Here is a 922746-nt window from a genome sequence, read left to right as displayed (position 1 = left end):
AGTGTTCGGCACAGGCGGAAGCGGGCCACGACCAGCCCGCTTCCGCAAGAACGTCACTACTCAGCGATACCGCAAACTCACCCAGCCGCCTTGCCGAGAACGCTCCAGTCGAAGCCGCGCGCCCAATCGGCATAGCTGTGCCAGCCGACATCGGGAAAATCCCGGCGCAGGGCGGCGATATCGGCGTCGTAGCCGGTGCGATCGAACCATTCGAACATCAGCGCCGCGTCCTCGCTCTGCTGCCGCATCGCGGCGATCGGCAGTTCCTGGTAGCGTATCGGCCGCTCGAGCGCCTCGGACAGGATCTTCGCCTGCTGCTCGCCAGACAATTCGTCGCCGGCAATATCGAAACGCTTGCCGAACACCTGTTCGCGCCGCTCGGCCAGTGCTGCGACGAAAGCGCCGATGTCCTTGAGGGTGATCTGCTGCAGCACGCGTGCGGGCGGCAGCGCTGCCGCATAGACGCCCTGTCGGAGCCCGTCGATCGCCCAAGGTGCCACCGTGTTTTCCATGAAGGCGACGGGCGCGCTGACCGTATAGGGGATGCCGAGGCCGGCGACATGCTTCTCGACGAGATACTTGCTGTCGAAATGCGGAATGCCGGTCTTCTTGTCGGCATCGCCGACGGAGGAATAGATCAGGTGACCGACGCCGGCGGCCTTCGCCGAATTGGCGACGGTGATCCCCTGGCGCGTTTCCGCTTCCGTCCCGGCCTCGTAGCTGTTGCCCATCAGGAACATCGTGTCGACGCCGCTTGCAGCCTTCGCCACAGATGCGCCGTCATCCAGGTCGCCGGCAACGACCTCGACCCCTGCCGCGGCCAACCGCTTTGCGCCGTCGCCGTCCGGCCTGCGTGAGATCGCCTTGACTCGGTGTCCCCGTGCGAGAAGCGCGTGCACGACCGCGCCACCCTGCTGGCCGGTGGCGCCGGTGACCAAAACGCGTCTAATGTTGCTCATCTGTCTGCTCCTTGTTTGTGACTGATGGAGCAAAGTTAGGGCCTATCACATTGAGCCATAATGGCCTATAATTGGAAAACATCGTACCATTTCAGGCTACAATGCTCGACCTCAACGATATCATGATCTTCGCCCGCGTCATTGAAGCCGGCAGCTTCACCGCTGCGGCGCGCCTGCTCGGCATGCCGAAGACAACAGTCAGCCGACGCATTGCCGCTCTCGAGCGCGAACTCGGCGTGCGCCTGCTGCAGCGCACGACCCGCAGCCTCAGCCCGACGGCTTCAGGCCGCCTCTATTACGAGGAAAGCAGCCAGGCGCTCCGCACGATCGAAGGCGCCAACTTGCGTATTGCGGAAGCAAGGACGGAGCCCGCCGGCACGATCCGCATATCGGCGCCGGTCGGCTTCGGCGGCCACTTCCTGCAGGATGCGATCTTCCATCTTCTGGCGACCTACCCCAAGTCGAGGGTCGAGTTGCGGCTGACCGACGACAGGCTGAACCTCGTCGAAAACGGCATAGACCTCGCCTTCCGCACCGGCATCCTGGAGGATTCCACGCTGATCGCCCGCAAGCTCGGCTCTACCCATCGCGTGCTCTGTGCGAGCCCCGACTATCTCGCCCGTTGCGGCGCGCCCGATCGCCCGGCAGATCTCGTTCGCCACGACTGCGTTATCGCCGGCCAATCCATCCATGCGCAATGGCTGCTCGAAGGCCCGGAAGGACAGGAAACGGTCTCGGTCTCGGGGCGCTTCGCCGCCAATGAAATGCAGGCGGTCATGGCCATAGCGATCGCCGGCTATGGCATCGCCCGACTGCCCCATGGGGTCGCCAATGCCTTCATCAGGGATGGGCGGCTGTGCCGCGTTCTCGACGGTTACACGACTCCGGCCGGCGGCCTCTACGTCGTCTATCCCAGCAGCCGGCACTTGCCGCCTCTGGTCAAGACCTTTATCGAACTTGCCGCCAGACGGTTGAACGCGGGAGCCGGCAGCAGCGACGACTTCGCCATTATATAGCGGTAGCCCCGTCACCCTTCCTTCAGCGCCACCGGCTGGGCGCCGCCACGCTCGCACGGTCACATGATGGCATTGCTGCCATCGAAGTCCCTGCGCAAAGCCTGCGCCCGCGAGAGCGCGCCGGCAATCCTGTCGTCGGTGAAGGGTTTGGGAATGACGTCGAGCGCGCCTTCGATACCGTTTCCGACATTCTCCGGACTGCCGGTCACGAAGATGACGTCGACGCCATAGCGGTCGATCAGCCGGCGGGCGAGCTGGGCGCCGCTCTGGCCGTCGGCGAGGCTGAGATCGACAAGCGCGATGTCGCTTTTCGGGGCATAGGCAAGAGCCTGCTCCACCGTCGAAACCGGCCCGACCGTCTGGTGCCCGGCATCCTGCGCGATGCGTTCAAGCTCCAGGGCGATAAAACCCTCATCTTCCACGATCATGACTTTCATGAAACATCCTCCTCCCGTTCTCGCCGGTAGGCGCACCGTCGGCCACCGAGATAACGCGGACTCACGCTCGAAGGTTTCCGTTTCCGAAGAGAAGCGTCGGGAAAATGGTAACCAATTTCACAAGACCGCACGCAGCGAGGAAGCCGGGAGATGTCGGCGGGCTTTCGCTGCGTCGTCACTGATCCTTATTGAGGAACCAGCCGAGGGCGGGATCGCTCCGGCATCGGGAAAGCGGCAGTTGCCGCACGGAACGAATGCGGCTGATGCCCCCCTCGCCATCCGTGTCGACCTTCATGCAGGCACAGGCATAACCATGGACGGCATGGGTGTAGACATATTCGCCGGTCGTCAGATCAGGAATACGATCCATTCCCTCGGCCTTGTAGCCGCTGCCGTTCTCCATGATGATCCAGCCGCCGGCGGCGTCATTGAGAGACCAGGTCGCCGTCGCCGGATTGTCCAGCCAGCCGCAGCGTTTTTCCGCCTGTACGGCGGCGGGCACGAGAAGCATCATCAAAACAAGCGCATGCAATCTGATCATCGGCCCCTCCGCGTCGCCGCCACTATGCACGGCCTGCCGCCGGCAAGGCAACTGTCTTGCCGGCCCGTTCTCTGTTGGAGATCCCAGTGGTCGCAGCGGATCTCGCTCAAGGCTTCTCGTTGGCGCTCTCTGCCCGGAACGCCGCCTCGCCGGCGTCGGAAACTTCGACCCATTTCTTGTCCGGCGCCGCATCCGGAACGTAGCTGTCGTGCCAGTTCCACCATTTGTAGGTTGGCGTCTGCGGATAGCCCTCGGGTGAATCCTCCCAGACCTCCTGCCGGCCAAGCGGCGTGATGTCGAGATAGTTCCAGGTGCCGCCCATCTGTTCGTCACCCCGGTTATTGACGAAATAAGTGCGGAAGATGCGTTCGCCGTCGCGGTAGAACACATTGGTGCCGTGCCATTCGTCGACGCCGAAATCCTTGTCGAAACTGTCGGTGATAGTCACCCATGGCATGCTCCATCCCATCCGCGCCTTCAGCCGCGCGATCTCGGCTTGCGGCGCGCGCGAGGCGAAGACCAGGCTCGTGTCGCGGGCGTTGAGATGGGCGACATGAGCGACCTGGTCGGCCACCATCGAGCAGCCGCGGCAGGCATGATCGGGCCAGCCGAAAACGCCGGGCTCGTAAAAGGCGCGGTAGACGATCAACTGATGCCTGCCCTCGAACAGGTCGAGCAGCCTGACCTTGCCCTCAGGCCCTTCAAAAACATAATTCTTCTCGACGGCCATCCACGGCATGCGCCGACGTTCGGCGGCGAGCGCATCACGGGCACGGGTCTGGGCCTTTTCTTTCACCAGCAGCTGCTTGCGGGCCGCCTCCCAGGCATCCGGCGATACCACCGCGGGTTTCTGCATGGACTGTCCGCCCGTTCCATTCTCGGCTGTTGCAGTCATCGCTTCGATCTCCTCATTGGGGCGATTTTCCGCGCCTCTTCATCGAACCGCGGTTCTTCGCGCATTGGTCGGACATAGTTTCGCAGCGGAATTCGAACAGTGGGAGTAACAAGTGTGACCGTATTTCCACGGTCGTCCGTTGCAGCAACGGCCCCGCGTCGGGAGTTCGGGCAATCATCGCGCGGGGATGGCAAAGCTGAGCCCGAGCCAAATGGAAGAGTTGCAAAAATTACAGGACTGACGGAAGCTTGGTGTCGGCCAGTGTGGACGGATTGTGCGATATGACGACAGAATCCACTTACGGGGAGCAGGCCAGCCACGGCAGCGCCAGGATCTGCCGTGGCTGCTGGGACCAGATGCATATGCCGATCCCCATCGGCGGCCCGCTCGCCTTGCCCTTCCGCGCCTTCGGCATCACCCGCAGCAAGATGAACCCCGATATCTGCACGATCTGCGAACGATCCTTCCAATATGTCAAAAAGCAGCGCCAGATCACTGTCGACGCCACCATCCTGTTTGCCGATATCAGGGGCTTTACCGATCTCTCGGAGCGGATCGAGGCGGTGCGCTTAAGTGAAATCGTCAGCCTCTTCCAGGATCGCTGCGCCCAGGCGATCTGGGCGCATGACGGCATCGTCAACAAGCAGATGGGCGACGGCCTGATGGCGATCTTCAATTTCCCGATCATCAGGAAGGATCACGCCGCCGCGGCGATCCTGGCCGCGCAGGCGATCCAGCGAAACTGCGCCGCGGCGCTGAACAGTCTGGCGCCCGACGCCCTGCCCGGCCGACCCCTCGGTGTCGGCGTCGGCATCCATTCCGGCGAGGTGCAGATCGGCGAATTCTCCAGCTTCCGCAGCGATTTCACTGCCATCGGCGGCGTCGTCAATCAGGCCGCGAGACTTGAATCCCAGGCGGCGGCCGGCGAAGATTCTCATCTCGGCGGAAACCGCCGCGAAGGCTCCCGATCTCGCGGCAGGTGCCGAAACCCGCGTGCTTGCGCTGAAGGGCATTGAACAGCCGGTGCGGGCGAGCGTGCTGATCAAGCGGTGATCGACTGCCAGTTCCTTGGCCTTCTTCGAGGCATCATCCCACCCTCAATGCGGCAGCCGCAGTTTCTCACGCTGTGATTGCCGAACGCAACGGGCTGCAAGCCGATTAATCTTCCCGAAACGAACGTTGCTTATCGTTAGGCCGTTTAAATCTTCGGGGTATCTTATGGGTAGTTTTTCTCTGTTTCACTGGTTGATCATCATGGTTCCGCTAAGTGTGGGGTTGATCCTCGCCTTCAGGAAACCGGCGGCCGGGCCGAACCGTTTCGGGGACCTGCCGCAGGCAATGGGTTTCGGGCAGGCCATCAGCAGCTTTTTCAGGAAATATGTGGATTTCACCGGCAGAGCGAGCCGATCGGAATTCTGGTTTTCGACGCTCTTCGTCGTTCTCGTCAGCCTCGCTTTGTACCTTATCGAGCCAACCGGAACATTGGGCGGAATTTGGTCGCTGGCGGTCTTCCTCCCGTCAATCGCCATGGCCACCCGCCGACTTCACGATATCAACCGCAGCGGCTGGTTCCAGTTGGTTGCGCTGCTGGTTCCCATCGGAACAATTTTCGTCCTCGCCTGGTATTGCAGAGCGCCGGCTGCGGCGGATTCGAGAGCATCCGTTTTCTGAGGCGTGATCATGAGGATATGTTTCCGCATGGCGGCGACCGTGGTAACCTTCTGCGGTTCTCAGGCTACGCGGCACCTGATCGTGTGCTTGAGGCAATGACGCTGTGGGAGCGAGGATGGTACGCCCGGGTTGAGTGCTTTGCCTTTGCTGTGCGGGCACTGCTCGGCATCATTGCAGCAATGACGGATGCAGCCGTGCTGCGTGGCTGCATCCGCGCTTCTAAAATCCAGGCATAGCCTCGCCCTAAAACAACCCTTGTTCCGATTGAACCGATGGGCGGCGCTTCCGAAGTCCCTCGTCTCTTTCGTCAGGTCTTCATGCCGTTCATCTCAGGAAACGGGTAGTAACGCAGCCGCTTATCGTGGCAGCGATCGTCATTCACCGTTGCGCCCAGCACTTTGCCCTCTGTGAATGAGACGCCGAGATAGGCCCAGTCTCCCCAACCGTGCTTTGGCACGATCCGTACACAATACGCATAAATCTGTTTTTCGGGGTCGAGCAGAACCACACTGGAAATGCGCGCCCAGACGACTTCTCCTGCTTCGTGTCTGTAAGTTCTCTTGAACACAATATTGATGAAGTTCTGCCGGACTTCATTCGAGGGCGGACGCTGCGAATCTGCAACGGATTGCGAGACCGGAGCATTGCAGCCGGCAAGCGCCAGCAGGAAAGCGCCAACAAAAAATTTCCATCTCATTCAGTAAGATCTCCTAAGAATCAAAGCATATACTCGCCGCTATTTCCACAAACACAGCGCGAACAATATTTGCAATACATCAAAGGAAACTTTGTCGATTGGCGGAATGCCACCTGTCCGGATGCAGACCGCACATCGGCTCGCTTTACATCGGCGGGCTCAAAGCCGAGATACCGCCGCCATCTTCATCATCATTGATCGGAACACCGGCTTCCAGCGCCGCCAGGATGAAAGCCTGCCGCACCGTCTCGGCCGGCATGCGGCCCGCAAGCCAGGCACGGCAGAAATCAATCGCCCTCTGCTGATGGACACCGCCGTTGACCGGCCAGTCGGAGACCAGTGCATAAAGCGCATCCTGCGGTGAGCGGAGAACCAGCCGTTCGCCGGTATCAAGATCGATCGAAATCGGTTTCTTCCAGAAGGCGGAATGGTCGTTAATGGCAGTGGCACCTGAGGCTGGGACGACAGGACAGTAACTGCCAAGGGCCGTTTCCAGTTCCGGTACGACACGCGACCGTGAACGGCAGGCCTCGCCGGCGTCCTTTGGAAGAGCCGGCTTACAAAGCCCGCCATGCCGACCGGACGCCACAAAGAGCCGCTGGTTGTTGCCCTGACCCGGGAGCTTGACCATAGGCCCGACATACCCCTCGCTCATACGAGTGGCAGAACCGTCATCGATGGCCAACGCCCGAATTTCGTGGTTCGACCTCTGTCGCCACGACGACGTGCCGTCAGCCGGGCAGCTTACAACCCTTGCTCATGCCGGCGGACTGCATGGCGGAAACCTTGCCTTTTGATGCGGCGATTTCGCCTTCCTTGTCTCCTCCGGCAACGCTGCCGATCGGGACGCCGACGAGAAACACGCCGAAGGCATCGCCATTCGCCGCGCTGATCTGCTGCTTCGACAAATCGTCCAGCTTGGCGCGCTCCTTTCTGAATTCACCAGCGAGAGCTTCGCAGCTGAGGTTCGTATAAGCCGCCATTGGAATATCGACCTGAACGATGGCGTCAGGACGTTTGGCACAGCCGGCGAGCGCCGCCGTCGCCGCGAATGCGATAACGATCATTTTCATGAATAGTCCCCAATTCCCGCAATAGCTGTAACATTGCCGCGCGCAATGCGGGAGACGACCAGCTCTTCAACCACAGACTTTTTATTTACCCCAATTGAGGACCGATGCCGGCTCTTGCTGACCGCGCCTCAACATTGTTCACCAATCCGAACGATTCGTTCGTTTCCCTTTTGTACTCTTTCCCTCTTCCCTTTCGCGCTGACTCTCTCCATATTCCCGCCATGGCCAAATCTCCGAAGAAATCCCCCGCCCCGAATGGCTTCGAGGAAGCCCCGCAATCGTCCTTTGAAGGCGCCCCGCTTTCAGGCTCGGTTGCCGATTGGGTGAAGCAGCTTGAGGCGGATGCGGAAGCATCGGGCGTCGAGAGCCAGCGTGACATCGCCTCCAAGGCCGGCAAGCATCGCAAGGCGGTGGAAAACGCGGCGCGCAAGCATTCCGAAGCCGTCAGCGTCAACAAGAAGGCGACGGTGGGCAAGACCGCGCGCGGCGTTTCCATCGGCGGCTCCAGCGATCCGAAGACGCGTGCTGCCGCCGGGCTCAACCCGGTCGCCGGCCTCGATATCTCGCTGGAGGATGCCGGCAACATCTCGCCCGGCGGCGTCACCGCCACGGTCGAGGCGCTGTCGAAGCTAATCGAGAGCGGCAATCCGCTGCACAAGAACGGCAAGATCTGGACGCCGCACCGCCCTGCCCGCCCTGACAAGTCCGAAGGCGGCATCCGCATCCTGATGAAGTCGGATTACGAGCCGGCCGGCGACCAGCCGACGGCGATCCGCGATCTCGTCGAGGGGCTGGAGAATGGCGACCGCAGCCAGGTGCTGCTCGGCGTCACCGGCTCCGGCAAGACCTTTACCATGGCCAAGGTGATCGAGGCGACGCAGCGCCCGGCCGTCATCCTGGCGCCGAACAAGACGCTGGCCGCCCAGCTCTATTCCGAATTCAAGAATTTCTTCCCCGACAATGCGGTGGAATATTTCGTTTCCTACTACGACTATTACCAGCCGGAAGCCTATGTGCCGCGCTCCGACACCTATATCGAGAAGGAAAGCTCGATCAACGAGCAGATCGACCGCATGCGCCACTCGGCGACGCGCTCGCTGCTCGAACGCGACGACTGCATCATCGTCGCCTCGGTCTCCTGCATCTACGGTATCGGCTCGGTCGAGACCTATACGGCGATGACCTTCCAGATGTCGGTCGGCGACCGGCTGGACCAGCGCCAGCTGCTGGCCGATCTCGTCGCCCAGCAATACAAGCGCCGCGACATGGATTTCACCCGCGGTTCCTTCCGGGTGCGCGGCGACACGATCGAACTCTTCCCCGCCCACCTGGAGGATGCCGCCTGGCGCATCTCGATGTTCGGCGACGAGATCGACGCCATCACCGAGTTCGATCCTCTCACCGGCCAAAAGGTCGGCGACCTGAAATCGGTGAAGATCTACGCCAATTCGCACTATGTCACCCCGCGCCCGACGCTGAACGGCGCCATCAAGTCGATCAAGGAAGAGCTCAGGCTTCGCCTCGCCGAGTTGGAGAAGGCCGGCCGCCTGCTGGAGGCCCAGCGCCTGGAGCAGCGCACCCGCTACGATATCGAAATGCTCGAAGCCACCGGCTCCTGCCAGGGCATCGAGAACTATTCGCGTTATCTCACCGGCCGCGACCCCGGCGATCCGCCGCCGACCCTGTTCGAATATATCCCCGACAACGCCCTCGTCTTCATCGACGAAAGCCATGTCACCGTGCCGCAGATCGGCGGCATGTACCGGGGCGACTTCCGCCGCAAGGCGACGCTGGCCGAATACGGCTTCCGCCTGCCCTCCTGCATGGACAACCGGCCGCTGCGCTTCGAGGAATGGGACGCCATGCGCCCCGACACCATCGCCGTCTCGGCCACCCCCGGCGGCTGGGAGATGGAACAATCAGGCGGCGTCTTCGCCGAGCAGGTGATCCGCCCGACCGGCCTGATCGACCCGCCGGTCGAGGTCCGCTCGGCCCGCACCCAGGTCGACGACGTGCTCGGCGAGATCCGCGAGACCGCGGCCAAGGGCTATCGCACGCTTTGCACCGTGCTGACCAAGCGCATGGCCGAGGACCTGACCGAATATCTGCATGAACAGGGCGTGCGGGTGCGCTACATGCACTCCGATATCGACACGCTGGAGCGCATCGAGATCATCCGCGATCTCCGCCTCGGCGCCTTCGACGTGCTCGTCGGCATCAATCTGCTGCGCGAGGGTCTCGATATTCCCGAATGCGGCTTCGTCGCCATTCTCGACGCCGACAAGGAAGGCTTCCTGCGCTCGGAAACCTCGCTGATCCAGACCATTGGTCGTGCCGCCCGTAACGTCGACGGCAAGGTCATCCTCTATGCCGACCAGGTGACCGGCTCCATGCAGCGCGCAATGGACGAGACCGCCCGCCGCCGCGAAAAGCAGATGGCCTACAACCTCGAAAACGGCATCACCCCGGAATCCGTCAAGGCCAAGATCTCCGACATCCTCGACTCTGTCTACGAACGCGACCACGTCCGCGCCGACATCTCAGGCGTCTCGGGCAAAGGCTTCGCCGACGGCGGCAACCTGGTCGGCAACAATCTGCAGGCCCATCTCAACGCGCTCGAAAAAAGCATGCGCGACGCCGCCGCCGACCTCGACTTCGAAAAAGCCGCCCGCCTCCGCGACGAAATCAAACGCCTCAAGGCCGCCGAACTGGCCGTCATGGACGATCCGATGGCGCGCGAAGAATCGAAGGCCATGGAAGGCATCAAGCGGAACGCCAAGGCCACCCGCGAGGCCCTTCTCCCCGCGGGGGAGAAGGTGCCCGGCAGGGCGGATGAGGGGGCCACATCCTCCTACTTCTCCAGGCCCTCCCTCGACGAGATGGGCCCAGGCACCGACACGACCACGCCCCTCTTCCGCAAACCCCATCTCGACGAAATGGGCCGCGACCCCACCACCCCCGCCGGCAAGAGCCTCTTCCGCAAAAACGACCTCGACGAGATGACGGTCGGCCGCACGGAAAAGCCGGTGACCGGCCGCGTGCCGGAAAAGCCGGAGGCCTCAAAGGGCACAAAGCACTTCTCGCCATTGCTTGAAGGCCAGCCGGAACGCGATGACGGCGTGCGGCCGGTGGTGCGTGGACGCGTCGGCGCCGGGAGCTACGAGGAGCCGGGCGAGCAGAAGCGCAAGGGGCGGACGAAGGGAAAGACCGGGCGGCCGGGGCGGTGAACTTCAACGTTAAAAACGCACCGTGATCTCGGCAATTTTCTTTGCTCCTGAAAGACCGGCGACGCCTTCCTCGGTCGCCGCCCCATTCTCCTCCGTCATTCCTGTGCTTGTCACAGGAATGACGGAGGAGAATGACCCGCCTCATGTCAAGGCAGAGAGGAGTTTGCCCGCCGCAGCGATGAAACCTATTGCGAAGTGACCGCAATCGGCAGAAAAACCCAGCAAGCACGGCGACGAACAAACCGGTCCCCGCCCATGCCCGAATTCCGCATCGACCCCTTCCCCTCGCCCGCTGACCTCAGCACGCTCTGGTCCGCCGCCTGGAGCACACCCGAAGCACCTGACTTCTCCCGAATCCTGCCCCGCAGCCTCGCGCATGTCGGCGCCTATCACGACGACAGCCTCGTCGGCTTCGTCAATGTCGCCTGGGATGGCGGCATTCATGCCTTCCTTCTCGACACCTGCGTTCACCCCGATATGCGCCGGCAGGGCATCGCCACGCAATTGGTCAGGGAAGCCACGCAGCTTGCCCGCGAGCGCGGCGCCGAGTGGCTGCATGTCGATTTCGAGCCGCACCTGACCTCCTTCTATCGCGCCTGTGGCTTCCGGCCGACCGAAGCCGGCCTCATCAAGCTGGCCTAGCCTCCCCTCACCCAAACCCCATCCTCTCCTCGCCCCTCGCCAGCGCAAAATAAATTCGCTCCACCCGACAGGCTGCACTCCTCGCACTCGCTTCATACCCCGCCGCCGGCCAGCCGCGCCGGGGGCTGCCATCGGCGGCGATCAGCCAATACCAGCGCTCACTCGAATCCATCAGGTCGATCTTGAAGATCCGTCCCATGCAGGCACCGCCGTCAAAACCGATGAAATCGTCGCCGGGCTTTTCCTTCCAGGCGTGCCGCCATTTGCCCTTCGGCTTCTCGCCACTGGTGATCAACTCCCAGCTCTTCCAGCCATTATAGTCCGATTGCGCGGTCAGGGAGCCGTCATAGGGCCTATGATCGATCTGCAGGCAGCCCTCCAGAAACTCCGCCACAGAATGACAGAGGGTCGTCCACGCCTCGTCACTGTGCCGGGTCAGCTTGAAGGCAAGCTCGTCGGAGACGTTCCTCAAGGCTGCAGCGATGGCGGAGGCGACGCCTTCCTTGCTCGCCGGTTCGCCGCGCAGGCTGATGCAGAGATAGGCGCAGAGAAATTCCGCGGTATCCCGCGCGATCGGTTCGATGACATGCAGGTTGCGGCGCTTGCCGACCTGATAGCCGCCGAAATCCCGAATGCGGCGCTGAGACTGTTTGCGAAGGGCATTGTTGAGGAACGACCGCAGGAGTGTTGCGATATCGTCTTGCATGCGTGGTCCTCTCCTCGTGAGGATGTGTTTGCCGCATGGTTTCGTGAATGGCTCCCGCCCGAGCCGGTGACATCAGAGCAATTCCGGACGCAAGACCGCCGCGGCTTGCCGGAAGTATCCTAGATCAGCGTCGGCTCGGAATCGTCCTCGACCTCTTCGATGAGGTCGGGCCTGTCGTTCTTCGGCGAGCCGACATCCCGGCCGATTTTCCACATCACCATCAGTTCCGCCGGGAAAGGTTTCATCAAATCGTTCGGGTCCGGCTCGGAAGACAGCCAGCGCTCGTAATCCTCGCGATGCAGGATAACAGGCATGCGATCGTGAATCTCCGCCATCATCGCGTTCGGCGCGCAGGTGACGATGGCGAAGTTGCGGATGGACACGCCTTTCTCGTCCTTCCAGGTCTCCCAGATGCCGGCGAGCGCGAAGGCCGAGCCGTCCTTCATGGCGATGGCATAGGGCTGCTTGTTCTTGCCGGTGCCGTGAATGTCCTTCCATTCGAAGAAGCCATTGATCGGCACCAGGCAGCGGCGCGAGCGGTAGGCGGCACGGGACATGCCGTTGGAGCTGATCCCTTCGCAGCGGATATTGACCGGCGGCGGCCGGCCGCCGGGCTTGGCCCAGGAGGGCATCAGACCCCATCGCGCCACGACGAACATAGGGCCTGACGTATCCGGTTCGCGCACAATGTCCCTGATGATAATGGGATAATCCTGTGACGGCGCGCCGTTCCAGCGGGGAAAGCGATTTCCAAGTCCATCGATATCCCCGCTCTTCACGGCAAAGGGAAAATTGCTGATCAATTCTTCAAGCGATGTCTTGACGAAAATGCGTCCGCACATGGGCCCTCGCTGCCGACAGAATATTAGATGTTCTTATTATGTTCCGGAACCAAGTCCGGTCAACAAAGCGTTAGTTGTGCGCTTGCCGGAATGCCCCTCCCGCCCGGTGCCGGGACGGCAGGCCGATTGCCGGTCTTTATGGAACGGCGATACTGAAGCGCGCCGGGAAGAATAGTCTCGCACCTACAGCGAGAATTATATGCGTCAGGAAAGAGTATAAATTAAAAGACTAAAATACGACTTTTGGTTTGCAAAATCAAAGTTATTTTCCAGTATTTCAGCCTTAGTTTTTCGTTAAAAAACCAAAAAAAAATCACAATTTTTCATTGAAAACATCATTAATGATTGGCATAGATCCCCGTGGGGGTTGTCTTCCGCCGAACCAATTAACCAGTTCTTCCGCGGAGTTCTGATTTTTCGAAGTAAAACGCATCTATTGGGGGTAATTTTAAATATGGCCTTGAATATACTGGACACCAACGGCGCCACAGTCACCAAGACCGGCGCCGAGTTCGAAGCTTATGACGTTATCCGCGACTCCGCAGCCAATCCTTCCGCACCTGTGATTCTTGTTGTTTCCGATGCCGGCGTGGTGGATCTGGCTGATGAGCTGGGCTCTGTCTCTGCACACGTGATTGGCTCTTACTACGGCAATGCGATTACGACGGGCACGGGCAACGACACCATTTCAGGCAGCGACGGCAACGACACGCTGAACGGCGGCGCTGGCGACGATATCATCGGCGGTGGTAACGGCAACGACATATTGATCGGCGGCGCCGGCAACGACCTAATTATTGGCGGTGGCGTCCCCTGGCCGGGATCGGTAGATCAGCCGCAACTCACTGCCATTGACGCCGGTGATGGCGACGATTCCATAATCGTGGAGAGATACAATCCATTGATATCCGGAACAGTCGATGGCGGCGCCGGAATCGATACGCTGCAGTCCTCCTCGCTCGACGGTCTGACGATTAAGAACGTCGAAGTCCTTCAGACCTCGCCATATACTGTTACCGGTTCGAGCGCGCAGTTCGAAAGTTTTGATAAGATCATCGGATCGACAGATCCCTTATCCGAATTCTTTGCCTCTTTGGCGGTGACGGACAGCGCCCACCTCGATCTTTCCGACGAGTTGGCGGACCGTCGAGCCCATATCTCGGGCTGGAACAATCCCTCCGGCGTTGACGTCAAAACTGGCGATGGCGACGACGTATTTTCGGGCAGTGGCGTCAACGACATTTTCGACGGCGGCGGCGGCAATGACTTTCTCGCCGGCGAGGACGGCAATGACAAATTGACCGGCGGCGCCGGCGACGACCAGCTCAATGGCGGCGACGGCACCGACACGGCAGTTTTCGCCGGCAATTTTGCCGACTATTCCCTTTCCGTGGAAAATTTTGAAAAGGTCGTGACGAGCGGACTGGAAGGCACGGATACGCTGCAAGACGTCGAATTCGCGCAATTTGCCGATGGCGTCTACGATTTCGATAAGAACACTTTCACGGTCAACAGCACTCCTCCGGATATTCCTTTGAATATCCTGGAGACGAACGGTGCCACGATTACCAAGACCGGCGCCGAATTCGAAGCTTACGACGTCATTCGCCATTCCGAGCTCAATCCTCTCGTCGCGGCCGCCCTGATCATCTCGGATTCCGGGACGGTAGACCTTTCCGACGAACTGGGCTCGGGCTCCGTAGATGTGACGGGTTCAAGCAGCGACGATACGATCACGACAGGCGCAGGCAACGACACGATCTCGGGCGGTGACGGCGCAGACACGCTGAACGGCGGCGCCGGAAATGATCACCTCCATGGCGGAACTGGCAACGACACCCTGAATGGCGGCGATGGCAACGACCAGATCTACGGCGACGGCGGGAATGATGTCATCAGAAGCGGCGCCGGCAATGATACCATCACCGACGGTGATGTTGGCAACGTCTCTCCGGACCTCGGGCTCGTGCCGGAAGTCTTGGACATCGACGCCGGCGGCGGCAGCGATTCCGTCATCGTGCAGCCATTCGCTCCACTGATTTCCGGAACAATCAATGGCGGTGACGGGTTCGATACGCTGCAAGCCCCCGATCTAAGGGGGCTGACGATCGAGAACTTCGAAGTCCTTGACACTGCAAGATTTCAGGTTGCCGGTTCGAGCGCACAGTTCGAAAGCTTTGATAGCATCGTCGGCTCGATCAATCCGTTCGACGTTGTTTCTCGCCCCTCACTGGCAATAACGGACAGCGCCCACCTCGATCTTTCCAATGAGCTGGGAGGCCACGGAGCTTTTATCACCGGCTATGGCTCCAGCATTGACGTCAAGGCCGGCGGCGGCGACGACCAGTTTACGGGCACCGACGGCAACGACATTTTCGAGGGCGGCGGCGGCTACGACATCATCGACGGCGGCGCCGGCACCGACACGGCAGTCTTCTCCGCTAAGTTCGCCGACTATATGCTCGGCTTCCGCTACGATAATGAATCCCACATCGTGAGCAGCCTGACCGGGCAGGACGATGAGGATATGCTGACAGGCGTCGAATTCGCCCGTTTTGCCGACGGCATCTACGAATTCACCACGCAAACATTCACGAGCACGAATAACGCGCCAACCAACATCCAGCTCTCGAAAACTGCCCTCTCCGAGGACACGCTGATCTGGACGACGGTCGGCCTGCTCAGCGCCAAGGACGCCGATGGTGACGCCCTCACCTACACGCTCATCGACGGCGCTGGCGATCACTTCCGCCTGAAGGGCAATCGCACCGTCACCTCGAAAGCGCTGGACTATGAGACGGCGAAGTCCCTCACGATCAAGGTGGCGGTCTCCGACGGCAAGGTCACGGTCGAGAAGGACATCACCATCAACGTGCTCGACGTCAACGAGGCTCCGGCCAACCAGGCGCCGATTAAGCTTTCCTTCTCGCGCAGCTCGATCTCCGAGAATGTCGCGATCGGCACCTCGGTTGGCCTGCTCTCGGCCGTCGATCCCGAAGGTGGCGTGGTCAAGTGGCGGCTGACCGATAATGCCGACGGCATCTTCAAGCTCGTCGGCAACAAGATCCAGACCAAGGCGGCCATCGACTACGAAAGCACCCATAGCCTGACCTTCACCGCCGAAGCCTATGACGCGGCCGGCAACGCCACCAGCCACGACTTCACGCTGGCCGTGAAGGACGTCTTCGAGCCGTCGAGCCTGCTGCACGACGCCTTGATCTAGCCCGCGCCACCGCCGATCAAGGGCGCACCCTATGCCCTTGGACGCGGCCCCCCTCCGAACGGCTCGATCAAATCAGCCGCGCCGACAGAATGCGTCGGCGCGCGCCCCGCTTAAACCAGCACCGCTCCAGTGCTGGCAGCTTCCAACTTACGGCTGCCGAATCTCCGAATGAGGCCACGTCCCGTCATCCGCTCTTTCAGAGAGCAACACATCTTTTGGAAAGTTTGAATATGGCCTTGAATGTTCTGAATACGAACGGCGCACCGATTACCAAAACCGGTGCCGAGTTCGAAGCTTACGACGTGATCCGCTACTCCGAAGCGAATCCTCTCGCCGCGGTCACCCTTCAGGTTTCGGGTTCCGGCGCGGCAGACCTCGCCGATGAGCTGGGAGCGATTTCCGCGGAGGTGACAGGCTCAGCAAGTGCCAATGTCATCACAACGGGCGCAGGCAAGGACACCATACTGGGTGGTGGCGGCGCAGACACGCTAAGCGGCGGTCTCGGCGACGATTTGCTCGATGGTGGAACCGGCAATGACACGCTGAATGGTGGGGCCGGAAATGACCGGCTGTTCGGCCGCCTCGGCAATGACGTCATCAAAGGTGGCGCGGGCGACGACACAATTGTTGATGGCGATTTTTTTCGGATCTCCCTGAGACTTTCAACATCGATGGCGGTATTGGCAATGACACTGTGGCTGTATCGAAGGGTACCTTCACTACGGTATCCGGAACAGTAGACGGCGGCGCCGGCACCGACAAACTGCAAGCCGCCGATCTCACGGGCCTGACGATCAAGAACTTCGAAATCCTCGAGACCGGGCCACATACTGTGCTCGCATCGACCGCACAGCTTGAAAGCTTCGACAAGATCGTCAGTCAATATCAAGGCATGGACATCACCATGAGCTTGACAGATGGCTCCCATGTCGACCTCTCCGACGAACTGACAAGCGGCACAGTGCACATCTATGGCAGAGTCTCGGGCATCGACGTCACGACCGGGAGCAGCGAAGACCGCTTTTACGGAACGGACGGCAACGACATTTTCAACGCAGGCGCGGGAAATGATGTCGTAGACGGCAAGGATGGAAATGACTTGCTGATCGGCGGTGAGGGCAACGACTATATCTACGGTAGAGCCGGAAATGACGTCATCAGAGGCGGGACGGGCGACGATATAATCGTCGATGGCGATGTCTTTTCCATCGAAGAGTCCGGAGTCTTCGATATTGATGCAGGCGACGGCAATGATAGCATCGACTTAGAGACCTACGCTGTCGCATTTTCTGGAATAATCGATGGGGGCGCTGGCACCGACAAGCTGCAGACTTCCAGGCTTACCGGCCTGACGATCAAGAATGTCGAAATTCTTGAAACCGCGGGGTCGATAGTTTCCGGGTCGGCCGCGCAGTTCGAGAGCTTCAACAAGATTGTCTATAAGGAGGGCGAGAACACCCCCCTCGCCCAGCTGACGTTGACCGACAGCGTGCATCTCGATCTTTCCGACGAACTTGCAAACCATGGGGCGGACATCAAGGGCACCGCCTTCGGCATCGACGTCACGACCGGCGGCGGCAATGACCGATTGACCGGCGCCGGTGGTAACGACATTTTCGACGGTGGCATGGGCAATGACCAGATCTTCGGCGGCGCTGGAAATGACGTCATCAGGGCTGGTGCGGGCGATGACAAGATCACCGACGGCGACAATGTTTCCACCACTCCCGAGACCTTCGATATCGACGCCGGCGACGGCAATGATGCCATCAACCTGCAGTCACACTCTTCCGCGCTTTCCGGAACGATCGACGGCGGCGCCGGCACGGACACGCTGCGTGTGATCGAGCCGACTTTAGGCCCTGGAGAGGAGTTCATCGGGCTTGCGGGCTTCACGATCAAAAACGTCGAAATTCTTGAAACAGCAGGAGCCCAGGTTTTCGCTTCGGCCGCCCAATTCGATAGCTTCGACAAGATCGTCATATACGACAAGCCGGGCTATGAGAGCGACGTGCTCTCCTTGGTATTGACGGACAGCGCCCATGTCGACCTCTCCGACGAGCTGGCAAACCGCCACGTCGATATTTTCGGCAGCGCCTTCGGCATGGACGTCAAGACCGGCGCCGGCGACGACTATTTCTTCGGGACTGACGGCAACGACAGGTTCGAAGGCGGCGCGGGCAACGACGTACTGTTTGGCGGCGCCGGCATCGACATGGCGGTCTTCTCCGGCAATTTCGCTAACTATTCCTTCTCGACGAACAACGGCGATCACTTCCTGACGAACGCCAAGGAAGGGACGGATCGGCTAAATAACGTCGAGTTCGCACGTTTTGCCGATGGCGTCTACGATTTCACCAAGGGAACGTTCACCGCCGATCACAACGCCGCACCGACCAATATTCAGCTCTCGAAAACCGCCCTTTCCGAGAGCACCGCGATCTGGACGACGGTCGGCCTGCTCAGCGCCAAAGATGCCGATGGCGACGCCCTCACCTACACGCTCATCGACGGCGCCGGCGATCACTTCCGCTTGAAAGGCAATCGTATCGTCACCTCGAAGGCCTTGGACTACGAGACGGCGACGTCCCACACGATCAAGGTGGCGGTCTCCGACGGCAAGGTCACGGTCGAGAAGGACATCACCATCAACGTCCTCGACGTCAACGAGGCCCCGGCCAACCAGGCGCCGATCAAGCTCGCCTTCTCGCGCAGCTCGATCTCCGAGAATGTCGCGATCGGCACCTCGGTCGGCCTACTCTCGGCCGTCGATCCGGAAGGTGGCGTGGTCAAGTGGCGGCTGACCGATAATGCCGACGGCATCTTCAAGCTCGTCGGCAACAAGCTCCAGACCAAGGCGGCGATCGACTACGAAAGCAACCACAGCCTGACCTTCACCGCCGAAGCCTATGACGCGGCCGGCAACACCACCAGCCACGACTTCACGCTGGCCGTGAAGGACGTCTTCGAGCTGTCGTCTTCGAGCCTCGCGCATGAGGCGCTGATCTAACACGACAGTTGCCGCCGACCAGAGATGCGTCGTAGGCGGCTTTCAACAGCGGTGGGGCTAGCAGTCTTGCAAGCCCCACCGGTAAGACTCTTCCGGCGGTCGTCGCGGGCGCCACCCGGAAACGGCGAGGCCGGCGGCCATGCGGACACGCTCCGAAAATGCCGCTCCACGTCGACGCCCGTTTCGGCTATGATTCTCCACCCATCCGAGGAGAGCCGCATGCGTCTGCCCACATTCATCCTCGCCCTCGCCGTCTCGGTATTCGCAGCTCTGCCCGCCTTGGCGGAGACCTACAAGACGCCGAAAGCGCTGCTCAAGGCGCTTTACAGCTACGACACCGATAGAAGCGACGCCGAGGCGCCGTCGCCCTATTCGATCTTCTTTTCCGACCACCTGAACAAGCTTCTCCAGACCGATCTCGACAACACGCCGGAGGGCGATGTCGGCGCGGTCGATTTCGACCCTGTCATTGCGGGCCAGGACGGCGAAGCGAGCAACGTCCGGATCGGCCAGCCGATCCTGCTCGACGACAAGGCCGAGGTGGAAGTGCAGTTCAAAAACGGCGAGGAAGTGACGCTCTTCTATACTTTGGTGCGCGAGCACGGCGGCTGGAAGGTCGATGACATCGCCAATCAGAAAGGCGATGCTCCCTGGAGCCTGACCGCGCTGTTAGGAGATGCGCAATAGGTGGCGGCAGACCCAAGCGCCGCCCCTCTTCTGCTCGTCAGAGAAGCGTGCCCGGCATGTCGGCAACGATAGAGCGCATGCACCGAGCGCGAGCAAAGAGCAATGCAGGGTTGCTGCGCACCGCCTCGTTCCGTTTCGGCACGCCGATCCCGCTATGGCACAGCCGTGCAAGCATCTGCCAACTTTTCGTCAAGTAACTGAATCTTCGGCATTTCCTGTCACGATAAGCGGCATGCCACAATAATGGCGCTTGCCTTTTGACCGAAATGATGGCACGAATCCACCTACTCGGGCATTAGCATGCCGGTGACTGGACTGATGTGGCAATCCCTTCCGTTACGGAAGGAGACGCGGGAATACCCGCCTGCGTAGACGTTCTTTCCCCGTACGTGACTTCTCCGACTGACCCTTCGTCCCATCGATTCGGGGCGAAAGCTAAAGCCGTCCGCTTCCCCTCGGGGGCGCGGATACTAGACAGACTAAGGGAAAAGGACGATCCCAATGGCCACCAAAGGCACCGTAAAATTCTTCAACCAGGACAAGGGTTTTGGTTTCATCACGCCGGACGGCGGCGCAAAGGACGTTTTCGTCCACATCTCCGCGCTGCAGGCTTCTGGCATCCAGTCGCTGCGCGAAGGCCAGCAGGTTACCTTCGACACCGAGCCGGACCGCATGGGCAAGGGCCCGAAGGCCGTCAACATCTCGGCTTCGTAAGTCGGATTTCCGCTTTCTGCGGCATGAACGGCGCTCCGCTAGGGGCGCCGTTTGCGTTTGCGCTTGCGAATTTGTCGATCGCACCGGCAAGTGTTATATGCGCCTTTGACGATAATCCGCCGGCGCGCGGCAGGAGCGGCACCCTGCCGCGGCAGCCTGCGAACACAGGAACAAGAAACGTCGATGACGCAGAAAAGGCCGATTTTTGCGGTCGCCCCGATGATCGACTGGACGGATCGGCATTGCCGCTATTTCCACCGCCAGATCAGCCGCCAGGCGCTGCTCTATACCGAGATGGTGGTCGCCGATGCGATCATCCACGGCCCGCGCGAACGGCTGCTCGGCCACGACGTAGCGGAACATCCGCTGGCGCTGCAGCTCGGCGGATCGGATCCGGCCAAGCTTGCCGAGGCTGTGAAGATCGCCGAACCCTATGGCTATGACGAGATCAACCTTAATGTCGGCTGCCCCTCCGACCGCGTGCAATCGGGCACCTTCGGCGCGTGCCTGATGCTGACGCCGGAGACGGTGGCCGCATGTGTCGCGGCGATGAAGGCGGTCGCGACCGCGCCGGTGACGGTAAAATGCCGCATCGGCGTCGACGAGCAGGAGCCGGAAGAGGCCCTGCCCGCGCTTATCTCTCGTGTTCTCGATGCCGGCGCCGATGCCATCTGGATCCATGCGCGCAAGGCATGGCTGAAGGGCCTCAGCCCGAAGGAGAACCGCGAGATCCCGCCGCTCGACTACGAGATCGTCTACCGGATGAAACAGCGCTGGCCCGAGGTCGTCATCGGCATCAACGGCGGCATCCGCACGCTCGACGAGGCTGCGAGCCACCTCGCTCATGTCGACGGCGTCATGCTCGGCCGGGCGGCCTACCAGAATGCGGCCGTGCTTGCCGACGTCGACCACCGCTTCTTCGGCGCGCCGGCGGCAGAACCCGACTGGCCGGCGCTCTGTGAGCGGATGATGGCCTATGCCGAGCGCCATATCGCCGGCGGCGGCCGGCTGCAGCACGTCGCCCGCCACATGGTCGGCCTTTTCACCGGCCTGCCCGGCGCCCGGCGTTACCGCCAGATTCTCTCCACCGACGCGGCAAAAAGCGGCGCCGGACCGGAGGTGCTGGCGGCAGCCTTCGCGGCCGTGGATTTTTCCGGGACCGAGCAGGAAGCGGTCAGCGCCTGACGTAACGTTATGCCTTCGTCGCCACCCACGGCTTAAGACCGCGCCATCGGCAGCAAGATCTTCTTCTCGATCCAGCCGGCCACCGAGAACACCAGGATTTCCGTTTCTCTGCCGATCCGGCTGCCATCCATCAGCCTGACAATATCATCGACGCCGCCGACCGGGCTGGCGTCGATGGCGAGGATATAATCGCCCTCCTGCAGCCCGCCCTTTGCCGCCGGCCCGTCCGGCTCGACACGCCGGATGCGAACCGCGGTCGTCTGCACCGTGCCCGCCGCAAGCGCCACCCGGCGCGGCAGCACGATCGTGTCGCCGGCAATTCCGATGAAAGCACGCCGCACCTGGCCGTAGCGGAGGATTTCCGAGACGACGAAATTGGCCGTATTCGACGCCACGGCAAAGGCAATGCTCTGCGCGCCCTGAATCACGGCGGTGTTGACGCCGATGACCTCGCCGCCCGAAGACACCAGCGGCCCGCCGGAATTGCCGGGATTAAGCGCGGCATCGGTCTGGATGACATCTTCCATCAGCCGGCCGCTTGCCGCCCGCATCGAGCGGCCGAGCGCCGAGACGATGCCGGCAGTGACGGTCCATTCGAAGCCTAGCGGGTTTCCGATCGCGATCGCGATATGCCCCCTGCGCAGGCGCTGGGAGTCGCCGAGCTTCGCCCAGGCCCCGGTGCTCGCATTGGCCCGAACAAGGGCGATATCGGTATCGATATCGCGGCCGAGCACACGCCCTCGGTGATGAATCCGTCCGGCGTCGTGATGCGAACGAGCTTGGCGTCATCCACGACATGGCTGTTGGTGACGATCAGGCCATCGGGCGAGACGGCCAAGCCCGACCCGTGCCCCTGCCGGCCTCCCAACCGCTCGATCCGGCTGACCGCCGGCCCGACCATGTCGACGGCGGCTGCGATCGATTGCGAATAGGCATCGATCAGCGCCCCGTCATCCCCGGCGGCGATGTCCTTATCCATGTAGCCCATGATCTGATCCTCTGGCGGCAGCAACGGCCGTCCCGCCGCCGGCAAAGCAATCGCGATTGCGATCGTTCGCCATGGCGCTGTTCGAGAGAAATAGATGGTTGGGCGTCGATCCGCGTTCAAGTGAGCGCCAGCGCAGCCTGCAATCCCGGCACGACAGGAGGGAACGCGACCCTAGCCGAACGGATATATCGAACTACCGCGACAGATATATTGAACGATTGGAAATAAAATGGCTCATTGCTGACATCAGCCGGCATCTCGGCCGCTTGCCGCGACCGAGATGCCGGGGATAAAATGAATGTTCGCAGCGCGAAGCAGTATCAAACATCTGTCATATCAATAAAATAGAGCTAGGTGCTCAATAAGCACATCATCCTATCTTGAGTCGATGTTGATCCCCGCAGACGCGGTTCTCCGGTCCCTCGCGTGACGGTTGCTCGTGGACTTGCCGATCCCGCCTGCAACGGTCTGTATTAGTCCAATCCAACCAATCAAGGAGTCATGACATGAGCACAGTCACAACCACGGACGGCGTCGAGATTTTTTACAAGGACTGGGGGCCGAAGACCGCCCAGCCGATCATGTTCCACCACGGCTGGCCGCTGAGCGCCGACGACTGGGATGCCCAGATGTTGTTCTTCCTCGAGAAGGGCTACCGCGTCGTCGCCCATGATCGGCGCGGCCACGGGCGCTCCACCCAGGTCGGCGACGGCCACGACATGGATCATTACGCCGCCGATGCCGCAGCTGTCGTCGAGCATCTCGATCTCAGGAACACCGTTCATGTCGGCCATTCCACCGGCGGCGGCGAAGCGACGCATTATGTCGCTCGCCACGGCCAGCCGCAGGGCCGCGTTGCCAAGCTCGTCATCATCGGCGCCGTGCCGCCGCTCATGGTCAAGACGGACGCCAATCCCGGCGGTCTGCCGATCGACGTTTTCGACGGCCTGCGCCAGCAGCTCGCCGCCAATCGCTCGCAGTTCTACCACGACCTGCCGGCCGGCCCGTTTTACGGCTTCAACCGGCCGGACGCGAAAGTGTCGGAACCAATCATCAACAATTGGTGGCGCCAGGGCATGATGGGCGGCGCCAAGGCGCATTATGACGGCATCAAGGTGTTCTCGGAAACCGACTTCACCGAGGATCTGAAGATCATCACCGTGCCGACCCTCGTCATGCATGGCGACGACGACCAGATCGTGCCGATCGCCGCCTCCGCCCTGCTCTCGTCCAAGCTGCTGCAGAACGCCACGCTCAAGGTCTACGAGAAACTCCCGCACGGCATGTGCACCACCCATGCAGATATCATAAACCCCGACATCCTCGCCTTCCTCAAGGGCTGATGCCCAGGCCGTCGGGCGCCGAAGGGGCGCCCGACGCCCATGCCGTTTTCCGGTAAAACGGCTTTCGCATGAAACCGTTTTCGCCGATTTGCGTTTAGCGGCCATGAAAAGAGAACGCGAACCCTCATCAAAGGCTTACCGGCAGGATCGTTTCGAAAATACCGAGCGAGCCGCCAAGGAAACCATCGAGGCGGAGCAGCGGGCTCGTCGGGAAAAGACCAAGCGGCTGAAAGAACTGCGCTTGTCGCAGCAGGGCGGCAAGGACCCGGCAACCAGGTAGATCCGTGCTGATGCCGTCAGTCCGCCCATCTCCATGCCTTCGCCCGCGTCTTCGCGCGCCTCGATTTCAACGCCGCGTGGTTTTTCGGACACGCATAGGGCGCTGCAAGATCTTGAACCGTTGCACTTTTTCAGACGTTCGCCCATCTTGCGAAGCAAGGTTTGCGAAATTATCTTTTTTTCGCAATAGCGATTCACGGCATCGAAAAAGGGCAGACTGCGATGTCAGACAAGCTGTTCAGCACGCGTGACGAACCGCTCGCTTCGGAGGACCTCGCTGTTTGCAGGCGTGTCCACGAAGCCCTTTGCAGCGGGCTCGATATCGACCGGCCAAGCGAGGAAGCCGATCGTCTCGGCGCCCTCATCATCGAGCTTTACCGGCAGGGTGTGCATGACGAGACCCAGCTTCGCCTGCTTGCCGGCGGCAAGCGAGGCTGATCGGGCACGTCATCCCCGGCGTGCGATCAGAGGCCGGTGGTTTCCGCGCTCGTCGACGCCGAGGTTTCAGTCGGATCGATGGCCGGCGTGGTGTCGGTCGTTCCCGATACCTCTTCGGCGCTGCCGGTGTCGGCTTCCGGCGTTTCCGCGGTCACGGCAGGATCTGTCGTCTCGCTGCCCTCGACCGCATCGCTGGTCTCGGTTTCGGTTCCCTCTGCAGGGGTTTCCGCCGCCGGGGCCTGCGCCGCCATGGTCTCCCGCATCTGGTCAATCGTGCCAACGGCCGCTCCGACGCCGAGTGCGTCCTTTGCCCAACTCAAAGCTTCCGGAGTGACCGTGCCCGTCTTGGTCGCGGCAGCCAGCGCTGCCGTGAGCGCCGCATCGCCCAGCAGCGGATCGTCGGCTGGCGGAGCAACGCCGTTGGCCATCTCATACTGCGCATAGGCAGTTGCGAATGCCGAGATCCCAGCCATGCGCGGATCCGCGGTCTTCATGAGGGCATGGAAATTGCGCTTAAGGGAATTGAGACCGGCAAGCTGTGCCGCCGCTTTCTTTGCCGGCTTTTCCGCAGGCGCTTTCACAGAAGTCGTTTTCTTGCCGGCGCCCTTCGCAGTCACACCCTGCTTGGTCGTATTTGTTTTGCCCGTCTTGCCGGTGGACTTGTTCGCACCGCGGCCGTTTTCAGCCTTTCCTCCCGATTTGGTGCTTCCGTTTCCGTTGCCGCTGCCATGGCTGCTGCCGCCATGGCCGCCGCCGCTGTTTCCGCTACCACTCCCGCCACCACCTCCGTTGCCGCCGCCTCCACCGTTGCCTCCACCGCCGCCGTTGCCGCCACCGCCGCCGTTCCCACCCCCCTTGGCGAAGGCAGGCGAAAGATCGGTAAATACGATGTTGAGCGGCGCAAGCGCCAGGGTTGTGGAGAGACAGAGAAGGCCGATAATTCTGGAGAGCTGCATGGTAGTCTTTCTGACATGAGAGTGACGCCGTTACATGCCAGGTATTGAAGCAGCACCGCGATAAGAACTGGTTTAGCATCTACTTGCAATTTGAACTTCCTGCCGAATTTCGGCACGATCCATCTTCTGCTGATGTTCGCCCAGAACCGGAAGGTGCGTCATGCAGAGGAGTGGATTCCCTGGTCAGGTCTCGGCCAGCACCCCGACTGCGTTAGCGAAGACGCACATAGATCCGCGTCCCAAATTGAAACTTATTTCCTTAATCCGCGTTACCCCTCGATACATCCGTGACTCAAGGTGAGTGACATGAAGAGATTCGCCATCATTGCCCTGTCGATAGCGACGGCTTTCTCCGGAACGCCTGTGTCGGCAGGCCCGGCCTTCGTGCCGAGCCCGGTTCAATCGGCCGCCCAGCCGGTGCCGGGCGATACCGATGCCCGGATCATGACCGTCGGCTGCAGCAGGTTTTCGATCGTCTGCTCGCGCTATGGCGACAGGCGCAGACATTACAGCGATCGCCGTTACTACCGTGACCGTCACTACTATCGCGACCGAGACTATTACCGCGATGGCCGGTACGGATGGGACCGCCGCTATGACCGCAGATGGCGGCGCCACCACGACAACACCGGCGCGATCATCGGCGGCCTGGCGGCAGGCGCTATCCTCGGCGGCATCATCGCTTCGCAGCCGCGTGCCTACAGCTCGCGCGGCTACGGCTCGCATGCCGAATATTGCTATAGCCGCTACCGGTCCTACCGCGCTTACGACAATACCTATCAGCCAAATTACGGCCCGCGCCGTCAGTGCCGCTGATCGGGTATGACAATCCCAACAGCCAGCCCCGCATCAAGATGCGGGGCTTTTTGCTGTCACGACGGACGGAGCAAGGCTTTTCCGTCCCGGCTCCGTCCGTCCCGTCAGCCCAGCCTCGGGGTGTGGCTGAGCACGCGGTCAATATGCAGCGGCGGGCTTCGGCTTCTTCTCGGTCCATTGCGGCGGCGCGCCATATTTGGCGGCGACGGCGCCGACCAGCCCCGGCTCGCGGCCGAAGGTATCGCAGGCGACGTATTTCGGCTTGCCGCCGAGCCAGGACTTCATCCGCTGGCGCGAGGGAAGCGAGAGGTCCAAGCCCTTCGGCTCCTTGCCTGCGATCAGCATGCGGGAAAACTCGCTGCTGAACTTCGAAGCCAGGCCGTAGGCATCGCCCACCTCGGACACGCGCGGATTGTTCTGCAGCGAATTTGCTCCGCGCGCCCAGACCATCGCCGCCCGCTGAGCGCCCGATTTGTCGACCGCCTCGGCTTCCACCGCCAGCCCGCCGAGCCCGACCGGCAGGCGCGGCACGCCGACCGGCAGCGCAAAACCCGTGCCGACGGTGACGACGGTGGAAACGCCCGCCATGGTCTTGTTGGTCGGCACGATGTCGGTGACCATCGAGCGGATCGTCAGGTCCGCGCTCTCGCCCGCCGCCACCATCTGATACCGATCGCTCAGGGAAATGCAGAGCGCCCGGTCGAGCGCGTTCGAGACCATCGCCCGGTCGGCCGGCGATTTGATCCGGCTCGCCGCAGCGAAGCCGAAGCGCGTCGGCTCGATGGCGACCGTCTTGATCGGGGCGAGACTGAGGCCATCGACATAGGCGCGAGATTTCGAAAGCTTGCCCTTCGGCGCACCGAGATTGGAATAGGTGGAGAGCGTCCCGCTCTCCTTGAGCGGGACCGAGCTGCACCCGGCCGCAGCCACGGCCAGCGCCAGCGGCAATGCGAGGGACACCGCTTTTGAAACCCTCGAAAGAGATGAAATAAAAGGATTGCTGCGCACTCTGCATGGCCTCCGTCGCCGATAATGTGCGGGGAAATTGGCGGCGAAGGATTGCCGCAGCATTACATGGTTCCCGGCGGCGTCGGCTGCCGGAAACAACCGGCGTCATCTGAGTTGGATCGCCACCTCGGTGCCGGCGGCAGCGCTTGCGATGCGAACCTCGCCGCCATGGTTCAAGGCGATCTGTTTGACGAGGCTGAGGCCGAGGCCGGCCCCCGTGCTCTTCGGAGTGACGCGGTAGAAAGGCTCGAACACCAGCTCCCGGTGCTCGGCCGGGATGCCCGGCCCCTCGTCGGTGACGCTGATCCGCCCGCCGCCTATATCCTTGACTGAGACCGTGATCATGCCTCTGTTGCCGCCATGGTCGATGGCATTGCGCACCAGATTGCTGACGGCCCGCGGCAGCGCCGAAGGGCTGCCCTTGCGTTTCAGGCTGTCGACCTCGCTCTGAAACGAGATCTGGTAGCCGGCGCCGATCGCAAGCGGCGCAAGGTCGGCGACCACGCCGCGGGCGATATCGACGAGATCGACAGTTTCCTGGAGATCGCGCGCCTGGTCGTTGCGCTCGAAATCGAGCAGCTGTTCGGCCGTCTCGGCCAGGCGCGCGACGTCGTCCAGCAACCGCCTGCGATCCTGCCCCTCGGCCGTCCCATCGATCCTGGTCTGCATGATCGCGATCGGCGTCCTCAGCTCATGCGCAGCATCGATCAGTAAGTGCTGTCGCTTGCGGAACTCGTTTTCCAGCCGGCCGAGCGCCTCGTTGAAGGCGATCACCAGCGGCGCGACTTCCCTCGGAATGCCGTCCAGCGGCAGGCGCGCATCGTAGCGGCGCGGCTCGATCTCCGAGGCTTTGCGGGCAACCTCGCTGACGCTGGCAAGGCCCCGCCCGACGATCCTGGGAACGGCAAGGAAGACCGCGGGCAAGGCAATGGCGAGCAGCGGCCCATAGATCGGATAGACGGCGCCCATCAGCGTAACCACCGGCCAGCCCTTGTCGGCGACGCCGCCGAACAGAACCCTGAGTTCGCCGATTGCAGTCTCGACGCTTTCCACCGAGGCGATCTCGTCGGTGCCGACCGATCCTCTGATATCGGCCCCTTCGAACAGATAGGTCAGACGGACAAGCTCGGCATAGACCGGAGGAACGGTCCCGTAGGAGACGAAAGAACCGTTCGTCGTCGCCGCCACATACCAAAGCCCGTCATACTGCCGCTTGAGCGCCTCGAGATCCGGCGTATCTCTTATCTCAAGCCGTCCTTCGGCATCGAGCGCAGCGGCCGGAGCCAGCGCCGCGGTAACATGATCCTCCAATGCGACATTGGGAGAGAGGATCGCCGCGCCATAGAAGCAGAGCCCGATGGTGACGGCCGTCACCACGCCGACGAAGACCAGGCTGAGCTGCCAGCTGAGCCGCCACCAGAGCGACGGATTGGTATTTCCTGCCCCGCCCATCATTCTTCCTTCATGAGATAGCCGACGCCGCGGATATTGTGGATCGAAACCTCCGCACCGGCATCGGCAAGCCGCTTGCGCAACCGCGATATATGGGCATCGAGAGCATTCGACTGGATCTCTTCCTCGTAATTGTAAACCGCCGCCTCCAGCGTCGAGCGCAGCACGGTCTTTTCCTTACGCCTGGCGAGCGCGGCAAGCACCAGCAGCTCGCGCCTGGGCAGATCGAGCGGCGTATCGCCGACGGTGACGCTCAAATGCAGGGGATCGATCACCATCCGCCCGGCCGTGAGCTTCAGCTCGGAAAGGCTCGGCGGCCGCCGCAGCACGGCCCTCAGCCGCGCCATCAGTTCCTCGACGAGAAACGGCTTGCCGAGATAGTCGTCGGCCCCGAGATCTAGCCCTTCCACCCGTTCCTTCGGCGCGTTCAGCGCCGTCAGCACGATGATCGGCGTATCCTTGCCGGTGCGCCTCAGCTCCGGAATGAAGCGCAGCCCCTCGCCGTCGGGCAGGCGGCGGTCGAGCAGGATCGCGTCATAGGGGTTCTGCCGCGTCAGCTCCACGGCATCGGCCAGATGCGCCGTGTGATCGGTCACGATCCCATGCTTGCCGAGCGCCGCCGACAGCGCCTCGGCCAGCTCCTTCTCATCCTCAATCAGCAGAATTCGCATCGCCAAACCACCCCTTGCGCCCCTGTTTCGGCCGCAAGGGTTGCAGCAACATTGCGGAACTTGAAAGGCAGCCGGTCATGCTGCCGCAATTGTTCCATCGGAGGATCGCGCACCACAATTCAGGACCTCGACATGATCCACTTAAAATCGATCCTCCGCCTCCTGGAGACCTACCTCCTCTCCGCCTTCATCCTCGCCAGCCTGCTGGTCGGGCCGCTGATCATTTTGTTCGTGAGATGAAAATGCAGAGCCAACTCACGTCCGCCGGCGGTCATTGATGGCCAATTTCCCTGATAAGGCGATAGGGCATTTTATTTGCCTATTAGTTGTGGCACGGTCCACCTGTTCCGGCAGGGGGAGACATGGAAATACTGTCATTTTCAAAGTGCTTGCGGGCGCTTCGCCCTTTCACGGTCACAGCTTTAGCAGTGGCAATGTGCTTCGCGCTTCCATCATGTTCTTATCTTTTTACGACCGGCGTTGAGGGAAGCTACACCGCCACGGGTACTCCGCTTCTTGGGTTGGTTGCCTCACAGGATGAACGAACAGGAGGTTCGCTGACAATCGGCTCGGCCGAGAAGCAACAATGCAGAGGTGAGTACCGCGTATCGGAGATCAAAACAAATCGATGGAAGCTGGAGACCGGTGAGCGAATCTATCGAGGGCGGATCTACTGCCTGGATGGCCGAGCAGGAGAATTCAAACTTGTATCAAGCGATAAGGGAAGGACAGGTTCGATCACCGGTGAGATCGACGGCCAGGCGTTTCAGGTCAATCTGAAAGAGTGGAGGGAGAGCGACTGTAATTCGGGCGAATGCCGGTGGGGCTTGAAATGGACCTACGAAAACGAACGCAGCAACTCGCAGATCTATTGGAAGGTTGAAAATGATCATAAGCCCAACCCGACCGGTCAATGATCAAAGCGACAACATTCCTTAGTCGCAAGGCGCGCCTTTCGCTATCGCCCATCGCCTGCATCATGACGCCTGCGCCGCAGCCGCCCGGCCCCGCACCTCCAGAAACGCCGCCGTCAAGCGCGCCAGCACCGGCGAGGTCACCGTCCCGTTCGCTCCTGCGACCGGATCGACGATGTGGATCTGTCGGAGATCCTCCATGAATTCGTCCCAAAGCGGCTGCCCGCCTTCTTCCAGAAGCTGCGCGCGAATGCTCAGATCCTCCGTCACCGGCAGGTGACGCCTGCCCCAGGCGCCGATCATGGCGAAGACGGGCACGAGCTGGATCGCCGGCTCCGTCAGGCTGTAGATTGCCTTCTGGCTGTGGCTCGGATCGTCCCGCTTGCTGATGAAGCCCAGCGAGAGCAGCCGTTTCAGCCGCGCCGCCAGAATATTGGAGGCGATCCCCTCCTCCGAATTGTTGAGCAGATCGCGGAAATGCCGGCGGTTGCCAAACATGATGTCGCGGATGATGATCAGGCTCCACCGGTCACCTAGCACTTCCATCGTCAGATTGATCGGGCAGCCGGACCGCAATTCAATATCCACGAAGCATCTCCTGTAAAAACCAGTTGCATTATAGGATCACTTATGGGAGAAAACAACTAGTTTCATGTTGCAATCATATGGAGGACAGCATGGCCAAGGTGCGCGTTGCAGGGTTTTCCGTTTCCGTGGACGGTTTCGGCGCCGGCCCGGAGCAGAGCCTGAATGATCCCCTGGGAAAGCGGGGGCCGGAAATGTTCCAATGGTTCTTCCATACCCGCACCTTCCGCGCCATGACCGGCAAGGACGACGGCTCTGAAGGCATTGACCAGGATTATGCCGCCCGCGCCATGGCCGGTTTCGGCGCCTTCATCCTCGGCCGCAACATGTTCGGTCCGATCCGCGGCGAGTGGCCGGACGATGCCTGGAAAGGCTGGTGGGGTCCGAACCCGCCATACCAGGCGCCGACCTATATCCTCACCCATTACCCGCGCGAGCCGATCGTCATGGAAGGCGGCACGACCTTCCACTTCATCACCGGGGGCATCGAGGAAGCGCTCGACAAGGCGAAGGCCGCCGCGGGCGACAAGGACGTCAAGATCGGCGGCGGCGTGGCGACCGTGCGCCAATATCTGCAGGCCGGCCTGATCGATGAATTGCACTTCGCCGTCGCCCCCGTCGTGCTCGGCAGAGGCGAAGCAATATTTTCAGGCATCGACCTGCCGGACCTCGGATTCCGCGTCACCGAACATGTCGCCAGCGAACACGTCACCCATATCGTGCTCGCGAAATAATTGCCGGCTCAGGTCGTCCGGCAAGGCGGTCGCAAGGGTCGCCTGCCCGCGTCCGACCTAGCCAGGCATCACCCGGTATACGCATGCCGTTCCCTCGACGCCCCGCAGCGGGGCCTCGAAGGCGGCCAGCCGGTGGCCGGAAAGCAACTGGGCGACACCAGGTGCCGAAAACAGCGCTTCGGAAATGCAGATCTCGCCGGCATCGGCCAGCGACTGCACCCGGGCAGCGACATTGACCGTCTGTCCGAAATAATCGAGGTTGTCGTTCAAGGTCACGGCGATGGACGGGCCGCAATGGGCGCCGATCTTCAGGATGATGCTGGGATCGCCATGTTCGCTGTTGAAGCGCTCGATTTCACCGAGCATATGCAACGCCGCCGAAACCGCATCGGCCGGGCGGGAAAAGGCCGCCATCACGGCATCGCCGATCGTCTTGACGATTGCGCCCGAATGCTCCTGCACCGTGGCCCCGAGCAAGGCAAAATGTTCGCGCACTAGCGCATAGGCGTTGAGATCGCCGAGCCGTTCATACATCGCGGTCGAGCCCTTGAGATCGGTGAACAGCAGCGTCACCTGGCGGATGCCGAGCCCTTCCCTCTCGTCGACGCACTCGGAGCGGAACAGCCGCCGGAAGGTCTGGCGCGCCAACAGCATGCCGCCCGACATGTAGGGATCGAAGTCGAGGACCGGCTTGGTGGTCTGCGCCAGGATCTCCGGCGGCCAGTTGATCAGCAGCAGCGAGCCGCGCATGGCCGCCGAGTTCTCGATTTCGACGATGACAGGGCCGGGCCGCACCGCCGGCAGCGAAGCGGAGAACCGCTGCCCGTCATATCGGACGCGCAGGAACGTCGGCACGGTCACGGGCTCGCCTGCCACCGGCAGCGCGAAGCTCGCCTGGGTCTGCACATTTATGCCGGCGAGCGCCCCGGGGCCGAGCTCCGCCCTCACCGTCGTGACCGACCCGGGCGCCAGAAAGGTCAGGCCGCGCACCATCCCCTTGAGGACGTCGAGAAAGCGGGCCTGCTGGCCGGGCAGCCGCGCATCGCTCAGAAACCGCGCCTTCCAGTGAAAATCCTCGACCGAAAGCGAGCCAGGATCGTGAAACGGCAGCCGGCGCAACGCTGGCGACACCGTGAAGGTCACTTCGATGAAGTCGTCGAGGTCGGTTTCGCCGGAGACGTCGCAAAGGCCGCAGACATAGTGGGTCTTCAGCGTCCGCAGCGCGCCGAAACTGTCGAGCACCATGCCGGATTGGGGGCAGACGACGTCCCAGCTCATCTCGAACAGACCGCTGCGCGTCGCATGGAGAAAGAGATCGATGCTTTCGGCCTCGGAGATCGCTTGGTCGCGCGCGAAAGCCAGCGGATTGATGCGGTAGAGCGAGAAATCGTCGCCGCCGCGGATCAGGCCTTCGAACTTGGAGATGACGCGCGGGCTCCAGGACCGGGCAAGCTCCATCTCGGTCAACTTGCTGTCGAGGAGTCGTTCCTGAACATCGCTCATCTCACACCTGCGCCTCGATTGGCCAGGCCATGGGATCCACGGCGGCTCCCGCAATTATAGCAAAAAACAGGCCGTGCGTCCGCCTTCGGCAGCCTTCGACCCCGCAACGGCAAGGCTCGCCTGGCGGCCGCCGGACCGCGCCAAAATAGCTGTAGCTTTGCTTCGGAATAAGCGTAAAGTCGCTACGTCGGCCCACTGGTTCATCAGCGAGACCGCTTGAGAGACCATATATGCTCTCGCCGCTTCATGGGGGGAACGACTGTGCTCCTATGCCAAATCCCGCTCGACGATTGCGAGATAGCGACTGTCACCGACGCCGTCCGGCAATGGTGCGAAGAGAGGAAGCTCGACATCGACAGCATCGAAGGCCGCCGTGCCATCACGCTTGCCGTCGATCTCATCCAGACCAACCCCGGCCACGGCCACGACCAGCTTCTTGCCGAACTGTCGAAACGGATGGCCCCCCAGTAGCGGCGGCCATCGACGCGAGACACGGCGCTGCGGGAAGCGACAGGTGAACTGTTCAAGCCGCACCGATAATGCGCTGATGTGGAAACATACCGTGGCCTTTCTGGAAAACGGCCGCTTCCTTCGCTGAACGCCTGCCGTCCCCGGCTCTGCTTCATCCGAGCCTTTCCAGATAGGCGCATAACATATCCGCCATCGCGTCCGCATAGGTCTCGATCTCCGCCGAGCTGCGTGGAACCTCCGAAAACTGCTTTCCCACCGTGCCGAGCGTTGTGACGATCAGGTCGCCGGCCAGCGCCCGGGTCGCCTCCGGCGCCGATGGCAGCGCCTCGCGCATGAAAAGCTCAATGATCCGGTCGCCCGATGCCCTTGCCGCCTGCGCCTCCGGCGCATCGCGATAAAGCGGTGCCGCGTCATGCAGCGCCACCCGCATCTCCGCCTCCTCGCACTCGGAGCGGAGAAAGGCGTGGAACAAGGCGGCGCAGCCGGTCGAGCGGCGGCCTTTGCCCATTCTCCAGGATCGTCGCGAGCAGGCCGGTCGTCTCGCGCCACTCGTCGCTCTGCAGCCGGAAAAGGATCGCCGCCTTGTTGGGAAAATACTGGTAGAGCGAACCGATGCTGACGCCCGCCCTTTCGGCCACCCGCGCCGTGGTGAAACGCTGGGCGCCTTCCCGCGCCAAAACCTGAGCAGCGGCATCGAGGATCGCCGCCACGAGCTCGTTGGAGCGAACCTGCTTCGGCTGTTTTCGTGAGGAAATCCGGGTACTTGGCCGGTCTATCATGGCGGCGCCCCGCAAATGCGATTAGCAGATGCGACGAATTATTCGTATTTTCTCACCCGAGGCAACACCAAATCCAAACGGAGATTCACCCCATGACCACACTGACGACCGCGCCGCTGGCGCCCCTGCTCGATGCCCTGTTTGCGGAAGCCGACACGGCGACGAGCCCTGTAATATCGGGGCTTACAGGCGAAGAACGCATGCGCCTCATTGAGAGCAAAACCGAATATCTCGATCTCTACGGCCGTCTGAAGGACCTCTGGCTTCCCGTCTCACGCGAAGCCGGCGCCCTGCTCTATATGCTGGCCCGCAGCAGCCGCGCCCGCACTATCGTCGAATTCGGCACCTCCTTCGGCATCTCGACCCTCCATCTCGCCGCAGCTCTACGTGACAATGGCGGCGGCCGGCTGATCACCAGCGAGTTCGAGCCCTCGAAGCTCACGCGGGCGCGCGAAAACCTGACGACCGGCCGCCTGATCGACCTCGTCGACATAAGGGAGGGCGACGCCCTGCAAACGCTGAGCGTCGACATGCCCGAAACGATCGACCTCCTCTTCCTCGACGGCGCCAAAGCGCTCTACCGCGATATCCTGGAACTGGTGGAAGATCGCCTGAGACCGGGTGCGCTCATCGTCGCCGACAACGCCGATGTCAGCCCGGACTATCTCGCCCGCGTCCGCGCCCCCGCCGCCGGCTACCTCTCGACGCCGTTCGCCGACGATATCGAGCTGTCGATGCGGATTTAAGATCGGGAGCGGCGGCATGAAGAGCGTTTGCCTTCGCTTGCGCTTAGAGCACTCGCTCCCCCCACCCACCTTGCACATCCCCACTCCCTCGCCTAAGGCAATGCAACCTCCCTTCCCGCAAGGCCGCCCGGTGCTCCGCTTCATCCTCCACGCTCTCGCCGCGCTCATTCTGACGCTGCTCACCCAGATTGGCGGCGTCGCCTATCTCATCGCCCTCGCCGCCGCGCGGATATGCGGCCTTAGGCGATTTGCCGCCAAGCTCGCGCTCTTCCTTTTGTGCTACGCCGTCGCGACCGTCGCCACACAGTTTGCCGCACCGGCATTCGGCCGCGTTCCACTCTCCTGCCTGTCAAGCGCCGAAGACAGGCTCATTGTCCGCTCGCCGATCTACTGCGCGCTCAACCGCAACTACGTCACGCCCAAGCTTCGCGATCTCGCAGAGGCGCTCGCCGCCCATATGGACGCGCAATTCCCCGGCACCGTCACCTTCGCGCTGGATGCGAATTTCCCCTTCGTCAACGGTTTCCCGCTACTGCCGCATCTCTCGCATGCTGACGGCAAGAAGCTTGATTTCGCTTATTATTATAAGGATGCCGGCGGTGCCTTCCTGAATGGCGCCACCCGCTCGCCGATCGGTTATTTCGCCTTCGAGGAGCCCGGCCCGGGCGACGAACTGCCCTGTGCGGGCCGCCATGACTGGCTTACCACCCGCTGGGATTTCGACGCGCTCCAGCCTTGGTTTCCGGCCTATCAGATCGAGGAACAGCGCACCTCGGCCGCCATTGCCTGGCTGACGACGGAAGGGGTTACGCGCTTCGGCCTGCAGAAGATCTTCATCGAACCGCATCTGAAAAACGCCCTCGGCATCACCGATGCCCATGTCCGCTTCCAGGGCTGCCGCGCCGCCCGCCACGACGACCACATCCATATCCAGATCGAGTGAGCGCAGTCGAACCGCCAGCTCGCCTCCCGCTTGCACGAAAGGGGAAATCCGTTAGATCTGCCTAAGCACGAAAGCTTCCGCAGGAAGCTCTGATTTTTGAGGTGAATTATGGGGCATCATATCGTCGCAGTCGTCGGATCGCCCGCCGCCGTGGCGGCAATCGTCCAGGCGGCAGATTGCCCTGAACCCACGGCACTGCCGTTCGGCCTTGAGATCGCTCCGTTGGGCGATCGGCAGATCGATCGACTGACGAAACTTCAGCCCGGCGCCTACCGCGACGGCTTCAGAAGCCTCTCGGCCGCGCTCGAGTAGGCTCTGGCGACCGCCTCTGGACAGGGCCTGCTGGCCTATATCGAGACGGAATATTCCGGCGGAACCGGTTCCCAGGCAGCCGCCGCATTCGCGGACGGAGACATGATATTCAGTGCCGCAAAACCGGATACGCGGGACCCGATCGGCCCGGACGACCCAATTAACGCAGCCTTGCGACGTCTCGGCGTCGAGGCCGCCGGCCATGCCGACGCGTTCGCTGCTCTGGGGCTCGGCCGCTTCCGCAGCCTTGAACACCTCGGCCTTGACGAAGACGAGGGTGACTAAATTCCAGCAAAATCTATGCTTGGCCGTCGGATCGAACGCCGGCCCAGTCATCCGTCTGCCATTTCGATCGGGCGCCGCAACCATCCGTGGCAACGCCTCTTTCGGCTGCCGCCCGATTGGCTATTTTCGCCATCCATGTCCCTAAACGAGAGGTTTGCTTGTGAGTGTCGGCCTGATTGCCCTGCTTGATGATGTTGCCGCGCTTGCAAAGGCGGCCGCTGCTTCCCTGGACGACGTGGTCGCTCAGGCGGGCAGAGCCGGCGCCAAAGCCGCCGGCGTCGTGATCGACGACGCTGCCGTCACGCCGCGTTATGTGACCGGCCTGTCGGCCGCGCGCGAACTGCCGATCATCGCGAAGATCGCCGTCGGCTCCCTCAAGAACAAACTTCTGTTCCTCCTGCCGGCAGCACTCGTCCTCAGCCTCCTCGTGCCGCAGGCGGTGACGCCGTTGCTCATGCTCGGCGGGCTCTATCTCTGCTACGAAGGCGCGGAAAAGGTCTACGAACTCGTCGTGCCGCACGCAGCCCATTCACACGAGGCGGGGCTCGAGTCGATCAGCGTCGATCCGAAGACCTTCGAGGACGAAAAGGTCGCGAGCGCCATCAGGACCGATTTCATCCTCTCCGCCGAAATCATGGCGATCACGCTCGGCTCCCTGTCCAGAGTCGGGGCTGGCGATGCAGGCGATGGTTCTCGCCCTGGTCGGAACCATGATCACGGCTGCCGTCTATGGCGTCGTCGCTCTGATCGTGAAGGCGGACGATTTCGGCCTCTGGCTTGCCCAGCGCTCCTCCCCTTCTCAAGCCGGCGCGCCCCTGCGCGTGCTCGGGCGCGGCCTGGTGAAGGGCATGCCTTATCTTCTCAAGGTGCTCGGCCTCGTCGGTACGGCGGCGATGATCTGGGTCGGCGGCGGCATCATCGTGCACGGCGCCGAAACCTTCGGCCTCGCCTGGCTGAGCCATCTCCTCCACGATACCGGGGAAGCCGTCGCCCATGCAGTGCCGGCCGGCGGCGCCGTGCTTTCCTGGCTGGTTCAAGCGGCCGGTGCGGGTCTCGTTGGCATCCTCATCGGGCTGGCGACAATCCCGGCCGTCGGCTACATCGTTTCGCCCGCATGGCAATGGTGCGTGGCGCGCCTGCGCCGGATAAGGACCGCCTGAGCGGGCGGCAGCAGGTTTTGAATACCGCGCCACGGGTGGTGGAGCCAGACGCCATGATGGTTCCGAATCCTTCACCTGCCCGTCGGGCGAGCAAGGCAGGCGCGTTGCGGCCCGACCGGGTGTCCCGACGACTTCAGCACCATCAACCGGCATCCCTTTCATCGTAAGCACGCTGCGCCGCAAAGATTGCGTCCATGTTCTTCTCCGCCCAGTGCGTGAGCGCCGAAACCGTATCCGTCAGGGTGCGTCCGAGCGGCGTCAGCGCGTATTCGACGGTTACCGGCACGGTTGGGAAGATCGTGCGCGAGATCAGGCCGTTGCGCTCCAGCTTTCTCAGCGTCTGCGACAGAACCTTCTGCGATATCCCCTTGATTTCGCGGCGAATGTGGTTGAAACGCACCGGCCCGCCTTGCAGCCGATCGAGGATCAGCAGCGCCCATTTGTCTGCCAGCCGGTCGAGCACCAGTCGCGTCGGGCAACGATCCTCGTAAACATTATAGGCCTGCTCTGGCATCGTCATCCGCTCCCGCCTTCCTGCTGCGGTTTCCCCGAGGAAACCAAGTGAGAAAAAAGTGCTCTCTTTTCCAATTCTATTTTCCCTGTATCTATCCCATGGAAAGATAGTTTCCAATAGAAACCATGGAGAATGACATGAGCAGCAAGATTCTGGTTATCGGCGCAACGGGCACCGTCGGCCGGCATGTGGTGGACGGGCTCTTGGCAAAGGGCGAGGCCGTCAAGGCCGCCTCCCGCGCCGGCAAGCCCGTGGCAGGCGCCGAGGGCGTCGTCTTCGACTATGCCAAACCGGAAACTTTCGGGCCGGCCTTTGCAGGCGTCGATCGCGCCTATGTGCTGCTCGCCTCCGGCCATGTCGATGCTAAAGGCCTGTTGCTGCCGGTCATCGAGGCAGCGGCAGCCCGCAAGGTCAAAGTCGTGCTCCAGAGTGTCATCGGCGTCGATGCCGATGATTCCATCCCCTATCGCCAGGTCGAGATCGCGCTGGAAAAATCCGGCACGCCTTATGTCATCCTTCGTCCGAACTGGTTTTCCGACAACTACCACACCTTCTGGAAGCCCGGGATCGACCACGGCCAGATCGCCCTTCCCGCCGCCGAGGGCAAGTCGAGCTTCATCGATGCCCGCGACATCGCGGCAAGCGGCGTGGCGGCACTCACCTCTACGGCTTTCGACGGCAAGGCCTTCAATCTGACCGGGCCGGAAGCGCTGTCCTATACGCAGGCCGCCGCCATCCTCTCCGAAGCGATCGGCAAGCCTGTCGCCTATATCGCCGTCTCCGACGAGGCCTTTATCGACATGCTGACCGGCGCCGGCGTACCGGCGGACTACGCCGGCTTCCTCGCCTCGATCTTCTATCCCGTGCGCGAGGGCTGGACGGCCGTCGTGAACGGCGATGTCGAGACTCTGACCGGCAAGGCCCCGCGTTCACTGCAGACTTATGCGGCAGATTACGCCGCAGCGTTGAAGGCGTAGTCAGAACGACGAATGCAGACGGCGGATCGCCGCCGTCTGCCCGCGACACCAGGGATAACCGATCCGATTACCGCAATCGGCGAAGACGATGCCATGACGGCCTCCTTTCCCTACATTTCATTTGTGACAAGATGCACACCCTCCGCCTTCCTCCGCGGCGGTGATGCCGGACACAAGACCAACGGGTCTATTTTTCTGACTTTCTCGAGAGCCTCTCTGAATTTCATGCCGGACTCGCTGGCCCATTGCTCTGGTGTCAGCTCCGGTTTCCTGACACCACTTTCGACGATCGCGACTGTGTTGTCATGTTTGAGCAAACGTCGTAACGAGGTCGCCCGAACCCAGCTGGGTGGTTAACGAGACGCGGTCCCGTCCGGAAGTGGTTAGTAACGTCTGCGAGAAGTGTCGTGTATCGGGTGCCATCGGAACTGCCGATCTCCGCCATGATCCAATCGGAAAGCGTGATTGCCTCAGTGCCTGGTGGATCGAACTGGCGGCATTTTCCAGGGAGGCGTTCAAGCCTTCCAACTGTCTCGGAGAAAACGAAAGACACTGCGCCTGACCTCGCATCGGCAAGCCTGATTGACCGCTTCCTGCCGCCGATCAACCCGATCGGTATTGTCGCAGAATTTTCAAACGATTTTAAAAATCAAGCGTCCAGAGTTAATCGATTTTAATTTTATTATTAAAATTTTCTTGTTGCGACGCAAAAGAAACTCAGCATTAGCTTTTTTGCCGATGCTCAGTTTGTCGTTTGGAGAACTCGCATGACTGTGACATTTCCGTTGACCGAGAAGCGCGACGCAGAAGCGTTGCTCAAGCATTTGACGCTGCACAAGCTCACCTACCCCGGAAACTGCGTCGTATCACTGATGGCGCACGTCGCCCAGGTTTCATCCTCGCACACGACAGCCCTCGGCACGGCCCGTACCGCCTGGTAGGAAACGCCGCCGACGATCCCCACCTCTGCCGGCGGCCAGCTGAGGGTGACATGCCCCGGCGCCACCCGACACGGATAGCGCCGAGAACCGCATCGAGGCATTCGACCTGGCTGAATCCATTGCACCGGTAGTTGCGTAGACATTCAGACGCCATCCAGCAGAAATCATCGGCTGCAGTCACAGAAAAGCGATCATTACGGTATTTACGGAGTTCCCACTCCCCGCAGTGCCAGAGCGGAAACCGGATTCCGGCTCGGCGGCGGCAAATCGGATGCCTGACCCAAATGACCTATCTAAAACATGGCATGCTCGCTCTGGCATTCGTGCTGGCAGCCCTGTTGCCCCTGCACCACGCGCAGGCCGAACAATGCGAAAAGGTCACCTTCGATGAGGCGAAATACGTCATCTGCACCTTGGAAGTGGGGAAAGTCGACCTGCGCCTGTTCTGGAAGGGCGCCGACGGCGAGCCGTACCGCTCCTTTTCAAACCTTGCAGAAGCGGTTCGCGCCGAAGGGCGAAAGCTGACCTTCGCCGTCAACGCCGGCATGTACCGGGCCGACTTTTCGCCGATGGGACTGTATGTCGAGAACGGCAGGGAACTGAAACCCGCCAATATGGCGGCTGCCGAACGCGTCGCCGGCCAAGTGCCGAATTTCTACAAGAAGCCGAATGGCGTGTTCTTTCTGGGCGAAGCCGGCGCCGGCATCCTTCCGACCGATGTGTTCCTCAAACTCGCCCCCAAGGCACGCTTCGCCACCCAGTCCGGCCCGATGCTCGTCATCGCCAACAGGCTCAATCCAATCTTCATTATCGGTTCGACGGACCGGACCCGCCGAAGCGGTGTCGGTGTCTGCGAGAACGGGATCGTTCGCTTCGCGATCAGCGAAGACGGTGTGAATTTCCGCGATTTCGCGCGGCTTTTCCGCGATCGCCTGCAATGCCGCGACGCCTTGTTTCTCGATGGCGGACGCGGCGTCGGAGTTTACAATCCGGCAATGGGACGCAACGACTGGTCCTGGCACGGCGGCTACGGCCCGATCTTCGGGCTGGTGGAATAGCGCGCGGGAAATTGCATCGAGACCAGCACTCCTCAGCCGGCCTTTGCATTCGGCCGAACATCGATATCGACCGTGACGGAGAAAAACGGACGCCCCACTGACAGGCGATTTTTCATCCCGTCGTCGCGGTCAGATCGCCAGAGAGGTCGGCAAGGCTTCGTCGATGTCCTCAGGAATAAAACCGCCGGTCTGGCGTTTCCACAGGCGGGCAAACAGACCATCCCGTTCGACCAGTTCGTCCGGCCTGCCCTCTTCCACGATCCGCCCGTGATCGAGCACGACGATCCGGTCCATCCTGGCAATGGTTGAAAGCCGATGTGCGATGGCGATCACCGTCTTTCCCTCCATGACGAGGTTCAGCCTTTCCTGGATGGCGGCTTCGGATTCACTGTCGAGGGCGGCGGTCGCTTCGTCAAGCACCAGGATCGGCGCATTCTTCAGCAGGACGCGGGCAATGGCTACACGCTGGCGCTGGCCGCCTGACAGCTTGATGCCACGGTCGCCGACGAAGGCGTCATAACCCTTGCGGCCCTCGCCGTCGGCAAGATCGGCGATGAAGCCATCGGCGCTCGCCATCTTCGTCACCCTTTCGATCTCTTCCTGCGTCGCCTCCGGCCGGCCGTAACGGATATTGTCGCCGACCGAGCGGTGCAGCAGCGCGACGTCCTGCGCGATCACGCCGATGGCGCGGCGAAGGCTTGCCTGGGTGACTGCGCGGATATCCTGTCCATCGATCAGGATCGCGCCCGCCTTGATGTCGTAGAAGCGAAGGAGCAGATTTGCGAGCGTGGTCTTGCCGGCCCCCGAGAGGCCGACCAGCCCCACCTTCTCGCCCGGCCGCACCGTCAACGACAGATCGTCGATCACGGGCTTGCCCGATTTATAGGCGAAACGGACGTTCTCAAACCGGATCTCGCCCTGTTGCACGGCAAGTTCGCTCGCATCCGGCCGATCGCTGATCGTCGGTGGCGTAGTCATGACGGGCATGGCGTCCTTGATCGTGCCGATCGCCTGGAAGATCTGCTGGCCCATCTGCAGGAAGACGAAGATCTGCGACGACAGGCGGTGGAGGATGTAGACCGCGCCGACGAACTCGCCGACTGTGAGGAAGCCTTTGACGAGGCCGGAAAATCCGATCGACAGCATGGCCAGCCACAGCAGGGTGTTGAGAACCACGACGGTCACTTCCGACGAGCGATAGATACGCTGCTCGCTATGCTGCGTCTGCACGGCCTTCTGGATGATGCGGCGGATTGCGCCTGCCTCACTGTCTTCGGCCGCAAACTGCTTGATCATCTGCATGTTGGTATAGAGATCGGTGATGGCGCCGGCCACCATGCTGCGCTGCTTGGCGGTGCGGCGCGAACGCTCGACGAAAACAGGCACGATCCTGGCGGTGAATGCGACATTGAGCGCGATCCAGACGACAACCGGCACGGCAAGCTGCCAGGCCAGAGCGCTTAGCAGGACAACGGAGCCGACCAGTTGCATCAGGAAGCGCGGGATGGACTGGAAGCCGGCAAGGATCTGCTGCTGGACGGCGGAAGACACCTGCTGCAGCCGCGAGGAAACCTGGCCGGCATAGAGATCATGGAAGAAGGCAAGGTCCTGGCGCTCCACCGCCTTGTGGCCCTGCCACTGAATGGCAGCCGGCATGGCGATGCCCAATGTATGCGAGCTCAGCGTGTTGAGCGTGAAGGAAACGATCGGCATCACGGGAAAGATCAGGAAGCCGAGGACAGCAAGCAGCAGCCATTCCTTCGCCAGGAAGACGGCAGCACCCTGTTGCGTCACGCCATCGACGATGACCGAAAGCCCCCAGACGATCGTCAGGTTGATCATCTCGAACACCATGGAGCAAAGCGCAAGTGTGATCAGCACGCCGCGAAACATCGAAATGAAGTGCAGAAGGACGGCCACAGGCCCCTTGGACGGCAGCGGCCGATAGGCAATATCGAGCGGCCTGATCCAGGTTTCGAAAGGACGATAGATCGCATCTGAGATCGACATTGGCCACCCGGATCAAATGGGGAAGAGACGTGGACTCAACTACGCCAGGTCGTATGGGATCATCTTCCGGCCTCAACCTCAATTAGAAATTTCAAAATGATTGAATGGGCGTTATCGCGATGGCTCGGGCCTGGGAAGCAACGTCGCAATGTCCAATTGCCGTCCCTATCCGATTGAGGCAGGATGCGGCGTGTGAAGAGGCGCAGAGGTTGAACGCACGCGCATGCTGACGGGCTCGTGTCATTGCGGCAAGACGAGTTGGACGCTCGAGGGCGATCCCGGCTCGATTACCGCGTGCAACTGCACCCTCTGCCGACGCTACGGCGTTCTGTGGGCCTATGACTATGAGGGGGAACGTATCGCTCTGACCGGGCAGACCGCTTCCTATACCCGCGCCGGTAGGGAGAACTCATCTCTCGAAATCCTGTTCTGCCCCTCCTGCGCCTGCGTCTTGAGCTGGCGCGGCCTGCGGCTTCCAAAGGATGGCCGCCGCCGCATGGCCGTCAACATCCGGCTTGCGCCCCCGGATCTTGTGGCCGATTTGCCCATCGATCACTTCGATGGGCTTGAGACGTTCGAAGACCTTCCCTCCCAGGGACGCTGCGTGCGCGATCTCTGGTTCTGAAAACCCGTCATGCATCGGCCTCGGGGCGCCGATCGTCCGCGCCGGACGGGCTCAGCCGCGCCGGGCGGCCTCGATCGCGGCAACGTCGATCTTCCGCATGGTCATCATCGCATCAAAGGCGCGCTTTGCCTCGTCACCACCTGCGGCCAGCGCCTCGGTCAGCACCCGCGGTGTAATCTGCCAGGACACGCCCCATCTGTCTTTACACCAGCCGCATTCGCTTTCCTGGCCGCCATTGCCGACAATGGCGTTCCAATAGCGGTCGGTTTCTTCCTGATCCTCGGTTGCGATCTGAAATGAGAAAGCTTCGCTGTGTTTGAACGTAGGACCGCCGTTCAGTCCAATGCAAGGAATACCCGCAACAGCGAATTCGACAACCAACACGTCTCCCTGCTTGCCCTCGGGATAATCTCCCGGCGCACGAATGACAGCACCGACGGCACTGTCCGGAAAAGTCGCAGCATAAAAGCGGGCGGCGGCCTCAGCCTCCTTGTCGTACCATACGCAAATCGTATTCTTTGCCATTTCACGGCCCTTTCGCTCCTCGTTTTCTGCTCCTCTCTGAAGTAAGAGCCGAACCGTCTTTCTCCAGCCTATGCCGAATATTTCCTGCAGATGAGGATCGAGCTGCCACGTCGGCGGCGCTGGCCATGGCAAAGCATCGAGCCGGGGCTCAATCGACGCTGCAGAAGTTCGCGGCGGCATCAAAAGGGGGCCGGAAGCCGTCACATGAACAAAATCCATGCGGCGCAGTTTTTGTGTCCTCAACACAAAACTCGTGTCAGACTGCCATGCCTGCGCGACAATCGAGAGGCCGAAGCCATGCACAAGTTCACCGTATCAATTACCCGCGAGATCGAGGCCGATACCGCCGAGGAGGCCGCTCTGCTCCTGTATCAGGAGTTATCAAAAGGGCCGGTTCCTGACGCCTATTCGGTCACCGACGAGACGCAGGTGACGACCGAGGTCAAGCTGGACCGGAATAAAGCTGACGAGTTTGCCAGCATCGATCACACCGCCGACCCCGGCAACTGGTAGATGCAGGAAAGCCCCCGGGCTGGTTTACATCCAATAGACAGCAGCCTCTGAGAAACCTGATGGAGCACAATCCACATTACCCGACAATCCTGCCGGAATTCCTTGCACTTTCGCTTGTGTTTGTTTCGAACGTCCTCATACCCGTTTCGGCTATTTTCATCGCGCGAATGCTCAAGCGGCATAGATGGATGCCGCATGCATTGGCATTTCTATGGGTGTTTTTCTCGCCGATCACGCTCGCCATTTTGGCAACGCCGACGATGGCGCCGGGAGAAGAGGCGGGGCCTGGCGACGGCATCATTCTGATTCCCGTCGTGGCGGAAATACCGATCGTACTCGTTGTCTACGCCATCGCTCTGCTTTATTTGCGTCCAGCGCGACAAAACCCCTCCGCCTCGCATTCACCCTCCTGAATTAGGAAAGAACGTGACCACACCAATCAAAGTAGCCGTCGCCGGCGCGAACGGCCGCATGGGGCGAGCCATCTTGCCGCTGCTGGCGGCCGATCCGGATCTTGCCTTCGTCGGCGGCATCGGCCGTGACGGCGCCGCAGGCGCCGGGTTGATCGATCGTTCGGCCGCGATGGCGGCCGCCAATGTGATCCTAGATTTCTCGACGGGAGCTGCTGCCGCCGAACTTGCCGGCCAGTGCGCCGCGGCGGGCGGACCGGCTCTGGTGATCGGCGCCACAGGTTTCGAACCGGATGAGCTTGAGCGGATCGCCGAGGCCGCGCGCACCATTCCGATCCTGCGCTCCGGCAATTTCTCGATCGGCGTCAACATGCTGGTCGGCCTCGTCACCCAGGCCGCGCGCGCCCTTCCTGCCCATGGTTGGGATATCGAAATCCTGGAAGCGCATCACAACAAGAAGATCGACGCGCCATCCGGCACGGCGCTGATGCTCGGCGAAGCGGCCGCCGAAGGACGCGGCGTTTCCCTCGCATCCGTCGAGCGGCGCGGGCGCGACGGCATCACCGGTGAGCGGCCGCCCGGCGAGATCGGCTTCGCCGTACTGCGCGCCGGCGGGCTCGTCGGAGAACACAAGGTGCTGTTTGCCGCCGCCGAGGAAGTTATTACGCTTTCGCATTCGGCTCTCGATCGCGGCATGTTCGCCCGCGGCGCGCTTGCCGCCGCCCGCTGGATCGCAGCAGGGCGCGCGCCCGGCGAATACAATATGCGGGACGTCCTGGGCCTGACGTGAGAAGGCGAACAGACGCGGCCCGCACCACGATCAGCCCTCATCCTGAGGTGCCCCGAAGGGGCCTGGAAGGACGAGGGCGGGTGATCGGAGTATCGCCCAGGTCAAGAGGTTGATAAACCGTACGCGAAAAGTCCGTGTGACGCCTAATCGACGATACGGCGCGCCATCATCACGTCATCGATCTCCCTGCCCTCCTCGAGCACCCCACCGGGAATCCTGCCGACCTCAGAGAAGCCCTGGCGCTCGTAGAACCGAATTGCCGCAGGATTCTCCGCGCTGACGAAAAGTTCGAGCTGCCGAATCCCAGTCGCGCGGGCATGATCGACAACCACGTCCAGCAATCTGCCCGCAAGACCGGTCCCGCGCAGGCTCTTGCTGGTGTAGACCATGATGACCGTCGCACGATGGGACATTTTGCTCGAGCGCTGCCGAACCAGGCCGGTTATGCCGACAGGTTCGCCGTCCTGGAACGCCACGAACACCGGCTCATTCAAGCGACTGCGCCACTCTTCCTCCGAAAGAGCCTCCCAATCTTCGTAGCGGCTGGCAAAGGAGGACGGTTCCACACGGAGCGCTTCCAGTCGGATGCGCCGGAAAGACTCTACCTCGTCTGCCTCAATAAGCCTGATCGTCACACAGCTCACATCCATCGCAACCTCCTGCAATCAACGCGATATTGTCAATACTGACAGTTCGGGCCAATGCAATCGAGGCCGGTGACGATAATCGTGATGCGGCATCGCAGCCGGGTTGATGCCAAACCTCAGGCCGCCGGCACCGAAGCGTGGGGCAGCCCTGCATGATCGGCTGTTATTCTTCAGGCTGTAAGCTTTGATAACCGCAGTAACCGAAGAAAAGTATGAGGAGCGTTACCAGTCTTCTGCCTGCGGTGGAGCTGATTTCGGACGCTGAAACAGTGGCGCCTCTCGTATCAACGCGATTTTCGGGCTGTGTCTAGGGTCCAGCAGGCGTTGCGCCCGCAGTGCTCCGCTGGTCACTGCAGCGGCGTTCCCACCCGACCGCCCTTTCGTGCAACCGATGAATTGAATGGATCCTCCGCCGGCGAATTCGTTGGCCGGAGGTCCCATTGCTCGGACCGTCGGACGGGCGGTAGATGAGGCGCAGGCTCAGGAGTTGACCCTACAACCAGGTCATCTGGCCGGATCGGCGCACTGCCGACCGTCCCGGTCGCAGTGTCGTCGATCATTCGCTCGGTGACAAAGTGGTTCGGCCCGTCCGTGTCGAACGGTGCGATCTGATGGATGACGACGAGAAGGACTACCCCAACCGTCGAGCAAACGAGCGCGTAGAGAACAAAATACTTCAGTGCATATCCCTCGCTGATTGGCAGAACGACATTGACAGAACTGCGAATGATATTTTCATATCTTTGAGGGATACTTACAGAAAAGGCAATGGATTTTAAAGTTACCCGGAGTAATTAAAAGACACAGCAGGAAATCGCTAACAATATTTAAAATCACCTCACGTAATGATCGATTTTATCCTATGTGTCGCGGCAAAGGCGAAGGATCCTCATATAACGGCTATTCCCCGCACCGCTCACATCCTCCGGTACCGCGCCCGAAACTGGCTTGGGCTGCAGCTTTCACGCTCGTGAAAGAGGCGCGAAAAATAAAACGGATCGTCGATGCCGATCCTGGCGGCGATGCTTTCAATCTTTTCATCGCTGGTGGCTAGCAATTGCTTGGCATGGTCCATGCGGACACGGAGCTGAAATGCCTTAGGCGGCAAACCCGTTTCAGTCACGAATCTGCGCCGCAGCGTGGCCGCGACATCCCGTGCTCGACAGCGAAAGCAGCGAGGTCGAGCGGCTGTAGCGCCCGCCCCGCAAGGTCTCGACGATGTCGCCAGCAAGCCATGCCCGCGTAACGTCGTGGCCGCCAGTTCACAGCAGCGGCAAGACAGCGTCGGCAATATCGGCTAGACTGCCTGCGTCAACAGCTTGCTTGAGGAGGTTCTGTCAGGGGCCGGCAGCCGTTGGCGCGGGGGATCCGATGTCGGCAATCGCAACTCTGTTTCAGGAGGCCGCCCGGCTTGCCGCCGGGTTTCGGGAAACGGCCTTTGCCCGCCATGTGCCAAGCAACGATTACGCCGCCTGCCTTGCCGTCTTCGACGAGCCGCTTTCGGCGGCCGGCTCCGATATGCTCGATGTCATCCGGCAGCTCTCCGACGGCGCCGAACCCGGGCTGCATGCAACCACCGGCCCGCGCTTTTTCGGCTGGGTCATCGGCGGCTCCCATCCGGTCGGCGTCGCAGCCGATTTTCTCACCAGCGCCTGGGGCCAGAACGCCGGAAACCATTTCGCCGCTCCGGCTGCGGCTGCCGTTGAAGCCACGGCGGCACGATGGCTTCTCGATCTCCTGAAACTGCCGGCTGAAAGCTCGGTCGGCTTCGTGACCGGCGCCACGGTGGCAAATTTCACCTGCCTTGCCGCCGCCCGCGGCGAGGTGCTGCGAAAGGTCGGCTGGGATGCCGATGCCGACGGTCTGTTCGGCGCGCCGGCAATCACCGTGCTGATCGGCGACGATGCCCATACAACCGTCTTCTCCGCGCTTCAGTTCCTCGGTCTCGGGCATGACCGTGTGCTGCGCCTGCCCACCGACGCGATGGGCCGGATCGACCCGGCAGCACTTCCCGGCGCGCTTGACGCGGTCGCCGGCCCCTTGATCGCCGTTCTTCAGGCCGGCCAGATCAATACCGGCGCTTTCGACGATTTTGACAGGCTCATCCCGCCGCTGAAGGCGAAAGGCGCCTGGGTGCATGTCGACGGCGCCTTCGGCCTGTGGGCGCAGGCATCGGCGAAAGTGAGCCATCTCAGCCGCGGCATCGAAGCGGCCGACAGCTGGGCGACCGACGGTCATAAATGGCTGCAGACGCCCTATGATTGCGGCTATGCGATCGTCCGCGACGAACTCGCCCATCGCCGCGCCATGACGATCGCCGCAAGTTACCTGCCGCTCGCCGGCGAAGGCGAACGCGACCCCTCCCATTACGTGCCGGAGCTTTCGCGACGCGCCCGCGGTTTCGCCACCTGGGCGATGCTGAAACATTTCGGCCGCAACGGCATCGAGGCCCTCATCGACCAATGCTGCACCTCGGCCCGCCTGATGGCCGACCGGCTCGCGCGCGAACCCGGCATTGCCATTCTGAATGAGGTGGCGTTGAACCAGCTCGTCGTCCGTTTCGCAGCCGATCGCCCGGACGACGAAAGCAACGCGCTGACGCGAAAGGCGATCGAAAAGGTCCAGGCGGACGGCATCCTTTTCGCCGGCGGCGCCAAATGGCGCGGCCGCGACGTCCTGCGCCTCTCCGTCAGCAATTACCAGACGACCTCGGATCAGGCGGAACTGGCAGCGGAGAGCATCATTGCCGCCTTCAGGAGCGTCGGCCAAGGGTGATCCACGAGGCGGCGCCGCCGCTATCCCCTTCCGTTCGTCTTCCCATTGCCACAGACAGCGACTATAGCTCGCCGCCCGTTCGGACCGGGCAAGGAGAGAAGTCATGAACGCCAATGACGTTGCCGCCCATTGGGAGAGCAATGCCGAGACCTGGACGATCTACTCCAGGGCAGGTTACGACAAATATCGCGACGCGCTGAACACACCGGCTTTTCTGAATATGCTGCCGCCTGTCGCGGGCCTTGCAGGGCTCGATCTCGGCTGCGGCGAAGGCTCCAATACCCGTGCCGTCGCTCGTCTCGGCGCCCGCATGACGGGCCTCGATATTGCCCCAACCTTTATTCGCTATGCCCGCGAGAGCGAGACCCAGGCGCCGCTGGGCATCGACTACGTGCTCGGCGACGGCCAGAGCATCGATTTTCCCGAGGTGAGTTTCGACTTCGTCACCGCCTTCATGTCGATGATGGACATGGCCGACCAGCGTGGCGTGCTGAAGGGCGTCCACCGCATCCTAAAATCCGGCGGCTTTCTGCAGTTTTCTATCCTGCATCCCTGTTTCGTGCCGCCCAAGCGGCGCAATGTCCGCAACGAGGCGGGCGAGCCAATCGCGGTAGAAATCGCCGATTATTTCGACGAGAGCGACGGCCGGATCGAGCGCTGGATCTTTTCATCCATACCTCAAGGCGAACGGGCGACGCTGACACCGTTCTCCATTCCGCGCTTTCACCGCACGCTTACGAGTTGGGTGTCGATGATCGTCGAAGCCGGGCTTGTCATCGAGGCCTTCGGCGAGCCCATGGCTTCACCCGAAGTGGCGTTGGCCGAGCCCGTCGTTGCCGACACCCGCGTTGCGCCGATCTTCCTTCATGTCAGAGCGCGCAAGCCATAGGCCCGCCGCTATCGAGGTTTGGGAACGAACGTCAAGGAACTGAAGAATTCCGCTTCGTGACTGGCGGCCTGCCTCATCGTCGCACGGCGACGACGGAGCTTGCGCGGTAACGCGACAGCTGCACCCGGTTGGATTGGTTGCCGCCGAAGAGGTAGACGTACTGACGCCGCTGGTCGAAATGGTCGAACAGGCTGACGTGGAAACGCCTGCCGCTTCGGATCACCACCACGTCGCCGCGCCTGGCCGAGCGGGCGACGACCGGCTTGCCGAATTTCATCCAGGACCGCGCCATGTTGGGATTATCTGGCGGCTGCCGCGAGGATCGTTTGGCGACAAAGGCCAGGAACGCGCCGCACCAGGATATTCTGCGGGGATTCACGCCGAGGAAGGAGATGGAGCGTTCATGCATGCGGTCATATCTTGAAGCCGTACCAAGCATGTCGGCTTCACAGGGGACAGCAAAAAGCGTGAGGGCTATGACGAGAATAATTTTCATTGTTTCTCACCATTGTTTGGATAATTTGGAACATCAGAAATGTGGCGAAGAAAAAATCGCGGACGGGAACGTATATTCGAATCATGGCGGCAATTAGAAACAATCTGAGGGGGAATTTTTCTAAATTGCGCACACAATCGCCGCAGCATTCAACGGCAATACTGTGTTGGAAATTTCATCCTGGAACGTTCGGCCTATCGCAGAGAAAACCTGAATTCTGCCGCAGAATGGGCCATCGTCGTCAAAGCCACATTGGATGACGTCGCATAGCGCCGTCATCGTCTGCACGAATTATAGTTCCAACTACACAGATAATACCTTCGGCGCAGATGGTAATACGTCGTCGTCTTTGAGCCTTGTGAGATCAGGCCTTGGCGGAGATCGCACTCATCTCCTCAAGATCGAGACCCGCTCCAGCTCGTGCAACGTTTCGACCATCGATCTCGCCGGCGCGATGGAGCCGGATGAGTTCCCGGCGACCCGTTGCAACAACCTCGAGGACGACATGGAAATGAGCATGAAGCGGCATGTAGTGCTCCGTCCTCGCAGCGTAGTCGACTCCCCTGCCGGCAGCGCGACGGACGGCGTCAGTCCGAGCCTGTGGGCAAGCCTCGAACACCCGTCCCGGAAACTGATTTGGAATGCCTACAACAAAATTTCCCGGATCGAAATCCGTTCATCCTGGCCGTGTTCCGGGCCGTGATTCCGGCCCGCATTTGGCGCCTGGCCGTCACGAAAAGTTTGCATCGGCGCCAATTTACTTGCCGTTCTCCAATGCGGCATATGTTTCTGCTTGTAAGCAAGCGCCATCAGCGGGGAACCATGACCTCAACACATGCAGACAAGACGGGTGAAGCCGGCAGCCGCAGCGGCTTTGTCGGGTTGGTTATCGGCGCAATCGGAGTCGTCTACGGCGATATCGGCACCAGCCCGCTCTATGCCTTCCGCGAAGCGCTGAGGCCCTTTGCCGCCGATGGCATACACGAGCCGGAGGTGATCGGTCTGATTTCGCTGATGGTCTGGACCCTGACCGTCATCGTGACCTTCAAATATGTGCTGTTCCTGCTCAGGGCCGACAATGACGGCGAAGGCGGCACGCTCTCGCTTCTCGCCCTTCTGATGAAGAAGATGGGACGAAACGTGCCGGTGCTGTTCTTCGCCGGGCTGATCGGGGCGGCCCTTTTCATCGGCGATGCCATGATCACGCCTGCCCTCTCGGTCATGTCGGCGCTGGAAGGCCTGAAACTGGTCACGCCGGCCTTTGCCGACTATGTCCCGCTCGCGTCGGCGGCGATCATGATCGTCCTGTTCGCCGCCCAGTCGAGGGGGACGGCTGCTGTCTCGATGTTTTTCGGGCCGGTTACCGTCTTGTGGTTTTTAGCCATGGCAGTTGGCGGCCTCATCCACATCGGCGACGACTGGAGGATCCTGGCTGCGCTCAATCCGATTAATGCGCTCTCGTTCCTTGCGCATGCTGGCAGTGTCGGCCTTATCGTACTTGGCGCCGTCTTTCTGACCGTGACAGGTGCCGAGGCGCTCTATGCCGATCTTGGGCATTTCGGGCGGCGCCCGATTCAGACGGCATGGTTCGTGCTCGTCTTTCCGGCATTGCTCCTGAACTATCTGGGCCAAGGCGCACTCGTTCTCTCCCATCCCGAGACGGCGTCAAACCCGTTCTTCCTGATGTATCCCGACTGGATCTTGCTGCCGGTGGTCATTCTAGCGACGATGGCAACGATCATCGCCAGTCAGGCCGTCATCACCGGCGCGTTTTCGCTGGCCCGTTCGGCGGTTCATCTCGGCTTCCTGCCAAGGCTGCGCATCAAATTCACATCAGAGACCAATACCGGCCAAATCTATGTGCCGAGCGTCAACCTTCTCCTGCTGATCGGCGTGTTGATGCTGATCTTTTCCTTCGGCGATTTGGAGTCACTGGCGACCGCCTACGGCATCTCGGTGACCGGTACCATGGTCATCTCGACGATGCTGGCCTTCCAGTTCCTGCGGGCCGTGTGGGGCTACTCCCTTGTGCTCGCTGTCGTCCTGCTGCTGCCTCTTTTCATCATCGAGGTCCTGTTCCTTGCCGCCAACCTGTTGAAAATCCATGATGGCGGCTGGGTTCCGGTCGCACTGGCGCTGGCGATCATGATCTTGATGTGGACATGGACCCGCGGGCAGGCCTACCTGAAGAGACTGCGGGCCAACAGTGAGATCCCGCTCGATTCCTTCATCAAATCGATCGAGCGGAAGTCGGAACATTCGCCGGTCACCGTTCCGGGAACTGCGGTCTTTCTGACCAGTGTCCCCGACCGGACGCCGAACGTTCTGCTCCACAATCTCAAGCACAATCATGTGCTCCACGAACAGAACGTCATCCTGACCGTGTGGACCGAGGACGAGCCTTACGTCCCCGACAGCAGGCGCATCAAGATCAGCCAGCTTTCGCCGCGTTTCGTCCGCCTGGACATCACCTTCGGCTTCATGGACGATCCGGATGTCACCAGGGCCTTGGCTCTCTGCCGCGAGGGCGGCTTCAAGTTCGAGATCATGAAGACCTCCTTCTATCTCGGCCGCCGCAATCTCGTCAGGACGCCGAATACGGGGTTGCCCGGCTGGCAGGAACGGATCTTCATGGCGCTGGAAGGTTTTGCGATCGACCCGTCCGACTATTTCAACCTGCCGTCAAATCGCGTCGTCGAGCTCGGCGAACAGGTCGCCATCTGAGGCGTGAGGATCGAACTCGCTGCCGTCGACCATGGCCGGGATTTAACTCGAAATCCCGGTCCATTCGCTTTACACGCTCTTCCGCGGCAAAGGAGGACAGAGATGAAGAGGCGGACCCTTATGCTTGGCGGTGCGACCATTGTCGCATCATCGGTCGCTGCGGCGGCATTCTGGCCGCGGCGACATATCGTCGTGGCCGCCGGGACATTCGACTGGGAGGGCACTGATTTCCTCAGCGGCGGCACAGGGTCCGTCGCCTTGGAAAAGCTGCCCGCGCCGCTCTTCCGGACGCGCCCGAATTGCGTCGCGACTATCGCCCAGACCCTTGGCCCCTGCCATGTCAACGATATCCCGGCGCGTCAGGACGTCACCGAAGGAAAGGCTGGGCTGCCCCTGCGGCTGGCCGTCCGCATCGTCGACGCAGCCGATTGCCGACCGGTCGAAAACGCCGATATCGAAATCTGGCATACCGATCACCGTGGCATCTACTCCGGCCGGGAAGCGGCTGACATGTGTACGCTCAATGATGCCGAGGCGATCAGCGGGCTTGCTTTTCGCGGCCGCCAGTTGACGGATGCGGCTGGGCAGGCAAGCTTTCTGACGGTCTATCCCGGATGGTACAAGGGCCGCACGCCGCATGTTCACTGCCGCATCCTCGTCGAAGGCAGGGAACTTCTCGTCAGCCAGATCTATTTCGACGATGCGCTGAGCGACATCGTCTATGGCGGGCATCCCGACTATCGCCAACGCCCTCCCCGCGATACGCGCAACGACGAGGACGGCCTCATCCCGCAGGACGCCGTCGATCACATATTCGATTTCGAAAAGCTCGACGGCGGCGTGCTTTCCGCCACGATTACGATCGGCCTTTCCTCCTGAGCCGACAGGCGCGAGAACCTTTCCTGCATCAGCCATGAAACCAGACGCAGGATTTCTGCGTACTACCTCTCGACAGCAGCACCTCACCAGATTCAGGCAGCGAGGGATGACGCATGATCAGAAAGGAAGGCATCCCCCCGATCGCCAGGCATGCCGCCGAACAGGGACTGGCCCGGCTGATGATGAGATTGCCGGCCACGCGAGCGAAGATCAGAGCCGCCGCAGCGAGCCAGTCCCATCTCTACGAATTGTGCGGCGCCTATGGCGAAGCCTGCTTCGTCCTCGACCGCATGCGCAAGGATAGATCGGCCGATCCTGCGATCATCGCTGAATACGAGATCATTTGCGCGGAAATCGAAGCCGACGTCTTGCGAACGCTGCTCGGCGACCGCTGAGTGCCCTGCCGCCACGGCATTTAGAGCATGATGCCGAAAAGTGTGAGCGATTTTCGGACGACATCATGCTCTAACTCTTTAATTTAGAACAGGATTCAGATATTGGGCCGACCGGCCCAATATCATCCTGTTCTAGTCGCAACGGCGACGCCCGGCTACCTTCAGTGCAGCATGCTGTCTTGCAGGATGGAGACGATCGGCCCGTCCGCTGGCCAATGATGCAACGGCTGCGGTGCGGTCTCATGATGGAAAATTCCGTTGCCGTTTTCCGGGCCGGCGAGATCGGCAGCTTCGATCGTGGGGCCGTGATCGCCATTGCCAAGGGTCAGCCCTTGCTTTTCCAAGGCAGCCTTGCCGAAATGACGCAGCAGCAAGGTTCCATCCGATACGCCGTTTTCCCCGATAGGATTGTCGAGATGGTCGCCGGCCTTGTCCGATGCGGTATTGTCGAGGCTAAGCTTCAGGCCGTCATGGGATGTGAGCCCGGTGTCCGACACGAGGCTGATGCTGGCATCCGTGGCGACCAGGCTGTCGGCGCTTGCAAGCGTGATACCACCTTCTTCGATGGTCGTGTTGTCGCTGACGGGAAAGGTGCCTGCGGCAATGATCGAAGGGGAGATGCTGTAAGGCGTGACGTCGCTCGCAATGAAATTGTCGTGGAAGGATCCGGATGCCGGTCGGTCGACCTTCAGCGCCGCCTGCGTCAGGTCATCGAAAAGATTGCCGTAAATATCAATGCCCTCACGAACATAGGTCGTCGTACCGGCTGCACTGACCGACACGCCCCACACGCCGTCATGGATGTAATTGCCGGAGATATCGTAGTTGCGGGTATCGCCCTGGTCACCCAGGCCGACGGCGTAAGACCAGCTGTACCCGCCATAGCCGGAGATATCATTGTCATGGATGGCGACATTGGTGCCGGCCTGCGCGCTGATCCCGAAGCCGCCGCCGATAATCGTATTTCCCTCGATCACCGCATCCACGGGCCGCACCAGCGTCAGCACGCCCTTTGGCGTCACCGCCCCCGTCTGGTCAAAAGTATTGCCGCTGATGACGATGTTCTTGCTGTCGTTTAGTTGGACGGCATCTGCCGCGGTGCCGTGGGCGTTGGTGACAGTATTGTTGAGGAGAGTGACGCCGTTGATCTTCTCGATCCAGATGCCGTCGCCGTTGACGTCGTTGATCGTGCTGTTTTCGATGGTGATGTTCGAGCCGGTCCGGAAGGTGATCGAACCGGACTTGGACAATCCGGTGTGGTCGACCTCGACATTGCGCACGGTCCAATTTGATACATAACCGCCATAGATAGCCGCGCCTGCTGTGTCGGAGATAGTGATGTTCTCGATGACGATGTTCGACGCATAGAGGCTGTGAATGCCGTCATTGGGGCTATGGATGACGGGGGCATCGCCGACGCCGTAGCTGCCGATGGTGATCGGGGCATCGACAGTGCCGGAATATTTCAGGTCAAGCTGGTCGTTGAACACGCTTCCGGCTGCGAGCAGGACACTATCCCCGGGCTGCAGCTTCAGGCTTTCCACCGCCGAGAACGACGCAAAGGGCGCGTCCTCACTGGTTCCGGCGTTCGTGTTCGCGCCCGTCACTGAATTCACATAATAAATTGTCATATCGCCTTGTTCTCGCATTGTCGCTCAGCCGTCCCAAACGGCTGCAACGAGTGGATCGGATGCGGTCGGGGGCTGAAGCCAGGATGGCGTTCGATTGCCGTTACGGCGGCGACAGGCCATGGGCCTGCCTCGCTCCCGAGATGCGCCTGGCGGTGGCGCATCCTCAAGATACAACTTTTAAGAAAATAATCCAGAAAACAACGACCGGAAGGTGAACGAACGGTAACGCACCGTCTGGCAATTTACGTTACGCGAGTTGGACAATATATCAACGAGCGCTCCGCGGCCGACCAGCGGGGCGGCGGCTGGGGACCGTAAATCCTTCGAGGCGCCCTTCCAGGGCGCCTCTGCGTCAGGTCGGAGAGAATTCGGGCTGCATTGCCCGCTCCTCAGCCCAGCAGACCATCCATATGGATGAAGACGGTCAGCGTATCCGTGTCGCTATGCTGCGAGGTGCCATCGTTGACCCCGTAGCTGAAGGTTTCGCTCACATGTCCGTCATGATCGGCAGGCAGCTTCGTCTCATCGAGCGTATAGGCATAGCTGCCGTCCCGGTCGACATGAATGGTGCCGTAGTCCCCGGTCAGCGTCAGGCCATGTTTGCCGACGGTTTCGTCGCCGAAGCGGCGAAGCGCCAAGGTCCCGTTGTCGGAACTGTCGTTTTCCAGAAGATTGCCGCGATGGGCCTCGCCCGTATCCGTGAAGATCTTCAAATTGTCATGAACTGCGACAACCGCCGGATCCGCCATCGCGTCCGTCGTTGCCGCCGCCGTGGTGGCAGTGGTCGCCAGCGCCGTCTCGACATTGGCGACTGTATGGTTGTTGCTGACGGAAAACGTATGCGCGTCGGCGACCGCAGGCGAGATGCTGTAGACGTCGACGCCGCTTTCGATGGTATTGTTGTAGAAAGAGCCGGATGCCGGCCGGTCGACTTTCATCGCCGACTGCGTGAGGTCGTCGAAGACATTGTCATGGATCTTGATACCGCTGCGGACATAGCTCGTGCCGTCGACGGGAGCGGTGACGACCACGCCCCACGGCCCGTCGTGGATATGATTGCCGGCGATGTCGTAATCTCTGCTATCGCCCTGATCGCCGAGACCGACGGCGAACGACCAGCTGTAACCGTGAAAGCCCGATATGTCGTTGTCGCGGATGGCGACATTCTTGCCCGCGGGGGCGCTGATGCCGAAGCCGCCGCCGGTCAGCGTATTGTCCTCGATCACTGCATTGGTGGCCCGCACCAGCGCTATGACGCCTTTCGAACTATCGGCTTGCGTCTGATCGAGATGATTGCCCTGGATCAGAATATTGCTGCTGTCGTTCACCTGGACGGCATCGGCCCTGGCGCCATGGCTGTTGGTCACCGTGTTGTTAAGGAGTTTGACGCCGTCGACCTTTTCGATCCAGATGCCGTCGCCTTTGACGCCTGAGATCTTGCTGTCTTCGATCGCGATGTTCTTGCTGTTGCGAAAGGTCACCGAACCTGCTTCTGCCGACGATCCCGCCTTGTCGATCTCGACGTTGCGCACCGTCCAATTCGAGACATTGCCGCCATAGATGGCCGCACCGCCAGTGTCTGATATCTTGAGGTTCTCGATGACGATGTTCGAGGCATAAAGACTATGGACGCCGTCATTGCCACCATGGATGACAGGCGCCTCACCCGTGCCGTAGCTGCCGATCTTGATCGGCGCGCTCTCGGTGCCGGAATATTTGATATCGAACTGCTCGTTGAACACGCTCCCCTTAGCGAGAAGCACGCTGTCGCCCGGTTTCAGCGTCAAGGATTCCACTTTGGACAAAGTCGCAAAAGCCGAGTTCTGGCCCGTTCCGCTGTTGCGGTCGGAGCCAGTCGCTGAGTTCACATAGTAGATTGTCATATCGCCATGTTGCCCTGTTCATCGGATCGCTATGTCGCCGCAGAGATCGACCGGGATCGATCAATCGCATGCGGCGGGGGCAACCGGCCACGGCAACAAGGCGAGAAGATGTTGTCAATGCGGCAGCGGGTAAATTCGCGGACCTTATTCCACGGGCAACCGCGCTGGCTTGACAAAGTCACAACTTAAGCCGGAAAAACAATAACTTCGAGGCGAATAAATTGCAGCTGAGCGGACAAGATACGGCTTGAGTCAATTAGGTTAGCCCACCGGGATGAGGGCTGATTCGGTTGCCGTGTCAGCGTCTTCTATCCCCTCGCCCGCAATGCCGAAGTCAGCGGCAGCCGCGTGGCAGCAATCGCCGGCAGGGCGCCGCCGAGGATGCCGATCGCAAGGCCTAGCAGGCCGGCGGTGAGGATCACCGCGCCGCTGACGTCGAGCTGGAAAGCCATCTTGGTGTGGTTGGCGCCCATCGTGCTTGCCTGCCAACCGTCGAAAGCCAGCCCGGAGGCGAGGACGCCGAGGCCGGCGCCCGCCAGCGAGAGCAGCACCGCCTCCACCCAGCTCGCGGCGAAAACCGGCAGCCGGGCAAAGCCGAGGAGGCGCAGCGTGGCGATCTCGACGCTGCGGTCGGAGACCGAACTCATCATCGTATTCAGGGCCCCCGCCGTCGCTCCGATCGCCATCAGCAGGGCGATCGGCCAGCCGAACAGGCGGATGAGGCTCTCGGTCCGCTCGGCCTGGCCGGCATAGAAATCGGTCTCCGAGACGACGGTAAGCGGCGTGCCGGGCAAGGCCGACAGGCGATCGCGCAACGCCGCCAGCGCGGTTGCGGGATCGCCTGCGCCATCGAGCCGCACCCGTAGGCTCTGCACCTGTCCCTGCCGGTCGAAAGCCGACTGCATCGGCTCCAGATCCGCCCAAATCTCGGATTCAAAGGCGCTGCCGCCTGACGTGAAATGCCCGACGATCCTCCAGTCGAGCGCGCCGAGCCGGATCGTGTCGCCGACCGCAAAGCCGGGAAGGGTGTCCGCGATGCGGGCGCCGACGACGATCTCGCGCGCACCCGGCGAAAACAGCCGTCCTTGCGAAAGCCGCGCGCGCTCGCGCAAGTCAGGGCCGGTCACGTCCATGCCCCTCAGCGACAGCGTCTGCTCGGTGCCGTCGCCTTGCCTGATATCGACGGGGACGACGGTCTCGCGTGACAAAGCCGGCTCGCCTGCGCCGTCGCGCGCGATCCCAGGGTTGCGAGCAATCCCGCTATCGCCGCCCATGGCGGCAAGGCTGCGGATTGCTTCGGCCGGCACCTCCGACCCGGTCTCCTGATTGGTGCCGCCGCCGAGAACGATGGCGATATCAGGCGAGCCGGCGCCGGCAAGCGCGGCCTCGAAGCCCCGTGCCATCGCCAGAAAGCCCGCCAGCACCGCCACGACCAGGGCGACCGACAGCACCATCGACAGCGAGATCGCGAGCCGCCGGGGCAGACTGCCGAGATTGACTCTGATCATGAGAAATATCTGCTTGAGCGCTGATGACATTGGACTATCTCGTTCTGAAGGCGTTGATAATGGGCAGGCGCATGGCGCTGACCGCAGGCAGCAGCCCGGTCAGCAGGCCGAGCCCCGCGATGATGGCGAAAGATTTGATGAGAAGGGTCGCGCCGAAGACGAGGCCGAATTCCGGCCCGATCGAAAGCGTCGCGAGCTTGGCGAGAACGAGCCCGCCCGCGCCGCCGACGGCGAAGATGAACAGCGTCTCGCCGACGACAAGCGCCATGATCCGCCCACTGGAAAAGCCGAGCACCTTCATGACGCCGATCTCGAAACGACGCTCGCGCACGGCAAACAGCATGGTGTTGATCGCGATCATCAGGATGGTGACGAAGGCAGCACCGACGACAAGGCTGACGATCAGGCCGACATCGGCGAATTGCCTGAGAAACGCCTCGAGGAATTGCTTTTCCGATTGCGTCCGCGTCTGCGCCGCCGAATTGGCGAACAGAGCGTCGATCCGCGCCGCCAGTATGCCTGGCGACACGCCCGGACGCGGACGCACCACGAAGGCGTCGACCGTATCCTTGTCGCGCGCACGAGCGGCATTGAGCGCGTCGTAGCCGGCCAGCATGAAATAGGTGTCGGTGCCGGCATCGGCGCCCTCGAAGATGCCCGCGATCGTGAAGCTCCAGTTCCGGCTGCCGTCGGCCCTGGCCAGCTGGCCGGTAAAGCCGATGCGCTGGCCGATCGACCAGCCCTGAGCCTCCGCCAGCGCCCTGCCGACCAACACCCGGTCGCCGCCCTCTTCGAGCGCCGCGGTCAGCTCCGGCGTCAGCCCGAGTTCTTCGCCGTTGGCCGCCGCAATGGCCTCCGCCTCGACGGCGCTGACGACAACCACATTCTTCTCGACCTCGACGAAGCCCCGCATGCGCGCGGTATAGGCGACGGCGGCGATATCGGGTTCGGCCGCGATGCGATTGATATAGGCAAGCGGCAGAGGCAGACCTCGTCCCGACTTGTTGAAGACGCCGAGCAGATTGTCGCTGGCGCCGGCCGCGCCCTGGCTGCCGGCAACGAAGCTCGCCGTCAGCCCGTAGATCAGAAAAGCGACGCCGACCGAAAACATCAGCAAAATGGCGCGCAGCCGCTTGCGCCAGGCATTGCGCCGCATGAGCTCGAAGAAGGTCATCGGCCCGCCCTTTCCTCGCTGACGAATTCGCCCTTGTTGAGATGCAGCGTGCGCCGGGCGAAGGAAGCGGCCTCGGGATCATGCGTGACCATGATGATGGTCTTCTGAAGCTCGCGATTGAGAAAGCTCAGCATCTCGAGGATATCATTGGCCGATTTTCGATCGAGATCGCCGGTCGGTTCGTCGCAGACAAGAAGATCGGGATCGCCGATGATGGCGCGCGCAATGCCGACACGCTGCTGCTGCCCGCCGGACATGCTGGAGGGAAACTGTCGCTGCCGGCCGGCAAGCCCGACGAGTTCCATGACGGTATCGACGCGGGCCCGCCGCTCCTTGCGCCCGAGCGGCTTCAGAAGCAGCGGCAGCTCGATATTTTCCGCCGCATTCAGCATCGGCAGCAGGTTGTAGAATTGGAAGACGATGCCCATGCTGTGTGCCCGCCAGGCCGCCCTCGCCCCTTCGCCCATCTGTTCGAGATGGCTGCGCCCGATCCGGATCTCGCCGGCATCGGGGCTGTCGATGCCGCCGAGCATATTCAGCAGCGTTGATTTCCCCGAACCGGACGGCCCCATGACAGCAACGAAGTCGCCGCGCGGAATGGAAAGGTCGAGTCCGGAGAAAATCGGGATCGTCTCTCTCCCGATCCTGAACGCCTTTCTGACGCCGGCGAGCGCGATGAAGGGGTCGTGGCTGTCGGTCATTGCTTTGCTCCTTGGTGATGGATTGTCGATATCGCAGAGGCCGCCCTCGTCCTTCGAGGCCCTTGCGGGGCACCTCAGGATGAGGTCGGAGAGAGGGCGTGCCATGGAGCACACCGGTCAGCCACCGGCCCCACGGCACGACGATCAGTCTTCATCCTGAGGTGCGTAGGCCAACGGCCGGAGCCTCGAAGGATGGGGGCGGGTGAAGAGCGCCCGCGCTCCCCTCACCCACCACAAGCCGAATGCGCGCCGCCATCGCAGGCCGCATGCCGGAAGGTGGCGACGTGAGCGACAGGCGCAGCGTCACCGTCCCCTTCTCACGCGAAATGACGGGCGCGATCTTCGCCACTTCCACTGCAAAGGGCTGGCCCGGAAAGCCGTCGAGCACCGCCTCGCCTGAGAGGCCCGGCCGCATCAGCGCGATGTTGGCTTCGGCCACATCCGCATCGATGACCATCGTCGCCGTATCGGTAATCTCAAGCAGGCTTTCATTCTCCCGCACGCTGTCCTCGCGCGACAGCACGGTGTCGCCGACATGCGCGTCGAGCCGCGTCACGGTGCCCGAAATCGGCGCTCGCACGGTCAGCGCCTCGACCTGCTCGCGCGCCCTGTCGATGTCGAGCCTGGCTTTGGCTACATCCTGCCGCGCCCGCAGGGCAGCATTCTCGGCCCTGTCGAAAGCCGTCTTCGCCTCCTCCAGCGCTTGCGCCGACATCGCATCCCGCCCGGCCAGCCGCTCGGTACGTGTCAGCGATGACCGCGCCTGCGCGAGCTCGATATTCCTCGCATCAAGCGCCAGCACCGCCGCCCGTTCCGATATCTTCGCACCGCGGAGCGCAAACCGGGCGCCGGCATCGTCGAGCCGCACCAGCACCTGCCCCGCCTCGACCTTGTCGCCCGCCTCGACCTCGACGGCGACAACCCGGCCCTCATATTTGGAAAAAACGATGGCGGTGTCGGGCGCCACGACGTAGCCGGAGCCGGTAACTTCACGGGACAGCGCGGCCCTACTCTTCGCTCCATCGTCGGCCGGAGGCCGCATTCCCTCAACAATCGCACCGCCCCCGGCCGGCGCCTCATGAGCGGATATCCCAGGGTGGTCGCCCGAAACTCCCGCAATCGCGGCCTCGATACGCTCCAGCGTCTGAGGTCCGTAGAGAGCAACCACCGCCAACGATGCCGCCGCTGCAACGACAAGTATTGCGCCAGGGATCATGCGCCGCCGGGCACGAGGCTCCGGCAGCTCCGTCTTGAAGGCCACCGGCTCGATCGAAAGCGATCTCAGTTGGGCGGCAAGGGTTCGATCATGTTCTGATGTCGTGTTCATGCCGGCCAACATCGCCGACCCGGCAGAAATCGCGACCTCGAACACGATCCGGGACGTCCTCGATCGCGATTGTGTACGTGGTCGTGGCCGGCATCGCCCTTCGGGGCCCCTACTCGGCGCCTCAGCATGAGGCCGGAGCGAGGGCGCGGCTTGCCTCACCGGCGAACGCGCGCGCCCTGCCGCCGAGAGCCTAGCCGCAGGGCACAACAATCAGCCCTCATGGTGAGGAGGCCCGCAGGGCCGTCTCGAACCACGAGGGCGGGTGGCTGCGCGCTACAGCTTGTCTATCGCCGACGAACCGCCGCCCTCCGCCTTCCTCTGCCGCCAGGCGAGCGGGGTCATATCCGTCACCCGGCGGAATTCGCGGTTGAAATTGGACTTCGTCTGGAAGCCGACGTCGAACATCACTTCGGTCACCGATTTTTCGGTGACCGAAAGCAGGCGGCAGGCCTCGCCGATCCTGTAATCATTGACATATTGCGAGACGTTCTTGTCCATCGCCCGGTTGATCGCCGCCGAAATCTGGCGCGCGGGGATGCCGGCCTTGCGGGCGAGCCGGTCGAGATTGAGATTGGCGTCGCGATAGAGCTTCCTTGTCACCATCAGCGCGTCGACGGTAGCGATCGTCTCCTTGTCTTCGCTCGCCTCCGGCCTCGCCGCCGGCTCCGCCGTTTCGGCCGGCGCCCGGCTTCGGCTGGCGGCGGCCGCCGCAGTGCCGAGAATGACGAGGGCGGCGAGATTGCCGACGCTGATCACGGTCAGCGCGTGCTCGCCATGCGCCCAGGTGAAGTCGAAGAAGACGAAGGTATCGACCGCGGCCGACAGGCAGAGCGCCGCCGCCGTGAAGATGATGGCCCGATAGGCCGGCACCGCTCCCTCGAAAGGCGCGAGCCGAAGCGCATCTGCGCCCGGGCGCATCAGCAGCAGGATCGCCAAGGCGTAACCGACGAAGATCAGCACCAGCGCAATGTCGATCGCCTCCCGCCAGAACGCCACCAGCAGCAGGATGAGGACGGCGGGCACGGCATGCAGCCCGAGGCGTCCCGCAAGCGGCCGCCAGCTCGTCCTCACCAGCCTGGAAACGCCGGCATAGGCGAGCGGCGGCACCGTCGCCGCGATGACAGGAGCGATCACGCCGACCACCTGCATCCCATAGCCCCAACGCAAGCCGGAGAGGATGGATTGCAGCGCGCTCAGCAGGATGAGCACCAGAAACGGCCGGTTGGGTTGCCCCTCCTCGTCGCGTCTGAAGACGATGACGAAGAGGATGAGCAGAAGGAGGGCGACGACGAAGGGAAGCGGAATGAACAGCATGGCCTGGCGGGATCGGGATCACGGATAGACGGCCATCATTGCCGACATCCTCGCGCGAAGCGACCTCCATCGTGTTTTAGAACACGTTTTCAGGAGAAATTCTTTGAATTGACGGCCGCCGGCCGAGCTAGCCATGAACGCCGGCATCAGACGCGTTGCAGGAATGCAAGCACGCGCGCCGTCAGAAGCGCGGTCGCATCCGCGTCATAGGACGGAAGCGAGCTGTCGGCGAAATAGTGCTGGTCGCCGGGGTAGAGAAAGAGCTCCGCGTCCGCGACCTTCGCGACGATCTCGCGGGCGGCATCGATGTCGCCCTCGCCGACGAAGATCGGGTCGTTGTCCATACCGTGGATCTGCACCGCAACACCATCCGGCCAGGGTCCGAAGGCCCATTCGCCGCTGATCGGCAGGCAGGAATAGAAAAGCAGAGCTCCACGGGCTCCTGGCCGCGTTTGCGCCAGCTTCTGCGCCGGCAGCACACCGAATGAGAAACCGGCATAGACAAGTTCGGCAGGCAGTTCGTCGGCAACCCGGACGCCGCGCTCCCTGATGGCGTCGAATCCGTTCTCGCCGATATGGGCGAGACCTTCCTCGATGCTTCCGAACGTGCGTCCGTCGAACAGATCAGGCGTGTGCACGATGTGGCCGGCAGCCCTGATATCGTCGGCGAAGGCCCGCACTCCAGGCGTCAGCCCCTGTGCGTGATGGAACAGCAAGATTTCAGCCATAGGCGCCTCCGGTCGAGAGTCGGCACATTTTGATAAAAGTTCGAAGCAGTCCGGATTGAGCGCGCGGCAGTCGTCTCCGATGTCGCAGCTCTGCCCCGATGACCCGTTCTACGGCGTCGCGCCGAAGAAGGCGAGCCGGGTGAAGATCGTATACTGCGATTCCGATACCATCAGCGCGACGAAGACCAGCACCAGCACCGGCGGCAGCAGGATGGCGTAGACGAGCGCCAGCCGTTCCCAGGCCATGTGCATGAAAACCGCAACGATCAGCCCGGCCTTCAGCATCATGAACACCAGGATCAGAAACCACCGGAGATAGCCCTGGATCCCGAGATAATCGACCATGTAGGAAAAGGCGCTGAGCACGAAGAGCAGGCCCCAGACGAAGAGATAGAGCCGGATCGGATGCTGCTGCCCGCTATGTGCCTGTACATGCTCCGTTTGGCTTTGCCCATGCGCCGTTGTCTCGCTCATGACGACCTCACCACAGATAGAAGAAAGCGAAGATGAAGACCCAGACCAGATCGACGAAGTGCCAGTAGAGGCCCATGATCTCGACGGCCTCGTAGCGCCCTCTCCGGCTGGTGAAGAAGCCGCGCCGTTCCACATCGAAATCGCCGCGCCAGACCTTGCGGGCGACGATGAGGAGGAAGATGACGCCGATCGTGACATGGGTGCCGTGAAAGCCTGTGATCATGAAGAAGGTCGATCCGAACTGAGCTGCCCCCCACGGGTTCTCCCAGGGGCGTACGCCTTCGGTGATCAGCTTGGTCCATTCGAAGGCCTGCATGCCGACGAAACATGCCCCGAGAAATGCTGTCAGCAGCATCAGGACAGCGGTCCTGCCGCGGTCGCGGCGATAGCCGAAATTGACCGCCATCGCCATGGTGCCGCTGCTCGAGATCAGCACGAAGGTCATGATCGCGATCAGGATCAGCGGCACGTCCTGGCCGCCGATATGCAGCGCGAAGACCTCGCTCGGATTGGGCCAGGCGACGGGCGTCGACATGCGGGCGGTCATATAGGCGAGCAGGAAACAGCCGAAGACGAAAGTGTCGCTGAGCAGAAATATCCACATCATCGCCTTGCCCCAGGAGGCGGTCTTGAAGGCCCGCTGGTCCGAGGCGAAATCGGCGGCGACGCCGCGCAGGCCGACCGACCTGAGATCTGGCTCGCCGTGTGTCTGGACAGGATGTGCCATCTGCAAATCTCCCGGTTGAGCCCCTAGTTCAGCAATGTGCGGCAGAGATCGACGAAATCATTCGCCCACCCGGCAAAGAGCGCAAACAGCAGCAGCCAGACGGCAAGCATGAAATGCGAATAGATCGCCGAAAGGTCGACGCTGAGTTTGAGCCTGTCCGACGCGATGTCGGTCGCGAAAGCGCGCAGGGTCGTGTGACCCAGCACCGTCAGCCCGCCGAGGATGTGCAGGCCGTGCAGACCGGTCAGCATATAGAAGAAACTGTTGGCGGGATTGTCGGCCAGCACATATCCCGCCGCCGTCAGCTCGCGCCATGCCTGGATCTGTCCGGCGAGAAACAGGACGGCAAGAGCGAATGCGACGGCAAGCGCCGGCCGCAGGCGTTCGACGCGGCCATGCCGCGCTTCGCGTCTGGCCCATTGCAGCGCGGCGCTGCTCAAGGCGAGTGCTCCCGTGTTGACCCAGAGCAGACGCGGAACCGGCATCCCCCACCAGTCCGTCGACGCTGCACGCATGAAATAGGCGCTGACGGCAAGGCTGAAGAGCGCGCCGACGACGCCGAGAAACACGAAGAGGCCGATCTTCACCGCCGGCACGGGTGGCCGCTCAGTGCCGGCATGATCCGGCAGCTGCACCGAGCCGGTTTCGAGCCAGGGCTTCGAGGTCAGCCGCTGCCCCGCCAACCACCAGATAATGATGGCGGCGATGGCCGCGAGGAAGATCAGCGTGACGTTCATGCCGGAAGCTCCCGTGTGGCCTCGCCGCTTGCCGGCACCGTCTGCGGAATGAAATCCTCGGCCGCTCCCGGCACGCTGTAATCATAGGCCCAGCGATAGACCACAGGCAGGTCCTTGCCCCAGTTTCCGTGCGCCGGCGGCGTCTGCGGCGTCTGCCATTCGAGCGTCGTCGCGCGCCACGGATTGCCGCCCGCCTCTCTTCCCCGGAAAAGGCTCCAGACCAGATTGAACAGGAAGACCACCTGCCCGGCCCCGACGACGAGCGCCATGACTGATATGAAGATGTTCAGCGTATGCGCCGAAGGCGGAACGAAGGCCGCCTCTCCCATCTCGAAATAGCGGCGCGGCACGCCGAGCAGACCGAGATAATGCATCGGAAAGAAGATCGCATAGGTGCCGAGGAAGGTGATCCAGAAGTGGATATGGCCGAGCACGTCGTTCAACATGCGTCCCGTCACCTTCGGATACCAGTGATAGATCGCCCCGAAGATGACGAGGATCGGCGCGACACCCATCACCATGTGGAAGTGCGCGACGACGAACATCGTATCCGACAGCGGCACATCGACGACGACATTGCCGAGGAAGAGGCCGGTCAGGCCGCCATTGACGAAGGTGACGATGAAGGCGAGCGCAAAGAGCATCGGCAGCGTCAGGTGGATATCGCCCCGCCAGAGCGTCAACACCCAGTTATAGACCTTGATCGCGGTCGGGACGGCGATGATCAGCGTCGTGGTGGCGAAGAAGAAGCCGAAGGCGGGGTTCATGCCGCTGACATACATGTGGTGGGCCCAGACGACGAAGCTCAAGGCGCCGATGATGACGATCGCCCAGACCATCATGCGGTAGCCGAAGATGTTCTTGCGGGCATGCGTGCTGATCAGGTCCGAGACGATGCCGAAGGCCGGCAGTGCGACGATGTAGACCTCGGGATGCCCAAAGAACCAGAACAGGTGCTGGAACAGGATTGGGCTGCCGCCGCCATGCTGCAGCTGCGTGCCCATCTCGACGATGGCGGGCATGAAAAAGCTGGTCCCGAGCAGGCGGTCGAATAGCATCATGACACAAGCGACGAAGAGTGCCGGAAAGGCCAAGAGCGCCATCACGGTCGCGGTGAAAATGCCCCAGACGGTGAGCGGCATCCGCATCAGCGTCATGCCGCGCGCCCGCCCCTGCAGCACGGTCACCACATAGTTCAGCCCACCCATGGTGAAGCCGATGATGAAGACAATCAGCGAGGTGAGCATCAAGAGGATGCCCCAGTCCTTGCCGCCTGGCGTGCCTGAGAGAACCGCCTGCGGCGGATAAAGCGTCCAGCCCGCCCCCGTCGGGCCGCCTGGGGCGAAAAAGCCGGCGGCGAGGATCAGCACCGCGATGAGATAGATCCAGTAGCTCAGCATGTTGGCGTAGGGAAACACCATGTCACGGGCGCCGACCATCAGCGGAATGAGGTAATTGCCGAAGCCGCCGAGGAAGAGCGCGGTCAGGAGGTAGATCACCATGATCATGCCGTGCATGGTGATGAATTGGTAATAGTGATCGGCATCGATGAAGGTGAAATAGCCGGGAAAAGCAAGCTGTATCCGCATCAGCCAAGAGAGCACCAGCGCCACAAGACCGATCGCGATCGCCGTCAGCGAATATTGCACGGCGATGATCTTGGCGTCCTGGCTGAACACATATTTCGTCCACCAGCTTCTCGGATGATAAAGCTCGACATCCTCGACTTCGGCGGATGGGATGCTGCCGGATGGAATCTCGACCATGATCTCTCTTCCCTTTCCCCGATGCGGCCTTAGGCCGTCGTCCCGCCGGTTCCCCGAACCGGCTTGCGGCCTTAGGCCGTCCTGGTCGCGTCAGTTCGCCGGCCCAGCCGACGCTGTCAGCTGGGTGAATGTCTGCTGTTGCCCGAGCCAGGTCTGATAATCCGCGTCGCTTTCGACGACGACTGTGCCGCGCATTTGCGGATGGCCGACGCCGCAGAGTTCGGCGCAGAGGATGTCGAAGGTCCCCGTCCGCGTCGGCGTGAACCAGAAATAGGTGATCATGCCGGGGATCATGTCCATCTTGGCGCGGAACTCCGGCACATAGAAATCATGGAGCACATCGACGGAGCGCAGCAAAATGTGCACCGGTTTGCCGATCGGCAGATGCAGCTCACCGCCCTCGATGATGACATCGTCGAGGCCGCTTGCATCGTTCTTGTCGAGGCCGAGCGGGTTTTCCGGGCTGACGTCGCGCGTCTCGGCACGGCCGAGTTTTCCGTCCGCTCCCGGCAGGCGGAAGCTCCACAGCCACTGCTGGCTGACGACCTCGACTGATGCGGCATCGGCAGGCACCGATATGAACTGGTTCCACACGATGAGGCCGGGCGCCAGCATCGCCGCGACGCCGACTGCCGTTCCCGATGCCAGCAGCACTTCCAGCCTGCGGTTTTCAGGCTCGTAATGCGCCTTGTTGCCCGGCCTGTGCCGGAAGCGGAAGACGCAATAGGCCATGAACGAAACCACCGCCACAAAGACGATGCCGGTGATCCAGAAGGTGATGACGAGGGTAGTGTCGATATAGGTCCAGTTGGACGCGATCGGCGTCCACCACCACGGGCTCAGCACATGAAACAGCACGGAGCCGACGACAATCAGGACGAGGATCAGCACGACAGCCATTTCCGCTCCTCCTCGAGCAGGTTGACCCGTGAAACCGCATTCCGCAAAAAGTCCGTGTTTATTATCGCACAGATAGAAAATATCGCAATTACCGCGATTTAGCCATTCGTCGCCGGCCGCGAACCCGTCATTCGGAGTATTGCCATCTGGGAATATTGCCCGTCACTGCGAATATTGCCCGTTACTGCGAATATTGTTTGAGATAGGCGATGAGATCGGTGATCTCCTTTTCGTCCTTCACGCCGACAAAGGCCATCTTCGTGCCCTTCACCTTCGCCTTCGGATTGTGCAGATATTCGCGCAGCACCGTCTCGTCCCAGACGAGACCGCCTTCGCCAGCCGCCTTCATTCCCGCCGAATAGGCGAAATTGGGATGCGTCCCGGCCTTCCTGCCGAACAGTTTGTTCAGAGACGGGCCGACCTTGTTCGTATCGGAGTCGACGACATGACAGGTCGCGCACTTCTTGAAAACAACGGCGCCCGCCGTCGCGTCGCCCTCCTGCGCCCCGGCGTTAGCGGGAGCAAGGGCAGTCACAGCTGCACCAATCAGCAGAACGACACGATAATCCATGGCAAACCTCATCCTCCTCAAGGTCGCCAGCCACTCACACCGTCCACTATCTCTCGCGTGTGGGTGGTGGTTGTTATAGCAGGAAGATTAGTCCTTCGCGGATGCAAGTCAATCGCTTCCACAGTTGGAATGACCTGAACGCATTTGATATCAGGTAGATCCGACGCGGATAACGGCCGCTACACGCCGATCGAAAGAGCCTCCTTGACCGCCAACTCGGCCATGGCAAGCGCCGCCTCGCGGCTCCTGGCGGCGGCGATGAAGCGGCCGTTATGGCAGAAGCTCGCGCCCTCTATGCCGCAAACCGCCGCCAGCTCTCCATTGGTAAGACCGGCCCAGGCCGCAGGCAGGTCGGCCCTGAGTTCGAACCCCTCCTCGGCCCGGCGGATGCCGGTTACGCACCAATCCTTTTCGCGCGGGTGGACGACGAACAGCAGGTGATCGGCGCCGGCCTTGACGATAGCAGGACGGAAGGGCATCCCCCTCGGCAGTTCCAGAACGCGCCCCTGCCCCGCAGCCTTGATAGCCTCGTGCACGATCGCCTCGGCCCGCAATTTTGCAGCGCTCTGAGCGATCTTGGCCTCGACGAAACTGCGGGCAATGGCAAGGGCCGCGTGGAAGGCGCGATCGTCGGCATCCGGCTCCGCTTCGTCGAAAACCGGTTTCAGGGTCTCGAGCAGCGCCGGCAGCGTCAAGCCCGCCAGCGGTCCCGAGGGGCTGAGCGCGCCATTGTCGGTCAGATCGATCGGCAGCACGAAGCTCGCATCGAAAGAGCTGTGCACGGCTTCGACATGGTCGGCGGCAAGGCCGCGAGCGGCGAGATAATCGCGGCCGTAATGTTTCCAGATCAGGCCGAATGAGCTGTAGGGCTGACCATCGTCGCGCAGCGGCGCGCCGCGCTGGTGATGATCGAATATGCCGGCATCGGCGTCATAAGCTCCGCCGACATCATAGATGATCCGGTCCTGCCCTGGCGTGATCCACTCCGGCGCCCGGCTGCGGATCAGGCGTGCCTGCGGGAAAAGCCGGGTCAGGATGACGCTCGACAGCAGTTCGTCGGCATGGAAACCACCGGAATGGGTGACGAGGAAATCGGGGATCATGGGAGCTATGCGCCTTGTCGTTCGCGGCCGGTCCGCTTGCGGGTCGGAACCAGATAGCCGTTGCCGACCATGATCTCAACCCATCTTCGCGCATTCCTCAGGGCGCCGGCCCGTTGCCGGAAGGCGCGCTGCAGTTTTGGAGCGACGACAAGTGTGGAGGCGAAGACCTAAAGCAGTGCCGGTGCCGGCTGTGCCGCGACAAGCGCGCGGCCAGCCGCCGCGCCGGCATGCAGGCAGATGAGTCCGATCGCGGCCAGAGAATTGATCAAAAGAACCTCGGCCACAACAGCTGCCGAAAACGCCCCGTCGCCGGACGGAAGCACCGCCGTTGCGGCAAAAAGCACGCCCTCGTAAGCGGCGAACCCGGCGATGAAGGCGCCGGCCATCGTGACGGCAGGGCCTGCCGTAAGGCGCAGCACCCCGAGCGCCGCCGCAAGCGATGCAAATGCCGCAATCCCGATCGCCAGTCCCCAGGCATAGCTGTCGAAGGTCTGGGGATAGCCGAGGACGAGATAGCCGACCGTCTGGTTGGCAAACCAGGCAAGCAGCACCGCCATCAGCGCCATCCGCCGGGGAAGCACGACTGCCGAGACCGCCGCCAGGGCTACGAAAGGCGTCACGCAGGCAAACAGCAGGCTAAGAGCGACGCTGGCACCGGCAATGACGGCGACCCAGGCGACAGCGAAAAGGGGAGCTGCCGGGCGCAAGGGAAGGTGGTTTCGTTCGAGCATGGCGGAACTCCTCGGACCGGGCGTGGCCCAGAAAAATCATAGCGAAATTGCAGGAAAAGGCCAGCGAGCGAGCGCGTGGAAACGAATCATATCGGCATCGACTCGCGAGAGCCCCGCATTTGGACCACCCTGCTTTGTAAATATCTGCCTATGGTCAGCGCTACAACGCATCCAGAGGTATCTTCAGATACCGCCGCCCGTTCCCCTCCGGCTCCGGCAACCGCCCGCCGCGGAGATTGACCTGCAGCGCATGCAGCATCAGCTTTGGCTTCGGCAGGGTGCGGTCCCGCGCCTGGCGCAGCGCCACGAAGCCGGCCTCGTCCTTGCCCGATATGTGGGGATTGGCGCGTCTCTGCGCGGCCACCGTGCTTTCCCAGCGCGGATGCCGGCCGCCCGGCTGATAGTCGTGGCCGGAAAAGAGCCGAGTTTCCTCGGGCAGCGACAGGATCGCCTGGATCGAGCGCCAGAGGGCGCTGGCGCTGCCGCCGGGAAAATCGGTGCGCGCCGTGCCGGAATCCGGCGTGAACACCGTGTCGTGCACGAAGGCGGCATCGCCGATCAGATAGGTCACCGAGGCGAGCGTATGGCCGGGCGAAAACAAAACGCGAGCTTCAAGCCCGCCGATCTCGAACCTGTCGCCATCGGCAAACAGCCGGTCCCATTGCGAGCCGTCGGTCGCAATGGCCGGCCAGTTATAGATCTCCTTCCAGAGCGTCTGCACCTCGGTGACATGGGCGCCGATCGCTATCGGCGCGCCGGTCTTTCCCTTGATGTAATGGGCGGCGGAAAAATGATCGGCATGCGGATGCGTGTCGAGGATCCACGCGACCGCCAGCCCGCGGCTTTCGATGTCGGCAAGGATGGCATCGGCGCTTGACGTGCCCGTCGCCCCCGAGGTCTCGTCGAAGTCGAGCACAGGGTCGATGATCGCGCAGCGTCCCGTGACAGGATCGCCAACGACATATTGCACGCTCCATGTGGCGGGATGGAAGAAGGCCTTCACATCCGCCGTCTGCGCCGCCCGCCTTTCCAGCCAGCGGCGCGCGCCGGCAAGGTCGAAGCCGAGACTTTGGCCGAGCGGCTCGACATCCGCAGGCTTCATCCGCCCGTCCAACACCTCGCCCAGCACGTAGAGCGTCAATGCCCGCGTACCGCTTCTGCAATGGGCGACAACCGGCCCCTTCGCCTCGGCCATCGCTGCCTGAAAGGCGCGAATGTCTGCCTCGGTGATCTCGCTCCCCTTCACCGGCACAAAGCTATAGGAAAGTCCAGCGGCGGCAGCCGCCGCCTTTTCCGCCACATTGCCCGGCTGCCCCGGCTCCTCGCCATCCGGCCGGGCATTGATCACTGCGACAAAACCCTCACCCGCGAAAGCCGCAAAGCCGGCGGCATCGGGCTGCCCCGCCACCGATATCAGCTCATTGATCCTTGCGGACGTCATTGAAGCCTCCGCGCCGCCCTCATCCCGCGGCATCACATGTACAAGTGTACAATCTCACGAGTATATTGCCGAATGCAAGAATAGTGCTGGCATATGCCTCCCACCCGGTCTGACTGATCAAAACGACAGCGTCGCGGCACCTTCCCTGATCTCGGCATGCATGGCGCTGGCGCCGACGATGACGACGCCATCGAGCAGGTCCTCCTGCGTATAGCCGCGCGAAGCCACACAGGGTGGGCACGCCCAGATCGAGCCGCCGCGCTGCTGGAAATTCTCAATCAACGTCGAGAGCGGATCGAGTGGCGGCACATGCGTCATCCGCTGGCCGCTCTTGCGCACCAGATCGATCCCGGTACTGGTGAGGAATACCGAGACCTTGAGCCCGGCGGTAATGCCGCCATTGGCAATGGTAAAGGCGACGGAGGAAAGTTCGGATTCGATGCCCTTGGTGACGAGCACGATCAGTTTATCGCTTTGGCTTTGCATAGTATTCTCCAGTTGAATTCAAATTACTTGGACTGAACGTGACCATGATAGGAGGGTGCGCTGCGCGCGTATTTGGCCGGAATGCGTGAAACCTTGTCCGAAAATCCAGATGCTGAGGGCGGCGTCACCCGTGATGACGTGCTGTCGGCGCTGCTTTCGACGATCCGTCTTTCGGGATCACTGCAGTTCTGTTTCATGCCGACGGGCGATTGGCAGACCGATGCCGCGCCGTCGCTTGCAGGCCTCTCGGCAGGGGCTATGGGCACAATGCCGTTCCATATCGTCGTGACGGGCAGTTGCTGGTTGAAAGCGGAAGGCGAAGAAACCGATCTGGAAGGCGGCGACGTCTTGGTCTTTCCCTTCGGCACCGGACATCAGCTGGGTGTCGGAAGAAATGGCACGCTGGTGCTGCCGACCCGCGACCTGCCGCAGAAGCCGTGGCGGGAGATTCCGGTGCTTCGCTACGGCGAGGCGGCGCAAAGCGTCCGGCTGCTCTGCGGCTATCTGCAATGGGATGGGCTGAGCTTTGCGCCGCTGCGCCAGGCGTTGCCGAAAATGATCCATGTCAGGACGCGGGCGGCCAATAACGGCGACTGGCTGCGCGCCACTATCCGCCAGATGGTCGAGGAGGTGGACAGGCCGCGCGCCGGCGGCATTTCGATGCTGCCGCGGTTGACCGAAATCATCTTCATCGAGATCCTGCGCCATCAGATCATGATGGCCAAACCCCACGCGATTGGCTTGCTGGCAGCGCTGGCCGACCCTGCGCTCTCACGCTGCCTCTCCCTCATCCACGACGATCCCCGGCGTGACTGGTCTCTGGAGCGACTGGCGGCGGCATCGGGATCGTCGCGCAGCGCGCTGACCGAACGCTTTCAAACGATGCTCGCGACATCGCCGATCCGCTATCTCAGAGACTGGCGACTCTATCTGGCAAGCGTGGCACTTGCCACGACAAGCCAGCCGATTGCAGCGATCGCCTATGACGCCGGCTACGCCACCGAAGCGGCCTTCAACCGCGCCTTCTCCCGCACCTTTGCAACACCACCGGCCGCCTGGCGGGCAGCGCGCAGCTGAACACGGTATGCCTCGGCGCACTCACTCCCGATGACAATGCCCCCATCCCCTTTGACCGCTCGACAGTGAGTTTGGCGATCCCTAACATCCGGTAACGATGGATTGGATCATGCCCGGATATGCGTTACGGGATCAGCCTTAAGTCTCTGAACGCGACAGCTTCCCCGGTTCTCGAACTCTGGGACAAAGCTGCGGCATTCGAAGAGACAGCTTCGATGCGAGCCTTGAATTATCCGCCGCATCTCACCCTCGCTCTTTACCAGGAGATTGACCTCGACCAGTTGGCCGAGGCGCTAGACCGCGTCTTCCGCACGCGACCCGCCGTCACCTTGAACTTTTCAAGCATCGGTCACTTCGAGAACGAATTCCTTGTCTTATGGGCGCGGCCGAACAACGGTGAGCAGCTTTTCCAACTGCATGCGCAGCTTCACCGGGAAATCGACCCCGCCCATTGCCACGACCACTATCGGCCCGGCAACTGGGTGCCACATTGCACGATCGCCACGAAAATCCCGGCGGCGAAATCGCAGGCCGCGATCGGCTGGGCCAACCGGAACCGGATGCGATTCCCGGTGACTTTCGATGCCGTGGATTGTGTCCGATTCCCGCCGGTGGAGATCTTGAGAGAAATCAGGCTCCCGGCGCGATGATCGCTAACCGTGTCCTGCCAGACAGCAAAAGCCCCGCCAATCATTGGCGGGGCTGTTCATGCTGAAAATGGTCGGCATTAAGTCCTGGGAAGAATCAATGATTGGCTTCTGCCAACTGAAGCTGGCGCGAGGCTTGCGCAGTCAATGCTTTTCAGCCACGCGGCGACATCCGCTGCCTCGAGTTCGAGCAGCAGTGATCAGTGGCCCTTCGCCGGTCGCAAACGCGGCGCCGAAAAAGCTAGTTCTGGCCCTGCAGGCGGTCGATCACCTCTAGCAGCAGATCAGCGCAGGCCTTCATTGGTTCGTCCTCGGTGCATTTCAGATCGATCCGTGTGTTTCCGTCCTCAATTTGGAAATGGGCGGCCTTCGACGGCCGCGGCATGCGATGGCCCCGGAAATCGCGGAAGCCCATGTCGTCCCTCGAACCGTGCCACCGGTAGTCGGGGCGATCTCCGGACCGCGCGTCCGGGCTGCCCGTCATCCGCTCGTCATCATCGGGAGCGGGCTGAGGCGGCGGGGCTGGCGGCGGCGGAGGCGAGCTAGGCTCGGTCGCGGTGGGTGGCGTTGCGGCGGATGGTGGAGGCGGCGGTTGTTGTGCGACGGCGGTGCCGGCGAGTGCGGCAAGGGCAAGGCTTGATAGAAGAAGTCTTTGCATGGGATCGGTCCTTTCGCAGAGGTGAGGCATGTCTGTAAACACCTCGGCAGGCCTTTGGTTCACACCCTCTCAAAGCTTCTGATCGAAATCCGCAAAGAGCGCGGTGGGATCTTCATGAGGGCAACAATCATTGGAACGTCGCCGCCCCGGACGTCTTTCGCCTCGCCTCCGCCTTGTTGCGCGTTTATCCTCACCATCGATTTGCCGTCCGCGACGAGGGCGCGGGCGCAAGATTGCATCATTAAGGAGAGTGCGATGACGGACGCCAAGAGCGGCATTTCGGGATTACGGCCGCATATTACGGTTATCGGCGTCGGCGGGGGTGGCGGCAACGCCATCAATAACATGATTGCGGAAAAGCTGGCGGGCGTCGAATTCGTCGCCGCAAATACCGACGCCCAGGTTCTCGCCACCTCAAAGGCGTCGCGCCGCATTCAGCTCGGCGCGAATGTGACGGAGGGCTTGGGTGCCGGTTCGCTGCCTGAGGTTGGTCATGCAGCCGCCGAGGAGTTGATCGACGAGATCATGGATCACCTGGCCGGCTCGCATATGTGTTTCGTTACCGCCGGCATGGGCGGCGGTACGGGCACCGGTGCAGCTCCCGTCATCGCGCGTGCAGCACGCGCGGCCGGCATCCTGAACGGTTGGCGTCGTCACCAAGCCCTTCACGTTCGAAGGCAATCGCCGCATGCGGACGGCCGAAGTCGGCATCGAGGCGCTTCGTCAGGCCGCCGATACCGTCATCGTCATTCCCAATCAGAACCTCTTCCGCATCGCGGACGCAAAGACCACCTTCGCCGATGCCTTCATGACGGCCGACCGCGTGCTCTTTGCCGGCGTCGGCTGCATCACCGATCTCATCGTCAAGGAAGGCCTGATCAACCTCGATTTTGCCGACGTGAAATCGGTCATGCAAGGCATGGGCCGCGCCATGATGGGCACCGGCGAAGCCGCCGGCGAAAGCCGGGCGATGAAGGCGGCGGAAGCGGCAATCGCTAACCCGCTTCTCGACGATATTTCCATGAAGGGCGCCAGGGGCGTGCTGATTTCGATCTCCGGCGGATCTGATATGACGCTGTTCGAAGTCGACGAGGCGGCAAGCCGCATTCGCGACGAAGTGCAGGACGACGCCGATATCGTCGTCGGCGCGATCTTCGACCGCAGCCTGGACGGCAGGTTCCGCGTCTCGGTCGTGGCGACAGGCCTGGAAGCCAGCGCCCTGCCGCTATCCGCGCCCAACCACGCGGCTGAACAAGTCCAGACGCGCACGCTGCAATAGCACGGCCGCAGATCCTGACTTGTTCACGCCGGCTCCGGCCGGACAAACGTCGTTCCGCCGTATAAAGAACGGGAAGGGGCGACGTCACCGTTCGGGCGCCAATGCATGTCGCCCGGTGCGCAGCGGTTCCGGAACAACGACATGCATAAAAACAAAGGGCTAAAGCGCGTCGCATGAATCAAATTTGATGCGACGCGCTTTAGGGCTTTCAGGCGAACAATATCTCCGAGATGTTGTGCACCACGGAGATTTCGTCGGTCTCGGAGTTGGTGATGTAGATGGAATCCGCCGCCGCGTCATAGGCCACGTTGGTGGTGGAGTCGTCTCCTGGTATGGCGATGTTGACGTCGATTGCCGTCTTGACCCCGGTTTCGAAATCGAATGCCATGCCGATATGCTCGCTGTTGAAGGAATCGCCGAAGAAGAAGGTGCCGTCGACGGCAAAGCCATAGCCGAGCCCGCCCGCCGCGAAGGTCTTGGATTCGATCGGGTTCAGCGTGTCGGGATCGATCTTGGAGACCTGCCAGGTGGAATCACCGATGCGGCCGACGACGTAAATGCCGGTCGAATCCTGGATCGTGTTGACGGCGGTGAACCCGCCCCAGTCGAACGTACCCGCCCCGTTCTCGCCGATAAGGCCGGGGATCGGGTCGCCCTTCTGATCGAGCGATCCATCTGAAGCATCCCACTTTGCGAGATAGGTCTGATCGGGGAAAGGCTCCTCTCCGCCCCTCGCCTCGTTGGTTCTTCCGATGATCTCCCCGCCGCGGACCGCAAAATAGGTTCCGCCGATGTCATATTGGCCAAGGTCATAGTCGCCAAGAGAGATGGCGCCGCTGGCGTTGTCGGCTTCAAATGCCGCGGCGTTGTCGTAAATGTACACCATGGAATCGTCCGGGAAACCATGGCCGGAACTGACGTAATACTTACCCGTTTGCGGATCGATCGCGACGCCCTGGAGTTCGTAATGGTCCAGGAAGGGCCGCACTACCTCCGCCTGCGCCTCGACATGATTGGTGTTCAACGACTTTCCGTCCGTCAGGCCGTTGACTGTCAGGGTGATCACGCCGGCATCCGTGTGACCCGCGCCGTCGGAGATCTTGTAATATTCAAGCTTCTCTGTGACATGCTCGCCATCGTTCAGGCCCGCCTTGACAGCCGGGTCGAGATCATAGGTGAAGCTTCCGTCGGCCGAAAAGTGGAAGGTGCCGAACTCGCCGGCGACATCGGTGCTCCGATCGGCGCTGACACTGGCGCCCTCGGCCGAGCGCAAGAAGAGATGACCCGCCTCCCCGGCGATGTCGTTGGCAAGCACGTTGCCCGCCATCGCGCCGCCTTCGCGGAAGCTGAAGGCATCGTCGACCGCGACCGGTGGGCTGGTCGCCCCATGAATGTCGAGCGTGAAATGGCCGAAATCGGTATTGCCGGCGCCATCGGACATCTTGTAGCCGATTGTCTCGCGCAGCGTCATCCCGTCCCGGAAATCCTGCTTGGCCGCCTCGTTCAGCGTGTAGGTATAGGAACCGTCTGCCATGACGTGAAACGTGCCATACTCGCCGGCGATATCGGTGACCTGCCCGCTCTGCTTGGCGACAACCCGCTCGCCATCAAAGAAGCCGAGAGCCATATGGCCGCTGGCGCCGGCCACGTCATTGGCCAGCAGATTGCCCGAAATCACGTCGTTTTCGGAGGCGCTGAGGTAATCGTCGCTCGCTACGGGTGCAGACACTGTCATGGATATCTCCTTCAAGATCCATTTCTCTGGTCGGCAAGAGAAAACAGCCTTTGCAGGAGAAGGTCAATGTTTTTCTATCAATGGTAGTATATTTAGACTTCGCCCTCTCGGGCTGCGCCCCACAACTGCGGTTTTCGACATGCCGAATTCAAGACGCCATTTTCTTATCGCGATAGACCCGTGGGGTTATTCAGGGAGGCCAGCTCTTCGCAGCCCCTCGATATAGCGGGTTCGATCATCTGGCCGCCGGAAAGGCGGCAGCACGTCCGACAGGTTAGAAAGCCGCAGTGTAGGGTCAAGTTCGCGCAGACGAGATATCATTTCCTTGGCTTCCAGCGACCGCTCAGCGAGAGCGTAACTTGCCGCCGCGATGCGTATCGCGCTCGCATAATTCGGCTGCGCGCGCAGAGCCTTTCTTGCCCAGCCAATGGCGTCCACATAGCGCCCGGCGCAGAAGTGGGCGAGTGCTGTGTTGAACTCCAAGGCAAACAGCCGAGGATCGCGCGGACTTAACTGCATTGCCTGCGCAGCACGCTCAATGGCCTTGTCCGGCTTCCCCAAGCAAGCCTCTATCCATGCGCTGTAACCCCAGGCCACGGCCAGGTTCGGATTGAGCAGGAGCGCGCGGTCGATGCAGAGGGCGCTATCATCGAGGTCGCCGCCGACATATCCGAGAACATATCCGCCATAGGAAAGAGCGATTGCATCGTCTCTTCCCAGTTCAATCGCCCTCTTGGCAAGCCGGGTGGCTTCTGCGGTTTCTTTCGCGCGATCCGCCATCCACCGGTGGCTTTTTCGCGATGCATAGCAGCGCGCCGCGCGAGCATAAGCGGCGGCAAAGGCCTGGTCTCGTTCGATCGCTCTCATGAAAAGTTGCAGGGCGCTGTCGATGGATTCCCTGCTGATCACCGCTCGATCGTGAACCGCTACGCCACGCAAGTAATAGTCGTAGGCGTCAAGGCTCTCCGTCGGCTTGAGTTTGGAGCGCTCGATTTCGGCCTCCTCTACCCTTGGGGCGATGGCGCCGACAATGCTCGAGGCAAATTGGTCTTGGAGATCGAAGACCTCGACGAGAGCCCCATCGAAGCGATCTGCCCAGAGGTGGAGGCCGGTTGAGGAATCGATGAGCTGTCCGCTGATGCGCAGCCGTTCCCCAGCCTTGCGCACACTTCCCTCGACAACATAGCGCACACCCAGATTCAAACCGATCTGCCTTATATCGACAGCCTCCCCGCGATAGGCAAAACTCGACTGACAGGCGATGACGAACAGGTGGCGAAACTGAGCGAGCTTGGTAATGATGTCCTCGACGACCCCGTCGGCAAAATAGTCTTGCGTCTGATCTCCGCTTAGATTGTGAAAAGGCAAGACCGCAACTGACGGCCGGTCCGAATGCGTCGCCTGCGGCCACAGGACCGGCGGCTGCGGAATGATGTGAGATGAGCTTGCCCCCGGACGGTCAGTTTCCTTGTCTGTCCGCAGCGACGTTGCAAGCCCTTTCGTCTCCGCCTCGGGCTCGACGCCGAGATGCTTTTTCAAGGCGGCGCGACATAATTCGAGTTGACGCAGAGCCGCATTTCCGTGACCGCGATTGACGTGGATCCGCATCAAAGCGATGACACGGCTCCGCAGTGGGATCCGCAACAAGCAGTCTTTCCGCCAACCCCTCGCAGGCAAGCTCTTGCGCAGAACCGGCCACCGTCCAGGAGAGGCTCAGCCGCTCCACCAGTTGCAGCGCTTTGCGCTGATACGTGCTTCGATAGGATGCGAACCATTCGTCCAGCTCCTCAGGAATAGCCAAACTTGCCAGGACGTCGCCGCGATAAAGATCGGCGGCAATGACGAGATCGGCAGGGCCGCCTTCCTCCAGTTTGCGATCGAACATCCAGGTGTCGACTTCATGCAAACCGGCTTTCAGCGCGACCGTTTCCTGATCGCCCTCAATCTGGATCGCAGCATCGCCGCTGCCGGGAAACGCGCGCCGGATGTCGACGAGCGCCTGCCGCAGGCTATTGCGTGCCTGCGCATCGCCACGTCCCGGCCAGAATGCTTCGGCAAGCGGCTCGCGCCGGTGGCCCCGGCGGCCGGCCAGGACCAGGGCCGCGAAAAGAAGCGAAGTCTTGCGCGTTGAAAAACGAATTCGCCCACCGTCAGGGGATGTGACGTCGAGGCCGCCAAGCAAACGAATGCGCACCAGTTGCCTCCAATCGCCCACTGCCCGACGAAACCGCCACCCCGATCGATCGATTTAACACGCATTTAACGGCGTTTTCGCCGCCGTTAACGCCTAGCCGAACAGCGGCGGCCCATCGGTTTGGCAAGGTCGATCATGATCAGCAACGGAGATCGACAATGCCCGATATACAAATTCTCGCCTGGCGCCGTGCAGTCGGAATAGGCTTGCTCGGAGCGGCGCTGAAAGGCGCCGTGTCGATAATAAAAGCAGCGAAGGCGCGATGGCAAGCCGCCGCAACACGAAGGGCAGTCAGGAAACTTACGCGGGACCAGCTGGATGATATAGGTTATCAAATACCAGATCGGCCCACGCTCGAAATCAGGGCAGGAACTATGACAAACCTGATGTCGATGAGGTAGACGACCGCCCCCGCCCGACGCCCACCAATCCCTCAATCTTCGCTGCATCCTCGGCCGTCGCCGGATTATACACCACCATGCTGAGGTCGGGCCGGCCATCCACCTGAAACGCCGAATATTCGAAGGAGAGCAGCCCTAGCACCGGGTGCTTGATGTGCTTGGCGCCCTCGCCGTGGGTGCGCACGTCGTTGTCCCGCCACATGGCCAGGAATTCCGGGCTCCTGCGGCAGAGTTCGTCGACGAGCGGCTTCACCTGGTCGGCGGCACCGGCGCGGGCGGCATCCACCCGGAAGGCGGCAACGACGAAGCGGGCCACACTTTCCCAGTCATATTGGGCGGCGCGCACGCGCGGATCGAGGAAGATGAAGCGCAGCACGTTGCGCTCTTCGGGCGGCAATGCGCCGTAATCGGTCAGAAGCACAGTCGCCGCCCGGTTCCAGGCGATGACGTCCCAGATGGCGTTGCGGATCAGCGCCGGGCTCGGGTCCAGCGCATCGAGCACGCCCTGCAGGCGCGGCGTCACGCCGTCCTGCCTGCGATAGCGCACCTCGGGCGGGCGGCCGAGGCCGATGAGGAAAAGATGCTCGCGCTCGATATCAGTCAGCATCAGCGCCCGCGAGATCCGGTCGAGCACATCGGCGGACGGCGCGCCGCCGCGGCCCTGCTCCAGCCAGGTATACCAGGTCGGGCTGATATTGGCGCGGCTCGCCACCTCCTCGCGACGCAGGCCCGGCGTGCGGCGGCGCTCGCCGGCAAAGCCGAAGGCGGCCGGATCGAGCTTGGCGCGGCTATCCTTGAGATAGGCGCCCAGCCGGTTTTCGGAGGTGATGAATTCATCCATCCTGTTAGCTATTATACCATGATAAGACCACTACTTTACCAGGATACAACATTGATCGATATGTGTCTCCAGCCCAAAACGGAGATATCGACATGCGCGTATTCGTCACCGGAGCCACAGGCTGGGTCGGCTCGGCCGTCGTCAGCGAATTGATCGCCGCCGGCCATCAGGTGCTGGGCCTTACCCGATCGGAAAAGGGCGCTGAAGAATTGGCGGCCGCCGGTGCGGCCGTCCACCGCGGCACGCTTGAGGATCTGGAAAGTCTGAAGCGCGGCGCGGCCGAGGCCGATGGCGTCATCCACACCGGCTTCAATCATGATTTCTCGAAATTCGCCGAAAACTGCGCCCTCGACCGCCGCGCCATCGAAGCGCTCGGCGAAGCCCTACAGGGATCGGATCATCCCCTGCTGGTCACGGCAGGCCTCGGCCATGCGCCGGGCCGCATCGGCACCGAGAAGGATCCGCCGATGCCGACCACCGAGACCTATCCCCGCGCCTCCGAAATCACCGCGGTATCGCTTGCCGCGCGTGGGCTTCGCACCTCCACCGTCCGGCTGCCGCCCTCCGTACACGGCCATGGCGACCACGGCTTCGTACCCATCCTGATCGATGTCGCCCGGCGCACAGGCGTCTCCGCCTATATCGGCGAAGGGCAGAACCGCTGGCCGGCGGTGCACCGGCACGATGCCGCCCGCGTCTACCGCCTGGCGCTGGAGCGCTGCGCCGCGGGCGGCCCCTTCCTGGCGGTCGCAGAAGAAGGCGTCCCCTTCCGCGAGATCGCCGAACTCATTGGGCGGCGGCTGAACGTGCCGGCAGTCTCGCTGTCGCGGGAAGAGGCCGCAGAGCATTTCGGCTAGTTCGGTATGTTCGCCGGCTTCGACGTGCCGACGTCGAGCGCCCACACGCAGGCACTGCTCGGTTGGGAGCCGACCGAGCCCGGTCCCCTCGCCGATATCGACCACCCGGCTTATTTTGGCGAATGAGCCGGTCGTGATCAGAGCGCGTCCTACGGGCTCCGCCTTTCAGGAGAGGGATGTTGGAGGATGCCGCGCTCGATTATGGACGTTGCAACGCTCTCGATGGGAGGCGGCCACGAGATGCGCTGCAGCTGTCCGGCTGGCGCAGACAACCAAGCGAGCCTCATCCTGAGGTGCGTAAGGGGCCTCGAAGGACGGGGCGGGCGCGCTGGCACCGGATGCCAGAACAACCGCAAGAGGCCGGGATGCCGCCAATCGATGCGGACAAAACTGAGCTACCGCATCCGCCCTTCGTTCGTCTCGGCGGGATCATAGTTGATGTCCCAATCCTTCTCCGGCTTCTTCTTGCCCGGCGGGTTCCGGTTGACCGTGGCGTCCTCCGAGCCGGTGATGACCGTCGGCTTGGCACCAGCAACCCCGCTGGCCTTTCGGTCGGCCCGGGATTTGGCGAATTGGCCGGCCGCGTCTTTCTCGGGATTGCCCATCTCATTCGCCTTTCTGCTTCATCGCGTCGCTGAAATCCTTCATTTCAGGGTCGCGGTTGTTTTCGTTGTTGGCGTCGCGGTTCTTGTCCGGATCGTCCTTGGCCTTCAGGTAGCCGCGCGGCCTATTGCCCTTCGGTCCTTCCCAGCGGGGGGATTGATCGGTGGTGCCGGGAGCGCCGTCCTTGGGTGTCGTCATGCCCATCGTCGTTTCTCCTTGGTTGAGTAGGAAGAACCGCAAAAAGCCGGAACAGTTCCAGCCTTTTGAGATTGCCGCGGGAGCGGTCGGCGCAAAAAACATGGAACAGTGTCGCCGCCCATCGGTTGGTGAAAGGTCGCAACCCTGAAACATGGAGCCGAAAATGAGCAAGACCAACGTTCGTGATCTTCAGAAACGCGCCGAACAGCAGGTGAAAAACACCAGCGCCGGCGGCCACCTCGGCGGCACCTATTTCGGCCAGCAACCCGACGGCAAAACCACCTCGGACAGCAGCAACGACAGCGCCAAGGCTCGGCCGAACGATGGGAGCAATTGAAGCGATAGCTGATGCTACGTCTGGCCGGTAAATAAGGCCATTCGCTCAATAAATCCTTTGCGCCCAGCGACGTGGGCGCACTCCTACCGGGCTCTTCAAGCCGATCACTGGAGCGAGGGCAGGCATTTCCCCTCCTTTGGCAAACTGCCCTGCTTGCCCGGCTCGATTGACCTACTCGTCATTGATTGGCAACAACCCTGCCCTAGCTTAGGCTCGCGGCCGGCCGGCCGCAGCGGGACATCATCCGACAGCGGAGGGGCGACGTGGGATCCTATTCGATTGACGATGCGATCCGGGAGCTTGTCCCGGTTCTCTCCAAGGCGCCGGCGACCGCCGTCAGCGGCGAATGGACCGCCACCACCATGCAGGCCGGCCATTCCTCAAGAACGGGCGGCTACCGCGATGCGGCGGGACAGCCCGTGTCGGACGATTCCCGCGATCTGCTGCGCGTCATCGGCGATGTCGTCGAAAAACTGGATGAGGCAGCGACCGAGCGCTTCAACACGGTGGTGATCCGCTGGAAGAAGCCGGCCCTTCCTTTCATGCGGGCGCAGGTGACGATCGAAACCAGTTTCGACCAGGCGATCGTGCCGCGCGGCCCCGACGACCCGATCTACGAGCGCGCCGCAAGCGCCCGCCGGGCCTTCTGGCAGAGCCGCGGCACCATGCACGAAACTTTTGCCGCCGAGCGCGCCACGGCCAATGTCTACGCCCAGACCAAGTGGTTCGGTCCACACCGCCGGATCCTGGCGATCGATGCGCCGGGAAGGATGATCCTTGCCTCCGACGGTCTCTCCACACCCTGGGCCGGCATCTCCGAACCCGAGAACGGCGTCGAATGCGAACTCTTCATGGAATTCGGCGCCGCCACCCTGGATGCGACCACGATCGGCGACTGGGGAAATCTTTTGATCAACCTCGGCGATCTCGTGGCCGACGGCTACCGCGTCGCCCGCGATGTCGAAAAACATGGCGCCATCCTGTTCTGCCGGCTGACGGAGGATTACCTCCCCCTGACCCGCATCATCCTCAGCCGTGATCCTGGCCGGATCGACGGCATGCCCTTCGGCTCCGTGCCGCTGATCCGAACAACGGCAGTTGCCGAAACCGAGATCGAGAGCCGCGATCCCGACGAGGACTGGGGCGCGACGGCGGCGCGCCAGGCGCTGGCGAACCGCGGCATCGAGCTTTAGGCAAGCTCAAGGCGCGTAGCGTGTGAAGACAAAATCATGGTCTTTCACACTGCCGACATGACAGGAAAGACAGGTGTCGTGCTGCGCGGCGTCAACCGGCTTGCCGTTGACGAACCTTCCGAAGCCCCAGCCATGGCTGTCGGGATATTTCTTGGAGTCTTTCACCATCACCTGCACCGTGGTCGGAGCCCCCGGCACCGTCGCCGGCGCAAATTCCGTCGATTGTTTGCGTTTGTAGGCAAGCTTCACCAGGATCGACCCGTCGGGAAACGGCAGCGTGCCCTTCTTGTATGCATCAACGGCAATATCGTTGCCGAGGACCGCACGCAGTTCGTCGAGTGGCGGCGCTTCCTGTGCCGGCGCGATGAATTTCCAGTCCCTGTAGCCATCAGGAATGGTGACGCCATAGATCGGCGAGGCGTTTTCCGGTGGGGCGCCGGACGCCGTGGAAGAGAAGACGGCGGCGCTGAGGGCGAGACTGGACATGGCAAATACGCCAAGAAGAGCAAGCTTCATTGAAAACTCCTGCCGGACCGATGTTCTCAGGCAGGATCGTTTCGGATTGTATCTGACGAATGTCAGTCTCCGGCCGAAATGTATCGAAGTGTAGCCGTATTCGCCCCGGCTGGGTATTCCTGTCCCTCGGCCTCTCCCGAGGGATACCGCAGGAATGGCGGGAAGAGAGGCAGCGCCAGGTTACGAGGCGACGCAGCAATCCGCCGCGTCTGCCATCTCTCGCAAACCTGGCGCAGCCGCCTTTATTCGTTGATATCCGGCTCGACGACCTTGGCGAGATTGCGCAGCGATTCCTGCCAACCGAGATAGCAGGCCTCGGGCGGAATGACGTCGGGCACGCCGGCCTGGGTGATATTCACCTCGGTGCCGACCGAAACCTTCTTCAGCGTGACGGTGACGTCCATTTCGCCCGGCAGGTTCGGGTCTTCGAACTTGTCGGTGTAGCGGACGCGTTCACCCGGGACGAGCTCGAGGAACTCGCCGCCGAAGGCGTGGCTGTTGCCGGTCGTGAAGTTGCGGAAGGACATTCTGAAGGTCCCGCCGACGGCCGGTTCCAGATGATGCACGGTGCAGAGAAAACCGTTCGGCGGAAGCCATTTGGCGAGGGCGTCTGCCTCGATGAAGGCGCGATAGACCTTTTCCGGGCTGGTCGCGAAAACGCGGTGCAGGCGTATGGTGCTTGGCATGGTGGCGATCCTTTTGTGGACGGAATGAACGAGCTAAGGACGGATAAACCGTCGCCGACCCGACAGGGAACCGATCTTTTCTTCGAGAAAAATCACGCGAAGCTGAATTGCGCCGCGCCGCAGACACGTTTGCCCCTGCGCGTCAGGCTGCGGCCTGATTGCCCAGCGCGTTGAGCAACAGGCGGGCGGCCTGTTTCGACGAGGCGGGGTTCTGTCCGGTGATCAGCTGATCGTCCTGGACGACGTGCACGGCCCAGTCCTTAGTCGCTGAGAACTTGGCCCCCTGCTCCTTCAACACGTCTTCGAGCAGATAGGGCACGACCTCGACGAGTTGCACGGCAGCCTCCTCGGAATTGGTGAAGCCGGTCACCGTCCGCCCCTTGGCGATCGGCCCGCCATCCGGCGCCTTGACCTTGGTCAGGATCCCCGGCGCGTGGCAGACGAGCGCCAGCGGCTTGCCTGCCGCGAGCGTCTCCTCGATCAGCGCATGGGCGTTGCGGTCGTTCGTCAGATCCCAGAGTGGGCCATGGCCGCCGGGGAAGAACACGGTGTCATAGTCGGCCTGGTCGATGTCAGACAGCCGCAGCGTATTGGCAAGCGCGGCTGTGGCGGCCGAATCCTGTTCGAAACGCCGCGTGTCTTCCGTCTGAAACGCCGGCTCGTTGCTCTTCGGATCGAGCGGCGGTTGACCTCCTTTTGGCGAAGCGAGCGCGACCTCGGCCCCGGCATCACGAAAGACGAAATAAGGAGCAGCAAGCTCCTCGAGCCAGAAGCCCGTTTTCTTGCCGGTATTTCCCAGCTGATCATGCGATGTGAGAACCATGAGTATTTTCATTGCTCAGCTCCTTCGGCCCGGCCGGCGGACAAAGCCTTCGCGTCCGGTTTAACGGTGAAATACTGCCTGCAATCTCATGCTGAATGCCGAAATCATAGATCGGCCGCCCCCGCGACACAAGCCTCCTGGCCTCGACTGGATCCGCCCGAATACCGCTGTGAGTTTTGAGGCTGAGGTGTATGAAGAACGACAGCTTGCGCATACGATCGCCGACGTCGCGCAAGCGTCCGGGGACGTTGGAAATGAGCAAGCCGAATTATCGGGATATCGCCCGCCACGCCGGCGTCGGAACCGCCACGGTCGAGCGGGTCCTGAACGGGCGCGGCGGTGTGCGCCCGGAGCTGGTCGAGAAGGTCATATCCGCCGCGCGCAGCCTGGATTACCCGCGCAAGCTTCCCGACGCCCATCGCGGCCTTCTCCGGATAGAAGTGCTGATGGTGCGGCCGGAAACGAGCTTCTATCGCCGCCTTTCCCTCGCCTTCGAAAGAATTGCGGCGACCCTCGACCCATTGGTCGTCGTGCACCGCAGTTTCACCGACGAGATGAATGCCGAGGCGATCGCGCGACGTATCCTGTCCACCGACCTTCCCCGCGCCGGCCTGATCCTGGCCGTGCCGAGCAGCCCCCTGATCGGCGCCGCGGTGGAGAAGGTAAATTCGCAAGGCCTGCCCGTGGTCCACGTCGTTACCCGCGCTTCCGAGCGCGTCGGCGAATTCATCGGCATCGACAACGCCGCCGCCGGCCGGACCGCCGCGCTCTATATCAGCCGAATGGCACCTCGGAGGGGACCGGTGGTGGCGATCTGCCATCCGATTTACCAGGTGCATCGCGATCGGATCCGCGGTTTTTCAGACTATTTTCGCAATCATCCCGGCGCCTCCAGCTTCGAGTGGCTGGGGTTCGGCGGCGACGAGGAGCGCGCCAGCGCCGACCGGCTGTGGTCGGCTCTGGAGATGTATCCCGAGCTTGCCGGGCTCTACAATGCCGGCGGCGCCAATTCCGCCCTGATCGACGTGCTGCGCCGACATCCTGGCGGTCGTAACGTGTTTTTCGTCGGGCACGAACTGACCGACTATACGCGCACGGCGTTGCTGGACGGCATCATGGACGTGGTGCTCGACCAGGCGCCGGAGGCGCAGGCGCGCCGGGCGCTCGATCTCGTTCTGCACCGCATCGGCCTGACCGATATCAAACCGGACCAGGCACCGATCCGTTTCATTACCATCACCAAGGAAGGGCTTTGATCTAATTTGATCAAGGAAGGCTTCGCCGTTCCAAACTCCCGCTGCTAGTTTCGCATCGGGGAGAGTTCGGCGCGGCAAGGACCCGGCGGATCAAGGCGCAAGTGGCGCTCTCCTTTAGCAAAAACATGTGCGGGCCCGGAGACATCCGGCGCCCGGAAGGAGATGCGAATGGATGATCTGAAATTCGGCAAGCGCAACAGGCGCGGCGACTGGGCGCCGGATCGGCCGGTCGAGACCGCGCCGCTTTTCGCCTTCCCGCCGCAGCTGACGGCGGTCCTGAAATGGCTGCCGCATTATTTCCTGCCCTGGAACCTGATTTTTGCCGTCTCCGCGCTCGCCTACTGGGCCTGGATCATCCCCCCGGTCGAAACGATGCGGACGCTGAGCCCTGGCTGGATCGCCTGGCTCTACGCCGTCAACGCCATCGCGGTCTTGCTGTTCTACGGCGCCTTCGAACTGCATCTCTATGTGCTGAAGCGACAGGAAAACCGGTTCAAGTACAATGGCAAGTTCCCTGCCGACCAGAAAAACAGTGCCTTCTGGTTCCAGAGCCAGAACCGCGACAATATGCTGCGCACCTTCCTGTCGGGCGTGGTGATCTGGACCGCCGTCGAGGTCGGCATGCTCTGGGCCTATGCCAACGGCTATGCGCCGTGGCTCGGCTTTGCGGAAAATCCCTGGACGCTGGCGCTCGTCGCGCTCGTGGTTCCAATCATTCACGAATTCCACTTTTTCTGCATCCACCGGCTCATCCACACGCCCTTCCTCTACAAATGGGTGCATTCGGTCCACCACAATTCGGTCAACCCCTCACCCTGGTCGTCGCTTTCGATGCATCCGATCGAGCACCTGCTCTATTTCGGCACCGCCTTCTACCATCTGCTCCTGCCGTCCAACCCGGTCATCATGCTCTACCAGCTGCATTATGCCGGCTTCGGGGCAATTCCGGGCCATGTCGGCTTCGACAAGGTCGAGATCGGCAAGGACGGGCTGGTCGATAGCCACGCCTATGCGCATTACCTCCACCACAAATATTTCGAGGTGAATTACGGCGACGCGCTGATCCCGCTCGATAAGTGGTTCGGCACCTGGCACGACGGCTCCCCCGCAGGCGAGGCGCAGATGCAGGAGCGCTACCGCAGGCGCAAGGAAAAACTCGCCGCCCGCAAGGCGCGCCTGGAAGTCGAAGGAGCCGCCGAATGACCTGGGTCACAGCTGGCAAACTTGACGACATCGAACAGGAAGGCGTCATCCGCTTCGACCACGGCGGGCGCACCTACGCGATCTACCGCGGCCCCGACGACAGCGTCTACTGCACCGCCGGTCTCTGCACCCACGAGGCGATCCATCTCGCCGATGGACTGGTCATGGATTTCGAGGTGGAATGTCCAAAACATTCCGGCGCCTTCGACTACCGCACCGGCGAAGCGCTGCGACTGCCGGCCTGCGAGAACCTCAAGACCTATCCGGCGGAGGTGATCGACGGGGAGGTTCGCGTGGCCGTCGGTTAGGCCACGCATATCCGATCGGCGCGATGGGCCGCCGGGATGCCGGAGCAGGTTTTCGTCAGGGCAAAGGATTGGCGAGGGGCATACCCCCGAGCCGATCGCCTTTGATCCTGGCTAGAGATGCCCGGCCCACCGGCCGCATTCGCTTCGCCATGGCGAAGCGATCGGTGCGTCCGGAGATTTTCAGCTTTGCAGATTTGCCAGGCAAATCTGCGGGAGGTTGGCTGAAACGGGTCGGCTGATCGGCCGGCCGACTCCTTTTGAGCCAACAGAATGCTTCAATCTAACCAGGAATGGCTCTAATTCCTTCTCTCACCCGCCCCTCGCGGCAGCTTCTCAATGCCGACAAACGACTCCGTCTCATCGGTGCGGGCGTCCACAGCGGCGAACACGCCCGGCGGAGGTTTGGGGATTGTTAATCAGAAATGCCTAATGTAAATCTTAACGAGCACAAGTTGTGCGGGAGTAGAGTTGCTATAATATCTGGTAGGATATTCGATAGGGAGAGCCTCCTACATGCGGAAAATTCCTGCTGCCCGCCTAGCCCTCGGAAAGCCGGAGGCAGAAGCTTCGAGCTTGAGCGACCGGCTTTTGTTCTTTGACCGCGATTTCAATCCCATCGAGGATCTGCACGGCAATGCGCTGCCCCCGTCCGTCAAACCAGCCGCCTCCTTCTGGGAGCATTTTCCGGAGCTGGACAAAACTGCGGTTACGCTCGCGTTCCGTTCACTGGATGATAGCGGCCAGCCGTTGCGAATATCGGGCGATCTCGGCGCCCCCGACTCACACGGCCTGACGATCTACCGGATCGGCGACCTGTTTGCCGTGGTCCGATCCGAGGGACCGGTTGACGATGAACGCGCAACGCTCTTGCATCTCGCAACCCATGATCCGCTGACCGGACTGCCGAACCGGCGCCAGTTCAGCGAAGACCTGACCACCCTGTTGCAAAAAAATGCAGGCTCGAACAAGACTCTGTCGTTGATGCAGCTCGACCTAGACGATTTCAAACCCGTCAACGACACGCTCGGGCATGCCGCCGGCGACAAGCTTCTCCAATCGGCGGCAAGGCGTATTCTCGCCTGCCTTTCCAGCGATGACAGAGCCTATCGGCTGGCCGGCGATGAATTCACGGTGATATCAGTGGGCTCGGGACAACCGGCAAAAGCGCACCGTTTGGCAGAGGATCTGGTTGCTGCGTTCAAAAAGCCCTTTACCATAAACGGCATCGCAGTCTTTGTCGGCACCAGCATCGGCATATCCACTGCTCCAACGGACGGGACAACTCCGGAAGAGCTTATGAAGGCGTCCGACCTCGCACTCTACACCGCCAAGAAAGAGGGGCGCGGGCGGGCAAAAGCCTTTGACCCGGCAATGCTCGAATTGCTGGAGCAGCGGGAACTGCTGCGCCGCAGTCTTCGCATGGCCCTGGTCCAACAGCAATTCTATGTCGAATACCAGCCTATCGCCGAGGGCGGCTGCATCGTCGGCTTCGAAGCATTGTTGAGATGGCATCATCCCCTGCTCGGAAAGATTCCGCCGGCGTCATTCATTCCGATGGCCGAGGCGGATGGAATGATGCCGGAGATCGGCGCATGGGTTTTGGAGCAGGCATGCCATGAGGCGATGAAGTGGCCGGAAAACTACCTAGTCGCCGTCAATCTGTCAGCGGCTGAATTCCTGACAAGCGGCCTCACCGACCGGATTTCCCAGACGCTGGACCTGGTCGGACTTCCGCCCGAACGTCTGGAGCTCGAAATAACCGAAAGCGTGCTGCTCGAGCGCACCGTTAACAACATCGACACCCTGAACACTCTTAATGTGCTGGGCATTCGAATTTCGCTGGATGATTTCGGGACGGAATATTCGTCCCTGAGCTATCTGAAAACATTTCCTTTCGATACGATCAAAATCGACAAATACTTTATCACCGATCTCGAAACCGATCTGAAAAGTCAGGCAATCGTCCGATGCATCGTCAACCTTGCACATGACCTCGACATGCAGGTTACAGCCGAGGGGGTCGAGACGCCGGGTCAGGCGGAATGGTTGCACAGCGTCGGCTGCGACAGGCTGCAGGGCTATCTGGTGAGCAGGCCGCTTGCCGTGGAGGCAATTGACGACTTCATTGCCCGGGCGGATGCATCCAAGATCCACGCTCGACAATAGTGCTTTACCGATCTTTCGCCGTGCTTTTAGATCGCATGCAAATCTGACGCTCCAGACCGACGAACGGAGGGTGTATTGGAAGAGGAAGCATCCCGCTTCGACGACCACGCATTTGTGCCAATGGTATCGCTGGAAATGAACGTTGCGGTGTTCAAATCTCAATGGCAGTTTTGCGACGAGATTACCGAATATCTCTCCGACATTCTCGGCCAGGGTCACAGCGATCCCGCTCGGTACGCCAACTTTCTTTCAGTCGCGGCAAACGAGCTGATCGAACTCGCCTTTCGCGCGACGAACGGACGGGGCACGATAAGTTTCAGCCTCGCCCGCAGCGCGACGTACAATCGGCTGCGAATTGCGTTTCCTTGCGATGAGGAATTTCGCCGCAAACACGTGAGGGCAGGATCAGGCAAAATCCACCCTAGCCCCGACGGTAGGCCAGATCACCCGGTCACGAAGTCCGATGAGGCTTTGCTCAACAATTTGGCGGCAATATTCGGCGCCGCCATCCACATCGAGAAAGACGGCGCGGACAGGATCGGCATCATTGCCGATTTCCCCTCGGCCGAGGATTTTCAATGAGCCTGCTTTCCATGCCCTTCACCGTGCGGTTTGATCCGACAAATCAGGAGCTCGTGCTGTCCGGCAAGATGCGGCCCGAAAGTGCTGCCGAGATTGCCGATGCGCTCGAACTGGTGCGGCAGAGTTTGGAAAAATACAGCGGCATCGTTTACCTCAACGTCAAACGTCTGACGCACATCAACATGACGGCCTTCACCGCTCTGTGCGATATCCTCGCCGCCGGCTGCCGAACGAGGCCGGAACGGAAGATCAAGATCATCACCTCGAGCGTGATGGCATGGTCTGCTTCGCTGTTCGAGATGCTGGCGGCATCGCTGCCGAACCTGTCGGTCGAGATCTATGATTCGGCGTTCTATCCCGGCCAGAGCTTTGTCGAGGACGAGTCTTTCATTCCTATCCTGCGCACGCAGACGAAAATGACCTGGAGGCACGAACGCGAACTTTTGCCGCGCCACGGTCTGCGCAGCGGTGTCGCCATGGCGGATATCTGCTGCGGCATCGGTGATTTTGCGGGTTTGGTCCAGCGGGAATTCAAACCGGCGCGCCTTGTCGCGCTCGATCATTCCGTGCGCAGTCTCGACTATGCCCGCAAGGTCGCCGCCGGCTTCGATCTGCAAGGCATCGAATACACCTATGGCGACGCTTCCCAGATGCTGCTTCGAGACGATCAGTTCGACTTTGTCACCTGCCGGCACTCGCTGCAGATTTTCGACCGCCCCGAAATGCTGCTGCGGGAGCTTTATCGCATCTGCAAGCCCGGCGGCCGGGTCTACATTACCAACGAAAAGAATTCGCATTGCCTCGGCGAGCCGCATGCCAACTCGATAAAATGGACTTACGAGCAAGTCGCCAAATTGTTCAGCCACTTCGACATGGATGTCGAGATGGGACCGAAAAGCCGCCATCTTCTCCTCAACGCCGGCTTCGAGGACATCAAGGTCGACTGCTTCATGGTGACGAATCTTGACGGCGATCCGCAGGACTTCGCCGACATCATCGAAGCCTGGGAAAACGTCTATGCAGGCCAGATGGCGGTGCGCCGCGGCAACTCGGCGGAATTTATTCGCCAATTCCGGCAGGGATTCAAGGATCACGTCTTTGCCGCTCTTCACCCCAAGGGTTATGCAGGCTGGCCGATCTGGGCAGCTTCTGGTCGAAAGCCGCTATGATGGACGGGCACGTATCGAAGAGACCGATGGGACTGCGCTCGTTTCGAGCAAAGTTCATCCTGGTCGTCGGCGGCGCCGTTCTTTTTGACCTGCTGGTCAGCGGTGGCCTGGCGCTCTGGAACGTTCAGAGGCTCTCGCGCGATGCAACGCTCGAAGTCGGCCAGGGTCTTGAAGCCGCGAGCCAGGAATATATCCGCACCTATGCCGATTCGACGGCAGCCCAGGTGAATTTGCTGCTGCGGCAGGTTCACAACGACGTCGACACTCTGGCGGGCGTGCTGCAGGCACAGATCGACAATCCCGCCCGCAATTCCGACGTCGGCACGGCGATCGCCCGCACGTCGCCCGGCAGCGTCAGCCTGTCTTACGACGAGAAGGGGAAATGGTCTCAGAACGCGCCCGGCTCCGCTTCGGTCGTCAGCGTCTGGGGTTACCTGCTCGGACAGGACCAACAGCCGACGCCCGACGTTGCGCGCGATATAGAGACAAGCGCGGTTCTCGACCTGGTTGCGCCGAGCCTGCTGCAGCACGGCGCTTCGAAGCTGCAGATGTATTACATCGGACCGAAGGAACGACCGATCTTCAGGACGGCGCCCTACACCGATCAGGCCCAGACGTTCGATCGCCTCTACCCCGGGCACAACGAGGCCGATTTCTGGGAATTCTTTTTCCCCGGCCTTTATGAGTCCTGGCAAAGCTGGGCCAGGGACGCGAAAACGCGGCCGGTCGCCGACGACATCACACAGACGGCGCCCTATACCGATGCCATCACCGGCAAGCTGATCGTCAGTTTCTTTCATCCGCTCTGGACCGCCGACAGGCAGGGTGTCGCCGGGACGGCCGGCGCCGACATTACGCTCGACCAGCTCGCCCAGACGGTGGAAAATGTCAAAGTCGCCCAGTCCGGCTTCGGATTCCTGGCAATGTCCGACGGCAACGTGGTCGCAATCAATAGCACAGGCGAAAAGACGCTCGGCCTGGTTTCTGCGAGCGGCGCGAGCGGAACCGGCGTGACCGGGCTGGAGCGTTCGCTGAAAGGAAGCTCACAGCCTGCGATCGCGAAACTGGCGCTCGACCGCGAACAGGGCATCCAGCACCTGCTGTTGCAGAAAGACGGCAATGAAGTTCCCTATATCGTCATCGTCAAGAAGCTGCCGGCAACCAATCTCTGGTCCAGCGGCCCGGTTCGGCAAGAGGCGATGCTGCTCGGGGTGGTTGTGCCGGAACGGGAAATCGACGCCTCCCTCTATGCCGCCCAGGCCAAGATATCCGAGGCCACCAACCGGATCGTGATCTACCAGATCATCGCAATCCTGATGTCGCTGCTGATCGTGGCGATCGCCGTGTTTGCGGCTTCGAAACGCATAACCAGCGGAATCAGCGCCCTTGCCGGCGCCGCCAAGCGGATCCAGGCGCAGGACTATTCCGTCAGAGTGGCGATAATGAGCAAGGATGAGGTCGGTGCGGCCGGTGAAGCCTTCAATCGCATGGCCGAACAGATCAGCTATCACACCGAAAATCTCGAACAGCTCGTCGAGGAACGAACGGCCCAGATCGAAGATGCGAAGGAAGAGATTTCGGCACTGAACGCACAGCTCCAGCGGGAAAACCGCCGGCTTGGAACGGAGCTCGCCGTCGCCGAGCGAATCCAGATGATGGTTCTTCCGCTGCAACAGGAGCTGGAAGACTTTCAGGACATCGAGATCGCAGCCTATATGCGGCCCGCCGAAGAAGTCGGCGGCGATTATTACGACGTCTTGAAGCACGGCAAGCGGTTGAAGATCGGCATCGGCGACGTCACCGGCCATGGGCTCGAAAGCGGCGTGCTGATGCTGATGGTCCAATCCGTCGCCCGCGCCCTTCAGGAAGCAGGAAATACCGACGCCGTCGAGTTTCTGGCGAATCTGAACAGCGCCCTGTTCAAAAACATTGTGCGGACCAGGATCGACAAGCATCTGACGCTGGCTTTTCTCGACTATGACGGCAAAGACATGATCCTGTCAGGACAGCACGAGGAAGTCGTCATCGTGCGGGCAAACGGCGAGATTCAACGCATCGACACCATGGATCTCGGCATCCCGATCGGGTTGGAAGCCGATATTTCCGACTTCATCAAGACTCGTGAAATCGCGTTCGAGAAAGGCGACCTGATACTCCTGCATACCGACGGGGTGACGGAAGCCGAAAACGACGCGGGAGAACTGTTCGGCATCGAACGCCTGTGCCGGGAGGCGCTCCGTTTGAAGGATCAGAGCGCTGAGAAAGTGGTTTCGGAAATTGTCGCGACATTAATGCTCTTCATCGGATCACAGAAAATCTACGACGACATCACGCTTCTCGCAGTGCGGCATAGGTGAGACATGACGGCCAAAATTTACGGTCTCGAATCTCTGGTAGACATCAGTCTGGATTCAGGCGCTCGTCTCACCTTGAGGGATGGGCCGCTCCAGCTTGGATGGCGGCATTCGGGAATGACGTCGGACTTCATCGCCGAGATCATGGCCCTGCCCTATGCCCGTTCGAAGAAGGATTACCTGCAGGCGCATCACGACATCGGATATCTTAGCAACGAGCTGATTGAAAATGCCGTCAAATTTCGACAGCCCGGCGAGATCCTGATCGAAGCCGGCATGGTCAAGGGAAGCTTTTTGATCAGGGTGCAGAACGCCATCGACAGCGCGACGGCGTCTCGCTTTCAGCAGCTCCTGCAACGCCTGCAATCGAGGGAACCCGGCCTTCTGCTTCTTGAGCAAATCGAAACCAACGCCATATCGTCAGCAGGCGGTTCCGGCCTGGGTTTGCTCACCCTTCTGAGCGATTACGATGCAAGAATGGCATGGACATTCGAAGAAAATGACGACGAGCACATCATATTGACGACGACGGCAGCCGTGGCGATGCCACCCTCCTCCAATTTGTGAGCCAAGAATGGAAATCAGCGACGAAAACTTCCGCGTATGGGCGGAAAAGAATGAAGTCTTTTTCGACGGCGTGTTCCGCCTGGCGGGACCCGATGCCTATGCACCGATTTATTCATTGATAACAACCCTCCTTCACGAAGGGCACAAACAGGTGACCTTCGACTTGACCGGCCTCGAATTCCTCAATTCCTCGGGGATCAATCTCCTGGCGAAATTGACGATCGAAGCCAGAAAAATGGGTGACCTCCTCCTCATTGTGAAGGGCACCAACCAACATCCCTGGCAAGCGAAATCCCTTCCGAATCTGAAGAAGTTGCACCCGCTGCTGGATTTGCGCCTGGCGTGAGTTGGGGCGAAGCCGATTTCGGCCCGGAGTGTGAGGTGACGACGACCACCCCACCTCCGTCATGCACGGCCTTGAGTCGAGCATCCACACGGCACCCGCCAGCGCCAGCGGCATGGGTCTTCGGGTCAAGCCCTGGGATGACGGATATTGGGGTTGGCGTCTCGCCAAACTCGGCCGACTTACAAAGCACACCGGCTCGCGGATGCCTCATCATGCGCCACCACCACCCTCATCTCGCCCTCGTGTCGTGACCCTTGGAATGGCAAAGTGCGAGGTGACGATGACTCGCCCACCCGCTCCGTCATGCTCGGCCTTGAGCCGAGCATCCACACGGCACCCGCCAGCGCCTGCGGCATGGCCCTCGGGTCAAGCCCGAGGACGACTGAGATTGGGGTTGGCGTCTCGCCAAACTCCAGCGTTCTATAAGGCACGCGGGGTTGCGGAAGCGTCGTCAGGCCAGCCTATGGGACGCTTTCCCCGGCCGGCACCACCACCCTCAATCTTGTCCTCGTGTCGGGACCCTGGGAATGCCGGAGTGTGAGGTGACGATGTCTCACTTCCGTCATGCTCGGCCTTGAGCCCAGCATCGACACGGCGCCACCAGCGCCAGCGGCATGGGTCCTCGGGTCAAGCCCGAGGACGACGGAGGTAGAGGTTGGCGTCTCCCCAAACTCGGCTGCCTCACAAAGGCGTGCCGTATGGTAACCGGTGCTCCGCTAACCCGCCGCCCTGATCTGCGGCCGCCGTTCCATGAACGAGCAACGGGTTATCTCCATGGACTGCATGCTCCATAGCAGGCACGATCTCTCACCCAACCGGATGATTGCAATCACCGGTCCGGACTATAGTTAAGAACAGGTTTCCGGCGACTCCGCGCAAGTAGTCGTCGATGGGGCTCGATCTTCGCGACGAACTCTTTTTTAAAGAGCATGCCCGAACAAGCAAATATGGCTGATGTAACGGAACCTTCATGGCCGTAGCAGCCCTGATCGGTCCGACAGGCTCCACTCCATCGGATGATGTTTAGAAGATAACGACATGCGCAATACAATAGCAGTCGGCCTGGCCGCCTTGGTCGCCATGTACTTTGTCGGCGGCATGAGCGCGAGACATGAGATCTTTCCTTGGCCACAACTTTCCGCCCTGAGGACAATGGTTGGCGGCGAGAAGGCAGCGGCTCCCAGCCGTTATACTTTCGACGGCAAGGAACGACTCATCGGGGATGAATCAAAAACGCCTGTGACCTGTCCGACGCAAACCGATCGAACCGCTGTCTTACTGCTTCTTGGCCAATCTAACGCGGCCAACGACGGTGGACAACGGCACCGGTCAAATTATGGCGCTCGCGTTGTAAACGCCTTTGACAAACGGTGCTTCATCGCGGCGTCGCCACTGCTTGGAGCGACCGATACCAAGGGAGAGTACTGGACGCTCCTCGGGAACCACCTGATCGCATCGGGGCAAAATGACAACGTCATCCTCGCACCTCTCGCATATTCCGGATCCGAGGTCGCACGATGGGCGGCAGGCGGTGACCTCAATCCGGTGCTGGTCGATACAATGAAACAGCTTCAGGATTCCGGCTATCGGATAACGAGCGTCCTCTGGATGCAAGGAGAGGCAGACCTCGTTTTGGGCACCACTGCGGAGGACTATCAGGCACGTTTCCTGTCGATGGTCGACACATTGCGCCAGCACGGCGTCGAAGCACGCGTTTACATTTCGATCGCATCGAAATGCCTCGAACCGAGCAACGGCGGCTTCAAGGAGCATATTCCGGACAATGCGATCGTGCGGGCGCAACTGGCCCTGTCAAAAAGCGGCCACGGTATCCGAGAGGGCGTAAATACCGACGCGTTGCTCGATGGAGACGACCGCTACGACGACTGCCATATCGGGGGCTCAGGCGCGGAGAAAGTGGCACGGGCCTGGCTGAACCTTCTGAGTGGCGATCACCGTCTGGAAACCTCGCGATAGTCTTCCCTGAAGCGGTTTCGTGCCTTCGTGAGCTTCGGCCATGATCGCCGGCGCGGCGCGCCGCTGTGCTTCATCTAAGACCATAGCCGCTACCCTGAACCGGACCTCAGTCCGATGTGCAACGCGCGATAGCAATCTATCTTTCGAGTCAGTTCACGTCGTGCTGTGCACGGCATCTGATGGTCTCATTCGGAGAAAAACGATGCGGATAGCAACCTTAGCGTCCCTTGCCGTGCTTTCGCTGGCGCTTGCAGCGAGCCCGGCAACGATTGTCGGGCTGGACATGGCCGCACTTGCAAAGGACGGCGGAAACGGCGGCGGCAATGGTGGCGGGGGCGGCAATGGTGGCGGTCACGGCGGCGGCAACGGAAATGGTGGCGGCCAGAACAGCGGTTCAAATCATGGCAGCTCCAAATCGCAGTCCGTGAGAGGCAAATCGTCAGAGGCAGCCGGCAAGAACAAATCCGGCAAGACAGACACCGCAGCCAAAAGCACGAAAGAGAAGAACCTTTCGGCGCAGCTTAAGGGCCTGAATTCCTTGAAACGGAATTATCGGGCGCTGATGAACACATCGGACCCGCGCATGGCTGCCATTTCGGCCTACGCCGTGGCCTACGCCCAGTATGAGCTCGACAACGGAATCGAGCCCGCAGCCGACGACCCCGTGCTGGGCGATGCGGCGCTGGAGGATGCCTTGGCTTCCGCCACCAAAACCGGCGAGGTGAGCCCGGCGGTTCTGGACGAAGCCAAGACCATTCTCGGCGTTGGCGAAGCCGACGGCAAGATTGATCAGATCCGCACCTCGCTCGAGAACGCCGCGTTGACGACGTCAGATGAATAGCCACGAGTGAGTTGCGAGCGGTGCGAAGCCACCGGAATAGCTTCGCACGAACTATAAGAGCATTTCCGATTTTGTTTGAGTTCGGAAATGCTCTATTTTTTTGCCAACTCACCGACAAGCCCTAAACCTGGGCTGCCATTTTCCGCATATTCTAATCCGATTTCCCCCGCATGACCCTCGCTGCCGCGCAAGGTCAGATCAGCCGGCGTCGACATTGTTTGGTTGAACTGGCGGATGGCAATGCCTGATGGTGGCACATCGGCTGCAGTGGCTCTCCTCGGCCCGCCTCACCCTCCGTCATGCTCGGCCTTGAGCCGAGCATCCACATCGCCCCCATCGACACCAGCGGCATGGATGCTCGGCTCAAGGCCGCCGAGCATGACGGAGTATGGGATTGGCATTCCCGCCAAACCCGCCGCCACCGGATTGGGGACCGCCGTGCCGACTTGGCAGCGTGGCTCGCATGACCGGCTTCTCGCCCGTCGCTTCGCCTCGTCTTCACGCGCCTCATCGTCTCGCCTCCAATCCCTAAAACTCCCAACGCACACCGGTACAGATGGGCGCGATCCCGCCGCTCCCCAAGCCGCTTCAAGCCGCCTTCCCGACCGCCGGCTCGCCCATCGCCTGCGGCCTTCCGAGCAGATAGCCCTGCGCCTCGTCGCATTGCTCTTCCAAGAGCGTATCGAGCTGCGCCTGGGTTTCCACGCCTTCCGCCAGCACCGGCACCTCAAGGCTGCGGCCGAGCGCCAGGATGGCGCGGACGATCGCCTTGGATTGCGGACTGGTTTCGACCTCGGCCATGAAGCTCTTGTCGAGCTTGATCTTGTCGAAGGGGAAGGAGCGCAGCGTTTCCAGCGAGGAATAGCCGGTGCCGAAATCGTCGATGGCAATCGACACGCCGAGCGCCTTGATCGCGCGCATCGTCCGTAGCGCCTTCTCCTTGTCGACGATGATCGAGCTTTCGGTGATCTCGATTTCGAGACGGCGGGGGTTCAGCCCTGTTTCCGAAAGGATGCCCGCGATCACCGCCGCCATGTCGGCATGGCCGAGCTGGATCGGCGACAGGTTGACGGCGATCTTGTAGCTGTTGTTCCAGCTTGCCGCCTCCCGGCACGCTTCCCGGAGCACCCATTCGCCGATCGGCAGGATCGCGCCGCATTCCTCGGCAAGGCCGATGAAATCCATCGGCGGGATGTTGCCGCGTGCGTGATGCCGCCAGCGCAAGAGTACCTCGTAGCCGGTGATCTCGCCGGTGCGCACCGATTTCTGCACCTGATAGTGCAGATGCAGCTCGTGGCGGTCGATCGAGGCCCAGAGATCGTTGGCGAGCGCCCGGCGGCGGCGGGCATTCTCGTCCATGGCGGCCTCGTAGAAGCAGACCCTTTGCAGCAGCGATTGTTTTGCGCGGTACATGGCGAGATCGGAATTGGCGAGAAGTCCGTCGACGCTTGCCGCGTCGCTCGGATAGATCGCAACGCCGAGGCTGGCGCCGGTCTTGATCTCGAAGCCGTCGATGGCAACGGTGCCGGTGAGCGCGCCTTCCAGCCGGGCGATGAAATCGTGTAGCGCACTCAGCTCATCGAAGCGCTTGGTCGCCGCAAACTCGTCTCCGCCGAAGCGGGCGATGAACTCGCCCTCCTGCCGCGCGGCATCGAGACGCCGGGCGAGCTCGACCAGCACCTTGTCGCCGGTGGCGTGGCCGTGCTGGTCGTTGACTTCCTTGAACTTGTCGAGATCGATGCCGATGACGGCGACATTGCCCCTCACCCGGTCGGCGATCATCATCTCTTCCGAGACGCTCTCGCCGAACTGCAGCCGGTTCGGCAGGCCGGTCAGCGCATCGTGCTTGGCGAGGAAGGCGACCTGCTCTTCGGATTTCAGCCGATCGGTGATGTCTTCGAAGGTAACGACCCAGCCGCCATTGGCGAGCATGTTGACATGCTGCTGGATCGAGTTGCCGCTGGCATATTTGTGGACGGCGCCGCCGGAGCCGGAGCGGATCAGCGCCATGTTCCTGAGATAATGCGCCTCGGCGAGTGCCGTGGCTTCCGCCGCATCCTTGGTATTGGCGGCATAGCCGATGTCGACGATCTCACGATAGGCCATGCCGGGGCGCACCGAGCCCTCGGGGAATTTGAAGATTTCGAGATAGCGCTTGTTGCAGAGCAGCAGGCGCTCATCCCGGTCGAACAGGCAGATGCCCTGCCCCATATTCTGCAACGCGACGTCGAGATTGCGGGTGACCTCCTCGATTCGGTCGGCATCCGCCTTCTGTTTACTGTTGTCCTTGGTGATCTTCGCAAAGGCGATCAGCCCGCCGGTTTCGTCGTAGATCGCGTCGATGACGACATGGGCCCAGAACGAGGACCCATCCTTGCGATAGCGCCAGCCCTGGGCCTCGAACTTGCCTATGGTGCGGGCGGTCTCGAGCGCCCGCTGCGGAAGGCCTTTCCGCCGATCTTCCTCGGAATAAAACAGCGAGAAATCCTTGCCGACGATCTCATCGGCGCGATAGCCCTTGGCGCGCTCGGCGCCGGCATTCCAGTTGCTGACCTTGCCATCGGGATCAAGTATATAGATGGCGTAGTCGGTGACGCCCTCCACGAGAAGGTTGAAATTGCGCTCCGCCTTGGCGGCCTTGGCCTCCGAGCGCACGGCAAATATGGCGGCCGCAAAACCCGCCGCCAGCAGCGAAAAGGTGACGGCGGCGATCGTAACCACCATGACCGCAGGCGAAAGCAGCGTCGCGGGATCGAGCGCCACCACGTCGGGCGTGACGGTGACGCCAGCCATCGCGGTGAAATGCAGGGCGACAACGCCGGATGTCAACAGAAGCGCGGGCGCGAGCCTGCCGAGAAGCGACCGCTCGCCCCTGCCCGCAAACCGAAAGGCGGCGAGCGAAAAGACGATGCCGAGCGCGACCGACGCCGCCACGAACCCGCTATCCCACGAGATATCGCCAGGGAATTCGATGGCGAGCATTCCGGAAAAATGCATCGACCCGATGCCGGCGCCGAAAAGCACGCCGGCCAGAATATTCGCCACCCACCTGGTATAGGCGATCTTGGCGGCGATGGCGCCCGTCGTTGCGACGATCGCGACCAGCAGCGAAACCAGCGTCAGGCCGGCATGATAGCCCACGACGACACCGGGGTCATAGGCCAGCATGGCAACGAAATGCGTCGCCCAAATCCCAAACCCGCCAGCCGCCCCTGCCGTCCCGATCCACACCCACCGGGCAGCACCATCGGAAGACATCGCCCGATCGAGCAGAACCATCGCGCAATGGCTGGCAAGAAAGCAGATCAAACCCGCGAGACCGACCAGCGAAAGATCATGCTGCTCGGTAACGCACGTCAGAACGGTGAACATGGAATAGGACCCTCGATTTGAGGGGTCACGCTATGCGGCGGGCGTTTAAGGAAGGTTGAAGTGGAGTGGGCGGCTGGCGGGAAAGGCGGGTGTTTGGGCGGGTTGGAGGTGGCGATGTGGGATTAGGGTTTATCGCGGGTGTCTTGGTATGGTGAATGGATTTTCGCCTGGCGCGGAGGGCGAGGCCCGCGAAATAGGGCTTGCCCCACCACGACCGGATGCAGGTAGATGATATTCGTCGGTCAGGCCAAGTTCGATCAGGTTGTGGGCAAGCTCCGGGCCGGCGACTTCGATCTCCCCAATTTCACCCAAGCACCATGGTAGCGGACTTGGATGAGGGGAATCTGGGATGTCGATCTTGCTAAGAAGTTTGTCGCTACTGGTTGGAATAATATTGGCGGCACCAGCCTTTGGGAATTGCCTAACCGCCAATGAGACCAAACAGGGCGTGCTGCTCACCAGAGAAGTGCCTTTCTTTTCCGTATTCTACAAGCCGGACGGTCCGGGTCTCACCGAACAAAAGCTGGTGGAGCGTAACCGCTCACTGCAGCCGGTGTCGGCTGTCTATTTGCACCCCTTGCTCGTCGAAAAGAGAGTTGGTCCCAATGGGAAGCATGAGCTGAAATACGCGAATACGGTTGCGTTGGATGATCTGCCACAGAAGAAGAACTGGCAATCCGACACTACGCTTTTCATCAATGGCAAAAAATCCGTTTCGGGCACTACTTTTATTCGGTTCGACGGCTTGGGAGAGGAAACGATCGCATCTTGTTCCTACAAAGTTTGGGCCATCAACAGCCGCCTGGAACTGACGGAATTGCCTCCGATTATTTTTGAACAATACTATTCCCCCGAGCTTCGTCTCGTTCTTCGTTCGGTAAGGCTGGCCCCTTCCGGCCAGCCGTTGAGCGAGGTTCGATTTGATCGGTTCCAAATTGGCTGGGGCAACTGATCGATCCTGAGGTCAGGCTGCCAGCCCGAAAGCTGGCTCGCATCAATTTCCTGAAGTCGAGACCGCAGAACCCGACGGCGATACCGTCAAATGCGATGCGCAGAACATGCGACTGCTTGCGGAAGGTGTTCCGTTTATCTCGGGCATTGATACGCTGGAGATTGGATCGCACGCAAAGTGTATCCAGGAATGGAAGTAGCCTTTAATAAGTGGGGCGAGAAAAAACTTTTCCATAAGGAAGTTCGAACCGAACGCTATCAGCTTTCGCTAATCGCCTTTCTTCAGCGCTCCCCTCACGCCTCCAACTCAACAATCGCACACCCGTACCCGCCAAGCTCCAACCTCCCCCTCACCGGCCTCTCCCCATCCAGCAGATCCCGCCCGGCAGGCACCCCACCCACCGTCACCGCCTGATCCGTATAATTCTGCACAAACAGCAGACGCCGCTCCTCGTTCATCCGCATCGTCACCTCCACGCCCTCCGGCAGCCCGCCGACCATTGGTTCGATGCCAGCAGGTGCAAACAGGCGTTCGGTCAGCGCCTCCGTCAGCTCCGGCGTGAGGTAGGTGCCGAGATAGACCACCTGGCCCTTGCCGACCTTGCGGGAGGTCGCCATCGGCTCGCCTTCGGCGTAGCGGTTGGACCAGGCGGCGATGATCTCGACGTCGGGGTCGATGGCAAGGTTTTCGTAGAAGTGGCCGGCGGTCAGTTCGCGGTTGCCGATCTTGAAGCGGCGCTGGCGGCGGTGGGATTCGGCCGGTTTGTTCGGCGGGATGACGAGGCCACCGGAGCGTTCCATCACGTCGAACAGGCCGTTGGCGCCCGGTGCGGCGAGACGGCCGAAATCCTCGACGCGCACGCCGGTGAGCTTAGAGAGCGCGGTGCCCGGCGCGGTTTCGCGGATGACGTGGTTGTCTTGCGTGCGGGTGCCGGTGCGGGCGCCGATGACGACGGTGCCGCCGGAGGCCGCGAAGGCTCCTAGCCTGGCCGTCCATTCGTCCTTCCACATCACCCAGTGGGGGACGTAGAAGAGCTTCAGCCTGGAAAGATCGTCCTCGGGATGGATGAAGCCACAGGCGATGCCGCGGTCGTAGCAATATTGGTGCATGAGGATCGCATCGTCCTGCGGGCTCGGCAGGCCGATGGGATAGGTCTTGTGGGCTTCCTGATTGTCGAAATCCGAGCCGGCGATGCCGACATCCATGCACACATAGGTGCCGAGGATCTTCGGCTGTAGCGCGATCATCTCGCTTGCGAAGCGGCTGGCCTCCTCATAGCGGTGGCGGCCGATATCGTCATGGTCGATGATGCCCATCCAGTAGATCTCGGCGCCGAAATGGGCCGGCCGCCAGCGGAAGAACATCAGGCCGTCGGCCCCATGGGCGACCGAGGAAAGCGCCATGCGGCGCAGCTCCCCCGGCTCCGGCGTCAGCGTGCAGAAGCCCGGCTGGCTGCCGAAGCCCGATTGCTGCTCGGGCACGATGTAATTGCCGGAAAAGCCGCGGCAGATATCGAGATGCAGCGCCTGCACCTTGGCGTGGTTTCCGAGCCGCTGGAACTCGTCATAGAGCATCGGATAGATGTCGTAGCCGACGAAATCGAGATCCTTGCTGAACTGGCCGCGGAAATCGATATCCCTCAAGCCGCCGAGATTGTGGAAGACGAACCAGGAAGGCTTCACCGCGCGCAGGATCTCCACCTGGTCGTGCTGGAAGCGGGCCGTGGAGAAGGCGAGGAAGCGGTGGTAATCCTGCAGGTGGCCGGGGCTCGGGAAGGTCGGGCCGAACTCGATCGGCAGCACCACCTGATCGAAGCTGTCATAGGCCGTCGCCCAGAAATCGCCGCCCCAGGCGTGGTTGAGCTCGGCGATCTCGCGGTATTTATCGGCGAGGAACAGCTGGAATTCGCTGAGCGTCGCGTTCGAGAAGCTCTCCGGCATGCTGGTGTTCAGCTCATTGTCGGTCTGCCAGCCGACGACGAAAGGATTGTCGCGATAGTGCTCGGCCATCGCCCAGGTGATGCGCTTGCTGTGCTCGCGGAAGACAGGGCTTGCCGTGTCGCAATGCTGGCGCGAGCCGTGGCTCATCGGCCGGCCCTTGCCGTCGACCCTTAGAATTTCAGAGTGCGCGGCCGTCAACCAGCGCGGCGGCGTCGCCGTCGGTGTACACATGATCGTATCGATGCCGTGGCGGCCGAGGATCGCGATGGCGCGGTCGAAGAGATCGAAATCATAGGTGCCGAGCTTCGGCTCGAGGATGTGCCAGGCGAATTCGGCCATGCGCACGACGTTGAAGCCGGCTTTGGCCATGCGCTCGGCATCGCGCTCCCAATAGCTTTCGTCGACATGCTCGGGATAATGCGGGGCGCCGACGAGAAAGCGGTCGGTCTTGACGGTGTTCCATACGGAGAGGGTCTTGTCGGACACGGGGCTGGTCTTTCCTATTTGTCGAGAATGGTCTTGCGGGCGCTGATCGTGCGGCCGCCATCGGGAGAGAAGAGATAGAGTTCGCGCGCATCGAGCTTCAGCGCCACCTTCTGGCCGGCGGCAAAGGGTGCGACGTAGCTGAGCTGCGCGGTGATGTTGCCGGTGCCGCTTTCCGACGCGATAGTGCTGAGACTGCCGGCATCGACATAGAGAATGGTCTCACGGCCGAGATGCTCGACGAGGCGCACCTCGCCATGCACCGCGCCGCTCTCGCTGCCCTCGGCGACCACGGAGATCGCCTCCGGGCGGACGCCGAGCGTCAGGGCCACGCCTTTCGCAAGCGTCGCCGGTTGCGCAAGCTCCACCGTCAGCGGCGACAGGCCGGGCGCGGAAACGGTCACATCTCGGCCGGACACCGCATCGATGGTGACGCCGAGGAAATTCATGCGCGGCGCGCCGAGGAAGCCGGCGACGAAGAGATTGTCGGGGTTGCGGTAAAGCTCCAGCGGCGAGCCGACCTGTTCGATGATGCCCTGATTGAGCACCACGATGCGGCTTGCCATGGTCATCGCCTCCACCTGGTCGTGGGTGACATAGACCATGGTGGCGCCGAGTTCGGCATGCAGGCTGCTGAGCTCGACGCGCATCTGGGTGCGCAGCGCCGCATCGAGGTTCGACAGAGGCTCGTCGAACAGGAAAACCTCGGGCGAACGGGTGATCGCCCGGCCGATCGCCACGCGCTGCCGCTGGCCGCCGGAAAGCTGCTTCGGCCGCTTGTCGAGCTGGTCGCTGATCCGGAGAATCTTGGCGGCGCGGGCAACGGCCGCATCGATCTCGGCCTTCGGGCGCTTGGCCATCCTGAGGCCAAAGCCCATATTCTCCGCCACCGTCATATGCGGATAGAGCGCATAGGACTGGAAGACCATGGCGATGCCGCGATCACCCGGCTCTTGCCGCGTCACATCGCGGCCGTTGATCACGATCTGGCCCGACGAGATCGTCTCCAGCCCGGCGATGGATTTCAAGAGCGTGGACTTGCCGCAGCCGGAGGGGCCGACCATGACGATGAACTCGCCTTGCGCGACCGAAAGATCGATGCCGCGCAGCGCATGGTAGGCGCCGTAATCCTTGTTGATCTCTCGGAGTTCGAGACTGGTCATATCCTGGCCCTCTCTTGTTGAAACGGAAGACGCCGGCTCATCCCTTCACCGCGCCCATGGTGAGGCCGGCGATGAAGTGCCGCTGCATCAGGAAGAACATCACGACGGGCGGCACGGCGACGATGATCGTGCCCGCCGAAACCAGGTTCCAGGCCGAGACCCATTCGCCGCGCAGATTGGCAAGGCCGGCCGTGACAGGCTTGACGCTGTCGCTGACGGTCAGCACCACGGCCCAGAAATAATCGTTCCAGACGAAGGTGAAGATCAGGATGGCAAGGGCGGCAAGCGCCGGGCGCACCAGCGGGATCACCACATGGATGAGCGTCTGGAAGGGCGAGGCGCCTTCGGCGCGGGCCGCCTGGAACAGCTCGTCCGGCAGGGCGGCGATGAAATTGCGCATGAAGAGCGTCGCGAAGCCGGTCTGGAAGGCGACGTGGAAGATGATCAGCGCCACGGTCGTGTCGATCAGGTCGAGGCGTACCATCAGGTCGCGCACCGGAATCATCATGATCTGGTGCGGCAGGAAATTGCCGCCGACGAAGAGCGCGAAGATCAGCATGTTGCCGCGAAAGCGGTAGCGCGACAGCACGAAGCCCGCGAGCGTCGACAGCACCAGCACGCCGATCACCGAGGGAATGGTGATGATCAGGCTGTTGAGGAAATAGCGCGCCATCGGCGTGTCGGTGAAGACGGCCCGGTAATTATCGATGAGGCCGATCTCGGTCGGCCAGCCCCAGAGATTGCCGCCCATCACGTCCGCCGTCGAGCGGAAGGAGGTAAGGATGATGGCAAAGAGCGGGCAGAGCCAGAGGATGAGCACGAGGACGACGGCCAAGACATAGAACCGGCGCTGCCAGATCGCGCTTTCGGGAATGGGACGAGGATACATCAGCCTCCCCTCTCTTCGCTGCGGATGATGTGGGTGAGATACCAGGCGATGAAGACGGCCATGATCACGAAGAGCACCGAGGCGATCGCCGCGCCGTAGCCGAAGCGGTAGGAGAAGATCGACTGCTCGTACATCTGGTAGGCGAGCACCGAGGAGGAGCCGAACGGCCCGCCCGCCGTCATCACCGAGATCATGTCGAAGGAGCGAAGCGCGCCAACGACGGTGACGGCAATGGCGATGAAGGTGACTTGCGTCAGCTGCGGCAGCACGATGTGGCGCAGCATGTTCCAGCCCCTCGCGCCATCGACGCGCCCTGCCCCGATCAGCTCTTCGCTCAGATTGTTGAGACCGGCGAGATAGAGCACCATGCAGAAGGTGATCTGCGGCCAGAGGGCGGCGATGACGATCGCGAAGGTGACGAAATGCTCGTCGGAAAGCACGGCCGGCGTCACCGCCCCGAAGGCCCGGAATATCAGCGCCAGCAGGCCGAACTCAGGCGTATAGACCCAGGTGAAGACGACGCCGACGGTGACCGACGCCAGCACCAGCGGAATGAAGAACAGCGACTTCAGGAAGCGCATGCCCGCAATTTTCTGGTTGACCAGCAGCGCGATGGCGAGCCCGATCGGCGGCGCGGCCATGAACATGACGAGCCAGATCAGATTGTTCTTCAGCGACACGTAGAATTGCGGATCGCTGTAAAGCTCGACGTAATTGCCGAGCCCGATCCAGACCATCTCGCCGAAACCGTCCCACTCGTGAAAGCTGATCCACACACTCCGGACCGCCGAGAGCAGGATGACGGTGAAGAACAGCGCGATCGCAGGCGCGATAAGCAAAGTCGGGGTAAGCCACCAACGCTGGCGGCGCCATAATGTCTGCATCTCTGGAGCCTCAAATTATTTCGGGAGCTGGCTGACGCCCCTCAGGCTGTAGACAAAGCCGTGCCTCTCCTCCGTCATGCTCGGGCTTGTGCCCCGAGCATCTGTCCCCGGTCGATAGGGCAGCAGATCCTCGGCACAAGGCCGAGGATGACGTCGAGTGAAGGGGCGACGTATCGGACTGCCGACGACGAAAGCCACCACCCGCTCCTCCGTCATGCTCGGGCTTGTCCCGAGCATCTACCCCCGTTCGATAGGGCAGCAGATCCTCGGCACAAGGCCGAGGATGACGTCGAGTGGAGAGCAGCTCGTCAACCAAGTGGAGCGGCCCGCACCCCTCAGATCTTATAAATCCGCTTCCGCGTCCCCTCGAGCCGCGTCAGGATGGCCTTGCGCCGGTCGGGCTTGGCCATGAACTCCTGGAAGCCGACGAGGCCGGCCTGGGCCATGTCGGGGTCGCTGTCGCGGTCGTAATATTGCGAGGTGCCCTGAACCGTCTTCATCGTCTCGACGGCGACGTTGACGAGCGGATCCTTGCTCGGCGGCAGGTCGTGGCGCGGCGGCACGTTGCCGCCCGGCTCCAGATAGGCCGCGAGGTTTTCCGGCCTGTAGAAATAGGCGAGGAAATCGCGCGCGCCCTGCTTATTCCTAGCCTTGGCGGGAATGTGGATCGAATTGACCGAGAACTCCTCGAAATGGCCGACCTTGGCGTCGAGCACCGGGAAGGTGGCGTAGGCGAGCTGCGGCAGATCCGCTTCGGTGAAGGCCGAACGCAAGAAGGCACCGAGGTTCATCATGCCGGCCTTCTTCTGTGCCAGAAGGGCTGCGGCCTCCTGCCAGCCGAAGGAGGTGTGGTTCGGCGTGAAGAAGCCCTTGCCGATCATCGCCTCCCACTGGTCGAAGACATCAGTCAGCGCCGGATCGAGATAGCTCATCTCGCCGTTCATCAGCGCCATGTGCTTGTCGAGGCCGTTGATGCGCAGGTTCATCTGGTCGAACCAGCCGGCCGCCGGCCACAATTCCTTGGTGCCGATCGCGATCGGCGTGATGCCGGCCGCCTTGCACTTGTCGCCATAGGCCATGAAGTCCTCAGCGGTCTTCGGCACCGTCAGGCCGTGCTGCTCGAACACATCCTTGCGGTAGAACATGCCCCAGAGCGTGCCGCCGGTGGGGAGGCCGTATTGCTTGCCGTCCTCGGTGACGGCGCCGGCCGTCGCCCCCAGCACGTCCTTGTATTTTTCCTTCTCGAACAGGTCGGAAATATCGTCGAACAGGCCGCGCTTGACGAAGGCGCGCATGCGGTTGCCCGAAAACCACGAGCAGACATCCGGCGCGCCGGCAACGAGATAGTTGCGGATCGCCGTCTTGTGCGACTCGTGATCCATATTGTTGATGACGACGTTGACGCCGGATTCCTTGGTGAAGCCCGCGGCGATCGCCTTCAGCGCGTCGAGTGCCGCACCGTTGTTTTCGGCCGAGATCATCGTGACCTCCTGCGCCTGCGCGATCGCCGGGATCGGAAAGCCGCCGGTGGCCGCACCGGTGACCGCGGCCGCGGAAACAGCGCCCGCCCCTTTCAGGAAGCTTCTGCGGGTGGTTTCGGGAAATTGCTTCGAAAATGCCATTGAATTCCTCCCAGTTGATCGATCGACACCGCCCGGCCCAAGCGGCCCCCTCCTTGGAACGCGCTCGATCAGGCATTTAACGCGCCGGTCGCCCTGCGATGCCCGGCGTACATTCGCCCCGGCTTCAGTTGATCGGCGGGCGAACTTATGCATAGATTGAGCGAGCCCGCAATAATTAATTTACAAAATTAAGGAATGCATCGTGAAGCTGAAAGGCGACCAGACCACGGCGAGAGCCATGAACCGACGCCTCATCCTCAACCTTCTCAGACGCGAAGGGCCGAGGAGCCGCGCCGATATCGCCACCGTCATCGGCCTCTCCCCGGCCGCCGTCACCTTCGTCGTCGCCGATCTTCTGGGGAAGGCATCGTCACCGAGGGCAAGGCGGTGCCCGGCTCCGCCGGCCGCCGGCCGATCCCCGTCGAGATCAATTACGAGCACTCGCTCGCGCTCGGCTTCAAGCTGATGGTGGATTCGGTGGAATGCGTGGCGACCGATCTCGCCACCAATCCCGTCGCCGCCATGCGCGTCGGCCTGGAGGGCCACGATCCCGACTATGTCGCCGATCTGCTGGCGGGCACCGTGCCCGCGCTGGTCAAGCTCGCCGGCCGGCCGAAGGCCAAGCTCGCCGGCATCGGCATCTCCATGCCCGGCGTCATCAACCACGAGCAGACCGCCTGCGTGCGCAGCCACCGCTTCCAATGGGACAACGTGCCGCTCGCCTCGCTGGTGGCCGCCCGCGTCCATGTGCCGGTCTGGCTGGAGGACGATACCAACGCCTACGCTATCGCCCAGCAGCTCTTCGGCCTCGGCCGCCAGCACCGCAACATGGCGGTGCTGGCCGTCGGCGTCGGCATCAGCTGTGCGCTCGTCATCGACGGCAAGCTCTATCGCGGCGCCAATGGTGCGGCCGGCAAGTTCGGCCACACGCTGTTCGAGGAAGGCGGCCGGCTCTGCGAATGCGGCAAGCGCGGCTGTCTCATGGCCTATCACTCCGAACTGTCGATGCTGCGCCGCTGGCGCGAAACGACCGGCCGCGACGATCTCGGCCTCCCCGAACTGCGCACCGCCCTCGCCTCGGGCGATGCCACCGCCCTCACCCTCGTCGGAGATTCCGGCCGCGGCATCGGCACCGCGCTCGCCAACCTCGTCAACATCACCGACCCCGAAGTCATCGTCGCCGGCGGCGAAGCCGTCTCCCTCGGCGATGCCTTCCTTAACCCTCTGCGCGAAGCCCTCACCGCCCGCACCTTCCGCACCGCCCCGCCGCTTTTGCCCGACTGGGAAGACAATTCCTGGGCGCGGGGTGCGGCAGCGCTGGTGACGCAAAAGATCTTCGACTTCGAATCGTCCGGCGGGGTGACGGATGTGACGCTGGCGGGTGTCACAGGCTCGACGTCGGCGGCTTGACGTGCGGTAGAAGGCGGATTGTCTTATCGGACGGTATGTGTGGCCCCCTCTGGCCTGCCCGGCATCTCCCCCACAAGGGGAGATCGGCAAGTGGGATTTCGCGCCCACTCGCCGCATGGACTTTCAGCTTGCCCGCCCCTTCGTCCGACTTAGGGATGTTACAGGGCCGCGCTGCCTATTGCTGCTGTCGCGGCTGCGCCGGCGGCGGTGTTCCGATCTTGTCCAGGACCTTCTTGGCGAGCGCCGGGTCGCTCTGCGCGGCCGTCAGGATCGAGGAATATTCCTCGACCGAGATGTCGTTGGAGGACTGGACGGTTTCGACCATCTCCTTCTTGGCCTCCTCCTGCAGCTTTTGCTTGGCTGCCTGATCCTTCGTCGCGTCGATCTTGGCCGAATATTGCTGCCGGACCTTATCGACCTGCAGGTAGGCGACGGCAAAGGCCTCGAGTTTCTGATCGCTGACGGCCGCCGGCGCAGCCGTGCCGCTGCTCTGTCCCTGCATCGGCGCCTGGCCCTGCGCGGCCGGCTGCTGCCCTGCTTGGGCCATCTCGACAGCCGAAGCCGGGCTGAACGCCAGCAGGCTGAAGACTGCAGCGGTCATCATTGCGACAGGTGTGTAACGAGTGATCATATTCGTTCCTTTTTCACGTGCGTGATTTGACGGCAGCAAGACCGCCTCGGTCGATCGCTCGGCCGCTGAAAAGGCCGGCGAGGTCGCGACGATGAAGCCTGAAAAGGGCAGGATGCGGCGGTAACAGGGCTATTTGCTGACGATTGCGCGGCGGCTTTGTGACCGGCGGAGGCCGGCGCAAGCCCTACCGCGCAAACTTCCTCGCCCCCGCCACGCACAGAATAACGGCGACCGTTACAGCCAGCATGCTCCATGTCACCGTCTCACGCAGCAGGGTGGCGGCAAGCGCCAGGCCGAAAAAGGGCTGGAGCAGCTGCAGCTGGCCGACGGCGGCGATGCCGCCCTGGGAGAGGCCGCGATACCAGAAGATGAAGCCGATCAGCATGGAGAACAGCGAGACATAGGCAAGGCCGACGAGCGCCGGCATTTCGATGCCGGCAAAACTCACTGGCCGGTATAGAAAGGCGACCGTGACCATCAGCGGCAGCGACAGCACCAGCGCCCAGGAAATCACCTGCCAGCCGCCGAGCGTGCGCGACAGCCTGCCGCCTTCGGCGTAACCGAGACCGCAGATCAGGACAGCCGCCAGCATCAGGACGTCGCCGACCGGCGATGCGGTCACCCCTTGCGCCAAGGCAAAGCCCGCCACCAGCGCACTGCCTAGAATGGAAAAGAGCCAGAAGGCCGGCTTTGGCCGCTCGCCGGCGCGGATGACGCCGAAGGTCGCGGTTGCCAGCGGCAGCAGGCCGATGAAGACGATGGAATGGGCCGAGGTGACATGCTGCAGCGCCAGCGCCGTCAGCAGCGGAAAGCCCACCACGACGCCGAGCGCGACGACGATCAGCGAGACGATATCACGCCCTGACGGCCGTTTCTCACGAAAGATGATCAGCAGGCAGAGCGCCAAGACCCCGGCGATCGCCGCGCGCGCGACGGTCAGGAACACGGGATCGAACTGCGCCACCGCGACGCGCGTCGCCGGCAGCGAGCCGCTGAAGATCACCACGCCGACCAAGCCGTTGATCCATCCTGCCGTCATGCGTTCCATTATGCACTCTTCCTTCCCGATGCATGCCGTCCAAGCGCCCTCAGGTTTGGACAGCATGTATAAAAACAACGACCTAAGGCGCCTCACTTGAATCAAATTCGAAAGCCGCGCGCTTCAGCCTTTATCGATCAGGACGGATGGCCAGGACAGTGACAGTCTGATACGATTTCGACAAACTGTTGTGGTTCGGAAAGCAGTACAGATGAACGAAGAACTGGCAGGACGCACACGCGTCGAGATGGTGATCGCAACGATCCGGCAGCGCATTGCCGGCCGCAGCCTGACGCCCGGCGCAAGGCTGCCCTCGGTCCGCGGGCTGGCGGCGACGTTGAAGCTGTCGACCTCGACCGTGGTCGATGCCTATGAGCGCCTGGTCGCCGAAGGCGCGATCCTGGCGAGACCAGGCTCCGGTTTCTATGTCGCCAACCAGGCAGCACCCTTTGCACTTGCCGAGGCCGGGCCGAAACTCGACCGCGCCGTCGATCCCTTCTGGATATCGCGGCAATCGCTGGAGGCCGGCGAGAGTGACCTGAAGCCGGGCTGCGGCTGGCTGCCGCCCTCCTGGCTGCCCGGCGAAGCCATGCGCCGCGGGCTCAGAACGCTTTCCCGCGCCGACGGGCCGGCGCTTGCCGACTACGGTTCGCCGCTCGGCCTGCCGCCGCTGCGCCAGCTGATTTCGCGGCGCATGGGCGAACGCGGCATCGAAGCCTCGCCGGATCAGATCATGCTGGCCGAATCCGGCACCCAGGCAATCGATCTGCTCTGCCGTTTCCTGCTGGAGCCCGGCGACACGGTGCTGGTCGACGACCCCTGCTACTTCAATTTCCACGCGCTGCTGCGCGCCCACCGGGCAAAGATCGTCGGCGTGCCTTACACGCCGTCCGGTCCCGATATCGAGCTGTTTGCCCAGGTCGTCGCCGAACACCGGCCGCGCCTCTACATCACCAACTCCGCCATCCACAATCCGACGGGCGCAACGCTTTCGCCGGTGACGGCCCACCGGCTGCTGAAACTCGCCGATCAGTTCGACCTCACCATCATCGAGGACGATATTTTCGCCGATTTCGAATATACGCCGGCGCCCCGCCTTGCCGCCTTCGACGGGCTCGATCGGGTCATCCACATCGGCAGCTTTTCGAAGACGCTTTCAGCCTCGGCCCGCTGCGGCTTTATCGCCGCCAAACCGGAATGGGTCGACGGACTGACCGATCTGAAGATCGCCACCTCCTTCGGCGGCGGCCGGCTGACGGCGGAACTGGTGCTGAACGTCTTTAGCGACGGCAGCTACCGCAAACACATGGAGACGCTGAGACAGCGGCTTTCCCGGGCGATGGGCGAGGTCTCGGCCGGGCTGAAACGCCTTGATATAACGCCCTGGCTGGAGCCGCCGGCCGGGATGTTCCTCTGGTGCCGGCTGCCCGACGGCATCAATGCGGCCGACGTGGCGCGGGCTGCGCTGGAAAGGAAGATCGTGCTCGCCCCCGGCAATGCTTTCAGCCTGTCGCAATCGGCGACGAATTTCATGCGGTTCAATGTATCGCAGATGTTGGATCGGCGGGTGTTCGAGGTGCTGGAGGAGGTATTGGAGAGGCAGGTGAAGTGAGGCGGGGATTGGGCCGAGAGGCTACAGACAGCATCTTGCGGCGTTCGTGGTCACCTCGCACCAACCTTTCCTCCGTCATTCCTATGCTTGTCACAGGAATGACGGAGGAAAGGTTAGGCTAATCGATGCCAGGTCAGGGGGCCGCACGGCACGGCCTTCATCCTCATCTCGTTCAACGCCACACCTCAAAACGACCGATTGACCGCCTTGTCGTTCTCCAGCCGCGTCACGCAGCCTTCGAGCTTGGCGAGCAGCAGGTCGAAATCGAGCGGCTTCGTCAGGTAGTCCGCCGCCCCGGCCCGCAGGCCCGCAAGCGTGTTTTCCCGGTCGGTCAGCGCCGTCAGCAGGATGAAGGGGATGTTGGAGAGCTCGGGGTGGTTGATCTGGATTTCCGCCAGAAGCTGGTGCCCGTCCATGACAGGCATGGAGATATCACTGATGACGATGTCGGGCCATTTCGACAGGATCATTTCCAGGCCTTCGGCGCCGTTCGAGGCCTCGAGCGTCTTGTAGCCGGCTTCGCTCAACTCTTCGACGAGGAGATTCCGGATCTCGACTTCGTCTTCTATGCACAGGACTGTAACCATGAGCTCTTCCTTAAGCTGCGACTTGTTGATCCGACAATAGAGACTCTATTGGCAGAGAAATGGTAAATGTTGTGCCCTTGCCAAGCTCGCTCGTCACCTCGACGCTGCCGCCATGCAGCTCGACAACCTGCTTGACGACATTCAGGCCGATGCCGGTTCCGGCAATGCCCGTGGCGCTGCGGGCCCGGTAATAGGGTTGAAACAGTTTCGGCAGGTCATCCGCATCCATGCCGATGCCGCTATCGGCGATGGCGATTTCCACCGTCTTTTCATCAACCCGGGCGCGAACATGAATGTCAGGCGCATTGGGCGAATATTTGACGGCATTGGAAATCAGGTTGGTGAAGACCTGTTCCATCGCGCTTCGATCGAAGGTCAATAGATCAGGTATCGGCTCGAGATCGAGATGGAAGACATGCGAGCGGCTGAGCTCGCGCTGTCTGTCGCAGCAAGCGACGAGCAGGGCTTTCAGATCGCCTTCGCTCCGCTTCAATATGATCTGTCCGGTTTCGAGCCGGCCGGTGGCAAGGATGCTCTCCATCAGATCGACCATGCGCACCACCGCGCTTCGGATCACTCCGGCTTTTTCGTGAACGTACTCGCCGCTGACATTGGTCGTCGACCGGCAGAGCCGCTGGGCGGCGGCGTCGATGATCGCAAGCGGCGTTCGAAATTCGTGCGAGGCCATGGCGACGAACTGACGCTGGAGCGCATTCACCTGGCGCTCGTGCACCAGCAGGCGGTCCAGCTCTTCCCTCTGTCTTTCGATTTCTGCGGTTCGATCCGCCACCATCTCTTCCAGGTGGTTGCGATGGTGGGTCAGCTCAGCCTGACTGTCCAGCAGGGTCAGCGAGGTGCGATGCAGTCCTCGTCCGAGCCAGAACACCGCGGCGATCAGCAGGGCCAGGCAGCCGAGCCCCGCCGGCGCGATCTGCTGAAGCAGCATGAAACCCGGCCGGATCGGCTGCCAGACGAGATAGCCGATCGTGCCGCCGTCATGCGACGATACAGGCACCTGCGCCCGTGCATCACTCTTCGATGCGGTAAAATGCAATCCTTCGAGCCGCGCATAATGGGCGATACTTTCGACCGCCTTTCCGTCGAGGAACTTGACCGAGACGGCGATGAACTCCTGGCCGGCCTCGATTTGCATCCTTGTCGAACTCGGCAGAATGGGGCGCGCGCTTATTATCGCCGGCCGGTTGGCGATCATGATCGTGCGGACCCTGGCGAGCTGACCAAGCGGTTCGGCGCCGGGCTTTTTGCTCTCGAGGAGAGCAGCCCGCATCTCGCCCGCCAGCGCCGTGATCTCCTGGCCGTCGTCGCTGCCGAGGCGCGGCGGCATGGTGTCCGTTCCGTCGCGGAAGGCAAACATCAGGCGATTGGTATCGTCGAAGACGTAGGTTCTGTCGTGCCCGAAATATTGGCTCGTCCAGCGGCCGACATTGTCAAGCAGCCATTCATGGTTCCGCTGCTTGGCATAAAGGAAGGCGTCGTCCCATTTGGTGACGCTTTCCTGTTCCCGGGGAAGCGCATTGATCTGCTCTTCCAATCCTTGTTTGACGAAGTCGGCCTGCCGGCGCAAATAGAGATCATCGACCTTCACCGCGGCGAGCCACGCAAATCCGCACAGCAAAACGGCCGCCGCGCAGGTGAGCGTCACCAGGACGAGCGTGATGTGGGATGTGAGCCTGACCTTCAAATACCCGCAACCTTTTGATGGCGCCTGCCGGCTCAAAATTGACACGCAAAGGTTGACGGACGGTGAATTATGCGCTCCCGTGCGGGTCGGCGACATGGCGATTACGGCATCTCGCGATCTTCGAAGGAGAGCTTATGGACGCCGCAACATCGCCCGATATGTCAGGCATCGGGATCGAACCGATCGCTGCCGCGCACATCAAGAGCTTTCATCGCGCCCTCGATCTCGTCGCGCGGGAGAAAAAATACCTGTCCATGCTGGAAGCAACACCCCTGCCGCAGACGCGCGAGTTCGTGATGGGCATGATTGCAAAAGGCAATCCGCAATTCGTTGCCGTCACTGGTGAAGAGGTCGTCGGCTGGTGCGACATCAGCCGGCATTTCTTCCCCTCGAACGCCCACCGCGGACGCCTCGGAATGGGAATCCTGCGCGCCTATCGCGGCCAGGGTCTCGGACGAAGGCTCATCGAGACGACATTGAGAGCGGCGCAGGACGCCGATTTTGCGCGGGTGGAACTCGATGTTTACGAAGACAACGGCCGTGCTATCGCCCTCTACGAAAAGGTGGGATTTGCCCGCGAAGGCATCGTCCGGCGTGCGGCACGCATCGACGGCCGGTTCATCGACGCGATCAGCATGGCGCTTTTGTTCGACGAACGCGGCTCGGCATAGATCCTGGTATCGCCGTCATTTTTTGAACAAGCTCTTTTGAGCAATTCCAACTATCGCGACACGATTGTGCAGACCTCCGTCGGCCAGGCACTCCCTATCGGGCGAAAGCCTCGAACGGATTCTCGTGGGTCAGGCGCGTCAGGGTCCCATCGTCTATGCCTCGCCGTCTTAGCTCGGGCAGCAAGACCGTGGAAAGATGGGTGTACGGTTTCGGGGTCCCGCCCATCGGCAGCGCCGGATCGAACCAGCCGCGGTCATGGCTCAACAACAGGCGGTCGCCGCAACCGGCCTCCAGCGCCCTGATCACCAGCTCCGCCACCTCGTTATCTTCAGCCCGGCCGACATGGTCATACTCGATCCAGGCACCGCGCTCGGCGACGGCGACGTTATAGCCGAAGTCCTTTTCTTCCTGCGTATGAATCGAGATAAATCTGTCGGCCCGATAGCCCTCCCCCTCGATGACGTCGAGCTGATCCATGACGACCCGCCCCCTGATCGTATGGCTGCCGATGACCGCGTCTGTCTGCGCCGCGGCGCGCGCCGCTGCCCGCAGGATTTTCGTCTCGAGCGGCGTCATGCCGTCATCGCCGGCGCTGAGCTTGATCCAGCCGGCCTGAAACCCGGTCTCGTCGATCTGCTCCGTCAGTTCGCGAAGCATCCACGCCTCCAGTGCCTTTTCGGAAGCATGGCGGACCCATTCGGGTATCCAGGGTTCACGGTAATTGCCCGTGGGAACGACGATCGGAAAATTCGTTGCAAGTGACACGGCAAGATCCATGTCCGCACGCCGTCCGACGCCGCCCGTTGAGCATTCGACGAGTGCCGTCACCCCGAGCTTCTTGATCCGCTCGATTTCAGGCGCCATCAGCCGAACGACGTCTTCGGTCTCCGCTTCGGCATAACCGGGCTGGTCCGGCGTCCTGAGATCGACGAAAACGTGCTCGTGCGGGAGGATCATCCCAAGCTCGGATTTGCTCTTGGGCCCGAGCGTCGTGCGCAGGTATTTCAAAGTCTCTCCTCGCGGTTGGATCGGCTTGCGTGGAGCCCTCGACCGGCACCGAAGCCCCGCCACTGCCGCGAAAGTAGATCGTCAGGTGACGAAATCAATCACCCGCTCGATCGAGATTCGCGTTGCGGGGACCGGACCTCACCGCGTGGCGCATCGCGGTCACCCCGGCCGGCGCACGGCGCGGATCTTGCCACTGCCGCCGCCACCGCAGAAGAAGCGGTCGGCGCCGTCGGATTCGAGGCCGGAGACGCCGATCCCTTCAGGCATATCAAGCCGCTCCAGCACCTCTCCCGTTTCCGGATCGATGCGCCTGACGTCGCTGTCGTCGCCCTCCCAGGTGCCATGCCAGAGCTGGCCGTCGATCCAGGTGACGCCCGTGACGACACGGTTCGACTCGATGGTGCGCAGGATCTTGCCGGTCTCGGGATCGATCTGGTGAATCTTGCGACCGCGGTGCTGGCCGACCCAGAGTGTGCCTTCCGACCAGGCGAGGCCGGAGTTGCCGCCATTGCCGGGCGCAGGGATGGTGGACAGGATGCGGCCGGTCTTCGGATCGATCTTGTGAATGACGTCCTCGGCGATCTGATAGAGGAATTCGCCGTCGAAAGCCGTCCCGGCATGAGAGGCGACCTCTATCGAGCGCACCACCTCGCCGCTTTCCGGATCGAGCGCGTTCAGCCTGTCGCCAGAGGCGAACCAGACATGCCTGCCGTCGAAAGTGACGCCATTGACGCGCTCGGCGCCGGGAAACGGCCCATATTCACGCAGGATATTCGCAGCTGATTTTTTCATCGCTTCCTTCCCTCCAGTTCGGCTCATCCTGAATCGCTCGGCAGCGGTCCGGGGAGTAACAAGATCGTCGGGAAACCCGGCAGTGGCGGGCTCATCCAGCGCCGTGCACGACCGCGCCCGAGCGATTGCACCTTGCCTTCGCCGGCAAGGGCATCCAGCGCACGCTGCACGGTGCGGGGGCTGGCCGCAAGCGCGATTGCCAGGGCCGAGCTCGACCACGCCTCGCCATCGGCGAGGAAGGCGAGCACGGCCCCATGCTGACCTTCGACCAGCGGCGCCAGCACGGCGATATCGCCGGCGGCGCGTGGCGAAAGCGCAAAACCGCGCTTCGTCGCCGAGACCTCCGCCAGTCCGGCAAGTGCTGCGCGCAGCCGGCCAATCTCGACGCGCAGCCGGGCGCGATGTGATTCATCGGCATGTTTGCCGCGAAAGGCACGCGCGATGAGCGTACCCCTTGCCACATCCGCCGGCCAGGCTTCGGCGAGCGTACGAGCGAGCGCAAACAGCACCGGCCGCGTCGCCAGCGAAACGGCATTGCCCGCGCTCCACACCACATGACGGCAGGCATCGACGACGAGCGTGCGGGAGGAAAGCAGGGCTTCCACCTCCGCAAGCCGCAGCGGACGCTCGTGCCCGCGCGACACCAGCCGTGCCGCCGGGGTGGCGAGCACCAGCGCGGCGGCTTCGACCTCCCGCGTCAAAACGGGGATATCGGCCGTGCGCGCGGCAAGCCTCGCCCGGTCGAAGGCAGATCGTGCCGCCTCGGTTCGCAGACGCCGGACGGCGATGCCTGATGCCACCAGCTCGTGGGCGGCCCGCAAAGCCGGCGGCAGCGGCGTCGGATCGAGCGCTGCGAGCGCGCGTTCGGCCTCGTCGAGGCGGCCGATCAGCACCAGCCTGCGGATGGCGACATTGCCCGCATGGGCGGCGTTGACCCTGTCGCCATGCGCCTCCAGCACCTTGCGCGCCGCTTCCAGCGCCTTGACCGGCCAGGTGAGATCGCGCGAGACAAGCGCGATCTCGGCCTCGGCGACCACGCAGCGCGCCCGCGCCACAGCCTCCCGCGGACCGAAGGCACGCGCCGCATTCTTCAAGAGCGCCTTGGCGCGGACGAGATCGCCGAGCTGCGCCATGGCGATGCCGCGCAATGCCAGCGCCGGCGCGTCGTCGCGCAGCGCCACCCGCTTCAGTGCGCCGAGTGCATCGCCCGATGCCAGCGCCAGCGCCGCGGCCGTGATCAGCGAGTCCATGCAAATCCCGTCACACTTGTCACTCCCGCCATTCCCCTCTCCGGCCGTAATCTGCTCGGCGCCGGCAGACAATCCGCGCCGGATGGTACGACGACAGACAGGCAAAGGAGAAGACCCATGACGGCACAGCTGAATGCAACACGCGAGCAGTGGCTGGCAGCAAGGCTCGATCTGCTCGAGCAGGAGAAGGAACTGACCCGCCAAAGCGACGCGCTGGCCCTGAAGCGCCAGCAATTGCCCCGCGTCAGGATCGACAAGGAATATCGCTTCGACACCGAAAGCGGCGATGCCTCGCTGAAGGATCTCTTCGGCGGGCGCTCGCAACTTCTCGTCTACCACTTTATGTTCGGACCGGATTACAGCGCCGGCTGCCCCTCCTGCTCCTCGATCGCCGACGGCTTCAGCGGCTCCTTCGTCCATCTCGAAAATCACGACGTCGCCTTCTGGGCCGTTTCGCGCGCGCCGCTTGCAAAGCTCCTGGCGTTCCGGCAGCGCATGGACTGGCGCTTCCCCTGGGCCTCTTCCGGCGGCAGCGATTTCAACAGCGATTTCGGCGTCTGGTTCAGCGACGAGCAGCAGCGGCTGGGCGGCGTGGAATATAATTACCGCCGCGAGCCGCCCGCCCCCGACCCGATGCCCAGCCGGAACATTGAGGAATGGCAGCAAGGCGGCAACGACGAGCCGATCACCCAAATCGCCGCCATGACCGGTACCGATGTGCCCACCTATGTCCGCGACCGGCCGGGCGTCAGCGCCTTCGAGCTCATCGACGGCGCCGTCTACCACAGCTACTCCAGCTTTGCGCGCGGATTGGATGGCCTCTGGGGCGTGTACCAATGGCTCGACCGCGCCCCGAAGGGTCGCAACGAAACCGGCATCTGGTGGCGCCACCACGACCGCTACGGCAAGGAGTGACGGTGATGCTGCTCTCTGGCCACAGCTCGAAAAGCGGCGGCGAACACGCTGCGCTAGGCGGCGGAGCCGCCATCAACACAGCCGAATGGCTGTCTGTATCGGCCGCCGCCGACGGAGCGGCCGGCAGACCGGGCGAATCCGCCCGGAGCTTGCCCGCCGCCGAATGGCTATCGCTCGCCGCCGCACCGACCTTCGCAATCATGGCATTGCTGACGGCCGCGACCGGCAGTACCGACATGATCTGCACGACCGCGCCCGAGTTCTTTCCGATCGGCGGAATGGTGCCGATGTATCTGCTGATGAGCGGCTTTCACCTGGCGCCCTGGCTGCGGCTTGTCGCAGGTTGGCAGCGCGTGAGCCGGAGATAATGGATCAGCTTCACTCCATACGGTCCTCCGCTAAGCCGGTTTGCGTGCCGAGGAGCACCCCCTCTGCCTGCCGGGCAGAGGGGTGCTCCTCGGTGCAAACAATCACCCTTCCATAAGGCTCTGCGCGATCGCCTCCCAGCTCTCCGCATCCGGCGCCAGCAACAACCTGCCCTTCGTCATCGCCGGCCGGTAAGCTTCGCCGGTCAGCAGCGCGCCGCAGCCACCGGCTTCGCGGTGGATCAGGACGCCGGCGGCGTGGTCCCAGGGTTTGAGTTCGGCGTTGAGGGAAAAGCTCATCGCCCCTGTCGCCACCGCCCGGTACTCATAGGCGGAGCAGCGCCAGGTCGTGGTTCGGGCAAAGCGCAGCAGGTGGCGGGCGTAGGCCGGCTGGTCTACGGCGGGAAACATGTGCAGCGGCACGAAGCCGTGCATTTCCCCGACGGGCGACGGCGGCGCGACGGCAAGGCGGGTCCGCGCGCCGTCGCGGGCGATGTGCCATGCGCCCAGGCCCTTCCGCGCAGCGAGGAAATCGCCGGTGACGGGGTAATGGATCAGCCCGGCCACGGTCTCTCCGCCAGAGACGATCGCCACGATCATGCCGAAGAGCGGCACCCCGTGGGCGAAGTTCCAGGTACCGTCGACAGGATCGATGAGGACGGCGAGATCGGCATCGGCAAGCCGCGCCAACAGCGCGGGATCAGCCGAGACCGCCTCCTCGCCGACGAGCAGCGCTTCTCGAAACCGCTCCGAAAACGCCTCGCCAAGCCGCCGCTCGGCGCCGAGATCGGCATCGGTCACCAGATCGTCGGGCGCAGTCTTGGTGCGGATGCCCTCGGCGGCGACGCCGAGGAAGCGGGGCAGGATTTCCGCCCCCGCCGCCGCACGCATATCCTCCATCAGCGCGGAGAGCAGCGCATCGGAAATCTCCCTCACTTCTGGCGCGCCTCGATATAGGCCTTCAACGCCGCCGGCTGGTCGGTCTGGATGACGCTGATGCCGGATGCCATCATCCGGCCCCAGATCGCATCGGGATCGGCAAGAGCGGCGCTGTCGGTCAGGCCGCAGCAGGAGACCGGATCGAGCGAGTTGACCCAGAGCGAAATGCCGGCCTCGCGCAGGCGCGGGTGCTGCCCGGCCAGCGTCTCCAACCGGTCGAACTTGGCCTCGCACATGAATGGCCTGATCGAAAGGATCGCCTCGGCCGTCTGATCGGCGCTTCCCTCGCGGAAGAAGGCTTGGCCCATGAAGGGAATGCCGTCGATGCCGCCTTGCGCGGACAGCCAGGCGAGCGCCTCCGGCGTGCCGGCGGCCGCCTTGAGATCGACCTGGTCTTCCATGCCCATTTCCTTGACCTTGGCGGCGACGATGCCGAACATCTCGCGGTCCTTGAGGTCGAGATCGACGAAGATCCGGCCGCGCGCGGTTTCGAGCACCTGTTCGAGCGTCGGAATGGTCTCGGTCGTGAACGCCTGATCCGGCCCGCCATCGGCCATGCGCAGCCTGAGGCGGGTGATTTCGGCGATCGTCATCTCCTCGGGAATGCGGTCGATGCCGGCCATGCGCTCCAGCGTATCGTCATGCAGGATGAACAGCATGCCGTCGGCGCTCTGGCGGATATCCACCTCGACGATGTCATAGCCGCCGGCGATGGCGGCCTCGATCGCTGCAAGGCTGTTTTCGGGAGCATGATGCCAGGCGCCGCGATGGGCGACGATGGCGCAGGGACGCGACGGATTGGCAATGTGATCGATATATTTCATGGGGCTTCCTTCAATGGGCGGCGAATGCGCCGGGTATGGCCCTGCCGCTTTCCGCATCGAAGAGATGCAGGCGGGCGGCAGGGAAACTGAGAGAGAGTTGGCCGCTGTCCAGAACCTCGGCGCCGAAAGGTGTAGCAATCCGGACGACCGACCCGCCGAGCTCGGCCGCCAGGATCGCGTGCGAGCCGAGATCCTCGCGAAACCGCAGCGCGGCGGTGACGGCGCGGCCATCTACCTTTCTGTCGAGAAGAATATCCTCCGGCCGGATGCCGAGCTGGTAGCTGCCGGTCAGCGGCGCCTGCGCCGCCACCTGTCCGTCGGCGAGCCTCAGCACCGTGCCGTCGCCGGTGACCGGCAGGATGTTCATCGGCGGTGCGCCGATGAATTTCGCCACGAAGACCGAGGCTGGATGGTGATAGATCGCCTTCGGCGTGTCGAACTGCTCGATGCGCCCCTTGTTCAGGATCAGGATGCGGTCGGCAAGCGTCATCGCCTCCACCTGGTCATGGGTGACGAAGACGGTAGTGGCGCCGATGCGCCGGTGGAGCTCGGCGAGTTCGACGCGCATGTCGTGGCGCAGCTGCGCATCGAGGTTGGACAGCGGCTCGTCGAAGAGCAGCACGCCAGGTTCGCGCACGATGGCCCGGCCGATCGCCACGCGCTGGCGCTGGCCGCCCGACAATTGCGCCGGCTTGCGGGCGAGATAGTCGGAAAGCCCGAGCATCTTCGCCACCGCCCCGACCCGCTCGATGCGCTCGGCCTTCGCCATGCCCGAGATCTTCAGGCTGTAGGCGATGTTGTCGAAGACGCTCATATGCGGATAGAGGGCATAGTTCTGGAACACCATGGCGCAGCCGCGGTGCTTCGGTTCCAGATCCTGCACCTGGCGCCCACCGATCGCGATCTGCCCGGCGCTCACCCGCTCCAGCCCCGCGATCATCTGCAGGAGCGTGGACTTGCCGCAGCCGGACGGGCCGAGAACGACGGTGAATTCGCCGGCCCTGAGCTCGACGTCGAGCGGCGGGATGACGACGGTCTGGGCGTCATAGGCCTTGGTGACGCGTGTCAGCTTGATGTTGGCGGCAGCGGCGCGGATCGCCATGTCGATCGCGTTCATGGCTATTTCTCCGTGAGAACGAGGCCCTGGACGAGATAGCGCTGCAGAAGCGCGATCATCGCCAGCGGGATGATTGAGACGACGATGGTGGCGGCCATGATCATCGGGAAATCGGGCACCGTCCCATCGGCATCGGGAACGAGCCGCGCCAGTCCGACGACGGCCGTCTGCATGTCCGATGTCGAGGCGGCGACGAGCGGCCAGAGATACTGCGTCCAGCCGCTGAGGAAGGTCAGCACGAAGAGCGCGGCGAAGCTGGTGCGCGACAGCGGCAGCAGGATGTCGAACAGGAAACGGATCGGCCCCGCCCCATCCATGCGCGCCGCCTTGAACAGATCTCTCGGCAGGGTGAGGAAGAACTGGCGGAACAGGAAGGTGCCGGTGCCGTGGGCGACAAGCGGCGCGATGAGGCCGAAATGCGTGTTCAGCAGGCTCCACTCGAGCTTGACGGGCGCGCCGAAATAATCGGCGATCAGCCCGTTCAGTCCGGTCATGTCGAGCAAGGCATTCACCGGCGAAAACACGTTCGACGCCACCTGATAGGTGGTGATGACGCGAATTTCGATCGGCAGCATGATGGTCGCGAGGATCAGCGCAAAAGCCACGCCCGCCCAGCGGACACGGAAATAGACGATGGCATAGGCCGACAGAAACGACAGCACGCAGGTGGCGATCGCATCGCCGAGGGCGACCGCCAGGCTGTTCAGCATCTGGATCGGGATGTGGGTTTTGGAAAAAACCCGCGCCATGTTGGAGAACAGCTGGTCGCCAGGGATCCATGCCAGCCCGTTGCGCAGCATATATTCATAGGATTGCGAGGCGGTGGCGAGCGTCAGGTAGAGCGGCCCAAGAATATAGAGGATGCCGACGACGAGGACGAGGCTGGCGGCGATGTTGAGGGAACGCGCGTTTTCGATCATGGGTCACCGCTCGTAATTGATGCGCCGGCCGAGGAAGAGGAACTGGGCGGCGGTGAGAAGGACGATGAAGACCATCAGGATCGCCGTCTGTGTCGAGGCGCCGGACAGGTCGTAGCCGGAAAAGCCGTCGGTATAGATCTTGTAGACGAGCAGCGTCGTCGAGCCGCCCGGCCCGCCCTTGGTGATCGTGTCGATCAGGGCGAAGGCGGAGGTGACGCTTTCGGTGAATTCCAGCACCAGCGTCAGGAAGAGCTGCGGCGCGATCAGCGGCAGCTGAACGTCGAGGATGCGCCGCCACGGCCCTGCCCCATCCATGGCGGCCGCCTGGTGCATGGTGCGCGGGATCGATTGCAGCCCGGCGAGCAGTATGACGAAATTGAACGGAATGCCGCCCCAGACATGGGCTGCTATCAGCGTGATGAAGGCGTCCGTGCCATCGATGCCAGGTGCCCAGATGCCGGGAAAGATGGAGTTGAGCGGCGCAAGCACGCCGACGAAAGGATTGAAAAGGAAGGCGAAGACGACGCCGATCGAGGCGCCCGCCACGCCCTTCGGCCAGACGAGCACGTTGCGAGCCGGCAGCGAGAGGCGGATCTTGCGATCGGCCGCGACCGCCAGGATCAGCGGGATCAGCACCGCCAGCGAGGAGCCGGTGACCATGAAGACGATGGTGCGCCAGCCGGCCTCCCAGAATTCCGGATCGGAGAGCACACGGGCGAAATTGTCCCAGCCGACGAACATCGAGCCGCCGCCGAAGGGGCGCTCGAGAAAGAACGACCAGTAAAAGGCTTGGAAGATCGGCGCATAGAAGAACAAGACGATCAGCAGCATGAACGGCGCCACCAGAAGAAGCGGCAGCCAGCGATGGCTGAAAAGCGAAGATTCCGACGTCATGGGAGGAGCCCTGCATGGAAAGAACCGTAAGGGGCGCGCGCGGCTCCGCGCGTCCCTTACGGAGGAGTGTCCGGTCAGGGCAGCTTCACGCCCTTGTAGGTCTGCTCGAAGCGGCGCAGCAGTTCGTCGCCGCGCTTCTTGGCGCTGTCGAGTGCTGCCTGCATGGTCTTCTCCCCGGCAAACGCCTTCTGGGTCTCCTCCATGAAGATCTGTCGGAATTGGACGTAGAAGCCGAGGCGGATGCCGCGCGTGTCGGGCGTACGCGGCTCGTTCATCGAACCGATGCCGACGGCGGCGGTCGCATATTTCGGCGATTGGCCCTCGCCGCTCTTGGCGATCGCCTCCATCACGTCGTTGGTGACGGGCACGTAGCCGGTGGCTGACGTGAAGGCCATCTGCTGCTTGGGATCGCGCACGAAATCGAGGAAGGCCTTCGCGCCTTTGATCTCCGCCTTGCCGTGCCCCTTCATGATATAGATCGAAGCCCCGCCGACAAACGTGTTGTGGCGCTCATGGCCCTCGTACATCGGCGCCATGCCGACGGTGAGTTCGTATTTGCCGTCGAGCGCTTTGGCGGAGGCCGTATAGGAGCCGGAGGAATTCTCCATCATCGCGCATTCGCCGGCATTGAAGGCGGCGGTAAAATTGCCGGCCTTGGTATCGCTCGCCAGCCTGACGAGGCCTTCCTTGCGCCAATCGACAAGGTTCTGCAGGTGCTTGGCGGCGAAGGTGGTGTTGAAGACATATTCGGCATCGAGGCCGTCATAGCCGTTGTGCTCGGAAGCGATCGGCAGGCCGTGGCGGGCCGAGAATTGTTCGAGCACGCGCCACGTATCGCCATCGGTGGTGAAGGGGCAGGCATGGCCGGAAGCCTTCAGCTTGCGGGCAGCCTCGATGATCTCTTCCCAGGTCTTGGGCGTCTCGGTGACGCCGGCTTTCTGAAGCTCGGTCTTGTTGGTGTAGAAGAGCAGCGTTGAGGCATTATAGGGCTGGGCAAAGAGCTTGCCGCCCGAGGTTTCGTAATAGGCGCGAGCGCCGGTGATGTAATTGTCCCACTTGACGTCAGGCAGCTCCTCCTGGACCGGCACGACGGCGTCCGACAGCATCAGGTCGAGCGTGCCGGCGTCGAAGAACTGGATGAGGACGGGATGGTTCTTGGCGCGGAAGGCGGCGATCGCCTTCTGCATCGACACCTCATAGCTGCCCTGTCCGACGCAGGTGATGTGATGCTCGGACTGCGCTGCATTGAAAGCGGCGCACTGATCCTGGATCGCCTTTTCGACGACGCCGGTATTGCCGTACCAGAATTCGATATTGGCGGCCTGCGCAGAACATGCGCCCGCCGTCAGCGCGGCCGCAGCCGCCAGAATGGAAATCTTCATCTTGCCCTCGCCTGTTTGATCGGCCGGCTCACAGCCCGCCTTTGGTGATGGCGGATTACTACACATAGTGTGTAACAATTTGGTGACGGATGTCGGCTTGCCGCGACAGCAGGCTATTGCTATAGGCTGCAAGCACGGATGTACCGCTGGTGACGGACCTGATTACTACACGCATAAGGTAATTATCGACGACCGAGGTGTTGGATATGACCTATTTCCCGGAGCAGCTGATCGCCCCGCACTTCCTGCGCGAAGGCGGTGGGGTCGTTTCTCCCAACGAACGCGATCTCCTGCGGCTGATCTGGCGCAATCCCGGCCTCTCCCGCTCCGAAGTCACTGGCCACACCGACCTCACCCAGCAATCGGTCTACCGGATCATCGACCAGCTGGAGGAGCGTGGCATCGTCTCCTTCGGCTCGCCGAAACCCGGCGCCGGCCGCGGCCAGCCGAGCCCGACGCTGCGCCTCGAAGGCCGCGCCGCATACTCCTGCGGCATCTCGGTCAATACCGATGTCATCGGCATCTGCCTGATGGATCTGTCGGGCAAAGTGCTCGCCGAAAGCAGCATCACGCTGCGCGAGCGCTCGATGGCGCAATCGCTCGATCTCGTGCGCGAGCAGCTGATCGAGCATCAGCGGGAAAACGACCTCTCCGACGAAGCTTTCTTCGGCATCGGCTTTGCCATTGCCGGCTTCCACGTCAGCGGCACCCGCTTCAACGCACCGCTGCCGCTGCACGAATGGTCGCTGATCGAACTCGGGCCGCTGCTGACGGACTTCTTCAAGAAGCCCGTCTGGGTCCATAATGGCGGCAAGGCGGGCACGGTCGCCGAATCCATGTTCGGCGCCGGGCGCTACATCAGGCACTTCGCCTATCTCAGCTTCAATTACGGCTTTGGCGGCGGCCTCGTCAGCAATGGCGAACTGCTGCATAGCGGTGTCGGCAATGCCGGCGAGTTCTCCGGCATGTACGACGCGGAGGAAAACAAGCGCCGGCCGGCCCTGCAATACCTGATCGAAAATCTGAACCGCAACGGTCTCGACATTCCTTCGATCACCTACATGCGCAAGCATTTCGATGCGAAATGGCCGGGTGTTGCGGAATGGGTGGACGAGGTGACGCCGGCCTACAGCCGGCTCATCAACGCGATCTGGGCGATCTTCGATCCGCAGGGAATCGTCTTCGGCGGCCAGATCCCGCCGGCGCTGGCGCAGATGCTGATCGACCGCACCGAGATCTTCGACCGCCCCCGCTACGGCGTCGCTCGCCCCCGCCCGAAGCTGATCATTTCTGAAATCGCAACCGACGCCTCGGCCATGGGGGCGGCGATCGCCCCGTTCAAATCCGCCTATTATTGATCTCGGCAGCTTATCGACGCGAGCAGAAACCGACTCCCCTAATTCTTCCGCCTCCGCTTGCGGGCGTTACGCATTTTTTGCTCCGAGGCGGCGAAGGCAATTTCCGGCCGAATGGACCTGCGCTATGATCTGATTCCGGCGCAGCCCACGCCTCCCCCCTCCATCGGGAAAGCACACGTCATGCAGGGCTACCTGACACCGAACCGACTGTTCGAGCACTGGCATAAGGAGGGATTGCGGACGACGCTCGCAAATAGGAGGTTTATCCATGAAGACCACTCAGCCCATCTATCACCTCAAGCGTAAGGCCAAGGCGTCGTCGCGCGCCGAGGACATACCGCTGCATCAGGCGCTCGACCGAATAGCCAAGGACGAAGGCTATGGCCGCTGGAGCCTGCTGGCGGCAAAGGCATCCGACACTACGCCCGCCGGCGAGCTGTTTGCGCGTTTGCAGCCCGGCGACCTCCTGCTCCTCGGCGCCCGGCCCGGCCACGGCAAGACCCTGATGGGCCTCCAGCTCGCGGTCGAGGCGATGAAGGCGGGCCATTCCGGCATATTCTTTTCGCTGGAGTATACGCGAGAGAATGTCGAAGACCGCTTTCGTGCTATCGGCATCGACCGCACGCAGTTCGATCACCTGTTCGAATTCGACGGCTCCGACGCCATCAGCGCCGACTACATGACCGAAAAACTGGCCTCCACGCGCCGCGGCACCCTCGTCGTCATCGACTATCTCCAGCTGCTCGACCAGAAGCGGGAAAATCCGGAGCTCTCGGCCCAGGTCAGAACGCTGAAGGCTTTCGCGCGCCAGCGCGGCCTGATGATGGTCTTCATCGCGCAGATCGACCGATCCTTCGAGACGACTGAAAAGTCGCTGCCCGATATCACCGACATCAGGCTGCCGAACCCGCTTGACCTGAAGCTGTTCGACAAGACGTGTTTCCTGAACAACGGAAAGATGGCCTTCGCCGCGGCGCTTTAGGAAGCTGCGTTGCCCCGGTCGCAGGTCTCACGCCTGACCCGCGACCGGGTGTTTGCCGGCGGAACAGTTCGCACCTCCGGCGTGAACGCAAGATGGTGGAGCTTGCTCCGCTGAGCCCGTTTAATCATAGTGCCGGCATGAGTGGATACGATAGCCCTTTCGAGTATTATGGTCGGTCAATGTCTTCGAGCCGTAGGGCTCGCCACCCGGCATGACGCCCCGACGATGAACCGGAGAGAGACCGAGGGAAGGCTCGGCAACAGGCATATGGCAGCGCCGATGCGCGCACCCAGTTCCGATTGTCATGCAACCCGAAACTGTGCCATGACCTGTCGACCCCAGACACAACGGATCAAGGTGCGGTATCAGCATGAAGAAGATCGGATTCCTTTCGTTCGGGCACTGGACGCCCTCGCCGCAATCGCAGACGCGCTCGGCGGGCGACGCGCTGCTGCAGTCGATCGATCTCGCGGTCGCCGCTGAAGAGCTCGGTGCCGACGGCGCCTATTTTCGCGTGCACCACTTCGCCCGGCAGCTGGCCTCGCCCTTCCCGCTGCTGGCCGCCGTTGGTGCTAAAACCAGCCGGATTGAGATCGGCACGGCCGTCATCGACATGCGCTACGAGAACCCGCTCTATATGGCCGAGGATGCCGGTGCCGCCGACCTGATCGCCGACGGCCGGCTGCAGCTCGGCATCAGCCGCGGCTCGCCCGAGCAGGTGATCGATGGCTGGCGCCATTTCGGCTATGCCCCGCAGCAAGGTCAGGACGAGGCCGAGATGGCGCGGCGCCACGCGGAGGTCTTCCTTGAGGTGCTGCGCGGCGAAGGTTTTGCCAAGCCGAACCCGCGGCCGATGTTTCCGAACCCGCCCGGTCTTCTGCGTCTCGAGCCACATTCGGAGGGGCTGCGCGAGCGGATCTGGTGGGGCGCCAGCTCCAACGCCACCGCCGTCTGGGCGGCAAAGCTCGGCATGAACCTGCAGAGCTCGACGCTGAAGGATGACGAGACGGGAGAGCCGTTCCACGTCCAGCAGGCAGATCAGATTCGCGCTTACCGCGAGGCCTGGAAGGCCGCCGGCCACGCCCGCCAGCCGCGCGTCTCGGTCAGCCGCAGCATCTTCGCGCTGGTCGATGAGCGCGACCGCGCCTATTTCGGCTATGGCGGCGACGAAGGCGACAAGATCGGCTTCATCGACGAGAAGACCCGGGCGATCTTCGGCCGCAGCTACGCCGCCGAGCCCGATCTGCTGATCAAGCAGCTCGCCGAAGACGAGGCGATCGCCGAAGCCGACACGCTGCTGCTCACCGTCCCCAACCAGCTCGGCGTTGCCTACAACGCCCATGTCATCGAAGCGATCCTGACCCACGTCGCGCCGGCGCTCGGCTGGCGGTGAGGTTACGGCTGCTGTGATGGCTTGATCGACGAGCAGGGTCTTGGACGCGGGCCATACAGGTGATGACGAGAGGGCGTGCCGTGCGGCACCCCCCTCTGCCCTGCCGGGCCCGGGGCGAGCCGCGGGTCTCGCCCGTCCTTCGGACCCCCACAGGTTGGGAGATCGGCTGGGCGCGATGGTTTCCCCAAACAACTGGCGTCACAGCTCGGCGAAACGATAGACGGGCGCGAAGTTTGTGCCGCTTGCCGATCTCCCCCCTTGTGGGGGAGATGCCCGGCAGGGCAGAGGGGGGTGCTACACGGCCCGCCCTCTCTTAACCTGCACCCCACATACCCATCGCGGGCGTGCAGGAGAGCGCATTTGCCATCCCACCGCCGCGTGAACGAAGCCTCGGGACCTTACTGCCGCGCCGGACGTTGATGGTGCGAACCTTGAATCGGCCGCAGCACGACCGAATTAAGGCCGTAGCCCGAACCGCTCGAGTTGCCCCATGCCGCGTACGAACCTCAACGATATCCTGATCTTCATGGCCGTCGTCGATGCCGGAAGCTTCATTGCCGGCGGCCAGGCCATGGGCCTGTCCCGATCGGCAGCGGGAAAGGCTGTCATCCGCCTGGAAGACCGCCTCGGCACGCGCCTGCTCAACCGCACCACGAGAAGGCTGAGCCTGACCGACGAAGGCCGGGTATTCTATCAACATGGTCTAGAAGTCCTCGCTTCGGTCGACGAAGCGGAGGCGAGCGTGGCGGGTCAGAGCGCCGCGCCGCGGGGTGTTCTCAGGCTCACCGTTCCCGATGCCTTCGGGCGACTCGTCGTGCTGCCCATCGTCGAAAAATATCTTCTGGCCTGGCCCGACATCCAGGTCGAAGTGAACTTCACCGATCGCAAGGCCGACATCCTCGAAGAAGGTTTCGATCTGGCGATCCGGATCGGCACGATGCCGTCGGCATCCGACACCCGGCTGGTTTCGCGGGTGATCGCCGCCGACAGGGCGCGGCTCTGCGCCTCGCCATCCTATCTCGCCGACCGTGGCGAACCGCGCGACATTGACGATCTCGCCGCCCATGATTGCCTGATCTTTTCCAGCCGCGATCAACGGCAAGGCTGGCGCTTTCGCGGCGAAGGCGGAGCCTGGGTCAAGGCGCAGGGCCGCAGCCGCCTGAGGCTCGACAGCGACGAGGCCATCCGCGACGCTGCCGTAGCAGGCCTCGGCATAGCTCTGCTACCCGACTTTCTGGTCGCAGACGATCTCGTCGCCGGCCGCCTCCGCCACGTGCTGCCGGAGCTCGAAACCGACGACGCCAAGATCGTCACACTCTATCCCGACAAGCGCCTGCTGGAACCGCGGGTGCGCCGCTTCATCGATTTGATGACCAAGGAGCTCGGGCATCAGTGAGCGCAGCGATCTCCCCGTCAAACCCGTGAAAACTCTTCAGTGCCAGCGGCGCAAGCGTGGTCGCGAGATAGGCAATCCCCATCAGGAATAGTGCAGCGGCAAGGCCGAGCGTGCTGATCAGCGCGCCGCCGAGGAGGCCGCCGAAGGGGATGAGGGCGAAGCAGAGGGCGGTATTCAGTGCGGTGACCCGGCCGGTCAGCGGCTTGGGGATGCGCTCGAATATGACCGCCGACAGGATCGGGTTGAGGAAGCCCGACGCGAAGCCTGCGATGGCGAGCGTCGCAAAGACGAGGCCGATGGGCGCATCCAGCGCGGGAACGAGAAAGCGCGGAAAGCCGGTCAGGAGGAAGGCCACGGTATAGACCGTGAGGCGCGGCATGCGCTCGCCGATCGCCGCGGCAATCGCAGCACCCGCGATCGAGGCGCCGGCGAAGGCGGCAAACATCGCCCCGAGCAGCTCGGGCCCATGCCCGGCATCCCGTGTCCAGACCGGCAGCAGCACGGCATGATAGGCCTGGTCGAAGAGATTGGTGACCGCCACCATGGCGACGATGCTGACGAGCACGGTATCGCCCCGCAGAAAGCGCCAGCCCTCGCGCAGATCCTCGAGATAGGAAGCCCGGTCGGCCGGTCGAGCTTCGGGCGCATGCGCGCGGTGCGTCCCGGGCATGCCCACGGCAACGATCAGCGCGGCGGCGGCGAAAGTGGCGGCATTGACGAGCAGCGCCTGCCCCGGGCCGATCAGCCCGATCAAGGCGCCGGCACCGGCCGCACCCGCCGTCGAAGCCAGCCGCTCGATGGCGCTTGCAACGCCGGTCACCCGTTCAAGCGGCACGCCGGCGAGCATCGCGATATCGGGAACCATTGCCTGCTTGGCCGCATCGGAGGGACCGCGCAGCACGCCCATCGCAAAGACGAGCGGCAGCAGCACCGGCATGCCGAGCAGGCCGAAGAGGTCGAGAAGCGGCACCAGAGCGACAACAAGCACCGAAGCGGTGTCTGAGATGATGGCGATGCGCTTGGCGCCGGCGCGGTCGATCAGCGGTCCGCCGAGCGCCTTGGCCATGACATAGGGCAGTATTTCCATCATCGCCGTCAGGCCGGTCAGCACTGGACTGCCCGTCGTGCTCAGCACCAGCCAGGGAATGGCGATGGTCGAAAGTCGCGTGCCGGAGAGCGAGAATGTCTCGGCGGCGGCGAGCGCCAGGAAGGGCCTGCCCCTCCTCACTGCGTGTCCTCCCCTTCGCGATGCGGAAGGCGTCCCGGATACGGAAAGGCATGGAGCATGACGTAGAATGGAACCATGCCGGGTTCCCGAGACGCCGCCTCCCCGAGCGGTGGGGCCGCCCGCATCGCCTCCAGGATGATGTCACGCAGCCGTTTCGTCAAGGCCTCGGCCTGTGCCGCCGTCATCATGATGATGATGTCGTCGCCGGCCGTCGCCTTGCGCCATTCGGCCGGCAGCTCGGCATATTCCTCCAGCGCCTGCTGCATCTGGCCGACCTGTAGCGAGAGTGCGGCCTGATTGAAGGCGATGTCGAGATCGAGCGCCTCTCCTTTGGCTTCGCTCGGCGGCACCGAGGTCAGCTCGTGGCTGGCGCGCCACCAGCGGTCGCGCCGCGAGGCATGCGGCGCCTCCTCGATGAAGCCGTATTGGGCAAGCCGGCGCAGATGATAGCTCGTCGCACCGCTGTTCAAGCCGAGCCGCGCGGCAAGCTGGGTCGCCGTGGCAGGCCCATCGATCCTGAGCATGCCGAGCATGCGCAGCCGGACAGGATGGGCCAGCGCCTTCAGCGCGGTCGGCTCGGGCACGACCCGGCTGACGATGCGGGTATCTGCGGCAGGTTGGGGGAGCGGATGTTTCATGCCAAAAGTATACAATCGCAAATATATCTTTGCAAAGTTTTCTTTGCAAAATATTCGGCGGCTGTGGAAGGCGCTCGAAAACCGCCTTCCGATCTAGCCAAGCATGACAACGCATCCTAAGACCGTCACCATGATCGGCATGATGCGAGGGGCAAGAGGATGGCTGAGGAAACGCAGAAAAACATCGGCACGTGGTATATCGATCCCGACGCCGAAGACAGGATGGCCGATGGACATGCGCCCATCTGGCGCCACCTGATCGACCTCATCCTCGAGCAGGATCTGACAGCCAAGAGCGTGCTCGATTTCGGCTGCAATCAGGGCGGCCTGCTGCGCCATCTCTATGCGATCCGCCCCTTCCGAAAGGCGCTCGGCATCGATATCGCCGAAACTTCGATCGCCAAGGCCGAGACGCTGAAAGGCAATCTGCCGATCCAGCATCAGGTCGGCGGCAGGCTCGACGGCTGGAGCGAAGAATTCGATCTCGCCCTCAGCCATGAGGTCATTTATCTCGTCCCCGATATCGACGCCCACGCCGCGGACGTCTGGCGGGCGCTGAAATCCGGCGGCGTTTACTATGCCGTGACCGGATGCCATACGGACAACCCGCTCTGGCCGAAATGGCGCGAGCTCGTCGCCAACCGCACCAACACCGTCGTCCAGGACCGGTCAATCACCGATTACGGCCGCGCCTTCGAAAAGGCGGGCTTCGACGTCTCCGCCCGCAAGCTCGCATATGACGGCTTCATTCCCTTCGTCGCCGACGGCTGGACGCCTGATTTCGCCGATGCGCTGAATTACTACACCCAGACGAAAATCGTCTTCAGGCTGGTGAAGCGCTAGTTCGTGTCGGCTCGCTGAAGCCGCATCAGCTCGACATCGAAATGCGGCGGACTGTCGGGCGCGACCTGGACGAAACGGCCCCTGACGCGGAAGATTTCCTGGATCAGCCCGCATTCGGCAAGCTCGCGCGGGGCGCCGTCGAATCGGAGCTCGCCTTTTTCGAGCAGCGAGATGCGGTCGCTGACGGCGACGGCCTGGTTGATGTCGTGGATCGCCATGACGACGGTCACGCCCTTTTCCCGGCTCAGCCGATGCACGAGGTCGAGCACCTCGACCTGATAGCCGATATCGAGGAAGGAGGTCGGCTCGTCGAGCAGCAGGATCTCCGCTTCCTGAGCGAGAGCGGCCGATATCCAGGCCCTTTGCCGCTCGCCGCCGGACAGTTCCCGAAGGCTGCGGTCGGCGAGCCCGGACAGGCCGGTGCTTTCGAGCGCCCATTCGATCGCGTCTTCGTCACGGCTGTCATAGGAGCGGAACAGGCCGACATGCGGATAGCGGCCCTGGCGCACGAGCTGGGCGACGGTCATTTCATCAGGCGCGGTCGGCTGCTGCGGCAGGAAGGCAAGCCTCTTCGCCAGCATGCGGCGCGACATGGAGGCGACGGCAACGCCGCCGAGCGACGCTCGGCCCCCGGCCGGCCGGATCAGCCCGGCCAGCGCATGCAACGCCGTGCTCTTGCCCGAGCCGTTCGGGCCGATCAGCGCCCGGATCTCGCCCTTCTCGAGCGAAAGACTGAAGCCGTTAAGGGCCTTTCGCTGGCCGTACATCACCGAGAGGTCGGAACAGGACAATGGCATTTCGGCCTCACATGGTTTTGCGCAGCAGCGCGAGCAGGAGCGGCACGCCGAAGACGGCCGTGACGACGCCGATCGGGATTTCCTCGGCTTGGCCGAGCAGCCGGCCGATGAGATCGCCGAGCGTGACGATGACGGCGCCGAGCACGATCGTCAGCACCAGCGCCAGCATGAAATTCCGTCCCGCCAAGAAACGGGCAAGATGCGGCACGACGAGACCGATGAAGACGACAGGGCCGACCGCGCCGACCGCACTCGCCGCAAGCGCAGAAGATACGATCAGCACGACCGAGAACTGTCTCTTATAGCCGAGGCCGAAGGAGCGTGCGACGGACGCATCGAACTGCAGCAGCGTCAAGGGCCGGTAGATGACCGGCAGCATGGCGAGCCCGACGATGGTAAACGGCAGCAGGAAGAGCGCGTGATCCCAGCTGCGGGCGTAAAGGCTGCCCGACAGCCATTCCAGAATGATCTCGATGCGGGCCGATCCCCAACCGGCGATGAGGCCGATCGCCACCGCATGCAGCACCGTGCCGACCGCCACGCCGCAGAGCGTGATGCGCAGGGCGCTGAGGCCGAGGCGAAAAGCCAGGAGATAGATGACGCCGCCGGCGAGCAGGCCGCCGGCAAGCCCCGCCGCCGGCAGCCATGCGACCGGCAGTTCGGCAAGCGTGTTCGAGCCCGGCTCGAAGATATAGACGGTGAAGAGCAGGAAGATCGTCACCGACAACGTCGCCCCCTGCGACACGCCCATCAGCGACGGATCGGCCAGCGGATTGCGGGTGATGGTCTGCAGCAGATATCCCGCCAGCGAAAAATGGATGCCGGCCAGAATGCCGGTGGCGATGCGCGCCAGCCGGATATCGAGAATGATCAGCCGCGCTTCCGCCGAGCCGCTGCCGGTCAGAACGGCCGCGACATCGGCCATCGGAATATCGGCAACGCCGAGAAAGATCGCCGCCGCCAGCGACAGGACCGCCAAGATGGCCAGCACAGCGGCCATGCCGAAGCCCGGCGAAGCGGCCGATGTCGATGCCGGGACGCTCATCGTGCCTCACCCGCAAGGCACAGCCGCCCGCGCTGGACGAGATAGATGAAAACAGGCCCGCCAAGCAGCGCGGTGACAATGCCGACCGGCAGCTCACGCGGGATGGCGATGCTGCGCGCCAAAACGTCGGCGACGGTGACGATCAGCGCGCCGAGAGCAGCGCTGAGCCCAATCTCCCATCCCGTGCCGCGCGGCTTGAGCAGCCGGGCGATGTGGGGAGCGGCCAGCCCCACGAAGGCGACCGGCCCGGCGACCGGCGCGACGCCGGCGACCGGAAGGACGGCGAGAACGAGGATGAGCGGCTTCCACAAGCCCAGCTGCAGGCCCATGCCGGCCGCCGCATGATCGCTCAGCATGAACATTGCGATGACGCGCCGCAGCAGCAGCGCGCCGGCGACGCCGGCGATCGTCCAGGGCAGCATGTAGAAGAGATGCGACCAGGTGCGCCCCTGGAAGCCGCCGGCAAGCCAGAAGAGCAGCGATGCCGATTGCGGCCCGGTCAAAAGCAGCACATAGGTGGTGATCGCACTCAGGAAGAGCGAGACGCTGACGCCGCCGAGCGCAAGCTGCAGCGGCCGCCCCTGCCCGCCATGCGACACCCAGAACGTCACCGAGGCTGCCGCAAGCCCGCCGGCAAGGCCGATGAAGGGATAATAGGCCGGCGATATCGAGGGCAGGAAGACGAAACAGCAGACGATCGGCGCGACCGCCCCCGATGTAACGCCGGTGATGCCGGGATCGGCCAGCGGATTGCGCGTCAGCGTCTGCAGCACATAGCCGGAAACGGCAAGCCCCGCGCCGCCGGCAGCAGCCGTCAGGCTGCGCGGCAGCCGCAGTGTCCAGACGAGAATGGATTCGATCTTGCCATCGGGCGCCAGGAGCACGCGGATGGCGGTCTCGGCCGACAGCGTCTTGGCGCCGATCAGCAAGCCGAACATCGCCGCCAAGATGGCGGCGATGACGATGAGCCCTATGGCCAGGAATGATTGCCGGGGGCTCATCGCCGGTCTTGTCCCCGGCTTAGTTCTGCAGTTCGGCCGGGATCAGCTTGGCGGCTTCCGCCTTGACGTCGACGGCCGGGAACGTGTCGGGATAGAGATAGTGCGCGGCCTCGCGCAGCACGATTTCGCGGGCGATCGGGCCATTGGTCTCGACCCACTGATCCCCGACATAGAAGACCCTGTTGTTCTTGACCGCCGACAGCTGCGACCAGATCGGATTGCCTTCATGCGGGCGATCCGGGCCGGAATCGTAGACGAAGATCACCTCCGGGTCCTTCTCCAGCATGGTTTCGAGGCTGAGGTCGATACCGAACTCGCCGCCCTGGGTCTTCGGGCCGGGAACATTGTCGCCGCCGATCGCAGCGACGATCGAGGCCGAGGTATTTTCCGTGTGGAAGGCGAAAGGTGTCGCACCGCCCCACATGATCAGGAAGCGCGGATGCTTGTCCTTCGGCGCCTTGGCGGCGAATTCCGCCAGATGCTTGCGGAAATCGGCGTTCAGCTGCTCGCCGCGCTCGGGCTTGCCGAGCAGCTTGGAAAGGGCGGCGGTTTCGCTGTAGCTCTCTTCGAGCAGCTCCATATTATAGGCGACGTAAGGCGCGATGTTCTGCAGCTGCGCCGCATTGCCGACCGTATAGCGACGGATCGCGATGATCAGATCCGGCTTGGCTTCGGAGAGAAGCTCGAGATTGGGCTTGGCGCGCTGGCCGATCTGCTTCATCCCGGCGGTCAGGCCAAGCAGGAACTCCGGCTCGCGGCCTGCCGTCATATAGGTGCTGGCGACCGGCTTGATGCCGAGTGCAAGCGCGACATCGTCGGCGAAATAGGAAATCGAGGCAACGCGCTTCGGCTGCGCCGGGACTTCGACGGTCACGCCGCGATCATCGACGATCGAGACCTTCTTGTCCTCGGCCTGAGCGACTCCGGCCAACAGCATTGCAGACGTCCCCAGCACGGAGAAAAATTTGCGCATATATCGAGTCATGTTTGCCCCCATTCGATGTGGGCACAGGCTTTAGCCAAAAAAGGGGAGTTTCACAATCATGATTCTTGCTTGAGTTTCACGAAGCGGAGAACGCCACGGCCGGGAATAACCGCCGCATCTGCTGCGCCTTTCGGCAGCATCAGCGCTGAGGTCAATCCCCAGGCAGGGTAAAGACCGCACAAGGATTGGCGATGCCGCGCAAAGCGTGTTCTCCGAGTGGCACGAGCGCCGTTGTCGTGTTCGCCGCCACCGCCCCGGAGATCAGCACGCTGCGGCCGAGCGGCTTGCAGAGCCCCTCGAGCCGGCTGACAAGATTGACGGCAGGGCCGATGGCGGTGAAATCCAGCCGGTCGGCCGCACCGATATTGCCCCACAGGATTTCGCCGAAATGCAGCGCGGCGCCGAAAGGCAGCGGCGCCAGCCCCTGCCCCCGGCGAACCTGTTCGAGATGGGCCATGCCGGCGCGGCTGGCGGCGACGGCCCGCAGCGCCGCCTCGCACGCATCGCGGTCCCCTTGCGCCATATCCGCCGCAGGCGTGACGGGGAAGATCGCCAGCACGCCGTCGCCGATGAATTTCAGCACCTCGCCGCCGAAGGCGTGCACGGCGCCGGCGACGCGGTCGAACCAGGCATCGAGCGTTGCGATCATGGCGTGCGGCTCCGTCACCTCGGAGAGTGCGGTAAAGTCGCGCAGGTCGGCGCAGAGAAGCGCCGCGCGGATCGTTTCTCCGGTGCCGCGGGCAAGTGCCCCGGCCTGGACCCGCGCCGCGCTGCGCCGGCCGAGATAGGCCTCGAGCAGGGCTGACCGCGCTTCCCGCGCCGCGAGTGCCGCAAGCGGTGCTGCGACAAACCGCGCCACCTCGCGCAGACGGTCCGCCTCGGCCGCGCCGAAAGCGTCCACCCCTGCTCCATTGCCGATGCCCGCCCAGCCAAGCACCGGGCTGTCCGGTGACGGGCCGATTTGCTGCTCCCATACCGGCCCGAGCCCGGCCAGCCACTCGCGGCCGGCCTCGACGGGCGGGGCTGCAGCGAAAGCGAGTGCCTCGATAACGGCCCCGGTCTCAGCCCGCCAGAGCCAGGTGCGCCGCGCGATGATCGGATGCGGTACCGAAAGCGTCAGCGCGCCGCCGGCAAGCGGCAGACCATCGGAAAGCAGCCGGCGGCCGAGCTCGGCGAGGAACCGTTCGGGACCGGGCGCGGCAGCGGCCTCGTCAACCAGCCAGGCAAGGGAGGAAGGCAGATCCATGACTCAGGATGACATCGCCCGGAGGCGTCCGCAAGCGGACGGTTCCGCGCCGGCGGCTCTTGCCAAAAACAGTGTCGAAAATCCGTCACTGCGGTGGAAAACGCAAAAATAACACTTTAAACTTGCGCTGCTTTGATTCCACTATAATGTCGGGTCATCATCCGCGATTGAGGGGTTGCGATGGGCACGACATTCTGGCCGAAAGATCCGCTGGACGGAAACGACATGACGTTGCTGACGTCGATCCTGCGGCGTTGGTGCGCGCGCTATGGAATCGAGTTTACGGCGGACGAAAGCCGTCTGAAGGCGAAGGAACTCGTCGAATGGTTTGAGTTCGGCGTCAAGGATCCGGCCGAACTCGAAGAGCTGATCGACGGCAAGCACTGGCTTGTCAGCCGGATCTGACCTGAGCGCAATTGCAGTTTCCAAAAGAAAAGGCCGGGCGAACATCGCGCCGGCCTTCCGTCAGCCTCATGCCGAGGCTTTAGTAGTCGTCCCGCCAGCGGCGTTCGCGATCCCAGCGGCGTTCATGGCGCCAGCGCGGGCCGTCCCAGTCGCGGTGGCGGCGCTCCCAGCCCCAGCGGGGTGGACCACCATAGAAAGCCACCGGCGGCGGGCGTCGCCAGTTGCGGCGGCATTCGCCCCAGCGGGTCAGGTGCCAGCCGCGGCCGCAGGCGTAGTCGACATTCGTGACGTCGCTTGTGACCTTGCTCTCGACATTGATTGTCCCCATCGGCATCGCCTGCGCGGAGCCGATCGAAAGGCTGCCAGCGAGCAAGGCAGCCGCGATAGATAGTGCCTTCATCGAAAACTCCATTTCATCCAGCCGTACCCACTTTAGGGCCGCCAAATTGAACTGGAGATGAACCGGGCATTCATGTTTGCAGGTGAAAAAACCTTGCTTTTTGACGGCCGGTCGGAGCGCCGGCCGGCCGTTTTTCCCGCGGCGCCAAGCGCTTGAGAAGCGCCCCACGCCCGCGAAAAATCGTTCATGTCCTGCCGTAAAAAGGATCCGGCCCCGGATCACGCCCGGCGGCGACCGTGGTGAGTTGCCCCAGATAATGCTCCCAGCCCTCGGCATGGCCGGCGCACTGCTCCTCGCTCGGCAGGCCGCTATGGGTGAGTCGCAGAAGCGTCCCATTCGGCTGCTCGATCAGGTCGATCTCGACCAGGCTGGAGCCTGGCGGCACGACCTCGCTGCCATCCCATCCGAAGCTGTAGGCAAGCCGATGCACCGGCACGACCTCGCGAAACGAGCCTCGCGCAAAGCGGGCGCCGGTGACGTTGACGAGATAGAGCCCGCCCGGTTCCGGCTCGATCTCGGCCTCCGTTCCCATCCATCGCAAAATCTTCTCCGGATCCGTCATCAGCGCAAACACCGCAGCCGGCGGCGCCGCAATATGCGCCTCACGGCGCACGACAAAAGACTCTGGCATGCCTCCCTCCCATGATGGTCACGGCCAGCCCCGCCTCATGCGGGACGGCGCGTCATGCTATTTCGAATTGAGTGTGCTGATGGAAGCATGTAGGCGCAGGCGTGCGCGCAGCAAGGGCTTCGCTTGACGGTGGCGCGTCGCGGCTCCTCGCATTTATCCAGCATCGGCGTCAGCCTCGCCCTTCGATGCCTCTGAGGAGCGCCCCACCTCTCGGCCCTCATTCCTGTGCCTGTCACAGGAATCCAGCCACGGCGCGTCCGCGCCGTGAACAACTCTCTTGAAAGGACTGAGTCACTCGCGCCCAAGGACTTGGGCGCACTGGATGACGAGCACAGGGATGAGTGAAGTCGGAGAGGCGTGCTCACTCCACTTCCAGCCTCATCAGCCTTGCATACCCCAACGTCTTCATGCTGAGACGCGCAGCCCGAAAAGGCGAAGCCTCGAAGCCACCCCGCCCACCAAACCAATTCCCCTATTGCCAGCCCGCCGCCTTGTCCCTATTGTCCGCGCCGTTCTCAGGGCGGGGTGGAAGTCCCTACCGGCGGTATGCAGTTTCAATTGCGAGCCCGCGAGCGCCTTCTCTAGGGAAGGGTCAGCAGATCAGGTGAGATGCCTGGGCCGACGGTCATAGTCCGGATGAAAGAGAACGTGCGTTCCTGCTGCCCTCGCCGGCAGCCGGTAAACGCTCGTGATCGCCTTGGGTGACGTGTCTGTACGCCAAAGGAGATTACCATGACACCCACCCGTTATGCCTTCGTCAAAGCCGGCTGGCACGCCGATATCGTCGATCGTGCGCTCGAAGGTTTCCAGCAGCTCATTCCAGCTGAGCAGATCGACGTGTTCGACGTTCCCGGCGCATTCGAAATGCCGCTGCTGTCGCGCGATCTTGCGGCGACCGGGCGCTATGGCGCTGTCATCGCCGCCGCCTTCGTCGTCGATGGCGGGATCTACCGTCACGAATTCGTCGCCCAGGCCGTCGTCGATGGCCTGATGCGCGCCGGCATGGATACCGGCGTTCCGGTTCTGTCGGTTTCGCTGACCCCGCACAATTACCAGGAAACCGAGCATCACACGCAGATCTACCGCGCGCACTTCGTCGAGAAGGGCCGCGAGGCGGCCCGCGCCGCCCTCATGATCGGCAAAACGCGCGCCACTCTCGCGGCGTAAACCTCCGCATCGAGGCGGCGGCAACGCCTGCCGCCTCTCTCACCGGTCAAACATATCCCGCCACTGCTTCTCCCCGATCAAGCAGTCCGTTGCCGGCTCCGCGCCGGCGATCGGCTGCACCGTCGCCGGCAGAGACAAGCCGCTGATCTCCATCACCAGCTTGCGGCGCACGGCGACGGCGAAGTCCTCGATCTTGCGGACCGGCAGCACGAAGGCGCCGGGGCCGCCGATGACGCAGTCGGCATAATATTTGTCGAGCCCATCGGGCGCATCGGAAGGCCGCAGCATGAGGGCGAGGCCGTTGATGACCATGCCCGATGCCACCGCCTTGTCGCGGACGGGCGTGACGGGATTGCCGGAATTGTTCGGGCCGTCGCCGGAGACATCGATTACTTCCCGCCTGCCCCGGAAGGGGCTGGCGATGATCATGCTGACGCCCTGGGCAATCGCGGTGGAGATCGAGGTGCGCCGCTGCGTGCCGATCGGCCGGGCGTCGAGCTTGTCGGCAAAGGCGATCGCATCCTGCTCCGTCGCGATCACCTGCCAGTCGATCACCGAACCCTGGACGACATAGCCCGCCCATTCAAAGTAACTGATGGCGATGCGGCCGGTGAGCCCGCCCTTCACCGCATCGATGAATTCCTTGTGTTTCAGCGCCTCGACATAACCGTCGCGCTGGATGCCGATCTCTTCGAAATCCATCGACCGCGAGGTGTCGACGGCAAGCACCAGCGTGACGTCGACCTCGTTTGCCGCAGCCTGTGCCGTCGGCACGACACCGGAAAGACCCATGAGCACCGCAAGTGACGTCAGCATCGGCAGATCCCCGCGCCATTCCCAAGCCGGGCGACTCTAGCACAGCTTGGCCGCCGCCGAACGCGCCGCCGCGCGTTGGGCTTCAATTTTCGGTGATGGCACCCCTCAATGCAACGGCAGCCACAAAGGACTTTTCCATGCCTTCAGCGCGTCGAGGAAGACCTGCAGGCGCAGGGGCAGGAAGCGGCGCGTGGGATAGACGGCGTGCACGAAGATTTCAGGCGACGACCAGTCCGGCAGCAGGCGGATGAGCGCGCCTCTTCGGATCTGCTCGTCGCAATAGGTCGAAGGCAGGAGACCAATGCCGTGGCCATGATAGGTGAAGGCGCTGACCGCATCGAAATCGCGGCTCGATGCCGGCCCCGACACGCGCACGTCGGCCGATTTGCGGCCGCTGACGAGATGCCATTCCGCTTCGCCGTTGCGCCCGTTCAGGAGCACGCACCGATGGTCCTTGAGATCTTCGGGCTTCGTGGGAAGCGCCCTGTCCCTGAGATAGTCGGGCGCGGCGACCAGATAGCGCACGCTCTTGCCGAGCCGCTGCGCGACGATGGTGGAATCCTTGAGTTCGCCGAAGCGGATGCCGAGATCGATATTCTCCGCGACCAGATCGAGGAACAGGTTAGTGACGAAAAGATCGACTTGGATCTCGGGATAGGCCTTTAGGAAATCGGAGATGAATTCGTAGAAGACCTCTTGGCCCAAGATGACCGGCACCGAGATCTTCAGCAGGCCTTCCGGCTTTCTCTGCGTTTCAGTCAGCGCCTGCTCGGCGTCGATGAGATGAGCAAGCGGCTCGCTGCATCTGTCGTAATAGGCCCGGCCCTGCCCGGTGAGGCTGAGCTTGCGGGTCGTGCGCTGGATCAGCGTCACGCCGAGCTGCTCTTCGAGCGACGTCACCTTCCGACTGACGGTCGAAACAGGCATGCCGAGCGAATGGGCGGCGCGGCTGAAGCTGCCATATTGCGCCACCTTCACGAAGACGGCGATGTCGTTGAGATCGGCCATGTCGGCATTTTTGCACTGATGCAAAAGAGAATCCAGATATTTCCATCTAATCGAGCAATGAGGTTTTCGCCATATTCACCTTGCGAAAACAACCAACAACCCGATGGCGGCGCGATCGCGGCGGCCCCATCTCGAGCGACCCACCTTGCCAGGCCCGCGTTGCCCGAACCAGATTATGGAGTTCAACATGACCAAGCAAAGGACTGTCATCGTCACCGGCGCCTCCCAGGGTATCGGAGCAGGGCTCGTCAACGCCTTCGTCGAGCGCGGCTATAACGTTGTTGCCACCTCGCGTCAGGTCAGCGCTTCGGATGCCTTCCAGGCTTCCGACAGGCTGGCGCTGGTCGACGGCGACATCGGCGATCCCGAAACAGCGGCCCGCGTCGCCAAGACCGCAATCGACCGGTTCGGTTCGATCGACGCGCTCGTCAACAATGCCGGCATCTTCTTCACCAAGCCGTTCGTCGATTACACGATGACCGACTTCCGTAAGCTCTCGTCGACCAATCTCGAAGGTTTCCTGCACCTGACGCAGCGGGTCATCAGGCAGATGCTCGCCCAGAAGACGGGCGGCAGCGTCGTCAGCATCACCACGCCGCTGATCGACCATCCGATCGCCGGCATGCCCGCTTCCGTGGCGATGATGACCAAGGGCGGCATCGACGCGATTTCGAAGAACCTTGCGATGGAGTATGCAAGCGAGGGAATCCGCGTCAACACGGTCGCCCCCGGCGTCGTCGACACGCCCCTTCACAAGGACAATCCGAAGGAGTTCCTGAGGACGCTGTCGCCGATGACAGGCATTTCGAATGTCGATGAAATCGTCGACGCGGTGGTCTTCCTCACTGAAGCTCCGCGCGTCACCGGGGAGGTGCTGCACGTCGATGGCGGCGCACATCTGGGCAAATGGTAAACCATGAGAAAGCGCAGGCAGCCGGCGCGGAACGGCGGCTGCAGGAACTCGGCATCACCCTTCCCCCGCCGCCGACACCCTTTGGGGCCTATGTCGAGGCGACGAGAACAGGCAATCTGGTCTTCTTCAGCGGCATGCTGCCGGTTGTCGGCCACGAGCCCCGCTATATCGGCCGTCTCGGCGGCGCGCTGACATCGGAAGACGGCCGCAAGGCAGCCGAGACGGCGACGCTGAGCGCGCTTTCCGCCGCCAGGGATTATCTCGGCTCGCTGGATAGCGTCGTGAGGGTCGTGAAGCTCGGCGTCTATATCGCCACCGAAGGCGATTTCCGCGACCACCCCAGGGTCGCCGACGGCGCGTCCGAGTTGCTGCTTGCGGTCTTCGGCGAGGAAAAGCTCTCCGGCCGCGTCGTCCTCGGCGTCGCCAGCCTGCCCCTCGGCATGCCGGTCGAGATCGAGCTCGTTATCGAAGTCGAGGATTGAATGAGCGGGGCGCGCGTCTCAGCGCGCGCCCCGCATTCTTGCCTTCGCTTGCGCTCAGCCTGCCGCCAACAGCAGCACATAGGCAATGACGCTCACCATCAACCCGCGAAAGGCGAAGGTGACGCAGCGATATTTGCTGCGGGCGATGCAGGAAAGAATTTCGGCGTTTTCGAGATACTGATCGAAAAGATAGCGCTCGTCGCGCCGCAAGGCCGCCTCGAAGAACAGATCGCGGTGCTTGGGCCAGGCGCCCCAGAAGAGCGAGGTCGACGTGCCCAGACGACGGGGCAGCACGACGAGAATGGCTGAGAGGATGGAGAAGACCGAGGCTGCGGCAAGCAGGCCCGAGAACAGAATGCTTCCCGGCGCGCCCCCGATATAACGGCCCAGGCTGAAGACTGCCCTCACCTCGCTGGAGCTGACCAAAAAGGCGAGCATGAAAGTAAAGATATAGGCGGCCTTCTGGTCGGATATCTTGATCTGGTCATAAAATATGTCGTTGATTTTCTTGATATGATCGAAATACTCGGTGCTGACATCTCCGCTCGACGGCCTGCTCAGCATAACCTCCGTGACATTTTCGAAATCGCTCACCTGAATACTCCATCCCCTAAAGTGTTTCCCTGATATTACACTTTGCGACGAAAGCAAGAACACGTGTGCAACGTGCTTGACTTTTTCACTCCGCAAAGACAAAGGGGAAGCGGGGTGTGGGGTCGAGGTCATGCGGGGTTATTCCAATAACATCTGTCGCATCGGGGTGGCGCTGGCGTTTGCCGTGCCCGGTTTCGGGCTGCCGGCGGTGGCCGATCCCATGCAGCGTGCAACCCCGGTCGCAGGCTCCGTCATCGCCCGCAAGACCGGCGAGGAGGTCCGCTTCATCGACGTGTCGGACTGGCGCAGCGTCGACATCAACCAGGATCTTCTGACCGGCGACGTGCTGCGCACCAATGCCAACGGCCAGCTCGCCATCGTCTTTTCCGATCACACCCAGGTCCGACTCGGCCGCAATTCCTCGCTGCAGGTCAAGAAGATGGCCGCGAGCGGCGATACGGTGCTCGAGCTTCAGGCCGGCACCATCTGGGCCCGCGCCCAGCGCGGCGGCCAGGGCCTGACGGTCGAGACCCCCGCGGCCGCAGCCGCCATCCGCGGCACCGACTGGACGATGACCGTCGAGGGCGCCAAAACCTCGATGATCGTGCTCGAAGGCCGCGTGGCGCTCTCCAACCCGCAGGGCAGCGTCGAGGTGAGCGAGGGCGAAGGGGCGGTCGCCACCATCGGCCAGGCGCCGCACAAGATCATCAGCGTTAATCCCGATGACCGCGAACAGATGCTCTTCTATCTCGACCTGCGCGACGGCTTCGATCTGATGCCGACGTCGCCGCTGCGGGCCGACCGTATGGCCACCGAGCGCCGCCGCCTGCTGGCGCTGCCGCCGGAGCGGCGCACGACCGAGGACTGGTTGGACCTTGCCGAAGTGCAGAGCGCCTTCGACGGCCGCCAGGCTGCGGCCGCAACCTTGCAGAATATCCGCGGCCGCAAGCTGACGGTCGCCCAGCAGGCGCGCGTCGACCTGATCGACGCCACCATCGCCGGCTCGGAGAAGCGCTACGGCGACGCCGCCAGGCTCTTCCAGAAGGCTTTGCCGCATCTCGACCCGTCACGCCGCAATATGGCGCAATATGGCGGCTATTTCGCCCGCTCGCTCGCCGATCCCGCCCATGCCGAACAGCCGCCGGTTAACACCACCGGCCCCTATGGCGCAATCATGGAGGCCTATACGACAGGCTTCCTGAAAGACCCGCGCGCAGCGATCGAGATCATCAGGAAGGCGGAACAGCGCTATCCCGACGATCCGACCCTGCCGGCGGTCCGCGCCGAGCTGGCCCAGCTCACCGATGACCGCGAGCAGATGAAGCAAGCGATAGAACGCTCGCTGGCGCTCGATCCCGATCATCCGATGGCGCTCTCCGCCCGGGCGAGCTACAAGGCGGTGTATGAGAGCGACATCAACGGCGCGCTTGCAGACCTGAATCGCGCTATCGAGCTTGCCCCCGGTGGGTCAAGCACGCTGAATTCGCTCGGCCTGCTGCAAAGCTCGCGCGATGCCAATGGCGAAGCGGAAAAGGCCTTCAAGAAGGCGATCGACCTCGATCCGCAGGATCCGCTGCTGCACGCCAACCTGGCAATCCTCTATCTCGACCAGGGGCGGATGAAGGAAGCCAAACGCGAGATCGACACGTCAATCGCGCTCGATCCGTCATTCGACATCGCCCTTCTCGCACGGGGCCGCTATCACCTGCAAACCGGCGAACGCGACAAGGCGCTGCAAGACCTGCTTGCCGCCAGCACCGCCAACCCGGCGCATTCGCAATCCCAGCTGATGCTCGCCGCCGCTCATTATGAAAAAGGCGACCGCATTCCTTCGCAGCAGGCGCTCGACAATGCCGACCGGCTCGATAAGAACGATCCCGTCATTTCCGCCTTCCGCACCGCTGTCGATATCGACGATTACGACGCCGACGGCGCGATCCGCAACGCGCAGGAATACCTGCGCCGCTCGCGCGCTCGCGGCGGCAATTACAGCGGCCTCGGCGCCAATGCGAGCGCCGGTTCGACGCTCAACAACGCCTTCCGCCTGCAGGGCCTTGATGCCTGGGGCCGTTATTACGGCGATGCCGCCTTCGACCCCTTCAAAGGCGCCGGTTATATCGACCAGTCGATCAAGGGCAGCATCTTTCCCTTCGTCAACGCGACGAGCTTCAGCGACGACAATATCATCCAGAACCGTGGCAACGCGTCGAGCTACTCGTCTTTCATCCAGGGTCTGCTGCTTTCTCCGCACATGCTGTCGGGCCGTTCGCGCTCGGCTACGCTGTTCGACGTACCCTTCATCGAAGGCTCGCTCGGCGGCGGCATCAACAGCGTCGACGGCCATACCAGACGCATCGGCGAAGCCGATATCCAGGGCTATTCCAACGAGACGATCCCGCTCAGCTTCTATGCCAACCTCAACTGGGAGGAGATTGCCCACGACGGCAACTATACGGATTTCGGAGGCTTCTCCACCGACAACAAAATCCTTGGCGGCAACGGCTATCTCACCGCGACGATCACGCCGGACGATCGCGTCGTCGCTTATGTCAACAGCGGCCGACGCGATTATAACCTCGATACTTTGAGCGAGAACTCTCAGCTGTCGACTTTTTTGAACGACGGGTTGTTCCGACCCATTTTCGGCCCCGGCGGTCTCGCGGCACCTGACGAATTGCCGCTCTACCTGAACCGGCGCGATATCAGTACGACAACCAATGCCGGCATCGGCTGGAGCCACACATTCGGCTACGAAAACGTAATGAACGCCGCACTGCTCTATTCCGCGGCAAGGACGAAGACGACGACAGACCTGCAATTCGACTGGGAGAGGGTGCCGATCCTCGGTGGTCCAGGCACCGACATTCGCCCCTTCGGCCAAACCATCGAGGATCTGAGTTCGAAGACCTATGTCGCAGCCCTCAACCACAACATCGGCACCGGGCCGTTGACCTTCCGATACGGCATCGAGGGCGGCTGGATCGACGCTCGCAACAGCAGCTACTTCAATCTCGAAGAAATCTTTCCCGTTCTCCTGCCGGGGGTTACTCTCGGCCCGACTGAAGCCGAAAATCGTGTCGACATCGCCCGCGCCTACATCGACGTGCTGCACGAGATCACGCCTGATCTGAAGGCCGAATATGCGCTGTTCGGCACGCAGATGAGCGGTGGCAGCATCGATGTCAACCGGCTCGAGCCGCGCGTCGGCCTTGCTTGGTCGCCCGTCGAGAACCACTGGCTGCGCGCCGCTTTCATGCGCCAGAGCGTCGATACCGGCGTTCCCACCCTCGCCCCAATCGGCATTCTCGGCCTGCAGCCGAACCAGTTCGCGGTCGGCATCGACGGCTATACTGATACTGTCGCGTTGCAATGGGATGCCGAATGGACCGACCGCTTCTTCACCTCGGTCGAATATCAGCACCAGGACTTGCATGATTTCTCGATCGACCTGCCGCTGATCTCGCTGCCCTCTTCGGATAGTCTGCCGCTGTCGCGCGGCAGCCTTGATCGCGCCGCCATCACCGCCAATGTTGCGCTCGGCAACGGTTTCGGCCTTTCGGCCACCTACGCCTACATGGATTCGGAAAACAAGGATCCGGGGACCTTCAATTACGGTGGCTCCCTGCCCTATATCCCGAAGAATTCCGGCCAGATTGCGCTGACCTGGGTCAACGAGGCCAAGGTCAAGGCGACGGTGGCGGCAAATTACATCGGCGAGCGCGACGGCGACGATCTCGGCACCAAGCTCGACGACTATTGGAGCCTCGACGCCCACTTGGTCTGGGAGCCCTTCGACAAGCGCATCGAGCTCGAGGCTGCCGCCTATAATCTGCTCGACGAAGAGTTCGAGATCACGCCCGGCGTGCCCGGCTGGGGCCGCGCCTTCAAGGGCACGCTCAAAGTCCGCTTCTGATGCGGACGGAGCACAAGCCGCGGCAGGCCGGGCTGGACGGCGGCCAGGCCGGAAGCCGCCGCCTCCGGCTGCTTGTGCTGTCGCTGACCGTGCTGATCGCCATCTCGCTGCTGTCGCGCCTGCCCGCCTGGTCGCTGCTGGAGCTCAGAAGCTTCGACTATCTCTCGACGTTCGACGATCCGCGTCCGCCGGAGGGCGGACCCGTCATCGTCGCCATCGACGAGCCCTCGCTCGCCGATATCAACGCGCAATGGCCCTGGCCGCGCAGCCTGCATGCCGAGCTCATCAGCCAGCTGCGTGCAGCCGGCGCCCGCGTTATCGGCCTCGACATCATCATGGCCGAACCCTCGAACCCCGGCAATGACGCGGCGATCGCCAAGGCCGTCGGTCCCGACGTCGTGCTTGCCGGCGACGAAACGCTGATCGAGACGCCCCAGGCCTCGCAGCTGATCCGCGCCACGCCGCTGCCGGCGCTGACCGAAGCGGGTGCCGTGACCGGCATCGCCTCGATCGATCTCAGCGGCGACGGCATCTTCCGCCGCATTCCGGGCTATGAGGACGGCTTTGCCGCCATGCTGGCCAAGGCCTCGGGCGCGGAGGAGGCGGAGATCCTGCCGGCCGGCCGGCTGATCCAGTCCTTCGGACCGGCCCGCAGCTACCCCACGGTCTCCTATTACCAGGCGCTCGACCCTGAGAACCTGCTGCCGCCGGGTTATTTCAAGGACCGCGTCGTCCTCGTCGGGCTCAGCCTGCAGAATGCGCCTGAAATCGACAAGGGCGGCGTCGACGCCTTCGCGACACCCTATACGGTTCACACCGGCAAGCTCGTCTCCGGCGTCGAAATCCAGGCGACGATTTACGACAATATCCGCTACGGCCTGTCGATCGCGGAAGCGCGCCTGCCGGCGGTCGCCGCCTGCATCCTGATCGCCGTGCTGCTGGCCGCCGTCACTGTCTGGCGCTCGACCGGATGGCTCACGATCGTCACCAGCGCGGCCGCCCTCCTCGCCTTCGTGGCCGTCAGCTTCGCCGGCATCCGGCTTGGCCATGTCTTCGTTTCGCCGCTCGGGCCGACGGTCGCCTATATCGCGGTCGCCTTCGGCCAGGCCGCCTTCGATTTTGCCGAGGAGCGCCGCAACAAGCGCCAGATCACTCGCGCCTTCGCCCAATATATTTCGCCCGATCTCGTCAGGCGCCTGTCGAACGATCCCTCGCAGCTGAAGCTCGGCGGCGAACGGCGCACGCTCTCGGTGCTGTTCTCAGACGTACGAGGCTTCACCACCATCGCCGAGACGCTGAAGGACGATCCGGAACAGCTGACCGGCCTGATCAACCGGCTGCTGACACCGCTGTCCGATGTGGTCATGGATCACGGTGGCACGATCGACAAATATATGGGCGACTGCATTATGGCCTTCTGGAATGCACCGCTCGACGATCCCGACCACGCGCTCCACGCCGTGCGCGCCTCGCTCGCCATGCAGGCGGCGATCTCGCGGCTGAACGGCCAGCTGGAGCGGGAGGCGGCCGCACTCGGCCGCAAGCCGCACGTCCTGAAGATGGGTGTCGGCATCAACACCGGCGAATGCATCGTCGGCAATATGGGCTCGACCCGCCGCTTCGACTATTCCTGCCTCGGCGACAGCGTCAACCTCGCCTCGCGCCTAGAAGGCGCCTCGAAGAATTACGGCGTGGCGCTGCTGCTCGGCGAGGAAACCGCAAGGCTGGTGGCCGCCAACTACACCGTCGTCGAACTCGACCGCATCATCGTCAAAGGCCGCACCGTCCCCTCGCCCATCTTCACGGTGGTGCACAAGGCCGGCGCCCAAGCGCTTGCCGCGCATGAGGCGTTTATCGAGGCGAAATATGCCGGGAGACTGGCACCACCCGATGCGGTCTTCGACAAACTGGCTGCTGACATACCCGAGCTTGCCTCCTACTACGCGATCGTGCGGGATGCACTGACAGAAGGCGGGGAATGACGGCGCAGCATTTCTCGCCACATGAGTTGGGCGCGGCACCCTCCAACGCTGCTCATCCTGAGGTGCGGAGGCCATAGGCCGAAGCCTCGAAGGACACGCCGCAACATAGCGCCTTGCATCCATCAATCCGCAGCACACCCGCCTCATCCTTCGAGGCCCCTGCATAGGCGCCCCAGGATGAGGCTCTCTCTTGAGCGTTGGTGGCATCCTCCAGATTGGCGGGAGGAGACCGTTATGTAACCCGCAGCCTCGCAATCTCAGGTCCAACCACCGCGATAAACAGCCCGGGATCGCCGAGAGCCCTTGCCGACAGCATGGCCCCATGAACCGAGGCCATCAGCATTTGCGCCTGCTCTTCCGGCCGCCTGTCCAGCCGGAACAGGCCCTGCTCGACGCCGACCTGCAGCACCGAGGTCAGCCATGCCGCCAGATTTCGGAAATGGGCGCGCACGCGCAATGCCACCTCATCGGGCAGCATCTGCATTTCGCTGGCGAGCATGGCGCAGACGCAGAAGGGTTGCGAAGCGTTCTCGATGCAGGAACGCCAGTAGTCGATGTAGAACTGCAGCTGGTCGGCAGGGCTTGCGGCCTGCTCGCGCAGCGACTGCAACCCTGCCGCAGCCTGCTTGGTGTAGCGATCCACCAGCACCGCGACCAGCTCGGCCTTGGCAGGAAAATGATGGTGGATGCTCGCCTTGCGGATGCCGATCGCATCCGAGATATCGGCATAGCTGAAGCCGTTGTAGCCGCCCGCCACGATGAGCGACTGGGCGATATCGAGGATCTTGTCCGATGTCGAAGCAATTGATTTCATAGTGTCGCCTACCTTCTGGTAGGTAGCTTGTCAAGCCTTGGCGCTTGGCTCCTCCCTTCACAAGAAGGTGTTCGCTGATTGCATTGACTCAACATTCCTGCCTTCCTACTAGTAGGTAGATAACACGAGGAACCTCCGCATGCAAACTCAATCTTTCAACCAGTCGAACTGGCTGCGATCCTACTATTTCACCCGCGCCGCATTCTCGGTCATCTGGATTGCCGCCGCCCTTGCCTTTGCCGGGCGGCCGGGCGCCGCGGCCTTCCTGCTGGTGATCTATCCCTTGTGGGATGCGCTCGCCAATCTGATCGACGCCCGGGTCAATGGCGGCCTTCGCTCCAACCCGTCCCAGGCGTTGAACGTGGCGGTCAGCACGGTCACGGCGCTCGCCGTCATCATCGCGCTTGGCATGAGCACCTATGCCGTCCTCGCCGTCTTCGGGGCCTGGGCGATCCTCTCGGGCCTGTTGCAGCTCTATACCGGCGTGAGGCGCTGGCGCACCGAGGGCGCCCAATGGGTGATGATCCTGAGCGGCGCGCAGTCCGCCCTTGCCGGCGGCTTCATGATCGGCCGATCGCTCGGCACCGCCATCCCAACGATCCTCGATATCGTGCCTTACGCAGGGTTCGGTGCATTCTACTTCCTGCTCTCCTCGATCTGGCTTGCAGTCGCAGCCTATCGCAAGGCGCATGCATAGGCGCGATCACGCCCCTGCGGCGGCAAACTCGCCGCCGCAGGGGGTCGCATCGGCCCATTCAAGATCCCGGCGATGCAGCAGATTTGCGGGAGACGATGACATTCTTTCGCGCTATGAAGGGTGATCATAGTCCCCGCCCCCAGACCCCGAGGTCACTCCCATGGCTTTGAAAGTTCTCTTCATTGGCGGCACCGGCCAGATTTCCTACCCTTGCGTCGAACGCGCCCTTGCCGCGGGCCACAATGTCAGCGTCTACAATCGCGGCTTGAGAGATGCCGCCCTGCCCGCCGGTGTCACCTCGATCGTCGGCGAATTGGGATCGAGCGCCTACGCCGATCACGCCAGGGCCGGATATGATGTCGTCTGCCAGTTCATCGCCTTCACGCCCGATCAGGTCGCCCGCGATATCGAGGTCTTCTCGGGCAATTGCGACCAGTACATCTTCATCTCTTCGGCCTCCGTCTATGAAAAGCCGCCGCGTCACTACGTAATCACGGAGGAGACGCCGGCGATCAATCCCTACTGGCCCTACAGCCAGGCCAAGATCGCCTGCGAGGAGCTGCTGAAGACGTCCGGCAACCTCGCCTGGACGATCGTCCGCCCCAGCCACACCGTCCGCACCGGCCTGCCGATCATGATGGCCGACAGCGATATCATGGCAAGGCGCATGCTGGACGGCGAGCCCATCATCGTGGCCGGCGACGGCCACACGCCCTGGACGCTCACCCGCTCGGTCGATTTCGCCGTGCCTTTCGTCGGCCTGTTCGGCAAGCAGGCGGCGCTGAACGAGATTTTCCACATCACCTCCGACCGCGCGCACATCTGGGACGATATCCAGAAGACGATCGCAAGGCTGCTCGGCGTCGAGGCAAAGATCGTCCACGTGCCGACGGACACGCTGATCCGCTATAACGAGGAGTGGGTCGGCCCGCTCCTGGGCGACAAGGCCTGGACTGCCATCTTCGACAATGCGAAGGTCAAACGCGTGGCGGGCGACTTCACCTGCGCCGAAAGCCTCGACGAAATCCTCGCCGACTCGATCATGCACCTCAAGCAACGCCTGGCCAAAAACCGCCCGCCGAAGGGCGAACTCGATGCCCTGATCGACAGGATTTGTGCGGAGCAAGGCGCCCTTGGTTAGAGATGGCGACAGTCGGGTCGCCTCGCCAGGGATCCGGCTTTAGATGCTCTGTCCTTGCCGGAATGCGAGATATTGTCCGTCCGCCGAACGCAAAGGGCATTCTCCGACGCCCTCCTTGGGCGCGGCATCCCCCAAGGTTCCTCATCCTGAGGTGCGCAGGCCAAAGGCCGGAGCCTCGAAGGACACGCGCCGACGCTGCTCCTTGCATCCATCACCCCAGCGCATCCGCCTCGCCCTTCGAGGACCCTGCGGGGCACCTCAGGATGAGGCTCGTGGACGCAAGCGCCTTGCAACGCCTGCGGACGAGAACAATGCCGCCGCTTCCTCATCCCTATTCCGGCCGCCGCGCCTCCAGCGGGGCCTCCTGCCTGAAGCCGTCGAGACAGCGGCCGCCGTGCAAGGCGAGCTCGCTGTCGGCCAATGCCAGCAGCCCACTGCCGTCACCCTGCGCCGCCAGCCTGAACGCGGCATCGAACTCGGCTGCGAGCCGTGCATCGAGCTTCCTGATGAGACGCGGCGCCCACTTGCCACGGCCGGTCCATGTGCCGCGCCCAAGCAGGATCAGGTCGGCAAGTCTCGGGTAGAGGAGCGCGGCGACGGCGGTGATTTCTTCCGGCGGGCGGTCGCCGCGCAGGTCATCGGTGAGATCAGAGACATGATAGCGCAGCATGTCGTAACCCGCGCCGGCAAGCGGTTTCGGCCCTGCGGCGAGCACATCCGCCGCCTTTGCCTGGATCAGGCGCGCACGCTCGGCATCCGGCCCAACGATGCTGCCCGTCGCAACCATGTTGACCATGACGGGACAGCCGCTCTCCGCGTCCTGGTGGAGATAATGCGCCAGTGTTTCAGGATCATGGACGAAGGCCTCGACAGGAAAACCTTCTTCGGTAAAGGACTCCCGCCAGGCTCTTTCCAGCGACGGAAACACCACGACTAGGTCGATATCCGAGAAGGCGGTGCCCTCGCCGCGCATGATGGAGCCGGAGACATAGGCAAAGGCGGCCCCGGCATAGCGGCTGGCAAGGGCGCGGCGGGCGACGGCAAGCGCCCGCTCGGCAAGAATCTGTTTCTTCACATCCACGATCTCGTCCTCGAATGCGGGAGGCGAGCGGGCAAACAAAAACCCGCTCGTTTCCGGCGGGTTGGGTTTCGGCAGCAATGAACGGAATTCAGTTCACGCGTCTGCACCCACCGCCGAGGCGGTGGTCGTAGACGTCGAAACAGCAAACATCCTGTTCATGGCGGCGAGGATATCGCCCGGCGGCGATAGCGTCAATGCGCCGAGAATGCTTCCCCGGCGCGCCGTTTTCCGTTTAAGATGAGGATAAGACTCGCCAAAAGGAAGAGCCCGCCCATGTCCGATTCCGCCACCGTCATTCCGCTTCCCGCCCCTGTTCTGCTGCCGGTCGACGGCAGCGACGAGCGCTTTCCGGTGCGCCGCGTCTATTGCGTCGGCCGCAATTATGCCGACCATGCGATCGAGATGGGCCATGATCCCAGCCGCGAGCCGCCCTTCTTCTTCCAGAAGAACGCCGACAACCTGCTGCCGGCCGGGCAGGCCTTTCCCTATCCGCCACTCTCGAACGACGTGCATTACGAAGTCGAAAGCGTGCTGGCGCTGAAATCGGGCGGCGCAAACATCGAAGCCGGCCGAGCGCTCGACTGCATCTACGGCTATGCCGTCGGCATCGATTTCACCCGCCGCGATCTTCAGGGTGAGGCAAAGAAGCTCGGCCGCCCCTGGGAACTGGCCAAGGCCTTCGAATATTCCGCGCCCGTCTCGGCGATCGTGCCGGCCAGCCGCATCGGCCATCCCGGCGAAGGCCGGATCTGGCTGGAGCAGAACGGCAAGCGCGTCCAGGACGGCAATCTCAACCAGATGATCTGGAAGGTGCCGGAGATCATCGCCGAACTCTCGAAACTCTTCGTGCTGGCGCCCGGCGATGTCATCATGACCGGCACGCCAGCCGGCGTCGGCGCAGTCGCAAAGGGCGACCGCATCACCTGCGGCATCGACGGCGTCGCAACGCTGTCGGTCGAGGTCGTCTGAGAGGAGCTTTCCATGCCTGTCTACGCGCTTGGCGGACTGACGCCGAAACTGCCGCCCGCCGGCCTTCACTGGATCGCCCCGGACGCCCATGTCATCGGCGATATCGAACTCGGCGAGAATGTCGGCGTCTGGTTCGGCTCGGTGCTGCGCGGCGACAACGAGAAGATCACCATCGGCGCCGGCACCAACGTCCAGGAAGGCGTGATGGCCCATACCGACATGGGCTTTCCGCTGACGACGGGAGAGAGCTGCACCATCGGCCACCACGCTATCCTGCACGGCTGCTCGCTCGGCGACAACGTGCTCATCGGTATGGGCGCGACCATCCTCAACGGCGCCAAGATCGGCAATAACTGCCTGGTCGGCGCCAATGCGCTGGTCACCGAAGGCAAGGAGTTTCCCGACAACTCGCTGATCGTCGGCGCCCCGGCCCGTGTCGTGCGGGTGCTCGATGAAGCGGCGGTGGAAGCCATTCGTCGCTCGGCTGAGAATTATGTGAAGAATTGGCAGCGTTTTGCGCGGGATCTGAAGCAGACCGGGTGATCGGCGGGCTGGTGGCCGCCCTCGCCCTTCGAGGCCCCTACGGGGCACCTCAGGATGAGGTCGGAGAGAGGTGGCGCTTTGCCTTCCTGAGAACAATCGCGGGCCGGCAACCGCTGGCGCCGTCCCCCTCACCAGACACCGGGAACCCACCTCCAGCGTACCCGATCCATATACTCCTCGTACCCCTCGAGCCCACGGCGCAACTCCATTTCCTCCCCCAGCGTCCGGCCGAACAGCACAACGACCAGCAGCCCCACCGGGATCAGCGCATAGAGCGAGCCGAGCGACAGCGCCATGCCTGCGCCGAGCACGGTGGCAAAAGCATATCCGGGATGGCGGATGACGGCATAGGGTCCGGTGTCGATCACCTTGTGGTCGCGATCGGTCTGGATGCGCACCGTCGGCTCGAAATGCCGGTTGACCGATTGCGCCCAGGTCAGGCCGAGATAGCCAACGATCATCAGGATATAGCCGGCGAGCACGACCCAATCGGGTTGCGGCGCCCAATGGAAACGCCCGTCGTCGAACGCCCCGACCGGAAGAATGGCGGCAAAGAGTATCATCGTCAGCGTCGCCACCACCGCATCCCAGCGCTTGGTGCCCCTCTGATATCGGTTGCGCGCCGCAAACAGCTCGGGATTCGTCCGCCAGATCCAGACGATCGCAATTGCTGTCAGCGCAAGAAAAAGGCCGAGGAAGATCCAGCCGCGCGGCCAATCAAGCGTGCCGGCCGGCCAGAAGAGTGCGGCAAACATCACCGCGACGGTTATAGCCAGCGATCCGATCGGTGGCGCGGCCACCAATGACCGGCCGGGTCGATTGTCCTTTTGCGTCATGACCATTCCTAGCATCATCGGGCCAAGCGCCCGCGACTGCCGACAGCGGCCGCTAAAATCTGCCTACCCTACGCGGAATTTAGGAGGCGAAGCGCGCGCAACAACCCGATGGCGACGCAGCCGGTGAAAGTCGACGCCGATCGCAGCGCCACCTCTGCAATCAGCGGGCGCGTGGTCCGCAGCTGCCGTCGCGGCAATGGGGAATATCGCTGAAAAACTGCCTTATTCGGCCGCTTCCATGAACTGGCTCGCTCCCGACGAGGCGGCGAGCGCCCGAACCCTGGCTTCGGTCTTGGCGATCAATTGATAGAATTCGTCCTGCGCTTCGACATCCAGTTGAATGACCGCATTGACATCATCGGGCGTATCGCAAACACAGGCGACCGCCGAAATGGGACAGATGCCACCGGGGTAACGCTTGCCGGTCCCCGTATATGCGCGACGGCCCCAACGCTCGGAATAGACCGTCTCCTCGCGATCGAGGTGGAGGATCGTTCCCTTGCAGGCGGTCACAATGGCCGCCTTGCCGTAAGCGAACCAATGATAGTTCAGCCTGCGGAGAATATATTTGCCAGTGATGTCTTCGCCAGCCAATTCGGCAGGGTCTTCTATCATTCTGATCATGACGACGTCCTCAACGTCTCGGCAATATCGTTCAAGTCTTGTTATTCAGCAAGTCGAAAAACGCTGCTTTTGGAGGCACTTAGTCACAAAGTGTTTCCGATTCTTACATCACGCCCGTTCAACGCCGATCTTCACGCGCACAATTCTTCGTCGAATTTACCGCGACCTGCACCCGTTTCGCCTTCGCCGCGGTCGTAGCGATGTGCTTCTCCACTCAGGTTCGATATGTCTCGATAACGGCCCGTAAGCCGCGCCGGTCTCCGCCAATCGGCAGATCGAAGAGACCGCAGGATGGCGCAGGAGATGGGGCCAGTTCCCAGGCGAGCGAGCCGGATCGCCAGGCATCTTGGCGTTTGCACAACACGCCCGGTTCAGGAGAATTCGCCGGCGCGCGGACCGGCAAGCGTCACCCGCCAGCCGGTTCGCGACTGAAAATCCTGGGTGGCTAAGAACGTATAGCCCGTCGTGCGCCAGAGCCTGACAGCGCTGGACAGATTGTCGAGCACGTAATCGCCACCGTCTATGCGAGCAATAAGCACGACGTGATTTTGATCATCCGGGCCGATGACCACCGAAAGCGCCAGCCTGTTTGACGGAAAACCGGCGTCGATCAGGTCCTTCATCTTCTGGAGGGCATAGTCCTCACAGTCGCCCCGGCCGGCAACCGGGAGAGACCAGACATCCCCGTGGGAAGACGGACGATCTTCCACGGGAATGATGCGTCCATTGACAGCCCGGTTGACCTTTTGAAGCAGCGCTATGCCTGCCGCGTCGTGCAGTTGTTGCGCCGCCGCCCTGCCGCACAGCCACTTATACTTGGCGCAGGCGGCCGCGAATCCCACAGGCGCGCCGATACTTCTCGTCACAGGCAAGGAGGATCCGGCAACAGCCTGAAAAGGCACAAGAAAGGATAAAATGACAGCAAGCGAAAAGAGACGCTTCATAGCTGATTCCCCTTATTTCACCTTTACAGTAACACGGCCAGGGTAAAAATTTATTAAAGTTTTATACTTGTGAATTTAACCGTAATATCTAATGTAGACAGCTTAACTATCTTTTATTCTTCACGTTAATTGATCGTTAGTATAGAAGGTCTCCCAGTTAACATTCGGTTAACCCTGGGAGACGATTTGAAATGACCAGCAGAGCATCGAAATTCGGCGTCGCCGTTGCTTTCCTTCTGGCAAGCAGCAGCCTGACCATGGCAGCCCCGACGGTCGTTAATTGTAATTCCGCCATGCGCGGCACGCTCGAATACCGGCTGTGCATGCCGACCAGATCAATTCCCGCCGGCAGCAAATTCAACTCGAACGACAACGATCGCGGCAACCGAGGCATTGGCGGCGGCCAGAAGACATCGAGCACCAGCTCCACTGCCGAAACCGGTGGCAAGAGTGGCAGCGGCAGTCAGCTTGCGGATGATGGCGGAAATGACGCTGGTGACGACTCCGGTGGCAACACTGGCGACAATACCGGTGACGACAACGACCATGGCCACGACCATCACGGCGGCAAGGGCGGCAAAGATCACGATCATGGCAAAGATGGCCATGGCAAAGACAACCATGGTGGCAAGGACCGCGATCATCACGGTGACGACAAGGGCGGCAAGGACGGGCACGGCAAGGGCGGCCATGGCAAAGACAACCACGGCGGCAAGGAAGGTCACGGCAGGGGCGACAACGGCGGTTCCGGCAAGGGCGACAATGGCGGCTCCGGCAAGAGCGACGATGGCGGTTCCGATAAGAGCGACAACGGTGGCTCCGGCAAGAGCGACAATGGCGGTTCCGGCAAGAGCGACAACGGCGGCTCCGGCAAGAGCGATAACGGCGGTTCCGATAAGAGCGACAATGGCGGCTCCGGCAAGAGCGACAACGGCGGCTCCAGCAAGAGCGAGAACGGCGGTTCCGATAAGAGCGACAATGGCGGCTCCGGCAAGAGCGACAATGGCGGTTCCGATAAGAGCGACAACGGTGGCTCCGGCAAGAGCGATAATGGCGGTTCCGATAAGAGCGACAATGACGGCTCCGGGAAGAGCGACAATGACGGCTCCGGGAAGAGCGACAATGACGGCTCCGGCAAAGGCGGTTCCGGCAAGGGCGGACCGAACTGAACTTGTCATCGCAGAGACGCAAAGGGTGAGGCCGGTCTCCGGCCTCACCTTTCTTGGATCATCGGCTTGAACCTCAATCGGCGGCCGTTACCGTCCTGAAAAGAGACATGGCGGCGAACTCGACGGGCTGGGCTTCGTCGCCGGATTCCCGATCATAGTCCGGCAATCCACCTTGTGTTTTGCCGCCCGCGCTCGATATGAGTCTAATCGGCCAGACGCCGCTCCCCTGTTTAGTCCTGGGAACAGCGTGCCGGGCCCTGCCAGCAGGAGACTCTCATGGTCGAGGCGATCAACCCGATCTCCGCCACCGCCGCATCCGAGCCCACCAAGGTCGGAACCAGCACCTCGATCGGTTCGGAACCTGACAACGCCTGGGTCGCCGCCCGCCAGTCGCAGATCACCACCGATCGGCAGGCATCCCGAGAGATGGCGCAGAAGCAAAGCGCAAACGAGCTCATTCCCCATGCGGATCTGGCTGCTGAAGACGAAATGCATCAACGCAAATGGAGTGCGAGATCGCAGGATGAGAAAGAAGCCGGCGAAACTGCGGAACAACCGACCTTATCAGGCGAAAGCGAGCGGATCGGCACCCGTAACTTCGATGGCGACGCGCCCTTTGGTAAGCGCGAGGCGATCGTCTAGTTTAGTGTACGCAAAAGGACTATCTTCCTTCGCCAACAGAAGATCTGGCGAGGATGCTTCCCACCCGTCCTCATTCCTGTGCCCTCAGGGCTTTGCCTAAGGGATGTCACAGGAATCCAGTGCGCCCAAGTCCTTGGGCGCGAGAAACCCTTTGAAAAGTAACGGAGTCAGTCACCGCGCGGACGCGCGGTGGCTGGATTCCTGTGACAGGCACAGGAATGAGGTGGGGAGGTGAGCACTCCCCATCAAAATTCGCTCGGCGTGATGGGATAAGATGCCGACGACTTACGCCGCACAAGCCTCGCACAGACCGCGGATCTCGATCGTCGTCTTCTCCGGCTTGAACTTCTGCCCGCGAACCCAGGCCATCAGCCGGTGGTCGACCTCATGGTCATGGAACTCCATCACCTGGCCGCAGCTTTCACAGATGGCGAAGGCGACGATGCCGTGGCTGTGGCAATTCTCGCCGGGATGGGCGCAGGCGACGAACGAATTGATGCTTTCCAGCCGGTGCACGACGCCATATTCGAGCAGTTTCTCCAACGCCCGGTAGACCTGCAGCGGCGCGCGAAACCCATGATCGCGCAGCTTGTCGAGGATGGTGTAGGCGCTGAGCGGGCCTTCCGCCTTTTCGAGCACGTCGAAAACCAGCGACTGGTTCTTGGTGAGTTGCGGTGTCGTCATGAGCCTTGTCCTTGCGCGACCGCGCGATGGCGCCTGACGGGAAGCAGGCTGAGAAGGAAGAGAATGAGCGCCGCAACCACGATCGAAGGACCTGACGGCGTGTCATAGGTAAGCGAACCGAACAGCCCGCCGACGACAGCCGCCGCGCCGATCAGCGAGGCGAACACCGCCATGATCTCCGGCGTGACCGAGAAACGCCGCGCCGCAGCCGCCGGAATGATCAGCAGCGACGTGATCAGCATGATGCCGACGATCTTCATGGCAATCGCGATGACGACGGCCATCAACAGCATGAAGAACAGCCGCGCCCGCTCGGGTCTCAGCCCCTCGGCCTCGGCGAGCTCGGCATTGACGGTTGCCGCCAGAAGCGGCCGCCAGAGCCAGGCGAGCGCCGCGAGCACGAACAAGCCGCCGCCCCAGATCAGCGCGATGTCGGTCCTGGAGACGGCGAGTATATCGCCGAACAGGAAGGCGATGAGATCGATCCTGACCCAGCTCATGAAGGCGACCATGACGAGGCCGATCGCCAGTGTGGCATGCGAGAGGATGCCGAGCAGCGCATCGGCCGACAGCGCCTGACGCTTCTGCAGGAAAAGCAGCAGCACCGAAACGAGCGCGGCGACGGCGAAGACGGCGAGCGTCAGATTGAGTTCGAAAAGCAGCGACAGCGCCACGCCGAGCAACGCCGAATGAGCGATCGTATCGCCGAAATAGGCCATCCGCCGCCAGATGATGAAGCAGCCGAGCGGTCCCGTCGTCAGCGCCAGGCCGACACCGGCAAGGATGGCGCGCACGAAGAAATCGTCAAGCATGGCGGCCCTCCCCGCTACGGGAATGCGCGTGTTCATGACCATAATGAGTGTGCTCATCGGTGCCATGCGGATGCCCATCATGTGCGTGCTCATCGGTGCCATGAGCGTGCTCATGGGTTCCATGTGCGTGATGGCCGTCCTCGGGATGACAATGATCCGTCACGGAACCATCGGCATGGCGCACGCGCCCGTCCGGCAGATGCGTATGATCGTGGTGATGGCTGTAGACGGCAAGCGTCTGGGCAGCACGGCTGCCGAACAGGCGTACATATTCCGGGCTGCGGCTGACGGCCTCGGGCGTGCCGCGGCAGCAGACATGGCCATTGAGGCAGATCACCGTGTCGGTCTCCGCCATGACCACGTGCAGATCGTGCGAGATCAGCAGGATGCCGCAGCCGCTCGCGTTGCGGATCGATTTGATCAGGTCGTAAAGAGCAATTTCGCCGGAAAAATCCACGCCCTGCACCGGCTCGTCGAGCACCAGCAGATCGGGTTTGCGGGCGATGGCTCGGGCCATCAGCGCCCTTTGGAACTCGCCGCCGGAGAGATGCTGCACCTCCGCATCGATCATATGGGCGATGCCGGCAGCTTCGAGGGCTGCCTGCATGTCGCCCTGGGGCAACGGGCCGGTCAGCGTCATTAGGCGGCGCACCGACAGCGGCAGCGTCCAGTCGATCGAAAGCTTCTGCGGGACATAGCCGACCTTGAGGCCGGCCAGCCGCTCCACCCTGCCCTCATCCGGCTTCAAGACGCCGATCGCGGTCTTGGCGCTCGTCGATTTGCCCGAGCCGTTCGGCCCGATCAGCGTGACGATCTCGCCGCGCGACACGGAAAACTCGACGCCGCGCACCAGCCAGCGGCCGCCGCGCAGGACGCCGACATTGTCGAGCGAAACCAGCGGTTCGCCCTTCTTGTTTGCGGGAGAGAGCATCAAATTTTCCGACAGCGCTGTTGCATCCTGCTATTGCACACGTTATAGCATAACGCAATTGATGTAATAACATAACATTTGCAATTCAAGCGGAGCACCTGATGAAACGCGCCCTGTGGCCTCTGAAAACGTGGGCCTTCAATATCCCGGCAGTCCTCTCCATTCCAGCCCTGGCGGTCCCCGCTTTGCTCGTTGCCGGCAGCATGCGGGCCGCCGACGCGCCCGCCGTCGTCACCTCGATCAAGCCGATCCATTCGCTGGTTTCGGCGATCATGCAGGGCGTGGGCGAACCGGAGCTGATCGTCGATGGCGCAGCTTCCCCGCACACCTACAGCCTGAAGCCGTCGAATGCGCGGGCGCTTCAGGAGGCCAAAGTGGTTTTCTGGACCGGCCCTGGCCTCGAGGCCTTCCTCGAAAAGCCGCTTGAGGCGCTGGGCTCGGATGCGAGCGTCGTCGCGCTCGACAACGCCCCCGGCCTCGTCAAGCTGCCCTTCCGTGAAGGCGGCGCCTTCGAGGCGCATGATGACGGCGACCATGAAAATGCTTCCGCCGACGATCACGAACATGAAGCCGCCGTCACCGGACACGAGGATGGCCACGAACATGGGGAAAAACATGCGCATCACGACGATCATGAAGCGCATGAACACGGGCATGGCGCCTTCGATACGCATCTCTGGCTAGACCCGATGAATGCGAAGGCAATGGCGGCCGTGATCACCACGACGCTGGTCGCCGCCGACCCCGCCAATGCCCTGACCTATCAGGCCAATGCCAAGGCGCTGGATGACAAGCTGACGGCGCTGGACAAGGAGATCGCGGCCACTGTCGCACCCGTCAAGGACAAGCCTTTCGTCGTCTTCCACGACGCCTACCAATATTTCGAGCACCGCTATGGCATCCGCGTCGCCGGCTCGATCACCGTCAGCCCGGAAACCATTCCCGGCGCCGAGCGCGTCTCGGAAATCCACCGCAAGGTCGGCGAACTCGGCGCAACCTGCGTCTTTGCCGAGCCGCAATTCGAGCCGCGCCTCGTCAATGTCGTCATCGAGGGCACCAGCGCCAGATCCGGCGTGCTCGATCCCGAAGCGGCGACGCTGAAGGCCGGCCCCGATCTCTACTTCACCCTCATGCGCGGCATCGCCGAGAGCATGAAGGCCTGCCTCTCCAGCGCATGATTGCCGTGCAATCCCTGGAGAGAGCTGAGGCGGAAAGAGGCGGATGACCCCGTTCCGCCTTTTTTCGGTTCAAAGTACGTAATGATATAACATTAATATCGATGAGGTTCCCATGGACGACAGACTTCCGGTCACGGTGCTTTCCGGCTTTCTCGGCGCCGGCAAGACGACGCTGCTCAACCACGTGCTCGCCAATCGCGAGGGCCTGCGCGTCGCCGTCATCGTCAACGACATGAGCGAGGTGAATATCGACGCCGCCCTCGTGCGCGACGGAGGCGCCAATCTCTCGCGCACCGAGGAGCAGCTGGTCGAGATGACCAATGGCTGCATCTGCTGCACGCTGCGCGACGACCTTTTGAAGGAGGTCCGCGACCTCGCCAACCAGGGCCGCTTCGATTACCTGCTGATCGAATCGACCGGCATTGCCGAGCCGCTGCCCGTCGCCACCACCTTCGAGTTCCGCGACGAGAACGGAGAAAGCCTTTCGGATGTCGCGAGGCTCGACACGATGGTAACGGTGGTCGACGCCGCCAATCTGCTCGCCGACTACGCCTCCGCCGATTTCCTCGCCGACCGCGGCGAAACCGCAGGTGACGGCGACAACAGAACCCTCGTCGACCTGCTGGTCGAGCAGATCGAATTCGCCGATGTCGTGGTGCTGAACAAGATCGGCACGGCAAGCGAGGATGAGCGCGAGGCCGCACGCAAGATCATCATCGGCCTGAACCCCGATGCGAAGCTGATCGAGGCGAATTTCGGCAAGGTGGCGCTGAAGGACGTGCTTGGCACCGGCCGCTTCGATATCGACAGGGCCGAGACCCATCCGCTCTGGTACAAGGAGCTGCACGGTTTCAAGGACCATGTGCCGGAGACCGAGGAATACGGCATCCGCTCCTTCGTCTATCGCGAGAAGCGGCCGTTCCATCCGGCCAAGCTCCAGGCCTTTCTCGACAAGACCTGGCCGGGCGTGGTGCGCGCCAAGGGCTTCTTCTGGCTGGCGACGCGCCCGCACCATGTCGGCGAGATCAGCCAGGCGGGCGCGATCGTGCGCACCGGCAAGATGGGCCTGTGGTGGGCAGCCGTCCCCCGCGAACAGTGGCCGCAGGAGCCTGGCTTCCTCAACGCCCTCGGCCCCTATCTCGATCCCGTCTGGGGCGACCGTCGCCAGGAAATCGTCTTCATCGGCGCCGACCCGATGGACGAGGCCTGGATCAGGAGAGAATTCGATGCCTGCCTGGTGGACGGCGATGCCTTCATGCCGGAGCGCTGGCGCAATCTGCCTGATCCCTTTGCCAGTTGGAACAGGCAGGCCGCATGAAGGCGGCGGCGATCAAACCTTATCGCTGCGTCTGCGAGGAATGCGAGCCGTTGCCGCCGATCGAGGGACTGCATCCGTTGACGCATGAGCGGGAGGCTGAGGCCGAAAGGCCGAAGGGATTGCTGGGGATGATTGGGAGCGGGTAATATCGTCACGCCGGTGGGAGTGACGATCTATCTGTGCAGGAAACGCGTCTGATTTTGCGCAATCCGCGTTCCTCTCTCATTCCCGCGTCGGCATGCTGTGGCCACCCCCCTCTGCCCTGCCGGGCATCTCCCTCACAAGGGGGAGATCGGCAAGAGGCTGGCTCGCCGAGCTTTCTCCAACGTCGTGCAGGACACCAGTTCGCCATTGTTTGGGGAGACCATTGCGCCCAGCCGATCTCCCCACCTGTGGGGGAGATGCCCGGCAGGACAGAGGGGGTGCCACCGGCAGTCCCTCTCGTTCGCGTCTACGGCCGACGCCGCTCGCCACAAAGCCTGCCCCTGCTTCGTCATGCTCGGGCCTGTCCCGAGCATCTGCCTCCAGTCCGATAAGGCAGCAGATCCTCGGCACAAGGCCGAGGAGGACGCCGAACTGGGAGCGAAGCGCAAGACAAACAAGCGAAGGGCGGCCGAAGCCGCCCTCCTCACCCCTGATCAACGACCGACGATGACATTCGAAATGACGCCGTTGGTGATGCCGATCAGTAGGAAGTCGCGGTCGGCGCGGACCCAGCGATAACCGCGCGGCGGAGGGGCCAGCCGGTAGCGGCGGTAGTCGTTGACGTTGGAGAAGCGGCTGCGCTCGCTGGCGTTGACGCGGTATCCCTTCTTCCAGTGCGGCCGGACGACCGTCTTGTGGATGACCACCTTCTTCTGCACGACAACAGGCGGACGGCGATGATCGTCAGCGCTGGCCTGTGAGACGACCATCGGCGAGAGAAGGAAGGAAGCGGAAAGCAGAGCGGCAAAGATCTTTTTCATGTGGGGTTCCTCGTATTGGGCACGGGAGAAAACTATGCCTGAAAAGATGAACAGAAACTGAAAGTTAAATTAAACTTCCGTAATGAAATCTGTGACCTGCCAGGCGCTTCTTACGTTTTAGATGAAGCTTATACATCAACATTCGTGACCGCCCTCGCCTTCGAGGCCCCTGACGAGGCACCTCAGGATGCGGTCCAAGAGAAGCTGCGGCCGCCGCCGGAAACCGGAACTGCAAGACGCACCGTTCAGCCTTCACGGCACACCGACCCAAGGGCGGAGCCTCGAAGGACAGGACGGGTGACAAGACAAAGGCCAACCCAACCACCCCAAACGTTAGAATGCCATCTGCGCCTTGCCGCTCGCGCGGGAGCGTGTAGTTTCGGTCGCGCGTCAATTCAGAGAGGTCAGCAAGACATGTCCCCTTCCCGGCGGAGGCAACAATGAGCACTCACAACGATGCCCTGCCCGTTGCCGGAACTGCCGACGGCTCGCCGTTCGAGGTTTTCCGCGTCTTCCTCAAGCTCGGCCTCACGTCCTTCGGCGGACCGATAGCCCATCTCGGCTATTTCAGGGACGAACTGGTGGTGCGGCGCAAATGGATCGACGAGGCTGCTTATGCCGATCTGGTGGCGCTCTGCCAGTTCCTGCCGGGACCGGCCTCCAGCCAGGTCGGCTTCTCCCTGGGCATCCTGCGGGGCCGTGGCCTTGTCGGCGGGCTGGCCGCCTGGTGCGGCTTCACCCTCCCCTCGGCAATCATGCTCTTTGCCTTTGCACTGGGCGCCGCCGCCTTCACCGGGCCTGTCGCGGAAGGCCTGCTCCACGGGCTGAAGCTCGTTGCCGTCGCCGTCGTCGCACAGGCGATCTGGGGCATGGCGAAGAGCCTGACGCCGGACCGCGAGCGCGCCGGCATTGCGCTGGCGGCGGTCGCCATCGTCGTCTTCGTCGGCGGATCACTCGGCCAGATCGGCGCGATCGCGCTTGGAGCGGCGGCGGGGCTCGTTCTCTGTCGCGCCGATGCGCCCGCACTTGCCGGCCGTCTCGGCTTTCCCGTATCGCCACGTGCCGGCGCGATCGCGCTTATCCTCTTTGCCGCCTTCTTCCTCGTCCCGCCGTTTCTCGCCAATGCGACCGGCCATCAGGGGATCGCGCTCTTCGATGCCTTCTACCGCTCGGGTGCGCTGGTCTTCGGCGGCGGCCATGTCGTGCTGCCGCTGCTGCAGGTGGAAGTCGTCGCCCCCGGCTGGGTGACGAACGAAACCTTCCTCGCCGGCTACGGCCTGACGCAGGCCGTGCCGGGGCCGCTCTTCACCTTCGCGGCCTATCTCGGTACGGTGATGACACCCGCGCCGAACGGGTGGGCGGGCGCTGTCATCGCGCTTGTCGCCATCTTCCTGCCGGGCCTGCTCCTCGTCTACGGCATGCTACCCTTCTGGGATGGCTTGCGCACCCGCCCGGCGATGCAGGCGGCCATGCGCGGCGCCAACGCCGCCGTCGTCGGCATTCTGGGGGCGGCGCTCTACAGCCCGGTCTGGACGAGCGCTGTGCTTTCGCCGCAGGATTTCGCATTGGCGCTCACCGGCTTTCTGCTGCTCACCGTCTGGAAGGCGCCGCCGTGGATCATCGTCCTGCTGCTGGCGGCAGCTTCGGCCTCCCTCGCCGCGGCCGGCGCATAACGCCACGATCGGATTCGATTTTCGGAACGATTGGGCGCAGATTTGAAACAGGAGCGTCCCCCGCGCGTCCCGTCGGGCCGCCGCGTGCAGCGTTCCGCGACAGCGGAAACACCATGGAGGAAACCATGCCCGGCATCAGCATGCGTTATATCGTCGACGACGTCGACGCCGCGGTGGAATTCTACACCAGACATCTCGGCTTCTCCGTCGCGCTTCACCCGGCGCCGAGCTTCGCCATCCTGACCAGGGACGGCTTCCGGCTGCTCGTCAGCGGCACGACGGGTCCGGGCGGAGCCTCCCAGGCGATGCCGGACGGACGGAAGCCCGAGCCCGGCGGATGGAACCGCATCCAGATCGAAGTCGCCGACCTCGAGGCGGAGGTCACGGCACTGCGCCAGGCCGGCGCGCGTTTTCGCAATGAGATCGTGCAGGGCATGGGCGGCAAGCAGATCCTGCTCGATGACCCCGCGGGAAACCCGATCGAGCTCTTCGAAGCGCCGAAAAGATGAGCATAGCGGCATCGCAAGAACGACGGCTGCGCCTTGCCAGCCGTCCCCGAGCGTGTAGTTTCGGACTCGCGTCAATTCAGAGGTAGGCAAAATATGTCCGAATCCGCGGGCGGGCCCTTCGACTATGTCGGGATACTAGCCGTGTTCTTTCTCGTCGCCGCCAACGGCTTCTTCGTCGCCGCCGAATTCGCGCTTGTGTCGGTACGGCGCAGCCGGGTCGCCGAGCTTGTCGCGGCAGGGCGCATGAATGCCTCCGCGCTCCAGAGGGCCGTCGACAATCTCGACGCCAATCTCGCCGCGACGCAGCTCGGCATCACCATATCGTCGCTGGCGCTCGGCTGGGTCGGCGAGCCGGCGCTCGCCCATCTGATCGAGCCCCTGCTCTCCTGGCTGCCCGAACCATGGGCAGCGACCGGCGCCCATACGGTCGCGATCGTCGTCGCCTTCGTGATCATCACGGCGCTGCATATCGTGCTCGGCGAGCTCGCACCCAAAAGCCTGGCGCTGCAGCGCAGCGAGGCCACCTCGCTGGCCGTCGTGCGTCCGCTCGGGTTCTTCCTTGTATTGTTCAAGCCGGCGATCTTCACCCTTAACGGCATGGGCAACCTCGTGCTGCGGGCCGTCGGCCTTCGCGCCGGAACCGGAGAATCCTCGTTCCACTCGCCGCAGGAATTGAAATTGCTGGTTGCCGAAAGCCAGGAAGCCGGGCTTTTGAACCCGGTGCAGCAGCAATTGGTCGAGCGGGTATTCAACATCGGCGACAGACCGGTCTCCGACATCATGACCCCACGTCTCGACATCGAATGGTTCGATGCCGACGACAGCGAGGCGGAGATTCTGAAAACGATCCGCGAATGCAGCCACGAGCAGCTGCTGGTCGCCCGCGGATCGATCGACGAGCCGATCGGCATGGTGTTGAAGAAGGATCTTCTCGATCAGGTCCTCGATGGCGGCAAGGTCCGGCCGCTGGAGGTAATCAAGCAGCCCCTGGTGCTGCACGAGGGCACCAAGGTCGTGCGCGTCATCGACAGCTTCAAGGCTTCGCCCGTGCGCCTCGCCATCGTCGTCGACGAATATGGCAGCCTCGAGGGCATCGTCACCCAGACAGACCTGCTGGAAGCCATCGCCGGCGATTTGCCGGGCGCCGACGAGGAACCCGACATCATCGTTCGGGAAGACGGCTCGCTGTTGATCGACGCGATGATGCCGGCCTTCGACGCCTTCGAACGCCTGGGCCTCAAAGATCGCCCCGACGCCGACTTCCATACGCTCGCAGGCTTCGCGCTGCACCAGCTTCAGCACATCCCCGAAGCCGGCGAAACCTTCCTCTTCGACGGTTGGCGCTTCGAGGTGATCGACATGGACGGCATGCGCATCGACAAGATGCTCGCGACGCGCATTGCCGCCGAGGGGGCAGAGGCGTAATCAGTTCGTCGCCAGCGTCCAGACCATGCCGGCGGCGGCGCAGCTGAGCAGCGTCGCGATGACGGAGGTCTTGAACCGGAAGATCGCGATCGCGGCGACGGCAGACAGCGCCATTGCCGCCGGCACCGCCGATTGCAGCACCGGAATGTCGAGCCGCAGGCCAGCAAGGCGGACGACAGCAACGTCGGCAAACAGCGTGTGCAGGCCAAACCAGATGGCGAGGTTGAGAATGACCCCAACCACCGCCGCCGTTATCGCTGACATCGCCCCTGCCAGCGCGACGTTGCCACGCAGTTTTTCGATGAACGGCGCACCAAGGAAGATCCAGAGGAAACAGGGCACGAAGGTCACCCATGTCGTCAGGATCGCTGCAAGCGTGGCAGCCAGCATTGGATCCAGCGACCCTGGATTGCGATAGGCGCCCATGAAGCCGACGAACTGCACCACCATGATCAGCGGTCCCGGCGTCGTTTCGGCCATGCCGAGGCCATCGAGCATCTCGCCCGGCTTCAGCCAGCCGAAATGCTGCACGGCTTCCTGGGCGACGTAGGCGAGAACGGCATAGGCCCCGCCGAAGGTGACGACGGCCATCTTGCTGAAAAACAGACCGATCTCGGCGAAGACGCTGTCCGCACCGAAGACTGCGTAGACGGCAGCGACCGGAATGAGCCACAGGGCAAACAGCACCGTCGAGATGCGCAAAGACCAGGCGAGATTCGGACGCGCATGCGCCGGTATGGCCTCGCCCAGCACTGAATCGGCATCCGAAAGTACCGGCCCGCTGCCGGCCTTGTGCCCGCCGCCCGTCCTGAAGGCGGCAAGTCCGAACCGACCGCCGAAAAAGCCGATGATGCCGGCTGCAAGTACGATCAGCGGAAACGGCACATGAAGGAAAAAGATGGCGACAAAGGCTGCAGCCGCGATCGCGACCATGACCTTACTCCTCAAGGCCCGTCCGCCGATCCGAATGACAGCCTGCACGACGACGGCGAGCACGGCTGCCTTCAGACCGAAGAACAGGCCGGCGACGATGGCGACGTTGCCATAGGCGGCATAGATGTAGCTGAGGCCGAGAATCGACAGAAATCCCGGCAGAACGAACAATATGCCGGCAACAAGGCCGCCCAGGGTCCGGTGCATCAGCCAGCCGATATAAATGGCAAGCTGCTGCGCCTCGGGGCCGGGAAGCAGCATGCAATAGTTGAGCGCATGCAGGAAACGGTGCTCTCCGATCCATCGCTTTTCGTCGACGATGATCCGGTGCATGACGGCAATCTGACCGGCGGGGCCGCCGAAGCTCAGGGCCGCGACGCGGAGCCAGACCTTGAAGGCTTCGCCGAACGAAACGCCGTGATGACGCTCCTCGCCTGCGTGTTTCTCCGCCGTTTTGCCGGCCAACGCATTTCCTGTCATCTCGACCATCTCATGCCCGCTTCTTCGGAGTGGGCCAATTGTGGGTCTCATCGGTCGCATCGCGGCACCAGCGGAAGAAGGCGTCATAGAGAAGCATGCCGGCCTCGAGCTGCTCCAGATCGTCGGCGTACATCCTGGAGAGGCCAAGCGACGCGGCAAGGAGGCCGGGCGCCTCGGGCGCAAGATCGAGCCTTGCAGTATCGGCGGCCCGGATGATCCGCGCCAGGCGCAGGAGCGGTTCCGACCCCAACCCGAACTCTTCGACCATCACGTCGAAAGTGCAGAGCTCACCGCGATGGCTCCAAAACACCTCTTCGATATCGAAGGGTGTTGCCCCGAAGCGCGCGCCGACCTCCAGAACCTCGGTCGTCGGCACGAACAGGAACAAGGCGTTCGGATCGACGAAACGCCGGATCAGCCATGGACAGGCGATGCGGTCGATCTTCGGCCGCGCCCGCGTCACCCAGACCGTGCGTCCCTCGAGGTCGCGGCGCGGCAGCTTTTCCTCCGGTACCGCCAACCCCTCAGCGATCCAGGATTCGAAACCGCCTTGAAGAGTCTCGGCGTCGATTCCGGCATGGCGAAGATAAGCGGCCACACCATGGCTGAGCTTGCCGCCCCTCTGGCAGACCACGACGACGGCATCGGCCTCGACGCTGCCTGCCCAGGAGGCGACATCGGCATGGCTGCGCCGGACCGAGCCCGGCACCAGCCGAGGATCGAGCGCAAAGTCCTCTTCCGTGCGAACATCGATAATACAGGGCGCAGCCGGGGTTCCGATGAGCCGGCTGAGTTTGTCGGGAGAAATTTCAAGAAATGACGGCATGACGCGTCCTCCGTTAATCGGTTTACTGGACGCGATTCTTCAGCATGGCGCCTCGTGGGGTGATCGCGACCCCATGGCAAAATCATGCGCAAAGAGACCCACTCATGTCAAGCGCTCGGCCCACCAGGGCGGTGGTGCGCTGACATCGCCCACCGGCCGCGCCGCAGATTTAAGCGCCGATTCCGGCAGGCTGCAGGCGGAAATCCCTGATATTGCTCGCCTCGTGGCGCCAGAATGGAACAAAATGCTCTTTGCTCCATTTCTTTGTCACCGCAAGAGGAGAAAGTACCATGACGTACGACCCCAATAATGCCAACGACCCGAACCGCCCGCTGAATCCGAATCTGGATTTGCGCACGACTCCGACCGCGCGCACCAGCAATACGTGGGTTGTCTGGGTTGCTGCATTGGCCGTGATCGCTGTCGCTGCATTCGCCTATTCGCAGTGGAGCAGCACCCCCGGCACCTCCCCGGACACGACAGCCTCCACGACCCAATCCGAGCCGGCGCCGGCCAAGCCGATCGCTCCGACCGACAACAGCGCAACGCCCGCACCCGCACCGGCACCAGCCCCGGCCACGCCGCCGGCCGCCCCTGCCCAGCAGTAAGCGCAGCGTCGCAGAAAGAAGCCGACCCAAGGCCGGCTTCTTTTCCGCGGCGGGGCCTTGAACGTCGCCACGCAAGTCCTACCTAAGGACCAAGGAGTTTGTCTCTGACGGTTGACCACGGATGTACTGGCAGCCGTTGTCGAGACAAATCGAGGAAGGGTCGGTGCGAGTTTCGCCCGGCCTTTTTTCTTGCCCTATCGGTCGGCGCGCAAAGCATACCTTCTCGGTGCCCGCATCCGATCTTAATTAGGGATCCTGTTGTAGAAGGATTGGGGATCGTACACGCACTCATAGTCGAGAAGGCACATTTTGCCGTCCGCATCCCTGACCGTTGCCGTGTCGTACTTGTCACCGAGGTTGCACCTGGCCGGCGGATAACGGAAGCTGCGACCGCCGATCCCCATGCGCACGAAGACCTTCTTGTTCTGACGGATGATCTGCGCGAGCTCGCGGCAGCTTTGATCGCCCGCTCTGACCTCCGTTGCGCCTGCGGCAAAGGCCGGCAGCGGCAACAATAGAGCGACGGCAAAAACGACGATTCTCATGACCCCTCCGCTTGGTAAAGAAAGATAAGGCGCGCATAGACCGCCGCTGCCAGTCCTAAGCATGCGGCCCGCTTCGGCGCAAGACCCCGCCTTGACCTCTAATATGTCAATCTCATCAAGAGGTTTTTGGTGGGTGATGTAGGGCTCGAACCTACGACCCGCTGATTAAGAGTAATCAAAAAATCCTAGAATGCCTGCAAAACAAGGAATTCGGTTTCCAACGGCGGTGGTAAAAACCGCGAGAACTATCGTGAACAGATCGAGAATTGGAAACAGTTTCAAAGTGACTTTCAAAGCGATCCTCTGCAATCATCGGTGCCTATACGTATAAAAGGTCCGCCGGAGATGGCCAGCCAATCAGTTGCCACCAATAAAAGTCCGTCTGTTTTGATCATCCCCAAAAAGTTGCGATTGCAATCACAAGCCGTGTTGATAATCACGGAAGTGCTGGGGAGATAACATGCGCACAAGTATTTTCGTCGAGACCACTAAAGAAATTTTCTTTTCATTGATCGCCGCTTTGAGGCGCGCTTCCATGATCTACCAGAATGGCGGGCATGAAGACGAATGGGGCTATGCCTTCGCCGTCGGGGCGGTCACCGACATCAACACCAAGATGCCGATAACCGGGCATGTGATGCGCAAGATCATCGACGGCAAGTTTGTCCATCGTCAGATGACCGAGGAAGAGCGCGAGGACTTCGATTGCGGCCGCAGCTGGTAGCTTAAATCGAAAGAGACGCCGCCATCGCAGCCGTCTTTGGCGAAGTGAAGTGGATGCCATCCGTCGTGGGCGGAAACGGGCCACCGTGGATGTTGCTGTCGCGTGCTGTCATATCGGCGTCTGCCGCTTCGACTATCCCTGTCACATTGGGGAGACCAGCGCGAATGTCCGTGTTAAGCGGAGTGAGGTCCGCCATATTGCCATCCGTCTTCGTCGTCTGTCCATCCGTTGTTGCTGTCCGTTCGAGTGGTGATGGTTGACTGCCAAATCTTCGAAACCGGAGCACGAGCCGCAGCCACGCGTGGTTGACACCACCAGGCGAAAATTCTGGTATCGTGACGATTGGACCGCGCGATGAACATCGGCGTTGCCGAAACCGCCTCAGGCATTGGAGCGAAATTCCGTGACAAGATCAGGGAAAAGCGGAACGGTCGAACTGCCTAAGCACGTCCACCGCGTCACAAAGCGCCGCAAGAATGGCGCGGAGACAGTCTATACCTTCTATACCAAGTTCCGGAACACCGCCGCAGCATGGCCGTCCCTTGCCCTACCGGAGCCCGTGGAGCGTGACTTCCAGAGCCGTGTCGCCATCTGCGAAGCGCTTGAGCGCGACGACAAAGGTTTTCTGCTGGACGGCAAGCGGCTTCCCGATCACGCCGAAAAGGATTTTTGGCCGGCAAGCCGAAAAAGCCTTTGAAGCACTGCTCAAGCGCGGGCGGGAAGGCGTCAAAGATTTCAAGTCGATGGTCGAAATGTTCCAGGATGACGCTATTCCGTTCTGGTCGAGCCTGGCCGCCTCCACGCGCCGCGGTTACACTGCTTCCGGGAAAATGATAGTCGCGCTGGTCGGCGACGAGCTGCCCGCCGATCTGACGACCGTAGACGCCCAGCAAATGATCGATGAGCTCGGCGATACCCCTGCGACCGCCAACCAATTCCGCGCCTTCCTGTCCCGCCTGATGGCTTGGGGCGTTCCGCGCGGATACTGCTCGAGCAATCCCGTCGAGCACACTGAGAAAATCCCCGGTGGGGAGCCTTGGGTGCCGTGGCCGAACTGGGCTTTCGAAATCCTATTCGACCACGCGCCGTTTCACATGCAGATGATCGCCATGTCGGCATTCTTCACCGGACAGCGCCAGGGCGATGTCATCGCCATGGTGAAGCCGAAGGCCGGGGAAACGACAATCGCCGTCAAGGCCCAGAAGACGAAAAAGACGGTCTGGATCCCGATCCATTCGGCCTACCGGAAATGGATCGAGCGCGTTCAGGCCAACGACAGCGTCATGCCGGATCGCGGACGAAATATTACAAGACCGCCGACGGCTTCCGGACCGAATGGCAGAAGCTAATGGACGAGGCGCCTTTCAAGCGGTTCCGTGAGGAGCGGATCGTCTTCCACGGTCGCAGTCATCAATCTGCTGGAGGTTGGCTGCACAGAAAATCAGGTGGGCGCGATCTGCAACATGTCGGCGCAGATGGTTCAGCACTATGGCAGAGAGGTCGCTCTAAGGAGCTTGGCCAAGGATGCCATGAAGCTGATGGAGGCCCGATGGAGCGAGATCGAGCCGGCCGCTTTCAGGAACAGGAACGGAACGTGAATTGGAAACGGTTTCCAAGCTGCTGGAAACTGGGCAGCCGAAAACTTCTGCTGCGTTGCGAATTACGTAACGATATCAAGAGGTTTTTGGTGGGTGATGTAGGGCTCGAACCTACGACCCGCTGATTAAGAGTCAGCTGCTCTACCAACTGAGCTAATCACCCGTTCGCGCTTGGCTGCGCGGTGTGACGGGGCGTATAAACAGGATCGGCAGGCTTGTCCAGCGCATCGGCGAAAATTCTTTGGTTAATCTCAAAGATTTTTCCGCATGGCCGAAATGCAGCGCATGATCCTGAAAGCCGGCGCCGATCTTCGGAAAGGATTATGCGCAGATTCAAAGTGATAAAGCCTCCGCAGCGCGTCCTGCCGGACGCAGCGGCGCTCTCATGAAATCAAAGGTCGAGGGTGCCGCTGGCCAGCCGCACCGCCTGACCGCCGATCCGCGCGTTGGAAATCGCCCCGCCTTCGACGTCGATATGCAGGTGGATGAAAGAGGGGCGACCCATCTCGACGCCTTGCTCGATCATGATCGGGTGGTGCCCGTCCGTCAGCCGGTCGAAATGGCGGATGGCGCCGGAGAGTGCGGCTGCCGCCGCGCCGGTGGCCGGGTCTTCGACAATGCCCATGCCGCTGGCGAACATGCGCGCATGAAACTTCGCCACGTGGTTGACGCCGCCGCGGCAATAGACATAGGCCGAGGCCAGCGCGCCATCGACGAAGGGCACGATCTTTTCCCAGAGCTGGGGATCGAACTCCACCCGCTGCGCCGTGCCGACATCGTGCACCGGAATGAGCAGGAACGGCACCCCGGCGCTCCAGAGCGAAGGAACGTGATTTTCAAAGCCGATCTCGGTGACCTTCAACGATAAAGCATCGGCGATGCCGAGCTTATCGAGCGGCATGACGGCCTGCTGCGATTTGCGCGGCAGGTCGAATTCGGCAAAGCTCGCCTCGCCCTCCCTCAGCCGCACGGCGCAACGCACCGGACCGACATTTTCCTCGAGCACGGTAACGAGATCGACCGCCGCTGCGCCATGAGCCCGTTCGGCCAGCGCGATCGCCGTGCCGACGGTCGGATGGCCGGCAAAGGGCAACTCGCGGCCAGGCGTGAAGATCCGGAGCTTCGCAGCATAGGCGGGATTGGTCGAAGGCTGCACGAAAACCGTCTCGGAGAGATTGATCTCCCGGGTGATCGCCTGCATCGCCTCGTCGCTGAGATCGTCTCCGTCGAAGACCACCGCCAGCGGATTACCGGCAAGTTTCCGATCGGTGAACACGTCATAGACGCTGTAGCTTCGCGCCACATCGGCCTCCTTGAATCGATCATCGCGCCGTCAACCTGCCCGACCAAACGGTCGAGTGCAAGGCGCTAACGCCGGTTACCCTTTCCGAAATACCAGTCGATGACGGGCAGCATGGCGACGTTATAGGGATGGGCGGCGGGATCGGCCGAACGGATCGCCGCCGCACCTGCGATTTCCTTGTCCTCGGCGACCAGCATGTGGGCCTCGATCCGCTTCACCATCTCATCCGCCGTCAGGTCGAAGCGGAAGAGCCTGAGCAGCGTCACCGTGCGCCTGGCATGGCTGGCAAAGAGCCCTTCCGCCGCGACCGCGTCGGCCAGGTCCAGTCCGGTCTCCTCGTGAACTTCACGGCGCATATTGGCCTCGATGTCGCAGCGCCCGTCGATGATATCCTCCGGCTCCAGCGAGCCGGCCGCGAAATAGACCTGGCCGGGATTGGCGGTATGCGCCCCCATGCGGATCGCCACGAGGGCGCCGTCGGAGCTTTCGAGCACCGGATAGGCGAAGATGTGCAGGCCGCCCTGGCGCTGCGGCTGCCGGCGCCACCACATGAAGGCGGAAAATGGAGTGACGTAGCCCTCGCCCGCAATCCCCTCTTGGCTGAACGACAGCCGCTGTTGGAACACCAGGCGGCCGTCGAACAGCGCCGGGTTGGCGGCGGTTTCCTTCGCCCAGTTTTCACGGATCGCCGCTTCCTCGGCGGTGACGAAGGGATGGGTGCCGGGCAGCACACGCAGGTCGACGCCGGCGATCGGGAAAACCGTCGCTTCTGGCGGCCAGTCCACAAAATCATCGGAAATATCGCCGGTCGGAAATTTCATATTCAAATTCGTTTTCATGGGAGATCCAGTGTCATGACGACGGGGCAGTGATCGGATGCTTTCGGCCGGTCCCAGCCAGTGCGTGGATATCGCTCCACCTCCTGGCCTGGCGGAAAGACGGTGCGGAAGGGTTGGCCGTTGCGGATGATTTCGGGCAGACGGCCGCTATTATGGGCGGCAAGTGCCGGCGAAAGCCAGATATAATCGAGCTGGCAAAGGTGCTGCTCCTGCGGTCCGCGCGTGTGATAGAGCGTCCAGCGGTCAAGCGGCTGGCGGCGGCGCACGACATTTTCGGCAAAGCCGTCATGACTGAATACGTCGAGCGCGCTTTCGGCCTCTAGCTGATGCTCGAAACGATAACCGGCGCCGCGCCGGCCGACAACGTCGACGCGCTCCTGATAGTCGTTCATATCACCGCAAATGGCGAAGCTCTTCTTGGCGGTGCGGCCGGCGCCGAAGCTGTCCTCGATGATGCGGCGCACAGCGCGCGCCTCGGCGCGACGGACCGGCAGTGTCGATTGCCGCCCGTCCAACCCGTCGCGAGGATTGCCCATCGATTTGAAATGCACGACATAGAGCGAGAGCGGCCGGCCGCCGATCAGAAGATCGAGCTCCAGGCAATCGCGCTTGAAGATCTTGTCGTCGATGCGGTTGCTGAGCGCGAGGTCCTCATCGAAGAGATCGAAGTCGCGATAGGTCGTCATCGCATGACTTCTGATGTCCTTGAGCTCGATCTTCTGGCCGTCGCGCGTTTCCTCGCGCATCAGCACGGCCACGTCGATGCCGCGGCTGTCATTGCCCTCGACCAGGTATTTCTGCCTGTAGCCGTTTCCGACCATGCGGAAGAGATAGCCGTATTCGAAGGCCTGCAGGGCGGCCATATTGTCGATTTCCTGCAGGCAGAGAATATCGGCATCCGCATCGGCGATGGCGAGCGCCGTCATCTGCCTTGTGTCATCGGTAGCGGCGATCACCCGCGCCTGCTCGAGCTGCTGATAGACGCCCTCGCTGTTGACCTCGAAAAGCTTGATGACGCGGTCCTGGCGCAGCTGGTTGCGGAAGCCGGTGAAATCGAAACGGGTCAGCAGGTTTTCGACGTTGAAGGTGGCGAGGCGAAGCGACATGACGGGAATCCGGTTGCGGCGGTACCTTAACCGGCAATTGCCACAGGGAAAGGTGGCGGTACCAAGAAAGATGCGGACAACCGACCTCTTTGAGCCGAAATGCGATTGCCGGTGTCCATCAAAGCCGCCAGCCCGCGCGGATGATGGCACGTACCGCCTCGCCGGCCTCGACGACCACACGGCTGAAGGCGCGCAGCGTCTGGCCGTTGCCGAGGGTGAGCTTCACGGCGTAGCGCTCGCCCTCGAACAGCACGGATTCGACGATTGCCGGAGCCCCCTCGCCGCCGATGATCACGTCTTCCGGCCGCACGAGGATATCGGCGCCATCGGTGTTGGCGGCCTGCAGCGCGTCCTGCAGTTCGTCCCATTCCAGATGGCGTTCGCCGCCCATGACAGGCAGTGTCAGGATCGCGCCGCGTCCGATCAGGCCGCCGACGGTGCGGCCCTCCGGGCGGGCATAGATCTCGGCCGGCGGCGCCACCTGCAGCAGGCGGCCTTCGGACATGACGGCGACATCGGTCGCCAGCGCCATTGCCTCGCTCTGGTCATGGGTGACGTAGATCATCGTGGCGCCCGAGCGCTGGTGAAATTCGCGGAAAGTCTCTTCCATCTCCTGCTTGAGGTGCCGGTCGAGATTGGCGAGCGGCTCGTCGAGCAGCACGACATCGGGCGACGTCACCAGGCAGCGGGCGAGCGCGACGCGCTGGCGCTGGCCGCCGGAGAGATCGGCCGGCCGCCGGCCGGCATAATCGGCAAGCCGCACGGTGGAAAGCGCCTCGCCGACCTTCGCCCGGTAGGCCTCGCCCGAGACGCCACGCACCTTCAGGGGATAGCCGACATTGTCGGCGACGCTCATATGCGGCCAGAGCGCATAGGACTGGAAGACCATCGCCATGTTGCGCTTCTCGGGCGGCAGCGATTGGGCAGCATCGGCAAGCAGCCGCTCGCCGAGATGGATCGAGCCGTCGGACGGCGTCTCGAAACCGGCGATCATGCGCAGAACCGTCGTCTTGCCGCAGCCGGAAGGCCCGAGCAGCGCCAGGAAGCCGCCCTCGCGCACATCGAGCGAGAAATCGCTGACGGCCGCGCGGCCGGTGCCGAAATCCTTGGCCACCCGGTTGAGGATCAGTTTCGCCATGGGACCACCCCTTTCGGCAGGTGTTTCGCCAGGAGTTCCAAAAGCAGCATCATGACGACGACCATCAGGACGACGAGCACTGAGAGCGCCGAGGCAAGGTCGGAGCTGCCGCTGTCGTCGAGATTGTAGATGGCGACGCCGAGCGTCTGGGTTCCGGCCGACCAGAGGAGTACGGAGATCGTCAGCTCGTTGCAGGCGATCAGGAAGACGAGGATGACGGAAGCCCCGGCGGCGGGCGCAATCAGCGGCACGATGATATCGGAAAGCCGCCGGAAGAAGCCGGCGCCGGAAAGCCGCGCTGCCTCCTCCAGCGCCGGATCGAGCTGGTGGAAGGCGCTGACCACGGGTTTCAGGCTAACGGCGAAGAAGGAAGAGAAATAGGCGATGAGGATGATCCAGATCGTGCCGTAGAGCGAGATGTGGAGGAAGGGGATAGGCGCTGCGAAAACCAGGATGAAAGCGACCGCCATGACGATGCCGGGCAGCGAATAGGGTATCTCGATCAGGCTCGCGATGATGCGGGACGCCGCATCCTTGCGCCGCGTCAGCATATAGGCCGCAAGCACGGTCACCACCAGGAGACACAGGGCGGTGGCGCCTGCAAGCGAGATCGAGTTGACGAAAGCCGTGCGCGTCACCGCCTGCCGGAAGAGAATCTCCTCGAAGGCATGCAGCGACATGGTCTTGAAGGTGAGCGGCACGCCGTAGGCCGGAACCAGCGCGCCGGCGACGAGCGCGAAGAAGGGTGCGGCGAGCATGAAGAACAGGATCGCCCAGAGGAGCGGCGTGAACGCGAACCGCCACGCGCCGAGCTCGAAGGCGGCGCTCGCCCCGGACAGGCCGATGACGCGGTAATCGCGGCCTCTGAGCGCCCGGTCCTGGATCATCAAGCCCGCCACCGAGATCATCGCGATGATCGCCGACAGCACGGCGACATCGCCGAAGGTGCGGCTGGTGAAGGCGGAAAACTTGGTGAAGATCAACGTCGGGAGCGTGAAGATCGAGGCGGGAATGCCGAGAATGGCGGGAATGCCGAAATTGCCGGTGCAGGAGACGAAGGAGATCGCAGCACCCGCGATGATGCCGGGCAGCGACAGAGGCAGGATGATGTCGCGAAACACCCGAAAGCTGGAGGCGCCGGAAAGCCGTGCGGCCTCGACGCCGTCGCGCGGCAGCGTCATCAGCCCGGCGCGGAGCGCGAGATAGACGAGCGGCGCATGCTGGACGCCATAGAGCAGCGCGATGCCGCCGACCGAATAGAGCGGCTGCGGCGAGCCGAGCGGCGGAGCGATCGCGAGCGCCTTCAGCAGCGGGCTCGACGGCCCCGACATCTGCACCCAGGCAAGGGCCGTCACCTGCGGCGGGATCATCATCGGCAGCACGAAGAAGAAGCTGAGCAGACCCTTGCCGCGGATGTCGGTCAGCGTCAGCAGGAAGGCGAAGAGGCAGCCGATGAGAAGCGAGACGATCGTGCCGAGTACCGAGGTGACGACGGTGTAATAGGTGGCCCGCCAGAGCGCCGGGTCGGCGAGCACATCGGTGACGCCGCCGCTGGCAAACGCCGCGATCCCGGCTATGGCAAGGCGGGCGAGCGGCAGCACGCTGAGGATGAGCACGGTAATGACGATAAAAGGAAACAGCCAGGCGGGTTGGCTGTTTCCTGCTCTGACATAGCCTGGCATGAAGAGATCAGTTCGAGCCGTAGATGCCCGAGAAGGTCTTCAGATCCTGGTCGGTATTCTTCAGCGCTTCAGCCGCATTGACCGGCAGGACCTTGATCGTGTCGCGCGCCGGGAAGCCTTCCGGCACCTTCATGCCGTTGCGGGCCGGGATATAGCCGAGTTTAAGGAAGCCTTCCTGGCCCTTTTCGGAGAGCACGTAATCGACGAACTTCTTGGCGGCCTCGGCATTCTTGCTGCTGGCGAGGATGCCGACCGGCTCGGTGACGGCGGAAACGCCGTCGCTCGGGAAGACGAATTCGACCGGAGCACCCTTGGCCTTCTCGCGGATCGGCAGGTAGTCGACGACCATGCCGTAAGCCTTCTCACCCGAGGCGACCGACTTCAGCACGGCGCCATTGCCGCCGGCGGCAATCGCGCCGTTTGCCTGAAGCGACTTGTAGAAGTCCCAGCCGAGGCCGGGAACGGCGGCAAGCGTCTGTGCATGGATGAGGGCCGCACCCGAAGCAAGCGGGCTCGGCATGGTGACGAGGCCCTTGGCTTCCGGCTTGGCCAGATCCTTCCAGCTCGCAGGCTTCATGCCGGCCGAGGTGTTGTACATGATGCCGGTGGTGATCAGCTTGGTCGAGTAATAGTAGCCGTCGGCGTCATAGAGCGTGGCGTCGTATTGGGCGGCTTCCGGCGACTTGTAGGCGAGCAGCTTGCCCTCTTCCTTCAGACGCTCCAGCGTCACCATGTCGGCGATCAGGAGAACGTCGGCGACCGGGTTGCCGGCCTGGATCTCGGCCTGCAGCTTGGCCATGATCTTCGGCGTGCCGTCGCGCACCCAGTCGACCTTGATATCGGCATTGGCGGCCATGAAGCCATCGACCGTCGCCTGCGCGTCTTCGTTCGGCTGGCTGGTGTAGAGAACGAGGTTTGCGGCCGAAGCCGGAATGGCAAAAAGGCTCGCGGCGAGAAGGGCGGCGGCGGAAACGATCGTTTTCATGGGAGGGGTCCTCGGGATTGCGTCACCCCTCCCTTATTAGGGGTCGTTGACAGCGATGTGACAGGCCGCCGCAGGTTAAAAATCGCCGCCATGCCGCCGGTGCAGCAAGGCCACGGCGCTCTCGCGGCGTGGCCCCTGGAAATGGTTACTTCGCAGCTTCTTCGATCAGTTCGGCAACCTTGTCAGGATGCGACACCATCACGACGTGGGAGGCGCCATCGACGACGACGGTCCGCTTGGACCCTGCCCGCTCGGCCATGAAGCCGAGGGCTGCGGCCGGGATATTCTTGTCGCCGGTGCCGTAGACGAACCACGACGGCAGCTTCTTCCAGGCCGGCGCGCCGGATTTGTCGGTGAGCGCCGCCTCGGTGACCGGGCGTTGGCCAGCCGCCATCAGGGCCGCCTGTTCGGCCGGCACGTCGCTGGCGAACTGATCATGGAACTTCGCCTGGTCGATATAGAGATCAACACCGCCGCTGCTGAGCTTTACCGGGGCCGCCAGCGCTCCGCTCAGCGTGCCGCCCGGAAACTTGCCGGCAAGATCGGCAACCGATTCCCCTGCATCGGGCGCGAAGGCCGCGACATAGACCAGCGACTTGACGTTGTTATGGCCGTTCGCCGCGGTCGAAATGACCTGGCCCCCATAGGAATGGCCGACGAGGACCACGGGGCCGGCGATGCTGCCGACGACGTCGGAGACATAGGCAGCGTCATTGGCAACGCTGCGCAGCGGATTGGCAGCCGCCACGACCGGGAAGCCGTCCTTGCGCAGGATTTCGACGACGCCGTTCCAGCTGGACGAATCGGCAAAAGCGCCATGGACGAGGACGACGGTCGGCTTGGCCGGCTGAGCAACGGCAGCACCGGAGAACAGAGCGCCCGCCAGGGCGACGGCAGCAGCAAACTTGAACATTGGTCATTTCCTTTCGTCGGTTGAGTGTCAGAGGAGCCGAAGCGGGTTTACGTGCTTTTCGGCTCTTTTTGTCATTTAGTTTGTATGCGATTTCTTTGTACACGATATATCTAAGCCATCCCTTTCGGCGCGTCAATAGCTTGCAAACAGATCGCGCACAAATTATATTGAAGCCGAAGGAGAGCGTGATGAAAGACACCACATCGAATGATCTCGTCGACGTGCCCCAGATCGATGAAATGCTTTGCTTTTCGATCTATTCGGCCGGCCACGCCTTCAACCAGCTTTACCGCCCGCTGCTCGACGAATTGGATCTCACCTATCCGCAATTCCTCGTCATGACAGCTCTATGGGCGCGAGACGACCGCACGGTGAAGGATCTCGGCGAGACGCTTTTCCTCGATTCCAGCACCCTCACCCCGCTGCTGAAGCGGCTGGAAAATGTCGGCCTCGTCACCCGCAACCGGAATCCCGCCGACGAACGCCAAGTGCTCCTGCGCCTGACGAAAGAGGGACAGGCCCTGAAAAGCCGCGCCACCCACGTGTTCGACTGCATCGGCAAAGCCGTCGGCCTCGACGCCGAGACCCTCGACAATATCCGGGACACGATCGCTTTGATCCGCGACACCATTCACAACAGGGATAAGGACGAGGCCTGACCCTGGCAGGCACCCTGCGTCGCTGCGCCAAACGATTTTCTTCGACAAGCCGGTGGCATCTTGTACGATCCGTCTGCTGCCGCCGCGCGCGATCGGTCATTACCGTCACGCGGCGCGAAGATGCCGGCGCCCGCCATCTTGCCTGAGCCTCACGCAGGCGTGAACGCGCCGCCATTGCCATTCGGTCGCGCTGAGGTACGTCAATCCTGTTTTGATGAAGGAGGAGTTTTTATGGAATATCGTCTGCTCGGCCGCTCCGGCCTGAAAATCTCGACTTTGACCATGGGCACGATGACCTTCGGCGGCGTCGGCTGGGCGAAGATGGTCGGCGATCTCGGCGTCTCCGAGGCGAAGAAGATGATCGATATCTGCATTGATGCCGGCATCAATCTGATCGACACCGCCAACGTCTATTCATCAGGCGAATGCGAAAACATCATCGGCGAGGCGCTCGCCGGCAAGCGGCCGCAGGGCGTGTTGCTCGCCACCAAGGCCCGCTTCGGCATGGGCGACGGTCCGAACGACCGCGGCCTCTCGCGCTACCACCTGATCCGCGAATGCGAGGCGAGCCTGAAGCGCCTGAAGACCGATGTCATCGACCTCTATCAGGTGCATGAATGGGACGGCCAGACGCCACTCGAAGAGACGATGGAAGCGCTCGACACGCTCATCAAGCAGGGCAAGGTGCGCTATGTCGGCTGCTCGAACTATTCCGGCTGGCACATCATGAAGGCGCTTGGGCTCGCCAACGAGCACCGCTACCAGCGCTTCGTCAGCCAGCAGATCCACTATACGCTCGAATCCCGCGACGCCGAATACGAGCTGCTGCCGATCTCGATCGACCAGGGCCTCGGCGTGCTGGTCTGGAGCCCGCTGGCCGGCGGCCTGCTCTCCGGCAAGCACCGCCGCAACCAGGCTGCCCCCGAGGGGACCCGCCAGTTCGCCGGCTGGACCGAGCCGCCGATCCGCGACGAAAACCGCCTCTGGAACATCGTTGAAACGCTGGTGGCGATCGGCGAAGAGCGCGGCGTCTCGGCCGCGCAGGTGGCGCTCGCCTGGCTGATCGGCCGCAAGGCGGTGACTTCAGTGATCATCGGCGGGCGCACCGAAGCCCAGTTCCGCGACAACATCGCCGCTGCCGAGCTGAAGCTCACCGATGACGAGCGCAAACGCCTGGACGCCGTCAGCCTGCCGCCGGTCCTCTACCCCTATTGGCACCAGCTGAACACGGCAAGCGACCGGTTGAGCGAGGCCGATCTCGAACTCTTCGGCCCGCATCTCCGGCAATAGCGCCGGACGCCCTGCACGGCGAAGGATACGCGTCACAAAAGATGCACTTTACCAGTGCTAGCATGAGATCCCGCCACCGCAGCGAGGTTCTCATGCTGAAGAATTACAAGGTCCTGAAGGGTACTGCGAGCGCTCTCGCCCTCGATGACGACACCGATCCCCATATCGAGATCCGCATCGAGGCGGACGGCGTCAGCTACCGCATTGCCCTCAACGTCCGCTCGAAGATGTCGCCCCACGACCTGCTGTACGCCAATATCGTCGATTTCAAGCACGCGGCACTGACGGAGGCGCTCGAAGCCCTGCCGATGGGCCTGACTGACATCCGCAAAGACCGTCCGGAGCTTGCGATCGATTATGTCCGCGGCGGCCTGATCGAGCGCGAGGATATGGATGTCGCGCCCTTCCAGCTCTCCGGCCCGAGAACGATCTGAGGGAATTCATCGAGCCGATCGTCGAGGAAGGCATCGCCGATCCCGACATCCATTTCTATGCCTTCGGCGAAGCCTGGGGGCCGGAGCACGGCAAGCCCGACCAATATTTCGATTTCGAGCCGGGCAACGGCATCCACGACATCCACATGAACCAGGGTGACAGCGGCAGTTTCAAGGCTACCAACGGCCCGAACCAGGACGGGGCGCTGCTCGTCCATTTCACCGATACCGACGAATGGGCGGCGATCTTCCTCTGCTTCCAGTCGCAGAACTGGAACACCGATGCTGAGACCGGCCATCCCGTCTCCGAAAACCGCGGCGGCCAGGGCCGTGGCGAAGGCACGCGCCGGCCGCAGCCGGTCGTCGCCTCGTCGCTGCGCATCATCGCCGCGCTGATCAATCCGGTGAATGGCGAAGGCGGCACCGAGGCCGAAACGGTGACGCTGATCAACCGCTCCGACATGTCGGTGTCGCTCGACGGCTGGAAACTGGAGGACGAAAACGGCCGGACGCAGACGCTGTCGGGAACGCTTGCCGCAGGCGAGATCCGCACCATCGCGCTCGACGCCGCAGCCGGCGGTCCGCAGCTCGCCAACCGCGGTGGCGACATCATCCTGCGCAACACCGACGGAGCGGTGGCCGACCGCGTCGGCTACGGCAAGAGCGAAACGGCCAACGAGGGCTGGACGACGATTTTTTGATTAGACGCTGGTGCACTGGTTTGCAAAAACATGGCAATGGAAGGATAAACGCTTACCCCTTCCCTCTGAGAGAAGAGGGCGGAAGCACTTTCCTATCCTCCCTCATTCCTGTGCTCGTCACAGGAATCCAGCTTGCCCAAGTCCTTGGGCACGAGAGAGTCTTTCACGAACAAGAGTCAATCACGGCGCGGACGCGCCGTGGCTGGATTCCTGTGACGAGCACAGGAATGAGGGACGGCGGTGAACGCCACCGCTTCTTCTCATCCCTCCCGGTCACCCGCCAATCTCATCGGCAATCAACTTGCCCAACCGGCCAATGCCGTCCTCGATCATCTGCTCGTTGGCGCAGGAGAAGCTGAGGCGGAAGGTGTTGGCGCCGGAGCCATCGGCGAAGAAGGCCTTGCCGGGTACGAAGGCGACCTTGGCGGTTTCGAGCGATTTCGCCAGGAGCTTGGCGCCATCCATGCCTTCCGGCAGCGTGATCCAGATGAACATGCCGCCTTCCGGCTTCGTCCAGCTGGTGCCCTTGGGCATATATTTCTCAAGCGCCGCCAGCATGCAGTTGCGCCGATGGCTGTAGGCGGCCTTGATCTTGGCGACCTGCGCATCGAATCCACGCTCGGCGACATGGCTGATCGCGATCTGGTTGATCGTCGAGGAATGCAGGTCGGCCGCCTGCTTCATCAGCACCAGCTTGCGGATGACCGGCGCATTGGCGACCACGAAGCCGACGCGCAGGCCGGGCGCCAGCGTCTTGGAGAAGCTGCCGCAATAGATCGTGCGTGTATCGTTGATATGGCCCTTGTCGGCAATCTCCAGCGCCAGGATCGGCGGGATCGGCTCGCCGTCGTAGCGCAGCGACTGATAGGCCGCGTCTTCGATGACGGCAACGTCGAGTTCTTCGGCAAGCGCCAGCACCTGCTTGCGGCCGGCGAGATCGACCGTTTCGCCGGTCGGATTGGAGAAATCGGCGGAGAGATAGGCAAACTTCACCTTGCCGCCGGCGGCGGCTGCCGCCGCGCGGTAGGATTCCGGTGTCCGGTTGCCACCTGGCGTCAGCTGGTCATAGGCCGGCTCATAGGCGTTGAAGGCCTGTAGCGCGCCGAGATAGGTCGGCCAGGTCACCAGCGCGGTATCATCAGGCGACAGGAACAGCTTGCCGAGATAATCGAGCCCCTGCTGCGAGCCGGAGACGATGAAGACGTTGTTGAGTTCGCAGGGAATGCCGAGGGCCGCCATCTGCTTGGCCAGCCATTCGCGCAATGGCTTGTAGCCTTCGCTGACCGAATATTGCAGCGCCGAATTGACGGCAGCGCCGGCGAAGATATCCGCATAGGCCTGCTTGAATTCCTGATCCGGAAACAGCGCCGGATCCGGAATGCCGCCGGCAAAGGAGATGATGTCAGGCCGGTCGAGAAGCTTCAGGAGCTCGCGAATTTCGGATGCCCGCATGCGCGACGAGCGCGATGCAAACATGGTGTCCCAGTTCAGCATGGGGTTTCCTCGTATTTTTCTATAATACGGCCGACAAACCATGCGGCGGAAATTATGTCAATAATACTGACCTATTTTCTTGTCATGGTGACATGTTGGAGATCTTATATTCCAAAGCCTTGGATGTTCCGGATCTCACTTGATATTGATGCCATCCGATATCGAAGCCGCTCGGTCCCGGATTTGCCGCTCGACAGCAGCCACATCAAGCGATTAATCCTCCGATCAAAGCCGAAACCGGCTGATTCAGACCTTTCCAAGACCGGCTCGGCGGCGGTAGTGTCGCCGCCACTCTTCAATTTACTATCAAGGTGCAGCAATGACCGTGACGTCGGCCTCTCCTGAAATCAAAATCGAACTCCACAAGTCTCCCGTCTCGGATGCCGAACGTATCCAGGCGCTGGAGGCGCCCGGCTTCGGCAAGCTTTTCACGGATCATATGGTCCTGGCACGATGGACGGCCGAGAAGGGCTGGCACGATGCGAAGGTTACGCCCAGGCGGCCCCTGGAGCTCGATCCTGCGAGCGCCGTGCTGCACTACGCGCAGGAAATCTTCGAGGGCATGAAAGCCTACAAGGCGGACGATGGCCGGATTCTGCTCTTTCGGCCTGAAGAGAACGCACGCCGCTTCGCGCAGTCGGCGACCCGCATGGCGATGCCTCCCGTACCGGAAGAACTCTTCCTGAAGGCGGTCGAAGAGCTGGTGCGTGTCGACAAGGCCTGGATACCCTCCGGCGACGCCAGCCTGTACCTCCGCCCCTTCATGTTCGCCAACGAGGCGTTTCTCGGCGTTCGTCCGGCTCAGGAATATGTCTTCTGCATCATTGCCTCTCCGGTCGGCGCCTACTTCAAGGGCGGCGCCAAGGCTGTCTCCCTTTGGGTCGAGACCGAATACACCCGCGCAGCCGCCGGCGGCACCGGTGCTGCAAAATGCGGCGGAAACTACGCAGCCAGCCTCGTGGCGCAAGCCGAGGCGTCGAAGAAGGGTTGCGATCAGGTCGTCTTCCTCGATGCCGCAGAGCATCGCTGGGTCGAAGAACTCGGCGGCATGAACGTCTTCTTCGTGATGAACGATGGATCGGTGGTCACCCCGCCCCTTGGCGGCACGATCCTGCCGGGCATCACCCGGGCCTCCGTGATCGTGCTCGCCGAAGAGAGGGGCTTGCGCGTCGAGCAGCGCCCCTACTCGTTTGCGGAATGGCAAGACGACGCTGCCAGTGGCAGGCTCGCCGAAGCGTTCGCTTGCGGCACCGCCGCAGTCCTGGCGGGCATCGGCCTGGTTCGACATGCGGGCGGCGAATTTCTGATCGGAGACGGACAGACCGGCAAATTGACCAGCGAACTGCGCCAGCAGCTCGTCAGTCTGCAGAAGGGCGTAACGAACGATGAGCACGGCTGGACGCGCCTCATCCCGAGTTGAACTCGGTCGTGCGCCGACCCGCCTTCGGAGAGACACCTTCAATCCAACCGACCTTGGGGATCGGACGCTCCGCATGCACCGTAACAGCACCTCCGCCTTCTACGACGAAAACGCCGAGATTTATGCAAATCGGGCGCGCAGCCTGCCAAAGCAACAGCTCGATGCCTTCCTCGCGCGGCTCGCACCGGGTGCCGCAATCCTCGAACTCGGCTGCGGCGGCGGGCAGGACAGCGCCTACATGCTGTCGCAGGCTTTCCAAGTGACACCGACCGACGGCTCGGCGGAGCTTGCAAGGCAGGCGGAAATGCTGATCGGCAGGCCGGTCAGGGTCATGCTGTTCCAACAGCTCGACACGGAAAGCGCCTACGACGGCGTCTGGGCGCATGCGAGCCTGCTCCATGTTCCGAGATCCGAGCTCGCCGACGTCTTCGCCCGTATCCGCCGCGCTCTGAAAACCGGCGGTCTCCTCCATGCAAGTTTCAAAGCAGGCGAGGCTGAAGGCTATGACGGCTTCGGGCGCTACTACAACTACCCCTCCGCAGAGTGGCTGTCAGAGCTTTTGACCAGAGGCCGCTGGAGCGACATCGCCATCAGCGAAAGCGACGGCAGCGGCTATGACGGCAAGCCGACGCGGTGGATCACCGTGATGGCGCTGAGGGCCGCATAACGCGAATACCCGGCGCGGCGACAGGCTCATAAAGGCGGCCGGAAGAGGAGCTCGTCCCGGCCGCTAAAGCGCGTCGCATCAAATTTGATTCATGCGACGCGCTTTAGCTCTTTGTTTTTATGCATGTCGTTGTCCCGGAACCGCTGCACACTTCCGGGCGACATGCATTAAATGGCATTCGCAGCGAGTTGGCAGCCTGACTACCACCCGCCCTAAGGCTCGACGCCGCGTTTCCTGTCGTCAGACCGCAATCTTGCCGCCGCCGGCCTTGGTGATCGCAACGACCGCAGGACGCACCGGCATATCAGGTTTGAAGTCCGGCCAGCGGGTCGAAAGGTCCTCGTAATAGGACGGGCGGCCGTGGCCCGACCAGTCCTCGCCGCCATCGCCAGGATGCTGCACGGCGACGAACGCCGTCTGGTCGTCCGGCGTGAAGAGGGGGCCGCACATTTCGGCGCCGACCGGCACGCGGAAGAACAGTTTCGAGGTGGCGCGCGCCGCCCCTTCCGTATCGACGGCCCAGAGACCGTCGGTGCGACCGGTGGCCTTGTTGTTGTTGCCATCCGTCGACACCCAGAGGCGGCCGGCAGCATCGACGGCACAGTTATCGGGCATGCCGAACCAGCCGTTCTTGGTTGTTTCGGTCGAGAAGGTCGCGCCGACGGCCGCAACCGAGGGATCGCCGCACTTCAGGAGCACTTCCCACTTGCCTGACGTGGCCGTGAAGTCGCCGTCGTTTTCGGAGATTTCGATGATGTGGCCGAAGGCGTTTTCCGCGCGCGGATTGGCGGCATCCACCTGGTCGGCCTTGCGGCGCGTGTTGTTGGTCAGCATGACATAGACCTTGCCGTTGACGCCGTTCGGCTGGACGTCTTCCGGGCGGTCCATCTTGGTGGCGCCGAGTGTGTCACCGGCGCGGCGACATTCGATCAGCACGTCAGCCTGGCTGGTGAAGCCGTTCTCCGCCGTCAGCGGCCCCTCACCGAAGATCATCGGCAGCCACTGCATGGTGCCGTCCTCGTTGAACTTGGCGACGTGGAGCGTGCCGCTGTCGAGCAGGTTCATGTTGGCGGCGCGATCATTCGGGTTGAACGCCGCTGATGTCACGAACTTGTAGACATAATCGAAGCGCTCGTCGTCGCCGAGATAGAAGACGACCTTGCCGTTCTTGGCGACGATCGACTCGGCGCCCTCATGCTTGGTGCGGCCGAGCGCGGTCCGCTTCTTCAGGTGCCGCCGTCGGATCCATAACGTCGACCTCGACGATCCAGCCGAAACGGTTCGGCTCGTTCGGCTCCTTGGAAAGATCGAAGCGGTCGTAGAAATTGGCCCACTCGTAGGCGCCTTCCGGAACGCCGTAACGCTTGTAGTTCGCGGCCTCCTTGTGACCTTCCGGCAGCGCGCCGGAGAAATAGCCGTGGAAGTTTTCTTCGGCCATGATGTAGGTGCCCCAGGGGGTGACGCCGCCGGCGCAGTTGTTGATCGTGCCGATGGCGCGGGTGCCGGTCGCATCAGCGCTGGTCTTCAGACGGTCGTTGCCGGCGGCCGGGCCGGTGATTTCCATTGGCGTGTTGGCGGTGATGCGACGATTGTATTTGCCGTCGGTGACGACCTGCCACTTGCCACCCGTCTTGCGGATTTCGACGACGGTGCCGCCATGGGCCGCCATCTCGACATCCACCTGCTCCTTGCTGAGCGCGCCCTGCTTGATCTTGCCGTCGACCACCTGCACGAGCCCGGCAAACATCAGATGCGGGTTCGTGTATTCGTGATTGACGACCAGCAGGCCATGTTCGGACGAACCGTCGAGCGGAATAAAGCCGACATAATCGTTGTTGTAGCCGAACTGCTTGCTCTGGGCATCGGCCGTCTGCTTCGTCGGATCGAACGCAGGCGCGCCCGGCAGCACGGCATCGCCCCAGCGCAGCAGAATATCGGCATCATAACCTTCAGCGACATGATGCTTGTCGTCGACGCCGGCCTCCACTTCGGAGAAGTTGAAGGCAGAGCCTTTATTGTCCGCAGCGCGCGCCTCGTCCGCGCTCATCAGCGCGATCGGGCTTACTGTGGCTGCAATGGCGGAAACGGCAAGCGAGCCCTGCAGAAAATAGCGGCGTGAAAAACGCTTGCCGATGATTTCACCCATCGTCGGATTGGCGCTGGTGTTGTGGCCGTCACCATCCGCGTCCTCAAGCTGAGTCGTCGGGAAAATTTTCTGGGAAAGATGCTCGTTCATCCTATGCCTCCACAGTTAAAACTGGTGTCAAATTATCTTGTTTTAGACCCATTCTAAACCTAGAGGCACGGTATTACGGTTTTGCGACAGCAACGCCTCGGGGATGCTGTTCTCTCTCGGGCGGGAACGATACGGCTCAATAAAGGCTGCGGAGGCGCATATCGAAGAAACGGGCAAGGGATCGCTCGATGAACTCTTTGACACGAATGAAGCTTTCGAGCGCGCCTTGACCGGTCCCCATGCCGGGTCTGCGACGCCTCAGGTCCACCAGATGCTTGGCCACGCCACGATCCAGGGGGCCTCTCCTGTCGCAGAGAGGCATCAAGCCTAGCTGCGTCGCGAGGCTTTGATGAGCTGGACGACCCGAACGGCTGGATTGTTCTCGCGCGGCTGCGCGCCGGCTCGGCAACGGGTCGCGTCTTTTGGGACGCCAGCGATCTCGTCATCATGGCTCCGGCCGCTGACGTTGCAGCCCGACGCTTCGACCGCTGCGTGCTTATGTCCGGCTAGTGCGACGCAAGCGGAAAGCCGCTACCGAAGGCAACGGCTTGGCTGCACGACATGCAGGGAGGCAAAACCGCAAAGCGCGCCGCATGAACCAGGTTCGATGCGGCGCGCTTTTGAAAATCGCTTAGTTGACCGACTTGTCGACCAGCTTGTTCTTGCCGATCCAGGGCATCATGCCGCGCAGCTTGGCGCCGACTTCCTCGATCTGATGGCTGTCATTGTTGCGGCGGATGCCCTTGAAGCGGGCCGCGCCCGAGCGGTATTCCTGCATCCATTCGGAGGTGAACTTGCCGGTCTGGATGTCCTTGAGGACGCGCTTCATCTCGGCCTTGGTCTCTTCGGTGATGATGCGCGGACCCGTGACGTATTCGCCCCACTCGGCCGTGTTGGAGATCGAGTAGTTCATGTTGGCGATGCCGCCTTCATAGATCAGGTCGACGATCAGCTTCACTTCGTGCAGGCACTCGAAATAGGCCATTTCAGGCGCATAGCCAGCTTCGGTCAGCGTTTCGAAACCGGCGCGGATGAGCTCGACAAGACCGCCGCAGAGAACGACCTGTTCGCCGAAGAGGTCGGTTTCGCACTCTTCGCGGAAGTTGGTTTCGATGATGCCCGAACGGCCGCCGCCCACACCGCAGGCGTAGGAAAGAGCGAGCTCAAGCGCATTGCCGGAAGCGTTCTGGTGAACGGCAACGAGGCAGGGGACGCCGCCGCCCTTCTGGTATTCGCCGCGAACCGTGTGGCCCGGGCCTTTCGGCGCGATCATGACGACGTCGACCGAAGCCTTCGGCTCGATCAGGCCGAAGTGAACGTTGAGGCCGTGAGCGAAGGCGATGGCTGCGCCGTCGCGGATTTTCGGAGCGATGTCGGCCTTGTAGATGTCGGCCTGCAGCTCGTCCGGCGTCGCCATCATCATCAGGTCGGCCCAGCCGGCGGCTTCGGCAACCGTCATGACCTTGAAGCCGTCGGCTTCGGCCTTCTTGACTGTGGGCGAACCGGCCTTGAGAGCGATGACGAGGTTCTGGGCGCCGCTGTCCTTGAGGTTCAGCGCATGGGCACGGCCCTGCGAGCCGTAGCCGATGACGGCGACCTTCTTGGCCTTGATGAGGTTGAGATCGGCATCACGATCGTAATAGACGCGCATTTGAAGTTCCTTCCCTTGTGCTTGTCCTGTTGACTGTCATTAAAGCGAAATCAGCCGAGAGCGGGCATCTCCGCCAGTACCTTTTCCGTGCCGTAGAGCCGGAGGAAGGCGGTCACCGCCTTCTCCGCCTGGCGCGCGGTATCCTTGAGGCCGGGTTCGCCGAGCAGCATGCGCACATGCAGGTCGGAGACCACAAGGCCGTAAAGCGTATGATAGGCCTCATCGGCATCGGCGAAGCGCAGGAGCCCTGCCCTCTTGCCGGAATCGATCAGCGCCATGGCGCGACGGTCGATCTGGCGGCGGCCGCGCTCGAGCAGGAGCTTGCCGAGTTTCGAGCCGTCGCGATGCGACTGGCCGATGGCGAGCCGGTTCAGCGCCAGCGAGACGTCGCCGGCCAGCACCTCCAGCAGGTCGCGCGCGAAAATGACGACGTGGTCGTGCAGGCTCGCCGCCGTCAGCCGCTCGCCGTTGCGCTCGAAGGTGCGCACCTTGCTCGCCTGATAGGCGATCATCGCCGAGAGCAGACCATCGCGGTCGCCGAACCACTTGTAGAGGCTTTCCTTGGAGCAATTGGCGGCACGCGCGACACCCGAGGTCGTCAGCGCCTTCTCGCCGCCATCGACGAGCAACCGCAACGCCTGCTCCAGAACGGCGTTCTGGCGCGGCGAAAATTCGCTCGGCTCTGCAGTATCGACAGACACGGTCACGGCTCCCATATACGTACCGTACGGTACGGTTCGTGAGCTTTATGCGGCAAACCGACCGGGCCGTCAAGCCGAGCCCGGCAAATATTTTAGTTGGGAAAATCCGGCGGTCCCGAATTGCGGGGCGCATCAGCCGTAGCGCGCTGGGTGTTTAAAAAGCTTGCAAATGCATTGGAGCGGGAGCGGAACGTCGACCTTTCTATTGCTTTCGCTCAATCTCCCTTGGTGGATAGGGCTCGATATCTGCCGACCAATAGTGCTTTGCAATGTTCTGGCAGTTGCGGATCACATTATAGGCGATGTCAGGATCGCCTCCTTCGAAAGTGTCCGGGTCCGCACCGCACATCAGGCAATACATTCGCTGATGAACGACGGCTGCAAAGTATTGTAGTGCCGGCGCAGCTTCTTCTTGGCCAGCCGCTCGCATGTCGTCGGCGGCCTGCTTGGTCGCCTCCTCCAAAGCCAGCAACACCGCAGCAGACAACTCCCTGTCAGCGCGCTGGATGATGTCGGCGATCTTCCTCTCGGCAGGAGTTAGGACCGGATTGCTTTGTGTCATGCATCATTTCTCATTTATACGTGTCGCTTCGGCTATGCGGCTGCTCCTACTCTGGCGGTGCAGTGAGGAGCGACAGGTAATTCCTCGCGCTTTCGGTAAATTCCCGGTCTGTGTTCGATACGTTCTCAAGCCTTGCAAGCCGGGCGTCGGCCGCCGCCTCCAACCGGCTGTCGATCTGCGGATCCGAGGCGCGCACGTGCTCGACCAGCGCACAGATGACAGTTCTCAAAGCGAAGTTCTGAGCAGAATGTGCCAACTGCTGTCGTTCACTATCGTCTTTGTCGATATCCCCCTGGCGTTCTTTCTTCTTCCGGAGTGCTCCTGTTCCGCCACGCTCCCTCTCCCAATGACGAGCGACGTTGCGGCCCGCATAGAGGATTTTCCATGCGACTTCCGGATCTCCTCCGGTGTAGGTGGTTGGATCGGGCTCGGCACAGGCGAAGGAAGGCGTGGCGAAGAATCGCGTCGGCGAAGTGGTCATGTGGTGATGTGCCTAAGCCGGTTGACCGCAGCTCATGACCCGCGGTTCTGACGGCGTGATCAATCGCTTCATCGACTGCAGCCACCAATGCCTTAGCGGAATCCTGCAATATGCCGTTTCTTTCCTTCATGCCATCCTCCAGTTCCGCGGGTTACCGAATCGATCGGCACGTCTCACGACTTCCGAAGAACGTCTTGCCACTCTGGATGACGTCCGATCTGGGCCTTTGCGAACGGGCAGAGCGGTATGATTTCAAGTCCGTCACGCCGTGCATCCTCTACCGCTTGGCGCACAAGACGCTCACCGACCTTTTGGCCACGCAACGCGGCAGGAACGTCGGTATGGTCGATGATGATGAGGTCTTTGCCAGCTCGACTATAGGTCATCTCGGCCTCAACGCCATCGACCGTAATCCTGTAGCGCCCCTTCGACGACCCATCCTCCCGCTCGACCTTCTCGTTGACCAGCCGAATGGGATTGCCCAAATGCTCTGCGTCCGGCGCTCGGGCTTTACCTTTGCGGCCATGGGTGCACTCAAGCAAGTCCCGGTCCCACTTTCCTAGATCGGCAGCAGCCTCGTAGGTCGAGACGAGAAACGCCATCAGCGCTTCATCAGGACCGTCCGCAGATTGAACTGCTTCATATGGCAGGACGAACTCCGACAGGCTCTCATGCCAGAACGCAGCATCCGGCTCAACTGTCGCCCCTCGAAAGCCGTTAGGCGTCGGGTAGGCGTATGCGTAAAAGGCAGGATAGTCGAGGCCGCCACCGCCTGGCCAGAAACCTGCCGAGGAAACCTCCCGATCATAGGCTTCCTGTGCAACGCCGTCCGGCAATCCAGGAATACCGGCAGGATGGATTGGAGCCCGCCGTCCCGAAAAACGCGTGACGGCGAGATCAAAACTTCCCCAGAAGAGGTGCACCGGGCTGGATTTGCCGAGAAAAGACGTCCTGAACGTCTTTAATACACGGTCTATGGCCATCAACGCCTGATGAAATCTTTGAACAGCATCACGGTCGTAAGGACGGTCACGGCGATCCTCGCTGAACGGCACAGGGTTCGGGACTTCGTTTGGCTGGCCGTGGAAGTCCGGCGCGCCCCCAAGCTCGGCAATCAACTGAACAAAATGGTCGTGAAATTCCGCGACAGTGGAAGGCCCCAGCGCGAACGACGCACGGCGGCCGTCCCCGCTCACCCCTATCACCTTATGATCATGAAGGTCGAACAGGATCTCGATCCCGGAAGCGTCCGGAATTGCGGAGGACGTCAGGCCTGCGGGCGTTACGTAGAAAGTCGCATTCCAGGAGTGATTGAGCCATGGCGTATGAGCCAATCGATACTTCCCGGCGACCTGGAGGTAGAGATGCAGGGCGGAACACGTCTCGCGCCAGCTGAGGTAGTCGAGTCGAGGCCATTTGTTGCTCATTTCGTTATCTCCAAATTTTTCGGATCCACGTGATCGCGTCTGGACGTTCGGAAAGTGCAAGCTCGCCCCGCGCGAGAGCGGTGTCCTCCATCAGTCCGGCAGTGGGATATGCTCATCCCGGTCATCGATCGGAAGGTCGAAGCGTCCTTCGCCCCAATTCTGTGCTCGCCATTCAGCCTTGGCGTCTTCGATGCGCTCCTTCGACGAGGCGACGAAATTCCACCAGATGTATCTGGGTCCCGAGAGGGTCGAGCCACCGAGGATCATAATCCTCGCTCCTCTGTCACCGGCCGCTACAGTAATCCTGTCTCCGGGGCGGAACACCATCATTTGCGGCGCGCTGAACTCTTGGCCGGCGATCGAGATTGAACCTTCGACGATGTAAATACCCCGGTCCTCGTGATCATCCGGCATCGGCAGTAGCGCGGCTGGTTCCAGCTTCACATCAGCGTAGAAGGTTTCCGAGAACATCGTCGCAGGCGCCTGTTTTCCGTAGGCGCTTCCGAGGATCAGTCGTACCGAAACGCCCTCATCCTCGATCATCGGCAACGCAGCTTTGCCGTGATGCTCGAACGTGGGCGCCATCTCCTCATGACTTTCTGGCAGAGCCAGCCAAGTCTGAATTCCAAACAAGCTGTTCGGGCCGGTTCGAGCCGCCGCACTGGTACGCTCCGAATGGGATACGCCGCGGCCCGCAACCATCCAGTTCAACTCCCCCGGCCTTATGATCTGGTCGGCTCCGGTGCTATCACGGTGGTGGAAGTCGCCGCGATAGAGATACGTGACAGTGCCAAGACCGATATGCGGGTGCGGCCGAACATCAATCCCCTGACCGGTCAACAACTCGGCTGGCCCGGCCTGATCGAAGAAGATGAACGGCCCGACCATCTGCCGCTTCGGCGCCGGCAAAGCGCGCCGGACCTCGAAACCGCCGAGATCGCGAGCTCGGGGAACGATTAGCGTTTCGATCGCATCAACACTAATCTGATCAGGGCATCCTGGTTCAATGCCGGGGTTCCAACTCATGCACATCGTCCTTTTCTGTTGGCGTTCATGAAACCGATAAGTCAAGGCGAAGCCAGCCTGTGCCCGAATTGGACTTCACACGAGCCGCACGAAGCCTTTCTGCGACACCTTTTCAAACTGCGTCGCGACTGGCGCCTGGAGCGGCGACACGGGTTTGTCTTCGTCGAAGACTAGAAAACTCACGGTTTTCGTCCTGAAGCCCTGATGACGGGGGCAACTTCAGTCCCAAGCAGTTCAATTGAACGCTTCATCGCTGCCGGTTCAAGGGAGGCGGTGCTCATCTGGAAGGTGATGCGGGAAATGCCGCCAAGTTCCTCGCTGGCCCGGAGTATCTTGGCCGAGACGGTTGCTGGATCACCGACAAGAAAAGCACCTTCAGGACCGGCCATGGCTTCGAACTGCTGACGCGTTGGCGGCGACCAGCCGCGCTCGCGACCTATCTTCGCTGTCAGATGCGCCCACCCAGGAAAGAAGCCTTCCTTAGCTGCAGCGTTCGTCTCGCCAACGAAGCCCATTGCGTGTACGCCGACCCTGAGCATCTCGGGGCCGTGTCCTGCACGCCTGCCCGCTTCGCGATAGAGATCGATCAGTGGACGGAAGCGTTCAAAGCTGCCACCGATGATGGCGACCATCAGCGGCAGGCCGAGTGCACCGGCCCGCGCGAACGACTCCGGAGTGCCGCCAACACCGATCCACACCGGCATTTGCGGCTGATGAGGACGGGGGAACACGCCCTGCCCTCTGAGTGCCGGACGAAACCGGCCCTCCCATGTGACGCTCGTTGCTTCCCCTAGCTTGAGAAACAGGTCGAGCTTTTCGGCGAAGAGGTCGTCGTAGTCTCGTGTATCAAGACCGAATAGCGGGTAGGCCTCAACGAATGATCCACGGCCGACGACCACTTCCGCACGGCCTCGCGAAATCAGATCAAGGGTCGCAAATTCCTGAAAGACCCGCACTGGATCGGCGGCGCTCAGGACTGTCACGGCGCTTGTCAGTCTGATTTGCTCAGTGCGGGCTGCTGCTGCGGCCAGTATGACTGTGGGCGCAGAATCGAGAAATTCACCTCGATGATGCTCTCCAATGCCGAAGACGTCGAGGCCGACACGGTCAGCGGCGATAACCTCCTCGATAAGTTCGGCCATGCGATTCCTAGGAGACGGAAGCTGACCTGTCGCCGGATCCGGGAGGATGGCTGCGAAACTATCGATACCAATTTCCATGAGACGTCTTTGCAATCCGTTTAGCTATGAGCGGCCAGCGTTCAGAGTTCGCGATGGCAGGTACGGCCTTCCATCAACCGGCCGCGCCCATGATTGAAATACTCCGGCGACATCATCAACCTAGGGATAAAATGTCGATCACGGTCGACTGGCTGGGATGACGAGCTAGACCTGAGGCGAAATCCCTGCTCCGCTTGATTTCTCGTCATCCCTGCCGATTACCCCCCTACGGAGGCGGTTGGCACAGGGGTATTTAGCAACTGCTGCTCCCACAGGTAAGCGATGCCACTACCGCCGACATGTTGCACGATGACGTCGGTCACCTTTGCGGCCTGATCGGCACGAGCCCAGTCGCGTTGCCATTCAGCCGCAAGGGCCAGCCAGGTCATCATGTTCACGCCCGCAGCAATCATGCGTTGGATCGCGACCTGATGCGCTTCGACTGAAACAGCGCCGGATGCATCGGTTATGACCGTGACATCCCACCCCTCGCCTGCAGCTTGAATTGCCGGCATTGCGACGCATACCTCGGTCCAGAGTCCGGCGATGATCAGCTGCTTGCGGCCGGTCACCTTGACTGCATCTACGACCTTCTGATCCTGCCAGGTGTTGATGAATGTCCGGTCGATGATTTCCTGGCCAGGGAATACCTCGGCGATTTGGGGGAACAATTTGCCACCCCGCTCGGCGATCACCGTCGTCAGGATCGTGGGCACGCCAAAAGCCTTTGCTGCTTTTGCCAAACCCACCGTGTTGTTGACCACCATCGTGGGCTCGTGACTGTTGACGTTAGCCAACTGGTAAGGTTGGTGGTCAATCAGGACAAGCACCGAGTCTTCGGGACGAAGGAGTGAATTAAGGCCGTTACGAAAGGTCATGGAATATCCTAAGTTGGCGGTTCGTTGGCACAATTTGGACGCTCCTCTTCGGGAACAATCCGCGGCAAACTTGTCATTCCCTCATTCGATGCGGTAGTCCTCGATGTTGCTGAGCTGTGTCGCAAGAAGAGGAACGCAGAGTGGAAATCGAAGACCTCAGGACGTTTGTCGAAGTTGCTGATGCGGGTGGAGTGACGTCCGCTGCGCAGCGGCTTGGCATCTCCAAGTCGATGGTCAGCAGGCGTATCGCGCGGCTTGAAACCGACCTTGGCGCACAGCTTCTTGCCAGGACGACCCGGGGCATCGCGCTCACCGAAGCAGGCGCCACTTTCCGGGACTACGCTGCAAGAATCTCTGCGGAGATGGACGCGGCGCGAGAGACCATCCTGCCGGCTGGTGAGCTTTGCGGTCGCCTGAGGGTTGCTGCGCCCCTGTCCTTCGGTCCGACACATTTCGCTCCCGTACTCTCTCAAATGGCGCGCCAGCACCCGCAATTGCACATTTACTCTTGCTATACGGACCGCTTCGTCGACCTCGTCACAGAAGGTTTCGACTGCGCCATACGCGTGGGCTATCTGCAGGACTCCAATCTCGTCGCCAGACGTGTCGGCCCGCTTTACGGAAAGTTCGTCGCTAGCCCGGAATATATTGCTGCGAATGGCTCACCCGAGACGCCAGACGAACTTCTCGATCATCAGGCTCTGATGCAAGGAACGGAAGCGTGGCAGGTCACCGATGGGGATAAGGTTCTAACTGTTCGTCCACGAGGTCGCTTCAAGGCCGATAACGGTGTGGCTCTCTTGGCAGCCGCATTGGCGGGAATCGGTGTCGCCAGGCTTCCGGATGGCCTTACCGATGAACATATAGCTTCCGGCGCCCTCGTTCAGGTGATGTCTCGCTACCCGCCGCCTCCCGCAGGGATATTTGTGGTCAGGCCGCCGGGACAACATCCCTCCAGGAAAGTCCGTGTGCTGACTGAGATGTTGATCCAGTGCTTCGATGGCGGCGCCTAGAAGCAAGAGCGAGTGTCCCAAGCTCTGCGCGCCAGATGTTCCGGTTGGTGTTGTCGCTCCTGGCCAGCTGGCCGCAGCCTTGACCTGCTACAGCCGGTCGTTTCGCCGACCGATCTGCCGGAGCGTGTCGTCCAGGCTGATCCCAACGTGACGCTGAAAGCTCCCGTGACGTCGATGTCGACAAAGGCACAAATCCCTGCAAAGTGGATGCTGACAATGGTGCAGATCAAACCCGGCCTGGTCAGACCCGCACCGCTCTGGAGCAACCGGCCTCCCTGCCAGACTAGAGCTAGCATCGCCTGAGCAAAGGCAGCCGAGCCTCTGACTCGAGACATGTCGGCCGACGTTCCTCTTTACGCAACACAGTTAAGCATTTCTCATCACTACGAGGTGCCTACCGCGCACACCAGATTGGCGGAGCAAACCGACGAGCGCGTTCGCGGCGTCCGCGGTTCGCCTGAATGCTTGAAGCGACCAACTGGAAAGGACAACATATGATTGATCTCAAAGGAAAGCGTGCATTGGTAACCGGCGGATCGCGGGGTATCGGCGCCGCTATAGCGCTGGCGCTGGCGGAGAATGGCGCCGACGTAGCTTTCACATATCAACGCTCGGTCGAAAAAGCCGAAGCGGTGGCTAAATCCATCGAGAGCAAGGGGCACCGAGCAGTCGCCATTAAGGCCGATAGCTCCGACCCGGACGCCATCACACGCGCAGTAAGGGAAGCGGTATCCGCACTTGGTGGACTTGAAATCCTCGTTAACAGTGCAGCCATTGGGCACACCGGGACAATCGCTGACCTCAACGTCGACGACTTTCAGGCTGTGATGGACGTCAATGTACGAGCGCCAGTCCTGTTCGCCAAGGCTGTTATCCCCCATCTTCAAGAAGGGGGGCGGATCATCACCATCGGTTCGGCTTTGGGAGAGCGGGTGCCGTTTCCGGGCATAACGCCCTATGCGATGTCTAAGGCGGCACTTACATCCTTCACCCGCGGCCTTTCGCGGGAACTCGGCCCGAGCGGAATCACCGTTAATCTTGTGCAGCCCGGGGCGACCGATACGGATGCCAACCCGGCGGACGGCGCGGCTGCCGATTTCCAGCGAAGCCTGACCTCTTTGGGACGCTATGGCGAGCCGCGTGAAATCGCAAACGCTGTTGTCTTTCTGGCAAGTCCAGCCGCAAGCGTGATTACAGGCGCTACCCTGACCGCCGACGGCGGCGCGATCGCCTGACCGCACGTATGTGGGCAGTACAGCACCGGCTCCGTCCTGCATCAAGGACAGCGTCGGATGAGGCTGTTTGCGGCGGAACCGTTATGCCTCGCACGCTAAAGCCCGGCCCTTCTCAGGACCGGGCCGGCGCCATACTCCTGTCAACGCACGGTCTAAAGTAGCCCCGATGCCAGTGGCTTCACTGAGGATGGAACTCGGGCTGTTGTTGGAAATCGAACGATAGACCCTACTGCGCTGTACGTTGTCTCAATTGCATAACTAGACCAAGTCCCAAAGGCAGGCCCTCTGTCATGCCAACATATCAGCCATCGCTGCGAAGCTTGCGCGCCAGCGTCTGAAGCTCCTTGAAGGATTCGTAGCGCTTGCGGTGGAGCTCCGAAATCTCACCCTCAGACGGCTGAAAGCGTGTTTCCACCCCGGTGAGTTCGCTCATCGCCGCGCGCACATCGGCAAATTGGCGGCCGGCGACGGCCCCGAGGATGGCCGCCCCGAGCAGCACCGGCTCCTCGGCGGTCGTGGCGACCACCGGCTTGCCGCTCGCATCGGCGAGCATCTGGCGGACGAAGTCGTGCTGGCCGGCGCCGCCGCTGATGACGATGTTTTCGACGGTGACGCCCGCCTCGGCCTGCGTCTCGATGATCTGCCTGAGGCCGTAACCGATGCCACAAAGCCCGGCGACATAGAGCGAGACGAGGCTGTCGACATCCCGCTCCATGCCGAGACCGGCGATAACAGCCCGGGCATGCGGATCGGCAAAGGGCGCGCGGTTGCCGAGGAACTCGGGAACGACATGCAGCCCGGCCGCCAGCCTGACGGCATCGGAGGCACGGCCCGCCTTGCCGGCGGCCATGTCAGCCAGCAGGACCGGCAGCGCAGTGCCTGCGCTCGTCGCAAGCTCCCTCGCCTCGCCGGCCGCCGGATGGAAGGAGAGGAGATGGTCGATCGCCGCGCCGGCGGCACTCTGGCCACCCTCGTTCAGCCAGAGGCCCGGCACCATCGCCGAATAGTAAGGTCCCCAGACGCCGGAAACGAAAGACGGTTCCGCCGTCGAGGTCATCGTGCAGGAGGAGGTCCCGAAGACATAGGCAAGATTGGCCTGCGGATCGGCGCCGACGGTTCCGACACCGCCGGCATGGGCATCGATCAGCCCGGCCGCGACGGCCGTGCCCGGTACCAGGCCGAGTTCTTCGGCCGCTGCAGCGGTCAGTCCCTCACCGAGCGCCGAACCGGGCTCGACGATGGACGTGCCGATGCGGGCAAAGCCTTCGTCTGCCAGCACGCCGAGGCCGATCTGATGGAAATAGCTGCTGTCCCAGCGCTTTTCATGGGCGAGATAGGTCCACTTGCAGGTGACAGTGCAGGTCGAGCGCGAGAGGTCGCCGGTCGCCCGCCAGGTGAGGAAATCCGCAAGGTCGAAGAATTGCCAGGCGGCATCGAACACCTGGGGGCGGTTTTCGCTCAGCCAGAGAAGCTTGGGCGTTTCCATCTCGGGCGAGATGCGGCCGCCGACATAGCGCAGCACATCATGCCCGAAGGCGTTGATGCGCTCCGCCTGCGGGACGGCACGGTGGTCCATCCACACGATGATGTCCCGTTCCGGATCTTCCGAAGGCCCGACGGGCAGCGGCTTGCCGCCTTCGCCGAGAACGACGAGCGAGCAGGTGGCGTCGAAGCCGAGCCCGACCACGGAAGCGGGATCGACGCCGGCTGTGGCAACCGCCTCCCGCACGGCCGCGCAGACGGCGCGCCAGATTTCGCTACTCGACTGCTCGACAATGGAACCGGCTTCATGAAACAGGCTGATATTGCGCTTGGCGGAGGCAAGCATGCTGCCGGCCATATCGAACAGGCCGGCCCGGGCGCTGCCGGTGCCGACATCGACGCCGATGACATATCTGGCATCCGCTTCCGGGGTGTGGAATGTGTCGCTCATGGTCTCTCGCTTCAGATCGTCTGCGATCGGGTTAATGGGCAGTTTCAGCCGGATTTCAAACTCTATGTCTGGTTTGATCGCCGCCGGGGAGGCTGACATTACGCAGTCGCGGCGCCATGGCAAGGAGGCCAACACGCGGGGCAGATGCCGTCACAGCCTCCCTCCGACATCTTCGAGAATCGCGGTGAGCTCCCCCGCCCCTGTCGCAACGGCGGCCGCTCCGGCGGCATCGAGCACCGCGCGGCGGCCGGGCCTCGGATCGGCCGGATCGACGAAACCGATGGCCGTCATGCCTGCGGCGATTGCCGCCGCCACGCCGTGGACGCTGTCGTCGATCATGATGCATTTGCCCGGACGGGCCCGGAAGCGCTCGGCGCAATGCAACAGCAGGTCGGGTGCCGGTTTCGGCCGCGAGACAGCTTCGGCGCTGAACACGCCTTCGGCGAAGGCGCTCCAGAGATCGAGCTTGCCGAGGCTGTTGCGCAGCCGCCGCATCGTGCTGTTCGAGGCGACGCATTTCGGACGGTCGAGGTTGTTGACGACCTCGGCAATGCCGGCAATCGGTGTCAGCGAGCGTTCGAATTCCTGGAACAGATGGAGATGCCACCTCTCGAACAGCGCGGTGACATCACCGATTCCGTATTCGCGCCGGCACATTTCGGCGATGATGCTTTCCGAATTGCCGGTGAATTTGACATGAGCCTCCGCCGCGCTGATCGCAATACCGGCGCCTTGAAGCGTTTCGGCGAGCGTGCGGCTGGCGATCGGCTCGCTGTCAATCAGCACGCCGTCGCAATCGAAGATCACGAGGTCGATGCTGTCCATGACGCCTCGCGTGCCGGGATGATCGATGCGGCTATCGAGCATGCCTCACCTCCGCGCCTGCAAGGCGAGATCCGGCCGATCCGTGGTAATCTGCCGGATCGGTTTGGCAAGCCAGTATTCGAGATCGCTCGTTTCGTTCGGAACCCAGGCGCCGAGCCGGTCGAGCGGCACGAGCCGGGTGATCTCGTCCCACTTCGCCTGAAGCAGCGACTTCTCGATTGCGATAATATCCGAGCACTGCTTCATCAGGCTGATGCCGCTCGCAAGGCCGAGACGCTCGGCCGACTTGGCGTCGAAGGACGACAAGGTGCGAATTCCTGGAGCGGCCTTGCGAATATCGGCAAGCACATCGGGATGAAAGCTCGTCAAGATCGAGCGCCCCACAAGACCAAGCCGCTCCACGGCGGCGAATGCCTTGGCCGCCAGCCCCTCGTAAGGCGTCCCATCGGCATGGGTCTTCAGTTCGATGTGAAGTTCGAGCGGCGTGGCCTTGAAGATGGCAAGGACCTCTTCCAATGTAGGTATCGCCTCCCCGTCGCTGTCCTTGAGGCGGATTTCACGATGTTTTCCGGGGCCGAGATCGGCGACCAGGCCGCGCGCATCCGTCGTGCGTTCGAGCGTCGGGTCATGAATGACGAGCATTTCGCCAGACCGCGTCAGGTGGACGTCGAATTCCACGCCGTCGACCGGCATTTGCGCGAGTTTGCGGAAGCCCGAAAGACTGTTTTCGGGCCAGAGATTGCGGCCACCGCGGTGGCCGATGATATGCACCATCGTCTGAATTTCCTTGAGATGTCGCGTGTTACTTTCCGGAGTCCACCAGCCCCTTGGTGAACCAGCGTTGCATGAAGAGAATGACCGCCGCAGGCGGCAGCATGACGAGCAGCGCAGCGCTCATCGCAATGTTCCAGGCCGGCGCGGAGTCGGAGACCGGAACGAGCTGCTTCAGCCCGAGGACGGCCGTTCCCATCTCCTTGTCGGTGGTGAAGAGCAGCGGCCACAAATACTGGTTCCAGCCGTAGAGAAACAGGATGATCGACAGCGCCGCGATATTGGCGCTCGACAGCGGCAGCAGGATATCCTTGAAGAACTTCAACGGACCGGCGCCGTCGAGCTTGGCCGCCTCGCAAAGCTCGTCGGGAACGGTCAGGAAGAACTGCCGGAACAGGAAGGTTGCCGAGGCAGAGGCGATCAGCGGCAGGATCAGGCCGGCATAGCTGTTGACCATGTTCCATTTCAACGAGGCTTCGATGCTGTATCCGGTCAGCCGTTCGACGACGCTGGAAAGACCGATCATGCCGGCCAGCCAGCGGATCGGCCCGGCGGCATCGGCGACCGCCTCATAGGTCGGGATGATGCGGACCTCGACCGGAAGCATCAGCGACACGAAGATCAGCCAGAACGCCGTCATGCGGAACGGGAAGCGGAAATAGGTGACGCCGAATGCGGCGATCAGCGAGATCGCCAGCTTGCCGACGACGATGCCGGCGGTGACGATGATCGAATTCAGGAATAGCTGGGAGAACTCGCCCTGCTGCCAGGCGGCGGCCAGATTTTCGAAGAAATGCGAGCCGGGCAAGATCGGGAACGGCGCCTGCTGAACCTCCTGCAAGGTGAGCGAGCCGGCGACGAAGGCGAAGTAGAGCGGCAGGCAGACGAAAACCGCGCCGATCAACAATATGGCGTGGCAGAAGATCGATAGACCGAGATGGCGTTCGGGCATGGCTACACCTGGTAATTGACCTTGCGCTCGAGCGCGCGGAATTGAACGATGGTGAAGAGGATGGCGATCAGCATCAAAAGCACCGACTGGGCGGCCGACGAGCCGAGGTCGAGCTGCACGAAACCATCCTGATAAACCTTGTAGACCAGGCTGTTCGTCGCCCCCGCCGGACCGCCGCGGGTGACCGCATCGATGATGCCGAAGGTTTCGAACAGGCCGTAGACGAAGTTCATCACCACGAGGAAGAAGATCGTCGGCGAAATCAAGGGAAGCGAAATGGTGAAGAAGCGCCGGACGGGTCTTGCGCCGTCGAGCTTTGCCGCCTCCAGCAGCGAGGCAGGCACGGCCAGCAATGCGGCGACGAGGAAGATGTAATCGTAGCAGACATTCTTCCAGACCGAGGCGATCGTCACCAGAAGCTGCGCATCGACGGGACGCCGGTTCGGGTCCCATTCGACGCCGAACCCATGCAGAAGCTGCGCGATCGGCCCCACCGCCGGATTGAACAGGAAGGCCCAGATCACGCCCGATATGACAGGCGCGATCGCATAGGGAAGCAGGATGATGCTCTTGTAGATCCCCCTGCCCCTGATCACGAAATCGGTCGCAAAGGCGAACAAGCCGGCAAGCAGAAGCGTTGCAGCGTTCTGTGCAACGGTGAACCAGAGCGTAAACAGCGCGCTGCCGCGATATTCCGGGCTTGCGAACAGATTGTAGAAATTCGTGAGCCCGACGAAAATCTGGGTGCCGCCGAAGGGATCGACCTGAACGAAGGCCAGCGACAGCGCCTTGTAGGAAGGGATGAAAAAGAAGAACAGCAGGATCAGCAGCTGCGGCGCGACCAGGCCGAAGGCAAGCCAGGGCCTGTTGAAGTGGGCAGACTTCAACCCGGCCTCCGACGGCTGCGCGACCGAGCGGCCCGTCGACAGAAGATCCGGGATGCGAAGGCGCCGGGCGGCGCCTTCCATCTTTCCCAAGGTTCTACTTTGCTGCATGAAGCTGCTCGTACTGGCGAAGGATCTGGTTGCCGCGCGCTGCCGCCGCATCCAGCGCCTGCTGCGGGGTCTTCTGGCCGGTCCAGACGCCCTGGATCTCTTCCACCAGAAGCGCCATCGACTGGTTATGGTTGCCGAAACGGAAGCCGCGCGAATTGTCCGTCGGCGTGCCGCGCGTGAGCTGGAGAATGGCGATCTCGCGGGTCGGGTGATCCTTGAAATAGCCCTCGGACTTGGCCTGTTCATAGGCGGCGTTGGTGACGGGCACATAGCCGGTCTGCTTGCTCCACCACACCTGCGTCTTCGGTGAGGCGAGGAAGTTCAGGAAGGCGGCAGCGCCGGCATATTCTTCCTCCGACTTGCCTTTTCAGGACCCAGAGCGCGCCGCCGCCGATGGTGCTGTTCTTCGGCTCGATGCCTTCCTCATGCGGCAGGAACGTCGCACTCCAATTGAATTTCGCACCGCTTTCGACGGCAGCATGCGCCGCGGTGGAAGCCACATAGGTCGAGCACGTGCCCGAGGTGAAGAGCTGGTCGGGCGAGAGGCCCTGCCCGGCGATCTGCAGGATGCCGGCGTCGAGCCAGGTCTTGAGGCGCGTCACCTGGCCGACCACCAGCGGACTCTTGTTGAAGATGAATTCGGTGTCGAGGCCGCCGAAGCCATTCGCCTTGGTGCCGTAAGGCTGGTCCTGGATCGCCGCGTAGTTCTCGATCAGGCTCCAGTAGAAGTCGTTCGCCAGCGCCATCTGGCACTTCGAAACGCCCTTCTCCTTGATGGCACGCAGTTGCTTGTCGAGCTCCTGCCAGGTCTCGCCCGGCTTGTCGAAACCGGCTGCCTTGAAGTGATCGGCATTGTACCAGAAGATCGGCGTCGAGCTGTTGAACGGCATCGCCGCCGGCTTGCCGTCGACCAGATAAAAACCGGCGACCGGCGCGACGAAATCGTTCCAGTCGATCTTGTAGCCTTCCTTTTCCATCAGCTGCGGCACCGGAATGATGGCGCCGGAATTGTACATGGTCAGAAATCCACGCTCGGCCGCCTGGATCAGCACTGGCTGCTGGCGGACGCGGTAGGCGGCCACCATCGCCGCCATGGTCTCCTCGTAATTGCCTTTGCCGATGCCGACGACCTCGTATTTGTCCTGCGAGGCATTGAAGTCGGCGATCAGCTTGTTGGTGATTTCGGCCAGGCGCCCGCCTGCCGCATTCCACCATTCGATCTTGACGCGATCGGCTGCGCTCACCTCACCCGCAGCTGCCAATCCGAGCGTCGCCAGTGCAGCACCCGCCGCGAACGAGCGGATCGCCCGCCGCAAGCGGGCGCCCATCGAAGACTTTGCCGTCATTTCGTTTTCCTCTCCATAGCCGTTTTCGCCGACCGGCGCGCTTGCGCCGATCAACCCCTCCCAGAGTGGCGATAAAACAAGGTTGGGGTTACTTGTTACAAATGTCAATAGCATGTTACAAATGTATGACGACGACGAAGGAGGATGCCATGGCGCCGATCGAACTCATCGATTTGAAGAAGAATTACGGAGCGGTTCCCGCCGTGAAAGGGATCAATCTCAGTGTCGCCGACGGCGAGATGATCGTGCTGGTCGGGCCTTCGGGATGCGGGAAATCAACCCTGCTGCGGATGATTGCCGGCCTTGAAGCCATAAGCTCCGGGCATTTGAGGATCGCTGGAAACGACGTCGGCCATGTCGATCCGGCCGACCGCAACATCGCCATGGTCTTCCAGAACTACGCGCTCTATCCCCACATGACCGTTCGCCAGAATCTCGAATACGGGCTCAAGAATCGCCGCGTGCCGCGCGACGAGATCGACCGTCGGATCGCCAATGCCGCCGGCATACTGGAGATCGGCGAGTTCCTCGAGCGGCGCCCTCGCCAGCTCTCGGGCGGCCAGCGCCAGCGCGTCGCCATGGGCCGCGCCATCGTCCGCGATCCCGCCGCCTTCCTGTTCGACGAGCCCTTGTCCAACCTCGATGCGAAGCTTCGCGTACAGATGCGCGTCGAAATCCGCAGGCTGCAGCGGCAGCTGAAGACGACGAGCCTCTACGTCACGCACGACCAGCTCGAGGCCATGACGCTCGCCGACCGGCTGGTCGTCATGAACGGCGGCCGGATCGAGCAGATCGGCACGCCGATCGAGGTCTATCGCCGCCCCGAAACCATCTTCGTTGCCGGCTTCATCGGTTCTCCGCCGATGAACCTCATCGATCTCGATGAACTCGGTCCCTGCGACCTCCCGCTGCCGAGAGACACGGATCTCATCGGCATCAGGCCGGGCGCGGTCGATCTCGGTGCCGGGTCGGCACGCGATCTCCAGTTCGACGCTCATGTCGAATTGATCGAGACCATTGGTGATGAGAACAACGTGCATCTGCGCATCGACGGCAGCGATAGGCGCATCGTTGCGAGCGTTTCCCCCGATCAGCGGATGCAGGACGGCGACCGCATTTCCTGTCATGTGAGAAGGGATGATCTGCATCCCTTCAACCGGACGACGGGGCGGCGAACCGATTGACCTGCTGACGGCAAGCCCCTGCGATTGACAAGCGCCGGGGATTTGAGATCCATGGCGTCGAAGCGGAGGCGCAGTTTATCGCATGTCACAGAACAGAAGTGCTTCTCTTGCGCCTGTAGCGCTGCCCGACGAGCAGATGCAGGTGCGCGTCGTCTGGCTCTACTACATGGAGGGACGCACGCAGGGCGAGATCGCCGAAGCGCTGTCGACCAACCGGCTTCGCGTCAACAAGATCATCGCCGAGGCGCGCCGCTCCGGCCTCGTAACGATTACGCTCAATTCCCGGCTCACCTCCTGCGTCGCCCTGGAGCAGCAGCTGGCGGCCGAATTCTCGCTCAATCGGGCAATCATCGTTCCGACGCCGGAGGAGGCGGAACTCATCCCCGTCCTGCTCGGACAGGCGGCAGCCGATTATCTCGTGCAATTGCTGAACGGCGGCAACATCCGCGGCGTCGGCGTCGGCTGGGGAGCGACGCTTCGCGAAATGGTGCGCCACATGCCGTCGCTGAGACGGCCCGATCTCTGCGTCAACTCGGTCATGGGCGGACTGACGCACGGCATCGAGATCAATACGTTCGACATTGCGAGCGATCTCGCCCGCCAGCTCAATGCCGAATGCGCCTATCTTGCAGCGCCGATCTATGCCGGCAGCCCGGAGTTCGCGCACTGCGATCATCAAGCAGGATGTTTTTGAAACGGCCTTTCGCCAGATCGAGGCCAACGATGTCATCGTGCTCAGCATCGGCGACATGACCGAACGCTCGCTGCTGATGCGCTACGGCCTGCCGAGCAGCATCAGTATCGAGGAACTGGTTGCAGCCGGCGCCTGCGGCGATGTTCTCGGCCAGTTCGTCGACAAGACAGGGCGCCCGATCGAACATGCGATCAACAGATGCGCGATCGCTCCCGAGCTCGAAGCGCTGCGCGCCATTCCGAACGTCATCTTCGCCTCAGGCGGCCTGAACAAGGCGCAGGCCATCGCCGCCGTGCTGCTGTCCGGTCTGGGCAACGTGCTGATCTGCGACGAAGACACGGCCCGCCAGGCGCGACAGCTTGCGCTCGATCTCAGGGCTGGCAGCGGTTCATAAAGCCGCCACGCAACCGGCGGGAACCGAAAGAGGTTCTCCCGGCGCCGCCTTGTCGATCGCGTAAAGCTTGGCGAAACCGGCATCCTCGACCAGCGTCAGGCCGCCCGGCATCAGGGCGCCGACATAACGGTCGGGAATATCGGCGTTGGCGACCAGGATAAAATCGAAGCGGCCGCGCCAGTCGGAGAGATAAGGCGCATAGGCTTTGTATATCTGCATCATCTCAGGGCAGGAAAGCACGCCGACCGATACCAGATTGCCCTCGGGAACCGCGATCTCCGACCAGGGCGGCAGAACGGTGAGCGGCTGCTTGCCTTTAGCGGTAAAGAGCGTCGGCACGAAAGCATGCGAAAAGGGCACGGCGAGCGTCGGCAGGTGCCGGAAAGTGTCCAGCCCCCAGGCGAAATGCCGGTTGGAATGGGCAAAGCCGCCGACCATCTCGGCTTCGTGCCCCAAAGGCAGTACGGCCGCACCGGCCGGCACCTTTTTGAGCACGGTCTCGACGGCAGCGACGTCCCTCTGCGCCAGCCACCAGTTCCAGCCGATCCAGCCGGTCCGGCCGAAAACCGCGAGATTGACGACGAGCGCCATAAACAGTGCATGGCGGCGCGTCAGATTGGCAAAGGGGCACACCATCGCCATGGCGACGAGCGCCGCCATCACAGGAAAGCGCCAGCTGATCCACCCGGTGCCGAGCATGTGGAGCGGTGCGGCGCAGGAGAGAAGCAGCAGCCCGCAGGCGGCAACCGCAAGGCCCACATGCATACGGATGTCGCCTGCGCGAGCGGCGCGCGTGCAGATGAGGATCAGCGGCAGAACCAGCAGGACATCCACGACAGGCACATATGTGGTGATGGCGGAAAGCAGGTTCATGACGATCGGCACGAGGCCATCGTTCCAGACCAGCCCGAGGCCATCGCCGCCGGCATTCGGCAAGGCGGTCGTGCGCAGATAGAGCGCAAGCGGCGGCAAGGAACAGGCGCCGATCGCCAGCGCCAGACGGCCGGCGAGCCTCATCAGCCCTGCCTTCGATCGCAAGATGTCGAAACGCCAGGAAAATTCGAGGCCGCAGACAACAGCCATATAGAAGCCGAGCGAGAAGAGGTGCATCACCGTCAAGAGCAGCGCGGCGGCAAGCCTCCAGGCAAACAGCAGCGCAAAATTGCGGCGCTGCAGCCGCAGGTCCGCGCAGGCGAAGAACAGGGCCATGCCGAGGCCGATCTGGAAGTTGATGAAGCCGCCGATCATCGTGGCGCACCAGCCAAGCGACAGCATGGCGATCTGCCAATAATGCCGGCCGCCGAAGAGCGTCCGGTGCAGACTGATCGCACCAAGCGGCGGCAGCACGATCGCCAGGAAAAGCAAGGCCCGCGCCAACCGGCCGGCGCCGACGAGCGGCCCTATCCAGGCCGCCAGAAGATCGATCCCGACATTGGTGAAGGTTCGGTTCCAATCGATCGCATAGATCTCGGGAAACGGCGGCTCGCCGATGCCACCCGAAAGCAGCCAGATGCGGGCGTAATGATTGGCGTAATCGAGAACCGGCGGAAAGCGGAAAAGGAGCACCAAGGCAGCCGCGAGCGCCACGAAAGCAATGATTGCAACCGTAAAGTCTTGCCGGGCGGTCAGATCCTCAGGTCCGGCGGCCGCATGAACAGGCGCAGCAATCCGCTCCATCATCCGGCCCGGCTGTTCTTCTTCGGGCGCGCTTCGCCTGGTGCAAAGGCCGCATCCAGTGCTGCGCGCTTATCGCCAGCGCCCATCTCCGAAAAGGCCGTCGGCAGCTCGGCATGCTCGCTGCCGCGCACGATCGTCTCGATCATGAACATCGGCCGCTTCTTGCTCTCCTGCACGAGACGGCCGAGATATTCGCCGATGATGCCGATGCAGATCAGCTGGATGGCGCTGAAGGCGCTGACGGCGGCCATGATCGACGACCAGCCGGTGACCGTCTCGCCCTGCAGCCAGCGCACGAAGGTATAGACGAGCAGCGCCATCGCCACACCGGCGCTGATCATGCCGAGCCATGTGGCGATGCGCAGCGGCGTCGTCGAAAAGCTGGTGATCGCATCGAGCGCGAAATTGATCATCTTGCGCAGCGGATATTTCGTCGTGCCGGCAAAACGCGCGTCGCGCTCATAGGGCAGAGCGACCTGCCTGCCGCCGATCCAGCTGACCATGCCGCGGATGAAGCGATCGCGTTCCGGCATCGCCAGCAAGATATCGACGACGCGCCGGCGCATCAGCCGGAAATCGCCGGTATCGCGCGGAATGGTCACGGAAGCGAGCCTGGAAAGCGCGCGGTAGAACAGCGAAGCGGTGGCGAGCTTGAACCAGGTTTCGCCTTCGCGGCGCGTGCGCTGGCCGTAGACGACGTCTGCGCCGCGCTCCATGATCGGCATCATCATCAACAGCAGTTCGGGCGGGTCCTGAAGATCGGCGTCGATCAGAAGAACGCGCTCGCCCCGCGAGGCGGAAAGGCCGGCTGTCGACGCCAGCTGGTGGCCGTGATTGCGCAACAGACGAACGCCGAGCACCTGCGGCACTTTCGCCGCCAGTTCCGAAATGATCTCCCAGGTGCCGTCGGAGGAACCGTCATCGACGAGAATGAGCTCGAACGCGTCGCCGGCAACGCTCTGCGCGGCGGCAGAGGCGCGGCGGCAGAATTCGCGCAGGCCCTCTTCCTCGTTGTGACAAGGCGCGACGATGGAAAGAAACGGTGCTTGCGTCATGCGGACGGCGGTGCCTGCTTGATGGATGGCGCCAGCCTAGCCGCGAAACGTCAAGCATCCTTTAATACAGCGGAAAGCAAGTGTATCGCGCCGGGCGCAGCGCTCTATTCGGCCGCCATCATCTCGCGCACGCCGTCGATATCGCGGGCCGGCGACGCCCCGTAGAGGCGGCTGTATTCGCGGCTGAACTGCGACGGGCTCTGATAGCCGACGCGGTGGCCGGCGGTGCCGGCATCGAGCCGCTCCACCAGCATCAGCCGGCGCGCCTCGTGCAGGCGCAGCTGCTTCTGGTATTGCACCGGCGTCATCGCCGTCACCGACTTGAAGTGGTGATGGAAGGAGGACACGCTCATATTGACGCGCTCGGCGAGGTCCTCGATGCGCAGCGGCCGGGCGAAATTCTCCTTCAGCCAGGCGACGGCACGGGCGATCCTGTTGCTGTGGCTGTCAGCCGTCGCGATGTTAATCAGCCGCGCGCCGTGCGGCCCGGTCAGCACGCGGTAGAGGATCTCCTGCTCGATCAGCGGCGCCATGGCGGGAATGTCGCCTGGACGATCGAGCAAGCGCAGCAAACGAACGGCGGCATCCATCAGCTCCGGCGGCGCGACGTTCACCACCATGCCGCGCTGCCCGTCGGAATCGGCGGCCGGGCGCGGAATGTCGATGCGGCTCAGCAATTCCAAGAGCTTCTCGGAATCGATTGCCAGCCCCAGGCAGAGATGCGGAACCTCGGGGCTAGCCTCGGTGACGCGCCATGCGACCGGCAGGTCGAGCGAGGTCAAGAGATAATCCCCGGTGCCGTAGCTGATGAGCTCCGTGCCGAGCTGCAGGCTTTTGGCCCCCTGTAGCACGAAGGCAAAGCAGGGCCGGTAGCTGCTGTGCAAGGGATCGCTGGGCTTGGACCGACGGCTGACATGGAGATTGCCGATCGCGGTCGAAAACTCGCCATCGCCAGGCGCGAAGCGCATCGCGATGTCGACGATTTCCTGGTAGGGGCTGAAGGGCAAAGTCATGCGGCAACTCTTTCTGTCTGACGCCTGCTGATCGGCTCTAATCCGAAGTGGCTTCTATCTAGGTTCGCCCGGGCATTTCGAAAACGGGCCGTCCGCTCATTTTTGCAGGATCGTGCAAGAAGCTTGGAGGATTACTCTACCTCCCTCGCCGCGTTCGGGGCAATAGTGCGTCATACCGCTCAACCCCCACCTCAAAAATCGAAAAAGGAAGGTTCCATGCCTATTGCAAGAGGCTATGCCGCCACCGACGCTTCCAAGCCGCTGACCCCTTTTACCTTCGAACGCCGCGAGCCGAACGCCGACGACGTCGTCATCGACATCAAGTTTGCCGGCATCTGCCATTCGGACATCCACACCGTGCGCAACGAGTGGAAGAACGCCGTCTATCCGATCGTGCCGGGCCATGAGATCGCCGGCATCGTTTCGGCCGTCGGTTCCGCCGTCACCAAGTTCAAGGTCGGCGACCGCGTCGGCGTCGGCTGCTTCGTCGATTCCTGCGTCGGCTGCGCCGAGCGCGACCTCGACCGCGAGCAGTATATGCCGGGTCTCAGCGGCACCTACAACGACTTCGAAGCCGACGGCAAGACGCGGACGCAGGGCGGCTATTCCGACTCGATCGTCGTCAGGGAAGGCTACGTCATGTCCATCCCCGATAATCTTCCGCTCGATGCTTCCGCGCCGCTGCTCTGCGCCGGCATCACGCTCTATTCGCCGCTGCGCCACTGGAATGCCGGCCCCGGCAAGAAGGTCGCGATCGTCGGCATGGGCGGCCTCGGCCACATGGGCGTCAAGCTGGGTTCGGCGATGGGTGCCGATATCACCGTTCTCTCCCAGAGCCTTTCCAAGAAGGAAGACGGCCTGAAGCTCGGCGCCAAGGAATATTACGCCACCAACGACCCCGAGACCTTCACGAAGCTCGCCGGCACCTTCGATCTGATCATCTGCACCGTCAGCGCCGAGATCGACTGGAACGCCTATCTCGGCCTGCTGAAGGTCGACGGATCCTTCGTGGTGGTCGGCGCGCCCGAGAATCCAATCCCTGTGCACGCCTTCGCGATCATCCCCGGCCGCAAGAGCATCTCCGGCTCGATGATCGGCTCGATCAAGGAAACCCAGGAAATGCTGGATTTCTGCGGCAAGCACAACATCGTCTCCGAGATCGAGAAGATCAACATCCAGCAAGTCAACGAAGCCTATGAGCGCGTCCTGAAAAGCGACGTCCGCTACCGCTTCGTCATCGACATCGCCTCGCTGGCGGCTTGAGGAACAAGAGCGGCTCCTTCGGGAGCCGCTTTTTATTGGCGACCGGCATCCGCCACCTGCCCTCATGTTGAGTGCGATCCACAGGATCGCCTCGAAGCATCGCCCGCCGACGCCACTCCTGCCGCCGCCACCGGAGCGCCCGCCCCGTGCTTCGAGGCTCCGGCGTTTGGCCTGCGCACCTCAGCATGAGGCTCTCTTTGTACGGGAAACTCTGTTACCCGCATCTGAGAGTCATTCACCGCGCGTCGGCGCGGTGAATGACCCGTGCATGAGTGCGAGAAGAGACTTCCACTCCCTTCATCATCTCTCTTGAGGTGATCATTCACCCGAACCGCTTCAACCGTCTCGCGACCCGCGCTCCCCACCTCCCCGCAACCGCAACATATATTCGACCGGGTTGAACGGATCAGACCCCGAACGCGGACGCCGGGGCGGTGGCCCTGATAGCGGGGCATAGTGATCGAAAGCCGTCTCCATCGTCCCCGCCCCGCTCGTCAGCCCCGGCAATTGCTGCTGGACGCTTTGAACCATCTGCGACGCCAGAGTGCCTTCGAGACGCGCCATCCCATCGGCAATCACGGAGTCCGTCGTCGTCGCGGCGGATTTCGCCAGCAGGGTCAGCACGCCGCCCAGGCTCTCGGCCGGCGTTTCGAGATGAAAGCGGTCGACCGGTTCACAGAGGACGGTTTGCGCGGCCGTGAGCGCCGTTGCCAGAACCCAGGGCGTCAGCTGCCGGAAGTCGGCGGCGGTGCTGGCCGGCGAGCTATGGCGCGCCGCCGTCATCGCCACATGGCAATCGATGACCTGCCAGCCGAAGATGCCCTGCTTCAGCGTTTCGAACACGGATTCCTCGACCGCCCGGTAAAAGGCGACCGGCATCTGGCCGACATCCACTTCGAGCGCGAAGCTGTTGCCCGTCCCACCAGGACGCGGCTCGACCCGCAGGCCGACGGTGGCAAGAAACGGATTGGGCTCCTTGAAGAGGATCTGCAGGCCGCTTCCTGTTGCCGCCGGCCTCTCGGCCAAAATGACCGTGCTTTCCTCGAAGCTCGCATCGAGGCCGAAATCCGTGAGCAGCGTCGATTGGATAATCTCCTTCTGCACCTCGCCGTAGAGCGATACGAAGACTTCGTCGGCCTCTTCGTTCCGGTGCAGGTTGATCAGCGGATCCTGTTCGGCCATCTGGCTCAACGCCAGCCACAGCGCCGCCCTGTCCGAAGGCCGCCGGGCAAGCACGCGGGTTTCGAGCGTCGGCGGCGCGAAGTGAGCCCTTCCGGTCGCACCCGGATCGCCGCCCACCGCATCGCCGATCCGGGCGCCGGCAAGTCCGCTGACGCGCGCGATCTGTCCGGCGGCAAAGCTCTCTGCGCCATGGCTGCGCCCGCCCCGAAAGAGCTGGATTGCGGTCACTCTTTCCGGGCCATTCGGCAGATCGAGATATTGCCGCAGCCGCACCGTGCCCGCTGTCAGATACACATAGCTCAGCTTCTCACCGCCCCAGCCGCGCTCGATCTTGAAGATCTTGCCGGCGACCGGCCCATTCGGGTCCGGGCGCCGCTCGGGCAAGATCGCCGTGATGGCCGAGGCCAGCGCCGGCACGCCGGCGCCGGTCATGGCCGCGCCCGCGAAGACGGGATGCACGAGGCCGCGCGCCACCTGATCGGCCAGAGCGCGGCCGAGCCTTTCCTCCGTCAGGCGCTCGGGCGCGAGCACATAATCATCGAGCAGCACTTCGTCGTTTTCCCCGAGCGCCTCGCAGAGCGCCGAAAAAGTGGCTCCTTTCCCGGGTCCAGTACCTCGACCCGCGCAAGCTTGCTGCCGGCATCGATGACCGAAGACATGGGGATCGGCCGGACGGCCAGCTGCACGGCGAGCGCCTCCATCACGTCCTGATACCGGGCGCCAAGGCGATCGACTTTGTTGATGAAGAAGACGAAGGGAACGCCGAGCCGCCGCAGCGCCCGCACCAGCACGCGCGTCTGCGCCTGCACGCCTTCGACCGCCGAAACCACGACCACCGCCGCATCCAGCAATCCAAGCACCCGTTCCACTTCGGCGATGAAATCCGGATGGCCGGGCGTATCGATCAGATTGACGGTCCTGCCGCCGATCGCAAACGACACCACCGCGGCCCGGATCGTGATGCCGCGCTGCCGTTCGAGTTCGAGCGTATCCGTCTGTGTATCGCCGCTATCGACGCTGCCGGGCTTGTCGATGACGCCGGCGTTAAAAAGCAGTCTTTCGGTAAGGCTAGTCTTGCCTGCATCCACATGGGCGAGGATGCCCAGATTCATAGTGCGCATGAACCACCATCTTCTCAGAAATTCGGATGTGATTTTCGTGAGAAGTGAACTCGGCGCATTGGAACCTCTGTCCGTTGTTACGGCTGGATACGGCATCCCACGGCGGTGGGGAGACGCGGGCCGGATGCTAAGGGCGGGTGGGGAGATGTGTCAAGGTTGGGTGTAGCCCATCCATCGCGCGGTAGAAATTCGGCGTGAGCATTCCCCACCGCCCTCATCACAGGGATCCAGCGCGCCCAAGTTCTTGGGCGCGGGAAACCCTTCCCGATGCTGCATCTGAGTCATTCACGGCGCGGACGCGCCGTGGCTGGATTCCTGTGACATCCCTTGGGCGAAACCCTGAGGGCACAGGAATGACGGAGGAGAGGGTGCGCCGTGTGGCACCCCCCTCTGCTCTGCCGGGCATCTCCCCCACAAGGGGGAGATCGGCAAGTGGCCTAAACTTTGCGCCTACCTATCGTTTCGTCAGGCTGTGACGCTCGTTGTTTGGGGAAGACGTCGCGCCCAGCCAATCTCCCCACCTGTGGGGGAGATGTCCGGCAGGACAGAGGGGGTGTCACACGGAACGTCCTCTCCCGCTGTCTTCCAACTTGAGCCTACCCCTCCTCCCGCATCGTCTCCCGCTGCGTGATCAGCCGGGCGCTGTGCTGGCCGCTCAGATAGATCCACAGCCAGTTCCAGGCGACGGCAAAGCGCGAGCGGGTGCCGATCAGGAAGTAGATATGGGCGATACCCCAGATCCACCAGGCGATCCAGCCCTTGAGCTTGATCCGGCCGAAATCGATGATTGCCGCACTCTGGCCGATCGTTGCCAGGCTCCCCTGATGCCAATATTTGAAAGGCGCAGGCGCCGGTTTGTCGGACAAGCGGGCGCGGATGACTTTTGCCACATAGCCGCCCTGCTGCTTGGCGGCGGGCGCTATGCCAGGCACAGGCTTGCCATCCTCCCTCATGACAGAGGCCGTATCACCGATAATGAAGACATCGGGCAGGCCCGGCGCGCTCAAATCCTTTTCGACAATGGCACGCCCTGCACGGTCGGCCGGAATATCAAGCCACCGCGCCGCCGGCGAGGCGGTGACGCCGGCCGCCCAGACGATCGTGCGGCTGGGCGTGAAAGTCTCGCCGATTCGCACACCATCGGCGCTGCACTCGGTGACCGGCTTGCCAAGAAGCACCTCGACCCCGAGTTTCTCCAGCGCCTTTTGCGCATAGGCCGAAAGCTCCTCCGCAAAGGTAGGCAGCACCCGCGGGCCGGCCTCGACGAGCACCACACGGGTCTTGCGCGTATCGATATTGCGGAATTCCTTCGGCAGCGTGAAATGCGCGAGCTCGGCGATGATGCCGGCGAGCTCGACCCCGGTCGGCCCGGCGCCGACAATGGTGAAGGTCAGAAGCGCGTCTCGCACGGCGGGATCGGCCTCCATCTCCGCCTTCTCGAAAGCGAGCAGCACGCGGCGGCGGATCGTCGTTGCATCCTCCAGCGTCTTCAGACCCGGCGCCACCGGCTCCCATTCGTCACGGCCGAAATAGGCATGCGTCGCCCCGGTGGCCAACACCAGCGTGTCATAACCGAGAGTCATGCCGTTGCGTAACGACACCCTCTTGGCGCCGCTATCGACACCGGTGACCTCGCCGAGCAGCACCGTCACGTCGGGCCGGTCGGCATAGAGGCGGCGGATCGGCCAGGCGATCTCCGAAGTGGAGAGAATGGTCGTCGCCACCTGATAGAGCAGCGGCTGGAAGAGATGATGATTGCGTCGGTCGACGAGCGTAATCTTCACGCCCGCACCCTTCAATCCGTTGACCAATTGCAGCCCGCCGAAACCGCCGCCGACAACGACGACATGGTGATCGCTCATGCCCTGCCCCTTTTGCGCCATTTCGCTGAAGGCCAATGTGGCTTTTGCAGCGAATGTTGCAACCACCGTTTCGGCATGCCTGCCCTGCGCCGCCGGCAGTCGAGGCGACGCAGGATTATTGGCTTCTCGTCCAATTGGACCGAGCGAAACCTGTGGAGCGGAAGTCACGCGGAATTATCGCTCCCCAGACCGGGTTGCGGTTGGGTTCACATAGACATGGCGCAGACGCGTAACCTGCCGATCAGTAGGGGCCGATGCACTGGCGACGGGGTCCGTAATAGGGCTGGAAGGTATTGTCGTAAGCCCTGTACGAACGATAGCGCGCATAGCACCAGGCCTCGTGGTTTCCCCTTCCGTAATAGGCAGGCGATGCATAGGTGCGGTAGGGCGGGCTATAATAGCGGCCATAATAACGGTAGGGCGGACCATAATAGCGGTATGGCGAACCGTAGTAGCGGTATGGCGAACCGTAATAGCGGTACGGCGAGCCATAATAGCCGTAGGGCGAACCGTAATAGGAGCCATAGCGAGGCTGTGCCAATGCGCTGCCGATGATCGTGCCGACGGCTAGACCACCCAAAGCCCAGCCCAAATCCGCTCCATGACGATGATGGCGGTGGCCGCGCCATCGCACATGCTCTATCTGCTGCTGAGCTTCGATCCGGGGTGGATTGATAGCCGGAAATGCCTGGACCGGGGTGACGCCGGAGCTACCGATGATCAAGCATAACGCGGCGACAGTTAGCTTTCTCATGACTGTCCTCCTCTACTCCTCAGGAGGAGGCACATCTTCCCCCTCTTGAACCAAAGGTGAACGCAATATGTCGAAAATCGTTCCGTATCGGGGCAAATAATTGCCATCGGTGACGCTGGCGCTATCACTTCGCCAGGCAATCGAGCCGTGCTTTTTCCGGGATATTATAGACTTGCCTTATGCTATGCGGGGACGCCCGGCCCAGAGCAGCCTTTCTCCTGGCAGGAAATAGCTATGAATATCGCTGTTGCGCATAATATGGCAGCCCTCGAAATACCGGCTTACCGGGCGTAGCCCACGGGTATCGCCATTCCATGTTTCAATTCTTCCATCGAGATCGACGCTGAAACGTCGAAGAGTTCCAGCTTGCGCACGATCTGCTTATAAATCACGTCGTAATGCTCGACGCGCGGCAGCACGATCTTCAGGATGTAATCGTGGTTTCCGGTCAGCCGGTGCGCCTCGACGATCTCGGGGATGTTGCTGATGATCCGGCGGAAGGCTTCCGTCCATTCGTCGGAATGGTGGGCCGTCTTGACGAGGGCGAAGACCGTCGTCGGCACGCCCATGCGTTCGCGGTCGAGCACGATGATGCGCCGGGCGATATGGCCGCTTTCTTCCAGCCGCTGAATGCGCCGCGAGCAGGCCGAGACCGACAGCGCCACGCGCTCGGCAAGATCGGTCACGGATATGCCGGCATTCTTCTGCAGCATGTCGAGAATGCGTCTGTCACGATCATCAAGCATTGTGTGAAATGAACCCTGCGCTCTCATTTTGCGCCATTTGGCCAATCGATGCAAAATAATAGCACCTCTTCCTCATAAAGGACAAACAATGCAAACACGCCGCGCGACCATTGCGGCATCATTTTCGAAACTCAAAGCATGGGAGCACGAAGAGATGGAAACGATCGGCCTGATCGGCGGCATGAGTTTCGAAAGTTCGGCGGTTTATTACCGCCTGGTCAACGAGATGGTGCGCGCGCGCCGCGGCGGCCTCGCCTCGGCCGAACTCATCCTGCATTCGGTCAATTTCGAGGAGATCGTCGCGCTTCAGAAGGCCGGCGACTGGGCTGGAGCGGCCCGCCGTCTCGGCGAGGTGGCCGAGCGCCTGCAGGCTAGCGGCGCCGGCTGCATCTTGATCTGCACCAACACCATGCATCTGATCGCCGATAAGGTCGCGGCAAAAATCTCCGTGCCGCTGATTCATATCATCGACGAGACGGCGAAATCGCTGCATGCCGCTGGCCACAAGCGGCCGCTGCTGCTTGCGACCCGCTACACGATGGAGCACGGCTTCTATACCGAGCGGATGAAAAGCCTTGGCCTCGATATCATGGTGCCCGACGCTGGCGACCGCACCACCGTGCACGACATCATCTTCAATGAACTCTGCGCCGGCCAGGTGCGCGACAGCTCGCGCGAGAAGCTGATCGGCATAATTGACCGCGCCGTGGAGCACGGCGCCGACAGCATCATCCTCGGCTGCACCGAGATCTGCCTGATCCTCGATCCCGACCGCCTGCCGCTGCCGGGCTTCGACACCACCGCGATCCACGCACGAGCGGCAGTCGATTTCGCCCTTGGCACGGGAGACGCGGAGGCGGAAGAGGCTGCGTGAGTGCATCTATAATTTAGTTGACTCAGTCAACTAAATGCATGACAAATGGTCTTTATGCGGAGATCTTTTGTCAGTTTGTTGGCACGTCGGCCACCCCTCCTTCCGTCATGCTCGGGCTCGTCCTGAGCATCTGCCTCCGTTCGATAAGGCAGCAGATCCTCGGCACAAGGCCGAGGATGACGGCGAGCGAGGAGCGGGCTTGTCAACAATCTGGCGAGGTCTCCCCTGGAGATCGCCATGTCCGATACCGCCCTCATCGAAACCGCCCGCGATTTCAACCGCTTCTATACGAATTTCCTCGGCCTGCTGAACAAGGCCTATCTCGACTCGCCCTACACGCTGACGGATGCCCGCATTCTCTTCGAGATCGGCTCGCATCGGGGTGTCAGCGCCACCGCACTTGCTCGCGATCTTCATCTCGACCCGGCCTATCTCAGCCGCATCCTCAAGCGTTTCCGCGCCGAGGGACTGATCGAAACCAACCCCGATCCGGCCGATCTGCGCAGCCAGATCATCACTGTCACCGAACAGGGACATGCGCAATTCGAGGAACTCGGCCGGCGCGCCAATGCGCAGATCGCCGCCCGTTTCGACACTCTTGCGACCGGCGAGCCGCAGGCGGTCGTCTCCGCCATGAACAGAATCCGCGCCCTGCTCGACCCGGCCGCCAAGCCCGCCCCCGCCGTCATCCGCGCCCACCGCGCCGGCGATATCGGCTGGATCGTTCATAGCCAGAGCCGCTTTTACACCGAGGAATATGGCTGGGACCTGCGTTTCGAGGCGCTGGTCGCCGAGGTCGCCGGCAAATTCCTCGCCAATTTCGATCCCGAGAAAGAATATTGCTGGATCGCCGAACGCGGCGGCATCAATGTCGGCTCGGTCCTCGTCACCAATGGCGCCGATGGCATCGCCAAGCTGCGGTTGCTCTATGTCGACAAATCGGCCCGCGGCCTCGGGCTCGGCAAGCTGCTGGTCGACGAATGCATCCGCTTCTGCAGGCAGAAGGGCTACCGCGAGCTTTCGCTCTGGACCAACGACATGCTGGAGACCGCCCGCGCCATCTATATCAAGGCCGGCTTCCGGCTTGTCTCCGAGGAGAGACATCGCATGTTCGGCCCGGAAGCCAACGGCCAGAGCTGGGTTCTCACCCTCTGAATTTGCTGCGTCGCAAAGTTTCGCTTGATTTGGAAACGATCATTTCCTAATTAGCTGGACATGAACGCAACGCACCTTCACGAGAAGACCCGAAGCCGCGGACGCCCGCGGGAATTCGACGCGGAGGCTGCACTCGATGCCGCCCTGCGCGTTTTTTCCGAACGCGGCTACCACGCCGCCTCGATCAGCGAGCTTACCGAAGCCATGGGGCTTGCCGCCGGCAGCGTCTACAAGGCGTTCGGCGATAAGCGCGGAATCTTCCTCGCCGCCTTCGACCGTTATCGCGCCGTGCGCCGCGGCCTGCTCGACGCCAGGCTCGCCGGCGCCGAGCGCGGCCGCGACAAGCTCCATGCGCTGATCACCTTCTTTGCCGGCTCGTCCCATGGTGAAATCGGCAGGCAGGGCTGCCTCGTCGTCGGCAGCGCCGGCGACCTCGCTCTCTTCGACGAGGAGGCGGCCGAACGCGTCGCCACCGCCTTCATGACCGACGAGACGCTTTTGGCCGACCTGATCCGCCTCGGTCAGTCCGACGGCTCGATTTCTTGGGATCTCGATGTTTCCGCCACATCGCTGGCGCTGCTCTGCCTCACCAAGGGCATGCGCGTCATCGGCAAGACGGGCCGCAGCGGCGAAGAAATGGCGGCCGCCGCCGAAGCCGCGATGAAACTGGTGACATGACATTCCCCCGGGAGTGCCCGCCACTCCGGGAGTGCTCGCACTCCCCGGAGTTGGCACCCTTGGGCCGCGGCAGGAAACGGGTGGCCGGCGGCAAGACGATTTGCGACTAATCCTTTCAATACCGGAGTTTCTGATGAGCATTTCAGCCACTACGCCGGATAATGCCATTCCACGAGCGCTATCCCCCTGGCTCACCTTTCTTTTCGCCGCCGCCTGCGGGCTGGTGGCGGCCAATCTCTATTATGGCCAGCCGCTGGCCGGGCCGATCAGCGCCGATCTCGGCTTCACGCCGGCCGCAACAGGGCTGATCGTCACGCTGACGCAGATCGGCTACGGCCTCGGCCTGCTGCTGATCGTGCCGCTTGGCGACCTCACCGAAAACCGCCGTCTGGTGCTGCTGCTGATTGCCGTCTCCGCTCTCGCCCTGATCGGGGCCGCGCTGTCTTCGACGCCGGCCATGTTCCTCACCGCCTCGCTGTCGATCGGTCTTGCCTCGGTCGCCGTCCAGGTGCTCGTGCCTTTCGCCGCCAACATGGCGCCGGATGCGACGCGCGGCCAGGTCGTCGGCAATGTCATGAGCGGCCTGCTCTGCGGCATCATGCTGGCCCGCCCCTTCGCAAGCTTCGTCGCCGAGGCGTCGTCCTGGCACATGGTCTATTACGTCACCGCGGCGCTGATGCTCGTGCTTGCCGTCGTCCTGCGCGCCAACCTGCCGGTCCGTGTGCCGAAGACGAAGCTCGGCTATGGTGAACTGCTTGCCTCCATGGCGCATCTGGCGCTGACCTCGCGGGTGCTGCAGCGCCGCGCCCTCTACCAGGCCGGCATGTTCGGCGCCTTCAGCCTGTTCTGGACGACGACGCCGCTGCTGCTTGCAAGCCCGGCCTTCGGCCTGACACAGAACGGCATCGCCCTCTTCGCGCTTGCGGGGGCGGCCGGCGCCGTCGCCTCGCCGATCGCCGGCCGGCTTGCCGATCGCGGCATGACGAAGATCGCCTCGACGATCGCCATGCTGCTCGGCATGGCCTCCTTCCTGATCAGCCATTTCGCCGCCGACGGCTCGCTCACCGCGCTGATCCTGCTGACCGTCGCGGCGATCATGCTCGATTTCGGGGTGACGACCAACCTCGTCTGCGGCCAGCGCGCCATCTATGGGCTGAACCCGGAACATCGCAGCCGGCTGAACGGCCTTTTCATGGCCACCTTCTTCGCCGGCGGCGCGCTCGGCTCGGCGCTCGGCGGTTGGGCCTATGCGACCGGCGGCTGGACGATGACCGCCTGGATCGGCTTCGCCTTCCCGGCGCTCGCCTTCCTGCTGTTCCTCACGGAACGGCGCGGGAAGCACGTCTAACTGTCGGCACCATCGAAACGCGCCCGGGCGGCACGGACGAAATCATGATTTGCCTCGGCCCAGTTCAAAAGCTGCGACAGCGGCTGGTAGAGCGAGCGGCCGAGATCGGTCATCGAATATTCGACGCTCGGCGGCTTGGTCGGGAAGACCTCGCGGGCGATATAACCGTCCCTCTGCAGATCGCGCAGCGTCTGCGTCAGCATGCGCTGCGAAATGTCGGGAAGCATCCGTCTGAGTTCGCCGAAGCGGCGGGGCTCGGCCGCCAGCACTTCGAGCAGCAGCGTCGACCACTTGCCGCCGATCTGCTGCATCATGTCCCGGACCGGACAATTGGAAAAATCGAGGCCGGCGAGATCGATCTCGCGCCGCGCCCCCGGCATCCTGTTCTTCAGACTGAGGACTGCGCCGCTCATCTGCTGGTTCCCTTTTGGTAACTTACAGCCGAAAAGCTGCCTCCTTTACACGGTGAAGTCAATTCCTATTCTAGAGTTAGTCTCTTTTTGAGACCAACGACCAACGCAGAAGGAAACGACTTCATGAGCGAAACCATCCTGGTCACCGGTGCTGCCGGACAGCTCGGCCAGCGCATCATCCACCATCTCCTCGCGACCTATAGGGTCGCCCCCGGCGCGATCGTCGCTGCCACCCGCAATCCGGAAAAGCTCGCCGAACTCGCCAACAAGGGCGTTCTCAGCCGCAAGGCCGATTTCGATGACGCGGCCGGCCTGGAACAGGCCTTCGCCGGCATCGACCGGCTGCTGATCATCAGCACCGATGCGCTCGACACCCCCGGCAAGCGCCTCGCCCAGCACAAGGCCGCCGTCGCCGCTGCCGTCAAGGCCGGCGTCAAGCACATTGCCTACACCTCGATGCCGGCGCCCGACAATTCGCTCGTCACCTTCGCACCCGACCATCTCGGCACCGAAAACGCCATCAAGGCAAGCGGCATCGCCTACACAATCTTCCGCAACGCCTGGTATCACGACAATTACATGCACAGCATGCCGCACAACCTGCAGGGCGGCAAATGGTATAGCGCCACCGGCAACGGCAAGGTCGCGAACATCTCGCGCGACGATTGCGCGCTGGCGATCGCCGCAGCCCTTGCCTCCGCCACCGCGGAAAGCGCCACCTACACGCTGACCGGCGCGGTGTCGCTCGCCAACCGGCAGATCTCCGCCATCATCTCCGAAGCATCAGGCAAGCCGCTCGAAGTGGTCGACGTCAATGACGAACAGCTCGGCCAGGGCATGCGCGGCGCCGGCCTCCCCGGCTTCATCGCCGACATGCTGGTCTCCGCCGACGCCAACATTCGCGCCGGCAATTTCGACATCGTCACCGGCGATTTCACCAGGCTGACGGGCAAACAGCCGCAATCGCTGAAGGATTTCTTCGTGGCGCACAAGGCGGCGCTAGCGACGGTTGGAGCTGGTGGGCACTGATAAAATTGGGGGTGGCAACGGCGTCTCCCCCAAGTGCTTCCTCAAATCACCTGCCCACAAGCCTGGCAGAACCGGCGCACCGTCTCGGCCATCCCAAACTCCAGCGCGTCGGCAGTCAGCCCGTGGCCGATCGAGACTTCGGCAAGCGCTGGAATGCGCTTCACCAGATCAGGCAGGTTGGCAACGGTCAGATCGTGGCCGGCGTTGACGGCAAGACCGATGGCGAGCGCCGCATCCGCTGTCTTGCCGAGCGCTTCAAGGATCGGCGCTGCCCGTTCCGGCGCGTCGTAACAGCCGCCATAGGGGCCGGTATAGAGTTCGATCCGGTCGGCGCCCGTCGCTTTCGCCAGCTTTACCGCTTCCGCATCCCCGTCGCCGTCGGCAAACAGCGACACCCGGCATCCCATCGTCTTCAGCCGCGCAATGACATCGGTGAGGAACGCCTGGTGCTTGCGGAAATCCCAGCCGTGATCGGAGGTCGCCTGCGCGGGATCGTCGGGCACCAGCGTCACCTGTTCGGGCGCCGCGCCGGCGCAGAGTTCGAGGAATTCCTCCGTCGGATACCCTTCGATATTGAACTCGGCTCCGGGAAATTCGTCGTCGATCAGGTTGCGGATGACCGGCAGGTCGGAAAAGCGGATGTGGCGCTGGTCGGGACGCGGATGCACCGTCAGCCCGCTGGCGCCGGAGGCAAGGGCGATTCGGCCGAGCGCTTCGACGCTCGGCCACGGCAGGTCGCGCCGGTTGCGAAGCATGGCAACGGCGTTGAGGTTCACGGAGAGCTTGGCGGGCATGGCGGGCATCCATCGGTCACGAAACGAGAGGCCCTGCTTTTAAGCCAAGTGTTGCGCGATGGCCAACGAGATTCGCAGATGGATGCGATGCCTATTGCTGATGAAAGCCGGGCATTTCCGCCCAGCGGCCGCGTGCGTACCGCAAACAATATTTCGCGTCGCCTTTCGAGACGACCGCCAGCCATTGCAGCGCAGCGCATGTTTTTCCACGTAGCGGCACGCAGACGCCGCGCGAATTGCCATCGCGTTGCTATCCCATTTAAAAGAGATTATTTTTAGCACTTCTAAAATAGATCGTTCACGCATAACGTGGACATTGTGTCGCGTAAACGTAAGCCGCGTACTGCTTCTTTCCCATCGATAAGACCGCCTAGAGGAAACCCCACTCGCCGCGCCCGGGAAGCAACTGGCAAATCCGCATGAGGTGCAACAAGATGCCCTAGGAGGGTTCATGCCAGACGGTTCCAAACGCCTGTTTGCTGCCGCCGGTTTCGCTTCGGAGGCCCGGTCGAAATACCGGTTCCTGCCTTCCGCCGCGCTGCCGCCGGATCTACCGGAAGGTCCGGTGCCCATTGCCGATATGGCCAACGCATTCGGCGTTACGCACAGGACGCTGCATTTCTACGAAGAGAAGGGATTGATTTCGGCCAATCGCATCGGCTTGATGCGGGTCTACGGCCAGGACGACGTCATGCGCATGGCTGTCATCACCGTCTGCCGCGAGACGGGCATGCCGATTGCCGTGATCCAGGAATTGATGGACGAGCTTCGCAAAGCCGATTCGCAGGAGGCGGCCGAGGCAATGTTCCGCGAAGCCTTGCAGGTGCGCAAGCGCGAGCTGACGGCGGAGATGTCGACGCTGCACCGCCAACTCCAGCAGGTCGGCGATCTTCTCGATTACGACGGCAGCGTCGAGTCACAGCCGCTCAACGACAATCAGGATAACTCCAGTCTGACCCCGCAGGAAAGGCGTTGCCTGGAACTGATGGCGGAAGGCTACTCCACGCAGCGCATCGCCCGGGCACTCGACCTGAAACACGACGAGACGAGGGACCTCGAAGCCGGAATTATTTTGAAGTTCCGCGCCAACAACCGCTTCCAGGCCATCGCCAAGGCCGTCCTGCTCGGCATCGTGCAAGCCTGACGCCTGCCAGCCGCCCCGATGGCCGCCACCGTCCCCTTCCCGCCCGAAACCGGGTTCAGCGAACGATCGTCAGCGTCTCCGCCGCGCGCGTGATCGCGGTATAGAGCCAGCGTTCGCGGGTGTCGCGAAAGGCCCAGCTCTCGTCGAAGAGCACGACATCGTTCCATTGCGAGCCCTGCGCCTTGTGAACGGTCAGCGCATAGCCGTAGTCGAACTCGTCGTAGCGCTTGCGGGTGTTCCAGGGAATCTCGCCTTCGACATCCTCGAAGGCCTGTTTCAGAAGCTTGATCTTGGCCGCCCCGCGATCCATGTCGTCGTCCTCGGGGCGGACGAGCAGATTGATACCGGGTTTCGTCGTTTCCTTCGACGAAGTCATCACCTGCCACAGCGAGCCGTTGAGCAGGCCCTTGGCGGGGTCGTTTCTGAGGCAGACGAGCTTGTCGCCGGTCTGCGGATAATCGGCGTTAAAGCCTTTCAGCTCGCGCAGACGCTGATTGTAGCGCCGCCTGGTGCGGTTGGTGCCGACGAGCACCTGGTCGGCATCGAGCACCAGCTGCTGCGTCACCTCGTTCTTCGAGATCACCTTAGCGGTGCCGTAGTCGCCATACATAATCTCATTGCCTTCGCGCACCTGCATGGCGAGCTTGATGATCGGGTTATCGCGCGCCTGCCGATGAATATCGGTCAGCAGGTAATCCGGCTCCTGATTGGTGAAGTAGCCGCCACCCGAAACCGGCGGCAGCTGGCCGGGATCGCCGAGCACCAGGATCGGCGTGCCGAAGCTCATCAGGTCCTTGCCGAGCGCCTCGTCCACCATCGAGCATTCGTCGACAATGATCAGTGCGGCTTTCGCGACAGGGCTCTGCCGGTTGATCGAAAACATCGGCGCGATCGAGGTCTTGCCGGTTTCCTCGTCCTCCACCGCCTCCTCGCCGCGCGGCCGGTAGATCAGCGAATGGATCGTCCTGGCATTGGAGGCGCCGCGCGAGCGCAGCACTTGCGCGGCCTTGCCGGTGAAGGCGGCAAACAGCACATCGCCGTCGACATTTTCGGCGAAATGCCTGGCAAGCGTCGTCTTGCCCGTCCCGGCATAGCCGAACAGGCGAAAGAGCGGCGAGCGCCCTTCATTCAGCCATTTCGAAACAGCCTTGAGGGCTTCGTCTTGTTGCGGCGCAAATTGCATAGCCCGGCGACTTGGCAGGATTCGCCGGCGTTAGGCAAGGCGGAAAACGGCAAATCACCGGTCCGAACGATCATCCGTTCCGTTGGCGGTCCGCCCCGCTCACACACATCGACGGGTCCTGGCCGATGACATCGGTCAGAAAGTCCAGAACTGTCCTGACGCGCAGCGGCATGTTCCGTCTCGAGGGATAGACGACCGTGATCGGCAGGCGGCTCGGCTGAAAATCCTCCATTACGGGAATCAGCCGGCCGGCGGCGATGTCGGGCACGGCAATGATGTGGGAAAGCACCGCCAGGCCGGCGCCGGCGAGCGCCGCCCTATGAATGGCAATCGCGTTGCAGGCGGTCAGCCGCGGCGTGATCCTGACCGATATATCTTCCGACCCGTTCGAGAAGGACCAAGTGCAGGTGTCGCCTGCCCTATCATAGCACAGGCATTCATGGTCACTGATGTCCTTTGGCGCGCGCGGGGCTGCCTTGCGCGTGAGATAGGCAGGAGATGCGACGAGGAATGCCGTCGTCCAGCCGATACGGCGACAGACGAGGCTGCTGTCGGCGACCGAACCGAGCCGCACTTCGAGGTCGAAGCGCTCCTCGATCATATCGGAGCTCTGTTCGCGGAAGATGAGTTCGACCGAAAGCTTCGGGTGGGCGGCAAGAAGATCGCCGAGCCTTTCGCTCAAATAGAGACCAAGCGGCGCGGGCACGCTGAGCCTGACCTTTCCCGAGGCCGTAGCGCCGTTCGAGCCTGCCGCATCACCAAGCTCCTCCACCGCCTCGAGAATTCGGAGCGCCATCGGCAGCATGCGCTCCCCTTCCGCGGTCAGCGACAGACCGCTCGTCGTACGATGCAGGAGGCGGGTGTTGAAATGGCTTTCGAGGGACGCAACCTGCCGCGAAACCGCCGGCTGCGTGACATCGAGGTCATGCGCCGCCGCTGAGAACGAACCGGTCTCCGCGACGCGTTGGAAGGTCCGCAATGCCGAAACGATATCCATCCCTGCCCCCTCATACTTTTGCGCATAGGCTTTATGCAGGCAAACTAGGCGAGAATGGCTTTACAGTCCAGCAATTAAGGATATCTTTTATCCATAAGGATATTAAATATCCTTAATTAGGAGAAACGACATGACCCAGCGATTGAATTACGCCCAGCAGTCCCCCGAACTTTTCAAGAAATTCATGGAATTCAGCATGGCGCTGAGAAGCAGCGTCATCGACGAGAAGCTTCAGGCCCTTATCGAGATCCGCGCCTCGCAGATCAACGGATGCGGCTTCTGCCTCGACATGCATGTGAAGCAGGCAAAGATCCATGGCGAGACGGAGCTGCGGCTTCACCACGTCGCCATCTGGCGGGAATCGAACCTGTTCGTTCCCCGCGAGCGCGCGGCCCTTGCCTGGACCGAGGCGCTGACCAAGCTTCCCGAAGGCGGCGTATCTGATGAAATCTACGAGCGGGTGCGCGGCCAGCTTTCCGAGAAGGAAATCTCCGACCTCACCTTCGTCGTCATGGCCATCAATGCCTGGAACCGCGTCAATGTCGGCTTCAAGACTGTGCCCGGCTCGGCCGACAAGGCCTACGGCCTTGATAAGGCTGGCCTGAACTAATTCACGCAATTCATTGAGAAGATTCAGCTTTGACGCTGCCACACCGCGGCAGCGAATGGAGATCTGTTATGAAAATCATCGTCATCGGCGGAACCGGCCTCATCGGTTCAAAGACTGTCGAACGCCTGCGCAAGCGCGGGCATGAGGTGATCGCCGCCTCTCCGAACTCCGGCGTCAATACGATCACGGGAGAAGGACTGGCCGAAGCGCTCGCCGGCGCCGAAGTCGTGCTCGACCTTGCCAATTCGCCCTCCTTCGAGGACAAGGCCGTGCTCGAATTTTTCCAGACCTCGGGGCGCAATCTGCTCGCCGCCGAAAAGACCGCCGGCGTGAAGCACCATATCGCGCTTTCCGTCGTCGGCACCGAACGGCTGCAGGACAGCGGCTATTTCCGCGGCAAGCTCGCCCAGGAACAGCTGATCAGGGCATCGGGCATTCCCTATACGATCGTGCATTCGACGCAGTTCATGGAATTCCTGAGCGGCATCGCCCAGTCCGGCACGGTCGGCCAGACAGTTCGCCTGTCGCCCGCCTATGTGCAGCCGATCGCTTCCGACGACGTGGCCGACGCCATGGCCGACGTGGCACTCTCCGCCCCAGCCAACAAGACGATCGAAATATCCGGCCCGGAACGGGTCCGGCTCAGCGAGCTCGTCGCCCGGTATCTCAAGGCGATGAACGATCCGCGGATCGTCGAGGCCGACGCCGAGGCGAAATATTTCGGCGCCAGGCTAAACGACCAGTCCCTCGTTTCCGACAACGACCCGCGCCTCGGCTCGATCACCTTCGAACAGTGGTTCGTCACATCCGCCCGGCCGAAATGATCGGCCTCTTCACCCCAGGCAATAAGGAGATTCCCATGATCAGGTCATCATTCCTCGCCGCCGCCTTCGCCCTTCTGGCAACGACCGGCGCTTCCGCCCATGACAGCAGCAAGTCCGCCAAGGTAACGCTCGTCTATGAGCACGAACTGCCGAACGTGCCGGGCAAGAGCATCAAGGGCGTGCTGGTCGAATACGGCCCCGGCGGCTTCTCCGAAGGCCACACCCATCCGGACTCGGCCTTCATCTACGCCACCGTGCTGGAAGGATCGATCCGCAGCCAGGTCAATGACGGTCCGGTCAAGACCTATCAGGCCGGCGAGAGCTTCTCGGAAATGTCAGGCGACCGCCATGGCGTCAGCGCCAATGGCAGCGAGACGCAGCCGGCTCGCCTGCTCGCTGTCTTCGTTGTCGACACCGACCAGAAAGAATTGACCTACCCCCTCAAGAAGTAGGCAACCTCCAAGCCTGTCCGCGCGGGGCCGATGCTTGCGCGGACAGCCGACATGCTCAATCATGTGCCGCCCGCCCTCCCGGAGACAGAGAGATGATCTACGACGCGCTCTTCGGCAAGCCACTGAATTCTCTCGTTACAGTCGGCTTCGCCGGCATCGTGGTCTGGTATTTCCTCTCCAGCCAGCGGCCGACGACGCGGCTGGTGGTGCAAATCCTGTTCTTCGCCGTGATGACGCTGATCCTCGTCGGCAGCGGCATCGAGCCTCACCGGTTTCAGGGATATGAGACGCAGGACCCTCAGGCCCTGCTCGTCATTCTCGCCAAATCGCTCTGGTGGGTTCACCTGGCATGGGCCGTCATCGGTTTCATCAGGCTCTATCTGGTGCTGGAAGGCAGCCCGCGCGAGGCCCGTCTGCTCCAGGATCTCGTCATTGGCGTCGTCTATATCGGCATGATGCTTTCCATCCTCGCCTTCGTCTTCGGCGTGCCGATCGGAACCCTCGTCGCCACATCAGGCGTCGTCGCCATCATTCTCGGTCTCGCGCTGCAGAACACGCTCGCCGACGTCTTCTCCGGCATCGCGCTGACCCTCGGCCGGCCCTATGTCATCGGCGACTGGATCCTTTTGAGCGACGGCACGGAAGGGCGCGTCGTCGAGAGCAACTGGCGCGCGACGCACATCCTGACCCCCGGCAACAATATCGTCGTGCTGCCGAACAGCTTTCTCGCCAAGCTCGGCCTGACCAATATCAGCCGGCCGGACGAGACCCATCTCCTGATTCTCACCATCCGCATCGCCCCTACGCGCATGCCGGCATCGGTTCGCCAAGTCATGCTGACAGCGCTCGCGAGTTGCAACTCCATCGTGCGGGAGCCGCCGCCGGTCGTCGCCCTGAAGGGGCTGGATGCCACGTCGCTTGAGGTCGAGTTGCAGTTTCGGGTGACGAGCCCGAGCCAGCGCGTGCCGGCGCGAAACGAAGTGCTCGATCTCGTCTACCGCCATTGCAAATCCGCCGGCCTGCTGCTGGCCATTCCGCCGTCGGCAGCGGTGTTGACCGCCACCCTGCCGACGGAGGAAAACGCGCAGCCGCCCAGCGTAACGCCACTTGCGCTGATCGACGCCATTCCGGTCTTTGCGACGCTGACATCAGATGAAAAGCAGAGGCTCGCCGAGACCGCCACTGTCAGGGAGTTCCGCAAGGGCGATGTGATCGTGCAGGAGGGCGAAATGCTGCCCGCACTGATGATGGTGCGCGCCGGCATCATAGCCGCCCGGCATGCAGGCGAGGAACGCGGAAGGCTGGCGCCTGGCGATTTTTTTGGCGAGACCGGCCTGCTCGCCGGCATGCAGGAAGTCTGCACCCTGGAGGCTCTAACCTCGGTAATCACCTATGAGATCGACCAGGAGGCCTTCGCGCCGCTGCTCGCCGAACGCCCGGCGCTGGCCGAAGAAATCGCCGAACAACTTGCCGGCCGCGCCGAGCGCTTCCGCGACGGCGCCGCCCTGCGCCCGGAACAGGCGCACAGCGCCCATGCCATCCTGAAGACCATCAGGACCATCTTTAGGGCCTAAGGTTTCCTTCGCTTCCTCAGCCGGCGCGCTTCAGCACCCACTCGAACGTGTCCCGCCAGATATCCGGCGGAACCTCTTCGGACAAGGTGCCGACGAGATCGGAGAGGCGCACACGCCTCAGCGTCTCGCGCCAGGCCTCGTCGGCTTCCCACATGATGCGGGCGACCGCGCAAGGCTTGCTGTCGCAATAGCCTGCCGGCCGGCACGGATTGTTCTCCCGGATATTCGTGCAGGTGAAGCTGCGCGCCTTACCCTCGACTGCCTCGACGATCTCGAGAAAATTGACCTCCGACGGCGCGCGCGCAAGCCTGTAGCCGCCGCTCGGACCGAGCGTGGTTTCGACGAGGGAAGCCTGAGAAAGGCTCTGTAGCGCCTTGGAGAGATATTCCTTCGGCAGGCCATGAAGCTCTGCGAGCGCCTTGGTGGAGAGATACCTGCCCTCGGGCAGGCCCGCGAGAATGGCGCAGCAGTGCAGCGCCCACTCGACCTGGCTTTTCAGGATCATTCAACAACTCATCATGGCTGGCTCTGCGAGCGGAATTAAGGATATATGTTATCCGCAAATGGCCATGATGTAAATGACCTGTAAAAGCAGGGTGTTGTGTGCGAATGACCATCCGCCCGCCATAAAACTTCTCCACGCGGGAATAAAACCGCCTCGTCTCGTGTCTCATCTCAGGCAGCGCAAAATTGCGTGCCCAACCCGAGGAGAAACACCATGAAGCCCGTGAAATTCCTGTCTGTCGCAGCGGCAGCCGCCTTTGCTGCGACCGCTGCTTTCGCCGCCGCGCCCGTCAAGGAAGTCGAGACTGCCAAGGGCAAGGTTCTTGCCGGCGAAAACGGCATGACCCTCTATACTTTCAAGAAGGACGCCAAGGGCGTTTCAAACTGCTACGACGATTGCGCCAAGAACTGGCCGCCGCTGATGGCCGCTTCCGATGCCAAGGCCGATGGTGCATATTCGATCATCGAACGCAAGGATGGCACGAAGCAATGGGCCAAGGACGGCATGCCGCTCTATTACTGGGTCAAGGACACGAAGGCCGGCGACATCACCGGCGACGGCGTCGGCGGCAACTGGGACCTTGCCAAGCCCTGATGTGACGGCAAGAGAGCTGGCGTGAAGACACCCGCACCCGAAAGTTTCGAGGGCCAGATCCTGGCCCTCCTTCCCTCGCTCAGGCGCTATTCGCGCAGCCTGACGCGCTCGGATGCCGATGGCGAGGATCTGCTTCAGGATTGCGTCGAGAAGGTGCTGGCGCGCCGCGGTCAATGGCGCGGCCTCAACTTGCGCGGCTGGGTCCTGACCATCATGACCAATCTTTACCGCAACGGCCGGCGCGGCAAGGCGCGCGACGGCATGCTCGAGCTCGACGCCGCAGGAGATGTGGCAGCACCCGAAGTGCCGGCCGATCCGCTGGAACGCACCCGGCTCGATAGCGCGCTGAACAGCCTTTCGGAGGAGCGCCGCGCTGTGCTGATGCTCGTGGTCATCGAGGGATATAGCTACAGCGAGGTCGCCGCCGCGCTCGATATCCCCATCGGCACGGTCATGTCCCGCCTGTCGCGCGCCCGCCGCCGCGTCGCCGAACACCTGAAGGCCGATAACGTCATTACGCTTCGGAGACCGAAATGAACGAGACCAACCCGATCGTCACCGAAGCCGATCTTCACGCCTATGCCGACGGCGAGTTGCCCGAAACGGCGCGTGCCCGCGTTGAGGCCTATCTCGCCGACAATCCCGACGAGGCGGCGATGGTCGCCGAATGGCAGGCGCAGAACGCAGGCATCCGCTCGCTGTTTGCCGGTTACGACAGGGCAAAGGACACCGATGCCCTGCTCGTCGCGCCGCCGCACGCCATCCCGTCGGTGCCGAACCGCTGGGCAGTCGCCGCCGCAACGCTCGTCGTCTTCGCGCTCGGTGCCGTCAGCGGCCATTATGGCCCGGCCCTTCTGGAGAGACCGGACCTGCAGCTAGCCGGTTCCGAAACCCTGCCGAAACAGGCCGAGACCGCCTTCACCGTCTATGCCGCCGAGGTTCGCCACCCGGTCGAGGTCTTCGCCGACGAGGAGGCCCATCTCGCCACCTGGCTCGGCAAGCGCCTGGCGATCCAGAACCTCAAGATTCCCAACTTGCAGCCGCTCGGCTTCAAGCTGGTCGGCGGCCGCCTGCTGCCGGTCGACGGCAGGCCCGGCGCCATGTTCATGTACGAGAACCAGGCCGGCGAGCGGCTGACCGTCGTTGTCGGCCGCAACAAGGAAAACCGCACGACGAGTTTCCGCTTCGCTTCTTCGGGCAATCTCGAAACCTTCTACTGGATCGACGGCGAACTCGGCTACGCCGTCACCGGCGAAATCTCGCGTGACGCGCTGCGCGCGGTGGCCGAGGAATGCTATAGGCAGTTTCCGTCGTGATGATCAGCGCAGCGGATCGTTGGCGAGCTCGATCGGGTGGCCATGCGGCGTCGCCTCGGCCGCCCGCTGCCAGCTTTTCTGAAGCTCCAGGATGGCGGATGCGTCGGCCACGCCGCGGCTGACCAGCAGCTCCGAAAGCGCCGCCACCCAGCAGTCGAAATAGTCGCTGCCGTCTTCCGCCCGCCCAGGCTGATGCAGTTGGCGCGAAAGGGTTTCCGCCCATTCGCTCCAGGAAAACAGCCCCTTCTCATGCAGATGCACCGTCATGGCGAAGGCTTCTGCCGCCCAGGGTTCGGGAAAGACCGGCGCGCCCTCCGCAGATTTGGGCAGCCCGGGCGATTGGCTGAGCTCGGAGGGTATTTCACACACGCTCAAGATAGCTCTCCCACGCGTCGATCGAGACCGTCAGCGACGGATCCGCGCCCTCGCCCCAGATCTCGCTGCCGTCGAAAACGACGGTATAGAGCCATTGCGGGTTCTCGCCCTTGCCATGGGCATTATCATCGGGAAAGACGAAGGAGCCCTGCACCGCTTCGATGACGCCGGCCTTGGCCCGGGCGTAGCGCGGCAACCGCGTATGGGTCGCCGGATTGAAATTCTTCGTCTTCACCCGTTCGCCGACCGCAAAACGCGGCTCGCCATCCACCAGCCGGTCGCAAGGCCCGCCCTTGGCAAGCACGACGGGCACCATCTCCGCCTTCAGGACCCGTTTCGGCGCCGTGCCATCCTGCAGCTTGTGGCCGGACAAGAGCTCTTCGCGCGTCGCAAAGCCGTGTCGCGTGAGCAGCGTCTCGACGCCGCGGATCCAGATCTCGTAATAGCTCGCCGCAAGGTAATCGGCTGGCGGGATATTCTCACGCGCATGCCGGCTTTCATCGATCGTCCAGGCGCCGAAGGCGCCGCAGGAGAGCGTGATGCCGAGCGCGCGCTTTTCCCATTCGGCATGGAAATAGGGCTCGTTCTTTTCGGGTGCGACAGGCCCGAAGCCCATCTGCCCGCCGAGATCGTGCGGTCCGTTCATGACAGTGCCTCCGGGCTGCCGGCGACCGCCGTGCCGATCATCGCATCGCGGCTGACGAGGCCGGCAAGTGCTGCCTCATCCATGCCCTCCGTGCCCTCCGGCCGCTCGGGGATCACGAGATAACGCAGCTCCGCTGTCGAATCCCAGGCGCGGATCTTCTTGTCCGCCGGCAGGGTCAGCCCGAATTCCGCGAGCACGCCGCGCGGATCGATCACCGCCCGCGAACGATAGGCCGGCGCCTTGTACCAGACCGGCGGCAGGCCAAGCACAGACCAGGGATAACAGGAGCAGAGCGTGCAGACGACGAGGTTATGCGTGTCAACAGTGTTGAAGACCGCGCGCATATGCTCGCCCTGCCGGCCGGTATAACCGAGAACTCGCAATCGCCGCCGTCGCATCGCGCCTCAGCCAGTCGGCAAAACCGGGATCGCTCCAGGCTTTCGCGACGACATGCACGCCGTTCCTCGGCCCGACCTTGGTTTCGTAAGTCTCGACGATTGCGTCGATGGCATAAGGGTCGATCAGCCCCTTTTCCGTCAGCAGCGTTTCCAGCGCCTTCACGCGGGCCTGCATGTCGGAGTAGTGGTTGTCGTGATCGTGGTGATCGTGGTCGTCGTGCAAAGCAATGTCCTCCCGGAACGGCGATCGGCCGCCCTGTTTCATCAATGCGCGCGGCTCGCTCCTCCTCTTCTCCCCAGCGGGGGTCCGAAGGACGGGTTGAGACCAGCGGCTCAACCCCGGTTTAGGGGGCCGCACGGCACGCCCTTTATGTTGCCCTTCGCTGCGCTCCGTGCATTCGCGGCTTTGCCGCTCATCCCCCTCATCTGCCTGCCGGCATCTTCTCTCCGCTCAAAGCATCCACTTTCTACCATACAGCACAACCCCGCCAAGCCCTCCTATCCCCCTCAAACTTTTCCGCTAATCTCCCGCCATGAACATTCTGATTCTCGGCGCAACCGGCTTCATAGGCTCCGTCGTCGCGACCCGGCTCGTTGCGGACGGGCATGCCGTGACCGGGCTCGGCCGCAATCCCGCCAGAGCCCACCTGAAGCAGCCGGCGATCGACTGGCGGCGTGCCGATCTCTCGCGGATGCTAAATCCGGAGGACTGGGAGAACCTCCTCAAAGACCAGCACGCCGTCGTCAATTGCGCCGGCGCCCTGCAGGACGGCCTCTCGGACGATCTCGCGGCGACCCAGGCGGGTGCGATGCTGGCGCTCTATGCCGCGGCGAAACGCTCCCGTCCTCTGATCGTGCAGATATCGGCAAGGACCGCCGGCGCGGCGGGCGCGCTGCCCTTCCTCACCACCAAGCGGCGGGCCGATGAGGCGCTGGCAGCAAGCGGCCTGCCTCATCTCATCCTGCGCCCTGCCCTCGTGCTCGGCCGCAATGCCCATGGCGGCTCGTCATTGCTGCGAGCGCTCGCAGCCTTTCCGCTGGCGCTGCCGCTCGTCCATGCGGAAAGCCCGGTCGAAACGCTTTCGGTGGATGATGTGGCGGGGGCCGTGTCGCGGGCGATCGCAAGCGACCTTCGCGGTGATTTCGACCTTGCCGCCGGCGAAGTGCTGACGCTCGCCGAACTCGTCGGCCTTCACCGGCAATGGCTGGGCCTGGCGCCTGCCGGCGTCTTTTCGCTTGCTCCCTGGCTTACGCGACCAGTGACCTGGCTTGCCGATATGGCGGGCCTGCTCGGCTGGCGTTCGCCGCTGCGTTCGACGGCGATGACAGTCATGTCCGAGGGCATACGGAGCGCAAAGAGGGAGAGCGGCCTTGGCGCGACATCGGCGGCGGCCACGCTCGCCGCCAATCCCTCCGGCGTGCAGGATCTCTGGTTTGCCCGGCTCTATCTCCTGAAGCCGCTCATCATATCGGGCCTGTCGGCCTTCTGGCTGCTCTCCGGCCTGATCCCGCTGCTTTCGATGGAAAGGGCCTCGGCGCACTTCCTGCCCTTCATGCCGGAAACGGCGGCAACGGCGGCAACGGCGCTGACGCTTGCCACCTGCATCATCGATGTGGCGCTTGGCGCCGCCGTGCTTGTTCGCCCGCTCGCCAGACGCGCCCTTCTCGGCATGCTCGCCGTCTCGTTGGCCTATCTCGCCGGTGGCAGCCTGCTCGAACCCACGCTCTGGCTCGATCCGCTCGGTCCCCTCGTCAAGGTGCTGCCGTCGGTCTTGCTGACGCTGACGGCGCTTGCCACCCTGGATGAACGCTGATGCTCGAGGAATGGCTGCTGCTTGCCCATGTCATCGGCGCGACCGTGCTCTTCGGCACCGGCGCCGGCATCGCCTTTTTCATGGTGATGGCGCACCGCACGCGTGATCCCGCCCTGATCGCTCATGTCGCCGGAACCGTCGTGATCGCCGATACAGTCTTTACCGCCACCGCCGCGATTCTCCAGCCGGTGACCGGCTATCTCCTCGCCCGCATGATCGGCTGGGACCTGTCGGAAGGCTGGATTGCGCTGTCGCTTCTGCTTTACGTCGTCACTGGCCTGTTTTGGCTGCCGGTCGTCTGGATCCAGATCCGCCTGCGTGATCTCGCCCGCGCTGCCGCGGCATCGACAAACGCGCTGCCGCCGGCCTATTTCAGGCTCTACCGCGTCTGGTTCGCTTTCGGCTTTCCGGCCTTCTCAGCCGTCATCGGCATTTTCTGGCTGATGCTGACGAAACCGTCGATTGCTCTATTTTAACATCGGCCAGAGGCTCGCCACCAGAAGCACGGCCATGGTGATGTTGAACCACTTCAGCCGCACGGGATCGGAAAGCCATTCCCTGAGTGCCGAGCCGAAGCCCGCCCAGGTCGAGACGCTCGGCACGTTGACCACCGCGAAAGCCAGACCGACGATCAGCACGCTGGCAAGATAGAGTTCAGGATTGGTGTAGGTCGCCATCGCCGTAACCGCCATCACCCAAGCTTTCGGGTTGACCCACTGGAAGGCCGCCGCCGAGAAAAAGGACATTGGCGCAGCACTGCTCCTGCCTTCGCTCAGCGAACGCGAGGCGGCGATCTTCCAGGCGATCCAGACAAGATAGGCGCCGCCGGCGAATTTCAGCACCGTATAGACCAGGGGCATCGTGTGCAGCAACGCGCCGAGCCCGAGGCCGACGCCGATCAGCAGCGAGAAGAAACCGGCGCCGATGCCGACCATATGCGGGATCGTCCTGCGGAAGCCGAAATTCACGCCCGAGGCAAAGAGCATCATGTTGTTCGGCCCCGGCGTGATCGACGTCGTGAAGGCGAAGAGAACAAGGGCGAAAAACGTATCCAGCGGCATGCAATCTCCCGAAGCCGGCTCTTTTCCGAGGCCCGCCTTATTTAGGTCAGCGTAACTGCCCTAAACTCTTGACGCCATTCCATCATTGTCATGGTGACAGGATTAGTTGAAAGATAAGAACGCTGCGCAATCTCCTGAAAAATGGAAAAAATCATGCAGGACGACCCCATCCCCTCCGTCAAATTCCCGAACGGCACGGAAGTGCCGGCACTCGGCCAGGGGACCTGGGCCATGGGCGAGGATGCCGGCCATGCCAAGATGGAGATTGAAAGCCTCAGGGCGGGCATCGATCTCGGCATGACGCTGATCGACACCGCGGAAATGTATGGCGACGGCGGCGCCGAGGAGATCGTCGGCCAGGCGATCCGGGGACGGCGCGACGAGATCTTCCTCGTCAGCAAGGTCTATCCCTGGAACGCCAGCCTGAAAGGCACGGTCGACGCCTGCGAGCACAGCCTGGAACGGCTCGGCACCGACCGGATCGATCTTTATCTCCTGCACTGGCGCGGCAACTATCCGCTGGCCGAGACCGTCGCAGCCTTCGAAATGCTGAAAGCGTCGGGCAAGATCGGCGCCTGGGGCGTCTCCAACTTCGACACCGACGACATGGAGGAACTGCTCAGAGTACCCGACGGCGCCAATGTCGCCGCCAACCAAGTGCTCTACAATCTCTCCCGCCGCGGCATCGAATATGATCTCCTGCCCTGGTGCCAGAGCCGCGGCATTCCCATCATGGCCTATTCGCCGATCGAGCAGGGGCATATCCTGCATCATCCCGAACTCATCCACATCGCCAAGGCCTATCAGGCAACGCCCGCCCAGCTGGCGCTCGCCTTCCTGCTCGAACGCGACGGCGTCATCGTCATTCCGAAGACGTCGAATGCCGAACGCGTGGCGGAGAACCGCGACTGCGTCTCGCTTGAGATCACCGACGAGGACTGGCAGGCGCTCGACGCCGCCTTCCCGCCGCCGGCAAAGAAAAAGCCTCTGGAGATGCTGTGATCTCCAGCGGCCCGAACTGTTCTTGGCTGCTCGGTCACATGCCGCAACCTCTCGATTCCCCCTTCTCCCCAGCGGGGAGAAGGTGCCCGCAGGGCGGATGAAGGGGCCGGCGACGCCGGTCACTCAATGATCCTCGTACGAGCTTAGACCGCGTTGGAATCGTCTCGTATTCAGATCGCAACGTTGCGTTGGCGAGGAACAGACTATCGCGGAAAGGATGTTCCGTGTGGCCCCCTCATCCGCCTGCCGGCACCTTCTCCCCGAGGGGAGAAGAGATTTGCCGCGCTGTCTCCGTCCCTCGCCAGCAACTGCCTAGTATGCACGGCCGAGGATGACGCCGAGGAAGGGATGAAGCTTCTGCCTCACATCCCCTGAGCGCCGCGATTCATCGCCGCGATGCCGGTGCGGCAGACTTCGATGAGGCCGAGCGGTTTCATGATCGCGATGAACTGGTCGATCTTCGAGGACTTGCCGGTGATCTCCAGAATGAAGTGATCAATCGTCGCATCCACCACCTTGGCGTGGAAGGCATCGGCAAGGCGAAGCGTCTCGGCGCGCATCTCGCCCTCACCGATCACCTTGACCAGAGCCACTTCACGCTCGATCGGCCGTTCCTGGCCAAGTTCGCGGGCGCGCACCGTCAGATCGACGACGCGATGGACCGGCACGATGCGATCGAGCTGCGCCTTGATCTGCTCCAGCACATGCGGCGTGCCGCGGGTGACGATGGTGATGCGGGAAAGATGCGCCTGATGCTCGGTCTCGGAAACCGTGAGGCTTTCGATATTGTAGCCGCGGCCGGAGAACAGGCCGATGACGCGGGCAAGGACGCCCGGCTCGTTGTCGACGAGCACCGAAAGCGTATGGCTCTCGATCGCCGTCGTTTCCGGCGAGATGAAGTAGGCAGAGCCCGTGGGCTGAAGATGTGCGTTCATGGTCCTGGGTTCCTACCTTATCGTTATACGAGCTGACGGCCTTTGGCGTCGATCGCGTTGGCGACCGCTTCATCCGTGGCTTCGTCGGGCAGCAGCATTTCATTATGGGCCTTGCCCGATGGGATCATCGGGAAGCAGTTGGCGAGATTGGCGACGCGGCAATCGAAGATGACCGGCTTCTTGACCTCGATCATCTCGACGATGGCGTCGTCGAGCTCATCCGGCTTGTCGCAGCGCAGGCCGACCGCGCCATAGGCTTCCGCCAGCTTGACGAAATCAGGCATCGCCTCGGTATAGGAGTGCGACAGGCGATTGCCGTGCAGCAGCTGCTGCCACTGGCGCACCATGCCCATGTACTGGTTGTTCATGATGAAGATCTTGATCGGTGCATCATACTGGATCGCGGTCGACATTTCCTGGATGCACATCTGGATCGAGGCGTCGCCGGCAATATCGATGACGAGGCTGCCGGGATGGGCGATCTGGACGCCGAGCGCCGCCGGCAGGCCGTAGCCCATCGTGCCGAGGCCGCCTGAGGTCATCCAGCGGTTCGGCTGCTCGAAGCCGAAGAACTGCGCTGCCCACATCTGATGCTGGCCGACCTCGGTCGTGATGTAGGTGTCGCGGTCCTTGGTATGCGCATAGAGGCGCTCCAGCGCATATTGCGGCATGATCACGTCATTGCTCTTGGTATAAGCGAAGGAGTTGCGCGCCCGCCAGCGGGCGATATCGCTCCACCAATCGGCGAGACGGTTCTTCTCCGGCTTCTTCGGCAGAGCCCGCCACAGGCGGACCATGTCTTCCAGCACATGGCCGACATCGCCGCGGATGCCGATATCGACGCGGACATTCTTGTTGATCGAGGACGGATCGATGTCGATATGGATCTTCTTCGAATTCGGCGAGAAGGCGTTGAGGCGACCGGTGATGCGGTCGTCGAAGCGGGCGCCGATGCAGACCATGACGTCGCAGTCATGCATCGCCATGTTGGCCTCGTAGGAGCCATGCATGCCGAGCATCTTCAGCCAGTTCTTGCCCGAGGCCGGATAGGCGCCGAGGCCCATCAGCGTCGAGGTGATCGGGAAATCGGTGAGCTCGACCAGCTCGCGCAGCAGCTTGGAGGCCTCAGGGCCGGAATTGACGACACCGCCGCCGGAATAGATGATCGGCCGGCGCGCATTCGCCATCAGCTCGATCGCCGCATGGATCTGGTTGAGGTCGCCCTGGATCTTCGGCTGATAGCTCTTCTGGATCGGGTAATCGGCGGGCGGCGTATAGGTGCCGGTCGCAAACTGCACATCCTTCGGAATATCGACGACGACGGGGCCCGGACGGCCGGACTGGGCGATGCGGAAGGCCTCATGAATGATGGCGGCGAGCTGGTTGACGTCCTTGACCAGCCAGTTGTGCTTGGTGCAGGGCCGGGTAATGCCGACCGTGTCGCATTCCTGGAAGGCGTCAGAGCCGATCAACGGGGTCGGAACCTGACCGGTCAGGCAGACGAGCGGGATCGAATCCATCAGCGCATCCTGCAGCGGCGTGACCGCATTGGTGGCGCCCGGGCCCGAGGTGACGAGCATGACGCCGACCTTGCCGGTAGAGCGGGCGTAACCTTCGGCCGCATGGCCGGCCCCCTGCTCGTGGCGGACGAGGATGTGCTTGATCTCCTCTTGCTGGAAGATCTCGTCGTAGATCGGCAGGACTGCGCCGCCGGGATAGCCGAAGATATGTTCGACGCCGTTGTCCTTCAGCGCCCTGAGAACGATCTCCGCTCCCGTCATCCGATTGCCTGCCGCCTGATTGTCCGTGCTCATCTGTCTGTTCCGTTTGATGCTGGGATTGCGTTTGTGGCCGGAAGCCCGAATTTCGGGCATAAAAAAAGGCCCCGGAGGAGCCTGTCATCTAGCGCATGGGTGGCTACCGCCGGATGGTTACACCATCCTGCCCATGCGCTTTCCCACCACGATAAGAGCCGTTGCGATTTTCATGGTCGGAAGTGATAGACAGAAAATTTCGCAGCGTCAACGCATGCCACAATAAAAAACTGCCCCGTGCCTGCGCCGCTGAAAATCGATAGGATGAAGGATTTATTAAAGGATCGACTTTATCCTTTAACGCTACTGTAGGAGTAGCCCGTTGCTCAACAACGACTTGCGCATGTCTGGCAAGGCAGGCGAGCACGATCGCCGCGATGGCCTCGCGCCGGGAAACCGCTTTCTCGGCCGCGTCGTTGCATGCAGCGGCTCGCGGGCGACGATTGCCGCCGTCGCCGTTGAGGGCGGGACTGATCTCACCGAACTCTGGTCCGTCGGCCGGCTGATCTCGATCAGCGTCGGCCGCAACCGCGTCGTCGCCCTCGTCTATCAGATGAACACCGGCAGCCATGCCTGGGGCGAAGGCGAGGATAATAATTTCAAGATCGAGACCGAGCTGCTCGGCGAAGTCCGCGTCGACGAGGACGGGCGCGAGGAATTCTCGACCGGCATCTCGCGTTATCCCTATCTCGGCGCCATCGCTCACCGCATCCGCGCCGCCGACCTGATGCGTATCTACGATGCCGGAACGGGCACGACCGCCGTCATCGGCAAGCTGACCCAGGACGAAAGCATCGATGCGGCGATCCACATCCCCTCGATGCTCTCCAAGCATTTCGCCGTCGTCGGCTCGACCGGCGTCGGCAAGTCGACGGCCGTATCGCTGCTGCTGCACAAGGCGATCGTGGCCGATCCGAAGCTGCGGGTGCTGATCCTCGATCCGCACAATGAATTCGCCGCCGCCTTTCCCAAGCACGCCGTCACCATCGATACCGATACGCTCGACCTGCCTTTCTGGCTGATGCGGCTCGAGGAATTCGCCGAAGTCGTCTTTCGCGGCCGCCCGCCGGTGCCCGAAGAACTCGATATGCTGCGCGATATCATGCCGGAGGCCAAGCGCGCCTTCCGCGGTAGCGACAATTCGCTGGTGCGGCGCACGACGGAAAAGAGCTCGATCACCGCCGATACGCCGGTTCCCTACCGCATGGCCGATCTCTTGGCGCTGATCGACGAGCGCATCGGCCGCCTCGAGGGCCGCGCCGAAAAACCCGGCCTGCGGTCGCTGAAGATGCGCCTCATCGCTGCAATCAACGATCCGCGCTATCACTTCATGTTTTCCAACAACACGATCAGCGACACGATCACCGACACCATCGCGCAGATCTTCCGCATTCCGGGCGACAACCGACCGATCTGCACCTTCCAGCTTGCCGGCATTCCTTCCGAAGTGGTCAATTCGGTCGCCTCCGTGCTCTGCCGCATGGCCTTCGAGGTGGCACTCTGGAGTGACGGCGCTATCCACATGCTCGTCGTCTGCGAGGAAGCCCACCGCTATATCCCCTCCGATCCCAGCCTCGGCTTCGTGCCGACGCGCCAGGCAATCGCCCGCATCGCCAAGGAAGGCCGAAAATACGGCGTCTCGCTTGGGATCATCACCCAGCGGCCGGGCGAGCTCGACCAGACGATCCTGTCGCAGTGCTCGACGCTCTTTGCCATGCGCCTGGCCAATGACCGCGACCAGGAAATCATCCGCTCGGCGATCCCGAACTCGTCGATCTCGACGACGAGCTTCATCTCCTCGATCGGCAACGGCGAGGCGATCGCCTTCGGCGAGGCGATCAGCGTGCCGATGCGCATGCGCTTTTCCCGCGTCGACGAAAATCTGCTGCCGAAGGCTGCCAGCGCCAACAGCAAGCATAGCGAGGAAGATCCGGATACGGTCGATCTGCGCAAGATCGTCACGCGCATGCGGGCGGTAACGGTCGGGCCTGATATTTCGAATTTCCAGCAGAGCTTCGGCGCATCGACGGCACGTTCCGACGAAGAGAATGACGCCGACGAGGTTCTCGAGGCCAAGCCCTACGCACCGCCTCCAGCGGCCTCGCCTCCACTGGCCTCGCCGCCGCCGGTTTCGGCGCCCCTCGAATCCTACCGGCGCGAACTGCTGCCGCAGACGCCGGTGCTGGACCCGGCCGCACCTTCATCCGTCGATCCGCGGCTCGATGCGCTGCGCCGCGAGATGCGCCGCGAGGAACCGATCTTTCCGCGACCTGCACCGCCGACCGACCAGCCGGCCATCACCCGCCGGGAACCCGGCTCGTCGCTGCGCGAAAGCATTCTGAAAAAGCCGTTGAGCAGCCTTTACAACAAGGACTAAAGCGCGTCCCGTCAAATTTGATTCACGCAACGCGCTTTAGCTCTTTGTTTTTATGTATGTCGTTGTCCCGAAACCGCTGCACACGTCCGGGCGACATGCATTAAGTCTTCCGCCCGCCCTCCAGCGCGATCAGCGGCTCGACGATCTCGAGCACACGCTGGCGATCCGCTGATTTCAGCGGCAGGAGCGGTCGCGGAAGCTCCGCCCGGGCGAGTGAGAGATGTTCGAGCAGCATATAGACCACGCGGATGCTTCCGAATGCCTTGAAGGTTTGCCATAGCGGCTCGAAGAGCTTATCGAGCCGGCGTGCCCCATCGACGTCGCCGGCCATGGCGGCCTTGGTCAGGCCGAGAGCCGTGCGCGGCAGCAAACCGCCGATGACGCTATACCAGGCGTCTGCGCCGGAAAGCAGCGCATCGGCCGCGCCCCAATCGCCACTGTAACCGATCGCGAGATCGGTCTTCTCCCGCAAGGCCGCAAGTTCCCCTGGCAAATCGCCGTCAACAGGCAGCGGCATCTTCACCGCCCTGATCGTTTCGATTTCGGAGAGGCGCTGGAGAAGCTCCCGGCTGAAGGTGAAATGGGTCGTGCCGGGATTGTTGTAGATACAGACCGGCAGCTTCGTTGCCTTCGCGACCGCCAGGAAATGCTCATAGGCTTCTTCCTGCGTCAGCGGCGTATAGGAGACCGGCGCCAGCAGAAGAGCATCCGCACCGGCCGCCTCTGCATCCCCGGCAAGACCCACGGCGTGGTCCGTTCTGAGAGCCCCGGCCCCGACGATGAGAGGAATACGGCCGGCGACGCATTCGGCCGCGGCCTTGACGGCGCGCAACCGCTCCTCGCGCGTGAGGTAAGCATAGATCCCGGTGCTGCCGAGAAGCCCGACAGAGGCGACGCCCGCCTCGCACAAGCGTTCCAGAAGGCGGCCGAGGGCTTCGGTGTCGACACGGCCATCGATATTCGCGGGCGTTGCAGGAAAGGCCGAAAGGCCGTGAAAGGGAGAAGCCGAAGACATGATGTGATCCTGCAAAAGCGTCAGTTTGAGAACAGCAGGCGCGATCCGGCGCCAGCGAAGAACACGGCGAGGCCTGCCTCGATCCAGCGGCGCGCCCTGGCATAGCCGCGCACCATCGGCGCCGTCGAGAACAGCAGGGCATAACCGGCGAATATCGATATCCCGAGCAGCACACAGCCGCCGAAAGCCGTCACCGCCATCTCGGGCGAAGCGCCCGGTTTGAGGCCGAGCGACATGATCGCGACCCAGGCCAGAACCGCTTTGGGGTTTCCGAGATGCATCAGGATCCCACGGCGGTAGAGTACGCCGAAGTCCGTCGACGGCCGGGCTGGCTCGCCTGCCGGCGCATCTGCGGCAGCGGCCGAGCGAGCCGCCCTCCAGGCGAGCCAGAGAAGGTAAAGCCCGCCCGCGATCTTGAGGAATAACAGGGCATGAGCATAGCCTACCAGCAGGGTCGAAATGCCGGTGACGGCAATCAGTCCCCAGCATGTCGACATCGTTATCACGCCGGCGGCAAGCGCCAGGGCCGGTCGGCGCCCCTGGCTCATCGCGACATTCATGATCGCCATGTTGCTTGGCCCCGGGCTTCCGGCTGCGACGATATAGGCGATATAGACGACGAGAAGATTCTGCATGTCCGCTTTCCAGAAGTCGCTGAGGCCTTCCTTCTCTTCTAAAATTGGTTCATCATGAAGCGCCATTTTCAAGAATCTTCATGGACCATTTTGCAATGTCGAAGCGGCGGGCCACCATCGAAATTCCGTCTCTTCACGGGATCGACAGAACGGCCCATGTCGGCCGCCGGCTTGCACAGGCCCTGCGGAACGCCATTGCCCGCGGCGAACTGAGGCCTGGCGAGCGCCTTCCTTCGACGCGCAGCCTTGCGGCCTCTTTGAAGATCGCCCGCGGCACCGTCGTCGAAGCCTTCGACCAGTTGACGGCCGAAGGTTATCTCGAGGCGAGAGTGGGCGCGGGAACCCGTGTTGCCGCCGCCCTGACGGACATGGCGCCGGCACTTCCGCCGCCACCGCCCGCGCCGGCGTCCGCAGAGGCGATGGATCTGCCTGCCCCGGCTGCCCGGCTGATATCGATCGCCCGTGCGCTGACCCCTCACCCGCCCGTTCCCTTCGCCATCGCGGTGCCTGCGTCCGGCATTGCGCCCGACGACAATTGGCGCCGTGTCGGCAATCGAATGCGCGCCTCAAGACGGGCCGCACCCTCGGGCTACCACGATCCGATGGGTGTGCTGGAGCTGCGCATCGCCATCGCCGACCACGTCCGCCGCGCGCGGGCTGTTCATTGCGAACCCGAGCAGGTCATCGTTACGTCAGGCACCCAGCAAGGCCTCTACATGGCTGGCCGGGTTCTTCTGTCGCGTGACGACCCGGTATGGGCCGAGGATCCCGCTTATCCCGGCCTGACGGCAGTGCTCGACGATCTCGGCGTTCGGACGCATCGAATCGCGGTCGACGCACAAGGAATGAATGTGGAGCGCGGCCTCGAACTCTGCCCGGAAGCGCGCGCCGCATTCGTCACGCCTTCACACCAATATCCGGTCGGCATGCCGCTCAGCATGGCGCGGCGCAACGCTCTGATCGCCTGGGCCGACCAGAACCGAGCGTGGATCATCGAGGACGACTACGACAGCGAACTGCGTTATGCCGGACACCCTTTTCCCTCCATGCAGGGGCTGCGTCCGTCGCGCGTCATCTATCTCGGCACTTTCAGCAAGGTGCTCTTTCCGTCGTTGCGTCTCGGTTACGTCATCGCCCCAGCACCCCTCGCAGAAGCCTTCGCCGGCGCACGCGCCATTCTTGACCGGCATTCGCCGATATCAGAACAGCACGTTCTGGCCGCCTATATCAGGGAAGGCTATTTCGAGGCGCATATCAGGCGCATTCGGGGTCTGTATGCCGAACGCCGCACTGCTCTGCTCGCGGCGCTCGAGCGGGTTCTGCCGAAAGGGTGTCATGTTCAGCCGAGCGATCAGGGCATGCACATCCTTCTATGGCTGCCCGAGGAAGCCGACGACGTGCGGCTGGCGGCGCGCGCCCTTTCGGCCGGCCTCGCACTGCGGGCGATCTCCCCCATGTATGGCGCGCGGCCGGGACGCCCCGGCCTGATGCTGGGTTTCGGCGGCTTCCCGCAGGAGCAACTGCAGGCGGCGGTGGGCGAACTCGCCAAACTGCTGCAGATGCGCAGCGCGTAACCGCAGTTGAAGGGCAGGCCCGGACTTGCGCACTATAGGGCCAGCCGCTCCCAGCTCTCGTCCATCTGATTGCGGAACCAGGTCATCTGCCGCTTGGCGTATTGCCGTGTCGCCGCAGCCCCCTTCTCCAGCACCTCCTCGCGCCTCATCTCACCCTTCAGCATCGCCGCGATCTGCGACACCCCGATCGCCTTCATGACAGGCGCCTCGGCGGGCAGGCCGAGGGCAAGCAGCGCCCTCACCTCGTCTTCAGCGCCCTGCTGCAGCATCTTTTCGAAACGGCCGTTGATGCGGGCATGCAGTATCGCCCGATCCGGCAGCACGACGATCTTTCGTGCCTTCTCGGCGTCGATAAGAACTGGCCCGGACCGCCCCTGAAAATCGGCGATCGACCGTCCCGTCGCCTGGATCACCTCCAGCGCCCGGACGATGCGCTGCCCATCCTGGCGGTTGAGGCTTGCCGACATGGCAGGGTCGATTGCGTCAAGTTCGGCATAGAGCCCCTCCGGCCCTTCCTCCAGCAGCCGCATCCTGAGTTTCCCCCGAAGCGCCTCGGGTATCGCGGGCATGTCGGAAAGGCCACCGGTCAGTGCCTTGAAATAGAGCCCGGTGCCGCCGACGAAGACCGGCAGTTGCCCGGCGGCTTTCAATGCCGGCAGCAGCGCCGAGACGTCGCGCAGCCAGGCGCCGGTGGAATAGGCGGCCCCTGCCGGCACGTGGCCGTTGAGATGATGCGGCACCCCTTGCATCTCGTCTTCCGACGGGCGCGCGGTCAGCACCCGCAAGGTGTCGTAGACCTGCATGCTGTCGGCATTGACGACCGCGCCGCCATAGCGCCTGGCCAATTCGACAGCGAGCGCGGACTTGCCGCTGGCGGTCGGCCCGGTTATCAGGATCGCGTTCACTACGCTCAGAAGGTTTTCCATCATGGCCCTCGTTGCCACGCTTGTTGCCAATCCGTCAAATCCTGTCCTGACCCCTGCTATCGCCGAACAGGCGGCCGAGGCCGTAGAGGCCTCCGGTCTCTACTGGCTGGCCGACGGCGTCGCCTGCGACATCGCGTTGCGTGACTGTACGGATGGGCAGGCGGCCGAGGCCAGTATCCTTGCCGTCATCGCTGGCGCACCGATCGACTTCGTCATCCAGGAGCAGGAGACCCGCCGCAAGAAGCTGCTGATCGCCGACATGGATTCGACGATGATCGGCCAGGAATGCATCGACGAACTCGCTGCCGAAGTCGGCCTGAAGGAGAAGGTCGCCGCCATCACCGCCCGCGCCATGAACGGCGAGATCGCCTTCGAGCCCGCGTTGCGTGAGCGTGTCGCTCTGCTGAAAGGCCTGCCGATCTCGGTTGTCGACGAGGTCATCGCCCGGCGTATCACGCTCACCCCGGGCGGCCAGGAACTGATCGCCACCATGAAGTCGAAAGGCCATTACACCGCCCTCGTCTCCGGCGGCTTCACCGTCTTTACGGGCCCCATAGCCGCCACGCTCGGCTTCGATGAGAACCGCGCCAACACGCTCCTCGAAGAAGACGGCATCCTCTCCGGATTCGTCGCCGAGCCGATCCTCGGTAAGCAGGCCAAAGTGGATGCACTGAACGAAATTTCGGCACGTCTCGGCGTTTCGCCGAAGGAGGCGTTGGCCGTCGGCGATGGCGCCAACGACCTCGGCATGCTGCAGCTCGCCGGCTCCGGCGTCGCCCTCCACGCCAAACCCACGGTCGCCGCCCAGGCGCAGATGCGCATCAACCACGCCGACCTGACCGCGCTGCTCTATATCCAGGGCTATCGGAAGACGGATTTTGTGATGGGTTAGTTACTAAACCAACCGGGCCAATCATGAAGCATTCGGCGCGCTATCTTATGCGTCGGCATAGAATTTGGCGAGAACGCTCACTCCAATCTCCCTCATTCCTTTGCTCGTCACAGGGATCCAGCGCGCCCAAGTCCTTGGGCGCGGGGGACTCTTCCTCCCGGCAAGAGCGTCATTCACGGCGCAGACGCGCCGTGGCTGGATTCCTGTGACGAGCACAGGAATGAGGGAGGTAGAGACCCCGGCGGGCGAATTCGCTACCGCTGAACAGGCACCATCCACCGCCCACGGCGGATCGGCGACGAAAAGACACCTAGGCGGTAAGTGCCGCCGCAGCTCCCCTACTCCATCGGCACTGCCACGAACCGAAGATCGCCGTTTGCCGATGCGATCATCAGCTGGGCGTTGCGGCGGCCTTCCTGTTTCAGCGATTTCACCTTGGCCGCGACTGCGTCCGGCGACTTCATGAATTCCTGCGCCACCTCGACGATCACGTCCCCTGGCTTCAGCCCCTTTTCGGCCGAGGCGGAACCGGGCGCCACCTCCGTCACCACGACGCCGTCGACGCTCTCGGCAATGCCGAAAGCCGTGCGTGTCTCGGGACTCAACAGCGACAGCGACAATCCGAGCACGTTCTTGGGTGTTGCCGCATCCGGCGATCCCTGGCCCTGGTGCTGGTCCGGCGCCGGCGCGCCCGGGACGGGCTGGACCTGATCGCCGGTATCCGGCTGGTCCATGTCGTCGTTCTCGTCGGGATCGGGGGTGATCACGCCGTCGTCCTGCGAGCCATCGGGCGCCGCGCCACCGGATGCCGCCTGATCGCTGTCCTCGAGGCGGCCAAGCTTCACCTTGACGGTCTGCTCCTTGCCGTCGCGCAGCACCACGACATCGACTTCCTTGCCGACCGTGCTTTCCGCCACGACACGCGGCAGATCGCGCATTTCATTGACCGTCTTGCCGTCGAATTTCAAAATCACGTCGCCCGCCTTGATGGAGCCGTCGTCGACGGGGCCGCCCTTGATGACGCCGGCGACCAGAGCACCCTTGGCCGTGTCGAGGCCGAGGCTGTCGGCGATATCGTCGGTCACCGGTTGAATGCGCACGCCGAGCCAGCCGCGCCGCGTCTCGCCATATTCGCGCAACTGCTCGACAACGCCCGAAGCCAGTTCAGATGGCACGGAGAAGCCGATGCCGATCGAGCCGCCGCTCGGCGAGATGATTGCCGTGTTGATGCCAATCACCTCGCCCTTCATGTTGAAGAGCGGGCCGCCGGAATTGCCCTTGTTGATCGCCGCATCCGTCTGGATGAAATTGTCGTAGGGACCGGCATTGATGTTGCGGCCGCGCCCGGAAATGATGCCGACCGTCACCGAACCGCCGAAGCCGAACGGATTGCCGATCGCCATGACCCAGTCGCCAATGCGCATCGTGCTGGAATCGCCGAATTTTACCGCCTTCAGCGGTGTCTTCGGTTCGACCTTCAGCACCGAAAGATCGGTCTTCGTATCCGTGCCGATCAGCTTCGCCTTGAGCTTCGAGCCATTGGCGAAATTGACCTCGATGTCGTCGGCGCCCTCGATCACGTGATTGTTGGTGACGATATAACCGGTCGGGTCGATGACGAAGCCGGAGCCGAGCGAGCTGACATTGTGGTTGGGGCCTTTGCCGCCCTGCTGCTTGTTGAAGAAGTCGTTGAAGAATTCCTGGAATGGCGATCCATCGGGGGCGCGCGGCGCCGGACCGACCCCCTCGTCATCCTTCACATTCTGAGAGGTCGAGATGTTGACGACGGCATCGAGCAACCCTTCCGCGAGATCGGCGACGGAAGCCGGTCCGTTGTTCGGCACGACTCCCTGAATGGGCGGGACCTGCTGCGGTGCCGCGGGTGGCGTCGGCGCGGGAGCAGCCGGAACAGGCGCGGAAACCCCGGGTGCTGCTGTTTCAGGCGTGGTTTGCGCAAAAGCAATCCCGCCCATGCCGGCTTGCGCCAGAATTGCGGCGCTGGCCACAAGCGCGAGCGTTCGTCTGAAGGGCGAGCCAATCGTGGGGGCCATCAAGCTTCCTCATAAGCGGTAAATGCGCACATTGAGCATCAGCATAAGGCGGAATGATGGAGGGCGAAATCACCTTTTCGCGAAATCCCCGTGCAATCTGAAACCTCCTCGCAAAAGCCCGATTGTCACAATCAGCGCATGAAAAAGGGGCCGGCGGGGGCCGGCCCTTCCAGTTGTGCGATAGCCCGCGGCGTCAGTTCGCCGGCTGGGCAGGGGCTGCGGGCGCAGCCGCGCCGGGAACGGCGGCAGCCGGCGCTCCTGGGGTTGCCGGCGGCTGCATAACGCCGGCGGCGTTGTCGAAATAACGGAAGAATTCCGAATTCGGCGACAGCACCAGCGTCGTGTCCTGCGAGGAAAGCGCCGCGGAATAGGCCGCCATCGAGCGATAAAACTCGAAAAAGGCGGGGTTCCTGGAAAAGGCGTCGGCGAACACGCGGTTGCGTTCGGCATCGCCCTGACCGCGCAGGATTTCCGCATCGCGCTGGGCATCCGCGGTGATCTCGACCACCTGGCGGTCGGCGATCGCCCGGCGGCGCAGGCCGTCTTCCGTGCCCTGGGCGCGCAAGAGTTCGGCCTCGGCCAGACGCTCGGAGCGCATGCGGTTATAGGTGTTCGGCGCCACATCGGCCGTCAGATCGGTGCGGCGGATGCGTACGTCCTCGATGTTCAGTCCGAGAAGCTCGGCATCCGGACGCAGATCGTCGCGCACCTCGAGCATCATCGATACGCGCTCGTCGGAAAGTGCGGCATCGAATTCCCGCAGACCGTAGACGCGGCGCAGTGCCGAATCGAGGCGGGTGCGCAGCCGCGCTTCGGCCGAATCGCGATCACCGGAGACGGTTTCTCGGAAGCGGCGGGCATCGTTGATCGAATAGATCACGAAGGCGTCGACGTCGAAGGTCGCACCGCCCTTGACCTGCACTTGGATGTTGTCGAGGTCGAGACGCAGCTTCTGCTTTTCGACGAGCTGAACGCGGTCCGCGTCCATGAAGCTGAACGGCAGCTTGAAATAGATGCCGGGCTCGGTCTTGACCGACTGGATCTCGCCGAAGCGCACGACGATCGCCTGTTCACGGGCATTGACCACGTAAACCGAGGAATAAAGCCCGACCAGCACGACGGCGAAGATGATGAGAATGACGGGAAGCCTGTTCGAAGTCATGGCTCAACCTCCCTGCTGCGACGGTCTGGAGATCTCGTTGAGCGGCAGATAGGGCACGACCCCCTGCTTCTCCTCGATGATGACCTTCCTGGAATTCTTCAGCACCTGTTCCATCGTTTCCAGGAACAGCCGCTTGCGGGTGACGTCGGGCGCCTTCGAATATTGTTCGTCGATGGCTATGAAGCGCTGCGCCTCGCCCTCCGCTTCCTTGACGACGCGGCCCTTGTAGGCGGCGGCATCTTCGCGGATGCGGGCGCCGTCACCGCGTGCCTGCCCGAGCTTCTGGTTGGCATACTGGTTGGCTTCTTCGACCAGGCGCTGCTTGTCCTGGTCGGCGCGCTGCACTTCCTGGAAGGCGTCGGCCACCTCACGCGGCGGCGCCACGTCTTCAATCGTCACCTTGTTGATCGAAATGCCGGAACTGTAACGCGACATCGTATCCTGGATGATATTGGCGACTTCGCTGGCGATCTCCAGGCGCCGGTCGCGGAACGCATCCTGCGCCGGACGGCGGCCGACCACTTCGCGCATCGCGCTTTCGGAAACCTGCTGCAGCGTCTGCGCCGGGCTTTCGACGTTGAAGAGATAGGCGCGCGCATCGCTGATCTGATAGAGAACATTGAAGCGAACATTGAGGATGTTCTGGTCGCCCGACAGCATCAGCCCACCGGCCGTGTTGCTGCTGCCCTGCGTGCCGCCGACATTCAGCAGCTGCTCGGTGACCTTGACGATCTCGACCGTATCCATCGGCCAGAAATGGAAATGCAGACCCGGCATCGACACCGTTTCCCGCGGCTTGCCGAAGCGCAGCTCGACGCCGCGTTCGTCCGGCTGGACGGTGTAGACGCACTGGATCAGCCAGAAGATGGCGACGATCGCCAAAACGATCACCGCCACGCCGCCGTTGAAACCGCCGGGAACGATGTTGCGCAGCTGATCCTGGCCGCGCCGGATAATATCTTCCAGATCGGGCGGTCCGCCCTTGCCGCCGCTGCCGCGTGGTCGGTTCGGCCCCTGACCCCATGGTCCCTGATTGTTACCGCCGCCGCCCCAAGGGCCGCCGCCGCCATTCTGATTGCTCCAGGGCATCAAAACCTCGTTGTTCGTTAAAGTCTTCCCCGCATCCTGGACCGTGGGGGCTGACCGGCGGATGCGTTGGTGACCGTTATAGGTATCACCGCACCGGCTTTCAACGCAGCTTGAGAAACTTGGTCAATTTAATTGGAAAATAGTTCGTTTTCAGGCACGACGGCGGTCATAGACGACGTAGCGGGTGGGATAGCTGTCCCTTTCGCCGGCCGGCACCGCGATCGTCTCTCCCGCCTGCCAGAGATCGGGATCGATCTCAGGAAACGACGCATCGCCATCGAGATCGGCCTCGACATGGGTGATGCAGAGCCGGTCGGCGAGATTGATCGCCTGCGCGTAGATCTGGCCGCCGCCGATGATGCAGATCTCGTCGGCGGCGGTTTCGAGCGCCAGCCTTTCAGCCGCGTCCATCGCCTCGGGCAGCGAATGCGCCATACTGATAGCGGGATCGTCGATCGCCGCTTGCCGCGAGATGACCACGTTCGGCCGTCCCGGCAGCGGCTTGCCGATCGACTCGTAGGTCTTGCGGCCCATCACGACAGGCTTGCCCAATGTCAGCGCCTTGAAGCGCTTGAGGTCGCTTGACAGCCGCCACGGCATGTCGCCGTCGCGGCCGATGGTACCGTTGCGGGCAACGGCGGCAATGATGGTCCTGCGGATATCGGCCATGAAATGTCCCGGATCAGACGGCGATCGGCGCCTTGATGCTGGCATCGGCCTCGTAGCCGATCAGCTCGAAATCATCGAAGGTGAAGCCGAAAATGTCCTTCACCTCAGGATTGATGCGCATGAAGGGCAGCGGCTTCGGCCGGCGCGTCAACTGCAGCTTCGCCTGGTCGAAATGGTTGTGGTAGAGATGGGCGTCGCCGAGCGTGTGGACGAAATCGCCGGGTTTGAGCCCCGTCACCTCAGCCACCATCATCGTCAAAAGCGCATAGGAGGCGATGTTAAACGGCACACCGAGGAAGATGTCGGCCGAGCGCTGGTAGAGCTGGCAGGAGAGCTTGCCGTCGGCGACATAGAATTGGAACAGACAATGGCAGGGTGGCAGCGCCATATTGTCCACTTCCGCCGGATTCCAGGCCGAGACGATGTGGCGGCGCGAATTCGGATTGTTGACGATGCCTTTGACCAGATTGGCGATCTGGTCGATATGGCCGCCATCCGGTGCCGGCCAGGAGCGCCATTGGGCACCATAGACCGGCCCGAGGTCGCCGTTCTCATCGGCCCACTCATCCCAGATCGAGACGCCGTTCTCCTTGAGATAACGGATATTGGTTTCGCCCTTCAGGAACCACAAAAGCTCGTGGATGATCGAGCGCAGATGCAGCTTCTTCGTGGTGAGGACGGGAAATCCTTCTTCGAGGTCGAAGCGCATCTGGTAGCCGAAGACCGAGCGGGTGCCCGTGCCCGTGCGGTCGCCCCGGTCGGAGCCCTTTTCCATCACATGCTTCAGGAGATCGAGATATTGCTGCATGTCGCGCTGATTCCGTTTTCCCCAATTTAAGCCTTCGCCTTCAGGAAACCAATCGCCGGCGGGCATTTTCCCGTTCTTTCTACTGCCGGAGATAAAGCTTTTGTGACGATTGCCCTTTCCTTGGGCGAAGGAAATCACTATATCAGCCCTGCCGGCTCTCGGGCCGGCTATGGCAATAAATGAGCGGTGTAATAAACCTATTGGACCCGGGGGCGGTACCCGGCGCCTCCACCAAAAACCGGCGGCAAGGAAGGCCGGCTTTTGATGGGGGCGAAACAGGATCGACAAGGGTGTAAAGATCGACTTTTTGCTCGGCATTGTACCGCCGTTATCGGGCTAAAATTGTAGTTGCAAACGACAACTATGCGGAAGCTCGTCTCGCTGCTTAATCGCGGTGTGACACTTCAATCAAAGTCCTAGTGGTTCGCACCTCTAGGCGGGGTCCGAAGGCACCTGGCAACAGAAGCCTTCACCTTCTCCCTGCTGACGAAATCATGTATGCTGCGAAAAAACGTGACTCGGCTCCGGTCTTTCCCAAGGCGCCCGGACGTGGCATATAACCTTGTGAAAAGACTTCCGAACCGACGAAAGACAGGAAAAGCATGGGGCAGGATCATATCCGCTACGACATTCTGGCGCAGGATGCACTTCGCGGCGTCATCCGCAAGGTTTTGGCGGAAGTCGCAACGACGGGCCGTCTGCCCGGCGACCATCACTTCTTCATCACCTTCCTGACGGGTGCGGCCGGCGTACGCATTTCCCAGCACCTGAAGTCGAAATATCCGGAGCAGATGACCATCGTCATCCAGCACCAGTTCTGGGACCTGAAGATCACCGAGACGCATTTCGAAATCGGCCTTTCCTTCTCCGACGTTCCGGAAAAGCTGGTCATTCCGTTCAATGCGATCCGCGGCTTCTACGATCCCTCCGTCAATTTCGAGCTCGAATTCGACGTGCCGCTCGCCGATGGCGAGGAGCTGCCGTCCGGCGAGATCACCGCCTATCCGGTCGATGCCGCAGGAAAGCCTGACGAAACCGCCGGCGCAAAACCGGCCGACGGCGAAGAGAAGAAACCGGGTTCCGTCGTCTCGCTCGACTCCTTCCGCAAGAAGCAGTGATTTCGAAGGGAGGCTCAGCCTCCCTTTTTTAAGGGATTTCAGCCACCGCATGAGCGCCGAAATCATCAATCTGCGCCAGTTCCGCAAGAAGCAGGCCCGCTCCGAGAAAGAGAAACAGGCCGAGCAGAACCGTATTTCCTTCGGACGCACCAAGGCCGAGAAGCAGCTCACCCGCAGCCTGAACGAGAAGGCCGACAAGGCTCACCACGACGGCCGGATCGAGACGGATGACGACGGCGCATGAGGCTTCACGCAAAGCTTGAAGAGCCGAAAACGAATCTGCGATCAGCCACTTGCACGATTTGCTTGAATCGACCTTCGAAGCCGATTGCGATGTGAACGTCCTTCATGATCCGCAAGCACTCGGCAACACTGCATGGCCATCGCACCAGTTTTTCGCTGGAAGATGAATTCTGGGCCGAACTGAAGACGATCGCGGCAGGCCGCTCGATGTCGCTGGCCGCCCTGATTTCCGAGATCGACGACCACCGCCAGCCAGACAGCAACCTGTCCTCGGCGCTGCGGCTCCACGTGCTTTCCTGGGCGAAGGCCGGCGGTGGCCGCCAGCTGTGACGCAGATATAAAGGCGATTTCGCTAACACGAAGGCCTGCAGCGCCTCAGGTCAATCAGATCCCGCGCGCCGTCATTGCGCCTGAACGCCCGGCACCTGATCGAAATTCAGTGGACCGGGCTGCGCCTGCCCGCCGCGCCGCGCCGCTTCCGCAGCCGCCCTCGCCTGCGCATCGGCCTTGTCCCTGGCTTCCGCCGCGCGCGCGGCCTCCGCCTCGGCGGCCGCCTTCTGCGCCGCCGCTGCTTGCGCCAGTGCGCGCAGCCGCTCTTCCTCCGCCTGCCGTTGCCGCTCGATCTCGGCGGCCCTGACGCGCTCGGCGTCATTGAACCGATAGAGCGCGGCCTCGCGACGCAGCCGCTGCTTTTCGAGCACGATCGCCTGTAGCCGCTCGACGCGCCGCCGTTCGCGCTCGAAGGCGCGCAGCGACAGGTAGCTGGTGATATCGGTCACATCCATCGTCTTGCCGGGGGACGGCAACAGGCCGGAAAAATTCAGCCTGAGCGCCGGCTCGGCGCCGGGAAGCGTTTCCGTACCGGGATTGAGGCCGATACCGACCGTCGCACTGATCCGCTCTTCCGGCAACGCAATCTGCGCATCAGCGGTGACGCGGGCCAGATCGTTGGCGACGGTGACATTCTGCACCCTCAGCGTCCCGTCGGTAATATTGAAAGGAATGCCGAGCGGCGGCAGCTTCGCCTCGCCGTTGCTGAGCAGCGTCTCGACGATCGGGTGCACCTTGCCGGCATTGATCTGTTCCTGCATCGTGTCGGTCGCGGCAAGCAGCGGCGGAAGGATGGCAAGGTTCAGCCCGCGTATGCTGGTATCGCCGAGCCGCAATTCACCCGAACCGTTGAGCGAGCTGGCGATTTCGCCGACCGTCTTGCCCGAGGCCTCCATCGACAGCGACAGGCCGAACTTACCATTGGCGATCGGCGCACCGTCACGCAGCCAGACGACGCCGGCAAGATCGGAATCGGCAAGCGCAAGCTTCGTCTGCAGGAAGCCGGTGCCGTCGGCATTGGTAAAAAGCAGGTTGCCTGAGAGCTTGCCACCGTCCCAGTTGCCGGCCATGTCGTTGAGCTGCAGTTCGTCGCCTTTATAGGCGACGTTGCTGGTAAAATCGGACACCGCCGTTTCCGGCAGGCCGGGCCAGAACTCCTTGGCCGAAAGTTTCACCTTGACGTCGAGATCCTTGAAGACGGGCAAGCCCAGCGGGGCCTTCGTCAGCGCACCGTTGGCAGGATCGACGATCTGGCCGAACACAGCCTCGCCCAGCCAGCCGGCATCGGCTTTGGAGAGCGTCAGCGCGCCGCTCGCCGTCGTCTTCGCGGCCTTCCGGTCGAAGTTCAGTGCCCCTGAAAATGCGTTGTCGGCCGCATGCCCCTTGATATCGGACAAGGCGATCTTATCGCTGTCGACGGCGGCATTGACTTGCAGGCTGAACGGCAATCCCGTTCCGGTCTGCGGCAGGGCGATGCCGTTCATGATGAGATAGGGGTCGATATCGGCGCTATCGAGCGAAAGCGCGATCTGACCATTCATGAAACTCTCCGGCCGGACATCGACCTTGCCGTTGGCGGTGAACGAAGTCCGGTCGGTGGCAAAGGTCAGCGCCGCATCGGCGGGATCATTGCCCGATGCCTTCACCTTAAGCGTCAGGCGGCCGTTGGCGCCGACATCGACCGGCAGCGGGTCGAGCCCGGCCTGGCCGAAGAGGATGGACGGAACGGCGTTTTCGAGCGTCGCCTCGAGGCTCGTCGTGCCATTGCCGGTCAGCGCAAGCAGATCGGACATGCGATAGTCGAGATTGACGCGGCTGCCGTTCGCCACACCGGCCAATGTCACCGTCAGCGCATCGCCTTCGTCGCCGCCGAGCGTCAGCGCGCCGCGCAATGCCGTATTGCCATACCAGCCGGAATTGCGCACCAGCCGGTCGAGCACCGGGTGGTGCGGCAGATGCTCGCGCAGCATGGTGAAGAAGCCGCCGGGATCGGCCGATTTGAAGGTGATCTCGCCCGCACCCTTGTAGTCGAGCAGCGAGCCTTCCGCCCGGCCCGTCGCCGTCAGCTCGGCACCGGCGAGATTCTTGACCGACAGACGGTCGACCGCAAGCGCCCCGTCGGCGATCGTGAAGGTGGTTTCGACATTCTCGGCTTCGACACCGAAGGCGGTGAACTTATCGGCCTTGAGCTGGGCGGCGATCTTGTGATCGAGGACATTGTCGCCGCTATCCTGGCCTATCGCAAGCCCGGCCAGCGCCTGCAGCGCGTCAAGATCGAGCGTGTCGCCGTTCAGCGCCACCGATAGGGTCGGCGTCTGGCCGGAGATCGCCTGCCGCTCCAGCCTGCCCTTCAGTGTCGCCGAGCCGACGGCGATTTCGAGATTCTCGAACCGCTGCAATTCATGAGTGAGGCTGACATTGGCGGAAAAACCGGCCTGCCGCAATTGCCGGATGGCCGGATCGACCGAGCCGGCCAGCCAGGAGGCAAGCCCCGTCGGCTGGTTCGAGGCCACCACGATCTGACCGTTGAACGAGGGCTCGCCCTGAAGCAGGAGCTTGCCCTTGCCTTCCACGAGGGTGCGTCCCGGCAGCGTGCCGATGGCGCTGTCGATCATCCAGCCGGTGCCGGCCGGCTCCAGCTCCAGTTGCACGTCGCGCAGCGTCGTGTCGCCGGCGACGATTGCCGGCAGCTTGACGCTCGCCTTGCCCGGCACTTGCGGGATCGGCACCTGCGCAACGATATCGATCAACGAATTCAATCGCTGGCGCGCCGAAACCGCGGGATCCCGCGTCGTCTTGCCGGCCGCACCTTCATTGCCGATGCGGTTGACATCGATCTGCTGCCCGTCGGCCGTCAACAGGAATTCCGGTGCGTTGCCGGTGTCGAGCGTCGCCTCGCCTGTTATGACATAGGGATCGTCCGTCGGGCCGATCTCCATCCGGTATTCGGGAATGCGGATGCGTTCGTTGGTGAGTTCGAAGCGACCCTTGACCCGCGGCGGCTGCTCGTTCTTGTTGGCCGATTTGGCGCTGTTGCGGTTTTCGATCGCCGCTGAAAGCTGGCCCTGGTAATTCGGCTTGCGATCGACGAGCTTCAGCTCGCCGTCAAGATCGATGCTGACCGGGTGCTTATCAGGGGAAAGCTTCGTGCGCATGCGCAGCACGCCCTTCTCGTCCGGCTGGCTGCTCGAGATCGAGAAATTCCCGTGTTCGCCGTCGAGCGCCGCGTCGCCCTCGATGCGCCAGGGGCCGGCGAGCGACTTGGCCGACATCTCCGCATTCAGGCCGGTGATACGGCGGCCCCGGCCCGACTGGTCGTCGATGAATTCCACCTCGCCGCCGCTGACATGCACATTTTCGAGGACGACCGTTTTCGCCGGTATTTCGGCGCGGCTGCCGCGCATCCAGTCGAGGGTGCCGTCTTTGAGCAATCTCAGGCGCACCTTCGGATTGACGACGCGCATGTCGAAGATCAGCGCCTCGCCAGACAGGAAAGGCGCAAGCTCCGCATCCATGGAAAACTGTTCGACCTTGACGATCGGCGTGCCGTCGGCCTCCTGGCCGACACGCACGTCATGCAGCGTGACCGACGGAAACGGCAACAGGCGGGCATCGACCGTGCCGTGGACGGTGACTTTCTTGCCGATGATGCGGCTTGCCTGATCCTCGAAGTTCTTGCGGAAATCCGTCCAGTCGATGAACAGCGGCGCAAGCAGCGCCACAAACAGCGCTACGACGATCACTCCCCCCAGAAAGACGAGGAACCGGCCTACCAATGCAAGGATTCTCCATTCGGGATTCTATTGCCGACACTAGCGCTATTCATGCAGGGGGCAAGGCCCAAGTTCATGAGAATATTCCGTTTTCAGCCGTGATGGAAAATCTTGCCGGGATTGAAGATGCCGTCCGGATCGAGCGCCTGCTTCACCTGTCGCATCAGATCCACCGTCCCTCCCAGCTCCTGCTCCAGAAAGGCCATCTTTCCCTGCCCGATTCCATGTTCGCCGGTGCATGTCCCGTCCATGTCGAGCGCCCGCCGGTTGAGCCGCTGCACGAAGCTCTCGGCCATGGCAATGTCGTCGGCGCTTTTGTCATCGAACAGCAGCAGCACGTGGAAGTTCCCGTCGCCGGCATGGCCGACGATCGGGCCGAGCAGCCCGTGTTCCTCGATATCCGCCTGCGTTTGCGAAACACAATCGGCAAGCCGCGATATCGGAACACAAACATCGGTCGAAAGTGCGGCAAGCCCTGGAGCCAGCGCCCTGGCCGACCAATAGGCATCGTGGCGCGCCTTCCAAAGTTTGGTCCGCTCCTCGGCATTGGCGGTCCAGAGGAATTCGCCCCCACCGCATTCAGCGGCAATCTCGGCAAAGGCTGCCGATTGCAGCGGCACGGTTTCGTCGGTGCCGTGGAATTCGAGGAACAGCGTCGGGCTTTCGGCATAGGAAAGCCCGGAATAGGCATTGCACGCCCGCATCTGCACAGCATCGAGCAACTCGATGCGCGCCACCGGAATGCCCATCTGGATCGTCATGATGACGGCATCGCAGGCCGCCTTGATGCTCGGGAAGGCGCAGACGCCGCCGGCGATTTTCTGCGGGATCGCCTGCAGGCGCAGCGTCACCGATGTCAATATTCCGAGTGTGCCTTCGGCGCCGACAAAGAGCCGCGTCAGGTCGTAGCCGGCCGAGGACTTGCGGGCACGCCGGGCGGTACGGATTTCCTCGCCATTGGCGGTGACCGCCGTGACGGCGAGCACATTGTCCTTCATCGTTCCGTAGCGCACGGCATTGGTGCCCGACGCCCGTGTCGACGCCATGCCGCCGATCGAAGCATTGGCACCGGGATCGATCGGGAAGAACAGGCCGGTATCGCGCAGGTGGATATTCAGTGCCTCGCGGGTGATCCCCGGCTCGACCGTGCAGTCGAGATCCTCGGGATTGACCTCGAGCACGCGGTTCATGCGGCTGAAATCGATCGAAATACCGCCATTGGCGGCATTGACCTGTCCCTCCAGCGAGGAGCCGGTGCCGAAGCCGATCACCGGCACCTTGTGGGTCGCGCAGACCCTGACCGCCATCTTCACATCCTCGGCGCTCTCGGCAAAGAGGACGCCGTCTGGCAGCTGCGACGGAATATAGGTGGTCGTATGGGCATGCTGCTCACGGAAGGATTGGCCGGTCTGGAAGCGCTCGCCGAAGCTCTGCTTGAGAATGCCGAGCACAGCGGCAATGCCCGCCTCGTTGCGTGTGCCGGCCTTTGCGTCCTTCAGCGCCATCCCTTTGATCTCCCTGCCATTCCAAGAAACCACGTCGTGTTTCGTGGGACCCAGGCAGGGTATGCGGCAAGTCAAAGCGGCTGTCCAGTTAAGAATGGGAGAAGATTTCATTCCCCTTTTGTCATAGGACGGTCCGCTTTGTCCGACACCTCAGACGATCGGCGGATTGAGCCGGGCGAAGCCCTCCTGCCGTCGATATGGGAAATAGGGATAGGGCGCCGTCGTGGCGCTGACTGCGTCGAGCCTTTCGATCTGCTCCTTCGACAGGCTCCAGCCGACGGTACCGAGGTTCTGCCTGAGTTGCTCTTCGTTGCGGGCGCCGATGATGACGCTCGACACCGTCGGTCGGCCGAGCAGCCAGTTGATGGCGATCTGCGGCACCGTCCTGCCGGTCTCCGTTGCGACGGCGTCCAGCACCTCGACGATGTCGTAGAGCCTCTCCTCGTCAACAGGCGGGCCGTATTGCGCCGTCTCGTGCAGGCGGCTTGCCGCGGGCAGCGGCTCACCGCGGCGGATCTTGCCGGTCAGCCGCCCCCAGGCGAGCGGGCTCCAGACGAGAGCGCCAACGCCCTGGTCGGCGCCGAGGGGCATCAGCTCCCATTCGTAATCCCGCCCCGCCAGCGAATAATAGACCTGATGGGCGACATAACGCGGATGGCCGTGGCGCTCGGCGGTCGCCAGCGACTTCATCAGTTCCCAGCCGGCAAAATTGGAAACGCCGATATAGCGGATCTTACCGGAGGCGACGAGCCCGTCGAGCGTCGACAGCACCTCCTCGACCGGCGTCGAGGCGTCGAAAGCGTGAAGCTGCAGAAGGTCGATATAGTCAGTTCCAAGCCGCCGCAGCGCCTCCTCGGTCGCGCGGATCAGCCGCGCCCGCGACGCTCCCCAGTCCTGTGGCCCCTCGCCGGTCGGCAACGCCGTCTTCGTCGAGATCAGCACGGCATCGCGCCGGCCGCGGATCGCCTGGCCGAGCACTTCCTCGGAGGCGCCGGCCGAATAGACATCCGCCGTGTCGAAAAGATTGACGCCGGCTTCGAGACAGATGTCGACGAGCCGTCGCGCCTCCTCGGCATCGGTGTTGCCCCATGCGCCAAATAGCGGCCCGCTGCCGCCGAAAGTGCCGGCGCCGAAGCTCAAGACCGGTACCCTGAGGCCGGATGCGCCGAGATTTCTATATTCCATGGCTCTGTCTCCTGTATTTCTCCTGAGATAGACTCGACCCCTGCGGTGATATAGATTGCCTATCAGCAAAGCATTTGTGATTTGAATTCATCATGGGCCGCCAGGACATCAACCGCTCCGGCGAGATGGAAGTTTTCGTCAGCGTCGTCGAGCGCGGTGGCTTTTCCGCGGCCGCCACGGTGCGGCGCATGACGCCGTCCGCCGTCAGCAAGCTCGTCGCTCGGTTAGAGGCGCGCCTCGGCGTTCGCCTCGTCAATCGCTCCACCCGCAGACTGCAGCTGACACCGGAGGGCTGCGCCTTCTACGAGCGCAGCATCGCCATCCTTGCCGATATCGCCGAGGCCGAACGCCAGGCTTCATCAGGCGAGGAAGCGGCAGGCCGCATCCGCATCAACACCAGCGGCTCCTTCGGCAATCATGTGCTGGCGCCGCTCGTGCCCGCCTTCATGGCGCTTCATCCCGCTGTGACGCTGGAAATTGCCCATACCGACAAGGTGATCGACCTGATGGAGGAGCGCGCCGACGTCGCGGTCCGCGCCGGACCCTTGAAGAGTTCCAGCCTGATCGCCCGCAAGCTCGGCGCCACCGGCAAGATCATCGTCGCCTCGCCCGGTTACCTCAGGCGTCACGGCGAACCGCGCACGGTGGCCGATCTCCGTCGCCATTGCCGCATCGGCTTTTCCTATGCCCGCGCCATCGAGGGCTGGCCGATCCGGGAGAGCGGCGAGACGGTGACGATCCCGATCACTCCGGGCATTCAGGTCGCAGACGGCGAAGCCATGCGGCATCTCGCTCTGTCGGGCGCCGGCCTTGCCCGACTGGCCGCCTTCACCGTGCGTGCCGATATCGAGGCCGGTCGCCTGGTGCCGGTGCTCGAAGAGGCGAATCCCGGCGATCTCGAGGAGTTCTACGCCCTCTATATCGGCCAGGGCGGCCCACTGCCGGCGCGGGTACGCGCCTTGCTCGATTTTCTCGCCAGCCATGTGCGGCTCTGAGGCATCGAACAAGGTGCCTTATGAAAACAGCGGCTTAAGCCGGCCACTTGAATCAAACTCGCATCCCAAAGCACCGAGAAGCCAGATTTCGCGATTGACCGCGTCCGGAGCACGCCTCTATACCGGGCCTGCGCCAGCCGGCCGTTGCTGCCGGCCTCTCTTCGTCACGCCGGAGCTTCCTCCCACCTTCAGCCTCAGGGCTTGGCGCCGGCTAGGAAAGATACGGGACACATGCCATTCAGCCGCCTGCTGCGCGATGCCGGCCTGCCGAAATGGGCGCTGCTGCTGGCGCTCTCGACCGCCTTCACCGTCTTCCTCGAACTCTTTGCCTTGCCCGCTTCGCTGCTGATCGGGCCGATGGTCGCCGCCATCGCGCTGGCGCTGACCGTCGGCAAGGGAAAGCTTCGCGTCCCGCTCTGGCCGCTGCAACTCGGCCAGGTGCTTGTCGGCCTGATGATGGCGCGCACCATCACCCCTGATATTCTCGGCACCATGGCGAAGGATGCGCCGCTCTTCCTGCTGTTCATCTTCTCCGTCATTGCTATTGCCACCGGCCTCGGCTGGCTCCTGACGCGCTGGCAGGTGCTGCCCGGAACGACCGCCGTCTGGGGCTCCTCGCCGGGCGGCGCCTCGGCGATGGTCATCATGTCGGAAGCCTATGGCGCCGATGCCCGGCTCGTCGCCTTCATGCAGTATCTGCGAGTGGTCTTCGTCGCCGTCGGCGCCTCGGTGATTTCACGCCTGTGGGTGGCCGCCGACGGCGCCGAGCCGCCGCCGCTCATCCTCTTTCCCGAAGTCGACTGGCCTGCTTTTGCAGCGACGATGGCCTTTGCCGCCCTCTGTGCCTATACCGTCAGGCGCCTGCGCATCCAGGGCGGGATGATCATCGTGCCGCTCTTTCTCGGCGCCTTCCTGCAGGGCATCGGCCTGATGAAGATCGAGCTGCCAATGTGGCTGCTCGCCATCGCCTATGCGCTCGTCGGCTGGAGCATTGGCCTGCGCTTCACCCGTTCGATCCTTGAGCACGTGGCGCGCGCCCTGCCGCGAGTGTCGGCCTGCATCGTGCTGCTGATGGCGCTTTGCGGCTGTATGGCGGCCGCCCTTCACGTCTTCGCCGGCATCGATCCGCTGACGGCCTATCTCGCCACCAGCCCCGGCGGCGCCGATTCCGTCGCCATCATCGCCGCCTCCAGCAATGTCGACGTGCCCTTCGTGATGGCGATGCAAACCGGCCGCTTCCTTGTCATCCTGCTGATCGGCCCGATGCTCGCCCGCTTCATTGCGCGCCGCTCCGGTCTTGCGGAAAATCCCGTTTGAAGCGCCCTCAACGCATAAACCCGTGCCTAGCTGCCGGGATTGCGCGCCAGCGCCGCCCACTGCCCGGGCGTCATGCCGTAGGCCTTCTTGAAGTGGCGGTTGAGATGGCTCTGGTCGGCAAAGCCGGTCGCCGCCGCCGTATCCGAAATGCCCTCACCCGCGCCGATCATCGCCCGGGCCCGCTGCAGCCGCCGCATCAGGAGGTAGCGATGCGGGCTCGTGGCGAAGGCCGCCCGGAAATGCCGCGACAGCGCGAAACGATCGAGCCCGGTGACCGCTTCCAGTTCGCCGGAATGCACCGGCCGCGTGGCATGCGCTTCAAGATAATCGCGCGCTGCCCGTGTCTGCCGCCAGGCGATCGCCCCGAGCGGCCGGCGCGGCAACCGCGCGTGCCGTGACAAGCCGCCCGTCACCCGCGACACGAAATCGTCGACGAAGAGCTCATCCAGTTCGCGGTCGAGTTCGCCGAGGGCGGCAAGCAGCACGCCGGCCAGCGCCGGATCGCCGATGACCGGCTCATCGACGAACGGCAGCCCAAGGCCTTCCGCCTCCAGGCATTCGAGCAGCAGCGCCGGCTCCAAATAAAGCATGCGGTATTGCAGCCCGTCCTCCGTTCCTGCCCCGCCGTCATGTTCCTCGTCAGGGTGCAGCACGATCACCTGTCCCGGCAGGCTGAAGCGCCGTTCGCCGCGATAGCGAAAGGTCTGCACGCCTTTCATGGTGACGCCGAGCGCGTAGGTGTCGTGCCGGTGCGGCTCGAAGGCATTGCCGGAGAATTTCGCGCCGATGCGCTCGATGCCGGGAAAGGCGGGCGCGGTCAGAATGCCGTTGCCGGATGGCCCGGTGCACAAACGTTCAAGACCTTCGAAGACCTGCGGATGTAGATCCTGGCTCAATGCCCTCGATACTCCTATTCCATGCAGAGGTGAAAGACTGTCTGATGTTTGATACCAAAATCGCCGTCGTCCTGCGAAACAATCTTGCCGCCTGGCAGAAGCTGAATGTCACCGCCTTCCTGATGACCGGCGTCGCCGGCGGGCATCCCGAGATTATCGGCGAACCCTACCGCGACCGTGCCGGCAACATCTACAACCCCCTGTCGATCCAGCCGATCATCGTGCTTTCCGCCGACGAGGCGACGATGTCGGCAATCCACCGCCGCGCGCTGGAGCGGGATGTCACCGCCTCGCTCTTTATCGAGGAGATGTTCGCGACCGGTCATGACGCCGCCAATCGCGCCGTCTTTTCCGAATATGCGCCCGACGACGCCAAGGTCGTCGGCATCGCGTTGCGCGCCGACAAGAAGATCGTCGACAAGGTCACCAAGGGCGCGACGATGCAGCATTGAACACATGTCAGCAGGCCCGGCACAAGATACGAAGCACGTTGACGCTTTAACAGAAAGAGGCCGGGAGCGACCCGGCCTTTCGTATACTCTATCGAAACAGGCTCAGCCCTGGGTGATCGGCGCGATCTGGATTTCGACGCGGCGGTTCTGGGCGCGGCCCGCCTCGCTTGCGTTGGAGGCGACCGGCTGGGACGGGCCGAAGCCGACGGCGGAGACGCGGCGCTGGTCGATACCCTGGCCGCCGAGATAATCGGCAACTGAAAGCGCACGGCGCTGCGACAGATCCTGATTGTGCTGCAGGCTGCCGGTCGAATCCGTATGGCCGTTCACGTCGATCAGCGTGCGATTGAATTTGCGCAGCACGATCGCGACCGAATTCAGCGTCGGATAGAAGCCCGGCTTCACCGCATCCTGGTCGACGTCGAACGTGATGTTCGAGGGCATGTTGAGAATGATGTTGTCGCCGTTGCGGGTCACCGAAATGCCGGTGCCTTCGAGCTGGGCGCGAAGCTCTGCTTCCTGCTGGTCCATATAGTTGCCGATCGCACCGCCGGCGAGAGCGCCGATGCCGGCGCCGATCAGCGCCGCATTGCGCTTGCCGTGCCCGCCGCCGCCGACGGCGACACCGACGAGAGCGCCGCCAAGCGCGCCGAGCGCCGCGCCGCCCGCCGTATTGGAAACCTTCTGTTCACCGGTATAGGGATCGGTCGTCGTGCAGGCGCTGAGATAGCTTGCTGCGACAGCCAGAAGTATGAATTTCTTGATCATGGACAGGACAGTCTCCGTTCAAAGCTGATGCGAGCAAATGGCAAGGATTACGGCAAGAAAATGAAGATGTTCCCTTGATAGGGGAATTTCAGGCGCCGAAACAGCAGCCATGTTGCTTGAATGCGCTGATATCACCAGTTTTTGGTAAGGAGCGCTCCTGGCTAGCTTCGCCAGACCTGCCGGTCCCTTTTTGATTGCGGTTGCCGTGACCGACTGACCTCTCCCCAGGCATCGTTGGGACGCCCCTTCTTCTCCCTCATTCCTGTGCTCGTCACAGGAATCCAGCCACCGCGCGTCGGCGCGGTGAATAACTCAATACGACGGACGAAAAAGTCTCTTGCGCCCAAGGACTTGGGCGCACTGGATTCCTGTGACGAGCACAGGAATGAGGGAGGGCGGGTTGGCACGCCCTCCAATCGACCGCTGGTATCCTGGGCGATCAATAGTCGGATAGGCAGCGCAGCGCCGCTTCGTTTTCCAGTCGCACCTTTAGAAATTCTGGAACAGCTGCCTGACCGTATCATAAGTCGCATTGGCGATGTTCAGCGATTGCAGGCCGAGCTGCTGCTGTGTCTGCAGTGCCCTCAACCGGCTGGACTCCTCCTCCATGTCGGCATCGACCAGCCGGCCGATGCCGGCGGTGATGTTGTCGTGCAGCTTGGCGGCGAAATCGTTCTGCAGCTCGATGCGTTTTTCCAGCGCACCGAAGGCCGAGCCGACCGTCGTCAGCTGCGTCATCGCGGCATCGACGACGCTGATCATCTGGCCGATCTGCCCTTTCGTCGTGGTTGACGACAGCGAAATGACGACCTGGCCGGCGGTGGTGCCGTTCTTGCTGGTCATCAGCACGTAGTTCTGCGCGGCCCCGAGCTCGGTGGCAAAATAGGTCGAGGTCAGCACGCCGTATTCGCCTGAGCCGGTGGCCCGGTCGTCGATCAGGTAGCGCGCGTCCTTCGACGTCGTCGCCCCGACCGGCGTGTTGTCGATATGGTAGCTCAGCATGCCGATGGAGACCGTGCCGTCGGCATTGCGGATGAACGAGGCCGGGATCTGGCGCGGCTGCGTCGGCGTTGCATCGTTGGTGAGGATCACCCAGTTGTCACTGTTGAAGGTTGCCGATTCCGCGACGCTGCGAAGCTGCGCTTGCAGCTGCTTGAGCTCTTCATTGATCTTGTTCTTGTCGACCCCCTCCTCGGTGGCGGCAACAAGCTTGGCCTTGATCTCGGAGACGACGTCGATGACGTTCTGGACGCCGGTATAGGCCGTGCCCATCGTCGCAGCTGCCATGCCGAGCGCATCCTGAATGGCGGAAACGGCCTTGTTGTCGGTCCGTGCGGTGGTGGCGATCGACCAGTAAACCGCATTGTCGGCGGCTTTCGCGACACGCATGCCCGTCGTGATGTGGTTCTGCGTGACCGTCATATTGCGGTTGATATCGCGCAGCACATGGAGCGCCGCATCGACGGAGACGCGCTGATAAATACTCACGGGAACTAAACTCCAAAAACACAACAGAACGCAACTGAACCAGGAATGAACCTTCCGCGCGGACACTCATGTCCGGGGTCGCTGAATCCAGCGCGTTGCGGCCTTCGAGAAACGGAGAAGACCAGTCGGTTCCTGGTCACGATCATTGCCGCTTATGCTTAACAAACGGCTAATCTTCAGACGAAATTTATCTTATTTGGCAAGGCTTGATATACCATAAGAAACCCCGCCGTCCGGCGAGGGATTCGGTCTGAGGCAAGCCTCATTCTGCGGCTTGCAGCTGCTCTTCGTCTGGTGCGGCGCGAGGCCGGGTGGCGATCGCCATCTCCTCGTGCAGGCGCGCTTCTTCATGGGCGTGCGGATTGGCAAAACGAGCGAGCAGCAGATAGGCGACCGGAGTGATGAACAGCGTCACCAGCGTCGCGAAGCCGAGGCCGCCGACGATCACCCAGCCGAGCGCTACGCGCGCTTCCGCGCCGGCGCCATGGGCAAAGACCAGCGGCACGCCGCCAAGTATGGTGGCGATCATCGTCATCATCACAGGGCGCAGGCGTAGCGCACAGGCCTTCTCGATCGACGCGCGCACGTCCTCGCCCCGGTCGCGCAGCTGGTTGGCGAATTCGACGATCAGAATGCCGTTCTTCGCCATGACGCCGACGAGCAGCACCAGGCCGATCTGGCTGTAGATATTGAGACTGGAGCCGGTGATGACAAGCGCGAAGACGGCGCAGGCAAGGCCGAGCGGCACCGTCGACATGATGATCAGCGACGACAGCACGCTTTCGAACTGGGCCGCCAGCACCAGGAAGATGATGACGATGGCAAAACCGAAGGTGAGCGCCATGCCGCTCGAGTTCTCTTCCAGCGTTGCAGCCTCTGCAAGTGGCAGCAGGCGCGCGCCCGGCGGCAGAAGCGGCTCGGCCAGCTCCGTCACCTGCTTGACGGCATCGCCGAGCGACATGTTGTTCTTGAGCCCGGCGGTGATCGCGACGGAGGCGAGCTGCTGCTCGCGGTTCAGCTGCGGCGCAACTGAGCCCTCCTTCATCGTGGCGATGACCGACATCGGCACGATCTTGCCGTCGCCGGTCTTCAGGAACACGTTTTCGAGGTCGGTCGGATCGTCGATCGGCCGCGTCGTGGAGGTCAGAAGCACAGGATAGGATTCGCCGTCGACGAAGACGTCGACCACCGAGCGTCCTTCGAGCAGCGACTGGATCGCCGTCGAAAGCCCCGTAATGTCGATGCCGAGATCCGAGGCACGCTCGCGGTCGATCGCCACCGATACCTGCGCCTGGCTGGGTTCGTTGGTCAGGCGCGGCGTATCATATCGGCCGGTGGCTTCGAGCGCCTGCACCAGCTTCGCGGCCGCCGCAGTCAGCGCCTGGTGATCATTCCCGACCAGCGCCATCTGCACGCCGCTGCCGGCGCCGCGGATGCGCAGGCTGTTGGAAGAGATGGCGTTGCCGCGCAGCGCCGGCACCCTCGCCGCCGCCTGGTTGATGTCGCCGACGATCTCCGCCTGCGTCCGCTGGCGTTCTCCCCAGGGAGCGAGCGTCAGCACCATGAAGCCGCTGTTCAGCGAGCCGCCCTGGCCGGAGATCGAGAAGACGTTGCGGATATCGCCGCTGTCGACCAGTGGCTGGAGATACTCCTCGACGAGCTGCATCTTGTCGCGCGTATATTCGAGGCTTGATCCCTGCGGCGTCGTCAGCCGCATCATCACCATCGAACGGTCTTCCTCGGGCGTCAGCTCGCTCTTGACTGTGGAGAAGGCGATCACCGCTGCACCGGCAAAGATCACCGAGAACAGGATGACGACCATGGGCGCGTTGAGACAGCCATGCAGCGCCCATTTATAGAGACGGGCGAGCGCGCCCCCGAAACGGCCGAGCGCACCGTGATCCTCGATGATCGGCTTCGTCAGCATGCGCGAGGCGAGCATCGGGCAGAGCGTCAGCGCCACGATCGATGACAGCCCGACCGAGAAGGCGAGCACGAAGCCGAATTCGCGGAACAGGCCGCCGACCTGTCCGGGCAGGAAGGAGAGCGGAATGAACACCGCCGCCAGCGTCGCGGTCGTGGCGACGACGGCGAAGAACACCTCGCGCGTGCCGAGCACCGCCGCCGCCCGCGGCCCCATGCCCTCGGCGCGGCGGCGCACGATGTTCTCGAGCACCACGATCGCGTCGTCAACGACGAGGCCGGTCGCCAGCACGATGGCGAGCAGCGTCAGGATGTTGATCGAGAAACCGACCATGTAGATCGCCGCCAGCGTCCCGATCAGCGCCACCGGCATGCTGACCGCCGGGATAAGCGTCGCCCGCCAGTCGCGCAGGAAGAGATAGATGACGGCGGTGACGATGACGGCGGCAAGCACCAGCGCCAGCACCACCTCATGGATCGCACCCTGGATGAAGACGGCGTCGTCGCTGGTGATGGCGATCGTCGTTCCCTCGGGCAGCGTCTTCGACAATTGCTCGACGGCGGCCTTGATGCCGGTCGAGATGTTCAGCGTGTTCGACTGCGCCTGGCGGATGATACCGAGGCCGATGCCGGGCTTGCCGTTGGAGCGCAGCGCAGTGTCCCCGTCGCGGGGCCCGAGCGTCACCGTCGCGACGTCGCCGAGGCGGACACGGTCCTGCAGCATGACATTGGAAAAATCGGCCGGCGTTTGCAGGTTGGCGGTGGCGCGCACGACGATATCCTGGGTCGTGCTCTTCAGCGAGCCGGCCGGCACATCGAGCGCGGCATTGTCGAGCGCCTTCGTCAGGTCGCCGATCGTCAGTCCGCGGCTTGCCAGCGCGCCCTGATCGACATCGACACGGAAAACCTTCTCCTGATCGCCATATTCCTCGACATCGGCCACGCCGTCGACGGAGGCCAGCCGATCGATCACCTCGTTCTCGACGAGCAGCGTCAGGTCGTCCATGTTGAGGTTGGTGGAAGTGACGGCTAGGCGCATGATCGCCGAGGAGTCCGAATCCGCCTTGACGATCTGCGGGGCATCCGCCTCGTCGGGCAGGTTCTGGGTGATGCGGCCGATCGCATCGCGCACGTCGTTGGCGGCAACGGCGAGATCGATCGCATCGGAAAATTCGAGCGTCACCCGGCTCTGGCCGAAGGAAGAGGTGGACGAGATCGATTTCAGGCCGCTGACGCGGGCGACCGCACCCTCGATCACCTTGGTCAATTCCTGGTCGATCGTCTGCGGCGACGCGCCGTCGAAAGTCGTGCGCACGGTGACGACGGGACGGTCGACATCCGGCAGCTCGCGGACCTCGACGCCGACATAGGCCGCAAGGCCGGCAACGACCATCAGCGTGTTGAACACCAGCGCCAGAATCGGCCGGCGAACGAAAAGCGCTGTGAAGCTCTGCTTGCCCGACGATCCGCCCTGATGAATCTCGGTCACGTTCATTGGGTCGCGACCTCCCCGTTGGCGGCGACATCGGCGGAAACACGCACCGCCCCGCCCTCACGCACCCGCTGCAGGCCCTGCGTCACGATCTTGTCGCCATCCTTGAGGTCGGCCTTGACGAGAATGAAGTCGGGATTGCGCTGCACGATGCTCACCCGCACCTTATGCGACTTGTCGTCGGCCACTTGCCAGACGAAGGATCCTTGCGAATCCCACTGCACGGACTGTGGATCGACCGCCGGATATTTGTCGCCCGGGAATTTCATGCTGACGCTGAAGGACATGCCGGCGCGCAGCTCGTCCGACGAGTTGTCGATCCGGGCGCGCAGGCGCAGCGTGCGGCTCGCCGCATCGATACGGTTGTCGACGGCCTCGATCACCCCCGAGAACACCTGCCCCGGCTTTGCGACCGACATCGCCTCGACCGGCTGGCTGACCGCAACCGTATTGGAGAAGCGCTCCGGCACCCAGAAATCGACGAGGATTTCCGAACGGTCGTCGAGGGTGACGATCGGCGTCGTCGTCGTGACGTTATCGCCGATATTGACCGGCACGATGCCGACGATGCCGTCGATCGGCGCGATGATATTGCGCCGGGCGAGGTTGAGCTCGGCCGCCTGCAGCTGCAGGCGGGCGCCCTGCTCGGCGATCTCGGAATCGAAGACGTCCATGCGCGACACGCTGGACTTGATGTTGTGATAGAGATTGGATTTTTCGACGGCGGCCCTAACCGCCACATCCGCTTGGCCGCGGGCGATCACCTGCTCCTCGCTGTCGAGCTTGGCCAGCACCTGGCCGGCCTTCACCCTGTCGCCCGACTTGATGAGAATCTCGCGAATAGTCCCGGATGCCTGCGGCGTCACGGCGACCGAACGGATCGCGTCACCTGTGCCGATGGCGTTCAGCCGATCGTTGACGACGCCCTGGACGACAGCCTCGGTCGCTACGAGAATCGCGCTGTTGCGCCCGCCGCCATTGCTGCGGTTCTGCCCCTGGCCCTCGCCCTGGCCACGGCGCTGGCCTTGCGCCCCGGCATCGGCCGTCTCTTCAGCCTTCGGCACAATCTTGGAAACGAGGCTCTCCGGAATGCCTGCATCGCGCATCATATCGCCGGCACCCGGCACAAAGAAAACCCATGCGGCAAAGCCGGCAATAATGACGATGAGCGAAAGTATAAACTGCTTCCAAAAGGCCATTCACGTCTCCGGAGGGACTCGAGGTTGGACCAGGGTCGGTCAAAAGAGGCGCTGCGGGATCGAAGTCCCCAGGGATCAAGAACCCCTGTTGATGCGACAATATCGCGCGTTTGCAGCTTAGCGGCAAGCATAAGCACCCGGCATTACCGATTTGTAATATCAGCAAAGAATGGAAATAACCCGGACGCTCACTTTTGCTTGAACGAAGCTCGCAAACGTCTTGACGAAGCCGGTTTCGAGGCAAGATTGCTCGGCAAAACCCGTGCGGTGAATGTCTACCGACGCATTGACCACTGCAGGCCGAGCACCGCCGCCAGTCCCAACACCGGCCACACCGCCCAGAAGCGTCCTTCCCAGGTGAAGAGGTTAATGCCGATGATGCCGAGCGCCACGATCGCCAGTGCCGCGAGCTTATGATCGACGAGGGTCTGGCCACGGTTCCAGGCCAGCGCCGCAACGACGGTAAGCGCAAGGACGGGAAAGCGCGCCCAGAATACGCCCTGCCACGACAAAAGATTGATACCGATCAACACGGCGGCGATGACGCCGAGCACGGCAAACAGCCTTCGTCCGCCGGGAGCCGGCCGTGCCTCCTCCGTGACCGCGAGTGCGGGCGATGGCCGGGCAGCGGCAGGTCGCTCGGCAGACGGCGCCTCGTCGCTTCCGTCGCCGATCCTCACCGCATAGCTTGGCACGCCTTCTTCGACATTCTTGACCATCAGCGGCCCGAGAAACTCGAAACCGACCGCCACCTTGTTGCGAACCTGGTCGTAGACGGTGCTCGATATGACGATTCCGCCCGGCGCTGCCGAGGCCTGCAACCGCGCGGCGATGTTGACGCCGTCACCATAGATGTCGTCGCCCTCGACGATCACATCGCCGAGATTGATGCCGATACGGAACAGCATGCGCCCGTCGTCAGGGCGGCGGGCATTGAAGCCGGCAAGTTCGTTCTGCGTGTCGACGGCTGCACGCACGGCCTCGACCACGCTCGGGAAATCGGCGATCAGCCCATCGCCCCAGGTGTTGACGACACGGCCGCCATGGCTTTCGATCAGCCGCCCCATCGCCTCCCGGCAACGCTTCAGCGTTGCAAGCGTCCCCTCCTCGTCGGCTCCCATCAGCCGCGTATAGTCCTGCACAGAAGATCGTCGTCAGCTTGCGCCGCGTTTCACCCATAGTCCTTCGTCTCCGCGCTGTCCGACCCGGGGGATCGCGACGACAGCAGATTACGAAGGCTTTGCCTTTGTTGCCACCGGTAATTGCTGATCGATCATCCATCATTCCTGATGTACGCGGTTCAGCTTTCGCCCGTCCAGTCATCGACCTTTAAAGGTTCAGAAATGCGAGCAAAGCTTTGTCACGCGTGACGAGGGTTGCCGCGGTCGCGACGGCATGAGCGGCAATCATCATGTCCAGGGCGCCAGAATCGTGCCTTTGGCTTCACAGGCGGCGCGCAGCTCGCCATAGGCCCGCGTGACGTCGTGATCCCAAGGGATCACCGACTGGCGACAGGCAGGCATGTCACCGGTGCCGGCGATTATTGAACGATCTTGCGCGGGCTCGCCGTGTGCTCCCTCGCCACCGTGTTGGAACCGTCGATCTCCTGGAGCAAGACATCGTAGCCCCAGAGATCGGCAAGATGCTGCAGGACCAGCTTCGTGTCGTTTTCCTGAAGATAGCAGCCGTTCATGACGATATGCTGCAGCAACAGCCGGCGGTCGCCGGCGAGGTCGACATCGACGATGTCGATGGCCGGATCGGTCCAGCCGATATCATATTCGCGGGAGAGCTGGCGGCGGATGCGCAAGTACCCGCGCTCATTGTGGATCGCCGAAACCAGTACACCCTCGGTCTGTTCCGGATCGTCGTAAAGATGGAACAGGCGCAACTGCCGGATGAGGTTCGGGCTCAGGAACTGGCTGATGAAACTCTCATCGCGGTAATTGGCCCAGACGTCGCGCAGGACCGCCATCGCATCGCCGCGGCCGGCGATGTCGGGGAACCATGCGCGGTCCTCCTCCGTCGGCTTCGTGACGATCCTCTCGATATCCTGCATCATCGCGAAGCCGAGCGCATAGGGATTGAAACCCGAAAACCGCCGGTCGTCATAGCTTGGCTGGAAGACAACATTGGCGTGCGACTTCAGGAATTCGAGGAAGTTCCCATCGCTGATCTGTCCCCGCTCGTGAAGCCGGTTCATGATCTGGTAATGGACGAAGGTAGCAGTTCCCTCATTCATGACCTTGGTCTGCCGCTGCGGATGGAAGTATTGCGCGACATGGCGGACGATGCGAAGAATTTCGCGCTGCCACGGCTGCAGCCGCGGCGCGGACTTCTCAAGAAAATACAGGATATTGTCTTGCGGGAGACCGAGCGCGGCACGGCGCTTTTCCAAGCCGATGTCACCTGCTTTTTTCGCCTTGCCGACGGGAACCGTGCGCCACAGGTCGTTGAACATCTGCTCTTCGTGGGCGCGGCGCTCCTGCTGCCGCTTCTCCTCCTGGCGAAGGTCGGTCGCAGTCTTGCCCGCGTACCGATGCACTCCGTGCGACATCAGCGCATGCGCTGCATCGAGCGTCCGTTCGACCGCCGTCTCGCCATACCGTTCTTCGCAGCGCGTGATATAACCCTTTGCGAAATCGAGGTAATCGAGAATTCCCTCCGCATCGGTCCAAAGCTTGAAGAGATAATTGTTCTTAAAGAAGTGATTATGGCCGAAGGCCGCATGGGCGGTGACGAGCGTCTGCATCGTCGCCGTGTTCTCTTCCATCAGATAGGAAATGCAGGGGGAGCTGTTGATGACGATCTCGTAGGCAAGGTCGCGCATCCCGCGGCGGTAGAATGTTTCGTGATGCGCGAAGTGTTTTCCGAAGGACCAATGGCGGTAAAAGAGCGGCATCCCGGTTGAGGAATACGCATCCAGCATCTGCTCCGAGGTGATAACCTCGATCTGGTTCGGATAGACGTCGAGGCCGAGTTCGCCGAGTGCAATCGCCTCGCAGGCATCGTGAATGCGCTGGAGCGTTGCGAAGTCCCAGTCGGCACCTTCGAACAAAAGCCGGTCTTTCGGCCTCACCGTCATGGTCATGGCGTCACCCTCGGCTGTGCGTCACGTTTTTGGAAGAGATCGTGGAAAACGGGGAATATCTCGCCTCGCCGGCAGACCTTGCGCATCGAAAGCGGCAGCGCTTCGGAACGGATACCGTCATAGAGCATCCAGAGCGGTGACCGGGATACGGAAGAATCGCCGCCTTCCTCGCCCACCTCGATATAGGCAAAATACTGGCACAACGGCAAAATCTCGCGCAGAAGCTGCCCGGTCAGGTTGCCGTCGGAATGGGCGTTGTCGCCGTCCGAGGCCTGGGCGCCGTAAATGTTCCACTCGGCCGGATCGAAACGCGCCGCGATGATCGCCCGCATCGCCGCAAGGGCGCTGGAAACAAGCGTGCCGCCCGTCGCCGGACCGTAGAAGAAAGTTTCCTCGTCGACCTCTTCGGCCCTGTCGGTATGACGGATGAAGACGATTTCCACTTTCTTGTAGCGTTTCGACAGGAAAAGGTAGAGCAGCAGATAGAACCGCTTCGCCAGGTCCTTCATGTGCTCCGACATGGAGCCGGAGACGTCCATCAGGCAGAACATCACCGCTTTCGCCACAGGCTTCGGCTCGTTTTCGAAGCGGCGATATCGAACGTCGAGCGGATCGATATAGGGAATGCGCCGGCTTTTTTCCCTCAGTGATTTGAGCTTGGCCTCAAGCGCCAGACGGCTCTCGTCGTCTTCGCATTCCTCGATCTGCCGCTGCAGCGCTTCGATCTCCTCGCGGCGAGGGCGCCCCAGGGCGACGCGGCGCATCATCGCAAGTTTCGTCGTGCGGCCGACGGCAATGTTGGACGGTGATCCCGACACGGAATAGCCGGCACGGAAGGGAGTTTCCTCTTCGGTTTCGGCCAGACGCCGCTTGGCGAGGTCGGGCAGCTCCAGATCGTCCAGGAACACATCGAGGAATTCCTCGCGCGTCAGCACGAAACGGAAGCCGTCCTCGCCGTCACCTTCGCCCGCATCCTTGGGTTTTCCGCCCCTGCTCCCCGGCGGGCGCGGGAGAATGTCACCTTCGACGAAGGCCCTGTTTCCCGGCAGAATATGATCGCGGATGCCGCCATCGCCCCTCCGCAGGTTCGGCTCGGCCATCCCGTCGATCGGCAGGCTGATTTCCCCGCCGTCGAGCACATCGCGAATGTTACGGTTTTGCAGAGAACGTTTCACCGCCTGCTGCACGGCGCCCTTCATGCGTCGAAGGAACCGCTGCCGATTTTCCAGACTTTTACCGCGCGGATTCAGCCGCCGGTCGACAATGTGCATAATGGCTCCGCATTAACTTGCCTGTTTGACGCGCATGTACCATTCCACAAGGCGTCGAACCTGCCTCTCGGTGTAACCCCGCGCGGCCATGCGCGAGACGAATTCGCTGTGCTTCTTTTCGGTTTCCGAATCCTTCTTCGATCCGAAGGAAATGACCGGCAAAAGATCTTCGACCTGCGAGAACATACGTTTCTCGATGACTTCCCGGATCTTCTCGTAGCTCGTCCATGACGGATTTTTTCCGCCGTTGGCTGCCCGCGATCTCAGCGAGAACTTGACGATTTCGTTGCGGAAATCCTTCGGATTGGCAATTCCCGCCGGCTTTTCGATTTTCGTCAGTTCCTGATTGAGGAGCTCGCGGTCGAGAAGCTGGCCGGTATCGGGATCCTTGAAGTCCACATCTTCGATCCAGGCATCGGCATAATCTACGTAGCGGTCGAACAAATTCTGTCCGTAGTCTGCATAGGATTCAAGATAGGCCTTCTGAATCTCATTGCCAATGAACTCTGCGTAGCGTGGCGCAAGATCGGCCTTGATGAATTCCAGATAGCGCTTCTCGACATCGTCGGAAAATTGCTCGCGACGGATCGCCTGTTCCAGCACATACATCAGATGGACGGGGTCGGCGCCGATATCCGTGGTGTCGTGATTGAAGGTCGAGGCGAGCACCTTGAAGGCGAAGCGGGTCGATATCCCGTCCATGCCTTCGTCGATGCCGGCAGCATCCCGGTATTCCTGAACGCTGCGGGCGCGCGGATCGCTTTCCTTCAGGCTTTCGCCGTCGTAGGTGCGCATCTTCGAGAAGAAGGTCGAGTTCTCATGCTTGCGCAAGCGCGAAAGCACGGAAAAACGAGCCAACATTTCGAGTGTTGCCGGGGCGCATGGCGCATCCGCCAATTCCGATCCCTCGATCAGCTTTTCGTAGATCTTCTGTTCTTCCGTCACCCGCAGGCAATAGGGCACCTTGATGACACAGATACGGTCGATAAAGGCCTCGTTGTTCTTGTTGGCTTTGAAGGTCTGCCACTCCGCCTCGTTCGAATGCGCAAGGACGATGCCGGAGAAGGGTATGGCGCCGATATTCTCGGAGCCGATATAGTTGCCCTCCTGCGTCGCCGTCAGCAGCGGATGCAGCATCTTGATCGGCGCCTTGAACATCTCGACGAATTCGAGAATGCCCTGGTTGGCGCGGTTGAGCCCGCCCGAATAGCTGTAAGCATCGGGATCGTTCTGGGAATAGGTTTCCAGCTTGCGGATGTCGACCTTGCCGACCAGCGACGAGATGTCCTGATTGTTCTCGTCGCCAGGCTCGGTCTTGGCAATGGCGATCTGGCGCAGCCGCGAAGGTTGTATCCTGACGACGCGGAATTGGGAAATATCGCCGCCGAAGTCGTCGAGCCGCTTCAGGCACCATGGGCTCATCAGCCCGTTCAGCCGCCGCAGCGGGATGCCGTACTGCTCCTGGAGGAGCGAGCCCATTGTCTCAGGATCGAAGAGGTTGAGCGGGCTTTCGAACACCGGACTGATCTCGTCGCCCGCCTTCAGCACGTAGATCGGATGAACCTCCATCAACTGCTTCAGCCGCTCCGCCAGCGACGACTTGCCGCCGCCGACCGGGCCGAGCAGATAGAGAATTTGCTTGCGCTCCTCGAGTCCCTGCGCCGCGTGCCGGAAGAAGGAAACAATGCGTTCGATGGTCTCTTCCATGCCGTGAAAGCCGGTAAAGGCTGGATAGACCCGGATGGTCCGGTTCATGAAGATCCTGCCGAGGCGCGCATCCCTGGCCGTGTCGACCATTTGCGGCTCGCCGATCGCAGCGAGCAGGCGCTCCGTCGCATTGGCATAGGCGATCGGTTCTTGCTTACAGAGGTCGAGATATTCCGAAACCGACATGTCGGCCTCGCGGCGCGCTTCATAACTGCGCGTGAACGCATCGAATACGGATTCACTCAGCATGGGACCTCCATTAAGGTTATGCCGCAGGCTCTAAGCCGTATAACCATCGAGATGGCCACGGCGTTCCTAAGAATCAATAGTTTCGTAGGTATATTCGACGCTCACCGGCTGTTTGTAGCAATGCACAAAAAATTGCATGCACCGGTAATTTTTTACTCTGCGAAACTGTTTCATATTGTAGTTGAAAAAAGGCCTATTGCGATATCAGCACATTTAGCGACGTGACATGAATGTCAAAAAGGTGTGCAATGGCGCCCGTGATTCGAGAATGCGAGAAAACAGCGATCGGCAGCCGATAAGGGCAGCCTCGATCGGGCGGATGCCGATGCGCCGCCAGTAAATTCGGTAAATTTCAGGGAAAATGGCGCGTGGCGATCACGCGCCCCGATTCGTAATCGTGCCTCCGCCGGCCTCAGCCGTTGAACGCCCTCTCCAGCGCAGCAAGATCAATCTTGACCATGCCGAGCATCACCTCGGTGACGCGCTTGGCCCGTTCTCGATCGCTGTCGGCGACCATCTCGGAAAGCACCCGCGGCACGATTTGCCAGGAAAGGCCCCAGCGGTCCTTCAGCCAGCCGCAGGCTTCAGGCGTGCCGCCATTGGCGAGAAACGCATCCCAGATCCGATCGATCTCGGCCTGGCTGTCGAGCAGAATGGCAATCGAAAAAGAATGGTTGAAGCTGTCGAGCGGGCCGGCCTTCATCGCCAGGAAGGCTTGATCGCCGAGCGTGAATTCGATCAGTTCGACGCTGCCCGGAGGCCCGCTCGGCGTTTCCGCCGGCAATATGGTGGTGCGGCCGATCCTGGAATCCGGAATGACCGATACGTAGAATTCGACGGCTTCGCGCGCTTGCTCCGCGAACCAGAGATTTGAAACGACCTTCGGCATGAACAGCCTCCTGTTGGCGAGGGTTGCCGGAACTCCTGTCCGATGCCCCGAGGACGTCTCGCCGGCATCGGTTCCGACAGGCTGAGCTCGGATTTTTTGCTGCGCGGCCGTACGACGATCGCAGTCACACCCAGCGGCGGCCCTGCCGCCCGCATCGGTCCGCAATAGCGGTGGTTCAGGAATGAAAGCAGAACATCTTTTCTGGTCTTTCCCTCCCGAATCACTACATTACGCGCCATGACCAATAGTTTCGACGATATTCCCTTCTTCGACGAAGAGCCGGGCGAAATGGCGCGCAAGCCGCAGCCGCCTGCCGCACCCCGGGGGCACGCCCCCTTGGGAAGGGCGCCCGCTGCGGCCGGCGGGATCGCCGCCCGCGCCATGGCGGCGCGCGACGGCGGCAAGCGACCGGATTACCTCGCAGGCCTTAATCCCGAACAGACGGAAGCCGTGGAAACCCTGGAAGGTCCGGTTCTCGTCCTTGCCGGCGCCGGCACCGGCAAGACACGGGTACTGACCACGCGCATCGCCCATATCCTCAATAGCGGCCGCGCCTTCCCCTCGCAGATTCTCGCCGTCACCTTCACCAACAAGGCCGCCCGCGAGATGAAGGAGCGCATCGCCCTGCTCGTCGGCGGCGCCGTCGAAGGCATGCCCTGGCTCGGCACCTTCCACTCGATCGGCGTCAAGCTTCTGCGCCGCCATGCCGAACTCGTCGGCCTCAGCTCCGATTTCACCATTCTCGACACCGACGACGTCGTCCGTCTGATCAAGCAGCTGATCCAGGCCGAGGGTCTCGACGACAAACGCTGGCCGGCCAAGCAGTTCGCCGGCATGATCGATACCTGGAAGAACAAGGGTCTCGGCCCGGCCGATATTCCCGAAGGCGACGCCCGCGCCTTCGCCAATGGCCGTGGCCGCGATCTCTATTTCGCCTATCAGGCGCGCCTGTCGACGCTCAATGCCTGCGATTTCGGCGATCTGCTCATGCATCCGATCGCGATCTTCCGCAAGAATCCGGATCTTCTGAAGGAATATCACGGCCGCTTCCGTTATATCCTCGTCGACGAATATCAGGACACCAACACCGCCCAGTATATGTGGCTGAGGCTGCTGGCCCAGCGCAGCAAGGGCGAGCCGCAGAATGTCTGCTGCGTCGGCGACGACGACCAGTCGATCTACGGCTGGCGCGGCGCCGAGGTCGACAATATCCTGCGCTTCGAGAAGGACTTCCCCGGCGCCAAGGTGATCAAGCTCGAGCGCAATTACCGCTCGACCGAACATATCCTCGGTGCGGCCGCCCATCTGATCGCCCATAATGAAGGCCGCCTAGGCAAGACGCTGTTCACCGACCGCGCCGATCCCGATGACGTCAAGGTGCAGGTCCACGCTTCCTGGGATTCGGAGGAGGAAGCCCGCGCCATCGGCGAAGAGATCGAGCAGCTCCAGCGGGGCAAGCATCTGCTGAACGACATGGCGATCCTGGTGCGCGCTTCCTTCCAGATGCGCGAGTTCGAAGACCGCTTCGTCACCCTCGGCCTCAACTATCGTGTCATCGGCGGCCCGCGTTTCTACGAGCGCCTGGAAATCCGCGATGCCATGGCCTATTTCCGTCTGGTCGCCCAACCGGCCGACGACCTCGCCTTCGAGCGCATCATCAACACGCCGAAGCGCGGCCTCGGCGACACGACGGTGCGCGCCCTGCACGACTATGCGCGTGCCCGCGACATCCCGATGCTGGCGGCAGCCGCCGACATGATCGAGACCGACGAGTTGAAGCCGAAGGCGCGCAAAGCCCTCTTCGACGTGATTCAATCTTTCCGCCGATGGCAGGAACTGCTTGAAAACACACCGCATACCGAACTTGCCGAGCAAATCCTCGAAGAGTCCGGCTATACCGACATGTGGAAGAACGACAAGAGCGCCGAAGCGCCGGGCCGCCTTGAAAACCTGAAGGAACTGATCCGCTCGATGGACAGCTTCGAGTCGATGCGCGGTTTCCTCGAACACGTCTCCCTCGTCATGGACGCAGAAACCAACGAGAACCTCGACGCCGTCTCGATCATGACGCTGCATTCGGCCAAGGGCCTGGAATTCGATACCGTCTTCCTGCCCGGCTGGGAGGAAGGCCTCTTCCCCCACCAGCGCTCGCTGGATGAGAGCGGCCGCGCCGGTCTGGAGGAAGAACGGCGGCTGGCCTATGTCGGCATCACCCGCGCCAAGCGCCGCTGCCATATCTGGTTCGTCTCCAACCGCCGCATTCACGGCCTCTGGCAATCGACCCTGCCCTCGCGTTTCCTCGACGAACTGCCGGAAACCCATGTCGAGGTCGCCGAGATGGAGCAGAGCTACGGCGGTTACGGCCGCGGCGGCTACGGACAGTCCCGCTTCGACAAATCAGAACCTTTCGCCAACTCCTATTCCACGCCCGGCTGGAAACGCGCCCAGGCCAACAGGACCGACGCCACGCGCGACAACTGGGGCACCCGCTCCGGCCACGCCGTCGAACGCATCGGCTATGGCGAAAGCGGCCCGAAGGGACGCACGATCGATGGCGAGCTGGTCGCCAAGTCGACCTCGTCGGAGCCGTCGCGCTTCACCCTCGGCGATCGCGTATTCCACATGAAGTTCGGCAATGGCAACATTACCGGAATCGAAGGCAACAAGCTGACGATCGACTTCGACCGTGCGGGGCAGAAGCGGGTGCTGGACGGCTTCGTCGAGCGCGTCTGAGCGCGCGACGATACCGCAGGAACAGTCATCCGAACATCCGCATACTGCTGAGCCCGAGGATGTCGTTCAGCAGGGCGATCCCCATTCCGATGGCGACGATCGACAGCCCGATCAGGAACAGCTGGCGCGCCCGGTCGTATTTGACGGCGAGCAGCGAGTCTCGCGCCAGAAGATCGGCAAACACCTTCACCTGAATGGCGATGCCGACGGTCAGGAATGCCATCGGCAGCAGATCGACGCGGCTCCAGTCATTCGGGTTGGAAACCCACAGACTGATGAAGTTGAGCGAGAAACCAAGAATGATTCCGGTTGCCGTTAACGATCCGTTGCGGAAGGTTGCATCGATCTTTTCATCTGTCTGGGGTTCGGACATGGTCTCGGTCTCGGCTTGCTACTGAGGCAAGAAAGGCAGAAATCAGGGCGGCCGGCAAGGCCGGCCTCTTTGCCGGATTACTGGGACGCAACCGCACCTATCGCATTGGTTGCATTAGCAAATTCTTTTTCCGCCGACTGCTACCACCAGTGACAGAATTAACGCTTGCATGCGGGCTCCCGGGAATTCACTAGTTGATGCATCGGTGCACTTGGCATTTGCATAGCAATAACGCGAAGGGATTGGCCTTGATGAAAGCGCTGCTGCTCGTCGATATCCAGAACGGCTTCTGTCCGGGAGGAAACCTGCCGGTGCCGGACGGTGACAAGGTCGTTCCCGTCGCAAACAGGCTGATCGACAGCGGCAAATACGATCTGATCGTCGCCTCCCAGGACTGGCATCCGCCCGGCCACGGCAGCTTCGCCTCCGCCCATCCGGGTGCCGCCCCCTTCAAGATGGGCGAATTGTCCGGCAAACCGCAGGTGATGTGGCCCGACCACTGCATCCAGGGCACGCTCGATGCCGAGCTGCATCCGGAGCTTAAATCCGAAGAAATCGACCTGATCCAGCAGAAGGGCGAGGATCCCAAGATCGACAGCTATTCGGCCTTCCGCGACAATGATCGAGACGCTTCGACCGGCCTTTCCGATTTCCTCCAAGATCAGGGGGTGACCGATCTCGACGTCTGCGGTCTGGCGACCGATTACTGCGTCAAGTTCTCCGCGCTCGACGCGCTGGAGATGATGCCGGGCGTGCGCGTACGCTTCATCGAGGACGCAAGCCGCGGTATCACCCCTGAAGGCGTCGCCGCTGCCATCGACGAGATGCGGGCGCATGGCATCGCCGCGATCAACAGTGCGGATGCCTTGCGCGAATGAACCGCCGATCTTTTATTTCAACAGATAGGCATCGAATGTCTCATCGCTGCCGGCAACGGGGCCGAAACGCTTGACGAGGGTCGTCTCGCTCCGGAATGCGGAAATCTCTTCCGGCGTCAGAGACAGCAGCCAGCTGTAACTTTCGCGCAATGAGACGGGCGCGGCAATTCGGTCAAGCCGCTGTGAGAGAAGAATGACGATGGGTGCGTCCTCGCTCTGCTGCAGTTGCCGCGCCGTCTGCAGTATATCGGCAAGGCTGAGCGAAAGCCGCGCATTGCGGGTATACCGCACGATCGCGCCGAACCGTTGCTCCCGTAGAAGATAGGTGCGATTGGGGATGTAATAGGGCAAGGGCTCCACGAGATAATCGGGATCCGCCATGATGATCGCATCCTTGAGATCCGGGCGCGATTGAATGAACGACCCGAGATCCCGGGCGCGGCTCAGCGGAATGTCGGTGAAGAGGAACTGATGGACCTTTTCGATACCGGAGGCGACCTGCAGCGCCAGCAATATCATGAAGCACAGACGCCCGATCTTGACGACGCCACCGACTGACTCGACACCGGCAATGCCCGCGGCTGCGAACCGGGAGCGGCTGACCAAGGCAATCATGCCGATCATGAAGACCAGCCATAGGGCCTGATGTCTGTAGCTACCTGGGTAGACAAGCGTAAAAAGCAACGAAAACCCTCAGGAGAACCGATGCGGCCGCGAACATCGCCGGCCGCCGATTGGCCAGTCCAAGCAGACTGCCATAGATGAGCACCGCCATCAGCGAGGCGAAAACCCGAGCAAGCGATGGATCGGCCACGACCAGCCGAAGGATCCTGTCGGGGTAGAACTCCATGAAATAGGAACTCGCCCCGGCAAAGGCATAAAGGACCAGCGGGGCGAAATTCTTGCCTGCGAGATCGTTTTGCCCGGCATCGTTGAAAGTGGGATAGACTGTCATCACGCACAGAACAACGCCGACCGCGGCAATGGCTGCGGCCGTCGCAAAGGCCCGATATGCCGACAGAGAAGGTGTTGGACGCGCCAGGACCAGATCGAAAAACCAGTAGGCAAGAAAGCCGCCGACCAGCACGACAGAGTGGACGTTGGTATTTGCCAGCAAGGCAAACAACAGGCCGAGCACCATACCGTTGCGCATTCCCCTCTCCCAGCTCAGGACGATAAGGAAGACCAAAAGCATGCTGACGCCGTAATTTCGCGACATCGCGGCGTAGTCGAAAACCGAAAAGCTGCTGAACAACGACAGCAGCATGATCGATCGCGGCAGTTCAAGCCTGAAAACAAGAAGGTAGGCCGAGGCGGCCGCGATCGTCAGCGCGACGATTTTCAGGACGAAGGGAGAGCCGACGACAAGATGAGCGGCGCGCAACAGGATATACCAGAGTGCCGGATGACCTTCGCCATGCATCTGGCGAAGCATATCGATGAAACTCTCCCCCTGAAGGGCGAGCGACAAGGCGCGAACCTCATCGCGCCACACGGTTTCTGACCAGCAAAGCGCGGATGCCAGCGCAAACCACACCACAAAGATCAACGTCTTGCCGAGCGTCGTGGATCGAGGTTCATCGATTTTGGAGACAATAACAGCCAAGGGAAGCAACCCGGTCATCGAAAATGCCGTGACCATAGCGGCGCCCCGATAATTTGACGTTAAGGTGAAATATTCTCGCCGGATTGATGCGTCCGGTGTCGGTTCGGCTTATATCGATCCGTCCTTGCTTCTGAACGAACCAAACATGGGAGTTGAGAGATGAGAAAGCTTGTGACTGCGGCCTTCGTGAGTCTCGACGGCGTTATGCAGGCGCCCGGCGCGCCCGAGGAAGATCCGACCGGCGGCTTCAAACTTGGCGGCTGGACCGTCAATTACTGGGACGAGCCGATGGGGGAGTTCATGGACGGGATCTTTACCGATCCCTTCGCTCTGCTGCTCGGCCGCAAGACCTACGAAATCTTCGCCGCGCACTGGCCCTTTGTCGGCCAAGACGACCCCATCGGAAGGGTCTTCAATGCTGCAACCAAATATGTCGCGACGACATCACAAGAGCCGCTCAGCTGGGAAAATTCCGTTCCGCTGCGCGGCGATGCCGTCGCCGAAATCGCCCGGCTGAAGCAGGAGGACGGTCCCGACCTGCTGACGCAGGGCAGCAGCGAACTGCTGCAAACGCTGCTGGCGCACGACCTGATCGACGAACTCCGGCTCCTGACCTTCCCGCTCATCCTCGGCCCCGGCAAGCGCCTGTTCGGCGCGGGTGCCACACCGGCAGCGCTGAAGCTCACCGCCAACTCGGTATCGACGACCGGCGTCATCATGAGCGTCTATCAGCGCGCCGGCGAGGTCAAACCCGGCAGCTTCGCGATGCAGGAGCCCTCGCAGGCCGAACTGGCGCGCCGGGAGCGGATGAAGCGCGAGGGGTGAAGCGGGCCGCTCAGGCGCCCTCGGCCTTGTTCTTCTCGTCACGCTCGAGCAGATAGATGTCCTCGGCGAGGTCCTCCATCTTCTTCGAAAGGGCGGCGTGCGCATCGCGAAGACCCTGATTGTAATAGTGAGCACCGATCTCCTCGGCGAAGAAATCGAGCAGGAACTCCGCCGGCAGCGCGCCGATCGGCTGGTCGAGTTCCGTTTCGAAATAGCGGCGGATGCGCGAGATGATCGCCGCTTTCGCTTCCTTGGTAAATTCGATCTTCTTCATGGGCACCCTCTCCGCCGGTTGCGATCAGCACGTTGATGCTTCAGCAAAATCGATTGATCAATCAACGAAATTCAATTGCCGTGGCAATCCGCAGATCATAAGGGAAAGCTGAATTTCCAACAGGATCACCCAGATGAATCGCGCCGACTTTGTTGAAGGTGTGCGGGGCGGCTCCGCCGTTGCGCTGGCGTCGGCACCCTTCGGTGCGCTGTTCGGAGCGCTCGCGGTCGAAAACGGCATGTCGCTTTCCGAAGCCGCCTTCATGAGCGCCACCGTCTATGCCGGCGCCAGCCAGATGGTCGGCATCGAGCTCTTCGGCCACAATGTCCACGCCTGGCTGATCGTGCTGTCGATCCTCGCCGTCAATTTTCGCCATGTTCTCTATTCGGCGGCGCTGGCGCGCTATATCGGCCATTTCACGCCGGTGCAGAAATTCTTCACCTTCTTCCTGCTCGTCGATCCGCAATTTGCCGAAGCGGTGAAGCGCAGCGAGGCCGGCAAACCGCTGACCTTCGCCTGGTATTTCGGCTTCGGCATTATCATCTACATTCCCTGGGTGCTGATCAGCGTCATCGGCGGCATGCTCGGCGGCTTCATCGGCGATCCGAAGGCGATCGGCCTCGATATCCTGCTGCCGGCCTATTTCCTCGGCATCGTCCTCGGCTTCCGCAAGCGCGATAATTTCCTGCCCGTAGCACTCGTCAGCGCCGTCGCTTCGGTGCTCGCCTATCGCTATGTCGGCTCGCCCTGGCATGTGAGCCTCGGCGCTGCCGCCGGCATCGTGCTTGCCGCCCTGCTGCCATTGGCGCCGCAAGAGCCCGCTCTTGAAGCGGACGCTCTTCAATCCGAAGTGCACGAGGTCTGAGCCATGGAATTCGATCTTCACATGGCGCTCGTCATCCTCGCCGCCGCTGCCGCCACCTTCGCCACCCGCATCGGCGGCTACATCCTCATCACCCGGATGAAGAGCATTCCGCCGCGCATGGAGGCGGCGCTGAATGCCGTCCCGGCGGCCGTGCTGACGACGCTGGTGGCTCCCGCCTTCTTCATCGGCGGCTGGGATTCGAAGCTGGCGCTGATCGTCGCCCTCTTCGTCGGCCTGCGCGTCTCCCATAGCTGGATGCTTGTCGCCGCCTGGGTTGTCGTAATGATCTGGCGCCACGCAGGCGTTTAGCGCCGCCGGCATGGCCCCTCCTAATATTCCAGCGGCAGCGTCGCGTTTTCGAGCCACGCCCTGACATCGTGATCGTGGATCAGCGGCATCAGCGCCTCGCGCGTGCGGCGGTGATAATCATTGAACCAGTGCAGCTCGTCATGGGTCAGCAGCTCGGGGATGACGAGGCTACGGTCGATCGGGCAGAAGGTCAGCGTCTCGAAGCCGAGCATGGCCATGTCGCCGCCCTCGATCTCCTCGGCCCCGCGCACATAGATCAGGTTCTCGATGCGGATGCCGAAGCTGCCCGGCCGGTAATAACCCGGCTCGTTCGAAAGGATCATGCCGGGCAGCAGCTCCTGCGTCGAAAGCCTGGAGATGCGCTGCGGCCCCTCATGTACCGAGAGGTAGGAGCCGACGCCGTGGCCCGTGCCATGCGCGAAATCGGCCCCTGCCCGCCACAGCGCGATGCGGGCCAGCGGGTCGAGATCGCAGCCGCGTGTGCCCTTCGGAAAACGCGCCGTGCTGATCTGGATCATGCCCTTCAGCACCAGCGTGAAGAAGCGGCGATGCTCTTCCGAAACCGCCCCGATACCGACTGTGCGGGTGATGTCGGTCGTGCCGTTGATATATTGCGCGCCGGAATCGATCAGGAAGAGTTCGCCGGCCTCGATTATCCGGTTGGTCTCGGTCGTCACGCGGTAATGCATGATCGCCGCATGTTCGCCCGCCCCCGAAATCGTATCGAAGGAAATGTCCTTCAGCGGGTTCTGCATGCTTTGGCCGACGCGGGCACGCGCCGCTTCGAGCCGCTCTGTCGCTGCGATCTCGCTCACCGTGCCGGGTTTTTCCTGCGACAGCCAATAAAGGAATTCCACCATCGCCGCGCCGTCCTGCAGATGCGCGGCGGCCGAGCCGTTGATTTCGACGTCGTTCTTCACCGCGCGCGGCAGTTTGGCGGGGTCGATACCCTCCACGGCCTCTCCGCCCGCCTTGCGAATGACCTCGGCAAGCGCATAGGAAGCGATATCGGGATCGATCAGCACACGGCCGCCATCCCTGGAAACAGCGGCGAGCCGCTCTTCCAGAGCCGAAGGCGGCAGCTGGGTGCAGATCTGCCCGAGATAGGCCTCCGGTTCGATGCCGGTCTTGCGCTTGTCGAGAAAAAGTTCGGCCCGCCCGTCGGCATGGATGATGGCCCGCGCCAGCGGATGCGGCGTGTGCGGCACGTCGGCGCCGCGGATGTTGAAGATCCAGGCGGCCGACGACGGATCCGCGATTAGCACCGCCGCGAGCTCCTTCTTCGAAAGATTGGCAGCGATCGTAGCGATCTTCTCGCTCGCCAGCACTCCGGCCTGGGCGACATTCTGGATGGTCACGGCGCCGAGCGGCTCGGCCGGCCGGTCGTTCCACAGCCTGTCGAGCGGATTGTGCGGCAGGAAGACGAGGCTGCCGCCGATCTCTGAAAGCGCCCTTTCCAGACGGCGCACTTCGGCACCCGCATGCAGCCATGGATCGATGCCGAGCCGCAGCCCCTTGCCGCCGTTTGCGGCAAGCCAGACATGCGGCGGCTCGTTGACGAGATCGCCGCCCGAAAACACCGAACCGTCGACCTGTTCGGCAAGCTGCGTCACATAGCGGCCGTCGACGAAGACGATCGCCTGCGTGCGCAGGATCAGCGCAACACCTGCCGAACCGGTGAAGCCGGTCAGCCATGCCAGGCGCTCGGAGCAGGCGGGAACATATTCGCCGTTGAATTCGTCGGCGCGCGGCACCAGGAAGGCGTCGATGCCGAGCGAATCGAAAGTGGCGCGCAACGCCGAAACCCGATCCTTGCCGAAGTGCGGCGTGGAGGTGACCTCGAAAGACTGGAACATGCTGGAAACCCGAATGATTGAAACGAATCCGGTTAATGGGATGCCGGCCATGTTAGCGAAATTTCAATCGATGGGGAGAAAAAGCGTCGAAACGACTCGAAGTCGCTGCAGGCGCCCAATATTTTGACAGAACTGTGACGCCAAAAGTTAATTTGGCACGCTTTATGCATTGGCCGCATGGCTCCCATGAGCAAAACCCTCTGCCTCCGCATTTCAGAATAGCTATATAGGCGCCATCGAACGGTTCGGACGAACCAGCAACCAAAGGATTTTTTGAAATGACCGCCTCTCTCTCGCGCTTCGCATACAGCAGCCCGGTGCAGGCTGGCGAACGCCAGACCGTGCGTCACGTGATCGGCGCCCGCCGCCCGCAGAGCGAAGACAGCCTCAAGCTGCTCGGCGCCGGCCAGCGCGTCACGCGCCACCAGGGCGCCCCCAGCTACGCGTTCTAAGCCTGAAAGCCCGTCCGTCTCCTCCCTCCCGGACCGGCCTATTGGAATGCAGTAGAGCCCGCTCGAGCGCTCCTCCTCCTTCGAGCTCGCGGGCATTGGCCGGATAGACCGGTCCAAGGCGGTGCCAACGGCACCGCCTTTTTTGTTTGAACGCCCAAAAGCGGCTCCATTTCGATGGAGCGCAAACCTCTCCCCTCCCTCATTCCTGTGCTCGTCACAGGAATCCAGTGCGCCCAAGTCCTTGGGCGCGGGCGACTCTCTCCAAAATATGATGAGTCATTCACCGCGCGGACGCGCGGTGGCTGGATTCCTGTGACAGGCACAGGAATGAGGGAGAAGGAGGAAAGCCAGCGCCCTAAGCAAGCGTGCAGCAGGCCGAGCCCCTTACCTAAGCAGAACTCAAGACCGATCCAAATGGATCGTCACCCAGCCGTTCCGCCAGATGGTCCTAACGTGCCGGAGCCTCGCACCGCTATAGGCGGCAATTACCTTCCATCGCTGCGCGGCCAGAATCCCCGACAGGATCACCGACCCGCCGGGCGCAAGGTGGGCGGCGAGCTGCGGCGCCATCCGGATCAGCGGCCGGGCAAGGATGTTGGCGATGATGAGATCAAAGGGACCATGCTCGGAAAAAGCAGTCGAATGAAAACCTGGTGCGGTTCTGGTCGCGATGCCCGAGGCAATACCGTTACGGCGGACGTTTTCGGCGGCGACCCGTGTGGCGATCGGGTCGATGTCGGTGGCGAGCACCGGTATGTTCTTGAGCTTGCGCACGGCGATCGCCAGCACGCCGCTGCCGGTACCGAGGTCGAGTGCGTTGCGGACGCGGCGCGACCGGACGACGCGATCGATCACCTCCAGGCAGCCGGCCGTCGTGCCGTGATGGCCGGTGCCGAAAGCCTGGCCGGCATCGATCTCGATGGCGATGTCGCCGGGACGGACCTTGTCGCGGTCATGCGAGCCGTGCACCAGAAAGCGCCCTGCCCTGACGGGCTTCAGCCCCTCTAGCGACTTCACCACCCAATCGACGTCGGGAATGACCTCCCGCAGCAGCTCAGCATCAGGAAAGGGGCTTTTCAGCGCCGTCTCGACACGGGAGCGCACCTGCGCCTCGTCCTCTGCCATCATGTAGACGGAGGCTTCCCAGATATCCCTCTTCTCATCGACCTCGGTGGTGCCGATGGCAAAATCTTCTTCGCCGAAGACCTCGCTTAGAAGGTCGAGAATCTGTTCGGCCTTGCTCTCGGTCGTCGATACGTAAAGGCGGATTTCACTCACGATAGGCGGTCTTTCCCGTTTCCGTTGCCCGCCACCGGTTGGGCCAGCGCCCTATCACCCCTTGCGGACGAGATTCTCCAGCTTCTTTACCGCCGTGTCCGGGTTTTCGCCATAGGCGATCGTTCCCGAAAACCGCCCGGCCGAATCGAGCAGGAAAACCGAGGCGGTGTGATCCATCGTATAGTCGCCATTCGGATCCTTCTCGTCGACCGGCACCTTCTTGGCGTAGACGCGGAAACCCTTGATGACCTCGGCGATCTTTTCAGGCGGACCCGAAATGCCAGTGATCCGCTTGGAAACGTTGGAAACATACTCGTTTATGATTTCGGGCGTGTCGCGTTCCGGATCGACGGTGACGAAATAGGCCTGCAGTTTGTCACCCTTGGGATCGACCTTATCCATCCAGCCGTTCAGCTCGAACAGCGTGGTCGGGCAGACTTCGGGGCAATGGGTGAAGCCGAAGAACAGCGCCGTCGGCTTGCCGCGCAACGCCTGCTCGGTGATCGGCTGCCCGCTTTGGGAAACGAGCGTGAAAGGCACGCCGAAGGGAGCCTCCGCCACCACATCTTTCGATTTGTCGAGATTGAGCGTGGCCCAGCCGAGAATTCCGGCCAGCATCAGAACGCCGATCCAGATGGCGATGCGGAATGTCTTCATTGGCACGATCCTCGATCCGAGGCGGGTATGTCCGCCTGCCCTTGCCCCGCCTGATATAGTCTCGATCGGACGCGCGCAATTCAACAATATGTTTTCTGACCCGTGATTAATTGTCCCACCCACTGGGGCCGTCCGCAACGGGAGATCCACCGATCAGCATCGGAGACGGGGCGAAAAACATCATTTTTTCCAGTACCTTGCCGGAGCAGCCTACCGGCAAGCTCAAGATAAATATCGTTAGGAAAGACTTAAGCCGTCATATCTATATTTGGTAATGCGTGCGGCGCTCTCTGCCGTTCTGACATGATGTCTGCCGAGCGGCAAAAAAACCCCGGACCTCCGCATGAAATGAGGGAAACACGAATCCGAGCGGTTTGTGAGGGGTATTTCATGACCAATTCAGCAGTGCGCAAGAGCCTGTCAGTCAGCCAGCGGCTTTGGACGCTCGGCGGTGCGGCTTTCATCGGTTTCGGAACGATGCTCGGCGTCGGCTGGTATGAGAACATGCGGGTCGACACCGCCTTGCACCGCGCCACAGAGATCCAGGCAAGCGTCAATCATCTCGCCGACATGCGGCTTGCAAACCTGACAATGGTTTTGGCTGCTATGGACATCATCGTCGACAAGGACAGCAAGGTCGTCGAACCTGCACGCATCAAACTGATCGGCGATTCACTGACCGCTCTGTCCAGCGGCTCGAAGGAAATGCGCCTTCTCGCAGGTGAAATGCATGACGACGGCCTGTTGAAGAGCTATGACGCCGATGTCGCCGCAATCGGCAAGGCAATACGGGTCGATCTGATCACGCTGGTTCAACAGGGGGCCTCCGACGCGGAGTTCGACAAGATCGACGATGCGATCGACGGCGCCGGCGAAGAGCTGACCAAGACGCTCGACAAACTCGCCGCGGACGGAACCCTTTTTGCCAAGCAGCATGTCGAGCTCGCCAATGCCGTGTCGCGGGAGGCCCTCGTCCTGCAGGTCGGCCTCGGTGTCTTGGCTATCCTCACCATGGGCGTCCTGCAATATGTCCACGGCGGCTCGATCCGCCGCGGCATCGGTGCCGTTCGGGAAAGCATGCAGCGCATCATGAGCGGCGATCTTGCCAGCGAGGTTCCGGAAAAGACCCGCGGCGACGAAATCGGCGAAATGGCTCGCGCCGCTGACGGCTTCCGCCTCGCCGCCATCGAAAAGCGTGACCTTGAAGCCCAGAACCAAACCGACCGGCAGCGCAGCGATGCCGAGCACCGCGCCCGCGAAGCCGCCAAGCTTGCCGACGCAGAGGCCTTGAACGCCGCCGTCGCCGCTCTCGGTGCCGGCCTCACCCGCCTGTCGGGCGGCGACGTGACCGTTACGATCGACCAGCCGTTCCGCGAAGAACTCGACCGTCTGCGCCTGGACTTCAACCAGACGACGGCGACGCTGCGCAAGGCGATGGGCGATATTGCCCTCAACAGCAGCTCGATCGAAGCCAACAGCCGCCAGATGCGCGCCGCAGCCGACGATCTCGCCAAGCGCACCGAGCAGCAGGCCGCTTCGCTGGAAGAGACCTCGGCCGCCCTCGACCAGATCACCGCCACCGTCCGCAATGCGACCAACCGCGCCGAGGAAGTCGGCCACATGGTTTCGCATACCCGTGAGAATACCGCGAAATCGGACATCGTCGTCGGTGATGCGATGGCCGCGATGGAACGGATAGAAGGTGCCTCCCGCGAAATCGGCAAGATCATCAACGTCATCGACGAAATCGCTTTCCAGACGAACCTGCTGGCGCTCAACGCCGGCGTCGAGGCGGCGCGTGCCGGCGAGGCCGGCAAGGGCTTCGCCGTCGTTGCCCAGGAAGTGCGCGAACTCGCCGGCCGTGCCGCGGGTGCGGCCAAGGATATCAAGGCTCTGATCGGAAAATCCGGCGAGGAAGTGAAGATCGGCGGCGAACTGGTGACGGCCGCCGGTGAAGCGCTTCGCCAGATCGGCGAAGATGTTCTGCGCATCGACGAACACGTTAAATCAATCGTAACCTCTGCGCGCGAACAATCGGTCGGATTGAACGAAATCAATACATCGATCAGTCAGATGGATCAGGTCACGCAGAAGAACGCGGCCATGGTGGAAGAGACGAACGCCGCAAGCCACACGCTCGCCATCGACGCGGAAAACCTGACGCAGTTGATCAAGCAGTTCAAGACCGGCGAGGGCATGACGGCCCGGCAAACGCCGCGAGAGGCAACCGCCGCCTCGCATTCGAGACCTTCTCCCGCGCGCAGCCTGATCGGCAAGGTCGCGGGCGCATTCAACGGCGGTTCTGCCGCCAAAGTCATCGCCTCTCCCGCCGGGGACAACTGGGAAGAATTCTGACCATGAACAACAACGCCATCAAGCAGTCTGGCGCCTATCTCGAAATCGTTTCGTTCCACCTGGGTGATCAGGAATTCTGCATCGACATCATGGCCATCCGCGAAATCCGCGGCTGGGCGCCGGTGACGCCGATGCCGCATACTCCGCCTTACGTGCTGGGCCTCATCAACCTGCGCGGCGCGGTGATCCCGGTCATCGACATGGCCTGCCGCCTCGGCATGAAGATGACCGAGCCTTCCGAGCGCTCGGCGATCATCGTCACCGATATCGCCGGCAAGCTGGTCGGTCTGCTGGTCGAGCAGGTTTCCGACATGATGACCATCAAGAGCGAAGACCTGCAGCCGCCGCCGGAAATCATCCCGGAAGCCCAGCGCGCCTTCTGCCGCGGCATCGTCGCACTCGAGAAGACCATGGTCTGCTTCCTCAACCTCGATACCGTCATCGCCGACGAACTGAACCAGGCGGCTTGATATCGCTCCATTCTGGTGTTGGAAGGCCCGGTTTGTCCGGGCCTTTTTCGTTAAAAAGACCGATTGCCGCCAATCTTTACAAGCGGCGCAGCACACCTGCTCCTTCCTCATCTCTGTCCTCGGGCTCCGACCCGAGGGATGTCACAGAGATCCAGCCACCGCGCGTCCGCGCGGTAAATGACTCACTTGCAGCAGATAAAAGAGTCTCTTGCGCCCAAGGACTTGGGCGCGCTGGATTCCTGTGACGGGCACAGGAATGAGGGCGAGGAGGAGGCAACGACCTGCCCAAAATCGAACGCTACCCCCGCCTTATTGCGGCTTCCCATTCTTCCAGGTCACGTTCTGCCCATAGAGCGGAATCGTCGAAATCGACATCTTCGCCGAGCCATCCGTCAGCTCCCTGGAATGGGCGAGATAGATCAACGTGTCGTTCGCCTTGTCATAGATGCGGTTGACGACCAGCGTCTTCCAGATCAGCGACATACCTTGGCGGAACACTTCGCTGCCGTCTTTGGACAGGTCGATATTGCCGACCTCGATCGGTCCGGTCTGCCGGCAGGCGATGGAATTGTTGGACGGATCTTCGAACCAGTTGCCTTTCTTGAACCTGTCGATCAGGCTGCGGTCGAAATAGGTGACATGGCAGGTGACTCCCTTGACCTCGGGATCGGAGACTGCCTCGACGATGATGTCGTTGCCGATCCAGTCAACCCCGACCTTGCCGACGACTTCAGCCGGAGCGGCGCCCGCCGAGACTGCGAGGAATGACAGGGTGGCGAGGAAAAGATTGCGCGGCTTGGACATGGCTGCTCCCTGGGAGCGCCGCGCGTCCGACGGACGTGCCAAAAGCGCTCCATCGCTTGATTTGCCGCATTCTAGATAAGTGCGCACCCATGCTTTGCAAGAAAGGCTCAGGCCTTTCGGCAGGTGCAGGGGGCATAGCCGCCCGCCGTCAGCCGCCCCGGCGTCATGCCGATCAGGGCCGGGATCGCCTCGACGGCTTTCGCCTTGACTGCCTTCGCCATCTCGATCGCCGCCGCCGCGCAGACCGCGGCATCCTCGGCGGCGTTGTGGTGCATGAAGCGCAGGCCGAGATGCTCGGCGATCAGGTTCAGCCGGTGCGAGAGAAAGTGCGGCCAGATCCGCTGCGCCATCTTCAGGCTACAGAGATAGGTCAATTCGGGATAGGATTGCCGGTAGAGATCGAGGCTTGCCCGCCAGACGCTGAAATCGAAAGCGGCATTATGCGCAATCATCGTCGCGCCCCTGAAATCGTCATGGAACTCATCCATCACCTCGGGAAACTCCGGCGCGTCCTCGACATCTTCCGGCCGGATACCGTGGATCGCGATATTCATCCCGGAAAAGCGCATATCGCGCGGCCGGATCAGCCGCTCCTCGACGCGTGTCACCCTGCCCTGCTCGATCCAGGCAAGGCCGACGGAACAGGCGCTGCCGCGCTGCTCGTTCGCCGTCTCGAAGTCAATTGCGATCGTCTTCAATGCCGCATCCGAATCGTTTCACCAACCACAGGGGAATAGCGCTCGGCTTGCGGCGGTGCAAATCACCCACGCGCGTCGGTTGACATTTCACGACAGATATCCAAAATTGCTACCCATGATCGGTTCCGTGACCATGGCAGCGCTTATCCATCACACCACGACCCTTGAAGGGTATGCGGGAGCAATGGCGCGTTAACAGCGACCCGTTCATCCCGAAACCCTGCCGAGGCGAGCAGGGTTTTCGGAAACCGGCTCTCCTCCTGAAACCAACGGAGAGCACCCAATGTCCGAAAATGATGAGAATGAGCCCCGCGACCGAGCGCGCCTGCCGGATGGGGTCGTCGTGCGCGCCGTCCGCCTTTCCGACGCGGAAGAAATGACCGATCTCATGAATTTGCCGGGCTACCGGGCCGGCACGCTGAGGCCGCCATACCAAACGATCGAAGAGGTTCGCAAGCGCATGGAAAATCCCTCGCCGGGCGCGCTCAATCTCGTCGTCACCCTGAACGGCAAGATCGTCGGCAATTGCGGCCTTAACCGCCTCGGTGGCCGCCGGCAGCACGTCGCCAGCGTCGGCATGGGCGTGCATGACGATTTCACCGGCCGCGGTTTCGGCCGCATCCTGCTCGGCGCCATGATCGAGGCCGCCGACGACTGGCTTGACGTCAAGCGGCTGGAACTGACCGTCTATACCGACAACGACGCCGCGATCGGCCTCTATGAGAAATTCGGCTTCGAGCGAGAAGGCCTGCTGAGGGCCTTCGGCTTTCGATCGGGAGAGTATGTCGACGCCTATACCATGGCGCGGTTGAGACCTTGAACGAACCAGGCTGACGGCCCGCCGTCAGCCTCTCACCCGCTGATCAGCGCTAGCCACTCGTCCTCATCCATGGTCTGCACGCCGAGTTCGCGCGCCTTGTCGAGCTTGGAGCCGGCGCCGGGACCGGCGACGACGATGTCGGTCTTCTTCGAGACCGATCCCGCCACCTTGGCGCCGAGACTTTCGGCCCTCGCTTTCGCCTCGTCACGGGTGAATTTTTCCAGCGAGCCGGTGAAGACCACCGTCTTGCCGGCGACCGGGCTTCCTGCCGTCACCGGCTGTTCAGCCTCTTGCGGCGTCACTTCGTCGAGCAGGCGGCCGATCACCTCGACATTGCGCGGCTCCTTGTAGAATTCGACCATGGCGCGCGCCACGACCTCGCCGATACCCTCGATGGCGTTGAGATCGTTCCAGGCGTCGCCGGAAAGCGGTGCGGCTTCCTTCATCGCCGTCGCAAAGGCTTCGTAGGTGCCGTAGGAGCGCGCCAGCAGCTTCGCTGTGGTCTCGCCGACATGACGGATGCCGAGCGCATAGATGAAGCGGTGAAGCGCAATGCTGCGCCGCTCGTTGATCGCTGCATAGAGCTTGCCGACACTGACTTTACCGAAGCCGTCGATGTTCTCCAGCTTGGTCAGCGAGTCCTGCTGCCGTTTCTCCAGCGTGAAGATCTCGGGCGCCGTACGGATTTGCAGCGACGTATCCTCGTTTTCAAAAAAGAAGTCGACCTGCTTGGAGCCAAGCCCCTCGATATCGAAGGCGTTACGCGAGACGAAGTGCTTCAGATGCTCCGTCGCCTGCGCCCGGCAGATGAAGCCGCCGGTGCAGCGGCGCACCGAATCCATCTTGCCGGTCTTCTCGTTGACCTCGCGCACGGCATGCGAGCCGCAGACCGGGCAGGCCTTCGGAAACTCGTATGAGCGGGCATCGGCGGCGCGTTTTTCCATCACCACGTCGAGAATCTGCGGAATGACGTCGCCGGCACGCTGGACGATGACCGTATCGCCCTCGCGGATGTCGTGTTCCTCCGGCCGGATGCGCTCGCCGCTATTGCCGATGCCCTTGATGTAATCCTCGTTGTGCAGCGTCGCATTGGTGACGACCACACCGCCGACCGTGATCGGCTTCAGCCGCGCCACCGGCGTCAGTGCGCCGGTGCGGCCGACCTGGATTTCGATCTTCTCGACCTCGGTGAAGGCCTGCTCGGCCGGAAACTTGTGCGCCGTCGCCCAGCGCGGCGAACGCGAGCGGAAGCCGAGGCGCTGCTGCAGTTCGAGGCTGTCGACCTTATAGACGACGCCATCGATGTCGTAATCGAGGTCCGGCCGCTCAAGGCCGATCTCGTCATAATGGGCCAGAATGTCGGCGACCGAATTCAGCCGCTTCATCAACGGGTTTACGGGAAAGCCCCAGTCCTTGAAGGTCTGCACCATGTCGAACTGGGTGTCGGCGGGCATCTCCGCCATCTCGCCCCAGGCATAGGCAAAAAACTTCAGCTTGCGGCTGGCCGTCACCTTGGCGTCGAGCTGGCGCAGCGATCCGGCGGCCGTATTGCGCGGGTTGACGTAGGTCTGCTTACCCTCCGCCTCCATCTGCCGGTTGAGCGCCAGGAAGTCGCTCTTGGCCATATAAACCTCGCCGCGGATCTCCACCACGACAGGAACGCCCTTCGGCAGCTCGTTGGGGATCTCGGCGATGGTGCGGATGTTGGCGGTGACGTTCTCCCCGGTCGTGCCGTCGCCGCGCGTAGCGGCTGTTACCAGCCTGCCGTTCTCGTAACGAATCGACATCGACAGACCGTCGATCTTCGGCTCCGCGGTAAAGGCGATCGATTGGTCCGGCAGGCGGCCGAGGAAGCGATAGACGCCGGCGACGAAATCCTGCACGTCCTCCTGCGAAAACGTGTTGTCGAGCGACAGCATCGGCCGCGCATGAACGACCGGCGAGAAGGTGACGGAAGGAGCGGCTCCGACATGCCGCGACGGGCTGTCCTCGCGGATCAGCTCGGGAAACCGCGCCTCCAGCGCATCGTTGCGGCGCTTCAGCGCGTCGTAATCGGCATCCGATATCTCCGGCCGGTCCTTGCCGTGGTAGAGCGCATCGTGATGCGCGATTTCCTTTGCCAGCCGCTCAAGCTCGGCGGCAGCCTCTTCGATCGTCAACGCGTCGACGGCGGAACCTTCGATGGACATACAACCTCACTCCAGGGAATCTGGCCAGAAAATCTGCATTGTTTTTAGAGCAAAATTTCCGGATGAAAAGAGAGGCCGGATATGCTGCATGCCGGATGGCGCCGGCTATCGGACAGGGCCGCCCACCTCTCCGCCCTCATCCCTGTGCTCGTCACAGGGATCCAGCCACGGCGCGTCTGAGCCGTGAACGACCGTCATACAGGCAAGAAGTCCCTCGCGCGCCCAAGGACTTGGGTGCGCTGGATCCCTGTGACGAGCACGGGGATGAGGGAGATTGGGGTCAGCGTTCGCGCCAAATTCATACCTCTGGGACGCTTGTCATGGCCTCCGGCCCGGCGATCGACGAGCGCCACCTTTAGCGCCGGCAGGAAACACTACAGCTCGCCGCCTTACCGGCCTATTCCCAGTCTCGCGCATTGCGCAGCCGAATGCCGCTGACATGCAGGCCGGTGTTCCAGAGGTCCTTCAACGGCCGCAGGTTATCGACCACCCGGAGATCCACCTTACGTGGCGCAAACTCCTGGTCGAGCTGCGACATGGCGGTCCGCTTGACGGGAACGACGCGTCTGCTGGACACCCACATGCCTGCATCCTTAAGCTCTTCGAAGCCGTCGGACGCCATTTCATAGCGGTGGATCCTCTCCGCCTCGAGCCTTTCCAGCCAATGACGCTCGACGAAGGCAACGGCGCGCCAATCACCGAGCCAGCGCCGCCGTTCGGCCTCCGGCGTATCCGGCGTCCCCCACAGTAGGATACGCGGACAGTCTCGCGGAAAGAGGTACATAAAGTCATGATCGCCATCGATCGCCCAGACGAGCGGGCCATTCAGCCATTCCCGGCCAACCGGGCGAACCGAGGGAATGAGAACAGGACGCGGCTCGAACACCGCGATATCAGGATCGTCGCTGAAATGGAAAAGGCGCATGGCAACGGATCACGTCGGATGGGGAAGATGCGAATAGCGCGAAGCGCGGTGCTTGTCACGCCACAGCCTTAAATCGGGTTAGGCGATTAGCCGTTGCCGGCAAGCAGCCGCTTGGCGGCCGCCCTCGCCTCTTCGGTCACCGAAGCGCCGGCCAGCATGCGGGCGATCTCCTCGGTGCGGTCCGTCTGCGCCATCGTCGCCACCCGCGTGGCGATCTTTTCCGAACCGTCGGTTGTCGGCCCCTTGGAGATCAACAGATGCGTTGCCGCCCTTGCCGCAACCTGCGGCGCATGGGTGACCGACAGCACCTGGACACGATCGGAGAGCCGCTTCAGCCGCTGGCCGATCGCATCGGCCACCGCACCGCCGACGCCGGTATCGATTTCGTCGAAGACAAGCGTCGGCGCCGATCCGCGATCGGCGAGCGCCACCTTCAGCGCCAGCAGGAAACGCGACAGCTCACCGCCCGAAGCGACCTTCATGATCGAGCCTGGCCGCGTGCCCGGATTGGTCTGCACGTGGAACTCGACGACGTCGATGCCTTCGGCCAGCGCCTCCTGCGCATCGGTCGTGATCTCGACCATGAAACGGGCGCGTTCGAGCTTCAGTGCCGGCAGCTCGGCCATCACGGCCGCGGCCAGCGCCGTGCCGGCATGATGGCGCTTGTCGGAGAGCGCGCGCGCCGCGGTATCGTAATTCTCCCGCGCCAGGCCGACCTCGGCTTCCAGCCGCGCAAGCTTCTCTTCGCCCGCATCGAGATCGGCAAGATCGGCGATCATGCGGACGGCCAGCGCCGGCAGCTCGGTGACCGGCACGGAATATTTGCGCGAAGCGGCCCGGAGCGCGAAAAGCCGCTCCTCCACCCGCTCCAGCTCGCGCGGATCATATTCGGTCTTGCGTAGCGCCGCCTCGACTTCCATCTGGGCGTTGGAAAGCTGATCGAGCGCGGCATCGAGCAACGTCACGGTGTCTTCGAGCAGTCCCGGCGCCTCATGGCTCTTGCGCTCCAGCCGGCGTACCAGCGAGGCGATATGGGGCACCGGCGAGGCATTGCCGTTCAGGAATTCGGAGGCTTCGGCGATGTCGCCGGCGATCCGCTCGGCCTTCATCATCTTCTGCCTGCTTTCGGCGAGTTCGTCCTCCTCACTGTCCTGCGGCGAGAGTTTCTCGAGCTCTTCGACGGAGGAGCGCAGATAGTCGGCCTCGCGCGCCGCGCTTTCCACCTTCTCGCGGTGCTTCTTCAGCGTCCGCTCGCTGTCGCGCCACAGACGATACAGCCGGGAGACTTCTGCAACTTCATCGGTCAGTCCGCCGAAGGCATCGAGAAGGGTACGATGGGCGTTGGTATCGACCAGGGCGCGATCGTCGTGCTGGCCATGGATCTCGACCAGCATCTGGCCGGCCTGGCGCATCAGTTGCACGCTGACCGGCTGGTCGTTGACATAGGCCTTGGTGCGCCCGTCCGCCGATTGCTGGCGGCGGAAGATCAGATCACCCTCGTCGTCGATGCCGTTTTCACGCAGCAGCGCACGGGCGCCGTGATCCATGCCGACGTCGAACACGGCCGTCACCTGGCCCTTGTCTTCGCCATGGCGCACCAGGCCGCCGTCGCCACGCCCGCCGAGCGCCAGCGAAAGACTGTCGAGCAGGATGGATTTGCCCGCCCCGGTCTCACCCGTCAGCACGGAAAGGCCGGTCTCGAAGGCAAGATCCAGCCGCTCGATCAGGACGATATCGCGGATCGAAAGCTGGATCAGCATTGGACTTAGGAACCGAGCAGGAGTTTCTTGCCTGCCGCAGCGATCCACGAGCCCTTGTTTTCACGCGGCTCGGCGCCACCGGTCTGCAGCAGCTTGTAGGAATCGGCGTACCACTGGCTGTCGGGGTAGTTGTGACCAAGAACGGCTGCCGCGGTCTGCGCCTCGTCGACGATACCCATCGCGTAATAGGCTTCGACGAGACGGGCGAGCGCCTCTTCGATCTGGTTCGTGTTCGGATATTTCTCGACGACGATGCGGAAGCGCGAGATGGCGGCGAGATATTCCTTCCGCTCCATATAATAGCGGCCGATCTGCATTTCCTTGCCAGCCAGCTGGTCGCGCGCATAGCGGATCTTCGCCTGCGCGTCGTCGACATATTCGGAGTTCGGGTAATTGTCGACGACGGCCTGCATCGCCTCGATCGTCTTGGCCGAGGCGCGCTGGTCCTGCGTCACGTCGACGATCTGTTTGGAATAGGTGAGACCGACGAGATACTGCACATAGGCGGCATCCTGGGACTTCGGATATTGCGCCATGTAACGGTTGCCCGAAGCCAGCGCGTCGTCGAGCCGGCCCTGGCGGTATTTGACGAAGGTGCTCATCACCAGCGCCTTGCGCGCCCATTCGGAGAACGGGTTCTCGCGGTCGATGGCATCGAACTTGCGCGCCGCTTCCGCCATGTTGCCGGCCTTCATGTTGGCAAGGCCCTGGGTGTAGAGCACGTCCGGCGGGTCGGTTTCGAGGCCGAGCTTGGTGATGTCGATATCGGGGTCCGACTGGCAGCCGGATATCGAGGCGCCTGCGCTGAGCACCAGAAGCGATGCGAACAAAGCGCGCGCTGTCTTCATCATACCTTCAGATCCTGCATAAGCCATTCGAAAGAACCCCACTGCCGCCGCTCGCTCCACGGCAGCCACGCCTCGCTGGCGTTTCTAGCCACAAATGTGCATCGAGAGCAACGCAATGATAAGGCATTAACGCATTTTTGTGGCAGCCGCGGCCGGAATGACCGGCTTTTCACCTTCTTTCCGACCTGTTGCAGCTAAGCACCTGCCGTAAATGCCAATCGCTGCAGACTCGGGACGACATAAAAAAACCGCCTCCGGGAAAGAGGCGGCCTGGTCTCAAGAATATGCTGGAGGTCATGCCGACCAGGGAGCGAATTCCGAAGCGCTGACGGCGATCATTTCCCGAGCAGCGACGCGCTGACGCGGCGTCGACGTCTCGACCACTTCATAAGCGGAGGGATCGGCGAGCAGCGCCTTCAAAGCATTGGCATTCATCTTGTGGCCGCCACGGTAGGAGCGGTAGCAACCGATGAACTGGACGCCGGCGAGCGACAGGTCGCCGACGGCATCGAGCGTCTTGTGGCGGACGAACTCGTCCTTAGCGTAGCGCAGCCCTTCGACGTTGATGACGGTGTTGTCGTCCGAAATGACGACGGAATTTTCGAGCGACGAGCCGAGCGCATGTCCGGAAGCCCAGAGCCGCTCGACATCACGCATGAAGCCGAAGGTGCGGGCGCGGGAAAGCTCCGTCTTGAAGACCGCGGCGCTCATGTCGCCGGCCCATTTCTGCCGGCCGATCAGCGGGCAGTCGAAATCGATCTCGACCTCGAAGCGCGTGCCGTCATAAGGACGGAATTCGCTCCAGGAACCGCCATGCTCGATTCGCACCGGCTTGGTGATACGGATATAGCGGCGCTTGACGCCGAGCGAGACGAGACCCGCCTGCTCGATCGCCTCGACGAAAGGCAACGAGCTGCCGTCCATGATCGGCATTTCGGCGCCCTGCACTTCGATCAACACATTGTCGAGGCCGAGCGCATAGATGGCGGCCATGACATGTTCGATCGTCGCGACCGAATGCGTCGGTGAAAAGCCGAGCACGGTGCAGAGGTCGGTATTGCCGACCTGCGACGAGACGGCCTTGAGTTCGGTGATGTCGCCATTGTCATGCAGGCGCTGGAAAACGACGCCGGTGTCCGATTCGGCCGGGTTCAGCGTGATCGAGACATTGGCACCCGAATGGACCCCGATGCCCGAGAGCGTCACGGGACGCGATACCGTCGTTTGAAAACCCAGCAAGCCAATTGCCATAAAATCTGCCTTAATTTTTCCGCTCCAGCGATCTGTTCCACGGTGCGGTTTTCATTCGTTCTGCAGAAGGAGCCTCGCTGAGGAGTCTCCTAGGGCAGTTTCCTTGCATCATACTTACGTGCGCCGGCGCTCCAATCCAAATCACTGTTTCTTTCGGTTTGTTACGAAGTCACACGATTGATATCGCTCAGCAATTCCGGGCTGAAAAACGCAAATGCCCGGGACCTGGATCCCGGGCATTTACGGTGTCGAATCGCAGCCTCAGTTCGACTGGCGACGCAGGAATGCCGGGATTTCCAGCTGGTCGTCTTCCTGCATCATGCGGGCCTGCGGAACCGCACGACCCTGATCGTCGAGATTGCCGCGGCGCGGTGCGTAGAGGCTTGCCTCCGGCGACAGCGGACGCCGCTGCTGGGAAGCGGCCGGCGGTGCGGCGGTCATGTCGGCGGCAACGGCGTCATCGTCGCGGCGCCCCAGCGAATTGGTGATTCGCTTGAGCAGGCCCATTGGGCCGCGCTCTTCCTGGCCATGCGCGGAAGCCGCCTGCGTGCGGTGGTCGAGTTCGGCCTGAACGACCGGCGGGAAATCCTCCACCTTCGGCATGCGGACGGGTTCAGCCGACTGACGGATGACCGGCTCCTGCCGGACCGGCTGCGGCTGGATCGGCTGCTGCTGGATGGGCTGGCTCATCACCGGCTGGCTCATCACCGGTGCCGGAGCCTGCTGCTGCACCTGAGGACGCATGGCTGGAGCCTCCGGTGCAGGCGCGAAAATCTTGCTCTGCGGACGGAAGACTTCCTGCTGCGCAGCAGGCTGCTGAAGCGGTGCGGCGGCACGCGGGGCCGGAATCTCAAGCTCGCGTTCCATCTCGGCTTCGCGGATGGTCTGGGCGATCGGATCAATGGCCTTTGGTGCCTGCATCACCGGCGCAGGCTGAACTGCGGCCGCTGCCGGAGCAACAGCCGCGGAAGGACGGATAGCGGGCTTGGCAGCCGGCTGGAAGTTGCGCTCGGCGGCTTCGCTGATCGCCCGGTCGATACCGGTCGCAACGACCGAGACGCGGATGATGCCTTCGAGCGATTCGTCGAAGGTGGCGCCGAGGATGATGTTGGCGTCCGGATCGACTTCCTCGCGGATACGCGTTGCAGCTTCGTCGACTTCGAAGAGCGTGAGATCGCGACCGCCGGTGATCGAGATCAGCAGGCCCTGAGCGCCCTTCATCGAGGTTTCGTCGAGCAGCGGGTTGGCGATCGCCGCTTCGGCGGCCTGCAGTGCGCGGCCGGCGCCGGAAGCTTCGCCGGTGCCCATCATCGCGCGGCCCATTTCGCGCATGACCGAGCGGACGTCGGCGAAGTCGAGGTTGATGAGACCTTCCTTCACCATCAGGTCGGTGATGCAGGCAACGCCCGAATAGAGAACCTGGTCGGCCATCGCGAACGCGTCGGCGAAAGTCGTCTTGTCGTTGGCAATGCGGAAGAGGTTCTGGTTCGGAATGACGATCAGCGTGTCGACAGACTTCTGCAGTTCCTGGATGCCCATCTCGGCCAGACGCATGCGGCGGCCGCCTTCGAAATGGAACGGCTTGGTGACGACGCCGACCGTCAGGATGCCCTTGTTGCGGGCGGCCTGCGCGACGACGGGCGCTGCGCCCGTGCCGGTACCGCCGCCCATGCCGGCGGTGACGAAGCACATATGCGTGCCGTTCAGGTGATCGATGATCTCGTCGATGCACTCTTCGGCGGCCGCGCGGCCGACTTCCGGCTGCGAACCTGCACCGAGGCCTTCGGTGACGTTGGCGCCGAGCTGGATGATGCGCTCGGCTTTCGTCATCGTCAGCGCCTGCGCATCCGTGTTGGCAACGACGAAGTCGACGCCCTGGAGGCCGGCGGTGATCATGTTGTTGACGGCGTTGCCGCCACCGCCACCAACGCCGAACACGGTGATGCGCGGCTTCAGCTCTGTGATGTCAGGCTTTTGCAGCTTGATGGTCATGGTACCTGTTCCTTCTCTCTCTGGCCGCATCGCCACGCCGGCCAATTACTCAAATTTCAGAAGCTTTCCTTCAGCCACTGGCCCATCCGGGCTATGCGGCTGTTATTTCCCCAAGCGACATGAGCAGACCGCTCTGTGACGCATGTGTCTCCATGTCCGCGACCTGCGGATAGATCATCAGGCCGACAGCCGTCGAAAAGGCCGGACCTTTCGCCGCCGTCGGCAGCCCCGACACGCCCATCGGACGGCCGATGCGGACGTTGCGGGCAAGGATGCGCCGCGCCACCTCGGCAAGGCCGGTCAGCTGGCTCGCGCCGCCCGTCAGCACGACGCGCTTGCCGACGATCGGGCTGAAGCCGGAGCGCTGGATGCGGTCGCGGATCAGTTCCATCGTCTCTTCGATTCGCGCCGAAACGATGCGCGAAACCAGCGCCCGCGGCGCCTGCGACGGCTGGTCGCGATCATCCTCGCCGATCGGCGGGATCGAGATCAGCTCGCGCTCGTCGGAGGAATTCGAAAGTGCCGAGGCATGCACGACCTTCAGCCGTTCCGCATCCTCGATGCGGGTCGAAAGGCCGCGCGCCAGGTCGGTGGTGACGTGATGGCCGCCGAGGCCGACGGCGTCGGTGTGAACAAGCTTACCCTCGGCAAAGACCGAGATCGTCGTCGTGCCGCCACCCATGTCGATCGCCGCGCAGCCGAGCTCGACCTCGTCGTCGACGAGAGCGGCAAGACCCGATGCATAGGGCGTCGCAACGATGCCCTCGACCGACAGATGCGCCCGATTGACGCTGAGCTCGAGGTTCTTCAGCGCCGAGCGCTCCGCGGTGACGACATGCATGTCGACGCCGAGCGCATCGCCATACATCGCCAGCGGATCGCGGATGCCGCGCTCGCCGTCGAGCGAGAAGCCGGTCGCCAGCGAATGCAGCACCGAACGGTCCTGGCGCAGCGACTGCTGGCAGGCGGCCGAGAGCACCTTCTTCAGATCGTTGAGCTCGACTTCCTGGCCGCCGAGATCGATGGTCGCCGTGTAAATGTCGCTGCCGAGGCGGCCGGCCGTCAGGTTGACGATCAGGCTCTCGACGGTCAGCCCCGCCATGCGCTCGGCCGCATCGACGGCGAGCCGGATGACGCCTTCCAGCGCGTCGAGATCGGCAATGACGCCGGTCTTGATGCCGCGGGACCGCTGGTGGCCGATGCCGATGATCTCGATATTGTGCGTGCGGCCGGGCAGGATCTGGCTTTCCTCGCGCGGCGTCAGCCGGCCGATCATGCAGACGACCTTGGTCGAGCCGATGTCGAGCACCGAAACGATATGCGACCGCTTCGACGAAAGCGGCTTCAGGCGCGGCAATCCGAAATGGGATGAACCGAACAAGCTCATATATTCTGCCCCGCCTTCTTCAATTCTTTGGTACGCTCCGTGACTGCCGCCTGCCGGCGAACCGCCGCTTCCGGCGTCAGCTGGATGGCGGTTCTGTCCGGCAATCTCAGATCGACCGCGGCGATGTCGCGCTCCAGCAGCTGATGCTGCTTGTCGAATTTCGACAGTGTGGCCAGCGCCTGGTCGATGCCGTCTTCCGGCAGCTTGACGACGACGCCATTGTCCATGTGCAGGTCCCAGCGACGGCCGGATATCCAGACATAGGCCTTCACGCGCGCCTTCACGTCGGGCCACTTCGAGAAGGCGTCGTCGAGCGAAGCCGCTGCCGTCTCGGCATCGCGACCGACGACGAGCGGCAGCGCCGAAAACTTGTTGTCGCGCAGCGGCGCGATGACGCTGCCGTTCTTTTCGATCAGCGAAAGCTCCTGCCCGTGCTGCCAGATCGCATAGGCTTGGCGCTCCTTGAGCTTCACCTCGATCGTCTTCGGGTAGATCTTGCGGACCTCGACATTCTCGACCCAGGGAAGATGGGCAATCTTCCGGCGAGCGGCATCGACGTCGAGCGCGACCAGCGAGGTCGTGCCATCAAGGCCGATCAGTTGCAGGATTTCGATTTCGGAGGTTTCGGAATTGCCGGAGACTTTCACGTCCTCGATCGCAAAGCCCGCCGCCGTCGTCGTCGCCTGGGCGACGGCTTCCGTGTGACCGCCGAGCGACATGCCGTAAAGCCCCGTCGCGCCCAAGAAGGCCAGCGCCGAAACCGTGCCGGTATGGGCCGGGATATAGATGCGGCCGCTACCGAGGCTGATCAGGAAACGAGTGACGCGGCGCAGCGGACGCGGCAGGACGAATCGCTCCTCGGCTTCCACGGTCGGAAGCACGGCATGATGGCTGGGACGCCCTATCCTCTTGACCGTCAACGCAAACAAGACGCGTCCTCCACCATCCACCGGAGAAACTCACCAAAGGAATAACCGGCATGGCCGGCCATTTCGGGCACGAGCGAGGTTGGAGTCATGCCTGGCTGGGTATTGACCTCCAGCCAGATGATCTCGCCGTCTTCGGAGAAACGATCGTCGTAACGAAAGTCGGACCGACTGACGCCGCGACAACCGATTGCCTGATGCGCCCTTACGGCCAATGTTTGTATTTTTTGGTAAATATTCGGTGAAATTTTCGCCGGGATGACGTGTTTTGAACCGCCCGCAGCATACTTGGAATCGTAATCATAGAAATTGTGTCCCTGCGGCACCACCTCGGTGACACCAAGCGCCGTCTCGCCCATGACGCCGCAGGTGAGCTCGCGGCCATAGACGTAGCGCTCGACGAGCACTTCCTCGCCATAACGCCACTCGGGCGAGCTGACGATTTGCGGCGGATGCGCCTGATCTTCGGTGACGATGACGACGCCGAAGCTCGAGCCCTCGCGAACCGGCTTCACCACATAGGGCGGCTTCATCGGATGCGTCGAGGGAAAGGCGAAACGGTTGATAACCTGCGATTCGGCAACCGGAATGCCGGCGGCGGCGGCGACAAGCTTCGCCTTGTCCTTGTCCATCGCCAGCGCCGAGGCGAGCACGCCCGAATGCGTATAAGGGATTTCGAGATATTCGAGGATACCCTGGATGGTGCCGTCCTCGCCGAAGGGCCCATGAAGGGCATTGAAGACGACGTCAGGCTTCAGCGCCGCGAGCCTTTCGGAAACGTCGCGCGCCACATCGATGCACGTCACCTGGAAGCCTTCGGCTTCGAGGGCTGCTGCGCAAGCCTTTCCCGAGGAAAGGCTGACCGGCCGTTCCGAGGAAAATCCGCCCATCAGGACAGCGACATGCTTGCGAACTCATCAACACCCCCAAAAATAACTTCCACTTTTGAAAACGACGCTTGCGCGAAGCTGTCTGCGCCGTTTCGGGCCTTTGTCCGATCTGCATGCATTAGAGCATCATTATGGTTAATGAAGTGTTTACTTTCGTTAACTCCTGCCCCGGAAATTCGCGATCTTTTACCTTTTGCTCATTTCGCCATCATTCCGCCGCCGTCTGGGGATGAACGCGAGCAGAGGAAAAAGATCATATATTTTCAAAAGGATATCGTGTCGCGCTGAAGCACGACGGCCTCAGTCAAAAGAGTGAGATGTCATCCCTCAACAGCGGCCGGCGGCTTGATTGATTAATGCGGAGAGCGGCAACGCTCGGTCCGCCCTGCTTTTTTATTGATGCGGATCTGACTTCCGGCTAGCGAAGGCGCATGGATGAGCAGGGAGAAGATCATGCGATGCCTCGTCACCGGCGCTGCCGGCTTCGTCGGTAGTCCACTTGTCGAGCGGCTGCACGCAGAGAAGATTTGCGATCTTGTGGTCACCACCAGATCGGCAATCTCTGCCTTTCCTGATGACGTCAGGCATTTTCCAATTGACATAACCGACAGGACCGACTGGGCGGCGGCACTTGCAGGCGTCGACGTCATCCTCCATCTTGCCGCCCGCGTTCACATCATGAACGACCGCGCAGCCGATCCGCTGGCGGAATTTCGCCGGACCAACACCGCCGCCACGCTCAACCTCGCGGAACAGGCGGCCCGCGCCGGCGTGAAGAGATTCGTCTTCGTCAGCACCATCAAGGTCAATGGCGAAGAGAACGATCGGCCGTTCCGGCATGACGACACGCCGCAGCCGATCGATCCCTACGGCATTTCGAAACTGGAAAGCGAAATCGGCCTGCGTGAAATCGCCGCCCGCACCGGCATGGAAATCGTCATCATCCGCCCACCCCTGGTCTATGGCCCCGGCGCCAGAGGCAACTTCGCTCTTCTCGTCGGGCTCGTCCGCAAGCGGATACCGCTCCCTTTCGCTTCGCTGAAGAACCGCCGCACATTGGTGGCGGTGCAAAATCTCGTCGATCTGATCATCACCTGCGCGGCGCATCCCGCCGCCGGCGGTGAGATTTTCCTTGCCGGAGATGGTGAGGACCTGTCGACCCCGGAGCTCATCCGGGGAATTGCCGCGGGGCTCGGCGTCAAGCCGATGCTGGTCCCCTTCCCCTCCGCATTGCTGCACACGGCGGCGAAGGCTGTCGGGAAGGAGGCCGTCTATCAACGCCTTTGCGGTTCGCTGCAGGTCGACATATCCCAGGCACGCAAGGTTCTCGGCTGGACGCCCGTCGTCACGCCGCGCCAAGGCCTGAAACTGGCAGTGAAGTAGCCGTTATTCGCTGGTGACTCCCTGGAACGGGCGCACTTCGCGGCCGGGCATGAAGACGCCGAGACGCTTGATTTCCCATTCGAGCTTGATGCCTTCTTTCTCGAAGACCTCGCGGCGCACCTGCTCACCGAGATATTCGAGATCGTAGCCGGTCGCCTGCCCCATATTGATCATGAAGTTGCAGTGAAGCGACGACATCTGGGCGCCGCCGATCACGAGGCCGCGGCAGCCCGCCTCGTCGATCAGCTTCCAGGCAGAATGGCCCGGCGGGTTCTTGAAGGTCGAGCCGCCGGTCTTCTCGCGCACCGGCTGCACCGTCTCGCGGTGATTGCGCACGGCGTCCATCTCGGCGCGGATCTGGGCGCGATCCTCCGGATAGCCCTCGAACAGCACCGAGGTGAAGATCAGGTCGGCGGACGCTGCGGAATGCCTGTAGGAATAGCCCATCTCGGCATTGGAGAGCACATGCTTGTTGCCCTTGCGGTCGACCGCGTTGACTTCGATCAGCCGCTCGCGCGTCTCCACCCCGTTGGCGCCGGCATTCATGCGCGCCGCGCCGCCGATGGCGCCGGGAATGCCGTAGTAGAAATGAAAGCCGCCGATGCCGTTGTCCATCGCCATCGCCGCCACATGCTTGTCCGGGCAGATGGCCCCGGCAAGGATGCGGTTTTCACCGGCCAGCTCGACGAAGCCGAAGCCCTTGGCCGACAGGCGCAGCACGACGCCGGGAATGCCGCCGTCGCGCACCAGGATATTGGAGCCGACGCCGATCACCGTCAGCGGCACCTCATCCGGCAGGATCTTCAGGAAGGCGATGAGATCGTCGACATCATGCGGCTGGAACATCAGCTCGGCGAGCCCGCCGGCCCGGAACCAGGTGACGCGGTCCATGGGGGCATCCGGCGTGATGCGGCCGCGGATATCCTTTACACCGTCTCCGAGAGACGCGAGAAGCTTTTCCCCATTCACCTGTTTCATGCGGACTTTCCCGATAGGCCTTCCAGTTGTCTGGGCAGTGCGGCTGCCCAGGATGTGATACTCCCAGCCCCCAACAAAACCACGAAATCGCCAGGCTTTGCAACCTCTGCAACCATCTGCGGCAGAAGCTCGGCCGAAGACAGGAAGCGGGCGTCGCGATGGCCGCCGGATTTGATGCGCGAGACGAGCGACGTGGAGTCAGCGCCTTCGATCGCATCCTCGCCTGCCGCATAGACTGGCGCCAGAAAAATGCTGTCGGCATCGTTGAAGCAGGCCGCGAATTCCTCGAACAGGCTTGCGAGACGGCTGTAGCGATGCGGCTGGTGGACGGCGATGACGCGGCCCTTGCAGGCTTCGCGGGCGGCGCGCAGCACCGCCTTGATCTCGACCGGATGGTGGCCGTAATCGTCGAAGATCTGCACCCCGTTCCATTCGCCCGTCAAGGTGAAGCGGCGCTTGACGCCGCCGAAGGAGGCAAGCCCCTTGGCGATATCGGCGCTCGATATGCCGAGCCGGTTGGCAACGGCGATCGCCGCCGTCGCGTTGGAAATATTGTGCCGCCCGGGCATCGGCATGACCAGCCCCTTGAGTTCGGTCACCTGGCCGGTGCGGCGGCGGCGGATCTCGACATCGAAGATCGAGCGCGTGCCGTCGATGCGCACATTCTTAAAGCGCACATCCGCCTGCGGGTTCTCGCCATAGGTGATGATCTTGCGGTCCTCGATGCGGCCGACCAGCGACTGCACTTCGGGGTGGTCGAGGCACATGACGCCGAAACCGTAAAACGGCACGTTCTCGACGAACTGCCGGAAGGCGGCGCGCACCGCATCGAAATTGCCGTAATGGTCGAGATGCTCCGGGTCGATATTGGTGATTACGGCGACATCGGCCGGAAGCTTCAGGAAGGTGCCGTCGGATTCGTCGGCCTCGACCACCATCCACTCGCCCTCGCCCATCCGAGCATTGGTGCCGTACGCATTGATGATGCCGCCGTTGATGACGGTCGGGTCGAGCCCGCCGGCTTCGAGCAGGGTCGCCACCAGCGAGGTCGTCGTCGTCTTGCCGTGGGTGCCGCCGATGGCAATCGCATTGCGGAAGCGCATCAGTTCGGCAAGCATTTCGGCGCGGCGCACCACCGGCAGCAGCTTTTCACGCGCCGCGATGAGTTCCGGATTGCTCTTCTTGATCGCCGTCGAGACGACGACGACTTCGGCATCGCCCAGATTTTCAGCCCGATGGCCGACGAAGACTTCGATGCCCTTGTCGCGCAGGCGCTGGACATTGGCGCTGTCGGCCTGGTCCGATCCCTGTACCTTATGGCCGAGATTGTGCAGCACCTCGGCGATGCCGCTCATGCCGATGCCGCCAATGCCGATGAAATGGACGAGACCGATCGCCTTCGGCAGTTTCATGCGCGTGTCCTCTTGAATTCTGAGACTGTCTTACCGGCGGCAATAGCCTCAACCATGTCGGCAAGCAAGTTTGCCGCATCCGGTTTCCCGGCAAGCTTCGCCGCCGCCGCCATGTGCGACAGCTTTTCCGGATCGTTCATCACATGGCTCAATATAGAGGCGATACGTTCCGGCGAAAGCTCGGACTGAGCAATCACCTTCGCCCCGCCAGCCGCAGCCAGTGCGGCGGCGTTCGCCGCCTGATCGTGGTCGAGCGCATGCGGATAAGGCACGAGGATGGCCGGGCGTCCGATGACGGAGATTTCCGAAACCGTGGACGCGCCGGAGCGGCAGATCACCAGATGCGCTTTGGCAAGACGCTCGGCCATATCATTGAAAAACGGCGCGATATCGGCACCCATCTGCAGCTGCGCCACGCAGCCGCGCACCATCTCCATGTCCTCCGGGCGAACCTGCTGCGTCACCCTGAGCCGCGCCCGCAGCTCGTCGTCGAGCAGGCTGATTGCCGTCGGCATGGCCTTGGAGAAATACTGCGCGCCCTGGCTGCCGCCGAAGACGACGAGATGAAATGGTTCGCCGGGATGCGAAGGCGTATAAGGCTGTTCGGCCGCAGCAAGGATAGCCGGGCGCACGGGATTGCCGGTCGCAACCGTCTTATCGGAAAAAGCATCGCCGCTTTCCTGCAGAAAGCCGCCGGCAATCGCCTTGACGCGCGGGGCCAACGCCTTGTTGGCACGCCCCATGACGGCGTTCTGCTCATGCAGCATCGAGGCGACACCGAGCCGCGTGGCGGCCAGCAGCGGCGGCACCGTGGGATAGCCGCCGAAACCGACGACGATGACGGGCTTCAGCCGCTGGATCAGCTTCTTGGCCGCCCGCATGCCGCTCCACAGCGTCCACAGCGAGCGCGCGACGGCAACCGGGTTCTTCGAACCGATCGTCGCCGACGGCACAACGTGAATTTCCTCGGCCGGGAACTTGCCGGCATAGCGCTCGGCCCGGCTGTCGGTGACGAGATGCACCGCGTAGCCACGCTCCTTCAGCTTGAAGGCCAGCGCCTCCGCCGGGAACACGTGGCCGCCGGTCCCCCCGGCGGCAAGCAGCACGATGCCTTTGCTCATGATCTTTTACTCCGCCGGCATGCCGTGCGGGACGCGGAAGAGACTCCGGTCCTGCGCGCGCTTTTCCGGCCGATGGCGCGTCAGCGCCAGAATGAAGCCGGCGGTGACGCAGATCGCCACCATGGACGAGCCGCCGTAGGAAATCAGCGGCAGCGTCATGCCCTTGGCCGGCAGCAGTTCGAGATTGACGCCGATGTTGATGATCGACTGGATGCCAAGCTGCAGCACCAGGCCAGCGACAGCAAAGCGATTGAAGTCATTGCGCTCGCGATAGGCATGCGACAGGCCGCGCAGCACCAGCACGGTGAACAACGCGACGAGCGCCATGCAAAAGACGATGCCGAATTCCTCAGCCGCGACCGAAAAAATGAAGTCGGTATGGGCGTCGGGGATGATCCGCTTGACGATGCCCTCGCCCGGTCCCTGGCCGAACCAGCTGCCGCGGATGATCGCCTCGCGCGCCGTATCGATCTGGAACGTGTCACCCTCGCCGGTCATGAACTTGTCTATTCGGCCGGCGACGTGCGGAAAGACGTAATAGGCGCTGAGCAGGCCGCCGGCGCCGCCGATGCCGAGCAGCACGATCCAGATCCAGGGCATGCCGGCCATAAAGAACATCCCGCCCCAGACCGCCGTCGTCAGGATGGTCTGGCCAAGGTCCGGCTGCGCGACGAGCAGGGCCGCAACGATGCCGAACAGAATGATGGCGAAGAGATTGCCGGGAATTTCAGGCTGGCGCGCATGTTCGGCAAACAGCCAGGCGCAGACCACGACGAAGGCAGGCTTCATGAATTCCGACGGCTGGATCGAAAGGCCAGCGATCCAGATCCAGCGCCTACCGCCCTTGACCTCCTGCCCGATGAACAGCACCAGCACCATCATCGCCAGCGAGATGATTAGCAGCAGGATCGCGGTTCGCCGCACCTGGCGCGGTGTCAGGAACGACAGCCCGAGCATGACGGCGATCGACGGGATCATGAACGCCGCATGGCGCTTGACGAAATGGAAGGGTTCGAGCCCGATGCGCTCGGCAACCGCGGGAGAAGCAGCAAAGGACAGCATGAAGCCGATGCCCATCAGGAAGATGAACATTGCCAGGAAGAAGCGGTCGATGGTCCAGAACCAATCGGCCAGAGGCCCACGTTCCGCGCGGCTTACCATGTCATTTCTCTCCTGCTACAGGACCGATCAGCATCGTCATTCCGTCAAGTGCGGCCACGTGGCCGACGAAGGCATCGCCCCTGACTTCGAAGTTCTTATACTGGTCGAAGCTTGCGCAAGCCGGGGATAACATCACGGCCGAAGCAGCCGCCTCGTCGCGATCCGCGTCGGCTGCCGCATGCGCGACTGCGCGCTCCAGCGTGCCCGAAATTTCGTAGGGCACGGCCTCGCCGAGGGTCGCTGCGAATTCCGCCGCCGCCTCGCCGATCAGATAGGCCTTGGCGATGCGCGGAAAATAAGGAGCGAGCGTCGTGATGCCGCCAGATTTCGGCAGGCCGCCCGCAATCCAGTAGATACGGTCGTAGCTCGAAAGGGCGGGTGCTGCCGCATCGGCATTGGTGGCCTTGGAATCGTTGACGAAGACGACACGGCCGCGCCGGCCGATCGGCTGCATGCGATGTTTGAGGCCGGGGAACGAGGTAAGTCCGGCGCGGATGTCGTCGGCGGAAACGCCGACCGCAAGGCAGGCGGCGACGGCAGCCGCGGCATTCTGCGCATTGTGGCTGCCGCGCAGCGTCTGAATGCCGTCGAGATCGACGAAGGGCAACATGGCGCCGCCGGCGGCCTGAACGAGTTTCGTGCCTTCGGCATAGAAGCCCTCGGCCACCACGTTGCGGCGCGAGATGCGGACCACATTGACGCCTGCCCGCTGGATGCGGTCGGCGATCAGCGCCGAATGGCTGTCGTCGACGCCGACGACAGCGACATCGCTGCCGGCGACCAGCCGTTCCTTGACGTCGGCATAATGCTGCATCGTGCCGTGACGATCGAGGTGGTCGGGAGTGAGGTTGAGCAGAATGCCGGCCGACGGGTTCAGCGTCGGCGCCAGATCGATCTGGTAGGACGAGCATTCGACGACGAAATAACGCCCCGCTTTCGGCGGGTCGAGCGTCAGCACCGCCGTGCCGATATTGCCGCCGAGCTGCGTGTCGAAGCCTGATGATTTCAGGATGTGGGCAATAAGCGCCGTCGTCGTCGACTTGCCGTTGGTGCCTGTGATGGCGATGAACGGGCAGTCCGGCGCATGAGCGCGGCGCTCGCGCACGAAAAGCTCGACGTCGCCGACGACGTCGATGCCGGCCGCGCGCGCAAGATCGACAGTCCAGTGCGGCTTGGGATGGGTGAGCGGCACGCCGGGCGACAGCACGAACAGCGCCTGCTGGCTCCAGTCGATGCTGTGCAAATCCTCTGTTCGGATGCCTTCGGCGGAAGCCTTGGCGACGCTGTCCGGATTGTCGTCCCAGGCGGTCACCTCGGCGCCGCCAGCGATCAAGGCACGTGCGGTGGCGAAACCGGATCCGCCGAGCCCGAAGAGCGCAACCTTCTTGTCCTTGAGCGTCGTTACCGGGATCATCGCCGCCTCACCTAAGCTTCAGCGTCGAAAGGCCGAGCATGGCAAGGCCAACGGCGATGATCCAGAAGCGGATCACCACCTGGCTCTCGGTCCAGCCCTTCTTCTCGAAGTGATGGTGGATCGGCGCCATCAGGAAGACGCGCCGGCCGGTCATCTTGAAGAAGCCGACCTGGATGATGACCGACAGCGTCTCCATGACGAAGAGGCCGCCGATGATCGCCATGACGATCTCGTGCTTGGTGGCGACGGCAACGGTGCCGATCGTGCCGCCAAGCGCCAGCGAGCCGGTGTCGCCCATGAAGATGGCGGCCGGCGGCGCGTTGAACCAGAGGAAGCCGAGACCGGCGCCGATGACGGCGCCGAGCACGACGGCGAGCTCACCGGTGCCGGGCACGAAATTGATCTGCAGGTAGTTCGCAAACACCACGTTGCCGGCGAGATAGGCGATGACGCCGAAGGAGGCGGCGGCGATCATAACAGGCACGATGGCGAGCCCGTCGAGCCCGTCCGTCAGGTTGACGGCATTGCCGGCGCCGACGATGACGAAACTGCCGAAGACGACGAACATGATGCCGAGATTGATCAGGAAGTCCTTGAAGAAGGGAAAGGCGATCGAGGAGCCGAAGGTCGAGCCGGCGGTCCCCGAGGCAAGAGCCGTGCGCATCATGAAGTAGACGGCAATGCCGGCGATGACGAACTCGATGCCGAGGCGGGCCTTGCCGGAAAAGCCCTTATGGCTCTGCTTCGTCACCTTGAGATAATCGTCGTAGAAGCCGATCGCGCCGAAACCCAGCGTCACCAGCAGGGTGGCGACGACATAGACGTTGGAGAGATCGGCCCAGAGGAGCGAGGCCCCAACGATGCCGGCCAGGATCATCAGTCCGCCCATGGTCGGCGTGCCGGCCTTCTTGAAATGCGTCTGCGGCCCGTCGGCGCGGATCGGCTGGCCCTTGCCTTGCCGGATGCGCAGCGAATTGATGATCGTCGGCCCGAACAGGAAGACGATCAGTGCGGAGGTGAAAAGAGCGGCGCCCGTGCGGAAGGTAATATATCTGAACAGGTTCAGAAACTTGAAATATTCCGACAGTTCGACAAGCCAGATCAGCATTCAGGGCCCCTTGTTACCCGATCAAAGTTCGCGTTGCGTGTCGGTAAATGCCGGGAACTTGTCAAGAAGCGCGGCGACGATCTTGCCGAAACCGATGCCCAGAGACGATTTCACCATCAACACGTCGCCCGGGACGACCGAGTTCAACACGTAGTCCGTCAATTCGTCCGTCTTTTCCCGGTATTCGACATGGACGCTTTCCGGCAACGATTCCTTGAGCGCAGCCATGTCGGCGCCGGCAAGCCAGACATGTTCGATGCCGGCAGCAAGCAGCGGTCCGGCGAGATCGGCATGGACCTTCTCAGCATATTCGCCCATCTCGAGCATGTCGCCGAGCACGGCGATGCGGCGGCCGCGGCCGGTCGGCTCGGCGGCCGCCAGCAACGCGATCGCCGCCCGCATCGAGGCCGGATTGGCATTGTAGCTCTCGTCGATCAGCGTGAAGCTGCCGTTGCCGCCGCCGATCGACAGCCGGTGACGCTTGCCCCTGCCCTTTTCCGGCTTCAGCGTCGCAAGCGCTTCGATTGCCCTGCCCATGTCGGCGCCGACGATGCTGACGACGCCGAGCGCTGCCAGCGCATTCTCGGCAATGTGGCGGCCTGGCGCGCCGAGCGCGACCTCCAGCGTCTCGCCGCCGATCGTCAGCCACAGCGTCGAGTTCTCGTCCGCACCGTTGAATTCTGCCAGGCGAAATTCGGCCTTGGCATGCTGGCCGAAGGAATGAATATGCTCGATGCCGAACGACTGCGCCGTGCGGTCGAGGAAATTGAACTGGTCGTTGTCGCGGTTGAGCACGACATGACCGCCGGGTTCGAGCCCCTCGAAAATCTCCGCCTTGGCGGCGGCGATCTCCTTGATGCTCTTGAAATTGCCGAGATGCGCCGGCGCGATCGTCGTGATGACGGCGACATCGGGGCGGATCATCGCCACCAGCGGCCGGATCTCGCCCGGATGGTTCATGCCGACTTCGAAGACGCCGTAGTCGGTGTCGCCAGGCATGCGCGCCAGCGTCAGGGGAACGCCCCAATGGTTGTTGAACGAGGCAACAGACGCGTGCACCTTGCCGGAAGGCGACAGCACCTGCCGCAGCATTTCCTTGGTGGTGGTCTTGCCGACCGATCCCGTCACCGCGATGATCCGGGCCTGCGAACGCTCGCGCGAGGCAAGGCCAAGCTTGCCAAGGGCCGCGAGCACGTCTTCCACGACGATCATCGGCACCGTCAGGCGGCCCATGGCGGGGAGCCTTGCCTCGCTGACAACAAGCAGGGAGGCGCCGTTCGCCATCGCCATCGACGCGTAGTCGTGACCATCGACGCGGTCACCCTTGATCGCGAAGAAGGCTTCGCCTGATGTGATCGATCGGCTGTCGATGGAGATGCCGGTGATGCCTTCCGGCAGCGTGCCGAAAGGGCGCCCTGCCATCGCTGCGATCATGTCATCGGTTGTCCAGAGCCAGCTCACGATTTCAGTTCCTCCAACGCCTTGCGCACCTCCGCATGATCGGAGAACGGCAAAGTGACGGCGCCTATCGTCTGTCCTTCCTCATGTCCCTTGCCGGCAACGATCAGCGTATCGCCCGATGTCAGCATGGCGACCGCCTCGCGGATGGCGGTGGCGCGGTCGGCGATTTCCGAGGCGCAAGGCGCGGCTGCCATGATCTCCGCCCGGATCGCGGCCGGCTCCTCCGAACGGGGATTGTCGTCGGTAACAATGACGACATCGGCAAGACGGCAGGCGATTTCGCCCATGATCGGCCGCTTGCCGCGGTCGCGGTCGCCGCCGCAACCGAAGACGACGACGACGCGGCCGGTCGTGAAGGGCCGGACCGAGTTCAACACGTTTTCCAGTGCATCCGGCTTATGGGCATAATCGACATAGGCGAGCGCGCCGTCCTTGGTATGGCCGACGAGCTCGAGGCGGCCGGACGCACCGACGAGTTTCTCGAGCGCGGCCATCGCAACTTTCGGCTCGACGCCCGTCGACATGGCAAGGCCTGCGGCGACCAGTGCATTGGCGACCTGGAAATCGCCGGCCAGCGGAATGTCCACCTCGAAGATCTCGTCGCCGATATGGATCTCGGCCATCTGCTTGTGACGGAAATGCTCGACGCGCTTGAGCGTGAGATAATCGCCCTTGCGCCCGACGGTGCGCACATCGTGACCGGCATCGGCAGCGGCCTTGACCGCCTGCGCCGACCAGGGATCGTCGGCGAAGATCACCGCCGGCGCACCCTTCGGCAGCAGCCTATCGAAAAGCCGCATCTTGGCGGCCATATAGGCCTCGACGGTCGGATGATAATCCATATGGTCGCGGCCGAGATTGGTGAAGGCGGCGGCGGCAAGCTTCACGCCGTCGAGCCGGCTCTGGTCGAGACCGTGGCTGGAAGCCTCCATGGACGCATGCGTGACGCCTTCGTCGGCAAGTTCGGCCAGGAGCTTGTGCAACGACACCGGATCAGGCGTCGTCAGCGCGCCGTATTCGTTGCGCGTCGGCGAAACCACGCCCGTCGTGCCGATCATCGCGGCCGCATGGCCTGCATGCGCCCAGATCTGACGGGTGAACGATGCGACGGAGGTCTTGCCGGCCGTACCGGTGACGGCGACCATGGTATCGGGCTGCCTGCCGTAGAACCGCGCGGCGGCGATCGAAAGGAAGCGACGCGGCTCCTTGACCGCAAGCACCGGAATGGAAGCATCGACCGGCTGGGAGGCGATCGCGACGGCAGCGCCTCGGCCGGCGGCATCGACGATGAAGCCCGCGCCGTCCGCCTTTGTGCCGGCGACTGCGACGAAGGCGTTGCCCGGCGCCACATGACGGCTGTCCGAAGACAGGCCTGAAATATCAAGCAGGCCTGCCGGGCCTTCGAGCTGTGCTTCAAGTTCCGGAAACTGATCTCCGGCCAGGTCTCGCAATTTCATCGAATGCACTTTTCCCTCTTGAAGCCGGTCCGCCCCTCGCGAATCGGCGCCGATATTCATTCACGCTCAATAAGACACCAGCAAGGCCGATCCGCCGTCCCCGAATTTCGGCTCGATGCCGAGAATGGGAGCCGCGCGGCGGATGATATCACGGGCAATCGGACCGGCAGTACCGGCGGAGAGCGTTCCGCCATATTGTTTCTCGCCGGTCTTCGGCTCGTCGCAGAAGGTGATCACGGCATATTGGGGATTGTCGATCGGGAAGGCGGCAATGAAGGAATTGAAGTTCAGCGTCGAGGAATAACGCCCGTTCACCACCTTGTCGGCCGTACCAGTCTTGCTGCCGACGCCGAAGCCCGGTACGCGGGCGACGCGTCCAGACCCCTTGTACCCATTGAAATCAAGGAGATAGCGGACTGCGTCGCTGGTCGACTTCTTGAGGACCTGCGTGGCGATCTGATCGGCCTGTTCGCGCGTGCGCGGCAGGAATGTCGGCTCAATCAGCTTGCCGCCGTTGACGAGAGCAGCCGCCGCCACCCCCGTCTGCAGTGCCGTCGTCGAAACCCCGTGACCGAAGGAAATCGTGATCGAATTGATCTTCTTCCAGACGCGCGGCTGGCTCGGCATCTTCACTTCCGGCAATTCGGTCTGCATTTTTGTTAACAGGCCGAGCTTGGTCAGATAGTCCTTCTGCGAATCGATGCCGACGATGTCGATGACGCGGGCCGTGCCGATATTCGACGAATACTGGAAAATCTCAGGCACGGTCAGCCAGCGGCGCTGCCCGTGAAAATCGTGGATGGTGAAGCCGCCGATATAGATCGACTTGCTGGCATCGAAACTGTCGGTCATCTTCACCTTGCCGCTGTCGAGCGCCATCGCCAGCGAAAAGGTCTTGAAGGTCGAGCCCATTTCGAAAGTGCCGTTGGTCATCCGGTTGAGCCAACCCTCCTTGGCCCCTTCCTGCGGATCGTTCGGATCAAAATCCGGCGCCGATGCCATGCCCAGCACCTCCCCGGTATGCACGTCGATGACAGCGGCACCCGCACCCTTGGCCTGAAAATTGTTGACGGCGTTGACGACCGCATCCCGGACGATGTTCTGCACGCGCAGGTCGATCGAAAGCCGCACCGGCTCGAGCGGCTGGTCGCTGGTCATGCCGACCGAGGCGAGGTCGGCAAGCCCCTGGTCGTCGATGAACTTCTCCATGCCGGCGACGCCGCGGTTGTCGATGTTGACGTAACCGAGGATATGCGCGGCGGTCGGGCCGCCCGGATAGAACCGGCGCTTCTCCGGCCGGAAGCCGATGCCGGGAATGCCAAGCGCCAGTATCTGGCTCTGCTGCTTCGGCGTCAGCTGCCGGCGCAGCCAGGCGAAATGCGAGGTTTTGACCGAGAGCTTTTTATAGGTATCCCGAACGTCGAGCTCGGGCAGAACCGTCGCAAGCTTCTCGACCGCCTCGTCGGCATCGACGATCTTGTTGGGTTCGGCAAACAGCGAGACTGTGCGGATATCGGTCGCCAGCACCTCGCCGTTGCGGTCGAGAATGTCGGGGCGCGAGGCCATCAGCCGATCGGGCGGCAGGATGCTGGAGACGACCTCCTGATCCTTCATCGCATATTCGACGAGACGGCCGCCGATGATGACGTAGACGCCCATGAAGCCCAGGATCAGCAGGCCGACACGGCTTTTTGCCTGTCCTGATTTCTTCTTGCGCGACCCCTCGATCGCCAGGCCGGCGGGGACGGACCGCCGAACCTGTTATAGACGCCGGCGGAGAAATGCGCCTGGCTCTTCAAGACCATGATGCGGGAAAGAAACGACATTATTCTACCGACCCCGTTTCGATCTGATCTGCATCATCCTCTGCCTCGCCGCGCGGCGCGGGCATTGGAACCGGCTGGGCCTTGACGGCGCCCGGAACGCCCTTGGCGCTGGCCTCGGTCGCGCCTTTGGCGCTGGCCACGGTCGCGCCCTTGGCGCCGGCTTTGGCCTCCGTTACGTCAGGCACGGGAACCTCAGATTTCAACATCGGCAATTCCCTGGCATGCACCAGCGCCATCGAATCCGTCGGCTGAAGCTGCAGTTCGCCCTCATAGGCCTTGACCAACCGCTCCAGACGGTTCGGCTGTGATTGCAGCGCCCAGTCGGCCTTGAGAAGGTCGATCGTGTCCTCCTCGAGCTTGATCTCGGCTTCGAGGCGATGGACCTCTTCGAGCTTCAATTCGGCGCGGTGCTTGATCGTGTAGGTGACGGCGGCGGTGGCCGTCATGACGCCGATGAGCACGAGATCGAACGTCTTCAGCATATCAACCTCCAAGCTTTCCGAGACTGGCGAGATTGGGAAACCCAAAGAGCGACATGTCGGCAGCCTCGGCGGCGGCCTCCGTCCTCAGGCCGGCGCGCAGCTTGGCGGAGCGGGCGCGCGGATTGATCTCCGCCTCCGCCTTGCTTGCCGAAACCATCGGTTTGCCGATCGCCACAAAGGTCGCCGCCCGCTCATGCGCGACCGGCAGATGCCGCGACCCCGACGCCTTGCCGGCGCGGTCGGAAAAGAACTTCTTGACGATGCGGTCTTCGAGCGAATGGAAGGTGACGACGACGAGCCGGCCGCCGGGCTTCAACACCGTTTCCGCCGCAAACAGCGCGTGCGCGAGTTCGGCGAGCTCATCATTGACAAAGATGCGAAGTGCCTGAAAGACGCGGGTCGCCGGATGGATTTTGTCCTTCATCTTGCGCGGCGTGACCAGTTCGATGAGACCGGCAAGATCACGCGTCGTCTCGAACGGTTTTTCCTCGCGGCGCTTCTCGATCGCATGCGCGATGCGCGGCGCCTGGCTCTCCTCGCCGAGAAAATGGAAAATGCGGATGAGATCGGCGACCTTGGCGCGGTTGACGACATCGGCGGCGGAAACACCCGTCGCCGACATGCGCATGTCGAGCGGTCCGCTCTTCTGAAAGGAGAAGCCGCGCTCGGCCTCGTCGATCTGCATCGAGGAAACGCCGATATCGAGCACGACGCCGTCGAGGCCGCCTTTCGGCGCATGATCGGCCAGATGCGAGAACTGCGAATGAACGAGCTTGAGACGGCCGCCATTGGCGGTAACCATCGCCTGGCCCGCCGCAATCGCCGTCGGATCGCGGTCGAGCGCAATCACCTCGGCCCCGGCGGCAAGAATGGCCGAGGTGTAGCCGCCTGCACCGAATGTACCGTCGAGGATGACTTTGCCGGGCGCCGGCGCCAGCGCCGCGAGGACCTCATCGAGAAGAACCGGAATGTGACGAACCGGTCCGCCACCGGCATCAGTTGAACCTCCGCCAGGATTCGCCGCCATTCCGTTCCCTCGCTCTTTCAGGAACGCTTGCCCGCCAGCTTGCGCTCCCCTCGTGCCTGCGTCTGCGCAGCCATAAAAGCCTGCGGCTGCCAGAGCTGAAAATGATCTGCCCGACCGACGAAGGTCACTTCGTCCGAGATACCGGTAAAGCCGCGGATGAAATCCGTGACCATCAGCCGGCCTTCGGCATCGAGCCGCATGAAGACCCCGCCTCCGTGAATCAGAAGCGACATCTCGTTCGCATCCAGCGAAAACGGATCCTCCGCAGCAATCTGCCGTTCGAATCTTTCGAGAAGATCCGGACCGCCGACGCTGATCGCCGGAAACACAAAGTCCTGAAAGCAATAAAGCTCCTGGACATTGCGCTGCGCCAGCACGGAACGAAACGCCGAAGGCACGGAAACCCTGCCCTTGGCATCGATCCTGTTGGTCGCATTCGAAAGGAAGCGGCTCATCACACGAAACATCCGTTCCCGCAGGGATCCGGACCAAAAGACGCCCGAAACTCCCAATATCAGGCACAGCTTCGCAAGCCGGATGAGTGAAAACCCCTCCGACGCCTCCAGAGAGGAAGACGCCTTTGCTTTGCGATGAATGGGCAGGTGATTGCCCTAGTGCAGTGCGAGTTTGGGATAGCATGGGACCATATGGGCGTCAATGGGATGCGCCTGCTTTGCAATAGACGCATGATCAAAAATTTATAAGCCGTTAAGTTTAACAAAGGGTTAGGATGACCCTCCCGCAAGAGACGCGCAACGGTGCTTTCGCAAAAACAATTTTCGCGCAGAGGATTGTATGAGCATCCGCTTGAAAACTGTCGATTTCAGCGGCTTACCTGGAGGTGATTCGTCAAATCGGAGATTTTCGCGCCACGAAAGTTAATCGCCAGTTGGCCTGTAAGCCGGGTTCTGTATGGCTCCGGCGTGAACCGGAACGTGGCAGCCATTCCTCTGGGACAGCGTTCGCACGCTGCCTCGCGCAACCCACCCGGATGACTGGCCTGGAAACCGGCCGGAAGGCCTTTCGGCCCGCCGCGTCATCCCTATTCGGTCTTGCTCCCGGTGGGGTTTACCGTGCCATTTCCGTTGCCGGAGATGCGGTGGGCTCTTACCCCACCCTTTCACCCTTACCTGTCGTGACAGGCGGTTTGCTTTCTGTGGCACTTTCCCTGAGGTCGCCCTCGCCGGACGTTATCCGGCACCGTGTATCCGTGGAGCCCGGACTTTCCTCACCCTACCGCCTTTCGGCATTGGTAAAGCGCGGCTGCCCGGCCAACTGGCAGGGCTCACATAAACGAGAGAGAGCGCAATTTCCATCAAAAATGACAGGCTTAGGAAAATTGCGGTGTGAAATCCGTGGAATAGCCCTGCTGGCTGATCCTGCCTGACAAAAGCAGCTCCGCCCCGAGCCGTCCGATTTCGTCCGAACTCTTGGCCGACGTGCCGGCACATCCCGTCAGCACAGCAATGGCAGGCGACGAGGTGTAGCCGATCATCGGGTAGCCGCTTTCCGTATAGGACACCACGCAGGCGGCCGTCGAAATCGAAAGCGGCGCCAGATCGGGCACCAGGTCGGCAGCGATGCGCTGAAGATGCGTCCGCACGGTTTCGCGCCCCTCCGTTCTGAACCAGGCGCGTATCTCCGCCTCGTCACCGAGCACCAGATCGTCCGGATCGCCGCCGATCTTCAGATAGAATTTGCCGTCGGGATAACGGATCGGCGGCAGCAGATAGATATGGATGCCGGGCATATCGAGAATGAGCGACGGCATGGTCGCAAGACGCTCGGCATCGGCCTCGCTCACCTCGAAAAGCGTGACCGTCCGGCCATAAACCGTCATTGCAACGGGACGCGGCAGCAGATTCTCCGCAATGGAAAATCCGCCCGCGGCGAGCAGCAGCTTTTCAGCGCGATAGGTCAGGCCACCGGCCGTTCTGACGACAGCCGACCCGCCCTCCTCGCGGATAGAAACGGCATGGTCGCAGATGACGGCGGCACCCGCCTTTTCCGCCAGCAGCGACTGCGCCTTGACCAGCTTGCGCGGGCTGATATGTCCGGCGCCCCTCGCCTCAAAAACCCCGGCGCAGTCATCGGGAAAGGCAAAGAAAGGAAAGGTGGCCTTCAGCCCCGCCTGGTCGAGAAGGCTGGTTTCGACGCTGAGCGAAACAGCGGCCTGCCGCGTCTCCTCGAGGTATTCGCTTCCACCAGGCGCGGCGACGACGCAGCCGACCTCGCGATAAAAATCGATGCCGCTGTCGCGAGCGATCTCGCCATAACGGCCGATCGAGCGGTTGGCGAGCAGAGCCCAGTTGCCGTTGGGATCGATGGTGCGGGTGATGCGCCCCTCGTCGTAATGGCTGGCGAAGACGCCCTGATGCGCCTTGCGGTCGGCCGGCTCGTCCGGGCCGATCACCGCCACGCCATCCACTTGGCGCGCCAGATGCCGCGCGGCAGCCGCCCCCATCAACCCGCGGCCGACGACGATATATTTGAAATCGACTGCCATGATGCTCCCTTTCAGGCAAAGACCGGCGTCAGTTCGCCGCCGAAATCCGAGTCGCCAAGCCGCCCTTCGGTCAGAAGCACCGCGCCCAATCGCCCAAGTTCGTCGGAGGATTTGGCGGCGACGAAATTGCCGCCGGTCAGCACCGCGATGCGCGGCGACTGCGTGAACCCGGCATAGGGATAACCGGTCGGCGTGAAATTCGCCACGCACGGCCCTGATGTCACCGGGCTGCCGGCAAGCGCCGGCATTAGTTGCAGGGCGATGCGGCAGAGATGATCGCGCTCGGCAGCGCTGCCGCCGGAACGGAACCACGCGCCGGCATCCTCCAGCCGATTGATAGAAAGCGTCTCGGTATCGCCGCCGAGCTTCAGATAGATTTTGCCGTCGGGATAACGCACCGGCGGCAGAATATAAATGTGATCCTCTTCGCGGTCGCCGAGCACGACCGTCGACGGCATGTCGCCGAAGACCGCCATTTCGCGCTCACCGATTTCATAGAAGACGACCGTGCGCGCCATCACCTTGGTGTCGACGGGACGCGGCAGCAGCGCATGGAAATTGCTGAAGCCACCAGCCGCCACCAGCACCCTCTCGGCGCTGTAGCGCCTTCCGTCGACCGTCACCTCGACATGGGCACCGGTGTCGCGCACGGATGTCGCGGTTGCCTCGATCAGCGTAACGCCACCCTGTTCCGCGAGCATCGCCTGGGCGCGCACGAGCGCCCGCGGATTGATATGGCCGGCGCGCTTGCGTTCAAAATAGCCGTGAAAATCAGCATCGAGCGCAAGAAAGGGGAAGCGGCCCGGAAGTTGCGACGGTGCGATGGTCTCGATCTCGTTGCCGAGCGTCCGGCTGACGGTCAACGCCCGATCGATATAGTCCTGCTCGCTTTTCTCAGGCGCTGTAAAGAGGCAGCCGACTTCCGAAAAGAAGGAAATGCCGCTCCTTGCCTCGATCTCACGGTAGCGGTCGAGCGCGCGGGCGGCGAAACTTCCCCAGGCCAGATTGCCATCGAACGTCCGTGTAATACGCGCCTCGTCGTAGTGGCTGGCGAAGACGCCCTCATGCGATTTGCGCTCAGCCGGCTCGCGCGGGCCGATCAGCGCGATGCCGTCGGCCATCGCAGAGAGATGCCGGGCGGCCGCGGCACCCATCATGCCGCGTCCGATGATGATGAACCTGAAATCGACTGCCATATCCCACCTCGCTAAATTCCAGCGATACCATGGCAATCATCTTGAATCATCCAGCTCTTGTCAGGGATAAGCGCTTCAGGCTCAGAGCATTGCGAGAACCTTGCCGCAATAGGACTTGGACACCGGGTTCATGCGCGTGGCGCCGTGACCGGCATTGTATTTGAGGATAGTGTTGCAGGTCTCGCCACCACCGAGATCATGGGCGGCAGCGAGATATTTCATGCCGTACTTGATGTTGGTTTCCGGATCGAACAGGCCCTTGGCGCTGCCGGAATAGCCCATCATGCGGGCAGTTGCAGGCTTTATCTGCATCAGGCCGATTTCACCGTGGCTGCCGCGCGCATTCGGATTGAAATTGCTTTCGATACGGATGACAGCGGTCGCAAGCGCAACCGGTACATCATATTGGTTCGCATATTTGCTGATCAGTGCGGAATAGGAATTGCCGGAAACATTGGCGACGGGATAACCGCTCTGGCGCTCGACCGTCTTCAGTGTGCGTTCCGCCGTCTTGAGCGGACGCTTCGCCGGCTTGACCGAACGCTCCGCTTTCTTCAACGGGCGCTCTGTCTTCTTCGAAGGACGCTCGACTTTCTTCACCGGCGCATCAGCTCGCACACCCCAATCATTCGCAAAGGCAAAGCTATTTCCGGCCAGCACCATGCCAACGCATGTTGCAGCAACAACAATCAGTTTTCTCATGTAGTCTTGAACACTCCGACCCAAAGAATTTCCGGACGGCGCGCCTCGCTGTCATAATGAATACCAGATCAATGACCGAGCTGGATTCGCGGCAATTCTTATAGTTTCACATATCGCCCGTTGTTTAACTCGAAAACAACCCCGAGTACCGCTGGGCGGAGGTTCTTAGACCATCGCAATGAGGAGATAATAGGGAAATGATGTGGCAGGCCGAATTTCGCGCTGCAGTGCGAAATTCGGCGTTTCAGTTATTGTCGAGGAATCAGGAATAACGCGGCAAAGCCGACAGTAGTCGGTGCAACGTGTCGATCGTCGAGAAATCGGCGATGCCATCTATCCGTTCGGGCCGAAAATGCCGCTGGAAAGCTTCCACGTCGCCTGCCGTTTTTTCTGAAAATTGCCCCGTGATTTCAGTGCCGTAACCATAGAGCGACAGCATCGACTGCAGTGCTTCGACGGGTTGGCCGGCATCGCCGCGCTGGAAGAAGCGTCCGCCGGTGATCGTTGCCGGCTCGACCCAGTGCCCGATGCCCGCCCGGTGGAGCTCCGCCCAGGGGAACTTTTCACCCGGATCGACCTTGCGAATCGGGGCGACATCGGAATGCCCAAGCACCCGTTCCGGCGCGATCGACCAACGTTTGACACAGTCCCGACACAATTCGATTACCGCCGCGATCTGCTCTTTCGGATAGTCGGGAAGCCCGCCGGGATGGCCGGCATTGGCGATCTCAATGCCGATCGACAGCGAATTGATGTCGCTCTCGCCATGCCAGCTGCTCTTCCCGGCATGCCACGCCCGCCTGCCCTCCGGCACGAGTTGGATCACCTCGCCGCTCTCATGCACGAAATAATGGCTGGAAACCTGGCTTTCGGCGCGGCAGAGCCAGTCGAGCGCGCCATCCGGCGTCGGCATGCCGGTATAGTGCAGCAGGATCATATCCGGGCGACGCCCGTCGGCCCGCTCTCCGTGATTGGGCGACGGCCGCACGCAAGCCCCCGCGTAATCCGCCTCGAAGGAGGTCATGCGGCGCGGCGTTCCTTCTCGATTGCCGCATAGGCTGCGTTGAGTGCCGCCATGCGTTCATTGGCAATCACATGGAATTCCTTCGGCACACCGCGCGAGATCAGTCGATCGGGATGATGTTCGCTGACGAGGCCGCGGTAACGGCGGCGGATCGTCGGAAAATCGTCGGAGGGCGACACGCCGAGCACCTTGTAGGGATCGCCGCCGGACGAGACATGGCGAGCGGCGATCTGCTCGAAGCGGGTCTCGCTCATCTGAAAGATCGCGCCGATGTGACTGAGGAAATTCAATTCCTTTTCATGAATCAGCCCGTCGGCCTTGGCGATATGGAAGAGGCCATCGAGCACATCTTCCAGCACCGTGCAATTGGCCGCACAGGTAATGCAGAGCGCGGAGAGACGTTCGGCATAGGCCTCATAGCCGGCAACATCCTGACGCGCGAGATTATAAAGTCTGGCGACGTTCTTCGCTTGATCCTGCGGAAACTCGAAGATTTCGCGGAAAGCCTCGACCTCCCTCTCGCTGACGATGCCGTCGGCCTTGGCCATCTTCGCCGAAAGCGCGATGATCGCCACTGAGAAAGCGACCTTCCGCCGTGTCTCCGGATCGCCTTCGAAAACCGTGCGGATGGCCTCGACCACCGCGGACAGCGCATTGCCCGCAGTATTGCCAATGGCATTCACCAGTTTTTCCCAGAAGGACATTGAAAATCTCGCGTACTTGTCAACTTATAAGCAAACAGCTTGATCAAAGAATCGTAGCCTTTGCAAGGCGACGATTGGTCCTAGGCGCGAACACAGTTTTCACGATTTGGTAATTGTCGCACCGCAGCAAACGATTCACCTTTCGATTGAAGGAATGGCGCGCACTGCCCCACCGTTCTCACAGGCGCGCGACGCGACGCCGCAATTTCCACAACAGTTCTCGGTCCGCGTGTCGGGCTTGAAACGATTATATCAACCCTTCCGGCCGCAAAGCGGGCAAGGCTGCGTTTTTCGCAAATTCTTTACTTTACAGGCCCCCTTCCCTGCCGCATCCATGCGCTGATGCATGTCGCCCCGGAACTCTACGGCGGCCCCGGAACACGGCATGCACATACAACGGGCAAACGCATCGCATAAACGAAGTTCGATGCGACGCGCCTTAGCCAGCGCCGCCGCATCGAAACGCCATAGGAGGAATCATGGCCAAGCAGAAAGTTGCAATGCTGACCGCCGGAGGCCTCGCACCCTGTCTTTCCTCCGCTGTCGGCGGCCTCATCGAACGCTACAGCGACGTTGCCCCTGAACTCGATATCGTCGCCTATAAGTCCGGCTACCAGGGCGTACTGCTCGGCGACAGCATCGAGATCACCCGTCAGATGCGTGAAAAGGCGCCGCTGCTGCACCGCTATGGCGGCTCGCCGATCGGGAACAGCCGTGTCAAGCTCACCAACGCCGCCGACTGCGTCAAGCGCGGCCTCGTCAAGGAAGGCGAGAACCCGCTGAGGGTCGCCGCCGAACGCCTTGCCGATGACGGCATCACCATTCTCCACACGATCGGCGGCGACGACACCAACACCACAGCCGCCGACCTTGCGGCCTACCTCGCCGCCAACGGCTACGATCTGACCGTCGTCGGCTTGCCGAAGACCGTCGACAACGATGTCGTGCCGATCCGCCAGTCGCTGGGCGCCTGGACGGCCGCCGAGGTTGGCGCCAATTTCTTCGATAATGTCGGCAACGAGCAGACCGCCGCCCCCCGCACCCTCGTCATCCACGAGGTCATGGGACGCCATTGCGGTTGGCTGACGGCCGCCACCGCCCGCGCCTATCTCCAGCGCACCAGCCGCAATCAATATGTCGACGGTCTGATGATGGATGCGCAGCTGAAGGGTATCGACGCGGTCTATCTGCCCGAAATGGCGTTCGATCTCGATGCCGAGGCCGCCCGGCTGAAGGAGGTCATGGATCGCACCGGCCATGCCACCGTCTTCGTGTCGGAAGGCGCTTGCCTCGACGCCATTGTCGCCGAGCGCGAAGCCGCCGGCGAGACCGTCAAACGTGATGCCTTCGGCCATGTGAAGATCGACACGATCAACGTCGGCGCATGGTTCCAGAAGCAGTTCGCCAGCCTCCTGAACGCCGAGCGTTCCCTGGTGCAGAAATCAGGCTATTTCGCCCGCTCGGCGCCGGCAAACAGCGACGACCTCAGGCTGATCCAGAGCATGGTCGATCTCGCCGTCGAAAGCGCACTCAATAAGGTGTCCGGCGTCACCGGCCATGATGAATCGCAGAACGGTAAATTGCGCACTATAGAATTCCCGCGCATCAAGGGCGGGAAGGCTTTTGACCTTTCGACGGCATGGTTTGCCGAAGTCATGGACAATATAGGCCAGAAATACAAAGAAGCATGATTGACGGATGGTTAATAAGGTGTCTTTGCTTGTTCCTGAGGAATGGGAGGAGACACCATGTCGTTTGAAGCCTGGCTCGCTTTTGCGGCCGCATCCGCCATTATGCTGGCCATACCGGGACCGACGATACTGCTCGTGGTCTCATATGCGCTTGGCCATGGACGCAGGATGGCGTTTGCGACGGTGAGCGGCGTGGCGCTCGGCGACTTCACCGCGATGACGGCTTCACTCTTCGGTCTCGGCGCCGTCCTTGCCGCCTCTGCTACTCTTTTCACTGTCCTCAAGTGGATCGGCGGCGCCTACCTGATATGGCTCGGAATCAAGCTCTGGCGGGCTCCTGTCATCGGTGAGCCGGTTGCCGACAACGACAATCTTCCGGAGGAAAGAACGCTCAGGATTTTCCTCCACGCCTACGTCGTCACCGCCCTCAATCCGAAGAGCATCGTCTTCTTTGTCGCCTTCGTGCCGCAGTTTCTCAACCCGGCCCTCCCCTTCTTCGGGCAGATGGCGATCATGGAAGCGACCTTCCTCGTGCTGGCGATCCTCAACGCTTCCACCTACGCATTCCTCGCCCATAGGGCGCGCGGACTGATTCGCAAGGCAAGCGTCCAGCGCGCCGTAAACCGAACCGGCGGCACTCTGCTGATCGCTGCGGGCGCCGTAACGGCCGGCTATCGCCGTATTGCAGCTTAGAGCCTTCCTAGTCAGATTGAAGCGTTCTGCCGGAGCAGATTTTCGTCAGGGCAGAGGCGATTGGCGATGGGCATACCCCTTGGCACGTCCGAGCCGACCGCGTTTAATGTTGGCGAGAGATGCCCGACCTTTCGGACTGGCTGAAACGGGCCGGCCGGTCGATCATCCGACTCCGCTTGAGCCAACAGAGTGATGCAATCTGACCAGGAAAGGCTCTAAAAATTTTCCGTGGTTGCCGGAATGCCACGAATACGTTAATGGGGTCGGCAGGGTTTAAGCTTTTTAGTAACTTTTATAACGCTGCTGGGCGGCGCGATTTCACGAAAGTGACGGAATGGTAGCGATCGGATTGTCCGGCCTGAAACGCAGTCTTGTCGTTTCTACGGTTCTCTGCTGCGGCGTGATGACTGGCTGCACGAGCGTCGAATACACGTCTCAGGCCGAACTGACAGCCGCTCAGACCGTGGTGCCGACACCCAAGCCCGGCGAAGACGTCACATTGGCCGCAATCCCGACGGCCGAGGGCGCAGCTGGCCAGGCTGTCGCGAGCGCCATGCTTCCGCAAACGCAGACGTCGCCCTCTCTGACCGCAACGGCGATGCCGACGGTTGGCGCGTCTCAGCCCGCCGATCTCACCATGCAGGCAGGCATACAGCCGGCAGCCTATGCGCAGATCCCCCTGACGCCCGAGATGACGGCGATCCAATCCGTCGTGCCGACGCCGCGTCCGGTGGCCCCGGCACAGCCGGCGACGCAGCTTGCCTTTGCCGCGACACCGCAGAACAATGCGCTTACGGCACTTGCGGCAGTCGACACGACGCCGCGTTCCAGCATGGATTACGGCTTCGACGAATCCGGTCCGATCGATCCGCCGACGGCTCCCCCAATGTTCAGCGACGACGATAAGGACGACGCGCCGACCGTCGAGAAGAGTTTCGTCACCAAGCTCATCCAGAAATATTCGAAGATTTATGCGATTCCCGAGACGCTGCTCCACCGCATCGTCCATCGCGAGAGCCGCTACAATCCGAAGGCTTACAACAAGCGCGGCTATTTCGGCCTTATGCAGATCAAGTACAATACCGCCAAATCGATGGGCTATGACGGTGCGCCGGGCGGCCTCTTCGATGCCGAGACCAACATCAAATATGCCGCGAAATATCTGCGTGGCGCCTGGCTCGTCTCTGACAACAAGGAAGATGATGCCGTCCGCCTCTATGCGCGGGGCTATTATTATGACGCCAAGCGCAAGGGCATGAACGACATCGCCCATGGCAATTACTGACAACCACAATAGAGCCTTTCCTGGTTAGATTGAAGCATTCTGCCGGAGCAGGTTTTCGTCAGGGCAGAGGCGATTGGCGACGGGCATACCCCTTGGTACGTCCGAGCCGATCGCCTCTGATCCTGGCGGAAAGATGCCCGGCCTTTCAGGTTGGCTGAAACGGGCCGTCTGCTCGACCGGCCGGCTTGGCCGTAGAGCGGGGCTACGACGCGCGCCGGCCGGTCGACCATCCGACTCCGTTTGAGCCAACAGAATGCTTCAATCTAACCAGGAAAGGCTCTAGAAACGGATTCGATGCTGCCGCCTATGGCTGCGTCTCGACCTGCCGCTCTGGTCCTGCCTGCTGTTGCGGCACTCGCGATTGCGGCGACGCCTCCAGGACCGCCTTGAGAAGCGCCTGCGGCTGATAGCCGAGCCAGCCCGGCGTCAGGCCGAGCCGGACGATGACCAGATTGGCGGAGGGCACGATCGCCATGCTCTGCCCGTCATGCCCCGACAGCCAGAACGTATCCTCCGGCAGCCCGAACGCGGCGTTCGAGCTGCCGGGCGCAAGCCACGCCTGGACTTGCGTATAGCGGCCGTTCGACGCTGCCGTCGGCGTGCGCATGGCGCCGACGAACCCCTCCGGCAGCAATCGCCGGCCATTCCACACGCCATCCTGCAGCAGGAACTGTCCGAAGCGGGCCCAGTCATGCGCCGTCGCGTAGAGATAGGAGCTTCCGGCAAAGGTGCCGCGCGCGTCGAGTTCGAAGACGGCGCTGCTCATGCCGAGCGGGGAGAAGAGCGCGTCATGCGGATAAGAAAAAGCTGCTTGCGCATTGCCGACCTTGTCCATCCAGATGCGTGACAAGAGCACCGCCGTGCCGCTCGAATAGCGGAAGCGCTGGCCGGGTGCCGCCTCCATCGGCACATTGGCCGGCAGCGATACCATGTCGGGATCGAGATAAAGCATACGCGTCACATCGGCGACGCTGCCATAATCCTCATTGAAGGCAAGGCCGCTCTCCATGCCGAGCAGGTCGGAGACCTTGATCCTGGAGCGCTGATCGTCCTTCCATTGCGCCATCAAGTGATCGTCGTCGAAGGAAACCTTGCCGTCGAGCATCAGGCGGCCGAGGATGGCTGCGTTCACCGTCTTCGTCATCGACCAGCCGATCAGCGGCGTCTTCGCCGAAAATCCGCGGCCATAGGCTTCGGCGACGATACGACCGTCGCGCACGACCACGATCGCCCGCATCGCCGGGCCGGCAAAGCGGGAATCGGCCAGCACCGCGGCGATCTTCGCGTCCGGCTGATTGCCGCTGCCCTCGCCTTGCGGCCATACCGCGTCGTTCGCCTGCATCTTGGCCGGTGCATCGAACGGCACCGCGTTAATCGCCGCCTCGAAATTGCCGTCCGGCACGCTGGTGCAGCCGAGACTGCCGCGATAGAGCGCATAACTCGATGCGAACAGCCCCATGAAGCGCGCTGTCACCCGGCCGCTGTCGCGCTCGACACTGACGCGCACCAGCCTCAGCAGCGGATTTCCCGGCGCCTGGACGTCGTCATGCAGCACATCGTCGGCATCCCGGCCGGCAATGAAGACATTCGAGCAGACGATCTTGGCGGCGTAGCCGTCCCCGACGCGCAACAGCTCCGGCGGCCGGGCGAAGAGCCAGCCGGTCCCGGCAGCGATGATGAGAACCACAAGGAGAGCAAGCGCCTTCAGGACACGCAGCACAAATCGCATGGCATTCCTCCATGCCGGGAGAGAAGCAGGAATCGCGCCGGTCGGAAAGGGGGGCGGCGCGAAGAAGGCGCGCCATTCCGATCACTCTTCATTGATGCCGGAGCCTCCCGAGACCGGCGCCCACAGCCCGCGTCATCAAACTGTAGCAGTGGCGCGCTACACGCCCTGAACGCTAAAAAGGTGACAGAACTCATGTCAGAATTTGCACCGGATGCCGGCTTCCGCAAGAACCGGAAACTCAAGGACGCCCTTCTCCGCCACAAGGCTTTTTCGAAGGAAGGTTTTTCCGAGCGTCTCTTCGGCCTCCTCTTCTCCGGCCTCGTCTACCCGCAGATCTGGGAAGATCCGGATCTCGACATGCAGGCGATGGAGCTGAAGCCCAACCATCGCATCGTCACCATCGGATCCGGCGGCTGCAACATGCTCGCCTATCTCTCCAAGGCGCCGGCCTCGATCGACGTCGTCGATCTCAACCCGCACCATATCGCGCTGAACCGCCTGAAGCTTGCCGCCTTCAAGCATCTGCCGGATCACGCCGACCTCGTCCGCTTCCTGGCAATGCCGAACGAAAAATCGAACAGCCGCGCCTACGACCGGCATCTTGCCGCCAGGCTCGACGAGACGACCCGCAGCTACTGGAACGGCCGCAAGTTCGGCCGCCGCCGCGTCACCGTCTTCGACCGCAACATCTATGAAACCGGCCTGCTCGGCCGCTTCATCGGCGCAGCCCACCTTCTTGCCCGCCTGCACGGCGTCAAGCTGCGCGAGATGACCAAGACCCGGTCGATCCGCGAGCAGCGCCAGTTCTTCGACGAGCAGATCGCGCCGCTTTTCGAAAAACCGGTCGTGCGCTGGATCACCGGCCGCAAGAGCTCGCTCTTCGGCCTCGGCATTCCGCCGCAGCAATATGACGAGCTCGCAAGCCTTGCTGCCGATCATTCGATCGCGCCGGTGCTGAAGCACCGCCTGGAAAAGCTCGCCTGTCATTTCCCGATGCGCGACAACTATTTCGCCTGGCAGGCCTTCGGCCGCCGCTACGGCACGCAAGAGGAAGGCCCGCTGCCGACCTATCTGAAGCCGGAGCACTATGAGGTGATCCGCGCCAATGTCGACCGCGTCAACGTTCACCACGCAAGCTTCACCGAGCTTCTGGCCCGCGAGCCGGCCGCCTCGCGCGACCGCTACATTCTGCTCGACGCGCAGGACTGGATGACCGACGGGCAGTTGAACGACGTCTGGCGGGAAATCACCCGCACGGCGCGCGACGGCGCCCGGGTGATCTTCCGCACCGCCGCCGAAAAGAGCATCATCGAAGGCCGCCTGTCTCCTTCGATCCGCGACCAATGGGACTACTTCGAAGAGAAGTCACGCGAACTGACCGCGCTCGATCGCTCGGCGATCTATGGCGGCTTCCACATCTACGGGAAGAAGGCGTGAGCAAGGTCGGCACCGAGACGGCGGGAATGAGCGACGAACATGCCAGCCTGATGGATGGCATGTACCGCTACCAGCGCCATATCTACGACCTGACGCGCAAATATTACCTTCTCGGCCGCGACAGAACGATCCGCAATCTCGACGTGCCCGAGGGCGGCACCCTGCTCGAAGTCGGCTGCGGCACCGGTCGCAACATGGCCTTCGCCCACAGGCATTTCCCGACTGCCAAGCTGTTCGGCCTCGACATTTCCCAGGAAATGCTGATTTCAGCCCGCAAGACCTTCGCCACCAAGGCGACGATTCCGGAATTCCGCGTCGCCGACGCCACGGCCTTCACGCCGCGCGAATTCGGCGTCAGCGGATTCGACCGCATCCTGATCTCCTATGCCCTGTCGATGATCCCGGATTGGGAGCGCGCCGTCGATGCGTCGATCGCCGCACTCAATCCCGGCGGCCAGCTGCACATCGTCGATTTCGGCCAGCAGGAAGGCCTGCCGCGCTGGTTCCGCCGCATGCTCCAGTCCTGGCTCGCCAAGTTCCACGTCACCCCGCGCCGCGACCTGCGCGAGGTCCTGGAAGCCCAAGCCGAAGAGAACAATGCGCGATTGATCTTCGAAACCGTCGGCGGCGGTTATGCCTGGCGGGCCGCAATTGTCAGCAAGCGCTGATAATTCGCTTGAAACTAACCGATTTTTTACGTTGATATGGTGAAAAGAGGGTTATTCCTCTGCTGGGCTCGTCATTTTCGAAGGTCAGGCTGTGGGGCAAAGAGATCATTCGGTTCACGACGGGATACCCATGCGCCGGCTTTTGTTTTGCGTTCTGCCTCTGGCCATCATGGTCGCCGGCTGCTCCTCCTCCGGTTATGACTCCTTCGAAACGGCATCGATCAACCCGAAAACGCGCTTCAAGGACACCGATCCGCAGAATTTTGGCGCGAAGCACCCGCATCAGAACGATGTGCACGGCATCGACATCTCCAAATGGCAGGGTGATATCGACTGGGCGAGCGTGAAGAATTCGGGCGTCGCCTTCGCCTTCATCAAGGCGACGGAAGGCAAGGACAGGCTCGATGCCCGCTTCGATGGATATTGGCGCGAGGCCCGCGCCGCCGGCATCCCGCACGCTCCCTATCATTTCTATTATTTCTGCTCCTCGGCCGACCAGCAGGCCGATTGGTTCATAAGCAACGTCCCGAAGGACGCCATGCGCCTGCCACCGGTGCTCGACGTCGAATGGAACGGCGAATCGAAGACCTGCCGCTATCGCCCCGATCCGGCAACCGTGCGCGCCGAAATGCAGCGCTTCATGGACCGGCTGGAGGCCTATTACGGCAAACGCCCGATCATCTACACTTCGGTCGATTTCCACCGGGAGAATCTCGTCGGCCACTTCCCGGATTATCATTTCTGGGTGCGCTCCGTGGCCAAGCACCCCGAGGCGACCTATTCCGACCGCCGCTGGGCCTTCTGGCAGTATACCTCGACCGGCGTTGTTCCCGGCATCAAGGGGCCGACCGACATCAACGTCTTTGCCGGCAGCGCAAAGAACTGGAACAACTGGGTCGCGACCGTTTCCAAGGATAGAAATTCTTAGTAACCTCTTTCAATGTTTCTTGCTTCCGTCACATTCCTCTGGGAAAGCGACGGCATCCATTTGCTATTTTTCTATAAGGACCGCATTTCATGCACCGCTCGCTCACAAGCCGCTCTGCACTCGCCTTCCTGTTTGCCCTGACCTTTGCCGGCGGTGCGGCCGCCCAGCAGGCGCCTGCCGCCTCCGCCCCCTCGGCAGCGCCCTGCGGCGGCGATCTGTCCGCCTTCCTTGAGGGCGTCAAGGCCGATGCGGTTGCCGCGGGCGCCAGTGGCGCGGCCGCCGACCAAGCTCTTGCCGGTGCCGAGATCGACCAGAAGGTGCTTAGCCGGGATCGCGCCCAGGGCGTCTTCAAGCAGACCTTCCTCGAATTTTCCCAGCGTACCGTCAGCCAGGCCCGCCTCGACATCGGCCGCCAGAAGATGAAGCAGTATGCCGACGTCTTTGCCCGGGCCGAGCAGGAATTCGGCGTTCCCGCGGGCGTCATCACCGCCTTCTGGGCGATGGAAACCGATTTCGGCGCCGTCCAGGGCGACTTCAACACCCGCAACGCGCTGGTGACGCTGTCACACGATTGCCGTCGCCCGGAGCTCTTCCGCCCGCAGCTGATCGCTCTCATCGAGATGGTCCAGCACGGCGACCTCGACCCTGCCACCAACACCGGCGCCTGGGCCGGCGAAATCGGCCAGGTGCAGATGCTGCCGCGCGACATCATCGCCTACGGCATGGACGGCGATGGCGACGGCCATGTCCGCCTGAAGCAGAGCAGCCCTGACGCCGTCCTGACGGCGGCGAAATTCATCCAGCACCTCGGCTTCGAGCGCGGCCAGCCCTGGCTGCAGGAAGTCACCCTGCCCGACAATCTGCCATTCGAGAAATCCGGCCTTGGCGGCACGATGAAGGCCAGCGAGTGGTTCGCGCTCGGCGTCGAGCCGCGCGACGGCAACACCGCTTTCGGCGATCTCGAGGGCGACCTTGTGCTGCCGCAGGGCCGCATGGGACCGGCCTTCATCGCCTATCCGAATTTCAAGATCTATCTCGAATGGAACAAGTCGTTCATCTATACGACGTCGGCCGCCTATTTCGCGACCCGGCTTTCCGGCGCCCCGACCTATCTCAAGGGCACGCCTGAACAGGGTCTTGCCAACGACCAAATGAAGACGCTGCAGACCAAGCTGCAGTCGCTCGGCCACGATGTCGGCGAGATCGACGGCATCCTCGGCTCCGGCACGCGTATCGCGATCCAGAAGGAACAACAGCGTCTCGGCATACCGGCCGACGGCTGGGCGACGCCGGCGCTCCTCAACGCCCTCTGATCGCCGCTGCCGCTCCGCCGCTCGCTTCGCAAGAAACGGGTGGCGCCGCGCGCCATCGGCGTTAAGGCAGATGGTGAGGATCCGCGGTCGGGTTTCGATGCGACGGCGGCGACGCGGCTTGGGATGGAGGAAGGCGGCATGGACAACAGAATGAATGCCTGGACCTGGAGCCTGCTGCTCCTGCTCGGTCTCATCTGGGGCGGCTCTTTCTTCTTTGCCAGCATCGCCGTCCAACATGTCCCGCCGCTGACCCTCGTCTTCCTCCGGCTGCTGCTGGCCGCGATTGCGCTGCACATCTACATCGCCGGCCGTTTCGGCATCTATCCGATCCTGGGAGCCCGCTGGCGCGAATTCCTGATCCTCGGGCTCATCAACAATGCCCTGCCGCACGCTCTGATCTTCTTCGGCCAGACCCGTATCGGCGCCGGCCTTGCGGCGATCCTGAACGCGACGACGCCGATTTGGACCGTGTTGATCGCCAACTACGTCACATCAGACGAGAAGCTGTCATCTGCCAAGATTGCCGGCTGCCTCGTCGGCCTGGCCGGAACGATCGTGCTGATCAGCCCCAGCCTGTCGGCCAGTGGCGAAGCGCCGCTCTGGGCGCTGCTGCTTCCGGTACTTGCCGCCGTCTCCTATGGGTTCGCAGCCACCTACGGCAAGCGGTTCAAGACTATTCCGGCCCCCGTTACCGCAGCCGGCCAGCTGACGGCGTCCTCGTTGATCACCTTGCCACTGTCGCTCTTGGCCGATCATCCCTGGGCGCTCCCCTGGCCAACGCTCGATATCGTCGTCGCCGTACTGGCGCTGGCGCTGGTATCGACCGCCTTCGCTTATATTCTCTATTTCCGGATCATGGCGGCGGCCGGCGCCACCAACGCCTCGCTCGTCACGCTGCTGGTGCCGCCGAGCGCCATCCTTCTCGGTGTGCTTTTCCTCGGCGAGCGGCTCACCCTTGCCGAACTCGCCGGCATGGCGCTGATCGGCTTCGGCCTTGTCATTCTCGACGGCCGTGCCTATCGCCTGCTGGCCAGGGCAGCGTGAAGTATAGTTGCAAATCCCGCATGATTTCAACCGCTTGACTGCGCGCCATGTTTCAGGCGCATAGGTAAATCGGCAATCGCCCGATTTAACCGCATGTTAAATTTTGTGAATAAGATTTTGTCGCGAATAGGCCTTCGATTTCAACGGCTTGCGGATTTGCTGTCCGACTTATCCACCGCTCTGTTCCGCGGTGCAGCATAGATTCCGCTTCCCAATCGACACATTTCCGACATATTATTGGCACGTTAACGCGAGGAGACAGACATGGGACTCACGCAATCCTTGAATGTTCTGTTGGTCAGTGCAGCGTTTGCCTTCGTCCTGTCCATGCTCTTTATCTGAGCTGGCCGGCGGGGTGTGACGACTGGTAGTACCTGAACTCCCCTGATCAATCCGCCAATGAAAAAGCGCATGTCCCGCCCGACATGCGCTTTTCACTTTGATGGACGCGGAAAATCAGGCAGCCGCGCCGGCGTTTTTTGCCGCCCGGCGGGAGAGGCTGAGATTGTCGAGCACGGCGGAAACCAGCGGCGAACGGTTCATCGTATAGAGATGGAAATCGCGGATGCCGCGCCGGACGAGATCTTCGATCTGCTCGGTGGCGACATCGGCTGCGACCTTCGCCCGTTCTTCGGGCTTGTCGTCAAAGCCCGCAAAACGCTCGTCAAGGAAGCCGGGGATGATCGCCCCGCAGGCGCCGGCAAAACGCTTGAGCTGCGTCAGGTTCTGGATCGGCATGATGCCGGGCACGATCGGGATCGAAATGCCGGCCTTGCGCACCCGCTCCAGGTAACGCTCGAAATTGTCGTTGTCGAAGAAGAACTGCGTCAGCGCCCGGTCGGCGCCGTTGTCGGCCTTGCGTTTCAGCATGTCGATATCGGCGGCTGTGTCGCGGCTTTCCGGATGCTTTTCCGGATAGGCGGAGACTGAGATTTCGAAATCGCCGATCGCCTTGAGGCCGGCCACGAGCTCCGCCGCATTGGCATAGCCGCCGGGATGCGGCTGGTAGGGCGCGCCGGCACCGCCCGGTGCATCGCCGCGCAGCGCCACGAAATGCGTCACGCCGACCTTGCGGAAGGTCTCAATCATCTGATGCGTCTCTTCCTTCGTCGCGCCGACGCAGGTCAGGTGCGAAGCGGTGGCAAGCGGCGTCTGCGACAGGAAACGCGTGACGGCGGTCAGCGTCGGCGCCTTGGTGGTGCCGCCGGCGCCGTAGGTCACCGAGACGAAATCCGGATCCCAGTCCTGCAGCTCACTGACGGTATTCCAGAGCTGACCTTCCATCTCTTCCGATTTCGGCGGGAAGAATTCGAACGAGATCCCGATGTCGCGCGCCTGCGCTTCGTTTTTCAAAGCCATGTCATACTCTCCCGGCAAATGTAGGTTCGGCGCCTTCGCTTAGTTGCGAAGCCATCAGGCGCCTCGGATCGCGCGCGAGCCAGACGGTGACCGTCAGCCCCTGCCCGCTCTGCTGACCCGGATGAAGATCGACGACCTGCTCGACATCGAGCCCGGCCTTGCGCAGCCAGTCGGACATCGCCTGGTGCGAAAAGCCGAGGCGGACATGCGCATGCTCGTCGCGGAGATATTCGAGCGTATGCGGCGCAAGGTCGATGACGACGAGCCGGCCGCCCGGCCGCAGCATCCGTGCCGCTTCGGTGATGGCAATCTCCGGCTGGTCGAAGAAATGCAGCACCTGGTGGATCGTTACCAGGTCGAAATCCTGTCCCTCGAACGGCAGGTTCAAAATATCGGCGTGGCGCACGGTGGCCTTGGTGATGCGGGACTTGTCGAGATTGGCGCGCGCCACGCTCAGCATGTCGCGGCTGGCATCGACACCGATCGCCCGGCGGTAGAGCCCGGCCAGGAGTTCGAGGATGCGGCCGGTGCCGGTGCCGAGATCGAGCAGCGAATCGATCGGCTGGCTGCCGAGCAGCCGGATGACGGCGGCATCGACTTCCTCGTCGGCCGCATGCAGGCGGCGAAGTTCGTCCCATTCCGCCGCGTTGCGGCTGAAATAGGCCTGCGCCCGCTCGGCCCGCTGGCGTTTGACCGCCGACAGCCGCTCGCCGTCACGAAGGACGGTCGGATCGTTTTCGGAGACATGCTTCAGCAAGGCCCGCACGAGCATTGCCGCCTTGCCGTCCTGCTTGAGGCGGAAATAGGCCCAGGCGCCTTCCTGATAGCGCTCAATCAGTTCGGCCTCGCCAAGCAGCTTCAAGTGGCGGGAGATACGCGGCTGGGACTGGCCGAGAATTTCGGTCAGATCGGTGACCGTCAGATCGCCGGCGTCGAGAAGCGCCAGAAGCCGCAGACGCGTCGGCTCGCCGGCCGCCTTCAAGACGTCCACCAAACCATCCAGTCCAAGCTTCAAAGGTTCACTCATCATTAGCCCAATCAAGATATAAAGATATCTTTATGTGATTTGAAAAGCGGTGGCAAGCGGCAATTCGCACTCTCCGCGAAATTGCCTGCTCAAATTGCGACAGGGCCGGATACGAAAAAGCCCCGGGCAAACCGGGGCTTTCTCAATCGAAAAGAAGGACGATCAGCGCGTCAGGCGCTTATGCGCCTGGCTGCCCGGGTTGAGGGCATCGGGGCCGAGGCGGCGGATCTTGTCCTGTTCATAATCCTCGAAGTTGCCTTCGAACCATTCGACATGGCCCTCGCCTTCGAAAGCGAGAATGTGTGTTGCCAAACGGTCGAGGAACATGCGGTCGTGGCTGATGATGATGGCGCAGCCGGCGAAGTTTTCCAGCGCGTTTTCCAGCGCGCCCAGCGTTTCCGTGTCGAGGTCGTTGGTCGGCTCGTCGAGCAGCAGGACATTGCCGCCGGCCTTCAGCATCTTGGCAAGGTGAACTCGATTGCGCTGACCGCCGGAGAGATTGCCGACCTTCTGCTGCTGATCGCCGCCCTTGAAGTTGAAGGCGCCGCAATAGGCACGGGAGTTCATGTCGAACTTACCGAGCTTGATGATTTCGGCGCCGCCGGAGATTTCCTCCCAGACCGTCTTGTCGGCGGCAAGCGCGTCACGGCTCTGGTCGACATAACCGAGATGCACGGTCTCGCCGATGCGGATCGAACCGCTATCCGGCTTTTCCTGGCCGGTGATCATCCTGAACAGCGTCGTCTTGCCGGCGCCGTTCGGCCCGATAATGCCGACGATGCCGCCGGGCGGCAGTTTGATCGACAGGTCGTTGATCAGTGTGCGGCCCTCGAAGCCCTTGGTGATGCCTTCCATCTCAATGACCACCTGGCCGAGGCGCTCGCTGACCGGGATGATGATCTGCGCGTCGCCGGGACGCTGCTTTTCGGCGGCATCCACCAACTGCTCGTATGACTTGATACGCGCCTTGGACTTGGCCTGACGCGCCTTCGGGCTGGAGGCGATCCATTCCTGTTCGCGGCTGATGGCCTTCTGGCGCGAGGCCTCTTCGCGGTTTTCCTGCAGCATGCGCTTGGCTTTCGCCTGCAGGTAGGCCGAGTAATTGCCTTCGTAGGGAATGCCGCGGCCGCGGTCGAGTTCGAGGATCCATCCGGTGACGTTGTCGAGGAAGTAACGATCGTGGGTGATCATCATCACCGCGCCGGGATAGTCGCGCAGATGCTTTTCGAGCCAGGCGATGGTTTCGGCGTCGAGATGGTTGGTCGGTTCGTCGAGCAACAGCAGATCCGGCTGCGAAAGCAGCAGGCGGCAGAGCGCGATACGGCGGCGTTCACCACCGGACAGGCTGGTGACATCGGCGTCGCGCGGCGGGCAGCGCAGGGCTTCCATCGCCATCTCGACCTGGCTTTCCAGATCCCAGAGGTTCTGGCTGTCGATGATGTCCTGCAGCTTGGCGCCCTCTTCCGCGGTCTCGTCGGAATAGTTCATCATCAATTCGTTGTAGCGATCGAGGATCGCCGTCTTCGAGGCAACGCCTTCCATGACGTTTTCGAACACCGTCTTGTTCGGGTCGAGACGCGGTTCCTGCTCGAGATAGCCGACGGTGGCACCCTCGGCCAGCCAGGCTTCGCCCGTATACTCCTTGTCCTGGCCGGCAATGATGCGCAGCACAGTGGATTTACCGGCGCCGTTCGGCCCGAGGATGCCGATCTTGGCATCCGGGTAGAAAGAAAGGTGGATGTTCTCCAGGATCTTCTTGTTGCCATAGGCCTTGTTGAGGCCGGACATATGATAGATGAATTGACGTGCCATGCTGCGCTGCTCCGGGCGGGAAACTTCGTTTCGTGCCGCTATGTAGGCGAAACAGCGCCTGTGGGCAACGCCGAAACCCGGTTTAGGCAGGATTCCGGTCAGAAGCCCGCCGCATCGACGACACCTTCATCGCAGCCGAAAGAGGTTTTTCCCGCCCCCTGGATCAGATCGCCAAGGCCGCCGCTTTTTGCCGCCGCCGTTCCCGCATCCTGAGACAGCCCGATCGTCAGCTCGCTGATCATCCTGACATTGCCGGCCCGCCGGCAGCTCATCTTGACGCGGTCGCCCGCACCCGGCCCGAAGCTCTTGTCGAAAGCCGCCTTGATCGCATCGGACTTGACCGTCTTGCCGATATTGGCGGCGAAGAGGTCGCGCACGGCCGATGCGTTGAGCGCACTCACGAGATGGACGCTGACGCCGAAATAATCTTCCGCGCTCATTTTCGTGCAGGTGCCATGCTTTGTCCATTCGTGCCGTTCCAGGCCGGACTGCGTGCCGGGCATCGCCTTGGCCAGCGCCGCCTGCGTCTCGGCCGAAAGCGTGACCGCCGGCAGTGTAGACCATTTGCCGTCCTTGTCGGCAGCCTTCTGGTCGTCGCTGACGCCGCAATAATCTTGTCGCATCGGCCAGAGACCGTGCAGCGAGAAATTCGTTGCGTCGTGGCGCTCGCCGGTCTGGCTTGCGCATTCGGCCTTCTTCTGGTTTGTCTGACAGAAGGCGGGCTGCCAGCTCGCCGCAAGAATGAAACGGGTGCGTCCCGTGGCCTCCTGCGCCATGGCGGCGCCGGCAAGGGCCATCGATACGGCGAACGTCAAGGTACGCAACTGCATGCTGCTCATTTCAACCCCCATAGAAGAACAATACAGGAACAGATAAGCACAAAGAGTAAACGACAGCAACCCTGAATCGCAAATATTCCTTTAATTTGTTATCGACTGCGTTCGGCGCCTTAAAGTCACGCACCCGACGCTTTGTCACTTTGAGTTGAAGCATAATTGCTTAAAGCGATTTCGCTTTCGGAAATTATGCGCTAGCGATCTGTTCTGCTGCGGCAGGTAGGATCCGAATGTTTTCTGAAACGCAATGGCTCTCCGTGCCGGGAGCATCGCTGGCTTATCACCATGCCGAGGCCACCGGCCCCGCATGCGGCATTCTGTTGATATCGCACGGCCTGGCGGAGCACTCGAAGCGGTATCGCCGCTTTGCCGAGGCGATGGCGGCGCGCGGCTATCACGTCTATGCCCATGATCACCGCGGCCATGGCGAGACGACGGCGCTCGACGCGCCGATCGGCCGCTTCGCGCGGCGGGATGGAGTCGAACGGGTGATCGGCGACATCATGGCCATGCGCGCCCATGCGGCCTCGCGCCATCCCGGCCTAAAGGTGATCCTCTTCGGCCATTCGATGGGTGGCCTTATCGCGCTCAATGCCGCCGTCGCCGCTCCTGCCGAATTCGACGCGGTCGCCGTCTGGAATTCGAATTTCGCCGTCGGTCTTGCCGGCCGAGCCGCCCAGGCGATCCTCATTGCCGAACGCATGCTGAAAGGCTCGGACGTGCCGAGCGGCCTCCTGCCGAAACTCACCTTCGCCGCCTGGGGCCGGTCCATTGCCAACCGCCGCACGGAATTCGACTGGCTTTCGCATATTCCCGATGAAGTCGACAAATATGTCGCCGACCCTCTTTGCGGCTTCGACGCCTCGGTTTCGCTCTGGCTCGATGTCTTCGAACTAACCTTCCGCGCACCGCAAAAGATCCATCTCGACCGGCTGCGGCATGACCTGCCGATCCATCTGGTCGGCGGCGCAGAAGATCCGGCGACGGAGCGTGGAAAAGCCGTGGTCTGGCTGTCGAACCATTTGAAAGGCCATGGCTTCTCCCGTATCAGCACCGAGATATATCAGGACACGCGGCACGAAACGCTGAATGAGGTCGGCGCAGATGCAGCCATTTCCGCCTTCGCGGACTGGTGTGACGGCGCGGTCAGCAAAAGCCGGAACGGCCAAAATCCCGGATAACGAGAATTCCACTATGAGCAGTACCTCCGCCCGGCCCGTTTCGTCCCCTTCCGACGTGACGATGGGGCTTGCGCTGATGTTTCTTTCGGTGATGTTCTCGCCGCTCATCGATATCTTCGCCAAACTTGCCGTCGTCACCATCCCCTCCGCCGAGATCACCGCCGGCCGCTTCGCGGTGCAGGCGCTCTGCATGCTGCCGATCGTCATATGGCGGTGCAGCTTTGCCGATTTCTCCTGGCGCCAGAGCCTGTTCCATGCCATCCGCGGCGCGATCATCACCATCTCGATGATTTCCTTCGTCACCACGCTGAAATACATGGCGGTCGCCGATGCGATCGCGATCTTCTTCGTCGAGCCGATCATGGTGACGATCCTCGGCGGCATTTTCCTGAAGGAGGTGATCGGCTGGCGGCGCTACACCGCCTGCGGCGTCGGCTTCTTCGGGGCGATGCTGATCATCCAGCCGAGTTTCAACGAAGTCGGCTACATCGCGCTCCTGCCCATCCTCAGCGCTCTCTGCATCGCCATTTTCGTGCTGATGACCCGCGTTCTGTCGCACAAGGAAGATCCCTGGGCGATGCAGTTCCAGATGGGCCTCTGGGGCCTCATCTTCTGCACCCTTCTGCTTCTTGCCGGCGATGGCAGCGGCTCCGATATCTTCGATCCCGTCATGCCGGCAGGCAGCGCCTGGTTCTATGTCGCCGGCGTCGGCGCCATGGCCGCGATAGCGGGCATCTTCGGCGTCTACGCCTATCGCGCCGCACCGGCTTCGACGCTGGCGCCGCTGCAATATTTCGAGATCGTCTCGGCCACGATCTTCGCCTGGCTTGTTTTCGGCGACTTTCCGGATGCGATCAAATGGCTCGGCATCATGATCATCATCGCCTCCGGCATCTACATCCTTTGGCGCGAGCGCCGCTTTGCTTCCAAACCCGTATCCGATACATCTGAGGTGACGCTGGCGCCGTAGATTGCCCGGGAGGACCATGACCGAGAGCCTGACGAAAAAACCGCCGCTTGCGGGAATCCGGGTGATCGAGCTCGCCCGCGTGCTGGCCGGCCCCTGGGCGGGACAAATGCTCGCCGATCTCGGCGCCGATGTCATCAAGGTCGAAAATCCCGACGGCGGCGACGATACGCGCCAATGGGGCCCGCCCTTCGTCGAAGGTGCCGACGGCGAAAATCTCTCGGCCGCCTATTACCACGCCGCCAATCGCGGCAAACGCTCCATTGCCGCCGACCTGAAAAGCCCCGAAGGCCAGGATCTCGTCCGCCGCTTGGTATCCACTGCCGACGTGGTGATCGAGAACTTCAAGCTCGGCGGCCTCGTCAAATACGGGCTCGATTACGACAGCCTGCGCAGACTGAACCCGAAGCTCGTCTACTGCTCGATCACCGGCTTCGGCCAGACCGGCCCCTATGCCAGCCTCGCCGGCTACGATTACATCGTCCAGGGCATGTCCGGCTTCATGTCGATCACCGGCGAGCCGGACGGCCAGCCGATGAAGGCGGGTGTGGCGATCGCCGATATCTTCACCGGCATCTATGCCGTCTCGGCAATCGAGGCCGCCCTGATCCATGCTTTGAAAACCGGCGAAGGCCAACTCGTCGACATGGCGCTGCTCGATGTGCAATCGGCCGTGCTCGCCAATCAGAACATGAACTACCTCGTCTCCGGCGCTGCACCGACCCGGCTCGGCAACGCCCATCCGAATATCTCGCCCTATGAGGTCGTGCCGGCGGCCGATGGCTACCTCATTCTTGCCGTCGGCAATGACGGCCAGTTCGCTCGCCTCTGCACCATCCTCCGCCTTGAGACGATCGCCGCCGACCACCGTTTCGCCACCAACAGGGCCCGGGTCGGCAATCGGGCCGAGCTGCGCCGGCTCGTTTCGACCGAGACGCTGAAATGGCAGAAAGCGGACCTGTTGAAGGCCTGCGAAGAGAACGGGGTGCCTGCCGGCGCGATCAATACGATCGAGGAGATGTTCGCCGATCCGCAGGTGCGCGCCCGCGGTCTGCGGATCGATCTTGCCGATGCCGCCGGCACGCTCATCCCCGGGGTCAGGACGCCGGTGGTGCTGTCCGAGACGCCGCTGCATTACATCAGGCCGAGCCCGCGCCTCGACGAACACAGGCAAGAAATTCTGGCGGAGCTCGCCGAGCGCGAGAGGGAGACATCGTCATGAAGAAGACCGGCGGGGAACTGATCGTCGATGCGTTGAAGGCCAATGGCGTCAAACGCCTCTCCTGCGTGCCCGGCGAGAGTTTCCTCGCCGTTCTCGATGCCCTGCGTGACAGCGATATCGATGTCCTCGTCTGCCGCCAGGAGGGCGGAGCGGCGATGATGGCGGATTGCTGGGGCAGGCTGACCGGTGAACCCGGCATCTGCATGGTCACCCGCGGCCCCGGCGCCACCAATGCTTCCGCCGGCCTGCATATATCAAGACAGGATTCGATCCCGATGATCCTCTTCATCGGCCAGGTGCAGCGCGAAGCCCGCGAGCGCGAGGCCTTCCAGGAAGTCGAATTCCGCCGCGCCTTCACCGAATTCGCCAAATGGGTCGGTGAGATCGACGATGCCGCCCGCATTCCCGAGTTCGTCACCCGCGCCTTTGCGATCGCAACCTCCGGCCGCCCCGGCCCCGTCGTGTTGACGCTGCCGGAGGATATGCTGCGCGACGAAGTCGAGGCGCCCCGCCCCAAGCGTTACGTCAGCGTCGAGGCACATCCCGGCCGCAGCCAGATCGACGATCTCTATGTCAGACTGCTGAAGGCCGAGCGGCCGATGGTGATCCTCGGCGGCACGCGCTGGGATGCCGATGCCGTCGCCGATTTTGCAGGCTTTGCCGAGCGTTTCCAGCTTCCCGTCGGCTGCTCCTTCCGCCGGCAGATGCTGTTCGATCATCTCCATCCCTGTTACGCCGGCGATGTCGGCATCGGCATCAATCCGGTCCTCGCCAAGGAAATCAAGGAAAGCGACCTGCTGATCCTTCTTGGCGGCCGCATGTCGGAAATGCCGTCCTCGTCCTATACGCTGATCGATATCCCCTACCCCCAGCAATCACTGGTGCACGTCTATCCCGATGCTTCCGAACTGGGACGCGTCTACCGCCCGGATCTCGCTATCTGCGCCGCTCCTGATAATTTCGTCGCCGCGCTCGCCGATCTCGAAGCGCCGGCCGAACCGCACTGGGCGGAGCGCACGCAGCGCATGCATCAGGCCTATCTTTCCTGGTCGAAGCCGCCGGCAACAGGTCCGGGCGCCGTTCACATGGGCCCGATCATGGAATGGCTGGAGGCCAATACCGCGGCGGATACGATCTTCACCAACGGCGCCGGCAACTACGCCACCTGGCTGCACCGCTTCCATCGTTTCCGCCGTTTCAACACCCAGGCCGCCCCGACATCCGGCTCGATGGGTTATGGCCTGCCCGCCGCCGTCGCCGCCAAACGGCTCTTTCCCGAGCGCGAGGTCATCTGCTTTGCCGGCGACGGCTGTTTCCTGATGCACGGCCAGGAATTCGCGACCGCCATCCGCTACGGCCTGCCGATCATCGCAATCGTCGTCAACAACGGCATGTACGGCACCATCCGCATGCATCAGGAACGCGAATATCCCGGCCGCGTCAGCAGCACCGATCTGACCAATCCCGATTTCGCAGCCCTTGCCCGCGCCTATGGCGGCCACGGCGAGACGGTGGAGCGGACAGAGGAATTCGCCGCAGCCTTCGAGCGGGCGCGTGACAGCGGCAAGCCGGCGATCATCGAAGTCAAACTTGATCCCGAGGCGATCACGCCGACCCGCACGCTCTCGGAAATCGCGCAAACAAAAAGCCGGTAAGCCCGTGACCGCCCCCATTCGGATTGGTCACGCACCTACCGGCTTTGATGCAATTCAGCAGTGAGCTTAGTCGATCGCGGCCGTGACGATGAACTCGACCTTGTATTTCGGCGCAGCGAGCTTGGCTTCGCTGGTGGCGCGGGCGGGCGGATTGGCCGGATCGATCCAGGCTTCCCAGGCGGCGTTCATCTCGGCGAAATAAGCGATGTCGGAGAGATAGACGATCGTCTGCAGGATCTTCGACTTGCTGCTGCCTGATGCAGCCAGCAGGCGGTCGACTTCGGCAAGCGAGGATTTGCACTGGTCGGTGACGCTTTCGCCCTCGCCGACCTGGCCTGCGAGATAAACCGTGTTGCCGTGAATGACGGCGCCGCTCATGCGTGCGCCGACGTCGATACGCTTAATGCTCATCATAGTCTCCTGAGTGAATGGAAAAGTGACGGCGCTGCGGTGCAGCGCCGGAAAATCGGCAGCCGGAATGGGCCTAGCTGCGGATATGGTGGGTCTTCTGGTAGATCGCCGTCGAGCGGGCGCCGGAGCGGCAATAGCCGAGCATCGGCCGCGGGAATTCATCGAGCGCATCGACCATGCCCTGCACCGCCTCCTCGGTCACGCCCATTGGCCCAACAGGCACATGGGTGATCTCGAGGCCGAGTTCCCGCGCGCGCGCCTCGATGACCGAGAACGAGGTCTGATCCGGGCTCTCATGGTCGGGGCGGTGGCAGACGATCGATTTGAACCCCAGCGCCTTGATCTCGTCGAGGTCCTCGAGCGTGATCTGGCCCGAAACCGAATATTCATCGTCGATCTGGCGAATATCCATCGTCCTGTCTCCTCATAAATCCTAGGCTGAAGGTCTACGACGGAGGCTGGCGAGCGTCAACAACACTTCACTCAGAGGAAGGCAAAGCTCAGCACGTAGCTGCGGCTTTCGCCGGGCGCCAGCATATTGAATTCGCCGGCGGCCTCGAGCTCGTCACGCAACATCCAGCGATGCGAGACCGGCTCTATTCCGATGATATGGGCCGGCGCCTTCTGGTTCCGCCAGACCTGCAGATAGGGCAGCGTATCGGCACGGAAGCGCACACTCAGTGTCCTGCCGCCGATCGCGGCGATCGGTCCGAGACGGACCTCCGCCAGGCCCGCCTCCGTCGCCGGCGCCGGCACGCAGAAGATACCGCCCGGCTCCTCGCCGAATGCCCAGGGGAAACCGCCATTCTCCAGCATCCGCCCTTCGAGCCGCGTGCCCGCGTCGAGCCATTTGCCGCCGGTGTTGATGTGATACATCAGGAAGGTCGGCACCGTCCGGTCGCTGATATTGACGACCCGGTCCTCGAGCCGTACTTCGCCGGTCGCCCCGTCGATCCGCCATAGCCGCTCGATGCGCTGCGGCAGTCCCTCGACGGTGACAATGTCGATATCGGCGCGGCATTCGGCATTGCCGTTTTCGTATTTCGTCCACAGCACCTTGGCCGCATGGCCTGAGGCCGATCCGTGCAGCGGATAGACCTTGCCGTCGGCCCGGCCGGCAATCGGCTGGCGATGGCGGATATGATCCGGCCCGCAAGTGAAGAGGAAACCTTCGAGCGAGTGATCGATTCGCGGATCGCCGTCATCGGGGATGGCGCGCTTCGGCGCGATGTCGACGCCTTCGACGATGCATCCGCCGATATCCAGCACCGATGTTTCATCGAGCATCAGACGCGGCCCGCTTGCGGCGGCAAATTCGATCATCTCGGGGTCTCCTCAGGGATTTATCGGCCGCTGTAGGGTTAGGTTTCGCACTGCCCTTCGTCAATCCGCGCCGTTTCCATCTTGTGTTTTTGCCGCAACCATGGATTTTGCGGAACTGACGCAGAGACGCAAACGTTTATGAGTAAAAGGAAATCTTAGTGATTTTCATATTTTGTTCAGCACGGTTTCATAAATTCCACACTAGCGTCAAAATTCGCGGGTGTGTGTCGGCCCAGTCACTGTTCGAGGTGTGAGACGTGAATCGCTTTTTGAAGTCGGCATTTTCGCTTGCGGCCGTGCTGGCAGCCTTTGCGGCTGCAGCACCGCAGGCAGGCGCGCAGCAGTTTCGTGACCGCCGGCAGAGCGACGTCGTCCTGGTCACGCCGACCGGCGAAATCCTCGACTATGTCCCGCGCGGCTATATCTACGCCCGCGACCGCAGCGGCAATCGCGTGCTGATCGACGACTACGGCAATGTCGTCGCCACCGAGATGCGCGCCCGCGGCTACTACCCGCCGCGGCCCGGCCCGAGCGACGTCTACGCCGACCAGAACGGCAACGATCCCTATTATGCCGACGACAATTCCTATGGCGATACGCGTTATTCCGAACGCGGCGCCGTCACCGGCGGCATTCCGCGCGACGCTGCGATCGAACGCCAACCGCTCGGCGAGGAGCCCTTTCCTGACGACAACAGCATCGGCAATCCGCAGTCGGGCGACGATTACGCCTCGATCGAGCCTGACCAGCAGATTCCGCCTGCCGACGCGCCCACGACCGCACCCGACGAACCCGTCATCACGCTGAAGAACAAGTCGAAGCCTGAAATCGTCGCGCTGCAGGTCTTCCTTGATCGCGCCGGCATCTCGCCGGGCGTCATCGACGGCCATATGGGCTCGAACGTCACCAAGTCGATCTATGCCTATGATCAAATGACCGGCTCGAAGCTCGACCCGAACAATACCGACGCCATCCTTGAAGAACTGCGCATGAACGGCGGTCTGCCGGTCGTCAGCTACACGATCACGCCGGCCGATGCCGCCGGCCCCTTCGTCGCGGCGATCCCGGAAGACTATTCGCATAAGGCGCTGCTGCCGTCGCTTGCCTTTACCTCGACCACCGAAATGCTGGCCGAGCGTTTCCACATGGACGAGGCCTTCCTCAAGGAGATGAACCCCGGCGCCGATTTCAGCGTCCCCGGCACGGTCATCAAGGTCGTCAATCCGGGCGAGCCGAAGAGCGGCGAGGTCGCCCGCATCATCGCCGACAAGGGCCGCAAGCAGGTCTTCGCCTATGACGGCGCCGGCAATCTCATTGCCGCCTATCCGGCATCGATCGGCTCCACCGACACGCCCTCCCCGTCGGGCACCGTGACGGTCGAGCGCGTCGCGTTCAATCCCGGCTATACCTATAATCCGAAGATCAATTTCCAGCAGGGTGCCAACGATAAGATCCTCAACATTCCGCCCGGCCCGAATGGCCCCGTCGGCACCGTCTGGATGGCGCTTTCCAAGCCGACCTACGGCATCCACGGCACGCCCGAGCCCTCCAAGATCGGCCGCACCCAGAGCCACGGCTGCATCCGCCTGACCAACTGGGACGCAACCGAGCTTGCCAAGATGGTCAAGCCTGGCGTGACAGTCGAATTCGTCGACTGAACCATTCCGACGATAACGCGACAAGGCCGCCGGATCGCTCCGGCGGCCTTGTCGTTTCATGTGGGAGATTTCAGGCGGCCGAGCGGACCATCGGGCTCGTTGCGTAGGCGGGTGCCGTCAGCCGGACCGGCAGCTTGCTCATCATCTCCTCGGCGAAACAGGTCGCGTTCTCGCGCGCCTTGTCGAGATTGCTAACGCGCGAGGGGTCGATCGTGTGCAGCGTGCCGCCACAGTCGAAGATGTCGCGGAAGGCGGAGCGTTCGATGATCGCAGTATCCAGCACCGGCACATGCCGCTCGCTGAGCAGCGACTTGACGAGCTGCAGCGCCCGGGTCGTCACCATCGAATTGACCCGGGTCAGCACCACCGAATGGCCGATCTTGATGCCCGCCTTCTCGTCCAGATATTGCAGCAGTTCGAGCACCTGGGCGCCACCGCGCGCATCCATCGCACAGCCCTGGATCGGGATCAGCACATGGTCGGAAAGGCCGATGGCGGTGGCAAGCAGCGGGTTGCGCGCACCCGGCAGGTCGACGATGAAATAATCGGTATTGTGCTTATTCTCGCTGATATGCTGCGGCAGTGAAGCGGTGGTCACGAAATCGATCACCGAAATATTGGGCACGTGACCCGAGATCTCGTGCCAGCGCGAAATCCAGTGCTGCGGGTCGGCGTCGAGAATGGTGACGCGGAAACCCTTGCGGGCAAGCTCGGTCGCGAGCAGCAGAACAGCGGTCGTCTTGCCGGCGCCGCCCTTGGTGTTTGCGAATGTGATGACGGGCATGTTCGGTCCTCGAAAGAAAATGGTGCGAGCCGGAATTGCTCTTTTACGCACCATCGGAGAGCATCGTGCGGTTAATTCATCCTTTCTAATCATGGTTAACAAATTCTAAATACGCGCGGCAAAATTGCAGCTGGTATTTTTCACATCGCTAAAATTCAGAATGTCCCCGAAATCGAAAAAGCCCGAAAAGCCAAAGCTTTCCGGGCCAATCCGCGGGTCCGCTCTCTATCGTCTCAGAAGCAATCCCTGAACAGCGCCTTGGTGTTTTCGAGCGTCATGGCAACCGGGTTGCCGCCGGCACTCGGATCCTCGATCGCCATGGCCGACAATTCGTCGATGCGGTCGGAGGCGATTCCCATTGCCGTCAGCGTTTCCGGCACGCCGAGATCGGAGCGAAGCTTCAGCACATAATCGTAGAAGCCGTCGAAACCGCCCGAAATGCCGAGATAGGCGGCGGCCCGGCCGATCTTCTCCTCGATCGCCTTGCGATTGAAGCGCAGCACCGCCGGCATAACAACCGCATTGGTCATGCCGTGATGGGTGTTGTAGACGGCGCCGATCGGGTGCGACAGCGCATGGATGGCGCCGAGCCCCTTCTGGAAGGCGACCGCGCCCATGGCGGCGGCCGCCATCATGTTGGCGCGGGCTTCAAGATCGGTGCCTTCCCGATAGGCGCGCGGCAGGAATTCCTTGACGAGCCGCATGCCTTCGAGCGCGATGCCAGCCGACATCGGGTGATAGAAGGGCGAGGAATAGGCTTCCAGGCAATGGGCGAAGGCATCCATGCCGGTGCCGGCCGTGATGATCTTGGGCATGCCAACCGTCAGTTCCGGATCGGAGACGACGACTCCAGGCAGGAACTTCGGATGAAAGATGATCTTCTTCACATGCGTTTCGGAATTGGTGATGACGCTGGCGCGGCCGACTTCCGAACCGGTGCCTGCCGTCGTCGGCACAGCGACGATTGGGGCAATGCCCTCGAGGCTCGCGCGCGTCCACCAATCGCCGATATCCTCGAAATCCCAGACCGGCCGGGTCTGGCCGGCCATGAAAGCGACGCACTTGCCGAGGTCGAGGCCCGAGCCGCCGCCGAAGGCGACGACACCGTCATGGCCGCCATCTTTGAAGGCCTTGACGCCGGCTTCGAGGTTCTTCTCGTTCGGGTTCGGATCGACATCGGCAAAAATCGCCCGGCCGAGGCCGGCATCTTCGAGGATGTCGAGTGCGTTCTTGGTAATCGCCATCGAAGCGAGACCGCGATCGGTGATCAGCAGCGGCTTTTTGATGCCGAGGCTCTTGCAGGCGTCGGCCAGTTCGCTGATGCGGCCCCGGCCGAGCTTAACAGACGTGGGATAGCTCCAGTTTGCGGTAATGTTGCTGCTGCTCATGCTGTGACTTTCTTCAGGTGGAAGGATTTCGGACGGGTCAGATTCTGGAAACCGATGATCGACAGCGAGCCGCCGCGGCCGGTTTCCTTGACTCCGGTCCAGCAAAGCGCCGGATCGAGATAGTCCGCGCGGTTCATGAAAACGGTGCCGGTTTCGATCTCGCGGCCGAGACGCCCTGCCCGCTCGGCATCTTTGGTCCAGAGCGAGGCCGTCAGCCCGTATTGGCTGTCGTTCATCAAGGCGAGTGCCTCCTCGTCGCTCTTCACCTTCATGATGCCGACAGCCGGACCGAACGTCTCCTCGCGCATGAAGGCCATGGAATGGTCGACATCGACGAGAACCTGGGGTGCAAGATAGGCGCCGCCGTCATCCTGCGGGAAAAGTTTCGGGTCGACCAGCGCCTTGGCGCCCTTGGAAAGCGCATCGGCGATCTGCTCGCGCACCACCTTGGCGAAACGCTTGTTCGCCATCGGCCCGAGCGAAGTCTCGGGATCAAGCGGATTGCCGAGCTTGTAGTTCGACACCCAGGCAACCGACTTCTCGACGAAGGCGTCGTAGAGCGATTCATGCACATAGACGCGCTCGATCCCGCAGCAGCACTGGCCGGAATTGTAGGTGGCGCCGTCCATCAGCGTATCGACGGCCGCCTCGAGATCGGCGTCTTCCATGACGTAACCCGGATCCTTGCCGCCGAGTTCGAGGCCAAGACCGGTGAAGGTGCCGGCAGCCGCTCGCTCCATCGACCGCCCGCCTTCGACCGATCCGGTGAAGTTGACGAAATTGAAACTGCCGGCGGCAATCAGCGCTGAGGTCGTTTCGTGATCGAGGAAGACGTTCTGGAACACGTCCTCTGGAACACCGGCCTCGGTAAAGGCCTGCACCAGCCGCTCACCGACGAGCAGCGTCTGCGAGGCATGTTTCAGCACCACCGTATTGCCGGCCATCAGCGCCGGCGCGATCGTGTTGATCGCCGTCATATAGGGATAGTTCCACGGCGCGACGACGAAGACGACGCCATGCGCCTCGCGCTCGATACGCCGCTCGAACCGCTCGCTCTCCTCGACGACAACGGGCGCCAACGCATCGGCAGCGATCGAGGCGACATAGTTGGAACGCTCGTTGAATCCCTTGTATTCGCCGCCATACTTGATCGGCCGGCCCATCTGCCAGGCAAGCTCCGGCACGACGGTGTCGGACATCTCGTTCAGCCGCGCGGCGCCCTTCAGCACCAGCTGTACACGCTCTTCGAGCGGCCGTTTCGCCCAGGCCTTCTGCGCCTTGCGGGCGCGCAAGACAGCTTCCTTGGCGGCCTCGAGCGAAAGCGCCGGACGCTCCGCGTAAACCGATCCGTCGACCGGTGAAATGCATTGGATCATTGCCATGATCGATTTCCGTCCTCGTATTGATCAAAAATTGAGTGAGGCCGCAGCCCCTCATCCGCCTGCCGGCACCTTCTCCCCGCTCGCGGGGAGAAGGTGTTATGCCGCACCGTTTTCCGAACTCTCAAGCAATCCGTGTGGCAAGTCCCCTCTCCCAAAACGGGGGTCCGAAGGACGGGTCGAGACCAGCGGCTCGGCCCCGGCAGTTAGGGTGAGGGGCAAGCAGCCCGCAATCCCGTACTAAGCTCTTTCGAACCCGCGCGCCACTTCCCAATCGGTGATGCGGCGGTCGTATTCTTCCTGCTCCCATTCGGCAGCGCGGGTGTAATGGTCGATCACCTCGTCGCCGAAGGCTTTGCGCAGCATCGCCGATTCCGTCATCGCCGTCGTCGCCGCCCGCAGCGTGCGCGGGATTTCGCGAATATCCTTGCCGCCATAGGCGTCGCCGACGAAGGGAGCTTCCAACTCCATCTTGTTCTCGATCCCATCGATGCCGGCGGCAAGCAGTGCGGCGAAGGCGAGGTAAGGATTGAGATCGGAGCCGCCGACGCGGCATTCGATGCGGATGCCCTTGGTTTCCTCGCCGCAGAGGCGATAGCCGGCGGTGCGGTTGTCCTTGCTCCAGATCGCCTTGGTCGGCGCAAAGGTGCCGGCCATGAAGCGCTTGTAGGAGTTGATGTAAGGCGCCAGGAAATAGGTGATCTCGCTGGCATGGGCGAGAAGCCCGGCAACATAATTATGCATCAGCGGCGACATTCCGTATTTGCCGGCATGGTCGAAGAACAGCGGTTTTTCCTCCAGGCTCCAGAGCGACTGGTGGATATGCGAGGAACTGCCGGCGGCGTTGTAATTCCACTTGGCAAGGAAGGTGATGGCCTTGCCTTTCGACCAGGCGATCTCCTTGCAGCCGTTCTTGATGATCGCATGCCGGTCGGCCATGGCGAGCGCATCGGCATAGCGCACATTGATCTCCTCTTGGCCGGCGGAAGCCTCGCCCTTGGAGTTTTCGACCGGAATGCCGGCCCCCTGCAGCCCGGTGCGGATCGCCCGCATCACCTCCTCTTCCTTGGTGGTCTGAAAGATGTGGTAGTCCTCGTTATAGGCGCTGGCGAGCTTGAGGTTGCGGTAGCCCGAGGTATGCGCGGCCTCATAAGTCTGGTCGAACAGGAAGAATTCGAGCTCGGAGGCCATATAGGCCTTCATGCCCATATCTTCGAGGCGTTTCACCTGCTTCTTCAGGATTGCCCGCGGCGAATGGGCGACTTCCTCATGCGTGTGATGGTCGAGCACATCGCAGAGCACCAGCGCCGTGCCTTCGAGCCAGGGAATGCGTCGCAACGTCGCCAGGTCCGGCTTCATCGTATAGTCGCCATAGCCCTTTTCCCAGCTCGTCGCCTTGTAGCCGGAGACGGTCTCCATCTCCATGTCGGTGGCGATCAGATAGTTGCAGCTGTGCGTTTCCTTCCAGGCGCTCTCGACGAAATACTCCGCCTGGAACCGCTTGCCCATCAGCCGGCCCTGCATGTCCACCTGGCAGGCGAGAACCGTATCGATGCGCCCTTCGGCGACATCCTTCCTGAGATCGTCGATTGTGTAGCTGCTGCTCATGATTGATCCGCCTGAATTGGAATTGAGAAAATCGGGGCAACGAAATCGCATGCGTTCGGCCGGATGGCGGGCCTGATGCCTTTTCGTTGAACCGGTGGCGGGGCCGCAGGAGCGGCCCCGCCATGAGAGGGAAGTGTCGACGCCTAGTTTTCGCCGCTTTCGCCGACAGCCGCTTCGGCCGCCGCGATCTCGGCTTGGCGCTTTGCCACTTCAGCACCGATCGGCGGACCCTTGAAACGGCGGCTTTCGAAGCCGAACCAGACGATCCCGGTGACCACAAGGAAACCGACGGTGATATAGAGCGCCCATTCGTTCGGCGGCTGAATGCCGAGAATGAAGATCAGGATCATCGCGATGATCGTCAGCACGGCAAACAACTTGAAGACGCCCTCGCCGAGATTCCACGGGCCCATCTTGTCCCACTTCGACGTACCCCAGGCGAATAGGCCGAGAGTGATCGGAATCGCGAAGGAGAAGAACAGGAAGATAACCGTGCACGAGACGACGATCGTATAGACCGGCGTTTCACCGATCGTGACGAGCGAAGAGCCCCAGACAAACAGCACCGACAGGATCGAGCCGGTCCAAATCGCAGCAACCGGCGTGCGGTACTGCGGGCTGACCTTCGACAGCGCCTTCGACGCCGGCAGACCGCCGTCACGCGAGAAGGCGAAGATCATGCGGGAGACTGAAGTAACGGTCGCTAGGCCGCACAGCCACTGGCTGATGAAGATCGCGAGATAGAGGATGTCCTTGACAACAGGATTGACCTGGCTGTCCATCGCCCAGAAGAACACGTTCCAGCCCTGTTTGGCCGCGTCGTCCATGTTCGGTAGCATAAGGACGAAGGCGCACAGCATGATATAGCCGAACAGCGCCGACCACAGCACCGACGAAACCATGCCGCGCGGAACCGATTCTGCGGCTTTGACCGTCTCTTCCGAGGTATGGGCCGAGGCGTCATAACCGGTGATGGTGTAGATCGGCAGCAGCAGGCCGAGAAGGAAGACCCAGGCGCCGGAGTTGGAGGGCCAGACGTTGCCGCCGGCTTCACCGGAATAGTTGGCGAAGGTGAAGAGACGGCTGATCTCGTAGGAGGGCGCCGCGATGAGGCAGACGGCCGCAAGAGCGATCGACGTCGCGAAGATGAGATAACCGGAAAAGTCGGTCAGCTTCGCGGTCAATCCGATGCCCATATGGTTCACCAGCGCCTGCGCGCCGGTGATGATCACCAGAAAGATGATGCGCACCGTCGTCGAGTCGAGTCAGCCCGAGATAGGTCGTGCCGAAGGAGCCCATGAAGAAATAATAGGTGCCGACATTGATGGCGCCGAGCACGGTGACGAGGCCGAGCAGGTTGAACCAGGCGGTCAGCCAGCCGGTGAAGCGATTGCCGAGGATCGAGCCCCAGTGATAGAGGCCGCCCGCCGTCGGATAGGCCGAGCTGATCTGCGCCATGGCGACGGCGAAGACGAGCGAGATGAAGCAGCCGAGCGGCCAGCCGATGCCTATCGCCGCGCCGCCGGCGCCCGAAGTCGCCTGCGCCAGCGAATTGATGCCGCCGGAAAGGATGCAGATGATGGAGAATGAGACGGCGAAGTTCGAGAACGAGCTCATGCGTCGTTCGAGTTCCTGGGCATAGCCCATGGAATGCAGGATGTGCACATCCTGCTTCTTGTCCAGTTCGGAATAATCCGACATGACTTCCCCCTGTTCACGATCGGCCGCGGGATTGCGGGCCGGTTCAGTGCCAATTGCCCGCGGCATTTTCGCCATGCGGACGTCCGCAGTTAAACTGCTCCCTCGGGTCTTCTTTTTTATCAGGCGTCCAGGCTTTGCTGGAGCAGCCCTTTTAGATAGTCGGCCATGACCCCTTGGCCGACATCGTCTGAAATGAGGTCGTTGCGGACCTCGATCATTACATTGCGCAAGCCGTTCGAAAGCCCGTGCAGGATCAGCGTGTGGGTCACGCCGTCCTCGGGTCCGTAAGGCTGGTTGCGTTCCGTCCTGTAGAGCGGCGCCTCGGTGGCGGCGCCCAGCATGCGGTCGGCAAGCCGGCTGTCCTCGTCGTGCAATATGCCGAGCTCGACCGCGCGTTCGCGACCGTGATAAACCGGTGTGAAGCTGTGGATCGTCACGATGACGCTGTCCTGCCCCCTCGCCCGGCGATCGCGGATCAGCCCGCGAACGGCGTCGTGAAAGGGCACGTAGAGCGCGTCGGTGCGCGCAAGCCGTTCCTCGGCGGTCAAATCCTTGTTGCCGGGAATGGCATAGATCTCGCTTTTCTCAGGCATGGCGCCGGGCGAGCTCGGCGGCCGGTTGCAATCGTAGATGAGCCGGGAGAAACGCTGGTAGACGAGCGTCGCATCGAGCCCCTGCGATATGCCGCGGGCGACCGAAAGAGCCCCCGGATCCCAGGCAATATGGCTCGCGAGCGCTTCGCCTGGCAGGCCAAGATCGCCGAATTGGACGGGAAGCGTGTTTGAAGCATGCTCACAGACGAGAAGCACCGGGCTCCGGCCGCCGGCGCGTTCGATCCCGACGCAATCGCCGTCGGCTTCACTGAGGATTTTCGGCCGGGCCAGCACCAAAGGCGCCACTCCTTAACAAATTCCTTATTAGAAAAGAATTCTTCAGGTTCCGACGAGTGTCAAGCATTCTCTGAAAATTTCTTTTCATGACAGTAGTTGACATGGATTGTGACAGCGTTGTTAACTTCGATTGGGAAAATGGCGCCAGACCATCCCGGGGAGCAATCAGGTGACAGTTGCGTCGAAGACGGTTTCGGACGTCATACACTCGCATTTCGGGCTGTTGACGCGTGCTGAAAAGCAACTGGCCGAAAGCCTTCTCGACAATTATCCGGTTTCGGGCCTCGGCAGCATCACCACAATCGCCGAGAATGCGGGGGTCTCGACGCCGACCGTGGTGCGCATGGTGCAGAAGCTCGGCTTCAAGGGCTATCCAGACTTTCAGGCGCACCTGCATCTGGAGGTCGAGGCGACCATCTCCAACCCGATCGCCAAGCACGATCGCTGGGCGCAGAACGCGCCGGGGACCCATATTCTCAACCGTTTTGCCGATGCGATCATGGGCAATCTGCGCCAGACGCTGACCGATCTCGACACCGCGACCTTCGACAGCGTTGCTTCGCTGCTTTCCAATCGCAAGCGCGGCCTCTATTTCGTCGGCGGCCGCATCACCGGCGCGCTTGCCGAATATTTCTTCACCCATATGCAGGTGATCCGGCCGGCGACGACGCTGCTGTCATCCAATTCCAGCAGTTGGCCGCAATATGTCCTCAACATGAATGCCGGCGACATTCTGATCATCTTCGACATCCGCCGCTACGAGCAGGAGATGGTGAGTCTCGCCACCGCCGCCCGCAAGCGCGGCGCCGAAATCGTCGTCTTCACCGATCAATGGGGTTCACCCGCCGCCAAACTTGCCCGCCACGCCTTCCGCGTCCGGATCGAAGCGCCCTCGGCCTGGGATTCCTCCGTCGTCACTCTTTTCATCGTCGAGGCGCTGATCGAGGCCGTTCAGAACTCCACCTGGGACGAGACGAAGGAACGCATGAAGACACTGGAAGGCCTGTTCGAGCAGACCAAGCTTTTCCGCAAACCGGGCTAGGAGGACAAGACCAAAGGGAGGAAAAACAATGGCTGATTTTTACGGAAACAGATCGCGCTGTCGCAAATGATACATCTGTCACAAGCGCCTGCTATTCATGCAAAACCACCGTCATGCAGCCGTCACACAAGCTTCATGTAAGCTCATTAACAGCATCGCCAGACACTGAAAACCCGAAGGAGAACAACAGTGATCTCTAACATTTCTCGACTTCTGTCGCTTTCTACTGCGATGATCGTGGCTTCGACCGCGATTGCCGCTGCAGAACCGAGCGCAGAACTTATCGCCGCCGCCAAGAAAGAAGGCACGCTGACCACGATCGCTCTTCCGCACAGCTGGTGCGGCTATGGCGACGTCATTGCCGGCTTCAAAGCGAAGTATGGTATCGAAGTCAACGAGCTGAATCCGGATGCAAGCTCGGGCGACGAAATCGAAGCCATCAAGGCCAACAAGGGCAATACCGGCCCACAGGCCCCCGATGTCATCGACGTCGGCCTCTCCTTCGGCCCGTCCGCCAAGAAGGACGGCCTGATCCAGCCTTACAAGGTTTCCACCTGGGATTCGATCCCGGACAGCGCCAAGGATGCCGAAGGCTACTGGTACGGCGACTATTACGGCGTTCTCTCGTTCCTCGTGAACAAGGACCTCGTCAAGGAATCGCCGGCCGACTGGGCAGATCTGAAGAAGAGCGACTATGCAAACAGCGTCGCGCTGGCAGGTGATCCGCGCAGCGCCAACCAGGCTGTCCAAGGCGTTTATGCCGCTGGTCTTTCCGCATCGGGCGGTGACGCCGCCAAGGCGGGCGAAGAAGGCCTGAAGTACTTCGCCGAGCTCAACAAGAACGGCAATTTCGTGCCTGTCGTCGGCAAGGCTGCGCCCTTCGCACAGGGCTCCACGCCGATCATCATCGCCTGGGACTACAACGCGATGTCCTGGGGTGAAAGCCTGAAGGGCAATCCTCCGTTCGAAGTCGTCGTTCCGAAGACGGGCGTCGTCGCCGGCGTTTACGTCCAGGCAATCTCCGCCTTCGCTCCGCACCCGAATGCTGCCAAGCTCTGGATGGAATATCTCTATTCCGACGAAGGTCAGCTTGGCTGGCTGAAGGGCTATTGCCACCCGATCCGCTTCAACGATCTTGCCAAGAACAACAAGATCCCGAAGGAACTGCTCGACAAGCTGCCGCCGGCAGCAGCCTATGAAAAGGCTGTCTTCCCGACGCTCGAAGAGCAGGCCGCCGGCAAAGAAACCATCACCAAGAACTGGGATAGCGTCGTCGGCGCCAACGTTAAGTAAACTCCGATCCTGCCTCCCCGCCCCCAAAGGCGGGGAGGTTTTCTCACTCCGATGCCCAGGATGAGCTTTTCATGAGTACCGTTTCAACGCCGATGGTGAGCAGCGCCCCCTTGATCAACAAAGACCGCGTGATCGACTGGCTGGGCATTGCACCCTTCATCATTTTCTCTCTGCTGTTCCTGATCATCCCGACGCTCTATCTCGTGGTGGGCGCATTCCTGACGCCCGAGGGCGATTTCACGCTGAAGAATATCGGCGATCTCTTCACTCCATCAATCATGAGCGCCTACTGGATCAGTATCAAGGTCTCGGTGGCGTCCGCTCTCGGCGGCGCGCTGATCGGCTTCTTCCTCGCCTGGGCCGTCGTGCTCGGCGGCCTGCCCGCCTCGGTGCGCTCGACGCTGCTGACCTTTTCCGGCGTCGCCTCGAATTTCGCCGGGGTGCCGCTCGCCTTCGCCTTCTTGGCAACGCTCGGCCGCACCGGCCTCGTGACGGTGTTCCTCCGGGAATGGTTCGGCTTCAACCTCTACGGCACCGGCTTCAACCTGCTGTCCTTCTTCGGCCTCACCCTGACCTATATGTATTTCCAGATCCCGTTGATGGTGCTGATCCTGACGCCGGCACTCGACGGCATGAAGAAGGAATGGCGCGAAGCCTCGCAGATCCTCGGCGCCACCAACCGCCAATATTGGACGATGGTTGCCTTGCCGATCCTTTGGCCGAGCCTGCTCGGCACCACGCTGCTTCTCTTCGCCAACGCCTTCGGCGCCATCGCTACCGCCTTCGCGCTGACCGGCAGCTCGCTCAACATCGTGCCGATCCTGCTCTATGCGCAGATCCGCGGCGACGTTCTGCACAATGCCAATCTCGGTTACGCCATCGCGCTCGGCATGATCGTCATCACAGGCGTCTCCAACGTCCTTTACCTCATGCTGCGCATGCGCGCCGAGCGGTGGCAGAAATGAAAACACAACGCATTGGAGCCTGGATCGCCATCATTCTCGGCGCATCCTATTTCATCATTCCGCTGCTCGGCACGATCGAGTTTTCGCTGCGCATGCGCCGCGGCGAATACAGCCTCGACGCCTATCAGTCGGTCTTCTCGGACGCCCAGTTCCGCGAAACCTTCGGCTACTCCATGCTGATGGCGCTGCTGACCATCATCTTCGGCATGCTGCTCGTCGTGCCGACGGCCTATTGGGTGCGGCTGCGACTGCCGCAGATGCGCCCGGTCGTCGAATTCATCACGCTGCTGCCGCTGGTCATTCCGGCGATCGTCATCGTGTTCGGCTACCTCAGAATGTACAACTCGTCGTCCTACCTGCCCTTGACGGGTTCGACGACCGGCACCAACGCCCTGCTGGTCTTCTCCTATATCACTCTGTCGCTGCCCTACATGTACCGCGCCGTCGATACCGCCATGCGCGCCATCGACGTCCGCACGCTGACGGAGGCGGCCGAAAGCCTCGGCGCCCGCTGGACGACCATCATGTTCCGCTGCATCTTCCCCAATGTAATGAGCGGCGTGCTATCCGGCGCCTTCATCACGCTCGCGATCGTCATGGGCGAGTTCACCTTCGCCGCCCTGCTCAACCGCCCGGCCTTCGGCCCCTATCTGCAGCTCGTCGGCGCCAACAAGGCCTATGAGCCTTCGGCGCTCGCCGTCATCGCCTTCTCGATCACCTGGCTCAGCATGGGCCTGCTCAATCTCGTTTCCCGTTTCGGCAAAGCCCGCCCGGCAAAGGCTTAAGGTAACCGGCTCATGTCTTTTCTCACACTGAACAATCTCCAGAAATCCTTCGGTCCGGTCCAGGTCGTCAAGAATTTCAACATGAACATCGAGAAGGGCGAATTCATCTCCTTCCTGGGGCCGTCTGGCTGCGGCAAGACGACGGTGCTGCGCATGATCGCCGGCTTCGAAACCCCGACCGGCGGCACGCTGACCATCAACGGCAAGGACCAGAGCGCGCTGAAGCCGAACCAGCGCAATATCGGCATGGTCTTTCAGGCCTATGCGCTGTTCCCCAACATGTCCGTACGCGACAACGTCGCCTTCGGCCTCAAGGTCGCCGGCGCCCCGAAGCCTGAGATCGACGCCCGCGTCAAGGAAATGCTCGGCCTGATCAAGCTCGATCACCTGGCCGACCGCTATCCCTACCAGCTGTCGGGCGGCCAGCAGCAGCGCGTCGCACTTGCCCGCGCGCTCGCCGTCAAGCCGCAGGTGCTGCTGCTCGACGAGCCGCTGTCGGCCCTCGACGCCAAGATCCGCGTGTCGCTACGCGAGGAAATCCGCCAGATCCAGCAGCAGCTCGGCATCACCACGGTTTTCGTCACCCATGATCAGGAAGAGGCGCTGTCGATCTCCGACCGTATCGTCGTCATGAATGCCGGCAAGGCCGACCAGATCGGCTCGCCATTCGAGATCTACAACAAGCCGGCCACGCGTTTCGTCGCCTCCTTCGTCGGCACGCTGAACCTGATCGAGGCCAAGGTCGTCGATCCCGACGCCAACCTCATCCAGATCGGCGATCAGAAGATCACACTGAAGCAGTCGGTCGCAGCTCACAAGGCCGGCGAGACCATCTCGCTGGCGCTGCGTCCGGAAGCGGGCTCGCTCTCCGACACCGCCAGAAGCGATACCGCGCTGACCGGCCAGGTCGTCTCGGCCCACTTCCTGGGCTCGGTCATCCGCACCCGCATGAATGTCGGCGGCAATGTCATCTCCTTCGACATGTTCAACAGCCCCGGCGTCACCCCGCCGCAGGCCGGCGAAACCGTGACGCTGCGTTTCATGGCGGCTGATTTGCTCGTCATCCGCGACTGATTTCGCGCACACCGTTCATGCAAAAGGGCGTCGCGAAAACGGCGCCCTTTTACATCGCTCGGAATGATGGGATCGTTCAGCGGATCGCCCGATCGTCCGCATCGAAGCGATGCACGCGCGTCTGGTCCGGCGTCGCATAGACGATCTCGTCGGGCTCGTACTGATGCTCGCCGAAGAGTCGCGCCGTCAGCAGGCCGTACTGATCGGATTCCAGATAGATGATCGTGTCGGCGCCGAGATGCTCGACATGCACGACCTTCGCCGCCCAGCTCCCCTGCTCGCGCGACAGCGTCATATGCTCGGGACGCACGCCGATCGTCTTGGCGCTGTGGTCGCCGACCTTCTCCCCGCGATGAAATTCATCTGCGGCGAACCGATGAAGCCGGCGACGAAGACGTTGGCCGGGCGATTGTAAAGCTCCATCGGCGAGCCGATCTGCTCGATCGTGCCGGCGTTTAACACCACGATCTTGTCGGCCAGCGTCATCGCCTCGACCTGGTCATGGGTGACATAGATCATCGTCGCCTTCAGGCTACGGTGCAGCCGGGCGATTTCGAGGCGGGTCTGAACGCGCAGCGCCGCATCGAGGTTCGACAGCGGCTCGTCGAACAGGAAGAGTTCCGGTTCGCGCACGATGGCGCGGCCGATCGCGACGCGCTGGCGCTGACCGCCGGAGAGTTCGGCCGGACGCCGTGCCAGATAGGGGGCGAGCGACAGCATGCCGGAAGCCTTGCCGACACGGCTGTCGATCTCGTTCTTGGGCGTGCCCGCCTGCTTGAGGCCGAGGCCCATATTGTCCTTGACCGTCAGATGCGGATAGAGCGCATAGGACTGGAACACCATGGCGATGCCGCGCTTGGCCGGCGGCGTCAGCGTCTCGTCGCGGCCATTGATGACGACGGCGCCCGAGGAGACGTCCTCGAGGCCTGCAATGCTGCGCAAGAGCGTCGACTTCCCGCAGCCCGACGGCCCGACGAAGATGACGAATTCGCCGTCTTTGACTTCAAGGTCGATGCCCTTCAGCACTTCATGCGTGCCATAGGTCTTGCGGATGGATTTGAGTTGAAGCGATCCCACTGATTTTTCCTTACAATCTGACCGGCTGGCCGGTACGCACGCTCTCGTCGGCGGCAAGGCAGATGCGCAGCGACGCCACCGCATCCGCCATATGGCGGTCGAGGTTGAGATCCTCGCGGATCGCCCTCAGCATGAAAGCCTGTTCCAGGTCGCAGAGCGCCTGATGACCGGGCTCGCCCGTCATCCTCATATCCTGGTCGGGCCGGATGAATTTGCCGTCCGGGCCGGTCTCGGCCGTGTGTAGACGGATCACCGAGGTTTTGGTGTGCGTGTCGATATCGTCGGACTTGGCGTTCGGATCCATGACGATCGACACCGCCCCCTTCGGCGACATCACGTCCTTCACGAAGAAGGCGGTCTCCGAAATCATCGGCCCCCAGCCGGCCTCGTACCAGCCGACCGAACCGTCTTCGAAAAGCACCTGCAGGTGGCCATAATTATACATCCCGGCGACGATCTCATCGGAGAGCCGCAGTCCCATGCCGCGCACCTCGACCGCCCTGGCATCGGTGATCTGGCACATGACGTCGACATAATGCACGCCGCAATCGACGATCGGTGAGGTCGTCTGCATCAGCGACTTGTGCGTCGCCCAGGTCGGGCCGCTGGACTGCTGGTTAAGGTTCATGCGGAAGACGTAAGGCGGGCCAAGCTTGCGCGCTTCCTCGATCAGCTTCGTCCAGGACGGGTGATGCCGAAGGATATAGCCGATCACAAGCTTGCGCCCCGCCTTCTTCGCCGCCGCCACGACACGCTCGGCGTCGGCCACAGTGGTCGCCAGCGGCTTTTCGACGAAGACATGGCAGCCGGCATCGAAGGCGGCGACGGCATAATCGGCATGGCTGTCGGAATAGGTGTTGATCGAGCAGAGGTCCGGCTTCAGCTCTGCCAGCGCCGTCATGAAATCGGGATGAATCGTATAGGCCTGCAGCTCGGGCTCCAGCTTCGGCGTCGAGCGATTGACGAGACCGACGATCTCGAAGCCGGGATTGTTGTGATAGGCAAGCGCATGGCTGCGGCCCATATTGCCGAGACCGGCAACGAGAACGCGGATCGGTTTTTCCTGGCTCACTTGACGGCTCCCGAGGTGATGCCGCGGATCAGCTGCCGCGAGAAGATGACGTAGAGGACGAGGATCGGCAGGATCGCCAGCGACAGTGCCGCCAGCACCGCATTCCAGTTGGTGACGAACTGGCCGATGAAGATCTGCGAGCCGAGCGTGACCGTCTTCGTGGCCTCGGAGGGCGCCAGGATCAGCGGGAACCAGAGATCGTTCCAGATCGGGATCATCGTGAAGACCGCGACGGTCGCCATGGCCGGCCGCACCAGCGGCAGCACCAGACGGAAGAAGATCGCGTATTCGGAAAGCCCGTCGATGCGCCCGGCATTCTTGAGATCATCGGAAACCGTGCGCATGAATTCCGACAGGATGAAGATCGCAAGCGGAATGCCCTGCGCGGTATAGACGAGGATCAGCGCCGTCAGCGTATTGACGAGGCCTGCCGCCACCATGCCCTGCAAGATCGCCACGGTGCCGAGACGGATCGGGATCATGATGCCGATCGCCATATAGAGCCCGAGCAGCGCATTGCCGCGAAAACGATATTCCGACAGCGCAAAGGCGGCCATCGCGCCGAACAGCAGCACCAGCAGGATCGAGATGATCGTCACGATGAAGCTGTTCTGGAAATATGTGGCGAAATCGCCCTGGCCGAGTACGGTCTGGTAGCCGACAAGGCTGAAGGTCGACGGTGTCGGGATCATCAGCGGCTCGCGGAAGATCGAGGCGCGATCCTTGAACGAGTTGACGATGGTCAGGAAGACAGGAAACAGCGCGACCAACGTATAGGCGGAGAGCGCCAGATGCACGAGGCCGGTGCGGATGGGAGATGTGCGTGCCTTGGACATGCGCGCTCCTCAGAACTGGTAGCGACGCATGCGCCGCTGGATGACGAAGAGATAAAGCGAGACGCCGGCGAGGATGATGAGGAACATCACGGTAGCGATCGTCGCGCCCATCGAGCGGTCGCCAAGCTGCAGCTGGAAACCGAAGAAGGTGCGGTAGAGCAGCGTGCCGAGAATGTCGGTCGACATGTCAGGCCCGGCCAGCGCCCCCTGCACGGTGTAGATCAGATCGAAGGCATTGAAATTGCCGACGAAGGTCAGGATCGAGATGATGCCGATCGCCGGCAGGATGAGCGGAAGCTTGATCTTCCAGAATTGCGCCCAGCCGGTGATGCCATCGCATTCGGCCGCCTCGATCACCTCTTCGGGAATGCTGAGCAGCGCGGCATAGATCAGCATCATCGGGATGCCGATATATTGCCAGTTGGAGATCAGCGACACGGCGATCAGCGCCGATCCGGGCTTGCCGAGCCAGGGCGCGAACAGGAATTTTAGCCCGATGAGATCGAGCATCCAGGGCGCCACGCCCCAGATCGGCGACAGGATCAGCTTCCAGATGAAGCCGACAATGACGAAGGAAAGCAGCGTCGGCAGGAATATCGCCGTGCGGTAAAAGGCCACCCCGCGCAGTTTCGGCACCGAAAGCAGGGCAGCAAGCGCAATGCCGATCGGGTTCTGCACGCACATATGGATGGCGAAGAAGATGAGGTTGTTGACGAGCGCATTCCAGAAATCACGCGCCCAGCGCGGATCGCCGAACAGCACCTTGAAATTCGCGAGCCCGACGAAGGCCGGCTGACCGTCGACCGTATTGTAGAGCGAAAGCCTGAGCGTCTCGATGAGCGGCAGCACCATGACGGCGGAATAGACGACTACCGCGGGCAGCATGAAGACGAAGATGTGCCAGCGCACCGGGCGCTTGATCGGGACGATATCGATCGCCTTGTCGGTTTCGCTCATGGCTTTTGCCTGTTCTTGTCGAATGGCCGCGAGGCGCAGCTGAGATGGAAAATATGCTCCCGCCCTAACCCTCTATCCGCCTGGGAAGAGGGTACGCGCCCTGATGACATTGGGCTCTGGGAGGTCGCTGCGAGTCTCCTTCTCCCCGCGAGCGGGGAGAAGGTGGCCGGCAGGCCGGATGAGGGGCTGCGAACGCCGCCCCTCCGCATCATCACTTGGCCGGCTTGTACCAGCTGTCGAGGCCCTTCTGGAGCTTTTCGGCAGCGACCTTCGGCGTATCTGTGCCGTTGATCACGTTGGCCGACTCGACCCAGGTCTCGTTTTCAAGGTTCGGCGTACCGCGCGACAGGATCTGATAGGTCGAGCGCACGGTCGACTTGTACGGGCCGCGCCAGGAAACGAATTCCTGAGCGAGCGGATCGGACATCTTGACCGGGGTGGAGTTCAGGCTGAAGAAGCCCGGCAGCGCATTGGCGTAAATGTCGGCGAATTCGGGCGAAGCGACCCAGCTGAGGAATTTCTTGGCTTCCTCGGCATGCGTGCTCTTCGAATTCAGGGCAACGCCGATATCGGGATGGTCGGAGATGTAGCCCGTGTCGCCGGCCTTCGGAACCGGCGGCGGGAAGGCGCCCATCTTGAACTGCGCCTGCGTGTTGAACAGCGCAATCTCCCAGGAACCGGCCGGATAGATCGCGGCGCGGCCGAGCGTGAAGAGGTTCTGGCTGTCCGAGTAGGTCTGCGCTTCGAAACCGTCGCCGAGATAGGGCTTCCACTTGGCAAGCTCCTCATAGGGCTTGACCCATTCCGGATCGGTCAGCTTCTGCTTGCCCGCAATCAGGGCTTCGCGGCCCTCTTCACCCTTCCAGTAGTTCGGGCCGATGTTCTGGTAGCCCATGGTGGCGGCTTCCCAGAGGTCCTTCGTGCCCATGGCGAGCGGGATGTAGGTGCCGTCGGCCTTGATCTTGTCGAGTGCTGCGTAGAACTCGTCCTGGGTCTTCGGCACGGAGATGCCGAGCTTGTCGAAGGCATCCTTGTTGTAGATGAAGCCATGGATGACCGATGCCATCGGCACGCAGAAGGTCGACTTGCCGTCGTCAGTCGTCCAGGCGGCCTTGGCGACCGGCGAGAAGTTCTCCATACCCGGCAGGCTGGTGATGTCGACGAGCTGCTTCTTGTTGAAGAGTTCGAGCGAGGCGTCGAACGGACGGCAGGTGATGATGTCGCCTGCGGAGCCGGCATCGAGCTTGGCGTTCAGCGAGGCGTTGTATTCGGTCGGCGCGGTCGGCGAGAAGACGATCTTGATGCCCGGGTTCTTCGCTTCGAAGGCCGGAATGATCTTCTCCTGCCAGATCTGCAGGTCGTCATTGCGCCAGCTTTCGACCGTCAGCGTAACGTCGGCGGCATGCACGAGACCGGCCGACGTCAGCAGGCTGGAGGCAAGCAGCAGGCTTTTCAGAGCAGTGTTTTTCATTTCCCTCTCCTGTGTTTTGAGCGCCGCAAGGCGCTGTTTTCGATCTGAAACAAGCAGTTGGCGTGCTTGAGGAAACACCCAACGCCTCTTGGAGGGCCGCCAGCACCTGCCGGCCCCGAAAGCTCGACGGACGCAAAGGCGGGATCGCTTGCGGCCGGACTGCGCGCTGCCCCATCACCTGCATCGGGCGCGGCAAAATCGATCGGGAAAAGCCGATGGATGCTGAATTTCGCCACCGGCCTGACATCAGGCGGCGGGTCGTTCTCGATCATCCTCGAAGCGGTTCCGTTTGGCTTTAGCTGCCGGTTTCGCTAGCTTCGATGTGCTGTTCCCTTTTACCGAATTAAGGCCAAAAAAATACCAATTGTCCAGTCGATTTTAACTTTTCGCCCTCCAAAAATTCATTAAAAAATTTTAATCAACAAAATCAATATGATAAAAAGACGAATTTTCTCCATCTTTCCCACTTGGTAAATGGTATTTTTTTGGTATTGTAGAAAAACACGGGGAACGGCATATTCGGAGGCCCGATGACGGAGCTTGCAATCGGCATAGACGGCGGTGGAACGAGCTGCCGGGCCGCGGTCGCAGACAGAAACGGCAATATCATCGGCCGCGGCAAAGCAGGCCCGGCCAATATCCTGTCCGACCTGGAAAATTCCCTTCTCAACATCGTCGAATCCGCCCGGCAGGCGCTGCGTGATGCCGGGCTTGCCGATGAAACAATCTCGTCGGTTGCCTCAGTCGTCGGCGTTGCCGGCGCCAATGTCACGGATTATGGCGAGCGAATCGAAAGGGCCCTGCCTTTTGCCGAAGGCCGCGTCGTCACCGATGCGCTGATCGCCCTACAGGGCGCGCTCGGCGACTCCGACGGCATCGTCGGCGCCTTTGGCACCGGCTCGGTCTATAATGCCCGCAAAAATGGCCGGCTGAACGGCATCGGCGGCTGGGGCTTCGTCGTCGGCGACCAGGCGAGCGGCGCCCGCCTCGGCCGCGATCTCATGGAACGATCACTGCTCGCCCGTGACGGCGTGCGTCCGGCTTCTGCGATCACCGAAGCGCTGATGGCCGAATACGGCAACGATCAGGAGCGCGTCGTCGAATTCGCGCATTCGGCAAGACCGACGGATTTTGCTCGCTATGCGCCTGTTGTCTTCGACCATGCGGCCAAGGGCGATGCCGTCGCGGTCGGCATCGTCACGGATGCGGCAACGGCAATCGGCGAAAGCCTTGACGCACTGCTCTGGCCCGAATGCCCATCGATCTGCCTGCTCGGCGGCCTTGCCGGAGCCTATGAACCGTGGCTTTCCGAACGTTACAGATCGCGGCTTGCCAGCCCCAAGGGCGATGCCTTGCAGGGTGCGGTGGAACTCGCCGTCAAGCTTTTGAACGACCGGCAGAGAGGTGCGGCATGACCGACGACCTCGCTACCCTCCTGTCCCTACAACGCCTGCAGGCCGCCGGCACCGGCCCGCTCTATGTCAAGCTGCGCCGCACGCTCGAAGAGGCCGTGCGCACCGGCACGCTCGGTCACGGCGATGCGCTGCCGCCGGAACGTGATATCGCCGAATTTGCCGCTGTTAGCCGCGTCACCGTGCGCAAGGCGATCGACGACCTCGTCGCCGACGGCCTCTTGGTGCGCCGCCACGGCTCCGGCACCTTCGTCGCCAAACCGGTCTCCAAGGTCGAGCAGCGCCTGTCGCAGCTCACCTCCTTCACCGAGGACATGGCGCGCCGCGGGATGACTTCCCGCTCCGAATGGCTGCACAAGGGTGTGCACACCCCCTCGCCCGACGAGATGATGATCCTCGGCCTCGGCACCGACGTGAAAGTTTCGCGCCTCTCCCGCCTGCGCATCGCCGATGATCAGCCGCTGGCAATCGAGAATGCCAGCGTCTCCGGTGAATTCCTGCCCGATCCGTCCGTCGTCACCAATTCGCTCTACGCCGAACTCGAACGCCTCCAGGTCCGCCCGGTGCGCGCCGTGCAGCGCATTTCCGCAACCAATATGAAGGAAGCCGACGCCCAGCTTCTCGGCGTCCCCGTCGGCGCCGCCGGTCTGTCGATCGAGCGCATCTCCTATCTCGGCTCCGGCCGCGCCGTGGAATTCACCCGCTCGCTCTATCGCGGCGATGCCTATGATTTCGTCGCTGAGCTGACGATCGGGGTTACCTGACGGCTTGAGCATATTCGAATTATACGTATAATTCGGGTATCGAAATCGGGTAACCAGTCATGGCTCGAACCACATCTCTGGAATTTCAACGGAAATTCGGCGAGTTTCAGCATCAGGCGCAGCGCGAACCCGTCGAGATCACACGTCACGGCCGCCGGGAATTCGTTCTGATGTCTGCCGAGCATTATGATTGGCTGAGGGCTGCCGCGCAACGGACGCACATGACCGCCGATGCCTTGTCCGTCGTTATCGATGCCGTCGAGAGAGCCGAAATGGATGCTGCCCAAACCTCTCTCGATGACCTGCTGAAATAACGCATCATGGCCTCCATTCCCGAGCCGAAGCCCGGCCTCGTCGTGCGCTATGATTACCTGTGGTCGCGCGAAGCCTTGGCGGGTCGCGACCAGGGTAAGGACAGACCCACCTGCCTCGTCGCGGCAAGCGACAGCCTCGCCAATCCCCGCTACGTCGTTCTGCTGCCGATCACGCACACGCCGCCGTCCGGCGAAACCGTCGGAATAGAAATCCCGCCGAAGGTGAAGCAGGCAATCGGCCTGGACGACGCCCCGAGCTGGGTCATCGTCTCCGAACACAACATCGATGAATGGCCGAATGGCGGACTTTCGCCCGTCCCGGGCAGCGGAGGAATCTTCGCCTACGGCTTCATTCCGCCCGGACTTTTCGCCATGATCAAAGCGAAGTTTCTTGATCTTGCCAAAGCCAGGAAGAGCGATCCCGTTCGCCGTTAAGCTAAATCCAAAAATTCTCAATTTTTCAAAACCATGAAGCCGGAAAGTGAATCACTTTCCGGCTTCATCATTTCTTGATTCATTGCATTAAGAACAGCGGCGAGTAGTCTTTTACGCGGCGTCCTCAATCTCCTCGTCCGCCTTACGCGGCACGTAGTTCAGCACCGGTCCGAGCCAGCGCTCGACTTCGGAAACTTCCATGCCCTTGCGCTTGGCATAGTCTTCCACCTGATCGCGCTCCACCTTGGCGACGCCGAAATAATAGGAGTCGGGGTGGCCGATATAGAGGCCGGATACGGACGAACCGGGCCACATCGCATAGCTTTCCGTCAGCTTCACGCCCGCGGTGCGTTCCGCATCGAGCAACTTGAAGAGCGTCTTTTTCTCGGTGTGGTCGGGCTGAGCGGGATAGCCTGGCGCCGGACGGATGCCGGCATAGGCTTCGCCAATGAGGTCCTCATTGCTGAGGTGCTCATCCCTGGCATAGCCCCAATATTCGCGTCGCACCTGCTCGTGCATGCGCTCGGCGAAGGCTTCGGCAAAGCGGTCGGCCAGCGCCTTGACCAGGATCGAGGAATAGTCGTCGTTCGCACGTTCGAAGCGTTCGGCGATGGCGATCTCCTCGATGCCTGATGTCACCACGAAGCCGCCGACATAATCCTGCACGCCGCTTGCGACAGGGGCGACGAAATCGGAGAGCGCCACGTTCGCCCGCCCGTCCCGCTTCGAAAGCTGCTGGCGCAAGGTGTAGAAGGTGGCAAGCTCCTGGCTGCGGTTCTCGTCGGTAAACAGGCGGATATCGTCGCCGACGGCGCCGGCCGGCCAGAAGCCGATAACGGCGCGCGGCCGGAACCACTTCTCGTCGATGATCTTCTTCAGCATCGCCTGCGCATCGGCCCAGAGCGCCCGCGCCGCCTCGCCCTGTTTCTCGTCTTCGAGAATGGCGGGGAAACGGCCGCGCAGTTCCCAGGTCTGGAAGAACGGCGTCCAGTCGATGTACTTCGCAAGGTCGGCCAGATCGTAATCCTCGAACACCCGCGTACCGAAGAACTGCGGCTTCGTCGGCTGGTAGGCCGACCAGTCGATCTTATGGGCGTTCTCACGCGCCCGCGGCAATGGCAGCCGCACCTTCTCGGCTTCGCTGCGCGCATGCGCGGCCGCCACCTTGGCATATTCGGCTCTTGTATCGTCGACATAGCCCTGGCGCGTCTCCGGCGACAGCAGCGCCGAGACGACGCCGACCGCGCGGCTCGCATCGGTGACGTAGATCGCCTGGCCCTTGTTGTAGCCGGGATGGATTTTCACCGCCGTATGCACGCGGCTGGTGGTCGCGCCGCCGATCAGCAGCGGGATCTCAAAACCCTGTCGCTCCATCTCGGCCGCGACATGCACCATCTCGTCGAGCGACGGCGTGATCAGGCCGGAAAGGCCGATGACATCGACCTTCTCGGCGATTGCCGTTTCGAGGATCTTCGTCGCCGGCACCATGACGCCGAGGTCGACGATCTCGTAATTGTTGCAGGCCAGGACGACGCCGACAATGTTCTTGCCGATATCGTGCACGTCCCCCTTGACCGTCGCCATCAGGATCTTGCCCGCCGACTGCCGCTCTTCGCCGCCGTTGAGGCGCTTTTCCTCTTCCATATAGGGCAGCAACACGGCGACCGCCTGCTTCATCACGCGCGCCGACTTGACCACCTGCGGCAGGAACATCTTGCCCGAGCCGAAGAGGTCGCCGACGACGTTCATAGCGGCCATCAGCGGCCCTTCGATGACATGCAGCGGCCGCGCGGCCTGTTGGCGGGCCTCCTCGGTATCGGCTTCGATAAATTCGGTGATGCCGTTGACCAACGCATGCTCGAGGCGCTTCTCGACACTCCATTCGCGCCAGGAGAGGTCCTGGACGCGGCCTTCCCTTGCACCGGCGCCACGGAAGCGCTCGGCCACTTCGAGCAGCCGCTCGGTGCCGTCGGGCCGGCGGTTCAGCACCACGTCCTCGCAGGCCTCGCGGAGTTCGGGGTCGATATTGTCGTAAACCGCCAGCTGGCCGGCATTGACGATGCCCATGTCCATGCCCGCCTGGATGGCGTAGTAGAGGAACACGGCGTGCATCGCCTCGCGCACCGGCTCGTTGCCGCGGAACGAGAAGGACAGGTTCGAGACGCCGCCGGAAATATGGACGAGCGGCATGCGCTCGCGGATCGTCCGCGTCGCCTCGATGAAATCGACGCCGTAATTATTGTGCTCTTCGATGCCGGTCGCGACCGCGAAGATGTTCGGATCGAAGATGATGTCCTCGGGCGGGAATCCGATCTTTTCGGTCAGCAGCTTATAGGCGCGCGTGCAGATCTCGACTTTGCGGTCGTAATTGTCCGCCTGCCCCGTCTCATCGAAGGCCATGACGACGACGGCGGCGCCGTAATTGTGCAACAGCCGCGCCTGTGCGAGAAAATTCTCCTCGCCTTCCTTCAGCGAGATCGAGTTGACGATCGGCTTGCCCTGGACGCGCTTCAGGCCGGATTCGATGATCGAGAATTTCGAACTATCGATCATCACGGGCACGCGGGCGATATCGGGCTCGGCGGCGATCAGGTTCAAGAACTCGACCATCGCCTTTTCCGAATCGATCAGGCCCTCGTCCATGTTGATGTCGATCACCTGCGCGCCGTTCTCGACCTGGTCGCGCGCGACATCGAGCGCCGCCGCGTAATCGGCATCGGTGATCAGCTTGCGGAACTTCGCCGAGCCAGTGACGTTCGTGCGCTCGCCGACATTGACGAAGGGAATGTCCTTGGTCAGCTCGAAAGGTTCGAGGCCCGACAGCGACATGAAGGGGCGATGCGCGGGAATCGGCCGTGGCTTGTACTTGGCAACGGTCTCGGCGATCGCCTTGATATGCTCCGGCGTCGAGCCACAGCAACCGCCGACGATGTTGACGAGGCCCTCGCGAGCGAAGCTGTCGATCTGCGCGGCCATCAGTTCCGGCGTCTCGTCATACTGGCCGAATTCGTTCGGCAGGCCGGCGTTCGGATAGGCGCAGATGAAGGTGTCGGCGACGCCCGAAAGTTCCTGCAGATGCGGACGCATCGCATTGGCGCCGAGCGCGCAGTTCAGCCCGATCGTGAAGGGATTGGCGTGGCGCACCGAGTTCCAGAAGGCCGACGGCGTCTGGCCGGAGAGCGTGCGGCCGGAAAGGTCGGTGATCGTGCCGGAGATCATCACAGGCAGGCGCACGCCCTTGGCCTCGAAGCGCTCCTCGCAGGCGAAGATCGCCGCCTTGGCGTTCAGCGTGTCGAAGATCGTCTCGATCAGAATGATGTCGGCGCCGCCGTCGATCAGCCCGTCGATCTGCTCGCCATAGGCGGAGCGCAGATCGTCGAAGGTGACGGCGCGGAAACCGGGATTATTGACGTCGGGCGAGATCGAGGCGGTGCGGTTGGTCGGGCCGATGGCGCCGGCGACGAAGCGGCGACGGCCGTCCTCGCGCTCAGCGCGCAGTGCCGCGCGGCGGACGATCTCGGCGCCCTCCTTGTTGAGGTCGTAAACCGCGCCTTCCATCGCGTAATCGGCCTGTGCGATGCGGGTCGAGGAGAAGGTGTTGGTCTCGAGAATATCGGCGCCGGCCTTGGCGTAGCGGTAATGGATTTCTTCGATCGCATCCGGCTGGGTCAGGATCAGAAGGTCGTTATTGCCTTTCTGATGGCAGGCGCAGCCGATGAAGCGGGTGCCGCGGAACTGGTCTTCGTCATAGCCGAGCCCCTGGATCTGCGTGCCCATGGCGCCGTCGAGGACGAGGATGCGTTCGCTGGCGGCTTTGCGCAGCGCTGCGAAAACTTCATTGCCGTCACGCTTGCCCGTTTCCGGACCAAAGAGGTTGTCAAACACGGGAGGCTCCTTGACGTCGTAAGACCAGACAGTCCAAATCACATAAAGATATCTTTATGTCAATATATGCCTGTCGATTTCGTGCTTTGCAAGCCTCGCCAGATGACAGGCTTGAACGGCCTCTATATAGGCAATTGATACGCATTGCCCACCAAATCGGAGGAGTATCATGGCACCCGCAACCGGCAACGTCGCGCTTGGAAACTGGACGAGCCGCGCCTATCATCGCGCCTGGCTGCTCGACCAGGCAAACGGCCTCTTCGATTTCTTCCAGCACAATTCGGTCAATTCCAAGGGCGGCTTCTACGACCTCGACGATACCGGCAAGCCGCTCGACGCCGAGGGGCAGATCCGCAGCATCCATATCGCCGCGCGCGCCGTGCATTGCTTTGCCATCGGCGCCCTGCTCGGCCGTCCGGGTGCTGCCGACCTCGTCGACCACGGCATGGACTATCTCTGGAACCATCACCGCGACCTAGAGAATGGCGGCTATTTCTGGTCGCTCGACAATAATGGTCCGGTCGACAGCAACAAGCAGGGCTACGGCCACGCCTTCGTGCTGCTCGCCGCCTCCTCCGCCAAGACGATCGGCCATCCGCTCGCCGACGGCATGCTTGCCGACATCACCGAGATCCTCAACACCAAGTTCTGGGAACCGCGCCACGGCGCGATCGCCGAGGAATTCACCGCCGACTGGCAGCCGCTCGACGGCGGCGCCTATCGCGGCCAGAACTCCAACATGCACCTGACAGAAGCGCTGATGGCCGCCTTCGAAGCGACCGGGGACAAGCAATACCTCACCAAGGCCGAAAGCATCGCCGATCTCGTCATCCGCCGCGCGGCCGGCTCGGTCGACTGGCGCGTCGCCGAACATTTCGACGCCGAATGGAAGCTCGACAAGCAATATTATCATCCGAACGAAATGTTCCGCCCGGCCGGTACGACGCCCGGCCACTGGCTGGAATGGGCCCGCCTCATCCTGCAGCTCTGGGTGCTCGGCGGCAAACGCATCGAATGGATGCCGGATGCAGCCAAGGCCCTCTTCGAGCAGTCGATGGCGCTCGGCTGGGACAGTGACAAGGGCGGCTTCTTCTATACGCTCGACTGGAACGACACGCCCGCCAAGCGCAACAAGCTCTGGTGGCCGGCCTGCGAGGGCGCCGCCGCCGCCCATTTCCTCAACGAGCACCTGCCGAGCGACTACCACGAGGAATGCTACCGCAAGATCTGGAACGTGATCGAGCGCGCCTTCATCGACCACAAGAACGGCGGCTGGCACGAGGAACTGACGGAGGACCTCGTTCCCTCGCATTCGCTCTTCCCCGGCAAGGCCGACATCTACCACGCCCTGCAGGCCTGCCTCATCCCGCTCTTCCCAGCAACCGGCAGCCTGACGAAAGGTATCACCGAGGCCGACGGCAGACTCTGAGGTTCACTGGTCCGACACCCGCCGGCGCAGCCAACGCCCCGCTCAGAGCGGGGCGAGCCGCAGCGTATCCAGATCCTTCGCCAGCATCAGCGCCAGGGCCTCGACCACCAGATTATGGTCGTCGCGCTGCGGCAGGCCGGAGACGGTGACGGCGCCGATGCAGCCGGTGCCCTTGACGTTGATCGGAAAACTGCCGCCATGCGGCGCGTAATCGTCGCCGGAAAGGCCGTTGTCCTCGACGGTCTTGCCGTCCTTTCTCAGCTTCAGACCGGAGGCATAGCTGCTGCGGAAATAACGCAGCACCATGTTGCGCTTGCGGCGAACCCAGTTGACGTTGTCGGGCGTCACGCCGGGCAGCGCCGCATAGAAGGCTGGCATCGAATGCAGGGTCACATCGATCGCAACCCCGAGGCCGCGCTCGGTGGCGAGTTCCTGCAGCAGTTTGCCGAGCTGCCATGCCGTCGTCAGGTCGAAGGCGTCGAAGCTCAGCGCTTTTTCCTGCTCCGCGATCCGGTTGAGATCGTCGTCGAGTGTCATGATAAGGCGCTCCTCTGCCGCAATGATCCGTTGCAGACCATTCTCGCCGGAGGCGAAAAAGTAAAGCAAAACTTGGACCTGCCCTGATGTCAGAGCTTCGGCGTCAGCATCTCGAAACGGTCGCGTGTTGTGGCGCAGGTATCGCCGCCGAGGCGTGCAATGGCATCGATCGCGGCCGGATCGACATGCAGCCGTTCCGGATCGACGACGCCGTCGCGGTAATGTGCATAGACGATCTCGCCCATGATGATCTGCCGCGAGCGGCCAAGCTCAAGCGTCACATGCCGCCGGCACTCGAAGGCGGCCGGCGCCTCGGCGATATAGGGTGACGCCACCTTCTCGCCCGGCAGCGCCGTCAAGCCGGCTTCTCTCAGTTCATCGACGCCGCGCGGATACTTAGCACCGCAGACGTGCATCGCCTCGGCGATGGCGAAGGAGACGATATTGACCGTAAAAACCTCGGTCATGCGGATATTGTGGCCGGTGTCCTTGAACGACATGTCGGGATGATTCTCGACGCCGATCGCCAGGATCGGCGGATCGGCCGACAGGCAATTGAAGAAGCTGAAGGGCGCGGCATTGATCCGGCCGTGCTCATCGACCGTCGTCACCAGCGCGATCGGCCGCGGAATGATCGTGCCGATCATCAGCTTGTAACGCTCGCGCTCGGTGAGTTCCTTGAAATCGAAGGAAACCGGCATGATCAACCGTCCGAGCGGATCGGTGAAAAGGCGCTCATCGCACCGGTGAAGGGTTTCGGCAGCGGCGAAGCGTAGGAGCCGCGCTTGCTGGTGGAAAGCCCAAGCGAGACCAGCGCCTCGGCTTGCTTGACGGCGGCCGAGACACCGTCGACGACGGGCACGCCGTAGATTTCCTGCAATTCCCTTGCGAGATCCGTCATGCCGGCGCAGCCGAGCACGATCGCCTCGGCGCCATCTTCGGCGAGCGCCCGCTCGATCTCGGCCCTGAGCTTGCCGATCGCGCCCGAGGCCGCGTTCTCCAACTCCAGCACCGGAATGTCGGAAGCCCGCACCTTGGCGCGCTCGCCCATGCCGTAACGGCGCACCAGATTGTCGATCAGCACCCGCGAGCGTTCGAGCGTCGTCACGACCGTGAAACGCTGCGCCAGGAAACCGGCCGTTGCGACGGCGGATTCGCAGAGCCCGAGGATCGGCACATCGGCGAAGCTGCGTGCCGCGTCGAGGCCGGTATCGTCGAAGCAGGCGATGACAGCCGCATCATAGCCCGCCGCCTGCCGTTCCTTCAGTTCGACAAGCAGTCCGGGGATCGCCAGCGCCCCGTCATAATGGCCCTCGATGGAGACAGGCCCCATGCGCGCGGTGGCGGCGATGATTTCCGTGCCGGATGCGGCGACCGCGCGCGCGGCGATCGCCGCCTTCTCGGTCATGGAGGCGGTGGTGTTCGGATTGACGATGAGGATGCGCATGTCAGTGGATCTTTGCCTGTCTCCGGCTGAGCATGGTCATGATGCCGAGCGCAATGAGAATGATGGTGAAGGAAAAAAGCGTCGTGACCGTGCCGAGCGCATAGAGCACCGGCGTCGTGACGTTTGTCGTCATGCCGTAGATTTCGAGCGGCAGCGTATTGTAGGTGCCCGACGTCATCAACGTGCGGGCGAATTCGTCATAGGAGAGCGTGAAACCGAACAGGCCGACACCAACCAGGCTCGGCGCGATCATCGGCAGCACGACATGGCGGAAGGTCTGCCAGGAGCTGGCGCCAAGATCGCGCGCCGCCTCCTCATAGGCCGGCGAGAAGCGGTTGAAGACGGCGAACATGATCAGCACGCCGAAGGGCAGCGTCCAGGTGAGATGCGCGCCGAAGGCCGAGGAATACCAGGCGGGCTTCAGCCCACCCTCCTGGAAGACGACGCCGATGCCGAGCGAAACGATGATCGACGGCACGACGAGGCTGGCGACGGTGGCATAGAACAGCACGGTCGAGCCGCGGAAACGGCGGCGGAAGGCAAGGCCGGCTAGCAGCGACACGGTGACGGTCACGACCATCACCATCAGCCCGAGGGTGAAGGAGCGGCGGAAAGAGGCACCGAAATCGCCGACCGCCTGCTTTTCGAACAGGTTGAAGAACCAGTGGGTGGAAACGCCGTTCATCGGGAAGGTCAGGCCGCCATCCGGCCCCTGGAAGGAGAGGATGAGGATCGCCGAGAGCGGGCCGTAGAGGAAGAGCACGAAGACGGCGAAGAAGATCGCCAGCAGATAGAATTCGAGGCCGCGTTTTTCGTCGTTCATCTCAAAGCTCCTTGCGGATATCGACGACGCGCAGGATCGCCGCGACCATCAGCAGCACCACGGCAAGCAGCACCACGGCATTGGCGGCGGCGGCCGGATATTGCAGCAGCGACATCTGGTTCTTCATCATCAGCGCCACCGAGGCGCTCTGGCCGCCGGACATCACCTGCACCGTCGAAAAATCGGCCATGACGAGGGTGATGACGAAGATCGTGCCGATCGCCATGCCAGGTTTGGCAAGCGGAATGACGACATTCCACAGCACCTGCCAGCCGGAGGCGCCGGCATCGCGCGCCGCCTCGAACAGCGATCGGTCGATGCGCATCAGCGTGTTGAAGATCGGCGTTACCATGAACAGCGTATAGAGGTGCACCATGGCGAGCACGACGGCGAAATCGGAATAGAGCAGCCACTCGATCGGCTGCGGGATGACGCCCATTTCGATCAGCGTCGAATTGACGAGGCCGTTGCGCCCGAGCACCGGGATCCACGAGATCATGCGGATGATGTTCGAGGTCATGAACGGCACGGTGCAGACGAGAAAGAGGATCATCTGCGTCGAGGTCTTGCGGATGTGGAAGGCCAGGAAATAGGCGACCCAGAAACCGATGACGAGCGTCAGCGCCCAGACGATGGCGGTGAATTTCAGCGTGTTGAGATAGGTCTTCCACGTCACCCACGACCCGAGCGTATCGGTGTAGTTCATGGTGAGGAAATCGGGATAGAGGCCGGCGAAGTCGTAGTCCCAGAAGCTGACGACCGCGATCATGGCGATCGGCAGCAGGAAGAAGAAGCCGAGAATGGCGATCAGCGGCGTCGCCTGGAGATAGGAGATGGCGGAGGGGGAGAGGCGGAAAGAGCGGCTGCGGCGGGCGCCCTCTTCCGTGTCTACTGCGATAGTTGCCATATCCCGTTCTCCGTTCTGATTACGTCAGGTTGAACGAAGGCGCGTGCAGCCCCCTCATCCGCCTGCCGGCACCTTAGGTCTCGACCCCTCCTTCGGCCCCCCTAGGGTGGAAGGAGAATCGCGGCGGCGCCTCGGCCACCGCGAACCTTGTTTTCGAACAGGAAGGTTCGAAAAGACCCCTCCCCAACCCTCCCCACAAGGGGGAGGGAGTTTATCTGCCGCACCCTCGCCGGACTCCCTCCCCCTTGTGGGGAGGGTTGGGGAGGGGAAAGCGGCAATCGCCGACGTTGCCTTACGCCGCGATGAACTCGTTCCAGCGGCGGACCATGTAGCGGTCTTCGTCCATGACGGAGTTCCAGCAGGCCACAGCACCCATGCGGGCTTCGAAGGCGCCGCCGTCGCGCACGGCGCCGGCCTTCTCCATCACCTTGCCTTCCGGCGACAGGATATCGCCCTGAGCCGGCTTGCCCTCGATCCAGTAGCCCCATTCGTCTGCCGTCATGAAGTTCTTGGCGGTCTCCATGCAGGCGGAATAGTAGCCCTGGCGGTTGAGGTAGCCGCCGACCCAGCCGGATGTGTACCAGTTGATGTATTCATAGGCCGCGTCGAGCTCGGCGCCCTTGAGGTGCGAGGCAAGGCCGAGGCCGCCGCCCCAGGCGCGGTAGCCTTCTTTCAGCGGCTGATACTTGCAGGCGATGCCCTTGGAGCGCACGGCGGCCACAGCCGGCGACCACATGGACTGGATGACGACTTCGCCCGAGGCCATCAGGTTGACCGACTCGTCGAAGCTCTTCCAGAAGGCGCGGAACTGGCCGTCGCCCTTGGCCTTGATCAGGAATTCGATCGTCTTGTCGATCTCTTCCTTGGTCATGTTGCCCTTGTCGGCATATTTGATGTTGCCCATGGCTTCCATGATCATCGCCGCATCCATGATGCCGATCGACGGGATGTTGAGGATCGAGGTCTTGCCCTTGAACTTCGGGTCCATGATGTCGGCCCAGCTGGTGATGTCGCGGCCGACGAGATCCGGGCGGATGCCGAGCGTATCGGCGTTGTAGATGGTCGGAACCATGGTCATCCACTGCGTCGGCTCCTTGGCGAACTTCTTGGAGTCCTGCGCCTCGACGAAGCCGACCGTATGCGGCGCCGTGCCCTGAGCGATGACGCTATCCGGCTTCATCTTGCCGTCGATGAACAGCGGCACGATCTTGTCGTAATATTTGAGCTTCTTGACATCCATCGGCTGCAGCACGCCTGATGGAAACACCTTCTTGGCGATCCAGTATTCGATGTCGGCGATGTCGTAGCTGTCGGGCTGTGTAACGGCGCGCTGGGCGGCGGCGTCGGAATCGGTCGCCGTCATCTCCAGCGTGATGCCGAGATCGGCTTTGCACTTCTCGGCGATGGCATTGATGTTCGAAACACCGGTGCCGAACTGGCGAAGCGTGATGTTCGTCTTCGCCCAGATAGTGGGAAAGCCGGTGATGGCGCCGGAGCCGGCAATGGCGCCGACGGCGGCGGCACCCGTCTTCAAGAGCGTGCGGCGGGACAGGCCCTTCGCAGCCTTGGTCGATGTCGTTTCAGTCGTCATGTCAGTTCCCCTTTTTGTTGACGCGGAAGGTTGGTTGATGATGGTTCATGCGGAAGAGCGGCCGAGAAGCACGGCGTCATCGAGTTCCCAGCTGAGCGCGACGGTCTCGCCGACGGCGACCGGCCGGGCGAAATAATCGCTATCGTCTGATATGACCGTGAAGTCGTCGCTGCCGGCTCCGACAACGGTGATCTTCACCGAAGAGCCGCGATATTCGACGTTGGAGACGATGCCGTTGAAGCCGAGCGTCCATTCGGTCGCGACCTGCAAGCGCACGCGGTCAGTGCGGATGCCGATATCGACGGGCTGGCCGGCCTCCCTGCCCGTCCCGCGCACGGAAAAGCTCTGCCCCTCCGGCACGGTCATGACGAGCACGCCGTCCGCGCTCGATGTCACCCGGCCGGTGAGCACATTGTGATCGCCCATGAAGCGGGCGACGAAGGCGGTTGCCGGCCGCTCGAAGACCTCGCGCGGGGCCGCCGCCTGCTCGATCCGGCCGTCATTCATAATGACCATGATATCGGCAAGCGCCATCGCCTCTTCCTGGCTGTGGGTGACGTGCACGAAGGTGATGCCGAGCGACTTCTGCAGTTTCTTGAGTTCGGCGCGCATACGGATCTTCAGGAATGGATCGAGCGCCGACAGCGGCTCGTCGAGCAGCAGCGCTTCCGGGTCGGTGATCAGTGCGCGTGCCAGCGCCACACGCTGCTGCTGGCCGCCGGAAAGCTGGGCCGGGCGCCTGGAGGCATAGGGCTCCATCTGCATCAATTTCAGCATTTCGAGCGCCTTGGCCCGCCGCACCGCCTTGTCGACGCCCTTCATCTTCAGGCTGAAGGCGACATTGTCGATCAGGTCGAGATGCGGGAACAGCGCATAGGACTGGAACATCATCGCCGTGCCGCGCCGGGCCGGCGGAAAGTCGGTGACAACAGTATTGCCGAGTTGGATATCGCCGGACGAAATGCTCTCATGGCCGGCGATCATGCGCAGCGTCGAGGTCTTGCCGCAGCCGGAAGGGCCGAGGAAGCAGCAATAGGAGCCGGCCGGAATCTTCAGGCTGATCCCGTGGACGGCAGTCGTCGCCCCATAGACCTTCGATACGGATACTAGATCGATCTCTGCCGCTTTCGACATCATGCCTTCCCCTTTTTGGGAGAAGACGATGCATCTGCCGTGCCAATCCGATTTCAGCAGCTCAAACTATTGTAAATCAACAATCTTACCGAAAGCATCCCGGCAAGAGCAAATTATGAGCATGGCATCGTCTGCACATCATTTAGGCTATTGTTCGCAATTTACGCAAAAAAGTGTATACAATTTCGCCGCCACTTCGGTCACAAATTCCGTTTAACTTTTGCCGCGAAGCCGGATATGGTTTGCCCGTCATCAGGGAACAAAATTTCATGAAATCCGCCGTCAAGGCTCAACAGGCCGAAGACTCCGCCGAAACCGGCGCGCAGCAGATCCGCGACGCCATTCGCGTGGCGATCGTCGAGCGCAGGCTTTCCCCCGGCACCAAGCTTTCCGAAAGCGATGTCGGCAATCTCTTCAACGTCAGCCGCACGCTTGCCCGCGCCGCCCTCCAGGCGCTCTCCTATGAGGGTCTCGTCAGCGTCGAGAAGAACCGCGGCGCCTTCGTCGCCTATCCCTCTCCCGACGAGGCCCGCCAGATCTTTGCCGCCCGCCGCCTGGTCGAGCCGGGCATATTGCGCGAGGCGGCAGCGAGGATCACGCCCGGCGACATCAGCCAGTTAAGACAGCTTCTGCTGGAGGAAGGCCGGCTGATGAGCGAGCGCGGCCAGACGGCGCGGCGCGCCGAGATCAAGGCGTCAGGCGATTTCCATCTGATGCTGGCGGAAATCTCCGGCAATGCGATCATGCAGCGCTTCATGGAGGAGCTTGTCGCCCGCTCGTCACTGGTGATCGCGCTTTACGGCCAGTCGACGGCCTCAAGCTGCGGCCATTCCGAACATGGCGACATCATCGCGGCGATCGAAAACGACGATCTCGACCGCGCCTGCCAGCTGATGCTGCATCACATCGCGCATATCGAGGCCGATCTCGATCTGCGCGAACGCAAGAGCCTCGGCCTCAAGGAAGCTTTCGAACTCTGACGGGAGCGCGCCGCTGCCTTTGCCGCGCCGCAGTCACCAGGGCGTCGTCTTCGGCAGGCTGTCCAGGGCCTCGAAAATCTCCTCGGCCGTGCGCGGCTCGCTGGAGCGCAGCTTCACCGTTCCGTCGCGGCCGATCAGGATCAGCCCGAACTCGCCCGACGGCGGCCCCTGCAGCCGCTCTCTCACATCGTCGGCATCAAGCTCCCAGGCATCGTCGAACAGCGAGAAGGCGCCGCCGCCGGCGATGATGAACACTTCGACGTCTTCCTCGATGAGACGCATATGGGCATTGCGCAACCATTCGTCTTGGATCACCGCGCGATCGTCCTGCGCATCGGCGAAGATGATCAGCACCCGCTTGTTGTCGCGAAACTGTTCGAGCGATTGCGGAAGTTCCGCCTCACGCCGCGGTGTGCCGATGATTTCTTGAACAATGGATTTCAGCATGGTGGTTATTCCTCGCCCGTCATCTTGCTACGGGCTGTGTCTGTCGCATTCCAGCGCCTGCGCGAAGACGCGCAGAGAACGCAGTAACGCGCTGAATGACTGAATAATTCCCAATCCGGTGCGAATTGGGAATATGGAAATAAACGGCTGGGAATAAGGGAGGTTCCGCCGAACCAGAAAAGGATCGCAGCCCTAAAGCGTGTCGCGATCTTGCGGCGATCCCTTTCCTGTCAGTCGCGGCTTTGGTCTTCGGCCGCATGCGCCGAAACGGCGACGAGATCCGCCGTGCCGTTGGCGAGAAGACGTTTGCGCACCAGCACGCGCATGACGCGTGCCGCCGTCGAGAAGGTCATCTGATCGAGCGGACCTTCGCCTTCCCACGGCTTGGTCAGCCGCTCAGTGACAGCGCCGACGATATTCATCGGCACGATGTCGGTGCATTCGCGCATGGCTTCGAAAACGAAGCTGATCGGGATGACACGTCCTTCGTGGGTCACGATCGGTTCGGTCAATTCAATATCCCATTCCTCGAATGCGTAAAGTGCTTCGCGGAACAGCTGCTGGAGGGTAAACGGCGCGTGGCCGTCGTGAAGTGGCGGCAGGGCATTCATCATGTCTGTCTCCTCTTGATGGATTGAAGCCAAAGTCCTCCTGGATCGGTCGGCTTCGACGCGGGGAACGCAGCTTTTTGCCCCTCGCAGACCGAATAACACGATTGATTCTATAGAGTAACGCGCTAGGGATAAAGCCCATTTCTCCGCCGAAACGGAAGCCGTTTGCTTAACGGTATGAAATTCCTGCATGTTTTAGGCGAAATTTTCTCACCACACGCCATTCTTGAAAATCCATGCCAGCCGCGCCCTGGCGTTCCGGAATGGTTCAAAAGGCCGAAAAAACCGAGAAAAATCACGGAACTTTTGCGGCTGTAATCTGTTTTGTTCTCACACTTCGCAAAAGCAGATGGGGTTACCACCAATGACGCAAATCCGTGAACCGGAGCGGCGGGCCAGGGTCCTGCGCGGCCGCCCCTATAGTCTTGACGAATTCGCCTCCAAATATGGCCTGCGCAGGGAGCAGGCCGAAAGCCTGTTCACCCGTTTCGGGCCTTCCTCGATCGAACTCGATTTGCTGATGGCAGCCAAGCGCCGCGCGCCCGTTCTGCCGGACAGAATTGCCCAATAACGCTTTTCACGAACGGAACCGACAGATGAGCGACAGACGCCACGAATGGATCAGCAAGCGGGCTTACGCGATCTGGGAAGAACAGGGGCGCCCTGACGGCCGGGACGACGAACACTGGCGCCAGGCGGTTTACGAGCGCGACGCGCTGGAACGCACGCAGGCCTCGATCGACGGCCGCGAGGTGCTGGTGAAATTCCGCCCGAAGCCGCCACGGCCGGAACTGCCGCGCCAGGATTGGATCAATCCTTCGACAAAGGTCGGTTGAGCCGGCCATACGATTTAACAATCAGCCCAGCCACACGGCACCACGACCAGCGCGTGGCTGGGCGCTTCAACCCACATTTATTGCCGGAGCAGACGCCGGTGGCCGACCTCGCCCTTCGAGGCCCCTGCGGGGCACCTCAGGATGAGGGCGGAGAGAGGCTAGCCTGCCGTCATGGAAGTCACCGTCTACATCCTCCGCTGCAGCGACGGCTCATACTATACCGGCCTCACCAAGCAGGAGATCGAGGCGCGTGTCTGGGAGCACAATGCCGGAACCTATGACGGCTACACCGCCAAGCGCCTCCCCGTCGAACTCGTCTTCACCGAAACCTATGACCGCATCATCGACGCCATCGCCCGCGAGCGGCAGATCAAGGGCTGGTCACGCCGCAAGAAGGAGGCGTTGATTGCCCTGGATTACGAGGCCTTGCCGGAACTGTCGAAACGCGGACCGGTCAGGGCTGAGTGAGGGGGTGGCCGACCCTCGTCCTTCGAGGCCCCTGCGGGGCACCTCAGGATGAGGGCGGAGAGAGAGCGCGACCTGCCTCACCCGGAGGCGGAGGGCGAATGCGGCGGGCCTTACCGGAGGGCGGAGAGAGGGCGCGGCCTGCCTCAACGGAGCGGCAAGCCAGAGCTCCAGCCATGGCGCTTCGATCAACCCGCCTGCCACACGGCCCAGCGTCAGACTCCAGCCACACGGCACCACAATCAGCCCTCATCCTGAGGTGCGTAGGCCGAAGGCCGGAGCCTCGAAGGACGGGGGCGGGTGGCTCGGCGCTTTAAGCTTATCCATTGCCGGAGTAGACACGGTGGCTCGTTCTCCGAGGCCCCTGCGAGGCACCTCAGGATGAGGGCGGAGAGAGAGTGCGGCCTGTGCAACCAGAGGGTGGAGAGAGGGCCCAACCTGTCTCACCGGCGGGCGGGGAGAGCGTAACGAGCGCCGCTCTCGCGGAGTAATGCTTTCCAAGCCGACCGATGGAAATCTCGCTCTTTAGCCAGGAAGTGTCAGTAATGGCACAGTGCAGCCGCTTGCGGGAACGCCAACTGTTCCCGCTCGAAACGTTTCATCAAGCATATTGGCACAAAGACGGGGGATAAGCGCTATCCCCCTCCCCGCCCGCGACATTGCCGCTCGACACCCTCTTTGCAAAATCGGAAACGGGTAGGAATGAAAACCGACTCATGGGCGGAGCGCGGGTTTCATCTCGCCGGGGGGCGGTTTCGATGCCAGGCGATGCTGTTCATATCGGGGAAAAGACTGAAATCGTCCGCCGGGGCAAACCTGTCAGAAAGCCTTGTGTTCCTGGCAAAGCGCCCGATGAACCTCGGTCCAGAACAGCGCCAGCGGACTGTCGCCGTTGCGTTCGGCAACGAGGGCGCGGATCAAGGCTTCGGAACCTGCCATGTCCTGCCAGCTGGATTTCAGGCCTTTGGCGGCCTGTTGGCATTCGGCAATCTCGAATGGTCTCGTGCTGTGCATATGAGGCCTCCTTATGAAGGCGCTAGCAGGTGGTGCCCGGATTGTCACTCCCGCATATGTGGGGATGCCTTGTATTTTAGACGATCCTCACGGTAAGATTGAAGCAATTGGGACGATGGAAATGATCGAGAATACTTACAGCGACAAGTTCGAACCCGCTTTCGAACAGATCAAGGCTGCGCCCAATGTGGATGCCGCCATCCGTATTCTCCAGGCGGAATACGGCCTCGATTTCGTCACCTACCATCTCGCCCAGACCATCGCGAGCAAGATCGATTTCCCCTTCGTGCGCACAACCTATCCGGATGCCTGGGTCTCCCGCTATCTCCTGAACAGCTATGTGAAGGTCGATCCGATCGTCAAGCAGGGTTTCGAACGCCAGCTGCCCTTCGACTGGAGCGAGGTCGAGCCGACGCCGGAGGCCTATGCCATGCTGGTCGACGCCCAGAAGCACGGCATCGGCGGCAACGGCTATTCCATCCCCGTCGCCGACAAGGCGCAGCGCCGCGCGCTGCTGTCGATGAACGGCCGCATCCCGGCCGAGGAATGGGCCGAACTCGTGCGCCGCTACCGCAACGAATGGATCGAGATCGCCCATTTGATCCACCGCAAAGCCGTCTATGAGCTGCATGGCGAGAACGACCCGGTGCCGACATTGTCGCCGCGCGAGATCGAGTGCCTGCACTGGACCGCGCTCGGCAAGGATTACAAGGATATCTCGGTGATATTGGGCATTTCGGAGCACACCACCCGCGACTACCTGAAGACCGCCCGCTTCAAGCTCGGCTGTGCCACGATTTCGGCGGCCGCCTCACGGGCGGTGCAGCTGCGCATCATCAACCCATAGCGCATTTCCGTTTTCCTCGATCCACACCCCTGTTTTCGCAAGCTAGATTCCAGGCGCTGAAGCGTTGCCGCGCTTCAGCGCCTTGCTTGCGCAGGGCCTAACCCCAATCCTGATACTTTTGGGCTAATCCCCCCATCTGGGGGGGCCCATCTGAGGGAATTTCCGATGTGGCCCGCCTGAACCATTGTGCCTTCCACGAACTGCAAACGCTGGAGGGCAAAATGTTCGTTATCATTCAGGCACATGAGTATCAGAAATACGCTGCCGTACTCGACCAGATGTTCCGCCTGCGCAAGAAGGTCTTCGCGGACACGCTCGGCTGGGACGTTCCCGTCGTCGGTCCTTACGAACGCGACAGCTATGATGCGCTCGCCCCGGCCTATCTCGTCTGGTGCAACGAGAGCCGCACGCGCCTTTACGGCGGCATGCGCCTGATGCCGACGACCGGCCCGACCCTGCTCTACGACGTCTTCCGCGAGACGTTTCCCGCGGCCGCCGAGCTCGTCGCCCCCGGCATCTGGGAGGGCACGCGCATGTGCATCGACGAAGAGGCGATCGCCAAGGATTTCCCCAATATCGATGCCGGCCGCGCCTTTTCGATGATGCTGCTCGCGCTGTGCGAATGCGCGCTCGACCACGGCATCCATACGATGATTTCCAACTACGAACCCTACCTCAAGCGCGTCTACAAACGCGCAGGCGCCGAAGTGGAAGAACTCGGCCGCGCAGACGGCTACGGTAAGTACCCCGTGTGCTGCGGCGCCTTCGAAGTGTCGGATCGCGTGCTGCGCAGGATGCGCGCCGCCCTCGGCCTGACCCTACCCCTTTATGTCAGACATGTTCCGGCCCGCTCGGTCGTGACGCAATTCCTGGAGATGGCAGCATGAACCGCCTCGTTGAAACCGCAATGCAGAAAGATATCAGCGCGTTGGAGCGCCACGTGCTCGCATCCCGCGACATCGCCACGCAGATAGGAGATCCCTTCCTCTCCTATCTGCTCTCGATGGCGCTGTTTACGATCTACGAGAAGAAGGCCCATCACGAGAACGAGGCGCTGAAGAGCAGCTTCCGCTGAGGGTGCGGTTCCCTCCGCCCCGCCTGAAGAGGAGCATGACTCCCGGCGCCTCGCGCGCAGCCGCAAAACCTGTCCCCGTTTTGCGGCTGCGCGAATCACGTCATCAAGGAATTGATCGTCGTAATCAGCGTATCGTGCATATAGGGTTTCGGCAGGAAGGCTGCGTTGGCGGGCAGCGCCATCGGATCGAGCCGCACCATGCCCGAGGTGATGATGATGCCGATATTCGGCCGCATCGCCCTCACCCGCTTGGCAAGCTGGATGCCGTCCATCGACCCGGCCATATTGACGTCGGTGAACAGGATATCGACATCCTGCCGGCCCTTCAGCACCACCATCGCCTCATCGGCATTCGCCGCCTCCAGCGCCACGTGCCCGACATCCTCCAGCACATCGAGGATATTGAACCGGATCAGCGGCTCATCCTCCACGATGAGCACCACGGCACTGTTCGAAGCCACCATCTGCAAACGCCCTTTTCATGCGGAATCTGATTCGAATAAGTGTACCCCGCGCGGCAAGGTTCCAGTGCTTTTGCCCGTGATATATACATCATCCACAGATGTTGCCTTGCCCGCTTGTAGCTCCCTGCAATTTGGGCTAGAGCGAACCGATGCTGCGGGAACCATTGCCCCGGCATCACGGTGCCGATCTTCGGCGCCACGGCGCCCACCACCGGCGTCAGGGCCTGTAGCTCAATGGTTAGAGCCGGCGGCTCATAACCGCTTGGTTGGGGGTTCGAGTCCCTCCGGGCCCACCATTCTAGTTTGCCTGTAGCCGGACGCCAAATCCAACCCACATCAACCTCATATCTGCACCTCCTCGTAAATTAGGTGAAACAAATTGCGGCGACGCTGGAACAATCTCCTACCCGATCGAGCTCTACGGCGGGATCAGGAGGAATCGGCGCAGGACTACCTGTCGCGAGAGGAGGCTTGCCAGGTAATGGGAATTGGAACCTGAGCTGCCGCTAGACATTATGTGCTTGCAGCCTGACTCGTTCCATTTTGAAGGAGATTTCACGTGAATAACATAATCTGGCTCGTCGGCGCCGTAGTCATCGTGCTCGCTATCCTGAGCTTCTTCGGCTTCCGTTGAGTAAGAAGTGCGGCGGCTCCACCGCACCATCCGTCACGCAGGAGCACGCCGCTACGCCGGCGCAGCGTGATATATGGGAGAATTAGCAGTGACTTAAATGTCTGCTGTCGTACCCACTGTGGGATCGAGGCTGTCCCGTCGAACTCGCGATACCCTCAGATAGTGTCGCCCGGCTCATCGCCGGCCGAGCGTCCGTCGCAACCAATTCGCCTATTCGGCCGCCTAGTGCCTCCATCACGAAGACGTAAATCTCACCGACAACCGGTAGACCAGTTAGAGCCAGCTGATCCCGCTCGAGCAATGTTCGAAACATGCTGACTGCCCTCGTCCTCAGCTAGACGTTAGATGGCAAAGCGGCATAGGTCAAACCCTTGGCGCCTGGCATGAAGCCCCTCAAGGCGCGAACCAGCGCTGCTTGGCCCGAGTTCAAATGTACCGCATCTCAGGTAGCCACAAAGGTCTTCTTGCCCTAGGTCAGCCAGCGGATCATTTCGGCTTCGTCGTCGCCGGTCCGCCAGAATTGCGAGCCCTGTCCCGTGAAAGCCGACATCTCCAGAGCCGGGTCACCATTAGCGCTCTGGCGGCACCCCTCGAGCAAGGCGTGGCCTGACCCAGCCGGCAAAGCGCGTTATCGCATCGTCCGCTTCAGGAGCAAAGCCGGCCACCGGAGTCAGGGCCCGTAGCTCAATGGTTAGAGCCGGCGGCTCATAACCGCTTGGTTGGGGTTCGAGTCCCTCCGGTTCCACCATTTTGTCTTTTAAGGCACTTGAAGAATGGTTCGCCGTTGGTTCTTGGCCCGGTAGTCAATTTTCGCGGCAGTCAAGGATGACCACGGCGGTGCAGATGAATTGGCTGTCAATCCCACGAGTTTCACGTGCGCGGCGGGAGTGGCCCAATACGGCGCTTAGCTAAGCCTCCGCGCGACCTCTCTGACCGGCGCTGCCGGACGGCGTGCAGGCCGAAATGACCGTGGGCGATAGGACTCAGGCAGATCAAATCGGCCGACCGCGCCGACTCGGCGCTCGCGACCGTCTATTTCGAACCTTGCATCGAAGGTTTGAGCTTGATCACCATGCTGATCTGGCCACGGACAGAAATGAAACCGTCGCGGTTGTTGCCGCGTTGCATGTCGACGTTGTTGGTGATCCCGGTGATTTTGCAATCATCCGCGATTGTCTCGACGACGACTGAGCAGTTCCTCGACGCAATGTCGTATAGCGCCTTCTGGGCTTTTTGGACCTGCTCGTCCACCGGAACGCTCTGATCAAAGGGCAGCGACAGCGCGATGCTTGACTGAACCGTGATATACCCCTCGGGTATCGCCCCATTTCGTGGGAGTGCGGTTTGGGCAAAAGCGCCGGTTACGGCGAAGGTAAAGACGGTAGCGGCAGCACAAAAACGGGTAGCGATCATCAAATCCTCCATGATCCACTACGCATCGCATGAGGCGATTAACTCTGGCTGATACATTTACCTAAAATTGCACTCGTCGTTACCAATCACCCCTGAAACGGTACGGCCATGCGACGGGTCGCCGTTCCGATTCGCATGTTGAATGCGCGGTCCGCCAAGGCCGTGGCAGGCAAAGCCATCCTAATAACTGCAAGAACGCCCATCGCTCGGCCTGAACCCATCCGTGCAAGCCGGATTAAGCGGGCGACTTTCCTGATAGTAACCGCCGTTGATCGACGACGTCTGATCGAGGTCAGGGGACGAAGTGCAGGCCGAAGTGATCGTGGCAAGGCTGATCAGCGTTCCGGTCGCGACAAGTGCGAAAAAGCGGTTCATCTGAGCTTCTCCTTCGGAGGGCTTGGCTTTAGCCCAAGCGCCCAGTCTACCACGCCACGTCGGCAGCCGCCGAGGATTTATGGTGGCGGATTGGCCCCGACGGGCTCTTCTAACGCCAATGTGATCATCCACTGTCACATAACTGTCATGCAAAATTGCCCATTGCGACGGCAGCTTGGGCAAAATATATGCTGCCGGCTAACAAAAAAAGAATGAGTGAAATGCCATGAGTGCCATACAGAAACTTTTCAACCGCAATCTCCTGTCCCGTTTCGTGACCGGTCTCGGGGCGGTTCCCCAGCGTTTTCGCGAAGCCCGCGAAGAGCGCAAGCCTGCCATCCATCCCTCTTTCATGGATGATTTCGGCGCTTAATTCAGCGCTGCATTCTTCCGCGGTCACGGCAAATCCGGTTCCGGATGATGTAAGGCCTTGCCAGGGATAGCGAAGTAAGAACCGCAGGAAAGAATGCGCTCCACCACGCAGTTGCGGTCCTAGCCACACAAGCTCCCCACCCTTCGTCGTCCTCGGGCTTGACCCGAGGAACCATAGCCCCAAGCACTGCTTTGGCGTTCGCACCGACAATGGCGATCGCAGCCCGGCAACTTGAGCAAGGTGCGTGCGGCATGGATACTCGGGTCAAGCCCGAGTATGACGGAGGGTGGGAGACGCGATTGACAGGAATCCAGCCACCGCGCGTCTGCGCGGTGAATGCCGGCGCGGCACACCTTCTCCGTTGCTTACCGTCGCGCACAATTCCAGCTCCACTCCGCACCCGCACATTATTTCTCTCCATGCGTCCCTGCCCCTCCCTTCCGCCGCAATAGCTTCACAATCAACCGACAGAACGTTCATCCGGGAAACGACAACTAGGGAATGAAACATGGCGCCGAACCTGTCCAAGACTGTTCTGATGACTGCCCTTCTGGCCTTGCCGCTGGCGGCCGCAGCGCCTGCATCGGCGCAGGAGGCGAAGCCGCGCGAAGCGGTGATCTCGGTGACGGGGGATGGCGAATCGTCCATGGCGCCCGACATGGCCGTCGTCACGCTTTCCGTCGTCAAGCAGGCGAAAACCGCCCGCGAAGCGCTCGATGAGAACAACAAGGCGATGAAAGACGTGCTCGGCGCGCTGAAGAGCGGCGGCATCGCCGAGCGCGATCTGCAGACTTCCGGCTTTTCCATCCAGCCGCAATATAACTATCCGCAGCCGGTCGACGGCCAGCAGCAGCAGCCGCAGCTGATCGGCTACCAGACCATCAATTCCATCACCGTCAGGCTGCGCGATCTCGCCAAGCTCGGCCAAGTAATCGACCAGTCCGTCACGCTCGGCATCAACCAGGGCGGCGAGATCCAGTTCACCAACGACAAGCCGGATGCAGCGATCGAAGAGGCGCGCAAGAACGCCGTCGCCGAGGCGGTCAAGAAGGCGAAGACGCTCAGCGAAGCGGCCGGCGTCAAGCTCGGTCGTGTCATCGAGATCAACGAGAATGAGCCGCGCCCGCTGCCGCAGCCGGCCTATCGCGCCACGATGATGAAGGAAGCCGACGCGGCCGTTCCCGTCCAGGGCGGCGAGACCACCTACCATGTCAGCGTCACGGTGACGTTTGCGATCGAGCGGTGAAATGAAGGCGCCGCGCGTCCTTTCCGACGTGCGGCATTCAGACCGTTGATGAGGTCGGTCAGTTGCCCTTTCGACATGTTCGGCCTGGTGGCCTGCCAAGACCCCTCCCCAACCCCTCCCCACAAGGGGGAGGGGCTAGCTGCGGCCCGCGACGGCCCTCAAAAAGAGACGTCTTTCTGGCTGTTAGCGTTCCACGAATTGCTCCGATGGAATTATGCGAAGCGGTGCAGCAAGTTAGCCCCTCCCCCTTGTGGGGAGGGGTCTACCGCGCGCAAAGGCATTCCACAAAAAGAAAACCGCCCTTGCCGATCGGGGAGACTGGCAAAGGCGGTACTTGCAGCGCCGCACGTCTTTCAGACGTGCAAAGGACGCTGCAACACTTTCAATTGCTGCATAATTTTATCCTTGGATCGATTCCGATCTAAGGAATTATGCAGTAGCCGCCGCATTGGGGAGACGAGGCGGTATTCTGCCTAATATCAGCGGCGGCGCAGCGGCGGGCAGCCGCGGACGTTGCCGAAGCTCATTTCGTCGGGGCCGCGGCGGGTCCAGCCCTGGACGATGACGCGGCGCGGGGTGATGTCGACGACGCGGGCGCGGCGGAGGCCGTAATCGCGGGCGAGATCTTCGGCGAGCCTGGGATCACAGCCGCGCGGCCGGCGATCGAAGCCCGGAGGCGGACGGCGGTAATCGCGCGGCGGCTCACGCTCCGGATCGCCGATAATGATACTGAACTGCGCAGCGGCCGGGGCGGCCGTGCTGGCAAGGGTGCCTGTTATCAGCATGGCGGCAAGACCCGCCTTTGCCAGAAACTGCATCATCGAAAAACCTTTCGTTTTCAAAGTCGGTGCGGCCAAGCCGCCGTCCCCCCATCACGCCTGAGGCATCTCCGGGAATCACTTATACAGAGCAGAGAAGAGACGGCTGAAAGTGTCGCCGTCAAGGCAAAACGGCCGGCAAGCCTCGTATCAGCGCTTGCCGGCCGGGTTCGCAATGCGCCGCGTGTCTTTTTGAAACAGACAAAGGACGCTGCAGCCCGTTCGGACCGGTTCGTCAGCGGCGGATCAGCGGGCAGCCGCGGACATTGGCGAAGACCATCCTGTCCCAGCCGCGGCGGTCACGCCCGGCAACGACGACGACGCGCGGCGACATGCGGGTGATATGGGCTCTGCGCAGGCCGAAGTCCCGCGCCTTGCGCACCGCATGCATCGGCGAGCAGCCGCGGATCGGGCGATGATATTGCGCCTCGACGATGAAACTCGTCTGCGGCCCGGCGGCAGCGGCCGTGGAGATCGTCGCCGGAATGGAGGAAAGGGCAAGCACTGCGGCAAGGCAAGCCTTGGTGAGGAAATGCGTCATCAGCTGTCTCCGTCGATTGGTCTTTGTTTTTTCAACCTCTCCCTGAGGGGATTGTCTCGACAGTAAACGCTGCAAGCTGAATGGCGTTCGAACCGGCCATTCAGTTTGCATTCACAAGAAGATGAGCGTTTTTTGCCCGATGGGGTCGAGCGGTCATTGGCGTCCGGCGCCGCTTTCTCTCAGGAACCGAGATGCAGCACGATCTCGCGCCGGTGCGGTCGGTCGCGATGTTCGAAGAGGTAGATGCCCTGCCAGGTGCCGAGCATCAACCGGCCGCGCGCGACGGGAATGCCGATCGACACCTGCGTCAGCGCCGCCTTGATATGGGCCGGCATATCGTCAGGCCCTTCGGCCCTGTGCACGACCCAGCCCATCGACGGATCGGAGGCCGGCGGCACGAGGCGGCGGAAGAAGGAAAGAAGGTCGCTGCGCACATCCGGATCGGCATTTTCCTGGATCAGCAGCGAGCAGGAGGTGTGGCGCACGAAGACGGTGAGAAGCCCCTCCTCCCGCCCGGAGGCGCCGACGAAGGCTTCGGCCTGGTCGGTGAATTCGTAAAGGCCCTGGCCGCGGGTGGCCAAGGTGAGGATTGCCTGGGGCACGGGCGCTCTCCGTCTCGCAATGATTTCTCCCGCGAGTTGGCGCGCCATGACGGCCGAGTCAATGCCTGGCTCGGCAAGTGACGGCGCCGGTGTCAGAGCTTCAGCAGCGTCTCGAAACCGCCATAGATCATCCGCTTGCCGTCGAACGGCATCTGCCATCGATCGCCCTTGAGCCGCGGATCGGCCATCACCTTGGCATTGATATCGTCGCGCTCCTGCCGGGACCGATAGGTGATCCAGGAGAAAACCACCACCTCGTCCTCCTTGGCCTGCACGGCGCGGGGAAAGGAGGTCAGCTCGCCATAGGGCACGTCGTCGCCGATGCATTCGACATATTCGAGCGCGCCATATTCCTTCCACAGCGAGCCGGCGAAGGTCGAGAATTTCTTGTAGGCCTCGATATTCTCCCTCGGCACTGCCACGACGAAACCATCGACATAGGACATTGCACGTCTCCTGGATCCATCCTCGTTAAAGCGCGTCGCATCAAATTTGATTCATGCGACGCGCTTTTAACCCTTTGTTTTTATGCATGTCGTTGTCCCGGAACCGCTGCACACTTCCGGGCGACATGCATTAGCGGGAGAGATAGGAGGTAAGCGGGGCAGGTCCAGGGTAAAGCGGCAGGCGGGCTTAACAGGCAGTCACGGCCCGTTCACCAGCTTGAGGATGAGCTGCTGGATATTGCCGCCATCGCCCATTTCGACCTTGTCGAAGTCGCGGCCGCGCTGGCGCTGCCGTGCGGAGATCTCGCCGAGGCGCCGCGTCAGTTCGACCCTGATCTTCTTGCAGTTGGGGTCGTCGGCAGCGGTCAGGCCGATGCTCGTCGCTTCGATTTCCCTGACCATCTCCTTGATGGTCTCGCCATGCACCCGCTCATGCGCCGCAACGCCCGATATGAAACCTTCCCAGCTGGTTTTGACGGCCGGCGGCAGCGCGGCCGAGGGCTTGGGCAGCGTATAGGTGATGATGAGTTTCGGCTTGTTGGTCGTGATCACGCAGGCGCTGCCCTGCGGTTCGTATTTCCGCGTCCAGGTGAGCTTGAACGTCGTATGCGCGATCACCCGGCCGGTGACCCCGGCCTTCGGCCCGTGCTCGCCGATCGATTCGTAGAGCGCAGCACCCGAGGTGCCCGAGATCGCATAGGGCCGCACCTCTTCCACCGCCTGCCATCCCTCGGCCGGTGCTGCCGCCGGCAGCGAGGCGAAAACCGCCGCCAACATGCAAGATATGAATTTTGCCCTCACGCGCGCCCCCGCCGAACAATGTTTTGGCGCGACCCTAACGAGAGCGGTCGAAGCTTTCAACGCATCATGCATCGGCAATGCAATGTCCTGCCTTGGTCAAACACATCGCGGCTTCAAAAGGTCGGCAGCAAGACGGCCGGAGCATGTCAATCCCGCGAGTATTTTCCATAGGAATCAATGGCTAGCCTGGGAACAATTGTCTTCATCGGAGATTTCCCCTCTGACGCGCAGGAAAGAACATGGCTCGCTACTATTTCGATCTGCACAACGGGGAAGGTCCAACGCGCGACGAGCACGGCACCGAGCTGAAATCGCGTGAGGACATTCCAAAAGAGGTGACCCGCATCCTGCTGGATGTGGCCCGCGACGAACTGCCCTCAGGTGATCGCATGACGATCGCCGTCACCGTCCGCGACGAAAGGGGCGACCCGGTCACGGTTGCCAGCCTCGTCTTCAGCAATGAATGGCTCGACGTCCGGCGATAACGGCTGGCGTCGGCCGCCTCAGAAGGTGCCGGCTTCGGGAGAGGCCATTTCCTCGATGCTGTCGACGCGGTCGGCATAAAAGGCGAGATGGCCCTTGATGTTGCTGACGGCGGCATTCGGCGCCTCGTAGGTCCAGACGGCATTCTCGGCGCGTTCGCCGCCCGGAATGATGCTGTAATAGGCGGCGTTGCCCTTATAGGGGCAATGCGTGCGGTGGTCGGTGCGCTGCAGCAGCGACATGTCGACATCCTTGCGCGGAATATATTGCACCGGCGGATAGGAGGCTTCGCGCAGCGTCAGCGCGTCGCGGCTGTCGGCGACCGTCCTGCCGCCGAGCGTGACGACGACGCGGCAGGGATTGTGCTCGACTGTGATCGGGTGATCCGGCCCGGGGATCTTGATCGATTTATCTGACATGCGGTTCGTCTCCAGAAGCGATCGATCCCGGGAAGATAGGGCGGGCATGCCGCCGGCCCAAGGTGCGAACGCTCTGTCCCGAGCGCGATCCGCTTCAGAATTCGAAACGCGGCGATGCTTCGCTGAGCAGCGCCGCTTTCGGCGCTGCCGGCCAGGCCTTCGCCAGCTGATCCGCGAGCGTTGCCACCAGCCTGCCGATATCCGCCTCGGCCGAAGCATGCAGCGCCTCGGCAACGATCAGCACCGACCGGGTGGTCTGGCGCACCGCCGAAAGCCCGCTCTGCCGGTTGGTCCAGCGCCGCGCATGCGCCCTCGCCTTGCCGTCGGCGAAGATCACCTCGTTCGGCTCGGGATGTTCGATGCCGCCGCCGAAGGTCAGATAGGTCTCGTCACCCGTCGCCGGCCGGACCTCGAGATCGCCGGCGATCTTTTCGACATCGAAGACGGCAATGGGAATGGCGAAGGCGAGCGAGACCGCATTGCAGAGATCGACGAGCGGATGCAGGCGCGGCAGTGCGTGCTCCTGGCGGAAGCGGCGCAGCAGCGCTTCGGAGGCCGAGCGATATTGCGTCGGCTTCAGCCCCATGCGGGAAAAGCCGCGCCGCCAGGCCTGGATCTCCGGAAATTCGCCTTCCTGGGCGCCGGCAAGCCGGACCTCGGCAATCGCCCCGAAGCTTGTTATCGCCGCCTCGACGTCCACATCGGCATCGATGCCGGTGGCATGGAGCGCGCCGGCGCGAAGCTCGGGAAAGGCCTGCCACAGGGCGGCGGAATGGTTGAAACGCATGGCCTATCTCCCCTCGGTCGGTTGGGTTGCGGTGCGATTTCCAGCCAGGCCGAGCCCGAGCACCGCCGCAAGCACGCAGGCAATACCGGCAAGCTGGCTGAAGCCGACCGGCTCGCCGAGGGTGGCGAAGGCGAGCAGGACGGCGGACATCGGCGCGAGCGCGGTAAAAAGCGAGGCTTCCGTGCCGCTCACCCTTTCGGCCCCCGCATACCAGAGCAGGAAGCCGGCGACGGTCGGCACCAGCGCATAATAGACGACGGCGGCCGCAGCGCTTGCGGAAAAGCCCTGGGCCGAAGGCGCCTCGAAGACAGCTGGGATGACGGCGACGACAAAGCCGATACCGGTCATCAGCGTCGACTGGGCAAGCGGCGGAATATCGGCGGTCAGCCGCTTGTTCAGCAGGATGAACAGCCCCTCGCAGACGACCGCCAGCAGGATCAGCGTATTGCCGGCGAGCGACCCGCCGGCCGCATCCGGCGTGAAGGCGATCGAAACCACCCCGGCGGTCGCCAGCGCCACGGCGAGAAGCAGGGCGGGCTGCGGCCGCTCGCCGAGCACCAGGATGGAAATTGCCGCCGAGACCACCGGCAGCGTGCCGATGATGACCCCGGCATCGGCCGCCGAGGTCAGGCTGAGGCCGGAGATCAGCAGCGTCGTATAGCCGACGCTGCCGGCCCCGGCCTGGATGAGGAGAATGAGGCGGTCCCGGCGGGAGAGCTTCGGCAGCCGCACGCCGGTTGCCCGCATCAGCACGAGAAGGACCGGGAAAGCGAGCGCGAAGCGCAAGGCGGTGGCCGTAAACGGCGGCAGTCCGGCGGCGATGAGCTTGCTCGCAATGACCGTGCTTCCGACCGTCAGCATGGCCAGCGTCAGATAGATGTAACCTTGAACCTGTCTCGACATTCCGCATCTCCGATTGGATGCGCCGAGGAAACAGCAGGACCCGGTTGCGGTCTTGAACGAAATTGCAGGGGATAAAACAAAGAACTAAAGCGCGGCGGGTGGGTCAGCTCTCACGGCAGAATCCGCATCGCTGGAGGATGCGGCGCCTCGGCCAGCCCCGTCCTTCGAGGCCCCTTTGGGGCACCTCAGGATGAGGCTGGAGAGAGGTCGGCAGCCCGCGGCACACACGATCAGCCCTGATCCTGAGGTGCCTGCAAGGGGCCTCGAAGGAGTTCGACGAATGCAAGAAGCAGCGTTGAGCGTGCCCTTCGAGGCTTCGCCCTCACGGGGCTACGCACCTCAGGACGAGGGGCGTTGGAGGGTACCGCGCTTTTAACCGTGGACGGCAGGAGGATGCACGGCCTTCAAGAGAGCTTCATCCTCAGGTGCTCCGCAGCGGTCTTGAAGGAGAACGCGGCCTTAAAGAGAGCCTCATCCTGAGGTGCCCCGCAGGGGCCTCGAAGGACGAGGCGGGTGGCTCGGCCTTGGACACGGATCGGGGCATCCCGGTGGCGAAGCTCGCGGCGCCGCTCAGAGAAAGGCGCCGGCATAGAGCCGCGGCGACAGGCCGTATTTGCGCACGAAGACGCGCGTCATGTGGCTCTGATCGGCAAAACCGCTGGCAAAGGCGGCTTCCGCAAGCGGCGTGCCCTGAGCGATCAGCCGGCGGGCGCGATGGATGCGCGCTTGGAGGAGATAGGCATGCGGCGTCAACCCCGTCGCCTTGGCGAAGCCGCGCAGCACCTGGAAGCGGCTGAGGCCGCTTTCCCGTGAGAGATCGGCAAGCGAGACGGCGGCAAGAGGATCGTCGTCGATCAGATCCCGCGCCGCGCGGATGGAGGCCGGCACTGCTGGCCGCTCCTGGCGATCGCGCCGTTCCCGCATGACATCGGCGACGAGCTGCAGCAGCAGTTGCTCTGAGAGCAGCCCGTCGGCTCCGCCACCGGTGACCGCGCCAAACAGCATCTCGAAGCGGGCGGCGATCGCCGCATTGCGGATGACCGGATGGGGGATTTCCTGCCGCCCTGCCCCGCCCTCGCCGATGTCCGGCGACAGGCTGGCGACGATCTCGGGATCGAAATAGAGGATGCGCCACGATCTGCCTGCGCCGATCGGCGCGCCGTCATGCACCTCGTTGGGATTGACGGTGATGATATCGCCGGCCGCAGCCTCGACCATGCCGCGCCCGCTGAGCGACTTCTGCGCCCCTGACGAGACGAGGCCAATGCCGAACTGCTCATGCGTGTGCCTGCTGAAACTGTGATGCGTTGCCGCTTCTACCGCCTCGACGCCGGCCAGCGCCGAGCGCAACATCCTGAACTGATTTTTCGCCATCATCCGTCCGCAGATCCGATGCCGGCCATCTTGCCAGCCGGATGGAGCGAGCGCAACGCTTGGCAAGCGCCACGCGTCTTTGAAGCGTCAGAAGAACTCGTCGAGCAGCTGGTAATAATCGAGGCGCGCCGGATCCGGCGCCGTCAGCCCGTAACGATCGAGGAAGGGTTGCACCAGCGCCGCACCGAAATTATCGGCGATGCTGCGGCAAGCGAGCGCAATATCCTGATAGCGGTCGGCGACGCCGAGGCGGCTGCAATCGATATAGCCGGAGAATTGGCCGCCGGAGGCGACGAAATTGGGCAGGCAGGCATCGCCATGGGTAACGACGAGATCCTCACGGTCCGGCCGCCGGCCTTCGAGTTCGGCAAACAATGTTTCGGCGCTCTTTCCGAGCCGCGTCTCGTCGAAATCGGTCTCGTCGACGATCCGGGCCTGCATGCGCGCCCTTGCGGCCGGCAGGCGCTTTTCCAGACGATGATCGAACGGGCAGGAGGCGATCGGCAGGTGATGGAGATCGGCAAGTGCGGCAGCCAGCAATTCGACACGCGCCAGCGGCGTCAGCGCCGATGCGCTGGCGAGATCGGTTCCCGGCAGGGCGCCGATCAGCAGCCAGTCGCGCTCGCCGTCGCTTTCCCGCGCAATCATATCGGGACACGGCAGGCCGGCGGCCTTGAGCCAGCCGAGCCGGGCGGCTTCCTCGGCAAGCTCGCCGAACGGCCCCGCCGCCTCGACCTTCAGATAGAGGGCCGGCAGACCCTCGCCTTCCAGCCGGAAGACGCTTGCCGCGGAACGGCCGAGCGCATCGCGTTCAAACCGGTAACCGGAGAGCCGCTCGCCAAGCGCTGCCGGCAATGTCTTGGGAAATGTCAATGCAGTGTTTCGGCGGGTGCTGCTTCGAGCAGGATCTCGAAAGCCTCTTCGAGCGCCGCCACCAGAATATCGGTCAGCTCGTCACCCTTGTTTTCCAGGAACAGCGCGCTGACGGCTTCGTCCTGGCGCTCCAAAAACTGCTCGATCTCGTTCGACATATCATTGTCCCTTCTTCACCGTACCATCACGGCCATAGGGAGAGGCTAGATGCGGTTGCTTGCCTGTGGCTGGCTGCGGGAGCGTACATTCCATATCGACTACTCGCGTATCTTGTACTTCGCGTATTGGCTACGAGGAATCAATCCGCCGAGTTTGAAGGCGAACGACAGAATTTTTGTGGCATCGGCATCAACCTCGCATTCGAACTGCACGCTGTACCAATTGCCGTCTACCCTGAACCGTCCCGTCTCCAGCACCTGAATGATTGTCTGATTGGTAAATGGCCGATAGCGAGGAATCTCCGGACCCCGATATTTCGGCGACACGTGTTCGATTTGTTGCGTCAACTCCGTCGTGCATAAATCATTCATCCGTTCGCCACGCGACATATTGCCCAATGCTGTTCGTGCCACCGGGTCGTCGGTCGCATACCGCGAAAATAACGTCTTCACTTCCGGTAACGACGTCTTAGACATCTGATCCGACTGCGTCGCCGGCTTGGTCGCTGGCTTCTCAGTCTCGAAGCTCGTCCGCGCCTCTTCGCTCGATGGGGCCGGCGCATCCCGTTCTGGGTGGATGGCAGCAGGCGCAATCTCCGGCAGATTCACCTCTTTGGGAATTGGTTTACCTGGAGGCTGATCGACAGGTCTTGTCGACTTCGCGGTGTCCGGCAAATGTTCCGGCTGCGCCTCCCCCGACGAGGCTGGCGGAGGGACAGGGGTATTGTCCATTTCGCCCTCCGATGCATTGCCATTTGCGGTCTTCGTCGGCCCGCTGTCTTTGTCTCCAAACTCGAAAACAGGTGTCATCCCTTTCACCCGGGCGGGCGGCGGAGGTGATCTAGGCGCAGGTGGCGGAGGCGGTGGCTCAGCCTTTGCCTGCTGTTGGGGCTTTTGTTCCTCTTTCGGCTTCTCCTCGGGCTTTTTCTCTTCCGGCTTCTTCGCCTCCGGCGGCGGAACGAGCTCCACCTTCACGCTCTCGTCTTCAGGAGGCTTCGGCTCGATCTTCGGCAGTCCGAAAATCAAAAGGGCGATGAGCGGCACATGCAGAAGCACGGACGCGCCGACACCCCAGCCGATTTCAGGCCGCTGTTTTGCCGCTTCGTGCGCTTCTGCCGGTTCGACGTCTTCTTCTGTCACAGCAGCGATGTGGCCTTTAAAGCCGGCAGCATCAAGCCACAAATACAAAAAACCGCGTGATCGCTGCCGCAACGATTGGCCGGCAGGCCATCATCATTCAGCGCCACGCGGTCTCCGGAGAGCCGTGCCTTGGTATATCCGAACTGGCTTGGGCAGTAGTCAGCCGAGCGAGCCGATGAGATCCCGATAGGCAGCCTCCGGGAACGCCTTTAGAGTCTCGGTGCGGACATTGCCCGCCATGGCGAGCGACAGCGTAAAATGCGCCATCACCGCATCATCGGGCGCCTCGCAGACGGCGACCATGTCGTGTCCGCCCATCGTCAGGTAGAACTGGTTGATGGAGCCGCCGACGCCGGCGAGCAGTTTCTTCGCCGCGTCCAGCCGTTTTGTCGAGTCGCGAACAGTACGGATGCCTTGGTCAGTCCAATCGATCAAAAGAATGTAAGTGGTCATGTCGCACCTCCCGACGGAGGATCGCTCACGCAGGCATACGATCTCGCGTGTGTCGCGATCGATCCTTTCCCCGTGGCCGGATTATAGCCCTGTCACCAGACAGGGACAAGAAAGCCGCCGGGATCATTGGTGTTAATCACAAAAGCAAAAGCCGGGCGTAAAGCCCGGCTCTGTTTGATGATAAACCTCGCTCGCCACCTGGCGTCATCCTCGGCCTTGTGCCGAGGATCTGCTGCCCTGCGAAACGGAGGCAGATGCTTGGGACACAAGCCCGAGCATGACGAAAGAAGAGTTGGCCGGCTTCGTCGGCAGGCCGAGCCGGGCATAAAGCCCGGCATTCCCATCAAGATGTCATCGAAGCTTAGCTGTCGAGGAACGAGCGCAGCTTGCGCGAACGGCTCGGATGCTTGAGCTTGCGCAGCGCCTTCGCTTCGATCTGGCGGATACGTTCGCGGGTGACCGAGAACTGCTGGCCGACTTCTTCGAGCGTATGGTCGGTGTTCATGCCGATGCCGAAGCGCATGCGCAGCACGCGTTCTTCGCGCGGCGTCAGCGAGGCGAGAACGCGGGTGGTCGTCTCGCGCAGGTTCGCCTGGATGGCCGCGTCGATCGGCAGCAGCGCGTTCTTGTCCTCGATGAAATCGCCGAGATGCGAATCCTCTTCGTCACCAACAGGGGTTTCGAGCGAAATCGGCTCCTTGGCGATCTTCAGGACCTTACGGACCTTTTCGAGCGGCATGGCGAGCTTTTCGGCGAGTTCTTCCGGCGTCGGTTCGCGGCCGATCTCGTGCAGCATCTGGCGCGAGGTGCGGACGATCTTGTTGATCGTCTCGATCATGTGCACCGGAATGCGGATCGTGCGGGCCTGGTCGGCGATCGACCGGGTGATCGCCTGACGGATCCACCAGGTGGCATAGGTCGAGAACTTGTAGCCGCGGCGGTATTCGAACTTGTCGACCGCCTTCATCAGGCCGATATTGCCTTCCTGAATGAGGTCGAGGAACTGCAGGCCGCGGTTCGTGTACTTCTTGGCGATGGAGATGACGAGGCGAAGGTTCGCTTCGACCATTTCCTTCTTGGCGATGCGCGCTTCGCGCTCGCCCTTCTGCACCATGTGGACGATGCGGCGGAATTCCGAAATCGAAATGCCGGTCTCGGTCGCCAGATTCTGGATTTCCTGACGGATGTCGCGGATCGTCGTGTTTTCGCCCTTGGCGAATTCCTTCCAGCCGCGGGCGGCCAGATTGCCGATCGACTTCATCCAGTTCGGATCGAGCTCGGCGCCCTGATACTGTTCCAGGAAGCTGTCGCGCTTGACGCCGTAGGATTCGGCCAGACGCAGCAGGCGGCCTTCGTTGGAGACGAGGCGCTTGTTGATGTCGTAGAGCTGCTCGACCAGGGCATCGATGCGGTTCTGGTTGAGCGACAGCGACTTGACGGCCTTGATGAGCTCGTCCTTGAGCTCCTTGTAGCGGCGCTCCTGGGCGGTCGACAGCGTGCCGGACGCCGACAGGCGCTGCTCGACCTGCTGGTCCTGCAGCTTGCGCAGCTTCTTGTAGGTCTCGGCGATCGTATCGAGCGTCTCCATCACCTGCGGGCGAAGCTCGGCTTCCATCGCCGCCAGCGAGAGGTTGGATTCGTCCTCGTCCTCTTCCTCCTCCTCGGGAGGCAGGCCTTCGCCGCCGACATCGGTGATGTCGTCGTCGCCGGAACGGGCGCGGCGGGTCTTTTCCTTCTCCTCGGCGGCCTTGCGGTCGGCCTCGATCTTCTCGGGGCTCTGGAACTGCGGCGCCGCCTTGGCCTCAGGGCCGGAATAGGTGGTTTCGAGATCGATGATCTCGCGCAACAGCGTCGTGCCTTCGTTGAGTTCGTCGCGCCAGATGATCAGCGCCTGGAAGGTCAGCGGGCTCTCGCAGAGGCCCGCGATCATCGTCTCGCGGCCGGCCTCGATGCGCTTGGCGATGGCGATTTCGCCCTCGCGGGAGAGAAGCTCGACCGAGCCCATCTCGCGCAGATACATGCGCACCGGATCGTCGGTACGGTCGGTCGGTTCTTTCTTCTTGGCGGTCGCAAGCGCGGTGCCGCCGGAAGGCGCGAGTTCGCCGCCTTCGCTGTCCTCGTCGCCGCCGGCATCATCGTCATCGCCGCCGCCGGAAGCGCCGGCTTCCTCGGCTTCTTCGTCCTCGATGACGTTGATGCCCATGTCCGACAGCATCGACATCGTGTCTTCGATCTGCTCGGACGTCACTTCCTCGGACGGCAGGACGGCGTTGAGCTCATCCATCGTCACATAGCCGCGCTTCTTGGCGGCCTTGATCATCTTCTTGACCGCGTCGTCGGAAAGATCGAGAAGAGGGCCGTCGCTTGCGCCGTCGCGTTCGACTTCCGCGTCTTCGTTCTCTTTGACCTTGGTTGCCATTTATATCGTCGCCTTCCTGACGCTATCCAATCTCGCTACGGTGAATGGGCCGCCTCAGGGCTGGACGCGTCGCGCGCGCCGCCCTGAGAATCACCTTTGCCCACCTAACGGGATGACATTTAAAGCCTGATTAACCACGATCGCCGGCACCGGACAGCAAAGCTTTTTTGCTTTTGGATTTCCGGCCATGGTTGCGCGATCCGCCTTGACCCAGTTCACCGTTTCAACAAGTCGAACGGTGATTCCCACATTTTTTGTTCTCGTCAAGCTTTTCCAGAAAAAAAGCTCACGAATCATCGGAAAAAGCCTTATCCACAGGCTTTGAACCGCGGCTGCGATTGCGAACCTTATTTAAGAAGCGTCGAACAAAAGACAAGGGCAGCATGGATTTTGCCCGCCGCAGCGGTTGTTTCGGCCGCTTTTACAGTTTTGACGGCAGTCTATTCCCCGGCTCCGGGCAGGCGCTCTGTTTCTAATGCGCGGCACCGTCATAGGCCGTCACCTTCAGCGCGCCGAGATCGATCGCGGGAATGCAGCGCAGATTGATCGACGCCATGGCAGCGCCGTTCGGGCCCACCGCCTCGCCGAAGGGCGCAATACCGCACTTGGCGCAGAAGTGATGGCGGATGACATGCCTGTTGAAAGTATAGGTCGAGATGTTCTCGTCCGGCGTCTTCAGCACCAGCTTCTCGCGCGGCACGAAGGCCAGAAGCCCGCCGCGCCGACGGCAGAGCGAACAGTTGCAGTCGAGCGCCTCGCTGAACTCGCCCTCGACCTCGAAACCGATGTTGCCGCAATGGCAGCTTCCTTGATAAATCATCTCGTCCTCCTCACATCCAATCCATGACGACTTTGCCGGAGTTGCCCGACCGCATCGCCTCGAAGCCCTCGCGGAAATCGTCGATCTTGATGCGATGGGTAATAAGGGGTGCGAGATCGAGGCCGCCCTGGACGAAGGCGATCATCTTGTACCAGGTCTCGAACATCTCGCGGCCGTAAATGCCCTTGAGATTGAGCATCTTGAAGATCACCTTGTTCCAGTCGATCTCGAAGCCCGCCGGCGCAATGCCGAGAATGGCGATCTTGCCGCCATTGTTCATCTTGTCGATCATGTCGCGGAAGGCGGGTGCAGCCCCCGACATTTCCAGCCCGACGTCGAACCCCTCGGTCATGCCGATCGCCTTCATCACGTCGGCGAGATTTTCCTTCGAGGCGTCGACGACGTGGTCGATGCCGAGCTTGCGCGCCAGATCCAGCCGATGCGGATTGATATCGGTGATGACGACCTTGCGGGCGCCGGAACGCTTGGCGACGAGCGCCCCCATGATGCCGATCGGCCCGGCGCCGGTGACGAGCACGTCCTCGCCGACGAGATCGAAGGAGAGTGCGGTGTGCACGGCATTGCCGAACGGATCGAAGATCGCGGCGATCTCATCGGAAATATCGTCCGGGATCGGCACGACATTGCTTTCGGGAATGCAGACGAACTCGCCGAACGAACCCGGCCGGTTGACGCCGACGCCGAGCGTATTGCGGCAGAGATGCCCCCTGCCCGCCCGGCAGTTGCGGCACTTGCCGCAGACGATATGTCCCTCGCCGGAGACGCGTTCGCCGACATGATAGCGGGTGACCGCCGAGCCGATCTCGGCGATCTCGCCGCAAAATTCATGGCCGACGACCATCGGCACCGGAATGGTCTTCTGCGCCCACTGGTCCCAGTTCCAGATATGGACGTCGGTGCCGCAGATCGCCGATTTCTTCACCCGGATCAGCACATCGTTCGGCCCGACCTCCGGCACCGGCACATTCTCCATCCAGAGCCCGACCTCGGGCTTTGCCTTGACCAGCGCCTTCATCATGTTCGACATATCAGTATCCCTTGGTCATGCCTATTCCGGCCCCTCATCCGCCTGCCGGCACCTTCTCTCCGCCAGCGGGGCGAAGGAGACACGCCGCAACCTCTCCGTCCCCATCTACCTCTCGCGGGGCACGTCCCCTCGCCCCGCTTACGGGGAGAGGGTTAGGGTGAGGGGCAATCCCCCAATCCTCAAATCACACCCAATTCCCGCCCTGCCTCGGCAAAGGCCGCAATCGCCCGCTCCACATCCTGCCTCGAATGCGCGGCCGACATCTGCGTGCGGATGCGGGCCTGGCCCTTCGGCACGACCGGGAAGGAAAAGCCGATCACGTAAATGCCCTTCTTCAGCATCAGACCTGCCATGTCTTGGGCGAGCTTGGCGTCGCCAAGCATGACGGGAATGATCGGATGGCCTTCGCCGGCGAGCGTGAAGCCGAGCTTGGTCATTTCGGTGCGGAAGAGATCGGCATTGTCGGAAAGGCGCTTGCGCAAGGCATCACCATTCTCAATCAGGTCGAACACTTTCAGCGAGGCAGCCGCAATGACCGGCGCCAGCGTATTCGAGAACAGATAGGGGCGCGAGCGCTGCCGCAGCCATTCGACGACCTCGGCTTTCGCCGCGGTATAACCGCCCGAGGCGCCGCCGAGCGCCTTGCCGAGTGTGCCGGTGATGATGTCGATCCGGCCCTCGACGCCACAATGTTCGGGCGAGCCGCGGCCGTGCCTGCCGACGAAGCCGACCGCATGGCTGTCATCGACCATGACCATGGCGCCGTATTTCTCGGCGAGATCGCAGACGCCGCGGAGATTGGCGATGATGCCGTCCATCGAGAAGACGCCGTCAGTGGCGATCAGCTTGAAGCGGCTGCCTTCGGCCTTCTTCAATTCCTCTTCGAGCGCCGCCATGTCGTTATTGGCGTAGCGGAAGCGCTTGGCCTTCGACAGCCTGACGCCGTCGATGATCGAGGCGTGGTTCAGCGCATCCGAGATGATCGCGTCCTCCTCGGAAAGCAGCGTCTCGAACAGGCCGCCATTGGCGTCGAAGCAGGAGGAATAGAGGATGGTGTCCTCCATGCCGAGGAAGGAGGAGATGCGCGTCTCGAGCTGCTTATGCTCCTCCTGCGTGCCGCAGATGAAGCGCACCGAAGCCATGCCGTAACCGTAGCGGTCGAGCGCCTTTTTGCCGGCCTCGGCCAGTTCCTCGTTGTCGGCAAGGCCGAGATAGTTGTTGGCGCAGAAATTCAGCACCCGCTCGCCGCTAGAAATCGCAATCTCGCCCGCCTGCTTGGAGCTGATGACCCGTTCGGACTTATAGAGCCCGGCATCCTTCAGCGCCGAAATCTCGGCGCGAAGATGGGAGAGAAATGGCGAGGTCATGGGCGGCCCTTCCTGATGTTTTTATAGCTTCCGGGTTAGCATATCGCCGCCGGCTTGTCTTCTTCAGCGCTGGGCCGAGATCGAGAAGAACACCGGCCGGTCCGCTCAGTCGTCATGCGCCAGGATGATCTCCAGGAAGGCGTCGCCATAGCGCTCGAGCTTCGCCTGACCGACGCCGGATATGGCCAGCAGTTCCTTGCGGCTGCGCGGCCGTTCGGTGGCAAAGGCGATCAGCGTCGTATCGGGAAAGACGACATAGGGCGGCACGCCGAGCGATTTGGCGATCGCCGTGCGCTCGGCCCGCAACGCCTCGAAGAGGCTGCCGTCGGCGCCCGACAAGGCCGATTTGCGCTCGCTGCGTTCCGCCTTCTTCGTGCGCCGTTCCGAGGCAGGCCGGTCCTTGCGGAAGAATACCTGTCGCTCGTGCTTGAAGACGGCGCGCGCTTCCGGCTCCAATTTCAGCGCCCCATAGGCCTCGTGATCGACCCGGATCAGCCCCATGGCGAGCAGTTGCCGGCAGACGGATTGCCAGGTCCGCGCCGGAATGTCCTTGCCGGCGCCGAAGACGGGCATATCGACATGGCCGAAACGCTCAGTCTTCTCGTTGACATTGCCGACGAGCACGTCGATGACGTGGCCGGCGCCGAAACGCTCGCCGGTGCGATAGACGGCGGCCAGCGCCTTGATCGCTGCTTCCGTGCCCTCCCAGGTCTCGACCGGCTTCAGGCAGGTGTCGCAATTGCCGCACTGGCCGGCATGTGCTTCCCCGAAATGGGCCAGGATCGCCTGCCGGCGGCAGGAGGCGGTCTCGCAGATCGCCAGCAAGGCATTGAGCTTGGCGCGCTCGACGCGCTTGATCTCCGCGGCGGCATTGCCCTCGTCGATCATCCGGCGGCGCTGAATGACGTCGGCCATGCCATAGGCCATCCAGACCTCCGACGGCAGGCCGTCGCGGCCGGCGCGCCCGGTCTCCTGGTAATAGGCTTCCACCGAACCCGGCAGGTCGAGATGGGCGACATAACGCACGTTCGGTTTGTCGATGCCCATGCCGAAGGCGACGGTGGCAACCAGGCAGAGGCTCTCTTCCTTCAGGAAGGCATCCTGATTGGCGTCACGAAGCGCTCGGTCCATGCCGGCATGATAAGGCAGTGCACGAACCCCCTGCCCGTTCAGCCAGTCGGCCGTGTCCTCGACTTTGGCGCGCGACAGGCAATAGACGATGCCGCTGTCGCCCTTATGGTCGGAGAGGAAGCGCAGAAGCTGCTGGCGCGGCTGATCGCGCTCGACGATCTCATAGCTGATATTGGGCCGGTCGAAGCTGGTGGTGAAGATCTCGGCAGCGTCGAGCCCCAGCCGCTCGACGATATCGTCGCGCGTATGCGGATCGGCTGTTGCCGTCAGCGCTATTCTGGGAACACCGGGATATTGCTCGCCGAGCCGGCCGAGCTCGCGATATTCCGGCCGGAAATCATGGCCCCACTGCGAGACGCAATGGGCCTCGTCGATGGCAAACAGCGCGATCTTCTCATTGGCGATCAGCTCGCGGAAGCCGTCGGTCAGGATGCGCTCCGGCGTGACGTAGAGAAGGTCGAGCTTGCCGCCCGAAAGCGCGCGGCGGACCTCGACGAATTCCTCGCGCGACAGCGACGAATTGAGTGCGGCAGCACGAATGCCGAGCTGCTTCATCGCCTCCACCTGATCGCGCATCAGCGCAATTAGCGGCGAAACAACGATGCCGACGCCCTCGCGGCAGAGCGCCGGGATCTGGAAGCATAGCGATTTGCCCGCACCTGTCGGAAAGAGCACGACCGCATCGCCGCCTGACACGACGTGCTCGACCACCTGCTGCTGCTTGCCGCGGAAGGAGGAATAGCCATAGACCTGCTTCAGCACCTCGAGTGGCGAGCGGCCGGCGGAAAACAGCGCATCGGAGGCGGAAAAGCCAGCTTCGTTCCGTTCGGTCAGCGACATCAGTGGTTCGCCGCCCCTTTGACGCGGCCGGAAAGCACGCCGAAGCCGTCGATGATCGCCTCCTGGTTCTCAAGGCGTACGCCTTCCAGATGCACTTCCTGCTGGGCCCGTATCAGCTGAACGATCGCCTCGCCGTCGCCGGCTTCGGTGGCCAGCGCAATCTCGCGTTCGAGCTCCATCTTCTGCCGGCGCAGCGCCTTCGCCCGTTTGTGGAAGGCGAGCGCCTGGCGGTAACCCTCACGTGCATCCTCCATCGCCGCCTCCTCGGTCGCCGTCCAGAGTCTGGCGTTGCGCACCTGCTGGTCGAGGCTCTTGATCAGCGGGCCGAAGCCCTCGAATTCCAGCCGTTCGGTCAGATAGTCGCGCGTCAGATGCGGGCCGGCAACGGCGGCCGCTGCGCCAAGCACCGCCGACCAGAGCCGTTGCAGCTCGCGGCTGTCATATTCGATCGCGGCGATCTCGTCATAATCGTCGATCATCAGCGCCGGATGATTGACGATGGTGAGCGCCAGCACGCTTTCGCGCAGCGCCGTATTGTCCCGGTGGCCCCGGACAGGGCCCGAGCGGGCAAGCCGGTCGGAAATGAGGCTCGGGCTTTTCGGCCCCGCCTTGCCCGGATTGTCGCGGCCGTTCCGCGAATTGCCGCCGAAACCGCGCCGCTCGCCATTGTTGCGGTTCTGGAACTGCGGCTGGAAGAAAGCGTTCAGCCGGTCGCGAATATCCTGCTGATAATGACGGCGCACATTCTCGTCGGCGATGACGGCCACAAGCTGCTTCAGCCGCGCCTCGAGCTCGGCGCGCGCCTCGGGCGTGTCGAACTTGCCGGTGTTGATCTCCCGGCTCCACAGCATCTCCGAAAGCGGCTTTGCCTGGCTCATCACCTTGTCGAACGGCGCGCGGCCCTCGTCGCGCACGAGATCATCAGGATCCTTGCCGTCGGGCAGCAGCGCGAAGCGGACGGAGCGGCCGGGCTTCAAGTGCGGCAACGCCAGTTCAGCGGCGCGATTGGCCGCACGGATGCCGGCGCCGTCGCCGTCGAAGCAGAGCACCGGCTGCGGCACCATCTTCCAGAGCAGCTCGAGCTGGTTTTCGGTAAGTGCGGTGCCGAGCGGCGCAACGGCGTTCTCGACGCCCGCCTGATGGAGCGCGATCACGTCCATATAACCTTCGACGGCAATGATGGTGCCGCTCGCATTGTCGTCCTGCTGATCGCCGCGGCCAGGCCCCTGGATCGCGCGGCGCGCGCGGGCGAAATTGTAGAGAACATTGCCCTTGTGGAAGAGCTCCGTCTCGTTCGAGTTCAGGTATTTCGCCGGCGCGTCTGATGACATGGCGCGGCCGCCGAAGGCGATCACCTTTTCCCGCGACGAAAGGATCGGGAACATGATGCGGTCGCGGAAGCGATCGTAGGACACCGGCACGTTTTCATGAACGACGAGGCCGCAGGCTTCGATCTGCTCCTTCGAGACCCCCTTGCCGGCAAGGAATTCCTTGAGCGCATTGCGGCTGTCGGGCGCATAACCGAGGCGGAAGGTCTCGATGGTGCGCCCCGTCAGCCCGCGATCGCGCAGATAGGCGCGCGCCTTGGCGCCATTGGCGGTCTGCAACTGATCCTGGAAAAAGGCCGTCGCCATTTCCATGACGTCGATCAGCGAGCCGCGCTCCTTCTCGCGCTTTTCCATGACAGGATCGGCAAGCGGCATCGGCACGCCGGCCATATCGGCGATCTGCTGCACCGCCTCGGGAAAACTCAGGCCTTCGAGCTCGGTGAGGAAGCGGAAATGGTCACCGGTGACGCCGCAGCCGAAGCAGTGATAGCGGCCCTTCCGGTCCTCGCAGTGAAAGCTCGGTGATTTCTCGCCGTGGAACGGGCAGCAGGCCCAGTAATCGCCGCGCGACACGTTGGTCTTGCGCTTGTCCCAGCTCACACGGCGCGCGATCACGTTCGAAATTGGAACGCGGTCACGGATCTCATCGAGAAAGGTGTTGGAAAAGCGCATTTATACCTCTTGGCCAGCCTCCATATAAGCTGCTTTGCCGCGCCATGCCACGAAACTTGTCAGGAAAACCCGCTATTCACAGGCAAGTGCACGCGTCCCTGATTGCGTCGCTTATCCAATCAAAAACACGTTACCGCCCCTGCGACAGGGGTGCGACATTATTGTCTTCGGGGAACCAGAGTTCCGCCCTCGCGCAAGCTTCGGCAAAGGCGGCCATCTCCCATGAGCCTCAAATAAATCGTTTGAAAACAAATTATTATCACCCTCTATCACGGTCCGCTCTGCTCTTTGCAGCGCCATCCGAGCCTCCGCTTCGACATCTCCAAAACCGACATTTTCGGCAATCATTATTTTTTTGTAATTTGAACAGCCCGCCGCTCCGCAATAAGTTCGATCTCAACAAAGCGATCCCCGAGCGAAGCACCATCCCTACCCCCGGCGCCGCTTCGCAAGGGTGCCTTTGCAAATAGCCTCCGGCTTGGGCTTCGGCCCTGCTGCCGGCGGAAGCAAAGTGCAAGAAGGCAGGAGCGCCCCCAGCTCCTGCCTTCTTAATTTTTTGGCTTGCCCTGATACAAATTCCCTTTTGAAATTAACCGATTATTGACAAAACCGTTGACATCAGGCGCGTGCGTGAAGGAAGTATGCGCCGAATTTCCTGGACTCCTTCCCCATGGCCTTTACCGCTGAAACTCTTGCAGCAGACGGTCGCTTTCTCGCGGCAATCCTCCACTGCGCCGATCAGATGCTCACGATCTATCGTGAGAGCCCGCGCATCGCCTCGATTTTCGCCGCACAGCAGCGCTGGCTGATGGCCCATGCCGGCTTTGCGCTTCATTATGGCCATCCCGACTATGAAAAGAGCGGCCTCTATTCCGGCCGCTTCATCGATTTTGCGGTCAAGAACGACATCGCCAGCCGCAACACGGCAGCGGCCTTCATGCAGGAAATGCTGGCCTATCGCTTCCTGCGTCCGGCTCCTGGTGCCGACAAGCGCACACGCTATCTGGAACCCACCGAAATCGCCGAGCAGCATTTCACCCGATGGCTCGTCACCCACATGATGATCCTCGACAGCCTCGACGGCGGTAAGCGCGCCGACAGGATCGCCGCCGATCCCGTGGCGATGATGGCAGCGATCCAGCCCCGCATCGCAAAAGCAATCATCGGAAGCCAGGCGGTGCGCAGTCCGGGCCCCACCTTCAACCTCTTCAACTGGGCAAATTCCGGCGGGCTGGTGATGGACTACCTGATCTCGCGCCTTCCCGAATTTCCCCGGACGGCCGAGCGCGTCGCGGTCGGCCCCCTGTCGCTGCGGGAAATCCGCGACCAATTCATGATATCGAACACGCACCTGAAGCGGCTTCTGACGCAGGCCGCAACCATGGAAAGCGTCGGCTGGACCGAACCGTCCCGCAAGGGCGACTTCTGGCTGTCGCGCCGCTTCATCCTTGAATACTGGAATTATCAGGCTGCGAAATTCGCCATCGTCGACGTCGCCGCCGAGGCGGTGCTCGGACCTGCGGTCCTGATCGAACCGCAGGCAAGACGCGTGGTCTGAATTAGAGCATGTCTCGCAAAAGTGTGCAGCGGTTTTGCGATAAAGACATGCGTGAAAACAAAGACCTAAAGCGTGACAAGCGAATCAAAGATCGCGACACGCTTTAGTTCAACAGTTCCTTGACGGTCGCGGACGCCTTGGCGAAATCCATCTGGCCGGCATAACGCTCCTTGAGCGCGGCCATCACCTTGCCCATGTCCTTGGCGCCGACGGCACCGGTCTCGGCGATGATCGCCGAAACGTTGGCGCGCACTTCGCTCTCCGAAAGCTGCTTCGGCATGAAATCCTGGATGACGGTGATTTCGGCGCGCTCCTTGGCGGCGAGTTCCGGCCGGGAATTCTCCTCGTAGATCTTTGCCGATTCGTCGCGCTGCTTCACCATCTTGGCGAGAATCTGCAGGATCTCGTCGTCGCTCGCCTGCTCCTTGCCGGCGCCGCGATTGGCGATATCGCGATCCTTGATCGCGGCCTGAATCAGCCGGACGGTGGAAAGCCGCTCCGAATCCTTGGCCTTCATCGCCTCTTTCAGCTGGGTGGCGAGTTGATCGCGCAGCATGGTCTTTTCTCCGTTTTTGATGCCGCTTCATAAACCACGCTGATGCGGGGGATCAAATAAATTGCGCGATCGGCGCGATAAAGCGCAGGAAAACGGCCGCAATCCCGGTTACAAAGATTGACGCTCAGCGATTGCGTGGCTATCTACCGCCACCTGCACCAAAATTCGTGATCAGGCCTGAAGCGCGCGGCATTGCCGCGTCCACACGCCTGCGAGATCAAATGGCAGCGAGCGCGGCAACGCGCATCGGCCGCCGGAAACGGGATGAAGATGACCGCGACAGCACCCTGGACAATCGAAAAGCCGACCGCCCTGCTCGTTCTTGCCGACGGCACGGTGATCGAAGGCAAGGGCATCGGCGCCACCGGCAAGGTCCAGGCCGAGGTCGTCTTCAACACGGCGCTGACCGGCTACGAAGAGATCATGACCGACCCTTCCTACCTCGGCCAAATCGTCACCTTCACCTTTCCCCATATCGGCAATATCGGCACCAACGATGAGGACATCGAAGATCTGACGCCTGCCGCCCGCCACGGCGCTGTCGGCGTCATCTTCAAGGCCGATATCACCGAACCCTCGAACTACCGCGCCGCCAAACATCTCGACCAATGGCTGAAGGCGCGCGGCATCATCGGTCTCTGCGGCATCGACACCCGCGCACTGACCGCCTGGATCCGCGAGAACGGCGCTCCGAACGCAGTGATCGCCCACGATCCGAACGGCGTCTTCGACATCGAGAGGCTGAAGGCCGAAGCCAAGGCCTGGAGCGGCCTCGAAGGCCTCGACCTCGCCAAGATCGCCACGTCGGGCCAGTCCTCGCAATGGACCCAGACGCCGTGGATCTGGAACGAAGGTTACGGCGAGCTCGGTGCGGCCGATGCCATGTATCACGTCGTCTGCCTCGACTACGGCGTCAAGCGCAACATTCTGCGCCTGTTTGCCGGCCTCGACTGTAAGGTGACCGTCGTGCCGGCGACAACGAGCGCCGAAGACGTGCTCGCCATGCAGCCGGACGGTATCTTCCTGTCGAACGGCCCGGGCGATCCGGCGGCGACCGGCGAATATGCCGTGCCCGTGATCAAGACGCTTGTTAAGACCGATATCCCGGTCTTCGGCATCTGCCTCGGCCATCAGATGCTCGGCCTCGCCCTCGGCGCCAAGACTGAGAAGATGCACCAGGGTCATCACGGTGCCAACCATCCCGTCAAGGATCACACGACCGGCAAGGTCGAGATCGTCTCGATGAACCATGGCTTCGCGGTCGACTCGAAGTCGTTGCCCGATGGCGTTGAAGAGACTCATATTTCGCTTTTCGACGGCACCAATTGCGGCCTGCGCGTGCTCGGCAAGCAGGTCTTCTCCGTCCAGCACCATCCGGAAGCCTCCCCCGGCCCGCAGGACAGCCACTATCTCTTCCGCCGCTTCATCAACATGGTGCGCGAGAAGAAGGGCGAACCGGCGCTCGCCGAACGCTGATTTCAAGAACTGCCGATTTCGCAAAGGCCTGCTAAACCGGCAGGCATTAACGTGATGTGGAATCTCTTGGATCTTGAAGAGGAAGGACCGCTATCTGCCGAAGCGGTCTTTTTCCGCTATAGAAGAATAAGGCTGCTTTGCGCCCTCAAAGCCGCCATTCCGCCGCATGCGGGTGATTAGATCACGAATTCCTCCTCGTACGTCTGTGGCTCGGGAACGACCGTAACCTCCACCGGAACGATCCAATTGGCCGCGTAGCTCTCGCAGTCGGAACGCTGGAGGTCGGGCTGCACGCACCCCGCACTATCGATCGCGCGACATCGCAGTATATATCGCCCCGCTTCTTCAGGGGTCCACATGTACTCCCACAAGCGCCATGCGAAGGGACGTTCTGTTTCGAGGAGCCTTCCCTCGCGCCAGCCCCTGCCATCTCCGGTGCAGACCTGCACCTGCCGGATAGCAGCCTCTCCGCTCCAGGCGGCTCCGAAAATCCGATACGGTTGGCCGGCGACGAGGCGCGCGCCCTGCACAGGACGCGCGATCTGCGCTTTGACCTCCATTTCCGCGAGGGGGACGAGCCTGGGTTCCCCGAGGCTGCGCTCCCAACGGAAATAGTCGCGCGCCTGCCAGTAGCCAAGGAACGGTTGCTCCACAACCGTGATATGCGTGATCCACTTGACCCACGCCATGCCGAACCAGCCACCCACGACCGCGCGCAGCGGGTAGCCGTGATCGCGCGTCAACGGCTCCTCGTTCATCGAATAGGCAAGGATCGTGCTGTCAGCGATGGCCTTCTCAAGCGGCAAACTGCGCGCAAAAGCGATGGGGCCTGGAGAAGCCGTTTTCTTGTTCGTGTCGACGACGCCGCTGTCTGCGCCTACGAGCAGAACCTCACGTGCGGTTCGCTTAACGCCCGCCATTTCTAAAATCTCGCGTAGAGGAACACCTGTCCACGCGGCATTGCCGACGGCTCCGTTCTGCCACTGCAACCCCTCCTTCGGCGGCACATAGTAGACGCGCCCGTTCCCTGCGCACTCGACGACGGCAGGGAATGTCGTGCTCCGCATCGCCTTGATGCTGTCGAGGTCAAGTTCGATCGGCCGCTCCACCGCCCCGCCAACGCGCAATCTCCAGTCTCGCGCGTCGAGCTCCGGCGACGGGAAATGGTTTCGCACGAAGAACAGCTCGGTTGGGATCAGCCAATCGGAGAGTGACGCAAACGGAAACTCGATGTTCTGTGGGGATTTCTGTCGAACTATTAGACTGGGTTGCTCTGGTGTCGGCATCGTCCTCGTCTCCCCTTCCAAGAGCACAACGTTGGCACTCGGTCGCGCGAATTCCGGTTCGATCACACCGCCCCTCGCAGTGCGTCTGTCGCGTTCCGTCCCCATTCTAGCACACACCGCACGTTCCTCGGATCGGCCTCGAACGGCCTCAAAGGGCCCGAATGCTGCTATGCGCCTCACGTCTCTTTCGCGCCCCATGTCGGACGTTTGCTAGATCGACCGCGCGTCGCAAAAGCGGACATCGCGTCGTTCCGATCAACTTGATGCGACGACGAGAATTCCTAGTCGACAGAAATACAATCCGGTGCGATCGCAAACCTTTGACGTGAAGCCCGGAACTGAGCTTCCGCAACGACTTGTTATTCCTTACCTACACGTCGAAATTTGTTGGCAAGACAATCATGTCCCGGATCGTGATGTTGCGCGGGCGGGTCAGCATGAAGATGATGGCATCGGAGACCGCTGAGGGCTCGATCAGACTCCCATTGGCTTTTGCCTTCTCAAGGTTTTCCGCGGGCCAATCGGCAAGCAGAGCGGAAACGACTGGGCCGGGCGACACCTGGCTGACCCTGATGCCGTGGTTTTTCAACTGCCGGCGCATGATCTGGACGAAACTGGTAATCGCCCATTTGGAGCTGGAATAGACCGGCTCCCACTGGATCGGCGCATGGCCGGCTACGGAGCAAGTGACCAAAATGTCCCCGGTCCCGCGCTCGATCATATGCGGAGCGATGTCGCGGACGTTCTTCATGACGGCGTTCACGTTGAGATTCAGCATCCGATCGATTGTCGCGGTATCGGTATTGATAAGATCCCCGCCAATGTAGGACCCTGCATTGCAGTGCAGGATGTCGAGGTGATCGACTTTTGCTAGTATTTCCGGCACCATGGCCGCACAACTTGCGGCGTCCAGAAGATCGGTTACCTGCATGACTACGGCGTCGCCGAACTCGGCAGCGTACGTTTCCAGCGCCTGTCTGTTGTAGTCGACCATCACGACCTTGGCGCCGGCATCGACCAGGGCACGGGTCGTCGCCAGCCCGATACCGGAAGCTGCGCCAGTTACCGCAGCGATCTTTCCTTCGAGTAGTTTAGTCATCGTATTGTCTCGCCATTTGATTCTCAGACAGCAAGGAAGCCGCCATCGACTGGCAGTACTGCGCCGGTGATCATCGGGGCGTCCTCTGAAATAAGCAGTGCGATCGAGCGCGCGACATCGTCGACCGCTGCAAAACGCGCCATCGGGTGGCGAACAATCATCGGGTTACGTTTGGAAGGCTCGGACCACGCCTTGGCGGCAAGCTCCGTCATAGTAACCGTAGGCGCCACTGCATTGACCCGGATTCCATAGGCGCCGAGTTCCTTGGCCATGACACGTGTCGCGCCTTCCAGTCCCGCCTTCGAAGCGGCGTAAGCCACGTGATCCACGAAACCCCGATGTCCGGCAATCGAGGTCACATTCACAATCGTACCGCCGCCTCCGTTTGAAATGCGAGCCCGCGCGAACTCCTGCGCACAAATCAACGCGGCCCGCAGGTTAATGCCGAGGACCTGCTCATAGCCCTCCTCCGTCATATCGATGACGCTTTCAAGCACATTGGTTCCCGCGCAATTGATCAGCGCGTCTGCCAGTCCCGCCTTCTTCATGGCGGCGCGTGCTGCTGCATTGTCGGCGAGATCGACCGATATTACCGTCGCGCCGAACTTTGCCGCAAGATCATCCAGATCGGCCTGCGTACGCGACAAGGCTACTATTCGTGCGCCACGGTGGGTGAGCAGTTCAACGCAGGCGCGACCGATACCCTTGCCAGCACCGGTGATGATTACCGTTTTTCCTGTAAAGTCCGACATGGCTGATCCTTCCGATGCCTGTTGCTCAGAACGGGAGTCTTTGCTCGGTTTGCTTGTCGAACACATGAGCCGCGGCAGGATCGACGTCGAGCCGTATCCTGTCGCCCGGCTTCAGCGCGTGGCGCTCGCGAAAGGCGCACAAGACCCGCTTGCCCGCCAATTGGACTGCCAGCAGAATTTCGGCCCCCGTCGGCTCGATCAACTCGACAGTTGCCGGTACGCCCGCGTCGCCGTTCGACAGTATCCACTGGTCAGGACGTACCCCGTATATCACCTTCTGGCCGTTACTCGCCCGCGTGCCTTGTGGAAGGGGAAGGGCCGACCCTTCAGCGAGCCGCGCTGAGTTCAAAGAGAGATCGATTGTGGCCGGTAGCATGTTCATCGCCGGCGATCCGATGAAGCCGGCGACGAAGGTATTTGCCGGCCTGTCGTAAAGCTGTAGTGGCGCACCGATCTGCTCCACCTTACCGTCGCGAAGCACTACAATGCGGTCCGCCATTGTCATGGCTTCAATCTGGTCATGCGTGACATACACGGAAGTAGCGCCGAGGCGCTGGTGAAGAGCTTTGATCTCCGAACGCATATCTACGCGCAACGCGGCGTCCAGGTTTGACAGCGGCTCGTCGAAAAAGAACGCCTTTGGGCGGCGAACCATCGCGCGCCCCATGGCAACACGCTGACGCTGGCCTCCGGAGAGCGCCTTCGGATATCGGTCGAGATAGGGCGTAAGCCGCAACATCTCGGCAGCCTTGTCGACCTTGGCGTTGCGATCCGCAAGATTCTCGCCGCGCAATTTCAGTGCGAAGGCCATGTTCTCCCGAACGGTCATGTGCGGATAGAGCGCGTAGTTCTGGAACACCATTGCCACGTCACGGTCCTTGGCGGCGATGTTGTCGACGCGGTGTCCGCCAAGCTTGATCGTGCCGTCGGTGATCTCCTCAAGGCCGGCTAGCGACCGCAGCAGCGTGGATTTGCCGCAACCGGAGGGACCGACCAGTACCACGAACTCACCGTCGGCTATATCGAACGAGATCTTGCGCAGTGCGTGATAGGAGCCGTAATGCTTGTCGACCTGGTTGAGCTCGATCGTCGCCATGTGTCAATCCTTAGTCAGTTGTGGCGGCATGGCCGCCGATCATTCGGGACGGGCAGCTTCACCATGAGGTGTATCCTGCATCCGCAACGACGATGCTGCCGGTCATCAGGCTGGCGGCATCGGAGGCCAGGAACAGGACGACAGAGGCAATTTCCTCGACTTCGCCCATGCGCTTCATCGGCGTCATGTACATCCAGTCCTTGTCCCACCCGGTCCCCTCGACGGCGGTCTTCGTCATGTCCGTCGCGATATAGGTTGGAGCGACGGCGTTGACGCGGACGCCCCGCTCGGCCCATTCGGCTGCGAGCGACTTCGTCAGCATGTGAACGGCACCCTTCGAGGCGTTGTAACCAGCTTGCGGCTGCGGCCGGTTGGCGATGATGCCGGACATCGAACCGATATTGACGATCGAGCCCTTGCCCGCCTTCAGCATCAGGTTTCCGAAAGCGCGATTGCTCCAGAACACGCCGTTGAGGTTCACGTTTACGACTCTGAGCCAGTCCGCATCTGACATCTCCTCCGCCGGGCTGTGCGAAGCAATGCCGGCATTGGCGACCATAATGTCCACGCGACCATGCCTGGCCGCGATCGCCGCCGCGACACGGTCGGTTTCGCCGGAATCGGTCACGTCCAGACGAATGAATTCGGCCTTTCGCCCCATCGCGGCGAGCTTCGAGACGGCCGACTGACCGAGCTCTTCATCAAGATCAGTCAGCACGACATGCGCGCCCGCTTCCGATAGGGCATCAGCGCAGGCATAGCCGATGTTGCGCCCCGCGCCGGTGACGACCGCCACTCTTCCACTGAGATCCAACTTCCGCAGGTACATGCTACCTCCCAAGCTCGATCTGAATCTTCACGGATGACGGCTTCGGTCGCACGGCGTAATCGAACGCTTCGACAGAATCCTCAAAGGCGTAGGTATCGGTGATCAGCGCATCGACATTGATCTGGTTCGATCCCAATAGAGCGACGATGCGCGGGTAGACATGGGCGTAGCGGAACACGTGTTCGATGCGCAGTTCCTTGGTCTGGGCGATGACGACATCGAGCGGGACCGGTTTCAGGGGCATGCCGACAAGGACGATGGCGCCGCCGGGGCAACCATGGTGCGCCGTGTCTGCGATCACTTCGGCCGCGCCGGAACATTCGAAGACGACATCGACGCCCCAGCCGTCGGTTTCGCGGGCTATGACACTCTTCAGGTCCTGCGAGCGTACGTTGACGGTCATGATGGCAGGGCCGAGCCTGCGCGCCACGGCAAGCTTTTCGTCGACAACGTCGGTGACGATAACTCTGGCGCAGCCAGCCGACAGCGCCGCGATCGCTGTCACCATGCCGATCGGCCCGGCACCCGTGACCAGTGCGATCGCACCGGGCGTCAGCCTCGCCTTGGAGACTGCTTGAAAGCCTACAGCCAGCGGCTCGACCATAGCGCCAGCGGCGTAGGAGACGTTGTCCGGAAGCTTAAAGGTGAAGGCCGCCGGGTGGACCACGCTCGGTCTCAGTACGCCATGCACGGGCGGCGTCGCCCAGAAGCGCACCGCGGGATCGAGATTGTAGAGACCCAGCCGCGACGCGCGACTTTGAGGGTCGGGGATGCCGGGCTCCATGCAAACGCGGTCGCCCACTTTCAGGTTCTGGACCGCGCTGCCGACCTCTTCGATGATGCCGGCGGCTTCGTGGCCGAGGATCATTGGCTCGCGCACAACAAAAGGGCCGATCGCGCCGTGAGTGTAATAGTGAACGTCCGATCCGCAGACGCCAACGGTCTTGATGGCGATGCGCACGTCGCTGGGACCGAGCGCCTCCTTCGGGTCCAGGTCGCGAATGCGCAGTTCGTCTTTGCGTTCGAGGACGAGTGATCTCATGTCTTCAGCCCTTTCGGATAATGAACACGGCCAGCGCCAAGCAGAGCACCGTCGCCACCCATAGGGGCAAGACGCCCTCCAGGAAGCGCATCCATAGAAGATGCACCAGGATCAGGATCACGACCGAGATGAAGCCCCTGTCGAAGCCGTTGGTTCGGATAGGCAGGAATCCGTCGCGTTGGGTTTTCTGGGGTTGAACGCCAGCCATCATCTTACCCTTTCAAGGCGCCGAACGTGAGGCCGGTCACGATGTGTTTCTGGACGAAGCCGAGCACGATCAGGGCCGGAAGCGTGGTCAGGAACGCCATCGCCGCCATCTCGCCCCAGTTCGTTCCGGTGACCGAGACATATTCAGCGAGCGCTGTCGTCACGGTCCTGGCGTCAGCCGACGACGTTAGGGTCGCTGCGAATAGGTACTCGTTCCAGGCGAAAATCCAGGTCAGGATGAAGGTGACGGCCAACCCCGGCCGCGCCAGCGGCAGGATGACGTTGGACAGCACCTGGCCGGTTGTCGCACCATCGACCCGCGCCGCTTCGTCAAGCTCCAGCGGAATCCCGTCGAGCATTCCCTTCAAGAGCCAGATGGCGAAGGGCAGGTTGAAGACGCAATAGAGCAGGATTAGGCCAATCTTCGTGTCGAACAGCATGAAATCGCCGAACACGAACCACTTCAGTGAACAGCAGGAAGAGCGGCAGCAGAAACACGGCTGGCGGCGCCATGCGGTTGGTGATCAGCCAGAAAAACACATTGTCACCGCCGCCGATTTTGTAACGCGACAGCCCGAACGCCGCGAGCAGGCCGAGTGCGCACACCAGCGCTGCGTTCGATGTCGCCACGATCAGCGAATTCCAGAGATACTGCAGGAAGGTCGAGCTGTTCAGCACCGCCAGGAAATTGTTCCAGTAAAGATCGTCGATGAGGACCGACTTCGAATAAAGCTTCACGCGGGGGCGCATCGAAACTACCAGCATCCACCAGACAGGAAGCAGTGTCAGAATGGTCAGACATATCCAAAGAACGAAGGAGGCTATACCGGAGCGTCTCATTGTGCGCCTCCCTTGCGGCCGGTCATGGCGACGAACAGCAGCCAGCTCACAACGATCGTGACGTAAAGAGTCAGCAGCGACATGGCCGCACCGTAGCCGTAATCGGTCTTCGGAAAGACGTTGATCCAGATGTGAAGGCCGATGAACCGGGTCGCCTCAGCTGGACCACCCTTGGTGAGCATCCAGATTTCGTCGACCGAGCGCAATGCGTCCATCAGCCGGATGAAGACGGTTGTCAGCAGAACCGGCTTCAACATCGGAACGATCACGTACCAGAAAATCTGCAGCTTGTTGCCGCCGTCGATCTGCGCCTGTTCGAGCTGTTCTTTCGGCAATGCGGTCAGTCCCGCCATGAGCGACAGCGTGACGAAAGGCGTCCAGTGCCACAGGTCCATGATGATCGCCGTGGCGAAGGCGTGATAGGCATTGGTCGAGATGTTGTAGTCGATGCCGAACCACAGTTTCAGGTAATAGGGCACGATGCCGAAGCCCGGAACGCAAAGCAGCCGCCAGGTAGCGCCGACTGCAATGGGCGCGACAACGATCGGCAGTGTGTGGATCGTGCGAAAGAACTGCCGGCCCCACAGGCGGTCTGCCATCAGCGCGCGGGCCAGGACATAGCCTAACAACAGTTCGCTCACAACGACGAAGAATGCGAAGATCAGCGTGCGCGCAAGCGAGTTCAGGAATGTTGTGTCAAAAACGAGGCTGCGGTAATTCTGGAGGCCGGCCCAGCGCAGGGTGGGGTCGACTGCGTTGGTGTTCCAGTCGAAGAGACCGACATAGAGAATGTAGATGAAGGGAACGAACCCGACAACGAACAGGATTAGCGTGGCTGGTGCTAGAAACAGCCATCCGATGTTGGATTGTCTCATCCTGCGCTCCGTCAGATCGTCCTTGACACTTATTCGCTTGATACCCGCGTCGCGGGCGGGCCCGCAAACCGCAGTCAGGAAAGGGGCGGCCACCTTGCTGAAGGCGACCGCCCACCGCTTGGGAGGTGCGGTCTTTACTTGCGGTAGCCGAGCTTCACGAGTTCAGCTTCGGCTGCGGTGGCGGCCTGGTCCAGCGCATCGTCCGGCTTGATCTCACCGACGATCGCTTTGTAGATGAACGGCGCGACTACCTGCAGAACTTGCGAGTGGAACGGGAACGGCGGAGCTCCGGCGAACAGCTTTCCGTCCTCACGCATCAGCGTGTAATAGCCGTTCTTCTTGTCCTGATCGACGATCTTGGGATCGTCGTAGGTCGAGTTCATGACTATGCGGGAGCCGGCCAACGCCCAGTCGGTCTGCACTGAAGCCTGACCGATATACTGCAGGAATAGCAGCGACGCGTCCTTGTTCTTGGACGAATGCGGGATGCCGAACGCGCCACCATCGTAATAGCCGATATATCCTTTGCCGGATTCGGCTCCTTCCATGACACCCGCCTCGACCGGAGGCAATGACACTCCCACCTTGCCGACGACGGTCGATTTGCTTTCGTCGGTAGCGATCCAGGCAGCGTTTTCACCGTAGACGAGGCCTTGGGCTGCGCGGCCGGCGGCAAATGTCCCGGCAACCTCGTCCCAAGTGGACGACGTCGATTCCGGCGGAGCGTATTTCAGCAGGCCGACCCAGTAGTTGAGCGCCTTCTTCGCGGCTGCGGAGTTCATCTGGCCGCCGTTAGCTTCGGTCGCCGCGAAGGTCGTGCCATCGATGCCCCAGTTGTACACGCCAAAGGTCGGCGCGATTGACTCGAAGAATTCGTAGAAGGCAGCGGGGTGGCTCGACGAGGCCTGAACGGTGGTTCCCCAGAGTTCCTTGTCTGCGCCGTATTCTGTGAAGAACTTGGCGATCTGGGTATACTCGTCATGCGTCGTGGCGGGCTTCAGATCCGCACCGGTGGAATCCTTGTAGGCTTTCTGGATCGCCGGATCATCGAAAAGATCCTTGCGGTAGAGGTAAGGCTTGACAAATGCTTCCATGGGGACGCCCATGACATTGCCCGACTTCGGATCCTTGAAATAGTTCAGGAAAGTGGTGAAATTCTCCGGCTTGAAGTCCGGCGAAGCGATCTTTGCATTGTCGGCGAACGACTTGGTGATATCGACCAGGAAGTCGCGGGCTAGATACGTATATACGATATCCTGCTCGATATAGACGAAGTCATAGATGCCGGTATTGGCCTCCATGTCCTTGATCGCCTTGTCGTACATCTGGTCCCAAGATGTCGCCTCGAATTCGACCTTAATGCCGGTCTCTTCGGTGAATTTCGGACCGAGCACCTGCTCGACATATTTTGACGCTGGGGTCGATTCCGAGATGCCCCGGATGGTCGCGCCCTGATAGGGCTGGGCGGCAGTTTTCCACCAGGAATCCTGAGCAAGAGCGGTCGAGCTCCAAAGGCCAAGCGAAATGAAGCCGACGCCCACGGCTTTGACGAAACTGTTCATTGTTCTCCTCCATTTGGATCGCAAAATCGGTCCGGTTGTGCGTTCTAAACTCTCCTCCGACACGCTCAACGGACCTCAATAGTTGTAGAAAGAACGGGTGGACACAAGCGCGGCCGTTGCGCGATACTGATACTCTCATGCGCGAAATACCGAATATATTCATGAATTCTTGTGTGCGTTGCACAATCTAATATTGATTGTCAGCGCAACGAGCATGCTGGGAGGCACGGGAGGATGTCCGCATGTCTGTTATTTCGCCGACGGTCGCGAGATTTGAATATGTCTTGACTGGCGCGGACGAGTTGTTCCTCTGGCGCCGCGACGACTATCCGTGGGAACGCAACGTCTGGAATTTCCACCCGGAGGTGGAGATCCACTATATTTCCAACGCCAGCGGCGTCCTACTTGCAGGCGATCATGTCGGCGCGTTCACGCCAGGCCATATTTCCGTCATCGGCAGCAACCTGCCGCACGATTGGGTGACGCCGCTCGGGCCGGATGAGCGCATTCCAGGACGTGACATCGTCATCCAGTTTCTGCCGGCCAAGCTGGAGCAGGCTTCGGCCTTCCTGCCGGAACTGGCGGGGCTGCGTGACTTTCTCGCCCGCGCACAGCGGGGGCTCTCCTTCAAGGCCCGGGCGCGGGAACAGGCGGAGGCGCTGATACTCGACATGGAGTTCCAGGCCGGCTCGGTGCGGCTTTCGACCTTCCTGTCATTGCTCTCGCTGCTGCGGGACACCGACGAGTTCGATACGCTGTCTTCAGAGGCTTATGTGCCGGACCTGAGCTATGGTTCGCTGGAAGCCCTCCAACAGGTCTTCGCCTATCTCTTCGCCAACCTTTCGGAGGACATCCGGTTGCCGGATATGGCTCGCATGGTCGGCATGAGCGACAGCGCTTTCTCGCGATTCTTCAAGAAAAACAGCGGCCACAGCTTCACCGACCACGTCAACAAGCTTCGTATCTGGAAGGCGGGTCAGCTACTGACCGATACCTCTCTGCCGATAACGGACATCTGCTTCGAGGTGGGCTATCGCAATCTGTCAAATTTCAACCGGGTGTTTCTACGTCACCACAACTTAACACCAACAAAATACCGGAAACTGTTCACCAACCGCAGAACCGTTCCGTTACTTCAGACAGCGACAGATCAATGCCCGTGCAGTGAGTCGAGCGATTAGTCGATACTACTTAAAGAGGAGGGAAGATGTCTTCTCTCCTTGGGACTTCATTATGCCCTGACTTAAACCTACTCCTTTCAGACGTGGCGGCGCCGTCACTACGCGTTTCAAAGTCGGGTAAACCATTCAAGGCATATGAGTACTCGGCAATACGCTCCCTCGTTGATGAGTGATATTCGCCGCGGGACGTCGGCGGGAAGAATGCAGCGCTCACTCGCTGCGCAGGACAAAAGCGTCCATCATCTAAAGGGCGACTGGCGATCTGCATGCCATGCCGATTTTGCTCGGCACCGAAATCGAGAACATGGTTTGCTACATTGGCGTCGACATCGAGGACGCGCTGGCTCGTCGAGCCGACGAGGTCTAGCCGAGCGGCCAAAGAACCTCCGGGCGCGCAATGGGTTCGGAGGTGCCTTATTGAGCTCTCGTCCGCTTTTGCATTCTCGCCACCAAAAGCTGCCATTCCGGTCTCGGCCCCAAGCCGGTCGTGCCTTCACGTCGAGCCCCACCGACTGCTGCTGGCGCACTTTGCTATCCAGCTGTCGGAAACCACGATATAGAGAGCAATGTTGTCACTCTGGAACACGACGGCTCCTCTTCGCTTCCATATTGACCTCAACCATACTTGAGGAATTACAAACGCCCCGCAGACATCCGATGCAGGAGAAAAGGGATGAGCGGAGCTTTCTATCGTGTCGACAAGTTCGTCGTGCCGGCTGCGGCGCGCGAGGAATTCCTCGTCAAAGTGATGATGACCCACAAGCTGCTGGAAGCACAGGCAGGTTTCATCGATCACAGGGTGCTGGAGCAGGTCGCCGGTCCCGGCGAATTCAATTTCGTCACCATTGCCGAATGGGAAAATACCGAGGTCGTCGAGCGTGCGCGGGCAGCCGTCGCGGCCGCCCACAAGGCCGCCAATTTCGATCCGCTGGAGATGTTTGCCCGTCTCGGCATTCGCGCCGATATCGCCAGCTACAAACCTGTCGCGGCTTAAAATAACGCGGCCGGCTCAGGCGCCGGCCGGCGCGCCTTCCCGGCGAAGGAGAAGGTAGAAGCGTGCGCAGAGCATGACGGCGGCAGCCGCCAGCCCGACGAGGAAGCCGAACCAGATGCCAATGCCGCCGAAGCCGAGCGGGAAGGCAAAGGCCCAGGCGAGGAAGAAGCCGATCGGCCAATAGGCGATCAGCGCCATGATCATCGGCACGCGCGCATCTTTCAGGCCGCGCAGCAATCCGTTGGCGATCACCTGCAGCCCGTCGACGAGCTGGAAAAGCCCGGCAACGACAATCAGCGGCCCGGCATAGGCCAGCACTTGCGGCGCCTCGGGCGAGTTGACGTCGAGAAACCAGCTGCCGAGGAATTGCGGCATGGTGGCAAAGAGCACCGAACCCACCGCCGAGATCGCACAGGCAATGATGACGACCATGATCGAAGAGCGCACCAGTCCGTCATAATCGCCCTGCCCGTGCGCCACACCGACGCGCACCGTCGCCGCCTGGCTGAGGCCGAGCGGGATCATGAAGGCGATCGAAGCCCATTGCAGGGCGATGCCATGCGCGGCAAGCTCGATTGTGCCGATATAGCCCATCAAGAGCGAAGCCACCGTGAACAGGCTGACCTCGGCAAGCACGGTGACGCTGATCGGCAGGCCGAGCCGGATGACTTCCAGCAGCGCATGCCAGTCGGGCTTCCAGAACCGTACGAATATCTCGTAGCGGCGCGTCTCCTCCCGCCCCTGGACGAAAGCGAGAATGAAGAGGAAACCAGCTGCCTGCACCACGACCGACACGATTGCCGCGCCCTCCAGCCCCATCGCCGGAAAGCCGAAATGGCCTAGCACCAGGGCATAGGCAAAGATCGCGTTCATCACCAGCGTGACGATGGTGACGTTGAGGATGATGCCCGCCTTGCCGATGGCGCTAACCAGCGCCCGCATGACGTTGAAAAGCAGGGCCGGCAGCACGCCGAACTGGCCGATCAGAATATAACCGTGCGCGAGCTTGGCCACCTCCGGCTTCTGCTGCGCAAACAGCAGGATCTGTTCCGCATTGAAAAAGGCCGGTTGCACGACGATCCAGAACCCGATCACCACCCACAGACCCATGCGCAGCGATCGGCGCACCGAGACGACGTCGCCGCGGCCATAGGCCTGTGCCACCATCGGAATGACGGCGATGGCAAAGCCCGAACCAAAGATCAGGATCGTGAACAGGAACTGTGCCGACAGCACCATGGCCGCCAGCTGCTCGGCGCCGAGACGCCCGACGATCATCACGTCGGTCGTGTGTATGCCGAGCTGGGCAAGCTGCGCGCCGATCAGCGGAATGCCGAGCGCCAGCGTTGCGCGGAAATGTGCGCCCCAACGGTTATCGTTTGTCGGCGCAAGCCTGCGCGCGTCGATCGGCGTGTCCATGACACCAGTCCTGTGGTTGAAATCTGCAACGCCGCGTAATGAAGCGGCAAAATATCATTCGGACTTAGATCAAAGCCTCGCAAAGAACTACCCCGGAACGGGAAGATGATGAAAAATTCATCATGACATCACTATTTCTGATTGATCAGCCCGCCGCTTCCAGCGCCTCGGCCGGCTCACGGAGCCTAACCCTGGTGAGGAATACACCGGCGGCCAGCAGGATGAGCACGGCGGCGGTGAGATAAGGCGCACCGGCAAAGGTGACGGGCGCCTCGGGCCGCGTGAAATAGCCGAACATCTGCGTGAAGATCAGCGGCCCGACGATCGTGGTGACGCTGCTGAGGCTGGTCAGGGCGCCCTGCAGCTCGCCCTGCGCCGAAGGCGGCACTTTGCCGGCGGCGATGCTGCGCAGCGGCGGATCGGCGACGTTTTCGATGACGGTCGCGACGATGACGACGTAGACGACCCACCCCTCCCAGGCGAAGGCATAGCCGGTCAGTCCCGCAGCCGAGAAGCACAGGCCAAGGAGAGCGGTCTTCCACTCGCCGAGCAGGGGCACGATCCGCGGCAGGACGAACCCCATGACGAGGGCGGCACCGATCCCATAGATACCGAGCGACAGGCCGATCTGCCCCTCGCTCCAGCCGTAACGATAGGTCGAGACGAACGACCAGACGGAGGGATAGACGGCATGCGCCAGGAAAAACAGGAACATCACGAGGCTGACCCAGCCGATGCCGGGGTAGTGGCGCATCTGGCGCAGCGCGCCGAGCGGGTTGGCGCGCTTCCACTCGAAGCGGCGGCGGTTCTTCGCTTCCAGCGTTTCCGGCAGCAGGAAGCAGGCGGCGATGAAATTGAGAAGCGACAGCGCTGCCGCGCCAAGGAACGGCACACGCGGTCCGAACTCGCCGAGAACGCCGCCGATAACAGGGCCGATGGTGAAGCCGACGCCGAAGGCGATGCCGATCAGCCCGAAATTCTTCGCGCGGTTCTCCTCGGTGCTGATATCGGCGATGTAGGCCGAGCATGTGGCGAAGCTGCCGCCGCTGATGCCGGCAAGCACGCGGCCGACAAACAGCATCCAGAAGCTGGTGGCGATGCCGCAGATGAAATTGTCGATCGCAAAGGTCAGCACCGACAATAAAAGGATCGGCCGGCGGCCGAAACGGTCCGACAGGTTTCCGAGCAGCGGCGCGAACAGGAACTGCATGCCGGCATAGACGAGCATCAGCCAGCCGCCGTCGATTGCCGCATCGCTGACGCTGCCGCCGGTCAGTTGCTCCAGATAGGCCGGCAGCACCGGCATGATGATGGCAATGCCGATAATGTCGAGGAAGAGGATGATGAAGACCAGGAAAAGGCCGCGGCGAACGAATTTCGGGTCAAGCATGAGGCATCTCTACAGCGATTGTTTCTGAAAAGACGATCTCGTCGCCGCTCAAGTGACATATCTCAGAAAAGAAAACGAAACAATCCGTGAACATTTCAAAGTTTTTGATGCAGCTGTACGGGAAGTTCATGAAATCCCTCAACCGCCGGACGCGACCAAGTGGTCGGCTCCCTTGCAATCACGGCGACGACGCGCTGCTGCCGGCGGGCGTTATCCCGAAGATATGCTGCAGTATGGATAGTGAGAAGTAAGTATGGGCCGAGGGGCCTGAAGCGAAGGCCCTGCCGTGAGGCCCTCATCCGCCTGCCGGCACCTTCTCCCCGAGGGGAAGCCTCCGTTCTCACCACAAACGCGTCTATTGGAATGCAACGTCGCCACGAATCTCTTCTCCCCGGCGGGGAGAAGGTGCCGGCAGGCGGATGAGGGGGCTACACGCGCGCAACCTTGGCGAAGCAACCTCAAACCGGCCCCGAGAACGTATCGCAGGCCGACAGTTGACCGCTGTCGAAACCGCGCTTGAACCATCTGACGCGCTGTTGCGAGGTGCCGTGGTTGAAACTCTCGGGCACGACGTAACCCTGCGACCGTTTCTGCAGCGTATCGTCGCCGATCTGCTGGGCGGCGTTCAGCGCCTCCTCCAGGTCGCCGGATTCCAGCAGGCCCCTCTGCTGGGTATATTTGCCCCAGATGCCGGCGAAGCAGTCGGCCTGCAGCTCGACGCGCACCGACATCTTGTTGGCTTCGTCCTCGCTCATGCGCTGGCGGGCCTGATTGAATTTCGGCAGGATGCCGAGCAGATTCTGCACATGGTGGCCGACCTCGTGGGCGACGACATAGGCTTCGGCGAAATCGCCCGAAGCGCCGAACCGGTCAGAGAGTTCCTGGAAGAAATCCGTGTCGAGATAGACCTTGTGATCGCCTGGGCAGTAGAATGGACCGGTCGCGGCAGAGGCAAAGCCGCAGGCCGATTGCGTTTGTCCCGAGAAGAGCACGAGGCGCGGCTCCTGGTAATTCTGCCCCTGTGCCTGGAAGATGCCGTTCCATGTATCCTCGGTCTCGGCGAGCACAGTGCGCATAAAGGCGGTCATCTCGTCATTGGCTGGCGTGCGTGTTCCTTCGGACTGGCTCTGCTCGTAGCCGGGCCCGCTGGTCATGCTGCCGGTGTCGAGCACCTGCAGCAGGTCGATGCCCATCAGCTTGAAGATGAAATAGATGACGACGAGGAAGATGATCGTGCCGATGCTCAAGCCGCCGCCGGCGCGGCGAACGCCGCCGCCGGAAGGAAAGTTGAAGCCGCCGCCGCGGCCGAACCTGCCGCCGCCCGGATCGCCGCGGCGATCCTCGATATTGTCGGACTGACGCCGGCCTCTCCATTCCATCTTCGTTCTCCCCGACAATGCCCATGCTTCTTACTTCAGGAATCTGATATATCCGTCGATGGCCGGAATTCCAGCGACTTCATCGGGCGACAGGCCAGCTCTTTTGGGGCATACGATCGTGGCGAGCGCGCAGCCGATCGGCACCCCGCGTCAGATAAAGAAGGCGCCCTAAGCTTGACGGGACTCCCGCTTTGGCTCTTCCTGCTCAGGAGAAGAATTCGGGAGGACAAGCCGATGAAGGCCGTACGTCTGGAAGCAACCGGAAAATTGCAGCTCTGCGAGATCGGCAAGCCCCTGCCGGGGCCGGGCGAATTGCAGGTCCGCATTGAGGCCTGCGGCATCTGCGGCACCGACCGCCATATCTTCCATGGCGAATTTCCTTCCAAGCCGCCGGTGACGCTCGGCCATGAATTTGCCGGCATCGTCGAGGCGGTCGGCAGCGGCGTGACCGATTTTCTCCCCGGCATGCGCGTGACCGGCGATCCGAACATCTCTTGCGGCGGCTGCGAGGAATGCCGGCGCGGCCGGGTCAATCTCTGCCGGAAGCTGCAGGCGATCGGCATCCACCGCGACGGCGGCTTTGCCGAATATGTCTGCATGCCTGAACGCCAGGCCTTCGCCCTGCCGGCTGATCTCGATCCGCTCCACGGCGCCTTCTGCGAACCGCTTGCCTGCTGCATTCACGGCGTCGATCTCGCCGGGCTGAAAACTGGCGCGTCGGCCATCGTGCTCGGCGGCGGCGTCATCGGCCTGCTCACCCTACAGCTAGCGCGGCTCGCCGGAGCGACCCGCATCGTGCTGGTGACGCGCAGTGCCGAAAAGCGGCGGCTGGCCGAAAGCCTCGGCGCGACCGCGACGGCCGATCCCGGGGACGGCGACATCATTGCTCGCATCATCGCCGAAGACGGACTGCTGCCCGGCGGCGCCGATGTCGTCTTCGAATGCGCCGGCGTGGCCGAGACCATGCAGCAGGCGCCCCGGCTTGCCCGGCGCGGCGGCACTGCCGTCATTTTGGGCGTCATGCCGCAAGGCGCCATGATCGAGATCGAACCCTTCGATCTGCTGTTTCGCGAAGTCGCGCTGATAAGCTCCTTCGTCAACCCCTTCACCCATGGCCGCGCCGCCGATCTCATCGCCTCCGGCAGGATCAAGGTCGAGCCGCTGATATCCAGGCGGATCGGGCTCGATGAGGCCCCGGAAGCGATCACCAATCCGGCGCGCGGCGGCGAAATCCGGGTGCTCGTCGTGCCGGACGGGAAATAGCTTTCACGCCAATCCGGATTCTTGTCGATTCCGCGATTTATGGGGTTCCGTTTGCAAATACATTTGCCTATAAGCCGCTTCTAGCCTGAAAAGACCCTCATTGCGCGACCCGACCCGGTGATCTCCCACCCTGGCCGGCTTTTTGCGCAGCCAGATAATGGATATCGCCCATGCCGAAGCGCCAAGACATCAAATCGATCCTCATCATCGGCGCGGGACCGATCGTCATTGGCCAGGCTTGCGAGTTCGATTATTCCGGCACCCAGGCCTGCAAGGCGCTGAAGGAGGAAGGCTACCGAGTCATCCTCGTCAACTCCAACCCGGCGACGATCATGACCGATCCGGGCCTGGCCGACGCCACTTACGTCGAGCCGATCACCCCTGAGGTCGTCGCCAAGATCATCGCCAAGGAGCGCCCGGACGCGCTGCTGCCGACCATGGGCGGCCAGACGGCGCTGAACACCGCGCTTTCCCTGAAGCGGATGGGCGTGCTCGACCGCTACAATGTCGAAATGATCGGCGCCAAGCCCGCCGCCATCGACATGGCCGAGGACCGCGCGCTGTTCCGCGAGGCCATGGCCCGCATCGGCCTGGAAACGCCGCGCTCGATGCTGGCGAATGCCACCGACATTAAGGACCTCGATCGCAAGACGCACGAGGCCGAGCGCAACAAGCTGCGCGAAAGCCTCTCGGGCTCCGACCTCGACAAGGCCCTGGACGAACTGGAAAACCAGTGGAACCTCGGCGAGAGTGACCGCAAGCAGCGCTACATGAACCACGCCATGGCGATCGCCGCCCAGGCGCTCGACCACGTCGGCCTGCCCGCCATCATCCGCCCCTCCTTCACGCTGGGCGGCACCGGCGGCGGCATTGCCTATAACCGCTCGGAATTCTTCGAGATCGTCGGCGGCGGCCTCGATGCGTCGCCAACCACCGAAGTATTGATCGAAGAATCCGTGCTCGGCTGGAAGGAGTATGAGATGGAGGTCGTCCGCGACAAGGCGGACAACTGCATTATCATCTGCTCGATCGAGAATATCGACCCGATGGGCGTCCATACCGGCGATTCGATCACCGTCGCTCCGGCGCTGACGCTGACCGACAAGGAATACCAGATCATGCGCAACGCCTCGATCGCGGTGCTGCGCGAGATCGGCGTCGAGACCGGCGGCTCGAACGTCCAATTCGCCGTCAACCCGAAGGACGGCCGCCTCGTCGTCATCGAAATGAACCCGCGCGTGTCGCGCTCTTCGGCGCTGGCCTCCAAGGCGACCGGCTTCCCGATCGCCAAGGTCGCCGCCAAACTCGCTATCGGCTATACGCTCGACGAACTCGAAAACGACATCACTGGGGGCGCCACGCCCGCCTCCTTCGAGCCGTCGATCGATTATGTCGTCACCAAGATCCCGCGTTTCGCCTTCGAGAAATTCCCCGGCGCCTCGCCGGTGCTGACCACCGCGATGAAATCGGTCGGCGAAGTCATGGCGATCGGGCGCACTTTCGCGGAATCGCTGCAGAAGGCGCTGCGCGGCCTCGAAACCGGCCTGACTGGCCTCGACGAGATCGAGATTCCCGATTTCGAGGAAGGCGAATCCAGCCAGAACGCCATCCGTGCCGCCATCGGCACGCCGACCCCGATCGCCTGCGCATGGTCGCCCAGGCGCTGCGTCAGGGTCTCAGCATCGAAGAGGTGCACGAGGGCTGCAAGATCGACCCCTGGTTCATCGCCGAGCTCAAGAACATCGTCGACATGGAAACCCGCATCCGCGAGCACGGCTTGCCCGGCGATGCCGACAACCTGCGCATGCTGAAGGCGATGGGCTTCTCCGACGCGCGTCTGGCGACCTTGACCGGCAAACGCCCGAAGGAAGTTGCCGAACTGCGCAACGGCCTCAACGTCCGTCCTGTTTTCAAGCGCATCGACACTTGCGCCGCCGAATTCGCTTCGCCGACCGCCTACATGTATTCGACCTATGAGACGCCCTTCGTCGGCGCCGCCCGCTCGGAGGCTGAGGTTTCGGACCGCAAGAAGGTTGTCATTCTCGGCGGCGGCCCGAACCGCATCGGCCAGGGCATCGAGTTCGACTATTGCTGCTGCCACGCCGCCTTCGCGCTGAAGGATGCAGGCTATGAAGCGATCATGATCAACTGCAACCCGGAAACCGTCTCGACCGATTACGACACGTCCGACCGTCTCTATTTCGAGCCGCTGACGGCCGAGGATGTGATCGAGATTCTGCGCGCCGAGCAGGAAAAGGGCGAAGTCGTCGGCGTGATCGTCCAGTTCGGCGGCCAGACGCCGCTGAAGCTTGCCGAGGCGCTGGAAAAGAACGGCATCCCGATCCTCGGCACCGCGCCCGACATGATCGATCTGGCCGAAGACCGCGACCGCTTCCAGAAGCTTCTGATGAAGCTCGACCTCAACCAGCCGAACAACGGCATCGCCTATTCAGTCGAGCAGGCACGCCTGGTCGCGGCCGAAATCGGCTTCCCGCTGGTCGTGCGCCCGTCCTACGTGCTCGGCGGCCGCGCCATGCAGATCCTCCATTCGGAAGGCCAGTTGCAGACCTACCTGCTCGACACGGTGCCGGAACTGGTGCCGGAAGACATCAAGCAGCGTTATCCCAACGACAAGACCGGCCAGATCAACACCCTGCTCGGCAAGAATCCGCTGCTCTTCGACAGCTATCTCACCCATGCCATCGAAGTCGACGTCGACTGCCTCTCCGACGGCACTGATGTCTACGTCGCCGGCATCATGGAGCATATCGAGGAAGCCGGCATCCACTCCGGCGACAGCGCCTGTTCGCTGCCGCCGCGCTCGCTGCCCGTCGAACTGCTCGACGAGCTGGAGCGTCAGGCGAAGGCGATGGCCAAGGCGCTCAATGTCGGCGGCCTGATGAACGTCCAGTTCGCCATCAAGGACGGCACCGTCTACGTGCTCGAAGTCAATCCGCGCGCTTCGCGCACCGTGCCCTTCGTCGCCAAGACAATCGGCGCGCCGATCGCCAAGATCGCTGCCCGCGTCATGGCCGGCGAGAAGCTCGACGCGACCTTTGCCGCCTACGGCACGAAGCCCGATCCGCGCAAGCTCACCCACATCGCGGTCAAGGAAGCCGTCTTCCCCTTCGCCCGTTTCCCCGGCGTCGATACGCTGCTTGGGCCCGAAATGCGCTCGACCGGTGAAGTCATCGGCCTCGACACCGATTTTGCGCTGGCCTTCGCCAAGTCGCAGCTCGGCGCCGGCGTCGAGCTGCCGCGTGACGGAACGGTCTTCGTCTCGGTGCGCGACGAGGACAAGCCGCGCGTGCTGCCGGCAATCCGCATCCTTGTCGAAGAGGGCTTCAAGGTGCTAGCAACAGGCGGCACCGCCCGCTTCCTCGCCGAAAACGGCATCACCTCAACCAAGATCAACAAGGTTCTGGAAGGCCGTCCTCACATCGAGGATGCAATCCGCAACCGCCAGGTCCAGCTCGTCATCAACACCACCGACGGAAACAAGGCGATCTCGGATTCCAAGTCGCTGCGCCGCGCGACGCTGATGCAGAAGGTGCCCTATTACACGACGATGGCCGGCGCCGAAGCCGCCGCCCAGGCGATCAAGGCGCTGAAGGCCGGCAATCTGGAAGTGCGGCCGCTGCAGAGCTACTTTGCCTGAGATGAGAGCAATTCCAGCAGACCGCGCCACGGTTTTGCGTCCGGAATAGAACTGGAACAGCGTCAGCACTCCTTGAGCGCTGACGCTGAGCTCAACCAGAATCAACTTATGCAGCCGCTTTCATAAGCGCCTGAATTTCCATCATATCCTGGCGAAATCGCGCCAGTTCCTCCGCTTTCAACCGCTCGTCGGGAATGCGCAGCAGATAGGACGGATGCACCGTCACGAAGAGCGTGCGCCCTCCTTCGATCGCCATTGCCTTTCCCCTGACGTTCTGCAGGCGCCCTTTCACATCGGTCAGCGCCACAAGCGCCGTCGCCCCCATGGCGACAATCAGCTTCGGCTTGACGAGCGCCAACTCCAGATCGAGCCACCAGCGGCAATGGTGCACCTCGCCCATATTGGGCTTCTGGTGGATGCGCCGCTTGCCGCGCGGCTCGTATTTGAAATGCTTGACGGCATTGGTGACGTAGAGTGTCGATCGGTCGATGCCCGCCTCCGCAGTCACCTGATCGAAAAGCCTGCCCGCCGGACCGACGAAGGGACGTCCTGCAATATCCTCCTGATCGCCCGGCTGCTCGCCGACGAACATCACATCCGCATCGCGCGGCCCCTCCCCGAACACCGTCTGCGTCGCATTGGCGTGAAGTGGACAGCGCGTGCAGACGGCAGCCTCCGCGCGCAGTGCTTCGAGCGTGCCTGCCGGAAGCTCCGGCTCGGCGGGAAGATTGCGCGCAGCCTGCTGCAGCCGGTCGTGAAAAGGCAGCGATTGCGTTGCCTCCCTTGCCGCCATCTCCCGCACCTTGCTTTCGGCCGATGCAATCAAGCCAGGAATGAGATCGGCCTCCGGCAGGTTCTTCCAGTATTTCTTCGGCATCTCCGCCTGCATCGCCTTCAGCTTCAAGCGGGCCGGATTGAAGATGCTGGCATAATAGGTGCGCCAGAGCTCATCGGTTACGTCGGTAAGATTGGGCTTCTCGCAAGGTTCGTCGCTGATCGTCAGCCGCTCGCCGTCCCAGGCGGCCGATCCCTTGGGCGTGGCGATCAACCAGTCCATGTCGGTGAAACGTCGTTGGAAGAAGGGCGCCGTCCCCCTGACGATGTGGTGGTCCGGCTCGAACCAGGCGATGAATTTTCGCCGCCCTGCGGAAACCGCGCCAACCTCCTTGAAGCGGACGAAGGCCGTCATCTTGTGCGCGTCGCGATGCACGTTTTTCGCCATCAGCCTGGCACGCACGACATCCTCGTCGGAGGTCACCTCAAGCAGCTGCCGGTCCAGCTGCAGCCGCCAGAGCAGGCGGTAAAGCAGCGAGAAGCGCGCCGGATCGGAATGGCAAAGAACCGTCTCAGCAAGCTCGATGAAGGTGGGCGGCACCGTCATCGGCTTGCGTGATGCCGCCGGCGCCGGCGGCATGGCGTCGCGCTGAAAGGAAAGATCCGCCTCCGCACTTCTTTCGCGCCACTCGATCTCCTCAGGCACTATGCCGGCGGCCGCCAAGGCGCGCGCGGCATCACGCCATTCGGCAAGATCTCCGCGTCCTGCGAGCACGACCCGGCGCATCACAGCAACGATAATTGTTCGGGCTGCGGCTCGAACATGGCGCGAAGGTCCGGCCTATCGATCAGCCGGCGCGGCGACCAGCCTTCCGCCGAGATGAAGGACTGGACCTTCTTGATCGAAACGCCGAGCCGCGAGAGATCATCCAGCCGCAGACGGCGAAAGCGGCGCGCCGAAACGACCGCCTTGACCGTCTTGGTGCCGAGGCCGGGCACGCGCAGCAACCGTTCACGCTCGGCCCTGTTGATATCGACGGGGAATTCGGCCCGGTTGGCCAGCGCCCAGGCAAGCTTCGGGTCGAGGTTGAGATCGAGCATGCCGCCCGCCTGATTGGCGGTGATCTCGTCGATGCCGAAACCATAGAAGCGGTAGAGCCAGTCGGCCTGATAGAGCCGGTGCTCGCGCATCAGCGGCGGCTTGATCAGTGGCAGGTTCTTCGACGAATCCGGTATCGGGCTGAAGGCGGAATAATAGACGCGCTTGAGGCCGTAGCTGCTGTAAAGCCGGCCGCTGGTCGCAAGGATGGTCGCGTCACTCGCGCCGTCGGCGCCGACGATCATCTGCGTGCTCTGGCCGGCCGGGACGAAACGCTGGCGTTTCTTGCTTTTCAGCGTCGGCTCGCCGGCCGCCTCGATCTTCAGCCTGAGGTCAGCCATCGATCGGCGGATATTGGCAGGCTTCTTTTCCGGCGCGAAGCGGCTGATGCCGTTATCCGTCGGCAGCTCGATATTGAGCGACAGCCGGTCGGCATAAAGCCCCGCCTCCTCAATCAGCCGCGGCGACGCCTCGGGGATCGATTTCAGGTGGATATAACCGCGGAAATCATGCGTCACGCGCAGTTCGCGGACGATGCGGACCATTTCCTCCATCGTGTAATCGGACGAACGGATAATGCCGGAGGAAAGGAAGAGGCCTTCGATATAGTTGCGGCGATAGAATTCCAGCGTCAGCCAGATCACCTCTTCGGGTGTAAAGCGCGCCCGTTCGACATTGCTCGACGAGCGATTGACGCAATAGGCGCAGTCGTAGATGCAGAAATTGGTCAGCAGGATCTTCAGAAGCGAAATGCATCGACCATCCGGCGCATAGGCATGGCAGATGCCGGATCCCTCGGTCGAACCGAGCCCGCCGCTTGTGCTCGAATCGCGTTTCAGCGTGCCGCTGGAGGCGCAGGAAGCGTCATATTTCGCGGCATCGGACAGGATGGCCAAGCGTTCGGCAAGCGACTTCTTCATTCCTATGTTCACTATATGTTCTAATATACGGAGTCAATCCGGCTCCATCCCGCCCCTGCCCGATTTTCACGCGCACCACCTGATATCGCGGGGGTTGCGTTGCGTTTATGCGAATTTTCTGGAAATCGGCCTTGGCGATCTGCTATAAGCACTTAACTAGGATTGTGGCACGGTTCCGAAGCTCCCCTTCGGGACCTGTTTTCTTTTGTGTTTGCGCCTGACGTGCCGATACAAGGAGTGAAGGACAGAAAAATGGTTGAAAAGGTACCGATGACACAGGGTGGTTTCGTCAAGCTGCAGGAAGAACTGCGCTGGCGTCAGCAGGAGGAGCGCCCCCGAATCATCGAGGCGATCGCCGAAGCCCGTGCCCATGGCGACCTTTCCGAAAACGCCGAATATCACGCTGCCAAGGAAGCCCAGAGCCACAATGAAGGCCGCATCAGCGAGCTGGAAGACCTGACGGCGCGCGCCGAGGTCATCGACCTCACGAAGATGTCGGGCCACAAGATCAAGTTCGGCGCCAAGGTGAAGCTCGTCGACGAGGACACCGAGGAAGAAAAGACCTACCAGATCGTCGGCGACCAGGAAGCCGACGTCAAGGCCGGCCGCATCTCCATCTCCTCCCCGATCGCCCGTGCGCTGATCGGCAAGGAAGTCGGCGATTCCATCGAGGTCAACGCGCCCGGCGGCTCCAAGGCCTACGAAATCCTCCAGGTTTCCTGGGGCTGATCACCCGCCACAAACGAGACCCCTCCCTTGCCTGATATGCGTGACGTCGAGATCATCGCGCCCAATTTCAAGCGCCGGCTCTCCGGCGTCACGTCGACCATCGTCCAGCTCATCCCATGCCAGACCCGGCTCGGCATCGGGATCGCGACCCTCGGCCCGGGCCTGCCCGAGGACCTGCCGAAACTGAGATGGCTGCAACTTTTAAGCCTCTGGCGCCCGCCGGCACGCCGGCGCCATCGCGTCTGGCACGCCCGCCGCAACAATGAGATGGCCGTCGGCATCCTGCTCCGCTATCTCCTGCGCATGCCGCTGAAGCTCATCTTCACCTCCGCTGCGCAGCGCCGCCACACCGCCTACACGAAATGGCTGATCCGCCGCATGGACGCGGTGATCGCGACCAGCGACCGCTCCGGCTCCTTCCTCGAAGTGCCGCACACGGTCATCCAGCATGGCGTCGATCTGTCCCTGTTCCATCCGCCGGAAGCGGCGGAAGACGGCATTGCCGCGACCGGTCTGCCCGGCCGCTATCTTGTCGGCTGTTTCGGTCGTGTGCGCCATCAGAAGGGCACCGATCTCTTCGTTCGGGCGATGATCGAACTCTTGCCGCAGCACCCCGAATGGACGGCCGTCGTCTCCGGCCGGGTGACGGCGGAGCACGTGGGCTTCGGCGACAAGCTCAAGGCCGACGTCGCTGTCGCAGGGCTCGCCGATCGGATCCTCTTCCTCGGCGAAGTGCCCGACATCAAGGTCTGGTATCGCCGCCTGACGCTCTATGTCGCTCCCTCCCGCAACGAGGGCTTCGGCCTGACACCGCTCGAAGCCATGGCTTCGCGGACGGCGGTGGTGGCATCGGATGCCGGCGCCTATGCCGAACTCATCGCCGAGGGCGAGACCGGCTCGGTCGTCGCCGCCGGCGATGGCGAGGCACTGACGCTGGCGATCGCCCCCTATATCGCTGATCCCGCGCTGGCGATCGCCCATGGCGAGAATGCGTTGCGCCATGTCCGCGCGAATTTTGCGCTGGAGAAGGAAGCAACCGCGATCGGCGCCGTTTACGACCGCCTTCTCGGCGGTAATCGCGGCTAGCCAAAAGGAAAAGGCCCGTTGGATAATCGGCCGCCGGGCCGCTGGAGAAGTCCGCCAACCCCTCCTCCGTCCGTCATGCTCGGGCTTGTTCCGAGCATCTGCCTCGGGTCGATAGAGCAGCAGATCCTCGGCACAAGGCCGAGGATGACGACGAGTAAAGAAGGAAATTATCAATAAGCAAACGGCCCGTTGGATGACGGGCCGCCGCAAAGATTGCCAACAATCAGGCTATTCCGCCGGCTGAAGTCCGCCAGCCGGCACGCCCTCTTCTGCCTGGCCGCCTAAGGCTCTCGCGAGCTGCGCGGTATCCAGCTCCTTTTCCCAGCGTGCCACGACGATCGTCGCCACCGCATTGCCGACGAGGTTGGTCAGCGCCCGGCATTCCGACATGAAGCGGTCGATGCCGAGGATGAGCGCCATGCCGGCGACCGGCACGGAGGGCACGACGGAGAGTGTCGCGGCAAGGGTGATGAAACCGGCGCCGGTGATGCCGGCCGCACCTTTCGAGCTCAGCATCGCCACCAGGAGCAGCAGGATCTGGTCGCCCCAGGAGAGCTGGATGCCGGTTGCCTGGGCGATGAACAGCGCCGCCAGCGTCATATAGATGTTGGTGCCGTCGAGATTGAAGGAATAGCCGGTCGGGATGACGAGGCCGACGACCGAGCGCTTGCAGCCGGCCTTTTCCATCTTGTTCATGAGACCCGGAAGTGCGGCCTCCGAAGAGGAGGTGCCGAGCACCAGCAACAGCTCTTCCTTGATGTAGCGCAGCAGCGCCAGGATCGAGAAGCCGTTGTAGCGGGCGACGGCGCCGAGCACGACGAGAACGAAGAGCAGCGAGGTGATGTAGAAGGTGCCGATCAGCATGGCGAGGTTGGCGATCGATCCGATGCCGTACTTGCCGATGGTGAAGGCCATGGCGCCGAAGGCACCGATCGGGGCGGCCTTCATCAGGATGCCGACGAGCTTGAAGATCGGAGCTGTCAGGGCGTTGAGGAAAGTCACGACCTGCTCGCCCTTTTCGCCGACCATGGCGAGCGCGATGCCGAAGAGCACCGAGAAGAACAGCACCTGCAGAATATCGCCGTCGGCAAAGGCGCCGACGATCGTCGTCGGGATGATATTGCTGAGGAAGCCGACGATGCTCTGTTCATGCGCCTTATCGGCAAAGGTGGCGACGGCCTTCGGGTCGAGCGATGCCGGATCGATGTTCATCCCGGCGCCGGGCTGGACGACGTTGGCGACGATCATGCCGATGACGAGCGCCAGCGTCGAGAAGGTCAGGAAGTACAGCATCGCCTTGCCGGCGACGCGGCCGACCTTCTTCAGGTCACTCATGCCGGCAATACCGGTGGCCACCGTCAGGAAGATAACCGGAGCGATCACCATCTTCACGAGCTTGATGAAGGCATCGCCGAGCGGCTTCAGCTGGGTGCCGAGTTCGGGATAGAAATGGCCGAGCAGGATACCTGCGGCGATGGCCGCGAGAACCTGGACGTAGAGATGGGAATAGAAGGGCTTCCTGCCCTTGCTGTCTGCAACTGCATCGAGTGGTGCTGCGATCATGATGTCCTCCTATAGGCTCGTCCGGAACGAACTCCGGCCTCCCGAGCCGTTCGCTTCAATCCAACAGCTCAGCCGTTGTTGCGCTCTTCTTCGCAATCGCCGTGCCAGTTTCGCGCCATCCACTTAAGTCATTGTGTTTATGTCAGAAAAAATTTCTGACGGCCAACGGCCCACCTAACCGATGCGAAAACCCACACAAATCCATTTGCGTCCCGTGCGGAAAAATGCACAAATCCGCCATGTCCTTGTCAGTCTCGCAAAGGCTTTGGCCCTCCCTACCCTTGCACCACCGCATTCGCCGAATGTGGTGGGCCTATGCGGTGCTCGCCCTCTCGGCCGTCGCCGCAAGTCTCTTGGTGAGCGGCGAGGTTGGCCGGCGCCGGGCGGAAGTTGCCCTGGAGGAACAGGCCCGCACCGATGCGGGGATGAACGTGGCGCTGCTGCGCACGGTCCTCGAGAAATACCGGGCGCTGCCCTTCGTGCTGTCGCAAGATACCGCGCTCGCCGCCGCCCTGGCGGGACGCGACGCCGGCACGTTCGAGCAGTTGAGCCGGAAGCTTGAGACACTGGCCGCCGGTACGAAGGCTGCCGTCATCTATGTCATCGACAAGGACGGCATCGCGGTTTCGGCCAGCAACTGGCGCGAACCGACGAGCTTCGTCGGCAATGACTATCGCTTCCGCGAGTATTTTCAGGGCGCAGTTGCTCAAGGGCAGGCCGAGCATTTCGCCCTCGGCACCGTCAGCAAGAAGCCCGGGCTTTATATTTCCGAGCGGATATCAGGCAGCGACGGCCTGCTGGGCGTCGTCGTCGTCAAGGTGGAATTCGACGATGTCGAAGCGGATTGGCATGCCTCGGGCGCCCCGTCCTACGTCATCGACGATCGCGGCATCGTCCTCATCACCAGCATTCCCTCCTGGCGGTTCATGACGATCGGCCGCATCGCCGAGGATCGGTTGACCGCGATCCGCGACAGCCTTCAATTCGGCGACGCGCCGCTTCAGCCGCTGCCGCTCGATATCATCAGGCGCCTCGGCGACGGGCTCGATGTCGTCGAGATCGTCACGCCCGGCGGCGCCGGAAAGACCAGCTTTCTCAATGTCGGGATGCCGATCCCTGCGACCGGCTGGCATCTGCAGCATCTTGTTGCATCGGGGCCGTCCGTCGATGCGGCGGTCCGCGAAACACGCATGCTGGCGCTGCTCTTGCTTTTACCGCTCCTCGCCGGCACAGCCTTCCTCTTGCGCCGCCGGCAGACGATCACGCTGAGGATTTTCAGGGAGCAGCAGGCGCGCGAGGAACTGGAACGGCGCGTGACCGAGCGGACTTTGGATCTCAGCCAGGCGCGCGATCGCCTGCAGGCCGAGATCGCCGGTCACCGCAGCACGGAACAGAAGCTGCAGGCCGTGCAGCAGGATCTGGTGCAGGCCAACCGGCTGGCGATCCTCGGCCAGGTTGCCGCCGGCGTCGCCCATGAGATCAACCAGCCGGTGGCGACCATCCGCGCCTATGCGGACAATGCCCGCACCTTCCTCGACCGCGGCCAGACGGCGCCCGCCGGTGAAAATCTCGAAAACATCGCCGCGCTGACGGAGCGCATAGGCTCGATCACCGAGGAACTGAAGACCTTCGCCCGCAAGGGCCGCGGCAGCGCCGAGCCGACAGGCTTGAAGGACGTCATCGAGGGGGCGGTGATGCTGTTGCGCAGCCGCTTTGCCGGCCGCATGGATACGCTGGACATCGACCTGCCGTCGCCCGAACTGCAGGTCATGGGCAGCAGGATCCGCCTCGAGCAGGTGCTGATCAACCTGCTTCAGAACGCGCTGGAGGCCGTGGCGCCGAAGGCCGAAGAGGGGCGCGTCGAGGTCAGGACATCGGCCGATGCGGAGACGGTGACGCTGACGGTTGCCGACAACGGCCCTGGCATTTCGCCTGAAATCCGCAAAGGCCTGTTTACGCCGTTCAACACCTCTAAGGAAAAAGGTCTCGGCCTCGGGCTTGTTATCTCCAAGGATATCGTCGGCGATTACGGCGGCCGGATGGAGGTCGAGAGCGATGGCGAGGGAAGCCGGTTCATCGTTCATCTGAGGAAGGCTTGAGATCATGAACATGGCCATACCCGTTGCTTTGATCGACGATGACGGCGATCTGCGCCGCGCCACGGCCCAGACGCTGGAACTCGCCGGCTTCTCCGTTTCCGCCTATGACGGCGCCAAAGCGGCGCTGGCCGACCTGCCGGCCGACTTTTCCGGCCCCGTCGTCACCGATATCCGCATGCCCGAGATCGACGGCCTACAGCTGTTCGCCACGCTTAAAGACATGGATGCCGACCTGCCCGTCATCCTGATGACCGGCCACGGCGATATCCCGATGGCCGTCCAGGCCATCCGGGACGGCGCCTATGATTTCATCGCCAAACCCTTCCCGGCCGATCGGCTCGTCCAGAGTGTCCGCCGCGCCAGCGAGAAACGGCGGCTCGTCCTGGAAAACCGCATGCTGCGCAAGGCGGCCGACGATGCGCAGGAGACTTTGCCGCTGATCGGCCAGACGCCGGTCATGGACAATCTCAGGAAGATCCTTCGCCATATCGCCGATACCGATGTCGACGTGCTGGTCGCCGGCGAAACCGGCAGCGGCAAGGAAGTGGTGGCCCAGATCCTGCATCAGTGGAGCCACCGACGGAAAGGCAATTTCGTGGCGCTGAACTGCGGGGCGCTGCCCGAAACCGTCATCGAAAGCGAGCTGTTCGGCCACGAGGCCGGCGCCTTTACCGGCGCCCAGAAGCGCCGCACCGGCCGCATCGAACATGCAAGCGGCGGCACGCTCTTCCTCGACGAGATCGAGAGCATGCCTGTCGCCACGCAGGTCAAGATGCTGAGGGTGCTGGAGATGCGCGAAATCACCCCGCTCGGCACCAACGAGGTGCGCCCAGTCGACCTGCGCGTCGTCGCGGCCGCCAAGATCGACCTTGGTGACCCCGAGGTGCGCGGCGATTTTCGCGAGGACCTCTATTACAGGCTGAATGTCGTGACGATTTCCATTCCGCCGCTGAGGGAACGTCGCGACGATATTCCGCTGCTGTTTTCCCACTTTGCCGCCCGCGCCGCCGAGCGCTTCCGCCGCGATGTGCCGCAGCTTTCGGAGGCGGTTCGCCGCCACCTTTCCTCGCATCCATGGCCCGGCAACGTCCGCGAGCTCTCCCATTATGCCGAACGCGTGGTGCTTGGCGTCGAAGGCGGCGGAGCGCCATCCCTTGCCCCGCAGCCGAGCGGCGGCACGCTGCCCGAGCGGCTGGAACGTTACGAGGCGGAGATCATCCGCGACGCGCTCGCAGCCAGTGACGGCGACGTGCGCCGCACCATCGAGGCGCTCGGCATTCCGAGAAAGACGTTCTACGACAAGCTCCAGCGCCACGGCATCAACCGCGGCGGTTATGCCTCGCGCAAATAGTTCAGACTTCCACCAGCCCGAGCTTCTTCACCTGCCGGATCGTCAGCATGGTGCGCACGGTGTCGACATGTTCGTTCGCCGTCAGCACCTCGATGACGAAATCCTGGAAGTGGGTCAGATTTTCCGCCACGCAATGCAGCAGGAAATCGCTGTCGCCCGAAACCATCCAGGCTTGGCGCACCAGCGGCCATTCGGTGGTGGCGGCAGCGAAGGCCTTGAGATTGCCTTCCGACTGATGCTTGAGCCCGACCATGCAGAAGGCGACCAGGTCGAAGCCGAGCTTCGGACTGTTCAGCATGGCGTGATAGCCTTCGATGATGCCGGCTTCCTCGAGCTTGCGCACCCGGCGCAGGCAGGGCGGCGCCGAAATGCCGACGCGATCGGCGAGCTCGACATTGGTCATGCGGCCGTCGGCCTGCAGCTCGCGGAGGATCTTTATGTCGATGACGTCGAGCTCGGTGCGACCCACATCATGGCCTTTCTTTAATTCTCCGCGGCGAGCTTCTATATAAAGCCGCGGAATACGCAAGAAAGTTTCACGCTGATGACGGATTCTTGCACAACAGGGTGATTTGCCTTGTTGGTAACGCAAGGCTGCCCTTGAATAAAAGCATTGGTCGTTCATAAATGGCGCATGGACCGCGAAACGGCCGCACTCGCTATTTAGCCGCCGCCCTCCTGCCAGTCGAAAGGAAATGACATGCCCGCCCGCCACACCAAGGTGCTCATCATCGGTTCCGGACCCGCGGGCTATACCGCCGCGGTCTATGCCGCGCGCGCCATGCTGAAACCGGTTTTGATCGCCGGTCTCGAACAGGGCGGTCAGCTGATGATCACCACCGATGTCGAGAACTATCCGGGCTTTGCCGATCCGATCCAGGGTCCCTGGCTGATGGAGCAGATGCTGCAGCAGGCAAAACATGTGGGCGCCGAGATCGTCAACGACCTCGTGACCGAGGTCGACATGAACCAGCGGCCCTTCGTCGCCCGCACCGACAGCGGCCAGGTCTGGACCGCCGATACGCTGATCATCGCCACCGGCGCCAAGGCCAAGTGGCTCGGCATCGAAAGCGAACAGCATTTCCAGGGCTTCGGTGTTTCAGCCTGCGCCACCTGCGACGGCTTCTTCTATCGCAACAAGGATGTGATCGTCGTCGGCGGCGGCAACAGCGCCGTCGAAGAGGCGCTCTATCTCTCCAACATCGCCAAGTCGGTGACATTGGTACATCGCCGCGACACCTTCCGCGCCGAGAAAATCCTGCAGGAACGTCTGTTCGCCAAGGAAAACGTCAAGGTGCTGTGGAACACCGAAGTGGCCGAAATAACAGGCACGCCGGCAAAGCCGCCGATGCCGCAATCCGTCTCCGGCGCCCGCCTGCGTGACGTCAGAACCGGTGCTGTCACCGAGATGCCGATCGACGGCGTCTTCGTCGCCATCGGCCACGCGCCGGCAACCGAGCTCTTCAAGGACAAGCTGAAGCTGAAGGACAACGGCTATCTCTGGACCGCGCCGGATTCGACCGCGACCAGCCTCGAGGGTGTCTATGCCGCCGGCGACGTGACCGACGACACCTTCCGCCAGGCCGTCACCGCCGCCGGCATGGGGTGCATGGCAGCGCTCGAAGCCGAGCGATATCTGACGGGCCACATGCCCGTCGCCGTGGCTGCGGAGTAAGAGCGGCATGAGAGGCGGGGGAATGCCATTGGATTGGGACAAGCTGCGTATTTTCCACGCAGCTGCCGAGGCGGGTTCGTTCACGCACGCGGCCGATAAGCTGCATCTGTCCCAATCGGCCATCAGCCGCCAGGTGAGCGCGCTCGAGCAGGATGTCGGCACCAAGCTGTTTCACCGCCATGCACGCGGCCTGATCCTGACGGAACAGGGCGAACTGCTGTACCGCACCGCCCATGACGTGCTGCTGAAGCTCGAAACCGTGAAGATGCAGCTCACCGAGACGACCGAGACCCCGTCCGGCAAGCTGCGTGTGACGACGACGGTCGGCCTCGGCCAGGGCTGGCTGACCGACAAGATCCAGGAATTCCTGCAGCTTTATCCCGATGTGCAGATCCAGTTGATCCTCGACAATGAGGAAGTGGATGTGAACATGCGCCATGCCGACTGCGCGATCCGCCTGCGCCAGCCGCAGCAATCCGACCTCATCCAGCGCAAACTCTTCACCGTGCACATGCACGTCTATGCCGCTCCCTCCTACATCAACCGCCACGGCGAGCCGCAGAAGATCGAAGATCTCGACAACCACCGCATCATCACCTTCGGCGAGCCGGCGCCGAGCTACCTGCTCGACGTCAACTGGCTCGAAGTCGCCGGCCGCTCGTCGGACAACAAGCGCATCCCGCATCTGCAGATCAACAGCCAGACCTCGATCAAGCGCGCCTGCCTGCTCGGCATCGGCGTCGCCTGCCTGCCGGATTACATCGTCGGGCGCGATCCAGGCTTGATTCAGCTGGCGATCAATGCCGACGTCCCCTCCTTCGACACCTATTTCTGCTATCCCGACGAGATCAAGAACGCCGCCAAGCTGAAGGCCTTCCGCGATTTTATCGTCAGCAAGGCCAGAAACTGGAACTTCTAAGCCAGATTTATGGAATGATTTCTATACTATGCAGAGAGCGCATGACTGGCATGCGCAAATGTGGGTTGCCGTTTGCCCATTAAACCACCATATCGCACATAGCTGATGCACATGGTGGCTTTTCCTCCCAGTTCCACCGCATTAGCTGTTCCCCTCTGGAGGTTTTTGACCTTCACACTTATAAGGGCCCTGGTTTTCCAGCGGCCCTCTTTTTTTGCCTTGCCGTCCGGGGCAATGCTGCATCGCAAAAAAATTGTGCGGCGCATAGCAGGCATGCACAAAAAAGCATTGAAACCTGCCTAAGGAAGCACCATATCCCTCTCAGCTGATGCATTTCGTGGTTTCTCTCCCAGTACCACCGCATTAGCTGTTCCCCTCTGGAGGTTTTTGACCTTCACAACTTATAAGGGCCCTGGTTTCCAGTGGCCCTCTTTTTTGCCCAAAATTTGCGCACACACCGCAGGTTGCCACCTCACGCCTCCGTGATTTGCATATCGACGAGCATCGATCCATATATCGAGAAAATACGATTTATGGATCGACAAACCGCGATGGACAAAGACGAGATCATCAAGGCGCTCGCGCATCCCACCCGGATGGCCATTCTGAACTGGCTGAAAAATCCGGAGGAACATTTCCTCACGCAGGAGCATCCTTTCGAAATGGGGGTCTGCGCCAGCCAATTCGAACGGTGCGGCCTGTCGCAGTCGACGGTTTCGGCCCATCTCGGGACACTGCACCGCGCCGGTCTCGTCACCACCAAACGCGTGGGACAGTGGATCTTCTACAAGCGCAACGAGGACACGATCGCAGCCTTCCTCAAGCAGTTGACGCAGGATCTGTAAAATCTCCGCCGCAACCCCGATGGCCCCGATCGGCCTTGACGCAACGGCGCTCGACCATCTCTCCGCCTGGGGCCGGGCCGCCCTTGCCCCCGCCGAGTGATCCTCCCGCAAAAGAAAGGACCATCATGGCCAAGCTTTTCGAACCCACCAAGGTTGGAGACATCACCGTCAAGAACCGCATCGTCATGGCGCCGCTCACCCGCAACCGCTCGCCGGGCGCGATCCCCAACGACCTCAACGTCGAATATTACCGCCAGCGCGCCACGGCAGGGCTGATCATCACCGAAGCGACTGCGATCACCCATCAAGGCCAGGGTTATGCCGACGTGCCCGGTCTTTATAGCAAGGCAGCGCTCGAAGGCTGGAAGCGTGTGACGGACGCCGTTCACGCCGCCGGCGGCAAGATCGTCGTACAGATGTGGCATGTCGGCCGCATTTCGCACACGACGCTGCAGCCGGACGGCGGCAAGCCGGTCTCCTCGACCAATCGCGTCGCCAAGGCCAAGACCTATCTGGTCAACGCCGACGGCAGCGGCAGCTTCGCCGACACCTCCGAGCCGCGCGCGCTCGAAACCGCCGAAATCCCTGGTATCGTCGAGGATTACCGCAAGGCTGCCCGCGCCGCCATCGACGCCGGCTTTGACGGTGTCGAAATCCATGGCGCCAACGGCTATCTGCTCGACCAGTTCATTCGTGACGGCGTCAATGACCGCACCGACCAATATGGCGGCTCGATCGAGAACCGCACGCGCCTCGCCTTCGAAGTCGTGGGTGCCGTCGTGAGCGAAGTCGGTGCCGGCCGCACCGCGATCCGCATTTCACCGGTGACGCCGTCGGGCGAGAGCTACGATTCCAATCCGCAGGCCACCTTCGCCCATGTGGTCGAAGGACTGGCCAAATACGACCTCGCTTATATCCACGTCATCGAAGGCCAGACGGGTGGCGACCGTGATTACAAGCAGGGCGACAATCCTCCCTTCGACTACAAGGCGCTGCGCCGGACCTATGAAAAGGCCGGCGGCAAGGCCAACTGGATGGTCAATAACGGCTATGATCGCGACTTGGCGGTTAATGCCGTCGAAAGCGGCCGCGCCGACCTCGTCGCCTTCGGCAAGCCCTTCATCGCCAATCCCGACCTCGTCGAACGGCTGGCAAAGAACTTGCCGCTCAACACGCCGGACCAGTCGACCTTCTACGGCGGCACCGCCAAGGGTTACATCGACTATTCCGCTGTCGAGAAGGTCGCCTGAGGCCTTCGGATCCGAATTGCGAAATCCCGCTGAGCGGCGGGATTTCCATTTCCGCTCCATCTTTGTACGGTGTCGCCATGTTCGCTCCCTATCTCGATCGCTGGTCGCTCATATCAGACGGCGAGCCGATCCTCACCCATTCGAGCCGCCTGCTGCCGGTCCTCTGGCAGGATAGGCCAGCCATGCTGAAGGTCGCGACCGACAACGACGAACGATATGGCGCGCTGTTGATGCGATGGTGGGACGGCGATGGCGCGGCCCATGTCTACGCCCACGAGGGCGACGCCGTGCTTCTGGAACGGGCGACGGGCAAACGCTCGCTGCTTGCCATGGCGATGAATGGCGAAGACGACGAGGCCAGCCGTATCCTCTGCCGGACGGCCGCAAGGCTGCATGCGCCGCGCCAAAAGCCGCTTCCCGATCCGATACCCCTCACCCGCTGGTTCCGCGAACTGGAACCGACGGCCGATAAAGTTGGCGGCACATTTGCCGATTGCTCGACGGTCGCCAAAGCCCTTCTTTCCGACCCGCGCGAAGTCACCATCCTCCACGGCGACATTCACCACGGCAATATTCTCGATTTCGAGACACGCGGCTGGCTGGCGATCGATCCGAAGCGCCTTCATGGCGAACGCGGCTTCGATTTCGCCAATATCTTTGCCAACGAGGAGCTGCCAACCATCACCGATCCCGCCCGTTTCCGCAGCCAGCTCGCCGTCGTCTCGATGGAAGCGAGGCTCGAGCCGAAGCGGCTTTTGCAGTGGATCGCCGCCTATTCCGGCCTTTCCGCCGCCTGGTTCCTCGGAGACGCAAACACGCCTCAGGTCGAGACGGCTCTGACGGTCGCCCGGCTCGCCCTTTCCGAACTTGCGGCTTAACGTCCGCCCTGCAGTGAATGCCCGATAACGGCGGACGCTGTCTGATGATGCTGCGGTTCGGACAGGCAGCCGAGCGCCACGAGCGTCGCCTTGACGGCCTCGTCGATCGGTGTGCGCGGCTCGTTTCCGAGTTCAGCCGTCAGTCTGCTGTTCGACATCCGCAACGGCACCTTCCACAGATAGCGCATCTCCTTGATCTCTCGCATCAAGGGAAGGAAGGGCGCGGCGAGCGGCACGATCCACCAGGGAAAACGCCCGATCTTCGCCTTGCCGCCGGCAACGCGCCTGATCGTTTCCGCCATCTGCATGCCGTCGGCATCCCAGAAGCCGTCCATATGATAGACGGCAAAGGACGGCAGCCGATCGGCCCGTTCGATGAGCTGCGCCATGGTTTCCGCCATGTCCGGCAAGTAGGTCCACTGATGACCGACCCCACGCTGTCCGGGGTTTTTGATCGTGCCGACCGGCTTGCCCGGCGTCACCAGGCCGGACGAGAACCAGCTGTTGGCAGCGGCGCCCGGACCGAAGAAATCACCGGCGCGGACGATGATGACGCCAATGCCGGCTTGCGCCGCCGCCTTCAACCGTTCCTCCATCTCCACCCGGATCGCGCCTTTCCTGGTCACCGGATGCTGCGGGCTCTGCTCCGTCGGCATCGGCAGGGCATCGGGACCGAAATTATAGACGTTGCCGGGCAGCACGATGCGCGCGCCGACAGCGCGGGCAGCGGCAATTGTATTGTCGAGCATCGGCAGCACCAGCTTGTCCCAGTCGCGGTACCCCGGCGGATTGACGGCATGGACAATCAGCCCGACGCCTTCGGCCGCCTTCAGGACGTCGCCGGCATTCATCGCATCGCCCTGCACCCATTCGAATACCGGCTCTTTCCCCATCGCCCGTTCCGCATCACGGTTCAGCGCGCGGATCCGCCAGCCACGCTCCAGCAGCTTTCGCGCGACCGCGCCGCCAATTCCACCGGTCGCGCCGAGAACAAGGGCGGTCTTCTTCGTCTCTCTGCTCATCACACGCATCTCCTTCGATCCATGAAATGAATATGCTCCCGCCCTCACATAAACGAAATTGACGAAATCAGTGGATCCGACATACAAAAATATATGAACTCCGAACCGAGCTGGGATTTCTATCGCAGTTTCCTCACCGTGCTCCAGCACGGATCGCTGTCGGCCGCCGCCCGCGAGCTGGGGTTGACGCAGCCGACCATAGGCCGCCATGTCGATGCCCTGGAACTGGCGATCGGCGCCGAGCTCTTCACCCGATCGCCGAACGGTCTGCTGCCGACCGACGCAGCACTGGCGCTCGAGCCGTATGCCGAGACGCTGGCGGCAACCACCGCTGCGCTGTTGCGGACCGCATCCAGCCAACGCGAACGCGTCGCCGGAACGATCAGGATCAGCGCCAGCGAGGTCATCGCCGTCGAAGTGCTGCCCGCGATTCTCGGGCCGTTACAGGACGCCCATCCCGAGCTGCAGATCGAACTCTCGGCTTCCGATGCGATCGAGGATCTGGTGAATCGCGAGGCCGATATTGCCGTGCGCATGGCCGAACCGCAGCAGGATGCGCTCGTCGTGCGCCGCATCGGCGATATTCCGCTCGGCTTCCATGCCCATCGCCGCTATCTCGAACGATATGGCATTCCGCAAAGCGTGGCTGACCTCGCACATCATCGGCTTATCGGCTTTGACCGGCAGACGGCCTATGTCCGCCTGGTCATGAAGCGCTATCCGGTGCCCGATGGGATCAAATTCGCCTACAGGACCGACAGCAACCTTGCCCAGCTTGCCGCGATCCGCGCCGGGGTCGGTATCGGTCTCTGCCAGATCGGGCTTGCACGGGAGAATGCTGATCTCGTGCATCTCCTGGCCGATGCTTTCAACATCCCGCTCGGCACCTGGGTGGCGATGCATGAGAGCCTGAAATCCTCGCCGCGCTGCCGCGTCACTTTCGACGCGCTGGTCAACGGCCTGCAGGATTACTACCGGTATTCGACTAGAACAGGATGATTTTAGGCCCGGTCGGCCTGAAATCTGAATCCTGTTCTAAATTAAGAGTTAGAGCATGATGTCGTCCGAAAACCACTCACACTTTTCGGCATCATGCTCTGGCGGATAGTCACAAAATCGGAATCGATTTCCGAAAGAATCATGCACGATTCAAGGGATCGGCAGCGCGTCTCCACCGGGATGCGCACCACTTTATATCCTTGTTTTTCCTGCTATTTCTGACACCAATCGCGTCACCTGACATTGCTTTAACAGGAGAAAGATGACACCTCACAATCCGGTTGAACTGGTGCCTTACGATCCGCAATGGCCGGCGGATTTCCGGCGCATCCGCAGCCGGCTGATCACCTGGCTGCCGCAGGCGCTCTCCATCGATCATATCGGCAGCACGTCGATAGCGGGCATGACTGCTAAGCCTCTGATCGATATCGACATCGTTCTTCCCGGCCTCGAGCATATCGCCGATGCCACAGCGGTGCTTCTGGCGGAAGGCTATGAACCGCGCGGCAATCGCTATGACGACGAGGTCTGGGCATTTTTATCGAGAGGTTCGGCACCGGCGGAGCGGGTCTACCTTTGCCCGGCCGGCAACGGCACACATCGAAACAGGCTGGCTTTCCGGGATTATCTCATCGCGCATCCGGAGTCGGCGAGCGAGTATGCCGCGCTCAAACGCAGACTGGCAGCCGCGTTCAGGACGGACGGCGATCGCTATACCGCGCAGAAGCGCGACTTTGTCGACGCGATCGTCGCGCGGGCATTGAAGGGCAATGCTTAGTGTCACGGGCCATGCGGGGCTCCGGCCGCGCGATCCTGCCACAGGCCGTCCACCACTTCCGTTTCCGGCCGGTCTCCGCCCTCAGCGTATTCCTCGTGCCACTTGCCGTTTTCGTCCTGCCAGCTGATCTCGGCGGAATCGCCGCCGACCTGCTGTTCGGCCGCGACGATACGCGCAGCTTCGAGCGCCTCGGCATGGCTCGGAAATGCTTCGGAATAGACGCCTCCCAGTCTGTAGGCCCAGCCGCCGTCATGCGGCACGACTTCGTAGACCACCTTTATCATGCATCCGTCTCCTCATCTTTATGTTGCGCATTCGCACGCCTCCGGACAGGGTCCGGATCATCGCGGCCGCTTGACGAGAATACGAGGACGCCGCGATCTGCTTTCCGGCCCCGATGGCGTTCAGTATTCCATTAAACGCCGAAGACTGCAAATAGCAGAGTGCCGTGGCGCGCTTCCCATCCCGAATCAGTGACTTAGTTAAGGGGCATGAATCGCAACGGGAGCTTTGATTTGGGCATCGCTTCACGCTTTAAAGGGGAAAAATATCTCGTCGCCGCGCTTGCCGCCGCGATGATCGCGTATCTCCTGGAACACGCAGTGATCGAAATGGGACGCGGTGTCGCGCTGCTCGCCGCCGCCGCTCTGGTCGGCAGCATCGTGCTTGCCTCGATCCGCGTCGCCCATCATGCCGAACTGCTCGCCGTCAAGGTCGGCGATCCCTACGGCACGATGATCCTGACACTTTCGGCCCTCGCCGTCGAAGTCCTCATCCTCGCCATCATGATGACCGGCGAGAGTTCTCCGACGCTGGTGCGCGACACGATTTATTCGGCCCTGATGCTCGACATAAACGGCATTCTCGGCCTCGCCGCCCTGCTCGGCGGCCTCAAACACGGCGAGCAGCCCTATAACGACAATTCGGGCAAGACCTACGGCGTGATGATTCTCACCGCCATGGGCATTTCCATGATCGTGCCGGAATTCGTGCCTAGGGATAAGTGGCACTATTATTCCGCCTTCACCATCGTCGCGATGATCGCGCTTTACGGCCTCTTCCTGCGCATGCAAGTCGGGCAGCACAGCTATTTCTTCAGTTACAGCTATCCGCGCTCCGAGCGGAAGAAGGAAAGTCACGACGAACGCGACACCGAGGGACCGGCGGCGGCCTCGATCGTGAGCATCCTCGCAGGCATAGTCATCATCGGCCTGCTGGCGGAGTTCATGTCGGCTTTTATGACTGAGGGCCTGCGCGATAGCGGCGCCCCGATCGCCGTCACGGCCGTCGTCGTCGCGGCGATTTCGGCCGCCCCCGAGATCCTGACCGCCTTGAGAGCGGCGTTGAGGAACCGGATGCAGGCGACGGTCAATATCGCCATGGGCGCCTCGCTGTCGACGGTGATCCTGACGGTGCCCGCCATGGAGGCGATCGCGCTCTATACCGGCCAGCCCCTCATCATGGCGATGACCCCGGTGCAGACGGTGATGGTCGCGATCACGCTGATTGCCGCGGCAATTAATCTCAACGACGGCGAGACTAACGCCATTGAGGGCATGACGCATTTCATCCTCTTTTCCACCTTCGTCATGCTGACGGCGTTGGGGCTTTGAAGACAGAACACTGCGGTGAAGCAGCTTATCCCTTCGACTTTTCGAGGAAGCGCTCTTTACGGGTTTTCGGCTTGAAGCGCCGGAAGAAATTTTCGATGGCGCGAATGGATTTGGTGACCGACATCAGCCTGTCGATCTGGCCGTTGGCATTATGGAGCCGCTCGGACAAGACTTCGGCCGCCGTCATCGCGATCTCGATCGGCGGCACCTGTGGAAACCTTTTGGCGAGCGCCGAATAGGGGCTGGCATCGACGCCGCCCACCATCGAGATCGAGCCCATTCTGGCAAAGAGGCGCAGGAAGATCTGCTCGAACGTCCAATCGTGCACGTCGAAGACCTTCCACTTCTCGCTTCTCTTGGCCGAAAAGCCGGCAAGCAGGATCTTGCCCGGCAGTTGCAGGTCGGCGAGCCAGAGCGCCATTGCAAAGCCGCTCGTGGCGATTTTGCCCTGGGGATAGAGATCGCCAAGCATTTGCGTCAGATCGAGGTGGCGGGCCTTGGCGCCATTGAAGCGGCTTTGCTCGCTGAAGTTTTCCTCCGGGGAGACGCGAATATTGATGACACCCAGGAAGTCATCACCGGCAAAGAAGCGCAGGACATCGCCCACTTCCCGCCGGTGGACGATATTGGCGCCCATCACGCCGCTGCGGGCAACCAGCACCGCATGACCGGAAAAGGGCTCGTCGAGCACCTTGTAGACATTGTTGAAGAAGACGTAGAGCGCCGTCTCCGGCAATTCGCTTCTGAGCCGTTCGAAATCGACCGCTTCGCTGTTGGCCACCAGCACGATGTGGGAATAGCGCGACAGCAGCGCCTTCCACGCGTCCGGTGTCAAGAGATTCACTCCGTTATCTTCGGCGGCCGTAGTCCTGATATCGCTCGGAATTGATTCCATCGGCTCACATGCACTTTCCAAGGACGATCTAGCTGTTGCTGAAATAGGCGCGCATCCGTGCAAGCCGTGTCAGCCCGCCGATCTGCTTTCCCACATGCGAGAAGAAACCGGCAACCCGGCCCGCTGCCGACGGCTGCCTGCAGAAGGAGGCCCACGGCGTGTTGCGGAGATCCTCGGCATAACGCACGGCCATCCGACGGTGCACCCAGGGAACGGTCGCCTGCCACGGTTTCTTGCGGCCGGTGAAATGGAGGATCGCCGGCCGGGCGACAAAAGGCAGCAGTCCCGTCTGCGTGTTCCAGCGCGGATCGAGCACCAGCCAGTCGCCGTCGAATGTGACGTTCAGCGCATCCTGATCGTTGTTTTCGAACAGATGCGAGCGCTCCTCGAAGATCTCCCGGGTCCTGGCAAAAAGCCCCTTCGCCCGGCAGACCGACCAGTCGAACAGCAAGACGCCGGCATTGAAATAGCGTCCGCCCTCGCCCATGCCGATCTTGCGCTGCCGCGCGCCCGCCTTCTCGGGAAAGGCCATGACATAGTCATCGACGGCGGCAAGCGCCTTGCCCTGGAGATCCCTGGTGAAGAGTTCGTCGACGGGCGCTACCGCCAGCACATCGGCGTCGAGGTAAAGCAGGCGCTCGATATTCCCCGGAATTTGCAGATCCATATAGAGCCGCGCCAGCGTCGCGGCGGACCAACGGCCGCGCGCCTGGCGCGCCGTATCCGGCGTCGCATAGGGCAGCACCTTGATCGTCATGTCATGCAGGCGCGCGAAGCTTTCGACCTCGGCGACCTCGTTCGGCTTCAGGTCGATGCCGAGAAGCAGGAATTCAACACCGGCCTTCGCCAGATTGCGCTTGACGGAAAGCAGGGTGCAGCAGGCAGCCGGCAGCATGTTGACGTCGGAACAGACGATGACGGCACTCTGCTGCAAAAATCCGGCCTCCCAAAGCGGCAACTTGAACTTGATGGCGGATATCTAGTTGGTTTGGCGGCCGCCCGCAACCTGAGATCACCCGCGCCGCCGGCGCTCCCCCTCACGATTTGAATCGGAATTCAACGACTTGCGAGGCGAAGCGGAATCGATGCCGCAGGGTCTTCAATCAGGATGGAAGCCTAAAGCATGTCGCGCAAAAGTGTGCAGCGGTTTTGCGATGACGACATGCGAGAAATCAAAAACCTGGAGCGCTGGGAGCGAAGATGAAAGATTGCGACGCGCTTCACAGGCGCAGCGCCAGCGGATGGTCGACAAGCAATCGGTCGACCGTCGCAAGCTGCAAGCCCTCGACCTTGCACTGCGCCAGCAGCAGGCGGTCGAAGGGATCGCGCGTCTCCGGCTCGGGATCGGCGGCGGTGATGACGTGCGGGACGTCGACGGGCAGGATCGTCAGCCCGGTCTCCCGGAGATAGACGGGAATGGTCTCTAACGGCAATCCCGGCTGCAATTTGCCCAGCCTCGTCTTGATGGCAATTTCCCAGAGACTGGCGACGCTGACGAAGCCGCTGGCGGCATGGTCCGAAAGCAGCTGCTCGACACGCGGAAAACGTTCCGTCAGTTGCTTCTGCGCAATCGCGATCACCATGTGCGTGTCAAGCAGGACCCGCATGGTCACGGCAGCGGCTTCAGAAGGAAATCTTCCGGCAGAGGATCGTCGAAGTCGTCGGCGATATACATCTCCGTCCTCGTGATGCCCTTTGAACGAAGATAGGCCTCTCCAGCCTCCAGGTTCAAACCGCCGCGCTTCTGATGCGGGACGAGATCGAAGACCGGCTTGCCGTTGCGGGTCACGACAATGGTCTCGCCTTTCTCGACCTCGCGGGCAAGCTCGGTCAGGCGGTTCTTCGCGTCACGGATCGAAACGGTCTTCATGACGTCAAATGTAGCTACATGCAGCCACATCGTCAACGCCGCAAACAAAAAGCCCGCCGTCGCCGGCGGGCCTTCGATCGATGTTATCGCAACCGGCTTACTTGCAGGCGGCGCAGAAGCGCTGGATGCGGCGGCAGGCTTCCTCGAGCAAATCCTCCGAGGTTGCGTAGGAGATGCGGAAGTTCGGGCCGAGACCGAAGGCCGAGCCGTGAACGACGGCCACACCTTCCGATTCCAGAAGCTCGGAAACGAAATCCTCGTCGGTCTCGATAACCTTGCCGGACGGCGCCGTCTTGCCGATCAAGCCGGCGCAGGACGGGTAGACATAGAAGGCGCCTTCCGGAACCGGGCAGACGATACCCTTGGCCTGGTTCAGCATGGACACGACGAGATCGCGGCGGCCTTCGAAGATCTTCTTGTTCTCGGGGATGAAGTCCTGCGTGCCGTTCAGCGCTTCGACGGCCGCCCACTGGGCGATCGAGGTCGCGCCCGAGGTCTGCTGACCCTGGATCATGTCCATAGCCTTGATGAGCTGGATCGGGCCGGCCGCATAGCCGATACGCCAGCCGGTCATCGCATAGGCCTTGGAGACGCCGTTCATCGTCAGCGTGCGGTCGTAGAGCTTGGGCTCGACTTCGACAGGCGTGACGAACTTGAAGTCGCCATACGTCAGGTGCTCGTACATGTCGTCGGTCAGCACCCAGACATGCGGATGCTTCATCAGCACGTCGGTCAGCGCCTTCAGCTCGGCATGCGTATAGGCAGCACCCGTCGGGTTGGACGGCGAGTTGAAGATGAACCACTTGGTCTTCGGCGTGATCGCCTTTTCGAGATCGGCGGCCTGGAGCTTGAAATTGTGTTCCTGGGTCGCAGAAACGAAAACCGGCGTGCCGCCGCACAGCGCCACCATCTCGGGATAGGAAACCCAGTAGGGCGCAGGGACGACGACCTCGTCGCCGGGGTTCAGCGTCGCCATGAAGGCGTTGAACAGGATCTGTTTGCCGCCGGTGCCGACGATCGTCTGCTCCCAGGAATATTCCAGGCCGTTCTCACGCTTGAATTTGGCGGCGATCGCCTTGCGCAATTCGGGAATGCCGGAAACCGGCGTGTACTTCGTCTCGCCGCGGTTGATCGCGTCGATGGCGGCCTTCTTGATATTCTCGGGCGTATCGAAATCCGGCTCGCCGGCGCCGAGGCCGATGACGTCGCGTCCTTTTGCTTTCAGCTCGCGCGCTTTCTGGGAGACGGCGATGGTGGCTGAAGGCTTCACACGGGAAAGAGCATCGGCAAGGAAGGCCATGATATCGGTCCTAATGGTTGAAACGGGCAGAAAGCCGGGACCGGAGTTCTGCGGTTAGCTCTATGTCCAATGTATGACGGCATTTCAAGCGCAAAGGCGTGATGGGGGCAATGATTCTTATTGATCGTTTTCGCCACACAGGGCGAGCCGAGGTTCTTGCCATCTTAGCACGAGGAGGAGGGTCAGTACTCAATTTGGATGAATTGCTTTTTAAGCCGCTGCTGATGAACTGCCGGCATGAGAAAGCCGCCCCGCAAGCCCTCCACACCGCTGCGTCTCGCGCCGGACGACCTGGAATTGAATCGGCCCGAAAGTCGGCAATACCCGCAGGAGACGATCGACCGGGAAATGGCTGCCCGCAACTATCTGAACATCGACACGGCGATCCTGCTGGGGATCCTGATTATTGCGATCGTCTTCAGGTTCCACAAGATCACCTTGCCGCTGGTCGACGGCTTCAGTTGGCGTGAGATAAGCACCGCCATGATGGCCGACAACTTCCAGCAGCGCAGCTGGAACATCTTCTTTCCCGAGGTCAGCTGGACCGGACCCGAGCCAAGCTATCAGGGCCGCGAGTTCCAGATCGTCAGCTACCTCTCAGCCCTGCTCTACCAACTCTTCGGCTGGCACGACTGGTTCGGCCGCGTGGTTGCAGCCTTGTTCGGTCTGCTGACGGTGTTTTCGCTGCACAGGCTGACAACGCTGTGCTGGGGCGAGAGGCACGCCCACGCGGCAGCATTGGCCTACGCGCTGATGCCGGCGGCAATCCAGATCGACAGCTCGTTTCTTCCCGATCCCGCGATGCTGGCCTTGGTCACTCTTGGTGTCTGGCTGTTCGCCAAATACTGGGTCGGCGGCAGCGGCTGGCTCTTGCCGCTCGCCACGGCCAGCTTCTCGCTCGGCGTGCTGTCAAAGCCTCCGGGCATCGCCGCCGGCGCCGTCATCTTTTATCTGATGGTCTGCTGGATTCTGGAGAAGAAGTGGAAGCAGGCGAGCTTTGTCTTCCTGTCAGGGCTTTTGAGCCTGGCCATCATCGGCGCTTATTTCAGCTGGGCGATCTATCTCGCCCGCAGCTATCCGCCGTTTCATTTCGCCGGCAGCGGCGGCTATATCTGGGATTACGGCTTCTGGACATATGTCAGGGACAGGTTCTACTTCAAATCCGCATGGAACACCTCGGTCTTATGGTTCTACGGCTATCCGTTCATGGTGCTGTTCGCCGTCGGCATGTGGATGCCGCCCAGACCCGCCGAAGACCCGAAGCAGCGCATCCTTTCGGCCATTCCCTATGTTTGGCTGGCTGCGGCGTTTATTCTTTATCTGGCGGCGGCGGGCGAGATCACCAGCAATGTGTGGAACTTCCACATCTTCCATGTGCCGGTTGCGATATTCTGCGGCCATGGCGCGCTACTTCTGGCAAGGCTTACATCGACAACCTTTCTAACGCCGGCAGTGATGCTTCGCTTGATCTGTATCGTCGCCATAGCGCTCGGCTGGTCGACCCTTCCGCTGGTCAGGACGATGAAGAAGCCGGTCGCGATGAAGGGCAAGCTGCTTGGCGAGGAACTGGCGCGGCTGACGCAACCGGGCGATCTCGTCGTCGCCATCGCGCCGGAAGTCGGTGATCCCGTCGCAGTCTACTACAGCAGGGCGCGCGGCTGGGTATTCCCGCCTGGCGGAGGCGATTCCGAATGGTCGAAATTCGTCGTCGATGACGCCACCGCCATCGCACAGCTCGAGGAACTGCGCGCGCAGGGCGCGGATCTGTTCGGCGTGGCCAAGAACGCCACAGACAAGCAGGACCTGCTGTTCGTCGAGCATCATAAGGGCCTGATCGACTATCTGGACAGGACCGCAACCAAGCTTACGGATTCAAATGATTTGCTGGTCTACAGGATCACCCGTCCATGAGAGCCGCGACAGAAGTGGATGCTCGGTGACCCCTTCGACCACCGACACTTTCGCATCGCTTTTTCGTCACCTATGTCTTTTGAAATCAGACAGATCGGCGGGTTTCGTCATCGCCACGAATAAGCCGCAACAAATGCCGCACGCCGCCGCAATTCGGTCGCGAGCGCGCCGAGATCGAAGCCGCATCATTGCGTCATCCAAAATTGGTTATTGAGGGTACGCCAATGTTTCTGGAAGATGAGTTCGCCATCGGGCGCATGCGCATGCGCCGGATTTCCATTTCATTTCTTGTCGCCGCCACCGCCTTTGTCGCCTGCCTCGCCGCCATGCTGGGACTTGCCTCAGCCGCGCGCGCCGAGGCGCAGCAGACATCCGGTCAGCTCGCGGCCCTTGTCCGGCCGAACCACGTCAATAGCGGCTCGCTGCTCTTCCCGTCGAAGGAGCCCGGCTTCTACGTCGAAGCGCCGCGGCTGAAGACCGACGTCGCAATCGACGTCTCGGGACCGATCGCCAGGGTGAAGGTGACGCAGCGCTTCCAGAACCCGAGCCAGGGCTGGGTCGAGGGCACCTATGTCTTCCCGCTGCCGGAGAATTCCGCCGTCGACGCGCTGAAGATGCAGATCGGCGAACGCTTCATCGAAGGTCAGATCAAGCCGCGCCAGGAAGCCCGCGAGATCTACGAGCAGGCCAAGGCCGAGGGCAAGAAGACGGCGTTGCTCGAACAGCAGCGGCCGAACATCTTCACCAATCAGGTCGCCAATATCGGCCCCGGCGAAGAGATCGTCGTGCAGATCGAATATCAGCAGACGGTCCGCCAGTCGGGCGGCGAGTTCTCGCTGCGCTTCCCGATGGTCGTCGCGCCGCGCTACAATCCGGCGCCGATCGTCCAGACCGTCGAATTCAACAACGGCGCCGGCTTCGCCACGCCGCGCGACCCGGTGGAAAACCGTGAGAAGATCGAAGCCCCCGTGCTCGATCCGCGCGAGAATGCCAAAATCAACCCGGTCTCGCTGGCCGTCAACCTCAAGGCCGGCTTTCCGCTCGGCGAAGTCACATCGTCCTTCCATGGGGTCGATATCGGACAGGACGGCGACCAGGCGAGGACGATCAGCCTGAAAGGGGATTCCGTCCCCGCCGACAAGGATTTCGAGCTCACCTGGAAGGCCGCTCCCGGCAAGACGCCGAGCGCCGGTCTCTTTCGCGAAGTGAAGGACGGCAAGACCTATCTGCTCGCCTTAGTCACTCCGCCGACGGCGCCGGATGCGGCAGCGCCGGCCAAGCGCGAGGTCGTCTTCGTCATCGACAATTCCGGCTCCATGTCCGGCCAATCGATCGAGCAGGCAAGGCAGAGCCTGGCCCTTGCCATTTCCAAGCTGAACCCGGAAGACCGCTTCAACGTCATCCGTTTCGACGACACGATGACCGATTATTTCAAGGGCCTCGTCGCCGCCACGCCAGACAATCGCGAAAAAGCCATCGCTTATGTCAGAGGCCTGACCGCCGACGGCGGCACCGAAATGCTGCCCGCCCTCGAGGACGCGCTGCGCAACCAGGGGCCGGTCACAAGCGGAGCGCTGCGCCAGGTCGTGTTTCTGACAGACGGCGCGATCGGCAACGAGCAGCAGCTCTTCCAGGAAATCACCGCAAACCGCGGCGATGCCCGCGTCTTCACCGTCGGCATCGGCTCGGCGCCCAATACTTACTTCATGACCAAGGCCGCCGAAATCGGCCGCGGCACCTTCACCCAGATCGGCTCGGCTGATCAGGTGGCAAGCCGCATGGGTGAGCTCTTCACCAAGCTGCAAAATCCCGCCATGACCGATATCGCCGCGAATTTCGAAGGCGTCGCGGCCGAGGATATCACGCCGAACCCGATGCCCGACCTCTACAGCGGCGAGCCCGTCGTGCTGACTGCGGAACTGCCTGAGGATAAGCCCGCCGGCAAGCTGCAGATCATCGGCAAGACGGGCGACCAGCCCTGGCGCGTCGAGATGGATATCGCCAATGCCGCGGACGGCAACGGCATCTCGAAGCTCTGGGCGCGGCGCAAGATCGACGATTTCGAAGCCCGCGCCTATCAACGCCAGGATCCTGCCGCGCTCGACAAGGATATCGAGACGGTGGCGCTTGCCCACCACCTCGTCTCCCGCGTCACCAGCCTCGTCGCCGTCGACGTCACGCCGTCACGGCCGGCAAACGAGCCGCTCGGCTCGGCAAAGCTGCCAATCAATCTGCCCGAAGGCTGGGACTTCGGAAAGATCTTCGGCGAAACCGACGGCGCGACACGCCGGGCCTCCGCGGATCCGGCAGGAAATGCAGCACCGGAACAAGCCGTAGCCGTCACGCAGGAGCCTGCCGCATCGCCAGAGATCGCAAACTTGATGGCCGCAGCGCCGACGGCAAAAGCCGCCACGCTGATCGCTCAGAAGAGCTCGACCGTGAACCTGCCGCAGACGGCGACCCGGGCCGACGAGCAGATCATGCGCGGGCTTACCATGCTGCTACTGGCGCTGACGGCGGCGAGCGGGCTCGCTATCTGGCGCCGCCGCATCAAGGGCCTCGTCACGGCCGGAGCCAAGCGCGATGGCCTCTAGCAGCAACGAGGAAGCGGCTGAATTCGAGCCGCTTCCGACCTACCTGGAACTCGCCATGGCCGCGGCCACGGCCCATGACAGACCGAAGGCGCGCCAGAAGAAGGGCTTCTTCCTCTGGCGCCTTTCGCCGATCGAAAAGGCGATCGCCTTCGCCATTTCAGGTCTTGCCCTTTATGGCCTGGCGCTGATTGGCGACGGTGTCCTGCTGAAGGCGAAGGCGGAGCTCTCGCAGGTCCTGCTGAAGCGCGCTTTCGCCGCCGAACTGCACGGCGAAGAGATGAAGCCCTGGCCCTGGGCCGATTTTACGACGGAAGCCAAGGTGCGCGCGCCGCGCCTCGACAAGGAGGCCATCGTGCTCTCCGGCGCCTCCGGCGAGGCCCTCGCCTTCGGTCCCGCCTGGCTCGCCAACACGCCGCAGCCGGGCGAGCAAGGCACCTCCGTCATCGCCGCCCATCGCGACACGCATTTCCGCTGGCTCCAATATGTAAGGCCCGGCGATACCATCGAAATCACCCGCCGCGACGGCAAGCTGTTGACCTTCAAGGCTGGCGAAGGCCGCATCGCCCCATGGGATGCGAGCGGCATCGATCCCGCCTCCGACGGTCGCCGCCTGGCGCTGACGACCTGCTGGCCCTTCGATGCGACTGAACCGGGGTCGCTGCGCTACATCGTCGAAGCGGAATTGGTCGACGGCGAGGCGACCGGCGCCGTTCAACCGGCAAACACAAGGCCGTTATTGCAGGGCGAATGAGGTTGAAGCCGTCCCCTGCCCGCTCCACGTTCAGCAGCATGAAGAGACGACGGGGAGCAAGATGAAGAGAGTGTCCGCCTTCCATTTCGCTGCAGCACTAGCGTTCGCAGGCGCCATATCGGCCAACGCGGCCGATACCGTCAATACACAGGGTCCCGCTGTTCGTGTCGAAAAACTCGCCGATGGTCTCGACCATCCTTGGGCGGTCGAGGCACTGCCCGGCGGCGGCTATATCGTTACCGAGCGGCCCGGCCGCATGCGCATTATCCGCGACGGCAAACTGTCCGATCCGATCGCTAACGTGCCCAAGGTCAGTGCCCGTGGCCAGGGCGGTCTTCTGGACCTAGCGCTTGCCCCGGATTTTGCAACGAGCAGAAAGCTCTATTTCACCGCCGCCATGGCGAACGACCAGGGCTCCGGCACCCGAGCCTTCAGCGCGAAGCTTTCTGCTGACGAGAAGAAGCTCGAGGCTGTAACGCCTGTGTTCGGCATGCGGCGCTTCACATCCACCAACATTCACTATGGCTCGCGGATCGCGATTGCCCGTGATGGCACACTGTTCATCAGCGTCGGGGATCGCGGCGACCACGACCGTTCCCAGGATTGGCAGGACAATGCCGGCGCGATCATCCATATCAATGCCGACGGCAGCATCCCCGCCGACAATCCCTTCAAGGACGGCGGCAAGGCGCTGCCGGAGATCTGGTCGAAGGGCCACCGCAACCCGCAGGGCATCACCTTCGACGCCAAGGACGGCAAGCTCTATACGGTCGAGCACGGCGCGCGCGGCGGCGACGAAATCAACCAACCCGAAGCCGGCAAGAATTACGGTTGGCCGATCATCACCTACGGCCGCGACTATTCCGGCGCCGAGATCGGCGAAGGTACCGCCAAGGAAGGGCTGGAGCAGCCGCTGCAGTACTGGGACCCGTCAATTGCGCCCGGCGCGCTCGCGGTCTATCGCGGCGCCATGTTCCCGGAATGGGACGGCGACTTCCTCGTCGCAGCGCTGAAATTCCAGCTGCTTTCGAGAATGCAGCGGGATGAGAGCGGCGCCTTCGTTGCCGAGGAACGCCTGTTCGAAGGCGACTACGGCCGCATCCGCGACGTCGTCGTCGCACCCGACGGCGCGCTTCTGATGGTGACCGACGAGGATGATGGTGCGTTGCTCAGGGTTTCCAGAGCAGAAGCCGACAACGGCTGAGACGTCACAAGACCCCGCGCAGCTCCTTGCGGATGACGAATTTTAACCCCGACCAGGTTTCGTCGACAGCGCAGACCTTGACGTCAACCAGACCTGGCGGGAGCAGAATCTCCCGCAGCACATCCTCGGTGACATCGGTCGGCACCCGCGAACTCTTTTTCGGCCAGGAGATCCAGAGCATTCCGTCTGGCTTTAAAACATCGAAGAGCTTAGTCGCGACAGCCTCCAGCGTCGCCCGTTCGGTCACAAACAGATGCACATAGTCGAACGCCCGCTGAGGCGTCTCCGGAAGCGCAAAGGCGACCGAGGCAAAACCATCGAAGCCACGGATGTCGCCAATCATTTCGGGAACGCCGAGGAGAGCAGCCGCCTGTCCGCGCACAAGCCCGAGCTTTCTGGCAAGCGGCGTGCCGGAATAGCCTACCGTCTTTAGGGCCGCTCTATCTCCGGTCGACCGCCCCTCTCCGCTTCGCATGCCCCGCCTCCGTCCTCAGACATTAAGTCTTCACCCTTGCCGAAAGGAAACGCAACTGTTAACCGCTGGGGATATACCCTTCCCATCGAGGCCGACATGACGCGCGTTCAGGCGAATCTCCTCCTATTGCTTGCCGCCGCCATTTGGGGCGGCGGCTTCGTCGCACAGTCGACGGCGATGAAGGCGATCGGCCCGTTCTGGTTCATCGGCCTGCGTTTTGCCGTCGCCACATTTGCCGTGCTGCCTTTCGTCTTTTTCGAAGCGCGCAAGGCCAAGACGAAGACAAGCAAGCGGCATGCGAGACTCTACATGCTGACCGGCCTTGCCCTTTTCGGCGGCGCCGCCACGCAACAGGTGGGACTGCAGACGACGACGGTGACGAATTCCAGCTTCATCACCGGTCTCTATGTCGTCTTCGTACCGCTGATAGCCGTGTTCTTCCTGCGCCGCGCCCCGCATTGGATCATCTGGCCGGGCGCACTGATGGCCGTCGCGGGCATTTACCTGCTGTCCGGCGGTCATCTCTCGGCGCTGACGTCAGGCGATCTGCTGACCGTCGTCTGCGCCGTCTTCTGGTCGATCCAGATCACCCTTGCCGGCACGACGGTTTCCGAGACCGCAAGGCCGCTGGCGCTTTCCGCCACGCAATTCGCCGTCACCGCGGTCTGCGCGCTGGCAATTGCGGTCGCCGCCGAACCGATCAGTCTTTCCTCCGTATGGGCCGCAGCCCCGCAGATCCTCTATGTCGGCATCTTCTCCTCTGGTCTGGCCTTCGTGCTGCAGGTGATCGGCCAGCGCTACACGACGCCCTCGCAGGCGGCAATCTTCCTCTCTTCCGAAGCGCTTTTCGGCGCATCGCTGGCAGCGTTGCTGCTCGGTGAGTCGATGTCGGCGACGGGCTATACAGGTTGCGCGCTAATGTTTATCGCTATGCTTGTAGTCGAACTCGTGCCGAGCTTCACCCGCCGGGGCCTGCGGCCCGCCTGAACACGCGTCCAAATATGGGCGGATGGCCAATCCGAAAAAAAATTCACTGAACCGTAAAGACGCGTTAACGTTGCATTTTTGGCAAAATCTGCTCGAAATTTATATTGCAGACGATACAATACGTTAATCATGCTCCTTCGGCGATGGAAATTTTGCGTTTTTGCGCAAATTGGCTGCGGGCGTGGAGTGTGCCCTGAACGACACGTTAAAAAACTTTTGCTTGCCAAAATCCCGGAAACGCCGCACTCTCGCCTCGTTCGGGCATTTTGCGAGCATGGGAAGTCCTTAAGTATTTGCGCGCCGGAAACGCTAATATTCCGGTCAGCCAGTTCCGAAAAGGCAGGCGAAAGTCCTGTCTGGGGCAGGCCGAGGTAGAGGGGACCTTTTTCTCACATTTCAAGAATTGCCTGCCAACACCTCCCGCAAGGAGGCAATGCTATGATGCTGCCCGTGTGGATGGCGGGCAGAGAGAAAAGGACCTGACGCATGGCCGAAACTGGCACTGTAAAATTCTTCAATACCGACAAAGGCTTCGGCTTCATCAAGCCGGACCGGGGCGGCGCCGATATCTTCGTTCACATTTCTGCCGTCCAGGCCTCCGGGCTGGCCGGTCTGACGGAAAACCAGAAGGTAAGCTTCGACACGGAGCCGGATCGCCGCGGCAAGGGCCCCAAGGCCGTCAATCTGCAGATTGCGGGCTGAACCCTTAACAAGGCTGTCGAATTTCGAGTTGAAGCCCGGCAGCAATGCCGGGTTTTGTCATTCAGCCTTCGTTCAGCTAGCGAACGGTAGGACTAGCATCATCGAGAAAGGAACCGGGGTTCGGTTCCCGGGATTAGGACTCTCTGCTTATGAACAGGCTCGCAAAAACTCTCCTGCTGACGGCAACGGCCGGCGCACTTACCCTCTCCGCCATCGGCGAGGCATCGGCTCGCGATCGCCATTGGCGCCGGCACGGCGGCAACGATGCGCTTGTCGGCGGCGCGGTCGGCCTTGCGACCGGCCTGATCGTCGGCTCCGCCATCGCCAATGCCAATAACGGCCCCGTCTACGAAGAGCGCCGTTATATCGACCCGGCCTACGAGCCGGATTATTATGAGCCGGCACCGGTCTATCGCGCCCCACGCCGCGTCTATGTCGAAGAGCCGCGATATGTCGAGCAGCCGCGATACTACGCGCCGGCCCGCACGGCGGTGGAGCCCTGGTCGCCGCAATGGGAGCGTTACTGCTCCTATCGCTACCGCTCGTTCGATCCGCGCACGGGCACCTATATCGGTTATGACGGCCGCAGCCACTTCTGCACCGCCGGCTGAATGCTCGACTATCTCTGCTACAAAGCGCCGCTTCTCAGCGGCGCTTTTGCTTTTGGACCCCTTCACCCGGCTTTCTTTTCCCAAGGCATCGGTCCCACCCCGGCATCAGGCTCGAAATCGGTCGAGACACTGACGGCGCGCCACTCCCGGTCGGCTGCGATGCGCGCTGCATCCGCCTTCTCGACATTGCGCACCGCATCACTGCCGAGCAACAGCCGGAACGGCGGCTCGTCGAGACCGGCAATGTGGATAATGACCGCAGCCGCTTTGGCAGGATCACCGGGCTGACGGCCGTCATACTCGCGCTGAAAGCGCACCGTGGCGCCGACCGTTTCCGCATATTCCGCCCGCCCCTCGGCAAGCACCGTCGAAGCGCCGACGAAATCCGTCCTGAAGCCGCCGGGCTCGACCACCGTCACCTTGACGCCGAATGGCGAAACCTCCTTCGCCAGCACTTCGGAGAAACCCTCGACACCGAATTTTGCCGCCGAATAAGCGCCCCGGCCGGCAGGCCCGATACGCCCGCCGACGGAGGAGAACTGAATGATATGACCCGCCCCCTGCCCGCGCATCAAGGCGATCACCGCCTTGCTCATGATGATCGTGCCGAACAGGTTGGTTTCGATCTGGGCGCGGAAATCGGCAAGGCTGGTATCCTCGATCGAGCCGACATTGCCATAGCCGGCATTGTTGACGAGCACGTCGACACGGCCGAACCTCTTGACGGCTGCCTCGACGGTTACGGCCGCTGCCGCCTCGTTCGTCACGTCAAGCGCTAGCGTCAGTACCTGCCCGCCATAGCGCTCGGAAAGCTCGGCAAGCTGGGTGGGATTGCGTGCCGTCGCCACCAGATTGTCGCCGGAGGCCAGGACTGCCTCCGCCAGCGCCCGGCCGAGACCGCGCGAACTCCCCGTAATCAACCAAACCTTCGACATCGGAAACCTCTTCTTCATTGGTTCCCTGCCCATGTATGTTCTATCGTTTCCAATCGAAAGAAGGCACCAACACGATCCATACGCACCTCGAGGTAACAAAGGTGGCCGGCGACACATTCGATTTCTGCTGCAACATGACCGATGAACAGGATGCGCGGGCGCGCGCCTTGATCGAGCGGGCGGCGGCGAAATGGCCGCTGCGCATCCTGCACGTGCTCTCCGATGCCGGCGCGCCTTTACGTTTCTCGCGTCTGATGGAGCGGCTCGAGGGCATCAGTCAGAAAGTGCTGACGCAGACGCTGCGCACCCTCGAAAGCGACGGCCTCATCATCCGCACACTCTACCCCGAGGTGCCGCCGCGCGTCGAATATGAATTGACGCCGCTCGGCCGTGAGCTCCTCATGCAGGTCGCAACGCTCTGGCGATGGATCGTCGAGCGCCTCGGCGATTTCGATGCGCGCAACGCCGTAAAGCTCACTGCAACAAGTGTTTAAGCCGGAATGCGGATCGTCGCCCTCAAGCCTCCGAGCGGGCTGTCGCCGAGCGTGACGTTGCCGCCATGGCTGCGGGCAATGTCACGGGCGATCGCAAGACCGAGCCCGGTGCCCGACGCATCGAGGTTGCGCGCCGTATCCAGACGGAAGAACGGTTTGAACACGTCTTCGCGATTCTTCTCCGGAATGCCCGGCCCGTCATCGTCGAAGATAACAGTCAGCCATTTGGCGTTGTGCTTGGCTTCGATGTCGAGCCTATTGGCATAGCGGCGCGCGTTCGAGGCCAGGTTGGTGACGAGACGCATGAAGGCGTTCGGCCTGACCGATATCTCGTCGTCGCCTTCGATCGAATAGGCGAATGTCTTGCCGTGCAGGGCGAAATCGGCTTCCAGTTTGGCGAAGATCTCGCTGAGCTTCAGCTCGCCGACATCCTCTTCGACCTCGCCGCGCGCGAAGGCCATGTAAGCCTCCAGCATCGTCTGCATATCATTGACGTCATCGTTCAGGCCATGCAGGTCGGGATTGTCGCCGGCGAGCGCCAGTTGCAGTTTGAAGCGGGTGAGGATGGTGCGCAGGTCGTGGCTGACGCCGGAGAGCATCGCCGTGCGCTGCTCGATCTGCCGCTCGATGCGCTCGCGCATCAGAATGAAGGCAAGGCCGGCGCGGCGGACCTCGTCGGCGCCGCGCGGATAGAAATTGTCGGGCTTCTGCCCCTTGCCGAAGCTTTCGGCCGCCCGCGCCAGCATCAGGATCGGGCGTATCTGCCCCCGTAGGAAGAGGATCGAGATACCGATCAGCACCAGCGAGGTGCCGACCATCCAGACGATGAAGATATGGGTATTCGAGGCATAGGTCTGACTGCGTTTGGCCAGCACCCTGAGGATCTTGTTTTCCAGCTTGATGCGGATCTCGACCAGATTCGAGTTGCCGACCGTATCGATCCAGAAGGGCCGGTGGATCTCGTCGTTGATCTCGTCGCTGAGGATGCCGTCAAGGATCGAGAAGAACGGCTTGACCCGTGGCGGCGGCAGGTCGCCGTCGGGCTCGATCGAGATCTGCAGGTTGAGCTGATCACGCGCAATCCGGATGATCTCGCCATAGTCCGAATTCTGCGGATAGGTCTCGACGATCTCGATGATCGCTGCGATGTCGCGGGTGACGGCAAGCGACAGCCGCTCCGTCACCATCTGCCAGTGGCGCTCCATGAAGACGGCGGCGACGACGGATTGCAAGAGCACCATCGGGATGATGATGATCAGCAGCGAGCGTGCGTAAAGCCCGGTGGGCAATCGGCGCCGCAGCCAGCGGACGATCCAGCGCCAGCCCGCAGCAGGAGCGCGGTCTTCCCGCCGCAAGCTGTCCATTGTCGCCATCAGCGTCGGTCCTGGCCTTTCGGAGCATGGTGCCGGAAAGTGTGAACCGTCAACGGCATCATCTTCCTCTTCCTCAAATCTAGTCGATGCTCAGCCTGTATCCGATGCCGCGCACTGTCTGCAGCCAGACGGGGTTGGCCGGATCCTCCTCGATCTTGCGCCTGAGCCGGTTGATCTGCACGTCGATCGTCCTCTCGCCGACCTCGGTGTCGTTGCCGATCAGTTCGTGCCGGGGGATCGTGTCGCCGGCGCGCCGCGCAAAGAGCAGCATGATTTCCTGCTCGCGGTCGGTGAGCCGGATCACCTCGCTGGCCTTCTTCAGCTCCTTGCGGGTCAAGGAGAATGTGTAAGGCCCGAACATGACCTGTTCGATCTTCAGCCCCTCACCGCCGGCGTTGCGGCGCAGGATGTTGTTGATGCGCAGCACCAGCTCGCGCGGATCGAAGGGCTTGGAGAGATAGTCGTCGGCGCCGGCCTCGAGGCCTTCGATGCGGTTTCCCGATTCCGCCAGTGCCGTCAGCATGATGATTGGCACGTTCTTGATGGCGCGAAGCCCGCGGGTGACGTCGATGCCGGATTCACCGGGCATCATCACATCCATGATGATGAGATCGAAATCGAGACCCGCAAGCTTGCGCTGCGCCTCGGCGCCGTCGGCCGCGACGGTAACGCGAAAACCGTTCTCCGCAAGATAACGATTGAGCAGCGCGCGGATGCGGGAGTCGTCGTCGACCACCAGCAGATGCGCCGCATCATCGGAAATACCTGTCTTGACCGCCATTCAATCCGCCTTCTTTCTGTCCCGCATGCCCCCGAGGAAGGCCTTCACCCCCTCCCGCACCTGCGCGGAGGCTCCTTCGAATGCCCGCTCAATGCGGCGCGATTGCGGCTCTGCAAGCGCAAGCGCCAGCTCGCGCCCCGATTTCGTCGGATAAAGCTTGCGCTGCCGCCGGTCCTCAGGCCCCGCCACCTGGCGAATATAGCCTGAATCGATCAGCTGTTTCAGCACCCTTGCAAGACTCTGCTTGGTGATCTTCAGCGTGTCGAGAAGATCGGCCACCGTCATGCCGGGATTGCGGTTGACGAAATGCACGACACGATGATGCGCCCGGCCGAAACCGCTCTTTTCGAGGATGGCGTCGGGATCGGAAACGAAGTCGCGATAAGCGAAGAAGAACAGCTCGATGATCTCGAAATCGATCGTCTCGGTATCTTCCATCGGCGTGGCCAGCGGCTCCGGCTTGCCCGTTTTCGGACCGGTCTGTCGTGACACTCGGCTTTCCTTTCTTTTCCCCGCACTGCGGGACGTTTTCGCGGGGATAGGTCAGTTTTATTGACTTAAATTGCGTCGCTGTTGGCTTTCCGAACTCTGCGGCAGCCCTACACGGACTTTTCCTCTGCTTGGCATTTCCTTGGAACCGAGGCCCATCCGGCGCACCGCGCAATTTCCCCCTGCGTCTGTGGATAAAACGTAATGGGGACAACAATCAACAGGCATGGCGCGTGAAGCGCTGGAGGTGTCAGGACGATCGCCTGGCGCGGCAGCGGGATGATGTGCGTTTCGGCGCAGGCCGACTGCATTCTATCCGGCGGCGATCGCCGCCGGATAAGCCCTTCACGTGATCAGTGCGGTCGGGCTACCTATGCGCCCGCGCCATCACCAGTCCGGCGAGCGTCGAGAGAATGCCGCCGCCGATCAGGCCGCCGATACCGTCGGCGATCAGCCCGGTCGCTGCGACGTCCCCGCCGACCATGCCGAGCAGCATGCCGCCGCCGACACCGCCGATCGCGCCGGCGATCGTACGGGCGACGACATTGATCGCATGCTGCTTCAAGGCGGCGCTCGCAGCGTTGCCGCCGATGGCACCGGCAATCAATTGGACGATGAACGGAAGTAGCGCTTCCATGATTTCCTCCTTGGCGATCTCCCCGATCGCCGTCATATGCCGAACCTTCGGCATATTAGTATTTTAGCATATTCAAAAATAAAGAGGAGAAAAATCAACCGATGCGGGATTAAGGCGGAGAGATCGACAGCGAACAGAAGCGATCAGTCGACTGCCTGCAGACTGCTGACAAAATCGGCCTAGGCTTCTTTCGTCATGCTCGGGTTTTCCCGAGCATCTGCTTCCGTTTGAAATCGAGATGTCATCAAACTAAAGGCGGCCCGTGGGCCGCCTCGCTCAAATTCCCCGATCACGTCATTGGTAGACATAGACGATCCGGCGCGTGCCGGGATCGACCAGCACGGGACGGTCGTTGATCCTGGTATAGCGGTATTCATAGTCGGGGATGGTCTGGAATGTGACATCACCCGGCACCTCCGCACCGACGACGACATCGCCGCCGAGCCGCACCGTCTCGGTTGGATTGGTTTCGATATAGGTGCGCACCGTCTCCGGCGGAGTGATGGTCTCGACAGCCCCGACCGGGCCGATCAGTTCGTCGCCTGGCGCCGGCTGCGGGTCAGCCGGGACGACGCTGGCGGTCGACTCGTAAGTGACGACGGGAACGCCGATTTCGGCGCGGTGCTGCTCGACGATCACCTGGTTGCCGCCATAATCCATCTGCAGATAATCGGCATAGACCCAGCCGCGCATGCCGTTGACGTCGACGCGGCACCAGCGACTGCCTTCGATGCAGCCATCGAGCACCGCGGTCGAGCCGCGGGTAGCAAGTCCGACTGTCGGATATTGCGGACCCGGACCTGCGCGGACGTTGAGGTCGTTGACTGTGGTCGCCACCATCTCCGCCTGCGCCAGCCCGCCGGTCGCCAGGAGCACCGCTCCAGCCAGTAGGATGTTTCTCTTCAAGGTCATGTGAGCGTCTCCTTGGTTTCGATGGCCGGACAACGCACGGCGTCCCACGATGTTCCCCTCGGCTGCGCCCGACAAATGGGCGGCTCCAGAGAGCCGCGCACAAGCATTTGAAAAATCTAGAAAAAACCTGATTCCACCGCTGCGTGGGGATAGCGGAGAACCCCATAAATTTGTATTGCAGCTTGTCTTTTTGCCGTGAAACAGCTCGCGCCAGCAGCAGATTCCGGCTGTCCTTGCCGCCGTTTCGAACTATACCTGAGCACCCGAGACACCAAGCGAGGCACTTATGGGCATGCTCCAGGCCGGCATCATTCCGGTGACACCTTTTCAGCAGAACTGCACGGTTTTCTTCGATCCCGACACCCAGGAAGGCGTCGTCGTCGATCCGGGTGGCGACGTGCCGCTCATTCTCCAGGCGATCGAGAAAAGCGGCCTGACCATCAAGGAAATCTGGTTGACCCACGGCCATCTCGACCATGCCGGCGGCGCCAAAGAGTTGAAGGAAGCCCTCGGCGTCGACATCGTCGGCCCGCACCAGGACGACCTGCCGCTGCTGCAGCGCATCGAGACCCAGGCGGCGAACTACGGCATATCAGGATTGCGCAACGTCCTGCCCGACCGCTGGCTCAAGGATGGCGACAAGGTTTCGTTCGGCGCCCACGAGTTTGAGGTCTATCACGCGCCCGGCCATGCCCCCGGCCACGTCATCTATTTCAACCGCGCCCAGAACTTCGCCCATCTCGGCGACGTGCTCTTCAACGGCTCGATCGGCCGCACCGACCTGCCGGGCGGCAATCATCAACAGCTGCTGGATTCGATCCGCGACAAAGTCCTGCCGCTCGGCGACGAGGTCGGCTTCATCTGCGGCCACGGCCCTGGCAGCCGCATCGGCGATGAACGGCGCAGCAATCCGTTTCTGCAGGAGATCAGAGCGCGTGACGGCTCGGATGCGGGCAAATCGGGGGAAGATAAAAGGCTCTAAGGCTCACATCATCTTCTGGCCGTTCGGCACCGGCCGCTCGACCGCGGCGAGCACGATCGCGCCGTTCTCATCCGCAAATCCCAGCGTCAGCACTTCCGAGCGGAACGGCCCGATCTGGCGTGGCGGGAAGTTGACTACGCCAAGGACCTGCCGGCCGATCAGCCTTTCCGTCGTATAATGCTCGGTGATTTGCGCCGAGGATTTTTTCATGCCGATGTCGGGGCCGAAATCGATGACCAGCTTGAACGCCGGTTTGCGCGCTTCCGGAAAGGGACTGGCCTCGACGACCGTGCCGACACGGATGTCGACACGATCGAAATCGGCGTAGGTGATCTCTTCGGCCATAAGGGGCTCCGTCAGCCGGCCAGTTCCTCGGCCCGCTTGCGCGCTGCCGCGAGTGCCTTATCGAACAAAGGCTGCATGCCGTTTTCGGCCATCAGCACCGCCAACGCCGCCGCCGTCGTGCCGCCCGGAGAAGTCACATTCTGCCGCAGCCGCGACGCATCGTCGGGGGACTGGTGCAAGAGTTCACCAGCCCCCGCGACAGTTTCCCGCGCAAGACGCATGGCGAGGTCCGCCTGCAGGCCGAGCTTACGGCCCGCCTCCGCCATACATTCGACGAGATAGAAGACATAGGCCGGGCCACTGCCGGAAAGCGCCGTCACGGCATCGATATCGGCTTCCGCAGGCACCCATTCGACCGGGCCGGAGACGCGCAGAAGCGAATGGACGCGGTCGCGCTGCTGATCGCTGACCGCTGAATTGGCATAGGCCCCGGTGACGCCACGGCCGACCATGGCCGGCGTGTTCGGCATGGCCCGTACCATGGCGGCTTTCCCGAGATGCTTTTCGAGAAAACCGAGCGTCTTGCCGGCAGCGACCGAGACGACGACCGTCTCCGGCCCGACAGCGCTTTTCACCGCCGGCAACACCGCCTCCATCACCTGCGGCTTCACCGCAAGGAACAAGACACCTGCCTTCAACGCTGTCGGAAGCGCCGCGAGATGGGTCGCTCCCGCCTCGCCGATCGTCGCCAGCATCGCCGGCGACGGGCCGGGATCGACGACGATGACGGCCGAGCCCGGAACGCCGCTCTTCAGCCAGCCGGAGAGCATCGCGCCGCCCATATTGCCGGCGCCGATCAGAACGACGGGATGCTTCGAGGAGAAAGCCTTGGCTGGCATCTTACGCCTCGCCGACCGTTTCGAACAGCACGGCTTCCATTGCCTTGGCCGCATCCATGCCGGACCAGACGACGAACTGGAAAGCCTGGAAATAGGCCTCGCAGGTGTCGAGCGCGCTGGAAAGCAGCACTTCCACCTGGCGGTTGGTCGGCTCGGCGCCGCCGGCAAGCAGCAGCGACTGCCTGAAGATGACGACGTCTTCCTGGCGCCAGAGGTCGAAATGCCCCATCAACACCTGCCCGTTGATCGCCGAGAGCAGCTTGACCACCTCGTTGACCCGGATGTCGGGGACCTTGATATCGAAGGCGCAGCCAAGATGCAGCGCCTCGAATTCCTCCATCCAGGAGAAGGAGACATGATAGTCCGCCCAGCGCCCCTCGACCGTCATCGCGATCTCGTCCTCGCCGGACCGTTCGAACGACCAGTCATTGTTGGAGGCCACGTACTCGATCATATCGACCGGGTTCGACTGACGCTCGACTTCCAATTCCATCAGGTTCATGCAGCACCTTCTTGACCGGAATGAATGCGACCTAACTTCGTGTACGAACACAAGAAAGACACACGCAAATACCGGAAACTACCACCGGATGATCGTTGAACCGCTACCAGACTTAACGCAGATAACCTGCCCGGAGCTTACCAAGTCGCTTCGAATCATCATTTAAAATCAGTGTATAATGACCCTTGCCACCTGCCAGCCCCCTGAGCGGAAAATAGGGCGCGGCCACTGTGGAAAGCACTTCGAAACTCAATTCAGAAGGGAGAATAAGCGACTCTGCGTATTGGCTTTTTTGGCAGTGTCCACAGGTGGAAAACTCACCTGAATTTTTTGTGACAGACACGGCATGGGGCAATGAGGCCATGCCGCGCCTCGCTTTCTGTCGGAACTCAGTGGCCTTCGCCGGCAAGCCTTGCTTCCAACGCCGCGATGCGGGCGGCAAGCGCCTCGTTTTCGTCGCGTGCCTTGATCGCCATCTCGCGCACGGCCTCGAATTCCTCGCGCTTGACGACGTCCATGCTGTTCAGCCAACGCTCGGCCTGGGCGTTGAAAGCCGTCTCGATCTCCTTGCGGACTCCCTGGGCAGCACCTGCCGCGTCGGTCATCAGCTTGGCGAACTCATCCATGATGCGGTTCGTTCCGGTCGTCATGGCGTTTTTCTCCCTTCGGATGCGGTGAATTCGACCCTTCCGGGCCTCGAAGATTGAGGTAGGGCTTCGCCATCGGCGATGCAAGCGCTTTGCACGGGATAGTCCTCGCCGGGCCGGGTGCGAAAGCGAGATCACGAACAATGGACTTGACCGTCCGGGATCACAGCGGCATGTTCCGCCGACCTTAACGGATGGGAAAACCTTGCCGATAGCCGCCAATCTCCTTGCCATCATGCCTTTCCCGGACATCGATCCGATCGCCTTTTCGATCGGTCCGCTGGCGATTCACTGGTACGGTCTCGCCTATGTCGCCGGCATTCTGCTTGGCTGGGCCTATGCCCGCCGCATTGCCGCCAACGACAGTCTCTGGCCAGGCAACGCGTCGCCGATATCAAGGGTGCAGCTCGACGATTTCATCGTCTGGGCAGCCCTCGGCGTCGTCCTCGGCGGTCGCCTCGGCTATATTTTCTTCTATGATCTCACAGCTGTCCTGCATGATCCCGTGCGCGCGGTTCAGATCTGGAACGGCGGCATGTCGTTCCATGGCGGCCTGGCTGGCACGACGATCGCCATGATCCTCTTTGCCCGCCGCCACGCCATTCCGATCTGGAGCCTGTTCGACATCGTCGCCACGGTCGTTCCCTTCGGACTGTTCTTCGGCCGCATCGCCAATTTCATCAATGGCGAACTCTGGGGCCGGTTGACCGACGTGCCCTGGGCCGTGGTCTTCCCGACCGGCGGTCCGTTCGCCCGCCACCCGAGCCAGCTCTACGAGGCCGGCCTCGAAGGCATCGTCCTGCTTCTGGTTCTGGCCGCCCTCGTCTACGGCATGCGCGCGCTGAAAAGCCCCGGCTTCGTCACCGGCGTCTTCGTCTGCGGCTATGCGCTGTCGCGCATCTTCGTCGAATTCTTTCGCGAGCCCGACGCCCAGCTCGGCTACCTCCTCGGCACCACTTGGCTGACGATGGGCATGGTTCTCTCTTCGCCGATGATCCTGCTCGGCCTCTGGGCGATGCTGCGCGCCCGTCGCCAGGCTGCGCTGCAGCTCTGACACGGCGGATAAACGACATGAACACCGCTCTCGGCGAAAAGATCAAGGCGATCATCCAGGCCAACGGCCCGATCAGCGTCACCGATTATTTCTCGCTCTGCCTCGCCGATCCCGAACATGGCTATTACCGCACCCGCGAGCCCTTCGGCCGTTCCGGCGATTTCGTCACCGCGCCGGAGGTCAGCCAGATCTTCGGCGAAATGATCGGCGTCTTCATCGTCCATGCCTGGCAGCGCCACGGCACGCCGGCGGATGTGCGCCTCGTCGAGATCGGGCCCGGCCGCGGTACGATGATGGCGGACATGCTGCGCGTCATCGCTCGCATCGCCCCGCCGCTTTTCGACACCATGACCGTGCATCTTGTCGAAACCAGCGAGCGCCTGCGCGACGTCCAGAGCCAGACGCTCGAAGGCTATGGCGAGAGAATCGCCTGGCACGACGGCTTCGACGAAGTCCCGCCCGGCTTCACCCTGATCGCCACCAATGAACTGTTCGACGCGATCCCGATCCGCCAGTTTGTCCGCACGCAGACAGGATTCCGCGAGCGCATGGTCGGGCTCGACGCCGACGGCGAGCTGACCTTTGCAGCCGGTGTCGCCGGCCTCGATCCCGCGCTGCTTCCCGAACCGGTGCAGAACCTGCCGCTCGGCACGCTCTTCGAGATTTCCCCTGCCCGCCAGGCGGTGATGATGGCGATCTGCGAGCGGCTGCGCGCCTTCAGCGGCACGGCGCTTGTCATCGACTACGGCCATCTCGTCACCGGTTTCGGCGATACGCTGCAGGCGGTGCGCATGCATGAATTCGACCCGCCGCTTGCCCATCCCGGCGAAGCCGATCTGACGAGCCATGTCGATTTCCAGCAGCTCGCCGAAACGGCGCTGACATCAGGCCTGCATCTGAACGGCGCCCTGCACCAGGGCGACTTTCTGACCGGCCTCGGCATTCTCGAGCGCGCCGCCGCTCTCGGGCGCGACCGCGAGCCGCAGACCCGGCAGGTCATCCAGACGGCGGTCGACAGGCTTGCCGGCGCCGGTGAAGGCCGGATGGGCGAACTCTTCAAGGTCATGGCCGTCTCGCACCCGGCCATCGATCTCATGCCCTTTCGTCCGGTGGATTGACAGGGCGCACGCGGCTGAGCCAACATCCCCGCGAACAGCAACTTGAAGCGCGCCGCCGATGCGATGCGCTCGGGACAATAACAAACCTCTCGAAAAGCCCGGAATCACAGATGCAGGACGCGGCCTCTCCCGCACCGATCGAAAGCGCGCTGCTGAACGAAGCGGCCGGCGCCGCCATCCGCCACGGTTATTTCACCCGGGCCGGCGGAGTTTCCGAAGGGATCTATCGCGGTCTCAATGTCGGCCTCGGCTCCAGCGACGAGCGGGGCAAGGTGATGGAAAACCGCCGCCGCGTCGCCGCCTGGTTCGATCTGCCGATCGAGCGGCTGGCAACCGTTCATCAGGTGCATTCTCCCGATGTCGTGACGATCGGCGCCGACTATGACGGCACTCGCCCCGATGCCGATGCGATGGTGACGGCAGTCCCCGGCATTGTGCTTGGCGTGCTGGCCGCCGATTGCGGCCCCATCCTCTTTGTCGATCCCGAAAATCGCGTCATCGGCGCCGCCCATGCCGGCTGGAAGGGTGCGCTGACGGGCGTGCTCGAAAACACCGTCGCAGCCATGGAAGCCCTGGGTGCCGAGCGCGGCAGCATACTGGCCTGCCTCGGCCCCTCGATCTGCCAGGAGAGTTACGAAGTCGGGCCGGAATTCGTCGATCGCTTCATCGCCGAAAATCCCGATTACGAGCGCTTCTTCATGCCTTCGGCAACGCCGGGCCACGCCATGTTCGATCTGCCGGCGCTGACTATCGACAGGCTGACCCGGGCCGGCGTTCGGGCCGAAAGCCTCGGCCTCTGCACCTATCCGGACAGCGAGCGCTTCTTTTCCTATCGCCGGACGACGCATCGCAAGGAGCCGGACTACGGCCGCCAGATTTCAGCGATATCAATCAGGGAGACTTGAGCAGAATGGCACTGCACTTCGAAAAGGCCGAGTTCGCAAGCCGACTTGCGCGCCTCACCGAGAAGATGAAGGAAGAAAAGCTCGACGCCCTGCTGCTCTTCGCCCAGGAAAGCATGTACTGGCTGACCGGCTACGACACCTTCGGCTACTGCTTCTTCCAGACGCTCATCGTCAAGAGCGACGGCACCATGGCGCTGATTACCCGCTCGGCCGATCTTCGCCAGGCCAAGCACACATCGATCCTTGAGGACATCCATATCTGGGTCGACAGGGTCAATGCCGATCCGACGCTCGACCTGAAGAACCTGCTGGTCGAGATGGATCTGCTCGGCGCCCGCATCGGCGTCGAATATGATACGCACGGCATGACCGGCCGCGTCGCCCGCCTGCTCGACGCGCAGTTGACCACTTTCGGCCAGATCGTCGACGCCTCCTATCTCGTCAGCCGCCTTCGCCTGATCAAGAGCCCGACCGAGATCGCCTATGTCGAACGGGCTGCAGACCTCGCCGACGACGCGCTCGACGCCGCGATCCGGCTGACGAAACCGGGCGCCGACGAGGCCGACATCCTCGCCGCCATGCAGGGAGCGATTTTTTCCGGCGGCGGCGACTATCCCGCCAACGAGTTCATCATCGGTTCAGCGGCCGACGCGCTGCTCTGCCGCTACAAGGCCGGCCGCCGCAAGCTCGACGCCAATGACCAGCTGACGCTCGAATGGGCCGGCGCCTACGCGCATTATCATGCCGCCATGATGCGCACGATCGTCATCGGCGAGCCGCTGCAACGCCATCGCGAGCTCTACAATGCCTGCCGCGAAACCATCGAAGCGATCGAGACCGTGCTGAAGCCCGGCCACACCTTCGGCGACGTCTTCGATATGCATGCCAGGATCATCGACGAGCGCGGCCTCGCCCGCCACCGGCTGAATGCCTGCGGTTATTCGCTCGGCGCCCGCTTCTCGCCCTCCTGGATGGAGCATCAGATGTTCCATGTCGGCAATCCGCAGCCGATCGAGCCGAACATGTCGCTTTTCGTGCACATGATCATTGCCGATTCCGATACGGGGACCGCGATGACGCTCGGACAGACCTATCTGACGACGGCGGATGCGCCGCGCGCACTGTCTCGCCATCCGCTCGATTTTATCGGCCTTTGAAGCCCGGGATTGACGGATGAGAATCCGGAATTGACAGACGACCATCCCCGCCCGCATAAATCGAGCGGGCTGATGCGATTGTGGGAAGGACGGATCACGGGATGACGCGAGCTGCGACAGTGCCCACGCTCCTGTTCGTCATGGCCCTGCTCACCGCCTGCAATACGACCGACGCGCTGACGCCGCAGGTCGGCATCGGCGATTCCTCCGGAGGCGCGCCGTCAAGCCCGGTGACCCAGCGTGAGGCCGAAGGTTTGGCGGGCACGCGTCAACCGGTTTTCGCCGCAGGCTCGCAGCCGAATGACTATCATCCGGCCTATAATCAATCGCAGGGAGCCTATCGGCCCGGCAGCGGCGCCCCGCCGACAACGATGCAGGAACAGGCCGACGCCCTGTCGAGGAACAGCGCTTCGCCCGCCGCCTCCGCCCCGATCGAGGGACAGGCGCTGCCGCCGGCGGCGGCCGGTGCCGGGTCTCAGGCACAGACCGGCCAGACGCTCGACGCGCAGCCGCAACAGACCGCCGCCCTCACGCCCGGCGCCTCTTCCGCCCGCGGCAATACAGTGCGCTTCCTGCCGATCATCGGCGCGCCGGTGCAGGCCGTCACGCCGCTTTCGCGCCAGCTCGGCGCCGAGGCGCGGGCGCACGGCCTTTCCATCAAGAGCTCGAACGATGCGAGCAGCGACTACATCCTCAAAGGCTATCTCTCCGCCTTCAGCGACGACGGCAAAGTCACCGTGGTCTATGTCTGGGACATTCTCGACAACGGCGGCGCACGCCTGCACCGCATTCAGGGGCAAGAAAGCGTGCCGACGGCCGCGGCCGATCCCTGGGCGGGCGTTCCGGCTTCGGTGATGCAGCAGATTGCCTCGAAAACCATCGTGGAATTCACCTCCTGGCGGCAGGCACAGGGCGGTTAGTCACAAACTTTTTGCAAATATCAAAGCCTGTGGCGCCTTTGCCCTTGCATTCACGGGGAAGCTGACTAAAAAGCGCGGCTATCAGCGCATAACAGGCGGACCAACATGAAGGTTTTCGCAGGCAATTCGAACCGGCAACTCGCCGAAGCGATCTGCAACTATCTCAACGTTCCCTTGGGGAAAGCCAGTGTCCGAAGGTTTGCCGATCAGGAAATCTTCGTGGAAATCCAGGAAAACGTTCGCGGCGAGGACGTTTTCCTCGTGCAGCCCACGTCCTATCCTGCCAACGACCATTTGATGGAACTGCTGATCATGATCGACGCCATGCGTCGTTCGTCAGCCCGCCGCATCACGGCCGTCCTCCCCTATTTCGGCTATGCCCGCCAGGACCGACGCGCCTCCGGCCGCACACCGATCTCGGCCAAGCTCGTCTCGAACCTGATCACTGAAGCCGGCGCCGACCGCGTCATGACGCTCGATCTCCACGCCGGTCAGATCCAGGGCTTCTTCGATATTCCGACAGACAATCTTTACGCGCTGCCGGTCCTGACGCGCGATATCAAGAGCCACTATGATCTCAGCAACGTCATGGTCGTCTCCCCTGACGTCGGCGGCGTCGTTCGCGCCCGTGCGCTCGCCAAGCGACTGGACTGTCTTCTGTCGATCGTCGACAAGCGTCGCGACCGGCCGGGTGAATCCGAAGTCATGAACATCATCGGCGACGTCACCGGCAAGGACTGCCTGCTGATCGACGATATCGTCGATTCCGGCGGCACGCTCTGCAATGCGGCCGATGCGCTGCTCGCCAAGGGCGCTTCCAGCGTCACCGCTTATATCACCCACGGCGTGCTGTCGGGCGGCGCCGTCACCCGCGTGACCTCGTCCAAGCTGCGCGAACTTGTCATCACCGACTCGATCCAGCCGACGACGGCCGTGCAGTCCGCCCATAATATCCGCGTCGTGACGACCGCTCCGCTGATCGGCGAAGCCATCAGCCGTACGAGCCAGGAAGAATCCGTCTCCAGCCTCTTCGATTAAAAGAGCCGGTATTCGACCGGCTCTTTCAATTTCTGCATCAGATGGACCAGACTATTCCCACGCATGCTCACCGAGCAGCATGAATTGCTGGAAACGAAAGCCCAGAATAAACCGTCGTTCCGATCGTCCGGCGAGCTTGTCACGTAAAGCGCAATTCCGTTCTCTACTCGGCGTCATCCTCGGCCTTGTGCCGAGGATCTATTGCCCTATCGACCGACGGCAGATGTACGGGACAAGCCCGAACATGACGAAAGAGGGTTTGCCGACTTTGTCAGCGGTCTGAGGCCGGCTTTGTGCCGGCTTTCTTGTGGTCAAAAAGCTGAGGCCGGCACAAGGCCGGCCTCTTTTGTTTCTTATCCCGATTGAAAGCGCTCAAGGCTGCTGCGGCGGCGCAGGTACCGCGTCCTGACTTTGATCCGGTTCCTGCTCCTGGTCCGGCTCTAACCCCTCATCCTGATCCGGACCATCCGGTCCCTTGATCTGCTGACCATTGACCGCCACGGAACCGTCGCGGCTGATGTTGATGTCCCAGCGCGAACGGCCGTCGGGATCGGTCTTGGCGAAGCCCTTCGCCATCATGATGCCGAAGGAGACTTGGTTGAGATCGGGATCGGTTTTGGCAAGTTCCTGAACCGCGGCGATCGTCTTGTCGAGATCGCGGGCAAGGATCATCGCCTCCATCGAATAGTCCTTCTCGGTGTCGACCCGCCCTTCGATCTTGCCCGTCATGTCGACGTCATAGACCCCAGACTTGGCACTGATCCTGGGAAACTCGACGGCAAACCGACCGTCCCGGAAGAGCGTCTTGCCCATCTCTTCGCCGCTCTTTTCCGGCGCTTTGTCCTTGAAATCCATCGCCATCAACGCATTGCCAAAGCTGGCGAAGTCCAGGTTTGGCACGGCAAGCTGCAGATCGAAGCTGGTCGGCATGAAGGTCGAGTAGTTTGCCGGCATCAGCGGGGTGTCGAGCCTGATCTCCTGCGCGTTCATGCCGAAACCGAAACGCATGGCATCGCTCGGCCCTTCGATGGCGACGGTGTAGCCGAATGCCTTGGCGCCGCCCTTGCCCATCTCGTTTGTGATGGACAGATCGTTGACCCCGATCGTCTCGCTGAACAAGGTCAGAAGCGGAAACGCTTCCTTCGCTATTGTCTTTATCTTGTCGGTATTTTCCGAGCTCAATTCCTTCTCGTCGGCATGGTCGAGCACGAAGAAGACCACGTCGCGGATCTGCTTCGCCGGCAGGCCGTTCACCTTGGCATCGACATTGATTGAGCCGGCACGAATTTCGATGGGCGGCATTTGCAGGCCGGAAACTTGCTCGACAAAACCAGACATCGAGGCGCTGCCGACGAAATCGATACGTCCGTTGCCGCCTGCACTGTCCGTCGAACTCAGCTTTTGGTCCATGCTGGCGATGGCGGCATGAACTTCCTCGGTTTCGGACTTGCTGGCGACCTTGACGTCCTTGACCGCAAAGGTGCCTGAGCGCAGATAGCTGATTGCCGGGTCGAAAACACCGCTATAGACGATCGAAGCGATGGAATAGGTGAAATTCGTTGTTTTCTGATCCGGGTCTTTAAAATGCCCGGAGACGTTGAACCTGTCGTCGCCTTCGATGTTCCAAAGCCCATTGTCGAGCGGCGTGGCGAATGTCGAGAACGGGGTAAGGCCGTTGATCGTGAAGGTCGCCGGATCCACTTTTGCAAGCAGCTTCGCCAGATCGTAGATGATCTCGTAGCGCGTGCCCGCCGGATTGACGGTGATGAAGCCGCTCTTCGCCAGATCATCGGGAAGCATCTTTGTCAGAGTGTCCCTGACGGTGTTGGCGCCATCCTGATTGATCTCCACGGCCTCGGCCGTGGCAAAAAGGCAAAGGGCAAGCAAGCTCGTTGCCGTAACAAGTTTGAGACGCATGGTCGGGTTTCTCCTCAGCCGCTTTTTTGAATGCGGCATCCAAAGATGCGAAGCGCGCCAATGTCAAGCCAAGTGGTAGCAGCCATTGACGATTTGCCATCTGGACGGGACGCGGTTTTGAGGTGATTTCAACGATGTTCGTCTTTTCAAGCCGAGGCCCCGGCGCGCCCGGGAATGGCCGCGGGGCTCCTTTGAGGACATTACCGTTGACAGCTGCAGGGCCGTCTGCCCAGCCTGAATCCGCAACTTGCGTTTCCGAGCGACTTATAATATAGGCCACCGGTCCGTGTAGACACCCTTGGAGGCAACGCGGATGAGGATGGGGAAACCCGCCTCCGGTTCGACGGAACAAGGCTTTTGCCCGCCGACGAACTCTCCAAATAACCTCGAAAGGAATAGCCATGAGCCAGGAAACTTACGAGCTCAAGGCCGAGGCGCGCGAACGGGTTGGTAAGGGGTCCGCCCGTGAACTTCGCCGCAACGGTTTGATTCCCGCTGTCATCTATGGTGACAAGCAGGCCCCCATTGCCATCGCTCTCAACACCAATGAGGTGACGAAGCGCATTCACGCCGGTGGTTTCATGACCACCGTCGCGACGATCGAGGTCGACGGCAAGAAGTACAAAGTTCTGCCGAAGGACTACCAGCTCGATCCGGTCCGCGATTTCACGATGCATGTCGACTTCCTACGCGTCTCCGGCAACACCCAGGTGAGCGTCGAAATCCCCGTTCACTTCATCAATGAAGAGAAGTCCCAGGGGCTCAAGGTCGGCGGCGTTCTGAACATCGTCCGCCACTCGGTCGAAGTTCATTGCCCGGCCGATGCGATCCCGGAATTCTTCAACGTTGACCTCAGCGGCAAGAAGATCGGCGACAGCATCCATATTTCGGAAGTCACTCTCCCGAAGGGCGTGACCCCGGTCATCGACCGCGACTTCACGATCGCGACCATCATTGCCCCGGCTGCCGGCGTCGACGAGACCGCCGCTGAAGGCGAAGCCGAAGCCTGATCGCTTCGACCAAGTTGTAAAGCATACGGCCCGCTTTCCCGTGCACTGGCCCCTGAACAGTTGTCGTCCAACTTTCAGGAGCCAGTTCACTGGGAAAGCGGGCTTTTCATTGCCCGGAAAAGACGTCCGTTTCTGCAAATTTAATATATTCGTGAAAGCATGCCCCGTCAGCTGTGAAGAAACCGGCCCGAACACGCGACAGCAAATATGGCCGGTCTGGAGGGGTAGACGGAACCATGAACAATTCCGTTGAGAACAGGTTTTTTGGGATTGTTTGCGGAGCGCTGCTTGTTTTTGTCGCTCCTCTCTTTGTTCTCTTTCTTTTTCTTTCCTCGGAGCGAGCCGACAAGGAAATACGCGACCATATCTCGGTTCTTCTTGTCGCCAATGCCCAGGCCCTGGCAAAGCCCCTCTGGGACCTCGATGAAGAAAGCGTCACCCAGATCAGCGCGACGGTCGTTTCTCAGGGCGCCATCGTCAAGGTCGAAGTGCGCGACCAGTCAGGCCAGCTCGACGTCAGCCAGTCCACCATTCCGCGCTCCTTCGATGGCAAGCTCGTGCAGGTGTCGCGCGCCATCATCTACAACACCATCGATGGCCCGAAGAACCTCGGCAGCATCAGCGTCTACTATCCCGCCCTCGGCCTGTTTTCCGGCCTGAAGCAGGAAGAGGTCGTCTTCATTTCGATCTTCATCTTCGCGGTTTTGACCGTTTTCGGCACCGCGCTGATCGGCAACCGCTTCTTCGTCATCCAGCCGCTGATGCGGCTGACGGCGGCGATCGAGGCGACCCGCCAGCTCGGCTCCCGCCATCACGTCGACTGGCAGTCGAACGACGAGATGGGACGGCTTGCCCGCAGCTTCAACGAGATGCAGACCAAGCTCGAAAGCGAGGAGAAGGAGCTGAAGCTCGCCCATCGCCGCGCCACCGATATCTACAATCTCACCCCTGCCATGCTCTTCTCGCTCGATGAGGAAGACCGCATTACCGCCGTCAGTGACTATTGGCTGCTCGCCACCGGCTATGATCGCGCCGCCGTCATCGGCCGCAACTTCGCCGATCTCGTCACGGCAAATACCCGCGACAAGTTCGTCAAGCGCCGCCGGGCCGAAAGCGGCATGGCGGTTACCGTCAAGTTCGTCTGCCTGGACGGCCGCACCATGGACGTCCTTATCATGGAATCGGAAGCTGGCGCCGGCGCTCACGATCGCCTTTCACTGTCGGTCATGACCGATGTGACCGAGCTCAAGGCCTCCGAGGATCGCAACCATCGCCAGGCAATCACCGATCACCTGACCGGGCTTCTCAACCGCCAGGGTTTCGAAGCCGTGCTCGACAGCAAGATCGCCGCGGCAGACGCCGCCGGCCAGGAACTCGCCTGCCTCTTCGTCGATCTCGACCGCTTCAAGTGGATCAACGACAATATGGGCCATGCCGCCGGCGACAGGGCACTGATCGAGCTGGTTGAGCGCCTGAAGACCCATCTTGCTCCCTCCGACGAGGCGGCTCGTCTCGGCGGCGACGAATTCGCCATCCTGCTGCCGGCGAAGGACGCCGAAAAGCGCGCCAAGGCGATGTGCGAGCAGATTGCCTCGATCTTCGAAACGCCATTTGCCCCGGACATGCATCTGAGCGCTTCGATCGGCATCGCCATCTACCCGCATCATGCCGCGGCCGCATCCGAACTGCTGCAGAAATCCGACATGGCGATGTATGCCAAGAAACGCGACGGCAAGAATGGCGCGCAACTCTTCGACAACGCCATGCTCGACCGCGCCCGCAGCCGCGCCGAAATCGAGGCCAATATCGAAGCCGGTCTTGCCGAGAACTGGTTCGAGGCCTTCCTGCAGCCGATCGTCAACTTGAACGGCCGCGGTATTGCCGGTTTTGAAGCGCTGATGCGTCTCAACCATCCGCAGAAGGGCCTGATGCCGCCGACCGAGATCATCAGTGTCGCCGAGGAGACAGGAAAAATCGTCCGCGTCGGCAATGTCATCATGGAAAGGGCGATCGCCCATCTCGCCAAGATTTCCCACATATCCGGCATGCAGGATACCTATCTCGCCATCAATTTCTCGCCGCTTCAGTTCGAGCCGGCTCTGCCGGCCAGGCTTGCCGCCATTGTCGGTCGCCACGGCATCCGCCCCGAACGCATCGTCGTCGAAATCACCGAAGCCGTGCTGATGCACGACAACCCAGAGATTCGCATGATCGTCACCGAGCTTCGCCGCTTCGGCTGCCGCATCGCGCTCGACGATTTCGGCACCGGCTATTCGTCGCTCAGCTACCTCAACCGCTTCCCTGTCGATATCATCAAGATCGACCAGTCCTTCACCCGCGCGATCAACGACGGCGACGATGACGTCCGCCAGAAGAGCCGCATGCTGATCGAAGGCATCACCACGCTGTCCCACAAAATGAACTGCACCGTCATCGCCGAGGGCATCGAGACCGAAGAGGAATGCCGCACGCTCCACCAGATGGGGCTGGACTATGGCCAGGGCTACCTCTTCCATCGCCCGCAGCACGCAGCCAAGCTCATCGAGGAACTGATGGCCCCGCAATCGGCCGTCGCGCGCGCCTCGTAAACGAAGAACCAAGGAGATAATCCGATGAAAAAGCTCCTGCTTCTCGCATGCCTGGCGCTGCCCTGCGCCGCCCATGCGCAGACAATCAATTTCACGACCGAGGATTACGCCCCCTTCAACTATCGCGAAGGCAAGGAGATCAAGGGCGCGACCGTCGAGCAGGTCGAAAAGGTGATGGCCGCGATCGGCGTCGACTACACGATCGAGGTCTTGCCCTGGGCGCGCGCTTTCGGCCTCGCCCGCACGGCGCCGATGACCTGCGTTTTCGCCACCGCCCACAACAGCACCCGCGACCCGCTGTTCAAATGGATCGAGCCGCTGCTGATCGATCGCAATATCCTGATCACCCGCAAGGGCTCCGGCGTCACCGCCGGCAATCTGGACGAGGCGAAGAAATATACGATCGGCACGCAGCGGGAGGATTACACCGAGACGACCCTGAAGGAGAAGGGCTTCACCAAGCTCGACGTCGCCAGCGACTTCAACGCGACGCTGCGCAAGCTGCTCAGCGGCCGCATCGACATGATGCCGATCTCCGAACTCTATTTCGACAAGCTGAAGGCCGATCAGCCGGTGGAGATGGTGACGGTGCTCTCCGCCCAGCCGATGGGCATTGCCTGCGAAAAGAGCTTTCCGGACGATCTGCGCGCCAAGATGCAGGCCGCTCTCGACAAGCTGATCGCCGATGGCGACCAGAGAAAGATTTTCCTGAAATATGGCATGAACCTGTCGGACTGATGCTTCCCTTTCCGCTTGACATTGCGCGGATTTCCGGGTGGTGAACAGCGGCAAAGCTTAAGCGAGGAATGACAGGCCATGCTGATCATCGCGGGTCTCGGCAATCCCGGCGCCAAATACGCCGGCAACCGTCACAATATCGGCTTCATGGCCGTCGACGCCATCCATCGGCACCACAGCTTTTCGCCCTGGTCGAAAAAGTTCAGGGGCGAGATCGCCGAAGGCGAACTCGCCGGCGAGAAGGTGCTGCTGATCAAGCCCCAGACCTACATGAACCTCTCCGGCGAGGCCGTCGGCGAGGCGATGCGCTTCTACAAGCTCCAGCCCGCCGACCTTGTCGCGATTTATGACGAGCTCGACCTTCCCGCTGGCAAGGCGCGGCTAAAGACCGGCGGCGGCCATGGCGGCCACAACGGCATCAGGTCGCTGGACGCCCATTGCGGCAAGGAATACCGGCGCCTGCGCCTCGGCATCGGTCATCCCGGCGTCAAGGAAATGGTGCAGAATCATGTGCTCGGCGATTTCGCCAAGGCCGACAGGGACTGGCTGGAACCGCTGCTCGACACGCTCGCCGACAATGCCGAGATGCTGGTGCGGAACGAGGATTCGCAGCTGATGAACAAGATCGCGCTGGCGCTCGGCGGCCAAGCCGAGGAGGAAAAACCGCGCAGAGACAAGGATGGCGAAAAGAAACCGGCCGGTCAGTCGCACATCCGCCAGGCCCGTAGCAGCAATCAGCAGAAACTCCCCGCCACCGGGCCGATGGCCGAGATGCTGAAGAAGATGTTCGGCAATAAGGGGGAATGAGTTCGGTGCCGGACCAGGATTTCGCCATCCGCCCCGCAACTGCCGGCGATCTTCCGGAACTGGGCGTCCTCTACCGGCATTTGAACCCGACAGATCCCGTTCTCGACAAGGCCATGGCAGAAGAGCGTTTCTCCGCCATCCTCGCCCATCCCGGCATGACCGTCTTCATTGCCTTTGCCGGCGATGTCGCCGCCGCCACCGCCACGCTGATCGTCGTGCCGAACCTGACGCGGGGAGCCGCCTCCTATGCGCTCATCGAAAACGTCGTCACCCACGCCGACCACCGCCGGCAGGGTTTTGCCGGCGCCGTCATCGGTCATGCGGTGGAGCAAGCCTGGAAGGCCGGCTGTTACAAAGTGATGCTGCTGACCGGCTCCAAGAACCCTGCGACGCTTCGCTTCTACGAGAATTGCGGCTTCATCCAGGACAAGACCGGCTATCAGATCCGCCGCGCCTGAGCCGGCTATTCCTCGGGCTCCGTCGTGAACATCAACGGAAAGCCCATCTCCTTGGCAAGGTCGATGCCCTCCTTGGCCTTGGTCTCGGCAATGTCCTTGGCGCAGACCACGACCACGCAGGAACCGAGCTTGTGCGCCGTCATCATCACCCGATAGCCGGTCTCCTCGCTCATGCGGAAGACAACCTTCAGGATCACGATGACGAATTCGCGCGGCGTATAATCGTCGTTGACGAGGATGACCTTGTAGAGCTTCGGCTTGTCCAGCTTCGGCTTCACCTTGGTCTTCGGCTTCAGGGCAACGTCGTTGTCACTCATCGGAAAATCCACCCGTTGATGACATGGTCAGGAACCTCAAAACAATTAATCATTGTCGATGACGAATTTTCGACGGTGCGCCGTGCCTGCCGCCTCGATCAGGAAATTGGCCGCCGAGTTGAGGCCGGATGTGCGGCCGGCAGGAGCGACCGTGCATCTGACGAAATCCGTAATGCATCGAAACCGCGATCGCCCTCGGAAATAGGCCGGCACCGTTCCTTGGGCAAGTGAGCAACGTTAAAAGCTCGCTAAGACTTGACCATATTGCTCCTTTATCCCATAGGCACCAGCAAGAAATTCAAGAACAGCAGGTTTTAGCCATGGGCTTCAAATGCGGCATCGTCGGTCTGCCGAACGTCGGCAAATCGACCCTCTTCAACGCGCTCACCAAGACGGCGGCGGCACAGGCGGCGAATTATCCCTTCTGCACCATCGAGCCGAATACCGGCGAAGTCGCCGTACCCGATCCGCGCATGCGCAAGCTTGCCGACATCGCCAAGTCCAAGGAACTGATCCCGACCCGCATCTCCTTCGTCGATATCGCCGGTCTGGTGCGCGGTGCCTCGAAGGGTGAAGGCCTCGGCAACCAGTTCCTCGCCAATATCCGCGAAGTCGATGCCATCGTGCATGTGCTACGCTGTTTCGAAGACAGCGACATCACCCATGTCGAGGGTCGCATCAACCCCGTTGCCGATGCCGAGACGATCGAGACCGAGCTGATGCTCGCCGACCTCGAAAGCCTGGAACGCCGCACCGAGCAGACGCGCAAGCGCGCCACCGGCAAGGACAAGGAGTCGATGGCGATGCTGCCGATCATGGAAGCGTCGCTGAAGCTGCTCAACGAGGGCAAGCCGGTGCGCACGCTGCTGTCGACGCTCGATGCCGAGGAGATCGCCATCCTCAAGGGCCTCAACTTGCTGACCTCGCATCCGGTGCTTTATGTCTGCAACGTCGCCGAAAGCGACGCCTCGACCGGCAATGAATTCACCGAAGCAGTGGCCGCCATGGCCAGGGAACAGGGTGCCGAAACCGTCGTCATCTCGGCGGCGATCGAGGCTGAGGTCGCCCAGCTTCCCGAGGATGAGGCCAAGGAATTCCTCTCTGCCCTCGACCTTGACGAGGCGGGCCTCGACCGGCTGATCCGCGCCGGCTACAAGCTGCTCCACCTCATCACCTATTTCACCGTCGGCCCGAAGGAAACGCGCGCCTGGACGATCGAGCGCGGCACCAAGGCGCCGCAGGCTGCCGGCGTCATCCATTCGGATTTCGAGCGCGGCTTCATTCGCGCCAACACCATCGCCTATGACGACTACATCAAATTCAACGGCGAAGTCGGTGCCAAGGATGCCGGCAAGGCGCGCGACGAAGGCAAGGAATACGTCGTCCAGGACGGCGACGTCATCCACTTCCGCTTCAACACCTAAATAACAGACCGCTGCCGGCTTAACCCGGCGGCAGCCTGTTTGCGATGGCCGGCGGCAGTGCCCTGAGCACCAGCCGCCGAAGCGGCATCCAGCCGGTGCCGATGATCAATACGATCGCGCCGACGATAATCAGCGTCGTGAAGATATAGGTGTCGACCGTGGCGCTTCCCTGTCGGAAGACGCCGAAGATCGCAACGCCGAGCGACAGCAGTCCCGAGGTGACGAAGGCGCGCCGGTCGATGATGAGACCGATCAGCATTAACATCGCCACCGTCGCGACGACCACGGGTGTCCGCGACGACATGTTCGCGACGTCGAAGATACGAACGTCTCCCCCGAGCGACAGCAGGGAAACAGTGCTGTAGAGCAGCGCCGGCGCCGCGCCGAGATGCAGCCAGAAAGCAATATCCGAACGCGTTGTCCGCCGCAGCCGGTCGCCGAGATCGAAATAGAGCGCCATCGCAAACAGTCCGAGCGCGCAGACGAGGGCAACCAGGGCCAGCACGATGGGATGATCGAGGAAAAAAGCCGGATTGCCGCTTGCCCACTGTACCACACGCAAAAGCAGGGTGAGGATGAAGGCAAGCACCGACATGATAGAGAGCGCCAGCGAAAGCGGTACGCGGTAGCGGGCATAATAGGCGCCGAGAATGATCGGGAAACCGGCGACGAACTGCGTCGCCTCCGCTCCGAAGGATGTAGCGGTCGGCGTCCACGGCGGAAAGAATCGCGACATCAGCAGCCAGGTCCAGCAGAACAGCGCGATCGTCAGGCTGACGGCCGGCAGAGCGAGTCGCTGGCGGCGCACCAGGATTTCCGAAAGGATGATGATCGCGGGCAGCACGGCATAAAGCGCAGAAAGCCCCCAGAGGCCGCCGAGCGCCACGACGACGCCGATGGTGATCAGCACGTCGTGAAACCCGCGCACGAAGCGCGGCGTCTCCGTGTCCGACCATGCCGGTCCGTCGGCGGCTGTCGGCTGCGGCTCGACAACCGCCACGCCGCGCTCAGTCAGGAAAGGCAGAAGCCGCCCGCCCGCCTCCGGCGAAATCAACCCCTGGCGCGCCGCCTCGTCGAGTATCGACTTCAGTTCCGTCATGCCGGTTTATCTCCCCGGAATCATTGAGCCCGCGCGGATGCTATTGTAAGCACTAGAGCATGATGCCGAAAAGTGTGAGCGGTTTTCGGGCGACATCATGCTCTAACTCTTTAATGGAGAACAGGATTCAGATTTTTAGGCCGATTCGGCCTAAACTCATCCTGTTCTAGGCGCTGCATATGACGGAGGAGCGAATGTCGGCAGAAAAGCTTTCCTTCGAGGATTTTGAGCCCGGTCGCCGCTTTCCCCTCGGCCCGAAGCTGGTGAGCGCCGGAGAAATCATCGAATTCGCCAGCGAATTCGATCCGCAGCCGATGCATCTCGACGAGGCTGCCGGCCGCGCCAGCATTCTCGGCGGTCTTGCCGCCTCCGGCTGGCATACGTCCGCGATGCTGATGCGCATGATGGCCGACAGTTACATCCTGAACGCGCTCTGCGAGGGTGCGCCCGGCATCGATCTGATGGAATGGCGAAAGCCGGTGCTTTCAGGCGACACGCTGCATGGCCACTCGACCGTGCTTGAAGCCCGGCCGATGCGCTCGCGCCCCGGCATCGGCATTGCCAAGTTCCGCCACGAGGTGGAAAATCAGCGCGGTGAACTCGTTTGTCTCTCGGAAAACTCGGTCATGATCCGCATGCGCCCTGCCCCAGGCATCAGCACGAGCCCGGAGATGACAGCATGAGAATGTCCGAACTTTACGCCGTCGGCGAAAAGGCCGAGATCGGCAGCTACGTCTTCACCGAGGAAAACATCATCGACTTCGCGACGCGCTACGATCCGCAGCGTTTTCACGTCGACAAGGAAGCCGCCAAAGAAACCCTGTTCGGTGGTCTTTGCGCTTCGGGCTGGCACACCACCGCCGCCTGGATGCGCACCTTCCTCGCTTTCTGGAAACGTCAGAGCGTCGCCCTCGCGCAGAGAGGGCTGGCGGCACCGAACCTCGGTCCTTCGCCGGGTTTCCAGAAACTGCAGTGGTTGCGGCCGATCTTCCCAGGCGACGTCGTGACCTACTCCGTCGCCCTCCTCTCCAGCCGGCCGCTCGCGTCGCGGCCGGGCTGGCACCTCAACACCATCCTCTGCGAAGGCGTCAATCAGAACGGCGATCCCGTCATGCGCTTCGAAAGCGGCGTCCTCGAGTACGACTGAGGCCGCCGGCAGCGAGGGCGGGCTCAGTGTCCGGAAAATTCGACCAGCGTGTGCACGCTGATGCCGAGTTCTTCCAGCTTCCGGCGGCCGCCGAGATCGGGCAGATCGATGACGAAGCAGGCGCCGACCACCTCCGCGCCGATCTGACGCAGCAGCTTCGTAGCCCCGACGGCCGTGCCGCCGGTGGCGATCAGATCGTCGACCAGGATCACCTTCTCGCCGGGCTCGATCGCATCGCGATGCATCTCCATCTCGTTCCACGCCATATTCCAGGCTGTAGGCGATACGAACGGTGTCATGCGGCAGCTTGCCCTTCTTCCGGATCGGCACGAAGCCCGAGGAAAGCTGATGCGCCACCGCGCCGCCGAGAATGAAACCGCGCGCCTCCATGCCGGCGATCTTGTCGATCTTGGTTCCCGCATAGGGCTGCACGAGCTCATCGACCGCCCTGCGGAAGGCGCGGGGATTGCCGAGCAGCGTGGTGATGTCACGGAAAATGATTCCGGGCTTCGGATAGTCGGGGATGGAACGGATGCTGGCTGCGAGCTCCGACGTCGTATTGTCCATGGAAAGTCCATATCTGCGAGGGCATGAAACGGCCGCACCCTACTGCATAATTCCTCAAATCGAAATCGATTTAGGGATAAAATTATCCGGCAGTTCAAGGCGCTACGGCCCCTTTGTGCGTCAGAAAGGACGTGGCGTCGCTGAGACGCATGAGGCTGGACGCACAAGCGGCTTTCGGGGAGGATACGTCAGCGAGCCAATGGAATCGCCGGCAACAAAAAAGGCGGCCCGTGAGCCGCCTTTTCGAATTCGGACAAGGAAGGCTCAATGCTCCTTGTTGGCGTAGACCGAGCGCTTCGTGAGGTAGATCAGCACGCTGAAGATCGCCAGGAAGATCATCACCATGAAGCCGGTGCGCTTGCGCTCCTCCAGATGCGGCTCGGCAGCCCACATCAGGAAAGCGGTGACGTCCTTGGCATACTGGTCGACGGTCGCCGGTGCGCCGTCGTCATAGGTGACCTGGCCATCGGAGAGCGGCTTCGGCATGGCGAGGACGGCAGCAGCATTGAAATAAGGGTTGTAATGTCCACCCTGCGGCACCTGGAAACCCGCCGGCGGCTCTTCATAGCCGGTCAGCAGCGAATAGATATAGTCAGGGCCGCTTTCCTGATACTGCGTGAAGATGTCGACAACGAACTGCGGAAAGCCGCGGGTGACGGCGCGGGCCTTGGCGATCAGCGAGAAATCAGGCGGAGCCGCGCCATTGTTGGAAGCGGCCGCGGCTTCGGCATTCGGGAAAGGCGACGGGAAGTAATCGGAAGGCACCGCCTTGCGGGTAAACATCTCGCCGCTCGCGTCAGGACCGTCCTGAACCTCATAATTTGCAGCGAAAGCCTTCACCTGTGCCTCGGAATAGCCGAGATCGCCGAGCGTGCGGAAAGGCACGAGCGTCATCGAATGACAGGCTGCACAGACTTCCGTGTAGACCTTGAGGCCACGCTGGAGCTGGCCCTTGTCGTAATGACCGAACGGACCGGCGAAAGACCATTCCTCCTCCTTCGGGTGCTTCAGCGGATAATGCGGCGTCTCACCTTCCGCGTGATGAGCCGGAGCCGCACCGTTGGCGGGCGCCTCCTCGGCCAGAGCCGCGCCGCTGAGACCGGCAACGACAGCGAGCGAGAGAATGCTTGCAACAAGCGTTTTCATGTTTCTGTTCCCTTCCGTCGCGCGCTTACGCATTGGCCGCTGCACCGGCGGCAGCTGTCTTGTTGCGCTTCTCGAGCACGGCTTCGGTGATCGAGTTCGGTATGCGGCGCGGCGTCTCGACGAGGCCGAGCACCGGCATGGCCACCAGGAAGAAGGCGAAGTAGAGGAGCGTGCAGATCTGCGAAACGATCACGAAGCTGCCTTCCGCCGGCTGTGAGCCGAGCCAGCCGAGGATGATCGCGTTGATCACAAACAGCCAGAAGAACAGCTTGTACCAGGGACGGTAGACCGCCGAGCGAACCTTCGACGTATCGAGCCAGGGCAGGAAGAACAGCACGATGATCGCGCCGAACATCACCAGCACGCCGCCGAGCTTGGAGTCGATCGGGCCGATGTTGAAGGTGATCGAACGCAGCATCGCGTAGAACGGCAGGAAGTACCATTCCGGAACGATGTGAGCCGGCGTCTTCAACGGGTCGGCCGGGATGTAGTTGTCGGCATGGCCGAGGAAGTTCGGCATGTAGAAGACGAAATAGGCATAGACCAGCAGGAAGACCGAAACGCCGAGCGCATCCTTCATCGTCGCATAGGGCGTGAAGCGCACGGTATCGGTCTTGGTTTTGACTTCGACACCCGTCGGGTTCGTCTGGCCGGTGACGTGCAGCGCCCAGATGTGCAGGACGACGACGCCGGCGATCATGAAGGGCAGCAGGTAGTGCAGCGAGAAGAAGCGGTTCAGCGTCGGCTGTTCGACGGCAAAGCCGCCGAGCAGGAACTGTTGGAGCGATTCACCGATCATCGGGAAGGCCGAGAAGAAGCCGGTGATGACGGTCGCGCCCCAGAAGGACATCTGGCCCCAGGGCAGGACGTAGCCCATGAAGCCGGTCGCCATCATCAGCAGGTAGATGACCACGCCGAGGATCCAGAGGATTTCGCGCGGCGCCTTGTAGGAACCGTAATAGAGGCCGCGGGCGATATGCAGGTAGACGGCGACGAAGAAGAAGGATGCGCCGTTGGCATGCAGGTAGCGCAGCAGCCAGCCGTGGTTGACGTCGCGCATGATCTTTTCAACGGAATTGAAGGCGATCGCGGTGTCGGCGGTGTAATGCATGGCGAGCACGATGCCCGTCAGGATCTGCACGACAAGCATGACGGAGAGCATGGCGCCGAACGTGTAGGCATAGTTCAGGTTTCTCGGAACCGGATATGCCACGAAGCTGTCATAGACCATGCGCGGCAGCGGCAGGCGCGCATCGACCCATTTCTCGAAGCCGGTTGATGGTTCGTAGCTGGAATGGCCACTCATAAATCAGTCTCCCCTCAACCGATCTTGATTTTGGTATCGGACACAAATGAAAAGGTCGGAATCGCCAGATTTTCGGGCGCGGGACCCTTCCGGATGCGGCCGGCCGTATCGTAGACCGAGCCATGGCAGGGACAGAACCAACCATTGTATTCGCCGGCCTGGCCGAGCGGGACGCAGCCGAGATGGGTGCAGGTGCCGATCATGACGATCCAGTTTTCCTTGCCTTCGCCGCCAGAGCGGTCAACGCCTGTTGCCTGAGCGTCCACAGGAAGGTTTGCGTTGCGGGCCACCGGATCCTTGAGATCCCCGAGCGGAACATCGGCTGCGGCTTTCACTTCTTCCGGCGTGCGGTTGCGGATGAAGATCGGCTTGCCGCGCCACTTGACGGTCAGCGACATGCCGGGCTCAAGGCTCGCGACATCGACTTCGATGGATGCCAGCGCCAGCGTCGACGCATCCGGGCGCATCTGATCGATGAACGGCCACGCAAACGCAGCGGCGCCGACAGCACCTGCCATACCGGTGGTGAGATAAAGGAAATCACGGCGAGTGGGCTCTGTCGAAGCCTCGCTTGTCGTTTCGTGTTCGCTCACGGCTTAACCATCCTCTGCGCAATTATCGCGGAATTCCGCCCTGCCCCCTCTGCCGAGGAATCAAACCAGACACAATTCGGCCATAGATTCCCCGGCATTCCGGCGCGTTCTAAGCTTGATCGCAAATTATGTCCAGCCTTGACAAGGGGATGAGGGCACAATGTCGCGGGAAATTTCGGATGAATTTTTTAAGGCAAATACGAGCTTGCCGGCATGTTGCATTGCAACAAAAAAGCCGTCGTGATAGGCGCAGTCGCAATCACGCCAGCGAGCCGGACCGAAGCGGATGAGAGACACGATTTTTTGCGTATTCAGCGTCCTCACGACCCTGGCCCTGGCCATCGTCTCGTTGCGCTATGTGACCGATTTTTATCTGCTTTCCTTCTTTTTCAGCTTTCAGCTCCATCTGGCGGCGGCCGCGGCGCTCGCCTCCCTCGCGGCCTTGCTTGTCAAGCGCCATTGGTATGGCCTGCTGACGCTCGGCATATCACTGGCTCTTGCCGTCCATGGCATCGTGATGACCCGTGAATTTGTCCAGCCCGCCGTCGATGATAACCGCCCGGTTCTTTTCCGGCTGATGTCCTTCAACATCGAAAACGATAATTTCGCAAACGGTGCCGCGATCGCCGACATGGCGATTGCCTCAGGCGCCGATGTCGTCAACATCCTCGAGGCCGAGCCGGTCCTGTCGGAACTGCCGCGGCTTATGAAAACCTATCCCTATTATGTCGGCTGCGGCATCGGCATGCAGGAATGCGATACGCTGGTCCTGTCGAAGCGCCCGCTCATCGAGCCGCGCATCCGCAGTCTCGGCCTGCTGTGGCGCAATCGGCTGACGATCTCGACGGTCGATTTCGACGGCCGCAAAGTCAATTTCCTGACCGCGCATCTGACCAAACCCTATTACGACGAGTTCTACGGTCTGGAGCTCGAGGACCTCGCCGCGATCGCCCCCACCCTGCCGGGACCGCTGGTGCTGGCCGGCGATTTCAACTCGTCCATCCTGACGCCGGGCGTACAGGACCTTCTGCGCAGAGAAGGCTTCGCCACCGTATCACTGGAACCCGCAACCTGGCCGATCGCCGCCGGCGCCTTCGGCATTCCGATCGACCACGTCTTTGCGAGGGCGCCCCTGCGGCTGAAATCGGTGCGCCGCATCGCCCACAGCTACGGATCAAACCATTTTGGCCTCATGGCGGAATTCGCCATCACCCCCTGAGCCGAGATCTTCGTCCGCCGCGAGGAAGCCGCCGGACTGGCGCGTCCAAAGTTCGGCATAGAGCCCGCCTTCGCGAAGCAGTTCGTCGTGGCTGCCCTCCCCGATGATCCGGCCGAGATCAACGACGATCAGCCGGTCGAGCGCAGCAATCGTCGACAGCCGGTGGGCGATCGCAAGCACGGTCTTGCCCTCCATGATCCGATGGAGATTGGACTGGATCGCTTCCTCCACTTCCGAATCGAGCGCCGACGTCGCTTCGTCGAGAACCAGGATCGGAGCGTCCTTCAGCATCACCCGGGCAATCGCAATGCGCTGCCGCTGGCCGCCCGACAATTTGACGCCGCGCTCGCCGACATGCGCGTCGAAACCTCTGCGGCCCTGTTGATCCTGCAGGCGGGCGATGAAGTCGATGGCTTCGGCACGCCGGGCCGCCTCGACCAGCCGCTCCTCGCCGGCATCCGGCCGGCCGAACAGGATATTGTCGCGCACCGAACGATGCAGCAGCGAAGTATCCTGGCTGACGACGCCGATCTGCATCCGGAGCGATTCCTGCGTCACGGCCGATATATCCTGGCCATCGATGAGGATGCGGCCCTCCTGGAGGTCGTAGAGGCGCAGCAGGAGGTTCATCAGTGTCGATTTTCCAGCGCCCGAACGGCCGACGATCCCGACCTTCTCACCGGGGCGGATGGTCAGGGAGAAATTGTCGACGACCGGCTCCTGCCCCTTGCCGTAGTGGAAGGAAACATTGTCGAAACGAATGCCGGGCCGGCGGATCACCAGGCTCTGCGCATCAGGGCGATCGACAAGCCCGAGAGGCTGGGAGATCAGCTCGGCGGCATTCTGGATGGTGCCGAGATTGCGCATGATGCCGTTGAATTGCGTCATCAGCCGCCCGAGCAGGAAATTCAGCCGGAGCACCAGCGCCAGCGAGAATGCCACTGCGCCGGCGCTGACCAGGCCGCGCAGCCAGAGATCGACGCTCAAGCCCGCCATCGTCACGATCATCAGGCCGGAAAGCAACGCCATCGAGGCCCTGACGCCGGTGATGAATCGCGTGAAGCGCAGCACCGTATCCTGATAAATATCGAAGCCCTGGCGCATGTAGCGGTCGCTCTCTTCGTCGCGGGCAAACAACTTCAGCGTCTGCATATTGCTATAGGAGTTGACCATCCGGCCGTTCAGCATCGATCCGGCTTCCGCCGTCTCGCGGGAATGATGGCGGATCCGCGGGACGAAGTGACGGGCAAGCAAGCTGAAGGCGCCGAGCCAGAACAGCACGACGGCGGCGAGCGAAAAATCCAGCCGGGCGACGAGCACAAGTGTCGTCACGGCATAAATTCCGACAAACCAGACGCTCTCCATCAGCGAGGTCACGAGATCGCCGGTTGCCTGGCCGGCTGACCAGACCTTCGTAACGATGCGCCCGGAGAAATCGCTCTGGAAGAAGGACAATGATTGTCTTGAGACGTGGAGATAAGATTGCCAACGTGCTAGATTGTAGAAGCCCGGCGTGATCACCTGCTGATCGACGAGGGCAATCAGAAAGGCGACGACGAAGCGCACGAGCCCGATGAGAGCGAGCATGCCGAACAGTTCGCCGCCGTGGGCCGCAAGAAGACCGCTCCAGCCGGCGCCAGGCGTAATGCTGGCGAGAATATCGACGAGGCGTCCGACGAACCAGAAAAGTGCGGCTTCGATTGCCGCCGATGCGCCGCCGAGTATGAGCATGGCGATGAACGGCATCCTCGTCTGGCCGATATAGAACCAGATGAAGCCGAGCGTTGTCTGCGGCGGCTGAAGATTGGCGCGCGGGCGGAACGGATCGATCCAGGTCTCGAACAGGCGGAAGATGGGTCGCAAGAACATGGAAGCGATATAGGCGGATTGAGAGGAGCGGCAAAGGGAATGAAAAGCGGACGCAATCTTATATTTTTGTAATGATCGGTAACATCGGCGGCATCTCCATTGATTGCCCGCCGATCCGTCACAATCTGACGATAGGATCGCGCTTCAACGGAGGGAAGGCCATGGAAACGAAAATGCTCGATGCGCATATTCCGCTTCCGCTCGCAGCGAGGTTGGATGCCCTGGCCGCCGACCTGGCCCTGCCGCGCGACGTGATCGTCGCCGAGGCCATAACCGCCTGGCTCGACAGCGAGGAACGCCGTCGCATCACCACGCTGCGCACGCTCGCGGCCGCCAACACCATCGTCGTCGTCGAACACGACCGGGTGATCGACTGGGCCGACAGCCTTTGAACAAGGGAAACGGCGCCCTGTGCCCCATTGGCAACTAGAAATCAGTTTAACAATTCAAAAGGCCCTCCCCGCTCTCCCAGGGAGGGCCGATCGTTATTCCGCCGCCTCTTCCGCTTCCTCGGTGTGATCGGAGAGGAAGCCGCCGGACTGGCGGTTCCAGAGGTCGGCGTAGATGCCGCCGCTCTCGATCAATTCGCCGTGCGAGCCGGCCTCGATGATCCGGCCCTTGTCGAGCACGATCAGCCGGTCCATCTCCGTCAGCGTCGACAGCCGATGAGCGATCGCGATCACCGTCTTGCCCTCCATCAGGGCGAAGAGGTTTTCCTGGATCGCCGCCTCGACTTCCGAATCGAGCGCCGAGGTCGCCTCGTCGAGCACCAGGATCGGCGCGTCCTTCAGGAAGACCCGGGCGATCGCGATGCGCTGCCGCTGGCCGCCGGACAATTTGACGCCGCGTTCGCCGACCTGCGCGTCGAGCCCCTGGCGGCCCTGCATGTCGACAAGCCCTTCTATGAACTCCCAGGCATTGGCGCGTTTGGCAGCCTCGATCACCTCGGCATCGCTCGCCTCCGGCCGGCCATAAGCGATGTTGTCGCGGATCGAGCGATGCAGCAGCGAGGTATCCTGCGTCACCACCCCGATCAGTGAACGCAGGCTTTCCTGCGAGACGCCTGATATATCCTGGCCGTCGATGGTGATGCGACCGCCCTCCAGATCGTAGAAGCGCAGCAGCAGGTTCATCAGCGTCGTCTTGCCGGCGCCGGAGCGCCCGACGAGACCGACCTTCTCGCCCGCCTTGATGTCGAGCGACAGGTTATCGATGACGCCCTTGCTCTTGCCGTAGTGAAACCGGATGCGCTCGTAGTGGATCGCGCCCTTCTTCGCCGTCATCGAAGGCGCGCCCGGCTTGTCGACGATGTCGTGCTGTTTGCTCATCATCTCCATGCCGTCATAGACCGTGCCGATATTCTCGAACAGCGCCGAGACTTCCCACATGATCCATTGCGACATGCCGTTGACGCGCATGGCCAGACCGATGGCGATGGCGATCGCGCCGACCGAGATCGCCCCATTCAGCCAGAACCAGATCGACAGGCTGGAGACGACGAAGAGCGCGACGCAGTTGGTCAGGTAGACGCTGATGTGGAACAGCGTCACCTTGCGCATCTGCCTGTGCACCGTCTGCAGGAACTCGTCCATGCCCTCCTTGGCATAGACCTCCTCGCGGCCGGCATGCGAAAACAGCTTGACGGTGGCGATGTTCGTGTAGCTGTCGACCACACGCCCCGTCATCATCGAGCGTGCATCCGCCTGCTGCGCCGCGATCTTGCGAAGCTGCGGCACGAAATAAGAGACGATGCTGACATAGACGGCGAGCCAGACGAGGATCGGGATCATCAGCCGCCAGTCGGCCGCCGCAATCACGATGATCATCGTCAGGAAATAGCTGACGACGTAGACGAAGACGTCGAGAATCTTCATCACCGTTTCGCGCACGGCAAGCGAGGTCTGCATCACCTTTGTCGCAACGCGCCCGGCAAACTCGTTGGCGAAGAACGTCATGCTGTGGCGCAGCAGGAAGCGGTGCATCTGCCAGCGGGCGCTCATCGGATAGTTACCGAGCAGCATCTGGTGCATGATGAGGGAATCGAGGCCGGCCGCCAGCGGCAAGCCGACCAGGACCAGCACCGCCATCCAGAACAGCTTGTGGCCCTCCATCTGCAGGAAGGTGGCGCGGTCAGCACTGGTCAGCCAGTCGACGATGTCGCCGAGAAACTGGAAGAGCGCCACTTCGCCGACGGCGATCGACGCCGTCAGCAACGCCATCAGGCCGAGCCAGGGTGCTGCCGGCTTGCTGTAGTGCCAGCAAAAGGCAAAAAGACCTTTCGGCGGAGCGACAGGCTCCTCGCTCGGAAAGGGATTGAGTCGCTGTTCGAACCAGCCAAACATGAAATTGCTCCGAAACATCAGCGTCTCGGCTCCCGGCTTCGCGCCACCTGAGCGCACTGCAAGCACATATGGGAACCGAACGTTCAAGGGGCGAGGCTGAAACAGCCGCACAATGGATCAAAAGGGGATTTCAGGAAGGAATGCGCGCTAGCGGCGCCATGTCGCCTTGATCGGCATCACGGCGGGAAAGCGCATAATGAGCAAAACATTCATGTCGGCCCTCCCTGCTGGCGATTGAAGATTGTGCATGGATAACGCGAAAATCGCGAAATTTCCAGCCCCATAATGGCGTAAATTGAACGTTTCCGGGCCAAAATGCGCCCTGTTGCGGCAAAATGCCGGTTGCTTTAGGTGTCTCGCATCCCGACGAAACAAACGGCACATGATGACCGACCTCAGACTGGCACTCTACCAGCCGGATATTCCCGGCAATACCGGCACGATCCTGCGTCTTGCCGCCTGCCTCGGCTTCGCGGTCGATCTGATAGAACCCGCCGGCTTCGACGTTTCCGATCGCAACCTGAAAAGATCGGGAATGGATTATATCGCCGCCGCCGCGCTGACCCGCCATGTCAGTTGGGATCGCTTCGAAGCGTGGCGCGCCAAGACCGGCCGCCGCCTGATCCTCGCTTCAACCAAGGCGGCGGATCGCTACACCGATTTCACCTTCCGTTCAGACGACATTCTGCTTCTCGGCCGGGAAAGCGCCGGCGTCCCGGACCATGTGCATGAAAAGGCCGATGCCCGTATCCTGATCCCGATGGTCGAAGGCCAGCGCTCGATCAACGTCGCCGTCTCGGCCGCGATGATCATCGGCGAAGCGATGCGCCAGACCGTCTGGGCTTGAGCGGCAGCGGCCTTCGCGGAATGGCCGAAGCCCCGGAATGTGTGGGAAATTGACATTGCCAATCCGCCAGATTGGCCTATATTTATTAGCCGGGCAATCAAAAATATCGCATGACGGCTGCGATTTCAATAGCTTGGCATCACTCGGGCCTGGGTCTCGCCAACAGATGAAGGAAGAATAAAAACAAGAAAATGGATTCCACGGTCATCATGATCAACCTGTTCGGCGCCGTCGCATTGCTGCTGTTCGGCCTCGCGCAGGTCAAGGACGGCGTATCCAGGGCCTTCGGCGCCCGGCTCAGAACAGGACTTGCGACCGGCACGCGCGGCGGCTTTCGGTCCTTTGTATCAGGCCTGATCGCAACCGTCGCTCTGCAGAGCTCCACGGCAACGGCGTTGATGACCGCCTCTTTCGTCGAGCGTGATCTGATCAGGCCGCGCATGGCACAGATCGTCCTGCTCGGCGCCAATGTCGGCACCGCCATCACTGCCTGGATCGTCGCCACGGGGATTGAATGGCTCTCCCCGCTTCTAATCCTGACCGGCATTGCGCTCTACCGCGGCCGCTCCAGCGCCCGCCAGGGCGGTGGCGCGGCGCTCATTGGCATTGGGCTGATGCTGCTGTCCCTGCATCTCCTCGGCCTTGCAACGGAACCGATGCGGACCTCACCCGCCCTTGCCGCATTCATCGGCCTGTTGAACGGCGCGCTGCCCGTCGCGCTGCTGTTTTCGGCGGCCCTTGCCTTCCTTTCCTCGTCAAGCCTGGCCGTCGTGGTACTGATCCTGTCGCTCGCTTCGGCCGGGCTTATCTCTGCCGAACTCGTCATCGTGCTGGTGCTCGGCGCCAATCTCGGCGGCGCCATCCCGCCTGTCGTAGCGACATTGGGCGGTCCGGCTTCAGCGCGGCGTGTGACACTTGGCAATCTGACCGTCCGGACGCTCGGCTGCCTTATCGCCTTGCCACTGGCGGGCTATGGCGCCGACCTCATCCAGATGTTGCCCTTCGGCCCGGCCAAGCTGCCGGTCGACGCACATCTGGCCTTCAATCTTCTGCTGGCCGCGCTGGCCTGGCCCTTCTCCCGGCCGCTCGCCACCCTGATGGCCCGGCTGGTGCCGGATCAGCCGGAACCCGATGGCGCCCCGAAATATCTGGACGCGCAGGAACTTTCCACGCCCATCATCGCCCTTGCCAGCGCCACCCGTGAGGTACTGGGGATCGGCGACCTGATCGAGCGCATGCTCATCCGTGTTTCGGAAGCCCTGGAGCACAACGATGCCTCAAAGCTCGCCGAAATCGGCGCCCTCGAGGAGCGCGTCGACCGGCTTCAGCAGGCGGTGAAGGTTTATCTCTCCAAGCTCGGCCGCGAAGGCCTCAGCGACGAAAATGCCCGGCGCTCGATCGTCGTCATCGATTATGCGATCAATCTCGAACATATGGGCGACATCATCGAGAAGGGCCTGACGGAACAGGTGGCGAAGAAGATTTCGCTCGGCCTGAAATTTTCCGAGGACGGCCATCAGGAATTGAGGAAGCTGTTCGACCTGACGATCGACAATCTGCGTGTCGCCCAGACCATCTTCGTCACCCGCGACTTCAATCTCGCGCGTCGGATGATGGAGACGAAGGTCGAGGTGCGCCGGATGGAAAAGCAGTCGGCCGAACATCATCTCGAACGCCTGCGCGACGGTCGCGCCGACAGCCTGCAGACGAGCTCGCTGCATCTCGACATGCTGCGCGACTTGAAGCGGATCAACGCCCATATCGTCTCGGTAGCGCATCCGATCATGGATGAAAGCGGATTGCTGATCGAAAGCCGTGTGCGGCCGGCGGCGGAGTGAGGGTCAGTCGGCCGAAGGCAGGCGGCGCATGGTGAATTCGATCCGGTCGCCATCCAGTTGGCGCCAGCTCTCCACCTCGGTCCAATAGGCCGCTTTCGGATATTCGTCGAACCATTCGCGCGCCTTGGCGCGTGCGTCGATCAAGCCGAGGCAATATGTCTGACGCACGAAATGGTCTCTCTTGGCGGTCGGATTTTCCGCCCGGTATTTCGCCATTCTGCGCTTCAGACCGTCGAAGGACGGAGGTCCTGGAATTTTTGCCATCAAACCTACCTCTTCGGAAAAAGGTAGTATCGAAATACTTGATTTGCGAGTTGAATCTTCGCTGCCCATGTCCGCGCCGGCCGGCTTGGCGAGACGCGGCGCCACCTGCTAAACCGAGGTGCAATCAAGAATGAGCGAGTCGTTTCCCTAGCGGAGGCCGACCGCTGGAGGCGCAAATGGAAAGACCGGAACTGCCGATCGGCTTGCCTGACGATATCGAGGAAAAGAAGGAGGCCGCCCGCAAGTGGTTCGAAGGGCTGCGCGATACCATCTGCGTCTCCTTCGAGGCGCTTGAAGACGCGTTGGAAGGCCCGCTCTCCGATCAGGAGCCCGGCCGCTTCGTCGCCAAGGATTGGTCGCGCGAAAACGGGGCCGGCGGCGGTGGCCGGATGTCGATGATGGAAGGCCGCGTCTTCGAGAAGGTCGGCGTGCATACCTCCACGGTCTACGGCGAATTCTCCCCGGAATTCCGGGCACAGATACCCGGCGCCAAGGATGATCCGCGCTTCTGGGCCTCCGGCATCTCGCTGATCGCTCATCCCGTCAATCCTAACGTTCCGGCGGTGCATATGAACACCCGCATGGTGGTCACCACCAGCCGCTGGTTCGGCGGCGGTGCCGACCTGACGCCGGTGCTGTCGCGCCGCCGCACCCAGGAGGACGAGGACAGCCAGCTGTTCCACAAGGCCATGGAGATCGCCTGCCGCAATCATGCTGTTGCCGACTACGATGCCTACAAAGCCTGGTGCGACGACTATTTCTTCCTGAAGCATCGCAACGAGCCGCGCGGCATCGGCGGCATCTTCTACGACTGGCTGCATTCGAGCGAGGAGGCCGGCGGCTGGGACGCCGATTTCGCCTTCACCCGCGATGTCGGCCGGGCCTTCGCCATGGTCTATCCGAAGATCGTCCGTTCCAACTTCAACAAGCTGTGGACGGAAGCAGATCGTGACGAACAATTGATCCGCCGCGGCCGATACGTCGAATTCAATCTGCTGTATGATCGCGGCACGATCTTCGGCCTGAAAACCGGCGGCAACGTCGAATCCATTCTCTCCTCGCTGCCGCCCGTCGTACGCTGGCCGTGAGACTGTGAGATCTCATCGATAAATTCGAGCCGAGGGTCCTTCATAAAAATGCAGTGAGTCCTAACTTTATATGTACGTGCGTAACAATCGGAGGAGGATTGTCATGACGACACAAAGCGGCTCGCCTGCGTCCACGGATGTCCAGGAAACATTCCGTGCAGTCGACACGCCCGAGTTCCTGATACGCATCGCCGAGAAACTGCGGGCCAAGAGCGGCTCGGATCTGCCGCTGTCCTGCTTCATCGAGCAGGTCAAGCTACAGCTGGCCGGCGGAAAGTCGCCGGAAGAGCTGCAGAACGACGCCGCCAACTGCAACACGCCCAGCCATCTCTCGGATACCTACAAAGCCTGGGCGATGCCCGACTGAAAGACCTTCTCCGGTCGTCACCCGATGCCGGCCGGAACCTTCCCTTCCTCCGCACATTTCATCAATCGCGTGCAAACGCGATGGCCGTTGTGTTTCAGACAGAGGAGAAGACCATGCGACTTTTCGAATGCGGCACGCTTGTTCCCGGCTGCGCCTGGCACACCCGGGCGGATAATGACGCCGAAGTGGTCCGTCGCGCCGTCGAGCATCTGAAGACCGCTCACGGCGAAACCACCATACGCGAAAACATGGTTGACAACATCAAGGCCCGCATCCGCGACGAGGCGACCGCCGCCTGACGGCCGGTGGCCAAGTCCTGGTACCAACGACAGTAGCTGCGTCGCGTCCACCGGACGCGACGCGGTATACCTATTGCGCAAGTTGCTGCAGCCGGGCGAGCAACGCGGCTCTGTCGGAAGCGAAGTTCTCCTCCACCCACTGGTTTTCCAGCACCGCAAGCAGTTCGCCGACGCGCGGGCCGGACGGGATGCCGGCTGCGATCACGTCTGCGCCATTCACGGGAAACTGCGGCTTCTTCCACGTCGCGGCCTGATCCAGGAGTTGGCCGAGCCGTGCCGAGCGCGCCATCTCGTCAAGATCGCTCTCGGCCTTCCCCCGTGCAACGCCGAGCGCCAGCTTCAGGCGCGTCGTGATGCCGTCCGCACCGTTGCGGTAAAGCAGCCTTTGGAAGGCGGCTGGCGTCATTTCGTCGTTGACCGGTGCCGTTGTCGCCCAGGCTCTGAGAGTGGCAGCTTCCGCATTCGAGAGCTTCAGCCGATCGGCAAGCGCTTCCAGCCGCGCCGAATCGGGCGGCACGATCGCCGCAAGCCGCAGCAGTGGGTCGGGCGCCCAGCCGAGCGCCTTTTCGGCGGCGACCAGCGAAGGGATCGCATCGATCCCCCATCGTTCCGATTCCGGCAGGATCTCCGTCAGCACCGCCACCTGCCGCATCCAGAGCAGCGCCCGGCCGGGATCGGCGGCGCCAAGCAGTTTTCTGAGCTCCGACCAGACGCGTTCGGCCGACAGCGTCTTCAGCTTCGAACGCGCCGCCGCACAGGCCTTCAGCCCTTCGGCATCCGGGCGCCCCGAACCGTAATAGGCAAAGAAGCGGAAGAAACGCAGGATCCGCAGATGGTCCTCGGCAATACGCGTTGCCGCGTCGCCGATGAAGCGGATGTTGCGCGTCTCGATGTCTGCAAGCCCGCCGACGAGATCGACCACCTCGCCCTCCGCATCCGCATAGAGCGCATTGATCGTCAGGTCCCGCCGCTCGGCGTCTGCCTTCCAGTCGGTGCTGAAGGCGACCTTGGCGCGGCGCCCATCGGTCTCGACGTCGGTGCGCAGCGTCGTCACTTCGAATGGCTTGCCGTCGATGACGAGCGTCACCGTGCCATGTTGCAGGCCCGTCGGCACCGCCTTGATGCCAGCCGCCGCCGCCCGCTCCATCACCGCCTCCGGTTTCAGCGTCGTGGCAATGTCGATATCGCTGACCGGCAGGCCCATCAAGCTGTTGCGCACAGCGCCGCCGACCACCCGCGCTTCCCCGCCCTCGGCCCCACCATTGCCCCCATGATCGGCATTCAGAAGTGCGAGGATCCGGCCGAGCGCCGGGTCGCGAAACCATGCTTGGTCGGCAATGCCGGTCATGCATAAAGCCTTTCGTAAAGCGTGCGGACGATGCCCGCGGTAATGCCCCAGATCATCCTGGTTTCATAGGGCATGCGGTAGAAATGCCGGTCGATGCCGTCGATGACCCGCTTGTCGCGGCTGTGATTGGCCGGGTTCATCAGGAAGGAAAGCGGCACTTCGAACACATCGTCTACCTCGGCCGGGTTCAGCGTCAAATCGAAGCCCGGCGTCACGACGCCGAGCACCGGCGTGATGCGGAAGCCCGTCGAGGCGAGATAGTTCGGCAGCCGCCCGACGGTCTCGACGAAGGAGCCGGCAAGGCCGATCTCCTCCTCCGTCTCACGCACCGCCGCCATTTCGGGCGAGATATCGGCGGGATCGATCGAGCCGCCGGGAAAGGCGATCTGTCCGGAATGTTTGCGCAGCGTCGCCGTGCGCTTGGTGAAGATCACCTGCGCCTCCTCGCCGTCGTCGACGACGGGCACGAGCACGGCGGCATCGCGCAGCTTGAAGGTCTCGACCTCGGCGACGATATCGGGGTTGAGGACATGGTCGCCGTGATCACGCCAGGCATGGTCGACCGGCCCGCCATTCTGATTGAGCGCACGGCGGCGGAATTCAGCTGCTGAGAACAGCGGATAACGTTGGGTGATCGCATCATTCATCGGGAAAGCGCATCCAGTTCGTCGGCCGGCATGACGGGGAAGACCTCGCCGGCGGAGCGGATCGCAAACATCGCCCGCCCCTCCACGTCGAGGACCTCGCCGAGTGCGACCAGTTCATACATCACCGCACGCGACACCAGCGCCTCCAGCCGCCCGCGCACATGCAGATAGGGTTTCAGTTCGGCATTGCCGCCCGCAATGGCAAAGCGCAGCCGATGCTCTCCTCCCGCCTCCACGACATCGCCGACATTGGTGCGAAATGTCAGCACCTGTTGACCCTGGCCGCCCGTCACGCTCACTTCCACGGCGATGAACGGAGCGTCGGCGACCCTGATCCCGACCTTTTCCACAGGAGTTACGAGATAGGTCTTCTCATCCTCATCCTTGCGCAAAACCGTCGAAAACAGCCGCACCAGAGCCGGCCGGCCGATCGGCGTGCCCATGTAGAACCAAGTGCCGTCGGCCCTGATCTCCATGTCGATATCGCCGCAAAAAGGCGGATTCCACCGCTCGACCGGCGGAAGTCCACGTTTTTTACCGCTGCTTTCCTCGGACGCGCGCGAAATCAGCGCGGCAAGTCCCGCCGCATCCGCCTGTCCGCTGATTTCCTCGGTTGCCATTCTTCCGTCCCGGTTTGTCCTTAACGAAGTGAAGTCACGAGATAGTCATTCGCAACGAACTTGTCAGCCCGTCGCATCTCCATAACTCTATCGAGTATGAGGCAGATGTATAAGCCCGCCGATTCGCTGCCGAATGATTTCAGCCGTTGGAGATGCCCATGGGTATGATGAAGACCGAAGCCAGCCTCGATGAAAAGGCGATCGTCGCCGCCGCCGAGAAGGCGCTCTCCGATATCGCCGCCATCCGCACAGAAGTCTCGAAGGTGATCTTCGGTCAGGAAAGCGTCGTCGAGAACACCATTCTCGCCGTGCTCTCCGGCGGTCATGCCCTGCTCGTCGGCGTTCCCGGCCTTGCCAAGACCAGGCTGGTGACGACGCTCGGCGAGGTGCTCGGCCTTGCCGCCAACCGCATCCAGTTCACCCCCGACCTGATGCCTTCCGATATTCTCGGCTCCGAAGTCATGGACCAGGACGATAGCGGCCGCCGCTCCTTCCGTTTCGTCAAGGGCCCGGTCTTCGCCCAGCTCTTGATGGCCGACGAGATCAACCGCGCCTCGCCGCGTACCCAGTCGGCGCTCCTGCAAGCGATGCAGGAATATCATATCACGATTGCCGGCCAGCGCTATGACCTGCCGGCGCCCTTCCATGTGCTGGCCACCCAAAACCCGCTGGAGCAGGAAGGCACCTATCCCCTGCCCGAAGCCCAGCTCGACCGTTTCCTGCTGCAGGTCGACGTCAACTATCCCGAACTCGCCGCCGAGCGCCAGATCCTGCTCGAGACGACGGGCCTCGGCGAAACCCGGCCGGAGGCGATCATCGATGCGCAGCGGCTGATCGAAATCCAGACCCTGGTGCGCCAGATGCCGGTGAGCGAGACGGTTGTCGACGCCATCCTTGCGCTGGTACGCTCCGCCCGCCCCGGACAGGGCAATGCTTCGACCGACAAGAACGTCGCCTGGGGCCCAGGCCCTCGCGCCGGGCAGGCGATGATGCTCTGCGCGCGCGCCCGCGCGCTCTACCAAGGCCGTCTCGCCCCATCTCTCGACGATGTCTACGCGCTTGCCGAACCCATTCTCCAGCACCGCATGGCGCTGACGTTCGCCGCCCGCGCCGAAGGCATGTCCGTGCGCGACGTCATCGCCGGACTGGTGAAGCAGGCAAAGGGATAAGGAAGCCGGACGCGTGGCATCTATCGGACAGATCGTCAACCCGACGTCAGGCAGCGATGCCCTTTCCCGCGCCAGGCAGCGGGCCGCCCTGATGCCGGACTGCCTGGTGGAAGCCAAGCGCATCGCCAACACTGTCATCGCCGGCTGGCATGGCCGCCGCAAGCGCGGCATCGGCGAGAATTTCTGGCAGTTCCGTCCCTATGCCGAGGGTGAGAGCCTGTCGCGCATCGACTGGCGCCGTTCCGCGCGCGACGACCATACCTATGTGCGCGAGCGCGAATGGGAGGCAGCGCATACGATCTGGCTCTGGTGCGACATGTCGCCTTCGATGATGTACAAGTCGAGCTATGGCAGCGCCTCCAAGGAAAGCCGGGCGCTGGTCGTCATGCTGGCGCTGGCCGAAATCCTCTCCCGCTCCGGCGAACGCATCGGCTGCCCCGGCATCATGGAACCCGCCTCCACCCGCACTGCCGCAGAACGCCTCGCCTCCGCGCTCATGCACGCGCCGCTGACCGGCGGCCTGCCGGAAACGGGGATGATCCGCGGCTGGAGCGACCTCGTCCTCATCGGCGATTTCCTCGACGACGCGCCGGCGATCATGGAGCGGCTCGGCCCGCTTGCCCGCCGCGGCCTGCGCGGCCACGTGGTCGAGATATCGGACCCCGCCGAGGAAATCTTCCCCTATAGCGGCCGCACCGAATTCACCGATCCTGAGACCGGCGCCAAGCTGATCTCCGGTCGCGCCGAACATATCCGCGAGGTCTATCGCAACGCCTACCTCGCCCGCAGGGAGAGCCTCGGCCAGTCGCTGCGCCATCTCGGCTGGACCTTCACGACCCACCGCACCGATCATCTCGCCTCCGAAGCGCTGGTCGCGGTGCACATGTATCTGTCCGGCATGCCGGCCAAGGCGACGCATGGAGGGCAGCTGTGAACGCCCTTCCCTTCGCTTTCGCCTATCCCGCCATTCTCGGCGCCCTCATCGCCCTGCCGGTGATCTGGTGGCTGCTGCGGCTGATGCCGCCACGCCCGAAGAGCGAGATCTTTCCGCCGCTGAAGATCCTCGCATCGGTGCTGAAGCGCGAAGAGACGCCGGCCCAGAGCCCCTGGTGGCTGACGCTGCTGCGCATGCTGCTCGCCGCCACCATCATCTTCGCGATCGCCGATCCGGTCTTCAATCCGCGCACCAGTTCGCTCGCATCGGGCGGCCCGCTCGTCCTCTTCGTCGACAACAGCTGGGCTGCCGCACCTGACTGGGAGCGCCGCATCCAGACCGCTGACGCGCTGATAGACGATGCCGAATCCGCCGGCATGCCCGTGTCGATCGCCTTTACCGCCGAGCCGACCAACGATGCCGTGCCCGGCACCGCCGCGGCCGCCCGCGACAAACTGCGCGCCGTCGAACCGCGGCCGCTGGTGCCGGACCGAGAGCGCGCCTTCCAGGCGCTGCGCTCCGCCCTGAACGGCATCAAGCCCGGCACCCTTGCCTTTCTGACCGACGGCGCCGCCGCCAAGGCCGACGACGCCACGGTACGTCAGCTGGCCGAACTCCAGCCCGCTGATCTGCGCCTGATCGAGGGTGACGCCGCACGGACGATTGCGATCACCGCGGCCAACAACGCGGCTGATGCCATGACCGTCAAGGTCACGCGCCTCAACGCTGCGCATGCCGCATCCGTGGCGCTGAACGCCGTCGATAGCCAAGGCCGCTCGATCGCCAACGGCAGGGCGGACTTCCGCCCCGGGCAAAGCGTCGCGACGAGTTCGATCACCGCTCCTTTCGAGATGCGCAACGATTTCGCCCGCATCAGCGTCGATAACGGCGCGACAGCAGGCGCGGTCCATCTTCTCGACGACGCATTCAAGCGCCGCCGTGTGGTGCTGCTGTCGGGAGCCGGCGGGGATGAGTTCCAGCCGCTGCTGTCACCGCTTTATTATATCCAGCGGGCGCTGCAGCCCTATGCGGATCTGATCCAGCCGGGCGATTCCGATCTTTCGGTCGCCATACCGAAACTTCTCGCCAGCAATCCCTCGATCATCATCATGGCCGATATCGGCCGGCTGCCGGAGGACACCTACGAACCTCTGACGCGCTGGATATCGAATGGCGGTATGCTCTTGCGCTTCGCCGGCCCGCGCATGGCGGCAGCGCCGGCAGACGACCCTCTCATCCCCGTCATCCTGCGGCAGGGAGAACGGGCGCTGGGCGGCACATTGTCCTGGAGCGAACCGCAGTCGCTGGCCGAATTTCCGAATTTCGGGCCTTTCTCGGGCATAGCACGCCCTGCCGACGTCGTCGTCAAGCGGCAGGTGCTTGCCGAACCCACCCCCGATCTTGCCGAACGCACCTGGGCGAGCCTCGCCGACGGCACGCCGCTCGTGACGATGAAGCCGCTCTCATCCGGCCAGATCGTGCTGTTCCACGTCACCGCCGAAGCGACATGGTCGGATCTGCCGATTTCGGGCACCTTTGTCGACATGCTGCGCCATCTCCTCCAGATATCGCGCTCGGGCGGCGTGACGTCGGAGGTTCGCGGCAATACGCGTGTGGCCGAGACCCTGCCGCCATTCCGCATGCTGACGGCCAAGGGCACGCTCGTCTCCGAGACCGGTTCGGCGCGGCCGCTCACGTCAAAGGCCGGAACCGAGCCGACCGCGAATTTCGACAATCCGCCCGGGCTTTATGGTTCGGAAGATGGTTTCACCGCTTTGAACGTGCTGCCGGAGGACGCCGAACTGAAGCCGATCGACACGGCAGGGACGACAGCTGCGCGCGAAGGCTTGATCGGCGGCGAAAGCTGGTCGGCAAAACCGGCGCTCTTTCTCGCTGCCTTTCTGCTGCTATTGGCCGACAGCCTGATCGTCCTCTTCATGAACGGCGCCTTCTCGCGCTTGCGCCCCGCTGTCCGCACCATGAGCGTGATCGCGATAGCGCTCGGCGCCGGCTTCCTGCTGCAACCCGGCACGCTGCACGCCAACGAACTCTCAGCCCGGCGACGACCTCGTCTTGCAGCGGCTCGACAACACCCACCTCGCCTATGTCGTCACCGGCGAACAGGAGGTGGACAATATATCCGAGCGCGGCCTCGAGGGCCTCACCCAGTTCCTGACCTTCCGCACGACGCTGGAGCCGGCACCGCCCGTTGGCCTCGACCTCACCAAGGACGAACTCGCCTTCTATCCGATCATCTACTGGCCGGTTTCGGCAACGGCGCCGATGCCGTCGACGGCGGCGATCAGCCGCATCGACGCCTATATGCGCAACGGCGGCACCGTGCTTTTCGATACGCGCGACCACATCAGCGCTTTGGACAATGGCGGCAATGTCAGCGCCAACGGCCAGAGGCTGCAGGCGATTCTCGCCAATCTCGATATTCCGCCGCTCGAGCCGGTGCCATCCGATCACGTGCTGACGAAATCCTTCTACCTTCTGTCGAGCTTTCCCGGCCGTTATGCCGGCAGCCCGCTCTGGATCGAGGCCCGGCAGGGCGGCGGCCGTGAAACGACGGAAAAATCGGCGGCGACGGCCGACGGCGTTTCGCCGATCCTGATCACCGGCAATGATTTCGCCGGCGCCTGGGCGGTCGACGACAACGGCGTGCCGATTCTGCCGACCGTGCCCTCCGACGAAGGTCAGCGCGAATATGCCTATCGTTCCGGCGTCAACATCATGATGTATATGCTGACCGGCAACTACAAGACCGACCAGGTTCATGTTCCCGACCTCCTTGAACGGTTAGGACAATGAGATGACCTTCGACTTTTCACCTTTTCTGCCTTGGCCGGTTCTGGCCGCGCTGGCCGCCGTCGGAGCGGTCATCGCCGCCTTCGCGATCTGGCGCGGCATCCGCGGCGCCTGGATCAGGACGCTGGCGGCACTCGCCCTGCTGACCGCGCTCGCCAATCCCGTGCTGCTGCAGGAGGACCGGGATCAGCTGTCGACGATCGTCCCCGTTCTCGTCGACCGGAGCCAGAGCCAGCAGACGCCCGACCGGGTCAAGATGACCGACGATGCGCTGGCGGCCCTGAAGGGCCAGCTCGCCCGTTTTCCGCAGATAGAGCCGCGCTTCATCGATGTCGAAGGCGACGTCAATTCCGACGTACCGTCGACGCGCCTGTTCGACGCGATGGCGGCCAACATCGCCGATGTCCCGCCGTCGCGCATCGGCGGCGCCATCATGCTGACCGACGGCGAAGTCCATGATGTTCCGGCCGCCAATCAGGCGCTCGGGTTCGATGCGCCGATCCATGGCCTCATCACCGGCAAGGCCAACGAATTCGATCGCCGCATCGAAGTCGTCAAGGGGCCGCGCTTCGGCATCGTCAACGAGGAGCAGCAGGTCGTCCTGCGCGTCTTCGACGACGGCCCGAGCCCCGGCGGCACCGCCGACGTCACGGTGAAGCTCAACGGTGATGAAATCGCCACCCTGCAGGCGACACCCGGCCGGGATACGCCTTTCTCCTTCAAGGTGCCGGGGGGCGGCAGCAACGTGCTCGAATTCTCGGTCACGGCACTTCCCGGCGAAGTCACCACGGCCAATAACCGCGCCGTCCACGTCATCGACGGCATCCGCCAGAATCTGCGCGTGCTGCTTGTCTCCGGCGAGCCGCATGCCGGCGAACGCGCCTGGCGGAACCTCTTGAAATCCGACGCCTCGGTCGATCTCGTCCACTTCACCATTCTGCGCCCGCCGGAAAAGCAGGATGGCACGCCGATCAATGAGCTGTCGCTGATCGCTTTCCCGACACGCGAGCTGTTCATCGACAAGATCAAGGATTTCGACCTGATCATCTTCGACCGCTATCAGGACCGGGCGAATGTGCTGCCGATGCTCTATTACGACAACATCGCCCAATATGTGGAGAACGGCGGAGCGCTGCTGATCGCCGCCGGTCCGGAACATGCAAGCCCGGAATCGATTGCGATGACGCCGCTCGCGTCTGTGCTGCCGGCAGAGCCGACCGGCCGGATGATCGAGAAGGCCTTCTACCCCCGCCTCTCCGAGGAGGGCCGCAAGCATCCCGTCACGCGCGGCCTGGACGGCTCGGGCGAGGACCCGCCGCATTGGGGGCGCTGGTTCCGCAGCGTCGACGTCGAGCGGCCGCAGGGCGAGACGATCATGCTCGGCGCCGACAACCACCCGCTGCTGGTGCTGAACCGCGCCGGCCAGGGCCGCGTCGCCATGCTGCTCTCCGACCAGGGCTGGCTCTGGGCCCGCGGCTTCGAAGGCGGCGGTCCGAACGTTTCGCTCTATCGCCGCATCGCCCATTGGCTGATGAAGGAGCCGGCGCTCGAGGAAGAAGCGCTGACGGCGCGCGCCTCCGGCCGGACCCTTGAAATCACGCGCCAGACGATCGGCGACAATCCGGGCAACGCCACCGTGCGCTACCCCTCCGGCAAGACCGAAACCTTGCCGCTCACCCAATCCGAACCCGGCCTCTACAAGGCGGATAAGCGGATGGACGAGATTGGCCTCTTCGAAGTCCGCAACGGCAAACTGTCGACCCTTGTCCATATCGGCGCTGTCGACGCGCCGGAATTCAAGGCGATGATCTCGACGACAAATGTGCTGAAACCTGTCGTCGACAGGAGCAAAGGTCTCGTGACCCGCGTCGCCAGTGAAAAGGGCGCGATCACCGTGCCGCCGATCCTGCCGGTGCGCGGCCAGGTCCGTGTCTCCGACAATGACCGCATGATGATCCGCATGACCAGCGAGACGGTTTTGAAGGGCATCAATACGCTGCCGCTCTTTGCCGGTTTTGCCGGCGTCGGCATATTGCTGCTCGCCTTCGGCGCCATGTGGTGGCGCGAGGGCAGGTAATTCTGCGCCTGGGTTATGAGGTCTTCGGCGAACTGGAGGATTTTCCGCAAGGCCGCTCGCGCAGCTTCCTCCGGAAAAAACTATAAGTCATCCGTGCCAGGCAATTATTCCCTTCAGCCGTTCATGCACATTCTCGGCGATCGGAACGACGAGCACACGGCCGGGGTCGACCGGTCCCGGGAAGGTAAGCGCGTTATAGGCGACCTTCTCGAAACCGAGCGGGCCGTAATAGGGCGGATCGCCGACCAGGATGACGGCTTCCGAGCCTTTGCGCCGCGCCGCCTCCACCGCGATCCGCACCAGCTCGCGGCCGATGCCTATATTTTTGTGCGAGGGGCGAACCGCGAGAGGGCCAAGCAGATGGCCCTTGACCGTGCCGGCCAGCACCGGCGTCATGCGTACCGAGGCGATCGTCTCGCCGTCGTCGGCGCAGATGAAGGAAAGCGAAAGATCATGCGGTCCCTGCTCGCGAATGCGTGCGGCCGCCCGCGTGAAGCGGCCGGGACCGAAGGCTTCTTCGTTGATGTGTTCGATGGCGGCGTCGTGGGACGCGTCTTCGGTGAGGTAGACGAGATCGTGCTTGTACATGATGACAGAAACCGGATGGACAGATTGATGGGTCTCGAACACGCCTTCGGCGTTCGGGAGCATCAGCGTCGTCGCGGGTTTCTGGAAATGAACATCACGCAGGGATCCTAAAATCGTGAAAAGGCCGATAGCAGGAAAAATTTCCGCCGTCCAACGCAAAATGCATACGAAAGCGCACCGCCTCTTTTCAAACGCGCAAAGGACGCTACAGCACTCTGAATGATGCAGCGCCTGAACGGCGTGACGCACTGTTCAACCTTTACCGCCTGCAAAGCCCCGCTATCTCAGCTAACTTCGGCTCCGACACGCAATCAGGGAATGAAGATCATGGGAATGCTGGTGGACGGCGTCTGGAATGATGTCTGGTACGACACGAAGGAGAGCAAGGGCGAATTCAAGCGGCTGCCTTCGCAGTTCCGCAATTGGGTGACGGCAGACGGCGCGGCCGGCCCCACCGGCAGCGGCGGCTTTAAGGCCGAGCCCGGCCGTTACCATCTCTACGTCTCGCTTGCGTGTCCCTGGGCGCACCGCACGCTGATTTTCCGCAAGCTGAAGAAGCTGGAGGAATTGATTTCGGTTTCCGTCGTCGATCCGCTGATGGTCCAGAACGGCTGGGAGTTCAAGATCGGCGACGGCGCCACCGGCGATCACCTCTTCGGCGCGGCGACACTCTGGCAGATCTACGTCAAGGCGGATCCACACTATTCCGGCCGCGTGACCGTGCCCGTCCTCTGGGACAAGAAAACCCGCGCAATCGTCAACAACGAATCCGCCGAGATCATCCGCATGTTCAACAGCGCCTTTGACGGGCTAACCGGGTCGAAGGCAGATTTCTACCCGAAGGATCTGCGCGCCGACATCGATGCCCTGAACGCCATCGTCTACGACACCGTCAACAACGGCGTCTACAAGGCAGGCTTTGCCACCGCCCAGGAGGCCTATGCGGAGAATGTCGGTAAGCTGTTCGAAACGCTCGACCGGCTCGACGAACGCCTGGGCAAGGGTCGCTACCTTTTCGGAGACCGGCTGACCGAAGCGGATTGGCGCCTGTTCACCACGCTAGTGCGTTTCGACCCCGTCTATGTCGGCCATTTCAAGTGCAACATCCGCCGCATCGCCGATTACCGCAATCTTTCCGGTTACCTAAGAGATCTCTACCAGACGCCAGGCATTGCCGAGACGGTAAACCTCACGCACATCAAGCAGCACTATTACCGCAGCCACAAGACGATCAATCCGACCGGCATCGTTCCCGTCGGCCCGGCGCTCGATCTCGACAGCCCGCATGGACGTGCGACAGTGCCGCGTGTCTTTTCAGACGCGAGGACGCTGTAGGCCTTTAAATTGCTTGTCGCGGCCTAAAAAACCGTGCAGCCCTCACCAACGATGGTCGGGCTGTTGCTCGCCGCGAAGTTCGGCAAGACGGCGATGCGTCGCCTCGGTCGTGCCGGCGGGCAGGCTGTCGAGCGAAAAGAAGCCGCTGTCGGAAATCTCCCAGTCTGGCGGACGTGGTGCCGTCTGCTCGACGGTTACCCGATAGAACACCACATGGTCGCGCCGTGTGGTCGACGTGTTGAAATAGACCTGGATCAGCTGCGGCTTGCCGATGATCCTGAGGTTGCCCTCCTCGCGCAACTCCTTGGCCAGCGCTTCCTCGACCGTCTCGTTGCGTTCCAGGCCGCCGCCGGGCATATGCCAGCCGCCGACATAGCTGTGACGCACGAGAAAAATCCGCCCCTCCGCATCAAAGCAGGCGGCTCTGACACCCATTGTCATGCTCCGGGCGAAAGAGAAATAGACATGCAAAAGGCGCAGGGCCGCCCTGATATGAAGGGGCCGGTTTTCTTTATCCACCATCGCTCCGTTTCAGCTCTTCATCGCGCCGGATGTGTTTGATTTGTCAATAAGCTGGTCTATGTCTCGTAGCATGTTCAAGCTCGCGCATATCTCCGACGTCCATCTCGGGCCGTTGCCCCGTCTTTCCATCCAAGAGCTGTTTTCAAAACGCATAACGGGCTTTGTGAACTGGCATCGAAATCGGCGCAAGCACCTTTTCGGCAGCACGCTCGATCTGCTGCTCGATGACATCCGCGCCCATCAGGCCGATCATCTGGCCGTCACCGGCGATCTTGTCAATCTGGCGAGCGGCATCGAGATCCGCGCCGCCGCCGCCTGGCTGCGCGCGCTCGGCGATCCCGCCGATACATCGGTCGTTCCCGGCAATCACGACGCCTATGTGCCGGGCGCCTATGAGAAATCGATGCGCGCCTGGTACGACTACGTCCGTGGCGATCTCGCCCCGCCGCAATGGCAGGAAGACCGCCACATCTTTCCCTATCTGCGCGTCCGCGACAAGGTCGCGATCATCGGCTGCTCGACGGCGGTCGCCACCCCTCCCTTCGCGGCCTCCGGTTTCTTCGGCGCCCGTCAGGCCCGCGACACGGTGAACATGCTGCGCGCGGCTGGCGAAGCCGGTCTCTTTCGTGTCGTCATGATCCATCATCCGCCGATCCGCGGCGCCACGACCTTCTACAAGCGGATGATCGGCATCCGCCGCTTCGCCGCCGTAATTTCCACCGGCGGCGCGGAACTCGTATTGCATGGCCATACGCACCTGAACACCCTGCACTGGCTGCGCGGCCAGGTGCAACCGGTGCCTGTCGTCGGCATCGCATCGGCCTCGCAGGGACCGGGCAGCATCAAGCCGGCCGCAGCCTACAACCTCTTCTCCATCGACGGCTCTCCCGGTGCCTGGGAACTGAGTGGCGAGCGCTTCAGCCTGAACCGGGCCGGCGACGCGGTAATTCAGGAAAGCGTTGATATTTTCGCGCCTTAGCGACGTATCCGGACTCCTTTCATCCAGCACTTGAATCGATTTGCGAAGACATCGAATGATCGTCGCAACATTTGCCATAGAGGTTTCTTACCCTCTTGGTATTTTCGGCGGTAAGCGTACAATCCGCAACTGCATCGCCTCAGAATGGAGCCCGCCCATGACCTTCTCCTTCCATCGCCTTGGCAGAATCTCGCTTGCCGCAGGCTTTGCCTTCGGCATCGCAACGGCCGCTTTCGCGGTCGGCGGCGGCAACGACGACACCAATCCGCCGCCGAAGACCGAGACGACCAAGACCTGCACCGGCGGCAAGGTGTGGGACAAGACCAAGAAGGAATGCGTCACCCCGAAGAAGAGCAGCTTCAACGACGACGACCTCTACAATTTCGCCCGCGAATTTGCCTATTCCGGCCAGCATGAGAACGCCATCACCGTGCTCAATCTCGCCCGCAATCAAAACGACCCGCGCATCCTGAACTATCTCGGCTACGCCAACCGGAAAGCCGGCCGCATGGAGCTCGGCATGTCCTATTACCGCAAGGCGCTGCACGCCGATGAGAACTACATTCTCGCCCGCTCCTATATGGGCATGGCGCTGGTCGAGCAGGGAGATATCCAGGGCGCCCGCGTCCAGCTCGTCGAAATCCGTGATCGCGGCGGCGAAGGCACCTGGGCCTACCGCGCTCTGCTGCAAAGCTTGAACGGCCACAGAACATATTGACGCAAGCTTTGCGGGCTAGATTACGAAAATTCCCTGGGAAAGGGGACTGGAAACGACCGGATGCTTGCGAAGTGGAGGAGAGTTGTTCCATAAAGCGCATGCATTACCGGCGACAATAACGCCGGATTCGTGTCCGATGGCGGAAACTTCGTCCGCGAAACCACTGTGAGTGCTTCTGGATAGACAATGCGTCAGCCCGCAACGACCATCGACCTCCGCCGTGATCTCGTCGGCCTTCTGCCTCGCCTTCGCCGCTTCGCGATCACGCTCGCGGGCGAGGCGACGGCGGCCGACGAGCTGGTCCAGGCCGTCTGTCAGCGGGCGATCTCCAGGGGTCATCAGTGGAGCGGCGAAGGCCGGCTGGAAAGCTGGATATATACGCTTGCCCGCCAGCAATGGGCCGACGACAGTCGCAAGCGCAAGCCGAAAGCCTCCGCTCGCGGCAACGTCACCGATATTCGTGAGGCCGCGCGCGAACGCTCGGCCGCGGTCGATCCCGACGCCATTCATCGCATGATCGCCGATATGCCGGACGGCGTTTCCTCGATCTTCCTGCTCGTCGACGTCGAAGGCTACAGCTACCAGCAGGCGGGCGACATCATGGGCATTCCGGCGGCGAGCGTCGCCTCGCAGCTCGCCACCGCAAGGCTGCATTTCGCCGGGCTTGCCGACACCCACCCGATCCACAGGTACTGAATTGCTCGATCTCAGGAAATTGTCGCTCGAAGCCCAGCTCACCGCCCTCCTCGATGGCGAAATCTCGCCCGAACAGCGTCACGAATTGGAGCAGCGTCTGGCAAGTGACGAGAATGCGCGCCGGCTGCATGAAAAACTACGTCACGGCGCCGATTTCGGGCGCCGGCGCCTCGACGACGTCCTGAAGGAGCCGGTGCCGCTCGCCCTCGTCCGCGCGATCAAGAGCACACAGCCGCCGAAGACGCCGATCGCCCAGCGCGCCACGCGCCCGCAGGTAAAGCTGGCGCCGAGCGGCCCGCAGGCGCTGGCTGCCGCCCTCATCCTCTTCGTGCTCGGCTGCGGCCTCGGCTATTTCGTCGGCATCGGACCGGATGCCGACGAGGTCGCCACCACGAGCTCGTCGACGGCGCCGGCCAATACCAGCGACTGGCTGGGCGATGTCACTGCCTATCAGCGCCTGCTGATCCGCCAGCCCCGTCACCTCGTCGAAGTGCCGGCCTCACAGGCCGAGGAAATCTCCAGCTGGCTGACGACCGCGATCGGCGTGCCCTTCCGTGTGCCGGATCTGAGCGCCAAGGCCTGGACCTTCCAGGGCGCTCGGGTGATCCTCGGCGACAACCGCCCGGTCGGTCAGCTCGTCTATTCCAACACCGACGGCGACATCATCTCCATCTGCTTCCGCAAGGACGCGCAGCCGCCGGAAACCGACGATTTCAAGGAAACGATCAGGGACGAGATCGGCCTCGTCACCTGGCACAATGCCGGCACGTCCTACGTGCTTGCCGGCCCGTCCTCCGAAGCGACACTCGGCCAGCTCGCCATGGAGATCGCCACGGCGATCTAACCGCCGGCTATCACATCTGTCGGATGATTACCGCCAGCGGAGCTGAGGCGGTACCATGGCAAATCGACCATCAGCATCAGCCGCCCCCTCATCCGCCTGCCGGCACCTTCTCCCCGAGGGGAGAAGACATATGCCGCAACGTCTCGATTCCCTCTTCTCCCCAGCGGGGGTCCGAAGGACGGGCGAGACCCGCGGCTCGCCCAGGCTGGTGCCCTTAGGGCGGATGAGGGGGTAAGCGACGATAGGAGCGAATGCCCGAAGCGCAAGCGACGGGCAATCTTGCGAGGCCGATGCAACGCGGAAGCTGACAAGATCGCCGACTGCATCGTCAGGTCGCGTCGTACCAAGACGATCGCGGACTGGCCCGTTTCGGCATCAATCCTTGCCGGCCTTCACATCGAGCACGCGGTTGGCGGCCGAGACGATCGCCTCGAGCGATGCCGCGACGATATTGGTATTGATGCCGGCGCCGAAGAGCTTGCCGCCGGGATAGGAGGTCTCGACGTAAGAGATCGCCGCGGCGTTCGAGCCGTGCTGCAGCGAATGCTCGGAATAGTCCTCCACCGACATCTCGATGCCGAGATAATGCGACAGCGCGTTGATGAAGCCGTCGATCGGGCCGTTGCCGCGCCCTTCGATGCGCTTGATCTCGCCATTGTCTGATATCTCGGCCGCCACGATCCGCTGACCCTTGCGCTCAGTATCGGGATAGGTGTGGTGATCGACGAATTTGAGGCGCGCTTCGGGCTGCGTCACGTATCGCTCGATGAAGCGGTCGTAGATGCGCTTCGACGGAAGCTCCTTGCCCTCGACGTCGGTGATGCGCTGGATGTCCTCGCGGAACTCGACCTGCAGGTTGCGCGGCAGGTGGAGCCCATAATCCTGCTGCAGGATATAGGCGATGCCGCCCTTGCCCGACTGCGAGTTGATGCGGATGATCGCCTCGTAGGAGCGGCCGACATCGCGCGGATCGATCGGCAGGTAAGGCACTTCCCAGACAGGATGGTTGGCGACCTGTGCAGCCTTCATGCCCTTGTTGATCGCATCCTGGTGCGAACCGGAGAAGGCCGTATAGACCAGCTCACCGACGTAAGGATGACGCTCGGAGATCGCCATCTGGTTCGAATATTCGAACACCTCCTTGATGCGCTCGATGTTCGAGCAGTCGATGCCCGGATCGACCCCCTGCGTGAACATGTTCAGCGCCATGGTCACCACGTCGACATTGCCGGTGCGCTCGCCATTGCCGAAGAGCGTGCCTTCGACGCGGTCGGCGCCCGCCAGCAAGGCCAACTCGGCAGCGGCAATGCCGGTGCCGCGGTCGTTGTGCGGATGCAGCGAGACGATCAGGTTCTCGCGGTTGTCGAGGTTGCGGCACATCCATTCGATCTGGTCGGCATAGACGTTCGGCGTCGCCATCTCGACGGTTGACGGCAGGTTGATGATGAGCTTGTTGTCGGGCGTCGGCTTCACCACCTCGATGACGGCGTTGCAGATCTCCAGCGCCACCTCCAGCTCGGTGCCGGTAAAGCTCTCCGGAGAATATTCGAAACGGTAGCCGCCGCCGGCCTTGGCAGCCATGTCGGTGATCATCTTGGCCGCGTCGACGGCAATCTGCTTGATGCCGTGGACGTCCTTGGCGAAGACGACGCGGCGCTGCAGCTCGCTGGTCGAGTTGTAGAAATGAACGATTGGCCGGTTTGCCCCTTCCAGCGCTTCGAAGGTGCGGGTGATGAGCTCGGGCCGGCACTGCACCAGCACCTGCAGCGAGACGTCGGCGGGAACATTGCCCTCCTCGACGCACCAGCGGGCGAAGTCGAAATCGGTCTGCGAGGCCGAGGGGAAACCGATCTCGATTTCCTTGAAGCCCATCTCCAGCAGCAGATGGAACATGCGCGCCTTGCGGTCGTGGCCCATCGGATCGACGAGCGCCTGGTTGCCGTCGCGCAGGTCGACCGAGCACCAGACCGGCGCCTTGGTGATGGTTTTCGTCGGCCAGGTGCGGTCAGGAATGCGTACCTGTGGATAGGGCCGGTATTTCATCGCGGCATCGGGCATGCCCTTGGCGCCTGCGGAGGATCGGCTGGTGGTGTTGTCCATTGTCTTGTCTCCTCGTCCCGGCATTTGTCCCGCCTCTTAGCCGATCATGTCGGGCTTGGCGATAAACAAATGCGGACCTTCGTCGGTCGTTACGTCAATTTTGAAAGTGAGTTCGCGAGGAGCAATGGCCGGGCGGGCTTTCGGCCGCCGGGCGCTCCTCAAAGGACCCGGCAACCGCGCGTAAGGCCGAGGAGAAGAAGCGAGGTCAGGGCGCGCGAGACATCACGCAAGGCGATGCGGCCGCTTGCAATGGTGTCGGAAATCTTGGCGCCAGAGGTCTTCATGGCCGTGCTTATAACCTTGAGTGGCAGAGCTGGCAAGACCTCGTCCCGGCTTTTGGTCGCTCCCGAACCGGGGTTGGTTTGTCCGGCAATGCGACGCCTTGCCTTATCCTGGCTGGGTTCGGTCTCTCCAGGCCTTCACCAGCTGTGACAGCGCGAGCATCAGCCCGCCCGCGACCAGGCCCCAGAAGGCGCCGGAAATGCCGCCGAAGGAAACGCCGGATGCCGTGACGAGAAAGGTGATCGCTGCCGCCTCGCGCGATTCCGGCGCCTGGAAGGCCGACATTGCCGAGGACGAGAAGGCGCCGACCAGCGCAAGCCCCGCCACCGCCTCGATCAGAACGGGAGGCGCCAAGGCGACGAAGGCCGTCACCGCGCCGGCAAGCAGCCCGAGGACAATGTAACCGACGCCGGCGATCAGCGATGCCCAATAGCGCCGCTTCGGATCGGCATGGGCATCCGGCCCGGCGCACATGGCCGCGGTGATGGCCGCCAGATTGACGGCGTGACCGCCGAACGGCGCCGACAGCAGCGAAAAGAAGCCGGTGACGGCGAAGAGCGGGCCGGGCTTCGGGTCGTAGTGGTTGACCTTCAGCACCGCGATACCGGGAATGTTCTGCGAAGCCATGGTGACGATGAAGAGCGGCAGCGCGATCGAGATGAAACCGGCAAGGTTGAACACCGGCCGGACGATTTCCGCCGCCGGCACCAGCGAGCGTTCGAGCGAACTGAGCGCACCATCGGGAATATCGACGCCGAAGGCCAGAACCAGCACGAAGGCTGCCAATGCCGCCGGCACCGCCCAGAGCCGCTTGAAGGCGCCGACGACGATCCAGGCAAGAACGATCGGCAGGCCGAACAGCGGATTGAAGCCGATTGCCTTTACCGGCGCAAAGCAGAGGCCGATCAGCACGCCGGAGAGCATCGCATTGGCGAGCGGCGCCGGAATGGCGGCGACGGCGCGGCCAAGCGGCTTGAACAGCCCGGCGATGACGATCAGCACTGCGCAAATCAGGAATGCCCCGACCGCCGCATCGAAGCCGCCCTCGATCGCGCCGGTGCTTGCCAGCAATGCGGCGCCGGGCGTCGACCAGGCGATGCTGATCGGCAATCGCGTCACGGCGCTGAGCACGATCGCGCAGACGCCCATGGAGATCGACAACGCCATCAGCCCGGAGGCCGCCTGCGCCTCCGTCGCGCCGACCGCCCGCAGCCCGTGGAGAACGACGGCAAAGGAGCTGGCGGAGCCGACGAAGGCGGTCAGCAGCCCCATGAACAGGGCCTGGACGGAAAAATCTTTGAGCATGCCGGACTCGCGAGCTGCGGGAATGGCGCATGGAGCATGATGGCCGTCGTATACGCAAGCCCGGATTGGGCCCTTTCCGTTCAGCACCCGCATCTCATGCCGGCGAAATGAAAACGCCCTCGACTGCTGCTGCAGGCAAGGGCGTTTTGACGGCTTTGGCTGAGAAAACTCAGATATCGGCCTGTGACGTCACGATCCGCGAAACGAGGCCATAGTCCTTCGCCTCTTCGGCAGAAAGCCAGTAGTCGCGATCAGTGTCCTTGGCGATCTTGTCGAGCGGCTGGCCGGTGGCCGCCGCCATGATCTTGTTCAGGCGCTCGTTCATCTTGATGATCTCGCGTGCCTGGATCTCGATGTCGGATGCCATGCCGCGCGTGCCGCCAGAGGGTTGGTGCAGCAGGAAGCGCGTGTTCGGCAGGCAGATGCGCCGCTCCTTCGGAGCCGCGACATAGATCAGCGCGCCCGCCGAGGCGACCCATCCCGTGCCGATCATCCAGACCTTCGGCTTGATGAACTTGACCATATCATGGATGGAATCGCCGGATTCGACGTGGCCGCCGGGCGAATTGACATAGATGCGGATGTCCTCGTCGCTGGCTGCGGCAAGCGCCACGAGCTGCGAGCAGACCTTCTGCGCCAGTTCCTGATTGATCGGTCCATAGATGAAGATCGAACGCGACTTGAAAAGATTCGCCTCCGTTTCCTTGCCGAGCGGCAGTTCCTTCGTCTTGTCGTCCTGTTCTTCGTCGTTCATTCGAACCTCTCGGAGATGAATTCGGGTTCCTCGCACATAGTGCGACTCAATGCCTAAAACAATGCGGGAAAAACACAAGGCACCGAAGCGGTGGAGATATCCTTAAGAAGCCGCGCGCCGTTCCGCAAGCCTTACTGAAATGTAACGGTGAAAGGCTTTGAAAAGCCTGAATCGCTTCCTACCTCACCCCTCACGCGGCAATGCCGTACGAAATAACAGGAGACAAGACATGTCACCCGAAGAACGCCAATTGCTGACCGCCCTGTTCGACCGCGTGCGTACCGCTGCGGCCACGCCGCGCGACAGCGAGGCCGAGGCCCTGATCGACCAGGCGACGCGGCAACAGCCCTCCGCCACCTATTATCTGGCTCAGGCCGTGATCGTTCAGGAAAAGGGGTTGGAAGCGGCCGCCAACCATATCAAGGAACTCGAGGAACACGTCCGCCAGCTGGAAGCCGGCGCGAGCGAACACCGCCAGGCCGAACAGGGCGGCGGCTTCCTGAGCTCGATCTTCGGCAACACCCAGACGCAGCAGCCCGCTCCGGTTCCGTCCAGTCCGGCCAATCCCGGTCCCTGGGGCCAGCCCTCCCGCGCCCATGACGAACCCCGCGGCTACGACAGCAGCGCTCGCCAGATGTCGCAGCAGCCGACCGGCCCCTGGAGCCAGCAGGCCTATGCGCCATCGGCAGGCGGCAGCTTCCTGCGCGGCGCGCTTGGCACGGCAGCGGGCGTTGCCGGCGGCATGTTGCTTGCCAATTCGCTGAGCGGCATCTTCAGCAACCACATGTCCTCGCTCGGCTGGGGCTCGCCCTTCGGCGCCAATCCTTTCGGCAACTCCAGCGCGCCCACCGAGGAAACCGTCATCAACAATTATTTCGGCAATGACGACACGCGCCAGGCTTCAGATAATGCTGCCGATAATAACGACGACGGCAATCTGCAGCAGGCCGATTACGATGATGGCGACGATTACAGCGATGACTCGTCGGGGGATGATGTCACCGATGTGTGAGGCTTGATGACCAAAGAGGGGAGCGGCAGTTTGTCTTCAATTGCCGCACCGTATCCCGGCCCTCCGCTTTGGCTCAGGGCGTTCGCTACTGCAATCGCTTCACTGGATCGATTGCTCGGGCTGCGCCCGACCGCAGCTCACCCACGTCCACGATAGGTGGCGACGCCTTGCTCCGGCAGCCACACGCCTTCCGGCGGCTTGCCCGTCTGCCAGAAGACGTCGATCGGAATGCCGCCGCGCGGATACCAGTAGGCGCCGATTCTCAGCCATTTGGGATCGAGCAGTTCGACGATGCGCTTGGCGATATAGATCGAGCAGTCCTCGTGGAAGGCGCCGTGATTGCGGAAGGAATGCAGGAAGAGCTTCAGCGACTTCGATTCCACCAGCCATTCACCCGGAATGTAATCGATGACGATATGGGCGAAATCCGGCTGTCCGGTCATCGGGCAGAGCGAGGTGAATTCCGGCGCGATGAAGCGCACGACGTAATCGGTGCCGGCATGGTTGGACGGCACTTTTTCAAGCACCGCCTCCTCCGGCGAATGAGCGGTTTCGGTCTGCTGGCCCAGCATCGACAGGCTGGAAACATCGGTATTCGGCATCATGCCTCCTTGACGACTTTGACGCGGATGCCATGGGCCTTTTCGCCCTCCGGCTCCACATGAATGGCGATTTTGGCGCCCTCATGCACTGTCCTGATGGCATCCTCAAGGCGGTCGCATATATCATGCGCCTGCCGCACGGACATAGCCCCCGGCACCACCATGTGAAAATCGATGAAGGTGACGGTACCCGCCCGCCTGGTCTTCAGATCATGCACGCCGATCGAGCCCGCCGCATGGGTGGCGATCGCCTGCTTGATCGCTTCCTCCTCCAGCGGATCGACTGCCTGGTCCATCAGGCCGCTGATCGATTGCGAGATCACCTTCCAGCCCTGATAGAGGATGTTGACGGCGACAAGAATGGCAAGCACCGGGTCGAAGATCGCATAACCTGTCGCCAGCGCCAGCAGCAGGCCGGCGAGCACGCCGACGGAGGTGACCACATCGGACATGATATGCTGGCCGTCCGCAGCCAGCGCCGCCGAGCGATGTTTGCGGCCCGCCCGGATCAGCAGCCGCGCCCAGACCGCGTTGATGATGCCGGCCGCGAAATTGATCGCAAGTCCGAGGACCGGCGCATCGAGCATGCGCGGTTCGGAGAGATAGCCGATCGCCTCGTTGACGATCAACAGCGCCGCGACCACGATCAGCACCCCTTCGGTGACGGCAGACAGATACTCGGCCTTGTGATGGCCGAAGGGATGGTCGTGATCGGCTGGCTTCTGCGCGTAGCGGATGACGAAGAAGGCAATGAAGGCGGCAACGACATTCACCGTCGATTCAAGCCCGTCGGACAGCAGCGCCACCGATCCGGTGAACCACCAGGCCACCATCTTCAGCCCCATGACGCCGAGCGAAAGCGGGATCCCCCACATCGCCAGCTTCCGAACCGTGAGATCGCCGTGGTCGCTCATATCGTCCTCCTGCGGTTGCGAATGAATTGCAGGGTCCAAGCCATTGAAATGCAAAACCGCCCACGCGAATGTCGCGCAGGCGGTCCAGTTGAGGGTGATATGGGCGATGATGCAGGATTTGTCAAAGAGAATGACGCGTCCTTCACAGCTGTTGCCGTCGGATACGCGAATCCGGCTTCAGCTCTGGGGAGCGGGATCGCAGACAGGCTGCGGCCAGCGCAGCAGAGCGGCCTGCCCGGCCGGCGTCAGCGCGTAGACGCCCTTCTCCTTGCGCTCGAACCATCCGTAGACATTGTCGAGCAGGATCCGGCCGGCATTGGCCGTAAGCGCCTTCATATCGCGCGGCCGCGCCACGCCCTGGTCGAGCGCCGCCGCGCAGAGCAGCGCCTGTTGGCGATAGGCGGTCATGATCGGCGCGCGTGAGCCACCGCCGACGGCGGGATCGCCGCGCCGGCGCTGGTGCTCACTGACGAGACGCGTGCGCCGCTTCGGATCGGTGCGCGGCATCGGCGAAACGGAACTGACGATGACGCTGACCTCGCCGCCATCGGAGACGCCGAGCATGCCGATCCCGAGCCGCCGGCAGAGATCACGGTAGCGTTTGTCGGCCTCTCGGCCGCGCCCCTTGGCCGAAACGCGCGCCGCGATCCAGACTTCATCGCTCATCGCCGCCCGGTCGACCGCCTGGAGCAACAGTTCGAGATTGAAGGAGAGCTTGAGTTCGCAGATGATTACGACCGGCGGCTCACCATCGCTCAGCCCGACGAGATCGCAACCGCCGACCTCACCCTTGACCACATAACCGGCCGCTTCCAGGAACGCTTTGACCGGCAGGTAGAGCGACGTCTCCATCGGAAAATCGCGCCTCAGGCAGCGTTGAGATCGGCAATCTCGCCATATCGGGCAAGCAGTCGCGGCGAGGTCATGTCGCCGGTTTCCTCGTCGACGATCACGGCATAGGCCGCAACGCCGACGAAACGCCCGGCCATCGCCGAGGCGATCTTTTCCGCGCTGACGGCATTCGATGCCTGCCGCATTTCGCCGGGCACGAGATTGCCGCGGTTCTTGCGGTAAGGAAGGACGATGAACTTCTCGGCATTGGCCACGGTGATAATTCCCGGTTGATCGTTCCGGAAATGTTCTGATTTGTCCGATAAAGTCAACCCGCCCTTCCCGCTGTCGGGGAAGGGCGGAGCGAATGGCCGTCAAGCAGCCTTGGTCTTCACCTTGCGCGCCAGATGCGCCACGACATTCTCGATCATCCGCATGCCGGCATCGCCGCCGAGCGTCATGATCGATTCCGGATGGAACTGCACCGCGGCGATCGGCTCCTTGGCATGTTCGATGCCCATGATCGTGCCGTCCTCGCTCTCCGCCGTGATGATGAACTCAGCCGGCAGCGTCGAGGGATCGGCGAAGATCGAGTGGTAGCGGCCAACCGTCACCTCCCTGGCGAGGCCGGAGAAGACGATGCCCGGCTCCAGCACACGGATGCGCGAGGGCTTGCCGTGCATCGGCAGCGCCAGATGGCGCAGTTCCCCGCCATAGGCCTCGGCGAGCGCCTGCAGGCCGAGGCAGACGCCGAAGATCGGCAGGTTGCGGGCTCGCGCCTTCTTAATCGTCGCCTTGCAGTCGAAATCCTTCGGCGTTCCAGGCCCGGGCGACAGCACGACCAGATCCGGATTCAACCGATCGAAGATCTCTTCCGGCACGGGCGTGCGCACGGTCGAAACCGTCGCACCCGTCTGGCGGAAGTAATTGGCGAGCGTGTGGACGAAACTGTCCTCATGGTCGATGAGCAGGATGCTGACGCCCTTGCCGACGCTTGCGACGTCGCGCTGGATCTTGCCGGAATTGCCGGTCTTGGCGTCTCGGATGGCGGAAAGCATGGCAGAGGCCTTCAATTCGGTTTCGGCTTCTTCTTCCTCCGGAATGGAGTCGTTGAGCAGAGTGGCGCCGGCGCGCACCTCGGCAATGCCGTCCTTGATGCGCACGGTTCGCAGCGTCAGGCCGGTGTTCATGTCGCCATTGAAGCCCACCATGCCGATTGCCCCACCATACCATGCACGCGGGCTCTTTTCATGGCTCTCGATGAAGCGCATCGCCCAGAGCTTCGGCGCGCCGGTGACGGTCACCGCCCAGGCGTGGCTGAGGAAACCGTCGAAGGCGTCCATGTCGTCGCGCAGCCGGCCTTCGATATGATCGACGGTGTGAATGAGGCGCGAATACATCTCGATCTGCCGGCGGCCGATCACCTTGACGGAACCCGGCTCGCACACACGGCTCTTGTCGTTGCGGTCGACGTCCGAGCACATGGTCAGCTCGGACTCGTCCTTCTTGGAATTCAAAAGCTTCAGAATCTGCTCGCTGTCGGCGATCGGATCGTCGCCACGCTTGATCGTACCCGAAATCGGGCAGGTCTCGATGCGCCGTCCCGAAACGCGCACGAACATTTCGGGCGAGGCGCCGACCAGATATTCCTGATGGCCGAGATTGATAAAGAAGGAATAGGGCGACGGATTGATCGCCTTCAGCCGCTTGGAAATATCGGAAGGCTTGCTTTCGCAGCGCTCCATGAACTTCTGCCCGGGCACGACCTCGAACAGATCACCCTTGCGGAAGCTTTCCTTCGCCTTGGTGACGAGTTCGGCATATTCGCCCGGCCGATGGTCGCTCTTCGGCGGAATGGCATCCGTATGCTGGAAAGGCTCCGGCGCGATCTGCTCGGCCTTGCCCTCGGTCGTCACGCCGCCTTTCTCGAAATCGTAGCGGTCGATCCAGGCTTTGGCAGCGTAATTGTCGACGACAAGGATCTCGTCCGGCAGGTAGAGCACCATGTCGCGCTGGTCGGAAGGCCGCGTCAGCTTCAGATCGATCGCGTCGAACTGGAAGGCGATGTCGTAGCCGAAGGCGCCGTAGAGCCCGAGGCTCGCATCCGCCTGCGAATAGAAGAGGTCGGTGACGGCGCGTAGCACGGTAAAGACCGTCGGCATCTTCGAGCGCTCCTCCTCGGTAAACACCCGGTCCGGCGCCTTGACGGAAAGATCGAGGCGGCGGGCGGAGGAAGCGCCGAGGACGAGGTCGGGCACCGTCTGCAGCCGCTCGGTCACGAAGCCGAGAAGCACCTCGCCGCGTTCGTTATAGGCTTCGATCCAGACGTCGCGCCCGAAGGAAGAGATGCCGAGCGGCGGATCGACGACGGCGGTATCCCAGCGCGTATAGCGGCCCGGATATTCGTAGTTCGACGAGAACACCGCGCCGCGGCGCTCGTCGAGCTTGTCGACATAGGAAGAGACCGCGTCGCTGTAGGGGATCGCCCGCCGCTGCCGCGTGACCGATATCCCGCCCTTGGTCTCGTAGATTTCCGCACCATCATCCCGCAGGATAGTTACCATAATTCCACTCCGTTATCGGGGCCCGGACAACAGGCGGCGATAAAACAAAAAAGCCGCCTCGAAGTTTCGGGCGGCTCACTCGTCGTCGTCTTTGGACACGATTGGTCGAGGCCGCCTCAGCGAGCCCACCACCAAACAGCGATGTTCAAAGACTTGATCATGGGGAAAATTGTTAGCCTGAGATCAGCCGCCGCGCAAGAGGCGATCGCACGAATGAAAAGGGCGGCCCGAAAGCCGCCCCCTCCCCAGCCTTGAAGGTATGACCGGCTCAGAAGGTCTTGGTGAGCGAGACCTTGAATGTGCGGCCCGGCTCGGAATACCACTCCCGCGGCTGCGACGCCGTCGCCGAGTTGAGATTGACGTCGCGCACGGCGAGCGCGTTGTAGTGCTCCTGGTCGAAGATGTTGTAGACACCAGCTTGAACGCGCAGGCCCGGTAGCTGTTCCGGCGTCCACCAGCCGGTCAAATCCACGATGGCATAACCAGGCGCATCGAACGTCGTATCGGGAGTCGTGCCGACGCTATTGAGGTGGTCGGTCAGCATACCGGCCGAAAGCGTCGAGGAAAGGTCAAAGCCGAAGGTCTCATTGCTCCAGCCGCCGCCGATGATCGCCTTCAACGGCGCCACCGAGCGCAGGCGCTGCGTGGTCTCTTCGTTCCTGCCATAGGCATAGGCAAGCGAAGCATGCAGATTGATGCCATTGTTGAAAGTCTTGACGGCGCTGGCTTCGATACCCGAGATCGTCGCTGCTGCCACGTTCGTGTAATTGAACTCAGTAAAGCCTGTCGCGTCGACGCTCGTCACCGTCTCGATGAAATTCTGATAGCGGGTGTGGAAAAGCGCGACCCTTCCGGTAACATCGCCCGTGTCGAAATTGGCGCCGACTTCGATGCCGCGGCCGATTTCCGGTTCCAGATCAGGATTGCCGAGCTGGGCGTAGCGGCCCGTGGGGTTGTAGAAGCGGCTGTAGAGTTCGTCGACGGTCGGCGCGCGGAAGCCGACCGCCAGCTGCATATAGAGCTCTACATCAGGCGTCAGGTCGTATGTCGCAAGGATCTTCGGCGATATGGCGGCCTCCGTCCGGTCGCGAAGATCGCCGAAACGGGTAAGGCCGGTATTGTTGGCAAAACCGCCGCCGGTCGAGGGATCGTAGTTGAACCAGTCGAAGCGGAAGCCGGGCGTCAGCGTGAAGCCTGTATTGCCGATCTCGATCTTGTCTTCGACAACGAGCCCAAGGTTCCGGCTGTCGACGTCAGGCACTTCCGCCTGATTGTTCAGCGACGGGCAAGTCGTCGACGTGGGGCACAGAGCCCAGCTATATTGGCTCCAGCTGGAGATGCCGACGTCAAGGCCGACGCGAACGGAGTGGCTGAGACCGGAATATTCGAAATCCTTCGTCGCGGTGCCGCTGAAGCCCCAGGTTTCGTTTTCGACCTCGTTATTGCGGCCATAGGCAACATTGGCAGTCGTACGCCCCCCGCTGCCCGCTTCCTTCTTCAAATCCTGCCAATAAAGCGTAGCGCGCGCACTGCTGAAGAACGCGTCGGAAGACTGCGCTTCATAATCGTAGTCGAGCGATACGCGATCGCGGTCACGCTGTTCGCGACCGTCATAATTGTCGATCATGAAGTTGCGAGGGCTGGTTCCTCCCTGAAGGTGGCGCAGGTCGGTTTCTAGATCGCGGCGGAAACGTTCCGCCGTCAAGCCGATGCGATGACCGCCTTCCAGCTCCTGGCGCAGTTTGAAGAGCAGGTTGTTTTGGTCGAAATCAGCCGGGTTCGCCTCGGTGCGAAGAGCACCGTAAACGTCATTATTGCCCATGTTCGCCCGCTCATGGCCTTTGCGGTAGCCGCCCTGGAACAGGATCGAGGTGCCGCCGATCTTCTTGGCAGCGGCGGCCGATCCGGAGAGGCTGCGGTCTTCGCTGTCATAGGTCGATTTCACGATCGCGCCCCAGTCACGGCCTTCAGGAATGAGATCCTCCGGCTCCAGCGTGTTGAGAACAATGGCGCCGCCGAGCACGCCGGAGCCACCCTTGCTCGAATCCGCGCCGCGCACGATATCGAGCGAAGACAGTGAATCGAAATCGAAAGTGTCGCCGCCGCCATTGGCGTTGGCCGGCGCAAAAGCGCCCTGGCGCGAGCTGTTCGAAATATATGGGATCGGAATACCGTCGATCGTCGTCAGGATGCGAGCACCGGAAAGGCCGCGCAGGTTGAAGCCCGCATCGGCGCGCGAATAGTTGACGCCCGCATCGACGCTGCGGCCGATGTCGTCAAAATTGGTGACCTGCTTCTCTTCCAGTTGCTTCTGGGTGACCGCGGTCGCGAGCGGAGTATCGGCGACGCTGCCCGGCGCCACGCGCTTGCCCCTGACGACGATCTTCTGCAGGACGGTGCTGTCATCCGCCGCCGCTTCCGGCGTGGTGGCCGGAGCGCTCTGCGCGAAAGACTGCGAAACAGGAACAACAGCTGCAACTGCCGTGCAGACCAATAGAACCGAGCGCCAATGCCGGACGATCATAACCTACCCTCTCATGATGATTACCGGGCTGGCTGGTCGTGGCGCGTCGAACGCTCGATGGGCTGGCTAGGCTTTTGCGGATAAGACGGAGCAGAAATCCGCCTTCTTTTTGCCGCATAAAAAACATGAGAAACATTGTCAACATAATCGACCAATTTATGTTGAATATTATTTTCAAGTTTTAATGATCTTCCAGTACGTTGCGCAATTGCAACGAAACCCGCCATAATGCGTTATCCCTTCCGCTATCGACACCAGGGAATCGGATGCGTTGAGACAACTTTCGATACTGGCGATCCTTCTCGCCGCTACCGCCTTTCTTGCTGGCGCCCGCCTGCCCCCGCATGGTCCCTTACCCCAACCTCGACCTGACACTGGGGCTGCAGCCAGTCCTACTCCGCTCCCCGACAAGACTGAACCACCCGCGCCGGCGGATGTGCCGGCGCCGCAACCGAAGCCCGATGTGAAGGAGCCGGAGACGCCGGCGCCGCACCAGCCATCGGCGCCACAAGCCGAACCAGGAAAGTCCGAACCGGCAAAGCCCGAACACGCAGAGCCGGAGCCGGCAGAACCGATGCAAGGCCCGCCGTTGCCGCCGGGCGGGCTAAAAAGCCCGCAGACGCCGGCGGAGGAGAACAAGCCGCCAGCCGAGCAGACGCTCGAAGAACAGCATCTGACGATCGAACCTGAAAGCGACTCCGAACACGCAGAATGCACCGCCGCACTCCGAGCTTTGGGCGTCGTCTTCAAGGACACGCCGCGCGTCGACGACGGCAACGGCTGTGGCATCGACAAACCGATCATCGTCTACGAAGCCCTGCCCGGCATTGCGCTCAAGCCGGAGGCGACGATCCGCTGCCCGGCGGCACTCGCCCTCGCCCGCTGGCTGAAAGAGAGCGTCATCCCGGCCGCCTCCGCTGCCCTGCCGGAACAGGGGCGCCTCACGACCGTCAACCAGGCAACATCCTATATGTGCCGTCTGCGCAACGGCGCTGAAACCGGCAAGATCTCCGAGCATGCCCGCGGCAATGCCATCGATATTGCAAGCTTCCATTTCGAGAAAGGCGAAGACGTCGCCGTCCGCGCCCGCCGCGAGGACCCGACGCTGACCGGCGCCTTCCAGCGCACCGTCAGCGCCGCCGGCTGCATCTATTTCACCACCGTGCTGGACCCCGAAAGCGACGCCGCCCACGAGACCCATTTCCATCTCGATGTGATGGAAAGGAAGGGCGGTTATCGCTACTGCCATTGATCATTCAAGCGTCTGCGATTCCGCTTGAATCAGGTCGTCCAGTCACTAAACTTCAGCAGGGCGCTAGCCCGGCTTGATCATATCGGCGCGTACATCGCCCGTCACAATCCCGGCGCAGCGATCAGGGTGATCATCCGTATCCGATCCATCGTGGAAAGCCTGCCGGATCATCCTTTGATGGGAAAAGCTGGCCGCGGGCGGACACAAGGGAGATGGCAAGCGATATCCCCTATATTGTCGCTTATCGGGCGACAGAGAACGAAATCGAAATTCTGACAATCCTGCACACATCTCAGCGATGGCCGAAGAGCTTCTGAACGCTATTTCACATTTTGGGCCGGGCTCCGAACGAGCCCTCGCCGGATCAGAACAACCCCTCGATATAACCCTGGTCGTTTAGGAAAATCCGCTCCGCCGATGGTGATTTCGGCAGGCCGGGCATCGTCATGATCTCGCCGGTGATGGCAACGACGAAGCCGGCGCCGGCCGAAAGCCGCACCTCGCGCACGGGAACGATATGTCCTTCCGGCGCGCCGCGCAGGTTTGGATCGGTGGAGAAGGAATATTGCGTCTTCGCCATGCAGATCGGCAGCTTGCCGTAGCCCTGCTCCTCCCATGTCTGCAGCTGATCGCGCACCGCCTTGTCGGCCGTCACCTCGCCGGCATGGTAGATCTTCGAGGCGACAATCTCGATCTTCTCGAACAGCGAAATGTCGTCGCCATAGAGCGGCTGGAATTTCGCCTGGCCCGATTCGGCCAGTTCCACCACCTTGTGTGCCAGTTCCTCGATGCCGGCCGAACCCTTCGCCCAATGCTGGCAGAGGATCGCCTCGGCGCCGAGCCTTGAGACAAATTCCTTCACCGCCGCGATCTCGGCATCGGTGTCCGAGACGAAATGGTTGATCGCGACGACCACGGGCACGCCGAAACGGCGCACATTGGCAACGTGCCGGCCAAGATTGGCGCAGCCCTTCCTCAGCGCCGCGACATTCTCCGTGCCGAGCTCCTCTTTTTTCACCCCGCCATTCATCTTCAGCGCCCTGACGGTCGCGACGATGACCGCCGCATCCGGTCTCAGCCCGGCTTTGCGGCATTTGATGTCGAAGAATTTCTCGGCGCCGAGATCCGCCCCGAAACCTGCTTCCGTCACCACGTAGTCGGCAAGCTTCAGCGCCGTCTTCGTCGCCGTCACCGAATTGCAGCCATGGGCAATATTGGCGAAAGGGCCGCCATGCACGAAGGCGGGATTGTTCTCCAGCGTCTGCACGAGGTTCGGCTGCATCGCATCCTTGAGCAGCACCGCCATTGCGCCGTCGGCCTTCAGGTCGCGCGCATGCACCGGCGTCCTGTCGAAGCGATAGCCGATGATGATATCGCCGAGCCGCCGCTCCAGATCTTTCAGGTCGGTGGCGAGACAGAGGATCGCCATCACTTCGGAGGCGACGGTGATGTCGAACCCGCCTTGGCGCGGGAAGCCGTTGGCGACGCCGCCGAGCGAGGAGACCATGCTCCTGAGCGCCCTGTCATTCATGTCTATGACCCGCCGCCAGGCGATGCGGCGGATGTCGATATTCTCTTCGTTGCCCCAATAGATGTGGTTGTCGATCATTGCCGCCAGCAGATTGTGCGCCGAGGTGATCGCATGGAAATCGCCGGTGAAATGCAGATTTATATCTTCCATCGGCACGACCTGCGCATAACCGCCGCCTGCCGCTCCGCCCTTGACGCCGAAGCAGGGACCGAGAGAAGCCTCGCGTATGCAGATGATGGCGTTTTTGCCGATCCGGTTCAGCCCGTCGCCGAGCCCGACGGTCGTGGTCGTCTTACCCTCGCCTGCCGGCGTCGGGTTGATCGCGGTGACGAGGATCAGCTTGCCATCTTTCTTGCCCGCCTGCGCCGCGATGAACTCGGCGCTGACCTTGGCCTTGTCGTGACCATAAGGAGCGAGCTGGTCGGCCGCTATGCCGAGCTTCGCTCCGATCTCGAAGATCGGCTTCTTGGCCGCCGCGCGCGCGATTTCGATATCGGATTTGATTGACGGCATGGATGCTCCCCTCCCGAACTCCGCAGCAGCGGAGCCGATGTTTCCTATTCATCGGGATAGCGAAATATAGGCAGGGTGTGAATAGCGCCGCGCCTTGCGGCTGCCACGCTCGGTGTTTATCTGGCGCATCATGATTGCCGCTACGGCGTGCCTTCACACCTCGATGTCAATTTACCGTGGCTGCAACAGGGCCTGTTTCTGCCCCCGGCTTTCTGGGACACCGGAGACTTTCCTTCGCCTCCGGCCCGCAGACATGCAATCCAGGCTCTTCATTATAGGGAATGATACCATCGATGATGCCAAGCTCGAGGGCCTGAGAAGGAAGTATGATCCTTCCTCGCTCAGTTGATATGGCAGGCACTACCGCCTCGTATGTCTCAGCATTGATGCCCATCTCGTCGAAATAGGCGAGGAATTTCGTATATTCAGCCGTCGTGGGTCTAACGAGGCCGATAGACGAATAGCCGACAATCCGCGGCGTTCCGCTCATCAGGACAAGAGTACAGGTCGAAAGGCAATAGGCACGGGCGGCAAAGACCTCGCCCTTGGTCGGTCCGTTTTTGGCGATACTGGCTTTGCAACGAGGATCCAGCTCTGGACAATTCGGCAACTGCGTTCTGCCAATGGAGGTCTCCAGACCTGCAGTACGGATCATCCGCCCCATTGCGAAAGCCGCGTCCATGTCACCGCCGTTAGACTGGAGGACCACCGGCAGTTTTCTTCCGCCGAGCGTCTTCAGGATCGCTTCCAGCCGAGCTGGCGTATCCGGCGTGATGTCTCCATCCGCAGAAATCCACTCGATGCACTCTTCCTGACAATCGCCACTGTACATCATGAGAAAGTCCATCGGCCGGGTTTTCGGCAGGCTCTCGCCTGTGGTTGCGGCCGCATCCTGCACAGGCATCTTCGCTCCGGGCGTTTCAACCGAGGGATGGCCATGGCAGACGGCCTCGGCCGCCGCATCCGGCCCGCAGGCAGGCATGCCGGGCCATTCGTTATGAGCCAGCATATCGGTCATGAGGCCCATACGGAGCGAATCTGCGGTCGGTACGATGTTGATGCTGTCAGGCGTGGCGCTCATCATCAGGCCGATCAAATCGGCGCTGACGCCCATTTCCTTCAAGTAACCCGTCAGGGCCGCAGTGGCCTTCTTGCCGAGCTTGGTGGAACTGCTCTGCCCTGCTGACTTGCGTCCAACTTCCTTGCGGGAGATTTCCTTCTTCTTGCCGTTCACGATCTTGTATTCGATGCGGTAGGAGACTCGCACCTTGTTATAGATTGTCGTGATCTGGTGGACGCCGATCAACGCCCATTGCGAGGCGACACGATCCGTACCGCCGGCGAATGCCAGCGGACAGGCGGAAAAACAATATGCGCCGGTGGAGTAGGTGTTGCCAAGCGCGGTCCCATCCTTTGCGATAGCGGCATTGCAACGCAGATCGTCCGCCGGGCAATCCTTCAGCCGCGTGCCGCCTACCGCTGTTTCCAGACTGGCTTTGCGGATCATCCGGCCAATCGCATAGGCGGCCTCGACATCACCGCCCTCGGACCGGAACACGATCGGCAACTTCCGGCCGCCGATCTTTTTCAGAATTTTTCGAAGTTGGGCTGGCGTATCGGAGGTTATGCGTCCCTCTGCCGATATCCATCCCGGACAGTTTTCCACGCAGAGGGGATGGTGAACGAGGATGAAGCGCATCGGCGGCTGCCCTGCCGGCTGCTTCTGCCCGGCAGCCTGCGAGGTCGCAGCACCGAACGGCAAGCTTAAAAGAAGAAAAGCAAGTAATACCAGAAAAAGCAGACACTTCAGATGCAATTTTCTTACAAAGCGCACGATTAAATCGCCTCAGTTATACATGCGGATACGCTTAGCAATTGCATCGGACGGCAGCAAGCCGGATTTCGGCACCTCGCGCCGCCCCGCCTCTTCCGGCATGATTCTCTTCCTGCCCGGCTTGGACGAAATCCACAGCTGCCCCGCCGCAGGAGAAGTTAAAGATACCACAACGCTACTTGCACCGGCGATAACTCAACCGAGACGCGCGCGACTGTGACTATTTCTTCACGATTCGGAATAATCGGCTCGAGATAAGGCAATTGGGACTAGCATCCGCCGCTGTTTCTGTATTTGATAGCGTTAACATCGGGGCTGCCGGAGGCGTACAAATGTCTTACATGACCACCTCTGAAAGACAGTCGTTGCTTTCGGCGGAGCTTGCAGTCGCAGGAACGCGCGGCCTGTTTGCGCAGGCTCTCGGCAGAGTATCCGCGGCCTTCGGATTGTCGTATGCGACGCTGATGCACGCCCCTTCCCCGGAAGACCTCCTGCTGAAGCCGCTGTTGATCGAAAGCTCGCTTCCCGCCGCCTATATCCGCGATTTCGACCGCGCTAATATGATGCGTGGTTGTCCTTTCGGCCTGCGGTTGAGGGAGTCGGCCGTGCCGCTAGCGTGGCACCTCAACGATGCCGTTAATGGTCAGGCCTTTCCCGCCGAACTGCGCGCCCTGATGCTGCACCATGCGATACCGGCGGGGGTCGCCATGCCGACCATTGCAGTCGACGGCCGCCGCCTCGTCTTCTGGTTTTGCGGCGAACGCGCCGCGCTCGGCCAGAGCGAGGTCAACGAGCTGGCGATCATCATCCTCCACGCCCTCGACGCATATAATACCGTCAGACGTAACGAGGAAAGCGTCCACAATGCGCTGTCGGCGCGCGAACTCGAAGTCGTGCGCTGGACCGCACAGGGCAAGACCTCGATCGAAATCGGCCAGATCCTGACGCTGTCGGACCATACAGTGAATGCCTACATGACGAACGCGATCAAAAAACTCGATTGCGTCAACCGCACCCAATTGGTAGCAAAAGCAATTCGATTGAAGCTGATCAACTGAGCAATCAGACGAGAGTCAGAACGTCGTCCCGTAAATTGGGGGAATCGTGTCTCTTCGCTTCGAACAGCCCGTCGTCGACAAGATAGTACAGTCCCGCGCCCATTTCGGCATCACCGATGCCGAAATCGTCCAGATGCTCGCTGCCTATCGCCTTTCGGCTTCTGGCGTATCGACATCGAAACCGGACATTTTTTCGCAAGCGAGGATGTGCACACGATCTTCGACCTGCCCTATAGCGACGGACCGGTCAACCTGGCGGAACTGATGTCGCACATTCACGCGGAAGACCGCAGCCTGATCGCCCAAACCTTCGAGGAGGCAAGCCTTCACGGCGTCGGCCTTCCATTTCGTATACCGCGTCGACAACCGGCTTGGTGGCTACAAGCTGGTGCGCAGCGTCGGCCGCTTCCGTGACGATGAAAGCGGCGGTGGCATCGTCGGCATCACCTACGAATTCGTCGCGAAACTGCGCGTCGTCGGCTTCGAGGACGGCACGATATCTGGCTGACCGCCCTCAGCGCATAGCACCTACAGCGCCGCGCGTCTTTTCAGACGCGCTAGTCTAGAGCAATTCCAGGCAAAGCGCGAAGCGCTTTTGCCGGGAATTGCGTAAAAACAAAAGGATAGGGCAGTTCTGCGTTTCCATGAAAAGCTGAACCGCTCTAAGAACGCTACAACATCTTGAATTGCTGCATAATTTTCTCCTTGAATCGATTCCGACTTAAGGAATTATGCCCGCTGCTTGCACCAGCGCAGGCAGGGCTTGATAAACGAAGAATCCTGCAGCGAGCGCTCCGGCATTGGCCAAGAGGAAGCGTATGCTGAAGGCGCTCGTGCCGAATGCCATAGCATAGCCGCTTTTCGCTACGGTGTTGGAGATCACTGCAGCGCCGAGAGCGGCCGCTGCAAGCTCAGTGCCGATGCTGTCAAGCATGCCGGCAACGGTGACGGCAATGGCGTCGACATCGGCGATACCCGAGAGCATCGAAACGGTCAGCAGGCCTGCTTCGCCAAACCAAGCCGCCGATGCCCGCGCCAGAAAGGCCACGGCGACGAGCAGGAGCGCCATTTTCAACACTGCCCGAAGTTCGAAGGGATTTCGCGAATTGCGGGATATCTGTTCCCCGGTACTGCGGCGGGCGATCAAAAGGGAAATGCCGCCCATGACGAGGGCGGCGGTAACAAGCGCCGGGCCGATCCGCCACGCGATCGGCGCGGCGATCAGGGCCGAAAATAGCGCGACCTTGAGGCAGGAGACAGCATTGGCAGCAAGCGCTCCGGCGACCAACACCTGTGGCGGATGACCGGCGGCACTGAGCTGGGCGTTGTTGATGGCGGTAGCTGTGGAGGAGACCAGGCCGCTGACGGCTCCGGCCAGCAATTCGCCGCGCGTTTGTCCGAGCACCTTCACCGCCACATAGCCGATGAAGGAAATGCCGGCGAGCAGAATGACCAGCATCCAGGTTTCAGCCGGTGAGACGCCGCCGAAGGGACCGATGGGCGTTGTGGGAAGGGCCGGCAATACGATGAAGGCCATGGCGAGAAATATAATCGCCGAACGCAGTTCATTCCAGGTCAGCGTTTTCATGAAGCCGTGCAGCACCTCGCGGCTGGCCAATATCGCCACCAACGCTACGCCGCCCGCGGCTGCAAGGGTCAGGTTCCCGAGCACAGCCAATGCCCCGAGCGAAAAAGTGGCCATCCCGGCGATGACAGACGTAACGCTATAGCTGCCGGATGCCTCCGATTCCCGGTACTGATAGAGCGCGAAGACGGCCGAAAAGATAATCAGGATGCCGGTAACGACGAGCCCGTAGGGCGTTGACGGGGCGGAAACGGCCTGCTCGATAAAGCCGGCAAGCCCACCCAACATACCGACAAGCGTGAAAGTGCGCAGCCCAGCGGTGCGTTTTCCTTCCTCCTCATCGCGTTCACGCCAGTGGCGTTCCACGCCGACGATGGCGCCGATGGCGATCGCCAGCCCGAAACGTTCGAAAAGTTCGAGATTCTCCATGCCGGTTCCCCGCATCGAATCCTGAGCCACATTGCCGCCAGTGATGAGACCTGTCCATAGCAGTCTGTCCCCAACGCGAAGACGGCCGGGTGAGATTGACTTTGACGCGGAACCGGTCCCGCCCCCGATAGGGTACCGACATCTTCAGCACAGCGGGTGTGAATGCGCTGAAATCTGATTTGCTTGCTCTTGGGAATCCAAGACGTTAAATCGTCACCACGCTCTACCGGTCGAGCACCGAACGGATTTCCACAAGGTTCGAGCGCACCCTCAAAATGTAGAAGCCCATGGTGGCGAGATGGCTCGGCATGATCCAGCCGTCCTCACGCCCGTTCGAGATGATAGCCGGCTGGATACGCAACGCCGCCTGGAACTGCCGCGTCGTACCGCCCCAGATCGCGCCAAGATTGCGTTCCTGCACGACCTGCGAGAAGTCTGCCTGCGCTGCGGTCAGGATGGCGTAATAGGCATAGAGCTGGCCATAGGCGAACCAGAACCGGTCGTCGGCACGGGTGTCGAACCAGCCGCGATTGTGGTGTTCCGACCGCTCGGCCAGGATGTCGGAGGTGCTGCCGAGATCGTTGGCGATGCGGTCGATGAATTGCATGAGGTTGTCGGCGCGACCGTCGAAAATCGCGTTGCAGGCAGCAAGATCGGTGTTGAACTTACGCAGGTCGCCGATCGCCGTGCGGTAGAAGGAAGGCGTCGGCGTCTTCGGTCCGAAGGGATGAAGCCCGAAATACCAGCTGTACTCGTCGAACTGCAGCTGGCCGCGTGCGCGCTGCAGGTCGTTGTTGACGCCCGATGTGCCGCGCACGCGCCCGAGCGAATCGACAAGCTCCGCCGAAGTCCGACGAACCGCCTGGTTGATGCCGCGCTGGAACGATGCCTTGTTATCGAGGAAGGGCGTGTGATCCCAGTCGATCCCGAAGAAGCCCATCTTGTAGAGCAGCATGGAGGATATCCACGCGTTCTGGTTGACGTTGAAATCGGTCAGGTCGGCCGTGACGTCGACGATGGCCGAGCGCTGGCAGGTCTTGGCGGCAGCGCCGCTCGCCTCGGCGACAGGCAGTTCCTGCCCGGCAGGAACCTTGCGTTCGGAAAGCCGGTATTGGTCGACGAAAGCGGTGTTGAAATTCGTCCAGACCTGCGTCTGCCAAAAGAAATAGCCGTAGAGGACGACGAAAAGCGCTACGAATGCGATGACCGGCAAGCGGACCATCCAACTCCGGCGCTGATACCACCCATGCGCGGCGAGAAAGGGCCAGAAGGCCCAGGCGAAAAACAGGCGGGCCCAGCGGCCGATCGTCTGGCCGATCAGCCTGAAGAAACCGGCTATCCGGTCAAGCATCGTCGTCTCCTGTCAAGCGAGGCGAACACTACAGCGCCGCGCGTCTTTTCAGACGCGCTAAGGACGCTGTAGCACTTTGAGTTGCTGCATAATTCCTTAAATCGATTCGGATTTAAGGAATTATGCAGTAGGACATCGCGCCCGTTGCATCCACATATGCGCTCGATGGGCCGAGCACAACACGAGCCCCTCGATTTTTACGAATGAAAGCAGCGCGGCCGCGCCTCGGGTTCAAGAACGCAGAAATGGCAGGCTGAAGCGGAAAGGCCTGCGGGCCGTATCGATGAGCGGCGCTCCCGGTGCTTCGGGCGATGGTTCTGCATAGGCAGGAAGCCGTCTTGCGACTTCGAGATCGGCGCGGCCCTTGCGCCGCTCCAGATCCTGGGCGACCAGCATGCCCTTCTCGAACAAGCTGATCGGCGCAGCGATATTGGGAAAGAACTCCGGCTTGATCCTGACCTTCATGCCTGGCCGGTCGGTATCGACCTGCGCCTGATAGATGATCAGCCGCTCCTCGACATCGATCATCAGCTTGTACAAAAGCACGTTGCAGACGGCGATCTGACCGTTCATCGCATCGACGAAGGCCTGAAACAGGCTGATGAAGCGCTCGCGCCGCTGGCTGTCGTCGCGCATCTCGTGCTCCTCGGCGGAGATGCGCTCGGCCTCCGCCTTCAGCGCCCGCCGCTCCGCCTCCATCTGTTCCCAATGCGCCCTGTTGCCGTAGACGCCGATGCGACCCTGCGTCGTCAGTGCCTTGGCGTTGAGCTCCTTCATCCTGAGACGGGCGATATCGATGGAATCGACCAGCCTGCGGCGGTGCTCGACAATGCTGACGAGATTGTGTTCCGCCGCCTTGTGGCGTTCGATGAGCGCAGCGCGCTGTGTGGTGATCAGACCCGCAAGCGCGTCCGATTTCACCAAGAGGTCAAGCAGCCGCTCGATAACGGGCGCCTCGCGCACACGCTCGGTATACATCCGCCACATCCGCTGGCGCGACGTCCAGCCAGCCATTTTCTCGCGCATCGTCAATCCCCGGAAACTGTCGAGGTCTGCCGACACTTCCGCCGTCAGCCGGTCGAGGAAGAAGACGAGCTCGGCCAGCAGAGCGTCCAACGCGGCGCCATCTGCGATATGGCCTTGAAAGCGCACATTCTGTTCGAGGAAGACCTCATCGGCCGAATGTTTTTCGTCGCTGTCAAAGGCACGGATGCAGGCTGCGCAATAGGCTCCATCGGCCGCGATCTTCTCGGCGAAGCCGCCTGCGGCTTCATAACGGCTGTCGAATGGCGGGGCTTTGCGCACCTGATTTCTCCAGGGAATCTCCTGCCCGCAGGCTAGAGCATTTCCTGGTTAGATTGAAGCATTCTGCCGCAGCAGGTTTTCGTCAGGGCAGAGGCGATTGGCGATGGGCATACCCCAAGGTACGTCCGAGCCGATCGCCTCTGATCCTGGCGGAAAGATGCCCGGCCTTTCAGGTTGGCTGAAACGGGCCGGCTGATCGACCGGCCGGCTAGGCCGTAGAGCTGGGCTACGACGCGCGCCGGCCGGTCGACCATCCGACTCCGTTTGAGCCAACAGAATGCTTCAATCTAACCAGGAAATGCTCTAGTCGCTTATGGCGCCAAAGAAAACAAGGCTCCCCTTCAGACCGGCTCTGCGATCCAGGCCCCGTTCATTTCGTCGTCCCAGTGCCTGCGGCAGAGCGAGACATATTTTTCGTTGCCGCCGACATCGATCTGTGCGCCCTCGTGCAGCACCTTGCCTTCGGCGTCGAGCCGCACCACCATCGTCGCCTTGCGGCCGCAATGGCAGATCGTGCGCACTTCGCGCATCTCGTCGGCAATCGCCAACAACTCCTGCGAGGCCGGAAACAGTTTGCCCTGGAAGTCGGTCCGGAGCCCATAGACCATAACCGGGATGCCGAGCCGATCGACGACACGGGCAAGCTGCCAGACGTGGACGGCCGTCATGAAATGCGCCTCGTCGACGAAGACGCAGGAAATCGGTGCCCCCTCGCCGCGCAGCCCGGCGATGAGCTGGAACAGATCTTCGTGCGGCTCGAAGGGGATGGCGCTCGCTTCCAGCCCGATCCTCGAGCCGATGACGCCCCGGCCGGCGCGCTCGTCGAAGGCGGCGATCAGCTGCACCGTACGCATGCCGCGCTCCTGATAATTGTAGGAGGCCTGCAGCAGCAGCGTCGACTTGCCGGCGTTCATCGTCGAATAGTTGAAATAGAGTTTTGCCATCCGATGTCTCCTTGCTCGGCTTATTGAAAGCTCACAACCGCAAAGAAAAGCCCCGCGCCGGCGATAATCACAAGAATCAGCACCTAAAGACCGGCGAACGCCGCCAAAACGAGACACTGCGAAAAAATCGCCGACGTCGCAATCGCACCCGTCGATACGACGCAATCACACTGAGGTCGCTTGTCAAACTGGGCTATTGGTGATTGGCTTGGGGACCTAAAGACTGGAAGTCTAAAATGAAAACAACAAGCACATTCAAACTTGTCACCGCAACCGCCGTCGCCGCCCTCTCCGTTGCGACCGCTGCCTTCGCCGCAGACCCTGAAAGCTGCTCCACCGTGCGCTTCTCGGACGTCGGCTGGACCGACATCACCGCCACCACTGCCACCGCATCCGTCGTCCTGAAGAGCATCGGCTACCAGACCGACGTCAAGGTTCTCTCGGTGCCGGTCACCTATACCTCGCTGAAGAACAAGGACATCGACGTCTTCCTCGGCAACTGGATGGAAACCCAGGAAAAGGATGTCCGTCCCTATCTCGACGACAAGTCGGTCGAATCCTTCGGCCCGAACCTCGTCGGCGCCAAGTACACGCTCGCCACCAACGCCAAGGGCGCGGAACTCGGCATCAAGGACTTCAAGGACATCGCGGCCCACAAGGACGATCTCGACGGCAAGATCTACGGCATCGAGCCCGGCAATGACGGCAACCGCTTGATCATGGACATGATCGAAAAGGACACCTTCGGCATGAAGGGTATGGAGGTCGTCGAATCCTCCGAACAAGGCATGCTCGCCCAGGTCGCCCGCGCCGACAAATCAGGCAAGCCGGTAGTCTTCCTCGGCTGGGAACCCCATCCGATGAACACCAACTTCAAGCTGACCTATCTGAGCGGCGGCGATGCCGTCTTCGGTCCCGACTTCGGCGGCGCCAAGGTCTTCACCAACGTTCGCGCCGGCTATCTCGAAGAATGCCCCAATGTCGGCACTATGCTCAAGAACCTGAAGTTCTCCCTCGACATGGAGAACCAGATCATGAGCAAGATCCTCAACGACGGCGAAGAGCCTGAAGCAGCCGCTTCCGCATGGCTGAAGGCCAACCCCTCGGCCCTCGAGCCCTGGCTCGCCGGCGTCAAGACCCGCGACGGCCAAGGCGAAGCGCTCGCAGCCGCCAAGACCGGCCTCGGCCTTTGATATGAATGGGGCGGCTTGCCGCCCCCCATTTCATTTTGTCCGATTGTTGATTTTTTCTGGATAGGCGCGCACCTTGAATTGGATCACCGACTTTAAGATTCCCATCGGCCCCGGGGCCAAATCCTTCGTGGACTGGCTGACCTCGAATGGCGAGTGGTTCTTCAACCAGCTGGCATTCTTGCTGTCGAGCGCCATAGACGGCCTGCTCTTCGTGTTGCAGAAGCCTCACCCACTGATCGTCATCGCTGCCATCACCGGCATTGCCTTCTGGCTGCGCCGGTCGATCGCGATCGCCGTCTTCACCTGTCTCGGGCTGCTGCTCATCGTGAACCAGGACTATTGGAAGGAGACGACGGAGACGCTCGCCCTCGTGCTCGCCGCCACCTTCGTCTGTATGGTGATCGGCATTCCGCTGGGCATTGCCGCCGCCCGCCGCCCCTGGGTCTATGCCGCCATGCGCCCGGTGCTCGATCTCATGCAGACGATCCCGACATTCGTCTATCTGATCCCGGCGCTGATCCTGTTCGGCCTCGGCATGGTGCCGGGCCTGATCGCAACCGTCATTTTTGCAATTCCCGCCCCCATCCGGCTGACGCGCCTCGGCATCATCTCGACGCCGCCGTCCCTCGTTGAAGCCGCTGTCGCCTTCGGTGCGCGGCCGATGCAGGTGCTGCGCAAGGTCGAGCTTCCCTTCGCCGCGCCGCAGATCATGGCGGGCCTCACCCAGACCATCATGCTGTCGCTGTCGATGGTGGTTATTGCCGCGCTTGTCGGCGCTCCCGGACTTGGCGTGCCTGTGGTGCGCGCGCTGAACACGGTCAACATCGCGAAAGGCTTCGACGCCGGTTTCTGCATCGTCATCCTGGCGATCATTCTCGACCGCATATTCCGCGCAGGCGACGAAGGAGACGGCGCATGACAGCGATAGACTTTAAGAATGTCAGCATCATCTTCGGCGACCGCCCGGAGACCGCGCTTGCGATGGTCGACCAGGGCAAAACACGCGATGAGATCGGCGCCGCAACCGGCCTTGTGCTCGGCGTCGCCGATGCCTCGCTCACCATCGAGGAAGGCGAAATCCTTGTGCTGATGGGCCTTTCCGGCTCCGGCAAGTCGACGCTGCTGCGCGCCGTCAACGGGCTTGCTCCCGTGGTGCGCGGCGATGTTTCGGTCTCGACCTCCACCGGCCCCGTCAACCCTTACCGATGCAATGCCAAGGCGCTGCGCGGCCTGCGCACCCACACCGTCTCCATGGTGTTCCAGCAGTTCGCGCTTCTGCCCTGGCGCACAGTCGCGGAAAATGTCGGCTTCGGTCTCGAACTTGCCGGCATGCCGGAGGCCGAACGCAAGCAGCGCGTCGGCGAGCAGCTCGAACTCGTCAACCTGACGAAATGGGCCGACCGCAAGGTCAACGAACTCTCCGGCGGCATGCAGCAGCGTGTCGGCCTTGCCCGCGCCTTTGCCACCGGCGCGCCGATCCTGCTGATGGACGAGCCGTTCTCGGCGCTCGACCCGCTGATCCGCACCCGCCTGCAGGATGAACTCCTGGAGTTCCAGCGGCGGCTGAAAAAGACCATCCTGTTCGTCAGCCACGATCTCGACGAGGCCTTCCGCATCGGCAACCGCATCGCCATCATGGAGGGCGGCCGTATCATTCAGTGTGGAACACCGCATGATATCGTCAAGAACCCCGCCGATCAGTATGTTGCCGATTTCGTGCAGAACCTCAATCCGATCAACATGCTGACCGCCGCCGATGTCATGCAGCCCGGCCTCGGCCAGACGGCCGCCGGCATGAGCGTCAGCGCCACGGCCCGCGCCGCCACCCCGCTCGTCGATATCCTCGACGTGCTCGCCCGTCAGCCGGGCAGCATCGGCATCGTGGAAAACGGCACGGTCATCGGCACCATCACGGCCCAGGATATCGTCGCCGGCCTTACACGCCATCGCCGCAAGGAGGACGCTTGATGTTTTCAATCCGCTTTGCCACAAAGCGGTTATGAAAGATCAACCCTCGCCCTTACGCGAAACCGACGATGAAGCCCGCAAGTTCGCCCGCGTGCTGCTGCGCTCCGCACGACACGCGGCGATCGCTGTTCTCGATCCCGAGACCGGTTTTCCCTTCGCCAGCCGCGTCCTCCTCGCCACCGATATCGACGGCGTCCCCGTCATCCTCGTTTCGCGGCTTTCGGCTCACACCAAGGCGCTGGCAAGGGACCCACGCGCCTCGCTGCTCACCGGCGAGCCGGGCAAGGGCGATCCCCTCGCCTATGGCCGGCTGACGACCCAATGCGTGGCGGAGCCGGTCGAGCATGGTCATTGCATCCACGAGCGCATCCGCACGCGTTTTCTCGATCGCCATCCTAAGGCAAAACTTTATATCGATTTTCCCGACTTCCTCTTCTTCCGTCTCAAACCGGAGCGGGCGAGCCTCAACGGCGGCTTCGGCCGCGCCTACCATCTCGACGGAAGTGACCTCGTCATCCAATCGCCGGCAAACGAGGCGATCGCCGCCAAAGCGGCCGAAACAGTGCGAGAATTAGTAGAGCGCCATCCCGATGTGGCGGCAACCCTTGCGGTGCGCTTAAATGCCCCGGAATCACCCTCTTGGCGCATCTGCGGCGTCGATCCGGCGGGTTTTGAGATCATTTCCGGGGACTTTTTGATGCGTTATGAATTCGAAACTCTCGCTGCCGATTCCGATCACATTTGTTCAAACATATCTAAAGTAGCATACTCGATACCTTAAATTTAGGTATATACAATCTTCGAGCCTAGTTGCTAGTTTTGGCCGCCCGCTCCGCAGACTGTCCCATACGGATGATGTACGTTTCGCATTAGGAAGATAACAATATGGAAACCCCTAATTTAGCTGACCACACGAATGTGGCGGCAGCACTATTGTCAGCCATGGCCAACCCGAAAAGATTGCTGATCCTGTGCAGCCTGGTGAAGGGCGAAGTCGCCGTCGGCGTCCTTGCCACGCAAGTCGGCCTCAGCCAGTCGGCTCTTTCACAGCACCTGTCGAAATTGCGCGCGCAGAAGCTGGTCAAGACCCGCCGCGACGCCCAAACCATCTATTACTCAAGCACATCCGAGCCGGTCATGAAGATCCTGGCAACGCTCGAAGACATCTACCTCGTTCCGAGCAGAAGCAGATCTGCAGCCTGATGATAGCGCTGACATGACCGTCAGCCGTGCCGGTGGCGCTCGGGAATCCTCCCGGAAGCCTCGGCAACGATATTTCAGCACCTGAACCTTAACGACACGACCGGCAAATCTGGCGATTTGCCGGTCGTGTCTTTTGGTGAGTTCTTCTGAGCGGAAGCATGTCGGGACTTTTCTCGTTGACGCGTTGAGAGGCCCTGATAATTTGACCGGGCAGTAAAAATTCGGGCGACAAGCCCTCGGGAACGGGCCGTCGACGGCCAGGAGAACAGCATGTCCAACCGCCTCAATGCACCGAATGATCTTCGCGCCTTCTGGATGCCGTTTACGGCAAATCGCCAGTTCAAGAAGGAGCCGCGGTTGTTCGTCGGGGCCAAGGACATGTATTATACCACCCATGACGGTCGTCAGGTATTGGACGGCACGGCCGGCCTCTGGTGCGTCAACGCCGGCCACTGCCGTCCGAAGATCACCGAGGCGATCCGCAAGCAGGCGGGCGAACTCGATTACGCCCCGGCCTTCCAGCTCGGCCACCCCAAGGCCTTCGAACTGGCGAACCGTCTGGTCGACATCGCCCCGGAAGGCATGAACCACGTCCTTTATACCAATTCCGGCTCCGAATCCGTCGAGACCGCGCTCAAGATGGCGCTGGCCTATCACCGCGTGAAGGGCAACGGTTCACGCTTCCGCCTGATCGGCCGCGAGCGCGGTTACCACGGCGTCAATTTTGGCGGCATTTCCGTCGGCGGCATCGTCGCCAACCGCAAGATGTTCGGCACGCTGCTCACCGGTGTCGATCACATGCCGCACACCCACCAGCCCGGCAAGAATAACTTCAGCCGCGGCGAGCCTGAGCATGGCGGCGACATCGCCAGCGAACTCGAGCGCATCGTAACGCTGCATGACGCCTCCACCATCGCTGCTGTCATCGTCGAGCCGGTCGCCGGTTCGACCGGCGTCCTCATCCCGCCGAAGGGGTACCTGCAAAAGCTGCGGGAAATCTGCACCAGGCACGGCATCCTGCTGATTTTCGACGAAGTCATCACCGGTTTCGGCCGCCTCGGGGCCCCCTTCGCCGCGCAATATTACGACGTCAAGCCCGACATGATCACCACCGCCAAGGGACTGACCAACGGCGTCATCCCGATGGGCGCCGTGTTCGTCACCTCCGAGATTCATGACGCCTTCATGAACGGCCCCGAGCACATGATCGAGTTCTTCCACGGCTACACCTATTCCGGCAACCCGATCGCGTCCGCTGCAGCCCTCGCCACGCTCGACACCTACAAGGAAGAGGGCCTGCTCACCCGCGCCGCCGAACTTTCCGACTACTGGGCCGACGCGCTGCATTCGCTCAAGGACTGCCCCAACGTCATCGATATCAGAAACACCGGCCTGATCGGCGCAATTGAACTCGACCCGATCGCCGGCGAACCCACCAAGCGCGCCTTCACGGCTTTCCTGAAGGCCTATGAGAGCGGACTTCTGATCCGCACCACCGGCGACATCATCGCGCTCTCCCCGCCGCTGATCATCGAAAAGCACCATATCGACGAACTTTTCGGCAAGCTCAGGAGCATCCTTCAGAACAACATCTGAAGACGCGGCCGAAGATCAGCTCAAGATCCGCGATGGACAATGCTTTCGCGGGTCTTTTCGTCTGAAGATACAAGATACTCAGCTCACAGAAGCGACGGAAAGGCAGAGGGCGAATTTTTTCAGGAGCTGGCGATCGAAATGCCCTTCAGCGCCGAGCATCCATTTCAGTGCCTCGCTGGCGCTCCATGGCGCCTTATACGGCCGCACCGAAGTGATGGCGTCGTAAACATCGCAGATCGTCGCAATCCGTGAGTGAAGGCTCACCTCGCTGCCGGACAAGCTGCGCGGATAGCCTTTGCCGTCGATGCGCTCGTGATGATTGAGGCAAACGTCGAGGACGATCTCCGACATGCCCTCCTGCCGCGACAGGATCGCATGCCCCTTCTCCGGATGGCCCCGGAGCAAGCTGATCTCATCCCTTTGCAGAGGCCCTGCCTTGTTGAGGACCTCAAGCGGAATTTCAAGCTTGCCGACGTCGTGCAGCAAACCCGCGGTGCCGAGCATCTGGATCGTATGCTCATCGAGTGCGAGATGGCGGCTGAAAAGGATCATCAGCGCGCTCACCGAAATGGAATGCAGGAAGGTCACTTCGTCTTTTGATTTGAGGCGTGTGACGCTGAGGAAAACCGAAGGGTTCTCATCCATCGACTTGGAGACGGAAGAAATGACCGGCGTCAGGTGATCAACGCTTATTCCGTCGCCATTGCGCAGCCGCCCGAAAGCCTCCTCCAGCAACTGCACGGATTTTTGGACGGTTTCGCGCGCCGCCTGAATGTCGACCTCGATGTCACGGCCCGGCAGGCCGTTGATGTCGAGCCCCTTGCTGGTATTGATGACGACGCTGGCGGTGCCGCATTTACGAATTTTTGCCGCATCGACCTCGCGCCGCAGGGAAAATCTGCGCTTGGACAAAAGCGGATCCTGCCACAGGCCCTCGACAGCCTCCACAAACATTCCGATCCGCACCTGACCGGCATCGATACGCTTGAGCATTCAGATCTCTGTTTCCCGATATGTTTCTGTAATTCTTTATGTCGTCTCTTTTTCAATGCTGCCGTATTTGGGTATGGTGGGATCCTACTGTCATTGGCCAAACTAACGGTTAATAGGAAAGCTAAAGACAACCCTGTGGAGGTGGTTTTGTCCGAGGGAGCACCCGTGGACTTTGGCGACCTCGCTTCTGAAAAATCCTCGAAAACATAGAAAATGATCCGCTCAAGCGCATTTTCGGTCGGATCGACCGTATTTCCCGTCTATTTTGTTATGAACTTGCGCAATCTCATCAAAATTCCTAGAAATCTCGCATGAGCTTCCTCGAGTCAAACATGGCCGGCGGGCTCGCTGATCGCGCCGTTACCGTTCGTCCTTGGCACGGCCCTGAAGGGCCGTTGAATGATCGGGTAAACCGGCGCGGCGCCTCATCGTGGGTCGAAGACCCCATCCAAGGAGACAGACAATGACTCTCAAGACATTGACGGCGACCCTCGTCGCGTCACTCGCCTTTGCACCGCTTGCCCATGCCGATATCACCATCGGGCTGATCGCGCCGCTGACCGGTCCGGTCGCCGCCTATGGCGATCAGGTGAAGAACGGCGCTCAGACCGCCGTCGACGAGATCAACAAGAAGGGCGGGATTCTCGGCGAGAAGGTCGTCCTCGAACTCGCCGACGATGCCGGCGAACCGAAGCAGGGCGTTTCCGCCGCCAACAAGATCGTCGGCGACGGCATCCGCTTCGTCGTCGGCCCGGTAACATCGGGCGTTGCGATCCCGGTTTCGGACGTTCTGGCTGAAAACGGCGTGCTGATGGTCACCCCGACAGCGACCGCCCCCGACCTGACCAAGCGCGGCCTCGCCAATGTGCTGCGCACTTGCGGTCGCGACGACCAGCAGGCGGAAGTCGCCGCCAAATACGTGCTGCAGAACTTCAAGGACAAGCGCATCGCCATCGTCAACGACAAAGGCGCTTACGGCAAGGGTCTCGCCGATGCCTTCAAGGCGACGCTGAACGCCGGCGGCGTTACCGAAGTCGTCAATGACGCGATCACGCCCGGCGACAAGGACTTCAGCGCGCTCACCACCCGCATCAAGTCCGAGAAGGTCGATATCGTCTATTTCGGCGGCTATCACCCGGAAGGCGGCCTGCTCGCCCGCCAGCTGCATGATCTCTCCGTCAACGCGATGATCATCGGCGGCGACGGCCTCTCCAACACCGAATTCTGGGCGATCGGCACGGATGCGGCAGGAGGCACACTGTTCACCAACGCCTCCGACGCCACCAAGAACCCGGACTCCAAGACGGCTGCCGATGCGCTCGCCGCCAAGAACATTCCGGCCGAGGCCTTCACGCTGAACGCCTATGCCGCCGTCGAAGTGCTGAAGGCCGGCATCGAGAAGGCCGGCAGCGCCGAGGATGCCGCAGCCGTCGCCGCCGCGCTGAAAGACGGCAAGGAGATCCCGACCGCCATCGGCAAAGTCACCTACGGCGAAGCCGGCGACCTGACCTCGCAGAGCTTCTCGCTCTACAAGTGGGAAGGCGGCAAGATCGTCGCTGCTGAGTAACCGGCAGCATTGACAAAGGCAGGATCGGGCGCCTCACGGCGCCCGGTTTTTATTTGTTGAGGCCGAGCGGCCGGTCAGTCCGCCTTCTTTGCATCTTGACGCATATAGTCTTCCAGCGTCGTGGGTGTAACGAGAACCAGCGGCTGAACATAGGTCCTGTTCGGTAGAGGCCTTGGAACTATTTTGTAGAAACGAGAAACAACACTGCGCTTAAGGCTTGCATCCATAATGTCGCTTCCAGAGGGCTTCTCGAAGGTAACCTCGCTAACGCGTCCGTGCTTATCGATTGTGAATTTGGCCCAATTCTGAGTTGTCGTTGTCGTTGCGCAGCCGCTCAACAGAAGAACTGCTGCGCAGACCGAGGAAATAATTGCTTTCATATCATGACCTTGAGTTAGAAATTGGCATCTGTATTCTCGCTCCACTAGCATTGCCGATGTCACAGCGAAAGTAGCCAGACCATGACCACCAAGCTCGAACGTCTCATCGACCAGGGTGTGGGCCGCGTGCCCGCCGATATCGTGCTGAAGGGCGGCAGCTTCTTCGATCTCGTCACCGGCGAGCTCGTCCAATCAGACATCGCCATCGGCGCCGATCGCATCGTCGGCATTTCGGGCAGCTATGAGGGCGAGACCGAAATCGATATATCGGGCAGAATAGTCGTTCCGGGCTTCATCGACACGCATCTGCACATCGAATCCTCGCTCGTCACACCGCATGAATTCGACCGCTGCGTCCTGCCCTATGGCGTTACCACCGCGATCTGCGATCCGCACGAGATCGCCAATGTGCTAGGCACCGCTGGCATCGAATTCTTTCTCGACTCCGCGCTAAAGACGATCATGGACATCCGCGTCCAGCTCTCTTCCTGCGTCCCGGCGACCCATCTCGAAACCGCAGGCGCCGACCTGCCGATCGAGCGTCTCCTGCCCTTCCGCGACCATCCGAAGGTCATCGGTCTCGCCGAATTCATGAATTTCCCCGGCGTGATCCACAAGGATCCCGTCTGCATGGCCAAGCTCGACGCCTTTCAGGGCGGCCATATCGACGGCCACGCACCGCTTTTATCAGGCAACGACCTCAACGGTTATCTCGCAGCCGGCATCCGCACCGAGCACGAATGCACGACCGCCACTGAGGCGCTGGAGAAGATCCGCAAGGGCATGCATATCCTCGTGCGCGAGGGCTCCGTGTCGAAGGATCTCGCCGCACTGATCCCCATCATCACCGAGCGGCTTTCACCTTATCTCGCGCTCTGCACCGACGACCGCAATCCGCTCGACATCGCCGAACAGGGCCATCTCGATCACATGATCCGCACCGCGATCGCCAACGGCGTCGAGCCCTTGGCGATCTACCGCGCCGCCTCGATTTCGGCCGCCCGCGCCTTCGGTCTCAGCGATCGCGGCCTGGTCGCGCCCGGCTGGCGCGCCGATCTCGTGGTTCTCGACAGTCTGGAAAACTGCCGCGCCGAAATGGTCTTCTCCGCCGGCCGGCGCGTCACCGATGCGCTCTTTTCCACGCGCAAGCCGGTCGCTCCGATCGGCCTCGACAGCGTCAAGGCCCGACCGATCAACGCCGCACATTTCGGCGTGCCGGCCATGGAGGGCGAGACATCGGTTATCGGCGTCATGCCGGGCAAGATCATCACCGAGCATCGCCGCTACCGGCTGCCCGTCAAAGGCAACGAGACGGCGGTTGATCTTGCCAACGACATCATCAAGGTCGCCGTCATCGAGCGCCACGGCAAGAACGGCAACCACGCCAACGGCTTTGTCCAGGGCTTCGGCCTGAAGAAGGGCGCAATCGCCTCCACCGTCGGCCATGACAGCCACAATATCTGCGTCGTCGGCGTCAGCGAGGATGACATGGCGCGCGCCGCAAACCGCCTCGGCGAGATCCAGGGCGGATTTGTCGTCGTGGAGGATGGCAAGGTCACCGGCGAAATCGCCCTGCCCATCGCCGGCTTGATGAGCCTTGAGCCGTACGAAAAGGTCCGCGATACGCTGCACCATCTGCGCAAGGCCGCCTTCGCGCTCGGCGCAACGCTGGAAGAACCCTTCCTCCAGCTCGCCTTCCTGCCGCTGCCGGTCATTCCGCACCTGAAAATATCCGACCGTGGCATGGTCGACGTGGACAAGTTCGCGCTGATGGGGTGATGCAATTGATATGGCCCACGAGATTTGATTAGAGCCGTATATCCAGTCTCAAACCGCGTGATGCCTCGTCGTCAGTTCTAGCCCGATCGCCTTCATGACGGCCAGCGTGGTTTCAAGGGTGGGATTTCCGTTCTCGCTGAGCGCCTTATAGAGATGCTCGCGCGCAAGACCGGTTTCTTTGGCGATTTTGCTCATGCCCTTGGCGCGCGCGACGACGCCGAGAGCCGACGCAATGAATTTCGCATCACCGGTCTGCAGTGCTTCAGTAATAAAGGTTTCGATAGCTTCGTCGGAGTCGAGCAACTCAGCCGGATCGAAGTCGAAGATCTCTTCAGCCATTATCATCGCTCCATTCCATCGCTATTCTCTTTGCCGTTCGTATGTCGGTTTCCTGCGTGCTCTTATCACCGCCGCAGAGAAGCACGATGATGGTTTCTCCGCGCTTGCGGTAGTAGATCCGATAACCAGGCCCATAGTGAATGCGCAGTTCACTCACCCCTCGCCGACCGGTGCCACATCGCCGACATGCCCGGTCGCAAGACGCTGGAGGCGCAAGGCAATTATTGCCTTCGCCTTTCCATCCTTCAACCTTTTGTGCCACTTCTGGAAAGTGGCCGTCTGCTTCAGAATGAACACATCAATTGTAATTTAAAAAATACAAGTTGTCAAAATCCATCACCTCCGTAGCGATGGCGCGTATGTCAGATCCGCGCACAGAACCCGTCCAGCGCCGCAAGTTTCACCGTTCCCGCATCGTTCCCAGCCTCGTAGCCCGGCATGGCCAACGGCTCCCCGAGCACGATACCGTCAGGCAGGTGGAAATCCGCCGGCTTGCGCGTCAGGTTGAAAACGAACAGCAGTTTTTCCCCGCCCTTTTCGCGGGTGAAGGCGAGCAGGTCCTGGTTGGTGCCGACAAAGGTCATTTCGCCGTCGATCAGCGCCGGGTGGCTCTTCCGGAAGGCGAGCGTCCTGCGGTAGTGGTGCAGCACCGAGTAGTCGCTGTCCTCCTGCGTATCCACGGAAAGGGCCGCCTGCTCGTAAGGCACCGGCAGCCAGCTCTTTTCGGCGGAGGTGAAGCCGGCATGCGCCTTGCCGGCTTCCCAGGGCATCGGCGTGCGGCATCCGTCGCGGCCCTTGAACGCCGGCCAGAAGCGGATGCCGTAGGGGTCGCGCAGATCCTCGAAAGCAAGCTCCGCCTCCGGCAGGCCGAGCTCCTCACCCTGGTAGAGGCAGATCGAACCGCGCAGCGCCGCAAGCACCGAGATCGCCAGCTTGGCGATAACAGGGCGCTCATCCGCCGTCAGCGCAAAACGGCTGACATGACGCATGACATCGTGGTTGGAAAAAGCCCAGCAGACCCAGCCATCGGTCACCACCTTCTGGAAATCCTCGACGCAACCGCGAATATGCTCGGCGGTGAACTCCGGTCCGAGCAGGTCGAATGTGTAGCACATGTGCAGCTTGTCGCCGCCGCTCGTATAGGCGCCAACCGTCTTTAGCGAACGCGCCCCATCGCCGACCTCGCCGACAGTCGTGCGATCCTCGTACTGATCGAGCAGCGCCCGGAAGCGCTTGAGGAAACCGACATTTTCCGGCTGCGTCTTGTCGTAGAGGTGGTTCTGCATGCCGTATGGATTGCTGTCTGGCGCATCGAGGCCGGCGTCATCCTCGTCGGGCTCATGCGGCGGATTGCTTCTCAGCTGCTCGTCGCAGAAATAATAGTTCACCGTATCCAGCCGGAAGCCGTCGACGCCGCGGTCGAGCCAGAACTTCACCGTCTCCAGCACCGCATCCTGCACTTCTTCGCAATGGAAATTGAGGTCCGGCTGCGAGGTCAGGAAGTTGTGCTGGTAATATTGCCGGCGCACGCCGTCCCACTCCCAGCCAGGCCCGCCGAAGATCGACAGCCAGTTGTTCGGCGCCGTGCCATCGGGCTTCGGATCGGCCCAGACATACCAGTCCGCCTTCGGATTGCTCCGGCTCGCCCGGCTCTCGACGAACCAGGGATGCCGGTCCGATGTGTGCGAGATCACCTGGTCGATGACCACCTTGATGCCGAGCCTATGCGCCTCGGCCATCATCTCGTCGAAATCGGCGAGCGTCCCGAAGATCGGGTCGACATCGCAATAGTCGGAGACGTCATAGCCCATGTCGGCCATCGGCGACTTGAAGAAGGGCGAGAGCCAGATCGCATCGACGCCGAGGCTGGCAATATGCGGCAGCCGGCGGGTGATCCCCTTGAGGTCGCCGAGGCCATCGCTGTTGGTGTCTTGAAACGAGCGCGGATAGACCTGATAGATCACCGCGCCTCGCCACCAATCCGCATTCCCGCCTGTCCGCAATGCCATCGGCTACATCTCCTGCTTCGTTTGCGCCCGCAACACTAAAGCGGACGAAACAAAAGACAACATGTCAGGCCGTTGTGAAGGTGCAGGGACACCCCGTCGTGATCCGACAAGGAGGAGACGTATTTAGGCTTGTCCACAACCCGTTTCCGCCTCCGCATTTGGGGTTGCAACGCGATTCCTTTGCGATAAGGTGCGCACTGACCTGCACGTAAGAGGTCAAATACCGGGAACAGATGTCTAATAAGGGCGCAAAGCCTAGAAAGGTGGACCCACGATGAACCAGTTCACGAAAAAATTTCTCGCCTCCGCAATGCTTGGCACATTGCTGGCATTTTCAGCGCATGCGGCCACGCTCAACATTCACAATGGTGGCGATCCGCAGTCGCTCGACCCGCAAAAACTTTCCGGCGACTGGGAGAACCGTATTGCCGGCGACATTTTCGAAGGCCTCGTCACCGAAGACGCCAAGGACAATCCGATTCCCGGCCAGGCCGAAAGCTGGACCATTTCGCCGGACGGCAAGGTCTACACCTTCAAGCTTCGCGACGGGATCAAGTGGTCCGATGGCCAGCCGGTAACGGCAGGAGACTTCGTCTTCGCCTTCCAGCGCCTCGTCGACCCGAAGAACGCCGCCGATTATGCCTATCTGCAGTTCACCATCAAGAACGCCGAAAAGATCAACAAGGGCGAGATCACCGACCTCAACCAGCTCGGCGTCAAGGCGATCGACGACAAGACGCTCGAAATCACACTGGAAAACCCGACCCCATATTTCATCAATGCGCTGATGCATTACACGGCTTACCCGTTGCCCAAACACGTCGTCGAGGCCAAGGGTCAGGATTGGGTCAAGATCGGCAACATCGTCACCAACGGCCCCTATAAGCCGACCGAATGGGTTCCGGGCTCGCATGTCACCACCGTTAAGAACGACCAGTGGTACGGCACCAAGGACCTGAAGATCGACGGCGCCAAGTTCTTTGTGCTCGAGGATCAGGAAGCCGCACTGAAACGTTACCGCGCCGGCGAATTCGATATCCTCACCGATTTCCCGACCGACCAGTACGAGTGGATGAAGAAGAACCTGCCGGGCCAGGCGCATGTCGCCCCCTTCTCCGGCCTCTATTATTATGTCGTCAACTCGCAGAAGCCGCCCTTCAGCGACAAGCGCGTCCGCCAGGCGCTGTCGATGGCGATCAACCGTGAAGTGATCGGGCCGCAGATCCTCGGCACCGGCGAACTGCCGGCCTATTCCTGGGTTCCGCCGGGCACCGCCAATTACGGCGAGCCGGCCTATGTCAGCTGGAAGGACCTGCCTTATAAGGACAAGGTCGCCGAAGCCAAGAAGCTGCTCACTGAGGCCGGCTTCGGTCCGGACAAGCCACTCCATGCCGTCCTCAGCTACAACACCAACGACAACCACAAGCGCATCGCGGTGGCGATCGCCTCCATGTGGAAGCCGCTCGGCGTCAATGTCGAGCTCGTCAATGCCGAAACCAAGGTGCATTACGACCAGATGCAGCGTGGCCAGGTCGAAATCGGCCGTGCCGGCTGGCTCGCCGATTACAACGATCCGGACAACTTCCTCAACCTCTTGGTAACGGGCGTGCAGATGAATTACGGCCGCTGGTCCAATCCCGATTACGACAAGATGATCAAAGAGGGCAACGCCGAAACCGATCTGAAGAAGCGCGCCGAAATCTTCAAGAAGGCCGAGCAGCTGGCGCTTGATGAATCCGCCGCCCTGCCGATCTACTATTATGTCTCGAAGAATGTCGTTTCGCCGAAGATCGAAGGCTTCGTCGACAACATCCAGGACATCCACCGCACGCGCTGGCTGTCGATGAAAGAGTAAGGGAAAACGGTCCTTCCCGCCCCTTTCGGGAAGGACCGGCCCACGACCATGATCAAATACGCCCTCCGTCGCCTGCTATCGACGATCCCCGTCCTGTGGATCGCCGTCACAGCCTGCTTTTTTGTTTTGCGCCTTGCTCCCGGCGGCCCCTTCGATGGCGAAAGGCCATTGCCGCCGGTGATCCTGAAGAACCTTGCTGTTCACTACAACCTCGATAAGCCGCTGATCCAGCAATACCTGATCTATGTCGGCGACCTGCTGCGGGGCGATCTCGGCCCCTCCTTCGCCAGCGAGGATTTCACCGTTGCCCAGCAGATCATGATCGGTCTGCCCTATACGTTCACCATCGGCACCGCCGCCTTTCTGATCGCCATCATTGTCGGCGTGGCCGTCGGCTGTCTCGGGGCGCTATACCAGAACAAGGCGCCGGATTACATTCTCGGCGCGCTGATCCTGGTAGGCGTCGTATTGCCCAACTTCCTGATCGCGCCGATCCTGCAATTGATCTTCGGCATTCACCTCGCCTGGTTTCCGGTCGGCGGATGGGGTGACGGATCGATCAAATACTTGATCCTGCCGATCGTCGTTCTGGCTTTGCCGCATGCGGGCCGCATCTCGCGTATCACCCGCGGCTCGATGATCGAGGTGATGAACCAGAACTTCATCCGCACCGCCAAGGCCAAGGGCATCGGGCCGCGCCTGACGGTGATGCGCCATGCGCTGAAGCCCGCCATGATGCCCGTCGTTTCCTATCTGGGTCCGGCGGCAAGCTACCTTCTCACCGGCTCGCTGGTCGTCGAAAGCATCTTCGGATTGCCCGGCATCGGCCGCTATTTCGTCAACGCAGCCCTCAACCGCGATTACGGCATGGTTCTCGGGACGGTCATCTTCTACATGGTGCTGATCGTGTTCCTGAACCTTCTCGTCGACATCGCCTATGCCTGGCTCGATCCGAAAGTGAGAAACCGATGATCCTCAACCCCGCGAAACGCGAGCTGCTCGCCCAGGAGCTTCTCGAAGCGGAAGGCCTGGCGCCCGAAGGCCGCTCGCTCACCAGGGACGCGCTGCGCCGGCTCGGACGCAACAAGGCGGCCGTCCTGTCGATCGCCGTCCTGGCGCTGCTGATCGTCGCAGCCTTCCTCGGTCCCTGGTTCATTCCGTTCAACTATGAGGATCCGGACTGGGCGGCCTTCCGCATTCCGCCGTCGATCGAGACCGGCCACTATTTCGGCACCGACCCGAACGGCCGCGACCTTCTTGCCCGCGTCCTCTACGGCACCCGCGTCTCGCTTGCGGTCGCACTGACGGCAACCGTCGTGTCGGTCGTCATCGGCGTGCTTTACGGCGCGATCTCGGGCTATATCGGCGGCAGGCTGGATGCCATCATGATGCGTTTCGTCGATATCATGTATGCGCTTCCCTACATCCTCTTCGTCATCCTGCTGATGGTGATCTTCGGCCGCAACGTCTATCTGCTCTTTGCCGCAATCGGTGCGCTGGAATGGCTGACAATGGCCCGCATCGTGCGCGGCCAGACGCTGTCGATCAAGCATCGCGAGTTCATCGAGGCGGCGCGCGCCTCCGGGCAGCGGCCGTTCAAGATCATCGTCAAGCACATCATTCCGAACCTCGTCGGCCCGGTGGTCATTTTCGCGGCGCTGACCGTGCCCGAAATCATCGCCACCGAAAGCTTCCTGTCCTATCTCGGCTTTGGCGTGCAGGAGCCGCTGACCTCGCTCGGGACGCTGATCGCCGAGGGAACCGACGCCATGGAAAGCATGCCCTGGCTGCTGATCTTCCCGGCCGGCTTCCTCGTGGCCCTGCTGCTCAGCCTGCTGTTCATCGGCGACGGCCTGCGCGACGCGTTCGACCCGAAGGATCGCTAAGAATGCCCCAAGAAACGCAAAAAGACGTCCTGCTCGAACTCAACGACTACTCGATCACCTTCGCGACGCCTGACGGCGAGGTGAAGGCGGTCTCGAATATGAACCTCACCGTCCGGCGCGGCGAGCGCGTCGCCATCGTCGGCGAATCCGGCTCCGGCAAAAGCCAGACCTTCCTCGGCATCATGGGCCTGCTGGCCAAGAACGGCGCCACGACGGGCCAGGCGCTGCTCGAAGGTAAGGACGTGCTATCGCTGAAACCGCGCGAGCTCGATCGCATTCGCGGCAAGGACATGGCCATGGTCTTCCAGGATCCGATGACCGCCTTGAACCCGTCGCTCAGGATTTCCCGGCAGCTGACCGAACAGCTCGAGGTTCATCGCGGCCTGACGGCCCGCGCGGCATCGGACGCTGCCCTCGATATGCTGAAACGCGTCGGCATTCCGGATCCGACCCGGCGGTTCCACCTCTATCCCCACGAGCTCTCCGGCGGCATGCGCCAGCGCATCGTCATTGCCATGGCGCTGCTGACCAAGCCGAAGCTTCTGATCGCCGACGAACCGACGACGGCGCTCGACGTCACGATTCAGGCGCAGATCCTCGACCTCTTCAACGACCTGACGGCGGAGATGAACACGGCGCTGGTGATGATCACCCACGATCTCGGGGTGGTCGCAGGCCTCGCCGACCGCGTCGCCGTCATGTATGCCGGCCGCATCGTCGAGGAGGCCCCCGTCGACGAACTCTTCGACAATCCGGCCCATCCCTATACGGCGGCGTTGCATGCCTCCATCCCGCGGCCTGACCAGGATGTCGACGCCCTCGTCGTCATTCCCGGCCGCCCGCCGAACCTGCAGCACCTGCCGAAGGGCTGCAATTTCTCGCCGCGCTGTTCGCAGGTCCAGAACGATTGCATCGACCATCCGCCGCCGCTCGAGACGCTGGCGCCGCGCCACTGCGCCGCCTGTTACCACCCGTTCCCGCGTCGTGAGGAGTTACTGAACCATGGCTGAGCGATCGCTGCTGAGGGTCGAAAACCTGACGACCCAATTCGAACTACCGGCAAAAGGCCTCTTCAAGCCGCCGGTCTTCCTCACCGCCGTCAACAATGTCAGCTTTGATCTCGCCGAAGGCCGCACGCTCGGCATCGTCGGCGAATCCGGCTGCGGCAAGTCGACGCTCGGCCGCTCCATCCTGCGGTTGTTGAAATCGCAGAAGGGCCGCATTCTCTGGCAGGGCCGTAATCTGCTCGACCTTAGTGAAGAGGAGATGCGCGCCGCGCGCCGCGACATGCAGATCATCTTCCAGGATCCGATCGCCTCGCTCGACCCGCGCATGACCGTCGGCGACATCATCGCCGAGCCGCTCACCGTCTTCGAGCCGAAGCTTTCGAAGGCCGAGCGCACCGACCGGGTCCGCCAGATCATGGCTGCCGTTGGTCTTGTCCCGGAGATGATCAATCGCTATCCGCATGAATTTTCCGGCGGCCAGGCGCAGCGCATCGGCATAGCGCGCGCCGTCATCACCAAACCGAAGCTCATCGTCTGCGACGAGCCGGTTTCGGCCCTCGACGTCTCGATCCAGGGCCAGGTGATCACGCTTCTGCGCAAGCTGCGCAAGGAGTTCGGCCTGACGCTGATCTTCATCAGCCACGACCTGTCCGTCGTGCGGCTGATCTCCGACGATGTGCTGGTGCTCTATCTCGGCAGGGTGGTGGAATCGGGCGACTGCGCCACCGTCTTCGACCATCCGGCCCATCCTTATACACAGGCGCTCTTTTCGGCCGCACCGATCCCGGATCCGAAGCTCGCGCGCCTGCGCACCCGCATCCGCCTGCAGGGCGATCCGCCCTCGCCGCTCAACCCGCCGAAAGGCTGCGTCTTCTCGCCGCGCTGCTGGAAGGCGACCGACATCTGCCGCACCGAAATGCCGCCGACCGAGGAGGTTCGCCCGGGCCAGAAGGCGGCCTGCTACCACATGGACAGGCCGTGAATGGAACGACTTTTCAGTACATCTGCGTCCCTCCATCTGTGGGGGGAAGTGTTCCAAAAACGGACTTATTTCGGAATCTATAGTCTCCGATAACAAAGATTTAGTTGCGGATATGCTATCCCTTTTTCCGCCCAATGATGGGCGAGGGGAACGCATATATGAAATCAAAAGTCTCTGGATTGATCGCGCTTGCCGCCGCGATCATCGCCGCCTCAGCCGTGCCGTCGCGTGCCGAAGATCTGAAGTTCCAGCTCACCAACGGGACCAATTCCGTCCTGACGCGCTTCTACAGTTCGCCGACCGGCGTCAATAGCTGGGAAGAAGACGTCTTCGGCGAGAAGGTCCTCAATCCGGGCGAGACCGTGAACATCACCATCGCCGACGGCCGCGCCGTCTGCAAATACGACATGCGCTTCGAATTCGACTAAAACTCGGACCTCGACACGACCGAAGACACACAGGACCTTTGCGAGCTCGGCAGCTACACCATCCACGAATAATCAACCTGCGCCGGTACCCGCCTTCGCCTCGCCCGAAGGCGGGCTTTTCATTTCCTGTGATACCGGCGCTCGCGATATCAATACTTGTCACTCTGCACGGCTCCGCGTATCAGCGGATGAAGCGTCAATTCAAAGCGATAGAGCGGCCTGTTGGACGCTCATGCCGGGAGGACAAGGTGAGCGGAAGACGGTTTCTATCGATCGGTGAATGCATGGTGGAGCTCTCGCAGGCCGGTGACGGCCTGCTGCGCAAAGGCTTTGCCGGCGATACCTTCAACACCGCCTGGTATGCCCGCGCCTGCCTTGGCCCCGACTGGTCGGTCGATTATTTCACTGCCCTCGGCGACGACGCCATGTCGGACGAGATGGTCGCCTTCATCGACAAGGCAGGCATCGGCACGAGCTTGATCCGGCGCATCAGAGGCAGGACGCCCGGCCTCTACATGATCAGTCTGAAGAACGGCGAGCGCTCCTTCAGCTACTGGCGCGACAGCTCGGCCGCCCGCAGCCTTGCCGCCGATCCCGACCGCCTGCGCGAAGCGGTGGAAAGCGCCGACCTCGTCTATTTCTCCGGCATCACCCTAGCCATTCTGCCGCAAGAGGATGCCACGACACTGCTCGCCGAAATCCGCCGCGCCAAGGCGGCCGGCAAACTCGTGGTCTTCGACCCGAACATCCGTCCCCGCCTCTGGTCGAGTTACGACGTGATGCACACAACGATCAGCGAAGGCGCACGCTCTTCCGTGCTCGTCATGCCGAGTTTCGACGACGAAGCCGCGCATTTCGGCGACGATTCCATCGAGGCGACGATTCAACGCTATCGCGCCCTGGGCGCTGCCAATGTCGTCGTCAAGAACGGCGCGGACGGCGTTCGCTTGAATTTCGCCGGCGACGAGACCTTCGTTCCGGCCGAGACGGTGGAGACAGTGGTTGATACCACCAGCGCCGGCGACAGTTTCAACGGCGCCTTCCTTGCGCGCTATCTCGAAACCCAGGACGCGTCGGCCGCCGCCCGCTTCGCCGCGAGCGTCGCAGCCCGCGTCGTCAGTGAGCATGGCGCCTTGGTCGCCAAGGAAAAGCTCGGATTGAGCGGGCGTTAAGCCCGCGCATGACGACCAACATACGAACGCCATGCGCGGGCGCTCCCCGCCGTATCGGCGTTACCTGCCGCAGGTATCAAGCAATCAGGACTTCGTCGGCCGATCGGAACTCGCGAACCGCCTCGTCATGATACCAGCAGCTGTCGAGCGCCGCGTCGCAGACATCGGCTGCCTCGCGCTCCATCAGCCGGGCGCGTTCGAACCGACTGGGGGTCCGCGCCGGCTTGACGGGAAACTGGTAGATCGTTGCGGATTCACGATGGAAACCAGTGGGCATAAGATCGCCTCCATTCCGTTCGGCGCATCAACATTCGACGTCGCGACCTTAGCACAATGCACATAGTTTATGCAAATTGCACAAAATATATGCACGCATATATTGTGATTGATCGATATGCTGTCTCCGCGGCGAGCGTCCGCCTATTTGTTCAACACTTCATCACCTCCGGGCTAACGCCGAAATTTTCATCCGGTTCCAAAGCCGAAATCCATTTTTGCGCCGAAAGCGGGCATTTCGGTCACAGAGAATGCGTATCGGGCGGCTGATGTGCATATTTTCTTGTCGAGGCGGCCGAACTGGCACGCTACGTGCTTTTAAAAATGCATCCCCTGGCGGTTGGATGCGCTTACGCGCGGAGATCGTCTCCGGATTTGCTCACCTTCGTAGCATTGAGAGAGTCACGATGACAAAATATAAGCTCGAGTATATTTGGCTCGATGGGTACACTCCGGTACCGAACCTGCGTGGCAAGACGCAGATCAAGGAATTCGACGTATTCCCGACGCTGGAACAGCTTCCGCTCTGGGGCTTCGACGGTTCGTCGACCATGCAGGCCGAAGGCCGCAGCTCTGATTGCGTGCTGAAGCCCGTCGCCATTTATCCCGATCCGGCCCGCAGCAACGGCGCGCTCGTCATGTGCGAAGTCATGATGCCGGATGGCGTCACGCCGCACCCGAGCAACGCCCGCGCGACCATCCTTGACGATGAAGATGCCTGGTTCGGCTTCGAGCAGGAATATTTCTTCTACCAGAACGGCCGTCCGCTCGGCTTCCCCGAGCAGGGCTATCCGGCTCCGCAGGGCCCCTACTACACCGGCGTCGGCTATTCGAACGTCGGCGATGTCGCCCGCGAAATCGTCGAAGAACATCTCGACCTTTGCCTGGCTGCCGGCATCAACCACGAAGGCATCAATGCCGAAGTGGCCAAGGGCCAGTGGGAGTTCCAGATTTTCGGCAAGGGCTCCAAGAAGGCCGCCGACCAGATCTGGATGGCACGCTACCTGCTGCAGCGCCTGACCGAAAAATACGGCATCGACATCGAGTATCACTGCAAGCCGCTCGGCGACACCGACTGGAACGGTTCGGGCATGCATTGCAATTTCTCGACCAAGTATATGCGCGAAGTCGGCGGCAAAGCCTATTTCGAAGCGCTGATGGCGCAGTTCGAAAAGAACCTGATGGATCACATCAACGTCTACGGTCCGGACAATGACAAGCGCCTGACCGGCAAGCACGAAACCGCGCCGTGGAACAAGTTCTCCTACGGCGTCGCCGACCGCGGCGCTTCGATCCGCGTGCCGCACTCCTTTGTCAAGAACGACTACAAGGGCTATCTGGAAGATCGCCGCCCGAACTCGCAGGGCTGCCCCTACCAGATCGCGTCGCAGGTTCTGAAGACGATCTCGGAAGTTCCGACTGCAGGTTCGGCCTCCGCGGCTGCTTAACCTCCCAAACGGCGCCGGTCCATGACCGGCGCCGTCATTCCTTCCGCACGAAATTCGCGATCGGCCGCTGACATATTCGCGGGGATCGGGCCGCCAAAAGCCCTGCAAGTGCTGGCATGCGGCTGTAATATTTCCATCATGGTCATGCCTCAAAATAGACAGGCGGGAATCGCCGTTCCGGAACCCCGCTATGGGGCTGAGCGTTGGCATATCACTGCAACGCGGATGGAATCACGACATGCTGCAACGTCCGGCAAACACTTATAGCGGCGAGAGCTGGGCCAATGCCGCAGCCGCCGGAAATCTGCCGGAACGGCTGGTGATCGTCACCGACGCCTGGCACCCGCAGGTCAACGGCGTCGTGCGCTCGATCGAGAACACCAATCGCGAATTGGCGAAGATGGGCGTTGAGGTTTCGATGGTGACGCCGGAGCGCTTCAACAGCATCCCCTGCCCGACCTACCCGGAGATCCGCCTGTCGATCGCCAGTTACCGCCGCGTCGCGCGCGAGATCGAAAAGCATAATCCCACCTATGTGCACATCGCCACCGAAGGTCCGCTGGGGCTGACCGCCCGCCGCTGGTGCCTGCGCAAGGCCATGCCCTTCTCCACCAGCTATCACACCCGCTTTCCCGAATATGTTTCCGCCCGCCTGCCGATCCCGCAGAGCTGGCTCTATGCTTTCATACGCTGGTTCCACAATGGCGGCGCCGGCTGCATGGTTGCGACACCGAGCCTGGCCCGCGAGCTGTCAGCCCGCGGCATCAAGAATTTGATGCCCTGGACCCGCGGTATCGACGCCACGCAATTTCATCCCATGCCGCTCGAAGAGGAGCCTTTCGATCTGCCGCGCCCGATCTTCATGACGGTTGGCCGCGTCGCGCTGGAAAAGAACCTGCCGGCCTTTCTCGATCTCGACCTGCCCGGCTCGAAGGTGGTCGTTGGCGATGGCCCGGCGCGCGCCGAACTAGAGCAGCGCTATCCCGATGTGCACTTTACCGGCGTGAAATTCGGCGAGGATCTGGCGAACGCCTATGCTCAGGCCGACGTCTTCGTCTTCCCGTCGCTCACCGACACCTTTGGCAACACCATCCTCGAAGCGCTGGCATCGGGCGTGCCGGTTGCGGCCTACCCGGTCACCGGGCCGCTCGATATTATCGGCGAGGATAGCGAGGTCGGGGTGCTGGATGCGGACCTGCGCACCGCCTGCCTTGCCGCCCTTTCCGCTTCGCGCGAGAAGGCGCGCGCGCTTGCCATGCAATATTCCTGGGAAGCGGCGACGACGCAGTTCATCAACAATATCCGCGCCGCCAATGGCGTGATCACGCCGAAATGGAAGAAGGCCTGGCAATTTGCCAAGTCGCTTCCGAGAAGCAGAAAGCCCGGCGAAACCGCCGGGCCTTTGCCGTCCGCAGACTAAAGCCATTCCAGCAAAAGTGTGAAGCGGTTTTGCGTCCGGAATTGCGTGAACAAGAGTTCCAATCGAGCTTACTTGTGCAACGCGCTGCGTAGCGTGTCGTTCGCGACCTTGATCGCGCTGCGGACCGCCGGCGTTTCGGCAATCGCATTCAGCAGCACGAAGTCGTGGATCGTACCGTTGTAGCGGATCGAGGTGACTTTGACGCCGGCCTGGCTGAGCTTGCGGCCATAGGCTTCGCCTTCGTCGCGCAGCACGTCGTTTTCATCGGTGATGATAAGGGCCGGCGGCAGGCCGTTGAGCTGTTCGAGCGATGCCTGCAGCGGCGAAGCCGTCGGCTCCTTGCGCTTGGCCTCGTCAGGCAGATAGGCGTTCCAGAACCATTTCATCGCTTCCTTGGTCAGCCAAGGGCCATTGGCGAAGTCATTATAGGAACCATTGTCGAAGTTGGCGTCGGTGACGGGGTAGAACAGCACCTGCTGGTCGATGGCGGGGCCGCCGCGCTCCTTGGCAAGCAGCGTCACCACCGCCGCCATGTTGCCGCCAACGCTGTCGCCTGCGACCGCGAGCCTGCTGGCGTCGACGTTGAATTCCTTGGCATGCTCGGCGACATATTTGGTAGCGGCATAGGCCTGCTCGATGGCCACGGGGTATCGGGCCTCCGGCGCGCGTTCATAGTCGACGAAGACGACGGCGGCATTGGCGCCATTGGCGATTTCGCGCACCAGCCGGTCATGCGTATCCGCATCGCCGAGCACCCAGCCGCCGCCGTGGAAGTAGAGAACGGCCGGCAGCGTGCCCTTGGCATGTTCCGGGCGGACGATGCGCAGCTTGATGCTGCCGGTCGGGCCTGTTTTGATGACCTTATCCTCTTCCTTTGCGGCGAGCTTCTTGACCTCGCCCTTCTGCGCGCCGGACAGAACGTTACGGGCATCGGCCGGCGACAGCGTGTAGATCGGCTTGCCGCCGGCAAGACCGTCGATGAACGTCTGCGTTGTCGGCTCGAGGACCGGATCGGCAAGCGCGCCGACGGCGGAGGTTGCCAGGAGTACTGCTGCGGAAACTGCGGTCTTGATGGTCGACATTGTCTTGTCCTCTCGGTTTTGTTGTTCGTCTTGAAACACGTATTTATATCGCGCACGATTATTTATTGGACAATTTAAATTTCCGCATATCAGCCATGCATAAAAATTGCTTCCGATTATTTATCGCGCGATATAAATTTGCGCGGTTTTGGAGATGCCCCCATGCAGGATCAGCTGAAGCTCGACGATTTCATCTGCTTTGCCATCTACACGGCAAGCCACGCGCTGAACCGCGTCTACAAGCCGCTACTCGACACGCTCGGCCTCACCTACCCGCAATATCTTGCCTTGGTCGCGCTATGGGAACAGGACGGCCAGACCGTCGGCGGCCTCGGCGAACGGCTCTTCCTGGAATCGAGCACATTGACACCGCTGCTGAAACGCCTGGAAAGCGCCGGCTATATCAGCCGCGAGCGCAGCAGCGCGGACGAACGCGTCGTCGTCATCCGGCTCAGCGAGGCGGGTATTCGCCTGAAGGAAAAGGCGATCGGTATCCCCGGCTGCATCGCGGAAGCGAGCGGCCGTGACGCTGGAGATCTTACTCGGCTCCAGGCCGAGATCGTGGCGTTGCGTGAGGCGCTGACTAAGAGCATCGCTTAGATTCACCACAACCGAGGTAGGCCGCGCCTGAGGCACCCCCTCTGCCCTGCCGGGCATCTCCCCACAGGTGGGGAGATCGGCTAGGCGCGATGGTTTCTCCAAACAACTGGCGTCACAGCTCGGGGAAACGGTAGACGGGCGCGAAGTTTGTGCCGCTTGCCAATCTCCCCTTGTGGGGGAGATGCCCGGCAGAGCAGAAGGGGTATCCCGCGCCACAACGCGACCGGATATTCCGCAAGCACCAACTGGCGCCCAGCCTCTACGTCCGCTTCTTCTTCGATTCGTACGGATTATCAGGCGAACGGAAATGGATGCGGATCGGCACGCTCGGCATGTCGAAATCGGCGCGCAACCCGTTGATCAGATAGCGCGTATAGGATTCCGGCAGCGCGTCGGAGCGGGTGCAAGAGATCATGAAGGCCGGCGGGCGTGCCTTGACCTGGGTCATATATTTCAGCTTGATGCGCCGGCCGGAGACGGCCGGTGGCGGATGCTGGATCTGCTGCGTTTCCAGCCAGCGGTTGAGCCGTGCCGTCGAGATACGCTTGTTCCAGACCCTGTCGGTATCGATGATCGACTGCATCAGCTTGTCCAGCCCCCAGCCGGTCTGGCCGGAGATCGGCACGGCGCGGATGCCGCGCGCCTGCGGCAGCAGACGGTCGGTCTTTTCGCGCAGGTCGGCAAGCACCGCCTGCCGGTCCTCGATCATGTCCCATTTGTTGAAGGCGAGAACGGCGGCGCGCCCCTCGCGCAGCACGAGATCGACGATCTGCAGGTCCTGCTTCTCGAAGGGGATCGTCGCGTCGAAGACGATGACGACCGTCTCGGCGAAGCGGATGGCGCGCAACGCATCGGCGACCGAAAGTTTTTCCAGCTTCTCGGTTACCCGCGCCTTGCGGCGCATGCCTGCGGTGTCGAACATCTTGATGGTGCGGCCGCGCCAATCCCATTCGACCGAGATGGAGTCACGGGTGATGCCGGCCTCCGGCCCGGTCAACAGCCGGTCCTCGCCGAGGAAACGGTTGATCAGTGTCGACTTGCCCGCATTCGGCCGGCCGACAATCGCCACCCTTAGCGGCTTGGTGTCGTCATAGATCGGCTCTTCGTCCTCGCCGTCGGCCTCGTTTTCGCCCAGCGGAATGTCGACATCGGTAACCGCGACATCGTCCTTGGCATAGGCACGGTCCCTGCCGATCGCCTCGACGATCGCGTCGCGCAGGTCGAGCATGCCCTGCCCGTGCTCGGCCGAAATCGGCGTCGGCTCGCCAAGCCCCAGCGTATAGGCGTCGTAGAAGCCGCTATCGGAGCCGCGCGCTTCGGATTTATTGGCGACGAGCACCACCGGCTTGCCCCGTCGGCGCAGCATTTCGGCAAGAGCGGTATCGACCGGGGTCAACCCGTTCTTGGCATCTACGACAAAAAGCGAAAGATCGGCCTCGTCGATCGCCGCCTCCGTCTGGGCGCGCATCCGGCCTTGCAAACTTTCCTCGTCGGCCTCTTCCAGACCGGCCGTGTCGATAATCGTAAAGGTCAGGCCCATCAGCCGCGCATCACCCGGCCGGCGGTCCCGCGTCACGCCGGGCGTATCGTCGACGAGCGCAAGCTTCTTGCCCACCAGGCGGTTGAAAAGCGTCGACTTGCCGACATTCGGACGACCGACGATGGCGACCGTGAAACTCATACTTTTTCCTTAAAACTCAGCCCTGCGCGGCGGGCGCCTTGCCGGATGCGGTAATGAGATCAAGCATCATCTGGGCGCGATTGGCAACAGGACGCGGGCTTTCGGCGTCATCGATAATCGACTGGAACCACTGCCGCGCCTGCGCCATGTTGCCGGCCTTGTAGGCGGCCAGACCGAGTGCCTCGCGCGCCGAATGGCGGAAGGCGTTGCCGGGCACGGCCATTTCCTCGATCGCGGCCGAAACCTGTTCATAGGAGCCGTTCTCGATCAGCAGCCAGCCCGCACGCATTCTGGCGGCATCGCGCACGGCAGCAGGAACGCCGTTGTCTTTGCCGATCTCGTTGAAGGCGGCGATCGCCGCGGCGGCGTCGCCCTTTTGGGCCTGGACGGTCGCAGCCCGCATGCGCGCCAGCACCGGATAGGCGCCATGCCCTTCCTTCTCCAGCTTGTCGAGCGCGGCCAGCGCCTCATCGTTCTTGTTCTCGTCGGCAAGCTTCATCGCCGCCAGGAACTGGTCGCCGGCGCCCGAGGAACGGCTATCGTCCCAGTAGTCGTAGAGAACCTTGCCGGCGGTGCCGACGACGATCAGGATGGCAGCGACGATGATATATCGGCCGAACCGGCGCCAGGCGCCCTTCATCTGGTCGGACCGCAATTCCTCATTGACTTCACGGATGAAGCTGTCGTCGTTGAATGCCATTCTCGTCTCCGGCCGCGGCAATACCCATAGGCTGTGCGCTACGCACATTGCCCGGCCTTCTACCGCATTTTGCTGCGGTTGTAAGGGGGATATGAAAGATTCGTTACACGACCAGCGGTGAAACGCCGATCAACCATTCGTGCAGCTTCCAGATGATCAGCGCCCAGGCAATGATGCCGATGACGACGGCATAAAGATCGTATTTCGCCGAGACGAAGGGGCGCAGCGTGATCTCGCCCGCCCGTTGCCGCCGTTTCAGCGAGATGCGCAGGATGACACCCCAGGCGAGGAAAGCGGCAAACAGCAGCACCGAAGACGTCTCGCCGTTGGCGAGCAGATGTGCCAGCGCCCAGATCTTCACCGACAATACCATCGGATGTTTCGTCTTGGTGGCGATGTGTCCGGCCGGCAGCAGCGAGGCGACCAGACAGATCATCGCGATCAGCATCAGCGTGACCGTGATATGCGCCATCCAGACCGGCGGATTGTAGAGCACGCCGGCCACCGCGCGCGCCTGTCCGAAGCCGTAGATCAAGAGGATCAGCGTGGCCAGAACTCGCGACCGAATAGCCGGCCCGCCATCCCCGCTCGCCGAGGCTTGCGATCATCGAGCGGCGCAGGCCCGGAGCCACCACCCGCACTAGATGCACACCGAGAAAAAGTATGATGCCGACGATGAGCAGCGCCATTGCGGTCCCTTCCTTGCAGTTTGTCTTGACTTAGCGGCTGACGGGAAAAAATGCCAGCCGGACCGTAGCTTCGCCGCAATTCTATTAGAGGGAAACCGCGAACAAATTGTCGCGGTGCTCATGTCTCGTCCTCTCCTCTCCGCCTGTCTGGCTGCCTCGTTCCTTCTTCCTGTCACTGCAGAGGGGGCCGACCGGCCGAAGCAACTGGTCATCATTTCCTTCGACGGCGCCCATGATAACGCACTGTGGCTGAAGAGCCGCGAGATTGCCGCGAAGAACGGCGCCCACTTCACCTATTTCCTCTCCTGCACCTTCCTGATGAACGAGGCGGCGAAGAAGGCCTACCAGGCGCCGCATCAGAAACGCGGGAAATCCAATGTCGGCTTCGCCCAGAGCGACGACGAAATCCGCGAACGCCTCGGCAATATCTGGCATGCCCATCTCGAAGGCCACGACATCTCGAGCCATGCCTGCGGTCATTTCGACGGTCGCCTCTGGAGCGAGGCCGACTGGTCGTCCGAATACGCCACCTTCCACGCGACGCTGAAGAATGCCTGGAAAGGCGTCGGTCTCGACGAGCCGGCCGGCTGGCAGGACCTTGTCGATCATGGCATCAAGGGCTTTCGCGCCCCCTATCTGTCGGCAACCGCGGGCGCCGATATGATCGCCGCCGAAAAGAAGGCGGGCTTTACTTACGATGCAAGCCTCGTCACCAAAGGCCCGGCCATGCCCGTCGAAGAAGACGGCATCATCCGCTTCGGCCTGCCGCTGATTCCCGAAGGCCCGAGCGAAAAGCCGATTATCGGCATGGACTACAATCTCTTCGTCCGGCACTCCAAGGGCGAGGAGGACAGGGCGGATTCGAAGGAGTTCGAGGACCGCGCCTATTCAGCGTTCTCCCGGGCCTTCGACCGCCAGTACAACGGCAGCCGCATCCCCCTCCAGCTCGGCTTCCACTTCGTCGAAATGAACGGCGGCGCCTACTGGCGGGCGCTGGACCGCCTGGTCAGCGAAGTCTGCCGTCGAGCCGAGGTCGCCTGCGTCAGTTATTCGGAAGCGATCCCGATGATCGAGGCGCGCGGCAAGCTGCAGCAGACGTCGGGGCTCTGACGTAGTTTTCACAATCGGGACGACGTGCCGCGTGCCCTCCTCATCCGACCCTTCGGGCCACCGTCTCCCCGCTGGGGAGAAGAGGAAGCAAGTGGCGAGGCCGTGATTCCCCCTCTCCCCAGCGGGGAGAAGAGGCCCGTTAGGGCGGATGAGGGGCCTTGCGGCACAGCAGGCACTAAAGCCCCACTCATCCGTCCAAGCCTCACCCCTCACCCATCAGCATGCACAACACCGGCTTCCCGCTCCAGATAATGCTGGTCGATCGCCGGCAGAGGCTCGTCGTCGATAGCAGCCTCGAAGGCCTTGAGGCGCTTGTGGATGGAGAGCAGTTCGATGATCGTCGTCCAGGAGTTGACCAGATACTGGAACGAGTTGCTGACCTGGCCGAAGGCGGTCGATATCTGCTGGAAGATTCCATAAGTGATCGTGCCTGCAACGATCGTCGGGACCAGCATGAAGACCACGAAGAGCGCGTCTGCCTGAATGTAGAAATAGCGGGCGACGTTGAAATACATGTAGTGAAAATACATGCGGAAATAGTTCCGCCGAACGTTGTTGAAGAGCTCCCTGACCGTCAGCGGCTGAGCCCGCTCGGCATGATCCTCGCCATAGACGAGTTCCTTGCGATAGGCGGCTTCGACGCGCTGATTGCGGAAGTTCAGGCCCGGCAGCTTGATACCGGCGACCGCCAGAAGCAGCGTGCCGAATGCCGACCAGAAGAGCGCCAGCCAGAAGAGTGAATTCGCCAGCGGCCCGATGACCGGCAGTTCAGTCACGTAATGCGAGAGCGTCAGAAGGATCGGAAGGAAGACCACGAGCGTCATCACCGAGTTGATCAGGCTGATGCCGAGACCTTCGAGGGTGCTCGAAAAACGCATCGTGTCTTCCTGAACGCGCTGCGAGGCGCCCTCGATGTGACGCAGCTTTTCCCACTTCGACATGTAGAAGTCGTTCATCGCAGCGCGCCAGCGGAAGATGTAGTGGCTCGTAAAGAAGTCAGTCATGATCGACACGAACATGCTGAGGAATGCGATCTGACAGAAGACCCACATCAGGCTGTAAAAATTGTCGACGGAAATGCCCGGCTGCTTCGACAACGCGTTCTGGAGAAGATCGCCGAAGGGCCGGCGCCAGTTGTTGATCACGACCGTGATCTGGACGCCGAAATAGGTGACGAAAATGATGAGCGCCGACCCCCAGATCGACCACAGCTTCCAGGGATGATGCAGCGCCCTCAGATGCCATGCGGCGCAGAAGATCACCGCCGAGAGGAGGAAGTAACTGTAGAACCAGGTATTCTCGGGCAGCAGAAAGAAAGAAAGGTCGATCGGCTGCTGCTCTTCCGGAACCGGCACAAAGCCGAGCGACGCGCCGAGGCCCTCAGCGACAAAATACCAGCCGAATATTGAAATCAGTGTCCACACGACAAGCGAAATGAAGAAAGGTTTCGGCTGGGGAAAAACGAATGAAACACGGGGGGCTTTGCTTTCCTGAACTGGGAGTCTCGGGAGTGTCTTGGAACACTGATTGTGCCGGAAACTAAGGCAGTTCGAAGGAAGCAGCAATGGGTTCGGCCGATTGTTACGGAGATGTAACCGGTTAGGCGACTTTCTTGATCACGGGCATCACCAGGGCGGCGCAGACCAGGAGTGCGGCGGCGGCGATCACCGTCGGCACGGTGAAACTGCCTGAGCGCTCTGCAATCCAGCCGGCAACAACAGGCCCGATGATCTGGCCGAGGCCGAAGGCAGCGGTCATCATCGCCAGAATTCGCCGCGGGCTCTCGGGTGAAAGCTTGCGACCGATCTGCAGCCCGTAAGCCGTAATCGCGAGGAACGTCGCGCCGAACAGTGCGCCGCCGATCAGCGGTGCGACCGAAGGCGGCAGCGCCACGGTCGCCAGCACGCCGGCCGCCTCGACCAGAAGTGCCGCGATATAGACGCCGCCGAGCCCGAGGGACCTCACCAGCGGCCTCCAGGCAAACAGCGCCACCGCCGCCGTCAGACCGGCGATGAACCAGCAGAGGAATTCAACGAAAGCTCCCGTTGCCGACAGGCGGGCGATGGTGACGAGGAAGGTCGCGGTGATGACATAGCCGAAGCCGAACAGGCCGTAGGACAGGGTTACCAGCACCATCGGCCGGCTCCAGTTGAGCGCCGGCTCCTTGCCCGCCTGAGCCGTTTGCGCCGGCGCCGGCGGCAGCAGAAGGCAGACGGCGACCAGGCTTATCGCACAATAGATTGCCCCGCCGATCCAATCGGCGCGCCAGCCGCCCGGCCCGTCGTGAAAGCCGAGACCAACCAACAGCACCATCACCGAGGACAGAGCGATCCCCGCCCCGGGCCCACCGAAATGCGCCGCCTGCACATGGTCATTGCCGGCCGCAGCCCCGTGGCTGAGCACGATCGAAGAGGTGAAGACCATCGCAAAGGCGCTGGCGAGGCCGGCCAGGAAGCGGATGACGGCGAAGACCGCGACGGAATCGGTGGCGGCCATGGCCGCGAGCAGGATGGCGGTGGCCAGCAGCGCCGAGAGCGCCACCAGCCGCTCGCGCCCCGCCGCCCAGCCATAGGCCGCAAGCACGGCGCCGACGAGATAACCGACGAAATTAGCCGAGGCGATAAAGCCTGCATCCGCTGCCGAAAGCGGCACGCCGCTCATCATCCCGGGCAGGATCGGCGTATAGGAGAAGCGCCCAAAGCCCATGGCCGCAGCCATGGCAACGGCCCCTGCAGCGGCGGTGGCAACGAGATTCGGCTGGGAGCGAGGCGGGCGGGAAAGCATGCAGTGCTTATCGCGCCGCAGCACAGGCACTGCAAACAACTATTTCTGATCGGTCGATCAATTTCCGGAAAGGTCGAAAAAATCCTAGCTCGCCTTGAAAGCGGGTATCTTACGATATATGTTTTACGACATAGCCAACGATACATCTAGCGATGAAAGGAAAAGCCATGAGAGGTTTTAAAGGCGGCATGTTCGGCGAAGCGTTTCGCATGGGCCGCAAATTCGCGGCGGGCGATCTGCAGCTCGTCATCCTGGCCCTGCTCGCCGAGCAGCCGCGCCACGGTTACGAATTGATTAAGCTGCTGGAGGAGCGTTCCGGCGGCTTCTATGTGCCGAGCCCCGGTGTCATCTATCCCGCACTCACCTATCTCGAGGAAACCGGTCTTGCCGAAGTGGAGAATGAGGGCACCAAGAAGCTTTATCGCATCACCGAGGCCGGCCGCCGCCGCGTCGAGGAAAACCGCGACATGATCCTTCACACGCTCGCCAAGCTCGAACGCATCGGCGAGAAGATGGCCTATGTGAAGCGTGTTTTCGAAACCGACCGCCACGGCGCCGACAGCGATGACGGCGACTTCATGCAGGATGGCGGCGATATCCGCGCCGCCCGGATGCTGCTGCGCTCGGCCCTCAGGATGCGTTATCCCTGGTCGAAAACCGAGGCCGCCCGCATCGCCGGGATATTGGAACGCGCTGCGACGGAGATCCTGCAGGGCGGCAGGCCGGAAACGCGGGGGTGAAGACGATAGTGGTCCCGACGTCGGCGCGTCCGAGCATGCGCCGCCGACACACACAAGAGAGCCTCATCCTGGAGGCGCCTCGCAGGGGCCTCGAAGGACGCGCTGTTGCCGGATGAATGCAAGAAGCAACGTACGTCTGATCCTTCGAGGCTGCGCCCTTTGGGCTTCGCGCCGAGGAGCGTCGGAAATGCCGCACGAAGGAAGAAAGCCCCCCGGATGAGCCACCGAAGCCCTGCGGCCTGAGCCCGCCCGTATAGTTCGGTCACTCCGCGTTAGCTCACCGGAGCAACACTCAGTCGATCTCGGGCAAGGGCGAGACTGCTGGTGCGTTCAGCACCGTTCCATCCACCGCGAAGTGAGATCCGTGGCATGGACAGTCCCAGCACCGTTCCAGGGAGTTCCAGTGCACGTGGCAGCCGACATGCGTGCATGTGGCAGATCGCCTGTGCAGCGTGCCATCGTCGCTGCGGAACGCTGCGATCTTGGTCATTCCTTCGCGGACGATAGCACCTTCTCCCGGTCGCAGCCGATCGACAGACTCGATTTCGCCGGGCGCAACATACTCGGCGAAGTTCTTGATCATTGTCGCGTTCTCGGCAACGTAATTGCCGACCGCGCTCACCGTCTTCCGGGACGGCTCGTAGAGTTCCCGCCAGGGACTGTCACCCCGAGAATGATCTCGGAAATCAGGAGTGAGGCCACCACGCCGTGGGTCATGCCCTCGCCGGAATCTCCGGTGACCACAAAAATTCGTTCGTTGCCGGGATTGCGGCCGATGAAGCCGGCGTAGTCGATTGTCTCCATCACCTGCCCGGACCATCGATGGGTTTCGGCGCCAAGATCGGGCACCAGTCGTCTGATCCAGGACGTCAAGGCGGCGAAGCGCTCGTCGGCGGCGTCGATCACGCCAGTCTTGTGGTCCTCGCCACCAACAATGAGGACGTCGCTCTCGTCCTCGCCGGTATGAAGGCGGACGTAGTGGTACGGGTCATCGGTGTCCCAGTAGAGACCATCCGGTACGATGCCGCGCCCGACCTCGAACGCCATTGCGTAGGTCCGATAGGGTGCCTGCTTCGTGTGGATCGCGACCCTGTCGTTGATGGGCGAATTGGTCGCCACGATGGCCCACCTGGCCGTAACGTTGAGGCCGGAGGTCGTTTCCACGCGCACCCCGCCGGCGGTTTCCTCGACCCTGTCGACGATCGTCTCGCTGTAGAGCGTGCCGCCGCGCGCCCGAATTCCGGCGGCAAGACCGCGCAGATACCTAAGCGGATGGAACGTCGCCTGATCCGGATACCGCAGAGCGGGGGTGTCCGGGTAGCCCGCAAGCGGCAACCTCGCGACTTCCTCGACCGCGATGCCTACCTTCAGGCCGGCCTCGAGCTCACGCTGGAGATCGGCTTTCGCCCTTCCAGAGGCGGGAAAGAGAAAGCCGTCGAGCCGACGGAAGTCGCAGGCTATGCGCTCCGCGCCCTGGATCGCCTCGATGCGAGCGATCGCCGCGGAGTGGCTCTGAAAATAGAGGCGCGCCAGCTCCTCGCCGCGCAACCCGATTAGTTCCGAAAAGTAGTCGTCGCATACCGACGTGAGGTGTGCAGTCGTGCGGGCCGTCATGCCGCCGCCTATCCGGCCTCGGTCGAGGACTGCAACCTTCTGCCCCGCGGCGGCCAGCTCGTACGCGATCGACATGCCTGCAATTCCAGAGCCCACCACGACGACGTCGAAGTCTTCGTTGCGGGCGAGAGGCGCTGCGTCGGGCGCGACCTCGATGTCTGACCAGAGAGACACGGTTCGTTCGTCGCTCGCATTCATGCGGAGTTTCTCCTAGTCCTATCCGCAGTAAATGGGCGGATGAACCGAAATGTTCCGAGCGGAGCCTGACGGGCGGGAGCCAGGGACTCCCTTGCTACTTTAGCAGTCTATAATATAATTGGTGGGAGTTGTTGTCATTGACGTAAATCTAGATGCGCAGGCCGAAAACGCCGGCTGCGTGGAGGGAATTCTATGTCTCTGCACTCTCAGGGTACCGCAGCACTTTTTCTTCTTCTCCTCTCTTCAACGATGATTCCCGCTGCTGCCCAAACGTCCAAAAGTCCCACTGTCGGCGGTCGGGACTTTGACGCAGCGGCGGCCGATCAAGCAAGACGATACCTGGAGGAGGGCCGCGAGACGTTCCGTTTCGACACGTTCGGTAGCGAGGACTTCTGGGGAGGCAAACTCAAGCTTCACGAGGCGATCGCGGGTGAGAAGCTGGACGGCAAAGGACCAGGCCTCAGTCCTAAGAAAGCTCTGGAGCTCGGGTTGAAGGTCGACGTTAACGCCATTCCAAAGGACGTCGCCTTTGCGCTTGGTAAAGGCGAGGTTGATCTCGACGATCCGGCCAGCACACTCCTTCTGCTGAAGGCAAATGCCGTTGTGGGGGTAACCGGATTCTTCGACGCGGACGGAAAGACGCTGACGTCGGTCGGAATCCAGTGTGCCGTTTGCCATTCGACGGTCGACGACGCCTACGCTCCCGGCATCGGCCACCGGCTGGATGGCTGGCCCAACCGCGACCTGAACATCGGTGCGATCGTCGCGCTAGCGCCTGACCTCACGGCATTCACCGAGATGCTGCAGGTTTCGGAAGCCGAGGTGAAGAAGGCGGTGGAAGCCTGGGGGCCCGGCAAGTTCGATGCCCAACTCAACCTGGATGGAAAGGCATTCCGGCCAGACGGCAAGACGTCTGCCACGCTCAATCCGCCCGCATTCGGATTGGCGGGCGTTAACAACCATACCTGGACGGGAGCCTGGGGGACCGTCAGCTACTGGAACGCCTATGTCGGCAACCTCGAAATGCACGGCAAAGGCACGTTCTACGATCCGCGTCTCGACGACGCCGAGAAATATCCGGTCGCCGCTAGGACAAAGCAGGGCCACAAGCAGGACAAGGAAGACCGGATCACCGCCAAACTTCCGGCGCTGCATTTTTACCAGCTGTCCTTGCCTACTCCGCGGCCGCCGGAAGGCACATTCGACAATGCGGCGGCGGAAGAAGGAAAGATCCTCTTCAACGACAAGGCCAAGTGCGCCACCTGCCATGTGCCGCCGCTCTTCACCGAACCTGGCTGGAACCTGCACACGGCGGACGAGATCGGGATAGACGATTTCCAGGCGAAACGAGCCCCGGACGACCGCTACCGGACAGCGCCACTGCGGGCCTTGTGGAACGTGGACAAGGTCCACAAGGGTGGCTTCTACCACGACGGGCGGTTCGCCACGCTGGAAGACGTCGTCGCGCACTATAACGACCATTTGAAGTTAAACCTGAGCGCTGAGGAAAAAGGCGACCTCATCGAATATTTGAAGTCGCTCTAACCAACTCCATCCCTGACGACAGGGTGTTGCCTAACGCTCCTGAGACAGGTCATGAGGTGCCCCGCAGGGCCTCGAAGGGCGAGGCCGGTGCGCCAACGCCCCGCGAAGGAAGAAAGCTCTGCGACCTGAGCCCTACGCCCGCCCATCCGGCAAGGTCAAAATCACCGGCCCGTTCCGCGTCGCAACCACCGTGTGCTCATATTGCACGGTCGGTGCCTTCGGATCGGCATAGAGCGTCCATGCATCGTCGCCGCCCTCGGCCCAGGTCGCGCCGAGCGAAAGGAACGGCTCGACCGTAAAGACGAGACCGTCCGTCATGACACGCTTCTCCGAAGGATCGGGCCAGGTGGAGAGCTCGGCTGGGTCTTCGTGCAGCGAACGGCCGACGCCGTGGCTCGCCAGATTGGCAACCAGCGTATAGCGGTTCTTCTGGGCGAAAGCGCCGACGGCGGTGCCGATCTTTGCCAGCGGCTCACCCGATTTCACTTGGTTGAGCCCGACCCAGAGCGCCCGCCTGCCGTCGCGGCAGAGCCGTTCGATCTTCGGCTTGACCGGCGGCACTGCGAAGGAAGCACCGGTATCGGCGAAGAAGCCGTCCTTCTCGGCCGAGACGTCGATATTGATGAGGTCGCCGGCCTGGATGACACGTGGCCCGGGAATGCCGTGGGCGATTTCCTCGTTGACGCTGATGCAGGTCGCACCGGGAAACTGGTAGCAGAACTCCGGCGCCGAGCGCGCGCCGGAATCCTCAAGCACCTTGCGGCCGATCCGATCGAGCTCCAGCGTCGTCATGCCCGGCTCCATCGCTGCCGCCATCACCTGGATGGCGTTGGCGCAGATCCGGCCGATCTCCTTGAGCTTTGTCAGTTCATCGTCGTTTGCGATAACCATTCGTCTCTTCCGGCCTTGCGCGGGCGCGGCGCGGCCGCCTCAAGCCGTGGCTTTCGCCCCTTCGCCCCTTTCAGTCAATGCCTTTCTGACGATCGGGGCGACTTTCGTCCCGTAGAGCTCGATGCCGCGCATGATCTCAACATGCGGCATCAGGCCGATCGCCATCTGCAGCAGGAAGCGGTCGTTCCTGAACAGCGTGTGATGGGCGACGATCTTTTCCGCGACCGCCTCGGGATCGCCGACAAAAAGCGCACCGTTCGGCCCACGCGACAGATCGAAATGCGCCCGGCTGGTCGGTCCCCAGCCGCGCTCGCGGCCGATGCGGTTCATCACTTCCGCCTGCGGCCCGTAAAACTGCTCGGCGGCGGCCGCGGTCGTATCGGCGATGAAGCCGTGAACATTGATGCTGGTCTTCAGCTTCGCCTGATCCTGCCCTGCCCGCCGCGCCGCCTCGCGGTAGAGATCGAAAAGCGGCGCAAAACGGCGCGGCTCTCCGCCGATGATGGCGAGTGCCACCGGCAGTCCGAGCGCGCCGGCGCGCGCCACCGACTGCGGTGTGCCACCGACCGCGACCCACAACGGCAGCGGATCCTGCAGCGGCCTCGGATAGACGCCGCGTCCGCGGATCGGCGCGCGAAGCTCGCCCTCCCATTCCACCGTCTCGCTGTTGCGCAGCGCCAGGAGCAGATCGAGCTTCTCCTCGAAAAGCTGGTCGTAATCCTCGAGATTGTAGCCAAACAGCGCGAAGGACTCGATGAAAGAGCCACGCCCTGCCATGATCTCGGCCCGGCCGTTGGAAATGAGATCAAGCGTCGCAAACTGCTGGAAGACGCGCACGGGATCATCCGAGGAAAGCACGGTGACGGCGCTGGTCAGGCGGATGTTTTTGGTCTTGACGGCCGCGGCCGCCAACGCCACCGCAGGGGCTGACGCCGCATAATCCGGCCGATGATGTTCGCCGAGCCCGAAGACATCGAGGCCCACCTGGTCGGCAAGCTCGATCTCCTCGATCAGATGCTTCAGCCGTTCGGCCCCTTCCGCACCCTTGCTGCGGGAAGGATTGGGATTGACGTCGGCGAATGTGTAAAGCCCCAATTCCATGGTCGGCATCCCGTTGAATTCAACCTGGAGATAAGGACCGGCGAGCGGCAACGCAAATACAAAGTCTGGAACGGAATGTTCGAGAATTTCGATAGCGATGCGGGGCTTATGGCAGCGTAGGAAAGAGTCTTTGCGCCGTAGACACGGCGCTGCTGGATTCCTGTGACCGGCACAGGAATGAGGGAGAGAGGGGATCAACCTGCGCTCCATATCCTCTATCATTCAAAGCGGAATGTGCAGAGCCAGATCAGAGCGAAGAGGGTCGTTTTGGAGCACTGCGGACACCAGGACAACCACACCAATGTCTTTACGCCATACTTCGACGTAAAGCCTGGCGTCAGTTCGTCCTGATGCTCATATAGCCGACCTGCAAGGTCACGCGTCACGCCGGTATAGAGCGTGCCATCGCGCTGATGCGAGGATGTAGACGTAACCTTCATGCCGGTAGATTGGCACAGGTAACATCCCGCGTCGACAGCAACACCTGCCCAACCGAATCCCAATTCCAATCTGAAATTCAATAACTTCCAAGCCTCGGCGGAATCATCTTCCAAGCCACTTCACGGCGCACGTGAAGCATGAGGGCGGCGCGGGCCTCCACCGCGCCGCCCTCAACACTTCACATCTTCGCCAGCAGTTCCGCCAGCTGATCGGCAGCCTTGCCCCATCCCTCGTGGAATCCCATCTTCTCGTGCTCTTCCTTGTCCTCGGCGCGCCAGTGCAGCGCCTTGGCAGTATACTTCGTGCGGCCATTGCCGAGATCTTCGAGCAGGATGACGCCAGTGAAGAAAGGTTTATCAGCGGGCACCCAGGCGCTGGTATAGGCGTCGGTGAAAACGATCTTCTCGTTCTCGACGATCTCGAGATAGACGCCGCGGTTCGGATACTGATTGCCCTCGGGATCCTGCATGACGACGACATTGGAGCCGCCGGGGCGGACGTCGAGCGTCGCTTCCGCCACGCCCCAGGGGCGCGGTACGAACCACTGCTTCAGCAGGTCGGGATCGGTCCATGCCGTGTAGATCTTCTCGCGCGGGGCGTCGAATTCGCGAACCAGGGTGAGTTCATGTTGCGTGCTTGCGGTCATTTCGACATCTCTCCATTTGAGTGAAACCTGTTTCCTGTCAGGTTGTTACAAGGACGTGTCGAAGTTCGCCGTTCCGACACCGCGCCAATTTTTCCTGATTTAATTTGCGATCGGCTGCGTGGGCTCTTCCTGCATCTTGTCGATCTGCCGGCGGATATGAGCTGCCTCGGCCGCCGAATGGGCAAGCGCGATGGCATGGTCGAAGGCCTCGCGCGCCTGGTGGGTCATGCCTAGCTGCTTCAGCAGCCCGCCCCGCAGACCGTGATAGTAGAAATAGCCGCCGAGTTTCTCGCCCAGCGGATCGATGAGATCGAGCGCCTGCTGCGGCCCGTGCAGCTTGGAAACGACGACCGCGCGGTTAAGCGTCACGACAGGCGAGGGCTGCACACGCTCCAGCGCGCGGTAAAGCAGATCGATCTCGACCCAGTCGGTATCCTCGGCACGTTTCGCGCGGGAATGGATGGCGGCAATGGCCGCCTGAAGCTGATACGGGCCGGGCCGGCGGTGCCGCAGCGCCTTGTCGAGCAGCGCCAGGGCTTCGTTGATGAAGGGCTGGCTCCAAAGCGAGCGGTCCTGATCTTCAAGCAGCACGATTTCGCCCTCGGCGCTGAAGCGCGCCGGCCGGCGCGAGATTTGCAGGAGCATGAGCGCGAGCAGCCCCATCAGCTCCGGTTCCGCCGGGAAAATATGCAGCATCAGCCGCGCCAGCCGGATCGCCTCGTCGCTGAAGGCGGCCGCCTCATGCTTGGGGTCGGCCTGGCTGTAGCCCTCGTTGAAGATGAGATAGATCATCGTGCTGACGATCGAGAGACGTTCAGCCCTCTCCTCGGGGCTCGGCGTTTCGAAAGGCACGCCTGCCTTGGCGACACGCGCCTTCGCCCGGGTAATGCGCTGCTCCATGGCGCTTTCCGAAACCAGGAAAGCGCGCGCGATCTGCGTCACCGAAAGGCCGGACACGATACGCAGCGCCAGCGCAATCTGCTGGGTGGCCGGCAGATCCGGATGGCAGCAGATGAAGAGAAGCCGCAGAATGTCGTCGCGATAATTGGAATCGTCCAGCCGCTCGGCGATATCGCTTTCGGCATCCTCGGTATCGGAAATGACCTCCTCGTCCGGCAGCGCCTGGAGCTTCGTCCGCTTGCGCACCGCATCGATCCCGCTGTTGCGGCCAACGAAGATAAGCCAGGCTGTCGGATCGCGCGGCGGCCCTTTCTCCGGCCATGTCCGGATCGCCCTCAGACATGCCTCCTGAAACGCCTCTTCCGCCGTGTCGAGATCGCGGAAATAGCGCAGCAACGCACCGAGCGCCTTCGGGCGGGCCGAGGCAAGAGCAAGGTCGATCCAGGCAATATCGGTCATGATGCAGCATTTCCCGGCCTGAAGACGTAGAAAGGCCGAATTTCGTAAGAGGTGGAACCCGGATTGACGGATGAAAGCTGCTTCGAGAAGGCGACCGCCTCGTCGAGGGTTTCGAAGTCAACCACGTAGAAGCCGAGAAGTGCCTCTTTGGTTTCCGCAAAAGGCCCGTCGATGACCAAGGGCTCGTCCTTGCCTTTGCGCACGGTGGTCGCAGCCGTCGTCGGCATCAGCCGCCCGACGGGGCCGAGCTTGCCGGATCTGGCCAGCGGCTCCTGCACGGCGTAAAGCTTCTCCATGACGGCAGCCTCTTCCTCCTGGGTCCAGGCGAAGACGGTTTCCTCGTGGGCGTAGCAAAGGATTGCATAAAGCATCGGGTCACTCCTCTTTCCGAATGACGAAGGAGTAACCGCTTAGCCGACAGGCCGCATCAAAAAATTATCAAGAAAACGGCGCTGAGAGCCAGACCCTACCCGCCGAAACAGGCAACGCTACGGTGCTGTTTGCGATCGCGCCTCACCCCTCGCTCAGCGTCCGCCGGACCGCGCTCCTCCAGCCCTTGAGCTTGGCCGCCCGCACCTTGTCATCCATGTTGGGCTCGAAGCGCCGGTCGCGTTTCCACCTCGCCGAAAAGCCATCCCGGTCCGGCCAGACCCCTGCCCGGCTGCCGGCGAGCCAGGCCGCACCGAGTGCAGTCGTTTCGAGAATGACCGGGCGGTCGACCGGGGCATCGAGCAGATCGGCGAGCCGTTGCATCGTCCAGTCGGAGGCCACCATGCCGCCATCGACGCGCAGCACCGTGTCGTCGCCGGCATTCTTCCAGTCCTTCTGCATGGCATCGAGGAGATCGCGGGTCTGGTAACAGACCGCTTCGAGGGCCGCTCTCGAAAGTTCCGCCGGACCGCTGTTGCGTGTCAGTCCGAAGATCGCACCCCGCGCCTTGGCATCCCAGTGCGGCGCGCCAAGCCCGGTGAAGGCGGGGACGAGATAAACGTCCTGCGTCGGATCGGCCTTCTCGGCAAGCGCATTAGTCTCGGAGGCGCTGCCGATGATCCCGAGCCCGTCCCGCAGCCATTGCACCGCCGCCCCGGCGATGAAGATAGAACCCTCGAGCGCATAAGTCGTCTCGCCGTCCAGACGATAGGCGATGGTGGTCAGCAGCCGGTTTTTCGAGCGCACCATATCGGCGCCCGTGTTGAGCAGCGCGAAACAGCCGGTGCCGTAGGTCGATTTCATCATACCTGGTGCAAAGCAGGCCTGACCGATGGTGGCCGCCTGCTGGTCGCCGGCAACACCGAGGATCGGGATCGCCGCGCCGAAGATCTCAGGATCGACCGTGCCGAAATCGGCGGAGCAATCCATGACTTTAGGCAGCATGGCGGCAGGCACCCTGAGAATCTCGAGCAAATCTTCGTCCCAGGCGTTGTCGACGATGTTGTACATCAACGTGCGCGAGGCATTGGTGGCGTCGGTCACGAAGCTCTTGCCGCCGGTCAGCCGCCAGATCAGGAAAGTGTCGATCGTACCAAAGCAGAGATCGCCCCTGGCGGCACGCGCACGCGCGCCCTTCACGTTGGCGAGCATCCAGGAAAGCTTCGTTCCGGAAAAATAGGGGTCGAGGAGCAGGCCGGTCTTCCTGGTGAAGAGCCGCTCGAGATCCTGCCGTTTCAGATTATCGCAATAGCTCGCGGTGCGCCGGTCCTGCCAGACGATGGCATTCTGGATTGGCCGGCCGGTCTCGCGCTCCCAGACAACGACCGTCTCGCGCTGATTGGTGATGCCGAGCGCAGCAACATCCCTCGCCGTAATCCCGGCGTCGCGCAACGCCATGTTGACGGTGGAGACGACCGAGTCCCAGATCTCCTCGGGATCGTGCTCGACCCAGCCCGAGCGCGGATAGATCTGGGTGAATTCCTTCTGGCCCTTGCCGGCGACATGCATGTCGCCATCGAAGACGATCGCCCGTGTCGACGTCGTTCCCTGATCGATCGCCAGAACATATCCGCTCATTAAATCCTCCCGAGGCATGTCGATTGTCGAGGCAAATCAATAGGACACGGATGCGGGCGAGAAAAGCGAATAAAGCGGAATTGCCAGCCTGCCGGCTTTGGGCATAACCTCGCCATAACGTTGCAACGCAGCATCGCGATGTCAGGAGAAAACAGCATGAGCAGATCAGTCATCGTCACCGGCTCCACCAGCGGCATCGGCCTGGCAATCGCCACCGCCTTTGCCGAAACCGGCGACAATGTCGTCATCAATGGTTTCGGAAATGCCGATGAAATCAAGGCGATCGTCGAGCGCCTTGAATCGGTGTCGAAGGCCCGGGCGATCTATCATCCGGCCGACATGACCAAGCCCGCCGAGATCGCCAACCTGATCGAAACGGCGGCGAAGAACTTCGGCACCGTCGATGTCCTCGTCAACAATGCCGGCATCCAGCATGTCGAGAAGATCGAGGATTTCCCGATCGAGAAGTGGGATCAGATTATCGCCATCAATCTGTCGAGCTCCTTTCACACCATGCGCGCCGCCATCCCGCTGATGAAGGCGAGAAAGCATGGCCGGATCATCAATATCGCCTCGGCCCACGGGCTCGTCGCCTCCCCCTTCAAATCCGCCTATGTCGCGGCAAAACATGGTATATTAGGCCTGACGAAGACAGCGGCGCTGGAGCTTGCCGAATTCGGCGTGACGGTGAACGCCATCTGCCCCGGCTATGTGCTGACGCCCCTGGTCGAAAAACAGATACCGGATACCGCCAGGGCCCGCGGCATGACCGAGGAGCAGGTGAAGAGCGAGGTCATCCTCAAGGCGCAGCCGACCCGTGAATTCGTCAAGGCCGAAGAGATCGGCGCCCTGTCGCTTTACCTCGCCAGCGACGCCGCCCGGCAGGTGACCGGAACGCATATCTCGATTGACGGTGGCTGGACGGCGGCTTAACCATCTGGAAAAAACAACCGGGAACATCATGAACGACAGCATCCGCTTCATCCTGAACGGCGAAGATATCGCGCTCGCCAATGTCGGGCCGACCGAGACACTTCTCGATTTTCTGCGGATGAAGCGGCGGCTGACGGGCACCAAGGAAGGATGCGCCGAAGGTGACTGCGGCGCCTGCACCGTGCTTGTCGGGCGGCTGGCCGACGGCAAGCTCGCTTACGAATCGGTCAATGCCTGCATCCGTTTCATGGGCTCACTGCATGCCACGCACGTGGTGACGGTCGAGCATCTGGCCGGCCGGGACGGCGCGCTACATCCGGTGCAGCAGGCGCTGGTCGACTGTCATGGCTCGCAGTGCGGCTTCTGCACCCCGGGCTTCGTCATGTCGCTCTACGGGCTGTGGCTGACGAAGGAAAAACCCGGCCGCCGCGAGATCGAAAAGGCGCTGCAGGGCAATCTCTGTCGCTGCACCGGCTACGAGCCGATCGTCAAAGCCGCCGAGCAGGTCAGCCTGCAGCGGCCGAGCGCGCTCTTCGACCCGCTGCAGCGGACGCGCTCGGAAATTGTCGCGCGGCTCTGGGCTATGCAGGCGAGCGGCACCATGCGGATTGCCAGCGGCGAAGACCGGCTGATCGTTCCGGCTTCGCTCCAGGCGCTGGCGGAAGTCCTCTCTGAGGAACCCGACGCGACCGTCATTGCCGGCGCGACCGATGTCGGTCTCTGGGTGACGAAGCAGATGCGCCGGCTGAGCCCGGTCGTTTTCATCAATCATCTGAGCGAATTGCAGTCGGTGACGGAAAGCGATGATGGCGTCACCATCGGCGCCGGCGTCAGCTACAGCAGGGCCTTCGAGGCGATTTCCAGCAAGATCCCAGCGCTCGGGCGGCTGATAGACCGCATCGGCGGCGAGCAGGTGCGCAACATGGGCACGATCGGCGGCAATATCGCCAACGGTTCGCCGATCGGCGACAGTCCCCCGCCGCTGATCGCCCTCGGCGCGACTCTGACCCTGCGCTCCCTGCAAGGGCAGCGCCGAATGCCGCTCGAGGATTTCTTCATCGCCTATGGCAAACAGGATCGCAGACCCGGCGAATTCGTCGAAAGCGTCTTCGTGCCCTATCCCAAGGCCGCCAGCCGCTTTGCCGCCTACAAGATCACCAAGCGCCGTGACGAGGACATCACCGCCGTGCTTGGCGCCTTTCTACTGACGCTCGACGAGGCCGAGACCATCACCGACATCCGCATCGCCTTCGGCGGCATGGCGGCAACGCCGAAACGCGCGCCGACAGTCGAGGCCGCGCTGATCGGCAAGCCGTGGACGGAAGCCTCGATCGACGCCGCCCGCCCCGCCTTCGACGCCGACTTCCAGCCGCTGACCGACTGGCGCGCCACGGCGGAATACCGGCAGCTGACGGCGAAGAACCTGCTGACGCGGTTCTATCTTGAGACCGTCGGCGCGCCGGCGGAGCTGAAGCGGTTCGAGGAGGTGGCGTGATGGTTTGTTCCGCTAGTCGGCCCGCGGCAGTCACCACTATGCCCCTCACCCTAACCCTCTCCCCGCCTGCGGGGAGAGGGGACGTGCCCTGCGAGAGGTGGCGAGGAACGGAGACGGCGCGGCATGTCCCTTCTCCCCGCAAGCGGGGAGAAGGTGGCGGCAGCCGGATGAGGGGCCGCCGTCAAAACGGCGCCGGCCATAGAGGACACCGCTAATGGACAAGTCCACCTTCGAAAACCCCAAAGTCGTCATCTCCGGCCCCATGCACGGCTCGCTGCGCCATGACTCAGCGCACAAGCATGTCACCGGAACCGCCGATTATATCGATGACATTCCCGAACCCGCCGGCCTCCTGCACGGTGCGCTCGGCCTTTCCGACCGGGCCCATGCCGAGATCCTCAGCGTCGACCTTTCCGAGGTCGCCGCCTATCCGGGGGTGGTCTGGGTTTTCACCGGCGAGGACGTGCCCGGCGTCAACGACACCAGTTCCAACGGCAGCCATGACGAACCGCTGCTCGCCGAAACTCTAGTTCAATTTCACGGCCAGCCGATCTTTGCCGTAATCGCCGAAACACGCGACGCGGCCCGCCGCGCCGCGCGGCTGGCGAAGATCGATTATCGCGACCTCACGCACTGGCACGATATCGACGGCGCGCTCGCCAATGGCGGCCCGCTGGTCATCACCCCGATGACGCTCCAGCGCGGCGAGCCGGAAACGGAAATGCCGAATGCCGCCATGCGGCTGAAGGGCCAGATGCGCATTGGCGGACAGGAGCATTTCTATCTCGAAGGCCATATCGCCGTGGCGATCCCCGGCGAGGATGACGAGGTCACCGTCTGGTCTTCGACCCAGCATCCGAGCGAAATCCAACACATCGTCGGCCACGTGCTCGATATCCCTTCGAACGCGGTCACCGTCAACGTGCGCCGCATGGGCGGCGGCTTCGGCGGCAAGGAGACGCAGGGCAGTCAGTTCGCAGCCCTTGCGGCGATCGCCGCCAAGAAGCTCGGCCGTGCCGTCAAATTCCGCCCGGACCGCGACGAGGATATGAGTGCCACCGGCAAACGCCATGATTTCCTGGTCGATTACGAAGTGGGCTTCGATGCCGAAGGCCGCATCCACGCGGTCGACGCCACTTACGCGGCGCGCTGCGGCTTCTCCTCCGACCTCTCCGGACCGGTGACCGACCGCGCGCTGTTCCATGCCGATTCCAGCTATTTCTATCCGCATGTGCATCTGCAATCGAAGCCGCTGAAGACACACACCGTCTCCAACACCGCCTTCCGCGGCTTTGGCGGGCCGCAGGGCATGCTCGGCGCCGAGCGCATCATCGAGGAGATCGCCTATGCCCTCGGCAAGGATCCGCTCGATATCCGCAAGCTGAATTTCTACGGCCAGCCGGGCTCCGGGCGCACGCTGACCCCTTACCATCAGGAGGTCGAGGACAATATCATCGCCCGCGTCGTCGACGAGCTGGAGGATACGTCAGGCTACCGGGCGCGGCGCAATGCCATCATCGGCTTCAACCGCGACAGCCGCTATATCAAGAAGGGCATTGCCCTGACGCCGGTGAAATTCGGCATCTCCTTCACCATGACCGCCTTCAATCAGGCCGGCGCCCTCGTCCATATCTATCAGGACGGCTCGATCCACCTCAATCATGGCGGCACCGAAATGGGTCAGGGCCTCTATACCAAGGTGGCGCAGGTGCTGGCCGACAGCTTCCAGGTCGATATCGATCGGGTCAAGATCACCGCGACGACGACCGCCAAGGTGCCGAACACCTCGGCCACCGCCGCTTCCTCCGGCTCGGATCTGAACGGCATGGCCGCTTATGACGCCGCCCGCCAAATCAAGGAACGGCTTACGGCCTTTGCCGCCGAGAAATGGGATGTCGGGCCCGCCGACGTCGTCTTCCTGCCGAACCGCGTGCGCGTCGGCGAGATCGAAATTCCCTTCCCCGACTTCATCAAGCAGGCCTATTTCGCCCGCGTCCAGCTGTCTGCCGCCGGCTTCTACAAGACGCCGAAGATCCACTGGGACCGCAAGGCCGGCCGCGGCACGCCCTTCTATTATTTCGCCTATGGCGCCGCCTGCACCGAGGTCTCGATCGATACGCTGACCGGCGAATATCTGATCGACCGCACCGACATTGTCCACGATGTCGGCCGCTCGCTGAACCCGGCGATTGACCTCGGCCAGGTCGAGGGCGCCTTCGTCCAGGGCCTGGGCTGGCTGACGACGGAAGAACTCTGGTGGGACGACAAGGGGCGGCTGCGCACCCATGCGCCATCCACCTACAAGATCCCGCTCGCCTCCGACCGGCCGAAGATCTTCAATGTGCGCCTCGCCGAATGGTCGGAGAACGCCGAGGCCACCATCGGCCGCTCCAAGGCCGTCGGCGAACCACCTTTCATGCTGGCGATCTCGGTGCTGGAAGCGCTGTCGATGGCGGTCGCCAGCGTCGCGGATTACAAGGTCTGCCCCAGGCTCGACGCCCCGGCGACGCCGGAACGAGTGCTGATGGCGGTGGAGCGGATGAAGCGGGTGTAGGATGGTAAGACGTCCGGCTGGCTTGTTGTTCGAGCGGAACAGGCAGAGTGGGCACCCCCCTCTGTCCTGCCGGACATCTCCCCCACAAGGGGGGAGATCGGCAAGACGACGGCCCTTCGCCCATATTGCCCTGACAGCGGATTATCAAGATCCAGTTTTAGGCCGTCGTTTCCCCGTCTTGGGAAGCCCGCGCCTCATGCCGATCTCCCCCCTTGTGGGGGAGATGTCCGGCAGGACAGAGGGGGGTAACACAGCCACTTACCCCTCGGCCATCCTCCCATGACCGACCTCCCCACCTTCCTCGCCGCCCACCCCAACAGCGTCCTCGTCGACATCACCGAGACACAGGGTTCCACCCCGCGCGAGGCCGGGGCCTTCATGCTCGTCTCGCCAACCGCGCTGTGGGGCACGATCGGCGGCGGACAGTTCGAATTCATGGCGATCCACAATGCGCGGGAGATGCTGGCGGGAACCGGCGGCGCAGCCACCATGGATATCCCGCTCGGCCCCGAGATCGGCCAGTGCTGCGGTGGGCGTACACAGTTGCGGTTCCGCCAATTGACGCCGACGTTGAAAGCCGAGGTCGAAGCCACACGTGCCGGCGAAATCGAGCGTCTGCCCGAGGTGCTTCTCTTCGGCGCCGGCCATGTCGGCCGTGCGCTGGCAGCTGCCCTTGCGCCGCTGCCGCTGTCGGTCACAGTGGTCGAAACCCGCCAGGAAGAGCTCGCCAATCTGCCGGCGGCGACGAAGACCCGCCTCGTGCCGATGCCGGAAGCGCTGGTGAAGGATATTGCCGCCGGCGGCGCGGTCGTCATCCTGACGCACGACCATGCGCTGGACTTTCTCATCGCCCGTGAAGCGCTGGCCAGGGAGGATCTCGCCTATACCGGCATGATCGGTTCAGCGACCAAACGCGCCACCTTGGCAAGCTGGGTTTCCCGCGAAGGCGGCGAACGGGGCTGGATGAAGCGATTGACGCTGCCGATCGGGGGCTCGGCGGTCAGGGACAAACGCCCTGAGGTGATCGCCGCCATGACCGCCGCCGAAATCCTGGCGGCGCTGGCGGCCTATCGCTTGCAGGCGTCCTCGTAAAACGGATCGCGTCCATCGAGGAAACCAAGATCGCGCTTGACGCGGTCCGGCGCAGCATCGAGATCGAGGCGGGGCAGCCGGCAGAAACGGCCGACCAGCCGTCCGGCAAGACGCTTGAACACACCCACGCTCGGCTGCGAGCGCTTCTCTTCGATAGCAAAGCAATCCATGACATCACCTCGTCAGTTTGATGGTATGAGTTGCAGTTTGCCGCGGAAAATGCTGCAATTCCAATCGAACGACCGTCTGCCTGCATCAAGAGAACTTATCCATGAAACTCTCGAAACAATTCCCGCTGAATGCGCTGCGCGTCTTCGAGGCCGCGGCCCGGCTCGGCAGTTTCACCAAGGCCGGCGACGAACTCGGCATGACGCAGACGGCCGTCAGCTACCAGATCAAGCTGTTGGAGGAGAATGTCGGCGAGCCGCTCTTCCTGCGCCGTCCCCGCCAGATCGCGCTGACGGAGACCGGCGAACGGCTGGCGCCGAAAGTGACCGAAGCCTTCGCCATGCTGCACGACGCGATGGCGACGGCGCGCGACAGCGTCGAAGGCACGCTCGCCATCAGCTCGACCCACACCTTCGCCTCGAAATGGCTGGCGCCGCGCCTCGGCTCTTTCCATTTGAAGCATCCGGCGATCGCCGTGCGCTTTCAGGCGAGCTCCGATATAATCGACTTTTCCCGCGAGCCGATCGATGTCGCCATCCGCTGGGGCGACGGCAACTGGCCCGGGCTGGCGCTGCACCGGCTGTTGGGGCTGGAGTTCACCCCGATGCTGAGCCCAAAGCTGGCGGAATCGGCCGGCGGGATCAAGGAGCCGCGTGATCTCCTGAAGTTCGATCTCTTCGACGCCGGCGACATCTGGTGGAAACAATGGTTCGAGGCAGCCGGCGTCACCGACACGGATCTCGATCGCCGCCCGCGCAACCAGCTCGGCTCCCAAGCGGTGGAAGCCGATGCGGCGATGTCAGGACATGGCGTCGCCATCCTCAACCCGGCCTTCTATGCGGCCGAGATCGCGCTCGGCCGGCTCTACCAGCCCTTCGAGCTGACCCGCAGCGACGGCAAGGCCTACTGGCTTGCCTATCCAGAAAACCGCCGAAACGTGCCGAAGATCAAGGCCTTCCGCAATTGGATCCTCGAAGAGATGAAGGCGGCCGGCCATTAGATCATCACGGATTGGACCCGGTTCATCGGCCGGGTCCACTGTTGTGATACTCGTCTCAAAATCCCATCTCGGGCGCATAAAAACAGCGCGGCGTATCCTCGTTCGGAAACAGACAGAGATGATAGTCGTTGTCGCCGGATTGCATCGCCTTTGTCATCGGCAGCAGGAAGACATGCGCGTGGGTGACCAGCCGGTGGTCGCCCGGCAGCAACGTTACGCGATATCCGCCCGGCGTCACCGCCACGCTTTTCGAAGGGATCATCTGGCAGTCGCCATTATGACTGTCGCCGTTGCAACAATACGGGTCATAACTCCACCCCGAGGGTGCGTCGTGAGCCGTCGCCAGCGACGCATATGCAATCATCACACACGTCAAAATGCTGCGCATGGCATCTTCTCCGTCGATGAATGCGCCGCCGCTGATCCACTGTTCTTATTTCATTCCGGCGGCCTTAAACATAACTGTAACCGAATTGTCATGGTTTCAAGACCTGCTGCATGAGCAGACCGAGTATAAGCCGGAGATAAATACACACCTTCTCGGCAGCTTTTAGGCACAGGAGAGCAGTTCGACGATGCGGCCGCGATCGGCAGCTTCGACAAAACCGCCGGAAATCATCAGCGGAGCGCCGAAGACTTCGACGAGCCCGTTGCCGAGGATCAGACCTTCGCCGTCCCTGCATGCGGGAATGAGATTTGCCGTCCTCTCGCTATAGCGCAACAGCGAGGGGAGATAGTCGGGATCGTCATTCACATGCGGAAAGAACTCGGGAAGGCACCACATCGGAAGCCGCGACATCCCGCACGGCATCCGGCGAACCGCCGGTTCTTCAATCTCCTCTTCCCTCCCCGTCAAAATTTCCGCAAAGTCGCGAGTCGGAGGAAGCTAGGGGAATTCGATGTATGAATATGCCATAGCATGGGAATGGCTGGCCTTCGCGGCACGCTGGTTCCATGTCATCACCGCGATCGCCTGGATCGGATCGTCTTTCTATTTCATCGCGCTCGATCTCGGACTGGTGAAACGGCCGCATCTGCCGCCCGGCGCTTATGGCGAGGAATGGCAGGTCCATGGTGGCGGCTTCTATCATATCCAGAAATACCTGGTGGCGCCGGCGCAAATGCCCGAGCACCTGACCTGGTTCAAATACGAAAGCTATTTCACCTGGATCTCCGGCTTTCTCATGCTCTGCATCGTCTATTACGGCGGCGCCGACCTCTTCCTCATCGACCGGCATGTGCTCGACATCAGCCCGCCGGTCGCCATCGCGATCTCGCTGGCATCGCTGGCTTTCGGCTGGCTCGTCTACGACCTCCTCTGCAAGTCGCCCCTCGGGCGCAACACCTGGGGGCTGATGGCGGTGCTCTATGTCGTGCTCGTCATGATGGCCTGGGGCTATACGCAGCTTTTCACCGGCCGCGCCGCCTTCCTGCATCTCGGCGCCTTCACCGCGACGATCATGTCGGCCAATGTCTTCATGATCATCATCCCGAACCAGAAGATCGTCGTCGCCGACCTCATCGCCGGCCGCACACCCGATCCGAAATACGGCCAGGTCGCCAAGCAGCGTTCGCTGCACAACAACTATCTGACCCTGCCCGTCATCTTCTTCATGCTGTCGAACCACTATCCGCTCTCATTCGGAACACAGTTCAACTGGGTGATCGCCGCGCTGGTCTTCCTGATGGGCGTTACCATCCGCCACTGGTTCAACACGACCCATGCCAGGAAAGGCCGGCCGACCTGGACCTGGATCGTCACCGCCATCCTTTTCATCCTGATCATGTGGCTTTCGACGGTGCCGAAGCTGCTGACCGGCGAAACGGACGCTGCGGCGGTGGCACCCGCCTTCCAGCAATTCGCCGGCGATCCGCATTATCCCGCAGTCAAGCAACTGGTCGCGACACGCTGCTCCATGTGCCACGCGGCCGAGCCCGCCTATGAGGGCATCGTGCGAGCACCGAACGGCGTCGAGTTCGAAAACGACGCTGATATCGCCGCCCATGCCCGTGAAATCTATATACAGGCAGGCCGCAGCCATGCCATGCCGCCCGGCAACATCACCGATATGACGCCGGACGAACGCAAGCTGCTCGTCGCCTGGTTCGAAAGCGCAGTCGAAGGCAAGAAACAATGACGACGACACTCCTGCATGGCCGCCTGCTGTCCTTTCATCGCGCGCCGCTCACTCTGGTCGACAGCCAGAGCTATCTCTACGAGGAAGATGGCGGTCTGCTGATCGAAGATGGGCTGATCGCGTCGGTCGGCCCCTATGCCGACGTCAAGGCTAAGGCAGCCGCTGACGTGGTCGAGATTGATCACCGCCCGCATCTGATCCTGCCCGGCTTCATCGACATGCACCTGCATTTTCCGCAGATGCAGGTGATCGCCTCCTATGCCGCCAACCTGCTCGAATGGCTGAACACCTATACCTTTCCCGAGGAATGCCGTTTCGTCGAAAGCGCACATGCTGAGAGGATCGCCACGCATTTCTACGACGAACTGATCCGCCACGGCACGACGACGGCGGTCGCCTATTGCTCCGTACACAAGACCTCCGCTGACGCCTTCTTCGCCGAGGCGATGAAACGCAACATGCGCATGGTCGGCGGCAAGGTGATGATGGACCGCAACGCGCCGCAGGGCCTGCTCGACACGCCTGAGATGGGCTATGATGAGACCCGCCAAGTCATAGCGGACTGGCACGGCAAAGGCCGCAATCACGTCGCCATTACCCCGCGCTTCGCCATCACCTCGACGCCGGCGCAGATGGAAGCGACGTCAGCGCTTGCCCGCGAATTCCCCGATCTGCACATCCAGACGCATCTTTCGGAAAATCAAGACGAGATCAAATTCACCTGCGAGCTCTATCCCGAGGCGATCGACTATACCGACATCTACGCCCGCTACGGCCTGCTCGGGCCGAAAAGCCTCTTCGGCCACGCCATCCACCTCTCGGAACGCGAAGCCGATGTCATGAGCGAGACGGGTTCGGTCGCCGTCCATTGCCCGACTTCTAACCTCTTTCTCGGCTCCGGCCTGTTCCCGCTGAAGGCGCTGGCGCGACGCGAAAAGGCGGTCCGCATCGGCGTCGCAACCGATATTGGCGGCGGCTCCAGCTATTCGATGCTGAGGACGATGGACGAGGCCTACAAGATCCAGCAGTTGCTGGGGGAACGGCTGAACCCGCTGGAAAGCTATTACCTGATGACCCGCGGCAATGCCGAGGCACTGTCGCTGGCAGACCGGATCGGCACGCTGGACCCCGGCACCGACGCCGATCTCGTCGTCCTTGATGCCGCAGCGACCCCGGCCATGGCGCTGAAGCTGGAAGCGGTGAAGACCCTGCCCGAGGAACTCTTCCTCTTGCAGACGATGGGCGACGACCGGGCGATCGCCGAAACCTATGTGGCGGGTCTACCTATGAAAGCGGGGCTTCGATGACACCCGCTTGCTCCCAAATAGAAGCCTTCGGACGACTGTATCTTTCGTTCCACCCGCGGCCCGAAGCAGCCTAATGCCAGGATTTCCCCTAACGCTCCTCGAAATGTCGTGTTAGGCCGGCTGATTGCATTTAGATGTGAAGGTTCAATTCATGGCCACTCCGCTCACGATCGCCGATCTGAAAGAACTCGCGCGGCGTCGTGTGCCGAAAATGTTTTTCGATTACGCGGATTCGGGCGCCTGGACGGAGTCGACCTATGCGGCGAATGAGAGCGATTTCAGCCGGATCAAGCTACGGCAGCGGGTGATGGTCGACATGACCGACCGCACGCTGGAAACGACGATGATCGGTCAGAAAGTTTCGATGCCGGTGGCCTTGGCGCCGACCGGCCTGACCGGCATGCAGCATGCCGATGGTGAGATGCTGGCGGCGCGGGCTGCCGAAGAGTTCGGCGTTCCCTTCACACTGTCGACCATGAGCATCTGCTCGATCGAGGACGTCGCATCGGTGACGACGCGCCCCTTCTGGTTCCAACTCTACGTGATGAGGGACAAGGATTTTGTTCTCGGCCTCATCAACCGCGCCAAGGCCGCCAAATGTTCGGCACTGGTTCTGACGGCCGATCTGCAGATCCTCGGCCAGCGTCACAAGGACCTCCGCAACGGCCTGTCGGCGCCGCCGAGATTCACGCCGAAACACGTCTGGCAGATGGCGACCCGGCCGTTCTGGTGCCTGGATATGCTGCAGACCAAGCGCCGTACCTTCGGCAACATCATCGGCCATGCCAAGAACGTCTCCAACATCACCTCGCTCGCCGCTTGGACGCACGAGCAGTTTGATCCGCGGCTCTCCTGGGCCGACGTCGCCTGGATTAAGGAACAATGGGGCGGGCCGCTGATCATCAAGGGCGTGCTCGATCCGGAGGACGCCCGGGCAGCCGCCGACACCGGCGCCGATGCGATCGTCGTCTCCAATCATGGCGGCCGCCAGCTCGACGGCGCCCCCTCCTCGATCAGCATGCTGCCCGCCATCGTCGATGCCGTCGGCGACCGTATCGAAATCCATCTCGACGGCGGCATCCGCTCCGGCCAGGATGCGCTGAAGGCCGTAGCACTCGGCGCCAAGGGAACCTATATCGGCCGCCCCTTCCTCTACGGCCTCGGCGCCATGGGCAAGGAGGGCGTCACGCTGGCGCTCGGCATCATCCGCAAGGAGATGGACATCACCATGGCGCTCTGCGGCAAACGCGACATCAACGACGTGAACGCATCGATCATATCGAGGCAAGCCTGAAGCAGAGGTATCGGCACCGCCTGAACGCGCCGATGGCCGGGAAAACCCGCCACACACCCAATATGCAATTCAGGCTGGCGGCGGGGCATGGCTCGCATTGAGCTGAAGGATCGCTAAAATCCCGAGATAAAGGACGAGCGCCAAACGCTGCTGCCAGACGATGCGGCGCGATCCGGCAATCCGCTTTTCGAGGCCGGGCGGCGTCCTGTCAGGCTTGCGAAGCTGCATTCGGGACAACAGGTCGTCGACGGCGGCAAGGCCGGCGGCCTCTGTCTCGTGGCTCGCCGCGAGGCGAAACAACAGCGTATCGAAGAGGAGATGGATCGCCAGTGCAAGCACAATCCCGCAGAAAACGAGCATCAGGAGCCAGCCCAGCATTGGAGCCACACCCGGATACCCCGCGATCATCGGGCCGGCGATCAGCGGCAACAGTGCTGTCAGCCCGCAGAAGATTGCATTGCGACCGAGATCTCGAGCCGCCGCGGAGGCCGCGGTTTTCCACTGCATCATTGCACGCTCTCCGACACAGCATGGATACGTTCCGCGGGCAGATGAACACGTCGCCCCGCGCGTTCGATCAGTTGCAGTGCTTCGGCTGAATTTTCGCAACGTCGGCTGATGATCAGCCAGCATGCGACGACGCTGGCGCTCCGCTGGAAACCCAGCGCACAGCAGACGAGGACCGGTCCCTCGTGACGCACAGCTTCGATAACATCAGCCGCGGCTCGCGCCTGGATCCTGTCGAGACCTATAAGATCGAGGGCGGGAAAGCTGCACCAGCGCGCAAGCGTCCCGCTCGGGCGCTGCAGTTCGCCGGTCATGTCGATCACCGTGGCAAAACCGTCGGCCTCGTGGCGCCGTGGAAAACGACCGAGATGAACGCCATCAGCGATCACCACCGATGCCGGCATTTTGCGTGTCCAGAACCAAACATTGATGATGGCGGCGAGCCGATAGGGCGCCAGCAGCCAGCGGCTGGCAAGCGGGGCCCGGCCATCGGCACGTTTCAGGAATATTTGCGGACCGGCGCCGAAATATCCGGCGGCGACGATCGCCAGCGCAACGGCCGGCCAGAGCAACAGGAGTGCCGCGGGTGATCGAGGAGTACAGAGCGCCGCAAGGCCGAGAAATGCGACGGCACCGCCCAGGTAGCAGATGCCAAGACGGCGCGACTTCGGATCGCCGCTCAAAGTGAAATTCGCAAGAGGGGAAGCAGCATCGCGCGGAAAAAGCCAACCGGCAAACAGCCCGAGCAGCATGCCGGTCGGTATGTCCATGACGTGATGCTGCCAGGTCGTCAGCACGGAGGCGCCGATCAGGAAGCACCAGCAGTGCCAGAGAAGTCGCACCCGGCGCGGCAACCGGCCGCGCAGATGGTCCCAGATCACCACCAGCAGCGCGACATGCAGTGACGGCGCCTGGTTGAACGGCTTATCGAAGCCACCGAGGACGGCGAACATGAAGCCGGGCAGGCCGCTCGTGGCCGGTCGTACGAAGGTCGCTTCGAGAGGAAAGGCGATAAAGCAGATGATCGCTATTATCTGGATCGTCAGGTAGCGCCTCGCGAGCATATCCACATCGCGCGGCGTCGTGTTGATGAACAGGCAAAGTGCGTAGAACAGGTTGATCGACCAGTATGGAATGATCGTCCATGCCAGGAACGGAATGGCGCTTTCCCATGCGAAGGCGATGTTCGGCACATGAGCGCGTTGCGATGCCAGCCAATTGGCGCCGCCATAGGTCAGATAGAAGAACGGCGCCAGGAAGACGAGCCAGAGCGCCGCCCGCTTCAGGACCGGCGCTGACTGGGAAAGAGTAGAACGTGCCTGCCCCAACGGCTTTGCCCTCAGATTCTCTCCGCCAGCGAGACGGTGAAAATGCCCCACTGGTCGATGCGCTGTTCGATCTTGCGGAAACCGGCTGCGGCGACCAGTTGGTCCATTTCTTCTTGCGTCCGCCGCCGCATCACCCACGCTTGGCCGCCGCGATGGGAGGTCAGGGCGCGGGCGATCATCTCCAGTTGTGGGTGCCATGGCTGGTTGGTGTAGATGAGCAGGCCACCCGGCTGCATCGCGCGGGCGATCCCGCTGAGCGAAGCGGCAATCATCGCATTGTCGGAAAAAAGCTCATAAAGGCCGGAGACAATTGCGAGATCCGGAGCCGGCGTGATTGCAGCCAGCCCCTCGCCGTCAAAGGCATCCTGCTGGCGAAAGCTCACGAAATCACCGAGCCCGCGCGCAGCAATGCTGTTGCGGCCGGCGTCGATGTTGATGGGGGAATAATCCTGCAATCGCACACTATCGGGACGCACGGCAGCCGCCTCGATCGCATCGAGGACATAACGGCCGTGCCCAGCCGCTATGTCGAGCATATGGGTGCTGCGGCCGGCTGCTTTCAGGCGCTGCAGCCCGTCCTCGATCAGCTCCTGCAAATGCAGCTTGCGCTGCCTGATGCCGCGCCAGCCGATCGCCTCGAGAAACACCTTGTCGATCAACCGCCCGCCGGGACCGAGCCCCTGCGGCTTGTTCTCATAGACGTAATCGAGCGTCGAACCGGAATCGAAACCGGTCTTGACCCCGGTCTTTATGCCGTCCGATACCAATGCGCCGAGCCTGATGTTGAGACGGCTGAGCGCCCAGTAGATGCCGCGTGGAGACGTGGCGTCCAGAGGGCTGGCGAGGCGGTCCGCCTCATCCTTGGTATAGCCTTGGACATGGGCGGTGCGAAGGTCGGCAGGCGCCCGGGGCTCGGCGAACCGCGCATCGATAAAACGGCGGACCTCGGCGAGCGCAATCGCACGGTCCCTCTCACCCAGCGTGTCATGATAGAAGCCGGCAAGCACATGCCGCTCCTTGATGCGGCTGCCGAGATTTTCGTAGAACCGGTGCTGCGGCGCGTGTCGCACCACCCAGTCGCTGCCGGAGATCAGCAGTTGGGTCGGCACGGTGATGGCGCGGGCGTCGTCGACGACGCGGGCCGCGGCTTCGTAAAGCTGCAACAGAATGTTGGAGGCGATCGGCCGGGTGATCAGTGGGTCGGCTTCAAAGGAGGCGATGCGCTCGGGATCGTGCGTCAGAAACCTCGCCTTGACATAGGAATTGACGAAGAATGTCCCCTTGAGCTTTTCCCAGAGCGCAATGCCTTCCCTCGCAAAAGGCACGTAGAGCTTGACGCTGAAGGCCGGTGAGGCCAGCACGAGCGCACGGATCTGCGGCGCATAGTCGTGCACCCAGGTGGTGGCGAGGACCGCGCCGACGCTCTGCGCAATGACGGCAATGTCTGTAACGGCAGTCCCGCTTGTCTCGCTGACATGGCGGACGAAGCAATCGAGATCACGCACCGAGGCTGCGAAGGATGGCGAATAGCCGCGTTCTCCCGGTGAACGTCCATGGCCGCGTGCGTCCCAGGCGAACAAGGCAAAATCATCGAGACCGAGCTCGGCGGCAAGATGCGCGACCCGGCCGCTATGCTCGTGGCCGCGATGAAGAAGAATGATTGCGCCCTTCGGTGCAGCACCGGTCGCAGGCCACGTCCGATAGAAGAGTCGCGTGCCATCATGCGACACGAATTCGGATTCACGCATCGGCCTGGCCGTCGAGGACGGTTGCCTGATATCGGCAGTTTGCAGCACGGTCTACTCCTATTCTGATCGGTTGATGGGTTGCAACCATTGGCGGAACAGTGGTTTGCATTCATTGCAAAAGTCTAGTCGCAAATGTAAGCCCTATACGAGAACCGATATGAAGTATCGGCTTCCCCACAAGCACGACGTTCTGCACCGCCGGAGCTGGGATAGATTTTTCCGATGCCGCGAAACTCCACTGAGGTAGCATGTCTGTTTATCAATTGAAGTCCCGGTTTCAGAATATCCTTCGTCCTCTGGTACGCGCGCTGGCGGCGCGAGGCATCACGGCCAATCAGGTGACGACTGTTGCCGCGGCCGTCTCGGTTGCACTTGGCCTTTTCCTGAGTGTCGTTCCGCTTCCGCAGTGGTTCCTGCTGGTGCCTGCATGGTTTCTCCTGCGCATGGGTCTCAATGCCATTGACGGCATGCTCGCGCGCGAACATGGGCAAAAGAGCATTTTGGGCGCCTATCTCAACGAGATCGGTGACGTCGTGTCGGATACCGCCCTGTATTTGCCGTTTGCGCTCCTGGATCCGAACGGCCTGATGCCGGCAATGGTTGTCATATTCCTGTCAGTGCTGACGGAATTTGCCGGTGTATTGGGTCAAACGGTCGGCGCCAGCCGGCGTTACGACGGTCCCCTCGGCAAGAGCGACCGTGCGGTGCTTTTCGGCGCGCTCGGCATCTTTATCGCCGTTGGCGGCACGTTTGCAGCATGGACTGCGTGGCTTTGGGCAGTGGTGGCACTCCTTCTGGTATGGACGATCATCAACCGTATCAGCGCCGGTATTCGCGAGGCCCGCACGGCCGCTCGGTAGGAAGCGGAGCCGATCCGCCGGCGGTTCGTCGACCGGCAATGTGATCCGGGGCTGTCGAACGCTGTTTCTTGCGAATTGCATCTTCCGGTCCCTCCTTCTTCCGACGATAAGCCAAACAAAAGTTGTATATTTTGCGCAACTCCTCTTGAAAGCACAAAAGCGGTGCTTTATGTTTTTATCCATGGCACCCACGAGCAAGACATCGCATCCATCGCTATTGCGCTACATGCTGGCGCCTGACGGCCAGGCCCGCCTAGCGCTGGACGACACCATTGCCGCCTATCGCAGGATGACCGACATCCTGACCGAGCTCATCGACGACAAAGCGGGCGCCAATCTGGTCGTTTTGCATGAGCTTGCCTATGAAACCGTCCGCGAGCAGACGGGCCTGCCGGCGCGGCTGGTGACGCTCGGCCTGCGCGATTTCGCCGCCAATCGGGGCATCATCCCCGATCCGCTGCAACTGCCGCTTGATGACAAGCTCTTCGCCATCAAAGGCCCCTCGGACCTCACGATCGCCACGGTGCACGGACGCGTTGCCGTGCCCTTCGATGTCGCGGGCTATTCCAGGGGATGGGAGAGTATTTTTCCCGCATACCTTGTAGCGGATCACGATCGCTACGAGATTAACATCGGCGTCACGCCGAATTCCGCTCGGATGGAGGAAAACATGACGAATGAAGGCATTCTTTCACGCATGGGTCGCCTGATCGCGGGCATCGCCAATGCAGCGATCGACAAAGCGGAAGGCGTCAACAAGATCGCGGTCATCGAACAGGCGATCCGCGAAATCGATGCGGCCGCGGAGGAAGCCCGCGCCGATCTCGGCAAGGCGCGCGCCGAGGAATATCGCATCCAGAGCCGCAAGGACGAAATCGCCGAAGACATGAATGCGCTCGATGAGAAGATCCGCCTGGCGGTCTCCTCCGGGCGCGACGATCTCGCAAAGGCCGGCGTCGCCCGTCAGATCGATCTCGAATCCCAGATCGCAGCACTCGACAAGGCGCTGGCCGATGCGAGCGAGCAGGTGGATGAGGGCCAGAAAGCCCTGCAGGCCGTGCTCGCCACGCGCCGCGAGGCCGACGCCCGTCTTGCCGATTTCAAGCGCAGCATCGCCAGGCATCCCGAAGAGGCTCTCGCCGGCCACAACAGACCGACGCCGGGCGCGGACGCCGCCCGCGCCGCCGCGGCGGTCTCGCGGCTGACCGGCGTTCCATCCGGCGAACATGCCCATGGTTCCGAACTGGACGAACTCGACCGATTGCACCGCGAGCAGGCGATAGAAGCCCGCCTCGCGCGTTTCAAGGCGGATAACCGGTAACGCCGATGGGACTTTTTCTCGCTCCTGAATGCCTTCCCTTTGCGATCGCCGCCGCCGTGCTTGTCGGCCTGACCGTGATCGAGATGCTCGCGACGGTCATGGGCTTTTCGATCACGGAGCTTCTCGGAAAACCGGATCTCCACGGACATGACGGCATTGCGGGCTACCTGTCGTGGCTCAATGTCGGCGGCGTTCCCCTGCTCATTCTCCTGATGATGGCGCTCGGCTTCTTCGCCATTGCGGGCTTTGCCGTACAGGCGGTCGCCGGCGCTTTCTGGGCCCCACTGCCCGCTGCTGTCGCCGTCGTTCCCGCCTTGACGGTCACCTTTCCCATGGTCAGGGCATCGAGCCGGACGGTGGCGCGGATCGTCCCGCATGACGAGACCTATGCCGTCGATCTCGACACCCTTATCGGCCGGACCGGAGAAGTGTCGCTCGGCCCGCTCGATCAGGGACTGCCTGGTCGCGTCCGGGTCAAGGACCAGCACGGGAACTGGCATGTTCTGAGAGCCAAGGCTGCAAAGGGCGAGGACCCGCTGAAGATCGGCACGCAGGTTCTCCTCGTCGATCGCAAGGCGGATGTGTTTATCGCCATTCCAGCACTGGTGGATCCCATCGGTGCAAACAATCAATCTTTCAGGGAGCAGCCATGATGTACGACATTCTTCTACCGGCCGGCATTACCATCGTCCTGATCTTCGGCATCGGCTTTGTCCTCGCCTCTCTCTACACGCGCTCCAGCCGTGACGAGGCCTATGTCCGCACCGGACTCGGCGGCCAGAAGGTCGTGCTCGACGGCGGCTCCGTCGTCCTGCCGATCTTCCACTCGATCGCCAGGGTGAACCTGAAGACGCTGCGCCTCGAAGTCCGCCGCGGCGAAGGCGATGCGCTGATCACCAAGGACCGCATGCGCGTCGATATCGGCGCCGAATTCTACGTACGCGTAAAGCCCGACGGCTCCTCGATCGCGCTGGCCGCCCAGACGCTCGGCAGCCGCACCAACGACGCCGAGGCGCTCCGCATCCTGATCGAAGCGAAATTCGTCGACGGCCTTCGCTCGGTGGCTGCGACCATGAATCTCGACGCGCTGCAGGAGCAGCGCATGGACTTCGTCAAGGCCGTGCAGGAAGCCGTCGGCGCCGATCTCCAGTCGAACGGTCTCGAGCTCGAATCCGTCTCCCTGACACGCCTCGACCAGACCGATATCAAGCATTTCAACGCCAACAACTTCTTCGATGCACAGGGTCTGGCGGCGCTGACGCGCATCACCGAGGGCCGCAAGAAGGAGCGCAACGAGATCGTCCGCGATACCGAAGTCGCCATTGCGCAGAAGGATCTGGAGGCCCGCCAGCAGTCGCTCGCCATCGAGCGGACGAAGCGGGAAGCCGAGCTCAGCCAGGAACGCGACATCGCCAATAAATCCGCCGCGACGCGCGCCGAAACCGCCCAGCAGGAGCAGGCGGCAAAACGTGCCGAAGAGGAAGCCCGCATCGCCTCCGAGCAGGCGATCGCCGAACGTGAGGCGGCCGCCAAGCAGGCCCGCGAAAGCGCAAACATCGATGCGGCCCGCGCCGTCCAGCAGCGCGATACCGAAGCCAAGCGCGACCTTCAGATCGTCGCCCAGGAGAGCGCCATCGCCGTTGCCAACAAGAGCCGTGAAGAATCCGAGGCGAAGGCGACTGCCGAAACGGCCCGCGCTCGGGCAATAGCGGCAGAGGAAAAAGTCGGCACGGCCAAGGCGATCGAAATTGCCGAGCGCGAAAAGCAGATCGCGGTGATCGACGCGCGCAAGAAAGCCGAAACCGAAGCGACTGCCGTGACCGTCGGCGCCGAGGCCGAGAAGCAGGCCGCGATCGATCAGGCGGAAGCCATCAAGACGCTCGCGACCGCCGAAGCCGATGCGGCCATCATCAAGGCCAAGGGCGTTCTCGAAACCGGCAAGGCCGCCGCGGAAAGCGAGGCCTTGCTCAATGAAGCCCGCAACAAGCTCAGCCAGACCATCATCGAGTTCGAGATCACCCGCGAGCGCATCCGCATCATTCCCGAAGCACTTGCCGAGGCGGTCAAGCCGATCGAAAAGATCTCCGACATCAGGATTTTCGACACCGGCGGCATGCTCGGCCGCGGTGGCGCGAACGGCGACAACGGCATCGGCATGGGCGACGGGCTGGCCGGCCAGCTGCTCGCCTACCAGGCCAATAAACCGATCCTCGACAAGCTGTTGAAGGAAGCCGGCTTCGAAGGCGACAATGCCATCTCATCCCTGCTTGGAAGTCTCGACAGCGCCAAGCCCGCGGCCCCACCTGTCGTATCGGCCGCACCCGCGCAGGCGGCTATCGCCGCTGCTCCTCCGAAGGAGTAATCTCCTATCGCGCGCGAAGGTGGCCGGCTACCGCAGCCAGCCGGTCGCCAGCGCACTCGCCCAGTCGGGCCGGCGGTTTTCCGCAGCCAGTCTCGACATCGCAAGATTGTCATAGGCGACGTTGCGGAACTGCCACGTCCATCCCGCAGGCGTTTTTTCCAGAATGGCATAGCCGGCCAGCGGATGGCCGGCTTCGACCTTGTGATAATAGGGCAGATCGTCGTCATAGGCAGGGCAGCCGACGCTGCCGGGATTGACGATCAGCCGGCCGTCGGAGAGACGGACGGCGCGGGGAATATGCGTGTGCCCGCAAAGGATCAGTGGCAGGTCTATGCCCTCAGCCAACGCCTCGATCGTTTCGATCGGCTTCGGGGAAACGATGCCCTCCGGCGAGACGGACTCCAGCCAGTAGACATTGTCGTCTTTGGGCGTTGCATGACAGAGATAGGCCTCGCCGCGATAGACGGCATCGAATGGCAGGCTGCGCAGCCAGTCGAGCTGGGATGGCGACAATTGCCGATAGGCGGCGGCATCCGAGGCATGCATGGAAGCCGGATTCTGCTCAACCAGATAGCGGTCGTGATTGCCGCGCACCGACGTCAGGCCGAGCGGCATCAGCAGATCCGCCGTCCGTCCGGCCTCCAGCGGCCCGCTGAAGACATCGCCGAGATTGACGATCTCCTCGACGCCTTCGGCGCGAATATCGGCCAGCACCGCCTCGAGCGCCAAATGGTTGCCGTGGATATCGGCGATGGCGGCAAAACGCATCTCTAACTGCCCCGATAGGTGGAATAACCATAGGGCGAGATTAGTAGCGGCACATGGTAATGGGCCGTGACGTCGGCAATGCCGAAACGGATTGGCACCAGATCGAGGAAAGCCGGATGTGGCAGCGGCGTGCCGCAGGCCCTGAGATAATCGCCGGCGTGGAAGACCAGTTCATAAATCCCCACGCGGAAATGTTCGCCGGCGAGGATCGGGCCGCCATCGATCCGGCCGTCGGCATTGGTCGCGACCGTCTTCAGATGCCTGCGGATCTCGCCCTCGAGCTGGAAAAGATCGATCCTGAGGCCCTTGGCCGGCTTGCCGAGGGTGGTGTCGAGAACATGCGTGGTCAGTCCGGTCATGGGGCTGGCTCTTTGATGACGAAGGGGGTTTCGAAGAAGAATTCTTCCAGATTGTTGCCCGGTCCGTCGCGATCGACGACCAAGAAATCGGAGGGCTGGCCAAGCGCCATCAGCGGATGATGCCAGACATTGCGGCGGTAATTCACCCCCTGATCCCCGCGCGCGAGAAACACCTGCGGCCGGCCGGGCGCCCGTTCTCATCGTCGGAGACGACGACGAGAAAGGGACGGCCGGAAAGCGGCGAGAAGCTCTGGCTGCCGAAAGGATGGCGCTCCATCATGTCGACATCATAGGGAAAGCTGCGCGGCTGGCCGCGAAACAGATTGATAATGACGTGCGCGCCCTCGCCCGCCGCCTCGGCTGTGGCCAGCGCATGAAAACGCTCGGTCGTGCCGCCATTGATCAGCCGCATCGAGGCTGGATCGGCTTCGATCACCTCGCCGTACGGGGCGAAGGTCGATCTGGTCAACGGACGAATGTCGAGAAATTCGGGCAACGGCTTCACTCGCCTTCGGCATGCCAGTGACGAATGGCATCGATCTCGACAAGAAGTTCCGGCAGCGTGCGATAGGTTGCCTCCCAGATGTCGGAGGGATCGAGCGCGAAGACGTCTTCGAGAATACGGTTGCCCGTGCCGCAGATTTTCGTCCAGGGCAAAGTGGGATGCTCGGTGGCAAATTCCGGATGGGTGACGAGCAGGCGGGATGCAGCTGCGCCGATGGTGAAGTGGCAGAAGGCAACGGCCTTGAAAGTGAGATTGTCCTCGGCGAAGGCCGCCTCATCCATTCCGCCGACAAAATACAATGCTTCGGCGGCCGCCTTCTGCATTTCATTGAGATAGTCGATAGCACGCGGCTCGCTCATTCACCCTCCGGCAACATCGATGTCAGGCGCAGCAGTGCGATCCGTTCGACCTGCGCCGTTGCGGTCACGAATTCTTCATCCCGGCCATTACCGATCCTCTTCTCGAAGGCCGAAAGGATGTCGTCCTTGCCGAGCCCTTTGACGGCGATGATGAAAGGAAAGCCGAATTTTTCGACATAGGCCGAATTGAGTTCGCTGAAGCGGGCATGCTCGGCCGGGCTCAGCCGGTCGAGACCGGCTCCCGACTGCTCCTTGCGGCTGTCTTCGGTGAGTTCTCCTGCGATCGCCAGGCGCCCGGCGAGATCGGGATGGGCGCGGAGCACGCCGAGACGCTCTTCCCGGCTTGCCGCCCGGAAGATGGCGGCAAGTGCCGCATGCACGCCTGATGCCGTCAGTGGCTCCCTCACGCTGCCGTTGTCATAGGCGCGCTCGGCGATGAAAGGCGAATGTTCGAAGACGCCGCCGAAGCGGGAGACGAAATCCTCGCGCGATATCATCAGAGCGCGTCCGGCTGATGCTGCTGGTGCCAGTGCTCGGCAATCTCGATGCGGCGCGGAATCCAGACCTTGTCGTGCTTCAGCACATATTCGATGAAGCGCTTCAGCGCCGCCGCCCGGCCGGGCCGTCCGACGAGGCGGCAATGCAGGCCGACCGACATCATCTTCGGGCTGCCCGCCTTGCCCTCCTCATAGAGCGTGTCGAAGGCATCCTTCAAATAGGTGAAGAACTGATCGCCCGCGTTGAAGCCCTGCGCCGTGGCAAAGCGCATGTCGTTGGTTTCGAGCGTATAGGGAATGATCAGGAAGGGTTTCCCGTCGACACCCTTCACCCAGTAAGGCAGGTCGTCGGCATAGGAATCGGAGGAATAGAGGAAACCGCCCTCCTCCTGCACCAGCCGAAGCGTGTTGTCGGAAGGCTTGCCCTGATACATGCCGTAAGGCCGCTCGCCGGTCAGTTCGGTGTGCAGGCGCACGGCCTCAAGAATGTGCTTGCGCTCGAGATCCTCGGGGAAATCCTTGTATTCCAGCCAGCGGTAGCCATGGCTTGCGATCTCCCAGCCGGCCTCCTTCATGGCGGCGACGGCCTCGGGGTTTCGCGCCATCGCCAGCGTCACGCCGTAGACGGTCGCCTGCACCTTGAGATCGGTGAACATCCGCCAGAGCCGCCAGAAGCCGGCCCGCGAGCCATACTCGTAGATCGATTCCATGTTGAGATTGCGCTGCCCCGGCCAGGCGGCTGCGCCGACGATTTCCGACAGCAGGTTTTCGGAAGCCGGATCGCCGTCGAGGATCGAGCTTTCGCCACCCTCCTCGTAATTGATGACGAACTGCACGGCAACGCCTGCCTCGCCCGGCCATTTCGGATCGGGCGTCTGACGCCCGTAGCCGACGAGATTGCGCGGATAAGTCTCGGATACCATCAAATCACCTTCCGAAAAGACGGGGAACGGTATCATCCGCAGCCGGAATGTCGAGACGGAAACTGCGCGGCAGAATTTATCCTTTCGGAACAATCGCTTAGCTTAACGCTTACTCAGGCGATCCTGCGGGCGCTGACCTTGCCCATGGGATGCAACGAATGGACGCGGAAGGGACCGCCGGTACCCTCTTCGATCATCAATGCCACGTTCGAAACCATCACCGGCTCCCTCAGGACGGGCTCGAAGATCGTTCGCAGCGCCGGTTCGATGCGGGGCATGTCGATTGCGTTGATGGAGCCTGTCACCGGCATATGGAAGCGGAACTCGTCCATGACATAAGGATTGCCCCAACGATGCAGATTGGCGAACTGCGCCGCCGACAATCCATCCGGATCGCTGCGCTCGATGTCAGCTTCGCTCAACGGCGCGCGGTAGCGATCGAACTCCTGGACGATCGCCGAAGCCAGATACTGGATCTGCTCACAAGGAGCGCTCGGCATCAGGCTGTAGAAACTGCCGAGCCGGGCAATTTCGAGACGTGAAATCTGGAAGGGAGCGAATGTCCCGGCAAAACGCATGAGATCGCGCAGGAGTTGCGATTCTGACATATCGCCGGACAGATGGAACGGCGCCTTCAGGACGCCGTGGAAACCATAGCGCCGCGGCACGGCTGTATGGAAGGCGATCTCGTGAATGCCGAGGCCGCGGACCGCTGGAGGCTCCAGCATATCGCCGGAAAATACGTTTCGACCGAGCCAATTGGCGGCCACGAGCGACAGCGGGTCGCTCGCCGGAGGCGTGAAGCAAATGGCATAGCGCATGCAATTTCCTCCATCAAGGAAGTGAGCGCCGCTGAAATTGGGCGCTGCCGATGCGCAAGCAGATAGGTGATTTGCATGACAGAATAACGAAACACAGCTGTATCTAATTCACGTTTAACGTGAAGCCACAGCGATATGGCTTGAAATCGCAAAGCTTTCCGGCAGGAAAAATTCGCAATCTATATCGCCTGCGATACAAACTGCCGCCTCCGCCAGCCGGTGGGCGAGGCCGAAGCTGACCTTGAAACCGCCAGTCAATGCGATGAGCCGCGGGTGGTCGGGATGGCGGCCGATCATCGGATCGCGATCGATGGCCTTCGGGCGAAGCCCCGCCCAGCGTTCGACGATCGGCGCGTCGCGAAGGATCGGAGCGATGGCGCGCGCCGCCTCGATCAGCGCGTCGAGCTGCGCATCGGTCGAAACGGGATCGTCGAAGCGGTTCTCGCTGGTGCTGCCGATCGCCGCATGCCCGCCCTCATGCGCGACGACATAGAGACCGTCGAGGAAGATCGTCGGCAGCGCCGGGTCGATCTCCGCCCTCAATAGCGCCGCCTGCCCCTTGACCGGCTGGCCGAGCGGCTGTTTCAGCCCAGGCGTCAGATCCTGCAGCAGGGGAAAAGACCGATGGCCGGCGGCCAGGATGCAGCGGCCGAAGGTGACTGTTTCGCTGCCTATCGCGGCCGTGCCTCGGTCCGGATCGAGCGCAGCGACATCGGCGTTTTCCATGATGCGCACATGTTTTGCTTGCTGCAGGAAGGCGACGAGCACTGAGATCAGCGAGCGGGGGGCGACGCGGCCGGCAAGCGTATCATGCACGAAACCGCTCTCGCCGGCAGAGGCCTCGACCCAGCCGTCTACATCGGGCCTGTCGAGCACATGCCAGTGGAACCGGCGCTCGCCTGCCCGCCAGTGGCGCTCGGCGTCCTCGGAATGGCCGCGGGCTATACGGTTGAGATGCGGTTTCGGCAGCGGGATCAGTCGTCCGGACCTGTTATAGCCGGCGGAAAGCCCGGTTGCCGCTTCGAGCGCGGCGATTTCGGCTTCGAGCGAGACCAGCGCATCGAACTGGAACTGCTTCTTCTGCGACCAGCGGTCCGGCATATGCGGCATCAGCGCCCCGAGCAGCCCGCCGCTCGCACCTCTGCCCAGCCTGCCGGCATCGGCAAGAAGGGTGCTTATGCCACGTCGCTCGGCATGGACGGCCGCCCAGAGGCCCATGATGCCGCCGCCGACGATCAGCAGGTCGCAAGAAGATTGACCGGACGCCGGCGCAGGACTATCGGCTTTTTCCATGACAGACGTGAACCCAGATCAGATTGGCGCGGGCGCGCCGCAGCCGCTCGAATGGCGCGACGGCGATATGCCCTATTCCACGACCTTTGGCGATCATTTTTATTGCCAGACGGATGGCCGGCTGGAATGCGGCCACGTCTTCCTCGCCGGCAACGGCCTGCCGGAGCGCTGGAGCGGGCGGCAGACATTCGTGATCGGCGAACTCGGCTTCGGCACCGGCCTGAACTTCGCCGAGACCTGGCGGCAATGGAAGCAGCATCGCGTGGCCGGCCAGCATCTGCATTTCATCTCCTTCGAACTCCATCCGATGCGCGGCGAAGAGATCGGCCGGGCGCTCTCGCACTGGCCGGAGATCGATGCCGAGCGCGACGCGCTGACAGCGGCCTGGCCGCAAACGCCTGATGGGACCGTCTCGCTCGACCTCGACGATCAGACGCGGCTCAGCGTCGTCTGCGGCCCGGCCCTCGACGGCGTCATGACAGCGAAGCCGGGCTTCGACGGCTGGTATCTCGACGGCTTCGCCCCGTCGCGGAACGGCGACATGTGGTCGGATGACCTGATGCGTCAGGTCTGCGAAAAGACCGTCGCCGGCGGCACCTTCGCCACCTATGCCGCGGCCGGCTTCGTGCGCCGCAATCTCATCGCCGCCGGTTTTGCCGTGGAACGCCGCAAAGGGTTCGCCGGCAAGCGGGAAATGCTCTGCGGCGTGAAGGCGCCTTCCAGCTAGAGCTTGTCGGCATTCGTCGGTTCGGGTCAGTAGCTCGTACGTCCCGGCTGCTGGTCGTCCTTGCCGAGCCATTGCCGGATCTTTTCTTCTAGCAGTTCGGGGCTGATCGGCTTCGACATGTAGTCGTCCATGCCGGCGTCGAGGCAAGCCTCCCGGTCGCTTTCCAGCGCATGGGCGGTGACGCCGATGATCGGCACCCGCTGGCCCTGCCCCTTTTCCCGTTCGCGGATCGTCCGGGTCGCCTCATGGCCGTTCATGACGGGCATCGAGACATCCATCATGATGATGCGCGGCGTGTGGCTCTCCCAGGCCGCAACTGCCTCCTGCCCGTTATTGACAACACGGAAGGAGAGCCCCGTTCCCTGCAGGATCTGGGTGAAGACGATCTGGTTGACCTCGTTGTCTTCGGCGACGAGCACGTCGACGAATTCAGCCGCCCGCTTCTGCGGCGCAGGCACCGGTGCCGGCACGGCCGTTTCGGCCTGCAACCGGGTGATTTCGGCCTGCGAAGCCTGCTTCACGCGCCGGGCGCGAACCACCTCGACGACGGTGTTGCGCAGCACGTTGGCGCGCGCCGGCTTCATCAGATGCGCCTGGCCGTTCAGCGCCGCGAACTCCTTTTCCGTGCCTGAGATATCCATCGACGTCAGGAAAATGATCGGCAGCTCGACAAAGCGGGGATCGGCGCGCAGCCGGCGGGCGACATTGGCGCCGTTCATGTCGGGCATGTGATAGTCGAGTATGACGGCATCGACGGTAACACCGAGATCGGCCGCCGCCTCCAGGATCGCAAGACCGGTGCCGCCGCCTTCGGCAGCGACGCCGTCGAAGCCCCAGAGCGACAGCTGCTCGGTGAGGATGCGCCGGTTGACCTCATTGTCGTCGATGACGAGGATGCGCGCGCCCTGCACGTTGATCGGCAGCGGCTTCGGCTCGAGGTGGGCGGCCGCCACCGCGAAGGGCAGTTTGACGGTGAAGACCGAGCCCTTGCCCCAATGGCTCTCGACCTTGATATATCCGCCAAAGAGGTCGACGAGCCCGGCCGTGATCGCAAGTCCGAGGCCTGTTCCCTCATGCCGCCGGGTCGAGGAGGCGTCGACCTGCGAGAACTTGTCGAACACCGATTCCAGCTTTTCCTGAGGAATACCGATACCCGTATCCTCGATCCGGATATTCGCCATGATCTCGCCGCCGGCGACGGTCTTGAAGCCGACATCGACAAAGACATGGCCACGCTCGGTAAACTTGACGGCATTGCCGACGAGATTGGTGACGATCTGCCGAAAGCGGCCGGCATCGCCGATCACGGCGGCGGGCAGATCGGGTGCGGCCCGCACCAGCAGCTCGATGTTCTTCTCGGCGGCATGCGATGAGAGAAGCGTCGCCACATCCTCCACCGCTTCGGTGATATCGAAAGCCGCCTTGCGCAGCGTCATCTGTCCGGCATCGATCTTGGAGAAATCGAGAATGTCGTTGATGATCGTCAGCAGCGCATTGCCCGACTTGACGATGATGTCGATGAAGGTTTTCTGGCGCGTATCGAGATTGGTCTTGGCCAGCAGCTCCGCCATGCCGAGCACGCCGTTCATCGGCGTGCGGATCTCATGGCTCATATTGGCGAGGAATTCGGATTTGGCGCGGTCGGCGGCTTCGGCGCGCGACAGCAGCTCACGCAATTCCTCCTCACGGCTCTTGAGCTCGGTGACATCGGTAAACAGGGCCACCCAATGCTGCCCGGTGCTGACCGTCGCATCCATATTCACCCAGCGCTCGCCGGCGACATGGAAGACGGTGGAGATCGGTTGCCTTGCCGCGATATTGGCGCGCCAGCCCTCCAGGATTTCGGCCGCCGCATCGTGAAAATCGCCGCGCGCCGCGCAGAATTCGAACATGCCGAGCCAGCCCTGGCCGGCCGCGATATAATGCGGCGGGATCTGCAGGATATCGGCCATCGCCTCGTTGGACATCTTGATGATGCCGTCCTGGACGATGGCAAGCCCTTGCGACATGGCGTGCGTGGCATCGCGCATCATTTCGCCGACCCGCTCGAGCGCGGCGCGGGTCTCGTGAATTTCCTTCTCCCGCTCGCGCACTGCCGAAATATCGGCATAGGTCAGCAGGATGCGGTCGTTGGAAATGCGCCGGCTGTCGAAGATGACGGATTTGCCGCCCGCCCAGCCGACCTCGATCGGCTCCGGCTCCTCGGCTTCGAACAAGTGCTTGCGAAAGGCATAGAGCTCTTCCGGCGTTCGGGTCCCGTCGTAGCGCCCGAGCTCGTAGTTCCGGCGAATGACATCGATGAAGGGGCGCCCGTCGAAACGATCCTCGCGCGGCAGCTCCCAGATGCTGTAGAATTCGTCGTTGACGTAGAGAATCCGATGGTCGTTATCAAGGATCAGCACGCCGATCGGCAGCGAACGCAGGATGCTCTCGATATCCTGATGCAGCACTTCTTCCTGCTTGCGCGAGGCGATCAGCGCCTTCTCGCGCTCCTTGAGCGGCGAGATGTCGGAAAAGGAGCCGACGACATAGGTTCGCCCATCCGCCGTGATGACGCGGTTGACGCGCGAGATGACGGGATAGACGCGGCCGCCCTTGCTCGGCATCTCGCTCTCGAGCTCCACCGAAATACCATCTCTGAGCGCCAGCAGGTTTTCCTGGTAGATCGGCTCAGCACCTTCCGGCCCGAACATCTCGTGTTCGGTCATTCCCAGATACTCGGAGCGGGTGCCGCCGCTGAAGGTCTCGTAATATTTGTTGGCATAGATCAAGCGATGCTTGTCGTCGCGTACGAAGACGGCAACCGGCAGATCTTCCAGCACGGTGCGCAGCGCGTCGAGTTCGCTGATGCTGTCACCCCAGGCCGAATCGCCGGCGGGCGCAGGACGTGCACCCTTGCGATGAGCGGCGTTGACAGCCAGCGGGCGGCCGTCCGCGGCGAAAATGCCGATCGGGTGATCGAGCTTTTCCAGTGCCTCACGCACCTGGGCAAGATCGGCAGCTGAGCCAGGGTCGCTTGCGATCCCGTTATCGTTTACAATCTGACGGCTGCCGCCGCTCCCCTTGTTGCCGACGGCGCGGCGCTCGCGGGCTTCGAAGATGCCGAGCACATAGATCCGCTCCGGCGACGGCGAGAAACTTTCGATCTGGATGCGCTCATGGTTGAGGCTTGTCGCGTCGAAGCAGATGGCGTTTTCCTCGGTGCCGAATACCAGCGCGCGACGTTCCTTGTCCTCACGCTCCTCCTCTTCGGGACGGTCGAAGAGTTCGCGGCTGCGCCTGCCGATGAAATCGGAGATCTCGCAGCCGAGGAAACGGGCGTAGGCCTCGTTGACGGCGACATAACGCAGCTCGCTGTTCTTGACATAGGCGGGGGTATCCAGATCAGCGATCCGGCGGCAAGCCAACTCCAATATGTCCCCGGCTGATTTCAAGAAATTGTCGCTCCCGCAATAAATGAAATATCAACGACAAAGACTATAACGCCAAGGCTTTTAACAAGGTTTTAACCATATATTTCAGCAGCGGATTTTTAAGCCGCTCACCGAGCCGAAGATCCCCAGATTGACCGCCCGGGCTGCACGAGACTGAAAGGACGGGGGGCGCAGTCGGCAATCTGCCGCCTTGAACAACGAGCTGCCATGTCACGGGCCGTTGAAATCATGACGAAAACTTAATGCGACAAGCGCTTGCGCAGCCATCGCGCCGCCGCGATCAGGGCGGAGTCTGAACATGGCTTTATCGAAGCCAGTCTAGATAAGGAAGTTAACATGTCCGTTCTTCATAAGACCATGGCGACGGGCCTGATCGCGCTGACCCTTGCCGGCGCCTCGCTCGCCACCGCCACCACCGCCGATGCCCGTCCACGCAATGCCTTCTGGGGCGGCCTCGCCGCCGGCGTCGTCGGCGGCGCGCTGCTGTCCGAGGCCGCCCGCCCCGCATACCCCGTTTATCGGGCCTATCCCGTCTATCGCCCTTACCCCATTTACCGAAGCTATTACCGGCCGTCCTATTGCCATATCGAATGGCGGCACGATCGCTGGGGCGAGCCCTATCGCGTCAAGGTCTGCCCGGAATAGAGCAAGCCGCATCCGGCGCCGTTTGACCTCCCGGCGGCGGCGGTTTGCCAGTTACAACGAGCTGATCTGGCGGGCTTTCGCCCGCCAGATCAATTGTTTGCACCGGAACTGCATCCGTTACGGAGAAAGCTCCTCCAGAACGCGGCCCTTGGTTTCCACGGCAAAGAACATCGTCACGATCGCGCCGACGATCAGGATGGCTGCGAAACTCGCGAACACATATTGAATGCCCAGGGAAGACATCAGCGTGCCGACGATGATCGGGCCGGTCGATGAACCCAGGCGGAGCCAGGCGCTGCCGGTTCCCGTTCCGAGCGCCCTGAGGCGCGTCGGATAGATTTCCGCCGAGTAGAGATAGAGCGAAAAGGTGACGGTCTGGACGATGGCATAGGCAAGCCCGCCAAGGACCAGAACCTGTATGGCGGAGGTTGCGCCGAGCCATGCGAGAGCCAGAAGCGGCAGGGGAGCGAGAAGCAGCGCGCCGGTGTACCAGCGCTTGCGCCCCACCTTATCGATGAGCAACGCGCAGATGACGGCGGCGATCACGCCTCCGAGCGACGTCAGGAATCCATAGAAGATGCTCGTTTGCAGCGGAAGGTTGAAGACCTGCCGGTAGAGCGTCGGCAGCCATGTAATCGTGCCGTTGGCGACCGTATAGGCAGTAAACCACATGGCCCAGATGGAGAGCGTCCGCTTCAGGTAAATGCCCTGGAAGAGCTCCCGCCAGTCGGATGTGCGACGGACGGGCGCCGGGACGCGCTTCGGTTCAGGCAGCTCCTTGCCGGCTGCACGGGCACTCTCTTCCATACGGGTGACGATGGCGTCGGCTTCCTCGTAGCGGCCATTTGCGGCGAGCCAGCGCGGCGACTCCTTAAGGAACCAGCGCAACGGGATCATCAGGATTGCGGGAACGAGGCCGACCACGAACATCGCCTTCCAGCCGTAGACCGGCACCATGAAGTAGCCGATCAGCCCGGCGCCGACCAGGCCGAGCAGAAACATGACCTCGTAGAGAAGGAAGAACTTGCCGCGCCCCTTCGATCCGATCAGCTCGTTGATATAGGCGCTGGCGACCGGCACCTCACCGCCCGTGCCGATCCCCTGGACGAAGCGGAAGGCCATCATCATGCCGGCGCCGGCGGCAAACAGGCAGGCGACATCCATGCTGACGAAGAGCAGGATGGTGAACAGAAGAACTTTCAACCGGCCGATCTTCTCGGCGAGCCAGCCGAACAGGACGGCGCCGATCAATTGGCCGAGATAACCCATCGACAGGATCATCCCGGTTTGTGAGGGGCTGAGCCCCCACTCGCGCACCAGCACGGGCATGGCATAAGCGATGGCGATCACCGTGTAGCCATCGAAAAACGTTGCTGCGCCGATGATATTGCGCGCCCAGAAAACCTCGCGGGTAATGGGAAGACGCTCCAGGCGAGCGCTGATTTCGGCCTGAGGATCGGCGGCATTCGCCGCCTCGGCCGGCATAGGCTGCATGACATTCATTGGTTCCTCCTTCTCGCCACGTGGCTACCACTCTCCCGGCCAGGGGCGCTCCTGCTTGATGGTTATCGCTGCGTGTCAGCTTGTCCTGTCAGTGCAATGGGCTTCAAAAGGAGATGCCATCTTCGGCAAAAGCTGCTTTCCATGGTTTCCTCCCCATCGGAATGACGCTCCTGCGGCAAGCGCAGGAGCGTCGAATGCATCACTCGGCAGCCAGGAGCTGGTCGACGCGGCCGATGCCGGCGGCATCGAAGGCGGCAAAAATTTCCGCTTCGGCCTTTTCGCCAAGGTTCTTCAGCGGCTCGCGGATGGTCGCATGATCGAGAATACCACGATGCACGAGGCCGAGTTTGAGCGCCACGGTGCCTTCCATGTGGGAGCCGCGATGATAGACGGCCCGCGTCACCGGCAGAAGGCGTTCGAAAATCTTCCGGGCCTCCGGATAGTTCTGCGCTTTGCCCGCTTTGATCAGATCGATCAGCAATTCCGGCGCGATATTGCCGTAACCGACGAGCAGGCCGTCGACGTCGAACATGGTCGGCAGCAGCCATTCGTCGTGGCAGCTCAGAACCTGAAGATTGGGGTTGGCCTTCTTCAGTTCCGGAATTTCGACATACCAGCGCTTCATATTGCGCACGCCGTTCTTGGTGGCGACGACGCCTTCCTGCGTGGCGATCGCCAGCTGCGTCTCGAGGTCATAGGATGCCTTGGTGGCGTCAGGATATTGGAACAGGATGCACTGCAGGCCGGATTCCTGCCAGATCGCCTTGTAGCGATCCTGGGGAGCGCCCTTCTGAAAGCCGAAGCGCAGCCAGCCATGGTTCGGATAGACCAGCGCACCGGTGGCGCCGGCGTCCTTGCACTTTTTCGCCTCATCGGCAGCAACCCTTGTACCCTCGCCGGTGATCCCCGCAATGATCGGCACGGCGCCATCGACCACCTCGACATAGGTGCGGATGAGAGCAAGGCGCTCCTCCTCGGTAAGGAAAGTGCCCTCGCCGGCATGGCCGAGAATAACGAGGCTTTTGACCCCTTCCATCGAAACCAGCCATTTGGCGATCTTCGCGTTGGCCTTGTGATCGACTTCGCCGTCGCGGGTGAAGGCGGTAACCGGCGCCGGGCTTAGCCCGCGCAGATCCATCGGTTGCATCTTGATCTCCTCCTTAGCGATCGCTGCTTATTTACGATCAGCGATGGGAACGTTTATGGGAACGTTCCCACTATCGTTCTCGAATTTTCTGGAGTCAACTCCTTTTTGGTGCATGTTCCCAGATAGCGCCTGATCGCCCCGACTCGAATGGAAAAGGCTCAATGAATTCAAAGGCAGACGAAATTGCCGGTCAAAGCCGCGTCACGATTCTTGACGTGGCTGCCGCAGCCGGCGTTTCCAAATCCACCGTATCCCGCATCCTGGACGAGAGGCTTCCCCGCTCCGACAGCGAAACTGCCCGCCGCGTTCGCAAGGTGGCCGAAGAGCTTGGCTATGTCAGGGACGTTTCGGCAGCGAGCCTCAGGCGCGGCAACACCATGACGGTCGGCGTGATCGTGCCGAGGCTGACGGATACGGTCATGGCCATGCTTTACGAAGCGCTGGCAAAAGCCTGCAGCCGTACCGGCCGGTTCGCAATTGTCGCCACGACCGACGACAAGCCGAAGGCCGACCGGCTTGCCGCCGAATCCCTGCTGAGACGCGGCGTCGATGGATTGATCCTTTCCACGGCGCGGGAAGATGACGACTTTCCGGACGAACTGGCGAGACGCGGCGTTTCCTATGTGCTGGCGCTGCGGACCGACGGCCACAGCCTCTCCTCGGTCGGCGATGACAGGCTGGGCGGCTACCTCGCCGCACGCCACCTGCTCGATCTCGGCCATCGCAGGATCGGCGTCATTGCCGGCCCGTCCTATGCCTCCAGCTCCCGGGGCCGCGTGGAGGGTTTCAGGCAGGCTTGGGAAGAAGCGGGACTGACCGCGGATCCCTCCTGCATCATCCCCTCGACATTCGGTATCGAGTCCGGTGCTGTCGCCGTCGAGACGCTGATGAATCTCAACCCACGCCCCACTGCTATTTTCGCCGTCAACGACAATACCGCCATCGGCGCCTTGTCGGGACTGACCAAACTCGGCCTTTCCGTGCCGCAGGATATCTCGATCGTCGGTTACAACGACATTCCGATCGTCAGTCACCTGCCCACGCCGCTCACGACGTTGCGTGTGCCGTTCGAGCAAATTGCTTCGAACGCCCTTGACCTTCTTGCAGGCGATGCCGGCTCCCTCGACGACCGTATCCGCGTCTCGGCTCCGACACTCATTCCGAGGAAATCGACAGCGCCGTTGCGCTAAAAGATCGCGAGAGGATCAGCATGCCGGAACCGCTCAAGAACCTGCTGCACGAAGCGCTGGTCGGCGACATGGCCGATCGCATTGCCGCCAATGCGCCCTCCTTCGACAGCGGCCGTTTCGTGGCGCTGGCGACAGATGGCCTCGGGACACTGGAGCTGATGGAGCGCTCGGCGCTGATCCGCGACGCGCTATTCGCCACGCTTCCCGACGATTTTCCCGAAGCAGCCGCTATCCTGAGGGCGAGCCTGCCGGCATCGGGCAGTCCCGGTCTGTCAGGCTGGATGCTGCTGCCGGTCAACCAGTTCATCGCCGCGCGCGGCCTCGATCATTTCGAGCTCGGCCTCGATCTCCTCAAGGCGCTAACGCCGTATTTTACCGCCGAATACGGTATCCGTCCCTTCATCCATCGCGACCAGCAGCGGGCGCTTGCCATCATCTCCGGCTGGATCGGCGATCCCGACCAGCATGTGCGCCGGCTGGCGAGTGAGGGAACGCGGCCGCGCCTGCCATGGGCCATGCGCCTGCCGCAGCTCGTCAAGGATCCCGCGCCGATCCTGCCGATCCTGACCGCGCTGATGGACGATCCGGAAGATTATGTCCGCCGCTCCGTCGCCAACAGCCTGAACGATATCGCAAAGGATCATCCGGATATGGTCGCCGCCTTCATCGCCGGCCATATCCAGGGCGCCTCCAGCGAACGCCGCTGGCTGCTGAAACATGCCTCGCGCACGCTCTTGAAGAACGGCCATGCTCAGGCGCTCGCCAATTTCGGCTTCGGCGCATCCGCTTCGCTCGAATGCGAACTCCGCTTGGTCAACGGCGAGGTAATGTTCGGTGAAGGGCTGGATTTCGCAATCCGGGTGACCAATGCCGGCAAGGCCGCGCAATCGGTCATGATCGACTACGCTATCCACCATGTGAAGGCTGACGGCTCGCTGTCCCCGAAGGTCTTCAAGTGCAAGTCGATCACGCTTGCGCCCGGGCAGAGCCAGGCGATCGAGCGCCGCCACGCCATGCGGCCGATCACCACGCGACGCTATTATCCCGGGCAACACCGCATCGCCATCCTCGTCAATGGCGCGGAAAGCGCGTCGGAAAGCTTCATCCTGAAAATGCCGTCGCCCGATCCGAGCTAAGGCTTTTTGTGCACCGCACTTGACTTTCCACGCGAATTAGCCCAAATGCGGCTCAGCTTTCACCCTTCCGGCCGCCGCGTGAGCGTGCCCCTGCTAAAAAATACGAAACGCAGGAAGAAGGGACAAAAGCGCATTTCGATAGAGCGCCGTACTCCCAAGAGCGGCCAGAAGCGCTGGAAAGCTTTTTCCAACTCACAAGTTCCCACTTCACGCGGGGTTCTTGACGCCAGAATGAAACCGGATCGCATGGTGCGTTCCGGCCATAGTCGTTGTGGCGCCCCGAAAGGTTATGCCTTGACTAATTTTGAATCGCTTGGTGTCTCCAAGCCGATCGTCGCCACCTTGTTTCAGCTCGGCATCGAAACGCCGACGCCGATCCAGGAACAGGCCATCCCCCTCCTCCTCCAGGGCAGAGACCTGATCGGGCTTGCCCAGACCGGCACCGGCAAGACCGCCGCCTTCGGCCTGCCGCTTATCGAAAAGCTGCTTGCCGACGAGCGTCGACCCGACAACCGCACGACGCGGACGCTGATCCTGGCGCCGACCCGGGAGCTGGTGAACCAGATCGCCGACAACCTGAAGAAATTCATCCGCAAATCGCCGCTGCGCATCAATGTCGTCGTCGGCGGCGTCTCGATCAACAAGCAGCAGCTTCAGCTGGAAAAAGGCACCGATGTTCTGGTCGCCACGCCCGGCCGCCTGCTTGATCTCGTCAATCGCCGCGCCATCACCCTGACCACGGTGCGCTATCTCGTGCTTGATGAAGCCGACCAGATGCTCGACCTCGGCTTCGTGCACGATCTGCGCAAGATCGCCAAGCTGGTGCCGAAGAAGCGCCAGACCATGCTGTTTTCGGCCACCATGCCGAAGGCGATCGCCGATCTCGCCGGCGAATATCTCGTCGATCCCGTCAAGGTCGAAGTCACGCCTCCCGGCAAGGCCGCCGACAAGGTCGAGCAGTATGTCCATTTCGTCGCCGGCAAGAACGACAAGACGGAACTGCTGCGCAAGTCGCTGACCGAAAATCCCGACGGCCGCGCCATCGTCTTCCTGCGCACCAAGCACGGTGCCGAGAAGCTGATGAAGCACCTCGACAATATCGGCTATTCGGTCGCCTCGATCCACGGCAACAAGAGCCAGGGCCAGCGCGAGCGGGCGCTGAAGGCCTTCCGTGACGGCAGCATCAAGACGCTGATCGCCACCGACGTTGCCGCCCGCGGCATCGACATCCCTGCCGTCAGCCACGTCTACAACTACGACCTGCCCGAGGTGCCCGACGCCTATGTCCATCGCATTGGCCGCACGGCGCGCGCCGGCCGCGACGGCATCGCGATTGCCTTCTGCGCCCCCGACGAAGCCAAGCTGCTGCGTGATATCGAGCGCCTGATGGGCATCGACATCGCAGTCGCAAGCGGCGAACCGCCGGCCAATATCGGCAATAATGGCCCCCGCCGCGGCAACGGCAATGGCAACAACCGCAACCGCGGTGGCGGCCAGGGTCGCGAAGGTCACGGGCGCGAAGGCCAGGGTCGCGGCGAAGGCCGTGGCGATGCGAACCGCTCGGAACATCGCGGCAGCCGCCAGGAACGCCGCCCGCGTCCCGAGCGTACAGGCCGCAACGAGGATTTCCGCGGCCAGCGCCGCGGCGAAGCGGCCCCGGACCTCGGCCCCGACAATGATCTAGCCTCGACCTCCGACTTCCGCCCCTCGGCAAAGCCGCAGCGTCCCGCGCATCAAGGCGCTCACGCCAATGGCGAACCGAGCGGTCATCACCGCGGCAATAACCGTCACGCCCACGGCCGCCCGGCCCGAAAGCACGGCGAAGACCGCGGCCAGCACCAGGCCCAGGGCGGAGAACCGCGCCGCGAGGGCAATGGCGGCAATCGCCGCGGCGGCTCCGGCTCCCGTAATGGCGGCCAGCGCCGCGAACGCGCCTGATCATCGATCGATTGAAAAGTGGAAAGGCCGGGGTTTTCTCCGGCCTTTTACTATTTATGCTTCCACAGGTTTGCGGCGTTCGACCGCCTTGCGGTTGGTCAGATAGACGCCGGCGACCACGATCACCGTGCCGAGAATCAACGGCACGGTCAGCGGTTCCCCGAAGGCGATGAAGGCTTCGAACGCGACGGCTGGCGGCATCAGATAGATCAGCGAGGCGGCGCGGGAGACCTGCCCCCGGCGGATCAGATAGAGCAGCAGCCCGACGCCACCCATCGACAGGCCGAAGACCGACCAGATCAGGGCGGCAAAGGCCTGCGCGGTGCCGTCGAATTGCTGATGCTCGAAGATCAGCGAAAGCGGCAGGGTGAAAATCAATGCCCCGACATATTGCAGCGTCGCGATCGACCTGAGATCGCCGGATTGCAAGTGCTTCTTCTGGTAGAGCGTGCCGTAGGTGACGGCCCCCATGGCGATAAGGTTGATCGCCAGCGGCAGGGCCGCATGCGTGAGATCGGCGGTCGCCGGATCGAGGAGTTTCGGCGAAATGGCAACGGCAATGCCGAGGAAGCCGAAGACAAGGCCGATTTTCTGCGTCTGCTGCAGCCGCTCGCCGACGAGAAACGGAGCCGCCATCGCCGTCAATAACGGCTGCAGCGCCGCGATGATGCCCGATATGCCGGCCGGCACGCCATTGGCAATCGCCCACCAGAGGCCGGCGAGATAAAAGCCGTGCAGGAAGAAACCGGAATAAACGGCCCGCAGCGCCGTCACCCGGCTTTTCGGCCATTGCGCCCCGGTCGCCAGGCAAAAGGCGAGGAACGCCAAGGCCGACAGCGCGTAACGTATCGAAAGGAAGGTGAAAGGCTCCGAATGCAGCGCCGCATATTTCGCCACCACCCAGCCCGTGGACCAGAGCAGGACGAAAACGGCGGGGGCGAAGCGGTCAAGGGACATGGGGCTGCACTCGGTAGAGAGGGTTGGCCGCGCTGATAACCGCACGCGGCGGTTCGGTCAAAGTCGAAGCGTTGATGCTTATTTGAAATTTCGTTGATGGTTGGGTAGGTGGGCGAAGCTGCCGGCAGTTTGATAATATGCAAAGTGCAGCGAAGGATTACCAGCAGCCCTACACGCTCCCTCATTCCTGTGCTCGTCACAGGAATTCAGTGCGCCCAAGTCATTGGGCGCGATAGACTCTGCTTCAGCGCAAGGTCATTCACCGCGCGAAAGCGCGGTGGCTGGATTCCTTTGACATCCCTCGGGCAAAGCCCTGAGGAGCACAGGAATGAGGGAGAGTGGGGAGACGTCGGCGTCCACTACGCCACGACGGCCGGACGAAAAACCATCACCTGCCCAAATTTTGCGCAACCTTTGCGAAACACCATTTGCCGCATCACCTCAAATGCCCGGAAATCCCGCCTCTTTCCCGCAACGCAAAATCTTTTCCCTGAACTGCGCATGGTTCTTGCATTGCAATTTGCGTTGTATTCAAATGAACAAAAAAGGGGAGCCGCACCTTTGGCATTTGACGAAATGATTACCGGGGACGAAAGTCCTCGCCCGCCTTATGAAAAATATTTCGAGTGGTACAATAGCCAAGACCGGTCGCATCTGATTGCCAAGTCCCGCGATGCGGAAAACATCTTCCGGAAGACCGGCATCACCTTCGCGGTCTATGGCCATGCCGACAGTTCCGAAAAGCTCATCCCCTTCGATATCATTCCCCGCATCATCTCCGCCCGCGAATGGCGCAAGCTTGCCCAGGGCATCGAGCAGCGGGTGATCGCCCTCAACGCCTTCCTCGACGATATCTACCATAAGCAGGAAATCATTCGTGCCGGCCGCGTTCCGCGTGAGCTGATCGAGAACAATGTCGCCTTCCTGTCCGAGATGATCGGCTTCCGCCCGCCCGGCGGCGTCTACACCCATATCGTCGGCACCGACATCGTGCGCACCGGCGAGGATCAGTTCTACGTGCTGGAGGACAATGCCCGCACGCCCTCCGGCGTCAGCTACATGCTGGAAAACCGGGAAACCATGATGCAGATGTTCCCGGAGCTCTTCCATGAGAACAAGGTGCAGCGCGTCGAGGATTATCCCTATCTGCTGCGCCAGAGCCTCGCCTCGCTCGCGCCTCCCGGCTGCACCGGCAAGCCGCGCGTCGCGGTGCTGACACCTGGCATCTATAATTCGGCCTATTACGAGCATTCCTTCCTCGCCGACATGATGGGCGTCGAACTGGTCGAGGGCTCTGATCTGCGCGTCATCGACGGCAAGGTGAAAATGCGCACGACCCGCGGCTACGAAGCGATCGACGTGCTCTACCGCCGCGTCGACGACGACTTCCTCGATCCCCTGACCTTCCGAGCCGATTCGGCGCTCGGCATTCCCGGCATCATGGACGTGTACCGCTCCGGCAACATCACCATTGCCAACGCGCCCGGCACCGGCATTTGCGACGACAAGGCGATCTATTCCTACATGCCGGAGATCGTCGAATTCTACACCGGCAGCAAAGCGCTGCTCGAAAACGTGCCGACCTGGCGCTGCTCGGAAGCATCAAGCCTGAGATACGTGCTGGAGCACCTCGAGGAATTGGTCGTCAAGGAAGTGCACGGCTCCGGCGGCTACGGCATGCTGGTCGGGCCGACGGCGTCGAAGAAAGAGCGTGCCGACTTCGCCGAAAAACTGAAAGCCAAGCCGAACAACTACATCGCCCAGCCGACGCTGTCGCTCTCCACCGTGCCGATCCTTGTCAACAAGGGGATCGCGCCGCGCCATGTCGACCTGCGCCCCTATGTGCTCGTGTCCGACAAGGTTCAGATCATTCCGGGCGGGCTCACCCGCGTGGCGCTGAAGCAGGGCTCTCTGGTGGTCAATTCCAGCCAGGGCGGCGGCACCAAAGACACCTGGGTATTGGAGGACTGATGCTCGGAAGAACCGCAAACGGCCTCTATTGGATGTTCCGATACATCGAGCGCGCCGAAAATATCGCCCGCCTCGTCGACGCCGGACTGCGCATGTCGCTGACCCGCAGCAGCGCCGGCGACGACAACTGGGATGGCGTGCTGCAAAGTGCCGGCGTGCGCGAGGCCTATGACGAGGGCCACGCGAAGCTGACGAATGCGGATGCGATCGACTATCTCCTGCGCGATCGCGCCAATCCATCGAGCGTCATGTCCTGCATCGAGTCCGGCCGCAACAACGCCCGCATGGTGCGCACCGCGCTGACGCGCGAGACCTGGGAAGCGACCAACGAATGCTGGATCGACTTGAAGTCGCTGCTCGAAAAGCGCGTCAAGCCGGCCGAGATGCCCGAGGTGATCGACGTCATCAAGCGCCGCGCCGGGCTGATCCGCGGTGCCTTCCACGGTTCAACGCTGCGCAACGAGCTCTATAACTTTGCCCGCATCGGCACCTTCATCGAGCGGGCCGATAATACCAGCCGCATTCTCGACGTGAAATATTACGTGCTGCTGCCCTCGGTCTCGGCGGTCGGATCCTCACTCGACAACGTGCAGTGGGAATCGATCCTGCGCTCGGTCTCCGCCCACCGCGCCTATAGCTGGGCCTATGACGGCGAATACCGGGCGATGAACATTGCCGACTTCCTGACGCTGAACGTCCAGATGCCGCGTTCGCTTGCCTATTGCTACGAAAAGATCGTCAGCAATCTCGGCTATCTCGCCCAGGATTACGAGGCGCGACTGCCTGCCCACGACACCGCCGACGCGATCCGCACCACGCTGCAGACCCGGGCGATCCGCGACATCATGGATCAGGGCCTGCACGAATTCCTGGAGGATTTCGTCTCGCGCAACAACCAGCTCGGCGCGGAGATTTCCGACGGCTACCGGTTCTACGTATAAGCGGAACAGACCATGAGAATGAAGATCAGCCATCTCACCGAATACCGCTACGACGGACCGACGCAGTTTTCGCTGCAGCGCCTCAGACTGACGCCGCCGACAACCGCTGCTCAGAAGGTGCTCGGATGGTCGCTGAACGTCGAGGGCGCCAAGCCCGAGGTGGAGTATGACGACCAGTACGGCAACCACGTCAATCTGGTCTCGCTGGAAGGCGCGCAGCACGTGACGCGCATCTTGGCCGAGGGCGAGGTCGAGACGGCGGACAATAACGGCGTCACCGGCCCGCACACCGGCTTCTGCCCGCTTTGGCTCTTTCTGCGCGAAACACCGCTGACCAGGGGCGGCAAGCTCATCAAAGAGCTCGTCAAGAGCGTCGGCGGCGACAACGAGCTTGCCCGCATGCATGCGCTGATGGCGGCAATCCATGAAACGGTCGACTATAAGCCCGGCACCAGCAACGCCGCGACGACGGCCGAACAGGCGCTGGAGAAGAGGAGCGGCGTCTGCCAGGACCACGCGCATATCTTCGTTTCCGCCGCCCGCGCCCTGCAGGTTCCGGCCCGTTATGTCTCGGGCTATCTGATGATGGAGGAAAAGGTCGAACAGGCGGCGACCCATGCCTGGGCCGAGGCCCACATTCCCGGCCTCGGCTGGGTCGGCTTCGATCCGGCCAACGAGATCTGCCCGGATGACCGCTACGTCAGGATCGCCTCCGGCCTCTGCTACCGCGACGCCGCGCCGATCTCCGGCATGCGCATCGGAACGCCGGGCGAAACCCTGTCGGTGACCGTCAAGGTCGAGAACGGCGGACAGATGCAAAGCCAAAGCCAGAGCTGAGCGACATCGGCCAACTGCGAATCTACTGTCCCCTGCGGCCCGGCTGGGGAGCCGGCGACTGGCGCATCCGGCATTCCGACATACTCCGGCGCGTTAAACTCCACACCCAGGCAGCAATCAATCTGCTGCAAAAACCTGGAGGTGGCCACGCCCACCATAGCCGAGGATCGCCTGATCGGCCGTCATTAACGGCACGCGATGGAAACGGGCTGTAGCGACGATGAGGCGGTCGGCAGGATCGGCATGAAAAGTACCGGGCAACCGAACGCTATCCACTGCAATGGATGGCTCAATCGGTGCAAGTTCAAGTCCCGGCAGAGCCATCGCACTATCGATCCACCGCCCGACATCGTCGCCGAGAGCCAAGCGTCCTTTCTGCACAAGCATCGCGATTTCCCAAGGTGTGATCGCCGAAACCAGGATCCGGCTTTTCTCCGTCATCTCGTCGATGATGCGCCGGGCCTGTGAACCGAGACGCGCATCGTCATGCATCGCCCAGATCAGGATATGGGTGTCAATGACGATCAACGGACGGCTTCCCAATCCTCCGGCGCGCCTGCCGGGGACAGCGGATCGTCATAGCGTAGGACGCTGCCCTTCATCGCGCCAATAATGCTTTTCCGCTCGGTTGCCTCGCGTGCCGGTGAGAGCACCGCAACAGGCCTGCCGCGCTTGGTGATCACGATGGTTTCGTCATCGCTCTGCATCTGATCGATAAGGTTCAGGCATTTCGCCTTGAACTCAGTTGCGCCGACCACCTTTGACATGACCATATCTCCTGTACATCTGTACGGCAATATAGACATTTTCCGAGCAAGCGCAAAGAAAAAGGCGGGATGAAATGCCCGCCTTTTTCCAGCTTCGAATATATGCCCTGTCAGTGGCTGTCCTTGCCGACAGCATTCCCGCGACATCCCTTGAGGAAGTCGAGGTCGGCGCCGGTGTCGGCGCCTTCGACATGCTGCTGGTGCAGGAAGGCATAGCCTGATGTCGGCAGATCGTGGTTCGGCTGCCATTCGGCAAGCCGCCGCGCCAGTTCCTCGTCGGAAATGTCGAGATGCAGGCGACGGTTCGGCACGTCGAGCTCGATCATGTCGCCGTTCTTGACGACCGCGAGCGGACCGCCGACGGCCGCTTCCGGAGAGGTGTGCAGCACGACGGTGCCATAGGCCGTTCCGGACATGCGGGCATCGGAGATGCGCACCATATCGAGGATGCCCTTCTTCAGCACCTTCGGCGGCAGTCCCATGTTGCCGACTTCGGCCATGCCGGGATAGCCCTTCGGCCCGCAGTTCTTCATGACCATGACGCAGTTTTCATCGATGTCGAGATTGTCGTCGTTGATCTTGGCCTTGTAGTCGTCGATATCCTCGAACACGACCGCCCTGCCCTTGTGCACCAGAAGATGCGGCGAGGCGGCCGAAGGCTTCAACACCGCGCCCTTCGGCGCGAGATTGCCGCGCAGCACGACGATGCCGCCCGACGACGTCAGCGCTTTCTCGGCCGGCAGAATGACGTCTTCGTTCCAGTTGACGACGTCCTTGACCTCGTCCCAGACGGTTTCGCCGGAGACCGTCAGCGCATCCTTGTGCAGCAGCCCGGCCTCGCCGAGGCGCTTCAGCACGACAGGCAGGCCGCCGGCATAGAAGAACTCTTCCATCAGGTACTTGCCCGACGGCATCAGGTTGACGATGGTCGGAACGTCGCGGCCGCAACGGTCCCAATCATCAAGCGTCAGATCGATGCCGACACGGCCGGCGATGGCGAGCAGGTGGATGACGGCATTGGTCGATCCGCCGATCGCCGCATTGGTGCGGATGGCGTTTTCGAAAGCCTGCTTCGTCATGATGTCGGAGGGCTTCAGATCGTCCTTGACCATCTGCACGATGCGGCGGCCGGTCAGCTGCGCCATGACCTTGCGGCGGGAATCGACGCCCGGGATCGCGGCGTTGCCGGAGAGTGCCATGCCGAGCGCCTCGGCCATGGACGCCATCGTCGAGGCGGTGCCCATCGTGTTGCATGTGCCCGACGAACGGCTCATCGAAGCCTCCGCCTCGAGGAATTCGGCCTGCGTCATCTCGCCGGCCTTCACCATTTCGGAGAACTTCCACAGATGCGTGCCGGAGCCGACGCGCTCGCCGCGGAAATAGCCGTTCAGCATCGGCCCGCCGGTGACGACGATCGACGGCAGGTCGACGGAGGCCGCGCCCATCAGCAGCGAGGGCGTGGTCTTGTCGCAGCCGACGAGCAGCACGCAGCCATCCATCGGCTGGCCGCGGATCGCCTCTTCCACCGCGAGCGCGGCGAGGTTGCGGTACATCATCGCGGTCGGGCGGAAGGTGTTTTCGGAAGCCGAGAATACCGGCACCTCGAGCGGGAAACCGCCGGCCTCCCAGACGCCCGCCTTCACCTTCTCGGCGAGCTCCCTCAAATGACCGTTGCACGGGGTCATATCCGACCAGGTGTTGAGGATGCCGATTACCGGGCGGCCGTCAAACAGGTCGTGCGGGTATCCCTGGTTCTTAAGCCAGCCGCGGTGGTAGATCACGTCGCGGCTCGTGCCGCCGTACCATTCCTGCGACCTCAGCCTGCGCGGCCATTCCGCTTTCTTTTTCATCGTCTCTGTCCTTCAGGTGAATTGCCGGGCCGCCTCGTACGGCCCGGGTCATCGGATATGTCTCAAGCCAACGTGTAGGCCGTCTTGACCACGGTAAAGAATTCGCTCGCATACTTGCCCTGCTCGCGCGGACCGTAGGACGAACCCTTGCGGCCGCCGAACGGCACATGGAAGTCGACGCCTGCCGTCGGCAGGTTGACCATGACCATGCCGGCCTCGGAATTGCGCTTGAAGTGCGTCGCATGTTTCAGGCTGGTCGTGGCGATGCCGGCCGAAAGCCCGAACGGCGTGTCGTTGGCCGTCGCCAGGGCCTCGTCATAGTCCTTGACCCGGATCACCGAAACGACAGGTCCGAAGATCTCTTCGCGCGAGATGCGCATCTGGTTGGTCGCTTCGGTAAACAGTGTCGGCTGCAGGTAGAAGCCGGGCGTCTCGCGGGAAATGACCTCGCCGCCGAAGGCGAGCTTGGCGCCTTCCTTTTTGCCGATCTCGATATAGTCGGTATCAGTCTTCAGCTGCCGCTCGTCGACAACAGGGCCGATATGGGTGCCGGCCTTCAGCGCGTTGTCGACGACCAGCGTCTTCAGCTTCTCGGTCAATGCGGCGACGAACTTGTCGTGGATGCCTTCGGTAACGATCAGGCGCGAGGACGCGGTGCAGCGCTGGCCTGTGGAGAAAAAGCCGGAATTGGCGGCGGCTTCGACGGCGACGGAGAGGTCGGCGTCGTCGAGCACGACCATCGGGTTCTTGCCGCCCATCTCGAGCTGGAACTTGCGGTTATGCTCGATGGAGGCGGCGGCGACGCGGCGGCCGGTGCCGGTAGAACCGGTGAAGGTGATGCCTGCAACATCGGGACTTTCCAGCATCGCCTGGCCGACGACCGAGCCCTTGCCCATGACGAGGTTCAGCACGCCCTTCGGCAGGCCGGCGCGGTTGAGGATGTCGACGATCGCCCAGGAACAGGCCGGCACCAGCTCGGCCGGCTTGAAGACGATCGTATTGCCGTAGCAGAGCGCCGGTGCGATCTTCCAGGCGGGGATGGCGATCGGGAAATTCCACGGCGTGATGATGCCGATGACGCCGAGCGCCTCGCGGGTGATCTCGACGCCGATGTTCGGACGCACCGACGGGATGACCTCGCCGGCGAGCCGCAGCGCTTCGCCTGCGAAGAATTCGAAGATCTGCGAGGCGCGGATAACTTCGCCGGTCGCTTCCGGCAGGGTCTTGCCTTCTTCGCGGGCGAGCAGCGCGCCGAGCTCGTCCTTGCGCGCCATGATCTCGTCGCCCGTCTTCTTCAGGATGACATGGCGTTCCCAGATGCCCGAGCGCGACCAGGCCGGAAAGGCGGCCTTGGCGGCGGCGATGGCGTTCTTGGTGTCTTCGGCGCTGCCGTCGGCATAGAGACCGACGACTTCGTTGGTGTCCGACGGATTGATGTTCTTCGTCGCGTTCGTGCCGACCCATTCGCCGGCGATCAGGTTTTGATAAATGGTCATGGGCTCAACAAGCCTCCTTTACCGTTTACAAACAACGGCCCGGCTGCGGACGCAGCCCGACCTCGAAAATCAGAGCTGCTTGACGGAAATCTCTTCTTCGGCCGCTACCTTCAGCGGATTGCGCAGTGGCAGGCCGAATTCGGCGACTTCGATCTCGAAGAGGTCGCCCTCTTCCGTCTTGATGCCGTCGGCAAAGGAAAGTGTCGCCGTGCCGAACATATGGACATGAACATCTCCCGGAACCCGGAAGAGGCCATATTTGAAATGGTGATATTCCAGATTGGCGAAGGTGTGGGACATGTTGGCCTCGCCCGACAGGAAGGGCTTTTCGAAGATCACCTTGTCGCCGCGCTTGATGCGCGAGGTGCCGCGGATATCGTCGGGGGCGGCGCCGATGCGGATTTCCGGACCATAGGCGGCCGGGCGCAGCTTCGAATGGGCAAGGAAGAGATAGTTGATCCGTTCGGTGACGTGGTCGGAAAACTCGTTCGACAGCGCAAAGCCGATGCGGAACGGCGTTCCGTCTTTGGCGATGACGTAGATGCCGGCCATTTCAGGCTCTTCGCCGCCATCAAGGGCGAAGGAGGGCGAGACGAGCGGGGCGCCGGGGGCGGCAGTGCCATAGCCGTTGCCTTTGTAGAACCATTCGGGCTGAACGCCCTTTTCGCCAGCTTTCGGCTTGCCGTTCTCGAGACCCATCTTGAACATCTTCATCGAGTCGGTCAGCGTTTCCTCGGCCGCCTCGCTGGTCTTCTTGTGCATGGAATCGCGGGTGGCGGCAGAGCCGAGATGCGTCAGACCGGTGCCGGTCAGATGCAGGTGGGCAGCGTCCGGATGGGTGATCGGCGGCAGGAAGCGGCCTTCCGCATAGGCTTTCTCGAGATCGACGGCATCGCCGAAGCCATGCGCCTCGATGACCGCGGCCAGCGACTTGCCGCCGTCGGCGGCTTCCATCGCCAGCTGATAGACGCTGCCGGCATTGTTGACCGATCTCGCCGCGCCGCCCTGCTCGCGCACGGCGACGACGATCTCTCCGTTGGCACCCTTGATCTGGGAAATAAGCACGACTTTGATCCTTCTCGTTTCCGCGAAGACAGAAAAGCTCCGCCTGTCCGGCTCCATCAGGAGCCGGAATCCATCTTTCATACGACTGCGAATGCCGGGGCTGGCGCCTGTCGGCGCTCAGCCCTTGTTCTTGTTGTAAACGTCGAAGAACACGGCGGCGAGAAGCACCGCACCCTTGACCATCTGCTGGAAGTCGATGCCGAGGCCGACGATCGACATGCCGTTGTTCATGACGCCCATGATGAATGCACCGATGACTGCGCCGGTGATCTTGCCGACGCCGCCGGAAGCCGAGGCGCCGCCGATGAAGCAGGCCGCGATCACGTCAAGTTCGAAGCCGACGCCGGCCTTCGGCGTTGCCGAGTTCAGGCGAAGCGCGACGATCATGCCGGCAAGGCCCGCAAGCACGCCCATGTTGACGAAAGTGTAGAAGCTAAGGCGCTGCGTGTTGATGCCCGAAAGCTTGGTCGCCTTTTCGTTGCCGCCCATGGCATAGATGCGGCGGCCGACCGTCGTGCGCTTGGTGACGAAGGCGTAGATCGCGATCAGCACCAGCATGACGACGAGAACGTTCGGCAGGCCCCTGTAGCTGGACAATTGATAGCCGAGCCACCAAATGGCGCCCGAAACGACCAGGTTCTGGCCAATGAAGAAGCCCAGCGGCTCGACATCGATGCCATGGCTTTCGTTCACCTTGCGGCGGCGCCAGGCGAGGTAGAAGAGGATGACCGGCAGGATGACGGTCAGGATCAGCGAGGTCGACTGGACGGGCGTGCCGAAGATGTTGATCATGTCGCCCGGCAGGAAGCCGGTGCTGATGACCTGGAATTCCTTCGGGAACGGGCCGATGTTCTTGCCGGCCAGCACCGTCAGCGTCAGGCCGCGGAAGACGAGCATGCCGGCGAGCGTCACGATGAACGACGGGATGCGGTGATAGGCGATGAAATAGCCCTGCGCCGCGCCGATAATGCCGCCGACGATCAGACAAATCAGGCCGGCGACCCAGAAATTCATGCCCCATGTCACGGTGAAGATCGCCGCCAGCGCGCCGACGAAAGCGACGATCGAACCGACCGAAAGGTCGATATGGCCCGCCACGATGACGAGCAACATGCCGAGCGCCATGATGACGATGAACGAATTCTGCAGGACCAGGTTCGTCAGGTTGACCGGCTTGAAGAGGATGCCGCCGGTGTAGAACTGGAAGAATACCATGATCGCGACGAGCGCGATGAGCATGCCGTATTCACGAATGTTGCCGCGGATGTAGTCGGCAACGGAAACGACGTTGCTTTCCTCGGTTGCTGGGTTGACCGGAGTCATTGTCTCTTCTCCCCTGAGCGCATGATAGCGCGCATGATGGTTTCCTGGCTTGCTTCTCCCTTCGGCAGTTCGGCGACGATGCGTCCTTCGTTCATCACGTAGATGCGGTCACAAGTGCCAAGCAGTTCGGGCATTTCCGATGAGATCATCAGAACGCCCTTTCCATCGGCGGCAAGCTGGTTGATGATAGTATAAATCTCGTACTTTGCGCCAACGTCGATGCCGCGGGTGGGCTCGTCGAGGATCAAAATCTCGGGATCGGAGAACAGCCACTTCGACAGCACCACCTTTTGCTGGTTGCCGCCGGAAAGATTGACCGTTTCCTGGAAGATGCCGTGCGAGCGAATGCGCAGCTTCGACCGGTAATCGGTCGCAACCTTCATCTCCTTGATGTCGTCGATGACGCTGTTGTTCGAAATTCCGTCGAGATTGGCGAGCGTCGTATTGTGCAGGATCGTGTCGTTGAGCACGAGGCCGAGCTGTTTGCGGTCCTCGGTGACATAGGCAAGACCGGCATCGATCGCCTTGCGCACGGTACTGACATCGACGGCCTTGCCGTCGACGAAGACCTCGCCGCTGATCTTGTGCCCGTAGGACTTGCCGAAGACGCTCATGGCGAATTCGGTGCGGCCCGCGCCCATCAGGCCGGCAATGCCGACGACCTCGCCCTTGCGGACATTGACGTTGATGTTGTGCAGCACCTGGCGGTCGCGGTGATGCTGGTGATAGGCGTTCCAGTTCTTCACTTCGAAGATCGTTTCGCCGATCGGCACGGAGCGCGGCGGATAACGGTCGGCAAGGTCGCGGCCCACCATGTTCTTGATGATGATGTCTTCGCTGATCTCGTCGGCGTGACAGTCGAGCGTCTTGACGGTCATGCCGTCGCGCAGGACCGTGATCTGGTCGGCGACTTTGCGGATCTCGTTCAGCTTGTGGGAAATGATGATCGAGGTGATGCCCTGATTGCGGAACTCGATCAGGAGATTGAGCAGCGCGTCGGAATCCTTCTCGTTGAGCGAGGCTGTGGGCTCGTCGAGGATGAGCAGCTTCACACTCTTCGACAGCGCCTTGGCGATCTCGACGAGCTGCTGCTTGCCGACGCCGATATCGGTTACCAGCGTATTCGGGGATTCGCGCAGGCCCACCTTCTGCAGCAGCTGCTTCGTGCGGTTATACGTCTCTTCCCAGCTGATGATGCCCTTCTTGGCGTTCTCGTTGCCGAGGAAGATGTTTTCGCCGATCGACAGCAACGGCACGAGCGCCAGTTCCTGGTGAATGATGACGATGCCGATTTCTTCGGAATCCTTCAGGACCTTGAAGTGACGCGTCTCGCCTTCATAGACGATGTCGCCTTCATAGCTTCCTGTCGGATAGACGCCCGATAGCACTTTCATCAGGGTCGATTTGCCGGCCCCGTTTTCGCCCACCAATGCGTGGATCTCACCCTGGCGAACCTTGAGGTTCACGTTCTCCAGCGCCTTGACGCCCGGGAACGTCTTGGTGATGCTCCGCATTTCGAGGATGGTATTGTCCATAGTCAAAGTTCCAGCGCCTTGAGCCGCCGAGCGGCTTGGCGATCATAAAATCGAAGGCCGGAACCCGCAAGCACGCGGGCTCCGGCCTCGTGTTTAACTTACTTCAGCTTGTCTTCGGTGTAGTAACCGCCGTCGACCAGGATCTGCTTGTAGTTGGTCTTGTCGACCGAAACCGGCTTCAGCAGATAGGACGGAACGATCTTGACGCCGTTGTCGTAGGTCTTCGTGTCGTTGACCTCGGGCTCCTTGCCGGACATGACGGCATCGACCATGGCAACAGTGACCTTGGCGAGTTCGCGGGTGTCCTTGAAGACCGTCGAGTGCTGTTCGCCAGCGATGATCGACTTGACCGACGGGACTTCGGCGTCCTGACCGGAAACGATCGGGAGCGGCTGGTCAGCCGAACCGTAGCCGACGCCCTTCAGCGAGGAGATGATGCCGATCGAGAGACCGTCATAAGGAGACAGGACGGCATCGACCTTGGCGTCGGTGTAGTTGGCCGAGAGCAGGTTGTCCATGCGGGCCTGGGCCGTAGCCGCATCCCAACGCAGGGTGCCGACCTTGTCCATGCCGGTCTGGCCGGACTTCACGACGAGCTTGCCGGAGTCGATGTAGGGCTGCAGGACCGACATTGCGCCATCATAGAAGAAGAAGGCGTTGTTGTCGTCCGGCGAACCGCCGAAGAGTTCGATGTTGAACGGGCCCTTGCCATCCTTGAGGCCGAGGGCGTCAACGATGGAGGTCGCCTGCAGAACGCCGACCTGGAAGTTGTCGAAGGTAGCGTAGTAGTCGACGTTGGCCGAGTCGCGGATCAGGCGGTCATAAGCGATGACCTTGATGCCGGCATCGTGAGCCTTCTGGAGAACGTCGGAAAGCGTCGTACCGTCGATCGAAGCGATGACGAGAACCTTGGCACCCTTGGTGACCATGTTTTCGATCTGCGACAGCTGGTTCGGAATATCGTCGTCAGCATACTGCAGGTCGGTCTTGTAGCCGGCGGCCTCGAGCTGCTTGACGATGTTGTTGCCGTCGTCGATCCAGCGAGCGGAGGACTTCGTCGGCATCGCGATGCCGACAAGCCCCTTGTCCTGCGCCATGGCAGGCATAACGAACGAAGCGACGCCGAAGGCAGCCGCAGCCATCAATGAGATAATGGATTTCATTTCTCTCTCCCTTGTTAATAGAGCAGCGGACGAAAAATCGCCCGCCCCGAAACTGTGGCAGGTTCCGTATTGGATAGTTACTTCAGATGGTGAGAAACGAAGTAGGTCTCCTCCACGATCTCACACGTGTTGAGTGCCAACCAGCACACGGCGGCAAACTGGTATGGATTCCTATAACTGTCAAATAGAATAAGTGGTAATGTGCATAACAATTTTGGTATATCGTTAAAAAGTATTACTTTTGATGGAGCGCAGTGGGGAGGCTGCAACCATGACGATCGTTTCAGAGCCTATTTCGATGGATCACGTTGATATCCACAGCGACAGTTTCGGCGATGACAGCCTTTTACGGGCAGGACTTAAGCTGAATCACCTGCGCATGATCGTCGCAATCGAAGATAGCGGACAGATTTCCGCAGCTGCGGAAGTCCTCAACATTTCGCAGCCCGCCGCATCGCGCATGCTGTCCGAAATGGAATCGATAACCAAGACTCAGCTCTACGAGCGGGTGGCCCGCGGCGTGGTGCTGACGACCTTCGGCGCGGCCCTTGCGAGACGTGCCAGGAAGATCCTGCTGGAGCTGCGCGAAGCGAGCCGCGAGATCGGCGAATTGAAGAGCGGCAAGGGCGGCTCGGTCTTCATCGGCGCGGTGACGGCGCCGGCCATGAGCCTCGTCGTGCCGGCGATCAACAGGGTGCGCAAGGCCTATCCCGGCATCGAGATCAACATCCAGGTGGAGACCAGCAACGTGCTCGCCCGCGAGCTGCTCGCCGCCCGCCACGACTTCATCATCGGCCGCATTCCCGACGATCTCAATCCGCGCCTGTTCGAGGTCAAGGAGATCGGCATCGAGCGCGCCTGCCTGATCGTGCGCAAGAGCCATCCGCTTTTAAAGCACAAGGTGAGCAGCCTTGCCGACGTCAGGGATTACGACTGGGTGTTTCAGCCGCCGGGCACGCTGTTGCGCCGTACGATCGAGGACATTTTCCTGGCGCGCGGCGTGGCGCTGCCGGAAAATATCGTCAACACCTCCTCGCTGCTGCTGACCTGCGCCATCGTCTGCGAAACCGACGCGATCGCCCCCGTCGCTGTCGACGTCGCCCATTTCCTCGCCAGCCAGGGCGCCAAGGCCTCCGACGTGCGCGTGCTGCCGATCGATTTCGACATCAACGTCAAGCCCTACAGCTTGATCGCGGCAAGCGAACGGGCGCTGCCACCGAGCGCACGACTGCTCTACGACATAATCCTCGAGGAAAGCCTGAAGCAGGCGGGATAAGCCCGCAAGCCCGGCGCCATCTTCGCCGGTCTTAATGTGTGCCGGAGCAATTTCGGCAAATGCGCAGCGGTTTTTTGCGTCCGGAAATTGCGTGAAAAAATAGAGCACGTCGGCCGGTCGCAGACGCCGGAATGCTCTTCAAGGAAGCGGGATGCTGTTCGGACAGTCGGTATTTCAATCAGTTCTCGAGCGGCTGAAGGCGCAGGACGATACGGTGGAAGACGACGCCGAAGCGCCGGCCGCCCACCGTGTGGCGAGCCTCGGCACCGGCTTTGCCTTCGATGTCATGGAGGGTGTCTCGGTCGCCTCGCAGCGGATCGGCGAAGCCTATTTCGACAATCTGGAACACGAAGCCGCAGCCAAACCGGGGCCTCTGCTTCCACCCGCGCCTGTGATGCCGGATCACCTCACCCGCACGGCCCCGCAAGAGGTTGCCGCCGAACTGGCGATCTCGGCGGCCGATACACCGCTGACGCTCGGCGAGAAGCGCCGCGCCTTCGCACGCGCCAATCATCCCGACGGCGTCGCCCTGCCCTTCCGCGACAATGCGACGAAGCGGATGATGTTGGCCAATCTCCTGATCGACGAGGCGCTCAGGAGATTGCGCTGATTATTCCGCCTGCCCGTCCTTCGACGGCTTGTCCGCGGCTGGCGCCGCGGGCTCTTCGTCGTCGTCAGCGTCAGGCACGGCTGCAGGCTCGGCGACCTCGGGCTGCGGATTGAAGGTCCAGAACAGCGTATAATAGGCATAGGCGCCCGCCCCGGCCGAGATGACGGCCCAGAAGGGATCGCCGCCGATGATCTCGACCGCAGCCCAGCCGAAGCAGACGGCCACGATGGCAATCCGCACCCAGAGGCGCCGGTATGCCGGATGGTTCGGATCGATCAGTTGCATCTGTGCCCCACAGTTCAATATGTCACACATGCCCCCGGCATGTGTCGCACCCATTGTGGTCAGGTGTTGCGCTTGTCTTTAGTTCGAATCTTGCAAATGTGAAAGAGCCGCGGGCTTGACGCGACGCAGAGAAGATGGAATGAAAATTCCAGATTTTTGGCAATTCGGTTTATTTGTTCCGAATTCAAGGGAGGTTGCAATGACAGTGAGATTTGGTCTTCTCGGCGCCGGCCGCATCGGCAAGGTTCACGCCAAGGCCGTCAGCGGCGACGCCAATGCGACGCTGGTTGCGGTCGCGGACGCCTTTCCGCAGGCGGCGGAAGCCATCGCTTCGGCCTATGGCTGCGAGGTCCGCACCATCGAGGCGATCGAGGCCGCCAAAGATATCGACGCCGTCGTCATCTGCACGCCGACGGACACCCATGCCGACCTGATCGAGCGTTTCGCCCGCGCCGGCAAGGCGATATTCTGCGAAAAGCCGATCGATCTTGACGTCGCCCGCGTCAAGGCCTGCATCAAGGTGGTGGAAGAGACCGGCGCCAAGCTGATGGTCGGCTTCAACCGCCGCTTCGACCCGCATTTCATGGCGGTTCGCAAGGTCATCGACGACGGCAAGATCGGCGATGTCGAAATGGTGACGATCACCTCGCGCGATCCCGGCGCCCCGCCGGTCGACTACATCAAGCGCTCGGGCGGCATCTTCCGCGACATGACGATCCACGATTTCGACATGGCCCGCTTCCTGCTCGGCGAAGAGCCGGTCTCGGTGCTGGCGACTGCCGCCGTTCTCGTCGACAAGGCGATCGGCGAAGCCGGCGACTATGACAGCGTCTCGGTGATCCTGCAGACCGCCTCCGGCAAGCAGGCCGTCATCTCCAACTCCCGCCGCGCCACCTATGGCTACGACCAGCGCATTGAAGTGCATGGCGCCAAGGGCATGGCGGCGGCTGAAAACCAGCGCCCGGTCTCGATCGAAGTGGCCAACGGCGACGGCTACACCCGCCCGCCGCTGCATGATTTCTTCATGACCCGCTACACCGAAGCCTACGCCAACGAGATCGCCGCCTTCATCGCCGCGATCGAAAAGGGCACGAAGATCTCGCCCTCCGGCGCCGACGGCCTGGCAGCACTGGCGCTCGCCGATGCGGCGGTGCAGTCGGTCAAGGAAGGCAAGCTGATCAAGGTTGGCTGACGGCCCTCTCCCGACCGCCAGCCATGCATGAGATGGCCGGGCACAGGCCCGGCCGTTTTGCGTTTGATGACCCTCTTCTTGAGTCGGCGTTATTCGCTACCAAGGAGATTGGCGGGACCCGCCCCTCATCCGGCTGCCGCCACCTTCTCCCCGTAAACGGGGCGAAGGGGTTATGCCGCAGCCTCTCCGTCCCTCGCCGGCTTCTCGCAGGGCACGTCCCCTCGCCCCGTTTTTACGGGGAGAGGGTTAGGGTGAGGGGCAGTGGTCGGTCACAAGGCTCATTTATCAATCCGTCCCCTGAACACCAGAGACCACGATATCCTGGTCGATCACCGAGAGCGCCCGGTTGAGGTGACCTTCGAAGACCAGGATGGGTTCTTCGGGGACGATGCGGATTTCGGGCATGCCTTCCATGCGCACGACATGCGACTGGCCGAGGCCCTCTTCGATGCCCTGGCGCAGCAGGTCGTAATAGCGGGTGCCGGGGCCGGTGATGGCGATGGGCATGCGTTCCGTGAGGCTGAGCATGCGCGACAGGCCGTTGCCGAGGGCAAGCCCGGCCTGGCGGAAGGCGAAGGCGGAGGTGCGGTGGCCCTGGCGGGCCCTGGCGGCGATCTTGTCGAGTTCGGCGACGGGGACGAATTTGGCGGGGATCGTATCCAGCGGCACTTCGAAGGCGCTGCGCAGGATGGCGTAGAAGCCGGCATAGGCCTCGATGCAGCCGCGGGTACCGCAGCGACAGAGGCCGCCACCCGCCATGTGCAGCATGTGGCCGAAATTCGGTGCCGAGATCTCCTGCGTCTGAGCGCCGCGCCGGACGATGCCGAGGCCGATGCTGTGGCCGAGGGAAAGAGCCGCGAGCGAGCGGAAATCGGCACCCTTGACGATCTCCTCGCGCGCGCCGAGGGCGGCGGCGACCAGCAGCGTCTCGTTATCGAGGATGACCTTGGCCTGCCAATCCGGCCGCAGCGCCGATTCGAAATCGATCTGGTCGCTGCCGAAGATCGGCGACCAGACGAGCACCGGCTCGGTGGAATCGACCAGGCCCTTGCTGCTGATCGAGATCAGCAGGACTTTTTCCTGGGTAATGCGAGAGCGATCGAGAATGCGCGAAAGGCCGGCGCGCACGCCTTCCACGAAGCGGCCGGCCCCTGAGGGATCATGCGAGCGCTCCTCGCTGAAGCGGTCGATCAGCTTGCCGGCATAATCCACCAGCGAATATTGCACCGCATCCGAGGAGATGATGACGACGATGAGATAGCCGCAATCACGCCGCTGGCGGAGCAGCACGCGCGGCCGGCCGCGGCCGCTTGCCGCCTGCTGCTCGGATTTTTCGATGATCTGGCCGCGTTCCAGATCGGCCGTGATCGCCGAGATGGTGGCCGAGGACAGGCCGGTGAAATCGGAAATTTCGGTATGGGCGAGCGCGCCGTGGCGGCGCAGCACGGACAGCACGAGCACGCTGTTTCTCTGCCGGACCAGCTCCGTGCTCGACTTGGTCAGCATGAATGCCGCCCTCTCCTCCTGCTTGCTCCACCCGTGGTTTCCACTGCATGTCCGGCCGCCGTTGCGCAAGCGAATTAAGCCGGTAGTGCAGTGTTGACAGTTGAAAAAATCTCTGACATCAAATTTCTCGACTGTCGAGAAAATAATCCGAACTTTCCTCGACAGGCGTATCGCGGTGGCCGGAGGAAGCATGGGCTGGGCCGGCCGCAACTCACTCGGGAGGACATTATGAAGTCTATTTTGAAATTGATGGCGGGCGCTGCCATTCTCGTTTCCGTGCACACCGCCGCCTTGGCTGCCGATCTCGTCGTCGGCGTTTCCTGGTCGAATTTCCAGGAAGAGCGCTGGAAGACGGACGAAGCCGCGATCAAGAAGGCTCTCGAAGCCAAGGGCGCCAAGTATATTTCCGCTGACGCGCAATCTTCGGCTGCAAAGCAGCTGACCGACGTCGAATCGCTGATTTCGCAGGGCGCCAACGCGCTGATCATTCTCGCCCAGGATTCCGACGCCATCGGCCCGGCCATCGAAAAGGCCGCCGCCGAAGGCATCCCGGTTGTCGGCTACGACCGCCTGATCGAAAATCCGGCCGCCTTCTACATCACCTTCGACAACAAGGAAGTCGGCCGCCTGCAGGCTGAAGGCGTCTTCAAGGCCAAGCCCGAAGGCAACTACGTCTTCATCAAGGGCTCGTCCTCCGACCCGAACGCCGACTTCTTGTTCTCGGGCCAGCAGGAAGTGCTGAAGGCCGCGATTGACGCCGGCAAGATCAAGAATGTCGGCGAGGCCTATACGGACGGCTGGCTGCCGGAGAACGCCCAGCGCAACATGGAGCAGTTCCTGACCGCCAACAACAACAAGGTTGACGCCGTCGTCGCCTCCAACGATGGCACGGCCGGCGGCGCGATTGCAGCGCTCGACGCCCAGGGCCTCGCCGGCTCCGTTCCGGTTTCCGGCCAGGACGGTGACAAGGCGGCGCTGAACCGCATCGCCCTCGGCACGCAGACGGTTTCCGTCTGGAAGGACAGCCGCGAACTCGGCAAGCGCGCCGCCGAAATCGCTCTCGACCTCGCCGGCGGCAAGGACATGAGCAAGATCGACGGCGCACAGGCCTTCAAGGGCGGCCCGAAGGGCGTGGAAATGCAGTCGGTTTTCCTGAAGCCGCTGGCCATCACCAAGGACAACCTGAACGTCGTCATCGACGCCGGCTGGATTTCCAAGGCGGAAGCCTGCCAGGGCGTCAAGGCCGACACGGTCGCTGCCTGCAAGTGAGCCAGGGCCAAGTAAGCCAGGGCAAAGCAAGCCAGGCCTTGTGAACTAGAATTGCCGGCGCCGCAGCGGAACACCGTTGCGGCGCCGGATGCGGATGAGAACTCCAACCACGACGTTTTCTCCGCCTCGCCGCACCATCGCGGACTTGCATTCCCTGCCGGAAAGGTGTCGCGACGCCACGCCACGGTTTCCGGAAGCATCGCGATGGTCAGTTGAAGAACAGACGAATGACGCCGTTGGCAGCCTCTAGCACGCTGGCGCAGCCGTCTAAACAATGGGGGAACGGCAAACCCATGGCCGAAATGGTAAAATCAACAGCTTCAAGCGGACCGCGAACGGCGGAAGCCAATCCGGTGACCCGCTTCTTCCGCGCGACCGAGATCGACACACGCCTGCTCGGCATGATCGGCGCGCTCGTCATCATCTGGATCGGTTTCCACATCATCACCGGCGGCCTGTTCCTGACCCCGCGCAACCTCTGGAACCTCTCGGTCCAGACGACCGATATCGCGATCATGACGACGGGCATGGTGCTGATCATCGTCACCCGCAACATCGACCTTTCGGTCGGATCCGTGCTCGGCCTCTGCGGCATGATCATGGGCGTGACGCAGGCGAAGATCCTGCCTGAGTATATCGGCTTCGACAGCCCCTTCACCTGGGTGATCACGCTGCTGGTCGGCCTGATCGCCGGCGGCCTGATCGGCACCTTCCAGGGCATGATCATCGCCTTCCTGAACGTTCCCTCCTTCATTGTCACCCTCGGTGGCCTGCTGGTCTGGCGCGGCGCGACCTGGCTCGTCACCAGCGGCCAGACGGTTGCCCCGATGGACCAGACCTTCCGCATCATGGGCGGCGGCGCCGAGGGCTCGATCGGCGCCACCTGGAGCTGGATCGTCGGCATCGTCGCCTGCCTGTTCGTCATCGCCAGCATCATCGGCTCACGCCGCCAGCGCCGCCGCTTCGGCTTTCCGCGCCGGCCGATCTGGGCCGAGTATTTCCTCGCGACGCTGAGCTGCGTGCTGATCCTCGGCGCCGTCTCGATCGCCAACAGCTATTACTGGCCGATCAACATCGCCAAGAAATATGCCGAGACCAACAACATCCCCTGGCCGGAAACCGGCCTGGATATCCCCTACGGCATCGCCGTGCCGGTGCTGATCGCCATCGTCGTCGGCATCATCATGACCTTCATCGCCACAAGGCTGCGCTTCGGCCGCTATGTCTTCGCGATCGGCGGCAACCCCGAGGCGGCCGAGCTTGCCGGCATCAAGACCCGCTGGGTGACCGTGCGCATCTTCGCGCTGATGGGGGTTTTGGCCGCTATCGCAGCCGCGATTTCCACCGCCCGCCTCAACGCCGCGACCAACTCGCAGGGCACGCTCGACGAGCTCTACACCATCGCCGCCGCCGTCATCGGCGGGACGTCGCTGGCGGGCGGCACCGGCACGATCGCCGGCGCCATGCTCGGCGCGCTGGTCATGCAATCGCTGCAATCCGGCATGGTTCTCGCGCATGTCGACACGCCGCTGCAGAGCGTTGTCGTCGGCACCGTCCTCGTCGTTGCGGTCTGGCTCGACACCGTCTATCGCGCCCGTGCCAAGTGAGAGGAGCCTCAAAATGACTGATCAACGCACTCCCCTCGTGGAACTGAAAAACATCTCGATCTCCTTCGGCGGCATCCATGCTGTGGACAATGCCTCGGTCGATCTCTACCCCGGCGAAGTGGTCGCCCTTCTCGGCCATAACGGCGCCGGCAAATCGACGCTGATCAAGATCCTCTCCGGCGCCTACAAGCGCGACAGCGGCGAGATCCTGATCAATGGCGAACCGGCCGACATCCGCAACCCGCGCGACGCCAAGAAATACGGGATCGAGACGATCTACCAGACGCTCGCCGTCGCCGACAATGTCGACGCCGCCGCCAACCTCTATCTCGGCCGCGAGCTGAAGACCCGCTGGGGCACGCTCGACGACGTGGCGATGGAGGCCTCGGCCCGCGAAGTGATGGGGCGGCTCAACCCCAACTTCAAGCGCTTCAAGGAGCCGGTGAAGGCGCTTTCGGGCGGCCAGCGGCAATCGGTGGCGATCGCCCGCGCCATCCTCTTCAACGCCCGCATCCTGATCATGGACGAGCCGACGGCTGCGCTTGGACCGCAGGAAACGGCGCAGGTGGGCGAACTGATCAAGCAGCTGAAGAAGGAAGGCATCGGCATCTTCCTCATCAGCCACGACATCCACGACGTCTTCGACCTCGCCGACCGCGTCTCGGTGATGAAGAACGGCCAGGTGGTGGGCCACGCCCGCACCGAGGATGTGACCAAGGACGAAGTCTTGGGGATGATCATCCTCGGCAAGGTGCCGCCCAAGGCCATCCCCGGCCCTGGCGCCATGCAGATCTGAGCGCCGCTAAAGCGCGCGTCGCGTCAAATGTGATTGATGCGACGCGTTTTAGCCTTTTGTTTTGATGCATGTCGTTACACTTCCGGGCGACATGCATGAAGGGGCGCCCCCAACAACCTCGCTCCGCCGCCCGCAAGGCCGGCGGAGTTTTTCGATCAATCCCAAGGCTGACGAATAAAAACACCCTGCAAACCGCAAGCATTGGTATTTCTGAGAATTTCGCGATTGAAGCCGGCCGCAAGCTAGGCTAAGAACCACCCATCGGACAGGCGATTCAAACCGCCTTCGGCATGCACCCGTAGCTCAGCTGGATAGAGTGTTGGATTCCGATTCCAAAGGTCACAGGTTCGAATCCTGTCGGGTGCGCCACTTCTATTTACTGAGTTCCGTCATATAATTTTAGAATGGCTCCCTAAATTTTAGAATGGTGAGGCCACAATTTTAGAAGTCATTGCCCGAATGTTTAGAGTGACGCACAAGAGCGGACTCCTTCGCATTTAGCGGACGCTAGAGCGGGATGATTTTAAGTGGAATCACAATTGGGATTCTCCTTTGGACGCAAATCAGATTCATCCTTCTGACCGGTCAGGAGGCCGGGCTGGATGGCGAGACCCTTTCGAATGATCTGCGAGAGCGTGTCGTCGGGCGGTCACACAGGAGGGGCTGGTCGTGCCGGCTGCGGCCAAACGCTTCGGCATTGGCATCAGCACCTCGATCGATTGGGCGGCGCTTCCACACGACGGGCAGCGCAGCGCCCGGCCAGATGGGTGGTCACAAGCCGCGGGCGATCTGCGGTGGCCACCGGGAATGGCTTGTCGAACGCTGCCGCGCGAGCGCGTTTACGCTGCGCGGGCTGGTCGCGGAGCTGGCAGAGCGGGGGCTGGACGTGGAGGCGCCGGTCTCGAAGGCTTGCTCCGATCCCTTCAAGGTCCTCGCGAATGGAAAAGGCACACCCCGGTCGAAGGCAGCACGGACGATCCGAGCCGCCTCCTCCCGAGCCGTGCTTGGCCCAGGAGCGCTATGCAAACATGTTGGGACCGATCTCCTCGCTAACCTCGATGATCACATCTGCGGGAACATGGTTCCTCCGGGCCGCAGCGAGGATAGCTTCGGTATTGGGCGCCTCGTAAAGGCAGTAAGTCTTTTTCCGGTCTGCGCTGAGGAAGGAAAAAATCCACTTCACTCCTTCCTGATCGTTGATCAGGTTGACTTGCTCGACCCCCTCTTTCGATAAATCGAGTTGCTCTGCGAAGTTTCTTTCAATGATGTAGCGTGGCATGACGAGACCTTCTTCCCACTAAAAGCAGCGAACTGCTGGTCCTAATGAATCGTTGGCTTCAGTCGCTGTTGCAGCCGGACCATTCCCAGTTCGGCCGCGGTTGACCGGGCATGCTCGAATAGCGACATTGCTCTCTTTATCGCGGCCGGGCTACCTACTTTCATTAGAAAGTCCGCATAATCTGCCTGTGTGTGCGCGAGCCACGGCCGCGAGCCGATTGCCGAATTCATCTCGAGCGCGTGCTCAAAGTGCTCCGGCGCTCTGTCGAATTCACCCAGCGCGGCCGCCAACACTCCCAAATATCGGCTTGCCGCGCCGAAGCAAACGGTCGCCATACCTATTGTGACGGTCATCTCCTTGTAGTCTAGCATAAGCTTATAGAGGGTCTGCGCAGCATCCGCGTCGCCGAGACCGGCGGCGACTTCCGTCAGGAACGAGAGAGACGCGCTTCGTTTTCCGTCAACCGGGAGAGCGAAGCGGGTGCGGGCGAGCTCGCTCAACCTCCGCTGGGCCGCTTCCCGATAGCCCAGGTCAAAGGCGACCAACGCAAAGCCCGGTAACCAAGTGATTTCCTCCGGGTTCTCCTCGATCAACAGTTTCATGATCGGTGCGACCTCCGACAGACGGCTCTGCTCCCGTCGGATCGCGAACATCTGCATTCCGTAGACGCCCTCTGCCGCCGCGCCAAGGGTACGCATGCCCAGCATCAGAGCTTCGTCAGCAAACTCCTCAGCGGCGGTGAACCTTCCATCGAGGATGGCCATCATCGCTTTTGCGATGCCAGCGTAGAACTGGACGTTGAGATGCTGCCGCTTGGTACCAAGCTCGTCCAGTGCGTCAACCGCCCGATCGGCTCGGGCACGATCGCCGAGTTCTGTGGAGACGTACGCGTCAATCGAAAGCGCTCGGCTTCGCACGTCGTCGTCGTCGATCTCATCCGCGAGGCGTCTTATTTCATCTACGCGAGCGAGCCGGTCGTTTCTCTCCCTGATGGACTTGACAGGTGCCGGCGTCAGGAATGGCAGAGTGGAGAGCTCCACTAACGCAGTTTTGTCCCCGACCCGTCGGGCTAGTTCAATCCCCTCTACAAGGTATTTTGTGGCGTTCTTACTGTCGCTCAGGTAGGTGTAGCCCCGCGCAAGACGGCTGAGAATCTGGCACCGTGTCCTCTCATCCGCTGGTTCAACCATCGTCAGGGCTTCCTTAAGAAGCGGCACGGTTTCGGCAAGCGAATTGGAGGAGAGGAATTTAGAGCCGTCAAGACCAATGACAGCGCGAACAAAGGCGTGCGTGTCGGCCGCTTCGCGTGCCAATTGGGCGGCCAGCCTGTATCTCCCCAGCGAATCCGTCATCCGGCCAGCAGCGAACAGGGCGTCGCCAAGTCTTAGGATCGCGGTGAGCACGTCCACTTGTCGGTCAGGTCCTTTAGGCAATTGCTCTGCGATCGCCAGGGCGTTCTGGAAATGGTCGACAGCCTCGTAGTTGGCGGATCGAGCAAGCGCGCGGTCTCCCGCCTTCATCCAGAAGGGAAGCGCTAGTTCAATCCGGTGCGCTTTCTCGTAGTGCTGGGCGATGAGCTCGGGCTGCGTCGCAGCGACGTCGTCATACTGGTCGACGAGAACCCTGGCGATCTTCTCGTGGACATATCGACGGCGCCGGTTGAGGAGCGATTGGTAGGCCGCATCCTGAATGAGCGCGTGGCGAAAAACGAGAGCATCATGTAAGACGCCGCCTTCGACGACGATCTGGCTGGACTCGAGCTGGTTCAGCGACTTCTCGAGCGTTCGGTCGTCGAGTCCAGCGATCTTTGAAAGAAGGCCGCGATCGAATTCCCTGCCTATTACGGCGGCAATTTGCGCAATCTCCTTGGTCGTTCTCCCTAATCGGTCGAGACGTGTCATCAGGGAGCCCTGCAGGCTGTCGGGGATCTCGACGTTGAGCGGCGACGACTTTCCGCTCTCCACGACAGAGCGTGTAAGCTCCTCCACGAACAGCGGCACGCCGTCCGTTCGCTCCGCGATCCTTTCGGCAAGCTGTTCGGAAATGTCGGAGACCATTCGACTCGATCAGTTCGCGCATTTGCGGCCTGGTCAGGCGTCCAATGGAGAGCGTCGTCGCCTGCGCCAGCCCACTCGCCCAATCCGCGCTCCATTCCGGCCGATGCGTCACAACGACAAGGGCGGCGGTGCCATGAAGCCGGCTGACGAGTTCTCTCAGCACTTCGCCGGTGGACGGGTCCATCCAGTGCGCGTCCTCGAAAACCATGAGCACCGGTGCGATCCTGGCCGCAAGCAGCAAACGGTTCACCAATGTGCGGACGACAAGTTCCTTGCGCTGGTGGGCGGAGAGATCCGGCGGCCTGAACTCGTCGCCGAGGTCGAGCGAAAGCAGCTCGGCATAGATCGCGCCAACTTCGGAGGGACTTTCGCCATAGCGGCGAACGAGGGCGCGAAACTTTTCAACGCGCGTGTTCCGGTCATCTGTCGGCGCAAACGAAGCGACCCGGCTCAGTCGCTCGACGATCGGGTAGAAGGCAGAGGTGGCGTGATAGGGTGAACACTGTAATCGAATGAGTTCATGCTGCGTCTCCCGCAGATGTTCTTCTAAAGCTTCGACAAGCCGCGATTTCCCGATGCCAGCCTCCCCCGACAGAAAGACCGCCTGGCCTTCGCCGGCCTTCGCCAACTCCCACCGTTCGAGCAGGAGGCCGATCTCACTAATGCGGCCGACAAATTTCGAAAGCCCGCTGGCATGCGCCGCTTCGAAACGGCTATCCACCTCTCGCTCGCCGCGGACTTCGAACAGTGTGATGGGCGTGGTGAAGCCTTTGAGGTCCTGCTCCCCGAGGCTCTCGATATTGAACGATTGCCCGGCGAGGCGGCGGGTGCTGTCTGAGACCACGATCTGGCCTGGGGCGGCCGCGCCCTGCAGGCGTGCTGCCAGGTTGGGAGTGTCTCCCGCGATCGATGCACGCTCCTTCGCGCTGCCGTCGGTGTTGCCAACGACCACGTGCCCAGATGCGATGCCGATGCGAGCCTTCAATTGCTGCGCGTTCGCTGACTGCAGGGCGTCGACGGCGGCCATCGCTTCGAGGCCGGCCCGGATCGAGCGCTCGGCATGGTCCTCGTAAGCCATAGGCCATCCGAAATAGGCAAGCACGCCATCTCCGAGATACTTGGCGACGTAGCCTCCGAACCGCGTAACTGCGCTGGCAACGCTATCCTGGTAACGACGGATCAACTCGTGCATGTCTTCAGGATCGAGCTGTGCTGACAGCGCTGTTGATCCGACCAGATCGCAGAAGAGTACGCTGAGCAGTCGCCGGTCAGCCGCACCTTCGGGCGTGGTTTCGGAAGCGGCTGAAGCAGGAGGCTGTTCGGCCGGACGTGACTGCGCAAGTCCATTGATAGCAGCTAGAATAATTTTCCGGTGGCCAAGCGAGACACCGAGCTCCTGGAGGTCGGATTCCGCGATATGAGGGAGCGCCCGAAGATCAACGTCATTCTTGACGAAGGCTTCAGCGTACTTGCCGAGACCGAGTTGACGTAGCCAATCCTCAATCGTCTGCATCGACGTTCATTCCGCTTGCGCCTCCGGAATTCATCAGCGAGATCGGCGGCTCAATCGTGTATTGCGCGAAGACCGTGGAACACTGCCGCGTCGACGCCAAGCCCGCCGTTAATCGCCTGTAGGGGCGGTTCCGTCAGGTCGCCGGATGCGTCGCCATCGACGATGCAGTCGTTGGCAGCCCTGGCCGAACTGGCGGGCCGAGGCGCAACGCTGTAAGCAACTTACAGCATCGCGCCTTCCTCCGCTGGCGCGACGCTACGAATCTTCAGGCGGACGTGGAGCTTGTTAGCTGCGCATGGGCTGCCTTTGCCGATCCCTTTTTACCGCAGCCGACCTAGTGTTGTCCGGATTATCCTTATTTGTTGCCCGGGCCACTCGAACCGCAGTCGTTGCAGTTGGTGTTGTCGGGATTGCCCTTATTCGTTGAGGTATCCTTGGTGCCACCACTGGCTCCCGCGTTGTCGTTCGGCGGCGGCTTACCGCTTTCACCCATGGTTGTAGTTTCGTCCCGTGAGTTGCTGCTGGCTGCTAACGTCGGCAGAAGCCCACCGAATAGGAGCGCTAGCGCGGTGAGAGCCGGAAGTATAAGTCTGGACATGGTCATACTCCTTGATGAGGGTCGTTGACTTCAGGTAACGCCAGAGCGTGCCTTTTAGGGCTGTGCTGGCTCCCCCTCTGGCGTAGGTCGCCAACTGCTGCGAATCGTCGATGCCGTCTCCGGCGGACGCTAAAAAGGATGTCTCGATTCTGATCAGAGGAGGCAGGCTACCGCTCCCACGGCTGACGTGCCTCGCAATCTCCCGTTGGAGAGCCGCGGCGCATAGCGAAAACCCACCGCTTTGCGCCCGCAGCTTGGAACGGGAGACGGACTATAATTTTTCGGATCGTGAATACTAAAATACATTCAATAATCAATCAATTAGCTCTTAAGTAATATGACTAGATAATCCGGGTTATACAGTTGAGTTGGCGGGTCTTTCGGACCGACCAGCCCTGCTCGCCGCGATCATCCGGAGTATCCGGACATGTCGGCCTGCCAAGGACCGCTCGCCTGTCGTTCGAAGTCAGCGACGGGCCTCACCACCACTCCAGAACAAAACTGGGCACCGCAGCGATGGTGGCTTTGCGCCGCATGACAGTCATTCCTGCAGCCCCGTCCATTCGCCAAAAGCGGACATTGCTATTGCAGAGGCCGCGGGCAGCGTTGCGGTAGGCAGCTTTGCGCCAATTTCCGGACTTTCGGTCGCGAACCGCGCGGCGCCGCGCGGCTAATTCACGACCATGGGAACGACCGAGCGGCTCGCGGCTCGCTCACACACCTGTTTATGCTGATGCGCCGCGGGGTCTCGATACTCGCGATCTCGTCGGTGCAAAAGAAATGCTCGACCAACTGCGAGAGGTACTATTTGCAAACGGTCGAGATCGTATCCTGCCTGCTTCCTCCGCTAGTCCGCCCCGTCCGTTTTTGCCCGCTCGATGAATTTTCCCGCCACCGCTTTGCCAAGTGCGGCACCGGCCTGGTTGTCCATTTCAAAGTGGATACCAGCCCAGATGCGGGAATCGCCCGCCTCTTTGCCAACCGCGCGGACGAACTCCGCATGGCCGGGAAACAGGTACGCCAGGACCTCGCATCGGGCAGTCGAAAGCGTGGAGTGGTTCGACGGATAACTGGGATGGGCTGGCACCGCGAACAGGGGAGTGATGCTCGCGTCAAGCATGTTGGGCCGCAGATACCAATAGGCGTACTTCCCGTCGTTGCTGGCAATGTAGGCGTCGTAATAGACCGTTGCGAGCATCGCGTAAGCCCGCGCGGCACGCGGCGGGTTCGTATCCGTCTTGTCCTCGAACATCCACTTGCTGGCATAGTCATACCAGTCGGTGAACAGGCCGGATGGGCTTTGCCAGTAGAACGCTTTGTAGCTATTAGGGAATTTTCGTTCAAACTGTCGGATTGCATCCGTCTCGGCCTTTACAGCCGGGGACTGGCAGTCGGGTGGCGCCGGCGGCCTGAATTCATCGGCTGCTGCCAGCACGATCGGCTTCCAGTTTGGCATGGTTACATTGGCGGGTTTGCTCCCGACCCACATGCACGGCCCGGTCGGAACAGTGCCGGTCCACGCTGCATCGGAGCCATCGGCCTTTGCCCGCGCAATCACCTGCTCTGCGACCCTCCGCCCCAACTCCAGACCGGCGGAAGAATCGCTTGGGAACTGCACACCGGCAAGCACACGCGACTGTGCCGCTTCTTCTGCCATTGCCTTGAACGACGATGTCTCTTCGGGAAAGAAATAAGAAAGAACGGTCGCGGCGGCTCCGGCGGCGGCTGCGTGTTCAGATGGATAGGAGGGACTGCGGGGCGTAGGCAGCGCAGTCGGCAGTGTCGCATCCGCCTCGCTCGGGCGCGGCCGATTGTAGAAGTACTTTGCGTCCCACGCAGCGATAGTGGCGTCGTACATCGCCATCGTCAAATAGGTGTAGACGCGGTGCGCATTTGGAATCTGCTGGTTTTCGAGAAGGCGATTGTTGACCAGATCGATCCATCGGTACCCAGGCGAGCCGGCGTCCCAAAAGGTGATTTTATCGGCGGCAGCCGGATCCTTTTGCGCCAAGAGATCCCGCATCTGCGCCAGTTCGGCTGCTGCGGCGGAGGCGTCGGGCGGCGGTGGGACTCGGAAGTCCTCGCCAGACGTGATTACCCACGTCTTCCACGTTCCAGCCTCTGGTTCTATCAAATCCGATTGGGCGAAAGCACAGTTCCCTGAAAAAAGGATTACCGCGCAGGCCTTGCCAAAACCGCTAAGCATGTGAGCCTCCCATACGTTGCCCCGCTGCCCGTCTATGTTCATTTTAGCAAAGTCTAATTATACGGCGAGGCGCTGTTCAATAAAAGGATCAAGTTAGAGCACGGCAGCGTTGTGATATTCTAAGCCGAATGGCTGTTTATGCGCCGCATCTCGGTCGAAGAGGCAAAGTTCGGTCGATCGCTATTTCGGAAGTACTTTATAGTCTTATTCGCCGCTCATTTTTCGATGGCTGCCAATGGCATCAGCGACGCCTGGTTGAGCTACGGTCAACCGGGAATGGTCGACCGCGTACATTGTGAAACAGCATCGGCTCGGTGTTGTACGAGCGATGCACCGAGTGCCAACTTTTTACATTGAACGTCAAATGCGGGTCCTATTGGCGCTAAGGTGCCAAGTTTCATCCTCTCCGGCGCGCCAATCGGGATGTACATTCCAAAATCGCGTAGCGCGACGTCCGGTTTAGACCCATTCCAGACCTTCCAGTGCATGCACAGCAAAGCGGCGATACAATGCCTCCGACTTCTGCTACGGTGCATTCCTCGGGCATAAGTGGTCTTAAAGAACGCCGTCGAGAATCGCATGCTGCCGTTCTTGCTGCCGATGTGGTGGGCTACTCCGCGCTGATGGAGCGTGACGGCCAAGCAGGCGGCCGACGCGCGCATGTGGGCCGGCGTCCATTTTCGCTCCGATGTGGTTGCGGGCCAAAATATCGGTGAGGGTGTGGCCGAGCAGGTCATAGCGTTCGCGGTCCACCGCCCCAGCGGTGGGCGTGACGCTCGCCTTCGGATGGGGGGCACCTTGGGGCTTAGCCCAGAGCTATCGGAAAAAGGTGGCCGGAAGCGCACGGGGAGAGTTGGATTGTCAACCGAGCATGTAGAGCGGCGACTTACGGCCATTCTAGCGGCCGACATCTCCGGCTACAGCCGGCTGATGGGCAACGACGAGGAAGGTACGCTCGCCCAACTGAAGGCGCATCGGCGTGCTCTGGTCGACCGAAAGATCAACGAACACCGCGGGCGGATTGTCAAGACCACCGGTGATGGGATGTTGGTCGAGTTCGCGAGTGTGGTCGAGGCCGTTCGCTGCGCCGTCGAGATCCAGCGCGGCATGGCGGAACGCAATGTCGCGGTGCCGGCAGGACAACGGATCGAGTTCCGCGTCGGCATCAATGTCGGCGACATCATCATCGAGGGTGACGACATTTTCGGGGATGGCGTCAACGTGGCGGCTCGCTTGGAGGGGCTCGCGGAGCCTGGCGGCATCTGCGTCTCGGGCCGCGTGCAGGAAGACGCGCAAGGCAAGCTCGACATTGCCTTTGAGGATATCGGCGAACAGAAACTCAAGAACATCGCTCGGCCGGTCCGCACCTTTCGTGTGCGGCTCGACGCCACGGCCGCTCCGGCGCTCGCCGGCTGGCGCCGGGGATTGTTCGCCGCTCTAGCTCTGATGATTTTGCTTATTGTAGGCGCGCTGTGGACCGGTCTTGGCCCTGAGTGGAAATTTCTCAGCATTCTGCGCTCTGGCGATCAATTCACAAAAAGTGCTGAAGTCGGCACGAAACCCGCGATCGCCATTCTCCCGTTCCTGAACAATAGCGACGAGTCGGCTCGTGAGCATTTCGCGGATGGATTGACGCAGGATATCATCAACGCACTCGGTCGGTTCTCCGCGCTGACCGTGATGTCGTGGAACGCTGTCCTCCCCTACAAGGGAACGCCAGCAAGCCCGGAGGAGATCGGCCGCGGTCTCGCCGTCAGCTATCTGGTCGAAGGCAGCGTCCGCCAGACTGGCGACCGTGTGCGGGTCATCGCGCAGCTCGTCGACACAAGGCAGGGACGAGTGCTTTGGTCTGCGCGCTTCGACGAGGCGTTGGCGGACGTGTTTGCGCTGCAGGACAACATTGTCACTCACATTGTCAGAAGTCCTCGCGATTCGCTTGACGCAGATCGAACAAAATCGGGTGTTCGCAAAGCCAACCGAAAATCTCGCAGCCTATGATTACGTGCTGCGCGCCAGGCCGGCATTGCAGCGCCCGACGCACGCAAACAATGTGGAGGCGCGCGCCATGCTCAGACGCGCCATCGAGCTTGACCCGAACTACGCTGCCGCCTATGCGGCACTTGCCGAAACCTATCACATTGCAAGCTCGATGGGCTGGGCGGAATCGCCAACCGCCTTCCTGAGCCGTGCCGAGGAACTGGCAATCAAGGCGCTGAGACTTGATGATTCCGAAGTGCGCGCGCGTATCATTCTCGGCCACATCCACCTCTTTCATCAGAGATACAACCAGGCAGAGGCGGAGCTCGAGCGCGCCATTACGATCAATCCGAACGATGCCCACGGCCTTGCCGGGCGCGGCACCATCCTGTTGTGGCTGGGACGGACGGATGGGGCGATCGAGGCCTTGGAGCAGGCGCAGCGTATCGACCCCGATCTCAATGCGATCGATCGCTTTGCGCTGAGCCTGGCCTACTATCTGAAACGGCGTTACGACGCGGCGATCGAACAGGCGGAACTTAATCTTCGAACAACCGCAGGCGCGAACTTCAGCCGTATTCTACTGGCGGCCGCCTATGCACAACGCAACCGAGCGGAGGACGCTGCGCGTGTCGTGACGATGATACGCCGCATCGACCCAACCTTCGACCCGCAGGAGTTCGGAACCAAGTTTCTAAACTCTGGCGATCTCGAACATCTGCGCGACGGATTCCGCAAGGCCCGCCTCTACCCCGTCACAGCCGACCTGCCACCGGCTGAGAGAATGAACCGCTAATGTCCTTGAAGTAGCGCGCGGTTCTGGTTGGCCTTCGCGATGTTCGCAGCAAGGTCCTCCTGGAAGAGCGCGGGTCCCATCGGGGCCGGCTTGCCGAAAATATATAGCCTGCCGTCGCTGATCAGCCAGTTCTCCGGGTTGGCTTCGTCGAGCTCGCCCATGGCCAGCGCCATCGCACAAAAATTTCCGAACTGCGGCGCGTAGCGAACAGGATCGGCCTTGAAAAGCTCGCGATGCTCGGCGCTCGCGAAGAGGTAGCGGTGCTCGTCCCATTCGTACTCGATCTCCGGCAGCCCGCGCGTGGGGCTTCCGATGGTGAAATAGGCGACCGGGTCATAACCCTTGATCGCCAGCGGAACCGCTTCCGTGGCAAAAGAGGGCATCGAGGTCGCAAACAGGGCAGCTGCGATCGCCAGTACGAGGTGAATTGCATTTCGCCGAGAGACATTGTGCATGGCGAATTCCCTGATTTGCCCTTCCCGGGCCGCGAACTGCCCCGCAGTAAACGAAGCCTTCTGCGTCATTCCGTTCGGGCACTGATTATGGCTCATGTAGCGCTCGGCCGCAACACGCTTAGCACGGCCCCTTTATCGCGTGGGCAAGTCAAATGAGCCATATAACGCTTGAAGAATGGCGTGAAGAGTCCGAGCGGCACGAAACTGAGACGTTGGCTTTGGCTGTCGAACTTGGTCAAAAAATCCGCAGCCGCAAGGGTTGATCTGCTTTTCGAAAATTGGCTCAAACCGCAACTGGCGCATAGTTGCCACGCACATCATCGAGTCGGGATTCACGCCGCAGACCACTCGCATCGCAACTCACCGACCTTCGCATCCGCTCATTAGCAATTTGTTGACCATAAGCTGGCTTACTGAGACTGATGGATGCGGAGTTCCCGCCCGTCGTCGCGTGTTTGGTTTAGGACGGGTTGTTGGCGTTGAAGTATTCATTGCAAGGATTGTCAGGCGGAATTGCCACGCTCCTGTCGCGTGCAAAACGCGTCGCAGCGCAGACCCTTCTGCCGGCTCTGTTTGCGCTCCCCGCGCTTGTCGGTTCCGCATCATTGGCCTCGGCGGAAGACCGCGCCCTGAAGCTGTTCTTTACCCATACGGGCGAGAAGGCGACGATCACCTATAAGCGGGATGGAAAGTTCGATCCCAAAGGCCTTGCCCAGATCAATCGGTTTCTGCGCGACTGGCGAAGGAACGAGCCGACCCGGATGGATCCGCGGCTGCTCGACCTGGTCTGGGAGGTGTACAAGCGCAGCGGCGGCAAGGACTATATCCACGTCGTTTCGGCCTATCGCTCCCCTACCACCAACAACATGCTCCGCAACCGTTCGCGCAGCACTGGTGTCGCCAAGAAGAGCCAGCACATGCTTGGCAAGGCGATGGACTTCTATGTTCCCGGCGTGAAGCTTACGACCTTGCGCGCGATTGCCATGCAGATGCAGGTCGGCGGTGTCGGATATTATCCGACCTCGGGATCGCCCTTCGTCCATCTCGATGTCGGCAATGTCAGGGCCTGGCCCCGCATGTCGCGGCAGGAACTTGCCCGGATCTTCCCGAATGGGAAGACGATGCATCTTCCGGCCGATGGCCGGCCGCTGCCGGGATATAATCAGGCGGTTGCGAACTACAGGAAGCGCGTCAGTTCCACCTCGATAGAGATCGCCAGCACGGCTGGCGACGACGAAGACGCGGGAGCATCGACCCCGCCGGGCGGCGACGCCACCGACGGCAAGCTCGTGACGGCGCTTCTGCCGACGCCGAAAAGCCGGGCCTTGAATGCGCTCGCGCTGCAGACCGGCGCGGGCGAGCGGGATGACAAAGACGCCGCTCCGGATGTTTCATCCTTGCCGATTCCGATACCGGCGATGCGCCCGCCCGCCCTTGCGCATGACGCAGGCGCGGACCACGAACTCAAGACTGCCTCGATCGGCCCGATTGCCGCACTTCCGGGGAGACCGGCCACGGCATTGCCGGCCCACGCCCGCTTCCATCCCCGCCTTGCTGCAGCGGAGACCGCCAGGCCGGGCGCTGCTATGATCGCCTCTTTGCCCATGACCGCGTCGTGGGAAGAAGCCAATTTCCTCGGATCGACGTCCGAGGCGGCGCTGATGAAATGGGCGCTGCATTCTCCCGGCGAGGCGATGGGATTGAGCACGCCTCGTGTCTCGCCCCGCACGGTTCATCGTGAGGCTGATGTCGCGACGTCAGCTGAGGATGTCACCCCGGTCGCAGCCAGAGGCCCGTTCGATGCCGGTCGGTTTACATCGCCCCCCGAGGGTTGACCGCATTCGTCAGGTTGATGCGCTGCGCCCGTGACAAAAAACGTTCGAATGTCTCCCTCGCCAGCCGGCAGGCAGATGGCTTCGAGAAGATCGCGGCGGGCGGCAAGTTTTGTTCGGGTGAGGTCGTGGCCGTCGCTGAATGCCCTCGCTTCGTCTGATAGCGTACGGGAACCTGGCGGATCGCTCATCGTTATAGCCGTGGGATCGCAAAGGTGGCCCCATGTTTGGGTCCGTCCGCTCTTCCTTCCTGCGCGATCCCGTCCTTTCCCCTGATTGCCCCGTTTCGGCGGGGCTTTCTTTTGCCTCGTCCGCCGGCGTGCGGTCAGTCGCAGACAATGCCGTAGATTTCGCGATATTGGTCCAACTGTTCTTTCGGGCCGGCCAACAGCAGCGGGCAAGCGGTATAGTTGCCCTTGATTTTCCCATTCTCGGTATAGAGCCAGTCGAAAATATCCGATTTCCCGAACGCGACGCGGTCCCCTTGCTTGATGTTGTGGATGTATTCCGGCTTATCGCCCAGAAGAGCGGTGAAATGGTCACCGGATGCCTCGATCTGGTAGACCCACATGAATTCCACATCCGGCGCCATCTGGTCCGTGGTCAGGACCACGCTCTTGTCCTTGTCCTTGAAACCAAGCTTGAGGCTGTAATTTTCGGTTCCCGCCGGTGGGTTGCGGAGTTTCTCGAGAAAGCCGTCCAGCTCCCCTATCGATTTCTCATGGGCCTTGGCCATGGCCGGATCGCCTGGCGCAATCAGCTGAACGTTTGAATTGTCTTGGGCCAGCGCGCGTTCGGCGGGAATGACCGGAATGGAGAGTACAAGCATTGAGAGGAGTGAAATGACACTGCGCAACATTCGATAGGCGCCTTAAATTGTTGTGACTATATGAGGCAAGATAGCTATCTCAGGTTGATCTTCAATAGCCGCTTGATCCACCGGGCGCCGCCGCTGCTAAAGCGCTTTAGCCCTTTGTTTTTATGTATGTCGTTGTCCCACAACCGCTGCACACTTCCGGGCGACATGGATCGGCTTCGAATGTTGGGGAGAATGGTATTGGTTACCGACGAGTGGGTTGAATTGTGGGTCATGTTCTGCGCGGCAGGCGGCCTTTGCGGCTACAGCTGGTATTGGTGCATCCGGTCGATCATCTTCTACCGCAAAAATGATTATGATTTCAGCCAGGATGTCGGCCCGAAAATATATTGGTCCGCGCGTGGAGGTGATGATCGCCTGCTGGCGACGCCGAGAGCGAAGTTCCTGATCGCTATGCCTTTTTCCGTGCTGGCAAGCTCTTCTATGCTGCTCTTCACCGTTCTGGCTCTGGCGGGGATTATCAAGCCTTGTCTCGATTGCCGTCCATAGCGCTTGGCCGATCATTCCAAAGGCATGCCCATACGCCCATCGAATGACTGGCGTTCCCTTCGGCATGAGCGTTTACTGGATCGCTCTGGCGGAGGAGGCAAACCATGGCCATGTATCTCACGCGCTTCAGCTACACGCCCGAGACCTGGGCGCGCATGATCGAAAACCCCGAGGATCGCCGGGAGGCGGCGCGAAGCTACATTGAATCCGTCGGCGGAAAGCTGCACGGGTTCTGGTACGCTTTCGGCGAGCATGACGGGTGGAATTTGTGGGAGGCGCCCGACAATGTATCGATGGCGGCTGTCACGCTTGCGATCGGCGCGGGAGGTGCGCTCAGTTCGATTGAGACCACTGTCCTCCTCGACGTCGAGGATACGATCCGAGCCTTGGAAAAGGCGAAGTCGATCCGGTATCGCCCGCCGGCAACGTAGGCCGCGGTACGATTTCAGGCTGAGAGTTCATCAACACCGGCCTGTAGGGAAGACCCCGCCGCTGGAAATCGATCGGCAACGGCAAGCAGCCTGGGGAAATCTCAGTGAACAACTGAAATCACCGAAATTCCAGCTTCCTCCGCGGCGGGATGAGTGCGGCACGGGCTATCTTGGACGGGATTTTGTCCTGGCGGCCGAACAGCATCCAGCGCAGGATCAAGGCTCGAGCGGCTTTCTCATTCTTATGAGAGGCACATTTGCACCGCCGCGGCTGTCTTCCACTCGCTCGATGGCTTGATAACCGCAAACAAGATAAAGCGGTTCACCTGATAGTGTGGCCATCAATTCGATATCCCGAAAGCCTTCCTTGCGCGCCGCCTCCTCGCAGAGAGCCATGATCCGCCGTCCTACGCCACGCCGAGTAAAGTTCGGGTGCGTGTACATCGCCCTTATGCGCGCCGCGTCGTTGGCAGGATTGAGCAAAGCAGCATCGCGGCCGGAAGTGCGATCTCCGCCATACAATGTTGCTCGTCGGCTCCACCCGCCACAGCCCGCCAAGACGCCGCCGATCTCGACAACAAAATAGGTGCCGTCCTCGATCAACTGGCTATCGAGTCCCATGAAGGCTCGGCTCGACGAAATCTGTTCGGGCGTCAGAAAGGGTTTCTGGTTCTCTGAGATGGCCGCATCCATCAACAATTTGAGGTCGGCCAGATCACTATGGCTGGCCAGTCGATGCGTGATTAGCTCTTGTTCCATCTTGAGCCGGCCTTTGACTTGGCAGCCCGGGTTGGCCAGTCTGCGGCACGTCTTACATCTGTGTGGGCAGTCGTGCCTTTGGTCATTATAACAAGCGGGAGGGTTGAATTGAAGTGCGATCCCGCGGCCGGAACACCGCGGCGATCACGCTCAAATCTTCTATCAAAAGGGCAATAGAAGGTTTCCGGCTAAACGTCGACCGGCGGCCAGACTTCGGTTTCGCGATCCGGATTGGTGGTTCGTGCGGCTGATCCGCAGACGAACCGGATTGTCGGCGCAGGTGGGATGCGCGCCGGGAATGTCTCTCAAACTCGACGCCGCCGCCGATAGACCCACCGACGGTCAAACCTGCCGAAACTCCGGAATGCCGCTACTCGCTCTGCCTGAGATTCCGGATCCGATCAAACAGCACGGCCAGCACAATCGCGCCGCCGATAAACGTTCCCTGCCAGAAGGCGTTGATGCCAAGCAGGCCGAGGCTGTTGCGGATCACCTCGATCAGCGCGGCGCCCACCAGCGCGCCAAAGGCGGTGCCGATGCCGCCGGCCAGATTGGCGCCGCCGATGACGGCGGCGGCGATCACCTGCAGCTCCATGCCGGCGCCGATATTGGTGGTAACGGCGCCGAGCCAGCCGGTCTGGACGATGCCGGCAATGCCGGCCGAGAGTGCCGAGATCATGTAGACGGCGACCTTGATGCGGCGCACGGGAACGCCGGTGAGCGTGGCGGCATGTTCATTGCCGCCGATCGCGAAGATATAGCGGCCGAAGCGCGTCCAGCGCAGCACGAAGCCGGTCAGGAGCGCCAGGACGACCATGTAAAGGACGGGATTGGCGATGCCGAGAAACCAGGCGCCGCCGCCAAGCGCCAAGAGCTTGTCGTGATCGGGGCCGAACTGGAAGACGACGGTGTTGTTGGAGGCGACCATCGCGAGGCTGCGCGCCACAGACAGCATGCCGAGGGTGACGACGAAAGGCGGAAAATCGAGATAGGCGATCATCACGCCGTTGAAGGCGCCGACCAGCAGCGCCGTGCCGATGGCGGCCGCGATGCCGATCTCGATGCCGTAGCCGGCATGCATGGTCACCGCGAGCACCATGCTGCAGAGGCAGAGCACCGAGCCGACCGACAGGTCGATGCCACCGGTGATGATGACGAGGGTCATGCCCAGCGCAATGATGGCGACGAAGGTGACGTTGCGGGTGATGTTGTAGAGGTTCTTCGCCGTGGCGAAGGAATCGGTGGCGACGGAGAGGAAGAGGCAGGCGAGAATGACGGCGATGAGCACCCAGAAGGTCTGGCTGCCGACGAACTCCGACAGCCGGCTTCGCTCTCTCTGTGCAATTGTCTGGTCGAGGGTGACTGCCATCGTTGACCTTCTTTTCTGCCGTGAACCAAGCTGCGCCGATCAGACTTGTTCGATGGCGCCTGTTATAAGACCCGTCACTTCCTCCGGCGAACTTGCCGCGATCGCTTTGTCGGCGACCTTCCGGCCGCGGCGCATGACGATCACCCGGTCGGCGACGGTGAAAACGTCAGGCATGCGGTGGCTGATCAGCACGACGGCGATGCCGCGGCCGCGCAGCTCGCGGATCAGGTTGAGGACTTCGGCCACCTGACGCACCGAAATGGCCGCGGTCGGCTCGTCCATCAGCACGATCTTCGCCTCCGACAGCATGGTGCGCCCGATCGCCACCGCTTGCCGCTGACCGCCGGACATCTGCTTGACGAGATCGCGCGGGCGGGTTTCCGATTTCAGCTCCTTGAAGATCTCGCCGGCGCGCCGGTACATCGTCTTGTAATCGAGGACACGAAACGGGCCAATGCCGCGGCTGAGCTCGCGCCCAAGGAAGACGTTGGCCGCCGCCGTCAAGTTGTTGCACAGCGCCAGATCCTGATGGACGATCTCGATGCCGTGCTGGCGCGCCTCGACCGGGCGGTGCATGACGATCTCCTTGCCCTCGAGGCGCATCGTGCCTTCGCTCGGCCGGAAATTGCCGGCGATCATCTTGACCAGCGTGCTTTTTCCCGCGCCGTTATCGCCCATCAGGCCGACGACCTGGCCGGCTTCGAGCGCAAACGACACGTCATTGACCGCCTGGATGGCGCCGAAATGCTTTGAGATATTGCTGAGTTCGAGAACCGCTGCCAGCCGACCATCCTCCCCGCAAGCTGCAGGCTCGCCATCACCGCGGTTGCCCGCCTGGCGCCTGCGATCCCGCTTTGCCGATCTCCTCCCCGGCAGAGCGATTACGTTCATTTACGCAAATGCTTGGAGAGCCGTCAATCAATTGTCCGTGTGAACGGCCCGCCGAGGCAAAAATCTACTTCGCCGCGCAAATACAGATTGACGCCGGAAACGGGTGGATATTAGCTGTTGCTGGGAGAGAGAGCATGCTGATCCTTGTCACCGGGGCTACGGGCAAGGTCGGGCGGCGCTTCATAACTGGGCTGCTTGACGAGCCGAAATTTTCCAATGCCCGCATCCGCGCGCTTTGTCACAATCGCGCGCTCCAAGAGACCGACCGCATCGAGGTCGTCAGGGGTTCGATCGCCGACGCCAATGTCGTTGCGGCGGCGATGGAAGGTGTCACCCATGTGCTGCATCTCGCCACCTGCAAGGAGACCTCCGCCGACGTCATGGATGTGACGGTCAAGGGGCTGTTCTGGCTGCTCGAAGCTTTCCGCACCAGCTCGACGGCGCAGCAGTTCATCCTGATCGGCGGCGATGCCGGCATCGGTCATTTCTTCTACCGCCATGACGGGCCGGTGACCGAAAAGACGCCGCATCGCGCCTATCCCGGCTGCTACGCACTCTCCAAGGTGCTGGAAGAGGTGATGCTCGAGCAATTCGCCATCCAATACGGCATCAATACCTGCTGTCTGCGCGCGCCCTGGATCATGGAGAAGGACGATTTCAAGTTCACGCTGTCCTTCGGCGACGATGTCTTCGGCGGACCGGACTGGAAGACGTTCGTTCCGCCGCCCGAGGCCGAGCGCTACGCCCGCGAAGGCACGGTGCCGCTGTTGCGCGATGCCGACGGGCGGCCGCTGAAACGCAACTTCGTGCATGTCGACGATCTCGTTTCGGCGATCCTGGCGGCGATCGACAATCCGCGCGCCAAGGGAGAGCTCTTCAATATCGCGATGGATCGTCCCGTCGATTATGGGGAAGTCGCCGCTTATCTCGCCCGCACGCGCGGGCTCGGCTGCGTCGACATCGCAAGCCAGTTTCATTCCAACTGGATGGACAACAGCAAGGCGAAATACCTGCTGGACTGGCGCCCGGACTACGATCTCGAAAAGCTTATCAATTCGGCCTGGGAATACCAGCGGTCAAGGGAGGAGCCTCGCATCGTCTGGTATCCCGGTTGATCAAACGGCGGGCAATCATGTCCGCCATTCAAAGGGAGGAAGCTATGAGGAAGGCATTATTGCTTGCAGCTGCTGCCGTGCTGGCGCTGACGGCCGGACAGGCCCTGGCCGCCAAGAAGCAGCTGGTCATCGTCGTCAAGGGCCTCGACAACCCGTTCTTCGAGGCGATCAACCAGGGTTGCCAGAAGTGGAACAAGGAAAACGCCTCGGCCGAATATGAATGCTTCTATACCGGCCCGGCATCGACCTCCGACGAAGCCGGCGAGGCGCAGATCGTTCAGGATATGCTCGGTAAGGCCGATACGGCCGCCATCGCGATTTCGCCGTCGAACGCCAAGCTGATCGCCCAGACGTTGAAGACGGCCAATCCGAGCGTTCCCGTCATGACGCTCGATGCCGATCTGGCGGCCGAGGATTCCGCTCTGCGCAAGACCTATCTCGGCACCGACAACTATCTGATGGGCGCCAAGATCGGCGAGTATATCAAGAAGGCCAAGCCGAACGGCGGCAAGATCTGCACCATCGAAGGCAATCCCGGTGCCGATAACATCCTGCGCCGCGCCCAGGGCATGCGCGATACGTTGAGCGGCCAGAAGGGGCTTGCGGCGCTGAAGGGCGAAGGCGGCTGGACGGAGGTGGCCGGCTGCCCGGTCTTTACCAATGACGACGGCGCCAAGGGCGTGCAGGCGATGACCGACATCCTCGCTGCCAATCCCGATCTCGACGCCTTCGGCATCATGGGCGGCTGGCCGCTGTTCGGCGCGCCGCAGCCCTATCGCGACCTGTTCAAGCCGATGGCCGACAAGATCGCCAAGAACGAGTTCGTCATCGGCGCCGCCGACACGATCGGCGACGAAGTGGCGATCGCCAAGGAAGGTCTGGTGACCGCGCTGGTCGGCCAGCGGCCGTTCGAAATGGGCTACAAGGCGCCGACCGTGATGATGGACCTGATCGCGGGAAAGAAGGTCGACGATCCTGTCTTCACCGGGCTTGACGAGTGCACCAAGGATACGGTGGATACCTGCATTCAGAAGTGATGCGGCTGGGAGCGTCCGCCCGAGCGGACGCTCCGGACATCACGCTTGTGCAAAGAGCCAATCGGAAAAGGCGCGCATGGCCGGGGTGACCGGCCGTGACTGCAGGCGCGTCAGCCAGTAGCTGCCGAGCGATATGGTGTTGGCAAAGGGCTGGACGATCGCACCTGACGAGAGGTGCCTGGAGAACATCGAAGGCGGCGCCAGGGCGACACCGAGCCCCTGGAGGGCGGCCTCCATCATGGCGACGGAGGAATCAAAGACGATGCCGGCATTCACCTGGTCGGCCGGCGGAACGCCGGCGGCCGCAAACCAGGTGCTCCATTCATCTGTGCGGTAGCTGCGCAGCAGCGTTGCGCCGGCGAGATCAGCCGGCGACCGCAGATCCTCCGCCAGTTTGGGAATGCAGAGAGCCGAGAGCGGCGCTTCGGACAGGCGCTGCGCCTCCGTCCCGTGCCATGAGCCGCTGCCGAAGCGGATGGCAAAGTCGAGCCCCTCGGCGGCGGGATCGACGCGGTTGTTGTTGGTGGAAACCCGGACGTCGATGAAGGGATGCCGGCGCTGGAAATCCGCAAGGCGCGGCAGGAGCCAGCCGACGGCGAAAGTGCCGACAACGCCGAGGAACAGCAATTCGCGCACTTGCCCGGCTTCGATCCGGTCGAGCGTCGTCGCCATCTGGTCGAAGGAGGCGCTCACCGTCGGCAGCAGCGCCTCGCCTTCCGCGGTGATTTTCAGGCCGCGGGGCAGACGCTGGAACAGTGCGACCCCCAGCCGCTTTTCCAGCCCCTTGACCTGTTGGCTGACGGCTGCCTGGGTGACGCAGAGCTCGATTGCGGCGCGGGTAAAGCTCAGATGCCGTGCCGAGGCTTCGAAGGCTCTGAGGCCGTTCAGGGGGAGGAATTGGCGAACCATCTAAGCCCTAGAATTTCTTGCAGCTGTTGCGAGATATCATCGTTTGTCCTTAGAAAACAGGGCCGCTAAACGCCTCCTCGGGCGCATTTTGCGCCCATGGCGACCGCCCTGGCGATTTGGAGGATGATTGTGAAAAACCTTGGCATAAAATTTTTATCGGCCGTGTTGCTCACGGCATGCGCTTGCGCAAGCGCCTCTGCCGCCGACGAGGCTGTAGTGAGAGCGATCGCGGATGCGGCGATAAAGCCGATCATGGAAAAATACGCCATTCCGGGGGTGGCCGTCGGCATCACCGTCGACGGCCGGGATCACATCTTCACCTATGGCGTCGAATCGAAGGCGACCGGCAGACCGGTGGCGCCGGCCACGCTCTTCGAACTGGGCTCGATCAGCAAAACCTTCACCGCGACGCTCGCCTCCTACGCCGAAGCGACGAACGACCTCTCTTTGTCCGACCCGGTGGCCAAACATCTTCCCGCGATGAACGGAAGGCCGTTCGGCGATGTCGCGCTGATCGATCTCGCCACCCATACGGCCGGCGGTTTTCCGCTGCAGGTGCCCGACGAGATCAAAAGCGAAGGCCAGCTGATGGAATATCTTGCGGCCTGGCGCCCTTCCTACGCGGTCGGAACCCAACGCAGCTATGCCAATCCGAGCATCGGCATGCTCGGCCTCATCACGGCGAAAGCCATGCGCGGTGATTTCGCGGAGTTGATGGAGGGCAGGCTGTTTCCCGGCCTCGGATTGAGCAGCACCTTCATCAACGTGCCGAAGTCGCGGCAGGGCGATTACGCCCAGGGCTATAAGCGCAGCGGCGAGCCGGCACGGCTGACGCCGGGCCTGCTTTCCGCCGAGGCCTATGGCGTCAGATCCACCGCCGGCGACATGATCCGCTTCGTTGGCGCCAATATGGGCCTGGCGAAGCTCGACGGAAAACTGCAGCAGGCGATCGACCGTACCCACACCGGATATTTCAGCGTCGGGGCGATGACCCAAGACCTGATCTGGGAGCAATATGCCTATCCCGTCACCCTGCAGAGTCTGCTCGAGGGCAATTCGGCGGCGATGCTGAAGACCATCCCGGTCGCTGCGCTGCAGCCGCCGATGAAGCCGCGGGGCGATGTCTGGATCAACAAGACCGGCTCGACCAACGGCTTCGGCGCCTATGTCGCCTTCATTCCCACCGAGCGCGTCGGCATCGTCATCCTGGCCAACAAAAACTACCCCAACGAGGATCGGGTTGCCGCGGCCTACCGGGTATTGACGGCGCTTGCGGCCGATTGATTGAAAACAGCTCACGGGCGCGGGACCAGGCTGGCGGCGAGGTCTCGCGTCCGTCCGAACCGATGCGCTGTCCTGGAGAGTCGGACTTTAGCCCGATGCGCGTCTTTGCCCGTGTGATAGAGAAATTGCACGAGGAATATGCTGCGGTGCAACAAGGCCACAATCTTGCCAAATACACTGCGAAAAATCGAGGGCGGCAGCACGTACATACCCAGGGTCGTTGCCCTGTCGCCCAACAGGGATAATACTACCCAGGGTAATGCCAGTTAACAATTAATATTAACAGGCGAGTATTTTACAGAATTCTTCGAGGTAATTGCCAGTTCTTGAAGGTGATGCTAATGAATACTCACCTTTTCTTAAGTTAAGAGGCGCAATCCAGTGAAAAACGTATTGATATCTGGCGGAGCAGGCTTCATCGGTTCGCATCTATGCGATCGGCTTTTGCTTAGGAATGACGTTCAGAAGCTCGTCGTTGTTGATAATCTCTGGACAGGACTTTTCGAGAATATTTCGCACATCAGGGATCCCCGCTTTCACTTCGTGAAATCGGATGTCGAGACGCTGCAGACTTCGGAGAAATTCGACGAGATCTATCATCTCGCCTCCCCCGCATCGCCGCCCTGGTACATGAAGGAACCGAAGAGGACGATTTCGGCGAACCTGCTCGGCGCCTTCCGGCTTCTCGACCTGCTGAAGAAGGGCGGCCGTTTCGGTTACACCTCCTCCTCGGAAATCTACGGAGACCCTCTGGTGTCGCCGCAGCCGGAAACCTACAAGGGCCAGGTCGACTGTACCGGGCCGCGCTCGTCCTATGACGAGAGCAAGAGATGCACCGAAGCGCTGCTGTTCGAGATGCAGCGCACCAAGGGGCTGAACGTCAAGGTCATCCGTCCCTTCAATATCTACGGTCCCCGCACCCGGCCCGACGACGGCCGCGCCGTTTCCAATTTCGTCACCCAGGCGCTTGCGGGCCGCCCGATCACCGTGTTCGGCGACGGCAAGCAGTCGCGCAGTTGGGGCTATGTCGATGACATCGTCGACGGTTTCGCGCGCTATTTCTGGATCAACGAGACCGACTACAAGGGGCCTCTGAATATCGGCAACGACCGCGAGATCACCGTTCTCGAAGTCGCGAAATATGTTTCCAAGCTCGTCGGCGGCGTGCCGATCGTCTTCGAGCCATCGCCGCCGCAGGATCCTACCAACAGGCGGCCGGACCTGACGAGAGCCTACGCCGTCATGCCCGAGTGGTCGTGCAAGGTCAGCTACGAACAGGGTGTGGCGATGACGCTCGACTGGTTCAGAGAAAAGATAAAGGTGGGCGCGGCGTAATAGCCGCGCGGGTTTCAAAGCCCTTCCCGCATTCCGGGCGCGGCTTTGTGCCGGCCTGTGCTCGTTGTGCGTTGAGAGAGTAACGATGCAGGAAATCATTCCGTCCGATCTGGCGACTGTCAATTTTCCGGTACCGATTCACTATCTCGATCTCGCGTCGCATCAGCCGGATGCCGGCGCGGCGCCGATATCGGCCGGGCTCGTGGTCTTTCTCGCCGACGGCCTGCCCGTCGGGCAGGCCTATGTCGACGGGCCCGAGGCCGCGGCCGAGCTTGCCGGGCGTGTCGTGCAGCCGGAGACGCTCGCGCATGCGCGCCAGGTGGCGCAGACAGCGCTGCAAAATCGCGACGTCAGCATTTTGATCTGCACCAAGGATCGGCCGGAGGAACTGCGCCGGTGCCTCGCCTCGATCCCCGAACAATCGCTGAAGCCGGCCGAGATCATCGTGGTCGACAATGCGTCTTCAGGCGATGCGACCCGCCGCGTCGTCGAAGAAGCGGGCGCCACCTATGTCCGCGAAGACCGGGTCGGGCTGGACTTTGCCCGCAATGCCGCCATCCGCGCGGCGAAAACCGAATTCGTCGCCTTTACCGATGACGACGTCGTTCTCCACCAGCGATGGCTGGAGAACCTGATGAAGGCGTTCGACCGGCCGGAGATCGGCTGCATCACCGGGCTGATCCTGCCCGGAGAACTCGCAACGCCGGCGCAGTTCATCTTCGAAAAGCACTGGGGTTTCGGCCGCGGTTACATCAGGCAGGATTTCGGCCGGGATTTCTACGACAGCCACAGGCGCTACGGCGCGCCGGTCTGGACGATCGGCGCCGGCGCAAGCCAGGCCTTCCGCCGCAAGGTGTTCGACGAGATCGGCCTGTTCGACGTTCGCCTCGATATGGGCGCGGCCGGCTGCTCGGGCGATTCCGAATATTGGAACCGGCTGCTGCATCACGGCCATGTCTGCCGCTACGAGCCGACCGCGGTTTGCTGGCACTTTCATCGCAAGGATATGCAGGGGCTCGCCAGGCAGATCCAGCAATATATGAGCGGCCATATCGCCGCCCTGCTGGTCCAGTATCAGAACACCGGCAACGGCGGCAACCTCCGGCGCATCCTCATCTCCTTCCCGAAATATTTTGCCGGCAGGCTGCGCAAACGCCTGCGCAAGGGCGCCACTTCGCACGATTTTTTCCTGAAGCAGGAAATGCTCGGCAGCGTCAACGGCGCGCTCTACGTTCTGCGCCGCTGGAAGATGCGCGCATGGTGACAGCTGTGGCGCCTGATATTTCCTTCCTCATTCCTGCTCATAACGCAGAGGACACGCTTGCCGAAGCGCTTGCCAGCCTGCAGCGGCAGACGAAATCGAACTGGCAGGCGGTGGTGGTCGACGACGGTTCGAGCGACGGCACCTGGGAGCTGCTTGAGGCGATTGCCGCAGCGGACAGCCGCGTCGTCGCCGCCCGCCAGACCAATGCCGGCGCTGCGGCGGCCAGAAACCATGCCGCCCGCCTCGCCGCCGCCCCCCTGCTCTGCATGCTCGATGCCGACGACTGGCTGGATCCGGCCTTCATCGAAACCATGCTGCCGATGGCCGAGGATAGATCGCCGCCCGCCATCGCCTATTGCTCCTACCGCCGGGTCGCCCCGGACGGCCGGCTGATGCCGGTGGAGCAGGCTCCGCTGCTCGCCGGCGATGCTGCCAGGCGCGAATTCTCGTCCTTCTGTGCGCTCGCCATTCATACGGTGGTCTTTCCCAAAAGCCTTTTCGAGCAGGTCGGCGGCATGGATGAGCGTCTGCAGACCTGCGAGGAGTGGGATCTCTGGCTGCGCATGGCCTTTGCAGGCGCAGAATTTCGCCGTGTCGACGCCTGTCTGGCTTTCTATCGCATGAAGCCGGGCTCGCTTTCCGGCGATCCGACGAAACTGGTGCGTGACGCCATTTGCGTGACGATGAAGGCCGAGGCGCTGCGCCGGCAGCACGGCTTGCCCGCCGAGGGGCCGGAGACCGGCTGGATCACGCCCGCCGTCAGCCGATTGCGCATGCTCGTCTGGGTCATCGCGGCCAAACACGATCCGAGCCTGGATATTGCGGCCCTCGCCGCCCTGCTGCCGGACATCCCGGATGCCGCAGGCTATGAGAGCTTTTTTGCCGGCGTGATCCTGCACGGCCTGCAGACCGGCCTCCTGCCCGACCGGGCCGACGATCTCATCGATACGCCCGAGCAATGGTGGCCGACTTTCCGCCTGCTGGTCCAGCTGATCCAGCGGCATTCCCTGCCCGGCACAGGCCGCAAGATCCTCGAAGCCGCCGCCTGGCAGCTCTCCGCCGGCAACCTTCGGCGATCCTTCACGCTCGGCACGATCCAGGTGGTGAGCGTCGAGCTCGGCGCCCTTGCCAGGATCGCCCGGGCCGAGCAGGCCGATACGCTGATCATGCACGGCTTTGCCGGCGACGAGCATGTCGGCACCTTCGTCGGGCCGCTCTGGGGTGATCTGTCGATCCGGGCGCAGATCCGGCTGATCCTGCAGGAGATGCAGGCGGGAGCGCATCTCGAGCGGCAGCCCACCCTCGCTTATGCGGCGGCTTGGACAAGGGAGGCGCTGCGCGGCTACCGCACCTTCGGCGGCCTCATCATCCGCAGCGGCCGGCGGCGCGGACGGCTCGAAGGGCTTCTGGTGCGGACCGGCCGCAATGCCGTCCTTGCCCGGGCGCCAGGCGACAGACAGGATAATGACGCCCGCCTGTCCGACATCCTGCGCGATCTCGAAGGCGGCCTGCCGCCGGTGCGACGTGCAGCCGCCGCGGCGCCGGCGAAGGAAGAGCGGGCTCCCCGGGCTCAGTCGGCAGAAGACTATTGGGAGCAGATTTTCGAACGCCCGGATCCGTGGAATTACCTGTCGGTCTACGAGCAGGTCAAATATGCGCAGACATTGAGCCTGATCCCGCAAGGGACCGAAACTGCCCTGGAACTTGCCTGCGCCGAGGGGATCTTCACCGAGAAGCTGGCGCGAGAGGTCCGCCGGGTGACGGCCACCGATATTTCGCAGCGAGCGATCGACCGGGCGGCCAAACGCTGCCGCGACCTCTCCAATGTCGAGCTCCGGGTTCTCGACTTCGTCAGACAAGAGCTTCCCCCGATCAGGATCTCATCCTCTGCTCGGAAGTGCTTTATTACCTGAAGGACGAGGAGACGCTGGCGGGCGTCTGCCGCAAGATGGCGGCGGCGCTGAAGCCGGGGGGCTGTCTGATCACCGCGCATGCGCATCTGCGCCAGGACGAGCCCGGCCGAACCGGTTTCGATTGGGGCCATCCTTTCGGGGTCGGGACGATCCGACGGGTTCTGGCCGAACAGGCCGAACTTGCCCTCGAAGAGACGATCGACACCGCGCTTTACGCCATCCACCGCTTCCGCAAAGCGGCTGTGGCCGATCCCGTCCTGCGGATCGAGACGCATGGAACGCCGATGGACGTCGATGTGGCAAAGCACATCATCTCAGGACCGGCGGGCGTCGCGCGCGAGGCGGCATGGGCAACCGAGGTGACGACCTCGGTCCCCATCCTGATGTATCACCGGATCGCCGAGGATGGCCCTGCCGCGCTTCGGCGCTTCCGCACGCCGCCGGAGATGTTCCGCAAGCAGATGCAATTCCTGCGCCGGCATGGCTATCACGCCGTCACGGCGCCGACGCTCGCCAATCTTTTGCGCAGCGGCAAGCCGGTCCAGGGCCGGCCGGTCATGCTGACCTTCGACGACGCCTATCTGGATTTCCGCGCCAACGCCTTCCCGATCCTGGCCGAGAATGATTTCAGCGCCGACGTCTTCGTCGTCACCGACAAGGTCGGCGGCCGCTCGGATTGGGATTGTGCCCATGGCGAGCCGGCGGCGCTGATGGCGTGGCCGGATATTCTGGAACTGCAGCAGGAAGGCATCAGCTTCGGCTCCCATCTCGCCTCCCACACGCCGGCGAGCGCGATGGAAAATGATGCCTTGCTCGCCGAAGCCCTGCGGTCGCGCCATGCGCTTGAAAGCCGGCTGGGCGGCTCCGTGGTTTCGATCGCGCTGCCCTACGGCGCCACCGACTTCAGGGTGCCGGGCATTCTTTCCCTTGCAGGCTACACGATCGGCTTCACCACACGCGCCGCGACAGCCGCCTTTTCCGACAATGTGTTCGGCCTGCCGCGCCTCGAAGTCCGCGGCGACCGGCCGCTTGAAGCCTTCCCCGCACTGATGGGCCTGCCCGGAGCCTTTATCGGATGACAATCATCACGACTGCAGCGCCCCCTCTTATCACCGTCGTCATTCCGGCCTACAACGCCGAAAAGACGCTTCTCGAAACGTTGCAAAGCGTCTCGAACCAAACCTACGACAAGCTCGAAATCCTTGTGGTCGATGACGGGTCGCGGGACGGCACCTTCGCGCTTGCGAGCGACTATAGCCTGATCGATCGCCGTGTCCGGGTTCTCCGGCAGGCCAATGGCGGCGTTGCCCGCGCCCGCAACCACGGCATCGGCGAGGCGCGGGGCGCCTATCTGGCGCCTATCGATGCCGACGACGTATGGCATCCCGAGAAGATCGAGCGCCAGCTGCAATCACTGCGAAATTTTCCCGGCGGCCACGGCGTCGCCTACAACTGGTATGCGGCGATCGACGAAAACGGCGTCATTTTCGGCCATTCACGCCCGGTCCTGCACGAAGGCAACATCTTCGAACCGCTGCTGCGGGAAAACTTCATCGGCAATGGCAGCACGCCGCTGATGCCGCGCGCCGAGGTTCTGCGCTGCGGCGGTTACGACGCCGGGCTGCGCGACAGCGGCGCCGAGGGCTGCGAGGATCTGAAGCTCTATCTCGCTCTCGCCGAGACCCTGCCCTTTGCGCTGGTTCCCGATTTCCTCACCGGTTATCGCTTCACTCGGGGAAACATGTCGAGCAACGCCCAGCGGATGCTGAAATCCCACGCCTTGGTGATGGCGCCGATCATCGACCGCTACCCGCATCTGCGGCGCGATATCGAGACCGCCAAATTCAACACGACGCACTGGTATTTCAACAAGGCGCTGGCAAACCGCGATTATGCCCAGCTCAGGAAGCTGGCGCCGATGATGGCGATGCAATACGGCCCGCAGCTGATCGTCCATGGCCTGCTGCAGAGCTTTCGTCTGGCAAAACGCCATGGCGTGCGGATTGCAAGACAGATCCTGCGAAAGCCTTCGGCCCGATCGAAGAACCGCTTTGCCGGTGCGGCCGTTCCGCAGGCCGGCACGCCGTTCAGCGATCGTTTTCATGCCGCCCGGCGGCAGCCCGACATCGTCGCGGATGGCCGACAATGAATAGATTTCGGAAATCCGCCTCCCGGCCGGCCGGCGCCTACAACATGGTCATCGCGGCCCGCTACCGCGAGCTTCTGCAGCTCGTGCCGGCGCTGCGGCTAAAGATGACGGTGATGATCATCCTCGGGATTCTCACCGGATTTTCGGAGATGGTCGGCATCACCTTTCTGGTGAGCCTGGTCTTTATTCTCGGCCAGCAGGGCACAGGTTCCGGCTCCGCCGTCGCCGGGCTTCCGGCGATTTTCGGCGGCGTCGACCTCAGTCTTTCCAAACCGGTGCTGATCGGCATCCTCATCGCCTCCATCCTGCTGCGCATTCTTCTCGGATTCGTCAACTCGCTGATCACAAGCGCGATCAACCACAAGATCAGCGATCGCATGCGCGACCGCCTCTACGCCAAGATCCTGACAATCCCGTTCCAGCGCTTTCAGCACTATGAGCGCAGCGATCTGATCAATGTAATCGCCACCGAAGCCTATGCGGTATCCTCGGCCCATGCGAGCCTGGTGCGTCTCGGTGTCAATTTCGGCACGATCGTCATCTTCGGCATCGGCATGCTTGTCATGGCCTGGCCGATCGCCTTGCTCGGGCTTGTCTTCGGCTTCGTCCATAACTTCGCCTTGGGGTTCTTTGCCGGGGCCTATCGGCGTCTCGGCGCTTCGGCGCTGGCCGCCGTCGAAGCGCTGACGCAGCTGAGCTGGACCACGCTGCAGACCTTGAAGGCGGTCAAAAGCTTCGGCCTCGAGCAGCGCCACCAGCAGCTCTTCGCGACACTATCCAGCGAAGTCGGCCGGACCTGGCGCCACTCGGACTGGATGGGGGCGGCGACCTCGCTGTTGAGCGAAATCCTGACCTTCGGGGTCATCCTGACGATCATCCTGTCCTCGGAATTCCTGCCGGTGGATTTCAAGGCAGCGCTTTCGGCCACCATCCTTCTTTACAGGCTCCAGCCGCACATCAAGGGATTCGACTTCCAGATTCTGCGCCTTTACGAGATGGAAGCGTCGCTGCAGAACGTCCTGGCGCTGCTTTCCGAAAAGGACGACGCCAAGCAGGCGGCGCAAGGGGTGCCGGTCACCCGCCTGGCGGAAGCCATCGTCTTCCACGACGTCTCCTTCACCTATGAGCAGGCGAATGCCCCGGCCGTGCAAAACCTCAACTTTTCGATCAAGGCAGGCGAAACGACGGCTCTGACCGGACCAAGCGGCTCCGGCAAAACGACAATCCTCAACATGATCCTCGATCTCACCCGGCCGACGCGAGGCCGGATCACGATCGACGGCACGGACCTCGCCGATGTCGACCGCGCGAGCTGGCTGCACCTGCTCTCGGTCTCGGGCCAGGATGTCGAACTGATGGAGGGCACGGTCTTCGACAACATCCGCTTTCGTCGCGATATCTCCGATGAGGACGTTAGGTGGGCCGCCGATGTCGCCTGCGCCACGGAATTCATCGAAAATCTGCCGGAAGGCTTCGACGAATGGCTGGGCGACGAGGCGGTGCGGCTTTCAGGCGGACAGCGCCAGCGCATCGGCCTGGCGCGCGCGCTGGCCGGCCGGCCGCAGATCCTGCTCCTGGACGAAGCCACGAGCGCGCTCGATGAAAATACCGAAATGCGGGTGTTTTCGGCAATCAAGGAAGATGCCGGCCGAACACTGATCGTCGTCAGCCATCGCCCTGCGGTCGCCAGGATGATGAAGAACCAGATCGATCTACGCCCGCCAACACTTGCATCCAAACTCGGGTGACGGCGATGGAGATGTCGACCAGGTCGGAAATTTTGGTGGCGGTCGTGATCCCCGCCTACAATGCCAGTGACTATATCGCCGAGACGCTTCAGTCCGTCATCGATCAGACCCACAAGGCGCTGGACATCATTGTCGTCGACGACGGCTCGACCGACGAGACGGCCTCCATTTGCCGCCGCTTCGCCGCCGACGATCCGAGGATCCAACTTCTATCGACGGAAAACCGCGGCGTCGCCGCGGCGCGCAATACCGGGATCGCAGCATCGAAGGCCGGTTATCTCGCCTTCCTGGATGCGGACGACCTCTGGCATCCGACATATGTCGAAAGAATGCTGTCGGCGCTCCATCCCCTGCCCGAGGCCTGGGGCGCGGTCTATGCCCTTCACCGTATGGTCGATGCCGAGGGATATTGCACGCGGTCCGGCTCGTCGCTCAGCGCCCGGGAATCCATTCTCATCCGCCATCTCGTCTTCCGCTTCGTCGGCAATGGCAGCGGATTCATGGTGCGCCGTGCCGTCATAGACAAGATCGGCGGCTACGATCCGAGCTATGCCAATCAGGGAATCGGAGGATGCGAAGACTTCGATTTCGAACTCCGCACCGCCGAGCATTTCAAGATCGAGGCGGTGCCACTCGGCCTGGTGGGCTATCGCGTTCATGCCGCGGCCATGTCTGCCGACAGATCCCGAATGGCGCGATCGCTTCTGGCCGTCTATGAGCGATGCGTCGCCCGCAATCCGCAGCTTCCCGCTTTCGTCGTCAGCTGCGCCCGCGCCTCGGCCCACCTCTATGCATTCTCAAAATTTGCGGCTTTGAAAGATTGGCACAGCGCCGCAGCCTCGCTCAAGTACGTCTATCGTCATAGTCCATTGCTTGCTGCCAGCGTCATCATCAAGCTGATCTTTTCAAAAGCCGCCAGAGCCGCAAACAGGGCGCTGTCGAAAGCCCGGCCGCCCTGGCGACAAAAGCAGAAGAAATTCAAAAAATTCGAAGAAATAGACCCAGTTATCCCGCTGGTTGGCGGATGGTCACGTTTCCGAACGAAGGCCTTGTTCCGGCGCTTATCAGAGATCGACCGTTGCGACGGAGATTGCGCTGCGACCTCGAAGAGATAATGCATTGTCGCCCGGAAGTGTGCAGCGGTTCCGGGACAACGACATGCATCAAAACAAAGGACTAAAGGGCGTCGCATGATTCATATTTGACGCGACGCGCTTTAGAGCATTTCCGGTTCTGAAGGCCGGCACCTCCCTCCATTGCCAACTATTTCTTAATTATTCAGTACAAATCAAACACGGCGTAAAATATCTGTCGTCGCGAAAATGACAAAACTGTGGGAAACTATAATCTTCCGATAATAGTCTGTGACAATATCAAGATTAAGCGCAATCATAGCTACGCACTGTGCAAGAATCCTACCAGAGGACCCGTCAACCACCCCGGCGGGTCCTCAACTTTGCGAGGGACAGGTTGCCGCGGGGCAACCGTTACTGATCGCTGCTGACAGCGATATTCCTTGTTGCGATGGCATTGCGCAAAGACCTGTATATCCGCAAGCAATGACCGGACTCGCGCTCCACGCCAAGTGCTTCCGCTTGGCGACGAAATTACCGGACAGAAAATTCGCCCATAGAGATAATGTCATTATTATAAAGTGATACACCAGCTCATCTTTATTATTGAAATAAGCACATCTTGACGCTATTAACCATAAAACAGTTCAGTCATCACAAAGCAAACTTTTAAATACAACCAGTATCTGAAATATATATTTTTACCTTTTGATAAAATTTTAATTTTATCTTATTTATTATCCGAAGCTATTGCACATACCGCTCAACGGTGCCGCCTTACATCCTTGTCGAAAAAACATAAGACATCCTCACATTCTTTCCCGCTTTCCTTCGTCGCAGTGGCGCGGCCAGGCAACACTTGGGAAGGAGCAGCCAGGACTAAATCCGACAATCCCGGCATGAGCCGGCCTCGATAGTGCGCAACACAATTCAACTTCGGAGAATGACGATCACGAAGGCGAACGGAGGTTTAACATCTTGACAAATCAAAGGATTACGGCAGGTCACCCCGCTGCGGATAGACCGGCATTGGCAAGCCTTCGACCGGTCACTTCAAATCCGCCAGGCGGCCCGAGACCAAAGAGCCGCAGGCTCAGAGACACCCACTCTCGTCGAGCGACTCCCGGCATCAACAGTCAATCCACCTGCGCGAATGACTTCACTCAATTCAACACACCGAAATGCCTTTTGACTGACCAAATCTGTGTCGAAATGGTCGCACCGCGCCATTGAATTAACCGTTCATAAAGCATTTGCTTGCTCAACTTATAATTTGTGTCATGGTCACTGCAAGTAGTGAGGAGCCGACCTGATGAGTGATATAGCATCGCAGATTCCGGAATTTGGTTACGATGAACGCGTGATGATCTGCCGGAAGCAGATCGAGAAAGCGGTCTATCAGTTCATTGCAAACACGAAGGTCGAGGGGTGCGATCCGGCGGAAGTCGCAATGGCCATCGCGGACATTGCCGACGATTACATTTTACTGCTGGCTCAGAAGCGCAATTTGACCCATTGAGATCAGGGATCGGCCGGCCCGGCCGATCAGACGACCGCTGAGACCAAACACGCCGCCGTCTCCCCGCCCGGAGACAACGTCAACGAAACCGCTTACCGTACATTTTGAATGTTTATTGTGCCCGGGTATCGAATACAGCCCGAATAAGCGGCAGCCCAAGACCCACTCCGGATTTCTCCAGGCTACAATCAAATCGATTTCCGAATAGATCGATTGCGCCGCCCCTATCCCGGCAGCACTCACCATTGCCGCGAGACACCGGTGGCCGGCCCCACCCTTCGAAGCCTGCGGGGCGCCTCAGGATGTGGCCGGAGAGTAGGGGCGGTATTTTTCGCTAAGGGTGTTTGTCGCCCCTATCAATCGGCCGGGTCCAGCGCGCAAAGGAGACCATCGACGGGAATCGCGGCCAGTCTTTCGCGCTTGATATCGACCCTCCAGGCTTTGACGACACTCTCCGATCGATGGGAGCCATCCGGCTGTTCCACCATCCTGCCGAGCGCAAAGACGAAGTCCCGAGGAAACCGGCTCGACGAGCAATAGGCCGGGTGCAGAAGTTCGTGGCGGGGGCTGGGCTTGGCAATCGTCACCTGATCGACCGTGCTCCAGACGGCAAGTCTTCCCTCCCGGCCGGTCTGGCGCTGCAGCACCAGCGAGAGCTTTGCGCCGCATCTGAGTTCGGCTGCCGAATAGGCCGGGCCTCCGGCCATTCCGGTCAAGGCCGTTCCGCTGACTTCCACACAGCCCTTCGCAGCCGGAGGCGCCGATTTTCCCCGCGCCTCGCTGGCATGGCTGGCGGCCGGGATCAGAGCGAGAAGAACGGCGATCGCAGGAAAAGACCGTGACATGTTTTTCCCGCCTCGCACAAAGCAGCTGAATTTCACGCGCACCCCCTCAACCCGGAAGAGAAGACCGTAGCCTTGCTCGGAGGTGAGTCAATCCCTGCGATTTGCGCAACTTCGGTCGCGGCGGGTTGGCGGCCGACCTCGTCCTTCGAGAGCTCCGAAAGCCAGACTAATGTCTCTTTACGCTCACTTGCGGGACCGGGGAGCTCAATTCAGCCAGATCCCTGGTCAGCCCCTCCCCGACTTCCTGCTTCACCGCCTCAAGAGCAAGATCGAGGCAATTCGTCGCGAAGGGCAGTTTGACATCCTGAGCGACCTGTCGCGCATAGGCGATCATTCGCGCCAGTGCGACCAGTTCGTCCAGAGCCTCTTCCGCCCTGAGGTCAGCATTTATGTTAGCAGCCGATGTCACGCCCATGCCCATTTCTCCAACGAATTGAAGGAACAATACGCGGACTGGCGTGGCCAAGCCCGTGAAAAAAGCGTGACACAACTCCCGGTGACGATTGCCGCATTCGTTTCACAATGCGGGCCGTGTAGGAAATGCGGTCTCGTGCAATTTCCACGGCAAATCGGCATTCACGCGGATATCTGCAGCTGCCTGCACGGCTTTCAATAACTCCAGCGCATCGAGGCGTTTTTGATCGACGGAGTGCGCGACAAGGGCCGAAAATAGTTTCGGACGATCCGGCGCAGCTATGCTCGCGCATTGCTCGACGATCGCCCGCCACGTCCGCCTCTTGAAAAAGATCGCGCTGGCGGCATCTTCAAGCTCCCTGCGCACGCCTCCTGGAAGCAATTCACGTCTTTCCATGGCATCGAGCGTGGCGCTGACATTGACCAGCGGCACCGTCAACGGTTTGCTGCCGAGCGCGCTCGGCGCGTGCACGAGCGCGACGGCAGCATCATCGACCAGCCGGCCCGAGCGGTAGTCTTCGAAAATGCGGCCGATCCCGATCATGCCGAACGGATGGCATTCTGCAGCCCGCAGCGCGCCCATGCTTGCCGCCCCCAGCACCGTCGCGCCAAGCGAGAGGGCGCGGAGAATTTCCTTATGCCAGACCGGCGCGGCATATTCGAAGCCGCCATCGATCAGGCCGATGACATTGGCACCCTGTTCCGCCACAGCCAGAACATCCCCCTGCGTCGCAGGCGGCAGGACGCGTATCGCCTCGCCGGCAAGCGCGGCTGCGTCGGGAAGACTGGGACCTGCGAAAATGATCTTCAAAAGCCTATCGCTCTCGCCAGCGCCCTTGTTCCCAACCGCCGAGCACGCTCCCCTTCCGGATTTTCGAGCGCGGGAATAACGACCTTGACGACGCTGAAGGGAAGCGTGTCCTCGCTGAGGCGCACTGCGATGACCGAGCCGATCCCTTTTATTCGCAAAGCCTCCAGCACATGCTGCAGCATCTGCGCCAGATTCCGTGGCCGATATTCCGGCGCCGGGCCCGGCGATACGGGGACTGCGTCGAAGGCTCGTCGCATCAGCGGCGCCAAGGATCTTGAAAACGTGGCCGGAGAAATATCGTCCCTGGCTCCGCTGATATATGTGAGCCGCGATTGCACGGCTTCCGTTACCGACCGAATGGCCGCGCGCGCGGGAGACGGATGGGCCCCCGTGCCGCCGGTCACCTCGACAAGGCGGATGTCCCTGCCGCCGCGGCGATGCCGCGGGTCCGGAACGCAGTCCCCGGGGCCGAGCATGGCGGTGAAGCAGGGTATGGCGATGTCGCTGGTGATATCGAAGAGCCTGAGCGTCAATCCCGACGCTTCGATCTTGTCGATCAACCCGTCCAAGGCGCCATCCTGGAAACCGCGGGGATCGACGCAGCCGGCATAACGATCCGCTTCCGCGCTGACTTGCCACAGAACATGCGCGTCCCGCTCGATCCGCTCGAGCACACCGTGAAAAATCGCTTCCTCGAGGTTGTTTCCCGAGGCTAGGCCGTCCGATGACATCCAGTATCGGGCATCCCGCGTACGGTCGAGCACCACCGCTTCAAAGGGGATATAAATCTTCCCGCCTGTGAGCATATCGATGCCGGTTACCCAATCCGTCTCCTCGTCCGGCCCGAGGTCGGGTTTATGGATGGCGATCAGGCAGTCCAGCGCGTCGATCTTGTGCCCCATCGCCCGCAGGCCGGACGCGCTGCTGCGGAGCCGATCGACGAACGGTTCGCCTGCAACGGCCCGTTCCAGGGCTTCCATGACCGTGGACACTTTAGCATCGACATCGGTCAGGCCTTTCCCCTGAGCAATCACGATTGATCGCGAATTCGGGGTATATGCGCACCAGACGGGAATCCCGATATCGTCGAGCCCGGTATGTCGCGCCACCCTGGTAACCCCAAATCTGGCCAACAAGGGCTCGACGCGGGAAAGAGTTTCCCGCGGCGATATAATCCTGTCCGAATATGTCGATTGGTTCGTCAGATGCCGGCTCAGCCGTCGACGTGGCCGGAAAGAGCGACCTGCGCAGACGAAACGGCGACGGCCAAGTCGACGCCCTTCACGAATGTACCACCAGCTTTGCGAAGGCGGCTCGCAGTCGCCAAATCCCCCGTCGGGTTGAGCGGCGTAACCGTGCCCGCGTCGAGATCGGCGAGCCAAAGACCAGTCTCGCCCGGTATTCCTATAATGACAACTTTCGCCATGTAAATGCCCCTAAGTTATTGTTAAAAACCGGCCTTCAACAGGCCCTCCCGATACAGCTCTTTTTGCCAATGCTCCTTGAACGGAACGATGGCGAGCCACTTCTCGACGTCGAAAACCGGGTTGATGCTTTCAGCACGCTGCCGATGGAAGAGCGCCCGCTTTCGATCGCCGATCATTGCGCAACTGGCCGCGGCGATGCGATGGGCCGGCGCTTTGTCTTTCATCGCCTCGACGTAGGCGATGGCCTCCTCATACTGTTCCAGAAAGAAGCTCGCTCCCGCAGCACACCAGAGATAGGCGTCAGGCGCGAGCGGATTGAGCGAAATCGCTTTTCTGATCTTGGCGAGCGCGTCACCGGGGCGGGATGCATGCACGAGCGTGTCGGCATGGCTGTAGATGACATCGGCAAAATGCGGGCTGAGCTCCTCCGCCAGATGAAGTGAGGCGACACTGGCATCGACATCGCCGAGATAGAGTTTGGTGACGCCAAGCTCGCGATGACCCGCCGCCGACGCCGGATCCCGCTCGATTGCGCGAAGCGCATTTTGCTCTGCCAGATGCAGCAGCTCGTTGTTTCCCTGCGCAGTCACGAGCCATTCACTGGTGAAGGTTCTCGCCAGTCCGGTAAATGAGGCGGAGAAATCCGCCTTATGCGACAGCGACTGCTTGAACGCCTTCCGTGCCCGGCGGATATGCGGCAAGGTCAGCTTGCTCATCAAGCTCGAGCCGACGAGATAAGCGTGATAGGCCCCAGGATTGGCTTCGAAACGTAACCGCTCCTCCTCGTTCTCAGCCAACTCACGCGCCACTGACACGGTCAGTTGCTGGGCGATCACCCGCCTTTGGCGCGGCAATATATCGGGGTTCATCGCAAAGCGGTTGGCCCAGATGATCTCGTCCGTGGGAAAGTAGATCAGCTGCGCAAACAACCCCTCTTCGGAAAATCGGGTGTCCAGAAGATAGGCGATCGAGTGCCGGGCGACCACAGCCGCCTTCTCGGAGTCACGGCGGATCTGGCCGGCCGTATGCGGCGCGACGATGGAAATGTTTCGAAGCGCGCACAGTTCTATGGTGACGTCTTCGATCAGGGCGTTGGCAAGGGCAAGTCCGGCATCGGCATGCTTGGCTGTCGGGGGAAGCAACACCAGACGAGGCAGGATCAGCTGCGGCGCCGATATGCTTTCGATGTCGGTCGGCTGGCTGCCAGGCTCGGAGCGCTTCACCTCCACCCGTGAAGGGCCGTCGCCATTTGCCAATCTCTCGGAAAACGACGAGCCGCGGGATATCTGGTGCAGCAGCGCCCTCACCTGCTCGTCATTCGGATCCCGCTCGAGGATTTGCAGGGCGGCGCTCGAAATGATGCGCGCCGCGCCGGGCTTCTGCACCTCGGGCAGCGCCTCCAGCAATGCCTGGCGTAATTGCAGCGCCTGGGCGTCCCGCTGCGCCCTGATCCACGCATCTATCGGCTTTGTCGCCGGCTTGATATTTCCGATGAAACCGCGCTGGGCCAATTCCGCGATCGCCTGCAGCCGATCCAGCGGCGCACCACCGGCGCGAAAGACATCCAGATCGCTGGAAACCGCCTGCATGTTGAGGCGAACCGTCGTGGCGGTGAAATCGAAGGCAATTTCGGCGCGTCCGCCATCCATCTCGCGGATGCGAGACAGCATTTTGCGCAGGTTGAGCCGCGCCAACTCCGGCTCGACGTCGCTCCATAGAAACTGTGCCAGTTCATAGCGGCTGAGCTCAGGGCTCGCCCCGGCATAGATATGGGCCATCATCAACAGACCTTTGATCGGATAGCGAACCAGCTCGCCATTCGTCTCGGTCAACCGCAGATCGCCAAATGTCTGCAGATGCAGCACGATCCATCCTCAGTTGTGCACGACCGGATCCTGCAGGTCGCTGTCGATGTCGGTCAAGCCCGAAACCGCCAGGCTTTTGGCCAGCGCCACCAGTTTTTGCCTGATATTCGGATCCTCAATGGCGATAAACGCCTTGTTGAGCGCCAGTCCTTCCTTCGACGACAGGAACTTGTTCAACTCGCTCGTCTCACCTTCAATCGGTCCGGAACCGCCGTTCTCGAAGAAAAAGCCGACGGGCACGCGAAGGATCTCGGAAATGCGCTGAAGACGGCTGGCGCCGATGCGATTCGTTCCTTTTTCGTATTTCTGAATCTGTTGAAAGGTAATGCCCAGAAGTTCAGCCAAACCATGCTGGGTCATCCCGAGGGTCTTTCGCCGAACTCTCACGCGGTTGCCAACATAGACGTCGATGGAATTCGGCGATTTGGCCTTCATGTGAATAAGTCTCCCGCTTTATCAGCACGCCCGCTGTATAATGAAGAATTTGAGCAAAAATGCAACTAAAAGTAAATATTTTGTAAGGATTTTTTTCAGCGCCGCGCACAGTGGAGACAACCTGTGGATTACCGCAGGCGCGTGCCATGACACATATATATAAGGAGTTCCTTATCGAGAAAGTCAGAGCGGGGGACGGATTGTCGAAATCGGCCCCCGCGGCCCTGTCTCCCTAAAGAGGCTTTTCAGCCACTGCGATCATCGACTTGGCAAGAGCAGGTATCCTTCCGACATATTCGAAACGAATACTGCGGAAACCGGCATCGAGCAGCAGCGTGTTCAGGGTGTTTCTCGACCAGAACTTGATATGTCCATGATCCTTCAGCGGCATGAAGTGATCATCCATTTTCCCAAGCGCCGCCAGGGCGACATTCTTCAGATAACCGTGATAGGGCGTCGATACCACAGCGATGCCGCCAGGCTTGACCAGATCATACATCGTCGAAGTGAATGCCTTGGGATCATAGACATGCTCGACCACCTCCAGGCTGATCACAGCGTCGAAGGTGCCGTATTCCCCGGAAAGCTCGTCATAGGCCGAACCGACACTCAGCGGCAGCCCGGGGTAATTGACATTGGCCTTGGCGATGCCATCGCTGGAAGGATCGACGCCGACGACGCGATATCCCTTTCTCGCAAGAGCTGCGGCCGCCGCGCCCGTGCCGCATCCCAGATCGAAGACATCGGCATTCGCCGAGCCGGCAAAATGACCCTCCAGCACCCCAAGCACAGCTGGCAGGATGTAGGAATGCGCGGTTGTCGGTTTGGCGTGGATATAGGTGGTCGCGTCCAGTTCGACGGACATATCCCTCTCCTTTGTGCAAGTGAGCGGCAGACCCTATAGAAGAATACGTCGAAAATTTGGTAAAACCCGGCAAAACAGGAGATTGACTAAGAATATAACCTATAGTTTTGTAATAAGAAATTTAACCTTTGCGCGAAGATAAAGCAAGAATTGGCAACATCAACAGAATAGCTGCACACACTGAATTTGAATCGGATCCGGCGACTCTAAAATGCCGCCAATAACAGCAAGAAAAACCCGCGGAGGCCGTGAAGCAAACCAGACTGCCGCGACCCGCTTGCAGTCACGGCCGTGGATCATCCGCGATTTTCGCCGTTGCCGCAGGGTCGGCGCATAGGAGAGTATCAAAGTCCAGGGAGCTCAAAACGCTTCTGCCAAAATAGGAAGCGCGCGCTTCCTGCCGATGACACGCCCAACGGGTCAGAATGCCGAACAGCAAACCAAAGATATTTAACGGATGGATGTATACTGCTGGATCAAGACTGCCCGATCGAAACCCTTCTCGCGTATCGGAAAAGATGAGCTTGCCCGAGAATTCGTCGCCCGCATATGTGAAACAGCCAGTGGGAAAACCGCGGATTCCCGTGGTCTTCTGGTTGCTGCTGACGGTTTCCCTCTCGCTCATCATGGGAACCGTACTTCTTTCCAACGACATGAAGCACTTGAGAACAATCGATCGCTATTTCGGCTCCGGTCTCTTTTCATATGAGGTCAAGCCGCCGCCGCCAAAGGCGCTTCCACGCCCGGTGCCCCCGGTCTCCGTCACGCTGCCCTTGCATGCCACCGAACCGCCTGTGGCGCACACCGCATCAACCTTTCTCCGAACGTGGCGCATTTCAGGAGCGGCCATGTGCGCGGCCCTGCGCGACGCCGGCATTGAAACCAGCGAATGGGCGGCAGCGAGCTTCAACGCCAATACCTTCGAATGCCTTTTCGAACACAGCGGCAAACGTGAAAAGGATCAGCTTCCCAGTTCCATCTTTGTCATCGTTCGCGGCGACGCTGCCGGCACGATCAACAACATTCGCGTGAAGATCGTCAATCCCGAGACTGACCAATATGGCCAGCTCGACCGGAACATCCTGCGGATTTTCGAGGTCATGCTGAGCCAACCGCAATGGCTCGACTTTCATGAGGCGTTGAACGCAATCAAGAATCTGAGAGACGTCAAGGAAGACGGCTTCGGCGCCAGCATCACCTTCAGCCGCGAGGTGCTCAATCCGGATCGTTACAATTTTACGCTCTCGCTGGATGCGGCCTCGGGACCCCAGAAGAGAACGAGAAACTATTTTTCCGACAGAACCTGGCTTCCATCGCCGGAGCCGATGGTCGGGACCGACCCTTCGCAACCGGCGCCGGCATCAAGGCAATAAAATCGGGAATGAGCAGCGGCGGACGCTGGCTGAGGCCGCACGCCATGAACTAAAGCGCGTCGCATCAAATTTGATTCATGCGACGCGCTTTTAGCCCTTTGTTGCTATGCATGTCGTTGTCCCGGAACCGCTGCACACTTCCGGGCGGCATGCATTGGCCTATCGGGCTGCCGTCACCGCCGGCCAGGCGCCAGACACGCTCGACATGCAGATCCTGCGTGACCTGGGCAAGGTCGTCGTTCAGCAGGCGAATGGCGTCCGCCGATCGACCCCTGCCGGGACATCCCCACGAGCGCAGCAAGGAGGATGACGAACACGCCGAAGACCCCGGAAACGACGGCTGCGAACCAAAGGTCATCGAGAACAGCGAGAGCGTTTCGAAGGGTCGCCATAAAAAAAACGGCATTTTGAAATGCCATATGAAAAACGCTCATCACGTCGCTGAACCAATCTTCCATCACGAGCGCCCTCCGGGAAGATCTATATTTTGGCACAGGCTGAAAAGTCTAGCGGATACTAACAGTATTCGCTCCTGGGAAAGTATATTTGAGATTGCATTACTCCGCCAAAGCAAACGCAACTCGGGACGGAACCGCCGCAAGCCGACCCGGCTGCCGCAAGTTCGGTCGCGGACATGAGAAAAGCCCACAGTGAGGGATCGAATGAACAGAAGAGGGTTCCTCGCTTCGCTTCCGCTCGCGCTGTCTTGTGTCCAGGCGGGGGCGATCCTGGCCAGGGTGCCGGCGAAAGCCGGGCTGCGCGCGCTTGCCGACAGCAAATCGTTTCGGTTCGGATCGGCAATCGACCTGCAAAATATCGGCGATCCGGGCGCCTGCGAACTCTATGTCGAGAACGTCAATTCGATAACGCCGCGCAACGAATTGAAGTGGAAAGCGACGGAAAAGAGTCCCGGCATCTTCTCCTTCGCGGGCGCCGACAGGGTGGTTGCATTCGCGCGAAATAACAACATGAGGGTTTATGGGCATACGCTGATCTGGTATCGCGTCCCGGACTGGGTGTCGGAGATCACCGACGCGCAAGCGCTTCGGACGGTCATGAACCGTCATATAAAACAGGTTGTCGCTCGCTATAAGGGGTCGATCGATGCCTGGGATGTGGTGAACGAGCCGTTGGAATATGATGCGCCCGACCTGCGGAATTGTGTTTTCCGACGCCTTCTCGGCGACGATTATATTCGCATGAGCTTCGATATGGCGCATGAGGCCAATCCGGGTGCGACGCTGGTTCTCAACGAAACGCATCTTGAGAAAAAATCCGCCATCTTCGAACAGAAGCGCGGGCACATTCTCAAAATCGTCGAGGATCTCGTCACCAGGAAGACGCCGATCAACGCGGTGGGGCTGCAGGCGCATTTCCGCCCGGGCCTCGACCGGATAGATCCGGAGGGAATGGGGCGATTCTGCGCGGCTCTGAAGGAGATGGGTATTGGTGTCTATATCACCGAACTCGATGCGTCCTGCCACTTCCTGAAGCACGACCAAGGCTTCACGCAGGCCGCCTACACCGATATTTTCCGTGACGTGATCACCGTGGCGGCCGAACGCGGCGACTTGCAAGGCGTCACCGTATGGGGCATGTCGGAAAAATACGGCGAGCCCGATGAAACGGGGACCGATGCCGATGGAGCCTGCACGAAGCGCATTAATCTTTACGATGAAAACAACGCGCCGCGCAGTTCAGCTGATGGCATCAGGCAGGCAATAGAGGCGATGTGATGCGCAAGACAACGGAGACATCGACAGATTCATGAAAAAGGCAGTTATTTATGTGGAAAAATTTCTGCCTGCCAGCCAGGCATTTGTTCTCAATCAGGCGGTAGCGTTTCGTTCGTTCGAGGCAGAAATTCTTGCCGGCACGCGAATTTCCTCGGCCCACACCAAAAAAACCACTGTTCCGGTTCACGACATCCGCCGGTCGCCGATCGCGCGTGCCGGTGAACTTCTGTTGAAAATTCCCCAGATCGGCCTGCCTTTCCTCTTTCCCGCGATCGGCCAGGCCGACCTCGTTCACGCGCATTTCGGCAAGAACGGCTATGTCATCGGTCCCTTAGCGCGGGCCGCCGGCAAGCCGCTCGTGACGACGTTTCACGGCTTCGACGCCACCTATCGCGGCGATCCGAAAAAACCGGGCGGCTTCAATCAGGTGCGCTTCTTCGCCAAGGGCCGCAGTGAGATGGCCGGCTGGAACAGCTGGAACATCGCCGTTTCCGATTTCATCCGCGACCGGCTGCTGGCGCTCGGATTCCGTGCCGACCGCGTCTATCGCCACCACATCGGCATCGATCTCGATCTCTTCAAAATGGAGCCTCGTCCCCGAAAAAAGGGACTGGTGGTTTCCATCGCCCGTTTCGTCGACTATAAGGGCCACCGCTTCATGATCGACGCGCTGTCGCGGGTGGCGGCGACCGGCACGCCGGTCGAATTCGTCATGGTGGGTCAGGGACCGCTGAAAGAGGAAATCGAGGCGCTGGCGCGTCGTTCCTTGCCAAGCGTCACGATCCATGAAAATCTGTCGCAGACTGAGATAAGGGATCTGCTGGCCAGTGCAGAGCTTTATCTCCACGGCAGCGTGACCCTCGACAATGGTCACGCAGAAGCGTTCGGCCTCGCCAATCTCGAGGCCGAGGCCGTCGGCACTCCGGTCGTCGCCTTCCGCTCGGGAGGCGTGGGCGAAGCGATCGAGGAGGGGAAAACTGGCTATCTCGTGGAGGAGCGGGATGTCGCGGGCATGGCGGAAGCGGTCGGAAGGCTGCTCAATGATCAGGCCCTGTGGACAGCCTTCAGCGCGCGGGCACCGCTTCTGGTGGCCGAGCGTTTCGACATACGTCGCCAAACGGGGATGCTCGAGGACTATTATAGTTCCGTGCTAGACGAATTTGCCAGCCGGGGTCGGACTTGATGGTGCAGACAGGAAAGAAGCCGAAGTGGGGACTGAACGTATTTCGGCCGCTGCGGAACGGAATCGTCAGGGCCAAGTGGCTCTATTATACAAAATTCTGGGGCATGGACATCGATCCGACCGCCAGCTTTTCGCTCAGCGTGCGCTTCGACAAGACTAACCCGAAGGGATTGCATATCGGCGCGGAGACCTATGTCGCCTTCGAAGCCGCCATCCTGACCCACGACCTCACGCGCGGCCTCTATCTTCACACGAGGATCGGCAAACGCTGCTTCATCGGCGCCCGCAGCATCATTCTGCCCGGCGTCGAAATCGGCGATGAGTGCGTCATCGGCTCGGGCTCGGTGGTGACCAAGAGCGTGCCGCCGCGCTCGCTCGTCGCCGGCAACCCGGCAAAGATAATCCGCAGCGACATCAAGATCATTTCGCGTTACGGCCGCATGGCGACGAATGACGAGCGCGATGGTTCGGTTCAGACGTCCGAGTTTTCGGAAACCAGGCAACCATTCTGATGGCAGGGAAAATAGATATGATTCTATTAAGTGTTATTGTGCCAGCATACAATAACGAAAACGATATATCGATCATCCTGGATGCATTTTCGAAGCAGACGCTTGATGCCGATCAAGTTGAATACATAATCGTCAACAATAATAGCAAAGACAACACCAAAGGCATCGTCAACGAATACGCCAAGCAACTGCCCATAACCGTAAGATGCGTTGACGAAAACAACATTCAGAGTTCCTACGCCGCCCGCAACGCCGGAATTCGAGCTGCAAGCGGCAATATTCTCCTATTCACTGACTCGGATTGCGTTCCCGAACCTGCGTGGGCTGCCCGGATGCTGGAAGCCTTCGACAGGCCGGAGATCGGGATCGTTGGTGGTGCAATTCAAGCGAGCCACGGCGATTCACTGGTCGAAAGATTCAGCTCCGAAGCCAACGTACTGTCCCAGGAACACAGCCTCAAGAATCCCTATCTCCCATTTTTTCAAACGGCAAACGTCGCCTATCGTCGTGAGGCCTTTCAGAAAGCTGGCCTGTTTCGCTCTCGTCTCAAGACAGGCGGCGATGCGGACATGTGCTGGCGGGTACAGAAGAGCACCGACTTCGAGCTTCGCTACTGTGATGAAGCAAGGGTTCTCCATCGACACCGCACGACGCTGGCCGGATTAAACGAACAATTCTCCCGCTACGGCCGGTCCGCCGTTTACCTCAACCGCCTGTATGGAACAGAAATACAGCCGGAGCCGAGAACGCAATATTTTATCCGCAAGGGCGTTTCGTGGGCGTTTCTCCACCTTCCCATTACGCTTGCCAAACGGCTGGTTGGGCAAGCCACGAACATCGATTTATTTCGTGAACCTTTGCGTCTTTATATTCGCTGGTGCCGTAAGACAGGCATTTCGAGTGCCGAAACCGCCGGCCTGCCCAAGGAGCTTGACATCGAATATCTCGGATAACCCAGGCTGACGCGGTATCCCGAGATCACGGCGATACTTGCCTCGAGATATCAACCCGAAACGCAAATAGACCATTCGCCGTCAGACGAGGGCTTGCTGTTGACCGTTACCTATTTTTCTCTCAACTTTCCCGAGTTGACGCAGACGTTCGTTTACAATGAAATGCGGGGGCTCAAAAACCTCGCTGTCGATGTTGACGTCGTCGCGTTGCGCCGACCCGCCAGCAATGTATCGAGCCTGCCGGAACAGTACGGATTTTCTGATCGCATTCGGTATGTGCAGGCGGATAAGCGTCGCCTCTCCCGTATCGCCGCGTTAGTTCGAGGAGCGATCCGGCTTCTCGCCCGCGCAGATTTCCGCACCCTCTGGCGCCTCGCCACGATGCGCGACAGCGATATAAGGTTGCCGATCTCTCAGAAATTACGCATAGCAGCCAGTCTGCAGCCCGGCAGATCTGCTTCGAATGTCATTCATTGTCACTTCGGTCCGGCTGGACGCGTTGTCGCGCATTTGAAAAAACTCGGGCTTATAAAAGTTCCGATGACGACAGTTTTCCACGGCTACGATATCACCCAATATACGGATGGCCGCCCGGACATTTACCGCGAGCTCTTTGAGCAGGCGGATTTGCTTCTTCCGATCAGCGATCTCTGGCGCCGGCGTCTGATCGATCTTGGTGCGCCCGCCGAAAAAATAGCGACGATACGCTTGGGGGTCGATTGCGACGCTTTCGATTATAGGCTGAGGACCATTCCCGCCGGTAAACGCACGCGTTTCATCACGATCGGACGAATGACGGAGAAGAAGGGGCATCGCTTTACCATCCAAGCGTTTTCTCAGCTTGTTTCCCGTCGCCCGGATCTCGATCTTTCCCTCGATATCGTTGGCAACGGTCCACTGTTTGACGAAATGCGAAGCCTTGCAGAAGCTTCGGGGCACTCGGACCGCATACAGTTCCACGGCGGTCTGCCGCATCAGGAGATCAAACGCTTGCTGGACGAGGCACACATCTTTGTGCTCCCCAGCGTAACCGCGGCGGACGGAGACATGGAAGGTATTCCCGTATCGATCATGGAAGCCATGGCGATGGGACTTCCGGTCATCAGCACACGTCACAGCGGGATCCCGGAACTCGTTGCCGATGGGAGCTCCGGGCGTCTGGTCGAAGAAAAAGATGTTCCTGCTCTATCGAGTGCGATGGAGGAATTGGCCAGTAGCCCCGACCTCATTGGCACAATGGGATCGAAAGGACGGATGATCGTCGAACAGGGCTACAATGAACGGAGTCAAGCTCGTTCGCTGAAGCAAGCACTCCAGCAGCTTCAAACAAAAAGGATCTGACAGCTCGCCATGTTGATATTGATAGAGAACACTGTCTGTTTGAATGCGGGTGATGCAGCCATCATGCTGGCGATAATCCGGATTTTGCGCCGCACGTTCGGCGAGCAGAGTGAGTTTGTTGTTTTTGACAGCAATCCGAAAGTCGCCGCGCGTTACTACCCCGCTATCAAGTTCCGCCCGCTGACCACACCCCTCGCAGCACCACCGTCGATTTCGCTTCCGCTGATCGGGAAGCGTTTGGCGACACGTATCCGTCGAAAGATTGGCGTATTGAAAAAGCGAGAGTTCCGCAGATTGCTGACCTCCGCAAAAAACAATAACGGAAGTGTCGGCTGGAGCCCGCTTTTAACGAAGCAAACGCGGGAAAATATTGCCCTTTACGCCAAAGCGGACCTGGTTGTCTCCACAGGGGGGACATACTTGGTTGAGCACTACGATCTTTCAACTCGGTTTGAGGAATTCGAGAAGGATCTGGCGCTCGATAAGCCGCTGGTGCTGTTCACACAGTCGCTCGGCCCCTTCAATAAACCGGAAAACCAACAAAGAGTTAAATCCATCATCGATCAGGTTCGAGTGGCTCTTCTGAGGGATGAAAAATCCGAAAACTATCTGCGTGCCATCGGCGTCGAGCACGATCGTCTAAAAGTGATTTCTGATAGCGTTTTTGCCTTTGCAGATATGGAACGCCTGTCAAAGCGGCAGGGATCGGAGCGATCGGAAAAACTCAAGGTCGCGGTCTCCGTCCGTGATTGGGCGCACTTTGACGGGCTTTCACCGCAAGAAGGCATGGCTCGATATAAGAGTGCGGTCTCTCAGGCGATTTCGGAGCTCGTGAAGACGAGGAATGCCGAAGTCACGTTTCTGTCGACATGTCAGGGTATTCCTGAGTACCACTATGACGACTCCATCGTCGCCCGGGCGATTGCCGATGGATTGGATGCAGAAACGCGAAAGTCGGTCTCTGTAGATTCAGGATTTTATGGTCCCGATGCCTTGCTAAAGAAAGTGACTGATTTTGATTTCGTTATCTCCACACGCATGCACATGGCCATTTTGTCATTGTGTGCCGGAGTGCCGGTGCTGCCGATTTCCTACGAATTCAAGACGACTGAACTCTATCAAGGTTTGTCTCAGAGCCAATGGGTAACGGACATATCGCATATCGAACCGGTGAGCTTCACCCAGCGTGTACTCGATTTCACGGAACATTTGGATGAGTTCTATCAAGCCGCGGCGCCCAGAATTCGCGAACAATCTGCATCGGCTTGGTCGGCAGGCCCCCTCATCCAGGCGTCCTTATCTTCGCAACCAGCCCACCTTGGTGCGAAAGCAATGAAGCAGGCATCATGATGACAACTGCACCCAGGCAAATAGGGGCAAAGACACTCCAGGCATCGTTTTGGTTGATGTCAGGTGTCTTCTACGGTCGGCTCGCAAATCTCGCGATGACGATCATTCTCGCGCGCATTCTCGTACCGGCCGACTTTGGTCTGGTCGCGTTGGGTACGACATTGCTGATCATCCTGACATCTGTGACCGACTTATCGCTCGCAAATGCGCTCATTCATCATCAGGACGTGAAGGAGGCGGATTACCATACCGCGTTTACGCTCAGCGCCATTCGCGGCGTTTTGCTGGCGATTGCCATGGTCATCAGCGGGTTTGTCATGGCCCACCTCTATAACGACCCGAGACTTATCGGTGTTTGTGCAGGACTCGCGTCGCGGCCCCTCTTAAGTGGGTTAGGAAGTCCTTACTATGTGACGTTTTCCAAGGAACTCGACTTTGGTACGGTCGCAAAGAATGAGGCGTTGAATTATACAGCGCAGTTGGTGGTAGCCGTAGGCGTTGCCTGGCTGACCGAGAGCTATTGGGCAATCGTCGCGGGGGCGATGGCCGCGTCCATCACCGCGATCGTCGCGACCTACGTGAGAGCGCCCTACATTCCCCACTTCACTTTGTCGTCATGGCGAAAACTCACGAATTTTTCGGTTTGGCTTACCCTGAAATCAATTCGTTACGATCATCGGAAATCGCTTCGATAATTTCCTTGCCGGTGGCCTGCTCGGGATCGCGAGCTTTGGCGCATATAATGTAGGCAACAACGTCGCTGCTATGATCACGCAGTCTGCATTCCAGCCGCTGGAGCGGGTCCTATTCCCCAGTTTTGCGAAGTTGACTGGCGACAAGACAAGATTAAATGAAGCCTTCCAAAAAAGTCAGGCCTCGCTGTTTGCGATCGGTTTTCCCATGGGTGTCGGCCTTGCGCTGATAGCCGAACCTTTCGTCTACCTGACACTCGGTCCGAAATGGAGCATCGCCGTCACGGTCATCCAATTCATCGCACCGGTGCTCGGGATGCAGATCGTTTTTGGCCCCTCAAACGCCCTTGCCTATGCTTTGGGCGCCACTCGAACTCTGTTTAACAGAGGTATCGTGCTTCTCATTTTCAGAGTTCCGATCGTGCTCGCCGGTCTTTATTTTTTCGGACTAATCGGCTTGCTCGTTGCTAGAGTGATCTCCGGCGGCATAGTGGTGTCGGTTGTCAATTTCTACATCGTCAGATCCTTAACCGGGCTCAGCCCCTGGCGGCAGCTTTTCGTGACCTGGCGATCATGGGTCAGCGGCGGTGCGATGATCCTCGCATTGCTGGCGTTGCGTGAACTGACAGGTCCGATCACGAATAATTTCGCCGCGGGTAAAGCCCTTGTCGAAACGGTGCTGCTAGGCGGCGGCGTCTATTGCTCTGTCCATGCTGCACTGTGGATAATTAGTGGCCGATCTCAAATAGGCGTGGAAGCTGAGCTGATGAAAGTAATTTCCGCAATTTTAGGACGCTTCAGGAAGCCACGTGAAAGATCCGTATAAAACCGCACGCCACATAATTCAAAAACGAGGCCCGAAGCCATGACGAATCCCAAACTTAGCGTGGTGTTCTCATCCTATAATGGCGCCAGCCGCCGGCTGCGCCACACTTTGGATTCCTTGTTGTGCCAGGAGCTTTCTCATGATCAATGGGAATTGATTGCCGTTGACAACAACAGCAATGACGGCACGTTTGATCTTTTGAACTCCTATAGCGACAAGCTGCCCATCACCGTCCTGCAGCACCGCACGCCGGGTAAGTCGGGGGCGCTGAACCTGGCTCTGGATCGAGTGAAGGGCGATCTCATCGTCTTTACCGATGACGATGTCCGCGCCGAACCCAACTGGCTGAGAGCGATCGTCGATTGCGCCGCCGCCCACCCGGGTTATGGCGTCTTCGGCGGCAGAATCGTTCCCGATTGGGAAAAAGAGCCCAAAGACCCTTTCATCGAGTGGATTCCGATGGGATCCACCTTTGCCATTGTGGATGAAACGCAAAGCGGACCGTGTGACCCGACAAAGGTCTGGGGTCCGAATACGATCATACGGCGAGAACTGCTTGGCACAAGCGTGCGCTATCGCGAAGATATCGGTCCTCTTCCGGGAAAGATTTTCGCCATGGGTGAGGATGCGGAAATCATTATTCGCCTGGCGGCAAATGGCGTCAAATCCTATCGATGCGCTGAGGCCGTGGTTCATCACTGGATTCCCGCATCCAGCGTCACCGAGGCTTGGGTACAGAAAAGAGGCGAGCGGCTTGGCTACGGAATGCCTGCGCTCTTTCCCGACGAGGTACCTGAAGGGGTGAGATTGAGCGGAGTTCCGCTTCCGACCTGGATCGAGAGCGCGCAATGGGCTTTCCGGGCAGCGATGCTTTATCTGCTGCCGCAATCGAAGACGCGCTTTTGGGCGATCTGGAAATATTACTACATGCGCGGCTATCGCGCCGGAATTCGCCGATACGCGCCTGGGACCCTGGCGCGGTAATCGATTGGCCTGCTGCATGTTTCCTTAAATCGGAAACAATTTGAGGATAAATCATGCGGCATCTCAACGTGTTACAGCGTCCTTTGCGCGTATAAAAGGCGCGCGGCGCTGTAGGAGACGATAATTTGAAACTCTCGGTGCTGATCAACAATTTCAACTATGGGCAGTTCCTGCGCCCATGCATCGACAGCGTTCTGTCGCAGAACTATCCGGACTTCGAGGTCGTCGTGGTCGACGACGGCTCCACGGATGATTCCAGGGAGATCCTCGCTTCCTACGGGGCGCGCATTCGGTCCGTGCTTAAGGAAAACGGCGGCCAGGCCTCGAGCTTCAATGCCGGTTTTGACGCGGCGAGCGGGGATATCCTCTTTCTCCTCGATGCCGACGATACGTTCCTGCCCGGCAAACTGGCGCGCATCGCCGAAATCTATGACCGCAACGAGATTGACTGGTGCTTCGACCGTGTGACGACCAAAGAAGACGACCAGCCTCCCGGGGAGTTGCAGGTGACGCTGTTCGACAAGCGGGAAACATTGCGCAAAGGCGGTTTCCCTTCGCTTCCGGTGCCGACATCCGGCTTGAGTTTCCGCCGCGCCCTGCTGTCGCAGATATTGCCGATGTCGGTGGCGACGGATGTCGTTCTCAGCGACAATTACATCAAGTTCGCGGCCGCCTATCTCGGCCGCGGCGCCATCGTGGAGACGCCGCTGACATTCCAACGCATTCATGCGTCGAACCGCTACACAGGCACGAGCCGGGCAAAGACCCTTCGCCCGCGGATCATGATCGCCACCGGACTGGAACTGGCCCGCCGCTATGACGGGCTGCAGGCGCTTGGCAAGAGTCTGGTGGCCGGCGGTATTGCGCAAACGACATCGCTGCTCAAGCTCCACAGCGAAGCCCGCAACACCGTCGCCGGCGGCCCCTTCGGCCAGGATGCCGCAACCGAAGTGGCCCTGATGGCCGCGCGCAAGCGTCTGGGAAATATGCTGCGCGGAGGTCAGTCATGAACCGACAAGACACTTTCCCGCATTCATCGGCTGAAGCCGATAAGCCAGGCATGCCGCCGTTGAACATCGCCGTCGGCGTGTTGACCTATCGCCGGCTGGATGGGATCGCCAAACTGCTTGACGTCATGACGCGCCAGATCAGGAATCCGGCTCGCCCCTATCATCTGACCATGGTCATCGTCGACAATGATGCGGCCGGTAGCGCAAGAGCCACCGTCGAAGGCTTTGGCCAGACGGGCGCCTATGATCTGATCTATGCCGTCGAGCCGAATCAGGGCATACCTTTTGCGCGCAACCGCGCCATGGATTCAGCCCCTGCCGGCACCGACCTCTTCTGCTTTCTCGACGATGACGAATGGCCCGTCGATGGCTGGCTCGATGCGATGCTGGAGACCCGTGAGAAAAACCGCGCCGATTGCATCTACGGTCCCGTCCAGCCCGTCTATCCCGACAACCCGCCGGAATATTTCATCAAGGCGAAGGTTTTCGAGCGCAAGAAGAACAAGGACGGTCAACGCATTTCCTATGCGGCCTCGAACAACGTCATGTTCGATTATCCGCTGATCCGCTCGTGGAACCTGCGCTTCGAAGAGAAGATGCGCTTCACCGGGGGTACCGATTATCTCTTCTTCAATCAGGCCATTCGCCGCGGCATGCAGGTTTTCTGGGCTGACAAGGCGCTCGTTTATGATATCGTTCCTGCCAGCCGTATGACCTGGAAGTGGGTATTGCAGCGGCAATACCGGCTCGGCAACACCTTCGCCGTCAGCGAGGTCCTGCACGGCAATCTCAAACGCCGGCTCTATCGCGCCGCCTATGGCGCCTCGAGAGTGATACTCGGGCTGGCCATGCTGCCGGCGATCGTGATTTCACCCTATTGGGGCATGCGGGCGCTCACCCATGTGCTGCGCGGCGCCGGCATGGTCAACGGCATCCTCGGGCATGCATACCAGGAATATAAGCCCAATGCCGCCCTCTGATACTGTTTGCAGGAGCGCCCTCGGATGAGTGTAGGCCCTACCTATGTTCGAGACGGAGATATCGGCCTGCGGCCGGCCGCCCGTGCACGGCCGCGCCACGGCATAAAAAAGGAGACGCTCGTCCGTCTGCTCCTGACGGGGATATATTACCTCGCTCTGCTCCGGGCCACCGGCATGTGGTATGGTTATCCTGCGAATTTCGACGAGGGCGTGTCTGTTGATCCGCTTCCCCAGAAGCTGATGCTTTATTCGCTGATCCCGTTGATCGGCCTTTATTGTCTTCTTGAGCCGAATCGTTTCATCGCCTTTTTCCGCGGCATTTCACCCCTCGTATGCATCGTGATCTTTGCCATCGTGGCGTCATTTGCCGGTTCGCTCGATTTCGGCGCCTCTGTTCGCGGCGCCGCGGCCGTCGGTCTGCTGGCGCTTGGCCCCCTGCTCTTTCGACTGCGCTACGGCAACGAGGAAACCTTACGTCTCCTGGCCAATTTCGCCGTTTTCTCCGCCTTCGCAAATGTCCTCTATACGGCTGCCCTCCCGCGTTTCGGGATCATGGGCGGCTCGCTTGCGGGAGCAGTCAAGGGGCTGTTTTATCATAAGAATACAATGGGACAGTTCAGCGCGATCTGCTTTATCGTGCTTATTTCCCATCGCCTGCCCTCCCCCAGGCTCCGCTACAGCGGCTTGCTGAGAAGCCTCGCCATCCTGCTGACCCTGCTCCTTGTCGTGGTCTCCTTGTCGTCGACCGCCGTCGTCATGGTGGCGATCGGTCTCGCCACGATTTTCGGCCTGAAGATGATGGAGAACGTCAGGCACAATATGGCCCGCGCTATCATCGTCCTCTTCCTCTGCCTCCTCATCGGCGTGGCCGGTTCGATCGCCTATCTCGGCGTCGCCCAGGCCGTCGCGGAAGCTTTCGGAAAGGATCTGACGCTGTCGGGCCGCTCCGATATCTGGGAACAGGTGATCCCGCTGATTTACGACAAGCCGGTCTTCGGCTATGGCTTCGCCACGTTCCGGCAGGCCGATATTGTCGAGGAATATGTCCGTCTCGGCCACACCGTCCGCTCCCTGCACAACACCTACCTCGAAATTTGTCTCAACATCGGTATTCCGGGCTTTCTCTGCTGGATCGCTTTCCTGTTGACGCGGATCTTCAAGAAGATCGCCACAGTCTACAGGAGCCACCAGCTTCAGACCGTCCAGGCGAAAGAGGTCGCGCTGATCCTGCTTGTCATGATCGGCGCGATGACCGAAGCGGGAATGATGCTCGCGCCGATCGGCCTATGGCCGGTCCTCGTCTCCGTCTTGCCCATGACGACGGAACCCATCGTCCCGCCGCGCCGCCGGCGGCTTCTCTCGAGAAGATCGGCCGGGCAGCGGAGCTTCCAATATCCACCCGTTTCAGGAGAGTAGGCAATGACCAGCGCCCCAATGGCCGTGCCGGAATCGAAAAGAGCCGCGGTCAGCGTTGAACGCGAAAAATTGCTGGATATCGAACGCGGCAAAGGCCTCGGCATCCTCCTGGTCGTCTACGGCCACCTCGTCATGCAGGGCACGCTTGGCGAACAGGCATGGTACCAGGCGACGAAAGCCGCGATCTACACGTTCCACATGCCGTTCTTCATGTATCTCAGCGGCTTCGTGTTCTTTTTCACCGGCGCGCATAACGCACTCGACCGGAATTTCGGCACGTTCTTCGCCAAGCGGTTTGACCGGCTGCTGATCCCGTTTATCGTGATGTGCCTGGTCAACGTCTTCGGCAAGCAGCTCGCCGAGATGTTCATTCACGTCGACGATGGCGTCAGCGGCTTCTGGCAGGGCCCATGGGCGGTGATTTCGAACAGCCCGAACAACCCGACCATTTCGATCTGGTACCTTCTCGTGCTTTTCGTCTATTCTGTGCTGACACCCATCCTGTGGCGGCTGAGCGGCCGCCAGATCGGCATCCTTTTCCTGTTCTCGCTGGCGATCTTCTTCATTCCCGCTTCGGAGAGGTTTTATGTCGCGCGAATTCTGAGTTATTTCGTATTCTTCGCCGCTGGAATGGTGAGCTGCAAATACTCGGCTCAGGCGCTTAACATATTTTCCAAATATATCGTCATCTGGCTGATCGTTTTCGCAGCCGCACTTTATATCGGCCGCAGTTTCCCCTATTGGCTTCTTCTATGCGGGGCAGCGTCGATCCCGTTCCTGCATGCTCTGGTCAGATTGCCGATTTTCGAAAATGACAAGATCCTTCTCTGGTTCGGCCAGAATTCAATGGTGATCTATCTGCTCAATACGATCTTCATTGGAATAGCCAAAGGTGTATATGTGAAATTCCTACCATATCACGGGCCATGGTTTGCATTCATGATCGTTATATTGATGATTGCCGGGACGTTATTGCCGATCTTAGCCAAGATGGCGCTTCAGGCAGTGCCGATGGCAGGACCCGTTTATAAATATGTCAGGTGAGTCCGCTGCCCCGAATTGAGAATTTTCCCGATCCGTGCGCTCGACCTGCCGGCCAATGATGTTAGAATTCGATTAAACTGCCGTGCTACAGCCACGGTTTCGGTGGAATGGTCTTGCCTATAATCATCGGTCAAACATAGGAGATGCCTGTCTATGGCTGAGAAAAAATTGAAGGTTCTCGCTGCGTCGTCAGGGGGCGGCCATTGGGAACAGCTGATGACCATGCGCAGCGCCTTCGAGGGCTGCGACATCATTTTTGCAACCACCATCCCGGGGCTGCTTTCCAAATACGACATTCGGGACGGACTGGTCCTTCCCGATTGCAGCCGCGACTCGATCACCATGTCGATCCGGTGTTTTTTCAGCGCTTTCGCCATCGTCATCAGGCACAGGCCCGACGTCATCATCTCGACAGGTGCCGCGCCCGGGCTTTTTTGCCTGCTCGCCGGCAAATTGACAGGCAAGCGCACGATCTGGATCGATAGCGTCGCCAATGTCGAGAAGCTGTCCCTTTCGGGAAAACTGGCCGGCCATATCGCGACGCTCTGGCTCACGCAATGGCAGCATCTGTCGCGGCCGGACGGCCCCCATTACGCAGGAGCTGTCCTTTGATCCTGGTCACCGTCGGAACGCAGCTGCCGTTCGATCGCCTCGTCAAGGCGGTCGACGCCTTCGCCAAAGAATTGACCCGGCCGGTTCTGGCGCAAATCGGCAAGGGCACCTACACGCCTGAAAACATGAAATGGATCAAGAATATCGAACCTGCCGACTTCGACAGGGTCTTTCGCGAGGCGAGCGTGATCGTTTCTCACGCGGGCATCGGCACCGTGCTCACGGCGAAACGTTTCGGCAAACCGATCATTCTCGTTCCCCGCAAGGCAGCCCTTGGTGAGCACCGAAACGATCATCAGCTTGCCACCGTCAGCCAGCTCATCGACCGGCCGGGCATCTATGTCGCGCATGACGATGACGAGCTCAAGGATTATCTCCTTCAGGACCTTAGCAGTCCCTCCCATGACGATCCGTCCGATGCCGGCCGGACATCGCTGGTCAACTATTTGAAGGGCTATCTCGCGGCAGGCTGAGCCCGCGACCGGCCGCAGACACCTGCGAGAAGGCGGAGAATTCAGTCTCCGCAATCGCGGCCGGCGATGTGTTCGACGAGTTCAGGCACGATGATCCTGGCGGCAACTTCGGGCTGCGGATGCGCCCCGTCGGGAATTGCGGCAGCCAGTTCATCCGGGCTCAGGCGCTCCCAGCCGGGCCGGTGGTCGACAAACTCCACACCGCGCTTGCGTGCCTCCGCCTGATGGGCCGAGATATAGCTGCCGACGAAGGGACGGATCAGCCCCCGCAGTCCCGAAAACGGGTTCATTGCCATGAGGATAATCCGCGCCCGCGGCAGGTGCCGATGCAGCTGATCGAGGATCTCGCCGATATTCCTTCGGCTTTGCGCCAGCGACACGAACCGGTGCACGGTTGCGTCATTGGCGTAGAGCTCGATCAGGATGATATCCGGCTCCTCGGCAACGACGCGGTCCAGCTGGGTCAAGGCCCAGGCCGACGTCTCGCCGCTCTTGGCGACGCTCTCGACCCTGACGGGTCTCTGCAGGCAGGCGGCAAGCTTTGCCTCAAGTCCGGCCTGCCATCCCCCGCGCGCTGTCAGCGATGTTCCGAAAGCCACGATTTTCACGGGCGGAAGGTTCTCGGCATTACTCTTCCTGGTCGTTGAAACCATGACGAGGCAGGCCAAAAAAAGAACCAGCGCCCATACCAGTCGTCTATCCGCCGGCACCCCTTGCCAAAGCCGCAAACATATCATGAAGAGACCATATCGCGGCGGGCGCTATCCGTCACCCGCCGGGATGGCGCAAAGGCAAGCTTTGCCCCAGCCGGATGGGCAAAGCTGACCTCAGACGCTGCGATTTGCAGCAGCGGCGCGCAGAAGCCGCCGATCATTCCTCACGAAAGACGTGCTGCATCTGATCGGTCAGCGGCTTGGTGAGATAGGAGATGACGGTACGGTCGGCAATCTTGATAAAGACCTCGGCCGGCATGCCGGGATAGAGCTTGATCGACTTCAGCTTCGCGATGCTTTGCGCCTCCGGCTTGACGCGCAGCGGATAGTAGCTGATCCCCGTCCGCTCATCCTTGACGATATCAGGTGCAATCGAGGTGATCACCGCCCGCACGTCGGGTGTCGTGCGCTGATCAAAGGCGCTGAAACGCACATCCACGGATTGCCCGACATGGAGCTGGTCGATATCGCGGGTGGCGACCTTCGCCTGGACGGTCAGATCGTCGTTTTCGGGAACGACGAGCATCAGCGTCTGGCCCGGCTCAATGACGCCGTTGACCGTGTGAACGGCAAGTTCGTGGACCCTGCCGCTCAATGGCGCGGTGATATCGAGGCGGCGGAGCTGATCGAGCGCGGTTTCACGGCGCTCTTCATTTTCGGCTATCTTCGCCTCGACATCGGTCAGTTCCTTGGCAATTTCCGAACGACGATCCTCGTCCAGCTGGATCGACTGGCGATCGATTTCGATCGCCTTGCCCTCGGCCTCCGCCTTTGCGGCGATTTCCTGGCCGCTATTGCCCTGAAGGTCGGCGCGTGCACGCTTGAGCGCGTTCAAGCGCTGAAGTGTGACCAGTCCCTTCTTGTAGAGCGCATCGACGCCTTCCAGTTCCTGTTCGATCAGGCTGAGGGAATCGTTGGTGGCGTTGATCTGAACGACCAGACCCTTGATCTGTTCGGCCAACTGATCCTTGCGCGACGCCAACTGGCTCTTCATTCCGACGAGCGCCGACTTACGGCTGTCAAACAATTTTTGTTCGCCGTCGAGAAGATCCTGTGCGGCATTTCTGGACGCCGCCTTGTTGGATGCGGCAGCGCTGGATGTCATCAAATCGCTGACGTTTTCCTCGACCTCGAACGAATCGGCGCCGATCCGCTCAGCCTTGAGACGGGCACGACGCGCATAAAGCTGCGCCAGCGTGCTTTCGACGATCGAGAGCTGCGCTTTGGTCGTCGTCCCATCGAGCCGTATCAAAACCTGTCCAGCCGAGACATGGTCATTTTCGGCGACCAGGAGTTTCGACACGATGCCACCGGTCGGGTGCTGGATCTTCTTGACATCGCCGTCAACAACGACGACGCCTTCGCCGATAACGGCGCTGGAAAGCTCGGTCGTCGCCGCCCAGCCGCCGATGCCGCACACCAGCGCGATGGACAGCACGCCGACAACGGCGACGTGACGGTTGAGAGATCGTTTTGATTCAATAGTGACTTTGCTCATCATCGTCCTTCCGGCCTATTCAGCCGCATTGCCGTCGACCACGACTTTGAGCTGAGCCACGCGCTCGGCAATTGGAGTGCGCGTCGCTTCCGGCCGGCTGACCCGCGCCAGAACTTCTTCCTTGGGGCCGAATGCGATCATTCTGCCCTCCTGCATCATCAGCACGAAGTCGCACACGGCCAGAACGCCGGAGCGATGCGCGATGACGACGACAATGCCGCCGCGTGCCCGCACGCTCATGATTGCAGCGCTCAGTGCCCGCTCGCCTTCCTCATCGAGATTGGAATTCGGCTCGTCGAGCACGACCAGGAACGGTTCGCCGTAAAGCGCTCTCGCAAGCGCGAGACGCTGTCTCTGACCGGCCGAAAGCGCTGCACCGCCCTCGCCGATGTCGGTCTCGTAACCGTTCGGCAGACGCAGAATGAGATCGTGAACGCGGGCAGCCCTCGCCGCCGCAACCACCGCCTCCGGCGACATCTCCTTGGCGAAGCGGCAGATATTCTGCGCGACGGTGCCCGAAAAAAGCTCCACGTCCTGCGGGAGGTAACCGATATGGCGGCCAAGTGCGTCGCCATCCCACTGGTCGAGCGCCGCGCCATCCAGGCGAATGGATCCCCTGACCGTCGGCCAGATGCCCATCATCGCCCGCGCCAGCGACGACTTGCCCGAGGCGCTGAAACCGATGACGCCAAGCGCGCTGCCTGCGCGCAGACCGAAGCTGACATCGGAAATGACCAGCCGCTGGCCGGCCGGCGGTCCGCTGGCTACACCCTCGACCGTGACCTGCTTGGAAGGCGCCGCAAGCGCGAGCGGAGCCGGCATCTCTGGAATTGTCTTCAGCAGGTTCGCAAGCCGGCCCCAGCTCTGCTGGGCGGACACGAAACCGCGCCAATTTCCGATCGCCGCTTCCACAGGCGCCAGGGCGCGGGATGTCAGGATGGAGCCGGCAATGATGATGCCCGAAGAGGCCTGGCCCTGAATGACGAGGATCGCTCCGGTCGCCAGCGTTGCCGATTGCAGGGCGATACGGAAAATCTTCGAAAGCGTCGCATATCCATTGCCGACATCCGATGCCTGCCGGGTGATATGCCGGTATTCGCCGTTCTTGCGGTCCCAGACCTCGGCCATGGTGCCCGCCATGCCCATGGCGTGGATGACCTCGGAGTTGCGGATCGAGCTCTGCGCAAAAGCGTTGCGCATATTGGCGGCTTCCGACTGCTGCTTAGAGAGTGTACGCGTTCCCTGGTTGGTCAGGAACGTCAGGATGGCGAGCACCAGCGATCCGCCGATGGCGATATATCCGATCGCCGGATGGAACAGGAAACAGATTACGATATAAAAGGGAAGCCAGGGCAGATCGAACATCGCCGTCGGACCCATGCCGGACAGAAAGGTTCTGATCTGATCGAAATCCCGCAAGGGCTGCAACCCGTCGCCGCCGATCTTGACCTTCAGCGGCGCCTTGATCAGCGCCCGAAACACCCGCCCGTTCATCATCTCGTCAAGGGCACCGGCAACGCGGACGAGCATTCTGCTTCTCAGAACTTCGAACGCTCCCTGAAAAGCGTAAAGAACTAACGCCAGTATTGCCAGGGCGGCCAGCGTCGGTATGCTTTTGCTGGGGATGACCCGGTCATACACCTCAAGCATAAAAAATGAACTTGTAAGGTAGAGGATATTAACAAGCGCGCTGGCTATGCCAATGAAGATCAGCCCACTTTTGCATTTCCGCAAGGCTTTGGACGGTTCATTGACGTCAGCTGTTGAACTCTGAAACACGAAGCAATCCTCTCCTGCCGCACCACGTACGCAGCGAATACGCCGGTCCGCACTGCAGTTGCAGGCCCCTCAGGCCCGATCAATTGACATGGCTGCCCTCGGACCCGGCATCGGCGCCGAACCCGTTGGCACGCTCCTACACTAGTACATGAATCCCACCGAAACGTGACCAAAAATACAAATTTATCACGAACAATTTCAGAGGCTCTAACTTTAACGGTACGATAAACATACCGTCGGAAGCAAGTGAAAAGCGCAAATCGCCCAATAACGGTCCAAAGCGGCGAAAGCGTGGCACGTTCAGCTTCGGGTATCTACTGGCGCGTTAACTATAAATGCAATCTATAGTTAGATTTATCTGGCGATGAGGGAACATTTGCCGCCACTCGTCCGCGCATTTCAGTCCGGCAGACGGGACCTCGCCCGAACTCGGAACGGAAATCGAGCGGCTCCGGCGGGTAAAGGCGGAGCCGCTTCAAACGTCAGGAAAGCAGGAGCGAGGCGTGGCTGCTGTGGAACGTGTCGACATTGATGGAGACGCTCAAGCTGTCGGCGTCGATATGGGAGGCGCCATCGGAGATCTTGTATTGGAAGGATTCGCTGACCTTGCCGCTGAGGCCGGCGAGTTTGGCAGCATCGACCGTGTAAGTGTAATCGCCATCGCGCTCAACGTGAATGACGCCGTATTTCCCGGTCAGCGTCAGCCCGTGCTTGTCGACCGCGCTGTCGCCGAAGCGGCGAAGCAGTATCGTGCCGTTGCTCGCATTGTCGTTCTCGAGCAGGTTGCCGTGATAGGCGCTGCCGGCATCTTCCGTGATCTTCAGGTGATCATGCACGGCGACAATCTTTGCGGTGACGGCAGGGACGGGGGCCGGGGGTTCCGCAACAGGCGCAGGAAAGCTGACCTGTGGATCACCGGTCGTGCTGCCGGCGGCGCTGTCGAGTTCGGCCTGCGCTTGCTCGATCGTCTTGCTTTCGCCGATGAAGAACGTGTTCTGGGCGGCGATTGTGGCGGGCATCGTTAGCGTCGACACCGCGCTGTCGATGATATTGTCGTAGAAGGAGCCCGATGCGGGCTTGTCGATCTTCAGCGCCGAAGAAGACAGATCGTCGAAAACATTGTCATGGATGGCGATATTCTCGCGGACATAAGCGGGATTGCCGATGGCGCTGATCAGCACGCCGTATACGCCCCCGTGCAGATAATTCCCGCTGATATCGTAGTTTGTCGCGTTGCCCTGATCGCCGAGCCCGATGCCGTAGGACCAGCTGTAACCGCCATATCCCGAGATGTCATTGTCATGGATGGCAATGTTCGTGCCCGCCTGCGCGCTCAGCCCGAAGCCGCCGCCCACCAGTGTATTGCCCTCGACCACCGCGTTCTGCGCCCGGATCAGCACCAGCACACCCTTGGCGCTGTTGGTTTCGGTCTGCTCCAGATGGTTGTCCTTGACCAGGATATTGCTGCTGTCGTTGAGCTGGATGGCGTCGGCCGCGCTGCCTAGGCTGTTGGTGACCGTATTGTTGACGAGAGTGATGCCCTTGACCTTGTCCATCCAGATGCCGTCAGAATGCACACCCGTCAATGCGCTGTTCTCGATCGTGATGTTCTGGCTGCTCTGGAAGCTGACCGACCCCGGCTTTCCGGACAGGCCGGTATTCGACACTTCGACGTTGCGCACGGTCCAGTTCGAGACATTGCCCGCGTAGATCGCGTTGGCGCCGGTATCGGCGATTTTGATGTTCTCGATGACGATATTCGACGCCTTGGAACCGTGGATCCCATCATTGCTGCTGCGAATGACCGGTGCGTCACCAATGCCATAGCTGCCGATTGTGATCGGAGCGCTGACGCTGCCAGAATATTTCAGGTCGAACTGTTCGTTAAATGTGCTTCCGGCGGCAAGCAGTACACTATCGCCCGGCTTTAGCTTCAAGGCTTCAACAGCAGACAATGTCGCGAAGGCTGAACTCTCACCGGTTCCGTTGTTGTTGTCGGATCCTGTCACTGAATTCACGTAATAGACGGTCATGCTGCGATCTCCCAAGGTAATGGAAAATCTTCTAACCGCGCACCTCTCTCCGGCGGCTAAAATGAAACACTAAAATGCGTGATATCTCGCAATAATTCTTGTGCTCTCAATATAAATAGATTGGTGTAGTCATTATACTTCGTCGCGACAAGGTTGCGTCGCCACGGCGGCAAGCCGGTTTACTGGGCCGGACGCAGTTGCCAAGTTCTGATCCGAGCAAGCACGATTTCGGCCGGCCAGCGCCGCGATAGGACCCACTGCCTAAAAACCCTGTATGATAGTAATATCATTGGCCTTGCCTTTCCGATTCTCCGCCGGAACTTGCAGAAATAACCCATAATCCAAAGTGATTACACGCGACCCAGCCAGAAGAATACAGACACCACCATACTAATTACATTTGCTTCAGAATAAAGATTCTTTTAGTTAGAAGAAACAGCTGCATCAATATGACAGCACGAGACAATCACTTATTATTAACGCAATATTATCAAAGTCTTTCATCGGCTTATGTGCATTGTGCGTGTGTAATTATTGATAAAATACACTCAAGGATATCAATCCTCCGTTAACTATGCGCTTGACTCCCCATATTAAGACATCATTAATCGGGCCGCTCGCTGAAGTCAAAAATGACCGGCGAAGATCAATTTCAAGGAGAGAGGCAAATGGCTATTCACGCAACCGACGATACTGCAACTTTTCTGGAAACCGACGTTATTTCCGGAAACCTGCTCGGCAACGACACATCTGACGGCAACCTTTTCCTGCGCGCCTTCGACCAACAGAGCGTCGGCGCCAAACAGGCCGGTCAGGTCACCACGATCCAGGGGGATTACGGCACCTTCTACGTCAAGGCCGACGGCAGCTACACCTATGTACTGAGCGATGCCGCCAAGATTGGCTTCAGCAACGGCGAGCTGATTCAGGAGAAGGTTTCCTACAAGATCTCCGACGGCGCCGGCCACACCGATATGGGCCTGTTCACCCTCAACATTCAGGGCGTAACCCAGGTCAAGCCGGTCGCGGTCGACGACCATTACAGTTTCAACGAAGGCGATCTGATCAGCGGCAACGCGCTGGCCAACGACATTCCGGGCGACAATGGTCAGCTTTTCCTCCGCCAGTTCGACGGCACGAACGTCAACGGCAATAGCGGCGCCGTTACCGATATTCTCGGCACCTATGGCACGTTCCACGTCAAGGCGAATGGCGACTTCACCTATGAGCTCACGCAGGATATTGCGCCCGGCGATCAGGTCACCGAAACCGTCCAGTACTACAAGATCTCCGATGGCGAAGGCCACACGGACGCCGGCATTCTGACGCTCAACATTGCCGGCACCGACGTGGTGTCCGGCGGCGTCGGAGTCTGATCATCGACAACCATCAAGAAACAACGCCCGCTGCACAACAGCGGGCGTTGTCGTCGCGTGAAGGTGAAAATTTCGCGAGCCATTCGGCCGCATCAATGGTGACGGAAGCTGATACCGCGTCATCAACTCCTTCGATCATCGTCCACAGTCCGCTTCAGGGCGCCGGCTTCAATGGTCGAAGCTTTGCAGCTGGAATCACCGGCTGCAGCGCTGTCGAAACCGCGCCGTCGCCCCTTCACCGACACTCGCCCAGATCCGATCGAAGACCGGACGGAGCTGCGGGCTGATGGCTTTCATGGTGGCATTGACCCGGCAGCGGTCGCCGAGTTTCAACATCGTCGTCAGATCGCCGTCAACGGCGCTGCTGGCCGCCGAAAGCGTTGCATTGGTGAAATCGTTCCAGAAATAAAACCGGGTCAAAACGATCGACTCGTCATAGGGCGCAAGAGCGACAGAACGTTTCATCATTTCTGCAATCGCAAGCGGTTCCTCCGCGATTGTCGACTGAACAGCGGCAAGACGAAGCCAGAAATTGCTGTTGGTCGGCATGCAGGAGAGCGCGTGCCGGAGATAGCGGCGGGCATTCGAGGCCGCCGCAACCCAGGCATCGTAGTTGCCATTGACGCTTTGTCGATCGAGCTGCGCCAGAACGAGCGTGACGCCGGCGGCGACGATGTCCGATCGGCAATAATGTCCGTCAACCATGGCGATCGCGCGCGCCGTATATCTGGCCGCGATCTCATTCGTGACGGTGTCGCCGCGCTCGATCCTTTCGGCAACGATCGAGATGCTGGCCGTTCTTATCGAAGCATACAGTTCTCGGCCGGCCAGCACCGCGAAGACCGCGGTGACGATAAGGAAAATGATCCTTGCAGGTGAAATAAGCCGACCGGCGAGCATCACTCGGTATAGTATCGCGAATAACGCTTATAGTAATATTCGCTGGAACCGAATGTCCGGTAGAGCTTCATCTGCGAGGGATCGACCTTGGTCAATATCGCGCCGACGCATTTGGTATAGAGATCCGGCTCGGACAACAGGGTCGACTGCACCACCTTGCGCGAGGTCTTGCCCCACTCGATCACGAATACGACGGCATCGAGCTTCGGGTTAATGGCGCGCGCGTCAACGACAGGCGCGAGCGGCGGCAAGTCGACGATAATGTAATCGAAGCTCTGGCGCGCCATCTCAAGCAGCTGATCCATGCCGCGCGAAGCCAGCAGCTCCGAAGAGTGCGGAACGCGGTATCGTGCCACCGTCGGCAGGAACGCAAGCTTCGTTTTGGGATCGAGAAGGATCAGATCCTTGAGCGGGCGATTGTCGACGATTGCTTCAAGCAAGCCGGCTTCGGCATGGCGGCCGATCGCCCGGGTCGCTCCGGGATTTCGCATGTCGCCGTCGATCAGCAGGCAACGCGCGCCCTGCATTGCCAGAAGCTTGGCAAAGTTGATGGCTGTCGTCGACTTGCCCTCGCCCGGCAGGCTCGACACGACGCCAATGACCTTGCAGCGCTGATCCGCCGCGCTGATATCGATGGCAATCTTCGCACTTCGAAGCGTCTCGGCGAATGCCGATAGCGGATGCTCCTCGACATAGGTCGTCGTCTTGCCGCCCCTGGCGATGCTGCGCGGATTGCCCGGATCGACGAGGGTCGGATCCTCGACGTTGTTCTCGATCAGCGGCATGACACCGAGAGACTCGACGTCGAGCATGTCCTTGACATCGTCGCCCGTGCGGAAGAAGCGATCGCGGAATTCGCGGAAAGCGCCGATGCCGCTACCGAATGCACATCCCAGGAACATGGCAAAAGCGACAACGAGGCTTCTCTTCGGCGCGCTCGGCTTCGTCGGCGTCTCCGCGATTGTGATGATACGTGCGGCGGTAATGGGGAAGCTCTGCTGCTGGATCGCCTCCTGGTAGCGCGTCAGGAAGTTCTGATAGAGGTTCTTATAGGTATCGCGCGTCCGTTCGAGCTCACGAAGCTGAACTTGCGTCTCGCCCGCCGTTGCAGCCACGCCGGTTGCCTGGTCAACGCTGTCGCGCAGCGATTTCTCACGGGATTGCGCAACCTGCAGCTCGCTCTGGTAGCTCTCGGCGATACGATTGAGTTCGTCGAACATCAGCCGTTCATATTCGGCCATTTCGGCGCGAAGCCGGACGGCCTGGACGTGGTCCGGACCCAGCCGTGCCTCGATCTCGGCCTCGAGCTTCGACGCTTCCAGATATTTCTTGCGAAGATCGTTCGAAATCGAGCTGTCGAGCACGTCGGTCACGATCGCATCGGTCTGCTTGGCCTGGATGATCGACTTGATGCGGGCGTATTTCGCCTCAGCCTGGGCCGTCGCGGCCTGGGCGGTGATCAACTGGCTGTTGAGCTCGGAGAGCTGCTGTTCGCTGAGCAGCGTGCCGGATCCTGACTCGACGAGCCCATGCTCGCTGCGGAATTTCTGCACCGCGAGGTCGGTGTCCAGCGCCTGCTGCCGAAGCTCTTCGATACGCTCCTGCAGCCACTCGCCGGCCCGGCGTGTCGCCTCATATTTGGAATTGAGCTTATCGACCATATAAACGTCGGCGATGGCGGCGGCGATTTCGCGCGCCAGATCCGGCGACTGCGAGGTATAGCTGACATCGAGAACATAGGATTTGCCAACCCGTTCGACATCGATATTGCCCGCGACCGTTTCAGCGGCACTTCGCCGCTTCCTCGCCGGATCGGGTGCAACAGCCACGTCATCGGCAAACCAGGAACGAAAATTCACCAGCGATTTCAGCGTTGCGACAGAAAAAAGCGAATTCTTCGGCGCCGTGAACACCGGGTCGTCAACCAGTTTCAGCTTGTCGACGACCGCATAGGCGATCGTGTCCGACTTCAACAGCTCGACCTGGCTGAGAACAGTGCCTTCGTCGTCGTCCAACTGGCCGAAAGCGGCGAGCTGATTGATGACCTGATTGTCGCTGCGGTCGATCAACACGCTCGTATCGGCAGTGTAAACCGGCACGGATGTCAGGACATAGACGACGCCGAGAATGCCAAAAGCGAAAGCACAAGCCGCAACGATCCGCCACTGCCGACGAGCAATGGCGATGAGCTTGTCGAAATCGATGAAATCAGCTTCGTTTCCCGTATCGCGGGAGGGGTCGATACGCGGCGTAAGTTTATCTGGCGACAGCAATTTCGATCTCCAACAAAGGCGTCAAGCGCTAAGATCTACAGGCAATTCCAGCTATTGTGTGACGGGCACACTCTGACTCGTCGATTGCGTCGGGTCGGTTGACGACTGCCCTGCCCCGCCCGTGCTGATCAGTGTCGTCGTTGAGGTCGATGAACTATCGCCGTCCCCCGCATTCGAAACCTGCAGCGTGCCGGCAGTCGTGGCGCTGCCCTCAAACGGCGTACCGTCATCCGCTCCGGGACCGGTGCGACCGATCGATCCGTCATTGCCGATACCGGATGCTGCGGCAGCCGCGCTTGCGCCCGGACCGAGTGCCGCTGTGCCGCCTTCGGCGAGAACTTTTGCAAAGGCTGCCAACAGCGGCGCAAGGTTGGGATCGGCAGTGGCCGCCTCGGCGACCGCTTTTTCGATCGCGAGCTTGAATTGCGGGTCCGAGACCTGGCAGCTGTTGGCCGCCCGTCCAAGACCGGCCCCGATCGCCGCCATCTGGGCGGCATTGGCCTTCTTGGCCTGCTCGATCACCGGCGACAGGGCGTCCTCGCTGCTTCCGACCAATGCGCGTACACGCGATGATAAAACCAATGGATCGGACATGTCGAGCAGAACGGCGGGATTGGCCGTAAATCCGCTGATGTCGACGGGCGTCAGATTTGCCGGCCCCAGGCAAGCAGCCGCAAAAGCGCTTGAAGTCATGCCGGCAAAGGCCGCGACGATAATTCCGCTATAAGCAAGCCGACGATAAACAACTGACCTTGCCATACCCACAATTTCCTTCATCAAATCCGCTAGCTGATAGGCCGCCGGCCTCGATCATTCACGATCGACGCCGGTCCGCCCATTTCAATCAACGTCCGAGATTGCGCACTGCGTTGCGAGTATCGTTCACGTCGTCCGACACGCCGGCGACAGTGGACGATACCGAGTTTACGATGTCAAGGAACTTGACCAATTCAACAGAGTCCGAATTGGAGATATAGATAACGTCCTTGTCTTCCATCTTGAATTGCTGAGTGGCAAACAAGGTTGCCGGATCGCGAAGATTGGCGCGAACGATCACCGGAACCGTATCGCCAGCAAACCTCGTCGTATCGACATGCATCGCGGCAACCGTCTTCTTCGGGACAAGCCGATAAAGCAGGATCTGAGCCGGATCGGCGCGATCATCGCGCAGGCCGCCCGCCTTGGCGATAGCCTCTCCAAGGGTGAGGTCGGACTCCTCGAAATCGAAGCGGCCACTGACGCCGGCGGCGCCGAGCGCAAGATAGGTACGGCGCTCATGATCGATCGAGATCGTATCATCCGGCGCAACATAGATATTCTCCGCCGGATTCTTCAACAGCGTGTTGTAGGCGACGGTTGCGGTTCTGCCGCGGCGCTGCAGCGTCACATTCGTTTCGATATTGTTGGTTGTCAAACCGCCCGCGGCGGAAATGACATCGAGAACGCGCTCCCCGGCCGGGCTGATCGTGACGCGCTGAGGACTGTTGACGTCACCGAGCACGGCCACCTGACTGGAGCGGCTGGTCGTTGTCGTAATAACCACCTGCGGCTCGATCGCCCGGCTGGCCAGCCGATCTTCGACGTCCTGCTCCACGGTCTCCTTCAGGCGACCGGCAGCCGGAACGCGACCGGCATAGGGGATCGTGATCGTTCCGTTTCTGTCGATGGTCTGCTCCGGCAGAGAGATGTAATTGCCGGGTCGGCTGCCGGCGTCCGACGGAATGAACAACCCACCGGACTGGGCTTCGAAGATAGCGACCTGGACGACGTCGCCATAACCAAGCGGAATTTCAGGCGCCCCACCGCGACCACCGCCAAACCCCTTGAAGGAGGTCGGCTGCGGAGACGTGAAATATGGCAGGACGTTCTTGCTGAGGTCAATCAGGGCGTAGTCGATACCGACGCGACGCTCCTTCGTTGTTACTTTCACTGCCGCGCCTCGATCAACATCTTTGTGATCGGGACCGGATCTTGGCAACGACGTGCAGCTTGCCAATATAGTCGTTAGCGCTACAACAATGGCGACGCGTGTACTACCGATAGGAAAACAACCCATAGAATAACCTGTGTTGACGCCCCTGAAGCTACTGCCTCGCAATTTTACAAAATACAAGACAATCCCTGACCAATAATCAATGTAGACGGATTAACATTCCTCTAACTGTGGCAGGCTGGCAACGCCAAGCCCTTCACCAAGCGAAACGCTCGAACCCGGCTTCTCTGTTGCCGGCAACGACCTGAAGGCTGCCCCCGCTATAAAATCTCTTGCGTTTCAGAGTCAACAGCGCGTTACCCCACAAACGGCATTTTCGAAAAACCTTCACGAAACCATCTGTTCAATCATCGACCGCTGACCGGCCGCACATATTGCCGTTCCGCTTCGCCGCCATTGCGTCCAACGCTGATGGCGACGACGGCGCTGAGGAAAGCGGCAAAAAATACTGCAAAGCCTGGTATTTGCAGCGAAAAATCAACCGCGGCATGAAGGGCGACCAATACCGTCGCCGCCAGACCAAGAAGAACATAATGTCTCAAGCGGCGCCGTTGCGCGAGCCCCCGCCAAAACACTCTGGCAAGCACCGAGAAGGCAACGATCGCCGCGATCGGAAATAAAATCCCGAGGCCCAGAAATCCTTCGAGGTAGAAATTGTGAGCGCGATCGAAAATCCCGAAAATGCCGCAGGCCGGATCGCGATAGGCGGAAAACACGGTGCGAAAGGTGCCGAGACCCGTCCCCGTCACCCAATGATCCGAAATGGCACGCCAGATGCCTGGCAGGATGCAAAAACGATCATCGTCCTCGAGACGCCGCTGTTGCGCACGCAAAATCGCCTGACCGGCAAACATGCTCAGCAACAGGACAACGAAGGTCATCGCCGAAAGAAGCTTCAATATCGACCACCATCTTGGCGTCGGTCTCATATGGCGCCTGGAGTTGTTCCAAGAGATGACAAGCCAGGGAAAGTAGATGAGAGCGGCAACAAAGGTCGCGAATATCCCAGCGCGTGATCGGCTCAGCATCAGCGCGGTGAAACACGCGCACAAGAGCAGAATGTAGATCCACACTCTCAAGAGAAGAACGTTTCGGCCCGGCTCGCCGGGCGGATGGTTTGAATAGGAACGGGCAATGTCCCTGACCAGGGTCAGCATCAGCAGCGTTCCCAGCCCGAGGAAGGTCGCGGCGGTATTGCGGTTGACGAACACGGCCGTCAGGCTGTCGAGGTAGGCGTGTTTTTCGATGACGATCAGGATGTTGGGAAACATCGAAAATTGTATCAGACTGAAAACCGCGATACCGCCCGCCGTGAGCCCCAGGCTGGCCAGCACTTTCCGCGCCCGTTGATCGGTATCGCACAAGACCAGTCCGGTCAGGAAGGTCACGAAAGGCAGAGCCACCCAAAGAATTGAGGCGAGCGTATCGGCCGGCTCGACGGAGATCGCCGCGTATTGAACGCCCGCCAAGTCACGCGCAGCGCTCCAGGCAGGGTTTGCCAGCCAATTGGCCGGCAGTTCGATTGTCTGGACGAAGGTCCACGCCGTCAGCACGACCAGCAGAAACAGAGCGATGCTGAACACCCATCCGGCCTGCCTCGGCTCTCCAAACAGCAGCCCGGCAATAATGGCCAGAGCAAACATCCCGATCGCAGCGAAGGCGAAAGGAAAGGGCGTAACGCTTCCGAACGGAATGAGCGTCAATATTACCAGGCCAATAAAGGCAAAGAGGATCGTCTCCCGTAAGACCTGCCCGTTGATGAGGTTGGATAACATTTGATTCGCTCACCAGCAGCAGCAACGAGAGAGATACAACCAATACGGTTAATATACTCGTACTAACATAAGTTGCATATCAAACGCTTGCGTGTTAAAGTGCAACAGAATTCCACATCGTTTAAAATTGTCGCGAAAGGCTTAAGCCAATCGAGACCGGCCCCGATTATGCTCCTTCAAGCAGCAGAAGCGGGACAGACGTTCTGTGCCCAATACTTGGCAGATCACTAATCCGCCATGCCATTGACTGAGAAAAAAGGCAAGCCTGATCTCAATCGGTTGCCCTGAACGGGGATTAAGAGATGAAGAAGACGTTCGTTACACTTCTGGCACTGGCTTTTACAGCAGCGAATGCCTGCTCTGCACTTGCCGCCGGTCCCGCAGGGTTCGCCCGCGGCCTGACCAGCGGTTCGGCAGTGAGCTATATCTCAGAAAAAGGAACGATCATTCCGCCCTTCGCCCAGGTGCTGTTCTGCGCCCAGAACCCGGCCGAATGCCGCGACAACAATGGTTTGTCGGTCCTGGCACTGACTGACAAGGAAATGCTGCAGCTGAAGGATGTGAACAACTCCGTCAATCGCACGATGATCGGCAGAAACGACCCGCGCAACGAACTGAACGGCGATGTCTGGAAGGTGAACGTCCGCAGCGGCGACTGTGAGGATTTTGCGCTGACCAAGCGCAGCCGGCTGATGGCAATGGGCTGGTCGTCGCGCGCTTTGCGAATTGCGACGGCCTATACGCCCTCCGGCGAAGGACACGCCGTCCTTGTGGTCAGAACCGACAAGGGCGACCTGGTGCTCGACAACAGGAAGAGCAGCATCAAGAACTGGCACGATACCGATCTGCGCTGGGATAAAATCCAATCGGACACCGACCCCTACGTCTGGTATCGCCTGTGAAAACGCGCGCGGCTCGGGCAATTCCGGCAAAGCCGTGAAGTGCCCTAGCCTCCGCAATGCCCACATCTAAATAATTGAATCCACCCGTTCCGGCTTGAAGTCGAGCCGGCGCCGATGCGCGGCTCGACTTGTCATATCTTCCACACAAACCTGTGTTTTTGCTATCGACAGGGCAGCTGGCGCGGGTCGCAGCGCCCTGAGTTGGAATTCCGATTTGGGCCACCAGGCGATCTTCGATGTTGTCTTTTCGCCCAGATTAAGTATGACGGGGGCCATGCTGCGACGCAGCATGACGTTCTACTCTAATGATTTGAGGGAAATATGCGCATCACGATGATTGGATCAGGCTATGTCGGCCTCGTTTCAGGCGTTTGCTTTGCGGATTTCGGCCACGACGTCATCTGCGTCGACAAGGATCTGAGTAAGATCGAGGCCCTTCGCGAAGGCCGCATTCCGATTTACGAGCCAGGTCTCGATCAACTGGTCGCCGAAAACACGAGCACCGGCCGCCTGTCCTTTTCGACGGATGTCGGCGAAAGCGTTCGTGGCGCCGACGTCGTGTTCATCGCGGTCGGCACGCCCTCCCGGCGTGGCGACGGCCATGCCGATCTCTCCTACGTCTATGCGGCGGCACGCGAGATCGCGACCTACGTAGAAGGCTTCACCGTCGTCGTCACCAAGTCGACCGTACCGGTTGGGACCGGGGATGAGGTTGAGCGCATCATCCGCGAAACCAATCCGACAGCCGATGTCGCCGTCGTTTCCAATCCCGAGTTCCTCCGCGAGGGCGCGGCGATCGAAGATTTCAAGCGCCCCGACCGCATCGTCGTCGGTCTGAACGACGACCGGGCGCGCGAAGCCATGACCGAGGTCTATCGGCCGCTTTATCTCAACCAGGCGCCGCTGGTCTTCACTTCCCGCCGCACCTCCGAACTGATCAAATATGCTGCCAACGCCTTCCTCGCGATGAAGATCACCTTCATCAACGAGATCGCCGATCTCTGCGAACGGGTTGATGCAAATGTCCAGGACGTTTCGCGCGGCATCGGTCTCGACGGCCGTATCGGCGCCAAGTTCCTGCACGCCGGCCCGGGTTACGGCGGCTCGTGCTTCCCCAAGGATACGCTTGCCCTGGCCAAGACCGCGCAGGATTTCGACGCGCCGGTCCGTCTCATCGAGACGACGATCTCGATCAACGACAACCGCAAGCGGGCGATGGGACGCAAGGTGATTTCGGCGGTCGGCGGCGACATTCGCGGCAAGAAGATCGCGATCCTCGGCCTGACCTTCAAGCCGAACACCGACGACATGCGCGACAGCCCGGCAATCGCCATCATCCAGACCCTGCAGGACAATGGCGCCCAGGTGGTCGGTTACGATCCCGAGGGTATGGAGAACGCCCGCAAGGTCATCGAGAATATCGAGTATGCGAGCGGCCCCTATGAAGCAGCCGCTGGCGCGGACGCGCTGGTCATCGTCACCGAATGGAACCAGTTCCGCGCGCTCGATTTCAACCGGCTGAAGCAGTCGATGCGGGCTCCGGTCCTAGTCGACCTGCGCAATATCTACCGCAGCGACGAGATCCGCAAACACGGCTTCACCTATACCGGCATCGGCACCAATCTCTTCGAAACGACCAACTCCTGATAAGGTCTGCCGAGATCGACATCCTGACGCCGCGGAACATAAATTCCGCGGCGTTTTTTATGCAACACTTGCGGAAGCCTGCAGTGGCACCCGGACAACGACATGGGTGAAAAACCAGCAAAAGCGCGTCGTCGAACACCGCAAGCGATTATCGCACGACACCGGCCCTCCTGTTCTACAGGAGCCCGACCCGCGTCCCTTTGATCGTCAGCACGGTCAGGCGGCCCGTCGCCGAAACCGCGGTGTCGATACCGATGCGTTGTGGACCGAATGTCGGGATTCGCGCCGGGGTGTGTCCATGGATCACGAGGAAAGGAAGCTGCGGCCCTTCGTCCAGAAAGGGCTGGCGGATCCACATAAGGTCGCTGTCCTTTTGTCTCTTGAGATCGATGCCAGGTCTGATGCCCGCATGGACAAAGACGACCCTTCCCATCTGCAGCAAGATCGGCAGCGATTCCAGGAATTGGATATGCCGCTCCGGTATCATGTTGTGAATGACGCGGGCGATCATTTCGTTTCCAGCCGCCGATTGCAGCAGATGCTCGATGTCGATGCCATATGAATTCAGCGTCTCCGTCCCGGCAAAACCAAGCCATTCAAGAAGGCGCGTCGGCTTGCGATAGAGCTTCACCAGCTCCGCATCGTGATTGCCGCACAGGGCGAGACGCTGAAATCCCGGCGGCGGCGGCTTGCTCAGGAATTCCAGCACTGCGCTCGAATCCGGTCCGCGATCGACATAATCGCCGAGCAGGAGAATGAGTTTCGGCCCCGGAATGCGCTCGGCATCCGCTTCGATGCGGCGATGCGCCTCGACGAGTTCGTTATAACATCCGTGGACATCGCTCATCGCGTAGACCGCGGCGAAATCGCCTTCGGCAAATGTCAGCCGAGCGCGCTTTTTATGGCTGCCAGTCAATATCGGTATCTGTTGTCGCCACGGGACGAGATAGTTAAACATGTAACCCATTTGTGAAACCCGGCCGTGTGGCGGGCTGTCGGAACTGATCCATTTCTCACCCATCGCCGCAACGGCACGAAGTTTAGTGATCATAAGAAGTTGGCCTGATCGCGGCCGCCTCGACATTGTAGCCGGAACCTATTGCCACATTCAAAACGACGGACCCATCGCCCTTTTGCTGAACCGCCTGCGCCTGCCTCGCCTGGCTTGTCGTGGCCGAATGTTGCGCATCCAGCACATCGGGCAATGACGATCGTCCATCCTCGTCGCGCCCGATGGAAAGCGCAAGCGTCTCCTGCGCGGTCATCATCTGGGCGCGCCAAGCGCTTGAACGATTTTCCCGTCGCGATGGACCGACAAGAATGCGAGGAATCTCGCCCGCCGGTCGGTTGTCGGCGGCACGTGGTCAGGGCGTCTCACGCCGCTTGGCGGGCATAAGCAAAACGGCTGCCACGAACAACGGCACGTCGTATTGATCCATAATTGAGAAGATGTTTCGATTAATATTTCCAAATCCCTTAATATATGATGGTTAACGGCTAGTTAATCTTGTGTTTCTTTACAGGATTCTTCAAAATTTAGCTGCATCACCCAATATTTCTGCGCCTGGAAGAACCGGAGACTGTCAATTTTCCACAGGCGGGGTCTTCGAAAAAGCTGTATTAATCAACTAAAACGAGAGGCGTCAGGAAAAAATGAACGTTAAAGCAGATCACGCTTGACGACCTTGCGACACCGCATAAAGATGGCGCGTTGCGAGCGCGAATGACATTCTTGATCAAGAATCTCAAATCCAAAACTGCGGGGTGCAAAGTGGAAACTGCGGTTGATTCGAAACTTATCGAGGCGATTACCTACGACGAAGACAGCCGGCATCTACGGGTCTATCTGACCAACGGTCAGAGGCGAGAATATGAAGGGGTTCCCAAAGGTGTCGTCGTCGGCTTGACGATGGCGGAGTCACCGGGGAATTTTTACATGAAGGCAATCAGGGGCAAATATCCTCCTCGTCCCTAGAACAGGATGATTTTAGGCCCGGTCGGCCCAAAATCTGAATCCTGCTCTCAATTAAGAGTTAGAGCAGTTTTGGTGGCATCTCTATTGGCGATGCCACGTCGTCGTTTGAGCCGAGATGCGGGACCGGTTTTCACCGGCCCCGCAATTCGGCCGTCGCCGATTGCCGGCGCAATCGATCAATAGCCGCTGAAGAAATCGCGAACTGCATCGATTTCGAGCGGGGCGATCTCATGGCCACCGGGATGCCAGACCATGCCGACCTCGGCGCCGCGGCCTTTCAGGTGTTGCGACAATGCTTCGGTCACGGCCATCGGGGCGATCGGATCCCGCCGCCCGGCCGTCACCAGCACCTTTCTTCCCGCAAGCGTCGAATGGGCTTCCGGTTGAAACGGAATGAGCGGGTGCATCAGCACCGCCAGGTCGAAGATACCCTTCTCGATCAGCACATTGGCAAGAATATTGGCGCCGTTCGAAAAGCCCAGGCCGAAAATACGGGAAGCCTGGTACTCGTCAGCGAATGCTTTGACATAGGCGGCCATTTTCTCCGTCGCCCGTGAAAGGTCGGCCATGTCGTAGACCCCTTCACCGTTACGCCGGAAGAACCGCGCAGCACCATGTTCGGCAACATCGCCGCGCGGAGCAAGAACCGTCGCTTCCGGCAGCAGCTGTCGGCCGAAATCGAAGAGCTGGTTTTCGTCGCCGCCGGTGCCATGCAACACGATCAGAATTGGTTTGCCAGGTGCGCCGGCATGCAGCCGGTGCACATATCCGATTTCCGTCATGCCGCCCTCCTTACGCTTCCAGCGGCTGCAGATGCTGTTCAAGCAACGCTCGAAGATGGGCGTGCTGCTGCGGCAGCTTCAGAGCTTCGCCGAGATGAGCCGTATCCTCGTCGCGGTCGAAGCCGGGCTCATTGGTCGCAACCTCGAACAGAACGCCACCCGGCGTACGGAAATAGACCGCCCAGAAATAATCGCGGTCGATCACCGGGGTCACCTGATAGCCGGTGTCCATCAGCGCCTTGCGCACTTCGAGCTGCTTTTCACGGTTTTCGACCGAGAAGGCGACATGGTGGACGGAGCCGGCGCCGGGAAGCGCGCGGGCAATATTCGGCATCGTCTCGAGATCGATGAGATGCGCACCGTTGCCGTCAGGCTTGATCAGCCGTTTGACCCCGTCCCTTTCCTCGGCGACGTCATAGCCCATGAATTTCAGCAGTTCGGCGGTGGCGCCGTCATCCCGCAGCCGCATGGCGACGGAGTGAAAGCCGCGAATGGCATAATCCTCGCTGATGCCGCCATGCGTCCACGGCTGGCGGCCATCGTCCCTGACCTCGACGAGCGCAAAGCCATCGCCATCGGGACCGGAGAAGTTCAACCGCTTTTCGCCGAAGCTTTCATCGCTCTTCAGGCCGCCGACGCCGAGTGCGGCAAAGCGATCGTTCCAGAAGCCGAGCGAACCTTGCGGAACCGAAAACACGGTCGTACCCACTTCACCGGTACCGGGCCGGCCCTGTGCCATCTTCGGGAAGGGAAAATAGGTCATGATCGTGCCTGGCGCACCGGTCTCATCACCATAATAGAGATGATAGACATCCGGGGCGTCGAAATTCACCGTCTTCTTGACGCGGCGAAGGCCGAGCGCATGGGTGAAGAACTGATTGTTGGTGCGGGCGTCCTCCGCCATCGACGTGACGTGGTGCAGACCCTTGATTTGATCGAGCATGTGAGACCCTTTCTCGCCCGCCGCTTGCGGGCTTTCGATGGATCATAAATGCGCTCGGTCAGGCCTCCGGAATAGACGTGCAGACCAAAACGCATTGTCTCCTTTTTGTGAACACAGATCCATATGTGTTCACTTCAGGACTTATGGGGATCGACCGGCAGCTGCCAGTCGATCGGCGCCCGCCCGCGGGACTGCAGGAAGGCATTCGCCTTGGAAAAATGCTTGCAGCCAAAAAAGCCATTATGGGCCGAAAGCGGAGACGGATGCGGCGCTTTGAGCACCATATGCCGCGCCGTATCGACAAAGGCGGCCTTGCGCTGAGCATAAGAACCCCAGAGCATGAAGACGACGGATTCGCATTCGTCGTTGACCTTGCGGATGACGGCATCGGTGAAGCGTTCCCAACCCTTGCCCTGATGGGCAGCCGCCTGCCCTTCCTCGACTGTCAGCACGCTGTTCAGCAGGAGCACGCCCTGCCGCGCCCAGTGCTCGAGAAAACCGTGACGCGCCGGCGCTATACCGAGATCCGTCTCCATCTCCTTGTAGATATTGACGAGCGAGGGCGGTATGCGGACGCCGGGACGGACACTGAAACATAATCCATGCGCCTGCCCTAGCCCGTGATAGGGATCCTGACCGAGGATGACGGCCTTGACGTTGGCGATTGGCGTCAGGTCAAGAGCTCGGAAATATTCGCTGCCTTTAGGAAATATCCGTTTTCCGACCTGCTTCTGCGCGACCAGGAAAGATTTGAGCTGCTGCATGTAGGGGCTTGAGAATTCCCCCTCGAGGGCGGACTTCCAGCTCTCCTCGAGACTGACGGATGTATCGCTCATCGGCAAACCTTCGATATGGAACAAACAATGGATACATGGTTCTAACAAAATAGGCTGATGCCGCAATGGCTGTCGGTCTCGCGGCGGCTCCGACCTTCGAAACCTGGCGAGCGGGCGCAATCCTTGTTGGTGACTTCACCGCCCGTGTTTAACTATAAGCCTGCTTCGGTATTTACGCCGGCAGGCGGGCTGAGTAGAACTTTGATCGTGACAATCGGAGCTTGTCTTCACATGAAATTCGGCACGAGCGGCCTTCGCGGACTTTCAGTCGATCTCAAGGGACGCGCCTCCGCCCTCTACGCCACCGCATTCGGCAAATATCTGCTGGAGACCGGCAAGGCACGGGCCGGCGACATCATACTGATCGGACGCGACTTTCGCGATTCGAGCCCTGAAATCTCGGCAAACTGTGCCGGTGCGCTGACGGCACTCGGATTCCGTGTCTTCGACTGCGGCAATGTGCCGACGCCGGCCCTGGCCCTTTATGGCCTCGAAAGCAAGGCCGCCTGCCTGATGGTCACGGGCTCGCATATCCCGGCGGACCGCAACGGCATCAAATTCTATCGCCCGGATGGCGAAATCGACAAATCGGACGAGACGGCGATCACCGCACAGGCAGCCGAGATCGAACGAAGCGGCAAAGCGCTGATCGAGGCGCCGGCCAAGATGGAAGATCATGAGGCGATCTGCCGGCAGCTGTTTTTCGAACGCAATACGGCCCTGCTTCCGCAAGGTGCGCTCTCCGGGCTGAAGATCGGCGTCTACCAGCACAGCACGGTCGCTCGCGACCTCCTGATCGACGTTCTCGCCCATTACGGTGCCGAGCTCATCGCCCTCGGCCGCTCGGAGAGTTTCATACCGGTCGACACCGAAGCCGTTTCCGACGAGACGATCGCGCTGATGAGGCGCTGGGCCTCCGAGCACAAACTCGATGCAATCGTTTCGACCGACGGCGACGGCGATCGCCCTCTGGTTGCCGATGAAACCGGCACGCCCTTGCGCGGCGACCTTCTCGGCCTTGTCGCAGCCAACTTCTTGCGAGCCCGAACGGTGGTGACGCCCGTGACCTCCAATTCCGGCATCGAGGCCGCCGGCACTTTCGCGGTCAGGCGCACGCGTGTCGGTTCGCCCTTCGTCATATCAGGCATGGAAGAGGCAGTGGCCGCCGGCGACGATCAGGTCATGGGCTTTGAAGCCAATGGCGGCTTGCTGACGGCAACCACCTTCGAGGTCAATGGCCGGAACCTGCGCGCATTGCCGACGCGTGATTGTTTCATTCCCATGCTCGCAATCCTGTCGCTGGCGGCCGCCCGCAGGCAGCCGCTTTCTGTCATTGCCGCCTCCTATAAGTTGCCCTTTGCCGCCGCCGATCGTCTGGAGAATTTCCCCGTCGAGACCAGCGCGGCATTGATGGAACATCTGCGCGCCTCGGATGAAAACCTGGCCTCTTTCCTGCAGCCGATCGGCGCGATAGCGACAAAATCCGATATCGATGGGCTTCGGGTGACGCTGAGAGATGGCGGCATCATCCATTTTCGCCCGTCCGGCAATGCGCCGGAAATGCGCTGCTACGTGGAGGCAGCGAGCGAATCCGCCGCCCTCGACCTGCTGCACAACGGGCTCGACAGAATAAGAGGCTGGGCAGCCGCCCACTAACATGCAACGAATAAGCCGTTTATTTCAAGGAACACGCCTATGACGCAGAAAATCGTTCCCGTGATCATGGCTGGCGGCAAAGGCACGCGGCTCTGGCCGCTTTCCCGCGCCACCGCGCCGAAACAATTCATTCAGTTCGTCGGCGACAAGACGCTGTTTCAGGAGACGCTCGAACGCGTTTCCGATCCCGAGCTCTACGAAGCCCCGATCGTCGTCACCAATGAAGAGTTCCGCTTTCTGGTCGCCGAGCAGGCGCGCGAGCTCGCCCGTCCGCTCGCCGCCGTCCTGCTCGAACCGGTCGCCCGCAACACCGCCGCGGCGGTCGCTGCCGCAGCGACGCTGGCCGCCGACCTGTTCGGCAAGAATGCTATCATCCAGATGCTCGCCTCGGATCACGAAATCCTCGCCGACAAGAGCTATTTCGATTGCATTCGCATCGCCCGCGAGGCGGCGGCCGACGGCAGGCTCGTCACCTTCGGCATCAATCCGACCGAACCGGCAACGGGTTACGGCTATATCGAGATCGGCGACGCGCTGGAGAACGGCGCTCACAAGGTGAGCCGCTTCGTCGAGAAACCGGCATTGCAGGAAGCCCAGCGGATGCTCGCCGACGGCGGCTTCTACTGGAATTCGGGCATCTTCATGTTCCCGGTGACGGAGCTTCTTGCCGAACTGCAGGAACATGCGCCCGAGGTGCTCAAAGCCGCAAGCAAGGCTGTTTCCAAGGCAAGCCGCGACCTTGACTTCACCCGCCTCGATGCCGATCATTTCGCCAAGAGCCCGGATATCTCGATCGACTATGCGATCATGGAAAAGACCTCGAAGGCCGCCGTCGTCCCCTCGCCGTTCCGGTGGTCGGATATGGGAAGCTGGGATGCCGTGTGGAAATCGGGAAAACGCGACGATAACGGCAATGTCGCTGCCGCAAACACGACCGTGGTCAACACCCGCAATTCGCTGGTCATGACCCATGGCGTGCATCTTGCCGTCCAGGGCATGGAGGATGTCGCCGTCATCGCCAGCGAGGACGCCGTCTACGTCGGGCCGCTCAAGGACAGCCAGAATGTCGGACAATTGGTCAAGATGCTGGCCTCCACATCGGCGACAGCGAAGTTCACCGAAACGCACCCGACGTCCTACCGTCCCTGGGGCGGCTATACCTCCATCTTCAACGGCGATCGCTTTCAAGTGAAGCGCATCTTCGTCACGCCGGGCAAGAAGCTTTCGCTGCAAAAACACCACCACCGCTCCGAACATTGGGTCGTCGTCAAGGGAACGGCCGAAGTGACGGTTGGTGAGAACGTACGGATGCTGCGCGAGAACGAAAGCGTCTACATTCCGCTCGGCGAAGTCCATCGTCTCGCCAACCCCGGCAAGATCGTCCTCGAACTCATCGAGGTACAGACGGGATCCTATCTTGGCGAGGATGACATCATCCGCATCGTCGACGAGTTCGGTAGAACCTAAAGCGGCTTTCGGAACGGCTGGCGGGCTCGAGGCAACGGGCCGCCGTTTCCGTCGCGATCAGCATTGCTGTTGAATTTCCTCTCGGGGTTCTCGTAGAATGAAGGCGCCGACAGACATGACCGGAGATATTCCCTGATGCGTATCCTGCCCGCCCTCGCCGGATTTCTATCACTGATGCTGCCGGCAATGGCGTTCGCCCAGACAGCGAATATGCGCGTTGCAAGCGAGGCGGAAATTCGCCAGCACCTGCCCGGCACCTCGGAGCTAAAAGAAAGCAGCAACGGCTACGAATATCGCGAGGGCAACCAGAACGGCTACAAGATAGACAACGGCCAGATCTGCGTTCTGTTTCCCAACAAGTCGAAGGACTGCGTCAGCGTGAAGACCGACGGCAAGACCTTCCAGATGATCGACCGGAAAGGCGGCCGAACGAGATTCTGACTTGCCGCATGCGTCACCTCACCGGTGAAGTTTCCTGGTCGAGCGCGAATTCGGCGATCAGACCGGAGTGGTTCGAGCCGAGATTGTCGTCGAGACGTTTGAGTGAGATCAGGCGAAGCGGCGCCCGCGCGAATATGTGGTCGATGGCGATCCCGACGGCGCCGGCAGCGATCGGCCATGTCGCCGGTTCAGGTGCAAGCGTCTTCAGTTTCTGTTCGCGCAGAAGACCCTGGATGCTGGGCGCGATCGCCGACGAATTGAAGTCGCCGGACAGCACTAGAGGGCCGGAAATCGAACCCAGCGCCTTGCCGAGGTCATCCAGTTCGCCCATCTGGTAGTCGTCGTAATAGGGTTTGGACAGATGCGCCGACACGAGATTGATGGCTTGGCCGTCGAAGTCGACGCTTGAGACGACCAGCCTGTCTTTCCTGAGACTGCCGATGCTTGCGACCTGCCGCATCACGAACGGCCGTTTGGACAGGACCAGCGTATCACAGCTATCTTTGCCGTTGTCGCAGCCGATATGATAGGGATAGACCTTGAACAATCGCTGCAGATGAAATGTCAGCGGCTTGGCTTCGAGCAAATTGACGACATCGGCGTTCGAAGCGATCACCATATCGGCAAGAGCCGTCGAGTTTTTCCAGTTGTCGATCGCGATGTTGAACGACATCATACGGAAAAGCGGCGCGGCGCCCGTCCGCTGAACATTTTGTGCAAATTCGCGCAGCATAACGAAACCGTGAGCGGTGAGAAAAAGCGAGGCGAGCAAAAGAAACAAGCCGTAGATCTGCCTTTTGACTGCCAGAATTGCCAGACTGGCGGCAACAAAGATGACCCCAAGATGGATCTGAAAGCTGTAGACAAACGACAACAGCCAGAAGTTCGTGACATAGCGCAGCGACACGATGGCAATGGCAAGTGTCAGAAATGCGCAGAGAATCCAATAGATTATATCTCGCATCGATCCTGATTCCGCTTGCCGACGACTGGGCGGGCATAACATGCAGGCCGGTATGTTGCAACGCAGCATAACGATCGGGCCTCATCCCGGCAGATGAGCGATATCGATGGCATGCGCCAAGCAGGCCGCGCCGACGCCCGTGAAACCCGCATAGGTGTCGCAGCCTTCTTCCTCAAACACCTATCGACTCGGCCTCTTCTTATCTTGTAAGGGGGGGTCACGTGATACGGAATCGGCTCTTTGCCGTCGGCAGGGGGCCAAGAAAAGGTGGGAATGCGCTACTTCATTACAGGGACGGCCGGTTTCATCGGTTTTCATCTGGCCAGGCGCCTGCTGCAGGAGGGGCATGAGGTAACGGGCTTCGACGGCCTCACGCCCTATTACAACGTCAAGCTCAAGGAGATGCGCCATGCAGCCCTCTCCCAGTTTCCAGCCTTCAAACCGGTCATCGCGATGCTCGAGGACCGGCCGGCGCTGGAGGCGGCTGTCCTCGCGGCCAAGCCCGACATCCTGATCCACCTCGCCGCACAGGCCGGCGTACGCTACAGCCTGGAAAATCCCGAAGCCTATATACATTCGAACGTCGAAGGCTCGTGGAATATCATGGAAATCGCCCGGCGGGTCGAAGTCCGCCATCTGATGCTGGCCTCGACATCATCGATCTATGGCGCCAACGCGACCGTCCCCTTCCACGAGACCGATCGCGCCGACGAGCCGCTGACCATTTACGCCGCGACGAAGAAATCGATGGAGCTAATGGCGCACAGCTATGCCCATCTTCACAAGATTCCGACCACGGCCTTCCGCTTCTTCACCGTCTATGGCCCATGGGGCCGGCCCGATATGGCGCTGTTCAAATTCGCCAAGAACATGCTCGAGGGCCAGCCGATCGAGATCTACGGCGAAGGCAATATGAGCCGCGATTTCACCTATATCGATGATCTCGTCGAAGCAATCGTCAGGTTGTCGTCCATTGCGCCCGGCGAGGAAAACCGCCTCGACAACGCGGCGGTCGAAACGCTTTCGCGCCAGGCGCCCTTCCGCGTCGTCAATATCGGCGGCGGCCAGCCGGTCAGCCTGATGGATTTCGTCGAGACGGTGGAAAAGACGCTCGGCCGGCCTGCAATTCGGCTGATGCTGGCGATGCAGAAGGGCGACGTGCCGCGCACTTTCGCTGCCCCCGACCTGCTCGTCGCGCTAACCGGCTACAAGCCGGATACGACCTTGGACGTCGGTGTCAAGGCTTTCGTCGATTGGTACCTCGACGCGCGCAGCGAACTTGACGCCTGACGCATGCCGCGCTGAAGATACGACGCTTTAACGGGAAAGCGCCGCCGCCTGCACCGCCTCGACGGCCTTCGAAACCATATAGTCGACGACGACGGTCAGCTTCTGCGCATAAGTCCTGAGCTGGTAATCTTCGTCTTCGACCACTGCCGGACTGCGCAGAACGAAGGGAACACCCGGCCGCACGATTCCGGCGCGTGTCGTCAACGGAACCTCGGGCGAGTGGGCGATGGCGGAAGTGTGCACCAGGTCGCGTGCAAGGCTGGCGGGGCCGATGGCGAAGGCCGGTCCGGCAGCGGCAGTGATGGTCAAAGTCAAGGCGATGGCGGCAAGCCTTCTATTCATGTCGAGTCCCCATTTCAGAATCGGCGGGCTTTCACTCCGCCCGGCTCCAAACGATCGACGCGTCTGTCCACGCCTCGGCCGCTTTCATGAGATCACTCTACACGCCAGGATTTGCAGTGCTTTTAAGCGGATCGGTCAAATTTTACGAAATTTGACTTTCTCCGGCGCCGCGCGTTTTTCTCGGATTTGAGGACCGGGAAGTGCTCGGGCACATGGCAGACGCATCCGCCGGCCGACAACCCATGACCGACGCGCAATGCCAATGATGTGAGCGCTGTGCCGCAGTCTACAGAATGCGATCCAGCTTCTTGTTGATGTGCAAATTGGGCATCAATCCCGCACTCTGGGCAGCATGATAGGACTCTCGCGCCGCGTCGAACGAGATCGACCACATAATGGCGCTCAGCAGGAGCGCGAGAATATAGATCTGAATACGCATCGAACCGGCGGTACGGAAAGAGCAAGGCGGTTTTGTGTCAAAACATGGCCGGGAAGCAACGAAAAAGCGTCGGCCGCTTGTTTTGCAACCGGCCGGCGCCAGACATATCAGTGTCGTGAAAATTAGCGATAGTCGCATCGCTACCCCTGTTGGCAGCCAAACCGAGGCTTGGTTCCTCTTCTCACCCCGAGAACCCTGAGAGGTCCGTTCCCACGGGCCTCTTTGCCTTTGCTTATCCGCGCTGGCGTCGATCCGAATGCGGGCTCGATCGATATCGGCCGTCAGGACGGCGGCGGTGCGAAACGGCCGAAAACTAATCAATCGATTGACTTATTTCTCCCGCCATGTTACAGAATCCTCATGATCAAGGAAAAGACCAATCCAGCCTCGGCACGCGCCGATGTCGCGCGGCAGAAGATGCTTTCCGCCGCCCTCGACGTCTTTGGCCGCTATGGCTTCGACGGCGCATCGACCCGCCAGCTGACCGAAGCAGCCGGTGTCAATCTGCAGGCCATTCCCTATTATTTCGGCAGCAAGGAAGGCCTTTACATCGCCACCGCCGAATATCTGATGGCCCGCATCGACACGCATATCGGCGATATGAGAGCGCGCATCGGCACGCATCTGCTGAGCCTGGAGGCCGCCGGCAAACCGCTCGGAGAGGCCGAAGCCCGGCGCTTCCTCACCGACATTCTCCAGACCATGGTGACGCTTTTCGTCGGCAAGGAATCCGAATCCTGGGCGCGCTTTCTGATCCGTGAGCAGATGGAGCCGACGGAAGCCTTCGCCAGAGTCTATCAGGGCATCATGCGGCCGATGATCGAGATCGGCCGGCGGCTGATCGGCGCCATTCTGCGTGAGGATCCGGCTTCGGAACATGTGCGCCTGCGCACCTTCAGCCTTCTCGGCAGCATCCTCGTCTTTCGTGTCACTCACGCTGCCGTGCTCGCCCAGATGGAGTGGGACGTCATTGGACCGGAGCAGGTGCAGATCCTGCGCGGGCTGGCCGCCGAACTGGTCGATGTGCTCGGCCAGCCGAAGGAAGGTGCGGCATGAGGCGAATCCTTCCTATCGCTCTCCTTCTCTTCGTTGCCGCAGCGGCCGCGGCCTGGTGGTACGGCCTGCCCGAAAAGCTCGGCTGGTTGCCTGAGGCCCGCCGCGAATTCGTCCTTTACGGCAATGTCGATATCCGCCAAGTTTCGCTCGGTTTCCGCGTCAACGGCCGCCTCTCCGAACTCCGCGTCGATGAGGGCGATGTCGTCAAGAGGGGAACACTGCTGGCGAAACTTGACGCCGCGCCCTATGAATTCGCCGTCCGTTCGGCTGAGGCCAATGCGGCTGCTCTTCGGGCGACGCTCGACAAGCTGAAGGCAGGCCCGCGGCCGACCGAGATTGCCCAGGCGCGCGCCGCCTATGACGAGAGCCTCGCGGATCTGCAGAACGCCAACCTCGCCTATGAACGCGCCCGCCAGCTTCGTCCGCAGGGCACCATTTCCGAGGCGAACCTCGACCAGGCGACCGCCGCAAAGGCGATGGCCGCCGCCCGCTCCCAGTCCGCCAACGAGGCGCTGAAGCTCTTGCAGGAAGGCTCCCGCGTCGAGGATATTGCCGCCGCCGATGCGCAGCTGAAGGCAGCCGAGGCGACACTGGCCTCGGCCCGCACGTCGCTTGAAGATACCGAGCTTCGCGCCCCGAACGACGGCGTCGTCCTCTCGCGGGTTCGGGAAAACGGTGCGATCGTCTCGCCGGCCGACACCGTCTTTGTGCTGTCCCTGACCGAACCGGTCTGGGTGCGCAGCTATCTCGCGGAGCCCGATCTCGGCCGCATCCACCCCGGCATGAAGGTTTCCGTAACCTCCGATACGGCGCCCGACAAACCCTATGAAGGCACCATCAGTTTCATGTCGCCGGTCGCCGAATTCACCCCGAAATCGGTGGAGACGCCGGAGCTCAGGACCGATCTCGTCTATCGCCTGAGGATCGTCATCGACAAGCCAGGCCCGGACCTGCGCCAGGGCATGCCGGTCACCGTGCGGCCTCCGGCGTCTGCGGCAGGCCGACGATGACCGCCGTCGAGACCAGCCCCCAGACAGGTTGGGGCGACAAGCCGCTCGTCCGGATCGGCGCCGTCACCAAACGTTTCGGCGACGCTCCCCCTGCCCTTGACAGCGTCTCCGGCACGATCGCCGGCGGTGCGATCACCGGCCTCGTCGGCCCCGATGGCGCCGGCAAGACGACGCTGATCCGCCTGATGACCGGGCTGATGCTGCCCGACAGCGGAACGGTCGAAGCTCTCGGCTTCGACACCAGGAAGAATGCCGCCGGCATCCAGGCGGCGATCGGCTACATGCCGCAGCGCTTCGGCCTCTATGAAGACCTCTCGGTGCAGGAAAATCTCGATCTCTACGCCGATCTGCGCGGCCTGCCGAAGAGCGAACGCGCGAGCACGTTCGACGAACTGCTCACCTTCACCGACCTCAAGCGCTTCACCGGCAGGCTTGCCGGCAAACTTTCCGGCGGCATGAAGCAGAAGCTCGGCCTTGCCTGCGCGCTTCTGAAAAAGCCGCGCCTGCTGCTGCTCGACGAGCCGGGCGTCGGCGTCGATCCGATCTCGCGGCGCGACCTGTGGAAGATGGTCGAGAACCTGACCAAGGAAGGCATCGGCGTGCTCTGGTCGACCGCCTATCTCGACGAGGCCGAAGCCTGCGATCATGTGCTGCTCCTGAACCAGGGCAAGCTACTCTTTTCCGGAAAGCCGATGGAGATGACCGAGCGCATGAGCGACCGGGTCTTCAGAGTATCCGGCGTCAAAGGTCGCCGCCGGCAGGTGCTCGCCGAACTCCTTGAAGCCAATGGCGTCATCGACGGCGTGATCCAGGGCGAAGCGATCCGTCTCGTTGCGGCAAAGGACATGAAACCCGATATCGACACCGCCGGCGGCAATGCAACGCTCACTGCCGCCCCGCCGCGCTTCGAGGATGCCTTTGTCGATATGCTGGGCGGCGGCCCCGGCGGCCGCTCCAGGCTGGCCGAAGCACAGGAGCCGCTGAAGGCCGAGGGCGATCGGCCAGTGATCGAGGCCAGGGGCCTGACCAAGCGCTTCGGCGATTTCACCGCGGCCGAGGACATCAGCTTCGATATCCGCCGCGGCGAGATCTTCGGGCTGCTCGGCCCGAACGGTGCCGGCAAGTCCACCACCTTCAAGATGCTCTGCGGCTTGTTGAAGCCGACCGGCGGCGAAGGCCGCGTCGCCGGTTTCGATCTTCGCCGCGATGCCGCCGAGGCACGCAACCAGCTCGGCTACATGGCGCAGAAATTCTCGCTCTACGGCGATCTCACCGTCATGCAGAACCTCGAATTCTTCGCCGGCGTCTACGGCCTTCGCGGCCAGCACAGGCGCGAGCGCATCGCGCTGATGGCCGATATTTTCGATTTCGGCCGCCATGGCCGCGAGGCCGCCAAGGACCTGCCGCTCGGCCTGAAGCAGCGCCTGGCGCTCGCCTGCGCCGTCATGCACGAGCCGCGCGCCCTCTTCTTGGACGAGCCGACCTCCGGCGTCGACCCGATCACCCGCCGCGAGTTCTGGACGCATATCAACGGATTGGTCGAAAAAGGCGTCACCGTGCTCGTCACCACCCATTTTATGGACGAGGCGGAATATTGCGACCGCATCTCGCTGATCTATCGCGGCCGCTCGATCGCGCTCGGCTCGCCGGATGAATTGAAGGCCCGCGTCGCAACCAAAGAACAGCCGGACCCGACGATGGAGGATGCTTTCATCGCGCTGGTGCAGCAGTCGGAAGCGGAGGATGCGGCATGAACGCTTCCGGCGGTCGCCTTCGGCGCCTTTTTGCCCTTGTGCGCAAGGAAAGCTTTCAGGCGATCCGCGATCCGAGCAGCATCCTCATCGCCTTCGTGCTGCCGCTGATCCTGCTCTTTCTCTTCGGCTATGGCGTCTCGCTCGATACCACCCGCACCCGCATCGGCCTGGTGGCGGAAGAGATGACACCGCTGACGCAGGATCTCGCGGCCAGCTTCCGGGCCTCGCGTTATTTCGATGTGGCGATCGGCCGCGACCGGCGCCTGTTCGAGGAAGACCTCGTGCTCGGCAAGCTGCGCGGCATCGTCGTCATTCCGGCCGACTTCACTACGCGCTACACCGCCGGCAACCGTCCCGACATTCAGGTGATTGTCGACGGCTCCGACCCGAACACCGCGAACTTCGTGCAGAATTATGCGCAGGGCGCCATTGCCAATTGGGAACGGCAGAGGCAGGCGGATGTCGCCTCCTCCGGTCCCCCCATCGCGGTCGAACAGCGCTTCTGGTTCAATCCGGAGCTCACCAGCCGCAATTTCCTAGTGCCGGGCTCGATCGCCATCGTCATGACGCTGGTCGGCACACTTCTGACCTCGCTGGTCGTCGCCCGCGAATGGGAGCGCGGCACGATGGAGGCGATGATGGCGACGCCGGTGACGGCGGTCGAGCTGCTCGCCGGCAAGATCCTTCCCTATTTCCTCCTCGGCCTCACCTCGATGACGCTCTGCGTGCTGCTTGCCGTCTTTCTCTTCGGCGTGCCGTTCCGCGGCTCCGTCGCCGCCCTTTACGCCTTGTCGGCCGCCTTTCTGATCCCGGCGCTCGGCCAGGGTCTGTTGATCTCGACGGCGACGAAGAACCAGTTCCTCGCCTCGCAACTGGCGCTGATCTCCGCTTTTCTGCCGGCCTTCCTGCTGTCGGGCTTCCTGTTCGAGATCAACTCCATGCCCGAGGTCATTCAGTGGATCACCTTCATCGTGCCGGCGCGTTACCTGATCCCCAGTCTGCAGACCGTGTTTCTCGCCGGCGACATCTGGCCGATGTTTGTTCAAGCCATCGCCGTCATGCTGACGATCGGCGCAATCATGTTCGTGCTCGCGGCGCGCAGCACCCGAAAGAGGATCGGCTGAGATGGGATGGACAAGGCTCTACGCCCTCATCGTCAAGGAACTGCTCGCCGTGCTGCGCGACCCCAAGGGCCGCGCCATCCTGATCGGCCCACCGATCGTCCAGCTTCTGGTCTTTTCCTATGCCGCCACGCTCGAAGTGCGCAATGTCGACGTCGTGATCTTGAACCGTGACAGCGGCCACTGGGGCCAAGAACTGATCGAGCGCATCGATGGCTCGCCGACCTTTTGCACTATCGAGATCGCCGCCAATCCGGCCGAAGTTCAGGTGGCAATCGACAACCAGACAGTGATCGCAGCGATCGAAATCGGCCCGGATTTCTCCCGCAACATCGAGGCGGAAGCGCCGGCCGATCTGCAGGTGATCCTCGACGGCCGCCGTTCCAATGCCTCGCAGATCGTCGCCGGCTACCTCTCGCAGATCAGCGCGGCCCTTGCCGCCGAGACACCTGCAGGCAGGCGCGCCGGCCCCGAGATCGTTTCGACCATGCCCCGCAACTGGTTCAACCCCAACCTCACCTACCAGTGGTTCATGGTGCCGAACCTGATCGCCAGCATCGCGCTTTTGATCGGCCTGATCGTCACCGCCTTGTCGATCGCCCGCGAGCGCGAACTCGGCACCTTCGATCAGCTGATGGTCTCGCCGCTGCGCCTGCACGAGATCCTGATCGGCAAGCTGATCCCGCCGATGATGATCGGCCTGTTCCACATCACCGTCTATATCCTGGCCGCCGTCTTCCTCTTCGAGGTGCCGCTGCGCGGCTCACTCTTCCTGCTTTACGGCAGCGCCATCTTCTACCTCGGCTCGGTCGCCGGCCTCGGCCTCTTCATCTCGGCGCTGTCGATGACGCAGCAGCAGGCGATCCTCGGCGCTTTCCTGTTCATGGTCCCGGCCATGCTACTTTCCGGCTTCGCGACCCCGATCGAGAACATGCCAGGCTGGCTGCAGCCAATAACCTTCATCAATCCGCTGCGTTATTTCCTGGTGATCGTCAAAGGCGTTTTCCTCAAGGATATCCCCTTGAGCGAGGTGATAAACCAGACGATCCCGCTGGCGCTGATCGCCACCGTCACGCTCAGCGCCGCCGCCTGGCTCTTCCGCCGGCGGCTGGAATAATCGACGTCCAGCCAATGCTTCATCGGCCTCACAGAATATGAATCAGCCTTCCAAAGCGTGACTTTTTGCAGCGGGAACATCGAATAGATGGCGTCGTTAACGAGACGCAACCCCAGCAAAGGAGAAGCAAAATGTACAAGATTCTACTTGTCTCCAGCGCCCTTGCGCTGTCGTCTTTTGCCACCAATGCTCTGGCTGACGGAGCCGTCACCGGTGCTGCCGGTGGCGCCATCACCGGCGCGATTGTCGGTGGTCCCGTGGGTGCTGCCGTTGGCGGCGTGGCCGGCGGTGTTGCCGGCGCCGTTATCGATCCGCCGCCGCGCGAGGTCGTCACCTATGTCGAACAGCAGCCGGCCCCGACCTCTCGCGTGGTCGTCGAACAACCGATCGTCGTCGGCAAGCCGCTTCCGGCTGATGTCGTCGTCACTCCGGTGCCCGACAACCCGAAATATGCCTATACCGTCGTCAACGATCGCCGTGTGATCGTCGAGCCCCGCACCCACCGCGTGGTGCAGGTGATCGAATAATAAGATCGTCGAAGCCGCCTGCTGCGGCTCGGCTACCTCAGGCCCCGCTTCGGCGGGGCCTTTTCGTTTGCTTGCGCCAACGCATCCTTGCCTGCGCCGGTTCAAGCCCTATAGGCGACGAGTACGGCGCCTCCGGCAATCATGATGACGCCGAGCCAGTTCGGCAGCGTCAGGCGTTCACCCAGGCAGAGCACAGCAAAGACAGAGACGAAGACGACGGAGAGCTTGTCGATCGGCGCCACCCGGGCGGCATCGCCGAGCTTCAAGGCCCGGAAATAACAAATCCAGGATGCGCCGGTGGCAAGACCGGAGAGCACCAGGAACAGCCAGCTCCTGCTCGACACCGAGGACGGCTCCTGCCAGCTGCCTGATACGGAGACCATGATTGCCGCCGCCAGCAGGATGACGATGGTGCGAATGAAGGTCGCGAAGTCGGAATTGACGTTCTCGACGCCGACCTTGGCGAAAATCGCGGTAAGCGCTGCGAAGCAGGCGGAAAGAAGCGCCCAAAGCGGCCAGCTTGTGAGAAGGCTTTTCATGCAGCTTGTCCCCGCCCTCCGCCTCTCTTTCTCCCGCAGGATCAGACCTTCAGCTCGCGCCGCTCACGCTCGGTGACCATGGCGAGGTCGAGAACCTTCTGCAGGTTGGCGGCGTGGCGGAAATTGGGATCCGGCTGGATGCGGCTTGCTACCGCCTCGGCGAAGCGCTGGTAGTTGGTCGGCACCGGCGTCACCTCGATCTCCCTCCAGGTGGCGGTCTCGGCATCCTCGCCCAGGCAGCCGCGCAATTCGGAACCGCCGGGGCGATGAATGACCTCGAGGCTGCCTTTCTCGCCGTAGATGCGCAGCTTCAGTTCATTCAGATGGCCCGTCGCCCAGCGGCTGGCATGGATGACGCCGAGCGCGCCGTTTGCGAAATCGACCGACATGGTGAAGCTGTCATTGGCGTCGAGCATATATTCGCCGATCTGGCCTCCCGGCGCCTTGTTGAAGGTCTTCAGCCGCGCGAAGACATGATCGATGTCGGTCGCGGCGCCATAGGCGGCGAAATCGAGGATGTGGATGCCGACATCGCCGAGCACACCGTTCGAGCCATGCCCGGTGGACAGCCGCCACAGCCAGGTCGATTCCGTGCGCCAGTCGCCCCAAGCACGCGAGACGAGCCAGCTCTGCAGATAGGATGCCTCGACATGTTTGATCGTGCCGAGCTCGCCGGCGAGCACCATCTCGCGGGCGCGCTGCAGCGGCGCGACATTGCGATAGGTGAGGTTGACCATGTTGATGATGCCGGCCTTTTCGGCCGCTTCCGTCATCTCCAGCGCCTTCGGATAATTTTCCGCCAGCGGCTTCTCGCAGAGCACATGTTTGCCGGCGGCGATCAGCGCCAGCGTCGTCGGGTGATGGATGCGGTCGGGCGTGATGTTCGTCGCCGCATCGAATTCGCCCCAGGCGATCGCCTCATCCAGCGACAGAAACCGCTTTTCGATGCCGAACTTGTCGGCGAAGGCGGAAAGCCGGTCGGGATCGGTGTCGACGGCGCCGACCACCGTTACGCCGTCGATTTTGCTGAAGTGGGTGAGCTGGTTTTTCGCCATCACGCCCGTGCCAAGAACGAGTAGTCGCATGAATGCTCCTCAGCGGTAACCGGCTTCGCCGGCCTGGTGCAGTTTCGGGCCGCGTTCGACGATCGGCTCCAGCGCCTTTTCTACCGGCACATTTGGAGCGTCGGTAATAGCAGTCAACGCCGCTTCAGGGTTATACGCCCACTTGACGCCGTTGATCAGCACCTTCTGGACATTGGCGTCGTGATAGGTCGGATAGGTCTCGTGGCCGGGGCGGAAATAGAAGATATTGCCGGCGCCGCGCCGCCAGGTCAGGCCCGAGCGGAACACTTCGCCGCCCTGGAACCAGGAGATGAACACGGTTTCCAGCGGCTCCGGCACCGAGAACTGCTCGCCGTACATTTCCTCGTTCTCCAGTTCGAAATGCTCGCCGATGCCGGCGGCGATCGGATGGCGCGGGTTGATCGTCCACAGCCGCTCGCGCTCGCCCGCCTCGCGCCACTTCAGCGCGCAGGGCGTGCCCATCAGCCGCTTGAAGATCTTCGAGAAATGACCGGAATGCAGCACCAGCAGGCCCATGCCCTCCCAGACGCGCCTGGCGACACGCTCGACGACGACGTCGGAGACCGCACCATGATCCTTATGGCCCCACCAGGTCAGCACATCGGTCTCGGCAAGCCGGGCCTCGCTGAGGCCATGTTCCGGCTCCTGCAGCGTCGCCGTCGTCGCGGAGATGGCGGGATCCGTATTCAGCGCATCGGCGATCGCCGTGTGCATGCCTTCGGGGTAAATGCCGCGGACGATCTCATTGGTATTCTCGTGGATATTCTCTCCCCAGACGACGGTGCGAATGGCCATGCTGTGCTCCTGTAGAGTGGAAGTCCCGAAAGGCGGGAAGGCAGGATTCAAAGCGCTTTGGAAACTGGCGCCGCGTGCGCCTCATTCTCCTCCACGTTCAAGCAACACATAGCCCTTTGTCAGGAATTTGACAAAGGGGAAAATTTCTCTCGTGGGCGGACAACGGCTTTAGGAAATATCGCAGCAATATCAATGCGAAACGGATTTCGAAAACAGGTTGACGACGACGACGCCGGATACGATCAGCCCAAGCCCGAGGATTGCCGGCAGGTCGAGCCGTTGCTTGAAGAAGATCAGCCCGACCGAGGAAATCAGCACGATTCCCAAAGCGCTCCAAATCGCATAGGCGATACCGACCGGGATGCTCTTCAGCGTCAGCGACAGGCAATAGAAGGCGGCCGCATAACAGGCGACGACGAGCGCCGTTGGCCCGATACGGGTGAACTGCTGTGACAATTGCAGCGCGGTGGTGCCGATGACTTCGAGCACGATGGCGGCAAAAAGCAGCCCGTAGACGGCGGCCTGGCTCATGACGAATTCCTTTTCGGATTACTTGCCGGTCAGCTCCACGAGGCGGACGATGAGATCCCGCCTCAGGGCACCGTCGATATCGTGGCTTTCCAGCGTGTCCGCGAACCAAAGCCCGTCGGCGGCAAACCGCACGATCTGGGCGTCGAGCGAGGAATCGGTGCCGACATATTCCTCTGCCCGCGCCTGCACCCACTGGCGCCAGCGCAGACGCAGTCGGGGTTCGGCAAGCAGCGCGATCGTCACCTGCGTCCAATTTCTGGAATCGTCGGGACGGTGCTTGAGACCGGATACCGCCATGACGTAAGCGCGTGTGAAACGGCCCTGCGGCAGCGGATCTCCCCGCATCAGCTCCTCGATATCGGCGTCGAACGTTTCAAGCAAGCTCACGAATAGGGCGTCGAGCAACGCATTCTTGGTCGGGAAGTGATGCAGCAGCCCGCCCTTGCTGACGCTGGCGGCGGCCGACACCGCATCGAGCGTGACCGCGCCCATGCCTTCGCTCGCAGCAAGACGCGCGGCGACATCCAGCAATTGCTGGCGCACGAGGGCCGGTTGTTTCTTGCGGTGATGAGCGTTCGACATGCGAGATAAAGATACCGTCCGGACGGTTTTGTCAAGAAGAATCGATGGACCCCTTGCGGCGCCGGCATTATGCGCGAAATGCCGCGGCAGCTTGATGACAGTTGCGATCATTTTCCGCCCGGTGCATGAAAGGGCGGGGAAAGACATTTGGGGTGGTTTCGTGACGGAGAAGGTCATCACTTTATATCAAGCGATCGGCGGCGATCCCGCCGTCAGGGCGCTGACGCATCGTTTCTATGAGCTGATGGACAGGCTGCCGGAGGCAAGCAATGTGCGCGCCGTGCACCCGCCGAGCCTTCAGGAGAGCGAAGAGAAATTCTACGAATATATGAGCGGTTATCTCGGCGGCCCGCCGCTCTATACCGACAAACGCGGCCATCCGCGCCTGCGCGGCCGTCATTTCGTCGCCGAGATCGGCCCTGTCGAGCGCGACGAATGGCTGTTCTGCTTCCGCCGCGCCCTCGACGAGACGATATCAAGCCGGGCGCTGCGCGATCTCATCTGGGCGCCGGTCGAGCGCCTCGCCTACCACATGCAGAACAAGGAACAGCCATGAGCCTGAATGCGCGTCTGGAACCGGCGCTCTATCTCTTTGCCGGCCTGTTCGGCGTGGCCGGCGTCGCGCTTGCCGCTCTTGCCGCCCATGGCGGCGGGCAAGCCAACCTGGCCGCATCGGCATCCGCCATGTGCCTGGCGCACGCCCCTGCCCTGTTGGCATTGGCTCTCGGCACCGCAAGGCTCAAAACCGCCTGGCTGGCCGGTTTTCTGATGATTGTCGGAACGCTGCTCTTCGCCGGCGACCTGGTCTCGCTGCGTTTTGCCGGTTCCGGCCTCTTCCCCTATGCCGCGCCGACCGGCGGCTGGGCGATGATGCTTGGCTGGCTGGCGGTTGCGGCGGGCGCGGTCTTGCGGGTTCGGGCGTAGATCTCCCCTTCTACCCGGGCGGGAAGAAGGTGCCCGAAGGGCGGATGAGGGGCTACGGACGCCAAGCTAACTGTCAGCGGCTATATCCCATCGACCACATTGAAGCCCTCAAACACCGGCGGTCCCTTATACATCGCCTTGCGGTCGCCGGCATTTCGGTGCGCGGCGCGAAAATTCTCGGACTTCGTCCAGTTCTGAAAATCCGCTTCGCTCTTCCAGACCGTGTGCGAGGAATAGAGCGTATAGCCTTCCTCTTCGTTGGCCTTGCCGCGCAGCAGGCGAAATTCGACGAAACCGGGCACCTCGGCCAAGCTGGAATCGCGATTGCGCCAAACCGTCTCGAAATCACTCTCGATGCCGGCTGCGACCTTGAAGCGGTTCATTGCGATATACATGAAATCTCCCTACGCCTTCCGCTTATCGGCCCTTGCCGCAAGCGCGGGAAAGGCGAGAATATTATTGCCGTTTGCCGCCGCCGGGCCAAGTGCTCTCGTTGTCGCTTCTCCAGGCATGCGCGCCTCCCAGGTCGGGAACAGCGTCACATTCTGATAGATCCGCTGGCGTTCGGCATGCTGCTGAAAAAGTTCGTAGAGTTCGGGCACGAGTCCGTCGCCGCTCTGCGCGGCGAGCTTGTGCAGGCCGATCATGGTGAAGCCGTCGGGGTGCTGGTCGTTCATCGGGAATTGTCTCGTTCGTTCATCGTCTGCAGTGCACGCTCCAGGCTGGATTTGCTGCCGTTGCGCAGCGGGATGAAGGCCTTGCCGAACTTCTTGCAGCCGGTCTTCACCCGAAGGCAGGCATCGTGGCTGATACAGTCGATCGGGCAGAAGACGCAGTCGACCGAGGGAAGCACGGTATCGATGCGGGACACCGCTTCGCGCAGGCCGCCGTCGTGATGAATGAGCTCGGCGCCGAAATTGCTGCAGATTTGGCGAAGATGCGCCACCTGGCAGTCGCGCCCGCCGACATAGAGGAAACTGCGGCCATCCAGTTTGGACCGTCCGGGGGATGCCTGACTTGCGTCCTCGCCCGCGCTGTCGCGGACCTCCCGGTTCGAACCCTTCTTGCCCTTGCGAGCCATTTACCACCCGTTCGCTCGTTGATCGTCACACGATTCCTGCGTGTGCGAACGGACCTTATTAAACTTGATTTTTATAGTAAAGTATAAAGTTGATTATTCTTATCATATTTATTCAACTTCAATCGGCACCGCCGTAAAGTTCCTTCCGTTTCCACCCGGCGTTGGACCGAATGGTGCTGCGCGCCTGACGGCATCGACGGCAAGCCGATCGATTTCCGGAATGCCGGATCCGTTGACCACGCGGACGGACGTCAAACCGCCGCTGCCATTCACGGAAAACGAGATGACGACAGTTCCTTCGACACTGCGAGGTGTCCTCATCGCACGACGAATACGGCTGCGGACCTTTCCGTCATAATTGGCAAAGGCTGCAGTTCCGATTCCATTGTTATTCCCGGCTGTGCGCGAGTTTTGATCTGACTGCGTTGAAGGATTACCTTCGGCAACACCACGCGTAGAATCCTGCTGCGCCTCGCCTTTCGACCCGGCAGTCTTTTTCGGCGGGCGCTTTTTCTCGACCGGTTTCGGCTTTTCCTCAGTCACTGCTTTCGGTTTCGGCTTCGGCGTCACGACCTCCTGCGGCACGTCCGGCTCCGGCTGCACCTCGGCCGTTTCGACGGGCTTGACCTCCTCGGGCTCGACTGCGGCGAGAGGAGGCGTCTCGGATGGCTGAACGACCGGGGGTATCTCGGCAGCAGGCTTTTGCTCCTCGGGAACGACCGTCGACATTGGTTGTGCGACGGCAGTTTCCGCCGGAACTTCGGAAACGAGGATTTCCGGCTCGACCGCCGCCGCAGTCTCCGGCGAAACGCGCGTTACCTCTGGAAAAGAGGCTAGCTGGATCGGATCCTGAGGTACGGGCGAGACTTCGGTCGGCTGGATTGTCTCCGGCTCTACCGCCTCTGGAATGATTTCTTCCTGTACGGTCACATCGGTCTCGCCTGCAGCGGTCTGGTCGACGTCGGAATTACCATACATGACGACGCTGACAGTTTCGCCGGCTTCCTCGATTGCTTCTTCCGGAATGTGGGGGAAGGCAACGATCAGCATTGCGGCCAACGTCGCATGGAAAATCAGCGAACAAAAGCAACTCAGCGCCACCCGCCGCCGCACCGGTGTCTTCTCTGCTTCTTGTTTTTCCACCGCCGCGTCCATCGGCGGCGCGGAAACGGGAGCTGCCGGCGCAGTTTCCGGATGATCCGGGAAGGATGAAATCTGCGCGAAACGCGTGTAGTGGATCACCGTTTCGCCGGCCGGCTGCCGCTGCGCGTTGCGCAGTTCGGAGAGCTCGTGGCCGGGATGCATGCCGGGCGTGTTGTCGTTCAGGCTGCCGCCGGCGTCCGCCTCCCCGATGAGCACCTGTCTCGATCTGGTTTTCGCTGAAATCGCCATTGTCTATGCCTCGGACAGCCTGAAACATGCCCGCCGGGGATCATCCCCGGCGTCTTCTTAGCCCTCGAAGGGAACGGAAATCTGCGACCGGGCGACGAGGCCCTTCATGCATTCGCCGGCAGCCGGCCCGTCGCAGACCGGCGTGTCGTTGATGAGGATGCGGGTCACGCTCTCGCATTTGACATTCGGCATGTCGAACTGACGCACGCGCTTCTTACCCTGCGGCAGATCGCGGAAATCGAGTACCGTGATGCGGTCGACGGCGTTCTTGTCGTTGAAGAAGGCGAGTTCGAAGGAGACCTTGTTGATGGCGGCGGGCAGGTGGTTGAGCGCGACGAAGGTCATCATGCAGCCCTTCTGCGAGGGCGCCAGCGCGTTGAGCTCGACATTGAGAGAGGCTGCCGGCGCCGTCTCCTGTGCCTGGCATACGCTCGCAACCGCCATCACCCAGCCGGCCGCAACGGCCGCAAACCTACCCGTCATGATCTTCTCCGCCATTGTCGCAGGCCGCCGGCAGGCGGCAGCAAATCAGCAATCTCAAAAACTTGACTACGTTAGTCTCCTATTGCGTCTTTAAAAAACTATGAGTAAGAAAGTCAAGTTAATTGTCACCACACCGGGGACCACCGATCCCCGGCTTCACGGAATTGCCAACCGACATGATGGTTGAAAAGCCAGATAGCTTTAAGCATGCGCCGCTGCCCAGCGAGCCGGCGGCGCAACAGCGGATCGTCGACAGCGCGGATCTTTTCCGCGGCACGAACGAGATCGTGATCAGACACGACGGGCTGGTCTACCGCCTGAAGATCACCCGCCAGGGCAAGCTCATTCTTAATAAATAGGGCCAATAAGTAGGTAAGACATGACTGAACAGAAAAGACCGGCGCCAGCCGAAATCCGTGCGTTTCGCGCTGAAAATCCAAAGATGCGCGAGCGCGATATCGCCGCCCGGCTGAAGATTTCCGAGGCAGCCCTCGTCGCCGCCGAAACCGGCATCAGCGTGACCCGCATCGATGGCAGCGCGCTGAAGCTTCTGGAACGCGTCGCCGGCCTCGGCGAAGTGATGGCGCTGTCGCGCAACGAAAGCGCCGTGCACGAGAAGATCGGCGTCTTCGAAAACATCAAGATGGGCATGCAGAGCGCGATCGTGCTCGGCGAGAACATCGACCTGCGCATCTTCCCGAGCCGCTGGGAGCATGGTTTCGCCGTATCCAAAAAGGATGGCGACCAGGAGCGTCTCAGCCTGCAATATTTCGACAAGGCGGGCAACGCCGTGCACAAGGTGCATCTGCGACCGAATTCGAACGTCGAGGCCTATCACGCGATCGTCGCCGAATTGAAGCTCGAAGACCAGTCGCAGGAATTCGTCGAGGCGGAGATCTCCAATGCCGCCGATGAAGCCGCAGATGTCGACCGCGACGCGCTGCGCGACAACTGGAGCAAGCTCACCGACACGCATGAGTTCTTCGGCATGCTGAAGCGCCTGAAGATCGGCCGCCAGGCGGCCATCCGCAGCGTCGGCGACGACTATGCCTGGAAGCTCGACAACGGCGCGACGGCGGAGATGATGCATGCCTCGGTGAAATCAGGTCTGCCGATCATGTGTTTCGTCGCCAATAATGGCATCGTCCAGATCCATTCCGGCCCGATCTTCAACGTGCAGACCATGGGCCCGTGGATCAATATCATGGACCCGACCTTCCACCTGCATCTGCGCCAGGATCACATCGCCGAGACCTGGGCCGTGCGCAAGCCGACCAAGGACGGCCACGTCACTTCGCTCGAGGCTTACAATGCTGACGGCGAGATGATCATCCAGTTCTTCGGCAAGCGCAAGGAAGGCTCTGACGAACGCGCCGAATGGCGTGAGATCATCGAAAACCTGCCGCGGGCAGCAAGTGTCGCCGCATAAGGATCCCAACGATGACGATGCGTAACAATCTGCGCCGAATCCGCCCCTGGCAACTGGCGCTGACGGCGGCCGTCATGGCGCTGCCGCTGATCCCTTCGGCGCCGGCGGTCAAAGGCATCGCCTTTGTCCGCGCCGCCCGCGCCGAGGACAGCAAGCTCGACACGTCGCGCCTGGTTTCGGTCGGCGGCGATATCACCGAGATCGTCTATGCGCTCGGCGAGGAAAGCCGGCTGATCGCCCGCGACACGACGAGCACCTATCCGGAAGCGGCGCTGAAACTGCCCAATGTCGGTTATATGCGCGCGCTCTCGCCCGAAGGCATCCTCGCCATGAACCCGACGGCGATCATCGCCGTCGAGGGTTCGGGCCCTAAGGAGGCGCTGGCCGTGCTGAAGAATGCCAGCGTGCCCTTCGAGACCGTGCCGAGCGCGTTCACCCGCGACGGCATCATCGCCAAGATCGATCGCGTCGGCGCGCTGCTCGGCGTGCCCGACAAGGCGAAGGCGCTTGAAGGAAAGGTCGCGGCCGATCTCGATGCGGCGATCGCCGACGCAGAAAAGCGCCCGGAGGCCGAACGCAAGCGCGTTCTCTTCATCCTCAGCGCCCAGAACGGCCGGATCATGGCCTCGGGCACCGGCACGGCGGCCGACGGCATCATCCAGCTTGCCGGCGCCGTCAATGCCGTCGGCGCATTCCCCGGTTATAAGCCGTTGACGGACGAGGCGATCATCGAAGCCAAGCCCGACATCATCCTGATGATGAACCGCGGCGATGGCGCCGGCACCAGAAACGAGGACCTGCTGGCCCAGCCGGCGATCGCGCTGACGCCGGCCGGCGAGAAGAAGGCGATCGTGCGGATGGACGGCATCTACCTGCTCGGCTTCGGCCCGCGTACGGCCGCCGCCGCGCGCGAGCTCAACGCGGCGATCTACGGGGGCTGATCATGGCCCTGCCGCAAGCAATGACGCAACGAGGGCGACGCTTTGCGATGGCAGAGATCGGCGAAACCAGGCGGGCGGGCGACAGAACGCGGCTCGCCGTGCTGGCGATCGCGCTGCTTGTCGCCGGCTCCGCCTTCGCGATGCTGTTTTCGGTGACAACAGGCGCCTCGGATGCCTCGATCCTCGACGTCATCGGCAACATGACCGGCTCGGAGGCGGCGCTGAGCGCCCGTGCCCGGATCATCATCTTCGATATCCGCCTTCCCCGCACGATCCTCGGCTTTCTGATCGGCGCCTCGCTGGCTGTCTCCGGCACGGTGATGCAGGGCCTGTTCCGCAATCCGCTCGCCGATCCGGGCCTTGTCGGCGTCTCCTCCGGCGCAAGCCTCGGCGCGGTCGCCATGATCGTGCTCGGCAGCGGTCTCGCGGCACCGTTCCAGGCATTCTTCGGCATCTATGCCTTGCCGGTGGCCGCCTTCGGCGGCGGTCTGGTCACGACGCTGCTGCTCTACCGGATCGCCACCCGTCACGGCCAGACCTCGGTGGCGACGATGCTGCTTGCCGGCATCGCGCTCGGCGCGCTCACCATCGCCCTGACCGGCCTGCTGATCTACGTCGCCAACGACCAGCAGCTGCGCGACCTGACCTTCTGGAGCATGGGCTCGCTTGCCGGCGCCACATGGACGAAGATCGCCGCCGCCGGCCCGATCATCCTGCTGTCCTTCATGGCCCTGCCCTTCATGGCCCGCGGCCTCAATGCCATCACGCTCGGCGAGGCAGCCGCCTTTCATATAGGCGTGCCGGTGCAGCGGCTGAAGAATGTCGCGATCGTCGGCGTCGCCGCGGCGACCGGCGCTTCCGTCGCCGTCAGCGGCGGCATCGGCTTCGTCGGCATCGTCGTGCCGCACATCCTGCGCATGGCGATCGGCCCGGATCATCGTTTCCTGCTGCCGGCCGCAGCCCTGCTCGGCGGCTCGCTGCTGATCTTCGCGGATGTCCTGGCGCGCACCCTGGTCGCCCCTGCCGAACTGCCGATCGGCATCATTACCGCAGCGGTCGGCGGCCCCTTCTTCCTGTGGATCCTGCTGAAGCAGCGTTCGCGCCTTGCCCTGTGAGCGATCTTGTGAGTGACGTGCAGATGATCAAAGTGTCCGGCCTCTCCGTGCGCCTTTCCGGCAAATTAATCATCAGTGACGTCGCCTTCACCGCGAAGGCCGGCGAGCTGACGGCGATTGCCGGGCCGAACGGCTCCGGCAAGACGACGACGATGAAAGCGATCTCCGGCGAGCTTGCCTATGATGGCTCGGTGCGCATCGGCGGCGGCGAGGTGCGAGGACTGAAACCCTGGCAGCTTGCGGCCATTCGCGGCGTGCTGCCGCAGGCAAGCACCATCTCCTTTCCCTTCACCGTGCGCGAGATCGTCCGCATGGGCCTGACCTCGGGCCTCAATCTCAATCCCGACCAGGCCGATGAGACGGCGGCCGCAGCTCTTGCGTCCGTCGACCTTTCCGGCTTCGAAGGCCGTTTCTATCAGGAACTCTCCGGCGGCGAGCAGCAGCGTGTGCAGCTTGCCCGCGTGCTTTGCCAGATCGCCGAGCCCGTCGTCGACGGCAAGTCCCGCTGGCTGCTGCTCGACGAGCCGGTCTCCAGCCTCGACATCAGCCATCAGCTGACCATCATGTCGCTCGCCCGCGATTTCTGCGAACGCGGCGGCGGCGTCATCGCCGTCATGCACGACCTCAACCTGACGGCGCTCTTTGCCGACCGCCTCGTGCTGATGAAATCCGGCCGCCTCGCCGCCGCCGGCGGCATCGATGAGGTGTTGACCGATAAGACCATGTTCTCGGTCTTCGGCTGCGCGCTGCGCATCAATCAGGTGCCTGCCGACGGCACGCCCTTCGTGCTCGCCCACAGCGCCGTTTCCCAGCGCTAACCGCCGAGCCCGGCGGAACTTTTGAGCGCCCGGCACGTTCTCGGCAGTGATTTGGGTCAATGCCGCGCGGTCTCCTCTATGCAACGAACGGTGGTGACCCGGTGCAGAACAGGCGGGCTTGCGCGCGCCCCAGCCAATGGAGACAGCCATGACCTATTCCATCTTTCACTCCGGCCGCAGCCGCCGCAACGGCACCTTCCACAATTTCGAATCCGGCATCGAGGAACAGATCGAGGCGCTGCGCGATGAGCTCGCGGAACTGACGCGCCTGGTCGGCAAGAGTTCGCGCCATCAGGGCGATAAGATGCGCAGCCAGGCAAGCGCCGGCTATGAGGAACTGCTCAGCCGCAGCGAGGATCTCTTACGCGAATTGCAGCATGGCTACGAGCGCGGCGCGACCGAGATGCGCGAGACCGTGCGCAAACATCCGCTGGCAACGATCGGCGCCGCAGCCGCCTTCGGCCTGGCCATCGCCTTCCTCGCGCGGCGCTGAGGAAGCGCGATGCTCTCGATCCTCAGCCTGCTGACAGGCGCAAGCGTGCATCGGACCGTCGCGCGCGCCAAGCGCACTAGCATCTTCCTTGCGCTCGCCCTGCTCTTCCTCCTCACCGCCTATGCGCTGGCCGTCACCGCCGGCGCCATCTGGCTCGCCGGCATCTACGGCCCCGTCGGCGCCGCCCTCTTCCTGGCCGCTTGTGCGCTGCTGATCGCCGTCATCCTGGTGGTGGTGATGGTGATGATCAACGCCCAGGACAAACGCCGCGCCCGCGAGCGCCGCGCGGCGTTGGAATCGTTGGCGGCAGTCGGGCTCGGCCTCGTCCGCGCCCAGCCCCTGCTGACCGCCGGCGTGCTGGCGGCCATCGTCGCGGCCAATCTGGTGGGATCGAAGCGGGAGGATTGAATTCCTTGCATCGCGCCTCCCCGACGCCGAAGAGGTGGTGCTCCGAATGACGATCGATCTCTAAAACGATGCAAAAAGCCGGCGCCGCTACAGGCAGCCGGCCTCTCGATCTCTCCTCAGAACGCAAACGCCTTCGAGGTCAGCGGCGCCGAGGTAGCATCCGGGCCGAAATCGGCTTCGCCCGAGATTTGCAGCAATTCCTGCAGGCGTTGGCGGGCGCGGTTGACGCGGCTCTTGATAGTGCCGACGGCGCAGCCGCAGATTTCGGCGGCCTCCTCGTAGGAAAAGCCCGAGGCGCCGACGAGGATGATCGCTTCGCGCTGGTCCGGCGGCAGCTGGTCGAGCGCCTTCTTGAAGTCCTGCAGATCGAGCGCGCCATATTGCGAGGGATGCATCGCCATCGATTCGGTGAACAGGCCGTCGCTGTCCTGCACCTCGCGGCCGCTTTTCCGCATCTGGCTGTAGAGCTCGTTGCGCAGGATCGTGAAGAGCCAGGCCTTCATATTGGTGCCCATCTCGAAATGATCCTGCTTGGCCCAGGCTTTCATGATCGTATCTTGGACAAGATCGTCGGCACGGTCGTGGCGGCCGATGAGCGAGATTGCAAAGGCGCGAAGACTGGGCAGGGCCGCCAGCAGTTCCCGCTTGAAGCTGGGTTGCATTTTATCTTCCATGCGGCGATCCTATTCGGCCATCTTGGCGGAAGCCATCATCTCGGCATGGTCGAGCTTTTCGAGAAGATCGAGAAAACGATCCGGGATCGCTTCACCCTGTGCGGCCGCATAAAGCGACCGCAATTTGACGCCGATCTGGTTGTTCGGGTCCAGGATATCGCTTGCCCGCAGCTCCAGCTTGCGCTGATCGGCTGCTTCTTTCTTGCGTGTGGTCATCAATTCGTCTTCTCGCCGGTTGTCTGTTCTGGGGGCGTGCACGGGCATCATCACGACTTCAACCAGCGAGACCGAGGCTTTCGATGATCGATGTCGCCGAGGTTTGCCGCTGCGTGGGTCAAAATGCTACGCCCTTTCTATGTCGGCTGGAATAATGCGGCGCGGCAAAAAAAGTTCCTGCCGTTCCGGAACTTTTTTATCAAGATGACGTTAATCGGTCATTGAAGCCAATGCCGGCCTGTATACAGGAGCCATATATGACACTTTCTACTCGAATTGCGCCGCACCTGCCTTATCTGCGTCGCTATTCCCGCGCACTGACCGGCACTCAGACTTCGGGCGACGCCTATGTCGCCGCCGTTCTTGAAGCCATCATCGCCGATCTGTCGATTTTCCCGGATACGGCGAATGACCGGGTCGCCCTCTACAAACTGTTTACGCAACTGTTTGGTTCCACTGCAGTTCAGATTCCAGAGCCGACCTCGCCATATGCGTGGGAACAGCGCGCCACCCTCAATCTGTCCAAAGTTTCGCCAGGCGCCCGTCAGGCCTTTCTGCTCGCTTCCGTGGAGAATTTCCGCGTCGCTGAAATCGCCGAAATTCTCGAGCTCGACGAACAGGATGTCATGCAGCTGCTCGACAAGGCTTCGCAGGAGATTTCCCGTCAGGTGGCAACCGATATCATGATCATCGAGGACGAGCCGTTGATCGCCATGGATATCGAGCAGATGGTCGAAAGTCTCGGCCATCGCGTCACCGGCATTGCCCGCACCCATGCCGAAGCCGTCGCGCTCTACAACAAGACGAAACCGAGCATGGTGCTCGCCGACATCCAGCTTGCCGACGGCAGTTCCGGCATCGATGCCGTCAACGACATTCTCAAGACGTCAAGCGTGCCGGTGATCTTCATCACCGCTTTCCCGGAACGGCTTCTGACCGGCGAGCGCCCCGAACCGACTTTCCTCGTCACCAAACCTTTCAACCCCGACATGGTCAAGGCACTGATCAGCCAGGCGCTTTTCTTCAATGAATCGACCAAGGTAGCCGCCTGAGACGCAATTTTCCGGCCTTCGGAACCAAACCGTCGAAACAGGCGTTCCGGTGCTGCCGGGACGCGCCGAAGGCCTTAACGGTTTTTGCAGCGCTTTGTTCTAAAGTTGGCAGACGGTTTCTGAAGGGGCGTTCCCTTCAGCGACGTTCAAGACGTCACAAGGAAAGGCGGCCGAGTGAATACGACTGAACCATTGTCGGGCACGCCTTTCACCTTCGAAGGCAAAGCCGCAATGATGGAACGGGCGCTCGGCAGCGCCGGTATTTCAATACTCTGCCAGGACGCCCGGCTTTCGATTTTCTACGCCGAAAATTTGCCGCCGTATTTCGCGGCGCGCTTCATGCCCGGCGGCACTGATGCCGGCCTTTTCGGTGATATCCATGGGCAGTATCTGACAGCGCTGAAACACAAGGTGCTGGAGACCGGCATCCCCAACAATGCCGAGGTCGAGATCGACGTCGACGGCGAAATGCGCACCTATGAACTGAAAATCCAGCGCACCGGTGCACGCGGCACGCATGGGCTTCTGTCCGTCATGACGGAGGTCACCGAAAGCCGGCATCGTGAAAAAGTACTGAAATCGCTGCTGCGCGAACTCTCGCACCGCTCGAAGAACCTTCTCGCCATCATCCAGGGCATTGCCACGCAGACGGCGCGCAACACGCTCTCTCTCGACAGCTTCCTCCTGAAGTTCCGCGGGCGGCTGCAATCGCTTTCCAATTCCCAGGACCTGATCACGGATTCGAGCTGGCGCGGCGCTTATCTCTTCGAACTCGCCGAAAAACAGTTCGCCCCCTACTGGCCGGAAACATCAGGCTCCATGCCGATCTACGGCATCAACGCGCATCTGACGCCGAATGCCGCTGTGCATCTTGGACTTGCCCTCCACGAACTCATCGTCAACTCCGCCTCCTATGGCGCGATTGCCGGCGGCGCTGCCTCCATCACGCTCAACTGCCGGGAAGCTGCGATCGGCGACAGAAGGGCGATCGAGATCGCCTGGGCGGAAGTGCTGCAGGATCAGTCGGAAGTCCACGAATTCAGCGACAACAGCTTCGGCCGCACCGTGCTGGAGCGTGTCGTGCCCTCGTCGGTCAACGGCAAGGCGGAACTGAACCTTGTGCCGGGCCGCATCGAATATCGGCTGACCATTCCCGAGACCGAATTCGAGATCTTCAAGCGCATCTGAAGTGGGAAAATAAGACGAGCGAAACACAGAAAAACAGCCGGTGCGAGGGCGGCGCACCGGCTGTCTTCACTCACCGGGAGGGGACCGTGAGTACGTCCGGATAGTGGGTTGGGGGCGCGCATGTTGGGTCGATGCGATCACCATCCGGATATCGCAATAACGACGACGTCCAAATTTGGTTCCCTGCGATCGTAAATAATTCCACTTTTTTGACTCCTTTTTTCGGACTCCCCTTCTGAGCCGAACGCGCAAATATTTCGCAGGCCTGAGGCGGGGAAATTTCTCGTGTGAAAACAGCGGCTTGCGCAAGCATGGAAGAGAGCGAACCGTCAAAATTTTACCGTTTGATAAATTTTTAAACCTGAGTTACGCTTTCCCTCACAGGCCGTTTACCAATAATGAGGGAACTTCAATGGAACGACTGGAAACTGGGATTCATGCCGGCCGGCTATCGCCCGCCGAGTATGAGGCTAATTTTTCCGATCTGCATCCACGCCTCGACAATCACGAGGCGCTGGTCGCCGCCGACCGCTGTTATTTCTGCTATGACGCGCCGTGCATGACGGCCTGTCCCACCTCGATCGACATTCCGCTCTTCATCCGGCAGATTTCGACCGGCAATCCGATCGGCTCGGCGAAGACGATCTTCGATCAGAATATCCTCGGCGGCATGTGCGCCCGCGTCTGTCCCACCGAAGAGCTCTGCGAACAGGCCTGTGTGCGCAACACGGCGGAAGAACGGCCTGTCGAGATCGGCCGCCTGCAGCGTTACGCGACCGATGCCGCCATGCAGGCCGGCAAGCAGTTCTATATCAGGGCCGAAGCATCAGGAAAGAAGATCGCCGTCGTCGGCGCCGGCCCGGCAGGACTGGCCGCTGCGCACCGCCTGGCGGTGAAGGGCCACTCGGTCACCATCTACGATGCCAGGGAAAAATCCGGTGGCCTCAACGAATACGGCATCGCCACCTATAAGACGGTCAACGACTTCGCCCAGCAGGAAGTCGATTACATCATCTCAATCGGCGGTATCGAGGTGCGCCACGGCGCCCTTCTCGGCCGCGATTTTTCACTTGCCGATCTGCAGGCGCAATATGATGCCGTCTTCCTCGGCATCGGCCTTGCCGGCGTCAACGCGTTGCGCATCGAGGGCGAAAACCTTGCCGGTGTCGACGATGCCGTCGATTTCATCGCCAAACTGCGTCAGGCTGATGACAAGAGCGATATCGCCATCGGCCGCCGCGTCGTCGTCCTCGGCGGCGGCATGACGGCGATCGACGCTGCCGTGCAGGCAAAGCTGCTCGGCGCCGAGGAGGTGACGATCTGTTACCGCCGCGGCAAGGAGCATATGAACGCCTCGGAATACGAGCAGGATCTGGCAAGCTCCAAAGGCGTCATCATCCGCCATTGGCTGGCGCCGAAGTCGATCCTGGCTCAGGACGGCAAGGTCGCCGCCATCGAAGTGGAATACACCAAGCTCGTCGAAGGCCGCCTCGTCGGCACCGGCGAAACCGGCGTGATTGCCGCCGACCAGATCTTCAAGGCGATCGGCCAGACCTTTGACGCCTCCGGCCTCGGTTCGCTTCGCATGGAATCCGGTCGCATCGCGGTCGACGTCGAGGGCCGCACCTCCCTCGACGGCGTCTGGGCCGGCGGCGACTGCGTCTTCGGCGGCGAGGATCTTACGGTTTCCGCCGTCGCGCACGGCCGCGACGCGGCTGAATCCATCCATCGCGCCCTCTCCGCAGCAGCCGCTCCGGCTGTCGCGGTTGCTTGAAGGGGAGAATGAACAATGGCTGATCTCCGCAATAATTTCGTCGGCATCAAATCCCCCAACCCGTTCTGGCTGGCGTCAGCGCCGCCGACCGACAAGGCCTACAACGTCGAGCGCGCCTTCAAGGCCGGCTGGGGCGGCGTGGTCTGGAAGACGCTCGGCGAGGAAGGCCCGCCCGTCGTCAACGTCAACGGCCCGCGCTACGGCGCGATCTGGGGCGCCGACCGCCGCCTGCTCGGACTCAACAATATCGAGCTCATCACCGACCGCGACCTCTACACCAACCTGCGTGAAATGAAGCAGGTCAAGATGAACTGGCCGGACCGGGCGCTGATCGCCTCGATCATGGTGCCCTGCGAGGAACAGGCCTGGAAGTCGATCCTGCCGCTGGTCGAAGAGACCGGCGCCGACGGCATCGAACTCAATTTCGGCTGTCCGCACGGCATGTCGGAACGCGGCATGGGATCGGCCGTCGGCCAGGTGCCGGAATATATCGAAATGGTCGTGCGCTGGTGCAAGCAGTACACTCGCATGCCCGTCATCACCAAGCTGACGCCCAACATCACCGATATTCGCCGTCCCGCCCGCGCCGCCAAGGCCGGCGGCACCGATGCCGTCTCGCTGATCAACACGATCAATTCGATCGTCTCCGTCGATCTCGACAATTTTGCCCCCAACCCGACGGTCGGCGGCAAGGGCAGCCATGGCGGTTATTGCGGCCCGGCGGTCAAGCCGATCGCCCTCAACATGGTGGCCGAAATCGCCCGTGATCCGGAAACCTACGGTCTGCCGATCTCGGGTATCGGCGGCATCACCACTTGGCGCGACGCCGCCGAATTCCTCGTTCTCGGCGCCGGCAACGTCCAGGTCTGCACCGCGGCGATGACCTACGGCTTCAAGATCGTAGACGAGATGATTTCGGGCCTCTCCGACTGGATGGACGAAAAGGGCCACCGCACTCTCGACGACATCACCGGCCGCGCCGTGCCCAATGTCACCGACTGGCAATATCTGAACCTCAACTACGTCGCCAAGGCGAAGATCGACCAGGATGCCTGCATTAAATGCGGCCGCTGCCACATTGCCTGCGAGGACACCTCGCACCAGGCGATCACCAACGTCGTCAATGGGCTGCGCCATTTCGAGGTGATCGAAGAGGAATGCGTCGGCTGCAATCTCTGCGTCAACGTCTGTCCGGTCGAGAACTGCATCACCATGGAACCGCTGGCTGCCGGCACCCTCGACAAGCGCACCGGCCGCGTCGTCGATCCGAACTATGCCAACTGGACGACACATCCAAACAACCCGATGGCCCGCCAGGCGGCGGAGTGACGAATGGCAACGCCGCGGCGAATATCGCCCGCGGCGTGCTTCGGATCGCTGGAGCTGTCGCGCAAAGTGCGCGGTCGCCGGCCTGAGATTGGCTCAAGTGGCGCCGCCGGTCCTGTGAGGCCCCCTGCGCATCTCCAACTCATGCTCGTATGGTCCCGCATGCCCTCCGGTTCTCATGAAGTGCTTATCGATCTCGGCGATGATCACTTCACCCTTCTCTCCGGCATTTAGCCGGATGAGAGCATCGAGTTTTGCTTCCGTGCGGTCATCGTTTTCCTTTGAAGACGGAGAGCCGATATAAAGAAAATAGGCAAGACCAACGACCTGCCAGAGCAATTGCAGGAATTCGGACTGCCAGTTTTCAAAGGTGTCTCTGCTCATTTCCATGAGATAGGCATTGATATCAGGCGCTTGCCCGTGGCTCTGCTGCTCGCCGACAAAGGCGAACCAACCGAACATCCAATGGCCGACGAGCGAAAATAGAAAGAATGCGACGGTGATCCAGGCATAGGCGTACTTCTTGAACATGATACCTCCTTTGGAAGGCTTCCCTCCTCGAGTGCCGGCGGTCGCGACCAACAGCATTTGCCGAGATCCATATCAGCCGATCCCGGGCCTGCCCTTCAAGCGATCCGGCCCGGAGACCGCGGATGACGTCGATGAACGCGCTGATTGCGCCCGACATTGTGAACTTGTCCCTACTGGAAACCTCTAACGGTTCTAGAAGGGCGGGGTTCCTCGAAACCGCTCCGCTCCGGAGGAGGCTTTCGCATAATGTCCAGATGCGGCCTTCGAGACAGTTCCTGTCGGCGCCCCGCCGGGACGGCCGAGTGACGGCTTTGCAACGCTGCGGCAAAGTTCGATCCGCAACATTAGACTTATGACGAGCACGCGGCACGCCGCAGCGTACCAACGAAGAGGAGGCAGCCCTGGCTCCCAATCACCTCACCGACTTCAGCTTTTGAGGTCACGTCGAACCGGCGTAAATCCTTCCCGTCCGAAGCCCGGGTCAAGACCTGGTTCATGGCGACGTCGAACTGATCGAAAACTCGGCCGCGCCGATCCCTGCTCTTGCGGTTCCAGGAGATTGATGACCGCCGGATCCGACGCCGACGTCATCGGGGAGCTTCCGCTCCTGATAGAATTGCCGTGATAATGAACTCTGGATATGAGTGGTCTTCATCACTGAAACGGCGATGTTCAACCGGCATCATCAGCCCTTTGGCCGACCTAAGCCGAAACCCTCTCGGGGCGTGCGGAGATATTCGTCATCGTGGCGCTCCCTTTCCAGAACAATAGAGAGCGCCCGTTTAGCGAAGTCAGGCGTAATTGCAAGCATGAGGCGCGCTAACCACAGAATGATTTCCGATACGCGCTTGGGCTCGTCCCGAGCCGCCTGCGGAAATGGTGCCGCATCGTCGCCAGCGTGCCGAAGCCGCTTGATATCGCGATGTCGTCGAGCGACACCGCAAGCTCCTTCTCCAGCAGATCGCGCGCATGGCGCAGCCGCTCCTTCAGCAGCCACTCGCCAACACTCTCACCCGTTGCGGCTTCGAAGCGGCGTTGAAAGGTGCGCATGCTCATGCCCGCTCTTTTGGCGAGCAGATTGATCGGCTGCTCCTCGGATAGGCTTTCCCGCATCCATTCGATCAGCGGCCCTAGACGGATGCCTTCGCGCTCTTCCGGCACGGGAGCCGCGATGAACTGCGCATGCCCGCCCTCGCGATGCGGCGGAACGACGAGCCGTCGCGCCACGCTGTTGGCGGCATCGGCGCCGAAATCGCCGCGCACCACATGCAGGCAGAGATCGATGCCGGCCGCACTGCCCGCCGCGGTCAGCAGGCTGCCCTCGTCCATGTAGAGAACATCGGCGTCAAGGGTGATGTCGGGATAACGCGCGGCGATCGAGGCGACGTAGCGCCAATGCGTGGTCGCCTTGCGATTGGCAAGCAGCCCTGATCCGGCCAGGACCGCGACGCCGGAGCACAGGGACATGATGCGCGCGCCGCGCTGATGGGCTACTCTAAGCGCCGCGGCGAGCGGCGCAGGCACCGGCGCATCGATCGCCCGCCAGCCCGGCACGACGATCAGATCCGCCTCCTCAAGCACCTCCAGTCCCTTGTCGACGGCGACCGTCAACCCGCCGGCGGCGCGCAGCGGCCCCGGCCCGATACCGCAGACGGAGAAGCGATACCAGCTATCGCCCATCTCCGGACGCGGCAGGCCGAAGACCTCGTAGGCGATGCCGAATTCGAAGGTGCAGAGCCCGTCATAGGCAAGGGCTGCGACCAGCGGTCCTTTCGTCTGATGCGGCGAAGTGTTTGGCATGATCTTTACGCAGTCAGTCATGATGGCCAATTTCGCAAAGCTCTACCATCGGCGATACCAAGCTGCAATTCCACCACGGAAAGGAAAGACAGATGCCAAGCCCCGTCGCCGAAATACCAGCCGCCGAGCCTGATCTCGCCGCCGCCCACTATGTTGCCAAGCTCGCTTTCGAAACCGATTGCTCGGATGTCCATGCCGCCTTTGCCGGCGCCAAGGTCGATTTCGTTCTCCTCGACGTGCGCTCGCCGGCCCTGTTTGCGCAATCCCACGTGCCGGGTGCGATCAACCTGCCGCACGGCAAGATGACCGCGCACCGCATGTCGGAATGGGCAAGGGACACGCTGTTCGTCGTCTATTGCGCCGGCCCCCACTGCAACGGCGCAGATAAGGCCGCTCTCCGCCTCGCCAAGCTCGGCCTGAGGGCGAAGCTCATGATCGGCGGCATGACCGGCTGGGCCGACGAAGGTTTCGCGTTCGAAAGCGAGGCCGTCGCTGCCGAATAGCAGCAAGCTCCCCTCCACGACGCGAGGGGAGCGCGTGTTTCAAAACTCGATGACGACCTTGCCGAACGGGCCGCGATAGAGATGATCGAACGCCTGCGGCAGTTCCTCGAAGGCATAGCGCTTGTCGATAACAGGCTTCAGCCCGGTCCGGTCGACCGCGCGCACCAGATCTTCCAGCGCCCGGCGGTGACCGACCGAAATTCCCTGTACGATGGGCGCCTTCAGAAGTAAGGGCGCCGCAGGCCCCGAGACGTCGAACCCCTCGAACACGCCGATCACCGAGATGCGGCCGTTGACTGCCACGGCCTTCAGAGCCTGGCCGAGATGCGGCCCGCCCACGATTTCCAACACGTGGTCGGCGCCGTAATCACCGGTCAAGTGATAGAGCTGCTCCACCCAGTCGCCTTCGTGCCGGTTGATCAGATAATCGGCGCCGAGAGCGGACGCCCGCTCGAGCTTTTCGGTGCTGCCTGACGTAATGAAGACCTCGGCGCCGTGCGCCTTGGCGATCTGCAAGCCGAAGAGCGCGACACCGCCGGTTCCCTGCACCAACACCTTGTCGCCGGCCTTAAGCCTGCCGCATTCAATGAGGGCGAACCAGGCGGTCAGGCCGGCGCAGGGCAACGTGCTAGCTTCGGCGGCATCGAGCGTTGCCGGCGCAAGCGTGAACCACTGCTCGGAAAGCACGGTATGTTCGGACAGCACGCCCGGATAGAATCCGCCCCGTGTCCGGTAGTGCGGCGTGCGGGCCGTGCCCGGCCCCCGGCCCTCGATCCAGTCCGGGGAAAAGGTGGAGATCACCCGGTCGCCGGGTTTGAAGCGCGTGACCTCAGGCCCGACGGCCTCGACCACACCCGCCATGTCCGAGGCCGGCACGAAGGGAAACTGTAGCGGCAGCCCCATGCCGCTCTCCAGGACCAGCCTGTCGCGGAAATTGAGAGAAACGGCCTGCGTCCGCACCCGGACCATCGTGCCTGACACCTCGAGGATTCGGGCTTCACCGATCTTCAGATCGGCTTCCGGTCCGATTGCCTCGGTCTGCCACTGCCTTGTCGTCTGCATCTTTCTGCTCCTTCTCGATTGAGGAGCAGCAGGTATATCGTTGAAAATTCGTCCGCTGTTGTGATAATAAATCGACAGAATGGTGCCGTCATGGAAACAAATATGGAGCAGCTAAAGGGGATTTCGATTTTCGTCCAGACGGCAGAGGCGGGCGGCTTCTCAGCCGCTGCCGAACGGCTCCATCTTACCCGTTCGGCAGTCAGCAAGACGATCGCAAGGCTCGAACAGCGGCTCGGCGTCCGGCTCTTCAACCGCACGACCCGGACCCAAAGCCTGACTGACGAAGGCCGGTTCTTCTATGAGCGCTGCCTGAGAGCCATCGAGGAAATCCGGATCGGTGAGGCCCAGCTCGAATCGGGCAGGCGCGAGGTCCGCGGCAGGCTGCGGGTATCGATGCCGGTGCTGTTCGGACGCCATTGCGCCGCCCCGATCCTGACCCGCCTGCTCGACGATCACCCGGATCTCGAACTCGACTTCTCCTTCAGCGATCGCGTCGTCGACCTCCTGGAGGGCGGCTTCGATCTTGCCGTTCGCAACGGCCCGCTGAAGGATAATCCCGACCTGATGGCGCGGGCGATCGCCCGGCAGTCCATGACGGTCTGCGCCTCGCCTGCCTATCTGGAAAAATACGGCGTGCCGCAAACGCTCGACGACCTCACCCGCCATCAGGGTATCGTCTATCGCAGGGGTGACAACGACAGGGCCTGGATCTTCCCGGCGGCGGCCGGTCCCCCGCGCGAAGTTCTGCCGAAATCGCGGCTGCGCCTCGACGATCTCGCCTCGATAGCGGACGCCGCCGTCGAAGGCCGGGGGCTTGCCTGGCTGACCTGCTGGCTGGTGCGCGACAGGGTCCTGTCAGGTGAGCTCGCGCGGGTTCTGACCGATATGCCGTCCACCATCTTCGAAGCCTATGCCGTGTGGCCGAGATCGCCGGTGATGCTGCCGAAGGTGCGCCTTGCCATCAATATATTGGCGGCGAATCTGCCTCGCCTGATGGATTGAAAAGCGCTCGCGCCGTAAGTCGTGCCTGCGCTTAGGCCGAGCAGTGGACCGCGGGGCAAAGGAAGCCCATGGTTTTCTATGGGTTTCTCTGGAAATAGTGAGATGCTGCAATATATCGCTAGTTCGTCGTTCTCCTATAAACGGCATCATCTGCCATATCACCTAGAATACGGTCCGCATGTCACTTCGCAGCGTGCTCCGCGCACAAACAGCAGATTGCCACGCCGAGGTCGACAAGCTTTTCGGCACGTTCGACCTCTCCGATAGACGGCAGTACGGAACATTCCTGCGCGCTCATGCCCGGGTCGTCCCTGCGGCCGAAAATGCGCTCGAGGAAGCCGGTATAGACCGCCTGCTGCCCGACTGGCCGGAGCGCAGGCGCACGCAAATGCTGCTGGCCGATATCCACGAGCTCGGCGATCCGTTGCCCCCGTCCCTGGCGCCACCGGCATTGCATGGCGAGGCAGCGCTCTGGGGGGCCCTTTACGTGTTCGAAGGCTCCAAGCTCGGGGGCGCCCTGCTTGCCAAAGCCGTGCCTGATTACCTGCCCAGCAGCTATATCACGCCACAAGGTCCAAAGAGCGCCATGAGGATCTTCATGGACCGTCTCGATGCCAGCAATCTGGACGACCCCGACGCTGCCGTCGCCGCCGCCCGCGATGTTTTCGGCCTTTTTCTCCAAGCGGGGCAACTCGAACTGGAAGCCGTCCCATGAGCGGCACATTTGAACCCGTCGATCTCACCAATTGCGACCGCGAGCCGATCCATCAACTTGGCGCAGTTCAACCCTTCGGCTTTCTGCTGGCGGTATCGTCGGACTGGATTGCCGTCCGCGCCTCGGCAAATCTGGTGGAGTTCCTCGGCATTGCGCAGGCCGACGCGCTCGGCCGCCCTGTTGCCTCCCTGATCACGCCCGAAGCGCTCCACACAATCCGCAACAAGCTGACGACGCTGCGGGGGTCCGACGTCGAGCGCATTTTCGGCGTCGTCCTGACACCCGGCCAAGACAGGTTCGACCTTGCCGTGCACATGAACGAGGACCTGGTCATCATCGAAGGCGAGCGCTGCCAGGAGGCCAGACGCGACAGCTCTTCTCTCTCCATGCGCAGCATGATGTCTCGCCTCGACCACACAGAAACGATGGAAGCTTTCTTCCGCGAGGGTGCAAGGCAGGCGCGCGCCCTGACCGGTTTCGACCGGGTGATGGTCTATCGTTTCGACGAAGACGGATCCGGCGAAGTGGTGGCGGAAGCCGCCCGGGCCGGCATCGGCTCGTTCCTGGGGCTGCACTATCCGGCTTCCGACATTCCGGTACAGGCCCGCGCGCTCTATCTGCGCAACCTGTTCCGCATCATTGCCGATGTCGACGCCGTCCCGGTCCCGATACTGCCGCAACTCGACGAGCACGGTCAGCCGCTCGACCTCTCCATGTCGGTATTGCGCTCGGTCTCGCCGATCCACATTGAATATCTCAAAAACATGGGTGTCGGGGCGTCGCTCTCCATTTCGATCGTGGTGGATGGCAAGCTCTGGGGCCTGTTTGCCTGTCATCACTACGGTCCGCGCCTGCCGTCGGCCCAAAGCCGCTCCACCGCCGAACTCTTCGGTCAGATGTTCGCTTCGCGCCTCGAAAGCCGTGAACGCCGGCTGGCGCTGGACTATGAGACCAAGGCGCGCCGCATCGCCGACCGGCTTCTGACAGCCGTGGCAGACAATGCCAGCCTGCTCGACGATCCCGCTTGGCTGGTCGAAGCGCTTGCCGAAGCCATTCCTGCCGACGGCATCGGTGTGTGGATCAACGGCCGCCTGGCGCTGGCCGGCATCGGACCGGATGAGAAAGGCTTCGCAGCGCTTGTCCGCCACCTCAACCGCACTGCCGCAGGTCGTATCTATGCCGTCGACAGGCTGGGGGACACCTACCCGGATCTTGAGATCGACGATGCGGTGGCAGGCATGCTCGCCATCCCGATCTCGCGTTCGCCGCGCGACTATATCGTGCTTTTCCGCCAGGAATTGGTGCGGACCGTCCGTTGGGGAGGCGACCCGCACAAGCCGGTGGAATACGGACCCAACGGCCCGCGGCTGACGCCGCGCAAGAGCTTCGAGGCATGGTCGGAACTGGTGCGCGGCCGGTCCCTGCCCTTTAGCGAAGCCGAGCGTCGTGTCGCCGAAACGATCCGGGTTACGCTGATCGAGGTGGTTCTGCGCCTCACCGACGAGGCCAGCATGGCGCGCCAGACGGCAAACGAGCGGCAGGAGCTGCTGATCGCCGAACTCAACCACCGCGTCCGCAACATATTGAGCCTCATCACCGGCATCATCCGCCAATCGCAGGCAACCTCCGTGAGCCTCGGTGACTATGTCCGCCAGATCGAGGGCCGCGTCCAGTCACTCGCCCGTGCCCATGACCAGATTACCCGCGATCACTGGGCGCCTGCTTCGCTTCGGCAATTGCTGCTGGCCGAGACCGCCGCCTATCTTGGCAAAAACGCGCAACGCATTCAGATGCGGGGCGAGGACGTACTGCTGGAGCCGCAGGCCTTTTCCACCGCTGCCCTTGTTTTCCACGAGCTGATGACCAACAGCGCCAAATATGGCAGCCTTTCCGGCACCGGCCGCGGCATCGTCGAACTCGGCTGGTCCCGCGATGATGAAGGCAATCTGCGCATTGGCTGGCGGGAAAAAGGTGGTCCGCCCGTCACCGAACCGACGCGCCACGGCTTCGGCTCGACGATCATTCGGCGCTCGATTCCGTATGACCTCGGCGGCAAGGCCGAGTTGCGCTACAACAAGGGCGGGCTCGAAGCGGATTTCTTCATCCCCGGGCGATATGTCGTCGGCCCGACGAGCGATCGATCAGATTCAGCGCCGTACGGAGCAGCGGCACCCAAGGCGATTGCAGGCGGTCGACAGCCGCTTTCCGGCCTGAGCGTGCTGCTGGTGGAAAACAACCTGATTATTGCCATGGACGGCGAAGATATCCTGCGCCGTCTAGGCGCCGAAGTAGCAACCGCACCGAGCGTTGCCGAGGCGAAGGAAATCCTGGCCGGCCGGTCCTTCGATCTGGCGCTTCTCGATGTCAATCTCGGCGATGAGACCAGTTTCGGGATTGCCGACCGACTGGCAGCTGACGGCGTGCCCTTCGTTTTTGCCACGGGTTATGGGGAAGGCATCACCCAGGCAAACAGCCATTCGGACGCGCCCGTGTTGCAAAAGCCCTATACGATGGAAGGCGTAACGGACATTCTCGCCCGCATACCGCTGCCGAAAAGGCAATAAATCTCAGCTCTCGGAGCGATCCGGCCGCAGCCCGCCAATAAAGAGCTGTTCCAGAAACCGCGCCGCATCCTCGAAGCGGCCTTCGCCGGCATGCTCCTGTCCGAGCACAGCGCGCACCTGCACGTCGAAATCCGCATAATGCTGGGTCGTCGACCAGATGGAGAAGATCAGATGGTCAGGGGTCGCATTTGACGATCTTGCCCGATTTCGTCCAGGCGCGGATGACCTCCGCCTTCTCGTCGACCAGTTCCTTCAGCGGACCCTTCAGCTCGTCCTCGATATGCGGCGCGCCCTGCAGCACCTCATTTGCAAAGAGCCGGCTTTCACGCGGAAAGTCGCGCGCCATCTCCAGCTTGCGTCTGATATAGCTGCGGATTTCCTCTTCCGGATTGCCGTCGGCATCGAAGGCGCGCAGCGGCTCCAGCCAAGTGTAAAGCACCCGGTCGATCAGCGCCCGATGCATGGCTTCCTTCGTGCGGAAATAATAGAGCAGGTTGGGTTTCGACATGCCGGCCACTTCGGCGATCTGGTCGATGGTCGAGCCGCGGAAGCCGCTTGCCGAAAACACGTCGAGCGCCGCTTCCAGGATCTGCTCTTCCTTCTCCTCCTGGATTCGCGTCCGCCTCAGGGTTTTCGCTGCTCTCGGTATGGTCACAGGCTGTCGTTTCCCCTTGAAATTCAACTTCTTCGCTCAAGTTTTGGCTGGAGGCACACCGGCCGCTTTCTTGAGCAACTGCCCGTATTTTTATCGGCAATTTTCGTGATTTTCGTCTTGAGCCCGGCGGTGGAAGTTGTAATGTTTACCAATCGGTCAAATTATCCGCCAGATGAAAAACAAAGGCAACTGGCGATTTTCCGGCGCTCGACAAAACCAATAAGAGGCGCAGGAATAGACCACGGGAACAGGCGGGCATGTCACTTCACATGACTGCCGCAAACAGGTGAGGGCATAAAAATGGTGGCAGCACCAGGCGAGAACATGCGCGTCAATGGCGACCGTCTCTGGGACAGTCTCATGGACATGGCGAAGATCGGCCCCGGCATTGCCGGCGGCAACAATCGCCAGACGCTGACGGATTCGGATGCCGAGGGCCGCAGCCTCTTCAAAAAATGGTGCGACGAGGCCGGCCTGACAATGGGCGTCGACCGCATGGGCACGATGTTCGCCACTCGCGCCGGCACCGATTCCGATGCCCTGCCCGTCTATGTCGGTTCGCATCTCGACACCCAGCCGACCGGCGGCAAATATGACGGCGTGCTCGGCGTGCTCGCAGCCCTCGAAGTCGTGCGCACGATGAATGACCTTGGCATCAAGACCAAGCATCCCGTTGTCGTCACCAACTGGACGAACGAGGAGGGCGCGCGTTTTGCCCCGGCGATGCTGGCCTCGGGTGTCTTCGCCGGCGTCCACAGCCTCGATTTTGCCTATAATCGCCGCGACCCCGAGGGCAATCTCTTCGGCGACGAGTTGAAGCGCATCGGCTGGGTCGGCGACGAAGAGGTCGGCGCCCGCAAGATGCACGCCTATTTCGAATATCACATCGAACAGGGCCCGATCCTCGAGGCCGAGGACAAGCAGATCGGCGTCGTCACCCATTGTCAGGGGCTGTGGTGGCTGGAATTCACCCTGACCGGCAAGGAGGCCCACACCGGCTCGACGCCGATGAACATGCGCGTCAACGCCGGCCTTGCCATGTCACGCATCCTGGAAATGGTGCAGAGTGTGGCGATGGGTGAACAGCCGGGCGCCGTCGGCGGCGTCGGCCAGGTCTTCTTCTCGCCGAACTCCCGCAACGTGCTGCCGGGCAAGGTGGTCTTCACCGTCGATATCCGTTCGCCCGATAAGGCCAAGCTCGACCGCATGCGGGCAAAGATCGAGGCGGAAGCGCCAGGCATCTGCGACGCGCTGGGTGTCGGCTGTTCCGTCGAGGCGATCGGCCATTTCGCACCTGTTACCTTCGACGAAAAGCTTGTTGCCTCGGTCCGCTCCGCCGCCGAACGCCTCGGCTACACCCACATGAACCTCATCTCCGGCGCCGGCCACGACGCCTGCTGGGCCGCCAAGGTCGCGCCTGCGACCATGGTCATGTGCCCGTGTGTGGGTGGCCTCAGCCACAACGAGGCGGAAGAGATTTCCAGGGAATGGGCAACGGCGGGTGCCGATGTGCTGTTCCATGCGGTGGTCGAGACGGCGGAGATTGTTCCGTGACCACCGATCCGGACGCAGATCTGGACAGCATGAACCATGCCGACCTGCTGTCGGCGGCAAGAACCATGCGCCGCGCGATCCGCAGCCACCGGGACACGTCAGGCCATGATCTCTGTTGGTATCATCCCGATATGTGGGCGCTTCTGCCGGATACCCCGATCGGCGGACAGGTCGTGCCCGATTGGCCTCAATTTATGCGCGGCTACATCCGTTACCGGCAGTCATTGGATAACCAGCTTGCGCAGGCACCGCGCAGCGACAGGGAGTTCGGAGAATGAGCACAGTTATCAAGAACGGCACCATCGTCACGGCCGACCTCACCTACAAGGCGGACGTCAAGGTCGATGGCGGCAAGATCGTCGAGATCGGCCCGAACCTCTCGGGCGATGAGACCCTCGACGCCTCCGGCTGTTATGTTATGCCGGGTGGTATCGATCCGCATACCCATCTCGAAATGCCCTTCATGGGCACCTATTCCTCCGACGATTTCGAGAGCGGCACGCGCGCCGCCCTTTCCGGCGGCACGACCATGGTGGTCGATTTTGCTCTTCCCGCCCCAGGCCAGTCGCTGCTCGAAGCGCTGACCATGTGGGACAACAAATCGACCCGCGCCAATTGCGACTATTCCTTCCACATGGCGGTTACCTGGTGGAGCGAGCAGGTTTTCAAGGAGATGGAAACCATCGTCCGCGACAAGGGCATCAACACCTTCAAGCACTTCATGGCCTATAAGGGCGCGCTGATGGTCGATGACGACGAGATGTTCGCCTCCTTCCAGCGTTGTGCCGAACTCGGCGCGCTTCCGCTGGTGCATGCAGAAAACGGCGACGTCGTCGCCTCGATGTCGGCAAAGCTGCTCGCCGAGGGCAATAACGGCCCCGAGGCGCATGCCTATTCCCGTCCGGCTGAAGTCGAGGGCGAAGCCACCAACCGCGCCATCATGATCGCCGACATGGCCGGCTGCCCTGTTTATATCGTCCATACCTCCTGCGAACAGGCGCATGAAGCGATCCGCCGCGCCCGCGCCAAGGGCATGCGCGTCTATGGCGAACCGCTGATCCAGCACCTGACGCTCGACGAAAGCGAATATTCCAATCCCGACTGGGATCACGCCGCCCGCCGCGTGATGTCGCCGCCCTTCCGCAGCAAGCAGCATCAGGACAGTCTCTGGGCCGGCCTCGCCTCCGGCTCGCTGCAGGTGGTCGCCACCGACCATTGCGCCTTCACGACGGCGCAGAAGCGGTTCGGCGTCGGCGACTTCACCAAGATCCCGAACGGCACCGGCGGCTTGGAAGACCGCATGCCGATGCTCTGGACGCACGGCGTCAATACCGGCCGGCTGACGATGAACGAATTCGTCGCCGTCACCTCGACCAACATCGCCAAGATCCTCAACATCTATCCGAAGAAGGGCGCGATCCTCGTCGGCGCCGATGCCGATATCGTCGTCTGGGATCCGAAGCGGTCCAAGATCATCTCATCCAAGAGCCAGCAATCGGCGATCGACTACAACGTCTTCGAGGGCAAGGAAGTGACCGGCCTGCCGCGCTACACGCTGACGCGCGGCGTCGTCGCGATCGAGGAAAGCACCATCAAGACCCAGGAAGGCCATGGCGAGTTCGTCCGGCGCGAACCAGTGACGGCCGTCAGCAAGGCACTCTCCACCTGGAAGGAGATCACCTCTCCGCGCAAGGTTGAGCGCAGCGGCATTCCGGCAACGGGCGTGTGACATGGTGCATCACGAGACGGCCATCAACCGGGGAACGACGCCTCCATGCGGATGACCTCACGCTGGCACAAGCGCGTCCAGTTCCGGCAGAAGCACGACGCTCTCCTGCTCGTTCGGGTCGGTTCGGGCGATGACCGCCGTGCATGGCGTGCTGCTGAGGTTTGCCGGCATGTGAGGCACGCCGGCCGGGATATAGAAGAGCTCGCCGGCATGGACGACGACATGATGCTCCAGCCTGTCGCCATACCAGGTGTGGGCTTCGCCGGAGAGCATGTAGATCGCCGTTTCGTGCGCCTCGTGCAGATGCGCCTTGGCGCGCACGCCGGGCGGGATCGTCAGGAGATGCATGCAGATCCCTTTGGCGCCGACCGTCTCGGCCGCGATCCCTTCAAAATAGCTCAGCCCCTGCTTGCCGTCATAGGCGTGTTTGGGGCGAACGATGTGGCAGGTGGGTTGTGATGATGCGTCCATTCTCTTCCTCCATGAAATGTGCCGCCGGCAGGGCCTGTGGCGATGGTAACATGCAAACCGCCTCCCCGCGGCGAAAACAAGAACGGTCGCATTGATGCAAGCACCCTCCGTCGTATCCGCCAAGGATCTCTGTCTCACCTACCAGGCGAATGACGGCCCGGTGCAGGCGCTGAGCGATGTCAATCTCGATGTCCGCAAGGGCGACTTCGTCTCTTTCATTGGCCCGTCGGGCTGTGGCAAGACGACTTTCCTGCGCGTCATCGCCGACCTCGAAAAGAGCACGTCGGGCGAGATTTCCATCAACGGCATGACGCCGGAGGAAGCCCGCAAGGCCCGCGCCTACGGCTATGTCTTCCAGGCGCCGGCGCTCCTGCCCTGGCGCACCATCGAAAACAACATCGCCCTGCCGCTGGAGATCATGGGATATTCCGGCGCCGACCGCACGCGGCGCATCGCCGAAGCGCTCGATCTCGTCAGCCTGTCCGGCTTCGAGAAGAAATTCCCCTGGCAGCTTTCCGGCGGCATGCAACAGCGCGCCTCGATCGCCCGCGCGCTCGCCTTCGACGCCGACCTGCTGCTGATGGACGAACCCTTCGGCGCATTGGACGAGATCGTCCGCGACCATTTGAACGAAGAGCTGCTGAAACTCTGGGCCCGCACCAACAAGACGATCTGCTTCGTCACCCATTCCATTCCCGAGGCCGTCTACCTCTCCACCAAGATCGTGGTGATGTCGCCGCGCCCAGGCCGGGTGACCGACGTGATCGACTCGCCGCTGCCGGCCGAGCGTCCGCTCGACATCCGCGACACCCCTGAGTTTCTGGAGATCGCCCATCGCGTCCGCGAGGGGTTGAGGACGGGGCATAGCCATGAGGTGTAGGCGCGTGTCGTTGGAAAAGACCCCTCCCAACCCCTCCCCACAAGGGGGAGGGGCTTGAGCGCCGAGCCCGCCGCCGACGTTGATACTCTTTCGCGCCGGTCGCTGGAGAACTCGGCGAGCGCCCCAGGTTTGCCCCTCCCCCTTGTGGGGAGGGGTTGGGGAAGGGTTTAAATGCCACATTCAAACATCACCCCCAAAACCCGCGACACCGCAAAACGCCTTCGTCGTGAACTGACGAAAGCAGAGGCCGCGATGTGGGACATGCTGCGCGATCTCAGGCCTTATGGCGCGAGATTCAGGCGTGAGACGCCTATCGGCCCCTATATCGCCGATTTCGCCTGGCTTTCAGCAAGACTGATTGTCGAAGTCGACGGTGATAGCCACGAAACAATTGCCGGCCGCCGACATGATCTTGTCCGGGACGCGTTCCTGCGCAATCAAGGTTTCAACGTGCTTCGCTTCGACAACGCTCAAGTGTTGGACGGCCCTGACTACGTGTTTCTGACGATCGAAAACAACGTCGCTCCGTTCTTGAAGGAGCGCGTTGCGTGAAACCCGACACCCTCAAAGACAAGGTCGTCCCCGTCACCACCATCCTGCTCGTCCTCATCGCCATCTGGTATGTCGCCGCGGTCCTCATGAACGCGCCGTTCCAGCGCGACATGGACGGTCGCGCCGGCGCCACCCCGACGACACTCGAATTCATCGGCAAGACGCTGGCCCAGCCGAAGCCGATCCTGCCGGCGCCGCATCAGGTGGCTGAGAATGTCTACGAAAACACCGTGCTGCGCAGCCTTTCGAGCAACCGCAGCCTTGTCTATCACAGCTGGGTGACGCTCTCCTCCACCCTGCTCGGCTTCGGCTTCGGCATGCTGCTCGGCATCCTTCTTGCCGTGCTGATCGTGCACAATCGCGCCATGGACCGCTCGCTGATGCCCTGGCTGGTGGCGAGCCAGACCATACCGATCCTCGCCATCGCGCCGATGATCGTCATCATCTCCTACAATGTGCTGACCGGCGACAATGCGCTCGCCCATCTCCTGAACCTTGATTCCGACGCCTCCCGTCTGGTCTCCAAGGCGCTGATCTCCACCTACCTCTCTTTCTTTCCCGTCGCCGTCGGCATGGTGAAGGGATTGCGGTCGCCTGAGATCATGCATCTCGATCTGATGCGGACCTATTATGCCAGCCCGATGCAGACCTTCTGGAAGCTGCGCGTCCCGGCCTCGATCCCCTTCCTCTTCACGTCGATGAAGGTCGCGATCGCCGCAAGCCTCGTCGGCGCTATCGTCGGCGAACTGCCGACGGGGGCCGTTGCCGGCATCGGCTCGAAGCTGCTTGCCGGCTCCTATTACAGCCAGACCATCGATATCTGGGCAGCACTCGTCGCCGGATCGCTGCTGGCCGGCATCCTCGTTGCGATCGTCGGCCTTGCCGCCAAGATCGTCGACCGCGCCATGGGCGGGAGGCCGGCATGAGACATCTGACCTTCTCCTGGCAGGGCGTGACCGCCCTCCTCCTCTGCATGGCTGCGCTGATCAGCCTGCCGCTTTTGGCCGAGGGCGCACCGCAGCCCTTCACCAACGGCACCGCAAGCCTCGTCTTCACCATCGTCATCGCCGCCGCCCTGCTGTCCTTCGCGCCGCAGCCGCCGGCCTATCGTGCCACCGTTCTGTTCATCGGCGCCCATGGCGCCGCCTGGATGCTGCTTTCTGCTCTCTCCGGCAACGAGGGCATGGCGACGCGAGCATTCTTCCTGCTGCTCTTCGCCTGCTGGCTGCTGGCTTGGCGATGCGTCACGGAGCTATCGAAACAGCAACCCGTTACCGCCTTCGGCAAATCGACGCTCCAACTGCTGATCCCGGCGATCTTCGGTGCCTGGATCCTTATCCTCTGGGAGGCGGCAACGCGCGGCGCCGGCATTCCTTTCATCATCCTGCCGCCGCCCAGCGCCATCGGCGCCCGCATCATGACCTCCCTGCCGATCCTCGGCGACGACGTCAGGCAGACGATCTTCAAGGCTGTCCTGATCGGTTATGCCGTCGGCTGCCTTGCCGGTTTCGCCGTCGCCGTACTGGCTGACCGCATCACCTTCCTGCGCCGCGGCCTTCTGCCGATCGGCAACATGGTGTCGGCCCTGCCGATCATCGGCGTCGCTCCCGTCATGGTCATGTGGTTCGGCTTCGACTGGCCTTCGAAGGCCGCCGTCGTCATCATCATGACCTTCTTCCCGATGCTGGTGAACACCGTCGCCGGCCTTGCCGCCTCCGGCAGCATGGAGCGCGACCTAATGCGCACCTATGCATCGAGCGATTGGCAGACGCTGCTCAAGCTCAAGCTTCCGGCAGCCATGCCTTTCATTTTCAACGCACTGAAGATCAACTCGACGCTGGCGCTGATTGGTGCCATCGTTGCCGAATTCTTCGGGACGCCGATCGTCGGCATGGGCTTCCGCATCTCCACCGAGATCGGCCGCATGAATGTCGACATGGTCTGGGCGGAAATCGCCGTTGCGGCGCTGGCCGGCTCGATCTTCTATGGCGTCATCGCCCTGACGGAACGGGCGGTGACGTTCTGGCATCCGTCTATCCGTGGTGGCTAGGCGCGCGCGGGCTTCGCAAACGGGGTCCGGGCATAACTTCAGAGGGTAAGGACAAGAAAATGAAGAAGTTGATGGTTGCAATGATGGCGGGCGCCATGACGCTTGCGGCCGCGCACGCGATGGCCGCCGACAAGGTCGTGCTGCAGCTGAAATGGGTCACGCAGGCCCAGTTCGGCGGCTATTACGTCGCCAAGGACAAGGGCTTCTACAAGGAGGAAGGTCTCGAAGTCGACATCAAGCCGGGCGGTCCCGATATCGCCCCCGAACAGGTGATCGCCGGCGGCGGCGCCGATGTGATCGTCGACTGGATGGGCGGCGCTCTGGTTGCCCGCGAAAAGGGCGTTCCGCTCGTCAACATCGCCCAGCCCTTCCAGAAGTCGGGCCTGCAAATGATCTGCCGCAAGGACGGCCCTGTTAAGACCGAGGCCGACTTCAAGGGTCATACGCTCGGCGTCTGGTTCTTCGGCAACGAGTACCCCTTCTTCGCCTGGATGAACAAACTCGGCCTGTCGACCGAAGGCGGCCCGAACGGCGTCACCGTGCTGAAACAGAGCTTCGACGTGCAGCCGCTCGTCCAGAAGCAGGCCGACTGCATCTCCGTCATGACCTATAATGAATACTGGCAGGCGATCGATGCCGGCTTCAAGCCGGAGGAACTGACGGTCTTCAACTATACCGAGATGGGCAACGACCTCTTGGAAGACGGCCTCTACGTGATGGAGGACAAGCTGAAGGATCCGGCCTTCAAGGAGAAGATGGTCAAGTTTGTCCGCGCCTCGATGAAGGGCTGGAAATATGCCACCGAAAACCCCGATGAAGCCGCCGAGATCGTCCTGGACAATGGCGGCCAGGACGAAAACCACCAGAAGCGCATGATGGGCGAAGTCGCCAAGCTCGTCGGTGACGGCTCCGGCAAGCTGGACGAGGCACTCTATGCCCGCACCGCAAAGGCGCTGCTTGATCAGAAGATCATTAGCAAGGAGCCCTCGGGCGCCTGGACGCACGACATTACCGACGCTGCTTCCAAGTAATCGCGGCAACATTGCGAGGGAAACGCGCGGGGAATATCTCCGCGCGTTTCGTATTTTCCTGCTTGCACGAAAAATCACCCTGCAACTGTCGCATTTGTCCGGCGTCAAACGTCATTGTGGTAGAGGCGGGATCAATCATCGTCATGCTCGCATAACCCTTCGGTGATTGATTCAGGTTCTGATGGTAACTATTATCGGCTCATGGGGAATTGTTTTCTGCCGGGCTTGCATATCGAGCAAATCGATACCAATTAGAAGCCGATTTGCCGATGAGGGATGAAGACGGCAAATGATGTGCGGATACCCTTGAGAATGCAGGAAAGGCAGTGGCCTGGTCGCGAGCTGAAGGACAGACGCGCGAGTTCGGCCAACCTTGTTACAGGATTGGACGACGACGCATGGCACGCAGGCCGATTGGAATTTTAGGCGTATCCACCCTTTTTGCGGCGGCACTGGCCGCATCCACCGCATGTTCGCAGGAAGCGCCGGTCGCAAAACCGCAGCAGAACCTGCCGGCGATCGTCGTCACCACGGCGACGAACCGCACTCTCGTCGACCGAGTCATCGGCACGGGAACGGTCAAGCCCGTCGAGGAGGTCTATATCCAGCCGCAGGTCGAGGGCCTGTCGATCCGCACGCTGAAAGCCGACGTCGGCGACAAGGTTCAGACCGACAGCACATTGGCGACGCTCAACGACGACGCGCTGGTCCTGGAGAAGAGCCAGATGATGGCGACGAGGGCCAAGGGTGAGGCAAGCCTCGCCCAGCTGCGCGCGCAGCTCATCGAGGCCCAGGCCAACGCCGAACAGGCCAGGCAGCAGCAGGCCCGCTCCCAGGAAATGGGCAAGAAGGGCACGGTTTCCACCGCTCAGGTCGAGCAGGCTGATGCGACCGCCGCCGCAGCCAATGCCCGCGTCGTCTCCGCCGAACAGGCGATCGAGGTCGCCGAAGCCGATCTGAAGGTCTTCGACAGTCAGATTGCCGATGCCGATCTGAAACTCGCCCGCACCGATGTGAAGACGCCGGTTGCCGGCGTGGTTGCGGCAAAGAATGCCAAGGTCGGCGCCATTGCCGCCGGCAACGGCGATCCGCTGTTCACCATCATTCGCGACGGCGATATCGAGCTCGTGGCCGAAGTCGCCGAAAGCGACATCGTCAGGATCATGGCCGGCCAGAAGGCGACGATTTCGCTTTCCGGCAGCCGCGAGAAGCTTTCCGGCGCAGTGCGCCTGGTGTCGCCGACCATCGATCCGACCACCCGCCTCGGCCTCGTTCACATCTCCATCGACGATGACAGCAAGGCGCGCTCCGGCATGTATGGCAGTGCCGAGATCATCGTGCGCGAGACCCAAGGCGTATCGCTTCCCCTGACCGCGGTCTTGACGAGCAATGAAGGCTCGTCGGCCCGCAAGGTCGAGGATGGTGTGGTAAAATTCGCCAAGATCGAAACCGGCATCCAGGACGGTGCCTATGTCGAGATCGTCAATGGATTGAAGAGCGGCGATGAGGTCGTGGCCAAGGCGGGCGCCTATGTCCGCGACGGCGATCACATCACGCCGGTGCGTGAACAGCCCTCGGCTTCCAACTAAAGAGACCATCCGATGAATTTTTCAGCCTGGTCCATTCGAAATCCGATCGCGCCGCTGCTGGCCTTCTGCCTGTTGATATTCATCGGCATCCAGTCCTTCAACACGCTGCCGATCACGCGCTTCCCGAACATCGACGTGCCGCTGGTTTCGATCAGTGTGACGCAGAGCGGCGCTTCGCCGGCCGAACTCGAAATGCAGGTGACGAAGGAGATCGAAGACGCGATCGCCTCGATCACCGGCATCGACGAGATCCAGTCGACGGTGACCGACGGCAGCTCGCAGACCAATGTCATGTTCCGCATGGAAGTGCCGACAGAACAGGCTGTGCAGGACGTCAAGGACGCGATCGATCGCATCCGCAGCGATCTGCCGGCGACGGCCGAAACGCCGATCGTTACCAAGGTCGACGTCGAGGGCCAGGCGATCCAGACCTTCGCCGTTTCCTCGCCCGACATGTCGCTCGAAGAACTCTCCTGGTTCGTCGACGATACGGTCAAGCGCGCCCTGCAGGGCCAGGCCGGTATCGGCCGCGTCGACCGTTACGGCGGCGCGGAACGCGAAGTGCGCATCGAACTCACCCCCGCCAAGCTCGATGCCCATGGCATCACCGCGGCAAGCGTCAACCAGCAGCTGCGCGGCACCAACGTCGACCTCGGCTCCGGCCGCGGCCAGGTGGCCGGTAGCGAACAGGCGATCCGCGTTCTCGGCGATGCTCGCAATGTCGCTGAACTCGCAGACACGACGATCGCGCTGCCGAACGGCCGTTTCGTCAAGCTGTCCGACCTCGGCGTCATCAAGGACACTTATGAAGAGCCGAAATCCTTCTCGCGCTTCAATGATACGCCTGTTGTCACCTTCGGCGTCTTCCGTTCGAAGGGCGCCAGCGAGGTCAGCGTCGCCGAAACCGTAGCGCAGAGCCTCGACAAGGTGAGAAGCGAAAACCCGAATGTGAAGATCGAGATGATCGACGATTCGGTGTATTTCACCTACGGCAACTACGAAGCCGCCATCCACACGCTGCTCGAAGGCGCGCTGCTCGCTGTCATTGTCGTCCTGCTCTTTCTCCGGAACTGGCGCGCGACCCTGATTTCGGCGATCGCCCTGCCGCTGTCTGCGATCCCGACTTTTTGGGTCATGGACATGATGGGCTTCTCGCTGAACCTCGTCAGCTTCCTGGCCCTGACGCTGGCGACCGGTATCCTTGTCGACGATGCGATCGTCGAAATCGAGAACATCGCCCGCCACATCAAGATGGGCAAGACACCCTACCGGGCGGCGATCGAGGCGGCGGATGAAATCGGCCTTGCCGTCATCGCCACCACCTTCACCATCATCGCCGTCTTCGTGCCGGTTTCCTTCATGCCGGGCATTCCGGGCCAGTACTTCATCCAGTTCGGCCTGACCGTCGCCTTCTCCGTCTTCTTCTCGCTGATGGTGGCACGCCTCATCACCCCGATGATGGCCGCCTATCTCATGCGCGCCGAAGACGGTGTCGACGACCATCACGACAATGACGGCCTGCTGATGAAGGGCTACACGCGCCTGATCCGCGCGACGACCGGGCATAAATATTCGCGATATCTGACACTATTCGCGGCGGTCGCCTTCCTCGTTGGTTCGGTTATGCTGCTGATGAAGGTTCCGGGTAGCTTCCTGCCGCCCGAAGACGCCTCGCGCATCGTTCTCTCCGTCGAACTGCCGCCCAACGCGCGGCTCGACGACACCGAGAAGACGGCGGACGCGATCTATGACCGGGTCAAAGACATCAACGGCGTCGAAAGCGTCTTCGTCCTCGGCGGCGCATCGCCGAAGGGCGATCTCGAACTGCGCCGTGCGACCATCACGCTGGCACTCCACAAGCTCGACCAGTCGCTGGTCAAGAAGGTGGTCAACGACGTGCTCGGTGACATCCCGGTCATCGGTCCGATGCTGCCGAAGGTGGAAGTCCACGGCCGTGAACGCCCGCAATGGGATATCGAAAAGGAAGTCTTCGCGAAGGTGCGCGACATTCCCGACGTCCATATCCTCAAGCTCAACGACCGCGGCGAACGCGACCTCTCCTTCAACTTCCTCTCCAAGAACGAGAAGGATCTGAACGAGGCCGTCGGCATTCTGGAATCCAAGCTCCGCGCCGACCCGCTGCTCGCCAATGTCAGCGCCGACGGCGCCCTGCCTCGTCCGGAACTGCAGGTCTACCCGCGCAAGGACGAGGCCGCCCGCCTCGGCATCACGCCGCAGCAGATCTCCGAGACGATCCGAGTTCGCCACCATCGGCGATGTCGATGCGGCGCTTGCCAAAATCTCGCTCGACGATCGCCAGATCCCGATCCGGGTGCAGGCGGCACTCGACATGCGCCGCGATCTTGCGGCCCTCCGGGCATTGAAGATCCAGACCGCCAGCGGCGGCACCGTTCCGCTCTCGAGCGTCGCCAATATCGACTATTCGGAAGGCGTAAGCTCGATCAAGCGCAACAACCGCAACCGTGTCGTCTCTATCGGCTCCGATCTGCCGCAGGGCGTGGCGCTCGACACGGCTTCGGCCCGCTTCCGCGAGATCGTCAAGGCGGCCAACATCCCGGCCTCCGTACACCTTGCCGAAAGCGGCGATACGAAGGTGCAGACCGAGATGCAGCAGAGCTTCGTCAACGCCATGTTGATGGGCCTTTTGCTGGTGCTGACGGTGCTGATTCTCCTCTTCAAGGACGTCATCCAGCCCTTCACCATCCTGTTCTCGCTGCCGCTTGCCATCGGCGGCGTCGCGGCGGCTCTCATTATCACCAGCAATCCGCTGTCCATGCCCGTCATGATCGGCATTTTGATGCTGATGGGTATCGTCACCAAGAACGCCATCCTGCTCGTCGATTTCGCGATCGAGATGCGCCATCAGGGCATGGCCCGTGTCGAAGCCATGGTCGAAGCCGGCCGCAAGCGCGCCCGGCCGATCATCATGACTTCGATCGCCATGTCGGCAGGCATGCTGCCTTCCGCGCTCGGCGTCGGCGAAGGCGGCTCCTTCCGCGCGCCGATGGCGATCGCGGTGATCGGCGGCATCATCGTCTCGACGGTCCTCTCGCTCGTCGTCGTGCCCTCCTTCTTCCTGATCATGGACGATCTCTCCCGCCTGCTCGGATGGATGTTCGGCCGGATGGTCGGCAGGAAGGACGAGGAGGAACTGCCTCTGTCGCCCGAGGATCTCACCCGCGTGACCCGCGAGAACCGCAGCGATATCGATGCGCTGGACGAGCGCCTGACGGCGATCGAAAAGCCGGAAGGCAAGCGCAAGAATGCCAAAGGCAACGACACCAACGTTCTACGGCTGCCGCCTTTCGCAGCCGAATAAGCAAGATCCAGACAATGAAACCGGCCGGGAGTTTACTCCCGGCCCGTTCGTTTTGCCGTTTTCGCCGCCACCAGTGAGGTCGATCTGCTGCGGCAGGTCGATCGGCTCAGAGCCCGCCCTGCTCCCTGAGGAAATTGACGATCGAACTGATGCCGTCGCCGCGCTTCATGTCCGAGAAGACGAACGGGCGGCTCGCGCGCATGCGCGTCGCATCCCGGTCCATCACCTCGAGATCGGCGCCGACATAGGGCGCCAGATCCTTTTTGTTGATGACAAGCAGGTCGGACCGGGTGATGCCGGGCCCGCCCTTGCGCGGGATTTCCTCGCCCTGGCAGACGGAGATCACGTAGATGGTAATATCGGCAAGATCCGGCGAAAAGGTCGCCGCCAGATTGTCGCCGCCGGATTCGATGAAGACGACGTCGAGATCGGGTATGCGCTCGTTGAGGCCGGCGATCGCCTGCAGATTGATCGTCGCATCCTCGCGGATGGCTGTATGCGGGCAGCCGCCGGTTTCGACGCCGACGATCCGCTCCGAGGGCAAGGCCTGCATGCGCACCAGCGCCTCGGCATCCTCGGTCGTATAGATGTCGTTGGTGACGACGGCGACGGAATAGTCGTCGCGCATCGCTTTGCAGAGCTTTTCCGTCAGCGCCGTTTTACCCGAGCCGACCGGCCCGCCGATCCCGACGCGCAGAGGTCCGTTCCTTGATTTCATGTGTTTCACTCCAATCGAACCGGATGATAGCGACGGCGGCGGCGGGCGCCACCGTCAAATGACGCAGTTTCTGCGGATAATTTTATATCCTCACGACCGGAACAACCGCGTCGCCTGCGTCTCATGGCGCAGGCTGGCGATATCGGCCTGCACGGTCGCCGATCCGAGATCGTCGAGCGACGACGCCGCCGCCCGTCGGGCAACCTCCGCAATGGGCTCTTCAAGGCCGGCCAACACGGCGACACCGTCCCTCTGCCCGGCAACGCCGAGGCGGATACCGGACGAAACCGCTTGCGAGGCATAGGCGTGCAGGAAGACTGCGAGCACCTGCTCGGACCCTATGCCATGCGCACCGGCAACCGCGCCCACCGCGACGGGATAAGCGGTCTTGCCGGGCAGCCTCTCGAACACTTCGTCCGGCCAAGCCCGCGCCGCCGCGAGGAAGGCGTCACCGAGCAGCATGGTTTCCTGATGGCGCTCACGCGATCCGGCAAGAGCCTCGGCCAGAGCGGCAGTTTCGGCAAGGCGCGCGACATCTGCCTGTTGCCTGTGGCTCTCGGCCAGAAGCACCGCATCATTCCAGACGGCGCCATGGCCGATCAGAGTGCCGATCCAGTTTGCAAGCGAAGCCGCATCGATGACGAGTCCATCGGCCACTGCCCGCTCCAACCCACCCGAATAGGCGAAGCTACCGACCGGAAAGGCCGGCGACAGCCACGCCGTCAGGCGCAGCAATGCCTGCAGTTGGCGATCCCCTGTCATCGCGCCTCAATCGTGCTTGTGGCCGTGATGATGCCCGTGATCGTGGTCGTGATCGCAGCTGTGATCATGCTGGTGGTCGTGGCCATGCGTGTGACCGTGATCATGGCTGTGATCATGGCTGTGAGCGGCATGGCCGTGATCATGCGCATGGCCGCCATGGGAATGATAGGCTCCGCGCGCGGGTTGAAAGGGTTCGTCGATCTCCAGTACGGTGGCGCCGAGGCCCTGCAGCATCGAGCGGATGACATGGTCGCGTAAAATGACGATGCGGTCTTCCTCGATCTGGGCGGCAAGATGACGGTTGCCGAGATGCCAGGCGAGCTCGACGAGATGCATGCGGTCGCGTCCGCGAATTTCGAAGAGTTTCTCGTCGGCAGCCAGAATCTCGATCAGCTCCCCATCCTCGCGCACCAGCAGGTCGCCATTGGCGAAGAGCACCGGGTCCTTGAGATCGAGCATGACCATCTCGCCATTTTCCAGATGCAGAAGCTTGCGGCGCAGATGGCGCAGATCGTGCGGCAGCTTGACCTGGGCGGTCGGATGGGAGGACGGGGTACCGGCGGGAAGATAGGAAGTGACGCGCTGCATGATATGTCCGTTTTGCTGAGACGAACATGCAAAATAGTCTTTCCCGATGCAATCACCAATGGCCTTTTGCTCAGACCGTGGCTTTTATATCCCGTAGGCCTGCATCAGGTTGTCGCTCTCAGCTCCCCTGCCCTTGGCATCGAGGCCATTTTCGACGAGCCCGTGCCAAGCATGATGCAGGCCTTCCCGTTCGTGCACGACACGATTGCGCCCGAGCGCCTTGGCGAGGTAGAGCGCCCGGTCCGCCGAGGCATACACCGCTTGCTTGCTGCGCCCGGCGGCGAGATCGGCAACGCCGCCGGAAACGGTGATGCGGATATCGTGCCCCTCGGCCGCGATGGCGCCGCTTGCTATCCGGGCTCGCACCGCTTCGATGCGTTCCATCCGCGCCTCCAGCGGTTCGCCGGAGACGATGACGCCAAACTCCTCCCCACCCAGCCGTGCAATGACGGACATTTCGTCGAAGGCGGATATGAGCATGGCCGAGACCGCGGTGATGACGGCATCGCCGCAGGCATGGCCGAAACGGTCGTTGATCGCCTTGAAGCGGTCGACATCGAAAATGACAAGCGAGGCATTGCCCTCGGTTTTGTCGAGCGCCTCCGTGAAGGCGCGACGATTCAAGAGGCCGGAGAGCGTATCCGTGCGGCTGAGCTTTTCGAACTCCGCCCGCGAGACTGTCAACTCATGCATGGTAAACCCAGCGGTCAACGACAACATGCCGCAAACCGTGCCGCCGACAAGCCAGGAAAAAACGGCACCGAAGCCGATCGCATGCGAAAGGCTCACCGGCAGCAGCCCGAGAAAACCGAGTGGCGGTATCGTCAGCGCGAGGATGACGCCTGAAAGAATGACGGCAAGAAAGCTCATCCTCAGCGCAAAGAGATAGACGTTCCTGCGATATTGAAAATCGCCGAAACCGGCCTGCAGCGACATCCAGCTTCTCATGAGAATCGACCTTCCTGCCCGGGCGTTTCACGGCATTGATAAGAGCCCAATTGCTGCGGGTGTCTTAATCGACTCGTTAAAATTCGAACGGTTTTGGACGATTTGACGGACAGATTTTTTCTAGCAGGGGATGCAAACATCCGATCCCTGAATGGGACAGGGCGAGGAGACGCTGAGACAATTGATATTAAACGCTTTTTTCCAGTTAGCCAGCGTGCCTGTTTCGTAATGGTTTACCTGTGGAAAACGCAGGGTTCCTTATCGATCTTTACAACCAGATGGGGAGTCCCGTTCACAATTCCGTTTACACCGGGACCGGTCCGCAGCTGCGTCAATTGTAGACACTGGCGGATAATCGCAATGATTGTGGAAGCGGGTTCCATAAGCCGGTTCGAAGCCCCGCCGAACGCAGTGCTGCGGCAGTCCAGGTATTGCAGCCGAAGAGGGCATTGAAATATCCCTTGGCCTCGAAGAACCGGTCGATCTCGCCGTAACCTGCGTTTGAGATCAGCTTTACCTCGTCGGCATCGCGGACAAAACTATCCGAGATGAAGCTGCGCAGCCGGGCCAATTGTTCGTCACCGATATCGAAGGCCGTAACGGCCGGCTGCGGCTCGGTGATATGACCGGCGAGATCCACGTGCAGCACCGAACGGTCGATCGTCAGGGCCCGCAACACCGGCAGCGGCTTCAGCTCCGACCAGGTCGGCGTTTCCAGATAGAAGGCGCGGCCGCCCCAACCAATGACGAGCCATTCCGCGTTCGGATGGCCGAGCGGAAAACCGGGATCGTCGAGGAAGGAAAAGGCGGCCCGCGTCTCCTCGTCGAGCGGAATGGCAATATCGGTATGGATCGGTCCCGACAGAAGCAAGATCCGGTGGGTCGCCGGCGCGGACGATGCTTCGACCGGCGCAATCAGCGGCCGGGGAATGAAGGTTCCGGCCGTCGCCAGAGCAACGAGCAGCAATACGATCCGCAACAGCCAGCGGATGCCTGTTTTCATCGGAACCGTCCAGCGCGCACGGAACGACCGGGCCTAGAACAGGAAATAGCGCTGCGCCATCGGCAGCACCGTCGCCGGCTCGCATGTCAGCAATTCACCGTTCGCCCTGACTTCATAGGTCTCCGGATCGACCTCGATCTCCGGCGTCAGGTCATTGTGGATCATCGATGCCTTGGAGATGCCGCCGCGGGTATTCTTCACCGCCACCAGCTCCTTGGCAACGCCAAGCCTGCCCTTCAGGCCGGCATCGAGCGAAGCCTGGCTGACGAAGGTGACGGAGGAATTCGTGAGGCTCTTGCCGTAAGAGGCAAACATCGGACGGTAATGCACCGGCTGCGGCGTCGGGATCGAAGCGTTCGGATCGCCCATCGGTGCTGCCGCGATCGAGCCGCCGAGCAGCACCATATCGGGTTTCAGGCCGAAAAAGGCGGGGTTCCACAGCACCAGATCGGCGCGCTTGCCGACCTCGACGGAACCGATCTCATGGCTGAGACCGTGCGCGATCGCCGGATTGATCGTGTATTTGGCGATATAGCGGCGGACGCGGAAATTGTCGTTGTCGCCTTTCTCTTCCTTCAGCCGGCCGCGCTGACGCTTCATCTTGTCAGCCGTCTGCCAGGTGCGGATCGCCACTTCGCCGACGCGGCCCATGGCCTGGCTGTCGGAAGAGATGATCGAGAATGCGCCGATATCGTGCAGAATGTCTTCGGCCGCGATCGTCTCCTTGCGGATGCGGCTTTCGGCAAAGGCGATATCCTCAGGGATCGACGGCGACAGGTGATGGCAGACCATCAGCATGTCGAGATGCTCGGCAATCGTATTGACTGTATAGGGTCGCGTCGGATTGGTCGACGACGGGATGACGTTCGGCTGGCCGCAGATCTTGATGATATCGGGTGCGTGCCCGCCGCCTGCCCCTTCCGTGTGGAAGGCGTGGATGGTGCGGCCCTTGATGGCGCCGATCGTATCCTCGACGAAGCCGCTTTCGTTCAGCGTATCGGTGTGGATCATCACCTGCACGTCATAGTCGTCGGCGACCGACAGGCAGCAGTCGATCGCGCCCGGCGTCGTGCCCCAGTCCTCGTGCAGCTTCAGCGAAGTGGCGCCGGCTAGCACCATCTCGGTCAAAGCGCCCGGCAGCGAGGCATTGCCCTTGCCGGCAAAGGCGAGGTTCATCGGGAAGGCGTCGGCCGCTTCGATCATCCGCGCGATATGCCATGGGCCGGGCGTGCAGGTGGTGGCGAGCGTGCCATGCGCCGGTCCCGTGCCGCCGCCGAGCATGCAGGTCATGCCCGACATCAGCGCTTCCTCGATCTGCTGCGGCGCGATGAAGTGGATATGGCTGTCCATGCCGCCAGCCGTGACGATCTTGCCTTCGCCGGCGATCGCCTCCGTGCCCGGGCCGACGATGATATTGACGCCGGGCTGCATATCCGGATTGCCGGCCTTGCCGATCGCAGCGATGCGCCCGTTCTTGAGGCCGATATCGGCCTTGTAGATGCCCGTGTGATCGACAATCACCGCATTGGTGATGACGGTATCGACCGCGCCGTCCGCCCGCGTCACCTGGCTCTGGCCCATGCCGTCACGGATCACCTTGCCGCCACCGAATTTCACCTCCTCGCCATAGGTGGTGAAATCCTTCTCGATCTCGATGAAGAGCTCCGTATCGGCAAGGCGCACCTTGTCGCCGGTCGTCGGTCCGAACATGCCGGCATAGGCGGCGCGCGAGATCTTATAGGGCATTCATCAAGCTCCGTGGGAGGAAGAGATAAGCATTTTTCCGCCGAGCCGCCTGAGGCGGCCCACGGCAATATAACTATCGACAAGCTGCCTTTCGGCGGCGAAAGGATGCCATTCCCAGCCGGCGTGGCCGAAGCCGGCCAGCGTCACCTCGGCATCGGCGTATGTGTTCAGCACCTCGGCAATGACGATCATGCCGCTGCTCGGCACGACGTAGGGCGCAGGCGCAAAGGCCGAGAGCGAGGCATCGACGGCCTCGTGGAGCGACGTGTCGATGACGACATGCGTCTTGCCGGTCTCCGCGCAGAAGGCGCTGAACGCGTCGGTATAGTCGTCGCAGAAATCGTCGAGATCGGGATGCGAGACCGCAAGCGGCGCCCGCATGGCGGCGAATTTCTTCGGGTCGCGCACGCTCCAGATTTCGCGCGCCGAAACGACGCCGGAATGGGTCCGCCACTCACGCGAACCGAGCATCGCCTTGGCCGGCCGACCGGTATTGCAGACCGCGACGGCATCCGTCCGGCTGCCGCCGGCGCCATAGGAACGACAATCGTTGAAGCGGATGACGAAATCGGCGACATCGATGATGCCCGCATCTCCCTCACCAACCTCGCCATTGCCGACGATCACGATCTTCCTGATCACCTTAGTTGCTCATCGTGTCTTCGAGCTCTTTCAGCTCTTGCGTCCGTTTGTCAGTGATGTTGGCGAGACATCCGGCGACCAGCATCGGCTCCATCGTGCCGCCGCGGGCCTGGAAGCCAAAGGCGTCGCACTCGTCGTCGCGATAATCGATCCAGGCGCGCTGTGCCTTGACCAGCGCCTGTTCCGCGCCCTTCATGTCGCCATCGAGATCCTTGTCGATCGCAGCAAGAGCCGCGCGGGTCTTCTTATATTGCGCATTCAAAGCCTTGTCCGCAGTCTCGTGGCGCGCCGCTTCGCAGGAGGTCATGTCCGATTGCGTCTTCGGGTTCTGGCAATCGATATCCTGAGCAGAGGCACCACTCGCGGCCAGCAACATCGCCGCCCCGATGAGGCAGATATTCAAACGCATGCATCCCTCCCGTTAAAGCTTGCCCATCACCAGCTGACGGAAACCATAGACCTCGCGCTTGCCGGCAAGCGGGATCAGCGTCACGGATCGCGTCTGTCCCGGCTCGAAGCGCACGGCCGTTCCGGCTGGAATATCCAGCCGCTTGCCGTGCGCCGCCGCCCGGTCGAAAGAAAGGCCGGCATTGGTCTCGGCGAAATGATAGTGGCTGCCGACCTGCACCGGCCGATCGCCCGTATTGGAAACTTCCAGCGTCACCGTCGGTGCGCCGGCATTGAGTTCGATGTCGCCGCTTGCGGCAATGATCTCGCCTGGAATCATCTCGTTCCTCTCAAGCTGCCCTGGGCGCGCAGCCCTCGGCCTTCAGCACGCGTTTCGTCGACGCCGGATGTTTGGCGAGCATGGCCGCCGGCCGAATGGGCCTAGCAACGAGATTGCCGCCGCAATTCGAGCAGGCGCCCTTCAGCACATCGTCTGCGCAATCGGCGCAGAAGGTGCATTCATAGGTGCAGATCCGCGCCTCGGCGCTCTCCGGCGGCAAATCCTTGTCGCAGCACTCGCAGTTGGGTCTGAGCTCCAGCATTCTACTTCCTCATCGGATCGGTTCGTGGACGGTGACGAGCTTGGTGCCATCGGGGAACGTCGCCTCCACCTGCACGTCATGGATCATCTCGGCAATGCCCTCCATCACCTGGTCGCGGCCGATCACATGGGCGCCGGCCTCCATCAGCTCGGCGACCGGACGGCCATCGCGGGCGCCTTCGACGACGAAGTCGCTGATCAGCGCGATTGCCTCGGGATAGTTCAGCTTGACGCCGCGCTCGAGCCGCCGCCGCGCCACCATCGCCGCCATTGAAATCAGCAGCTTGTCTTTTTCTCTCGGAGTGAGGTTCATTGCTTGCCCATCTGCTTGATGCTTAGCTTTAGAGATTCCAGACTTTCGGCACAGGCGCACTGTTGCGCAAGACGGAAATGACAGGGATCAGGATTTTTCTCAGCGTGAAGCCGTCGGCCGCCGCAAGGCGAACGACCAGCTTGTCGCTCCAGGCGCTTGCGCCGCCCATCATTCCCTCGACGAGCGGCCGGACCCTGCCGAGATAGGCTTCCGCCAGCGGCCCGGCATACAGCAACGTCGCGAAGGCAACCTGCCCGCCGAGCACCGCCTGGCGCGCCGCCAGCGCCGCAACGCCCTCGGAAAGCCTGAGCTCCTCGGCATGGATCAGCCGGCCCGAGCGGCGGATGCGCCAGCGGTCGCGGAAAAGCCCTGATACCACCGCCTCGCCCATTGCCTTGCGGCCGAGCAGCACGGCTTCGACGGCGAGGAATTCGGCGCTCTTGTCGAGATCGACGTCCAGCCGGCGAAAAAGTGCCGATCGGTCGAAGAGGATCGTTTCTTGCGGCAGCCAGTCGACGCGGGCTTGGGCTCCGACCTTGATGCTGGTCGTCACTTCAGCGGTGCCGGCCGATGCCTTGTAGATCTTCTCACAAGCCTGGGTGGTGACGTCGATCTTGGTGCCGGCGCCGGCGTCAACGCTCCACTCCATCCGGTCGCCGCCGGTCAACCCGCCTGATGTGTTGATGATGACGGCTTCCATCGAGGCATCGAAGGTATCCGGCAGGCGGATCTTCGCCGCGCCTTCCTGATAGAGCTCGCGGATACGCGTGCGGCCGGCGAACAGCTTTGCCGCCAGATGCCCGCGTCCCTCCGCTCTTTGCGGTCTCGTGCTCGCCGCCACGCTGGTCATATTGTCCCTTTCGGTCGCGCCACCGTTTTCATTCAAGCGCGCGCATGACGGAAAGCAAGCAATTCCCGTGCCGTCCAGCGACACCGCAGCGGACCTGCAAGACTGGAAGGGCGCAACACCACCTGCCGAAAAATACGGCATCTGCCGGTCAAACGGTCAGATGACGGCGAGCCTCCGGCGTATCCAGCGTCTCGGCAAGTCCTTCATGCACGATCTCGCCGCGATCCATGATGTAGACGTAGTCGGCAAGCTCCCGGCAGAAATCGAGATATTGCTCGACGAGCAGGATCGCCATGCCGGTGGAATCGCGCAGGTAACGGATCGCCCGGCCGATATCCTTGATGATCGACGGCTGGATGCCTTCGGTCGGCTCGTCGAGCACGAGGATCCTCGGCCGCGTCACCATGGCTCGTCCGATCGCCAGCTGTTGCTGCTGCCCGCCGGAAAGATCGCCGCCGCGACGCGACAGCATCGACTTCAGCACCGGGAAGAGGCTGAAGATATCATCGGGTATGTTGCGGTCGCGGCGGCCAAGCGGGGCAAAGCCGGTTTCGAGATTTTCCTTGACCGTCAGCAACGGGAAAATCTCCCGCCCCTGCGGCACATAGCCGATCCCCTGCTTGGCGCGGGCGAAAGGCGCTAGGCCGTCCAGCCTGGTATCGTTGAAGGTGACGATGCCGGCCGACAGCGGATGCTGGCCGGTGACCGCGCGCAGGAGCGAACTCTTGCCGACGCCGTTGCGTCCCAGCACGCAGGTAATCTTGCCCATCTCCGCTTTGATCGAGATGCCGCGCAGCGCCTGGGCGGCGCCATAATGCAGATTTGCGTTTTCGACTGTCAGCATGAGTTCACCCATTCCCCATCAGTTCATCAGCGTACGCCTCAACATCTGCAAGGCGTACTCCTGTTCTTTCGTTCTCTCGCCGCCAACTGCGGCCACGTCCTCGGCAATGCCGATCAGCTGCTGACGCTCCTGCATGTCGAGCGCCTTTAGCCAGAGATCCCGGAAGCGGCGGATCGGATCTTCGGGGCTGGTCACGTTCTTGGACGCCCACTCGCCGAAAACCAGCACCTCTTCCATATCGCCCGGCCGGATTATGCCCTTCATGCGGTTGCGGACGACATCCTTCGCCGCGTCGAGATACATCGGCTTCTCCTTGCCAAGGCAGAAGAAGAAGGCCACTGCCGCAATCGCCGGATCGGCGATCGAAGCCAGCGGCGCTGCCTCCGCCTGCTTGCGAAGCTTTCCGCGCTTATAGGCACCCCGCATGCGCTCGACGGAATCGATGATCTCGTTTCCTGCCTCACGCACCATTTTAAAACGCCAATACCAGATGACCGCGCCGCTGATCGCCGCGACCAGAATACCTAGAAAAGCCATGATGAAACCCCACGTAAAACCCGCTCATTTTAGAGCGTGTTCTCTTGTCGGGTTCAAGCCTGCAGTTGCATTCATCACCGCCCCAGATAGTTCTCGATCACCTTCGGATCGGCGCTGACGAAGTCGATCGAGCCTTCCGCCAGCACCGAGCCTTCTGCAAGGCAGGTCACCTTGACGCCGAGGTCGCGGATGAAGCCCATATCGTGTTCGACGACGACGACCGAGCGGGTTCTGGCAATGTCCTTGAGCAGGATCGCCGTCTCCGCCGTTTCCGCATCGGTCATGCCGGCCACCGGCTCGTCGACGAGCAGCAGCTTCGGCTCCTGCGCAAGCAGCATGCCGATCTCGAGCCACTGCTTCTGCCCGTGCGAGAGGTTGGCGGCCAGCTCATCGCGTCGGTGCGTCAGCCGCACCGTCTCGAGAATCTCCTCGATGCGAGCCTTGTCCTCCCCCGAAAGCCAGTAGAATAGCGTCGAAAACACCGAGCGGCGGCGGTTGAGCGCCAGTTCGAGATTGTCCCAGACCGTATGGCTTTCGAAGACCGTCGGCTTCTGGAATTTGCGGCCGATGCCGAGCTCAGCAATATCGGCTTCGTCCCTCTTGGTGAGGTCGATGGTGCCGTTGAAGAACACCTCGCCTTCGTCAGGCCTGGTCTTGCCGGTGATGATGTCCATCATTGTCGTCTTGCCGGCACCGTTCGGGCCGATGATGGCGCGAAGTTCGCCCGGTTCGATGACGATCGAGAGCGAATTCAGCGCCTTGAAGCCGTCGAAGGAAACCGAGACGCCGCTGAGATAAAGCACGCTGGTGGGTTTGACGTCGGGGATCATGACCTTCACTCCGCTGCCTGAATTTTCGGCTCGATGCCGTCGTCCTGCACCGCCGGCGGCACAGGCTCGGTGACGACTTTCCGCTTGGCGAAATAGTGCGAGACCGTGCCGACGACGCCCTTCGGCAGGAACAGCGTGACGGCGACAAAAAGACCGCCGAGCGCAAACAGCCAGAACTCCGGAAAGAGGCCGGTGAAGATCGTCTTGCCGCCATTGACGAGGATCGCGCCGATAATCGGCCCGATCAGCGTCCCCCGCCCGCCGACCGCCGTCCAGATGACGACTTCGATGGAATTGGCCGGTGCGAATTCGCCGGGATTGATGATGCCGACCTGCGGCACGTAGAGCGCGCCGGCTATGCCCGCCATCATCGCCGAGACGACGAAGGTGAAGAGCTTGAAGTGTTCGACGCGGTAGCCGAGGAAACGTGTGCGGCTTTCCGCATCGCGCACGCCGACCAGCACCTTGCCGAATTTCGAGCGGACGATTGCCGAGGCGATCGTCAGCGACAGCGCCAGGAAGACCGCGGTCGCGGCAAAGAGGCTGGCGCGCGTGCCGTCGGCCTGGATGTTGAAGCCAAGGATATCCTTGAAGTCGGTCATGCCGTTATTGCCGCCGAACCCCATGTCGTTGCGGAAGAAGGCAAGCAGCAGCGCATAGGTCATCGCCTGGGTGATGATCGAGAGGTATACGCCGTTGACGCGGGAGCGGAAGGCGAACCAGCCGAAGACGAAGGCGAGCAGGCCGGGCACGGCGAGCACCATCAGCGCCGCAAACCAGAACTGGTCGAAACCGTACCAGAACCAGGGCAGCTCCTTCCAATTGAGGAACACCATGAAGTCGGGCAGGATTGGATCGCCGTAAACGCCGCGCGAACCGATCTGGCGCATCAGATACATGCCCATCGCATAACCGCCGAGCGCGAAGAAGGCGCCGTGGCCGAGCGAGAGGATGCCGCAGAAACCCCAGACGAGATCGAGCGCCAGCGCCAGCAGCGCGTAGGTCAGATATTTGCCGAACAGCGCCATGATATAGGTCGGAATGTGCAGCGGATGGCTCGGGCCGGTCGCAAGGTTCAGGACCGGCACCAGAATGGCGACCGCCAGCAACAGGGCGACTGCGACAGAAATCCTGCGATCGAGAGACCGGAAAAGGAAGGCCGTTATCATGCTTCCACCGCCCTTCCTTTGAGTGCGAAGAGCCCGCGCGGACGCTTCTGGATGAAGAGAATGATGAGGACGAGCACCAGGATCTTGCCGAGCACGGCGCCGGCGAAGGGCTCGAGGAACTTGTTGACGACGCCGAGCGACAAGGCGCCGACCAGCGTGCCCCAGAGATTGCCGACACCGCCGAAGACGACGACCATGAAGCTGTCGATGATGTAGTTCTGGCCGAGGTTCGGCGAGACGTTGTCGATCTGCGAGAGCGCCACACCGGCCATGCCGGCGATGCCGGAGCCGAGCGCAAAGGTGAAGGCGTCGACCCAGCCGGTGCGGATACCCATGGAGGAAGCCATGCGCCGGTTCTGGGTGACCGCGCGCATCTGCAGGCCGAAGGCCGAACGCTTGAGCAGCATCAGCAGCGCCACGAAGACAACCATCGAGAAGACGATGATCCAGAGCCGGTTCCAGGTGATGACGAGGCCGCCGAAGTCGAAGGCGCCGGACATCCAGCTCGGATTGCGGACCTCGCGATTGGTCGGGCCGAAATAGCTGCGGATTGCCTGCTGTAGGATCAGCGAAACGCCCCAGGTGGCAAGCAGCGTCTCCAGCGGCCGGCCATAGAGATAGCGGATCACCGAACGTTCGATGACCAAGCCGACGAGGCCGGTGAAGAGGAAGGCCGCCGGCACCGCGAAGGCCAGCGAATAATCGGCGAGCGAAGGAAAGGCCGAGGCGATCGTTTCCTGCACGACATAGGTCGTATAGGCGCCGATCATCACCATTTCGCCATGCGCCATATTGATGACGCCCATGACGCCGAAGGTGATGGCAAGGCCGATCGCCGCAAGCAGCAGCACCGAGCCGAGCGACAGGCCGTACCAGACGTTCTGGACGACATCCCAAAGCGCCAGATCGCGCTTGATCGAGTCGATCGCGGCCTGGATTGCCGGCTTCAGATCGTCGGGCGCGGTCGCCATCGCCATCGACAGGATCGTCAGCGCATTCCGGCCGCCGCGGGCGGCGATCGTATCGATCGCGGCCTTTTTCTCCTCGGTGCCGGCGTCGCTCTTCAGCGTCATCACGGCCCGCGCCGCTTCCATCGTGTTTTTGATCTCACCGTCCTTCTCGACCGACAGAGCCGAATTCAGGAGATCGAGATTGCCGGGATCGGCATCCTTGAGCATGCCCGCGGCCGCTGCGAGCCGCGCGGAGCGATCCGGGCTCAGCAGCGTCAGCTGGCTCATCATGGTCGTAATCGTGGTGCGCAGCGCGTTGTTGATCTTGACCTTGTACATCATGTCGGGGTCGATGTCAGCGACCACCTCGCCGGTGATCGGATCGGAATAAGTCGGCTCGTCCTCCGTGCCGCCCTGCACGAGAACGGGGCCGCCTTCCGAATTGACGTAGAGCTGGCCGTCGCTCAGCTGCTGCAGGATCTGGCTGACATGCGCCCCCCCGGAAGCGACGAGTGCCCGGATCGCCGCATCGCGCTCGGGAAAGCCGCCGACGCCGAGCGCATCGACAAGGGCGTGCACATCGTCCTGGGCGCGAAGGCCGGCCCCCGGTAGCGTCAACCCCGAAATCAGGCACAATGTCAGAAGAAAAATCTTGATGGCGCGAAACATCGGCTCTCTCGCCTTGATTGTCGCTGACCTGGAGGCGCAGCGGTAAGGACGGAGCTTCCGCCCGGATCAGCTCCGGACGGAAGTCTTCAGGCTGTCAACGGATCAGGTCTTCCTCAGGAGCCCTTGCCGCCGCACTTGCCGGTCGCAACATTGAAGTTGCCGCAGTTGAGGGGCTTGCGCCAATCGGAGATCAGGTCCTTGGAGTCGGGCAGGTAATCCGACCATTCGTCGCCGACGACGGCAGGCGTCTGCTGGACGATTTCGAACTGGCCGTCGGCCTGGATTTCACCGATCAGCACCGGCTTGGTGATGTGGTGGTTCGGCATGACGGTGGCATAGCCGCCGGAGAGGTTCGGAACGGTGACGCCGATGATGTTGTCGAGAACGGCATCGGTGTTGGTGGTGCCGGCCGCCTGCACGGCCTTCACCCAGGCGTTGAAGCCGATATAGGCGGCTTCCATCGGGTCGTTGGTCACGCGCTTGTCGTTCTTGGTGAACGCATGCCATTCCTTGATGAACTTCTTGTTGGCCGGGCTTTCGACCGACTCGAAATAGTTCCAGGCGGCGAGATGGCCGACGAGCGGCTTGGTGTCGAGACCGGCAAGCTCTTCTTCGCCGACCGAGAAAGCGACAACAGGAATATCGGTTGCCTTGACGCCCTGGTTGCCGAGTTCCTTGTAGAAGGGCACGTTGGCATCGCCGTTGATGGTGGAGACGACGGCGGTCTTCTTGCCGGCCGAGCCGAATTCCTTGATCTTGGCGACTTCAGTCTGCCAGTCGGAGAAGCCGAAGGGCGTGTAGTTGACGAGAATGTCTTCCTTCGGAATGCCCTTGGATTCGAGATAGGCCTCAAGGATCTTGTTGGTCGTGCGGGGATAGACGTAGTCGGTGCCTTCGAGCACGAAGCGCTTCACGCCCTCGGTGTTCATCAGGTAGTCGACAGCAGGGATCGCCTGCTGGTTCGGCGCAGCACCGGTGTAGAAGATGTTGCGCGAGGATTCTTCGCCTTCATACTGCACGGGGTAGAAAAGCAGCGAGTTCAGCTCTTCGAAAACCGGCAGGACGGATTTGCGCGAGGACGAGGTCCAGCAGCCGAAGACGGCGGCGACCTTGTCCTTTTCGATCAGCTCGCGGGCCTTTTCAGCAAAGAGCGGCCAGTCGGAAGCCGGGTCGACCACGACCGCCTCGAGTTTCTTGCCGAGAAGACCGCCTTTCTTGTTCTGCTCGTCGATGAGCATCAGCATGGCGTCTTTCAGCGTGGTTTCGGAAATAGCCATCGTGCCGGAGAGCGAATGCAGCACACCGACCTTGATCGTATCGTCGGCGGCAACCGCACCGCTGAAGGCGGCCGAGGCCGCCATGACGGCGCCGAGCGCGGCGCCTGTAATAGTGGTTCTGAGATTCATCTGATTGAACTCCCCTCTTTTGTTCCGCAACAGGCCGGAAACGGAAATCAACTGTTGCCGAGGGGACTATCGGGTGCCGCAGCGCGAAAACACATACGCAAAATGACGTAGGCGCAGGGGATAAACGGCCAGGCCGGAAGCAAGGGCATCCCCGCAGCCGGGAACGCCCTCCATCTTTGAGACGGAACTCAGCCCTCGATCGTCAGCGTAACCGATGTCGGACCATAGGAGAGGCTCGCCTTATGGCCGGAGATGGTGAACTTGCCGAAGCTGCCGGAGACGTTGGCCGCTTTCAGGATCTCGATCTTGGTTCCGGGCCTCGGGGTGAAGCCGTCGGCAAGCGTCACGTCGAGATCGCCGGCGAGCTCTGCCTTGCCGTTGACAACTAGGGTGCCGGCGCCGTTCGCGCCGAGTGCAAGCTTCGCCACAGCTTTGGCGATCTGCTGATAATCGCCGCCCACGATCAACGGCTTGTCGGCGGCCAGCACGAGCGAACCGCCGTTCACCGTCAGCCCGCCGGTGCCGAAAGCCGAAGACGAACCGGCGACCAGCATGCCTTCTTCCAGAACGGTGCCGCCCGCATAGCTGTTGGCGCCGGATAGGCCGAGGATGCCGCCGCCGCTCTTCACCAGCTTGCCCTTGCCGCCGATGTCGTTGCGCCAGGTGTCGATTGCATTGTAGCCGCCCTTGGTCGCATCCATCGTTACGGTCACATCCTGGTCGAATGCACCATAACCGTCAGCGGCAGCAAACAGATTGAGGCGGCCGTAACCTTCCGCGTCGTCGAGCAGCGGATAGCCGGAAGCGATTTCCGTCGTCTTCAGAACCTCGCGGCGCTGTTCGCTGTCGAGATAAGGCAGACGCGTTTCGAGCAGCGCTTCGGCGCCTTGCGGCACGCGCGCCGGCTGGTCGGTCGCATGGATGGTCGGCAGGCCGTAGCTCAGGCGCTGCAGCACGTAAGCGCGATTGGCGTCATGATCGGCGAAACGGTCCGCGGCGAGCGGTGCGGCATGGGCGGCGACTTCGAGCGCACCTGCATCGGCAACGCCTGATTTGGCGATGAGCCATGACTGCGCCTGGGCATAAGCATTGCTCTTCAGCGCCGCATTATCGGCCTTGTTCAGATTGTAGACGACTGTCGCGGTGCCGAGCATGCGGCCGCCCATCACGTCGAGCGGAGAATGCATGCCGGAAAGGATGCGATCCTCGCCCAGTTCGCTGGCGCGCGTGATCATTTCCTGAAAGCGTTGCGGCACGAGATAGGCCATGGCGAGCGCATCCCGCCAGGCTTCCGCCGTATGCCCGCTCGGGAAACCGCCATCCTCGACCGGCTTGCCGCTCTTGGCGGGCACCAGGGTCGGGACAACCGACACGTCTTGGCTCCAGCGGTAGGGGCGGCCGTATTTGAAATAGCGCTTGGCGGGTTCCGTCGAGCCGTCGGCGCTTACGGCGTTGATGAAGTCGATCGCAAGCCCCATGTCCGGGTTGGCGTCGGTCTTGTTTTCGGTGTCCGGCTTGCTGCCGGCGCCGCGGTTGTTGCCCTTGTCGTCATATTTGACCGTCGTCGCATCGGCCGCCACCTCGGTGATCGTGGTGGTCTGCTTGGAGCCGGCCTTCCAGGCATCCGTCAGCGGGCCGAGGCCGTCGACGATGCTGGCATTCTTACCGCGCCGGTCGTCGAGATAGGCGGCAACGGCCTGCTCGGCCGTCCGCGCCTTGGTCACCTTGACGGCATAGGCGATGTTGGCGTCATGGACGAGCTTGTTGACGATCTGGCCGTCGGTTTTGCTGGAGGGAATGCCGTCCCAATCCGTCTTGGCGACCGCCGGGCAATTGTCCTTGGCCGGCGCTTCGACGCCGGCGTCGACAAAAGGTGTGCGCGGGGTCCAGACTTCCAGGAAGCCGGAGAGAAGGTGAACGGCGGCATTGGTGTCGACCGTCGAGAAGCAGGCGTCACCGCGTTTGTTGGTGTTTCCGGCCTCGACATAAGGCGCTTTCGCCGCCGTTGCCTGCTCGGCGCCGGCAAGCGAGGGCACGATCGAGACGAGGCAGACGAGAGCAGTGCTCAGGCGGAAAAGGCTTGAAACAGTCATGGGGATACCTGAAACGGTTGAAGGAACGGCGGGAGAGTTAGTGGGCTAGTGTGACAGAGCGGCTTCAAAAATATGGCAGTTCAGTGAATCTGCCAGTGCCCGCCCCTTGCCTTTCTCACCCATCCCGCCAAAACTGTTTCGAGACGATAGGCCAACCGGAATGCCGGAAGGAAGACATGGCAGCGCGCCAACGCATCATTCCGGTAAGACGCGAGTATAATCGCTGGGTCGCCAACCAGACGCTGGAAGATTACGCGCTGCGCTTTACCGCAAAGAGCGCCCGCCATTTCTCCTCTCAGCGCATCGCACAGACGGCGATCGGCGCGATCTCCTTCCTGGCGCTCGAGGCGATCGGGGGCGCCATCACCCTCTCCTACGGCACCACCAACGCCTTCTACGCCATCATCGTCGCCTCGCTCGCCATGCTGGCGATCGGTCTGCCGATCAGCCGATACGCCGTCCGTCACGGCGTCGATATCGATCTGCTGACGCGCGGCGCCGGTTTCGGCTACATCGGCTCGACCATCACCTCGCTGATCTATGCGAGCTTCACCTTCATGCTGTTCGCGATCGAGGCCTCGATCATGTCCGGCGCGTTGGAACTGGCGCTCGGCATTCCCCTCTGGATCGGCTATATCGTCAGCGCCGTCATGGTGATCCCGCTGGTGACGCACGGCGTGCGGCTGATCAGCAAGTTCCAGCTGATGACCCAGCCCTTCTGGATCGTGCTGAATATCCTGCCCTTCCTCTTCATCGCCTTCATGGACTGGGAGAAATTCGATCTCTGGCGCGCCTTTGCCGGCATCCGCCATGTCTCTGGCCCGCCCGGCACCGTCGCCGATTTCGATCTGGTGGAGTTCGGCGCCGCTTCCGCCGTCATCCTCGCCCTGATGTCGCAGATCGGCGAACAGGCCGACTTCCTGCGCTTCCTGCCGCCGGAGCCGCGGCGCAAGTGGCGCCATCGCCTCGCCGTCTTCCTTGCCGGACCCGGCTGGGTTGTCATTGGCGCGCCGAAGCTGCTTGCCGGTTCTTTCCTGGTCGTGCTGACGTTGGCCTCGGGCGTGCCGGTCGATCGCGCCGCCGACCCGGCGCAGATGTATCTGACCGCCTTCGGCTATATGATCCCCTGGCATAATGCCGCGCTGTTGCTGATGGCGGCCTTCGTCGTCGTCTCACAGTTGAAGATCAACGTGATGAACGCCTATGCCGGCTCGCTCGCCTGGTCGAACTTCTTCTCGCGGCTCACCCACAGCCATCCCGGCCGCGTCATCTGGCTGGTCTTCAACGTCGCGATCGCCCTTTTGCTGATGGAACTCGGCATCTACCGGCTGCTGGAGGAGACGCTCGGCATCTTCTCGATCGTCGCCATGGCTTGGCTCTGCACGATCTTCGCCGATCTCTTCATCAACAAGCCGCTGGGGCTCGCTCCCCCCGGTATCGAGTTCAAGCGTGCTCACCTCTACGACATCAATCCGGTCGGCCTCGGCGCCATGACGCTGTCGGCAACGGTGTCGCTGATCGCTCATTTCGGCGCCTTCGGCCCGCTCGCCGCCTCGCTTGCCCCCTATATCAGCCTTGTCGTCGCGCTCGTCGCCTCGCCGGCACTCGCCTGGGTGACGAAAGGCAAGTTCTATCTCGCCCGCAAGCCGCGCCAGAGCTGGAAGAACCTGACGAACATCACCTGCTCCGTCTGCGAGCACCCTTTCGAGCCGGAGGATATGGCATGGTGCCCGGCCTATGCCGCGCCGATCTGTTCGCTCTGCTGCTCGCTCGACAGCCGCTGCCACGACATGTGCAAGCCGGCCGCCCGTTTCAATGCGCAGGTCGGCACCGTCGCCAAGGTCCTGCTGCCGGAAACCGTGTTGGGCAAACTGACGACGCGCCTCGGCCGCTACGGCATCGCCGTCGTTCTGGCCTTGGCCGCCATCGGCGCGATCCTGGCGATGATCGCCCATCAGGTCGCCGCCGCCTCCCCCGAGACGGCCGAGGTCGTCAACCGCACCATCCTGGTCGTCTTCTTCGTCTTTTCGGTGATATCGGGTGTCGTCTGCTGGTTCTACGTGCTCGCCCATGACAGCCGCGTCGTCGCCGAGGAGGAATCCTCGCGCCAGAACACCCTGCTGCTCAAGGAAATCGCCGCCCACAAGAAGACCGACGCCGCCTTGCAGAACGCCAAGGAGATGGCCGAGGCCGCCAACCGCGCCAAGAGCCGTTATGTCGTCGGCCTCAGCCATGAGCTTCGCACGCCCCTGAATGCCGTGCTCGGCTATGCCCAGATCCTCGAGCGCGACGAAACCATTCCTCCGCCGCGCCAATCCTCGATCAAGGTCATCCGCCGCAGCGCCGAACATCTTTCCGGCCTGATCGACGGCCTGCTCGATATCTCCAAGATCGAGGCCGGCCGCCTGCAGGTCTACTCGAACGAGATCAACATCCAGGATTTCCTCGACCAGATCGTCGAGATGTTCCGGCCGCAGGCGCAGGCAAAGGGGCTTGCTTTCCTGCATGAGCGCTCGCCGGCCCTGCCGCAATTCGTCCGCACCGATGAAAAGCGCCTGCGCCAGATCCTCGTCAACCTGCTCTCCAATGCCATCAAGTTCACCGACGAGGGCAGCGTCACCTTCGATATCGCCTATCGCAGCCAGGTGGCGACCTTCACCGTGACCGACACCGGCCGCGGCATCACCGAAAGGGATCTGCCGCGCATCTACGAACCCTTCCAGCGGGGCGAGGCCGACAGCGTGCGACCGATGCCGGGTCTCGGGCTCGGTCTCACCATCACCCGGCTTCTGACCAACACGCTCGGCGGCGAGATTTCGGTCTCGAGCGTGAGGGACGAGGGTTCGACCTTTCGCGTGCGGCTGATGCTGTCGGCCGTCATGCGCGCTGCCGCCCCGCCGCAGGAAAAGCGCATCATCGGTTATGACGGTTCGCGCCGCACTGTGGTGGTCGTCGACGACAATGAGGATCACCGCGAGATGATGCGCGAAATCCTGGCGTCTCTCGATTTCATCGTCCTGACCGCGGCAGGCGGCACCGAATGCCTGACGCTGATCGACGGCATCATGCCGGATCTCTTCCTCGTCGATATCCTGATGCCCGGCATGAACGGCTGGCAACTCGTTTCGCGCCTGCGCGAGGCCGGCCAGACGGCGCCGATGGTAATGCTGTCGGCCAATATCGGCGATGCCGCCGTACTGAGCGACAGCGACGACAGCCACAATGATGCGATCGGCAAGCCGGTCGATATCCGCCAGTTGCGCGACAAACTCGCCCTCCATCTCGGCCTGAAATGGATTTATGCCGACGACGCCCACACCATTGTGGAAAAAACCGAAGCGCCGATGCTCAGTCCTGGCCCGGCCCATGTGCAGGAATTGCTGCGGCTCGGGGAGATCGGCTATATCAGAGGCATCGAAGCCAAGCTTTCGGACCTTGCCAAGCTGGAGACAAATCGGCCATTCACGGAGGAGCTTCGCGCCTATGTCGCCGCCTTCGATATGACCGGCTTCATGACCTTCCTGCACGACTTCGACGAAAAGGTGGAATCCATTGGCTGAGCCGGCCCTCCCCCGCGACATCGTTCTGCTTGTCGATGACTCGCCCGAAGCGCTCGGCTTCCTGACCGATGCGCTCGAACAATCCGGCTTCTCCGTGCTGATCGCCACCTCCGGCACGGCAGCCCTTGGCATCGTTGAGCGCATCACGCCCGATCTCATCCTGCTTGACGCCGTCATGCCCGCCATGGATGGCTTCGAGACCTGCCGGCGGCTGAAGGCAAATGCAGCTGTGGCGCAGGTGCCCGTTATCTTCATGACCGGTCTAACAGAGACCGAACATGTCGTGCATGCGCTGGAATCCGGCGGTGTCGACTACCTCAGCAAACCGATCAATATCGACGAGCTGCGCGCCCGCATTCGCGTCCATCTCAGAAATGCCCGCTCGACCCAGAGCGCCCGCGTCGCCCTCGACGCCGCCGGGCGCCATCTGCTGGCAGTCAAGGGCGACGGCGCGATCCATTGGTCGACGCCGCAGGCAACCCGGCTTGTCGATGCCGCCATGGGCAGCGACGACGGCATGGAAATCGTCGTCCGCCATATCGCCGGCTGGATGCGCGACCGCGCAAGTGCTGCGCGCGACGGCATCATCTCGATCGCCCATGCCGGCCAGGCGGCGCTGCAGCTCGCCTTCCTCGGCGCGATCGGCCCTGACGAATATCTGTTTCGCCTCACCGCTGCCAATAGGCGCAGCGACGACGAGGCGCTGCGCCAGCGCTTCTCGCTCACCCAGCGCGAGTCCGAAGTGCTGCTCTGGATCGCCAAGGGCAAGGCCAACCGCGACATCGGCGAAATATTGGGATTGTCGGCGCGCACGGTGAACAAGCATCTCGAACAGATCTACGTGAAGCTCGGCGTTGAAAACCGCGCATCGGCCGCCGTGAAGGCGACCCATGTGCTGCACGAGATGTGAGCGATAAAGCGCGTCGCATCAAATTTGATTCATACGACGTGCTTAGCCCTTTGTTTTTATGCATGCCGTCGTCCCCGAACCGCTGCACACTTCCAGGCGACATGCATTAGCGGCATGGGGATCGCCGCCGCCGAAATTGCCGAGGATCTTCGCGCGACAGTCGTTTTCGGGCAGACCCCCAAGCAGCAGGTAGGTGGCCTGTGGCGAACAGAAATTGAAACCTTCGTAAAACAAAGAAGCCCGGTCGGAACCGGGCTTCGATCTCACATCCCCAAAAGGGAAGTTATGCTTACATGCCCTGCGGGACGTAGGTGTACTTGCCGTCCGCGCCCTTCTTCCATTCGTACATGATGTAGCCAGGAATCTTCGGGTCGCCCTTTTCGTCGAACGAAATGTCGCCGAGAACCGTCGGGAACGGACCCTTTTCCTTCATGGCCGTGGCGACGGCTTCGGGATCCACCGAACCGGCAGCCTTGGCCGCACCGGCGATCGCCTGCATCGCAGCGTAGGAATACAGCGTATAGGCTTCCGGGTTGAAACCGGCAGCCTTGAACTTTTCGACGAGTTCCTTGTTGGCCGGGTTCAGCGTCGGGTCGGGACCGAAGGTGTTGAGCGTACCGGCAACGGCGTCACCAGCGATCGAGGCCAGTTCGTTCGAAACGATACCATCGCCCGAAACCAGCGTTGCCTTCAGGCCCTGGTCGGCGGCCTGACGGATGATGAGGCCGGCTTCGGTGTGCAGGCCGCCCCAATAGATGATCGAGACGCCGGCTTCCTTCATCTTGGCGATGAGGGCCGAAAAGTCCTTGTCGCCGACGTTGATGCCTTCGTACATGGCTTCGGTCACGCCGGCGGCATTCATCGCCTTCTTGGTTTCGTCTGCAAGGCCCTGACCGTAGGGGGTCTTGTCGTGAACGACGGCGATCTTGGCGTCCTTGAAGTGGTCGGCAAGATACTTGCCGGCGATGGCGCCCTGCTGGTCGTCACGGCCGCAGGTGCGGAACGTGTTCCAGAGACCGCGCTCGGTGAACTTCGGGTTGGTAGCGGCCGGGGTGATTTCGAGAATGCCGTTTTCGGCATAAACTTCCGAAGCCGGGATCGAAACGCCCGAGTTGAAGTGGCCGATGACGAACTTGACGCCGTCAGCAACGAATTTGTTGGCGACCGAAATGCCCTGCTTCGGGTCGGAGACGTCGTCGCCGAGCTCGATCTTGATCTGCTCGCCGTTGATGCCGCCGGCAGCGTTGATGTCGGCGGCCGCCTGCTCGGCGCCCTTCTGAAGCTGCGCGCCGAAGGCGGCGTTCGGGCCGGTCAGCGGACCAGCGACAGCAATGAGGACGTCGGCCCAGGCGTTGCCGCTGAAGGCGAGCATCGCCGTCAGAGCCACTGCCGACAGAAGAGACTTCTTCATATTGTTACTCCCAATTTTTGGGCGGGTTCCGGTCCAAGGCCCGGCGCATTACCCACCATTGACTGCGCCAGGAAAGCTGTTCCACTCTGAAGGCAATTCATGCCTAGTTTCAACGGACTGTCAATGTTTGTCCTTCCACGAAAACGCGGAAGTTTTTTCGTACAGCCAGTAATAGTTGTTGACCATCTGATTGGTGCGGCGAAAGCGGAAGCCGGCGGTCGAGAAGACCAGCAGCGTCACGAAGTCGATGCCATAATAGAGGGCGCTGAGCATCGGCCCATTGAACAGGGCGTGGTGGAGAAACTGCATCGCCCAGGCGAGCAGGAAGGTATAGACGACCGCCAGCGGATAATTGTTCCAGCCGTCCGCAACGGCCTTGCCGGCCCGCCAGGCCGTCCAGAAGCCGATCAGCACGACGAGCGTACGGATGACAATCCGAACACCGATATCGCTTTCGAAGAAAAGACCCTGCATATCAAACTCTCCCTTCGATTAGTGTCTTCCGCCTTCGAGATAGGCGGCGCGAACCTCGGGATTGGCGAGCAGTTCCTTGCCGGAGCCGCTCATCGTCACCTTGCCGTTCACCATCACGTAGGCGCGGTGCGAAAGCCTCAGCGCCGCGAAGGCGTTCTGCTCGACGAGGAACACGGTCAGCCCTTCCTGTTCGTTGAGCTTGCGGATCGCCTCGAAAATGCCCTTGACGATCAGCGGCGCAAGGCCGAGCGAGGGTTCGTCGAGCAGCAGCAGCTTCGGGCGCGCCATCAGCGCGCGGCCGATCGACAGCATCTGCTGCTCGCCGCCCGATAGCGTGCCGCCGCGCTGGGCGTGGCGTTCCTTGAGACGCGGGAAGAGCGTGAAGATCTTCTCGACGTCTTCGGCGAAGTATTTGAGATTGTCGAGGCCGGCGCCCATCTGGAGATTTTCCAGAACCGTCATGCGCGGAAAGATGCGGCGTCCCTCGGGCGATTGCGCGATCCGCAGCCGGGCGATTTCATGGGTCGGCATGCGGGTAATCTCGCGCCCCTCGAAGACGACCGAGCCGGTGCGGGCCTGCGGGCTGCCGCAGATTGTCATCATCAGTGTCGACTTGCCGGCGCCGTTGGCGCCGATCAGACTGACGATCTCGCCCTTGTTGACCTGAACATCGACGCCGGCCAGAGCCCGGATATTGCCATAATAGGTTTCGACGCCATTCACCTGAAGGAGCGGTTGACCCGTCATTACTTCGTCGCCCATCAGTTTGCGCCTCCTTCGAGCTGCTCGACGGTTGCGATCACCTCTTCCACTTCCTCATCCTCGACGCCGAGATAGGCCGCGATGACCTTCGGATCGTGCTTCACGTGATCCGGCGTGCCATCGGAAATCTTCTGGCCGTATTCGAGGACGACGACGTGGTCGGAGATTTCCATAACCACCGACATGTCATGCTCGATGAGCAGAATGGAGGTTCCGGTTTCGGCGCGGATGTTCTGCAACAGCGCATTCAGCGTTGCCGATTCCCGCGGGTTGAGACCGGCCGCCGGCTCGTCCAGGCAAAGCAGCTCCGGGCCGGTGCACATGGCGCGCGCAATTTCGAGACGCCGCTGGGCGCCATAGGGCAGATCGCCGGCAGGATCGTCGGCGCGGTCGATCAGATCAGCCTTCTCAAGCCAGTGCCGTGCAAGCTCGACCGCAGCCGTCGCCTCTCGCCGATAGGGACCGATGCCGATGAGGCCGAGGATCGTATAACCCGATGCCTGCATCAGCTTGTTGTGCTGGGCAACCAGCAGATTTTCGAGAACGGTCAGGCCGGAGAACAGCCGGATGTTCTGGAAGGTGCGCGCCACCTTGGCTTCTTTGGTGATGCGAAAGTCCGGCAGACGCTCCAGCAGGTACTGTTTGCCGTTACTCTGATTAAGCGTGATCATCCCCATCGTCGGCTTATAGAAGCCGGTGATGCAGTTGAAGACGGTGGTCTTGCCGGCGCCGTTCGGCCCGATCAGCGCGGTAATGTCACCGCGCTTGGCTTCGAAGGAGAAGTCGTTGATGGCCATCAGGCCGCCGAACTTCATCGACAGGTGCTCGACCTTGAGCAGCGTATCGCTCGACATCGTGTTGGTCACCGGGCTCATCAACCATGGCCCTCCTTGGTAAAGCTTCCGGATATTGCCTTGCGCTCCTTGAGGAAGGCGGTCGGTTCACGTGAGCCGACGAAACCGCGCGGCTTGAACAGCATGACGACGACCATGGCAAGGCCGAAGAGCAGCATGCGGTAGAGTTCCGGCGTGAAGTCCGGCCCGAAGACCGCTTTCAGGAAGTCCATTTCGCGCAGCGCCTCGGTGCCGCCGACCATGACGATCGCAGCGATCGCGATGCCGGTCAGCGAGCCCATGCCGCCGAGAACGACGATGGCGAGAACGACGGCCGATTCCAGGAAGATGAAGGATTCCGGCGAAACGAAGCCCTGCCGCGCTGCGAAGAACGAACCGGCGAAGCCGCCGAACATTGCACCCGTCGCGAAGGCCGTGAGCTTGGTCGTCACCGTGTTGATGCCGAGCGAACGGCAGGCGATCTCGTCTTCGCGCAACGCTTCCCAGGCACGCCCGATCGGCATGCGGCGCAGCCGGATGGTGACGTAGGCCGTCAGCATGCAGAGCATCAGGATGAGATAGAAGAGGAAGATCTTGTAGTAGGCGGAAGACATCGGCAGTTGGAAGAGCTTGGCAAAGCCGCCGGCCGTCGCATCGAAGGGGATGCCGAACAGCGTCGCCTTCGGAATGCTCGAGATACCGAACGTCCCCTTGGTCACCTCGGTCCAGTTGATGAGGACGAGACGGATGATTTCCCCGAAGGCAAGCGTGACGATGGCAAGATAGTCACCGCGTAGGCGCAGCACCGGAAAGCCGAGGATGACGCCCCAGAGTGCGGCCAAGATGCCGGAAAGCGGCAGCAGCACCCAGAAGGACAGGCCGAAATAGCTCGACAGCAGCGCGTAGGAATAGGCGCCGACCGCGTAGAAGGCGACATAGCCGAGATCGAGCAGGCCGGCGAGACCGACGACGATGTTCAGCCCCCAGGCGAGCATCACGTAGATCAGGATCTGGATGCCGAAATTGTCGACCCATTTCAGCGAACCCTGGGCACCGACGAGAGCCACGATCACGACAGGGTAGAGCACGAGCGCGAGCAGCGCGATCTTCAGGAAGTGCCGATGGAAGAAGTTCTTCTCGGTCGAAATGTCGAGATCGCCTTGCCGTGCCTTTCTGAGCTTGCGGCGGTCGATGTTCGGCTTGATGAAAACGACCATGAGGAAACGGCCGATCGCGGCGACAGCGACGAAGATCGCAAGCAATCCCCAGCGCTGGACGATGATCAGCTCGTTGTTGATGTTCTGGTCGGTCTTCAGACCAACATAGAGAACGAACATGCCGAGTGACAGGACGGCGGCGAAAAGGGCTTCGGTAAGGCCTTTGCGGACAAGTCCGGCATCGGGCTTGCCTGCAGAATTTTCGATGTTTGCCATGACGTTATACCTTCTCGACTTCCGGCCGCCCGAGGATACCCGTCGGCTTGAAGATCAGCACGAAAGCGAGGATGGCGAAGGTCGCCACATCCTTGTACGCGATGGTGAAATAGGCCGACCACAGCGATTCGATCAGACCGATCATCAGCCCGCCGAGAACGGCGCCCGGCAATGAGCCGATGCCGCCGAGAACGGCTGCGGTGAATGCCTTCACACCCGGCGTAAAGCCGTCGGCGAACGAGGCAACGCCATAATACATCAGATACATCGTGCCGGCGACGGCAGCCAGTGCCGCACCCATGACGAAGGTGATCGAGATCGTCTGGTCGACATTGACGCCGAGCAGCGCCGCCATCTTGCGGTCCTGCTCGGTGGCGCGCTGGGCGCGGCCAAGCGCTGTACGATTGACGATGTACCAGAAGGCCGCAAGCAGCACCGCGGTGATCACGATGATGATGATCTGCTTCAGCGACACCGAGATATTGCCGAACTGATAGACCGAGCTCACCATCGGCGGGATCGGCTTGTTGCGCGGACCCTGCGTCACCTGGATGAAGTTGGACAGCACGATCGACATGCCGATCGCGGTGATCAACGGCGCCAGGCGGAATGAACCGCGCAAAGGACGGTATGCGACGCGCTCGATCGTCCAATTCCACAAACTCGTCATCAGCATCGCCACGACAAGCATCGCCAGCAGCAGAATTGCCACCGGGAGACCTGCGAAGATGGATGTGAGGACGAGGAAGACGATAAGAGCGGCGAAACCACCGAGCATGAAAATGTCGCCATGGGCGAAGTTGATCATGCCGATAATGCCATAAACCATCGTATAGCCGATAGCCACAAGGCCATAGATGGATCCGAGCGTCAGCCCGTTGAAGAGCTGCTGGACGAAATACTCCATATGTCGTTTTCCCCTGGATGCGAGCCGAATATGCTGCATCTCTTTTTGGTTCTTCGGTCACCCGTTTCAGGCAACCTCATGACCGCATGCATAGCGGTTTCGCTGCAAATGTGAAGACAAAAAGGATTTACTCCGGCAGATTCTTGTTCGAACAGGGCTAAATGGCGCATTTTGCACCAAAATCCACAGAAAATCGGCGAAGCACGTCCTGTTTTTAGCCAAAAACTGGCGTCGAATTAACCATCCGGCAATTTCCCCTTCAATTTCATGAACCTCTTGCGGCGTAAGCTATTCCACAGAATTGGAAGATGGAGCAAATTCAGACCCGCAGCGCGCCGCTTTGGCGAATCCCATTCCAGCGAATGACAGCCATCTTCGTCTGACAAGACCGAAAGCTTATGGTAGCATCGCAAACTGCGTTATCGGGGTGCGGAACGCGGGGCGAAACACCATATAAGATCGACTATGGTGGCAGGGATGGTTTGCGGACGAGCGACAACGGGGTGCTCACCGCGCGGCGAACGGCAAAGGACAATGCTGAGGACATTCGAAAAGGCGGCGCTCGAAGCCGGCATGGCCATTATAACGGTCTTGCGCGAAGGCTTTCCCGTCGCCATGAAGGCGGACGCAAGTCCAGTCACGGTCGCCGACGAGGAGGCCGAACGGATCATCCTCGCGCATCTTGCCCGAGACTATCCCGAAATACCCGTCGTGGCGGAAGAGTCGGTCGCGGCCGGCAGGGTGCCCGACATCAGCGGTCGGGGCTTCTTCCTGGTCGACCCTCTCGACGGCACGCGTGAATTCGTCGACGGGCGGCAGGAATTCACCGTCAACATCGCTTATATCGAGAACGGCGCTCCGGCGGCCGGGATCGTCTACGCGCCGGCGCTCGGGCTTGCCTTCTCGGGAGAACGCGGCCACGCCGAAAGGCTCGTGGTTACGGAGGATTTCACTGTCGGCTCACGCAGTGCAATCGCCGTGCGCGAACAGCCGGCCGACAGGCTGGCGCTCGCGAGCCTTCGCCACAACAGCCCGGAGACCGGAACCTTCCTCGCCGACCATGCGATTTCCAAGTGCACCAACATCGGCTCGTCGCTGAAATTCTGCCTGCTGGCCGAAGGCAAGGCCGACGTCTATCCCCGTTTCACCCGCACGATGGAATGGGACACGGCGGCCGGCGACGCAGTGCTTCGGGCCGCCGGCGGTTCGACCGTGACGCTCGACGGAGCGCCGCTGACCTACGGCAAGACCGGAACGGCGGCCGATTTCGATTTCGCCAACCCGAACTTCATTTCCTGGGGCGGCAGGAAACGCGTTCTCGAACCCGCCTGACCTCTCGCAAGGATCGCTGAAAGGCCGCGGACGTGCTTCTCCGCCGCTCCGCGCCTTCCGTCAGGCCCCTCCCCCGTGCCGATTATCTCGGCTTCGCCGGTCATCAACTGATTCGCATGGCCGGGCGAGAGAGGTGATTCTGCGGGATACCCCCGTGTCTCCACACCTTCTGCCTGCAAAAGCGCGTCGATCCCGCCTTGGTTTTGTCACATTTTGGCACTGTTAGATAACAAGCCGACCGTTCTCGCGAAAAAATTTCGCCCCGGTTTCTGTTAAGAAATGGCGCTTGTGGGCAATGCGGTACGTGCCGAGAAGGCACGTCCGAAGCACCCCGGAAGCCCCTGCCAAGGGCCTAAAAACCTTGACGAAATTCCAATTCTTAACGAAATATCATGAGCTTGCCTCAACTTAACGCAAGTGCGAAAGATTTATTGCGATGCGATATTTCTCTGGACACCATTACACAATTGTCGCATTTTTCCGTTTTAGTAGGGTTACCAAACACCTGAGTGCAGCCCTGGTGACAGGGTAAACCATTGATCGCCTATTGCCGCCGCGCCCCTCGAAGACAACAGAGTACGATCCTTGAGCATCACGGAACTAAACAACACCATTTCGACAGAGTCCTTCCGGCCGAGCCGCCGCCAGCAGCCGAGCCTGAAGATCCAGACCCCTGTAATCCACAGCGATGCGCCGCAGGCGCCGTGGGTGGATCTCGTCCTGAAGCGGGCGTTCGACATTGTTTCGTCGTTGAGCGCCCTCCTCGTCCTCGCACCCTTACTTCTTCTCGTCGCCCTCTTGATCAAGCTGGACAGCCCCGGACCGGTGCTGTTCAAGCAGACTCGCTGGGGTAGGAACTGCAAGGCCATCAAAGTCTACAAGTTCCGCTCCATGCGCACCGATCTCTGCGATGTCTCGGGCGTTGCTCAGACGGTGAAGAACGACCCGCGCGTCACCCGCATCGGCGCCATCCTGCGCCGCACGAACATCGACGAGTTGCCGCAGCTGTTGAACGTGCTGTTGGGCGACATGTCGGTTGTCGGTCCGCGCTGCCACGCGATCGGCATGCGCGCCGGCGGCATGCTCTACGAAGAGCTTGTGCCGGAATACCACCAGCGCCACGCAATGCGTCCGGGCATGACCGGTCTCGCCCAGATGCGCGGCCTGCGCGGCCCGACCGATCGTCCGGCCAAGGCGCGCGCCCGCATCGCCAGCGATCTCTATTACGTCGGGAATTTCTCGATCTGGATGGATATGCGCATCATCGTCGGAACCGTCGCATCGGAACTGGCCGGCGGAAAAGGCTTCTAAGCTTTTTTTGTGAGAAAGGGCCGGCTGCTCGGAGCAGCCGGTACCGGAATGCTCGGGCGACTGCCCGCATGCGGTTGAGCGAATCGCGCTTGCCATCGCACTCCTCAGATACCCCCACGATCATATACGACGAGAGATCGAGAAGAATCGCCTCTCGTCCCTGCTCCCGACCCAGCGCCGCTTCTCTGAGGCGCAAAGGGCATCCGATCTGGCGCGGGTGAGCGCTTCTAAAGCCCTTTGTTTTGATGCATGTCGTTGTCCCGGAACCGCTGCACACTTCCGGGCGACATGCATTAGACTGCCTTGCGCGGGAGCTGGCGCGAGAGCGCCTGAGGCGGTAGAGCGATTGCCATTGCCTGCTTCCTTGCCTGCATGGGCCACTGCCTAACAAAGGCGAAAATGTATTGTTTCAGCTCAGCGCCATGCAATGCGAAGGCGTCGGTATTTCTCGCCGCATCCTGGAGGAGCGTGTCCAGATGACGATTTCCTGATTGGCCGCCCTCCTGGCAAACGCCCCTTCCGCACAGAAGATCGCCAGGATCGCGCACCAGCGACGTCACCGGTCTGCAGCAATAAAAGAGGTCGGCGGCCTGGTAAAAGCTGACGAGGCTTTGCTGCCGATTGCTGATCAACGGTTTTCGATACCGGCGACGAGAAGCTCACGCCGGAGTGTCGACGAAGACCGATTGCTGCGCAAGCAAGGACAGGAGGCATCAAATCGTACGAACTAGGCCGATACGGGGGAGATCGGCGACGAAGTCTTGCGAGGCAGACTCCCATTCATCGGCCACTCCGGGGCGTCTAAATTTGTTATCAAAGTCTTACGTTGGGCTTAGGCAATTTTTAAATGTGGCAGGCTAGAGTGGCGCTCGTGGTCTTGCGTTGTGTAGAGAGTCCAATGACCGAAATGATACGTCCCCGAGTAAAATATGTCATCGGCCCCGATGGCAGCCCCCTGACCATCGCGGACCTTCCGCCGCCCAATACGCGGCGCTGGGTGATCCGCCGGAAGGCAGAGGTTGTCGCGGCTGTTCGCGGTGGCCTGTTGAGCTTGGAAGAGGCCTGCGAGCGTTACACGCTCACGGTCGAAGAGTTCCTGTCCTGGCAGTCGTCGATCAACAGCCATGGCCTCGCCGGCCTGCGCACCACGCGCATTCAGCAGTATCGCCACTGATCGCACGCCAGCATCGACGATTTATTTCGGGCCGGACGCATCTCCCGTCAGGGAGTGCAGAAGGCCCGAAATCATTGACGAGGCCGCATAGCACCACAGGCCAGGCTGAGTGAATGCATCCGCCAACCCCGTCGTCTTCGCCGCCGCAATGACGATCGCGACCAGCAGCACGTCCATCATTGACCACTTGGACAGATGCGGCACGACGCGACGATAAAATAGACTGCCGGCCCCGCCGCCGGCACCTGTCGCTTCCGCAGCGATCCCAACCATCTTCAGAATCGGAAGCACGATCGACACCAGTGCGACGATCGCCGCCAGCAGCCCATCCCCACCCTGCCAGAGCGAGGCGACGATTTCGACAAGCGACGGAGTCTGATCGAAGAAATACAAAGTCTCGAAACGGACCAGCGGCAAGATGAGGCCAAGCGCCAGGAGGAACGGCGCCGCCACGAGCAGTAACGGGCGGATCATCGAAAGCTCCCTCATTCGCGCGAACCTTGCACCGATCCGATCTTTTTCATGAACACTCCGTCTCCTCGAGGAATTGCCTCGCCGGCTTGGCATGATCGCGCCGCCGTGTCACCGTCGCCGGCGACAATATCCCCATCCCTCTGCGAGGAAAGACAATGGACATTCGAAACGAGGAAGGCCTCTCCGGCGGCCGTTACGCGGCCGAGGTAAAAGGGCATGAGGCGGAGATGACCTATTCGCGCACCTCGCCGAAACTCGTCATCATCGATCATACCGCCGTTCCCGATGCCCTGCGCGGCAAGGGCGTCGGTCAGGCACTGGCGCTGCATGCGGTGGAGGCCGCTCGCACCGGCGGCTGGAAGATCATTCCGCTCTGCCCTTTTTTCAAGGCGCAGGCGCAGCGACACCCGGAATGGCACGACGTCGTGAACTGATTCCCGTGGCTTGGCCGCCCTGCTGCGATTTCTAAAGCGCTCGCGTCTTTTCAGGCGCACGAAAGACGCTGCAAGACTTCCGTACATCGCCCTTCCGAAAAGCGATGCCGATTTTTTCGGGCCGGTGCGCCAAGCGGGCGACATGGAGATGGAAAACGGCAAACACCAAAAGCCATGTATGACGGACCAGCGCGCCCATCATACATGGCTTCTCTGTGGCGATCCCCGGGGCGCCGAAGCCGGCGCCCGTCGTTTTCACTTACGCCCGTGCTCGAGCGCCGCTGTCACGTTCTTCCAGCGCCGACGCCCTTGCATATTCCGCCTGCATCTCCTCAAGCGCCAATTCCAGCGCCTCTTCCTGCATCTTCAGTTCCTTGATCGAAACCTGCAGGTTGTCGGCCCGCTGACGCGCGGCTTTGGCGAAGGTCGGATAAGCAAAGTGATTCGGGTCTGATATACCGGACTTCTTTTCCTCGACGACGATCTGGCTCTCCAGATCCTTCGTCATCCGTTCGAATTCGGACATCATCATCTGCAATTGCTGCAATTGACGTCGTTTTTCGTTCACCTGAAACTCTTTCAGGCGAACGAGACTTTCTCGCGACTTCATACGCATTACTCCCGTGATGCGAGACCCCGGCTCAACTTGAAACCGCCCTGCGCGCCGCTTTGACACGGTTTGCTAAAAAATTTCCTGCGATATTAACAAAAACCTACCGCTGGTAACCTTTCGTTTACGGGCATCGTTAATGATAGGCCCGATGATTTAAGGGTCGGTAAATGCCGCGGCATGAAATTCGAACCTTTTCATTGGCGAGTCGGATGAATCACTTAGCGCTGTTTCCTAATGTTAAAATTGAGGAAAGCCTTTTTGAGATTCCTATTGGAAAACAGAGAAATGGAAAAATTATTTAATAAATTCGATACTCCTTGCCAGAGTGAATCAGAATTTGTTAACCATTTCGTGGCAGCTTCCAAATCACGTAGCTTGTTCGGTAGCGTGTAGGGGGCCAGACCACCTTTCGGCGGCGGTAAAGGGGATAATTATGCGGGTACTTCTCATCGAGGACGACAGCGCTACGGCGCAGAGCATCGAGTTGATGCTGAAATCAGAGAGTTTTAATGTTTACACCACCGATCTCGGTGAAGAAGGCGTCGATCTGGGCAAGCTGTATGATTACGATATCATCCTTCTCGATCTGAACCTGCCCGACATGTCCGGATATGAAGTGCTCCGCACTCTCCGGCTGTCGAAGGTCAAGACACCGATCCTCATTCTGTCGGGCATGGCCGGCATCGAAGACAAGGTTCGCGGTCTCGGCTTCGGCGCCGACGACTACATGACCAAGCCGTTTCACAAGGACGAGCTCGTCGCCCGCATCCACGCCATCGTCCGCCGCTCCAAGGGCCACGCCCAGTCGGTGATCATGACCGGCGAACTGATTGTCAATCTCGATGCCAAGACCGTTGAAGTCGGCGGCCAGCGCGTCCATCTGACGGGCAAGGAATACCAGATGCTGGAGCTGCTTTCGCTCCGCAAGGGCACTACGCTCACCAAGGAAATGTTCCTCAACCATCTGTACGGCGGTATGGACGAGCCGGAACTGAAGATCATCGACGTCTTCATCTGCAAGCTGCGCAAGAAACTCGCCAACGCCGCCGGCGGCGCCAATTATATCGAGACCGTCTGGGGCCGTGGTTACGTTCTTCGCGAGCCGGATGGCACCGAATATGCGGAAACCGCCTGAGCCTCCAATCTTCCGATCCCCCTTATCGGATGACGAAATCCCGCCCTTCCGGCGGGATTTTTCGTTTTTGGCTGGCAATGAGAGTGAGAGGGCCTGAGGCCCTGATCGACCTGAAGTCCTTCATCTCGGTGAGGGAAGGAGAGCCGCAGCATCAGCCGGCGTCCGCACTTTTTTGGCGGAACGCTCCGGGAATGGATGATGCCGGCGGAATGCGTCTGCCGTCAGGCAGCGATCGCGCGGTTTCCGAAAACGGCGGTCAGGATCTTGCGGTCGAAGGGTTTCAGCAGGAAATCCGTGGCGCCGGCCCGTTTGCCCGCCATCAATTTCTTCAGATCCGCTTCGATGACGCAATAATAGATTTTGACGTCCTTGCCCCCGTCCATGGCGCGGATGGCGGCAATGAGCTCGAGGGCGCCTTCCATGCCGGAATCGACGATCAGATATTCCGGCAGTTCCGCCTGGCAGCGCTGCAGCGCCTCGCTGGCATTGGAAGCCTCGCTGACGAGAAAGTCGAGTTCGGAGAGAATGCGCTTGCCGACCTTGCGGACGATGTCCGAATTATCGGTGATCATGAACCTTTGCATGACTGCTCCTTTGCCCCCGCATTCGTCGCAACAAGAGGCCTCTTACAACCCTGGAGGATAGGTCCATCAGGCTAAGGAATCGTTACCGGACGGGCGCCGACACCCGTCCGGGCTCCGAAATCAAGCAGCAGCGACCACCGCCGTAAACACCAATTCATCGGCGCTGGCGCTATGGTCGAGCGTCATTCCGCACTCTTCAGCCAATAGCACGGCGTAATAGGGCTGTATCGAATGGGCATCGATTGCCTCCTCGATCGCGCCGGTCGATATTTCAACGAATTTCGGCGGCAAGCGCATCATCTTGCCCTTGGCCGTAAGCGTGAACTTGGCGTCGAATTCAGGATTTTCGAGCGTCACCTCGAGCACGCCGCCGCGTGGAATGGAAGAATAGGCGACGAGGAAGAGATTAAGCAGCAGCTTGACCCGGTTCTTGGCAACGATGGCGCGCGGCCCGTTCCAGATCACCTCGGTTTTCTTCTCCGCCAGCGCAAAATCCTTGGCGGCCCGCTCGGCCTCGCCGGTGTCGATCGAGGCGCCAACGGAACCGGACGCGCCGAAGGCGAGACGCGCGAATTTCAGCCGGACGGAAGCATTGAGCGCACTGGTGCGGATCAGGTCCATCGCATCGGAATCGGCGCCGCCTTCATCGAGAAGTTCCAGACCGTTGTTGATCGCGCCGACAGGCGAGATGACGTCGTGGCAAACGCGGCTGCAGAGGAGCGCGGCCAGATCCGGGCCGGACAGTGTAAGGTTCGGGTTCTTGGACATCATCGTCTCCTGAGGGGCGGCAATCTCATCGCGCCCGGTAATATGCGTCATCTAAATTGCGCGAAGTTTGCGATCGTATTCGGTGCCATAATGACACCATATTTGGTAAACCGATTGTTAAGATCATCGGCGCAAAATGCAGCAATTGACGCGAGCGGTTGTCCGCTCCCGACCAACGACGAACGGATGACACCATGCGCCCTCGATTTCCGCACCGATTCATCGGCTTCTGCAGGTTGCTCTCGGCCCTCGTCTTCTCCTCGATGATGGTTGCCGGGCCGGCCGCCGCTCAGAACAACAACGGTCAGTATACGATGCAGGAAATCATCGATACCGGCCACTCCTTCTTCGGCTCCGCCAGCGGCGGTCTTGCCAAGGTGGTGGAAAGCGCCTTCCAGAAATACGGCCTGCCGAACGGTTATATTCTCGGACAGGAAGGCGGCGGCGCCTTCATCGCCGGCCTCACCTATGGCGAGGGCCAGCTGAACACCAAGAATGCCGGCGAACATCCGCTCTACTGGCAGGGCCCCTCCCTCGGCATCGATTACGGCGGACAAGGCTCGCGCGTCATGATGCTGGTCTACGATCTGCCCTCCATCGACGGCATCTATGCCCGCTTCGGCGGCGTCAGCGGCTCGGCCTATGTGATTGCGGGCTTCGGCATGACGGTGCTGAAGAACAACGACGTGCTGGTCGTACCGATCCGCACCGGCGTCGGCGCCCGAACTCGGCGTCAATGTCGGCTATCTCAAGATCACCCAGGCGCCGACCTGGAATCCCTTCTGAAGCCGCAGGACCGTTGGAAACTGCCGCCACCCGCATCGGTGGCCTTGCCCCGATGCGCCATGCGTGCTTAATCATCACGGATGACCCGGAATAGGACGCCGAAAGGGTAATCGGTTTTCGGATGTCAAGTTCCGACCAACGGAGAACGGGATTCAGACCTTAGGTCGACTGGGCTGACATCCTGTTTTAGTATCAACGTCGAATCGATGGCCCCGCCGTGATCGAATACGCTCTCTTGTTCGGACTGGGCTTCCTGACCGCGGCCTTCCTCGTCTTTCTGATTTCGCCGGCCGTACATCGCCGCATCGTCTGGTATACCGAAAATCGGCTGAAAGCGACGATGCCGCTGAGCCCGCAAGAGGTCCGCGCCCAGAAAGATATGGTGCGCGCCCTTTATGCCGCCGAAAACGCGCGCACCACCCAGGACCTTCTGCGTGAACGCGAAAAATCCCTCTCGCTTCAACTGCGGCACGATGCCCTTGCCGTCGATGCCGGCAGGCTTGCCGCCGATATCGGTGAATTGCAGGCCCAGATCGGCGAGATGCATGTCGAGGCGGCCGAGCAGCGCTCGCACCTGCGCAAGGACGAGAACTATATCAGCCAGTTGAAGACCAATCTGCATATTGCTGAGCAATCCGCTGCCAACAAGGAGAGCGAACTGGCGGCAATGCGGACGCGGCTGAGCAAGCTCAGCGAACAAACCGACGGGCTGAGGATTGACATGGCCGCGCGTGAAACAGAGGCGGAAAGCCTGAAATTCCGCGCCAACGCGTTGCGCGACGAACGCGACACGCTGCGCCAGGACGTCACCCTGCTGCAGAAGCGGGCCAAGGATGCCGAACAGAAACTGACGCAGCAGCAGCATATGGTGATCCGCCTGGAAGACAAGGCCGCACGTGAGAGCGCATCCGCCGCCGAGAAGGAAAACCTGCTCGCCCGCCGTCAGCAGGAAATCGTCAAGCTGAAGGAGCAGTTGAAAGCCGCCAATGCCGAAATCCGTAGGATCAACCGGGTGCTGCGCGACGCCGGACTGGCCAAAATGGCGGCGGAATTACCGACCGAACTGACGGCCGACGACCCAACCGCGTCCATGCTCGACACCGCTGCGGTAACGGCTGAGATGAGCGAGGATGTCCGTAAGCGCAGCGCCGCCCTTGCCGAACGCCTGCAGAAGGCAAAATCCGTCGCCGGACGTGATGGTGCGATCCGCGAGGAGATCGCCTCGATCGCCGCCAATATGGTGGCGCTGACCGCACTCAACGAGGGCCCTTCCTCGCCGATCCGCACGCTGTTGGCGGATGCCGGGACCAAGAACCCGAACGACCGCGTCAGCCTTGCCGACCGGGCGGCCGCCATCATCGCCAATCCGGTGCGTTAAAGCATGTCGCGCAAAAGTGTGCAGCGGTTTTGCGATAACGACATGTGAGAAAATAAAGACCTAAGCGCGGGGAGCGAATCTGAAAGATCGCGACGTGCTCTAGGGGTCAGATCCGTCCCATGGCCGAGGCCATGGAAAACAACGCGATCCCCGTCGCCGTCGCCGCATTGAGGCTATCGAGCTCGTCCGATTGTGGGATGCGCGCGCTCTGAAAGCGGGCCAGCAGCGCCGCCGGCAAGCCCTCCCCCTCCGTGCCGACGACGAGCGCCATGCGTGCCGCAGCCGGAATGACGCGAATGTCCGTTTTCCCATGCGGCGAAAGCGTCCAGATGGCAAAGCCCTGTTCGGCGAGTGCAAGGAGCAGGTCCAGTGCCTTTCCGCCGCGCCGGTGTGGAACGCTCAGCACCGATCCGACCGAAACACGCAGCGCTTTGCGATAAAGAGGATCACAGGAGGTTTCGTCGAGCAGCACGGCATCTGCCCGGAAGGCGGCGGCGTTGCGGAACATCGAGCCGGCATTGTCGTGATTGGAAATGCCGCAGCCGACGAGGACCAGCGCCCGTTCCGGCAGGGCGTCAAGAAGCGCTGCCTCGTCACGCTCCTCCCGCCGACCAAGCGCGAGAACGCCGCGATGCAGATGGAAACCGACGATGCCCGCAAGCGCGTCAGCCTCGGCGACATAGACCGGCACGTCGGCCGGAAACCGGTCCAGAATCGGCAGGATGCCCTCGACGCGATTGCGCAGCAGCAGGATCTTTTCCGCGCGAAAGCCGCGGCCTTGCGCATGCGCCTCGGCGAGCATTCTGAGCACGACGGTACCCTCGGCGATGAAGCGGTTTTCCCGCCCGGTCAGATCGCGCTCGCGGATGTCGCGGAATTCCGCAACGCGCGGATCGTCGGCACTGCCGATAGCGATCGGGAAAGCAGCCATGCTCGTCTCAATTGCCCGTAACGATGACGTCGGCGATGGTACGGCCGGTCCTAAGGTCGAACACCAGCGCCTTGTTCCGGCCTTCGACCGTCTCGCCGTAAAACAGGATCTGCCCCGCCGAAAACGAGGTCGACTGCACCTTGAAACCCAGCGGCAGGGAAACGGTCGCCGCGAGCGGCGCCTCCGAGGGCACACCAGAGGCGGCGGCAGCGGGAGCCGTGTCCTTCGGCTCGCGCATCGTCTTGTAGACAACCGCACCGAAGACCGCCATAAGGCTGACGAACATGATGGCGCCGGAAACGATCTGCAGGCGGACCATCTTGCGCCGGACACTTTCCATCGCCGGATCAAGGGGCTTCTCTTCCTGGTCGTCTGGCTCGATTGCTGTCATCTGTGCGTCCCGTTCTAAAAATACGTCGGAGAAGAAGCGTCTTGAGCGACCCCTTTAAACAAGCAGTTGGCATTAGAAAAGTCCTGACCGCCGATGAAACCGCGGAAGGCCGGCTCGACGCCTGGCTGACGGCGCAGGTCGGCGAGGATTTTTCCCGCAGCCGCATCAAGGCGCTGATCAAGGACGGCCAAGTTTCGATGCGCGGCGAACCCGTCACCGATCCGCAGCGCAAGGTGCGCGTCGGCGACAGTTTCGAGATCACCCTGCCCGAGCCGGAAGACCCGACGCCCCAGGGGGAGGATATTCCGCTCGATATCCTCTATGAGGACGATGACGTCGTCGTCATATCCAAACCGGCCGGCCTGGTCGTCCACCCCGGCCCCGGCAACTGGACGGGAACGCTGGTCAACGCGCTGATCCATCATTGCGGCGATACGCTCTCCGGCATCGGCGGCGTGCGGCGCCCCGGCATCGTCCATCGTCTCGACAAGGACACGACAGGCGTCATGGTCGTCGCCAAGAACGACATTGCCCATCGCCATCTCTCGCTCCAGTTTGCTGATCATGGCCGCACCATGCCGCTGGAGCGGGCCTATCAGGCAATCGTCTGGGGCCGGCCCCGGTCACTGACAGGCACGGTCGACGCGCCGCTTGGCCGCGCCACCGGCGATCGCACCCGGCGCGCCGTCAAGCGCCCCGACAGCCATGACGCCGACGAGGCGATCACTCATTACGAGGTGATCGAGCGCTTTCATGAAACCCCGGACGCGACGGCGCTCGCCTCGCTGGTCGAGTGCCGCCTCGAAACCGGCCGCACCCATCAGATCCGTGTGCATATGGCTCATATCGGCCACCCGCTGCTCGGCGACACGGTCTACGGGGCTGGCTTCAGGACCAAGGCCAATCTGCTGCCCGAAGAGATCCGCAAGGTGGTAAACGGGTTCGACCGTCAGGCGCTGCATGCCTTCATGCTGCAATTCGAGCATCCCCGCACCGGCGAACTCATGCATTTCGAAGTGTCACTGCCCGAGGATATGGTGGAACTTGTCGAGGCATTGCGGAGTTAGAAGGGACTGCGGAATTCCGCCTTCCCCGTCTCACACCTGCGTGAGCCGCGCCTTGAACCGCCATTTCGCCATACTTATCTGTATATAGACTTAGTGCGGGCTTGGGTAGAAAGCCGCACGTCCCGGTTTGCCATTCGACGCGGGGACGCGTTTTCATCGGGAACCGGAATTCACTTTAGGAGGGTGCACTATGGCCCGAAATACCTTGCCGTCCATTACCGCCGGCGAAGCCGGCCTCAATCGTTATCTCGACGAAATCCGCAAATTCCCGATGCTCGAACCGCAGCAGGAATATATGCTGGCCAAGCGTTACGCCGAGCACGGCGACCGCGACGCCGCCCACAAGCTCGTCACCAGCCATCTGCGCCTCGTTGCGAAGATCGCCATGGGTTATCGCGGCTACGGCCTGCCGATCGGCGAAGTCGTCTCCGAAGGCAATGTCGGCCTGATGCAGGCGGTCAAGAAATTCGATCCGGAGCGCGGCTTCCGCCTCGCGACCTATGCCATGTGGTGGATCAAGGCCTCGATACAGGAATATATCCTGCGATCGTGGTCGCTGGTGAAGATGGGTACGACCGCAAACCAGAAGCGCCTGTTCTTCAACCTGCGCCGGCTGAAGGGTCGCATTCAGGCGATCGACGACGGCGACTTGAAGCCGGAGCACGTATCGGAAATCGCCACCAAGCTGAACGTCTCGGAGGAGGAGGTCATTTCGATGAACCGCCGCCTCTCCGGCGACGCCTCGCTGAACGCGCCGATCAAGGCGGCCGAAGGCGACAGCGGGCAATGGCAGGACTGGCTTGTGGACGATCACGACAGCCAGGAAGACGTGCTGATCGAGCAGGACGAGCTCGAAACCCGCCGACGTATGCTGAGCAAGGCGATGAGCGTGCTGAACGAACGCGAGCGCCGCATCTTCGAGGCCCGCCGCCTCGCCGAGGAGCCGGTGACACTGGAAGACCTGTCAGCCGAATTCGACATCAGCCGCGAACGCGTCCGCCAGATCGAGGTTCGCGCCTTCGAGAAGGTGCAGGACGCTGTCCGCAAGGAAGCCCTGGAACGCGCCAAAGCCGTCCGCGTCGTCGAAGCCACGGCCTGATACGAAGTCTAGAATTGGCAACGCCATCTCCCCGGTGCGGGAGGTGGCGTTTTTGTTTGGGTTGTGCAACCGGCTGATAGTGATTGCCCCTCACCCTAGCCCTCTCCCCGTAAAAACGGGGAGAGGGGACATGCCCTCCGAGGGGTCAGCGAGGAACGGAGAGGTGGCAGCTATCCCCCTTCGCCCCGTTTACGGGGAGAAGGTGCCGGCAGGCGGATGAGGGGCGTGAGCGGCAGAGCCGTGAATGCGCTGAGCGAGCGAAGGGCAACGAACTCCCTTGCCCGGGTGACCACCTCACTGGCTCGTCGAAACATCCCCGAGCGCGGTCCATTCCTTGATGGCGGTATTGAAGGCGTCCGTTCCCGTGCCGCCCTTGTCCATCGTCAGCAGCGCGCGGCGGCCGTTGCGGTAGGTGATCGGGATATCGATCCAGTTGCGGGTCGACATCAGGTCGAGATTGGCCTTGCGCGCATCGGGATAATCGTTGAGCGCGATCATGTGGAAATCGTCGGTGATCTTGGCCGGAACCGCAATCAGCGCGTCGCCGCGATCCTGTTCCGTGCGCTTCATCGAGATGCGCTGGACGCTGTCGATACTGCCACCTTCAAAATTGGGCGGCACCGAGAAGACGATCTCGACAAGATGGCTTGCCGGCAGCGACGGATCGGAGTTGCGCTTGAAGGTGACGAGAGCCGAGAGATTACGCTCGGGAACCGTGATATTGCCCTGGACTGTCGCTTCCTGCCGGCCACCCTGGCCGGCCTCGTGCTGTACGCTCCAGACGACCGTTCCCTCGATCGCCGTCGGCGAGCTCTGGCCGATACGCTCCTCGTAGAGGAACATCTTTTCCGACGACCCAACCGGGGCGGTTTGCTGCGGCGATGCCGCAGGACCGTTCGGCGTCAGCGTTTCCGGCCGGACCGTATCACCTTGGGCGCTGGCAGCCGGCGTATCCGCAGCCGCGACATTCTGCTCGGCCACCGATTTCCCTTCGGCGGTCGGTGTTCCCGGCACAGCCGCCGGGCCGCTGTCGACTTCGCTTCCATCGGAAAGCAGCCGCTGGGTGAATTTGGAATTGGCCGCCGCACCGTCATTGTTCAATGACGCCACTTGCTGGTTCGGCTCTGCCGGTGCCGGCGGCGTATTCTGCGCTTCCGGGGTGGCTGGCTCGGCTGGCGTCGGCGTGCTCGGCTGAGCAGGCGTCTCGGGTTCCGCCGGCGTCGTTGCCGCCTCGTTCCTCGTGGACTGCGATGGTGCCGAGCTGACAAGCCCATCGACCATCGCAACCAGCGCCTCTCTGTTCGTCCAGCCGGCATAGACGCCGCCGCCGATCAGGATAAGCGCGAAGATCAGGGTGATCACCGTGCCGATGCCGAAGCGGCGCCGCTTCGGCTCCATGCGGAAATTCTTGCCCTGCAGTTTGGCGGCGACGATCTGATCGATATCCATCGCCGGATTGGCGTCGTCATCGTCGGCGGCGACCGAGCCGCGCCGATCATAGCCACGCAGTGCCTTGGCTTCGCGCCATCCCTCGCTCGGCGCGCCGGCAGCGGGCGCCGCCTTGCCATCATGCACTTCAGCAAAGATATCGACATCGTCGAAATGCGAGGAAACCGGTGTCTTCTTGTTGCTCCCGGCCTCGATCGGCGGCAGATCGTCGAAGGCGGCCGTTTCCCAGGAGAAACTTTCCTTGGCAGCCGGCATGACGGCCGCGGGTGCTATCTTCTCGAGGCTCGATATCACCTCTTCGAAGGCGCGCGCCGAGGTGTCGGCGGCGGCCGGAGCGGTTTCCGAATATTGCCGGAGTTCCTCTTCAGCCCATTCGGTCTCGGCATCCTTCGGCGCCGGAGCCGGTGTTTCGGCGGCGGGTTCGGTCCAGACGGGGTCGAAATGCGCCGCCGCATCCGCCTGCAGCGGCTCCTCGCGGCTATGTTCGACGAATTCCTGCGCACGATCGAAATCGGCGACCGGCTCGACCAGCCGGTTGGATGCATGCTCTAGGCCGCGTGTGACCGGCTGAAACGATTCGATGGGCTCGTAAGCCGCCTCGGCCTTCGGCTCATGGCTTTCAACAGTCGCCGGTTCGGCCGCGACCTCTTCGGCTTCCGCGGGAGGCTGCTCATCGGCACGATCGTCGTCTTGCTCGTCATGCCCGGCAGGCGGCGGTTCGAAGCCGTCATGGTCGGACGCCGCCACCTCTTCGCCAGCGACCTCACGCGCCTCGCCGACATGCCATTCTTCGGCCGGCGCCTCCTCCTCATGGGAGGGATGCCAGTATGACTCAACGGGCGCATCCGTCTCGGTGGAAACAGATGTTTCCACGAGCTCGGGCTCTGCAGGCTGGGGTTCCGCAGGCTCGGCTTCCTCGGCTACGACCTCTTCCTGAGTTTCCTGCGGCGCGGCAGCTTCGACCTGATCGGGCTCATCGACGGCCTCTGCCGCCGGCGGTTCTGCATCGGCTTCCTCGGCCGGCTCGTCGACGGCCGGCTCTGACACAGGCGCCGGTTCGCTTTCACCGTGAGCCGCGTATTCCTCAACGGGCTCCGGCACAGCGACGGCGTCAGCCGCCTCATCGAGTGACAGCGCCTCGGAGTGTTCACCCTCCACTTCGCGGATGGCGGCCTCGAGCTTTTCGAGCTGGCGTTGCAGCATGGCTTCCGGTGGACGCGGCTTCATGTTCTCGAGCTGCCGCTGCACTGCGCCGCGAGCACGTTCGTAGACCTTCACCCGCATCTCGGGGGTATTTTCGGCCAGGCCGTCGACGGCCCGCCGAATAACTGCAATAAAATCCGCCATCAGTACTTTCTCAAGAAGTCCGGTACTCTCCCGAACCTATCCTCCGCAGTGACCGGTGACCTTAATCCTCAAACGGATCGGTCACAAGTATCGTGTCGTCCCGCTCCGGGCTGGTGGACAGGAGCGCGACAGGCGCCCCGATCAGCTCTTCGACCTGGCGAACATATTTGATCGCCTGTGCCGGAAGATCTGCCCAACTGCGGGCGCCGACGGTCGATTCCTTCCAGCCCTCCAGCGTGATATAGATCGGTTCGACCCTAGCTTGCGCTCCCTGGCTTGCGGGAAGATGATCAATCTGTTCGCCGTCGAGCATATAGCCGACGCAGATCTTCAGTTCCTCGAGGCCGTCGAGCACGTCGAGCTTGGTGAGCGCGATGCCGGTGATGCCGTTGGTGGCGACCGACTGGCGAACCAGCGCAGCGTCGAACCAGCCGCAGCGGCGCTTGCGCCCGGTCACGGTACCGAACTCATGCCCCTTTTCGCCGAGGAACTGGCCAATTTCGTCGGTGAGCTCGGTCGGGAACGGGCCCTCGCCGACACGTGTCGTATAGGCCTTCGTGATGCCGAGGATATAGCCGAGCGAGCCCGGTCCCATGCCGGAACCGGCCGCGGCCTGGCCGGCCACCGTGTTCGAGGAGGTCACAAAAGGATAGGTGCCGTGATCGATGTCGAGCAGGCTGCCCTGCGCGCCTTCGAAGAGGATGCGGGCGCCCTTGCGGCGCTCCTTGTCGAGGAAAAGCCAGACGGTATCCCGGAACGGCAGGACACGGTCGGCGATGGAGGTGAGCTCCTCCATGATCGCCTCGTGGCTGACTTCGGCAACGCCAAGGCCGCGACGAAGTGCGTTGTGATGCGTGAGGATACGGTCGACCTTGCCGGAAAGGCTGTCGAGATCGGCAAGATCCATGACGCGGATGGCGCGGCGGCCGACCTTGTCTTCATAGGCCGGGCCAATGCCGCGGCGCGTCGTTCCGATCTTGGTGCCGCTGTTGGAGGCCGCATCTTCGCGCATCGCGTCGAGTTCGCGGTGCAGCGACAGGATGAGCGTCGCATTGTCGGCGATGCGCAGATTGTCAGGCGTCACGCTCACACCCTGGGCCTCAAGTCGACCAATCTCGGCGATCAGCGCATGCGGGTCGACGACGACGCCGTTGCCGATCACCGCCATCTTGCCCGGACGCACGACGCCGGACGGCAGCAGCGAAAGCTTGTAGCTCGTGCCGTCGATGACGAGCGTATGGCCGGCATTGTGTCCGCCCTGATAGCGCACGACGATATCCGCGCGTTCCGAAAGCCAATCGACAATCTTGCCCTTGCCTTCGTCACCCCATTGCGAACCGACCACGACTACGTTCGTCATCTAACTCTTCCTGTTACCGGCGCGGAACCGCGCACCTGCTCAAACCCGCGCATCTATAAAGCTTTGTTTTTGGGAAAGCGACCCTGTTGTCACAGGCGATTGGGCTTTTTACGTGACAAATCAGCACTCGGCAGGCTATTTCCCCTGGGAAAACGCCGCTTGTTGATCACCAAAAGACGAGGAAGAAACGCTCTTGCAAGCCACGGCCTATATTTGCCTCGTCATCGCCACCCTCTGCTGGGGTGGCAATTCCGTCGCCGGCAAGCTCGCGGTCGGCCATGTCAGCCCGATGATGCTGACCTTCCTGCGCTGGTTCCTTGCCGTCGCGTTGATCGCCCTGATCTCGGTGCCGCAACTCAAGAAGGACTGGCCGGTCGCCAGAAAAAACCTGCCGCTGCTGCTTTGCTACGGCGCCATCGGCTACACCCTCTTCAACGCCATGCTTTACTCGGCGGTGCAGTATACGACGGCGATCAATGTCGCCATCGAGCAGGCCGGCATTCCCATGCTGATCTTCCTGCTGAATTTCGTCTTCTTCCGCACCGGCATTTCGCTGGCGCAATGCCTCGGCTTCGGAATGACGCTGGTGGGCGTGGCGCTGACAGCGGCGCATGGCGACCTCGCCACGCTGCTGCAGCTGCAGCTCAACCGGGGCGACGGCCTGATGCTGATCGCCATCGTCGCCTATTCGCTCTACACGATCTTCCTGCGCTGGAAACCACGGGTCGACTGGCGAACGCTGATGGCCCTCCCGGCCTTTGCCGCCATGCTGACATCGCTGCCGCTGCTCCTCTGGGAGGCAGGCCGGGATGCGGCGCAATGGCCCGATCAGGCCGGCTGGGGCATCACTCTCTACACGGCGATCTTCCCCTCGCTGCTGGCGCAGATTCTTTACATCAAGGGCGTCGAGGCAATCGGCGCCAACCGCGCCGGCCTGTTCATCAATCTCGTGCCGGTATTCGGAACCCTGCTCTCCGTCGCCCTGGTCGGCGAGACGCTGCAGTCCTTCCATATGGTCTCGCTGGCCCTGACGCTCGGCGGCATCGCCATCGCCGAAAAAGGTCGTCCGAAAGCTTCGGCTCCAACGGTGCCCGCCTCACCGGTGGATTAGCCAAGCTCCAGCGTCGTCACGCCGAAGACGTGCTTCAATGGCGTGGCTGGCGCTGGCCCGCGATACATGCGCACGGTCTCGAACACCGGCTGAAGGCCCATATCTTCGGCAAGCCCGATCGCCTCGCGGTTCTCGGCGGGAATATCGATGAAGACTGTTGCCCCTTTCGCCTCCGGGACCAGTTCGGCAAGCAGTGCTGCGGCGCTATCGGCATCATTGGCAAAGAGCGGGCCGATCTTGTAGCCCTCGTAGCAGCGGCGGATCGTGCCGTAGCCACGGATTTTGTGGCTCTTCCGCACGACGGCGGTACGCCGTCCCCTGCGACCGGTGCACCAGGCGGCAAGGAAGGCTTCCCGCGGCTGCGGAAAGATCGCCGAATCATAACGCAGCAGCCCTTCCAGGCGCGAATCCAGCACCGGATGCGCAACGAGCGTCGAGGCCGGCAGCGCGCTGGCGATGCCGCCATAGCGAATGGTGAGATAAGCGGGTTCGAAGCCGGCCCTGCGGTAGTTCTGCTGCTGGGCGGCGACGCCGTCGAGACCGATCGTCCGGCCCTCCGCCGTGGCGATCCCCGTTTGCCAGATCGCCTTGCCATACCCCTTGCCGCGGAAATCGGGGTGGACGATGTAGAGGCCGAGAAAGGCAAAGCTGTCGCCATATTTGACGACCGAAATAGAGCCGACAGGGACTTCGCCGATGGCGCCGACGAAAAAACCCGTCGGATCAGCTTCGAGGAATGCCAGCGAATCGTCGAGGCCGGGATTCCATCCCTCCTGACGCGCCCATTCGAGCACGAGCTCCAATTCGCCGGGCCGCATCGAACGAACGGCAAATTCCGAATTCATGCGACCTTCCCAGATTGAATGTCCTGCAAGTCCATCCCGCCAACGGCAAAGCAATTGTCAGGTCACCGCCCCCCCGATCGCGGCTGCGAATGATGGAGAAGCCGCGCTGATGGTCTTGACGACGCGTATAATCATTTTCGATGCAATGCAGTAAGCTTTGTTTCCGCATTACCATGAAACAATGCCGTTGCAAGCTCAAGAAAATTACTTGCCGCCCAATTATCGTCCTGCCGGTGACGAGCAAGCAATTCCACCGACATTAGCCGCCTATCGCTGCCTTGTGCTTTCCGGCCCCGCCCGCCACCGACGAGAACAGCCGATCCGTCTCGGTTGCCGGCGCGGGATAGCCAAAGGCATAGCCCTGCAGGCCATCGCAGCCGAGCTGCGCCAGCACGGTAGCATGCGCCTCGGTCTCGATGCCCTCGGCGATCACCTCGACATCGAGCGCCTTGGCGATTTCGACGATCGAACCGACCACGCGCCGCTGCTCCTCCGAGCTGACGACCTCGGCAACGAGTTGCCGGTCGATCTTCAGCCGCTTCGGCCGCAGCTTGACGAGACCGATGAGCGAGGCGTGGCCCGATCCGAAATCGTCGATTTCGATGTCGATGCCCAGCTGTTTGATATCATTGATATGATCGAGCAGCGTCTCGTCGCTGTCATCGAGGAAAATCGTCTCGATCAGCTCGAATACGATTGCGCCGGGCGGAATGTCGAGTTTTTTCAGCTTGCCGAGCAGCGCCGGGTCGGCAAGGCGCGACGCCGAAATGTTGACGGCGATGCGCGGAACCGCAAGGCCGTGCAACTGCCAGAACTGCCGGTCCTCGAGAACACGTTTCAAGATCGCCGCATCGATCTCCGCCGCAAACCCGTGCTCGTCGGCAATCTTCAGAAATATGCCCGGAGCGAGCACGCCCTTGTCCGGATGTTTCCAGCGCGCCAACGCCTCGAAGCCAATAACCTGACGCGTTGTGGCGCAGAGCTGCACCTGATAATAGGGAATGATCTCGCCCCGCTCCAGCCCGAGCTTCAGCTCTTCGACCAGTCGACGTTTGGATCGCAGATCCTCCTGCAGTTGCCGCGTGAAGAATTCGATGCGGTTCCGCCCGAGCTGCTTGGCTTGGTAGAGTGCCAAGTCGGATTCGGCCAGCAGGTTGCGCGCCCGCCGATCGCCGCTCCACGATACGCCGATCGAAGCCCCGGATTGCAGCATCTCCTGGCCGAAACGGATCTTTTTCCGCAGCCGCCACTGAACATCCTCCGTGATCAGTTTCAGCTCGGCCAGATCGGTGAAATTGACCAGCACGACGACGAACTCGTCACCGCCGACGCGGGCGACCATGCCGTTTGCGGGAATGGCGGCGGCGATGCGAAGGGCTGCAGCCTTGAGCACGGCGTCGCCGGCCGCATGGCCGTGGCTGTCGTTGATCTGCTTGAACTGGTCGATATCGAGATGCAGCACGCCAAGCGTCGCAACGCTCCTGTTAGCCGGCAGCTCCGCCAGCCTCTTGTCGAGAAGGCGCCTGTTCGGCAAGCCGGTGAGATAATCGTGATCGGCGACATGCTCGATACGCGCGTTGCTTTCCTCGAGCGCCAGCGCCCTCGCCTCTGCCATCATCTTTTGCCGTGCAAGCTCGGCGTTGAGCTGCACGTCGGCCGTCACATCCCACTCGGCGCCGATGAAGGAGGGCGCGCCCTCAGTATCCACATAAAAATGCGCCCGCGAGCGAAGATGCCGGATTTCGCCGCTCGGCAGCACGATCCGGAATTGCGAGTCATAGGCGCCGCGCGCCGCGATGGCCTGCTCGAAATCACGTTCGGCCCGCTCGCGATCGTCGGGATGGATCGCATTCGACCAGAACCATACCGGCACTTGCCGACATGTCTCGCCGGTCTCGTAGAGCCGGTGCATCTGTGTGTCCCATAAGATCCCGTCCTTTGCAATGCTGTGCTCCCAGACACCGATCCTGGATGCGTCGAGAGCGAGTTCGAGCCGGCGCAGAAGATCCTGAAACTCTTGTTCGGATCGTGTGGCTTTATTTTCTGGCAACACGGCCTCAGCCTTCGAAGCTTGCATAATTGCAATATGGTCTTCGGCCGGCATTAAGGAAGCCTTGTCTCATGGACCGAACAAATGACGAGGTGAAATCTTCGTTACGGCTTTCCCCTTTTGGATCAACGGACTTGCGATCTGCCGCAACTAAAGGATCAGTGATTATGTCTCGGTGGTTTTTTCGCGATCTGGCGGAAGTCCGCTGCCCCTTCCAGAACGGCGCCGTCCGCCAGTTGTGTGACGGAACGGCGGTAGATTTGTTGCCACGGCGTGGCATCCGCCGGCACCGGCGGAATGCCCTCGCCTTTGCGCCGTTCGATCTCGACGTCATCCACCAGCATGTCGCAGCGCCCGTGGTTGAAGTCGATGCGGATCGTGTCGCCGCTGCGAAGCCAGGCGAGGCCGCCGCCGGCAGCGCTCTCCGGCGAAGCGTTGAGGATCGAGGGGCTGTCCGCCGTGCCCGATTGACGACCGTCGCCGATCGTCGGCAGGCTGCGGATGCCGCGCTTCAGAAGATGATCCGGCGGCTGCATGTTCACAACCTCGGCCGACCCCGGCCAGCCGAGTGGCCCGGCGCCGCGGATCACCAGGATCGTATTCTCGTCGATGCCGAGGGCGGGATCGTTGATGCGACGATGATAATCTTCCGACCCGTCGAAGACGACCGCCTTGCCCTCAAAGACGCCTTCTCGCCCCGGCTCCTGGAGATAGCGCCGGCGGAAATCCTCTGAAACCACACTCATCTTCATGATGGCGAAGTCGAAGAGATTGCCCTTGAGAACCAGGAAACCGGCGCGCTCCTTCAGCGGGTCCTCGAACGGCCGGATGACCTCGCGGTCGCCGGCCTCCCGCCCCTTCAGGTTCTCGGCCATCGTCCTGCCTGTCACCGTGCGACAGTCACCGTCGAGTTTTCCGGCCTGCAGCAGCTCCCACATGATTGCCGGCGTCCCGCCGGCGCGGTGATAACGCTCGCCGAGATAGGCGCCGGCCGGTTGGACATTGGCCAGCAGCGGGATATCGAAGCCATGCACCTGCCAGTCGTCGGGATAGAGTTCGACGCCGGCATGCTTGGCCATCGCAGCCAGATGCGGCTGTGCATTGGTCGAGCCGCCGATCGCCGAATTGGTGCGGATCGCATTGAGAAAGGCCGCCCGCGTCAGGATATCCGACGGCTTCAGATCCTCGAACACGATCTCGACGGCCCGCCGTCCGGTGCGGTAGGCCATCTGGCCGCGCTCTCGGTAAGCGGCCGGAATGGCGCCGCACCCGGTCAGCGACAGGCCGAGTGCCTCGGCCAGCGCATTCATCGTCGAAGCGGTGCCCATCGTGTTGCAATGGCCGACGGAAGGAGCCGAATCGAGCGCCGCCTGCAGAAACTCCTCCCGGTCGATTTCGCCCGCCGCATATTTCCGCCGCATCCGCCAGATCACCGTGCCGGAGCCCGCCAGCTCCCCCTCGTGCCAGCCGTCGAGCATCGGCCCGCCGGAGAGCACGATCGCCGGAATATCGACCGTCGAAGCCGCCATAATCGCCGAAGGCGTGGTCTTGTCGCAGCCGGTGGTCAGCACCACGCCGTCGAGGGGATAGCCGTAAAGGATTTCGACGAGGCCGAGATAGGCGAGATTGCGGTCGAGCGCGGCCGTCGGGCGCTTGCAGTTCTCGAAGATCGGATGTGTGGGAAATTCGATCGGAATGCCGCCGGCATCGCGAATGCCGTCGCGTACGCGCTTGGCGAGTTCGATATGCACCCGATTGCAGGGTGTAAGATCGCTGCCGCTCTGGGCAATCCCGATGATCGGCCTGCCGGAGCGCAACTCCTCCGGCGTGATGCCGTAATTCATGAAACGCTCGAGATAGAGCGCCGCCATGTCGATGTGATCGGGATTGTCGAACCAATCCTGCGAACGCAAGCGGCGTTTCTTCGTCTGGCTGTCCGTCATTACTATCCTCCCGATCGGCCATACTTCTCTTCGAAGTCGAGAAGTTGGGGCTTCAGTCCGTCTAACCATCTCCCGCAAGCGCTCCGGCCTTGCCGGCATTGCCTATCCAGATGGCGGAGGTAAGGCCCGCGCCGATCCTCCCAGCTGCCATCCGTCTTTGATAGTCCCCTCGCCCATGGTTGCAACCGTTTTGATAAACGTAACGCATTTTTGTCGGATGTCCGAAAACGATACGGGCGAGAACCGCAGTTCCCGCCCGATTTACTCGACAAAGGAAGGTTGAATTCCGTTTATTCGGCCGCGAGCCTGATAACCTCGGCCTCTTCCTCCTTGTGCTCGTCCGGCTTGTGCTGAACCAGCGGACGGTTGCCCGTCATCCGGCGCAGCAGCACGTAGAACACCGGCGTCATGAAGATGCCGAACAACGTCACCCCGATCATGCCGGAGAAGACCGCGACACCCATGGCGGCACGCATTTCCGCACCGGCGCCGGTCGAGACGACGAGCGGCACGACGCCCATGATGAAGGCCATGGAGGTCATGAGGATCGGGCGAAGACGAAGGCGGCTGGCCTCGACCGCGGCCTCCCGCGGTGTTCTGCCTTCGAACTCCAGTTCACGGGCGAACTCGACGATGAGGATCGCGTTCTTCGCCGATAGACCGACAAGGACGACGAGGCCGATCTGGGTGAAGATGTTGTTGTCTCCACCGGTGAGCCAGACACCCGTCAACGCAGCCAGCACGCCCATCGGCACGATCATGATGATCGCAAGCGGGAGCGTCAGGCTTTCATACTGGGCGGCCAGCACCAGGAAGACGAGCAGCAGCGCCAGCGGGAAGACGACAACGCTCGAATTGCCGGCCAGGATCTGCTGATAGGTCAGATCCGTCCATTCGAAGTCGATGCCCGCAGGCAGTGTCTCGCGAAGGATATTCTCGATTGCCGCCTGCGCCTGGCCGGAGGAGAAGCCCGGTGCCGGACCGCCGTTGATATCGGCGGCAAGGAAGCCGTTATAGCGGTTGGCGCGCTCCGGACCCGTGCTCGGCTCCACCTTCAGGAGGGCCGACAGCGGGATCATCTCACCCGATGCCGAACGAACTTTCAACTGGCCGATATCTTCCGGCTGGGCGCGGAATTTCGCATCGGCCTGCACCCGGACGCTGTAGGTGCGGCCGAAGGCGTTGAAGTCGTTCACATAGAGCGAACCGAGATAGATCTGCAGCGTCTGGAAGACATCGGTGACGGAAACTCCGAGCTGCTCGGCCTTGGCGCGGTCGAGATCGGCATAGAGCTGCGGCACGTTGATCTGGAAGCTCGAGAACAGCCCGGCAAGTTCAGGCGCCTGATAGGCCTTGGCAAGCACCGCCTTGGTCGCCTCGTCGAGCGCCTGGTTGCCGAGGCCGGCGCGATCCTCGATCTGCAGCTTGAAACCGCCCGTCGTGCCGAGACCGTTGACCGGTGGCGGCGGGAACATGGCGATGAATGCGTCCTGGATGGCGCCGAACTTCTGGTTCAGCGCCATGGCGATGGCGCCACCCGAGAGATCCGGCGTCTTGCGCTCCTCGAAATCCTTCAGCGTCACGAAGACGATGCCGGCATTCGAGGAGTTAGTGAAGCCGTTGATCGACAGGCCCGGGAAGGCGATCGCATTGGCGACGCCCGGCTGGGCGAGCGCGATGTCGGTCATCCGTTTGATGACGTCTTCCGTACGGTCGAGGCTTGCGGCATCAGGCAACTGGGCAAAGCCGATCAGATACTGCTTGTCCTGCGACGGCACGAAGCCGCCCGGGACGGTGGTGAACATGCTGTAGGTGGCGCCGACCAGCGCCAGATAGACCACCATGACGATGCTCTTGCGCGACACCAGCCCGCCCACACCCTTGCCGTAGGCGTTCGAGCCGGCGCCGAAGACGCGGTTGAAGCCGCGGAAGAACCAGCCGAAGATGGCGTCCATGAACCGCGTCAGCCAATCCTTCGGCGCGTGGTGCCCCTTCAAGAGAAGGGCTGCGAGCGCCGGAGACAGGGTGAGCGAGTTGAAAGCCGAGATGACGGTCGAGATCGCGATCGTCAGCGCGAACTGGCGATAGAACTGACCCGACAGGCCGGAGATGAAAGCGAGCGGCACGAAGACCGCGACCAGCACCAGCGCGATCGCCACGATCGGACCGGAGACCTCCTTCATCGCCTTGTAGGTAGCCGCCCGCGGCGACAGGCCGTGCTCGATGTTGCGCTCGACGTTTTCGACCACGACGATCGCGTCGTCGACGACGATGCCGATCGCCAACACCAGCCCGAACAGACTGAGCGCGTTGATCGAGAAGCCGAAGACATACATGACCGCGAAGGTACCGATGATCGAGACCGGAACCGCGATCAGCGGAATGATCGAAGCGCGCCATGTCTGCAGGAACAGGATGACGACGAGGACGACGAGTGCGACGGCTTCGAGTAGCGTATCGATAACCTTCTCGATCGAGGCGCGCACGAACTTCGTCGTATCGTAGACAATTTCGTATTTGACGCCTTCGGGCATGGCCAGCTGCAGCTGGTCCATGGTCGAGCGCACATTGTCGGCGATTTCGATCGCGTTCGAACCGGGCGCCTGAAGAACGGCGACGGCAACAGCCGGCTTGCCGTCGAGCAGCGAGCGCAGCGTATAATCGGCGGCGCCGAGCTCGATACGGGCGACATCGCGAAGGCGGGTGATCTCGCCGTTAGCGCCCGTCTTGACGATGATGTTGCCGAACTCTTCGGGCGTGCGCAGGCGACCCTGAGCATTGACGTTGAGCTGCAGGTTCCACGCCCGGCTGGCTGGGCGACGCGCCGATGATGCCGGCGGCGGCCTGGACGTTCTGCGAACTGATGGCGTTGCTGATATCGCTGGCGGCGAGATCGTGCTCGGCGGCCTTCTGCGGATCGATCCAGACGCGCATCGAATAGTCGCCGGCGCCGAAAACCTGCACCTGGCCGACGCCCGGAATGCGGGCGAGCCGGTCCTTGACGTTGAGGGTCGCGTAGTTGCGCAGATAGGTGATGTCGTGATTGTCGCCGTCGGAGACGAGATTGACGACCATGATGAAGTCGGGCGAGCTCTTGACCGTCGTAATGCCGAGCGCACGGACTTCCGCCGGCAGACGGGGCTCGGCCTGCGAAACGCGGTTCTGCACGAGCTGCTGCGCCTTGTCTGGGTCGGTGCCGAGCTTAAAGGTGACGGTGACATTAAGCACGCCGTCCGACGTCGCCTGGCTCGACATGTAGAGCATGTCCTCGACGCCGTTGATCTGCTCTTCGAGCGGTGTCGCCACCGTTTCGGCAATGACGCTCGGATTGGCGCCGGGGTAGGTGGCGCGCACGACGACCGACGGCGGCACGACGTTGGGATATTCGGAAATCGGCAGCGCCCTGAGGCCGATCAGGCCGGCAACCACGATGAGGACCGAAAGAACGCCGGCAAAAACCGGGCGGTCGACAAAGAATCTGGAGATGTTCATTTCAAAGCCCTCTCCGGGGTGAACATGGATGCAAAGTGCCTCTCCGGCGGCTTGGGAACCACCGGCGGGTCATATCAATTCGAGCATGGGCCTCCCGGCTAGGCATAGCCTTGCCCCGCCGGGGAGGGCGAAGTCTTACTGAGCGGTCGCGACCTTCTCTTCGATCTGCGGCACGACGACGGCGCCCGGACGGATACGCTGCAGACCGTTGACGACGATCTTTTCGCCGGCATTCAGGCCGCTTTCGACCACCCGTTGACCGTCAGACAGCGTGCCGAGCTGCACCTGCCGATAGGCCACCTTGTTCTCGCCGTCGACGACGAAGACGAACTTCTTGTCCTGGTCGGTGCCGACGGCACGATCGCTGATGACGATCTTGTTCTCGGTCTTCGGCTGGCCCATGCGCACCCGCACGAACTGGCCGGGGATCAGGCGCCCGCCCGGATTGTCGAAGACGGCACGCACGCCGATCGTGCCGCTTGACGCATCGACCTCGTTGTCGATCAGCTGCAGCTTGCCCTTGATCGGTGTGCCGCTGTCGGCCAGCGTGCCGACCTCGACGGGGATCTGTTCGACCGGCGGCGAGGCGCTGTCCGTCTGCGGCAGCTGGGCAAGGGCACGCGTCACCATCTCTTCGCTGGCATTGAAGCTCGCATAGATCGGATCGACCGAAACGAGCGTCGTCAGCGCCGGCGAAGCCGAGCCGGCCGCAACCAGGTTACCGGCGGTCACCTCGATCTTGCCGATGCGGCCGGACACCGGCGCCCGCACCTCAGTATAATCGAGATCGAGCTGGGCCGACTGCAATGCGGCCTGTGCCGAACGCAGTCCTGCCTGCGCCTCGGCCAGCGCGCTCTGGCGCTGATCGAGATCGCTCTGGGAGATGGTGCGGTTGTCGGAAAGCCTGCGGCCGCGATCGAGCTCGGTCTGCGCCAAGCTGACCTTGGCTTCCGCCGAGGCGACCTGGCCCTGCGCCTGCGCCACGCTCGCCTGATAGGGAGCCGGGTCGATGGTGAAGAGCAGGTCGCCCTGCTTGACCAGCGCACCTTCGCGGAAGGCCACCGACAGGATGGCGCCGGCGACGCGGGAACGAACCTGGACACGGTCGACGGCTTCGAGGCGGCCGGAGAAACTCTCCCAGGCCGTCACGTCGCGCGCCGCGACGACGGCAACCGTCACCGGCACGGCAGGAGGCTGCGCCGGGGCGGAAGCGGCCGTGGCGGTCGTGCTCATCGGCAGTTCGAAAAACAATGCAGCGCCGGAAACCGACGCAATAAGACCTATGCCGGCGCCCACCAGGGCCCAGCGCTTGCTTCTGGACGTCATCAGTACTCTCCTTGCGGCCCCAAGCCGCCGAAATATCAGATCTTCTTCAATGCAATTGCGGTTGGACGCTTACGTCCTGAAGGAAACTTCCGAAATGGCGGCTGACGTGTTCCTGCCAATCGGGCGCTTCCCCGGATATCCCACCATAAATCGAGGGCCAGCCCGTCCCGGCGGGAAGGACATGCTGGCGCACACCGACACCGGCCTTCTTCAGGCGGGCACCGTAACCAATAGTTTCGTCATGCAGAGGATCGTCCTCGGCGGTGAAGATCAGCGCCGGGGCAACGCCTGCAAGACGCGAACAGAGGCAAGGTGCTGCGTAAGGGTGGCAGCCGCCGCCGCTTAAGTAATGGCTCCAGCCCTCCGTCCAGCGCTGCCGCATGCCGATGCCTTCCGCCTTGCGGATCGAGGAGGTGCCCATGAAGGGATCGAGCAGCGGCGAAATCAGCACCTGACCGTCGAGTGCGTCGGGCAACTGGTCGCGCGCCTTCAGCGCCACACCGGCGGCGACATTGCCGCCTGCTTCTTCACCGGCGACGAACAGCAGCGACTTGCGGTCGCCAAGACCGGCAGCGCGCTTGTTGGCGAGATAGGTGAAAACTGAAAAGGAAACTTCCAGCACTTTCGGAAACAGATTGCCGGACAGGCTGCTATAATCGACGGCGGCGACGATGGCGCCGGCCTTGGCGAGGCTGATCGCCACCGGCCGGTCGACATTTCTCTCCTGATCGAGAAACGCGCCGCCATGCAGGTAAAGCACGATCGGCGGCCCTTTGCCGTAATCGGCGCCCTGGTAGATGCGTGCGGAAACGGGGCCGATGGCCACCTTGTCCAGCATCATATCTTTCCATTCCACCGTCATGGTTCGGGCCTCTGTGCGCATCGCGACAAACAGACAACGCCCGTCGCTTGCATTTTGCATAAAAAAGATATTGTTATTCAGAACAGGGAATAAGAAGCGATATCGCGATTACACTGTTCCAATTCTCGAATAATGGTGCAACGCAAACTGCGGACTTGAAACCGATGGATCAACTTTCGGCAATGCGCGTCTTCATCCGCGTGGTGGAGACGGGCAATTTCACCCGCGCCGCCGACATGCTCGCCATGCCCAAGGCGACGGTGACCAATCTTATCCAGGGCCTGGAGGCGCATCTGCGCACCAAGCTTCTAAACCGTACCACGCGCCGGGTGATGGTGACCACGGACGGCGCGCTTTATTACGAACGCGCCGCCCAGCTTATCTCCGAACTGGAAGAACTCGACGGCAGCCTCTCCAACTCCCAGAGCCTGCCGAGCGGGCGGCTGCGCGTCGAAATGAGCGGCGCCTTTGCTGACGCAATCGTCGTCCCGGCCCTTTGCGACTTTTATCAGCGCTATCCCGATATCCGTCTGGACCTCGGCGTCAGCGACCGAACGGTGGATTATCTGGTCGAAAACGTCGATTGCGCGTTGCGGGCCGGCACACCCACCGACCAGTCGCTGATCGCCCGGCGCGTTTCGGAGATGGAGCTCATCACCTGTGCTTCGCCAAGTTACATCCAGAAATTCGGCATGCCCGAACGCCCCGAGGATCTGGAGGCCGCACATTACTCGGTCAACTATTTCCGCGCTCAGAACAACCGGACGCTGCCCTTCGAATTTCGCAGGGACAACGAGACGATTGAGACCAACCCGCGCTATATCGCCTCCGTCAACGACAGCCGCACCTATCTGACCGCGGCGCTGACGGGGCTCGGTGTCGCGCAAGTGCCGACCTTCATGGCGCGCGAGCCGATGCGGCGGGGTGAACTTGTCCGCGTGCTGCCGGAATGGCGCCGCGATCCGATCCCGCTCTATGTCGTCTATCCGCCGAACCGCCACCTCAGCAACAAGGTCCGCGTCTTCGTCGACTGGCTGGTGAAGCTTCTGGTCGAGGCCAAGCTGAACGACTATTGAGCGGCAAAACAGATGCGGCCCGGAAGGAGGGGTACCTTCGACGGGCCGCAATATTTTGAATATCGGGCCTGTCGCGCCGCAGAGCGGGCGCGGCAGGCTCTGGAGGTTCGTAAGAGAGCGTCAGGGAACGCCACTCTCTCGCGATAAAGCAGTTATAAGCACTCTCCATAAGATTGTAAGAGGGAAAACCCACAAGCACCGTTCACATAATCGCGATGAGGTCGCCCTCGTCAGATCAAGCCGCCGTTGGCGCGCAGCGTCTGGCCGTTGATCCAGCCGCCGTCCGGGCCGGCGAGGAAGGCGACCGCCGACGCGATGTCCTCGGGCGTGCCGAGGCGCTCCAGCGGGTTCATCTTCGCCATGCGGACGACGAGTTCCTCTGGTTTGCCGTTGAGGAAAAGATCGGTGGCGACAGGACCGGGCGCAATCGCATTGACGGTGATATTGCGGCCGCGCATTTCCTTGGCCATGATCGCCGTCAGCGTTTCGACGGCCGCCTTGGTCGCGGCGTAGACGCCGTAGGTTTCAAGCTTCAGGCCGACGACCGAGGTCGAGACGTTGATGACCCGGCCGCCGTCGCGCAGGCGCCTGGCCGCTTCCCTCAGCGTGTTGAAGGTGCCCCTGAGATTGACGCCGATCTGGCGGTCGAAGCTTTCGTCGTCAGCCTCGGCGAGTGAGGACAGCCTCATGATGCCGGCATTGTTGACGAGCACGTCGATGCCACCGAAGGCGGTTTCCGCAGCATCGAACATGCGGCGCACGGCGTCCGCATCGCTGACATCGGCTTTCCCGGTCAGCGCCTTGCCGCCGGCCTGCCCGATCTCCCGGGCCAGTTCTTCGGCCGGGGTGGCATTGTCGGAGTAATTGATGACGACGGTGAAACCGTCTCTGGCAAGGCGTCTCGCGACCGCCGCGCCGATACCGCGGGAAGCGCCGGTAACCAGTGCGACCTTGCTGGTTTGGTTGGAAGCCATTGTTCTTCTCCTTCATCTGCGCCACAGCGCGTTTTTCGATGCAAAGAAGATGCGCCTTTTGCCGGGGCGGATAATCGTGCATTCTTCGGCATGACTATCCGGGAAAGGCGAACAAACAGATGGACAGATTCGATGCCATGCGTGTGTTCTGCCGTGTTGTCGAGCGCCGCAGCTTCACCCTTGCCGCGGAAGACACCGGCCTGCCGCGTTCGACCGTAACCGATGCGGTCAAACAGCTCGAGGCCCGCCTCGGCGTACGCCTGCTCCAGCGCACGACGCGCCATGTCAGCCCGACGCTCGACGGCGAGGCCTATTACCAGCGCTGCCTGTCGATCCTCGCCGACATCGAGGATGCCGAAGGCGCCTTTGCCGGCGCCAGACCGAAGGGGCTGCTGCGCGTCGATGTGCACGGCACGCTCGCCCGCCACTACGTGCTGCCGAGCCTGCCGTCCTTTCTCGATGCCTATCCGGAGATCGAATTCCATATGAGCGAGGGCGATCGGCTGGTCGATCTGATTCGCGAAGGCATCGATTGCGTGCTGCGCGTCGGTACGCCCGGGGATAGCGACATGGTCGCCCGCCGTCTCGCCATGCTCGACGAGATCACCCTCGCCTCCCCCGCCTACATCGCCGCCCACGGCCTGCCGCAGCATCCGGACCGGCTGACCGGCCACCGCATGGTCGGCTTCCGCTCCAGCAGCACCGGCACTCTGCTGCCGCTCGAATTCATCGTCGACGGCGAAGTGCGCAACATCACCCTTCCCGCGACCGTTGCCGTCAACGCCGCCGAAAGCTATGTTTCCGCGGCAAGGATGGGCCTCGGCCTGATCCAGATCCCGCGCTATCACGCTGAAAAAGATCTCACTGAGGGAAGGCTGGTTCGCGTGCTCGGGGATTTTCCGCTGACCCCGACGCCGGTATCCCTGCTCTACCCCCGCAACCGCCAGCTTTCACCGCGCGTGCGCATCTTCATCGACTGGCTGGTGAAGGTCTTCGCTCGACAAAATCCGGAAAGCGCGCATCATTAAGACGCGCCTTGCGCATGTAAGCGCTTTTTTCGGGGGAAGCCATGGCACTCAGCGACATCACTGTCTACCAGACGGAAGACGGCTTCGTCGTCGAATTCGGCGGCGAGGGCGAAGACAGTATTGCCGTGACGTTGCGCAGCAGGCCCGAGCTGACCTCGGAAAACGCCGTCTCGCGCGCCAAGGCCCTGCTTGCGACGGCCATCGAACCCGTCCATGGCGACGGCCCGCGCAGCAAGGATGCCGCCCTGCTCGAAGAAGAACTGGAAGAGGGCCTGGAAGATTCTTTTCCGGCAAGCGACCCGGTTTCGGTGACGGTCTCCTCGATCCCGATGCGAGATCCGAATGCCGGCCGGTAACACCCGCTTGTCACGTCAAACGGTTTTGGGGTGACGCCAAGCGCGCCGAATGGTATCTGCCTCGGCCATGACCGATGGTGGAATGACAAGGGGCGCGATCGGGGCCGGTGCGCTTGCCGGCGAAAGCCTCAAGGCGTTTTTCGAGCGCGATGCGATCACTGTTGCCCGGGCTCTGCTCGGCTGCCATCTCACAGTCGATGGCGTCGGCGGCCGCATCACCGAAACGGAAGCCTATTTCCCCGATGACGAGGCCTCGCACAGCTTCCGTGGCCCGACCAGGCGCAACGGCGCCATGTATGGCCGCCCCGGCAATGTCTACATCTACCGCATTTACGGCATGTACTGGTGCCTGAACTTCGTCTGCCATCCGGGTTCGGCCGTGCTCATCCGGGCGCTTGAGCCGGAAAACGGAATCCCTCTGATGATGCAGCGGCGCGGCACCGACATGCTGACGGCACTTTGCAGCGGCCCCGGCAAACTCTGCCAGGCGCTCGGCATCGATATCGAGGTCAACGACCGGCTGCTCGACCGCCCGCCCTATGCGCTGACGCCGTCCGTGCCGGTGCCGATCGTTTCGGGTAAACGCATCGGCATCACGAAAAACGCCGACGCGCCATGGCGCTTCGGTATCCAGGGATCGCGTTATCTCAGCAAGCCGTTTCGCTGACTATTCCACGACGGCGCTGTGGTCGACGGCGGGCGCCGCCTTCGGCTTGCGCAGCAGCAGAACCAGCGGAATGACGGCAAGCGACATCAGCATCAGCAGCTTGAAATCGTCCATATAGGCGATGATGGTCGATTGCAGCGTAATGATCTCGTTGAGCGAGGCGCGCCCGGCCGCCGTCACGGGACTAAGCCCCTGCGCCGCCACGGCGTTGAAGGCATGGTTGAACGGCGTCACATAAGCTGCGATCGATTCATGATTGCTCTGCGTATTCTCGACGATCAGCGCCGAGACGATCGAGATGCCGACCGACGAGCCGATATTGCGTGACAGGTTGTAGAGACCGGTGCCGTCGCCGCGCGTATGGGCGGGTAGCGTGGCGAAAGCGATCGTCGTCAGCGGCACGAACAGGAAGCCGAGGCCGGCGCCCTGGATGAAACCGACCGAGATGATCGTCCATTGCGAGACGTCGGGCGTCCAGCCGGTCATGTCGTACATCGCCCAGGCGGTCAGGCCGAGGCCGAGCACCAGCAGCCAGCGTGTATCGACCTTGCCGATCAGCCGCCCGACGATGAACATGCAAAGCATGGTGCCGAGTCCACGCGGCCCCATGACGATGCCGGCGGTGATGACGGGATAGCCCATCAGGGTCTGCAGATAGGGCGTCATCAGCGCCAGCGAGGCGAGATAGGTGATGCCGATCACGAAGATGAAGATCATGCTGATCGTGAAGTTCTGGTCGAGGAACAGCTTCGGATTGACGAAGGACTTCTCCGCCGTCAGCGTGTGCACCAGCAGCAGATAGAAGGCGGCGGTGCAGATGATCGCTTCGAGCATGATCTCGCCAGAGGAGAACCAGTCGAGCTGCTCACCGCGGTCGAGGAAGAGCTGCAGCGAGGCAATGAACAGGCTCATCATGCCGAAACCGAACCAGTCGAGCTTGGCGAGCGCATCCCTCTTCGTTTCCGATACGAAGATGACGATACCGGCAAAGGCAAGCGCGCCGATCGGCACGTTGATGTAGAACACCCAGCGCCAGCTGATATTGTCGGTCAGCCAGCCGCCGATGACTGGGCCGAGGACCGGCCCGACCATGACCGAGACGCCGAAGAGGGCCATGGCCGAGCCGCGCTCCTCGACCGTATAGATGTCGAGGAGGATGCCCTGGGAAAGCGGCACCAGCGATGCGCCGAACAGGCCCTGCAGCAGGCGGAAGGCAACGATCTGGTTCAGCGATTGCGCCAGACCGCAGAGCACCGAGGCGCCGACGAAGCCTGATATGGCGACGAGCAGCACGCGCTTGCGGCCGAACTTGGCGGCAAGGAAGCCCGAAGGCGGCGTCATGATCGCCGCCGCGACGATGTAGGACGTCAGCACCCAGTTGATCTGGTCGGCGGAGGCCGACACGCTGCCCTGAATATAGGGCAGCGCCACATTGGCGATCGTCGTGTCCAGCGCCTGCATGATGACGGCGAGAATGACGCAGGCCGTGATCGCGCCGCGATTGGCAACAGGGGTCGCCGGAGATGCGGGAGCGTTACTCATCATCCTTGCCCTGAGGCTGGCCCAGAAGCTTGTTGACGAAGTCGGGCAGTCCGCGGGCATGGCCGGTTTCGACATCGACCACCGTGCTCATGCCGACACGAAGCGGCGGCTTGCCTTCAATGTCCTCGATGCTGACGCGCATCGGAATGCGCTGGACGACCTTCACCCAGTTGCCGGTGGTGTTCTGCGCCGGCAGCAGCGAGAAGCTGGAGCCGGAGGCCGGGCTGATGCTCTCGACCTTGCCCTTCCACGTCACGCCGGGATAGGTATCGACGTAAATCTCGGCCGTCTGGCCTGGTTTGACGTAGGTCAGCTCGGTTTCCTTCGGGCTGGCGGCGATCCACAGATGGTCGGTGGCGACGAGCGAAAAGGCCTGCTGCGAAGCCTGCAGGTAGGAGCCCACCTGCAAAGCGTTGACATTGGTGACGATGCCGTCGAATGGCGCCTTGACGACGCTGTGGTCAAGCTCGCGCTGAGCATTGTCGACCTGTGACTTGGCCTGCAGGTAGAGCGGGTTTTCCTCGACCGGCTGGTCAGCACTGCCGCCGAGCTGGGCGAGCGTGGTTGCGGCTTCCGCCTTGGCGACGGTCACCTTCTGCCGGGCGGCATCGAGATTGTGCTTGGCCTCGTCATAGGCCGATTGCGTCGCGCTGCCGTTGTTGACGAGGTTCTGTTGCCGGTCGAACTGCTCCTGGTAATAAGGCAGATCGGCTTGCGCCTGCGTGATCTCGGCGAGCGACTGCTGATAGCTTGCCTTGAGGTTCATGATCTGGTTGCGCTGCGCGCCGAGCTGCGCTTTGGCGCCATCGAACGCAATCTTGAAGGTATCCGATTTCAGGCTGAAGAGCACCTGCCCCGCCCTGACCGCCTCGTTCTCGTGCACGTTGATTTGCTCGACGATGCCCGAGACATCGGTGGTGACCCCGACCATATCGGCCTGGATATAGGCGTTGTCGGTCGACATCACCTGGCCGCCATTGACGTAATAATAACCGCCGACGACGAGCGCCACCGGCAGCAGGGCGAAAAGGACGGGCCGTGTGAGACTGCGCCGGCGGCGGACCTTGTTGCCGCCAGGCGCAGCCACGGCGGCAGCCGGCGCTGAACTGGATGAAGGCGCTTCGGCTACCGTTTCCTGCTGTTTGATTTGGTTTTCGTCAGATGTCTTGGCATTGGCGTCGGCAACGACGCGGAGATTGGGTTGATCAGCCATCGTTCATCTCATTCTCTTCAACTGGTGTTCGGCAAGCCTGCACCAGATTCGTCTTCATTGCGGATAGGACCTGGTAAAGCTGCTTGCGCTGCTCGGCCGAAACGCCTTCGAGCGCCTCGGCGCGTGTTACATCGCCGAGCTCGCGCATTTCGGCGAGCAGCGGATGGGCTTCTTCGCGCATGTAGAGCAGCCAGATGCGCCGGTCGGTCGGGTGCTGACGGCGTTCGACCAGCCCGCGTTCGGCGAGCTTGTCGAGAATGCGCACCAAAGTGATCGGCTCGATTTCGAGGATTTCGGCAAGGCCGCTCTGATGGATGCCTTCATTGTTGGAGAGATAGGCAAGCGTTTGCCATTGCGACCGGGTCAGCCCAAGGCACTTCGCGCGCTGCTCGAACCGCTTGCGCAGCAGCCGCGCGACATCATGGAGTAGGAAGCCGAGTGTGGGCGTAGCGCTCATGAAAACCTGTGACCGAATTTATAAGCATACTTATAATATCGGCAGATATATTGAGCTTGCCCTGTGCACAAGAACGCAGACAGCAGATTCAGCAAGGTCGGCTGAAATGCCGCAGCTTGGGTTCGAGCCCGTTTGACAGTGGCCGCGGCCCTGCACCGCCCTAATTCTGCGGCAGGAACGCCTCCGCAGGAGGCGCATGTAGGGGAGCTTGATGGCGTTCTTCGAAAGCATGCTGACTCTGATGCTGGTGGCGATCGTCTTTCTGCAATTCTCCAGGAAGTTTCGGATCCCCTATCCGACAATGCTGTCGATCGCCGGCGTGGTCGTCGCGGCTGTGCCTTGGGCTCCCGAGGTTGCCATAGATCCCGACCTCGCATTGGCGTTGCTGGTCGCACCCGTGCTCTTCGACGCCGCTTATGATCTGCCGCCGAGGACATTAAGGCGCAACTGGCTGCCACTCTTCTCGCTCGCCGCGATCGCCGTGATCCTGACAGCTGCAGCCGTCGCCGTCGTCGGGGTGGCGATGGCCGGCCTGCCGCTGGCCGCGGCCGTCGCGCTCGGCGCCATCGTCGCGCCGCCGGATGCCGCCGCCGCGACCGCCATGCTCGATCGCTTCGCCCTGCCGCGCCAGACCTATGCCGTTCTGAAGGGCGAGAGCCTTTTGAACGATGCCGTCGCGCTTCTGATCTTCAGCGCTGCGGTTTCGGCCGCGGCCAGTCCGGCCTTCTTTTCCGGCGCCCTGGCGGAACTGTCTCTCGCCGTCCCGGGCGGCCTCGTCTTCGGCTATCTCATGGGCCGTCTCTACATGGTCGTCGGCCTGAGGCTCGCCGGCACGCTGGGCGGCACCCTGCTCGAATTCGTCGCCACCTTCGGCACGTGGATCGTCGCCGAGCGGCTGCATCTTTCGGCGATTCTGGCCATCGTCGTCTACGCGATGGTGATTGCCCGCTACATGCCGGAACGGCAGACGGCCCGCCACCGCATCCACTCGTATTCCGTGTGGGAGGCTGCGGTCTTCCTGCTCAATGTGCTCGCTTTTCTGCTGATGGGCCTGCAGGCCCGCCAGATCGTCCTCAACCTCGATCCCGGCCGACTGAGTTTCGCGATCGGCTTCGCCGCCGCGGTCTTCGTCACCGTCGTCGTCGTCCGTCTCGCCTGGGTGCTCTTCTACAATCGGGCGATCAAATTTCTCGCAGCGCGCGGACGCACGACACAGGCCGCTCCGACGTTTGCGGCGAGCCTGCTTGCCGGCTGGTGCGGCATGCGCGGCCTCGTCACACTGGCGACCGCGCTCGCCCTGCCGATCGACTTCCCCGATCGCGACCTCATCCTGCTCAGCGCGCTCGCCGTCGTCCTCGGCACGCTCATCGTCCAGGGACTGACGCTCGGACCGCTGATCCGTTTTCTGAAATTCGATCCGGACACGTCCCTGGAGCGCGATCTCGCCAGAGCCCGCGTGGCGTTGATCGATGCGGCGCTGGCCGAGCTTACAGGCGGCGAGGACGATTCCATCCGCATCCTGCGCGACGTCTACACCTCGGAGCGCAAGATCGCCGCGGATGGGAAACATCCGCGTGAGGTCAGCAGGCTCGACAAACAGCGCCGCAATGTCATCGTCGCAAAACGCGCCAAGCTGGCAGCGATGCGCCGCTCCGATGAGATCGACGACGATGTCTTTCATATGTTGGAACAAGAACTTGACTGGGCCGAACTCGGCGCGCTTCCACCCAGCAGGGACGAGATCGTCGAGAGCTGACGCTCTTCCGCGAAGTCTCGATGGTTTCAGGAACCGCCGCCAATTGGCATTTGCAATTTTTCGCCGCTGCCGCTTATAGTCCAATTCCATAGGGTTACGATTTTTCTGATCTGCATTGCCTGCCGGCCTTCCTTTCCAGGGGATTGGACGCCGGAGAATTCAAGGGGGCGGACGCCTCCGATCAAGCAGCAAGACAAGAACGACATCACTTCATCTTAGGTTTGGCGGCAGCAAAAAAGCGGGCGCCGAGATTGGAGGACCGGTATGACTTACGCGCTTCGACAGATCGCGGTGTTTGGCTGCATGGCGGCGTTGATGCCTCTGGCCGCGCTGGCCCAGAACGCGCCGCCGCCCCCGCCTGTCACCGTCGCCAAGCCGGTCGTTCGCGACGTCATCGACAGCGACGAGTTCATCGGTCGTTTCGAACCGGTCGACGAAGTCTCCGTTCGCTCGCGCGTCGGCGGTTACCTGCAGGAAATCCATTTCCAGGACGGCGCATTGGTCAAGCAGGGCGATCTGCTCTTCGTGATCGACCAGAGACCCTTCATAACGGCCCTCAGCCAGGCAAAGGCGACGCTTGAGGCGTCACAATCCACCCTGGTCTTTGCCGACGCGCAGTACAAGCGCGCCCAGTCGCTTGCCTCGAGCGGCAGTCAGTCGGCGCAGACGCTGGACGATCGCCGCCGCGAATTCGATTCGGCCGAGGCCAATGTCCGCGGCGCGCAGGCCGCAGCCGATCGTGCGTCGCTCGACATGGAGTATACGGAAATCAAGGCGCCGCTCAGCGGCCGCATCGACCGCCGGCTGATTTCGGCCGGCAATCTGGTGCAGACCGACCAGACCGTGCTCACGACAATCGTTTCTCTCGACCCGATCGATTTCTATTTCGACGTCGACGAACGCCGCCTGCTGAATTTTGCCGACACCGCCCGCAAATTGGGCAAGGACCTCCAGCAGGGCGGCGGCGGACTGGATGTGTCCGTCACGATCTCGGATCCCAATGCCAAACCGTTCAAGGGAAAGCTCGATTTTGCCGAGAACCGGGTCGACAACCAGAGTGGCACCATTCGTCTGCGGGCCCGTTTCCACAACCCTGACCTTGTCCTGCAGCCCGGCCTCTTCGGCCGCATACAGGTCGAAGCCTCCAACACCTATCAGGCCATTCTTGTCCCCGACGAGGCAATCGGCTCGGATCAGAATGAGCGCGTCGTCTATGTCGTCGCCGACGACGGCGCGGTTTCGACCAAGCCCGTGAGGCCTGGACCACGGCTCTACGGCTACCGGGTGATACGCGAGGGTCTCGACGGCACCGAGACGATCATCGTCAACGGTGTCATCCGCGCGCGTCCCGGCTCGAAGATCACGCCTCAGATGACCGAACTGCCGAAGGAGCGGGAAGACACGGCGCCCGAAACCGCCGGCGCGGAGAGCGGACAATGAGATTCGCTCATTTTTTCGTGGACCGGCCGATCTTTGCGGCTGTGATTTCGATCGTTCTTCTCGTCGTCGGCGGCATCGCCTATACGCAGCTGCCGGTCTCGCAATATCCGGAGATCGCGCCGCCGACCATTGTCGTGCGCACCTCCTATCCGGGCGCCGATCCGCAGACGATTGCCGATACCGTTTCGACACCGCTCGAGCAGCAGATCAACGGCGTCGAAGACATGCTCTACATGTCTTCCTACTCCAGCGCCGACGGCGCCATGTCGCTGACGATCACCTTCAAGCTCGGCACCGACCTCGACAAGGTCCAGGTGCTTGTCCAGAACCGCGTCTCCATCGCCCTGCCCCGCCTTCCCGAGGAAGTCCAGCGGCTCGGCGTGACAACCGACAAGAGTTCGCCGGATCTGATGATGGTCGTGCACCTGCTGTCGCCGACGCATCGTTATGACCAGCTTTACGTCTCCAACTACGCCCGCAACCGCATCCGCGACGTTCTCGTTCGCCTCGATGGCGTCGGCGACGTGCAGCTGTTCGGCGAGCGCCAGTATTCGATGCGAGTTCTGGCTGGACCCGGAAAAGCTCTCTGCCTACGGCATGACATCCGATGACGTCGTCGCCGCCCTCAGAGACCAGAACGTCCAGGTGTCGGGCGGCAAGATCGGCGCGCCGCCGGTCACCGGCAAGAACGCGTTCGAATATACGGTGCGGACGGACGGCCGCTTCTCCGACGTGCGAGAATTCCGCTATGTCATCGTCAAATCGACGGATAGCGGCCGGCTCGTGCAGTTGCAGGATGTCGCCCGCATCGAGCTCGGCGCGCAGGACTACGTCACCAACAGCTATCTCAACAACGATCCCGCGGTCGCACTCGGCATCTTCGCCCGGCCGGGGACCAATGCCCTCGACACCGCCCATCAGGTCCAGACGATCATGAAGGACCTGTCGCAGAATTTCCCGCAAGGGCTGGAATATCGCATCGTCTACGACACCACCGAGTTCATCTCGGATTCGATCTCCGAAGTGTATCGAACCATCGTCGAGGCGGCGATCCTGGTGGCGATCGTCGTCCTCGTCTTCCTGCAATCCTGGCGAACCGCGATCATTCCGATCATTGCCATCCCCGTCTCGCTGATCGGCACCTTCGCCGTCCTCTTGGCCTTCGGCTTCTCGCTCAACATGCTCACCCTGTTCGGCCTGGTGCTGGCGATCGGCATCGTCGTCGACGACGCGATCGTGGTGGTGGAAAATGTCGAGCGCAACCTCGCCCGCGGCATGACGCCGAAACAGGCCTCCCACGTCACGATGGACGAAGTCGGAACCGCCGTCATCGCCATCTCGCTGGTGTTGATCGCCGTCTTCGTCCCGACAGCCTTCATTCCGGGCATTTCGGGACAGTTCTACCGGCAGTTCGCGGTCACCATCGCCGTTACCACCGCAATATCTGCGTTGAACTCGCTGACGCTTTCGCCCGCCCTGGCAGGCATATTGCTCAAGCCCCATGATGACCACGAAACCAGGCGTATCAATGTGGCCACACGCCTGGGACGCAGCCTTGCCGATGGCTTCAACCGCGGTTTCGACCGGATGAGTTCCGGCTATTCATGGACCGTTCGGCACCTGGTCAGCAGCTGGGTCGGGTTGAGCGCGGCCATGCTCGCCTTCGTCTGCCTGCTGGGGGCAACCTGGTACATGGGCACGCGCGTTCCCTCGGGTTTCATCCCGACCATGGACCAGGGTTACGCGATCATCGTCATACAGCTTCCTGACGGCGCCTCGCTTGCGCGTACCGACGCCGTCGTCAAGCAGGTGGGCGATATCGCCCGTACCGTGCCGGGTGTCGGCAATGCCGTGCAGTTTGCCGGCTTCAGCGGGGCGACATTCACCAATGCCTCGAATGCCGGCGTTGTCTTCGTCCCGTTCAAATCCTTCGCCGAACGCGAAGAAGGCGGGGACAACGCAAACAAGATCATCGGCGAGCTTTTCGGCAAGCTGCAAAGCATCCAGGAAGCCTTCATCATCGCCATACCGCCGCCATCCGTGCGGGGTGTCGGCAATTCCGGCGGCTTCAAGATGCAGATTTCCGATCTTGAAAACGCGGATATGACGCGGGTGCTCGCCCTCGCCCGCCAGATGATGGGTGCGGCAGCGACGACGGAGGGGCTGACCGGCGTCTTTACGACATTCTCGGACGCAAGCCCGCAATATTTCCTGGCGATCGACCGCGACAAGGCCCGCTTCCTGAATGTGCCGATCCCCAATATCTTCAATGCGCTTTCCATCAATCTCGGCGTTGCCTATGTCAACGATTTCAATGCGTTCGGCCGCGTCTATCAGGTTCGCGCCCAGGCCGACCGGCAGTATCGCATGGATAGGGAAGATATCCTCGCCCTGAAGGTTCGATCGGCGACCGGCGCGCTGGTTCCGCTTGGAACCTTGATGGATATCCAGGATGCCAGCGGCCCGGCGCTCGTCCAACGCTACAACATGTATGTCTCGGTGCCGCTTCAGGGCAATCCGACGCCAGGCACGTCGACGGGCGACGCCATCGCGAAGATGGAAGCGCTGGCGGCGAAGATCCTGCCGCAGGGAACGACCTTCGAATGGACGGAACTCGCCTATCAGGAGACCCATACCGGCAACACCGCCGTCTACATCTTCGCGCTGTCGGTGATCTTCGTCTTCCTGGCGCTGGCGGCGCAATATGAAAGCTGGGTTCTGCCGCTCGCGATCATCCTCATCGTGCCGCTCGCGGTGCTGGCGGCGCTGATCGGGGTTTCGCTCCGCGGCATGGACAACAATGTCCTGACGCAGATCGGCCTGATCGTGCTGATCGGCCTTGCGGCCAAGAACGCCATTTTGATCGTCGAGTTCGCGAGACAAGCGGAAGAAGAAGGCAAATCGCCGGTTGAAGCGGCGATCGAGGCCAGCCATCTTCGCCTGCGCCCGATCCTGATGACGGCTTTCGCCTTCATCTTCGGCGTGCTGCCGCTTGCCATCGCCACCGGCCCCGGCGCCGAAATGCGCCAGTCGCTCGGCACTGCCGTCTTCTCGGGCATGCTCGGCGTGACGATCTTCGGCCTGTTCCTGACGCCGGTTTTCTACGTCGTGCTGCGCGGCCGGCGTCGCAACCGCTCAGCTGAAAGGCCGGTCGAAGCGGTCCCGACCGAAAGGGAGACGGTTTGATCACTCCAGTGGACAATGCCTATCAGGTGGAAAACAGATGCACCTGGCCCTGCCACAGACGGGCGACGGTCAGCCTGCCGCTGCGATAGGCGCGCGTATCGAGATTGAGCCGCCTCGCGCGAACCTCCGGCTCGTCGTTCGGCGTATGACCATGGACGACGAGTTTCGGCAAAGGGATCCTGCTTTCGAGAAATCGGTGGCGGATGAGCACCAGATCCTCGTCGGTTTGCGCCGCGATTGGTCGCGCCGGATCGATGCCGGCATGGACGAACAATACGCTCGGCGTGTCCAGCATGATCGGCATCGCCCGCATGAAATCGATATGCGTGTGCGGCAGCGAATGACGGAGGAAGGCGTCGAGCTGTGCGCCGGAGGGGAAGACCAGCGGCAGATGTTCCGGATCGAGCCCATAGGATTTCAGCGAGTGCGCCGATCCCATCCGCATCCAGTCGTCATAGGAAAGCCAGCCGTCGATATAATCGAGCATGGCGATCTCGTGGTTGCCGGCAAGGCAGATTCGATCGAAACCTTCCGGCGGCGGATCCATGAGGTGAGCGATGACTTGCGCCGATTCCGGGCCGCGGTCGATATAGTCGCCGAGCGTCACGATCAGCTTGCGCCCAGGCAGCCGTGCCGCATCGCGCAGGATAGCCTGTTCGGCCTTCACGAGCAGATCGCACCGGCCGTGAATGTCGCCGATGGCATAGGTTGGGATATCGGCGATATCCAGCGTCGGACGCGGTCTCGGCTCGCGTGCCATTTTCGAAACCTCGCTGCGGCGAGCAAGAGAGTCGCTCATCATGTTTCTCAATCAAGGAAGCCCCGGTTAACCATAAGTAGCGTCGAGGGCAAGGCGATCAAGTTGGTGAGAAAATTCGAAGCATCGGTTTTTTCTAGAAAAACCGTTCTTATCATCCGCAGCGAAATCCCTCACTCCTGTTGTCCGTCGAGGAAAGAGTGATCGATGGGAACCGTATCGCAGTTTCGTGACCGCCTGAGACCGCCAGCGCAGCGCATCGAGAGCGAAGAGGCGGCAATATCCACGGCCCGTGACCTCGCCACCGCATTCCGGCGCGAGGCGAGCGAACGCGATGTCAACCGCATTCTGCCGTTTGCCGAGCTCGACGCGCTGTCGATATCGGGACTGACCGCAATCACCGTTCCGCCCGACCATGAAGGGCTCGACGTGCCGAATGCCCTGCTTGCCGAAATCGTTGCGATCATTGCCGAGGCCGATGCCTCGATCGGCGAGACTCTGGAAAATCATTTTTCCGCGCTGGAAACACTCCGCATTCAGGCCGGAGAGGATCTGAAGGCCTCGCTGTTTGCCCGTGTGCTGCTCGGCGACCGCTTCGCGGCCGCTACTTTCGCCGAGGGATGCGAGGTGACGGACGAAGGCCCGGGCTATCGCCTCAGCGGCCGCACTCGGCAGGCCGCCGGTATCCTCTATGCCGACTGGATCGCCGCCGCTCTCACAATTCCGCCTGACCGCCCGGCGACGCTCTACCTCACCGGCAGCGATGAAAACCTGCAGGTGGTCGATGATTGGGACGGCTTCGGCCAGCGCACCAATGGATCGGCAACGACGATCGCCGGCGCACTCCATGTCAATGCCGCGGCCATCGCGCCGGCGTCTTCGTTTGGATATTCGACCGGCATGTCGCTCCGCCTGCTGCTCAAGGCCGGGGTAAGCCTCGGCATCGCGCGCGCCGCGTGGGCCGACCTGATAACCGCGATCGGCGATCGCGCCGCCGTCCTCTCTCACCTCGGCAAACACGCCGTCGGCATCGAAGCGACGGCGGCGGCCTTGGAACGGGCTGGCCGAAAACTCGACTTTGCCCAGGTCAATCCCGTGGAGGCGGCGATGGCGGACGCGCATTTTTCCGCTTCGGCCGCCGCGATCACAGCCGGCGAAACGGCGCTCGCCGCCGCCAATGCGCTGTTCGAACTCGTAGGGCAGGCATCGGCCGGCATCGGGCTCAATCTCGACCGCCATTGGCGCAATGCCCGCATTCACGCGCTTTCGCTGCCACGCGACAGGCTGCTGGCCAGCGCAGGCGAGTATATGTCGAAGCAAGCCTGAACGACTGCCACAAGGCACTGTTGTTGTGCGGGACGATGTGGAAACGAAGAGATCTCAGCTGACGGCAGAGATCGGAAATTCTTCCGTGGTGCCCTCGACATGGCCGCCGGCCGCAACGAATTGTTCGAGGGTCATATTGTCGAGGATGGCGGCGATCGCGTCCCGAACATCGGTCATCGAACGCCGCACCTGACAGGTTTCCGGATCGGCGCAATCGTCGCAGGCCTCATAGGCCGTGCGGCTGGCGCAGCGGATCGGCGCTAAGGGCCCGTCGAGCGTGCGGATGACATGACCGATGCGGATTTCGGAAGCCGGCCGCGAGAGGGAATAGCCGCCGCCGGGTCCCTTCTTCGAACGCAGGATGCCGACATTGCGCAGTTCCAGCAGGATCGTATCGAGAAACTTCTTCGGGATATTGTTGCGGGCGGCGACGTCGTTGATGAAGGCGGTCTCGCCAGGCGGCAACCGCGCCAGATCGACCAATGCCTTCAGGCCGTACTTTCCCTTTTTCGTCAGCATTGTCTTTTGTCCTGTCGAAAACGCAATATTTATCCCGCCAATAGCAGGCAAATAGCGTCGAAAGCGTGAAGATACAACAAAATAGCTATTATTTATAGCTTATCTCGGCAACACTTGCGGGCTTGGCGGGCAGCAAAGCGGCATCCGACGTAGCAGTGGTTGGCGACACGCGCTGCCTGCAGCCCGCGCTTTGCCGTCAGATCGTCTTCAGCATGCCGCCATCGACGAAATAGGTCGATCCGATGCAGTAGCTCGCTCGTTCCGAACTCAGGAAGACGAACATGTTTGCGAGCTCTTCCGGCGTGCCGAAACGTTTGGAAGAAGCGTGCTCATTGGCGACACTCTGCAGATAGCCTTCCCAGTTGCCGCCGGTTTCGGCCGTCAACTGCTTGGCGGTCTTGATCCAGTCCGGCGTCAGGATCAGGCCGGCATTGATGCAGTTGACGCGGATATTGTCCTGGATGAGTTCGGTCGAGAGCGTCTTGGAAAACATCATCAGCGCCGACTTGCTGACATTGTAGATCGGCTCGTACCAGAGCGGCTGGACGGCGCAGATCGAGGCATTGTGCAGGATGACCCCGCCGCCGCGCGTCTTCATCTGCGGTGCGATGCCGCGCGCAAGCCGCACGGCGGCCATGACATGCAGGTCCCAATAGGCCTGCCACTTCTCGTCCGGGGCCTCCATCACCGTCTCGTTCGATCCGGTTCCGGCATTGTTGATGAGGATGTCGGCGCCGCCCTTCTCTGCGGCGGCCGCAATGATCGCCTCCGTTCCCGCTGCCGTCGCAACGTCGGCGACAACGGCGGTGGCGCTGACGCCATGCTTCTCGGCAATACGGGCGGCCTCCGCCTCCAGCCGCTCGCCGCCGCGCGCCGCCAGCACGAGATCGGTGCCCTCAGCCGCCAGCCCCTCGGCGATCGCCAGCCCGATGCCGACCGACGCGCCCGTTATAACCGCGGTCTTTCCCTTCAATCCCAGATCCATGTCTTCCTCCAGCAGCGCCGGCGACCCCGGCCCGATGGGACGAGTGTTCCGCCAATGAATCCGGGCGTCAAGCCTTGCAGCAGGCTCCGATCTGGCGCAGCCTGCGCCCCGCACAGGGGAGGAATTTTCATGCGACGTTATTCGGCCTGCATAGAGTGGCTGTTTGCCGAAGCGGGCGACCGTTTTCCCGACCGCATCCGCCGCGCCCATGCCGGCGGCCTGACGGCGGTCGAATTCTGGCGATGGAGCGACAAGGACCTGGATGCGATCGAGGCGGCGCTTGACGAAACCGGCCTTGCGGTGACCAGCCTCGTTGCCGAACCGATGATCGCGCTGACCGACCCCGCCAACGGACACGCCTGGCTGAAGGGGCTTGCGGACTCCGTTGTCGTCGCCAAGCGTCTCGGCGCGCCGGTGCTGATCGCCCAGGCCGGCGACGATCTCCCGGGTTTCAGCCGCGAAGAACAGCGCTTGGCGCTGACCGAGACACTCAGAGCCGGCGCCGATGTCCTCGCCGGCAGCGGCGTGCGCCTCGGCGTCGAGCCGCTCAACACCCGCATCGACCATATCGGCTATTTCCTCGCGTCGACCCGCGAAGGCCTCGACATCATCGATGACGTCACCCGCCCCGAGATCGGCATCGTCTACGACATCTACCACTCGGCTGTGATGGACGAACGCACCGAAGAGGTGCTGGAGGGCCGTCTCGACCGTGTCTTCCACGTCCATGTCGCCGATCATCCCGGCCGCAACGAACCGGGCTCCGGCGGCATCGACCTCGCCCACCGCCTCAACTGGATCTTCGCCAACGGCTATGATGGCGCCGTCGGCCTGGAATACCGACCGACCCGATCCGGTGCGGAAGCAGTCAAAGCTGCGATCGCCTCGCTCGGCGGCTAAAGCATGGCGCGCAAAAGTGTGCAGCGGTTTTGCGGCAACGACATGCGTAAGACAAAGACCTAAAGCGAGAGGAGCGATCCGAAAGATTGCGACTTGCTTTAGGCCGGGCCGGCGCCCTCCGCGAAGGCCTCAAGTTCGGGATCGACCTCGACCTCGACGACATTGTTGAAGACAGCGGTTGCCAGCATGATGCCGGCAAAGGCGACGAGATCGACCAGCGTCTTGGTCTCGTAACGCTCTTTCAACCTCGCCCAGAGCTCGGCCGGAACGGCGTTGGAATCGGCGACGACCGCCCTGCCGAACGCGTTGAGCAGGGCATCCGCTTCGGAAAGCTCCAGTGCATCGGGGTCGAAACCCTTGTTGATCAGCGCCCGGCGAAAGAAGGTGATGGCGATCTTCGATTTCGCCGCTTTCGAGATCGCATGCGAGAAGATCCAGATCTCCCGGTCGCTGATCACGGAATCGAGCTCGGCCCGCAGCGCAAACCACTCGGCATAGATGCGATGGGCGACCGGCGAATGGAGGAGCGTCCGCTTCATGTTGGTCATGCGCCCCCGCAGCCTGATTTCCTCGTCATGCGCCGCGCGAACCTCTTGCGAAGCGGTGTCGTAATCGATCTGCGGGAGGTGGCTCATCGGGTGAACTCTTTCCTGATGCACGAAGACAATCCGCTTGGCCGCCGCGCCGCGCCCACCTAGATTGTTTATATCGAAGGCGGAGGCAAGGCATGAGAGGCGACCACGAGCATTCTCACATCGACTGGCGGGAACATGGCGTCAAGGTCATTCCCGGCAATTCGCTCGATCCCAACACGGCGCAGACGCCGGGCATGAACCGCGCAACCGCGATCAACAATGCGCGTGCCGGCGCCGAGAAAATCTGGGCCGGCACGGTGACGATCCATGCCAACGCCAAGACCGGCGCCCACCATCACGGCGACTTGGAAAGCATCATCTACGTCGTCAAGGGCAAGGCCCGCATGCGCTGGGGCGAGCATCTGGAATTTACCGCCGAGGCCGGCCCCGGCGACTTCATCTATGTCCCGCCCTACGTACCGCATCAGGAGATCAACGCCAGCCGCGACGAGACCCTGGAATGCGTGCTCGTCCGCTCAGGCCAGGAGCCCGTCGTCGTCAATCTCGATATCGAGCCGGTCGAGAAACCGGAAGACGTCCCCTGGATCGATCCGATCCATCGCTGACGCCGACCGGCGATGAATTCGTCAGGCGTGGACGGCGCCGGTGCTGCTCATGGCAGGGTTCTCGATAATCCGGCCGGTATCGGCGGCATAGAGGTGGATCGCATTGTGGTCGATCGCGATGCCGATCGGATCGCCCGATTTCACGCTCACGGCATCCGTCAGCGCCACGGCAAAAGGCAGCCCGTCGAAATCGGCATGAACGACGCGGCTCGCGCCGAGCTCTTCGATGAAATCGGCCGTCGCGATCAAGGCGCCGGGCGCATCCGGCGCCACCAGCCGGGCGGCCTCGGCGCGCATGCCGAGCACGACGCGCTTGCCCTTCAGGCTCGCGGCGCGGTCGCGCGGCAGGGCGATCTTGCGGCTCTGATCGTAGACGAAGACGCCCTCGTCATTGATCGTGCCTTCGAGCAGGTTCATCGCCGGCGTGCCGACGAAACCGGCGACGAAGCGCGAGACCGGATGATGATAGACCTCTTCCGGCGTGCCGACCTGCTCGACCCTGCCGCCATTCATCACCACCAGCCGGTCGGCCAGCGTCATCGCCTCCGTCTGGTCATGCGTGACGAAGATCGAGGTGGCGCCGAGGCGGCGGTGCAGGCGGCGGATTTCGGCGCGCATGGCGATGCGCAGCTTGGCGTCGAGGTTCGACAGCGGCTCATCGAAGAGGAACACTTTCGGCTCGCGGATCATCGCGCGACCCATGGCGACGCGCTGGCGCTGGCCGCCGGAAAGAGCGGCCGGGCGGCGGTCGAGGAAAGGTTCGAGGCTGAGCGCCTTGGCGACCTCGGTAATGCGTCGCTGACGCTCAGCCTTCGCCACACCCGCCACCTTCAAGGCATAACCGATATTCTCGGCAACCGTCATATGCGGATAGAGCGCATAGTTCTGGAACACCATCGCGCAGCCGCGCTCGCGCGGCTCCAGCTGGTTGACGACGCGGCCGTCAATGGCGATTTCGCCGCCGCTGATTTCCTCGAGGCCGGCGATCATGCGTAAGAGCGTGGACTTGCCGCAGCCCGACGGGCCGAGGATGACAACGAACTCACCGGATTTAATCTCCAGATCGACGCCGTGAACCACGGGATGTTTGCCGTAGCTCTTCTTCACATCACGGATTGAGATCGGTGCCACAGGACTGTTCCTTCACTTCTCGGTGGAGATAAGGCCGCGCACGAACCAGCGCTGCATCAGGATGACGAGCACCAGCGGTGGCGACATGATGATCAGAGTACCCGCCATGGCGACGTTCCAGTCAGGCAGGCCGAATTCGGACGGGATCAGGGTTTTGAGCTGCGTCACCGCAATGCCGAAATTCGGATCGGTGGTGATCAGAAGCGGCCAGAGATACTGGTTCCAGGCCCAGACGAACATGATCGTGAACAAGGCGATCATGTTCGGTCGCGACAGCGGCACCAGAATGTCCCAGAAAAACCGCACCGGACCCGATCCGTCCATCTTCGAGGCCTCGGCAAGTTCATCGGGAACCGTCAGATAGAACTGCCGATAGAGGAAGGTGCCGGTCGCAGTAGCGACCATCGGCAGGACGAGACCTGGATAGGAATTCAGCAAGCCCCATTCGAGCTTGATCTGGATACCGCTGATCTGCGCCACAAGCCAGCTGATGCCCGTGACATCGAGTATCGTTTGGAACGGCTGTAGCGCGTTCGCCGCGATCGAATAGGTGGGAACGATACGCACTTCCAGCGGCAGCATCAGCGTGATGAAGATGATCCAGAAGATCAGATGCCGTCCGCGGAAGCGGAAATAGACGATTGAAAACGCTGCCATGGCCGAAAGGATGACCTTGCCGGCAGCGACTGCCGTGGCGAAAATGATGCTGTGCAGCAGCTTGTTGCCAAGATCGGCGCGCACCCAGGCTTCGCGAGCGTTTTCCCAAAAATGCGAGCCCGGCGTCAGCGGCAGCGGCACGCGGTTGACCGTCTCCAGATCGAGCGTCGATGCGATGATGACGATGACGAAAGGCAGGAGCGCGATCACCATGCCGAGCGCTAGAAGCGTGTAGCAGATGAAGTTGAATATCGGCGTGCGTTCGATCATGTCCGCGACCTCACTTGTAGTGCACGCGCCGCTCGATGAAGCGGAACTGGAAGATGGTGAGCATGACGACGAGCAGCATCAGAATGATCGATTGCGCCGCCGCGCCTGAATAATCGAGGCCTCGGAAGCCGTCGAAATAGATCTTGTAGACCATCAGCTCCGTCGCCCGGGCCGGGCCACCCTGCGTCATCACGTCGACGATGCCGAAGGAATCCTGGAAGCTTTCGGTGATGTTGATGACAAGCAGGAAGAACAATGTCGGCGTCAGCAGAGGCAGCTGAAGATCCCACATACGGCGCAGCGGCCCGGAGCCATCCATGGCGGCCGCTTCGATCAGCGAGCGCGGAATGCCCTGCAGAGCCGAGAGGAAGAAGATGAAGTTATAGCCGATATATTTCCAGGAGAAGGCGATGATGACGGCGATCATCGCGTCCTTGCCGTCGAGCGCCGGATTCCAGAGGCCGGGCCAGACATGGTTGATGACCGAGAGAAGGCCCGCCTCCGGCGCCAGGATGAAGCGGAAGGCCAGCCCGAGAGCGGGCGCAGCGATCGCATAGGGCCAGATGAAAACCGACCGGTAGATTTTGTGGCCGCGCAGTTCACGATCCGTCAAAAGCGCCAGGATGAGCGCCAGCCCCATGGCAATGATCGTCGAGCTGAAGCCGAAAACCATGCTGCGGGTGATCGATTCCCAATAGACCGGATCGCTGAGCAGCAGTTTGAAATTGTCGAAGCCGACCCAGGCATTGCCGCCGCCCCATGGCTGCTCGAGCGTGAAAGCCCAATAAAGCGCCTGCGCGCTTGGCCAGTAGAAGAAGACGAAGATCAGCAACAGCATCGGGAATGCGAAGAGGAGGCCGATCGTCGTCGAGGAGAAGGTGACGCGCTTTTCCATGGGTGGTCGTTTTCGCCCTGGTTTGACTTCAGGCGCGGGCGGCAGCGCGCATCCGCGACTGGTTGGGAGAACTTATAAAGACGCACCCGGCACGCGCAAGGCGGGCCGGGTGCGGCTCAATCAGGCGATCAGGGGAGCTGAACGTTCTTGTAGGTCTGCTGGAAGCGGCGCAGGAGCTGGTTGCCGCTTTCGGCAGCAGAGTCGAGCGAGGCCTGGACGTCGGCATTGTTGACGAAGATGGCCTGCAGGCCGTTGGCGATCTCGGTGCGGACCTGCAGCAGGCCGCCGAGACGGATGCCCTTGGCGGCTGCGTCGCCAGCCGGGGAAGCGGTCAGGCTCTGAATGGCGAGTTCACGGCCGGCGTAAGGCGCCTTGTCGTAGAAGCCCTGCTTCTTCAGATATTCGAAGCCGGAGTTGCGAACCGGGATGTAGCCGGTAACGGTCGACCAGGTCAGAGCTTCTTCCGGCTTGGCGATGAAGTTGAAGAAGGCAGCGGCAGCCTTGTACTCGGCGTCCGAATGGCCCTTCAGAACCCAGAGAGAAGCGCCGCCGACATAGGAGCTGTGACGGGTTGCGTCACCATAGGTCGGGAGCATGGCAACGCCCCAGTTCATGCCCTGCTTGGCGGTGCGGCCGACATTGCCGTGGTCGCCGACCGAGGTCAGGATGACTTGGCAATCGCCGGCAGCGAAGGCTTCGACGAAGGTCTGGCCGACGGCCTTGTTCTTGATGAGGGCGAGCTTGTTGTCGTACCAGGACTTGAGGTCCTTGATGTAGCTGACGAGAAGCGGGTTCTTGTTGAAGACCAGCTCGGCGTCGAGGCCTTCGAAACCGTTCTTCTTCGTGGCGATCGGCTCGCCGTTGACGGCTTCGAACTGCTCGATGTACTGCCAGACTTCGTTGCTGGAGATGTCGAAGGCGAGCGGGCATGCATAGCCGGCGTCCTTCAGAGCCTTGAAGTCCTCACCGGCTTCCTTCCAGGTCGCCGGAGCGTGATCCTTGCCGATCTTGGCGAAGGCGTCCTTGTTCCAGTAGAGCAAAGCGGTCGAGGAGTTGAAGGGGAAGGAATACATCTCGCCCTTCGACGTGGCGTAGTAGCCTGATATACCCGAGAAGTAATCGTTCCAGTCGACGGTGTAGCCCATGTCGGCCATCAGCTTGTTTGCCGGGTAGTAGGCGCCGGAGAGCATGATGTCGAGCGTGCCGGCGTCGGAAACCTGGGCGATGGTCGGCTGCTTGCCGGCGCGGAAGGCGGCAATGGTGTTCTGCAGGGAAGCGTCGTAGCTGCCCTGGCTGGTGCAGACGACTTCGTAGTCGGCCTGCGACTGGTTGAAGCGATCGCACTGTTCCTGGACACGCTTTGCGATGTCACCGGAATTACCGAACCAGAAGTCAATCTTGGTCTTTTCGGCGGCGGCAGCGGGGCCAGCAAGAAACGCTGTAGCGAGAAGGGCGCCAACGGCGCCGAGAAGCTTGGCTTGCATGAGAACCTCGAACGTAGAAGGGACGCGCACTTTCAGCGCACGCCCTATTAGCTGGTTCAAATTGCGGCGGCCAATGAATATTACATGACATGAAATGACCGAAATCCAGTCGTCACAAAATCGTCACACGGTTGTTGCTCACAACGCTCAGGGGAAATATTTAGATCGGCATCGAGTGGTCTGCAAATATATTTACAGTTGCGGGCATATATATTCTGGATGGTGCAATTTCAAAGAGTATTTGATATTTATTTATATTTTGGAAAAGCTCACCTATTCTTTGCTCCATCATATCGAAACTTGCAAAAAACCTCCTTATTTTGCCGTTGCACTGCTGTGCAACGCCCGGTTTCAGCCCCTAAATCAGAGGGAATCCTTCAAAATTGCTGCAAAATGGGGGTCGAATGCGCGGCTGATCGGTCCGGCGGCAGCACCGAGCGCCACTGACCATGGATCGGCCATGCCGGGCTGCAGGCGCGGCAGCGTCCGCCCGCGCCGTTCGGCGATCGAGGGCAGCAGCGGGCCGATGGCCGCAATCAACCGGTTCACCAGCGCTTCGGGGGCGCTGCCGCAGAGGATCACCGTCTGCGGATCGAAGACCGTTTCGACGAGATGGATACTCCAGCGCAGGTCCGCCGCCGCCGCATCGATCCAGGTATCGATGCCTGGATCGCCCCTCGAGGCGAGGTCGTTGATGTGCGCATGCAGATCGGGATCGGCGGGATCGATCGACAGGTGCTGGTAGAGCGAGGCGAGCGAAGCGCGATGTTCGAGCGGCGTCGATTTGCCGTCGGCAAAGAGCAGCGCCATGCCGATCTCGCCGGCATTGCCGTTGGCGCCGCGATAGAGTTCGCCGTTAAGAATGAGGCCGGCGCCGATGCCGTAGCCGACGAACAGGCAGACGGCATGGTCGAGACCATGGGCGGCCCCCACCATACGCTCGGCGGTTGCGGCTGCCGCCGCATCGTTCTGCAGGCCGACATCGAGCCCGGTGCCGGCGGTCAGCGTTTCCAGCAGCGGAAACTTCTGCCAGGCCTCCATCATCCAGGGATCGTCGCCGCTGCCGGCGACGCCAAAGGGTCCGGGCATGGCGGCGCCGAGGCCGACCAGCCGCTTTTCCGATTGCTGGACGATGCCGGCAAGTTCTGCACGCACGCCGGCAACGAGATCGAGGATGACCTTCGTCCCTTCCGAAGGGACTCCGGCCGGGAGGCCGGCCTCATCGCGCACGAGAACATTGCCGACGAGATCGACGGCAACCGCCCGCGTCACATGCCGGTCAATCTGCAGGCCGATCGCGAAGGCGCCCTCGGGAACAAGCCGATAAGGCGTCGAGGGCTGGCCCCTGCCCTTTCGCACCGCCTCCTGCGAACTGACGAGACCGTCGAACTCGAGCTCCTCGATGATATTGGACACTGTCTGCTTGGTCAGCCGCGTCGCCCGAGCCAGATCGGCGCGCGAGAGCGCACCGTTGATCCTCAAGGCATCGATCATCACACGCCTGTTATGCGCGCTGGTGCCTTCGTGATTGGTGCCGCTCTTGGCCCGGATCGGCCTGACGTCATTCATGTGCAATTGCCTCTTGACTCCAGTAGAATGTTGAAGAAGTAATAAGTCAAGACATTTGACTTAATAAGGGACCGAAGAGTTCCAGGGAACGCAGGAGCCCGCACAGGGCCTCCAACGACGCTCCGAGATGTTCAACCGGCACGTTTTCTTTTCACGCGTGCCTCTCGAAACCGGTGGCGGAAAATCCGCCCTCGGCCATGCGTAAATGTCAAAAACTGGAGGCTGCAATGCTGAAATCCTTGAACAAGACGCTTTTGGGTGCGGCCTTGATCGGCGCATCTCTTGCCCCGCATGCTTTCGCCGAAACGACGCTGAACGCGCTGTTCATGGCGCAGGCGGCTTACAGCGAGGCCGACGTGCGCGCCATGACCGACGCCTTCGCCAAGGCGAACCCTGACATCAAGGTCAATCTCGAATTCGTTCCGTATGAGGGACTGCACGACAAGACGGTGTTGGCACAGGGTTCTGGCGGCGGTTACGACGTCGTCCTCTTCGACGTCATCTGGCCGGCTGAATACGCCACCAACAAGGTGCTGGTCGACGTCTCCTCCCGCATCACCGACGAGATGAAGAAGGGCGTGCTGCCGGGCGCCTGGACCACTGTGCAGTATGACGGAAAATATTACGGCATGCCGTGGATCCTCGACACCAAATATCTTTTTTACAACAAGGAGATCCTGGAAAAGGCCGGCATCAAGGCGCCGCCGAAAACCTGGGACGAGCTGGCCGAGCAGGCAAAGACGATCAAGGACAAGGGCCTGCTCGCCACCCCGATCGCCTGGAGCTGGTCGCAGGCCGAAGCAGCAATCTGCGACTACACCACGCTGGTCAGCGCCTATGGCGGTGATTTCCTGAAGGACGGCAAACCTGCCTTCCAGAGCGGCGGCGGTCTCGACGCGCTGAAGTACATGGTCTCGAGCTATACATCGGGCCTGACGAACCCGAACTCCAAGGAGTTCCTGGAAGAGGACGTCCGCAAGGTCTTCCAGAACGGCGATGCCGCCTTCGCGCTCAACTGGACCTACATGTACAACATGGCCAACGACCCGAAGGACAGCAAGGTCGCGGGCAAGGTCGGCGTCGTGCCGGCGCCGGGCGTCGCCGGCAAGAGCGAGGCTTCGGCCGTCAACGGCTCGATGGGCCTCGGCATCACCTCGGCCAGCAAGCATCCCGATGAGGCCTGGAAATACATCACATTCATGACCTCGCAGGCGACACAGAACGCCTACGCCAAGCTCAGCCTGCCGATCTGGGCCTCGTCCTATGAGGATGCGACCGTCACCAAGGGCCAGGAAGAGCTGATTTCCGCTGCAAAAATCGGCCTCGCCGCCATGTATCCGCGCCCGACGACGCCGAAATATCAGGAGCTGTCGACCGCGCTGCAGCAGGCGATCCAGGAAGTCGCTGCTCGGCCAAGCCACGCCTGAGGACGCGCTGAAGTCGGCCGCCGAAAACAGCGGCCTCTGAACCCGGCATAACCCCGGGCGGCGCCTGCCGTCGCCCGGCCTCTGAAGCTTAAGAATGAAGAAGGGTCGCCTCGATGTCAGGCACATGGCTGACAACCCGCGCGTGGCTTTTGATGTTGCCGCTTCTCGTGGTCATGATCTCCGTCATCGGCTGGCCGCTCATCGATACCGTCGGCCTCTCCTTCACCGATGCAAAGCTCGTCGGCACCGGCGGCAGTTTCGTCGGCATCGACAATTACGTGAAGATGCTCTCCGGCTCGAATTTCCAGCGCACGCTGGTCACGACAGCATGGTTCGCGATCGTCTCGGTCGCCGCCGAAATGGTGATCGGCGTGCTCGCCGCCCTCCTGCTGAACCAGCAGTTCCGCGGCCGCACCGCGCTGCGCGCCCTGATGATCCTGCCCTGGGCGCTGCCGACCGTGGTCAACGCCACGCTCTGGCGGCTGATCTATAATCCGGAATACGGTGCGCTCAACGCCGCGCTGACGCAGCTCGGCCTGCTCGATGCCTATCGCTCCTGGCTCGGCGAGCCCGGCACGGCGCTCGCCTCCCTCATCGTCGCCGACTGCTGGAAGAATTTTCCGCTGGTGGCTCTGATCGCACTTGCCGCACTCCAGGCCGTGCCGCGCGATATCACCGCCGCCTCCCTCGTTGACGGCGCCGGCCCCTTCGCCCGCTTCCGCTTCGTCATCCTGCCCTATCTCGCCGGCCCGCTGATGGTGGCGCTCGTGCTGCGCACGATCGAAGCTTTCAAGGTATTCGACATCATCTGGGTCATGACCCGCGGCGGCCCGGCCAACAGCACCCGCACGCTGTCGATCCTCGTCTATCAGGAAGCTTTCTCCTTCCAGCGGGCAGGTTCCGGCGCGTCGCTGGCCTTGATCGTCACGCTGCTGGTGACGCTGCTCGCCGTCGGCTACGCCGCCCTGGTGCGCAAGACCGCGGGGAGTGCGGCCTGATGGAACGCCAGAGCCCGCTCTTTTCCGTGTTCATTCACCTCTGCGCGCTGCTGCTTGCCGCAGTCATCCTGGCGCCGATCCTCTGGCTTTTCATCATGAGCATCTCGCCGGCCGCCGACCTTGCGGCAAAGCCGCTGCGCTGGTGGCCACAGGCGGCGGATTTCTCGCGATACCAGCTCTTGCTGTCGACACTGGAAAACAGCGCCGGCGCCGCCTTCACCGCGTCGCTACGCAACAGCATCGAGGTGGCCGGCATGGCGACCATCGCCGCCATCGCGCTTGCTATTCCGGCCGGCTGGGCGGTGTCGCGCACGCCTTCGGTGGGCTGGTCCCTGTCGATGGTGATCGCCACCTATATGCTGCCGCCGGTCGCGCTGGCCGTGCCGCTCTATATGGGTCTCTCCCATCTCGGCATGCTGAATAATGTCTTCGGCCTCGCCCTCGTTTATCTCACCATCCTGGCGCCCTTCACCACCTGGCTGATGAAATCGGGCTTCGATTCCATCCCGCGCGAGATTGAATCCGCCGCGATGATCGATGGCGCCGGCCTGTTCCAGACGCTGAAGATCATCACGCTGCCGCTCGCTGCCCCCGTGGTCGCGACATCGAGCCTCTTTGCATTCCTGCTGGCCTGGGATGAATTCTTCTATGCGCTGCTCTTCACCTCGGACCAGCGCGCCAAGACGCTGACCGTCGCCATTGCCGATCTCGCGGGCGGGCGCGTTTCCGATTACGGACTGATCGCCACGGCAGGCGTGCTCGCCGCCCTGCCCCCAGTGCTGATCGGTCTCGTCATGCAACGCGCCCTGATTTCAGGGCTCACCAGCGGCGGCGTCAAGGGATGAACATGACAACAGAAAGAAACCGGCCCGCCGGACTTGCGGCGATCGAGCGCGAAATGGCGCGCCAGCACGGCGATGCGCTCGCCTCTTATGAAGCCGCGGCCCCCATGGCGGTAAGAGCCGCCGCCTCGCTGAAGAAAACGGGCCGGCTGCTTCTCCTCGGCATGGGCGGCTCGCATGCGGTTAACCGCGCCGTCGAGCCGCTCTACCGCGCCCTCGGCATCGATGCCTTTGCCCTGCCGCTTTCCGAACAGCTCGGCCAGCCGCTGCCGATCGCCGGCAGGACAATCTTCGTCACCTCGCAATCCGGCGAAAGCGCCGAAGTCCTGCGCTGGTTCGACGAGACCGGCGGCACGGAGGAAACCTTCGGCCTGACGCTCGAAGGCAGCTCCTTCCTTGCCAGAACCGCCCCGTCGCTGGTCGGCAGCGGCGGCACAGAGCTTGCCTTTGCCGCAACCCGCAGCCTGACAGTGACCTTCGCCCTGCACCTCGCGATCTTGGCTGCCCTCGGCGAAGATCCGGCGGCAGCACTTGCCGTCCTCAAGACACCCGAAGACCACGACATCTCAGCGGCCCTGTCAGCACTCGAAAACGTCGTGACCGTCGTGACCTCAGGCCGCCGTCTGCAAGGTGTCGCCGAGGCTTTGGCCCTTGGGCTAACGGAGCTTTCGCGCCGCCCCTGCTTCTCGCTCGAAGGCGGCCAGCTACGCCATGGCCCGATGGAGATGCTGGGACCGGAAATCGGCGTCGTGCTGTTCCGCGGCCTCGACGAGACCGCCGGCCTCGTCACAGCCATGGCGGTGTCCGCCGTCGAGACAGGCGCGCCTGTCATCTTGTTCGACGCCTCGAGTGAAGCCCCGGTCACCGGGGCGGTGACGATCGGTTTTGCGCCAGCGACGGGCCTTGCCGCGATCTTCGCCATGCTGCCGGTCGCCCAGCGGCTGATGATCGCCTTCGCCGAAACCCGCGTAGAGAATGCCGGAACGCCGGTCCGATCCACCAAGATTACCCGGAGTGAATGAATGCGGCCGCTTGCAGTCATCGGCAACGTCAATGTCGATCTCATCCTCGGACCGGCCGCCCCCTGGCCGAAGGCCGGCACGGAAATCATCGTCGATCATGACGAGCTGAGGGTTGGCGGATCGGCCGGAAACAGCGCGCTCGCCTGGCAGGCGCTCGGCATCGAATTCGAGATCGCCGCGAATATCGGCAGCGACCAGTTCGGCCGCTGGCTTGCCGAGGCCTTCGGCCGGCGCTCCGAGAAGTGGCCCGTGCGTCCTGAGAAGACCACGCTCTCCGTCGGCATCACTCATCCGGACGGCGAGCGCACGTTTTTCACGACGACCGGCCACCTGCCGCGCTTCAGCCTCGCCGACGTCTTCGCCGTCATCGACGGCGAAAGGCTGGGTGGCGGGTACGCGCTTCTCTGCGGCGGCTTTCTGACCGACGACCTGGCGAGCGAATATGACGCTTTCTTCGACTGGGCCGACAGCCACGATATCACCGTCGCACTCGATACCGGCTGGCCGCTCGACGGCTGGACGCAAGAAAATTGTGCGGCCGCCCGCGCCTGGCTTTCGCGCAGCGGCATTGCACTGCTGAACGAGGTCGAGACGACGACGCTTGCCGGCATCGCCGATCCGATCGAAGCCGCCCGTGAGATCAGGTCGCATATGCCGGAAGGCGCGATCGTCGTCGTCAAGCGCGGCCCGGACGGCGCCATCGCCATCGGGCCGGACGGCCTGCCGGCATCCGCAACTGCACCCGTCGTCAAGGTCGTCGATACGATCGGCGCCGGCGATGTCTTCAACGCCGGCTTCCTGGCAGCAATGGCAGATGGCAAACCGCTGGCCGCCTGCCTGGCGGCGGGGACGCAGATCGCTTCGCGCGCCATTTCCACCCTTCCCCGCAGCTATGGCGAGCCATCGTCTCGTCAGGAGCCCATGTCATGAGCGCGCTCGACATTGAAAACATCCGCAAGACCTATGGCGAGGTGGAGACGCTGAAAGGCATCGACATTTCGCTGGAAAGCGGCGAGTTCCTTGTGCTGCTCGGCTCGTCGGGCTGCGGCAAGTCCACGCTGCTCAACATCATTGCCGGCCTTGCCGAAGCGACGAGCGGCGACGTCAGGATCGGCGGGCGCTCGGTGCTGGGCGTGCACCCGAAGGACCGCGACATCGCCATGGTCTTTCAATCCTACGCGCTCTATCCCAATCTGACGGTGCACCGGAACATCGGCTTCGGCCTGGAAATGCGCAAGGTGCCGGCGGGCGAGCGCGACAAGGCCGTGCGCGATGCCGCCAAACTCCTGCAGATCGAAAACCTTCTCGACCGCAAACCGAGCCAGCTCTCCGGCGGCCAGCGCCAGCGCGTGGCGATCGGCCGGGCGCTGGTGCGCAAGCCGGAAGTGTTCCTCTTCGACGAGCCGCTTTCCAATCTCGACGCCAAGCTGCGCATGGAGATGCGCACCGAGATCAAGCGGCTGCATCAGATGCTGAAGACCACGGTGGTCTATGTCACCCATGACCAGATCGAGGCGATGACGCTGGCAAGCCGCATCGCCGTCATGCGCGACGGCCGCATCGAGCAGCTGGGCACACCTGAGGAAATCTATAACCATCCGGCAACACTCTATGTTGCCACCTTCGTCGGCGCGCCGCCGATGAACCTGTTGAAAGCGACGGTACGCGATGGCCGGCTGGCGATTGCAGGTTGCGATGCCAGCCTGCCCCTGCCGGCCCGCTTCGCCGAAACCGCCGTCAATGGCCGCGACGTCATCCTCGGCATCCGCCCCGAGGCCCTTCGCACAGACGGCGCCGGCCCGTCGCTCGAGGCAACCCTGGAGATCGCCGAGTTGACCGGCCCGGAACTCGTCGTCACCGCCCTCGCCGGAAATCAGCGGCTGATGGCCTGTTTGCCGCCGCGCACGCCGATCCGGGATAACGAAACGCTCACCCTCTTCTACGAGGAGGAGGCGATGCATCTCTTCGATCCGCAAACCGGTCTCAGCTGTCTTCGCGAGGGATAAAGGACGATACGTCCTTCCTCGAGAAAATGAAGTCTTTGTGCCAGCGACCCGCACTGAGGCAGACTATTTGTTTGGTTGCGGGGGCGTGAAACCACGGAGACTTGTAATTTCGGGCGAGTAACCGGTGTTATTTGTAAGTAATTTCTCACTACGCCGTAACCAAACTCGGTACGGACAGGCTCGACAATAACCTTGTGAAAAATCCGATACTAGGGCACAATTTGCGAACGCATCTGAAGTTGCGGCGTAATCTCAAAACCGGCCGTCTCGCGCCGAGTGACAGTTCGCGCCGGAGGGTCGGCGTCGATGGATCAGGGGTTCTTTCTTCTGTTCGCTGCGGTGTCCGTGATCACCGCCCTGACGGTCGTCCTGGCGCGGAATCCGGTTCACAGCGCATTAGCGTTGATGGCGTGTTTCCTCAATATCTCGGCCATCTTCGTCTTGCTCGAGGCGCCGTTCCTCGCGGTCATCCAGATCTTTGTCTATGTCGGCGCGATCATGGTCCTGTTCCTGTTCGTGATCATGATGATCGATGTGCGTGAAGCGGTGTTGCAGCGGTTTTTGCCGGGCGGCAACCTGTCGGCTCTGGTGCTGGTCGGCCTGCTTGGGGTCGAGATGCTTGTGCTGGTGCTCTGGAGTGACCGCTTTTCGGTCATCGAACCTGTCGCCATCCGCGGCGGCGATCAGATCAGGCAGCTCAGCACGACACTTTTCGCCGACTATCTCCTGCCGTTTGAAATCGCCTCCGTGATCCTTTTGGCGGCCCTGGTCGGCGCCATCGTGCTGGCGCGGAAGGAGCAGGAGTGATGGTTCCGCTCTCGTGGTATATTGTGCTTGGAGTGGTCCTGTTCGTGATCGGAGCAGCGGGCGTACTGATCAGGCGCAATATTCTGGTGGTGCTCATGTCGCTGGAGCTTTTGCTCAACTCCGTCAACATCAACTTCATCGCTTTCGGGCATTACTACGACGATTTCCGCGGGCAGATCTTCGCGATCTTCGTCATCGCAATCACCGCGGCGGAGGTTGCCGTCGCCCTCGGTATCCTGGTCGCCCTCGTGAGGAACAAGTCCACCCTCAAGGTCGACGACGTGACCATGATGAAAGGATAGCGGTTTGGACCCGGTGATATCGATCCGGCCGCTGCTTGCCGTTGCCGTCGCAGGTATGGCGGCCCTTGCGATTCTCCTTCTGAACAACCGCGAGAAACTCCGCGATCTCGTCTCGCCGTTGGCCGCGATCGCCATGTTCGCGATTGTCGCCTCGATGGCACCCACCGTGCTCGCGGGCGGGACGATCGATTTGCGCCTGTTCGAGATCCTGCCGGGGATTGACTTCGCTTTCCGGGTCGATGCGCTCGGCATGGTGTTTGCCACCGTCTCGTCGCTGCTGTGGATCGTGGCTGCGATCTATTCCATCGGCTACATGCGGCACTTGAACGAGCACGCGCAGACCCGGTTCTTCGCCTGCTTCGCCAGCAGTCTGGCCGCCGCCGCCGGGGGTGCCTTCGCCGCCAATCTGTTTACGCTGGTGATCTTCTACGAGGTGCTCAGTCTCGTTACCTATCCCCTCGTCTACCACCACGAGGACGAGCAAGGATGGACGGGCAGCCGCAAGTACCTCGTCTATCTGATGGGCGCGTCGAAAAGCGTGCTGCTCGCCGCGCTGGCGCTGACCTACCACATTGCGGGGTCGCTCGACTTTGTGATGGGCGGGTTGCTGGCGGGCGCTGATGCCTCCGCGCTGCTGCTGACGGTCGTTTATTTCTGCTATCTCTTTGGCTTCGCCAAGGCCGCGGTGATGCCGATGCACGCCTGGCTGCCTGCCGCGATGGTGGCTCCGACACCGGTCAGCGCGCTCCTGCATGCAGTGGCCGTGGTCAAGATGGGCGTGTTCTGCGTGCTGCGAGTGGTCTTCCATGTCTTCGGCGTCGAGCTGGTGGGGAAGCTGGGCCTCGGTATCGCCACGGCCTATCTGGTTTCGTTCACGATCCTCATGGCGTCGGTCTACGCCCTCACGCGGGACGACCTGAAGGCGAGGCTCGCCTATTCGACCGTCAGCCAACTCTCCTACATCGTGCTGGGCGCGGTTCTGTTGTCGCCGGTCGCGATGGTCGGCGGGATCGTTCACATCGCGGCGCATGCGTTCTCCAAGATCACGCTCTTTTTCTGCGCCGGTTCAATCTATTGCGCATCTGGCAAGCGCAACATCAGCGATATGGCTGGGATCGGCCGCAGGCTGCCCTGGACGATGGGGGCGTTCTTCGTCGGTTCGCTCGGCATGATCGGGGTGCCGCTGACCGCGGGCTTCGTCAGCAAGTGGTATCTGGCACGGGGTTCGGTGGAGGCGGGGGAAATCCCATTCCTGATCGTGCTCCTCATAAGTTCGGTCCTGAACGCCGCCTATTTCCTGCCAATCAGCTATCTCGCCTTTTTCGGGACTGAGGCACAGGAGAGCCCCGCGACGGTTCGGGAAATTCCGATGGTCACGATCCCGCTGGTCGCGACCGCCATCCTGTCGGTGCTGATGGGCATCTTCCCCGGCTATTTCCTCACCTTGGCGGACGGAGTGGTCAGATGATCAAGCGCGTGGTCGATTTCTTTGGTGCCGAACTATATGCGCATCAGCGGCGCCGGCTGTTTTATCTGGCGCTCATTCTTATCGTCATCGCCGACGTTCTGGTTCCCCGCGAACACGCCGAATACCTGTGGGACAGCCTGCCGGGCTGGTCGGCCGTGTACGGCTTCGGATCCTGCGTGCTGCTCATCTTCGTTTCCAAGTTTCTCGGCCATCGGGCTGGGCTGATGCGGCGCGAGGACTACTATGACTGACTTCATCCATCCGGCCCTGCTCTTCATTCTCGGCGCTCTGCCGATCCCATTCCTCAGAGGATCGATCCGCAAGGCTTATCTGCTGCTGATCCCGGCGTTGGCGATCCTCGCCGTGGTTACGACGCAGCCGGGCAACTACGGCGCGGCGTCGTTCCTCGGGCAGCAAATCCAGATCGCGAAGGTCGACAAGCTGAGCAGCGTCTTCGCCACGGTTTTCACCATCATGGCTCTGATCGGAACGGTCTACGCGCTGCACTTGCCTCGCCCCGGCCAGCACGTCGCTGCGTTCGTCTACGTCGGGAGCGCGCTCGGCGTGGTATTCGCCGGCGACTACCTGACGCTATACCTGTTCTGGGAGGGCATGGCGTTTGCCTCTGCCTATCTCGTCTTCGCACAGGGCGGCCGGCAAGCGATCAGCGCCGGGTTCCGGTATCTCATGGTCCATATCACCGGCGGCGTCGTCCTGCTTGGCGGCATCATTCTCTACGGGCTTTCAACAGGCTCGCTACTCCTAGGCCCGATCGAGGGGGGATGGGCGCCGGCGCCTACTTGATCCTTGCCGGGTTCCTTCTGAACGCCGCCGTGCCGCCGCTCAACGCCTGGCTGACCGACGCTTACCCTGAGGCAACCGTCACCGGGGCGGTATTCATGAGCGCCTTCACCACCAAGACCGCCGTTTATGTGCTGGCGCGCGCATTTCCGGGAACCGAGCTTCTCGTTTGGCTCGGCATCGCGATGGCGCTTTACGGCGTCATCTATGCAGTACTGGAGAACGACTGCCGGCGCCTGTTGGCCTATCACATCGTCAGCCAGGTGGGTTATATGGTGGCGGGCATCGGTATCGGGACCGAGATGGCCGTCAATGGCGCCACCAGCCATGCCTTCGCGCATATCCTCTACAAGGCGCTTCTGTTTATGGGTGCCGGGGCGGTGATCTACGTCACCGGCCGTCGCAAGCTCACCGAGCTTGGCGGGCTCTACAAGACCATGCCGCTGACAGTGGCGCTCTACATGGTCGGCGCCTTCGCGATCTCGGCATTTCCCTTCTTCTCGGGCTTCGTCACCAAATCGATGGTGATCGCCGCCGCCGGACAGGATCATCGGGCGCTGGTGGTGCTGGCGCTGACTATGGCATCGTCGGGGACCTTCCTGCACACGGGCTTGAAGCTGCCGTATTACATGTTTTTCGGCACGGACCGGAAACTGGAGGCGCGGGAGCCGCCGCGCAACATGCTGGTCGCGATGGGAATGGCGGCGGTGCTTTGCATTGCGATCGGATTGTTCCCGCAGCCGCTTTATGCGCTTATGCCCTATCCGGTCGACTTCGAACCTTACACTGGCCTCCATGTCACGGAGAGCCTCGGCGTGCTGATGTTCACTGCCTTCGGGTTCGTGCTGTTCCTGCGGGCGCTCGACCCAGAAAAAACCATCAGCATCGACACCGACTGGTTCTATCGCAAGGGCGCGCGGGCCTTCATGTGGCTCGCCGAACGACCGCTGGCGCGCTACGAGAAGGCGGTGAGCGACGTGTCCGAAACCGCGGCGCTGCCCTTGCTGTATGGGGCGGCACGGGCGGGACTGCGGATCGATCTCACCGGGGTGAACGCTGTCGTGAACGGCGTTGCCCGCTCGATCCTGCGCGGCGGCGGGCGGCTCCGGCAACTCCAGACCGGCGTCGTGACCCATTACGTGCTGGCGATGATCGTCGGTGTGATCGCGGCCACCGCCATCTTCGCTGTGGCGTGGCGGTAGGGGGTCGCATGGGGTTACCGCTACTCAGCCTCATCGTATTCACACCCGCCGCCGGGGCAGCGGTTCTGATGTTTCTGCGCAGCGACGCTGCAGTGCGGTGGATGGCGCTGGGTGTCACCGTCCTCGACCTCGTTCTCTGCATTGCTATGTTGGTCGGTTTTGACACCACGACCCACGCGATGCAGTTCACCGAGACGCGCCCGTGGGTTCCGGCGCTCGGGATCACCTATGCGCTTGGCGTAGACGGAATCAGTGCCCTTTTCGTTTTCTTGACCGCGCTGCTGGGCTCGACCTGCGTGCTCGCCTCCTGGGTCGCGATCGACCACAAGGTGAAGGAATTCATGGTCAGTCTGCTGGCCATGGAGGCGCTGATGCTGGGGGTTTTCTGCGCACTCGACCTGTTCTTGTTTTACGTCTTCTGGGAGGCGATGCTGATCCCGATGTACCTGATCATCGGCGTCTGGGGCGGCGACGGCCGGGTCTATGCGGCTTTCAAGTTCTTCCTTTACACGCTGGCGGGCAGCGTCCTGTTCCTAGTCGGCGTCATCGTGCTCTATTTCAACGGCGGCGAGACCTTCAACATTCTCGCTCTGACAGCACAGGATTTGCCGTTCCGGGTCCAGTCGTGGCTGTTCTTCGCTTTTCTGGTCGCCTTCGCGGTCAAGGTGCCGATGGTCCCGGTCCACACCTGGCTGCCGGACGCCCATGTGCAGGCGCCGACAGCGGGCAGCATCATCCTCGCTGGCGTGCTGCTGAAGATGGGCGCCTACGGCTTCCTGCGATTCTCGCTGCCGATGCTGCCCGAGGCGTCAGTGTATTATTCGACCCTGATGCTTTCGCTTTCGGCACTTGCGATCGTCTATGGCGGGTTGCTTGCGCTGGCGCAGGACGATCTCAAGAAGCTGGTGGCCTATTCCAGCATCAGCCATATGGGCTTCGTGACGATGGGGATTTTCGCGCTGAACCTCCGCGGGCTCGAGGGCGGTATCCTGCAAATGTTCAATCATGGCGTGACGACGGGCGCGTTGTTCCTGTTCGTCGGCCTGATCTACGAGCGGACCCACACCCGCAGCATCGCCGATTATGGCGGGCTGATGAAGGCAGCACCCGTCTACACCACGTTTCTTGCCTTGTTCATCCTGTCGTCGATGGCGCTGCCGGGAACGAATTCGTTCGTGGGCGAGTTGCTCGTGCTGTCTGGCGGGTTTGCGGCCAACCTGGCGGTCGGCGCGGCCGCCGTTCTGGGCGCATTGCTGGGCGCGGCCTATCTGCTTGGCATGTATGGGAAGGTCGCGCTTGGGCCGGCGAGCGTCAGCGCCCGGTTCAAGATACGTGACGTAAACGCCCGCGAGATCGCTGCGATCCTGCCGCTGACCGTCTTCGTGCTTTGGGTCGGGCTCTATCCAAAACCTTTTCTCAACATCATCGATGCCTCGGCGAAACATCTGCTGGCGCAGGTGCACGGTGAGGAGAGCGGCCAATGACCGCTGCTGCGCTTCTCCAGTCGGCCCTTGCGAGCCTGCCCGAGATCGTGGTGATCACGGGGGCCTGCATCCTGCTGATCCTGGGACAGTTTGTGCAAAAGAGACAGGAACATTTCCTTGTCTGGGCTTCCGTTGCCATCGTGCTGATTGCCGCCTTGGCGACACTCATGCTGGCGGGCGAGGTGCGGCCGGCCTACACGGGCATGTTCGTCGCCGACCGCTTCGCGGTCTTCTTTAAGTTCGTGTTCTATTTAGCCACCGTTCTGACATTCCTCCTCTCGCGAAAATATGCCGATATCGAAGGGATCGGCAGCAGCGAATACTATGTCCTGCTGCTCTTTGCGCTTTCGGGAATGATGATCATGGCGTCGGCAACCGACCTCATGTCGATCTATGTGGGCCTCGAACTGATGGTGCTCTGTACCTATGTGCTGACTGGTTTCTTGCGGCGAGAGCGGCGGTCGAACGAAGCGGCGCTGAAATATGTGATCCTTGGCGCGGTCTCGACTGGGATTTTCCTTTACGGCGTTTCGCTGGTCTACGGGCTGACCGGCACCACGCAACTGGACGCAATGGCTGCAGCGGTGACCGGGGATCCGCTCGATCCCGGATTGCTGCTAGCGGTAGTCTTCATTGTCGCGGGGCTGGTCTTCAAGGTCGGCGCGGTGCCGTTCCATATGTGGGTTCCGGACGTCTACGAAGGCGCGCCGACGACGATCACCGCCTTCATGTCGGTCGGCCCCAAGGCGGCGGGGTTCGCGGTCATCCTGCGGGTGTTCCTCAACCCTCTGGTCGCAGCCTCGGACGTCTGGATCATCGTCGCCGTCATTGCGGTGGTCACGATGGCGCTCGGCAGCTTCGTGGCGCTGGTCCAGGATAATTTCAAGCGCCTCCTGGCCTATTCCAGCATCGCCCATGCCGGCTTCGCCATTTTCGGCGTGGCCGCTGGCGGCGCCGATGGGATCGCCAGCGTGATGCTCTATCTGCTGATCTACGCGTTCATGAATCTCGGCATTTTCGGCACCGTCATCATGATGCGGAACGGCGATTTCTCGGGCGAGGTCATCGACGATTATGCGGGTTTCGCCAAGTCACATCCGGGGCTGGCGCTTCTGATGCTGCTCTATCTCTTCTCGCTGGCCGGCATTCCGCCGACGGCCGGGTTCTTCGCCAAGTTTTACGTGCTGGTCGCCCTCGTCGAGCGTGGTTTCGTCATGCTGGCGGTTATCGCAGTACTGCTCAGCGCCGTCGCCGCCTATTTCTACATCCGCATCGTGATGGTGATCTACATGCGCGAGCCGAAGAGGGCGTTCGCCCCGGCGCTGACGCCTCTGGTGGGCGCGACACTCGCCGTCACCGCTGCCGGCACCATCGGCATCGGCCTATTTCCGTCGTGGTTTCTAAAGCTTGCCCAAGATTCGGTCTTTGGCGGGTGAGCGATTGGATTTGCAATGATCACACCGACGGAATAGACTTCAGGGCAGAGGAAGGATTGCCCAAGTCGGCGCCGCGGCGTGGTCGATGGGCGACCGGTGCAGTGATATGACTGCAATGGAATTTTTGCCGGTTCTTTTCATGGTCGCCGGAGTCGTTCTGGTGGCGGGGGTGACGTTGTTCGTCTCTTCGCTGTTGCGCCCATCCAATCCTTATCCCGCCAAGAACATGCCCTATGAATGCGGCATGGACGCAGCGGGCGAGGCGGCGGCGGGCCGCTTCAGGGTGCCGTTCTTTATCCTCGCGATCCTGCTGGTCGTTTTCGATGTCGAAGCGATGTTCCTCTTTCCCTGGGCTGTCGTCCTGAAAGAGATCGGCTTGGTCGGCTATATCGAAATGTTCGTCTTCATGGTGCTGCTTCTCGTGGGCTTCGCCTACGCCTGGCTGAAAGGAGCGCTGGAATGGGAGGCGTAAACAACGCGATCCGCGACAGCGTGCTGTTCACCACGGCTGACAGCATCATCAGTTGGAGCCGGAGATCGGCGCTGTGGCCGGAGACCTTCGGCATTGCCTGCTGCGCCATCGAGATGATCTCCGCCGGTTGCGCCCGCTACGATCTCGACCGGTTCGGCGTGGTGTTCCGCCCTTCGCCGAGACAATCCGACGTCATGATCATCGCCGGCACCGTGACACGGAAATTCGCGCCCGTCGTGCGGCGGCTCTATGACCAGATGCCGGAACCGCGCTGGGTAATCGCAATGGGCACCTGCGCTATTTCGGGCGGGGTCTACAACACCTACGCCGTGGTGCAGGGATCGGAAACCTTCGTGCCCGTCGATGTGCATGTGCCTGGCTGTCCGCCTCGGCCTGAGGCGCTGATGCACGGCTTCCTTCTGCTTCAAGAAAAGATCAAGAGGTCGCGGGCACTCGCCGGCACGCCTCTGGATCGGGTCATAGCGTCATGAGTGCGGAGCCGTCCCTCAATCGCGCTCCGATCATGGAGCGCTTCGGAGAAACAATCGAGGACCTCGGCACTGCGCACGGTATCGACGCCTTTGCCGTTCCGCCCGAGAGGATCATCGAGTTCTGCCGGTTCCTGAAAGAGCATCCGGCGCTGCAATTCAATTTCCTCTCGGACGTTTGCGGGGTCGATCATTATCCCGAAACGCCGCGGTTCGAGGCGGTCTACCATCTCTACTCCCTGCCCAACAGATGGCGGGTCCGCATCAAGTGCCGCCTTGGCGATCCTCCTGAAGTGCCTTCGGTCACGGGAGTCTGGCGCACCGCCAACTGGCATGAGCGTGAGGCCTGGGACATGTATGGCATCCGGTTCGCCGGACATCCCGATCTGCGCCGGATCTATATGTGGGAAGGCTTCGAGGGCTTTCCCCAGCGCAAGGATTTCCCCCTCAGGGGCTATAAGGACAAGTTGAACCCCTTCGGTGCCGAAGGTCCGCCGCCAACGCAGCCCGACCTTGCCACCAGGGACATTCCGTAAGGGAGGCCGTTCTACGCCGGAACGTTGAGATGACTGAAATCACCGAGCTCAGCAGGCCTGAGGGCGAAGCGCTCAAGACCAGGGAAGTGCTTCTCAACCTCGGTCCGCAGCACCCCAGCACCCATGGGGTTCTTCGGCTCGTCCTCGAACTGGACGGCGAGTTCGTCGAGCGCGTCGATCCGCATATCGGCTACCTCCATCGCGGCACCGAAAAACTGGCGGAGAGCTTCACCTATACCCAGATATTCCCGCTGACGGACCGGCTCGACTATCTCTGTCCGCCCTCGAACAACCTCGCCTTCGCGCTGGCGGTGGAGAAACTCCTCGGCATAGAAGCACCGATCCGGGCGCAATATATCCGCGTGATGATGGCCGAGCTGGCACGGATCTCCGGTCACCTCCTGATCACGGGCGCTTTGCCGATGGATCTCGGCGCCATGACCGCGCTGCTTTACGTCATGCGCGAGCGTGAAATGATCATGGACCTCCTGGAAATGATCAGTGGTGCGCGCATGCACACCTCCTTCTGCCGGGTCGGCGGAGTGCGCGAAGACCTGCCTGACGGATTCTTCCCCAAGATCCGGGAGTTTTGCGACATCTTCCCGAACCGGATCCGCGACTATGAGCGACTGCTCGAAGATAACCGGGTGTTTCTCAATCGCACGAAGGGGATCGGCGTGATCTCCGCCGAGGATGCCGTCGATCTCGGCCTCAGCGGCCCGAACCTGCGTGCTTCCGGTGTCGACTGGGACATCCGGCGCGATGAGCCCTACGAGATCTACGACCGGCTCGATTTCAACGTCATCACCCGTGACGAGGGCGATTGCTATGCACGCTGGCGATGCCGCGTCGACGAGATGCGAGAAAGCATGAGGATCATCGAACAATGCATCGACCAGATGCCTGAGGGGCCGTTCCAGATCGATATGCCGACAATCGCCTTCCCGCTGGACAAGGATCGGGTGCACTGCTCGATGGAGGCGCTGATCCAGCATTTCGACCTGTCGGCCTACGGCTTCAAGGTGCCGAAGGGCGAGGTCTATTCGGCGATCGAGGCGCCAAAGGGCGAGCTTGGCTTTTACATCATCAGTGACGGGTCGCCAAAACCGTTCCGCATGAAGGTGCGGGCACCCTCGTTCGTCAATCTTCAGGCCCTCTTCGGGGTCACCAACGCCCGCTATCTGGCGGACATGATCGCCGTGCTCGGCAGCCTCGACCCCGTGATGGCGGAGGTGGACAAGTAGCAGAGGATTTGGACGTGATGACCATGCGCGAAAAGATCGAAGAGGCGGCGGCGCGGTATCCCGACCAGCGCTCGGCGATCATGCCCGCGCTTCGGATCGCGCAGACGGAGCATGGCCATCTGCCGGGTCCGGTGCTGGAGGAGGTCGCCAACATTCTCGGAGTCGAGCGGATCTGGATCTACGAGCTGGCGACCTTCTACACGCTCTTCCATACCGAACCGGTGGGCATGTTCCATCTGCAGCTTTGCGACAACGTCTCCTGCATGCTGTGCAGATCCGAGGACCTGCTGAGGCATCTGGAGGACGTCCTCGGGATCAAGAAGGGCGAAACCACCCCGGACCGGCTGTTCACGCTTTCGACCGTCGAATGCCTCGGCGCCTGCGAGATGGCTCCAGTGATGCAGGTCGGCGACGACTATCACGGCGACCTCGATATCGCGCGAATCGACGCGATTCTCGAAAGGTTGCGAACGGAGGCGGGGCAAGCGACTGGTGCCGATCTCGCCTCAGCAGCACCGCCGGGAGAATAGCGTCATGTTCGAACCGATCCTCCTCAAGCATGTCGATGTTCAGGATGGCCATCTGCTCTCCACCTTCGAGGCCGGCGGGGGCTACCAGGCTCTGGCCAAGGTGCTGCGCGAAAACACGCCTGAGGAGGTTATCGACCTCGTCAAACGGTCCAACCTGCGCGGTCGCGGCGGTGCCGGATTCCCGACGGGCATGAAATGGGGTTTCGTGCCGAAGCGGACCGGCAAGCCGACATATCTGTGCTGCAACGCCGATGAGGGCGAGCCGGGCACGTTCAAGGACCGGATCATCATGGAGCGCGACCCGCACCAACTGATCGAGGGGTTGGCGGTAAGTGCATACGCGATTGGGGCCGAAACCGCCTATGTCTACATTCGCGGAGAATATGTGACGGCGATCCGTCGTCTGGAGCAGGCGATCGCCGAGGCCCACGCAAAGAGTTATCTCGGAAACCGGATTTTGGGCTCGGATTTCAATTTCGCCGTACACATCCACTGCGGCGCCGGCGCCTATATCTGCGGCGAAGAGACTGCGATGCTCGAGTCGCTCGAGGGCAAACGGGCGCAGCCGCGATTGAAGCCGCCATTTCCGGCCGTGGCTGGGCTCTACGCCAGCCCGACAGTGATCAACAATGTCGAGACGCTCGCTTGCGTGCCGCATATCGTTATGCGGGGGCCGGACTGGTTTCGGGGCATCGGCCCGGACAAGAGCCCCGGCCCGAAGCTCTACTGCCTCAGTGGGCAGGTGCGCAAACCCGGCCTCTATGAATTGCCGATGGGCATACCGCTGCGCGAACTGGTCGAGAACCATGCCGGCGGCGTGCTGCCGGGACGCAGAATCAAGGCGGTGATCCCGGGCGGGGTCTCAGCGCCGGTCATACCGGAGCACGGACTGGAGGTCGGAATGGATTTCGACTCGCTGGCTGCCGCCGGCTCGATGCTCGGTTCGGCTGGCGTTATCGTGATCGACAACTCGACATGCATGGTCAAGGTCGCGACCCGGATCATCGAATTCTTCCATCATGAGTCCTGCGGCAAGTGCACGCCATGCCGGGAAGGATTGAACTGGGTCGTGAAGGTCCTGCGCCGGATCGAGGCCGGCGAAGGTGCGGCCGGCGATCTGGAGCAGCTGGAGATGCTCTGCAAGGGCATTTTCGGCAATACGTTTTGTGCTTTGGGTGACGGGGCGGCGATGGGGTTGCGGGCGGCACTCGCGCATTTTCGCGCTGAGTTCGTTGCCCATATCGAGGAGCACAGGTGCCCCTTTCACTGAAGGCCTGTACCGCGACAGGACTGCGAGGAAGTATGGTTAGCATTACGATCGATGGACAAACGCTGGAAGTTGAGGCTGGCTCGACAGTGCTGCAGGCCGCCCGGCGTTTGGGCATCGATATCCCAACCTTCTGCTATCTGAAGCGTCTGCCGCCGCTGGCCTCCTGCCGCATGTGCCTGGTGGAGATCGAGGGGCAGCGGCGGCTGCAGCCGTCCTGCGCCACCGCCGTCACCGAGGGCATGGTGGTGCGGGCGAATACAGCTCTGATCGAGGAAACGCGCGCTTCCATGCTCGACATGCTGCTCGCCAACCACCCCCTCGACTGTCCGATCTGCGACAAGGGCGGCGAATGCGAGCTTCAGAACATGGTGATGGCCTACGGGCCCCGCAAAAGCGAGTTTCACGATCCCAAACGTGTGTTCCATTCCGAGGACATCCGTCTCAGCCCGGTCATCATCATGAACGTCAACCGCTGCATCCAGTGCCAGCGCTGCGTCCGGATGTGTGAGGAGGTCGTCGGCGCGGTCGCCCTGGGCACCGTCGAAAAAGGCATGGATACCGCTGTCACCGGCTTCGAGGGCAGTCTCGCAAGCTGCGACCAGTGCGGCAATTGCGTCGAGGTCTGCCCGGTGGGCGCGCTGATGAGCTTTCCCTATCGCTACAAGGCGCGGCCCTGGGATCTGGTCGAGACCGATACGGTCTGCCCGCATTGTGGCACCGGTTGCCAGTTGACGGTGGGCACGCGCAAGGGCGAGTTCATGCGGGTGCGCTCGAAGTGGGACGAGGGGCTTAACCGCGAGGTGCTCTGCGTACGGGGACGCTTCGGCCTCGATTTCGTTGAGAGCCGGGACCGGCTCAAGAGGCCGATGATCCGTCGTGATGGCACCCTCGTTCCGGTTTCCTGGGACGAAGCGGGGGACTATCTGCGCCAGCGGCTGTCGGCCGTCGAGGGCAAGGCTGCCGGCGGTCTGGCCTCGCCTCGCCTACCCAACGAGATACTCTATCAGTTTCAGAAGCTGATGCGGACGGCATTCCACACCAACAGCATTGATTGCTCGTCACGCTGGTCCACGCCCTTCGATATGCTCGGCCCGCTAATGGCAGCCTTCCATAGCCGCGCACCGCTGGACGAAGTGATCGGCAACGACTGCGTGCTCGTCGTCGGCGGCAACGTCACCGAGGAGAACCCGGTCACCGAATACCTGCTGCGGGATGGCGTGCGGCGGCGGCAGACCGGATTGCTCATGCTCTCGGCGCGGCCATCCCGTCTGGATGCCGATGCCAGGGTGGTGGTTCGCGTGCTGCCGGGCGGAGAAGCGGCGAGCCTTGCGGCGGTGGTGGCCGGTCTCGTAGCGGCAGTTAGTGAGGCCTTGCCGGGCAACGTTCTTGCGGACATCGGCGCGACAATCGGCAAGCCAGCGGCGGAAACCGGCATAGACGGGCCGGATCGTCTGGCCGCGGCGCTCAAGGAAGGCCGCAGCGTCACCGTGCTTGTCAGCGTCGACCTCCTGAGATCACCCGAAGCGAGCGCGACGCTGCAGCAGATCAATAACCTGCTGCAGGTTCTGCGCCTGCTCGGCAAGGGCCTGGCGATGCAGTTCCTCTTCGACCGTGCCAACCAGATGGGCGCCTGGGACATGGGAGTTCTACCGGCGGCTCTGCCGGGGCTGCGGGCGGTAACCGACGATGTAGCGCGCACAACTCTTGCGCGGAACTGGGGCGCCGAAATCCCGTCTGAACCCGGCGCGGATATCGACGTCATTCTGGAGCTCTGCGTCGGCGGGCGGATGGGCGCTCTCTACATCGTCGCAACCGACCCCCTGATTGCCTATCCCGACAGGGACTTCGTGACGCGGGCGCTTGGCGCCGCCGATCTCCTGATCGTGCAGGACGCCTTCCTCACGGAGACGGCGGGCCTTGCCGAGGTCGTCCTGCCCGCTGCAGGTTACGGCGAGGAAACCGGCACGTTCACCAACAACGAGGGCCGGACTCAGAAGGTCCGCAAATTCCGCGAACCCGCCTTCGAGGCGCGGAGCAATCTGGCGATCTTCGACTTCGTCGCGGCGCTTCGCAACCAAGCACTGCGGCCGTCGACGCAAGGCGAAATTTTCGACGAGATTGCGCGACTTGTTCCCGCCTACCAGGGGCTGACACACGATGGACTTGGCGCCGACGGAGCATTCACCAAGGCGGTGCCGACGGCACCTGTGACCAGGTTCTTTGCGCCGCCGCCCGTCCCGCCAGCAGCCGACCGGCTCATGTTGATCACCGGCGACTGCCTGTTCCACAACGGATATCTTTCCGAACGGTCGGATATGCTGAACACGGTCGCCAATGATCCCTATGTCGCGATGAGCGCGCAGGATGCCGCACGGCTTGGGCATTCGGATGGCGATCAGGTCATTGTGCGGTCCGCCCAGGGCGAACTGACGGCGCAGCTCAAGGTCGACGGGCGGTTTCCCAAGGGCCTCGTCTTCGTTCCGGAAAACTATCGAGCCTTGCGTCTCAACGGCTTGATGCGGCGGGGTGAATACCCATGCCCGGTGGAGGTCCAGAAGGTGCATGCCACTCTTGAGGTCGACCGCACGAGCCGGATCTGGCGTGGGGTCTGAAGATTTGGGGTCGGGGCGCCGCGCCTCCCGCAAGCTGCCCTTCCCCAGAGTCCTCACATCAAGCTGGCGACGTCAGTGATACCTGGTCCCGCAGATGTAATCCTGCAGATCCTGCTCTGTGCGCTGCGCTTCGTCGAGCCTATGTTTGACCACGTCGCCGATACTAACCACGCCGACAACGTCGCCTCCATCCAGGACCAGCACATGACGCGTACGCCGCTGGGTCATGATCCCCATCACGGAGGGGAGCAAATCCCGGGTCGAACAGGTCGCCACATTGCGGTTCATGACATCCGCGACGCGCATCATCGCCGCCTCGGCCCCGTATTCCGCCACCGCATTGCAGCAATCCCGCTCGGATAGCGAACCCAGGTATTCGTCGTTCGATTGGCTGACGACGACGAAGCCGATATTGTTGTCGCGAAACAGCCTCAAGACTTCCACCATCGTCTGATCGGGAGCGACCGCAATGACACCGACACCCTTGTTCTTCATGATTTCGCCGACAAGCATCTGAGCCTCCTGTCTGCGCGCTCCGGCTTGACGGATGGCGCGCGTTCACGTTCGCCGGATATTCCGCCACCAGTTGTAGCCCTGCATCTCTTTCGTCTCGACGAGCACGTCCTTCTTTGTATTCAGGCGGGCGGTTACCACGCCGCCGCCGGTTGCCGCCTTGCCCGGCTTGGCGAGCAGGTCGTCGCGCCCGATCACCAGGTCACGCGAGGAAAAACTCGAAAATTCGTACTGCTGGCCAAGCGCGATTGCATCCGCTGGGCAGGCGTCCTCGCACAGCCCGCAGAACAGGCAGCGAGCCGTGTCGATCTCGAATTTGGCCGGATGCCGGTTGCCCTTCTCGTCCTCGTAGGGGACAACTTCGATACAGTCGCAGGGACAGATCCGCGCGCAGAGTTCGCAGGCCACGCACTTGATCTCGCCCTCTTCATCACGCGTCAGGAAGTGATGCCCGCGATAGCGTGAGTACGGGAGCCATTTTTCCTTGTCCGGATATTGCATGGTTACGGTTCTGGAGAACAGGTAGCCGAAGGTCAGCACCAACGCACTCGCCAGATCGGCGAAGAACGCCCAACCAATCCATGTTCCAACTTTGTCCTGCGCGCGCGACATCGCCGCCTCGCTACGGAGCCGCCATGGCCCCTAAAAGTACACCGGTTATAATTATGTTCGCCATCGACAGAGGAAGCAAGACTTTCCATCCGATCGCCATCAGTTGGTCGTAGCGGTAGCGGGGGAAAGTGAAGCGGAACCAGATAAACACATAGACGAAGAATGCGACCTTGAGCACAAACCAGAGCAGTGGTGGCAAGGGGATTAGGATACCGTTCCAGCCGCCGAAAAACAGGATGACCACCAGGACCGACACCAGCAACACGATGGCATATTCGCTGACCATGAAAAACGCAAAGCGGATACCGCTGTATTCTGTATGGAAGCCGGCGCCCAGATCGCCTTCCGCTTCCGAAAGATCGAAAGGAATACGCTGCGCTTCGGCCAATCCGGCGACGAAGAACACGAAGAAGCCGACCGGTTGGTAGACGATGTTCCAGACATCGGTTTGGGCCCGCACGATGTCGAGCAGGCTCATGGATTGCGCCAACATGACCACCCCGATCACCGCGAACCCCATCGGAATCTCGTAGCTGATCATCTGGGCGCAGGTCCTGAGGCTGCCGAGGACCGCGTATTTGCTGTTGGCGGCCCAGCCACCGAAGATGACACCATAGACCTCGATCCCGATCACCGCAAAGACGAAGAGTAATGCCACATTCATGTTGGAGATGTAGAGCGTGATCTCGGCGCCGAGGACCGAGATGCTTTCGCCGAAGGGGATCGCGACGAACACCACAAAGGGAGGGGCGAGCGCCAGTATTGGCGCCAGTTTGAACAGGAAGCGATCGGCCTCGGCCGGGATGTGGTCCTCTTTGGTTAGGAGCTTGATCCCGTCCGCCACCGGCTGCAGGAGCCCGTGCCACCCCACGCGCATCGGCCCCATCCGCTGCTGCATATGCCCGGCGATCTTGCGTTCCAGCCAGGTCAGCGGCAAAGGCAGCAGCAGCAAGATCGCGATCAGAACAGCGACCTTGAGAACGATCAGGCCAAGGGCGACGATAAGCTCCATGATCCGCGGCTACTTATTCATCGGGTTGAAACGCGCAACCGGACTTTGGCTCCGGCTATACGCTGAGCACTTGAGCACTTTGTCAGGCTACATACTATAACGGCGACGCAGCTCTTACAACGACCACTACAGTTGTGTGGTCGCTGGCGATAATCTGTCCGAGTTCAAGACGTTCGAGACGCCTGGTTCGATGCGCACGTCCCTGTATTGCGTTACTTGCGAAAAGGCGGTTGTTTGTGAACCATCTGAAGCTGACCATTGCGGGCATCTATCTGGCCTTCCTCGAGAAGATGAAGTCTTCGTCCCAGCGATTCTCTGATGAGGCGATTGATTTTATGTGCCGCGACCATCAGCTTGCCGATGTCTCGGCCGTTCTTTGCTCGCTCGACATCGTCTTTGGCGAAGTCGACGTCGATCAAATAGCGGCAGCGCCGTCAGCCGCGGAGACGATGCTATCTGCAATCAGTGGCCACCAGGGCAGGAATTTCGGGAACAGGCTGGGGATCTCGAGGTTGGAGAGGCGTAACGCAACTTGCGGAAGGACGTGATAACATGAGAGTCAAACTTACCTGCGCCGCGCTGGCCGCATTCGGAATGGCCACCGGCGCCTTTGCCCAGTCGAGCACCACAACGGGAACCAGTACGGATTCCAGCATTACCGGCACCCGAAGCGGCGGAGGCACACAGACCATGCAGCCGATGACCACCGATCCCAGCTCGACAGGCAGCACCTTCAACGGCTCGATGGGTTCGACCCTGCCCGGCGGTTGCAGCGGCGGCAGCGCCCCTGCAAACTCTACCGCTTCAGGCTCTGTGCAGACGCAGGGCGGCCTTAGCGATGCAACCCCCCAGGGCGAGGCCTGCTCACAATAGCAGAAACGTAACCCTATGCGCTCCGAATGGCGGCGCCAGCGAGGTCATCGTATCGTCGCACGCCGCCATTCGGGTGACAGGTGGAAACCGCCGGAAACACTTCTCCTTTATAACAACCGGGCACTTGCCTGCCCAAGGAGGCCGTGGCCTAACCGCTAGCCGGTCAGGGAAATCGATGGTCGAAGTGAAGTTTGATGCGTGCGGGACCTAACTTTTGATGCCTCTCGCGGTAGGCGCTTCCGGCGGCATAACCGTTGCGAAAAGCCGGCACTGTTAATCGCCGCGCTGATATCGACCTCCTTGTCGCCGCAGTTCCTAGCATGATGAGAAAACTGGTGTGGGGGATATAAGCAGGCCGCACTGGGAGGAAAGCGTTGGAACGAACAGCATCGTACCGGAACCCTGGCTTCAGACGGCAGGTGCCAACCCAATTGCAACCAGTCGAAGCCACGGGGCAGCTGCGTATCGTGATGCGCTGGAATGTCACCATTCAACCATCTGGTCTAATTATCTACTTCATGCCGGCTTAGGTTCATTGGGTTTTCCGCTCGCACAAGCGGTGAGATGACTGGATTGACGATCCGGAGACGAGGCACCGGAGCTTGGAAAGCGAGCCGGATGATTTTTATTCTGTGTGGGTTATCATTTTCAGTTTCGATGTAAATCGTCGCTCCCGCTCTCGAACCGAGGATCCCCAATCCCAGGATCGATTTAACGGAAACAGTATAAACAGGAAAATTGCGGCTCTCGTTCCGTACCACATAGGCTGTCCTCGCGGCGCCTGCATCGACGCAGAACGTCACGCGACTGCCAATCGTCACGGCATCAGGAGACCCTGCTTGGGGACCAAATTGAAGCCTGCAACAACTTAATTCTCAGCAAACGGCTATAGGCAGCATCGCGAGGACCCTGATCAAGAATTTCCTATAGGAGAGCGTGGTCGTCAGTCGTTAGGTAACTCGCAGGTGGTGTAGGCATGGCATTACTCCTCGGAGCCCGTTACTCTGCAATCAAGTAGGATCTCGAGTCTGAGCGTTTTTTAATCGGACGATGCACAATAGTTAAGCAATTGATGTGAAACGATAATTCTTCCGCTCTAAATAACAATAATATGTGCGCCCACCGACAACTGCCCATCGATAAAGTGCGCCTAAGCTCCCTCGTGTCTGCTGCAACAAATAAGGCAGCGCTAAAACAATGGAGCGGGAAATGAAAAATCTTGGAATTGGGAGCAATCAGACGATTCGCCGGACCTGGCTTGGACTCGGCTTTGTAGCTCATCTATTTGCAGTGGCAGTTGGTACAGCAATGTTTGTGCCTGTCTCTGAAGCGCGTGCTGCAGCACCAGCGGCTTGCGCGGACCTACAGGCAAAAAATCCTTCTCTTAAGGACAAGACGCTTGTCAACGCGATCAACCCACATACGCCGGGATACGAGTCGATCAATCCCAGTGATCCGACCAAATACATCGGCTTCGACATCGATCTCGCCGAAGCTATCGGTGAGTGCCTCGGCCTCAAGCTGGAATACAAGGCCGTCACCTTCGCAGCCCTTTTGACCACGCTTCAGGCTGGCCAAGCTGATATCGTCATTTCTGACATCTACGCCACCAAGGATCGCGCCAGGGCTGCCGATTTCATCACGTATCTCAAGGTCTATGACGGCGTCCTGGTGGCCAAGGCCAATCCGAAGAAAATCGATGGTATCAACAAATCTCTGTGTGGCGCCGTCGCTGCAGAGAATACCGGCTATGTCGAAGTGCCGTTGATCCAGGCTCTGGAAGCGGAGTGCAAGGCAGCTGGCCTACCGGCGCCGGAGATCCAGCTTTACGACAATAACGCCAACTGCATCCAGGCAATCCTAGCCGGTCGTGCGGATACCTATATCAACGACGTGAACACCGTCGATGGAGCAGTCAAGGCCTATCCCGACAAGCTGGAGAAGGCCGCTTCTGTCGACCTGCCCTACTCGGTCGGTATCGCCGTCCCGCGCGATAACCCCGATTTCCGTGCAGCGGTGATGGCCGCCCTGACTGAAATCCAGAAGTCTGGTCTGCAGGTCGAGATGATGAAGAAGTGGAATCTTCCGGAAGACCAGCTGGAAGAACCAAAGCTCGTCCTCGGCGATTGAGCGTTCATCTGCGAGACCGGGCATCAAAAGGCCCGGTCAACGACTCCCACTGAAGCCGAGTAGACCAAAATGGATCTTTTCTTCCATTATCTCAGTCAGTCCTATCTGATGACCGGGATCGCCTATACACTGCTCATCACCGGCATCGGCCTTCTTGGCGGCGCCATAATGGGCATCGTTCTTGCCGCAATGCAGCTCAGCCGCTTCCGCATGCTGGCGGTGGTCGCGCGTGCCTATGCCATCATCTTTCGCGGCACTCCGCTCATCCTGCAGATGATCTTCTGTTACAACGCGCTGCCGCTGATCGGCATTAGGCTCACTGCTGTCGAGGCCGCGAGCCTGGCGCTTGCGCTCAACGAGGCTCCCTTCATTGCGGAGATCATCCGCGCCAATGTGCTCGCCGTCGATCGGGGGCAGATCGCGGCAGGGCAAGCGCTCGGCATGACTCCGTCTGCCATCATGCGACGCATCATCGCTGCGCAGGCAATCCGCACGATGGTGCCGGGTCTTGGCAACGAGGCAGTGAGTGCGCTCAAGAATTCCTCGCTCGCCTCGGTCGTGTCGGTGCAGGAGTTGACGCTTCGAAGCACGCAGCTCGCATCAGCAACGTTCGATTTTTTCTCGATCTTTTTCGCTTCAGGCTTGATGTATCTCGTGTTGACAGGAGGCATCGCCGTCATCCAGCTTGTTGTCGAAGCCATGCTGGATCTCGATGCTCCAAGCGGTCGAGATAGATTGACGAGGCTACTACCGCTGCGGCGCGCAAGGTCTGCTCACGTTGACGAAATCGCCTCGGAGAAGCCTGTGGGCACTTCTCTGACGCCGCTTCCGCCAGCATCCGTGAAGGCCGCGCGGCCAATCGATAAGGAAAAGCGTTGCGCTGCCCTAGCCTCGAGCCGGCCTGCCATCGAGATCAGGCACCTTTGCAAGACCTACTCCGGCCGGACCGTGCTCAACGGGCTTGATCTCAATATAAGGATTGGGGAGGTGGTGGCCCTCCTCGGACCCAGCGGTTCGGGTAAGAGTACGCTCCTGCGCTGTATCAATCACCTTGAGACATGGGACGGCGGCACCATCGGGGTCTTGGGGCGCAGGATCGGCACCGGCCCCGATGGCCGATCGCTATCGCCACGCGCCATTGCCAACGAGCGGGCAAGCGTCGGGGTAGGCATGGTGTTCCAGAACTTTAATCTGTTCGGGCATCTGACGGCGAAGGAAAATATCGCCGGCCCCTTGCGCTGGGTGCAGGGACTGTCCGTGAACGAATCGGATCGCAGGGCGATGGAGCTTCTGGCCCGTGTAGGCCTTTCTCACCGCGCAGATGCTTTACCGCGTCATATGTCCGGCGGCCAGCAGCAGCGGGTAGCTATAGCCCGGGCGCTGGCGCCAAATCCGGCAATCCTGCTTCTTGACGAGCCAACCTCCGCCCTTGACCCTGAACTGGTAAGCGAGGTCCTCGAAGTGATCCGACGCCTCGCGATCGAAGATGGGCTGACAATGGTCATTTCGACCCATCAGATCGGCTTTGCACGCGATGTGGCCGACCGGGCGGTTTTCCTGGCTGATGGCGCCGTCATCGAACAGGGCGCTGCCGACGACGTTCTCTTACGGCCTAAGAACCCCCGCACCGCGCAATTCCTTCAGATTATTGACGAGGAAGCTAGTCAGACCACCTGAGCGTCCGACAGACAGCACCACAATCGGAGATCTAGATGAGACACCACACATTGCCAGTTTCGCCTTCGACGGTTCACTGGGGCTACTTCAGCAAGGCGGTCGAACCGGCGCTTACACTGAAGTCCGGCGACCGGGCGACAATCGAAACCCTCACCCATCACGCCAATGACGACTACGAGCGCATGATCGAAGGGGATCCCGCGGCAGAGGCGATCTTCCACTGGACCAAGGAACAGAAGACCATCGCACGACGCGGTTCGGGACCAACCGATGGCCCATACAAGATCGGCGCAGGTGAGGGCGTCGGCGTGCATCTGCTCACCGGCCCAGTGGCGATCAAAGGTGCGGAGCCAGGCGACATCCTAGAGGTGCGCATTCTCGACGTGCGGCCCCGGCCAAGTTGCAGTGCCTGCTATGCCGGCCGGTGTTTCGGCTCAAATGCCGCGGCCAACTGGGGCTTCCATTACCACGACCTTATCGAAGAGCCTAAGCCACGTGAAGTCGTGACGATCTTCGAGCTCGATACGGCTGGAGAGCCTTATGCAAAGGCGGTTTATAACTACGTCTGGACGCCGCAAACCGATCCGGACGGCGTCGTTCACCCGACAATTGATTATCCCGGCGTCCGCGTGGACCACAGACTGATCAAGCGTCGAGAAAACATCTTGCAGAACGTGCGTGTTCCCGCACGCCTTCATTTCGGCACCATGGGGCTCGCCCCAGCGGAGGCCGACTTCGTGAGTTCGATCCCGCCCTCCTACACGGGTGGCAATATCGACGACTGGCGCATGGGGCGGGGCGCACGGATGTATTATCCTGTCGCAGTCAATGGCGCCTATTTTTCCGTCGGCGATCCTCATGCTGCGCAAGGTGACAGTGAACTCGGGGGGACGGCCATCGAGACCTCATTGACTGGCGATTTCGAATTTGTGCTGCATAAAAAAGCGGATCTCGGGGGCACTATCCTGGAAGGTTTGGCGCATCCCATGCTTGAAACGGACGAACAATGGTCGGTCTACGGTTTTACCTATCCTAACTACCTGGAAAGCCTCGGCCTCAATGCGCAAACCGAGATCGCTCAGCATTCCAGTGTCGACCGCGCCATGCGTGACGCCTTCCGCAAGCTGCGGCGCTTCCTGATGACGGCGCACAAGATGAGCGAGGACGAGGCGATCGCGCTGATGTCAGTAGCCGCTGATTTCGGTGTCACGCAGGTGGTGGATGCAAACTGGGGCGTGCATGGCTCAATCCGGAAGAACGTGTTCCGATGCTACTAAGGCCAGGTCTGGCGTTTGACCCTTCGCAAGTGCAATATAAAACGATCGGCGCAGTGGATGCGCCGGTCGGCACCTTGGATGTAGGGATGAACGTGAGGCAATTTATAGCCGAATCCTATCCGCACGACGCTCGCGGCGACATGTGGCGCGAGGTCCTCGCGGAGCTACATCTTCATTCTGTTGCAATGGCCGAAGAAACCGTCAGCTATTCAAGCGCCGTTCTCCGCGGTGACCGAGACGGCGTCATACTGGCACGCCTTGTCGCTGGCTCGCAGATACTGTCATCGATGCCGCAACGGTCGCGCATGCTGATGGGCATGATACCGCTTGACGCGGACGTGGAGGTGGTCGGCGGCAGTTTCACCTTAACGGTTGGCAGTGGCGCTTTAATCGTGCTGCAGATGGATAGGCAGTGGGAGATGAAGCTTACCGGAAACAACCGGGTCGTCGCATTCACGCTCTCCGACGCCGCCCTGCAGCGCCGAGGCGCCGGTTGGACACCATTTGCCGATCCACGCTGCTACCCGGCAAAGGGCTTGGCCGCTGTCCTCATTCGTGCAGTCGAAAGTGCGTCCGGGGAGATCGACGACATTTCCGTCGCCGAATGGCAGTCGTTTGAACAGTTCATTGCAGATCTCTTCGTGACGATGATTGTCGAGACCGAGGCGACGGACATGCGGGCGACACCAAGCGTCGCAGCGCTCTTCAACCGGATCACGCTTGCAATCGAAAAACGTCTGCACGATCCCGATCTCTCGGCCGCCAAAGTGTCTCGGGTCGAAGGCATTTCCGAGCGCTACTTGCAGAAACTGTTTGAGCAGAACGGCGAGAGCTTCACGCACTACCTGCGGGAGCGCCGCCTTCAGCGTGCCCGAAGTGCATTGGTCACTCCTGCCGAGACCAGATTGCCGGTCGCCGATGTTGCTTACAGCTGCGGCTTCAATGATGCAGCGAACTTCAACCGGGTCTTTAAGGAGCGCTTCGGTCTTCCACCAGGCGCCTTTCGAAATCGTCACCTTGATAATCAGCTCGACGGACTGAACGCAGCGCAGCGGGGATGGCCAGTGAAGGCGCTCGCCTCGAAAAAAGCAATAGTCCGCAACATGATGGATCGCACCGCGAAAGCTGGCCAAGGCTGCGTCGAGCCTGTGACGGTTCCCGCGACGGCGCACCACAAACTGAGAATCGACGCCACGAATATTCACTGGGGCTATTTTAGTCGTTCGCTTGAACCGGTGCTGGAGATAAGCCCGGGTGATACCGTCGAGGTCGAGACCCTTAGTCAACATGCCTCCGACGCACCCGAATTGATGATCGAGGGGGATGCTGCTGCCGAAGAAGTCTTCCATTGGACGCGGGAGAGAAAATCGGTGGACCGACGCGGTGCAGGCCCTGTCGATGCATCCATCTTCGGCCGCGGGGCCGGAGAAGGTTTCGGCGTTCCACATCTGCACTGGCCCAATCTACGTCAAGAACGCTGAGCCCGGCGATGTTATCGAAGTTCATATCGAGGACATGTTGCCACGCCCCAGTCGAGGTCCAGGTCACGAAGGACGCTATTTTGGCAGCAACGTCGCAGCTTGGTGGGGCTACCACTACGGTGAATTGCTCAAGGAGCCGAAGCCGCGTGAAAACGTAACAATCTACGAAATCTTTCCCGACGAAGGCTACGCCCAGGCACTATATTCGTATCATTGGGCGCCACAGACAGACCCCTACGGCGTCGTTCACCGGACCTACGATTATCCCGGAGTGCCAGTGAAGACGTCCGACCTCGAAGTCCACCAGTCGGCGATCGGCCATGTGCGCATACCACTGCGTCCGCATTTCGGCGTCGTTGCTCTGGCTCCGAGAGAGGTGGACTTCATCGATTCCGTGCCGCCGGCCTATTTCGGGGGTAATCTCGACAACTGGCGGCTTGGCAAAGGATCAAGCGTGTTCCTGCCGGTATCCGTGCATGGCGGATTGCTTTCGATCGGGGATCCACATGCCGCGCAAGGCGATGGCGAACTCTCGGGAACGGCGATCGAGTGCTCCATGACCGGCCGGGTCAGGATCACGCTGCACAAGCGGGACGAGCGCTTATGTGATCCGACATATCCGTTGATCGAAACGCCTACGGAATGGGTGCTGACCGGCTTCAGCCATCCCGATTATCTCACCGAATTTGGTGCGAAAGGACAAGGCGAGGTCTATGCCAAGTCTTCGCTCGACCTTGCGATGAAGGACGCCTTCCGCAAGGCGCGGCGGTTCCTCATGGCGACCCATCGTCTCAGCGAGGATGAGGCCGTTGCGGTAATGTCGGCAGCCGTCGACTTTGGCGTCACGCAGGTCGTTGACGGAAACTGGGGTGTGCACGCGATCATCCGCAAAGCGATCTTCGAGACGGAACGGGAACGCTGAAATGCAAGCGCTTGTCGATCTTATCCGCTGGCCCGTATCCTCGTCGGAGAGATGGTTGTCGATCAGTTCGACCAGATCGTCGCGCTCGCTTGCGAGCGCATCATAGTCGGCCTGCTCCTAGGCGGAAGCTTGACGTCTTGGAGCTGCGAAGATCTGCAGGTATCGCGCGCAGATCGAAACAGTTCAGTCGCGCCAACCGCCGTCGAATGCATCCGTCAACAGCGCCCGAATAGCCGGTTCGGTGACAGGCGCCGGATTCCAATAGGGATTGGACACCGCCTGGGCGGCCGCTTCGCCTATACGCTCGCCCGGCATGCCGATTGCAGCAAGAGACAGCGGCGCACCGATCTCCCGGGTGAGGTTCCGGAGTCCGGTTGCGGCATTCTCCACACTCAGCGCCCGCGCCACTTTTGCGGCCGCTTCGGGTGCAGCTTGCATGTTGTAACGCATCGCGTAAGGCAGGATCACGCTGTGGGTTTCGGCATGCGGCAGGTCGAACATGCCGCCCAGCGTGTGGCAAAGCTTGTGATGAAGCGCCATTCCGACGCAACCCAGGCAGATGCCGCAGAGCCATGCACCATAGAGAGCATCTGAGCGGGCCTCAACGTTCAGGCTATCACGGACAATCTGCGGCAGCGCCCGCGCCAGCGCGCGGATCCCGTCCTCTGCCATCAGATTGGTCACCGGGTTGCGGTCGCGGGCGTAGAGTGCCTCGACCGCATGTGCAATCGCGTTGAGGCCGCTGACCGCTGATAAATGCACCGGAAGTTCCAGTGTGAGCGAGACGTCGTAGATAACCGTTTCCGGCAACACGCGCATATCACGGAGCGTGACTTTGCGGCCATCTTCGGTCTGCCCGAGAATGGGCGTCATTTCCGACCCCGCATAAGTCGTCGGCACGATGAGCTGCGGCAGATCCGTGCGAAGCGCGATTGCCTTCGAAAGGCCGGTTGTCGAGCCGCCACCGATTGCGATCAGACCATCGGCACTGGTTTTCTCGACAACCGTCATTGCCTCCTGCGTAACCTCGACAGGCGTATGCATGACCGCGCCCGAAAAGATCACGGCCTGTGTCCCGATCAGGTCCGCTACCCTTTCCGCCTCGCTGTTCTGATGAGGCGTGGAAAGGACCAGCGGCCGGGACATGCCGAGCCGCTTCACCTCATCGGCAAGCTGTTTGAGCGTGTCGGTACCGAAAATCACGCGCGTTGCCAATCCGTTGTAGACGAAGTCTTTCATCTCAGGTCTCAGCCCTTTTTGTCAGCACGAAGTCCCAGTCGACCTGCCAATAGGGCGCATTAAGACCCTCGTCCTCGCCCACGCCGTCCTCCTGCCGTGTCCGGAAATCGGCAATGAGACTCTCCTTCACCCCGAACACTGCATCCTGATCCAGATATTGGCAATCCGGGGGAAGATATGGGTAACAACGGGATCGTAACCCTCGGCGCTGACGATGAAATGGATATGCGCCGCGCGGTTCGGATGCCGGCCGAGGCGCCCCAGCAGCTTACCCACCGGCCCGTCGTCGGGGATCGGATAATAGCGCGGTTTGACGGAACGAAACCGATAGCCGCCCTCCCCGTCCGTAGTGAAGACACCGCGCAGATTCCAATCCGGCTGCGTGCCTTTCTGCTGGACGTCGTAGAAGCCGTCGTCGTTGGTCTGCCAGACGTCGATCAGCGCGCCTTCGATCGGATTTCCATCGGTGTCCCTGACAAAGCCGCCGACCACGAGCGGCTCACCTTTGCCGTCGAGACAGATGTTCGTCCCCCGCGCATAACGCGGTGCCTCCGGCACGTAGAACGGACCGAGAATGGTGTTCTCCGTCGCGCCCGAGGGGCGTCGATGGTTGATCGCATCGACCAGCATGGACACACCGAGCACGTCCGAGAGCAGGATGAACTCCTGCCGCCACTCATCGCACATCTGACCGGTCCTGGTGAGGAACTCGATCGCCGCCAGCCATTCCTCATGCGTCGGCTCGATCTCCTTCACCGCGGCATGAAGATGACGCACGATGGCCGACATGATCTCACGCAGGCGGGGATCGATATCCCCGCCCATGCGCGTATTAACGGCCTCGACCGAGTTTTCCTCGGTGAAAAGCGGATAGTTCGTGACCATCTTGCCCTCCCTCATATCCCGAAGAGTAGCTTGGCATTGGTCCGGCCGATTTTCGCCCGATCGGCCTCCGAAATCGTCGTGGTATCGAACCAATCGGCGGCGTGATCGATGTTCTCGAAGGGCCAGTCGGTCGAGAAGAGGATCCGGTCGGCGCCGATTTCCAGCATTGCATCGATGAGCGTCTGGGTACGGAAATTCCCCGATGTCGTGATGTAGAAATTCTCGTTGAAATAGTCGGCGATGCGGCGCTTGGCCGGATATTTCGGCGGCACCTTGACCCAAGCATTGCGGTGGTCGATGCGCCACATCATATAGGGAAGACCTTCGCCCATATGGCCGAGGATGATCCTGAGATTGGGATGCTCGTCGAACAGGCCCGATCCCATCAGGCGCAATGCATGGACCGCCGTTTCCTGGGCAAAGGCCCAGGTCGGGCCCATCAGCCAGGGGTGGCCCTCATAGATCCGGCTGTCCTGCGGCAGGGGATTGCGCGGATGAAGGTAGAACGGCACGTTGAGGGCGGCGACCGTCGCCCAGAAGCCGCGATATTGCGGCAGGTCGTAATAGAGAAGCGCATCGGTATCCGCGCGCTGACTGAAGCCGTTGACGAGCGCGCCGACGAAGCCCAGCTCCTTGACGCAGCGCTCCAGTTCCTGGGCGGCCGCCTCGGGGTCCTGCAGCGGCAGGGCAGCAAAGGCACGAAAGCGGTCGGGACGCTTGGCACATTCTTCGGCTAGCGCATCATTGGCGCGGCGGGCGATATCGATGGCCCGTCCCGTCTCGGCGATGGCCTGAACGGCCGGCGCGTTGAGCGACAGGATCATGGTTTCGATCCCATGCGCATCCATCAGTTTCAGCCGCTTGTCCTGAATGTCGAGCAATCGGGACTGAAGCTCGGTCCAGTAATCGCCCGGTACGAACCCGGCCGAATCCATCAGCGTTTCCGGAATGGCGAAATGTTCCTCGAGCGCGATTTTGCCTTGCATGTCTCTCTCCCGTTCTTGTTTCAGTATTGGCCCTTCGGCTCGAGGCCGAGCATATGCTGGCCGACCATTGTGCCGACGGCATCCCAGTTCATGCTGATATGGCGGCCGACGGCATTGGCATCCCGCCAGGCCCGTTGCACCGGATTGTCCATGTTGAGGCCAAGTCCGCCGGTGGACGCGTTAAGCGCCTCCACGGCTCGCAGCGCCAGGTTGACGGCAAAGGATTGGCCGCGGCGGCTCAGCAATCTGTCCTCGATCATGAATTCGCTGCCTGAACTTGCCAGTTCCTCGGCCCGCGCCACGTCACGCAGCAGGATCTCGCGTGCCGCATCGACGCTGGCCGCAGCTTCTGCCACCCGCAGCTGTATCGTCGCAAATTCCGCCATGCGGCTGTTACCGCCGGCGACCGCCCCGCGAGTGACTCGGGTGCCGGTAGACGCAACATAGCTCTCCAGTGCGCCCTTCGCCGCGCCGACGGCGGCGGAGGCGAGGCAGGACGGAATGCCGGTCAGAAGCGGCATGTTGAAAAGACCGGTTTGGGCATAGAACCTGGCGCCCGGCGTGCGACCGCTTGTGGCATCCGGGAATGTGAGCACGCGATATTTCGGCACGGTAACATTGCTGAGGATCAGGGTCTTGGACCCCGTTCCCGCCAGCCCCGCCACATCCCAGGTGTCCTCGATTTCATATTGCGTCGCGGGCACGAGCAGGAAGGCGGGAACCGGCTTCCGCTCGCCCTCGGCGGGGAGGATGGCGGCGCAGAGCGACCAGTCGGCATTCTCGCAGCCGCTGGCAAAAGCCCAGCGGCCGTTCAGCCGATAACCGTCTTCGGCGGCCTCAGCCATGGAGGTCGGCGCATAGGAACCGCAGAGAAGCGCATCCGGATTTTCCCCCAGACATCATCCTGCGCGGCCTTGGGAAACATGGCGAGCAGCCATTGATGTGCCGACAGAAGGCCCGCGACCCACCCAGTCGAAGCGCAGGCCGAGGCAAGTTCGATATTGGCGTCGACAAGCTCTGAAAAGGGCTTCGGCACGCCACCATAGGCGGCCGGCTTGACCGCATCGAAATAGCCGGCCTCGCGTAGCGCAGCGATATTTTCCGCCGGCACCCGGCGCGCCCTTTCGGTCGCCAATGCCCGGTCCCTGAATGTCGGCAGAAGCGGCAGGACCCGGTCCTTCAGGGAACCGTCGCGCATGATGCGGGCCAGGTTTTCCCCGCCGCTTTCGATGAATTCGAGTTTCATGATCTCCTCCTTCGTCTTCCGCGATCAGGCTGCCGGCTGCGAAACGCAGTATCGGGCGTCCTCGTAGATCAGCGGTATGGTGCTGGGGGCCACGGTCGCGTGAACGACCTGACCAATGAAAAGCGTGTGGGTGCCATAAGGCACGGCAGCCATGCGGCGGCAGACGACATTGGCGTTCGCATCGTCGAGAAGCTGCATGCCGGCCTCGTGCCGCCGCCAGTTCGCCAGTCCGAAGCGCGCATGCGGCTCGACTTTGCCGGCGAATGCCTCAGACAGCGGCCGCTGAGCGTGACTGAGCACATTCACCGCGAAATCCGGCTGACACAGCAGCATTTCGTGCAGGAGGGTCTTGTTGTTGAGGCAGATCACCAGCGACGGCGGATCCATGGAAACGGAGGTGACCGCCGTGACTGTCATGCCATGGTCGATACCGTCCTTTACCGCCGTGATCACGGTGACTGTCGCTGGAAATTTTCGCATCGCGGCACGAAAATTTGCGCCGACCATTCCATCGGATAAAATCTGCATGATCTCTCTCCCATTCCGATTTTTACCAAATATTTGCGTTTGCAATTATTGTCAATGCAAATATTTTCTTAGCCGTAATGGACGAGACCGCAATCTCACTACCGGTCGACCCATTTGAGGTCCCCGCCGAAGATAATTTTAATCGGTATCAGATTTTCTCTTGCAATATTTGCATTTGCAATCTTTTATTGGTGGGCATCGGGCGGGAGAGGACTGTCGGACAAGCATGCCTTGCGCGCCGTTCACAAACCCGATGACGGAAGGGGAGTCTTTGATTTTTGGGCTTCGGCCTTTTTTCAAAGCGAAATCACGGAGGAGGAGCCATGTCTTCGCAGGAAATGAGCGCCATGATGGCGCAAACCAAAAGTACGGCAAGTGTCATTGCCATGTGCGGCTTCATGATAATGTTCGACGGCTATGACTTAGTGGTCTTCGGTGTCATTGCACCCGCGCTGCTCAAGCAGGTGGAATGGGCCCTGGATCCGTCTCTCGTCGGCCGCGCCGCCGCCTTGACCCTGTTCGGCATGCTGCTCGGTGCTGCAATCGCCGGCACTCTCGCCGATCGCATTGGCCGGAAGAAAGTCGTTCTCGGTAGCCTCGCCAGCTTTTCCGTCATGATGATCGCAAGCGGGCTTGCTCCGAACTTCCCGGTCTTCGCAGGCACGCGCTTCCTGAGCGGGCTCGGGCTTGGCGCGCTTCTGCCGACGGTGACCGCACTCATTCTCGAATTCTCGCCCACCAAACGAAAGGCGCTGGCCAACTCGCTGTCCTTTATGGGCTATCTGCTGGGCGGCATTCTCTCGGGTATTCTTGGCATGCTGATCCTGCAGCATTACGGCTGGCGTCCCCTGATGATCATCGGCGGCGCGCCTTTGCTGGCACTGCCGTTCCTGATCAAGTCACTGCCTGAGTCGCCCGACTGGCTCGTCGCCAAAGGCCGCCGTGCCGAGGCTGACGCAATCTGCGATACTTTCGGCCTGGAACGGGTTCTGCACCAGCCGACCACTTCTGGAAAGCAGGGTATCCTGACGCTGTTTGCGGAAGGGCGGCTTGCGCTGACGCTGAACGCCTGGGGGATTCATTTCTGCTCCCTGCTGCTGACCTTCGGCATGGTGAACTGGCTGCCAACCATCATGAACAAGATGGGTTACGACATCAGTTCGGCGCTGCTGTTTGCGATCATGCTCAATGTCGGCGCCGCCATCGGTATCGTCATTGCCGGCCGGATTGCCGATAGGGGCCATGTGAAGATGACTGTCGCCGTATTGTTCGCGATCGGCGCCGCAACGATCTACATGCTTACGCTGAAGCAGGGCGTTCTCATGTACGCACTTGTCGCTCTTGCCGGCGCCGGTACGATCGGAACCCAAATCCTCTCGAATGTTCTGGTCGGCCGCTTCTATCCTGTCCAGATCCGCGGAACGGGCCTTGGCTTTTCGCTCGCGGTCGGCCGGCTGGGTGGTATCGCCGGACCACTGATCGGTGGCGCCGTGCTGCAGCGAGGGCTCGCACCGGAGTGGAACTTCTACATCTTCTCGATAACGGCAGTGGTTGGCTGCGTTTTGACGGGCCTCACCTTCCTGCATGCGACGACCGAGAAGGGAAGTGGCATCGCGCACTGACCGGCAGGAATACCTGCCATCATAGCCGGCCTCGATGAGGCCGGCTTTCATTTGCCCGGACGAACGCGACATTTGATTGCACATGCCCTCGGCTACGGCTATTCAGTGCAGATGCAATAATTGCGAGCGAAAATGTCCTATCGATTTACCGGATCCCTTCCCTATCTTCTAAATCGCGTCGGCGTGCGCATGGGCGAGCTTTTTTTGGAACGGCTGCACGATTTTGACGTTACTTTGCCCATGTACCGCGTCCTGGCCATCCTGAAGCAGGAGGGCCCGCAAAGGCTGACAGATCTGAGCCCCATGGTTACGGTCGAAATCTCCACCCTGTCGCGTCTGGTCACAGTGATGAAGAAGAAAGGACTGGTGTCGCGCACCCGGCCCGACGACGGGCGCACAGTTTCGATCATGCTTACGCCCTCGGGCGATGCGCTCGTGCAGAAGTTGATGCCGCTCGCAGCAGAGTTCGAGGCGGTCGGCGTCGAGACATTCAGCGAGGCTGAAGTTGCTTGGCTGAAATCGGCGCTGAAGATCATCCATACCAATCTGGACAAGCTCGAAGCACGCTGATGTGCCTAGGTGGAAACTATCCTAGGCCGGTCCGATGGCGGGACGCGGCGCGAGGGCAGGCAAGGCACCACCTTCGGCGCTTAGTTTGCCTACGCCCTTTCCACTGAGCCAACCCACGAGGTCGCGGGCAGTCCCTCTGACGATTATTGCTGGCGCCTGGCCCATGATCAGTGGGGCGGCCCGATCGGTCGCGACCAGCGCGAACCTCCCGGTCGGAAGCCGTCGCGAGGCCTGGTCGAGGATCAGGAAATCGACGAAACCCGCCGGCATATCCGCAAACCGGCCGCCAGAATTCAGATCGATGGCAAGAAGCCAGAGCTTGCGAGCCCGCGTCAGTGGCGTATCGCGCAGATGGGTCTTTCGTCCTGTGGTGTCGGCCACCGAGCGGCCCCAATCTTCATTGCTCAGATCGCGCCATTCGACATTGAGATGAACCGCAGAATGGTCGAAGAGATAACGCAATGCCCGCGAGGGCTGGGTGATGCCGAATTCGAGATCGTCGGCGGCAACGTCGAGATTGCGCGGAAAAGGTCCGGCCACGCCGGCCCTTCCCCAAGCCACGAATTCGCTCAGCAGACGCGCATGGTAACCGGCATAAGCGACAAGCCGCCGCCGGCTGAACCCTTCCACGGCGCTAGGTTCATCAAGAGCGTGATCGGAGAGATCGTTGAGCAAGCGGGCAAAATAGGCCGTGCCGAGTCGAGCCCAGTCCAGCGCTTGCGAGGGCGCGAGCGCTGCGTCATGGCGCGCGCCCCTGCCCTGCCTTTCGCGCAATGCGATCCGGGCCTCCTCCAGCGTCTGGCTCATGTTTCGGCCATTTCGACATGGCTACGCATGAAATTGAGTCGCTCCATGATCGGCGCATCGGAAAAGCGGAACAGGTCGAATTGCGTTTCGGCTTGAAGCGACCAGGGAATCCAGGACGGGATCACAAAAATATCTCCGATATCCAGCTTATGCGTAACTCCGCCAATCACGGCCGCGCCCTTACCGTCGAAGACCTGGAACACGGTCGAGCCCACCTCGCGGCGCGGCGGCGTGTCGGTGCCCACCCGCAAGCGGTGGAATTCGCAGCGGATGGTCGACATGACATCGCCTCCAGTCGTGGGATTGACGTAGCGGATGGCAGCATGACCTTGCTCGACGGTCGCGGGCTGGCCTTCTTCCTCAAGAAGCAGCTGCTCTGTCAGCGCGCGGTCGGTATGTTCCCAGCGATAGGCGCCAATCGGCGAAGCAACCGTATCCCGCAGGCCCGACAGCGGGCGAAGGCCCGGATGGCACCAGAGCCGCTCTCCCCGCGAGAAGCGCGGGGTCGCATAGTCCGTCACCCGGTCGGAACCGAATTCGAAGAAGCCGACATCGTTCTGTTGCGCAAACGGAATATCGAGCCCGTCGATCCAGGCCATCGGCTTGTCGGTATCGTTGTGATGGCCGTGAAAATGCCAACCGGGCGTCAGAAGCAGGTCGCCCCGGCTCATGCGTACGGGATCGCCGTTCACCACCGTCCACACGCCTTCGCCTTCGACCACGAAGCGGAAGGCGTTTTGCGCATGGCGATGCTCAGGCGCCGTCTCACGCGGGCCGAGATACTGGATCGCGGCCCAGAGCGTGGGGCTGACATAAGCATGTCCACCAAGGCCCGGATTGGCAAGGCCGATGGCCCGCCGTTCGCCGCCACGGCCCACAGGCACCAGGTCCCCCGATGTCTGGGCGAGCGGCAGCAGATCGGCCCATTTCCACACATGCGGGACAGCCTTGGGCTTCGGATGGCGCGGCATCAGATCGCCGAGCTGTGTCCAGAGCGGCATCAGATGCATCGCCTCGAAGCCCTCATACAGCGCGCGCAATTCCGGCGTATCATCAGGCTGCATCGCATTGGCCGGCTTGCCGTGGATCTCATCATGCATGGCATATCCTCCGTTTCACGGTCTCAGGCCGCATCGGGTTGCCGGGGCGGCGCGGCGTTGCTGAACGCCGGTATTGTGTCGAGGCGCGCGAAAATCCGTTGGATGGTCGGCCAGGCCGACGTGGCGATCCCGAAGCGCTGATTGTTCCAGACCTGCGCATAAAGGCAGATGTCGGCGAGGCCCGGCACGTCGCCGTGGCAGAAGGCGCCGGTGCGCGGATGGCGAGCCAGCATCGTCTCAAGCGCGTCGAACGTCGTCGCCACCCAATGGGTGAACCATTCCTTCTGGCCATCCTCGCTCGCGCCGAAGTGGTCGGCGATATAGCCGAGCACGCGAAGATTGTTCAGCGGGTGGATTTCGCAGGCGATCATATAGGCAAGCGCACGCACCCGTGCCCGCCCATCCGGATCGGTGGGGAGCAACGCGGGCGTGGGATGCGTCTCCTCCAGCCATTCGATGATGGCGAGCGATTGCGTCAGAAAGCTTCCGTCTTCCCGCTCCAGAACCGGCACGAGACCCTGGGGGTTCATCGCCAGATATTCGGGCTTTCGCGTATCGCCACGGCGCAAAACATAGGGGACATAATCATAGGCCAACCCCTTGAGATTGAGCGCTGCGCGGAGCCGCGTCGATGTCGAGGAGCGGAAGAAATTGTGGAGGTTGAGGACCATTTTCAGTCCCTCGGCCCGATCGTGGTGGAAATCTCGCCCAGACCCTTGATGCTCACGGTGCAAACATCACCCGGCACCAGCGGACCGACCCCGGCTGGCGTTCCCGTCATGATGAGATCGCCGGGCGCAAGTGCGATCGACTGCGAGAGATAGGAAATGACTTCCGGAACCGACCATATCAGTTCGGCCAGATCCGCATCCTGCTTGACCACGCCATTGACCGCAAGCCGGATCGACCCCTTCGCGGGATGCCCCGTCTCGGATACCGCATGCACCGGGCCGATAATGGCGGAGCGGTCGAACGCCTTGCCGAAAT

823 protein-coding genes, 3 tRNA genes, 2 other RNA genes, 53 pseudogenes and 1 riboswitch (1 of these 882 running past the window's edge) are annotated in these 922746 nt (G+C 61.7%); of the genes and pseudogenes, 400 read left to right on the top strand and 481 right to left on the bottom strand.

The window, feature by feature from the left end; translation table 11 throughout:
• Positions 1-77 precede the first annotated feature (77 nt).
• Entirely contained in the window at positions 78-959 is an 882-nt protein-coding gene (locus MHI61_RS10705; protein ID WP_239791978.1) for an NmrA/HSCARG family protein, read from the bottom strand.
• A gap of 101 nt (positions 960-1060) precedes the next feature.
• Between MHI61_RS10705 and MHI61_RS10700 the strand changes: the two genes are divergently transcribed.
• Positions 1061-1975 (top strand): LysR family transcriptional regulator, encoded by a 915-nt coding sequence (locus MHI61_RS10700; protein ID WP_239791977.1) that lies wholly within the window; start codon positions 1061-1063, stop codon positions 1973-1975.
• A 59-nt stretch (positions 1976-2034) separates the two neighbouring features.
• Here the strand turns inward: MHI61_RS10700 and MHI61_RS10695 are convergent, their stop codons facing one another.
• The 3 genes from MHI61_RS10695 to MHI61_RS10685 all read right to left on the bottom strand — a co-directional run bounded on the left by MHI61_RS10695 (position 2035) and on the right by MHI61_RS10685 (position 3848).
• Positions 2035-2412, bottom strand: a complete 378-nt coding sequence (locus MHI61_RS10695) for a response regulator (protein WP_183837543.1) — start codon at positions 2410-2412, stop codon at positions 2035-2037.
• A 175-nt stretch (positions 2413-2587) separates the two neighbouring features.
• The gene (locus tag MHI61_RS10690) at positions 2588-2953 is read right to left on the bottom strand and encodes a DUF4087 domain-containing protein (RefSeq protein WP_239791976.1); all 366 of its coding nucleotides are present in this window, start codon (positions 2951-2953) and stop codon (positions 2588-2590) included.
• Positions 2954-3059: 106 nt separating this feature from the next.
• Positions 3060-3848 (bottom strand): DUF899 domain-containing protein, encoded by a 789-nt coding sequence (locus MHI61_RS10685; RefSeq protein ID WP_239791975.1) that lies wholly within the window; start codon positions 3846-3848, stop codon positions 3060-3062.
• Positions 3849-4129: 281 nt separating this feature from the next.
• On the opposite strand from MHI61_RS10685, the pseudogene MHI61_RS10680 reads away from it, so the two are divergent.
• Together MHI61_RS10680 and MHI61_RS10675 are read left to right on the top strand one after the other, a co-directional pair.
• Positions 4130-4901, top strand: a pseudogene (locus tag MHI61_RS10680) (adenylate/guanylate cyclase domain-containing protein).
• Between the two features lie 165 nt (positions 4902-5066).
• A complete protein-coding gene (locus tag MHI61_RS10675) occupies positions 5067-5519 on the top strand; it encodes a DUF805 domain-containing protein (protein WP_239792827.1) in 453 nt (150 codons plus the stop codon).
• 307 nt (positions 5520-5826) lie between these two features.
• Here MHI61_RS10675 and MHI61_RS10670 read toward each other — a convergent pair whose 3' ends face one another.
• The 3 genes from MHI61_RS10670 to MHI61_RS10660 all read right to left on the bottom strand — a co-directional run bounded on the left by MHI61_RS10670 (position 5827) and on the right by MHI61_RS10660 (position 7289).
• Positions 5827-6216, bottom strand: a complete 390-nt coding sequence (locus tag MHI61_RS10670) for a hypothetical protein (protein ID WP_239791974.1) — start codon at positions 6214-6216, stop codon at positions 5827-5829.
• Between the two features lie 145 nt (positions 6217-6361).
• The gene (locus tag MHI61_RS10665; RefSeq protein WP_239791973.1) at positions 6362-6847 is read right to left on the bottom strand and encodes a DUF982 domain-containing protein; all 486 of its coding nucleotides are present in this window, start codon (positions 6845-6847) and stop codon (positions 6362-6364) included.
• A 100-nt stretch (positions 6848-6947) separates the two neighbouring features.
• On the bottom strand, positions 6948-7289 hold the full coding sequence (locus tag MHI61_RS10660; protein ID WP_239791972.1) for a hypothetical protein: 342 nt from the start codon (positions 7287-7289) through the stop codon (positions 6948-6950).
• 221 nt (positions 7290-7510) lie between these two features.
• Between MHI61_RS10660 and uvrB the strand changes: the two genes are divergently transcribed.
• Both uvrB and MHI61_RS10650 read left to right on the top strand, forming a co-directional pair.
• Positions 7511-10516 carry an excinuclease ABC subunit UvrB gene (uvrB, locus tag MHI61_RS10655; protein ID WP_239791971.1) on the top strand — a complete coding sequence of 1002 codons (3006 nt, stop codon included), beginning with the start codon at positions 7511-7513 and terminating at the stop codon, positions 10514-10516.
• A 255-nt stretch (positions 10517-10771) separates the two neighbouring features.
• Complete coding sequence (locus MHI61_RS10650) at positions 10772-11158, top strand: GNAT family N-acetyltransferase (protein WP_239791970.1); 387 nt, start codon at positions 10772-10774, stop codon at positions 11156-11158.
• A gap of 7 nt (positions 11159-11165) precedes the next feature.
• Here the strand turns inward: MHI61_RS10650 and MHI61_RS10645 are convergent, their stop codons facing one another.
• Together MHI61_RS10645 and MHI61_RS10640 are read right to left on the bottom strand one after the other, a co-directional pair.
• Positions 11166-11864, bottom strand: a complete 699-nt coding sequence (locus tag MHI61_RS10645; RefSeq protein ID WP_097579658.1) for a hypothetical protein — start codon at positions 11862-11864, stop codon at positions 11166-11168.
• 119 nt (positions 11865-11983) lie between these two features.
• Positions 11984-12706 (bottom strand): SOS response-associated peptidase, encoded by a 723-nt coding sequence (locus MHI61_RS10640; RefSeq protein ID WP_239791969.1) that lies wholly within the window; start codon positions 12704-12706, stop codon positions 11984-11986.
• 454 nt (positions 12707-13160) lie between these two features.
• On the opposite strand from MHI61_RS10640, the gene MHI61_RS10635 reads away from it, so the two are divergent.
• From MHI61_RS10635 to dusA, 5 genes and pseudogenes are all read left to right on the top strand, one after another.
• On the top strand, positions 13161-15929 hold the full coding sequence (locus tag MHI61_RS10635; protein ID WP_239792826.1) for a metal-binding protein: 2769 nt from the start codon (positions 13161-13163) through the stop codon (positions 15927-15929).
• Between the two features lie 230 nt (positions 15930-16159).
• Positions 16160-18939, top strand: a pseudogene (locus MHI61_RS10630) (metal-binding protein).
• Positions 18940-19158: 219 nt separating this feature from the next.
• On the top strand, positions 19159-19626 hold the full coding sequence (locus MHI61_RS10625) for a DUF3828 domain-containing protein (RefSeq protein ID WP_239791968.1): 468 nt from the start codon (positions 19159-19161) through the stop codon (positions 19624-19626).
• A gap of 501 nt (positions 19627-20127) precedes the next feature.
• Complete coding sequence (locus MHI61_RS10620; RefSeq protein ID WP_003540801.1) at positions 20128-20340, top strand: cold-shock protein; 213 nt, start codon at positions 20128-20130, stop codon at positions 20338-20340.
• A gap of 183 nt (positions 20341-20523) precedes the next feature.
• Entirely contained in the window at positions 20524-21525 is a 1002-nt protein-coding gene (dusA, locus tag MHI61_RS10615; RefSeq protein WP_239791967.1) for a tRNA dihydrouridine(20/20a) synthase DusA, read from the top strand.
• Positions 21526-21557: 32 nt separating this feature from the next.
• On the opposite strand, the pseudogene MHI61_RS10610 reads toward dusA, so the two are convergent.
• Positions 21558-22513: pseudogene (locus MHI61_RS10610) on the bottom strand (trypsin-like peptidase domain-containing protein).
• Positions 22514-23019: 506 nt separating this feature from the next.
• On the opposite strand from MHI61_RS10610, the gene MHI61_RS10605 reads away from it, so the two are divergent.
• The 3 genes from MHI61_RS10605 to MHI61_RS10595 all read left to right on the top strand — a co-directional run bounded on the left by MHI61_RS10605 (position 23020) and on the right by MHI61_RS10595 (position 24573).
• Positions 23020-23856 carry an alpha/beta hydrolase gene (locus tag MHI61_RS10605; protein ID WP_239791966.1) on the top strand — a complete coding sequence of 279 codons (837 nt, stop codon included), beginning with the start codon at positions 23020-23022 and terminating at the stop codon, positions 23854-23856.
• Between the two features lie 103 nt (positions 23857-23959).
• Positions 23960-24136, top strand: coding sequence for a hypothetical protein (locus MHI61_RS10600; RefSeq protein ID WP_010031344.1), 177 nt, complete (start codon positions 23960-23962; stop codon positions 24134-24136).
• 221 nt (positions 24137-24357) lie between these two features.
• Entirely contained in the window at positions 24358-24573 is a 216-nt protein-coding gene (locus MHI61_RS10595) for a hypothetical protein (RefSeq protein WP_239791965.1), read from the top strand.
• A 26-nt stretch (positions 24574-24599) separates the two neighbouring features.
• Here the strand turns inward: MHI61_RS10595 and MHI61_RS10590 are convergent, their stop codons facing one another.
• The gene (locus tag MHI61_RS10590; protein WP_239791964.1) at positions 24600-25529 is read right to left on the bottom strand and encodes a hypothetical protein; all 930 of its coding nucleotides are present in this window, start codon (positions 25527-25529) and stop codon (positions 24600-24602) included.
• A 306-nt stretch (positions 25530-25835) separates the two neighbouring features.
• Here MHI61_RS10590 and MHI61_RS10585 point away from each other — a divergent pair, with 306 nt between their 5' ends.
• A complete protein-coding gene (locus MHI61_RS10585) occupies positions 25836-26345 on the top strand; it encodes a BA14K family protein (RefSeq protein ID WP_239791963.1) in 510 nt (169 codons plus the stop codon).
• Positions 26346-26483: 138 nt separating this feature from the next.
• Here the strand turns inward: MHI61_RS10585 and MHI61_RS10580 are convergent, their stop codons facing one another.
• The 3 genes from MHI61_RS10580 to MHI61_RS10570 are packed head-to-tail and all read right to left on the bottom strand — an operon-like array spanning position 26484 to position 29476.
• Complete coding sequence (locus tag MHI61_RS10580) at positions 26484-27416, bottom strand: DUF3313 domain-containing protein (RefSeq protein WP_239791962.1); 933 nt, start codon at positions 27414-27416, stop codon at positions 26484-26486.
• A 42-nt stretch (positions 27417-27458) separates the two neighbouring features.
• A complete protein-coding gene (locus tag MHI61_RS10575) occupies positions 27459-28805 on the bottom strand; it encodes a HAMP domain-containing sensor histidine kinase (protein ID WP_239791961.1) in 1347 nt (448 codons plus the stop codon).
• Positions 28805-29476: a response regulator transcription factor gene (locus MHI61_RS10570; RefSeq protein ID WP_239791960.1), complete on the bottom strand. Its 672-nt coding sequence runs from the start codon at positions 29474-29476 to the stop codon at positions 28805-28807. Before MHI61_RS10570 ends, MHI61_RS10575 begins: the two co-directional genes overlap by 1 nt.
• A 362-nt stretch (positions 29477-29838) precedes the next feature.
• On the opposite strand from MHI61_RS10570, the gene MHI61_RS10565 reads away from it, so the two are divergent.
• Entirely contained in the window at positions 29839-30393 is a 555-nt protein-coding gene (locus MHI61_RS10565; protein WP_239791959.1) for a hypothetical protein, read from the top strand.
• A gap of 60 nt (positions 30394-30453) precedes the next feature.
• Here the strand turns inward: MHI61_RS10565 and MHI61_RS10560 are convergent, their stop codons facing one another.
• Positions 30454-30978 (bottom strand): helix-turn-helix domain-containing protein, encoded by a 525-nt coding sequence (locus MHI61_RS10560; protein WP_239791958.1) that lies wholly within the window; start codon positions 30976-30978, stop codon positions 30454-30456.
• Between the two features lie 89 nt (positions 30979-31067).
• On the opposite strand from MHI61_RS10560, the gene MHI61_RS10555 reads away from it, so the two are divergent.
• Positions 31068-31709, top strand: a complete 642-nt coding sequence (locus MHI61_RS10555) for a dihydrofolate reductase family protein (RefSeq protein ID WP_239791957.1) — start codon at positions 31068-31070, stop codon at positions 31707-31709.
• A gap of 57 nt (positions 31710-31766) precedes the next feature.
• Here the strand turns inward: MHI61_RS10555 and MHI61_RS10550 are convergent, their stop codons facing one another.
• Positions 31767-33212: an adenylate/guanylate cyclase domain-containing protein gene (locus MHI61_RS10550; RefSeq protein ID WP_239791956.1), complete on the bottom strand. Its 1446-nt coding sequence runs from the start codon at positions 33210-33212 to the stop codon at positions 31767-31769.
• Positions 33213-33473: 261 nt separating this feature from the next.
• Here MHI61_RS10550 and MHI61_RS10545 point away from each other — a divergent pair, with 261 nt between their 5' ends.
• Positions 33474-33683: a hypothetical protein gene (locus MHI61_RS10545; RefSeq protein WP_239791955.1), complete on the top strand. Its 210-nt coding sequence runs from the start codon at positions 33474-33476 to the stop codon at positions 33681-33683.
• 151 nt (positions 33684-33834) lie between these two features.
• Here the strand turns inward: MHI61_RS10545 and MHI61_RS10540 are convergent.
• Positions 33835-34462, bottom strand: a pseudogene (locus tag MHI61_RS10540) (TetR family transcriptional regulator).
• A 92-nt stretch (positions 34463-34554) separates the two neighbouring features.
• Here MHI61_RS10540 and MHI61_RS10535 point away from each other — a divergent pair.
• The 5 genes and pseudogenes from MHI61_RS10535 to MHI61_RS10515 all read left to right on the top strand — a co-directional run bounded on the left by MHI61_RS10535 (position 34555) and on the right by MHI61_RS10515 (position 37908).
• Complete coding sequence (locus MHI61_RS10535; protein WP_239791954.1) at positions 34555-35208, top strand: class I SAM-dependent methyltransferase; 654 nt, start codon at positions 34555-34557, stop codon at positions 35206-35208.
• 100 nt (positions 35209-35308) lie between these two features.
• Positions 35309-36151 (top strand): hypothetical protein, encoded by an 843-nt coding sequence (locus tag MHI61_RS10530; RefSeq protein WP_239791953.1) that lies wholly within the window; start codon positions 35309-35311, stop codon positions 36149-36151.
• A 108-nt stretch (positions 36152-36259) separates the two neighbouring features.
• Positions 36260-36463, top strand: coding sequence for a hypothetical protein (locus MHI61_RS10525; RefSeq protein WP_239791952.1), 204 nt, complete (start codon positions 36260-36262; stop codon positions 36461-36463).
• Between the two features lie 102 nt (positions 36464-36565).
• The gene (locus tag MHI61_RS10520; RefSeq protein ID WP_239791951.1) at positions 36566-36748 is read left to right on the top strand and encodes a hypothetical protein; all 183 of its coding nucleotides are present in this window, start codon (positions 36566-36568) and stop codon (positions 36746-36748) included.
• A 160-nt stretch (positions 36749-36908) separates the two neighbouring features.
• Positions 36909-37908: pseudogene (locus MHI61_RS10515) on the top strand (DUF808 domain-containing protein).
• Positions 37909-38050: 142 nt separating this feature from the next.
• Here the strand turns inward: MHI61_RS10515 and MHI61_RS10510 are convergent.
• Complete coding sequence (locus MHI61_RS10510) at positions 38051-38428, bottom strand: helix-turn-helix domain-containing protein (RefSeq protein ID WP_239791950.1); 378 nt, start codon at positions 38426-38428, stop codon at positions 38051-38053.
• A 131-nt stretch (positions 38429-38559) separates the two neighbouring features.
• Here MHI61_RS10510 and MHI61_RS10505 point away from each other — a divergent pair, with 131 nt between their 5' ends.
• The 5 genes from MHI61_RS10505 (at position 38560) to MHI61_RS10485 (ending at position 41398) form a co-directional block, all read left to right on the top strand.
• Positions 38560-39399, top strand: a complete 840-nt coding sequence (locus MHI61_RS10505; protein ID WP_239791949.1) for an SDR family oxidoreductase — start codon at positions 38560-38562, stop codon at positions 39397-39399.
• Between the two features lie 12 nt (positions 39400-39411).
• Positions 39412-39756 carry a hypothetical protein gene (locus MHI61_RS10500; protein WP_239791948.1) on the top strand — a complete coding sequence of 115 codons (345 nt, stop codon included), beginning with the start codon at positions 39412-39414 and terminating at the stop codon, positions 39754-39756.
• A 50-nt stretch (positions 39757-39806) separates the two neighbouring features.
• A complete protein-coding gene (locus MHI61_RS10495; protein WP_239791947.1) occupies positions 39807-40076 on the top strand; it encodes a hypothetical protein in 270 nt (89 codons plus the stop codon).
• A 90-nt stretch (positions 40077-40166) separates the two neighbouring features.
• Positions 40167-40340, top strand: a complete 174-nt coding sequence (locus MHI61_RS10490; protein WP_239791946.1) for a hypothetical protein — start codon at positions 40167-40169, stop codon at positions 40338-40340.
• 284 nt (positions 40341-40624) lie between these two features.
• A complete protein-coding gene (locus tag MHI61_RS10485; RefSeq protein ID WP_239791945.1) occupies positions 40625-41398 on the top strand; it encodes a phosphodiester glycosidase family protein in 774 nt (257 codons plus the stop codon).
• Positions 41399-41527: 129 nt separating this feature from the next.
• Here MHI61_RS10485 and MHI61_RS10480 read toward each other — a convergent pair whose 3' ends face one another.
• Positions 41528-43408 (bottom strand): ABC transporter ATP-binding protein, encoded by a 1881-nt coding sequence (locus tag MHI61_RS10480; protein WP_239791944.1) that lies wholly within the window; start codon positions 43406-43408, stop codon positions 41528-41530.
• 223 nt (positions 43409-43631) lie between these two features.
• Here MHI61_RS10480 and MHI61_RS10475 point away from each other — a divergent pair, with 223 nt between their 5' ends.
• Entirely contained in the window at positions 43632-44033 is a 402-nt protein-coding gene (locus MHI61_RS10475) for a GFA family protein (RefSeq protein WP_239791943.1), read from the top strand.
• 51 nt (positions 44034-44084) lie between these two features.
• Here MHI61_RS10475 and MHI61_RS10470 read toward each other — a convergent pair whose 3' ends face one another.
• The gene (locus MHI61_RS10470; protein ID WP_239792825.1) at positions 44085-44558 is read right to left on the bottom strand and encodes a VOC family protein; all 474 of its coding nucleotides are present in this window, start codon (positions 44556-44558) and stop codon (positions 44085-44087) included.
• Between the two features lie 297 nt (positions 44559-44855).
• Between MHI61_RS10470 and MHI61_RS10465 the strand changes: the two genes are divergently transcribed.
• From MHI61_RS10465 to dapB, 3 genes are read left to right on the top strand one after another with little or no spacing between them, the layout of a single operon-like run.
• A complete protein-coding gene (locus tag MHI61_RS10465) occupies positions 44856-45071 on the top strand; it encodes a hypothetical protein (RefSeq protein WP_096770911.1) in 216 nt (71 codons plus the stop codon).
• A 59-nt stretch (positions 45072-45130) separates the two neighbouring features.
• On the top strand, positions 45131-45484 hold the full coding sequence (locus MHI61_RS10460) for a hypothetical protein (protein WP_239791942.1): 354 nt from the start codon (positions 45131-45133) through the stop codon (positions 45482-45484).
• Positions 45485-45497: 13 nt separating this feature from the next.
• The gene (gene dapB / locus MHI61_RS10455) at positions 45498-46271 is read left to right on the top strand and encodes a 4-hydroxy-tetrahydrodipicolinate reductase (protein ID WP_239791941.1); all 774 of its coding nucleotides are present in this window, start codon (positions 45498-45500) and stop codon (positions 46269-46271) included.
• 143 nt (positions 46272-46414) lie between these two features.
• Here dapB and MHI61_RS10450 read toward each other — a convergent pair whose 3' ends face one another.
• Positions 46415-46921: a GNAT family N-acetyltransferase gene (locus tag MHI61_RS10450; protein ID WP_239791940.1), complete on the bottom strand. Its 507-nt coding sequence runs from the start codon at positions 46919-46921 to the stop codon at positions 46415-46417.
• Positions 46922-47834: 913 nt separating this feature from the next.
• Positions 47835-48118, bottom strand: a pseudogene (locus MHI61_RS10445) (helix-turn-helix transcriptional regulator); the annotation flags it as partial.
• Positions 48119-48289: 171 nt separating this feature from the next.
• On the opposite strand from MHI61_RS10445, the gene MHI61_RS10440 reads away from it, so the two are divergent.
• Both MHI61_RS10440 and MHI61_RS10435 read left to right on the top strand, forming a co-directional pair.
• The gene (locus MHI61_RS10440; protein WP_239791939.1) at positions 48290-49693 is read left to right on the top strand and encodes a pyridoxal-dependent decarboxylase; all 1404 of its coding nucleotides are present in this window, start codon (positions 48290-48292) and stop codon (positions 49691-49693) included.
• A 103-nt stretch (positions 49694-49796) separates the two neighbouring features.
• A complete protein-coding gene (locus MHI61_RS10435; protein ID WP_239791938.1) occupies positions 49797-50582 on the top strand; it encodes a class I SAM-dependent methyltransferase in 786 nt (261 codons plus the stop codon).
• A 73-nt stretch (positions 50583-50655) separates the two neighbouring features.
• Here the strand turns inward: MHI61_RS10435 and MHI61_RS10430 are convergent, their stop codons facing one another.
• Positions 50656-51078 (bottom strand): TIGR02594 family protein, encoded by a 423-nt coding sequence (locus MHI61_RS10430; protein ID WP_222139049.1) that lies wholly within the window; start codon positions 51076-51078, stop codon positions 50656-50658.
• Between the two features lie 364 nt (positions 51079-51442).
• Positions 51443-51637, bottom strand: a pseudogene (locus MHI61_RS10425) (Na+/H+ antiporter); the annotation flags it as partial.
• Between the two features lie 263 nt (positions 51638-51900).
• Between MHI61_RS10425 and MHI61_RS10420 the strand changes: the two are divergent.
• The 3 genes from MHI61_RS10420 (at position 51901) to MHI61_RS10410 (ending at position 55076) form a co-directional block, all read left to right on the top strand.
• The gene (locus tag MHI61_RS10420; RefSeq protein WP_239791937.1) at positions 51901-53802 is read left to right on the top strand and encodes a potassium transporter Kup; all 1902 of its coding nucleotides are present in this window, start codon (positions 51901-51903) and stop codon (positions 53800-53802) included.
• A gap of 102 nt (positions 53803-53904) precedes the next feature.
• Entirely contained in the window at positions 53905-54681 is a 777-nt protein-coding gene (locus tag MHI61_RS10415; RefSeq protein WP_239791936.1) for a protocatechuate 3,4-dioxygenase, read from the top strand.
• Positions 54682-54794: 113 nt separating this feature from the next.
• Positions 54795-55076, top strand: coding sequence for a nodulation protein (locus MHI61_RS10410; RefSeq protein ID WP_239791935.1), 282 nt, complete (start codon positions 54795-54797; stop codon positions 55074-55076).
• A gap of 161 nt (positions 55077-55237) precedes the next feature.
• On the opposite strand, the gene MHI61_RS10405 is transcribed toward MHI61_RS10410, so the two are convergent.
• The 18 genes from MHI61_RS10405 to MHI61_RS10320 all read right to left on the bottom strand — a co-directional run bounded on the left by MHI61_RS10405 (position 55238) and on the right by MHI61_RS10320 (position 74278).
• Positions 55238-56707: a right-handed parallel beta-helix repeat-containing protein gene (locus MHI61_RS10405; RefSeq protein ID WP_239791934.1), complete on the bottom strand. Its 1470-nt coding sequence runs from the start codon at positions 56705-56707 to the stop codon at positions 55238-55240.
• 389 nt (positions 56708-57096) lie between these two features.
• Entirely contained in the window at positions 57097-58590 is a 1494-nt protein-coding gene (locus tag MHI61_RS10400; protein WP_239791933.1) for a right-handed parallel beta-helix repeat-containing protein, read from the bottom strand.
• Between the two features lie 308 nt (positions 58591-58898).
• Positions 58899-60128: an ABC transporter permease gene (locus MHI61_RS10395; RefSeq protein ID WP_239791932.1), complete on the bottom strand. Its 1230-nt coding sequence runs from the start codon at positions 60126-60128 to the stop codon at positions 58899-58901.
• A gap of 4 nt (positions 60129-60132) precedes the next feature.
• Positions 60133-61272 (bottom strand): FtsX-like permease family protein, encoded by a 1140-nt coding sequence (locus MHI61_RS10390; RefSeq protein WP_239791931.1) that lies wholly within the window; start codon positions 61270-61272, stop codon positions 60133-60135.
• On the bottom strand, positions 61269-61973 hold the full coding sequence (locus tag MHI61_RS10385) for an ABC transporter ATP-binding protein (RefSeq protein WP_239791930.1): 705 nt from the start codon (positions 61971-61973) through the stop codon (positions 61269-61271). Before MHI61_RS10385 ends, MHI61_RS10390 begins: the two co-directional genes overlap by 4 nt.
• 151 nt (positions 61974-62124) lie before the next feature.
• Positions 62125-63345, bottom strand: a complete 1221-nt coding sequence (locus MHI61_RS10380) for an efflux RND transporter periplasmic adaptor subunit (protein WP_239791929.1) — start codon at positions 63343-63345, stop codon at positions 62125-62127.
• Positions 63346-63573: 228 nt separating this feature from the next.
• On the bottom strand, positions 63574-64614 hold the full coding sequence (locus tag MHI61_RS10375; protein WP_239791928.1) for an AraC family transcriptional regulator: 1041 nt from the start codon (positions 64612-64614) through the stop codon (positions 63574-63576).
• Between the two features lie 146 nt (positions 64615-64760).
• The gene (locus MHI61_RS10370) at positions 64761-65342 is read right to left on the bottom strand and encodes a dienelactone hydrolase family protein (RefSeq protein ID WP_097584268.1); all 582 of its coding nucleotides are present in this window, start codon (positions 65340-65342) and stop codon (positions 64761-64763) included.
• A gap of 108 nt (positions 65343-65450) precedes the next feature.
• A complete protein-coding gene (locus MHI61_RS10365; RefSeq protein ID WP_239791927.1) occupies positions 65451-65816 on the bottom strand; it encodes a cytochrome C oxidase subunit IV family protein in 366 nt (121 codons plus the stop codon).
• A 7-nt stretch (positions 65817-65823) separates the two neighbouring features.
• Complete coding sequence (locus tag MHI61_RS10360) at positions 65824-66543, bottom strand: heme-copper oxidase subunit III family protein (protein WP_239791926.1); 720 nt, start codon at positions 66541-66543, stop codon at positions 65824-65826.
• 23 nt (positions 66544-66566) lie between these two features.
• Positions 66567-67280, bottom strand: a complete 714-nt coding sequence (locus MHI61_RS10355) for a cytochrome c oxidase subunit 3 (RefSeq protein WP_239791925.1) — start codon at positions 67278-67280, stop codon at positions 66567-66569.
• Positions 67277-69046, bottom strand: coding sequence for a cytochrome c oxidase subunit I (gene ctaD / locus MHI61_RS10350; RefSeq protein WP_239791924.1), 1770 nt, complete (start codon positions 69044-69046; stop codon positions 67277-67279). The genes MHI61_RS10355 and ctaD overlap by 4 nt, the downstream gene beginning before the upstream one ends.
• 90 nt (positions 69047-69136) lie before the next feature.
• On the bottom strand, positions 69137-69946 hold the full coding sequence (locus tag MHI61_RS10345; RefSeq protein WP_038689687.1) for a cytochrome c oxidase subunit II: 810 nt from the start codon (positions 69944-69946) through the stop codon (positions 69137-69139).
• Between the two features lie 181 nt (positions 69947-70127).
• Positions 70128-70517 carry a cytochrome c family protein gene (locus tag MHI61_RS10340; protein WP_039620578.1) on the bottom strand — a complete coding sequence of 130 codons (390 nt, stop codon included), beginning with the start codon at positions 70515-70517 and terminating at the stop codon, positions 70128-70130.
• A 179-nt stretch (positions 70518-70696) separates the two neighbouring features.
• Positions 70697-71620 carry an MYG1 family protein gene (locus MHI61_RS10335; protein WP_239791923.1) on the bottom strand — a complete coding sequence of 308 codons (924 nt, stop codon included), beginning with the start codon at positions 71618-71620 and terminating at the stop codon, positions 70697-70699.
• Positions 71621-71787: 167 nt separating this feature from the next.
• A complete protein-coding gene (locus MHI61_RS10330) occupies positions 71788-72351 on the bottom strand; it encodes a hypothetical protein (RefSeq protein ID WP_239791922.1) in 564 nt (187 codons plus the stop codon).
• A 160-nt stretch (positions 72352-72511) separates the two neighbouring features.
• Positions 72512-73792: a bifunctional sulfur transferase/dioxygenase Blh gene (blh, locus tag MHI61_RS10325; RefSeq protein ID WP_239791921.1), complete on the bottom strand. Its 1281-nt coding sequence runs from the start codon at positions 73790-73792 to the stop codon at positions 72512-72514.
• A gap of 117 nt (positions 73793-73909) precedes the next feature.
• Entirely contained in the window at positions 73910-74278 is a 369-nt protein-coding gene (locus tag MHI61_RS10320) for a DsrE family protein (RefSeq protein WP_239791920.1), read from the bottom strand.
• Positions 74279-74359: 81 nt separating this feature from the next.
• On the opposite strand from MHI61_RS10320, the gene MHI61_RS10315 reads away from it, so the two are divergent.
• Positions 74360-75355 (top strand): AraC family transcriptional regulator, encoded by a 996-nt coding sequence (locus MHI61_RS10315; RefSeq protein WP_239791919.1) that lies wholly within the window; start codon positions 74360-74362, stop codon positions 75353-75355.
• 119 nt (positions 75356-75474) lie between these two features.
• Positions 75475-76005: a 2'-5' RNA ligase family protein gene (locus MHI61_RS10310; protein WP_239791918.1), complete on the top strand. Its 531-nt coding sequence runs from the start codon at positions 75475-75477 to the stop codon at positions 76003-76005.
• A 238-nt stretch (positions 76006-76243) separates the two neighbouring features.
• On the opposite strand, the gene MHI61_RS10305 is transcribed toward MHI61_RS10310, so the two are convergent.
• Positions 76244-76660 (bottom strand): hypothetical protein, encoded by a 417-nt coding sequence (locus tag MHI61_RS10305; protein ID WP_239791917.1) that lies wholly within the window; start codon positions 76658-76660, stop codon positions 76244-76246.
• 255 nt (positions 76661-76915) lie between these two features.
• Here MHI61_RS10305 and ftsZ (MHI61_RS10300) point away from each other — a divergent pair.
• Positions 76916-77939, top strand: a pseudogene (gene ftsZ, locus MHI61_RS10300) (cell division protein FtsZ).
• 208 nt (positions 77940-78147) lie between these two features.
• On the opposite strand, the gene MHI61_RS10295 reads toward ftsZ (MHI61_RS10300), so the two are convergent.
• The 4 genes from MHI61_RS10295 to MHI61_RS10280 all read right to left on the bottom strand — a co-directional run bounded on the left by MHI61_RS10295 (position 78148) and on the right by MHI61_RS10280 (position 83110).
• A complete protein-coding gene (locus MHI61_RS10295) occupies positions 78148-79674 on the bottom strand; it encodes an Ig-like domain-containing protein (RefSeq protein ID WP_239791916.1) in 1527 nt (508 codons plus the stop codon).
• A gap of 186 nt (positions 79675-79860) precedes the next feature.
• Positions 79861-81213: a CadC-family transcriptional regulator gene (locus MHI61_RS10290; RefSeq protein WP_345774865.1), complete on the bottom strand. Its 1353-nt coding sequence runs from the start codon at positions 81211-81213 to the stop codon at positions 79861-79863.
• Positions 81134-81868, bottom strand: a complete 735-nt coding sequence (locus MHI61_RS10285) for a hypothetical protein (protein WP_239791915.1) — start codon at positions 81866-81868, stop codon at positions 81134-81136. The genes MHI61_RS10290 and MHI61_RS10285 overlap by 80 nt, the downstream gene beginning before the upstream one ends.
• A gap of 372 nt (positions 81869-82240) precedes the next feature.
• Positions 82241-83110, bottom strand: a complete 870-nt coding sequence (locus MHI61_RS10280) for a helix-turn-helix transcriptional regulator (protein ID WP_239791914.1) — start codon at positions 83108-83110, stop codon at positions 82241-82243.
• A gap of 92 nt (positions 83111-83202) precedes the next feature.
• Here MHI61_RS10280 and MHI61_RS10275 point away from each other — a divergent pair.
• Positions 83203-84093, top strand: a pseudogene (locus tag MHI61_RS10275) (SDR family oxidoreductase).
• 269 nt (positions 84094-84362) lie between these two features.
• On the opposite strand, the gene MHI61_RS10270 reads toward MHI61_RS10275, so the two are convergent.
• Both MHI61_RS10270 and MHI61_RS10265 read right to left on the bottom strand, forming a co-directional pair.
• Complete coding sequence (locus tag MHI61_RS10270; protein WP_239791913.1) at positions 84363-84572, bottom strand: hypothetical protein; 210 nt, start codon at positions 84570-84572, stop codon at positions 84363-84365.
• Between the two features lies 1 nt (position 84573).
• Positions 84574-84774: a hypothetical protein gene (locus MHI61_RS10265; RefSeq protein WP_239792823.1), complete on the bottom strand. Its 201-nt coding sequence runs from the start codon at positions 84772-84774 to the stop codon at positions 84574-84576.
• 157 nt (positions 84775-84931) lie between these two features.
• Between MHI61_RS10265 and MHI61_RS10260 the strand changes: the two genes are divergently transcribed.
• Positions 84932-85105 (top strand): hypothetical protein, encoded by a 174-nt coding sequence (locus MHI61_RS10260; RefSeq protein WP_097584329.1) that lies wholly within the window; start codon positions 84932-84934, stop codon positions 85103-85105.
• A gap of 263 nt (positions 85106-85368) precedes the next feature.
• Complete coding sequence (locus tag MHI61_RS10255) at positions 85369-86298, top strand: hypothetical protein (protein WP_239791912.1); 930 nt, start codon at positions 85369-85371, stop codon at positions 86296-86298.
• Between the two features lie 6 nt (positions 86299-86304).
• Here MHI61_RS10255 and MHI61_RS10250 read toward each other — a convergent pair whose 3' ends face one another.
• The 3 genes from MHI61_RS10250 to MHI61_RS10240 form a co-directional block, all read right to left on the bottom strand.
• Positions 86305-86814 (bottom strand): cytochrome P460 family protein, encoded by a 510-nt coding sequence (locus MHI61_RS10250; protein WP_239791911.1) that lies wholly within the window; start codon positions 86812-86814, stop codon positions 86305-86307.
• A 242-nt stretch (positions 86815-87056) separates the two neighbouring features.
• A complete protein-coding gene (locus tag MHI61_RS10245; RefSeq protein ID WP_064682539.1) occupies positions 87057-87500 on the bottom strand; it encodes an SRPBCC family protein in 444 nt (147 codons plus the stop codon).
• Between the two features lie 142 nt (positions 87501-87642).
• On the bottom strand, positions 87643-88335 hold the full coding sequence (locus MHI61_RS10240) for a type 1 glutamine amidotransferase domain-containing protein (RefSeq protein ID WP_239791910.1): 693 nt from the start codon (positions 88333-88335) through the stop codon (positions 87643-87645).
• A 242-nt stretch (positions 88336-88577) separates the two neighbouring features.
• On the opposite strand from MHI61_RS10240, the gene MHI61_RS10235 reads away from it, so the two are divergent.
• The 11 genes from MHI61_RS10235 (at position 88578) to MHI61_RS10185 (ending at position 101092) form a co-directional block, all read left to right on the top strand.
• The gene (locus tag MHI61_RS10235) at positions 88578-89579 is read left to right on the top strand and encodes a LacI family DNA-binding transcriptional regulator (protein WP_239791909.1); all 1002 of its coding nucleotides are present in this window, start codon (positions 88578-88580) and stop codon (positions 89577-89579) included.
• A 168-nt stretch (positions 89580-89747) separates the two neighbouring features.
• Entirely contained in the window at positions 89748-90782 is a 1035-nt protein-coding gene (locus tag MHI61_RS10230; protein WP_239791908.1) for a sterol desaturase family protein, read from the top strand.
• Positions 90779-91090: a MocE family 2Fe-2S type ferredoxin gene (locus MHI61_RS10225; RefSeq protein ID WP_239791907.1), complete on the top strand. Its 312-nt coding sequence runs from the start codon at positions 90779-90781 to the stop codon at positions 91088-91090. Before MHI61_RS10230 ends, MHI61_RS10225 begins: the two co-directional genes overlap by 4 nt.
• A gap of 513 nt (positions 91091-91603) precedes the next feature.
• Positions 91604-93256 (top strand): EAL domain-containing protein, encoded by a 1653-nt coding sequence (locus MHI61_RS10220; protein ID WP_239791906.1) that lies wholly within the window; start codon positions 91604-91606, stop codon positions 93254-93256.
• A gap of 75 nt (positions 93257-93331) precedes the next feature.
• Positions 93332-93838 (top strand): hypothetical protein, encoded by a 507-nt coding sequence (locus MHI61_RS10215; protein ID WP_239791905.1) that lies wholly within the window; start codon positions 93332-93334, stop codon positions 93836-93838.
• The gene (locus MHI61_RS10210; RefSeq protein ID WP_239791904.1) at positions 93835-95007 is read left to right on the top strand and encodes a class I SAM-dependent methyltransferase; all 1173 of its coding nucleotides are present in this window, start codon (positions 93835-93837) and stop codon (positions 95005-95007) included. Before MHI61_RS10215 ends, MHI61_RS10210 begins: the two co-directional genes overlap by 4 nt.
• Positions 95004-97364 (top strand): SpoIIE family protein phosphatase, encoded by a 2361-nt coding sequence (locus MHI61_RS10205; RefSeq protein WP_239791903.1) that lies wholly within the window; start codon positions 95004-95006, stop codon positions 97362-97364. The genes MHI61_RS10210 and MHI61_RS10205 overlap by 4 nt, the downstream gene beginning before the upstream one ends.
• 3 nt (positions 97365-97367) lie before the next feature.
• Positions 97368-97928, top strand: coding sequence for a hypothetical protein (locus tag MHI61_RS10200; RefSeq protein WP_239791902.1), 561 nt, complete (start codon positions 97368-97370; stop codon positions 97926-97928).
• Between the two features lie 7 nt (positions 97929-97935).
• Positions 97936-98274 (top strand): hypothetical protein, encoded by a 339-nt coding sequence (locus MHI61_RS10195; RefSeq protein ID WP_010030401.1) that lies wholly within the window; start codon positions 97936-97938, stop codon positions 98272-98274.
• Between the two features lie 1038 nt (positions 98275-99312).
• Positions 99313-100251 (top strand): sialate O-acetylesterase, encoded by a 939-nt coding sequence (locus MHI61_RS10190; RefSeq protein ID WP_239791901.1) that lies wholly within the window; start codon positions 99313-99315, stop codon positions 100249-100251.
• Positions 100252-100453: 202 nt separating this feature from the next.
• The gene (locus MHI61_RS10185; RefSeq protein WP_239792822.1) at positions 100454-101092 is read left to right on the top strand and encodes a hypothetical protein; all 639 of its coding nucleotides are present in this window, start codon (positions 100454-100456) and stop codon (positions 101090-101092) included.
• Between the two features lie 588 nt (positions 101093-101680).
• On the opposite strand, the gene MHI61_RS10180 is transcribed toward MHI61_RS10185, so the two are convergent.
• Together MHI61_RS10180 and MHI61_RS10175 are read right to left on the bottom strand one after the other, a co-directional pair.
• Entirely contained in the window at positions 101681-104464 is a 2784-nt protein-coding gene (locus tag MHI61_RS10180) for an EAL domain-containing protein (protein ID WP_239791900.1), read from the bottom strand.
• 173 nt (positions 104465-104637) lie between these two features.
• Positions 104638-104764 (bottom strand): annotated as a pseudogene (locus MHI61_RS10175) (dihydrofolate reductase); the annotation flags it as partial.
• 49 nt (positions 104765-104813) lie between these two features.
• Here MHI61_RS10175 and MHI61_RS10170 point away from each other — a divergent pair.
• Complete coding sequence (locus MHI61_RS10170) at positions 104814-105416, top strand: hypothetical protein (RefSeq protein WP_239791899.1); 603 nt, start codon at positions 104814-104816, stop codon at positions 105414-105416.
• 106 nt (positions 105417-105522) lie between these two features.
• Positions 105523-105612, top strand: a pseudogene (locus tag MHI61_RS10165) (thermonuclease family protein); the annotation flags it as partial.
• Between the two features lie 97 nt (positions 105613-105709).
• Here the strand turns inward: MHI61_RS10165 and MHI61_RS10160 are convergent.
• The 5 genes from MHI61_RS10160 to MHI61_RS10140 form a co-directional block, all read right to left on the bottom strand.
• Positions 105710-107842: a beta-galactosidase gene (locus MHI61_RS10160; RefSeq protein ID WP_239791898.1), complete on the bottom strand. Its 2133-nt coding sequence runs from the start codon at positions 107840-107842 to the stop codon at positions 105710-105712.
• Between the two features lie 14 nt (positions 107843-107856).
• Positions 107857-109002, bottom strand: coding sequence for a sn-glycerol-3-phosphate ABC transporter ATP-binding protein UgpC (gene ugpC, locus MHI61_RS10155; RefSeq protein WP_239791897.1), 1146 nt, complete (start codon positions 109000-109002; stop codon positions 107857-107859).
• Between the two features lie 37 nt (positions 109003-109039).
• Positions 109040-109891, bottom strand: a complete 852-nt coding sequence (locus MHI61_RS10150) for a carbohydrate ABC transporter permease (RefSeq protein WP_239791896.1) — start codon at positions 109889-109891, stop codon at positions 109040-109042.
• Entirely contained in the window at positions 109891-110775 is an 885-nt protein-coding gene (locus MHI61_RS10145; RefSeq protein ID WP_239791895.1) for a sugar ABC transporter permease, read from the bottom strand. Before MHI61_RS10145 ends, MHI61_RS10150 begins: the two co-directional genes overlap by 1 nt.
• 335 nt (positions 110776-111110) lie before the next feature.
• Positions 111111-112397 (bottom strand): ABC transporter substrate-binding protein, encoded by a 1287-nt coding sequence (locus MHI61_RS10140; RefSeq protein WP_239791894.1) that lies wholly within the window; start codon positions 112395-112397, stop codon positions 111111-111113.
• Between the two features lie 202 nt (positions 112398-112599).
• Between MHI61_RS10140 and MHI61_RS10135 the strand changes: the two are divergent.
• Positions 112600-113807, top strand: a pseudogene (locus tag MHI61_RS10135) (ROK family protein).
• Positions 113808-113982: 175 nt separating this feature from the next.
• Here MHI61_RS10135 and MHI61_RS10130 read toward each other — a convergent pair.
• Both MHI61_RS10130 and MHI61_RS10125 read right to left on the bottom strand, forming a co-directional pair.
• Entirely contained in the window at positions 113983-114438 is a 456-nt protein-coding gene (locus MHI61_RS10130; RefSeq protein WP_239791893.1) for a DUF4168 domain-containing protein, read from the bottom strand.
• 184 nt (positions 114439-114622) lie between these two features.
• A complete protein-coding gene (locus MHI61_RS10125; protein ID WP_239791892.1) occupies positions 114623-115486 on the bottom strand; it encodes a DMT family transporter in 864 nt (287 codons plus the stop codon).
• 181 nt (positions 115487-115667) lie between these two features.
• Here MHI61_RS10125 and MHI61_RS10120 point away from each other — a divergent pair, with 181 nt between their 5' ends.
• Positions 115668-117089: a PLP-dependent aminotransferase family protein gene (locus tag MHI61_RS10120; RefSeq protein ID WP_239791891.1), complete on the top strand. Its 1422-nt coding sequence runs from the start codon at positions 115668-115670 to the stop codon at positions 117087-117089.
• A gap of 185 nt (positions 117090-117274) precedes the next feature.
• On the opposite strand, the gene MHI61_RS10115 is transcribed toward MHI61_RS10120, so the two are convergent.
• Together MHI61_RS10115 and MHI61_RS10110 are read right to left on the bottom strand one after the other, a co-directional pair.
• Positions 117275-117676 carry a response regulator gene (locus MHI61_RS10115; protein ID WP_064682565.1) on the bottom strand — a complete coding sequence of 134 codons (402 nt, stop codon included), beginning with the start codon at positions 117674-117676 and terminating at the stop codon, positions 117275-117277.
• A gap of 10 nt (positions 117677-117686) precedes the next feature.
• Positions 117687-119378, bottom strand: coding sequence for an ATP-binding protein (locus MHI61_RS10110; protein ID WP_239791890.1), 1692 nt, complete (start codon positions 119376-119378; stop codon positions 117687-117689).
• A gap of 134 nt (positions 119379-119512) precedes the next feature.
• On the opposite strand from MHI61_RS10110, the gene MHI61_RS10105 reads away from it, so the two are divergent.
• Positions 119513-120049 carry a GNAT family N-acetyltransferase gene (locus MHI61_RS10105; protein ID WP_239791889.1) on the top strand — a complete coding sequence of 179 codons (537 nt, stop codon included), beginning with the start codon at positions 119513-119515 and terminating at the stop codon, positions 120047-120049.
• Between the two features lie 94 nt (positions 120050-120143).
• On the opposite strand, the gene MHI61_RS10100 is transcribed toward MHI61_RS10105, so the two are convergent.
• From MHI61_RS10100 to MHI61_RS10090, 3 genes are all read right to left on the bottom strand, one after another.
• Positions 120144-121058 carry an esterase gene (locus tag MHI61_RS10100; RefSeq protein ID WP_097578945.1) on the bottom strand — a complete coding sequence of 305 codons (915 nt, stop codon included), beginning with the start codon at positions 121056-121058 and terminating at the stop codon, positions 120144-120146.
• 159 nt (positions 121059-121217) lie between these two features.
• Positions 121218-121850 (bottom strand): PQQ-binding-like beta-propeller repeat protein, encoded by a 633-nt coding sequence (locus MHI61_RS10095; protein ID WP_239791888.1) that lies wholly within the window; start codon positions 121848-121850, stop codon positions 121218-121220.
• A gap of 23 nt (positions 121851-121873) precedes the next feature.
• Positions 121874-123100, bottom strand: a complete 1227-nt coding sequence (locus MHI61_RS10090) for a helix-turn-helix domain-containing protein (protein ID WP_239791887.1) — start codon at positions 123098-123100, stop codon at positions 121874-121876.
• A gap of 117 nt (positions 123101-123217) precedes the next feature.
• Here MHI61_RS10090 and MHI61_RS10085 point away from each other — a divergent pair, with 117 nt between their 5' ends.
• The gene (locus MHI61_RS10085) at positions 123218-124015 is read left to right on the top strand and encodes a thioredoxin family protein (protein ID WP_239791886.1); all 798 of its coding nucleotides are present in this window, start codon (positions 123218-123220) and stop codon (positions 124013-124015) included.
• Between the two features lie 5 nt (positions 124016-124020).
• A complete protein-coding gene (locus MHI61_RS10080; RefSeq protein ID WP_239792821.1) occupies positions 124021-124383 on the top strand; it encodes a hypothetical protein in 363 nt (120 codons plus the stop codon).
• 102 nt (positions 124384-124485) lie between these two features.
• Here MHI61_RS10080 and MHI61_RS10075 read toward each other — a convergent pair whose 3' ends face one another.
• The 6 genes from MHI61_RS10075 to MHI61_RS10050 all read right to left on the bottom strand — a co-directional run bounded on the left by MHI61_RS10075 (position 124486) and on the right by MHI61_RS10050 (position 130456).
• On the bottom strand, positions 124486-125316 hold the full coding sequence (locus MHI61_RS10075; RefSeq protein ID WP_239791885.1) for an inositol monophosphatase: 831 nt from the start codon (positions 125314-125316) through the stop codon (positions 124486-124488).
• Positions 125313-126143 carry a glycerophosphodiester phosphodiesterase family protein gene (locus MHI61_RS10070; protein ID WP_239791884.1) on the bottom strand — a complete coding sequence of 277 codons (831 nt, stop codon included), beginning with the start codon at positions 126141-126143 and terminating at the stop codon, positions 125313-125315. Before MHI61_RS10070 ends, MHI61_RS10075 begins: the two co-directional genes overlap by 4 nt.
• Positions 126144-126153: 10 nt before the next feature.
• Positions 126154-127260, bottom strand: coding sequence for a sn-glycerol-3-phosphate ABC transporter ATP-binding protein UgpC (gene ugpC / locus MHI61_RS10065; RefSeq protein WP_239791883.1), 1107 nt, complete (start codon positions 127258-127260; stop codon positions 126154-126156).
• 2 nt (positions 127261-127262) lie between these two features.
• Entirely contained in the window at positions 127263-128180 is a 918-nt protein-coding gene (locus tag MHI61_RS10060; protein ID WP_097608408.1) for an ABC transporter permease subunit, read from the bottom strand.
• A 3-nt stretch (positions 128181-128183) separates the two neighbouring features.
• Entirely contained in the window at positions 128184-129074 is an 891-nt protein-coding gene (locus tag MHI61_RS10055) for a sugar ABC transporter permease (protein WP_010031725.1), read from the bottom strand.
• A 74-nt stretch (positions 129075-129148) separates the two neighbouring features.
• A complete protein-coding gene (locus tag MHI61_RS10050) occupies positions 129149-130456 on the bottom strand; it encodes an extracellular solute-binding protein (protein WP_239791882.1) in 1308 nt (435 codons plus the stop codon).
• 206 nt (positions 130457-130662) lie between these two features.
• On the opposite strand from MHI61_RS10050, the gene MHI61_RS10045 reads away from it, so the two are divergent.
• The 4 genes from MHI61_RS10045 (at position 130663) to MHI61_RS10030 (ending at position 135585) form a co-directional block, all read left to right on the top strand.
• On the top strand, positions 130663-131814 hold the full coding sequence (locus MHI61_RS10045) for an ROK family transcriptional regulator (RefSeq protein ID WP_239791881.1): 1152 nt from the start codon (positions 130663-130665) through the stop codon (positions 131812-131814).
• 268 nt (positions 131815-132082) lie between these two features.
• Positions 132083-132796 carry a DNA helicase gene (locus MHI61_RS10040; RefSeq protein WP_239791880.1) on the top strand — a complete coding sequence of 238 codons (714 nt, stop codon included), beginning with the start codon at positions 132083-132085 and terminating at the stop codon, positions 132794-132796.
• A gap of 370 nt (positions 132797-133166) precedes the next feature.
• Entirely contained in the window at positions 133167-134189 is a 1023-nt protein-coding gene (locus MHI61_RS10035) for an LLM class flavin-dependent oxidoreductase (RefSeq protein ID WP_239791879.1), read from the top strand.
• A gap of 490 nt (positions 134190-134679) precedes the next feature.
• The gene (locus MHI61_RS10030; protein WP_239791878.1) at positions 134680-135585 is read left to right on the top strand and encodes a LysR family transcriptional regulator; all 906 of its coding nucleotides are present in this window, start codon (positions 134680-134682) and stop codon (positions 135583-135585) included.
• Here MHI61_RS10030 and MHI61_RS10025 read toward each other — a convergent pair.
• Together MHI61_RS10025 and MHI61_RS10020 are read right to left on the bottom strand one after the other, a co-directional pair.
• Positions 135548-136813 carry an MFS transporter gene (locus MHI61_RS10025; protein WP_239791877.1) on the bottom strand — a complete coding sequence of 422 codons (1266 nt, stop codon included), beginning with the start codon at positions 136811-136813 and terminating at the stop codon, positions 135548-135550. The genes MHI61_RS10030 and MHI61_RS10025 overlap by 38 nt on opposite strands.
• Positions 136810-137451 carry a helix-turn-helix domain-containing protein gene (locus MHI61_RS10020; RefSeq protein WP_239791876.1) on the bottom strand — a complete coding sequence of 214 codons (642 nt, stop codon included), beginning with the start codon at positions 137449-137451 and terminating at the stop codon, positions 136810-136812. The genes MHI61_RS10025 and MHI61_RS10020 overlap by 4 nt, the downstream gene beginning before the upstream one ends.
• A 159-nt stretch (positions 137452-137610) precedes the next feature.
• Here MHI61_RS10020 and MHI61_RS10015 point away from each other — a divergent pair, with 159 nt between their 5' ends.
• On the top strand, positions 137611-138294 hold the full coding sequence (locus MHI61_RS10015; protein WP_239791875.1) for a class I SAM-dependent methyltransferase: 684 nt from the start codon (positions 137611-137613) through the stop codon (positions 138292-138294).
• On the opposite strand, the gene MHI61_RS10010 is transcribed toward MHI61_RS10015, so the two are convergent.
• The 5 genes from MHI61_RS10010 to MHI61_RS09990 form a co-directional block, all read right to left on the bottom strand.
• On the bottom strand, positions 138291-139091 hold the full coding sequence (locus MHI61_RS10010) for an ABC transporter ATP-binding protein (protein WP_239791874.1): 801 nt from the start codon (positions 139089-139091) through the stop codon (positions 138291-138293). The two genes, MHI61_RS10015 and MHI61_RS10010, sit on opposite strands and share 4 nt — an antisense overlap.
• A gap of 7 nt (positions 139092-139098) precedes the next feature.
• Positions 139099-140091 carry an iron ABC transporter permease gene (locus MHI61_RS10005; protein ID WP_239792820.1) on the bottom strand — a complete coding sequence of 331 codons (993 nt, stop codon included), beginning with the start codon at positions 140089-140091 and terminating at the stop codon, positions 139099-139101.
• Positions 140092-140132: 41 nt separating this feature from the next.
• The gene (locus MHI61_RS10000; protein WP_239791873.1) at positions 140133-141137 is read right to left on the bottom strand and encodes an iron ABC transporter permease; all 1005 of its coding nucleotides are present in this window, start codon (positions 141135-141137) and stop codon (positions 140133-140135) included.
• A gap of 19 nt (positions 141138-141156) precedes the next feature.
• Positions 141157-142122 (bottom strand): ABC transporter substrate-binding protein, encoded by a 966-nt coding sequence (locus tag MHI61_RS09995; protein WP_239791872.1) that lies wholly within the window; start codon positions 142120-142122, stop codon positions 141157-141159.
• A gap of 151 nt (positions 142123-142273) precedes the next feature.
• Positions 142274-143368 carry an adenylate/guanylate cyclase domain-containing protein gene (locus MHI61_RS09990; protein WP_239791871.1) on the bottom strand — a complete coding sequence of 365 codons (1095 nt, stop codon included), beginning with the start codon at positions 143366-143368 and terminating at the stop codon, positions 142274-142276.
• A gap of 180 nt (positions 143369-143548) precedes the next feature.
• Between MHI61_RS09990 and MHI61_RS09985 the strand changes: the two genes are divergently transcribed.
• Complete coding sequence (locus MHI61_RS09985) at positions 143549-143773, top strand: hypothetical protein (RefSeq protein WP_010004126.1); 225 nt, start codon at positions 143549-143551, stop codon at positions 143771-143773.
• Between the two features lie 79 nt (positions 143774-143852).
• On the opposite strand, the gene MHI61_RS09980 is transcribed toward MHI61_RS09985, so the two are convergent.
• Together MHI61_RS09980 and MHI61_RS09975 are read right to left on the bottom strand one after the other, a co-directional pair.
• Positions 143853-144173, bottom strand: a complete 321-nt coding sequence (locus MHI61_RS09980; protein ID WP_239791870.1) for a hypothetical protein — start codon at positions 144171-144173, stop codon at positions 143853-143855.
• A gap of 184 nt (positions 144174-144357) precedes the next feature.
• Positions 144358-144804: an SRPBCC family protein gene (locus MHI61_RS09975; RefSeq protein ID WP_239791869.1), complete on the bottom strand. Its 447-nt coding sequence runs from the start codon at positions 144802-144804 to the stop codon at positions 144358-144360.
• Between the two features lie 507 nt (positions 144805-145311).
• Positions 145312-145456: riboswitch (FMN riboswitch) on the top strand.
• Between the two features lie 80 nt (positions 145457-145536).
• Here MHI61_RS09975 and MHI61_RS09970 point away from each other — a divergent pair.
• Complete coding sequence (locus MHI61_RS09970; protein ID WP_239791868.1) at positions 145537-145971, top strand: 6,7-dimethyl-8-ribityllumazine synthase; 435 nt, start codon at positions 145537-145539, stop codon at positions 145969-145971.
• A 39-nt stretch (positions 145972-146010) separates the two neighbouring features.
• Here the strand turns inward: MHI61_RS09970 and MHI61_RS09965 are convergent, their stop codons facing one another.
• Positions 146011-146787 (bottom strand): DUF1194 domain-containing protein, encoded by a 777-nt coding sequence (locus MHI61_RS09965; RefSeq protein WP_239791867.1) that lies wholly within the window; start codon positions 146785-146787, stop codon positions 146011-146013.
• Between the two features lie 105 nt (positions 146788-146892).
• On the bottom strand, positions 146893-147795 hold the full coding sequence (locus MHI61_RS09960; RefSeq protein ID WP_239791866.1) for a LysR family transcriptional regulator: 903 nt from the start codon (positions 147793-147795) through the stop codon (positions 146893-146895).
• Positions 147796-147982: 187 nt separating this feature from the next.
• Here MHI61_RS09960 and MHI61_RS09955 point away from each other — a divergent pair, with 187 nt between their 5' ends.
• Both MHI61_RS09955 and MHI61_RS09950 read left to right on the top strand, forming a co-directional pair.
• Positions 147983-148708: an SDR family oxidoreductase gene (locus MHI61_RS09955; protein WP_010029620.1), complete on the top strand. Its 726-nt coding sequence runs from the start codon at positions 147983-147985 to the stop codon at positions 148706-148708.
• The gene (locus MHI61_RS09950) at positions 148702-149190 is read left to right on the top strand and encodes a RidA family protein (protein ID WP_239791865.1); all 489 of its coding nucleotides are present in this window, start codon (positions 148702-148704) and stop codon (positions 149188-149190) included. Before MHI61_RS09955 ends, MHI61_RS09950 begins: the two co-directional genes overlap by 7 nt.
• Before the next feature lie 54 nt (positions 149191-149244).
• Here MHI61_RS09950 and MHI61_RS09945 read toward each other — a convergent pair whose 3' ends face one another.
• Complete coding sequence (locus MHI61_RS09945) at positions 149245-149784, bottom strand: Pycsar system effector family protein (protein ID WP_097578919.1); 540 nt, start codon at positions 149782-149784, stop codon at positions 149245-149247.
• A 130-nt stretch (positions 149785-149914) separates the two neighbouring features.
• Here MHI61_RS09945 and MHI61_RS09940 point away from each other — a divergent pair, with 130 nt between their 5' ends.
• Complete coding sequence (locus tag MHI61_RS09940; protein WP_239791864.1) at positions 149915-153697, top strand: FecR domain-containing protein; 3783 nt, start codon at positions 149915-149917, stop codon at positions 153695-153697.
• Positions 153697-155679: an adenylate/guanylate cyclase domain-containing protein gene (locus MHI61_RS09935; RefSeq protein ID WP_239791863.1), complete on the top strand. Its 1983-nt coding sequence runs from the start codon at positions 153697-153699 to the stop codon at positions 155677-155679. The genes MHI61_RS09940 and MHI61_RS09935 overlap by 1 nt, the downstream gene beginning before the upstream one ends.
• A gap of 232 nt (positions 155680-155911) precedes the next feature.
• Here MHI61_RS09935 and MHI61_RS09930 read toward each other — a convergent pair whose 3' ends face one another.
• Complete coding sequence (locus tag MHI61_RS09930; protein WP_239791862.1) at positions 155912-156493, bottom strand: TetR/AcrR family transcriptional regulator; 582 nt, start codon at positions 156491-156493, stop codon at positions 155912-155914.
• 139 nt (positions 156494-156632) lie between these two features.
• On the opposite strand from MHI61_RS09930, the gene MHI61_RS09925 reads away from it, so the two are divergent.
• Positions 156633-157190 carry a DUF308 domain-containing protein gene (locus MHI61_RS09925; RefSeq protein ID WP_239791861.1) on the top strand — a complete coding sequence of 186 codons (558 nt, stop codon included), beginning with the start codon at positions 156633-156635 and terminating at the stop codon, positions 157188-157190.
• A 160-nt stretch (positions 157191-157350) separates the two neighbouring features.
• A complete protein-coding gene (locus MHI61_RS09920) occupies positions 157351-158331 on the top strand; it encodes an SDR family oxidoreductase (protein WP_239791860.1) in 981 nt (326 codons plus the stop codon).
• Between the two features lie 331 nt (positions 158332-158662).
• Here MHI61_RS09920 and MHI61_RS09915 read toward each other — a convergent pair whose 3' ends face one another.
• On the bottom strand, positions 158663-159415 hold the full coding sequence (locus MHI61_RS09915) for a nucleotidyltransferase domain-containing protein (protein WP_239792819.1): 753 nt from the start codon (positions 159413-159415) through the stop codon (positions 158663-158665).
• 270 nt (positions 159416-159685) lie between these two features.
• Here MHI61_RS09915 and MHI61_RS09910 point away from each other — a divergent pair, with 270 nt between their 5' ends.
• Both MHI61_RS09910 and MHI61_RS09905 read left to right on the top strand, forming a co-directional pair.
• On the top strand, positions 159686-160381 hold the full coding sequence (locus tag MHI61_RS09910) for a fumarylacetoacetate hydrolase family protein (RefSeq protein WP_239791859.1): 696 nt from the start codon (positions 159686-159688) through the stop codon (positions 160379-160381).
• A 12-nt stretch (positions 160382-160393) separates the two neighbouring features.
• Positions 160394-160924, top strand: a complete 531-nt coding sequence (locus MHI61_RS09905; RefSeq protein ID WP_239791858.1) for a gamma carbonic anhydrase family protein — start codon at positions 160394-160396, stop codon at positions 160922-160924.
• Positions 160925-161052: 128 nt separating this feature from the next.
• Here the strand turns inward: MHI61_RS09905 and MHI61_RS09900 are convergent, their stop codons facing one another.
• The 3 genes from MHI61_RS09900 to MHI61_RS09890 form a co-directional block, all read right to left on the bottom strand.
• Positions 161053-161760 carry an isoprenylcysteine carboxylmethyltransferase family protein gene (locus MHI61_RS09900; protein ID WP_239791857.1) on the bottom strand — a complete coding sequence of 236 codons (708 nt, stop codon included), beginning with the start codon at positions 161758-161760 and terminating at the stop codon, positions 161053-161055.
• A 222-nt stretch (positions 161761-161982) separates the two neighbouring features.
• Positions 161983-162384: a hypothetical protein gene (locus MHI61_RS09895; protein WP_097578911.1), complete on the bottom strand. Its 402-nt coding sequence runs from the start codon at positions 162382-162384 to the stop codon at positions 161983-161985.
• Positions 162385-162755: 371 nt separating this feature from the next.
• The gene (locus tag MHI61_RS09890) at positions 162756-163328 is read right to left on the bottom strand and encodes a transglutaminase-like cysteine peptidase (RefSeq protein ID WP_239791856.1); all 573 of its coding nucleotides are present in this window, start codon (positions 163326-163328) and stop codon (positions 162756-162758) included.
• Between the two features lie 191 nt (positions 163329-163519).
• Here MHI61_RS09890 and MHI61_RS09885 point away from each other — a divergent pair, with 191 nt between their 5' ends.
• On the top strand, positions 163520-164497 hold the full coding sequence (locus tag MHI61_RS09885) for a hypothetical protein (protein ID WP_239791855.1): 978 nt from the start codon (positions 163520-163522) through the stop codon (positions 164495-164497).
• A gap of 276 nt (positions 164498-164773) precedes the next feature.
• Positions 164774-165139 carry a hypothetical protein gene (locus tag MHI61_RS09880; RefSeq protein ID WP_239791854.1) on the top strand — a complete coding sequence of 122 codons (366 nt, stop codon included), beginning with the start codon at positions 164774-164776 and terminating at the stop codon, positions 165137-165139.
• Between the two features lie 285 nt (positions 165140-165424).
• On the opposite strand, the gene MHI61_RS09875 is transcribed toward MHI61_RS09880, so the two are convergent.
• The 3 genes from MHI61_RS09875 to MHI61_RS09865 are packed head-to-tail and all read right to left on the bottom strand — an operon-like array spanning position 165425 to position 167566.
• Positions 165425-165823 (bottom strand): Fur family transcriptional regulator, encoded by a 399-nt coding sequence (locus MHI61_RS09875; RefSeq protein ID WP_004679676.1) that lies wholly within the window; start codon positions 165821-165823, stop codon positions 165425-165427.
• Positions 165820-166635, bottom strand: a complete 816-nt coding sequence (locus tag MHI61_RS09870) for an iron chelate uptake ABC transporter family permease subunit (RefSeq protein WP_239791853.1) — start codon at positions 166633-166635, stop codon at positions 165820-165822. Before MHI61_RS09870 ends, MHI61_RS09875 begins: the two co-directional genes overlap by 4 nt.
• Positions 166628-167566, bottom strand: coding sequence for an ATP-binding cassette domain-containing protein (locus MHI61_RS09865; RefSeq protein ID WP_239791852.1), 939 nt, complete (start codon positions 167564-167566; stop codon positions 166628-166630). The genes MHI61_RS09870 and MHI61_RS09865 overlap by 8 nt, the downstream gene beginning before the upstream one ends.
• Before the next feature lie 101 nt (positions 167567-167667).
• Here MHI61_RS09865 and znuA point away from each other — a divergent pair, with 101 nt between their 5' ends.
• Positions 167668-168744: a zinc ABC transporter substrate-binding protein ZnuA gene (znuA, locus tag MHI61_RS09860; protein ID WP_275593086.1), complete on the top strand. Its 1077-nt coding sequence runs from the start codon at positions 167668-167670 to the stop codon at positions 168742-168744.
• 112 nt (positions 168745-168856) lie between these two features.
• Positions 168857-170062, top strand: coding sequence for a zinc metallochaperone GTPase ZigA (gene zigA / locus MHI61_RS09855; RefSeq protein WP_239791851.1), 1206 nt, complete (start codon positions 168857-168859; stop codon positions 170060-170062).
• 638 nt (positions 170063-170700) lie between these two features.
• Here the strand turns inward: zigA and MHI61_RS09850 are convergent.
• Entirely contained in the window at positions 170701-171027 is a 327-nt protein-coding gene (locus MHI61_RS09850) for an RcnB family protein (RefSeq protein WP_222139127.1), read from the bottom strand.
• 440 nt (positions 171028-171467) lie between these two features.
• Here MHI61_RS09850 and chrA (MHI61_RS09845) point away from each other — a divergent pair, with 440 nt between their 5' ends.
• From chrA (MHI61_RS09845) to MHI61_RS09835, 3 genes are all read left to right on the top strand, one after another.
• Positions 171468-172700, top strand: coding sequence for a chromate efflux transporter (gene chrA / locus MHI61_RS09845; RefSeq protein ID WP_239791850.1), 1233 nt, complete (start codon positions 171468-171470; stop codon positions 172698-172700).
• A 125-nt stretch (positions 172701-172825) separates the two neighbouring features.
• Entirely contained in the window at positions 172826-173209 is a 384-nt protein-coding gene (locus tag MHI61_RS09840) for a VOC family protein (RefSeq protein WP_239791849.1), read from the top strand.
• A 93-nt stretch (positions 173210-173302) separates the two neighbouring features.
• On the top strand, positions 173303-174634 hold the full coding sequence (locus tag MHI61_RS09835) for a hemolysin family protein (RefSeq protein WP_239791848.1): 1332 nt from the start codon (positions 173303-173305) through the stop codon (positions 174632-174634).
• Here MHI61_RS09835 and chrA (MHI61_RS09830) read toward each other — a convergent pair whose 3' ends face one another.
• Positions 174635-176056, bottom strand: a complete 1422-nt coding sequence (gene chrA, locus MHI61_RS09830) for a chromate efflux transporter (RefSeq protein WP_239791847.1) — start codon at positions 176054-176056, stop codon at positions 174635-174637. It lies immediately after the preceding gene.
• Position 176057: 1 nt separating this feature from the next.
• Positions 176058-176873 carry a sulfurtransferase/chromate resistance protein gene (locus tag MHI61_RS09825; protein ID WP_239791846.1) on the bottom strand — a complete coding sequence of 272 codons (816 nt, stop codon included), beginning with the start codon at positions 176871-176873 and terminating at the stop codon, positions 176058-176060.
• 290 nt (positions 176874-177163) lie between these two features.
• Between MHI61_RS09825 and MHI61_RS09820 the strand changes: the two genes are divergently transcribed.
• Positions 177164-177481: a hypothetical protein gene (locus MHI61_RS09820; RefSeq protein WP_097578902.1), complete on the top strand. Its 318-nt coding sequence runs from the start codon at positions 177164-177166 to the stop codon at positions 177479-177481.
• 242 nt (positions 177482-177723) lie between these two features.
• Here the strand turns inward: MHI61_RS09820 and MHI61_RS09815 are convergent, their stop codons facing one another.
• A complete protein-coding gene (locus tag MHI61_RS09815; protein WP_239791845.1) occupies positions 177724-178026 on the bottom strand; it encodes a hypothetical protein in 303 nt (100 codons plus the stop codon).
• 535 nt (positions 178027-178561) lie between these two features.
• Between MHI61_RS09815 and MHI61_RS09810 the strand changes: the two genes are divergently transcribed.
• The 3 genes from MHI61_RS09810 (at position 178562) to MHI61_RS09800 (ending at position 180099) form a co-directional block, all read left to right on the top strand.
• Positions 178562-178750: a hypothetical protein gene (locus MHI61_RS09810; RefSeq protein ID WP_239791844.1), complete on the top strand. Its 189-nt coding sequence runs from the start codon at positions 178562-178564 to the stop codon at positions 178748-178750.
• Between the two features lie 403 nt (positions 178751-179153).
• Positions 179154-179447 (top strand): hypothetical protein, encoded by a 294-nt coding sequence (locus MHI61_RS09805; RefSeq protein WP_239791843.1) that lies wholly within the window; start codon positions 179154-179156, stop codon positions 179445-179447.
• 46 nt (positions 179448-179493) lie between these two features.
• The gene (locus MHI61_RS09800; RefSeq protein WP_239791842.1) at positions 179494-180099 is read left to right on the top strand and encodes a hypothetical protein; all 606 of its coding nucleotides are present in this window, start codon (positions 179494-179496) and stop codon (positions 180097-180099) included.
• A gap of 336 nt (positions 180100-180435) precedes the next feature.
• Here MHI61_RS09800 and MHI61_RS09795 read toward each other — a convergent pair.
• From MHI61_RS09795 to MHI61_RS09760, 8 genes are all read right to left on the bottom strand, one after another.
• Positions 180436-180511: transfer RNA gene (locus MHI61_RS09795), tRNA-Lys, on the bottom strand.
• Between the two features lie 228 nt (positions 180512-180739).
• A complete protein-coding gene (locus MHI61_RS09790; protein WP_010034710.1) occupies positions 180740-181651 on the bottom strand; it encodes a PhzF family phenazine biosynthesis protein in 912 nt (303 codons plus the stop codon).
• Between the two features lie 65 nt (positions 181652-181716).
• Entirely contained in the window at positions 181717-182490 is a 774-nt protein-coding gene (locus MHI61_RS09785) for an NUDIX hydrolase (protein ID WP_239791841.1), read from the bottom strand.
• Complete coding sequence (locus tag MHI61_RS09780) at positions 182487-183596, bottom strand: endonuclease/exonuclease/phosphatase family protein (RefSeq protein WP_239791840.1); 1110 nt, start codon at positions 183594-183596, stop codon at positions 182487-182489. Before MHI61_RS09780 ends, MHI61_RS09785 begins: the two co-directional genes overlap by 4 nt.
• 118 nt (positions 183597-183714) lie before the next feature.
• The gene (locus MHI61_RS09775) at positions 183715-184734 is read right to left on the bottom strand and encodes an ABC transporter ATP-binding protein (RefSeq protein WP_239791839.1); all 1020 of its coding nucleotides are present in this window, start codon (positions 184732-184734) and stop codon (positions 183715-183717) included.
• Entirely contained in the window at positions 184722-186416 is a 1695-nt protein-coding gene (locus MHI61_RS09770) for an iron ABC transporter permease (RefSeq protein WP_239791838.1), read from the bottom strand. Before MHI61_RS09770 ends, MHI61_RS09775 begins: the two co-directional genes overlap by 13 nt.
• Positions 186417-186423: 7 nt before the next feature.
• Entirely contained in the window at positions 186424-187401 is a 978-nt protein-coding gene (locus MHI61_RS09765; RefSeq protein WP_239791837.1) for an ABC transporter substrate-binding protein, read from the bottom strand.
• A 145-nt stretch (positions 187402-187546) separates the two neighbouring features.
• Positions 187547-188314 carry an alpha/beta hydrolase gene (locus MHI61_RS09760; RefSeq protein ID WP_239791836.1) on the bottom strand — a complete coding sequence of 256 codons (768 nt, stop codon included), beginning with the start codon at positions 188312-188314 and terminating at the stop codon, positions 187547-187549.
• Positions 188315-188502: 188 nt separating this feature from the next.
• On the opposite strand from MHI61_RS09760, the gene MHI61_RS09755 reads away from it, so the two are divergent.
• The 3 genes and pseudogenes from MHI61_RS09755 to MHI61_RS09745 all read left to right on the top strand — a co-directional run bounded on the left by MHI61_RS09755 (position 188503) and on the right by MHI61_RS09745 (position 191398).
• On the top strand, positions 188503-188973 hold the full coding sequence (locus MHI61_RS09755; RefSeq protein WP_239791835.1) for a MarR family transcriptional regulator: 471 nt from the start codon (positions 188503-188505) through the stop codon (positions 188971-188973).
• A 231-nt stretch (positions 188974-189204) separates the two neighbouring features.
• The gene (locus tag MHI61_RS09750; protein ID WP_239791834.1) at positions 189205-190263 is read left to right on the top strand and encodes an aldo/keto reductase; all 1059 of its coding nucleotides are present in this window, start codon (positions 189205-189207) and stop codon (positions 190261-190263) included.
• A 92-nt stretch (positions 190264-190355) separates the two neighbouring features.
• Positions 190356-191398: pseudogene (locus tag MHI61_RS09745) on the top strand (DUF2278 family protein).
• A 273-nt stretch (positions 191399-191671) separates the two neighbouring features.
• Here the strand turns inward: MHI61_RS09745 and MHI61_RS09740 are convergent.
• Complete coding sequence (locus MHI61_RS09740; RefSeq protein ID WP_239791833.1) at positions 191672-192892, bottom strand: PLP-dependent aminotransferase family protein; 1221 nt, start codon at positions 192890-192892, stop codon at positions 191672-191674.
• A gap of 319 nt (positions 192893-193211) precedes the next feature.
• On the opposite strand from MHI61_RS09740, the gene MHI61_RS09735 reads away from it, so the two are divergent.
• Together MHI61_RS09735 and MHI61_RS09730 are read left to right on the top strand one after the other, a co-directional pair.
• Entirely contained in the window at positions 193212-194312 is a 1101-nt protein-coding gene (locus tag MHI61_RS09735; protein WP_239791832.1) for a branched-chain amino acid aminotransferase, read from the top strand.
• A gap of 73 nt (positions 194313-194385) precedes the next feature.
• On the top strand, positions 194386-194979 hold the full coding sequence (locus MHI61_RS09730; RefSeq protein ID WP_239791831.1) for a class I SAM-dependent methyltransferase: 594 nt from the start codon (positions 194386-194388) through the stop codon (positions 194977-194979).
• Positions 194980-195219: 240 nt separating this feature from the next.
• On the opposite strand, the pseudogene MHI61_RS09725 reads toward MHI61_RS09730, so the two are convergent.
• The 10 genes and pseudogenes from MHI61_RS09725 to MHI61_RS09680 form a co-directional block, all read right to left on the bottom strand.
• A pseudogene (locus MHI61_RS09725) lies at positions 195220-197215 on the bottom strand (PhoX family phosphatase).
• 136 nt (positions 197216-197351) lie between these two features.
• The gene (locus MHI61_RS09720) at positions 197352-197498 is read right to left on the bottom strand and encodes a hypothetical protein (RefSeq protein ID WP_239791830.1); all 147 of its coding nucleotides are present in this window, start codon (positions 197496-197498) and stop codon (positions 197352-197354) included.
• 348 nt (positions 197499-197846) lie between these two features.
• Positions 197847-198866, bottom strand: a complete 1020-nt coding sequence (gene ilvC / locus MHI61_RS09715) for a ketol-acid reductoisomerase (protein WP_239791829.1) — start codon at positions 198864-198866, stop codon at positions 197847-197849.
• Positions 198867-198916: 50 nt separating this feature from the next.
• Positions 198917-199582, bottom strand: coding sequence for a TetR/AcrR family transcriptional regulator (locus MHI61_RS09710; protein ID WP_239791828.1), 666 nt, complete (start codon positions 199580-199582; stop codon positions 198917-198919).
• Positions 199583-199769: 187 nt separating this feature from the next.
• Positions 199770-200129: a hypothetical protein gene (locus MHI61_RS09705; RefSeq protein ID WP_239791827.1), complete on the bottom strand. Its 360-nt coding sequence runs from the start codon at positions 200127-200129 to the stop codon at positions 199770-199772.
• A 46-nt stretch (positions 200130-200175) separates the two neighbouring features.
• Positions 200176-200610 (bottom strand): hypothetical protein, encoded by a 435-nt coding sequence (locus tag MHI61_RS09700; protein ID WP_239791826.1) that lies wholly within the window; start codon positions 200608-200610, stop codon positions 200176-200178.
• A gap of 173 nt (positions 200611-200783) precedes the next feature.
• Positions 200784-202037 carry a DUF5996 family protein gene (locus MHI61_RS09695; protein WP_239791825.1) on the bottom strand — a complete coding sequence of 418 codons (1254 nt, stop codon included), beginning with the start codon at positions 202035-202037 and terminating at the stop codon, positions 200784-200786.
• Between the two features lie 90 nt (positions 202038-202127).
• Entirely contained in the window at positions 202128-203063 is a 936-nt protein-coding gene (locus MHI61_RS09690) for a pirin family protein (RefSeq protein ID WP_239791824.1), read from the bottom strand.
• A 179-nt stretch (positions 203064-203242) separates the two neighbouring features.
• A complete protein-coding gene (locus MHI61_RS09685; RefSeq protein WP_239791823.1) occupies positions 203243-204283 on the bottom strand; it encodes an LLM class flavin-dependent oxidoreductase in 1041 nt (346 codons plus the stop codon).
• A 218-nt stretch (positions 204284-204501) separates the two neighbouring features.
• Complete coding sequence (locus MHI61_RS09680; protein WP_239791822.1) at positions 204502-205161, bottom strand: hydrolase; 660 nt, start codon at positions 205159-205161, stop codon at positions 204502-204504.
• A 140-nt stretch (positions 205162-205301) separates the two neighbouring features.
• Here MHI61_RS09680 and MHI61_RS09675 point away from each other — a divergent pair, with 140 nt between their 5' ends.
• Both MHI61_RS09675 and MHI61_RS09670 read left to right on the top strand, forming a co-directional pair.
• Positions 205302-206174, top strand: coding sequence for a LysR family transcriptional regulator (locus MHI61_RS09675; protein WP_239791821.1), 873 nt, complete (start codon positions 205302-205304; stop codon positions 206172-206174).
• A 494-nt stretch (positions 206175-206668) separates the two neighbouring features.
• Positions 206669-207409, top strand: a complete 741-nt coding sequence (locus MHI61_RS09670; RefSeq protein WP_239791820.1) for an SDR family oxidoreductase — start codon at positions 206669-206671, stop codon at positions 207407-207409.
• A gap of 301 nt (positions 207410-207710) precedes the next feature.
• Here the strand turns inward: MHI61_RS09670 and MHI61_RS09665 are convergent, their stop codons facing one another.
• The 6 genes and pseudogenes from MHI61_RS09665 to MHI61_RS09640 form a co-directional block, all read right to left on the bottom strand.
• Positions 207711-209342, bottom strand: a complete 1632-nt coding sequence (locus MHI61_RS09665) for an FGGY-family carbohydrate kinase (protein ID WP_239791819.1) — start codon at positions 209340-209342, stop codon at positions 207711-207713.
• A gap of 150 nt (positions 209343-209492) precedes the next feature.
• Positions 209493-210209: an HAD-IA family hydrolase gene (locus tag MHI61_RS09660; RefSeq protein WP_239791818.1), complete on the bottom strand. Its 717-nt coding sequence runs from the start codon at positions 210207-210209 to the stop codon at positions 209493-209495.
• A 3-nt stretch (positions 210210-210212) separates the two neighbouring features.
• A complete protein-coding gene (locus tag MHI61_RS09655; RefSeq protein WP_239791817.1) occupies positions 210213-210941 on the bottom strand; it encodes a glycerophosphodiester phosphodiesterase family protein in 729 nt (242 codons plus the stop codon).
• Positions 210942-210969: 28 nt separating this feature from the next.
• A complete protein-coding gene (locus MHI61_RS09650) occupies positions 210970-211890 on the bottom strand; it encodes an ABC transporter permease subunit (protein WP_239791816.1) in 921 nt (306 codons plus the stop codon).
• 2 nt (positions 211891-211892) lie between these two features.
• Positions 211893-212858: an ABC transporter permease subunit gene (locus tag MHI61_RS09645; RefSeq protein ID WP_239792817.1), complete on the bottom strand. Its 966-nt coding sequence runs from the start codon at positions 212856-212858 to the stop codon at positions 211893-211895.
• A gap of 13 nt (positions 212859-212871) precedes the next feature.
• Positions 212872-214231, bottom strand: a pseudogene (locus MHI61_RS09640) (extracellular solute-binding protein).
• 149 nt (positions 214232-214380) lie between these two features.
• Here MHI61_RS09640 and MHI61_RS09635 point away from each other — a divergent pair.
• A complete protein-coding gene (locus MHI61_RS09635; protein ID WP_239791815.1) occupies positions 214381-215415 on the top strand; it encodes a sn-glycerol-3-phosphate import ATP-binding protein UgpC in 1035 nt (344 codons plus the stop codon).
• Positions 215416-215497: 82 nt separating this feature from the next.
• A pseudogene (locus MHI61_RS09630) lies at positions 215498-216503 on the top strand (sugar-binding transcriptional regulator).
• Here the strand turns inward: MHI61_RS09630 and MHI61_RS09625 are convergent.
• From MHI61_RS09625 to MHI61_RS09615, 3 genes are all read right to left on the bottom strand, one after another.
• The gene (locus MHI61_RS09625; RefSeq protein WP_239792816.1) at positions 216498-218180 is read right to left on the bottom strand and encodes a hypothetical protein; all 1683 of its coding nucleotides are present in this window, start codon (positions 218178-218180) and stop codon (positions 216498-216500) included. The pseudogene MHI61_RS09630 and the gene MHI61_RS09625 sit on opposite strands and share 6 nt — an antisense overlap.
• Positions 218180-219235, bottom strand: coding sequence for a glycosyltransferase family 2 protein (locus MHI61_RS09620; RefSeq protein ID WP_239791814.1), 1056 nt, complete (start codon positions 219233-219235; stop codon positions 218180-218182). The genes MHI61_RS09625 and MHI61_RS09620 overlap by 1 nt, the downstream gene beginning before the upstream one ends.
• Positions 219236-219339: 104 nt before the next feature.
• Positions 219340-220248: an AraC family transcriptional regulator gene (locus tag MHI61_RS09615; protein WP_239791813.1), complete on the bottom strand. Its 909-nt coding sequence runs from the start codon at positions 220246-220248 to the stop codon at positions 219340-219342.
• Between the two features lie 216 nt (positions 220249-220464).
• On the opposite strand from MHI61_RS09615, the gene MHI61_RS09610 reads away from it, so the two are divergent.
• Complete coding sequence (locus MHI61_RS09610; protein ID WP_010030788.1) at positions 220465-221511, top strand: NAD(P)-dependent alcohol dehydrogenase; 1047 nt, start codon at positions 220465-220467, stop codon at positions 221509-221511.
• 336 nt (positions 221512-221847) lie between these two features.
• Here MHI61_RS09610 and MHI61_RS09605 read toward each other — a convergent pair.
• The 4 genes and pseudogenes from MHI61_RS09605 to MHI61_RS09590 all read right to left on the bottom strand — a co-directional run bounded on the left by MHI61_RS09605 (position 221848) and on the right by MHI61_RS09590 (position 227176).
• Positions 221848-223814, bottom strand: a pseudogene (locus MHI61_RS09605) (translation factor GTPase family protein).
• Between the two features lie 596 nt (positions 223815-224410).
• Positions 224411-225676, bottom strand: a complete 1266-nt coding sequence (locus tag MHI61_RS09600; protein ID WP_239791812.1) for an NAD(P)/FAD-dependent oxidoreductase — start codon at positions 225674-225676, stop codon at positions 224411-224413.
• Positions 225677-225917: 241 nt separating this feature from the next.
• Positions 225918-226430: a BA14K family protein gene (locus MHI61_RS09595; RefSeq protein ID WP_239791811.1), complete on the bottom strand. Its 513-nt coding sequence runs from the start codon at positions 226428-226430 to the stop codon at positions 225918-225920.
• 281 nt (positions 226431-226711) lie between these two features.
• A complete protein-coding gene (locus MHI61_RS09590; RefSeq protein WP_239791810.1) occupies positions 226712-227176 on the bottom strand; it encodes an Lrp/AsnC family transcriptional regulator in 465 nt (154 codons plus the stop codon).
• Between the two features lie 154 nt (positions 227177-227330).
• On the opposite strand from MHI61_RS09590, the gene MHI61_RS09585 reads away from it, so the two are divergent.
• The 4 genes from MHI61_RS09585 to MHI61_RS09570 all read left to right on the top strand — a co-directional run bounded on the left by MHI61_RS09585 (position 227331) and on the right by MHI61_RS09570 (position 231231).
• The gene (locus tag MHI61_RS09585; RefSeq protein WP_239792815.1) at positions 227331-228050 is read left to right on the top strand and encodes an aspartate/glutamate racemase family protein; all 720 of its coding nucleotides are present in this window, start codon (positions 227331-227333) and stop codon (positions 228048-228050) included.
• Between the two features lie 237 nt (positions 228051-228287).
• Positions 228288-229205 (top strand): helix-turn-helix domain-containing GNAT family N-acetyltransferase, encoded by a 918-nt coding sequence (locus MHI61_RS09580; protein ID WP_239791809.1) that lies wholly within the window; start codon positions 228288-228290, stop codon positions 229203-229205.
• A 60-nt stretch (positions 229206-229265) separates the two neighbouring features.
• Positions 229266-229883 (top strand): TetR/AcrR family transcriptional regulator, encoded by a 618-nt coding sequence (locus MHI61_RS09575; RefSeq protein WP_097605036.1) that lies wholly within the window; start codon positions 229266-229268, stop codon positions 229881-229883.
• Between the two features lie 133 nt (positions 229884-230016).
• Positions 230017-231231, top strand: a complete 1215-nt coding sequence (locus tag MHI61_RS09570; RefSeq protein ID WP_239791808.1) for an MFS transporter — start codon at positions 230017-230019, stop codon at positions 231229-231231.
• Here MHI61_RS09570 and MHI61_RS09565 read toward each other — a convergent pair.
• On the bottom strand, positions 231228-231644 hold the full coding sequence (locus MHI61_RS09565; RefSeq protein WP_097605034.1) for a helix-turn-helix domain-containing protein: 417 nt from the start codon (positions 231642-231644) through the stop codon (positions 231228-231230). The genes MHI61_RS09570 and MHI61_RS09565 overlap by 4 nt on opposite strands.
• A gap of 123 nt (positions 231645-231767) precedes the next feature.
• Between MHI61_RS09565 and MHI61_RS09560 the strand changes: the two genes are divergently transcribed.
• Positions 231768-232673 (top strand): SDR family oxidoreductase, encoded by a 906-nt coding sequence (locus MHI61_RS09560; RefSeq protein ID WP_239791807.1) that lies wholly within the window; start codon positions 231768-231770, stop codon positions 232671-232673.
• A 41-nt stretch (positions 232674-232714) separates the two neighbouring features.
• Here the strand turns inward: MHI61_RS09560 and MHI61_RS09555 are convergent, their stop codons facing one another.
• Entirely contained in the window at positions 232715-233467 is a 753-nt protein-coding gene (locus tag MHI61_RS09555) for a pyridoxine 5'-phosphate synthase (RefSeq protein WP_239791806.1), read from the bottom strand.
• 451 nt (positions 233468-233918) lie between these two features.
• Here MHI61_RS09555 and MHI61_RS09550 point away from each other — a divergent pair, with 451 nt between their 5' ends.
• A complete protein-coding gene (locus MHI61_RS09550; protein WP_239791805.1) occupies positions 233919-234611 on the top strand; it encodes a MerR family transcriptional regulator in 693 nt (230 codons plus the stop codon).
• 55 nt (positions 234612-234666) lie between these two features.
• Here MHI61_RS09550 and MHI61_RS09545 read toward each other — a convergent pair whose 3' ends face one another.
• Entirely contained in the window at positions 234667-235794 is a 1128-nt protein-coding gene (locus MHI61_RS09545; RefSeq protein WP_239791804.1) for an ATP-dependent RecD-like DNA helicase, read from the bottom strand.
• Between the two features lie 70 nt (positions 235795-235864).
• Positions 235865-236791, bottom strand: coding sequence for a LysR family transcriptional regulator (locus MHI61_RS09540; RefSeq protein ID WP_239791803.1), 927 nt, complete (start codon positions 236789-236791; stop codon positions 235865-235867).
• Positions 236792-236921: 130 nt separating this feature from the next.
• Here MHI61_RS09540 and MHI61_RS09535 point away from each other — a divergent pair, with 130 nt between their 5' ends.
• The 4 genes from MHI61_RS09535 (at position 236922) to MHI61_RS09520 (ending at position 240251) form a co-directional block, all read left to right on the top strand.
• Entirely contained in the window at positions 236922-237401 is a 480-nt protein-coding gene (locus MHI61_RS09535; protein ID WP_097605029.1) for a carboxymuconolactone decarboxylase family protein, read from the top strand.
• 68 nt (positions 237402-237469) lie between these two features.
• Positions 237470-238225, top strand: coding sequence for an NmrA family NAD(P)-binding protein (locus tag MHI61_RS09530; protein WP_239791802.1), 756 nt, complete (start codon positions 237470-237472; stop codon positions 238223-238225).
• Between the two features lie 35 nt (positions 238226-238260).
• Positions 238261-238677 (top strand): cupin domain-containing protein, encoded by a 417-nt coding sequence (locus MHI61_RS09525; protein WP_239791801.1) that lies wholly within the window; start codon positions 238261-238263, stop codon positions 238675-238677.
• Between the two features lie 92 nt (positions 238678-238769).
• On the top strand, positions 238770-240251 hold the full coding sequence (locus MHI61_RS09520) for a cyclic nucleotide-binding domain-containing protein (RefSeq protein WP_239791800.1): 1482 nt from the start codon (positions 238770-238772) through the stop codon (positions 240249-240251).
• A gap of 16 nt (positions 240252-240267) precedes the next feature.
• Here the strand turns inward: MHI61_RS09520 and MHI61_RS09515 are convergent, their stop codons facing one another.
• On the bottom strand, positions 240268-240756 hold the full coding sequence (locus MHI61_RS09515; protein ID WP_097578859.1) for an Rrf2 family transcriptional regulator: 489 nt from the start codon (positions 240754-240756) through the stop codon (positions 240268-240270).
• Positions 240757-240969: 213 nt separating this feature from the next.
• Between MHI61_RS09515 and MHI61_RS09510 the strand changes: the two genes are divergently transcribed.
• Genes MHI61_RS09510 through MHI61_RS09500 form a run of 3 tightly spaced genes read left to right on the top strand, consistent with a single transcriptional unit; the run spans position 240970 to position 242666 of the window.
• Positions 240970-241350 (top strand): hypothetical protein, encoded by a 381-nt coding sequence (locus MHI61_RS09510; protein ID WP_239791799.1) that lies wholly within the window; start codon positions 240970-240972, stop codon positions 241348-241350.
• Between the two features lie 21 nt (positions 241351-241371).
• Positions 241372-241887: an RNA polymerase sigma factor gene (locus MHI61_RS09505; protein WP_239791798.1), complete on the top strand. Its 516-nt coding sequence runs from the start codon at positions 241372-241374 to the stop codon at positions 241885-241887.
• Positions 241884-242666, top strand: a complete 783-nt coding sequence (locus tag MHI61_RS09500; protein WP_239791797.1) for an anti-sigma factor — start codon at positions 241884-241886, stop codon at positions 242664-242666. Before MHI61_RS09505 ends, MHI61_RS09500 begins: the two co-directional genes overlap by 4 nt.
• A 3-nt stretch (positions 242667-242669) precedes the next feature.
• On the opposite strand, the gene MHI61_RS09495 is transcribed toward MHI61_RS09500, so the two are convergent.
• From MHI61_RS09495 to nthA, 3 genes and pseudogenes are all read right to left on the bottom strand, one after another.
• Positions 242670-243041 (bottom strand): nitrile hydratase accessory protein, encoded by a 372-nt coding sequence (locus MHI61_RS09495; protein ID WP_239791796.1) that lies wholly within the window; start codon positions 243039-243041, stop codon positions 242670-242672.
• Complete coding sequence (gene nthB, locus MHI61_RS09490) at positions 243028-243687, bottom strand: nitrile hydratase subunit beta (protein ID WP_239791795.1); 660 nt, start codon at positions 243685-243687, stop codon at positions 243028-243030. The genes MHI61_RS09495 and nthB overlap by 14 nt, the downstream gene beginning before the upstream one ends.
• Positions 243684-244350 (bottom strand): annotated as a pseudogene (gene nthA / locus MHI61_RS09485) (nitrile hydratase subunit alpha). Before nthA ends, nthB begins: the two are co-directional and overlap by 4 nt.
• Positions 244351-244618: 268 nt before the next feature.
• Here nthA and MHI61_RS09480 point away from each other — a divergent pair.
• Together MHI61_RS09480 and MHI61_RS09475 are read left to right on the top strand one after the other, a co-directional pair.
• Positions 244619-245899, top strand: a complete 1281-nt coding sequence (locus MHI61_RS09480) for an SDR family oxidoreductase (protein WP_239791794.1) — start codon at positions 244619-244621, stop codon at positions 245897-245899.
• Positions 245899-246375, top strand: a complete 477-nt coding sequence (locus MHI61_RS09475) for a DUF2269 domain-containing protein (protein WP_239791793.1) — start codon at positions 245899-245901, stop codon at positions 246373-246375. Before MHI61_RS09480 ends, MHI61_RS09475 begins: the two co-directional genes overlap by 1 nt.
• On the opposite strand, the gene MHI61_RS09470 is transcribed toward MHI61_RS09475, so the two are convergent.
• The gene (locus MHI61_RS09470) at positions 246367-246960 is read right to left on the bottom strand and encodes a LysE family translocator (protein WP_239791792.1); all 594 of its coding nucleotides are present in this window, start codon (positions 246958-246960) and stop codon (positions 246367-246369) included. The two genes, MHI61_RS09475 and MHI61_RS09470, sit on opposite strands and share 9 nt — an antisense overlap.
• A 153-nt stretch (positions 246961-247113) precedes the next feature.
• Between MHI61_RS09470 and MHI61_RS09465 the strand changes: the two genes are divergently transcribed.
• On the top strand, positions 247114-247962 hold the full coding sequence (locus MHI61_RS09465; RefSeq protein ID WP_097605082.1) for an aldo/keto reductase: 849 nt from the start codon (positions 247114-247116) through the stop codon (positions 247960-247962).
• 362 nt (positions 247963-248324) lie between these two features.
• On the opposite strand, the gene ilvN is transcribed toward MHI61_RS09465, so the two are convergent.
• Positions 248325-248897 carry an acetolactate synthase small subunit gene (gene ilvN, locus MHI61_RS09460; RefSeq protein WP_010034065.1) on the bottom strand — a complete coding sequence of 191 codons (573 nt, stop codon included), beginning with the start codon at positions 248895-248897 and terminating at the stop codon, positions 248325-248327.
• A gap of 23 nt (positions 248898-248920) precedes the next feature.
• Complete coding sequence (locus MHI61_RS09455) at positions 248921-250711, bottom strand: acetolactate synthase 3 large subunit (RefSeq protein ID WP_239791791.1); 1791 nt, start codon at positions 250709-250711, stop codon at positions 248921-248923.
• Between the two features lie 322 nt (positions 250712-251033).
• Here MHI61_RS09455 and MHI61_RS09450 point away from each other — a divergent pair, with 322 nt between their 5' ends.
• Positions 251034-253088, top strand: coding sequence for an ATP-binding protein (locus tag MHI61_RS09450; protein ID WP_239791790.1), 2055 nt, complete (start codon positions 251034-251036; stop codon positions 253086-253088).
• A 100-nt stretch (positions 253089-253188) separates the two neighbouring features.
• On the opposite strand, the gene MHI61_RS09445 is transcribed toward MHI61_RS09450, so the two are convergent.
• The gene (locus MHI61_RS09445) at positions 253189-254103 is read right to left on the bottom strand and encodes a dihydrodipicolinate synthase family protein (protein ID WP_239791789.1); all 915 of its coding nucleotides are present in this window, start codon (positions 254101-254103) and stop codon (positions 253189-253191) included.
• A 20-nt stretch (positions 254104-254123) separates the two neighbouring features.
• Positions 254124-254738 carry a LysE family translocator gene (locus MHI61_RS09440; protein WP_239791788.1) on the bottom strand — a complete coding sequence of 205 codons (615 nt, stop codon included), beginning with the start codon at positions 254736-254738 and terminating at the stop codon, positions 254124-254126.
• 95 nt (positions 254739-254833) lie between these two features.
• On the opposite strand from MHI61_RS09440, the gene MHI61_RS09435 reads away from it, so the two are divergent.
• Positions 254834-256312, top strand: a complete 1479-nt coding sequence (locus MHI61_RS09435; protein ID WP_239792814.1) for a PLP-dependent aminotransferase family protein — start codon at positions 254834-254836, stop codon at positions 256310-256312.
• Between the two features lie 32 nt (positions 256313-256344).
• Here MHI61_RS09435 and miaA read toward each other — a convergent pair whose 3' ends face one another.
• On the bottom strand, positions 256345-257241 hold the full coding sequence (miaA, locus tag MHI61_RS09430) for a tRNA (adenosine(37)-N6)-dimethylallyltransferase MiaA (protein ID WP_239792813.1): 897 nt from the start codon (positions 257239-257241) through the stop codon (positions 256345-256347).
• Here miaA and serB point away from each other — a divergent pair.
• The gene (gene serB, locus MHI61_RS09425; RefSeq protein WP_239791787.1) at positions 257240-258130 is read left to right on the top strand and encodes a phosphoserine phosphatase SerB; all 891 of its coding nucleotides are present in this window, start codon (positions 257240-257242) and stop codon (positions 258128-258130) included. The two genes, miaA and serB, sit on opposite strands and share 2 nt — an antisense overlap.
• A 338-nt stretch (positions 258131-258468) precedes the next feature.
• Here the strand turns inward: serB and MHI61_RS09420 are convergent, their stop codons facing one another.
• The 5 genes from MHI61_RS09420 to MHI61_RS09400 all read right to left on the bottom strand — a co-directional run bounded on the left by MHI61_RS09420 (position 258469) and on the right by MHI61_RS09400 (position 263909).
• Complete coding sequence (locus MHI61_RS09420) at positions 258469-260181, bottom strand: Do family serine endopeptidase (RefSeq protein ID WP_239791786.1); 1713 nt, start codon at positions 260179-260181, stop codon at positions 258469-258471.
• 193 nt (positions 260182-260374) lie between these two features.
• Positions 260375-261343, bottom strand: coding sequence for a protease modulator HflC (locus MHI61_RS09415; protein WP_239791785.1), 969 nt, complete (start codon positions 261341-261343; stop codon positions 260375-260377).
• Between the two features lie 3 nt (positions 261344-261346).
• A complete protein-coding gene (gene hflK, locus MHI61_RS09410) occupies positions 261347-262432 on the bottom strand; it encodes an FtsH protease activity modulator HflK (RefSeq protein ID WP_239791784.1) in 1086 nt (361 codons plus the stop codon).
• A gap of 150 nt (positions 262433-262582) precedes the next feature.
• Positions 262583-263101 (bottom strand): dihydrofolate reductase, encoded by a 519-nt coding sequence (locus MHI61_RS09405; protein WP_239791783.1) that lies wholly within the window; start codon positions 263099-263101, stop codon positions 262583-262585.
• A 13-nt stretch (positions 263102-263114) separates the two neighbouring features.
• Entirely contained in the window at positions 263115-263909 is a 795-nt protein-coding gene (locus MHI61_RS09400) for a thymidylate synthase (protein WP_239791782.1), read from the bottom strand.
• A gap of 111 nt (positions 263910-264020) precedes the next feature.
• Here MHI61_RS09400 and ssrA point away from each other — a divergent pair.
• From ssrA to MHI61_RS09380, 4 genes are all read left to right on the top strand, one after another.
• Positions 264021-264383: a transfer-messenger RNA gene (ssrA, locus tag MHI61_RS09395) on the top strand.
• Positions 264384-264511: 128 nt separating this feature from the next.
• Positions 264512-265027: an SspB family protein gene (locus MHI61_RS09390; protein ID WP_009996660.1), complete on the top strand. Its 516-nt coding sequence runs from the start codon at positions 264512-264514 to the stop codon at positions 265025-265027.
• Between the two features lie 49 nt (positions 265028-265076).
• Positions 265077-265271 carry a DUF4169 family protein gene (locus MHI61_RS09385; RefSeq protein ID WP_239791781.1) on the top strand — a complete coding sequence of 65 codons (195 nt, stop codon included), beginning with the start codon at positions 265077-265079 and terminating at the stop codon, positions 265269-265271.
• Positions 265272-265375: 104 nt separating this feature from the next.
• The gene (locus tag MHI61_RS09380) at positions 265376-265600 is read left to right on the top strand and encodes a ribbon-helix-helix domain-containing protein (protein ID WP_239791780.1); all 225 of its coding nucleotides are present in this window, start codon (positions 265376-265378) and stop codon (positions 265598-265600) included.
• A gap of 71 nt (positions 265601-265671) precedes the next feature.
• Here MHI61_RS09380 and MHI61_RS09375 read toward each other — a convergent pair whose 3' ends face one another.
• The 3 genes from MHI61_RS09375 to MHI61_RS09365 all read right to left on the bottom strand — a co-directional run bounded on the left by MHI61_RS09375 (position 265672) and on the right by MHI61_RS09365 (position 272063).
• Positions 265672-269376: an AsmA-like C-terminal region-containing protein gene (locus MHI61_RS09375; RefSeq protein ID WP_239791779.1), complete on the bottom strand. Its 3705-nt coding sequence runs from the start codon at positions 269374-269376 to the stop codon at positions 265672-265674.
• An 89-nt stretch (positions 269377-269465) separates the two neighbouring features.
• Entirely contained in the window at positions 269466-270878 is a 1413-nt protein-coding gene (locus tag MHI61_RS09370) for an FAD-linked oxidase C-terminal domain-containing protein (protein ID WP_239791778.1), read from the bottom strand.
• Between the two features lie 150 nt (positions 270879-271028).
• Entirely contained in the window at positions 271029-272063 is a 1035-nt protein-coding gene (locus MHI61_RS09365; RefSeq protein WP_239791777.1) for an aldo/keto reductase, read from the bottom strand.
• 92 nt (positions 272064-272155) lie between these two features.
• On the opposite strand from MHI61_RS09365, the gene MHI61_RS09360 reads away from it, so the two are divergent.
• Together MHI61_RS09360 and MHI61_RS09355 are read left to right on the top strand one after the other, a co-directional pair.
• A complete protein-coding gene (locus MHI61_RS09360) occupies positions 272156-273058 on the top strand; it encodes a LysR family transcriptional regulator (protein WP_239791776.1) in 903 nt (300 codons plus the stop codon).
• A gap of 231 nt (positions 273059-273289) precedes the next feature.
• Entirely contained in the window at positions 273290-274375 is a 1086-nt protein-coding gene (locus MHI61_RS09355) for an AbrB family transcriptional regulator (protein ID WP_239791775.1), read from the top strand.
• A gap of 26 nt (positions 274376-274401) precedes the next feature.
• Here MHI61_RS09355 and MHI61_RS09350 read toward each other — a convergent pair whose 3' ends face one another.
• Positions 274402-275271, bottom strand: coding sequence for an AraC family transcriptional regulator (locus tag MHI61_RS09350; RefSeq protein ID WP_239791774.1), 870 nt, complete (start codon positions 275269-275271; stop codon positions 274402-274404).
• A gap of 44 nt (positions 275272-275315) precedes the next feature.
• On the opposite strand from MHI61_RS09350, the gene MHI61_RS09345 reads away from it, so the two are divergent.
• Positions 275316-275723: a DUF2000 family protein gene (locus MHI61_RS09345; protein ID WP_239791773.1), complete on the top strand. Its 408-nt coding sequence runs from the start codon at positions 275316-275318 to the stop codon at positions 275721-275723.
• A gap of 102 nt (positions 275724-275825) precedes the next feature.
• On the opposite strand, the gene MHI61_RS09340 is transcribed toward MHI61_RS09345, so the two are convergent.
• The 10 genes and pseudogenes from MHI61_RS09340 to MHI61_RS09295 form a co-directional block, all read right to left on the bottom strand.
• Positions 275826-276491, bottom strand: a complete 666-nt coding sequence (locus MHI61_RS09340; RefSeq protein WP_004673336.1) for an OmpA family protein — start codon at positions 276489-276491, stop codon at positions 275826-275828.
• Positions 276492-276980: 489 nt separating this feature from the next.
• Positions 276981-277979 (bottom strand): flagellin, encoded by a 999-nt coding sequence (locus tag MHI61_RS09335; RefSeq protein ID WP_239791772.1) that lies wholly within the window; start codon positions 277977-277979, stop codon positions 276981-276983.
• Between the two features lie 262 nt (positions 277980-278241).
• Positions 278242-281397, bottom strand: coding sequence for an efflux RND transporter permease subunit (locus MHI61_RS09330; protein ID WP_239791771.1), 3156 nt, complete (start codon positions 281395-281397; stop codon positions 278242-278244).
• On the bottom strand, positions 281394-282593 hold the full coding sequence (locus MHI61_RS09325) for an efflux RND transporter periplasmic adaptor subunit (RefSeq protein WP_239791770.1): 1200 nt from the start codon (positions 282591-282593) through the stop codon (positions 281394-281396). Before MHI61_RS09325 ends, MHI61_RS09330 begins: the two co-directional genes overlap by 4 nt.
• 275 nt (positions 282594-282868) lie before the next feature.
• Positions 282869-283772, bottom strand: a pseudogene (locus MHI61_RS09320) (adenylate/guanylate cyclase domain-containing protein).
• Between the two features lie 121 nt (positions 283773-283893).
• Positions 283894-284095, bottom strand: a pseudogene (locus tag MHI61_RS09315) (PIN domain-containing protein); the annotation flags it as partial.
• Positions 284096-284133: 38 nt separating this feature from the next.
• A complete protein-coding gene (locus MHI61_RS09310; RefSeq protein ID WP_097604963.1) occupies positions 284134-285684 on the bottom strand; it encodes a SpoVR family protein in 1551 nt (516 codons plus the stop codon).
• A complete protein-coding gene (locus MHI61_RS09305; RefSeq protein WP_239791769.1) occupies positions 285681-286955 on the bottom strand; it encodes a YeaH/YhbH family protein in 1275 nt (424 codons plus the stop codon). The genes MHI61_RS09310 and MHI61_RS09305 overlap by 4 nt, the downstream gene beginning before the upstream one ends.
• A gap of 12 nt (positions 286956-286967) precedes the next feature.
• Complete coding sequence (locus tag MHI61_RS09300; protein WP_097604958.1) at positions 286968-288911, bottom strand: PrkA family serine protein kinase; 1944 nt, start codon at positions 288909-288911, stop codon at positions 286968-286970.
• 412 nt (positions 288912-289323) lie between these two features.
• On the bottom strand, positions 289324-289800 hold the full coding sequence (locus MHI61_RS09295; protein WP_097604955.1) for a VOC family protein: 477 nt from the start codon (positions 289798-289800) through the stop codon (positions 289324-289326).
• Between the two features lie 237 nt (positions 289801-290037).
• On the opposite strand from MHI61_RS09295, the gene MHI61_RS09290 reads away from it, so the two are divergent.
• Entirely contained in the window at positions 290038-292533 is a 2496-nt protein-coding gene (locus MHI61_RS09290; protein WP_239791768.1) for a UvrD-helicase domain-containing protein, read from the top strand.
• Positions 292534-292558: 25 nt separating this feature from the next.
• Here the strand turns inward: MHI61_RS09290 and MHI61_RS09285 are convergent, their stop codons facing one another.
• A complete protein-coding gene (locus MHI61_RS09285) occupies positions 292559-292906 on the bottom strand; it encodes a hypothetical protein (RefSeq protein ID WP_239791767.1) in 348 nt (115 codons plus the stop codon).
• A 251-nt stretch (positions 292907-293157) separates the two neighbouring features.
• On the opposite strand from MHI61_RS09285, the gene pncA reads away from it, so the two are divergent.
• Positions 293158-293784 (top strand): bifunctional nicotinamidase/pyrazinamidase, encoded by a 627-nt coding sequence (pncA, locus tag MHI61_RS09280; protein ID WP_239791766.1) that lies wholly within the window; start codon positions 293158-293160, stop codon positions 293782-293784.
• Between the two features lie 12 nt (positions 293785-293796).
• Here pncA and MHI61_RS09275 read toward each other — a convergent pair.
• A pseudogene (locus MHI61_RS09275) lies at positions 293797-295390 on the bottom strand (hypothetical protein).
• A 159-nt stretch (positions 295391-295549) separates the two neighbouring features.
• Here MHI61_RS09275 and MHI61_RS09270 point away from each other — a divergent pair.
• Positions 295550-296215, top strand: coding sequence for a dihydrofolate reductase family protein (locus MHI61_RS09270; RefSeq protein ID WP_239791765.1), 666 nt, complete (start codon positions 295550-295552; stop codon positions 296213-296215).
• Between the two features lie 10 nt (positions 296216-296225).
• Here the strand turns inward: MHI61_RS09270 and MHI61_RS09265 are convergent, their stop codons facing one another.
• Complete coding sequence (locus MHI61_RS09265; protein WP_239791764.1) at positions 296226-296489, bottom strand: DUF2164 domain-containing protein; 264 nt, start codon at positions 296487-296489, stop codon at positions 296226-296228.
• A gap of 133 nt (positions 296490-296622) precedes the next feature.
• Here MHI61_RS09265 and MHI61_RS09260 point away from each other — a divergent pair, with 133 nt between their 5' ends.
• Positions 296623-297354 carry an AzlC family ABC transporter permease gene (locus MHI61_RS09260; RefSeq protein WP_239791763.1) on the top strand — a complete coding sequence of 244 codons (732 nt, stop codon included), beginning with the start codon at positions 296623-296625 and terminating at the stop codon, positions 297352-297354.
• 3 nt (positions 297355-297357) lie between these two features.
• Positions 297358-297663 (top strand): AzlD family protein, encoded by a 306-nt coding sequence (locus MHI61_RS09255; RefSeq protein WP_064682702.1) that lies wholly within the window; start codon positions 297358-297360, stop codon positions 297661-297663.
• A 20-nt stretch (positions 297664-297683) separates the two neighbouring features.
• Here the strand turns inward: MHI61_RS09255 and MHI61_RS09250 are convergent, their stop codons facing one another.
• Positions 297684-299519: an aminopeptidase P family protein gene (locus MHI61_RS09250; RefSeq protein ID WP_239791762.1), complete on the bottom strand. Its 1836-nt coding sequence runs from the start codon at positions 299517-299519 to the stop codon at positions 297684-297686.
• 278 nt (positions 299520-299797) lie between these two features.
• On the opposite strand from MHI61_RS09250, the gene MHI61_RS09245 reads away from it, so the two are divergent.
• Positions 299798-299971: a hypothetical protein gene (locus MHI61_RS09245; RefSeq protein ID WP_010031974.1), complete on the top strand. Its 174-nt coding sequence runs from the start codon at positions 299798-299800 to the stop codon at positions 299969-299971.
• A gap of 399 nt (positions 299972-300370) precedes the next feature.
• Here MHI61_RS09245 and MHI61_RS09240 read toward each other — a convergent pair whose 3' ends face one another.
• Positions 300371-301249 carry a 50S ribosomal protein L11 methyltransferase gene (locus MHI61_RS09240; RefSeq protein WP_239791761.1) on the bottom strand — a complete coding sequence of 293 codons (879 nt, stop codon included), beginning with the start codon at positions 301247-301249 and terminating at the stop codon, positions 300371-300373.
• Positions 301250-301303: 54 nt separating this feature from the next.
• Positions 301304-301906, bottom strand: coding sequence for an SCO family protein (locus MHI61_RS09235; RefSeq protein ID WP_239791760.1), 603 nt, complete (start codon positions 301904-301906; stop codon positions 301304-301306).
• A gap of 390 nt (positions 301907-302296) precedes the next feature.
• On the opposite strand from MHI61_RS09235, the gene MHI61_RS09230 reads away from it, so the two are divergent.
• Positions 302297-304261 carry a HAMP domain-containing methyl-accepting chemotaxis protein gene (locus MHI61_RS09230; protein ID WP_239791759.1) on the top strand — a complete coding sequence of 655 codons (1965 nt, stop codon included), beginning with the start codon at positions 302297-302299 and terminating at the stop codon, positions 304259-304261.
• Positions 304262-304263: 2 nt separating this feature from the next.
• On the top strand, positions 304264-304731 hold the full coding sequence (locus MHI61_RS09225; protein ID WP_004668786.1) for a chemotaxis protein CheW: 468 nt from the start codon (positions 304264-304266) through the stop codon (positions 304729-304731).
• 309 nt (positions 304732-305040) lie between these two features.
• Here MHI61_RS09225 and MHI61_RS09220 read toward each other — a convergent pair whose 3' ends face one another.
• Both MHI61_RS09220 and MHI61_RS09215 read right to left on the bottom strand, forming a co-directional pair.
• Positions 305041-305535, bottom strand: coding sequence for a CreA family protein (locus MHI61_RS09220; protein WP_097604935.1), 495 nt, complete (start codon positions 305533-305535; stop codon positions 305041-305043).
• A 107-nt stretch (positions 305536-305642) separates the two neighbouring features.
• Positions 305643-306233 (bottom strand): 3'-5' exonuclease, encoded by a 591-nt coding sequence (locus MHI61_RS09215; protein WP_239791758.1) that lies wholly within the window; start codon positions 306231-306233, stop codon positions 305643-305645.
• Positions 306234-306516: 283 nt separating this feature from the next.
• Here MHI61_RS09215 and MHI61_RS09210 point away from each other — a divergent pair, with 283 nt between their 5' ends.
• On the top strand, positions 306517-307053 hold the full coding sequence (locus MHI61_RS09210) for a GNAT family N-acetyltransferase (protein ID WP_239791757.1): 537 nt from the start codon (positions 306517-306519) through the stop codon (positions 307051-307053).
• Between the two features lie 32 nt (positions 307054-307085).
• On the opposite strand, the gene ligA is transcribed toward MHI61_RS09210, so the two are convergent.
• The 9 genes and pseudogenes from ligA to MHI61_RS09165 all read right to left on the bottom strand — a co-directional run bounded on the left by ligA (position 307086) and on the right by MHI61_RS09165 (position 319221).
• Positions 307086-309242, bottom strand: coding sequence for an NAD-dependent DNA ligase LigA (gene ligA / locus MHI61_RS09205; RefSeq protein WP_239791756.1), 2157 nt, complete (start codon positions 309240-309242; stop codon positions 307086-307088).
• A gap of 397 nt (positions 309243-309639) precedes the next feature.
• Complete coding sequence (locus MHI61_RS09200; protein WP_239791755.1) at positions 309640-310167, bottom strand: DUF6886 family protein; 528 nt, start codon at positions 310165-310167, stop codon at positions 309640-309642.
• 86 nt (positions 310168-310253) lie between these two features.
• Positions 310254-311927 (bottom strand): DNA repair protein RecN, encoded by a 1674-nt coding sequence (gene recN, locus MHI61_RS09195; protein ID WP_239791754.1) that lies wholly within the window; start codon positions 311925-311927, stop codon positions 310254-310256.
• 5 nt (positions 311928-311932) lie between these two features.
• Positions 311933-312802 (bottom strand): outer membrane protein assembly factor BamD, encoded by an 870-nt coding sequence (locus tag MHI61_RS09190; protein WP_170964711.1) that lies wholly within the window; start codon positions 312800-312802, stop codon positions 311933-311935.
• Positions 312803-313069: 267 nt separating this feature from the next.
• Positions 313070-314026 carry a UDP-3-O-acyl-N-acetylglucosamine deacetylase gene (gene lpxC / locus MHI61_RS09185; protein ID WP_222139213.1) on the bottom strand — a complete coding sequence of 319 codons (957 nt, stop codon included), beginning with the start codon at positions 314024-314026 and terminating at the stop codon, positions 313070-313072.
• Between the two features lie 261 nt (positions 314027-314287).
• The gene (gene ftsZ / locus MHI61_RS09180; RefSeq protein WP_064682713.1) at positions 314288-316018 is read right to left on the bottom strand and encodes a cell division protein FtsZ; all 1731 of its coding nucleotides are present in this window, start codon (positions 316016-316018) and stop codon (positions 314288-314290) included.
• A gap of 56 nt (positions 316019-316074) precedes the next feature.
• Positions 316075-317405: pseudogene (ftsA, locus tag MHI61_RS09175) on the bottom strand (cell division protein FtsA).
• Complete coding sequence (locus tag MHI61_RS09170; RefSeq protein WP_275593085.1) at positions 317402-318334, bottom strand: cell division protein FtsQ/DivIB; 933 nt, start codon at positions 318332-318334, stop codon at positions 317402-317404. The pseudogene ftsA and the gene MHI61_RS09170 overlap by 4 nt, the downstream one beginning before the upstream one ends.
• The gene (locus MHI61_RS09165) at positions 318322-319221 is read right to left on the bottom strand and encodes a D-alanine--D-alanine ligase (protein ID WP_239791753.1); all 900 of its coding nucleotides are present in this window, start codon (positions 319219-319221) and stop codon (positions 318322-318324) included. The genes MHI61_RS09170 and MHI61_RS09165 overlap by 13 nt, the downstream gene beginning before the upstream one ends.
• A 453-nt stretch (positions 319222-319674) precedes the next feature.
• Here MHI61_RS09165 and MHI61_RS09160 point away from each other — a divergent pair, with 453 nt between their 5' ends.
• Positions 319675-320604, top strand: coding sequence for an SDR family oxidoreductase (locus tag MHI61_RS09160; RefSeq protein ID WP_239792811.1), 930 nt, complete (start codon positions 319675-319677; stop codon positions 320602-320604).
• 3 nt (positions 320605-320607) lie between these two features.
• Here MHI61_RS09160 and murB read toward each other — a convergent pair whose 3' ends face one another.
• The 18 genes and pseudogenes from murB to MHI61_RS09070 form a co-directional block, all read right to left on the bottom strand.
• The gene (gene murB, locus MHI61_RS09155; RefSeq protein ID WP_239791752.1) at positions 320608-321582 is read right to left on the bottom strand and encodes a UDP-N-acetylmuramate dehydrogenase; all 975 of its coding nucleotides are present in this window, start codon (positions 321580-321582) and stop codon (positions 320608-320610) included.
• A complete protein-coding gene (gene murC / locus MHI61_RS09150; RefSeq protein ID WP_239791751.1) occupies positions 321579-322994 on the bottom strand; it encodes a UDP-N-acetylmuramate--L-alanine ligase in 1416 nt (471 codons plus the stop codon). Before murC ends, murB begins: the two co-directional genes overlap by 4 nt.
• Positions 322991-324115, bottom strand: coding sequence for an undecaprenyldiphospho-muramoylpentapeptide beta-N-acetylglucosaminyltransferase (murG, locus tag MHI61_RS09145; RefSeq protein ID WP_222139218.1), 1125 nt, complete (start codon positions 324113-324115; stop codon positions 322991-322993). Before murG ends, murC begins: the two co-directional genes overlap by 4 nt.
• A gap of 6 nt (positions 324116-324121) precedes the next feature.
• On the bottom strand, positions 324122-325276 hold the full coding sequence (gene ftsW / locus MHI61_RS09140; RefSeq protein WP_064682720.1) for a putative lipid II flippase FtsW: 1155 nt from the start codon (positions 325274-325276) through the stop codon (positions 324122-324124).
• A 1-nt stretch (position 325277) separates the two neighbouring features.
• Positions 325278-326690, bottom strand: a complete 1413-nt coding sequence (murD, locus tag MHI61_RS09135; RefSeq protein WP_239791750.1) for a UDP-N-acetylmuramoyl-L-alanine--D-glutamate ligase — start codon at positions 326688-326690, stop codon at positions 325278-325280.
• A 7-nt stretch (positions 326691-326697) separates the two neighbouring features.
• Positions 326698-327798, bottom strand: coding sequence for a phospho-N-acetylmuramoyl-pentapeptide-transferase (gene mraY / locus MHI61_RS09130; protein WP_239791749.1), 1101 nt, complete (start codon positions 327796-327798; stop codon positions 326698-326700).
• A gap of 21 nt (positions 327799-327819) precedes the next feature.
• Complete coding sequence (locus MHI61_RS09125; RefSeq protein WP_239791748.1) at positions 327820-329259, bottom strand: UDP-N-acetylmuramoylalanyl-D-glutamyl-2,6-diaminopimelate--D-alanyl-D-alanine ligase; 1440 nt, start codon at positions 329257-329259, stop codon at positions 327820-327822.
• On the bottom strand, positions 329256-330776 hold the full coding sequence (locus MHI61_RS09120; RefSeq protein WP_239791747.1) for a UDP-N-acetylmuramoyl-L-alanyl-D-glutamate--2,6-diaminopimelate ligase: 1521 nt from the start codon (positions 330774-330776) through the stop codon (positions 329256-329258). The genes MHI61_RS09125 and MHI61_RS09120 overlap by 4 nt, the downstream gene beginning before the upstream one ends.
• A 6-nt stretch (positions 330777-330782) precedes the next feature.
• Positions 330783-332542, bottom strand: a pseudogene (locus tag MHI61_RS09115) (penicillin-binding protein 2).
• The gene (locus MHI61_RS09110; RefSeq protein ID WP_239791746.1) at positions 332542-333024 is read right to left on the bottom strand and encodes a hypothetical protein; all 483 of its coding nucleotides are present in this window, start codon (positions 333022-333024) and stop codon (positions 332542-332544) included. The pseudogene MHI61_RS09115 and the gene MHI61_RS09110 overlap by 1 nt, the downstream one beginning before the upstream one ends.
• A gap of 1 nt (position 333025) precedes the next feature.
• Positions 333026-334051, bottom strand: a complete 1026-nt coding sequence (gene rsmH, locus MHI61_RS09105) for a 16S rRNA (cytosine(1402)-N(4))-methyltransferase RsmH (RefSeq protein WP_239791745.1) — start codon at positions 334049-334051, stop codon at positions 333026-333028.
• A gap of 17 nt (positions 334052-334068) precedes the next feature.
• Complete coding sequence (mraZ, locus tag MHI61_RS09100) at positions 334069-334506, bottom strand: division/cell wall cluster transcriptional repressor MraZ (RefSeq protein ID WP_239791744.1); 438 nt, start codon at positions 334504-334506, stop codon at positions 334069-334071.
• A gap of 426 nt (positions 334507-334932) precedes the next feature.
• An RNA gene (gene rnpB / locus MHI61_RS09095) (RNase P RNA component class A) lies at positions 334933-335330 on the bottom strand.
• Positions 335331-335381: 51 nt separating this feature from the next.
• Positions 335382-336557, bottom strand: a complete 1176-nt coding sequence (locus MHI61_RS09090) for an FAD-dependent oxidoreductase (RefSeq protein ID WP_239791743.1) — start codon at positions 336555-336557, stop codon at positions 335382-335384.
• Between the two features lie 11 nt (positions 336558-336568).
• Positions 336569-337753, bottom strand: coding sequence for an FAD-binding oxidoreductase (locus tag MHI61_RS09085; protein WP_239791742.1), 1185 nt, complete (start codon positions 337751-337753; stop codon positions 336569-336571).
• An 81-nt stretch (positions 337754-337834) separates the two neighbouring features.
• A complete protein-coding gene (locus MHI61_RS09080) occupies positions 337835-338455 on the bottom strand; it encodes a lytic transglycosylase domain-containing protein (RefSeq protein WP_097578789.1) in 621 nt (206 codons plus the stop codon).
• Positions 338456-338717: 262 nt separating this feature from the next.
• Positions 338718-339479, bottom strand: coding sequence for an N-acetylmuramoyl-L-alanine amidase (locus MHI61_RS09075; protein ID WP_239791741.1), 762 nt, complete (start codon positions 339477-339479; stop codon positions 338718-338720).
• Positions 339476-340183, bottom strand: a complete 708-nt coding sequence (locus MHI61_RS09070) for a DnaJ family molecular chaperone (RefSeq protein WP_097578787.1) — start codon at positions 340181-340183, stop codon at positions 339476-339478. Before MHI61_RS09070 ends, MHI61_RS09075 begins: the two co-directional genes overlap by 4 nt.
• Positions 340184-340662: 479 nt before the next feature.
• On the opposite strand from MHI61_RS09070, the gene MHI61_RS09065 reads away from it, so the two are divergent.
• The 3 genes from MHI61_RS09065 (at position 340663) to MHI61_RS09055 (ending at position 343852) form a co-directional block, all read left to right on the top strand.
• On the top strand, positions 340663-341874 hold the full coding sequence (locus MHI61_RS09065; protein WP_239791740.1) for a pyrophosphate--fructose-6-phosphate 1-phosphotransferase: 1212 nt from the start codon (positions 340663-340665) through the stop codon (positions 341872-341874).
• 57 nt (positions 341875-341931) lie between these two features.
• The gene (locus MHI61_RS09060; protein WP_097578785.1) at positions 341932-342567 is read left to right on the top strand and encodes a LysE family translocator; all 636 of its coding nucleotides are present in this window, start codon (positions 341932-341934) and stop codon (positions 342565-342567) included.
• Positions 342568-342901: 334 nt separating this feature from the next.
• Positions 342902-343852, top strand: coding sequence for a lytic transglycosylase domain-containing protein (locus MHI61_RS09055; RefSeq protein ID WP_239791739.1), 951 nt, complete (start codon positions 342902-342904; stop codon positions 343850-343852).
• Positions 343853-344156: 304 nt separating this feature from the next.
• Here the strand turns inward: MHI61_RS09055 and MHI61_RS09050 are convergent, their stop codons facing one another.
• The gene (locus tag MHI61_RS09050) at positions 344157-345581 is read right to left on the bottom strand and encodes a serine hydrolase (RefSeq protein WP_239791738.1); all 1425 of its coding nucleotides are present in this window, start codon (positions 345579-345581) and stop codon (positions 344157-344159) included.
• Positions 345582-345773: 192 nt separating this feature from the next.
• Between MHI61_RS09050 and MHI61_RS09045 the strand changes: the two genes are divergently transcribed.
• The 5 genes from MHI61_RS09045 to MHI61_RS09025 all read left to right on the top strand — a co-directional run bounded on the left by MHI61_RS09045 (position 345774) and on the right by MHI61_RS09025 (position 350971).
• Positions 345774-347018: a DUF3419 family protein gene (locus MHI61_RS09045; RefSeq protein WP_239791737.1), complete on the top strand. Its 1245-nt coding sequence runs from the start codon at positions 345774-345776 to the stop codon at positions 347016-347018.
• Complete coding sequence (locus tag MHI61_RS09040; protein ID WP_239791736.1) at positions 347015-347686, top strand: class I SAM-dependent methyltransferase; 672 nt, start codon at positions 347015-347017, stop codon at positions 347684-347686. Before MHI61_RS09045 ends, MHI61_RS09040 begins: the two co-directional genes overlap by 4 nt.
• Before the next feature lie 130 nt (positions 347687-347816).
• Entirely contained in the window at positions 347817-348614 is a 798-nt protein-coding gene (locus MHI61_RS09035) for a glycoside hydrolase family 25 protein (protein WP_239791735.1), read from the top strand.
• 89 nt (positions 348615-348703) lie between these two features.
• On the top strand, positions 348704-349927 hold the full coding sequence (locus MHI61_RS09030; RefSeq protein ID WP_239791734.1) for a lytic murein transglycosylase: 1224 nt from the start codon (positions 348704-348706) through the stop codon (positions 349925-349927).
• A gap of 138 nt (positions 349928-350065) precedes the next feature.
• On the top strand, positions 350066-350971 hold the full coding sequence (locus MHI61_RS09025; protein WP_239791733.1) for a DMT family transporter: 906 nt from the start codon (positions 350066-350068) through the stop codon (positions 350969-350971).
• A gap of 456 nt (positions 350972-351427) precedes the next feature.
• On the opposite strand, the gene metF is transcribed toward MHI61_RS09025, so the two are convergent.
• From metF to MHI61_RS09005, 4 genes are all read right to left on the bottom strand, one after another.
• Entirely contained in the window at positions 351428-352330 is a 903-nt protein-coding gene (gene metF / locus MHI61_RS09020; RefSeq protein ID WP_239791732.1) for a methylenetetrahydrofolate reductase [NAD(P)H], read from the bottom strand.
• Position 352331: 1 nt separating this feature from the next.
• On the bottom strand, positions 352332-353357 hold the full coding sequence (locus MHI61_RS09015) for a metalloregulator ArsR/SmtB family transcription factor (protein WP_239791731.1): 1026 nt from the start codon (positions 353355-353357) through the stop codon (positions 352332-352334).
• Positions 353358-353519: 162 nt separating this feature from the next.
• Positions 353520-355169: an energy-dependent translational throttle protein EttA gene (ettA, locus tag MHI61_RS09010; protein ID WP_239791730.1), complete on the bottom strand. Its 1650-nt coding sequence runs from the start codon at positions 355167-355169 to the stop codon at positions 353520-353522.
• A 98-nt stretch (positions 355170-355267) separates the two neighbouring features.
• Complete coding sequence (locus MHI61_RS09005; RefSeq protein WP_239791729.1) at positions 355268-356008, bottom strand: ribonuclease; 741 nt, start codon at positions 356006-356008, stop codon at positions 355268-355270.
• Positions 356009-356235: 227 nt separating this feature from the next.
• Between MHI61_RS09005 and MHI61_RS09000 the strand changes: the two genes are divergently transcribed.
• From MHI61_RS09000 to MHI61_RS08985, 4 genes are read left to right on the top strand one after another with little or no spacing between them, the layout of a single operon-like run.
• Entirely contained in the window at positions 356236-357186 is a 951-nt protein-coding gene (locus MHI61_RS09000) for an alpha/beta hydrolase (protein ID WP_239791728.1), read from the top strand.
• A 13-nt stretch (positions 357187-357199) separates the two neighbouring features.
• Entirely contained in the window at positions 357200-358156 is a 957-nt protein-coding gene (locus MHI61_RS08995) for a DMT family transporter (protein WP_239791727.1), read from the top strand.
• Positions 358157-358172: 16 nt separating this feature from the next.
• Complete coding sequence (locus MHI61_RS08990; RefSeq protein ID WP_239791726.1) at positions 358173-359375, top strand: CaiB/BaiF CoA-transferase family protein; 1203 nt, start codon at positions 358173-358175, stop codon at positions 359373-359375.
• Entirely contained in the window at positions 359372-361030 is a 1659-nt protein-coding gene (locus MHI61_RS08985) for a thiamine pyrophosphate-binding protein (RefSeq protein ID WP_239791725.1), read from the top strand. The genes MHI61_RS08990 and MHI61_RS08985 overlap by 4 nt, the downstream gene beginning before the upstream one ends.
• 66 nt (positions 361031-361096) lie before the next feature.
• On the opposite strand, the gene MHI61_RS08980 is transcribed toward MHI61_RS08985, so the two are convergent.
• The 3 genes from MHI61_RS08980 to MHI61_RS08970 all read right to left on the bottom strand — a co-directional run bounded on the left by MHI61_RS08980 (position 361097) and on the right by MHI61_RS08970 (position 362764).
• Positions 361097-361441, bottom strand: a complete 345-nt coding sequence (locus MHI61_RS08980) for a RidA family protein (protein WP_239791724.1) — start codon at positions 361439-361441, stop codon at positions 361097-361099.
• Positions 361442-361514: 73 nt separating this feature from the next.
• Positions 361515-361853, bottom strand: a complete 339-nt coding sequence (locus tag MHI61_RS08975; protein ID WP_012484529.1) for a TIGR01244 family sulfur transferase — start codon at positions 361851-361853, stop codon at positions 361515-361517.
• A gap of 71 nt (positions 361854-361924) precedes the next feature.
• The gene (locus MHI61_RS08970) at positions 361925-362764 is read right to left on the bottom strand and encodes a DUF4432 family protein (protein WP_239791723.1); all 840 of its coding nucleotides are present in this window, start codon (positions 362762-362764) and stop codon (positions 361925-361927) included.
• A gap of 257 nt (positions 362765-363021) precedes the next feature.
• Here MHI61_RS08970 and MHI61_RS08965 point away from each other — a divergent pair, with 257 nt between their 5' ends.
• Positions 363022-364422, top strand: coding sequence for a L,D-transpeptidase (locus MHI61_RS08965; protein WP_239791722.1), 1401 nt, complete (start codon positions 363022-363024; stop codon positions 364420-364422).
• 70 nt (positions 364423-364492) lie between these two features.
• Here the strand turns inward: MHI61_RS08965 and MHI61_RS08960 are convergent, their stop codons facing one another.
• The 6 genes and pseudogenes from MHI61_RS08960 to MHI61_RS08935 all read right to left on the bottom strand — a co-directional run bounded on the left by MHI61_RS08960 (position 364493) and on the right by MHI61_RS08935 (position 372172).
• Positions 364493-365206 carry a ParA family protein gene (locus tag MHI61_RS08960; protein ID WP_239791721.1) on the bottom strand — a complete coding sequence of 238 codons (714 nt, stop codon included), beginning with the start codon at positions 365204-365206 and terminating at the stop codon, positions 364493-364495.
• 233 nt (positions 365207-365439) lie between these two features.
• Positions 365440-366594, bottom strand: a complete 1155-nt coding sequence (locus MHI61_RS08955; RefSeq protein ID WP_239791720.1) for an iron-containing alcohol dehydrogenase — start codon at positions 366592-366594, stop codon at positions 365440-365442.
• Complete coding sequence (locus MHI61_RS08950) at positions 366591-367976, bottom strand: aldehyde dehydrogenase family protein (protein WP_239791719.1); 1386 nt, start codon at positions 367974-367976, stop codon at positions 366591-366593. Before MHI61_RS08950 ends, MHI61_RS08955 begins: the two co-directional genes overlap by 4 nt.
• 237 nt (positions 367977-368213) lie before the next feature.
• Entirely contained in the window at positions 368214-369581 is a 1368-nt protein-coding gene (locus MHI61_RS08945) for a glutamine synthetase family protein (RefSeq protein WP_239791718.1), read from the bottom strand.
• Between the two features lie 143 nt (positions 369582-369724).
• A pseudogene (locus MHI61_RS08940) lies at positions 369725-371282 on the bottom strand (amino acid permease).
• A 119-nt stretch (positions 371283-371401) separates the two neighbouring features.
• A complete protein-coding gene (locus MHI61_RS08935) occupies positions 371402-372172 on the bottom strand; it encodes an N-formylglutamate amidohydrolase (RefSeq protein WP_239792810.1) in 771 nt (256 codons plus the stop codon).
• Between the two features lie 169 nt (positions 372173-372341).
• Here MHI61_RS08935 and MHI61_RS08930 point away from each other — a divergent pair, with 169 nt between their 5' ends.
• The 5 genes from MHI61_RS08930 to MHI61_RS08910 all read left to right on the top strand — a co-directional run bounded on the left by MHI61_RS08930 (position 372342) and on the right by MHI61_RS08910 (position 377331).
• Positions 372342-373214 (top strand): MurR/RpiR family transcriptional regulator, encoded by an 873-nt coding sequence (locus MHI61_RS08930; protein WP_097578767.1) that lies wholly within the window; start codon positions 372342-372344, stop codon positions 373212-373214.
• Between the two features lie 189 nt (positions 373215-373403).
• Positions 373404-374507 (top strand): ABC transporter substrate-binding protein, encoded by a 1104-nt coding sequence (locus tag MHI61_RS08925; protein WP_097578765.1) that lies wholly within the window; start codon positions 373404-373406, stop codon positions 374505-374507.
• A gap of 71 nt (positions 374508-374578) precedes the next feature.
• Positions 374579-375472: an ABC transporter permease subunit gene (locus tag MHI61_RS08920; RefSeq protein ID WP_239791717.1), complete on the top strand. Its 894-nt coding sequence runs from the start codon at positions 374579-374581 to the stop codon at positions 375470-375472.
• The gene (locus MHI61_RS08915) at positions 375469-376257 is read left to right on the top strand and encodes an ABC transporter permease (protein WP_239791716.1); all 789 of its coding nucleotides are present in this window, start codon (positions 375469-375471) and stop codon (positions 376255-376257) included. The genes MHI61_RS08920 and MHI61_RS08915 overlap by 4 nt, the downstream gene beginning before the upstream one ends.
• A 12-nt stretch (positions 376258-376269) precedes the next feature.
• Positions 376270-377331, top strand: coding sequence for an ABC transporter ATP-binding protein (locus tag MHI61_RS08910; RefSeq protein WP_183836998.1), 1062 nt, complete (start codon positions 376270-376272; stop codon positions 377329-377331).
• A 76-nt stretch (positions 377332-377407) separates the two neighbouring features.
• Here MHI61_RS08910 and MHI61_RS08905 read toward each other — a convergent pair.
• From MHI61_RS08905 to MHI61_RS08885, 5 genes and pseudogenes are all read right to left on the bottom strand, one after another.
• A pseudogene (locus MHI61_RS08905) lies at positions 377408-378408 on the bottom strand (ABC transporter ATP-binding protein).
• A 10-nt stretch (positions 378409-378418) separates the two neighbouring features.
• Positions 378419-379480 carry a Gfo/Idh/MocA family oxidoreductase gene (locus MHI61_RS08900; RefSeq protein ID WP_239791715.1) on the bottom strand — a complete coding sequence of 354 codons (1062 nt, stop codon included), beginning with the start codon at positions 379478-379480 and terminating at the stop codon, positions 378419-378421.
• Positions 379477-380316 (bottom strand): carbohydrate ABC transporter permease, encoded by an 840-nt coding sequence (locus tag MHI61_RS08895; protein ID WP_239791714.1) that lies wholly within the window; start codon positions 380314-380316, stop codon positions 379477-379479. Before MHI61_RS08895 ends, MHI61_RS08900 begins: the two co-directional genes overlap by 4 nt.
• Before the next feature lie 9 nt (positions 380317-380325).
• Complete coding sequence (locus MHI61_RS08890) at positions 380326-381273, bottom strand: sugar ABC transporter permease (protein ID WP_239791713.1); 948 nt, start codon at positions 381271-381273, stop codon at positions 380326-380328.
• Between the two features lie 211 nt (positions 381274-381484).
• Positions 381485-382744, bottom strand: a complete 1260-nt coding sequence (locus tag MHI61_RS08885) for an ABC transporter substrate-binding protein (protein ID WP_239791712.1) — start codon at positions 382742-382744, stop codon at positions 381485-381487.
• Between the two features lie 530 nt (positions 382745-383274).
• Between MHI61_RS08885 and MHI61_RS08880 the strand changes: the two genes are divergently transcribed.
• Genes MHI61_RS08880 through MHI61_RS08865 form a run of 4 tightly spaced genes read left to right on the top strand, consistent with a single transcriptional unit; the run spans position 383275 to position 385669 of the window.
• Positions 383275-384159, top strand: a complete 885-nt coding sequence (locus tag MHI61_RS08880) for an N-acetylglucosamine kinase (RefSeq protein ID WP_239791711.1) — start codon at positions 383275-383277, stop codon at positions 384157-384159.
• Positions 384156-384920 (top strand): GntR family transcriptional regulator, encoded by a 765-nt coding sequence (locus MHI61_RS08875; protein WP_239791710.1) that lies wholly within the window; start codon positions 384156-384158, stop codon positions 384918-384920. Before MHI61_RS08880 ends, MHI61_RS08875 begins: the two co-directional genes overlap by 4 nt.
• 59 nt (positions 384921-384979) lie before the next feature.
• On the top strand, positions 384980-385234 hold the full coding sequence (locus tag MHI61_RS08870; RefSeq protein WP_239791709.1) for a type II toxin-antitoxin system prevent-host-death family antitoxin: 255 nt from the start codon (positions 384980-384982) through the stop codon (positions 385232-385234).
• Positions 385235-385240: 6 nt separating this feature from the next.
• Positions 385241-385669, top strand: coding sequence for a hypothetical protein (locus MHI61_RS08865; RefSeq protein WP_239791708.1), 429 nt, complete (start codon positions 385241-385243; stop codon positions 385667-385669).
• 111 nt (positions 385670-385780) lie between these two features.
• Here MHI61_RS08865 and metH read toward each other — a convergent pair whose 3' ends face one another.
• Positions 385781-389554, bottom strand: coding sequence for a methionine synthase (metH, locus tag MHI61_RS08860; RefSeq protein WP_239791707.1), 3774 nt, complete (start codon positions 389552-389554; stop codon positions 385781-385783).
• Positions 389555-389723: 169 nt separating this feature from the next.
• Between metH and MHI61_RS08855 the strand changes: the two genes are divergently transcribed.
• Positions 389724-390983: an AGE family epimerase/isomerase gene (locus tag MHI61_RS08855; RefSeq protein ID WP_239791706.1), complete on the top strand. Its 1260-nt coding sequence runs from the start codon at positions 389724-389726 to the stop codon at positions 390981-390983.
• Positions 390984-391025: 42 nt separating this feature from the next.
• Here the strand turns inward: MHI61_RS08855 and MHI61_RS08850 are convergent, their stop codons facing one another.
• The 7 genes from MHI61_RS08850 to MHI61_RS08820 all read right to left on the bottom strand — a co-directional run bounded on the left by MHI61_RS08850 (position 391026) and on the right by MHI61_RS08820 (position 397422).
• Entirely contained in the window at positions 391026-391520 is a 495-nt protein-coding gene (locus MHI61_RS08850) for a heme-degrading domain-containing protein (protein ID WP_097664915.1), read from the bottom strand.
• An 89-nt stretch (positions 391521-391609) separates the two neighbouring features.
• A complete protein-coding gene (locus MHI61_RS08845) occupies positions 391610-392221 on the bottom strand; it encodes a flavin reductase family protein (protein ID WP_239791705.1) in 612 nt (203 codons plus the stop codon).
• Between the two features lie 2 nt (positions 392222-392223).
• Positions 392224-392967, bottom strand: coding sequence for an aspartate/glutamate racemase family protein (locus tag MHI61_RS08840; protein WP_239791704.1), 744 nt, complete (start codon positions 392965-392967; stop codon positions 392224-392226).
• Position 392968: 1 nt separating this feature from the next.
• Entirely contained in the window at positions 392969-393790 is an 822-nt protein-coding gene (locus MHI61_RS08835; RefSeq protein WP_239791703.1) for an ABC transporter permease, read from the bottom strand.
• Position 393791: 1 nt separating this feature from the next.
• Positions 393792-394697 (bottom strand): ABC transporter permease, encoded by a 906-nt coding sequence (locus MHI61_RS08830; protein WP_239791702.1) that lies wholly within the window; start codon positions 394695-394697, stop codon positions 393792-393794.
• A 292-nt stretch (positions 394698-394989) separates the two neighbouring features.
• Positions 394990-396288: a PotD/PotF family extracellular solute-binding protein gene (locus MHI61_RS08825; protein WP_239791701.1), complete on the bottom strand. Its 1299-nt coding sequence runs from the start codon at positions 396286-396288 to the stop codon at positions 394990-394992.
• Between the two features lie 45 nt (positions 396289-396333).
• On the bottom strand, positions 396334-397422 hold the full coding sequence (locus MHI61_RS08820; protein WP_239791700.1) for an ABC transporter ATP-binding protein: 1089 nt from the start codon (positions 397420-397422) through the stop codon (positions 396334-396336).
• Positions 397423-397691: 269 nt separating this feature from the next.
• On the opposite strand from MHI61_RS08820, the gene MHI61_RS08815 reads away from it, so the two are divergent.
• The gene (locus tag MHI61_RS08815) at positions 397692-398402 is read left to right on the top strand and encodes a GntR family transcriptional regulator (protein ID WP_239791699.1); all 711 of its coding nucleotides are present in this window, start codon (positions 397692-397694) and stop codon (positions 398400-398402) included.
• 33 nt (positions 398403-398435) lie between these two features.
• Here the strand turns inward: MHI61_RS08815 and MHI61_RS08810 are convergent, their stop codons facing one another.
• Together MHI61_RS08810 and MHI61_RS08805 are read right to left on the bottom strand one after the other, a co-directional pair.
• A complete protein-coding gene (locus tag MHI61_RS08810) occupies positions 398436-398849 on the bottom strand; it encodes a DUF4174 domain-containing protein (protein ID WP_239791698.1) in 414 nt (137 codons plus the stop codon).
• Positions 398850-399079: 230 nt separating this feature from the next.
• Entirely contained in the window at positions 399080-399463 is a 384-nt protein-coding gene (locus tag MHI61_RS08805) for a hypothetical protein (protein ID WP_239791697.1), read from the bottom strand.
• A gap of 361 nt (positions 399464-399824) precedes the next feature.
• On the opposite strand from MHI61_RS08805, the gene MHI61_RS08800 reads away from it, so the two are divergent.
• The 3 genes from MHI61_RS08800 (at position 399825) to MHI61_RS08790 (ending at position 400764) form a co-directional block, all read left to right on the top strand.
• Positions 399825-400031, top strand: coding sequence for a hypothetical protein (locus MHI61_RS08800; RefSeq protein WP_222139263.1), 207 nt, complete (start codon positions 399825-399827; stop codon positions 400029-400031).
• Between the two features lie 25 nt (positions 400032-400056).
• Positions 400057-400296, top strand: a complete 240-nt coding sequence (locus MHI61_RS08795) for a DUF2934 domain-containing protein (RefSeq protein ID WP_239791696.1) — start codon at positions 400057-400059, stop codon at positions 400294-400296.
• 171 nt (positions 400297-400467) lie between these two features.
• Positions 400468-400764, top strand: a complete 297-nt coding sequence (locus MHI61_RS08790) for a GIY-YIG nuclease family protein (RefSeq protein WP_037140358.1) — start codon at positions 400468-400470, stop codon at positions 400762-400764.
• A gap of 816 nt (positions 400765-401580) precedes the next feature.
• On the opposite strand, the gene MHI61_RS08785 is transcribed toward MHI61_RS08790, so the two are convergent.
• A complete protein-coding gene (locus tag MHI61_RS08785) occupies positions 401581-401775 on the bottom strand; it encodes a hypothetical protein (protein WP_239791695.1) in 195 nt (64 codons plus the stop codon).
• Between the two features lie 121 nt (positions 401776-401896).
• Here MHI61_RS08785 and MHI61_RS08780 point away from each other — a divergent pair, with 121 nt between their 5' ends.
• From MHI61_RS08780 to MHI61_RS08770, 3 genes are all read left to right on the top strand, one after another.
• Positions 401897-402622: a LuxR family transcriptional regulator gene (locus MHI61_RS08780; RefSeq protein WP_239791694.1), complete on the top strand. Its 726-nt coding sequence runs from the start codon at positions 401897-401899 to the stop codon at positions 402620-402622.
• 221 nt (positions 402623-402843) lie between these two features.
• Positions 402844-403509 carry an acyl-homoserine-lactone synthase gene (locus tag MHI61_RS08775; RefSeq protein WP_239791693.1) on the top strand — a complete coding sequence of 222 codons (666 nt, stop codon included), beginning with the start codon at positions 402844-402846 and terminating at the stop codon, positions 403507-403509.
• Positions 403506-403697 carry a hypothetical protein gene (locus MHI61_RS08770; RefSeq protein ID WP_239791692.1) on the top strand — a complete coding sequence of 64 codons (192 nt, stop codon included), beginning with the start codon at positions 403506-403508 and terminating at the stop codon, positions 403695-403697. The genes MHI61_RS08775 and MHI61_RS08770 overlap by 4 nt, the downstream gene beginning before the upstream one ends.
• Positions 403698-403792: 95 nt before the next feature.
• Here MHI61_RS08770 and MHI61_RS08765 read toward each other — a convergent pair whose 3' ends face one another.
• Positions 403793-404161: a response regulator gene (locus tag MHI61_RS08765; RefSeq protein ID WP_239791691.1), complete on the bottom strand. Its 369-nt coding sequence runs from the start codon at positions 404159-404161 to the stop codon at positions 403793-403795.
• Between the two features lie 220 nt (positions 404162-404381).
• On the opposite strand from MHI61_RS08765, the gene MHI61_RS08760 reads away from it, so the two are divergent.
• Positions 404382-404457 (top strand) — tRNA-Ile (locus tag MHI61_RS08760).
• 1370 nt (positions 404458-405827) lie between these two features.
• Here the strand turns inward: MHI61_RS08760 and MHI61_RS08755 are convergent.
• The 3 genes from MHI61_RS08755 to MHI61_RS08745 all read right to left on the bottom strand — a co-directional run bounded on the left by MHI61_RS08755 (position 405828) and on the right by MHI61_RS08745 (position 406983).
• Entirely contained in the window at positions 405828-406208 is a 381-nt protein-coding gene (locus MHI61_RS08755) for a hypothetical protein (protein ID WP_239791690.1), read from the bottom strand.
• A 180-nt stretch (positions 406209-406388) separates the two neighbouring features.
• On the bottom strand, positions 406389-406583 hold the full coding sequence (locus MHI61_RS08750) for a hypothetical protein (protein WP_096763347.1): 195 nt from the start codon (positions 406581-406583) through the stop codon (positions 406389-406391).
• A 145-nt stretch (positions 406584-406728) separates the two neighbouring features.
• A complete protein-coding gene (locus MHI61_RS08745; protein WP_239792925.1) occupies positions 406729-406983 on the bottom strand; it encodes a hypothetical protein in 255 nt (84 codons plus the stop codon).
• A 481-nt stretch (positions 406984-407464) separates the two neighbouring features.
• On the opposite strand from MHI61_RS08745, the gene MHI61_RS08740 reads away from it, so the two are divergent.
• A complete protein-coding gene (locus tag MHI61_RS08740) occupies positions 407465-408202 on the top strand; it encodes an SIMPL domain-containing protein (protein WP_239791689.1) in 738 nt (245 codons plus the stop codon).
• 479 nt (positions 408203-408681) lie between these two features.
• Here MHI61_RS08740 and MHI61_RS08735 read toward each other — a convergent pair whose 3' ends face one another.
• The 5 genes from MHI61_RS08735 to MHI61_RS08715 form a co-directional block, all read right to left on the bottom strand.
• Positions 408682-409023, bottom strand: a complete 342-nt coding sequence (locus MHI61_RS08735) for a hypothetical protein (protein WP_239791688.1) — start codon at positions 409021-409023, stop codon at positions 408682-408684.
• 232 nt (positions 409024-409255) lie between these two features.
• The gene (locus MHI61_RS08730) at positions 409256-409561 is read right to left on the bottom strand and encodes a hypothetical protein (RefSeq protein WP_038690266.1); all 306 of its coding nucleotides are present in this window, start codon (positions 409559-409561) and stop codon (positions 409256-409258) included.
• A gap of 179 nt (positions 409562-409740) precedes the next feature.
• Complete coding sequence (locus MHI61_RS08725; protein WP_239791687.1) at positions 409741-410163, bottom strand: secondary thiamine-phosphate synthase enzyme YjbQ; 423 nt, start codon at positions 410161-410163, stop codon at positions 409741-409743.
• Between the two features lie 92 nt (positions 410164-410255).
• Positions 410256-410609 carry a DUF1428 family protein gene (locus MHI61_RS08720; protein ID WP_239791686.1) on the bottom strand — a complete coding sequence of 118 codons (354 nt, stop codon included), beginning with the start codon at positions 410607-410609 and terminating at the stop codon, positions 410256-410258.
• Positions 410610-410807: 198 nt separating this feature from the next.
• Complete coding sequence (locus MHI61_RS08715) at positions 410808-411482, bottom strand: DUF922 domain-containing protein (RefSeq protein ID WP_239792809.1); 675 nt, start codon at positions 411480-411482, stop codon at positions 410808-410810.
• A 167-nt stretch (positions 411483-411649) separates the two neighbouring features.
• Between MHI61_RS08715 and MHI61_RS08710 the strand changes: the two genes are divergently transcribed.
• On the top strand, positions 411650-411895 hold the full coding sequence (locus MHI61_RS08710; protein WP_239791685.1) for a hypothetical protein: 246 nt from the start codon (positions 411650-411652) through the stop codon (positions 411893-411895).
• An 18-nt stretch (positions 411896-411913) separates the two neighbouring features.
• Here MHI61_RS08710 and MHI61_RS08705 read toward each other — a convergent pair whose 3' ends face one another.
• The 15 genes from MHI61_RS08705 to dnaG form a co-directional block, all read right to left on the bottom strand.
• Positions 411914-412312: a DUF427 domain-containing protein gene (locus tag MHI61_RS08705; protein ID WP_239791684.1), complete on the bottom strand. Its 399-nt coding sequence runs from the start codon at positions 412310-412312 to the stop codon at positions 411914-411916.
• Between the two features lie 94 nt (positions 412313-412406).
• Positions 412407-413099, bottom strand: coding sequence for a phenylalanine--tRNA ligase beta subunit-related protein (locus MHI61_RS08700; protein WP_239791683.1), 693 nt, complete (start codon positions 413097-413099; stop codon positions 412407-412409).
• Between the two features lie 3 nt (positions 413100-413102).
• A complete protein-coding gene (locus MHI61_RS08695; protein ID WP_239791682.1) occupies positions 413103-414002 on the bottom strand; it encodes a DMT family transporter in 900 nt (299 codons plus the stop codon).
• Positions 414003-414572: 570 nt separating this feature from the next.
• Positions 414573-415376: an AraC family transcriptional regulator gene (locus tag MHI61_RS08690; RefSeq protein ID WP_239791681.1), complete on the bottom strand. Its 804-nt coding sequence runs from the start codon at positions 415374-415376 to the stop codon at positions 414573-414575.
• Between the two features lie 87 nt (positions 415377-415463).
• On the bottom strand, positions 415464-416249 hold the full coding sequence (locus MHI61_RS08685) for an APH(3')-II family aminoglycoside O-phosphotransferase (protein WP_239791680.1): 786 nt from the start codon (positions 416247-416249) through the stop codon (positions 415464-415466).
• Positions 416246-416407: a hypothetical protein gene (locus tag MHI61_RS08680; protein WP_197486857.1), complete on the bottom strand. Its 162-nt coding sequence runs from the start codon at positions 416405-416407 to the stop codon at positions 416246-416248. Before MHI61_RS08680 ends, MHI61_RS08685 begins: the two co-directional genes overlap by 4 nt.
• Positions 416408-416506: 99 nt before the next feature.
• The gene (locus MHI61_RS08675) at positions 416507-417547 is read right to left on the bottom strand and encodes a DUF930 domain-containing protein (protein WP_345774864.1); all 1041 of its coding nucleotides are present in this window, start codon (positions 417545-417547) and stop codon (positions 416507-416509) included.
• A 159-nt stretch (positions 417548-417706) separates the two neighbouring features.
• The gene (locus tag MHI61_RS08670; RefSeq protein WP_010033023.1) at positions 417707-418000 is read right to left on the bottom strand and encodes a GYD domain-containing protein; all 294 of its coding nucleotides are present in this window, start codon (positions 417998-418000) and stop codon (positions 417707-417709) included.
• Positions 418001-418361: 361 nt separating this feature from the next.
• A complete protein-coding gene (gene rpoD / locus MHI61_RS08665) occupies positions 418362-420419 on the bottom strand; it encodes an RNA polymerase sigma factor RpoD (RefSeq protein WP_097664899.1) in 2058 nt (685 codons plus the stop codon).
• Between the two features lie 90 nt (positions 420420-420509).
• Entirely contained in the window at positions 420510-420716 is a 207-nt protein-coding gene (locus MHI61_RS08660; RefSeq protein ID WP_141507380.1) for a hypothetical protein, read from the bottom strand.
• 175 nt (positions 420717-420891) lie between these two features.
• Positions 420892-421239, bottom strand: coding sequence for a GFA family protein (locus tag MHI61_RS08655; RefSeq protein ID WP_222141424.1), 348 nt, complete (start codon positions 421237-421239; stop codon positions 420892-420894).
• 10 nt (positions 421240-421249) lie between these two features.
• The gene (gene tdh, locus MHI61_RS08650) at positions 421250-422287 is read right to left on the bottom strand and encodes an L-threonine 3-dehydrogenase (RefSeq protein WP_239791678.1); all 1038 of its coding nucleotides are present in this window, start codon (positions 422285-422287) and stop codon (positions 421250-421252) included.
• A 179-nt stretch (positions 422288-422466) separates the two neighbouring features.
• Positions 422467-423654, bottom strand: coding sequence for a glycine C-acetyltransferase (locus MHI61_RS08645; protein ID WP_239791677.1), 1188 nt, complete (start codon positions 423652-423654; stop codon positions 422467-422469).
• Between the two features lie 105 nt (positions 423655-423759).
• Complete coding sequence (gene recQ, locus MHI61_RS08640; RefSeq protein ID WP_239791676.1) at positions 423760-425625, bottom strand: DNA helicase RecQ; 1866 nt, start codon at positions 425623-425625, stop codon at positions 423760-423762.
• Entirely contained in the window at positions 425625-427625 is a 2001-nt protein-coding gene (dnaG, locus tag MHI61_RS08635; protein WP_239791675.1) for a DNA primase, read from the bottom strand. The genes recQ and dnaG overlap by 1 nt, the downstream gene beginning before the upstream one ends.
• Positions 427626-428295: 670 nt before the next feature.
• Here dnaG and MHI61_RS08630 point away from each other — a divergent pair.
• Positions 428296-429183 carry a hypothetical protein gene (locus MHI61_RS08630; RefSeq protein ID WP_239791674.1) on the top strand — a complete coding sequence of 296 codons (888 nt, stop codon included), beginning with the start codon at positions 428296-428298 and terminating at the stop codon, positions 429181-429183.
• 103 nt (positions 429184-429286) lie between these two features.
• On the opposite strand, the gene MHI61_RS08625 is transcribed toward MHI61_RS08630, so the two are convergent.
• On the bottom strand, positions 429287-429739 hold the full coding sequence (locus MHI61_RS08625) for a GatB/YqeY domain-containing protein (protein ID WP_077991780.1): 453 nt from the start codon (positions 429737-429739) through the stop codon (positions 429287-429289).
• 270 nt (positions 429740-430009) lie between these two features.
• On the opposite strand from MHI61_RS08625, the gene carA reads away from it, so the two are divergent.
• Positions 430010-431215 (top strand): glutamine-hydrolyzing carbamoyl-phosphate synthase small subunit, encoded by a 1206-nt coding sequence (gene carA, locus MHI61_RS08620; RefSeq protein ID WP_239792808.1) that lies wholly within the window; start codon positions 430010-430012, stop codon positions 431213-431215.
• Positions 431216-431391: 176 nt separating this feature from the next.
• Here the strand turns inward: carA and MHI61_RS08615 are convergent, their stop codons facing one another.
• From MHI61_RS08615 to MHI61_RS08565, 10 genes and pseudogenes are all read right to left on the bottom strand, one after another.
• Positions 431392-432501 (bottom strand): sulfite oxidase, encoded by a 1110-nt coding sequence (locus tag MHI61_RS08615; protein ID WP_275593084.1) that lies wholly within the window; start codon positions 432499-432501, stop codon positions 431392-431394.
• Between the two features lie 370 nt (positions 432502-432871).
• Positions 432872-433600 carry an SDR family oxidoreductase gene (locus tag MHI61_RS08610; protein WP_239791672.1) on the bottom strand — a complete coding sequence of 243 codons (729 nt, stop codon included), beginning with the start codon at positions 433598-433600 and terminating at the stop codon, positions 432872-432874.
• A 23-nt stretch (positions 433601-433623) separates the two neighbouring features.
• Positions 433624-434352, bottom strand: coding sequence for an SDR family oxidoreductase (locus MHI61_RS08605; RefSeq protein WP_239791671.1), 729 nt, complete (start codon positions 434350-434352; stop codon positions 433624-433626).
• Between the two features lie 25 nt (positions 434353-434377).
• The gene (gene ugpC, locus MHI61_RS08600) at positions 434378-435448 is read right to left on the bottom strand and encodes a sn-glycerol-3-phosphate ABC transporter ATP-binding protein UgpC (RefSeq protein WP_239791670.1); all 1071 of its coding nucleotides are present in this window, start codon (positions 435446-435448) and stop codon (positions 434378-434380) included.
• Positions 435449-435506: 58 nt separating this feature from the next.
• Complete coding sequence (locus tag MHI61_RS08595) at positions 435507-436277, bottom strand: SDR family oxidoreductase (protein WP_239791669.1); 771 nt, start codon at positions 436275-436277, stop codon at positions 435507-435509.
• Between the two features lies 1 nt (position 436278).
• Positions 436279-437319 carry an NAD(P)-dependent alcohol dehydrogenase gene (locus tag MHI61_RS08590; RefSeq protein ID WP_239791668.1) on the bottom strand — a complete coding sequence of 347 codons (1041 nt, stop codon included), beginning with the start codon at positions 437317-437319 and terminating at the stop codon, positions 436279-436281.
• Positions 437320-437323: 4 nt separating this feature from the next.
• Positions 437324-437530, bottom strand: coding sequence for a DUF2160 family membrane protein (locus tag MHI61_RS08585; protein WP_010052171.1), 207 nt, complete (start codon positions 437528-437530; stop codon positions 437324-437326).
• Position 437531: 1 nt separating this feature from the next.
• A pseudogene (locus tag MHI61_RS32785) lies at positions 437532-438366 on the bottom strand (carbohydrate ABC transporter permease).
• Entirely contained in the window at positions 438363-439241 is an 879-nt protein-coding gene (locus MHI61_RS08570; RefSeq protein WP_239791665.1) for a sugar ABC transporter permease, read from the bottom strand. The pseudogene MHI61_RS32785 and the gene MHI61_RS08570 overlap by 4 nt, the downstream one beginning before the upstream one ends.
• 134 nt (positions 439242-439375) lie before the next feature.
• Positions 439376-440803 carry an extracellular solute-binding protein gene (locus MHI61_RS08565; RefSeq protein WP_239791664.1) on the bottom strand — a complete coding sequence of 476 codons (1428 nt, stop codon included), beginning with the start codon at positions 440801-440803 and terminating at the stop codon, positions 439376-439378.
• 242 nt (positions 440804-441045) lie between these two features.
• On the opposite strand from MHI61_RS08565, the gene MHI61_RS08560 reads away from it, so the two are divergent.
• On the top strand, positions 441046-441984 hold the full coding sequence (locus MHI61_RS08560; protein WP_239791663.1) for an AraC family transcriptional regulator: 939 nt from the start codon (positions 441046-441048) through the stop codon (positions 441982-441984).
• Between the two features lie 673 nt (positions 441985-442657).
• Positions 442658-442978 carry an antibiotic biosynthesis monooxygenase gene (locus MHI61_RS08555; RefSeq protein ID WP_239791662.1) on the top strand — a complete coding sequence of 107 codons (321 nt, stop codon included), beginning with the start codon at positions 442658-442660 and terminating at the stop codon, positions 442976-442978.
• 15 nt (positions 442979-442993) lie between these two features.
• Here MHI61_RS08555 and MHI61_RS08550 read toward each other — a convergent pair whose 3' ends face one another.
• The 3 genes from MHI61_RS08550 to MHI61_RS08540 all read right to left on the bottom strand — a co-directional run bounded on the left by MHI61_RS08550 (position 442994) and on the right by MHI61_RS08540 (position 447166).
• A complete protein-coding gene (locus MHI61_RS08550) occupies positions 442994-444397 on the bottom strand; it encodes an MATE family efflux transporter (RefSeq protein ID WP_239791661.1) in 1404 nt (467 codons plus the stop codon).
• A 145-nt stretch (positions 444398-444542) separates the two neighbouring features.
• Complete coding sequence (locus MHI61_RS08545; RefSeq protein WP_239791660.1) at positions 444543-445787, bottom strand: TCR/Tet family MFS transporter; 1245 nt, start codon at positions 445785-445787, stop codon at positions 444543-444545.
• Positions 445788-446245: 458 nt separating this feature from the next.
• On the bottom strand, positions 446246-447166 hold the full coding sequence (locus tag MHI61_RS08540) for a neutral zinc metallopeptidase (protein WP_239791659.1): 921 nt from the start codon (positions 447164-447166) through the stop codon (positions 446246-446248).
• A 234-nt stretch (positions 447167-447400) separates the two neighbouring features.
• Between MHI61_RS08540 and MHI61_RS08535 the strand changes: the two genes are divergently transcribed.
• Both MHI61_RS08535 and carB read left to right on the top strand, forming a co-directional pair.
• A complete protein-coding gene (locus MHI61_RS08535; RefSeq protein ID WP_239791658.1) occupies positions 447401-448429 on the top strand; it encodes a zinc-dependent alcohol dehydrogenase family protein in 1029 nt (342 codons plus the stop codon).
• A 170-nt stretch (positions 448430-448599) separates the two neighbouring features.
• Positions 448600-452087: pseudogene (gene carB / locus MHI61_RS08530) on the top strand (carbamoyl-phosphate synthase large subunit).
• Between the two features lie 106 nt (positions 452088-452193).
• Here the strand turns inward: carB and MHI61_RS08525 are convergent.
• Positions 452194-453648: a UdgX family uracil-DNA binding protein gene (locus MHI61_RS08525; RefSeq protein WP_239791657.1), complete on the bottom strand. Its 1455-nt coding sequence runs from the start codon at positions 453646-453648 to the stop codon at positions 452194-452196.
• Positions 453648-454880, bottom strand: coding sequence for a putative DNA modification/repair radical SAM protein (locus tag MHI61_RS08520; RefSeq protein ID WP_239791656.1), 1233 nt, complete (start codon positions 454878-454880; stop codon positions 453648-453650). Before MHI61_RS08520 ends, MHI61_RS08525 begins: the two co-directional genes overlap by 1 nt.
• 252 nt (positions 454881-455132) lie before the next feature.
• Between MHI61_RS08520 and greA the strand changes: the two genes are divergently transcribed.
• Positions 455133-455609, top strand: a complete 477-nt coding sequence (greA, locus tag MHI61_RS08515; protein ID WP_010028762.1) for a transcription elongation factor GreA — start codon at positions 455133-455135, stop codon at positions 455607-455609.
• A gap of 27 nt (positions 455610-455636) precedes the next feature.
• Positions 455637-456695, top strand: coding sequence for a glycosyltransferase family 4 protein (locus tag MHI61_RS08510; protein ID WP_239791655.1), 1059 nt, complete (start codon positions 455637-455639; stop codon positions 456693-456695).
• Positions 456696-456923: 228 nt separating this feature from the next.
• Here the strand turns inward: MHI61_RS08510 and MHI61_RS08505 are convergent, their stop codons facing one another.
• Positions 456924-458258: a dicarboxylate/amino acid:cation symporter gene (locus MHI61_RS08505; protein WP_239791654.1), complete on the bottom strand. Its 1335-nt coding sequence runs from the start codon at positions 458256-458258 to the stop codon at positions 456924-456926.
• 224 nt (positions 458259-458482) lie between these two features.
• On the opposite strand from MHI61_RS08505, the gene MHI61_RS08500 reads away from it, so the two are divergent.
• The gene (locus MHI61_RS08500) at positions 458483-460357 is read left to right on the top strand and encodes an ATP-binding protein (protein WP_239791653.1); all 1875 of its coding nucleotides are present in this window, start codon (positions 458483-458485) and stop codon (positions 460355-460357) included.
• A 4-nt stretch (positions 460358-460361) separates the two neighbouring features.
• The gene (locus MHI61_RS08495) at positions 460362-461708 is read left to right on the top strand and encodes a sigma-54 dependent transcriptional regulator (protein WP_239791652.1); all 1347 of its coding nucleotides are present in this window, start codon (positions 460362-460364) and stop codon (positions 461706-461708) included.
• A gap of 1 nt (position 461709) precedes the next feature.
• On the opposite strand, the gene MHI61_RS08490 is transcribed toward MHI61_RS08495, so the two are convergent.
• Complete coding sequence (locus MHI61_RS08490) at positions 461710-462177, bottom strand: Lrp/AsnC family transcriptional regulator (RefSeq protein ID WP_009992419.1); 468 nt, start codon at positions 462175-462177, stop codon at positions 461710-461712.
• 231 nt (positions 462178-462408) lie between these two features.
• Here MHI61_RS08490 and trxB point away from each other — a divergent pair, with 231 nt between their 5' ends.
• The 5 genes from trxB (at position 462409) to MHI61_RS08465 (ending at position 467275) form a co-directional block, all read left to right on the top strand.
• Positions 462409-463383 carry a thioredoxin-disulfide reductase gene (trxB, locus tag MHI61_RS08485; protein WP_097665523.1) on the top strand — a complete coding sequence of 325 codons (975 nt, stop codon included), beginning with the start codon at positions 462409-462411 and terminating at the stop codon, positions 463381-463383.
• Between the two features lie 22 nt (positions 463384-463405).
• Positions 463406-464302, top strand: a complete 897-nt coding sequence (locus tag MHI61_RS08480; protein ID WP_004671024.1) for a LysR family transcriptional regulator VtlR — start codon at positions 463406-463408, stop codon at positions 464300-464302.
• A 551-nt stretch (positions 464303-464853) separates the two neighbouring features.
• Entirely contained in the window at positions 464854-465147 is a 294-nt protein-coding gene (locus tag MHI61_RS08475; RefSeq protein ID WP_010056174.1) for a metalloregulator ArsR/SmtB family transcription factor, read from the top strand.
• Positions 465148-465272: 125 nt separating this feature from the next.
• Positions 465273-466397 carry an alkene reductase gene (locus MHI61_RS08470; protein ID WP_239791651.1) on the top strand — a complete coding sequence of 375 codons (1125 nt, stop codon included), beginning with the start codon at positions 465273-465275 and terminating at the stop codon, positions 466395-466397.
• Positions 466398-466474: 77 nt separating this feature from the next.
• The gene (locus MHI61_RS08465; RefSeq protein ID WP_239791650.1) at positions 466475-467275 is read left to right on the top strand and encodes an aminoglycoside phosphotransferase family protein; all 801 of its coding nucleotides are present in this window, start codon (positions 466475-466477) and stop codon (positions 467273-467275) included.
• Here the strand turns inward: MHI61_RS08465 and MHI61_RS08460 are convergent.
• Positions 467272-468297, bottom strand: coding sequence for an NAD-dependent epimerase/dehydratase family protein (locus MHI61_RS08460; RefSeq protein ID WP_239791649.1), 1026 nt, complete (start codon positions 468295-468297; stop codon positions 467272-467274). The two genes, MHI61_RS08465 and MHI61_RS08460, sit on opposite strands and share 4 nt — an antisense overlap.
• Positions 468298-468390: 93 nt before the next feature.
• On the opposite strand from MHI61_RS08460, the gene MHI61_RS08455 reads away from it, so the two are divergent.
• Both MHI61_RS08455 and MHI61_RS08450 read left to right on the top strand, forming a co-directional pair.
• Entirely contained in the window at positions 468391-469296 is a 906-nt protein-coding gene (locus MHI61_RS08455) for a LysR family transcriptional regulator (protein ID WP_097665527.1), read from the top strand.
• Positions 469297-469558: 262 nt separating this feature from the next.
• Positions 469559-470074 carry a GrpB family protein gene (locus tag MHI61_RS08450; protein WP_239791648.1) on the top strand — a complete coding sequence of 172 codons (516 nt, stop codon included), beginning with the start codon at positions 469559-469561 and terminating at the stop codon, positions 470072-470074.
• Between the two features lie 2 nt (positions 470075-470076).
• On the opposite strand, the gene MHI61_RS08445 is transcribed toward MHI61_RS08450, so the two are convergent.
• On the bottom strand, positions 470077-470358 hold the full coding sequence (locus MHI61_RS08445) for a DUF2188 domain-containing protein (RefSeq protein ID WP_010029531.1): 282 nt from the start codon (positions 470356-470358) through the stop codon (positions 470077-470079).
• A 231-nt stretch (positions 470359-470589) separates the two neighbouring features.
• On the opposite strand from MHI61_RS08445, the gene MHI61_RS08440 reads away from it, so the two are divergent.
• Positions 470590-471687, top strand: a complete 1098-nt coding sequence (locus tag MHI61_RS08440) for a calcium:proton antiporter (RefSeq protein WP_239791647.1) — start codon at positions 470590-470592, stop codon at positions 471685-471687.
• 25 nt (positions 471688-471712) lie between these two features.
• Here the strand turns inward: MHI61_RS08440 and MHI61_RS08435 are convergent, their stop codons facing one another.
• The 5 genes from MHI61_RS08435 to MHI61_RS08415 all read right to left on the bottom strand — a co-directional run bounded on the left by MHI61_RS08435 (position 471713) and on the right by MHI61_RS08415 (position 475752).
• Complete coding sequence (locus MHI61_RS08435) at positions 471713-472582, bottom strand: 3-deoxy-manno-octulosonate cytidylyltransferase (RefSeq protein WP_239791646.1); 870 nt, start codon at positions 472580-472582, stop codon at positions 471713-471715.
• A gap of 28 nt (positions 472583-472610) precedes the next feature.
• Positions 472611-473516: a glycosyltransferase family 8 protein gene (locus tag MHI61_RS08430; protein ID WP_239791645.1), complete on the bottom strand. Its 906-nt coding sequence runs from the start codon at positions 473514-473516 to the stop codon at positions 472611-472613.
• A gap of 286 nt (positions 473517-473802) precedes the next feature.
• A complete protein-coding gene (locus MHI61_RS08425) occupies positions 473803-474189 on the bottom strand; it encodes a type II toxin-antitoxin system VapC family toxin (protein WP_239792807.1) in 387 nt (128 codons plus the stop codon).
• 2 nt (positions 474190-474191) lie between these two features.
• The gene (locus MHI61_RS08420) at positions 474192-474452 is read right to left on the bottom strand and encodes a type II toxin-antitoxin system prevent-host-death family antitoxin (protein WP_097604655.1); all 261 of its coding nucleotides are present in this window, start codon (positions 474450-474452) and stop codon (positions 474192-474194) included.
• Between the two features lie 97 nt (positions 474453-474549).
• A complete protein-coding gene (locus MHI61_RS08415; RefSeq protein ID WP_038690321.1) occupies positions 474550-475752 on the bottom strand; it encodes a pyridoxal phosphate-dependent aminotransferase in 1203 nt (400 codons plus the stop codon).
• A gap of 237 nt (positions 475753-475989) precedes the next feature.
• Between MHI61_RS08415 and MHI61_RS08410 the strand changes: the two genes are divergently transcribed.
• The 4 genes from MHI61_RS08410 (at position 475990) to MHI61_RS08395 (ending at position 482212) form a co-directional block, all read left to right on the top strand.
• Positions 475990-477663: a glycosyltransferase family 39 protein gene (locus tag MHI61_RS08410; protein ID WP_239791644.1), complete on the top strand. Its 1674-nt coding sequence runs from the start codon at positions 475990-475992 to the stop codon at positions 477661-477663.
• Positions 477664-477887: 224 nt separating this feature from the next.
• Positions 477888-480257 (top strand): marine proteobacterial sortase target protein, encoded by a 2370-nt coding sequence (locus MHI61_RS08405; protein ID WP_239791643.1) that lies wholly within the window; start codon positions 477888-477890, stop codon positions 480255-480257.
• Positions 480247-481008: a class GN sortase gene (locus MHI61_RS08400; protein WP_239791642.1), complete on the top strand. Its 762-nt coding sequence runs from the start codon at positions 480247-480249 to the stop codon at positions 481006-481008. The genes MHI61_RS08405 and MHI61_RS08400 overlap by 11 nt, the downstream gene beginning before the upstream one ends.
• Before the next feature lie 61 nt (positions 481009-481069).
• Positions 481070-482212, top strand: a complete 1143-nt coding sequence (locus tag MHI61_RS08395; protein ID WP_239791641.1) for a PQQ-dependent sugar dehydrogenase — start codon at positions 481070-481072, stop codon at positions 482210-482212.
• A 4-nt stretch (positions 482213-482216) separates the two neighbouring features.
• On the opposite strand, the gene MHI61_RS08390 is transcribed toward MHI61_RS08395, so the two are convergent.
• Complete coding sequence (locus tag MHI61_RS08390; RefSeq protein ID WP_239791640.1) at positions 482217-482687, bottom strand: DUF3052 domain-containing protein; 471 nt, start codon at positions 482685-482687, stop codon at positions 482217-482219.
• 96 nt (positions 482688-482783) lie between these two features.
• Here MHI61_RS08390 and MHI61_RS08385 point away from each other — a divergent pair, with 96 nt between their 5' ends.
• From MHI61_RS08385 to MHI61_RS08375, 3 genes are all read left to right on the top strand, one after another.
• Positions 482784-483674 carry a DMT family transporter gene (locus MHI61_RS08385; RefSeq protein WP_239791639.1) on the top strand — a complete coding sequence of 297 codons (891 nt, stop codon included), beginning with the start codon at positions 482784-482786 and terminating at the stop codon, positions 483672-483674.
• 486 nt (positions 483675-484160) lie between these two features.
• Complete coding sequence (locus tag MHI61_RS08380; protein WP_003561293.1) at positions 484161-484376, top strand: cold-shock protein; 216 nt, start codon at positions 484161-484163, stop codon at positions 484374-484376.
• Positions 484377-484525: 149 nt separating this feature from the next.
• Positions 484526-484987: a BA14K family protein gene (locus tag MHI61_RS08375; RefSeq protein WP_239791638.1), complete on the top strand. Its 462-nt coding sequence runs from the start codon at positions 484526-484528 to the stop codon at positions 484985-484987.
• A 62-nt stretch (positions 484988-485049) separates the two neighbouring features.
• Here the strand turns inward: MHI61_RS08375 and MHI61_RS08370 are convergent, their stop codons facing one another.
• Entirely contained in the window at positions 485050-485922 is an 873-nt protein-coding gene (locus MHI61_RS08370; protein WP_239791637.1) for an oxidoreductase, read from the bottom strand.
• Positions 485923-485957: 35 nt separating this feature from the next.
• Here MHI61_RS08370 and MHI61_RS08365 point away from each other — a divergent pair, with 35 nt between their 5' ends.
• Positions 485958-486416: a helix-turn-helix domain-containing protein gene (locus MHI61_RS08365; RefSeq protein ID WP_239791636.1), complete on the top strand. Its 459-nt coding sequence runs from the start codon at positions 485958-485960 to the stop codon at positions 486414-486416.
• Here MHI61_RS08365 and MHI61_RS08360 read toward each other — a convergent pair.
• From MHI61_RS08360 to MHI61_RS08340, 5 genes are all read right to left on the bottom strand, one after another.
• Positions 486413-487789, bottom strand: a complete 1377-nt coding sequence (locus MHI61_RS08360) for an ATP-binding protein (RefSeq protein WP_239791635.1) — start codon at positions 487787-487789, stop codon at positions 486413-486415. The genes MHI61_RS08365 and MHI61_RS08360 overlap by 4 nt on opposite strands.
• Before the next feature lie 79 nt (positions 487790-487868).
• Entirely contained in the window at positions 487869-488570 is a 702-nt protein-coding gene (locus MHI61_RS08355) for a response regulator transcription factor (protein WP_004680166.1), read from the bottom strand.
• Complete coding sequence (locus MHI61_RS08350; RefSeq protein ID WP_183912474.1) at positions 488571-489062, bottom strand: MarR family transcriptional regulator; 492 nt, start codon at positions 489060-489062, stop codon at positions 488571-488573.
• A gap of 364 nt (positions 489063-489426) precedes the next feature.
• On the bottom strand, positions 489427-489696 hold the full coding sequence (locus MHI61_RS08345) for a hypothetical protein (RefSeq protein ID WP_097605065.1): 270 nt from the start codon (positions 489694-489696) through the stop codon (positions 489427-489429).
• Between the two features lie 294 nt (positions 489697-489990).
• Positions 489991-490608, bottom strand: coding sequence for a DUF1236 domain-containing protein (locus tag MHI61_RS08340; protein WP_097578608.1), 618 nt, complete (start codon positions 490606-490608; stop codon positions 489991-489993).
• 286 nt (positions 490609-490894) lie between these two features.
• Here MHI61_RS08340 and MHI61_RS08335 point away from each other — a divergent pair, with 286 nt between their 5' ends.
• Positions 490895-491590, top strand: coding sequence for an MBL fold metallo-hydrolase (locus MHI61_RS08335; protein WP_239791634.1), 696 nt, complete (start codon positions 490895-490897; stop codon positions 491588-491590).
• A 3-nt stretch (positions 491591-491593) separates the two neighbouring features.
• On the opposite strand, the gene MHI61_RS08330 is transcribed toward MHI61_RS08335, so the two are convergent.
• From MHI61_RS08330 to MHI61_RS08315, 4 genes are all read right to left on the bottom strand, one after another.
• Complete coding sequence (locus tag MHI61_RS08330; RefSeq protein ID WP_097604626.1) at positions 491594-491935, bottom strand: tRNA-binding protein; 342 nt, start codon at positions 491933-491935, stop codon at positions 491594-491596.
• A gap of 11 nt (positions 491936-491946) precedes the next feature.
• Positions 491947-492774 carry a pyrroline-5-carboxylate reductase gene (proC, locus tag MHI61_RS08325; protein ID WP_239791633.1) on the bottom strand — a complete coding sequence of 276 codons (828 nt, stop codon included), beginning with the start codon at positions 492772-492774 and terminating at the stop codon, positions 491947-491949.
• Position 492775: 1 nt separating this feature from the next.
• Positions 492776-493276, bottom strand: coding sequence for a YbjN domain-containing protein (locus MHI61_RS08320; protein ID WP_004680153.1), 501 nt, complete (start codon positions 493274-493276; stop codon positions 492776-492778).
• Positions 493277-493665: 389 nt separating this feature from the next.
• Complete coding sequence (locus MHI61_RS08315; RefSeq protein ID WP_064684479.1) at positions 493666-493926, bottom strand: accessory factor UbiK family protein; 261 nt, start codon at positions 493924-493926, stop codon at positions 493666-493668.
• A 202-nt stretch (positions 493927-494128) separates the two neighbouring features.
• Between MHI61_RS08315 and lgt the strand changes: the two genes are divergently transcribed.
• The 6 genes from lgt (at position 494129) to MHI61_RS08285 (ending at position 500115) form a co-directional block, all read left to right on the top strand.
• Positions 494129-494977 (top strand): prolipoprotein diacylglyceryl transferase, encoded by an 849-nt coding sequence (gene lgt, locus MHI61_RS08310; RefSeq protein WP_239791632.1) that lies wholly within the window; start codon positions 494129-494131, stop codon positions 494975-494977.
• Positions 494978-494994: 17 nt separating this feature from the next.
• Complete coding sequence (locus tag MHI61_RS08305) at positions 494995-496095, top strand: class I SAM-dependent methyltransferase (protein WP_239791631.1); 1101 nt, start codon at positions 494995-494997, stop codon at positions 496093-496095.
• 110 nt (positions 496096-496205) lie between these two features.
• Complete coding sequence (pgeF, locus tag MHI61_RS08300; protein ID WP_239791630.1) at positions 496206-497000, top strand: peptidoglycan editing factor PgeF; 795 nt, start codon at positions 496206-496208, stop codon at positions 496998-497000.
• A gap of 5 nt (positions 497001-497005) precedes the next feature.
• Positions 497006-498157 (top strand): Xaa-Pro peptidase family protein, encoded by a 1152-nt coding sequence (locus MHI61_RS08295; protein WP_239791629.1) that lies wholly within the window; start codon positions 497006-497008, stop codon positions 498155-498157.
• 101 nt (positions 498158-498258) lie between these two features.
• A complete protein-coding gene (locus tag MHI61_RS08290; protein WP_239791628.1) occupies positions 498259-499077 on the top strand; it encodes a hypothetical protein in 819 nt (272 codons plus the stop codon).
• Between the two features lie 105 nt (positions 499078-499182).
• Positions 499183-500115 (top strand): ribose-phosphate pyrophosphokinase, encoded by a 933-nt coding sequence (locus MHI61_RS08285; protein ID WP_010035373.1) that lies wholly within the window; start codon positions 499183-499185, stop codon positions 500113-500115.
• 372 nt (positions 500116-500487) lie between these two features.
• Here the strand turns inward: MHI61_RS08285 and MHI61_RS08280 are convergent, their stop codons facing one another.
• Positions 500488-502032 (bottom strand): hypothetical protein, encoded by a 1545-nt coding sequence (locus MHI61_RS08280; protein WP_239791627.1) that lies wholly within the window; start codon positions 502030-502032, stop codon positions 500488-500490.
• 401 nt (positions 502033-502433) lie between these two features.
• On the opposite strand from MHI61_RS08280, the gene MHI61_RS08275 reads away from it, so the two are divergent.
• The 5 genes from MHI61_RS08275 (at position 502434) to MHI61_RS08255 (ending at position 507633) form a co-directional block, all read left to right on the top strand.
• Positions 502434-503042 (top strand): 50S ribosomal protein L25/general stress protein Ctc, encoded by a 609-nt coding sequence (locus MHI61_RS08275; protein ID WP_239791626.1) that lies wholly within the window; start codon positions 502434-502436, stop codon positions 503040-503042.
• Between the two features lie 236 nt (positions 503043-503278).
• Positions 503279-505630 (top strand): EAL domain-containing protein, encoded by a 2352-nt coding sequence (locus tag MHI61_RS08270; protein ID WP_239791625.1) that lies wholly within the window; start codon positions 503279-503281, stop codon positions 505628-505630.
• 24 nt (positions 505631-505654) lie between these two features.
• A complete protein-coding gene (locus MHI61_RS08265; protein WP_239791624.1) occupies positions 505655-506368 on the top strand; it encodes a transporter substrate-binding domain-containing protein in 714 nt (237 codons plus the stop codon).
• Between the two features lie 78 nt (positions 506369-506446).
• Positions 506447-507175 carry an aminoacyl-tRNA hydrolase gene (gene pth, locus MHI61_RS08260; RefSeq protein WP_239791623.1) on the top strand — a complete coding sequence of 243 codons (729 nt, stop codon included), beginning with the start codon at positions 506447-506449 and terminating at the stop codon, positions 507173-507175.
• Complete coding sequence (locus MHI61_RS08255) at positions 507172-507633, top strand: GNAT family N-acetyltransferase (protein ID WP_239791622.1); 462 nt, start codon at positions 507172-507174, stop codon at positions 507631-507633. Before pth ends, MHI61_RS08255 begins: the two co-directional genes overlap by 4 nt.
• A gap of 5 nt (positions 507634-507638) precedes the next feature.
• Here the strand turns inward: MHI61_RS08255 and clpS are convergent, their stop codons facing one another.
• On the bottom strand, positions 507639-507950 hold the full coding sequence (clpS, locus tag MHI61_RS08250) for an ATP-dependent Clp protease adapter ClpS (RefSeq protein WP_004680128.1): 312 nt from the start codon (positions 507948-507950) through the stop codon (positions 507639-507641).
• 320 nt (positions 507951-508270) lie between these two features.
• Between clpS and ychF the strand changes: the two genes are divergently transcribed.
• Positions 508271-509374, top strand: a complete 1104-nt coding sequence (gene ychF / locus MHI61_RS08245; protein ID WP_097578583.1) for a redox-regulated ATPase YchF — start codon at positions 508271-508273, stop codon at positions 509372-509374.
• Between the two features lie 19 nt (positions 509375-509393).
• Here the strand turns inward: ychF and MHI61_RS08240 are convergent, their stop codons facing one another.
• Positions 509394-510473, bottom strand: coding sequence for a hypothetical protein (locus tag MHI61_RS08240; RefSeq protein ID WP_239791621.1), 1080 nt, complete (start codon positions 510471-510473; stop codon positions 509394-509396).
• Positions 510474-510667: 194 nt separating this feature from the next.
• On the opposite strand from MHI61_RS08240, the gene MHI61_RS08235 reads away from it, so the two are divergent.
• Together MHI61_RS08235 and MHI61_RS08230 are read left to right on the top strand one after the other, a co-directional pair.
• Positions 510668-511156 carry a MaoC family dehydratase gene (locus MHI61_RS08235; RefSeq protein WP_239791620.1) on the top strand — a complete coding sequence of 163 codons (489 nt, stop codon included), beginning with the start codon at positions 510668-510670 and terminating at the stop codon, positions 511154-511156.
• Positions 511153-511620 (top strand): MaoC family dehydratase, encoded by a 468-nt coding sequence (locus MHI61_RS08230; RefSeq protein WP_239791619.1) that lies wholly within the window; start codon positions 511153-511155, stop codon positions 511618-511620. The genes MHI61_RS08235 and MHI61_RS08230 overlap by 4 nt, the downstream gene beginning before the upstream one ends.
• Positions 511621-511643: 23 nt before the next feature.
• Here the strand turns inward: MHI61_RS08230 and MHI61_RS08225 are convergent.
• The 4 genes and pseudogenes from MHI61_RS08225 to petA all read right to left on the bottom strand — a co-directional run bounded on the left by MHI61_RS08225 (position 511644) and on the right by petA (position 515232).
• Positions 511644-512187, bottom strand: a pseudogene (locus tag MHI61_RS08225) (adenine phosphoribosyltransferase).
• 264 nt (positions 512188-512451) lie between these two features.
• A complete protein-coding gene (locus MHI61_RS08220; RefSeq protein ID WP_183843294.1) occupies positions 512452-513333 on the bottom strand; it encodes a cytochrome c1 in 882 nt (293 codons plus the stop codon).
• Positions 513334-513358: 25 nt separating this feature from the next.
• Entirely contained in the window at positions 513359-514639 is a 1281-nt protein-coding gene (locus MHI61_RS08215; RefSeq protein ID WP_239791618.1) for a cytochrome b N-terminal domain-containing protein, read from the bottom strand.
• A gap of 14 nt (positions 514640-514653) precedes the next feature.
• Positions 514654-515232, bottom strand: a complete 579-nt coding sequence (gene petA / locus MHI61_RS08210) for a ubiquinol-cytochrome c reductase iron-sulfur subunit (protein ID WP_239791617.1) — start codon at positions 515230-515232, stop codon at positions 514654-514656.
• Between the two features lie 286 nt (positions 515233-515518).
• Here petA and MHI61_RS08205 point away from each other — a divergent pair, with 286 nt between their 5' ends.
• Complete coding sequence (locus MHI61_RS08205; protein ID WP_239791616.1) at positions 515519-516451, top strand: endonuclease/exonuclease/phosphatase family protein; 933 nt, start codon at positions 515519-515521, stop codon at positions 516449-516451.
• On the opposite strand, the gene MHI61_RS08200 is transcribed toward MHI61_RS08205, so the two are convergent.
• The gene (locus MHI61_RS08200) at positions 516407-518320 is read right to left on the bottom strand and encodes an ABC transporter ATP-binding protein (RefSeq protein ID WP_239791615.1); all 1914 of its coding nucleotides are present in this window, start codon (positions 518318-518320) and stop codon (positions 516407-516409) included. The two genes, MHI61_RS08205 and MHI61_RS08200, sit on opposite strands and share 45 nt — an antisense overlap.
• Positions 518321-518481: 161 nt before the next feature.
• Between MHI61_RS08200 and MHI61_RS08195 the strand changes: the two genes are divergently transcribed.
• Complete coding sequence (locus MHI61_RS08195) at positions 518482-518712, top strand: CopG family transcriptional regulator (protein WP_239791614.1); 231 nt, start codon at positions 518482-518484, stop codon at positions 518710-518712.
• Positions 518713-518805: 93 nt separating this feature from the next.
• On the opposite strand, the gene MHI61_RS08190 is transcribed toward MHI61_RS08195, so the two are convergent.
• The gene (locus MHI61_RS08190; RefSeq protein WP_239791613.1) at positions 518806-520662 is read right to left on the bottom strand and encodes an ABC transporter ATP-binding protein; all 1857 of its coding nucleotides are present in this window, start codon (positions 520660-520662) and stop codon (positions 518806-518808) included.
• 385 nt (positions 520663-521047) lie between these two features.
• Here MHI61_RS08190 and MHI61_RS08185 point away from each other — a divergent pair, with 385 nt between their 5' ends.
• Both MHI61_RS08185 and MHI61_RS08180 read left to right on the top strand, forming a co-directional pair.
• Positions 521048-521509 carry a tRNA (cytidine(34)-2'-O)-methyltransferase gene (locus tag MHI61_RS08185; protein ID WP_239792806.1) on the top strand — a complete coding sequence of 154 codons (462 nt, stop codon included), beginning with the start codon at positions 521048-521050 and terminating at the stop codon, positions 521507-521509.
• Positions 521510-521700: 191 nt separating this feature from the next.
• On the top strand, positions 521701-523347 hold the full coding sequence (locus MHI61_RS08180) for a Na/Pi cotransporter family protein (RefSeq protein WP_239791612.1): 1647 nt from the start codon (positions 521701-521703) through the stop codon (positions 523345-523347).
• 3 nt (positions 523348-523350) lie between these two features.
• Here the strand turns inward: MHI61_RS08180 and MHI61_RS08175 are convergent, their stop codons facing one another.
• A complete protein-coding gene (locus tag MHI61_RS08175; protein WP_239791611.1) occupies positions 523351-523611 on the bottom strand; it encodes a hypothetical protein in 261 nt (86 codons plus the stop codon).
• Positions 523612-523787: 176 nt separating this feature from the next.
• On the opposite strand from MHI61_RS08175, the gene hemF reads away from it, so the two are divergent.
• From hemF to MHI61_RS08160, 3 genes are all read left to right on the top strand, one after another.
• Positions 523788-524699 (top strand): oxygen-dependent coproporphyrinogen oxidase, encoded by a 912-nt coding sequence (hemF, locus tag MHI61_RS08170; RefSeq protein ID WP_239791610.1) that lies wholly within the window; start codon positions 523788-523790, stop codon positions 524697-524699.
• Positions 524700-524802: 103 nt separating this feature from the next.
• A complete protein-coding gene (locus MHI61_RS08165) occupies positions 524803-525066 on the top strand; it encodes a hypothetical protein (RefSeq protein ID WP_064684361.1) in 264 nt (87 codons plus the stop codon).
• A 113-nt stretch (positions 525067-525179) separates the two neighbouring features.
• Entirely contained in the window at positions 525180-525365 is a 186-nt protein-coding gene (locus tag MHI61_RS08160) for a DUF1059 domain-containing protein (RefSeq protein WP_010029983.1), read from the top strand.
• Positions 525366-525435: 70 nt separating this feature from the next.
• On the opposite strand, the gene MHI61_RS08155 is transcribed toward MHI61_RS08160, so the two are convergent.
• Genes MHI61_RS08155 through MHI61_RS08145 form a run of 3 tightly spaced genes read right to left on the bottom strand, consistent with a single transcriptional unit; the run spans position 525436 to position 527980 of the window.
• Positions 525436-526713, bottom strand: a complete 1278-nt coding sequence (locus tag MHI61_RS08155; protein ID WP_239791609.1) for a CCA tRNA nucleotidyltransferase — start codon at positions 526711-526713, stop codon at positions 525436-525438.
• On the bottom strand, positions 526710-527360 hold the full coding sequence (locus MHI61_RS08150; RefSeq protein WP_239791608.1) for a CoA pyrophosphatase: 651 nt from the start codon (positions 527358-527360) through the stop codon (positions 526710-526712). The genes MHI61_RS08155 and MHI61_RS08150 overlap by 4 nt, the downstream gene beginning before the upstream one ends.
• The gene (locus MHI61_RS08145) at positions 527357-527980 is read right to left on the bottom strand and encodes a DUF1285 domain-containing protein (protein ID WP_064684364.1); all 624 of its coding nucleotides are present in this window, start codon (positions 527978-527980) and stop codon (positions 527357-527359) included. Before MHI61_RS08145 ends, MHI61_RS08150 begins: the two co-directional genes overlap by 4 nt.
• A 158-nt stretch (positions 527981-528138) precedes the next feature.
• On the opposite strand from MHI61_RS08145, the gene MHI61_RS08140 reads away from it, so the two are divergent.
• The 5 genes and pseudogenes from MHI61_RS08140 to MHI61_RS08120 all read left to right on the top strand — a co-directional run.
• The gene (locus tag MHI61_RS08140) at positions 528139-529149 is read left to right on the top strand and encodes a MoxR family ATPase (protein ID WP_239791607.1); all 1011 of its coding nucleotides are present in this window, start codon (positions 528139-528141) and stop codon (positions 529147-529149) included.
• Between the two features lie 13 nt (positions 529150-529162).
• Entirely contained in the window at positions 529163-530083 is a 921-nt protein-coding gene (locus MHI61_RS08135; protein WP_097604556.1) for a DUF58 domain-containing protein, read from the top strand.
• Positions 530080-532897 (top strand): annotated as a pseudogene (locus MHI61_RS08130) (DUF4159 domain-containing protein). The gene MHI61_RS08135 and the pseudogene MHI61_RS08130 overlap by 4 nt, the downstream one beginning before the upstream one ends.
• A 1-nt stretch (position 532898) precedes the next feature.
• Positions 532899-534971 carry a hypothetical protein gene (locus tag MHI61_RS08125; protein ID WP_239791606.1) on the top strand — a complete coding sequence of 691 codons (2073 nt, stop codon included), beginning with the start codon at positions 532899-532901 and terminating at the stop codon, positions 534969-534971.
• A pseudogene (locus MHI61_RS08120) lies at positions 534965-535057 on the top strand (GNAT family N-acetyltransferase); the annotation flags it as partial. The gene MHI61_RS08125 and the pseudogene MHI61_RS08120, both read left to right, overlap by 7 nt.
• Before the next feature lies 1 nt (position 535058).
• Here MHI61_RS08120 and MHI61_RS08115 read toward each other — a convergent pair.
• The gene (locus tag MHI61_RS08115; RefSeq protein WP_097665616.1) at positions 535059-535622 is read right to left on the bottom strand and encodes an N-acetyltransferase; all 564 of its coding nucleotides are present in this window, start codon (positions 535620-535622) and stop codon (positions 535059-535061) included.
• 264 nt (positions 535623-535886) lie between these two features.
• On the opposite strand from MHI61_RS08115, the gene MHI61_RS08110 reads away from it, so the two are divergent.
• Positions 535887-536894 carry a glutathione S-transferase family protein gene (locus MHI61_RS08110; protein ID WP_239792805.1) on the top strand — a complete coding sequence of 336 codons (1008 nt, stop codon included), beginning with the start codon at positions 535887-535889 and terminating at the stop codon, positions 536892-536894.
• 42 nt (positions 536895-536936) lie between these two features.
• Here MHI61_RS08110 and MHI61_RS08105 read toward each other — a convergent pair whose 3' ends face one another.
• On the bottom strand, positions 536937-537416 hold the full coding sequence (locus MHI61_RS08105; RefSeq protein ID WP_239791605.1) for an NUDIX domain-containing protein: 480 nt from the start codon (positions 537414-537416) through the stop codon (positions 536937-536939).
• Between the two features lie 70 nt (positions 537417-537486).
• Here MHI61_RS08105 and MHI61_RS08100 point away from each other — a divergent pair, with 70 nt between their 5' ends.
• From MHI61_RS08100 to MHI61_RS08085, 4 genes are all read left to right on the top strand, one after another.
• Positions 537487-538395 carry a metallophosphoesterase gene (locus MHI61_RS08100; RefSeq protein WP_239792804.1) on the top strand — a complete coding sequence of 303 codons (909 nt, stop codon included), beginning with the start codon at positions 537487-537489 and terminating at the stop codon, positions 538393-538395.
• A 157-nt stretch (positions 538396-538552) separates the two neighbouring features.
• Positions 538553-539113 (top strand): hypothetical protein, encoded by a 561-nt coding sequence (locus tag MHI61_RS08095; RefSeq protein ID WP_239791604.1) that lies wholly within the window; start codon positions 538553-538555, stop codon positions 539111-539113.
• Positions 539114-539299: 186 nt separating this feature from the next.
• On the top strand, positions 539300-539809 hold the full coding sequence (locus MHI61_RS08090) for an RNA polymerase sigma factor (protein ID WP_239791603.1): 510 nt from the start codon (positions 539300-539302) through the stop codon (positions 539807-539809).
• A 1-nt stretch (position 539810) separates the two neighbouring features.
• On the top strand, positions 539811-540653 hold the full coding sequence (locus tag MHI61_RS08085) for an anti-sigma factor (RefSeq protein WP_239791602.1): 843 nt from the start codon (positions 539811-539813) through the stop codon (positions 540651-540653).
• 375 nt (positions 540654-541028) lie between these two features.
• Here MHI61_RS08085 and leuA read toward each other — a convergent pair whose 3' ends face one another.
• The 3 genes and pseudogenes from leuA to MHI61_RS08070 all read right to left on the bottom strand — a co-directional run bounded on the left by leuA (position 541029) and on the right by MHI61_RS08070 (position 545094).
• Entirely contained in the window at positions 541029-542753 is a 1725-nt protein-coding gene (gene leuA / locus MHI61_RS08080; protein ID WP_239791601.1) for a 2-isopropylmalate synthase, read from the bottom strand.
• A gap of 387 nt (positions 542754-543140) precedes the next feature.
• Positions 543141-544371, bottom strand: a pseudogene (locus MHI61_RS08075) (benzoate/H(+) symporter BenE family transporter).
• Positions 544372-544509: 138 nt separating this feature from the next.
• Positions 544510-545094, bottom strand: a complete 585-nt coding sequence (locus MHI61_RS08070) for an ATP-dependent Clp protease proteolytic subunit (protein ID WP_010029790.1) — start codon at positions 545092-545094, stop codon at positions 544510-544512.
• A gap of 229 nt (positions 545095-545323) precedes the next feature.
• Here MHI61_RS08070 and MHI61_RS08065 point away from each other — a divergent pair, with 229 nt between their 5' ends.
• Positions 545324-546106 carry a DUF2076 domain-containing protein gene (locus tag MHI61_RS08065; protein WP_239791599.1) on the top strand — a complete coding sequence of 261 codons (783 nt, stop codon included), beginning with the start codon at positions 545324-545326 and terminating at the stop codon, positions 546104-546106.
• A 137-nt stretch (positions 546107-546243) separates the two neighbouring features.
• Here the strand turns inward: MHI61_RS08065 and queF are convergent, their stop codons facing one another.
• The 7 genes from queF to MHI61_RS08030 all read right to left on the bottom strand — a co-directional run bounded on the left by queF (position 546244) and on the right by MHI61_RS08030 (position 553768).
• Positions 546244-546708: a preQ(1) synthase gene (gene queF / locus MHI61_RS08060; RefSeq protein ID WP_239791598.1), complete on the bottom strand. Its 465-nt coding sequence runs from the start codon at positions 546706-546708 to the stop codon at positions 546244-546246.
• Positions 546708-547622: a CDF family cation efflux transporter EmfA gene (gene emfA / locus MHI61_RS08055; protein ID WP_239791597.1), complete on the bottom strand. Its 915-nt coding sequence runs from the start codon at positions 547620-547622 to the stop codon at positions 546708-546710. The genes queF and emfA overlap by 1 nt, the downstream gene beginning before the upstream one ends.
• Positions 547623-547799: 177 nt before the next feature.
• Positions 547800-548474, bottom strand: a complete 675-nt coding sequence (locus MHI61_RS08050; protein WP_239791596.1) for a DUF2161 family putative PD-(D/E)XK-type phosphodiesterase — start codon at positions 548472-548474, stop codon at positions 547800-547802.
• A 14-nt stretch (positions 548475-548488) separates the two neighbouring features.
• The gene (locus MHI61_RS08045) at positions 548489-548728 is read right to left on the bottom strand and encodes a hypothetical protein (RefSeq protein WP_221098632.1); all 240 of its coding nucleotides are present in this window, start codon (positions 548726-548728) and stop codon (positions 548489-548491) included.
• A 99-nt stretch (positions 548729-548827) separates the two neighbouring features.
• A complete protein-coding gene (locus MHI61_RS08040; RefSeq protein WP_239791595.1) occupies positions 548828-551017 on the bottom strand; it encodes an anthranilate synthase in 2190 nt (729 codons plus the stop codon).
• 268 nt (positions 551018-551285) lie between these two features.
• Positions 551286-553541, bottom strand: coding sequence for a TonB-dependent hemoglobin/transferrin/lactoferrin family receptor (locus tag MHI61_RS08035; RefSeq protein WP_239791594.1), 2256 nt, complete (start codon positions 553539-553541; stop codon positions 551286-551288).
• A gap of 20 nt (positions 553542-553561) precedes the next feature.
• A complete protein-coding gene (locus MHI61_RS08030; RefSeq protein ID WP_239791593.1) occupies positions 553562-553768 on the bottom strand; it encodes a hypothetical protein in 207 nt (68 codons plus the stop codon).
• Positions 553769-553776: 8 nt separating this feature from the next.
• Here MHI61_RS08030 and MHI61_RS08025 point away from each other — a divergent pair, with 8 nt between their 5' ends.
• Both MHI61_RS08025 and MHI61_RS08020 read left to right on the top strand, forming a co-directional pair.
• Positions 553777-554793: an extensin family protein gene (locus tag MHI61_RS08025; protein ID WP_345774870.1), complete on the top strand. Its 1017-nt coding sequence runs from the start codon at positions 553777-553779 to the stop codon at positions 554791-554793.
• A 24-nt stretch (positions 554794-554817) separates the two neighbouring features.
• On the top strand, positions 554818-555069 hold the full coding sequence (locus MHI61_RS08020; RefSeq protein ID WP_345774863.1) for a type II toxin-antitoxin system RelE/ParE family toxin: 252 nt from the start codon (positions 554818-554820) through the stop codon (positions 555067-555069).
• A gap of 88 nt (positions 555070-555157) precedes the next feature.
• Here the strand turns inward: MHI61_RS08020 and MHI61_RS08015 are convergent, their stop codons facing one another.
• Together MHI61_RS08015 and MHI61_RS08010 are read right to left on the bottom strand one after the other, a co-directional pair.
• Positions 555158-556837 (bottom strand): formate--tetrahydrofolate ligase, encoded by a 1680-nt coding sequence (locus MHI61_RS08015; RefSeq protein WP_239791591.1) that lies wholly within the window; start codon positions 556835-556837, stop codon positions 555158-555160.
• Between the two features lie 166 nt (positions 556838-557003).
• On the bottom strand, positions 557004-558536 hold the full coding sequence (locus MHI61_RS08010; RefSeq protein WP_239792803.1) for a hypothetical protein: 1533 nt from the start codon (positions 558534-558536) through the stop codon (positions 557004-557006).
• Positions 558537-559003: 467 nt separating this feature from the next.
• Here MHI61_RS08010 and MHI61_RS08005 point away from each other — a divergent pair, with 467 nt between their 5' ends.
• Both MHI61_RS08005 and MHI61_RS08000 read left to right on the top strand, forming a co-directional pair.
• Positions 559004-559729 carry a LuxR family transcriptional regulator gene (locus MHI61_RS08005; RefSeq protein ID WP_239792802.1) on the top strand — a complete coding sequence of 242 codons (726 nt, stop codon included), beginning with the start codon at positions 559004-559006 and terminating at the stop codon, positions 559727-559729.
• A gap of 46 nt (positions 559730-559775) precedes the next feature.
• Positions 559776-560237, top strand: a pseudogene (locus MHI61_RS08000) (PAS domain-containing protein).
• A 213-nt stretch (positions 560238-560450) separates the two neighbouring features.
• Here the strand turns inward: MHI61_RS08000 and MHI61_RS07995 are convergent.
• The 4 genes from MHI61_RS07995 to MHI61_RS07980 form a co-directional block, all read right to left on the bottom strand.
• On the bottom strand, positions 560451-561743 hold the full coding sequence (locus MHI61_RS07995; protein ID WP_239791590.1) for a DUF4010 domain-containing protein: 1293 nt from the start codon (positions 561741-561743) through the stop codon (positions 560451-560453).
• A 223-nt stretch (positions 561744-561966) separates the two neighbouring features.
• A complete protein-coding gene (locus MHI61_RS07990) occupies positions 561967-563094 on the bottom strand; it encodes a DUF2333 family protein (RefSeq protein ID WP_239791589.1) in 1128 nt (375 codons plus the stop codon).
• Between the two features lie 231 nt (positions 563095-563325).
• A complete protein-coding gene (locus MHI61_RS07985) occupies positions 563326-564399 on the bottom strand; it encodes a hypothetical protein (protein ID WP_239791588.1) in 1074 nt (357 codons plus the stop codon).
• A 341-nt stretch (positions 564400-564740) separates the two neighbouring features.
• A complete protein-coding gene (locus MHI61_RS07980; protein ID WP_010030170.1) occupies positions 564741-565343 on the bottom strand; it encodes a thymidine kinase in 603 nt (200 codons plus the stop codon).
• A gap of 236 nt (positions 565344-565579) precedes the next feature.
• On the opposite strand from MHI61_RS07980, the gene MHI61_RS07975 reads away from it, so the two are divergent.
• The 6 genes from MHI61_RS07975 (at position 565580) to MHI61_RS07950 (ending at position 571303) form a co-directional block, all read left to right on the top strand.
• Positions 565580-566536, top strand: coding sequence for a choline ABC transporter substrate-binding protein (locus tag MHI61_RS07975; RefSeq protein ID WP_183843254.1), 957 nt, complete (start codon positions 565580-565582; stop codon positions 566534-566536).
• 73 nt (positions 566537-566609) lie between these two features.
• On the top strand, positions 566610-567455 hold the full coding sequence (gene choW / locus MHI61_RS07970) for a choline ABC transporter permease subunit (RefSeq protein ID WP_097578515.1): 846 nt from the start codon (positions 566610-566612) through the stop codon (positions 567453-567455).
• Positions 567452-568504, top strand: coding sequence for a choline ABC transporter ATP-binding protein (gene choV / locus MHI61_RS07965; RefSeq protein WP_239791587.1), 1053 nt, complete (start codon positions 567452-567454; stop codon positions 568502-568504). Before choW ends, choV begins: the two co-directional genes overlap by 4 nt.
• Before the next feature lie 31 nt (positions 568505-568535).
• Positions 568536-569285: a pyridoxamine 5'-phosphate oxidase family protein gene (locus tag MHI61_RS07960; RefSeq protein WP_239791586.1), complete on the top strand. Its 750-nt coding sequence runs from the start codon at positions 568536-568538 to the stop codon at positions 569283-569285.
• Positions 569286-569389: 104 nt separating this feature from the next.
• The gene (locus MHI61_RS07955; protein ID WP_097578509.1) at positions 569390-569707 is read left to right on the top strand and encodes a metalloregulator ArsR/SmtB family transcription factor; all 318 of its coding nucleotides are present in this window, start codon (positions 569390-569392) and stop codon (positions 569705-569707) included.
• A 270-nt stretch (positions 569708-569977) separates the two neighbouring features.
• Positions 569978-571303: an aspartate aminotransferase family protein gene (locus tag MHI61_RS07950; protein WP_239791585.1), complete on the top strand. Its 1326-nt coding sequence runs from the start codon at positions 569978-569980 to the stop codon at positions 571301-571303.
• Between the two features lie 78 nt (positions 571304-571381).
• Here MHI61_RS07950 and MHI61_RS07945 read toward each other — a convergent pair whose 3' ends face one another.
• Positions 571382-572296, bottom strand: a complete 915-nt coding sequence (locus MHI61_RS07945; protein ID WP_097578506.1) for an HD-GYP domain-containing protein — start codon at positions 572294-572296, stop codon at positions 571382-571384.
• Between the two features lie 463 nt (positions 572297-572759).
• On the opposite strand from MHI61_RS07945, the gene MHI61_RS07940 reads away from it, so the two are divergent.
• Together MHI61_RS07940 and ade are read left to right on the top strand one after the other, a co-directional pair.
• On the top strand, positions 572760-573863 hold the full coding sequence (locus MHI61_RS07940) for a branched-chain amino acid ABC transporter substrate-binding protein (RefSeq protein ID WP_239791584.1): 1104 nt from the start codon (positions 572760-572762) through the stop codon (positions 573861-573863).
• Between the two features lie 461 nt (positions 573864-574324).
• Positions 574325-576022, top strand: coding sequence for an adenine deaminase (gene ade, locus MHI61_RS07935; RefSeq protein ID WP_239791583.1), 1698 nt, complete (start codon positions 574325-574327; stop codon positions 576020-576022).
• Between the two features lie 48 nt (positions 576023-576070).
• On the opposite strand, the gene MHI61_RS07930 is transcribed toward ade, so the two are convergent.
• The 3 genes and pseudogenes from MHI61_RS07930 to MHI61_RS07920 form a co-directional block, all read right to left on the bottom strand.
• Positions 576071-576361, bottom strand: a complete 291-nt coding sequence (locus MHI61_RS07930) for an addiction module antidote protein (RefSeq protein WP_097610954.1) — start codon at positions 576359-576361, stop codon at positions 576071-576073.
• Positions 576354-576658 (bottom strand): annotated as a pseudogene (locus tag MHI61_RS07925) (type II toxin-antitoxin system RelE/ParE family toxin). Before MHI61_RS07925 ends, MHI61_RS07930 begins: the two are co-directional and overlap by 8 nt.
• A gap of 65 nt (positions 576659-576723) precedes the next feature.
• Positions 576724-578370 (bottom strand): alpha-glucosidase, encoded by a 1647-nt coding sequence (locus MHI61_RS07920; protein WP_239791582.1) that lies wholly within the window; start codon positions 578368-578370, stop codon positions 576724-576726.
• Between the two features lie 274 nt (positions 578371-578644).
• Between MHI61_RS07920 and MHI61_RS07915 the strand changes: the two genes are divergently transcribed.
• The 7 genes and pseudogenes from MHI61_RS07915 to MHI61_RS07885 all read left to right on the top strand — a co-directional run bounded on the left by MHI61_RS07915 (position 578645) and on the right by MHI61_RS07885 (position 585700).
• Positions 578645-580225 (top strand): peptide ABC transporter substrate-binding protein, encoded by a 1581-nt coding sequence (locus MHI61_RS07915; RefSeq protein ID WP_239791581.1) that lies wholly within the window; start codon positions 578645-578647, stop codon positions 580223-580225.
• Between the two features lie 48 nt (positions 580226-580273).
• Positions 580274-581197 carry an ABC transporter permease subunit gene (locus MHI61_RS07910; protein WP_038690477.1) on the top strand — a complete coding sequence of 308 codons (924 nt, stop codon included), beginning with the start codon at positions 580274-580276 and terminating at the stop codon, positions 581195-581197.
• Positions 581194-582111 carry an ABC transporter permease subunit gene (locus MHI61_RS07905; RefSeq protein WP_097604465.1) on the top strand — a complete coding sequence of 306 codons (918 nt, stop codon included), beginning with the start codon at positions 581194-581196 and terminating at the stop codon, positions 582109-582111. Before MHI61_RS07910 ends, MHI61_RS07905 begins: the two co-directional genes overlap by 4 nt.
• 2 nt (positions 582112-582113) lie before the next feature.
• Entirely contained in the window at positions 582114-583121 is a 1008-nt protein-coding gene (locus tag MHI61_RS07900) for an ABC transporter ATP-binding protein (protein WP_239791580.1), read from the top strand.
• The gene (locus MHI61_RS07895) at positions 583114-584100 is read left to right on the top strand and encodes an oligopeptide/dipeptide ABC transporter ATP-binding protein (RefSeq protein ID WP_222141799.1); all 987 of its coding nucleotides are present in this window, start codon (positions 583114-583116) and stop codon (positions 584098-584100) included. Before MHI61_RS07900 ends, MHI61_RS07895 begins: the two co-directional genes overlap by 8 nt.
• A gap of 158 nt (positions 584101-584258) precedes the next feature.
• Positions 584259-584600 (top strand): annotated as a pseudogene (locus tag MHI61_RS07890) (hypothetical protein).
• A gap of 176 nt (positions 584601-584776) precedes the next feature.
• Positions 584777-585700 (top strand): sugar kinase, encoded by a 924-nt coding sequence (locus tag MHI61_RS07885; RefSeq protein WP_275593083.1) that lies wholly within the window; start codon positions 584777-584779, stop codon positions 585698-585700.
• An 84-nt stretch (positions 585701-585784) separates the two neighbouring features.
• Here the strand turns inward: MHI61_RS07885 and gstI are convergent.
• Positions 585785-585977 (bottom strand): annotated as a pseudogene (gstI, locus tag MHI61_RS07880) (glutamine synthetase translation inhibitor GstI).
• Between the two features lie 406 nt (positions 585978-586383).
• Between gstI and MHI61_RS07875 the strand changes: the two are divergent.
• Together MHI61_RS07875 and MHI61_RS07870 are read left to right on the top strand one after the other, a co-directional pair.
• Positions 586384-587424 (top strand): glutamine synthetase beta-grasp domain-containing protein, encoded by a 1041-nt coding sequence (locus tag MHI61_RS07875; protein ID WP_239791579.1) that lies wholly within the window; start codon positions 586384-586386, stop codon positions 587422-587424.
• A 238-nt stretch (positions 587425-587662) separates the two neighbouring features.
• Positions 587663-588844 (top strand): glycosyltransferase family 1 protein, encoded by a 1182-nt coding sequence (locus MHI61_RS07870; protein ID WP_239791578.1) that lies wholly within the window; start codon positions 587663-587665, stop codon positions 588842-588844.
• Between the two features lie 68 nt (positions 588845-588912).
• Here MHI61_RS07870 and MHI61_RS07865 read toward each other — a convergent pair whose 3' ends face one another.
• Positions 588913-589926 carry an alpha/beta hydrolase gene (locus MHI61_RS07865; RefSeq protein WP_239791577.1) on the bottom strand — a complete coding sequence of 338 codons (1014 nt, stop codon included), beginning with the start codon at positions 589924-589926 and terminating at the stop codon, positions 588913-588915.
• Between the two features lie 162 nt (positions 589927-590088).
• Between MHI61_RS07865 and MHI61_RS07860 the strand changes: the two genes are divergently transcribed.
• Positions 590089-590526 (top strand): MarR family transcriptional regulator, encoded by a 438-nt coding sequence (locus MHI61_RS07860; RefSeq protein ID WP_239791576.1) that lies wholly within the window; start codon positions 590089-590091, stop codon positions 590524-590526.
• A 259-nt stretch (positions 590527-590785) separates the two neighbouring features.
• Here the strand turns inward: MHI61_RS07860 and der are convergent, their stop codons facing one another.
• From der to MHI61_RS07845, 3 genes and pseudogenes are all read right to left on the bottom strand, one after another.
• A complete protein-coding gene (gene der, locus MHI61_RS07855; protein WP_239791575.1) occupies positions 590786-592207 on the bottom strand; it encodes a ribosome biogenesis GTPase Der in 1422 nt (473 codons plus the stop codon).
• 16 nt (positions 592208-592223) lie between these two features.
• Complete coding sequence (locus MHI61_RS07850) at positions 592224-592907, bottom strand: tetratricopeptide repeat protein (RefSeq protein ID WP_004678688.1); 684 nt, start codon at positions 592905-592907, stop codon at positions 592224-592226.
• A 103-nt stretch (positions 592908-593010) separates the two neighbouring features.
• Positions 593011-593596, bottom strand: a pseudogene (locus MHI61_RS07845) (NnrU family protein).
• Positions 593597-593716: 120 nt separating this feature from the next.
• On the opposite strand from MHI61_RS07845, the gene MHI61_RS07840 reads away from it, so the two are divergent.
• The gene (locus tag MHI61_RS07840; RefSeq protein WP_239791574.1) at positions 593717-594706 is read left to right on the top strand and encodes a polysaccharide deacetylase; all 990 of its coding nucleotides are present in this window, start codon (positions 593717-593719) and stop codon (positions 594704-594706) included.
• Between the two features lie 209 nt (positions 594707-594915).
• Here the strand turns inward: MHI61_RS07840 and sbmA are convergent, their stop codons facing one another.
• Both sbmA and MHI61_RS07830 read right to left on the bottom strand, forming a co-directional pair.
• A complete protein-coding gene (sbmA, locus tag MHI61_RS07835; protein WP_239791573.1) occupies positions 594916-596130 on the bottom strand; it encodes a peptide antibiotic transporter SbmA in 1215 nt (404 codons plus the stop codon).
• 175 nt (positions 596131-596305) lie between these two features.
• Positions 596306-597490: a YbfB/YjiJ family MFS transporter gene (locus MHI61_RS07830; protein WP_239791572.1), complete on the bottom strand. Its 1185-nt coding sequence runs from the start codon at positions 597488-597490 to the stop codon at positions 596306-596308.
• Positions 597491-597657: 167 nt separating this feature from the next.
• Here MHI61_RS07830 and MHI61_RS07825 point away from each other — a divergent pair, with 167 nt between their 5' ends.
• Positions 597658-598230 carry a PadR family transcriptional regulator gene (locus tag MHI61_RS07825; protein WP_097604410.1) on the top strand — a complete coding sequence of 191 codons (573 nt, stop codon included), beginning with the start codon at positions 597658-597660 and terminating at the stop codon, positions 598228-598230.
• 292 nt (positions 598231-598522) lie between these two features.
• Here the strand turns inward: MHI61_RS07825 and MHI61_RS07820 are convergent.
• Positions 598523-600042, bottom strand: a pseudogene (locus MHI61_RS07820) (FAD-dependent oxidoreductase).
• A gap of 192 nt (positions 600043-600234) precedes the next feature.
• Between MHI61_RS07820 and MHI61_RS07815 the strand changes: the two are divergent.
• Positions 600235-601587: a hypothetical protein gene (locus tag MHI61_RS07815; protein ID WP_239791571.1), complete on the top strand. Its 1353-nt coding sequence runs from the start codon at positions 600235-600237 to the stop codon at positions 601585-601587.
• Between the two features lie 132 nt (positions 601588-601719).
• Here MHI61_RS07815 and map read toward each other — a convergent pair whose 3' ends face one another.
• The 7 genes and pseudogenes from map to glpK all read right to left on the bottom strand — a co-directional run bounded on the left by map (position 601720) and on the right by glpK (position 608032).
• The gene (map, locus tag MHI61_RS07810; protein ID WP_239791570.1) at positions 601720-602478 is read right to left on the bottom strand and encodes a type I methionyl aminopeptidase; all 759 of its coding nucleotides are present in this window, start codon (positions 602476-602478) and stop codon (positions 601720-601722) included.
• A gap of 39 nt (positions 602479-602517) precedes the next feature.
• Complete coding sequence (locus tag MHI61_RS07805; RefSeq protein WP_239791569.1) at positions 602518-603579, bottom strand: LLM class flavin-dependent oxidoreductase; 1062 nt, start codon at positions 603577-603579, stop codon at positions 602518-602520.
• Positions 603580-603872: 293 nt separating this feature from the next.
• A pseudogene (locus MHI61_RS07800) lies at positions 603873-604044 on the bottom strand (GIY-YIG nuclease family protein); the annotation flags it as partial.
• Positions 604045-604198: 154 nt separating this feature from the next.
• Positions 604199-604666, bottom strand: a complete 468-nt coding sequence (locus MHI61_RS07795; protein ID WP_239791568.1) for an SRPBCC family protein — start codon at positions 604664-604666, stop codon at positions 604199-604201.
• A 99-nt stretch (positions 604667-604765) separates the two neighbouring features.
• Positions 604766-606025, bottom strand: a complete 1260-nt coding sequence (locus tag MHI61_RS07790; protein ID WP_239791567.1) for an RNA polymerase sigma factor — start codon at positions 606023-606025, stop codon at positions 604766-604768.
• Complete coding sequence (locus tag MHI61_RS07785) at positions 606022-606396, bottom strand: YciI family protein (protein WP_239791566.1); 375 nt, start codon at positions 606394-606396, stop codon at positions 606022-606024. The genes MHI61_RS07790 and MHI61_RS07785 overlap by 4 nt, the downstream gene beginning before the upstream one ends.
• A 142-nt stretch (positions 606397-606538) precedes the next feature.
• Complete coding sequence (gene glpK, locus MHI61_RS07780; protein WP_239791565.1) at positions 606539-608032, bottom strand: glycerol kinase GlpK; 1494 nt, start codon at positions 608030-608032, stop codon at positions 606539-606541.
• Between the two features lie 156 nt (positions 608033-608188).
• Between glpK and MHI61_RS07775 the strand changes: the two genes are divergently transcribed.
• From MHI61_RS07775 to xdhC, 4 genes are all read left to right on the top strand, one after another.
• On the top strand, positions 608189-608965 hold the full coding sequence (locus tag MHI61_RS07775) for a 3-hydroxybutyrate dehydrogenase (protein ID WP_239791564.1): 777 nt from the start codon (positions 608189-608191) through the stop codon (positions 608963-608965).
• Between the two features lie 28 nt (positions 608966-608993).
• Positions 608994-610460: a xanthine dehydrogenase small subunit gene (gene xdhA, locus MHI61_RS07770; RefSeq protein ID WP_239791563.1), complete on the top strand. Its 1467-nt coding sequence runs from the start codon at positions 608994-608996 to the stop codon at positions 610458-610460.
• 214 nt (positions 610461-610674) lie between these two features.
• The gene (xdhB, locus tag MHI61_RS07765; RefSeq protein WP_239791562.1) at positions 610675-613014 is read left to right on the top strand and encodes a xanthine dehydrogenase molybdopterin binding subunit; all 2340 of its coding nucleotides are present in this window, start codon (positions 610675-610677) and stop codon (positions 613012-613014) included.
• Positions 613015-613293: 279 nt separating this feature from the next.
• Complete coding sequence (xdhC, locus tag MHI61_RS07760; protein ID WP_239791561.1) at positions 613294-614106, top strand: xanthine dehydrogenase accessory protein XdhC; 813 nt, start codon at positions 613294-613296, stop codon at positions 614104-614106.
• On the opposite strand, the gene MHI61_RS07755 is transcribed toward xdhC, so the two are convergent.
• Positions 614082-614276 carry a hypothetical protein gene (locus MHI61_RS07755; protein ID WP_239791560.1) on the bottom strand — a complete coding sequence of 65 codons (195 nt, stop codon included), beginning with the start codon at positions 614274-614276 and terminating at the stop codon, positions 614082-614084. The genes xdhC and MHI61_RS07755 overlap by 25 nt on opposite strands.
• Before the next feature lie 101 nt (positions 614277-614377).
• Between MHI61_RS07755 and MHI61_RS07750 the strand changes: the two genes are divergently transcribed.
• Entirely contained in the window at positions 614378-615274 is an 897-nt protein-coding gene (locus tag MHI61_RS07750) for a LysR substrate-binding domain-containing protein (protein WP_239791559.1), read from the top strand.
• Between the two features lie 55 nt (positions 615275-615329).
• Here the strand turns inward: MHI61_RS07750 and MHI61_RS07745 are convergent, their stop codons facing one another.
• On the bottom strand, positions 615330-615662 hold the full coding sequence (locus MHI61_RS07745; RefSeq protein ID WP_038690579.1) for a hypothetical protein: 333 nt from the start codon (positions 615660-615662) through the stop codon (positions 615330-615332).
• 162 nt (positions 615663-615824) lie between these two features.
• Positions 615825-616101, bottom strand: a pseudogene (locus MHI61_RS07740) (peptidase E); the annotation flags it as partial.
• 72 nt (positions 616102-616173) lie between these two features.
• On the opposite strand from MHI61_RS07740, the gene puuD reads away from it, so the two are divergent.
• From puuD to MHI61_RS07725, 3 genes are all read left to right on the top strand, one after another.
• Positions 616174-617412 (top strand): urate hydroxylase PuuD, encoded by a 1239-nt coding sequence (gene puuD / locus MHI61_RS07735; RefSeq protein WP_239791557.1) that lies wholly within the window; start codon positions 616174-616176, stop codon positions 617410-617412.
• Entirely contained in the window at positions 617409-618719 is a 1311-nt protein-coding gene (gene guaD, locus MHI61_RS07730; protein WP_239791556.1) for a guanine deaminase, read from the top strand. The genes puuD and guaD overlap by 4 nt, the downstream gene beginning before the upstream one ends.
• Before the next feature lie 151 nt (positions 618720-618870).
• Positions 618871-620013 (top strand): alpha-hydroxy acid oxidase, encoded by a 1143-nt coding sequence (locus MHI61_RS07725; RefSeq protein ID WP_239791555.1) that lies wholly within the window; start codon positions 618871-618873, stop codon positions 620011-620013.
• Positions 620014-620082: 69 nt separating this feature from the next.
• On the opposite strand, the gene MHI61_RS07720 is transcribed toward MHI61_RS07725, so the two are convergent.
• Genes MHI61_RS07720 through MHI61_RS07710 form a run of 3 tightly spaced genes read right to left on the bottom strand, consistent with a single transcriptional unit; the run spans position 620083 to position 623644 of the window.
• The gene (locus MHI61_RS07720) at positions 620083-620523 is read right to left on the bottom strand and encodes a hypothetical protein (RefSeq protein WP_239791554.1); all 441 of its coding nucleotides are present in this window, start codon (positions 620521-620523) and stop codon (positions 620083-620085) included.
• Positions 620520-621848, bottom strand: coding sequence for a phosphatase PAP2/dual specificity phosphatase family protein (locus MHI61_RS07715; protein WP_239791553.1), 1329 nt, complete (start codon positions 621846-621848; stop codon positions 620520-620522). The genes MHI61_RS07720 and MHI61_RS07715 overlap by 4 nt, the downstream gene beginning before the upstream one ends.
• A gap of 11 nt (positions 621849-621859) precedes the next feature.
• Positions 621860-623644 carry a bifunctional alpha/beta hydrolase/class I SAM-dependent methyltransferase gene (locus MHI61_RS07710; RefSeq protein WP_239791552.1) on the bottom strand — a complete coding sequence of 595 codons (1785 nt, stop codon included), beginning with the start codon at positions 623642-623644 and terminating at the stop codon, positions 621860-621862.
• 200 nt (positions 623645-623844) lie between these two features.
• Between MHI61_RS07710 and MHI61_RS07705 the strand changes: the two genes are divergently transcribed.
• The 4 genes from MHI61_RS07705 to MHI61_RS07690 all read left to right on the top strand — a co-directional run bounded on the left by MHI61_RS07705 (position 623845) and on the right by MHI61_RS07690 (position 628139).
• Positions 623845-624456: a CDP-alcohol phosphatidyltransferase family protein gene (locus tag MHI61_RS07705; RefSeq protein ID WP_239791551.1), complete on the top strand. Its 612-nt coding sequence runs from the start codon at positions 623845-623847 to the stop codon at positions 624454-624456.
• A 181-nt stretch (positions 624457-624637) separates the two neighbouring features.
• Positions 624638-625777 carry a PspA/IM30 family protein gene (locus MHI61_RS07700; protein ID WP_239791550.1) on the top strand — a complete coding sequence of 380 codons (1140 nt, stop codon included), beginning with the start codon at positions 624638-624640 and terminating at the stop codon, positions 625775-625777.
• A 5-nt stretch (positions 625778-625782) separates the two neighbouring features.
• Positions 625783-626430 carry an OB-fold-containig protein gene (locus MHI61_RS07695; protein ID WP_239791549.1) on the top strand — a complete coding sequence of 216 codons (648 nt, stop codon included), beginning with the start codon at positions 625783-625785 and terminating at the stop codon, positions 626428-626430.
• The gene (locus tag MHI61_RS07690) at positions 626427-628139 is read left to right on the top strand and encodes a flotillin domain-containing protein (RefSeq protein WP_239791548.1); all 1713 of its coding nucleotides are present in this window, start codon (positions 626427-626429) and stop codon (positions 628137-628139) included. The genes MHI61_RS07695 and MHI61_RS07690 overlap by 4 nt, the downstream gene beginning before the upstream one ends.
• Positions 628140-628166: 27 nt before the next feature.
• Here the strand turns inward: MHI61_RS07690 and MHI61_RS07685 are convergent, their stop codons facing one another.
• The 8 genes and pseudogenes from MHI61_RS07685 to MHI61_RS07650 all read right to left on the bottom strand — a co-directional run bounded on the left by MHI61_RS07685 (position 628167) and on the right by MHI61_RS07650 (position 633664).
• On the bottom strand, positions 628167-628907 hold the full coding sequence (locus tag MHI61_RS07685; protein WP_239791547.1) for a metallophosphoesterase family protein: 741 nt from the start codon (positions 628905-628907) through the stop codon (positions 628167-628169).
• A gap of 2 nt (positions 628908-628909) precedes the next feature.
• A complete protein-coding gene (gene uraH / locus MHI61_RS07680) occupies positions 628910-629266 on the bottom strand; it encodes a hydroxyisourate hydrolase (protein ID WP_064684440.1) in 357 nt (118 codons plus the stop codon).
• A pseudogene (locus MHI61_RS07675) lies at positions 629263-629762 on the bottom strand (ureidoglycolate lyase). Before MHI61_RS07675 ends, uraH begins: the two are co-directional and overlap by 4 nt.
• A gap of 5 nt (positions 629763-629767) precedes the next feature.
• Entirely contained in the window at positions 629768-630130 is a 363-nt protein-coding gene (locus tag MHI61_RS07670) for a HepT-like ribonuclease domain-containing protein (RefSeq protein ID WP_010027740.1), read from the bottom strand.
• Positions 630127-630627: a 2-oxo-4-hydroxy-4-carboxy-5-ureidoimidazoline decarboxylase gene (uraD, locus tag MHI61_RS07665; protein ID WP_239791546.1), complete on the bottom strand. Its 501-nt coding sequence runs from the start codon at positions 630625-630627 to the stop codon at positions 630127-630129. Before uraD ends, MHI61_RS07670 begins: the two co-directional genes overlap by 4 nt.
• On the bottom strand, positions 630627-631550 hold the full coding sequence (gene puuE / locus MHI61_RS07660) for an allantoinase PuuE (protein ID WP_239791545.1): 924 nt from the start codon (positions 631548-631550) through the stop codon (positions 630627-630629). The genes uraD and puuE overlap by 1 nt, the downstream gene beginning before the upstream one ends.
• Positions 631551-631663: 113 nt before the next feature.
• Positions 631664-632371 (bottom strand): DUF1045 domain-containing protein, encoded by a 708-nt coding sequence (locus MHI61_RS07655; RefSeq protein ID WP_010031288.1) that lies wholly within the window; start codon positions 632369-632371, stop codon positions 631664-631666.
• A gap of 114 nt (positions 632372-632485) precedes the next feature.
• On the bottom strand, positions 632486-633664 hold the full coding sequence (locus MHI61_RS07650; protein ID WP_239791544.1) for an FAD-binding oxidoreductase: 1179 nt from the start codon (positions 633662-633664) through the stop codon (positions 632486-632488).
• Here MHI61_RS07650 and mnmD point away from each other — a divergent pair.
• Entirely contained in the window at positions 633663-634391 is a 729-nt protein-coding gene (mnmD, locus tag MHI61_RS07645; protein ID WP_239791543.1) for a tRNA (5-methylaminomethyl-2-thiouridine)(34)-methyltransferase MnmD, read from the top strand. The two genes, MHI61_RS07650 and mnmD, sit on opposite strands and share 2 nt — an antisense overlap.
• A gap of 26 nt (positions 634392-634417) precedes the next feature.
• Here the strand turns inward: mnmD and MHI61_RS07640 are convergent, their stop codons facing one another.
• Positions 634418-637825 (bottom strand): response regulator, encoded by a 3408-nt coding sequence (locus tag MHI61_RS07640; protein WP_239791542.1) that lies wholly within the window; start codon positions 637823-637825, stop codon positions 634418-634420.
• Between the two features lie 336 nt (positions 637826-638161).
• Between MHI61_RS07640 and MHI61_RS07635 the strand changes: the two genes are divergently transcribed.
• Positions 638162-638470 carry a hypothetical protein gene (locus MHI61_RS07635; protein ID WP_239791541.1) on the top strand — a complete coding sequence of 103 codons (309 nt, stop codon included), beginning with the start codon at positions 638162-638164 and terminating at the stop codon, positions 638468-638470.
• A 117-nt stretch (positions 638471-638587) separates the two neighbouring features.
• Here MHI61_RS07635 and MHI61_RS07630 read toward each other — a convergent pair whose 3' ends face one another.
• Together MHI61_RS07630 and MHI61_RS07625 are read right to left on the bottom strand one after the other, a co-directional pair.
• The gene (locus MHI61_RS07630) at positions 638588-639973 is read right to left on the bottom strand and encodes an MFS transporter (RefSeq protein ID WP_239791540.1); all 1386 of its coding nucleotides are present in this window, start codon (positions 639971-639973) and stop codon (positions 638588-638590) included.
• Positions 639974-640172: 199 nt separating this feature from the next.
• Positions 640173-641120 carry a dihydrodipicolinate synthase family protein gene (locus MHI61_RS07625; protein WP_239791539.1) on the bottom strand — a complete coding sequence of 316 codons (948 nt, stop codon included), beginning with the start codon at positions 641118-641120 and terminating at the stop codon, positions 640173-640175.
• Positions 641121-641281: 161 nt separating this feature from the next.
• Between MHI61_RS07625 and MHI61_RS07620 the strand changes: the two genes are divergently transcribed.
• The 3 genes from MHI61_RS07620 (at position 641282) to MHI61_RS07610 (ending at position 645384) form a co-directional block, all read left to right on the top strand.
• A complete protein-coding gene (locus MHI61_RS07620; protein WP_239791538.1) occupies positions 641282-642310 on the top strand; it encodes a LacI family DNA-binding transcriptional regulator in 1029 nt (342 codons plus the stop codon).
• A gap of 20 nt (positions 642311-642330) precedes the next feature.
• On the top strand, positions 642331-643446 hold the full coding sequence (locus MHI61_RS07615; RefSeq protein ID WP_239791537.1) for a DNA alkylation repair protein: 1116 nt from the start codon (positions 642331-642333) through the stop codon (positions 643444-643446).
• Between the two features lie 246 nt (positions 643447-643692).
• Positions 643693-645384, top strand: a complete 1692-nt coding sequence (locus tag MHI61_RS07610; protein WP_239792800.1) for a DEAD/DEAH box helicase — start codon at positions 643693-643695, stop codon at positions 645382-645384.
• 54 nt (positions 645385-645438) lie between these two features.
• Here the strand turns inward: MHI61_RS07610 and MHI61_RS07605 are convergent, their stop codons facing one another.
• A complete protein-coding gene (locus tag MHI61_RS07605; protein ID WP_239791536.1) occupies positions 645439-646341 on the bottom strand; it encodes a DMT family transporter in 903 nt (300 codons plus the stop codon).
• Between the two features lie 561 nt (positions 646342-646902).
• On the opposite strand from MHI61_RS07605, the gene MHI61_RS07600 reads away from it, so the two are divergent.
• From MHI61_RS07600 to MHI61_RS07590, 3 genes are read left to right on the top strand one after another with little or no spacing between them, the layout of a single operon-like run.
• Complete coding sequence (locus MHI61_RS07600) at positions 646903-648312, top strand: circularly permuted type 2 ATP-grasp protein (protein WP_239791535.1); 1410 nt, start codon at positions 646903-646905, stop codon at positions 648310-648312.
• Positions 648312-649253 carry an alpha-E domain-containing protein gene (locus MHI61_RS07595; RefSeq protein ID WP_097578399.1) on the top strand — a complete coding sequence of 314 codons (942 nt, stop codon included), beginning with the start codon at positions 648312-648314 and terminating at the stop codon, positions 649251-649253. The genes MHI61_RS07600 and MHI61_RS07595 overlap by 1 nt, the downstream gene beginning before the upstream one ends.
• 12 nt (positions 649254-649265) lie before the next feature.
• The gene (locus tag MHI61_RS07590) at positions 649266-650090 is read left to right on the top strand and encodes a transglutaminase family protein (protein ID WP_239791534.1); all 825 of its coding nucleotides are present in this window, start codon (positions 649266-649268) and stop codon (positions 650088-650090) included.
• A gap of 117 nt (positions 650091-650207) precedes the next feature.
• Here MHI61_RS07590 and MHI61_RS07585 read toward each other — a convergent pair whose 3' ends face one another.
• From MHI61_RS07585 to chvE, 8 genes are all read right to left on the bottom strand, one after another.
• Positions 650208-650618, bottom strand: coding sequence for a type II toxin-antitoxin system VapC family toxin (locus MHI61_RS07585; protein ID WP_239791533.1), 411 nt, complete (start codon positions 650616-650618; stop codon positions 650208-650210).
• Positions 650615-650857 (bottom strand): type II toxin-antitoxin system Phd/YefM family antitoxin, encoded by a 243-nt coding sequence (locus tag MHI61_RS07580; protein WP_239791532.1) that lies wholly within the window; start codon positions 650855-650857, stop codon positions 650615-650617. Before MHI61_RS07580 ends, MHI61_RS07585 begins: the two co-directional genes overlap by 4 nt.
• A gap of 110 nt (positions 650858-650967) precedes the next feature.
• Positions 650968-652707, bottom strand: a complete 1740-nt coding sequence (gene araD / locus MHI61_RS07575) for an L-arabinonate dehydratase (protein WP_239791531.1) — start codon at positions 652705-652707, stop codon at positions 650968-650970.
• Positions 652708-652769: 62 nt separating this feature from the next.
• On the bottom strand, positions 652770-654203 hold the full coding sequence (locus MHI61_RS07570; RefSeq protein WP_183843190.1) for an aldehyde dehydrogenase family protein: 1434 nt from the start codon (positions 654201-654203) through the stop codon (positions 652770-652772).
• Between the two features lie 69 nt (positions 654204-654272).
• Complete coding sequence (araD1, locus tag MHI61_RS07565; protein WP_239791530.1) at positions 654273-655268, bottom strand: AraD1 family protein; 996 nt, start codon at positions 655266-655268, stop codon at positions 654273-654275.
• A gap of 117 nt (positions 655269-655385) precedes the next feature.
• Positions 655386-656591, bottom strand: coding sequence for a multiple monosaccharide ABC transporter permease (gene mmsB, locus MHI61_RS07560; RefSeq protein ID WP_239791529.1), 1206 nt, complete (start codon positions 656589-656591; stop codon positions 655386-655388).
• Positions 656588-658126, bottom strand: coding sequence for a multiple monosaccharide ABC transporter ATP-binding protein (gene mmsA / locus MHI61_RS07555; RefSeq protein ID WP_239791528.1), 1539 nt, complete (start codon positions 658124-658126; stop codon positions 656588-656590). The genes mmsB and mmsA overlap by 4 nt, the downstream gene beginning before the upstream one ends.
• 98 nt (positions 658127-658224) lie before the next feature.
• Positions 658225-659289: a multiple monosaccharide ABC transporter substrate-binding protein gene (gene chvE, locus MHI61_RS07550; protein WP_097604301.1), complete on the bottom strand. Its 1065-nt coding sequence runs from the start codon at positions 659287-659289 to the stop codon at positions 658225-658227.
• Positions 659290-659560: 271 nt separating this feature from the next.
• Here chvE and MHI61_RS07545 point away from each other — a divergent pair, with 271 nt between their 5' ends.
• Together MHI61_RS07545 and MHI61_RS07540 are read left to right on the top strand one after the other, a co-directional pair.
• A complete protein-coding gene (locus MHI61_RS07545) occupies positions 659561-660565 on the top strand; it encodes a LysR family transcriptional regulator (protein WP_097604298.1) in 1005 nt (334 codons plus the stop codon).
• A 151-nt stretch (positions 660566-660716) separates the two neighbouring features.
• A complete protein-coding gene (locus MHI61_RS07540) occupies positions 660717-661175 on the top strand; it encodes a hypothetical protein (protein WP_239791527.1) in 459 nt (152 codons plus the stop codon).
• Here MHI61_RS07540 and MHI61_RS07535 read toward each other — a convergent pair whose 3' ends face one another.
• A complete protein-coding gene (locus MHI61_RS07535) occupies positions 661176-661460 on the bottom strand; it encodes a hypothetical protein (protein ID WP_239791526.1) in 285 nt (94 codons plus the stop codon). It abuts the gene before it with no gap.
• A gap of 199 nt (positions 661461-661659) precedes the next feature.
• Between MHI61_RS07535 and iolG the strand changes: the two genes are divergently transcribed.
• Positions 661660-662652 carry an inositol 2-dehydrogenase gene (iolG, locus tag MHI61_RS07530; protein ID WP_097604290.1) on the top strand — a complete coding sequence of 331 codons (993 nt, stop codon included), beginning with the start codon at positions 661660-661662 and terminating at the stop codon, positions 662650-662652.
• Positions 662653-662937: 285 nt separating this feature from the next.
• On the opposite strand, the gene MHI61_RS07525 is transcribed toward iolG, so the two are convergent.
• Positions 662938-664158 (bottom strand): ROK family protein, encoded by a 1221-nt coding sequence (locus MHI61_RS07525; RefSeq protein ID WP_239791525.1) that lies wholly within the window; start codon positions 664156-664158, stop codon positions 662938-662940.
• A gap of 228 nt (positions 664159-664386) precedes the next feature.
• Here MHI61_RS07525 and xylF point away from each other — a divergent pair, with 228 nt between their 5' ends.
• From xylF to MHI61_RS07500, 5 genes and pseudogenes are all read left to right on the top strand, one after another.
• Complete coding sequence (gene xylF, locus MHI61_RS07520; RefSeq protein ID WP_239791524.1) at positions 664387-665427, top strand: D-xylose ABC transporter substrate-binding protein; 1041 nt, start codon at positions 664387-664389, stop codon at positions 665425-665427.
• A gap of 293 nt (positions 665428-665720) precedes the next feature.
• A complete protein-coding gene (locus MHI61_RS07515; protein WP_239791523.1) occupies positions 665721-667034 on the top strand; it encodes a sugar ABC transporter permease in 1314 nt (437 codons plus the stop codon).
• Between the two features lie 13 nt (positions 667035-667047).
• A complete protein-coding gene (locus tag MHI61_RS07510) occupies positions 667048-667830 on the top strand; it encodes an ATP-binding cassette domain-containing protein (protein ID WP_239791522.1) in 783 nt (260 codons plus the stop codon).
• A gap of 292 nt (positions 667831-668122) precedes the next feature.
• Positions 668123-668199, top strand: a tRNA-Arg gene (locus MHI61_RS07505).
• Between the two features lie 148 nt (positions 668200-668347).
• A pseudogene (locus tag MHI61_RS07500) lies at positions 668348-668722 on the top strand (transposase); the annotation flags it as partial.
• A 126-nt stretch (positions 668723-668848) separates the two neighbouring features.
• Here the strand turns inward: MHI61_RS07500 and MHI61_RS07495 are convergent.
• The 3 genes from MHI61_RS07495 to MHI61_RS07485 form a co-directional block, all read right to left on the bottom strand.
• Positions 668849-669109 carry a DUF4242 domain-containing protein gene (locus MHI61_RS07495; protein ID WP_239791521.1) on the bottom strand — a complete coding sequence of 87 codons (261 nt, stop codon included), beginning with the start codon at positions 669107-669109 and terminating at the stop codon, positions 668849-668851.
• Between the two features lie 1716 nt (positions 669110-670825).
• Positions 670826-672679: an adenylate/guanylate cyclase domain-containing protein gene (locus tag MHI61_RS07490; protein ID WP_239791520.1), complete on the bottom strand. Its 1854-nt coding sequence runs from the start codon at positions 672677-672679 to the stop codon at positions 670826-670828.
• 1445 nt (positions 672680-674124) lie between these two features.
• Positions 674125-675483: a phosphatase PAP2 family protein gene (locus tag MHI61_RS07485; protein ID WP_239791519.1), complete on the bottom strand. Its 1359-nt coding sequence runs from the start codon at positions 675481-675483 to the stop codon at positions 674125-674127.
• Positions 675484-676341: 858 nt separating this feature from the next.
• Here MHI61_RS07485 and MHI61_RS07480 point away from each other — a divergent pair.
• Together MHI61_RS07480 and MHI61_RS07475 are read left to right on the top strand one after the other, a co-directional pair.
• On the top strand, positions 676342-677481 hold the full coding sequence (locus MHI61_RS07480; protein ID WP_239791518.1) for an adenylate/guanylate cyclase domain-containing protein: 1140 nt from the start codon (positions 676342-676344) through the stop codon (positions 677479-677481).
• A complete protein-coding gene (locus tag MHI61_RS07475; RefSeq protein WP_239791517.1) occupies positions 677444-678256 on the top strand; it encodes a tetratricopeptide repeat protein in 813 nt (270 codons plus the stop codon). Before MHI61_RS07480 ends, MHI61_RS07475 begins: the two co-directional genes overlap by 38 nt.
• Here the strand turns inward: MHI61_RS07475 and MHI61_RS07470 are convergent.
• Positions 678253-678807: a YHS domain-containing (seleno)protein gene (locus MHI61_RS07470; protein WP_239791516.1), complete on the bottom strand. Its 555-nt coding sequence runs from the start codon at positions 678805-678807 to the stop codon at positions 678253-678255. The two genes, MHI61_RS07475 and MHI61_RS07470, sit on opposite strands and share 4 nt — an antisense overlap.
• Before the next feature lie 374 nt (positions 678808-679181).
• On the opposite strand from MHI61_RS07470, the gene MHI61_RS07465 reads away from it, so the two are divergent.
• Positions 679182-680546 carry a DUF882 domain-containing protein gene (locus tag MHI61_RS07465; protein WP_239791515.1) on the top strand — a complete coding sequence of 455 codons (1365 nt, stop codon included), beginning with the start codon at positions 679182-679184 and terminating at the stop codon, positions 680544-680546.
• Between the two features lie 322 nt (positions 680547-680868).
• Here the strand turns inward: MHI61_RS07465 and MHI61_RS07460 are convergent, their stop codons facing one another.
• A complete protein-coding gene (locus MHI61_RS07460) occupies positions 680869-681402 on the bottom strand; it encodes a DUF2314 domain-containing protein (protein ID WP_239791514.1) in 534 nt (177 codons plus the stop codon).
• 192 nt (positions 681403-681594) lie between these two features.
• Between MHI61_RS07460 and MHI61_RS07455 the strand changes: the two genes are divergently transcribed.
• A complete protein-coding gene (locus MHI61_RS07455) occupies positions 681595-681909 on the top strand; it encodes a hypothetical protein (RefSeq protein ID WP_239791513.1) in 315 nt (104 codons plus the stop codon).
• Positions 681910-682013: 104 nt separating this feature from the next.
• Positions 682014-682340: a GYD domain-containing protein gene (locus tag MHI61_RS07450; RefSeq protein ID WP_239791512.1), complete on the top strand. Its 327-nt coding sequence runs from the start codon at positions 682014-682016 to the stop codon at positions 682338-682340.
• 216 nt (positions 682341-682556) lie between these two features.
• On the opposite strand, the gene MHI61_RS07445 is transcribed toward MHI61_RS07450, so the two are convergent.
• From MHI61_RS07445 to MHI61_RS07435, 3 genes are all read right to left on the bottom strand, one after another.
• Positions 682557-683099 (bottom strand): GNAT family N-acetyltransferase, encoded by a 543-nt coding sequence (locus tag MHI61_RS07445; RefSeq protein WP_239791511.1) that lies wholly within the window; start codon positions 683097-683099, stop codon positions 682557-682559.
• A gap of 370 nt (positions 683100-683469) precedes the next feature.
• Positions 683470-684468, bottom strand: a complete 999-nt coding sequence (locus tag MHI61_RS07440) for an ABC transporter permease (protein ID WP_097578288.1) — start codon at positions 684466-684468, stop codon at positions 683470-683472.
• Positions 684469-684507: 39 nt separating this feature from the next.
• On the bottom strand, positions 684508-685359 hold the full coding sequence (locus tag MHI61_RS07435; RefSeq protein ID WP_239791510.1) for an ATP-binding cassette domain-containing protein: 852 nt from the start codon (positions 685357-685359) through the stop codon (positions 684508-684510).
• 134 nt (positions 685360-685493) lie between these two features.
• On the opposite strand from MHI61_RS07435, the gene MHI61_RS07430 reads away from it, so the two are divergent.
• Together MHI61_RS07430 and MHI61_RS07425 are read left to right on the top strand one after the other, a co-directional pair.
• Positions 685494-686474, top strand: coding sequence for an NAD(P)-dependent oxidoreductase (locus MHI61_RS07430; RefSeq protein WP_239791509.1), 981 nt, complete (start codon positions 685494-685496; stop codon positions 686472-686474).
• Between the two features lie 44 nt (positions 686475-686518).
• Positions 686519-687511 (top strand): sugar-binding protein, encoded by a 993-nt coding sequence (locus MHI61_RS07425; protein ID WP_097578285.1) that lies wholly within the window; start codon positions 686519-686521, stop codon positions 687509-687511.
• 39 nt (positions 687512-687550) lie between these two features.
• On the opposite strand, the gene MHI61_RS07420 is transcribed toward MHI61_RS07425, so the two are convergent.
• A complete protein-coding gene (locus MHI61_RS07420; protein WP_239791508.1) occupies positions 687551-688420 on the bottom strand; it encodes a LysR family transcriptional regulator in 870 nt (289 codons plus the stop codon).
• Between the two features lie 123 nt (positions 688421-688543).
• On the opposite strand from MHI61_RS07420, the gene ampC reads away from it, so the two are divergent.
• From ampC to MHI61_RS07380, 8 genes and pseudogenes are all read left to right on the top strand, one after another.
• Positions 688544-689704, top strand: coding sequence for a class C beta-lactamase (ampC, locus tag MHI61_RS07415; RefSeq protein ID WP_239791507.1), 1161 nt, complete (start codon positions 688544-688546; stop codon positions 689702-689704).
• Positions 689705-690085: 381 nt separating this feature from the next.
• Entirely contained in the window at positions 690086-691039 is a 954-nt protein-coding gene (locus tag MHI61_RS07410) for an NAD-dependent epimerase/dehydratase family protein (protein WP_239791506.1), read from the top strand.
• Positions 691040-691124: 85 nt separating this feature from the next.
• Complete coding sequence (locus MHI61_RS07405) at positions 691125-692303, top strand: glycosyltransferase (protein ID WP_239791505.1); 1179 nt, start codon at positions 691125-691127, stop codon at positions 692301-692303.
• Positions 692297-695295: pseudogene (locus tag MHI61_RS07400) on the top strand (trifunctional glycosyltransferase/class I SAM-dependent methyltransferase/polysaccharide deacetylase). Before MHI61_RS07405 ends, MHI61_RS07400 begins: the two are co-directional and overlap by 7 nt.
• Positions 695292-696369: pseudogene (locus tag MHI61_RS07395) on the top strand (glycosyltransferase family 2 protein). Before MHI61_RS07400 ends, MHI61_RS07395 begins: the two co-directional pseudogenes overlap by 4 nt.
• Positions 696362-698113, top strand: a complete 1752-nt coding sequence (locus tag MHI61_RS07390; RefSeq protein WP_239791504.1) for an ABC transporter ATP-binding protein — start codon at positions 696362-696364, stop codon at positions 698111-698113. Before MHI61_RS07395 ends, MHI61_RS07390 begins: the two are co-directional and overlap by 8 nt.
• Positions 698110-699228, top strand: a complete 1119-nt coding sequence (locus tag MHI61_RS07385) for a glycosyltransferase family A protein (RefSeq protein ID WP_239791503.1) — start codon at positions 698110-698112, stop codon at positions 699226-699228. The genes MHI61_RS07390 and MHI61_RS07385 overlap by 4 nt, the downstream gene beginning before the upstream one ends.
• A gap of 1270 nt (positions 699229-700498) precedes the next feature.
• Positions 700499-700705, top strand: a complete 207-nt coding sequence (locus MHI61_RS07380; protein WP_003542083.1) for a hypothetical protein — start codon at positions 700499-700501, stop codon at positions 700703-700705.
• 356 nt (positions 700706-701061) lie between these two features.
• On the opposite strand, the gene MHI61_RS07375 is transcribed toward MHI61_RS07380, so the two are convergent.
• The 9 genes from MHI61_RS07375 to MHI61_RS07335 form a co-directional block, all read right to left on the bottom strand.
• A complete protein-coding gene (locus tag MHI61_RS07375; protein WP_239791502.1) occupies positions 701062-701550 on the bottom strand; it encodes a hypothetical protein in 489 nt (162 codons plus the stop codon).
• 166 nt (positions 701551-701716) lie between these two features.
• A complete protein-coding gene (locus MHI61_RS07370) occupies positions 701717-701965 on the bottom strand; it encodes a hypothetical protein (protein ID WP_222139552.1) in 249 nt (82 codons plus the stop codon).
• A 102-nt stretch (positions 701966-702067) separates the two neighbouring features.
• Positions 702068-702775, bottom strand: coding sequence for a TfuA-like protein (locus MHI61_RS07365; RefSeq protein ID WP_239791501.1), 708 nt, complete (start codon positions 702773-702775; stop codon positions 702068-702070).
• Positions 702772-703947, bottom strand: a complete 1176-nt coding sequence (locus MHI61_RS07360) for a YcaO-like family protein (RefSeq protein ID WP_239792799.1) — start codon at positions 703945-703947, stop codon at positions 702772-702774. Before MHI61_RS07360 ends, MHI61_RS07365 begins: the two co-directional genes overlap by 4 nt.
• A 41-nt stretch (positions 703948-703988) precedes the next feature.
• A complete protein-coding gene (locus MHI61_RS07355) occupies positions 703989-704201 on the bottom strand; it encodes a hypothetical protein (RefSeq protein WP_239791500.1) in 213 nt (70 codons plus the stop codon).
• A 21-nt stretch (positions 704202-704222) separates the two neighbouring features.
• Complete coding sequence (locus MHI61_RS07350; RefSeq protein ID WP_239791499.1) at positions 704223-706067, bottom strand: peptide antibiotic resistance protein; 1845 nt, start codon at positions 706065-706067, stop codon at positions 704223-704225.
• 9 nt (positions 706068-706076) lie between these two features.
• Complete coding sequence (locus tag MHI61_RS07345; protein WP_239791498.1) at positions 706077-706502, bottom strand: helix-turn-helix transcriptional regulator; 426 nt, start codon at positions 706500-706502, stop codon at positions 706077-706079.
• Positions 706503-706734: 232 nt separating this feature from the next.
• On the bottom strand, positions 706735-707367 hold the full coding sequence (locus MHI61_RS07340; RefSeq protein ID WP_239791497.1) for a class I SAM-dependent methyltransferase: 633 nt from the start codon (positions 707365-707367) through the stop codon (positions 706735-706737).
• 283 nt (positions 707368-707650) lie between these two features.
• A complete protein-coding gene (locus MHI61_RS07335; RefSeq protein WP_239792924.1) occupies positions 707651-707995 on the bottom strand; it encodes a hypothetical protein in 345 nt (114 codons plus the stop codon).
• Here MHI61_RS07335 and MHI61_RS07330 point away from each other — a divergent pair.
• Complete coding sequence (locus MHI61_RS07330; protein WP_239791496.1) at positions 707892-708740, top strand: DUF6030 family protein; 849 nt, start codon at positions 707892-707894, stop codon at positions 708738-708740. The genes MHI61_RS07335 and MHI61_RS07330 overlap by 104 nt on opposite strands.
• Before the next feature lie 64 nt (positions 708741-708804).
• Here the strand turns inward: MHI61_RS07330 and MHI61_RS07325 are convergent, their stop codons facing one another.
• Entirely contained in the window at positions 708805-709146 is a 342-nt protein-coding gene (locus MHI61_RS07325; RefSeq protein WP_239791495.1) for a hypothetical protein, read from the bottom strand.
• Positions 709147-709402: 256 nt separating this feature from the next.
• Between MHI61_RS07325 and MHI61_RS07320 the strand changes: the two genes are divergently transcribed.
• From MHI61_RS07320 to MHI61_RS07250, 15 genes are all read left to right on the top strand, one after another.
• A complete protein-coding gene (locus MHI61_RS07320; protein WP_239791494.1) occupies positions 709403-710476 on the top strand; it encodes an endo-1,4-beta-xylanase in 1074 nt (357 codons plus the stop codon).
• A gap of 31 nt (positions 710477-710507) precedes the next feature.
• Positions 710508-711659, top strand: coding sequence for a glycosyltransferase (locus MHI61_RS07315; RefSeq protein WP_239791493.1), 1152 nt, complete (start codon positions 710508-710510; stop codon positions 711657-711659).
• Positions 711659-712171: an acyltransferase gene (locus MHI61_RS07310; RefSeq protein ID WP_010033693.1), complete on the top strand. Its 513-nt coding sequence runs from the start codon at positions 711659-711661 to the stop codon at positions 712169-712171. Before MHI61_RS07315 ends, MHI61_RS07310 begins: the two co-directional genes overlap by 1 nt.
• The gene (locus MHI61_RS07305) at positions 712171-713124 is read left to right on the top strand and encodes a glycosyltransferase (RefSeq protein WP_239791492.1); all 954 of its coding nucleotides are present in this window, start codon (positions 712171-712173) and stop codon (positions 713122-713124) included. Before MHI61_RS07310 ends, MHI61_RS07305 begins: the two co-directional genes overlap by 1 nt.
• A 99-nt stretch (positions 713125-713223) precedes the next feature.
• Positions 713224-714465 (top strand): glycosyltransferase, encoded by a 1242-nt coding sequence (locus MHI61_RS07300; protein WP_239791491.1) that lies wholly within the window; start codon positions 713224-713226, stop codon positions 714463-714465.
• A 9-nt stretch (positions 714466-714474) separates the two neighbouring features.
• On the top strand, positions 714475-715815 hold the full coding sequence (locus MHI61_RS07295; protein ID WP_239791490.1) for a polysaccharide pyruvyl transferase family protein: 1341 nt from the start codon (positions 714475-714477) through the stop codon (positions 715813-715815).
• A 95-nt stretch (positions 715816-715910) separates the two neighbouring features.
• Positions 715911-716510 carry an oligosaccharide flippase family protein gene (locus MHI61_RS07290; protein ID WP_275593082.1) on the top strand — a complete coding sequence of 200 codons (600 nt, stop codon included), beginning with the start codon at positions 715911-715913 and terminating at the stop codon, positions 716508-716510.
• The gene (locus tag MHI61_RS32615) at positions 716488-717333 is read left to right on the top strand and encodes an oligosaccharide flippase family protein (protein ID WP_345774869.1); all 846 of its coding nucleotides are present in this window, start codon (positions 716488-716490) and stop codon (positions 717331-717333) included. The genes MHI61_RS07290 and MHI61_RS32615 overlap by 23 nt, the downstream gene beginning before the upstream one ends.
• Positions 717334-717372: 39 nt before the next feature.
• On the top strand, positions 717373-718317 hold the full coding sequence (locus MHI61_RS07280) for a glycosyltransferase family A protein (RefSeq protein ID WP_239791489.1): 945 nt from the start codon (positions 717373-717375) through the stop codon (positions 718315-718317).
• Positions 718318-718442: 125 nt separating this feature from the next.
• On the top strand, positions 718443-719327 hold the full coding sequence (locus tag MHI61_RS07275; RefSeq protein WP_239791488.1) for a glycosyltransferase: 885 nt from the start codon (positions 718443-718445) through the stop codon (positions 719325-719327).
• Complete coding sequence (locus MHI61_RS07270) at positions 719324-720307, top strand: glycosyltransferase family A protein (protein ID WP_239791487.1); 984 nt, start codon at positions 719324-719326, stop codon at positions 720305-720307. The genes MHI61_RS07275 and MHI61_RS07270 overlap by 4 nt, the downstream gene beginning before the upstream one ends.
• 24 nt (positions 720308-720331) lie before the next feature.
• The gene (locus tag MHI61_RS07265; protein ID WP_239791486.1) at positions 720332-721723 is read left to right on the top strand and encodes an O-antigen ligase family protein; all 1392 of its coding nucleotides are present in this window, start codon (positions 720332-720334) and stop codon (positions 721721-721723) included.
• 3 nt (positions 721724-721726) lie between these two features.
• A complete protein-coding gene (locus tag MHI61_RS07260) occupies positions 721727-722767 on the top strand; it encodes an acyltransferase (RefSeq protein ID WP_239791485.1) in 1041 nt (346 codons plus the stop codon).
• A gap of 153 nt (positions 722768-722920) precedes the next feature.
• The gene (locus tag MHI61_RS07255) at positions 722921-723379 is read left to right on the top strand and encodes a polysaccharide biosynthesis glucuronosyltransferase (protein WP_009994998.1); all 459 of its coding nucleotides are present in this window, start codon (positions 722921-722923) and stop codon (positions 723377-723379) included.
• On the top strand, positions 723376-723852 hold the full coding sequence (locus MHI61_RS07250) for a glycosyltransferase (RefSeq protein ID WP_239791484.1): 477 nt from the start codon (positions 723376-723378) through the stop codon (positions 723850-723852). Before MHI61_RS07255 ends, MHI61_RS07250 begins: the two co-directional genes overlap by 4 nt.
• Positions 723853-723893: 41 nt before the next feature.
• Here the strand turns inward: MHI61_RS07250 and MHI61_RS07245 are convergent, their stop codons facing one another.
• From MHI61_RS07245 to MHI61_RS07230, 4 genes are all read right to left on the bottom strand, one after another.
• On the bottom strand, positions 723894-724589 hold the full coding sequence (locus tag MHI61_RS07245; protein WP_239791483.1) for an SGNH/GDSL hydrolase family protein: 696 nt from the start codon (positions 724587-724589) through the stop codon (positions 723894-723896).
• 133 nt (positions 724590-724722) lie between these two features.
• A complete protein-coding gene (locus tag MHI61_RS07240) occupies positions 724723-726063 on the bottom strand; it encodes an HlyD family type I secretion periplasmic adaptor subunit (protein ID WP_239791482.1) in 1341 nt (446 codons plus the stop codon).
• 15 nt (positions 726064-726078) lie between these two features.
• Complete coding sequence (locus tag MHI61_RS07235; RefSeq protein WP_239791481.1) at positions 726079-727842, bottom strand: type I secretion system permease/ATPase; 1764 nt, start codon at positions 727840-727842, stop codon at positions 726079-726081.
• Between the two features lie 482 nt (positions 727843-728324).
• The gene (locus tag MHI61_RS07230; RefSeq protein WP_239791480.1) at positions 728325-729875 is read right to left on the bottom strand and encodes a right-handed parallel beta-helix repeat-containing protein; all 1551 of its coding nucleotides are present in this window, start codon (positions 729873-729875) and stop codon (positions 728325-728327) included.
• A 668-nt stretch (positions 729876-730543) separates the two neighbouring features.
• Here MHI61_RS07230 and MHI61_RS07225 point away from each other — a divergent pair.
• Complete coding sequence (locus MHI61_RS07225; protein WP_239791479.1) at positions 730544-731251, top strand: Ig-like domain-containing protein; 708 nt, start codon at positions 730544-730546, stop codon at positions 731249-731251.
• A gap of 195 nt (positions 731252-731446) precedes the next feature.
• Here MHI61_RS07225 and MHI61_RS07220 read toward each other — a convergent pair whose 3' ends face one another.
• The 5 genes from MHI61_RS07220 to MHI61_RS07200 form a co-directional block, all read right to left on the bottom strand.
• Positions 731447-732151 carry a hypothetical protein gene (locus tag MHI61_RS07220; protein ID WP_239792797.1) on the bottom strand — a complete coding sequence of 235 codons (705 nt, stop codon included), beginning with the start codon at positions 732149-732151 and terminating at the stop codon, positions 731447-731449.
• Positions 732151-734424, bottom strand: coding sequence for a polysaccharide biosynthesis tyrosine autokinase (locus MHI61_RS07215; protein ID WP_097578227.1), 2274 nt, complete (start codon positions 734422-734424; stop codon positions 732151-732153). Before MHI61_RS07215 ends, MHI61_RS07220 begins: the two co-directional genes overlap by 1 nt.
• 51 nt (positions 734425-734475) lie before the next feature.
• Positions 734476-735183: a sugar transporter gene (locus tag MHI61_RS07210; RefSeq protein ID WP_239791478.1), complete on the bottom strand. Its 708-nt coding sequence runs from the start codon at positions 735181-735183 to the stop codon at positions 734476-734478.
• 85 nt (positions 735184-735268) lie between these two features.
• Positions 735269-736480: a polysaccharide biosynthesis/export family protein gene (locus MHI61_RS07205; RefSeq protein ID WP_097578225.1), complete on the bottom strand. Its 1212-nt coding sequence runs from the start codon at positions 736478-736480 to the stop codon at positions 735269-735271.
• Between the two features lie 284 nt (positions 736481-736764).
• Positions 736765-738192: an O-antigen ligase family protein gene (locus MHI61_RS07200; RefSeq protein ID WP_239791477.1), complete on the bottom strand. Its 1428-nt coding sequence runs from the start codon at positions 738190-738192 to the stop codon at positions 736765-736767.
• 302 nt (positions 738193-738494) lie between these two features.
• Here MHI61_RS07200 and MHI61_RS07195 point away from each other — a divergent pair, with 302 nt between their 5' ends.
• On the top strand, positions 738495-739094 hold the full coding sequence (locus MHI61_RS07195) for a transglutaminase-like cysteine peptidase (protein WP_222139570.1): 600 nt from the start codon (positions 738495-738497) through the stop codon (positions 739092-739094).
• Between the two features lie 321 nt (positions 739095-739415).
• A complete protein-coding gene (locus MHI61_RS07190) occupies positions 739416-740741 on the top strand; it encodes a UDP-glucose/GDP-mannose dehydrogenase family protein (RefSeq protein WP_222139571.1) in 1326 nt (441 codons plus the stop codon).
• A gap of 175 nt (positions 740742-740916) precedes the next feature.
• On the opposite strand, the gene MHI61_RS07185 is transcribed toward MHI61_RS07190, so the two are convergent.
• Positions 740917-741708, bottom strand: a complete 792-nt coding sequence (locus MHI61_RS07185) for a metallophosphoesterase (RefSeq protein WP_239791476.1) — start codon at positions 741706-741708, stop codon at positions 740917-740919.
• A gap of 73 nt (positions 741709-741781) precedes the next feature.
• Positions 741782-742006: a hypothetical protein gene (locus tag MHI61_RS07180; protein WP_239791475.1), complete on the bottom strand. Its 225-nt coding sequence runs from the start codon at positions 742004-742006 to the stop codon at positions 741782-741784.
• Between the two features lie 458 nt (positions 742007-742464).
• Here MHI61_RS07180 and MHI61_RS07175 point away from each other — a divergent pair, with 458 nt between their 5' ends.
• Entirely contained in the window at positions 742465-742716 is a 252-nt protein-coding gene (locus tag MHI61_RS07175) for a KTSC domain-containing protein (RefSeq protein ID WP_239791474.1), read from the top strand.
• 176 nt (positions 742717-742892) lie between these two features.
• Here MHI61_RS07175 and MHI61_RS07170 read toward each other — a convergent pair whose 3' ends face one another.
• From MHI61_RS07170 to ung, 3 genes are all read right to left on the bottom strand, one after another.
• The gene (locus MHI61_RS07170) at positions 742893-743498 is read right to left on the bottom strand and encodes an alpha/beta hydrolase (RefSeq protein ID WP_239791473.1); all 606 of its coding nucleotides are present in this window, start codon (positions 743496-743498) and stop codon (positions 742893-742895) included.
• Between the two features lie 10 nt (positions 743499-743508).
• Positions 743509-744441 carry a VOC family protein gene (locus MHI61_RS07165; protein ID WP_239791472.1) on the bottom strand — a complete coding sequence of 311 codons (933 nt, stop codon included), beginning with the start codon at positions 744439-744441 and terminating at the stop codon, positions 743509-743511.
• Positions 744442-744575: 134 nt separating this feature from the next.
• Complete coding sequence (gene ung / locus MHI61_RS07160; RefSeq protein ID WP_239791471.1) at positions 744576-745277, bottom strand: uracil-DNA glycosylase; 702 nt, start codon at positions 745275-745277, stop codon at positions 744576-744578.
• 231 nt (positions 745278-745508) lie between these two features.
• Between ung and MHI61_RS07155 the strand changes: the two genes are divergently transcribed.
• The 3 genes from MHI61_RS07155 (at position 745509) to MHI61_RS07145 (ending at position 748841) form a co-directional block, all read left to right on the top strand.
• Complete coding sequence (locus tag MHI61_RS07155; RefSeq protein WP_239791470.1) at positions 745509-746933, top strand: phosphomannomutase; 1425 nt, start codon at positions 745509-745511, stop codon at positions 746931-746933.
• A 39-nt stretch (positions 746934-746972) separates the two neighbouring features.
• Positions 746973-748400 (top strand): mannose-1-phosphate guanylyltransferase/mannose-6-phosphate isomerase, encoded by a 1428-nt coding sequence (locus MHI61_RS07150; RefSeq protein WP_176539245.1) that lies wholly within the window; start codon positions 746973-746975, stop codon positions 748398-748400.
• Between the two features lie 135 nt (positions 748401-748535).
• Complete coding sequence (locus MHI61_RS07145) at positions 748536-748841, top strand: hypothetical protein (protein WP_239791469.1); 306 nt, start codon at positions 748536-748538, stop codon at positions 748839-748841.
• A 13-nt stretch (positions 748842-748854) separates the two neighbouring features.
• On the opposite strand, the gene MHI61_RS07140 is transcribed toward MHI61_RS07145, so the two are convergent.
• The gene (locus tag MHI61_RS07140; RefSeq protein ID WP_239791468.1) at positions 748855-749805 is read right to left on the bottom strand and encodes an endonuclease/exonuclease/phosphatase family protein; all 951 of its coding nucleotides are present in this window, start codon (positions 749803-749805) and stop codon (positions 748855-748857) included.
• A 273-nt stretch (positions 749806-750078) separates the two neighbouring features.
• Between MHI61_RS07140 and MHI61_RS07135 the strand changes: the two genes are divergently transcribed.
• A complete protein-coding gene (locus MHI61_RS07135) occupies positions 750079-751095 on the top strand; it encodes an NAD-dependent epimerase/dehydratase family protein (RefSeq protein ID WP_239791467.1) in 1017 nt (338 codons plus the stop codon).
• Positions 751096-751122: 27 nt separating this feature from the next.
• Here the strand turns inward: MHI61_RS07135 and MHI61_RS07130 are convergent, their stop codons facing one another.
• On the bottom strand, positions 751123-751437 hold the full coding sequence (locus tag MHI61_RS07130) for a hypothetical protein (protein ID WP_239791466.1): 315 nt from the start codon (positions 751435-751437) through the stop codon (positions 751123-751125).
• A gap of 799 nt (positions 751438-752236) precedes the next feature.
• Between MHI61_RS07130 and MHI61_RS07125 the strand changes: the two genes are divergently transcribed.
• From MHI61_RS07125 to MHI61_RS07100, 6 genes are all read left to right on the top strand, one after another.
• A complete protein-coding gene (locus MHI61_RS07125) occupies positions 752237-752932 on the top strand; it encodes a CerR family C-terminal domain-containing protein (protein ID WP_239791465.1) in 696 nt (231 codons plus the stop codon).
• Entirely contained in the window at positions 752929-753942 is a 1014-nt protein-coding gene (gene hlyD, locus MHI61_RS07120; protein WP_239791464.1) for a secretion protein HlyD, read from the top strand. Before MHI61_RS07125 ends, hlyD begins: the two co-directional genes overlap by 4 nt.
• Complete coding sequence (locus MHI61_RS07115) at positions 753939-755696, top strand: ATP-binding cassette domain-containing protein (protein WP_239791463.1); 1758 nt, start codon at positions 753939-753941, stop codon at positions 755694-755696. Before hlyD ends, MHI61_RS07115 begins: the two co-directional genes overlap by 4 nt.
• Entirely contained in the window at positions 755693-756820 is a 1128-nt protein-coding gene (locus tag MHI61_RS07110; RefSeq protein WP_239791462.1) for an ABC transporter permease, read from the top strand. The genes MHI61_RS07115 and MHI61_RS07110 overlap by 4 nt, the downstream gene beginning before the upstream one ends.
• A 1-nt stretch (position 756821) precedes the next feature.
• Positions 756822-757934, top strand: a complete 1113-nt coding sequence (locus tag MHI61_RS07105; RefSeq protein WP_239791461.1) for an ABC transporter permease — start codon at positions 756822-756824, stop codon at positions 757932-757934.
• 131 nt (positions 757935-758065) lie between these two features.
• Positions 758066-758461: a DUF1236 domain-containing protein gene (locus tag MHI61_RS07100; protein ID WP_097665115.1), complete on the top strand. Its 396-nt coding sequence runs from the start codon at positions 758066-758068 to the stop codon at positions 758459-758461.
• A gap of 101 nt (positions 758462-758562) precedes the next feature.
• On the opposite strand, the gene MHI61_RS07095 is transcribed toward MHI61_RS07100, so the two are convergent.
• The 5 genes from MHI61_RS07095 to MHI61_RS07075 all read right to left on the bottom strand — a co-directional run bounded on the left by MHI61_RS07095 (position 758563) and on the right by MHI61_RS07075 (position 761993).
• On the bottom strand, positions 758563-759000 hold the full coding sequence (locus tag MHI61_RS07095) for an EamA family transporter (RefSeq protein WP_239791460.1): 438 nt from the start codon (positions 758998-759000) through the stop codon (positions 758563-758565).
• A 41-nt stretch (positions 759001-759041) separates the two neighbouring features.
• A complete protein-coding gene (locus MHI61_RS07090; RefSeq protein ID WP_097578201.1) occupies positions 759042-760085 on the bottom strand; it encodes a Gfo/Idh/MocA family oxidoreductase in 1044 nt (347 codons plus the stop codon).
• Positions 760086-760094: 9 nt separating this feature from the next.
• Positions 760095-760880 (bottom strand): ThuA domain-containing protein, encoded by a 786-nt coding sequence (locus MHI61_RS07085; protein WP_239791459.1) that lies wholly within the window; start codon positions 760878-760880, stop codon positions 760095-760097.
• A gap of 189 nt (positions 760881-761069) precedes the next feature.
• Positions 761070-761411, bottom strand: a complete 342-nt coding sequence (locus MHI61_RS07080) for an SMR family transporter (protein ID WP_239791458.1) — start codon at positions 761409-761411, stop codon at positions 761070-761072.
• An 18-nt stretch (positions 761412-761429) separates the two neighbouring features.
• A complete protein-coding gene (locus MHI61_RS07075; RefSeq protein WP_239792796.1) occupies positions 761430-761993 on the bottom strand; it encodes a TetR/AcrR family transcriptional regulator in 564 nt (187 codons plus the stop codon).
• A 160-nt stretch (positions 761994-762153) separates the two neighbouring features.
• Here MHI61_RS07075 and MHI61_RS07070 point away from each other — a divergent pair, with 160 nt between their 5' ends.
• Positions 762154-762549, top strand: coding sequence for a group II truncated hemoglobin (locus tag MHI61_RS07070; protein ID WP_239791457.1), 396 nt, complete (start codon positions 762154-762156; stop codon positions 762547-762549).
• A complete protein-coding gene (locus MHI61_RS07065; protein ID WP_239791456.1) occupies positions 762546-762917 on the top strand; it encodes a DUF423 domain-containing protein in 372 nt (123 codons plus the stop codon). Before MHI61_RS07070 ends, MHI61_RS07065 begins: the two co-directional genes overlap by 4 nt.
• Before the next feature lie 80 nt (positions 762918-762997).
• Here MHI61_RS07065 and MHI61_RS07060 read toward each other — a convergent pair whose 3' ends face one another.
• The 5 genes from MHI61_RS07060 to MHI61_RS07040 all read right to left on the bottom strand — a co-directional run bounded on the left by MHI61_RS07060 (position 762998) and on the right by MHI61_RS07040 (position 765873).
• Entirely contained in the window at positions 762998-763312 is a 315-nt protein-coding gene (locus tag MHI61_RS07060) for an antibiotic biosynthesis monooxygenase (RefSeq protein WP_239791455.1), read from the bottom strand.
• A 9-nt stretch (positions 763313-763321) separates the two neighbouring features.
• Positions 763322-763594 carry a hypothetical protein gene (locus tag MHI61_RS07055; protein ID WP_012484938.1) on the bottom strand — a complete coding sequence of 91 codons (273 nt, stop codon included), beginning with the start codon at positions 763592-763594 and terminating at the stop codon, positions 763322-763324.
• Positions 763591-763998 (bottom strand): DUF2325 domain-containing protein, encoded by a 408-nt coding sequence (locus MHI61_RS07050; protein ID WP_039621588.1) that lies wholly within the window; start codon positions 763996-763998, stop codon positions 763591-763593. The genes MHI61_RS07055 and MHI61_RS07050 overlap by 4 nt, the downstream gene beginning before the upstream one ends.
• A 108-nt stretch (positions 763999-764106) precedes the next feature.
• Positions 764107-765390: an energy transducer TonB gene (locus tag MHI61_RS07045; RefSeq protein ID WP_239791454.1), complete on the bottom strand. Its 1284-nt coding sequence runs from the start codon at positions 765388-765390 to the stop codon at positions 764107-764109.
• A gap of 57 nt (positions 765391-765447) precedes the next feature.
• Positions 765448-765873 (bottom strand): hypothetical protein, encoded by a 426-nt coding sequence (locus MHI61_RS07040; RefSeq protein WP_239791453.1) that lies wholly within the window; start codon positions 765871-765873, stop codon positions 765448-765450.
• 176 nt (positions 765874-766049) lie between these two features.
• Between MHI61_RS07040 and MHI61_RS07035 the strand changes: the two genes are divergently transcribed.
• The 7 genes from MHI61_RS07035 (at position 766050) to MHI61_RS07005 (ending at position 771077) form a co-directional block, all read left to right on the top strand.
• On the top strand, positions 766050-766232 hold the full coding sequence (locus MHI61_RS07035; protein WP_010023267.1) for a hemin uptake protein HemP: 183 nt from the start codon (positions 766050-766052) through the stop codon (positions 766230-766232).
• Between the two features lie 20 nt (positions 766233-766252).
• A complete protein-coding gene (locus tag MHI61_RS07030; RefSeq protein WP_239791452.1) occupies positions 766253-767302 on the top strand; it encodes a ChuX/HutX family heme-like substrate-binding protein in 1050 nt (349 codons plus the stop codon).
• Between the two features lie 11 nt (positions 767303-767313).
• A complete protein-coding gene (locus MHI61_RS07025) occupies positions 767314-768243 on the top strand; it encodes an ABC transporter substrate-binding protein (RefSeq protein ID WP_239791451.1) in 930 nt (309 codons plus the stop codon).
• 2 nt (positions 768244-768245) lie between these two features.
• Complete coding sequence (locus tag MHI61_RS07020) at positions 768246-769358, top strand: iron ABC transporter permease (protein WP_239791450.1); 1113 nt, start codon at positions 768246-768248, stop codon at positions 769356-769358.
• 23 nt (positions 769359-769381) lie between these two features.
• On the top strand, positions 769382-770176 hold the full coding sequence (locus MHI61_RS07015; protein ID WP_239791449.1) for a heme ABC transporter ATP-binding protein: 795 nt from the start codon (positions 769382-769384) through the stop codon (positions 770174-770176).
• Positions 770177-770324: 148 nt separating this feature from the next.
• Positions 770325-770669 carry a DUF883 family protein gene (locus MHI61_RS07010; protein ID WP_097604204.1) on the top strand — a complete coding sequence of 115 codons (345 nt, stop codon included), beginning with the start codon at positions 770325-770327 and terminating at the stop codon, positions 770667-770669.
• A 9-nt stretch (positions 770670-770678) separates the two neighbouring features.
• On the top strand, positions 770679-771077 hold the full coding sequence (locus tag MHI61_RS07005) for a hypothetical protein (protein WP_222145431.1): 399 nt from the start codon (positions 770679-770681) through the stop codon (positions 771075-771077).
• 116 nt (positions 771078-771193) lie between these two features.
• Here MHI61_RS07005 and MHI61_RS07000 read toward each other — a convergent pair whose 3' ends face one another.
• Positions 771194-771751 (bottom strand): RNA polymerase sigma factor, encoded by a 558-nt coding sequence (locus tag MHI61_RS07000; RefSeq protein WP_064684848.1) that lies wholly within the window; start codon positions 771749-771751, stop codon positions 771194-771196.
• Positions 771752-771760: 9 nt separating this feature from the next.
• Positions 771761-771967: a NepR family anti-sigma factor gene (locus tag MHI61_RS06995; RefSeq protein WP_012484947.1), complete on the bottom strand. Its 207-nt coding sequence runs from the start codon at positions 771965-771967 to the stop codon at positions 771761-771763.
• 257 nt (positions 771968-772224) lie between these two features.
• Between MHI61_RS06995 and MHI61_RS06990 the strand changes: the two genes are divergently transcribed.
• The 4 genes from MHI61_RS06990 (at position 772225) to preA (ending at position 777310) form a co-directional block, all read left to right on the top strand.
• Positions 772225-773019: a response regulator gene (locus tag MHI61_RS06990; protein ID WP_020922074.1), complete on the top strand. Its 795-nt coding sequence runs from the start codon at positions 772225-772227 to the stop codon at positions 773017-773019.
• Positions 773020-773211: 192 nt separating this feature from the next.
• Positions 773212-774207: a sensor histidine kinase gene (locus tag MHI61_RS06985; protein WP_170964835.1), complete on the top strand. Its 996-nt coding sequence runs from the start codon at positions 773212-773214 to the stop codon at positions 774205-774207.
• Positions 774208-774619: 412 nt separating this feature from the next.
• Positions 774620-775981 carry an NAD(P)-dependent oxidoreductase gene (locus MHI61_RS06980; RefSeq protein WP_239791448.1) on the top strand — a complete coding sequence of 454 codons (1362 nt, stop codon included), beginning with the start codon at positions 774620-774622 and terminating at the stop codon, positions 775979-775981.
• 15 nt (positions 775982-775996) lie between these two features.
• Positions 775997-777310, top strand: a complete 1314-nt coding sequence (preA, locus tag MHI61_RS06975) for an NAD-dependent dihydropyrimidine dehydrogenase subunit PreA (protein ID WP_183844326.1) — start codon at positions 775997-775999, stop codon at positions 777308-777310.
• A gap of 93 nt (positions 777311-777403) precedes the next feature.
• On the opposite strand, the gene MHI61_RS06970 is transcribed toward preA, so the two are convergent.
• Both MHI61_RS06970 and ftrA read right to left on the bottom strand, forming a co-directional pair.
• Complete coding sequence (locus MHI61_RS06970; protein ID WP_097581911.1) at positions 777404-777838, bottom strand: DUF6766 family protein; 435 nt, start codon at positions 777836-777838, stop codon at positions 777404-777406.
• An 819-nt stretch (positions 777839-778657) separates the two neighbouring features.
• Entirely contained in the window at positions 778658-779659 is a 1002-nt protein-coding gene (gene ftrA, locus MHI61_RS06965) for a transcriptional regulator FtrA (protein ID WP_239791447.1), read from the bottom strand.
• 71 nt (positions 779660-779730) lie between these two features.
• On the opposite strand from ftrA, the gene MHI61_RS06960 reads away from it, so the two are divergent.
• Positions 779731-780141: a rhodanese-like domain-containing protein gene (locus MHI61_RS06960; RefSeq protein WP_097581914.1), complete on the top strand. Its 411-nt coding sequence runs from the start codon at positions 779731-779733 to the stop codon at positions 780139-780141.
• A gap of 39 nt (positions 780142-780180) precedes the next feature.
• On the opposite strand, the gene MHI61_RS06955 is transcribed toward MHI61_RS06960, so the two are convergent.
• Positions 780181-781203, bottom strand: coding sequence for an NAD(P)-dependent alcohol dehydrogenase (locus MHI61_RS06955; protein ID WP_239791446.1), 1023 nt, complete (start codon positions 781201-781203; stop codon positions 780181-780183).
• A 102-nt stretch (positions 781204-781305) separates the two neighbouring features.
• Between MHI61_RS06955 and MHI61_RS06950 the strand changes: the two genes are divergently transcribed.
• The 3 genes from MHI61_RS06950 to MHI61_RS06940 all read left to right on the top strand — a co-directional run bounded on the left by MHI61_RS06950 (position 781306) and on the right by MHI61_RS06940 (position 785484).
• The gene (locus tag MHI61_RS06950; RefSeq protein ID WP_239791445.1) at positions 781306-782205 is read left to right on the top strand and encodes a LysR family transcriptional regulator; all 900 of its coding nucleotides are present in this window, start codon (positions 781306-781308) and stop codon (positions 782203-782205) included.
• 178 nt (positions 782206-782383) lie between these two features.
• A complete protein-coding gene (locus MHI61_RS06945; protein WP_239791444.1) occupies positions 782384-782920 on the top strand; it encodes a biliverdin-producing heme oxygenase in 537 nt (178 codons plus the stop codon).
• A complete protein-coding gene (locus MHI61_RS06940) occupies positions 782917-785484 on the top strand; it encodes an HWE histidine kinase domain-containing protein (RefSeq protein ID WP_239791443.1) in 2568 nt (855 codons plus the stop codon). The genes MHI61_RS06945 and MHI61_RS06940 overlap by 4 nt, the downstream gene beginning before the upstream one ends.
• A gap of 3 nt (positions 785485-785487) precedes the next feature.
• Here MHI61_RS06940 and MHI61_RS06935 read toward each other — a convergent pair.
• Positions 785488-786166, bottom strand: a pseudogene (locus tag MHI61_RS06935) (TetR family transcriptional regulator C-terminal domain-containing protein).
• A gap of 273 nt (positions 786167-786439) precedes the next feature.
• On the opposite strand from MHI61_RS06935, the gene MHI61_RS06930 reads away from it, so the two are divergent.
• Genes MHI61_RS06930 through hydA form a run of 3 tightly spaced genes read left to right on the top strand, consistent with a single transcriptional unit; the run spans position 786440 to position 789422 of the window.
• The gene (locus MHI61_RS06930) at positions 786440-787693 is read left to right on the top strand and encodes a Zn-dependent hydrolase (protein ID WP_239791442.1); all 1254 of its coding nucleotides are present in this window, start codon (positions 786440-786442) and stop codon (positions 787691-787693) included.
• Positions 787690-787971, top strand: coding sequence for a hypothetical protein (locus tag MHI61_RS06925; protein WP_239791441.1), 282 nt, complete (start codon positions 787690-787692; stop codon positions 787969-787971). Before MHI61_RS06930 ends, MHI61_RS06925 begins: the two co-directional genes overlap by 4 nt.
• Positions 787968-789422, top strand: a complete 1455-nt coding sequence (hydA, locus tag MHI61_RS06920; protein WP_239791440.1) for a dihydropyrimidinase — start codon at positions 787968-787970, stop codon at positions 789420-789422. Before MHI61_RS06925 ends, hydA begins: the two co-directional genes overlap by 4 nt.
• 57 nt (positions 789423-789479) lie before the next feature.
• Here the strand turns inward: hydA and MHI61_RS06915 are convergent, their stop codons facing one another.
• Positions 789480-789893: a cupin domain-containing protein gene (locus MHI61_RS06915; protein ID WP_222139604.1), complete on the bottom strand. Its 414-nt coding sequence runs from the start codon at positions 789891-789893 to the stop codon at positions 789480-789482.
• A 94-nt stretch (positions 789894-789987) separates the two neighbouring features.
• Between MHI61_RS06915 and MHI61_RS06910 the strand changes: the two genes are divergently transcribed.
• From MHI61_RS06910 to MHI61_RS06880, 7 genes and pseudogenes are all read left to right on the top strand, one after another.
• Complete coding sequence (locus MHI61_RS06910) at positions 789988-790773, top strand: ABC transporter ATP-binding protein (protein WP_097581928.1); 786 nt, start codon at positions 789988-789990, stop codon at positions 790771-790773.
• A gap of 171 nt (positions 790774-790944) precedes the next feature.
• On the top strand, positions 790945-791325 hold the full coding sequence (locus tag MHI61_RS06905) for a DUF559 domain-containing protein (RefSeq protein ID WP_239791439.1): 381 nt from the start codon (positions 790945-790947) through the stop codon (positions 791323-791325).
• The gene (locus MHI61_RS06900) at positions 791322-792251 is read left to right on the top strand and encodes an ABC transporter permease (RefSeq protein WP_239791438.1); all 930 of its coding nucleotides are present in this window, start codon (positions 791322-791324) and stop codon (positions 792249-792251) included. The genes MHI61_RS06905 and MHI61_RS06900 overlap by 4 nt, the downstream gene beginning before the upstream one ends.
• Positions 792248-793375: an ABC transporter permease gene (locus tag MHI61_RS06895; protein WP_239791437.1), complete on the top strand. Its 1128-nt coding sequence runs from the start codon at positions 792248-792250 to the stop codon at positions 793373-793375. Before MHI61_RS06900 ends, MHI61_RS06895 begins: the two co-directional genes overlap by 4 nt.
• Positions 793376-793434: 59 nt before the next feature.
• Entirely contained in the window at positions 793435-794406 is a 972-nt protein-coding gene (locus MHI61_RS06890; protein ID WP_239791436.1) for an ABC transporter substrate-binding protein, read from the top strand.
• 398 nt (positions 794407-794804) lie between these two features.
• Positions 794805-795995: an efflux RND transporter periplasmic adaptor subunit gene (locus MHI61_RS06885; RefSeq protein ID WP_239791435.1), complete on the top strand. Its 1191-nt coding sequence runs from the start codon at positions 794805-794807 to the stop codon at positions 795993-795995.
• 12 nt (positions 795996-796007) lie between these two features.
• Positions 796008-799335, top strand: a pseudogene (locus MHI61_RS06880) (efflux RND transporter permease subunit).
• A 106-nt stretch (positions 799336-799441) separates the two neighbouring features.
• Here MHI61_RS06880 and ureG read toward each other — a convergent pair.
• The 19 genes and pseudogenes from ureG to MHI61_RS06785 form a co-directional block, all read right to left on the bottom strand.
• Positions 799442-800053: an urease accessory protein UreG gene (gene ureG, locus MHI61_RS06875; protein WP_038690830.1), complete on the bottom strand. Its 612-nt coding sequence runs from the start codon at positions 800051-800053 to the stop codon at positions 799442-799444.
• Between the two features lie 90 nt (positions 800054-800143).
• Entirely contained in the window at positions 800144-800815 is a 672-nt protein-coding gene (locus MHI61_RS06870; RefSeq protein WP_239791434.1) for an urease accessory protein UreF, read from the bottom strand.
• A gap of 6 nt (positions 800816-800821) precedes the next feature.
• Positions 800822-801403 (bottom strand): urease accessory protein UreE, encoded by a 582-nt coding sequence (gene ureE, locus MHI61_RS06865; RefSeq protein WP_239791433.1) that lies wholly within the window; start codon positions 801401-801403, stop codon positions 800822-800824.
• 84 nt (positions 801404-801487) lie between these two features.
• The gene (locus MHI61_RS06860; protein ID WP_239791432.1) at positions 801488-802351 is read right to left on the bottom strand and encodes a GGDEF domain-containing protein; all 864 of its coding nucleotides are present in this window, start codon (positions 802349-802351) and stop codon (positions 801488-801490) included.
• 331 nt (positions 802352-802682) lie between these two features.
• A complete protein-coding gene (locus MHI61_RS06855) occupies positions 802683-803354 on the bottom strand; it encodes a TIGR02117 family protein (RefSeq protein WP_239791431.1) in 672 nt (223 codons plus the stop codon).
• Positions 803355-803387: 33 nt separating this feature from the next.
• Positions 803388-805100 (bottom strand): urease subunit alpha, encoded by a 1713-nt coding sequence (gene ureC, locus MHI61_RS06850; protein WP_239791430.1) that lies wholly within the window; start codon positions 805098-805100, stop codon positions 803388-803390.
• Between the two features lie 3 nt (positions 805101-805103).
• On the bottom strand, positions 805104-805727 hold the full coding sequence (locus MHI61_RS06845; RefSeq protein WP_239792795.1) for a Urease operon accessory protein: 624 nt from the start codon (positions 805725-805727) through the stop codon (positions 805104-805106).
• Between the two features lie 16 nt (positions 805728-805743).
• Entirely contained in the window at positions 805744-806151 is a 408-nt protein-coding gene (locus MHI61_RS06840; RefSeq protein ID WP_239791429.1) for a lysozyme inhibitor LprI family protein, read from the bottom strand.
• A 12-nt stretch (positions 806152-806163) separates the two neighbouring features.
• On the bottom strand, positions 806164-806469 hold the full coding sequence (locus tag MHI61_RS06835) for an urease subunit beta (protein ID WP_004675639.1): 306 nt from the start codon (positions 806467-806469) through the stop codon (positions 806164-806166).
• 10 nt (positions 806470-806479) lie between these two features.
• Positions 806480-806731 (bottom strand): DUF1272 domain-containing protein, encoded by a 252-nt coding sequence (locus MHI61_RS06830; protein ID WP_239791428.1) that lies wholly within the window; start codon positions 806729-806731, stop codon positions 806480-806482.
• A 9-nt stretch (positions 806732-806740) separates the two neighbouring features.
• Positions 806741-807043 (bottom strand): urease subunit gamma, encoded by a 303-nt coding sequence (locus MHI61_RS06825; RefSeq protein WP_003561955.1) that lies wholly within the window; start codon positions 807041-807043, stop codon positions 806741-806743.
• A 28-nt stretch (positions 807044-807071) separates the two neighbouring features.
• Positions 807072-807893: an urease accessory protein UreD gene (locus tag MHI61_RS06820; RefSeq protein ID WP_239791427.1), complete on the bottom strand. Its 822-nt coding sequence runs from the start codon at positions 807891-807893 to the stop codon at positions 807072-807074.
• A 148-nt stretch (positions 807894-808041) separates the two neighbouring features.
• Positions 808042-808737: an urea ABC transporter ATP-binding subunit UrtE gene (urtE, locus tag MHI61_RS06815; protein ID WP_239791426.1), complete on the bottom strand. Its 696-nt coding sequence runs from the start codon at positions 808735-808737 to the stop codon at positions 808042-808044.
• An 18-nt stretch (positions 808738-808755) separates the two neighbouring features.
• On the bottom strand, positions 808756-809274 hold the full coding sequence (locus tag MHI61_RS06810) for a hypothetical protein (RefSeq protein ID WP_239791425.1): 519 nt from the start codon (positions 809272-809274) through the stop codon (positions 808756-808758).
• Positions 809275-809348: 74 nt separating this feature from the next.
• The gene (gene urtD / locus MHI61_RS06805; RefSeq protein ID WP_239791424.1) at positions 809349-810104 is read right to left on the bottom strand and encodes an urea ABC transporter ATP-binding protein UrtD; all 756 of its coding nucleotides are present in this window, start codon (positions 810102-810104) and stop codon (positions 809349-809351) included.
• Between the two features lie 104 nt (positions 810105-810208).
• Positions 810209-811273: pseudogene (gene urtC / locus MHI61_RS06800) on the bottom strand (urea ABC transporter permease subunit UrtC); the annotation flags it as partial.
• The gene (gene urtB / locus MHI61_RS06795; RefSeq protein ID WP_239791422.1) at positions 811270-812892 is read right to left on the bottom strand and encodes an urea ABC transporter permease subunit UrtB; all 1623 of its coding nucleotides are present in this window, start codon (positions 812890-812892) and stop codon (positions 811270-811272) included. The pseudogene urtC and the gene urtB, both read right to left, overlap by 4 nt.
• Before the next feature lie 113 nt (positions 812893-813005).
• Positions 813006-814298: an urea ABC transporter substrate-binding protein gene (urtA, locus tag MHI61_RS06790; RefSeq protein ID WP_239791421.1), complete on the bottom strand. Its 1293-nt coding sequence runs from the start codon at positions 814296-814298 to the stop codon at positions 813006-813008.
• 188 nt (positions 814299-814486) lie between these two features.
• Positions 814487-816391, bottom strand: a complete 1905-nt coding sequence (locus tag MHI61_RS06785; RefSeq protein WP_239791420.1) for a phosphatase PAP2 family protein — start codon at positions 816389-816391, stop codon at positions 814487-814489.
• Between the two features lie 176 nt (positions 816392-816567).
• Here MHI61_RS06785 and MHI61_RS06780 point away from each other — a divergent pair, with 176 nt between their 5' ends.
• Positions 816568-819951, top strand: a complete 3384-nt coding sequence (locus MHI61_RS06780) for an ATP-binding protein (RefSeq protein WP_239791419.1) — start codon at positions 816568-816570, stop codon at positions 819949-819951.
• Positions 819944-820861: a response regulator transcription factor gene (locus MHI61_RS06775; protein ID WP_239791418.1), complete on the top strand. Its 918-nt coding sequence runs from the start codon at positions 819944-819946 to the stop codon at positions 820859-820861. Before MHI61_RS06780 ends, MHI61_RS06775 begins: the two co-directional genes overlap by 8 nt.
• A gap of 289 nt (positions 820862-821150) precedes the next feature.
• Here MHI61_RS06775 and MHI61_RS06770 read toward each other — a convergent pair whose 3' ends face one another.
• The 6 genes from MHI61_RS06770 to MHI61_RS06745 form a co-directional block, all read right to left on the bottom strand.
• Positions 821151-822272 carry a branched-chain amino acid ABC transporter substrate-binding protein gene (locus tag MHI61_RS06770; protein ID WP_239791417.1) on the bottom strand — a complete coding sequence of 374 codons (1122 nt, stop codon included), beginning with the start codon at positions 822270-822272 and terminating at the stop codon, positions 821151-821153.
• A gap of 120 nt (positions 822273-822392) precedes the next feature.
• Entirely contained in the window at positions 822393-822746 is a 354-nt protein-coding gene (locus MHI61_RS06765; RefSeq protein ID WP_097581974.1) for a DUF6867 family protein, read from the bottom strand.
• An 18-nt stretch (positions 822747-822764) separates the two neighbouring features.
• The gene (locus tag MHI61_RS06760) at positions 822765-823508 is read right to left on the bottom strand and encodes an ABC transporter ATP-binding protein (protein ID WP_239791416.1); all 744 of its coding nucleotides are present in this window, start codon (positions 823506-823508) and stop codon (positions 822765-822767) included.
• Positions 823508-824383, bottom strand: a complete 876-nt coding sequence (locus tag MHI61_RS06755) for an ABC transporter ATP-binding protein (protein WP_222139627.1) — start codon at positions 824381-824383, stop codon at positions 823508-823510. Before MHI61_RS06755 ends, MHI61_RS06760 begins: the two co-directional genes overlap by 1 nt.
• The gene (gene livM / locus MHI61_RS06750; RefSeq protein ID WP_097581978.1) at positions 824383-825774 is read right to left on the bottom strand and encodes a high-affinity branched-chain amino acid ABC transporter permease LivM; all 1392 of its coding nucleotides are present in this window, start codon (positions 825772-825774) and stop codon (positions 824383-824385) included. Before livM ends, MHI61_RS06755 begins: the two co-directional genes overlap by 1 nt.
• A gap of 4 nt (positions 825775-825778) precedes the next feature.
• On the bottom strand, positions 825779-826681 hold the full coding sequence (locus MHI61_RS06745) for a branched-chain amino acid ABC transporter permease (RefSeq protein WP_010051810.1): 903 nt from the start codon (positions 826679-826681) through the stop codon (positions 825779-825781).
• A gap of 534 nt (positions 826682-827215) precedes the next feature.
• On the opposite strand from MHI61_RS06745, the gene cysQ reads away from it, so the two are divergent.
• Together cysQ and MHI61_RS06735 are read left to right on the top strand one after the other, a co-directional pair.
• Positions 827216-828013 carry a 3'(2'),5'-bisphosphate nucleotidase CysQ gene (cysQ, locus tag MHI61_RS06740; RefSeq protein ID WP_239791415.1) on the top strand — a complete coding sequence of 266 codons (798 nt, stop codon included), beginning with the start codon at positions 827216-827218 and terminating at the stop codon, positions 828011-828013.
• Between the two features lie 585 nt (positions 828014-828598).
• Complete coding sequence (locus tag MHI61_RS06735; RefSeq protein ID WP_239791414.1) at positions 828599-829324, top strand: sugar transferase; 726 nt, start codon at positions 828599-828601, stop codon at positions 829322-829324.
• 293 nt (positions 829325-829617) lie between these two features.
• On the opposite strand, the gene MHI61_RS06730 is transcribed toward MHI61_RS06735, so the two are convergent.
• The gene (locus MHI61_RS06730) at positions 829618-829956 is read right to left on the bottom strand and encodes a hypothetical protein (protein ID WP_239791413.1); all 339 of its coding nucleotides are present in this window, start codon (positions 829954-829956) and stop codon (positions 829618-829620) included.
• 266 nt (positions 829957-830222) lie between these two features.
• Here MHI61_RS06730 and MHI61_RS06725 point away from each other — a divergent pair, with 266 nt between their 5' ends.
• Complete coding sequence (locus MHI61_RS06725; protein WP_007533628.1) at positions 830223-830498, top strand: DUF1153 domain-containing protein; 276 nt, start codon at positions 830223-830225, stop codon at positions 830496-830498.
• 21 nt (positions 830499-830519) lie between these two features.
• Here MHI61_RS06725 and MHI61_RS06720 read toward each other — a convergent pair whose 3' ends face one another.
• The gene (locus tag MHI61_RS06720) at positions 830520-831065 is read right to left on the bottom strand and encodes a paraquat-inducible protein A (RefSeq protein WP_239791412.1); all 546 of its coding nucleotides are present in this window, start codon (positions 831063-831065) and stop codon (positions 830520-830522) included.
• A gap of 62 nt (positions 831066-831127) precedes the next feature.
• On the opposite strand from MHI61_RS06720, the gene MHI61_RS06715 reads away from it, so the two are divergent.
• A complete protein-coding gene (locus MHI61_RS06715; RefSeq protein WP_239791411.1) occupies positions 831128-831406 on the top strand; it encodes a GNAT family N-acetyltransferase in 279 nt (92 codons plus the stop codon).
• A gap of 259 nt (positions 831407-831665) precedes the next feature.
• On the opposite strand, the gene MHI61_RS06710 is transcribed toward MHI61_RS06715, so the two are convergent.
• Entirely contained in the window at positions 831666-832016 is a 351-nt protein-coding gene (locus MHI61_RS06710; protein WP_009991379.1) for a hypothetical protein, read from the bottom strand.
• 436 nt (positions 832017-832452) lie between these two features.
• Here MHI61_RS06710 and ctrA point away from each other — a divergent pair, with 436 nt between their 5' ends.
• Positions 832453-833154 carry a cell cycle two-component system response regulator CtrA gene (gene ctrA / locus MHI61_RS06705; protein ID WP_007533606.1) on the top strand — a complete coding sequence of 234 codons (702 nt, stop codon included), beginning with the start codon at positions 832453-832455 and terminating at the stop codon, positions 833152-833154.
• A gap of 221 nt (positions 833155-833375) precedes the next feature.
• Here the strand turns inward: ctrA and MHI61_RS06700 are convergent, their stop codons facing one another.
• Together MHI61_RS06700 and MHI61_RS06695 are read right to left on the bottom strand one after the other, a co-directional pair.
• Positions 833376-833738: a response regulator gene (locus tag MHI61_RS06700; protein ID WP_239791410.1), complete on the bottom strand. Its 363-nt coding sequence runs from the start codon at positions 833736-833738 to the stop codon at positions 833376-833378.
• Positions 833739-833858: 120 nt separating this feature from the next.
• Positions 833859-834506 (bottom strand): histidine phosphotransferase family protein, encoded by a 648-nt coding sequence (locus MHI61_RS06695; RefSeq protein WP_097605045.1) that lies wholly within the window; start codon positions 834504-834506, stop codon positions 833859-833861.
• A gap of 194 nt (positions 834507-834700) precedes the next feature.
• Between MHI61_RS06695 and MHI61_RS06690 the strand changes: the two are divergent.
• A pseudogene (locus tag MHI61_RS06690) lies at positions 834701-835292 on the top strand (EipA family protein).
• 217 nt (positions 835293-835509) lie between these two features.
• Complete coding sequence (locus MHI61_RS06685; RefSeq protein ID WP_239791409.1) at positions 835510-836670, top strand: hypothetical protein; 1161 nt, start codon at positions 835510-835512, stop codon at positions 836668-836670.
• 106 nt (positions 836671-836776) lie between these two features.
• Here MHI61_RS06685 and MHI61_RS06680 read toward each other — a convergent pair whose 3' ends face one another.
• Together MHI61_RS06680 and MHI61_RS06675 are read right to left on the bottom strand one after the other, a co-directional pair.
• Positions 836777-837601, bottom strand: coding sequence for an RNA methyltransferase (locus MHI61_RS06680; protein WP_239791408.1), 825 nt, complete (start codon positions 837599-837601; stop codon positions 836777-836779).
• Positions 837602-837608: 7 nt separating this feature from the next.
• A complete protein-coding gene (locus MHI61_RS06675; protein WP_239791407.1) occupies positions 837609-837992 on the bottom strand; it encodes a hypothetical protein in 384 nt (127 codons plus the stop codon).
• A gap of 41 nt (positions 837993-838033) precedes the next feature.
• Between MHI61_RS06675 and MHI61_RS06670 the strand changes: the two genes are divergently transcribed.
• Both MHI61_RS06670 and rpoH read left to right on the top strand, forming a co-directional pair.
• Positions 838034-839059 carry an RluA family pseudouridine synthase gene (locus tag MHI61_RS06670; protein ID WP_239791406.1) on the top strand — a complete coding sequence of 342 codons (1026 nt, stop codon included), beginning with the start codon at positions 838034-838036 and terminating at the stop codon, positions 839057-839059.
• 190 nt (positions 839060-839249) lie between these two features.
• Positions 839250-840158, top strand: coding sequence for an RNA polymerase sigma factor RpoH (gene rpoH, locus MHI61_RS06665; RefSeq protein WP_012484996.1), 909 nt, complete (start codon positions 839250-839252; stop codon positions 840156-840158).
• 294 nt (positions 840159-840452) lie between these two features.
• On the opposite strand, the gene MHI61_RS06660 is transcribed toward rpoH, so the two are convergent.
• The gene (locus MHI61_RS06660) at positions 840453-842954 is read right to left on the bottom strand and encodes a hypothetical protein (protein ID WP_239791405.1); all 2502 of its coding nucleotides are present in this window, start codon (positions 842952-842954) and stop codon (positions 840453-840455) included.
• A gap of 61 nt (positions 842955-843015) precedes the next feature.
• Positions 843016-844314: an adenylosuccinate synthase gene (locus tag MHI61_RS06655; RefSeq protein WP_064684793.1), complete on the bottom strand. Its 1299-nt coding sequence runs from the start codon at positions 844312-844314 to the stop codon at positions 843016-843018.
• A 193-nt stretch (positions 844315-844507) separates the two neighbouring features.
• On the opposite strand from MHI61_RS06655, the gene MHI61_RS06650 reads away from it, so the two are divergent.
• Positions 844508-845425: a DMT family transporter gene (locus MHI61_RS06650; protein ID WP_239791404.1), complete on the top strand. Its 918-nt coding sequence runs from the start codon at positions 844508-844510 to the stop codon at positions 845423-845425.
• Here MHI61_RS06650 and MHI61_RS06645 read toward each other — a convergent pair.
• The 6 genes and pseudogenes from MHI61_RS06645 to MHI61_RS06620 all read right to left on the bottom strand — a co-directional run bounded on the left by MHI61_RS06645 (position 845422) and on the right by MHI61_RS06620 (position 855943).
• Positions 845422-846270: a GNAT family N-acetyltransferase gene (locus MHI61_RS06645; protein WP_239791403.1), complete on the bottom strand. Its 849-nt coding sequence runs from the start codon at positions 846268-846270 to the stop codon at positions 845422-845424. The two genes, MHI61_RS06650 and MHI61_RS06645, sit on opposite strands and share 4 nt — an antisense overlap.
• A 259-nt stretch (positions 846271-846529) precedes the next feature.
• Positions 846530-848347, bottom strand: a complete 1818-nt coding sequence (locus tag MHI61_RS06640; protein WP_239791402.1) for a GGDEF domain-containing phosphodiesterase — start codon at positions 848345-848347, stop codon at positions 846530-846532.
• Positions 848348-848478: 131 nt separating this feature from the next.
• Positions 848479-850263 carry an IlvD/Edd family dehydratase gene (locus tag MHI61_RS06635; RefSeq protein WP_239791401.1) on the bottom strand — a complete coding sequence of 595 codons (1785 nt, stop codon included), beginning with the start codon at positions 850261-850263 and terminating at the stop codon, positions 848479-848481.
• Positions 850264-850553: 290 nt separating this feature from the next.
• A pseudogene (locus tag MHI61_RS06630) lies at positions 850554-853755 on the bottom strand (multidrug efflux RND transporter permease subunit).
• A 135-nt stretch (positions 853756-853890) separates the two neighbouring features.
• Entirely contained in the window at positions 853891-855081 is a 1191-nt protein-coding gene (locus MHI61_RS06625; RefSeq protein ID WP_239791400.1) for an efflux RND transporter periplasmic adaptor subunit, read from the bottom strand.
• A gap of 46 nt (positions 855082-855127) precedes the next feature.
• On the bottom strand, positions 855128-855943 hold the full coding sequence (locus tag MHI61_RS06620; protein ID WP_239791399.1) for an alpha/beta hydrolase fold domain-containing protein: 816 nt from the start codon (positions 855941-855943) through the stop codon (positions 855128-855130).
• Between the two features lie 164 nt (positions 855944-856107).
• Here MHI61_RS06620 and MHI61_RS06615 point away from each other — a divergent pair, with 164 nt between their 5' ends.
• Entirely contained in the window at positions 856108-857019 is a 912-nt protein-coding gene (locus tag MHI61_RS06615; protein ID WP_097582010.1) for a LysR family transcriptional regulator, read from the top strand.
• A 230-nt stretch (positions 857020-857249) separates the two neighbouring features.
• On the opposite strand, the gene MHI61_RS06610 is transcribed toward MHI61_RS06615, so the two are convergent.
• The gene (locus MHI61_RS06610; protein ID WP_239791398.1) at positions 857250-857993 is read right to left on the bottom strand and encodes an SDR family oxidoreductase; all 744 of its coding nucleotides are present in this window, start codon (positions 857991-857993) and stop codon (positions 857250-857252) included.
• 119 nt (positions 857994-858112) lie between these two features.
• On the opposite strand from MHI61_RS06610, the gene MHI61_RS06605 reads away from it, so the two are divergent.
• The 3 genes from MHI61_RS06605 (at position 858113) to MHI61_RS06595 (ending at position 860044) form a co-directional block, all read left to right on the top strand.
• Positions 858113-859021: a LysR family transcriptional regulator gene (locus MHI61_RS06605; RefSeq protein ID WP_239791397.1), complete on the top strand. Its 909-nt coding sequence runs from the start codon at positions 858113-858115 to the stop codon at positions 859019-859021.
• A 41-nt stretch (positions 859022-859062) separates the two neighbouring features.
• The gene (locus MHI61_RS06600; RefSeq protein ID WP_239791396.1) at positions 859063-859377 is read left to right on the top strand and encodes a hypothetical protein; all 315 of its coding nucleotides are present in this window, start codon (positions 859063-859065) and stop codon (positions 859375-859377) included.
• Between the two features lie 67 nt (positions 859378-859444).
• Complete coding sequence (locus MHI61_RS06595) at positions 859445-860044, top strand: DNA-3-methyladenine glycosylase (RefSeq protein ID WP_239792794.1); 600 nt, start codon at positions 859445-859447, stop codon at positions 860042-860044.
• Here MHI61_RS06595 and MHI61_RS06590 read toward each other — a convergent pair whose 3' ends face one another.
• Genes MHI61_RS06590 through MHI61_RS06580 form a run of 3 tightly spaced genes read right to left on the bottom strand, consistent with a single transcriptional unit; the run spans position 860045 to position 863256 of the window.
• Entirely contained in the window at positions 860045-861586 is a 1542-nt protein-coding gene (locus tag MHI61_RS06590; protein WP_239791395.1) for a DHA2 family efflux MFS transporter permease subunit, read from the bottom strand.
• Positions 861579-862799, bottom strand: a complete 1221-nt coding sequence (locus MHI61_RS06585) for an HlyD family secretion protein (protein ID WP_239791394.1) — start codon at positions 862797-862799, stop codon at positions 861579-861581. Before MHI61_RS06585 ends, MHI61_RS06590 begins: the two co-directional genes overlap by 8 nt.
• A complete protein-coding gene (locus MHI61_RS06580; RefSeq protein ID WP_239791393.1) occupies positions 862792-863256 on the bottom strand; it encodes a MarR family transcriptional regulator in 465 nt (154 codons plus the stop codon). Before MHI61_RS06580 ends, MHI61_RS06585 begins: the two co-directional genes overlap by 8 nt.
• Before the next feature lie 211 nt (positions 863257-863467).
• Between MHI61_RS06580 and MHI61_RS06575 the strand changes: the two genes are divergently transcribed.
• From MHI61_RS06575 to MHI61_RS06565, 3 genes and pseudogenes are all read left to right on the top strand, one after another.
• Positions 863468-865012, top strand: coding sequence for a cation:proton antiporter (locus tag MHI61_RS06575; RefSeq protein ID WP_239791392.1), 1545 nt, complete (start codon positions 863468-863470; stop codon positions 865010-865012).
• Between the two features lie 264 nt (positions 865013-865276).
• On the top strand, positions 865277-866452 hold the full coding sequence (locus MHI61_RS06570) for an efflux RND transporter periplasmic adaptor subunit (protein WP_239791391.1): 1176 nt from the start codon (positions 865277-865279) through the stop codon (positions 866450-866452).
• Positions 866449-869638 (top strand): annotated as a pseudogene (locus MHI61_RS06565) (multidrug efflux RND transporter permease subunit). Before MHI61_RS06570 ends, MHI61_RS06565 begins: the two are co-directional and overlap by 4 nt.
• A 22-nt stretch (positions 869639-869660) precedes the next feature.
• On the opposite strand, the gene MHI61_RS06560 reads toward MHI61_RS06565, so the two are convergent.
• Positions 869661-870437 (bottom strand): metallophosphoesterase, encoded by a 777-nt coding sequence (locus tag MHI61_RS06560; protein ID WP_239791390.1) that lies wholly within the window; start codon positions 870435-870437, stop codon positions 869661-869663.
• Positions 870438-870602: 165 nt separating this feature from the next.
• On the opposite strand from MHI61_RS06560, the gene MHI61_RS06555 reads away from it, so the two are divergent.
• Positions 870603-871721 (top strand): monooxygenase, encoded by a 1119-nt coding sequence (locus MHI61_RS06555; RefSeq protein WP_239791389.1) that lies wholly within the window; start codon positions 870603-870605, stop codon positions 871719-871721.
• A gap of 54 nt (positions 871722-871775) precedes the next feature.
• Here the strand turns inward: MHI61_RS06555 and MHI61_RS06550 are convergent, their stop codons facing one another.
• A complete protein-coding gene (locus MHI61_RS06550; protein ID WP_239791388.1) occupies positions 871776-872240 on the bottom strand; it encodes an Rrf2 family transcriptional regulator in 465 nt (154 codons plus the stop codon).
• 196 nt (positions 872241-872436) lie between these two features.
• A complete protein-coding gene (locus MHI61_RS06545; protein ID WP_239791387.1) occupies positions 872437-873225 on the bottom strand; it encodes an SDR family oxidoreductase in 789 nt (262 codons plus the stop codon).
• 129 nt (positions 873226-873354) lie between these two features.
• Between MHI61_RS06545 and MHI61_RS06540 the strand changes: the two genes are divergently transcribed.
• Positions 873355-874125, top strand: a complete 771-nt coding sequence (locus MHI61_RS06540) for a TIM barrel protein (RefSeq protein ID WP_239791386.1) — start codon at positions 873355-873357, stop codon at positions 874123-874125.
• A 98-nt stretch (positions 874126-874223) separates the two neighbouring features.
• Here MHI61_RS06540 and MHI61_RS06535 read toward each other — a convergent pair whose 3' ends face one another.
• Positions 874224-874760 (bottom strand): hypothetical protein, encoded by a 537-nt coding sequence (locus MHI61_RS06535; protein WP_239791385.1) that lies wholly within the window; start codon positions 874758-874760, stop codon positions 874224-874226.
• 92 nt (positions 874761-874852) lie between these two features.
• Here MHI61_RS06535 and MHI61_RS06530 point away from each other — a divergent pair, with 92 nt between their 5' ends.
• Positions 874853-875326, top strand: coding sequence for a cupin domain-containing protein (locus MHI61_RS06530; protein ID WP_239791384.1), 474 nt, complete (start codon positions 874853-874855; stop codon positions 875324-875326).
• Between the two features lie 21 nt (positions 875327-875347).
• On the opposite strand, the gene MHI61_RS06525 is transcribed toward MHI61_RS06530, so the two are convergent.
• The 5 genes from MHI61_RS06525 to MHI61_RS06505 form a co-directional block, all read right to left on the bottom strand.
• Entirely contained in the window at positions 875348-876457 is a 1110-nt protein-coding gene (locus MHI61_RS06525; protein WP_239791383.1) for a sn-glycerol-3-phosphate import ATP-binding protein UgpC, read from the bottom strand.
• A gap of 12 nt (positions 876458-876469) precedes the next feature.
• On the bottom strand, positions 876470-877384 hold the full coding sequence (locus MHI61_RS06520; protein ID WP_239791382.1) for an ABC transporter permease subunit: 915 nt from the start codon (positions 877382-877384) through the stop codon (positions 876470-876472).
• 10 nt (positions 877385-877394) lie between these two features.
• A complete protein-coding gene (locus tag MHI61_RS06515; protein WP_239791381.1) occupies positions 877395-878279 on the bottom strand; it encodes a sugar ABC transporter permease in 885 nt (294 codons plus the stop codon).
• A gap of 128 nt (positions 878280-878407) precedes the next feature.
• On the bottom strand, positions 878408-879763 hold the full coding sequence (locus MHI61_RS06510) for an extracellular solute-binding protein (protein WP_239791380.1): 1356 nt from the start codon (positions 879761-879763) through the stop codon (positions 878408-878410).
• Positions 879764-880126: 363 nt separating this feature from the next.
• On the bottom strand, positions 880127-881332 hold the full coding sequence (locus MHI61_RS06505; protein WP_239791379.1) for an ROK family transcriptional regulator: 1206 nt from the start codon (positions 881330-881332) through the stop codon (positions 880127-880129).
• Positions 881333-881559: 227 nt separating this feature from the next.
• Here MHI61_RS06505 and MHI61_RS06500 point away from each other — a divergent pair.
• The 20 genes and pseudogenes from MHI61_RS06500 to nuoG all read left to right on the top strand — a co-directional run bounded on the left by MHI61_RS06500 (position 881560) and on the right by nuoG (position 902279).
• Positions 881560-882799, top strand: a pseudogene (locus MHI61_RS06500) (extracellular solute-binding protein).
• A 73-nt stretch (positions 882800-882872) separates the two neighbouring features.
• Entirely contained in the window at positions 882873-883757 is an 885-nt protein-coding gene (locus tag MHI61_RS06495; RefSeq protein ID WP_239791378.1) for a sugar ABC transporter permease, read from the top strand.
• Positions 883757-884602, top strand: a complete 846-nt coding sequence (locus MHI61_RS06490) for a carbohydrate ABC transporter permease (protein WP_239791377.1) — start codon at positions 883757-883759, stop codon at positions 884600-884602. Before MHI61_RS06495 ends, MHI61_RS06490 begins: the two co-directional genes overlap by 1 nt.
• Entirely contained in the window at positions 884599-885621 is a 1023-nt protein-coding gene (locus tag MHI61_RS06485) for an aminotransferase (protein WP_239791376.1), read from the top strand. Before MHI61_RS06490 ends, MHI61_RS06485 begins: the two co-directional genes overlap by 4 nt.
• Positions 885622-886551 (top strand): PfkB family carbohydrate kinase, encoded by a 930-nt coding sequence (locus MHI61_RS06480; RefSeq protein ID WP_239791375.1) that lies wholly within the window; start codon positions 885622-885624, stop codon positions 886549-886551. It begins immediately after the preceding gene.
• Positions 886548-887627, top strand: a complete 1080-nt coding sequence (gene ugpC, locus MHI61_RS06475; protein ID WP_239791374.1) for a sn-glycerol-3-phosphate ABC transporter ATP-binding protein UgpC — start codon at positions 886548-886550, stop codon at positions 887625-887627. The genes MHI61_RS06480 and ugpC (MHI61_RS06475) overlap by 4 nt, the downstream gene beginning before the upstream one ends.
• A gap of 306 nt (positions 887628-887933) precedes the next feature.
• Positions 887934-888434 carry an NADH-quinone oxidoreductase subunit J gene (locus MHI61_RS06470; RefSeq protein ID WP_239792793.1) on the top strand — a complete coding sequence of 167 codons (501 nt, stop codon included), beginning with the start codon at positions 887934-887936 and terminating at the stop codon, positions 888432-888434.
• On the top strand, positions 888434-888736 hold the full coding sequence (gene nuoK, locus MHI61_RS06465; protein WP_038690941.1) for an NADH-quinone oxidoreductase subunit NuoK: 303 nt from the start codon (positions 888434-888436) through the stop codon (positions 888734-888736). The genes MHI61_RS06470 and nuoK overlap by 1 nt, the downstream gene beginning before the upstream one ends.
• Positions 888737-888740: 4 nt before the next feature.
• Positions 888741-890204 carry a monovalent cation/H+ antiporter subunit D family protein gene (locus MHI61_RS06460; RefSeq protein ID WP_239791373.1) on the top strand — a complete coding sequence of 488 codons (1464 nt, stop codon included), beginning with the start codon at positions 888741-888743 and terminating at the stop codon, positions 890202-890204.
• A complete protein-coding gene (locus tag MHI61_RS06455) occupies positions 890201-890455 on the top strand; it encodes a hypothetical protein (protein ID WP_239791372.1) in 255 nt (84 codons plus the stop codon). The genes MHI61_RS06460 and MHI61_RS06455 overlap by 4 nt, the downstream gene beginning before the upstream one ends.
• Positions 890448-892207 (top strand): annotated as a pseudogene (locus MHI61_RS06450) (Na(+)/H(+) antiporter subunit D). The gene MHI61_RS06455 and the pseudogene MHI61_RS06450 overlap by 8 nt, the downstream one beginning before the upstream one ends.
• An 8-nt stretch (positions 892208-892215) precedes the next feature.
• Positions 892216-893691: an NADH-quinone oxidoreductase subunit M gene (locus tag MHI61_RS06445; RefSeq protein ID WP_239791371.1), complete on the top strand. Its 1476-nt coding sequence runs from the start codon at positions 892216-892218 to the stop codon at positions 893689-893691.
• Positions 893688-895127, top strand: a complete 1440-nt coding sequence (locus MHI61_RS06440; protein WP_239791370.1) for an NADH-quinone oxidoreductase subunit N — start codon at positions 893688-893690, stop codon at positions 895125-895127. Before MHI61_RS06445 ends, MHI61_RS06440 begins: the two co-directional genes overlap by 4 nt.
• A 106-nt stretch (positions 895128-895233) precedes the next feature.
• Positions 895234-895599, top strand: coding sequence for an NADH-quinone oxidoreductase subunit A (locus tag MHI61_RS06435; RefSeq protein ID WP_239791369.1), 366 nt, complete (start codon positions 895234-895236; stop codon positions 895597-895599).
• Positions 895587-896090 (top strand): NADH-quinone oxidoreductase subunit B, encoded by a 504-nt coding sequence (locus MHI61_RS06430; protein ID WP_003582024.1) that lies wholly within the window; start codon positions 895587-895589, stop codon positions 896088-896090. The genes MHI61_RS06435 and MHI61_RS06430 overlap by 13 nt, the downstream gene beginning before the upstream one ends.
• Positions 896087-896623, top strand: coding sequence for an NADH-quinone oxidoreductase subunit C (locus tag MHI61_RS06425; protein ID WP_239791368.1), 537 nt, complete (start codon positions 896087-896089; stop codon positions 896621-896623). The genes MHI61_RS06430 and MHI61_RS06425 overlap by 4 nt, the downstream gene beginning before the upstream one ends.
• A 29-nt stretch (positions 896624-896652) precedes the next feature.
• Complete coding sequence (gene nuoD / locus MHI61_RS06420) at positions 896653-897867, top strand: NADH dehydrogenase (quinone) subunit D (RefSeq protein WP_239791367.1); 1215 nt, start codon at positions 896653-896655, stop codon at positions 897865-897867.
• A 17-nt stretch (positions 897868-897884) separates the two neighbouring features.
• Positions 897885-898397 carry an NADH-quinone oxidoreductase subunit NuoE gene (gene nuoE / locus MHI61_RS06415; RefSeq protein ID WP_239791366.1) on the top strand — a complete coding sequence of 171 codons (513 nt, stop codon included), beginning with the start codon at positions 897885-897887 and terminating at the stop codon, positions 898395-898397.
• Positions 898398-898401: 4 nt separating this feature from the next.
• Entirely contained in the window at positions 898402-899667 is a 1266-nt protein-coding gene (gene nuoF / locus MHI61_RS06410) for an NADH-quinone oxidoreductase subunit NuoF (protein WP_239791365.1), read from the top strand.
• A gap of 32 nt (positions 899668-899699) precedes the next feature.
• Positions 899700-902279 carry an NADH-quinone oxidoreductase subunit NuoG gene (gene nuoG / locus MHI61_RS06405; protein ID WP_239791364.1) on the top strand — a complete coding sequence of 860 codons (2580 nt, stop codon included), beginning with the start codon at positions 899700-899702 and terminating at the stop codon, positions 902277-902279.
• Positions 902280-902351: 72 nt separating this feature from the next.
• Here the strand turns inward: nuoG and MHI61_RS06400 are convergent, their stop codons facing one another.
• Genes MHI61_RS06400 through nuoH form a run of 3 tightly spaced genes read right to left on the bottom strand, consistent with a single transcriptional unit; the run spans position 902352 to position 904416 of the window.
• Entirely contained in the window at positions 902352-902792 is a 441-nt protein-coding gene (locus MHI61_RS06400) for a CBS domain-containing protein (protein WP_239791363.1), read from the bottom strand.
• A gap of 45 nt (positions 902793-902837) precedes the next feature.
• Positions 902838-903404 carry an NADH-quinone oxidoreductase subunit I gene (locus MHI61_RS06395; protein ID WP_096771693.1) on the bottom strand — a complete coding sequence of 189 codons (567 nt, stop codon included), beginning with the start codon at positions 903402-903404 and terminating at the stop codon, positions 902838-902840.
• Positions 903405-903414: 10 nt separating this feature from the next.
• Positions 903415-904416 (bottom strand): NADH-quinone oxidoreductase subunit NuoH, encoded by a 1002-nt coding sequence (gene nuoH, locus MHI61_RS06390; protein ID WP_239791362.1) that lies wholly within the window; start codon positions 904414-904416, stop codon positions 903415-903417.
• Positions 904417-904652: 236 nt separating this feature from the next.
• Between nuoH and MHI61_RS06385 the strand changes: the two genes are divergently transcribed.
• The 7 genes from MHI61_RS06385 to MHI61_RS32775 all read left to right on the top strand — a co-directional run bounded on the left by MHI61_RS06385 (position 904653) and on the right by MHI61_RS32775 (position 912776).
• Positions 904653-904964 carry a hypothetical protein gene (locus MHI61_RS06385; protein WP_239791361.1) on the top strand — a complete coding sequence of 104 codons (312 nt, stop codon included), beginning with the start codon at positions 904653-904655 and terminating at the stop codon, positions 904962-904964.
• A 4-nt stretch (positions 904965-904968) separates the two neighbouring features.
• Positions 904969-905289, top strand: a complete 321-nt coding sequence (locus tag MHI61_RS06380) for a hypothetical protein (protein WP_239791360.1) — start codon at positions 904969-904971, stop codon at positions 905287-905289.
• Between the two features lie 1209 nt (positions 905290-906498).
• Positions 906499-907419 (top strand): ABC transporter substrate-binding protein, encoded by a 921-nt coding sequence (locus tag MHI61_RS06375; RefSeq protein WP_239791359.1) that lies wholly within the window; start codon positions 906499-906501, stop codon positions 907417-907419.
• A gap of 69 nt (positions 907420-907488) precedes the next feature.
• The gene (locus tag MHI61_RS06370) at positions 907489-909096 is read left to right on the top strand and encodes an amino acid ABC transporter permease/ATP-binding protein (protein ID WP_239791358.1); all 1608 of its coding nucleotides are present in this window, start codon (positions 907489-907491) and stop codon (positions 909094-909096) included.
• A 35-nt stretch (positions 909097-909131) separates the two neighbouring features.
• Positions 909132-910373, top strand: coding sequence for an acetamidase/formamidase family protein (locus MHI61_RS06365; RefSeq protein WP_239791357.1), 1242 nt, complete (start codon positions 909132-909134; stop codon positions 910371-910373).
• Positions 910374-910426: 53 nt separating this feature from the next.
• Complete coding sequence (locus MHI61_RS32780) at positions 910427-911854, top strand: helix-turn-helix transcriptional regulator (protein ID WP_345774862.1); 1428 nt, start codon at positions 910427-910429, stop codon at positions 911852-911854.
• Positions 911772-912776, top strand: a complete 1005-nt coding sequence (locus tag MHI61_RS32775) for an acetamidase/formamidase family protein (protein WP_345774868.1) — start codon at positions 911772-911774, stop codon at positions 912774-912776. Before MHI61_RS32780 ends, MHI61_RS32775 begins: the two co-directional genes overlap by 83 nt.
• Positions 912777-912959: 183 nt before the next feature.
• Here the strand turns inward: MHI61_RS32775 and MHI61_RS06355 are convergent, their stop codons facing one another.
• From MHI61_RS06355 to MHI61_RS06335, 5 genes and pseudogenes are all read right to left on the bottom strand, one after another.
• A complete protein-coding gene (locus MHI61_RS06355; RefSeq protein WP_239791356.1) occupies positions 912960-914015 on the bottom strand; it encodes a maleylacetate reductase in 1056 nt (351 codons plus the stop codon).
• 1 nt (position 914016) lies between these two features.
• Positions 914017-914900: pseudogene (locus MHI61_RS06350) on the bottom strand (intradiol ring-cleavage dioxygenase).
• Between the two features lie 11 nt (positions 914901-914911).
• A complete protein-coding gene (gene tsdA / locus MHI61_RS06345; protein WP_239791355.1) occupies positions 914912-915886 on the bottom strand; it encodes a gamma-resorcylate decarboxylase in 975 nt (324 codons plus the stop codon).
• 20 nt (positions 915887-915906) lie between these two features.
• Positions 915907-917084 (bottom strand): annotated as a pseudogene (locus MHI61_RS06340) (flavin-dependent monooxygenase).
• Between the two features lie 72 nt (positions 917085-917156).
• On the bottom strand, positions 917157-917660 hold the full coding sequence (locus MHI61_RS06335; protein WP_239791354.1) for a flavin reductase family protein: 504 nt from the start codon (positions 917658-917660) through the stop codon (positions 917157-917159).
• 323 nt (positions 917661-917983) lie between these two features.
• Between MHI61_RS06335 and MHI61_RS06330 the strand changes: the two genes are divergently transcribed.
• Together MHI61_RS06330 and MHI61_RS06325 are read left to right on the top strand one after the other, a co-directional pair.
• The gene (locus tag MHI61_RS06330) at positions 917984-919282 is read left to right on the top strand and encodes an aromatic acid/H+ symport family MFS transporter (protein ID WP_239791353.1); all 1299 of its coding nucleotides are present in this window, start codon (positions 917984-917986) and stop codon (positions 919280-919282) included.
• A 132-nt stretch (positions 919283-919414) separates the two neighbouring features.
• Entirely contained in the window at positions 919415-919852 is a 438-nt protein-coding gene (locus MHI61_RS06325) for a MarR family transcriptional regulator (protein WP_097582091.1), read from the top strand.
• 21 nt (positions 919853-919873) lie between these two features.
• Here MHI61_RS06325 and MHI61_RS06320 read toward each other — a convergent pair whose 3' ends face one another.
• The 4 genes in view from MHI61_RS06320 to MHI61_RS06305 are tightly spaced (at most 23 nt apart) and all read right to left on the bottom strand, a layout consistent with a single transcriptional unit that may run on beyond the window.
• Complete coding sequence (locus tag MHI61_RS06320; RefSeq protein ID WP_239791352.1) at positions 919874-920659, bottom strand: maleylpyruvate isomerase N-terminal domain-containing protein; 786 nt, start codon at positions 920657-920659, stop codon at positions 919874-919876.
• Positions 920656-921759, bottom strand: coding sequence for a cupin domain-containing protein (locus tag MHI61_RS06315; protein WP_239791351.1), 1104 nt, complete (start codon positions 921757-921759; stop codon positions 920656-920658). The genes MHI61_RS06320 and MHI61_RS06315 overlap by 4 nt, the downstream gene beginning before the upstream one ends.
• Positions 921760-921782: 23 nt before the next feature.
• Positions 921783-922430 (bottom strand): maleylacetoacetate isomerase, encoded by a 648-nt coding sequence (gene maiA / locus MHI61_RS06310; RefSeq protein WP_239791350.1) that lies wholly within the window; start codon positions 922428-922430, stop codon positions 921783-921785.
• Positions 922431-922432: 2 nt separating this feature from the next.
• Positions 922433-922746 carry the end of a fumarylacetoacetate hydrolase family protein gene (locus tag MHI61_RS06305; RefSeq protein ID WP_239791349.1) on the bottom strand. 382 nt of this gene lie beyond the right edge of the window, so the window shows 314 of its 696 coding nt (coding positions 383-696); its start codon lies off the right edge, out of view — the gene reads right to left on this strand; it ends in the stop codon at positions 922433-922435.

The organism is Rhizobium sp. K102, from assembly GCF_022385315.1.
In the GTDB taxonomy this organism is placed as follows: Bacteria; Pseudomonadota; Alphaproteobacteria; order Rhizobiales; family Rhizobiaceae; genus Rhizobium; species Rhizobium croatiense.
Note: the sequence above shows the minus strand (reverse complement) of the source record. Positions and strands in the feature narration are given on the sequence as shown.

Excerpts from the sequence above, each read along its gene's own strand:
- MHI61_RS10705 (WP_239791978.1), bottom strand. The coding sequence starts at position 959 with ATGAGCAACATTAGACGCGTTTTGGTCACCGGCGCCACCGGCCAGCAG.
- MHI61_RS10700 (WP_239791977.1), top strand. The coding sequence starts at position 1,061 with ATGCTCGACCTCAACGATATCATGATCTTCGCCCGCGTCATTGAAGCC.
- MHI61_RS10695 (WP_183837543.1), bottom strand. The coding sequence starts at position 2,412 with ATGAAAGTCATGATCGTGGAAGATGAGGGTTTTATCGCCCTGGAGCTT.
- MHI61_RS10690 (WP_239791976.1), bottom strand. The coding sequence starts at position 2,953 with ATGATCAGATTGCATGCGCTTGTTTTGATGATGCTTCTCGTGCCCGCC.
- MHI61_RS10685 (WP_239791975.1), bottom strand. The coding sequence starts at position 3,848 with ATGACTGCAACAGCCGAGAATGGAACGGGCGGACAGTCCATGCAGAAA.
- MHI61_RS10675 (WP_239792827.1), top strand. The coding sequence starts at position 5,067 with ATGGGTAGTTTTTCTCTGTTTCACTGGTTGATCATCATGGTTCCGCTA.
- MHI61_RS10670 (WP_239791974.1), bottom strand. The coding sequence starts at position 6,216 with ATGAGATGGAAATTTTTTGTTGGCGCTTTCCTGCTGGCGCTTGCCGGC.
- MHI61_RS10665 (WP_239791973.1), bottom strand. The coding sequence starts at position 6,847 with ATGGTCAAGCTCCCGGGTCAGGGCAACAACCAGCGGCTCTTTGTGGCG.
- MHI61_RS10660 (WP_239791972.1), bottom strand. The coding sequence starts at position 7,289 with ATGAAAATGATCGTTATCGCATTCGCGGCGACGGCGGCGCTCGCCGGC.
- uvrB (WP_239791971.1), top strand. The coding sequence starts at position 7,511 with ATGGCCAAATCTCCGAAGAAATCCCCCGCCCCGAATGGCTTCGAGGAA.
- MHI61_RS10650 (WP_239791970.1), top strand. The coding sequence starts at position 10,772 with ATGCCCGAATTCCGCATCGACCCCTTCCCCTCGCCCGCTGACCTCAGC.
- MHI61_RS10645 (WP_097579658.1), bottom strand. The coding sequence starts at position 11,864 with ATGCAAGACGATATCGCAACACTCCTGCGGTCGTTCCTCAACAATGCC.
- MHI61_RS10640 (WP_239791969.1), bottom strand. The coding sequence starts at position 12,706 with ATGTGCGGACGCATTTTCGTCAAGACATCGCTTGAAGAATTGATCAGC.
- MHI61_RS10635 (WP_239792826.1), top strand. The coding sequence starts at position 13,161 with ATGGCCTTGAATATACTGGACACCAACGGCGCCACAGTCACCAAGACC.
- MHI61_RS10625 (WP_239791968.1), top strand. The coding sequence starts at position 19,159 with ATGCGTCTGCCCACATTCATCCTCGCCCTCGCCGTCTCGGTATTCGCA.
- MHI61_RS10620 (WP_003540801.1), top strand. The coding sequence starts at position 20,128 with ATGGCCACCAAAGGCACCGTAAAATTCTTCAACCAGGACAAGGGTTTT.
- dusA (WP_239791967.1), top strand. The coding sequence starts at position 20,524 with ATGACGCAGAAAAGGCCGATTTTTGCGGTCGCCCCGATGATCGACTGG.
- MHI61_RS10605 (WP_239791966.1), top strand. The coding sequence starts at position 23,020 with ATGAGCACAGTCACAACCACGGACGGCGTCGAGATTTTTTACAAGGAC.
- MHI61_RS10600 (WP_010031344.1), top strand. The coding sequence starts at position 23,960 with ATGAAAAGAGAACGCGAACCCTCATCAAAGGCTTACCGGCAGGATCGT.
- MHI61_RS10595 (WP_239791965.1), top strand. The coding sequence starts at position 24,358 with ATGTCAGACAAGCTGTTCAGCACGCGTGACGAACCGCTCGCTTCGGAG.
- MHI61_RS10590 (WP_239791964.1), bottom strand. The coding sequence starts at position 25,529 with ATGCAGCTCTCCAGAATTATCGGCCTTCTCTGTCTCTCCACAACCCTG.
- MHI61_RS10585 (WP_239791963.1), top strand. The coding sequence starts at position 25,836 with ATGAAGAGATTCGCCATCATTGCCCTGTCGATAGCGACGGCTTTCTCC.
- MHI61_RS10580 (WP_239791962.1), bottom strand. The coding sequence starts at position 27,416 with ATGCTGCGGCAATCCTTCGCCGCCAATTTCCCCGCACATTATCGGCGA.
- MHI61_RS10575 (WP_239791961.1), bottom strand. The coding sequence starts at position 28,805 with ATGGGCGGGGCAGGAAATACCAATCCGTCGCTCTGGTGGCGGCTCAGC.
- MHI61_RS10570 (WP_239791960.1), bottom strand. The coding sequence starts at position 29,476 with ATGCGAATTCTGCTGATTGAGGATGAGAAGGAGCTGGCCGAGGCGCTG.
- MHI61_RS10565 (WP_239791959.1), top strand. The coding sequence starts at position 29,839 with ATGGAAATACTGTCATTTTCAAAGTGCTTGCGGGCGCTTCGCCCTTTC.
- MHI61_RS10555 (WP_239791957.1), top strand. The coding sequence starts at position 31,068 with ATGGCCAAGGTGCGCGTTGCAGGGTTTTCCGTTTCCGTGGACGGTTTC.
- MHI61_RS10550 (WP_239791956.1), bottom strand. The coding sequence starts at position 33,212 with ATGAGCGATGTTCAGGAACGACTCCTCGACAGCAAGTTGACCGAGATG.
- MHI61_RS10535 (WP_239791954.1), top strand. The coding sequence starts at position 34,555 with ATGACCACACTGACGACCGCGCCGCTGGCGCCCCTGCTCGATGCCCTG.
- MHI61_RS10530 (WP_239791953.1), top strand. The coding sequence starts at position 35,309 with ATGCAACCTCCCTTCCCGCAAGGCCGCCCGGTGCTCCGCTTCATCCTC.
- MHI61_RS10525 (WP_239791952.1), top strand. The coding sequence starts at position 36,260 with ATGGGGCATCATATCGTCGCAGTCGTCGGATCGCCCGCCGCCGTGGCG.
- MHI61_RS10520 (WP_239791951.1), top strand. The coding sequence starts at position 36,566 with ATGATATTCAGTGCCGCAAAACCGGATACGCGGGACCCGATCGGCCCG.
- MHI61_RS10510 (WP_239791950.1), bottom strand. The coding sequence starts at position 38,428 with ATGACGATGCCAGAGCAGGCCTATAATGTTTACGAGGATCGTTGCCCG.
- MHI61_RS10505 (WP_239791949.1), top strand. The coding sequence starts at position 38,560 with ATGAGCAGCAAGATTCTGGTTATCGGCGCAACGGGCACCGTCGGCCGG.
- MHI61_RS10500 (WP_239791948.1), top strand. The coding sequence starts at position 39,412 with ATGCAGACGGCGGATCGCCGCCGTCTGCCCGCGACACCAGGGATAACC.
- MHI61_RS10490 (WP_239791946.1), top strand. The coding sequence starts at position 40,167 with ATGACTGTGACATTTCCGTTGACCGAGAAGCGCGACGCAGAAGCGTTG.
- MHI61_RS10485 (WP_239791945.1), top strand. The coding sequence starts at position 40,625 with ATGACCTATCTAAAACATGGCATGCTCGCTCTGGCATTCGTGCTGGCA.
- MHI61_RS10480 (WP_239791944.1), bottom strand. The coding sequence starts at position 43,408 with ATGTCGATCTCAGATGCGATCTATCGTCCTTTCGAAACCTGGATCAGG.
- MHI61_RS10475 (WP_239791943.1), top strand. The coding sequence starts at position 43,632 with ATGCTGACGGGCTCGTGTCATTGCGGCAAGACGAGTTGGACGCTCGAG.
- MHI61_RS10470 (WP_239792825.1), bottom strand. The coding sequence starts at position 44,558 with ATGGCAAAGAATACGATTTGCGTATGGTACGACAAGGAGGCTGAGGCC.
- MHI61_RS10465 (WP_096770911.1), top strand. The coding sequence starts at position 44,856 with ATGCACAAGTTCACCGTATCAATTACCCGCGAGATCGAGGCCGATACC.
- MHI61_RS10460 (WP_239791942.1), top strand. The coding sequence starts at position 45,131 with ATGGAGCACAATCCACATTACCCGACAATCCTGCCGGAATTCCTTGCA.
- MHI61_RS10450 (WP_239791940.1), bottom strand. The coding sequence starts at position 46,921 with ATGGATGTGAGCTGTGTGACGATCAGGCTTATTGAGGCAGACGAGGTA.
- MHI61_RS10440 (WP_239791939.1), top strand. The coding sequence starts at position 48,290 with ATGTCGGCAATCGCAACTCTGTTTCAGGAGGCCGCCCGGCTTGCCGCC.
- MHI61_RS10435 (WP_239791938.1), top strand. The coding sequence starts at position 49,797 with ATGAACGCCAATGACGTTGCCGCCCATTGGGAGAGCAATGCCGAGACC.
- MHI61_RS10430 (WP_222139049.1), bottom strand. The coding sequence starts at position 51,078 with ATGAAAATTATTCTCGTCATAGCCCTCACGCTTTTTGCTGTCCCCTGT.
- MHI61_RS10420 (WP_239791937.1), top strand. The coding sequence starts at position 51,901 with ATGACCTCAACACATGCAGACAAGACGGGTGAAGCCGGCAGCCGCAGC.
- MHI61_RS10415 (WP_239791936.1), top strand. The coding sequence starts at position 53,905 with ATGAAGAGGCGGACCCTTATGCTTGGCGGTGCGACCATTGTCGCATCA.
- MHI61_RS10410 (WP_239791935.1), top strand. The coding sequence starts at position 54,795 with ATGATCAGAAAGGAAGGCATCCCCCCGATCGCCAGGCATGCCGCCGAA.
- MHI61_RS10405 (WP_239791934.1), bottom strand. The coding sequence starts at position 56,707 with ATGACAATTTATTATGTGAATTCAGTGACGGGCGCGAACACGAACGCC.
- MHI61_RS10400 (WP_239791933.1), bottom strand. The coding sequence starts at position 58,590 with ATGACAATCTACTATGTGAACTCAGCGACTGGCTCCGACCGCAACAGC.
- MHI61_RS10395 (WP_239791932.1), bottom strand. The coding sequence starts at position 60,128 with ATGTCATCAGCGCTCAAGCAGATATTTCTCATGATCAGAGTCAATCTC.
- MHI61_RS10390 (WP_239791931.1), bottom strand. The coding sequence starts at position 61,272 with ATGACCTTCTTCGAGCTCATGCGGCGCAATGCCTGGCGCAAGCGGCTG.
- MHI61_RS10385 (WP_239791930.1), bottom strand. The coding sequence starts at position 61,973 with ATGACCGACAGCCACGACCCCTTCATCGCGCTCGCCGGCGTCAGAAAG.
- MHI61_RS10375 (WP_239791928.1), bottom strand. The coding sequence starts at position 64,614 with ATGCTGTTCATTCCGCTTCCCTTCGTCGTCGCCCTCCTTCTGCTCATC.
- MHI61_RS10370 (WP_097584268.1), bottom strand. The coding sequence starts at position 65,342 with ATGGCTGAAATCTTGCTGTTCCATCACGCACAGGGGCTGACGCCTGGA.
- MHI61_RS10365 (WP_239791927.1), bottom strand. The coding sequence starts at position 65,816 with ATGAGCGAGACAACGGCGCATGGGCAAAGCCAAACGGAGCATGTACAG.
- MHI61_RS10360 (WP_239791926.1), bottom strand. The coding sequence starts at position 66,543 with ATGGCACATCCTGTCCAGACACACGGCGAGCCAGATCTCAGGTCGGTC.
- MHI61_RS10355 (WP_239791925.1), bottom strand. The coding sequence starts at position 67,280 with ATGAACGTCACGCTGATCTTCCTCGCGGCCATCGCCGCCATCATTATC.
- ctaD (WP_239791924.1), bottom strand. The coding sequence starts at position 69,046 with ATGGTCGAGATTCCATCCGGCAGCATCCCATCCGCCGAAGTCGAGGAT.
- MHI61_RS10345 (WP_038689687.1), bottom strand. The coding sequence starts at position 69,946 with ATGGCTGTCGTGCTGATCCTCGTCCTGATTGTCGTCGGCTCCGTGCTG.
- MHI61_RS10340 (WP_039620578.1), bottom strand. The coding sequence starts at position 70,517 with ATGGATTATCGTGTCGTTCTGCTGATTGGTGCAGCTGTGACTGCCCTT.
- MHI61_RS10335 (WP_239791923.1), bottom strand. The coding sequence starts at position 71,620 with ATGATCCCCGATTTCCTCGTCACCCATTCCGGTGGTTTCCATGCCGAC.
- MHI61_RS10330 (WP_239791922.1), bottom strand. The coding sequence starts at position 72,351 with ATGCTCGAACGAAACCACCTTCCCTTGCGCCCGGCAGCTCCCCTTTTC.
- blh (WP_239791921.1), bottom strand. The coding sequence starts at position 73,792 with ATGACGTCCGCAAGGATCAATGAGCTGATATCGGTGGCGGGGCAGCCC.
- MHI61_RS10320 (WP_239791920.1), bottom strand. The coding sequence starts at position 74,278 with ATGCAAAGCCAAAGCGATAAACTGATCGTGCTCGTCACCAAGGGCATC.
- MHI61_RS10315 (WP_239791919.1), top strand. The coding sequence starts at position 74,360 with ATGCGTGAAACCTTGTCCGAAAATCCAGATGCTGAGGGCGGCGTCACC.
- MHI61_RS10310 (WP_239791918.1), top strand. The coding sequence starts at position 75,475 with ATGCGTTACGGGATCAGCCTTAAGTCTCTGAACGCGACAGCTTCCCCG.
- MHI61_RS10305 (WP_239791917.1), bottom strand. The coding sequence starts at position 76,660 with ATGCAAAGACTTCTTCTATCAAGCCTTGCCCTTGCCGCACTCGCCGGC.
- MHI61_RS10295 (WP_239791916.1), bottom strand. The coding sequence starts at position 79,674 with ATGACAGTGTCTGCACCCGTAGCGAGCGACGATTACCTCAGCGCCTCC.
- MHI61_RS10280 (WP_239791914.1), bottom strand. The coding sequence starts at position 83,110 with ATGGATGAATTCATCACCTCCGAAAACCGGCTGGGCGCCTATCTCAAG.
- MHI61_RS10270 (WP_239791913.1), bottom strand. The coding sequence starts at position 84,572 with ATGGGCAATCCCGAGAAAGACGCGGCCGGCCAATTCGCCAAATCCCGG.
- MHI61_RS10265 (WP_239792823.1), bottom strand. The coding sequence starts at position 84,774 with ATGGGCATGACGACACCCAAGGACGGCGCTCCCGGCACCACCGATCAA.
- MHI61_RS10260 (WP_097584329.1), top strand. The coding sequence starts at position 84,932 with ATGAGCAAGACCAACGTTCGTGATCTTCAGAAACGCGCCGAACAGCAG.
- MHI61_RS10250 (WP_239791911.1), bottom strand. The coding sequence starts at position 86,814 with ATGAAGCTTGCTCTTCTTGGCGTATTTGCCATGTCCAGTCTCGCCCTC.
- MHI61_RS10245 (WP_064682539.1), bottom strand. The coding sequence starts at position 87,500 with ATGCCAAGCACCATACGCCTGCACCGCGTTTTCGCGACCAGCCCGGAA.
- MHI61_RS10240 (WP_239791910.1), bottom strand. The coding sequence starts at position 88,335 with ATGAAAATACTCATGGTTCTCACATCGCATGATCAGCTGGGAAATACC.
- MHI61_RS10235 (WP_239791909.1), top strand. The coding sequence starts at position 88,578 with ATGAGCAAGCCGAATTATCGGGATATCGCCCGCCACGCCGGCGTCGGA.
- MHI61_RS10230 (WP_239791908.1), top strand. The coding sequence starts at position 89,748 with ATGGATGATCTGAAATTCGGCAAGCGCAACAGGCGCGGCGACTGGGCG.
- MHI61_RS10225 (WP_239791907.1), top strand. The coding sequence starts at position 90,779 with ATGACCTGGGTCACAGCTGGCAAACTTGACGACATCGAACAGGAAGGC.
- MHI61_RS10220 (WP_239791906.1), top strand. The coding sequence starts at position 91,604 with ATGCGGAAAATTCCTGCTGCCCGCCTAGCCCTCGGAAAGCCGGAGGCA.
- MHI61_RS10210 (WP_239791904.1), top strand. The coding sequence starts at position 93,835 with ATGAGCCTGCTTTCCATGCCCTTCACCGTGCGGTTTGATCCGACAAAT.
- MHI61_RS10205 (WP_239791903.1), top strand. The coding sequence starts at position 95,004 with ATGATGGACGGGCACGTATCGAAGAGACCGATGGGACTGCGCTCGTTT.
- MHI61_RS10200 (WP_239791902.1), top strand. The coding sequence starts at position 97,368 with ATGACGGCCAAAATTTACGGTCTCGAATCTCTGGTAGACATCAGTCTG.
- MHI61_RS10195 (WP_010030401.1), top strand. The coding sequence starts at position 97,936 with ATGGAAATCAGCGACGAAAACTTCCGCGTATGGGCGGAAAAGAATGAA.
- MHI61_RS10190 (WP_239791901.1), top strand. The coding sequence starts at position 99,313 with ATGCGCAATACAATAGCAGTCGGCCTGGCCGCCTTGGTCGCCATGTAC.
- MHI61_RS10185 (WP_239792822.1), top strand. The coding sequence starts at position 100,454 with ATGCGGATAGCAACCTTAGCGTCCCTTGCCGTGCTTTCGCTGGCGCTT.
- MHI61_RS10180 (WP_239791900.1), bottom strand. The coding sequence starts at position 104,464 with ATGTTCACCGTTCTGACGTGCGTTACCGAGCAGCATGATCTTTCGCTG.
- MHI61_RS10170 (WP_239791899.1), top strand. The coding sequence starts at position 104,814 with ATGTCGATCTTGCTAAGAAGTTTGTCGCTACTGGTTGGAATAATATTG.
- ugpC (WP_239791897.1), bottom strand. The coding sequence starts at position 109,002 with ATGACCAGTCTCGAACTCCGAGAGATCAACAAGGATTACGGCGCCTAC.
- MHI61_RS10150 (WP_239791896.1), bottom strand. The coding sequence starts at position 109,891 with ATGTATCCTCGTCCCATTCCCGAAAGCGCGATCTGGCAGCGCCGGTTC.
- MHI61_RS10145 (WP_239791895.1), bottom strand. The coding sequence starts at position 110,775 with ATGCAGACATTATGGCGCCGCCAGCGTTGGTGGCTTACCCCGACTTTG.
- MHI61_RS10140 (WP_239791894.1), bottom strand. The coding sequence starts at position 112,397 with ATGGCATTTTCGAAGCAATTTCCCGAAACCACCCGCAGAAGCTTCCTG.
- MHI61_RS10130 (WP_239791893.1), bottom strand. The coding sequence starts at position 114,438 with ATGATCACTCGTTACACACCTGTCGCAATGATGACCGCTGCAGTCTTC.
- MHI61_RS10125 (WP_239791892.1), bottom strand. The coding sequence starts at position 115,486 with ATGGAACGCATGACGGCAGGATGGATCAACGGCTTGGTCGGCGTGGTG.
- MHI61_RS10115 (WP_064682565.1), bottom strand. The coding sequence starts at position 117,676 with ATGGTTACAGTCCTGTGCATAGAAGACGAAGTCGAGATCCGGAATCTC.
- MHI61_RS10105 (WP_239791889.1), top strand. The coding sequence starts at position 119,513 with ATGGACGCCGCAACATCGCCCGATATGTCAGGCATCGGGATCGAACCG.
- MHI61_RS10095 (WP_239791888.1), bottom strand. The coding sequence starts at position 121,850 with ATGAAAAAATCAGCTGCGAATATCCTGCGTGAATATGGGCCGTTTCCC.
- MHI61_RS10090 (WP_239791887.1), bottom strand. The coding sequence starts at position 123,100 with ATGGACTCGCTGATCACGGCCGCGGCGCTGGCGCTGGCATCGGGCGAT.
- MHI61_RS10085 (WP_239791886.1), top strand. The coding sequence starts at position 123,218 with ATGACGGCACAGCTGAATGCAACACGCGAGCAGTGGCTGGCAGCAAGG.
- MHI61_RS10080 (WP_239792821.1), top strand. The coding sequence starts at position 124,021 with ATGCTGCTCTCTGGCCACAGCTCGAAAAGCGGCGGCGAACACGCTGCG.
- MHI61_RS10070 (WP_239791884.1), bottom strand. The coding sequence starts at position 126,143 with ATGAAATATATCGATCACATTGCCAATCCGTCGCGTCCCTGCGCCATC.
- ugpC (WP_239791883.1), bottom strand. The coding sequence starts at position 127,260 with ATGAACGCGATCGACATGGCGATCCGCGCCGCTGCCGCCAACATCAAG.
- MHI61_RS10060 (WP_097608408.1), bottom strand. The coding sequence starts at position 128,180 with ATGATCGAAAACGCGCGTTCCCTCAACATCGCCGCCAGCCTCGTCCTC.
- MHI61_RS10055 (WP_010031725.1), bottom strand. The coding sequence starts at position 129,074 with ATGACGTCGGAATCTTCGCTTTTCAGCCATCGCTGGCTGCCGCTTCTT.
- MHI61_RS10050 (WP_239791882.1), bottom strand. The coding sequence starts at position 130,456 with ATGAAGATTTCCATTCTGGCGGCTGCGGCCGCGCTGACGGCGGGCGCA.
- MHI61_RS10045 (WP_239791881.1), top strand. The coding sequence starts at position 130,663 with ATGACCTATTTCCCGGAGCAGCTGATCGCCCCGCACTTCCTGCGCGAA.
- MHI61_RS10040 (WP_239791880.1), top strand. The coding sequence starts at position 132,083 with ATGAAGACCACTCAGCCCATCTATCACCTCAAGCGTAAGGCCAAGGCG.
- MHI61_RS10035 (WP_239791879.1), top strand. The coding sequence starts at position 133,167 with ATGAAGAAGATCGGATTCCTTTCGTTCGGGCACTGGACGCCCTCGCCG.
- MHI61_RS10030 (WP_239791878.1), top strand. The coding sequence starts at position 134,680 with ATGCCGCGTACGAACCTCAACGATATCCTGATCTTCATGGCCGTCGTC.
- MHI61_RS10020 (WP_239791876.1), bottom strand. The coding sequence starts at position 137,451 with ATGAAACATCCGCTCCCCCAACCTGCCGCAGATACCCGCATCGTCAGC.
- MHI61_RS10015 (WP_239791875.1), top strand. The coding sequence starts at position 137,611 with ATGGCTGAGGAAACGCAGAAAAACATCGGCACGTGGTATATCGATCCC.
- MHI61_RS10010 (WP_239791874.1), bottom strand. The coding sequence starts at position 139,091 with ATGCCATTGTCCTGTTCCGACCTCTCGGTGATGTACGGCCAGCGAAAG.
- MHI61_RS10005 (WP_239792820.1), bottom strand. The coding sequence starts at position 140,091 with ATGGCCGCTGTGCTGGCCATCTTGGCGGTCCTGTCGCTGGCGGCGGCG.
- MHI61_RS10000 (WP_239791873.1), bottom strand. The coding sequence starts at position 141,137 with ATGAGCCCCCGGCAATCATTCCTGGCCATAGGGCTCATCGTCATCGCC.
- MHI61_RS09995 (WP_239791872.1), bottom strand. The coding sequence starts at position 142,122 with ATGACTCGATATATGCGCAAATTTTTCTCCGTGCTGGGGACGTCTGCA.
- MHI61_RS09990 (WP_239791871.1), bottom strand. The coding sequence starts at position 143,368 with ATGGATCTGCCTTCCTCCCTTGCCTGGCTGGTTGACGAGGCCGCTGCC.
- MHI61_RS09985 (WP_010004126.1), top strand. The coding sequence starts at position 143,549 with ATGGGCACGACATTCTGGCCGAAAGATCCGCTGGACGGAAACGACATG.
- MHI61_RS09980 (WP_239791870.1), bottom strand. The coding sequence starts at position 144,173 with ATGAAGGCACTATCTATCGCGGCTGCCTTGCTCGCTGGCAGCCTTTCG.
- MHI61_RS09975 (WP_239791869.1), bottom strand. The coding sequence starts at position 144,804 with ATGCCAGAGTCTTTTGTCGTGCGCCGTGAGGCGCATATTGCGGCGCCG.
- MHI61_RS09970 (WP_239791868.1), top strand. The coding sequence starts at position 145,537 with ATGACACCCACCCGTTATGCCTTCGTCAAAGCCGGCTGGCACGCCGAT.
- MHI61_RS09965 (WP_239791867.1), bottom strand. The coding sequence starts at position 146,787 with ATGCTGACGTCACTTGCGGTGCTCATGGGTCTTTCCGGTGTCGTGCCG.
- MHI61_RS09960 (WP_239791866.1), bottom strand. The coding sequence starts at position 147,795 with ATGGCCGATCTCAACGACATCGCCGTCTTCGTGAAGGTGGCGCAATAT.
- MHI61_RS09955 (WP_010029620.1), top strand. The coding sequence starts at position 147,983 with ATGACCAAGCAAAGGACTGTCATCGTCACCGGCGCCTCCCAGGGTATC.
- MHI61_RS09950 (WP_239791865.1), top strand. The coding sequence starts at position 148,702 with ATGGTAAACCATGAGAAAGCGCAGGCAGCCGGCGCGGAACGGCGGCTG.
- MHI61_RS09940 (WP_239791864.1), top strand. The coding sequence starts at position 149,915 with ATGCGGGGTTATTCCAATAACATCTGTCGCATCGGGGTGGCGCTGGCG.
- MHI61_RS09935 (WP_239791863.1), top strand. The coding sequence starts at position 153,697 with ATGCGGACGGAGCACAAGCCGCGGCAGGCCGGGCTGGACGGCGGCCAG.
- MHI61_RS09930 (WP_239791862.1), bottom strand. The coding sequence starts at position 156,493 with ATGAAATCAATTGCTTCGACATCGGACAAGATCCTCGATATCGCCCAG.
- MHI61_RS09925 (WP_239791861.1), top strand. The coding sequence starts at position 156,633 with ATGCAAACTCAATCTTTCAACCAGTCGAACTGGCTGCGATCCTACTAT.
- MHI61_RS09920 (WP_239791860.1), top strand. The coding sequence starts at position 157,351 with ATGGCTTTGAAAGTTCTCTTCATTGGCGGCACCGGCCAGATTTCCTAC.
- MHI61_RS09910 (WP_239791859.1), top strand. The coding sequence starts at position 159,686 with ATGTCCGATTCCGCCACCGTCATTCCGCTTCCCGCCCCTGTTCTGCTG.
- MHI61_RS09905 (WP_239791858.1), top strand. The coding sequence starts at position 160,394 with ATGCCTGTCTACGCGCTTGGCGGACTGACGCCGAAACTGCCGCCCGCC.
- MHI61_RS09900 (WP_239791857.1), bottom strand. The coding sequence starts at position 161,760 with ATGACGCAAAAGGACAATCGACCCGGCCGGTCATTGGTGGCCGCGCCA.
- MHI61_RS09895 (WP_097578911.1), bottom strand. The coding sequence starts at position 162,384 with ATGATCAGAATGATAGAAGACCCTGCCGAATTGGCTGGCGAAGACATC.
- MHI61_RS09890 (WP_239791856.1), bottom strand. The coding sequence starts at position 163,328 with ATGAAGCGTCTCTTTTCGCTTGCTGTCATTTTATCCTTTCTTGTGCCT.
- MHI61_RS09885 (WP_239791855.1), top strand. The coding sequence starts at position 163,520 with ATGACCAGCAGAGCATCGAAATTCGGCGTCGCCGTTGCTTTCCTTCTG.
- MHI61_RS09880 (WP_239791854.1), top strand. The coding sequence starts at position 164,774 with ATGGTCGAGGCGATCAACCCGATCTCCGCCACCGCCGCATCCGAGCCC.
- MHI61_RS09875 (WP_004679676.1), bottom strand. The coding sequence starts at position 165,823 with ATGACGACACCGCAACTCACCAAGAACCAGTCGCTGGTTTTCGACGTG.
- MHI61_RS09870 (WP_239791853.1), bottom strand. The coding sequence starts at position 166,635 with ATGCTTGACGATTTCTTCGTGCGCGCCATCCTTGCCGGTGTCGGCCTG.
- MHI61_RS09865 (WP_239791852.1), bottom strand. The coding sequence starts at position 167,566 with ATGCTCTCTCCCGCAAACAAGAAGGGCGAACCGCTGGTTTCGCTCGAC.
- znuA (WP_275593086.1), top strand. The coding sequence starts at position 167,668 with ATGAAACGCGCCCTGTGGCCTCTGAAAACGTGGGCCTTCAATATCCCG.
- zigA (WP_239791851.1), top strand. The coding sequence starts at position 168,857 with ATGGACGACAGACTTCCGGTCACGGTGCTTTCCGGCTTTCTCGGCGCC.
- MHI61_RS09850 (WP_222139127.1), bottom strand. The coding sequence starts at position 171,027 with ATGAAAAAGATCTTTGCCGCTCTGCTTTCCGCTTCCTTCCTTCTCTCG.
- chrA (WP_239791850.1), top strand. The coding sequence starts at position 171,468 with ATGAGCACTCACAACGATGCCCTGCCCGTTGCCGGAACTGCCGACGGC.
- MHI61_RS09840 (WP_239791849.1), top strand. The coding sequence starts at position 172,826 with ATGCCCGGCATCAGCATGCGTTATATCGTCGACGACGTCGACGCCGCG.
- MHI61_RS09835 (WP_239791848.1), top strand. The coding sequence starts at position 173,303 with ATGTCCGAATCCGCGGGCGGGCCCTTCGACTATGTCGGGATACTAGCC.
- chrA (WP_239791847.1), bottom strand. The coding sequence starts at position 176,056 with ATGGTCGAGATGACAGGAAATGCGTTGGCCGGCAAAACGGCGGAGAAA.
- MHI61_RS09825 (WP_239791846.1), bottom strand. The coding sequence starts at position 176,873 with ATGCCGTCATTTCTTGAAATTTCTCCCGACAAACTCAGCCGGCTCATC.
- MHI61_RS09820 (WP_097578902.1), top strand. The coding sequence starts at position 177,164 with ATGACGTACGACCCCAATAATGCCAACGACCCGAACCGCCCGCTGAAT.
- MHI61_RS09815 (WP_239791845.1), bottom strand. The coding sequence starts at position 178,026 with ATGAGAATCGTCGTTTTTGCCGTCGCTCTATTGTTGCCGCTGCCGGCC.
- MHI61_RS09810 (WP_239791844.1), top strand. The coding sequence starts at position 178,562 with ATGATCTACCAGAATGGCGGGCATGAAGACGAATGGGGCTATGCCTTC.
- MHI61_RS09800 (WP_239791842.1), top strand. The coding sequence starts at position 179,494 with ATGGTCGAAATGTTCCAGGATGACGCTATTCCGTTCTGGTCGAGCCTG.
- MHI61_RS09785 (WP_239791841.1), bottom strand. The coding sequence starts at position 182,490 with ATGAAAACGAATTTGAATATGAAATTTCCGACCGGCGATATTTCCGAT.
- MHI61_RS09780 (WP_239791840.1), bottom strand. The coding sequence starts at position 183,596 with ATGTCGCTTCGCCTCGCCACCTTCAACGTCGAAAACCTGCTGACCCGT.
- MHI61_RS09775 (WP_239791839.1), bottom strand. The coding sequence starts at position 184,734 with ATGGCGAAACTGATCCTCAACCGGGTGGCCAAGGATTTCGGCACCGGC.
- MHI61_RS09770 (WP_239791838.1), bottom strand. The coding sequence starts at position 186,416 with ATGCCAGGCTATGTCAGAGCAGGAAACAGCCAACCCGCCTGGCTGTTT.
- MHI61_RS09765 (WP_239791837.1), bottom strand. The coding sequence starts at position 187,401 with ATGAAAACGATCGTTTCCGCCGCCGCCCTTCTCGCCGCGAGCCTTTTT.
- MHI61_RS09760 (WP_239791836.1), bottom strand. The coding sequence starts at position 188,314 with ATGTTCAAGTTTGCTGCTGCCGTCGCCCTGGCGGGCGCTCTGTTCTCC.
- MHI61_RS09755 (WP_239791835.1), top strand. The coding sequence starts at position 188,503 with ATGAAAGACACCACATCGAATGATCTCGTCGACGTGCCCCAGATCGAT.
- MHI61_RS09750 (WP_239791834.1), top strand. The coding sequence starts at position 189,205 with ATGGAATATCGTCTGCTCGGCCGCTCCGGCCTGAAAATCTCGACTTTG.
- MHI61_RS09740 (WP_239791833.1), bottom strand. The coding sequence starts at position 192,892 with ATGCTGAACTGGGACACCATGTTTGCATCGCGCTCGTCGCGCATGCGG.
- MHI61_RS09735 (WP_239791832.1), top strand. The coding sequence starts at position 193,212 with ATGACCGTGACGTCGGCCTCTCCTGAAATCAAAATCGAACTCCACAAG.
- MHI61_RS09730 (WP_239791831.1), top strand. The coding sequence starts at position 194,386 with ATGCACCGTAACAGCACCTCCGCCTTCTACGACGAAAACGCCGAGATT.
- ilvC (WP_239791829.1), bottom strand. The coding sequence starts at position 198,866 with ATGCGCGTCTATTACGATCGTGATGCCGATCTCAACCTCATCAAGGCC.
- MHI61_RS09710 (WP_239791828.1), bottom strand. The coding sequence starts at position 199,582 with ATGGGAGCCGTGACCGTGTCTGTCGATACTGCAGAGCCGAGCGAATTT.
- MHI61_RS09705 (WP_239791827.1), bottom strand. The coding sequence starts at position 200,129 with ATGACACAAAGCAATCCGGTCCTAACTCCTGCCGAGAGGAAGATCGCC.
- MHI61_RS09700 (WP_239791826.1), bottom strand. The coding sequence starts at position 200,610 with ATGACCACTTCGCCGACGCGATTCTTCGCCACGCCTTCCTTCGCCTGT.
- MHI61_RS09695 (WP_239791825.1), bottom strand. The coding sequence starts at position 202,037 with ATGAGCAACAAATGGCCTCGACTCGACTACCTCAGCTGGCGCGAGACG.
- MHI61_RS09690 (WP_239791824.1), bottom strand. The coding sequence starts at position 203,063 with ATGAGTTGGAACCCCGGCATTGAACCAGGATGCCCTGATCAGATTAGT.
- MHI61_RS09685 (WP_239791823.1), bottom strand. The coding sequence starts at position 204,283 with ATGGAAATTGGTATCGATAGTTTCGCAGCCATCCTCCCGGATCCGGCG.
- MHI61_RS09680 (WP_239791822.1), bottom strand. The coding sequence starts at position 205,161 with ATGACCTTTCGTAACGGCCTTAATTCACTCCTTCGTCCCGAAGACTCG.
- MHI61_RS09670 (WP_239791820.1), top strand. The coding sequence starts at position 206,669 with ATGATTGATCTCAAAGGAAAGCGTGCATTGGTAACCGGCGGATCGCGG.
- MHI61_RS09665 (WP_239791819.1), bottom strand. The coding sequence starts at position 209,342 with ATGAGCGACACATTCCACACCCCGGAAGCGGATGCCAGATATGTCATC.
- MHI61_RS09660 (WP_239791818.1), bottom strand. The coding sequence starts at position 210,209 with ATGCTCGATAGCCGCATCGATCATCCCGGCACGCGAGGCGTCATGGAC.
- MHI61_RS09655 (WP_239791817.1), bottom strand. The coding sequence starts at position 210,941 with ATGGTGCATATCATCGGCCACCGCGGTGGCCGCAATCTCTGGCCCGAA.
- MHI61_RS09650 (WP_239791816.1), bottom strand. The coding sequence starts at position 211,890 with ATGCCCGAACGCCATCTCGGTCTATCGATCTTCTGCCACGCCATATTG.
- MHI61_RS09645 (WP_239792817.1), bottom strand. The coding sequence starts at position 212,858 with ATGGAAGGCGCCGCCCGGCGCCTTCGCATCCCGGATCTTCTGTCGACG.
- MHI61_RS09635 (WP_239791815.1), top strand. The coding sequence starts at position 214,381 with ATGGCGCCGATCGAACTCATCGATTTGAAGAAGAATTACGGAGCGGTT.
- MHI61_RS09625 (WP_239792816.1), bottom strand. The coding sequence starts at position 218,180 with ATGGAGCGGATTGCTGCGCCTGTTCATGCGGCCGCCGGACCTGAGGAT.
- MHI61_RS09620 (WP_239791814.1), bottom strand. The coding sequence starts at position 219,235 with ATGACGCAAGCACCGTTTCTTTCCATCGTCGCGCCTTGTCACAACGAG.
- MHI61_RS09615 (WP_239791813.1), bottom strand. The coding sequence starts at position 220,248 with ATGACTTTGCCCTTCAGCCCCTACCAGGAAATCGTCGACATCGCGATG.
- MHI61_RS09610 (WP_010030788.1), top strand. The coding sequence starts at position 220,465 with ATGCCTATTGCAAGAGGCTATGCCGCCACCGACGCTTCCAAGCCGCTG.
- MHI61_RS09600 (WP_239791812.1), bottom strand. The coding sequence starts at position 225,676 with ATGAGCGATCACCATGTCGTCGTTGTCGGCGGCGGTTTCGGCGGGCTG.
- MHI61_RS09595 (WP_239791811.1), bottom strand. The coding sequence starts at position 226,430 with ATGAGAAAGCTAACTGTCGCCGCGTTATGCTTGATCATCGGTAGCTCC.
- MHI61_RS09590 (WP_239791810.1), bottom strand. The coding sequence starts at position 227,176 with ATGCTTGATGATCGTGACAGACGCATTCTCGACATGCTGCAGAAGAAT.
- MHI61_RS09585 (WP_239792815.1), top strand. The coding sequence starts at position 227,331 with ATGGAAACGATCGGCCTGATCGGCGGCATGAGTTTCGAAAGTTCGGCG.
- MHI61_RS09580 (WP_239791809.1), top strand. The coding sequence starts at position 228,288 with ATGTCCGATACCGCCCTCATCGAAACCGCCCGCGATTTCAACCGCTTC.
- MHI61_RS09575 (WP_097605036.1), top strand. The coding sequence starts at position 229,266 with ATGAACGCAACGCACCTTCACGAGAAGACCCGAAGCCGCGGACGCCCG.
- MHI61_RS09570 (WP_239791808.1), top strand. The coding sequence starts at position 230,017 with ATGAGCATTTCAGCCACTACGCCGGATAATGCCATTCCACGAGCGCTA.
- MHI61_RS09565 (WP_097605034.1), bottom strand. The coding sequence starts at position 231,644 with ATGAGCGGCGCAGTCCTCAGTCTGAAGAACAGGATGCCGGGGGCGCGG.
- MHI61_RS09560 (WP_239791807.1), top strand. The coding sequence starts at position 231,768 with ATGAGCGAAACCATCCTGGTCACCGGTGCTGCCGGACAGCTCGGCCAG.
- MHI61_RS09555 (WP_239791806.1), bottom strand. The coding sequence starts at position 233,467 with ATGCCCGCCAAGCTCTCCGTGAACCTCAACGCCGTTGCCATGCTTCGC.
- MHI61_RS09550 (WP_239791805.1), top strand. The coding sequence starts at position 233,919 with ATGCCAGACGGTTCCAAACGCCTGTTTGCTGCCGCCGGTTTCGCTTCG.
- MHI61_RS09545 (WP_239791804.1), bottom strand. The coding sequence starts at position 235,794 with ATGCAATTTGCGCCGCAACAAGACGAAGCCCTCAAGGCTGTTTCGAAA.
- MHI61_RS09540 (WP_239791803.1), bottom strand. The coding sequence starts at position 236,791 with ATGGATATCGTTTCGGCATTGCGGACCTTCCAACGCGTCGCGGAGACC.
- MHI61_RS09535 (WP_097605029.1), top strand. The coding sequence starts at position 236,922 with ATGACCCAGCGATTGAATTACGCCCAGCAGTCCCCCGAACTTTTCAAG.
- MHI61_RS09530 (WP_239791802.1), top strand. The coding sequence starts at position 237,470 with ATGAAAATCATCGTCATCGGCGGAACCGGCCTCATCGGTTCAAAGACT.
- MHI61_RS09525 (WP_239791801.1), top strand. The coding sequence starts at position 238,261 with ATGATCAGGTCATCATTCCTCGCCGCCGCCTTCGCCCTTCTGGCAACG.
- MHI61_RS09520 (WP_239791800.1), top strand. The coding sequence starts at position 238,770 with ATGATCTACGACGCGCTCTTCGGCAAGCCACTGAATTCTCTCGTTACA.
- MHI61_RS09515 (WP_097578859.1), bottom strand. The coding sequence starts at position 240,756 with ATGATCCTGAAAAGCCAGGTCGAGTGGGCGCTGCACTGCTGCGCCATT.
- MHI61_RS09510 (WP_239791799.1), top strand. The coding sequence starts at position 240,970 with ATGAAGCCCGTGAAATTCCTGTCTGTCGCAGCGGCAGCCGCCTTTGCT.
- MHI61_RS09500 (WP_239791797.1), top strand. The coding sequence starts at position 241,884 with ATGAACGAGACCAACCCGATCGTCACCGAAGCCGATCTTCACGCCTAT.
- nthB (WP_239791795.1), bottom strand. The coding sequence starts at position 243,687 with ATGAACGGACCGCACGATCTCGGCGGGCAGATGGGCTTCGGGCCTGTC.
- MHI61_RS09480 (WP_239791794.1), top strand. The coding sequence starts at position 244,619 with ATGAACATTCTGATTCTCGGCGCAACCGGCTTCATAGGCTCCGTCGTC.
- MHI61_RS09475 (WP_239791793.1), top strand. The coding sequence starts at position 245,899 with ATGCTCGAGGAATGGCTGCTGCTTGCCCATGTCATCGGCGCGACCGTG.
- MHI61_RS09470 (WP_239791792.1), bottom strand. The coding sequence starts at position 246,960 with ATGCCGCTGGATACGTTTTTCGCCCTTGTTCTCTTCGCCTTCACGACG.
- MHI61_RS09465 (WP_097605082.1), top strand. The coding sequence starts at position 247,114 with ATGCAGGACGACCCCATCCCCTCCGTCAAATTCCCGAACGGCACGGAA.
- ilvN (WP_010034065.1), bottom strand. The coding sequence starts at position 248,897 with ATGAACGCACATCTTCAGCCCACGGGCTCTGCCTACTTCATCTCGCCG.
- MHI61_RS09455 (WP_239791791.1), bottom strand. The coding sequence starts at position 250,711 with ATGAGCACGGACAATCAGGCGGCAGGCAATCGGATGACGGGAGCGGAG.
- MHI61_RS09445 (WP_239791789.1), bottom strand. The coding sequence starts at position 254,103 with ATGTCTTCGGCTTCTCCCTTTCACGGCCTTTCGGCCTTTCCTGCAACG.
- MHI61_RS09440 (WP_239791788.1), bottom strand. The coding sequence starts at position 254,738 with ATGCAGAATCTTCTCGTCGTCTATATCGCCTATATCGTCGCAGCCGGA.
- MHI61_RS09435 (WP_239792814.1), top strand. The coding sequence starts at position 254,834 with ATGTCGAAGCGGCGGGCCACCATCGAAATTCCGTCTCTTCACGGGATC.
- serB (WP_239791787.1), top strand. The coding sequence starts at position 257,240 with ATGGCCCTCGTTGCCACGCTTGTTGCCAATCCGTCAAATCCTGTCCTG.
- miaA (WP_239792813.1), bottom strand. The coding sequence starts at position 257,241 with ATGATGGAAAACCTTCTGAGCGTAGTGAACGCGATCCTGATAACCGGG.
- MHI61_RS09420 (WP_239791786.1), bottom strand. The coding sequence starts at position 260,181 with ATGGCCCCCACGATTGGCTCGCCCTTCAGACGAACGCTCGCGCTTGTG.
- MHI61_RS09415 (WP_239791785.1), bottom strand. The coding sequence starts at position 261,343 with ATGACTTCGAACAGGCTTCCCGTCATTCTCATCATCTTCGCCGTCGTG.
- hflK (WP_239791784.1), bottom strand. The coding sequence starts at position 262,432 with ATGCCCTGGAGCAATCAGAATGGCGGCGGCGGCCCTTGGGGCGGCGGC.
- MHI61_RS09405 (WP_239791783.1), bottom strand. The coding sequence starts at position 263,101 with ATGGCCGATATCCGCAGGACCATCATTGCCGCCGTTGCCCGCAACGGT.
- MHI61_RS09400 (WP_239791782.1), bottom strand. The coding sequence starts at position 263,909 with ATGCAGCAATATCTCGATCTCCTGAAGCATGTGATGGAAAAGGGCTCC.
- MHI61_RS09390 (WP_009996660.1), top strand. The coding sequence starts at position 264,512 with ATGGGGCAGGATCATATCCGCTACGACATTCTGGCGCAGGATGCACTT.
- MHI61_RS09385 (WP_239791781.1), top strand. The coding sequence starts at position 265,077 with ATGAGCGCCGAAATCATCAATCTGCGCCAGTTCCGCAAGAAGCAGGCC.
- MHI61_RS09380 (WP_239791780.1), top strand. The coding sequence starts at position 265,376 with ATGATCCGCAAGCACTCGGCAACACTGCATGGCCATCGCACCAGTTTT.
- MHI61_RS09370 (WP_239791778.1), bottom strand. The coding sequence starts at position 270,878 with ATGGCGCTGAAGGACGCAAAGGCCGGCACACGCAACGAGGCGGGCATT.
- MHI61_RS09365 (WP_239791777.1), bottom strand. The coding sequence starts at position 272,063 with ATGGAATATAGAAATCTCGGCGCATCCGGCCTCAGGGTACCGGTCTTG.
- MHI61_RS09360 (WP_239791776.1), top strand. The coding sequence starts at position 272,156 with ATGGGCCGCCAGGACATCAACCGCTCCGGCGAGATGGAAGTTTTCGTC.
- MHI61_RS09355 (WP_239791775.1), top strand. The coding sequence starts at position 273,290 with ATGCCATTCAGCCGCCTGCTGCGCGATGCCGGCCTGCCGAAATGGGCG.
- MHI61_RS09345 (WP_239791773.1), top strand. The coding sequence starts at position 275,316 with ATGTTTGATACCAAAATCGCCGTCGTCCTGCGAAACAATCTTGCCGCC.
- MHI61_RS09340 (WP_004673336.1), bottom strand. The coding sequence starts at position 276,491 with ATGATCAAGAAATTCATACTTCTGGCTGTCGCAGCAAGCTATCTCAGC.
- MHI61_RS09330 (WP_239791771.1), bottom strand. The coding sequence starts at position 281,397 with ATGAACGTGACCGAGATTCATCAGGGCGGATCGTCGGGCAAGCAGAGC.
- MHI61_RS09325 (WP_239791770.1), bottom strand. The coding sequence starts at position 282,593 with ATGGCCTTTTGGAAGCAGTTTATACTTTCGCTCATCGTCATTATTGCC.
- MHI61_RS09310 (WP_097604963.1), bottom strand. The coding sequence starts at position 285,684 with ATGACCATGACGGTGAGGCCGAAAGACCGGCTTTTGTTCGAAGGTGCC.
- MHI61_RS09305 (WP_239791769.1), bottom strand. The coding sequence starts at position 286,955 with ATGCACATTGTCGACCGGCGGCTGAATCCGCGCGGTAAAAGTCTGGAA.
- MHI61_RS09300 (WP_097604958.1), bottom strand. The coding sequence starts at position 288,911 with ATGCTGAGTGAATCCGTATTCGATGCGTTCACGCGCAGTTATGAAGCG.
- MHI61_RS09295 (WP_097604955.1), bottom strand. The coding sequence starts at position 289,800 with ATGCCGAAGGTCGTTTCAAATCTCTGGTTCGCGGAGCAAGCGCGCGAA.
- MHI61_RS09290 (WP_239791768.1), top strand. The coding sequence starts at position 290,038 with ATGACCAATAGTTTCGACGATATTCCCTTCTTCGACGAAGAGCCGGGC.
- MHI61_RS09285 (WP_239791767.1), bottom strand. The coding sequence starts at position 292,906 with ATGTCCGAACCCCAGACAGATGAAAAGATCGATGCAACCTTCCGCAAC.
- pncA (WP_239791766.1), top strand. The coding sequence starts at position 293,158 with ATGAAAGCGCTGCTGCTCGTCGATATCCAGAACGGCTTCTGTCCGGGA.
- MHI61_RS09270 (WP_239791765.1), top strand. The coding sequence starts at position 295,550 with ATGAGAAAGCTTGTGACTGCGGCCTTCGTGAGTCTCGACGGCGTTATG.
- MHI61_RS09265 (WP_239791764.1), bottom strand. The coding sequence starts at position 296,489 with ATGAAGAAGATCGAATTTACCAAGGAAGCGAAAGCGGCGATCATCTCG.
- MHI61_RS09260 (WP_239791763.1), top strand. The coding sequence starts at position 296,623 with ATGAATCGCGCCGACTTTGTTGAAGGTGTGCGGGGCGGCTCCGCCGTT.
- MHI61_RS09255 (WP_064682702.1), top strand. The coding sequence starts at position 297,358 with ATGGAATTCGATCTTCACATGGCGCTCGTCATCCTCGCCGCCGCTGCC.
- MHI61_RS09250 (WP_239791762.1), bottom strand. The coding sequence starts at position 299,519 with ATGTTCCAGTCTTTCGAGGTCACCTCCACGCCGCACTTCGGCAAGGAT.
- MHI61_RS09245 (WP_010031974.1), top strand. The coding sequence starts at position 299,798 with ATGACCGCCTCTCTCTCGCGCTTCGCATACAGCAGCCCGGTGCAGGCT.
- MHI61_RS09235 (WP_239791760.1), bottom strand. The coding sequence starts at position 301,906 with ATGAAGACATTCCGCATCGCCATCTGGATCGGCGTTCTGATGCTGGCC.
- MHI61_RS09230 (WP_239791759.1), top strand. The coding sequence starts at position 302,297 with ATGACCAATTCAGCAGTGCGCAAGAGCCTGTCAGTCAGCCAGCGGCTT.
- MHI61_RS09225 (WP_004668786.1), top strand. The coding sequence starts at position 304,264 with ATGAACAACAACGCCATCAAGCAGTCTGGCGCCTATCTCGAAATCGTT.
- MHI61_RS09220 (WP_097604935.1), bottom strand. The coding sequence starts at position 305,535 with ATGTCCAAGCCGCGCAATCTTTTCCTCGCCACCCTGTCATTCCTCGCA.
- MHI61_RS09210 (WP_239791757.1), top strand. The coding sequence starts at position 306,517 with ATGTCCGAAAATGATGAGAATGAGCCCCGCGACCGAGCGCGCCTGCCG.
- ligA (WP_239791756.1), bottom strand. The coding sequence starts at position 309,242 with ATGTCCATCGAAGGTTCCGCCGTCGACGCGTTGACGATCGAAGAGGCT.
- MHI61_RS09200 (WP_239791755.1), bottom strand. The coding sequence starts at position 310,167 with ATGCGCCTTTTCCATTTCAGCGACGATCCTGATATCGCGGTGTTCGAG.
- recN (WP_239791754.1), bottom strand. The coding sequence starts at position 311,927 with ATGCTGATCCAGCTTTCGATCCGCGATATCGTCCTGATCGAGCGGCTG.
- MHI61_RS09190 (WP_170964711.1), bottom strand. The coding sequence starts at position 312,802 with ATGGCTTATGCAGGATCTGAAGGTATGATGAAGACAGCGCGCGCTTTG.
- lpxC (WP_222139213.1), bottom strand. The coding sequence starts at position 314,026 with ATGGCAATTGGCTTGCTGGGTTTTCAAACGACGGTATCGCGTCCCGTG.
- ftsZ (WP_064682713.1), bottom strand. The coding sequence starts at position 316,018 with ATGACCATCAAGCTGCAAAAGCCTGACATCACAGAGCTGAAGCCGCGC.
- MHI61_RS09165 (WP_239791753.1), bottom strand. The coding sequence starts at position 319,221 with ATGGGCGGATTTTCCTCGGAACGGCCGGTCAGCCTTTCCTCGGGAAAG.
- MHI61_RS09160 (WP_239792811.1), top strand. The coding sequence starts at position 319,675 with ATGCGATGCCTCGTCACCGGCGCTGCCGGCTTCGTCGGTAGTCCACTT.
- murB (WP_239791752.1), bottom strand. The coding sequence starts at position 321,582 with ATGAAACAGGTGAATGGGGAAAAGCTTCTCGCGTCTCTCGGAGACGGT.
- murC (WP_239791751.1), bottom strand. The coding sequence starts at position 322,994 with ATGAAACTGCCGAAGGCGATCGGTCTCGTCCATTTCATCGGCATTGGC.
- murG (WP_222139218.1), bottom strand. The coding sequence starts at position 324,115 with ATGAGCAAAGGCATCGTGCTGCTTGCCGCCGGGGGGACCGGCGGCCAC.
- ftsW (WP_064682720.1), bottom strand. The coding sequence starts at position 325,276 with ATGGTAAGCCGCGCGGAACGTGGGCCTCTGGCCGATTGGTTCTGGACC.
- murD (WP_239791750.1), bottom strand. The coding sequence starts at position 326,690 with ATGATCCCGGTAACGACGCTCAAGGACAAGAAGGTTGCGCTCTTCGGG.
- mraY (WP_239791749.1), bottom strand. The coding sequence starts at position 327,798 with ATGCTGATCTGGCTTGTCGAACTGTCGGAATATTTCAAGTTTCTGAAC.
- MHI61_RS09120 (WP_239791747.1), bottom strand. The coding sequence starts at position 330,776 with ATGAATATCGGCGCCGATTCGCGAGGGGCGGACCGGCTTCAAGAGGGA.
- MHI61_RS09110 (WP_239791746.1), bottom strand. The coding sequence starts at position 333,024 with ATGCTGAAGACGTTCGATCTCGTGCTCATCGGCGTCATGACGGCCACC.
- rsmH (WP_239791745.1), bottom strand. The coding sequence starts at position 334,051 with ATGGCGGCGAATCCTGGCGGAGGTTCAACTGATGCCGGTGGCGGACCG.
- mraZ (WP_239791744.1), bottom strand. The coding sequence starts at position 334,506 with ATGAGCCGCTTCCTTTCGAATGCGACCAACAGGATCGATGCCAAGGGC.
- MHI61_RS09090 (WP_239791743.1), bottom strand. The coding sequence starts at position 336,557 with ATGGCAGTCGATTTCAAATATATCGTCGTCGGCCGCGGGTTGATGGGG.
- MHI61_RS09085 (WP_239791742.1), bottom strand. The coding sequence starts at position 337,753 with ATGGCAGTCGATTTCAGGTTCATCATCATCGGACGCGGCATGATGGGT.
- MHI61_RS09080 (WP_097578789.1), bottom strand. The coding sequence starts at position 338,455 with ATGAGAAAACTGATTGTTGTTGCTGCAACATGCGTTGGCATGGTGCTG.
- MHI61_RS09075 (WP_239791741.1), bottom strand. The coding sequence starts at position 339,479 with ATGACCTCCTTCGAGGCGGATTACGCGGGGGCTTGCGTGCGGCCGTCG.
- MHI61_RS09070 (WP_097578787.1), bottom strand. The coding sequence starts at position 340,183 with ATGTCCTTCTGGGAAAAACTGGTGAATGCCATTGGCAATACTGCGGGC.
- MHI61_RS09065 (WP_239791740.1), top strand. The coding sequence starts at position 340,663 with ATGGCCAAGCAGAAAGTTGCAATGCTGACCGCCGGAGGCCTCGCACCC.
- MHI61_RS09060 (WP_097578785.1), top strand. The coding sequence starts at position 341,932 with ATGTCGTTTGAAGCCTGGCTCGCTTTTGCGGCCGCATCCGCCATTATG.
- MHI61_RS09055 (WP_239791739.1), top strand. The coding sequence starts at position 342,902 with ATGGTAGCGATCGGATTGTCCGGCCTGAAACGCAGTCTTGTCGTTTCT.
- MHI61_RS09050 (WP_239791738.1), bottom strand. The coding sequence starts at position 345,581 with ATGCGATTTGTGCTGCGTGTCCTGAAGGCGCTTGCTCTCCTTGTGGTT.
- MHI61_RS09045 (WP_239791737.1), top strand. The coding sequence starts at position 345,774 with ATGTCAGAATTTGCACCGGATGCCGGCTTCCGCAAGAACCGGAAACTC.
- MHI61_RS09035 (WP_239791735.1), top strand. The coding sequence starts at position 347,817 with ATGCGCCGGCTTTTGTTTTGCGTTCTGCCTCTGGCCATCATGGTCGCC.
- MHI61_RS09030 (WP_239791734.1), top strand. The coding sequence starts at position 348,704 with ATGCACCGCTCGCTCACAAGCCGCTCTGCACTCGCCTTCCTGTTTGCC.
- MHI61_RS09025 (WP_239791733.1), top strand. The coding sequence starts at position 350,066 with ATGGACAACAGAATGAATGCCTGGACCTGGAGCCTGCTGCTCCTGCTC.
- metF (WP_239791732.1), bottom strand. The coding sequence starts at position 352,330 with ATGGCTTTGAAAAACGAAGCGCAGGCGCGCGACATCGGGATCTCGTTC.
- MHI61_RS09015 (WP_239791731.1), bottom strand. The coding sequence starts at position 353,357 with ATGAGTGAACCTTTGAAGCTTGGACTGGATGGTTTGGTGGACGTCTTG.
- ettA (WP_239791730.1), bottom strand. The coding sequence starts at position 355,169 with ATGGCACGTCAATTCATCTATCATATGTCCGGCCTCAACAAGGCCTAT.
- MHI61_RS09005 (WP_239791729.1), bottom strand. The coding sequence starts at position 356,008 with ATGAGCAGCATGCAGTTGCGTACCTTGACGTTCGCCGTATCGATGGCC.
- MHI61_RS09000 (WP_239791728.1), top strand. The coding sequence starts at position 356,236 with ATGTTTTCTGAAACGCAATGGCTCTCCGTGCCGGGAGCATCGCTGGCT.
- MHI61_RS08995 (WP_239791727.1), top strand. The coding sequence starts at position 357,200 with ATGAGCAGTACCTCCGCCCGGCCCGTTTCGTCCCCTTCCGACGTGACG.
- MHI61_RS08990 (WP_239791726.1), top strand. The coding sequence starts at position 358,173 with ATGACCGAGAGCCTGACGAAAAAACCGCCGCTTGCGGGAATCCGGGTG.
- MHI61_RS08985 (WP_239791725.1), top strand. The coding sequence starts at position 359,372 with ATGAAGAAGACCGGCGGGGAACTGATCGTCGATGCGTTGAAGGCCAAT.
- MHI61_RS08980 (WP_239791724.1), bottom strand. The coding sequence starts at position 361,441 with ATGAGCATTAAGCGTATCGACGTCGGCGCACGCATGAGCGGCGCCGTC.
- MHI61_RS08975 (WP_012484529.1), bottom strand. The coding sequence starts at position 361,853 with ATGGATATTCGCCAGATCGACGATGAATATTCGGTTTCGGGCCAGATC.
- MHI61_RS08970 (WP_239791723.1), bottom strand. The coding sequence starts at position 362,764 with ATGATCGAATTTGCCGCCGCAAGCGGGCCGCGTCTGATGCTCGATGAA.
- MHI61_RS08960 (WP_239791721.1), bottom strand. The coding sequence starts at position 365,206 with ATGCCCGTCATCACATTCGCAAACACCAAGGGCGGCGCCGGCAAGACG.
- MHI61_RS08955 (WP_239791720.1), bottom strand. The coding sequence starts at position 366,594 with ATGAGCAGCAGCAACATTACCGCAAACTGGAGCTATCCCACGTCTGTT.
- MHI61_RS08950 (WP_239791719.1), bottom strand. The coding sequence starts at position 367,976 with ATGGCAATGATCCAATGCATTTCACCGGTCGACGGATCGGTTTACGCG.
- MHI61_RS08945 (WP_239791718.1), bottom strand. The coding sequence starts at position 369,581 with ATGAGCAGCAGCTACACAATCGACGATCTCAGGAAGGATGTCGCCGAA.
- MHI61_RS08920 (WP_239791717.1), top strand. The coding sequence starts at position 374,579 with ATGAGTACCGTTTCAACGCCGATGGTGAGCAGCGCCCCCTTGATCAAC.
- MHI61_RS08915 (WP_239791716.1), top strand. The coding sequence starts at position 375,469 with ATGAAAACACAACGCATTGGAGCCTGGATCGCCATCATTCTCGGCGCA.
- MHI61_RS08910 (WP_183836998.1), top strand. The coding sequence starts at position 376,270 with ATGTCTTTTCTCACACTGAACAATCTCCAGAAATCCTTCGGTCCGGTC.
- MHI61_RS08895 (WP_239791714.1), bottom strand. The coding sequence starts at position 380,316 with ATGTCCAAGGCACGCACATCTCCCATCCGCACCGGCCTCGTGCATCTG.
- MHI61_RS08890 (WP_239791713.1), bottom strand. The coding sequence starts at position 381,273 with ATGAGCGAAACCGACAAGGCGATCGATATCGTCCCGATCAAGCGCCCG.
- MHI61_RS08885 (WP_239791712.1), bottom strand. The coding sequence starts at position 382,744 with ATGAAAAACACTGCTCTGAAAAGCCTGCTGCTTGCCTCCAGCCTGCTG.
- MHI61_RS08880 (WP_239791711.1), top strand. The coding sequence starts at position 383,275 with ATGACGGAGCTTGCAATCGGCATAGACGGCGGTGGAACGAGCTGCCGG.
- MHI61_RS08875 (WP_239791710.1), top strand. The coding sequence starts at position 384,156 with ATGACCGACGACCTCGCTACCCTCCTGTCCCTACAACGCCTGCAGGCC.
- MHI61_RS08870 (WP_239791709.1), top strand. The coding sequence starts at position 384,980 with ATGGCTCGAACCACATCTCTGGAATTTCAACGGAAATTCGGCGAGTTT.
- MHI61_RS08865 (WP_239791708.1), top strand. The coding sequence starts at position 385,241 with ATGGCCTCCATTCCCGAGCCGAAGCCCGGCCTCGTCGTGCGCTATGAT.
- MHI61_RS08855 (WP_239791706.1), top strand. The coding sequence starts at position 389,724 with ATGGCACCCGCAACCGGCAACGTCGCGCTTGGAAACTGGACGAGCCGC.
- MHI61_RS08850 (WP_097664915.1), bottom strand. The coding sequence starts at position 391,520 with ATGACACTCGACGACGATCTCAACCGGATCGCGGAGCAGGAAAAAGCG.
- MHI61_RS08845 (WP_239791705.1), bottom strand. The coding sequence starts at position 392,221 with ATGCCGGTTTCCTTCGATTTCAAGGAACTCACCGAGCGCGAGCGTTAC.
- MHI61_RS08840 (WP_239791704.1), bottom strand. The coding sequence starts at position 392,967 with ATGCGCATCCTCATCGTCAATCCGAACACCACCGCCTCCATGACCGAG.
- MHI61_RS08835 (WP_239791703.1), bottom strand. The coding sequence starts at position 393,790 with ATGAACGACGAAAAACGCGGCCTCGAATTCTATCTGCTGGCGATCTTC.
- MHI61_RS08830 (WP_239791702.1), bottom strand. The coding sequence starts at position 394,697 with ATGGCAACTATCGCAGTAGACACGGAAGAGGGCGCCCGCCGCAGCCGC.
- MHI61_RS08825 (WP_239791701.1), bottom strand. The coding sequence starts at position 396,288 with ATGACGACTGAAACGACATCGACCAAGGCTGCGAAGGGCCTGTCCCGC.
- MHI61_RS08820 (WP_239791700.1), bottom strand. The coding sequence starts at position 397,422 with ATGTCGAAAGCGGCAGAGATCGATCTAGTATCCGTATCGAAGGTCTAT.
- MHI61_RS08815 (WP_239791699.1), top strand. The coding sequence starts at position 397,692 with ATGAAATCCGCCGTCAAGGCTCAACAGGCCGAAGACTCCGCCGAAACC.
- MHI61_RS08810 (WP_239791698.1), bottom strand. The coding sequence starts at position 398,849 with ATGCTGAAATCCATTGTTCAAGAAATCATCGGCACACCGCGGCGTGAG.
- MHI61_RS08805 (WP_239791697.1), bottom strand. The coding sequence starts at position 399,463 with ATGATGAATGCCCTGCCGCCACTTCACGACGGCCACGCGCCGTTTACC.
- MHI61_RS08800 (WP_222139263.1), top strand. The coding sequence starts at position 399,825 with ATGACGCAAATCCGTGAACCGGAGCGGCGGGCCAGGGTCCTGCGCGGC.
- MHI61_RS08795 (WP_239791696.1), top strand. The coding sequence starts at position 400,057 with ATGAGCGACAGACGCCACGAATGGATCAGCAAGCGGGCTTACGCGATC.
- MHI61_RS08790 (WP_037140358.1), top strand. The coding sequence starts at position 400,468 with ATGGAAGTCACCGTCTACATCCTCCGCTGCAGCGACGGCTCATACTAT.
- MHI61_RS08785 (WP_239791695.1), bottom strand. The coding sequence starts at position 401,775 with ATGCACAGCACGAGACCATTCGAGATTGCCGAATGCCAACAGGCCGCC.
- MHI61_RS08780 (WP_239791694.1), top strand. The coding sequence starts at position 401,897 with ATGATCGAGAATACTTACAGCGACAAGTTCGAACCCGCTTTCGAACAG.
- MHI61_RS08775 (WP_239791693.1), top strand. The coding sequence starts at position 402,844 with ATGTTCGTTATCATTCAGGCACATGAGTATCAGAAATACGCTGCCGTA.
- MHI61_RS08770 (WP_239791692.1), top strand. The coding sequence starts at position 403,506 with ATGAACCGCCTCGTTGAAACCGCAATGCAGAAAGATATCAGCGCGTTG.
- MHI61_RS08765 (WP_239791691.1), bottom strand. The coding sequence starts at position 404,161 with ATGGTGGCTTCGAACAGTGCCGTGGTGCTCATCGTGGAGGATGAGCCG.
- MHI61_RS08755 (WP_239791690.1), bottom strand. The coding sequence starts at position 406,208 with ATGATCGCTACCCGTTTTTGTGCTGCCGCTACCGTCTTTACCTTCGCC.
- MHI61_RS08750 (WP_096763347.1), bottom strand. The coding sequence starts at position 406,583 with ATGAACCGCTTTTTCGCACTTGTCGCGACCGGAACGCTGATCAGCCTT.
- MHI61_RS08740 (WP_239791689.1), top strand. The coding sequence starts at position 407,465 with ATGGCGCCGAACCTGTCCAAGACTGTTCTGATGACTGCCCTTCTGGCC.
- MHI61_RS08735 (WP_239791688.1), bottom strand. The coding sequence starts at position 409,023 with ATGATGCAGTTTCTGGCAAAGGCGGGTCTTGCCGCCATGCTGATAACA.
- MHI61_RS08730 (WP_038690266.1), bottom strand. The coding sequence starts at position 409,561 with ATGACGCATTTCCTCACCAAGGCTTGCCTTGCCGCAGTGCTTGCCCTT.
- MHI61_RS08720 (WP_239791686.1), bottom strand. The coding sequence starts at position 410,609 with ATGTCCTATGTCGATGGTTTCGTCGTGGCAGTGCCGAGGGAGAATATC.
- MHI61_RS08715 (WP_239792809.1), bottom strand. The coding sequence starts at position 411,482 with ATGCATGATGCGTTGAAAGCTTCGACCGCTCTCGTTAGGGTCGCGCCA.
- MHI61_RS08710 (WP_239791685.1), top strand. The coding sequence starts at position 411,650 with ATGGCTCGCTACTATTTCGATCTGCACAACGGGGAAGGTCCAACGCGC.
- MHI61_RS08705 (WP_239791684.1), bottom strand. The coding sequence starts at position 412,312 with ATGTCAGATAAATCGATCAAGATCCCCGGGCCGGATCACCCGATCACA.
- MHI61_RS08700 (WP_239791683.1), bottom strand. The coding sequence starts at position 413,099 with ATGCGTTTCAACCATTCCGCCGCCCTGTGGCAGGCCTTTCCCGAGCTT.
- MHI61_RS08695 (WP_239791682.1), bottom strand. The coding sequence starts at position 414,002 with ATGTCGAGACAGGTTCAAGGTTACATCTATCTGACGCTGGCCATGCTG.
- MHI61_RS08690 (WP_239791681.1), bottom strand. The coding sequence starts at position 415,376 with ATGGCGAAAAATCAGTTCAGGATGTTGCGCTCGGCGCTGGCCGGCGTC.
- MHI61_RS08680 (WP_197486857.1), bottom strand. The coding sequence starts at position 416,407 with ATGTCGAACGAGATCGAGCAGTTTTTGGAGCGCCAGGACGAAGCCGTC.
- MHI61_RS08670 (WP_010033023.1), bottom strand. The coding sequence starts at position 418,000 with ATGACCACTTACATTCTTTTGATCGATTGGACTGACCAAGGCATCCGT.
- rpoD (WP_097664899.1), bottom strand. The coding sequence starts at position 420,419 with ATGGCAACCAAGGTCAAAGAGAACGAAGACGCGGAAGTCGAACGCGAC.
- MHI61_RS08660 (WP_141507380.1), bottom strand. The coding sequence starts at position 420,716 with ATGATTCGTGAGCTTTTTTTCTGGAAAAGCTTGACGAGAACAAAAAAT.
- MHI61_RS08655 (WP_222141424.1), bottom strand. The coding sequence starts at position 421,239 with ATGATTTATCAAGGAAGCTGCCATTGCGGCAACATCGGTTTCGAGGTC.
- tdh (WP_239791678.1), bottom strand. The coding sequence starts at position 422,287 with ATGTCGAACATGATGAAGGCGCTGGTCAAGGCAAAGCCCGAGGTCGGG.
- MHI61_RS08645 (WP_239791677.1), bottom strand. The coding sequence starts at position 423,654 with ATGACCTCGCCATTTCTCTCCCATCTTCGCGCCGAGATTTCGGCGCTG.
- recQ (WP_239791676.1), bottom strand. The coding sequence starts at position 425,625 with ATGTCGCTGACCGAACGGAACGAAGCTGGCTTTTCCGCCTCCGATGCG.
- dnaG (WP_239791675.1), bottom strand. The coding sequence starts at position 427,625 with ATGCGCTTTTCCAACACCTTTCTCGATGAGATCCGTGACCGCGTTCCA.
- MHI61_RS08630 (WP_239791674.1), top strand. The coding sequence starts at position 428,296 with ATGGCCTTTACCGCTGAAACTCTTGCAGCAGACGGTCGCTTTCTCGCG.
- MHI61_RS08625 (WP_077991780.1), bottom strand. The coding sequence starts at position 429,739 with ATGCTGCGCGATCAACTCGCCACCCAGCTGAAAGAGGCGATGAAGGCC.
- carA (WP_239792808.1), top strand. The coding sequence starts at position 430,010 with ATGACCGCGACAGCACCCTGGACAATCGAAAAGCCGACCGCCCTGCTC.
- MHI61_RS08615 (WP_275593084.1), bottom strand. The coding sequence starts at position 432,501 with ATGCCGACACCAGAGCAACCCAGTCTAATAGTTCGACAGAAATCCCCA.
- MHI61_RS08610 (WP_239791672.1), bottom strand. The coding sequence starts at position 433,600 with ATGACTAAACTACTCGAAGGAAAGATCGCTGCGGTAACTGGCGCAGCT.
- MHI61_RS08605 (WP_239791671.1), bottom strand. The coding sequence starts at position 434,352 with ATGTCGGACTTTACAGGAAAAACGGTAATCATCACCGGTGCTGGCAAG.
- ugpC (WP_239791670.1), bottom strand. The coding sequence starts at position 435,448 with ATGGCGACGATCGAGCTCAACCAGGTCGACAAGCATTACGGCTCCTAT.
- MHI61_RS08595 (WP_239791669.1), bottom strand. The coding sequence starts at position 436,277 with ATGTACCTGCGGAAGTTGGATCTCAGTGGAAGAGTGGCGGTCGTCACC.
- MHI61_RS08590 (WP_239791668.1), bottom strand. The coding sequence starts at position 437,319 with ATGAGATCACTCGTCCTCGAACGCAAAGACGAACTGCGCATTCGCGAC.
- MHI61_RS08585 (WP_010052171.1), bottom strand. The coding sequence starts at position 437,530 with ATGATGGCTGGCGTTCAACCCCAGAAAACCCAACGCGACGGATTCCTG.
- MHI61_RS08570 (WP_239791665.1), bottom strand. The coding sequence starts at position 439,241 with ATGAGACAATCCAACATCGGATGGCTGTTTCTAGCACCAGCCACGCTA.
- MHI61_RS08565 (WP_239791664.1), bottom strand. The coding sequence starts at position 440,803 with ATGAACAGTTTCGTCAAAGCCGTGGGCGTCGGCTTCATTTCGCTTGGC.
- MHI61_RS08560 (WP_239791663.1), top strand. The coding sequence starts at position 441,046 with ATGTCTGTTATTTCGCCGACGGTCGCGAGATTTGAATATGTCTTGACT.
- MHI61_RS08555 (WP_239791662.1), top strand. The coding sequence starts at position 442,658 with ATGAGCGGAGCTTTCTATCGTGTCGACAAGTTCGTCGTGCCGGCTGCG.
- MHI61_RS08550 (WP_239791661.1), bottom strand. The coding sequence starts at position 444,397 with ATGGACACGCCGATCGACGCGCGCAGGCTTGCGCCGACAAACGATAAC.
- MHI61_RS08545 (WP_239791660.1), bottom strand. The coding sequence starts at position 445,787 with ATGCTTGACCCGAAATTCGTTCGCCGCGGCCTTTTCCTGGTCTTCATC.
- MHI61_RS08540 (WP_239791659.1), bottom strand. The coding sequence starts at position 447,166 with ATGGAATGGAGAGGCCGGCGTCAGTCCGACAATATCGAGGATCGCCGC.
- MHI61_RS08535 (WP_239791658.1), top strand. The coding sequence starts at position 447,401 with ATGAAGGCCGTACGTCTGGAAGCAACCGGAAAATTGCAGCTCTGCGAG.
- MHI61_RS08525 (WP_239791657.1), bottom strand. The coding sequence starts at position 453,648 with ATGCGCCGGGTCGTGCTCGCAGGACGCGGAGATCTTGCCGAATGGCGT.
- MHI61_RS08520 (WP_239791656.1), bottom strand. The coding sequence starts at position 454,880 with ATGAAGAAGTCGCTTGCCGAACGCTTGGCCATCCTGTCCGATGCCGCG.
- greA (WP_010028762.1), top strand. The coding sequence starts at position 455,133 with ATGGTTGAAAAGGTACCGATGACACAGGGTGGTTTCGTCAAGCTGCAG.
- MHI61_RS08505 (WP_239791654.1), bottom strand. The coding sequence starts at position 458,258 with ATGATCGCAGCACCACTCGATGCAGTTGCAGACAGCAAGGGCAGGAAG.
- MHI61_RS08500 (WP_239791653.1), top strand. The coding sequence starts at position 458,483 with ATGCACAAATCCGCCATGTCCTTGTCAGTCTCGCAAAGGCTTTGGCCC.
- MHI61_RS08495 (WP_239791652.1), top strand. The coding sequence starts at position 460,362 with ATGAACATGGCCATACCCGTTGCTTTGATCGACGATGACGGCGATCTG.
- trxB (WP_097665523.1), top strand. The coding sequence starts at position 462,409 with ATGCCCGCCCGCCACACCAAGGTGCTCATCATCGGTTCCGGACCCGCG.
- MHI61_RS08480 (WP_004671024.1), top strand. The coding sequence starts at position 463,406 with ATGCCATTGGATTGGGACAAGCTGCGTATTTTCCACGCAGCTGCCGAG.
- MHI61_RS08475 (WP_010056174.1), top strand. The coding sequence starts at position 464,854 with ATGGACAAAGACGAGATCATCAAGGCGCTCGCGCATCCCACCCGGATG.
- MHI61_RS08470 (WP_239791651.1), top strand. The coding sequence starts at position 465,273 with ATGGCCAAGCTTTTCGAACCCACCAAGGTTGGAGACATCACCGTCAAG.
- MHI61_RS08465 (WP_239791650.1), top strand. The coding sequence starts at position 466,475 with ATGTTCGCTCCCTATCTCGATCGCTGGTCGCTCATATCAGACGGCGAG.
- MHI61_RS08460 (WP_239791649.1), bottom strand. The coding sequence starts at position 468,297 with ATGAGCAGAGAGACGAAGAAGACCGCCCTTGTTCTCGGCGCGACCGGT.
- MHI61_RS08455 (WP_097665527.1), top strand. The coding sequence starts at position 468,391 with ATGAACTCCGAACCGAGCTGGGATTTCTATCGCAGTTTCCTCACCGTG.
- MHI61_RS08450 (WP_239791648.1), top strand. The coding sequence starts at position 469,559 with ATGACACCTCACAATCCGGTTGAACTGGTGCCTTACGATCCGCAATGG.
- MHI61_RS08445 (WP_010029531.1), bottom strand. The coding sequence starts at position 470,358 with ATGATAAAGGTGGTCTACGAAGTCGTGCCGCATGACGGCGGCTGGGCC.
- MHI61_RS08435 (WP_239791646.1), bottom strand. The coding sequence starts at position 472,582 with ATGGAATCAATTCCGAGCGATATCAGGACTACGGCCGCCGAAGATAAC.
- MHI61_RS08425 (WP_239792807.1), bottom strand. The coding sequence starts at position 474,189 with ATGCGGGTCCTGCTTGACACGCACATGGTGATCGCGATTGCGCAGAAG.
- MHI61_RS08420 (WP_097604655.1), bottom strand. The coding sequence starts at position 474,452 with ATGAAGACCGTTTCGATCCGTGACGCGAAGAACCGCCTGACCGAGCTT.
- MHI61_RS08415 (WP_038690321.1), bottom strand. The coding sequence starts at position 475,752 with ATGGCCTTCCTTGCCGATGCTCTTTCCCGTGTGAAGCCTTCAGCCACC.
- MHI61_RS08410 (WP_239791644.1), top strand. The coding sequence starts at position 475,990 with ATGAGAAAGCCGCCCCGCAAGCCCTCCACACCGCTGCGTCTCGCGCCG.
- MHI61_RS08405 (WP_239791643.1), top strand. The coding sequence starts at position 477,888 with ATGTTTCTGGAAGATGAGTTCGCCATCGGGCGCATGCGCATGCGCCGG.
- MHI61_RS08400 (WP_239791642.1), top strand. The coding sequence starts at position 480,247 with ATGGCCTCTAGCAGCAACGAGGAAGCGGCTGAATTCGAGCCGCTTCCG.
- MHI61_RS08395 (WP_239791641.1), top strand. The coding sequence starts at position 481,070 with ATGAAGAGAGTGTCCGCCTTCCATTTCGCTGCAGCACTAGCGTTCGCA.
- MHI61_RS08390 (WP_239791640.1), bottom strand. The coding sequence starts at position 482,687 with ATGCGAAGCGGAGAGGGGCGGTCGACCGGAGATAGAGCGGCCCTAAAG.
- MHI61_RS08385 (WP_239791639.1), top strand. The coding sequence starts at position 482,784 with ATGACGCGCGTTCAGGCGAATCTCCTCCTATTGCTTGCCGCCGCCATT.
- MHI61_RS08380 (WP_003561293.1), top strand. The coding sequence starts at position 484,161 with ATGGCCGAAACTGGCACTGTAAAATTCTTCAATACCGACAAAGGCTTC.
- MHI61_RS08375 (WP_239791638.1), top strand. The coding sequence starts at position 484,526 with ATGAACAGGCTCGCAAAAACTCTCCTGCTGACGGCAACGGCCGGCGCA.
- MHI61_RS08370 (WP_239791637.1), bottom strand. The coding sequence starts at position 485,922 with ATGTCGAAGGTTTGGTTGATTACGGGGAGTTCGCGCGGTCTCGGCCGG.
- MHI61_RS08365 (WP_239791636.1), top strand. The coding sequence starts at position 485,958 with ATGTTCTATCGTTTCCAATCGAAAGAAGGCACCAACACGATCCATACG.
- MHI61_RS08360 (WP_239791635.1), bottom strand. The coding sequence starts at position 487,789 with ATGGCGACAATGGACAGCTTGCGGCGGGAAGACCGCGCTCCTGCTGCG.
- MHI61_RS08355 (WP_004680166.1), bottom strand. The coding sequence starts at position 488,570 with ATGGCGGTCAAGACAGGTATTTCCGATGATGCGGCGCATCTGCTGGTG.
- MHI61_RS08345 (WP_097605065.1), bottom strand. The coding sequence starts at position 489,696 with ATGGAAGCGCTACTTCCGTTCATCGTCCAATTGATTGCCGGTGCCATC.
- MHI61_RS08340 (WP_097578608.1), bottom strand. The coding sequence starts at position 490,608 with ATGACCTTGAAGAGAAACATCCTACTGGCTGGAGCGGTGCTCCTGGCG.
- MHI61_RS08335 (WP_239791634.1), top strand. The coding sequence starts at position 490,895 with ATGGGCATGCTCCAGGCCGGCATCATTCCGGTGACACCTTTTCAGCAG.
- MHI61_RS08330 (WP_097604626.1), bottom strand. The coding sequence starts at position 491,935 with ATGGCCGAAGAGATCACCTACGCCGATTTCGATCGTGTCGACATCCGT.
- proC (WP_239791633.1), bottom strand. The coding sequence starts at position 492,774 with ATGCCAGCCAAGGCTTTCTCCTCGAAGCATCCCGTCGTTCTGATCGGC.
- MHI61_RS08320 (WP_004680153.1), bottom strand. The coding sequence starts at position 493,276 with ATGAACCTGATGGAATTGGAAGTCGAGCGTCAGTCGAACCCGGTCGAT.
- MHI61_RS08315 (WP_064684479.1), bottom strand. The coding sequence starts at position 493,926 with ATGACGACCGGAACGAACCGCATCATGGATGAGTTCGCCAAGCTGATG.
- MHI61_RS08305 (WP_239791631.1), top strand. The coding sequence starts at position 494,995 with ATGAACACCGCTCTCGGCGAAAAGATCAAGGCGATCATCCAGGCCAAC.
- pgeF (WP_239791630.1), top strand. The coding sequence starts at position 496,206 with ATGCAGGACGCGGCCTCTCCCGCACCGATCGAAAGCGCGCTGCTGAAC.
- MHI61_RS08295 (WP_239791629.1), top strand. The coding sequence starts at position 497,006 with ATGGCACTGCACTTCGAAAAGGCCGAGTTCGCAAGCCGACTTGCGCGC.
- MHI61_RS08290 (WP_239791628.1), top strand. The coding sequence starts at position 498,259 with ATGACGCGAGCTGCGACAGTGCCCACGCTCCTGTTCGTCATGGCCCTG.
- MHI61_RS08285 (WP_010035373.1), top strand. The coding sequence starts at position 499,183 with ATGAAGGTTTTCGCAGGCAATTCGAACCGGCAACTCGCCGAAGCGATC.
- MHI61_RS08280 (WP_239791627.1), bottom strand. The coding sequence starts at position 502,032 with ATGCGTCTCAAACTTGTTACGGCAACGAGCTTGCTTGCCCTTTGCCTT.
- MHI61_RS08275 (WP_239791626.1), top strand. The coding sequence starts at position 502,434 with ATGAGCCAGGAAACTTACGAGCTCAAGGCCGAGGCGCGCGAACGGGTT.
- MHI61_RS08270 (WP_239791625.1), top strand. The coding sequence starts at position 503,279 with ATGAACAATTCCGTTGAGAACAGGTTTTTTGGGATTGTTTGCGGAGCG.
- MHI61_RS08265 (WP_239791624.1), top strand. The coding sequence starts at position 505,655 with ATGAAAAAGCTCCTGCTTCTCGCATGCCTGGCGCTGCCCTGCGCCGCC.
- pth (WP_239791623.1), top strand. The coding sequence starts at position 506,447 with ATGCTGATCATCGCGGGTCTCGGCAATCCCGGCGCCAAATACGCCGGC.
- MHI61_RS08255 (WP_239791622.1), top strand. The coding sequence starts at position 507,172 with ATGAGTTCGGTGCCGGACCAGGATTTCGCCATCCGCCCCGCAACTGCC.
- clpS (WP_004680128.1), bottom strand. The coding sequence starts at position 507,950 with ATGAGTGACAACGACGTTGCCCTGAAGCCGAAGACCAAGGTGAAGCCG.
- ychF (WP_097578583.1), top strand. The coding sequence starts at position 508,271 with ATGGGCTTCAAATGCGGCATCGTCGGTCTGCCGAACGTCGGCAAATCG.
- MHI61_RS08240 (WP_239791621.1), bottom strand. The coding sequence starts at position 510,473 with ATGACGGAACTGAAGTCGATACTCGACGAGGCGGCGCGCCAGGGGTTG.
- MHI61_RS08235 (WP_239791620.1), top strand. The coding sequence starts at position 510,668 with ATGTCGGCAGAAAAGCTTTCCTTCGAGGATTTTGAGCCCGGTCGCCGC.
- MHI61_RS08230 (WP_239791619.1), top strand. The coding sequence starts at position 511,153 with ATGAGAATGTCCGAACTTTACGCCGTCGGCGAAAAGGCCGAGATCGGC.
- MHI61_RS08220 (WP_183843294.1), bottom strand. The coding sequence starts at position 513,333 with ATGAAAACGCTTGTTGCAAGCATTCTCTCGCTCGCTGTCGTTGCCGGT.
- MHI61_RS08215 (WP_239791618.1), bottom strand. The coding sequence starts at position 514,639 with ATGAGTGGCCATTCCAGCTACGAACCATCAACCGGCTTCGAGAAATGG.
- MHI61_RS08205 (WP_239791616.1), top strand. The coding sequence starts at position 515,519 with ATGAGAGACACGATTTTTTGCGTATTCAGCGTCCTCACGACCCTGGCC.
- MHI61_RS08200 (WP_239791615.1), bottom strand. The coding sequence starts at position 518,320 with ATGTTCTTGCGACCCATCTTCCGCCTGTTCGAGACCTGGATCGATCCG.
- MHI61_RS08195 (WP_239791614.1), top strand. The coding sequence starts at position 518,482 with ATGGAAACGAAAATGCTCGATGCGCATATTCCGCTTCCGCTCGCAGCG.
- MHI61_RS08190 (WP_239791613.1), bottom strand. The coding sequence starts at position 520,662 with ATGTTTGGCTGGTTCGAACAGCGACTCAATCCCTTTCCGAGCGAGGAG.
- MHI61_RS08185 (WP_239792806.1), top strand. The coding sequence starts at position 521,048 with ATGACCGACCTCAGACTGGCACTCTACCAGCCGGATATTCCCGGCAAT.
- MHI61_RS08180 (WP_239791612.1), top strand. The coding sequence starts at position 521,701 with ATGGATTCCACGGTCATCATGATCAACCTGTTCGGCGCCGTCGCATTG.
- MHI61_RS08175 (WP_239791611.1), bottom strand. The coding sequence starts at position 523,611 with ATGGCAAAAATTCCAGGACCTCCGTCCTTCGACGGTCTGAAGCGCAGA.
- hemF (WP_239791610.1), top strand. The coding sequence starts at position 523,788 with ATGGAAAGACCGGAACTGCCGATCGGCTTGCCTGACGATATCGAGGAA.
- MHI61_RS08165 (WP_064684361.1), top strand. The coding sequence starts at position 524,803 with ATGACGACACAAAGCGGCTCGCCTGCGTCCACGGATGTCCAGGAAACA.
- MHI61_RS08160 (WP_010029983.1), top strand. The coding sequence starts at position 525,180 with ATGCGACTTTTCGAATGCGGCACGCTTGTTCCCGGCTGCGCCTGGCAC.
- MHI61_RS08155 (WP_239791609.1), bottom strand. The coding sequence starts at position 526,713 with ATGACCGGCATTGCCGACCAAGCATGGTTTCGCGACCCGGCGCTCGGC.
- MHI61_RS08150 (WP_239791608.1), bottom strand. The coding sequence starts at position 527,360 with ATGAATGATGCGATCACCCAACGTTATCCGCTGTTCTCAGCAGCTGAA.
- MHI61_RS08145 (WP_064684364.1), bottom strand. The coding sequence starts at position 527,980 with ATGGCAACCGAGGAAATCAGCGGACAGGCGGATGCGGCGGGACTTGCC.
- MHI61_RS08140 (WP_239791607.1), top strand. The coding sequence starts at position 528,139 with ATGGGTATGATGAAGACCGAAGCCAGCCTCGATGAAAAGGCGATCGTC.
- MHI61_RS08125 (WP_239791606.1), top strand. The coding sequence starts at position 532,899 with ATGACCTTCGACTTTTCACCTTTTCTGCCTTGGCCGGTTCTGGCCGCG.
- MHI61_RS08115 (WP_097665616.1), bottom strand. The coding sequence starts at position 535,622 with ATGCTCCCGAACGCCGAAGGCGTGTTCGAGACCCATCAATCTGTCCAT.
- MHI61_RS08110 (WP_239792805.1), top strand. The coding sequence starts at position 535,887 with ATGGGAATGCTGGTGGACGGCGTCTGGAATGATGTCTGGTACGACACG.
- MHI61_RS08105 (WP_239791605.1), bottom strand. The coding sequence starts at position 537,416 with ATGGTGGATAAAGAAAACCGGCCCCTTCATATCAGGGCGGCCCTGCGC.
- MHI61_RS08100 (WP_239792804.1), top strand. The coding sequence starts at position 537,487 with ATGTTCAAGCTCGCGCATATCTCCGACGTCCATCTCGGGCCGTTGCCC.
- MHI61_RS08095 (WP_239791604.1), top strand. The coding sequence starts at position 538,553 with ATGACCTTCTCCTTCCATCGCCTTGGCAGAATCTCGCTTGCCGCAGGC.
- MHI61_RS08090 (WP_239791603.1), top strand. The coding sequence starts at position 539,300 with ATGCGTCAGCCCGCAACGACCATCGACCTCCGCCGTGATCTCGTCGGC.
- leuA (WP_239791601.1), bottom strand. The coding sequence starts at position 542,753 with ATGGACAACACCACCAGCCGATCCTCCGCAGGCGCCAAGGGCATGCCC.
- MHI61_RS08070 (WP_010029790.1), bottom strand. The coding sequence starts at position 545,094 with ATGAACGACGAAGAACAGGACGACAAGACGAAGGAACTGCCGCTCGGC.
- MHI61_RS08065 (WP_239791599.1), top strand. The coding sequence starts at position 545,324 with ATGTCACCCGAAGAACGCCAATTGCTGACCGCCCTGTTCGACCGCGTG.
- queF (WP_239791598.1), bottom strand. The coding sequence starts at position 546,708 with ATGCCGAATACCGATGTTTCCAGCCTGTCGATGCTGGGCCAGCAGACC.
- emfA (WP_239791597.1), bottom strand. The coding sequence starts at position 547,622 with ATGAGCGACCACGGCGATCTCACGGTTCGGAAGCTGGCGATGTGGGGG.
- MHI61_RS08050 (WP_239791596.1), bottom strand. The coding sequence starts at position 548,474 with ATGGAGACGTCGCTCTACCTGCCGGTCAAAGCGTTCCTGGAAGCGGCC.
- MHI61_RS08040 (WP_239791595.1), bottom strand. The coding sequence starts at position 551,017 with ATGGTAACTATCCTGCGGGATGATGGTGCGGAAATCTACGAGACCAAG.
- MHI61_RS08035 (WP_239791594.1), bottom strand. The coding sequence starts at position 553,541 with ATGATCGTCCGGCATTGGCGCTCGGTTCTATTGGTCTGCACGGCAGTT.
- MHI61_RS08030 (WP_239791593.1), bottom strand. The coding sequence starts at position 553,768 with ATGGCGGGTTTCGTTGCAATTGCGCAACGTACTGGAAGATCATTAAAA.
- MHI61_RS08015 (WP_239791591.1), bottom strand. The coding sequence starts at position 556,837 with ATGCCGTCAATCAAATCCGATATCGAAATCGCGCGCGCGGCGGCCAAG.
- MHI61_RS08010 (WP_239792803.1), bottom strand. The coding sequence starts at position 558,536 with ATGCGCTTCATCCTCGTTCACCATCCCCTCTGCGTGGAAAACTGTCCG.
- MHI61_RS08005 (WP_239792802.1), top strand. The coding sequence starts at position 559,004 with ATGTCTTACATGACCACCTCTGAAAGACAGTCGTTGCTTTCGGCGGAG.
- MHI61_RS07995 (WP_239791590.1), bottom strand. The coding sequence starts at position 561,743 with ATGGAGAATCTCGAACTTTTCGAACGTTTCGGGCTGGCGATCGCCATC.
- MHI61_RS07990 (WP_239791589.1), bottom strand. The coding sequence starts at position 563,094 with ATGCTTGACCGGATAGCCGGTTTCTTCAGGCTGATCGGCCAGACGATC.
- MHI61_RS07980 (WP_010030170.1), bottom strand. The coding sequence starts at position 565,343 with ATGGCAAAACTCTATTTCAACTATTCGACGATGAACGCCGGCAAGTCG.
- MHI61_RS07975 (WP_183843254.1), top strand. The coding sequence starts at position 565,580 with ATGAAAACAACAAGCACATTCAAACTTGTCACCGCAACCGCCGTCGCC.
- choV (WP_239791587.1), top strand. The coding sequence starts at position 567,452 with ATGACAGCGATAGACTTTAAGAATGTCAGCATCATCTTCGGCGACCGC.
- MHI61_RS07960 (WP_239791586.1), top strand. The coding sequence starts at position 568,536 with ATGAAAGATCAACCCTCGCCCTTACGCGAAACCGACGATGAAGCCCGC.
- MHI61_RS07955 (WP_097578509.1), top strand. The coding sequence starts at position 569,390 with ATGGAAACCCCTAATTTAGCTGACCACACGAATGTGGCGGCAGCACTA.
- MHI61_RS07950 (WP_239791585.1), top strand. The coding sequence starts at position 569,978 with ATGTCCAACCGCCTCAATGCACCGAATGATCTTCGCGCCTTCTGGATG.
- MHI61_RS07945 (WP_097578506.1), bottom strand. The coding sequence starts at position 572,296 with ATGCTCAAGCGTATCGATGCCGGTCAGGTGCGGATCGGAATGTTTGTG.
- MHI61_RS07940 (WP_239791584.1), top strand. The coding sequence starts at position 572,760 with ATGACTCTCAAGACATTGACGGCGACCCTCGTCGCGTCACTCGCCTTT.
- ade (WP_239791583.1), top strand. The coding sequence starts at position 574,325 with ATGACCACCAAGCTCGAACGTCTCATCGACCAGGGTGTGGGCCGCGTG.
- MHI61_RS07930 (WP_097610954.1), bottom strand. The coding sequence starts at position 576,361 with ATGGCTGAAGAGATCTTCGACTTCGATCCGGCTGAGTTGCTCGACTCC.
- MHI61_RS07920 (WP_239791582.1), bottom strand. The coding sequence starts at position 578,370 with ATGGCATTGCGGACAGGCGGGAATGCGGATTGGTGGCGAGGCGCGGTG.
- MHI61_RS07915 (WP_239791581.1), top strand. The coding sequence starts at position 578,645 with ATGAACCAGTTCACGAAAAAATTTCTCGCCTCCGCAATGCTTGGCACA.
- MHI61_RS07910 (WP_038690477.1), top strand. The coding sequence starts at position 580,274 with ATGATCAAATACGCCCTCCGTCGCCTGCTATCGACGATCCCCGTCCTG.
- MHI61_RS07905 (WP_097604465.1), top strand. The coding sequence starts at position 581,194 with ATGATCCTCAACCCCGCGAAACGCGAGCTGCTCGCCCAGGAGCTTCTC.
- MHI61_RS07900 (WP_239791580.1), top strand. The coding sequence starts at position 582,114 with ATGCCCCAAGAAACGCAAAAAGACGTCCTGCTCGAACTCAACGACTAC.
- MHI61_RS07895 (WP_222141799.1), top strand. The coding sequence starts at position 583,114 with ATGGCTGAGCGATCGCTGCTGAGGGTCGAAAACCTGACGACCCAATTC.
- MHI61_RS07875 (WP_239791579.1), top strand. The coding sequence starts at position 586,384 with ATGACAAAATATAAGCTCGAGTATATTTGGCTCGATGGGTACACTCCG.
- MHI61_RS07870 (WP_239791578.1), top strand. The coding sequence starts at position 587,663 with ATGCTGCAACGTCCGGCAAACACTTATAGCGGCGAGAGCTGGGCCAAT.
- MHI61_RS07865 (WP_239791577.1), bottom strand. The coding sequence starts at position 589,926 with ATGTCGACCATCAAGACCGCAGTTTCCGCAGCAGTACTCCTGGCAACC.
- MHI61_RS07860 (WP_239791576.1), top strand. The coding sequence starts at position 590,089 with ATGCAGGATCAGCTGAAGCTCGACGATTTCATCTGCTTTGCCATCTAC.
- der (WP_239791575.1), bottom strand. The coding sequence starts at position 592,207 with ATGAGTTTCACGGTCGCCATCGTCGGTCGTCCGAATGTCGGCAAGTCG.
- MHI61_RS07850 (WP_004678688.1), bottom strand. The coding sequence starts at position 592,907 with ATGGCATTCAACGACGACAGCTTCATCCGTGAAGTCAATGAGGAATTG.
- MHI61_RS07840 (WP_239791574.1), top strand. The coding sequence starts at position 593,717 with ATGTCTCGTCCTCTCCTCTCCGCCTGTCTGGCTGCCTCGTTCCTTCTT.
- MHI61_RS07830 (WP_239791572.1), bottom strand. The coding sequence starts at position 597,490 with ATGCTTTCCCGCCCGCCTCGCTCCCAGCCGAATCTCGTTGCCACCGCC.
- MHI61_RS07825 (WP_097604410.1), top strand. The coding sequence starts at position 597,658 with ATGAGAGGTTTTAAAGGCGGCATGTTCGGCGAAGCGTTTCGCATGGGC.
- MHI61_RS07815 (WP_239791571.1), top strand. The coding sequence starts at position 600,235 with ATGTCTCTGCACTCTCAGGGTACCGCAGCACTTTTTCTTCTTCTCCTC.
- map (WP_239791570.1), bottom strand. The coding sequence starts at position 602,478 with ATGGTTATCGCAAACGACGATGAACTGACAAAGCTCAAGGAGATCGGC.
- MHI61_RS07805 (WP_239791569.1), bottom strand. The coding sequence starts at position 603,579 with ATGGAATTGGGGCTTTACACATTCGCCGACGTCAATCCCAATCCTTCC.
- MHI61_RS07795 (WP_239791568.1), bottom strand. The coding sequence starts at position 604,666 with ATGACCGCAAGCACGCAACATGAACTCACCCTGGTTCGCGAATTCGAC.
- MHI61_RS07790 (WP_239791567.1), bottom strand. The coding sequence starts at position 606,025 with ATGACCGATATTGCCTGGATCGACCTTGCTCTTGCCTCGGCCCGCCCG.
- MHI61_RS07785 (WP_239791566.1), bottom strand. The coding sequence starts at position 606,396 with ATGCTTTATGCAATCCTTTGCTACGCCCACGAGGAAACCGTCTTCGCC.
- glpK (WP_239791565.1), bottom strand. The coding sequence starts at position 608,032 with ATGAGCGGATATGTTCTGGCGATCGATCAGGGAACGACGTCGACACGG.
- MHI61_RS07775 (WP_239791564.1), top strand. The coding sequence starts at position 608,189 with ATGAGCAGATCAGTCATCGTCACCGGCTCCACCAGCGGCATCGGCCTG.
- xdhA (WP_239791563.1), top strand. The coding sequence starts at position 608,994 with ATGAACGACAGCATCCGCTTCATCCTGAACGGCGAAGATATCGCGCTC.
- xdhB (WP_239791562.1), top strand. The coding sequence starts at position 610,675 with ATGGACAAGTCCACCTTCGAAAACCCCAAAGTCGTCATCTCCGGCCCC.
- xdhC (WP_239791561.1), top strand. The coding sequence starts at position 613,294 with ATGACCGACCTCCCCACCTTCCTCGCCGCCCACCCCAACAGCGTCCTC.
- MHI61_RS07755 (WP_239791560.1), bottom strand. The coding sequence starts at position 614,276 with ATGGATTGCTTTGCTATCGAAGAGAAGCGCTCGCAGCCGAGCGTGGGT.
- MHI61_RS07750 (WP_239791559.1), top strand. The coding sequence starts at position 614,378 with ATGAAACTCTCGAAACAATTCCCGCTGAATGCGCTGCGCGTCTTCGAG.
- MHI61_RS07745 (WP_038690579.1), bottom strand. The coding sequence starts at position 615,662 with ATGCGCAGCATTTTGACGTGTGTGATGATTGCATATGCGTCGCTGGCG.
- puuD (WP_239791557.1), top strand. The coding sequence starts at position 616,174 with ATGTATGAATATGCCATAGCATGGGAATGGCTGGCCTTCGCGGCACGC.
- guaD (WP_239791556.1), top strand. The coding sequence starts at position 617,409 with ATGACGACGACACTCCTGCATGGCCGCCTGCTGTCCTTTCATCGCGCG.
- MHI61_RS07725 (WP_239791555.1), top strand. The coding sequence starts at position 618,871 with ATGGCCACTCCGCTCACGATCGCCGATCTGAAAGAACTCGCGCGGCGT.
- MHI61_RS07720 (WP_239791554.1), bottom strand. The coding sequence starts at position 620,523 with ATGATGCAGTGGAAAACCGCGGCCTCCGCGGCGGCTCGAGATCTCGGT.
- MHI61_RS07705 (WP_239791551.1), top strand. The coding sequence starts at position 623,845 with ATGTCTGTTTATCAATTGAAGTCCCGGTTTCAGAATATCCTTCGTCCT.
- MHI61_RS07700 (WP_239791550.1), top strand. The coding sequence starts at position 624,638 with ATGGCACCCACGAGCAAGACATCGCATCCATCGCTATTGCGCTACATG.
- MHI61_RS07695 (WP_239791549.1), top strand. The coding sequence starts at position 625,783 with ATGGGACTTTTTCTCGCTCCTGAATGCCTTCCCTTTGCGATCGCCGCC.
- MHI61_RS07690 (WP_239791548.1), top strand. The coding sequence starts at position 626,427 with ATGATGTACGACATTCTTCTACCGGCCGGCATTACCATCGTCCTGATC.
- MHI61_RS07685 (WP_239791547.1), bottom strand. The coding sequence starts at position 628,907 with ATGCGTTTTGCCGCCATCGCCGATATCCACGGCAACCATTTGGCGCTC.
- uraH (WP_064684440.1), bottom strand. The coding sequence starts at position 629,266 with ATGACCGGACTGACCACGCATGTTCTCGACACCACCCTCGGCAAGCCG.
- MHI61_RS07670 (WP_010027740.1), bottom strand. The coding sequence starts at position 630,130 with ATGAGCGAGCCGCGTGCTATCGACTATCTCAATGAAATGCAGAAGGCG.
- uraD (WP_239791546.1), bottom strand. The coding sequence starts at position 630,627 with ATGATATCGCGCGAGGATTTCGTCTCCCGCTTCGGCGGCGTCTTCGAA.
- puuE (WP_239791545.1), bottom strand. The coding sequence starts at position 631,550 with ATGGTATCCGAGACTTATCCGCGCAATCTCGTCGGCTACGGGCGTCAG.
- MHI61_RS07655 (WP_010031288.1), bottom strand. The coding sequence starts at position 632,371 with ATGCGCTATGCCATTTGCTTCACGCCTCCGGCGAGCGACCCGCTGTCG.
- mnmD (WP_239791543.1), top strand. The coding sequence starts at position 633,663 with ATGACAGACGTGAACCCAGATCAGATTGGCGCGGGCGCGCCGCAGCCG.
- MHI61_RS07650 (WP_239791544.1), bottom strand. The coding sequence starts at position 633,664 with ATGGAAAAAGCCGATAGTCCTGCGCCGGCGTCCGGTCAATCTTCTTGC.
- MHI61_RS07635 (WP_239791541.1), top strand. The coding sequence starts at position 638,162 with ATGTCCGTTCTTCATAAGACCATGGCGACGGGCCTGATCGCGCTGACC.
- MHI61_RS07630 (WP_239791540.1), bottom strand. The coding sequence starts at position 639,973 with ATGAATGTCATGCAGCCTATGCCGGCCGAGGCGGCGAATGCCGCCGAT.
- MHI61_RS07625 (WP_239791539.1), bottom strand. The coding sequence starts at position 641,120 with ATGCAACCGATGGATCTGCGCGGGCTAAGCCCGGCGCCGGTTACCGCC.
- MHI61_RS07620 (WP_239791538.1), top strand. The coding sequence starts at position 641,282 with ATGAATTCAAAGGCAGACGAAATTGCCGGTCAAAGCCGCGTCACGATT.
- MHI61_RS07615 (WP_239791537.1), top strand. The coding sequence starts at position 642,331 with ATGCCGGAACCGCTCAAGAACCTGCTGCACGAAGCGCTGGTCGGCGAC.
- MHI61_RS07610 (WP_239792800.1), top strand. The coding sequence starts at position 643,693 with ATGGTGCGTTCCGGCCATAGTCGTTGTGGCGCCCCGAAAGGTTATGCC.
- MHI61_RS07605 (WP_239791536.1), bottom strand. The coding sequence starts at position 646,341 with ATGTCCCTTGACCGCTTCGCCCCCGCCGTTTTCGTCCTGCTCTGGTCC.
- MHI61_RS07595 (WP_097578399.1), top strand. The coding sequence starts at position 648,312 with ATGCTCGGAAGAACCGCAAACGGCCTCTATTGGATGTTCCGATACATC.
- MHI61_RS07590 (WP_239791534.1), top strand. The coding sequence starts at position 649,266 with ATGAGAATGAAGATCAGCCATCTCACCGAATACCGCTACGACGGACCG.
- MHI61_RS07580 (WP_239791532.1), bottom strand. The coding sequence starts at position 650,857 with ATGTCAAAGGTGGTCGGCGCAACTGAGTTCAAGGCGAAATGCCTGAAC.
- araD (WP_239791531.1), bottom strand. The coding sequence starts at position 652,707 with ATGAAAAAGAAAGCGGAATGGCCGCGCAGGCTGAGGTCGCAGGAATGG.
- MHI61_RS07570 (WP_183843190.1), bottom strand. The coding sequence starts at position 654,203 with ATGACCATTTATCAAAACCTGATCGCCGGCGAATGGGTCGGCACGAAC.
- mmsB (WP_239791529.1), bottom strand. The coding sequence starts at position 656,591 with ATGACTCCGGTCAACCCAGCAACCGAGGAAAGCAACGTCGTTTCCGTT.
- mmsA (WP_239791528.1), bottom strand. The coding sequence starts at position 658,126 with ATGGACAATACCATCCTCGAAATGCGGAGCATCACCAAGACGTTCCCG.
- chvE (WP_097604301.1), bottom strand. The coding sequence starts at position 659,289 with ATGAAATCCATTATCTCATTGATGGCTGCGGCTGCCTTCGGCGTCGCT.
- MHI61_RS07545 (WP_097604298.1), top strand. The coding sequence starts at position 659,561 with ATGACGATCGTTTCAGAGCCTATTTCGATGGATCACGTTGATATCCAC.
- MHI61_RS07540 (WP_239791527.1), top strand. The coding sequence starts at position 660,717 with ATGCTGTTCGGACAGTCGGTATTTCAATCAGTTCTCGAGCGGCTGAAG.
- MHI61_RS07535 (WP_239791526.1), bottom strand. The coding sequence starts at position 661,460 with ATGCAACTGATCGATCCGAACCATCCGGCATACCGGCGCCTCTGGGTG.
- iolG (WP_097604290.1), top strand. The coding sequence starts at position 661,660 with ATGACAGTGAGATTTGGTCTTCTCGGCGCCGGCCGCATCGGCAAGGTT.
- MHI61_RS07525 (WP_239791525.1), bottom strand. The coding sequence starts at position 664,158 with ATGCTGACCAAGTCGAGCACGGAGCTGGTCCGGCAGAGAAACAGCGTG.
- xylF (WP_239791524.1), top strand. The coding sequence starts at position 664,387 with ATGAAGTCTATTTTGAAATTGATGGCGGGCGCTGCCATTCTCGTTTCC.
- MHI61_RS07515 (WP_239791523.1), top strand. The coding sequence starts at position 665,721 with ATGGCCGAAATGGTAAAATCAACAGCTTCAAGCGGACCGCGAACGGCG.
- MHI61_RS07510 (WP_239791522.1), top strand. The coding sequence starts at position 667,048 with ATGACTGATCAACGCACTCCCCTCGTGGAACTGAAAAACATCTCGATC.
- MHI61_RS07495 (WP_239791521.1), bottom strand. The coding sequence starts at position 669,109 with ATGCCACGCTACATCATTGAAAGAAACTTCGCAGAGCAACTCGATTTA.
- MHI61_RS07490 (WP_239791520.1), bottom strand. The coding sequence starts at position 672,679 with ATGCAGACGATTGAGGATTGGCTACGTCAACTCGGTCTCGGCAAGTAC.
- MHI61_RS07485 (WP_239791519.1), bottom strand. The coding sequence starts at position 675,483 with ATGCTTAGCGGTTTTGGCAAGGCCTGCGCGGTAATCCTTTTTTCAGGG.
- MHI61_RS07470 (WP_239791516.1), bottom strand. The coding sequence starts at position 678,807 with ATGAGCCATAATCAGTGCCCGAACGGAATGACGCAGAAGGCTTCGTTT.
- MHI61_RS07460 (WP_239791514.1), bottom strand. The coding sequence starts at position 681,402 with ATGTTGCGCAGTGTCATTTCACTCCTCTCAATGCTTGTACTCTCCATT.
- MHI61_RS07455 (WP_239791513.1), top strand. The coding sequence starts at position 681,595 with ATGGTATTGGTTACCGACGAGTGGGTTGAATTGTGGGTCATGTTCTGC.
- MHI61_RS07450 (WP_239791512.1), top strand. The coding sequence starts at position 682,014 with ATGGCCATGTATCTCACGCGCTTCAGCTACACGCCCGAGACCTGGGCG.
- MHI61_RS07445 (WP_239791511.1), bottom strand. The coding sequence starts at position 683,099 with ATGGAACAAGAGCTAATCACGCATCGACTGGCCAGCCATAGTGATCTG.
- MHI61_RS07440 (WP_097578288.1), bottom strand. The coding sequence starts at position 684,468 with ATGGCAGTCACCCTCGACCAGACAATTGCACAGAGAGAGCGAAGCCGG.
- MHI61_RS07435 (WP_239791510.1), bottom strand. The coding sequence starts at position 685,359 with ATGAACGTAATCGCTCTGCCGGGGAGGAGATCGGCAAAGCGGGATCGC.
- MHI61_RS07430 (WP_239791509.1), top strand. The coding sequence starts at position 685,494 with ATGCTGATCCTTGTCACCGGGGCTACGGGCAAGGTCGGGCGGCGCTTC.
- MHI61_RS07425 (WP_097578285.1), top strand. The coding sequence starts at position 686,519 with ATGAGGAAGGCATTATTGCTTGCAGCTGCTGCCGTGCTGGCGCTGACG.
- MHI61_RS07420 (WP_239791508.1), bottom strand. The coding sequence starts at position 688,420 with ATGGTTCGCCAATTCCTCCCCCTGAACGGCCTCAGAGCCTTCGAAGCC.
- ampC (WP_239791507.1), top strand. The coding sequence starts at position 688,544 with ATGATTGTGAAAAACCTTGGCATAAAATTTTTATCGGCCGTGTTGCTC.
- MHI61_RS07405 (WP_239791505.1), top strand. The coding sequence starts at position 691,125 with ATGCAGGAAATCATTCCGTCCGATCTGGCGACTGTCAATTTTCCGGTA.
- MHI61_RS07390 (WP_239791504.1), top strand. The coding sequence starts at position 696,362 with ATGAATAGATTTCGGAAATCCGCCTCCCGGCCGGCCGGCGCCTACAAC.
- MHI61_RS07380 (WP_003542083.1), top strand. The coding sequence starts at position 700,499 with ATGAGTGATATAGCATCGCAGATTCCGGAATTTGGTTACGATGAACGC.
- MHI61_RS07375 (WP_239791502.1), bottom strand. The coding sequence starts at position 701,550 with ATGTCACGGTCTTTTCCTGCGATCGCCGTTCTTCTCGCTCTGATCCCG.
- MHI61_RS07370 (WP_222139552.1), bottom strand. The coding sequence starts at position 701,965 with ATGGGCGTGACATCGGCTGCTAACATAAATGCTGACCTCAGGGCGGAA.
- MHI61_RS07355 (WP_239791500.1), bottom strand. The coding sequence starts at position 704,201 with ATGGCGAAAGTTGTCATTATAGGAATACCGGGCGAGACTGGTCTTTGG.
- MHI61_RS07345 (WP_239791498.1), bottom strand. The coding sequence starts at position 706,502 with ATGAAGGCCAAATCGCCGAATTCCATCGACGTCTATGTTGGCAACCGC.
- MHI61_RS07340 (WP_239791497.1), bottom strand. The coding sequence starts at position 707,367 with ATGTCCGTCGAACTGGACGCGACCACCTATATCCACGCCAAACCGACA.
- MHI61_RS07335 (WP_239792924.1), bottom strand. The coding sequence starts at position 707,995 with ATGATGAGCGAGAGGGAAACCGTCAGCAGCAACCAGAAGACCACGGGA.
- MHI61_RS07325 (WP_239791495.1), bottom strand. The coding sequence starts at position 709,146 with ATGCCGTTTTTTTTATGGCGACCCTTCGAAACGCTCTCGCTGTTCTCG.
- MHI61_RS07320 (WP_239791494.1), top strand. The coding sequence starts at position 709,403 with ATGAACAGAAGAGGGTTCCTCGCTTCGCTTCCGCTCGCGCTGTCTTGT.
- MHI61_RS07315 (WP_239791493.1), top strand. The coding sequence starts at position 710,508 with ATGAAAAAGGCAGTTATTTATGTGGAAAAATTTCTGCCTGCCAGCCAG.
- MHI61_RS07310 (WP_010033693.1), top strand. The coding sequence starts at position 711,659 with ATGGTGCAGACAGGAAAGAAGCCGAAGTGGGGACTGAACGTATTTCGG.
- MHI61_RS07305 (WP_239791492.1), top strand. The coding sequence starts at position 712,171 with ATGGCAGGGAAAATAGATATGATTCTATTAAGTGTTATTGTGCCAGCA.
- MHI61_RS07295 (WP_239791490.1), top strand. The coding sequence starts at position 714,475 with ATGTTGATATTGATAGAGAACACTGTCTGTTTGAATGCGGGTGATGCA.
- MHI61_RS07290 (WP_275593082.1), top strand. The coding sequence starts at position 715,911 with ATGACGATCATTCTCGCGCGCATTCTCGTACCGGCCGACTTTGGTCTG.
- MHI61_RS07280 (WP_239791489.1), top strand. The coding sequence starts at position 717,373 with ATGACGAATCCCAAACTTAGCGTGGTGTTCTCATCCTATAATGGCGCC.
- MHI61_RS07270 (WP_239791487.1), top strand. The coding sequence starts at position 719,324 with ATGAACCGACAAGACACTTTCCCGCATTCATCGGCTGAAGCCGATAAG.
- MHI61_RS07265 (WP_239791486.1), top strand. The coding sequence starts at position 720,332 with ATGAGTGTAGGCCCTACCTATGTTCGAGACGGAGATATCGGCCTGCGG.
- MHI61_RS07260 (WP_239791485.1), top strand. The coding sequence starts at position 721,727 with ATGACCAGCGCCCCAATGGCCGTGCCGGAATCGAAAAGAGCCGCGGTC.
- MHI61_RS07255 (WP_009994998.1), top strand. The coding sequence starts at position 722,921 with ATGGCTGAGAAAAAATTGAAGGTTCTCGCTGCGTCGTCAGGGGGCGGC.
- MHI61_RS07245 (WP_239791483.1), bottom strand. The coding sequence starts at position 724,589 with ATGATATGTTTGCGGCTTTGGCAAGGGGTGCCGGCGGATAGACGACTG.
- MHI61_RS07240 (WP_239791482.1), bottom strand. The coding sequence starts at position 726,063 with ATGAGCAAAGTCACTATTGAATCAAAACGATCTCTCAACCGTCACGTC.
- MHI61_RS07230 (WP_239791480.1), bottom strand. The coding sequence starts at position 729,875 with ATGACCGTCTATTACGTGAATTCAGTGACAGGATCCGACAACAACAAC.
- MHI61_RS07225 (WP_239791479.1), top strand. The coding sequence starts at position 730,544 with ATGGCTATTCACGCAACCGACGATACTGCAACTTTTCTGGAAACCGAC.
- MHI61_RS07220 (WP_239792797.1), bottom strand. The coding sequence starts at position 732,151 with ATGCTCGCCGGTCGGCTTATTTCACCTGCAAGGATCATTTTCCTTATC.
- MHI61_RS07210 (WP_239791478.1), bottom strand. The coding sequence starts at position 735,183 with ATGGCAAGGTCAGTTGTTTATCGTCGGCTTGCTTATAGCGGAATTATC.
- MHI61_RS07205 (WP_097578225.1), bottom strand. The coding sequence starts at position 736,480 with ATGGGTTGTTTTCCTATCGGTAGTACACGCGTCGCCATTGTTGTAGCG.
- MHI61_RS07200 (WP_239791477.1), bottom strand. The coding sequence starts at position 738,192 with ATGTTATCCAACCTCATCAACGGGCAGGTCTTACGGGAGACGATCCTC.
- MHI61_RS07195 (WP_222139570.1), top strand. The coding sequence starts at position 738,495 with ATGAAGAAGACGTTCGTTACACTTCTGGCACTGGCTTTTACAGCAGCG.
- MHI61_RS07190 (WP_222139571.1), top strand. The coding sequence starts at position 739,416 with ATGCGCATCACGATGATTGGATCAGGCTATGTCGGCCTCGTTTCAGGC.
- MHI61_RS07185 (WP_239791476.1), bottom strand. The coding sequence starts at position 741,708 with ATGGGTTACATGTTTAACTATCTCGTCCCGTGGCGACAACAGATACCG.
- MHI61_RS07180 (WP_239791475.1), bottom strand. The coding sequence starts at position 742,006 with ATGACCGCGCAGGAGACGCTTGCGCTTTCCATCGGGCGCGACGAGGAT.
- MHI61_RS07175 (WP_239791474.1), top strand. The coding sequence starts at position 742,465 with ATGACATTCTTGATCAAGAATCTCAAATCCAAAACTGCGGGGTGCAAA.
- MHI61_RS07170 (WP_239791473.1), bottom strand. The coding sequence starts at position 743,498 with ATGACGGAAATCGGATATGTGCACCGGCTGCATGCCGGCGCACCTGGC.
- MHI61_RS07165 (WP_239791472.1), bottom strand. The coding sequence starts at position 744,441 with ATGCTCGATCAAATCAAGGGTCTGCACCACGTCACGTCGATGGCGGAG.
- ung (WP_239791471.1), bottom strand. The coding sequence starts at position 745,277 with ATGAGCGATACATCCGTCAGTCTCGAGGAGAGCTGGAAGTCCGCCCTC.
- MHI61_RS07155 (WP_239791470.1), top strand. The coding sequence starts at position 745,509 with ATGAAATTCGGCACGAGCGGCCTTCGCGGACTTTCAGTCGATCTCAAG.
- MHI61_RS07150 (WP_176539245.1), top strand. The coding sequence starts at position 746,973 with ATGACGCAGAAAATCGTTCCCGTGATCATGGCTGGCGGCAAAGGCACG.
- MHI61_RS07145 (WP_239791469.1), top strand. The coding sequence starts at position 748,536 with ATGCGTATCCTGCCCGCCCTCGCCGGATTTCTATCACTGATGCTGCCG.
- MHI61_RS07140 (WP_239791468.1), bottom strand. The coding sequence starts at position 749,805 with ATGCGAGATATAATCTATTGGATTCTCTGCGCATTTCTGACACTTGCC.
- MHI61_RS07135 (WP_239791467.1), top strand. The coding sequence starts at position 750,079 with ATGCGCTACTTCATTACAGGGACGGCCGGTTTCATCGGTTTTCATCTG.
- MHI61_RS07130 (WP_239791466.1), bottom strand. The coding sequence starts at position 751,437 with ATGAATAGAAGGCTTGCCGCCATCGCCTTGACTTTGACCATCACTGCC.
- MHI61_RS07125 (WP_239791465.1), top strand. The coding sequence starts at position 752,237 with ATGATCAAGGAAAAGACCAATCCAGCCTCGGCACGCGCCGATGTCGCG.
- hlyD (WP_239791464.1), top strand. The coding sequence starts at position 752,929 with ATGAGGCGAATCCTTCCTATCGCTCTCCTTCTCTTCGTTGCCGCAGCG.
- MHI61_RS07115 (WP_239791463.1), top strand. The coding sequence starts at position 753,939 with ATGACCGCCGTCGAGACCAGCCCCCAGACAGGTTGGGGCGACAAGCCG.
- MHI61_RS07110 (WP_239791462.1), top strand. The coding sequence starts at position 755,693 with ATGAACGCTTCCGGCGGTCGCCTTCGGCGCCTTTTTGCCCTTGTGCGC.
- MHI61_RS07105 (WP_239791461.1), top strand. The coding sequence starts at position 756,822 with ATGGGATGGACAAGGCTCTACGCCCTCATCGTCAAGGAACTGCTCGCC.
- MHI61_RS07100 (WP_097665115.1), top strand. The coding sequence starts at position 758,066 with ATGTACAAGATTCTACTTGTCTCCAGCGCCCTTGCGCTGTCGTCTTTT.
- MHI61_RS07095 (WP_239791460.1), bottom strand. The coding sequence starts at position 759,000 with ATGAAAAGCCTTCTCACAAGCTGGCCGCTTTGGGCGCTTCTTTCCGCC.
- MHI61_RS07090 (WP_097578201.1), bottom strand. The coding sequence starts at position 760,085 with ATGCGACTACTCGTTCTTGGCACGGGCGTGATGGCGAAAAACCAGCTC.
- MHI61_RS07085 (WP_239791459.1), bottom strand. The coding sequence starts at position 760,880 with ATGGCCATTCGCACCGTCGTCTGGGGAGAGAATATCCACGAGAATACC.
- MHI61_RS07080 (WP_239791458.1), bottom strand. The coding sequence starts at position 761,411 with ATGAGCCAGGCCGCCGTCTACGGGCTGCTTTTTGCCGCCATCGTGCTC.
- MHI61_RS07075 (WP_239792796.1), bottom strand. The coding sequence starts at position 761,993 with ATGTCGAACGCTCATCACCGCAAGAAACAACCGGCCCTCGTGCGCCAG.
- MHI61_RS07065 (WP_239791456.1), top strand. The coding sequence starts at position 762,546 with ATGAGCCTGAATGCGCGTCTGGAACCGGCGCTCTATCTCTTTGCCGGC.
- MHI61_RS07060 (WP_239791455.1), bottom strand. The coding sequence starts at position 763,312 with ATGTATATCGCAATGAACCGCTTCAAGGTCGCAGCCGGCATCGAGAGT.
- MHI61_RS07055 (WP_012484938.1), bottom strand. The coding sequence starts at position 763,594 with ATGAACGACCAGCACCCCGACGGCTTCACCATGATCGGCCTGCACAAG.
- MHI61_RS07050 (WP_039621588.1), bottom strand. The coding sequence starts at position 763,998 with ATGGCTCGCAAGGGCAAGAAGGGTTCGAACCGGGAGGTCCGCGACAGC.
- MHI61_RS07045 (WP_239791454.1), bottom strand. The coding sequence starts at position 765,390 with ATGGCGATTTCAGCGAAAACCAGATCGAGACAGGTGCTCATCGGGGAG.
- MHI61_RS07040 (WP_239791453.1), bottom strand. The coding sequence starts at position 765,873 with ATGACGGGTAGGTTTGCGGCCGTTGCGGCCGGCTGGGTGATGGCGGTT.
- MHI61_RS07035 (WP_010023267.1), top strand. The coding sequence starts at position 766,050 with ATGATGGTTGAAAAGCCAGATAGCTTTAAGCATGCGCCGCTGCCCAGC.
- MHI61_RS07030 (WP_239791452.1), top strand. The coding sequence starts at position 766,253 with ATGACTGAACAGAAAAGACCGGCGCCAGCCGAAATCCGTGCGTTTCGC.
- MHI61_RS07025 (WP_239791451.1), top strand. The coding sequence starts at position 767,314 with ATGACGATGCGTAACAATCTGCGCCGAATCCGCCCCTGGCAACTGGCG.
- MHI61_RS07020 (WP_239791450.1), top strand. The coding sequence starts at position 768,246 with ATGGCCCTGCCGCAAGCAATGACGCAACGAGGGCGACGCTTTGCGATG.
- MHI61_RS07015 (WP_239791449.1), top strand. The coding sequence starts at position 769,382 with ATGATCAAAGTGTCCGGCCTCTCCGTGCGCCTTTCCGGCAAATTAATC.
- MHI61_RS07010 (WP_097604204.1), top strand. The coding sequence starts at position 770,325 with ATGACCTATTCCATCTTTCACTCCGGCCGCAGCCGCCGCAACGGCACC.
- MHI61_RS07005 (WP_222145431.1), top strand. The coding sequence starts at position 770,679 with ATGCTCTCGATCCTCAGCCTGCTGACAGGCGCAAGCGTGCATCGGACC.
- MHI61_RS07000 (WP_064684848.1), bottom strand. The coding sequence starts at position 771,751 with ATGGAAGATAAAATGCAACCCAGCTTCAAGCGGGAACTGCTGGCGGCC.
- MHI61_RS06995 (WP_012484947.1), bottom strand. The coding sequence starts at position 771,967 with ATGACCACACGCAAGAAAGAAGCAGCCGATCAGCGCAAGCTGGAGCTG.
- MHI61_RS06990 (WP_020922074.1), top strand. The coding sequence starts at position 772,225 with ATGACACTTTCTACTCGAATTGCGCCGCACCTGCCTTATCTGCGTCGC.
- MHI61_RS06980 (WP_239791448.1), top strand. The coding sequence starts at position 774,620 with ATGGAACGACTGGAAACTGGGATTCATGCCGGCCGGCTATCGCCCGCC.
- preA (WP_183844326.1), top strand. The coding sequence starts at position 775,997 with ATGGCTGATCTCCGCAATAATTTCGTCGGCATCAAATCCCCCAACCCG.
- MHI61_RS06970 (WP_097581911.1), bottom strand. The coding sequence starts at position 777,838 with ATGTTCAAGAAGTACGCCTATGCCTGGATCACCGTCGCATTCTTTCTA.
- ftrA (WP_239791447.1), bottom strand. The coding sequence starts at position 779,659 with ATGACTGACTGCGTAAAGATCATGCCAAACACTTCGCCGCATCAGACG.
- MHI61_RS06960 (WP_097581914.1), top strand. The coding sequence starts at position 779,731 with ATGCCAAGCCCCGTCGCCGAAATACCAGCCGCCGAGCCTGATCTCGCC.
- MHI61_RS06955 (WP_239791446.1), bottom strand. The coding sequence starts at position 781,203 with ATGCAGACGACAAGGCAGTGGCAGACCGAGGCAATCGGACCGGAAGCC.
- MHI61_RS06950 (WP_239791445.1), top strand. The coding sequence starts at position 781,306 with ATGGAGCAGCTAAAGGGGATTTCGATTTTCGTCCAGACGGCAGAGGCG.
- MHI61_RS06945 (WP_239791444.1), top strand. The coding sequence starts at position 782,384 with ATGTCACTTCGCAGCGTGCTCCGCGCACAAACAGCAGATTGCCACGCC.
- MHI61_RS06940 (WP_239791443.1), top strand. The coding sequence starts at position 782,917 with ATGAGCGGCACATTTGAACCCGTCGATCTCACCAATTGCGACCGCGAG.
- MHI61_RS06930 (WP_239791442.1), top strand. The coding sequence starts at position 786,440 with ATGGTGGCAGCACCAGGCGAGAACATGCGCGTCAATGGCGACCGTCTC.
- hydA (WP_239791440.1), top strand. The coding sequence starts at position 787,968 with ATGAGCACAGTTATCAAGAACGGCACCATCGTCACGGCCGACCTCACC.
- MHI61_RS06915 (WP_222139604.1), bottom strand. The coding sequence starts at position 789,893 with ATGGACGCATCATCACAACCCACCTGCCACATCGTTCGCCCCAAACAC.
- MHI61_RS06910 (WP_097581928.1), top strand. The coding sequence starts at position 789,988 with ATGCAAGCACCCTCCGTCGTATCCGCCAAGGATCTCTGTCTCACCTAC.
- MHI61_RS06905 (WP_239791439.1), top strand. The coding sequence starts at position 790,945 with ATGCCACATTCAAACATCACCCCCAAAACCCGCGACACCGCAAAACGC.
- MHI61_RS06895 (WP_239791437.1), top strand. The coding sequence starts at position 792,248 with ATGAGACATCTGACCTTCTCCTGGCAGGGCGTGACCGCCCTCCTCCTC.
- MHI61_RS06890 (WP_239791436.1), top strand. The coding sequence starts at position 793,435 with ATGAAGAAGTTGATGGTTGCAATGATGGCGGGCGCCATGACGCTTGCG.
- MHI61_RS06885 (WP_239791435.1), top strand. The coding sequence starts at position 794,805 with ATGGCACGCAGGCCGATTGGAATTTTAGGCGTATCCACCCTTTTTGCG.
- ureG (WP_038690830.1), bottom strand. The coding sequence starts at position 800,053 with ATGAAATCAAGGAACGGACCTCTGCGCGTCGGGATCGGCGGGCCGGTC.
- MHI61_RS06870 (WP_239791434.1), bottom strand. The coding sequence starts at position 800,815 with ATGACAGGGGATCGCCAACTGCAGGCATTGCTGCGCCTGACGGCGTGG.
- ureE (WP_239791433.1), bottom strand. The coding sequence starts at position 801,403 with ATGCAGCGCGTCACTTCCTATCTTCCCGCCGGTACCCCGTCCTCCCAT.
- MHI61_RS06860 (WP_239791432.1), bottom strand. The coding sequence starts at position 802,351 with ATGAGAAGCTGGATGTCGCTGCAGGCCGGTTTCGGCGATTTTCAATAT.
- MHI61_RS06855 (WP_239791431.1), bottom strand. The coding sequence starts at position 803,354 with ATGAAAACAGGCATCCGCTGGCTGTTGCGGATCGTATTGCTGCTCGTT.
- ureC (WP_239791430.1), bottom strand. The coding sequence starts at position 805,100 with ATGCCCTATAAGATCTCGCGCGCCGCCTATGCCGGCATGTTCGGACCG.
- MHI61_RS06840 (WP_239791429.1), bottom strand. The coding sequence starts at position 806,151 with ATGCGTTTGAATATCTGCCTCATCGGGGCGGCGATGTTGCTGGCCGCG.
- MHI61_RS06835 (WP_004675639.1), bottom strand. The coding sequence starts at position 806,469 with ATGATTCCAGGCGAGATCATTGCCGCAAGCGGCGACATCGAACTCAAT.
- MHI61_RS06830 (WP_239791428.1), bottom strand. The coding sequence starts at position 806,731 with ATGCTGGAGCTCAGACCCAACTGCGAGTGCTGCGACAAGGATTTGCCG.
- MHI61_RS06825 (WP_003561955.1), bottom strand. The coding sequence starts at position 807,043 with ATGAACCTCACTCCGAGAGAAAAAGACAAGCTGCTGATTTCAATGGCG.
- MHI61_RS06820 (WP_239791427.1), bottom strand. The coding sequence starts at position 807,893 with ATGACCAGCGTGGCGGCGAGCACGAGACCGCAAAGAGCGGAGGGACGC.
- urtE (WP_239791426.1), bottom strand. The coding sequence starts at position 808,737 with ATGCTGACAGTCGAAAACGCAAATCTGCATTATGGCGCCGCCCAGGCG.
- MHI61_RS06810 (WP_239791425.1), bottom strand. The coding sequence starts at position 809,274 with ATGGCTTTTCTAGGTATTCTGGTCGCGGCGATCAGCGGCGCGGTCATC.
- urtD (WP_239791424.1), bottom strand. The coding sequence starts at position 810,104 with ATGATCCCCGACGTCAAACCCACCAGCGTGCTTTATCTCAGCGGCGTC.
- urtB (WP_239791422.1), bottom strand. The coding sequence starts at position 812,892 with ATGTTTCGCGCCATCAAGATTTTTCTTCTGACATTGTGCCTGATTTCG.
- urtA (WP_239791421.1), bottom strand. The coding sequence starts at position 814,298 with ATGAATCTCAGAACCACTATTACAGGCGCCGCGCTCGGCGCCGTCATG.
- MHI61_RS06785 (WP_239791420.1), bottom strand. The coding sequence starts at position 816,391 with ATGACTGTTTCAAGCCTTTTCCGCCTGAGCACTGCTCTCGTCTGCCTC.
- MHI61_RS06780 (WP_239791419.1), top strand. The coding sequence starts at position 816,568 with ATGGCAGCGCGCCAACGCATCATTCCGGTAAGACGCGAGTATAATCGC.
- MHI61_RS06770 (WP_239791417.1), bottom strand. The coding sequence starts at position 822,272 with ATGAAGAAGTCTCTTCTGTCGGCAGTGGCTCTGACGGCGATGCTCGCC.
- MHI61_RS06765 (WP_097581974.1), bottom strand. The coding sequence starts at position 822,746 with ATGCAGGGTCTTTTCTTCGAAAGCGATATCGGTGTTCGGATTGTCATC.
- MHI61_RS06760 (WP_239791416.1), bottom strand. The coding sequence starts at position 823,508 with ATGGGCGACGAAGTAATGACGGGTCAACCGCTCCTTCAGGTGAATGGC.
- MHI61_RS06755 (WP_222139627.1), bottom strand. The coding sequence starts at position 824,383 with ATGAGCCCGGTGACCAACACGATGTCGAGCGATACGCTGCTCAAGGTC.
- livM (WP_097581978.1), bottom strand. The coding sequence starts at position 825,774 with ATGGCAAACATCGAAAATTCTGCAGGCAAGCCCGATGCCGGACTTGTC.
- MHI61_RS06745 (WP_010051810.1), bottom strand. The coding sequence starts at position 826,681 with ATGGAGTATTTCGTCCAGCAGCTCTTCAACGGGCTGACGCTCGGATCC.
- cysQ (WP_239791415.1), top strand. The coding sequence starts at position 827,216 with ATGCTGAGGACATTCGAAAAGGCGGCGCTCGAAGCCGGCATGGCCATT.
- MHI61_RS06725 (WP_007533628.1), top strand. The coding sequence starts at position 830,223 with ATGACCGAAATGATACGTCCCCGAGTAAAATATGTCATCGGCCCCGAT.
- MHI61_RS06720 (WP_239791412.1), bottom strand. The coding sequence starts at position 831,065 with ATGCCAAGCCGGCGAGGCAATTCCTCGAGGAGACGGAGTGTTCATGAA.
- MHI61_RS06715 (WP_239791411.1), top strand. The coding sequence starts at position 831,128 with ATGGACATTCGAAACGAGGAAGGCCTCTCCGGCGGCCGTTACGCGGCC.
- MHI61_RS06710 (WP_009991379.1), bottom strand. The coding sequence starts at position 832,016 with ATGAAGTCGCGAGAAAGTCTCGTTCGCCTGAAAGAGTTTCAGGTGAAC.
- ctrA (WP_007533606.1), top strand. The coding sequence starts at position 832,453 with ATGCGGGTACTTCTCATCGAGGACGACAGCGCTACGGCGCAGAGCATC.
- MHI61_RS06700 (WP_239791410.1), bottom strand. The coding sequence starts at position 833,738 with ATGCAAAGGTTCATGATCACCGATAATTCGGACATCGTCCGCAAGGTC.
- MHI61_RS06695 (WP_097605045.1), bottom strand. The coding sequence starts at position 834,506 with ATGTCCAAGAACCCGAACCTTACACTGTCCGGCCCGGATCTGGCCGCG.
- MHI61_RS06680 (WP_239791408.1), bottom strand. The coding sequence starts at position 837,601 with ATGGCTGCTTTCCCGATCGCTATCGGCAGTGCCGACGATCCGCGCGTT.
- MHI61_RS06675 (WP_239791407.1), bottom strand. The coding sequence starts at position 837,992 with ATGACAGCAATCGAGCCAGACGACCAGGAAGAGAAGCCCCTTGATCCG.
- rpoH (WP_012484996.1), top strand. The coding sequence starts at position 839,250 with ATGGCCCGAAATACCTTGCCGTCCATTACCGCCGGCGAAGCCGGCCTC.
- MHI61_RS06660 (WP_239791405.1), bottom strand. The coding sequence starts at position 842,954 with ATGGCGGATTTTATTGCAGTTATTCGGCGGGCCGTCGACGGCCTGGCC.
- MHI61_RS06655 (WP_064684793.1), bottom strand. The coding sequence starts at position 844,314 with ATGACGAACGTAGTCGTGGTCGGTTCGCAATGGGGTGACGAAGGCAAG.
- MHI61_RS06645 (WP_239791403.1), bottom strand. The coding sequence starts at position 846,270 with ATGAATTCGGAATTTGCCGTTCGTTCGATGCGGCCCGGCGAATTGGAG.
- MHI61_RS06640 (WP_239791402.1), bottom strand. The coding sequence starts at position 848,347 with ATGCAAGCTTCGAAGGCTGAGGCCGTGTTGCCAGAAAATAAAGCCACA.
- MHI61_RS06635 (WP_239791401.1), bottom strand. The coding sequence starts at position 850,263 with ATGACGGACAGCCAGACGAAGAAACGCCGCTTGCGTTCGCAGGATTGG.
- MHI61_RS06625 (WP_239791400.1), bottom strand. The coding sequence starts at position 855,081 with ATGACGTCCAGAAGCAAGCGCTGGGCCCTGGTGGGCGCCGGCATAGGT.
- MHI61_RS06620 (WP_239791399.1), bottom strand. The coding sequence starts at position 855,943 with ATGACGGTGGAATGGAAAGATATGATGCTGGACAAGGTGGCCATCGGC.
- MHI61_RS06615 (WP_097582010.1), top strand. The coding sequence starts at position 856,108 with ATGGATCAACTTTCGGCAATGCGCGTCTTCATCCGCGTGGTGGAGACG.
- MHI61_RS06610 (WP_239791398.1), bottom strand. The coding sequence starts at position 857,993 with ATGGCTTCCAACCAAACCAGCAAGGTCGCACTGGTTACCGGCGCTTCC.
- MHI61_RS06605 (WP_239791397.1), top strand. The coding sequence starts at position 858,113 with ATGGACAGATTCGATGCCATGCGTGTGTTCTGCCGTGTTGTCGAGCGC.
- MHI61_RS06600 (WP_239791396.1), top strand. The coding sequence starts at position 859,063 with ATGGCACTCAGCGACATCACTGTCTACCAGACGGAAGACGGCTTCGTC.
- MHI61_RS06595 (WP_239792794.1), top strand. The coding sequence starts at position 859,445 with ATGACCGATGGTGGAATGACAAGGGGCGCGATCGGGGCCGGTGCGCTT.
- MHI61_RS06590 (WP_239791395.1), bottom strand. The coding sequence starts at position 861,586 with ATGAGTAACGCTCCCGCATCTCCGGCGACCCCTGTTGCCAATCGCGGC.
- MHI61_RS06585 (WP_239791394.1), bottom strand. The coding sequence starts at position 862,799 with ATGGCTGATCAACCCAATCTCCGCGTCGTTGCCGACGCCAATGCCAAG.
- MHI61_RS06580 (WP_239791393.1), bottom strand. The coding sequence starts at position 863,256 with ATGAGCGCTACGCCCACACTCGGCTTCCTACTCCATGATGTCGCGCGG.
- MHI61_RS06575 (WP_239791392.1), top strand. The coding sequence starts at position 863,468 with ATGGCGTTCTTCGAAAGCATGCTGACTCTGATGCTGGTGGCGATCGTC.
- MHI61_RS06570 (WP_239791391.1), top strand. The coding sequence starts at position 865,277 with ATGACTTACGCGCTTCGACAGATCGCGGTGTTTGGCTGCATGGCGGCG.
- MHI61_RS06560 (WP_239791390.1), bottom strand. The coding sequence starts at position 870,437 with ATGAGCGACTCTCTTGCTCGCCGCAGCGAGGTTTCGAAAATGGCACGC.
- MHI61_RS06555 (WP_239791389.1), top strand. The coding sequence starts at position 870,603 with ATGGGAACCGTATCGCAGTTTCGTGACCGCCTGAGACCGCCAGCGCAG.
- MHI61_RS06550 (WP_239791388.1), bottom strand. The coding sequence starts at position 872,240 with ATGCTGACGAAAAAGGGAAAGTACGGCCTGAAGGCATTGGTCGATCTG.
- MHI61_RS06545 (WP_239791387.1), bottom strand. The coding sequence starts at position 873,225 with ATGGATCTGGGATTGAAGGGAAAGACCGCGGTTATAACGGGCGCGTCG.
- MHI61_RS06540 (WP_239791386.1), top strand. The coding sequence starts at position 873,355 with ATGCGACGTTATTCGGCCTGCATAGAGTGGCTGTTTGCCGAAGCGGGC.
- MHI61_RS06535 (WP_239791385.1), bottom strand. The coding sequence starts at position 874,760 with ATGAGCCACCTCCCGCAGATCGATTACGACACCGCTTCGCAAGAGGTT.
- MHI61_RS06530 (WP_239791384.1), top strand. The coding sequence starts at position 874,853 with ATGAGAGGCGACCACGAGCATTCTCACATCGACTGGCGGGAACATGGC.
- MHI61_RS06520 (WP_239791382.1), bottom strand. The coding sequence starts at position 877,384 with ATGATCGAACGCACGCCGATATTCAACTTCATCTGCTACACGCTTCTA.
- MHI61_RS06515 (WP_239791381.1), bottom strand. The coding sequence starts at position 878,279 with ATGGAAAAGCGCGTCACCTTCTCCTCGACGACGATCGGCCTCCTCTTC.
- MHI61_RS06510 (WP_239791380.1), bottom strand. The coding sequence starts at position 879,763 with ATGCAAGCCAAGCTTCTCGGCGCCGTTGGCGCCCTTCTCGCTACAGCG.
- MHI61_RS06505 (WP_239791379.1), bottom strand. The coding sequence starts at position 881,332 with ATGAATGACGTCAGGCCGATCCGGGCCAAGAGCGGCACCAATCACGAA.
- MHI61_RS06495 (WP_239791378.1), top strand. The coding sequence starts at position 882,873 with ATGTCAGGCACATGGCTGACAACCCGCGCGTGGCTTTTGATGTTGCCG.
- MHI61_RS06490 (WP_239791377.1), top strand. The coding sequence starts at position 883,757 with ATGGAACGCCAGAGCCCGCTCTTTTCCGTGTTCATTCACCTCTGCGCG.
- MHI61_RS06485 (WP_239791376.1), top strand. The coding sequence starts at position 884,599 with ATGAACATGACAACAGAAAGAAACCGGCCCGCCGGACTTGCGGCGATC.
- MHI61_RS06480 (WP_239791375.1), top strand. The coding sequence starts at position 885,622 with ATGCGGCCGCTTGCAGTCATCGGCAACGTCAATGTCGATCTCATCCTC.
- ugpC (WP_239791374.1), top strand. The coding sequence starts at position 886,548 with ATGAGCGCGCTCGACATTGAAAACATCCGCAAGACCTATGGCGAGGTG.
- MHI61_RS06470 (WP_239792793.1), top strand. The coding sequence starts at position 887,934 with ATGGATCAGGGGTTCTTTCTTCTGTTCGCTGCGGTGTCCGTGATCACC.
- nuoK (WP_038690941.1), top strand. The coding sequence starts at position 888,434 with ATGGTTCCGCTCTCGTGGTATATTGTGCTTGGAGTGGTCCTGTTCGTG.
- MHI61_RS06455 (WP_239791372.1), top strand. The coding sequence starts at position 890,201 with ATGATCAAGCGCGTGGTCGATTTCTTTGGTGCCGAACTATATGCGCAT.
- MHI61_RS06445 (WP_239791371.1), top strand. The coding sequence starts at position 892,216 with ATGGGGTTACCGCTACTCAGCCTCATCGTATTCACACCCGCCGCCGGG.
- MHI61_RS06440 (WP_239791370.1), top strand. The coding sequence starts at position 893,688 with ATGACCGCTGCTGCGCTTCTCCAGTCGGCCCTTGCGAGCCTGCCCGAG.
- MHI61_RS06435 (WP_239791369.1), top strand. The coding sequence starts at position 895,234 with ATGACTGCAATGGAATTTTTGCCGGTTCTTTTCATGGTCGCCGGAGTC.
- MHI61_RS06430 (WP_003582024.1), top strand. The coding sequence starts at position 895,587 with ATGGGAGGCGTAAACAACGCGATCCGCGACAGCGTGCTGTTCACCACG.
- MHI61_RS06425 (WP_239791368.1), top strand. The coding sequence starts at position 896,087 with ATGAGTGCGGAGCCGTCCCTCAATCGCGCTCCGATCATGGAGCGCTTC.
- nuoD (WP_239791367.1), top strand. The coding sequence starts at position 896,653 with ATGACTGAAATCACCGAGCTCAGCAGGCCTGAGGGCGAAGCGCTCAAG.
- nuoE (WP_239791366.1), top strand. The coding sequence starts at position 897,885 with ATGACCATGCGCGAAAAGATCGAAGAGGCGGCGGCGCGGTATCCCGAC.
- nuoF (WP_239791365.1), top strand. The coding sequence starts at position 898,402 with ATGTTCGAACCGATCCTCCTCAAGCATGTCGATGTTCAGGATGGCCAT.
- nuoG (WP_239791364.1), top strand. The coding sequence starts at position 899,700 with ATGGTTAGCATTACGATCGATGGACAAACGCTGGAAGTTGAGGCTGGC.
- MHI61_RS06400 (WP_239791363.1), bottom strand. The coding sequence starts at position 902,792 with ATGCTTGTCGGCGAAATCATGAAGAACAAGGGTGTCGGTGTCATTGCG.
- MHI61_RS06395 (WP_096771693.1), bottom strand. The coding sequence starts at position 903,404 with ATGTCGCGCGCGCAGGACAAAGTTGGAACATGGATTGGTTGGGCGTTC.
- nuoH (WP_239791362.1), bottom strand. The coding sequence starts at position 904,416 with ATGGAGCTTATCGTCGCCCTTGGCCTGATCGTTCTCAAGGTCGCTGTT.
- MHI61_RS06380 (WP_239791360.1), top strand. The coding sequence starts at position 904,969 with ATGAGAGTCAAACTTACCTGCGCCGCGCTGGCCGCATTCGGAATGGCC.
- MHI61_RS06375 (WP_239791359.1), top strand. The coding sequence starts at position 906,499 with ATGAAAAATCTTGGAATTGGGAGCAATCAGACGATTCGCCGGACCTGG.
- MHI61_RS06370 (WP_239791358.1), top strand. The coding sequence starts at position 907,489 with ATGGATCTTTTCTTCCATTATCTCAGTCAGTCCTATCTGATGACCGGG.
- MHI61_RS06365 (WP_239791357.1), top strand. The coding sequence starts at position 909,132 with ATGAGACACCACACATTGCCAGTTTCGCCTTCGACGGTTCACTGGGGC.
- MHI61_RS32775 (WP_345774868.1), top strand. The coding sequence starts at position 911,772 with ATGCATCCATCTTCGGCCGCGGGGCCGGAGAAGGTTTCGGCGTTCCAC.
- MHI61_RS06355 (WP_239791356.1), bottom strand. The coding sequence starts at position 914,015 with ATGAAAGACTTCGTCTACAACGGATTGGCAACGCGCGTGATTTTCGGT.
- tsdA (WP_239791355.1), bottom strand. The coding sequence starts at position 915,886 with ATGCAAGGCAAAATCGCGCTCGAGGAACATTTCGCCATTCCGGAAACG.
- MHI61_RS06335 (WP_239791354.1), bottom strand. The coding sequence starts at position 917,660 with ATGCAGATTTTATCCGATGGAATGGTCGGCGCAAATTTTCGTGCCGCG.
- MHI61_RS06330 (WP_239791353.1), top strand. The coding sequence starts at position 917,984 with ATGTCTTCGCAGGAAATGAGCGCCATGATGGCGCAAACCAAAAGTACG.
- MHI61_RS06325 (WP_097582091.1), top strand. The coding sequence starts at position 919,415 with ATGTCCTATCGATTTACCGGATCCCTTCCCTATCTTCTAAATCGCGTC.
- MHI61_RS06320 (WP_239791352.1), bottom strand. The coding sequence starts at position 920,659 with ATGAGCCAGACGCTGGAGGAGGCCCGGATCGCATTGCGCGAAAGGCAG.
- MHI61_RS06315 (WP_239791351.1), bottom strand. The coding sequence starts at position 921,759 with ATGCATGATGAGATCCACGGCAAGCCGGCCAATGCGATGCAGCCTGAT.
- maiA (WP_239791350.1), bottom strand. The coding sequence starts at position 922,430 with ATGGTCCTCAACCTCCACAATTTCTTCCGCTCCTCGACATCGACGCGG.